Genomic DNA, 663997 nt, shown 5'->3' on the forward strand with positions numbered 1-663997 from the left:
TTCTTCTGGGAACATATAAACATTATGCCAGGTTGCTGGAAAAATTAACGCAGATGCCTTATTTTGGTATGGCAGGAATAAAAAGTGAATTGATGGCTATATTAGATGCGCCGATTCCTCAAACTATTTTAGCTGACGGCAGGACACTGAATTATGATAAAATGTTGGTGATGGGTATTTTAAATATTACACCAGACTCGTTTTACGCAGGTTCGCGTGTGCCGCAGTTGGAACAGGTAGTGGAAAAGGCAGGCGAAATGCTTAGACAAGGGGCGGCTGTTTTAGACATTGGCGGGGAATCTACCCGCCCTGGCAGTGATGCCGTAACTGCAGACGAGGAACAAAAGCGCATTGTTCCTGTTATCAAGGCATTGAAAGAGCGTTATCCGGCTTGTGTTATTTCTATCGATACTTATCGTGCCTCGACGGCAGAGGCGGCTTTAGCAGCCGGCGCAGATATCATTAACGATGTTACTGCTATGGAAGGTGATGCTGCTATGTCTGACTTAGTTGTCGGCAGTAAAGTACCGATTATTTTAATGCACATGCGAGGCACGCCTAAAAATATGCAGCAAAACTGCGAGTATAAAAATGTAGTAACAGAGGTTGCAGCTTATTTGCTGCAACGGGCTAAAGTCCTGGAAAACCGTGGCGTGGCAAAAGAAAAAATAATTTTTGATCCCGGCATTGGTTTTGCTAAAAATATTGAACAAAATCTGCAATTGATGCAGGGGCTGAAATCACTGACAGGTTTAGGCTATCCTGTATTGCTTGCTGCTTCACGCAAAAGTACTATTGGAAGTGTGCTCGGCGGAATTCCAGCAGAAGAACGCCTGGAAGGTACGATTGCTGCCAGTTGTCAGGCTGTGTATGCAGGAGCTCAAATGGTACGAGTGCATGATGTACAGGAAAATCTGCGGGCTATAAGGATGCTGGAGGCAATTTTATGTCCATCGCATATATAGCTTTAGGCAGTAATTTAGGTGATAAGGAAGCTAATCTCAGACAGGCTTTAAAAATGTTGTTGGTCAAAGGACTGCAAATAAGGTCTGTATCAAGCTTTTTTAAAACTGAACCTTATGGTGTGACAGATCAACCTGAATTTATTAACGCTGTTGCTTGTGTGAAAACTGATTTAGCACCAGAAAAGTTGCTGAAGCTGCTTTTGGATACTGAACTGGAAATGGGTCGGGTGCGATTACGGCATTGGGGTGAAAGAAATATAGATTTAGATTTACTTTTGTATGATGATCTGATCTATTATAGTGAAAAACTGGTACTGCCGCATCCTGATATGCAAAACAGACTTTTTGTACTGCAGCCGCTGTCAGAAATTGCTGCAGATAAAATACACCCTGTTTATAAAAAAAGTATTCAGAACCTTCTAAAATCTTTGACAGACGGAGATGAATGAGATGAATTGCTGCGCTAATTTAAGTAACCTGGTGATCTACCGAGCTCTGTTATCCGACCCGATCGTAAATGCTCTGCGCAGGCCTAAAGAATTTTTTGCGCCGGAACTGGAAGGTTTGCTGCTGGTTGCTGCTGAAGAAAAAGGCCTGACAGGGATTATTCCTTTGGAGTATTTGCTGTCGGCAATCGTGCATGAGCAGAATGTGTTTTCTGCTGTTGCCGAAAAAAATGACGGTAAAATTGGTGAAGGACTGGCAAGAGCTGCAGCGCATGATATTGTAATTATGCGCGAGTTCGTCGATGATGTTTTTAATCGTTATAAAAACCATCCACTGCTGGGAAACTATACGCCGACAGTGTTCAGGCCTTTGCCGGGACGCAGTAAGCTGGAAAAAATTTTACTGCATGCTGAAGGTGATGCAAACGGGCGGCAAGCTGTAGAAATTTTATGCAGTTATTATAATGACTATGGTTATGGCGCAATGCTGGACAACGGTGCCTTTGCCTGGAATGGCGAACTGGAATGCCTGTCTGGTACTAAAAACTATTCTGATATGACTTTTGATAAGCTGTATGGTTATGATTATCAGAAAGAAGAATTGATACGCAATACGGAAGCTTTTTTAGAAGGAAAGCCTGCTAATAATGTATTGCTTTTTGGCGATCGTGGTACTGGCAAATCATCATCTATCAAAGCTCTCGGCAATGCATTTTTTGAAAAAGGTCTGCGGATGGTTGAAGTAAAACGCCATGACTTTGCCGGATTGCCAAAGGTGATGCAGGAATTGAGCCGTTGGGGCAAAAAATTTATCGTTGTTTTAGATGATTTGTCTTTTGAAGAATTTGAAGTGGAATACAAAGCGTTAAAATCTATTTTAGATGGTGGGCTTGAAGTAAAACCTGATAATGTGTTGTTCTATGCTACTTCCAATCGCCGTAATATTATCAAGGAAGTGTGGCAGGATCAGAATATGAACGAGCTGCATAGCCGCGACAGTATTAACGAAAAAATTTCTCTGGCTGACCGTTTCGGTATAAAATTATTTTTTGATTCGATGGATCAGGAGCAGTATTTCCGTTTTTTGGAAAATAAAGCTGAAGCCGAAGGGCTGGATATTCCAAAAGAAGATCTGCGTGCTGCTGCGGTAAAGTGGGAAATGAGTCACACCGGGCGCAACGGCAGGATTGCGCGACAGTTGTTAGACTATCTGCACGGCAGATCTTAGGAGTATATAAAAATGATTGAACTCAGTAAAGATAAGATTATTGAACGTTTTCGAAGCTACGTCGCTTTGGATACGGCTTCTGATGATAAATCAGAAACTTCGCCCAGTACGGCAAAGCAGTTAAAGCTGGCAAAACTACTGAAGTCTGAACTTTCAGGTTTGGGTTTGGATGACGTAGCACTTACAGAATATGGTTACGTACTGGCTGCATTGCCGGCTAATACGAATGAAAAACTGCCTGTTATCGGGTTGCTTGCTCATATGGATACCAGTAATGAAGCATCGGGAGCGAATATCAAAATGCAGGTGCATTCTGCCTATGACGGCAGTGAGCTGGACCTTGGCAAAGGGGTTAAATTGAGTCCGAAGGACTTTCCAGAATTAAAAAATTATCTGGGACAGGAAATTATAACCTCGGACGGTACGACTTTGCTGGGAGCCGACGACAAGGCTGGAGTATGCGCTATTGTTTCAGCCTGTGAGTATTTACTTGCACATCCGGAAATCAAGCATGGCAAGATACTTTTGGCGTTTACCCCTGACGAAGAAATAGGACGGGGAACGGAGCATTTTCCTCTGACAGATTTTAGTGCTGATTTTGCCTACACAGTTGACGGCGGCGCTGTTGGTGAATTGAATTATGAAACCTTTAATGCCTGCAATGCCACGGTGACATTTTATGGAGTTTCGGTACATCCTGGTTCTGCTAAAAATAAGATGCGCAACGCTGTGACGATGGCAGCCAAGTGGCAGATGCTGCTGCCTGCCGGCGAGCGTCCTGAATATACTGAGCTGTATGAAGGGTTTTATCACAGTCTGCGTATCAATGGCGGTACGGATAAAGTTGAGCTGGAAATGATTTTGCGCGATCATGACAGGAAGAAGCTGGAAGATCGTAAAAAACTGCTGCTGCATATGGTGGATTGTCTGAATGCTGAATACGGCGCGGGCAGCGTTGTTTGTAAAATGGAAGATGTCTATTGTAATATGAAGGAATATATTATGCCTGTTTATGAAATAATTGAACGGGCTGAAAATGCAATGCGTGCAGCTGGAATCGAGCCGCATCTAGTACCGGTACGAGGTGGTACTGACGGTGCAAGGCTTTCAGAAATGGGGTTGCCATGTCCCAATATCTTTACCGGCGGGCATAATTTCCACGGGCGTTTTGAATATTTGCCGGTGCCTTCCCTGCTAAAATGTGTGGAAGTGCTGGTTAAACTGGTGCAAAAGTAGGCGGAATGATGGGCGCAGAGAAATAAAACAGAAAAACTGACATTTGCAGCTTTGCTGACGGCAGTATTTGCCGTTACGGCGCTGCTCTTTAAAGGTTTTGTTATTATACCTATACCATCAATAACGGAATTAAGGCCTGTTAATGCATTTCCTTTGATTTTTGGTCTGTTGTTTGGCAATTAGGAGCTGTTGCCTCGACTTTCTGTATTCTTTTTCTTCAACTATTCCAATGAAATCGGTCAGTTGGCGATTTTGATACCCATGAGTATTTTAGCAGTAGCGATGCTGCTGAGCATGGCAAAATAATAAAACTCCCGTCTTTATTCAAGACGGGAGTTTTATTATTTATTTACGCTTCATATTTTGCAGCAGGGCTTTATCTGCATCGCTGACACGGAAGGATTCACGACATTTCTGAAGGGCTTTGTTGTAAGTAAAGTCATCAAGTTCATTATTTTGAAAAAGTTCCATTGTTTTAGCTCGCTGCTTGACAAAGCACAGCGATAAAGCCCAAGCTACGGCCATTTTTACGTAATAACCTTCGTGTCGTACATTGTTCAGTTCTTTCAGTGTATTGTCGATATATGTGTCATCATTGTAATAATTCATCAGCATTACAACAGCAAACCGCAGTTCATATTCTCTGGGAGAAGCAAGATATTGCTGCAGAAATTCGCGTCCCTGAGCCTGATTTTTTTTGAAAACTTTCAAACCGCCGCAGGTAACATCACAAACAGCCCAATTGTCGATGCGGGGAACAAAAATATTGAGATTTTCCAGCAGTTCAGTAAAATCAATTTTCAGTAAACCTAAAATCATACCGCATAAGGTTGCTTCTTCACTGTAGACAAAAGGTTCGTATAAGGCTTTCTGCAGATAAGTAGGGTAATCTCCATTCCGGAGGATTTCATTTGCCAGTTTTCTCAATACAGGGATACGGATGCCGATGATGTTATCGATACCGGGACAAAGGGCACTGTGAAATTTCTGATATTTGGTGTCCTGCAGGCTCAGCAGGTGTTCTCGTAATGCTTGCATGGTCAAACTTTTCCTTTCAACAGGCTTGATATGTTATAATTATAACGTATTTTTAAAAGCTTTGTAAATCTAGGAGGGTCTATGCTCAATATTGGTTGTCATTTATCGTCGGCAAAAGGCTATTTGCATATGGGAGAGGAGGCACTGGCTCTTGGTGCCAACACCTTTCAGTTTTTTACACGTAATCCACGCGGAGGCAGAGCCAAAGCGATCGATACAGAGGATATCAGGGCTTTACTGGCGCTGATGCGGGAGAATTCTTTTGCGCCGCTCCTGGCACATGCGCCTTATACACTCAATACCTGTTCGGCAGATTCTAAAATAAGGGATTTTGCACGTATGGTAATGACTGAGGATTTGCAGTTGCTGGAGCTGCTGCCTGGTACAAGATATAATTTCCATCCTGGCAGTCATGTAAAACAGGGAGCAGAGCAGGGAATAATCATGATAGCAGAATTGCTGAATGAAATCCTGCGTCCTCAGCAGCAGACAATGGTGCTGCTGGAGACTATGGCTGGTAAAGGCAGTGAAGTTGGGCGAAACTTTACGGAACTGCGTTCGATTATCGACAGAGTGGAGCTGCAGGGAAAACTGGGGGTATGTCTGGATACCTGTCATGTTTTTGACGGCGGCTATGATATAGTTAATGATTTGGAAAGTGTTTTGGAGGAATTTGATAAAATTATTGGTTTGAAACGTCTTTTAGCTGTTCATATCAATGACAGCCTGAATATTTTGGGCAGCCATAAGGACCGGCATGCAAAAATAGGTCAGGGGAACATTGGATTGGAAGCGCTCAGCGCTGTCACTAATCATCCTCAGCTGAAAGACTTGCCCTTTTATTTAGAAACACCGAATGAATTGCCTGGATATAAAGTTGAGATAGCTTTATTGAGATCATTGTACAAGTGGTAATAAAAAACAGTCTGACGTTTAAACGTCAGACTGTTTTTTATTAAGAAGATCATTTTGCAGCAGCAACAGCCTTGTTGATGTCGGCAATAAGCGCTTCAACATCAATGCCGTGAGCGCCTGCTCCCTGGCCGATGGTTTCGTAATGAGCTGCCATGCAGCCAACACAGCCCAGACCATATTTAGCAAACACTTCCAAAATTTCAGGATGTTGTTGAACAGCATCGATGATGCCGGTATCTTTAGTAATGATATCCATGGATAAACCTCCTTTAACAGGTACTTTGATTTGTCAGAGAGACTTGTCTGTGTTAAAATTACAACAGATGCCTGTATGACTTCATGTATGGATATATTATAGCACAGAAAGTATAAAAATAAAGCTGTTAGTTGTGGCAGAATTGCAAAAGAAATGTGAGGGATGGATGATGGAAATGGAAGAGCATGCAGAAGAATATGAAACAAGTTTGAAAAGAGTACAGGAAAGCCTGCAGGCTTATCCGGAACTGGAAATAAAAATATTGCCGGGATCAACACATACTGCGGAATTGGCGGCTCAGGCTTTGGGCACAACGCCGGGACAGATAGCCAAAACCTTGTGTTTTTTAGCTGATGGCAAGCCGATTTTGATTGTTGCCTGCGGCGATAAGAAAATAGACACAAAAAAATGGGGCCGTGCCATCGAAGCGAAAAAAATCAAAATGGCAGATGCGGAAACTGTAATGCAAATCACAGGTTTTGCGCCCGGAGGAGTATGTCCGTTTGCCTTGCGTCAGCAGGTTTCAGTTTATCTGGATAATAGTTTGAAAGAGTATGACATTACTTTTATTGCTGCAGGGACACCTCATTCAGCTTTGCCGATCAGTGCTGAAATGCTGGAAAAGGTAACTGGAGGTAGTTGGGTAGATGCAACTAAATAATAGCTGATTATTTTGGCAGAAGGTGAAAAAGTTCGCTTTTCTGCCATTTTATTTAAACTGTAAAATGAAGAAACTGTATAGATTTGTGGTATAATTTAGTTGTTGAAAATTTAATTTAGGAGAATTTTATGAGCGTTGATAATAAATTTTTAGTGCGTGATAAAATAACTTTAAAAGTAACAGGATTAGGAAGCAGCGGTGAAGGTGTGGGCAAGACTGATGGATTTACGGTCTTTGCACATGGCGCCTTAGCAGATGAGACAGTAGAAGTAGAGCTGGAACAGGTGAAGAAAAATTATGCGTCAGGGAAAGTAACGGCCATTCTGGAAGCATCACCTGAGCGGGTAGAACCATTATGTCCTGTTTATGAAGCCTGCGGCGGTTGTCAGCTGCAGCATTTAAACTATACGGGGCAATTAAAGGCTAAAGAACAGCAGGTTCGCGATGCGCTTTTTCGGATCGGGCATTTACAGGAAGTCAAAGTTCTGCCGATCATCGGTGAAGAAGATCCATGGCATTATCGTAACAAAATGCAGTTCCCGGTTGCATTTGAAAATGGAATTTTGGAAATCGGATGTTATGCTGCGGCTACACATAAAGTAGTCGGCGTTGAAAACTGTCTGATCCAGAAGCAGCGTAACAATGACATTATTGCTGTTGTCCGTCAATGGATGCGGCAGTATGAAATCTCTGCTTATGATGAAAAAACAGGTAAGGGCGTAGTCCGCCATGTTATGGGCAGGGTTGGTGTTAACACTGGTGAGGTTATGGCAGTTATCATTACTGCCGGTTACGATATTCCACATGGCAAAGAGCTGGTCAAAATGCTGCGTGATGCTGTTCCGGGCTTGAAAAGTGTAGTGCAGAATATCAACAAAAAACAGACCAATATCGTGATGGGTAATAAAACACGCTTATTATATGGTAAAACGACGATCAAAGACCGTTTGGGAACTTTAAAATTCAATATTTCTGCGCAGTCGTTTTTTCAGGTAAACAGTGCCCAGGCTGAAAAGCTTTATAACAAAGCGATTGAATTTGCGGCTTTGAGCGGTGGTGAAACCGTTGTTGACTGTTACTGCGGAACCGGTACAATTTCTCTGTATTTGGCAAAACATGCCCAAAAAGTTTATGGAATTGAGATTATAGCTTCTGCTATTGAAGATGCAAAACGTAATGCTGAAGATAATCGCTGTGATAATGCTGAATTTATTTTAGGGGATGCTGCTGTTAAAATGCAGGAACTGGTAGAACAGGGTGTGCGTCCCGAAGTTGTGCTGCTTGATCCGCCTCGTGCTGGCTGCGAAGAAAAAGTGCTGGCTGCTATTGCGCAGGTCATGCCACAGCGTATAGTTTATGTTTCCTGTAATCCGGCTTCGCTTGCCCGCGATTTGGCTTATCTGGAACAGAACGGTTATCAGGCTGAAGTTGCCCAGCCGGTAGATATGTTCCCGATGACGCATCATGTAGAGACTGTTGTATTGATGACAATAGTAAAAAAATAAAATTATGGAGCCCGGTTGCCAGGCACTGCAATTTACGCAGAGCGGAGAGCAATGGATTGATTAAGTAGATTGTATTGTAGACAAGGAGCAGTAACAGATATGAAGATTTCTAAGAAGGATGCTTTGTCATGGTTTGAATTTTTTGCACAATTGCCTGCAGGGGAACAGCTTCTGGTTAAACAGCAGGAAATTGTTTATGCCACATTCGCACAGATTGAGGCAGTTGTTATAAAAAGAAAAGAAGAGCTTATGGAACAAATTCCCGGTTTGAAAACATTAAAGGACAGAACACTTTTTGTGGGACCAGATGAAAAATTTCCTGATGGGTGCCGTTCATGTCTGTTGGGCAGCGGGCTGACAGCTATCAGAAAAACCAATAAATGCAATCTGCAGTGCAGGTTTTGCTATAATTATGGCGAGCTGGATGCTATTGAACCGGTAGGAGAGGGGATTTGGGTCATTGGCGGGACCAAGTTTTATGAAAATGACATTGATCTGTTGTTGGAAATCCATAAAAAACCTACAGGGGTTGCCTATGTATATTTAGAACCTTTTATGGAAATCGAGAAATATTATAATATTATTCAAAAATTTAACAAGGCTGGTATTTATCAGCATCTATATACTAACGGCACTCTGGCTACGGAAACAACGCTTAAAGCATTGGGGGAGGCTGGCCTGAATGAGCTTAGATTTAATTTAGGAGCTTCCGGTTGTGCTGATAAGGTCATTGAAAATATTGGCATAGCAAAAAAGTATATCAAAAAAGTCGGCATTGAAACGCCTATGACCAATGAGTTTTTTGAAAAATTCTTTTTGAAAAAACAGGCTGTTTTGGACACGGGATTAGATTTTATTAATTGTGCGGAGCTGCATTTGAATCCCAATAATATTGAGAATTATTGGGGTGAAAAAATGTATATTGCCCGCCATGGATATATATCACCAATCTGGAGCCGCGAACTGACACTCAGATTTATGGTAGCCGCAGCAAAAGAGAAATGGAATTTGGTTGTACATGATTGCTCTAATGATACCAAGTTTGCCAGAGATTTGAATTTAGGTACCAAAGAGGGTAAATGGTTCGGGGCCAGCAGTTATACGTCTGAATTTTTAGAGATCCCCTATGCCGTATTTTTGCCGGTCCTGCGTGATGAAGAATTTCATTTTTTAGTTGAAGAAGAGCTGCCAAGCGGCTATAACCCGGGAGAGATGCTTTTCTAAGAAAGAGTGGCATAATGGCAAATATTATAGAAATAAATGACATTTCTGCTCCTGAACTGGAAGTATTCACAAAATTGACTGAAAAGCAGCTGCGCCATAAGCTGGAACCGGAAAAGGGCATCTTTATCGCTGAAAGCGGCAAAGTCATAGAGTTGGCGCTTGCTGCTGGCTGTGAGCCGATTTCCTTGTTGATGGAGCGCAGACATATCACGGGACAGGCCCAAAATATTCTTGCTCGGTATGAGGATGTTACAGTCTATACCGGGGACAGGGATGTGCTGGCTGGACTGACAGGATATAAGCTGACCCGCGGTATCCTGTGTGCTATGCGTAGGCCCAGGCTGCCTTCAGCACAGCAGATATGTTTTCAAGCCAGGCGGGTGGCGGTATTGGATAATATCACGGATGCAGCCAACATAGGAGGAATATTCCGATCGGCAGCGGCGTTAGGTGTTGATGCGGTACTTGTGATGCGCTCCTGCTGTGATCCTTTATGCAGAAAAGCAGTACGTGTCAGTATGGGAACGGTATTTCAGATACCTTGGACTTATATAGAAAACAATGTCAAAGAGCTGGGAGAATGGGGCTTTAAAACAGCTGCAATGGCTTTGTGTGAGCATGCTGTCAGTATAGATGATCAGGCGCTGATGGCAGAGGGCAGGCTGGCTTTGGTTTTTGGTACAGAGGGCTACGGCTTATCTCAGGCTGCGATTGATGCGTGCGATTATGTTGTGAAGATCCCTATGGAGTACAATGTGGACTCACTTAATGTAGCTGCTGCAAGCGCTGTGGCGTTTTGGCAATTGCGATGTCAACAATAAATTGGAAAAAAGATTCTTTGGAATTATTTGAATACTTAATTTATGCAAACTTGTTAAACGGCCAAAGTTGATTTGTGTTGTGTAAAAGGTGGTAATTATGGATTATAAAGTTTTAGATATGGAAAAGTATTATCGTAAGGATATTTACAGGCATTTTACGATGGACTGTAAATGTTCGGTTATGATTACATCCAAGATCGATGTTAGTGAACTTGTTGCATATTCAAAACAAACTGGAACTAAATTTTATATCAATTTTCTGTATGTCCTGACCAAGGCGCTGAATACCAGAGATGACTACAAAATGCGGTATTTGTATCAGGAAGATAAGTTAGTCGTATTTGATAAAATCAACACTGCGCATTATGTTTTCCACGAGGATACGGAGACTTTTACAGTAGTTTATACAGAGTTCAGCGAAGATTACCAGGCTTTTTATGACAGATGCTGCGCTGATATGGAAAAGGCTAAACAGACCCGCAGTTATGGTCTGGACGGCAGTAAATTAAACTATTTTGATGCTTCCTATATTTCCTGGTTGTCATATGAAGCACTACATGTAGAACTGCCTGACGGACATCTGCATTTCCCTCCGATTATAAACTGGGGAAAATATCACAGTGAAAATGGCAGATTGCTGATGCCTGTGACGGTGAGAATGAATCATGCGATTGCTGATGGTTATGTAGTTTCCAAAGCATTTTTATTGCTTGAGAAAGAAATTGAAAGATTGGTTGAAGACTGAACTAATGGATTAGAACCATCGTTTCACATTGCTTTTAGAGTTATGTTATTTTAAAGCGCTGTAGCTTGGCGCTGCTTCGAAAGTAGTTCCGGTGGATAAATTCAGTATAGTCATCACTTTGGTGATGGCAGCGGTATTTTTACATGAACAATTTACTGTAAAAACAATTATCGGTTCTGTCCTTATTACTTTTGGGGACTTTTATTATGATTTTATAAAGAGTCACAGGTCAGATGTATAGAATAATTAAGAATAAATCATAAATACAGAGGGGTAAGCAGATGATAACAAGGCAAAAATACCAGGATTATATCAATGTGCTGAAAGAGGAATTGATTCCGGCGATGGGGTGTACTGAGCCTATTGCTATTGCTTATGCCGGAGCTATTGCCAGAGAGCATTTAGGCTGTTTGCCTGAACGTGTAGAAATTGAGGTCAGCGGTAATATCATCAAGAATGTAAAAAGTGTTATTGTACCGAATACAGGGGGACTGCGCGGTATTGAAGTGGCAGCGGCAGCAGGTATTGTGGCAGGAGATGCCGCGAAGGAGCTTAAAGTTATTTCGGAAGTGAGTACAGAAGCAGTTGCCGTAATTCATAAATTTTTAGAAAGCACACCAATAACAGTTAATTTTTCTGATAGTAAAAAAATCTTTGATATAATGATCACTGTTTATGGTAATGGCCATTCTGCTTATGTACGCATCTGTGAGTTTCATACAAATATAGTGGAAATAAGAGAAGATGATAAATATGTGCTGCAGAAAGATATTGCAGTCGAAGACAGTTTGGGCTTTACAGATCGTGGATTTATGAATGTACAGGAGATTATTGAATTTGCTGATACTGCAAGAATAGAAGATGTTAAGGATATTCTTGATCTTCAGATCGAATGTAATGTTAATATTTCAGAGGAAGGCTTGGCTGGCGATTATGGAGCTAATATCGGTAAGGTCCTTTTAAAGACTTATGGAACGGATGACGTAAAAATAAGAGCTAAAGCCAAAGCAGCTGCCGGTTCTGACGCCAGAATGAACGGCTGCGAGATGCCAGTCGTGATCAATTCCGGCAGCGGTAATCAGGGGATTACTGCCTCCATACCAGTTATAGAGTATGCTAAGGAGTTGGGTGTTTCTGACGAGAAACGTTATAGGGCCTTGCTGGTATCTAATCTGATCACGATCCATTTGAAGTCAGGTATCGGCAGGCTGTCGGCTTACTGCGGTGCAGTCAGTGCCGGCTGTGCCAGTGGTGCCGGTATTGCGTATCTGTATGGAGGCGGTGTTGATGAAGTTTCTCACACGATCGTCAATTCTCTGGCAATAACTTCCGGTATTATCTGCGACGGCGCTAAAGCTTCGTGCGCTGCTAAAATAGCTACGGCTATCGATGCAGGTATATTAGGTTATCATATGTATAAAGAAGGGCAGCAATTTTACGGAGGCGATGGTATCGTCAGCAAAGGTGTTGAGAACACTATAAAAAATGTGGGGCAGCTGGCTAAAGAGGGAATGGCTACTACTGATCAGGAAATTTTGAAGATTATGACGAAAACACAGAGTATTTAAGCGTAGCTGAAACAGTCCGCTCAAAGGATAGTGATAATATGCAGATAAAAAAGAAATATATTTATATCGCTTTGGGACTGTGGGCGCTTGTGACAGTTACTTATTTTACTTTGTGTAAAATAGCCAGTGATCAGGCTATGCTTATTTTTAATAAAACTATGTCTGCTCAAAAAGTGCTCAAAGGCTCGGTGACGCTTGGCAGTATTGATGCCGACATTTGGGGGCGGGTAGAGTTTCAGAATCTTGTCTGGCTTGATATTGACGGTCAGCCTATCGTACATGTGCCGCAGGGACGTTTCAAGGTGCGGACATGGGATATTATTACCAGAAGTATCAGTACATCTACTATTAAGGAACTGGAATTGGACAACGCTTTGTTTGCCGTAAGATTCAACAGAAAGATGCAGTTGGATATTTTTGAGCAGGCACAGGCCAAAAGAGTTATTGACCGGGCTGAACAAAAGGAAGCTGTTTTGTCAGGAAACGAAACAGCAGCTGAACTTGAACATATAGCGCAGGAAAAGATCGTAGTAAAGGAAAGGCATCCTGGAGACAGGCATGAATTGAATCTGGATTTAGAAAATAAGCGGCTGAAAATGCGTGTTGTTTTTAATAACTGTACCTTAACTGCCGGTTATCATAACCGTTATTTTGTACTGAATGAAGTTAATGCAATAATTGATATTGATACGCAGAAAAAGCTTACGATTGATTTTGTGACTGGAAAATTTGGCGGCACTATGGTTGGCGATGGGGTGGAAATAAAGGGAAACATCAATTTAGCGCAGCAGATTCCCCATTACGATCTGCATTTGGAACTGTATAATGTGTTACCTGCCTCATTGGGGATCGCAGATATCAAAGATACGGTTTCTATCACTGCTGCCGTCACCGGCGAGCTTCCAAGCCCTGTTATCGATGGTCATTTGACTTTTAAAGAATTGAATATTCCGGGATTGCATTTTTCTAAGGTCAGAGGTGATTTGCATTATGAAGATGCACTGCTGAAATTCACTAATGTAACAGGAAATGTTTTTGGCGGCACAGTCGAAGCTTTTGGCGATTATCATCTGGATACAAAATATTATAATATTGATGCTTTGGGACATGATTTGCTGGGCAGCATTGCTGCACGTAACGGTAAAATAAAATGCAAGGTAGAACTGGATTTTAAGATTCGTTCCCAAGGTGACCCTAAAACTGCTTTGACCTATGGCAGTTTTAGGTCTGGAAAAGGGTCATATTATATAATACCTTTCGACAGTATCAGCGGCGAGTTTTCCAATCAAAATAAACGTCTGGAGTTTAAAAATGTTGTCATTGAAACAAAAATGGGGACAATCAAAACAGATGCTTTTGAAATAGTGAAGGGTAAGCTGCATATTGGCGAGATCTATTTGGAAGAGCCTGAGAGCGGACAAACTGTTAAAATAATCTGACTGAAAATGTTTCGGAAATTGGAGGAAGACAGCGATGGGCAAATATAAAAGGCTTTATGGCACGCTTTTGTTGGGTTTGATTGCCATTATTATTTTGTTGACTGCTGTTTTTTCCTATAGCAGAAGCATTGAAGAAAGCTATAAAGAAGAAAACATCAATTCACTGAAAGAACTTTCCAATCAGGGAGCATTGATGCTGCATAACGAAATCAAAAACAAGCAGAATCTTTTAGCAGAACTTTCACATGATGTCAGCCGGATTTTTGTTAATGATCCCCAGGCAGCAGCTGCTTATTTGAAGGAAGCGGCTGAGCGTAACAGCTTTAAGCGGATTGGAGTAGTATTACCTGATGGACGTGCTTATACGACTGATGGTATTCAACTGAATATTTCAGAACGTGAATATTTTGTCAAGGCACTTCGTGGGCAGACGACTGTTTCACGCAATCTTGACGATTATACTGACGGCGGACGGATAGCTGTTTATGCAGTACCTATTCTTGAAGATGACAGTAATAAGCCGAGCGGGGTTTTATTTGCGACCTATAGCCTGGATACTTTCAGAAAAACTATTGAAGTATCTTTTTTTGGCGGTGCCGGATATTCTTATGTAGTACAGGAAAATGGCGACGTTGTAGTGGATTCACAGCATACAGAAAGCTTCAAAAACTTTAGGAATGTTTATGCTGCCCTGCTGACAGCAGACCCGGTAAATAATAAAGACAGCGCAGAAAAACTCTGGCAGATGATCAACAGCAAAAAAGGCGGTTATATTGAATTTTATAACGGCAGTCAGAAATATATGTACTGTTCACCGATTGGTGTAAATAACTGGATGCTGCTGACGGTAACTCCAGCCAGTGTTATTGAAGATAAGACTAATATGGTTCTGAATAAAACTTATTTGCTGGGTATTTTATTGATTGCGATTTTTTTACTGTTTATCTGGCATATTATGCGTATTCACACCCGCAATCAAAAGGAACTAATGGATATCGCTTATGTCGATGAAGTTACTGGCGGGCATTCTTTTGCCAAATTTTTTAAAGAAGCAGAACTGTTATTGCCTGAAACAGATAAGAAAACAGCTATCATAAGTATGGATATCGACGGCTTTAAATATTTCAACGATATGTTTGGCTATGGAGAAGGCAATGACCTTTTGCGTTATATTTGGCAGGAAGTAAAAGCAAGCCTGAATGAAGGCGAAATATTAGCGCATGGTGTTGCCGATACATTTATTTTTTTGCTGCGATTTGATACGAGAGAAGAACTGCTTTGGCGTATCAATGATTTATGTCTGCATTTGAATAACTATATTACAAAAAGCGGACAGGTCTATAAACTATCCCTTTCTATGGGTATATACGAGGTTGACGGTGAAACTGATGATATCGTCAGTATGGCAGACAGAGCTTATATTGCCCGGCAGACAATAAAAAATAAAGGTGACACAGCCTGGGCTTTTTATGACGGAGCCGTACGTGATAAGCTGTTGCACGAAAAAGAAATTGAAAGTCAGATGGAAAAAGCTTTGGCTGAAGGCGAATTTATTGCTTACTATCAGCCCAAGTACAGTACCAAAGAGCAGAAACTTATCGGTGCAGAAGCTTTAGTACGCTGGCGCAGAAGTAACGGTATTATTGTTCCGCCCTATCAATTTGTGCCGCTTTTTGAACGTAATGGATTTATCAATAAGGTTGACCGTTATATGTTCGAACTCGTCTGTCGCCAGCAGATGCGTTGGCTTAAACAGGGGCTTATACCTGTGCCAATATCAGTCAATATGTCGCGGATGTGCCTGTATGATCCGCATATTGTTGACGAATATATCGGTGTTTTGAATGGAAGCGGTTTGTCTGCTGCTTATATAAAGCTGGAGCTGACGGAAAGTGCCTTTTTTGAAAATATCAGTATTATGAATAATGTTATCGAAGCATTGCATAAAGTTGGCATCAAAGTCTTGATGGATGATTTTGGAACCGGTTATTCTTCGATGATGATGCTTAAAAATGTAGCTATCGACGTTTTGAAGCTGGACAAAAGCTTTGTCGACGATATTGGGGATGACCGCAGTGAAAAAATCATTTCAAATATCATTTATCTGGCTCATTCTCTGCAAATAGAAGTGACTGCCGAAGGAGTAGAGACTGCAGCGCAGTTTGAATTTTTGAAAAGTGTTGGCTGTGATTATATTCAGGGGTATTATTTTGGTAAACCGCAGCTGGCTGAAGATTTTGCGGCGTTGCTGCAAAAAGAATTTTATGATGGAAGTGATGCGGGTGCTGATAAGAAAGGCTGAATTACAGGATGTAAGAGCTGTGTACGCTCTGATTTGTGAATTAGAGGAGCAGGATTTGCCGCTGCTGGAATTTGAAAATATCTTCGGTAGTTTATTGAAGCTGCCGGAACATTTTCTCATGATTGGTGAAATTGAGGGCAGAACCGTTGCATTTTTACATTTGCGCGTAGAAGGACAGCTGCATCATGCCGCAAAAATAGCAGAGATTTTAGAATTTGATGTGGAGCGATCCCATCGCGGCAGGAACTTAGGGCAGCAGTTTTTTGCTTATGCGGAGAAGCTGGCCCGGGACAATGGTTGTATTCAGTTTGAACTAAGCAGTAATATGCTGCGGGAAAAGGCGCATTGCTTCTATGAACGGCAAGGCATGCATAAATTTCACTATAAATTTACGCTCCCTCTGTCTGGAAAAACAGTAAATGAAAATAAGTTAGGTATTTAAAAGCAACGGCTCTGTCAGCTGTTGCTTTTTGTCTGTGCTTAATACTGGAAACTGCTGTTTTGTGGTACAATAAATATATAATTTTATTGAGCGGAGAAGAAAAATGATCGATTTATATACAGTACCTTTAGGTGCTACGGCCAGGGATTTTTTTTCGGCAGAGGCAGAAAACAAATATAGCTATGATGAAGCGTTGCTGGTGCTTCCAAGCAGATTGCTTGTGAATCATGCCCGCCGGTCAGGCAGGGCGCAGGCAGTTAATTTTGAATATCTGCCCAACCGTATCGTAGCATTAAACAGACAGCTGCTGGATTTGCCGCCGGAAGTAAAATTGGAAATGATTTCCCGGAGGACACAGGAACTGCTTGTGGGTGATTTGCTGCACCAGCTGGCTAAATTGCAGGGCCTGGACTATTTTAGTAAACTGGCAGATAAAGAAGGTTTCGTTAAAGCTGTTACCGGGCTTTTGGGTCAGCTTTCACGCAGTGGGTCGACACAGGAAGAAATTACTACGGCGCTGCTGGAATGGGAACAGCGCAATCCTGCCTATGTGATGAAGGACCGTGAAGTAGCGGCACTTTATAACCTTTATCGCAATAAGCTAAAACAAAAAAACTGGTATGATGTAGAGGGTTTATACCGGTTAGCAATAGCGGTTTTAGAAAGACCGCAGGCCAAGCTGCCTTGGCAGCAGTTATATTTCAGCGAATTTTATCATTTTGATGCTTTGCAGCGTTTGCTTATAAAATCTTTGTCACGGCATTGTCAGATCAGTATCGGTTTGATGTACGAGCCCAAACGACCGGAAATATTTGCTGCTGTAGAGCGGAGTTTCGGTTATTTAAGCGGTTTTGCTCAGCTGCATGATCTGCATATGGAAGGTTCAGTACGAAAGCCTGATCTGCAGCACTTAACGGCTAAGTTAGGTGCTGGAAGCTGCCAGACGCTGGCTGTTGCTGACAGTATAAATTTTATTGAATCAGGAGATAGTGAAGGTGAACTGCGGGCAGTGCTGCGTTCTATAAAAGCTAAGCTGCAGCATGGCGCCGCTTATAATGATTTTTTGGTTGCTGTACGTGATTTTAAGACTTACAGCGGTATCAGAGCTGTTTGTGATGAATATGGTATACCTGTTACTTTACCTAAGATCGCTTCTCTGAGTGCTCAGCCTGTCTGTGAATTTCTGCGTTTACTTTTGAACGTAGCTGCCGGCGGCAGTGAAGCTATCGCTGCTTACTGGCGTCTGTTAAAATGCGGCGTTGTAAAGCTGGTCTATAGCTTTGACGGAGAGCAGCTCAACAGATTGAAACAGGAATATTTATATAATGATCTGCGGCAACTGCGTAAGGCAGTTCGTGATAAGGCTGATGCCAATGAAAATAAGCAGTGGTCAGCTGATTTAGGCGAACTTGAGTTGCTGCTGGACAAGGTGCAGCGGCGAGATACGGCGGCTGCTTATGGAGAAACATTTAAAACAATATTAGAAGCTTTGGAGCTGCCTGTTAAGGCTGGCGAAAATTATAAAAATGGCAGGGCAGATCTGCTTGAGGTTAAAAATATAGTAGAGACAGTACGGCAATTATCCGAAGTTTTGGATACACTGAGTGAAGATTATCAGAATGGCGGTTTGGAAAGTGTGCCTTTAAAAGCGGAGGAATACAGCCAGCTGCTGATTTCTGCCTGTTCCGAACGGCAAATCATTTTAACAGCGGCCGACAGTGAAGGTATTTTATTCGGAGAAGCTGCTAATCTGCAGGGGCTGCTGTTCAAGCATGTTTACATTATGGGACTGCGCGAAGGTGAGTTTCCGCGCAGTAAAAATGAAAACTGGATCTACAATGACAGAGAACGGGCCGAATTGAGCGGTGTCGGCGTGGAATTGGATAATACTGCGTGTGCTTATGCTGAGGATAAATTCTTTTTTGCCGCAGTGGCAGCAATGGCAACAGAAACTCTGACTTTGAGCTGGTACAGCGACGATACAGCTGGCGCTTCCGCATATATTGAAGATGTGGAACGATTATATGCAGCCGGGTGTATAACCAGAAGCAGAGCTGGACGTATAGGCTGGCAGGAGGCTTTGTCTGAGCAGGAGCTGCTGCTGGGGATTACCCAAAAAGATACCTGCCATAATTGGTTGTTGGAGCGGTTGGGAGCAGATTGGACACTGCGCAGCAGTATCGAAAGAATTCGTGAGCAAGGCGATAGTGTTTATAAGGGAGTTTTTGAAGACGTACAGCTGCAGCGGGCTATTAATGAAGCTGTTGGCGGTTTATTCAGTGCGTCGCATTTAGAAACCTATGCTCAATGCCCATACAGGTTTTTACTAAGCTATGTCTGGAAACAGCAGCAATATGAAGAACTTACAGAAACGGTGGAGCCTGCTGTTGAAGGCAGCCTGCTGCATGATGTTTTAGCACGATTTATGGCGGGACATTTGCACGAAAAGCTTACCAAATATCCGCCGACTGAGCTTATAAGTCAGCTTGATGACATTATGACGTCAGTTTGTGATGAATATATTACTGGGAAAAAGATTGCCGTTACAGATTTCTGGCCTTCGCAGCGTCGGAAGCTGAATTTGCTGCTGCGCCGCTGGCTGCAGCGGGAGCTTGTATACCAGAAAAAATGGGAACCTTTTGTACCAGTAAAAATAGAATGGGATTTTGGGCGTAACGGCAGTGCTCCGTTGGTGCTGGAGGTCAACGGCGGAAAAATTTATTTGAACGGACGTATCGACCGTATCGACAGTGACGGTAATGGTATTTTTGTTACGGATTATAAACGCAGCCAAACTCCGTCGGGCAGTGAGCTGACAGAAGGACTGGATTTGCAGATTCCGGTATATCTTATGGCGCTTGCAGCCTTAGAGCCTCAGAGCAAAGTGCTTGGCGGCGGTTACTATTCACTAAAGGAAGCGAAACGCAAAGGCGGTTTTGCCATGCAGACTTTAGGAAAAACGCCTTTTACAACAAATAATAAACCGTTCAGTGATGCAGAAGATCAATGGCTGGCTTTTGCAGATTTTTGCCGTACGACTGTCAGAGGATATATCAATACCTTGCGGCAGGGGAATTTCCCGCCGGCGCCGCGTAAAAACTGCCCTGAGTATTGTCCTGGGAAGGATATTTGCCGGGCCTACGGCGAACTGGCAGCAGAAGGCGGTGAAGAAAATGTTTGATTTTACTAAAGCCCAGCAGGAAGCGATAGAGACGCTGGATAGAAATGTATCTGTGTCTGCCGGCGCCGGCAGTGGTAAAACACGTGTTCTCGTAGAACGTTTTGTCAACATTCTTCGACAGAGCCTCAGGCAGGGCGGCAAACAGGTAAGTGCTGCCGATATTCTGGCTATTACCTTTACGCGCAAAGCCGCGGGTGAAATGAAAGAAAGGGTTCGCAGACGTTTGGCGGAATTGGAGCAGGAGGATGCTTTGCATGCATCTTTCTGGCAGCAGCAGCTGGAACTGCTGGAACAGGCGCGTATCAATACTATACATGGTTTTTGTAACAGTCTGTTGAAAGAAAATCCCGTGGAAGCAGGTCTTGATCCTGCTTTTCAGGTAGCTGAAGAAGTAGAAATGGATGAATTTTTACTGCGCACTGTGCAGCAGTTTGTAAAACAGGGACTGCGCCGCGGTGACAGTGATATTTTACGTCTGGCTGATGAATATACCGCAGCTGATGTTGTAAAACAGCTATTGCTTGCCATACCTAAAATGGATGCGATTTTGAACTTTGGTGATTTGTTACAGCCGTATCAGGCAAAGATGAACGAGAAAAACGTATTACAGGTACAACTGCAGGAGCTGCTATTGGAACTGGCAGAAGACAAAATGAAGGTGAAAGCCTCAGCTCATAGGCAAAAGCTGGAATTGCTGCGCGAACACCTTCCGGAACTTTTAAAGGCGGCAGCAGACAGCAGCAAGCCTGAAAATATGACGCTTTTAGACAGCTATGTGGGTACTCTAGCTGCAACAAGCAGTGATAAAGCAGTGGTCAAAGCGGCTAAAGAAATTCTGCAGCAGCTGCATTTGCTGGCGGCAGACGCAGCTGCACTGAAATTGATACCCTGCTGGCAGCAGGCTCTGGTGAATTGCAGTGCTTATCTGCGTGAACAGCAGGAGCTTAATAATATGCTGGGCTTCGACGACTTGGAAAGCAGGGCCTTGGAGCTTTTAAAAAATAACCGCCAGGTTTGCAGTAAAAACAGCAGCCGCTATCAGTATATTATGGTCGACGAATTTCAGGATACTAACGAACGCCAAAGAGAACTTGTTTATTTGCTGTGCGGCGGTGATAAAGACAGGCTGCTGGGACATAAGCTGTTCGTAGTAGGTGATGCCAAGCAATCAATTTATCGTTTCCGCGGCGCTGACGTAAGTGTATTTGCCCGTGTCAGGCGCGATATAGAAGCTGCTGGCGGCAGTAATATCGTTTTAGATGATAACTTCCGTACAGTTGATAAAGTGCTTGATTTATGCAATTTGGCCTTTGCGGCATTATTAGGTGAAGACAGACAGCAGGACGTTTATTTTGAAGCGTTGAATGCCAATCGTGCGACTGATATTTTGCCGGAAATGCTGGTAATCGCATACGATAAAGAAAGCAAAGCCATCCGCAGGGAAGCGGAGGCAGCAGTTATAGCAGAACGGATACTGCAGCTGCATACCGAAGAACAAATATCCTACAAAGATATGGTAATACTACTCGGTGCATTAACATCGGCTAAAAGTTTTGCCTCTGCTCTGCAGCAGGCGGGTATACCTTATACTATCGTTGATGGTAAAGGTTTTTATGAACGACGGGAAATCATTGATTTGATCAATTTACTGGTATTTTTGGAAGACAGCAGCCGCAGTCTGGAGCTTGCTGGTGTGCTGAGGTCGCCATATTTTGCTGTTGATGATGAAAGCTTGACAGCACTTTTTCTGGAGCTGAACAAGCAGAAGGAGCAGACAGTTACCTTATGGCAGCTGCTGCAGAAGGATGCATGGCTGTTGATCGATTATCAGAAGCGTTGCCATCTATTGACTGCTGCGGAGAAACTTCGGCAGCTGCGGCAATATGCGGAGACGACGCCATTGCCGGAATTGCTGCATACTATTGTTGACGTCTTGCAACTGGAACCGCTTCTGACAGCGCAGGAATTTGGTCTGGAAAAGCTTGCTAATATAAAAAAAATGATTGCTTTGGCTGAGGCCTATACCATAGAAAAACATGGGACGCTGGCAGAATATCTGCTGCGGCTGCAGCAGCTGCGCCAGGCCGGAGCAAGAGAGGCTGCTGCTGCAGATACGACTGGCTGCGATTTCGTGACGATTATGACGATCCATAAATCCAAAGGCTTGGAATTCCCTGTAGTTTTTGTACCCGCGCTTGATGCCAAGGGCAAAGGCGATACGGATATGCTGAGATTTAATGCAGACGCAGGTTTAGGCATTAAAGTTGATATCGGCGGTGAATTGCAGGATACAAGCGTCATGCTGGCAATCAAAGACATAGAAAAGCAGTTGGATAGCGCTGAAAAACAGAGGCAGTTATATGTTGCAATGACAAGGGCGCAGGACAGGCTGATCCTATCAGGGACTTATGACAGCAGCAGCAAAAGCAGAAGTGAGACATGGTTCAGCAGCCTGCGCAATATTTTACAGGAATATGATCATTTCCTGTTAAAGGAATATGCAGCTGATAAAAAAGAAATTTCTGTTAACGCAGCAGCAGAGTTGGAGAAGGTTATTGTAACAGATGAACTGCTGCAGCGGATCAAACCGCTGCCGGAATACGGGTTGGAGTGGCAGCGCAGCTTGTCAGCAACAGCGCTGCAGACGTATCTTGATTGCCCCCGCTGTTATTATTATCAATATATTTTGCAGATGCCGGGGTATGAAGCTGTAAAGGTAACTGATTCAGACGGTTATCTGCCGGCGGCACTGCAGGGGACTGTGATCCATAAGGCTTTGGAATTACTGACGAACGGTTACGAACCGGAACAGGCTTTCAGATCAGCGCTGCAGATAAATAAGGTACAGGGAAGCGCTGCACGGACATATGATATATATATGCAATATATTAATGGACCTCTTTATCAAAAGCTGCAGAATGCTGAACGTAAGGCTGAAATTAGCTTTGAACTACCGTTGCTGCAGGAATATGGGATTGCTGCTGCTTTCAGCGGTTATATTGACTGTACTGTTTTTAACAGTGACGGTACGCTGAGGATCGTTGACTATAAGACAGGCGTGCCGCCGGAAGCAGGCGAACCTGCACCGGGTTATATTTATCAGTTGGCACTGTATCAAAAGGCAGCTGCAGAATTATGGCAGCGTCCGGTGACATTGGCCGAGTTGCACTTTTTACAAAATAATTCCTGCTGGCAGCTGCAGGATTGCAGTGATAGATTGCAGGAAGTTGCTGAGTTATGCAGGGATATTTTTTCTAAACGCAGAGAAAGTGAATTTACTGTGAAAACGAAATATTGTAAAAACTGTCCGTTTGCCTACTTCTGCGCAGGCCAAGAATAAATAGTTGAAAATTAATAAATAAAAAACACCTGTGAATACAGGTGTTTTTTATTTATCTGTAGTTGTTCAAATTTAATATTTTCATAGGTTAAAGAAGCGCAACAATGACGATACATACAGTATTTTTAATAATTCTATTCACTTGTATCTATAAATCACAAACATTCCCTATAGTTAACAAGAATGGCAAAATATCACAATAAATTAAATCTGAAATTAATTATGTAAATAAAGATATCTTGCATACTCAAAACAAATATGTTATTATACCTAAAAATATCTATAAAGAAAAATAAAAATTTAAAAAGACAAACTTTTTTCAATAATGTGAATTAAAATTTACAAATTATAAATTTTTGCAATAAGAGGAAGTTTAAAAAATATCTGACAGAGATAGTTTACTTTTAAAAAAGTGTAACTGACGGGTGTCCTTAGCAATAAGCAAAAACAACGTCGTTAAAACGGCGCTCAATAATTGGTACCCCGATGAATATAAAGCTCAAAAGCCTTGTAAGGGAGTGATAAAGTGAAAATTCCATTGAAGTAAGCTCAGACCAAAAAATATTCTGAGTTTGGGGTGATCTGCTATGAAAGAAAAAGAAACAATGAACACAATTGAAACAAAAGCTAAAAGCATCGTCGGTTCTCTGGTGATGATTTGCCCGGTTTGCGGCAAAGAATTCGTCTGTAATAAAGCTCATCATGTTTACACGGCTTTGATAAAAAGAAAACGCTACTATTATTGCAGGTACTCCTGCTTTAAGAATAGACCGGGAGCTAAGTAGTATTTAGACTGATGATTTGGCTGATTGACATGGAAATGCTTTAGTTAAGATATAATTTCCCCGACTGTTATACAGTCGGGGGTTTAATATATTGAAGTTTTAAAGAATTAAAGGACGGTGGAACTTGGATAAAGTTTTACTGTTTTTTTATTTTTTCTAAACATATTTTTGCAACAAACTTTACAAATCTTTAACAAAAACAACGTTTAGATTTAATCAAAATTCGTTATCATACATAACAGAGCTCGTAACTAAAAAGTGGAGGGTAAAAATGATGATGAAGAAGAAACTTGCGGCACTGCTTTTGGCAGCTGCCAGTGCGATGGTCTTTACCGGCTGCGGCAGCAGTGATAATCAGTCTAAAGGCGGTGTTGACAAAAAAGTGCAGATTGAATATTGGCATGTAGCCTCCGAAAGCTTCGGCGGTACAACGGTTAAAGAACTGGTTGCCGATTTTAATGCCAAGCATCCCAATATCCAGGTTGTCGAAAAATATAACCCTGATATGTATAAAGGGTTGACACAAAATCTGCAGGCAGCTATCGCTTCCGGTAAAAATCCTGACGTTGTGCAGATGGGCTGGTCTTATTTGAACTATGCCGCTGAAAATCTTAAATACACTGACCTGCAGCCGATGATCGAAAAGCAGGCTCCTGAAGACAAAAATTTCTTGAAAGAGAATTATCTGCCTAATGTTCTGGCATTGGCTCAGACTGATGACGGCAAACAGATCGGTATTCCATATTCTATAAGTGTGCCTGTCCTGTTCTATAATCCTGAAATTTTTACTGCAGCAGGACTTGACCCCAATAATCCGCCTAAAACCTGGAAAGAGGTAGTGAGTGCGGCAAAACAGATCAAAGAAAAGACCGGTAATATGGGCTTTTTTATGCAGGAATATGCTGATAACTGGACTCAGCAGGCCATTATTGAATCTAACGGCGGTTCAATGCTGAAAAATGAAGGCGGCAAAGTCAAAGCCGGTTTCGATACTCCCGAAGCAGCAGCAGCTTATCAGTTGTTGGCTGATATGGTCAAAGACGGCAATGGCCTGCATGCTACTAATGAAGAAGGGTTCCAGGCTTATCTGTCCGGTAAGTTGGGGATGGTTTGCACTACTATTGGCAAACGTGCCAATTTTGAAAAAAGCGCCAAGTTCAAAGTTATGGCAGCTCCTTTCCCACAGTTTGAAGGCAAAGAATTGAAAGTGCCGGCAGGTGGTAACTTCCTGATGCTGTTCTCAAAAGATGCCGATAAACAAAAAGCAGCATGGGAATTCATTAAATATATCGAATCTCCTGAAGCGCTGGCTAAATGGAGCACCGGTACAGGTTATCTACCTCCGCGTAAAGGCGTAGCAGACGACCCCAACGGTTTCAAAAAAATGATCGAAGAAAACAAAAATATCCAGGTTGCCTTGTCTACGATGCCTAATCTGGTAAAATGGGCCAGCTTCCCTGGCGCTAACGGATTACAGGCTGAACAGCTCTTGATTGACGCACGCGATATTATACTGAGCGGCAAAGAAACTGCCGCCCAAGCGCTGCACGAAACTGCAGAAAAGATCAATAACTTACTGTAATACAAACGATTGAACCAATCAGGATGCTGCTTGTTGCGGCATCCTGATTTTTACCAAAGGAGAGTTGTTATGAATAAAGCCAAGTGGCCTGCGTTTTGGTTCTTACTGCCGGCGGCTCTGCTGTTTGTTATTTTCTTTTACTGGCCGTTGCTGCAGAATCTGTATCTTAGCTTCTTCAGCTGGAATATGATCAGCCCGACGATGAAATATGTGGGACTGAGCAACTACATTGATATTTTAGGCAGCAAAGAGGTGTACAAAATCATTGGGAATACGGTAATTTTTGTGCTTATTATGCTGCTGTTCAACTTTGTCTTGCCGTATCTTTATTCGTTTATCCTCGGGCATCTTCTTCAGCGGGGAAAAATGTTTTATCGCTCTGTTTTGTTTCTGCCGGCAACTTTATCCCTGGCGGTGGCAAGCATTCTGTTCCTGTGGATCTATAATCCTTTGGCCGGACCGCTTAGTATAGTGCTTGCGTGGTTTGATATGGAATCGCCGCGCTGGTTTAAGGAAAATCTGCTCGTTATTTTTTCTATCTGTACTATCATTGGCTGGAAAGTATTTGGTTATAACCTGATCGTGATGCTGGCAGCGATGGTTGCCGTGCCAAGGGAAATGATCGAAGCAGCCAAGCTGGAGAACGCTTCGAACTGGACGATCTTTAGACGTATTATCATACCGATGACTTCTTCTACTGCAATTTATGTTTTCACGATCACTGTAGTTTTCGGTCTGCAGTATGTACTGGTACCTGTCAATATGCTGACGCAGGGAGGACCGGATCAGGGCAGTTCCAATTTGGTATATATCGTCTATCAGTATGGTTTTATTTTCTTCCAAACCGGTAAATCAGCGGCTTTCGCTATTATCACCATGTTCTGTTATATGGCGTTCCTGTATCTGAAAAATAAATATCTGGAGAAAAAAGTTTATTATGAAAACTAAAACACATCAAGATCTTTGCTGGCATCTGCCTTTGCTTGTGGCAGTATTTATTCAGCTGTGGCCGATAGTTTTTATGGTTTCCACATCGCTCAAAGATATGGACCAGATTTTTCAGGCAACACTCAATCCATTGCCTCTGCCACCGACATTGAATAACTATCTTACCGTATTAGGCAATTTTCCGCTGTTTACTTATATCTATAATACATTTTTCATTGCTGCGTTCGTAACAGTATTCAAAGTGCTGACCAGTGTTTTGGCAGCTTTTGCCTTTATCTATTATGACTTTAAATATAAAGAAACAGTTTTTAACAGCATGCTGCTGACCTTCTTTATTCCGATAACGGTACTGATTATGCCGAATTATTTGCTGATGAGCAGGCTGGACCTGCTGAATACTCCCTGGGGTGTTATGCTGCCGCAGTTTGTTGATGGTATGGGTGTGTTCCTGATGCGTCAGACGATGCGCGGCATACCCAAACCATTGCTGGAAGCCGCTGTTTTAGATAATGCCGGCCCGCTGCAGGTATTGCGCAAGGTTGTGCTGCCGCTGATCAAACCGTCGATAATAGCAGTCGGTATCCTGTTTTTTATCAACTCATGGAACGAATACTTTTGGCCGCTGCTGGTACTGCAGGACAAAGAAACCTATACCCTGCCGCTGGCACTGCAAATGTTTATCAGCGCTGAAGGCGGCAGTGAGTGGGGGATAGCTATGGCTGTCGCTACTCTGACCAGTCTGCCGCCGCTGGCATTATATCTCGTCTGCCAAAAATTTATACTCAATACCTTTATGCAATCGGGGGTCAAAGGATAATATATGAACAGTATTGTATTTGAAAACGTCTGTAAATCTTACGGCGATGCTAAAATCGTCAAGTCTTTGAATCTGGAAATAAAAGAAGGCGAGCGCCTGATTTTGCTGGGGCCTTCCGGCTGCGGCAAAACTACTACGCTGCGAATGATCGCTGGTTTGGAAGATATTACCAGCGGTCAGCTGAAAATGGGAGGCAGAGTAGTTAATGATATTGCTCCCGGTGAACGTAATATTGCCATGGTTTTTCAAAGCTATGCGCTGTTTCCGCATCTTTCTGTCTGGGATAATATCACCTTTGGCCTGCATATCCAAAAGCTTCCGGAAGCGGAAATCAAAAAAAGAGCCGATGAAGCCTTAGAAATACTTAATTTAAGAGGCTATGAAAACTATAAGCCCAAACAGCTTTCAGGCGGGCAGAAACAGAGAGTGGCCTTATGCCGTGCCCTTGTAAAGCAATCACCCTACTTTTTACTGGATGAACCGCTGTCCAATTTGGACGCTCAGCTGCGGCAGCAGGCCAGGACAGAACTGGTACGTATTCATGAGATCTATAAACCGACAATGATTTATGTAACGCATGATCAGGTAGAGGCAATGACTGTCGCCGATCGTATCGTTGTGCTGAAAGATGGCGAACTGCAGCAGATAGCCGCTCCGGATACGATCTACCGTCACCCGGCTAATACATTTGTTGCCGGTTTTATTGGCGCCCCGTCAATGAATATCCTCAAAGCACGTTTTAACCGTGATTGTATTTGTATCGGCAAGGCCGTACTGCCGGTACCGGAGCTGTGGCGTCAGGTGATCGGACAGCGCAGAGACCTGCTGCTGGGTATCAGGCCTGAGCATTGCCGTTTAAGCGAGGACGCTGCTGTGCAGGGAAGTATAACTTATGTAGAAAATACAGGTAATCAGCGTACTGTTGAATTACAGCTTGAGAGTGGTGAGAATATCAGCGTTACAGTAAGTGACCGCAATGCGGATGTACAAAATTCCAGCGGGATCTGTTTCAGCTGGGACGATGTGAGTCTGTTTGATGTGACAAGCGGCAGGAATATTGGCTATATAGAAAAAGGGGAGGTTTTTACTGATGCAATGGGCAGTTAGTGATCTGGCTTTTGGCGGTTTCAATAAAAAATATCTCAGCGGTTTGCCGTTGACCTATAATATCGAATTTTTTTATGAATTCGGGACCGACCATTATTGGGATACGGTATTGCTGCCGCTGGCGCAGAATAATAAGGAAAAAAGAACATTTTCTATCCATGGTCCCTGTGTTGCTGTAAATCTGGCAGACAGCAGTGATGAATATTATTTAAAAGCCTACGCTCAAACCTTTACCTATGCCCAAAAGATCAAAGCAGAATTTGTAGTTGTGCATACCAATGAAATTTACCATGGTGAGGTTGCCGCAGTTAAAGAACTGGTCTATCAGCGCTTGGCTGAAGTGATCAGCCTGGCACAAAGCTACGGCGTTCAAGTTGTTATAGAAAATGTGGGTCTGCGTCCCTGTGGATCACTGCTTTTTGATTTTGAAGAATATCTGGCACTGTTTGAACGTTATCCGCAGGCTCTGGCACTTTTGGATACGGGACATGCCCACGTTAATGGCTGGAATCTTCCTGAAACCGTGAAACGGCTGCAGAAAAAGCTGTTGGCTGTACATGTGCATGATAACGATGGCAGCGGAGACAGCCATCAGCCTGTAGGACTGGGAACGATCGAATGGGAACCTTATTTTGCTTCTATCAGGGATTATGCACCGAATGCACTGCAGATATTGGAATATGCTTATATTGAGCCGGGAGTTCTTACCGAACACCTGCATAAGCTGGAAAGCCGTTATGGTGCACTGCGATTTTAAGTATAAGATGTAAATAGTGATTTTTAGTTTAGTAAAGCATTTGATTTAAATAGTGATAATAAAAAAGCAAGCCGCTAGCGGCTTGCTTTTTTATTATGCTTTTGAGCTTTATTTTGACTGCAGCCACTGCTGTTTTTCAGGATTGAAGCATTCTCCAAATATGGCGCCGCCAAGTATAAGTACGGCTCCTAGCATTTGTAAAGGCAACAGGACTTCATGTAAAAAGAGTACAGAAAAAACAACTGCAGACAGTGGTTCCAGATAACCGCATATGGCAACGGTCTGGACTGGCAAGTCTGTAATAGAAGAAAAATATAAATAACAGCCGATTCCTGTATTAAGCAAGCCGAGCAGTAAAACCGGTATCCAGTCAATCGTTGTCAGTGACAGAACAAAGTTTTTCTGCATACTGACAAATGCGACGACGATAAAAGAGCCGATGACAAGTTGCAGCAAAGAATTTTCCAAACCGGATTTAGGTTTGGCTTTTTTATTTGCTGTTACCATCAGTGCATACATAAACGCAGACATTAAGCCGCAGAAAAGACCCCAAATAGTTTTACCTTCGTCCAGCGCCTGTAAGTTCACTAGGCACATCCCGGCCAGAACAGTTAAAAAACCAGCTATTTTAGGCCAGGTCAGAGTTTCACGAAAAAGAAAAGGTGAAAGAATCATAACGATTACCGGACCGCAGTAATAGGCTAAAGATGCTATGCTGATCCCGACCTGCTGATAGGCTTCGTAAAGCAGCATCCAGCTTGCTCCCATAGCTGACGCCGAAATGAAAAGATAAAGGCAAGTGTGCTTATTCCGGTAAAAAGTAAACCTTTGTCTGGAAACCGTAAAAACAGTTATAAGAAAAAGGCTGCCAAGCAATAGACGCAGCAGAACGATTTCGTAGCTGGGCAGATTGATATTACTGGCAACGATGCCGTTGGAACCAAATAACAAAAGCGCAGCAAAGTATTTATAGTAAGATGATTTCATAGAAATACAAAACCTTTCTTCAAATTGTTTTTATACCAGCCTGCAGTAAAGTTTATTCAAATAAACTTTGCTGCAGGTCTGCCTGATTGCTTGGAAAAGTGCTCAGATAGGCAAATAACTGCTGATTATCCTGAATGATACCATGCTGACGGCATTTTTGCCGCAGCAGCTGCATCAGCTGTTTACTGTTGGGACTGTCGATAACGTACTGATTTCCGTAGGTGTCGATATAGCGTTTTTTCAGTCCGGGGAAGTGTCTGTCCAGCTGCTGGTAAAAGTATTCGCGGTTGCCGTCGCGCAGCGTCAGCCCCATACCGAAACAAATAATGCCGTAAACGCCGGCTTCGATACAGTAATATAAAATACCGCGGAGATTAGCTTCGGTATCGTTGATAAAAGGCAGAATGGGAGCAAGCCAGACTACAGTCGGGATACCTGCGTCACGTAATTGCTTTAAAGCTTCGAAACGCTCACGGGTCGTACTTACATACGGCTCTATTTTTTTGCACAATTCTTCGTCATAGGTGGTCAGAGTCATTTGGACTACGCATTTTGCAGACGCGTTTATTTTTTGCAGCAGATCAAGATCCCTCAGGATCCGGTCCGATTTAGTCAGCACTGTAAAACCGCAGCCATATTTATAAACAAGCTCCATAGCCTGCCGCACGCTGCCGAGTTCGGTTTCCAGAGGAATATAAGGATCTGTCATCGACCCGGTGCCGATCATACATTTTTTGCGCTTGCGCCGCAGGGCTTCTTCCAGCAGTACAAGAGCGTTTTGTTTGACTTCGATATCTTCAAAAGCATGCGGCATCTGATAACAGCTGCTGCGTGAATCACAGTAAATGCAGCCGTGTGAGCAGCCGCGATACAGGTTCATACCATTTTTAGCTGAGAGGATGCCTTTTACTTGCACATAATGCATAGCTGTACCTTTCTGTGTCAGGACAGGCGAAGCTGCCGAATAAAAAATATCAGAGTTGTTTAATGGCTTTTATTATACCATATCTGCCAGGACAGTAGTGTGAAAGTGTTGTGCGGACGGGCAGCAGCACTGTTTGCTGGAGGTGATTTTGGCGATTATCAAAACGTAAGAGCAATAACGGAACCGGACGGCGGCGTAAAAAAGTTCTTGTATGTCTTGTGGGGGTTACAACAGTGCTAAAATTATAGAAAATATTGTTTGGTAAATGTTCTGCAAGTAATAGCAGATAAAGTGCTGATAAATTTAAAAAATATGATCTGATTACATTAAGATGTGAGGCGGGCAATATGTACGATGAACGCTGTTTGAAAATAATCGGCGCTAATATCAAGCTGCTCAGGACATGCCGCGGTATCAGCCAGGGTGAACTGGCCCGGGCTTTGGTTATCAGTCAAACGCATCTGAGCAATATTGAGTGTTGCAGAGTCGCAGTTAATTTCCGTGTTTTACTACGTGCCGCTAATGCGCTGGAGTGTACATTAGATGATTTGCTGCAGCTGGAATTTACGGAACTGACGAAAACAGTGATGGAGGTCAGGGAATATTTCTCTGCACAGGACGGTTATGCGCTGAATGTCACCGGGAAGCTTGTCATTAAGGAAAAAAGCCCAGAACCGGAGCCTTCGTCAGATAATTACGCCCCGTCCTCCGACAGTAAATATACGGGGACTCTGACGAATATTAAGGCTGAAAAAATGCAGCAGGAAGAATACCGTAATCTTGATAAACGCCGCCGCAATACGATCGAACAGGCGTCGGTATCAGTTGAAGGCGACGGTATTAAGCTGGAATAGGCTGCTGCGGAAAAGAATATGAACAATCAAATAGCAGCATCAAGAACAAACCCCGCCGCCGGTGGGGTTTGACTTTTGTAAAAGAATAGTGAAATTTGCCTGTTAGGTAAGTTTTTTGGTATAATATAACGATACGAAGGGAGGTAAAAGCCTATGCCAATCGAATATATTTTACTGGGCGTCGGGATCGTGCTTTTGGGAATCGAAGCAGTGGTGCCGGGGTTTGGCTTTTTTGGCGTTACGGGTCTGATCTCGCTGCTGGCAGGCTCATATTATCTGCTGGGCGGCGGCGCTGAGGCCGCGTATATTTTGCTTGGTGTTGTACTGGCACTGGGCGCAGTAGTTGCCCTGCTGTTTGTTTATCTGCCCGCCGAAAGCAAGTGGAATCCCTTTGTTTTATGGGAGAAACAAGAGAACCGTCACGGTTATACAGGTGCCGAGGATCACTCGCAGTATCTTGGTAAACGTGGAGAGGTCGTAGCACCGCTGCGTCCTGCGGGAACTGTCATCATCGACGGCGAACGTGTCGACGTGGTGAGCTTTGGCGATTATATCATGCCGGGCGCATTGGTAGAGATCGTGAAAGTGGAAGGCAATAAACTGTTTGTTCAGGAAGTAAAAACTAACTAGTAAAGGAAGTGTTGTGATGTTTGATTTTTTGTTTAACGGCGGGTTCATGTTTATCCTGATCATTGCCGGTATCGCCGTATTTTTGAATTTTGTACCGCTGGCGCTGTGGATCTCGGCTATCGCTGCCGGTGTCAACGTTGGTATTTTCAATTTAGTGGGTATGCGGTTCCGCCGCGTGCCGGCTTCCCAGATCGTGCTGCCGCTTATCAAAGCCAATAAGGCAGGTCTGGACGTCAATGTCAATCAGCTGGAAGCGCATTATCTGGCAGGCGGTAACGTTGACCGTGTCATCGATGCGCTGATCGCTGCTCACAGAGCTCAGATCCCGCTGTCTTTTGAGCGTTCCTGCGCTATTGACCTTGCCGGACGTAATGTGCTGGAAGCAGTACAGATGAGCGTTAACCCCGAAGTAATTGAAACGCCGGTAGTTTCGGCAGTTGCTAAAGACGGCATCGAACTGAAGGTCAAAGCCCGCGTTACCGTACGCGCCAATATTGACCGTCTGGTCGGCGGCGCCGGTGAAGCGACTATTATCGCCCGTGTCGGTGAAGGTATCGTTACTAATGTTGGTTCTGCTGTTAAACACAGCGATGTATTGGAAAATCCTGATTTCATTTCGCGTACCGTTTTGGCTAAAGGACTTGACGCAGGTACTGCTTTTGAGATCCTGTCTATTGATATTGCCGATGTCGACGTAGGCCGTAACATTGGCGCCGCTTTGATGACTGACCAGGCTGAAGCCGATAAACGAATCGCCCAGGCCCGCGCCGAAGAACGCCGCGCAATGGCAGTTGCTAAAGAACAGGAAATGAAAGCCTATACCCAGGAAATGCAGGCGAAGGTCGTCGAAGCTCAGGCCAAAGTACCGACTGCGTTGGCAGATGCTTTGGAAAACGGCCGTTTAGGCGTGATGGATTACTACCGCATGAACAATATCAATGCTGATACTGATATGCGGAAAATGATTGCCGGTTCCAGCCCTGAAAATAGCGGCGAAAAAGGCAGCAACCCGAAATAAGCCGACTGTATGAGCCGGTTATTGTATTGAGATGAGGCGAATGTATGGACAATTTAATGCTGTTTTATCCTCTCATCGTACTGTTGTTTTTTATCTTTTTCGATGTCCGTAACCGCAAGAAGCGTCCTGCGCCGCCACCGCAGCAGCCTGCTGATTGGCAGACGCAGCTGCCGGAGGAAAGGCAGGGGCGCGGCTATGAAGGTGAGGACGAAGAAGCTGTACCGTGGTATGTGGAGTTTCCTGAAGACCGGGCGCCCAAAAAGCAGCCTGAGGCGGAAAATACCTGTCAGGAACCTGCACCGGCAGCAGAAGCTGCTGTTCCGGAACCCTTGTATAAACGTTTTGAGCCGCAGAAGCCCCAGCCTGCCTTTAAAGGCTTTCGCAGCCGCGGGACAGTAGCTGAAGATGTACGCTATGGCTTTGTGATGGCGCAGATATTGGACAAACCTCGGTCGCTGAAACCGTACGATGATAGTTTTTGATAATTGGGCAAGATTATTTTTCTAACGAAAGAAGTGTTGTTAGTTAATGAATAAAAAACTTGCTGCTGTACTGCTGGCTGGAGCGCTGCTTTTTGGGGCCGCTCCGCTGCAGGCACAGGAAAGTTCTTCAATCGATGCCGTTACTGCCGGCGTAGCCGATACAGGCAGGGCTGACAAAGAGGCAGAGAAAAAAATAACTGCTTCGACAGTGCCTTATTCGGTGGCGGTGCTGCCGTATATCGACCAGTCGGGCATGGATGAAAAGGGCCGTAAGGTAGCGGCTAATTCTATCAAAGACGCGCTGAAAGAGAAATATCCGCCTGCTAAAAAAGGCGGCGTGAATACCGTTGCCAGTGCCAAAGCTGTTGCTAAGGCGATGCAGAACCATCCGTTTGAAAACGCTGACGCGCCGGTATTGGCAGAGCTTGTTGCCGTTGGGAAAGAGCTGGGCGTCGACCGTGTGATCTACATGGAGATGGAGCCGCCGCGCAACAAGGAAACCGGCTTTATGGTTATCGTCGGCAGTCAGACTTATAGTTCAGTCATTACCATGAAGCTGAAATGTGTGGATGTAAAAACTGAGAAATATCTGTTCAACAGGATCGTGGAGGAAGTTGGGTCATCGTCGGCCGTAGCTTTTTGGAAGATCGGCGGCGCGAGCCAGAGCAGGGCAGTAAAGAAAGGTGTTGCTGCCTGCATGACTGAATTTTTAACTGCTTTTGACTGATAATCTATAGAGAACAAGGTGATATTGGTGTTAGAAAAAATCGATTTAAAACAAAGCCTGAAAAAAGATGCCTATAATGAAAAAATGAGTTATTTTGAAACCAGGCTGGGAGAACTGCAGCGTGCTTGCCGCGCTGCTGGTATTCCTGTAATAATTTTGTTTGAAGGCTGGCGTGGGTCACAGCGCAGCGTCATCATCAATCATATGATGCAGCAGATGGATGCCCGCGGGTTCAGAGTTTATTCGGCTTCAAAAATGGCGGATGAAGAACCGGACCAACCTTTTTTTGAGCCTTTCTGGCGGCAGCTGCCGGCAAAAGGCAATATGGCTGTGTATTACCGCAGCTGGTACTATCTGAAAAATGAATATACCTTTGACCGCGATGCGGATCAAGTTAAAAGAATAAATACGAGCTACAGGCATATCAATGCTTTTGAAAAGCAGCTGACTGATGATAATTATGTGCTGCTGAAATTTTTTGTACACGTTTCCGAAAAACAGCTGAAGGCTAATGTGCAGAAGGCTGAAAAAACCTATGGTAAAGGCTGGAACAAGGTCAGCGAAAGCGATGATGATTTTGTAGATTATCAGCGGTATCTGGAAATCTACGAGAAAATGTTTATCGACAGCGACCGGCCTAATGCCCACTGGTATCTGATCGCCGGCGACGATACGCGTTTTGCCGAGGTCTCGATATTTGATGTGATCGTACAGCGGCTGGAACTGGCGCTGGCCGAAGCGGAAGCCCGCAGACAGAAAGCCGGGCAGCAGCTGGTGTTGCCGCGTACCGAGATCTACGACGTTTTATCAAAGGTCGATCTGTCCAAAGAAATCGCAAAAGCGGAATATAAAGAGAAACTGGATAAATACCAGTCCAAACTGAGTATTTTGCAGTATGAAATGTATAAAAAGGGTATTCCTTCGGTCTTTGGCTTTGAAGGCTGGGATGCAGGCGGTAAGGGCGGAGCGATCCGTCGGCTGACGGCAGCTCTCGATCCGCTGGGGTATTCGGTGAACCCGGTAGCGGCTCCCAACGTGGTAGAGAAATCTTTTAACTATCTATGGCGTTTTTGGACACGCTTTCCCAAACAGGGAGAGATCGCCATTTTTGACCGTACCTGGTACGGCAGGGTCATGGTAGAACGTATCGAAGGCTTTGCAACGCAGGATGAATGGGGGCGGGCCTATGCCGAGATCAACGAGATGGAAGCCCAATGGGCGGAATACGGTACGGTGATAGGCAAATTCTGGCTGCAGATAGATAAAGACGAGCAGTATAAACGCTTTAAGGAGCGGGAGCAAAATCCGAACAAGGAATGGAAGATCACTGACGAAGACTGGCGCAACCGTGAGAAATGGGATGCCTATGAAGCGGCTGTGAACGAAATGCTGGTGCGCACAAGTACTGATTATGCACCGTGGACGATAGTGGAAGGCAATAATAAATATTATGCCCGCCTGAAGGTGTTGAAAACGGTGATCGAAATGTTTGAAAAACGGTTGAAGGACTAACAGCACACTGAGAGAGTATAAACGAGGTAGACAAGTTGACCTGGGAGCTTAAAAATGCGTTGAAAGAAATAGTTGCCCGCGAGAGCGGGGTACAGGTATTTGCGCCTGGCGCGCGGAGGCCGGTGGCCTTTATTTACCCCAATACTTATCATCTGGGGATGTCGAATCTGGGACTGCATATCCTGTATCAGCTCATCAACAGCCGCGGCGATTCAGCCTGCGAACGTTTCTTTCTGCCTGACAGCAAGCTCTTAGCAGAGCATAAACGCACGAAAACGCCGCTTTTATCACTGGAAACACAGAGGCCGCTTGCAGATTTTGAAGTTATCTGCGTGATGATGTCATTTGAAATGGATTATACCAATTTACTGACTATGCTGGCGCAGAGCAATGTGAAGCCTGAGGCGGCAGCACGCGGCGCCAAAGAACCGCTGGTGATCATCGGCGGTCCCTGCGCGACCTTCAATCCTGAGCCTTTAGCAGGGGTTGCCGATGCTTTCGTGATCGGTGAAGGTGAAGAAACTGTCAATAAACTGCTGGACGCTGTTTATGAAGCCAGGGACAAAGGCCTGTCTAAGGAAGATACACTGTTGGAGCTGGCGCAGCTGAGCGGCATCTATGTGCCGCGGTTTTATAAGCCGCAGTACGATGCTGGCGGTATGTTCTGCGGTATGCTGGCGTCACCGCAGGTGCCTGCCAGCGTAAAACGTCAGTGGGTACGTGAACTGGATAATTATCCGCAGACATCGGCAATTATGACAGATGCGACTGAATTTGAAAATATGTATATCGTCGAAGTAGCACGAGGCTGCGGGCGGCATTGCCGTTTCTGCATGGCAGGTTATTGCTTCCGCAAACCGCGGGCGCGCGATCTTGAGCTGCTGCTTGCTAAAATACGCAACCGTCCGCCACAGACTAAAAAGGTCGGGCTGATGGGGGCCGCGGTATCTGATTATCCGTACATCAAAGAACTGACACAGACACTGGTAGATGAGCAGGTACCTTTTACGGTAGCCTCTCTGCGGGCCGACACTTTAGATGTAGAGCTGACGCAGGCTTTGGCTGCCAGCGGTCAGAGGACGATGACTGTGGCTCCGGAAGCAGGCAGCGTGAAAATGCGTAATATCATCAATAAAGGCATTACCGAAGAACATGTTTTTAATGCCATAGAACTGGCAGCGGCAGCAGGTATGAAAAATATCAAGCTGTATTATATGCTGGGCCTGCCGGGGGAAGCTGACAGTGATATCGAAGAAATGATAGCGATGATCGGTCGGGTACGAGAAAAGATGGATGCCGCCCTTAATAAAGGCGATCTGATAATTTCCGTGAATGGTTTCATCCCCAAGCCGTTTACACCGTTTCAATGGTCGCCGCTGTGCGATGTCAAAACCTTGAAACGCCGTTTTAAAATGCTGGAAACCGCTTTTAAAAAAGCGAAACATATCCAGGTGCAGACAGAATCCTTGAAGGAAACTGTTCTGCAGGCAGTTTTGGCAAGGGGTGATCGCAGGATCGGCACCGCTTTACTGGAAGCCTTCCGCAGAGAAATGCCGCTGAAGCAGGTGCTGAAAGAGCAGGGACTGGATATAGAGGAACTTGCTGCTGCTGCTTACGAGATCGGCAGGCCTTTGCCCTGGCAGCATTTGGATATGGGCTTTACCGAAGCTTATTTGATCAGCGAGTGGCAGAAGGCGCAGCGGGAAGAATTTACACCGATGTGTTTTGACTTATGCCGCCGCTGCGGTGTTTGCGGGGAGGCACAGGTATGAGTTTCAGATTAAGAAATAACGGGCCGGTCTGGCTGGGTGAATTTACGGCGCTGACAGAAGCAGGATTCAGCAACGGCTGCAGCTGCCGTCTGCATGGAGCAAGCAGTATTGTGCCGGACGGATTCAACCTGGCGCTGCATGTGGGCGATGAAGCAGAGCTTGTAAACGCCAACCGCAGGCAGTTTGCGGCGGCGTTGGGTGTGGATGCGGCAAGGTTTACTACCTGTGCCCAGGTGCACGGCAGTAAGGTCGTTTGTGTGACAGAAGGCCTTATCGGCAGCGGCGCTGTGGATTTTGCCGATACTATTGCCGACACTGATGCTTTGATCACCGATTTGCAAAATGTGCCGCTGCTGCTGTTTTATGCAGATTGCGTACCGGTTTTGCTGGCTGATACAGAAACCGGGGCTGTGGGACTGGCGCATGCAGGCTGGCGCGGCAGTGTGGAGGAGATCGCCCTCAAAACGGTGCAGATGATGTGCCGTCATTATGGCTGCAACCCGGAAAAAATGCTGGCGGCGATCGGACCGTCGATTGGCAGCTGCTGTTACGAAGTAGACGATAAAGTTCTGACGGCGGGTGCAAAATACCGTGAGTGTTTTACGCTTAAACCAAATGGTAAATATCATCTGGACTTATGGCTGATGAATAGATTACAATTAGAAGCAGCAGGACTGGAGCGAGGTAATATCCACTGTGCCGCGACATGTACCTGCGATAATCGGGAACTGTTTTTTTCCTATCGTGCCGAGTTGGGTAAAACCGGGCGCATGGGCGTAAGCATTTGCCGAAGATAAAAAAGGAATAATAGTTTTTGTGGCGAATATAAAACTTTTAGGAGGTCTTTATTTTGTTAAAAGACAATCTGCACAAAGTACAGACCCAGATCGCCGAAGCTTTGAGCCGGCGAACTGAAACTAAACTGACCGGCGATAAGGTAACACTGGTCGCCGTAACTAAAAATCATCCCGTAGACGTGGTGCTGGAATCGCTGGCGCTTGGTGTGACTAATATCGGCGAAAACCGGGTGCAGGAAGCGAAGGAAAAACGCACTATTGTGCCTGACCGCGGCGTCTGGCATCTGATCGGCCATTTACAGACCAATAAAGCCAGGCAGGCCGTCACCTTGTTCGATCTGATTGAATCAGCTGACAGCGAGCATCTTTTGGCTGCGCTGGACAAGGCGGCTGGACAGCAGCATAAGCAGCAGGATATTTTGCTGCAGCTCAACATCGCCCGCGAGGAGCAGAAGACAGGCTTTTTGATTGAAGATTATCTGGCGGTATTGCCGCAGCTGGACGAATATCAAAACCTGCGTGTACGCGGTTTGATGGTTATTGCGCCGCTGTGCGATGATATAGAGGAAACACGCCCCGTTTTTAAAGAAGGTTACCGCTGTTTTTGCGAGCTGCGTGCGCAGCGGACCGGGATCGAGCTGCTGTCGATGGGTATGACTCACGACTTTACAGTAGCTGTTGAAGAAGGGGCCAACATCGTGCGTGTGGGTACGGCCTTATTTGGTAAGCGCGATTACAGTAAAAATAAATGAGCATGAAGGTATGGTGAAATGTATGAAATTTTTTGATCGTATCTCTGAAACATTAGGTCTATATGAAGAGGAAGATGATGAACTTTTAGAGGAAGAGGAACCCGTAAAAAAAGCTGAACCAGCTCCTAAACGGATTCCCCGCAGCACACCTGCCGTCAGCAGGGCAGCACTTCCCCCCGAGCCTGACGCTTTGGAAAAAAGCGAAAGCAGAAGCGAAGCGCCGGCCGAGAAAAAATCCTTCTTCAGCAAAAAGAACGTCCAAAATTCGCCTGAAGGCAAAACCATTTCCATGCCGCTTGCTCAAAAGCAGGTCAAGGTAGTAGTGCTGGAACCGGCTAATTTTGACGATTCGCAGAAGGTTGCCGATTATCTGCGCAACAACCAGCCTGTAGTAGTGAACTTTGAAGGTACTGAAGGCCTGGTGACCAAAAGAATGACCGACTTTATCAGCGGTACTATTTACGCTTTAGGCGGCAGTATGAAAAAAATCGGCCGTAATATTCTGGTCTGTGCCCCGAAAAACGTAGATATCGACGCCAGCGTCAACATTTATGATGAAAAGGGTGGTCAACCGTGGAAAAAATAACAGCTCAAACCGGCCCGCTGGCTTTTATCGGCGGCGGCGCTATGACTGAAGCTATCATCAAAGGTATTCTGGGAGCCGGACTGGCTGACCCGGGTGAGATCTTTGTCGGCGAGCCGTCAGCGGCACGCTGTGAATATTTACAGAAAACCTACGGCATTAAAGCATCTGGCGATAATAAATCTGTGGTAAAAGATGCAGGGTTGATCATTCTGGCAGTAAAACCGCAGGTTGTTGATGTGGCGATCACTGCTGAGCTTGCTGCAGCAATGCCGCCGCAGGCAACGGTGCTTTCAATCATGGGCAGTGTCGATCTGGCAAAGCTGCATCAGGTAGTGCCGGGACATGCGGTCATCAGAGTGATGCCCAATACACCGCTGGCAGTAGGTGCGGGGATGACGGCGATTGCGCCTGACAGCAAGGTCAGCTCCGAGATGATCGACGCCGCTAAAACTATTTTTGGTTCCTGCGGCGAGGTCGAAGTAGTGGCTGAAAGTGCTATCGAAGCGATCACGGCGGTATCAGGCTGCGGTCCGGGCTATGTCTTTATGCTGATCGACGCTCTGGCAGATGCTGGCGTTAATGCAGGCCTGCCGCGGGCGCTGGCGATCAAGCTGGCCGCCCAGACATTTGCCGGCAGCGGCAAAATGGTGCTGGAAACAGCATTGCATCCGGCGCAGCTGCGCGATCAGGTAACTTCGCCAGGCGGAACTACCATTGCCGGTATCCATGCTCTGGAAAACCGCGGAGTGCGTGCGGCGATGTATGATGCTGTACTGGCCGTGCTGGAACGCAGTGAGAAATTGAAGGGTAAATAACCAATGGCAGATAGAGAAAAGATTTTAAGATATTTTCGGGCCGGCGGCGATGAAGAACTGGCAGCCAAACTGCTTGATCTGGCGGAAGGGGCTCATAGAAGCCGAAAATTCCGCGTCAGCGATTTTCTTGATCCGCATGGCTGTAATGTGGCCGAGATCGTTGCGGCCAATTTTGAAAATGTGAAGCTGGAAACCAGCGGCGGTTTTAAAAATGCCGAGCGAATGAAAGTTGCTTTTGTTGCCGAAGACTTTTTTGGTCAGCCGGATTTTGGCATGGTCTGTTTTAAAGTCGAATGGGACAAACGCTATTATGAACTCAGTCACCGCGATATTTTGGGAGCTTTTATGGGGATGGGCTGTAAACGCGAGATTTTGGGCGATATTATTTTTATCCCTGAAGGAGCACAGTTCGTAGCCGATAAATCTTTTACTACTTACATTATGAACAATCTGACGCAGATAGGTTCTGCCCCGGTTTCACTGACCGAGATCACAGAAGCTGACCTGCTGCAGAAGGAAGAAAAGGTCAAGGTCATCAGCGCTACAGTTGCAGCTTTAAGGCTGGATGCCGTTGCTGCTGCAGGATATGGCGTATCCCGGTCACGTATGGCTGACGAGATCAAAGGCCAGAATGTTAAAGTAAACTGGAAAGAGGCCAAGAACGCAGCCCAGCCGGTCAGCGAAGGCGATATCATTTCTTTCCGCAGCCGCGGCAGGGTAGAAGTAGCCGAGATCAGGGGCACTACCAAAAAAGGTCGTTTAAGCATCACGCTGAAAAGATATATTTAATGGGGAGGGTATCACGATATGTTGACACCGTTAGATTTAAACAATAAGAACTTTTCCAAAGGCTTCCGCGGATATGACACCGAAGAGGTCGATGAGTTTTTTGCCAAAGTTGCCAAGGATTTTGAACGCCTGTATCAGGACAACGTAGAGCTTAAAGATGCTGTGGAACGCGTCAGCGCCAAACTGGAATACTATCAGCAAATGGAATCCACCATGCAGAACACTTTGGTCATCGCACAGGAAACTGCCGACGAAGTGAAAAAGAACAGCGAGCAGAAGGCTGCCCTGCTGGAGCAGGAAACTGCCATGAAATGCAAAGAGATCACTTCTGAATGCCAGGCTGCTGCTGCTAAAGCAAAAATGGACGCTGAAATCGCGGCGACTCAGGCCAGGACAGAAGCAGAAGCTTATGCTGAAAAACTGCGCAGCGAAGCTGAAAGTGAAACTACAAAATTGCGTAACGACACGCTGGCGGAAATTGCCAGACTGCGCGGCGAAGCTGAGGCCGAGCTGAAGCAGATGAAAAATGAGACTCAGAATTTTGTAGACAAAATGCGCAGTGCCGCCGAAGTAGAAGTCGCTAAAATGAAAGTAACTACAGAGGATCTGTGCAAAAAAATGTCGTCGCAGGCAAAAGACGAGGCCAGCGATGTTTTGGCACAGGCACGTGCCGAAGCACAAAAGCTGACTAGCGAAGCCGACGAACGCTACAGAACGATGATCGCCGATGCCGAAGAACGTTCCAGAACGCTTTTGGCTGACACCGACGAAAAAGTAAGAAAAATGATTTTTGAAGCAGAAAACAAAGCTGCTCTCGCAAAAGGTATCTTTGAAGATCAGGTCAAAAAGGCCGCTGTGCATCGTCAGCATATGATGAGCATTTTGGAAGGCCAAATGGAGCTTTTGAAAAACTTTAGCGAAGATACTGAAAAATAAGCGAGGTCGGCAGCATGATTATTTTGGTACGCCACGGTGAAGCAACTCATCATACAGAGCATTTGACAGGCGGTTGGACCGATTCGGAGCTTACGGCTGCGGGAAAGGTTCAGCTGCAGGCCGTTGCGTCCAAATTAGCCAAAGATTTTGCAGGGCAAAGCCGTGATCTGCGGATCCTGACCAGCGATTTGAAGCGGGCGGAAGAATCAGCCCGGATCATCGCCGCCAGGCTGGGAATCAGTAAGCTGGAACCGTATGAATTTTTGCGCGAAAAAAATAATGGACAGGCGGCAGGCTTGACTGAAACGGCTGCCAAAGCTTTGTATCAGCAGCCGCCGACCTTAAAGGAACTGCATCACCGCAACTATCCGGGCGGCGAAACGCGGCAGGAATTTTATGACCGTAATGTGCAGGGCCTGATAAAATGCGCTGATCTGGAGCGGGAAAATCTTCTGATCGTAGCCCATAAAGGCACGATCCAAAACATCATTTTCCATTGGCTGGGGCTTGATATAGCTGCCGTCAACGTTTTAAATTTTTCTGTCGATATCCTGCCGTCCAGCGTGACGGTCCTGGGAATCAACAAATGGCGCGAACATGCTGTGTTCAGGCTCAACGATACCTCACATCTGCATACTGACAGCGGTTATGGCATCTTTGAGTTTAAATATGGCAAATACCATTGACTATAACTTGTATAATGGTGTATAATGACTTTGTTTTAATAAAAGCAGCAGCGATGACGAAGACAGTAGCCTGCCGGGCACAGTCAAGCGAGTCGGGGACAGTGCGAGCCCGACCGGAAAGATGGCAGGGGAAGATCACTTCAGAGCTTCTGGGCTGAAAACAGTAAGCCCGGACGGGTAACACACGTTATGGTGTTTCGAGTGGCAGGCAGCTTAAGTCTGTCATGAGGGTGGTACCACGGGTTTATAGTCTCGTCCCTTTTTGGGAGCGGGGCTTTATTTTTTTGGAGGTGTACACATGGATTACAGCAAGACCCTTAATTTACCGGAAACTGAATTTCCGATGCGTGCCGGTTTACCGGAACGCGAACCCGAATTTTTGAAATACTGGGAAGAAAACAAAATCTATGAAAAGAAACAGGAACTGCATGCGGGCCATAAAAAATTTGTCCTGCACGACGGTCCGCCGTACGCTAACGGCAAGATCCATATGGGTACGGCTTTAAACAAGATTTTGAAAGACATCATTATGAAATATAAATATGCGCAGGGATTTGATACCCCGTATGTTCCCGGCTGGGATACCCATGGTATGCCGATCGAGCACGCCGCTATCAAAAATCTGGGACTGAACCGCCATGAGCTTGATACACTGGTACTGCGTAAAGAATGTCACGACTACGCTTTAAAATGGATCGACGAGCAGCGTACCGACTTCAAACGTCTGGGCGTTCTTGGAGATTGGGATCATCCTTATATCACCATGACCCACGATTATGAAGCTGTACAGATCCATGTTTTCGGCGAGATGGCAAAAAAAGGTTATATCTATAAAGGTAAAAAAGCTGTTTACTGGTGTCCGCACTGCGAAACCGCTCTGGCAGAAGCTGAAATCGAATACGGTGAAGAAAAGTCGCCGGCGATCTTCGTAAAAATGCCGCTCGTCAAAGACAACGGCATGCTGCCAGAAGCAGCTCAGGGCAAACCGGCCTATATCGTTATCTGGACCACTACTCCGTGGACCATGCCTGCCAACGTAGCGATCGCGCTGCATCCGGACTTTGAATATGCCTGGGTAGAATGCGAAGGCGAAATCCTGTTTATGGCCAAAGAGATGCTGGAAGCCGTTGGCAAGGTCTGCAAAAAAGACCTCAGCAATATCATCGGCACCTGTAAAGGTAAAGATATGGAATATGCTGAATGCAGACATCCGTTTGAAACTATTGACCGCAAATCCTTAGTCGTTTTGGCTGATTATGTTACGCTGGAAGCCGGCACAGGCTGTGTACATACCGCTCCCGGACATGGCGCCGACGACTTTGAGACCGGCGTTCGCTACAATCTGCCGATCATCTGCCCTGTTGACGGCTCAGGTAAACTGACAGCAGAAGCCGGTGTGGATTTTGCAGGCATGTTCGTTTTTGATGCCAACGTACCCATCATCAAATATCTGGCCGGGCTGAACCGCCTGTTTGGCAAAGAAAACATCCGCCATCAGTATGCACACTGCTGGCGCTGCAAGAACCCCATCATCTACCGTGCGACCGAGCAGTGGTTCGCATCTGTTGACGGCTTCCGTGAAGAAGCCCTGAATGCTATTGCCAATGACGTGCAGTGGATCCCGTCCTGGGGCGAAGCACGTATCCATAATATGGTCGCCGACCGTCACGACTGGTGCATTTCCCGTCAGCGTGTCTGGGGCGTACCGATCCCGATCTTTTACTGTGAAGACTGCAACGAACACCTGGTCAACGACGATACTATCAATGCTGTTGCCGACCTGTTTGCTAAAGAAGGCTCTGATGCCTGGTGGGCTCATTCTGCTGAGGAGATCCTGCCGCAGGGCACCAAATGCCCCAAATGCGGCGGCACTCATTTCCGCAAAGAATCTGATATCATGGATGTATGGTTCGACAGCGGTTCTTCCCATGCAGCAGTCTGCAAAACCCGTCCCGAACTGGCATGGCCTGCAGATATGTATCTGGAAGGCAGCGACCAGCATCGCGGCTGGTTCCAGTCTTCACTGCTCACTTCCGTTGCTACCGAAGGCAAAGCGCCTTACCGCGCAGTTCTGACGCATGGTTACGTTGTTGACGGCGAAGGCCGCAAAATGTCTAAATCTGTAGGCAATACTGTTGCCCCGCAGGAAGTTATCGCCCAATATGGCGCCGATATCATTCGTTTGTGGGCAGCTTCCTCCGATTACAAGGCTGATATTCGTATCTCCAAAGAGATACTGAAACAGCTCTCTGAGGTTTACCGCAAGATCCGCAACACCATTCGCTATATCCTGGGCAACACCAACGATTTCAATTATGAAACCGATAAAGTTGAATTTAAGGATATGCTGGAGCTGGATCGTTGGGCTTTGATGCATATGCAGCTCTTGAAAAAAGAGGTTTCCGCAGCTTATGAAAGCTACGACTTCCATGTGCTCTATCATGCTATCCATAATTTCTGCAGCATCGAGATGAGCAGCTACTATCTGGATATCCTCAAAGACCGCCTGTATGCATACAAGGCCGATTCCTTTGAACGCCGCAGCGCTCAGACTGCAATGTACGAGATCATGCTGGATCTGGTCGTAATGATCGCGCCCGTACTCAGCTTCACGATGGAAGAAGTATGGCAGTTCATGAAAAAACCTGCTTCCATTCCTGAATCCGTATTCATGATGCCGTGGCCAGAATGCAAGGAAGAATATATCGACGAAGCCCTGGAAAGCAAATGGGATAACTTCATCGAGATCCGCAGCGAGATCACCAGAGTTCTGGAAGGTGCCCGCCGCGCTAAAACTATCGGCCATTCTCTGGACGCTAAAGTCGAGCTGCATGCTACAGGCGAAGCGCTGGCGATACTCAGATCCGTTGAAGGTGATCTGGCGACACTGCTGATCGTATCGCAGGCTAAACTGGTGGAAGGTTTGGCCGGCGGCGTAGAAGCGACCGGACGTGAAGACCTGAAAGTAACTGTTCAGGCTGCGGAAGGCGAGAAATGCGAACGCTGCTGGATCTATAGCGATACCGTAGGTAAAGATGCTGAGCATCCGACTGTGTGCGCACGCTGTGCGGCAGCTTTGAAATAAGTAAAACTGCATAATAAAATTAAAATGCAATACCGGACAGATATCTGTCCGGTATTTTTTTGCTGCAGGCCTTATCGTTAGCAAAGGATCTTTATCATAATTGTCAGGCAGTGAAGAATAAAAGCTTTATTAAGATGAAAAATTAGTGTAATATAAAAGCTGAAAGAGTGATAGCTGCAAAAATTGAAAGAGCAGGTGAAATGCAATGCGAAAAGTGAATCCTGAATACGCCAAAGCAATTATGGCGATTGCCAACAGAGCCCCGTATCTTAAACTACTGGGCATGAAGATATGTGAGCTTGACTATGGCTACTGCCGTGTCGAAACGCAGATCAATGACAGCCTAAATAATCCCTTTGCTTCAGTACATGGCGGCGTCTTTTCATCAATTCTTGACACGGCTACCTTTTGGGCTCTTTACTGCTGCATCGGCGAAGAGGACGGCATAACTACGCTTGACCTGCAGGTGAATAACCTTGCCGCTGCTGCTTCTGGCAAAATAATTGCGGAAGGCAGACTGATAAGAATGGGGAGGACGATCGGGCTTGCCGAAGGTACGTTAAAAGATGAAAACGGCAGACTGCTTGTTCAGGGCACATCAAAAATGTTTGTTCTGCCGGGCCTGCAATCCATAGATAAAGTGGCAGACAGGGTTGGCTTTGAAACCTTGCCGCCTAAATTCCTTTGATCGCGAACAGCATAATATAAATATAAAAATCCCGGACATATTACTATCTGGGATTTTTATATTTATTAAAATTTTCCGAAAAACGACATTTTTATTATGCTTAATAAATTTAAAATAATTCATAATATTAGCTACTTTTGAATAATTAGCTATAACATAAAATTTAGTTTGAAGAAAAATAAAACATTTGTAATATAAACAAAATTGCGCTGAGAATATATACATGATATCATAATATAAGAAATTTATTATATATAAAATTTATTATATGATTAAATTTATATTTTTTTTTGGAGTTAAAGTAACCCTAGAAAGTCTACTTTCCTTTTACTGCAGTGAAATTTATTCATAAAAATTATAAAAATAAAGAAGGAATGCGATTCTATGAATTCAAAATTCTGCCATGACAGTGAAATGACATCACGTAGATCAGGCATTGAATCATTAATGATGAAATGCCCTATTTGTGGCCGTGAATTCAGCTGTAACAAAACATATCATGTTTATACGGCTTTGCTTGCCAGAAAAAGGCAATATTATTGCAGTTATTCTTGTTTTAATAAACGGCCAAACCCAAGAAAATAATTTTGCCGGCAAAAATGTTTGTTACTATTTGTTTTCGGAGGTGCTTGATAATGGAAAAAGAGCTTCAAAAAATTGGACACAGAATAAAGCTTCTGCGCATTGAAAATAAAATATCACAAAAGGTGCTGGCTAAAAAACTGTGTATATCGCAAACACATTTAAGCAATATCGAAAATGGCAGAGTTGGTGTGACTTTGTTGCACTTAATAAAAATAAAAGAATTGTTTGAATGCCCGATAGAATATTTTTTTGAAGAAAAAACACTCTCTGAAAACGAAGCAGAAAAAAACGAATGCCAAAAAATAAAAACTATAGTCGAAGAAAATAACTTTAGACTGGAAGATTTGTCTAAAGCCATAGAAATAATGAAAGTTTTACAGAAAGGCTGAAGATAAATACTTCCATTGTTGGAAGGAAGCTGATTTTTCATGAAAAAAATAAATAAAAAATTGAGCCTTTGCATTGCCTTAGCTTTGATGCAGTCTGTATATGTCAGTAATAGTTTTGCAGCAGATGCTACAGGGGTAACTAATCAGGGCAGTAGATATTATTTTGGCGTAGGTACAGAACCTACCCTTGAAGATTTGTCCAAAAAAGGAATTATTGATTATAAGAAGGCCAGCCAAAAGTCTCAAAATAATAATGAGAATGGAGAAGGCGCAGGGCCTAACGCCTTAGATAAAAATAATTATGGCGCTTTGGCAGCGGGTATGGGTGCATTTGCATCGCATGGATACAGTACTGCGGTCGGTTATAATGCAACGTCTGTTATCAGCTCTACGAGTTTGGGCGCTGCCAGTTATGCCACTAGTAACTCGGCTGCTGTCGGTGTTAATGCATATGCAACGAACAAAGGCACTTCTGTTGGCAATAATACGCAAAGTGCTAACGGCGTTGCCATAGGCTATAACGCAACTGCCGGTGATTTTTACAAAAATCTGCCTGGGGAATTATTTTCTTCCTACAGCGGCACAGCTATTGGCAATAATGCGTTTGCCAGAGGCGGCGTTGCTGTGGGTGACAGCGCTTCTGCAGAAGCTTATGGTGTTGCCCTGGGTGACAGGACTTATGTAGCATGGCGTGGCAGCGCGCTGGGCGATAATGCATCGGTTTTGGCAAACGGCGGTGTTGCGCTTGGCCCTGATGCAGTTGCCGATACGGCTGCTGGGAAAATTGGTTTTGTAGCGACTGCTGCTGGTCAGCCTGCAACAGAGATGGAGCTTGCCGCATCTATTGGTAAAGCTGATGTTGTAAATCAATTCAATAATAAATGGTCTGAAAAAAATAACGAATATACAGAGGTTATGAAAAACTATTACAGCCTTCATGATGAAGCGCAAAAGAACGACGATATCCTGCGCAATACAAAAGGCAGTACGGATGCGGAAAAACAAAAAGCTTATGAGGCTGCCTTGGCCAAAAAAGCTGATCTGTCAAATCGTATTTTAGAAGCTACTAAACAAAAAAATGCATGGTTAAGCCAAAATAAGGATTTTTTAAATGCTTTAGAAGAAAAAAATAATGCCCTTTCGGCATGGCGCAGCAGTGATGGCGCAATAAGCGTAGGTTCGGCGGCGTATACAGATGAGAACGGTAAGTTCCATGCCGCTAATACACGCCAGATCACCAATTTGGCGGCAGGTACAGAAGATACTGACGCAGTCAATGTAGCGCAGCTTAAAAGTGTAAAAAATCTGGTAGATGAACTTAATACAGACCAGACAACTAACAACGAAAATATCACAAAGCTGCAGGGAGGATTTACTGTAAGTAACGAAATTGGTACTAAAACAGATATCAGACTTGGCGGCGAAAACAAAACAGATATCAAATTTATCGGAGCCAAAGATAAAATCGATGTCAGTGTTGAAACTACTGCAGAAGGAGCTAAAATAACTATTGCGCCTAACGCTAAGCTTGGAGAAACTCTGGACATCAGTAATAATACCTCTATCACTAACCTGAATAACAGGGTTGATAATCTGGAGGTCAAATTTGGTGATATCAATGACCAGATCGCAGCCAATAAAGTTACTGTTGAAGGCGACAGCAACAGCGGTGTGAAGGTAGAAAATGTTGCTCAGGAAGGTGATCCTGTAAAATATAAAGTAAGTTTAGAAGACAAAGTCCAAGTTGGTAATGTCACTATAGAAGGGAGCACTGATAACGGCAATAAAATCGGTGAAATAACAGGTCTTACCAATACGACTTTGAACAGCGCTGATTTTGCAACAACTGGTCGTGCTGCAACTGAAGAACAGTTAAAATCAGTCATGGATACTCTTGGAACTGTTGGCAGTGTAGATTTAAGCGCCGGTGAAAATATCCAGATAGATAAACTGGGCAACAACGATTATAAAGTATCTTTAAAAGATGATATAAGCTTAAACAGCATCGAAGCCAAAGAATATAAGGTCGGCAACGAAACCTACATCGATAGCAACGGTATCAATGCCAATAACAAAACGATCAGTAATGTTGCTCCCGGACGTGTCGATGCGACCTCAACAGACGCTGTAAACGGCAGCCAGTTATATCAGGTAAAACAGGATATCCAGGGACTCAGTAACGATATCAGCCGTTTTGGAGAAGAAATAGACAGCGTTGGCGCATTATCAGCGGCAATGGCAGGTCTGCACCCACGCTTCCAGGATGGTAACAAAGGTGAACTGGCGATGGCAATGGGGTCATATGATGGCAAAAACGCTTTGGCCGTCGGCGGATTTTATGCACCAAATCAGGAAGTAATGTTTTCGCTGGGGATGGGTATAACCCAGGGCGGTAAAAAAATGGGTAATATTGGTGTAAACTTTGCTTTAGACCGCACTAAAAAAGGCGAAGTACCAAAACGTGATATTATTTACACACGCCGTGAAGTCGATACTTCCTTAAAAGCTCAGGAAGAAAAAATCCAGCTGTTATTGATGAAATTAGAAGCGCAAAGCCGTGAAATCGAAACATTAAAAGCAAAATTGCAATAAAGCGAATCAATTAAATTATAAAAAACACCGGATAGATAGTCTATCCGGTGTTTTTTATAATTATAAGTCCGTTTTAGTTTCTGTTATTGAATATCTGTTTTCCAAATGCCTGATGATTTCGTTTAGCCGCCGTTTGCTGTTTTCCTTATCGTATTCGGACCTGCCTGCCAAAGTAACTGACTGTGCGGCAGTGATCTTGGCCTGTCGCTTCTGCTGCGCCCGCACCTCTGCCAGCGCCAGATCCATATCGTACAGGCGGGGGAAATGAGTACCGGCCGACAAAACTTTTACACATTCCATAAACGAATCGGCATCAGTTTTTTTATAGCGTTCCAGCCACACCTGCTGCAGCCGTCTACGGCTTTCAGCCGAATCGCAGGGAACATATAATCCGGAGGCCCGCCAGCGTTCGATAGCCTCAGTAATATGCCGATAGCCTGTAAGTTCTGTCACGCTGTTACTCCCAAAAGCAGGCGTAATTTTTTGATTGCTCTGCTGCGATGTAAACTTATTGTACGCGTATCCAGATGCAGCTCGCGGCCGATCAGCAGCACTGTTTTTCCTTCCAGTAAACCCTTAATGACTTTAGTCTGCTGGTGTGACAGCAGCGGCAGGCATTCCCGTACCAGCCATAAACGTAGCCTGTTTTGCTGCGATAACTGGAAAGCACGATAGCTCTGGGCATCAAGCTTCACAGAGGCATCCTGGCTGCTGCCGCTTTCCATTGCTTCTACCGACTGCTGCCGTCTGATCGCTGTATGCAGCTCCGTACGTATTTTATTAGTGACAAAAGCCGCGACCCGGTAAATATCGTCGCCTTCCTGCCAATCACGTACAGCTTTTAAAATCCCCAGATTAGCTATTTGCAGGGCATCTTCGCCCAGTCTGTCTGTACAGACACTTTGACGGGACAGCTTTACAGCCAGACCTTCAAAGCACTGTAAAAATTTTAGCAGCGCCGGCTCACTGCCATTCTTGGCGTCTTTTAATAAAGCTTCAAAATCAGGGAGATCATATTTGCGTTTTGCAGATCCTTTTATCAAAAAAACAGCTCCTTAGTCTGTACAAGCAATAGTAGTAGTCAATCTCAAAACAGTGCTGGCAAATTCTCGTACCGTCAAATCGTCAAGGCAAGTGGGGCATACCATACCCTCGCCGGTTTCCAAATATTCCTCGCCTGCACAGATTCCCTCACCACACAGACAGCATTCGTAAACTGCCCTGTCGTCATATTCAGGCGGCCGCAGCCAGTCAGATTCAGCCCGTGTAAAGCTGGACATACTAAAAACGGCACTCCTTCTTTAAGCGGCGTTTTAAAGCTTTGCGCATCAATTCACTGCAGTTGATACCGGCTGCCAGTGCTTCGCGGCGCATTTTGTAAGGCAGGGTTATATGCAGACTTACCAAATCTGTATCGTCAGCCGGCATGGCTGCAGTACGCACTTTCGTCCGGCCTGATGCTGCTTTGCAGCTACAGCCAGTCAATAACGGGCAGTTTGTCAGCAGATAAAACAAACGTCTTTTTAAAGTATCCTCTGGTATTGGTTGGGAGATTTTTTTAATTTTTGTCATTTGTACTGTCCCTTTCGTGAGTAAAATTGGAGTGCCTTTATCTTTTGCTTACTAAGTTAGCAGTACTATAAAACTAACTTAACAATTCTTACTGGTTTTATTCAGGATTACGTAAGAGATAATTGCTAAACCCAAACGTTTAACCTGCGTTAGAACGCTAACGTAAGCGCCAAAAGAAAATTTAATAAAAGAAAAGGTAGAGCCTCTCACTATATATAGGGCAGCGAAAAGGGCAAAAAACATACAACTCCCAAAAAAATATTAAAAAAAGTCTCAGCCATAAAAAACTCTGCCAGGACCAGCAATGACACATTTTACGAATATTTTATAAAAAATAAATGAAAAATTGATTTGCTTTGTATGTTTTTCGGGTGTCTGCCTGCCCTATATATAGTGAGGGGCAATGAAGCGAATTTAAACAGCCGCTCAAAACACAAAGGGAGGAACACTATATGCTCGTATCATCACCGCAACAGCTATCACTGACACAAGTCACTGTTATGGCGCAGGAAGCCAAATACCGTATCGCGCAGATCTATCTGCACTGGACGGCAGGCCGCTATGGGCAGGTCTATGACGATTACCATCTTAATATCGACGCCGACGGCACCATTTACTGCACTTGCAGCAGCCTGACCGAACAGAAAAGCCATACCTGGAAACGCAACAGAAGCAGTATTGGGATCGCCCTGTGCTGCGGGCTGGGGGCGCAGGCCAACCACGGCTATGATGCCGACCTGGGACAGTTTTCCCCAACAGCAGCGCAGACAGACAAACTGGCACAGGTAGTTGCCGTTCTTGCCAAAGGGCTGGAACTGAGCCTGCAGCCTTCAAATGTTATGACCCACTGCGAAGCAGCGCTGCTGGATGGCTACGGCCCCTACAGCGGCAACGTCGAAACACGCTGGGATCTGTGGTATATGCGCGATTCACCTGGCGACGGAGTGCTGCGCTACGGCGGACTGGTACTGCGGGGCAAAGCCTTGTGGTATTACAACCGCCTTAACTGACGGCAGGAGTGCCGCAATTACAAAGCTAATAACCAATAAAAAGAGGAGCGATTATTATGCCAACAACAACCAAAACAGCAACATCCTACAAACTATCCTTAGGCGTCGAAAACGGCGTCAATGCGCTGGGGGCAGCGCAGGTCAAATCCGTATCTGTCGGCAGCGTCAAGCTGGATGCCGCCGACGACAAATGCCTTGCTGTGGCCAATGCCATGAACGAGCTGATGAGCCACGAAGTGGTCAACGTCTACGTTACGGAAAAGGCCGAGCTGGCTCAGGCGGAATGATATTGTAGATCATCTGCCTGTCAGTAAGTTATTTTTGATGTTCATATTTAGGCTTTAGATTTTTTTATTAGCCCTTTCTTTAGAAGAAAGCTGCATAGCAAAACTCTTTTAAAGAAAGTTTAAAAATAAAACACTCTAAAAGTTGAGTCAAAAGATGAAAAACAGCAAAAAAAAATAACCCTGCTTCAAAAAAGCGCATTTAACCCGGTTTTAAAGTAAAAACCCTGAAAAACACAAAAAAATAAAGTAGGCCGAAAACCTACAAAAAAGGAGCACACACCATGGAAAAAACCTTAGAACTCATCTTCACCAAAAGCGACGGAGCTAAAAAAACCTTAAGCATCGCCGACCCTCGCGAAGGACTCACCCTTGCTGAAGCCAAAACGGCAGCCGACAAGATCATAGCCGCCAACGTACTGACCAGCGGCGGTCTGGAACTGACAGAATTTACTGAAGCCCTCATCAAAACAGTTACTATTGATGTGCTTGCTTAGTGGAAGCCCAGGAATTATTTACAGCAATAGGCAATTTTGGCTTCCCGATAGTATTGAGCTGGTACCTGCTGCTACGTATGGAGCAGCGGCTGGACAAGCTGGGCGACTGCCTGCACGAGCTGAGCAGTGCCATTGTCAAAGAACAGAGAAAGAACGTACTGTGAACTGATTGCGGCTATGGCGCGACGAGCTATAACCGGCACTATTTTAAGTTAGACAAAAAAAGATAAGGCGACGCAAACCTAAAGGTAAGCGTCGCCTTATCTTTTATGTTTTGTATTATACACCTAAAAATTACCAGTTGCAAGACCATTGAACAATTTTTTTAAAAAAGCGAACAAAAATGTCTTGCGGGGGGGGACGAATATGGTAATATTTGTATAATAAAAGAAAATATTAAATAATTGAAAAAAATGCAGAAAACAGCAAAATAACTTTTGTAAAAGAAGAAAAATATATAGTGGAAGAGGTGGAAAATGGAAGGCTTGGATTTATTAAAAATTGGTGAAGCAATAAAAATCAGAAGGATCAAGCGGCGTATACATCAGACGAAGTTAGCCGAGCAGCTGGGTATATCGCAAACACATTTAAGCAACGCCGAAAATGGCAGAGTGATGCTGAGTTTAAAGGCATTATTAAAGCTAAAAAGGATCTTTGACTGCACACTGGATGAACTCGTTGATCCTGAAAATTACGATGAGTTGGGTAAAAAGAAAGAAAAAGTCAAAAGATATAAGCTCGTACGTTGCAGCGAGTAATTTTAAAGGAGCTGCTTCAGATGTATAGCGAGATTTATAAGAATGCGGTATACAAGGATAATAAAACAGTATTTAGAGGATTAACTGTTACCTGTCCGCTCTGCGGTCGTGAATTTGGCTGCAATAAAACTCATCACGTTTACACAGCGCTGGTAGGAAGAAAACGGCAGTATTACTGCAGTTATTCCTGTTATAAACAAAGGCCTAATCCTAAAGAAAAGAGATGAAAGGGAAGTGAAAGAAGATGAATCAGAAAGTTTTAAGCAAAAAGGTAATGATATCGTTGCTGACAATATCGTGTGTATATCTGGGGGGGGGACATCCGCGCTCCCGATAGCAGAGGCTTCTATGGTGGATGGCAACACAGTACATGGAGTGGTAAAAAGCTACAGTGATAACAGCACATTGACAGGAGCGAATATCGTTATTTATGCCGGATCCAGCGAAACGACTGATATTACGGCAGAAGGTAAGCTGAAGCTGGAAAATACCAGTGCGAATGTCCCGGTTATTGGAACCGTGTCTAATGGCAAAATTAATTTGAATGGTGATACTATTACTGTAGAAAATACAGGGAATGATTATTCCAACAGTGTCGTTTTTGCTGAAAGTGGCAGTAATATTACTTTTAATAATGAAACCACAAATATTATAAGCAGCACCAATAACAGGAAAAAATTTATCGGCGGAGCAGGAAATATTGTGTTTTCCGATACAGCCACGACTTTAAATATCGGCAATATGAACGAAAGCAGCAGTATCAGTGGTTGCATAGGTATTACTGTCAGTGGTCAGGGAAGTTTTGCATTTAATAATACTGATGGGATAGTGAATATTGGCGGTTTTGCAGGAACAGTATTTGATATGTCCGGCGGGACCATAAAACTTGAAGGGGCTGAGACGAATGTCAGCTCCAATGGTGGCTTTTTATTGTATCTGTCAAATCAGCGTTATGGTGGGACGCAGAATAAAATAGATTTTAATGCGCAGAAAACAACTATCAAGGGTACCAGCAAGGGCATATATGCGGACACCAACAGTATCAATAATCATGTCAGCTTCAAGGGTGATGTCGATATTGAGGTGCAGGGTAATGGCTATTATGATGGTATTGCTGTGGCTTTAGGAACTAATGCGGCATTAGATCTTAATTTTGACAAAGGCGCGACTATTAAAGCGCACCAAAATTCGGCTGCTGATGATTTATTTGCTGTTAATCTTGCTGCAGGAAGCGACCTGAAGGTCAAAGGTGATATAGACTTAATCTCTACAGCTGTCGGTGGCGGAACTGGTAACAATTATGGTATTTATTCTGCTGGCGGTGATGCTGCTTTTGACGGAATGCGTTTGCAAGTAACAGGAGGCAAAAATATTTATGGAGTTTATTTAAGTGGTAATAACGCTGATTTTAAGAATTTGGTGATTAATGCCAATAATGCTGAAGGCAGTGATGCCTGTGGAATTTTTGCGAAGAGCAATTCAGTAGTGCAAATAGCTGGTGATACTGAGATCACAGTTAACGTCGGTAATAGTGGATATGATAGTAGGGCTGTTAGAATCAAAGACGCTGAAATAAGCTTAGCAGGCTCATTGCAAGCAGTTGTCAGCGGCGGACAAACTGCACTGGGGATTCTTATTGAATCAGATGCAGAAAATGCAGTTTTTTCTACAGGAGCAACAGGTATGACTGATATTAGTGTAAAGAATGGCAGTGATGGAAGCTATGGTCTAGCTGTAGAAAGCTTTGATACTAAAAAAGTTACATCTGATTTTAATAATGCAGCCAGGATCGATGTCAGCGGTGCGATGGATGTTTTTGGTATCAAAGGCTGGGGCGGCGCTACAGAAATCAACTTTAAGGAAAATAGTTTGATCACAGCACTGGGAACGGAAGGTAATAATAGTACCAGTTCGACAGTAAGCGCTATATCTTTAGAAAAAGATGCAGCCAATGTTGGCGGAACTATTACTTTTAATAAAAATGTTTTATTGCAGGCGACAGCTGTTAACAAGGCTCAAATCAGCAGCGGCTTGAATATTGATAACGGCGTTGCTGCTTTTAAAGGAGCGTTTACCGGTATCACAGTAAAGAGTAATGGTGAAAACAGTTACGGTATTATAAATAATAATGGTGGCAAGGCAGATGTAGAGGGTGCGTTAGTAGTTGATGCACAGGGGCAGGATTATGTTTTTGGGATAAACAATGCCAATGGCAGCAAGATAGACATAAAAGGGGTTGCCGCAATTACTGTAAATTCTGCCAACACAAAGAACGCTTATGGAATTTACAGTACAGGTGCAAACAGTGACATTGCATTTCATAGTGATACTATTTTGACGACCAATGGCCCTGCTGCAGTGCAGGTAGAAGCTGGTGGGAAAGTGCTTTTTGCTAGAGGTCTGGTTTCGGAAAGTGGTGCCTATATTTTTGCCGTTGACAGTGGCAGCAGTATACAAATCAATAGTGAGGGCGGCGGTCTTGTCAAAGTAATTGGCAATATTTTTGCTCAAGATGGGGGAACATTAGATTTTAAGATGGACAATAGTGAGTCATACCTGGAAGGTGCTGCGGATGGGGTCAATATGGATATGCAGAATGGTTCTGTCTGGAGAGTGACAGGGGACTCAAACAGCCAAAAGCTTAATTTGGAAAATGCTGCTGTTGATTTAACAACTGACGGTGTTGGGGCAACAAAGTTCGTTATTGCCGATTACAGCGGCACTGGCGGTAACTTTATTATGGACACTGATTTAGCCGCTGAAACCGGCGATAAGGTAAATATCACTAACGCAGCAGCCGGCACCACCTATGTACAGGTCAAAGATGCCAGTCTGGTCAATGGGCATACGGTTACCGGTGCTAAGAATTTACTTTTAATAACCGATGCCAGCCAAAATGTAAATTTTGTAGGCAAAAACCTTAATGCCGGCGGCTTGTGGGATGTGACACCGACGCTTGAAAATGGTGAAAATGTTACGTTGACAAATGGCTCGCAGGGAACCAAAGATCAATGGTATTTAACGAAGATGGCCAAACAGGTCAACAATGATACAAAAGTTTTGTTAGAAAGTGGAGATGGTAATTATGCGCTTTGGCGTAATACTGGCGATACTTTACGTAAGCGTTTGGGCGATCTGCATAATTATCGAGATACTAAAGTAGAGAGTGACGGTATCTGGAGCCGTTATATCGGCGGGAAGTTTGGCAGCGGTAATTTTGACGGCAGCTTTAATATGTATCAGCTTGGTTATGATAAGGCAGCCAATGCCAAAAGCATTTATGGTTTTGCAGTTGAAAATGGCAGCGGACATACGAGTTACAGTTATGGCAGCGGTAAAGACAAGCTTTTTGCAGGCAGTATTTATGGAACCTGGCATGGCGATAACAGCAGCTATACAGATGTAGTGGCTCGCTTCGGACAGTTTGATACGGACATCAGATCCTATGGCGATTATCCGGATAAGGCCAAGGCAAAAAGCCATGCGTATAGCCTGAGTGTGGAATATGGAAAAACCATAGAGCTGAATAAAGCACAGGGGACTTTTATCGAACCGCAGGCTCAGCTTATCGTAGGACGATTAGGCAGCAGCAGCTACACGACTGATCGTGGCAATAATGTTTATATGGGCGGTGTAAACAGCTGCATCGGACGTTTGGGCGTAGTAGCAGGCAAAAAAGATGCGTCAGGCAACGATGTATATCTGAAAGTGAATATGCTGCATGAGTTTGGCGGTAACCGTGATGTCAGAATGCTGGCGGGCAATGGGGAAACATTGAGTGAATCGCAGGATTATGGCGATACCTGGTTTGAGCTTGGTTTGGGTGGTAATATCAAGCTGGGCAACAGCAGTCATTTATACGGCGATATCGAACGCAGCTTTGGCGCCGATATCCAAAAGAAATGGCAGGTAAATGCAGGAGTAAGGTTTGAATTTTGATTGATTTTTTTTGATAAAGATATCGTTTCTTTATTGCAGTATTTAGATTTGAGAAGATTATAAAAGCACAGACTATATTGGTCTGTGCTTTTTTTAATTATTTTATTATGCGTAACTTATTATAACTTAACAGTTATATTTACAATCTTTTAGTGGTAATAATTTTGTTAAAAACGAAAAGTATTAAAGGTGAAGAACGGTTAAAGCATCTGTATCACACAAAAATTGCTGTGATAATTCAGAAATGAAGTGATAAACTGATGGGAATAACTTGTTAAAGCAGTTGATTTATTATACTATAAGCGAAGTATCTATGGTTTTAGTTGATTTGCATAAGCGAATGAAAAACCAAGAGCAATTGTAAAGGAGAGGGTTAAACTATGAAAAGGAAAAAAGATGTAATTAAAAAAGCAGTCTTGGCAAGCGTTTTAGCAATGTCATTAAATAATGTGGTGTGGGCTGCTGAAGGTGTCGATCAGCCATTTTCGACAGTAAGTGAGTTGGAGGCGCTTGGGGGAATAGCGTCTATCGACTCCAGCAGCATTAGCCATGTTACGAAGGGCATTTATGCCAGTGGTAATGATTTTATTTATAATAGCGGTGCTATCAAGCTGGATATTAATGGTTTTGACAACTCTACAAACAGTGGCTACGATTCTATTGGTATTTTTGGCTATAACAGCACGATTGACCTGAAGCAGATCGAGATGAATTTTATTGATACTTCAGGAACGGTACATAATCTGGATGTTTATGGTATTAAGACATATGCTTCCGGAGTTGTAAAAATCGGTGATGATTCTAAAATCACTGTTTCCGGTAATGTCAGCGGTCTGGATTCCAATAATCAGCCTAATGTGATGAAGGGTATGTATGCCGGTGATAATGCGACAATGGATTCAGGTATTATTGAAGTTGGCGATAATTTAGAGTTGAATGTTATCAATGCGGGAACTGGCTGGACTTATGGTATCGATTCTTATGACGGAGCTACTATTTCTGTTGGTGATGGGTTGAGGTTATTTGTTACAGGCGGAAAAGATACCAGAGGAGTCGAGGTTGGTTTTAACGACGCTAAGGTTACTTTGGGGGAAAATGCTTCTATCATTGCTAACAGCAGGGATGGCGTGGCGTTGGGAGTATTTGTATTTAATAAAGGGAAGTTTGAGGCAGCTAAGGATCTTGTTATTAACGTCAGTGCGGATGATGGAAGCCAATGGGCAGCAGGTGTGTTGGCGCAAGGCACTGGCAGCGAGGCTGTGTTAAATGGAGCTGTTATCAGTGCGACTGAGGGCGGTACTGCGAGTTATGCTATTTATACTTATAATAACGGCAGCGTGGTGGGTAATGCGGGCAAATATAATATTTACGGCAATATCCTTAATAACAGTGGCGGCACAGTTGATCTTACTGCTAATAGCGGATCGTTTATCGAGGGCTGGGTAAGCACTGCCAGTACAGCTGAAACTAATATTTCGCTGGAGGAGGCTTCCTATTGGAAGGTGACTGGTGATTCTAACCTGACGCATTTGCATAACGATAATTCGATAGTGGATATGACTCACGACAGTAATACTTTCAGCACTTTGACGGTAGATAATCTCAGCGGTGAGAACGGCGTTATCAAAATGGATATCGATGCCAGTCAGAATTCGTTGAACAGCGACAAGCTGTATGTTACCGATACGTTGACCGGGACGCAGTATATTGATTTGTACGAGGTCAATGGTTATACGCCTGTAGGGGAAGAAGGCGTCGGTACGGTGCTGGCGACTGTCAATAACCATAACGGCAGTTTTGCCGCTGTAGATGGTGAGGGGACGCTGTACTGGAAGCGTTATGAGCTGGATCATCAGGATACTGCCGATACGAGTGGTAATTATACTAAGGACTGGTATTTGAAGCAGGTAACGAATATTGATCAGCCTACTACCAGTACGGATACGATCCTTGCAGCCAATGCGCTGAACTATCACACGTGGCGGACAGAAAACGACAAGCTGCTGCAGCGTATGGGTGAGCTGCGGCATAATGGCGAAGAAGCCAAGGGGGCCTGGTTCCGGCTGCGGGGAACAAAAATCGGCCGTGACGGAAAATTTGATTTTGAAAACAAGTATACTTCTTACGAGCTGGGTTACGATACCATAACTAAAAATACTGACGACAAGATACGTTATCAGGGGGCGGCGGTGAGCTATGTTGACGGCGATAGCAGTTACAATCGTGGCAGCGGCGACAACAGCAGCAAGGCGATCAGTTTCTATAATACGGAAATCGGCAGTAAAGGGCATTATTTGGATGTGGTGTTTAAAGTCAGTAATCTGGAGAATGATTTTAAGGTGTACGATACGAAAAATAATAAGATCACCGGTGATTTTAACAATACCGGCGTATCGCTGAGTGCTGAATACGGCCGGAAAAATGTCTTGCACAACGGCTGGTATATCGAGCCGCAGGCCCAGTTTACTTTAGGTTATCTGGGCGGTGACAGTTATACTACCAGTAATGGTATCGAAGTAAGCCAGAGCGGGATCAAAAGCGCTGTCGGACGTATCGGATTCAATATCGGCAAAGAGGTCGGCAGCAAAGGCGTCGTTTATGCTAAGGCCAATCTGCTGCATGAGTTCGGCGGCGGTTATGATGTAAGGATGTATGACGGCAGGGATAGAGTTAAGGTTGGCGATACCTTTAACGATACCTGGTTTGAATATGGTGTTGGCGCCGCTTTTGCCGCAGGTAAAAACAGTCATGTTTATCTGGATGTGGAACGCAGTTCAGGCAGTGATTTTACTAAAGACTGGCAGTGGAACATCGGCGCCAGATGGACGTTTTGATAACTTTGCATTGTTATAGGGGAATATTAGCAATGTATAAGTGAGGGGTGCAGGCTTGTGAAAGCAGCTTGCAGAAATTACAAGCTGCTTTTGCATGTTGTTATAAAGCAGGTAACAGGTTAAGCTGGCAATATAAAAACCACTCAGCTTTTATAGTTGAGTGGTTTTGTTGTGCTTAATCCCAGCGTTTTAAAATATCGGCGACGATTTCTTTTTGTGTCTTTTTACGTTTTTTCTTTTCAAAGTTACGATAGTTGTTATCGCGGTGGTCGGTCGAATAATCTGCATAATCTATGTCGTTGTTTTCGTATTGTTCGTAGCTGCGGTTATAATCGCCGTGTCCGTCGTCCAGCAGTAGCGGGACAAAAACTGCAGCGGCAGGCAGCTGAAAGTTTACAGTCAGGTTTTCCATATGGGCCTCCGTCATCAAAGGTTAATAGTTGTTTATATTTTAACACGGCTGCACCTGCTAGTAAATATTTTTGCAGCGATTGACAAAAACTGGCGGCGGTTATACCATAAAAACATAAAGGAGATGTTACTGTGAGCAAATCTTATAAAGACCAGTTTAAGGAAGAAAGTGTCAGGCGCCGGCAGCGTCAGCAGAAACAGATCGCCGCTGTAATAATTTTGATCGGTGTGCTGGTTTCGGCTGCTATATGGTATCTAGACGGGCTGAGTAAAGAACAGCAGGTGCCGCAGCAGACATCTCAGCAGCAGTCGGCGCAGACTGCTGAGCAGCCAGGGCAGGAGGTCAAGCCGGAAACTCCTGCTGCAGAGCCTCCTAAAGAGGAGCAAAAGCAGCCGGAAGCTGTTAAACCTGCTTATACGATATTGATAGATAAAAGTGATTACAAGCTGTATGTGCTGAAGGATAACGAAGTAATTAAGCAATGGGGCGTTGCTGTTGGGGAAAAATCGGGTCAAAAGCAGCGTGCCGGCGATATGACTACGCCGACAGGTAATTTTGAGGTGGACGAGATTTTAGACGCATCGTACTGGACGCATGATTTCGGCGACGGCAAAGGTGAGATTAAAGGGGCTTACGGGCCCAATTTCATTTCTCTGGTAACAGGCTGGGACGGGATTGGTATTCATGGTACACATGCGCCGGAATCCATTGGTACGATGGTTTCTGAAGGTTGTGTGCGGATGCGTAACGGCGAGCTGCTGGAGCTTCTGCCCTATGTCGAGGTCGGTACTAAAGTTACGATACGAGAATAAACTGCCGGACAGCCTGGGGACATTGATTTTTACGCTGTCACAGCTTGACAAAAAGGTGATTCTGCGCTAAAATAACATCGTTGCGGAACTATAGCTCAGTTGGTTAGAGTACCTCGTTGACATCGAGGGGGTCACTGGTTCGAGTCCAGTTAGTTCCACCAGATTGAAAAGTAACCCTATAACTTCGTTAGAAGTTATAGGGTTTGTTTTTTATTATTTATTACGGCATTGCTGTCAAAGTTGCGGATATGCTGAAGCATAAAAGTCAAAAGCACCTGCGTGAAAACACAGGTGCTTTGTGCTCCAGGCGGAGCAAAAGATATCGGCTCATCAATATCAAGTGAGATTATAACACAGATAGTCATTGCTGGCAATGTTTTATTATTTTTCAAAGGATAGGCGCCGGGCTGTTTAGATTTAGCTGATTGTTAACTTTTAATCTGGATAGTGACTTTGCAAATAATATATGCTATATTGTTAAGCAAAACTATAGGTGAGGTGTTTGGATGGATGCAAACAGTACTGGACTGCGGGGGCTGCTTGATGTGGTGAAGTCGAACAGGCTGATGTCGACAGGGGTGATAGGATTTCTTCTGCTGATGGCGGTTATGGCGGTAATTGACGGTGGAATAAGTATGATGCCGCTGATTTTAGCAACTTGCGCAGTGGGGACGGCTGCTGTATTTTTTTGGCAGGCCGGCAGCTACAGAGTAGATATTTATGAAAACGGGCTGGAAATTTTTGGCGGGGTATTAACAAGAGCCGGAGTATATTTGTATAAGGATATTGAGAGTATCGATATCGAAGATACGACATACAGATTATTTGGTGTTTTTCCGGTACTAAAATATACGACTGTTTCCATTCAGGGTAAAAATGACTTGTGGACGCAGCTCAGCAGTTTTAATTTTACTGATTTGAAAGTAAAAATGCAGCAGGTAAAAAAACGGTTGGCAAAGTAAAAAACATACATAAGATAGGGGATGAAATTTATGAGGATCAAAGTAAGCGGTGAGCTGGGAACGGCAGTTATGAGCTTGGCGGTGATAGGTCTTTATTATGGCGCTGCCAGCTTTCTCGTCGAAAATGTTATTCTGCGCAATCTTACTGAAGAAGAACGGGATGAACATATTCTAAGTAAGCTGTTGTTCTGGAGCACGGTGATTTTACTGGTTGCCGATGTTCTGCTGGTCATTTTACCAGCCTTCGGGATGCAGTTGTTGCCGGTAACGATTTTAGATTTTATGTAGCTGAGCCGATAAAAATATTAAAGAACTGTACTTTAGACAGTCTGTAGCTTATGATAACTGCTGCAGGCTGTTTTTTATTTGAAGTTCATAATTATTTCGCTGGTAACTTGAAGCTGAAATAGGGTAAAATATAGATACAGGCTGCATGAGAATATCGGGCGGCAATTATAAAGGAGTGAGAGCAAATGGCAACAGGCTATCCTTTTAAAAAATATAATTTTAATGTTTTGATAGATGGTAAAGCAGTAGGGTATTTTTCAGAAGTTTCAGCACCTGAGATGGCTGACGAGCCCATAGAATACCGGGCAGGTGATCATCAGGCAGGCACGCCTGTGAAAATGCCGGGCTTAAAAAAGTATGGTAACGCAACACTGAGATGGGGCACATCTGTTTCGCGGTATTTAACGGATTGGTTTGAAAGTGTTGAGCGTGGAGAGTTTGAGCGGAAAAATGTGACGATCGAGCTTTTGGACGATTGCCAAAAAGTAATGGCACGCTGGCAGCTTGTTAACGCCTGGCCTGTTAAACATTGTGTTCCGGGGTTTAACGCCGAAAGTAATGAAAATGCGATAGAGAATATGGAGCTGGCGCATGAAGGGCTGGAACGCGAGTTTTAAAAACAGCTGTGAGAATGAATTTTAAATATTGAATGAGGTAATTGTTATGCGTAAAATTTTGGCAGGCAGGGTCTATCGGCATTTTAAAGGGAAGGACTATAAGGTGTTAGTTGTGGCACAGCATACTGAAACAGGTGAGCAGTGCGTTGTTTATCAGGCTTTGTATGATGATTTTGCTTATTATGTGCGGCCTTACGCGATGTTTGCTTCCGAGGTGGATCGCGAAAAGTATCCCGAGGTGGAGCAGCAATACCGTTTTGAGCTGACCGAGGAAGAATATGACTGATTATATTTTAAACGGCGTTTTAGGCTTGGCGGTGGGCGATGCGTTGGGGCAGCCGGCGCAGGGAAAAACACGCGAAAGTCTGAAGTTCAGCCCGGTACTTGAGATGAGGCAGGGTCTGTGGTCGGACGATACCAGTCTGACTCTGTGCACTTTAGCAAGTCTGCGCGAAAATGACTGGCGGCTTGATTATCATGATTTGCTGCGGCGTTTTGCCAAGTGGCTGGAATATGGCTATCTGACGCCTGAAGGCGTGGCCTTTGATATTGGCGCAACAACGAAGCAGGCGCTGCTGAATTATTTGAACGGAGTACCTCTGGAGTGCTGCGCACCGCGTAACGAATGGAACTGCGGTAATGGTTCGCTGATGCGGATTTTGCCGGTAGAGTTTTATTTGCAGGCACAGCCGGCAGCAGGACGATATGAAATCATTCGTAATGTTTCGGCGCTGACCCATGCGCATATTTGCTGCACTTTGGGATGTTTTTTGTATTGTGCTGTTGCCGGTGAGATCATTCAGCACCGGGAGCGTTTTAAGCTGGCAACTTTACTTGTGCGGGGTGTTATCAGGGCTGTAGATGATCTGCGGCAGGTGGCTGATGCAGATGATAACCGTGAGCTGCATTATTACAGCCGTATTATTGACCGCAGTGTGTATGAATTGCCGGCAGATGAAATCGAGAGCAGCGGTTATGTTGTAGATACGCTGGAAGCGGCGTTGTGGTGTCTGGCCAATACGAATTCATACCGCGAATGTCTGTTGTGGGCTGTAAATTTGGGTGAGGATGCCGATACAGTTGCTGCCGTTGCCGGCAGTCTGGCAGGTTTGTACTATGGTTATGACAGTATTCCGCACGAATGGCTGGCGGGTTTGAAAAATAAGGAAATGATCGTGCGTGTGTGCGGTTAGGCAGAATTTTAAAAACAGCATAAAGATATGGAGACAGGAATGACAGTAGCTTATGAGTTGATACGAAGTAAACGCAGGACGATTGCTATTGTGATCGACAGCGAGGGCAAGTGCAGGGTGCGGGCACCGTTGCAGGCCCGTTTGAGCGATATAGAACATTTTGTGCAGGCAAAGACCGGGTGGATAGAGCAGAAACAGCAGCATTATGCCGCAGTGCAGAAGAAGCGGCAGCTGATATTGACCGATGGGATGCAGTTGTCTGTATTGGATAACAGATATACGCTGCGTCTGGCGGAGCTTGGTCAGGTGCAGGTAAACGGTACAGTGCTGTTGTGTCCACAGTTCAAACCGCAGCAGGCACTGGAAAAATGGCTGCGGCAGCAGGCTTTAGCAGTTTTGCAGGAACGGACAGCACATTATGCGGAGTTGATGGGTGTTGTTTATCAGAGTGTGAAGCTGTCTTCAGCGGCGAAACGCTGGGGTTCGTGCAGTATAAAGGGAAATTTGAATTTTTCGTGGCGGCTTGTATTTTATCCGCTGGCAGTTTTAGATTATGTTGTGGTGCATGAGCTGAGCCATATTGGCAATATGAATCACAGCCGCCGTTTTTGGCAGCGTGTAGCCAGTGTTTTACCTGATTATCAGATGCGGCAGCGTTGGTTAAAGCAGCAGGCGTATATTTTGCAGTGGTTAAGATAAAAACCCGCTTCTATATTTTGTATAGAAACGGGTTTTGTTTATGCTGCAAGTTTTTATTTTATTGTTGTTTGGGAGGCATCTGTGCCAGCAGGATCGCGGCAAAGACCAGTACGCAGCCTCCTATTTCACGCAGGGAAAGCTGTTCGCCCAGTAGCAGCCAGCCTGCGAAAACCGAAAAGACGGATTCCATACTTAAAATGATGGAAGCTAAAATAACATTGACGTATTTTTGACCAAGGATCTGCAGGGTATAGGCGATGCCGCAGGACATGATGCCGGCGTATAAGATAGGCAGCCAGGCTTGGTCAAGCGCTTCCCAGGACGGCGTTTCATAAAAGAAGATGGCAGGCAGACTTAAAATACCGCAGACGGCAAATTGCAGCAGCGACATCCGCACACCGTCTACCAATACGGAAAAACGTTCGATAGTGATGATATGCAGTGCGAAAAAGCAGGCGCAGGCCAAAATGATCATATCGCCGTAATTGACGCTGAAATTTTCGGTAATACAGATAAAATACATACCGACAGCGGCAATAAAAACGCTGAGCCATTGCAGTTTGGTAACGGTTTTGTGTACAATAAGCCCGAAAAGGGGCACGATAACGATATAGAGCGTAGTAATAAAACCGGCTTTGCCGACAGTGGTATGACCGATACCGATCTGCTGCAGAGTACTGGCGATAGTCAGCACGATACCGCAGACGATGCCGCCGGTAATAAGGTCCTGCTGTTCTGTTTTGTTATCAGTACCCCAAATAGAAAAAGGTCTGCCTGCAAGCCGGTCAAAAAAGGCGACGCAGGGGATCAGAAAAACCGCGCCGATCAATGAGCGGAGGCCATTGAAGGTAAATGCGCCTACGTGGTCGGCTCCGACGCTTTGTGCGACAAAGGCCAGTCCCCAGATCAGGGCGCAGAAAAACAGCATCAGGCTGCCTTTTAATTGATGTTGCTGCATCTATAACACTCCTGTTGTTTATAAAAGTATGAACTTTTATATTTTAGCATTATTTTAGGGAAAGTTTAAGTAATTAGGCAAAATTTTATAATTCGGAAAATTCAGCAGATAGTGCATTAATGGCAGATGGTGTTATAATTAATGTAAATATTTAGAAAAGATGGTGGCAGATTGATGAGCAGGGACTTTTTTGTGGCAGATTTTGAGTTTACTCAATATACCAAAAGAATGGGACGTCCACGAGGATTTTTTTCAGAAATAATTGAGATCGGCGCGGTGAAAATAGATGGAAATTCCCTTGCGGTCACAGGTAAGATCCAAAATTTTGTCCATCCGCATTTTTATCCGAAGCAGGCTAAAGAGGGAATGGATTTTTGTATGATCACTGAAAAGGATATGGAATCAGCAATAGAATTTGGAGAGATGCTTGAACAGATCAAAGCTTTATATGTACCGGGGCAGACTTATTTTGTGGCCTGGGGTGATGAGGATTATAAGGTGGTGGCGGAAGGCTGCAGACGGCATAAATTTGAAAATCCTGTTTTACCTGAAGACTATCTTGATCTGGCGGCAGCTTATAAGCTGCTGAAAGGCGATACGTATACGACCGGGCTGAAGAAGGCAACAGAAGAACAAAACGTTGATACAGGCGGTTTGTGGCATACTGCTTATGACGATGCTGCCAATACCGGCAAGCTGCTGGTAAAATTGCTTGCTGACGGCTGGAAGCCGGAGGCTTACTGGGACGAGGCAGCAGAGCTGCATAAATAAAATACAAAAAAAGCTTCGCAGCGGGTAATTTTATGCTGCGAAGCTTTTTTATAACATTTTTAATCGCGATACTTTTCGGGAAAGAAAATACGCAGAATATGTTCGTCGTGTTCTTTGCCAAGGGCGTTGCCGATAAGGAAGAAAATCAACGAAGCACCGATGCCGATAACTATCTGGTGCAGATCAAAGAATTTGATTTGCAGCGCCATAGTAGTGCAGTAGGCAAGTACGCCGCCAGCCATAGCGAAAACGGCGCCGGTGCGGTTGGCTTTTTTCCAGAACAGCCCGAAGATCAGGACCCAGAAGAATGCTGTTTCCAGGCCTCCGAAAGCGAACATATTTATTTTCCAGATAACGCTGGGCGGGGCAATGGCAATAAAGTAAACTCCAAGGCCAAGGATAACGGTAGCACCCATGCTGAACAGACGTATCGTATTATTGGAAACTGTTTTATGGCGTTTGGAGCATTCGTGCATATATACGTCTTTGATGATAGCGGAAGAGGAGGCCAGCAGCAGGGAAGACACGGTAGAAATAGTTGCTGCGATGGGACCGATGATGGTGATGCCGGCCCAGAAGGGGTCCATGGTGCCAATGATAGTAAGCGGGGTGATGTTATCGACGCTGCCGCCGTAAGCCTGCAGGGTATCGGTAAGCACGCCCTTGGAAAGGACGCCGATCCAGGTAGCGATCAGAGTCATGGCGCCGATAACGACGGTGCCGATAATCATAGCGTTATGCAGGGCTTTGGTGTTTTTGTAACTGATGCCGCGGACTACTGATTGCGGTAGTGCCAGTGTACAGACACCAACAAGCAGCCACTGGCTGATATAGAGCGAGATCGGCATTTTGCCGCGGGAAAGCGGTTCCAGCATATCGGGATGATTGGTTTGGATATGGGTCATGATTCTTTCATAACCGCCTCCTGTTTCCAGCATTGAGAAGAACAGGATAAAAAGGCCGATGATCATAGCGACGGCACAGATAGCGTCAGTAATGGCAACGCCTTTGAAGCCGCCAACAGTAGTATAAAAGACAACGATCAGGCCAAATAATGTCAGTCCAGTGACATAGGAGAAGCCTGTAACAGCTTCAAAGAGCTTGGCAGCTCCCACGAACTGGGCGACCATCGTCGCACAGAAGAAGGCAACGATCACCAGCGCGGAAATATTGGCAAGCAAATCGGATTGATAGCGGCTGCGGATAACATCGACTACTGTAACAGCGTCAATTTTGCGTGAAACCATAGCGATCTTTTTGCCGAAAATACCTAAAACGAGGAAGATGACTACGACTTGTACGATCGCCATATAAAGCCAGCCATAACCGATGGCCCAGGCCATACCGGGACCACCGACAAAGGTGCTGACTGAGCTGTAGGTTGCAACGGTAGTCATAGCCAGGACAAAACCGCCCAGACTGCGGCCGCCGATAAAATAATCTTTAGCAAAGTTCTGCTGGCGGTCGCCGCGGGAAGCTCGCTGCACCCAAAAGCTGACGCCAAGCATAAAGGCAAGGAATAAAAGAACAGGCCAGAGGTGGAAGAAATTACCCATTGATTTCATCCTCCTTGTCGTCCAAGTCCATATCTTTAAAGATGCAATTGGCAAGAACTACAGAAACGACGATGGCAAACAGCCAGGTGCCGATGCAGCCTGCCCAGACCCACAGGGGCGTCTGGAAAAATTCTACCTTAACGTCAGCAAGACCAAAGCCTGCGACGCACCAAAAGACGATGACAATAAGAAGGGCTAACCAGGTGGCATTTGCTTCCCGATTAGCCTGTTTGAATTTTTCTTTACGATTCATTTTTTGCTCCTTCTGCAGTATCGGCCAGGATGAAAAGAGTGAGCGGTCCGGTCTGCGGGATTTATCGCTATTATTGTACCACATTTTTGTTATTTGCCAAGCTATTTATCAGATAAAGGAGATATTTTTGGGAACTGGACGATTATCAAAACGTTTGAGCAAAAACGTTGCGTCAGGCGAAGATAAAAAGTTCTTGTATGTCTTGTGGGGGGGGACTCTTGTGCTATAATAAGGACGGAGGGGAACGGAGGGAGAATATGTTTTATAAAAAAGTAACTTCCCGTGATCATAAATGGTTTTTTCTACTGCGTTATGGTGATTTAAAAGAAGGTTTGGAAATGTGGAGCAGCCGCAGTTTAAAATGGCAGTATTTTGATTATCAGCAGAGCAGAAGCCTGCAGGCGATTTTGAATGACACTGACTTATGTAATGATATTATGCCGGAAGAAGCCGCAGATATCATAAAAAAATATCTTGATCAGGAGCAAGGATAGATTCCCTGCTCTTTTTTATTTGGCAATTTATAAAAGTAGCTGCCGGAGCAGGTCGGTGCTATAATAGATAATATCCTGTAAATTGTGAGGTAATAATGATGATTAATGAAACACGTATTTTAAATGAATTTATAGAACTGGTCAGTGTGCCCTGTCCTAGTAAGGACGAAAAGGCCGAAGCCGATCTGCTGGTACAGAAGCTGCAGGCAATGGGACTGGAAGTAAAGGTGGACGATGCCGGCAGGAAGATCGGCGGGACAACAGGCAATGTGTGGGCATTTTTACCGGGCAATGTAGAGGGTGCAGCCGGACTGTTTTTTGAAGCACATATGGATTCTGTGCCGCCGACAACGGGAACGAAGGTCGTGCGCAGGGACGGAGTCCTTTATTCTGACGGAACTACTACTTTAGGCGGTGATGATAAAGTTGGTATAGCGGCTGTGCTGGAAGCAGTGCGGGCCGTGCAGGAGCAGAATATCCCGCATGGCGATATCCAGCTGTGTTTTACGATTGCCGAAGAGATCGGTTGTCTGGGAGTGGTCAATCTTGACCCGAAGGATATCAGGGCTGATCTCGGTTATTGCCTGGATATCGGTGGTGCGCCCGGTATCGTTACGAACTCTGCGCCGCGGCTGTTCGATATTTATTTTACAGTCAAAGGTAAGTCGGCTCATGCAGGTATCGAGCCTGAAAAAGGTATCAATGCCATTATGCTGGCGGCGAAAGCTTTGACGGCGCTGCCTGCTTACGGACGTCTTGACGAAGAAACTACATTAAATATAGGACAGATCGAAGGCGGTGCTGCAACAAACATCGTTGCGGAGCAGGCTAAATTCGTGATCGATATGCGCTGTATGGACCCTGATAAGCTGGAGCGGCTGAAGGATGAAACGATCAGGTGTATCAGAGAAGTGGTTGAAGCCGGCGGCGGTATTTTAGAGGTTGATCCGGTAGAAGGCTGTCCTGCTGTTCATGTAGCGGAAGACCATACGGCGGTATTGCTGGCTAAGCAGGCAGCCGATAATCTGCAGCTGCCTTTTGAACTGACGAAAACAGGTGGCTGCAGTGACGGCAATTTCCTCTGCGGCTATGGTTTGCCCTGCGTACTTCTAGCTACAGGTATGAACAAGGTCCATACTACAGAAGAGTGCCTGCGTGAGTGTGATTTGTACGACTGCGCTCGCTGGGTAACGGAAATAATCCGAATTACCGGGGAAAAATAGCCAGGCTGTTTTCACAATAACCCAAAACAGAAAATTACATTAAATGAGAAAAATGAAAAAGAATATTGACTTTGTGTAAAAACATATCTATAATTGATAGTGCCGAAAGTTTTGGGTGTCCTCCTGAAATACTTGGCGTGGAGCCGTAAGTTTTTGCTTACGGCTTTTTTATATAAAGAAAAGTTTAGTGTCAGGAAAATAGTGTATACTTTGTCAGTTTAATTGACTTTAGCCGTTAATTTTTATATAATTTTTTATTATGATGTTTCGACTTTAAAGGAGCGATAAAACGATTATGAAGTACATGACTGGTAATGAAATTCGTGAGAAATTTTTAAAATTCTTCGAAGATAGAGGACATTTGATCCTGCCCAGCGCGTCACTCATTCCTCAGGATGATCCGACGCTGCTTTTGATTGGCGCCGGTATGGCTCCTTTCAAACCTTTTTTTACAGGTAAAATGAAACCGCCTTCTCCTCGTATTGCGACCTGCCAAAAATGCGTGCGTACAGGCGATATTGAGAATGTCGGCCGTACTGCCCGCCACCATACTTATTTTGAAATGCTTGGTAATTTCTCTTTCGGCGATTATTTTAAAAAAGAGATCATTCCCTGGAGCTGGGAATTTGTTACCAAAGAGTTGGGGATTCCTGCTGATAAGCTGTGGATTACTATCCATACCGAAGATGATGAAGCTTTTGATATCTGGCATAATGTCGTTGGATTGCCTGAAGAACGCATCGTACGGTTGGAAGAGAATTTTTGGGAGATCGGCAGCGGCCCCTGCGGTCCCTGCTCCGAGATTCATGTCGATCTGGGTGAAGAACGCGGCTGCGGCAAACCGACTTGTGCTGTAGGCTGCGATTGTGACCGTTTCCTGGAAATCTGGAATCTGGTATTCACTCAATATAATCAAAATGAAGATGGTACTTATACGCCGCTGGCTAACAAAAATATTGATACCGGTGCCGGTCTCGAACGTTTGGCTTCCGTGCTGCAGGGCAAACCGTCTAATTTTGAAACGGATCTGATTTTCCCGATCATTGAATATGCATCTGAAGTAGCGGCTGTAGAATATGGCAGAGAAAGAAAAACCGATATTTCTTTGAAGGTAATTGCCGACCATGCCCGCAGTATGACTTTTATGATCGCCGACGGTATCCTGCCTTCCAATGAAGGCCGCGGTTATGTTTTACGTCGCATTCTGCGCCGTGCTGTACGTCACGGACGTTTGATCGGCATCGACAAAATGTTTTTGGCCGGTGCTGTGGATGTGGTTATTGAAATGTACGGTCATGTTTATCCAAACCTGGTCGAAAAACGCGAATATATCCAAAAAGTTATCGAAATGGAAGAAACAAGCTTCCTGCGTACTCTGCGTCAGGGCAGTGAACTGCTGAGCGACGAGATAGCTAAATTAGAGGCGGCAGGCGCTACGGTACTGGATGGAGCTACAGCTTTTAAACTGAACGATACCTTTGGCTTTCCGTGGGAACTGACTGCTGAAATCTTGGAAGAAAACGGAATGACGATGGATAAAGCTGGTTTTGACGCGGCGCTGGAGGTTCAGCGTAAAATGGCGCGTGAAGCCCGTGATGATAAAGCAGGCCGTCCGGTTATTTATAATACCCGCGGTATTGATATTGCTTCCTTAAAGGTTGATGAAGCTGCAGATACAGGTAAAATCGTTATGCTGTACCCTGCGCATGACGCACAGCCGATCGAAAATGCAGAAGATGGTAAAGACGTTGCCGTTATTCTTGACGTTACTGCCTTTCATGCTGAAGGCGGCGGCCAGTTAGGTGATTTGGGCCGTATCACTGCTCCTACAGGTGTGATTGAAGTTGAAAATACCAAAAAACTGCCGGACGGCGCTACGATCCAGATTGGGCGTGTAGTTGAAGGTACGGTCAATGTGGGCGATGCGGTAACTTACGAAGTAAACAGCTGCCGCAAAAGCGATATTGCCCGTAATCATACGGCAACGCATTTGCTGCACGCAGCTTTGAAATCTGTCTTAGGCGGTCATGTCAATCAGGCAGGCAGTTATGTAGGTCCGGACCGTCTGCGTTTCGACTTTTCGCATTTCTCGCCGGTAACAGAAGAAGAACTGAGCCGCGTCGAAGCTATTGTTAATGAAGAGATTTTGGCAGCCAAGGGTGTGACCATTGAAGAACTGCCGATTGAAGAAGCTAAAAAACGTGGTGCGATGGCGCTGTTTGGCGAAAAATATGGCGATATCGTGCGTGTCGTTACTGTACCGGGTTTCTCTATGGAATTCTGCGGCGGTGTTCATGTGACTAATACCGCTCAGATCGGTATGTTTAAAATAATTTCCGAGTCCAGCACCGGTGCTGGCGTTCGCCGTATCGAAGCTGTGACAGGACATGGCGCTGTGGCTCATGTCAACGAAATGGAAGCTATGGTAAAAGGCCTGGCTGCAAGCTTGAAATGCCGTGTAACTGATGTGCCTGCACGTTTGACAGCTCTGCAGGGAGAACTGAAAGCTGTTGAGCAAAAAGCTGCCGAGCTGGCCGATAAGATCGCTAAAGCTCAGGTCAGTGACGTTGACAGTCAGATTCGCGACATCAAAGGTATCAAAGCTTTAGTGCAGCAGGTCAGTGTCGATGATATCGAAGCACTGCGTAATCTGGGTGACCAGATGCGTGATAAGGTCGGCGGCGTCGTTGTGCTGGCTTCAGTATTTGCCGACGGCAAGATCAGTATTCTGACTATGGCTACGAAAGATGCTGTCGCTAAAGGTATCCATGCCGGCAACATTGTCAAAGAGGTTGCCAGGATCTGCGGCGGCGGCGGCGGCGGACGTCCTGATATGGCACAGGCAGGCGGTAAAGATGCTTCTAAATTAGGTGAAGCGTTGGAAACAGCCTGGGGCGTTATCGAAACACAGGTAAAATAATAAATTGTGTAAAAAAACTTAAAGGCCGAGAGTATTCTCGGCCTTTATTTATACAAGTTCACAGTTATTTTATATTTTTTTGTCTCAAGGTATGCTACAATAGTAATGTATCTATATCAAACGGTTGTTCAACAAGGGAATTTTGTATCAAGGAGGGATCAACGATGACTCAGGTATCGCAGGAAACAATGATGTTTAAGCGCAACAATGAAAATAAAGACGTCTCGCAAACAATCAGCGAGGTGTGCAAAGCGCTGGAAGAAAAAGGCTATAATCCTATTGACCAGCTCGTAGGTTATCTGCTCAGCGGCGATCCTACATATATTACCAGTCATGATGACGCACGCACGAAGCTGCGTCGTTTTGAACGTTATGAGCTTATTGAAGAACTGGTAGTAAAATATTTGGAAAAAAACACAAAATAAGACGGGGAGAGCTGCTTACATGAGAAGTATGTCTCTGGATGTCGGCACGCGGACTATCGGCGTAGCCGCCAGTGATCTGATGGGGATGATCGCCAACGGGGTGGAAACAATCCGTCGTACCAGTGAAGATCGTGATCTGCAGCGTATCGGCGAGCTTATCGCTGAATATGAAGTAGATACGATGGTGGTAGGTTATCCTAAGAATATGAACGGCAGTGTAGGCGAACGTGCGCAGAGCTGCGAGGATTTTGCCAGAGTGATCGGCGAAAGGTTCCCGCAGCTTAAAATCGTCTTATGGGACGAGCGTCTTTCGACAGTTGCCGCTGAAAAAGTTTTGATAGATGCCGACCTGCGCCGCAGCAAACGCAAAAAAGTTATCGACATGATGGCGGCTGTGGTGATTCTGCAAAATTATCTGGATAGTCCACAAAGTAAAAGGACGGAATGAAAGTATGGCGAAAAAAATATTTATCGGCTTTGTTGCGCTGGTTCTGGTTGCTTTCGTGCTGCTGTTCCAGTTCGGAGGCCGTGCTGCCGAAGAACTCACTAAAAAGCTTCTGGCAGAGCAGACTGCGCTGCAGGGGACTTTAAAAGCCGAAGAGATTCAGGCTAACTGGTCGGGTGATGTTATTTTCAAAAATGTCGTCTGGGTAGGGCCGGATGGCAAAACGATTGCCGAAATACCTCTGGCTACGGTATCTGTCAATTTATTTGACGCTTTGCTGAAAGGCGGTACCGGAGCTTCTGTTGGTGATGTGGTGATCGATAAGCCCAGTTTTTTTGTGTCTTATAATAAAAAAGACGGTTTGAACATTGTCAATTATATCAATTTTCAGGTTGAAGAAGAGCAGAAGAACAATGAGCTACTGACTGTAAAAAAGGCGGCTGCAGCAACGCAGTTCCGCGGTTTGATGGAAATCAAGGACGCGAAGGTGAATCTGCTGCTGGAGAACAAGCCGCTGGATTTTGATAAAGTACAGTTCCAGGGAAATTTTAAACAATATCCAAAAATCAAATACGGTCTGCGTGTTAAAGACGGTAAAAGCGATATTATCGCTGACATCCAAAATGATTCAGGCACGACGGCAGTTGTGGCAGAGGTAAAGAAAATGCCGCTGCAGAATATCCTGAATGTTTTGCCGCAGACTGCTGATGTGGTGATCACTGAAGGCAATCTGCCTGACGTAAAAATCAGGGCTGATAAAGCCGATGATAAATGGACTTTGAATATCGACGGTACGATCGACGGTTTGAAAGGCTCTTTGATCAATTATCCTGTAACGAAAGGCAGCGGCAAGTTTTCGGCTGATACCGAGGCTTTGAAGTTTGCCGGACTGAATCTGGAGGTTGCCGGACAGACGGTGATCATAGACGGCAATGTTTATTATGCTGAAAAGCCGGAGGCAAAACAGACATATGCTTTGACTGTTAATGCGCCGAGCTTTGTGATAGAAGCTTTGAGTCCGGGCCTGGGCTTGAAGGATGCTGTTACCGCTTTGGGCAAGGTCAAGGGTACTATCGACAAACCTGAGGCTGAAGGCACCTTCGGACTTGATAAGCTGGCCTACGATCCGCTTTATATTACTGCGCTCAGCGGCAAGTTTCTGTATAAAGACGGAAAGCTTAATATCGGTGATGCTATTGGTAATGTTTATGCTGGTCAAGTCAATGTCAATGGTCAGATTGATACTAAAACCAAAGACTTCAAACTGGAAGTACAGGGTATAGACCTCGACAGCTCCGTAGTTACGGAAACGCAGGTCGACGGTCCGCTGTCATTTAAAATGCTGGCGATAGGAACTGCTGATGCAGGCAGTGCCACAGGTGCGGGCAGCTTCCGCATCGAGGAAGGCAAGTACATGATGCTGCCGTTCCGTTCCATCAAAGGTTCGATCACCAGACAGCAGGGAAAATTTGCTTTTTCCAATATCAAGATCGCTACCGCTGTCGGCAGCTTTGATACTAATATCATAGTTAAAGATAACGGTAAGCTTGGATTTGATCTGGATAAAGGTTTTTTAGCTGCACAGCTTGGTGAAAAATGATAAATTGACAGCATTACTGTAAATGATATAAAATGTATATAATTTAGAAACGAGGTGTCGTAATGGACCAAACAGAAAATAAAGAAAATATGGAAGCTATGGAAGAAGAACAAATCGTAGTTATTACTGACGATGAAGGCAACGAATTATATTTTCGTGAAGAAATGGTAGTACCTGTAGGCAAGAAAAATTTCGCTATTTTAGCGCAGATCAATTTGGAAGACTGCGAATGTGAAGATGAAGATTGTCACTGCCATGAACATGAGGAAGACGAAGAAGAAAATGTGATTATCGCCCGTATTGAGTTTGATGAAAACGGCGAAGAAGTTTATTTAGCTCCTACAGACGAAGAGTTTGATGAAGTAAAAGCTGCTTACGAAAAACTCATGGAAGACTGGGACGAAGAATAACAACTGCTAGTGCCGGACATACTGTCCGGCACTTTTTGAGCTTTATTATCTCTGGTGTGAAGGGAATGGAAAAATGAGGAAGGTACTGCCATTTTTTTTAGGCATCTTTCTGGTAGTTGTAGTAGGTGCTTACTGGGTATTGAACTACACTGGCAGCAATAAAGATCTGGCGACTGGAAGCCCGTATCTGATTACGGTTGAGCCGGGGATGACTACTGCGGATATCGCAAATCTTCTGCATAAGCAGAAATTGGTGAAAACTCCGGAAGCGTTTCGACTGGAAGCCAAATTCCGTGGATTGGAACGCGATCTGCAGGCCGGGCGTTATGAAATAACAGCCGGGATGTCTAACAGTGAGATCGTTGAAGTTCTGTCAAAGGGACAGGTGCAGCGGGTGAAGTTTACGGTTCCAGAAGGCTTTACCGTAGTTAAAACTGCGAAAAAAATTGAGGCGGAAGGTCTTGGTTCTGCTGAAAAGTTCATCGAAGCCGCGCGTAATTATACTCCATATCCCTATATGGAAACCAGTGATTCTAATGTTATTTATAAGGCGGAAGGATTTATTTTTCCCTCTACCTATATGTTTGACATCGGTATGAATGAAAAAGATATGCTGGCCATGATGGTCAAGGAATTCAATACGCAGATGAACAAAGAAAATATTCCGGAAGAAGCAGAAAAACAGAAAATGTCGATCAGAGATCTGGTAAATATGGCTGCCCTGGTAGAGATGGAAGCTGTTTTTAAAGAAGAACAGCCGCGCATTGCCGGAGTTTTTCTGCGTCGCTTAGAGATTTATATGCCGATTCAGTCAGATACTACTATTCAGTATATTTTGGGGACTCAAAAAGAAGAAATTACAATTGCAGATACCAGGATTCAAAACCCTTATAACACTTATCAAAATCCAGGTTTGCCGCCGGGACCGATTTCCAGTCCTGGGATGAGTGCGATCAAGGCTGTTTTAAATCCTGAAAAAACGGAGTATTTATACTTTGTTGCTGAAAAAGACGGACATCACCGTTTTACGAAAACTTATGCCGAGCATTTGAAGGCAATCGAAGATATTCATGGACCACAATAAGGAAGTAATATGACGAGAATGAAAAATAAGCCGGAGCTTTTGGCGCCGGCAGGAAATATGGAAAAATGTAAAATAGCTTTGCGTTATGGCGCTGATGCCGTTTATTTGGGCGGTAAGATGTTCGGGCTACGGGCTTTTGCCAATAATTTCAGTATTGAAGAAATTGCAGAAGCGGCTGCTTATGCGCACGGACTTGGCAAAAAGGTCTATGTGACGGTTAATATTTTTGCCCATAACGAAGATTTGGCCAGACTGCCGGACTATCTGCTGGAATTGCAGCAGGCCGGAGTTGACGCTTTGCTTATTTCTGATCTGGGTGTTTGGAACGTGGCACGTCAGACTGTACCGGAAATGCCGCTGCATGTAAGTACGCAGGCTAATACAAGTAACTGGGCAGCAGTGCAGGCATGGAAGGCACTGGGAGCTGAACGTGTCGTACTGGCACGCGAGCTGTCACTGGAGGAAATCCGGGAAATCGGTGCAAGGACTGATGTTGAGCTGGAAGCCTTTGTGCATGGAGCAATGTGTATCTCATATTCCGGACGCTGTCTGCTCAGCAGTTATCTGACTGGACGCGACGGCAACCGTGGTGCCTGTGCGCAGGCCTGCCGCTGGGAATATAGCCTTATCGAAAAGAACCGTTCTGATGAAGGCTTTGATATTGAAGAGGATGAACGCGGTACTTATGTAATGAATTCAAAGGATTTGTGTCTGATCGATCATATTCCTGATTTGATAGAGGCGGGCATTTGCAGCCTGAAAATCGAAGGGCGTATGAAAAGTATCCATTATGTAGCGACTGTGGTCAGCGTATACCGTAAAGCGATCGACGCTTACTGGAACGATCCCAAAAAATATCAGGTCACGGATGAATGGCGTCAGGAGTTGGAAAAAGTTTCTCACCGGCCGTATACGAAAGGGTTTGCTTTTGGCAAACCAGGTAGTGACGGACAGGTCTATACGACCTCCAGTTATGAACAGACACATGATTTTGTCGGTATCGTGCTTGAATATGATGCTGACGCTAAACGCGCTTATATCGAACAGCGCAACAATGTGAAAAACGGCGAGGTATTGGAACTGCTGATGCCGGACGGGGAACTGTTCCCGCTAACTTTAGAGGATATGCGTAATGCAGACGGAGAAAGTATCGACTGTGCACCGCATGCTCAACAAAAATTTTCTATCGTCAGCGACAGGGCTTTGATGCCTGATTCGCTGCTGCGGAGGAAGGTAATATGTTAGAAGACCGAAGTACCATCTACGCAAAGGTGGCGCCTGAGCGTATAGCAGACGTAAACTGGATCATGGAGGGCTATGAGCATCTGGCCTTAGTCAGCACGATTGATCATCAGGAAGGCATCATTCTTTTGCGTGGTACGCCTGATACCTATAATGATGTTTTAGAAATTGTTGAAAATATGCCGTTTTCAGTAGAAATTCTTGAAAGTTTTAATGAAGCTTTGTAGGCAAATTGTCAAAAGTGTGATAAAATATTTGGGTATCGTATTATTTTATAAAAAAAGTGAGGTAAGGATTTATGCCGCGTATCGGTAAAATCTTTGATTTTCTGGAAAAAGAACATTTGGATTGCGTCGTTATTAAAGACGTTAATACAATTCGCTATTTGACCGGCTTCAGAGGTGATTCGAGCATTCTTTATGCCGATGACCGTCGGGCTGTCCTTGTCACTGATGGCAGATACTTGTATCAAGCAAGGGCAGAAGCCAAATGCTGCCATATCGTCGAATATGCGGAAAACATCTGGCATACAGTTGCCGAATTGGCGCAGGATGCTAAAACAGTTGGTTTTGACGGCGATTATTTCACTTATAATGACTTCAATACTTTGCAGGAGCTTCTATGCGGCAAAGAACTGAAGGTCATTGACCTGAAATATATCCGTATGGTCAAAGATAAACGCGAGCTGGAATTGATGTGGCGCGCTGTAAAAATTGCCGACGAGGCGTATTTGCGGTTGCTGGATGAATTACAGCCCGGCATGACTGAAAAAACTCTGGCTGGCCGCCTGGAATACTATATGCGCAGCCTGGGAGCAGAAAAACTCGCTTTTGAAACTATCGTAGCTTCGGGTGAACGTTCTGCGCTGCCGCATGGTATCGCTTCCGATAAAGAAGTGGAGATCGGCGACTTTATTACTTTTGATTTCGGTGCAGTTTATGACGGCTATCATTCTGATATGACCCGTACCGTTGTCTTGGGGATGGCCAACTCATGGCATAAAGAAATTTATACCATTGTTGAAGAAGCCCAGTGGCGCGGTTTGAAAAATGCTAAACCCGGTATTACCGGTGCAGAGCTGGACGCTGTTGTCAGGGATTATATAACTTCCCGGGGGTATGGCGAAAACTATGTGCATGGGCTGGGACATGGTATCGGTCTTGAGATCCATGAAATGCCGAATATCAACAAACGCGGTCAGAATGTAATTTTGCAGCCCGGTATGACATTTACTGTTGAACCTGGTATTTACATCCCCGGCAAGGGCGGTGTACGTATAGAAGACACGGTTGTGTTGACCGACGAAGGCGCAAAAGTGCTGACCGGGGTTAAAAAACAGCTGATGGAAATTGTTTAATTTTTTATATAGGAGGACTATTTATGATTTCTACTAACGAATTTAAGACTAATGTGACTGTTACTATTGACGGCGATGCCTGGCAAGTCGTTGAGTTCCAGCATGTAAAACCTGGTAAGGGTGCAGCTTTTGTCCGCGCTAAAATGCGTAACATGTGTACTGGTTCTGTTGTTGAACGTACCTTTAATGCAGGCGAACGTCTGCCTAAAGCACGTGTTGACCGTCGTGAAATGCAATATTTATATGAATCTGACGGACAATATGTTTTTATGGATAACGAAAACTATGAGCAGACCGAATTGACAAAAGAGCAGTTGGGTAATGCTTTGAACTTCCTGAAAGAAAATATGGATGTTAAAATCATGGTTTACGAAGGCCGTATTCTCGGTGTTGACCTGCCGAATACTGTTGAACTGACCGTAGTTGAAACCGATCCCGGCATCCGCGGCGATACCGCTACCGGCGGCAGCAAACCGGCTAAAATGGATACCGGTTATGTTGTAAAAGTTCCTCTGTTCATAAACGAAGGCGATGTTCTTCGCATCGATACCAGAACTGGCGAATATATCGAACGTGCATAATTAAAAGCGACTGTTTAAACAGCGGTGAATTTACTTTCGCCGCTGTTTTTTTATGCATTTATACATAGTATTCACGCAGTAGTTATGGTATAATTAAAAGCAAAATAGGGTAAGTATATTCTGTTGCCGCACAGACAGGAGGTGGCATGGTAGTTGAAATCAGATTCTGAAGATAAAGAATTGGAAACCGGTACAGGGGAGTTTGTGAATGCAGACGATGCAGCTGAGAAAGAAGAACAGCTGCCTGACGAAATCGGTGATGTGAAAGTTGCCGACGAAGTAATCAGTATCGTTGCAGGACTGGCTGCGCAGGAAGTCAACGGTGTTATTGGTATGAGCGGCAGTTTTGCCGAAGGCCTGAATGAATTTTTAGGTAAGAAAAGTTTTGCCAAGGGTGTACGGATCACCGTCGATGGGCATGTTGTGACAGCCGCAGTTTATGTTAATGTTGAATATGGTTCATGTATCCCTGAAATAGCTTTGGAAATACAGGAAAAGGTTAAAGAAGCAATCGAGAACATGACCGGTTATGAAGTCAAATTCGTCGATGTGCATATACAGGGCGTGGCGCGCCGACCCAAGAGCGAATTGGAAGAGAGCCTGGAAAAAATGGACGCCGCCCATGAAAATTTCTTTGGTGAGGAGTGAGTTATTTTGGGAATACCTGATAGAATAATTTTAACTTTATACACTTTTTTGATGGCAGTAGTGGCTGTTTTGGTAGTGCTTTGCAGCTTGGGCGTTATCGGCCAGACTGCTATCACTGCTTTCTTTGCTACTATTCCCGGCAACTGGGAGTATGCGGTGGGCGGGATCATCATTCTGCTGGTAAGTATCCGCCTGCTTATTGCAGGTATTGGCGCGACTGGAATGACTTCGCTGACGATCAGCAGTGCCGATTCCGGTAAAGTATCTGTCGGTAAAAGCGCTATTGAAGATTATGTAGCGGAGATCGCTAAAGAGGTTTATGGTGTTTATGGCGTTAAGGTCGAGGCAAAAATGGGCGAAGAACATATCAGCATTCGCATCAATGCGTCGATAGAGCCTGGTATAAATATTCCTGAAACTACAGATGAAATTAAATATAATGTACGTGATACGATCAAAAAGGTCTTGGGTATGGAGATCAAGGACATAGATCTGTTCTTCAAGCAGATCAAAGCGAAAGGCTGAGGAGGTAGACGGCATGCTTAACGAAATTTTCAGTGATCTTTGGAAGAATTACCGTGGCCGGCTGCTGGGGTCTATATTTGGTCTGTTTATCGGCGTAATGTTTTTGATCTTAGGCTTTCTGCAGACGATTTTTCTGCTCATATGTATTACTGCCGGGTTCTTCCTCGGCAATAAGCTGGACAAAAAAGAAGACCTGATGGAATGGCTGGACAGACTGCTGCCGCCAGGCTATCATAAATAAATTTCAGACAAGAGAGGGCTAATATGATTCGCAGGATTGCAAGGGAATTGGTTTTACAAAGTTTGTTTCAGATAGATTTTGCTCAGGTCGACTGTGAGGCAGCGTTGAATGCTGCTGTTGAAGAACGGTCTGATAAAAGTGCTGAAAAAGCCAAAGAGTATGCACAAGATGTTTTAAATGGTGTTTTGGCTAATAGTGAAGCGATAGATGCCAGGATCAGTGAGTATGCTATTGACTGGACCTTGGAGCGTATGCCGGCTGTCGACCGTAATATTTTGCGGGTCGCCGTTTATGAAATGTTTTTTGCAGCAGAAAAGCTGGTGCCTAATGTGGCAATCAACGAAGCTGTGGAAATAGCGAAAATTTATGGAACAGATGATACTCCGCGGTTTATCAACGGAGTTCTAGGTAAAATGGTTCGCAGTGATGTCTAAAAATGAGGTCTATCTGGGCATTGATACCAGCTGCTATACAACGTCGGTCGCACTGATCGGCAGAGAAGGCGGACTGGTAGGTGAGGCCCGCAGGATTTTACAAGTGAAACCGGGCTGCAGAGGTCTGCAGCAGTCGGAGATGGTGTTTCAGCATACGCGTAACCTGCCGATTTTGCTGGAAGAGGTTTTAAAAAAGCCGCTGAAAGTCATCGGTATCGGTGTTTCTGCCCGCCCGCGGCCCTTGGAAGATTCGTATATGCCAGCATTTTTGGTTGGGTTGGGCCTGGCGCGCTCTTTAGCGGCTGTAAACGAAATTCCGTTATGGCAGATCAGCCATCAGGAAAATCATTTGGAAGCCGGATTGTGGTCAGCGCAGGGGCCTGATGCCGACCGTTTTCTGCTTTTACATGCTTCCGGCGGTACTACTGACTTATTATTAGCGGAAAAACAAACTGACAGCACTTATGCACTGACACAGGCAGGCGGCAGCAAAGATCTGCATGCCGGTCAGTTTGTTGATAGAGTAGGTGTTGCGTTGGGACTGCAGTTTCCGGCAGGAGCCGCTTTAGAACAACTGGCGGCAACTGCGGCCGATTGCATCGAATTGCCGGTAGCAGTACGTCAGGGTGACGTCAGTTTATCCGGGCCTGCTACTGCTGCTTTGCGTAAAATCGAGGCTGGCGCTGATCCTGCAGCTTTGGCGGCAGGTGTGCAATATGCCCTGGCAGAAACCTTTGTCAGGATGATCCGTAACGTGGCAGCGCAGAAAGAAATTTTTGATGTTTTGCTGGTAGGCGGTGTGGTTTCTAATGCTTATATCCGCCGTCATATGATAGAAAAGCTTGCTAAACGCAGGATCAGGGTCTGGATACCCGAAAGCCGGTTTAGCCCCGATAATGCTGCCGGCTGCGCTGCTTATGCGTTCAGGCAGGGAGAAAGCAGTTATGAATGAAGTAATTTATTCCGTAAGTGAATTGAATTTGATGATCAAAAGCCTGCTGGAGGGCGATCGTACTTTTACTAATATCCAGATCCAGGGTGAAATCTCTAATTTTAAACGTTATTCTTCAGGGCATTGTTATTTTACCTTGAAAGATGCCGGCGGCGTACTTAAAGCAGTTATGTTTCGCAATCAGGCGCGCAGTCTGCGATTTGAACCGCAAAACGGTGATACTGTTGTTGCTATCGGGCGTGTCGGAGTGTACGAGCGCGATGGCGTTTATCAGCTTTATACAGACCTGCTGCTGCCGTTAGGTGCTGGAGATCTGATGCTGGCTTATGAAGAATTAAAGAAAAAACTGACTGAGGAGGGGTTGTTTGACAGTGAACGTAAACGTGAACTGCCGCTGAACCCTAAAACAGTTGGAATGATAACATCGCCTTCCGGTGCTGCTGTACGTGATATGATTACTGTCGCGCAGCGGCGCAATCGCGGCATCAAGCTGTTGCTGTTTCCTGTCAAGGTGCAGGGAGATGGTTCTGGTGCTGAAATTGTCAGGGCGATCCGGTTTATGAATAAACACCGTTTGGCTGATGTCCTGATCGTTGGACGCGGCGGCGGTTCCATAGAAGAATTGTGGGCTTTTAATGAAGAGCCTGTTGTGCGTGCTATTGCTGCGTCTGAAATACCAGTAGTTTCAGCAGTAGGGCACGAAACTGATTTTACATTGTCAGATTTTGCTGCTGACCGCAGGGCAGCTACGCCTTCACAGGCTGCTGAGCTGGTTGTTGCAGATGCTGATTCGTATCTGCGCTATGTTGAGGAACTGACAGCACGCGGCGAGCGGGTGCTTGTGCATCAACTGGAACAGGCGCAGCATAAGCTGCAGCGTCTTCAGGGATCATGGGCTTTAGCCAAGCCGGAACGCTGGCTGGAGCCATTGCAGCAGCGTACGGATATGGCGATGCGGCAGCTGCAGGGCAGGATGGAAAGTATTCTGCAGAAACGGCAGCACAAGTTTGGACTGCTGGCAGCGCGGCTTGATGCTTTATCACCGCTGACGGTACTTGCCAGAGGTTATTCGATAACCAAGACAGACTCAGGCAGGGCTTTGCGCAGTATCGCAGATGTGCGCTGGGGAGAAGAACTCAGGACTCAGGTTGCTGACGGTGATGTGATATCGGTTGTGCAGCAGGTAGAAAGGCGTGAAAAACAATGACGATGAAAAAAATCGCCAAAAACATAAAGTTTGAAGAAGCGTTGGCCGAGCTGGAACAGCAGGTACAGCTGCTGGAAAGTGGAGAACTGCCGCTGGAAGAAGCGCTGGCAGCGTTTCAGCAGGGCGTTGCTTTGAGTAAGGTATGCATGACTAAACTCAATACGGTGCAGCAGGAAGTAGAAAAAATCGTCGTTGCTGCTGACGACGATAACGAATATGAACTGGAAACATTCGCAGAGCTGGAGGATTGACATGGATTTTAATAAGTATTACGAAGACAGGCAGAAGCTGGTCAATACTTTTCTGGAAAAACGTTTGGAAAAAAAGGGCATCTCGCGTGTCGATGAAGCAATGGCTTACAGCCTGCTGGCAGGTGGCAAGCGTATCCGTCCCATAATTTTAATGGCAACAGCCGATGCTTTGGGTGTCAGCGGTTATAATTTTCTGCCGGTAGCCTGTGGTTTAGAAATGATCCACACCTATTCGCTGATCCATGATGATCTGCCTTGTATGGATGATGATGAATATCGTCGCGGCCGTTTGACCAACCACAAGGTTTTTGGGGAAGCGCTGGCGCTTTTGGCTGGTGACGCTTTACTGACCCTTGCCTTTGAAGTGATGCTGGAACAAAAAAACGTACCGGCGGAAGCTTTGATCGAAACTGTGCGCGAAGTAGCAATGTGTGCCGGAAACTTCGGTATGGTCGGCGGTCAGGTCATTGATCTTGATTCCGAAGGCAGGCAGATCAGTGAAGAAGAACTGCGTAAGCTGCATGCAGGCAAAACAGGAGCACTTTTCATTGCGGCAGTTCGCAGTGGTGCGCGATTGTCTGGTGCTGCCAGTGATGAACTGCTGGCTTTGACAAAATTTGCCGATCTTTTGGGGCTTGCTTTCCAGATCACAGACGATATCCTTGATGTCGAGGGTGATGCTGCTCAGATGGGCAAGGCAGCGCATAGTGATGAGAAAAAGCATAAGTCCACTTATGTGACCTTATATACTCTGGAAGGCGCCAAAGCGCTGGCTCAGAAAACTGTTGACGAGGCGCTGGGCTGTCTGGAAATGTTTGGAGAAAATGCCGAAGCTCTGCGTGAGATTACAAAAATGATGTGCGGGCGTAAAAGCTAAGTTATTTGTTATTGAGAAGAAAGGCGGATTGCTGAATGCAAAATGAGCAATTATTGCAAAAAATAAATTCTCCCGCAGATCTGAAAATGCTGACTCTGGATGAAATGAAGCTTTTAGCAGGCGAGATCAGGCAGCTGATCATTGATGTCGTTTCTAAAAACGGCGGCCATTTAGCTCCTAATTTAGGTGTGGTAGAACTGACTTTGGCTTTGCATAAAGTATTTACGACACCGAAGGATAAAATTATCTGGGACGTAGGCCATCAGTCATATATCCATAAAATACTGACGGGGCGTAAGGACCAGTTTCCGACGCTGCGGCAATATAAAGGCCTGTCAGGATTCCCGAAGCGTAAAGAAAGCGAGCACGATGCTTTTGGTACAGGACATTCCAGCACATCCATCTCAGCTGCTTTGGGGATGGCTGTAGCACGTGATCTTAAAGGTGAAGATAATAATGTTATTGCCGTTATCGGTGATGGTTCGATGACTGGCGGTATGTCTTTTGAAGCTTTGAATAATGCCGGCGATCTGCATAAAAAAATGATCGTTATTTTAAACGACAACGAAATGTCTATTTCTAAAAATGTCGGCGCGATGTCACAGTATTTGTGCGATCTGCGCACAGGTGAAACCTATAACAAAATCAAACACGATGTTGAAGGCTGGCTGAAAAGCCTGGACTTCGGCACTGATGTTTTAAATGCTATCGAACGTGTTAAAGGCAGTGTAAAGTACCTGATGGTACCAAGCTCTGTTTTTGAAGAGTTGGGCTTTAAATATCTTGGCCCGATTGACGGCCATGATTTGAATAAGCTGCTGGAGGTTTTGGAAGCGGCAAAGCATGTCGATGGTCCTGTTTTAGTGCATGTGATCACTAAAAAAGGTAAAGGCTATGAACCTGCAGAAAAAAGTCCGAATAAATTTCATGGCACGGGTCCGTTTGAGATTGCAACAGGTAAAAAAATCACCGATCCGCAGGCTCCGATCGCTTACACGGAAATGTTTGGTAAAACTTTGGTCGAACTAGCTGAACAAGATGCAGATATTGTTGCTATCACAGCGGCTATGCCTGACGGCACAGGTCTTAACAAATTTGCCGAATGCTATCCGCAGCGCTTTTTGGACGTAGGTATCGCTGAGCAGCATGCTGTTACTGCGGCTGCCGGTATGGCGGCTGCTGGAATGAAGCCCGTTGTTGCGGTGTATTCTACATTTTTACAAAGAGCGTATGATTCGGTGCTGCACGATATCTGCATGCAGGATCTGCATGTAACGATGTGCCTTGACCGTGCCGGTATCGTCGGTGACGACGGTTTTACACATCATGGTGTTTTTGATTATGCTTATCTGCGTTCGATGCCCAGGATGACGATTATGGCACCTAAGGACGAAAACGAACTTCGTCAGATGCTGAACACGGCATTACAATTCAACGGACCGATCGCGATCCGTTATCCGCGCGGCAGCGGTATTGGCGTTGACTGTGAAGACGAACTGAAAGAACTTCCTATTGGTAAAGGTGAGCTTTTGCGGGAAGGTACCGATGTTTGCCTGCTGGCGATCGGCAGCATGGTGCAAACAGCTTTGCGGACTGCTGATGCTTTGGCGGCAAACGGTATTCAGGCTGGTGTGATCAATCTGCGTTTTGCCAAACCTCTTGATGAAGAATTGATCGTTCAGGCGGCCGAAAAATATGGAAAACTGGTCACCCTGGAAGAAGGCGTGCTGGCTGGCGGTGTTGGCTCTGCAGTTTTAGAGCTGCTTAATAAAGCCGGTCTGATGCAAAAGGTGCAGGTCTTAAATTTGGGACTCCCTGACGAATTTGTACCGCATGGTGACAAAAAATATTTGTTCCGGGATCTGGGTTTAGATACAGAAAGTATAAAAGAAAAAATTACTGCTTTGGTGAAAGGTGCCGGAGAAGCAAAGTGAAAAAAGAACGATTAGACGCACTGCTGACAGCCAGAGGACTTTTTGAAAGCCGGGCAAGGGCTCAGGCTGCTATTATGGCAGGTCAGGTGCTGGTCAATGAACAGAAAATAGATAAACCGGGGACACAGGTTCCCGAAGAGGCAGCGATACGCCTGCTGGGCGAAAAACTTAAATATGTGAGCCGCGGTGGGCTGAAATTGGAAAAGGCATTGCAGATATTCCCCATCAGCGTAGAAGGTAAAACTGTTGCGGATATCGGCGCTTCCACAGGCGGATTTTCCGACTGTGCCCTGCAGAATGGCGCTGTTAAAGTGTACGCCGTTGATGTAGGCTATGGTCAGCTGGCCTGGAAGCTGCGCAGTGATGAGCGTGTCGTAAATATGGAACGCACTAACGTGCGCTATCTTGAAGCTGAAAGCTTGGGAGAACTGGTAGACGCAGCAACTATCGACGTGGCATTTATTTCTTTGGATAAGGTGCTGCCGGCGGTACATAAACTGCTTAAGCCAACTGGATTTGTTATTGCGCTTGTTAAGCCGCAGTTTGAGGCCGGCAAAGAAAACGTCGGAAAAAAAGGTGTCGTACGCGACCCTAAGGTACATGCCGACGTTATCAAAAAAGTAGTAGCTTTTGCTAAAGAAGAAGGTTTTGGTATTGCCGGACTGGATTTTTCTCCTATCAAAGGGCCTGAAGGCAATATTGAGTACTTACTGCATCTGACACTGGGTGATGACAATGCGGTAAGTGAAACTATGATTGACGAGCTTGTATCCAAATCACATGGTGATTTGGATAAACCACAGACCCAGGAGTAGAAACAGCGAGGCTTTTATGAATAAATTACGGTTGGGGATATTCCCCAATATGAAAAAAGAAAATGTCAAAAACAGTTTGCCGAAAGTGTTGGATTTGTGCGATAAGGCTGAGATCGAGGCGGTACTGCCGCAGCGTCTGGATTATCAGGACAGGCCCAGCTACGACGTTTGCGACAGGGCAAGCCTGAAGCAGATGCATATGGCGGTATCTTTAGGCGGCGATGGTACGCTGCTGCAGATGACGAGATTTTTGGCGCCGCTGAAAATCCCTGTATTTGGTGTCAATTTTGGGAAATTAGGCTTTTTAGCGGAAATAGAACTCAAAGAACTGCCGGAAGCCTTATCCAAGCTGACGGCCGGAGAATATGTGCTGGAAGAGCGCAGTCAGCTGCAGGCCTGTGTTTGGCGTGACGGTAAGGTTTTGATTGACGCTCACGCCTTAAACGATATGGTAGTGGCCAAGGGGCATTTTTCAAAGCTGGCGCATCTCAGTCTGAAGGTCAATGGCAAACGTTCGGGCAATTATGCCGCTGACGGTATCATCATGGCAACGGCTACAGGCTCTACTGCGTATTCGTTATCGGCAGGGGGGCCGCTTGTACATCCCAGCCTCGATGTTACTATTATTACACCTATCTGCGCTCATGCGCTTTATACAAGACCGCTTTTGATTCCGATGGACAGGGTCATAGAACTGAATGCTATTCCACCCTATGAAGAACTGTTGCTTTCGGCGGATGGAGAAATAGTAGCATCGATAGCGGAAAATGATACAGTAAGAATTGCCAAAAGCCCTGACAAAGTAACTTTTATCAGGCTCAATGGCCGCAGTTATTATGAAACCTGGCAGGAAAAGCTGATCCGTAATACGGAAATGCTTTAAAATACCCAACCGCTTACAAATACAGATATGAGGTGAGAGACGTGAAAGGTATCAGACACGGCAAGATCAAAGAAATCATCGAACACAGCAAAATCGAAACTCAGGAAGATTTGGCGGCTGCTTTACGCCACGACGGTATCGAGGTAACTCAGGCTACTGTTTCCCGCGACATCAAAGAGCTGATGCTCATTAAAGTTCCGGATGCCGAAGGCAATTATCATTATGCTTTTCCTAAAGAACATAATATGCTGCTGACTCCCGGACGTCTGGAACGTACTTTCCAGGATTCTATCATAGGTATGCGTGCCTCAGAAAATCTGGTAGTTGTCCGCAGCCTTCCCGGTACTGCACAATCGGTAGCTTATGCTATTGATTATATGAAATGGCCGGAGGTTTTGGGGACTGTTGCTGGTGATGATACTATTTTTGTTGCTGTCGATTCAAAAGATAACACTGTAACCTTTATGGAACGCTTTAATAATCGCTGATAGGACGAGGTCGTTTAACGATGCTGCAATCTTTGCATGTGCATAATTTTGCTTTAATTGAAGATGCGAAAATAGATTTTGCCCCCGGTTTCAATATTTTTACAGGTGAGACCGGTGCAGGTAAGTCTATTCTGATCGATGCTTTTGGCGTCGTGCTGGGTAATCGGGCTTCGGCGGACTATATCCGCAGCGGAGCTGATTCCTTTTGGGTGCAGGCGGTATTCGATATCAGCGGGATAGAAGCAGTTAAGTCTTTGCTGGCAGAGCAGGGGATAGACGAAGAGGACGAACTGTTTTTGAGGCGGCGTATTTTAGCCAACGGCAAAAGCCAGGCTACAGTTAACGGCGTGCAGGTACCATTGGCAGTACTCAAAAGCTTCAGCGAACTTTTGGTCGATATTCATGGCCAGCATGAAAACCAGGCGCTTCTAAAGTCTGATGCACCGTTGGCATTGGTCGATTTGTATGGACGGGAAGAGATTGCTCCTGTGCGTAAAACGTATCGGGAGCTGTATACAGCCTATCTGACTACGCAGGCGAAGCTGACACAGCTGGAGCAAACCGGCAGTGAGCGGGAACGCATTTTAGACCGTCTGGAATGGGAAATCAAAGAAATTACTGAGGCCGCATTGGAAGCAGGCGAACTTGAAGCCTTACAGGAAGAGGTAAAACGTCTGCAGAACAGCGGCAAGATCATGACAGCAGTCAACAGTGCTCATGAATATCTTGACAGCGAAAGAGGTATTCTTGATAATTTGGCGGCAGCTAAAGATCAGCTGGCGGCAGTTGTGCGTTATGATGAACGGCTGCATAATGCGTGTGAAAGCCTGGAAGGCAGCTGGATCGCATTGGATGAATGCCGGCGTGAGCTGAGCGATTATCTAAGCAGCGAGGAATATGATGCTGCAAGAGCAGCTTATGTAGAGGAACGCTTGGATCTGTGGTATCGTCTGCAGAAAAAATACGGCGACAGCTATGAAGCGATCACTGCATACTTAGAGCAGGCACAGCAGCAGGCCGATGAATTGGCGCAGCTGGAAAGCAACATTGCTAAAACCAAACAGCTGCTGGCGCAGCAAAAAGGTGAATTAGAACAGCAGGCGCAAAGCTTATCTCAGCTGCGCGCTAAATATGCCGGGCGGCTGGCATCTAAAGTTACGGCACATATCCATGATCTGGCAATGCCGGAAGGCAGGTTTGAGATCGAGGTAACTGCTAAAGACACCCTGACTAAAACAGGTAAGGATGAATTGACCTTCCTGTTTACAGCTAACCTGGGAGAACCGATCAGACCCTTGTTAAAAGTCGCTTCCGGCGGCGAGCTGTCACGTGTGGCGCTGGCTATTAAAACGGTGCTTCTAAATGCCAGCGGTGTACCGACAATGGTTTTTGACGAGATCGATACAGGCGTCGGCGGCGTTACCGCACAGAAAATGGCCGAAAAGATCGCCGTTATTGCCAAGGTAGGACAGGTACTGTGTATCACGCATTTGCCACAGATAGCTTCTTTTGCTGACAGGCATCTTCTGATCCGCAAGGAAAGTACAGGCGGACGAACTTCAACAGGGTTGACTGTACTGGATGAAGAAGGCCGTATCCAGGAACTGATGAGGATGACAGTCGGCGATAATGTCAGCGAAGTAGCCTACGCTAATGCTAAAGAGCTTTTAGCAGCGGCTGCTAAAAATAAACAGGCAAGGTGAGAGCTATGAAAAAAATTCATCAGGCAAATTTAGATGAAACCTTTATCTGCAGTAAAGTGGGATTTTCAGGACGTCTGCTGCAGGTGAATATTGATTCGGTAATCTTGCCGAACGGAAGAGAAACGACACGTGAACTGATCCATCATCCGGGGGCTGTAGCTATTGTTCCTATTTTAGACGATGGCAGTATTATTTTTGTAAAACAATACCGTTATCCTGTGGGAACAGTAATGTATGAGATCCCGGCAGGGAAACTTGACCCGGGTGAAGAACCGGACGTATGTGCTGAGCGGGAACTGTCGGAAGAAACCGGTTATAGTGCGAAGGAATGGCAAAGGCTGACTTCTATCGTTACTACACCTGGCTTCACTGATGAAGTTATTCACCTGTATGCGGCGCGCGGTTTGGAAAAACACGACCAGCATACTGATGAAGATGAGTTTATCGATGTCGTAAAATTAACGCCGCAGCAGGTCAGGGAAATGGTGCTGGAAGGAGATATCTTCGATTCTAAAACTCTAAGCGCTTTATGTGTATTGGAAATGCTGAAATAAAACTTAATAAGTGATTTGAACGCAGACTGTTTCTGACAGTCTGCGTTTTTTTGTTGTTTTTACCGCCTGTTTAAAATGCAGGCGGTTTTGTTTATTGAAAGCGGTCTTAATAAATAAGCTGCACCGTAATGGTAGTTGTAGGCTGATAATAATTTAAAACTTTGGCGGCTATCAAACCGTATGGGCAATAACGGCAACAAACTGCGTCGTAAAAAAGTTCCTGTATGTCTTGTGGGGGGGTACAGAAGTGCTATAATGGTAAAAATAAAACTATTACAAATAAAATATTATTTTAAATCAAAAATATGATGCAAATAAAGAGCAGTTAGCTAAAAGCTGTATTATTTTATGAGGTACATATCAGACTGCTGGTTTTGCGGGTTATCTTTAAACCCTGAGTATATAATACAAGGAGAGTTGCATGTGAGAAAAAATGGGAGAATTTTAAACAAAAAAATTTTGAATGCATTGCTGGCAGGGGCAATGCTCAGCAGCTGTAACTATAATACAGCTTGGGCTAACAGCGGAGGTACGCTTGTTGAATGGAAAGATTGTTATATCGGCAACAGCAGCAGCGGATCTGATGTAGTCATTGATGAAAACAACAGCAGTACAAGTATTTATGGCGGCACAGATGCTACAAATGCCGTGACTGATAATACAGTTACTGTAGTAGCTGGCGCAGTGGCAAAGGATATTACCGGTGGGATAATAGAAACTTCAGCGAACGATAATGATGTAAAAAACAACAGCATTAGTATTGAACAAGGTGCTGAAGTGCGTTATATAAAAGGTGGTCTTACTACGGGCAGCGGTGTAGTAGAGGCTAATACTGTTACTATTGCCTGCTGCAGCGTCAGAAAAAATAAAGTCGTGATAGAAAGAGACAGTGATATCAGCGGACCTGTTTATGGTGGAAAAGGTGCAGCCGGGAGTAAGGTCGTTGAAGAAAATGAGATAGTGTGCAATGGCGGCAAGATAGTATCAGATCTTTGCGGAGGGAATAGTGATTATGATGCGCTTGTTCAGAAAAATATCGTTACAGCTACCGGAGATACCAAGGTAAATTATATTTACGGCGGCAGCGGGGCAAACGGCTCTGTCACAGCCAACCAGGTAATTGTCGGCGGTAATGCTGTTTTAGCTCAAATGGGGCGTGTTATTGGCGGCTATATCGAGGCTGGCAGTGGTGACGTTACAGAAAATACGGTAACGATCACGGAGAACGCTTCTGTTCAGATGGTTATTGGTGGCTTTATTGATAACGGCGCCGGTGCGGTCCGCAGGAATGTACTTACCTTTAACAGCGGTACTGCCAATGCAAACATTTATGGCGGCTATAGTAAGGGCAGTGGTGTTGTAGAGGAGAACCGTGTAATCATAAATGCAGGAACATTAAAATCTGTTTATGGCGGCTACGGCAAAAGTAACGTTAATAATAATTATGTAGAAATAAACGGCGGCAGTTTTACATCAGGGGAATATGGCAGTATTTATGGCGGTTACAGTACAAGTAACGGTGATGCCACAGGTAATACGCTGGTGATCAATGGCGGTAATTTTATTGACGGAGATTGGGGAAAGGTTTGGGGAGGTTTTTATGGCGGCTACAGTAAGAATGGTTCAGCTACTGGAAATAGTGTTACGATAGCCAGCCGTGATGGCGTAGATCCACTTTTTGATACTGTGATTTACGGCGGTTTTTCAGGAAATGCAGATAAAGACGTTTTTTCGGGCAATACACTGAATATTCATACCAAGAATTTGACAACAGTAAATGTTAAAAATTTTGAATACTATAATTTCTATTTACCGGAAGATATAAGTGCGGGTGAAACGGTTCTGACGCTGACAGATAAGAGTGGCACTGATCTGTCAGGAAGCAAGATAAATGTCGGTGTGGTTGGCTCTGCACCGGCACTGCAGGCAGGGGACAAGATTTATTTGTTTGCAAATAAAAATGGCATCAAGGCTGACGCTGGTCTCACTTATGGTAAAATCCAGCAGGGTGTAAGTGTCATTTATGATTTTGGCGCGTTAGTTGAAGATGACGGGAAGAAATTATCTGCAACAGTCAATAGTATAGGCAGTACTGATGGGACTGGAGGGACTGGCGGAACAGGCGGTAAAGTGACAGAGCAAAGTAAATCACCCGTAGAGACCAGAGCGGCGGCAGCGGCTGTTGTGAATAGTGGTGCGGACAATGTCAGCGGTACAGGCATTGCCAATGCAGTTCAGGCAGCGGGCGGCAATGGGCAGGCCGAAATGTTTGGCGCTTCAAGTGGCGGCAATATGCGTTATAAAAGTGGGTCGTATACTGATGTTCACGGCTATAACCTGGCATTAGGGGCAGCAAAAGCCGTTAAAAATAACGCTGGTAAGCTAACCTACGGTCCCTTTGCAGAATATGGCTGGGGCAATTACACTAGTCATCTTGACAGTGGGGTCCGCAGTGACGGTAATACCAAATACTATGGTGTAGGAGCGTTTGTACGTCAGGATAATAATAATGGTGTTTACTACGATGGCAGTTTAAGATATGGCCGCCTTGAATCTGATTATAGAAGCGGTGATATGATCGGCGCGGACGGGAATAAGGTTTATAGCAGCTATGACAGCAGCAGCAGTTATTATGGGGCGCATTTAGGCGTCGGTAAAGTTAGCAGTCTGGATGAAAAGGTACGATCCGACATATATTTAAAAGTGCTTTATAACCATCAGGGAAGCGACAGTGTAGCTTTGGGTGGGAAAGGCAATGGAGAGGTGTATGAATTTGACGCTGTGGACAGTACCAGAGCACGTGTCGGCGGCAGGTTGAGCAAGGACTTCGGCAAGCATGGCACGGGTTATGTTGGTATGGCATACGAATATGAATTTGATGGAACAGCACGTGCAACAGTCAAGGGGTTAAGTACGCCTTCACCAAGCATTAAAGGCAGCAGTGGAATGTTTGAAATTGGCTATGTTTTGAAAGCTGATGGAGAAAACGGGACTGATATAGAATTGGGGCTGTAGAATTGGTTAGGCAAAAAACAGGGTGTGACAGCAAGTGTGAACGTTGTCTTTAAATTCTGAACTGTATAAGCTCAAAGTAAAGCTTGAAAGATATAAGCCTAAAACTTAATAAGTGATTTGAACGCAGACTGCTTCTGACAGTCTGCGTTTTTTGTTGTTTTTACCGCCTGTTTAAAATGCAGGCGGTTTTTGTTTATTGAAAGCGGTTTTAATAAATAAGCTGCACCGTAATGGCAGTTGCAGGCTGATAATAATTTAAAACTTTGGCGGCTAGCAAACCTTATGGGCAATAACGGCAACAAACTGCGTCGTAAAAAAGTTCTTGTATGTCTTGTGGGGGGGTACACAAGTGCTATAATGATAATGTATATTGCTAAAACAAATGTTTTAAATATTTTAGCTATAAAAAACAGTTGATAATTAAAGAACATAAAATAAAATCTAAACGTAAATATAATAAGACAGCGAAGGAGAGAAGACATTGTTAAAATTAGCAGGAAAAAGTATGGCAGTAGCTTTAACTTTAGGCATGACATCAACCGTCTGGGCGGCGGCAGCTTTACCAGGCAGCGATCCGCAGGTGCGGGCATTGGAGCAGAACCGCAGCCAGGCAGAGCAGCAGGCAGAAGTATATAGTACTGCTGCCGATAGTAAGGTGCAGGGCGAGCAGACGTTTATGCTCAGCTGCTTTAAGTTTACCGGGCAGGATAAAATCGACACGACGGTTTTTGCAGAACTTACTAAAGACTATATGGGTAGAGATATAACTATCAGTGAATTGCAGCAGGCGGCTGACTTAGTTACAGACTATTGCCGTAATCAGGGATATACAGTTGCTACAGCTTTTTTACCTCAGCAGGATATCCAAAATGGCGTGGTAGAGATCCGTATTTTGCTTGGGACGATAGGAGAAATAAAAATAAATAATCGATCCCGGCTCAGTGAAGGGCAGGCAGAAAGATTTTTGAGCGGTCTTAAAGCGGGCAGCATTATCAAAAATGGACCTTTGGAAACAGTGCTGAATAATCTGAATGACTTGCCGGGAATCGCTGCGGCCGGTATTCTCAGTGCTGGGACAGAAGTAGGCAGCAGCGATTTAACAGTGACGCTGGCCGATAAAAAGCAGGCAGATACTATTTTATATACAGATAATCATGGCGGTAAGTATAGCGGCCGCTACCGTTATGGTTTTCAGACAACGTTCAACGATCCTGGACATATCGGTGATAAATTGTTTTTGGGCGGGATGCTGACTAACAGCGATCTGCATAACTACAACCTGGGGTATGAAATGCCTTTGGGCAGCAGCGGCAGCCGGTTAGGAATAAGCTACAGTCTGATGGATTATAGTCTGAGCGGTTTTTATAATATTCTGGACGCTGTCGGCAGGGCCAAGACCTTCAGTATCTACGGCAGTACGCCTTTTATCAATACCAGCCGTAACTATTTGGCAGCGGCTTATGGTTACGATAACCGGCAACTGCAAGATGAATTGCGGACGTTTGGCAGCAGTACTGAAAAACACAGTAACGCCCTGCACTTGGGCATTGTTGGCAACAGCAGAGGTATGGGCAGTTATACTGGTTACAGCGCGCTGTATTATACCGGCAGATTGACTTACGACGATATCAATGTTGGCAACGAAGGTACTTATCATAAATTCAATACAGATATTAATCATATCCAAAGTTTGGGACACACAGTGAACCTGCATATCAATTTGCACAGTCAGTTAGCCAGCAAAGATCTGGATGGCAGTGAACAGTTCAGTTTAGGCGGCGCTGACGGCATACGCGCCTATCCGCAGGGCGAAGCCAGCGGCAGCAGCGGTTATCAGGTAACTGCAGAGCTGCGCTACGCTACGCCTATAGCTAATCTCAGTCTGGCAACTTTTATCGACTGGGGCGAGGTAGAGTTAAATAAAAATATAGGCGATCATCGGAACTTGGCAGGCTGGGGAGTTGGCGTGCAATATGCCAGACCAAATGACTATTATTTGAGAGTTGATTATGCCCGCAAGCTTAATGGCGAAGTTTATCAAAGCGAAGAAAACGATAAAAACGGTCGGGTATGGTTTTTAGCCTATAAACTGTTCTAAAAAACAGCAGAAGGAGATAGGGAAGCATGAAGAAAAATAAATTATTATTACATAAACAGATATTGGCAGCGGTGTTGAGCGGTGGAATACTGCTGCTGCCTAATTGGGGTTATGCTTTACCGCAGGGTGGGCAGGTCGTGGCCGGAACTGGCAGTATAGGCACGCCTGGCGGTGATCAGATGAATATCACTGGCAGTGGTAATGTGGCGATCGACTGGAACAGTTTTAACGTGGCTCAGGGCGAATCGGTTAAGTTTAGTGGGATGCAGGCCGTGTTGAATTACGTTACAGGCAATACTAAAAGCGAGATTTTTGGTAACATCAGCGGCAGCGGCGTACATGTATTTTTAGTTAACCCCAACGGTATCCTGTTTGGTGCAACAGCCAGTGTCAATGTAGGCGAGCTGACGGCATCGACCCGGACGATAGATAACAGAAAAAGTTTTGACGGGACTGCTTTTAGCACATTGAGTCCTGAAGCTGCGCAAAAAGTTCGTGGCGATATTATTAATCTGGGTGAGCTGACTGCTGATAAAATCCTTCTTGAAGGAGATAATATTTCGCTGCTCAATGCCCATATGCTGAAATCAAGCGGTAATGGCAATATTACTCTGCGTGCTGATAATAAAGTGACAGTAGGCTATGAAGTTACGGATAAGACTACAATAAATGTTGGTGACGATGCGCCTGGCGGACATACGGTCAGCGATTATACGACTGGCACCGGTACTAAAGGCAGTACTGTTTTGGCTGGAGCTGCTGTGCAGGATCTGCGCGGTAACAGTAAAAATATAACCGATGCTATGCTGGTACATGATATTTATGAACTGCAGGCGATCGATAAGAATATAAACGGCGATTACATTCAGGGTGATTATATGCTTGCTGGCGACATTGATGCCGATGTGACCAAGCGCTGGAATAGCGGCAGTGGATTTAATCCAATTGGTAATTTTACAAGCATGCCATTTAATATAGGCGGCTTTAATGGCAGCCTTGATGGGGCGGGTTTTGTTATTAAAGATTTGCATATCAATATTAATACTGCCGATGGAACGCAGAGTAATGCGGGGCTATTTGATGTCTTGAATACAAATGCCTTTGTGCATAATCTGACTCTGCAGGATGGAAGCATAACTAATTATACTAATTCCAGTGGTGGGAGCGTCGGCAGCATTGCAGGGGAAAATCTTGGGTCATTGAAAAATGTTTTCAATATTGAAATGGAAATAAGCAGTCAGAATGATAGTGCCAATATTGGCGGCATTGTCGGTTATAATAAAGGAACTGTAACTGATGCACATAATAGCGGCTCAGTCAATGATAAAACTAATACAAGTGCACGTATTGGCGGTATTGCCGGCTATAATGATAACGGCGGTGTGATCAGTTATTCTGATAATGATGGTGCAGTTACAGGTAAAGGTGATTATTCTGCTGCAGGTGGAATTGTCGGATATAATAATGGTAGCATAAAGAACAGCTTTAATAATGGGAATGCTACGGGTTATGGTGATTATCTTGGCGGAATAGTAGGCGAGAATATAAAAGATATTTTTGATTCATACAATAAAGGCGAGATTAAAGGAAAGGGTTATGATACGGTAACTGGCGGAATTACTGGGATTAATGATAGCGGTAATATTAATAACGTTTATAATAGTGGAATTGTTGATAGTATGGGATATAATGTTGGTGGTATCGTAGGCCAAAATTATAGCGGGACTCTAAGTAATGCTTATAATACAGGTACTATTAATGGTAACGGTAGTGAGTATGTTGGTGGTATTGCTGCAATTAATGATGGCGAAATAAAAAACGTTTATAATATTGGTAAAGTTTCAGGTGGAGATTATAGAAATGTTATTGTTGTTGAAAATAGCGGTGCTGTTTCTAATGCCTATTATGCAGTCAGAAGCGGCGATACAATCTTAGGTTATAAAAAATTTGGTAGTGGTACGTTGCTCACTCTGGCAGAATTTGGTAAAGATTTTGAAAAAGGGTTAGATACAGCTTCCAAAGATTCCTGGAAATTCTATAACGGTTACACAGACCCGCTTTTAGAAGGGTTTTTGAAAAAAATCACTATTGACGGAGACTCTATTACAGGGGGCGATACTGTTTACAATGGTTCTGAACAAAATGCCGGTTTGAGTGGGTTGGCAGACGGTATTTTGGTGGGATCTAAAAAGAACGCCGGTGATTATGATTTGAATGATTTACTGTATTCCGGGCAGGACGGCTATGATATAGAAATCGTCAATGATGGGACTAAATTTATTATCAATAAAGCGCAGCTGACTGTAACAGCCGATGGATTTGAAATAGATGCGAATTCAGTATTGCCTGATTTTACAGGTTCTATCAGCGGTTTAGTTGGCGGTGAACGTTGGGAAGATTTGGGTGTAGAACTTGATAGTGATCTGCATTTTACTACTGACGCAGATGGTAAAACTGCGGGAAAATTTGCTATTAACGGCAGTTTGGATAAGACGCTGGCTAATTATGAAATCAAACAGGCAGACAGCAATGCTGCCGCGCTGGTAGTCAATAAAAATGATAAACCGCCGCAGCCGCCTGATCTTTCTAACTTGCCGCAGGAAGGTATCTATCAGAATGCACTGGTCAATCTTGCTGTTGCCGAGCGGGAAAACAGGCCGGAACAGCAAAGTATCAAGCGGCGTGTTACGGACAGCCGCATCAGTGACAAAGAAGAGCAGGTCAAAGTAACGATCGAAGGTGACGGTATAAAAACAGAGTGAAGACAGTTTTTTGAGCGCAGAGATTGCTTCTGCGCTTTTTTTACGGGTAAATTATAAGTTTGGTCAGAGCTTTTGCGAATGCAGATACATTTTTCATTATTGTTACTTGCGTTACACTTTGTTGTTTTAAAAACGGTAAATTCTTAAATTTCAGCTAAAATGCAGGAAAAGCCCTTGTAACCAGCGAATTGTAATAACATCAAATTTTGTAGGACAAGGGGGAGTAATCATGAAAGAGTATACTGGAGATAGGATCAGAAACGTGGCCATTGTGGGTCACGGTGGGGCTGGAACGACGTCTGTTACCGAAGCCTTACTGTATCGTTCGGGAGCAATTTCCAGAATGTGCAAGGTAGAAGACGGGGCTACCACCACTGACTATGAGCCGGAAGAAATCAAACGCGGCGTATCTGTCAATGCAACTTTGGCGCCTGTTGAATGGCGTGATACCAAAATCAATTTTATTGATACACCAGGTTTTGCCGACTTTGTAGCCGAGGTCAAAGGCGCTTTCCGTGCCGTTGACAGCGCTTTGATCGTTGTATGCGCTACTTCGGGCGTGCAGGTTGGCACTGAGCAGTGCTGGAAGCTGGCAGAAGAAGCACATTTGCCGCGTATCATTTTCGTTAATAAGATGGATCGTGAAAATGCTGATTTTGATAGTATTCTTGACAACCTGCGTGCTAAGATCGGTAAACGTGTATTGCCGTTGCAATTACCTCTCGGTAAGGAAGCCGATTTCTGCGGTGTTATCGACCTCTACAAAATGAAGGCTTATAAAGCTAACGGCAACGATTCCATCGAAATGGACATTCCTGAAGATATGCTGGAGTATGCCAAAGAAGCGCATGAAAAAATGGTCGAAGCTGCTGTTGAGGCTGATGATGACTGCATGATGCGTTATCTGGAAGGCGAAACTATCAGCGATGAGGAAATTATGGATTGCCTGATCAAAGGCATTCGTCAAGCGATTATTTTCCCTGTCCTTTGCGGAAGCGCATATAAAGATATTGGCTTGGGACGCGTTATGAACGCGATTATCGATTTTACCTATCCGGCTATTCTGAATGACTTTGTTGTTACGAATCCGGAAACTGAAGAAGAAGAGATCCGCGATGCTAACGCACCTATGGCAGCTTTGGTTTTCAAAACTACGTCTGATCCTTTTGTTGGCCGTTTGAGCTTCTTTAGAGTATTCTCGGGCACGATCAAGAGTGACAGCATGGTTTATAATGCCAGCCGTGAAAAAGAAGAACGTATTGGCGGTATTTTTACGATGCGTGGTAAAACTCAGATCCCGATTAAGGAAGTTGTTGCCGGTGATATTGGCGTTACTACTAAATTGCAGTTTACGTCTACCGGCGATACGCTCAGCGACAAGAACTCACCTGTTTTGTTTGCGCCGATCGCATTCCCGCTGCCGATGTATACTCGTGCCATTTACGCTAAAAAGAAAGGCGAGGAAGAGAAGATCGCCACTGCTTTGAACCGTTTGATGGACGAGGACCCGACTATCATTGTTACTAAGAACAGTGTGACGAAGGAAACTCTGGTCAGTGGCATGGGCGATCAGCATATCGAGATCATTATGGAGCGTATGAAACGTAAATTCGGTGTGGAAGCCGATTTGCGTGCGCCTATCGTTGAATACAGAGAAACTATCCGCGGAACGGCGGAGGTTGAAGGCAAGCATAAGAAACAATCCGGTGGACATGGCCAGTATGGTCACGTTGTGATCAAGATGGAACCCTTGCCGCCAGGAGAAGGCTTTGAGTTTGTTGACAAGATTTTCGGCGGTGCTGTGCCGCGGCAATATATTCCGGCTGTTGAAAAAGGTATGCGTGAGTCCATGGAACACGGCATTTTGGCCGGGTATCCGGTAGTCGATGTTCGCATTACGTTGCTTGACGGTTCTTATCATACTGTCGATTCTTCAGAAATGGCGTTTAAGATCGCTTCCAATATGGCGTTCAAAAAAGCTATGGAACAGGCGAAACCTGTTTTAATGGAGCCTGTTTATAATTTGGATGTTTATTGCGCCGAATCAATGATGGGCGATGTTATTGGCGATTTGAACTCTAAACGCGGACGTATTTTGGGTATGCAGAGTTTGGAAGACGGTATGGGCTGCGTAAAAGCGCAGGTTCCTTATGCCGAGATTTCCGAATATGCGGTTGACCTGCGTGCTCTGACTCAGGGCTTGGGTACTTTTGAAATGAAGTTTGACCATTATGAGGACGTACCGATGAAAATGGCCGAAAAGATCATTGCCGAAGCTAAGGAAGCTCAATAATTTATGTAGTTTCTGCAAAACTAAGCTGAAAGCGGTTTGCTAAAATGGCAAACCGCTTTTTTATGCTTGTGCGTTGCTGTTGGTGTGAGTAAATAAAAAGAGTTTATCTCAATTATTGAGATAAACTCTTTTGTTGTTACAGATTGGGTCAAAAGCTTATTAGATCAGTATACCATATGTACGAGCATATACCCGGCAAAGCAGGCACTGCCTACGCCAATAAGCCCCGGCACCAGGAAGCTGTGATTGATGATAAATTTACCGATATGTGTTGTTCCCGAACGGTCAAAGCCGATGCAGGCCAGATCGGAAGGATAAGTCGGCAGAACAAAATAACCGTAAGCTGCCGGCATAAAACCTACTATTACTAAGGGATCGACGCCAACGCTTAATGCCATCGGTACGATGACGGTCACGGCCGCTGCCTGTGAATTGATCAGCTTGGAAACCAAAAACAGAACGATCGCATACATCCAGGGATAAGTAAGTACGATGTCACTTAAGGATTTTTTCATTACGGGCAGATAGGCACCGAAATAGGTATCGGCCATCCAGGCTACGCCGTAAACTGAAACAATGGCGGTCATACCTGATTTAAAAACAGAACCGGAAGCGACTTCCGAAGTTTTAACATTGCACAGGATCATAATGACAGCGGCAATAGAAAGCATCATCAGCTGGATTGTCGGTGTCATGGAAAACGGCTTCAAAACGCCTTTGGCGTTGGGAAAGTGCGGCAATAATTGTGGGAAGCTGCCAAAGATAGCAATCACAACGATACCCAGAAGAAAAACTAATGCTGCCTGATAGGCACTTTTAGGCAGGATAATATTTAAAAGGCTTTGTTCCTGCAGGCCGCCGTAAATAAACTCTTTTTGTTCAGGATCAGCGATTTTTTCCTGGAATTCACTGTCTTTATCAAGATCTTTGCCGCGGTTGATGCTCCAAAGGCCGGCTATCACAACACCGATGAAGGTAGCAGGAATGGAAATAGAAAGAATCTGCATAACTCCGAAAGGGTGATCTGTAGCGCCGAGGATGGCAACTACCGAAACAACAGCTACCGAAGCAGGCGAAGCGCAGACACCCATTTGTGAAGCAATGGAAGCAACAGACATCGGCCGTTCCGGGCGGATATTTTGTTTGATAGCGATATCGTAAATAATAGGGAACATAGCGTAAACTACATGTCCGGTGCCGCATAAAACGGCAAGCAGCCAGGTTGTGAGCGGAGCAAGGATAGTAATATATTTGGGGTTGCTGCGCAAGAATTTTTCAGCATATTTCAGCATTACATCAAGCCCTTTGGAAGCCTGTAAAAATGCTGAACAGGTAACCACCGCCATAATTGTCAGCATAACGTCTACCGGCGGTTTACCGGGTTTCAGGCCCATAACAAAAATAAAGAAAACAAGGCCGATACCAGAAATAGTAGCCAGACCGATACCGCCGCGGCGAACGCCGATCACCAGGCAGGATATCAAAACGATAAAACCTAAAAACATTAACATCAAGACACCTCCGAGAAATAAAATAATAATTAAAAATATATCTAACGACGTCAAGGTATACAGATTGAAATGATATACCGCAGTCGGAGATGTCCTGTTACAGGATAACTGTGATTAAGCTGCAAAGGTACAAAGCAATAGTGACACTATATAAATAAAGTGTATGATAATAGTGGCTGTAATACGGGTATTAGTATACACTATTATGGTGTTTATTGCTAGCCCTAAAAAAATTTTATTTTAACTGAAAATCACGCTTATAAAGATAAAGTGAGTTTTATAATTATAGTGAAGCGGCAGAATAAAATAAGGAATAAGCTTATAAAAGCCGCTAAAGATAAAAAACACAGGAAAATACACGATGTTTATTTCTTCAACTTATGCTATAATTAATATATTACTATGAGTTATTGGGAGGGTTCAGTAAATGCAGGCTATTGATCATGCATCTGTTAATACTTTACGCTTTTTGGCGGCTGACCAGGTAGAAAAGGCTAAATCGGGACATCCTGGTTTCCCTTTGGGCACGGCGCCGTTGATGTATACTTTGTGGGACCGTTTTATGCACTACAATCCAAAAGATCCTAACTGGTTCAATCGTGACCGTTTTGTTTTGTCGCCAGGACATGGCAGCGCTTTGTTGTATGCAATGCTGCATCTGGCCGGCTACGATGTTTCGATGGAGGAATTGAAAAACTTCCGTCAATGGGGCAGCAAAACTCCGGGGCATCCTGAATATGGTCATACAGCAGGTGTTGATGCGTCTACAGGTCCGTTGGGACATGGTTTTGCAATGGGTGTAGGTTTTGCTGTTGCCGAAGCTATGCTGGCAGCAAAATATAATAAGCCTGAATTTACTGTTATTGATCACTATACCTATGGACTCACTTCCGACGGTGACCTGATGGAAGGCGTTGCCAGCGAAGCTGCTTCTTTGGCAGGGACTTTGGGTCTGGGTAAATTGATCTACCTTTATGATGATAATAAAATTACTATTGAAGGTTCTACCGATATCGCTTTCACTGAAGATGTGGAAGCCCGCTTTAAGGCTTATGGCTGGCAGGTGCTGCGTGTAGCTGATTCAGAAGATATTGAAGCTATGGAAGCTGCCGTTAAAGAAGCTCAGGCAGATACCGAGCATCCCAGTCTGATCATTGTGCGTACTCATATCGGTTATGGCAGCCCGAAACAGGACAGTGCTTCCTGCCATGGCGAGCCTTTGGGTGCTGAAGCTTTGGCACTGACTAAAGAAAAAGCCGGCTGGCCTGTTGGTCAACCGTTCTATGTGCCTTTGACTGTCAGCCAGTATTTCAAAAATAAAATTGAAGATTGCGAAGGCGATCAAAAAGCCTGGGAAGCATTGATGGCTGATTATAAAGTTGTTTATCCTGAATTGGGAATGGAACTTGAAGAACGTATCAGCGGCAATGCTCTGGTAAATCTGCACGATTTGGAAGCGATCTTTAAAGATGTTGCTAAAACTGCTACCCGTGAAGCTTCTGGCGATATCCTGCAGAAGCTTGTTATGCAGCTGCCGAATCTGGTTGGCGGCAGTGCCGACCTGGGTCCTTCTAATAAAACTGTGATGAAAAATGTCGGTTATTTCTCGAAAACAGACCGCAGCGGCCGTAATATTCATTTCGGTGTGCGCGAACATGCTATGGGAACAGTTCTTAATGGTATTGCTTTGCACGGCGGTTTTATTCCATTCGGTGGTACGTTCCTTGTTTTTGCCGACTTTATGCGTCCGGCGATCCGTATGGCAGCTTTGATGGGATTACGTTCCATTTTTGTCTTAACGCACGATAGTATTGCTTTGGGTGAAGATGGCCCAACTCATCAACCGATCGAACAAACTATGAGTCTGCGGATGATTCCGGGACTGTCTGTATTCCGTCCGGCAGATGCTTTAGAAACTGCTACAGCCTGGCAAATGGCTTGTATGAATCTACATAAACCGACGGCATTGCTTTTGAGCCGTCAGAAATTGCCGGTATTACACGAATATGCGGCAATCGTTCACGAAAATGCTTATAAAGGCGCTTATGTGCTGAACCCGGGACAGGGAGAAACAAAAGCGGTGCTTATTGCTACCGGCAGCGAGGTGCATTTGGCTTTGGAGGCGCAGGCTGTTTTGGCTAAGGAAGGAACTGCAGTCAGTGTAGTTTCGATGCCTAGCTGGGATACTTTTGAAATGCAGAGCGCAGATTATAAAGCTTCCGTTTTGCCTGAAGGTTTGCCGAAGATTGCTGTTGAAGCCGGCGTTACTTTAGGATGGAGCCGTTATACCGGCAGTGAAGACAATGTTTTGGGTATCAATCGTTTTGGCGCGTCGGCGCCTGGCGATGTAATGATGGAAAAATATGGTTTTACTGTTGAGAATCTGGTTGCTAAAGTAAAAAGCGTTCTTTAATTTTATAATTTAAACGGGCATGGTGCTTACTCTTAGGCCCGTGCCCGTTTTGCTTGCGGTACTGAATCTGAAGATTTTAGTAAGACAGTCTGCAGATAGGAGAAGAAATGAAACATTTATTAACGATAGCAGGCAGTGATTCCAGCGGCGGAGCCGGAATACAGGCCGATTTGAAAACCTTTGCCGCACATGGCACCTTTGGTATGAGCGTTATTACTGCTGTAACAGCGCAAAACACACAGGGTGTGACGATGGTGCAGGATATAGACGCTGGGGTGATCGAGGCGCAGATCGATGCGGTATTTGACGATATACGCGTTGATGCGGTAAAAATAGGTATGGTATCAAGGCCGGAAATCATCAAAACGATTGCCGATAGATTGCGTTATTATAAACCGCAGATCGTGGTGCTGGACCCGGTAATGATTTCTAAAAGCGGTTATCCGCTGCTGGCACCGGAAGCCTGTGCGACACTGGTCCAAGAGCTGCTGCCACTGGCAACGCTGGTAACACCTAATTTGCCGGAAGCAGAAGTTATCAGCGGTATGAAGGTGACGATGAAGGAAGAAATGCGACCTGTTGCCGAACGTATTTTAGAGTTAGGTGCTAAAGCTGTTTTGGTCAAAGGCGGTCATTTGAACGGCAGCGCTGATGACCTGCTGTTTGATGGCAGTACAGAACGCTGGTTTATGGGAGATCGCATCGACACAAAAAATACACATGGTACCGGCTGCACATTATCCAGTTCGCTGGCGGCAAACCTTGCCCAGGGTCTGAGCCTGGCGGATGCCGTTGCGGCTTCGAAGGCTTATGTAACAGAAGCGATAGAATACAGTTTGCCGATCGGCGGCGGCTGTGGCCCGACACATCATTTTGTTGATTTGTACAGAAAGGCAGGCTGGTTAAAATGAGTTTGGTCATCAAAGGGCAATTTGGCTTGATCGTTGATGCTGTACGTGAAAAAAGGCCTGTTATCCATCATTTGACTAATTATGTGACGGCGGGAGACTGCGCCAATATCACTTTGTGTGCAGGTGCTTCGCCGGTAATGGCCGATGAAGCAGAGGAAGTAGCTGAAATAACTTCTAATGCTGATGCATTGGTATTGAATCTGGGAACTATTGCCAAAGCAAAAATGCAGGCAATGGAAACAGCGGCTGCAGCAGCTAAAAATAAAGGCATCGCAGTAGTTTTAGATCCTGTAGGAGTTATGGCGTCCAAGCTGCGTTTAGTTTTTGCGCTGAAGCTTTTAAACGAAGGGCTGGTAACTATCGTGCGCGGTAATTACGCTGAATGTCTGGCATTATTGGAAGAAAAAGCTGAAGGCAGAGGCGTAGATTCAAATGGCAATGTGACTGATGGGTTAAGGGTAGCGAAGGACGCTGCGGAAAAATATAACTGTGTTTTTGCTGTTACGGGCGTTACTGATTATGTCAGCAACGGGAAACAGGCTTTAGTTCTGACTGGCGGACATGAGCTGCTGACGCAGATCACAGGAGCCGGCTGTATGACAACGACGTTATGTGCCTGCTGCGCTGCAGTAACAAAAGACCCATTGCTGGCAGCCGCTTTAGGTATAGTCATAATGGGGCAGGCGGCAGAACTGGCCGCAGGGTTTATGGAAACAAAAGACGGACCGGGAATGTTTAAAACAAGGCTGTTTGACGGTGTTTATCACGTTACGACAAAATGGAACGTGCTGCATTTGGACCCGGAACGGAAGCAGTGAGATGGAGAAAATGAAGCTGAAAATAGATTACAGTGTATATTTGGTAACAGATACCGGATTTTTGCAGGGACGTGATTTCGCTGCCTGCATTGAAGCCGCACTTAAAGGCGGCGTGACCCTGCTGCAATATCGCGATAAAAATGCTGACAGTCGTGTGCTGCTTGAACGGGCGCTGCTGCTGAAAAAAATGTGTGCTGTTTATCATGTACCTCTGCTGATCAACGACAGGCTTGATATCGCGTTGGCTGTTCAGGCAGACGGTGTGCACGTGGGGCAAAGCGATTTGCCGGTTACTGTAGTGCGCAGGCTGTTAGGCGAGCAGGCAGTTATTGGCGCATCGGCTCATAACCCTGAAGAAGCCAGGCAAGCGCTTGCGGATGGTGCTGACTATTTGGGCTGCGGTGCGGTGTTTGGCACCACTACCAAAAATGATGCCGGTTATTTAGGTCTTGACGGACTGCAAAGTATCAGACAGGCTGTTACGGCACCTCTTGTCGGTATCGGAGGCGTCAACAGCACCAATTTTGAACAGGTACTGCAAACCGGTGCCAACGGCGCAGCTATTGTCAGCGGGATTTTGGCAGCAGATGATATTGAAGCAGAGGTACGTAAATTCAAAACAATAGCTGACAGGTATAAAAATATATAAGAAGACAGACAAAAAGAGCTATCGCTTTTACTGCGATAGCTCTTACTTTTTATTTATCTTCGTTTAAGATTTGGTTGACGCGGTCACGCATCGAACCTGACTGCGGAGCCTTGGCCTTATCGTCGCCAAACTCTTTTTGCAGTTCCTTCATTTCCTTTGCCAGTTCTTTCTGCTGGGCTTTGATTTTAGCTTCAGCCTGAGAACGCTCGGATTTTTTGATATCTTTCAGGAATCTGTTATCATCGAAATCCTTAAATTCATTTTCCAGGGACTGAGTATCATAAATAGCCGGGGACGCGCCTGCTTCTGTAATATGCGGCGTCAGGATCATCATAACCTCAGTTTTATTTTTAGTTGTACTGCGGTTTTTGAACAGTTCACCTAAAATAGGAATATTGGAGAGGAAGGGGATCTTCTGAATATTTTTCTGCTCTTCTTCATTGATCAGGCCGCCGATGATCAGTGTTTCACCATTGCGCATTCTTACATAAGTATCGGCAGTACGGCTGGTGATCTTATAATTTTTGATTTCAGAAACCAGTGTCGGCGTGCTGACTTCGGTATGTACGGCTGAGGTGATCATATCGTCTTCGCTGACGAGCGGAGTATAGGTGAGCTTGATACCGGCATCTACATATTCGGTAGTGTTGACGGTAATACCGTTTTCGATTTTCTCAGTCAAAACAGGAATATGGTCACCGATAAAGATACTTGCTTCTTTACCGGGAACGGTGATGATTCGCGGAGTCGCTAAAATTTTGGCCTTGCCATTAGCAAACAGTGCGTTGAGTGTCGCATTAAAACGGAATTCATAGCTGGCGCCAAAGTGAACTACGCCGCCGAAATCTTCATCATCATCGTTATTGCTGCTGTTATTGCTGTCCTCACTGTTCTGTGGTATCTTATCCCAATTCCAGTTGATGCCCAGGTTTTTACTGTCTTCTTTGTTGATAGAAATGATCTTGGCTTCCAAAGTGATCTGTTTGGTAGCAACGTCCATCGCTTTGATTGCCGAGCGTACACGCTCTTCATCTGTGCTGCTGCCGCTGAACAGAATAGAATTGGTGATAGGGTCGATACTGATTTTCTTTTCACTTTCCAGAATATCATTCAAAGCATTTTTAACATCTTCTGCTTTGGCATAATTCAGCTTAAAAACATTGACACTGCCGTTGAACTTGTTCAGATTTTCCTGGGTGGAAACCAAAATAACGCCGTCGACCATGCGATATGCCAGTCCTTTGGCACTGGTGATAAGCTTGATAGCAGTGTTGAACGGCACATTATCTAAGGCAATAGTAATTTTACCTTTAACAGATTCGTCAGTAACGATACTGGCATCCGAAAGAGCGGAAATAGCAGTCAAAACATCGCGAACTTCGCCGTCGTGCACATTTAAGGTAACGTTAGGTGCGGCCAAAGCAACAGTAGTGCTGCTGAAGGCCAAAAGTGCGGCGAGAGTAGTGCTTCGCAGCGATTTTTTCCAAGAATGCATTAGTTATTCCTCCCTAGGGTCAAATGAAGCGGATTTTGCGGATGGCTCAGGTCAACAGAATCGATGCCGATAGCGGCAACAGTATAATCGCCGAAGCTTTGACCATCTTTGTAATAATTACTGGTGTTGTTAAATTCGATAATGGCCAGCTGTTTGACTCCGTTATTGATGATGCCGCGTAAAACAGGCTGAGCTGCATAAACAGGTGCACCGCCTCCGATAACTGCACCGGGATGCACAGTTGGCTTGTTGAGCATTGCTGCCGGAGCCATAAAAGGATTACGGGCTATAGTTTGTACTTTTGGTGCCGCAGCTAAAGCATCTGCGGCAGGTACAACTGCTGCAGCAGGCTGAACCTGAGCTTCTGACTGTACTTGTCCGGCCCATGCTTTTTCGAACAGGCCTTCTATATAACCACTGGCATCAAAGCGGCACATGAAATGCGAGGTGCTCAAAACCAGGAAGGCTGCCAGAATGATAAGTGACAAACGATCAGTTTTCTCTTGCTGTTTTCGCATAATAATTCCTCCAATATAAATTAAACTGATAATTATAAAATCTTAATATACTTATTATACCACAAGATGAAAAAAGCAAATAAATATTCTTATTCTTTTTATTAAAATAAGTTTGTTTTAGAATACATAGCGTAGTATAATTAAATATAAAATAATATAGGGGTATTATTTGTTTTGAAAGCAATAAAAAAACTAAGATAACCGTGTTATTGGCAATATTTAAAATGGAGGAGAACAACGTGGCAACTCAGAAAAGACGCTTGGGCGAGATTCTTGTTACCTCGGGAGAAATAACGCAGTCCCAGCTGGATCAAGCCTTGGCTGAACAAAAAACAAATGGCAAAAGACTTGGTGAGACTCTGATCAGTCTGAATTTTTTGACTGAGCGTAAAATGCTTAAAACTTTAGAAAAACAGCTTTCCATACCATATATGTTTTTGAGTGATATCGAAATTATGCCGGAAGCTGTTGCGGCAGTACCAATCTTTCTGGCAGAGCGCTACACTTTAGTACCGCTGAAAAAAGATGGCAACCGTCTGACGATAGCGATGAATGATCCGACAAATTTCTATGCGATTGATGATGTGCGCATGGTCAGTGGCTGTGACATTTCTATCGTGTTGTCCGAACAGCAGGATATCATTAACGCCATTAATAATTTTTATGGTGTCAGCGGCCGCGTAGGCGGCAGCCTCAACAAATTGAAAGAAGATTCTTTTGCTCCTGTCATTCGCAGAGTTGAAGACAGCAGTGAGGACGCGCCGATAATAAAAATCGTCAACTCCGTCATTGAGCAGGCTGTCCGAGATAAGGCCAGTGATATCCATATCGAACCCCAGGAGGATGATACGAGGGTGCGTTTTCGTGTTGACGGCGTTTTACGTAATGCGGTAACACTTCCGAAAAACAGTCACAGCGCTATTATTTCGCGTATCAAGATCATGGCGGAAATGGATATTGCCGAAAAACGTCTGCCGCAGGATGGTCGTATAAATATTGAACAGGGTGGACGTGATATTGATCTGCGTATTTCGACTTTGCCGACTATTTTAGGTGAAAAGGTCGTTATGCGTATTCTTGATAAAACGGCGGCTTCTATTGATATCAATGATCTGGCTTTCACAGCGAAGAATATGGAGCTGTATAGCAGTCTGTTCAACTCTTCCTATGGCATCGTACTTGTCACAGGTCCTACCGGCAGCGGCAAATCGACAACTCTGTACTCTACGCTCACCAATATCAACAATCCTAATAAAAACATCATTACTGTTGAAGATCCGGTCGAATATCGTATTGAAGGCGTCAATCAGGTAGCTGTCAATAATAAAGCGGGCCTTACCTTTGCCAACGGACTACGCAGTATTTTGCGTCAAGACCCGAATATAATCATGGTCGGTGAGATTCGTGACGTTGAAACGGCTCGTATCAGCATTCACGCCGCATTGACAGGTCATTTGGTTTTCAGTACCCTGCATACCAACGATGCTGCAGGCGCGATCACGCGACTGATCGATATGGGTGTAGAACCTTTCCTTGTAGCTTCCGCTTTGCGAGGTGTCGTAGCTCAACGGCTGGTGCGCCGTATCTGTCCGCATTGCAAAGAAACCTATGCTCCTGACGCGGCAGAAAGGGCCTATATGGGTATTGCACTTGATGAAGAAGTAAAACTCTATAAAGGTGCCGGCTGCGGTAAATGTAATTTTACCGGTTATGCCGGACGTATGGCGATCCATGAAGTTCTGCCTATCATTCCTGAAATGAAGGAACTGATTTTGAAAAATGCTCCAGATACGGAAATTTTTGCTGCCGGACGTTCTTATGGCGTTACTTCTATGAAAGAAGACGGTATCCGCAAAGTATTGGATGGAGAGACAACTGCTTCAGAATTGCTGCGCGTAGCGTATGCGTAAGGAGATGACAAAGTGATCAAAGAGTTAATGCGTGACGCTTTTGATGTCAACGCTTCGGATATCCATTTAACGGTAGGCTTGCCGCCAATGTTCCGTGTCAATGGCGTGCTGCGGCAGGCGGGTGAAGAACCTCTGCGCCGTGAGGATACCTATAATATGGCCATGGAACTGATGGACGATCGGCGCCGCACGCAGTTTCTTGATAACGGCGAAGCTGATTTTTCTTATGAAATTGAAAATGTATGCCGTTTCCGTGTTAATGTTTTTAAGCAGAGTAATTGTGTGGCAGCAGCGCTGCGTTTGATTTCCAATAATATACCCAGCTTTGAGGACCTGCGCCTGCCTGACGTTATCAGCGACCTTGCCATGCTGCCGCGTGGTCTGGTATTGGTGACAGGGCCTACAGGCAGCGGTAAATCAACGACACTGGCGGCTGTTATCAATAAAATCAACAAACACCGCAAAGATCATGTCATCACTCTGGAAGATCCGATCGAATATAAGCATAACCATATCAACAGCATTATCAACCAGCGCGAAGTCGGCAGTGATACCAAAAGCTTTGCCAATGGCCTTAGGGCAGCATTACGTGAAGATCCTGACGTTATTCTGGTAGGCGAGATGCGTGATACTGAAACTATCGCCACCGCTATCACTGCTGCCGAAACCGGACATCTTGTTTTGGCAACTCTGCATACTCAGGATGCGGCATCGACAGTGAATCGTATCATCGACGTCTTTCCCGAACACCAGCAGCAGCAGATTCGCATTCAGCTGGCTGGCAACCTGCAGGGCATCGTTGCCCAGCAACTGCTGATGAATCGCGAACAAACCGGACGTCTGGCTGCTTTTGAAATATTAGTTGCCACACCGGCGCTGCGGAACTTGATCCGCGAAGGCAAAACACATCAGATACCGTCATATATCCAGACTGGTTCCAAATTCGGGATGATTTGTATGGATGCCTATCTGGCGCAGCTGGTACGTAAAAATAAGATCGACCGCAGTATAGCGGAAGAACGCTGTTATGACCCATTATCATTAGAACGCTATATGCATGGACTATAAGGCTAAAGGAGGAACCGCAGTTTGGAGCAATTTAAATATAAAGCACGTAAACGTGATGGTGCTGTAGTTTATGGCACAGTCAACGCCCCTAACGAAGCTGCCGTAGCCGCCTTTATCCGTAAACAGGACATGTATGTGGCTGGCATTGAAGCTTCTAAAAAGAAAGGGCTGTTTTCGGGAGTACTTTTTGAGGAAAGTATCAATCTTTATGACATCTCGATTTTTGCCCGCCAGTTTGCAACTCTGCTGGGAGCCGGTGTACCGCTTTTAACAGGGCTGGAGATACTAACTCAGCAATCTGCTAAAGAGCGTCTGCGTACTGTTTTAGGGCAGATAACTACCAGTGTCCGTGAAGGTAAAGCATTGTCGGCAGCTATGGCCGAGTTCCCTAAAGTCTTTCCCGAGCTGATGACTAACATGGTAGCAGCAGGCGAGGCCGGCGGTATTTTAGAAATCGTTATGGATCGTTTGGCAGCACAGTTTGAAAAAGATTATCGAATGAATGCCAAATTTAAATCAGCTATGATTTATCCGGCAATAGTTTTATCGGTAGCTGCTATTGTGGTTGCTATTATTATGATGTTCGTTATGCCGGTTTTTGTCGGCTTGTTTGAACAGCTTAAAATCGAACTTCCATTTGTCACCCGTGTCGTTATCGGCATCAGCAATTTCCTTGGCCATTACTGGTATTTGGTTATTGCCGCACTGATCGGCCTGTTCCTGCTTTATAAATGGGCCGGTACTAAAGAAAGTTTTCGCCTGTGGCGTGATGGTGTTTATTTGAAAGTACCTATTTTCGGAGACTTATATAACAAAATCATCATTACCCGTTTTGCCCGTACTTTTGCCAGCTTGTCACGCAGCGGCGTGCCGATCTTAAACGCTATGACCATTGTCAGCAAGGCTACAGGAAGTCTGCAGGCTGAAAGGGTACTTAATCAGGCCCGCGGCAGCTTAAGGAGAGGCCGTACTTTGGCAGATCCTATGGAAGCCAGCGGTATGTTTCCGCCAATCGTTATCAGCTTAGTAAATATTGGCGAAGAAACCGGCGCTCTGGATACCATGCTTGATAAGGTCGCCGACTTCTACGGCGCCGAGGTAGATGATACTATCGGAAGACTGCAGACTATCATGGACCCGATCCTGATAGTTATTTTAGGCGTCATTATCGGTACGCTGGCAGTAGCTCTTTTACTGCCGATGTTTGAAATAGTTACAAAAGTAGGTAACTTATAAATAAAATAAAAGTTTTATGATAAAAATACTTGATAAAAGTTTAAAAAAGAGTTATTATTAAAATATAAATAAAATAGCGGCTATATTATTATGCAAATAATGGTAGCAACGCTATATTAAGAAGGGATGAAATCCAATGAAAAATTTTATTAAAAACAGAAAAGGTTTCACTTTGGTGGAATTGGTAGTAGTAATCGCCATTATCGGTATCCTTGCCGGCATTGCTGTACCGCGCTTTTTGGATGCTACAGCATCTGCCCGTGGCTCTAAAATCATAGCAGACATGCGCACTATTCAGGCCGCAGAAATGATTTATTATGCTAAAAATGCTAAATATCCAGCAGCGCAAAATGATTTAAATTCTTTGGTGCAAGGTAGTTGGCCTGTTCCTCCTACCGGAAAATTTATTATTGCTCAGGTTCTTAAATCAAAGTCAACATCTCCTACTGAAGGTACTGTATCAGACACAGGCGCATATCTTTATACTCCTGATACTGCTCAAGGAGGAACAGTAACTTTAACAAATGCAACTATCAGTGCTGGCGGTGTAAGCGGTGATTTAACTTTAAATAAGCTTTTAGGTGGTACCGAAACTACAACTACTCCAGAAACTGGCAATTAATTTATAAATAAATTTAAAAGAGTCAGCTAATGCTGGCTCTTTTAAATTACGTTGGAGGTAATCATGTTTAAAAATAATAAAGGTTTTACTTTAGTCGAATTAGTCGTAGTTATTGCAATAATCGGTATTTTAGCGGGTATCGCAATTCCTATGTATACTGATGCTACAGCAACTGCAAGAGGCGCACGCATAGTTGCCGATATGGCTACTATTCAAGAAGCATACACCGCCTATCTGGTCAAAAATGGTGGAGCACAGAAAGTAACAGGATTGCCTACCAGTGAAATCTATGATGATATCCTTCCAATGTTAGTCGAGCAAGGTTATCTAGATTTTATTCCAATTCCTCCGATCGGAAATGCTATCTTTGTTAATGCAGACGAATATTATCGTGAATTACCAGTTCCTTCTGGAGCTTATTATACATTTATTAACCATTCTGATATATCTACCTCTGATGTTTTAGTTGCTATAGAATTAGGTTGGGGTCCACAGCCTATTAACAGATTTACAAACAAATATTAAACTTATAAAAACAAGTCTTAAAGATAAGGGGGTGTTTTATTTGACAAACACCGTTAACAAGCGCATACTTAACAGGTTGCCTTCAAACCACAGCTTGTGCGGCAAGGCTTCAAAAAACAGGACAAGACGCTGAGCAACGTGTAAAATAATTCGACTGATGGCAAACTAAAGCGGCGACGTTATAAAATCCTATGCAACGGCAATAAACAAGCATTGTGCAACGGTGAGCCTTAGCCAGATAAAAAACGCTTTTAAGCGGTAGTGCGCCTGCAAGCAGACATTATTACACTCAGCCAGCCGGGAATCCCTTGTTTTTTATATCAAAAATATAAAAAATTGAGGTGCTGTCCATGAACAATGGCTTCTTTAAGATTTATCGCGAACTTTGGGATAAACCTATCTGGAAACAATCTACTCCGATTCAAAAAACTGTTCTTCTTACTTTGCTGTCTATGGTCAACTTCGCTCCCGCCGAATGGGAATGGCAGGGGCAAAAGTTCAGCGTGCAGCCAGGACAGACTATTACCAGCTTACAGCATATTGCCGAACGTTGTGGCAAAGGTGTCAACGCAGGTAATGTTAGGGGAGCTTTAGACCGATTTGTAAAACTTGGTTTTTTGGCAAACGAATCTACAAAGACCGGACGCCTGCTGACTGTCGTGAATTGGGGCGCTTACCAGTACCTTGATGACGAACGGTGCACAGCTGACTGCAAAGACCTTACAAAGGCAATGCAAAGCGACTGCAAAGGCTCTGCATCTAATAAGAAGAATAAGAAAGAAGAGAAAGATAAGAAAAATAATTTTTATCAAAACTCTTCTTTTACTTCCTTTTCCCAACAAGCCAAACCCGTACTTTCTGCTGGTGCAGCACAAATCCGTGCTTTAGCGCAGGGAGGCTGCCATGAATAATCAGGTCACGCTGCAGGATGCAGCCAAGATCATTGATCGTTTGGGCCGTTATTTCCCTATGCTGGTAAGAAACGGCAGCGAAGTCGTAAACGACTGGTATCCGTTTATTGCGCAGTTTCCGCTAGATGTGGCGCAGGCTGCGGCGATGTATGTTATTGAAAACACCGCCTTTGATCCGCCTAAGCCTGCTGTTTTTGTGCAGGCGGCCAGAATGTTGCTGCAACATCAAACCGGACAGCGTGAACTGACTGCCGCAGAAGCATGGCACGCAGCTTGCAGGCAGCTGAACCCTTATAAAAAACCTCATTACGAAAACGAACTTGTTTCTCAGGCAGTACACGACATCGGTTATCTGAATCTCTGTACTGCTGAACACGATATGTTTTCCCGTTTTGAGCATGTCTATAACATTTTGCTGCAGCGTGAAAAAGATGAGTTTAAGATCGAAAGTACTCTTGCCAGTATCGGCCTGTATCAAAGTAATATCGCAAAAATCGAAGCCAAATGAAATAATCCCCGTTGACGCATAGCGTCAGCGGGGATTATTCTTTAAAGCTTGTTTTATTAAATTTCAGGTATTTTTAAAATCGTTTATAATTTACCAATTTCCTAAAATATACTGTTCGATAAAAATTGAGTATGGAACACCGCTAGTGCCAGTACCTAATCCATTAATAAAAGATACTGTTATTTTTCTCTTATTTTCACTGCTGCCTACACCACTGCTTGCTTTCTCTATGCCGTATGAACAATTATTTAGTGCTATTCTATTACCGCTAACTGCATAGTAATAATCGCCTTGAGGAGCTGTTGGCACTGCATATAAAAAACCTTTATCAACAATGTCTTTAAAAACTTTTGCACCGTTAGCTTTTTGATCATCCGTAAGGCCATCAATGGTATTACCTGCTGCCATATATTGTTCAACAGCGCTCTGCAAAGTACGCATATCGGCCGCCGCTCTGGCGGTTCTGGTTTTAGCCTGCGAATCAAGAAAATGAGGAATCGCAAGTCCTGCCAATATCCCAATAACAGCAATGACTATCACAAGTTCAACTAAAGTGAAACCTTTATTATATTTGCACATAACTTCTCCTTCTAGTATTAAAATAAATAGGCAGATAGGCTGTAATTTCCTATCTGCCTATTTGAAATTAGTTATTTTTTCTAGTCATTAAAGTTTTTAAATCTATATTTGTGCCAGCGTTAATGGTAACAGTTTTAGGAGTAACACCATTATTCGGTGTTACGGTATAAGATGTTACAGCAGCTTTGATTTCACCAGCTTGATTAGTTTCAGCCACTTTAAAAGCACCAATCGGTGGAATCGGTTCAACTGCTAAATATCCATTATCTACTAATTCTTTCATAGTAGCAAATTGACCTTTTTCTGCATAATACATAGATTCTGCACTTTCGATAGTTCGCAAATCAGCAACTAATCTTGAACCACGAGCATTAGTTGTAGCATCCATAAACCGTGGAATCGCCAACCCTGCTAAAATACCTAAAATGGCAATTACTACTACCAATTCCACCAAAGTGAAACCTTTTTGGTTTTTAGTAAAATTCAAGAGGATTAATAATTTCCATTAAGTTAGTATCATCAGTCTGAGCGTTTATTAAACGCAGGGGTTATTTATTAAATTTATAACGTTTTGTAAGACTCTGGTAAGACACAAATCAATATTTTAGTTTGTTGATTGCAGTTAAAAGCTGCCGGATATTTTTGTGAGTGTAGCTTTCGGTGACATCGGCATTGGCGTGACCAACTATGCGTTTTAAAATAACGCTGCCGGCGCTGATCCCGCATGAGTCCATACCGCTGATAAAGGTATGACGACAGTCATGGGGCTTATGCTGCATTTTTAATGTTGACATTAACAGGTTAAAAAAACGTTTTTTGTAGGTATCGTAGATTATTGGCTGTCCATTTTCTGTTTCGATCAGATATTTACCGTGCATACGGGCGGCGACAAGCGGCACGATATCTTTATGCAGTGGCAGGATACGGTGTGCTGCTTTTGTTTTAGTACCGTGCAGGTCAATAATCTGCTTTTTGAGGTCGATATGTACCGTTTGTATTTCCAGCAGCTCGCCGATGCGTATACCGCTGTAAAGCATGATCAGTACCGTATCGACCAGCCTGACGTCATTGTAATGATGGCGGCTGCCGTCAGCAAGCGGCAGTGTCAGTTCAAGATTTTTCCATAAACATTTGATTTCACTGTGAGTAAAAATACTGCGGGATGTTTGTTTGGCAGTAGCGTTCTTTTCCAGATAACGCGAATAGTCTACGTTGATAAGATCATTTTCAAGTGCGAGACGAAAAATACCGTTGAAAATAGTTTTTAAGCGCGTCTGCACACTGGGGGAAAGGTGCTGATTATTATCCATGACTGCCTGCATTTGTGCTTTTTTTACTTTTTTGATTGGTTCGTTGGCAATATCAGTACATTTTTTCCAGGCTGCCGTAAAACTGCAGCGTGAGGAACGTGAAAGACGGACGGTATGTTTGTCATACCACTGGTTGTAAAGCTCGCCTAAAGTGATATGCTGCAGATTTAAGTCGTAAGGGCGTTTGTTGTAGTCGGCAAGTGCGATTAGGGCAGCGCGTCTGCTGGTATAGTAACCAAGTGTGTGATATTTTTGCAGTGGTTTGCCATCTGTTTGATACTGCCAGCCTGCTGTCAGTCGTACACGATAGGGTTTGCGGCGGTTGCCGGGCAGTTTGCTGATGCCCCCGTAACCGTTAGGATTTTTCATAGTATACCTCCTTTTTATTTATCTTAGCAGATTATTTTAGCTTTAAAACTGTAAGACACAAGTAAACCACAGAAAAAATAATTTTGTAGATAATGAAAGCAGTATTGTAGTTTTCAAAATGTTCACAGAAGTGAATATTTTTGTATAATGAAGATAGTAAAGGACGGTGATACAGTATGACATACGGTAAATTGAGTGATCGTTGTCTCAAAGTATTCGTAGTTCTGCTGATCGCGGGCGTTTTGGGCGGGTTCTGTCTGCCCCATTTTGTGGAAGCAGTCGCTGGAGGCTATAATACCCGTGCTGTCGGCATGTCGCTTGGTGCAGAAGGGCTGGCGGCACCTGTTTTATCAGTTGATTTTAAACCGCAGGGCGGCGAGCTGGCTTTGGCTAAGCTGATAGAGGCAGGCTATTTCGATACTTTGGTCAATTGAATACATGTATACAATACAAAAGTACTTGCTTTTTTTTAACTATCTGCTATAATAACTAACATCACAAGTGAATAATGCGTGGATGAAACATATGGGAGAAGACGATGCGTCTACCGAAGGAGCTAAACTCTCAGGTGCCTGGAAATCAGGCGGAACCGTATGCGGACACAACTCTGGAGAGTCCCTTGAATGGGCGCCGAAGGTGCACGAATATCGTTGATGTTCTTATCTCTCAGGCCAATGGACAGAGCAATAGCAGTAGTTCCGCTGCCTTTTAGGCAGGGGAGTACTTATATCGTTTTTTTGCCCACCGGAGTTGTCGTTATTCCGGTGGGCTTTTAGTTTTTCATTTCACATAAGGGGAAGAGGGAGAATTTTATGTTGGAGCTTTTGAATGAGATCGACAGTTTTGTGTGGGGACCGCCGTTATTGGTATTATTGGTTGGTACCGGTATCTGGTTGACCCTGCGTTTGAATTTATTGCAGGTGCTTAAACTGCCAATGGCTTTAAAATTGATTTTTTCGGCTAAAAATGATGGTGACGGCGACGTCAACAGTTTTAAAGCATTGTGTACAGCTTTGGCAGCTACTGTCGGTACAGGTAATATAGTCGGTGTTGCTACTGCTATCAAAGCAGGTGGTCCCGGTGCCTTGTTCTGGATGTGGCTGGCGGCATTTTTTGGTATGGCTACCAAATATGCCGAAGGTCTTTTGGCGGTAAAATACCGTACAGTTGACGCTAATGGCAATATTGCCGGCGGACCTATGTATTATATTGAAAACGGTTTAGGTAAATCTTATAAACCGCTGGCTGTTTTCTTTGCCGTGTCCGGTGTGTTGTGTGCTTATTTTGGTATCGGTACTTTTGCTCAGGTCAACGCTATAGTTGAGATCACGCAGTTGTCTGTTGGCATTCCTGTTATTTATACTGCGATTGCGCTGACAGTGCTGGTTGCTGTCGTTACTATTGGCGGTCTTAAATCTATCGCCAGCGTAGCAGGTAAAATCGTTCCTTTTATGGCCTTGTTATATGTTGTTACTACCGTAGGTATTTTACTTATATTTGCAGATCAGGTGCCTGCAGCTATTTCCACAGTGCTTACTAATGCTTTTAGTCCTACGGCTGCCGCTGGCGGCTTTTTGGGCGCAACTGTTATGATGGCAATGCGTAATGGTATTGCCCGTGGTGTTTTCTCTAACGAATCCGGTCTTGGCAGTGCCCCGATCGTTGCTGCTGCTGCTAAAACAAAATGGCCCGCCGAACAGGGGCTGATTTCTATGACCGGTACTTTTATTGATACGATCATTATTTGTACACTGACTGGGTTGACGCTGGTTGTTACTAATGTCTGGACTGGTGATTTGAATGGTGCGGCGTTGACTCAGGCTGCCTTTACGATGGGCTTCCCGGTGTGGGGCAAATATCTATTGATGGTTGGCCTGGTACTGTTTGCCTTTACTACGATCTTAGGCTGGAATTACTATGGTGAACGCTGCATCGAATATTTGCTGGGTGTTAAAGCAATTTTACCGTACCGTATTATTTTTATTTGCCTGATTGCCTGCGGTGCATTCTTGAAACTGGAAGCAATCTGGGTTTTAGCAGATATAGTTAACGGTTTGATGGCTATTCCTAATTTGATCGCGCTTCTGGGCCTTACTGGAGTTATCGTAGCCGAAACAAAACGTTATACCGCACATTTGGCGAAGCAAAAAGAAAAGGCTGATATTAGTGAAGAAGTGGCTGAAGAAGCTTAAGTTTTATTAAATTGTTGGACTCAAAAAGGCAGTTTTTACAGCTGCCTTTTTGATTGCATAAAAATTTATCTGAAGAATCTGTCAGGTAAAATACGAAAAGACTTGACTTTAGGATCAAAAATCTATATAATATCCTTTGTATTCGGGGCGTGGCTCAGCTTGGTAGAGCACCTGCCTTGGGAGCAGGGGGTCGCAGGTTCGAATCCTGCCGCTCCGACCAAATACATAGAGCATTGCTTAGTAAATTGCGGGTGTAGTTTAGTGGTAAAACCTCAGCCTTCCAAGCTGATGTTGTGGGTTCGATTCCCATCGCCCGCTCCAATTTTTTTGGTCTGGTAGCTCAGTAGGATAGAGCAACGGCCTTCTAAGCCGTGGGTCGGGGGTTCGAATCCCTCCCAGATCACCAACAAAATAAGATGAATTAAAACCATTTCTGATATTTTCAGAAATGGTTTTTTGTTTTTGTTATAATGAAAGGCTTTTCGATAATTGCATCTGTAATATTTATAGTTGATTTGAGAACACTGAATTTATAGAAATAATTAAAGTTTGAATACATAATAGAAATAATAAATGAAATGGCTAGAAATTTGTTACAAATTTTACTTTTTAGGTAGAAAAATAAAATATTATTAAATATTTACAGAAATATGTTGAATAATATTCTTTTTGAAGCTAAAATGTTGTTAAATAAACAAGAAAGTGACTAATATAATATCAAGTGAGGTGTAGCAAATGACAGTTGGCGGAAGAATTTATTTAAAAAAGGACAACAGTGGATTGGAATTAGTTAAAGCGTTTGCCAAGATACCTACAGCTAATATTGCTGATACGATGGGACGTTCTTGTGCTATGCATCCAAGAATTAAGTTGTTTTCCAGTCCGCATGGAACGGTATGGGCAGGAATTGCCCTTACTGTCAAATCTCGTGGGGGAGATAACCTTCTTATACACGCAGCTTTGGATATGGCTAGAGAAGGTGATGTGATTGTTGTTTCTAATGAGGGCGGTGTAGATAACAGGTCGTTGATGGGAGAGATTATGTTTACATATGCTGCTTATAAAAAACTTAATGGTTTAGTATTAGATGGTCCGATAAGGGATGTAAAATCCGCAAAGGAAATACCATTACCTATTTATGCTACAGGTTCTACACCAGGTGGTCCTTATAAAGAAGGACCGGGAGAAATAAATGTACCAATTTCTTGTGGTGGTATTAGCGTAAACCCAGGAGATATAGTTGTTATGGATGATGATGGTGTAATAATTATTCCCTTGAAGGATGCTTCTGCGGTACTTGCAGCAGCGCAAAAACTGCAAGAAACTGATGAAGCTAAAGTGGTTGCCGCTGGGAATGGAACTGCTAAGCGTGAGTGGGTAGCTAAAGCTATCGAGACAAAAAAGATTGAAATAATTGACGATTACTATTAATAAAGCAAGTTGTTTGGGAAACGAGGGGATAGTATGAGTACGTTTTTGTTAAATAAAAAATATTTGCCGCATAGAGTAGGCGTTTGTTTTATCATAGGTATTATAGCCGGACTGTTTTTCCATGATTTTTCTATTTGGGTAAAACCTGCCGGAGATCTATTTATGAATATGATTAAAATGTTAATTGTTCCGGTTATCTTTTTTAGCGTTACAAGCGGAATTGCTGCTATTGGTGATGTGCAGCGGTTGAAAAGAATTGGCAGTAAAGTAGTCATTGTCTATTTCCTTATGACAGTTATTGCTTGTATTGTTGGTATTGTTATGGTTAATATAACTCATCCAGGTGTGGGATTTACACTTGATAATATGCAGGCATTTGATACTTCAAAAGTGAAAACCCCATCATTTGTAAATTTTTTGTTTGATATGGTACCAGTTAATATTGTTGACAGTATGGCTAAAAATCAGATTATGCAAATGATTTTTTTTACTGTTCTTGTAGGTGTGGCACTGGTGTCTTTAGGTGAGAAGGTAGCTGGGGTTACTAAAATTTTTGATCAATGTGCAAGTATTATTTATAAAATGCTGGATATAGTTATGTTATATTCTCCTATTGGTGTATTAGCACTGATGGCGAATACTACGGCTGTATTTGGACCTAAGCTTTTTGGGGTTCTGGCTAAGTTTGTTTTTACAGATTGGGTTGGCTGTCTTTTGATTTGGTTTTTCTTTAGTGGTATCGTCTGGTTATATACTAAAGTAAATTATCTGGAAATGTGTAAATCAATGATACCGATCTGGGTAAATACTATTGCTACTAATTCCAGCGCAGGTACGATACCTATAACTCTAAATGTTACTACAGAAAGGTTAAAGGTACCGATGTCTATTGCTTCATTTTCTATACCTTTGGGAGCCACGATAAATTTGACTGGAGCCGCTTTATATAAAACGATACTGGCGTTTTTTGTAGCTGAGATCTATGGTTTGCAGCTCACTATTGATCAGATTTTAATGGTTATTATTATTTCGACTATTATGTCTATCGCGGCACCAGGTATCCCCGGTGGTGGTATTGTAACAGGTGCGATTTTTTTAAATCTTTTAGGTTTGCCAATGGATTTAATGGGGCCTATTGCTGGAATGTACAGACTTATTGATATGTCACATACTACAGTAAATGTATCGGGTGATGTTTTAGGAACGATGCTGGTTGCCAAAAATGAAAATATTTGGACTGGTGAAGATTTTAATAAAACTTTAGTTTAGGATAGGAGGAATTATAATGTTAGCAGAAAGAATGAATACTTTTTCAGGTTCGCCAACTTCTGCATTGATTGCGAAAGTAGCTGAGTTGAGAGCAGAGGGAAAAGATATTATTTCTTTAAATGTGGGTGAACCTGATTTTGGGACTCCTGATTATATTAAATGCGGAGCTATCAAGGCAATAGTTGATAACTTCAGTAAGTATACTGCTGGTAACGGTATTATAGAATTACGCCGTTTGATTTCTAAAAAATTACATGAAGATAATAATTTAGAATATACCACAGATGAAATTTGCGCGACTGTAGGAGCTAAGCAGGCAATTTTTAATTCGATCATGGCTTTAGTAGATCCTGGAGATGAAGTGCTTTTGCCAGTTCCTTGCTGGGTTAGTTATACTGAGATGATTAAGTTTGCAGGAGCGAAACCAGTTTTTGTAGATGTAGAAGCAGAAACTTTTGATTTGGATATTGAGGCTTTAGAGAAGGCTGTAACTACGAAGACAAAAGCTATTGTTATTTGTACTCCTAATAATCCAACTGGAGCTGTTTATAGCGAAGGTACTTTGCGTAAATTAGCTGATTTAGCTTGTAAATATGATTTTTATATTATTACAGATGAAATTTATGAAAAGCTTATTTATGACGATGCAAAGCACTTTTCAATAGCTTCTATTTCTAAAGATGTTTGGAACAGGACTTTAACTGTAAATGGCTTTTCTAAGGCTTATGCAATGACTGGCTGGCGTATTGGATATGTAGCTGCCAATAAAACTATTATAGATGCAATAAAGAAAATTCAAAGTCAAACAACTTCAGCTACCAGTGCTATATCTCAGAAGGCTGCTGTTGCTGCTTTGAGTGGACCGCAGCATGATTTGGAAGTAATGGTTGCAGAGTTCGATAAACGAAGAATTTATTTATTGCAGCGTTTGGCCGAAATGCCGGGGGTAAGCTGTGCGAAACCTAGAGGAGCTTTTTATCTATTGCCGGATTTCAGTTGTTATTTTGGCAAAAAATATCGTGGCCGTGAAATAAAAGATGCCGTTGATTTTGCTAATATTCTATTAGAAGCTGTTCTGGTGGCATTGGTTCCAGGGGAAGCATTTAATATTAAGGGCAAAGTAAGATTGTCTTATTCTAATTCTATGGAGAATTTAAAGGAAGCAATGGATAGAATACAGTCTTTTGTAAGAGAACTTGAATAAAATAAAAAGAAGCAGGGAAATTTATCCCTGCTTCTTTTTATTTTATGGTGTATAATATTAACATAATACTTAATATTTAAAGGAATGTTGTTATGGATAATTTGATTAGTAAGATCCAGTCTATGAATTTAACTAAAACAGAAAAAGTTATAGCAGATTATATTCTTGATAATATTAATAACATTGGTCTTAGTACAGTGACTGATATATCGTTAAAGTTAGGTGTAAGTGATACTTCTATTATTAGGTTTATTAGATTACTTGGATTTGCTGGGTTTGCTGATTTTAAAAATACTATGAAAGAACGGATGCTTGAACATTATAATTTGAATTTATCGCCAAGCCAGAAATTTACTAATACCAAAGATAAAATAAATAGTGATAACGTAGTAAACGATGTTTTTTATAAGGCTATTGATAATTTATCTTCAACGATGCTTAATTTAGATGACAAATTAGTGAATAGTATCGCTGAGTGTATTATAAAAAGTCGGAATAAATATATTATTGGTTTTAGAGGAACATCTTGTTGTGCTGATTATTTTACACGTAAAGCAGTGTTTTTTGTGCCGCATTTGATTTTGTGCAATATGGCAGAAAGCAGTGTTATAGAAAAATTGATTGATCTTAATGAAGAAGATTGTTTGGTAATGTTTTCGTTCCAGCGCTACTCTGAGATTAATTATTCTATTTTAGAGCTGGCTAAAAAGCGTGGTAGTAAAATCATTCTCATTACAGACAGAGTAACGTCACCATTAGTGCCATATGCTGATTATTTGTTAACGGTAAAAATAGACGGAGTTGGTTTTACAAATTCTTATGTAGTTCCATTATGTGTTGCAGAGTCGTTAGCAATCTTGATTGGTCAGAAAATTGGAACTGATTCTAAACAGCGGCTGGCAGATTTAGATTTTTATATTAGCAAAAATAATTTATATTAAATGTGAAAATGATAAAAGTCTGGATTTTAGTTAGCCAGACTTTTAATTTTTTATTTTATGGCTATAATATTAGATGGATTGCGTATTTGGAAAGGAAAATTTTATGTTTAGTTCGATTATGATTTTTATTTTGGCAGGTCTGGCTGAAATCGGCGGCGGTTATTTTGTATGGCAGTGGTGTGGGTCTGATGATGTGGGCTCCACGGTAGTAAAAAAGTCTAAAATACTATTTTCAGTACTTTTATTTAAGAAAATAATAATATTTTGAGAGAAAAAGTGAAAAACAGTTGAGGAATTGATTAGTATATGCTATTTTAGTATATAGTAAAATATTTTATCCAAGAAAAGAGTGACGCTAATGAAAAACATACTGGGAAGTTTGCCTGCCCGACTTTTACTGGGTGTTATTGCAGGTATTCTGGTAGGCTTATATGCCAATGAAGCTTTGATGCAGGTTATATTAACCATCAAAAATTTACTTGGTTCATTGATTATTTTCTGTGTACCGCTGATTATTATCGGGTTCATTGCCCCGTCTATCACGCGTTTGGGCCAGCATGCGTCGATAATGCTGCGTGTTGCTATTACTTTAGCTTATGTTTCTTCGGTTGGAGCAGCATTTTTTGCAATGTTTTCAGGGTATGGTATTATTCCCCATATGAATATTGTTTCTTCTGTAGATGGTTTAAAAGAACTGCCAAAGCTGTTGTTTGATCTAAAGATCGACCCGATCATGAGTGTAATGAGCGCCTTGGTCTTTTCTGTTTTGATTGGTGTGGCAGCTGCCTGGACTAAGGCTGCTGTGATTACTAAATTTTTGGAAGAATTTCAAAAAATTGTTCTGGCTATCGTTACTAATATTGTTATTCCTCTGCTGCCGATTTTTATCGCCTGCACTTTTTGCGCATTGTCGTACGAAGGTACGATTACCAAACAGCTGCCTGTGTTCCTGATTGTAGTGCTGATAGTAATGGTGGGACATTATATCTGGCTGGCATTGTTGTACGGTTTGGCAGGTCTTTATGCCGGCGCTAATCCAATGGAAGTGCTGAAGCATTACTGGCCGGCTTATATTACTGCCGTAGGTACAATGTCATCGGCGGCTACTTTAGCAGTGGCGTTGGAATGTGCACGTAAATCAAAAGTGCTGCGCAAAGACTTGGTAAATTTTGGCATTCCACTGTTTGCCAATATTCATTTATGTGGCAGTGTTTTGACTGAAGTATTTTTTGTTATGACTGTTTCGCAGATTTTATATGGTGCTTTGCCAGAATTAGGTACGATGATTTTATTCTGTCTGTTGCTGGGTATTTTTGCTATTGGTGCCCCCGGTGTTCCAGGTGGTACAGTTATGGCTTCTTTAGGCCTTATCATCAGTGTACTGGGTTTTGATGCTACTGGTACGGCTTTGATGTTGACGATTTTTGCACTGCAGGACAGCTTTGGTACTGCCTGCAATGTAACTGGTGACGGTGCTTTGACTTTGGCCCTGACAGGCTATGCTGAAAAAAATGATATCGAAGAAGTAAATGAAGCTTCTATTTTATAAATCAAATTTATAAATCAAACCATTTTTATAATAACCCCGTTCCCAAAAAGGGAACGGGGTTATTATTTTAAGTTGATAAAAGATAAATAAAATGATAAAATATTTAAAATAAAACTTAAAAATATATTTATGAAAATAATATTTAGTTGCTAAATAAAAAGAAATAAAGATATTGAAATTTATTGATAAGTAATTGTTCAATGTAATGCCATAGTGAAAAAAAGTGATATTTAATTTTTTTATACTTCTAACGAAGCCGGATGGGATCTGTCATGAATTTTGATAAAATTTTACAAAAACCTTTTTTGATATCTGTTTTTGTATTTAACATCATTTTATTTGGTGTTATTGTTTTTTTGTTGGGATATGTTCAAAATTTACTTGACAGTGATTCCAGAAATAACCTTGAAGAAATAGTTTCGCAAAATAAGAACGTTATTACCAGTAAACTGCTTTTAGATCTTAATCGTCTGGATATTATCAGTAATAAAATATCTGACGGACTGAAAAATAAGAATATCACCAAAGAAGCGGATATCAATAAATTTTTAGAGGATTATTCTAAAAACAGCATTGATGATAGTTTATTCTTAGCGAATAAAAATGGGCTTGCCTATGTAGATGGCGACACGCATATAGATATTTCAGGACGCCGATATTTTAAATTAGCTATTGATGGTATTTCTAATATTTCTGAACGTACTATTTCAAGAATCAACGGCGAATATATTTTTGTCGGCAGCGTGCCGTTGTATTACGATAATAATATCATCGGTACGATTCAGAAAATCTATACGGATAAACAGATGAATGAGCTGTTTGCGGCTTCGTTATTTTCGTCTAAAGGGTATATGTATGTTATCAACAGTGAAGGTTATATTATTCTGCATACCAAGCATATCAACTGTGCTTTAAAATCCGATAATTATTTTCGTGACGTTTACGAATATGGAAATGCTGAAGCTGTTCGTAAAATGAAAGAAGATATCAAAGCCAATAAAAGCGGTTTTATGGAAAACGTGGTCAATGGTGAAAAAACCTTCTCTGCTTATACTCCTATTGAACAGGTGCATGACTGGTATCTTGTAACAAGCGTGCCTACTGATGTCATTGCTGAAAATGGCAATGTGGTTATGAAGATTTTTTATATGGTTATGGTTGCTCTGGTACTTATCTTTTTGGTAAGCATCTGTTATTTTGCCTGGAATAAGCGGCGGCAGAAACGGACTTTGGAAAAAATCGCTTTTGTGGATAATGTCACAGGCGGTAATACCTATAATAAATTTCTGGTTGATGTGCAGGAGCTGTTGAATAAGAGCACGGATAAACAATTTTATGTTCTTAATTTTGACGTAGACAATTTTAAGTATATCAATAATTTTTACGGATTTGCCTGCGGTGATAAGATTTTGCGGCAGATTTACAATTCAGTCAATTCCTGGATGCAGCCCGGTGAAACAGCGGCTCGTATTTCCGGAGACCAGTTTGTCTGTCTGTTGCTGGATGCCGATGAAAAGCGTATCGAAAGTTTATTTTCTTCGATCAGAGGTATCACGGAAGAAAACCTGATGCTGCATTTTTCGGCTGGTGTGTATATTATTAACGATCACAGCGAAAACCTTAATCTGATGGTCGATAAAGCCAGCGTAGCGGCACAGACGATCAAAGGCGTGCTGAATCAGCATGTAGTTTATTATTCAAAACAGTTTGATGACCAGACGGCACGCAATGAAGAGCTGAAACGAGATCTGAAGCTGGCGATCAAAAATGATGAGTTTGTAGCTTTCTATCAGCCGAAGGTTGATATCAACAGCGGCAAGCTGGTAGGTGCGGAAGCTTTGATCCGCTGGCAGACAAAAGACAACAGACTTATTCCACCTGGTGATTTTATACCTTTAAGCGAAAAAACGGGCCTGGTTACGGATCTTGATATGATTGTTTTTGAAAAAGTATTAGCTTTTTTGAGAAGATCATTGGATGAAGGGATAGAATGTGTGCCGATTTCTGTAAATTTCTCACGTTTGCATTTTTCAAATGAAAAATTTTTACCGACACTTTTACAGAAAATGGAAAAATATCAGGTGCCAGCGCATTTGATTGAATTGGAGCTGACCGAAAGCGCTATTTTTGATAATTTCAGTATTATTTATGATTTTACAGAGAAAGTTCGTGAATATGGCGTCGCTGTGGCAATGGATGATTTCGGTTCCGGTTATTCTTCTTTGAATATGTTGAAAGACTTGTCGATAGATACTTTAAAAGTAGATAGAGCTTTTTTAGAGGAAGCTGCTGATAACGAAAAACGTAATATTATTTTTGTTTCAGTTGTAGAAATGGCTCGCAAGCTGAATATCAGTCTGGTGGTAGAAGGCGTTGAAACAGGGGAGAATGTCAGTCTGATGCGTGAATGCGGGTGTAATATTGCTCAAGGCTATTATTTTGCCAGACCAATGGAAGAAAGTAAATTTGCCGAGCTTTTCAGGGAGGGTAAGTTATGCTGAAAAAAATCGTATGTATTATGGGGGCTGTGGCAATTTTTATACTGGCTGTGGGCTGCAGCAGCGAGCCTCAGAAACCCAAGCTGGGAGTTTCTTTTGGTGTTGGTGGTGCTACAAGATGGGTGAAAGAAAAACAGTTTATGGAAGATCGTGCTAAAGAACTCGGAGCAGATATAACTGTTCGTTTTAATACTACTGATACACCTAAGACATGGCGTGAAGACTGTTTTGAACTTATTGACAGCGGTATCAATGTATTGATTATGATTCCCAGAGATTTACGTCAGGTTGACGATATAGTAGATTATGCAAAAAAGAAAAACGTTAAGGTTGTCTCATATAGTAGGGCTATTTTAAATCCTCAGACGGATCTTTTTATTGGTTATGATACTTATAAAATTGGGCAGAACCTGGGCAAGCATTTATCAGAGCGTGTTTATAAGGGTAATTTTATTGTTTTGAAGGGTGATAAAGGTGATTTTAATACTCACTTTTTATACAATGGGGCCAATAAATACATTGAACCAATGGTCGGAACGGGCGTCAATGTAATATTGAATGATTATGTACCGGGGTGGTCTGCTGATACTGCCAAGGAAATGGTAAAAAAAGCTGTTATAGCGAATGACATGAAATTAGATGCAGTTTTGTGTCCGAATGATGGTTTGGCTGGCGGTGCCGCTGCTGCAGTACAGGAGCTGGGATTAAAAAATCATGTTATCATTGTCGGTATGGATGCAGAACTGGCGGCGGTTAAAAGACTTGTTGCAGGAACGCAGGATGCAACAGTGTATATGGACTTGAAAAATATGGCGTCAGCTGCAGTTGATCAGGCTTATGCCCTGGCGAAAGGTGAAAAAGTAACTGCTAATTCAGAAATAACTAATGATAAAGGCGAGAAAATCCAGGTTTATTTGATTACAGGTGAAATGGTAACAAAAGAAAATATCGATAAAGTTTTAATCGAAAGCGGTTATTATACAAAAGAGCAGGTTTATGGAAATAATTAAATCTGCTTTTGATAGAATGAATCTGGAATTATGTTGATAAATGCCAAGCAGCAGTAGTTGATAATACTGCTGCTTTTGTTTACCAGCTTAAGCAGTAAGTGATTGTAAAGGCAAATACTTTATCTATCCTGATAATAACTATTCTAAGCATATATTTTTAAAGGTATGTTTTATTGAATTAATAAATATCATCCTGTTTGTGTGATATAATAAATATTAATCAATGTAATTGAATATGAGGGCTTTGTTTATTACTATTGTTAAACTTTCTGTCGGTATATTCAAGGTTGTATATCAAGAAAAGCATCGTTGTTATTCAAAAATCGGTGTTTAAATGACGCTTTGAAAAGTATGATTTAGGCATCAAGAGACAGCAATGGTGTCTGGTTTTGTCTTTTATGTAATATATTTTGACAGTTCTTTTTGTGCTGAAATTAACTGAAAGTACTATAATTTACAGTATATTTTATGTTGGAGCGTGGTTTTGTGTATTTGTTATTTGGTTTATATTTTGTCATCGGCATAGTTATCGGCAGTTTTTTGAATGTCTGTATTTACAGGCTGCCGCTGGGGAAATCTGTTATCAGCCCTCCGTCTGCCTGCGGCAGCTGCGGACACAGGTTAGGGGCTCTGGATATGATACCTGTTCTAAGTTATTTTTTGCTGCGCGGCAGGTGCCGCTACTGTAATGCTGCGTATAGCGCCCGTTATATGCTGGTAGAGCTTTTGACAGGTATTTTATTTGCCTTGTGCGGCTTGTATTATTTGCCTGGCTTAAAAATAATACTGGTTTTCTTTTTTGTAGCTTGCCTGATCGTGCAGGCTTTTATTGATCTGGATCATCAAATTCTGCTGGATGAAATTTTGATGCTGATGCTGCCGACAGGTATCATTTATGCCTATTATGCTTTACCGGACATGTGGGATTCTTTATATGGGGCTTTATTTGCCGGTGGGCTGATGCTGCTGATATTTTTGCTGAGCCGCGGTGGAATGGGTGCTGGCGATGTTAAGCTCAGTTTTGTTTTAGGCGTTTGGCTTGGGTTTAAGGCGAGTATCGTCTGTCTGATGCTGGCTTTTGTTTTTGGGGGGATAATCGGGGTGCTGCTGCTGGCTTCCGGTATCAAGCAGCGTAAAGATCCGATTCCGTTTGGACCGTTTTTATGTATCGGAGCTTATATTGCGCTTTTGTTTTCTCCATATTTAATTTATTTTTACTGGAATTTGTTTGTATGAGTTTATGAATTTATGATATAATTTATAAAATATAGTATTAAAACTGATTTTATTTATACGAATCAAGGAGGTCTGCGCAAGTGAATGTGCAAGCCATCGTAAAAAGAATGTTTCACACAAAGCCGTCAAAAATAGTTGGCGTCGATATCGGCACCGGAAGTATAAAAATGGTGCAGATAGAAACAGGCAGTAAGCCTGTAGTTAGTTGTTTTGCTGTAGCAGAGCTGCCACTGGAGCTTATCAATAATGGATTTGTCCGTAACAGTGATGCGATGATAAGCTTTATTAAAGGCTTGGTGGCAAAATATGATTTTAATGCCAGGCATGCGGTTTTTACTGTAGGCGGTCGTAATGCTTTTGTACGTGAGATCGATATGCCGGAAATGCCTGACGAAGAAATGAAACAGTCTGTAGCTTGGGATTCCAGTCAGTATGTTCCTTATGAAGCTGATACTTATTATGTGGATTCGGCTAAATTTGGTGCATATACTAATGAAGGTCTGCAGCCTGTGCTTTTGGTTGCTTCACCTAAGGATGTTATTGATTCACTGCTGGAAATCAGTGATGCGCTGGCCTGGCATACTATTGGTATTGATATCGAAGTTTTGTCTGCTTATAGAACCTTGCCCAGGCAGTTGGAAAACTTCGTTTTGCTTGATATAGGGCGTTCATATTCGATGCTGACTATTTTTCAGAACGGTGCTCCTGTTGCGCAGCGCAGTATTCCCCAGGGAGGGCAGATGTTTAATGCCGCTATTGCTAACGGTGCTGGCGTTGACCTGACGGCTGCTGAAAAGATCAAACTGGAAGATGAGCTGCTTTTGAGCAGCCTGGAAACAGATAAAACTAAATTTGCAGAATTTTTCAACGAGGTTGAAAATCTGGGACGTGAAGTACGCAGAACCTGTGAATATTATTTGATCAATAAAAAGGATGCAAGATTTACGCATCTGGTTTTGGCAGGCGGCGGTGCAAATATGGCCGGATTGTCCGAATTTTTGAGCGAAGGTATGGAAATGAAGGTTGTCGTTAACGATTTGCGTCAAGCAGTTACTTTTGCAGATAAACTTGATCAGAGAGAACTGAAAAAATATCTGGGAGCGCTGACTGTTGCAATAGGCGCTGCTTTGTACGGAGGGGAAGCAGATGATTAGAATCAATCTTTTACCTGAGTACAGGCGCAAAAGTGAGTTTCCTACATGGAAACTTTATCGTATTATAGCTTATGTATTTTTAGGACTGAGCATTTTACTGTGGGGTTACCATTTGGCAATGTTCAAGTATACTGAAAGTAAGCTCAGCGATGTGAATGAAGGTATAGTTTCAATGAAAGTCTGGCAGGAACGTTTTGATAAAGCTCAGCAGCAGAATGCGGAAGTAAATAAACGCAATACTATCGTACGCAATCTTTCTAAAGACCGCATCGTCTGGAGCCGTTCCCTTGCTGAACTGGGCAATGTTACACCTTACGGCTGCTGGCTGACAAGTGTTAAACAGGGCAATAAGCCAGATCAGATGAGCATTGCCGGTAAAGCCATGAAAATGGACGATATTGTTAAATTCATCAGTCTTTTACAGGCACGGCCTGATATTGCCAATGTGCAGCTGATTTCTGCCGATGAAAGCAACAATAATAACAGCAGTACTGCTGGCGTTATTGATTTTACTTTGGAAATTCAGAGAAGTGGGGTGAAGAAGTGAAATTAGAAATGCCTGACAGCAATATGTCAGAAAACAGTAAATATTCGTTGTTATTGTTAGGTTCGGTACTGCTGCTTGTTTTTGTAGTTCTGTATATCATGCAGCCGCTGCGTGAAGACATTCAGAAAAATGAGCAGGAATTGACACAGGCGCAGCAGCGTTTAGCCAGTTATCAGACATTTGCTGAACAGAATAAGGATTATAATGCTTTTGCAGCGAAGCAGGAAGGCTACCTTGCTGAAGCTAAGAAGCTGTTGCCTGATATAGTAACTGTGCCTGAATTAGTACAGGAATATTCTAACCTTTCAAAGGAATGCGGAATTCAGTTCAAAAGTGTTAAGCCTCCGAGTGGCAATTTAAAACAGGTAAATGGAGCTTACGAAGTACCGCTCAATATTTCTATCAGCGGCAACTATTATAAAATGGTCGAGTTTTTGCAGAAGGTAGAAAACGGTACGAGGTTTGCAAAATTGAACAAAGCCAGTGTTAATACCGTTAAAGAAAATGATGCTTCGGGAAATCTGGATATGACGGCTGAATTTACCGTTTATTCGCTGAAGGACGCCTTAGGGAAAATGAATACTGGCGCCGCTGGTGAAAAGACCGGCCTGAATCGCGTAAAAGAACGTGACGCAGCTAATATGGCGGCAATAGACGAAGCAAAAAAATAGAGTAAACGTTATATTATTAGACCCTTGTTGTTTTTCTGCAGCAGGGGTCTTTTTATGTTGTATGGCATAACCGTTGAAAAGACTGTGAAAGCGCTGCTTCAGCCTGCAATTTTCTTGCTATTCTATATGGAAAAGTTGTATAATTAAAATATCTATTATTATAAATAAAAATACCTTTATTTCGATAAATTGAGGAGTAAAAAAATGATTTGGCAGAATACAAAAGTTCGTATTGCAATTATCGCATCCCTGGTTCTTTTAGCAATTATTGCGTATCGTATTTATGGTAATATCCAGGCTAACAACGAGCGTGCGAACCGTGTTTCGCAAGGGCAGAATATTGCGGTGGCCACATCTTTCCCGCAGCGTCAGAGTATTACTCCTGTTATGCGTTTTGCGGGCAGCCTTGATCCTGTTTGGCAGGCCGACGTGGCAGCTAAAATAGATGGCAGGGTAGAGAAGGTTTATGTTAATGAAGGTGACAAGGTCACAGCTGGCACTGTGCTGGCTCATTTAGAGCAGACAGAACAGACGGCTAATTTGTTATCGGCGAAGGGTTCTTTGATGGATGCCCAAACGACTTTGGAAAGAGCTGAACGCGAGCTGCAGCGCTATCAGGCATTATATGAAAAGGGCGCTGTTTCGGAGCAGACAGTAGATAATTACCGTTTTGCCAGAAACAATGCGCAGGGCAAGCTTTCGGAAGCTCAGGGCGTGTGGGACAATATGCAGGATAAGCTGAGCGGAGCCAGTGTAACTGCGCCGCAGGACGGTATTATTTCTAAACGTTATTATCAGGAAGGTTATTATGCTAAAGTTGGTACAGCGCTGTTTAATATTGCCGATATTTCTGAATTGACTGCTAAAATAAATATCCCGGAAGGTCAGATCAGCAATATTGCTGTTGGCGGATTGGCTGATATTACTGTGCCCGCATATCCTGATGATAAATTCAGCGGTATGATCACACGTATCTCGCCGGTAGCAGATATGCCGGCAAGGACCTTTGCTGCTGAGGTGACAGTGGACAACAGTGCCGGTAAATTACGCGGCGGTGTTTATGCCAATGTTGTCATTACAGCCGAGCCGAAAGAGAATGCATTAGTTATTCCTATGAGCGCTATTGTAATGCGTGAAGATCAGCGTACGGTTTTTGTTGTTGATGATGATGGTGTCGTCAGCCGCAGAGTTTTAACAATAGGTTTTGTCAATGATAATATGGTAGAAGTTTTAGATGGTTTGAGTGATGGCGACCGGATCGTTACCGGCGGTCAGAATAAATTGCGTGAAGGCAGTAAGATCAAATTAGAAGGACAGGGTGCTAAATAAAATGATAGGCACATTTATACGCAGACCTGTTTTTACGACGATGTTTGTACTGCTTTTAGTAGTATTCGGCATTAAGTCGTATCCTAATTTGGGTGTCGATTTGTATCCTGACGTTGAACTGCCTCTGGTAAGTGTTACTGTTACCTATACAGGCGCTTCACCTGAGGAAATGGAAACTCTGATAACCAGACCTATTGAAGATCGCGTCAGCCAGGTTGCAGGTATTAAAACCCTGTCGTCAACTGTACGCGAAGGTTATTCGCAGACGACGCTGGAATTTGAGCTGGGTGTTGACCCGCGCGAGATGGCCAGTGAGGTGCGTGAAAAGGTTGCGTCGGTACGCCGGCGTTTGCCTGACGACATCGATGAGCCGGTTGTACAGCGTTTTGATATTTCGTCACAGTCGATAGCGGCATTTACTTTTGCTTCTGATTCGCGCAGCCGTGAAGAAACCCGTAAGATAGTTGAAGACGTTGTTAAAGAAGAACTGCAGCGTGTCGAAGGCGTGTCCGAAGTATCTGTTGTCGGCGCCAGCCTGCGTGCGATCAAACTGATTGCCGATCCTGAGAAGCTGAACAGTTATAATATTTCCTTTCAGACGATCTTAGATAAGGTCAACAGTGAAAATATCAATACTCCTGGCGGTAAGGCCCGTTATAACGATATGGAAATAACAGTCCGTACGTTAGGCAAATATAAAAATATCGACGATATTAAAAACATCGTTATTGCCAATCAGGATGGTCGCCCGATCCAGCTTTCAGATGTTGTGAAGGTTGTTGACAGCTGGGAAGACGAAGACACCTATTCCCGTTCTAATAAAGTACCCAGCGTTATGGTCTTGGTAAGAAAGCAGTCTAAGACCAATACTGTAGATGTTGTTGACGGTGTCAACGCTTCTATGGAACAAATGATGGAAAATGATTTGCCTAAGGATATCAAGGTCGATGTCGTACGCGATCAGTCTGCTTATATCCGCGAGAATGTTGCCGATGTCTGGAATGCTATACTTTTCGGCGGCTTTCTGGCGCTTTTGATAACTTATATGTTCCTGCGCGATTTTCGGGCTACGATCATCGGCGGCCTTTCTATACCGACCTCCGTTATTGCCACGTTCTTTTTGATGAAGTCGATGGACTTTACGCTGAATAATATGTCGCTGATGGCTTTGAGCCTGGCAGTCGGCATCCTTATCGACGATGCTATCGTTTTGATTGAAAATATTTTCCGGCATATGGAAATGGGTAAGTCGCCTATTCAGGCTGCTCAGGACGCTACAGAAGAGTTATCTCTGGCTATTCTTGCTACTTCGCTTTCTTTGATGGCGGTTTTTGTACCGATCGGTTCTATGGGTGAGGTAGTTGGTCAGTATTTTAAACAATTCGGCTTAACTGTCGCTTTTGCGCTGGCTTTTTCGACGATGGCTGCTTACACGCTTACACCAATGATATCGGCTTATTGGCTGAAGGATTATCGCGAGGAACATGCCAAACCTTATAAGCATCCGCGTCCCAAAGTTGTACAGATTTGTCTGGATAAATTTGAGGCCGGGTTTCAGGTAATTTGCCGGATGTATGATGAATTAATGGTATTTGCGTTCCAGCATCCTTGGAAAATAGTTTTGATTTCTGTTGCTTCACTTATTTTTAATCTTTTTCTGTTACCTTTTATTGGTACGGAATATCAGCCGACATACGATTCCGGTGAATTTTCCGTCAGTGTTAAAGCTCCTGCCGGTACAAGTATCGAGCGAATGAAGGAGCTGACGCTGCCGTTGGAAGAAGAAATCCTGCAAATGCCGGAGGTCAGGATTGCAGCGATGCGCTTAGGCGGTTCGCGCGTGCCTATTAACGAAGGCAATATCGATGTCAAGCTTATTCCTTCGTCTGACAGAGATCGCAGTATGATCGATATTATGGATGAGCTGCGCCGTAAATTTGGTAATGTCGAAGAATTGAAAGTCGCAGTCGTCAGTAACCAGGGCGGCGGACGCGGTGACAGCAGACCGGTGCAGGTAGGTCTGCGCGGCAGTGATCTTGAGCTGCTGACAACTTATGCTCAGAATCTGGCGGAAAGGATCAGACAGGTTCCAGGTTCTACTGATGTTGATATTTCTTCATCGGAAGAAGAACCGGAGATCATCGTTAAGGTCGATCCGCTGCGTGCGAGCGCAATGGGGCTTGATTCAACTTCCGTTGGTAAAGTTGTGGAAATGGCCTTTTTAGGCAAAAGCACAAGCAATAGTTTTACTATCGGTGATAACGACTATGATATAATTGTACAGTTGGATGCTGCGCATCGTCGTGATATCAATGACGTTGCCAATCTGCGTGTTTCCAATACGGAAGGGAAGTTTGTCCGGTTGGGCGATGTAGCTGACGTGTATTTCTCGTCCGGTCCTACACGTATTGACCGTGAGGACAGACAGCGCCAGATCGTTGTTTATGCTAATACAGTCGGTATTACTCCGGGCGATTTGATCCAGAAGATTCAGACGGAGATGATCCCGGATATGAATATGCAGGTCGGTTACCGTTATAAAATGATCGGTCAGGCTGATACAATGGCAAAAGCCTTTAGTGAGATCGCGAAGGCGGTTATTTTAGCTATTATTATGATCTATATGGTTCTGGCAGCAGAGTTTGAAAGCTTTATGCAGCCTTTGGTAATTATGATGTCACTGCCGTTTGCGATTATCGGTGCTGTTTTAGGCTTGATGGTAGCAGGGCAGACTGCAAATATGATGTCGCTGATCGGTTTTACGATGCTGCTGGGTCTGGTTACAAAAAATGCGATCCTGCTGGTCGACTATGCCAATCAGGCACGGGCTAAGGGTATGCCTTTGCGCGAGGCCTTGCGTGAAGCTTGCGCTTTGCGTATTCGTCCGATATTTATGACAACGCTTTCGACTATTTTAGGTATGCTGCCAATTGCTTTGGGTCTTGGTGCCGGTGCTGAGCTACGCCAGTCTATGGGCGTGGTTTTAGTTGGCGGTCTGACGACGTCGACTTTGCTGACTCTGGTTGTAGTGCCGCTGTTATATTTGCTGAGCGAGGAATGGAAAGAGAAACATTTGCATAAATCATAGTTAAGGAAGTATTATAATATGACTTACGAAGAAAATTTGCTGGCGCTTTTGGAAAGTTATAAAGCAGGCACTATCGACGCTAAAACAGCTTTGGAAAAGCTGCATGCTGCGGATTATACTGACCTAGGTTTTGCGAAACTGGATCATAACCGCAGTCTGCGTCAGGGGTTTCCCGAGGTTGTTTACTGCGAGGGTAAAACAGTAGAGCAGGTTGCTGCAATCATGGAAAAGCTGGCACAGGTACACAATAATATTTTGGGAACACGTGCTGATGCCGATAAATTTGCAGCGGTGCAGAAGGTGCTGCCCGATGCGGTTTATCATAAAAATTCGCGCTTGATTTTTGTAGAGCGTAAACCTCTTCCAAAAGATGATAAGCGTTATATCGCCGTTGTGACGGCTGGTACAAGCGATCTGCCTACTTCAGAGGAGGCGGCATTGACTGCTGAGATCATGGGCAATCAGGTAGAGAGGGTTTACGACGTAGGCGTGGCTGGTATTCATCGACTGTTTGATAAACTTGATTTGATCAGAAATGCTAATGTGGTTATTGTCGTTGCCGGAATGGAAGGCGCTTTGGCAAGCGTTGTCGGCGGCTTGGTCGAACGACCTGTAATAGCGGTGCCTACCAGTGTCGGTTATGGAGCTAACTTTCAGGGGCTATCGGCACTTTTGGGCATGCTCAACAGCTGTTCGGCCGGTGTGGCTGTCGTTAATATCGATAACGGTTTTGGAGCGGGGCGTATGGCAAGTATTATCAATCATATGAGGTGATGTAATGAAAGCAATCTATATAGAAGCATTTGCGGGTATCAGCGGCAATATGCTGCTGGGAGCTTTGATCGATGCAGGTGTACCGTTCGATCATTTGGCGTCTGAGATGAAAAAGCTGCACTTGGGAGAGTATGAACTGATCAACGAACGTGTTAATAAATGTGGGATTGATGCGAACTATTTTAATGTCTTGCTGCCAGATGAACATCAACATGATGTCACAATTGGACATCGGCATGAACATCCCCACGCTGGTCACCATCATCACGAACATGGCGATACAGGGCATAACCATGAACATCATTCCGATTGCGCTCAGCATTGCCATCAGGTGAAAGTGTCTGAAGAACCTGTGCATCACCACCATGAACATCGCAATCTGCATGATATAGCCCATATTATTACACATTCTGACTTGCATGATAAAATCAAAATGCAGTCTTTACAGGTGTTTACAGCTTTAGCAGAAGCTGAAGCTAAGGTTCACGGAAAAACTGTTGATGAAGTGCATTTTCACGAAGTCGGAGCAATCGACACGATTATTGATATTGCGGGCTGCGTTTTGGCTTTGGAATATTTGGGGATCGAAAAGATTTTTGTTTCCAATATCCATACAGGCAGTGGCTTTGTAAATTGTGCACACGGACTGATGCCAGTGCCGGCTCCTGCGACGGCAGAGCTGTTACAAGGGCTGCAGCACAGCCACGGAAAGATCGAAAAAGAGCTTACTACACCGACTGGTGCTGCACTGATGAAGGTTTTAGCAGTCAGTACAAATGATATTCCACAGGGCTTTAGCGGCAGTAAAATTGCTTATGGCGCCGGGACCTGGGATCTGGAAATACCCAATGTCCTGCGCATCAGTATCGGCGAATGGGAAGCTGAAGCCGGTGGTGAATTACTTGTTGCCGAATGTAATATTGACGATATGAATGGCGAATTGTACCCTTATGTGCAGGAACGCTTACTGCAGGCGGGTGCTTTGGATTGCTGGCTGACTCCGATCATTATGAAAAAAGGACGGCCTGCTCAAACTTTATCGGTGCTGCTCGATCCTCAGAACCTGGATCAGCTGACTGATATTTTGCTGACTGAAACAACGTCGCTGGGAGTACGTTATTATGCGGTGCATCGCCATATCAATTACAGGAAGGTTACTATTGTGTCGTTGCCTGAAGGTGAAGTGAGAATTAAATATGCACAGATGGATGGGAAAATTGTGAATATTGCTCCTGAATTTGAGGATTGTAAAGTTTTGGCTTTAAAAAGCGGACACAGCCTGAAAACTATTATGCAGGCAGCAGCAGCTGCTGCGGAGGCACAACTTGAACAGTGATTTTGCTGCTTATATCGACAATTTAAAAAAGCAGATCAAAAGTTTTGACGCCAATCTTACAATTACTGAAAAAAAGCTGCAGTATGGTATACAGTTGACAGTAACAAACAGTGATAGTAAAGTAGTATTATCAGTATATAATGGTAAAAAGGGGATTAAGTTTGTTTGGGGCGGTACGGCTTCAGAATTGAGGTCCCAGCTGGAAGCAGTTTTGACAGGAAAAGATACTGCCGATAAAGGGGATATCGTACAGGCTATTGGAAATGACTATACACTTTTACGAAATTGTGCCGATTTTAAAGGTATTTGGGCAGGCAGTGACGAATCAGGTAAAGGAGATTTTTTCGGACCCTTAGTCGTTGCAGCAGTATTAGTAGATATTACTACGGCTGAAAAACTAGTCCGTTTGGGAGTCAGAGATTGCAAACTGATCAATGATAAAGAAGTTCTGCGGCTGGCAGAGCTGATTGTCGAAGCTGCTCCGATCAACACGGTTTTAGCTTTGAAGCCGGAAATGTATAATTTTCGTTATCAGCAAATGCGTGCAGATGGAAAAAATCTCAACCATTTGTTAAGCAATGGTCACATAGCTGTACTGCGAAATGTTCTGCGGCAATGCCCGCAATGTAATTATGCGCTGGTTGATCAATTTACAGCGTCTAACGACATCCGCGCCAGCTTACAGCAGGAATTTCCTGATGTTAATATAGTACAGCAGCACAGGGCCGAGGCAGATATTGCTGTGGCGGCTGCTTCAGTATTGGCGCGGGCTAAATTTTTGGAAATAATGCAGGAGCTGGCCGAGCAGGTTGGGCGAAATGAATTGCCTAAAGGTGGCAGTGACGCTGCGACAAACTGTGCGCGCGAGCTGCTGAAAGAATTGGGACGCGGTGCCCTGGAACGGCTTGTAAAAGTCCATTTTGCAAATTATAAAAAAATCTAGAGCCTTTCAGGAGGCTGAAATATATGAAAAAATTAATTGTTAATGCTGATGATTTCGGACTGCATCCGGCAATCAATGCTGGTATTATAAAAGGCTGCAGGGACGGTTTTATTACCAGTACGTCTTTAATGTGCAGCGGTGCTGCTTTTGATGACGCAGTACTTCAGGCGAAAGCAATACCTGCTTTAGGAGTAGGTATCCATCTTACTTTAGTAGGAGGAGGTAAACCGCTTTTACAAGCACGGCAGCTGCGAACACTTGTTGATGAAGATGGGCTTTTGCCTGCTGATTATACAGTTTTTGCCAAACGGTGGTATGCTGGCAGAATAAAAAAAGCAGAAGTTGTCAGCGAACTGCAAGCACAACTAGAACGCGGCTTAAGCTGTGGTCTGGAAATAACTCACGTCGACAGCCATCAGCATCTGCATGTGCTGCCGGGAATCGCCGACATCGTATTGGATTTGTGCAGTGCATTTGGTATTAAAAAAATTAGGATGCCGCAGGAAGGCTGGTTTTGGCGCGGTGGATTTAACAGCACTGCTGGCCGCCTGATCGGCCGTGAAGGCTTAAGCTTTTGCAGTGCTTTGGCGAAAATGAAAGCCAGACAGGCCCATTTTGTCTATCCACAGCATTTTTTTGGAATGCTGGCCGGAGGTAATTTAAACGAATTCTTAGTAGGTGAAATCATTAGGAATCTGCCTGATGGCGTAAGTGAGATCATGACTCATCCGGGGATGGATGCAGAGTCTTTGAAAAAAACTTTTTCCTGGCAGTATCATTGGGAAGATGAGCTTCAGGCTTTTCTTTCTGAAAAAAATAAATGTTTATTGGAGCAGAAGAAAGTAACTTTGATAAACTTTGGTGGGCTTTGATATGCACAGAAAATTGATCCGCAGGTTGCTATGGATGTTTGTTTTTGTTATTGCTATTTCTGCGGCAGTTATTTATTTTACATTTGATATAAGAGCGTTAGAATATCTGACGATGTTTGAACCGTGGTGTATTGCTGCGGCCTTTGGCATTTTGGGATTGGGATTGGTTTTTGATGGTTTGCGGCTGATGACTTTGGCTGCTGTGACTGATGAAAAGCTAACTACCAGACAAGTGGTGAACGTTGTTCTAAGCAATTATTTTTTGGCGCTTGTTACCCCCGGAGCCAGCGGCGGTGCTGTAGCTCAGATCATGTTCATGCGCAAGGCGGGCGTGCCGGTAGCAAAGGCCACGGTCGTTGTTTTTGTGCGTACGATTATGTCAATCACTTTTTTGATTTTGCTGGTGCCGTTTGTTCTGCATAGTGATCATGCTTTGGTTGACTGGATGCCGACCAGTGTCATTACTATTGTATCTGTTTTATTTGTTTCGCTGCCGATTGCAGCAGTGCTGCTTATGAGGACCAGATATCCGGAGTTTTGGATCATTGGGTTAACGAACAATTTCTCGCACGATTTCAGGAGGAATTGTTTTATTTGGTATAAAGAATTTAAACAGGCGTCTTTTATTATGGGTAAAAATCCTTTGAAAGTAATGCGTGCCTTTATTGAATCGGGGCTCAGTCTGTTATGTATTTATGCTACTGTACCAATGTTTTTTCTGGGTATGAATATCAAATTTGACTGGCTGCAGGTTATGGGGCGAATGGTTTTGCTGAATCTGGTACTGTATTTTTCACCAACTCCCGGAGGTTCAGGGGTCGCAGAGGCGGGCTTCGTTGTATTATTTTCTGAGCTGCTGCCTGGTGGTCTTGTTGGTATTATGGCAGTTTTATGGCGGTTTACAGCTGAATACCTGCCGTTTTTATTAGGGGCAGTAGTTTCAATACGCGCCTTTGGCTCTAATGTTTTATCTATGAAAAATCTCAGGAAGGGCGAAGATCAACAATGAAGCTTTTAGTTACCGGCGGTGCTGGATTTATCGGTTCGCATTTATTAGAGCTGTTAAATAGTGATAAAAATTATGAAGTTGTAGTTTTAGATAACCTTTCAAGCGGGTTCAGAGAAAATGTACCTCAAGGAATGAGACTTGTCGTAGCGGATATACGTTCGCAGGAAATAGAAGCGTTATTTCAAAAAGAAAATTTTGATGCAGTTGTGCATTTGGCTGCCCAGACAATGGTACCTTATTCAATCGAACATCCTGATGAAGATTGCGAAATCAATTTAGCAGGCTTGATCAATGTGTTGGAAAATTGCCGCAAGTATAAGGTGAAAACAGTTTTATTTGCCTCCAGTGCGGCAGTATATGGCAATAATGAAAATGTTCCTTTACATGAAGACCTTGCATTGATGCCAATGTCGTTTTATGGTATTACAAAAATGACATCAGAGCATTATTTACGTGTTTACCACGAGCTTTATGGTATCAATACAGTTGTTTTCCGTTTTGCGAATGTTTACGGCGAACGTCAGGGGGAAGGCGGCGAAGGTGGTGTCGTCAGTATTTTTTGTAAACTTTTGGCAGCAGGAAAAGCTGTGACCGTTTATGGCAATGGGGAACAAACGCGTGACTTTGTCTATGCAGGCGATGTTGCAGCAGCTATTAAAGCGGGATTGGCAGCCAGGGGATACCAGACTATCAATGTATCTACAGAGCATGAAACTTCGGTAAATCAACTTTTGGGCGCCTTTGCCGAAGTTGCTGCTGATAAACTTGAAGTTCGTTATGCGGAAATGCGACAGGGTGATATCTTCCGTTCTGCGCTGTCTAATGCACGTTTAAAGGAAATACTTGCTGTAACTCCGCAGATGCAGTTAAAAGAAGGTATCCAAAAAACTTACCATGATTATGTAAAACGGGGAAAGTAGGAAAATAATGAATAGGATCGAGAAGGGAAGCTTGCTCGTTTTAGCAATTATAGTTGCCTTCAATATCTTTTTTGGATTAGGCAGTATACCGCTGCTTGACCCGGATGAGCCGGTATATGCTGAAACTGCGCGTGAGATGATCCAGTTTAATGATTATCTTTCGCCGCGTATTTATAATGAATATTGGTTTGACAAACCGCCAATGTATTACTGGCTTGTAGCTGGTGCAATGCATGTGTTTGGGGATGGAGAGTTTGCAGCGCGTTTTCCTGCAGCATTAATGGCCTTTTTGACTGTAATAATGCTTTATTGTTCCATTACCAGGCTGTTTAACGAAAGAGCTGGTTTTTGGTCGGCGCTCGTTTTAGCGACATCTGTACAGTTCTTTTATCTTGGCAAGGCGGCGGTAACAGATACGACGCTGTTGTTTTTCCTGACCGGGTCTTTATTGTGCTACTTGCATAAGCAGTATTGGCTGATGTATGTGTGTATGGCGCTGGCCACGGTAACAAAAGGGCCGATCGGGATCGTTTTTCCAGGCGCGATAATATTTCTGCATATTCTTTGTACCGGGCAGTGGCAGAGGCTTTTTAAAATGCACTGTTTACGCGGATTACTGCTGTATTTTTTTATTGCGGCACCGTGGTATTATTTGATGTATCAAGTGCATGGAATGGAATTTATTAATACATTTTTAGGGTTTCATAATCTTACCCGCTTTACAACGCCTGAGCATCCGACCCGGGTTTTGTGGTGGTATTATTTTCCTGTTATAATCCTGGGTTTGTTTCCCTGGACAGGGCTGTTACTGCAATCTATTAAAGCATCAATTACAGATAGCAGATCTGATGATCTGGAAAAAATGCTTTTCGTGAATATCTGGTGGCTTTTCGTACTGATATTTTTTACTATCTCTCAAACGAAGCTCGTTTCTTATATCTTACCTATGTTTCCAGCGCTGGCGATTGTGATTGGCTGGAATATTGCCAGAATGCAAAAAGAAAATTATGGTATCCGTTGGTCCTGGATTTTTGGCAGCGGAATAATGTTTTTATTGCTTACAGCCGGATGGGTTATTGGCGGGCAGCAATTGCCTGAAGTTGCTTTCGGAGGAATTGTGTTGGGCAGCGTAACTTTTATTTTGGGCGTAAGTATAGTTTGGGCGTTGTGGCGTTATCGCGATATTAATTTTTCAGCTTGGCTGCATGTGGTTACCGGTGTTTTGACAATGGTAATTGCATTTTCCTTTTTGTTGCCAATGGTTGCCAATCGTTTCAGTGTTAAAGAAATCGTTAGAGTTTATCATACGAAATGTGATCAGCAGAAACCTGTTTATGTTGATAAATTTTTGAGGCCAGGTTTTATGTATTATACTGGTGCACCGGGTGAGGAAGTAAAACCTAAAAGTGGTGATTTAGCCAGAGTTTTAAATGATCCTGGTCAAAAATATGTTTTGGTACGAGGATTGGAACTGCGCCGTTTAAAAGATAAGGATAAACTCCAAAATCTAAATGAGATCAAAGAAATCGGTGACATTTATTTGCTGGAAAAATATTAAAAGAATATATGGATTAGTTAGAAAAATGTAGATTAAAACAACGTCGCTGAAAGCGACGTTGTTTTTTTATGTCCTGCGGGTTTTTACAAACATGTATCGCGTTAGCTAAGCATCGCGATCGCGTAGAGAGCGATGCAAAAGTAATAGCAAGACCAGAATAAGTTTGATTCATTTATTTGTAAATGTCTTGCGGGGGGGGAGACTCGTGTGGTATAATTTTAACTGAATTATTTGAAACAAAAAAGTATTTTAAGTATAAAATGTAAAAATGAACCAAATGAAATTTAAAATACCTAAATACGATAAACATACAAATTATTTTTTTTCTGCAGTTCTGTTTTAGGTGAAGATAATGGAATTTGTTTGATGAAAAAATTATTTCTGATTAGAAGTGTGAAAGATTGCTATATACTGGTAAGTTTAATGTAAGTGATATGGGGATGAGAAAATTTGCGATATTTGTTATTGCCACTTTTAGTTGTAGTTTTAGATACCATCTGTATTATAAGTGCTGCATTTTTTAGTATTTATATACGCTTTGAAGATACTGCAATCGCCCAAAAATATCTTGAAATGCTTATCTCACAATTACCTATAGCAGTGGCTGTGCATTTGGTAGTATATTTTGTTTTTAAACTATATGGTAGAGTATGGCGTTATGCTGGTAGCATAGAACTTGTTGCCATCGTTGCTGCAAATATTGTTGCAGCTTTGTCTTGGTATGGGATTTCTATTTATATAGATTTGGCGTTACCACGCTCTTTATATATTTTTACTGCTTCTATTCTTGTTTTATTTGTTGGCGGCAGTAGATTGTTCTTTAGAATCTACAGTTGTTTTATTAATAAATCCAAACATAAATTTATATCAAGTAAAAAAGACAAAGTATTGATAGTTGGCGCAGGTGATGCCGGTGCACTGCTTCTCAGGGAATTAAATCAGTACCATATAGGAAAAAGACAAGTTATTGGTTTTATTGATGACGATAAAACCAAAATAGGAAAATATATGGTTGGTACAAAAGTATTAGGAAGTAGAGACGATATAGCAGTGCTTGCCGATAACTATGAAATTGATGAAATTATTATTGCCATGCCTTCAGTAAAAGGAAAAAATATCAAAGAAATTATCAACATTTGTAAAAAAACAAGCTGCAAATTAACTATTTTACCTGGGGTATATGAAATTATAGAAGGCAGTGTGAGTGTAAGTCAATTACGCCCTGTTGATGTTGAAGACTTACTAGGCAGAGATCCGGTGGAACTGGATAACGTAGCTGTTGCGAAGTACTTGTCAGGGAAAACAGTGCTTATTACTGGTGCTGGTGGCAGCATTGGCAGCGAGATTGTGCGTCAAGTTGCTAAAATGTATCCTAATAAATTGCTTCTCGTTGGTAAAGGAGAAAACAGTATTTATGAAATAATGCAGGATATGAATTTAGAATATCCCCAACTAAAAAAAGTGCCCATTATAGCAGATGTTAGAGATGAAGAACGAATTAACGCTATAATGGACTATTTTAAACCTCAAGTAGTGTTTCACGCCGCAGCCCACAAACATGTGCCTTTAATGGAATATCAACCATCTGAAGCAGTGCGAAACAATATTTTAGGAACTAAAGTAATAGCAGAAACAGCTGCCAAACATAAAGTTGAAACCTTTGTAATGATATCTACAGATAAAGCAGTGAATCCAACTAGTGTTATGGGTTGTACCAAAAGAATTGCTGAAATGTTTGTGCAAAGTATGAATAAAGAAAGCAGTACAAGATTTGTGGCAGTACGTTTTGGTAATGTACTTGGCAGCAGGGGCAGTGTAATACCACTGTTTAAAAAACAAATAGCCAAAGGAGGACCGGTAACTGTTACAGATGTAGAGATGAAACGTTATTTTATGACTATTCCTGAAGCAAGTCAATTGGTACTTCAAGCCGGAGCAATGGCGAAAGGTGGAGAGGTATTCGTACTTGATATGGGAAAACCTGTAAGAATTTATGATCTTGCCAAAGATTTGATAAAATTATCGGGTTTTATACCCGATAAAGATATAGAAATAAAAATAACCGGATTAAGACCTGGTGAAAAGCTGTTTGAAGAACTTTTGAGCGCCGAAGATGGTACCGAAAAAACCACGCACAGTAAAATATTTATAGCCAAGATAAAAGACGTTGATAAAGCAGAATTACAAAGGCAGATAGTCGATATTTTACAGATCACCGAAGGTGATGCAGTTGTAAGAAAATTGAAGGAGATAGTGCCTACTTATACGCCTAACAGAGATGCGTTAAAAAAGTAAGGGCAGATTACAAACAGATTAGAAGGTGCTTTTTGTTGAAAGAAAATGTTCTAAAGAAGTTTTCTCCGCTGATAAAGAAAGTATGGCTCAGTTCGCCTACCATGCACGGAGAAGAACTTAAATATATGCAGGAAGCTTATGAAACCAACTGGATGTCTACTGTTGGTGAAAATATCAACGCAGTGGAACAGATGCTATGCGAAAAAATTGGCTGCAAATATGCCGTTGCTCTTGCCTCTGGTACTGCGGCTTTGCATATGGCAGTCAAATTGGCCGGGGTGCAAAACGGTGATAAGGTTTTTTGCTCCGATATGACTTTTGCCGCCACAGTTAACCCTGTCGTGTATGAAGGCGGAGTACCTGTTTTTATAGATGCCGAATATGCTACCTGGAATATAGACCCTGCAGCATTGTCAAAGGCTTTTGAACTTTATCCAGAGGTAAAGGTTGTCGTTTTGGCCCATCTTTACGGTAGTCCCGGAAAGATGGATGAACTCAAAGCCGTTTGTGATAAACATGGCGCAGTTATCATCGAAGACGCTGCCGAATCACTGGGCGCGACTTATAAAGGTGTGCAGACGGGAAATTTTGGTAACTATAACGCTATTTCTTTTAACGGCAACAAAATTATCACCGGTTCGTCTGGTGGAATGTTTTTAACAGATGACGCAGCAGCAGCCGATAAAGTGCGCAAGTGGTCGACTCAAGCCCGTGAAAATGTACCATGGTACCAGCATGAAGAACTTGGTTATAACTATCGCATGAGCAACGTTATCGCAGGCGTCGTACGGGGTCAGCTGCCTTATTTAGAAGAACATATTTCCCAAAAAAAGGCAATCTACATGCGTTATAAAAAGGGCTTTAAAAATTTGCCTGTCAAAATGAATCCATTTGATGCTGTCAACAGCCAGCCAAACTATTGGTTAAGCTGTCTGCTTATTGACTCCGAAGCCATGTGCAAACAAGTATGTAGTGAAAAGGAAACATTTTATCTAAGCGAAAAAGGAAAAACCTGTCCTACAGAAATTTTGGAAGCTTTAGCGGCGATGAACGCTGAAGGGCGTCCTATCTGGAAACCGATGCACATGCAACCCCTATATCGAATGAATGCTTTTGTTACCCGGGCAGGCAGCGATAGGGCAAAAGCTACGTACTGTATTAATGGCGCCGAAGCAGTTCCAAACGGAAATTCTGCCGATGTGGCCATGGATATTTTTGAGCGGGGCGTGTGCCTGCCCAGTGATATCAAAATGACGACGCAGGAGCAGGACAGGATTATTGAGATCATAAAAAGCTGTTTTGAATGAAGAGGAAGCCATGTATAAAAATTTTATAAAAAGAATATTAGATATCATTTTATCGTTTCTGGCTTTGGTCATTTTATCGCCATTGCTGATTTTAACAGCTTTTTTGATACGCATAAAACTGGGGGCACCGGTATTTTTTAAACAGCTGCGGCCGGGAAAAAATGAGAAGATCTTTGGTATTTTAAAATTCCGCACCATGACGGATGCAAAAGATGAAAATGGAAATCTATTACCTGACGAGATCAGGCTGACCAGATTCGGCCAATTCTTACGTTCTACGTCTATTGACGAGCTTCCTGAACTGTTGAATATTTTAAATGGCGATATGTCTATAGTGGGGCCAAGGCCCTTATTAGTGCAATATCTGGAGCGGTATAACGAGGAGCAGAAGCATCGCCATGATGTAAAACCGGGATTAACTGGCCTGGCACAAGTCAATGGCCGTAATGGTATCACCTGGGAAGAAAAATTTCACTACGACTTGGAATATGTAAAAAACATCACCTTTTATGGTGACTGCAAGATCATCTTCCAGACGGTAATGAAAGTTTTCGGCAGGGAAGGCATATCATCGGCAACCTCGGTCACCATGGAAGAATTTAAGGGGAATAAGTAATGTTTAGAAGATATTTACAGTTATTAAGGTTGTTCCTTCTGAGGGATGGGGGCAAGCGTGCGGCATATTGTAAAAAAACAGGTTATTTTCATGCTCAGGGCGAAGGGTGTTATTTTCAAATCTACAATTTCGGTGTAGAACCGCATTTGCTCTCTTTCGGCAGCAATGTAAAAGTAGCTTCCGGCGTAAGATTTATTACCCACGATATTTTTGGCGATGTTATCTTGTACAAAAATAACATGGATCAGCATATCAGGCGTGTAGGTAAAATAACTATCGGCAACAATGTCTTGATTGGCAGTAACAGCATGATCATGTACGATGTCACTGTTGGCGATAATGTTATTATCGCTGCCAGTAGCTGTGTTACTAAAGACGTTCCTGCAAATTCCATTGTGGGCGGCGTTCCTGCAAAAGTGATAGGTTCTTTTGATGATTATGAGAAAAAATTTATGGAAAAGACCAAAGCTTACCCTTGGCTGAGGCAAGGGTACTCGATTTATGACAAAAAACTGGCGAAGCTGCAGGAAAAATATTTCTGGTCTGAGCAGAAGCGTTGAATTTGACCTAACCAGTTTGCAGGTATTTAGGTGATATCAGTCATAGGAGAATTTTTTATTGTGCATATAGTAGACAGTGCTAAAAGATTAGTTAAATATAGTTGGTTACTACAGGTATTAGTCGAGCGTGATCTAAAAATCAGGTATCGGCGCAGCTTCTTAGGATATTTATGGAGTGTTTTAAATCCGCTTCTAATGATGATTATTTTAACGATCGTTTTTTCCAATATGTTTCGCTTCGATATACCCCAGTACCCTGTATATCTGTTGGCAGGACAGCTTATTTTCGGATTTTATTCCGAAGCTACCAGCATGGCGATGGGTTCTATTTTAGGCGGCGCGGCCCTTATAAAAAAAGTGTATCTGCCTAAATACATCTTTCCCCTGTCCAGAGTGATATCAAGTTTTACAAGCATGCTGCTTTCTATGATTGCCCTTTTTATAGTGATCATTGCTACCGATGTCACCTTTTCAATAACTATAATACTGCTGCCATTTATATTAGTGCAGGTTTTAGTCTTCTGCATAGGCATGGGGCTTTTATTATCTGTATTGGTAGTGTTTTTTAGAGATGTCCAGTATTTATACAGTATTTTTTTAACGGCTTTTAACTATCTGACGCCTATTTTTTACCCGGAAAGTTTATTGCCCGAGTGGCTCAGAGAACTGCTGGTCTTTAATCCGCTTTATAATTATATAAATTTTTTCCGCAAGATAACTGTTTATGGTCAGTGGCCAACAATGACAGAGCACTTGATCTGTCTGGCCTTCACTTTCTGTATGCTCGTCATAGGTTTGTATGTGTTCAAGCGCAAACAGAATGATTTTATTTTATATATATAGGTGGTAATAGTGCAAAAAACTATTGTTGCAGATAATGTTTCCATGTGTTTCAATTTGGCGTCTGAACGTGTGGATAGTTTAAAAGATTTACTTATAAAAAAAATAAAGTTTCAAAGTTGCAGCTTTGATGAATTTTGGGCCTTGAATAACATCAGCTTTTCTGTGGATAAAGGCGAATCCTGTGCTTTGATTGGCGCTAATGGCAGCGGCAAAAGCACCATGCTCAAAATCATCAGCGGTATTTTGACTCCAACCAAAGGTAGCGTCGAAGTAAATGGTTCTATCGCGCCGTTGATCGAATTAGGGGCAGGCTTTGATTACGAATTGACGGGCCGTGAAAATATTTTTTTGAATGGCGCGATTCTTGGTTACAGCAAAAAGCTGATGCTGGAAAAATATGATGAAATAATAGACTTCAGTGAACTACGTGATTTTATAGATGTCCCCGTAAAAAACTATTCCAGCGGCATGATTGCCCGTTTGGGTTTTTCTATCGCTACCATGGTCAAGCCTGAAATATTGGTAGTTGACGAGATATTAGCCGTAGGCGACCAGGCTTTTCAGGACAAGTGCCATAAAAGGTTGGAAGATATGATGAATAGTGGCACTACTGTGCTTTTGGTATCGCATTCTGCGGCAGATATCAAAAGGATCTGCCAAAAAGCAGTCTGGATAGACAAAAGCAATTTGCGCTTTGTGGGTAATGTTGACGAGGCATTGCAGCTTTACAATAAACCAGGATAAATCAACTGGGGATATTGTTTAAATCTTATTTCGACAGGTGAGTAAATGAAAAACTTGTATATCGTCGGTGCAAGTGGCTGCGGGCGGGAAGTGCTGAATATTATCAAAGACATTCACGCCATACGAGGTGTCCAGTGGAATATAGTAGGATTTTTAGATGACGACTTGCAGGCACTGGATAGCATCGATTGTGACTATCAGGTCGTCGGTACCATCAAAGATTATCTTCCGCAGGCAAATGATGTTTTGGCGCTGGGGATTGCCAGTCCACAAGTCAAAGAAAAAATAGTTGCGATGCTGAAAGCAAAAGGGGCGGTTTTTCAAAGTATCATTCATCCCTATGTGGCCTTGGGCCGATTCAATACCATCGGTGAAGGAGCCGTTATCTATTCCGGCTTCGGCATGACGGTAAATATTAAGATAGGCGATTTTTGTACTTTACTTGCCTGTGGACTGGGGCACGATGTGGAAGTAGGAGACTTTTCTACTATCTCTTCCTGGTGCAACATCATGGGTCATGTAAAAATAGGTAACCGTGTATTTATGGGCGGAAATTGTTCCGCCGCACCAAACGCGGTTATTGAAGATGATGCCTATGTCGGTGTCGGCAGTGTTGTTTTGCGCAAAGTAAAGGCTGGAAAGCGGGCTTTTGGCAACCCTGCTCGAGAAATGGAATTTTGAATATTGAAAGGAAGAGTTTATGAAAGACATTACGTTATTTTATTATGATAATGGGAAAAAAGCAGTTACCACTTATGACTTATATGAAAAATTGAAATTTGTCAAGGCAGATCAATGTGATTTGTTATTTATCCATACAGATTTAGCTGGTTTGGGAATGCCTAATACCAAATTGAAACGAACGGAATTTTTTGGAGCGATATATGAGGTATTGTTGGCGTTAAAGGTAAAAACTTTAGTTTTTCCGGCTTTTACATTTAGTTTTGCAAATGATGAAGATTTTAGTGTAAATGATAGCACTGCAAAATACATGGGTGCACTTAACGAATATGTGAGAAAACAACCCGGTGTTGTTCGTTCTCTTGATCCATTGATGTCAGTTATTGCGGTTGGCGAAAGAGCAGAAGAATTTTATGAAGTTGGTAAGAGATGTATGAATGATGGTGGTATATTTGACATGCTACACCAAATTCCCAATGTCAGATTTTTGTTTTTAGGGGCGAAACCTACGCATTGCTTTACATATGCACATTATGTTGAAGGCGTATATAACGTTCCCTATAGATTTGAAAAATGGTTTGAAGGGTTCGTTACTGATAGGGACGGAAATACATATAAGGATTCTTATTCGTTACTGGCAGGGTGTAAGGGGATTTATCCCGCGGCGATGGTGCCATTCGAAAAACATATGTTGAAGCATGATCGTTTTGAACGTATTTCAGCAGGTGACGATGAAATAATTTGTTTTAAAGAATCAGATGCCTATCAAGCTATGTGGGAAGCGCTTGATGAGAATATACACGGATTTTTAGTTAGACCTTTTACAGAAGATGATCTTGTTAAAGAAGTAAAGCCTCGTAACGGTAACCGTGTAGTAATGGTTCCTTAACATAAATAAATAGGAGAGGGAAAGATATGAATAATTTCTCATTTAAGAATTTACGTATAGACGGTTTGGCTGTGGCAGTTCCTAATGATGCAGAGCAAGTAATGGATTATGAAAAATATTATCCTGATGGTGAGATTGAAAAATTTTGTGTTTCAACAGGTATTTATCAAAGATATGTGGGACATAGAAAAAAAATAATAGCATCAGATTTATGTGTAACAGCAGCTAATAAGATTTTTGATAAACTTGGATTAGATAGAAATAAAATAGATGGGCTTGTTTTTATGTCACAAAGCTTCGATTATGAAGCTCCTGCAACTGCGGGTATCATTCAAATGCGTTTAGGATTAAGTAATTGTGGAGCAGTGTATGATGTTACTTATGGTTGTGCTGCTTTTCCTTTTGCTTTGCAAATTGCGGGAAGTTTTATCAATGGCGGCTGCAGAAGTGTTTTGATATTGATTGGCGATTCTGTAACATCGCCGTATATTAGTGATAAAGATAGTTTTCTGTTTGGTGATGCAGGAGCGGCAATGATTATCAGTAAGTCAGAAGACGAAAACGCTGAAATCAATATCAGGCTTGAAACATTAGGTGAAAAATTTAAAGCGTTGATGTGTCCTTTTGGCAAAAACAGACATAGATATTATGATTTAGCGAATGAAGTCGGTACTGAAAATGCTAATAAATTGCTCAGAAGATATATGAGTGGTACGGATGTTTTTACTTTTTCACTAATTGATGCCACTAAAGCGACAAAAAAGTTTTATAAAGATTTTGGATGTATTCCGGAAGATTTTGACTTTTTAGCGATTCATCAGGCTAATAAAATGATCATTGATAATGTTGTCAAAAAAATCAAATTCCCTCAAGAAAAGGTAAATATTACTCTAGATAGATATGGAAATACCAATGGAGTAAGTATACCACTTTCTATTTGTGATTATTTTGAACATCATCCTTTATGTGGAACTAAGAAGATTTTAACATTAGGATTTGGGGTAGGCTTAAGTATAGGTGTTGCTTCGTTGCAGTTGGATAACAGTAGGGTTTTACCGATAATCAAGTCTGATGAAACATTTGATGATGGAATATATTGCAATGCATATTTAGAATACTAACTTATGGAGAGATAAAAATGGCATATTTTAATTTGAGAAATGCAAAGATTAAAGCAGTAGCAGCCAGTGTTCCTGATGATGTTGAGTATACTACTGATTACAACGATCTTTTTGGCGAGGAGCATGTCAGAAAATTCATTATGTCTACAGGCGTTCAGCGCCGCTTTGCAGCCCATAGATTAGGTGTTACTGCGTCAGATTTGTGTTGTTATGCTGCAGAAAAAATATTGACTGAATTAAACTATGACAGAAGCAAAGTAGACGCATTAATTTTTGCATCTTCCAGTCGAGATTATCTTCAACCTGTTACGGCAACAATTTTGCAGGATAGATTGGGATTGTCCGATGAATGTATGTGTTATGATGTGCCGTTGGGCTGTTCGGCCTATGTGTATGGTTTACATTTGGCGGCTATGCACATCAATGCAGGTTGTCGCAGTGTTTTATTACTGGCTGGTTCTACGGGCGAACAGCTGCCCGATGGCTATGTACCTATAGAGATCCCCATGCTGTTTGGCAATGGCGGTTCTGCTACTTTGTTGGAATATGACGAAACGGCAGCGCCGGTCTATGGCCTGTTACGTTCCATAGGGCGCGATTTTAAAATGCTGGCGTCTCCGTTCAGCGGTCAAAGGCATCCCTTTTGGCCCATGGTGCAGAAATTCGGTTATGAAAAGGCCTGCGCATACAGGGATATGTTTCACATGGAAGGCATGGACGTGATGCGTTTCTCTTTAAAGGAAGTAGTAACTATGATCAATGATTTTAAAGAGCGTTTTGCCTGCGATTATAATGAATACGAGATTTTAGCCTGCCATCAGGCCAATAAGTTGATCATCAGCAATTTGGCTCGAAAAATAAAATTCCCCCTTGCCAAAATACCGCTTTCTATCGTCGATTATGGCAATACGGGCTGTGCTTCTATACCATTGGCTATTTGCGAGTATTACGCAAACAAAGATGTGGCGCAGGATACAGGTAAGCTTCTGACCTGCGGCTTTGGTATTGGTTTATCTCTGGGTATTGTAGGTATAACGGTGGAGCCGCAGAATTGTTTCCCTGTGTTTAGAGTAAAAGAAAGATATGATGATGGCTTGTGTTTTGAAGATTATAAGTGAGGGGAATAATGGATAAATTTGATTTTAATGGTAAAAAAGTTTTAGTTACGGGTGCTTCCTCCGGCGTAGGCCGGGAAGTGGCCATCCTACTCAGCGCCATGGGTGCTAAAGTAGTTATTGTTGCCAGAAGGGAAGCCGAATTGCAGAAAACGCTCTCCTTAATGGAAGGCAGTGGTCATAGTTATAGGGTAGTTGATTTAGCTGATTTTGATAAAGTAGTTTCAACAATTAAAGAAATAGTAATTTCTGACGGAGAAAAATTTGACTCTATAGCACATTGCGCTGGTATGGTTAAAATATTACCGCTTAGAATCATTAATAAAGGTGATATTGATCAAATAATGAATGTAAATTATTATTCGTTTGCTGCGATTTTAAAATGTGTAGGATCTAAGAAATTATTTAATGATGGTGGTAGCATAGTAGTTGTATCTTCCTATGTATCTTCTTATGGTCAGAAAGCTAACGCTGTTTATGGGGCATCAAAAGGTGCAATTAATGCTATGGTTAAAACAGCTGCTAAAGAATTATTGGATAGAAAGATTAGAATAAACGCTATAAACCCAATAGGAATAAAAACAGCAATGGTATTATCGCAAGAAGAATTAGCTAATGAAAATGAATCTTTTTCCGATTTATTAAAACCTGAAAAGGTAGCAGCAATAATCGTTGGGTTATTAAGTGATTCTTTCGAATATATATCAGGGGTTATTTTAGATGTAGATAAGGGAAAAAACTGGGAGGGTTAGGTTATGTCACTTGACTTATTTAATAAAAAATATTTAGTTGTTGGAGCTTCTTCAGGGATAGGAAGAGCTATAGCTATTTTAATAAGTAGATTAAATGGAAAAGTTGTACTTACAGGTAGAAATGAAGAAAAATTACAAGAAACTCTTTCCATGATGAGTGGTAGTAATCATTTAATTGTTAGATATGATATGAATGATGTGTTAGGTATAAAAAAATTTGTAAAAGAGTGCATGCATAAGATTGGCGGAAAATTTGATGGACTGATTTTTTCTGCTGGCATTGAAAGATGTATACCTATTAGAGGTGAAAATATTGAGAGAATCAGAGAGTTTTATAATGTTTCTTGTATATCTTATTTTTCGTTACTTAAAGAATTTTCCAGTAAGCAAGTATTATCAGATGGTGGGTCAATAGTAGCAATTTCATCCAGATCTGCACTTTTCCCTGAAAAAGGTTATTTAGGGTATGGAACTGCTAAAGCAGCTATTAATGCCGCATCCATAGTAGCATCACAGGAATTTGCAAAAAGGAAAATACGGGTGAATACTATTTGTCCTGAAATGGTAAAAACACCTATGACAGAGCAATTTTTTTGTTCTGTTAGCCAAGAACAGTTAAATAAATTATATCCTTTAGGTTTTTTGGAACCAGAAGATGTTGCTGATTTAGTTGTTTTTTTGTTAAGTGATTTGAGTAAAAAATTTACAGGACAGAATCTGTATCTTTCGGCAGGTAATGCGGGTACGCCAATTGATGGTTATATTATTTAAAATATAAAAATAAATAAAAGATTAAGGAGACAAATATGGATTTACAGGAAAAAATAGCATTGATTGAGGAAGTATTAGACGTAGAGGCAGGCAGTTTGACCTGTGAGACCATGCTGGCAGACATAGAGGAATGGGATTCCATAGCGGCCCTGTCCTTGATAGTTATGCTGGATGAAAAATTTGAAAAAACTGTAAGCGGAGCGCAGATCAAAGCTATGACAAGCATCAACGATATTTTGGCTTACATGGAGTAATAATATAAAATTTAAAATATAAAAAAGATGAGGCGAAAAGAAAATGAATTTACAGGAAAAATTAGCACTGATTGAAGAAGTATTGGATGTAGAAGCAGGTAGCCTGACTCAGGAGACCATGCTGGCAGACGTAGAGGAATGGGATTCTATTGCAGCGTTGTCGTTGATTGTGATGCTGGATGAAAAGTTTGAAAAAACTGTAAGCGGAGCGCAGATCAAAGCTATGGCAAGTATCAGCGACATTTTAGCTTATATGGAGTAAGGAGCTGTGAACAATGGAAAAATTATATACTCTTTTAGAAGATATCAGGCCTGATGTAGACTTTCGCAATATTACTACTTTAATTACTGATGGGTTTATTGATTCTTTTGATATTGTAACGATCATTGCAAGTATAGAAGATGAATTTTCTGTTGAAATCCCTGTAGACAGTATGATGCCGGAAAATTTTGAAAGCGCAGCTGCCATGATGCAGCTCATCAATGGAGTTAGAAAGTAAAATTATGCTTAATTTTATTCATGAAATCAAACAATGGTACCAACATCGGAAGCTTATTAAACAGGGCATTTTGCTGCCCATCAAATCGTATGAGCAATATAATGCTTTGGTAAAAGAAGCAAAGGCCAAGTTTATAGAAAAAGTTTTTACTAATTGCTATCTGTTGCCTGCGGAAATCAAAAGACTGATCGCGCTCAGAAATTTTTATCAGGTAAAAACTGAACAAGGATTGGCTTTTGCTGATGATGAAGGCGGTTATTATTATTTATTTTTATATGTTGATATGCAAAAGCCACTTATACTGCCGCCGCTGGAGAAAGATATTTTGGTGGAAAATGTATATTATGACGGACGTAAAACTGAAATTCAGTGTAAATTTGAAGAATATGTTCAAAATGCCGGCTGCATTTTTTTGAATACATATAATGCAGTTACAGATCGTCCCCAACTAACGCCAGAAAAGTACTGGAAAAAGTTAGAAACATTACAGAATTCGTTGGCGGCAGAAGGGAAAAAAATAAGTATTCCGACTGAACAGCAATTGAAACAATTTGAAGAAATTTATCTGGAAACGATTGATAAGTATGTGCAAAAAAGATACAGTAAAAAAGAAAGAAAAACGCAAAGAAAATTAGGGTATTTACACTGCATCGATGACAAAGACGGGAAAATTTATGCTATTCACATTAGTGGATTGCTTCATGGAGGAGCGATTGCGACGCGGAAAGATTGCCAGGGGGGGATATATTCCCCAGGATTAATGTTATATATTTTTAAAGAATATTATGAAGCGATGCCTCAAGATGATCATGCTCAAAAGGAATATATGCGCAGTAAGGGTATTGGTGGCTGGATTGCTGTTGATAATAAAGCTTCCTGGCGCATCCATAAAATGCTTGGTATAACAGCAACAGGTAAATCTATGAACCAGTTTGTCATAAAAACGACCATGTAATTAGTGCAAACTTAAATCAACCGGGGGGAGAAAATGATTACAGTTTTAGATTGGTTGGAAAGCACAGCTGCAAAATTTGCAGATAATATTATGTGCGCAGATGCTAAAAAGCAGATCACCTATGCCGATTTTGTAAAAAATGCCCAGGCTATCGGCAGTTTCTTGTGTAAATACGAAAAAATGCGCCAACCTGTGGCTGTCTTTATGGATAACTCTGTAGAGGCCTGGGAAGCCATGCTGGGGGTAGTGTACAGCGGCAATTTTTACGTGGTTATTGATGCGCTGATGCCCATCGAACGCATAAAAAATATCTTTACTACCCTGAGGCCCGTAGCCGTTATAGTTGATGAAGAGTGCCAAAAGCATGCGGCAAAGCTGGGGTTGGGTCAAGACGTTTATGATTATGAACAAATCGTTCAAACAAGCCCGGATGCAGATAAATTGCAGGCTGTGCGCGAAAAAATGATCGATGCTGATCCCATATACGCGTTGTTCACGTCCGGCTCTACCGGCGTGCCCAAGGGAACGGTACTTACCCATTTAAGCGTTATGAAATATACACAGTGGTATGCAGAAACTTTTCATATCGATGAAAATACTGTTTTCGGCAGCCAGACGCCGTTTTACTTTAGCATGTCTGTATCCACTATGTTTTCAACGATTTATACGGGAGCTAAACTTGTAGTGATTCCCAAACAGCTTTTTTCTTTCCCTGTCAAACTGATAGAGTTTATGAATGAAGCCAGGATCAATACCATCTACTGGGTACCTTCGGCTATGAATATGATCGCCAATTTTAAAGCTTTGGATGAGCACCGTCTGCCGTTCTTGAAAACCGTCCTTTTTGCCGGAGAAGCAATGCCTACCAAACAGCTTAATTACTGGCGTCGGCATCTGTCTGCTGATACTTTGTATGCCAATTTATTTGGCCCTACTGAAACTACCGATATAGCGGCCTATTACATCATCGACAGGGACTTTAGAGATGATGAACCTATCCCCATTGGCCATGCATGCAGAAATTGCGACGTGTTTGTTCTAAAAGAGGACGATACCTTAGCCGGCGCTGATGAAGAAGGCGAACTGTGCGTGCGGGGGTCTTTTTTGGCATCCGGTTACTACGATAATCCCGAAAAAACCGGCGAAGTCTTTGTACAGAATCCGCTAAATACCCATTATCGGGATATGATCTATAAAACCGGCGACCTGGTCAAATACAACGACAGAGGCGAACTGGTATATATCACCAGAAAAGATTTTCAAATCAAACATCAGGGCTACAGGATAGAATTGGGCGAGATCGAAACAGCGGTAAGCGCAGTTTCGAGAGTGTATGAATGTGCCTGCATCTACGATTTAGAAAGGAAGCTAATCATCATTTATTGCTCGGGTCAAAATCTTACGTCCAAAGATATCCTTTTAGGAGTTAGGGATAGGTTGCCCAAATATATGCTGCCCAATAAAATGTTTTTCCTGGAGAATATGCCGCATAATGCTAACGGTAAGATAGATAAAAAAATGCTGCAAAAAATTTATGGGGACGAGATGCAAAAATGAAAATAATAACCTGTACTACCCCTCTTTTAGAACAAAATATGTATATCGTAGAAGAGGGAAAGCATTGTATAGTGATTGATCCATATTATGATGAAAAAACAGCAGTATTATTAGAAGGCAAGATCGTTGATCTGTTGCTTGTTACCCATGAACATTACGACCACATCAGCGGCGTAAACAAATTTAAAGAGCTGTATGGCTGCAAACTGTTGTCAAACTCAAAATGTGATAATAATCTGCAAAGGCCTGCCAAAAATTTCTCCAAATATTTTGAGGCCTATTATGAATTTCAGGCCGACCTGCAAAAGCCGGATTTTGCTTTTGACAGCAATTATTCATGCAGCGCAGATGAGCTTTTTAATGACAGCATTACCTTTAGATGGCAGCATAATACTGTGTTTATCAAGATGGTTCCCGGGCACAGCGAAGGCGGTAATTTCATCTTCTTAAACGAAAACATACTTTTTTCAGGCGATATACTTTTAGATGAAAGTGTGCCTGCGGCTAAATTTCCTGGTGGCAGTCCCAAAGAATTTACAGATGTCGCGCTTCCATATATCAATACTCTGCCGCCGGAGCTAGTGGTGTATCCAGGTCATGGCGAGTCTTTTTCTTTACATGAATATTACGGCTATATCAATAAGAAGGAAAAATAAGTGCTGAAAACGATCAAATCTTTATCGGAATACGAACAACTTTATAATGAGTATGTAACGGAAGGACATGTGAGGGGATATCTCAATTACTTCATTAGTAAAAAGAATATATCTGCTTATATTAATGAAGAAAAAATAAAATATGCTGTTGTTGATGGAACTTTATTCTTGTTTGCTGATCAGGGCAATTATTATAAAATGTATTTTTGGAGGCTTACCGCCAAAACAAAAAGTCTGCCCGACGCCGATAAAGAAATTTGCTGTGATATATATGAACAACAAAATAATAATTTCACTGTAAATGTTTTGCACCAGTTGTTTATCGAAAATAATTATGAATGTAAACAAAAGTATGAGCAAGTGCGATTATCTTACGGAAATTTGCATACTATATCTTTTAAATATTTAGAAGAGAATAAGTGGAAACTTTACGAAAATAATATGCGTATTGGTACAGTAAGTTTAAATGACAAAAGTGAAGTGGAACAATTGATAGTTGACTACATGGGTAAATACAACAAATTATCTATAGAAGACGAGGACTGGCAGGAACAAATCAGGAATAATAATGTTGTAGGCATTTATGTTGCCGATAATCTAATTGCTGTATATTACTTTACTGAAAAAGCAAGCAGGATAGTTGTCGGGAAAAATTATCGCGGTCAAAATTTGAGCGTTTACTTACGTATGTATTTTGCATCGCAAATCCGGTGGGCAATTTCTTCAAAAAATCAGTATGATTGGGCGGAAGCAAATAATATTTCTACAAAAATAACTTTTGCAAAGTTGTTTGCTATTTATACCGGAAAAATCAAGTATCGATATGTTAAAACAATCTAAATAGGTTATTACAAACATTCAAGATAAAACTTTAGGTAACTTGAGTTTTAAAGGAAGTAAAATACGATGTATATCAAACGTCATTTAGAAACGACAATAGAAAAGCTGAACAGTTGTTTTAAGGTGCTGCTTGTTACGGGGCCGCGACAGGTGGGTAAAACTACTTTATTGCGCAGGCTTGCTGCGGTCGATCGTACCTATGTGACGATGGACGATATCAGTGTACGCAGCCTGGCAATGACTGAGCCGGCGTTATTTCTGCAGCGTTACAAACCGCCGCTTTTGATTGATGAGATTCAGCTGGCTCCTAAGCTGTTGCCGTATCTTAAAATGTATGTGGACGAACAGGGGCAAAACGGTGATTTCTGGCTGACCGGGTCACAGGCTTTTGAGTTGATGCACGGTGTCAGTGAGAGTTTGGCAGGAAGGATCGGTATCGTTAATTTATTGGGTTTGAGTTATGGTGAATTGATCGATCGTCCTGCCGGGCCTTTTGTGCCGGAAAATGAATTTTTGCTGAGCCGTGTGAAGGAGTCGCCTTTGTTACCGATGAGTGATCTATTTGATCAGATTTGGCAAGGCAGTATGCCAGCGTTGAATAGTGCTTCTGAACAGGATTGGAACTGCTATTATTCATCTTATGTACAGACTTTTCTACAGCGTGATGTAAAAGAATTGGCACAGGTGAATGATGAATTGCAATTTTACAGGTTCTTATGTGCTGCCGCCAGCTATACCGGCAGTATGCTTAATTACGCAGCTTTGGCTAAAGAGGTAGAGATAACTCCACCGACAGCTAAACAGTGGCTAAAGGTTTTGGCAGCAGCGGGACTGGTATATTTTTTGGAACCGTTTGCGCATCCTAACTTAAAATATGCAGTCAAAGCACCAAAGCTTTATTTTACTGATACTGGACTTGCTGCATATTTGCTGCGTTGGAGCAGTGCAGCAACGTTGGAAGCCGGGGCAATGGCGTCTAATTTTTTTGAAACATGGGTTGTTAATGAGATTTATAAAAGCTTTATTAACTGCGGTCAGATCCCACCTCTTAGTTATTTTCGTGATTTCAATACCAAAGAAGTCGAACTTTTGATTGAGACAGATGGATGTGTATATCCTTTAGCAATTCGTAAAAGTGCACAGCCGGTAAAAGAAATTAAGAAGTTTGAAATTTTGAAACCGATTGCAGAAGGTGAAAAAGCCTTGAGAATTGGCTCCGGCGGCGTTGTTTGCCTGGCAAACGATTTATTGCCTGTTGATGCTAAGAACTGGTATATACCTGTGGGCTTATTATAAAAAAACAGACTGCCATTTAACGGCAGTCTGTTTTTTTATAATAAATGTTTATTTTGTATATTTTCGGATAAATCTGTCAAGACGTGTTAATGCTTCCCGCAGATTATCTTCGCTGTAAGCATAAGAACAGCGGATAAAGCCTTCACCGCTGGATCCGAAGCTGCTGCCGGGGATAACCAGCACTTCTTCTTCTGTAAGCAGTTTTTCAACAAATTCCATACTCGTGAGCCCTGTTTGTTTAATACAGGGGAATACATAAAAGGCACCTTCTGGTTCATAAAGGGGCAGCCCGATTTTCTTAAAGCCGTCGATCATGATCTGACGGCGCTTTTCATATTCGGCAACCATTGCCAGCATGTCGTTTTCACAATATTTTAAAGCAGCTATAGCACCGTATTGAGCTGTGATATTAGCACAGAGTACTACATTTTGATGGAGCAGGTTTGCCGCCTGGACGAATGCTGCAGGAGCGGTAAAATAACCTAACCGCAGGCCGGTCATGGCATAAGCTTTTGAAAAGCCGTTTAAAACTACTGTGCGGTCTTTGAACTCAGGGAAAGCTGTGAACATAGTATGTTTTTTGCCGCCATAAGTCAGGTGAGCATAAAGTTCATCAGAAATGATCATAATATCATGTTTAACAGCCCAGTCGCCAATAGCCTTGATTTGCTCTTTGCTCATAATAGCACCTGTAGGATTGTTGGGATAACCAAGGAGGATAGCGCGAGTTTTATCAGTCACTGCTTTTTCCAGATCTGTGACCGTGGGAACAAAGCCGTTTTCCAGTTTGGTTTCTACCGGTACCGGCTTTCCGCCTGCTAAAATGATGCAGGCTTTATTAGCAACATAACAGGGCTCGGGAATAATGATTTCGCCATCAGGGACCATAATGGTGCGGATAACGACGTCTAATGCTTCGCTGACACCTACAGTCACCATAATTTCAGTTTTGGGGTCGTATTGAACGCCATAGTTTTTGTAAGTGTCAGCAGCTATTGCTTCGCGCAGTTCCAGCATTCCCAGTGTAGAGGTATAGTTGCTTTTCCCTGCATTCAGACTGTCGATACAGGCTGCACGTACTTTTGCTGGAATATCAAAATCAGGTTCACCTACGCTGAGTGGTACAATGTTAGGATTGTTGGCTGTTATTTCTAAAAATTTTGCCAATCCGGAGGGCGGAAGGGCTTTAATAAAGGGAGAGATCATTTTATCGATGTTGAAGCTCATGGAAGTCATTCCACCTTTCATAATAAATATAGAAACAATAAACAAATCAAATCTAACACATCTGTATATAGCTGGCAAGTTTAATTATTAAAATATTTTGTATACATGTTAAGTGTAAAGTATTAAACAAATTTTGCTGATCATTATGAATAAAAGCTTGTGTAGAGGCCGTAACTATGGTATAATATCACACGGTGTAAAAATACACACGCAGAATGATCACCCGCTGTCCGCTTGCGGTAAGGGTTAGAGACGATTTCTGCGGAGGAAAAAACAGGAGGCAAATAAAAATGGCTATTATTTCCATGAAACAATTACTTGAAGCTGGTGTTCATTTCGGTCACCAAACCCGTCGCTGGAACCCTAAGATGGCTCCGTACATCTTCACTGAAAGAAACGGCATCTACATCATCGACCTGCAGAAAACCGTTAAAAAAGTTGAAGAATGTTACAACTTCCTGCGCGATGTTGCTGCCCGCGGCGAAAATATTTTGTTCGTTGGTACTAAAAAACAAGCTCAAGAAGCTATGCGCGAAGAAGCGTTACGCTGCAACATGTTCTATGTAAACGAACGTTGGTTGGGTGGTATGCTGACTAACTTCAAAACTATCCAAACCCGTATCAACCGTTTACGTAAGCTGGAAGCTATGGAAGCTGACGGAACTTTTGATGTACTGCCGAAAAAAGAAGTTATCGGTCTTCGTCTTGAGATGGAAAAACTTACTAAATATCTTGGCGGTATCAAAGATATGAAAAAATTGCCGGGTGCTCTCTTCATTGTTGATCCCCGCAAAGAAAATATTGCTGTGCTTGAAGCACGCAAACTGAATATTCCTATTGTTGCTACTGTTGACACTAACTGCGATCCTGACGTTATCGATCATGTGATTCCCGCTAACGACGACGCTATTCGTGCAGTAAAACTTTTAACTGCAAAAATGGCTGACGCTGTTTTGGAAGGTCGTCAAGGTATGCAAATGGAAGAAGCTGCTGAAGCTGAAGAAGTTGCAGCTGAAGACGCTGAATAATAATCAAATACTGGAGGACGAATAAATGGCTGAAATTACTGCTGCATTAGTAAAAGAACTGCGTGAACGTACTGGCGCAGGTATGATGGACTGCAAAAAAGCTTTGAGCGCAACCGATGGCGATCTTGAAAAAGCAATCGACTTCCTGCGTGAAAAAGGTTTGGCTGCTGCTGCTAAAAAAGCGGGCCGTGTAGCGGCTGAAGGTTTAGTTGAAGCTTATATCCATGGCGGCGGACGTATCGGCGTTTTGGTAGAAGTTAACTGCGAAACTGACTTTGTTGCTAAAACTGATGCTTTCAAAGAATTGGTAAAAGACATTGCTATGCATATTGCTGCAACGAATCCGTCTTACCTCAAACGCGAAGAAGTTCCTACTGCTGAACTTGAGCATGAACAAGCTGTTTTGGCTGAACAGGCGCGCAACGAAGGCAAACCTGAAAAAATCATTGAAAAAATGGTTGCAGGACGTATCGAGAAATACTATAAAGAAGTATGCTTGATGGAACAACCTTTCGTTAAAGATCCCGACAAAACTATTTCTGATTTGATTACCGAATCAATTGCTAAAATCGGTGAGAATATTTCTATTCGCCGTTTCACCCGTTATCAACTGGGCGAAGGCATTGAGAAAAAAGAAGAAAACTTTGCAGAAGAAGTTATGTCTTTCGTAAAATAATGAGAAACCGCATAAGAGAACACTTCGGTGTTCTCTTATTTTTTGCCCGAATGGCTGTAGTTCACAAAAAACTCAAGGTAAAAAAGAGGAAATATTGGTAAAATGTAGAATATGAAATAGGATATAGAGTTGCAGAAAATAGGAGGTCGTGGAAGTGGCGGAGAAATCGAAGTATAAGCGTGTCATTTTAAAATTGAGCGGTGAAGCTTTAGCTGGTGATAAAGGGTTCGGTATTGACCCGGAAACGGTTGAGTCCATAGCTTCACAAATCAAAGATGTTACGGAATGTGGTTTAGAAGTCGCTATTGTCAACGGCGGTGGCAACATCTGGCGTGGTTTATCGGGAAGTTCGAAAGGTATGGACCGCGCTACTGCAGATTATATGGGAATGCTTGCCACAGTTATCAATTCTCTGGCGCTGCAGGATGCTTTGGAGACTTTGGGAGTCCCAACACGTGTGCAAACAGCGATCGAAATGCGTCAGATTGCAGAAACGTATATTCGCAGACGTGCCATACGTCATATGGAAAAAGAGCGTGTAGTTATTTTTGCCGCTGGTACTGGTAATCCTTACTTTTCAACAGATACCACTGCTGCTTTAAGGGCGGCCGAGGTAGAAGCCGATGCGATTTTGATGGCTAAAAAGGGTGTTGACGGTGTTTATGATTGCGATCCGGCTAAAAATAAAGATGCGGTAATGTTTGAAAAACTTGATTATATCGAAGTTATTCAAAGAAAATTGAGTGTAATGGATTCTACGGCAATCAGTCTTTGCATGGATAATAAAATTCCTATCGTAGTATTTAATATTGATAAACCGGGTAACATTTTGCGTGCTGCCTTAGGCGAAGAGATCGGTACCCTGGTGGGAGGAAAATAATCATGGCAACAGTAAAAGAAATCATTGAATTAGCAGAAAGTAAAATGCACAAAACTACTGACGTACTGCGCGTAGATCTTGCTTCTGTTCGTGCAGGACGTGCTACTCCGGCTCTGCTGGAAAAGGTTATGGTAGATTATTACGGCACACCGACACCTGTTAACCAGGTAGCAAGCGTTACTGTACCTGAACCGAGAATGATCATTATCCAGCCTTGGGAGAAGAATCTTCTGAAGGATATTGAAAGAGCTATTATGAAATCTGATTTGGGATTAAACCCTAACAGTGATGGTGCTGTAATTCGGTTGAATCTGCCGCAGCTGACAGAAGAACGCCGTAAAGAGATTGTAAAAACTGTTCATAAAAAATCTGAAGATGCACGTGTGATTGTGCGTAATCTGCGCCGTGACGCGAACGATGCTGTTAAGAAAGCAGAGAAGGCTAAAGAAATCACTGAAGATGAAGCTAAAAAGGGTACTGATGATATTCAGAAAATGACTGATAAAATTATCAAGGAAATCGATAATATCATGGCTAATAAAGAAAAGGAAGTTATGGAGATCTGATGCTGATACCTGATGTGTTGGCACTGCCTTTGGCAGAAGCTATTGCCAGACTGGAAGCTGCCGAGATCGGATATACGGTTGCTGCTACGCAGCCGCCGCGCCGGCAAAACGAAGTTGTGGCGGAGAAGATAGCTGTTGAATATGTGGTTAGGCAGAGTTTGCTGTCTGACAATAAAGTAGCTCTTGTAACAGTAAAAAAATATAGAAAGGAGGTGCTGGAGAATGGCATTAGTAATCAATAAAGACGAATGTATCGGTTGCGGTTCCTGCGCTTCTACCTGCCCCGTAGGTGCTATTAAAGAAGCTGACGGTAAATATGAAATCGGTGATGAATGTGTTGAATGCGGCGCTTGCGCTGGTGTTTGCCCTGTAGGTGCTATTAAACAACCTTGATTTTAAGTTTTTAGGACTGCAAGGCCCCCTCTTAGAGGGGGTCTGTCAGTTTTATTTATTCCAGGGAAGGGTTGGTGTGCTTGTGTTTAACAGCTTGTTCAAAATCAAGAAGAATACAAACCCTGACGTAAATATCGATATCGATGGTATTAATTTGGCTAATGTGCCGCAGCATATAGCAATTATTATGGACGGTAATGGCCGTTGGGCTAAAGCGCAGGGAAAAGTGCGAACATTTGGGCATCAGGCCGGAGCTGAAACTTTAAAAACTATTGTTAAAATTGCTGATAAAATTGGTGTTAAAGTTATCAGCGCGTATGCTTTTTCAACAGAAAATTGGAAACGGCCTGTTACTGAGGTCAGTTTTATTATGGAGCTTTTAAGCCGTTATCTGACCAGTGAGATTGAAGAATTTAATCGAAATAATGTTCAGGTTCGTTTTATGGGCTCACGTGAAGGTTTGCCGGAAGTTGTAAAACAGAAAATGGACCACGCTGTGGAAGCAACTAAAAACAATACCGGTATTATTTTAAACTTGGCAATAAACTACGGTGGGCAGGCCGAAATTTTACAGGCAATACAGCGTATTGCGGCAGATACCGAAAAAGGCTTGCTGAAAGTAGAAGATATACAGGCAGAAACTTTTGAAAATTATCTTTATACGGCTGGCTTGCCTGCGCCTGATCTTTTGATCAGACCAGGAGGAGATAATCGTATCAGTAATTTTATGCTGTGGCAAATCGCATATGCGGAAATTTGGACTACAGATGCATATTGGCCTGCTTTTACCCCTGAAATGTTCTTGCAGGCAATCAAAGAATATCAGGGACGCGAACGACGCTTTGGCGGGTTAGTGACAAAATAAATTAAGCAGGTGTAAAAGATATGTTGACTCGTATTTTGACAGGTTTGGTAGGCGTTCCGATAGTAGTATGGCTGCTTCATAGCGGCGGTATGCTTTTTAATGCTGCAATATTTGTACTGGCAGCTATCGGCTGGCTGGAATTTTATAATATGGCCAAAAATAAAGGCTATAATGTTTTTTATTTTTCGTCCGGTATTATGACCTTGGTGCTGGTAGGAAGTTTGATGTATTTGGATGATTCTATTTATACATTATATTCACTGCCGCTTTTTCTGGTCGTAACTATTATTGCTATTTTACTGGAAGGCCTGCATAAGCACTGTAAAGGTCATTTGGTTGAGAATGTTGGTTTGTCGGTTATGGCGGTTTTATATATCGGCATTCTGTTTTTTCACTTTGGTCTTTTAAGGCAGTTACCATTTGAACCGGTGGTTATTGGTTCATTTGTTTTCGAAGGCGGCGAATGTTTTTTCTGGCTGATTATGCTTGGAACATGGGCCAGTGATACTTTTGCTTATTTTGTCGGCTGTGCGATCGGTAAACGCAAGTTGTGTCCAAATGTCAGTCCTAATAAATCTGTAGAAGGAGCTGCAGCCGGATTTATCGGCTGTCTGGCTGTAATGGTTTATTTGGGAGTAAAGGTGTTAGATATGGAGATAGTACAGGCAGCTGCATTAGGTTTATGCGTAGCTGTTTTTGCGCCGCTGGGAGATTTGGTAGAGTCGATTTTGAAACGTTCCTTTGGCGTTAAAGACTCTGGTAAGATTTTTCCAGGCCATGGTGGAGTTTTAGATCGTTGTGACAGCTTGTTGTTTGCCATACCGCTTGGCTATTATGTTTTAGTGTTTTCGGTTTTGTTGACTAAAACACACTGATTATATTATTCGGAGGCTTCAAAATGAAAAATGTTTCCGTGCTTGGCAGTACCGGGTCCATTGGTAAACAGACATTAGAGGTTGCTGCAGCTAATCCTGATAAGATAAAAATCAGAGCGTTGGCGGCACATACAAGTGACGTTTTATTGGAAGAACAGATTAATATTTTTCAGCCTGATATTGCGGCGCTTTCTGATGAGGCCGCTGCAGAGCGGTTGAAAAAACGTTATACCGGCAAGACGAAAATCCTTGCAGGAGAAGCGGGTCTTTTGGAAGTGGCTACGTTCAGCGAAGTTGACACAGTTTTAGCTTCAATGGTCGGTTATGCCGGTCTGAGACCTACTCTGGCTGCGATTGAGCATGGTAAAGACATCGCTTTGGCTAATAAAGAAACGCTGGTTGCTGCAGGAAGTATTGTTATGAGTGCGGTAGCAGAGCACAATGTTACTTTATTGCCGGTCGACAGTGAACACAGTGCCATTTTTCAAGCTTTGGCAGGTGGTAAGCATCAGGAAGTTAAGCGGTTGCTGATAACTGCTTCTGGCGGTCCTTTTCGTGGTAAAAGTAAAGCTGAGCTTGAAAATGTGACTTTAGAACAGTGTTTGAAGCATCCAAATTGGAGTATGGGCAGAAAAATAACTGTTGATTCTTCTACTTTGGCTAATAAAGGGTTGGAAGTTATTGAGGCGCATTGGCTTTTTGACATGCCTTATGAAAAAATCGATGTAGTTGTACATCCGCAGAGCGTAATTCATTCTTTGGTTGAATATCAGGATGGTTCTGTTTTGGCTCAGTTGGGACTGCCCGATATGCGTTTGCCGATACAGTACGCTTTTTCATATCCAGAGCGATTTGATAATGCTTTCGGACAGCTGGATTTAGTAAAAGCAGGTCAATTGACGTTTGAAGCTCCTGATTTGGAAGCATTTCCGGCACTGAAACTTGCTGTCGAATGTGGTAAAGCAGGAGGTACCTTACCTTGTGCATTTAATGCTGCTAATGAAGAATCTGTTTACGCATTTTTGGACAATAAGATTAAATACCTTGATATTCCGATGACTATAGAAAAGATTATTGTCAGACATCAGAATATATTGCAGCCTGTTATTGAGGATATAGAGCAGACAGATGCTGAAACTCGCAGGCTGACCAGAGAAATTTTAAAAAACTTGTAATGAGAGGGGGAACTCGGACATGACAACTATTTTAGCGGCTATTTTTGTTTTTGGTGTTTTGATCACCGTACATGAATTCGGCCACTTTATTACGGCAAAAATGACAGGCATGCGCGTGGACGAGTTTGCCATTGGTTTCGGACCCAACATTTTTCAGAAAAAAGTTGGTGAGACCCTATATAGTTTAAGAATTATTCCTTTAGGCGGGTATAATAAAATAGCCGGTATGGATCCGGAAGAGCCTGACAGCGATGATTCTTTTAAGTCAAAATCTATTCCTGCCAGAATGTTGGTTATTTTAGCAGGTTCGTTAATGAACTTTCTGCTGCCGATAATTTTGTTTTTCAGTATTTTTATGATCAATGGTATTCAAAAGCCAGTCGATCAGCCTATTTTGGGCACGATTATGGAAGAAAAGGCGGCCGCGCAGGCAGGCTTGCAGGTAGGCGATCGTATCCTTGCCATTAATGGTGAAAAGATTGCCACATGGAATGATTTGGTAGTTACCTTGCAGAAGTATCCTGATAAGGAGATTACTGTTACGGCAGAGCATCAGGGCGCAGTAAAAAATTATCAAATGACGCCAGCCTATGATGCGCAGTACGGCAGGCCCTTGATAGGTATTTCTCCTACATATGAACAATATCAGCCAGGCGTTGTTGAAGCGGCTACCATGGGCGCTGGCTATACTAAGTATATTATATTTGCGATGATTGACGGTCTGCAGAAAATAATTACCGGGGCGGCGCCGGCAGATGTTTCAGGTCCTATCGGCGTAGCTAAAATGGCAGGGGAGATGGCAAATCAGGGCATGCTTCCGCTACTGAACTTTATTGCTTTTCTCAGTATTAATTTAGGCGTTATCAATTTATTGCCATTGCCGGCTTTGGATGGCGGGCATTTTGTTCTGTTAGTTTTGGAAGCAGTACGTGGCAAGCCTTTAGGAGCGCGTGCGACCAATGCTATTCAAATGGTTGGCGTAGCGATCATTCTAAGTATTACTGTTTTGGCGGTGTTTAACGACATCAGCCGATAAAATAAAGAGGTGTCTTTATGAAGCGCAGAATAACCAGACAATTACAGTTGGGATCTGTATTTATTGGCGGTGATGCTCCTGTTTCAGTACAGTCGATGACTAATACGAGGACCGACGATGCTGCAGCGACTTTGAAACAAATTAAGGAACTGGCGGCAGTTGGCTGCGATGTCATTCGTTGTGCTGTACCTGATATGCCTGCAGCGCAGGCCTTACGGGAAATAGTTGCGCAGAGCCCGATTCCTGTAATAGCTGATATTCATTTTGATTACAAGCTTGCTTTGGCGGCTATAGATGCCGGTGTCAACGGACTTCGGTTAAATCCTGGTAATATTGGCGGACGTGAAAAGGTAGAAGCGGTAGTTGCAGCGGCCAGAATAAAAAATATACCTATTCGTATCGGTGTTAATGCCGGTTCACTGCCGAAGGATTTATTGGAAAAATATGGGCATCCGACAGCAGAAGCATTAGTAGAAGCTGCTTGGCGTCATATTCATATTTTAGAAGAACTTGATTATCGCAATATCAAAATTTCTTTGAAAGCACATGACGTACCATTAACGATTGCGGCTTACAGGCTTTTAGCTGCTCAATGTGATTATCCGCTGCATGTGGGGATTACTGAAGCTGGTACCGTTAATTCCGGGATTATAAAATCGGCAGTTGGTATAGGTACGTTATTGGCGGAAGGTATTGGCGATACGATTCGTGTTTCGCTTACCGGGGATCCGGTTAATGAAGTAAAGGTTGCTTATAATATTTTGAAAGCTTTGGGGCTTAGAGAATATGGGCCGACTTTGATTTCCTGTCCAACCTGCGGCAGGACCAGAATCAATCTGGAAAAGCTTGCTTTAGAGGTCGAACGCCGTTTAGACGAAATAGCAGAACCAATTACGGTTGCAGTTATGGGCTGCGTAGTTAATGGACCTGGTGAAGCCAGGGAGGCCGATATAGGCATTGCCGGCGGTATTGGCGAGGGCCTGCTGTTCCGCAAAGGCGAGATCATAAAAAAAGTCAGCGAAGATAAAATAGTTGACGAGCTGTTTGATGAAATTAAGAAAATTTTGGTTGAGAGGAAGATGAAATAATGCGAGTTTCCAAACTGTATGCTCCTACTTTGCGTGAGGTACCTGCAGAGGCGGAGGTTGTTAGTCACCAATTAATGCTGCGTGCCGGATTTATGCGTAAAGCTGCCGGTGGTATTTATACTTATCTGCCGCTTGCCTGGCGTGTATTGAAAAAAATAGAAAGAATAGTACGTGAGGAAATGGATGCCAAAGGTTCACAGGAGCTTTTGATGCCTATTGTACAGCCGGCTGAGATTTGGCAGGAAAGCGGACGTTGGGATGTATATGGTGCGGAAATGTTCAGGTTGCAGGATCGTCATAATCGCTGTTTCTGCCTTGGGCCTACACATGAAGAAATGGTAACGACTTTGATCCGCGGTGATGTTCGTTCTTATCGCCAGCTGCCGCTTAGTGTTTACCAAATCCAAAATAAATATCGTGATGAACGTCGCCCGCGTTTCGGTTTGATGCGCGGCCGTGAATTCATTATGAAAGATGCGTATTCCTTTGATCGTGACGAAGCTGGTCTTGATAAATCTTATCAGGATATGTACGATGCTTACACCAATATCTTTACGCGCTGCGGCCTGAACTTCCGCCCTGTTGAAGCTGATTCCGGGGCTATCGGCGGCAGTGGTTCCCATGAATTTATGGTAATTGCCGACAGTGGTGAAGCAGAGATTGTTTTCTGCACCAGCTGCGATTATGCGGCCAATGTTGAAAAAGCAGAGCTATTTCCTTTGGAAGCTCAAGAAGAAGCAATGCTGACTAAAGAAGAGGTAGTAACACCAGACTGTAAAACTATTGCTGATGTGTGCGCTTATTTAAAACTTCCTGTTGACCATTCTGTTAAAGCTGTTGCTTATAACAGTGAAAAAGGTTTGATTCTTTGTTTTGTACGTGGCGATCACGAAGTCAATGAAATCAAAGTTATCAATACCTGCGGCGTTATTGACCTGGAAATGGCGACAGAGGAACAATTAGCTGCTGCTGGTACTGTCGGCGGTTATATGGGCCCTGTTGGCATCGATAATAAAAAAGTCATAGTAGTTGTTGACGCTACTGTTATGAAAATGCATAATGTTTGCTGCGGCGCTAATAAAGAAGGGTACCATTTCATCAATGTTAACCCGGGCCGTGATTTTACACCAACATATGTAGCAGATATCCGTCTTATTCAGGAAGGGGATCCGTGCCCGCATTGCGGCGGCGAAGTGAGCAAAGCCCGCGGCATCGAGGTAGGGCAGGTCTTTAAGCTGTTTACTAAATACAGCTCTGCTTTAAAAGCTACCTATCTTGATGAAAACGGTAAAGAGCAGCCTATGGTAATGGGGTGCTATGGTGTCGGTGTCAGCAGAACGATGGCGGCTGCTATTGAGCAGAATTATGATGACAATGGTATCATCTGGCCAATCGAAATAGCACCCTATCATGTGCTGGTTGTGCCTGTTAATACAAAAGATGAAGCATCTGCAGCGAAAGCTGAAGAAATTTATATGCAGTTGAAAAAAGTAGGTCTGGAAACAGTTATCGATGATCGCAAAGAACGCCCCGGTGTTAAATTTAAAGATGCTGATCTGATCGGCTATCCGCTGCGCGTTGTAGTTGGGCCGAAAACATTGACTGAAGGTAAGCTGGAAGTTAAAATTCGTAAAACAGGCGAGATCAGATATTTGCCTTTAGATGGCGATTACGTACAAGATATCAAAAATATTATCGCAGAACTTGCTTTTTCAAAATAAAAGATTAAACTGACAGTAAGGAGGTGCCGATAATGAGTTCTCATGATTGGGAGATGCTTATTCGTCTATTATTGGCCGCTTTTTTAGGCGGAATAGTCGGCATCGAACGCGGCAGCGGCGATAGACCGGCTGGCTTTAGAACACATATTTTAGTTTGTGCCGGTGCGGCGTTATTTATGCTGGTTTCTATGTACGGTTATGATGATTACCCTATGCATGGGGAAGAATTCCCGCGCAATCGTGATTCTTCCCGTATTGCTGCACAGGTAGTTAGCGGTATTGGTTTTCTTGGTGCCGGTACGATAATGCATGAGGGAGTTACCGTACGTGGTTTAACAACAGCTGCCAGCTTGTGGATGATTTCGGCCATTGGGTTGGCTGCCGGTGCTGGGATGTATGTTTTAAGTATTGGTTCTACGGCGGTAATGATGGTTACTTTGGTAACTTTTCACAGCTGGGAAAAACGTTTTGCCGGCAGCAGTAGAAATGCCCGCCGCTTTATTCGGATTGTTGCCGAAAATGAACCCGGTATTATAACGAATATTACTGCGTATTTGACTGAAAATGGCGTGAAGGTACGCACTTTAAACGTAAAAAACAACTCCAGAAAAAATGAGGTAGTTTTAGAGCTGTATCTCAAAATAAGTAAAGATAGAGATGATATTGATATTATTCGCGGTTTACAAAGTATTGAAGGCATCATTACTTTAGAGAACGTTGGTTGATTGGTAAGAAAGGACGCAAGCATGAAGGCGAAATATTGTATTGTTCCTGATAAAAATAAATTTTTTGCTTTTTTAGCCGAGCAGTCCTTAACGGAAGCAGAATTATTGCGTGCTCGTTTAATCCAGCCGGAGAAAATCTTTATGGATATCGAGGCTGCCGTGTGGCAGATAGAGTATAAAGCAGTTGCTCCCGTGACAGAAACTTTACTTGCAGCGGTGGCAAATAAGCTTACCGCTGCTTTTAATTTAAAAAAAGTGGAGCTGCAGCAGACAAATCTGCTGGAAACTTCCGTTGTGGCTGAATCGGTTAAAACAGAAAATAAGCTTGAAACAGAAAATAAGTCTGTGCAGGTAGAGCCGGAGCGTGAAGAAATTCCTTTGCCGCCGGAAGAACCTGAAGCAGTTGAAATAGGAGAAGCTGCCGCATTTGAAGCAGTACCTTCGTGTGAGGCAGAGCGTAAAGACGATGCTTATGAAAAGGCTTATAACCTTCTCTATGGAGGGAATAAAAAAGCAGACGGCCTTATTTTTGGTAAAGCATTTAAAGGTAAGCCCAGGCCGATGATCGACGTTATCGAAGAAGAAAATCGAGTCGTAGTAGAAGGTGCTTTTGTAAAAAGCATTGATAAGGACGGTAAGCTGACTGCTTTTATTGAGCGAGTCCTGCGTACCGGCAATGTGATGCTCACTTTTAATTTGAGTGATGAAACGAGTGGACTTTATGTTAGAATGCGTTTTGAAAATCTGGAAGAATGTCTGCAGTTTAAAAAGAAGATCAAACCGGGGATGCAGCTGCGTATTATGGGTAATGTTGCTCCTGACAGATTTTTGTTTGATGAAATGGTCATCAGTCCTCAGGGTATTATAGCTGTTCCTAAAAAAGAACGTATGGATAACGCTGAAGTTAAACGTGTCGAGCTGCATTGTCATACAAAAATGAGTAAGATGGATGGCGTAACACCAATGGAAGATTTGGTGGAGACAGCGATAAAATGGGGGCATAAAGCTCTTGCCATCACAGATCATGGCGTTGTACAGGCTTTTCCGTTCTGCTTTGATGTAGCTGAAAAAGCGGATATCAAGCTGATTTTCGGTATGGAAGGTTATTTGATGAACGACGACGGCCATGATATCGATCTGGAGCCGACGGATACGATCAAGAAAAGCCGTATCAAGAAGGTCAAAAATAACCACATTATCATTTTAGCAAAGAACGAAACAGGTCTGCGTAATCTGTATAAACTGGTAACAATCAGTCATTTGCGTTATCTGCATAAACGGCCGATGCTGCCGCGTGAGGTTATCGAAGAATATCGCGAGGGTTTGATCCTGGGTTCTGCCTGTGAAGCTGGTGAACTGTACAGGGCTATTTTGGCAGGTCGTCCCGATGAAGAATTAGAGAAAATAGCTTCTTTTTATGATTATCTGGAAATTCAGCCAACCGGAAATAATATGTTTTTAGTCAGACAGGAGCGCTGCACAGTCAAACAGCTGCAAGAGCATAATAGGAAAATTTATGAACTTGGTAAAAAGCTGGGTAAGTTGACTGTCGCTACCTGTGACGTGCATTTTTTGCATCCGGAGGACGCGCAGCTGCGGGCTATCCTGCAGGCTGGGCAAAATTATTCTGATGCTGATCAGCAAGCACCTCTTTATTTCAGGACAACAGAAGAAATGCTCAAGGAATTTGAGTATTTTGGTAAAGAAATTGCTTATGAGTTGTGTGTAACCAATCCGAATAAGATTGCGGAGATGGTAGAAAAAATCAAACCTGTTCCTGATCGTGATCAGCTGTATTCACCATTTATACCTGGGGCAGAAAAAGCTATCAAGGAAATGTCTTATCAGCGTGCGCACGAATGGTATGGTGAAAATCTGCCTCAGGTAGTCAGCGACAGACTGAAAATGGAGCTCGATTCCATTATCAATCATGGGTTCTCAGTTCTGTATTATATTGCACATAAGCTCGTAAGAAAATCTTTGGACGATGGTTATCTGGTTGGGTCCCGTGGTTCTGTCGGTTCTTCTTTTGTAGCGACTATGATCGATATTACAGAGGTCAATCCGCTGAAACCGCATTACCGCTGTCCACAATGTAAACACAGCGAGTTCTTCATGAAAGAAGAAGTTGCGTCAGGTTTTGACTTGCCTGCTAAAGCATGTCCTGAGTGCGGTACAGAGATGATCCGTGATGGGCACGATATTCCGTTTGCAGTGTTTATGGGTTTCCATGGTGATAAAGTACCTGATATTGATTTGAACTTTTCCGGAGATTATCAGCCGACAGCACATAAATATACAGAAGAACTTTTCGGACGCGATAATGTTTGTCGCGCCGGTACGATTTCAACGATTGCTATCAAAACGGCTTTTGGTTATGTCAAAAAATATTATGAGGCAAAAAATCTGCATGTGCATTCGGCACATGTTGCAGGTCTTGTAGAAGGCTTTGCCGGTATTAAACGAACTACTGGCCAGCATCCAGGCGGTATCATGGTTGTACCGCGCAATATGGATATTCATTATATTTCGCCGATGAACAGACCGGCCGATGAAAAAGATTCGGAAACAGTAACTACTCACTTTGATTATCACTCGATCAACGACCGTCTGGTTAAGCTTGATATACTTGGTCACGACGATCCGACGGTTATCAAAATGCTGGAGGAATTGACAAATATTCCACCGCAGCAGATACCCGTCGGCGATGAAAAAACTATGTCTATCTTCCGTTCGACTGAGGCTTTCGGCGTAACACCTGAGCAGATCGGCAGTGCCGTTGGCACTTATGGTATTCCTGAATGTGGTACACAGTTTGTACGGCAGATGATTCAGGATGTTCAGCCTAAAAATTTCAGTCAGGTTGTAAGGGTATCAGGCTATTCGCATGGTACTGATGTATGGCTGAACAATGCGCAGGATCTGATTCGCGAGGGTAAACCCAGTGAGGAAACGATTTCGACGCGTGATGATATTATGACTAATCTGATCGCGAAAGGCGTAGATCCCAGTATGTCCTTTAAAATTATGGAATATGTTCGTAAAGGCAAGGCAGCTAAAGGCGGTCTGGAAGCACCCATGCTTGAAGCGATGCGTGCCGCAAAGGTGCCGGAATGGTATATTGAATCCTGTAATAAGGTCCAGTATCTTTTTCCGAAGGCGCATGCAGTGGCATATGTTATGATGGCTTATCGTATAGCATACTGTAAAGTGCATTATCCACGTGAATTCTATGCGGCATACTTTACTGTGCGTGCACCGGACTTTGATATGGATCATGTTGTCAAAGGCGTTGATTATATGAAACGTTATATTAAAGATGTTTATGCACAGGGCTATAAAGCAAGTAACAGAGATAAAGATACGGTGACGTATCTGGAGTTGGTGATTGAAATGCTGGCTCGTGGTTTTGAAATGGAACGTATCGATTTGTATAAATCCCATCCGACGCGTTTTACCGTCACTGAAAAGGGATTGAGGCCGCCGCTTGCTGCTTTGGGAGGAATTGGTGTTACTGCCGCTCAAAGTATCAGCGAAGCCAGAGAAATCGGTCATCCTTTTATTTCCCAGGAAGATCTGCGGGTAAGAGCCAAGGTTGGTAAAGCTGTAGTTGAAAAATTGGCAGAACACGGAGCCTTAGGGGATTTGCCTGAAACAGATCAGATAGATTTATTCTGACATTAGGAGGCGATTAGTATGTTAGAAGCAGGAGTAAAAGCACCGGAATTTTCGTTGCAGGACAAAGATGGTAATATTGTGAGCCTGAAGGATTTTTTAGGGAAAAAAGTAGTTGTCTATTTTTATCCTAAGGATTCTACACCGGGGTGTACACGTCAGGCCTGTTCTTTTCGCAATAATTACGGTGAGTATAAAAAAATGGGCATTGAGGTTATCGGCATCAGTAAAGACAGCGTAAAATCTCATGCTAATTTTGCCGCGAAACAGGAGCTGCCTTTTATTCTTTTAGCTGATCCTGAACGTCAGGCCATCGAAGCTTATGATGTATGGCAGGAAAAGAAATTGTATGGCAAGGTATCAATGGGAGTAGTGAGAACGACTTATATCGTTGATGAAAAAGGTATGATCGAAAAAGCATATCCCAATGCTAATCCTGATACTAATGCTGAAGAAATTTTAGCCTATTTGAAAGGTTAAGAATCAAAAGCGCGTTCTTGTATAAGGAACGCGCTTTTTGATAAATACTTGCAGGAGGATACGATGCAGATAATTATTTCCCCAGCAAAAAAAATGCGTATTGATAATGATGACCTTGTTTCTGCGGCAGAACCGCGCTTTTTAAAAGATACAGAAATTTTACTGGCAGAGCTGAGAAAGATGCAGTATGATGATCTAAAAAAGTTGTGGCAATGTAACGATGAGATTGCGGCATTAAACTATAAACGTTTACAGACTATGCGTCTGCGTGCTAATCTTACCCCGGCAGTATTGGCTTATGACGGTATCCAGTATCAATATATGGCACCGCGTGTTTTTGAAAATGCACAGCTTGATTATGTGGCAGAACATTTAAATATTTTATCAGGGTTTTATGGTATTTTAAAAGCAATGGACGGTGTTGTTCCTTATCGTTTGGAGATGCAGGCAAAGTTGCCGGCTGCCGGGTGTAAAAATCTGTATGACTTTTGGGGAAGCAGGCTTTATTTTGAGCTGACGCAAAACGATAAAAGCATTCTTAACCTGGCATCAAAAGAATACAGTAAAGTTATAGAAAAATATTTGACGCCGGAAGTGGAATATGTCAGCTGTATTTTTGGCATTTGGCAGGACGGTAAAGTAAAGGTTAAAGCTACTGAAGCGAAGATGGCCCGTGGTGAAATGGTGCGCTGGTGTGCCGAGCATAATATTTTACACATTGAAGACACAAAAAAATTTGACCGGTTAGGATATAAATATCAGAAGGAGCAGTCCACCGCAAAGGAATTTGTTTTTCTGAAAAACTGAAATTTGTGACTGGGCTTGATAAAAGTTTGAATTTTGCCATATATATTGTAGGGAAGTTAACAAAAAACTTGTAATTAATCTTACAGGGTGGTATAATATAAGCAGAAAATTTATGACTTCTTTTGAGAGAGTGGGTGCTATGCCCGCTCTTTCCGCTTATTTAAGATAAATTACAGACCGGAGGTGAGTATTGTGCAGAAGGAAGCTCTGGAAGCTTTGATTGCTGATTTGGTAACGCCGCTCTTAGATGGTACCGATCTGACTTTGGTAGATGTAGAATATGTGCGTGAAAAAGATTGGTATCTGCGTATCTACATTGATAAACCGGGTGGAGTTGAAATCGACGATTGCCAATTAGTAAGTGAAAAACTGACTACAGTTTTAGATGAAAAAGACCCGATTAAAGAGAAATATTACATGGAAGTTTCATCACCCGGCATTGACCGCCCGTTGAAAAAAGATAAAGATTTTACAGCAGCTTATGGAAGTAAAGTTGATATTTCCTTTTTTGCTCCGTGGGAAGGCTTAAAAGACCTGGTTGGAATTTTAATAAGTCACAGCGATGAGACAATAGAAATAAAAACGATTATCAAGGGAAAAGAAGCCAAAAATCCGGTCAGCATTGACCGAAAACTTATCGCAATGATCAGACCGCATATTGATTTTTAAAGATTATAAAGTATAGGAGGATTAAGAAACGTGAACGCAGATTTTATTCTGGCAATAGGGGAATTGGGAAAAGAGAAGGGGATTGATCCGGAACTCCTGTTCCAGGCGGTCGAAGAAGCTCTTGTAACAGCTTATAAAAAGAATTTTGGTTCTAACCAGAATGTCCGTGTTGATATGAACAAAGTAACAGGTGAACTTCACATATATGCACAGCGTCATATTGTGGCAGAGGTAGGCGACGATCCTAATGAGATTTCTCTGGAGGAAGCCCGTAAAATAGATCCTCGCTATGAAGTCGATGATATTGTAGAAACTGAGGTGACTCCACGTAACTTTGGTCGTATTGCAGCACAAAATGCCAAACAGGTTGTTGTACAGCGTATCCGTGAAGCAGAACGCGGCATGGTTTTCGAGAAATTTTCCAGCAGAGAGAATGATATCGTAACCGGTATCATTCAACGTATGGAAAATAAAAATGTTTATATTGATTTAGGTAAGGCCGAGGCTATTTTGACTCCTAACGAGCAGATCCCCGGAGAAATTTATCAATATCATGATAGGATGAAAACCTATATCGTGGAAGTAAAAAAGACCAGCAAAGGCCCACAGATCATGGTTTCCCGAACACATCCGGGATTGCTGAAAAGACTGTTCGAGCTGGAAGTTCCTGAAATTCACGACGGATTGGTCGAGATCAAGTCAGTAGCTCGTGAACCTGGTATGCGTTCTAAGATATCCGTTTATACTAAGGATGAGAATATTGATCCGGTCGGCGCCTGTGTTGGACATAAAGGTATGCGTGTTCAGACTATTGTTAATGAGCTGCGCGGTGAAAAAATCGATATCGTCAAATACAGTTCCGAGCCTGACCAATATGTGGCTAATGCCTTATCGCCAGCTAAGGTTGTCAGTACTGAAGTTCTGGAAGAAGAAAAAATCTGCCGCGTTATAGTGCCTGACTATCAGTTGTCTCTGGCAATTGGTAAGGAAGGACAAAACGCACGTCTGGCAGCGAAGCTGACAGGCTGGAAGATAGATATCAAAAGTGAATCTCAGGCTGCCGAAGAAGCAGAACAGGGAGCACAAGAAGTTGGTGTAGCCTATGAAGCAGACGAAGATTAAAAAGATCCCTCAACGTAAATGTGTGGGCTGTAATGAAATGAAAGAGAAAAAAGCTCTGCTGAGAATAGTACGTTCTCCGGAAGGTGAGATAAGCCTTGATTTGACTGGGAAAAAGGCAGGTCGTGGAGCTTATGTTTGCCAATCTAAAGAATGTATCACCAAAGCAGTGAAGGAAAAACGTTTGGAACGGGCCTTGGAAAAGCCGGTCAGCGAAGAAGTTTATGCCAAATTGCTGGAGGATTTGCCTGATGGCGAATAATGGTGTGACTTTTGCCTTAGGATTGGCACAGAAAGCAGGTAAACTGGCATCAGGCGACTATGCTGTAAGATCTGCTCTGAAAAACGGTAAAGCTAAGCTATTGCTTGTGGCCGCAGATGCTGCTGAAAATTCTAAAAAAGATATGTATTTTATGGCAGAGATGTCTGATACACCCGTGGTTGAATGCCTGACCAGAGATGAACTGGGCTGGGCGATTGGCAAGGCTAAAAGAACCGCAGTAGTTGTTTTGGATAACAGCTTTGCGAATATGATAAATAAAAATATATGACATAAATACGCTTGGAGGTGGATGAATGGGTAAGCATAGAGTATATGAGATAGCAAAAGAACTTGGTAAAACAAACCAGGAAGTAATCGATATTTTAGCTAAAAATAACATTCAGGTAAAAAGTACGTTAAGCACTGTAGACGATACGGTTAGAGATTTGGTAGTGAAAAACTCGGCCAGGAAGCCTGTACAGGAGAAGAAGGCTGCTCCTGCACCGCAACATATAGTGAAAAAAGAGCCGGTTAAGCAGGCTGAAGCTGCTCCGAAGCAGGTGCAAACTCAACCGAATTCCGCTGCGAATACACAGCGTCCGCAGCAACAACAGGGTCAGCGTCCCAACAATCAGGGGCAACGTCCTATTAATCAGGGTCCGCGTCCTGCTGCCGTTAATCATCAGCAGGGGCAGAACGCAGGTCAAAACCGTCCTAATCAGGGCATCAGCCAGCAGAATCGTCCTAACAACCAACAAGGTCAGCGCCCACAGCAACAGCAGGGGCAACGTCCTAATACCCAAAATCAAGGTCAGAGGTTTAATCAAAACCGTCCTAACCAGGGCGTTAATACGCAAAATCGTCCCAATAATCAACAGGGACAACGCCCGCAGCAGGGAAACAGACCGCAGCAGCGTCCTCAGGGGGGCATTTATATAGGCCCGCGTGGGCAGCAGCCTGGTCAGCATAATGCTAACGCAGCGCGCCCGCAGCAGCAGGGTAATGCGCGCCCGCAACAGGGAAATATGAATAACAATAATAATGCACGTCCGCAGCAAGGCGGTACCGGTGCACAGCGTCCGCAGGCCAATACTGCTCGTCCTGCTGGTGCCAATAATAAACCTTTTAATAAAAATGCCCGTAAAGATAAACCGCAGATCAAAGGTTCTTATGCAACTAAAGACAGCCGTCCTAACCGCAGTAATAATCATATGGGACGCAGTAATAAACGCCAGGGCGGCAATAATAATGTTCCGCGCGTGCAGCAGCCTGTAGTAGAGGTTCAGAAACCTACTTATGTAGAGATCGGCGAAACTATCAATGTCAAAGATTTTGCCAACCTGCTGAAACGTGAAGTCAGCGAAGTTATCAAATCTTTGTTCATGTTGGGCGTGATTGTTACTATCAATCAGGATATCGACTTTGATACGGCATTGTTGGTCGGCAGTGAATTTGATGTCGAAGTTGCCGCGTTACCGCCTGAAGAGGATCCGACTGAAATTCCGGAAGTGGAAGATGATCCGGCTAAACGTTTGCCGAGACCGCCGGTAATAACTGTTATGGGTCACGTTGACCATGGTAAAACTTCTCTGCTTGACGCTATTCGCAAGGCTAATGTTACAGCAAGAGAAGCTGGCGGTATTACGCAGCATATCGGTGCTTATCAGGTTAATTATCAGGGCAAAAAGATTGTTTTCCTTGATACTCCCGGTCACGAAGCTTTTACAGCTATGCGTGCGCGTGGAGCACAGGTAACAGATGTTGCTATTTTGGTAGTTGCTGCAGATGACGGTGTTATGCCGCAGACGCTCGAAGCTATTAACCATGCAAAAGCAGCAAAGGTACCTATTATCGTTGCCATTAATAAAATGGATCGTCCCGGAGCTAATCCGGATCATGTAAAACAGCAGCTTGCTGAGCATGAGCTGATCCCGGAAGACTGGGGCGGCGATACTATCATGGTTCCGGTTTCCGCACATCAGAAAACAGGTATTTCCGAACTGTTGGAAATGATTCTGCTGGTTGCAGAAATGCAGGATCTGAAAGCTAATCCAAGTCTGCCTGCTCATGGTACGATTATTGAAGCGCAGCTTGATAAAGGCCGCGGTCCTGTCGCTACTGTTTTAGTTCAGCGCGGCACTTTGCAGATCGGTGATACTATTATTGCCGGTACTGCTTATGGCAAGGTGCGTGCAATGGTCAATGACCGTGGTGAAAAAGTCAAAAAAGCACTGCCTTCTACGCCTGTAGAGGTTTTAGGCTTGAACGATGTGCCGCTGGCCGGTGATATTCTTGATTCTACTGATGAAAAGATTGCCCGCAGTGTTGCTGAAAAGCGTGTTGCGAAAAAACGTATTGAAGAAATTCAGCAGAATTCCAAAGTTTCGCTGGATGATTTGTTCCAACGTATTCAAGAGGGCGAGATTAAAGACCTGAATATCGTCGTTAAAGCCGACGTTCAAGGTACTATCGAAGCTTTGCGTTCTTCTTTGCAGAATATAAAAAATGACGAAGTTAAAGTCGTTGTTGTACATGCTGGTGTAGGTGCTATTACCGAGTCCGATGTTATGCTGGCCTCGGCCGCCAATGCCCTCATTATCGGCTTTAATGTTCGTCCTGATGCTAACGCCCGTAAAGCAGCGGAAGCAGAGAAGGTAGATGTTCGTACTTACCGCGTTATTTATGACGCTTTGAATGACGTTGAAGCTGCTATTAAAGGTATGCTGGCACCGAAATTCCAGGAGACTATCCAGGGCCGTGTAGAGGTTCGTCAGATGATCACTATTTCGAAAATGCTGATTGCTGGCTGCTATGTGCTGGAAGGTAAGATCACCAATACTTCTAAAGTGCGCGTAGTTAGAGACGGTATCGTCATCAACGAAGACGAAATCGACACTTTACGACGTTTCAAAGACGATGTGAAGGAAGTCGCTGCAGGCTATGAATGCGGTGTTACTTTGGAAAAATTCCGCGATTTGAAAGAAGGCGACGTGTTCGAAGTCTTCACTATGGAAGAAGTCGCCGTCGAATAGGTGAACTATGGCTAGATTAAGAGTAGAAAAAGTACAGGAAGCAATCAAACAGGAGCTTAGTAAAATGCTGCTGATGGATATCAAAGATCCACGGATCCAGTTTGTTACCATTACCGGTGTTGAGCTTACTGACGATATGAGCATTGCTAAAGTATATGTCAGCCTTTATGGTCCGGAAAAGGATCATGAAGCCGCCTGGCAGGGATTGAATAAAGCACTTGGCTTTATGCGTACGGAAATAGCAAAGCGGATTCGCCTCCGCTTTGCTCCTAATTTGATTTTAGTAAAAGATACTTCGATGGAGTATAGTGCACATATCGAGGGATTGCTGAAGAAAATCAAAGAAGAGGAAGGTCCCTCGCATGAGTAAGCATTGTTCCCTGCAGGAAACAGCCGCTTTACTGCAGGCTGCCAATAAAATAGTATTATGTTCTCATGTGAGCCCAGACGGTGATACGCTGGGCTCTGCTTTGAGTTTGATGAAAGCTTTGCAGAAGCTTGGGAAAGATGTCATTGTGACTGTTGATGATGAAATCTCAAAGGTCTATAAATTTTTACCCGGTATCGAAAGCTTTGTCCGTTTTCAAAATGATGAGCGGATAGCTGCGGATCTGTTAGTCGTGATCGACGCCAGTTCTTTAGATAGAGCCGGTAACGTGTCACAGTGTGTCAATGCTCCTAAAACACTCAATATCGACCATCATATTTCTAATACCGAATATGCCGATTATTTGTATCTTGATACAGCTGCGGCTGCTACTGGTGAAATTATGTATGAGTTGATTGATACATTAGGAGTTGAAGTGGATCTGGAGATGGCAACGTGTATCTATACGGCGCTGTATACGGACTGCGGTTCTTTCAAATATTCTAATACGATGCCGAAAACGATGCGGATAGCAGCAGCTTTATTGGAAATAGGGGTAAAACCCAATGAAATTTCTGACAGTATGGAGATTAAGCCGCGCTCTAATATCGAGATGCTGACAAAGGTTTTGGAAACATTGACCTTTGATGCTGATGGTAAAATTGCATATATTTCTATTAATAACGAAATGTATGACAAAGATGTTGATACAGATACCTTCATTTCTTATCCAAGGTATATTGAAGGCGTCGAAGTTGCTATTATGTTTAAAGCCGTGGAAAAAGCTGTTACCCGTGTCAGTATGCGGTCTCGTAACCTTGATGTTTCTGAAATCGCTATTACCTTCGGCGGCGGCGGTCATCTGCGCGCGGCAGGCTGTACTATCGAAGCCTCTTTACCTGAAGCGCAGCAGCAGCTTTTGAAAGCTTTAAAGGAAAAATTAGTATGACATCAGGCATTTTGAATGTACTCAAGCCCTGTGGAATGACGTCTCACGATGTGGTCGGCTTTCTGCGCAGGACTTTGCAAACTAAGAAAATCGGACACGGCGGCACACTTGATCCTGATGCCGCGGGAGTACTGCCTGTTTTTATCGGTACGGCAACAAGGCTGTTGGAATATGCAGTCGAAGGCCGTAAAAATTACCGGGCTGAACTGAAATTCGGTATCAAGACAGACACAGGAGACGACAGTGGTACGATCATTGCCAGTTCAGAGGTTCGTGTTGTTACTGAAACCGAAATTCAAGAAACTCTGCAAAAATTTATCGGTGAACAAAAACAGATTCCGCCCATGTACTCTGCTATAAAAAAAGATGGTCAGAAGCTTTATCAGCTGGCACGGCAGGGGATTGAAGTTGAACGGGAAGCACGGAGCATTACTATTGATGCTTTAGAGCTGCTTCATAAAACTGGTACTTCTTTAACACTTGATATTGTATGTTCAAAAGGAACTTATGTAAGGACTTTGCTGGAAGATATTGCGGCAGAACTTGGTATGTGCGGCACAATGAGCTTTTTATTACGCAAACAGGTAGGAGATTTTTACCTGTCAGAGGCCAAAACTCTAGAAGAAATTGCCGCTGCACCGTATGCTTATCTGCTTCCTGCCGAAGCAGCAGTGCAGGATTTACAGGAACTGGTTTTGACAGATAAGCAGGCGCTGCGGATTACTCAGGGGGTAAAGACCACTGTGCGAGGCATTTCAAACGGTACATACCGCTTGAAAACGATTACAGGTGATTTTCTTGGCATTGGCAGTGCAGAGTCCGAGCTCGTTAAAGCTGAAAAAATATTGAAACAATTTCAAGCAGATGCGGAAATGATTTAGATTGAGGCAGATATGGAAATCATTACTTCATTAGAAGCTGTGAAAACTGAATATAGTCCCAGTGTTATTGCTTTGGGAACTTTTGATGGGCTGCATTTAGGTCATCAGGATATTATAAAAACAGCACGTGATTATGCCCAAAAGCATGGTTTGAAGCTGATTGTTTTTACATTCAGCAATCATCCCTTATCCCTGATCAAGCCTGATTTAGTGCCAGTGCGAATTATTACGCAGCAGCAAAAAATAAAATACCTGGAAAAATTAGGCGTTGATATTTTGGTGAACGTACCTTTTGATCATGATTTAGCCGGATTATCGCCGGATGAGTTTTTGAAAAAACTGGCTGTATTTAATTATCGATGCTTAGTAGTAGGTGAAAATTTCAGCTATGGTTTTTTAGGCAGCGGTAAAACAGATACTTTGCAGCGTACCGGATTGCACGATCACTTTACCGTGATTATCAGGCAACTGGTCAAATGCGGTAAAAACGTTATCAGCAGTACTGGCATCAGAAGTCTGATTCAGGCAGGGCATGTGGAGCATGCTAATCAGATGCTGGGGTGTGCTTATGCGCTCACCGGTATAGTTACGCATGGGGCGCAGCGCGGCAGGACAATTGGTTTTCCAACTGCGAATATCGAACTGCAGCGCAGTGAAACTGCTGTGCCGGCAACTGGTGGTTATGCGGTCAAGGTCAAGGTAGGCGATAAGCTGTATTTTGGTATGGCCAATATCGGCAATAACCCTACTTTTGGCGATGTGGAGCATGCACGTCTGGAGGTAAATCTGTTTGATTTTAAAGGCGATCTGTATGGCAGGGAGATCACTGTTTACTTTTATAAATATATACGTGGTGAAGAAAAGTTTGCCAGTATCGATGAGCTGAAAGCACGTATTACTGAAGACCGCGAAAATATTAAAAACTATTTCCAATGTTACAAAAAATAGTTGTCTTTAAAAGTCAAGTGTGGTATACTACATAAGTACTTTAACCAAGGCTTGGATGCTCGCTTCTCCAACGACCTCTATGCTTTGGGGATTATAAAAAAATGGAGGAATTACAATGTTAACAGCTGAAAGAAAACAACAACTCATTCTTGAAAATGCACGTCATGAAGGCGACACCGGATCTCCGGAAGTACAAATCGCTGTTTTGAGCGAACGCATCAAATATTTGACCGAGCATCTGAAAGAACACAAGAAAGATCATCATTCCCGTCGCGGCCTGCTGAAAATGGTTGGTCAACGTCGTGGTCTGCTGAACTATCTGATGGCTAAAGATATCGAACGTTATCGCGCTATCATTGCTAAACTTGGTATCCGTAAATAATTTTGAGTATCAGAGCCTGCCTTTTCGGCAGGCTTTTTTATTTTCCTGTTAAGGTGACAGAGTTTTGTAAAATATTGTTTTGTTTTAGTAATAATGCTGTTAGTAACAATGATTTTGCTATATAATAGGGAATAGATAATATGCTAATAAAACTACGCCGGGAGGTTAAATGATGAGTAATTATTCCTTGCCGTTGTTTATGCAGGTCAAAGAAAACGCAGTTCAGGACCTCAATAAAAATCTAAGTTTATATATGCCTAAACTTATTCATACCAAAACTTTGATTTTAACGACAGACGGACTTTTACAGACTTTAGAGAAAAAAGTCGTTGTTCTATTGAAACAGTTACTGGATTTTGAAATCATTACCGTTCAGGAGAGTTCCTTTGATTTTGCTGTTGATGTTGCTAAAAAGGTAGCAATGAACAATATCAGCCTGATCATTGGTTTGGGCGGCGGTACAGCACTGGATACGGCCAAGTATGCTGCTTTTGTTGCCAACGTAGCTTATATAGCGATACCGACTACACTTAGCAATGACGGCGTTGCCTCTCCTGTTTCCGTATTGTTTGCAGAAAACGGCCGCAAACATTCTTTTACTTCTAAAATTCCTGACGGATTATTGATCGATACTGATATTGTTTTTGACGCGCCGAGGCTTTTGATGAAAGCCGGTGTCGGTGATACGATCAGTAATTATACGGCACTGTATGATTGGAAGCTGGGTTGTGAAGAAAACAGCGATCGTCCTAACGATTTTGCCTATATGCTTTCTGAAACGGCGTTTACTTCGCTTTTATATTCTGAAGCTAAATCACTGACGACAGTTCCCGGGATTCAAATGCTGGCCCAGTCACTGGTCTTGAGCGGGCTGGCGATGCAGATAGCTGGTAATTCACGTCCTTGCAGCGGGTCGGAACATTTATTCTGTCACGCTATGGATGAGTTGTTTGAGCATAATATCCCACATGGTATTTTGGTAGCTCTTGGCAGTGTCGTAGCCTGCCGTCTTCAGGGACGTGACCATCATATTCTGCTGGATTTTCTGGAAGCTTACGATATTTCCGTTAGCCCAAAAACTTTGAATATTACTGAAGAAGAATTTATCAAAGCCTGGATGTTTGCCAAAGAAGTCCGTAAGCGTTATACGATTTTAAATAAGATCAATTTACAGCCGGAGATTTTCAGACAGATGTATGAGATGCTGGTGAAGGAATGTAAGTAATATGCTGTATGTACATAAGTTTATTGCGGGCTGGCTGCTGCCGCCAGGCGGTATTATTGTAATGCTGTTTTTACTGTGCGGTTATTGTTTTAAGAAACGTAGCAGACTTCGTTATCCTTTAACAGCAGTAACGGTCACTTTATATCTGTTTTCGATTCTGCCTGTTGCCGGAATGCTTATGCAGGGACTGGAAAAGCAGTATGTTCCTCCGGCGTTGGAAAAAATAATCGGTAAAACTGATGCTGTAGTTGTTCTTGGTGGCGGAGCTGTCAGGGATGTGCCTGATATCAGTGGTAGAGAGGCCTTGTCGGCGGTCTCTATGAATAGATTGATCACCGGGGTGCGTTTGCAGAAACGATTAGATATCCCGATCATTATCAGCGGTGGGCAGGTTTTTGCCGACAGTGGTACAGAAGTCGCAGTGGCAGAAAAAGTGCTGCTAGAGCTTAGTGTACCGCCACAACAGGTTTTTACTGATACCGAAGCAAGAAATACAACTGAAAATGCTGTTAATGTTGCTGCGTTGTGCCGTGAACAGCAGTGGCAGGAAATCGTATTGGTGACCTCGGCTTTTCATATGCCGCGCAGTGTACTGAATTTTGCTGATAAAAGTTTGGACATAGTGCCTTTTCCCTGTGATTATCAGCTGAGCGGAAAAATGCAGCTAAGTATTTTTAGCTTTATGCCGCAGGGGTTTGCGCTGGAGCTTTCTGCAATGGCGTTAAAGGAATATTTAGGGCTGCTGGCTTTAAAGATATTGTAAAAATAATCTTGGTATAATAAAAACACCTGGTCGGTAAACCAGGTGTTTTTATTATTTGCTTAAAAGTTTTTGAGCCTCTGCTTCATCAGGCGTAGCATAGTAGGTTGTTTGATCGGTATAGATCACAAACCCAGGTTTAGCGCCATTGGGTTTCTTGACAAAACGCCGCTCGGTACAGTCTACAGGTACCTTGCTGCCGCTGCGGCTTTTGCTGAAATAAGCGGCCAGTAGAACTGCTGCTGCAATATCACTTGCCGTTGCCTGGGGCAGCGTTGTTTTTAAGATGACATGTGATCCGGGAATGTTTTTAGTATGGAACCACAGATCCTTACCGCGTGCTAATGTAAAAGTCACGTAGTCGTTTTGTTTATTATTTTTACCGATATATAAGGTCGTTTCTTTGGAAATCTTTATGAGCAGCGGCTCCGATTTTGGTTCCTGACCTTTATGTTTTTTGCCCTGATTCTGCAGCAGTCCTGCGGTGATAAGCTCCTGTTTTATTTCAGCAATTTCGTTCTTGGTGGTTGCCGTAGTCAGTGAAGCGTCAATGGAAGCCAGGTAATTGAGCATCTCCCTGGTCGTTTCAATTTGGTTTTGGACTTCGCTTTGTGCACGTTTATATTTATTGTACCGTTTATAATAAGCCTGTGCGTTTTCAGTAGGTGAAAGTAAGGGGGATAATTGGATTTCAAGCGGCTCGTTGTCATAAATATTAAGCAGTTGGCAGGAACTTTGTCCCTTGCTGATCTGATAAATATTAGCCATGATGGTATCGGCGATCATCCGCTGTGCTTCAGCTTTATCAGCGGTAAGCAGATCTTTTTCCAAAACCGGCAGCTTCTTTTCCAGACGCTGACTTTCGCCGATGACTAATTTTTGCAGTGTTTCCTGTTCAGGTAGTTGAATTGGCGTCAGGGTGACTGCATAATTAAGCGCACTGTTGATATCTGGCAGTTGTTTAGTATTACAGCCTGATTCCAAAATCGTGGGGGCAAAAGGCAGAATAGTCTTGACCTGATTAGTGCGGCTGATGACAGCATATACCGGCGCTGATGTTTGCTGATTAGCTGATTGCTGTAATGAATAGATTGCATTGGCGAGACGTTGTTCTTCCTCTGCAGTCAAAGCAGTTGTGTTGCTATCTATACCAGCCGCAGCTAAAAGCTCGGATGCGGTTATTTTGCCAATGCCTGTAGTGGCAGCGATCAAAGCAGCTAAGCTGTTTTTAGTTTTAAATTCGTGCATTGCCTCAATGATTGCATTAGCTGGAGCTGTTAAAATAGAAAGTCCGGTCTGCTGAGGCGGCGTAAGATAAGGCAGATTAGGCATGATCTGCCGGAAAGAACTCATTGCTTTATTAACATGCTTCAAGCTGTCGAAAATCAGACCGTTTTCGGCAAAAATGATATTGCTGTTTTTGCCGGTCAGTTCAAAAATCAATTGTTTAGTAACTATTTGTCTAGCGGTACCGATTGTATCAATATCTATGGTAATGATACGATCCAGACCGCTTTGCTCGATTCTGGTTATACGGCCTTCTTCCAGATGCTTGCGCAGCAGCATACAAAAAGCCGGAGGACTTTCGGGACGTTCGGGTAAATTATCCGGCAGGTACAGCATCGGTGAACCGCAGCTGAAATCAGCAAGCAATGCCGCAGTATCGCGTTCGCGTTTTACAAGCAGCAGCAGCGACTCGTATGAGGGCATAAAAACCTTGTAGATCTTGCCGCCTAAAAGCTCTTCTTTTAGTTTATTTGTTAAAATATGCAAGGTCAAACCTTCTAAATTCATTGATTTGCTCCTTTTTACTTCGTTTTTTAGTGATTTTGATTTGCACGTAAAAGCAGAATAAGATATAATAATAGTTCAAGAATAAGTATACAACAGATTTCGCGATTAGCAAATAATCGGAAGGGGATACGATTATGAAAAATCTGCTTTTGGTGCTGTGCCTGGTTGCCTTTTGCCTGCAGGCAGAAGCGGCGCTTCCAGCTACTGATCAGAATTTAGAAGCGGCTATTGCCTATGGTAAAAGCTATCAGGGTGAAAAAAATGACGCGGTTATGCTGCAGCCGTGGGTAATTGCTGAAAGTTTTGAAACCAATCCTTATCGTGATGAGGAAAGGATCATAGTTTATACTCCTTATCTGCTGACGGCTCTGGATACCGCAGGAAAAACGCAGGAGGTTGCCGGTGTCAGTGTGGAGAATGCTAAAGAACTGGTAGCGCGTTACGATGGCGTGCTAGTTATACGTGCGGTGATTAACGCACCGATAATCCTGAATGAAAAAGATTTGGAAGTGCAGCTTGTGCAAAATGGGAATTTTGTCACACCATACCACAGCGACTATTTAGACGGCAGATATCTTGACAAGGCGGTCAATAAGCCTATCGTTGATGTGGAGGTACAGAAAAAGCTGGACCGGATGGAAACGATCGAGGAAAAAGCAGCAGCACTGCAAAAACAGCTGGATGCCTTGAAGGAAAATAAAATCAAGCCTGCGGACATCGATCTGGAGCAGAAAACGAAATCGGATGTCAAATCTGAGTCTGTGGAAGTAAAGCAGAAGATCTGCCAGCTGCAGTATAATTTTTATTTTGATCAGGCAGAATTTAATGTTGACAAACCTTATTTACTGGTCATTAAGGACGCTTATTGCGGCGGACGAGAATTTGTCGTGGATCCTGCGTTATTAAAATAAAATGAATCATCATAAAATTTAGGAGGTTTTAGCTTGCTGAAAAGTATGACTGGCTTCGGCCGGGGTGAATATGAAGATGAGCAGTTTTCAGTAACGATTGAAATGAAAACGGTCAATCACCGTTATAACGAGGTAGCTATTCGCTTACCGCGTTTTTTGAATCCGGTAGAAGACAGAATCCGTAAGACTATTTTAAAATCTGTTAATCGTGGACGCATCGATGTTTTTATCAATGCTTCTTATACCAATACAGAAAACGTTTCGATTAAAGTAGATAAAGCTTTGGTATTGGCGTATCATAACGCTTTGCGTGATGTTGGTTCCGCTATCGGCTGTGAAGACTATAAGCTTAACGAGCAGTCGGAAATTTTATATTTGTCACGCTGCCCGGATGTGATCAATGCACAAGAAGGTTTTTTTGACGTTGAGAGTGTTTGGCCGAAGCTGGAACAGGCTTTGCGCCAGGCTATCAGTAATCTTGTCTCTATGCGTGAGACTGAGGGCAGTAATATCTATGGTGATTTCATTAAACGTGCCGATCTGATTGCCGAAAAACTGGCAGTAATCGAAGAACGTTCGCCGCAGGTAGTTGAAGAATACCAGACCCGCCTTAGCGACAGGATCAACGAACTGCTTGCGAAACATAACCAGGTCATTGAACCGGAACGATTGCTGCAGGAAGTCGCTATTTTTGCTGACCGTACCAGTATTACTGAGGAGATCGTCAGACTGAAAAGCCATATTAAACAATTCAGGCTGATCATTGATGCAGATCAGCCTGTCGGTCGCAAGCTCGATTTTCTTATCCAGGAATTCAACCGCGAGGCAAATACCATTGCTTCCAAAGCCAACGATTATACTTTGGCGCAAGTTGTTGTGGAGATCAAAGCTGAGATAGAAAAAATCAGGGAACAGATCCAGAATATCGAGTAATGGGGAAAGGGTGAAAGTATGGATATCAAATTGATCAATATTGGCTTTGGCAATATTGTAGCTGCCAACAGGATCATTTCTATCATCAGTCCTGAATCTGCTCCTATCAAAAGGATTATTCAGGAAGCGCGCGACAGAGGTATGCTGATTGATGCCACTTATGGCCGCAGAACCAGAGCGGTTATCGTGACTGACAGCGGTCATATTATTTTATCGGCTGTGCAGCCGGAAACAGTCGCCAACCGTTTAGTGCAGACTGACGACGAAGACGAAGAATAAATAAAACGGAAGGTGGGCTAATCGTGAAGCCGCAGGGGTTATTATTAGTTTTGTCCGGGCCTTCAGGAGCCGGCAAGGGAACGATTTGTCAGATGCTTAGGGAAAAGCTTCCCGACTTGGCTTATTCCGTTTCAGTTACTACCAGACAGGCGCGTAACGGCGAAGTTGACGGCGTGAATTACTTTTTTAAATCTGTGGAAGAAGTAAAGCAGATGATCGCAGAGGGAGAACTGCTGGAATATGCCGAGGTTTATGGAAATTATTACGGTACGCCCCGTTCTTATGTTATGGAACTGCTGAATCAGGGTAAGGATGTTATTTTGGAGATTGATATCCAGGGCGCGATGCAGATTAAAAAACGCTTTCCTGATGGAGTATTTGTGTTTATCGTACCACCGTCACTTGATGAATTATGCTCGCGCATTTATAAACGCGGCACGGACAGCGAAGACGTTATTAAACGCCGTTTAGCTTCGGCAACAGGTGAACTGGCTTATGCCAACGAATATGATTATATAGTCGTCAATGATGTGGCGCAGAAAGCTACCAGCAAAGTTTTGACGATCATGGAAGCAGAACGTTACCGTGCTGCCAGAACTTATTTTATTATCAATGAAATTTGCCATGCGGCACATAAGGAGAGAGAAATATGAGTATGGTTGACCCTTCTATCGATTATTTAGCAGAGAAAGTTGACAGTAAATACACCCTGGTGATTTTAGCTGCCAAACGTGCCCGTGAACTGACGGTAGGCAATCAGAATATGCCTCAGAAAGAAGTAAGCACCGCTTTACGCGAGATCGCTGACGATGTTATTACTTACGAGCGTAAAGTACGCTGAGATAAGGGGGCTTAGTGCCTTGTTGCTAAAAGGAAAGAAAATCGTTTTAGGCGTTACTGGCGGTATCGCCGTTTATAAAGCTGTCGATCTGGTAAGCCGTCTGCGCAAGCAGGGGGCCGAGGTGCGTGTCGTTATGACAGAGCATGCCCGGCAGTTTGTTACGCCGCTGACATTTAAGGAAATCAGCGGCAACGCTGTTGCGACTTCTATGTGGAACAGTAACCAGGAATTTAATGTTGAGCATATCGCTCTGGCAAACTGGGCTGATGTTTTTGTAGTAGCTCCGGCTACTGCCAATATCATTGCGAAAATGGCGCACGGTCTTGCCGACGATCTGCTTTCTACAACTTTACTGGCCGCTCAGGCACCGATCATCGTCTGTCCGGCGATGAATACAGGTATGTATGAAAATGCTTTGACGCAGGAAAATATTACCTGCCTGAAAGAGCATGGCGTAACTGTGATGGCCCCGGCGACAGGCTTTTTGGCCTGTGGTACTTCTGGTGCGGGACGTCTGCCTGAGCCTTGTGAGATCGTGGAATTTGTCAAAGCTTTCTTTGCCAGAAGTTGTGGCGATATGAAAAATCTGCGTGTTTTGGTAACTGCTGCCGGTACCCGCGAGCCGATCGACCCGGTACGGTATGTCGGCAACCGCTCCAGCGGTAAGATGGGTTATGCTATCGCGCAGGCCGCTGCTGACCGCGGTGCCGAGGTGACGCTGGTTTCGGGGCCGTCGGTGCTGAATCCGCCTGCTAATGTCAAAACGGTGCAGGTTGAAACTACGCAGCAGATGATGGACGCCTGTCTGGCAGCTTACAACGACATGGATATAGTGATCAAAGCTGCTGCTGTGGCTGATTACAGACCCCATGATGTTGCCGAACAGAAAATCAAAAAGAAAACTGACGACGCTTTAACTGTCGTAATGGATAAAAACCCTGATATTCTAAAAGCTCTGGGCGAACGTAAAGAAAAACAGTTTTTGGTAGGATTTGCTGCCGAAACTCAAAATCTGATTGCTAATGCAAAAGAAAAAATCTGCAAAAAGAATTTGGATATGATCGTTGCTAACGATGTCACTTTGCAGGGGGCAGGATTTAACTCTGATACCAATATCGTTAAATTCCTGTTTCCGGACGGCGAAGTGCGCGAGCTGGAGCAAATGACCAAAGCAGAAGTTGCAGAAGAGCTTTTGAATACTGTTCTGCGTTTGCGCAAATCGTAAATAGTATAACTCGTTCAAAAGGCGTAGAAATAAGCTTTTGTAGGCCTCGGGATGTAAAAATGAAAGATTTTTGTAAAATCTGTTGCAATTTGAAAGTTGTTCCGCTATAATAAGCATTGTAATTGAATATTACTCATCAAGAGCTGGTGGAGGGAATGGCCCTGTGAAACCGCAGCAACCATTGTAAGGTGAAAGTCTTGCAAAACGGTGCTAAGTCCTGCGATAATTCGTGAGATGAGAATGCTGAACAATAATACGCAGCGCTCTCATTATGAGAGCGCTTTTTTAGTAAGCAGGCAGATTGATGATGTGTACTTTATCTAAAGGAGGCTAATTATGAGAAAATTATTTACTTCTGAGTCTGTAACAGAAGGACATCCGGATAAGATCGCCGATCAGATTTCTGATGCGGTTTTAGACGCTATCTTAGAACAGGACCCGATGGGACGTGTTGCGTGTGAAACTTTGGTGGCAACCGGTCAGATTCATGTTGTCGGTGAGATTTCCACAAACTGTTATGTGGATATTCCGAAAATCGCCCGTGAAACTGTAGTCAATATTGGCTATGACCGTGCTAAATATGGTTTTGACGGTAATACCTGCGGCGTGCTGATCTCTATCGACGAGCAGTCTGCCGATATCGCTTTAGGTGTTGATAAAGCACTGGAAGCTAAAGAAGGCAAAGCAGAGGAAACTGAGGTAGGCGCCGGCGACCAGGGTATGATGTTTGGTTACGCTACTAACGAAACCGAAGAATATATGCCGCTGCCTATCTGTCTGGCTCATAAGCTGGCCCGTCGGTTGTCGGAAGTTCGTAAAAACGGTACCTTACCGTATCTGCGTCCTGATGGCAAAACTCAGGTTACAGTTGAATACGACGACGGTAAGCCCGTACGTATCGACGCTATAGTAGTTTCTTCTCAGCATGCGCCTGAAATTCCGATGGAGCAGATCCGCGCTGATATTATGGAGCATGTTATTAAACCGATCGTACCTGCAGAAATGCTGGACGCTGATACCAAATACTATATCAATCCTACCGGCCGTTTTGTTATCGGCGGCCCGCAGGGTGACTCCGGTCTGACCGGACGTAAGATCATTGTCGATACCTACGGCGGTATGGCACGTCATGGCGGCGGAGCTTTCTCGGGTAAAGACCCCACAAAGGTAGACCGCAGCGCTGCTTACGCCGCACGTTACGTTGCTAAAAATATCGTTGCCGCCGGACTGGCTGGTAAATGTGAGATTCAGCTGGCTTATGCTATCGGCGTGGCACAGCCTGTATCTGTTTTGGTAGATACCTTTGGTACCGGTAAGATCGACGATGATAAGATCGCTGACCTGGTGCGCAAAAACTTCTCGCTGAGTCCGGCTGCGATCATCAAAGCTTTGGACCTGCGCCGTCCGATCTATAAACAAACGGCTGCTTACGGCCATATGGGACGTACTGATATTGATCTGCCGTGGGAGCGTACGGATAAAGCCGCTTCCTTGAAAGAACAGGCAGGCTTGTAATTTAAAATGTTGGTAAAGTCACAGCTTCTGCAGGAGCTGTGACTTTCTTTATCTTAGTATAAAAACTGTTGTCCGTAGGAAAAATAAAGGAATTTTCATTTAAATAGTAGAAGTATAATAAGTTAAAGTTTACAGTAATGGAGCATTACATGAAATATATAAATGTGGCAATCAACCTGCCTGTAAAAAACTTGTTCAAACAATTTACCTATGCCGTACCGCCGCAGCTGGACCACGTTGATGTGGGCTGGCGTGTTGTGGTGCCATTTGGGTATCAGACAGTAGAGGGGTTTGTGACATCGTTGGCCGCGGCTGCTCCGGCAGAATACGAATGTAAAGAAATTTTGGCGACACTGGATACGCGCCCCTGGTTTGATGCGGAAATGCTGGCAACGGCAAATTGGCTGTCCGAATATTATCTGTGTTCGCCGGCTGAGGCGATGCGGCTGTTTATTCCAGGTAAAACCAGCATCAAGCGGCAGGCTGTTTATAACGATGAAGGTAAGCTGATCGCTTATGATTACGAAAATAAACTGAAAATCAAGACCCGTATCTGCTTTGTTGTGACTAAGGCAGGACGTGAGGCTCTGGTAGCATATAATAAACGTCTGCGTGCACAGATGCATGCCTTGGAAGTGCTGGCAGAAGCCGAACGCCCTCTAAGCGGGGAGGAACTGGCGTCAGTGCAGGTGAGTGCTGCGACACTGCGTATCTTATGTGAGAAAGGCTGGAGCGAACGTAGTGAGCAACGTGTTTTGCGCAACAGCTATGCCAACAGGACGGAGCTGAAGGAAAGTCTGCATTTGACAGACGAGCAGCGTCAGGCTGTTGAGGCTATCGGCAGTGCTATTACAGAGCCGCATCAGGAAACTTTTTTGTTGCAGGGCATAACCGGCAGCGGTAAGACAGAGGTTTATCTGCGGGCGGCAGCTCAGGCAATGGAAGCAGGCAAGCAGGTTCTGCTGCTGGTACCAGAGATAGCATTGACGGCACAGATCGTTAAACGTTTTCAGGCCTGGTTCGGCGATGAAGTTGCGGTTGCCCACAGCAAACTGTCACAGAATGAACGTGCCGATGTGTGGTATAAAATGCGTACTAACAGTGCCAAGCTGCTGATCGGTGTACGCTCAGCTGTTTTTGCTCCCTTCAGCGATCTGGGCCTGATAATTATTGATGAAGAACATGAGAGCAGTTACAAGCAGGACGAGCGGCCCAATTATCATGCGCGGACAGTAGCCCTGAAAAGGGCGCAGCTGAGCGGTATTCCGGTAGTTTTGGGAAGTGCGACACCTGATTTGGAAAGTTTTTATAAAGCGCGCCAGGGAACATATACACATCTGCGTTTGCTGCAGCGTGCCAACGGCAGTATGCTGCCGCATGTTGAAATTGCCGATATGAGGCTGGAATTGCAGCGGGGGAATAAATCTGTGCTCTCGGCGGCGCTGAACGATGCATTGCTGCAGACGGCGGTACAGGGAGAGCAGGCTATAGTACTGCTGAACAGGCGTGGTTTTTCAACCTTTGTGATGTGTCGTGACTGCGGTGAAAGTATTGTATGCCCGCATTGTGCTGTTGCGCTGGTTTATCATAGTGCCGGTGAAGCAATGCGCTGCCATTACTGCGGGAATACCGCCCCGATCCCGGACGAATGTCCTAACTGTCATAGTCGCAGAATCAGATTTTTTGGTACTGGCACCCAGAAAGCAGAAGCAGAAATTGCCGAACTGCCGGAAATCAGGATTTTGCGGATGGATCAGGATTCGACTGTCAAAAAATTCGCGCATGAGGATATTCTTAAATCTTTCAGCAGCGGTGAATATAATGTGCTTTTAGGTACGCAGATGGTAGCAAAAGGACATGATATACCTAACGTAACACTGGTGGGTATCCTTTCGGCAGATTCGACGCTGAATCTGCCCGATTTCAGAGCTTCGGAACGAACCTTTGCTCTGCTGACACAGGCTGCAGGCAGAGCCGGGCGCGGTGACAGGGCCGGCCATGTGGTCCTGCAGACTTATGACCCGGATAATCCAGTTATCAAGCTGGCGGCGACGCAGGATTACGACACTTTTGCCGCCAGCGAACTGGAAATCAGGCAGGAGCTTGGATATCCGCCTTATACCGAAATTTTGAAAATTACGGTATTGGATAAGGAAGAAGTGCGCGGCAGCAGTCTGGCCCAGCGGATCGTTAATTTTCTGCAGACGCTGCAGCTGGAACATCCTGAACAGGAACTGTTGGTATTGGGGCCGTTCCCTGCTATCGTTGCCAAGGTACGTGACCTGTACCGCATGAACATTCTTGTAAAATGTCCGCAGATGGAGCCGGTCAAGCGTGCTTTGTGGAATTCTGAATTTAAAGAATGCCGAAATGTCTTTTTTGACGTCGACCCTGTCAGCGTAGTTTAGAAATTGCCTGCAGTTTGAATTTTATGGTATAATATAAGGTACGAAAAATTAAGGAGGTCCGACCGTGGCTAAATTAGATATCATTGTTGCCGGTAACCCAGTGCTGCGGTTAAAGGCAAAAGAAGTAGAACGTATAGATAAAAAAACAGTCCGTTTGCTGAACGATATGGCGGAAACCATGTACGCGGCAGACGGCGTAGGCCTGGCAGCGCCTCAGGTAGGTGTTTCCAGACGAATAGTAGTTATCGACGTTGGCGAAGGCCTGATCGAGCTTATCAATCCGGTTATCACCAAAAGGGAAGGTTCCGTTGTCGGCGGCGAAGGCTGTCTGTCGGTGCCTAATTTTGAAGGCGAAGTAGAACGCGCCGAATATATTGAATGTGAGTTTTTTGACCGTAAAGGCAAACGTATGAAGCTTGCCAGCGACGGCATTCTGGCGATCGCTGTACAGCACGAGCTGGATCATTTGGACGGTATCCTGTTTATTGATAAAGCTACCGTATTGACACCTAAAGAAACAGTGCCTGTCGGCATAGAATAGGCGGCAAGCTAAAGGAGATCAAAATGAGAATTGTATTTATGGGTACACCAGATTTTGCCGTAGGAACTTTACAGGCTTTGGTGGAATCAGGTAAGCACGAAATCGCTGCCGTTGTTACGCAGCCCGACCGTCCTAAAGGGCGCGGGCAGAAAATGCTGATGACGCCTGTTAAAGAATACGCTTTATCGCAGGGTTTACCTGTGTATCAGCCGGCGAAGGTCAAAACACCTGAGGTTATTGCCCAGCTGCGTGAGTTGCGGCCAGAGATCATCGTCGTTGCCGCTTTTGGGCAGCTGCTCAATCAGGAGCTTTTGGCATTGCCGCCTTTAGGATGCGTCAATGTACACGCTTCGCTGCTGCCGAAATATCGCGGTGCGGCACCGATCCATTATGCGATTTTGCAGGGCGAAAAAGAATCCGGCGTAACGATCATGCAGATGGATATCGGCATGGATACTGGCGATATTCTCAGTAAAGTTATCGTTCCTATAGGCAGTGAAATGACGATGGGAGAGCTGCATGACGAATTGAAGGTCAAAGGGGCTGAGCTTCTGGTGCGAACGTTAGACGAGCTTGCCTCAGGTGCGGCAAAGCCTGAAAAACAAAATGAGACTGAAGCAACCTATGCCAAGCTGCTGGACCGGGCAATGGAAAAAATCGACTGGAATAATCCGGCCGCTAAAATACACGATTTGGTGCGGGGATTTAATCCGGCTCCCGGCGCATTTACCAGATTGCCGGACGGCAAAAACCTGAAAATATGGAAAACAGTTCCGGCAGAGGGGCAGACGGCACCAGCAGGGACAGTTACGGCTGTAACGAAAAAAGGTTTTATAGTTGCCTGCGGCAGCGGTGCCTTGGAAGTGCTGGAAGTGCAGCCGGAATCGAAAAAACGTATGGAAGCCAAAGTTTTCTGCAATGGCCGCGGTGTAGAGCCCGGCACTGTATTAGGTAATATCGAGGGGTAAGTAATGATTGAACTTGAAAATGTTTTTAAGCCTAAAAAGAGGGTCTTTGTTTCACTGACTCTGGCCAGCGCCGTTATTGGCGCGATGGTCATTTATATGGCCTGGCGCGTAGCTCTGCCTGGTTTGGAACAAATCAACGCCAAGCTGCCTGTGGTGTTCGGCGGCATCGGTATCGCTATTGCTTTAGCATTGCTGGCCGGTGTTGCCGGTATCGTACTGGCTATCTTAGGTGTGCCCATCATGAAGATCTTTTACTTCTGGGCCTGGAAGGCTGTGAATATCTTATTCCCCTTCGCCGTTGTTTTAGGCAGAATTTTTGATATCCCGCGCAGTAAGATAGAGCAGTCTTTTATCGAAGTCAGTAATCATTTGGTCAAGCAGCATCGCGTCAAAGTTCCTGCCGACCGCATTATGATCCTGACCCCGCACTGTATCCAGCTGGATACCTGCGTACATAAGATCACCCGTAATATCGAAAACTGCCGTCAATGCGGTGGCTGCAGCGTTGGCGATATGCTGGGGCTGGCCCATAAATACGGTATCCACATGGCAGTAGCCACAGGCGGAACTTTGGCCCGGCAAATGGTCAAACAGATCAGACCGAAAGCTATTGTGGCTGTGGCCTGTGAACGTGATCTGACCAGCGGTATCCAGGACGTGTTCCCGCTGCCGGTAGTCGGCGTGCTCAATGAACGTCCCTTCGGGCCCTGCTTCAATACCCGCGTCGATATCAAACGTGTGGAGGCCGCAGTATTAGACTTTTTAGAAGTTGAGGAAAAGCATGGCGAACATTAAAGAACAAGCCGCTGCTGTGAACATGCTGCCAAATGCCCGCTTAACAGCGGCTCAGGTGATCAACAGCGTTTTCAAAGATGGGGCTTACGCCAATATAGCGCTCGGCAAGGCGCTAAGCAAACAAAATCATAGCGAACAGGACAGAAGGTTCGTTACCGAGCTGGTTTACGGCACGGTGAAGGCCAAAGGCACTATAGACTGGCTGCTGCAGCAGCTGGTATCACGTCCTCTTGGCAAAATCGAACCGATGATTTTAAATATATTACGGCTGGGTGTTTTCCAAATTTATTTTTTGGAACGCATACCGGCCTCTGCTGCTTGTAACGAGTCCGTTAATTTGGCGAAGAAGTTCGGGCATGAAGGCATCGTAAAATTTGTGAACGGCGTGCTGCGCGGAGCGGTGCGCAGTAAGGAAAGTATCGTTTATCCGGATGCAGGAAAAGATCCCAGGCAGTATTTAGCACTTAAAGAATTTCATCCGGACTGGCTGGTAAAACGTTGGCTCAAACAATTCGGTTTTGAAGGGGCGCAGGCTTTGTGCCGCTTTGATAACGAGCCACCGCCTCTGACACTGCGTGTAAACACTTTGGTGATTGACCGCAAAACACTTCTGGCGAGTCTGCAGGAGGATGGCTTTGAGGCCGAACCTTCCAAATGGTGCGAAGATGGTATCGTCTGTACCAAGATCCCGGCGCTCAGTGTTTTGTTCAGTAAATACAACGATATGTTTTATGTGCAGGACGAAAGCTCGATGCTGGTAGCGCCGGTTTTAGCACCTCAGCCCGGGCAGACAGTTATCGACGTTTGCAGTGCGCCGGGCGGTAAAACGACCCATTTAGCGCAGCTGATGCAAAACAAAGGCGTTATCTACGCTACTGATATCCACGAGCATAAAATCAAGCTGATCGAAGAAAACAGCAGGCGGCTGGGCATTACAATCATTGAGCCGTCGCTGCAGGATGCGGCAGAGTTTAAGCCTGAGTGGGCGTCAATGGCAGACTGCGTGCTGGTAGACGCTCCATGTTCGGGGCTGGGCGTACTGCGCCGTCGTGCCGAAGCACGCTGGAAGAAAAATAAGCTTGATCTGAAAACTTTCCCGCCGCTGCAGCGCGATATTCTGCGCAATGCTGCCCGTTATGTCAAACCTGGCGGCAGGCTGGTCTATAGTACCTGCACTTTAGAGCAGGCCGAAAATCATTACATTCCCGCTGAATTTTTAGAAAATAATCCCAACTGGCAGTATGCCGGTTTTCAGCACCCGCTGACAGGTGAAACAGTGGACGAATTGCAGCTGCTGCCGCAGCACGATGGTACCGATGGTTTCTATATCTGCGCTTTGGTGCGTAAGGAGTAGGCTGTGAAAAAAGAGCTTTTTGGCTTATCTTTAATTGAATTACAGGAACTTTTGGTGGCTGCCGGATTGAAGAAATTCCGCGCGGCTCAGGTTTATCAATGGTTATACCAAAAATCCGTAACTGCTTTTGATCAGATGCGCAATCTTTCCAAAGCGGATATCGCTATCTTAGAAGCAAACTTTACGCTCCTGCCGCAGCAGCTTAAAATCCTGCGCGAGCAGGTATCGCAGGACGATCTGACCCGCAAGGTGCTGCTCGAATTTCCGGACGGCAATTCGGTCGAGACCGTACTGATGCGCCATGATTATGGTTACAGCGTCTGCGTATCCAGCCAGGTCGGCTGCGATATGGGGTGTGCTTTCTGTGCCAGCGGCCTCAGCGGCTGCATTCGTAATCTGACCGCCGCTGAAATTTTAGCACAGGTTTATATTTTTAACAGTATGCTGGTCGGAGAAGGTAAGCAGGTCAGTCGTATTGTCGTTATGGGCAGCGGCGAACCGATGCTTAATTTTGACGCCGTTATCGGCGCACTGCAGTTCCTGCATCGGGAAAATACGCTGTATATGAGTTACCGGAACATGACGATTTCTACCTGCGGTATTATCCCAGGTATCGAAAAGCTGACGCAGCTGGGACTGCCGATCAATCTGGCAATTTCGCTGCACGCAGCCGAGCCTGAGCTCAGAACCGAGCTGATGCCGGTCAACAAAGGTTTTCCTTTTCAGGACGTCATCCAGGCTGCCGAAGCTTATGTCGGTTATACCGGCAGGCAGGTGACTTATGAATATATTCTGATTGCCGGCAAAAATGACAGCCCTGTAGCAGCCGAGCTGCTGGCTAATCATTTGCGGTTCAAACATGCCAGCGTCAATTTGATTCCGGCCAATCCAGTGCCAGAAAAAGGCTTTGAACGCCCATCAAAAAAAGTGGTTGAAGCATTTTTAAAGGTACTGCAGAAACATAAAATCAATGCCACCGTCCGCAGGGAAATGGGCAAAGACATCGATGCCGCCTGTGGACAGCTGCGCGCCAGGTTTGCCCAAGAGCAGCAGGACTGAAAGCAGCGGCGTTATCAGTGACAAAAACAGACATAAGCTATAAAGTTAGGAGGTTCGTCAATGTTCGTTATCAGTAAAACCCATGTGGGCATGGTAAGAACTGTCAACGAAGACGCTTTGTTGACAACAGGATCTGAGCTTTTTGCGCTGGCTGACGGTATGGGCGGCTATGCAGCCGGAGAAACCGCCAGCAGGGAAGCCTTACAGGTTTTGCAGCAGGAAGCGGAAAAATTTAAGGAGCTTACTGGCACCGAGTTATGCACCGCCATGCGTGAAACAGTGCAGCAGGCTAATAAGCATATCAGGCAGATGGCTCAAAGTGAAGTACAGTATCATGATATGGGCACGACGCTCGTGGCAGTATATCTGGCGGCAGACGGTAAAGCTTATGCGGTCAACGTAGGTGACAGCAGACTTTATACATGGAGTGCCGGCACTTTACAGCAGGTCACCCGCGATCATTCTTACGTCGCAGAGTTATTGGCCAACGGCGAAATCACTGAACAGGAGGCTTTTAAGCATCCACAGAAAAATATCATTCTGCGCGCTGTTGGAGCTGAAGACGAGCTGGAAGTAGATTGCTTTACTCTGGAGCTGACAGCAGATACCAAGCTGCTTTTATGCAGTGACGGTTTAAGTGATATGGTGGATGACAGACAGATCAGCGAGATTCTGCAGGCACATCAGACGGCCGAAGCTGCTGAAGTGCTGCTGGAAGCTGCCTTAGACAACGGTGGCAGAGATAATATTTCGCTGATCCTGATAGACTTGACCCCGACCGAGGAGGATAACAGATCATGACAGATATGGTAGGAAAAATTTTACATAACCGTTATAAGATCCTGCGTCCTGTCGGCGTCGGTGGTATGGCGGAGGTTTACCTGGCACAGGATATGCTGCTGGACCGGGAAGTCGCCGTAAAAATACTGCGCGCTCAGTTCAATAACGATAAAAGCCTGCTCGAACAGTTCCGCCGCGAGGCTCAGTCCGCCGCAAGGCTGATCCACCCTTCAATTGTCAATATTTTTGACGTTTGCGAAGAAAACAGTTTGTATTTTATCGTTATGGAATACGTAGATGGTAGAACATTGAAAAGTATTTTAGAGGAGCAGGGCCCGCTCAAACCTTTCTGGGCCGTGCATATTGCCTGTGAGCTGGCTGCCGCTTTGCAGCATGCCCATAACCGCAATATTATTCACTGCGACATCAAACCGCATAATGTCCTTATCAATAAAAGCATGACACCTAAAATCGCCGATTTCGGTATCGCGCGTATGGTCACCAGTCAGACGATGGTCTATACATCGTCTGTGATAGGTTCGGTGCATTATCTGTCGCCAGAACAGGCTGGAGGCTGTCCCGTAACGGCTCAGTCCGACATCTATTCACTGGGCATCGTTTTGTATGAAATGCTGACGGGACACGTGCCTTTTGACGGCAAAACTGCCGTTGCTGTGGCGATGATGCACCTCGAAAAAACGCCGCCGCCGCTGAAAAGCTATGATCCAGACCTGCCTGATTCGCTGCAGGAAGTAATTGACAAAGCGCTTGCCAAAGACCCGGCCGACCGCTATGCGACCGCCGAAGAAATGTGGCAAGACCTTTATAATATCAAAACTAAAATGCTGCAGGAAAGCGTTGAAGAAGATTATGCCGAAATGCTGGGTATTACGGCGATCTCGAAAAACGAGCTGGCCGAGCCTACCGGAAAAATTTACGACTGGGCCAATGATAATGAGGAAGGCGCTCCTGAAGAAACCATTATCATGAAGCCGGCCTTCAACAAAAGTACTGACGAGATAGTGCAGGAAGCTGCCGCTATCAACAGGCGGGAACGCCGGAACAAATACATCAAGCTGTTTGCACTGGTCGCTATCTTATCCGCTGTCTTTTTAATGGTCGGTAACGTGTTCAGCCGCAAAACAGTTGATGTGCCTAACGTAGTTGGTAAATCGGTAGTGGAAGCGCAGAAAACCCTGGAAAAATCGGGCTTTACTGTAAAACTGGACGAAGAATATGACGAGAAGGTGACTCCGGGCTACGTTATCAAACAAGAACCGGAAGGCATCAGTAAGCGTAAGGAAGGCAGCGAGATCACTTTGGTAGTAAGCAAAGGCCTGGAAATGCTGGAAATGCCTGATTTGATTGGAAGAAAGCTGGACAATGCCAAAAAGTTTTTAAGTGACCTGGGTTACGAAACTGGTGTTGTAACTTATAAATTTGTGGCAGGCAAACCGGCCGATTCTGTTTTGGAACAGGCCCCAAAGGCTAAAAACAAGACACCGAAGGGATCGAAGGTAGATCTGGTTGTATGCCGCGATCCCAAAGACCTGTCGATGCCGGACGTAATGGGCAGCAGCTTGAATGATGCTAAAAAAGCCCTGACCGAGTTAGGTATCATGGATATTACCGTACGTTATGTTGAAAGCGGCAGCAGTGAGGGCAGCATAGTAGGTATGGAACCGCCTGCAGGCTCTAAGTTTGCCGCCGACGGTAAAGTTGTATTGCAGGTATCATCCGGCAGTCATCCGCAAAGCGTCAATAAATATGCCGAATTCGTCGTGCCCCAGGGCAGCGGTACCCAGGATGTGCAGATCATCCTGATCGATGCCAACGGACAGCGAACTGTTTATCAGGGCGCGCAGAAAGCCGGCGTACGTATACGCCAAAAAGTGGAAGTTACCGGCAGCGGCAAAGTGCAGTTCTTCTGTAACAATAAAATGGTCGAGGAGAAAAATCTGTGAGTATCGGCCAGGGAAGAATCATCAAAACCTATAACGGTTATTACTATGTCGACAGCGGTACCGACGAGCTTGTCACCTGCAAGGTCAAAGGCAAGCTTAAGCAGATCAGGTTTTCACTCTGCACTGGCGACATAGTTGAATTTGAAACCAATCATAACGGCGAAAGTATGATTACCAGGATTCTGCCGCGGCGCAATTTTATGCTGCGGCCGACTATCGCCAACGTCGATCTGATCATCGTCGCATTTGCCTGTATCAACCCCGATTTCAGCTACCTGCTGGCCGATAAGCTGCTGGTACTGGCAGAGCAGGCTGGTATCCCGGCCGTTATCTGCCTTAATAAAATCGACTTGGCACCGGCGGGGCTGGTGGCCGAGATCGAAGCTGTTTATAAACGGGCGGGCTACGAGGTCTATGCGATCTCTGCGCAGCAGGGAATCAATGTTGGCAAGCTGAAAGATCGGCTGTACGGTAAAATAACTGTATTTGCCGGACCTTCCGGCGTGGGCAAGTCATCGACTCTCAACGCTATCGAACCCGGTATGCAGCTGGTGACAGGCAGTGTCAGCGAAAAAATAGGGCGGGGCAAACACACCACGCGCTTTGCACACCTGCTGCCTTTTGCCGGCGGTTATCTGGCAGACACTCCCGGTTTTGGCAATTTGAATTTAGAAGAACTGGACGATAAAAAACTGGCTGCATGTTTCCGCGAATTTGCAGGCTTTGAAGATGGATGTAAATTTACGCCCTGCACACATACGCACGAACCGATATGCGGCGTCAAAGATGCGCTGGCAGCCGGAGAGATAGCGCAGTCGCGTTACGAATCGTACCTGACTATTTTAGAAGAAATAAAATCCAAAAAGGAAAAGGACGGAAGAAAATGATCAAAGTAGCGCCTTCAATCTTATCTGCCGATTTTGCTTATCTGGCAGACGAAATCAAAAAAATCGAAACTGCCGGAGCCGACTGGGTGCATATCGACGTGATGGACGGTGCCTTTGTACCGAACCTGACCTTTGGCGCGCCGGTCGTTAAAAATATCCGTAAGGTCACTGATCTCTTTTTTGACTGTCACCTGATGGTCAACAATCCCGAGCAATATATCGACGATTTTGCCGATGCCGGCGCGGATATGGTAGTAGTACACGCCGAAGCTACCAAACATCTGCACCGCTGTGTGCAATACATCAAAAACAAAGGTATGCAGGCCGGCGTGGCTATGAATCCGGCTTCGCCACTATGCCTGGTGGAAGAGATTCTACCGGATGTGGATATGGTGCTTTTGATGAGCGTCAACCCCGGTTTTGGCGGTCAAAGCTTCATTGAAACCACAGTACCAAAAATCGCCCGGCTGCGGAAGATGATCAACGATGCAGGACTAAACATAGAAATACAGGTAGACGGCGGCATCAACGATAAAACCTCCAAACTGGTACGTGAAGCAGGTGCGACTGTACTGGTTGCAGGTTCGTATGTTTATGGCGCTGCTGATACCAAAGCGGCGATTGCCAGTTTAAAAGCATAATTAAAAAGCTAAGAACAAAAACACTGCAAATTTTGCAGTGTTTTTGTTTTTAGTAAAGTTTTTCTTCCTTTAAAGCAGGAAAAACTGTTTCTGTAAAATAAAATACCCCTAAAGCAGGTTAGAAACCTTACTTTAAGGGTATTAGCTGTTGCCTATAACATATTTTAAGGACGACAAACCTTACAGTGAGCCATACCCATGTACTTATTGCAGGCTTGGCGTATGAATACGAATTTGGAGGCGAAGCAAAAACAACGGTCAAAGGTCTGAGCACGCCGGCACTCAGTATCAAAGGCAGCAGCGGTATGTTGGAGCTGGGTTATATCATTCAAAATAAAGATGTGAACGTGCCTGCTGTCTACATTGGCTTGCAGGGCTGGCACGGGTAAAAAGCGGCATGAACAGCTGCTTGTTGCCTATTCCTAAACTGAATGACAGCGATGGTTTTTTGGAAATTCCGAAAACGCATATCCTTGCGAACTAACTGAATTGCTATTAGGAGCAGTCAGTTCTAGTATATAGACAAGGGGTAAACCTTACCAAGTGAAACGATGACAAAGGAGGTCAAAAACATGGCAAAAGTTTACAAAGATTTGAGAGAGTTTTTAAAAACATTAGAAGAAGAGGGGCAGCTGATCCGCGTTAAAGATGAGGTCGATCCGGAACCTGATATTGGCGCTGCCGGACGTGCCTGCGCTAATATGGATAAAAAACCGGCTGTTTTGTTTGAGAAGGTGAAAGGTTATAAATATTCTGTTGTAACCAACGTTCACGGTTCCTGGGCTAATCATGCTTTGATGATGGGAATGCCTAAAGACACTCCTGTAAAGGAACAATTCCATGAATTGAACCGCCGCTGGGACAAATTCCCGGTACCGCCAGTAATTCTTCCACGTGAAAAAGCAATGTGTAAGGAAAATACCATCAGCGAAAATATCAATTTATTTGATGTTTTGCCTCTTTACAGAATCAATGATCAGGACGGTGGTTTCTTCCTGTCTAAAGCAGCCGTTGTTACCGGCGATCCGGCTGAACCTGATAATCTGGATAAGCAGAATGTCGGTATTTACCGTATCCAGGTCAAAGATATCGACCGTATCGGCATCCAGGCTTTGCCTTTTCATGATATCGCCATCCAGCTTGCTAAGGCAGAAGAAGTCAACGAGCCTTTACCAGTAGCTATCGCTCTGGGCAATACTCCGCTTGTAAGCTTTATGGCAAGCACTCCTGTTAATTACGACCAGAATGAATATGAATTCGTCGGCGCCTTGCAGGATGGTGTTCCTACTGAAATTACTAAAGCTGATACTGCTGAGCATTTGTATGTTCCTGCTCATGCTGAAGTTATTCTGGAAGGCTACATTATGCCGCGCGTTCGTACCTGCGAAGGCCCGTTCGGCGAGTTCCCTGGCTCTTATTCCGGCGCCAGGAATCAGTGCGAGATCAAGATAACTCATATCACACATCGTACCAATCCGATATTTGAAAACTTGTATCTTGGTATGCCCTGGACTGAGATCGATTACCTGATGGCTCTTAATACCAGTGTTCCTCTGTACAAACAGCTGAAAGCTACTATGCCTGAAGTGCAGGCAGTCAATGCTATGTATACTCATGGTATCGGCGTTATCATTTCTACGAAGGTCCGTTACGGCGGCTTCGGTAAGGGTGTTGCTTTCCGTCTGCTGTCTACTCCGCATGGTATGCCTTATTCCAAGGTCATTATCGTTGTCGACGAGTTTGTCGATCCGTTTAATCTGGAGCAGGTTATGTGGGCGCTTACTACCCGCGTCAAACCCAGTAAGGATGTTGCGATCATCCCGAATTGTGCCGGTATGCCGCTTGATCCGTCTTCGGTACCGGCAGGTATGCATGACAAGCTGATCATCGATGCGACTACTCCGGTCGCTCCGGAACCGAATCCGCGTTCTGTTGAATTGTTGAAACCGTCTCCGGCTACCCCGAAATGGGAAGCTATTTTCAGAGACTTTATGGCTGCACAAAAAAATCAATGATAATTTGAGGTATAAAGGAGGCAGATTTTTATGAAATGTCCGCGTTGTGATGCTGATACAGTAAGAGTTATGACTAAATCCCCGGTTGGCGATGTTTGGGAAGTTTATGTCTGCGATACCTGCAGTTATTCCTGGCGTTCTACCGAAGAAATCCATGTACATGATGTATTTAAACTAAAACCGGAAGATATTCCTAATTTACAGCAAATTCCGCCGGTTCCACCTTTAAAGAAATAAATGGCTGCTTGGGGCTTGGACAAGTCCTTGATTGGCGGGGGAGTTAGCTCCCCCGCTTTTTTTATATAATTGCGGGGTGAAAAATTATGGCAGAGCTGAAAACACAGCTTGATCTGCAGCAGATACCAAAAATAGTAGGCGAGGATGGGACGCAGCTTTTGGAACGCTGCTACGCGGTGCTTGAGCATACCAGGTGGCCGCTTTATATCGTGGGACCTTCGGGCAGCGGCAAAAGTATTATCGCGATGAACCTGGCCAGGCAGTATGCGCTGGCTAAAAATGTGCCAGCCTATTATGTGCAGCTGAGTCCAGAACAGACGAAAACAAGCCTGATTTTGGGACTGAGGCTGGAAAACGGCAGTCTGGCAGTTAAGAACGGAGTTGTGGCAGATTGTATGGAGCGTGGCGGCATTATCATCGTCGATGAGGCGACACATTCGGTACAGGAGATTTTGCTGATGTTCAACAGTATACTGGACCGGACTTCGGTAACGGCGATCGGCGATAAGATGATTTATGCACACGAGGATTTTCGGATCGTGTTCTGCTCGAATGACAGCAGATATTCCGGCAACGTTAAGCTGCCGCAGAGCTTTGCTCAGCGTCTGGTTTCATTTTATTTCGATTATCCGACGGCGGAAGATGAGTTTTTGATAGTTGAACAGATAGTAGCGGAGGAGTGCCGTGCCAACGATGTTGTACCGGTAAGCCTAAAGCGTTATATTATTGAGTTGATGCGCGAGGTACGCAGCAATACTTATCCACTGTCGGTACGCAATGCGGCTATTGCCGTAGTTCTGTGCAATTTGGAGCTTTTGCGGCGCCCAGAGTGGCGGCAGACGATGATAGATTCTTATTTTTATGATAATCGGAATGTTGAAAGCATCAAGAGGTATCTGGCAAAAAGGGTGTTGGGCTGTGAGGCGGCAAGCGTTACTGATTTGACAGACAGGCGGATCATGGAGCTGGAGCAGGCCTTGAGCGCGATCGGAATCGTAACTTTTAAAGAGATCATTTTGCAGAGCTTTATGTATTATCTAGATGTAGACCTGGGTTTTTATGATTTGCAGATGGTGAAGGAGAAGCTTGAGTCTTCAATTATTTAAGGTGGCTGTTATGGAAAATTTTGCGGTATTATGCCCGGAACTGGCTTTTAAAATAGAATATTATGCTGATGCGGCTGCATATCAAGGCTCTGTTGGCACAGAGTGCGGACAGCTGTGCTGCTGTACTGGAAGTCGTGAGGACGGGTATGTGCTGGCTGTCAACTGCGAATGGTTGCTGGAGGCATGGCAGCATTCAGCTTTGCATGGGCTACTGTCGTCAGAAAGTTTTACTGATGCGTTTGTTGTAAGTGAACTGAGTGTTTTGCGGTATGAAAAGACGGCGTTGTTTACGGGGGCGGAGGGGTACAGGCACTTGGAGCGACTTAAGAAGGATATTTTATACCGATGCATCTATAGAAGTCTGTTTAGGACGTTCTGTGAGTATAAGCTGGCGCGTGAGCTGCCTGAGTTTGGCAAGCTGCTGACACTACTGAATATGACGACACAGGATGTGGAGTTGGAGCAGCTTGTGAAGTATTTGCCTCAGCGTGGTCAGCTGGAAGCTTTACAGGTGTTTTTGAAGTACGGTATCATCGAGCCGCAGGGGGACAGTAGTTTTTATGATTTTATGGTACCTCTGGCCTTGACTGCGGTACGGACGGAGCTGCAGAATTTGATCGTGGTGACGGATTTGCTGACAGAATGGCTGCAGGGATTGCGGATGACGTCAGAAATCACACCTGTGTGGGAGCAGAAAGCTGCTGCGGCAGGAACTGCCGGTTCTATGTCGATGCTGAAGGTGCTCAGCGAAGAAGAATTATGCGAGATTGTACGGAAAGAGCATATCCGTGAACTGAAAGCAAAAATGCAGAATGCCGCATCACAGACAGGTAAGCTGGCAGGCGTAGGGCGTATGGTAAGCAGGTCGGGCGACACTTCACAGTTCTTTTTGGATACAGTACGGAAATACAGGCGCGAGATCGGCGAGCTGGAATATATTTTTAAGCAGAGCTTTACGTCGATGAAGATCATTGGTGCTTATGACGGCGACGTTAACCTGAAAAAGCAGCAGGAAGCGTATCTGGCCTCTAAAACAGCGGAGGAAAGCAGGGTTTATCAGTATTACTTGCGGCGTAAGGTATCGGTAGATATTATGATCATACGCGATGTTTCGGGCAGTATGTACCGATTTGAACGTGAATATGCAGAAGCGCTGATCGAGATTTTGGCGGCAGTTAATAATTTTGACGGTATCAGAACACTGGTAATAGATTTTGAGGGCGGGGCCAAAGTACGTAAAAGTTTTATTGATAAAGCCGAGCAGACTTCGATCGTACCGTTGTCTGGAGGGGGGACTAATCTGCTGCCGGCGGTGCGGTTGCTGCAGGAACAGGTGCTGAAGGGGAAGCGGAGATTGTTGTTTCTATTATCGGATGGAGAGATCAACGACCGTGAGCAGGCCGAAAGGGAGTTGAACGATTATTGCCGCAGGAATCAGATTGAGATGGTGAAGATAACTTTTGACGAAGAGGATAAATATGGCTATGAGCATACGACAATCATAAATCTGCACAGGTTTCTTGCCCGCAGGATTATCGAAAAGGGGGTGACATACTGATATGGAAGGTTTGTTGAAGTGCCCGCATGGCCTGGTTACAGGCTGCGAGGAGCGGCAGGGGTTGAAAATCTATCGACATCTGCAGGACGGTGAGGCGTGTGGATTGCTGAATGGGTTACAGTTGACGCCGGAGGAAATTTTGCTGGAAATGGGGCAGACTTTTGTGAGCAGCGGCAATTTCACAGCTTTAGCACCATATGTGCGTGGTGGTGAACTTGCTGAGGGATATGTACCGCCGCAGGCCGGCACAGCGCTGAACGAATTTCTTTTGTTTTTTCACGCCAGTGCAGCGGTACGGAGTTTGATTTATGAAACAGTACTGACGGCTGCCGTAAGCGGCGACGATATTACTTTTAAGGAGCTGCTGGAGCTGGCGCTGTTTGCTTTGTGTTATGCTCGTTTTCAGGAGGAGACTAGGACGTATAAACGGAAAGTAAAAGAGTTGCTGCCATATTTTGGCGCCGGTTTGTTGGACGTTTTAGCAGCGTTAAAAATAGACTATTCGCGGCAATCGGCTGTCAGCTGTTTTTATGAGGAGTATTTCTTCCAGTTGAAGTATGAATTTTGGGACAGGGAAGTAAGTCCGGAGAGACACAAACAGTGGCAGGCAGTGAAGCTACTGGCATTAGGTATACAAAAGAAAAATACCTGAAGCATAAATGCTTCAGGTATTTTTCTTTTACTATTATTTTTTGAATAATTCAGGAACCCATTTGGCTGGATCGACTTCTTTAAATTTGCTGCGCTGGAAGTGCTCTTTAAGCCCGAAAGGTACGGTGCAGTCAAAAATAGTTTTGCAGGATATACCTACATCGCGGATCGAAGGCGAAAATTCGGGGGATTGGGAAGGATCGAGCGGATGGCAGCGAACGCCTGGGATAGTGATAACGTCGACATCGCCCTGGAAACGGGTATTCAAAGCCCACAGTACGTCGTCGGTATCAAACAGATCAACATCGTCGTCGACCAGGATAACGTGTTTCAGTTCCGAGAAAGCAGAGAAGGCTAGCAGAGCAGCCTGTCTTTGACGGCCTTCATCAGGCGGAGCTTTTTTGACGAATTGGATAACGGCCATATATTTGCCGCCGCCGGAGCAGTGGGCATACACGTTTTTGACATTGCCTGGCAGTGCTTTTTCCGTCATGCCGAGGATAGATGCTTCAGTCGGTATACCTGCCATATTGACGTGTTCTTCGGAAGGACCGATGCAGGATTGCATGATAGGGTCGCGGCGGTGGGTAACAGCTTTGACTTTGATCAGCGGGATTGCTGGTTTCATAGCGCCGGTATAGCCCGGAAATTCCGGCATTGCTTTACCGGTATTGCTGTTTTGGTCTTCGCGGACGCGGACATCAGGCAGCAGTTCGCCTTCGATAACATATTCTGCACGGGCGATAGCCTTTTCGTTGATAGTTTTGCACTGTACCATTTGCACGCCTTCGCCCCGTATACTGCCGGCTATGCTCAATTCATTGAAGCCGAGTGGAGTTGTAGGTGGTTCGAAGCAGGCGGCGATCTCGATGGCCGGGTCAACGCCGATACTGATGGAGATCGGCATCGGTTTGCCGGCTTTTTCGTATTTTTGACGGAATACGTCTAAGTGACGGCCTGGAACGAAATACATGGATATTTCGTCTTTGCCCTGCAGGCAGAGGCGGTGGATAGTAATATCGGTATCGCCGGTTTCAGGATCGGTGCCGTAGCAAAGCCCCATGGTTACATATGGACCGGCGTCTTCTTCAGTATTGGTAGGGGCGGGGATCAGCTTGCGGATATCAAAGCCCTCTTCGGTTGCCAGATGCACTACTTCCTGACAGGGTGCCTGGTCAGCACTTACAACTACCGGAGCGATCGGGGTGGATACGGAGTCTTTTAAAAGAAAGCCCAGCTTTTCGGGGTCACATCCCAGCAGGTGTCCGACACGGGCACGGCTTGAAAGTACGCCGATAGCGACTTTAGCGCCGGGATGGCCTTTAACATTATTGAAGATCATGGCAGGTCCTAAGCGAGTCGGGCGTTTAACGGTGCCTTTGGCACCAACATAGCGGTAAATACCGGAGATCTCGGCACGTGGATCGGCCTCGACGTTGGTTTCCACCAACTGTCCGGGGATGGTACGCAGATAGTCGAGTGCGGAACGTAAATCATTGATTTTAGTAGTCATAATAAAGCCTCCTTAAATATACTGTACTGTGAATGGGAAGCTGCTGCCTGCAAGAAAGTAGAATCATTTTTGCGGAGACTGTTTTTTGCAATATCTAACAGTTTTCAGCTGACCGGTTTCAGAGCTGCACCAACTGACACCGGTGTTCAAGCAGCATTTCCTCTTAGGAACATCATAATACGAGTGGGAGTTTGAAGGCTATTCTAAATAGCAAAGCTGTTTTGACATATTGGAAAGATATAACCAATAGTTTGCATTAATAAACTTTTAATTCTATAAAGGCAAGACGTTATGCTCTATTGGAATACGAAAAAGCCTGCTTTTACCGTATAATCGTAGTAGATAAGCAGCTTCAGGCTGGGCAGAGTGAAAGCAGGTGAGAGAAATGAATTTTAATCAGTTGAGATATTTTGTCGCTATTGTCAAGCATGGCAGTTTTTGGTCGGCAGCACTGGAAGAATACATTTCTCAGTCTTCGCTGTCCAAGCAGATCAAAGCTTTGGAAACCGAGCTTGGGGTAGTGTTGTTTAACAGGACTGGTAATAAGATTACTCTGACGGAAGCAGGCCAGTGTTTTTATGATTATGCGCTGCAGCTGCTGGAGACAAAAAACGAAATGCACCAGGAGCTGATGGCTTTTGAAGATACGCCGATCGAAGAAGTGAAATTCGCTTCGATTCCAATCGTCAGTTCCTATAAGATATCAACGCTGCTTTCTGAGTTTCAGAAAGTCAATAAAAATCGCAGGCAGGTCGTTAATTATAATATTCTGGAAGAAGAACAGAAAGACGTACTGATGCTTTTAAAAAACGATAAGGTGGATTTTGCTTTTGTGCGCGACGGTTTTGACCAGCTGCCCGAATATGAGCATCGGCTGTTTATGACAGACGAGATCGGCCTGATTTGTTCGCAGGAAAGTGAGCTGGCACAGCTACAGGAATTTGATTTTTCGATGCTGCGGGATGAAAAAATCATTCTGATTTCTCCTAAATCGGAAATTTACCGGATTTTAATGGAAAAGCTGCGTAAAGTGAACAAGGAATGTAATGTGGCGGCAACGATGACACGGCATAGGAATGTGTTTTCGATGGTGGCCAATAATGTTGGTATTACTTTTTTTACAAAACGGATGCTGGAGGAAGGACACAGCATTGAAGGGCTGAAATATGTCCCTCTGGCGATGCCGATCTACAGTAATGTTTACATCGTTAAACGTAAGGAAAAAACTTTGAATGCGACGACAGAAAAATTTTGGAAGTTCCTTTGCGGTAAATATCAGGAATATCAGTAATAAAAAACCACTGCTGAGCAGTGGTTTTTTATTTATTGCATTTGAAAATATTTTTGCCAATAGATCCAAAAATCCTTGGTAATTTTATTGAGGCGGCGTTTTTTGAGTTTTATCAGCGCCACATCGCTTGTGAGTTCTTCAACTAGAGGAACGGTACAGAGATGAGGGAAAAGTGTCAGGTCAACGAGACTGAGCGGCAGTAGCGAAATATTTGGCGCCGTCTGCAGGATCTCCATAAGGATCTTGTGCCTTGTTGTCAGACATTTTGTTTTTTTCTCGATGCCGTGGCGTTCAAATGCTTTCATAACGATCGTATAAATGACCGATGAGGTATCTAAAAGTGAAAGTGGGTATTTTATCAGGTCATTCAGGGAAACAGCTTCTTTTGTACTTAAAGGATGATTTTGATTGCAGACCAGAACAAAAATATCTTTCTTATATGGAATACAGTCAAAGACATCTACTTCATCAAGATAATCAGTACGTATCAGCGCAATGTCGATGGCTCCGTCAAACAGCTCTTTCATAACTTCCTGCTGGTTGGTCTCGTGCATATCGATAACGACGTTAACATCGGGTTTATAGTTGGTTGTAAATTGGGCTATCTGAGCGCTGATACCATAGGAGGATACTACAGGTATTGACCCAAAACGAATAGTATTGGACTTCTTGGTAGCAAATTCATCTAAATAAAGCAGCATATCGTTGTGTTGTTTGATGGTCATTTCAGCATATTTGGCAAATTCCGCACCTATTTCAGTCAGATAGACCTTGGAATGTTCGCGTTTGAAGAGATCGACACCCAGTTCTGTTTCCAGGGCTTTTATCTGTTTGGACATTGACGATTGGGAGATATACATATCATCGGCAGCATTTGAAAAGCTACCTGTTTTGACAATGGCCAGAAAGTATTTCAATTGATTAAGATTCATAAATTCAATCCGCCCTTCTGTGCAAATTAAAACACGATAGCAAATAGTAAAAAAATGAGATTTGTTTTAAAATCTTTACCTTCTTCATTTAAATTATATTCGATTTTGCTATATACACATATTCGAGAATGGAATACAAGCTTTCACCTTTGGAAATTCCTAACAAGAATGACGTGTTTATTTAACTGAATTGCCTTTTAGACGGGCTGGTTCTATGATGAAAAGCAAGAAAGAGAATTGCTGGAGACGAAAGGGAAGGAGGGGAAAAAGATTTTTAGGAGCTGTCAAAAAGCTCTTGCTCATTAGCATAAGGATACTCCATAACTTAATAAATTACAATAATTAAATTTGCTGCACATAAACTTAATTATTAAAATAGATATTTTATTGGTTGTGGATGTTCAAAAGTTGTAAGAGATAGGAGGTTTTATTTGTGGGAATGAATAAAGCGAGAATAGGGTTTATTTTAGGCATTATCGTAGCACTGTTGATCGGCACGGCCGATATCCCAGGACTTGCAAGAAATGGTCAGATATGTATGGCGCTTTCTTTTATGACCGTAATTTTCTGGGGCTTTCAAATCACTCAGCCGGGTTATACTTCCGGTCTTTATCTATTACTCCTCGCAGTTTTTGGGGTTGAAAAACCTGCTCTCATTTTTTCGACCTGGACTGGTCCAATGATGTTTTTGATTGTAGGCGCTTATTTGATTGCCGGTGCAGTTAAAGAATCTGGACTTGGCGAACGTATCGCTTATAAATTTATCATTTCTTATGTAACTTCATTTAAGAGTATTATCGTGGCGATTTTTATTCTGACTTTTATCCTCAGTCTTTTGATTCCGCATCCCTGGCCGCGTGCTTTCCTGATTATGTCAGTTATGGCGGTCGTTATTAAAAGTGCGAATATTCCTCGTGTGGATGCAGTTAAAATAGGCTTTACTGTTTTTGCCGCTTCTGTTCCGGTTTCCCTGATCTTTTTGACTGGCGATGCTACTATCAGTCCGCTGGCAGTACAATCATCCGGTGTTTCTCTAGGTTGGCTTGGCTGGTTTAAATTGATGGGACCACCCAGTATTATCGTAAGTATTATTACCTGCTTTATGATTTTGTTCCTATTTAAGCCAACTCAGGAAGTACAGGTCAACAAAGAGGAAATGCGTGCTAAATTAGCAGCTATGGGTCCAATGAGTGGGAAAGAGCTTCGGACTGCCTTTTGGGTAACTTTAGCGATCATTCTTTGGATGACTGATACTCTGCATGGCGTCGATATCGGTTGGGTAACCTTGTTTATCGCAATGGCAATGAGCCTGCCTTTGGTTGGCGAAATTCTGACGCCGGCAAGCTGGAGCGGTGTTCCTCTGCATGTACTGATTTTTTTGACTGCTGCTGTTGCTATCGGACGTGTTGGCGGCGCTACCGGTATGAATGCATGGATAGCCCAGACAGTATTGCCTGGTACAGTTCCGTCTGATCCATATATCCTGGCAGCGTTTATCGCAACTATTTCAATTATTATACATATGCTTTTGGGCAGCGTTATCGCAGTTATGGGTATCATTATCCCAGCTATGATCACCTTTACCAGCCAGATGGGTATTACGCCGCTTGTTCCGGCGCTGCTCGCTTATTCGGCAGTTGCTTCTCACTATGTGCTGCCTTTCCAGCATTTGAACATGCTGGTCGGTTTGGGTGAAGATAACGGTATGTATTCACAGAAGGAAACGATCCGTTTGGGTATTCCGTTCATTATCGTTATCTATGTTATGACTGTACTGATTGAAGTTCCGTACTGGTCGATGTTAGGCTTGTTTGATAAATAATCTGCTGAAGGAGGGCTGGAGATGCGTCTGATCGTTGGTATTTCCGGAGCCAGCGGGGTCATTTTGGGCTATGAGATGTTGAAAGCTTTAAAATTACTCCCGGATTGTGAAGTTCACTTAGTTGTAACTGAAGGTGCAGTTAAAAATTTTGAGTGCGAAACGGATCTTACCGTACAGGATGTATGCACTCTGGCCGATGTTGTGCACAGCAATAAAAATATGGCTGCCAGTATTTCCAGCGGCTCGTTTAAAACTGATGGAATGATCGTAATACCCTGCAGTATGAAAACAGTCGCCGGGATAGCAGCCGGCTATACAGATAATCTGCTGCTGCGTTCCGCTGACGTTTGTCTAAAGGAGGGCAGGAAGGTAGTTATCGTACCGCGCGAAATGCCTTTGAGCAGGCTGCATCTGCGTAATATCAAGGAAGCTGCTGATTACGGCTGCGTCGTTGTGCCGCCGATGCTGACTTTTTACAATGGGTCAAATTCGGTGGAAAAGCAAATGCAGCATATCATCGGTAAGGTCCTGATGCAGTTTGGTATTGATTATAAGCATTTTGTGGCCTGGAAAGGGGAGGACTAAAATGCAGGCAAAGTCTTTTTCCTTGGGAGCGCAGGAATATTTGCTGGAAGCTGTGGCAGTACGCTGTGGTGATGATCTGACGGTCGTTATCGGCGGCGGTGAAAAGCAGCATATCGGTGCTGTCGCCGTAGGCGTACCGCGCCCCAGCTTAAAAGATAAAAATATAGTTTCTTCTTCGGCATCGGTACTGTGCCTGACAGGGCATAAGGAAGACCTGCTGGCACGCAAAGCCGCCTTAGAACTGGCCAGGATGCTTGGACATACTGTTACAGTGACCGTAGGCCTGCATATCGATGATGCGTCGGCTGAGGCGATAGCGATGCTAGAAGCTAATTTTCAAGAGCTGTTACGGCAGATTTGCCTTTGGGCTGCTGCCTGACAATAAGACGAGTTTACACTCATTCCTCCATCTTTGGAAGCGGGCGGGAAGAGCAAGTCCGCCTGCTTCCAAAAAAATAGTTGGTGCCAGAAGGCATACTGTTTGTTCACAGGAAGTTCGCTTTTAAGAAATTGACGCTTTGAATATTTTGTGCTATATTTTAGAAAGTAATTAAATACGGTAGCCTTTGGGGCAGGGTGTGATTCCCTACCGGCGGTTATAGTCCGCGAGCTTCTTTGTGAGCATGATCCGGTGTGATTCCGGTACCGACAGTATAGTCTGGATGAGAAAAGGCGGCTATGAGTTTGTTTACTGAGCCATAGACAAAACCCCAAAAGGTTTTGCCTGTGGTTTTTCTAATTTCAGGGCATATCGTAAGCTTACTTGAAGAAGGTGACTTAATGGACGATGAATTATATATGCGGCAGGCGCTGGCTTTAGCCTGTCTGGCTGAAGGTGATACCAGCCCCAATCCTATGGTAGGTGCAGTTATCGTCAGTGCTGATGGAGAAGTTGTAGGCGAAGGCTATCATCATAAGGCAGGGCAGCCTCATGCCGAGATCAATGCGTTGAAGGAAGCAAAAAAGCTGGCCCGTGGCGGAACGATATATGTAACACTGGAGCCCTGTTCGCATTTTGGACGTACCGGACCCTGTTGCGAGGCGATTATTGCTGCCGGACTGAAACGTGTGGTTGCGGCGGTCGAAGACCCGAACCCCAAGGTTGCCGGCAACGGTTTTAAGCGTTTACGCGATGCGGGGATCGAGGTTACTGTGGGCGTGTGCGCAGAAGAGGCACGTCTGCTTAACGAGAAGTTTTTCCACTGGATCGTAACCGGCAGACCCTTTGTTTCGATGAAATATGCAATGACTTTAGACGGTAAGATAGCTACAAGGACCGGCGATTCGAAATGGATCACCGGCGAGGACGCCAGAGCTTATGGGCACTATTTGCGCAAGGCTCACGATTGTATCCTGGTCGGTAAGAATACGGTGCTGGCAGATGATCCGGAGCTTACTACCAGGTTGGTAGAGGGGCGAAACCCGCTGCGGATAGTGTTGGACAGTAACTGTGAAATACCCATGACTGCGAAGATTTTTGACGGCGAGGCTGAAACCTTGCTGGTCACAGGCACTTGTTTACCGGGCGCCAAGCAGTCCAAAGCAGAAGCGCTGCAGGCGCTGCCGAAGGTAGAAGTGCTTCAGCTGCCTGCGGTCAATGGCAAGCTGCCTGTAGCGTTGCTGCTGCAGGAGCTGGCTGGGCGTAATCTGACCAGTATTTTGGTTGAAGGAGGCAGTACAGTGCACGGTGACTTTTTAGAAGCCGGCTTGGTGGATCGTATTTATGCGTTTATCGCACCGAAACTGATCGGCGGCAAAGAGGCGTTGACTCCGGTCGGCGGCAAAGGCTTTGCGCTGATGGAGGATTGTTATGTTTTGAAGGAGACAGAAACACTGCCTTTAGGAGCAGATATTTTGCTGACTGGCAGAGTGGAAAGGAATAAATGCTGATATGTTTACTGGATTAGTTGCAGAGCTTGGCACTGTGCGCGGGTTGAAGAGAGTGCAGAACAGTTATCATCTGACTGTAGCCGCTAGAAAAGTGCTGGATAATTTAAAAATAGGCGACAGCGTTGCAGTGAACGGCGTTTGCCTGACAGTAGTTGTTTTGGGCAGCGGTGAGTTTACGGCTGACGTGATGCCGGAAACCATGCGTTTGAGCAATCTGCGTGATCTGCGCAGCGGCGACCGGGTCAATCTGGAAAGGACGCTGCGGTTGATGGATGGCCTGGACGGACATATCGTCAGCGGTCATGTGGAGGGGATCGGTGTGATCGCGAAATGCCGGCAGGACGGCATAGCTAATGTGGTAACGGTAAAAACGCCGCCGGAGTTGATGCGTTACATCCTGCATAAGGGTTCTATTGCTATCGATGGTATCAGTCTGACGGTAACGGATGTCACCGAGGATACTTTTTCAGTATCGCTGATCCCGCATACCTCGAAGGAAACTACTTTAGGCTTTAAGACCGTTGGCGACGAGGTCAATCTGGAGACAGACATTATCGGTAAATATGTTGAACAGATGCTGAAGTTTGGCAATAAGGCAGAGAAAAAGGATGAAACCAGCGTTTTGAGTAAAGCTACTTTATTCGAAAACGGTTTTATGTAAATAAGGAGGCTATGAAAATGGAAGAGTTCAAATTTAATACAGTTGAAGAAGCGATAGCAGCTATCAAAGCCGGTAAAATGGTTTTGGTAACTGATGACGAGGATAGGGAAAACGAAGGTGATCTGATTATGGCTGCCGAGCTGTGTACGCCTGAGGCAGTAAACTTTATGGCAAAATACGCACGCGGTCTGATCTGTATGCCGGCAGCTCCGGAGATCATGGATAAGTTGCAATTTGGCGCGATGGTAGCTAAAAATACTGATAATCACGAAACTGCGTTCTCCGTATCTATCGATCACGTCGATACTACTACGGGTATTTCGGCGCACGAACGCGCATATACGATGAAAAAATGTGCTGATGATAACGCGCAGCCTGATGATTTCCGTCGTCCGGGACATGTTTTTCCGCTGCGTGCACGTGAAGGCGGCGTACTGCGCCGCACAGGGCACACCGAGGCGACTGTAGATCTGTGTAAGCTGGCTGGATTGAAGCCAGTCGGTATCTGCTGCGAGATCATGAGCGAAGACGGCAATATGGCTCGTACTCCTGAATTGAAAGAATTTGCTAAAGAACACGGGTTGGTTTTTATTACCGTTGCTGCTTTGGTCGCTTACCGCAAGGCGCACGAAAAAATGGTGCATCGTGCGGCTGAAGCCGCGCTGCCGAGTAAATACGGCAATTTCCGCGCTGTAGCTTACGAAAATGATCTGGATGATCTTTGCCATGTTGCCATCGTTAAAGGTGAGGTGTCCGGTAAAAAAGATGTCTTGGTACGCGTACATTCAGAATGTCTGACCGGCGACGCTTTCGGTTCCCTGCGCTGTGATTGCGGCGATCAGCTGGCAACAGCGCTGCGAATGATAGAAAAAGAAGGGTGCGGTGTAGTACTGTATATGCGTCAGGAAGGACGTGGTATCGGTCTGGCGAATAAAATCAGGGCTTATGCGCTGCAGGATCAGGGTTATGATACCGTTGAAGCCAATGTTAAGCTGGGCTTTGCTCCGGATCTGCGTGATTATGGTATCGGAGCTCAGATCCTTTCCGACCTAGGCTTGACCAGCATTCGTCTGATCACTAATAATCCTGCCAAACGTGTGGGGCTTTCCGGCTATGGCATCACCGTAAGCGAAAGAGTGCCTATCGTTATCGACGCTAACCCTTTTAACGAGTTCTATCTGGAAGTCAAAGAGGAAAAAATGGGGCATGAGCTGCACGAAGGTCATGAGCATAAACACTGCAACTGCTGCAGCTGATATAAAAATCAAATTAACTTAAAATGGAGGCAATGAATATGAAAACTTTAGAAGGTCAATTAACAGCACAAGGTATGAAAGTGGCTATTGTTGTAGCCCGTTTTAATGAATTTATCACCAGCAAGCTTTTGAGCGGTGCTATCGACTGCCTGGAACGTCATGGGATGGACAATGAAGATATTACTGCAGTTTGGGTCCCAGGAGCATTCGAGATCCCTTTGGCAGCGCAGAAGCTTGCAGTGAGTGGCAAATATGATGCTGTTATCTGTTTGGGTGCGGTTATCCGCGGTTCTACTCCTCATTTTGACTATGTTTGTGCCGAAACTTCTAAAGGCGTGGCGCATGTTGGTCTGGAAACAGGTGTTCCGGTAGCTTTCGGCGTTCTGACTACCGAAAATATTGAGCAGGCTGTTGAACGTGCCGGTACTAAAGCTGGCAACAAAGGTGTTGATGCTGCAATGACTGCTATCGAAATGGTCAATCTGTTGAAAAACATCTGATTTTTAAACGTACGTTAATCGTAGATTCTAAGAGGTATATATAATGAAAGATATTTTGACTAAAGGCACGGCTGAAGGTGTACGAATTTATGCGCTGTGTACTACTAATCTGGTACAGGAGGCTGCTATCAGGCATCATACTTCCCATTTGGCTAGTGCCGCTTTGGGCAGGGCGATGAACGGAGCCCTGCTTTTAGCAGCTACTATGAAAGATAATGAACGCATTGCCCTGCGTTTAAAGGGTGACGGGCCGATCGGCGAAGTCGTTGCCGATGCAGAAGGCACGCATGTGCGTGGTTATGTAGGTGATCCGGATGTATTTTTGCCGCTGAAAAACGGCAAGCTGGATGTTGGCGGCGCTATTGGAGCCGGCAATATTATTGTGACCCGTTATCTGCAGAACGCTGAACCTTTTACCGGCTATGCCGAACTGGTTGACGGCGAGATCGCCAGTGACCTTACTAATTATCTATACACGTCTGAACAGACACCGTCTTCTGTGGCGTTAGGCGTATTGGTCAATAAAGAGGGGCAGGTCATAGCTTCAGGCGGGTACTTTATTCAGGCAATGCCAGGCTGCGCAGAGGAAACGCTGGCACAGCTGGAGGAAAACATCAGTTTAACTCCTTATGTTACGCAGCTGCTGGAGCTGGGTTATACTCCAGAAAAGATGATCGAAACTATTGCCCGCGGTCTAGATGTAACAATTCAGGAGAGCATAGAGCTTAGTTATAAATGCCGCTGCAGTAGAGAAAAGATATTGGGAGCATTGGCGACTTTAGGGCAGGAAGATATCTCGGCCATGAGTCAGGATGAGGAAACAGAGGTGCATTGCCAGTTCTGCAACGAAACCTATAAATTCAGCGGGGAAGAAATTGCCCGGTTGCTGAAAAAATAAATAAATCTTGACACCTCGAACAGTTGTTTGTATACTATTTGTAGATAGTAATTGACAGCAACGAAACAGGAGGCTTGATCAAATGAGTACGGAAAAACTGAACGCTGAAAAAACAAAAGCGTTGGAAAATGCAATGCGCCAAATCGAAAAAGATTTCGGTAAAGGTTCGATCATGAAATTGGGCGAAGCCAGCGCTAAAATGAACATAGAGGTTATTCCTACAGGCGCTTTGTCTTTAGATATAGCTTTGGGAGTAGGCGGCATTCCACGCGGCAGGGTCATCGAGATCTATGGCCCGGAATCTTCCGGTAAAACTACAGTTGCCCTGCATATGATCGCTGAAACACAGAAAATCGGTGGTTATGCGGCGTTTATCGACGCTGAGCATGCTTTGGACCCTGAATACGCACGTAAGCTGGGCGTCGATGTCGACAATCTGCTGATTTCGCAGCCTGATAACGGCGAGCAGGCATTGGAGATCGCTGATGCTTTAGTACGCAGCGGCGCTATCGATATCATCGTTATCGACTCCGTAGCGGCTTTGGTACCGCGTGCAGAGATCGAAGGCGAGATGGGTGATTCTCACGTTGGCCTGCAGGCCAGGTTGATGAGTCAGGCTCTGCGTAAGCTGACCGGTATCATTTCCAAGTCTAAATGTGCTACTGTTTTCATCAATCAGATCCGCGAAAAAGTCGGAGTTATGTTCGGAAATCCAGAAACAACTACCGGCGGCAGAGCGTTGAAATTTTATTCCACTGTCCGCATGGATGTACGACGGATTGAAACTCTGAAAAACGGCAACGATATGATAGGCAACCGTACCCGCGTGAAAATCGTTAAAAATAAAATCGCTCCGCCTTTCAAACAGGCAGAATTTGATATTATGTACGGTGAAGGCATTTCCCATGAAGGCTGCATCGTAGATCTGGGTGCAGAGTTTGACATCATCAATAAAAGCGGTGCATGGTATTCCTACGGCGAGGTTCGTTTGGGACAGGGCAAAGAAAAGGTCAAAGATTTTCTCAAAGAAAATCCGGAAATGGCTACTGAGATCGAAGCCAAGATCCGCGAGCATACTATTGCCAAATTAGTAAGCGCAGAAAGCGGTGTAAGCGATGCTGAACCGGTCGTCCAAGAACTTAGCGACTGAGCAGGAAGCGTATGATTATGCTTTAGATATTCTGAGCTATCGTGATTACAGCCGTAAGGATATGGAACTGAAGCTGAAACGTAAAGGTGCAGATGCTGGCATCATCAAGAGTACTATCCAAAAACTGCTGGAATATGGTTTCTTAGATGAAAAACGTTATGGACAGAGGGTTTTTGAAGCCTGGCTTTCTAAAAAATACTATGGCAGATGTCACCTGCGGCTGGAGCTGCAGAAAAAAAATGTGGCCGAACGTTATATAAACGATATTTTAGCGCAGTTTTCTGAAGCTGAGGAACAGGAACGGGCGGAGAAGGCTCTGCAGTCTTGTTTAAAACGTAATCCTAAAAAATATGATCCTGCTACGCAGGAAGGCCGGGCCGCTATTGGCAGGTACCTGTATGCGCGTGGCTTTGCAAGTAAATATATTCAAAAAAGCATTAATAATATACATGGTTCTGTGATATTAATGGATGACTGCTAACTTGACTTTTATATAAAATCCATTTAAAATTATAGTATCCAATCGTGTTAATAATTAATGAATGAATGTTATCCACGAGGCGACAATAGTTTGTTGCCTCATTTTTTTTAAAAATTAATAAGGAGGTGAAAATCATTTTAGAACTTATCGGTATTACTATCGGTGCTGGTGCCGTTGGTGGTGCGATCGGTTATTTAGTACGTAAAAATGTTGCTGAAAACAAAATTGCTACTGCTGAAGAAACCGCTATTCGTATCATTCAGGAGGCGGAACAGACCGGTGAAGCTAAACGCAAAGAAGCGTTAGTAGAAGCTAAAGAAGAAATCCACCGCATGCGCAGTGAGATGGAACGAGAAAATAAAGAGCGTCGCAGTGATATCCAACGTCAGGAAAGACGTCTTTTGCAAAAAGAAGAAAATCTTGACCGTAAGATAGAGTCTTTTGAGAAAAAAGAGGAACACTTAGCTGTTAGAGAGACTTTCCTCAGTGACAGTCAGGCTAAAGTCGATGCATTATATCAAAAACAATTGGGTGAACTGGAACGTTTGTCCGGTTTATCTACCGAAGATGCTAAAAAAGAACTTCTTCAATCTGTTGAAGAAGAAGTGAAACACGAAACCGCAATGCTCATTAAAGATTTGGAGCAGCAGGCGAAAGAGGAAGCAGACAAGAAGGCCAGAGAGATCATTTCTCTGGCGATTCAGCGTTGTGCGGCCGACCACGTAGCAGAAACTACTGTTTCTGTAGTAGCCCTGCCTAATGATGAAATGAAAGGCCGTATCATTGGCCGTGAGGGCAGAAATATCCGGACACTGGAAACTTTGACCGGTATTGACCTGATCATTGACGATACGCCGGAGGCGGTAATTATTTCCGGTTTTGACCCCGTACGCCGTGAGGTTGCCCGCGTTGCTCTGGAAAAACTGATCAACGACGGTCGTATCCATCCGTCCCGTATCGAGGAAATGGTTGAAAAAGCACAAAAAGAGGTCGAACAAAAGATCAAAGAAGCAGGCGAGCAGGCTACTTTTGCGGTAGGTGTGCATGGTTTGCATCCTGAACTGATAAAATTACTGGGCCGCTTGAAATATCGTACCAGCTATGGTCAAAATGTCCTGAATCATTCTGTTGAGGTTGCTCATCTAGCAGGCTTGATGGCCTCAGAATTGGGCGTTGACGTAGTTTTAGCCAAACGTGCTGGTTTACTGCATGATATTGGTAAAGCTATCGATCACGAGATGGAAGGTTCCCACGTTGAGATCGGCATGGAAATTGCTAAGAAATATCGTGAATCTGAATTGGTACTCAATGCTATCATGGCCCATCATGGCGATGTAGAGCCTAAGAGTGTTGAAGCAGTTCTGGTAGCTGCAGCTGATGCTGTTTCTGCCGCAAGACCTGGCGCGAGACGCGAAACATTGGAAAGCTATTTGAAACGGTTAACTCGATTGGAAGAGATTTCTGAATCTTTTGAAGGCGTTGAAAAATGCTTTGCTGTCCAAGCAGGACGCGAAATTCGCATAATGGTAAAACCTGACCAGATCGATGATGCTACATCTATTTTGTTAGCGCGCGATATTGCTAAAAAGATTGAAGCCGAGATGGAATATCCCGGTCAGATCAAAGTCGTCATCATTCGTGAAACACGCGCTGTTGACTACGCAAAATAATAAGGTTGAAAATAAATCCCCAAGCCGTCAGGTTTGGGGATTTTTTACATAATTGTTACGATTTATTCGTTTAAAGCACTGCGATTGGCGTTTATTTTATGTTATAATATGAGTATTAATTTATTATCTAAAATTTTCTGGAGGTCAGCTAATGAGAATTGATGGTGCCGGCGGTTGTTTTGATAACCGTATTTACGAAATAAACAATAAAAGCGCTTGGAATCTGTTATTGCTTACAGTCAATGAAATGGGTGTGACGGTTGATTCCCGTGATGATGAAAATGGCATTCTTGAATGCCATAATGATAAAAAGGTTATGCGTTTTTCGGCACAGGCGATGGACGAAGAAACTACTCAGGTTTTTGCTGATGTTCATGGTAAGAGGATTCAGGTTTATAACTGGAAGCCACAGGATAAAGAAGTCAATCTTTTTTACGACTTATTTGAAAACAAGCTGCGTGAATACCGGGCCTTTATCCTTTGTCCCAGCTGTAAGGCCAAAATCAGTTCGCTTGTAAAATTTTGTCCGGAATGCGGTGTACCGGTAAAATAAAAATAAACCAAATACCGTTAGGTATTTGGTTTATTTTTAATAATCATAAATTAGATAGCGCGGGTAACTTTACCGGAACGCAAGCAACGAGTGCAAACATTAACGCGTTTTACAGATTCGTTAACAATAGCCCTTACTTGTTGAATGTTCGGTTTCCAAGCACGTTTAGTATGTCTATTGGAATGGCTGACGTTATTGCCAGCGAGAGTACCTTTGCCGCAGACTTCGCAAATGGATGCCATGAGTCCCACCTCCTTAACGTATTACGAGCATTAGTTACAAATTTAACAAAAGTATCATACCATAGACTGTAGGTAAAAGCAAGTAAATTTTATAGATTGGCAGTGATTTTATGTGGTGGCGTGAGCCTGTTACCAGTTTAAAAGGTATAGGGATAAAAAAAGCTTTAGAATTTCAGAAATTGAATATAGAAACGGTCGGTGATCTACTCAACCGGTTCCCGAGAATGGACAGTTATCTTGATTATTCTAAAGTGAAACGTATCGGAGAGCTGACTACTGATAACGAAAAACAGCTTTTTACAGGGGAAGTGTTTCGAGTTGCAGATAAATATTCAGGCAGAGGGAAACGCTATACTGTGATCACAGTTCAGGACGATGGCAGTTACGCCGATATTTTTCTGTTTGCAGCGCAGCGGTATCAGGCCCGTAAATACAAATCAGGTATGCGTCTGATTGTTATTGGTAAAGTACGCCGCGGTACAACGGCAAAATTTGTTTCCGAAGCGTTTATTCAAATTGCCGACCGTAATGAAAGTATCAATGCTTTAGGAATTTTACCTGTTTATAGTCTGACAGGTTCTTTGACACAGGTAGCGGTACGTACAGCAGTCAAACAGGCACTGGCAAAGGCAGAACAATATTTGCCGGAAACATTGCCGGCAAGTATTATAACAGAAAGGCAGCTGCCGGATCGTTATACTGCATTGAAGAATATTCATTTTCCTGGCAGTTTTGCTAAACTGGCAGAAGCTAAAAAAAGATTTATTTTTGAAGAACTGTTTCTACTGCAATGCGGGCTGCTCTATTATCGCGACCGCATTAAAGAGGTGAGGCAGGGCATCAAGCACGGCGTGGACGGCAAGCTTGTTACAGCGGTGAAAAACTCACTGCCGTTTGAACTTACTGAAGCGCAGCAGAAGGCCTGGCAGGAAATATCACTTGATATGCAGGATAACAAGCCGATGCACAGGTTGCTGCAGGGTGATGTAGGATCTGGCAAGACTGTTGTTTCGGCTCTGGCGCTCGCTAAAACGGCTGAAAACGGATATCAGGGCTGTATTATGGTGCCGACAGAAATTTTGGCACAGCAGCATTTTGAAACCCTGACAGAATATTTGGGCAAACAGGGGTTAAGAGTCGAGCTTTTGACAAGCAGTGTCAAAAAAGCTAAACGTCGGGAAATTTTAGAAAATCTGGAGCTGGGAGAGATTGATGTACTGGTTGGCACGCATGCCCTGATCCAGGACGATGTTGTTTTTGCCAGATTAGCGCTGGTGGTTACTGATGAACAGCATCGTTTTGGTGTAGATCAGAGGGCGAAATTATCCAATAAATCACAGTTTGCCCCAGATATTTTAGTTATGACTGCTACTCCGATCCCGCGAACCTTAGCTTTAACTATTTATGGTGATCTTGATACTTCCATGATGCAGGGAAAACCTGTTGGACGTAAACCGATTGAGACTTTGTGCTACACCGGTGAGAAGCGTAATGCCGTATATGCTGGACTGGTGCGTCAGGTACAGGCCGGACATCAGGCTTATGTTGTCTGTGCTCTGATCGATGAATCTGAAGGTGTAGAAGCGCGCTCGGCAACAGAAGTTTATACGGAACTGCAGGCAACGTATTTAAAAAATATTCCCTGCGCTCTGCTGCACGGACGTTTGAAAAACCAGGAAAAAGAAGACATTATGAGCCTCTTTGCCGCAGGAGAAATCAAAGTGCTGATTACGACGACAGTTATTGAAGTTGGTGTCAATGTTCCCAATGCAACGCTGATGATCATCGAAAATGCTGACAGATTCGGGTTGGCCCAGATGCATCAGCTGCGCGGCAGGGTAGGGCGCGGCAAGGATCAGTCGTACTGTGTGCTGCTTACGGATAATGACAATAAGGAAACACTGGAACGACTGCAGGTATTGCGCGACAGTGATAACGGGTTCTTTCTGGCAGAAAAAGATCTGGAGCTGCGCGGTGCCGGGCAATTATTCGGTTTGCGTCAGCACGGCTTGCCTGATTTATATATTGCTGATATACTGCAAGATATAGGCGTTTTGATAGAAGCACGTGAATTAGCGAAAAAAGCGTTCAAGAACCCGCAGATGCTGCGAGAGATCGAAGATGCTCTTAGCAGTCAATTTGACGAACGGTTCCAGCGTATTTTTTATTCGTAATATTAAAGGAGTTTTAATGGAGAATAAAACTAAATGGTATCGTGACCCTGATGTCATAACTAAAATCATTGCGGTGGCTTTTTTGGTGCTGCTGGGATGCTGTATACATTTTTTTGCTCAGGATTTTTTTGATAAAACTCTTAAACTGGCTATCAGCGGTAACGTCAATGCTTTGGCTGAATATCTGCGGTCTTTTGGGCCCTGGGCAATTGTGATCAGTTTTTTACTGGATGTGTTCATCAATGCGGCCAGTATTTTTCCTTCAATTTTTCTTTCGACGGCTAATGGTTTGATTTTCGGTCTGCCACTGGGAATACTGATTTCCTGGCTGGCGGAAACTGTCGGTGTTGTGATCAGCTTTCTGCTGATGCGTTATTTATTCAGAGGTACTGCTGAAAAGATCATTGCTACAAGTAACAGCCTGAAAAATATCGACGAAGCCAGCGGTAAGAACGGTTTGCAGTGGATGGCATTTGCCAGAGCGCTGCCTTATTTTCCTTCGGGAATTTTAACTGCCATCGGGGCTTTGAGCAAAATCAGCGTCAGAGATTATATTATTGCCAACCTGATCGGTAAATTTCCTTCGACGGCATTAGAAGTTGTTATTGGGCATGATATTGTAAATTTTAAGCAAAACAGTATGCGTTTGACAGTATTGGTTATTGTTACGGGCATCGTGTTTTTTGCTTATAAACGTTATAAAAAGTAGCAGTGTGCTTTATTTACTCATATTTAATGCGGCAGTGGCGATGAGTTTTATACTTTTGAATAAATTTATATGGACAGATAAAATAACTGCGTTACGGCAGTTATTTTTTATCTGCAATTAGGATAATAATTTTCTTTTAGTATCTATTGCAAGAATAATTGAGAGCAGTTATAATAAAGGCAGTGATAAAAGAGGAGGGTCTTTTATATGAGTAAACATCAATTTACAGATATCCGTGTTGCTATTGAACCGGATAATCCTGCTGTACAAAGGTTGGAATTCAAATGCATCAAATGCGGTTCCTGTAAAGCAGTCTGCACCGATTATATCGGTGTCTGCGGTACCTACGATCTCAAGGCGACCGGAGATGTGCCTATCTGTATAAACTGCGGGCAGTGCGCTAATGTGTGCCCGGCAGACAGTATTACTGAAAAGGTTGAGGCTTATGAAGTAGCAGCAGCAATGCGCGATCCTGAAAAGATCGTTATTTTCAGCACTTCTCCTTCTGTGCGCATTGCTTTAGGTGAAGAATTTGCTATGGCAGACGGTAGCTTTGTTGAAGGAAAAATGGTAGCGCTGCTGAAAAAACTGGGGGCAGATTATGTGTTGGATACTAATTTTGCTGCTGACCTTACGATCATGGAAGAAGCCAGTGAGTTGGTGGAACGTATCACAAAAGGCGAAAAAACGCTGCCACAGTTTACCAGTTGCTGTCCGGCCTGGGTCAAATTTGCTGAAACCTATTATCCGGAAATGCTTCCGCATATTTCCAGTGCTAAAAGCCCGATAGGAATGCAGGGGCCGACAATCAAAACTTATTTTGCAAAAAGAATGGGACTTGATCCCCAAAAAATAGTTAATGTGGCTGTTACTCCCTGTACAGCTAAAAAATATGAAATCCGCCGTGATGAGATGAATGCTGCTGCAAGGCATTTAGGTATGAACGGTATGCGTGATATGGATTATGTTATTACTACGCGTGAACTGGCTATGCTGGCCAAAGATGAAAATATTGATTTCGCAGCATTGGAAGATCAGGCATATGATGACTTTATGGGACTGGGGTCAGGTGCCGGCGTGATTTTCGGTAATACCGGTGGCGTTATGGAAGCTGCAGTACGCAGTGCTTACACTTTTGTAACGAAAAAAACTGCTCCGGCAGCACTATATGATTTGAAGCCCGTACGCGGTTTGGAAGGTATCAAAGAAGCTTCCGTAGACATTGACGGCTTGAAAGTAAAGGTTGCTATCGTCTATGGTACTGCTAATGTCCGTAAATTGATCGAAAAAATCAAAAGCGGCGAAAAAAGCTATCATTTTGTCGAAGTAATGACTTGTCCGGGCGGATGCATCGGTGGGGGCGGTCAGCCTAAAGACAGGGAATATAAAGGTGATGCGCTGCGTGCCAAGCGTATCGAAGGCCTTTATAAACGTGACGATTCGATGCAGCTGCGGTTAAGCCACGAAAATCCTGAAATCATTAAATTATACGAAGAATTTTACGGTGAACCCTTAAGTGAGTTGGCAGAACAGATGCTGCATACGGTGTATTTTGACAGAAGTTCTGATTTGGGAGGAGTTTATATCGCTCCGACAGAAATTCAGTCTGCAGCAGGTTTAAAACAATTTCGCTGCAAGGTTTGCGGCTATATTTATGAAGGTGCAAGCCTGCCCGAAGATTATATCTGTCCTACCTGCGGTGTAGGTGCGGAAATGTTTGAAGAAGTACGCTAAAGTTTAAATAAAAAGCTGAAACCTTTTGGTTTCAGCTTTTTATTATTTATCCAGTAATTTATAAATCTGTGGGAAGGGTTCAACGGTGCGTTTTAAAATACCGTTGATATAGGCGATAGTGATACCGTAATTGGTGAAAGGTATGTTTTGGTCTGCGGCACATTTGATGCGGTACTGCATTTCACGTTCGTTCAGCATACAGGCGCCGCAGTGGATAATCATTTTATACGGCGATAAGTCTAGGGGAAATTCCGTGCCGCTGGTAAAAATAAATTCTGGATTTTTACCGGTATATTCTTTGATCCAGCGTGGCAGCTTAACGGTGCCGATATCATCGCATTGGCGGTGATGTGTGCAACCTTCGCCTATGAGGATTTTATCTCCGTCCTCAAGGCTTTCAAGTGCGGTAACGCCTTGAACGGAAGTCTGCAGATTACCTTTATAGCGTGCAAACAGGATCGAAAAAGAGGTCAGAAGAATATCTGCCGGCGTTTCAGCAGCAACTTTTTTAAAGACCTGACTGTCGGTGATAACCAGTTTGGGTCGTTTACCTAAATTTTGCAGTGTGTTGGTCAGTTCGTTTTCTTTAACTACAATAGCGGCAGCATCTGCTTCCAAAATATCGCGGATCGTTTGCTGCTGCGGCAGGATCAGTCTTCCTTTAGGGGCGGCAGAATCGATGGGCACTACTAAGACAACGAAGTCCGAAGGCGACAGCAGATCAGCAACTATCTGTGCTTTATTTTCATCTGCAGGTACGGTTTGGGCGATTGCTTCTTTAAGCTCAAAAATATTGAGCTTCTGTTCAGCACTGACAAATAAAAGTTTCCCGTTTGACAGCAGAGCTTGATAAGCAGTTTTTTTATCTTCATTTATGGTTTCACATTTGTTGATAACTATGAGCAGGGGGATTTTTTTGGCATTGATTCGTTTTATCAAACGCAGATCTTCAGCAGAAGGGCCAACTGCAGCGTCAATAATTACAAGCGCGATATCGGTTTTGTTGAGTACCTGATATGCTTTTTGAATACGCAGGTTACCCAAAACGCCTTCATCGTCGATACCAGGAGTATCAATGATCATTACCGGTCCCATCGGCAGCAGTTCCATAGCTTTATAAACAGGATCTGTGGTTGTACCTTTGGCTTCAGAAACGATTGCTAAATTTTGCCCGGTGATCGCGTTGATAAGGCTTGATTTGCCAGCGTTACGTTTACCGAAGATACCGATGTGAACGCGTTCAGAAGATGGGGTAGCATTTAAACTCATAAAATCACTTCCTTTTATATAAATTATATACTAAAATAGTGCGATTATAGTACAGATAAGTTTTCTGAAAAATATACAATATCACACTTGTATACAAAAGTGTTAAATTTATGTAACAGTTATTGACGATGTTGTTAGTTTTAAAGTATATTATATATGCGTGTGGAATAATTCACAACCAAACCAAAATAAAGGAGGCGTATGAATGAGTACTAATAATGATTCAACGCAGCATGTTCAAATCGCAGTAGCCGACCCTACACCCTTGGGACTATTTGGTCTGGCCGTCGTAACAATGGTGGCTTCTGCACAAAAATTAGGTATCGTTGAAGGAGTATCCTGGGTTTTGCCGTGGGCTCTTTTCTGCGGATCCTTCGCCCAGCTGTTGGCTGGTTATTTTGACTATTGCCATCGCAATATTTTTGGCGCAACAATTTTCAGTGCTTTCGGCTTTTTCTGGTCTGCAGTAGGTATGAGCTGGATGATTAAAGCAGGAACCTTTGGTCCTGGTCTTGCTGCCGGTGTGGATCCTAAAGCTATTGGTTTTGCATTTTTGGCCTATTTTATATTTGCCTGCATTGGTACCATTGCTGCGTCCTCTGCAAGTCTGTTCTTATTCGTAGATATGGTTTTCATTGATATCTTACTTTTAGGTTTAGCTTTAGACGGACTTGGTATCGGCGGTCATTTCCCGCACACCATGGCTGCTTATGCTGAAATGGCAGTAGCGCTTATTTCCTTATATGGCGCCGGAGCCGGGTTCCTTAATAATTTCTATGGTCGTCAGTTCTGGCCTGTAGGAGCTCCGCTTGGTATCTGGAAAAAATAATCTTGTTTGATAAAAAAGCACTGTGAGAATCTCACAGTGCTTTTACTTTTTTCAAAATTACTTAACAAGTTCCAGCCGTGGGTTGGGAAGATGTACTCGTCCTGCTTTAGCGCATTCTTTGCCGTCTACCATAACGATATCCGCTGTAAAGTTGATATTACCGTCAAAAAGGCTGGATCCTACTGCATAAGTATCTACAGGAACCTTTAATGCTTCAAACTCTTTGATACGTTCGGCGTCAAATCCGCCGGAAACGATAATTTTTACATAATCGAAACCTTCTGCATCAAGTGCTGTGCGTACATTATGTACTAGTTCCTTGCAGACGCCTGTCGGTTTGAACATACCCATTTGGCTGAGCAGGCTTTTATCTACCATAGTGCCGGAGGTATCCAAGCGGACTCCTGCTAATTTGCGGCCAAGTTTGCGTGCTACCTGTAAAGTCGTACCAACACAGTCATTATCAAAGTCGACCAGGGCAATACGCGCGATATCAGGCGCTACATATTTATCAAAGGCGCTGGTTGCTGCCAGCGTGTCGCCGTTGTATGCTGCGATCAGGGCGTGGGGAATAGTTCCCAGACCTTTGCCATTGCTGGCTAAGGCGTTGGCATCAGTAGAGAAACCTTTGATACCGCCAATCATAGCAGCATAGCCGTCAGATTCCTGGGTTTGATAGGTATCATACCGGGCAGGGAAAAAGAGGACCGGTTTGCCGTTTGCTGCTTTGACAACACGGCGTACATTAGTAGCTATACGGCTTTGCCGCGCCAGAAAACCAAGATAGATAGTTTCCAGATGGGCAAAGTCTGCCAGATCACCTTCGATCGTCATTAGTGTTTCCCAGGGGGCAACCTCATCTCCGTCATGTAAAGCATAGATCGTAATATTTTCAGGATTATGTGCGCAGGTTTTGATCAGGGCGATAGTTTCATCGATGCCGCAAACAACTACCGGTTCACGGGTAAAAAGCTGCATCATTACTCTAGGATGGTGATTATCGCCATTCAGTATCTCCTCGGTACGCAGAAAATAAGCGTCGGTGTAATAACCGGCTTTGATTTTTTCTACCGGAAAATGAAAATGTTCAACTGGTAAACGATTTTTCATGATAACCTCCATCATTATATAGAATAAATTAGCTCTTGATATTGTGCTAATTACATTTTATGATACAATAATAGCGCTACAGGTTCAAGTTTTTTGATAAATTTTTCTTAAATGGAGTTTATAAATGGCATCTTGTGAAAAAAAATATACAATATTATTATTGTCGGCTCCGATAGGTTCAGGGCATAAGCTGGCCGCTCAGGCTCTGGAACAGTCTTTTGCACTGGCAGACAATGTGCAGGTAGTGCACGGAAGTATTTTTGACTTTTTTCCGGGCAGTATCGGCAATGCTTTTTTACGTTTTTATTTATGGGTACTCTCATATTGTCCCTGGCTGTATGAGCTGGCTTATAAATGGGGAAACCGTAAGAGCGGGTCGCTATGGCTGCGTAACTTTATTAATGGTACCTTAGCAAGTTTGGCACAGGATTTTATCGTCAGGACCAACCCCGATGCTGTAATTGCCACACATGCTACACCGGCAGGTATCATGGCTATCTATAAGAAAAAATTCAAGCCGGATTTGCTGTTGGGAGCGGTGGTTACTGATTATACTGTACATAAATGGTGGCTTTGCGAAGGCGTTGATGTGTATTTTGCAGCATCAGAAAATCTGCGTGCACAGTTTGATGGGACTGATGCTGAGGTTTTACCGACGGGAATACCGGTTCGGCGGCAATTTTACCAAGCATATGATCGTCAGGAGCTGCGTCGTAAATTTAATTGGTCTGAGCAGGATATAGTATGTCTGTTGATGGGCGGCGGCGAAGGCTTGTTACCGATGGAGAGCATAGTTAAAGCTTTCCACGGTTATTTGCCACAGCGTTTGAAAATAATTGCGGTCGCAGGACATAATGAAATTTTGCAGCACCGCCTGGAAATTTTTAAAGAAATACCACTGACTGTTTATGGATTTACGGATGATGTACCGGAGTTATTGCTGGCTGCTGATATTGTCGTAACTAAAGCCGGTGGTTTAACAGCGGCTGAAACATTGATTGCGGGCTGCAATTATATTATTTATAAGCCGCTGCCTGGTCAGGAAACCGGTAATGCTGTTTATTTAGAGCAGTATTGCGGTGCACAGGTAGCCGGTTCGCCTCAGGAAGTAAAAACGATGGTCTGCCGATATGCGGATGTCGACTCCCAAGTACGCTTGCTTCAGAGGCAGCAGCGCAGCTTGAAATATGGTAAACCTGGAGCTGCAGAAGAAATAAGCAATTATATTTTAAAAAAACTTGAAAAATAAGTAAAAGCTTGACCGTTGACTAAATCAACTCTATAATGAAATGGATTTGGGAAAAATAATATTTTGCGACACCCGGTTTTCGTGTGGATGCCTGCAATTTATCGGAGGCATTGCTGTGGAGCGTTATTATTGGGGTGCTTTAAGCGCTGCTGTCGGATTGGGCAACAGTAAGCTTGAAGCTTTAGTTGCGGTGTTTGGCAGTGCGCGTAGTGCGTATCTTGCTGATAGACAAGAGCTTTTGGCTGCCCGCGTTTATAAAGAGGCGGCCATTGATAAGTTCCTAAAATTTAGAAATCTTGCGTTACCTGAACAGCTGCAGAATTTTTGCGAGCGGCAGCAGGTGCGGCTGATGATAAGCAGTGATGCGGACTATCCGGTCTCATTAAGGCATATCGCATTACCGCCGAAGGTTTTATATATCAAGGGTAATTTGCCCAGGCTTGATTGCAGTATCGGTATCGTCGGTTCACGTCGAGCTTCTACTTATGGGTTAAAGGCGGCGGGTGACTTTGCTGCTGATCTTGCTTCAGCGGGGCTGGTTATTGTAAGCGGTGGAGCTAAGGGTATTGATAGTGCTGCTCACAAAGGTGCTTTACAGGCTGGGGGAAGTACGATTGCCGTACTTGGCTGCGGTATAGATGTTGTTTATCCGCGTGAAAATACAGCGCTTTTCGAGCAGATATGTTCAAATGGGGCGCTGGTAACAGAATTTGCACCTGGAACAGAACCTCTTGCTGCTAACTTCCCGTCGCGCAACAGAATCATCAACGGAATGACGAAAGGTATACTGGTAGTTGAGGCGGCTAAAAAGAGCGGTGCTATGATAACGGCTGAATTTGCCGCAGATGAAGGGCATGAGGTATATTGTATTCCAGGAAGTATTTATCTGCCTAACAGTATTGGCTGCCATAGTCTGATAAAATCTGGAGCACAGCTTGTAGATAGGCCGGAAGATATTTTGAATGATCTGGAATTGAACTTCGGCAGTAAGCAGAAAATAGAGAATTTATCGTTGTTTGCCAGTGAAGGAGCAGAGGCCGTTTCAGAACTGGCTAAACAATTGATGGATATAATGACACAGGAACCGGTTACGTTAGAGGAACTGGTAGAATTAAGCGGTCGCTCTCTGGCAGAGATCAGCGGGGAACTGCTGGATCTGCAAATGCAAGGTAAACTTGGCCTGGCAGATGGGCGCAGGTATTACCGAATTTAGGAGGACTTATTATTATGACGAAAAATTTAGTAATCGTGGAATCACCTACTAAGTCAAAAACTATTGAAAAATTTTTAGGGCGCAATTATACTGTCCGCGCTTCAATGGGACATTTGCGCGATTTGCCAAAAAGTTTGTTTGGCGTTGATATCGAACATGATTTTGAGCCTAAATATATTAATATTCGCGGTAAAGGCGAATTGATTAAAGAATTGAAAACTTTGGCCAAAAAAGCTGATAAAATTTATCTGGCAACTGACCCTGATCGCGAAGGCGAAGCTATTGGCTGGCATTTAGCGCATATCCTTGGTGTTGATCCGGAAGCAAACTGTCGGATTGAGTTTCATGAAATCACTTCTGGTGCCATAAAAGATGCTTTGAAGAATCCGCGCCCGATTGATTTGGATAAAGTTGATGCTCAACAGGCACGTCGTATTATTGATCGTATCGTAGGCTATCAGCTTAGTCCTTTGTTATGGCGTAAAATAAGAAAAGGCTTGAGTGCCGGACGTGTACAATCGGTAGCAGTAAAAATCATTGCTGACCGTGAAAAAGAAATCGCTGATTTCATTCCTAAAGAATATTGGACTTTGAATGCTAAACTGCGTGAAAAAGCTAAAGCTCCTATTTTTGAAGCAGAGGTTATCAAACATCTGGGCAAAAAACTGGAAATACATACTGCTGAGGAAGCGGCTATTGTAGAAAAAGCTTTGGCTAAAGCTGCTTATATCATTGAAGAAGCAACAAAAAAAGAGCGTAAACGTAATCCGCTGCCTCCGTTTACTACCAGCAGCCTGCAGCAGGAGGCTGTTAAACGTCTGAATTTTACTACCAAAAAGACGATGATGGTAGCTCAACAGCTGTACGAAGGTGTTGCTGTGGGCAAAGAAGGTTCTGTCGGTTTGATTACTTATATGAGAACCGACTCAGTACGTATTGCTGATGTTGCTGCTGCTGATATCCGCAGTTATATTGAAAGTGAGTTTGGCAAAGAATTCAGGCCTTCACATGCAAACAGCTATTCAAGTAAAAAAAATGCCCAGGACGCACATGAGGCGATCCGCCCCACAAGTGTACATCGTACACCGCTGGAAATGGCAAAACATCTGAATAAAGATCAGCTTAAGCTCTATTCTTTGATTTGGAACCGTGCTGTTGCAAGTCAGATGGCATCGGCTGTTTTTGATGTTACTACTTTGCTGATCGGCGCCGGCGATTACCAATTGCGTGCAACGGGCTCTGTTTTGAAGTTTGAAGGCTTTTTAAAGCTAAGCGATAAAAAAGACCTGCTCGAGGATAAGGATAAAACCGTTCCTTATCTGGAGGCTAAAACGCCTGTAGAATTATATAAACTTTTACCGGCTGAACAGCACTTCACCGAACCCCCGGCGCACTTTACTGAGGCGACCCTGGTAAAAGAGCTGGAAGACAAAGGTATTGGACGGCCGAGTACTTATTCGCCTACTATCCAGACTATTCTGGACCGCGGTTATATTGCTAAGGAAGGCAAAAAACTGATGATTACCGAGCTGGGGCTCATGATCGTCGATATGCTGACTAATTATTTCAAAGATATTATTGATATTCCTTTTTCTGCTGAATTAGAAACAGAGCTTGATGAGATTGCTGAGCATAAAGCTGATAAGACTAAAATACTGGAAAAATTCTATGTGCCGTTTTCAAAATTGATGGAAAAAGCCGACAAAGAAATTGAGGCAGTAGAAGCTCCTGTAGAAGTCAGTGATGTGAAATGCGAAAAATGCGGACGTATGATGGTAATAAAGCAGGGGCGTTTTGGTAAGTTCCTGGCATGTCCCGGTTTTCCGGAATGCCGCAACACGAAGCCGATTCTGCATAAGATCGGTGTTAAGTGCCCTGAATGCGGCGGTGAAGTTATCGAGCGCAAGACAAAAACGCGCCGTATTTTTTATGGCTGTGCCAATTATCCGGAATGTAAATTTACATCATGGGACAGGCCAACAGAAGAAAAATGTCCGAAATGCGGTAAAGTGATGCTGGAACGAATTGAAAAGAACGGCAATAAGAAACTGTACTGTTCTAATGAAACCTGTGAAAATGGCTTGCATATAAAAAAAGGAAAGGCAGGACGCAAAAGTGCTAAAAGCAAATAAACCGATTCATGTTATCGGCGCAGGTTTAGCCGGCTGTGAAGCAGCATATCAAATAATTAGATATGGCATTCCTGTAATTTTGCATGAAATGCGTCCGGTAAAGTCTGACGAAGCGCATAAAACTGCAGACTTTGCGGAACTTGTTTGCAGCAATTCTCTGCGTGCCAATAATTTGGAAAATGCTGTCGGTCTTCTTAAAGAAGAGATGCGCCGCCTTGATTCTCTGATCATGCAGCAGGCTGATAAACATCAGATTCCAGCCGGCGGAGCCTTAGCTGTCGACAGGGAAGGTTTTGCTCAGGGAATTACGGAAATTATTAAAAATCACCCTTTAATTACTGTGGTTTATGAAGAAGTAACAGATTTGCAGCAGTTGGAAGGTTATGTTGTAGTTGCCAGCGGGCCTTTGACGTCAGCAGTATTGGCTGAAAATATCAAAAAGCTGGTAGAAGCAGATTATTTTCATTTTTTTGATGCCGCTGCGCCTATTGTGACCGCAGAGTCCTTGAATTATGAAAAAGTATATCGTGCCTCACGTTATGATAAAGGTGATGCAGATTATTTGAATTGCCCGTTTGAAACCAAAGAAGAATATCTGGCGTTTTGGGAAGCTTTACGAACAGCAGAGCTGGCTCCGGTCAAAGAATTTGAAAAAGAAGTTTTTTTTGAAGCCTGTATGCCTATTGAAGAAATGGCTCGCCGCGGTGAAGATACCATGCGCTTCGGTCCACTAAAGCCTGTTGGACTGGTAGATCAGAGAACTGGTAAACAGGCCTACGCCGTGGTCCAGCTGCGTCAGGATAATGCTGCTGCTTCGCTGTATAATCTGGTCGGATTTCAGACTCATTTAAAATGGCCTGAGCAAAAACGTGTTTTTGGTATGATTCCGGGGCTGGAAAATGCAGAATTTGTCCGGTATGGTGTAATGCACAAAAACTCTTATATCAATTCGCCTAAATTATTGAATGATAAGTTTAATTTTAAAGCGATGCCGAGATTTTACTTTGCCGGGCAAATGACAGGTGTAGAAGGCTATGTGGAATCGGCTGCTTCTGGTTTGATGGCTGGTATTCATACCGCTCGGGCTTATTTAGAGCTTCCCGATATTACCTTCCCTAAAGAAACAGCTCACGGTGCATTGGCACATTATATAAGCAATCCTGAAATCAGGGATTTTCAGCCGATGAATGTTAATTTTGGACTGCTGCCGTCTTTAGGTAAAAAGATACGTAATAAAAAAGAGAAAAACGCTCTGATTGCAGAGCGCTCATTGAATGCTTTGCAGGATGTACTGCAAATAATCAAGTAAGCTGTGATGAACTGGAAAGACAAACATAACTTGTTTTTTAAACTGCTGCGGCTGCACTTTGGTCTGGCACTGTATTCCATTGGTTTGACCCTTGGCATCCAGGCTAATATCGGCTTGGCGCCATGGGAAGCCTTTGGTATCGGTGTTTCCTATGTTACAGGATTGACCTATGGGACGATCAATGTTTTGAGTGGGCTTTTGATTTTAGTAGTGACAGTTGCTATGGGTGAGCGGTTTGGATTAGGTACGATTCTTAATGCTGTATTGATCGGTTTTGGTGTTGATGTTCTTCAGTACTATCATGCTGTACCTTTAATAGAAAATTATTGGCTGGGAATCATCGTAATGTTTTTAGGGCAGTTTTCCATCAGTCTGGGCACTTATTTTTATATCAGTGCCGGACTTGGCTCTGGTCCGCGCGATTCTTTGATGATCGGGTTAAAACGTCGGCTGCCGAAAGTTCCGATTGGTATGATCAGAGGCCTTATAGAAGGCAGTGTTTTGCTGGCTGGCTGGCTGCTGGGAGCGAAGGTTGGTTTAGGTACTATAATAGCTGCGTTTGGCATCAGTACTATTTTGCAGTTGACTTTTAATTGGCTGCACTTTGATGCAAAATCAGTTCAGCACGAAGGCATCTGGCAGACTTTAGGCATAAAAAATTAAAATATTAAGAGTAGCGGCACATTAAATTGGCCGCTATTTTTGTTTATATTCAGATTTTTACACATTTTTGTGTATTCAATAAAAAATTCAAAAAATTTAGTACTTGGTTATTGAAATAGCTTCCTGGTTTGTGATACTATAAGTCTACATAAGAAGAAGGGATTTATTATGGCAGAGTCAATATCGCAATATCCTATGGTTGATAAGTTTCTCAGGTATCTGCAGGTTGAAAAAAACACGTCGCCGCTGACTGTTAAAAATTATGCCGCTGATATAAGTTTATTCAGTAATTTTTTAGCAGAACGGCTGGGGAAAGATTTTCAATGGCAGAAGATCGGAGTTTTGGATATTCGTGCCTATTTAGCGCTGCTCAATAAAGAAAAGTATGCGCGTACGACGATTGCCAGGCGGATTTCTTCGCTGCGTTCTTTTTATAAGTTTTTAATGCGAGAAAATTATGTGGAGCAAAATCCTTTTATTAAGGTAAGAACGCCAAAGCTGGAAAAAAGATTACCTGTATTTTTGGAAGAACTGGAAATCAATGAGATATTAACCTTACCGGATAAAGATACGCTGGGATTAAGAGATCAGGCGATATTAGAATTACTCTATGCCACAGGTTGCCGTGTTTCCGAATTGGTGGGACTTATGGTGACTAATATAGATCTTGGCAGCCAATATGTTTTGCTGCTGGGCAAAGGCAATAAAGAACGTATCGTACCGATAGGGCATACCTGCTGCCAGGCTGTACGGCAGTATTTGCAAGTTACACGCGGAGCTTTGATGGAAAAGAATAAAACAGAGGCGCATGACAAGGTTTTTGTTAATAGCAGGGGAGGTCCGCTGACGGATCGCAGTGTCCGTAGGATCTTAGATAAATATATAACCCAACTGGCTATGCAGAAAAAAGTCAGTCCTCACACGATCAGGCATACTTTTGCCACACATCTTTTAGATCATGGTGCTGATTTAAGAGCTGTTCAGGAATTGCTTGGACATGCTAATCTGTCCACAACGCAGATTTATACTCACATTACGACTGAACGTATTACTTCTGTATATCAGAAAAATCATCCGCGTGCTTAAAATTTGAGGGAGGAATCATCATGGAACTTTTGGAGAAAACAAGAAAAATCAACAAATTGCTGCAAAGAGGGGAAAAAGTAGAATATAACGCTATCGCACGTCTGCTGCGTGATGTTATTGGCGCTAACATTTATATCGTTGGGCGTAAGGGCGGCGTTAAAGGCAGCGCTCTTCAGGATGATTTCGAATGTGATATCATGCGCGAACAGGTTTTGGATGTCAAAAACTTCCCGCAAAAATATCTGGATTTTATTATGGACGCGAAAGAAACAGTTTCAAATATTGAACATAAAAATCAGGAATGTTCCTTTGTTAAAGGTACAAAATGCTTTTTTGATCAGAAAAAAACTACTATCGTGCCTATTTACGGTAACGGCGAACGTATTGGTACTTTGATCGTAGCTAAATATGATAAACCCTTCGACGATGAAGACCTGCTGCTGGCAGAATATGCTGCGACTGTTATCGGCGTTGAGATTCTGCACGAGCGCGCAGCTAAAGTAGAAGAAGAAGTGCGTAAGAAAGCAATGGTTCAGATTGCTTTTTCAACGCTTTCTTATTCCGAACTGGAAGCTATTGTCAATATTCTCGGCGAACTGAAAGGCATGGAAGGCTTGCTTGTAGCTTCTAAAATTGCTGATCGTGTCGGGATTACACGTTCTGTAATCGTTAATGCTCTGCGTAAATTCGAAAGTGCCGGTTTAATCGAAACGAAATCGCTTGGGATGAAGGGAACATATATACGGATTAAAAATGAGTTCCTGCTGGAAGAACTGCGTAAAAATAATTCTTAAATAAAAAATGACCGGATTGCTGTAATGTTGCAGTAAATCGGTCATTTTTAGTATCTTTTAAGGTTCCTAAACAAGATATTGTAAAAAAAATTACAGAAACTACTTGATTTTGTGTAATCACTGTGCTAGTATAGTAAAAATATTTCAAAGAAGAAGGGAGTTTTATAATGCGTACAGACAAATTTGCAAAAGAAGGTTTAACTTTTGATGATGTGCTTTTGGTTCCGGCAGAATCTGATGTTTTGCCGCGTGATGTAGATGTTTCCACTTATTTGACTAAAAACATTAAATTGAATATTCCTCTGATCAGTTCTGGTATGGATACTGTTACAGAATCAAAAATGGCGATTGCCATTGCCCGTGAAGGCGGTTTAGGTGTTATCCACAAAAATTTAACGATTGAAGAACAGGCAGGAGAGGTTGCCAAAGTAAAGCGCAGCGAGCATGGTATTATCGTTGATCCTTTATTTCTGGCTCCTGATAATATTCTTGCAGATGCCGTAAAAATGATGGAGCATTATCATATTTCCGGTGTTCCTATTTGTGATCCTGATGGTAAGCTGCAGGGAATTATTACTAATCGTGACCTGCGTTTTGAAACTAATCTTAATAAACAGATTAAAGAATGTATGATTGGTGAAGGTTTGGTAACTGCTCCTGTTGGTACGAGTCTTGAAGAAGCTAAAAAATTACTGCGCGAACACCGTATTGAGAAATTGCCGTTGGTCGATAGCGAAGGTTATCTTAAAGGGCTGATCACAATCAGTGATATTGAAAAAGCTAAAATGTATCCTAATGCCTGCAAAGACAGTGATGGGCGTCTGCGTGTAGCCGCTGCTGTAGGCGTTGGTGCTGATATGATGGAACGAGCTTCCGCTTTAGTTAATGCTAAGGTAGATGTTATAGTTATTGATACTGCTCATGGACATTCGCACGGAGTCCTGAATTCAGTGCGTCAATTGCGCGAAGCTTTCCCGGAATTGAATATTATTGCCGGAAATGTAGCAACAGGCGCTGCAACTGAAGCATTAATCAAATGTGGCGTTGATGCCGTTAAAGTTGGCATCGGGCCAGGATCTATTTGTACGACCCGTGTTGTAGCCGGTATCGGCGTCCCGCAGATTACTGCTATCAATGATTGCGCATTAGTTGCACGTCAATATGGTATTCCTATTATTGCCGATGGCGGTATCAAATATTCCGGTGATATTGCTAAAGCTATCGCCGCAGGTGCCAATGTTGTTATGATTGGCGGTTTGTTAGCAGGAACTGAAGAGTCCCCTGGCGAAACTATTATTTATCAAGGCCGTTCTTATAAAGTATATCGTGGGATGGGCTCTTTAGGTGCTATGGAACGCGGTTCTAAAGACCGTTATTTCCAGGAGAACGCCGATAAATTGGTACCAGAAGGAATTGAAGGACGCGTACCTTTCAAAGGCCTGGCTGCAGAAACAATCTTCCAGTTGGTTGGTGGTTTGCGTGCAGGTATGGGCTACTGCGGTGCTAAGGATATCGAAGAAATGATTACAAAAACTCAATTTATTCGTATGACTGGCGCCGGTTTGAAAGAAAGCCATCCGCATGATGTCATCATTACGAAAGAAGCTCCTAACTACAGCCTGTAATAAAATTTAGAGGAGGTTTTTCGAGTATGGAAGATGCAGTTTTATTTTCACTTAAAGGTCAGGTTGCTATAATTACTATGAACAGACCGCATAGCTTGAATTCAATGAATGAAGCATTGATTGACGGGTTGCATGAAGCTCTGACAAAGGTAGAAAAAGACCCGGCAATAAAATGTGCTGTGCTGACAGGTAATGGAAAAGCTTTTTGTGCCGGCGGAGATCTGCCGTTTTTGGAGACTCTTGCAGATACTGCTGTAAAAAAGGCTTTCATTACCAAAGTAGGGCAAGTTGCAAAACGTATTACTACAATCGAGAAGCCAATTATTGCCATGGTCAATGGTGTTACCGCTGGTGCCGGTGTTAATCTGATGCTGGCCTGTGACCTTATTTATGCAGTAGATACAGCTAAATTTGCTCAAAGCTTTGCGAAAGTAGGGTTGATACCTGATTGTGGTGGTTTATATTTCCTGCCGAAAGCTGTCGGCGTTCATAAAGCTAAAGAGCTGATGTTTACAGCTGATTTGATTGATGCAGCAACTGCTGAAAAAATGGCGTTGGTAAATCATATCTTTCCTGCAGCAGAGCTTGAGGACGCGGTTATGCAAATGGCTGAACGACTTGCAGCTTCAGCACCTTTAGCGATAGGGCTCATCAAAAAATATCTGAATAATACTGCGATGACTTTAGACGAAGTGCTGGAAATGGAAGCAGTTGCCCAGCCTTTATGTATGGGCACGGACGATAGTGCAGAAGGAATAACTGCCTTTAAAGAAAAACGTACTCCTAAATTTACAGGTAAATAAGAATTCACAAAAAAGACGGAATCGCTGTCAGCGGTTCCGTTTTCTTTTCACGTAAAATACTGTATAATATTACTATTGACGATTATGGAGGTTTGTATGTTAGATTTTGATTTTTCATCAATGTTATATAGGATTCCGGCGCTTTTGATAGCTATCACTATCCACGAGTATGCACACGCGCAGACTGCGGAAGCCATGGGCGATCCTACACCGCGGTTCATGGGACGTTTAACTTTTAATCCTTTAGCACATCTTGACCCTATTGGTGCCTTGATGCTTATTGTGGCCGGTTTCGGCTGGGCTAAGCCTGTAGGTATCAATCCCAATAATTTCAGAAATCGCCGCGAAGGTATTTTAAAAGTTTCTTTTGCAGGCCCTGCGGCAAATTTGTTTTTATGCTTTCTTGCAGCATTGATTGTTGCTTTAATGACCAAATTTGGTGTTATGACCAAAGGCGTTTATTCGTTTTTACTTTGGACACAGCTTTATAATGTTTGGTTTGCTTTTTTTAATCTTATCCCAATCCCGCCTCTGGACGGTTCAAAGATTTTAGGAGAACTGCTGCCGCCGCGGACTGCTTATCAGTATGAAAATATGGTTGGCCAATATGGCTTTTATATCTTGCTGGCTTTGGTCTTTACCGGTATCGTTGGTATGATCATAAGGCCTTTGGCAAGCACGTATATGTCTTTGGTAAACAGTATTTTGGGGATAGTATTTTAATTAAAACGGCTTGTTGAATTATGATTAATGAAGGGACTTGATGTTGATGACTAAAGGTAGAATTTTCAGTGGAATGCAGCCATCTGGACGTTTTCACTTGGGTAATTATATGGGAGCGCTGGAGAATTGGGTTCGTTTGCAGCACGAATATGAATGTTTTTTCTCCATTGTTGATCTGCATGCGCTGACTTCGTCTTATAGCGATACTTCAAAATTACAGGAAAATGTTATGGAAATGGCGATTGACTGGCTCAGTGCTGGTCTTGACCCTGAAAAAAATGTCATTTTTGTACAATCTCATGTTAAAGAGCACGCTGAATTAGCGCTGCTTTTAGGTATGAGCACTCCGTTGTCGTGGCTGGAACGTGTGCCAACCTATAAGGATAAACTGCAGAATTGGTCTGCTCAGGGCAAGGATAATAATACCTATGGTTTTTTGGGATATCCTGTGCTTATGGCAGCGGATATCATGCTTTATAAAGCAACCTGTGTTCCTGTAGGTGAAGACCAGTCTGCTCATTTGGAGCTGACCCGGGAAATAGTACGCCGTTTTAACTATCTTTATAATAGAGAAGTGTTCCCCGAGCCACAGGCAGTATTTTCCAAAGCTAAGGTTTTACCGGGTATTGACGGCCGTAAAATGTCAAAATCCTATGGCAATACCATTCCTTTCGGCGCTGGACCGGAAGAAATGTGGGAACGTATACGTATGATGACTACTGACCCGCAGCGTATAAAAAAGACTGACCCGGGACATCCGGAAGTTTGTATTGTCTACGCTTTTCATAAGGTATTCAATCCTGAGGAATATGAAGAGATTGGGGCAAGATGCCGTGCCGGCGAGATTGGCTGTGTAGAATGTAAAAAACGTTTGGCAGAAAAGATGAATGCGTTGCTGGCAGATATCCATACTAAACGGGAAGAATTATCAAAGAAACCTGAATATATTAAAGAAGTACTTGATTATGGAGCACAGCGTGCCCGCAAGGAAGCTGAAAAAACTATGGCTGAAGTTAAGACCGCCATGAATGTGCTGTAATATATGGCTAACCTGTCAATCAAGGTTCAGGATTTTGAAGGTCCACTGGATCTGTTGATACATTTAATAGAAAAAGAAAAAATTGATATTTATGATATTCCTATTGTGGCAGTGACTGAGCAATATATTGAATATTTACAGGCAATGACGGAGTTTGATATTGAGATTGCCAGTGAATTTTTGCTGATGGCTGCCACGCTGCTGCAAATCAAATCGCGTATGCTTTTGCCAAAACAAACTGCTGAAGGCGAGGAAGATGAAACTGACCCTCGTCAACTGCTGGTGGAAATGCTGGTAGAATACAGACGTATTAAGGTCTGTGCCTCAAATCTAGCTGAACTAAAGCTTCAGGCAGAACGTTGCCGTTACCGACTGCCGCTTTTGTCTGGTTTTGTTGAACGCAGCTTGAAACAATATGAGGCAGAAGAGTTGATTAGTGCTATGCTGACCCTGCTTTCAGTGAAAACTGAGAATACGGCTTATATTGAGCGCCAGGAATTTAATGTACAGGATAAAATGAATGAGATTGTTCATATGCTTTCTCAACATCTCAACGGTGTAGAATTTGCCAAAGTATTTTCACGTACTGGTTCCCGCAGTGAGAAAGTCGCGTCTTTTTTAGCTGTTTTGGAACTTTTAAAGCTTGGTGTTGTAACTATCAACCAGACAGTGGCTTTTGCTCCAATCTATATATTCCTGCGACAGGGGGAACGATAAATGTTTCACGATTACTTAAGGGGTTCTTTAGAAGCTTTGTTGTTTGCTGCCGGTGAACCGTTATCTGTTGCCAAGCTAGCTGAAATAATGCAGCTTGATAAACCTCAGGTATGGGAACTTTTATCGCTTTTAGAGCGGGATTATGAAGATGAAAAGCGCGGCCTGTATTTAAGAAAAGTGGCAGAAGGTTATCAATTATGTACAAAAGAACAGCATTATGAATTGATAAAACAGCTGGCGCGTTCTCAGGAAATGAAATTATCTAATGCCGCTATGGAAACATTGGCTATTATTGCTTTTAAACAGCCTGTTACCAGAAGTGAAATGGAAGCTATTCGCGGTGTTAAGGTCGACGGTGTCGTTAATACGCTTTTAGAATATGGATTGATTAGTGAGACCGGACGTAAGGATTCTATTGGTCATCCTATTTTGTATGGAACTACAGATAAATTTTTGATTACTTTTGGTCTGAATTCTTTAAAAGACTTACCGGAGTTTCCTGATATTTTGTCAGAGCATGAAAACGAACCGGAACAAATGTCACTAATGGCTGAATTTAATGAAGAGCTTAATAAAACAGAAGAAACAGAGGATTTATAATCTATGGAAGAACGTTTGCAGAAAGTTTTAGCTTCTGCTGGGGTAGCCTCCAGACGCGAAGCTGAAAAATATATTTTAGCCGGGCGTGTAAAGGTAAATGGTAAGATTGTTAAAGAATTAGGAACTAAAGTAGGAGAAAAAGCTTTTATTTTAGTTGATGGTAAACCGATTAAACGTGAGAAGAAAGCCTATTATTTATTTTATAAACCTCGCGGAGTTGTTACTACTATGACGGATCCGCAGGGGCGCAGAACTGTTGCTGATTTTGCCAAAGATTTGCCGGAACGGGTTTTTCCGGTAGGCCGGTTGGACTATAATACAGAAGGTCTGCTGCTTCTGACTAATGATGGCGATCTGGCCCAAAAACTCACTCATCCAAAACATGAAGTAAATAAAACATATAGAGTGACTGTTCCGGGACTGGTTCCGCAGGACAAGCTTGATCTGCTGAGGATCGGTGTAAAATTAGAGGATGGAATGACAGCGCCTGCTATTGTTACTCTGATTGGGTATGATAACGAAAAAAGTAATACAACTTTTGATATCGTTATTCATGAAGGCCGTAACCGTCAAGTGCGCAGAATGTGTGATTTTATTGGGTTTCCTGTAAGACAATTAAAACGTATAAAGTTAGGTAATCTGACACTGCAGGGATTAAAACGCGGCGGTTATAGAATTTTGAATGAAGACGAAATTAATGCTTTAATCAAGGCGGCTGCGATCAATGAATAAAGTTATCGTCGTAGGCGGAGGTGCAGCGGGTTTATTGGCAGCAGCAGCTGCTGCTGAACATGGGGCACAAGTAACAGTTTTGGAAAAGATGTTTAAACCTGGAAAGAAACTTTTAATTACAGGTAAAGGTCGTTGTAATATCACCAACGATTGTGACTTGCAGGAAATAATCAAAAATATTCCTGGAAACGGACGCTTTTTAAACAGTGCTCTACGTCAGTTTACTAATGAAGATGTTGTAAAACTTTTAAATGATAATGGTTTGGAAACTAAGGTTGAACGTGGTGGTCGGGTTTTCCCCGTAAGTGATCAGGCCAAAGATGTAGTAGATACATTGTTAAAAATTCTGCATGATTTAGGTGTAGAATTGGTTACTGATATTTGTGTGACTGAAGTTTTAACTGATACTGAAAAAGTTATCGGCGTCAAAACTAAAAGCGGTAAAGTATTTAAAGCAGATGCAGTTATTGTTGCAGCAGGCGGGGCGTCTTATCCAGGAACCGGATCTGACGGGAGTGGATTTAAACTTGCCGAAAAATTGGGACATGCGATAATACCACTTAAACCTTCGCTGGTACCACTAACTAGTGATTCACCTTATATTCCTGATTTGCAGGGGTTATCCCTGCGTAATGTACAGGCTACTGTTTATTCTTCAGGAAGTAAGGCTGCTTCGGAATTTGGAGAAATGTTATTTACGCATTTTGGTGTATCAGGTCCAATTATTTTATCACTCAGTAAAACAGTTGCAGCACTTTTAAAAGCTAATAAAACTAATATCGATTTGCTGATAGATTTAAAACCTGCTTTGACTTTTGAAAAGCTTGAAGCAAGAGTTCAGCGTGATTTTGAGCAATACAGCCGGAAGCAGCTGCTGAATGGGATGAAAGACCTTCTACCGCAGCGTCTGATCCCCGTAGTTTTAGATCAGGCTTATCTTGATGAAGAAAAGCCTGTCAATCAGATATCAAAAGAAGAACGTAAGCGTTTAGTAGAAGTGTTAAAAGGGTTATCAGTTTCGATTACGGGAACGAGGCCTTTAGCAGAGGCTATTGTAACAGCTGGGGGCGTATCCATAAAAGAAATAGAGCCTAAAACATTGCGTTCCAAGTTGTGGCAAGGATTGTATTTTGCAGGAGAAGTCATTGATATAGACGGTTATACTGGCGGCTATAATTTACAGGCGGCATTTTCAACAGGATATGCTGCAGGGACAGCGGCTGCATATCAATAAATAGGCAGGGTGGTAAATGATGGAGAAGAAATTAGTAGTTGCCATCGACGGTCCGGCAGGAGCAGGAAAAAGTACCATTGCTAAACTGGCGGCTGAAGAATTGGACTATATTTATATTGATACAGGTGCAATGTATCGTTCTGTAGCTTGGAAGTTTTTACAAAGTAAGCAGGATTTTTCACCTGAATTAGTAAGTAAACTTGCTGCTGAAATGACTATTACTTTTAAACAGGAAGCAAAATTGAACCGTGTTTTTGTTGATGGACTGGAAGTAACAGATGAAATCAGAACTCCGGAAGTAACAGAAATTGTTTCTAAAGTATCTGCTGTAGGAGCTGTACGCGAAGCTATGGTAGCTCAGCAGCGCCGCATGGGAGAAGCCGGTGGAGTAGTGATGGACGGGCGTGACATCGGAACAGTGGTATTTCCGCATGCTGATTTAAAGATTTTTTTGACGGCTTCTGCTGAGGAGCGGGCATCGCGGCGATACAAAGAAATGCTTGCCAAAGGAATGCAGGTTGATCTGAAGCAGCTGCAGTCTGATATTGAGGCTCGTGATAAGCAGGACTGTGAACGTAAAATTGCGCCGCTTTGTTGTGCAGAAGATGCGATTTTTTTGGATAGTTCTAATATGTCTATTCAGGAAGTTGCTTCTCAAATTTTAACTTTGGTGCAGGAGCATTAAGCTATGTTTTATTCAGTCTTAAAGATTATTTTAAGAATTTTATTCAAAATATTTTTGCGGCTGGAAGTAAAAGGTGCAGAAAATATTCCAGCGACAGGTCCTTTGGTAATTGCCAGCAATCATTTAAGTTTGCTGGATCCGCCTGTAATCGGTGTAGCATCTACAAGAAAAGTGCACTTTATGGCAAAACAGGAGTTGTTTGTACCTGTTTTGGGTGATATTTATAAACTTTTGGGCGCATTTCCTGTAAAACGTGGTGGGGCCGATAGAACAGCAATAAAACATGGTATTGACTTGATGCTGGATGGTGGTGTGTTAGCTATTTTCCCTGAAGGGACTCGCAGTAAAACAGGGGCGTTAGGTAAGGCTGAGCCAGGTGCTTTGATGATGGCAGGAAAAGCTAAAGCAGTCATTGTTCCAACATGCGTAAAAGGTACCGATATCAAACGGCAGGGGAAATTATGGCCGCAAGTAAACGTCAAATTTGGAAAACCTATTTTTTTCCCTCAGGATGTACCGATCAGCAAAGAACTGCTGCATGAACTTACAGAAGCTTTGATGCTGGAAATAAAACGCTTACAAGAAGCGGAGTGATAGTATGAAAATCAGAATTGCTGAATATTGCGGTTTTTGTTACGGCGTCAAACGTGCTGTAGATATGGCATATAAATTGGCTGAAGCAAATGAAGCATCTGGAACATTAGGCCCTTTGATACATAATCCGCAGCTTATCGAAGATTTAAATACCAAAGGAGTGCCTTGCCGTGAAAGCCTGGACGAATTTCAAGCTGGAGAAACTGTCGTTTTTCGCTCGCATGGAGTTGGCCCTGACGTTTACGAAGCTGCTCATGCAAAAAATCTGACTATTCTTGATGCAACCTGTCCAAATGTTAAAGCTGCACAGAAAAAAGGACAAGCTTTGGCTGAGGCTGGTTATTTACCTGTAATTATTGGTGAAAAAAATCATCCTGAAGTAAAAAGTATTGTACAATGGGCAGGAAAACATGCTATAGTTATAGAATGTATAAAAGATATAGGTAATGTACCTTTAGCAGATAAATATGGCGTTTTGATTCAAACTACCTTTGAATTGGCAAAGTTTGAAGAAATTCTGGCAGCACTTCAGAAGGAACGTTCCGGTGAATATAAAATAGAAAAAACTATTTGCCTGGCAACGTCTCAACGACAAAAGGCTGCTCTGAAGTTAGCTGATGAAGTAGACGCCTTTGTTGTAATAGGCGGCAGAAACAGTGCCAACACAAGACACTTGTATGAGCTTGTTGCAGAACACTGTAAGCGTGCTTACCATATCGAAACAGCCTCGGAATTAAACGAGGAGATGTTTAAAAACTGTCAAAATATAGGAATAACGGCAGGCGCATCAACGCCGGACCGTATAATTAAGGAGGCTATACGTGTAATGGAAAACATGGAATCTTTTGAAAGTATGCTGGAACAAAGCCTGGAGGACGCACATGTCTACCCTGGTAAGATTGTTAAAGCTACAGTCATCCAAATAGGCAAAGATGAGGTATATGTTGACTTCGGCTATATGAAAGAAGGCGCTATTGCTTTTTCACAATGGTCTAATGAAGCTCCGGAAATTTTGGCTCAAACTATTAAAATTGGTGATGAAGTGGAGGCCAAAGTTATTCCCGGTACTTCGAAAGACGATTTTATCCGTCTTTCGAAAATCAAAGCTGAACAGGATGCTGCATGGAATTATGTAGCAGATTTGGCAGAAGGTGAAAAACGCCGTGCTACTGTAAAAGTTCTGCGGATTATTAAAAACAAAATGAAAAATATTGTCGGCTTAGCTGTTGCAGTCGAAGGCGTTGAAGGTTTTATGCCTGCTTCTCATGTGGAATTACGCCGCGTAGAAGATTTTTCTGATTATATTGGTAAAGAATTGGAAGCGGAAGTTATTGAAGTTGATACGGCAAAAAAACGTTTAGTTGTTTCACGTCGTGATTTGCTTAGAAGTGAAAAAGAAGCAAAAGCCCAGGCTTGGCGTGATGCCAAAGAAGCCAGGATCCAAGCTGCTAAAGAAGCTCGTACTGCCGCAGAAGAAGCCGCTTATGCTTCTGTTGAAGAAGGACAGACAGTTACAGGCAAAGTTGTAAGAATTGCTGATTTTGGCTTGTTTGTTGAAGTTGGACAGGGGTTGGTCGGTTTAGTTCATAATACCGAGTTATCTTGGGATCGTAATGTAAAAGCAGAAGATGCTGCTAAAGTTGATGATGAAGTAACTATACTTGTGAAAAAAATTGACCGTGAAAACAGACGCGTAGCTCTCAGTATAAAAGCTACTCAGGAAGACCCGTGGCTGACTGAAGCAGCTGCTTTTAAAGAAGGTATGGTTGTAGAAGGTACTGTAGAGAGGTTCCTGCCGTTTGGCGCTATCGTAAAACTTGCCGATAAAGTTGAAGGATTGGTCCATGTTTCTGAAATTGCTGAAACCCGTGTTGAAAAACCGGAAGACATTTTGGAAATCGGTCAAAATGTAAAAGTAAAAGTTATCAAAGTTGATTTGAAACATAAGAAGATCGGCTTAAGTATCGTTAAAGCTGTTAAAGAAGCAGAAAAAGCAGAATACAGCTCTTTTATCAATGACAAACCGGAGCTGACTCTTGATTTAAAAGAACAGCTGGAAGGTTTGAACAATTAATTAAACGGATGGTAGATATGTCGCGAGAGCAAAGAAAATTGGATCATATCAGATATGCATTGGAACTTGGAGATGGACCGCTTCCTAACGGTTTTACCGATATGCATTTTCTGCATAATTGCTTGCCTGAGCTTGCTCCTGCTGATATTGATATTACAACGACGCTGGGCGGTATTAAGCTCAGCGTTCCCTTTTTGATAAATGCGATAACTGGCGGTACGGATAATGTTATCGATATCAACCGCAAGCTTGCGCAAACAGCAAAGTCAGTTGGAGCAGCTATAGCGGTCGGTTCACAATATGGAGCTGTAAAAAGTAAAAGCAGCTATCAGAGTTTTAAAGTAGTACGCGAAGTTTATCCTAATGGAGTCGTTTTTGCTAACGTCAGCGCTCTGGCAACACCGGACGAAGCAGCTGAAGCTGTTAAAATGCTTGATGCTGATGCTTTGCAGGTTCATTTAAATCCTGCCCAGGAGCTTGTGATGCCGGAAGGAGACAGAAATTTTAAAGGTCTTTTGGATAATATGCGTCGCATTTTAGAACATAGCGAAGTCCCTGTTATTGTCAAGGAAACCGGTTGCGGTATGGCAGCAGAACAAATCAAACAGATGCTTGTTTTTGGCTTTACCTGGTTTGATATCGGTGGAGCGGGAGGCACGAATTTCCCTGCAATAGAAGCAAAACGGTTTACTTCACAAAAGTCTGTTTTAGCTGAGTGGGGTATAAACACCGCTAAAACTCTTACTGAGGCTTTTTCTGTTTGCGGCCGCAATGATATTATTATAGCCAGTGGAGGAATAAGGGATGGACTGACGGCTGCGAAAGCGTTTGCTTTAAGTGCTGATGTTGTGGGGATGTCAGGGAATATTCTGCGTTACATTATAGAAAAAGACATTGAAGAAGCTCAAAGGGCATTAACAGATATCATCAATGATTTAAAAATGGTAATGCTGCTTACAGGTTCCAGTGATCTGAAAGCTTTGCGTAACGCCCCAATATATTTTACAGGTGAATTACGTGAATTTTTACTTGGCCGTAATTATGATATTTCAAAAATAAGTGCCGCCAGAAAAAGATAGTATGTTTATCCCGTTCTTCAAATAAGAACGGGATTTTTGTGTGTTTTGTCAAATTTGAAATTATAATGTATAATATTAAGATACCAAACTGTGCTTTTAGAAAGGAAAACTATGCAGGGAATCATTAGTGCCGTACGCCGTAACAGTTTAGCTGAAAATGCCGGAATCAAAGCCGGTGAAAAACTGTGTGCTGTTAATGGTGTGTCAGTACACGATATTATAGAATTAAGCTATTTAGTTGCAGACGAACAGATTGTATTGACGATTGAAGATTCGGAATGCCGACAGCGCCAGATAGTTATTGAAAAATATACTGATGAAGAATTAGGACTGGAATTTGAAGCGGCTGTTTTTGACGGGGTTACTACTTGTTATAACAATTGTGTATTCTGCTTTGTAGATCAGATGATTCCTGGTATGAGAGAATCATTATATGTACGTGATGACGATTATCGTTTATCTTTCTTATATGGTAACTTTATTACTCTTACAAATATGAAGGAAGAAGATTTTGAACAGATCATAAAGACGCATATGTCACCGCTCTATATTTCCGTACATGCAACAAGACCAGAAGTACGCTGCCAAATGATGAATAACCGTTTTGCAGGTGAATTGATGTCAAAAATCAATAGACTGGTGGAAGCTGGAATTTCCATCCATACACAAATTGTTTGCTGTCCTGGTTATAATGATGGAGAAGTGTTGGAACAAACCTATCGTGATTTGGAAGCCTTAGCGCCTATGGTGGAAACAATGGCTGTAGTTCCGGTTGGTATTACAAAGCATAGAGAACATTTGACACCGATGCGCTTATTTTCTAAACCTGAAGCTGCCGCTATAGTTGATAAAGTTACTGTATGGCAGCAGGAATGCCGCGAAAAATTTGGAAAATCCTTCGTTTATCTGGGAGATGAGTTTTATTTATTAGCAGAAAAACAACTCCCTGATGCATCATGGTATGATGGATTTCCACAAATCGAAAATGGCATTGGTCTGAGTCGTAGTTTTATTGACGAATGGCAGCAGATCGCTGCCAAAACTGATGTTTGCAATCATAGTGTTGATGCAGTGATACCGGTTGGTACCAGTGCTTATAAAATTTTGCAGCCACTGCTGGATAATTTTAATAATAAAACTGGTTCAAAACACAGTTTTATCCCGGTAAATAACGAATTTTTCGGTGAAACTATCAATGTTACCGGATTATTAGTTGGTAAAGATATTTTAAAGGCTGCCCAAGGCATGAAGAGAATTATTTTGCCTGCTGTTGTTTTGAATCAGGATAATTTGTTCTTAGATGATATGTCCTTTGATGACTTTAAAAAAGCTTTTGACGGCAAAGTAGAGCGCGCCGTTAATGCACGCGAGTTGGTTATGCTGCTTAGCAGGTAGGAGGCCGATTATGAAAGGTTATGGTTTACTGCAGGTTTATACAGGATCAGGGAAAGGAAAAACTACTGCGGCATTGGGTGTGGCTTTGCGTGCAGCAGGCAGGGGTGCCAGAACGGTCATGCTGTCATTTCTCAAAGATGATCCTGATTATGGTGAAGCTATGGCAGCACAATACCTTCCACATTTTTTACTGAGGCAGGTTGGACGCGATGCTTTCGTAAATTTTCATAATCCAGATCCTATTGACCTTAAAATGGTTCGTGAAGGCTGGGAAGAAGCAAAAAAAATTATTCTTGAAGATACAGCAGATTTATTGATTTTAGATGAACTGAATATTGTTTTGGCAACTGGAATGCTGCCATTAGAGGAAGTTATTGATTTTTTGAAAAAATATAAAGGTAAGACAGAGATCATTACAACAGGACGTGGTGCTCCTGAAGAACTGATCTCTATAGCCGATTTGGTTACGGATATGCAGGAAATAAAACACTATTTCCATAAAGGCATCAGTTCCCGTGACGGAATCGACCATTAGAGAGTGAGGATGAGAATGTTATGGGAAAACCAATAGTCGCTATCGTAGGTCGGCCAAATGTAGGTAAGTCGACATTATTTAATATTTTTGCTAACAGCAGGATTTCAATAGTTGAAGATACTCCTGGTGTAACTCGTGACCGATTGTATGCGGATACTGAATGGCTTGATAATGAATTCATGATGGTAGATACCGGCGGTATCGAAATTATGAATACTGATAAAATAGCTGTTTCTATTCGTCAGCAGGCACAGATAGCAATTGCTGAAGCAGATGTCATTTTGTTTGTTTGTGATGCGCGTGCTGGTATTACTCATGAAGACGCAGAAGTAGCTAAAATGCTGCGTCAATCGAAGAAACCAATAGTTCTTGCTATCAATAAAGCTGATTCTCCGAAACAGGAAATGGAAATTTTTGAGTTTTATAATCTTGGTATAGGTGAACCGATTCCAGTTTCAGCTGCAAATCATCTTGGACTGGGTGATTTACTGGATGCAGTTGTGGAAAAATTTCCTGAAACCTCAGCTTATGGTGAAGACGGCAATGAGGATGAAATCAAAGTGGCTTTGATTGGTCGTCCTAACGTTGGCAAATCTTCAATTTTTAATACTTTAGTAGGCGAAGAACGTTCTATCGTAAGTGACGTTGCTGGAACCACACGCGATGCTATTGATACTCCCGTAATTCGAGAAGGTCAGAAATTCCTTTTTATTGATACGGCAGGTATGCGCCGTAAAGCACGTATAGACGAGCCTATTGAGAAATACAGTATAATTCGTTCATTAAGGGCTGTAGACCGCTCAGATGTCGTTTTAATGGTTATAGATGCTATCGACGGTGTTACGGAACAGGACAAAAAAATTGCCGGATATGCACATGAGGCTGGTAAAGGGATTGTTTTAGTAGTAAATAAATGGGATTTGTACGATAAAGATAATACGTCTACCTTACGTTATACAGAAAATCTGCGCAGGGAATTGGTATTTATGCAGTATGCTCCTGTAGTCTTTGTTTCAGCAATGACTAAACAGCGTATACACAGACTGCCGGAGGTTATTCATTATGTAGCGGAGCAGAATGCTATGCGTATTTCTACCAGCGTGCTTAACCAGGTTGTTGAAGACGCTATTGCAATCAATCCGCCGCCTACCGAAAAAGGTCAGCGATTAAAAATATTGTATGCCACACAGGTTAAAATCAAACCGCCGACATTTGTTATTTTTGTTAATGAGCCGGAAATCATGCATTTTTCATATCAACGTTATTTAGAAAATAAATTACGCGAAGCTTTTGGTTTTGAAGGAACACCGCTGCAAATGATCATTCGCGGTAAAAACGAAGAAGAATAAGGTGGGGGAGAAATGGCAGAAGGCTTAGTATGGCTTGTTTGCTTCATTGTAGGTCACGTATTTGGTTCGATACCATGCGGGTTATGGTTAGTAAAAGCTGCTCATGGTATTGATATCAGAGAATATGGCAGTAAAAATATAGGAACAACTAACGTTTTTCGTACTGTAGGTGGGAAAACAGCTTTTTTTGTACTCTTATGCGATATGATGAAGGGGATTCTTGCTGTAGCGTTAGTGGCTTATTTTACCAATAACGCAATGGGAGGAATGGTTGCTGCCGGTATCGGAGCTTTGCTCGGACATAATTATTCTATCTTTTTAGGATTTAAGGGTGGACGCGGTGTTGCTACCGGTTTGGGACTGATTCTTTATTTTATGCCTAAAGTTTGCATTGCCAGCTTTGGAGTCTGGTTGATTTTGGTTTTACTTACGCGCTATGTTTCGCTGGGGTCTGTTGTAGCTGCCATTTGTACACCGATTTTTGCTTATTATTTTGGTTACTCTCAGCCGTTAGTAATTTTTGCTGTCGTAGCAGGAGGATTTGTTGTTATACGTCATGCAGAAAATATTAAAAGACTTTTGAATGGTACAGAAAGTAAAATAAAACAAGGTAATGCAAAAGATCTACAAAAAAAATAATAATATTGATTACAGCCGTATTTATGTACTAAAAACGGCTGTTTTTCTATTTTTATAAGAAAATCTTAAAACATATGGCTTTTACCACGAAACAATGATATAATAAAACACATGTAAAAACCATATGGACATTTAATAAAAGGGAGGACGATATCAATGTCTGACAAATCTACTTTTTACTTAGTGCGTGAAGAAATTTTACCGGAAGCAATCAAAAAAACTATTAAAGTAAAAGAAATTTTAAAACGCGGTGAAATCAAAACTATTAATGAAGCTGTTGAAAGAATGGGCTTAAGCCGCAGTGCTTATTACAAATATAAAGATTATGTATTCCCATTTTATGAAGCCAGCAAAGAGAAAATTATTACCTTATCCTTGTTACTTGAACATAAAGCTGGTGTCCTTTCCAGAGTTTTAAACACTGTTGCCAGTGATTCCGGCAGCATTATGACTATTAACCAGGGTATCCCTTTGCAGGGGGTTGCAAATACCACTATTTCTATTGAAACAAAAGACCTTACAATTGATTTGGAAGCCTTATTAGATAAATTGCGTATGATCGACGGAGTGAAACGTTTGGAAGTTTTAGGCCAAGTTTAAGTTATATCCGTTGATGCGCTTTTAACCTTGGAGGGGATATTGTGAAAGAGTGCATTAAAGTCGGGCTTTTAGGTGCAGGAACAGTGGGCAGCGGTGTATTGACTGTTTTAGAAGAAAATACTGCTGAGATAGAAAAAAAAGTCGGTGTTCCAATCCATGTATCTAAAATTTTAGTCCGTGATATGAAAAAAGCTAAAGAATTATCAGAAAAATATCAGTTAACAGACAAAATCGAAGATATTGTTGAAGATCCTGAAATTGATATCGTAGTTGAGCTTATAGGCCGTGAGCATCCGGCGAAGGAATACATTGCCGCTGCTTTAGAACATAAAAAGAATGTTGTAACGGCTAATAAAGATGTTTTAGCAAAATACGGTAAGGAATTATTTCCATTAGCAGAAGAAAATAAAGTGGATTTTATGTTTGAAGCAAGTGTAGGCGGCGGTATTCCTATTATCAGACCCTTAAAATCCTGTTTAGCCGCTAATAAAGTTACTTCTGTAATGGGTATTGTTAATGGCACTACCAATTATATGCTGACAAAAATGTCGCAGGAAAATATGGATTATGCTGATGTTCTGCGTGAAGCGCAGGAAAAGGGGTATGCAGAATCTGATCCTACCGCAGATGTTGGTGGCTTGGATGCAGCCAGAAAACTTGTTATTCTTGCGTCAATAGCATTTAATACGCGTATTGATTTAAGTGACGTTTTAGTAGAAGGTATTGACGGGCTGGATCTATGCGATATTGAACATGGTAAAGAGCTCGGTTATGCAATTAAGCTTTTAGCTATTGCTAAAAATAATGCTGAACATGGTATTAGCGTTTGTGTGCGTCCGACGATGCTGCCGGTATCTCATCCTTTAGCTGGTGTAAATGATGTATTCAATGCCATTTTTGTTACAGGTGATGCTATCGGAGATGCGATGTTCATGGGCCGTGGAGCTGGTAAAATGCCTACAGCAAGTGCGGTATGCGGCGATATAATTGATGTTGCACGTAATATTATTCATAAATCGAACGGACGTATTAATTGTACCTGCTTTGATGAAAAACATCTCTGCAGTTTGGAGAATATGATGTCTCCCTGTTATATACGGTTACATGTACAGGATAAGCCCGGTGTTTTAGCTGCTATTGCTGCTGCTTTTGGAGCGCAGAATGTAAGCTTAAAAAATGTTGTACAAAAGAGTAAAGTCAAGGGTGTTGCGGAATTAGTCGTTATTACTTATGATGTCTCTGAATTAAATTTACAAATGGCGGTACAAACATTGAAAGCTCTGCCGATCGTTGAAAAGGTTTGCAGTGTTATTCGTGTTGAAGATCACGACCTGGAGTAATTTTGATATGAAAAATAAAATAACTGTTATTGTTCCTGCTACATCAGCTAATTGCGGACCGGGATATGATTCCCTGGGTTTAGCCTGCAACTTGTATAACGATTTTACTTTTGAAATTTTAGATACTCCTGTGTTTGCTTTAGAGGTTATTGGCGAAGGCGAAGATCGATTGCGGGCCGGTGGCAGAAATTTAGCATTTCTGTCATTTTTGAAGGTTTGGAATGAAGTTAGAGGTACTAGAATTGGCCTTAAAGTAACGATGCAGAACCGAATCCCATTATCACGAGGTTTGGGCAGCAGTTCTACTGCCATAGTTGCCGGACTTGTAGCTGCTAATCTGCTTACTGGATCAACTTTAACTAAAGAGCGGCTTTTAAATTATGCTACGGAAATCGAAGGACATCCTGATAATGTGGCCCCGGCACTTTTAGGCGGTATTACAATCAGTTATATGGATAGATCAGGGGCACATTCACTGCGTTTTCTGCCGCAAAAAGAGCTTCGTTTTATAGCCGTTGTACCTGACCAGCCTCTTTCCACGCATAAGGCACGTCAGGCAATACCACAGCACATTCCTCATCAGGATGCTGTTTTCAACGCCAGTCGTACTGCACTTTATGTTGGAGCGTTGATGAGCGGCAATTATCAATATCTTAATGCTGCCTTAGAAGATCGTCTGCATCAGCCTTATAGAATTCCCTTGATTACAGGTACAGAGGCTGTTTTTGAGGCAGCCAAAGCGAACGGTGCTTATGGAGCTATTATTAGTGGAGCTGGATCTACTTTGATGGCCTATGTTGATCCAGAAAAAGACTGTGATATAATTGCTGCAGCAATGACCGACGCTTTTGAAAAATATGGTCAGCGCAGTACTGCTCATATTCTTAAGTTAGATTTTAATGGCGCCCGGGAAAAGGAACATAGCTGAAATTAAAATATTGCTTGACTTTTATATGCAGGATGGGTATAATACTCATTGTGATTCGGGGCGTGGCTCAGCTTGGTAGAGCGCTTCCTTGGGGTGGAAGAGGTCGTGGGTTCGAATCCCGCCGCTCCGACCATTTCGGATCGCCAGCCTTTACGGGTAACCCCCGTAAAGGCTTATTTTTTTGTCTGTGGGTAAGGAGGTTCACACCTATGATTCGTACGCTGCCTTTGGTTTGCAGTAATTGTGATAATAAATTCGTTCCTGCTGAAGAATTATATTATCGTGACAATTTTATGAGTAACAGTATTAGAGATGTGCATTTTATCTGCTCTGATTGTATAAAAAGATGGAAAGACAAATGGCGCATTAAAACAGCAGTTTTTTCTGAAAAAGATTATGTGATGACAGTGAGTATTACTTTGGAAGATGGCACAATATATAAAAATCTTGACTGTACTCCGTTAGAAGAAACTGTTGTTACAAGTGAAGAAATCCCAGAAGAAGCACAGCGGAGATTATTCAGCATTTATACTGAATGGGATTCCGAACGCAAAAAGAATTCCTTGAAAGATTGTACTTTTAAAGATGAGTTTATGCGTACAACTTTTAGCTGCGAAACCTATGGCGGCGAAAAGTTTAACGATATTGCCTTCCGGTTCAATATGAAAGGGCAAATAGAAACAGAAACACCGGTACCTGAATATGTTTTGAAACAAATAATAGATGCATATCGTTTATATGAGATGCAGAATAAAGAATAATTAGGGGGATAATATGCAGGAATTGTTGGAGAAAATTGAGAAAAGGCGCACTTTTGCCATTATTTCTCATCCTGATGCTGGTAAAACAACCTTAACTGAAAAATTGTTGCTATATGGAGGGGCTATTCATCTAGCAGGATCAGTAAAAGCGCGAAAAAGTAATAAACATGCAGTCTCGGACTGGATGGAAATTGAAAAACAGCGTGGTATTTCCGTAACATCTTCTGTTTTGCAGTTTGATTATGCTGGGCACCGCGTAAATATTCTTGATACTCCTGGACATCAGGACTTCTCGGAAGATACTTATAGAACCCTGATGGCCGCAGACAGTGCTGTAATGCTTATTGATGCTGCTAAAGGTGTTGAACCGCAGACTAAAAAGCTGTTTTGGGTTTGCCATCGCAGAAAACTGCCAATTTTTACCTTCGTTAATAAATTGGACCGTTATGGAAGAAATCCGTTTGATTTGATGGCAGAGCTAGAACAGGTTCTTGGTATTCATGCTTACCCAATTAATTGGCCTATTGGCATTGATGGTAATTATAAGGGCGTTTATGACCGTATCAAAAAGCAAATTGAACTTTTTGAGGATGATAATAGCCATGGTTCTAAAATTTTAAAATCTACTACCGGTTCTCTTGATGACCCTCAGATTATTGAGGCATTAGGGCAAGAGTTATATGATAATTTGTGCAATGATATTGAACTTCTTGATCTGGCAGGCGATGAATTTGATATGACGCGTGTAAATAATGGCGAACTGACACCGCTGTTTTTTGGCAGTGCTATGACTAATTTTGGTGTTCGCAGCTTTTTAGAGAAATTTTTAGAGCTTTCTCCACAGCCACAGCCAAGAATTTTGCAGAATGGTGAAATTTTAGATCCTTCTACAGAAGAATTTTCTGCATTTGTTTTTAAAATTCAGGCTAATATGAACCCAGCTCATCGTGACAGAATCGCTTTTATGCGTATTTGTTCCGGCGTCTTTGAAAAAGGGATGTCTGTTTATCACAAACAGGGAGGAAAAGTGGTTAAACTTTCACAGCCACAGCAGTTTTTGGCTCAGGAAAGAACTATCGTAGAAAAAGCTTATCCCGGTGATATTATAGGCGTTTTTGATCCGGGTATCTTTGGAATCGGTGATTCCTTAAGCGATGAAAAAATGAAAGTCCAATTTGAGGATTTCCCTGTTTTTCCGCCGGAAATTTTTGCCAGAGTGCAGCCAAAGGATTCGCTGAAACGGAAACAATTTGTCAAAGGAATTACTCAATTGGCACAGGAAGGCGCTATTCAGGTCTTTGAACAAAAGGATATCGGCATCGAAAGCTTTATTGTTGGTGTTGTTGGTGTTCTTCAGCTGGAAGTATTGGAATATCGGCTTATCAATGAATACAGTGCCCAGCTTTTGATGAATCAGCTTGCTTATACCGTTGCCCGTTGGGTTTATGCGGAAGATAAAAAGCTTATTGATAATATTAAAGGACTGGATAGCGGTATGCTTGTATATGACCAAAAAGACAGACCTGTTATTCTTGTTAATAACGAATGGTCATTGAACTGGATTTTAGAACGAAATCCTGGCATTCAATTTTTGACAGTTCCTTCAGATGTTGCTAAAATTTAGATATTAAAATATAAATTATGTAATAATTTAAGTAAAGTTAATTGTAAAAACTTTAAAAAGTAGTTTATGCTATAAACAGTGGCAAAAGAATTTTTGGTGAGGTGAAAAGTATGACATATAAAAACGGAACAAATAAATTCACCTTATCACAAAAAATAGTTCTTCTGATAACGTTTGTTATAGTTGCATCATTATTGCCTGCCAGCTTGCTTATAGCTCATAGAGTTTCCGGTGTCGTTGATGAACGTATAAGTGTAAATGCTGTCAGTATTACTACTTTACTCTCTCATTCGCCAGCTGTAATCCGTTCGCTGACATATGAAACTGATATCAATAATACCAATGAAACTCTGAATAATGTCGTTAACATGGCGGCCAAGTCATGTAAAGCCAGTATTATTATTTTAGACCGCAATAAAAATATACGGGTATTTCACAATCCTACTTCGATAGACGGATTTGAAGATGAAGCACGTCAGATAGTGGCTGAACAGGGACTGAGTACTAATCTAAACTGGTATGATACTTCAGTTTTTAATGAAAAGGCAGTAGGGGTCATTCGCGATGACCGTAATACTGTTGTTGGCTATATTGTAGCTGGAGTATCACCTAAAATGATTCAGGATTTGACAGTAGAATCAGTTCTGCTGATTTTTCTGGCAAGTTTATTTGGTTTGTTTGTAGGTATAGGCGGTGCTGTTTTTTTAGCACGTCATGTAAAAGCTACTTTATTTGGATTAGAGCCTGAAGATATTGCCACATTGTTACAAGAACGCAATGCATTGCTTAATTCTGTAAAAGAGGGTGTTGTTGCAATCAATAAAGATGCTGAAATAACTTTGATTAATACTGAATCAGAGTTTTTGTTTGCTCAGGCAGGAATACCTAATCCACACACACTTCTAGGCAAACCGCTTGAAACAGTTATGAACGGATTAACGCTGGATACTGTTTTAAAAGAGGGAAGAGCAACATTGGATATGCCGGTACAGGTAGGTTCTGTTCTATTTATCGCAACTCTTGTTCCGTTATTTGACAATGGACATATCGGTGGTGCCATTATAACATTTCGTAAAAAAACGGAATTAGAAGAATTGGCTAATCAGTTGACTGGTGTACGTAATTATGCTGATGCACTAAGAGCTCAGACACATGAATTTATGAATAAAATGCATGTTATCATGGGTTTGATTGATATGAAAGCTTATGACGAGTTAAAACAGTTTACGATGGAAATTGCCAATAACCGGCAGGCTGAAGCTGCTTATGTAGTCACCAGATTAAAAGATATTACATTAGCAGGTTTTATTTTAGGGAAAATCAGCAGGGCAAGAGAATTAGATATCGAGTTTTCTTTAACAGATGAAAGCGAACTTACAACCGAATTTATTCGTCCTACAGTACAGGAGCTGATTCTTATTATTGGCAACTTGATTGAAAATGCTTTTGATGTTCTGCGTGATCATCCCAGTGAAAGAATTGTAAATCTGAGTATTTTAACCTTTGATAATGAAATAATGGTCATGGTTGAAGACTCCGGACCTGGTATTCCTGAAAATAAACTTGAAACTATCTTTGAAAAAGGTTATTCTAGTAAGGGGCCCAGACGCGGTATCGGACTTTTTTTAATAAAACAGACAGTTACCCATTTAAAAGGTACTATCGAGGTTGAATCAACCGTAGGCGAAGGTACCACGTTTACCATAAGATTACCAATCGTAAGGACGGTGAAAACATCATGATCAAAGTTTTAGTAGTAGAAGACGACCCGATGGTAGGGAAGCTTCACGAACATTATTTGACCAAAATCAAAGGTTTTCAACTATGTGATATCGTTCGCAACAGTGATGAAGCTTTGAAAATTATGCAGACTAAAGAGTACAATCTTGTCATTCTTGATATTTTTATGCCAGGAATGGATGGTCTGCAGCTGCTGGCAAAAATCAGAGAACAGGAATATGATGTCGATGTCATTATTGTATCCGCTGCCAATGATAAAGATAAGATTAAAGCAGCACTGCGGTTAGGAGCATTTGACTACATTATAAAACCTTTTGAATTTGAAAGATTTAATCTGGCGTTAAATAATTATAAGAGCCGCTATAACTTGGTTGAAGAACAGTCCATCCTTAAACAGGATGAACTTGACAAAACTATCATTCATCAGGATACAGATGTAGAAGTTACTTTACCGAAAGGTTTGGACAAGAATACTTTAAATACTGTTTGGTCTGAAATTATTAAAATCGACGGAATGTTTACTACAGAAGAAATTTCGGCTAAAGTTGGTATTTCACGTGTTTCAATCCGTAAATATTTGGAATTTCTTAAATCCTTGAAACTATTGAGCCTTGATCTTCATCGAGGCAGTGTAGGTCGTCCTGTTTACAAATACAAATGCATTGATAAAAATGCAAATATTATTGATCTATATATTCAATAAAGGTTGTTGCTGATGGAAAAAATTACTGCTATTCAGGTTTTGGATGTACCTGTGCACCCATATAGTATGGATGCGGCTGTTCAATATCTTGATGATAAGATACAAGAACAAAAGCACTCATTTGTAGTTACTGCTAACGCAGAAATTATTATGATGTGTCAAGACGATGCAGAATATAAAAATATCTTAACTAATGTTGCCGATTTAGTCCTGCCTGATGGCGCCGGTACCGTTTGGGCAGGCAGACAGTTAGGATATGCTGTGCCGGAGAGAGTTGCAGGGTTTGACTTATTTAATCGTTTACTTAATCTGGCTGCTGAGAAAGGTTATAGAGTTTTTTTCTTTGGCGCGTCGCCTGGTATAGCTGAAGCTGCAAAGAAAAAAGCAGAAAGTTTATATCCTGGTGTAACTGTAGTTGGATGCAGGGATGGTTATTTTAAAGACAGTGATAACAAGTCTATAATAGATGCCATTAATAATAGCGGCGCACAGATTTTATTTATTGCGTTGGGAGCCCCTAAACAGGAAAAATGGCTTCAGACACATCTTCAAGAGCTAAAACCTTATATTACTATGGGAATAGGCGGTAGTTTTGATGTGTTGGCCGGAAAAATGGAACGTGCACCGTTATGGATGCAAAAATATTCTTTGGAATGGCTTTTTAGGCTCTACAAACAACCGAGCCGTTTTACAAGAATGCTTGCTTTACCTAAATTTGTTATTAAAGTAATTTGTTCCAAATGAAATAAAAATGGACAAAAAGATATGGCTGTATTATAATAATGTGATGAACTAAAGGTTCATCACATTATTGTTTTCTTTTTCTTTTCTTAAACTTGCCGAAAGAGAGGGACTCTCTATGAATATAGTCAAAGACGGTCATCCGTTCATATTTGCTTTTGCTATTATTACTTTTGCTGTAGGTTATTGGGGTAGTTTAATATGGGCCGTAGTTCCTGCAGTGTTAATGCTATTTTTTATTTATTTTTTCCGTAATCCCAATCGTCCTACACAATCAGATGACTCTATTATTTATTCTCCTGCAGATGGAACAGTAATGGCAATAGAAGACTTTTATGATGAAGAATATTTAAATGAAGATGCTATAAAGGTTACTATTTTCCTTTCCGTTTTTAATGTGCATGTCAATCGCAGCCCTGTTAATGGTGAAATAAAATACCAGCGTTATACATGTGGGCAGTTTGTGCCGGCATATAAAAAATCTGCCTCTTTTGAAAATGAACGTCATGCTATTGGAGTTCAAAACGATAAGATGAGAGTTTTGGTTATTCAGGTTGCAGGATTACTGGCGCGTCGTATTGTATCGTGGGTGACTTTAGGTCATAATTTGAAACAAGGCGAATGTTATGGTATGATTAAATTTGGATCAAGTACTGAACTCGTTTTACCAAAAAATGTTGAAATTCTTGTAAAAAAAGGTGATTCAGTAGTTGGAGGAGTTTCTCTGATCGGGAGGGTTCATTAAAAGATGAATTATCGTCGTATCATACCTAACAGCATTAGTGCATTAAGTTTAACATTTGGCGTGTTATCTATTTTTGATACATTTGAAGGCAATTTTTCCAGAGCAGCTATATTTATAATATTGGCTGTTATTGCAGATTCTATGGATGGAAGAGCTGCTCGCTTTTTAGGAGTAGGAGGCGGGGAATTTGGTAAAGAACTGGATTCTTTATGTGATTTAGGTTCTTTTGGTGTCGCTCCTGCTATTCTTATTTATCAATATGGTATGACAGATTTAGGTTTACTTGGAAAACTCATTGCTTCCATTTTTACAATTTGTGGTGCTATGCGTTTAGCAAGATTTAATGTAAATGTTGGTGAGGTAAAGGGATATTTTCAAGGCATGCCGATTCCTGCGGGAGCCTGTGTTTTAGCAACGTATGTTCTTTCTGATTATTCCTTTTCCACTTATTTTGTTGCAATTCTAACTTTTGTAATTGGTTGTATTATGTATAGTAATGTAAAATTTCCGGATTTTAAAGGTAAAGGAAATCCAATGTTTTTACCTCCGGTAATTGTTGCTGCTGCTGTTGGCATATATTTACTTTATGTAAACCTTTCAGCATGGCCTTTTGCGGCCATGTTTACCTATTCGTTAGCTGGGATTATTAACTGTGTTTATGCAAAAATGCTAAACAAGCAGTAAATATTTTTAGAAAGCAAGGAGATTTTTGATGAGTACCTATTTTGACTTGATCATGATTCCGTTGCAGCTTTTAATTGTATTCTTCACGATCTATTATTTTACGCTTTCTTTCTTTGGCCTTTTTGGCCGCAGACCAGAAGAAAAAATTTATGATGAGCAAAAAACTTTTGCTATGATCGTTTGTGCACACAATGAAGAGCAAGTTATCGGTCAATTGGTCGAGAATCTGCATCTGCTCAATTATTCTGATCATTTATATGATATTTTTGTAGTTGCAGATAACTGTAAAGACAATACAGCGCAAATTGCCCGTCAAGCAGGAGCAATCGTTTATGAACGCTTTAATGATAATGAAAAAGGCAAAGGATTTGCAATGGATTGGATGTTCCAAAGGCTTTTTGAAATGGAACGTCAATATGATGCTGTTTGTGTCTTTGATGCAGATAATTTAGTTCATCCTGACTTTTTAAGAGAAATGAACAGCCGTTTATGTAAAGGCGAACGATTAATTCAGGGATATTTGGACTCTAAAAATCCTAATGATACCTGGATTTCAGGAGTATTTTCTATTTCTTTCTGGGTCGTAAACCATGTATGGCATTTAGCTAAATATAATATCGGTTTATCTAGCTGTCTTGGCGGCACTGGTATGTGTATTTCTACAGATATATTGCGCAGACATGGCTGGGGTGCTACATGCCTTACAGAAGATATGGAATTTACAATGAAAGCTTTGTTGGAAGGTATACCTACTACTTGGGCACATGATGCCATCGTCTATGATGAAAAGCCTCTTACTTTTATGCAATCCTGGAATCAACGTAAACGTTGGGCTCAAGGGCATTTTGATGTAGCAAACCGTTATATCGGTAAATTGTTTGTAAAAGGCATTAAGGAAAGAAATATCGTTGTTCTTGATGGAATAATCAATTTATTCCAACCGTATTTCTTACTTATTTCTACTTTTTTTGTCATTTGCAGTTATATCTATCAATTTTATCCTTTCTATACAAATGTCTTATATGCTATTCTACCGTTAGAAGTTTGGACGCTGATAGGTATAGGTCAGTATATTTTTCCTATGATTGTACTTTTTAAAATTCATGCTTCTTTTAAATCATGGATGTACCTTTTATTGTATCCGCTCTTTATTTACAGCTGGATACCTATTACTGTACTGGGGTATATTCACAGGCATGATCATGAATGGAGCCACACTGCTCATACTCGCGGAATAAGCTTTAACGAAGTTTTAATTCCGGAAAATGCTGAACTTGGCCCGAAACAAGTCGTATTTCCTAAAAAACAATAACTTTTGACCGCTCTTCTAAAGAGTGGTCTTTTTCTTTATAAAATGCTTGAATTCTTTATTTTATAAGGCTTTTATGTTATTATAAGATGATAAGATATAAAATATATAAGGAGAAGTTTGTGAAGATACGCGGTATTTTATTTGATTTAGATGGAACATTGATCGATACTATCGATTTGATAATCCAAGCATTTGAACACAGCTTTGCAGTTTGCTTGAATAAAAAGATGCCACGTGCAGAGTTGGTGAAATATTTTGGGCTGCCGTTACGCAGTGCTATGGAAAATTATGTAGATAAAAATCAGGTAGAAACATTATGTGCAGTTTATAGAGAGTTCAATCTAAAATATCACGATGAGCTTATTAAACCGTTTCCAGGGGTTAAAGAAACATTGTCTGTTTTGCAGCAGCGTGGAATAAAAATGGCTGTTGTTACTTCCAAAAAGGTACCAATGGCCAAACGCGGTTTGCAGTGTATGGGGTTGGAAACCTATATAGAAGCGGTTATTGGATGTGATATATGCCAACATCATAAACCACATCCAGAACCAATGGAGAAAGCCTTGAGCGCTCTTAAACTGAAAGCTGAAGAATGCCTTTGTATCGGCGACAGTCCTTTTGATTTACAAAGTGGACAGGCGGCAGGCTGTTATGGTACGGCAGCTGTTAGTTATACCAGCTTTGACTGGCAGGAAATGCTTGATGAAGGTAATCCAACGTATATTCTGAAAGAAATGCCAGATTTGATAAAGATTATTGATGATTTGAATAATAAACACTAAGGAGGACAATATGCGTAAAATAGCAATCATAGGTGGAACAGGAATCTATAGTCCGGAAACGTTACAATGTTTTGAGGAAAAGGTGATTCAAACTCCTTATGGAGCAGCTTTATGTAATATTGGAACAATGTGCGGCAATCAGGTAATTTTCATTACCCGTCATGGTGTGGGACATAAAACAGCTCCGCATAAAGTAAACTATCGTGCAAATATCTGGGCACTGAAAAGTCTCGGTACAGAAGAAATTTTTGCGACTACTGCAGTTGGATCTTTAAATCCTGATATGGAACCCGGACATTTCGTTGTATGTGATCAGGTTTTAGATTTTACGAAAAGCCGTATCAATACTTTTTACGACAATCCAGAACGTGGTGTCGCTCATGTTGATTTTACCAATCCTTACTGTCCAAGATTACGAGACAAAGTAATTAATTGTTTATATAAAACAGATATTATTTTTCATAAAAAAGGCTGCTATGTATGTACTGAGGGACCTCGCTTTGAAACTGCTGCTGAAATAAAAATGTTTGCAATGTTGGGCGGTGACCTCGTTGGTATGACTAATATGCCGGAATCCTTGCTGGCCAGAGAAGCAGAAATGTGTTATACAAATTGTTCCATAGTTACTAATATGGCTGCCGGAATTTCTCCGACACCTCTTTCTCACAGTGAAGTAGTTGAAGCTATGGATAAAAGTATTAAAAATATGGAACAGCTTATCAGCGCCTTTATTGCTGCTAATGAAGCTGATAGTATGGAGTGTGGATGCCCGCAGTGTATGACTGAATTTGGTGGTTTTACTTTATAAGGAGCCTGTAAAAATGGTTAAAACTATGGAATGGCAGGGACAGAGCCTGCTTTTATTAGATCAGACGAAGCTGCCATCAGAAATTATAACTATTCTTTGTAAAGATTACCGTAGAGTAGGAGAAGCAATAAAACGTTTGGAAGTACGAGGAGCACCTGCTATTGGTGCGGCTGCGGCCTTTGGAATGGTATTAGGATGGCAGGAGCTTACATCAAGATATGCTGATTTCAGCCAGGAAACTCTTTTAATAGAGTTCAAAAAAATAAAAAACTTTTTGCTTTCTACTCGCCCGACAGCAGTTAATCTTGGTTGGGCAGTTGAAAAAATATATAAACATGCTGTTGCTATGATAAATGCACAGCAATCTTTAAAAGCTATTGAAACTTCATTGGGAAATTTAGCCTGTAAAATTTATCAGGAGGATATTGAAGTCAATAGAAGGATTGGTATCTATGGGGCCGCATTATTGCCGCAGCAAGCCAGAATACTCACGCATTGTAATGCAGGAGCTTTAGCTACCTGTGGATGGGGAACTGCCTTGGGGGTTGTCAGACAAGCTTTTTTAGATGGACGGCTGGAGATGGTATACGCAGATGAGACACGACCGTTATTACAGGGGGCGCGTTTAACAGCCTGGGAATTAATAGAAGATAATATTCCTGTTACTTTGATTACCGACAATATGGCAGCCTGGGTTATGCAAACTCAACATATAGACTCTGTTATAGTCGGCGCAGATAGAATTGCTGCCAATGGTGATACGGCAAATAAAATCGGTACTTATGGAGTGGCATTGGCTGCAAAATATCATCAGATACCATTTTATATTGCTGCACCGATCAGTACTTTTGATTTTACTTTAGAAACTGGCAAACAGATCCCTATTGAAGAACGTTCTGCTGACGAAGTACGATTGCTTCATAGTGTGGTAACAGCACCACAGCAGGTGAATGTTTTTAATCCTGCTTTTGACGTCACTCCGGGAGAACTGATTACCGGCATTATTACAGAATATGGTGTTATATCTGCGCCATATATAGAAAATATAAAAAAATTGCAGAAAATACTGCAAGAGGAGGACTAATATTAACTATGGAAAGTATGATTCGTGATATAGCTTTAGCACCATCCGGAAAGCAAAAAATCTCTTGGGTAAAGGAGCATATGCCTTTGCTCAATATTCTTAATGAAAAATATAGTAAAAATCAAATTTTTAATGGTTTGAATATGGTAGTTACCATTCATTTAGAAGCGAAAACTGCATATTTGGCCCAAGTACTCAAAAATGCTGGCGCTAATGTAGTGGTAACCGGCAGCAATCCGCTGTCTACTCAGGATGATGTAGCTGCAGCGTTAGCTGATAGCGGTGTTACTGTTTTTGCAACCCATAACTGTACTGATAAAGAATACGATATGTATCTCAGCAAAGCATTAGATGTTGAGCCTGATCTTATCATTGATGATGGCGGGGATCTTGTCAATATGCTGCACGGTGAACGCAAAAATTTGGTTGCCAAACTTATTGGCGGCAGCGAAGAAACTACTACTGGCGTGCATCGTTTAAAGGCTTTATCCAATAACGGTAAGTTGGCTTTCCCCATGATTGCAGTTAATGATGCTTATTGCAAATATCTTTTCGATAATCGTTATGGCACTGGCCAATCTTCTTGGGATGGTATTATGCGCACTACAAACCTTTCTGTTGCAGGAAAAACAGTAGTCGTTGCTGGTTATGGCTGGTGCGGCAAAGGTGTAGCAATGCGTGCTAAAGGATTAGGAGCTAATGTTATAGTTACTGAAATAGACCCTATTAAAGGGATAGAAGCTGTTTTTGATGGGTTCAGAGTAATGCCTATGCAGGAAGCTGCTAAATATGGCGATTTCTTTGTTACCGTTACCGGCTGTAAAGATGTTATCACAAAAGAACATTTTGCTGTTATGAAAGATGGAGCCATTCTTAGCAATGCTGGTCATTTCGATGTTGAAATAAACATCAAACATCTTGAAGAATTAACTGTAGAACCGTCGTATGAGGTTAGAAAAAATATCAGAACTTTTACGATGTCAAATGGCCGCAAAATAAATTTATTGGGAGAAGGCCGTCTTGTAAATCTGGCCTGCGGCGATGGACACCCTGTAGAAGTAATGGATCTTTCTTTTGCGATGCAGTTTTTAGCAATGAAATATCTGTTGGAACATAAAAATGAACTTGAAAATAAACTTTATGTTTTACCAGAAGAGTTGAATACAGAAATTGCTGCGCTTAAATTACAAGCTATGGGTGTAGGTATTGATAAGTTAACGCAGGAACAGGAAACATATCTGCACCAGGCCTAAAGGAAGTGTTAATCTTGCAGGATGATCTCATTATTGATGCGGCTCGTAGACAAATAGTTACTGCAGGCATAAAAATGGTCGAGCAAAAAATGATTGCAGGATCTTGGGGAAACCTAAGTATAAAAATAGATACTTCACGTTGTGCAATAACACCATCTGGACGTAGTTATGACAGCTTAAATACTGAAGATATTGTTGTTGTGGATATGCAAGGTAATAAAATAAAGGGAGCTTTGATTCCTTCATCAGAAACACCTCTGCATCTGGCAATCTATAATGCTATACCTGCAGCACAAGCCATAGTTCATACACATAGTGTTTATGCCAGTGCCTGCGCTGCGCTGCATAGATCGATACCGGCGTTAATTGAAGATCTGGTGCAAATAATAGGCGGTAGTGTGGACGTTGCCGAATATGCGTTACCGGGAACAAAAGTATTAGCTGAAAATGCCTTAATAGCTTTACAAAATAAAAAAGCTGCATTACTAGCTAACCATGGAGTTGTATGCTGGGGAAATTCTTTAGAAACTGCTTTAATGGCTGCTGAAATAGTTGAGAAAGCAGCACATATTTATTGTATTTGTGAAACTATGGGCGGTGCTAAATTATTACCGGAATCAGACATTGCTATAATGCATGATTTCTACAAGCAGCATTATTCTAAACGCCAAATAGAAAAGGGAGATGAAGTACTTGAGTAAATTACTAATAAAAAATGTAGAAATAATTTCTGCTCCCGATAACGAAAAATATTTTTTAGGCATTGATAATGACACTATCAGTGTTATCAGTAAAGAAATGCCGACAGGTTTTGAAAATGCCGAAATAATCAATGCTTCTGATAAGATTGCAGTGCCTGGTCTGGTAAACACTCATACACATGCTGCTATGACTTTATTGCGCAGTTACGCAGACGATATGGTATTGATGGACTGGCTGCAAAATAAAATCTGGCCTGCAGAAGCGGGATTAAATGATGAAGATATCTATTGGGGCACAATGCTTTCAATCGCAGAAATGCTTAAAACAGGAACTACATGTTTTGCAGATATGTATTTTGCAATGGATAAAGTTGCCCAGGCAGTGAATGAAACTGGTATTCGTGCTTCTTTAAGCCGTGGTCTGGTTGGACTTACACCAGATGCTGATGAAAAACTGCAGGATAATGAAATGCTTTTTAAAAACTGGCATGGAAAAGCTGATGGCCGTATTAGAGTAATGTTTGGTCCTCATGCTCCCTATACTTGTCCTGTCTCATATTTAAAGAAAGTTGTAGCTAAAGCCGGTGAATTGAATGCGGAAATTCATATGCATTTATGTGAAACGGCAGGAGAAGTAAGTGATTGTGTAAAAGAGCACAATATGACACCTATAAAACTAATGAATAGTTTAGATATGTTTGATTGCGGAACTTTAGCTGCACATTGCGTGCATGTAAGTGAAGCAGACTTGGATATAATGGCTGATAAAAAAGTCCGTGTAGCACATAATCCGCAGAGCAATCTAAAGCTGGCCAGCGGTATTGCTCCAGTGCCGGCAATGCTTAAACGTGGTATTATAGTCGGTTTAGGTACTGATGGAACTTCCAGCAATAATAATTTGGATCTTTTAGAAGAGTGCCGTCTGGCAGCTATGCTTCATAAAGGAATAAGCGGTGATCCATTGCTTATTCCCGCCCAGGAAGCTTTAAAATTGGCAACTAAACAAGGTGCTTCGGCTTTGGGATTTACTGATGTAGGAGAAATTGAGGTAGGTCAGAAAGCTGATATTGTTCTTTACGATATGCAGAAGCCTTATTGGTATCCACGCCATGATCGTGTTTCTTTACTGGTTTATGCTGCAAGCGCAACTGATGCTGATACAGTTATTGTCAACGGTAAAGTTTTAATGAAAAATGGCGAACTGTTGGAAATGGATGTAGAAAAAATTTATGCGGAGGCCAATATGCGAGGCCATCGCTTAACTAGATAAAGCAAAAAAACTTTAGGAGTGACGAGAGTGGCAAAAATACTTGTAAAAAACAATTTAGCACCTGCTGTTTATGAATTTATTATTGAAGCGCCAATGATAGCTCATAAATGCCAACCCGGTCAATTTGTTATGATTCGTACAGATGAAAACAGCGAACGTATCCCTTTGACTATAGCTGATTTTGATCGTGAAAAAGGGACAATAACTTTGATTGTGCAAACAGTAGGCAATACTACAACACATCTTTGTGAAACTTTTATTGTTGGTGATGAAATTTTAGATGTTCTTGGCCCATTAGGAATGCCTTCACATATGGGTAAATTCGGTACTGTTGTTTGCGTTGGTGGCGGTATCGGCGTTGCACCGGTTTATCCCATTGCTCGTGCTTATCATAAATTGGGTAATAAAGTCATTTCTATTATCGGTGCCCGCAATAAAGATCTGATTATTTTTAAAGAAAAAATGGAAGCTGTCAGTGATGAATTGATTATTACTACTGATGATGGAAGTGCTGGTCAGAAAGGCTTTGTTACAGATCCTCTGAAAGCAATGCTTGAAGCCGGTGAAAAAATTGATTTAGTCTTGGCTATTGGACCTGTTATTATGATGAAGAATGTTGCAGAAACTACCCGACCCTATGGAACTCCGACTACTGCAAGTTTAAATACTATTATGGTTGACGGAACCGGAATGTGCGGTGGGTGTCGTGTCAGGGTAGGGGATGAAAATAAATTTGCATGTGTTGACGGCCCGGAATTTGACGCACATTTAGTAGATTTTGCTAATCTTGTTCAGCGTCAGCAAATGTATAAAGGTCAGGAAATGCTTGAATATAGCTGCGGAGGTCATTGCAAATGCGTGGAGGAATGAGAAATCCTATGCCGGAACAACCGGCTGATATAAGAAATAAAAATTTTGAAGAGGTAGCGCTTGGTTATGATATGGCAACTGCTATCGATGAAGCACAGCGTTGCTTAAATTGTCCTAAACCGCGCTGCGTTGAAGGTTGTCCGGTTAATGTAGAAATACCAGCTTTTATTCAAGCTATTGCTCAAAGTAAATTAAATGAAGCTATAACTATCCTGAAACGTAAAAATAGTTTACCAGCTGTTTGCGGACGCGTTTGTCCTCAGGAAAATCAGTGTGAAAGTAAATGCGTTTTAGGTATCAAAGGAGAATCCGTTGCTATCGGACGTCTCGAACGCTTTGTTGCAGATTATGCTCGTGAGCAGGGAATTGATATCACCAAAACTGATATAGATTCATCAAAAGATAAAAAGATAGCAATTGTTGGCAGTGGTCCTTCAGGTTTAACAGCTGCAGGAGATCTTGCGAAAATGGGCTATGATGTTACTATGTATGAGGCTCTTCATGCTCCAGGTGGAGTTTTAATGTATGGTATTCCACAATTTCGCTTGCCGAAAGAAATTGTAAAACACGAAATTGACGCCTTAAAAGATTTGGGGGTAAAAATAATCCCTAATGCCGTCATTGGCAGAACCTTCACCATCAAAGAATTAATGGATGAAGAAGGATTCAGTGCCGTTTATGTAGGTACAGGTGCTGGATTGCCACATTTCATGCATATAGATGGCGAAAATTTAAATGGAGTCTATTCTGCAAATGAATTTCTTACTAGAGTTAATTTAATGCGTGCATACCAATTTCCTAATGTTGCAACTCCTGTATATGTAGGTAAAAATGTTGCCGTTGTCGGTGCTGGAAACGTTGCTATGGATGCCGCGCGTACAGCAAAACGTCTTGGCGCTGAACAGGTATATATAGTTTATCGCCGTAGCGAAGACGAAATGCCGGCTCGCAAAGAAGAGATAGGCCATGCTAAAGAGGAAGGCATTGAACTGAGACTGCTCAATAATCCTACCCGTATTCTCGGAAATGATAAGGGCTGGGTTAATGGTATGGAATGTATAAAAATGGAACTTGGTGAACCTGATGCATCAGGACGGCGCTCTCCTGTAGAAATCAAAGGTTCAGAATATGTTCTTGATGTTGATATGGTAGTTATGGCGATAGGCCAAGGGCCTAATCCTTTACTCAAACAAACAACACCTGAACTGGAAACTAATAAACGCGGCAATATTGTTGCTAATGAAGAAGGTGCTACATCTATTCCTGGTGTTTTTGCCGGTGGCGATATAGTTACTGGTGCGGCAACAGTAATTTCTGCTATGGGAGCCGGTAAAAAAGCAGCTCTGGCAATTGATGAATATTTGTCAAAACATTAATTAAAAATTTCTTTCTCTGATAATAATAACCGTATAAAATATCCGGCAAAAATTTGCCGGATATTTTTAATTTTCTATTCATATTTGTTTTTATTTTACTTAACTTCAGAATGGTAAAAACTTCTATGATATGTTAAAATAAGTAAGATAAGTTTTATATTAAAAAATTTTCTTCGAGGTGAATAAAATGCAATTTCCGTTAGTATTAGGAGTTTCTGCACGTCATGCTCATTTATGCCGCGAGCATATGAACATTTTATTTGGTGAAGGGTCTGAATTACACCCAAAAAAATATATTGGACAACCGGGACAGTATTCTTCGGAAGAGCAGATTACTTTAGTAACTGCTAAAGGTGAGATGAAATTAAGGATCATCGGTCCTTTGCGTAAATATACACAACTGGAGCTATCTTTTACTGATGCCAGAAAAGTAGGTCTGAATCCTCCAATTCGAAATTCTGGAGATATTAAAGAATCTGCTGGAGGAAAATTAGTAGGACCTAAAGGTGAAGTAGAAATTACAGAAGGTGTTATTATAGCTGCACGGCATATCCATTTATATCCTGAAACAGCAGAAACATATGGTTTAAAAGATGGCGATATCGTTTCTATCCAAACAAATGGAGAACGTGCTTTAATTATGAATAATGTTTTAGTGCGTGCCGGTGAAGGGAATGCTGATGAAGTACATATTGATACTGACGAAGCTAATGCATGCAATTTAGACAGTGGTATGATGGTTGAAATTATTACAAAATAATTAACGAGGTGGTAAAGTGATAAAATTCTTGATATTTCTATCCCTGTTAATTCAATTGTCATTACTAAATATCGGTTATGCAAAAGAATATCGTAATCCTGAAGCTGGCTTTAAAATAAACATACCACAACAGGAAATAAACATTGTAAGTAAAAATTTTTATGGTGGAATGCAGCCTAATGGTAATTTTATTTACGTTTATAGCCTGAATCAAAAACAGGCATCAGATTTATTAGAAGAAAATTTCACTACAGATGCTTTTAATGATGATTATACGGCAATTGAATTATTGGAACGTTCTGGTATTGATCCTCAAAAAGCCAGTCTTAAATTATTGGATCCTGTTCTCTACTGGCCTTCAGATAAACCTTTTATTAAACAGCTGCCCAATGATGTTGCTTTTAATATTCAAACTCAAAAAATCCATGGCAGAAAAAGTTTAAATATGCAGTTTACTGAAAATATGGAAAACGAAATTAAGGATAAAAATTCATATTTATGTTCAATCGATTTGCTTTCTGCAAATAACAGATTATACGTAATCAGTACCAAAGTCTTAAACAGCCAAAAAGAGTCTGAAGTATCAGCTGAATCAGTACGTAACGAGTATCGAAAAGGTGTGTTAATAACAAAACCTTCTGCAAATACTAATACATTAATTTACACTGATAAAATAGGAAAATTTAGATTTGATCTTCCTGAAAATTGGTATTATGTTCAAAGTTACTTTTCTGATAATCCGAAAGCTTGTTTGACTTTTGCCTTACCGTTGGAAACCTTGGAAAAAATTAAGGAAAAAACTCAAAATTTGGAAGCGAATGACTTAGATAAAGAGAAAATAGCTGATAATGTTTCCGAAGAAAATATAGCGTCATGGATGGATTTACTAACAGAAAGCGTATGGTCAGTTTCCTGTGAAACAAAAGAATTTGAGACAGCTGCTTATTTAGAAAATCCAGAAGCTACTAAAGCAGAGATGCAGTTGTTGTTTTCAGAGCTAAAAAACTATATTGAAAGCAGCCGCTACTATAAAAACAGTAAGTTTGATTTTGATGTCAATATTACTCCTAAAATAGGATATATAAATTTCGATCTATCATTTAATTTAAAAGATAAAAAAGATTTCGACAATACCGGCAGAATTTTCTTTACAAAGAAAAAAGGTGGTCTTGTAGTTTATACATCCACTCTTAGAAATACAGAACAACCAGCTTCTAAAGAACTCATAGAGAATATTAAGATGCTTGATTTACAGTGATTTTGATGCCCCTTTACTTAGCAGTATGAATGCAAAGGAGACATAAATATGAGAAAAACAATCTGTTCAGGAATCATCACATTCGGTATCTTGGTTAGTCTTTCCAGCTGCTATGCTTTCGACTATCGCAGTGAAGAAGCTGGTTTCAGTGTCGATATTCCAGATGATAACACTATTATTGTCAGTAAAGATCTGTTTGCGGCAGGCAGCAATAAGTCTGGCATGCATGGTATAGCAGCTATAAGTCAGCAATCTATTGAAAAATATACGAAAACAGCTTTTGCTACCAATAAATTTGAAAGTGATTTAAAGAAGATAGCTGAAGATATTAAAGCTGGAAAAGATATCTTAGCTGATCCTGCTTATGCTTATCTTACTGTACCGCAAAATGAGTTACAAGTATATATGCAGAAACTTATGCAGGATAATCCACAATCTTTACCTGGTAATAAAAACTATAAAATAACAAAGATTAACAAAATACCAGCATTAGAAATCAACAATGATATGCTGTTGAATTATGAAATAAAATTGCCAATTGCTTATACTCGGAAAGAACAGCAGAATATACAAAAATATAATCCTTATGTTAAATTCAGTGCTGATGGTAAACAGATGACAGCTCAGTACAATTTAATTTCTAAAATTTATATTTTGTCACAAAATAATCAATTATATAACATAAGCAGTGGATATGTTGAGTTTCCTGCAATAGAACAAAGTGAAACAGTGGTTGCAGAAAATAAAGCTGATAAATTTATTCAAAAGTTTACAGACAATAAAGTTGATAAACGTGCATATAAGAAATTCTCTAAAGCGTTTACAAAAAAACTGAATTTCTTTAAACCACAATTATCTAATTCTGAACTTATTATTAAAGATGGTATTTTTAACAATGAGTTCAAAGTCCCACATAACTGGCTGTACATTCAAAGCAATCAAAAAGTGGAAAATATGCCTGTCAGTTTCTTCGCTGCATTACCTGTCAGCAGCTTGGAAAAGATGGGGAAGGAGTATATAGATTCTAAATTATTTAATATTGAAACTACCAAAATAGGTATGAATGTGGAATCTAATAATATTGATGACTTTGATTTTAGCAAAATTTTAAAAGCTTATTCCGAAGGTGTTATAGGTATTTCGGCAGAATATAAGCCAGCTCGTCCTCATGACCAAGGCCCAAAGCAGTTTTTAGAAAATCCTGTTTTTACTAAATTTATGTTCGAAGAATTTATGAACAAACCGTTTTTGAATCCACGTGAAAAAGCAAAACTAGAAAAGTTTGTTCAGATTAAAAATTTTACACATGATATTGATATCAATAAAGAAAACTGCCTGCTTCAATTTACTTATGATGTAGATTTACATTTGCCACAAACTTTATCTAAAATCAACCGACCTGGTTATGACATTTTTCAAGAAACCGATTTAACAGATTTATCTATACATGGGCAAAAGAAAGTTTACTTTGATGCAGATAATCGAATTAATCTGTTATGTTATTTTACACAAGATAAAACGATGAAATCAAATTTGATCCAAAAAGAATACGACAGCTATAATTTATTCAAAAGTTCTTTGTTAAAAGAAAAATATTAAAAAATACTTTCTAACACCTGGATAATAAGTCTTAAAATATTATCCAGGTGTTTTTATCTAAAAATACATCGTCATAAATCGTTTTTAAGGCAAGTGAAAGTTATAATACAATCGATTAAAACAGCTTAAAAGAGAAATTTACGCATATATGTGGATTTATGTTAAATATTTACGTTATAGAGTTTAACTGTATCAAAAATATCGTTAATACTTGCCGATGGCCGTGTTGCGGTTTATAATCTTTATGTAGCTGCTTTACATAATATATATTATCGGACGTAAAGTGAAAATTGGTAAATTTCGTTGTAGATAGTTGTTGAAGAATAATTTCATTAAACGAACAATTGCAAACAGATGTTTTGACATTCTTACCTGTTCCTGATATAATAGAAACAATTAGAATAGAAATAAATGAACTTACTATCTTTAGAAATTTTTTGAGTATATGATGATTGGAATTGGAGGCTGGTTTTATGGCAAGAAGAGCACGTTTCAGCGATTTTGATGGAGTTATTACAGAGGAAATGCTTTCCGATCGGCAAAGAGCTATTTTAGATTTCATTCGTGAGCACGTTTATGCTAAGGGATATCCTCCTGCAGTACGTGAAATTGGTAAGGCAGTGGGTTTATCTTCAAGTGCCAGCGTACACACTCATCTGCATAAATTAGAAGAATATGGTTTTTTGCAAAGAGATCCAGCCAAACCACGCGCTATAGAATTGACCCAAGACAGCAGCTGGCGGCAGAAAACGGTCGTTCCTGTTCCTTTGGTTGGCAAAGTCACTGCAGGGCAACCTATTCTGGCAGTTGAAAATGTTGAGGAGACCTATCCCATTCCACTAGATTTGCTTGGCTGTCAAGAAGATGTTTTTATGTTATCTGTTTCTGGAGATAGTATGATCAAAGCTGGTATACTTGATCATGATTACATTGTTGCCAGAAAGCAAAATTTTGCTAATAACGGAGATATAGTTGTTGCTCTTATTGATGGTGAAGAAACAACAGTTAAGCGTTATTTTCGTGAATTACGTTCAATTCGTCTACAACCAGAAAATGATGCCTATACTCCCATAACAGGTACTGATAATATTCAGGTTCTTGGTAAGGTAATAGCAGTATTCAGAATGCTCTAATGTCTATAATACACCAAATGAATATCATAAAGACAGCTATATGATGTCATATAGCTGTCTTTATTTTCTGAGATAATTAAAAAACAGATAAGAGGAACAATAAAAATCCTCTTATCTGCTTTTCTATTGATATAAAATTTGAGTTTTTATTTCTCCCCTACCATTTTTGCAGCTGACATAATTGCAATACGCCCGTGCTCAAAAGTAAGTCCTCCTTGAAAATATACATTATAAGGTTCACGGCAAGGGCCATCAGCACTTAATTCTATTGATGCGCCTTGTACAAAAGTCCCCGCTGCCATAATTATTTCATCTTGATAGCCGGGAATTATTGCAGGAACTGGAACAACATGTGCATCAACTGGTGAATTTTTTTGTATGGCTATACAAAAATTACATAAACGCTCTTTAGTTTCCAAACGAATAGTCTGAATTATATCACTGCGTCTATCATTTGCAGAAGGAGTAACCTGATAACCCAGGCGTGAAAATACTGCAGAAGCAAAAATTGCTGTTTTAACAGCTTGCAAAACTATATGCGGAGCTAAGAATAAGCCCTGGTATAATTCTCTGGCCGTATCTCCAAGTGTAGCCCCCATTTCTCCGCCTAATCCTGGAGCGGTTAATCTATATGACGCAAGTTCTACTAAATCCTTTCGGCCAACAATATAACCGCCAGTAGGTGCAAGACCGCCTCCAAGGTTTTTGATAAGAGAACCGGCCATTAGATCAGCTCCAACTTCTGTTGGTTCTTGTTTTTCAATAAATTCACCATAACAGTTGTCAACAAAACAAATAATATCAGGCTTTATTGCTTTTGCTGCTTTACAGATCGTTCCTATTTCTTCAATTCTTAACGTTTTACGCACACTACTGTAACCGCATGAACGTTGAATATGTATCATTTTTGTTTTATCCGTAATTGCAGCTGTGATTTTTTCAAGATCAATTTGTGAACCAATCATGGGAATTTCTTTATAGACTACGCCTAAGTCAGTAAGAGAGCCAGGGGTTTTTACAGGTACGCCTATGATAGTCTGCATTGTGTCATATGGAGCTCCTGTAGCAGCGATTACTTCATCGCCTGCTTTCAAAACTCCGAGTAACGCAACGGCTAATGCATGAGTCCCTGAAACAAACTGAGATCGTACCAATGCCGCTTCCGTTTTAAAAATATCAGCATATATTTCATCTAATTTTTCTCTGCCAACATCGGAATAGGCATATCCAGTAGTTGGTTTTAAATAAAAATCTGATACCATATGCTTTCTAAAAGCTTGCATAACCTTTTCTGTATTATACAAAGCTGCTTCTTCATAGCTTTCAGCAGCATGTAATACTTCTAATAATGCTTCCTCTTCTATTTTTTTAAAATCAGTCATTTACGTATAGTCCTCATATTATAAATTTTTCGAAATCCTCTAACTGTTCTGATGCCAGACGTACCTTCATAAAAGTACCGTTTTCTTTATATTCTTGTTCTAAAACAGTACCTATAGTATGTAGTTTAGCAGCTTTTTCAGATTCTGTATATGGAATAAGCAGAGTGACTTCTATAGATTTTAATTTCAGATTTTCTGAAATCAGAGCAAGGAGTTCTTCGATACCAATACCACTCTTAGCCGATATACAAACACTATTTTCTTGCTGTGCTAAACGCTGTGCCAAAGCATTTTCAGAGGGAAGTTTATCTATTTTATTGTAAACAGTGAGTATTGTTTTATTTTGTGCACCTATTTGTTCTAAAACCTTATAAACAGTATCACTTTGTTCCTGATATAATTCATGGCTCACGTCAATGACATGCAGCAATAAATCTGCCTCAGCAACTTCTTCTAAAGTAGATCTGAATGCTGCAACTAATTGATGAGGCAAACGTTGTATAAAACCAACAGTATCAGTAAGTATTGCTTCGTGCTTGTCTGGTAATATTAACTGACGTGTAGTAGGATCAAGAGTTGCAAACAATTGATCTTTCGCATAAATATCAGACTGTGTTAATAAATTTAGTAATGTAGATTTACCTGCATTAGTATAACCAACAAGACTTATTGAAGGAACTTGGTTTTTGGCGCGCTTAATCCTATGTAAAGTCCGGACAGCGCGAACTTTTTCTATGGAGTCTTTGATAAAAGCTATACGATCGCGAATACGCCGTCTATCAACTTCTAATTTTGTTTCGCCAGGACCGCGGGTACCAATACCGCCGCCTAAACGTGATAAAATAAGTCCTTTACCCATAATTCGCGGTAGATTATATTGCAGCTGTGCTAATTCTACTTGTAATTTTCCTTCATTAGTACGAGCCCGCTGGGCAAAAATATCCAAAATTAAAGCTGTTCTATCAAGAATACGAACACCCATTACCTGTTCTATATTTCTTTGCTGCGCCGGTGTCAGTTCATCATCAAAAATGCACAGATCAATATTTTCCTGTTGTGCATACAAGGCCAGCTCCTGTACTTTTCCTTTTCCTATAAAAAATGCCGGATCCGGTTTAGCACGACGTTGAATAAAACGGTTCACTACTACAGCACCTGCTGTATCCGCAAGCTGCTTTAACTCTTCAAGCGAATCTTCAGCAGTCCAACCGCCTTTTATCTGTCCCCAGTCCATACCAACTAAAATGGTTTTCTCTGCTGCTACTGCTAAACTGGAACTACTTGTTTGCTTGTCTAAAATCCGCTCTATTGTATTGATTACATTAAGAAAATTAATAGCTTCTGCTTCTTCCAGAGAAAAAGGTCCATATTCATCGCAGATAAACTGTTCTTCTTTGTCAAGCCCAACTATCATGCCAAAAGAAATTATGGACTGCGTGTAATCAGGTGCGGTAACACCTATTGTAACCATGGCATCGAATTTATTATTTTTTAACGCTGAAAAATCAACTCCACTCAACACTGGATTACCATTTGGATGAGTGTGGACACAACGGATTCCACTTAATCTGCCAATACCTCTGCGACCTTCTACTGCTGGCAGTTCTACACTGTCATTACCACCGATTACAATATTAGTTATTTGCCCGCTTCTAGAAATATAAAGAGAGATTTCTCTGTTTATAAATTCTGTAATATCAGCTAATTTTAAAGCTAATTCCGCAGAAATGAGCTGCCCTAAAGGCACTTGTACATCGTACAAAGCAATTAATTCATTCAAAACAGAATCCCGTATTCCTTTTTTGTTACCTAAAATTTCACGCATGATTTACACCTTAAAGAGCAGACATGGTATTTTACCATATCTGCTCTTCCTTTTCTTACAATTACTGACGAACGCGTGCCGGCTCGACATTTATTTTATAGCCTTTAATCGTGTTTTTGTGCATTACACCCAAAACTTTTTCGGCCATATCTTCTGGGACTTCTACAAAGGTAAACTTGTCATAAATATTGATCAAACCTACTTCTTTGGCAGGAATATCAGCTTCAATAGCAATAGTTCGAACTATATCCTGAACAGTAACTTTTTGGCTGCGTCCAATATTCATGAAAAGACGAACCATGCCAGGACGACCACCAGTATTACTTAAATCTTTCGCCAGAATATCTTCAGGCGAAGCTTCTAAAGCTTTATTACCTTCCTGCATCAGTTTTAACGCAGCAGCAACCACATCTTCAGCATCATATTCTTTTAATAAGCTTGCTGCAATAGGCATATAATCATGATAGTTAGACTGATCCAGCACACTCTGCATTTTGGAAACGATCATTTCACGCTGACGCTCAATAACATTGGCTGTAGTCGGCAATTGACGACGTGTTATTTTGGTTTTAGTAGTGCGTTCGATAAGTTTCAACTGACGGAATTCACGCGGTGTAATAAAGGTCATAGCAACACCAGTATTACCTGCACGGCCGGTACGTCCAATACGATGAACATAGCTTTCCGGATCCTGAGGAATATCAAAATTGATAACATGAGTAATATTATCAATATCTATGCCGCGGGCAGCGACGTCCGTAGCGATAAGAATATCAGCTGTTCCGTCACGGAATTTCTTCATAACACGATCACGTTGAGTTTGGCTTAAATCGCCATGTAAACCTTCAGCCATATAACCGCGGCTTCCCAATGCAATAGCCAGATCATCAACACCTTTTTTAGTGCGGCAGAAAATAATCAGCTTACCATCTATTTCTGCATCAAGCAAACGACATAAACCTTCGATCTTATCCTTAGTTTCAAAATAATATTGATCGATAAGCGGAACTGTGAGTTCCTCTTTGCTGATCGTAACATTTTTAGGAGCCTTCATATATTTTTTTGTGAGGCTTAGGATCGGTCTTGGCATAGTTGCTGAAAACAACAAGGTTTGACGTTCTGCAGGAAGATTTTTCATAATTTCTTCCATATCGTCTACAAAGCCCATATCCAACATTTCATCAGCTTCATCCAGGACTAAAAATTTAATATGATCAAGTTTGATAGTTTTACGGTTTATATGATCAATCAAACGGCCTGGAGTACCAATAACTATTTGCACGCCGCTGCGTAAAGCTCTGATCTGACGGTCGATAGGCTGTCCGCCATAAACAGGTAATGCTTTAATTTTAGAAGTACGTCCAATTTTACCAATCTCTTCTGCAACCTGGATTGCCAGTTCACGGGTTGGAGTCATAATCAGAGCTTGAATATGGCGATGATCGGTAATACTTTGTACGACCGGAATACCAAAGGCGGCTGTTTTACCAGTACCAGTTTGTGCCTGACCTATAACATCGCTACCCTCTAGTACTAAAGGAATAGTTTGCTCCTGGATCGGAGACGGTTCTTCAAAACCCATAGCTGTTAAAGATGCTACGATTTTTTTATCCAGCAGTAAGCTGCCGAACATTTCTTGTACATTAGTTGTCATTGTTTAAATTTCCTCATTTCTTCTTGCTTTTATTTTATCTATCACCATAGAAATAGCCGTTAACGCACTACGCAGTTTATTTTCAGTTCTGGTTCCGCCGAAAAGATGTTTCACACAATGTACGTCATTGCCATCAGCTACAGCCATATAAACTAAGCCTACAGGTTTTTCTTCTGTGGCACCACCAGGACCTGCAATACCAGTGATACCTACACCATAAGTTGTTCCAAAAAGATCTCTCACTCCGGACGCCATCTCACAGGCAACCTGTTCGCTGACAGCGCCGTATTTTTCTAAATTTTCCGCAGATACGTTGACCAGTTTTTGTTTGGCCATATTGCTGTAAGTCACAACACTGCCCAAAAGATATTCACTGCTGCCAGGAATATCAGTGATCATGCTGCTGGCTAAACCTCCTGTGCAGGATTCCGCAAAGGCAATCGTACTACCGCTTTTTAATAGTTCCTGACCAAGATATTCTGCTAAAGAAGCATCATCAACGCCATAAATAAATTTACTTAACCGTTCATAGATTTGTGCTTCTGTGCCGGAAATCAAGGCTTTGGCTTCTTCAACATCGGACGCTTTAGCTGTAATACGAACAATAATTTCACCGCGACGAGCATAAATGGCAATGGTAGGATTACTTTGTGAAGTGATAATATCATCAAGCTGCGCTGCAACAGATGATTCTCCAATGCCACGCATTTTTAAAATACGCGAATAGATTATACCTTGTTGAGCATAACGCTGCATAAGTAACGGTAAAAAGCGCTGTTCACATACGTAATTTAATTCTGACGGAGGTCCAGGCAGCAAAACAATTAGCTTGCCATTATGTTCTAATACCAAACCCGGCGCAGTTCCAACTTCGTTGATTAAAATTTCTGCACCTAAAGGAACCATTGCCTGTTTATCATTATTAGATGACATACAAAGACCTTTTTTAACAAAAAAACTATTAATCCTATCCCATGTATCTAAATCCAGATACATTTCCAGTCCCAGCATATCAGCAATAACTTCTTTAGTGATATCGCCTCTTGTAGGGCCAAGACCACCTGTAGTAATAACGATATCCGCTCTTTCTAAAGCAATTTCTAAAACGCTTCTAAGCCTGGTCTCATTATCGCCAACAGTCGTCTGATAAAGCACATCATAGCCTAGTTTATTTAATTGTCGTGATAAGTACTGAAAATTAGTATTAAGTATTTCTCCCAACAGCAGCTCAGTACCTGTATTTACAACTTCAACGATCATTTGTTTTGCCCCCTTGCTGGCAAATTAAATTCTCTCTCCTACCATTTCGTAGGTGAAACCCTGTAAAATTTTTACTTTAATAAACTCACCTGCTTGAACACTTCCTGCGTTTTCGACAAAAATACTGCCATCAATATTAGGAGCTTCTTTATATGAACGACCAAAAACAAGATCAGGGTTTTCCTCATCGCAACCTTCAACAAGTACTTCTAAAATCATATCTTCCATATTATGATGCATATCTTCTGATATTTGTGCCTGCAAAGACATTAATTCATGAAAACGTTCTTCCTTGATTTGCGTATCTATCTGTTCTGGCAAATCAGCTGCTACAGTTCCCTCTTCTTGGGAATAAGAGAACACACCGGCATTGTCGAAACGCTGTGCTTCAACAAAAGCTTTTAATTCTTGGAAATCAGCTTCTGTTTCTCCAGGAAAACCGACAATAAACGTAGTTCTGATAGTAATACATGGTATACGCTGCCGTAATTTGTTTAGCAATGCCTCAACTTCTGATTTAGTATCATAGCGATTCATGCTGCTTAGCAATCTATCGCTGGCATGCTGAAGCGGAAGATCCACATATTTGCAAACCTTATCCAAGCTGGCAAAAGCTTCAATCAAATCGTCAGTAAAATTATTTGGATAACAATACATGACCCGGATCCATTTAAGGCCTTCCAGTTTATTAAGTTCAGACAAGAGCTCCGGCAGGCGCAGTTTACCGTAAAGATCTTCACCGTATCTGGTGGTATCCTGTGCAACAACTATCAGCTCTTTAACACCCTTATCAACTAATGCTTTGGCTTCGCCAAGCACTTGTTCAAACGGTTTGCTGACATAAGGTCCACGTAATTTGGGGATGATACAGTAAGAGCAGCAATTATCACAGCCTTCGGCAATTTTTAAATATGCCATATAATCAGGAGTTGTTAAAATACGCGGTGCCGGGATTGGCGGCGCCAGTTCTGCTTTTTTCAGAGACTCCAGCATAATGAACCGCTCTCCCTGAGTGACCCTTTGGATAACATAAGCAATATCTTCATAGCATTCAGTACCTATAACGGCATCTGCTTCAGGAATATTTTCTAAAAGTTCTTCTGCATAACGCTGCCCTAAGCAGCCGGTAATAATCAAATATTTACAGGTCCCTGTTGTTTTATACTCCCCCATTTGTAAAATAGTATTAATAGATTCTTCTTTGGCAGATTCTATAAAACCACAGGTATTTATAATAATCAAATCTGCTTCTGCAGGATCGTTAGTAATTGTTATCTGCTGTTCATGAATCAATCCCAACATTGTTTCAGAATCAACGAGATTCTTAGGACAGCCGAGACTTACTAAGCCTATTTTCACGTTTGTTCCTCCATCTATTTTACTGCAAATCTAGCCGACTGCAGCCATTTATTTGTTAAAATCTCCTGTTGTACCAGAGTATTATAAGCAGTATTAAGCCATAATTTTTCAGGCTGCTCAATATGATTGCCATTTAAACCATTGGATAGTAAAAACATATAACCTGTATTTTGCTCCAACGCAACTTTCTGCGGTGCCGATGACATTAAAAGCCAGTCTCTGAACATTTGTGCATCCTCATATTTTTTAGAAGCAGCATCAACGGCTACCCCATATAAGCTTACAGGAGTCCCTTCACTGGGAAAGACGATATATGCAGGAAAATCATTTTCCAAATATTTGAATACGTAGCTGCGCCGAGTAATAGCCAAGTCTGCATCACCAACAGTGGTCAGGCGAATTGGTGTGAAAGGAAAGCGGGAATATTGAGGAATTTGTCTGTTAAGACCTCTGAAATATGCCAGGCTTTTTTCCTCGCCTCGAACACTTGCAAAAGCAGCTAAAAAGTTACGCGTATTTGCCGAATCGGAAAGATTTTCCATAGCCACACGCACATTTTGAAGCTTAATGATATCCTGCCAACTCAAAATATTTTCCTGACCGTATTTTCTGGCATAACTTTGATTAACCAAAAAAACTACAGGGTCATAAAAGACACCGAACCATTGACTTTGTTCATCTTTAAAAACAGACGGTAATAAATCTCCAGCCTCACTTAAAATGGCATATAAACGCTGCTGTTTACTTAGAAGCTGCAGCTCATTATGCTCTAAGAGATACAAATCAGGTAATTTTCCCTGTTCTCTTTCTTCCGGCAGTAATAGTTTTATCACAGCATTCCGATCAGAGTCATTATTATACTCGCTGATTAAAGCCTGTAGAAAACTGTTATCTAAATTAGAATATAATAATAATTCAGTTTTTCCATGCACCGCTATACTTGTTTCATTTTTGTCAGAATCAAAAATAAACCAGGCTATACATGCAAACATCAGAGCAATGATTAACAGTATTTTTTTTTGAGGCATCTTTAACCTCCTGTTTTACCGCCGTTTGTTAATTTTAGGGTTAAATGCAATTTTGCTGTGTCGTGCTTTTGGATTATGGGAAGAAGATATTTTCAGTAAACATTTCGCATCATCACCAATAAGGTCACCACGATTAGTCTGCTGTAAAGCTTCTTTAACCAACTGACGGTTTTTAGGATTTTTATATTGCATCAGAGCACGCTGCATCGCTTTATCATGAGGATTACGGGCAACAAAAACCTTTTTGCCAGTTTCAGGATTGATACCGGAATAATACATTGCTGTCGATGCGCTTCCTGGAGTTGGAATAAAATCCTGCACCTGTTCAGGCTGATGTCCGATATCCCTCAAAAATTCACTTAACTCAACTGCATCACGCAGAGTACAGCCGGGATGACTGGAGATAAAGTAAGGTACTAAAAACTGTTTGAGGCCTATTTCTTGATTTTTCTTATTAAAAGCACGCATAAATTTTAGATAAACAGATTTACCAGGCTTGCCCATATTAGCTAAGGCATGTTCTGCTACATGCTCTGGAGCAACTTTTAATTGCCCGCTGACATGGTAACGACATAATTCATCTAAGAAACGATCATTTTTGTCTGCCAGCAAATAATCGTAACGGATACCGGAACGAACGAATACTTTCTTTATTCCAGAAAGCGCACGAACTTTTTGAAGCAGTGCTATATAATCGCTGTGGTCAGTATCAAGATTAGGACATGGTTTTGGAAATAGACACTGCCTGTCGCGACAAACTCCTACTTTTAATTGCTTGGCACAGGAAGGATGTCTGAAATTGGCAGTCGGACCGCCAACATCATGTATATACCCCTTAAAATTTGGCAATTCAGTGATTTTTTTTGCTTCACGAATGATAGATTCATGACTGCGTGTCTGGATTATTCTTCCCTGATGAGAATGAATAGCACAGAAAGAACAACTGCCAAAACAGCCACGGCAACTGATCACACTAAACTGTACCTCTTCTATTGCAGGCACTCCTCCGTATTTTTCGTAAGACGGATGATAAGTACGCATATAATCCAAATCATAAATAGCATCCATTTCTTCCTGTGACAAAGGAAATGGCACTTGATTTTGAACAACGAATTTTTTGCCGTTCTTTTGGACAACAATCTTCCCGGAAAATGGATCAAGTTCTTTACTTTGTAGGTTATAAGCTTTAGCAAACGCTTCCCTATCTTTTAATATATCTTCTAATGAAGGTAATTCAATAAATTCATCTAACGCTTGCAAATCATCTGCTAAATAAGCTGTACCCCGCACATAATGGATATCTTCGATAATAGCTCCGCCAGCTAAATAGTCAGCAATTTCAACGATCTGCTTTTCACCCATACCATATATCAAAAGGTCGGCATTACTTTCGACTAAGATGGAAGGCAAAATTTTATTTTCCCAATAATCAAAATGCGCAAATCTGCGCAAACTGGCTTCAATGCCTCCGATAATAACCGGCATTTCCGGCCATAAGCGTTTTATTTGCTGCGCGTAAACTACAGTAGCATGATCAGGGCGCTTCCCCATCTCGCCACCAGGTGTATATGCATCTTTTTTTCTTGGTTTTTTAGCCGCAGTATAGTGGCAAAGCATCGAATCAAGATTTCCACCTGAAATAAGCACTGCCAGACGAGGCTTGCCCAGCACCTCAAAATTTTTCAGCTTGCGCCAATCTGGCTGACACAACAGTGCGACTTTATAACCCTGCGCTTCTAATACACGACAAATAACAGCCGGTCCAAAAGAAGGATGATCAACATAGGCATCGCCGCTGATAAACAAAAAATCTATTTGTTCCCAACCACGGGCATTGATATCTTCCTGGGAAATCGGCAAAAATTCTTTCATTAGGATTTATGGCCTCCGATATTATTTCTTATATTCTTTAATGACAACTCCATCAACTTTTTCAGCTGGAGCAGGCTTTCCGTTAACAGCAATCTGCATTGCCTTGATGTTGCCATATTTTACAATAATTTTTTTATCAGCAGAGAAGTTTTTTTCCTGATTGCTTACTAAAGTTCCTTCAAAAACTTTTTCTCCATCTACAGTAACTTCTACCCAGCATCTGTCATTACAAAACATATAGAGATTTAGATTGTTTTTATCAGGAACAGCTTGCTGCTTCTGCTGTACTTGCTTATTGTCAGCAGGCGTTTTCTGTGCTTTAGCAGCAGCCGCTTGTTCAGCGCGTTCTTTGGCTTTTTTTGCATCTGCTTCTATTTTTGCTTTTTCCTGCTCAGGTATTTCATTGCTTTTGGCAGTATCATCACTTAAAGCTGATTGTTTTGGTGTCACAATATTTTCCGGCTGATCACTGCTGCTGAATAAGAAAATATAACCGGCAGCAGCAATTATAACTAACAACAAAAATGACAGCAGATAAGTAAAAATATTCGAAGAATTTTTTTGCGGTTTTAGATGAGGAGCAACACTTATTTTAGAAGTTGTACGGATTTCAGCAGGTTTTATTTCTTCTGGATCAACACCTGCACAAGCAGCTTTGTAAAGCGTAACTAATTCTGGACCGTTGAGCCCCAGATAATTACCATAGGTGCGTATTATTCCTTTAGTAAAAACATCACCTGGAATTTTAGCGTAGTCACCTGTTTCAATAGCCGCTAGATAGATTTTTCGGATACTGGTAGCTTCTTCTACCTGATCTAAAGAAAGGCCTTTATCAAGTCTGGTATTTTTTAGAATTTCTCCTATATTATCCATAAGCTTACCCTCCTCTATCATATTTATTGCGCTGTAAAAAAACGTTCTTCTATTTCATGACGCGACATAATTAATTCGCGGGGTTTGCTGCCAACAGACTGACCTACGATACCAAGTTCTTCCATACAATCAACTAAGCGTGCAGCACGCGTATAACCAATTCTAAATTTACGCTGCAGCATTGAAGAAGATGCCTGACCAGTATCCATGACTAAACGGACTGCATCTTCAAAAAGTTCGTCACTCATCAGATCGTTGCCATTTTCAGATGCTGCGTTAGAACCTTTAGTATCACTTTCTAACACCTGCTGAGTAACTTCTTCTGAATATTCGACTGGTATGGATTGCTTCTTGATAAAATCAACAATCTTATTTAATTCTCCATCACTCACAAAAGCACCTTGTACACGTACAGGCTTATTTGTACCGATAGGATAAAAAAGCATATCGCCTTTGCCCAATAGCTTTTCAGCACCGCCCATATCCAAAATAGTACGGGAATCGGTCTGTGAAGAAACAGCAAAAGCAATACGTGAAGGAATGTTTGCTTTTACAATTCCTGTAATAACATCAACAGACGGACGCTGAGTTGCCAAAATAAGATGGATACCAGCTGCGCGGGCTTTTTGAGCCAAACGCAGAATAGCATCTTCTACATCTACTTTAGCCACCATCATCAAATCTGCTAATTCGTCAATAATAATTACGATAAAGGGCATTTTTTCCGCGGCCTGTGCATTATAGCTATTGATTTCCCGCACATGATTATCAGCAAAAGCCTTGTAACGGCGTTCCATCTCGGCAACAGCCCAATGTAAAGCTGAAGCAGCTTTTTTGGAATCAGTAACAACAGGAGTCAGTAAATGCGGAATACCATTATAATTAGAAAGTTCAACAACCTTAGGGTCAACTAAAATCATTTTGACTTCTTCAGGACGGGCTTTGTATAAAATACCGGCAATGATCGTATTGATACATACAGATTTACCGGAACCGGTAGAACCGGCAACAAGCATATGAGGCATTTTAGAAAGGTCTACCGTAATAATATTACCACTGATATCCTTGCCAAGACCTACACAAAGTTTTGACTCTGTTTTACGAACTAAATCGCAGTCGACTACCTCCCTGAAAAATACCGGATCATTTTTTCGGTTCGGGACTTCAATGCCGATGGCAGCTTTGCCTGGTATCGGCGCCTCGATGCGAACACCTGAGGCGGCAAGTTTGAGCGCTATATCGTCTGCTAAGTTTACTACTGAACTTACTTTAACGCCAGGAGCAGGTTCCAGTTCAAATCTGGTGACGGAAGGACCGCGGGTAACAGCGACGACGCTGGCGCGAACGCGGAAATCTTCAAGTGTCTGTTCTAAAATAGCACATTGTTCTCTGATATCCTCTTCGGTATGCTTATCTTTGGAAACATACGGAGGATTAAGTAACTCCAAAGGTGGAAACAAGTATGTACTTGCTTCTGCTGCCGGCAGAGTTTCTGTTTTTACTTTTTCACTGACAGCCTTTTTAGGAGCCGGGCTGGCAGCAGAAATATTTTTATCAGCAGTATCAATGATCTTTATATCGCCAGGATTCTGATTTTTGTAAGGATTAAGAAAATCATGCTCTGGCATTTGTACTGCTGTTTCCTTTGGTTTATTAAAATCTATAATCGGCCTTGTAATAATATGAGGCTCATTTTTCTCAGCAACAGGAAATTCTTCGATAAATGGCTGTTCATCATCAAAAAACGCTTCTTCATCTTCAGCTTTACTTTCATTTTTGCCAACAGCTTTTCGAATGATCTGTTTAAACTGGCTTTCTTTTTTGATTCCTGAAGTAAAGCCTGCAAAATCATCACTGTTGTAAGGATTAACAGTGTTCAAAACTTCCATATTCTTAAAATCAGAAGTTTCAGCAGTAGTTTCATTATCTGAATTTTGATAAGTTACAATATTTTTAGCTTTTCTACCAGCTGTTTCTGCCGAAGCCTTTAAAGACAATTTCCCCGTTAATAAAACGCTGCAGATGATACCTGCAATCAAAATTATCAATGCTCCAGCTGTTCCTGACAGACGTCTTAATGCTAAAAGAAAAGCTCCGCCCAATAGACCGCCACCTTCTTTAAGCTGTTCAGGAACCAGCTCTTCCCCTACAGGTACAAAAACATGATGAGCTGTGCCTAAAAGGCACAGCATCAATAATGTTAGGGCTAATCCTTTTTTTGAAAAACCAATTCCCTTGTGGGAAAAAGAAAATCTAATACCAAGAACTATGCATGCGAGCGGAAACAAAAATGCCCCTTTACCTAAAGTATAGTTCACAACTTTATCTATAAAAGCACCTATTGTTCCTGTAGGAAGCCCAAAATAAGCTGCTGCTGCAAAACATCCTAACGCAAGCAAAAGAACGCCGCTTATTTCCAAACGACTGTTATTCTGTTGTTCCGTACGTTCTGCTTTGGTTCTTCTCAAATTAGGCACCTCATTTACAACATTAGATCTCCATTATAATAGGCAAAATCATCGGTCTTCTGCGTGTTTTTTCGTATAAAAATCTGCCAAGTGAATCGCGGACAGCAGATTTTATAACAGACCATTCAGAAACATTGCTCTGTTCGCATTTATCAAGAGCCTGCTGAACTTTCTCTTTAGCAGTTTCCATCAAGCCCTCTGCTTCACGCACATAAACAAAGCCGCGAGAAACTATATCCGGACCGGAAACTACAGTGCAGGTATCCTTATCGATAGTAACGACAACTATCATGATACCATCCTGGGACAGCTGTCTGCGGTCACGCAGAACGATATTGCCAACATCACCTACGCCGAGTCCGTCTACAAGTACTTTTCCGGAAGGAACGCGGCCATTGATACCAATACTATTGCGTGTCAATTCAATGATCGAACCGTTTTCGCCTACGACGATATTCTCGCGCGGCATACCCAGACTGCCTGCAAGCTGTGCATGCTTGATCAAATGCCTGTATTCGCCATGCACAGGAATGAAAAATTTAGGACGCACCAGATTGTGCATCATTTTGATTTCTTCCTGACTGGCATGACCTGAAACGTGTACACCATTGCTTTTTTCATAAATAACATCGGCACCAAGTTTATACAAGTGGTCTATTGTTCTGGAAACCAGCTTTTCATTGCCTGGAATAGGTGTTGCGGAAATAATAACAGTGTCTCCGGGAACAATATCAACTTTTTTATGATCGGACATAGCCATTCTTGTTAAAGCAGACATAGGCTCTCCCTGGCTGCCGGTAGTAATGATAACTATCTTATCAGGAGTATAGTTGTTGCTCTCATCAATGTCGATCAGTACGCCTTCAGGTATTTTTAAATACCCTAATTCCATGGAAATATTTACTACATTTACCATGCTGCGCCCGATAACTGCTACTTTACGTTTATAACGAACAGCGCTGTCAACTACCTGCTGGATACGATGTACGTTTGACGAGAAGGTAGCGACAATAATACGGTTTTTGGCATAACGGAATTCATCATCAAAAGTCTGCCCGACTATTTTTTCACTTTGCGTATAACCGGGGCGTTCGGCATTGGTACTGTCAGCCATTAAAGCCAGTACACCCTGATCACCGAACTCTGCGAATTTATTAAATTCAGTTACCTGTCCATCTACAGGAGTCTGGTCAAATTTGAAATCACCGGTATGAATGATAATACCAATAGGAGTATGGATCGCCAATGCAACTGCATCTGGAATACTATGGTTGACACGTATAAATTCCACTTTGAAATTTCCTGCGTGAATTTTATCTCCAGGTTTGATAATTTTGCATGCTTCAGAGCTGACCCCGTTTTCTTTCAATCTTCCCTGAAGAATACCTAAAGTCAAAGCAGTTCCGTAAACAGGAGCGCCGATCTGTTTCATAACATACGGCAAAGCACCTATATGATCTTCGTGCCCATGAGTCAGGAAGATAGCTTTAACCTTGTCTTTGTTCTCCACTAAATAAGTAATATCAGGAATAACAAGATCGATTCCCAGCATATCATCTTCAGGGAACATCAAGCCGGCATCAACGAGAATTATATCGTCGCCATAACGGAATACCGTCATGTTCTTACCGATCTCCCCCAATCCGCCCAAGGGAATAATATTTAATTTACTTTGTATTTTACTCAAAAAAAATACACCTCCAAAATTTTTTTAATTTATTTCCGTACAAGTATTTAGACCTCTAGTAATAAAATCTATTAACCGCACACCTACTCTACGGTATATTATACATTAAATAATGCAGAAAAACAAATGTTTAATCAATTATCAATAAATTTTTATTGTAAAGATTCAGTGAACTGAACATAAAAAAACAAGCATACCTTAAAAGGTATGCTTGTTTGAAGCTCTTACAGATCCTCACCATGGTTTTCGATAGGACCTTTATTTTTATTCATGCGCTGCCAGAAGAAAGCAACTGCAAGAATTGCTACGCCAACAGCATCAGTAACAGCGCCAGGAATAATCATATTTAAGCCGCCAACAAAGAACAGCAGTCTTTGCAAAAAGCTGAGCTTGGACTGACAGAACCCAATCATGGCGACAGATACGCCCCACATGCCTATAATCGCCGTTGCACAGGCAAAAGTGATCGTAAATGGAGTTGCATCAATCATAAGCAGTTCAGGTGCCAGAACAAAAATATACGGAACGATAAAAGCCGCTATTGCCAATTTTGCTGCTGCAAAGCCTGTCTTCATTGGATCGGCACCGGAGATACCGGCACCAGCATAAGCAGCCAAAGCAACCGGAGGAGTTACGTCCGCAACGATACCAAAGTAGAAGGCAAACATATGCGCTGCCAAAACAGGAACATCCATCTGCACCAAAGCAGGAGCAGCAATTGTAGATGTAATAACATAGTTAGCAGTAGTCGGAACGCCCATACCAAGGATCAAAGACGTGATCATTGTAAAGAACATTGCCGGCAATAAGTGTCCACCTGCAAGATCCAGCAGTGCCGTAGCCAATTTAAGGCCAACGCCTGTTTTGGTTACAACACCGATAATGACTCCGGCTGTAGCACAGGCAATCAAAACACCGAGAACACCTTTAGAGCCTTCGATCAAGCCTTTGACTACATCACCAAAGCTGATACGTGTAGATTTTCTGAGGCAGGAACAGATCAGAGTAAGACCAATCGCCCACAAAGCAGCACGCATCGGCGTATAACCGGATACCAACAAGTAAACGATGATCGCCAGCGGTAAAATCAAATGGCCTTTTTCCATAAACAGTTTACCAAACTTAGGTAATTGATCACGCGGCGTCCCTTTAAGCCCAAACTTTTTAGCTTCATAATGTACGCCTATCCAAACACCAATGTAATATAACAGCGCCGGAATGACGGCAGCTTTAACAACTTCGATATAAGGGACGCCGACAAATTCAGCCATCAAGAATGCAGCCGCACCCATAACAGGAGGCATCAGCTGTCCGCCAGTAGAAGCAGCAGCTTCTACCGCGCCTGCAAAAGCAGGACGATAACCTAATTTCTTCATCATCGGAATCGTAAAGGCGCCTGTACCGGCTACGTTAGCAACAGAGCTGCCTGATACTGTGCCCATCAACCCAGATGATAATACGGCAACCTTGGCAGGTCCGCCTGCGGCCCAGCCGGCAACAGCGTTAGCCAGGTCGATAAACAACTTGCCCAAACCCGTAGCTTCCAAATAGGAACCAAATAAGATAAAGAGATAAATAAATGTTGAAGATACGCCAAGTGGAGTACCAAAAATACCTTCTGTGGTAAAGAAAAGATGATCGAACATCTCCTGCACACCAACTCCGCGATGTGCCAGAATCCCCGGCATATACGGGCCGGCAAAAGCATAAAACATAAAAAACAGTGCAACTGTAAGCATCGGCCAGCCGACAACACGGCGAGCTGCTTCAAACAGAAGCAATGTACCGATAAAAGCAATACTGAAATCAAATTCAGTATTCATACCGGCTCTTAAAACAAGTTCATCGTAAAAAATTACGATATAAAGTGCACTGGCAACACTTAGAACAGCGAAAATAACATCAAGCGGATGCATTACAGATCTGGACCAGTTTTTCCTGCCAGGATACAGCAGATAAATCAAAGAAAATCCAAATGCCAAATGGATTGCTCTCTGTAAGTGTGCATCAAGTACACCGAAAGTTGCGGTATACAATTGAAAAACGGCGAAGGCAATACAGATAAAAGAAATTAATTTGTCCCACATTCCCGTTAAATTACGTTTGTCAGACTCTTTGTCAAATTTTTGCAGGACTTCTTCTGCTGACATAGTTGTTTTATCTTGTTCACTCATTCTGCCCTCTCCTCCCCTTTTGCAAAATTTAATTTAACCAATATTGATAACGTTTTTCTGCCTTGATTTCAACCAAGGTTCCTTGTCCATATAGATCGCAAAGATCATAGACTTTATTTTTATGTATAATACGAGGCTTTGCTTGTACGGCAGTTCTTAATTTTACAGTCTTATAAGGCCGATACATTTTTAAGATAAACTTACCGTCAGGAGTATTAGTCAAAATTCCTTCTGCAGGTGAATATGGCAGTCCTACTCCCAGTGATTGATACCGAGTATGTGTCATAACCATATCATCTGCACCGTCAACTCTAAAAAATTCTTCCACCGTTGTCAGCTGGACCGAATGGGTAAATGCAATATTCCATTCTTCTCCTCTTTTTGCAGTAAAACATTGTTTTGGCAATCCATCTTCGGGATTAATAGAAACTACTAATTGGTTGGCATACCAAAACAATATTCCCAAACCAACTAATACAGTAACTGATATCAGAATCATTTTTTTAGAAAAAGACCGATTACCGGAAGTTCCCGGCAACCGGTCTCTCAGGTTCATCATATAAAATATTTAACTCTTATTTTTCTTTCAAGTATTTTTCTGCGCCCGGATTAACAGGAACAGACATACCGTCCAATGCGGTTGCTTTAGAAACTGCATTAGCTACAGAATGAGCTGCTTTCAAACGATCGAGATTGCTGAAAATAGCTTTGGTGATAGCATAGCCGGTATCAGCATCCATTTTATCAGTTACTGCCAACATAGCACGAACTGCGATTGCCTGAACGTCGGCTTCTTGATTCGGGTAAGTTTTGGCTGCAATAGTAAGTTTGGTATAGAAAGGATATTTTGCAATCAAAGCGTCAGCTTTATCGCTGTCAACCGGCAGTAAAACTACATGGTTTTGAGTCGCGATATCCTGAATAGCTGCGGTCGGATGGCCTGCAGTTACGAATGCAACGTCAACATTGCCGTCTTTTAATGCATTGGAAGCTTCTGCGAAAGAGAGGTATTGAACTTTAATATCATCATAAGTGATACCATAAGCTTCGAGTATCTGGCGGGCATTAGCTTCAGTACCGGAACCTGCGGCACCTACTGCAACGCGTTTGCCTTTAACATCATTAAGAGATTTAATACCGCTTTTATCCAAAGTCACGATTTGTATCGTTTCGGGATACAAAGTCGCCAAGCCCTGGATACTGGGGACTTTTTTATCTTTGAACATTTCTGAACCGTTAACAGCATAATAAGCGATGTCATTTTGTACAAAAGCGATATCGACTTTATCCTGCTGCAACAAGTTGATATTTGCTACAGATGCACCGGTGGATTGAGCTGAAGCATTAGCGCCGGGAACATTTTTATTCAAAATGTCAGCGATAGCGCCTCCCAATGGGAAATATGTACCAGCTGTACCGCCAGTAGCAATATTAATGAATTTTTGCGCAGCCGGTTTTTTCTCGTCCTTTTTGTCAGAACCACCGCCGCAGCCGGCTGCCATAGTAGCAAAGACCATGATCGCCATCAGAAAAGCTAAAAGTTTTTTCATAGGATCCCCTCCTCATTTTTGAGTGTACACAGTTGTATCATGAAAAATAAAAGCTCATTTTTCAAATGACTATGCCACTTTACTTACTTAGTTTAATTCGATAAATTTCTATAAAATCCTGCAAGTTAGAAGAAGCTCTATATTGTATACAATATACTTTATCTGTTTTTCTTAAATTTTTGCCGCTTTGCTAAAATTAAAAGAATATGGTATCATATATATCGTTATCAAATATTCAGAGGGCAATAAATTCCCTTGCCAATAAGAGAAAAGGATGTGTGTTTTATGAGTTCCGGAGCTTATACTCTCAAACTTTCACGTACGCTTTACAACGATACTTTCCGTGCCCAGCTGCTTGACGAAAATCAGCAGGTAATCGGCCATCTTCGTATCGTTCCAGGTGTCCCGCTTGACCGCAGCCTGGTCCCGGAAGACGCGCCCAGCGTTCCGGCTTATCTTTTGGTCATTGTCGATGACGCCGATATCAACAAGGATAATCTGATCGATTTTGAAGAACGTGCCAGTTATGCTTTACTAAAACGTTTTTCAACAGAAGCAATCAGTTTCCAGCATTGCCAATTCTATTATCCTTCACCTGCTTTCATTTTTGAACAGGCAGATGCACTTACTAATCCTGTTATGTGAAAAAATCCCTTCAACATTTTTGTTGAAGGGATTTTTTTATACATTTTTGTTATTTTATTATCTTCAGATAAATTTGTCACTGCCTTCGGCGCTTTCCCCGTTTTTAAAGCTGCGGTATTTGTCATAAATTATCCGCATAGCCGTTGCAACGGCTTTTTTAGCACTGCCCTGATATTGACGTTCTAAAATATTCTGCAGCTCTTCGTGCCCATTGGAAAGATTGTAACCAATAAGGCACTGCGCAATATATTGCCGTGCCAGTTCAGTCGCCAGTGTGCAGTCTGCCTTTACGATAAGTCCGCTCTTCATATCTACAACCACAATCACGCCTATTACCTTATACATTTCCGCAGCTGTAATTCCTACCGGTAATTTTGCATACCCCGAAAAAAGTACTCTTTCATTACTTTGTTCGTTTAACATAAAAATCCTCCTGTTTTTTTACCGACAAGCTGCGGACGGAAACATTGATTGTTTTGACCTGCATTGCCGTCATATATTCTACTTTTTCTTTTATTTTGTGTTGGAACAATTTTGTTACTTCAAAAATCTTAACGCCGTAATACAATACGACATCGACATAAATGCTGATGCCTTTCGTTTCGGCACGCCTGCGCACTTTGATGCCTGTTACTTTATCAATGCCCATCATTTTTTCGGCGATGAGATTGATAATGTCATAAATAGCGTAATCGGAAATCAACAGCTTGCCATAATAGCTGAACGCCGGTCTGACGATCGAACGGTCTTCCCCGCTTTTCTTCCTTTGCTTGGAAAATAAATTATATGGTAAATCAGCAAAATAACCTGTAAAATGCGGCTTCAACTCGACAGTCGGTACCGGAACAATATGCTTGCCGTCGCGCAGCCGGGCCTGTTTCGCCTTTTTGATCTCCTGCTTGGACGCAATCTGCTGAATATAAACGGTCTTTTCAGGCTCAGGTAACTCCAAACGCTTAACTATTTTCTCTATCATATTGTCGGAAGTTGCCAAAATCAGAAGCCGCCGGACGTCATTACCTGCCAAAGCCTGACGCACTGCTTCTGCATGATCTTCTTCAGTAAAAATAGCGCGCTTGACCGCCTGTATTCTATTCGTTTCATTTTTAGCAGAAGTTCCGGCTAATATTTTGGTTCCTTTGATAAGTAATCCGTCATCAATAATAGCATCACAATTATTTTTATGGGCAATACCTATTGCTCGATGACTTTTACCAGTACCGCTGGGACCTACAAAAGCTACTACTTTCATAAAGGCCTCCGCAAATCCGACTTAAATTTATTGTTTATATTCTATCACATTTTTGACATTTGTATATAAAACTTCAAAAATTCCTAATTGCTCAGGAAAACGCCCGCTCACTCCGTGAAAATCTGAACCGCCAGAAACCAGCAAATCAAAATTCTGCGCCAGCTCCAGCCAGTATTTCTGCTCATTTATATCTGCGGAAGGATGATAGACTTCGATACCGTCAAATTTTACATTCTTCATCAAACAGTTCACCAGCGGCTTATCCTCCAACTCACTTGGATGCGCGAGCACCGCCAGGCCTCCTGCCTGGTGCAGCAGCTCTACGGCCTCCTCCGGCGATAATTTAGGCTGCGGTTCATAACCGGGCCTGCCTCTCTTTAAAAGCACGTCAAAGGCTTCCTGCACCGTAGCAAAATACCCTTTGGCAACTAAAGCTTTAGCCACATGGGGACGTCCGACTGCTCTGTTGTCAGGATCACATTCGGCCACCTCGACATAATAGCCCAGAGCAGCTATTTTCTTAAGAATCTTCTGCAGCCTGAGTTCGCGCGCATGGCGCATTTCATGCATTTTCGTCAGCAAACGCTCATTACTGATATCAATATGATATCCTAAAATATGTACGCTGGCTTCACCGGCCTGAGTACCAAGCTCTACGCCTCTGATGATGCGGGGAGCGTTTTTTATATTTACAGCAGCGGCTTCTGCCTGAACAATGCCATTTACAGAATCATGATCAGTCAAAGCCAGTACGCCTATTTTAGCAGCAGCTGCCGCTTCTACCAGCTTTGCCGGAGTATAAGTTCCATCTGAACTTGTGCTATGAGTATGCAGATCTACTAACATTTTACATTTCCTGCGCCAGCTTAATCAAAGTGCTGACGCCAAATCCGGTACCACCCTTAACTTTAAAACCCGCAGTTTTAGCAGCGGTAGAAGTACCGCCGATATCAATATGGGCCCAGGGTATCCCTGCTTCGACAAATTCACCGATAAACAATCCGCCGCTGATACAGCTGGCTTCACGTCCGGCACTGTTGAGCAGGTCGGCAACATCACTTTTCAACGCTTCCTTGCATTCCGGCAGCGCAGGCAGCTGCCAGTAGCTTTCGCCTGCTTTTTTACCAGCTTCGATAATCTGTCTGATCAAAACATCATCGTTGCCGACAACACCAGCTGTTTCTGTCCCCAAAGCAACAATAACGCCGCCAGTCAGCGTTGCTATATCAACTACCTTGGCTGCGCCCTGCTTGCAGGCGTACCAGACCGAATCCGCCAAGACCATACGTCCTTCGGCATCTGTTGAAATAACCTCGATCGTTTTACCGTTAGCTGCTTTTACAACATCTCCGGGACGCTGAGCGCTGCCGGAAGGCATATTTTCAGCACAGGCAATGATCCCCATCACATTGCAGGGTATTTTCAGTGCGGCAATAGCCCTTAACGCGCCTAAAACTGCACCAGCACCAGCCATATCGTCTTTCATCTCACCCATATTGTCACTGGGCTTGATCGAAATACCTCCGCTGTCAAAAGTAATACCCTTACCGACATAAGCAGTATAAGGCGCAGCACCTGCTCCATTATATTTGATTGTAACCAGACACGGAGGATGGATAGAGCCCTGCCCTACAGCCAGTAAAGCATGCATGCCCATCGCTTCCATCATTGTTACGTCTAAAATTTCAAATTCCATATCATATTCCAGAGCCAATGCTTCTGCTTCTTCAGCCATAACGCTTGGAGTCACTAAATTGCCGGGCCGGTTGACCAGATCGCGTGTATAACAAACCGCATCTGCCACAACCTCAGCTTCTGCAAGCACCCGTTCAGCATCAGGAATACCGGAAATAATAGAAAAATCAAGTTCCGGTTTAGCTTCAGGTTTACCCTTACATTCCGTAAATTGATACCCTCCCAAAACCAGCCCCTCTGCCAAAGCAGCTAAGTAATGGACCCTTGCCGGATTAGAAAGAATCGGTGCCACAACAGCAGTCTGCTTTATTTTGGCAGCAATTAGAGCCCTGGCAGCACTGCCTGCAGCTTTACGTAGATTGTTCGGCTTGCATTCATCACCTTTGCCAAAGCCGGCAACAATAACTCTCTGCAACCTTCCATCCTGCGCTATAACAAGATCAGTCAAGCTTCCTGCTGCTGTCAAATCTTCATTTTTTTCAGCCAGCCCATTGACAGCCTGCACTATATTAGCTGGAATATTCATTTTTGTTAAGTACGGCAGACATTCCCTGCACAAAAACAAGGTAACAGACTCCGCATTAACTATACTTTCTTCTTCAAAACCATCTATCACTGATTTTACTAACTCTTTTGCTGTTTCCTGATCTAAATCCATAATACTGCTCCTTTATACTTTTTTATTTTTATCTGAAAGTTACACAGGTAGTCAACTCATCCAAATAGGTGTTGCCATTTGATTTCTGCAGATTCAAATCACTGACAACGACCTTCATTACACTATGACGCGTACCGCCCGTATAATGGCTGCCCAGAGAATGAATAGCATAGGGAATCTCGTTGGAGGAACCGAGATACAACATCACGTGTCCGTCCATATGCAGTGTAGAACCAGGAGTTAAACCTTTTATGACATTGGCACGCTGAGCACTGCTCATATTGCCCATTTTTTTATGAATACCAGCGCTTGTTTCCTGCTCGTCAGCATTGCGCGGCAGAAAAATACCTACTGTACGGTAAGCATTACTGATAAAACTGGAACAATCGACGCTTTGCTGCAGTCCGCCCCAACCGTATACAGAATCGTAAAATTTAAAAGCGCTGCGGATAATATTATTAGTCGTATAAGGCAGATAACCTTCGTGCAGCGAAGCATTGGCAGCCAAAACTACCTTCTCTTCCTGCAGCTTGCCCTCTTTAGTCCTGACAGGAACCTTCACCGTATAAGCAGATGCTTTTTTATCAGCCAGCTGCAAACGAGCGCCCTGCTGAAATAAAACCTGAGCTCCGTCCGCCTTTAATGTGTAATCCTTAGCAACTACGGTCAGAAAATTCTTAGGCTCCGCATAACGCAACCAGGTACTGCGGTCAGTTTCGGCAACATCAAATTTAGACAGCCAGCCACGGTAATTATACGCTTGCACATAATAAAAATAACCGTTAGTACTGGTATGCAAAATAGCGACAGCCTCGCCCGGATCCAAAGCGGTTTCCTGCAAAGCATCAAAATTACGGTCACTGGCATAAAAAAACAAACCTTCACCTGTCGGCAGATTACGCAGATTAGCACGCCTTACAGTAACGCCATAACGCACAGTGACCTCAGCCGGTATTGCCGCCGCATTAGTTTGCGAACGCAGAATATTTTTATAATTATCACTGACGAGCTTACCTTCCCGGTACAGTTCATCACTCAAATCTGTATGCGTATTGACATAAGTTGCTACCGTTTTACCGCTCAGGGTTTTAGGATAAGCGGCCATATCATAAACTGTCGGCGATGCGGCAATGATCTTTTTATTGAAAGCCTCTACGCCCGCCGCATTTAGCACTACTTTATCACCGTCGGCATTATGTTCCGTCCAGTAGGCCGGGCTGATAAATTTTTCATAAGCAGTAATACCTGCTGCCTCCACAGGTCCTTTAGGCATCAGCAATATCATCAGCATCATACACAAAAATAAAATTTTTTTAATCACAAAAAACTACCTCCTAAACCAATCTTCACAAATATTATTGCCGACAAGACCGGTATATTTGCCGGCATTCTCCGCGGCCTCAGCCTGTTTGCTGAATCTGACAGCTTTAAGCGTCTTATTTAATTCGATAATTATTAAATTCTGTACCGAGGGTAAAAATCCTGCCCCAAACACAGAAAAACTACCGTAGTTTTATAATAAAACTACGGTAGCAGCAAGCATTAAAAAGCTTCGTAAATGCCGTCCTGACGTTTTTTCTCTGCAGTTTTGGAAATATACGAACCAAAAATAACAGGGTAACCTTTACGTTCTACGATTGTCTTGATGTAGTCTCTATGTGGACAAGGCGGACGGTGATAATTGTCTGATACGACGCACGATGCTAAATGTACCACAACATCCCTGCGATCATCACCCCAGCGTTTAAGTTTACGGTTCAAATCTTCGATTTTTCCGGCTACACCAGCACCACAGCAGCCGCCGCAGGTAATCGTCATATATTTGGTATCGGCATCATAACCGGTAAATCTGCCGCTGCGCTCATAAAACGATTTCATGCAGGCATAACCAACGCATTTTTTCTGCACGATGTCACACTGAATTATCACTACTAATTTCGCCATTATTTTACAAGGCCGTATTCTTGGAGAACGGCGACCATTTTTGCTTTATTTGCCGGTTCCATCGGGGTCAGCGGCAGACGCGGCTGACCTGCATCAATGCCAGTAACGAGCGTTACCGCAGCTTTTACCGGGATAGGATTGGTTTCGATAAACATAGCGTTTGCCAACGGCACCATTCTGGCATTCAATTTTGCAGCTTCGCGTACGCGGCCGTCTTCATAAGCCTGCATAACGTCCTGCAAGATACCGCCGCCAATATTGCTGAGCACAGAAATAAGCCCGGTCGCGCCGACAGACATAAACGGAAGAATCAGTCCGTCGTCACCGCTGTAGATCGTAAACTCTTCCGGCAGAACCGAATAAAGCTCGGCAACCTGAGCAACATTGCCTGCGGCTTCTTTGATCGCAACAATATTCTCAAAATCAGCAGCCAGACGTGCTACTATTGCCGGAGAGATATTGGAAGCTGTACGTCCCGGAACATTATAAACAATGATAGGCAATCCTGTACTTTGCGCTACAGCTGCAAAATGCTGGTAAAACCCTTCCTGTGTCGGCTTGTTGTAATACGGACCAACTATCAAAGCGCCATCGACACCCATTGCCTCGGCCATTTTCGTCATTTTGACAGAATCAGCAGTGTTATTAGAACCTGTACCAGCAATAACAGGCACGCGTTTATTGATACGATTAACAACTACGCGGAACAATTCCAGTTTTTCCTCCGCACTCATAGTAGCAGCCTCGCCGGTAGAGCCTGCTACGACCAAGCCGTCAGAGCCATTATTGATAAGCCATTCAGCCAGATCAGCCGCCTTTTCATAATTGACGCTGCCATCAGCATTAAAAGGAGTGACCATAGCGGTCAAAAGTCTGCCAAAATAAGGATTTTTCATTACTTACACCTCGCTTATAATTTAAACGCTTTATGAAGCGCCTTCACAGCATCGATCAGATGTTCCTGTTTGATTATCGCGGAGATAGTCGTATCAGAATCCACAGTCTGCAGGATGCTTATTTTGCAGCCGGTAAGCGCTGCAACAAAATTAGCCATAACACCGGGTACGCCGCGCATCGCCGAACCGACAACCGAAACCTTGGCACAATCCTCGGTTAAAGTATATTCAAAATCTGTACCATTTAAAACTTTATTTGTATGTTCCACATCATCGGCAAAAACCGCAAACATAGCATTGCTCTCGGATAAATTCAAACAGCCGACGCTGATACCGGCATCAGCCAGATCCTCAAACAGCTTGCGGCCGCTGGCGATATCCTCAGGATTGAGCGCAACCCGGAACTGAGCCAGATCGGTCAGATGAGTTACACCGCTGGCCAGCCTGCGCTCATTGATAGAAGTATCCTCTTCCGTTTCTGCACAATCATTTGTAATGAGTGTGCCGGGAGCATCGCTGAACGTAGATTTTACGATCAGCGGTATATTTTTCTTCATTGCGATCTCTACTGCGCGCGGATGGATAACCTTTGCGCCCTGATGCGCCATTTGACAAACTTCGCCGTAGGAGATCTGCTTCAATATCGAAGCCTCTTTTACCAAACGCGGATCCGCTGTCATAATGCCTTCGACATCAGTATAAATCTCGACACATTCAGCATGCAAAGCGGTGCCTATTGCAGCAGCCGTAGTATCACTGCCGCCGCGGCCCAAAGTAGTAAACTTGCCGTTATTTTCCGTCATGCCCTGAAACCCGCAGACAATAGGAATAACGCCTGATTCCAATAAATGATGCAAATTGCTGACATTGATATTTTTGATCCGTGCCGCACCAAACTGAGAATCCGTAATAATCCCGGCCTGACCGCCCGTAAGCGCCATAGCATTGATCCCGAATTTCTGCAGCGTCGCTGCCATAACGCAGGCTGCCATGATCTCGCCGCAGCACATCATCATATCCAGTTCGCGCACGTTGACTGAAAGATTCGTTTCCTTCAGTACCTTGATCAGGGTATCGGTAGCGTAAGGTTCTCCTTTGCGTCCCATCGCAGAAACAACTACAACCGGAGCAAAACCGCTGCGTACGGCTTTCTGCACCTTATCCTTAACAGCGATGCGCGCTTCCTGTGAAGCAACGGAAGTACCGCCGAACTTTTGCACTAAAATTTTCATGAACTGTGTCGCTCTCCTATCTTAGATCCAGCCGTTTTTGATCATCGTTTCGGCGATCTGTAAAGTATTCAGCGCAGCGCCTTTACGGATCTGATCGCCGACGACCCACATATTATAAGACTTCTCACATGATTCGTCCCTGCGCAGACGTCCTACATAAACATCGTCTTTTTCGGAAGTATATAACGGCATCGGATATTCCTGCTTAGAAGGATCATCCTGAACAGTAACGCCCGGGAATTTTGCCAGCGCTTCGCGCATAGCCCCCAGATCGACTTCTTTTTCCAGCTCGATATTTACAGACTCGGAATGACTGCGGTAAACAGGTACGCGGATCGTAGTAGCAGTGATCCGCATTTCATAATCCTCCATAATTTTTTTCGTTTCATTGACCATCTTCATTTCTTCCTTAGTATAAAGATTATCGCAGAAAACATCTATTTGAGGAATCAGATTAAAAGCAATAGGATAATGCTTCTCAGCGCTGGCGGAAGGAAGGATATTCGCAGTCATTTCCCTGCCCTCACTATGATCCCGCACCTGAGCGTCAAGCTCGTCGATACCTTCTTTGCCGGCACCGGAAACAGCCTGATAAGTAGACACGATGACACGCTTTATTTTTGCCAGGTCATAAATAGGTTTTAAAGCCATAACCATAATAATAGTAGAACAGTTTGGGTTGGCGATAATACCTTTATGCTTCAAAATAGCCTGCGGATTGACCTCCGGCACTACCAACGGTACCTCAGGGTCCATACGAAAAGCACTGGAATTATCAATGACCACCGCGCCGGCTTTCACCGCATGCGGAGCGAAATCTTTAGAAATGGAACCGCCTGCAAACAAAGCGATATCTATACCTTTAAAGGAATCGAAAGTAGCTTCTTCAACAGTGTAGGTTTTACCCATAAAAGCTATTTCTTTACCGGCGCTGCGTTTAGAAGCCAGCAGGCGTAATTCGGAAAACGGAAAGTTTCTTTCCTCGATAAGTTTCAAAAACTCGGCTCCTACCGCTCCGGTAGCGCCTAAAATAGCCACATTATATTTTTTCATCTGCTTCCCCTCCATAAATTTTATTATAACAGCTTATCCAAGCCATAAGTCAAACCAACTTTATCCATCATCTTGCGGCAGCCAAGCATCACACCGGGCATATAACATTCACGGTTGACCGGTTCGTTGCTGATGCGGAGAGTTTCGCCCTGACTTCCGAAAATGACCTCCTGAGAAGCAACATATCCGGGTAAACGCACGCTGTGGATCTTCATACCTTTATAATCAGCGCCGCGGGCACCTGCCAGCAACTCTTTTTCTTCCGGATGTCCCTGGTGCATTTCCTGACGCACCTCGGCGATTTGCTGGGCTGTAATAACCGCAGTCCCTGAAGGAGCGTCAAGCTTTTTATCATGGTGACGTTCAATGATCTCAACATTAGGAAAATATTTTGCTGCCTCGCAGGCCAGCTTGATCATCAATATTGCCCCCAAAGCAAAATTAGGAGCGATCAGAATACCTGTATTATTAGCTTTAGCCAACTCATCCAGCTCTGCCAGATCAGCCTCGCTGAAGCCTGTTGTACCAACAACCGCACGAACTCCTGCCGACAGCACTGTGCGCAGTGATGCCATTACTACATCAGGACGGGTAAAATCAACAACTACATCAGGCTTTACTACCATCAGTTTGGCTTTAAGATCAGTAGCTACTGCCATCTGATTACCGTTTTTAACCTGAATCATTTTATCGGCGCCGAAAGCATCGACTGCGGCAACAAGCTCCATATCCTCCTGTTCAAGAACAGTTTTCACGACCTCGCTGCCCATACGTCCCAAAGCGCCATTAACTAAAACCTTAATCATTAATTTCACACTCCTTATAAAAATCAAAAACCGTTGAGAGCAATACTCAACGGTCAACAGCATTGTTACATACAAATATAATCTGCATAGTTGAGATAGCCCTCCGCCTGTAAGGCGACAGTCCGGCGGTTTTTTACCGACGGCCCAGCATAACCGCATGGCTGCCGTTATACTTCGGCGGTTACCCTTTCCTTCGTTTCAGCGATCCCTCTCCGCGAAGTACTCTTGCTTTCCGCTCCTCTATCTAATAATATTCTATTGGATTTATTATATCTCTGCGCTATACACTTGTCAAACAAAAACGTTAAATTTCTTTAAAATATAACATTTTTTACTTTTTTTGTAACTAAAGGCGATTTAAGGCCTCTATCACGATTTAAAATCCGGGAAACAAATTTTTTCCCAAACTCCTCAAAGCTCCTCCAATCTCCTTCAATCTCCTCAATATTCCTCATTTGCTTTAATATTACCGCTAAGGTAGGATATAGATACAGGAACTTGCGCAAGTTTCGGAAAGGGTGTCCCAAATGTACAGCAAAATAAATGTAAAACAAAGTTTCTCGGACTTCATCTTATATATTTTCCCGTCCGTAGTTACAATGGTCCTGGTATCGTTCTATTCAGCGATCGACAGCTGGTTCCTGGCACAATACGTATCAACTAACGCCATGGCCGCTATCAATATCGTCTTGCCTTACTCAAACCTTATCTGGGGTCTGGCCGTCATGTTTACCTGCGGCTCCTGTGCCCTGGTCGGCATTAAGCTGGGCGAAGGCAAACGCAGCTTAGCCAATACCTACTTCACCTCAATGTTCTGGTTCCTGACGGGATTTACGGCAATTTTTGCAATCGTCGCTTACTTTAATATGGACCGTATTATTTATTCTCTGGGTTCTACAGCGCTGCTGTTTGAAGATTGTAAAACTTACCTTAAATATATGATTTTAGGTACGCCGATCCTGGCGGTCAAGCTGTTCCTCGAATATTATATCCGTCTGGACGGCAGACCTGCCTATTCTCTGGTAATGTCCTTAACAGGCTTTATCCTCAACATCGTCTTAGACTATTATACGATCGTTGTTTTAGGCTGGGGTGTTTTCGGCGCCTCGATCTCTACGATCACCTCGATTGCCATCTCCACGCTGATGGGTCTGGTTTATTTTAAACTCTACGAAACAAACCTGAAATTTACCAAATTCCACTGGAACAAATGGTACTTTATCAAGTCCAGCTTCAACGGCGCCGGCGAAATGCTCACCGAGCTTTCCTCGGGTATCGTAACGATTTTCTTTAATATCGCCATTATCAAATTTGCCGGCGAGGATGGCGTTGCGGCTATGGCCGTCAACATCAACATCTTCTACTTCCTCATCAGCATCTATCTTGGTATAGCAACAGGCGCACAGCCGGTTATCAGCTATGCCTACGGCGCGCAAAACAAAAAACGCCTGGGCGAGATCATCGATCACTGTAAAAAAGCCATTCTTTTTGGCTCCCTGGCGGTCTTCACCTTAGCCCGTTTTTACGGCGCCAACATCATCTCCTGGTACATCGGCGATAACCAGCAGGTCATTGATTTAGCAGTACACGGTTTCAGGATGTTCTCCTACTGCTTTATCTTCCTGGGCTTCAATATCTTTATCGCTGGCTTCTATACCGCTATAGGTAACGGACTGATCGCAGGCATCATCTCGCTGCTGCGTTCGCTGATATTCGTACTGGCAGCCTTATTTACCCTGCCTTCACTGATAGGCATCAACGGCATCTGGCTCTCTGTACCTTTCGCAGAACTGGCAACAATGGCGATTTCGATAGTCTTTTATCTGATGTTCGTCAACAGCTACTTCAAAAAGCTGGTGTAATAAGCAATAAAACTCAATCGTCCGCAAAACTCTGCCCTCATAGGCAGAGTTTTTTGTTTTTCTTCACTGCAACGAGATATAGTCAGAAAAACAACGACGATACAGAAATAATATCCATACCGCCATTGTTTTTCTGTATGCTGTTAAAGTTTTATATAGCCTTTTTATTTTGTAAATCTGCTAGAACGTGAATCTCAACCCGGCGTTAAACTGCCAGTCGGTACGAACCGTACTATTTAAAGTTTTCAGCGCATCAAAATACAAATTGCTGTTTTTGGCAATGCCCAAATTTGCGCCCAACCCGATTTCATACCAGCTCCCAGTCAGGTCGCCTGTCTGCATAGCCAAACTTTTAATGCCATAATATCCTGTTGAACCGCCGTTGCCGCCGAAGTCGTGCAGCAGTGATGCTTTGACATAGGCATTGCTCGGGCGCCCGCCAATGCTAAACTCTTTACCACCCAAGAAGCCTAAGCGTACAATAGCGCTGTTAACTCCATCCTGCCGGATGCTGACACCATTAGACGTTGTATAATCAACTCTACTAATATGGCCCAGGCTAAGTTCGGCCTGCGGTTCTACGAACCAGCCTGCGTTCAGGTCCTGTCTGTAGCCGTATTCGGCGCTGATACCGTAAGCCCATGTATCATAATCGGCTTTGGCGGCATTGCCGCTTAAATCGACCAGTTTAAAGTCATTAGTCAGCTTGCTGCCGCGGGCGATAACATCCAGATAATGTCCCTTGCTGCCCAGCCAGCTGCCATACAGGCCCACTCCTGTGCTGCTCAGATCACCGCTGCCTGCCGTATAGCCGGCGTTGCTGTCGATGCGGTTGACGGCGATACCTGTATAAAGCTTACCGCCTTTGTAGTCCTGCACTTTGTCTATACCGCCCTGAAAGCCTGTGTAATCCTGACTGAAACTACTGTCATAATTACTGTCAGCACTCAGCTCACCGCGATAGTAGCGGGCCCAGACGCCGCCTTTTCCCGCTTCGGTACCACTGCGCAGCTCACCCATACGTTTCATAACGTTGTTGCCTTCGATCCGCCAAACATTGCGCAATGCCAAACTCGCGTCATTACTGATAATCATCGTATCAGACGGTCCAATATCTTTGTTCAAATCGATTTTACTTATCCGAACCTCTGTATCATCAACTACTACAGTCGGTGTTGCCGAAAAACGAGAAAGCGGGTCATCCATTATACTTTCCTTCCCAACGAAATTACCCAGTGTCTGACCGTTCAGGTCAGCAACACTCAAAACTACAACATTACTGCCGCTGATACTATCAGCACTGCTGCCGTCAAAAGCTTTGTCATAACCAACAGTAATGTATTGTTCTTCCATACTGCTGCCAGATGCCAGCTTAGCAAAATTAAATCTGTCCGATTTGTTATTTGCCAGGTCTGTCGTTACCCTAAATGCATTACTGCCTGACAGCTGCAGGGTGCCGCCGGTAACCTTCCTGTCGGAACTGGTACCGCTGAAGCCAAGGGTAGCATTGTTCAAAGATGTCAGTACATTATTATCCGGTGTTGAAGCTCCGTCACTGGTATTCAGCTCGGCATTACTGCCAAATAGAACTGTACCTTTATCGGCATAAACTGCGTAGGCTTCGTTAGTCACACTACCAGCGGCAGCTTTAGCACCGCTCTTGATAGTGTCGCCGCTTTTCGCACTCAAATCGATTACCGCCCCCTGATTGGCATACACACCATAAGCTTTCGCTTCTTTTCCAGCGGCTCCGTCACTGCCTGATGTAGCGACACCACTATCATAACCATCATTAGAACTAGTAGCTCCTGCACCGCCAGCACCAGCAACAGCTTCTGCACTAATCTTATCTGCAACGATCACAGTACGGCTGCTGCCACTGCCAAAAACACCGTAAGCATTGGCACTGCCGCCATCACCGCCGTCACCGCCTGCGCCGCCAGTGCCGCCGTTAGCACTGATCGTAATTTTAGCCACTGTTACGCCGGCACTGCCGCCGCTGTTACTGACGCCATAGGCAGCAGCAGCCCCGCCCTTGCCGCCGGTTACTCCAGCCCCGGTAGCATTTACAAAACCACTGCGAGGTTTTTGGCTGGTACCACCGGTAGCCTGCACTGTAATTTCAGCCACTGTCAAATTTTCTGCTAATCCGCCTAAAACATTGATACCGTAAGCGGCCGCAGCTCCACTGTCTGCGCCAGCGCCGCTGATCGTACTATAGGTGCTCAATCCCGCGCCGCCAGCACCACCGGTAGCAGTTATTTCCAGCTTCTGTACATCTGCCGTCAGGCTGCCGTCCGTATTTTGTAAGCCGATAGCTGTCGCCTCGCCGCCTTCGCCGCTTACCCTTTCGGCAGCTAATATTGCCGCATCAGCCTCTGATACGTTTTCTAGTCTATAAGCACTAGTGCCGCCACTGCCACCAATGGCCGTGATCTTGATATCTTTAGCTGTAACATTACTGCTGCCGCCCCGGTTATCAATGCCGGCGGCCAATGCCTCGCCGCCTTTGCCTGCAGCAGACTGCACCGCTCCTGTCGCTGTCAGTAAACCTTCACTTTCCAGTTCTAGCCAGTTTAACTTGCCACCGTTACCGGCAGTAGCTTTAATGTCAATTGCCTCCGCAACATTCAGCTGTACTGCTCCGCCTGTACTGCTGATACCGGCTGCATAAACAGCTCCGCCGGCACCGCCGTTGCCACTGATCCTGTTTACAACATCGCTGCTGTCATTACCATTCTTATTCGTAAGTTCAATTTTTATTGTTTTTATGTTACCGTCGGTCCGTCCACCTTCGGCATTGACGCCAAATGCAGTGATCTTTCCGGTATTGCCGGTCTTGCCGGCTGCAGCCGCTGAATTACCGGTACCAGCACCTATACCACCGACGCCGCCATTTATATAGTTACCACTGTATGTTACGTTATCGATGGTTATGTTTTGCAAGTCTAAATGAGCTATCCCGCCGTTTACATCAACGCCGTAAGCATAGGCATTGCCACCGTTGCCTACGTCAACACCTTTACCAGTACTGACCTCTGTCCTTGTGCCGCTGCCATCTGCACCGAGAACCTTATCAAACACTATATCTCCGGTCAGCTTTGCGCTTACCTCGCCGCCATTGACCTGGATACCATAAGCTGCTGCATCACCGCCATCAGACAATTTAGTTCTTTCTGTCGCGATTACATCAACATTTAAATTATAAACTTCACTATCAGCGATAACCTTGATCTTACCGGCAGTAAAATCAACAGTACCGCTGTCCACCTTAAGGCCTACTGCCATCGCTTCGCTATGTTTGTCTCCAGCTATATCCGTTCTACCACCTATTCCCGGAGTATGATAAGTCATTCCAGCTTTTACAGTGATATCAGCCGCTGTAATAGTAAGATCATGCTTAAGCTCGAGCCCGTAAGCCGCTGCCGCACCGCTAACGCCGGACGTTCCCTGGTAAGCGCTGCCATTCGCTCCTGCGTAAGCACTTACTGCTATATCTCCTGTTGTGACGCTGCTCAGAGTTCCGTCTATCGTTACTTTAGCGATAGCGTCGCCGCCTTTAGCCCCCTGCTTTACTGTTGGGTAGTCGGCATTATCCTCACCACCCTTGCCGCCAGTCGCTTTAATTGAGATGAGCTGACCGGAAAGATCGCTCGTGTTGATCACTCCGGTATAACTTAGATCTTCACCATCAGTAATGCCTCCACCTCCACCGTCATCATAATCATTGCCGGCAGTTCCGCTTTCCGTAAAAGTACCGCCGGTAGTAATTTCTTTTATTTTTTCTGCGGCATACACCTCGTTGACGACTATATTGATGCCGCTGGAATAGACGATCGACATCGCCATCAGGGTATGGGCTATTTTCTTGGCTAAACCTGCTTTACGAGACATTTGCATACTTCCTTCCCAAATTCATCATTCATATTTGTCTTTCAAAAAATATTTTAATAAGGCTTCGTAATACGACGCCGATTCGGCATATTTACCCTGCTTATACAGCAGCCGCGCTGTCATCATCACCGTCTGAACACTTTTGCCGTCAACAGGCCGCAGATCGCTCCACAGTGATTTTTTAACGTACTCCCAGTACAATTCTTTGGCGCCACTGTCCATATAATAGATATGCCACGGCTTGATATAATCGATATAATGCACCAGCACTACATCCAGTTCCTCGTTCAGTGTCGTGTTGTTGATGACGATACCGTTATAAATTTTCGGCAGTTCGGTAAACCAGCCATCGATAACGCCGTTGAGTGCGTCCTGGTCGCCCCAGAGTATTTTGGTGTTGCCTACCTGTTCCAGCCATCGGAACAGCTTCTGCGTCAGCTTTTGCTGCCGCCACTTTACAAGATCCATCAACAGCACGCCGGAATTAAAATAGCGGCCATTCTTCAAACCGATACGTCCGCAGCTTTTGGCTTCACCCCAGTCACGTACAGCTCCTAAAACTCTGCCCTGCAGATCGGTATGCCACAACGGCAGGATGTCGTCTTTGCAGATGATGTCGGCATCCAGATAGATAAGCCGTTTAACTGATTTTGGCAGCATTTCGGCAAACAGATAGCGATAATACATCGCCTGCGTGATATGCCCCGGCGGTACGATAAAGGTCATCCCCTCAGTGCTGGTGATCTGGTAAAAGTGCAGTGTCAGGTTACGGTATAACTGTTCCGTCTTTTTTAATCTGTCCATATCCTCCGGCAATAATTCGTCATAGACGATATGTATGATAAGTTCGTTAGCGATATTGTTATGCACCAGCGAGGTGATGATGATCCCGGCGAATCTGCCGAAGTTTTTGTCGATCCCAAAACCGATATGTATTTGTTCTGCCACTTTGCGCCTCCTTTCTTTCCCAGTTCAGTCTTTTTCGGTCTTTGCTGCTTTTGTTCTGCCGCGACGCCCCTTAGAAAAACTTGTTTATATCCTCGCAGTTATTACTGCGGAGCTGGGTATTGAGAGTTTTTATCCAAACTGTAAAAATGCCTTCAGCGGCCCTTACTCAGCTGCAGCAGTTTCAGCAGCAGGCGCACTTCCTCCAGCGAGTACTGATCCTGTTCGTCAGTTTCTGCGGCGGCAGTTTCAGTAACACGCTCACTTTTTGCACCCGCCGCCTGTTCGTCAGCCTCGGCATCATGTGCCTGTGCCCATTCAGCCGCCGCTTTTCTGTCCAGAAGTGTTTCCAGCGTGCAGCCCAAAACATTGGCGCTGCGTACCAGCAGCTTTAGGCTGACCTGCACATTGTTATGCTCGATATTACTCAGATGGGTCTGACTGATGCCGATACGTTCGGCAAACTGCTGCTGGTTGAACTGACAGGCACCGCGCAGCAGGCGGATATTACTGCCGATACGCGGCAGCCAGCTTTCATCGTACATACTTCACCTCAGCCATCAAAAACATTAGTGTTTTAGTTTGAAATTTCTAAACTAAAACGTTTCTTATTTTGTTTTACATCAAAAACTTTGTCAAAAGTAATAGTTATAGTTATTATAGCACTTGTGTACCCCCCCCGCAAGACACTTACTTTGAGCCTGTATAACCCGTCTGCTAGTCTTGCCCGGCGCATTACGCCAAAGGCTTTAAAACTGTCGGCATCTGCGCGTTTTTTAAGGCATAAAAAAACCGCCAGCCGAAGCAAGCGGAAATAATTATTTTAAATTTTTTGTTGATATAGCATAATTCTCTGCTCTTAATATATAAAGGGGATTTTAGAAAACAAAAAACACAGGCTTGCTAGCCTGTGTTTTTTTATGTTTTTAAAGATATTATACAGCGATCAAATCATTAGGACTTGGTACTGCCAAAACCGCCGCCGCGAACAGCTTTGTCAATATCGGCATCTCCGTCTGCTACAAGATATTTATAAAAGATGCCTTGGGCCACACGCTCATTTTTGGCAAGCGCTACAGGTTCAGTCCCCATATTAAGCAACGCCAGCATGATATGGCCCTCGTTATCTGCATTATTATAATAGTCGGCATCAATGATGCCCTGATTATTAACAAGAGAAATATGCTTTTTTACGGCGATGCTGGAACGGATATGCACGCCTAAATATTCGTCATCCTGCATATAGGCCTTGATACCAGTCGGTACCAGCTGCAATTTTCCTGGCAGCAGTTCTATATCTTCCGGCAGACAGATATCATAGCCTGCAGATTTCTGTGTTTTACGCTCCGGCATCGAAAACTCGACCGCAGCATATTTAGTGATTTTTTCAAAGCCTCTTACTTTCATAGTACACCTCGCTTATAAAAAATCCCGCCGAAGGAATCAGCGGGATCTTAAATTTCTTGCTTATTTTTCCAAACCGTTAGCCAAAACAGCTTTGCGGGAAAGGTTGATGCGACCTTTTTGGTCGATCTCGGTTACTTTGACAACGATTTCATCGCCAACAGAAACCACATCTTCAACCTTGCCTACACGTTCGGTAGAAAGTTGGGAAATATGGACCAGACCCTCTTTACCCGGCAGGATCTCGACAAAAGCGCCGAAATTCATAAGGCGGGTAACTTTACCGGTATAAACCTTGCCAACTTCAGCATCAGCAACGATACCGTGGATCATATCAATAGCTTTAGCAGCAGACTCGCTGTTTACTGCAGCGATGAAAACCTTACCGCTATCGTCGATATCGATTTTAGCACCGGTTTCTTCAACGATTTTTTTGATCATTTTGCCGCCGGGGCCGATTACTTTGCTGATTTTTTCAGGATCTACGCTGATCGTAGTGATTTTCGGAGCATATTGAGACAGCTCTTTGCGCGGTTCGGAAATGCATTCCATCATGATACCCATGATATGATCGCGGCCGCGTTTAGCCTGTGCCAAAGCCTGGGTGAAGATATCTTTATTGATACCGTCGATTTTGATATCCATCTGGATTGCAGTGATACCTTTATCAGTACCGGCAACTTTAAAGTCCATATCGCCCAAGGCATCTTCCAGACCCTGGATATCGGTGAGGATAGTGAAATATTCGCCGTCCTTGACCAGACCCATGGCTACGCCTGCTACAGGTGCTTTGATAGGTACGCCTGCATCCATCAAAGACAGGGTGCTGGCGCAGACGCTGCCCATAGAGGAAGAACCGTTAGATTCCAGAGTTTCGGAAACCAGACGGATAGCATACGGGAATTCGTCTTCGGAAGGAATGACCGGCAGTAAAGCACGTTCTGCCAAAGCGCCGTGACCGATCTCACGACGTCCGGGACTGCGCATGGGTTTGGTTTCACCAACGCTGTACGGAGGGAAATTATAATGATGGATATAACGTTTAGTATCTTCTACTCCCAAACCGTCAAGGATCTGTGCTTCACGCAGCGGAGCGAGTGCCAGAACGTTGAGGATCTGAGTTTGGCCGCGGGTAAAGAGCGCACTGCCATGCGGACGTGCAAGCAGGCCTACTTCGCAGGTAACAGGACGTACTTCATCCAGCTGACGTCCGTCAGGACGGATCTTATCAACGGAAATAGTACGGCGAACGATCTTTTTCACCAGCTTTTGCGTGATGTAAGCTACGTCTTTTGCATTATCAGGATATTTTTCAATGAAAACTTCTGCGATTTCAGCTTTTACCTTAGCAACGTTTTCTTCACGCTCTAATTTATTAGCATCCATCAAAGCTTCTTTCAGTTTATCTGCGCCATAGGCTTCGATCTCGGCAGCGATTTCAGCAGGAGGTTCATAAACAGGAACTTCCATTTTAGGTTTACCGACTTCAGCCATGATTTTTTCCTGGAAGGCTACCAGCTCTTTAATAACGCCGTGGGCAAACCAGATAGCGTCAAGCATTGTTTCTTCAGAAACTTCTTTCGCACCGGCCTCAACCATCAAAATAGCGTCTTTAGTACCGGCAACAGCCAGGTTCAGCAGGCTGACCTTAGCCTGTTCCACAGTAGGATTGATAACAAATTCACCATCGACAAGACCAACGCGTACACCTGCGATCGGGCCTTCGAAGGGGATATCGGAAATAGATAAAGCGCAGGAAGCGCCGATCATTGCCGGCATATCCGGAGCATTATCAGGGTCAACAGATACAGCAGTAGCTACTATCTGCACATCATTATGATACCCGTCAGGGAACATCGGACGGATCGGACGGTCGATCAGACGGCTGGTCAAAATGGCCTGCTCGCCGGGACGACCTTCACGTTTGATAAAGCCGCCGGGGATTTTACCGACAGCGTACATTTTTTCTTCAAAATCTACAGTCAACGGAAAGAAGTCTACTCCTTCCCTGGGTGTTTTTGTACCAGTTACCGCAACAACTACTGCGGTATCACCATAACGAACCAATACGGCTCCATTTGCCTGCTTAGCGATCTTACCGATTTCCATGGTAAGCGTTCTGCCGCCAAGCTCCATACTGTAAGTATGCATTCTTCTGCCTCCTCTAAGTTTTCACAATTTAGGTTACCTGATTGTATTCGCCATAAATTGCGTTTCTCCTTTTACTTTTTTAAATTTTCTTAAAAAATCTTTACTGTAACTCCCTGCTTTTTCTGTAGACAAAACTATATAAAAAAGCACAGGCACTAAGCCTGCGCTTTTAAGCAGTTTGCTTCAGATCATCTTTCCCGCTAATATTTCTCGATAATCCTGATAGTTTTCTTCCAGCAGTCTGGGAGTATCCAGGCCATAAGGGCATTTTGCCTTACATTTACCGCAGTGCAGGCAGTCTTCGATCTTTTTCATCATAGCCTGGGCCTTGTCAGTAAGCTGCGCTGCCTGCGGTGCTCTCCTGATCATCAGCGACATTCTGGCACAGGAATTGATCTCTATTCCTACCGGACAAGGCATACAATAGCCGCAGCCACGGCAGAAACTGCCGATCAGCTCCTGCCGGTCTTTATTGATTACTGTCTGCAGCTCTGCTGTCAGAAGCGGTGGGCAGTCGATATAGTTCAAAAATTCATCCAGTTCATTTTCACGCTGCACACCCCAAATAGGCAGTACATGATCAAATTGCGCCAAATAAGCATAAGCGGCTGCAGAATTATTTATCAGCCCTCCCGCCAGTGCCTTCATGGCAATAAAGCCCATGCCGTGAGCAGCACATGCACGGACAAGCTCCAGTTCCTTCTCAGTCGTCAGATAACTGAAAGGAAACTGCAGCGTTGCATACAAGTCAGATTCTATGGCCTCGCCGGCTACTGCCAAACGATGGTTAGTAATGCCGATGAAACGGATCTTCCCCTGTTCCCTGGCCTGCTGCATCGCTTCATACAAGCCGCTGCCGTCACCCGGTTTAGGGCAAAAGGCAGGATTATGAAATTGATAAATATCTATATAATCAGTTTGCAGCAGGCGCAGACTGGTTTCCAGGTCATTCCAGAATCCTGCTGCTGTAACAGACGGTGTTTTAGTCGCAATAAATACCTGCTCGCGGATACCCTTTAGCGCGACGCCAAGCTTTGCTTCACTGTCCGTATAACTACGGGCCGTATCAAAAAAATTTATACCTCGTTCAAACGCCCTGCGCACCAATTTTACTGCGTCGTCCTGCGGTATCCTCTGGATCGGCAGTGCGCCAAAACCGTTTTTATTGACAGTGATCCCTGTTTTGCCCAAGCTAACTTCAGTCATCGTAACGCCCCATTTCTCACTCGATTTCTACTACAAATATAGCATAGAAATAAATAAAAGTCGAACAAAGCGCCGCAGCTCTATGTTCGACTTCACTTTTGAACCAGCTTTAAATATGCTGAGTTTTAGTAAAAATATTTTTATTAGCTTCGATACTTTGGCTGCTGCCCACAACACACAAATACTTCTCGCTTAGTGTATCCCTGATCAGCGGCGCCAGCTTCTGCAGGTCGGCATTCGTCAGGTCTATGATCTCACTGCGCATTTGCTGCCGCATTGCCGTATCTACCTGTTTTAGATGATAAACTCCAGCCTGCTCCAAACGCATGGAGTTGGTCAGAGGCGTATCCAGACCGCTGATCGTGCCGATGATGTATTTTGTCAGCTCACGTTCCGAGAGCTCCAGTTTTTCGAGCCAGGACGGCATATCATAATATGCCTGCAGCGATTCTTTCAGCTTCGGATCACGGTAGGAAGCAAAAAACATGGTCCCGTTACGGTCAAAACGCGCCGTCGCACCGTAAGCGCCGCCCTGTACCCTGATTTTAGTCCACAGATATTCGTAACGCAGGATAATTTCCAGTACCTTCATTGCGCCGTGGAACTGATAGCCAAATTTGTGAAAATCACCGCCGGCAGCAACATATTGTACCTTGCCGGGTGTCATGATCCCTTCATTTTCTCCCGGCGCCTCTAAAAACTGCGGTGTTTTACCGGCAACAGCTGACTGCGGCAGTAAAGCTGCAAAATTCAGAGCCTGCTCTAAAACCAGCATCCGTTCGCTTTCTTCACAGGAATAAGCCAGAAGATATTTGCTGCTTTCAAAGAAAATACCCAACAGCTGCCTTAATTTTGCTAAGGTATCCTCTGCCCTGCCAGCAAAGTCGGCTGACAGCTCTTTTAAAAATTCGTAATAGCTGAATTGATCCTGTTCATTGACTCGGGCTGCCGTTGAAAAATATGAAGCCAGACGGGTACAGGCTACAGTCTGCCCCCGAGAGAAGAAGCTGCTGTCCCAATCTGTTTTTACTTCGTCTAAAATTTCCTGCAGCCGTTTGGCGTCGTCTATTTTACTGCCAAGCGCAACTGCCTGCAGAATGTCGAACAATTTATCCAGATTAGCTGTCAGCGCTTTAGCCTGAACGGTGAACTTGATCGTATAATCGTTAGCGTCGTCGGCAGCTGAGTAAGCATGCATCTGGAAAGAAACACCGCCGGTATATTTGTTAGAGGCCGTGGCCAGCTCCTGATAGGTATACTTGTCGGTATTAAATTTTCCAAGCACATCACTGAGCAGATAACAGTAAGGCAACAGATCTTTATCAATACCTGTCAAATCAAAATACCAGTTCAGATAAGCTATTTTATTGGTAAAAGCCGGTACATATAAGATATCGTTTGTTCCCAGCTGTTTCAAAACAGTTTCTGTAACTTCTACTTCACGTCTGATATCGCTGCGTTCCAACAGCGGGATCGTTTCCAGCGCCTCGGCAGTATCAGCTGCAGCCTGGCGTTTGTGCAGTTCGCTGCACAGTTCGATATTTTGGGCGATAGTTTCAGTATCCATCGACGCTTTGAGCGCAGCCATTTTTTCTGCCAGTACTTCCTGCTCCCGTTCCTCTTTCCCCTGCTCAGGATCCAGAGTCACTATAACCTTATGGGTATTATCCAGCAGATAATTTTCAATCAGCTGCTCATAATAACGTGTTTTGATACCTTCGCGCAGCTGCTGTAAAGCCTCAGTATAGCGCAGACCTGCTAAAGGATCTCCGTCATACAGCCAGGAATCCATCACGCTGATACCATAAATCAAGCCTTTGGGATAAGCGCCGAAATCAGCTTCCCGCAGCTTAAATTCCAAATAATTGAGATGTGCCTCTAACAGCTCTTTATCGATGCCGTTGATCGTCAGCTGCTGCAGCGTGTGATAAATAATACTGATAAATTTATCGCGCTGTTCCGGTTTGGAACCGGCGGCTTTAATCGAAAAGATCGGCTGGCGGTAGCTTCCGGCATAAGAGCCGCTAATGTCTTTGGCAACACCGGATTGCAGCAACGCCAGACGCAGCGGCGCCGAATTGCCTTCCAGCAGAACACTTTCCAATACTCTTAATGCCATCGAGGTTTTAACATCACGTGCATCACCAGTAACTATATGCAGTTCGTGATAAGTTTTATCTTCGGTAGCTTCGTCAGCTCCAACCGGATAAGTGCCAAGAACTTCCTGCGTTCTGGCAAAAGCATTCTGCAGAGGTATTTCCGAGTTCACTGCGCTGGTGCGTTTAAAGCCGCTCAAATATTCGTCGTTCAGATACTGCAGTGTTGTTTCGATATCCATATCGCCATACAGATAAATAAATGAATTTTCAGGGCTGTAATAAGTGGTATGGAAATGCTCGAAAGCTTCCTGAGTCAATTCTGGGATAGCATCCGGATGGCCGCCGGATTCAAAGCTGTACGGCGTGTCGGGGAACAATGCCTTCATTGCCTCATAGTCAAGCAAAGCATCAGCAGAAGAAAATACGCCCTTCATTTCATTATAGACGACCCCGTTATAGCTCAAAGCGTCCGTCGGTTCCTCAATATTATAATGCCAGCCCTCTTGGCGCAGGGTATAGGGATTTTCATAAATCAGCGGATAAAAAACAGCGTCCAGATAAACATCCATCAGATTTTGAAAATCTTTGGCGTTGCGGCTGGCAACCGGATACATAGTCTTATCAGGATAAGTCATTGCGTTCAGAAAAGTATTCATTGAACCTTTAACCAGTTCTACAAATGGCTCTTTTAAGCGATACTTGCGCGAACCGCACAACACTGAATGCTCTAAAATATGCGCCACACCTGTATCATCATACGGTGGCGTCCTGAAGCTGATCGAAAAAACCTTATTATCATCATTGTTACCTAAATATAAAAGTCTGGCACCGCTGTAAGTGTGCTCCATCACATATGCTTCTGACTGAATCTCGTCGATATAAGCAGCCTGCCTGATCACAAAGCCGCTGTATTGTTTATTTACGTCTAATTTCATTTTTGCCTCCGAATATTTAACATTTGTCATTATTTTATCACAAATCGTCCACACCAACTAAAAAATCTTTGTGACAACTTGTCAAAATAAAATATTTTCTTTATAATAAACTTAGCGACGTTAGATTGATGTTTCTTTGATGTCATATTTTTTTTAGGAGGAGCAATTATGGACCAAACTCGTTTTACTCTGCGTATTCATCCCCTGATTATGAAAAAATTAAAAGTAATTGCTGATCACAACGGCCGTTCTGTCAACAAAGAGATTGAACAGATTTTGAAGTGGATCATCGACGATTTTGAAAATAAATGCGGTAAAATACGTACTGAAGAACTGGATCTGATCGACCACCCTGAAAAAAAAGCTAAAATCGAGCCTGTTAAAGACCGCCCGATAGATATGCTTTTTAAACTGTAAGTCCACAAACTAAAACGCGCATCTGCATTGCAGGTGCGCGTTTTCATTTTATTATTTAAAGTAGTTGACACCGGAAACAAAGATTTTCTGATCTTTATTGCCAGTAATATTGCGATACAGACCATCTACAAAGCGTTCACTGTGGCACATTTTACCGAAAACGCGTCCGTCGTCGGGACTGGTAATGCCTTCGATTGCATACAGCGAACCATTGGGGTTATAGGGCATTTCCATAGTAGGAACTCCCTGTGGGTCTACATACTGCGTTGCGACCTGTCCGTTTTTGAACAGCTCTTTGATAACAGATTCAGGCGCATAGAAACGGCCTTCACCATGAGATACTGCTACCGCATGGATATCACCGGGTTCTACTTCACTCAGCCATGGAGATTTATTGGAAACGATACGGGTGTCGACGATCTGCGATACATGACGGCCAATATTATTAAAGGTCAGTGTCGGAGATTCTGTTTCCAGATCTCTGATTTCGCCATAAGGCAGCAAACCTAATTTTACCAGTGCCTGGAAACCATTGCATATGCCAAGCATTAAACCGTCACGTTCATTCAGAAATTCAGTTACCGCTTCTTTGATCCTGGGATTACGGAACATGGTAGCGATAAACTTACCGCTGCCGTCCGGCTCGTCACCGGCACTGAACCCGCCCGGCAGCATAACGATCTGAGAATTTTTGATCATGCTGACCATCTTTTCTACTGACTCATCAATAGCCTGGGCAGTAAGATTGCGAATGATAAATACGTCTGCAACCGCACCGGCTTCTTCAAAAGCTCTGGCACTGTCATATTCGCAGTTTTGTCCCGGGAATACCGGAATAAAGACCCGCGGTTTTGCTAAGGTCACAGGAGCTGTCAGCGGCAAATCCGCTCTATATAACGGCTGATTTAATTCACCTTGAGCTTTTTCTTCGATTTTATAGGGGAAAATTTCCTGCAGCGGTTCCAGATATGCTTCCTGAGCCGCGTCAAGCCTGATAGCGCTATCGTTGATGGAGATAAACTGTTCTGCTGTCAGATGACCCAGAAGCATACAGTCCAGACCGTCAAACAATTCTTCGATACTGGTTCCGTCTGCCAGTTCCAGCACCATACCACCAGGCTGCAGCGTAAATAAACGCTCAGTATCCTGGAACGGTTTAATGAATTCAAAACCCAGCTGATTGCCAAGGCACATAGTAGTAACTGCAGCGGCAATACCGCCTTCTTTTACAGCAGCAGCGGCAAGCACCTTACCTGCCAGAACCGCTTTATGTACAGCACGCATATTTTTACGCAACACTGCAAAATCCAAAACTTCAGCATTATCGCGCGGACAGGACAGGAATACCACTTTATGACCAGCTGCTTTAAATTCTGCAGAAACAGCTTTTTCTCCATCGATAACATCAACAGCAAAAGAAACAAGTGTCGGCGGCACTGTTTTATCCATAAAAGTACCAGACATACTGTCTTTACCGCCAATAGCCGGCAAATCAAGCGCGTCTAAAGCTGTAAAAGCACCTAAAAGAGCGCTGAACGGCTGTCCCCAAACTTCAGTATTATTAAGCTTGGGGAAATATTCCTGCAAAGTCAGACGCAGTTTATCAGGGTCAGCACCCAGGCATACTGCACGCACAACAGACTCAACTACTGCATACATTGCGCCGTGGAACGGGCTCCAGCACGCAACATCAGGATGATAGCCGCAGGCCATGACCGAAGCGGCAGTAGTCGTGCCATTGAGCACCGGTAATCGGCAAACCATACCTTCGCTCGGCGTAAATTGTGTTTTTCCGCCAAATGGCATCAATACCGTGCCGCGGCCAATAGTGCTGTCAAAACGTTCGGAAAGTCCTTTCTGACTGCAGACATTTAAACGGTTTAAATTTCCCAGCCAGGCTTGTTCCAGAGAAGCAGCTTTATTAACACATTCAGGTACTTTATCAAAAGCATTTTCGCCTTCCGCAGCTTTAACTGTGATATTAGTATGCTGCGCTACACCATTGGTATCGAGGAATGCCCGTGCCAAATCAACGATTTTTTCTCCGCGCCAGTACATAACCAGACGTGGGTTATCAGAAACCTCAGCTACAACTGTGGCTTCCAGGTTTTCTTTATCAGCATGTTTAATAAAATCATCAAGATCTTTAGCTTCAATTACGACGGCCATACGTTCCTGCGATTCAGAAATCGCCAGTTCCGTACCGTCAAGCCCTTCATATTTTTTAGGAACTTTATCAAGATTTACGACCAGACCGTCAGTCAGTTCACCAATAGCAACGGAAACGCCGCCTGCACCGAAGTCATTACAGCGCTTAATCATCGCCGTAACAGCAGGGTTGCGGAACAAACGCTGGATTTTACGTTCTGTAGGAGGATTACCTTTCTGGACCTCAGCACCACAGGAAAGCAGCGAATCTACAGTATGTTCTTTAGACGAACCGGTTGCGCCGCCACAGCCATCACGTCCGGTACGGCCGCCCAGTAATACGATCAGATCGCCTGCAGACGGACGTTCACGACGTACAGTATCACGCGGAGCAGCGCCAATAACAGCGCCGATTTCCATTCGTTTAGCAACAAACTTATCATGATAATATTCCTGTACATGACCGGTTGCCAGACCTATCTGATTACCATAAGAACTGTACCCGGCAGCAGCACCGACAGTTATTTTTCTTTGAGGTAATTTACCTGGCAGAGTTGCTTCGATCGGTACGCGCGGATCAGCAGAACCGGTAACGCGCATAGCCTGATAAACATAGGAACGTCCTGAAAGCGGATCGCGGATCGCACCTCCCAAACAGGTAGCTGCGCCGCCAAATGGCTCAATTTCCGTAGGATGATTATGCGTTTCATTTTTAAACATAACTAGCCATTCTTCTGTTTTACCGTCTATTTCTACCGGAACAACAATCGAGCAGGCATTGATCTCTTCAGAAACGTCCAAATCGTCAAGTTTACCTTCCGAACGCAGTTTTTTCATACCGATAACAGCGATATCCATCAATGTTACCGGGCGCTCGGTATCCTCTCCGTAAACAGCGTCACGGGTAGCCATATACTTATCGAAAGCCGCTTGAATAGGTTTATTATACTCGCCGGCTTCAATTTCAACATCTTCTATCTGCGTCATAAAAGTCGTATGACGGCAGTGATCGGACCAATAAGTATCAAGTACTTTTATTTCGGTAATAGTAGGTTCACGGTGTTCTTCATTAAAATATTTCTGACACCACATCATATCTTCCAAGCTCATTGCCAGACCCATTTCCTGGCGCAGCACTTCCATTTCATCGCTGTTCTTGGTCAAAAAACCGGCAACCGACTTAATCCTGGCAGGTTCTTCACAGGTCGCGATCAAAGTGGCAGGTTTCTCCCACTCTGCTTCCCTGGCTTCAACAGGATTGATACAGTAGCTTTTGATTTTAGCGAGTTCTGCTTCAGTCAAATTTCCTTCTAAAATATAAATTTTAGCAGAAGCTACCATCGGACGTTCTTTTTGCGTAATCAGCTGAATAGCCTGTTCGGCAAAATCCTCCCTTTGGTCATATTGTCCGGGAAGATATTCCACGGCAAAAGCACAGCAGCCTGCAGGCACTTCAAAAATTTCGTCAGTAACAGTATCTACCGGAGGTTCCGACAACACTATTTTTCTTGCAGCAGCAAATTCTTCATCACTGACGCCCATCACGTCATAACGATTTAAGATTCTGATGCCTGTCAGATTTTTCATGCCTAAGTTATTGCGCAGATCGGATAATAATCCATGTGCTTCAACAGCAAAAGCATCTTTCTTTTCCACAAAAATACGTCTGATTGTACTCATAAACTCAGCCTCCAAAATAAGATGCGGTTAAAAATACTCGTTAATATAATTATGACACTTGGGAAACAGCCTGTCTAACAATGAAGCCGCTTCCTGATTATGTATCTTCAGCCTGTTTTCAGCAGCTAGTTCCTGTACGGAAAACTGACCAAAATATAACTGTGTAAAGGCTGCTACATCCATTTCAATATCCTGCATATCCACTGTACTCTTAATATTGATCTGACTGGCATTTATTTCCAGTTTCAATAACCCGTTATTAAGAGGCAGGGTTTTATCATTTATCAGCAAAGACAATGTTCCCTGTACATCTGCAGCTATGTCAGTCAGCTGTAAAAGTGCCTGACGCACATTAATGCAGCGTGCCATCATAAACGGCTGCAAACTGCCAGCATACTTCTGATCCTGTAAATGCAGGTACGTTTTATCCCAGACTTCTGCCAGCCAGCTGAAATTTTCAGCTTCAGTAACATGCTGTCTGGCAAACTGCAGCAGAGAATCACGCGCCGCTGTTTCTTCTGCCATAAGTTCCTGCACAGCAAATGTTTTATCATCAATGCTGTAAAACATATAGCCAGCAACTTTTTCGCCGCGTTTAACAAGCACCGCTTTAATCTGTTCACCCTGATGAACTGCCAGTAAATGCAGCCAGTTTTTTAAATCACGTTTTACTACGCCGTGATAAGCTGCAGTCACGGTATCATAGACCTTTTGGAAAACTTCGGCCTTCTCCAGTCCGGTTCGGTGCAATGTCATATCAGAAACTTTATTGCCTTTGGGCAATGCGGCCAAAGGCATCTCGTAACGATGCCTGTAATAACAGTAATCAAACTGATATGGACGGTAAATACCGGCACTGATCGGCATTAATAAAACAAATGCCTGACCCTGAGTCCGTAAAACCGAAAAAGCAGTTTCCAGAAGCGGAGCAAATAAATGTCTGCCCCTGTATTCCGGCGCTGTTGCAACGCCGACAATATAAGGCAATTTCAAATACCTTCCACGCAAATTGATAGTATAAGGGTTCAAATGCAGCATATTCATCAATTTGCCGGATTTTTCATCAAAGCCGCCAAGCACCATATTTTCTTTTAAGCAGTATTCATTAAAATACCACTTAAAAAAAGGAGTATCGTTTTTTTCAAAGCAATAATCCCATAATTCCATTATTTTAGGTAAAGTTTCGTCATTAATAATACGAAAATCCATATTTACACCTATTTAAAAACAGACGAATATTTTTTGATCATAAATTCAGGATGATATGATTCCTTAGCAGTACGCAGCCCTTCATGCCCCATATCTTCTTCTCTGTTTAAATAAAATACATCCCCCCATGCATGTTCGGCAAATTCTTTATTGATTGCCGCATAAATACCGCGGATATCAGGATTTGCTTTTTCTACATGCAGAACGGCAGTATCGTCATTGATTTTTTTACCGAAGCTGAATGCTTCAATTTTTCCGTTGACACGGATAGCGCCGCCGCGCAAACCAAGTGCTTCAAAATTATCGATCGCTTCATGGATAGCACATTGCTCACAGCGCAGGCTCTCGTCTTCGCCAACACGTTTTTCGCACCATTCATCACCAAAAGCCTTGCACTCTTCGTAATTCTCTGGTCCGATCGGTTCGTAAACATAATCGGGATATTCTTTTTTAAACGCATTGTAATGATTTTTTTTACCATGATATTTACGCCCAGACAAACTAGCCAGTTTTTCACGCAAATAAACATAATCCCAATTATCACGATCTTCAATAAATTCCATCTCTGGAAAAGCTTTTGCCAGCCGCTCTTTGCCATCGTCATAAATACCATGGATCTCAAAAGGCTTGCCTTCATGATATTCTTTAATTTCTGCAAACAATTTAGGCAGATCTTCATCTTTACCGCCAAAAGGCTGCAAAAAGAAATCCACTTCGTTGCGTTTCACCTTGATCACCAGAAAGTCATGTACTACTGTCCAGTAAATGCCATAACAGTCCTGCCATACAAATAAATTTGTAAACGCACATTCAGAACCCCGTTGGTCAGGACGTGATAAATAACTTTCGAACAAAGGCCTGTCAGCCAATGTTATTTTTTTTAGTTCTAAAATAAAAAGGACCTCCTTAAGATACACAACTTTCCTATTCTGATATTATACCATAAAACTGTCTATTTACTAAAGAAAAAACCAATTGCCTAAGCAATTGGTTTTTTAACTTCATTAATTATTAGCCTTTGCGAGCATTGAAGCATTCGCGGCAGTATACCGGACGATCCATGGAAGGACGGAACGGTACTTCGGTGTCTTGACCGCATTCTGCGCAAGTAGCATGGAACATTTCGCGAGCCGGGCGCTCGTTGTTGATGCCCATACGTTGTTTGCGAGCTTGACGGCAACCAGGGCAACGGCCGGGTTCATTTGTGAAGCCTTTTTCTTCGTAGAATTCCTGCTCGGAAGCAGAGAATACGAATTCGGTGCCGCATTCACGGCATACTAAGGTTTTGTCTTCTTTCATTGGTTAATCACTCCTTACATTAAACATACCCCATAAGGACTTATAGATGTTACCACTGCTTCCTCATGTTGCGTATGTAGCATGGAAGAAGTTCGGAACCCTACCCGGACCACTGAGATATACTATAAGCAGTATATCTAAAAAAAAGATAAAAGTCAACAAGAAATGTACATTTTAAAATTTATAATTATTTAGGATATTTTATTCCGTCGGAGTTTACATTATCATTTAAATAATGTGTATCATTTACATACTCAATTGTAAAGCGGTCCTGCCATTTACCAATACAGGTTGTGCTGGCATTATGTACGCCAAACATCCACAGTTTATTGATATCAAGCCCCAGTAAAAGGCAAAGCTGTACTCTTATAACGCCGCCATGAGAAACAATTGCTATATTTTTATCGCTGTTATTTTTAAAAAGGTCTTCACAGACAGAACGAACCCGCAATGCAACATCGTCGAATGATTCCCCGCCTGGCATTCTGCACTGTGCCGGCTGTTTAAAAAACAGCTCTAACTGATCACTCCATTTTGCTTTGATCTCATCATAGCTCAAACCTTCCCATTCGCCAAAACAAACTTCCTTCAGTTCATCTAAAGGCTGAACAGTAAGTCCATGAGCTTCAGCCAAAGGTGCTGCAGTCTGTCTGGCTCGCTGCATGGAGCTTGAATAAATTTCGTCCAATACAATATTTTCATAATGCTGTCCCAATGCTGCAGCCTGACACAGACCCTTGCTGTTAAGAGGATTATCTATGTGCCCTTGAAATTGAAATGTTTTATTAGCTTCTGTTTCTCCGTGCCTTATAAGATATATCTTGCCCATATTGCCTCCTTATTATTTACCTTTTACCTGTACTGAATGCGCAAATTCTTCCACTTCAGCATGTACTCCTGCTTCAGCAAATGTTTCCATTTCATTATACGCCTTAATGCCTGCATCAAACAAGGTAAAAGCTAAAACTGCGCCTTCTCCCGCCCCACTGTTAATATCCAACTTTAGCGGTGCCGATAGCTCCAGCCGATTCAATAATTTTTCCATACCCGGTTCTGCCGACACATGCCCTGCCATACAATATTCAAGAACTACCGGAGCTAATTTGCAGGCTCCGACAGCAGCCAGGCATGTAGCGATACCATCCAGCATTACAGGTACCTTGCAGGCAGCAGCCTGTAAAACAGCACCAGTCATAGCGGTTATTACCGGATCGTTAAGCTTTTGCAGAAATTCAATTCCTTCCAGCTGTAAAAATGCTTCTGTTTGTTCTGTAAGAGTATATTTTTCCAGACTTCCCAAGGCCAGCATTTGCAGTTTATCACTGACAATATATTCTTTTGTCAGAATAGCGCCTTCTTCAAGCGCTTCCTCAAGATTACAAGATGTGACCAGCAATGGGTAAACCTCTGCTTTAGCTTCTCGTGCCAGCAAAACAACAGGCAGCTCCTCCTGCATCGCTTTAGCAACAGAATCTGTGTCAGCACTCCACAAAAACAAAGCTTTTTTAGGATATTGAACAGATTTTTTATCAGCACTGCCGATAATACCGGCGTAACGCGAAACCATAGCTTCCAGTTTTGCAAGTGAACCGACCGGTTTGATAAGATTGTCAAATCTGTTTTGTGCTTCCTCTACTTTTTGACGATCGATTGGTTTTATTTGTTCAATAATATTATTTATATCCATCTTTAAACCTTCCTTATCTTAGTAAGAATACTGCTGTCAGTAAGTAAATCACATTGCCGCATTCAGTCAGTGCACCATATGTATCACCGGTAAGTCCGCCTAACTGTGTTTTTAAATATTGCGCTATTATCAAAGTGACAGTAAAACATATTCCTGCCACCGCCAGATATTGTAAACCACAGGCCGCAATAATACCTGCGCATACTGCAAAAGCAATATACGTATAAAATGGTTTGGCATACTTGGTAAACATATGCCCTATTCCTTCTTTACGCGCATAGGGAAAATTGACAATAAAAACTACCATAAAAGTTCGTGTCGCAACGGACATCGTCAGTAAAACCCAGGTCAGTGTTTCACCGCTAAGTTCAAGATAGGCAGCTATTTTGAGCAGCAGCAAAATAATTATTGCCAATACAGCATTAGAACCAACATGGCTGTCTTTCATTATTTCCAGCATTCTCTCGCGGCTGCGGGCAGAAAAAACGCCGTCAGCAGTATCCATAAAACCATCGTACATCAACCCGCCGGTAATAATGATCTCGGCCAGCAGCAAAAGCGTTACCCGTAAAAAAAGCGGCGTTTCGATATAAAACAGGCTATAGTTTATGGCCGCCAAAAGGAATCCGATAACCAAACCTACCAGGGGAAAATACGGCACACTGCGCGAAAAATCTTCGTCACGCCAATCTGTCCGTTTTGAAAAACGCACTCGCGTCAAAAATTCCAGGCAAGTGATAAAATCACGCATGCATGCCACCACGCTTATACAGTTCTTTATAGGTATTGATCGCCATCTGTAAAATAACAATCGCCAAAGACGCTCCTGTACCTTCGCCAAGACGCATACCCGCGTCAACTATCGGCGTAAGTCGCAAAACCTCCAGCATCTTTGCATGTGATATTTCAGCAGAAAGATGTGAACAAAGCATATAATCAGCACAGGCTGGTTCAAGTCCGTATGCAAGCAAAGCAGCGGCAGTCGCATTTACACCGTCTACCATTGTAGGAATACGGCGTCTGGCGCCAGCTAAAATCATCCCCGCCAACCCGGCATGGTCATAACCGCCAACCTTACAGAGGATGTCCATGGCATCGCCCAAACGTGGTTGATTTTTAGCCAGACCATCAGCGACGACCTTTCTTTTTATCGCCATCCGTTCATCGTTGATACCAGTTCCCCTTCCTACTGTAAGCTCGGGCGGCAACCCCAGAAATGCAGAAACGATTGCTGCGGTCGATGTAGTATTCCCGATTCCCATTTCTGCTGTTACTAATAAGTTATAACCTTTATCAATACATTCATCTGCTACCTTCATACCAACTTTCAATGCTTTTTCGGCCTGCTCCACTGTCATGGCCGGTCCCTGTGTAAAATCTTCTGTACCCCAGGCAACCTTCTCCTGATGAACTTTAGGCATTGCACTCAAGTCAAAAGCCGTACCTGCATCGATCACAAAAACATCGGCACCGGCATGACGTGCCATAACGTTAGCGCCGGCAGTTTCCCTCATGTAACCGTTTATCATCTGCATAGTTACTTCCTGCGGATATGCGCTTACGCCATATTTGGCAATTCCATGATCGCCGCACATTAACAGCATTGCACTTTTGATTTTATCAGGCAATGCCGTCCCAGTCATGGCAGCATATTTTTCAACCATTTCCTCCAGCTTACCTAAACTATGCAGCGGCTTATCCATTTTAGCCCAGTTATTTTTTATTACTTCCGCAGCGTTGCTATCCAACGGTGGAATCATTATTTTTTCCATTGCTCTGCTCCTTCATCATCAAAACTAAATGCCATTTTCTTTAGATCAACAGCTTGACCGGCGACACAATAAAAGACCCTGTCACATACATCGGCAACCTGCTGGTTTATCCATCCGGCAAGATCTCTGTACTCACGTGCCATAACATTATCCGGTACGATACCACCGCCAACTTCATTAGTAACAAATACTACCAGTTTTTCTGTTTTTCTGGCGGCTTCCAGTAATTTTACAATTTCACCTTTGACAAATGTTACCTTTTCTTCAAAAGTTCCTGCAATTGCAACCTTGCCATACATCAAATTACTCATATACAAAGTAAGACAGTCAAACAAAATTGCATCCGCTTCCTTACCTGCCTCAACCATCACCTGTTCGGCAGCATAAGGTGCTTCATAATTATTCCATCTTTGGGGAGAACGACGTTCCTGATGTAGCCGAACACGTTCAGCCATCTCGTCGTCAAAGATTTCAGCCGTAGCTATATAAGCGCATTTAGATCCATAATGCAAAACAAAACGCTCTGCGAATTCACTTTTGCCGCTTCGTGCACCGCCAGTTACTAAAATCATTTCTTTACACATCCTTAAGCCTCCCTTCAAAATAAAAATACCCTCTCGAGAGAGGGCATAAATAAACAACCTATGCAAGTATCCACCTATCTCCCGTAGGTGTAAGATACCCGTAACAGGCAGGTCTCCTGGCTCAGGTTCAACATTCAGCTGCGCCTTCCCAGTTTCCCAGTGGCATATTGCAGTGAACTTCCCTTTACAGTAGCGGGACTGCGCCGGATTTACACCGGTCTTCCCTATTAAGCGCCGACCGCAATCGGCACACCTGTTGATTTTTTCCAATACTATATATTCTACATTCTTTTGCAAAGTCCTGCTGACCTGCAAAGCATTTTTTCATATTCTTCATCTAAATAATCATGGGCGTCATTAACATTCCTTACGGTAATCAATACACGGCTGCGTCCAAACCAGTAATACACCCTGATTTCATACCATTGAGCTACACCATCCGCTCCGACGAAACGACATTCGCAGCCAGAATAATCAGGAGTATTATTGTAATTTGCAGATAAAACGTCAAAATCAAGCTGAGCCGTAAATTTTTCAATATCTTCAGGATAAAGCAATTCCTGAACGATATGCTTGTAATCATTTTTATAATCACCTGTATACGGAATAAAAACATTCCCTGTAGGATTAAAAGCCATTCTTGAATAGCGTCCATCTTTTAGATTCAATTCAATTGCAAAATCATACATCTGCGGGAATAAATCGCCCAAATCTCTGTATGATGGTAATTTTACAGTACGTCCGTAACCGTTGATGCTGCGACGTTCAGCATTAACTATTTCAATCTTACTTAAATTAAGCAGATTTTCAAACTGCGGCCTTCTCAACGGCTGGCAATAATAGAATCCCTGAGCTATATTGCAGGAAACACTTTTCATTATCGCAACCTGTGCCTCAGTTTCAACACCTTCACAAATCATCGTGATATCCAATTCTTTTGCAATAGCTGCCATCCCTTTGATGATTTTGATATCTTTATCATTATCACAGGCGGCAAGCATTCTTTTATCTATTTTTAAAATATCAACGCTGATATCACTTAAAATACGCAGAGACAAATACCCGGCGCCAAAATTATCAACAGCAATCTTAAATCCCTGATTTTTCAGCTCGTCAACCTGCATCCCAGCAAAATTCACATCATCAGCCAATAATCTTTCAGCAAGCTCAACTACCAAAAGCTTGTGCGGAACATTATGCTTATCGGCAGCTTCTTTTAAAGAATCAATAAAATTTTCATCTTTAAAATGTTCAAATGAAAAATTACAGGAGATTGGAAAAACCTGTAACCCCAAGGCAAGGCGTAATGCTAAGAAATGGCAGACTTCTTCAAAAACAAAATTTTCAAATTTAGATAACTGGTTATTATCTTCAAGGATAGGAATCAAAACTTCCGGAAGAATTATCCCGCGCGTAGGATGCTCCCAGCGCAGTAAAGCTTCCGCACCAACAATCTCATTAGTATAGATATTGTATTGCGGCTGAAAATAAACAGTGAACTCTTTATTATTAAGAGCACTGCAAACTTCTTCAAAAAGAGAATTATAACCAGTTGTGAATTCAAAATCATTGATTATAAAGAAACTGCGGCAGCATTTGTGAAAAACTTTTTTGTTGAGCTGAGCAACAGTTTTTACCATTGCATCTTCCAGCGAGTCTTCGACTCGACATACATAAAGATCTCCGCGCAGTTTGATGCTGACATTGCAAATACGCTTGACTTCGCTTTCTACCATATCAGATAATCCGTCAAACCAATTATTATGCGTTTCTTCATCTGTAAAAGGAACAAGGCAAAAGAACTTATCTCCGGCCTGTCTTGTTGTAAGATATCCCTTCACAACACGTCGGTTAAGCTCTGTTCCCAAAATGCGTAAAACATTATCTGCTGTCTCACGCCCATAAATATCAACGATATCATGGTAAGGGTCAATATCTAAATGTATTAGCGCCAAAAGCTCTTTTTTGCGCTGCAGCATTTCATCCGCTTTTTCTTTAAACTTATCAAATCCCAGTGTACCGCTTACTTTATCACGTACATATTTCTGCGAATACAACATTCTTTGATGTTCAGAAGACTTAAGGTAGAGAATTGCTACAAACACACCAAAAGCAATTATCGACAACAGGTAAAAATTCATAGTAATCTCCCATTATCTTTCAATATAATTATAGTAAGTATATATCTTTCGTATAAAAAATACTACATTTTTAACTACTTCAAAACATTTTTAAAGTAATTTAACCCAAAAGAAAATGACCATACAGTTCTTACCGAACCTATGGTCATTTTGTTTTAAGCTTCTACTTCTACTTCAACTCTTGATAAAATGAAACATAAATCAGAAAGTCTGTTCAAACAGATAAGAACCTGCTGATTGACTTCTTCTGTTTCAGATAAGCGGAGCAGACAGCGCTCGGCACGACGAGTAGTTGTACGCGCGATGTCCAAAGCAGCTGATCCAGGGGTGCCTCCGGGGATGATAAAATGACTCAAAGGCTGGAGCATATTATCGAATTTATCGATAGTTTCTTCAAACATTTTCACATGCTCTTCTTTGATATAAGGCTCAGGCAAATTCAAGCTTGCTATATCAGCCATCAGTGACATCAGAAGCTGCTGAACTTTGTAAATCGTTTCCCTGACATCTTCGCGTCTGACTGTAGCTCTTGCCAGGCCAAGCGCCGAACTGATCTCATCAACTGTACCGTAAGCTTCAACTCTCATGCTTTGTTTTGGTACACGTTCGCCTGTATAAAGTCCGGTAGTGCCTTTGTCACCAGTTCTGGTATATACTGCTGCTTTCATTTTGTCACCATCCTTCCGGAAAATTTTAAATTAATAAATTTCTTCAGCTTTAAAGAAATTTTTGATTTCGCGTGCAGCGGATTCTTCACTGTCGCTGCCATGAACGATATTTTCGCCGATAGTCAGCGCGTAATCGCCGCGGATAGAACCAGGAACAGAATCTAACGGATTAGTAGCACCCATCTGGCCACGAACCGCTTTAATTGCATTCTCACCGGAAATAACCATTGCTGCAACAGGGCCGGAAGTAATAAATTCAACCAATTCACCAAAGAAAGGTTTGCCTTCATGTTCAGCATAATGATATTTAGCTTGTTCTTCAGTGATTTTTACTAATTTTAAAGCCGAAACTTTCAAGCCGCGGCGTTCAAAACGAGCGATGATTTCACCAATCAGATTTTTTTTGACACCATCGGGTTTTACGAGTACGAGTGTTTGTTGCATTGGAATCTCTCCTATCTAGACTATTTTAATTTATACTAAATCGCAAAACGATTTTAGCCTTTTAAAAGCTGCTGATACTTTTTCTTATCCAGTTTCTCGATCATTGCTGTGATCAGCTGAACAGCACCTTGATAATCATCCATATGAATAATGGATTGATGACTATGTATATAACGGGTAGGGATACTGAATGTTAATGTCAAAACACCGGCATCGTGTAAATGTATACGACCGCCATCAGTAGCACCGCCCTCTGAAATACTGATCTGTGTTGGCAGCTTCAATTCTTCAGCAACTTCTTTTGCAAAATCACGCAATGCTGTATTGGGAATCATACCAGCATCAAAAATTGTTATAGCAATCCCCTTTCCCAATTTCGCAGGAGCTACATCATCACTTACACCTGGCGTACCACCAGCCACACATGTATCAATAACGAAAGCAACGTCAGGGCTCAGCAGATTAACGCTTGTTTGAGCACCACGTAACCCGACCTCTTCCTGTACTGTTGCTACACCATATACAGTATTAGGATGCTTTGTGCCGATATTTTCCATAACGTCTGCCATGACTGCACAGCCGATGCGATTATCCCAGGCTTTACCAAGCAGAGTTTTACCATCGCCCATAACTGCAAATTCAGCATATGGCGTCACTGGGCAGCCTTCGAAAACTCCTAAATTGCGAGCCATGTCTTCGTCGGCAGCTCCAATATCAATATACATATCGCGCTTGGCAACCACTTTTGTTCGTTCTTCCGGTGTCAGTATATGTGGAGGTTTACTGCCGATAACGCCAACAAGATCACCCTTGCTGCCGTGTACAGTAACGCGCTGGCTCAGCATAACCTGCTCCCACCAGCCACCTAAACAAGTAAATTTTAAAAAACCTTCTTTTGTTATATGCTTAACCATAAAACCAATTTCATCCATATGGCTGGCAAGCATAATTTTTGGCAAGTCCTTGCCTTGACCTTCATTAGTAAAAACAGCGCTGCCTAATTTATCATAAGATACTTTGGCTTTGCCCTGCAGCCGCTTTTGAAGCAAATTTTTAATTGGTGTTTCAAATCCTGAAACACCGCAGGTTTCAGAAAGCTGTTTTAACCAAGTTAATTTTTTATCCAATTATTTCGCACCTCCACTGCTGCGCATAGCTTTGGCCTGCGCGCGTAACCGTGCCACACGGTCTGCGGTACTGGGATGTGTACTGAATAACTGCTGCATATCTTTTGCGCTAAAGGGGCAAATGATAAACATATGAGCAGTATTTTCAGTAGCTCCCGGCATCGTTCTGTTTTTTGCATATGATTCTATTTTCAGCAAAGCGTCAGCCAAAGCATCCGGATTACCGCTTAACTCACCACCGGATTTATCAGCCATATATTCCCTCGAACGCGAAACAGCCATCTGAATAATACCTGCAGCCAAAGGCGCCAGTATCATCATAGCCAAACCAACAATAGCACTGCTGCTGCTATTGCGGTCTCTGTCGCCACCACCAAAGAACATCCCCCAGTGAGATAGCGTCGTGATAATACCTGCCATAGATGCAGCTATTGTACCGATTAAAATATCACCATGTTTGACATGACTCAATTCATGTGCCAAAACGCCTTCAATCTCATCTTTATCTAAGGCATTGGCCAAAGCGGTAGTTACTGCAACCGCAGCATGTTCAGGGTTACGGCCGGTTGCAAATGCATTCGGCACAGGGCTGTCAATAATATATACTTTAGGCATCGGCAAATTGCCTCTTTCCGCCAAACGCTGCACCATTTTATACAAAGCAGGCGCACTTTTTTCATCAACCTGTTTGGCATTATACTGTGCCAAAACCAGTTTATCGCTGTTCCAGTACGAAAATAGATTCATGGCGAGGGAGATGATAAGCATCATCATCATACCGCGGGCACCGCCGAAATAATCTCCAACCAGTACCAATAACACAGTAAGAGCCGTCATTAAAAAAGCTGTTCTCATACTTTTTTGTTCCTCCTCAAAATAAAAAACTATCGAACATTATCTATAAGACCTGCGTAAGTCTTATAGCATATTATACCAATTACTGCACTATTTTTCAATTTGCGCTTTAACAGCTGTCAACATATTTTCACTGTTTTCACGAACTTTTTTCTTTAAAATAGGATTTAACAGCCCGGCAATCATCGGAATACCAAATTCAAAATCTACCAGCAGGGAAACTTCTGTCCCTTCACTCACAGGTACAAGTCTCCATTCCCCTTCCATTTTTTTCAAATCACCCTCGGTCTGACAATAAGTGATACGCATTTCTTCCGGATAAAAGGTATCGCGTTCAGTCCAGACGATTTTACGACCATCAACATTAGATACCCAATGTGAAACAGTAGTATTTTCTCCGCGTTCTAAAATTTCTACACTCACCAGATCATGCATAAAAGAGGGGTAAGCTTCCATATTTTTTATGATTTCAAAAATAGGCTTACTATCGCCGTTGATCACAATCTTTGTTTCTACGCAAGGCATAATTCTGCTCCTTTTATAAATCTTCAATCACTTCAGCCGTACTGCTGACAGCTTCTCTAAAGATAGTCAAAACCTGATCAATAACATCTGTAGGCATGATCAGAGGCGGTTCAATACGAATAACTTTAGGATTATTTAGAGTATAAGCAATAATAACTCGTTTATCGATCATCAGCGACATCAGCATTCCACCGGCGCCTTCTTTTGTAAGCTCAATTCCGATCATCATTCCGCGGCCGCGGACCTCTGCGATGACCGAAGGATAATCTTTTTGAATTGATTCCAACCCTTTTTTAAAGTATGCCCCCGCCGCAGCACTGCGATCCAGCACATCATTTTTTTCAATGTAATTCAGCGCAGCATTGGCAGCAGCACACGCTAATTGATTACCACCAAAAGTTGAAGTGTGTAAAAAAGGTGCTTCTATTAATCCAGCCCAGGCATCAGCCGTAGCGGTTATAGCTCCGATCGGCATCACCCCTCCACCTAACGCTTTAGCCGTAGCCATGATATCCGGAGTTATCTGCTCATGTTCAACCCCAAACCAGGTCCCGGTTCTGCCAATACCAGTCTGTACTTCGTCCGCAATCAGTAAAGTACCGTATTGGTCACATAACTCTCTTACTGCTTTAAAATAACCTGCCGGCGGAACGATAATGCCGCCTTCCCCTTGAATCGGCTCTAAAATAACGGCAGCTGTTTCTTCATTAATAGTTTCAGCAAGATCATCTATATCCCCATATTCTACATGTGTAAAATTATCCAGCAGCGGTTTAAACGGATCTCTAAACAAATCTCTGCCAGTAGCTGTCAACGAACCAAAAGTTTTTCCGTGAAACGCATTCCTTGCCGCAATAAACTTTTTCCTTTTTGTAGCCAGTCGCGCAACCTTCAGGCATCCCTCAACAGCTTCTGTACCGCTGTTAACGAAAAAACTGTATTGCAAAGCACCGGGAGTAATTAAAGCCAGTTTTTCAGCCAGGTCTGCCATAGGTCTGTTAAAAAGCACTTTACCGCTCATTGGCATTTTATGCAGTTCTGCTTCTACAGCAGCTACGACATCAGGATTGCGATGTCCTAACGCAAACATTCCGTAGCCGCCAAGACAATCAATGAATTGTTTGCCCTCGCTGTCAGTTATAGTCCACCCCTCTGCATATCTTTCAACGCTTGCCAATCCCATAAACCGAAATAATTTCGCCTGAGCAGGGTTAATATATTTTTCATATTTACTGATCGTTTCTTCAACATACATATGTATAATCCTCCGACTACTTCAATAAACTACTTACAGGAACTAATTGAATACCAGATGCATTTACCTCGTCGATAACTTTGCTCCACGCTGCGGCAGTATGCGGTCTGGCATGACAAATGGCAATAGCGCTTCCATTTCTGTCCGCCATTTCTACAGCCTGCCATATTTTAGCAATAATGTCATCTTCGTCGGAACTGTTGTCCAAAAATATATTGTTACGGGCAGTAGGAACACCCATACTGCGTGCGACCTGATCACCTATAGATTTGGAGTATGTACTGCTGTCTACAAAAAACAAGCCTTGTTGTTTTAAAACTTTCAATACAGCTTTCATCGTTGCTTCATTACTTGTTGCTTTAGAACCCTGATGATTATTGACACCTTCGATACCTGGTAAACTATCTACCGCTTTCCGAGTTAATTGCTGCACCTGTTCAGCAGTCATATCAGTCAAGATTGTAATCTTACCCTCAGACATAGCTGTTCTGTCCATAGGTTCCATAGGCAAATGCAGCATCGCAGTCTGACCGCCGCCTTTTATAACATGCAAAGCGTCACTGCTGAAATCTTTATAGGGAAGAATAGCGTAACTGAAAGGCGCATTCAAATTGACCAGCTTTCTCACCGGTGCCAGATCGTAACCACAATCGTCAATAATGACAGCCAATTTTCCATGATATTTCTGAGCAGTTTTTTTGTCATCTTTCTTCGTACTTTCGTCTTCTTTGATATCTTTATCTTCTTTAGTCAGATTTAAGTTATGATAAAAGTAAACCGTATCGGTGATAAAATTCATTTTACCAGTTCCTGCTTTAGCTGAAATAGCAATTTCCATACGTACAGCTTCCCAGCCATTATAAGTAGCCTCACGCTGATTGAGAACAATCATTTTCGTACTGGAAATCTTTTCGCCAAGCCAGGCTGCCGCACCTTCTAATCCAGTACTTGGCGGAACTCCAATAGCCAGCTGCCGCTTATTCCAGACAACTTCTCCACCTGTTTCTTTCATACGTTCGTGCTGATCTTCACGGCCATTATCAGTTAACTGCCAGTTATCCTTCGATAATAAAATATCATCGACTGCCCTATGCGCTTCTTTGGACTCTTCCCGCAAATCAACCGAAGAAGAACCAGTCAAGCCTTTATCAAGCACATCTTTTTCTCCGTCTCTGCTCGCCGCATAATAAATGCCTCCAGCAACAGCTATAGCTAATAATACTAAAATCAAAGTCAGTACAAAACCTCCTCCTGACCTCTTTTTTCTATTAGTCCTTCTTGCCATAGTAGCCTCCTCTATGCCCGCGGATGCGCTTTTTCATAAATATCGCGCAGGCGTTTATTTGTCAAATGCGTATATATCTGTGTCGTAGAAATATCCGAATGCCCTAAAAGCTCCTGGACAGACCGCAGATCAGCACCATTGTCAAGTAAATGTGTTGCAAAGGAATGCCTCAGCATATGTGGTGTAAGCTCCTTATTTAATCCTGCCTGATGCCCATAACCGCGAATGATTTGCCAAAACCTCTGCCTTGTCATTTCATTTCCGCTCATACTTAAAAATAAATTCTTTACATTAGGATTTTTAGTATGAAGCAGTTTGGGCCTTACCACATTCAGATATTTATCCAAATATTCAACTGCTATGCCGCCAATGGGTATTAACCGCTCTTTAGATCCTTTACCGAAAGCGATGATATACTTCATTTGCAGATTAACGCCGCTGACAGGCAAACCCAATAATTCAGAAACACGCATTCCCGTTGCATAAAGCACTTCCAGCATTGTTCTGTCACGATAGCCTTCATCCGTTCTCAAATCAGGCTGTTCCAAAAGCTTCAAAACCTCTTCCTGATTTAAAACTTTTGGCAGCTTGATACCTTTTGTTCCAGCTTCTACAACTTCCGCAGGATCAATCTCCAAATACCCTTCTGCTGTCATAAAACGATAAAAAGATTTTATAGCAGCAAGTTTTCTGGCAATCGTTGCTGCGGCTAAACCTTTATTTTTCAAACCTGTCATATAGCGAATAACCTGCTCACGCGATACAGTTGCCAAGGCGTCATTATCCTTTAATCCTAAAGCTTCTTTAAACAAACGCAAATCACGCTCATAAGCTAATCTTGTATTTGACGCTAAACCTAATTCAACTGTCAGATATTCAAAAAACAAATTTAATTTATCGTTCATATTTCATCCTCAAAAAAGAAAAACAACGCTCAAGCGCTGTTTTTCAAAACATTATTGTTCGCGCTTCTCTGGCTGCATAATTGTAATATTAGCAGCCGGCGAAATAGTCGATATAGCGTGCTTATAAACAAGCTGTTGTTTGCCTTCATTTTCAATAATAACAGTAAAGTTATCAAAACCTCTTACCAGACCTCTGATTTGGAAACCATTAATCAGGTAAATAATGACGCCAAGGTTTTCCTTACGCACATGATTTAAAAAACTGTCCTGTAAATTCATTGCCGGCTTTGGTCCACTATTATTCATAACTTTCCCCTCCAAAATAATTTCTATCTATTGTTATAATTTTACCGCAGTTTAAACTTTTCCACAAGCGTTTGCTGCATCTCGTCAATAATCTTTTCATACACAGGCTCTTTTTCCAAATCAAACCATTTAATATACGGCATCTGACGATACCAGGTAAATTGGCGTTTAGCGAAATTACGTGTCGCCTGTTTCAATTTCTCAACTGCTGCCAATTTATCCATCTGGCCTTGTAGATACCAGACTATTTGTCTGTAACCAATGCTGCGCATCGACTGAGCATCCAATGATAGCCCACTGTCGAGTAAAGATTTAGTTTCCTCTACCAGACCCTCTGCCATCATTTTATCAACTCTGGCATTGATCCGCGCATATAAACTTTCTCGTTCCATTCGCAGACCAAAAACAACAGTTTCATAAGGCCATTCCTCCGACTTCCTATGAGCTATTTTTTCACCACTCTGTGCTGCTTCAATAGCTCTGATAATTCTTCTGCGATCATTTGTATGTAATCTTGAAGCGGCCTCCAGGTCAAGTGCCTGCAGTTTTTCATACAAGGCGCTGTTGCCGTGTTCTTCAGCAAATGCTTCCAATTCACTGCGTAGTTCACTGCATCCTTCAACAGTATTAAATTCATAATTTTCAAGCAGGGCCTTGATATAAAGACCAGTACCGCCAACAATTACAGGTAATTTACCGCGACTATTGATATCAGCAATTATTTTTTCCGCTTTTTCTTTAAAATCAACAACGCTGAAAGCAGCATCCGGCGGCAAAATATCGATTAAATGGTGCGGTACTGCCGCCAGTTCTTCAGCAGAAGGTTTAGCTGTACCAATATCCATTCTTTGATATACAAGCATGGAATCACCGGAAATTATCTCGCCATTCAGACGTTTGGCTAAGGCTATCCCGCAATGGCTTTTGCCTGTTGCAGTAGGACCTAAAATGACTGCAACTCTCGGTTTCATGCCGTTACCTCCTTCGGATACCATATTTTACACGGCTATAACGGCCGCCCAGAATTTCCGTACACCCTAAAGCTTCCAATAATTTTTGTCCGCGTTCTTTAACCACTACACAAGGAGCTACTCTAAGTGCCGCCTTAACAGTCGCTTCTGTTAACGGTTTCTCACAGGAAATAGGCCTCAATGGCTCCATATTTGAAGAAGCATTTATCGGTATTCGAAACATTGGGTCAAAATAAACAACATCAAAGCTGTCGGCTGGCAAAGTGTACAAATACTCATCTGCTTCCGCATATACCGTTTCTATTCTGCGCATGGCGTTGTTTAAATCGACATCTTCAGCCTGATAATTCTGCAGACCTTCGCTGACTACAAAATGTAACAACGGCGAAGCCTCAACAGCACAAACAGTTCCTGTCCGGCCTGTAATAAAACTGGCAACAACAGCATCACTTGCCAGCCCCATCGTACAATCCAGCACTCTCATTCCCGGTTTAAGAGCCAATGCAGCACTAAAGTGATCGGACTCGTGCTTTTTTAAACGCTGTACACGCAAAACGGCCATACTTGGATGAAAAAAGAAAGTTCCAGAAGCAGTATATACCTGCGGGCCTTTATTTGTTGCTACTAAAAGTGCTTCTACCCGTTCTTGATCTAGTAAAAACCCCAAAGACCCACTACTGCCACGTTCCACATATTTTACACCAAATTTTGCTGCCCATGTTTGCGCAAGTTTTTCTAAGGCAACATTTTCACTGCGTCCAACTGTTACTGCAAATTTAAACGTTTTCTGCATGTTTAAGTTCGCTTAAACATCTTGTATAACTCGGCAGAATTTATTTCAACCATACACGGTCTGCCGTGAGGACAAGTAAAAGGATGCTCTGTATTGCAAAGATCAATAATCAGCTGTCGCATTTGCCGCATATTCAGCACCTCACCGGCTTTAATTGCTGCTTTGCAAGCAGTCATATGTAAAATATTCTGACGCAAATCACTGGGATTAATCGTTCTTAATTCACTCAGCATTTGAGTAATTTCACGCACAAAGTCCTCGGCATCATCAGCCTTAATATCTGAAGGCAAGCTTGAAACGCGCAGCATAGATTCGCCTGCAGCCTCAATATCGACACCCAAGCGCAGAAATTCTTCCCGATGTTCCTCTATCAAATTTACATCCTGAGCAGTAACATCGATATATAAAGGAATCAACATCTGCTGGGCCGGAATATCATTATGGGACGCAACAAGCTTATCGTATAAAATGCGCTCATGCGCGGCATGCTGGTCAACCAAAAACAAAGAATCATCAGATTGGGCAACAATAAAAGTTCTGTCAATCTGTCCCAATGGCCAAATCGTATCAACACCACTATCGGTATCAGTGAAGTCGATAATATTAGAAGCAATGTTATCCTGCTTGTCAAAAACATCACGAGTTTCACTGATCGTATAAACAGGCTCCGTTTTTGGAGGCCTGTATGTGTATTCAGGTTCTTTCCAAACGCTTTGCTGTTGTGGCTTGTAAGCCGAGTAAACCTCAGCCTTTGCTGTACTGATATTTGTCTCAGTTGTTTTTAAAGCCGGCAACTCTGTCTCAGGCACTTTAGTTTCAACGGCTGGTGTTTCAACAACTATCGATGGTTCTGTTGCTGCCACAACTGCTTCAGCAGACTTGAATACCTGCAGTTCAGAATCATCCAATAATGCCAGGCCCTGAGGTTTAGCGCTCATAGGCCTTGTCAGTGCATCAGTCAAAGCTTTATACATCGCTTTATAAACAGTACTGTCATCGCTGAACTTAATTTCGCTCTTCTGAGGATGTACGTTAACATCAATACTTTCAGTATCAACGGTAATATTCAAAACAGCAAAAGGGAAACCGCTTTTCGGAATCTGAGACTGATAGGCATGGTCAATCGCTTTAGCAATCATTCTGTTAGTAATGATACGTCCGTTTACCAGCAAGGTCTGCCATTGACGTGTACCTTTTAGTAGAGTAGGTTTACCAATAAAACCTCTTACCTTAACTTCGCTGTCGGCAAAATCAACTGTTAAAAGCTCCTCACTAACGTTTTTACCATATAGTGCCTTAACAGTATCAACCAAATCGCCGTTTCCAGGCGTACTCAAAACCTCTTTATCATTGCTGACAAGCTTAAAACGCACATCTGGACGCGATAAAGCCAGTTTTGTGATCAATTCACTGATATAACGGCTTTCAGTCTGTACAGTACGTAAAAATTTACGCCTGGCCGGAACATTAAAAAATAAATTTTCAACAATGATCGTCGTGCCCGTGTGCCCGCCAGTAGCAATACATTCTGCCTGATCGCCGCCTTCAATTTTTATTGAAGTAGCAAACTCCTCAGTAACAGGACGTGTCAGCAGCTGGAAGTTACTAACAGAAGCAATACTCGGCAACGCTTCACCGCGAAATCCTAAAGTGTTCAAATGCAGCAGGTCTTCAGCAACTCTGATTTTGCTTGTAGCGTGCCTTAAAACTGCTAATTTTGCATTTTCTTCCGACATACCGCTGCCATTATCGACAACACGAATATATTCTGTACCACCGCCAAAAATAGTGACCTCGATGTTATCTGCACCTGCATCCAAAGAGTTTTCTACAAGCTCCTTTACTACAGAAGCAGGTTTTTCAACAACTTCACCGGCAGCGATCTGATTCGCTGTATTTTGATCTAATAATTGCACTTTTTGTTCGTTCATAATTCACCGCCTTCCCTTTTTGCTTCATCCTGCAATTTATACAAAGCATTCAAGGCTTCGATTGGCGTCATCGCCATAACATCCATTTTTAAAATCTGCTGCTGCAGACTGCTGGCAAACAATGATCCCATAGGTGCTGTTTCTTTTTCTGCCCTGGGTGTTATCTGAACGCTGCAGGCAGTTTCACAATTATCATATTCTTCCAGAATATCCTGGGCCCTGTCAATGACCTTTTTAGGCAGTCCTGCCAGCCTTGCCACATGTACGCCATAACTGCGGTCAGTACCGCCAGGCACGATTCTGCGCAAAAAGACAATATCATTACCACGTTCTTTAACTGCCACAGAATAGTTTTTTACTCCGTTCATCACGTCTTCCAACGCGATCAACTGATGATAATGTGTAGCAAATAATGTTTTTGCTTTTATTTTCTCATGAATAAACTCCATGACAGCACGTGCAATACTCATACCGTCAAAAGTACTTGTACCACGTCCAACCTCATCCAAAATAATCAAACTGTCTTTAGTTGCGTATCTGAGAATCTGTGCAACTTCATTCATTTCTACCATGAATGTACTTTGACCAGTCGCCAAATCGTCACTGGCACCTACACGGGTAAAAATCTTATCTACCGGGCAAATAGTTGCCTGACGTGCGGGAATAAAGCTGCCCATCTGTGTCATCAAGACCAGCAGAGCAACTTGGCGCATATAGGTCGATTTACCTGCCATATTCGGTCCTGTAATAATAATCATACGTTCATCATTATTATTGAGGGTTGTATTATTAGGAACGAAAATCTCACGTTCTAATAAACGCTCTACAACAGGATGACGACCGTCATAAATCTTTATTTCACTGCGATTATTCAATTCCGGACACACATAGTTGTATTTAAATGCTACTTCCGCCAACGATACTAAAACATCAATATTGGCCAAAGCACGAGCAGTTTCCTGCATTTGAATAATCTGAGACCTTATTTTTTCGCGCAGCTGTGTAAAAATATAATATTCAAGCTGTTCGATTTTTTCTTTAGCGCTTAAAATTTTATTCTCAAAATCTTTTAATTCCGGGACAATATACCGTTCAGCATTTACAAGTGTTTGCTTACGTACAAAATAATCCGGTACATTTGCACTTTGACCTTTAGATACCTCGATATAATAACCAAAAACTTTATTATAACCAACCTTTAAGGTTTTGATACCAGTTTCTTCTTTAATCTTAAGTTCAAAATTCTGCATCCATGTTTTGTTATCACTGGCAATTGAATGCAGTTCATCTAACTCTAAATCAAAGCCGCTGCGGATCATGCCCCCCTCACGTACGGAAAAGGGCGGCTCATCAACAATTGCTACCAGCAAAGTAGTAAACAGCTCCTGATGCAAATGTACATCTTCGCATAACTGCTGTAAAAGTTTACTGTTACAATATCTTAGTAAGCTTTTTATTTCTGGAAGCACCGCCAGCGAAGAACGCAATGAAACCAGATCACGTGCATTAGCACTGCCAACTTCGATACGTGAAACTATTCGTTCCAAATCAAAAATTGCTTTTAATTTATCCTGCAGATTACCGCGCATCTGTACATTTGTCAGCAATTCTCCTACCGCTTCCTGCCTTGACCTTATCTGTGATAAATCAAGCAAAGGACATTCTATCCAATTCCTGAGTTTACGGGCACCCATGGAAGTAGAGGTAAAATCAAGCACATCTAATAATGTACCTCGTTTAGAACTATCACGCATATTCTTTATAAGTTCTAAATTTCTAACAGCTGTTGCATCCAAATTCATAAACTGCTCTTTAGCTATGCGCGATAAGCTGTTAATATGCGACAAATCAGCTTTAACGGTCACATGCAGATAACGAAGTAAATGTTCTACTGTATCATGTACTAAAGTATCGGCAACATCATCACTGCCAAAATGCTGCGCAAAATACTGCGGTGCACCTTCTTCTTCCTGATATACAGAAACAGCACACTCTGGAACTTTACTTTTGATCCAAGCTGCTAAATTTTCCCAGTTTACAATACCGCTATACGCAACTAACTCTGCCGGTTGAATGCGAAACAATTGTTCCTGTATCGCCATTAAACGCTCTTCACCAGCAGCACTGAACCATTGGCATTCACCGGTAGAAATATCGGCAGCAGCAAGACATAATTCACTGCCATCCTCCTGCAGGAAGACTAAATATCTGTTGTGCTTATCATCTAAAAGCTGTTCACTCAAGACAGTGCCCGGTGTAATGATCTTAACAACCTTGCGTTCAACTATCCCTTTAGCCGCTTTAGGGTCTTCCACCTGCTCACAAATTGCGATGCGGTAACCTTTTTTGATCAGTTTTGCAATATAATTATCTACAGAATGATAAGGCACACCACACATCGGTATCTTTTCTTCCATACCGCCGGCACGCCCAGTCAAAGTAATATTTAATTCTCTGGAGGCAGTCAGCGCATCCTCAAAAAACATTTCATAAAAATCGCCTAAACGGAAAAACAGCAATTCATCCTCATGCTGACGCTTTACTTCAAGGTACTGCTGCACCATCGGCGTATAAGCAGTTGTCATTCTACCGCCTTCCCTTTCAAAAGCCAGGTCTGCGCAGTTTCAATTTGCACCTGCACTTTATCCCCCAGCTCAAAATCACGACCTTCGACTGGCCATAAAACCAGCTTATTTGTACGCGTTCTTCCGCTCCATACTTTATTATTATTATTGCTTGGCCCTTCAGCTAAAACTTCCAGTGTTTTGCCAACCAGGGCTTCATTACGCTGCAAGCTTGAAATATTCTGGGCTTCCATCAATAAATTCAGCCTAGCTTTTTTTATCTCTAACGGAACCTGTTCTTCCATCGCCGCAGCCGGTGTTCCAGAACGCTTGGAATAAATAAAGGTGAACGCAGCATCAAAACCAACTTCTTTTACTAAATTCAACGTATCATTAAAATCAGCTTCTGTTTCACCCGGAAAACCGACAATGATATCCGTTGTAATAGCAGCTTCAGGCACATAACGTCTGATCATGGCTACAAGCTCTAAATATTTTTCTCGTGTATAACCGCGGTTCATTGCTTTCAAAATTTTATTGCTGCCAGATTGAAACGGGATATGAAAGTTTTCGCAAATATGCTCACATTCGGCAACTGCTTTGATAACATCTTCGTGCATATCACGCGGATGACTCGTCATATAGCGAATCCGTTCCACTCCAGGGATTTCATTTACACGGCGCAGTAATTTAGCAAACTGGTCTTTCACACCAAAATCTTTCCCATAAGAATTTACATTTTGCCCTAACAGCGTAAATTCTTTATACCCCTTAGCAACAGCCTGCCTAACCTCGTCTACAATATTTTCTATACTGCGGCTGCGTTCACGCCCACGTACATAAGGAACAATGCAATACGTACAAAAATTATTGCAGCCATACATAATAGGAATCCAGGCTGAAAAACCGCTTTGACGAATACGCTCACCCTCAAATTCGCTTTCTTTTACTTCCAAACTGTTATAAACACGTTCGCCCTTTTCAGACAAATACTCAGAAAGTATTTCTTTAAACCCGTTGACATGAGCCGTGCCGATCAGCAAATCGATTTGCGGATGTTTTTTTATAAGCTTCTCACCATCTTTTTGTGCCATACACCCGGCAACACAAACTATCTGCCCCGGATGATTAGCTTTGACCCCTTTCAATTCACCAATTTTCCCTAAAATACGCTTTTCCGCACTCTCACGCACACAACAGGTATTTACTACCACAACATCTGCAGCATGAAAATCCTCAGCGGCTTTATAGCCAAGCTCTTGCAACTGCCCAGCATAATGCTCAGCGTCACTTTCGTTCATCTGGCAGCCATAATTTAAAATTGCATAAGTTTTTGCAGTCACTGAATACACCTCATATTAAAATTGAAACTGCATATGGGCAGCCTCTCAAAATTATCTATATTATATTATTATACCTTTTTAGGTTAGCAGTGGCAAATTTTAACTATTAAAATTTTAACAAAAAAGCAGAGCATATGCTCTGCTTTACAACATTCTACTTCATTCTACTTCTATACCAGGCCACAGTTTCATCCAACGCTTCTTTAAAAGCATATTGCGGAGTCCAGTCCAATTCATTTTTTATTTTTTCACAATCCATAGGATATCTTAAATCATGCCCTGCTCTATCTTCTGTAAATTCAATTGCATTTTCATCTTTGGCTAAAATTTTCAGTACTAATTTTATAAAGGTCAGATTAGACATCTCAGTACCGGCCGCAACATTATAAATATGACCTGCTTTTCCATGTCTGATGATTTTATCAACAGCAACACAATGATCCAGCACATATAACCAGTCACGTTTATTTAGTCCAGAACCATAAACAGGTACCTTTTGACCATGCTCTGCTAAAGATATGATTTTAGGCAAAAGTTTTTCGGTGTGTTGCCACTTGCCGTAATTATTACTACTGCGGCTGATAGTTACATATAAACCATATGTCCTGGCATACGCCAAGCACAATAAATCAGCTGCTGCCTTTGAAGCAGCATAAGGACTGGAAGGCTGTAATGGAGACTCTTCTGTAAACCCACGCCAGTCATAATCAAGCGGTTTATCCCCATATACTTCATCTGTCGATATCTGATGGAATCTTTCTACTGCAAATTTAACACAGGCATCTAACAACACACCTGTACCTTCGACATTAGTTTTAGTAAAAATAGCTGGAGAAATAATAGAAGTATCGACATGGCTCTCTGCCGCAAAATTTATCACTGCGTCGAACTTATACTGCGCAAAACACATTTCTACAAATTGCTCATCACAAATATCGCCCTGGATGAAAGTGAAATTATTTAATTTAACGACATCTGCCAGCGCCGCCATATTAGCAGCATAGGTCAGCTTATCCAGGCAAACAATTTCATCTGCCGGATACTTTCCTAAATGCCAATTTATATAATTACTGCCAATAAACCCGGCCCCGCCGGTAACTAATAAACGCATAAGTACCTCTCTATTTTTTATATTTACTACCGCTCTATTATATAGCAAAACACCGCACTGGAAAAGTGCGGTGTCTGAATAATATTACGGTTTGAATAAGTCTAAATTAATCAGCAAGATATCTTTAAAAATTGAGTTTTTCCACATAACTGCAAATTTCCTGCATTGGCCGGAATAAAAATGCAGCTTCCTTTGGTATATGTTAGCTTTTCACCGTCACTCATAACTAACTGACCTGCACCATCTATACACAGCAACGCCTGAAAAGAATTGCTCCCCGTATATAATTCTGCCAATTTCTTTTTATCTTCCGTATTAAGCAGCAATCTTTCAACTTGGAAGTATTTACAGCGGCACAAAAATTCTGTCGCACAGCCTGGTGTATAGCGCAGTACACGCAGCGGCTGCCGCGGCGGCTGCTGCCCTTTTAGATCGGCAACTGCCAATGCTTTTTCCAAATGCAGCTCACGCTTTTGTCCCTGCTTATCTGTGCGGTCATAATCATATAGCCTGTAGGTAAGATTAGAGCTTTCCTGCACTTCGGCGATCAGATTACCTGCGCCTATACCGTGCACGGTCCCTGCCGGAATATAAAATACGTCATCCTGCTGCACTTTTACTTTCTGTAAATATTTCTCAATAGTTCCATTTGCCAAACTTTGCCTTACAGCAACACTGTCCATATCACTGTAAAAACCGTAAATAAGTTCAGCGTCTTTATCTGCTTCCAGCACATACCACATTTCTGTTTTGCCCAATTGTCCACGCTCATAAAGTTTGGCATATTCATCATCCGGGTGCACCTGCACAGACAGTTTTTGCCTGGCGTCAATAAATTTTACCAGTATCGGCAGTTCGCCTTTACTGCGAGGATGAGTCCCAAGATACTCCGGGTATTTTTGCAAAACTTCCGTCAGCAGCATGCCCTTATGCTCACCTGTAGTTACGGTACTCGGTCCTTCCGGATGCGTAGAGCACTCCCAGCTTTCAGCAATGTTATCCAAATCAGCCTGTTTACCGAAATGTTCTTTCAACTTCTGCCCGCCCCAAAGCGCTTCTTTGCAGGCAGGCTGCAATAAAAATGGCCGGGGCTTATAAACTGTTTTTCTATTCTTCCAATTCAAATTTTTGCTTGTCATGGACACTTATCTCCCTGCCCAGCTGCACTTCCATTACTTCAAGTTCGCTATCTGCAATGATCGTATGTCTGCAGCCGGCCTGCATTGTTATCACATCACCTGCTGTTACCTGCTCCTCCATTCCATCAACAATGGTGCGACCATTGCCGGAGATAATCGTCCAGACTTCGTCCCGGCGTTCGTGACTATGGTAATTCATTTTGTTGCCTGCTTTTAGGGTCACTTTGATTGTCAGACTGTTTTCGCCTACGTCTAAAACACGGAAACTGCCCCAGGATTTTTCAGCAAACATCACCTGTTGATCTATGGCGTCTACAAAAGGCTTGATGTAACTGGACTGCTCTTTTTCGGCTACCAGAATACCATCAGGACTGGCAGCTACTACCATATCTTTGAGACCCATGCAAAGAACCGGCACATCAAGCTCGTTTACAACATGCAGATTCTGGCATTGGTCGTTCATTATCGCCTGCCCGATTGCCTGTTCTTCCATCGCTTCTGTCAACGTGTTCCATGTGCCAAGGTCTTTCCAGGCTCCGCCAAAGCGTTTGACTTTGATATTTTTTTCCTGTTCTACTACCGCATAGTCAAAGCTGATTTTAGCCAGAGTCTCATATTTGGCATACAAATCATAATAATCAGTAAAATCCAGCAGCGCATGTGCTTTCTCTAAAACATATTTCAGTTTACAGGCAAAAACACCGCCGTTCCATAATGCGCCCTGGCTTATATATTCTGCCGCTGCCTGTGCATCAGGTTTTTCCTTAAAAGTATTTACTTTGCTGACATCTGCATCTGTTTCAGGAAGGATATAACCATATTTTTCACTGGGATAAGTAGGCGTGATACCAAGTAAAACAAGCCCTGTTTCTTCTTGTTCTGCCAACTTGCTTAATTCCTCTAAAGCAGCAAAATATTCGTTTTCAACATAAGGATCGACCGGGCAAATAACAATAGTTTCTTCGGCACTGATCTTTAAAACATCATGCAGATAGCAGATAGCCAAAACTATCGCCGGGAAAGTGTCTCTACGACACGGTTCAACAGAAATGCTGACATTGTCGCCCAATTGATTACAAATAGCTGAAACCTGAGTTTTAGACGTTGCAACAGTTATGGGCGCAACAGCGTCAACTGTACGTATCTGCCTGTATACACGCTGCAGCATGGACTCATAATCTCCGTCTACACCCTTAAATATTTTTATAAATTGTTTGGAACGTATATCATTGGAAAGCGGCCACAGCCTTTTGCCGCTGCCACCGGATAGTAGAACGATATTCATAATATTATTTGTCCTTAATTCTATTTTCTAAGAAAGCATGAATCGTTTTAATAATCATATTTAATTCTTCTTTACTTAATCCGTGATGACAACCAACATAAAAGCCATTATTATTGATCCACTGAGCAACAGGATAATCTTTTTCTATGTCTCCAAAAATTTCTTTATAAATCGGCTGATTCAGTAATGGCAACATAGGCCTTGTCTCAATATTATTCTGTTCCAGATATTTTACTATTTCATTCCTTGTAAATGCTTTGTCATCCTTTATAACTAATGGATACATCATAAAAGAATGTTCCACATATTCCGGATAATATGGCAATTGTAAATATTGCTCTACATCTTTAAGACCATCAGTCAAAATTTTTGCGTTGGCCTTTCGAGTATTAATAATAAAATCCTTATTCTCCAACTGGGCAACACCCAGTGCGCCTTCTAACTCTCCTATTCTATAGCTATAACCAAGTCTGATCATCATAAAACGTCTATCCATCTCAGTCTGCATTCTTAACTTGCATACTTGCTTGGAATTATACGCAATACAATTTTCACAGGTACATGCTCTACCGTGCGCTATAAGCGAACGTGCAATTTCTGCCAAATTCGTATCATCAGTTGTAATAACACCACCTATACCAGTTGTAATAGTATGTGCAACATAAGTGCTGGATCCTGCTATATTACTAAAACTTGCTACAGGCCGTCCTTTGTAAACCGCAAAATGCGCCTCAGCACAGTCTTCAACTATTTTCAATCCATATTTAGTTGCTATTTTCACAATAGAATCCATTTCACAGGGTTGCCCAAATGTATGCACTGGCATAATAGCGACCGTATTTTCAGTAATTTTTTCTTCAATCAATTTAGTGTCAATATTATAAGTTCTGCTGTCTACGTCTACAAAAACAGGCTTCATTCCTGCATGCATAACCGCATTAGAAGTTGCTATAAAAGTAATAGCTGGGACTAAAACTTCACTATTTTGATCCCATGAATATTTTTCTTTCAGTGCTTCTAACGCAACATGTAAAGATGACGTTCCACTATTACAGGCAATACCATATTTCTGTTTGTGCATTTCAGCAAATTTTTTCTCAAATTTCTGAACAAATGGTCCCGGCGAGAGTCGCCCAGAATCCAATGCCATATTCACATATTTTTTTTCTAAATCAGTTATTAACGCATAACCAACACCTATTTTATTCACTGTAACCACTTACCTTTCATTTTCACCCTAATACTTTTCTAAAAACCATTTATAAGACGCTGTAATTCCTTCCAGCAAATTTGTTTTATGTTTCCAGCCTAATTCATGAATTTTCTTTGAATCTAATAGTTTTCGCAAGCTTCCATCTGGTTTAGTATTGTCAAAATATAAAGTGCCAGTATACCCAACTATATCCTTTATCACATGAGCTAAATCCATAATAGATATTTCCTCGCCAGTGCCTATATTAATATGTTCTTCATCTTCATAATTATTCATTAGAAATACACATGCTGCTGCTAAATCATCAACATACAAAAACTCTCTCAATGGTGTCCCCGTTCCCCAGAGAATAATTTCTTCTAATTTATTTGCTTTCGCCTCATGGAATTTTCTAATCATTGCAGGAATCACATGAGAAGCATTCAAATCAAAATTATCATTTTCACCATAAATATTAGTCGGCATACAACTAATAAAAGGATCCTTATATTGTCGTTTATACATTTTGCATAACTCAATGGCTGCAATCTTACCAATAGCATATCCCTCGTTAGTAGGTTCCGGCTTTCCACTTAGAAAATCCTTTTCAGTCATCGGCTGCCCAATATCAACAGGATATATACACGAACTACCTAAAACTATTAATTTTTTCACACCAGTAGTATGGGCAGCCTTCATAATATTAGCATTAATTATTAAATTTATATAAAGTAAATCAGCGGGACACTCTATATTCTCTCTTATTCCGCCTACCTTAGCTGCAGCAATAAATACATATTCTGGTTTTTCATTGGCAAAAAAAGCTTCCACCTCACTTTGCCTACATAAATCTAATTCTTTATGAGTTCTGGTTATAATATTGGTATAACCCTGCTTTCTTAATTCCCGCACAATAGCTGAACCAACCATTCCAGTATGGCCAGCAACATAAATCTTATCTTTAGTATTCATTGTTATACCTTTCACTAATGCCATTCATCATTTGCTTAATGCCGAATGAGTAATCATACTCTTCCTTCCATCCAAGTTTTTTTAACTTTTCATTATCAATCGTTGTGAAATTCAGTTCCTTATTCTTTATAAAATAATTTTCTTCTTTTATGATTATTTTAGAAGTGTTAAGGCAGTTTTTTCTCATCAAATCAACAAATTCATACATGTTTATATTATTCTCTGAGCATATATTATACGCACCTTGGCTACCAGGTTTTCCATATAACAAAGCATATAATATACCACAAATAACATCTCCTACATACGTATATTGTATAACTGTATTATCTTGGAACATCTCTACATCTTTATTATCAAGCAAACACTGCATAAAACGCGGAATAGCACGCTGATCAATTTCTAAATCATATGTTGGACCATAAGTATACGGAACCCTTACTATATTAGCAAAAATCCCGTATTGCCTATGATAAGCAACGCATAATTGTTCCCCCATTCTTTTAGATTCAACATAACAACTACGTTCGCCTAAAATATCTATAATACCATAATCATTTTCTGTTATAGCAGCACTATTAACTTTGCCATAAATAACATTAGAGCTACAAAATACTACTTTTGTCCCCCCCGAATTTACATTCTTGGCGTAATTCAACATATTCATCAATCCGTTAACATTAGGCAAAATAGTATCTACTGGCTGTTCCAAAAAATATTTTGTAGCAGCAGGACTAGCACCATGTACAATATAATCAAAACTGATATCATCTGGAATTTTATTCAAAATATCAAAATCAACTAGAAATACATTTTCCTCCAGACATATCGCTCTGTGTTTTTTATATAGTTTCTCTTTATTACGCCCCTGTAAATATATGATCATATTTAATTTATACTTTTTATTTAACCTAACTAAAAATTCAGACATATACGACATTATCATACCAGTTGATCCAGTAATTAAAATTCTTTTATTTTCTAGTTGCGAAAAACATGTTAAATGCTTTTCAGCAAGATATTCCATATCTTCGTAAATAACTTTCACAAAAACAATCCCTTCCTTTTAGTAGCTTTTTAATTCTCTAAACGCTAACTCAATATCATCCTTTTCTTTCGGCATATACCCATGCATTAACGGTTTATTATATAAATACTCTAACCCCTTACCTTTTATGGTGTTCGCAATAATACATAACGGTTTATCTGTTCTATGCAATCGACTCTCCTGTAATACCGATATCAATTCCTCATAGCAATGTCCATCTACACTTTTTACATTCCAGTTACAGCTTCGCCATTTTGCAGAAAAAGGTTCTAACGAAATCATATCTTCTGTAAACTCTGAACATCCTAAAACATTACGATCAACAATAGCTACTAAATTGTTCAGACGATTATGTCCTGCATATAATATTGCTTCCCAAACAGACCCCTCATAACATTCTGCATCTCCTAATATGCAGTATGTTTGCCAATTTTCCCTATTTAAACGTGCTCCTGTAGCCAATCCAGCTGCTATCCCAAGACCCTGACCTAAGGAACCACCATAAAATTCAAACCCAGGATAGAAATACTTTTTTAATTCATGAAAATTGCCGCCAATACGAACCATGTCATTTATTTCTTCTTTTGTGAAAAATCCTATTTCTTCAAAGATAGGAAATAACATGCCCGCTCCATGTCCCTTACTTAGTACAAACCGATCACGCTCTGCCCAATCTGGTCGTGCTGTGTTATAGCGTAAAATTTCCTTATATAATGCGACAACTATTTCCGTCATGGAAAAAGCTGATGTTACATGACCAAAACCTACTGTTGTAAAAATTTCTAAAAACCGTTTCCTCATTTTATAGGAAAATTCATATAAATCTTCATATTTTCTTTTTGTTGTTATCATATTTATTCAACTCCAAATAACTTTTTCTTATCGTTTCACATAGTTGCTTTTCATTAAAACCCAATTTCTCATACCATAAATCACGATTGATAAAACATTCTGACAAATTATTCCCAAATGACAAACCTAATCTTTTTATTGGTATATTTAGATGATTGTCTGATAATATCTCTAAAACTAAAGACCCTAACCCACCTGATAATACGTTATCTTCAATAGTTAAAATATATCTGCTATTTTTAATTTCATCAATAAATTCCTTTTTATCAAATGGAAATGCATAAGCATCTATTAACTTTACATCTATACCCAACATCTTTAATTTAGGTAATATATTTTCTACAGAAGCTCTGATATTTCCACTGGTAATAATAGATAATTCTGACTCTAAACCTATTGTTACAAATCCACGTGAAAAATTAATTATCTCTTCGTCATATCTATATCCACTAATATTTTTGTCAAAACGCAAAAACACTGGTTTTTTGCCTAACAATTTTTTAGCTGCTTCTTTGGCAATAATTTCATCAGAAGGATTTACCATGCAAACATGAGGCAAAGTCCTTACCATAGCAAAATCCTCAATAGGCATATGTGTATAACCACATTCTGCACTGCAACTCCCTGAATTCAATGCAGCCACAGTTATGGGTATTTGAAGATTATTCAATAAATTTCTCATCTGATCAAACGCTCTTGTCACAGGGAAAGGATTTAATCCAAATGCAATTACCTTTTTCCCAGCAAGAGCAATGCCTGCTGCTACAGATAATAAATTCTGTTCAGCAATACCGACACTAATAAATCGCTGTGGAAAATCTCTGCGAAACAAATCTAAACTTGGAGCTCCTAAATCAGCAGATACAATAACAATATCTTCTCCCAATTTAGTCAATTCATATATTTCTGAAAAATAGGCGTCTCTAACTATCATTATCACAATCCTCCATGTAAAGAGATTATTTAAGTTTATATAGCTTTCGTTTTATGCTTCACTAATTCCAAATCATGCTTGACCATAATTTTTATTAACTCTTCATAAGAAGTTTTTTGCGGATTCCAACCTAAAATTGTTTGCGCTTTTGTCGGATCGCCCCACAGGTTATCTACATCCGTAGGCCTGAACCACTGCTCGTTAACACAAACCAGCATTTTTCCGCTTGCAATATCATATCCTTTTTCGTTGATTCCTTCGCCTTCCCAACGAATATTAATACCTACTTCTTTAAAAGCTTTTTCCGTGAAATCCCTTACCGTATGCTGCTCACCGGTAGCAATAACAAAATCTTCCGGAGTATCATGCTGCAGCATCAGCCACATACATTCTACATAGTCCTTAGCATAACCCCAGTCACGCAGGGAATCCATATTACCCAATTCCAAGTGATCCTGTAAGCCACAGGCTATACGGCTGACAGCTAAAGTTATTTTGCGTGTGACAAAGTTCTCGCCACGACGCTCCGACTCATGGTTAAAAAGAATACCATTGACCGCAAACATCCCATACGCTTCTCGATACTCTTTTGTGATCCAAAAACCATACTGCTTTGCTACGGCGTAAGGACTATATGGATGGAACGGCGTTGTTTCACGCTGCGGCACTTCTTCTACTTTGCCGTACAATTCGCTGGTAGACGCCTGGTAAATACGACAGGTTTCAGTCATTCCTAAAATACGTACCGCTTCCAAGATACGTAGCACCCCTAAAGCATCCACATCACCAGAATATTCCGGCACATCAAAAGATACCTGCACATGGCTTTGCGCTGCCAAATTATATATTTCATCCGGCTTTACTAAATTGATAATTCTTATAAGACTGGAAGAATCTGTAAGATCGCCATCATGGAGCGTTATCTGTTTTTCAGCTAGCAAATGATCTATACGGGAAGTATTGGTAATCGATGCACGTCGTACAATACCATGTACTTCATAGCCCTTTTCTAATAAAAACTCTGCTAAATACGATCCATCCTGGCCTGTAATACCTGTTATAAGTGCTGTTTTCACGCTAATACACTCCTAGCTATGTTTTAATTTCGACTTCAAAATATTCACTATTTCACTTGCATATCTCAATAGTTCTTGGAATTCTTTTGTTTTATAAAATAATACAGATTGTATAACAATCATAATGATTCCAATCAACACACATTCTACAAGCAAATTTGCATAGGTAATTTCAAAATCCAACCATGCAAATAAATATTTTATCCCTACTATTTCTATACCTGTTAATAAACTGAACAGCAAATGTTTTCTTAAATATTTCCGCATGCTTATTTGCAAAATAATCCTGAATACAAACTGAATACGTCCATATATTATAAAACCCAATCCTACAATAGTACCTAAAACAATACCCTGTATCCCCCAATATTTTGCAAAAACAACGGCCACAATCAGTTTACTTATTGCTGACAAAAGCATATATAAACGATCATTTTCAAAATTTCCATGAGTAGACCTGTAATTACAAGCATTTTCAAACTGCATCCCTAAAAATACACTTATTCCTAATAAAACGATGTACTCATCAGGCAGAAGAAACTGCTTTCCAAAAAATAAACCTATGAATGGTTGAAAAACAATAGTATATACACAACAAACATAGCTACCAAAAAAATAATATGCTAAATCCAGCATATTATATACGGAAATACTTCTATCCTTATCTTCCGAATACACCAAATTACCCAGACTAGGAATAATGCCTTGAAAGCATTTATACAAAACCGCATATATCCCCATATGGACCAAAACATAATTAGATAACAGACCAGCTTCCTTCAAACCTAAAAAACTCGTAACTATGACCATATCTAACCCACCATAGAAAAGATATGATATTTTATGGATCATAAAGTTTTTAGTTTCCATAAAAAAGTTGCGTTCACGAAAATCCGTCAGACTTACCTTTACAGATTCAAGATATGGATAAGTTTTTTTAGCTTTCCAAGTGATTATAATATTGGCTAAAATATTAAAGAATAATGCGGAAAACGCATATAAAAGATAGTTTTTAAAACACACAATAGCTGCAATTTGCACACAACCATTGAGAATCTTACATCCCATATCTATTTTTATACAAATATAATCTTTTTGATTCGCTGCAAACAATGTTCTTTTATATGCTAAAAAATAAGTACTTAAAACTGTGGCAATTTGTATTACATATACTAACTGTACATAATGCCAAGAAACACTTGCATTTTTTACAATTATCGGCAAGAAGAAAAACAAAACTACACCTATACAAACAATAAAACTGCCAATTATTGTATAAACATAACGATACAAACTCATTAATATGTTGATTTCTTTTTTATTATCCTTAGCTATTTCTCGATATAGATTGTAACTGATAATTGCGCTAACACCAAGCTCCGCTAACGATAGCATAGCGATAATATTACTAAATAAGCCTTCTATGCCTAACAATTCAACAGGCAAATATTGTGTAAAAAATTTGCGTACAAAAATACCTAATAATGCTACACAAGCAAATGAAATTAATGAATATGCGCTGTTACGTAAAATATTTAAAGTTCGCATTTATATTTTTTAATCACCTTTGTATTTTCTTATGTAATGTATGTAAATAATGAAATAAGAAAACAATATTAATCATCTAAAATTTCTTTGAATTTGTTTTCTAATTTTATAAATCTGTCATACACATATTCAGCAGCAGAAGGCAGGAGCTTTTCTTGTTGCATAAACTTGTCATAAAAATTATCATCCGTGTTTAATTTTTTTATCAGTTTGATATTATCTGTATTATCTCCATCTAAATTCCAAAAAATAACAGCATCTTTATTTATGACATCCGGTTCTGGATTATTTAAGGCCCCAGCATAAATTGGTATACAGCCAGCCCTAAAACTATCAAAAATCTTTTCTGTACAATAGTATGGTGAGTCCATATTTTCAGGGCAAATATTAAACTTAAATAAATTCATATATTTTAATTTATCATTTCCATATTTGTCCCAAAGCTCTGAAGTATTGTTTCTCCACCTTCCTGCATATGTTATATCAAACATACCATTTAAATCATCTGCTATTTTTGTTCTTAATCCAAATGCATCATGATTATTAATACAAATACATTCTCTTTTTCTTAATGATCTTGAGCTATTAACATTTTCCACAATTTTTTTTATGGTAGCATAGGTAGCATCTGCGGGGAAAAAATTTTTATAATATATCCAAGCAGGAAAACGTAAATATTTTTCATTATTTATTTTTGTAAAGCCTAACGACAAATCTACATCTCTTAATAGATAATCAGAATATGATTTAATCCTCCAATTAATCATACTTAACCATCCATAATCATTTATTGATAAATTCTTATGCTTGATATACATTTCCAGATTCTCACTAGGCAAAAAAATTTTTTTACCTAAATAATACTTGCAATCTTTTTTTACTGCTCTAACATCACTTATAAATACTGTATATATCCGAATATCAAATCTTTTATATTGAGGAACATTTTTCTCTAAAAATTTTAGAATCCATTGTAACTCTTCTGCTTTATTATATTGATAGCCAATATATGAGTATTTTGAATCACTATTCAGTGCATTCAATAGCGATATTCCTAATTTATATTTTCCTCTTCTATACCACAATAAATCTTCATCAAATATTTTACCTAATTTTAATTTATATAAAATCCTAAAAATTTTTTCTCTTATCAAGTTGTTCATTTCTTTACCTCATTTATTTAGTTAGGGGTATGATATCATTTTTTTGCCAATTAGCAATTTCATAAAATTTTTTGATTTTAATAGGTAGCGAAACAAATTGAAATTAATAATTAAACTAAGAAAACCAATCTTTTCTATTATGTTTAGTTCACTAGTTTTAATAATGCTATTTATATTTTTTCGCATTTTCTTTTGTAAATAAATTGCCGTTCTATAATTTTCACTTAACTGTTTACTTATAACTAACTTACTTAACACAAAATAATCAACTCGCAGACATTTGATTATTATTTTAGGAATTAACAATTGATACTTTGTATATGCTAGTTTTAAAAAATATTCATTCAAGTCCAGACAATCCAATAATTTAGGATTAAATTCAGAATGAGTAACACTATTATCTCTCATCCTATAAAAATATTTTCTCTCGGCACTGATATAAACACCATTAACTTTTTCTAAAATATCAAAAAATATAAATGCATCTTCAGTCATTTTATTTTCAGGAAATCTTATCCCATCAAAAATAAATTTTTTAAAAAGCTTATTACACATCATTTCCCCATAATATTGATTTGAAAAAATTTCATACATAAACTTTGGATTTTTACTATACAAAAAATTTTCTGGACTATTATGGTATAAATTTTTATTAATATAAGCATAAGAAAATCCAACACATGTAATATCAACATCTTTCTCCCGCATATATTTATACAAACTTTCATACATATCTAATTCAATCCAATCGTCACTATCAACAAACCCTATATAATCACCCTTACATATATCTAGGCCTATGTTCCTAGCAGAACTTGCCCCACCATTTTCTTTGTGAATAGCCTTAATACGAGAATTTCTTTTTGCATATTCATCACAAATATTACCGCTATTATCTGTACTACCATCATTAATCAAAATGATTTCTAAATTTTCATATGTTTGATTAATAATAGAATTAAGACATTGCGGCAAATATTTTTCAACATTATAAACAGGTACTATTACACTTATCAAACTATTACGAAACACTCATATTCTCCTTTATACTAAAAACAATTATTTTCTATCAGCCAATTTATTTTTTCTTTTTTTATGTTATTGCTAAACTTTTCTCTTATTTTTAAGTAGGCTGCATAAGAAATATCATTTAAAAAATCATTATCAGCAATATAAAAAAGAATTTTCTCTGCTATTTCATTCGGTGTAGCAGTATATTTAAATATAATTCCGTCTATTCCATCACTGATCATTTCAGGAACTCCATCAACATTACGTGCAACTACTACCTTACCAAATGACATCGCTTCTAAAATCACTGTTGGTAATGTATCTTTATCACTAGATAAAAACAATATATCTATATTAGGATATATATCGCTTAATAATTTTTTATGTGGAATAGATCCAAGATATTTTATAATTCCCTTATTTTTTGCACATTTTATTTTTTTTTCTGTTTCTTCAAAACAAGATTTTTCTAAAACCGGGCCGATAATATATCCATTAAAGGTTATGCTCGATAACTCATTTAAAATATTTAAAACATCAATGAATATGTCTGGTCTTTTTAATCTACAGATACTACCAATAAAAAATATATTAATTATATGTTTTTTATCATAATAATTTCTAATATATTTAGTCGAATATTGAATACCATTATAAATACATTTTATTTTGTTTTTATCAACATCTGCGCCAATCAATTTTTCAGCACAAGCTTTTGATGGTGTTATAAACAAATCTATTTTGGAAGCAAAATTATGTAAAAAAACTCTATGGATTTTTTCGGTTAACATATCATGAATATGGGCAACAGTTTTAATCTTAGGATCAATGAATATTTTATAAAAAACTAGAATAACAAAATCTTTAGTATTATTACCATATAATATATCAATACTAAATTCTTTAACTATTTTTTTTATTTCAAGCAACGCAAATATTAATCTATAAAATGTCAGTATCGGATTCCCCTTAAAATTATAACCTGAAAGAACTTTGCTACAGAAAACCTTGTCTCCAAGGACATCTTTGTAACCTTTTTCTATCATTTTATTATTACTTGTTAATATATAAAAATTATGAAATCTATTTTCTTTTAGAAAATCATATAAAACAATCTCTGCGCCACCAATAGTATCTGTTGCAGATATTATTAAAACATTTTTCACAACATTCACCTATTTTGAATAATATTTAATATTTCAAAATGCCGCTCAGCCATTTTTTCAATTGTATAGTTTTTAATTTTTTTCAAATTATTTAATCCTTGTTGCTTGCGAAGCATCTCATTTTCTAACAATAAATTTATCTTCTCTGATAATTTATTATTATCGTCCACCGGAACAATAAACCCATTTTTATAGTTTTCTATAAGTTCTAATCCTGCATTACATCTATCTGTAGTTATGACAGGAAGTCCATGTGCCATAGCCTCGTTTACTACTAACCCCCAAGAATCATTTCTCGTTGGTAATACAAATATATCTGCTATAACGAACCATTTTTTTAAATTTTTAGTACATTGAAAAGGTATAAAATGAATGTTTTTAATATCATTAGTTTCGATTATCTCATACCAATATTCCAGAGGAAAATCTCCTCCAATAATATAAATTCCAACATTCTTTTTATCAAAAAACTTTGCAGCTTCAATCAAAACATCAAATCCCTTTTCCTGTATAAATCTACCTACTGACAAAATAATTTGCTGCTCATAAACAGACAATTCTCTTTTGATAAACAATTTATCTTTTTTTATAACATCCAATTCTTCAGATATATAATCACTATAAAAACTTGCTAACTGATAATTATAAATTCTATTTTTTTTCCCACCATAATATTTAAGCCAATTATTCGTATGTTTTCCTGTACTAAGATAATACTCTGCTGACGACACAAAAAACTTCTTTAAAAGTTTTTTTACGCTACTTTCATTTTTATAGAATATTCCACCATCACAATTTAAAATATATTTTATACCCCTTAACTTCATATACATCATTGCTAATAATGAATTATAACTTGTATGTGTTCCAACAATTATATAGTCCCATCTTTTATTAAGCCAAGTAAATATTCTCAACGAAATTCCATTATCCATTCCAACCTTATAAGAATCTAAAAAATATCCTTTAAAATTAATGCATTGTTCTTTTAACCAAGAATCCTCCCTATCATCTGCATTTCTTCTGTCAAAAACTACAGTCAGATCAACAAATTTACCAAATTCATTGAAAAAGTCAATTCTATATGGTACTGGTATATTAGTTAAAAATAACACCTTCATTTCCATACTTTCTCCTGTAACATTTTATTTATTACATGTTCTGCTGATATATCATTTAAGCATTTTCTATCTTTACATTGCCAATACATATTCGTTCCATAACAATATTTATATTCACATTTACAGTCAGCTTCAATAAAAACGGCTTTATCAGAATATGCGCCATGTGTTAGAGGATTTGTAGGCCCAAATAAAGATACTGTTTTTGTTTTTACAGCATCAGCAATATGCTGCATACCTGTGTCAACTCCAATAAGTAAATCACATTGAGCCGCCAATATTATTGATTCTTTAATATCAGTTTTTCCAACAAAATCATATAAATTCTGATGTCCCAGTATATTACTCAAATGTTCTAATTCTTTTATTTCATCCTGTCCGCCAAATAAAACTACTTTATATCCATAATCTAAAACATTTTTTATAACCAATTTTATTTTTTCTATTGACCACTTTCTAGGATAAATTCTTTCATGGTTAATCACAACAGCAGTTCCACCGCCTATACAAATTCCTATGATTTTTATGCCATCCTGTTTTATTATCGAAGTAAAACTATTTTTATCAACTTTTAATTCGGGATTTATTTTTTGATCAGGAATTTTACATATGCAGCGTAATAAATTTAAATTTCGTTCTACCATATGAACAGTATTGTCGATCTGATACTTGTCCATTTTTTGATATTGTTCACCGATACATCTTTTAGCACCAGTTAACAATGCAAATATTATTGCTTTCCATTTAGTACTGATAGGAGATATAATAAAATAATCAAAAACTTGATGACGAAGGCTAACTATCAGTGCTAAAAGTTTTTTTATTGTAATTGTTTGCATATCCAAGTAATAATATTCATCAATTGTTACAGAAGCAGCCTGTAACAGTTCCCTGCTGGCTTTATTTCGTACGATTACTGCTAGATAACAATCCGGATAGTTATCTCTAATTATCTGTAACATTGGTATAATTTGGACACAATCACCTAAACCATGTTTACTATCAATCAAAATTTTCAATTTAATCTTTCCTTTTGTATATTTTAACGAAAAATATGTTTTTGCAATCCTTGTTGAAAATAAAGAAATATGTAATAAATACTTTGCAGAATAGATAACTTTTGACTATTTCTATATACTTTCCATGTCCATATGGCACTTTTAAACTTATTTGCAGATACAGATTCTTTAGTTCCTATACGATATCTGGCTAAATCATCTTGTAATCCATAAGCAACAATTTTATTTTCCTTTAATATGTTCAACCATGTTATATAATCCTCATGTCTTTGCTGTGGCATCAAAAAAGGTTTTATTTTACTTTTATCAATACATACTGTCAAACATCCTATGGAATTACCTTTTAGCGCATCCATATAATCAAGTTGAGATGGTATCTTTACAATTTTCCCAACCTTATCTTTACTTGCAAAATGACGATATTGATGATAAGTAAATACATAGTTATTTATTTTCATGAAATCCAACTGTTTTTCCAATTTTTCTGGTAACCAAATATCATCACTGTCTAAAAAAGCTATATATCTGCCAACAGCATTTTGTAGTGCTATATTTCTAGCGTTAGCAACACCCTTATTTTCAGGTAAAGAATGGAGTTTGATCCGTTCATCCTGCTCTTGATACTTTTTTGCAAGTTGTTCTGTAGCATCTATTGAACAATCATTAACGATAATCAGTTCCCAATTTGTATATGTCTGCTTTAATACACTTTCGATAGCTTCTGCAATATATTTTTCTACGTTATAGGCAGACATTATTATGGAAACTAAATCATCAATCATTTTCCCTGTACTCCTTCGGTACTGCTTTTTGTCAGCAGAACTTTGAATGTCTGCAGCATGATCATCAGGTCTGTTTTGACGCTGACGTCCTGTATATAAAGCAAGTCGTATATCAGCTTGTCATAGGCACTGGTGTTATATTTGCCTGCTATTTGTGCCAGTCCTGTAATGCCAGGTTTTACATTATGCCGGTAATCATATTCAGGTTTTTGGGCAATAAACTGCTTGACGAAGAACGGCCGTTCCGGTCTGGGTCCGACGATGCTCATTTCGCCTTTCAGCACATTGAACAGCTGCGGCAACTCATCAAGTCTGGTAGCCCTCATAAATCTGCCGAATTTTGTGATCCTGGGGTCCCCTTCCGCAGCCAGTACCGGCCCGCATTTGGCTTCCGCATCCTGCTTCATGCTGCGGAATTTATGTACAAAAAATGTCTTACCGTATAGCCCCACGCGCTCCTGTGAATAAAGCACCGGTCCTTTACTGTCCAGCTTTATCATAACTGCTGTTATCAGCATGACTGGCGATAGTATAATCAAAGCAGTTACCGCTACGGCAATATCTAAAATCCGTTTCAGTACTCTCTGTTCTGCTGTCAGCAGCATACGTGTTACACGCTGCATCGGTATATCATCAACCAATAAAAAGCCTGTATTCTTGCATGCCAGTTCATACAGTGTCGGTACAAAAAATATTTGTTTCTTCGTGCTGCGTGCATAACGCAGTATTTTTTCTTTGTCTGCTATCGGCAGTTCCGCGCCAATAAAAACATAGTAGTTAGCGTCGATAAGCTGCTTCCAGTTGGTCTGTTGACAGCTGTCACAAACAGACTGCAATGACTGCTCCATTCCATAAGTTTTCAATAATTTATTCTGGATGCGTGCTGCTTCTTCACCAGCTGCAAATAATACAGCCGTCTGTTTGGGAAAATACTTCCATTCCCACTGGTGACAGATATATTGCCAGATTGCCAGCAACACAAACGAAAATACCGCTGAATAAACAAGCACAACACGTGAATAATCAAACTGACGAAAAAAGAAGGTCATGGCCATCGCTATGATGTAAATATTGGTCACCGCTACCAATAGATTAAGAAAAATATCTACCAGCTTTTTGCGGATCAGACTGAACAAGCCATAGACGTTGAACATAAAGAACATAATGATGACCAGGATCGGCAGAAATTCCAGATGGAAAGCTATCTTATCCGTTTGTTTATTACCAAGTTCCAGTACCATAGCGATGCTGGTAGCCAGATACAAACAAATTATGTCGCCTATGATCAAAATTATCTTTCGCAGCAAAGAACTGTAGTATCTCACTGAATTTCCTCTATTCATAACCATCTTTAAATTTGTATTTTATAGAAAATCAAAAACTTTCTATTTTAAAATATTTTATTATTTTATTTTACAGTCAAATATATATTATCTTATCACTTTTATTATAAAAAATCCACCGTTTATGTGTCCTATTCATCAAAACATCTTAAATTTAAAGCCAAGTATAGAAAACAAAAAGAGCAGTAACCTTAAAGGTTACTGCTCTTTTTACATTATTCGTATTTTATTTAAATTCTACTTTTAAATGCTGTCGTTCTACTAACCTTTGGAATTTATATTTCGGATAACCAACCATTAAAGCGCCTACTATTTTTTGCTTAGCCGGCACTTCTACCAAGTCAAGCAATGGTTTATATCCGGCTATACCACAGGTTTGGATAAATCCGGCAATAGTCGTTCCCATACCGATAGTCGGTGCATAAAGCTCCGCATAAGCCCAAGACTGTTCTGCATTGCTAACACCAGTTGTATTTAATCTACGGGCCAATGCAAAAATCACCATCGGTGCGTTGCGGGCAATAATATCCTGACCACGCTCGCGATAAGCTCTCAATACAGTAGTAAAATATCTGCTGTTAGAACTTCCTTCTGCAATTTCCTGTTCCATCCACTGTGCTGTAGCCTCAGCAATAGCTCTGATTTTTTCCTTATCACTGATTACTATATAATACATTCCCTGTGAATTACCTGCTGTTGGCGCATAGCGGCATACTTCAAGCAGTTTACGTACATCTGACTCAGTTGGTGGCTGCGGTTTAAACATACGAACTGATCGACGCATACGCAAAAAATTATATGCAGTTTCAGCATCTAAAACAGGCATCGGCAGTGGTAATTGTTCTTCTAGCGGCACATATTTATTATCCATAGCAGCCGTTGGGCAAATAGCAACACAATGGCCGCAGCTCATGCAACCTCTATCAAAATTGCATTCAGGTCCAAGCTCTCCCATTGATAAAATACATGATGGACACGCCTCTACACAAATACCACATTTTATACATTTATCATAATCAACTTTCAGTAAGTCCATCTTCTAGCACCTCAATCTTCGAAATGAATGAATTCCAATCCGCTGAAGTCAGTATAAAATTGTGCATTTTTAAAAGCTTTGGCACATAATTCTTTATCTTTATTAACAACACCGTCAGCATTGGCGATTCCCAAATAAGCACAAGCAGACTGTGCTGCAAAAGTTTGAGCATGTTCCAATAATGCCTGCTTATCAGAATCGGCAATAGTACCTTTATTGGGATAAACATCAGTAGCCACCAAAATAAAAATCAACTGCTCACCTTGCTTAGCAACTACATGTGGAATCTCACTTTTATTAGGTTGAACGAATTCTATTTCAAAACCTTTTTCAGTAAGATACTGCAGCAATACCTGTAATCCAAACTCATGAATTTCTTGAGTATTCATTAACTCAAATGCCATGAATCATTCTCCTTTGCTATATTATAGCTTTATTATATCATAAAAAAGCTATCTATCTCCAGCGATATTCTAAGTACTGTTATCCAACAAAACTATTATCACAAACATTTAGATAACAAAATAAAAAGCCTGCTTTTTTAGCAGGCTCAATTTACTGGCTCCCCGAGTAGGACTCGAACCTACAACAACTCGGTTAACAGCCGAGTGCTCTACCGATTGAGCTATCGGGGAATAAGTCTTTCAACGAAGAATATTATATTACTCTACGATATTATTGTCAATGTTTTTATTTAACGCGTCAGCTTGTAAATAAGCGCGTTACAAATAGCTGCAGCTACATTACTGCCACCCTTACGGCCACGAGCAACTATATAAGGAATACCAGTTTTCATAATGATTTCTTTAGATTCCACAACATTGACAAACCCAACGGGAACACCAATAACAAGCTCAGGCTTAATCCTGCCCTCTTTTACAAGTTCATCTAAGCGTACTAAAGCCGTAGGAGCGTTACCAACAGCAATAATTACAGGCCCTTCTACTTCACAAGCTTTTTCCATACAAGCAGCAGCACGTGTAGAACCAGCTTCTTTCGCTCTTTCTGCCACATCAGCATCTGCCATAAAGCAAACTGCTTTGCCGCCAAGCTTATTTAAACCAGGTTTATTTATACCCACGCAAGCCATATTAGTATCAGTAACTATAGTAGCGCCCTTTTTCAGTGCTTCTAAAGCTTTCTCTACTACACCATTCGAAAAATGCAGCGTACGTGCATAATCAAAGTCAGCAGAGGTATGAATAACCCTTTTTACAATACTAACTTTCTCTGGATCAAGCTGGATCTCCCCCAATTCTTCAGCAATAATCTCCATACTGCGTTTTTCAATATCAGCCGGTAACACATTTTGTAATTCCATATTTTCTACCACCTTTCTTCAATTTATTTTTCAATTCCTACTCTTGCCGGTATACCCTTATCAAAAGGATGCTTACGCTTACAAACCTCAGACACATAATCTGCTAAATCGAGTAAAGCTGAAGACGGGTTCCGTCCAGATAAAACAACCTCTAAACTCTGCGGCTTATTTTTCAGAAAATCAATTAATTGTCCTTCATCAAAAACACCTGTATTACAAGCACCTATAACTTCATCAAGAACCAATAATCGTACTTCTTCCTGTTCCAGTTTAGTCTTAATTCTAGCAAATAACCGCATATGCTCCCGCAGGACTTCCTGTTTCTCATCCGCAGTCATCTGAAAAGTAAATTTTTTAGTTTCTTTACCCCTTAAGACTTCAATATTTGAAAGCAATTCTAAAGATTTCAATTCTCCGGTAAGACGGCTTTTTAAAAATTGTACGAATAATACTTTATTGCCATGCCCCGCACAACGTATACTTAATCCTAGACAAGCAGTAGTTTTACCTTTCCCGTCCCCGCAATAGATATGAATTAACCCATGCTCCATCTTACACACCGGCTTCCAAAATCTCATAAATTTTTTTCATATCAATATTTTCACGTATACTATTTGCCAAAATATCATACTGCTGCTTTTTATAATCATTAAAATTAATAGTTTTAATATCGTCTGGCTTCATACCCTTTTTAGCAAGTAAAGCTTCCACCACAGATTTAGCAATACCTTCACCATCAAATACTCCATGCACATATGTACCATATACGTTCATAGTATCACTAACATTCTGAGATCCTTCTGGACTTATTTCACCTGCTTCGTGAATAGGTTTCATCAATGTCAACGATTTACCATCATCAAAATTAGTTATGCCGGAATGTATTTCATAACCATAAAAAGAGAGGCCGGTTAACGCGCTGAAAATACCTTTTACTTTGCCAAAATATCCATCTACCTGAATAGTGCGTTTTTTCTCAGCAAAAATGGTTTCAACATCCAAAAGACCTAATCCTGCAGTATCTCCGCCTTCTTCTACTCCATATGGATCCGAAAGATTCTTCCCCAACATTTGATAACCGCCGCAAATACCAAAAACCACTGTACCAGCATGAGCGCGTTTCATTATCTCTGCTTCCAATCCATTTTGACGCATCCATTTTAAATCACCAATAGTATTTTTTGTTCCCGGAATAACAATCATATCCGGATTTTTCAACTCTGAAACTGATTGCACATAACGCAGCGATACACCTGGTATAAGTTCAAAAACATTGAAATCAGTATAATTAGACATTCTTGGAATACGGATAACAGCAATATCTACTGCCTGTACTTCTGTATGTGTAGTTAACCGTTCTGATAAACTATCCTCATCTTCAATATCTACATGCAGCATCGGCAATACACCAACAACAGGCACCCCCGTTTTCTCTTCTATCATTTTCAAACCAGGACGCAGTATATCGACATCACCGCGAAATTTATTGACAATGATACCTTTAACCATCGCTCTTTCATCTTCCTCAAGCAACATTAAAGTTCCGTAAATAGAAGCAAAAACACCGCCTCTGTCTATATCGGCAACTAAAAGCACCGGTGCTTTTGCCATCTTTGCCATACCCATATTAACTATATCCTGTGATTTTAAATTGATTTCGGCTGGGCTCCCAGCACCTTCGATAACAATCACATCACTACTTTCGGATAATTGACCATATGCTTTCATAATATCAGGGATCAAATTTGTTTTAAATTTGAAATATTCTGCAGCTGTCATAGTTCCAATAGCTTCACCATTAACAATAACCTGTGAGCCTGAATCACTGGTTGGTTTCAGCAAAATAGGGTTCATCAAGGCACTTGGTTCAATGTTGGCCGCTTCTGCCTGCACAACCTGCGCTCTTCCCATTTCTGCACCATTGCGAGTAATAAATGAGTTCAATGCCATATTTTGAGATTTAAAAGGTGCTACTTTATAACCATCTTGATTAAAAACACGGCATAAACCAGCTGTCACCAAACTTTTACCGGCATTAGACATTGTTCCTTGTACCATTATAGCTTTAGCCACGCATATCACTCGCTCTCATTAAAAATGTCAGGATATCCTGATAATTATTTATTTTTACTGGTATAGCAGCAGTATTGATTTGTGCAGCAACTACAGGAACTGCATTTTTATTATGTTTGCCATTAATAGAACTTGTTACATGATCACCACAAATAACAATGCGTAAAGGTTCCTGTATATTATTTATAATTTTCTCTAAAAACTCTTCGTCAATAGCACTTATAAACTCAGCTTTGCTCTGATAATCATATCTGTGTGCTGCTTCATCTGCACCGTTAAAATGCGTTAAGACAAAATCATGTTCTTTCAACATATTTAAGGTCGCTGTTGCCTTGGCAGCAATATCAGTATCTATATCCGCTGTCACTCCAGCGATTTTAGGAGCCGTCAAATGCAATCCTTTTGCAATGCCTCTGACAATTTCTGCTTCGCAAATTGCTGCACCTTTCAACCCATGCAAAGCTTGAAATCCAGGCAACGTTTTACGTTCTGAAGGCCCCCAGGGATAAAGCATATAACGAATGTCATCATGATTAAAACGTTCCAGCCTTTTCGCTGTACATTCAATAAAATGCTTTAACAGCAAAGACTGCTGTTTTAATTCTCCTAAAAGCAGGTCAACATTCTTTCCCATACTCTCGTGAGGCGGAGAAATAACACAATTGTCCAAAATCCTTCTGTCTTTATCTAAAATCAACAGATTACGATACATAGACAAATGCATAAATTCTATGCCCTGCCAAAACTCATCGCATGCTTTAGCTGCTTCTGCCATGCTTTCTGCCGAAAGTCCCTGACCATTAAAAGATACCAGCGTATTATCTTTGTCTATTGAAACCAGGTTACAGCGTAATACCATCTCATATTCCGAAATATCCCTACCATGCGCCAACAATTCCAAATACGCTCTATTTGTTGGGAAATCCCGCTGCTGTACACCAAGCAAGCGCAAAATACAACTCAAACTTTCAGGAATGAAATCATTCTCACAAATGCTTACTTCACTGTATGTTCCCAGCTTAATAAGAGTATCGATATTTTTATGTTCAGCATATTGGAAAGGTGTCAATCCATTCAAAGCAGGAATATGATCATCACCTAAGCCATCAATAATTACCAATAATGAGCGCATTACGTCTAACTTCCTTTATCGCTTTAATTAAAGCCCGATTTGTATATCGTGTTTTTACTGCAATCCGATAATACGTTGGCCCCAAATTATGGTAATTATTACACTCTCTAATCAAAAAGCCATGCTTACGTAAAAGTTCTGCCAAATTTTCAGGTTTCTCCAATTTAAAAAATACATAATTGGCCTCAGAACCAAATGTTTTTGCTCCTAAGCCTTCCAATTGTGCAGTAAGATACTGCCGTTCAACACGAATCAACTCTTTGCTGGCCAGTAAGTAATTTTCTTCATCTAAAGCCGCAATACCAGCTGCTTGTGCCGGAATAGAAACATTCCAGTCCTGACCATTTTCATGCAGTCCTTTTATCAACGACACATCAGACGTCATGCAATAACCTAAACGTAAGCCTGGCATCGCATATGTTTTTGTAAATGCTTTCAATATAATAAGATTGTGATATTTATCTAGTTTCGAACATAGCGAATATGCTTTATCGCCATCCACAAAATCCATAAAGCATTCGTCTAATAGCAGCTTTGTACCTGTACGGCAGCATTTTTCCAATACCTCCAGCAATAAATCTTCATCTATTAATTTCCCAGTCGGATTATTAGGATTGCATATTACGACCAAGTCTACTCTGCTATTGATTTTTTTCAGCAGATCATATCCTGCAATAAAGTTTTTTTCTTCCTGCAATTCGTAATAAGTAAATTTACAATCAACTGTCCGCAAAGCTTTTTCATAATCAGCAAAAGTTGGAGCCAATAATACAGCACGGCCAGGCTTGACTGTTAAGGCAAGTTTAAATAAAACATCAGCAGCACCATTGCTTATGAAAAGATATTCTTTTTTTATATTCAAATATTTAGCTAATTTCTCTATTAGTTCCCTGCATAAAGGATCTGGATAATTAACGCAGTTTTTGATTGAATTCTTAATAGCCTCTTTTACAGATACAGGTAAACCTAATGGATTAACGTTTGCTGAATAATCAACAATATTTTTCCCTAAGCTGTTATTTTGCTCACTGTAAATATCTCCACCATGTACAGATTTATACATATTTTCCACCCTTTAGCTTTTAATAAAAAGCTCCAGTAAATAAATTAATGCAAAAACTAAAATACTTAAAACAGCTGTCATATACATCAAATTATTAGTCTGGACGATATCTTCCGGTTCAACTTGTCTGATATCATCACCAATAGTATCTTTAGGCACCCATTTTCCAAAATAAAAATGTCCGCCGCCTAACTGAATATGAAGGGCGCCAGCAGTTACTGATTCCGTCATTGCAGAATTAGGACTTAAATGATTGTAACGGTCACGTTTAAAAATCTTCCAGGCTTTTTTTGCATCCAAACTTAAAAGATAAGCTGCAACTATCATACATATTCCAGCAACACGTGCTGGAATATAATTAGCAAAATCATCTAATTTTGCCGCACAACGCCCAAAATATAAATATTTGTCATTTTTATAGCCAACCATGGAATCCATGGTATTTATTCCTTTATAAAGAAACGCAAGCGGAGCTCCGCCGATAAACATATACAGCATTGGAGCAATAATTCCATCTGCAGTATTTTCAGCAACAGTTTCAACTGCCCCTTTAGCCACTTCTGATTTTGTAAGTTCTTTAGTATCCCGTCCAACTATCCACGAAAGTTTCATTCTAGCATCTGTTAAATCATTATTTTTTAACGCAGTATAAACTTTCATACTTTCTTCACGTAAACAACGCGTTGCAAAAATTTGATAACACATAAAACTCTCTACAGCAAAAGCCAACCACGGATTGATTTTTTCTGCCAAAGCTAATACTAAAAATGGAACACAAAACGAAAAAGCAAGCACTAATATTACTAATACAGCGCCTCCTACCAATAAGCCACGCAAGCTTTTTCCAAAAATACTGCGTAGCAGCTTTTCTAAAAAGCTTATCAAATTTCCAATTAAACAAATCGGATGAGGCAGCCAACGCGGGTCGCCAATCAGCAGGTCTAAAATAAAGCCCGCTATAATGGCAAATAAAAGCATCATAATCCAATTCCCCTTAAATAAATACTAACAGCTAAAACCATCAGTAGATCAATCCCGTTTTTTTGCAAATTCATCACAGGCACGAATAAAATTTCGTGCAAAATTTATATTTCCCCATAAGTGAATGTGTGGATAGCCAGCATACAGAACTTTATTAGCATGACTACAACTCCATTCAGAAATTCCTGAAGCTTTCAAGGCTAAAAAATCATGCCCATTATTATTACTGTCGGAATAATGAAACTCATGTCCATTTATTTTCTCACCGATTTTGCAAAAAACATTATCACTTTCAGCAGTCAATGTTATATATCCAAAGCGGTTAAGCTTTGCCGTCATAAAGGTTTCTCCGCTTATTGCACCTGTCCACTCATAAATCTCTCCCGAAGCTGCTTGAAAACGCTCCAAAAGATACATGAATCCACCGCATTCAGCAAAACAAGGCTTACCTATTTTTAGAGCAGTTTTAATGCTTGTACGCATTGATATATTCTCTGCCAGCTCTTTTGCATAAAGCTCAGGATAACCTCCTCCTAAAATTATTCCATCACATTCTGGCAATTCTTTATCAACAAGAGGACTAAACGTTATTAGTTCGGCACCAAACTCCTGCAATAAATCTAGAGCGTCCTGATAATAAAAACAAAAAGCTTTATCCTGTGCTATTGCTATTTTTACTTTAGCTACACTTGCAACAGGCTGTTCTTCATAAACAAGATCCTCAGCACTGTTTGCAATACCCAGCAATTCATCAAAATCAATAGTCTTAGCTGCCTGTTCTGCTAATCTGCTGATAATTTCCTGCAAATCACCAATTTCTTCTGCGGTTACCAATCCCAAATGTCTGCTTTCAAAATTGCAATCATCCATATGAGGCAAATAACCGACTAATTTAACACCTGTTTCCAACTCAATTACTTCTTTATAAAACTTATAGCTCATAGCAGTGACATTATTAAGTATTGCGCCTCGTACATTCGCGTCAGGTCTGAATTCTTTAAAACCTTTTATTAAAGCTGCCAAAGACAAAGCTGCACCTTTCCCATTGATGACTAAAATAACCGGCGTTTTAGTTACACGAGCTAAATCATAAGCACTGCACTGCTCTGTTTTACCCATACCATCATAAAATCCCATAGCGCCTTCAAGTACGGCTATATCACAATCACAAGCATTTTTTGCCAGCAAATACTTTGTTGTTTCCCTGCCTAACATAAATAAATCCAAATTACGTGACTTAGCACCAATTACGCGCGAATGAAACATTGGATCTATATAGTCGGGACCAGATTTAAAGGCGGCTACTTTGTACTCCTGATCAAGCAAAGCTTTCAGCAAGGCACATACTACAGTAGTTTTTCCACTGCCACTATTTGGGGCAGCAATCATGAAACGAGGCAAAAACATTTCAGACATTTTACTCACCCTTTTTCAACGCAGTCATTATATAAACAGGGTTTTGGGCCATCATCAAATTATATGCCCCTAGTTTTTTACCACGAGCGGCAAAAACATTAACAATCTCTAAATCATACTCAGAACGGGTTTTATAATATTCAACAACTTCTATTAGTGTTTCTAGTGTAATTGCATTGATAACAACCCGGCAGTCAGAATTCTTTGTATAAATAATATCAAGCATTTTGCATAAATTACCACCGCTGCCGCCAATAAATACGCAGTCAGGAGCAGGCATATCAACAATTTGTTCCGAAGCTTCTCCGGCAACAATATCCAAATTATTAACAGCAAATAACGCTTTGTTTTTCTCAAGTAATTCCAATGCCAAAGGGTTGCGTTCAAATGCCCATACACGTCCAGCTTGAGCCTGCAATGCCAATTCTATCGAACAAGAACCTGTTCCCGCACCAATATCGTAAATATTATCCGTTACTTTTGGCATTAATTTGGAAATTGAAACAGACCTCACCTCTTGTTTCGTCATTGGAACTTTACTGCGAATAAAAAGATCATCATTTAAACCATGGACAGTGTATTTAAAGTCATTAGCATGTTCATTCAAAATCATCATCACAGACAAAGAAGGAAACTCCAATTTACTGATTTCCGACGCCGTACCATAAGTGATTTTTTCTTCTGGATAAGAAAGGTTTTCACCAACATATACCTTTACATCTGCCATACCATGATCACAAAGTTTCAGGCATAGTTGATTAGGAGAATGCTCGCCTCCGGTAAGTGAAAATACTTTACTGTTTTGCGCTACTGCAGCAATTAGATTTTGATTTCTGCCATGCATACTGACAATTTTAGCATCATCCCAAGCTATATTTAATTGTTGAGAAAAATAGACCAAACTGCTGATGCCACAATATCTGCGGCATTCACAATCAGCAAGCTTACCAGTAATCGTCTTGGCTAAACTGAAAAAGCCTACATCACCAGAGACTAACACTGCTACAACATCTTTTTCAGCATCAGCTTTTTGACATATTTCAGTAATTTCTGATGATTTTATGGTGTCAAAAAGACGCTTCCCTGCTCCAAAAGCAGCAAGCATCCTTTTATCGCCTATCAAAATATTACTTTCTTCAATAGCCTGGCGAGCCTGATTTGTTAAAAGCTCTGGATTACCTGGCCCAATGCCGACGATATTTACACGTAACATATTAAATCTCCTTTTATATTTTTTACTCACAACTACCATATCGGTCTTTAAGTAATTTTACTATCTCACTATAACCAGTTCCAAGCTCTTCGCCATTGCGGGCAATGACTATTAATTTAGCACCTGCTTTTGCAGCCGCCTGCGCCTTCTCCTCAAAACCGCCAACGCTACCGGAATCTTTTGTAACTAAATATCTGCTGTTATACCTTTTCATCATCTCTATATTAAGCCATTCAGAAAAAGGCCCCTGCATACAAATGATATTAGCTGGCTTATAACCAAGCTCTAACGCTTTACTTAAAGAATCCAGCATAGGCAAAACTCTTAGCGCAATACGCTCTTTATAATCAGGAACAGAAGTAAACTCCTGCAATGTTTTACTGCCTGTAGTCAGAAAGATATTACCTTCCGTATGGCTCAATAACTCAACAGCTTCATTAAAATCTTGGACTATAATACAGTTTTTATGTTCTTCAGCAGCAGGTCTTACCAATCTTAAATATTCACAGCCAGTTTCTTTACAGGCCTTTTGTACTGTTGACGTAACTATCGTAGCATATGGATGAGTTGCATCAATCACACAATCCGGTTTATTTACTGTAATAAAATTCCGCATTGCAGCCAAATCCATACGCTCTACCATTACATGAAGATTAGTTTGTGCTTCAATCAGACTTGCACCATAATCAGTTGCCACAGAAACATAAAGGATTATATCAAGTTCAGCCATAAACTTAATCAGATTACGACTTTCACTGGTTCCGCCAATCAGCCAAACTACCGGTTTCATTACAGTTTATAACCTCTAGGAGTTACTAATTTACCATTAATAACTTCTGTTTGCGAATTGCCGATGATAACAGTAGAAAACATATCTACTTCTTTATCACGTAATTCCTGTAAAGTAGTGATTTCATAATTTTCACCATCACGCCCAATGTTGCGTACAATGCCTGCCGGAACATCAGGACGTTGATTTTTCAGCATGATATCACAAGCTTTCTGTAGATAATCATGACGTTTAAAACTGGATGGATTGTATAAACAAATACAGAAATCTGCCTGTGAAGCACAATCTAAGCGCTTTTCAATTTTTTCCCATGGTGTAAGCAGATCGCTTAAAGAAATCAGGCAAAAATCACTGATAAGCGGAGCTCCTAAAACAGCAGCGCCTGAACAAGCAGCTGTAATACCAGGAACAACTTCAATTTCCAATTCTGGATGTTCTGCTGCTACTTGATACATAATCCCTGCCATGCCATAAACCCCGGCATCACCACTGGAAATCATCGCTACGGTTTTGCCTTTTAACGCTTCTTCTATAGCAAGCTTGCAACGATCTACCTCTTTACGCATACCAGTACTCAAAAATTCCTTGCCTGTAAAATCATTTTTAATAAGATCGATATATACATGATAACCTGCAATAACATCACAACTTTCCAAAGCAGCTTTAGCTCTTTGGGTCATTTGTTCGATACCACCTGGTCCAAGACCGACAACATAAACTTTTTGCGTCATATTAATTCTCCTTCAAACATACATTCAAGATAATTTTTCAAAGTCAAGTACAATATCGGCTTCAGCAACAGCTAAGGTTACTCCATTCAAACTGCATTTTGATGAAATTATACTGCCGTTATTGGCCGCCAATACTGCTGAACGCTCGCAAACATTACTTACGCCTACAACTGATTTCACAAAATCAGAACTACTGAATTCACCTGCTGCATTTTGTAATTCTTCAGCGGTAAAAAAACTAATTTCCCAATTATATTTAGCTGCGAAATTCAACAGGCCAGCCTCATCTTTTTTTAAATCAACAGATGCCACACCAACGATAGTACGTAAGTCTATACCAAGTTCTTTCAGTTTCGGTAAAACTAAAGTTTCTATACTTTCCAACGTTGTTCCGCGACGACAGCCGATTCCCAAATAAATATTTCTAGGCCAAAGCTGAACCGTTAAATCAAAAGGCTTCACATTTCTATTTTTCGTAATAGCCAAACCTGTAACCCCTTTGTCTTTAAGAACAATCTGGCGTGGTAAGGCACTAATAATTGGATAATCGGTAAAAAGTCCAACTACCTGTCCATCTACTAACGCAGCGGCAAAATCTTTCGCTGCTTTCATACTGTTAATAATCATATTATTGCGTGCCGCCCACTCGTCTACAGCAAAAAGCTTATTCACATCTGTAGCTGTAGTAACTACGGGAGTAGCTTTTATTACTTTCGCTAAGACTTTTGCAAATCCATTAGCACCGCCAATATGACCTGATAATAATGGTATAACGAAGTTTCCGCCTTCGTCTACAGACAATACAGCAGGATCAACTAATTTATTCTTTATATATGGAGCTATCGTCCTCACTGCAATTCCTACCGCTCCAACAAATACAATCAGCTGGCACTCCTTAAACGCATACTCACAAGCTTTATTATGATCATCCATCGCTTCCAAAAATATTTTTTCTTCAGCAAATTTTTGCATAGTTAAACATCGCACTTCAAAATCAAACTTTTGCAGTGCTTCACCAATATTTATACTTAGCATTGCTCCACGTCTGGTAAAGGAGTATACTACAGCCTTCATTTTATTTTACCTCTGGCTTTAAATCCAATTTGCTGGGATCAGCAGCACGATATCCATGTGCAAAAGTAGGATTATAGAGTTCGCTGCGGTCATAAATATTGCCTAAAAAGTTTCCTACTGTAATCAAAGCTGTTTTAGTAATATTATGTTCTTTCGCAGTTTCTGCCAAAGTTCCTACTGTGCAACGGCATACTTTCTCATCAGGCCATGAGGCTTTATAAACAATAGCAGCCGGAGTATCAGCAGTGTAGCCGCCTGCAATCAATTCCTTCTGCAATTTTTCTAACATACCGCTGGAAAGAAAAATAACCATTGTTGCTTTATGAGCTGCATAATCAGCGATTTTTTGCTTATTAGGTACCGGTGTACGTCCTTCCATACGGGTAATAATAACAGATTGACTAACATTAGGCAAAGTATACTCTGCATCTAAACAGGCAGCAGCCGCACAGAAAGAACTTACACCCGGAACAATTTCAAAATCAAGATTATAACTGCGCAAAAGATCTATCTGTTCACGATGAGCACCATAAACACTTGGGTCACCAGTATGCAAACGCACAACCAATTTACCGGCCTGTGCTGCCGGAACCATAGCTGCAATGACCTCTTCCAAAGTCATTTTAGCACTGTCCATAATAATGCATTCCGGTTTTGCATAGTTCAAAAGCTCCGGATTAACCAATGAACCGGCATAAATAATAAGATCAGCCTTTTCCAAAAGTTCTTTACCTTTAACAGTAATTAAATCAGCGGCACCAGGCCCTGCACCAATAAAATAAATCATTATTTGTCAAACTCCTTTTCTTTAACCAAGATTACAGAAAAATAGCTGCTGTTAGGATCAATCTCATTAAGATCACGGTACACTTTTTCTCCCGATAAACCACAGCGTTCAACCATGGCTGCATTCTTAATCAACCCGCGTTCTTTTAATTCGTCACGTACTCTGGCAATTTCACTGGCAGATTTCATTAATACCTTATTACCAGGTCCATCAAGAAATTTAGATGCTTCTTTATAACTGCCAGGCAGCACAATAAGCGGTTCTGCCCTTTCACATAAAGACACATTCAGCTTTGCCGCGACAGCACAAATAGAAGTTACACCTGCAACCAATTCGGCATCATAGCCAGCTTTTAAAACAAGCTTATGCACATAAATGCAGGTTGCATATACTGTAGGACAACCAAGAGTAATGAAAACAACATTTTTGCCTTCATCAAGCAATTTTATTACAGCATCGGCGCCCTCCTGATGAGCTTTATCCATTACTGCCATATCTTTTGTCATCGGCATATAAATAATAAGCTGTTCTTTTTTATCAAGATCAACTACCTGATTGACAATATTTTTAGCAGTCATGACATCGGTATCACCTTTAGGCAAAGCAACAACGTCACATTCTTTGAGCAGACGCACTGCTTTTAAAGTCAATAATTCCGGGTCCCCCGGTCCGATACCTACACTGTACAATTTACCTCTCATGTTTTTCATCCTTCCTGTTTGTCCTTTAAATGTAATTTAATTAGTTCGTCAGCAGCTGCTGTTTTTCCTAAAATACCATATACGTTAGAAAACATCAGTGCTGCCGTTTTTATTTTACCATGCACGCGATGCTGCATGTAAAAATCAATACGTTCAGTAACACCACTTATTACTTCTTCAAAAATACCTTCACGCTGCAAAATCTTCACTACTTCATCTGTAGTCGGACAATCGATAATTTCTTTACCAACTTCCACTTTAGCACCGGTAAGCAGTGCCAAAAGAGCCATTAACTCTGTGCGGCAATCAGCATATTTTGAATGGGTATTCATCACACCTTGCCCTAGTTTTACCAGCTTTCCTGAATGGCCTATTAACAGCAAGGTCTCAAAATCCTTATAAACCGCATAATCTAAAAGTTCCCCAACAAAATTACTGCAGGTCACGGCATCATCAATATTAAGTCCCAGTACATCACGAGTAAAGTCTTCTCCATAATTGCCAAAAAACACCAGCAAATTTTTATTTCCAGACGCTGCCTGTGTATCAATTTCCACATACATTGTTTCTATCAAAGCTTTTTCACTCATTGGTTCAACAATTCCACTGGTTCCTAAAATAGAAATGCCACCTAAAATACCTAAACGTGGATTGAAAGTTTTCTTGGCAATTTCAACGCCTTCAGGAGCTGAAATAGTAACTTTTAACCCTTGTTCATATCCTGCAGACTTCATTACTTTTTCAAGTTCGTAAACAATCATTTTCCGAGGTGTCGGATTAATGGCAGGTCCATCAACATTACAGGCCAATCCTGGTTTAGTTACATAGCCAATGCCAATACCGCCTAATAAATTTATCCCCTTTTCTGCTGTTTTTTCTACAGTAGCATAAATCAATATCCCATTCGTATCATCAGGATCATCGCCACTGTCCTTACGAATAGCGCATGTTACGCTCATTTCAGTAATAACAGCATCTTCTGGTTCCAAATTAAGTATAATACCTTTTGGGGTATCTATCTGAACAAAATCAACACGTTTACCTGTCAGAAGCATCATTGCAGCAGCCTTGGAGGCTGCAGTCGCACAACTTCCAGTTGTATAACCACAACGCAAACGTTTCCCTTGAGAAATCTGATATTCTTCCATGCGTCAACCTCTTCCTGAACAAACATCTTGCTAAAGACATTCTGCCACCTAGTATTTTTTACTAATAATTAGAAAAGACTCCTGCCGTTTCCGACAGAAGTCACAAAGATACAAGCGCATACTTATCCTTAAAAGACACAGCTCTCTTGCCATCTCCATCACTCGTGGATACAGCTTTCACACATAGGCAGGCACCTGACTTAAACGCCTCAGCGTTATTACAGTGGCGGGACCGTGTCGGATTTACACCGATCTTGCCATTTACGCCCTCACGGGCACCTAATAATATCAAATTACCGTATCATTATAGCATAAAATTCAGAAAAAACCAATGGAGATTCTTATTAAGTTTTAAATTGATCTTAGCCTAAAAGTAATAGGAACATATGTATAGCAACGTATTTTTTGTCCAACACCATTTTTAGCACCGCTAAAACGCCAGCCATAGCATGCATCAACAGCAGCAGCATCTAAAGCAGCATTACCAGAAGATTCTGCGACAATGACAGATTCAACTTCACCGTCGTAGCCTACCAAAATGCGCACTGTCGTCGTTCCTTCAATACTGGCACTTCTGGCGCTGCTTGGATAGCTAGGTTGACGACTTTTTAACAAACGCGGAGGAATAGCAGGGTTTGCCGAAGGATCACCGCCAGCATAGCCGCCACCCTCTCCAGTACCCATTCCAGAACCTGTTCCGTCACCTATACCAGTACCCACTCCAGCACCATGTCCGCCGCCTGTTCCAGTTCCACTGCCAGAACCACTGCCGCTTCCATATCCACTGCCTTGGCCAGTACCATAACCACCACCACTGCCAGTATTTTCTTTCACATCAGCACCGGCAATATTTTTACTTTGGGTCTGTAATTCCTCAGATACATTTTCATTGACTTGATTATTCTGCTGTTGTTGATACACTTGCTCCTGACGAGTAGTTTTTTCAATTATATCGTCAGTATTTATTTGGCCGGATTTTTTTATCTGCTGTTGTGGCTGCGAAGCACTATGCTGTTTATTTTGCAATGCATTCGCTTTCGCTGCTGCCAAATCTGCTTCTGTAGCATCGGCTGGCTTCATACCGCTGCCGCCTCCTCCGCCGCCTCCTCCGCCACCGCCAAAAACTGCTATTTCGACGATCTTATCATCAACATGATTAGCAGCGAATAGACCGGCAAACGCCAAAACAAGAAATACAAATAAATGAAATCCTAATGAGCCAATAAAACCTATTTGGAACCTCTTTTTAGAGTCATCCATCATTCACCAGCTCCTACATCCGTTGCTAAACCAAACCTTTGAACTCCTGCACCTTTTAATCTATCCAGCAAAGTTATGACTTTACCATAATCTGCATCTTTGTCTGCCCTAATAACGATTGAAAAACGCGGATTGTTTTTCTGTTCCATTTTTGCCTGCATAGTTAAACTGGCAATGTCAGTCTGTTTATCACCAAGCCAAATGCTACCGTCCTTTTTTACAGAAACGGCAAAGGTTGTCTGAGTGTCAACTGCCGAAAATTCCGCTTTAGGCAACTTTATAGGAATTGTTTTTAAATCAACCATATACATCGTACTAAGCATAAAAAACACCAGCAGAAAAAACATAATATCGATCATTGGTATTATCATTAGCTCAGGTTGTTTAAGGCTTCTGCTATCACGCAGTTTCATTAGATGTCACCTCTGCTTTCAGCCTCCAGCAAAGCCGAAAAGCATTGTTCCATATTAGTTATGGAAGTATCCAGACGCTGCGCAAAATAAGAATGTGCACATAATGCTAAAATGGCCACACATAAACCGCTGGCAGTTGCAATTAAGGCTTCACCAATGCCACCCGTAATTGCCATTGGTTGTCCTTCCTGCAGATTAAAAATACTGAAAGAACCAATCATACCAATAATAGTACCTAATAATCCAAGTAAAGGAGACATTGTAACGATAACACCAAGATAATGCAGGCGGTTACGCAATTTAGCTATAACAAGCCCAGCTTGAGATTCCATATAGGCAGAGTGCCTTGTACAGTCGCCAGACAAAACCATAGTCTCACGAATAATACGTGCGCACTCACCAGCAGACGCTGACGCCAATTGTTCAGCACCTACTACATCACCTTTACTGATTAAAGTACAAAATTCCTGCGTAAATAACGAACCAGAATCAGCAGTTTTATAATACAAATACCGCTCTATAGCTATCGTAACAACTATTATTGAACACAATAACAGTGGCCACATTACCAGTCCGCCTTTATGAAAATACTCAACAGCTTCCTTAATTGATTCCATCAAAAATGCCTCCTAAAATTTTTATATTATTAATAATACCAAATTTGATCGAGTTTGCCAATGCTAACTTACTAAACGAATTAAAATTTTACATTTTATTAAAAAATAAAAACCTTTCCGCAAAACAGAAAGGTTATACCTACTTCATACTACCTGTTCCTGTCACTCGCTGGATTACAGTAGAAAAATCTAGGCAGTTCTTCTGACTCTGCTTCATTGCTTACCCCGCCTTCCCAGTTTCCCAGTGGCAATCATTGAGGTTTGCTCGACATTACAGCGGCGTGACCGTATTGGCTTCCAACCAATTTTTCTATTAAGTATTCACACCTAGATTTCCGCTTATTAAGTTTTATTACTGATTGGAATTATATCACGTTAGATTAATATTTGCAATAAAAACTATAATATATTCAACACTAAATATTTAAAAAACATCACTCTATTCCTCTTTTTTCATTTTCAGCAAATGACAGGCATAACTAAAAAATATGAGAAAATATATCGCCATAATAACCGGCCAATGCCATTCTACAGGCATTTTATTTGCCGCTGCTCTTAATGCACTACTAGCAGGAGTCAACGGTAAAATACTTAAAGACCACTTTATTATTTCAGGAAAACTGTCAGCTTTGAAAAATGTCCCACATAAAAAAGACATCGGCACTAAAACATACGTGCTAAAACTACTCATCTCTTCATGGCTGTCAATAGTCATTGCCGCCACTACTGCCAGTGCTGCAAACACAAAACAGTTAAGGACCAGCACTGGAATAAACCAGCCTCCAAAATATAAATGTACCCCTAATAATTCCGCAATAAGCACTATAATTACAGAAGAAATCAGTCCACGCACTGTACCTGATAAAACCTTACCAAAAACGAATGCAGCTCCTGAAATTGGCGAAATCAAATATGTTTCCAGAGTATGATGATAAATACGTGACATATTAAGAGGAGCAGCAATAGTATTAAAAGAAATATTCATCGAATTAAGCGCGATCATACCTGGAATGAGAAAACTCAAATAACTCCCACCATCAACAGAAACATTTCTCCCCAACCCGATCCCAAATGCAAAAATATACAAAAAAGGCGTAATCATGCGCGAACATAAGAATTTAAAAAATATTTTTTTAAAAACCACCCAATCACGCCAAAAAACGGTATAGACATCATAGCAAAAATTACTAATCATTTACTCGCCTCCCCGTTAATTCAATAAAAACATCTTCTAAATTTGCTTCGCGCACAGTTGCATTAGAGTTTAATCCTGCCACATAAGATGCAGCCTGCTCACGATTATCAAAAAAATTATTAATCATGCCGTCTGCTTCCATATGTTCAACAACAACCCTGCCAACTTTTTCTTTCAGCTTCTGCGGTGTATCAACAGCTATAATACGACCTCTATTCATAATTGCAACACGCCTGCATAACTGATCTGCTTCTTCTATATAATGAGTAGTTAAAAGCACTGTCATTCCAGCTTCATTCATTTTACGGATCAAATCCCACATCTTACGCCGTACTTGTGGGTCTAATCCAACAGTTGGTTCATCTAAAAATAACATTTTAGGTTTATGCAAAAGTGCCATGCCAATCATCAAGCGCCGCTTCATTCCTCCTGAGTACCTTCTGGATTTGTCATCAGCCCTATCTGTAAGTTCCACAAATTCTAAAATTTCATTGATTCGCTGTTCCATAGCAGCTTTATTCTTCAAATGATGCAGCCTTGCCTGCAAAACTAAGTTTTCCCTTCCCGTAAGATCCTGATCCAAACTCATATGCTGCGGTACAACGCCAATTAGTTCCTTAATTCTCTCGCTGTCTTTTTCAATATCGTATCCGCATATTTTTACAGAACCGGATTTTTTCTTGGAAAGTAAGGTTAATATCCTGACTGTAGTAGTCTTCCCAGCTCCATTAGGTCCTAAAAGGCCAAATATCTCACCCCTTTTAATTTCCAAATCTATTCCTGCTACTGCAATACGCTCGCCAAAACGTTTAGTTAAATTTTCTATTTTAATCATCAAATCACCTATTTGTCATCAGTCTGTTTCTGAGCATTATATAGATTATAATACAGACCACCCCCTGACATCAAGGTAGAATGTGTTCCAATTTCTGCAACTTCACCATTATTCAAAACGATTATTTTATCTGCATTTTTTATTGTCGACATTCGATGAGCAATAATAAGAGTTGTTCTATTCTCCGCCAACTTGTCTAACGACTCCTGTATTAATTTTTCTGTATAATTGTCTAAAGAAGAAGTCGCTTCGTCTAGAATTACAATAGGCGGATTTTTCAAAAATACTCTGGCAATAGCAAGACGCTGTTTTTGTCCCCCGGATAGTTTCACGCCACGTTCACCAATTTCAGTAGCATACTTATTGGGGAGCTCCTCAATAAATTTGTCAGCCGCGGCCAGCCTGGCAGCGTTTTCTACTTCACTTTGCTCAGCTTCAGGTTTTGCATATGCAATATTATGCGTCACAGAATCTGAAAATAAAAAAACATCCTGCTGCACTATTCCTATATTACGACGCAGTTCCTGTTGTTTATACTGACGTATATCGATTCCATCAACTAAAATCCTGCCGCTAAGCGGATCATAAAATCTTAATAATAGGCTTGCAATCGTTGTCTTACCCGCACCTGTTTCTCCAACAAATGCTACAGTTTGGCCCGGAGCTATTTTTAAATTAAATCCTTTAATTACCTTTTTCTGATCAGAATAACCAAATACTAAATTATCAAATTCTATTTCTCCACGTATTTTTTTACAAACAACCGTATCTTTCTGATTGATAATTTCAGGTTTCATTTCCATAATTTCATAAAATCTCTGGAATCCAGCCATTCCACGTTGGTACATTTCAGTAAAAACCGTTAGACGTAAAAGCGGTTTCATAAATAAATTGACATATAACAAAAAAGCAACAAAATCACTCAACGACAGCTTATCCTTGGCTATTAACAACCCTCCACAAGCCAAAATAAGTAAGTTGGTAATATTTGTAAAAAAATTTACGCTGCCAGAAAAATAAGCCAAAATTTTATAAGATTTTCGTCTTGTTTCCAAAAAATCCAAACTTTTTTCCATAAATCTCGCCAGTTCATATTCCTCTTGAGCAAACGCTTTTACTAACCGTATTCCACCTAAACTTTCTTCCGCCCTGGCTGTTATTTCACCGCTTTTTATCCTGTTCTCTCTAAAAGCTGCTTTCATTTTTTTATTTACATACACAGTATGCAGCGTTTTAGCAATTAATAAAACAGCAATCAAAATCCCCAAGTAAACATTCATCCAAAAAAGGATGCCAATTGTACCAATCATAGTAATACAGCAAACAATGATGTCATTGGGTCCTCTGAATGACAATTCTCCTATTTCAGCTATATCACTGGTCAATCTTGACAACAGTTGCCCCGTCTTGGCATTGTCAAAATACTTAAACGACATTTGCTGCAAATGCTCAAACAAATCGCGGCGCATATCATTCTCTATCTTTGCACTCATCAAATGTCCATGGTAATTAACAAGATAGAGCAAACCGTAATTGCCCAAATATAAAATAAACAGTATACCTGTATCATGTAATAATCTATCAGTGTTTTTTTGTGGTAAGACTTCATTCAATATTTGCCGCACCAACATAGGAAAGACCAAATCCAGTAATGCAGCAACAAGGGAACCAATTACCACACCATAAAGTATGCTCTTGTACGGTTTATAATAATGTAAAAAATTATGAATCATGAAATACCCCTTTGTTTTCAACGCTGCCAGATATGCAGTCTATAGGCCCCAATGATCTTACCTTCAGGAGTTACAGCAGGAGCCTCTATTCCAGCTATCTTTTTTCCATTACTACTTATTGCAACTGCTTGTAATGGTCCTTCAGTATGAAAGAAATTCAATTCTGTCCCATCGTTTAAATCAAGCACTACCGCTCCATGAGCAGCGTAATTATGAGTTCTAACATTGCGTCCAACAGCACACGCCGCCATATTATTAGAAAAATCTATCTGCTCCATTGTCCCCAAGGCTCTATATTTATATTTAAATGTTCCATCATAATTAAATACGAACATACTATTATTACTTGGATGTTCAACCGGAGTCGGTAACTGCCAGTTTTCTCTATTAAATGTATTGATCGTTGTAAAAATAACGCCAGCCTCTGCAGCAAACCCATCTCGACCAGATGCATTAATCCAAACATTATCTATTTGAGCAGGTTTAGATAACTCACGCTGCCATAAAGCTTTTCCAGCAGCATCAAAAAGCATTCCTCGTCCGTCACTGCAGGCTGCAGCCAAAAACTCTCCATCTTCAGAAAAATTAGGGCTGCCACGCATAACAGTGTTCTCGAACGGAGCAACAGGCGGTACTTCAATAGAATTAATCAGTTGACCTGTTTTTTTATCTATCAAATACATTGTATCACGGTATTTCATATCAGGTCTGATTTCATAAGCAGAAGTTGATAATACGACTTTATCGTTATTATCATTAACATCACACCAATTGATCCAACTATCAATATTTTCACTCTCTGGGAATTGCCAAAGCTGCTCACCGTTTTTATTAAAAGCAACAGCTTTACCATTATAGCCGCGCCCTCCATCTTTCGCTGTAACAAATCGATAAGCATTTGCGTAAACATTATCATCTTTATCAATACAAATATGTACGATGCTTGGATAAGAACGTTTGTCAGGTTCAACGCCAACAACCTTTTCAGCAGCAAATTTCCACAATATATCACCGCCATCAAGATCGATTGCATATAAGTTACCAGCCGGACTTTGCTCACCTACAAAAGTAATTTTTTCATCATGAGATACACACAGTGATACCAGTTTGCCAATCCCCAAAGAACGTTTCCATATCTGCTTGCCACTATTATCAAATAAAAATAATTCACCTCTATCGGTTCCAACTAACCATGCATTTTTAGAAACAATATATTCAATTAACCCTTTAGTAAAACCCATTCGATCATAATTTTCACTTGGAATATCACCTAAAAAAACACTTACTCCATCGCCCTTGTCTGTAGAAGAAAAAGCTTGCCATGGTGTTCGGTTGCCTGTTATCCAAAACATCAGACACCAGGAAATTATTAAAATGACAATTGCAATAATACTTTTTATTTTGCTCATAAATATAATTTCGTCCAATCATACACTATTCTTAAATTACCAAAATACAGACCTTGTTCAGAAAGTAAATATACGATTTTACTAAAAGTTATACCAATAGTAAAAATAATCAGTAAGCAACAGACAAATTTTTCTTTGGTGTGCCAAAACTCATCTTTCCGCGCTGTAGCCAGAAAGAACCCTCTGCTGACAACAGAAAGTGCCAAAGTCTGAGCTCTTCTAAGACAGCGTGCCAATAATGGTTTGGCAATATAAGGTAAATGCCTGATAATACTTTTGCGGCCAACTCTTGTATCAGAACGTAAACGTAAAGCGATAATAACCTCCCCTGCTTCAGCAGCCAGCACTGGCAAAAATCGTATCGCCGTCACAAGCATAAACGCTATCTGCGGAGATAGTCTCCAGGTGATAAGAGCTTTCAGCAATTGACGTGGATCGGAAGTCCAACAGACAAATAACCCTAAGGACAACATCATAGCTGACCTTAACCCCTGTACAGCTCCGTAAATAACCCCTTCGCGGTAAATATACAAACCGCCTGTTATTTGTCCTAAAACAGGCATAGTTGGTTCAATTATAACAAATAAAGGAGTCCTTGGTGTTTGCGCAAAAAACAGCGCCTGGCTAAACATAGACCCCCATAAACCCAGTAATAATAAAATTGCTAAAACCTGCCACTTATAAATAGATGTACGAGCTGACAAATGCAGTAATAACGTCGCAGTAAAAAGTAAAAACAATGTTCTGGGGTTATCAACAACTATAGCCAGTACCGCAACTAAAAACAAAATAAGCAATTTAGTTCTTCCATCCAATTTCCGTGCCCATACTGCAGCATCACAACCTTCCCATAACTGCCGTACTGACATAACGTCCAACCCCCTCTACTGTAATACATTTGGGTAATAACAACGCCTCGGAAACTTCTAATAATGGCGGAACAGTTAAACCGCCAGCTGACAGTATCCATCTATCAGATAGAATAACTTCCGGCGCTCCATTTGCAATAAGTTTACCGTTTGCCATAATAATCACTCTATCTGCAATTTCTGATGCCAACTCTATATCATGCGTACAAAAAAGAACGCAGCCGCCCATTTGAGAAAAATATGCTATGAGTTTTTTTATTTCTTCAAGACTTTGTTGATCTTGACCCGTTGTTGGTTCATCCAAAAGCAGTAGTTTGGGATTTCTTGCCAGCAAGGCTCCCAAAACTACCCTTAAACGCTGCCCTTTACTTAATGCGAGTGGAAAATCATTCGTATTATTTTCCAGTTTTAGTTTTTCAAGAAGCTCCCATACAACCTCTTTCCTAACTTTTTTATTTTTCCATGTTAATTCTTCCCAAACACTGTCAGCCAACAACATTAAGTCAGGTTCCTGACGTAAATAGCCTATTTCATATGCTCGTTCTCCAACCGTTCCACCCAACAAATCCAGTTCGCCTGACGACAGTTCTGCTAATCCACCCAACAAATTGATCAATGTGCTTTTTCCTGCACCGTTAAACCCCATCAGCGCTACAGTTTCACCTTTATAAAGCTCAAAATCTATACCTTGCAACGTATCGCTTGTAGAACCAGGATAACGATACCTTATGGCCTTGCCAGTTACGATTGCTTCACTACAAGCTTTTTTTGATCTTACGGTCAGTGCTGTTTTTTCTATTTTACATTCGCTTTTGATCAAATCAACAACTTTACTCGTTTCGTCTATCAGTTTAGACAAATGCAGAAACCGGCACAATTTAACTTTTTGCGGCTCTCTCAAACCATATTTCTCTGCAGAACCAATTTTTTGCCAGGCTAGTTCTATTGGACCATCATAAATAACTTCACCTTCAAACATCACTGCCAGACGCGGAAAATATTTTGCAAGTTCATTGACACGATGTTCAACTACAATGATAGTTATACCGTCTATACGATTTAAAGATACTAATAATTGCAAAAAATCCTCAACACCCTGTGGATTCATCTGACTTACCGGTTCGTCTAAAACCAAAAGCTTAGGTTTCGTGATGAGTACTGAAGCCAGAGCCAATCGCTGCCTTTGTCCTCCTGATAAAGTATGAATACTATTTTGTTCAAAACCGGCAAGTCCAACTCGCTCTAATACTTTTTGTACTTCAACTGAAATTATATTCTCATCAAGCCCCTGATTTTCAAGCGCAAAACCTACTTCGTCAGAAACAGTCATCGCAAAAAGCTGATCATCCGGCGATTGATAAACAGTACCAACCAATATTCCAATATCTTCAGGCGTCATCTCCGCTGTATCTTTATTATTCAGATAAATTTTCCCATCAAGTTCACCGGCGCCGGCAGTATTTAAAAGACCGCTGACAGCTTTAATGAGCGTAGACTTGCCGCAACCGCTGCAACCGGCCAAAAGCAGCATTTCGCCTTCTGTTACATGCAGAGACAAATGTTTTAATGTAGGAATTTTGCGTGTTTTATATCGGTATGAAACGTCACTTATTCTCAGCATATCATTCTCCCATAACCTGCTGCAATTTTATTCCAACCTTATAGCCAAGCCACGAACCAATACTGCTGTAGAGTAAACCGTTGATAAGCATATAAAGACCGATATACCAATCAGCATAATATAATCTGTAAAAAAACATCATTTGTTCTAAATTAATCATCGTTATAAATGCATCCGCAGTACCAATCAATATAGCAACTATAAAAACATATCCCGAGGTCAATTCTTGTTTTCTATAAAATCCACTGATATACAAAATGCTTTCCAACACAACTATATATACCATATAACTTAGTATACCAAGAGGAGTAAAGCGGCCAAACATAAGTCCTGCTAACATCCACTTCAATAAAAACATGAGTGCCACTATACCCGGCTTTCTGTAAATAACCAGTAAAGACATAACTAAAAGGTATAACAAAACCCCGTTCAATACTCCTGTAAGCAATCCGGAAAAAGGCCCTAAAAACACATGCAGCAAATCACCAAATAAAGTCGTCGGCACAACAATGCTGCCAAAAGCCACAGCCGCAAACAACGCAATAGTAATAGCGCCTTTAGCGCCAATATCAAAAATACATTTTTTTAATTGACCAATTGTTAAACAGACTAAAATAAAACAACCAAATGAAAAAGCTACAGCAAATAAACCCATACTACGTTTTTTAGCAATAGTTATGGGTACCTCCTGTATTTTTTCCTGCCCATTACCGAATACAGTCACACGTAAATTATATTCACCTTCCACAACTCTGAAATAATCTACATATAAGGGTATAATAAAAGCCTGACTTTTCTTGCCGTCTAATGATATCATCGCCGTAGACGCATCTTCTATTCCTGATTTCCCAGACCACCCATGCTCAGTTTCATTATCACTCTGACTGGCAGTACATAATCCAACAGCTGTTTCTCCAGTAGACTTATCTATCAACTCAGCTCTAAATTTCAAGATTCTTGTATCCTGCTGCGGATTACGCATCTCTAACAGCAGATGTGCTGCCGGATGATTAAAAACAGCCGCCCAATTAGTAGCACCATCCCCAGTCATTCTATTACGAAAAGATTCTAAGGCAGTGTCTTTAATATAAATAGTTCTCTCTTGGATACGATCATCTTTATTTCCCAAATTATCTACAGGCAAAGTAACAGATTGGATATACCAGTTAAATTTGGAACTGTCCAACTGTTTTTCTTGTAGGTTTATAGCATCTGCGTTTTTTTCTCCAAATTCATGAGTAAAGGTAATATTATTATTCTTTTGCCAACTCTTGCCGCTAACTTTAACAACAATGTCATGTTTTCCTTCGGTAAGTTTTTCATTAGCCCTTAAATAAAGTAAATCAAAATTCTGTCCATAATTAGCTGGTAAAGTCCAACTTCTTTTAATAATCAGCCCTTTACCTGTTTTCACTCCCTGCCAGTCATCGTCTTCATTAAAAGTCAAACCTTCCGGCAATAGAATTTCTACATTGACATCCTGAGGTTCAGGTGCATCATAGCTTTCAATATTTATATAGAATGGATTAGTTGCACTCCCCACAGTTTTATAAATATTTTTATGTTCCAAACTATAAGGATAAACGGTTTCTAAATTTATACCTTCTGCAAACGCAGTCTGCGAAAGCATAAAAACAGCTATCACAATCCAACAAAAATTCCTTTTTATCATACATATCCCTTGCAGCAAATAAGTTCCAGCAATTCTCTATCGCGCTGGTATCTGCTGCTGTCCTCTTTTGTACTTATTTCAATTATCTCATTTGTGTTGTGGCTACGAATAACTCTGACTGGAGCATGATAAGCTTTACTCAAAACAGTCTCCGTAAATACATCGTCAGGCTTTCCGTCAGCAATAACAGTACCGTCTCCCAATAAAATTATTCTACTGCAGTATTTAGCAGCCAAATTCAATTCATGAACTACCATTAAGATAGTTTTTCCCATTTCAGTTAATGATTTACTAAAGCGAAAAATCTCTTCCTGATAGACCATATCTAATCCTGTTGTAGGTTCATCTAAAAATAAAATCGGCGTTTGCTGCGCCAAAACCTTAGCCAGCAAAATCCGCTGTTTTTGCCCGCCGGAGACTTCATTTACTGGCCTCTCTGCTAATTCTCTAGTACCGGTATATTCCATACATTTTAGCGCTAATTCTTCATCGGCGATACTTTCGCCTTTCCACCACTTCATATAAGGATAACGTCCTGCAAGCACTATATCTTTACCAGTATAGCCAAACCCAACTTCTACACTTTGCTGCAAGTAAGCAACCTCACGAGCCAGTTCTTTTTCAGCAAAGCTTTCCAGATTACGACCAAAATACAAAATATCACCGCTTTGCTTTGACAGCAAACCGCGGATCGTTTTCAGCAGTGTACTTTTGCCAGCGCCATTACAACCAATAATACCTACTATCTCGCCTTTATTTATCTTGGCATTAATATTTTGCAGAACTTTTTTATTTCCATAGCCAATCGATAAATCTCTCAGTTCAATAATAGTTTCTGTCATAATAGCCTCCTGATTTTATAAAACTATTTTAAGATAAGTTTATATTAAAAGTAAATCTCTGCTATTTCCTAAATCAAATGTTATATTAAAACTTATGTCTGAAATCAAGTTATATAGGCGGCTTTCAACGCCGCCTATAATATTTTAAAATTTATAATTATAGCTCAGCAAGAAATTGAAAGGAGTAGAATAATATTCTGATCCACTATGACTTAAATTGTCTTCTCTATTAAGCAAATTATCCAGTGTCAGCGAAATAGAGTTTTGTTTATCAGCATTATAGGTAGTTGTCAGACTTGTGAGAAAATAAGGTTTTTCACTAAACGACTGCTTACTGCTAGGAGTCTCAACCCTTTGAGCTAAATAAGTACCTTGTAAACTTGTTATCCATTTATCTTTTGTATAATTAATGCCACCATTCAATTGCCATCTTCCATACTTTCTATCCCAATAGGGCTTTTTAGTTCCCTTAACCTTAGGATCACCATAATTTATGCCCCAATTATAAGTAAATCCATCTTTACCAATAATATCACAAGTTATTTCCACACCTGTATTTTTAAAATCTTCATTAGTATATTTATATTCCGTTTTACTACTATCCCAGGTTGCAGTAATATTATCTGTGATATCAATATGATAAATAGCTGCTTTCCAACTATGATTGTCACTAACCCGCTTCCATCCTAATTCATAATTAGTTCCTTTTTGCGGCTTTAAATCGGGATTAGAGACAGCACTGTCACTAGCACCATACATTTGTGAAAAAGTAGGCATAATAAATGATTGTCCAACACTAGCATACAATGAATCATTTTCTGTTAATTTATGCAAATACTGACCAGACATACTAAAATTATCATAATTCTGGTCTTTATACCCACCAGTAGTCCATGTTTCACGTGCCCCAAAAATAAATTCATTTTTTTCATCAAATTTGTAGTCATATTGCCCATAAACAGCATAAATATTTCTTGACGTTACTTGATCAGGAGATTTATGGCCATCTTTACCATAATCATCATAAAACTCATTTTGATAACTGCTTCCCAAAATCAAATTGGCTTTATTTCCAAACTCCCACTTTTTTTGTATATCAGCTCCATATGTACGATTTTTCTCATCTGTATCATACATTTTTCCAGAATAAGCACCGCTTGTTGTGTAATTAGTATATCCATCTGCCATTAATTTATTCTGGTTATAATAGAAATTCCCCTTAACACTGTCATCTTGATATGTCATCTGCATTAAATTTTGCTTTGTTACATATTCTCTATTCTGTTGCAATGCTCCGCCTTTGGGAACGCTTTTATATCCATCATCAAACCATGTATCATATTTTACATTTGTTTCAAAATAATTATATAAAAAATTCCAGTTATCATTAATTTTATAGTTCAAAAATAAATTATTTTTATGAGAACTGTTCATATCTGTATGTTTGTCACCTTTATCATGTGAACGTGAAATTGTATCAACCTTTCCCCATTTTTCCAAGTTATAACCAACGCTTAATTTATCAGCATTAACAGTAGCATTGTATTTTTGTTGACCGTAATTACCAACTCCGGCAGTTACTGAATTTTTAAAATCTTGTTTAGTTATAATATTAATAACACCGCCCATTGCTTCACTACCGTAAAGCACGGATCCCCCACCTTTTACTATCTCAACTTTCTCAATACTATCAATAGGTATAGCATCTAAAAAATATTTTCCTCTCAAATTCATAGGAGATCCATTTAGCATAATCAAAGTACCATTACTTACACCTCTAATGGCTATTTCATTAGCCATTGTCCCCATAGCACCACCACCAGGTGCAAACGTTTTATAAACCAATCCAGGCACACGCCCCAAAGCAACCTGCAAATTCTGCGCACCTGTTGCTTTTAAATCTTCACTAGTCAGGATTGTAGTTGATGCAGGTACATCAACATCTCTTTTTTCTGTCCGTGTTGCAGTTACTACCATTGGATCTAACGTAAATACTTGATTTGGTTCCTCAGCATGTACTGCAGTACCCCCCCAGATGACATTTCCAGTTACCAGTGCTATCATCAAAGCACTTATACCAATACTCTTTTCCAACATACTCTACTTCCTTTCAGAATTTTTTGTATTTATTGAAATAAAAGCATTTTCTATACCCATTCTTTAATGGCCTTATAGTATTTACTTTTATTAACAATCGGCTAATAAAAATAAAAATGCCTCCTGCTGAAAGCAAAAGGCATAAAACAGCTTAACTACAATAGAAAAACTGCTACATTACCTTACTGTCACACGCAGTAGTAACAAATAATCAGGCAGTTCTTCTGACTTAGGTTCAACGTTTATTCAAGCCTTCCCAGATATTTCCAGTGGCATAAATTTGAATTCACTCACCATTACAGCGACGGGATCGTATGGGATTTACACCCAACTTCTCTATTAAGACTAGCGTCACCTGATTTACGAAATATTTAATTTAATTAAGTATAATATAAATCTATTTATTTTTCAATATATACTATCAAATTCATATTGTGTCTTATTAGGGCAATATTTCTGTATTTATTTTCAAGAAATAAGTACTGGATTTTCTGCTGCATCGTTTTATCTACATTTTTTATATTAGTGGTTTTAAAATATTTTATTTATAGTTATAATAGGCAGCACAGTGTGCCGCCTATTAATTTTAGTTTTAGAAAGAATAATTGTAGGTTAGTGTCCAATTGAATGGTAATCCATAATTTTCATAATCGTTCACGACATCTTTTTTATCTAAAATATTATAGAAATTTAATGCTACAGAATTATTCTTATCTGCACTGTATTGTAATGTAGCATTCATTATATTTCTATTTGGAAGAGCATAATATCTATTACCACTAGAAGTAACTTCATGATAATAGCTATCATTCCTGTCTCCTAAGAAAAGATAGTTTAATCCTGCATTAAACTTATTCTTCTGATATCCAATTCCTGCCACAAATTGAAGTCTTGCATTGTCCTGTACCCATTCACCAGAATCATTTATTTCTGGATTAGAATAGGTAACACCAAGATTATATCGCCAATTATCGCCAACTAATTTTGTATATTCAACTTCAATGCCTGTATTCCGAAAATCGCCTTTATTAATTTGTATTTCAGCCTTAGTATTCGTACCTATACCTAATTCTTCTTCGCTTGCCCATCCAAATTTATTACTGATATCCATATTAAACACGGCAAGTTTTAAAGAACTCGAATTAGTTATCTTTTTCATTCCAGTTTCATACGTCCAACCTTCTTGAGGCTTTAACCCACGTGATTTTTTCAAGTTGTGTGCATCTTTATCTGTCGTATAGAATTGGCTGTTCATTGCAGGCATAATAAATGATTTACCTATATTTGTATACCAAGTCAAATTTTCATTAAATTTATATAATGTTTGTAATTGTGGCAAAAATACATTTTGGTCTGTATCAAAATCATTGATGGCTTCCCCACGCAATCCCAAAGTAGCACTAAATTTAGGTGCAAATTGGTGAGTATAAGACGTATAAAGTCCTAAACTTGTTCTATCAGACTTTTGAAAAGTATATTTATAATTTTGATAAAAATCACGTTTAATTGCAATACCCGCAATTAAGCTATCTTTATCTCCATTAAAAGACCAACCCTTCTGAGTATCTGATGTTATATTGAACATTTTATAAGATCCACCAGATACTGAAAATTCTTTTTCATTACTCTTTTTTTGATTTGAAGTAAACCAGCGGCTATTAAAAGAAAATACAGATTTTAATTTGTTACTTGTATCATCATAAACTAAACTAGCTGTGTCACGATTATCGTCATATTTATATGATGTTCCTAGCTTATCAGCAGCTGCTTTAGAACGAGTTATCTGAAATCTATTAAGATCTGATTTTGAATGGTTATAATTTAACGTCAAATTCTTCCCTATATTACCTGTAATAAAAATACTTTCTTTTCTGGATTTTCCTAAAGTATTATAATTATTTTTTTTGCTTCCTGATGAGCTTGCATATTCTCCATAAGGAAATTTACGGGTTTGAGGATTAACTTCATCATAATAATCTTTATCATAATAAACTGAAAAATATTCATTTTGATGGCCAACTGACCATTTATCTGTATAATTACCAATAGTTCCGGATATTGTTGTTTTTGCAGAACCAGAAGCTTTTTTTGTTATTATATTAATTACCCCACCCATAGCTTCGGCCCCATACAAAGTTGCATTAGAGCCACGAACAATTTCTATTTTCTCTATGCTGTCCAGTGGAATATTGGATATCGCATTATAATTTAACAAATTCATCGGAGCACCATTTACTAATACCAATGTGCCTTTATCCAAACCACGAATTTTTGTTCTACTAGCTGAGCCACCATATTCTTGCCCATTAGGACCATATGACATTCCATTAAACCCAATTTGTTGGGCTAAAAGAGTATCAACATTTACTGCACCGCTCTTTTTAATTTCTTCTGAAGAAATTACTGTTACAGCAGCTGGTGTATCTAAATCACGCGTTTCCATTCTCTGCGCTGTTACTACCATAGGATCTAACGTAAATGCTTGACTTGGTTCTTCAGCATGTACTACAGTGCCCCCCCCAGATGACATTGCCAGTTACAAGCGCTACCATCAATGCACTCTTACTCGTACCTTTTTTCAACATACTCAACTTCCCTTCACAACTTTTTTATATTATTGAAATAAAGACGTTTCCTGTACCCTTTCTTTATGGCCGCACAGTACTTGGCCTTTAATTGCAATAAACAAATAAAAAATACCTCTCACCTAAGGCAAAAGGTATTAAACGACTTAATTATAAAAACAAAAGAAGCCGACACATTACCTAACTGTCTCACGCAGTAGTAAAGTAATCATCAGGCAGTTCTTCTGACTTAAGTTCATAGCTTATCCAAGCCTTCCCAGATATTTCCAGTGGCATTAGTTTGGACTCGCTCACTTTTACAGCGACGGGATCGTGTAGGAATTACACCCAACTTATCTATTAAGACATACGTCACCTGACAATAAGTATTTAGTTATGATACTAGATTATATATGAGATTAAGTATTATTTCAAGTTGATGCACCAATTATTTTTCTTATTAATTTTATATTTAGTTTTTTTGATATTTCATATCATTAATAGGATTTATATTTTAATTTTCGGATGTATTATTCACTGCTTGCAAACAAATTTCCAGCATCGCCTCTGCAAACGTTTTCTCTGGCACAGGGATAAGTTCTCCGTTATTTATTTTAGTTTCAAGCTTCGTTCCTTTGCTGCCATAAACGTCCATTTGTTTTACACCATAGGTTTTATCTGCCACATTAAATTGCATCAGCATTTCACAATACTGAACTTTTTCTTTTTTCGCCAGTTTTTCTGCATAGGTTTTATTCATTTTTTTTAGTAATTCTTTGTCTGTAAAAACAGTTTTCACAATAACATTAACTAAATCTTTGTTTACAACCCCGTTTTTTTCTTCTGGGAAATACAGTGAATCCATGTCATATGCATAAACGCCCATAGTGTTTTCTAAAACAATTGACCAACGTGCTGCTTCTATTTCCTCAGCCGTAGGCTTGGGCATCATGCTAATTTCCCAATTGATAGGTGGTGCTTCATCATTCTTTTCTGCAGCACTGGCTGAAACCGCCAATAAGCACATCATGCAAATTGTCAGCAGCATTATTAACTTTTTCATCATATTACCTCTTACCTCCTGTTTAAACATCTAAATTACGTACTATTCTTAAAATCTGTTCCTGAGATAAACTGCGAAGGCTATAATAAGTTGCTCCCATTGCTTTGGCAACAGCTTTGGCCACACCCAGTTTAATAAAATCTGTTTCAGTATCGATAACAACGGAGGTAATTTTAGCCTTCCGAATTTTTTCAGCCATTTTTAAGGCACTCTCTACCGGATCACCACTGTTTTCTTCTATGGCATTAGCTCTGCCATCAGTTACTAAAATCAGAATCGGTTCTAACTCGCTGTCTTTTTTATTCAACATTCCCAAAGTTACCAACGCAGTTGATAAACCGTCTGCTAAAGGAGTTTTGCCGCCAGTAGGCATTTCTGCCAAACACTTTTGTGCAAGATCAACGCTGCGTGTTATAGGCAGCAATAATTCAGCCTTTTGCCTGCGAAAAGCAACCATACCAACACGATCACGTTTCTGATATGCTTCCTGCAGCATATAGAAAATAGCGCCTTTTACGGCCCGCATCCGTTCACGAGCTCCCATTGACCCACTGGCATCAACTGCAAATAAAAATGTATTGCCAATACGTTTTTCGCGTAATTTTTGCCGTAAATCTTCACTCTTAATATTCAGGGCGCAACCGTTATCTTCACGCAGACGCTGAAACGGCGCCGCAGCCCTGATTGTAGCATCAAAAGCCAAATCTTCCACTTTTATTTTCGGCATTTCAGCCCTAACATAACGCCCTTGTTTAAGATCTGTTTTAGTCGTGCTGCGTTTGCCACTGCCACGCCGGACATTGCGATCTTTGCCTAAATCCAGAACCATTTTAGGAAGCTTAAAATTTTTATCAATATCTGCAATCTGTTCTTCCGGTGCTAACTGATTTTTGTCATTGTCAGGACTCTGCTCTTCTTTTTCTTTATCGTCATCCTGATTCTCATCATCGTCACTGTTATCTTCCTCATCACCATCGTCTTCATTATCATCAAGCGGTGGTAGCGCCAACGGTGACTCCTTTGAGTCTTCATCATTATCCTCGTTTTCATCTTGATTCTGCTGTTCATTCTCATCAGGCTGTTCTTCTTCCTGCTGCTCCGGATTTTCCTGTTGTTGTTCTGGTGGCTTCCGCATACGATGCGGCAGCACAAACATGGCAGCTTCTTCCACATCCTTAGGTAAAACATAATTTCTTTCCGCTAAAGCAGCTATAGCTTTAGCGGCTTCCAAAAGATAAATTTCCGCTCTATGACCGGCACAAAAAGCCTGTGCGCACATTTGTGCCGCCAGCTGCATCATGGCTTCTGATACTTCAATTTCTTCTACAATGCTCCTTGCCAAAGCAATCTTTGCCGCTAATTTTTCTGTTTCATTAAAATACCTGTTTCTGAAGCTTTGTATATCAAAGCCACAGGCAAGAGAACGTCTAATTATTTCTGTACGTATTACCACATCTTTCTCACTTTGGGCATCAACATACATACCAAACCTATCTAATATATGACCTGGCAGAACTCCTTCTTCGGGGTTCATTGTTCCAATAACAGTATACGATACAGAATGAGTAAAAGAAATGCCATCACGCTCAACCTGATTGATACCAGAAGCGTTAGCATCCAAAACTGCAGTCAGCAATTCCTGCCGCAATAAATTTGCTTCATCAATATACAAAATATTACCTGTAGCTCTGCTTAATATCCCAGGCAAAAATCTGCGTTCGCCTTTACTAACAGCATATTCAATATCGATACTACCAAAAAGCATATCTTCCGTAGCATTAAGCGGCAAATCCACTATCTTCTGTGTGCCAATAATCTCTTTAGCAGCGCGTACCAAGGTGGATTTAGCAGTCCCTTTTTCACCGCCAATCAAAAGGCCACCTGCCTTTTGATTTACTAAAGCGATCTGCAGAGCTTTTTTTAACTGCTCCTGCCCAACTACTGCCACAAAAGGATAAATAGCATTAGTCAGCATTTATAACGCTCCTTTAGCCCCAGAGGACAAAATACTTTCAACCTTATCCCAATCCAATTGTCCTTCTTCAAAAGGACGACGACGCATACGATGCGGCAATACTAATTTGGCAGCATTTTTTACGTCTTCCAGTTCCACTTCTTTGCGTCCATTAAAAGCCGCCAGTGTCAAAGCTGTTTTAATTACAGTAATATCGGCGCGATGCCCGTCAACACCAAGTTCTACAGCTAATTTAGCAACAGTTTCCAAAAGTTCCTCGTTGATATCTACCTGAGGTAACAAACTGCTGGCTTGTGTAATTTTTGCAGCCAGCTCTTCCTGATCATGCTGATAACCGGCAATAAAAGTATCGGCATCCTGCTCATAAGCCAAACGACGTTTAATTACCTCAACACGCTGCGCGGGATCATGCTCACCTGTAACAACTACTGACAAGCCAAAACGATCCAAAAGCTGCGGGCGGATATCACCCTCTTCAGGATTCATTGTACCAACCAAAACAAAACGAGCCGGATGAGAATATGAAACGCCTTCACGCTCAACTGTATTGATTCCCATTGCTGCAGCATCCAACAATACATCTACAACATGGTCATCAAGCAAATTTATTTCATCCACATACAAAATATTACGATTGGCTTGAGCTAAAATACCTGCCTCAAATTTTTTCTCGCCATGCTTAATCGCATGTTCAATATCCAAAGTACCAACAACGCGATCTTCAGTCGCGCTTACAGGCAACTCGACCACACGCATTTTTATGGTATCGGCAACTAATTTATTATCCTCAGTATATTTAGATGCACAATCTTCGCATAACAGATTGGGATCTGCCGGATCACAATGAAATTTACATCCATGTACTGCTTCCATAGCCGGCAGTAATTCGGCCAAAGCACGTACTGCTGTTGACTTGGCAGTACCTTTTTCACCTTTTATTAAAACACCGCCTAATGACGGGTTTATTACATTTAATATTAAGGACATTTTCATATCATCCTGTCCTACAATAGCTGTAAATGGGTATACTGACATTCTTTTCACTATAACTCCTCCTAAAAGCACAATAATAGTAAGAAATATCCATAAGAATTTCATTACAATTAAATTACTATATCATATTAAGCTATATACCAAGTATATAGTCAAATTTTAAATAAAAATAACTTCAAATTTTTTTGATATAACTATTCCTGTAACTTCATCCCACTCGAATAATAAAACTGCCTGTTTCCCATTATAACTAAATTTTACTTTGCCATGCTCTATAACGACGCTTTGCCCAATAGTCATATCCATCCATTCAGTTTTTCCGGTTTGATTGCAAACCAGCACTGGTAATCCTGTAACAGAGGAACATTTTTCCCATGCTCCTAACGGATTGCCACAAACTTCCGTTGGAGGCCACGCTGCTATATCAATAATTATCTGTGCGCCTTTTTTCTGCATCTTTTTAGCATGTTCACTGTACCATGCATCTGCACATACAAGCACTCCAACTTTAATATTCAAACAATCGATAGGTTTTAGTACATCTGCAGTTCTCGCCCAAGCCTCAGCACCGATACCATGAGAAATAATTTTTCTATGTCTGCCGCATATTTCTCCACTTGGTTCAAATACAATACAAGAATTAAAATTACAGTTCAATTCGCTATCGTATTCACCACACCCCAAAAACAAAAATAAACCATAGTCTTTAACTAATGATAATAAGAAACTTAATTTAGAAGACGGTTGTTTATCTACTTTTGTTTCTGGCTCTAATTTATAAAAGTAATACCCCTGCACTGCTGTTTCCGGAGTAATTACCCAATTAGCTCCTTTTTCAGCAGCAATTCGAACTGCTTTTTCCAATAGTTCTATATTTTTCTGCTCAGGACCATTGCTAAGTTCTAAATGACATAATGCTACTTTCATAAAAACTCCTTCAAATTATATATGAACCGAAGCTTATGCTCCAGTCCATATATTTGCGTTTCATTATTTAAAATGCGTATTCCATACCGATAAGGAAAGAGCGTCCTGGCATAGGAAAAGAATACTTGCCATTAGAAACACCACCCGTTTCAGCATAAGAAGCATTAGTTAAATTATATGCTTTGGCATAAATTTTATAATCTTTTTGAACTTTATATTGCAAAGAAAGATCTAAAGTCAAATACTTAGAATCTACATATTTACTTTTATCAGCACCACTAGCTCCACGTCCATATAATTCTGCATCCCATTTATCTTTATTAAAGCTTATGCCTATTTTATACTGATTAGGTGATACATTAGTATTGCGTTTAAATCCATTTCCATCCTTATTATCTTCCTCAACTTTTACATAGGTATAACTGCCATTTATTGAAAACTCATCCGTTAACTTATGTTTGACATTAAACTCCATACCACGTTTTTTCTGTTTAGCAACATTAGCAACTGTCCAATCACTTAAAAAATTATTTGGATCTAAAGCTGCCCAGTTTATTGCATCATCAAGTTCACTGTAAAATGCATTGATCCCCAATTGTATTTTATCGTTAAGTTTTGTATCATAGCCAATAGTCCAAACTTCACCAGTTTCAGGTTTTAATTTGGCATTACCTATCATCGCGCCTGACACCCCAGGGATTGATGGCGAATAATAGAATAAATCATTAGCCTGTGGCGCATTAAAAATTTGCCCCCAAGAAAGATATGCATGACTGTCTTCACTAAATTTTTTATTTACTGCTACACTTGCCGTAGTTTTATTTCCAAAAAAATTATGTTTATCATACCGAAGCCCCGCATTTAAAAGCCAAGAATCGGCAAAATCCCAGCTATCCTGTACATAAATAGCCTTATTGTTGATTTTAGCAATTTTACCGCCATATGTACCAGGATTATTTACCTCAGATTCTCGCCAATCAGCACCAACGACTACTTTATTATTTTTTGATAATTCCCAAGTTTGTTGAATTTCTACACCATCTTTAGTTTCATAATAATTGCTGTCACTATTATTATCATAAAAATTGCCACTATAATAATTTCTATATATTTGTATAAACCCAGTATTTTTTTCTCCACGTCCCCATTCAAATTTTCCTGAAATATTATTGTTCAAATCAGTACCAGATGCTCCTGGTTTAATAGTATTCCACCCACCTAAACCCGGAGCATAATAAGGTTTGCCACCATCTTTAAATGAGTGCTCAAAATATAACGTTGCTAATTTATCACCGTCAAACTCCTGATCAACTTTAATTGTCGCGCCTATAATATTATTAGAAGAATTAGGCCACTTAACATTATCCCCGGAATCAGCTTCTTTGTATTTTACATAATTTTGCTTTTGTTTGTTTATCGTTGTGATTACGCCAGTTTTACCTTTTTTCACACTTACTAAAGCACTGTAATTTTGCGAACCCCATGAGCCGGTATTTATATTTATTTTTGCATAGTTCTTATTGGCACTTTTGGTAATAATATTTATAACACCACCTACTGCATCTGAACCATATAATGATGATCCTGCACCTTTCAAAATCTCTATTTTTTCAATAAAATCAGGAGATGGCAAATTAGTTATATCAAAACCAGAACGTCCAGAAGTTCCCTTATCCTGGTTAAGTCTTCGCCCATCAACCATAATTAATACTCTATCATCACCATTTAAATAAATATGTTGATCTCCACCTAAAAATCCACTGCGTTTTACAATAACACCAGGAACATTTTCTAAAGCTTCACTTACGCTTTGATAGTTTCTTTTTTCAAACTCCTCTGATGTTATGACCGACATATTGGCAGGAGTATCAACTAATTTATTTTCCATTCTTGTAGCCGTTACAACATACTCATCCAATAAAAACTGCTGCGGTTCCTCCGCGTGTACTACCGTGCCCCCCCAGATGACACTCCCAGTTATGAGTGCTGTCATCAGTACACTTTTACCCAAACTCTTGTTCAACATGCTCAACTTCCTCTCCCAAATTTTTTATTATTTTTATAGAAGCAATCATCTGCGTCCAGTCTTTCATGGCCACGCAAATAATACCTCTAACAAAAATGCCTTTCTCTGCAAAAAGAGAAAGGCATAAAAGCACTTGGTAAAAACTCAAGTGTAACCTTCCTGTCGCTCGCAGGAATATCACTTTATTCAAACAGGCAGTTCTTCTGGCTCAGGATTCAACGCTCGTGCTGCGCCTTACCAAGATCAATCTCAGTGGCATTTGCAGCAGGCTCATCTTTACAGCGGCGGGACCGCATCGGCTTATACCGATTTCTCTATTAAGCTTACGCACCTGTTTTTATTAAATTATTAAAATTAAATTCTACTTATCTATAATTTTATATGATATAATATCTTATATAATTCTATGGTAAACTATATAGTAAGTATATTGTCAATAAATAAAGGAGTAATTTATGAGTAAATCAATAGAAGATTTTTTTACAGCCGGAGAATTAGCGACTCTTTTTAATATTCCTAAACAAACACTGCTTTACTATGACAGAATAGGGCTTTTAAGTCCTGAATTCATAGCGGAAAATGGCTATCGCCACTATTCTTTAACACAATATTTAATTTTAGAAATCATAGTAAATTTAAGAAAATTAGATATTCCTATTTCACAGATAAAAGATTATCTTAACCATAAAAGTTCAGATAAATTTAACGAATTGATACATAAAAAATCTTGTGAATGTGATGAAATAATCAATAAGCATATTAAAATTAAACATAGTCTGGCATTCGTTGATAAGCTTTTAAGCAATATTGAAAACTTAGCTTTAAATCAGATAACGCTAGAGCATCAATCTGAACAGATAATTTTTATAAGTGATTTGTCTTCTGTCGCCGTTGGTAAGAAACGTCTCGAAATAATGGCAAAACACAACCAGAAAGCTTTTAATAAGCAACATTTTAAAGAAAAAGCTGTAGGTTGGATCGTTGATCAAAAAAAATTTTTAATGGGAGAAAAAAGTTATTCACTAGCATTTTTTACAACTGTTGGTCATCCTCAAAATATTAATAAAAACCATATGATATTACCAGAAGGACTCTATTTAAATATATTTTTTAAAGGTACTTATCACAAAAATTCAAAATCTATTTCAAAAAAAATTGCCTCATTTCTCAATAGTAATGAATTGCAGCCATTAAGCAATATTTATGTTATGCCCTTAAAAAATCATTGGTTAACATCAGATCCAGATGAATACATAAATAAAATTTCATTACAAGTAACATATATAAATCAAGAGACCTTGTAAAATACAAGGTCTCTTTTATTTTTCAACTTCTGCAACAACTGAAATATGACAGTTTTCAGGCTGATCAAATAAACTGCCATACGCAGCACGAGCTACTTCCTGTACACCAAATACTATATCCTGCGAAGAATTATAAATATAACCCTCCCGCGGATAGAAAAACCGCTTTTCTTTTACTGCATTTAATGTTTTCAATGCAGGATCCTCTAAAAATTCTTTGTTATATTTTTCAATATCAAAAGTTTTGTGATCATTGTAGACAGGCATAATCAGAAGATCAGGATTAATATCAACCAACATCTCTTTTGTTAAAAGCTGTCCATTATGCAATCCGGCATCAGAAACGCCATTTATAACACCTGCATACTTACAAATATCATCAAAAGTACACCCCTTACCGCCATAAGATGTCATCAATGATATCAAAACGAGCTTCTTCCTTCGTTCAGGCTTAATATTATCCACCTTTTCTTTGATTTCTGCTAATTTATCATCCATTTTTGCAATCATAAGATTACCTTTATCTTCCTCGCCTAAAGTTTTTGCTATCAATTTCACATTCTCTTTAACATCAGCAATACTTTTAGGTCCCTTTACAACAACTACTTTAATTCCCAGTTCCCGTAAATTATCAACCATTTCGGCTTTGCCCCAATTATAAATAAATACAACATCCGGCTTTAAAGATAAAATTTCTTCAGCAGAAGGATTTTTTATTTTTCTAGTAATTCCATTCGCCTTATCTACGATATTGGAGCTTACAGGATCATCAGCCAAAGAATTAATTGCAATCAATTTCTCTTCAGGGAGTATCCCTAACACAATACTGTCTGTTCCCATTGCCAACGTCAGTATTCTTTCCGGTTTATGCTCTAATTGGATCATGGCCCCCTGATCATCAATTATTTCGTAAGCGGCTTTTTTTACATTGCCACCATTAGAGCTTCCACAGCCAGAAATAAAAAAAACTACTATAAGCAGCATCACTGCCAAAAAAGTTTTCGAAGCCATCTTTCTCATTATCTTTAGTTCCTGTGAATATTATCTGCAATAATATTCACAAACAACTCACTCCAGGCTTTCATCATAGCTTCTACCGAAACCTCATTCAGCGCGATACTTTCTGTATCATATTCTCCCGCAATGTCACTCAATAGCTTTTCTGCTGCATTCATGACCTCATCTTTATCAAGTAATCCCCATAAAAACTGGTCCAACAAATGTATATATAAAGAAGTATATGTCAGCATTACAGGTTTTTGTGCAAGCTTTTCTGCCGCTTCTAAGAAATCAGGCTTTAAGACAGCTAACTGCTGCTGGAATAAAAGCCAGATACTTTGCGTTGTTACTTGAAAACGTTTTAGGCGTCTAAACACATTGTGCTGTGTTCTAGGATTGAGTCCAGACTGTTTTGATAATGCCGCTTTAACTGCTTTAGTAACGGTTTTTCCAATAAGCTCACCCATTTTAGAATGTTTTCCGGCTCCTTCAAAATACAGCTCAGAATCCGAATTAGCAACAATTATTGTTTGGTCCGTCCCTGATCCTGTCGCAAGTCCTGTAGAATAGTTACTGCCAGCCAGCAGTTCCTGAATTGCAGCCGTCTTTGCTTCAGTACATGTAACCAATGCTCTGGCCAGCGTTCCAGGAGGCATATCTGCGTCTAGTATCAAAATAATGTTAATAGTACCCAATTTATCTGGTTTTTCCGCAGGTTTATAATAATCGGCAGGATCACCGACACGTCCTCCATTTGTTTCAATCCCGCCTGTTACTATAGCAGTAACAGTAAGTTCTTTATAATTCAAGGATTCTATAGCCACATTTTCCATATCAGCAGCAGTTCCCATTCCAGTTACAAGCTCTGGCTCTAAGCCTATACGCTTAGCTAATATCCGCATATGTTCGGTATAAGTATCAGCTAACATCTCACATGGCATCCCTGAACCAACCTTACCATCGTGGTTAAATACAGCTTTATAATTTTCATGATAACCGCCATTAAAAACCGAAGTGCTAAGTACTTTACGCGCACCCTTAAAAAACACTACGATACTTTTTTCATAACGATAAGCTGTATCGCCTGTAGACACTGTATATAATTTCATTCTAACAACTCCCGTAAAAAAAGTGTCCTCCTGCCCAGGCAGGAAGACACTAATGTTTTTTATTCCGATCATATCGGTCATTAATCTCAATCCTATCGCTCGTAGGTTATCCAGAGATCGAAAATGGCTGTTTCCAGGGATTAAATAAATACCCAGCGACGGGATCGCGGCTTAACGCACTTCTAACAACCAGATTATGAAATTTTAATGATGACCGCAACCGCCGGTTGCTTCACCAGCCATGATTTTTCTGTATAATTCATGCGCTTCTTCGCTACTTTTACCAGCAGCAATTGCTTTTTGAGCATGGATAACGGCACTCCTATATTTGGCATGCGGTCCATCAGCAGGTAATTTTTCAACATCTTTGATGTCAAATTCCATTACTTTTTTGAAAATAGCATGAATTTCTTCAGAAGATTTGCCAGCAGCTTTAGCAGCCTCTACATGCTTCATAGCGCTTTCATAACGATGTTTGGCATGCGGAGTATTCGGCAATTCATATTTAGGATGTTCTTTACAAGTCATTTTAATCACCTCTTAAAATATTCTTATTTTCTTTCATTATCATTTTAGACTATATACCTGTCATATGGTCAAGCATTTTCTATATTTTTATTTGTTTAATAGATACCTGTTTTAATACACATTCGCTGAGATATGCTTCTTTAACTCCACTGCCATACCAGCGGGCAAAACAGCCGCCACCACACAATTTAAAATCTTCACACTGCTTACAAAAAAACATTGAAGTTCTGATTTGCTCCTGGACTTTCTTTACCAATATAGTGTCCAGCCCATTTTTTACATTACCAATATAAAAATCTTTATTACCGACAAGAGAGGAACAGGCATAAATATCGCCTTTGGCATCAATAAAAGCTGCTTCTCCATTCATCGCATAACAGTGGCCAAATTCATGGGAAGAATCAGCACAAAGTATTTTAACTCGTTCCTGTTGGGCAAAATGAATTTTATAGCCTGTTAAATATGCTAGCTGACGTGCTTTTTCGTAAACCTGTTCCATTGCCTTACGCATAGCTGTTTCGGAAGGCGGTTTGAGGACAGCTCCTCTTCCCTGCCCTCTCAACAGGTCAAAGCCTATCCTGCGTATATTCCCTATAAAATAAGCAAATTCTACTATACCGGCCAATTCGCTGACATTTTCGTCTGTAACTACGCAGGTAATACCAACTGCTATATTATTACGCTTTAAAACTTCTAAACCATATAAAATTGAACTTGTTGCTCCATCTCCGGCTTTAGTCAGACGCAGCTTATCATTGATATTCGGTCTGCCGTCTAAACTGACACCAATTGCAACTTTATTTTTGAATAAATATTGTGCTATTTCATCCGTCATCAATGATCCATTTGTTTGTATCTGTAAAACAGCAGGCAGGTTATTATCCTGAACATATTTAACAACAGCTTTCAAACATTCAAAGTTCAGCAGCGGCTCACCACCGCTGAACTGAATAACAAATTTTTCTCCGCTGCCTGCCGCCAAATTCACAGCTTTAATGGCATCATCAACTTTAAGCATACTGCCGTCATGTTCTGCTGCATAACAGTACTTACAGGCAAAATTGCACTGACCGGTCAAGCTGAGAACAAGCATCTTGATTTTAGGAGTGTTCATCACTGCGTTCCTCTAACTCACCTTCTACTGATAAATAGATCTTTTGCAATTCTGCTTTGGTTTCAGGTTTCGCCTGCCACAAACCACGCTGATCCGCTTCCAGTAAAATCTCCGCCATGCGCTGCAAAGCCCATGGATTAACATCACGCAACCATTCCTGTACTTTGGGGTCGAATGTATATTTTTCGGCATATTTTTCATACATCCAATCTTCCATCACAGCGCTTGTAGCATCCCACTGGAAACTGTGTGCAATATAGTTAGCCATATCGGCAGCACCTTTATATCCATGCTTCATCATACCCTCGATAAATTTAGGATTAATAGCTTCACTGCGGAAAATACGTTTAGCCTCTTCCTGTACACTGTGCATGACGACCTTGCTTTTATCAGTACTGTCGCCGCAGTACGAACGCGGGGCAGAACCTTTGATACTGCGTACTGCAGCGATCATACCACCATGATACGCGTTATAATCATCTGAACTAAGCATATTAGTTTCATGATTATCCTCGTTTTTAATTGTTACGTCCAAGCTTCCCATTCTTTTACGGAACTGCTGCGGTAAAAACTTACCCTTGACCTTGCCGCCATAAGCATGCGCGCCCCAACGAACATACACCTCGGCAATATCATCAATACTTTCCCAATTTTTGGCCTCTAAAAGCGCTGCTATGCCAGCGCCATAAACACCCTGCTCATCTCCAAAAATACGAAAAGCAGCCTGCCGCCAAGCATCTTCTTTTGTTAAACCCTCCGCTTCTAGTTCCAGACTATCAGCAAGTAAATGCTTACGCACGTAATTTTGCTCTTCATCTTCTTCAAGTTCCCCCACCAGTAAAACAGCTTTGTCCAGCAAATTCATTACACTGGGCATAGTATCTCTAAACAAGCCACTGATCCTGGCAGTGACGTCAATACGGGGACGTTTCAATTCCATCAGCGGTATGACTTCAAGACCGATTACTCTTTGACTGCCATGCTGCCATTGCGGCCGGACGCCCAAAAGATATAAAAATTCTGCTACGCACTGACCGTGACTGCGCATATTGGCACCTGACCATAAAACTATACCAACACTTTCAGGGTATCGTCCTTCTTCGCTGATATACCTTTCGATTACCTGATCACCCAAAGTTTTTCCTATTTCCCATGCAGCAGGAGTTGGCAGATTTCTCGGGTCAATACCATAAAAATTTCGTCCGGTAGGTAAAAGATCAGCACCGCCGCTACTTGGAGCTCCTGACGGTCCCGGTTCGATATATTGCCCTTCCAATCCTCTTAACAGGTTTTCTCTTTCCTGTGAAGTAAGCATCAGATTGGGATAAATATTATTACAAATATAGCAGCAGATTTGTTTGAGCGCTAACTTAAATTCGCTGCTTCCATCACATACCCACTCAAGATTTTCTAAATTATACAGTTTTTCTTCATCAAAACCGTGCTCAATCAAAAGTGCTATGATATTGCGGCTGCGGGCACGTAATTTATCTATTAAAGCGCCATAAGTAATATTTAAAGGTTCGTAAATTAAGCCGCTGTTTTCCAACAGGTCATAATAGTCAAAACCATAATGTTTTGCCAATACCTGCATCAAAGACGGAATATCACCATTTTCCAGCCGCGTCAACAGCATTAGATACTCACGCAGATTTTCGTCCTGAGGCGGTTGTCCCAAAATATGTAAGCCTATCCTAACCTGCATATTTTTCAAATCAGTAATATAGTTATGCAGACCCATGACGTAATCATTAAAAGGCTTTTCTTCATCAAAAAAAACTTCATCCTGCAAATTTGCCTGCACTACTTTTTCTAAAATCAAGCTTTGAAGTTTTTCTAAATTTTCCGGCTGAGTAGTCTCAAAATGACAATATTCATCCATCAGTTTTTCAATCTCTTCTAATTCGTCGTAAACACCGGCATCAGTCATAGGCGGCGGCAAATGTTCTATCAGACAGGCAGCACCACGTCTTTTGGCCTGAATACCCTCACCGGTAATCGTGATAAGATAAGGATAGATATTAGGCAGATCGCCCAAAGAAATATCCGGATAACAGGTATTATTGAGTCCGGCATTTTTACCAGGCAGCCATTCAAGGGATCCATGAGTACCAACATGCACTACCGCATCAGCCTGCCAGATATCGCGCAGCCAGTGATAGAAACCCAAATAATGATGCGTGGGAGCGCAGAAAGGAGAGTGATAAATTTTGCTTGGATCTTCACCAAAACCACGCGGAGGCTGCACTGTAACAAATATATTTCCGTTCATTGTTCCGGGAATAAGTAAATCGTCATCATAGTTCATAACTTCACCCGGAGCTTCGCCCCAATCTTTTACCAGCTGTGCTTTTACGCCCTCCTCCTGCAATTCAAAGAATTTTCTATAATCAGCACCACTTAACTTATTGGCAGCTGCCAGCTGCTTTTCCGTAAGCAAAGCTCTATCATTAGTAGCATTTGCCGTCAATTCATTGATAAATTCTTTCCCGTCTTTAGGGATAGTATCAACTTTATAGCCACGTTCTCTCAGCGCCTGCAAGACAAGTCTGATACTTTCTATAGTATCTAACCCGACAGCACTGCCAATATTAGAATTACGCGGTGGGTAATTGTGAAAAATGATCGCAACTTTTTTATCAGCATTCTTTTTTCTCCGCAAAACAGCCCATTTCCGTGCTTTATTTACCATACGCACAATGCGCTCGTTGATAGGCAGATAACGTACATCGCCATTTTCCAGTATTTTTTTATTGGCTATAGGCACACCATGGATCGCGCCGTCAAATTCCGGCATCGTTACGCTGATAGAAACTTCCATAGCATTCATGCCTTCAAAATCATCACGCCAGTTTTCGTAGGGTGTCAATAAAGTATAAGCCTGTAAAACAGGTACATTAAATTTCTTCAGAAAATCTAGCGTCATTGATCGTGCACCTGTCAACGAAAATTTCATTGTATTGATAAAAACATCTATTGACGGCACACCATTTTCACAAAAATAATCTTCAAAAATTTTGATCAGGCTTGGCATTCCTAATTCTAAAACAGGCATACCGTTACTAAATACGCAAACAGCATTCATTCCTTGACGTTCTATTTCTTCAATCAATGCCGTTTGATAGACAAGGTCATCCCATACCCATTCGTCACGATAAAATAAAATACCAATAGTCGGTTTTGCAGCATCGCAAAAATCTTTTTTATATGCTGCTAGATCTGTATAAACAGTTTTAGCTTTCGGATGATAAATCGCGCTCCAATACATAGGATCTGGCAGTTCGATATCCGTTTTACCGGTCAAAATACCATTAGCATATAAAAACAAATTACGATAATTTTTCATACCGCTGTACAAAGCATACGCTTTTAATTTTTCTAAATCATTTTTTTCTATTCCGCTTACCAGTTCTTCCTCTTCAGTACCGGCAGCGTCAATATAATATCGCAGTTGATGTTTTTTAATAAATGGCAGCAGTTTTTTGAAAAAATGGGTGTCAAGTCCTGCTCCCATCCATTTAAGCAATAGAATATCTGCATCTTCTAAAAGCTTCTGCCATTCGTCATTCCAGACAGTATTATCGGAAAGCTTAACGCAAACAGAATCATTACTCAATAAATTTTCCTGCTGCAGCTGCTGCAAAGCACCCTTCATCATTGCAAAACGTCTGTCAACATTACTTAAAAATACTACTTTGCTCATTTTCTTCCTCCATATTTCTCACTTTAAAATACCTGTTTCTGCATTCTACGCAGCAAATAAAGGAAATAAGGCGTTCCTAAAAGGGCAGTCATAATGCCTACCCTGACTTCTGCAGGTGGAATAATGATACGCCCTAAAGAATCACAAATGACTAAAAAAGCAGCGCCGGCTAAAGCACTGGCTGGCAGCAGCACACGATGATCAGGCCCCACTATCATACGCATCATATGCGGAACTACCAGACCTACAAAACCTATATTACCACTGACACAGACAGATGTAGCTGTCGTCATTGCCGCCACAAACAACAAACCCATTCTAAATGGCAAAACGGGCATTCCAACCGCCTTAGCCTCTGTTTCACCAAGTACGAGAATATTCAGATGACGCGATAAAGCCAACATAATCACTATACCAATACTTACAGGGCCAATAGCCATATATACATGCTCCCAGCGTCGGTAGTCAAGTCCGCCAACCATCCAGAAAAGATATTGCTGCAGTTTTTGTTCATTCATAAATGTCAACAATCCAGATGTCACCGCACCAAGCAGCATCCCCACAGCGACGCCGGCAAGCAGCAAAGTCATAACAGGTATTTTCCCATTACGCATTGCTAAAAATACTGTTAAGGAAACAGCACAAACAGAACCGCAAAAAGCAAAAGCAGGCATCACAAACATACTTTCCGTCGCCCAGCCCAATGCTATCGAAAGCACCGCCCCTGTCGCAGCGCCACTTGAAACGCCTATAATACCAGGATCTGCCAATGGATTACTGAAAATCCCCTGCATAACGGCTCCCGATATACCTAAAGCGGCACCTACCAAAAGTCCCACAACCATACGGGGCATCCTTATATACCAAACAACCGCCATCTGCTCCTGTGTAAAATCGTTTTTATCAAAAAAAGGCAGACCTAGCTGATAGCCAATGGCTGATAAAGTATTATGCAACGGTATTTTTATCTGCCCGCAGGTCAAAGATATCGCCGCTACAATCAGCAGACCTATAAATAATAAGAAGATAAACTTTTTGCCGAATTTTCGATTAAACAAACTTATTCCCCCTTGGCAAACAATTCAGGATAAACGACCTTTGCAACAGCTTCTATACTATCTGTAACATGCTGTGACGCAACATAACGATAACGGTCAGACACAAACTCAAGCCTGTTGTTTTTTATCGCTTTGATATTCTTAAAGGCAGGATCAGCAGCCACCTGCTGTGCATATTTTTGCACATCATTATTAGAATCAAAATTCCATGTTGGTAATAAAAATACATCAGGATCAATCTCAATGATACGTTCCTTGGATAATGCATTGCTGCCCTGATCAAGTCCAGCTTCCGCCGCACCATTACGAACATGAGCATACGAAAAAATATCATCAAGCAAATTATCTTTGCGTCCAATAGCGCCGATAAATGAAAATGCCATTACAACCTTTTCCTTATCTTTAGGAATTACTTTCAGCTTACTTTCAAGTTCAGCCAGTTTGTTATCCATAGTATTTACAAGTGCTTCACCCTTAGACTTTTCACCAGCAGCAGCAGCTACGCCCAAAACCTTTTTGCGCATAGCTTCTATTGTTTTAGGACTTCCGGCAACATATACAGGAATTTTCATATCTTCCAGATTTTTCACCAAAGAATCTGGAGTAGCCGTAGAAACAAAAACCAAATCAGGATTTAATGCTACGATTGCTTCAGTATTTTCACCAACCTTATTACCGACACGGTCTGCCTGCTCCTTAGTTATAAATGTTATTTCAGGATTACCAGCCCATTTACTAAAAGCCTTAACCCTATCAAGGGTTACGATCTCAGCTAAAATTTCATCAGTCCCATAAGTTGCAGATACTATTCGTACCGGTTTACCTGCAATTTTTATATGCCGACCTTTATCATCTGTAACAACATAAGCAGCGGCAGAATTTGCTTTAGGAATATCTGTATTTTGACCGCAGCCACTGGTTATAAGCAATAAAACAGCAAATAAAACCAACAGTATCTTTTTCATTAACCTTCACTCCTAATAGGGCAGCTGTGCTTTTATTTTTAAATTCCACAGCCGCTGCAGCATATGCCCGGCGCCACGAATACCTGCAAACGGAGCTGTCGCCAGCAGCACCTCATCTTGTACGGGATACGCAATATTACAACACCAAAAATTTTTCCCTTCACGCAATAAAACAGAACTTTCACTGCTGCTTCCAAGAATAAGCGTATTATCAGCCTGCTGCAAGATCTTTTCAATTTTTTTACTGTCTTTTTCTGCCAGTAGAATTTCATCTGCTTCCACAGGTTCCCATAAATCTTTAAGAGTGTTTTGGCAGATAACAGTCAATTTTTCTGTATCCGCCCATTCTTCGCGCAATGTTTGTGCAATACAAAAAGCAGTTGTTCCAGGAGCGGCAACAATAATTTTATCAAACCATAATTCGCCCCAGGTGCATCTGGCTTCATTAACTGCAGCCAGTAATTCTTCCTGAGTTTTTACGCATTCTTCTCGGACACTTTCCAAATCACTGGGTAATACTTCTGCAATTTTTTCCAGCCAACGCAGTGTACCTTTTAATCCATAAGGTATCCCTGCTACAACATAAGGAGTGCCATATCGTTCTTCAAGATATTTAGCCGTCTCTAGACCTAACTCCTCATTGATAACGATGTTCAACTGAGCAGCAGGAATTTTTTGCAATGTCTCAAGTTCACTCCCGGCTCCAGGCACCGCAATAACTCTATAATTTGCAGTTTCTAAAATCCTTTTAATTTCTTCAAGATCGTTTCTGCCGTTAAAATAAGCAGTAGTCGCTCCTAATAAATTAACGCCTAAACGACATTTTATTTTGATATCAGGTAAATCCAAATATTGCCAAAGCCTGATGCTGGCTTTGCTGTATCCTTCAGCAAAACCGCCGCGTAGACCGCCGCTGTCCATTCCTATTACAGAAAAAGGCAGCTTTGCTTTAGCGGCAATGCCCTCAATATCATCACCAATCAAACTGACGCTGCAGCTGTTTTCAATCAAAAGAATTGAAGGTGCCCTATTTTCCCTAATATAATCCAAAGCATCTGTTAAACATTCTTCTGTTCCATAAACGACCGCATTATTATCCGGCTGCGAGCCATGAAAGCGTTCTCCCAACCTGCTGTTAGATTTTTCAAGGTGGCGCAGGGCATAAAAATAGCACCATAGCGGCCCGTTAACCAACACCTCCGCACCTTTAATACCAGTAAAAAAAGCTGCTGCACCAGTTAAAGCACAGGTGTCGACTCGACTGCACACATTGCCCCACTCGGCTGTTTCAGACATAGACTATACCTCCTTTTTCACCACGGCGACATAAGGTTTTATAAATACAGTCCATAAATTCAATCTCTCCACTTGTACCTACAAGTGGGAGCATCGGTAAAAATATCTGTTTAATATCCTGGTTATTAGTTATTTCATGAGTTGTAAGAACTAAATCAACTGTTTCCAATAGTTGTTGACCTGCTGTCTGATCAATGATTGGGGCCTGACATTGTGCTGAAACAGCTTCGACCATTAATTTTCTTTCTTTCGTGTTATAATTGTCAAACAAAATAATCGCTTCCACCTGCATCTCTAATCTGCGTAATGTTTCCAGAATCCCAGCCGGATGGAAATACATCAGCATCCTGCCAATACAAACGACACAACGCTTTCCCTGAGTTATTTTTTTTACTTTATCGGCAAAAGCAAATAATTTATCCTTTTCCTGTACTACAGCCTTTTCTGCCAAATCTTCCTGATGCAAAAAAACTCCCAAATTTCTCAGCCAGTCGACTGTATTATCCCATCCTACAGGATATCCATCCTGTAAATAAGGAACCTCATAATTCATTTCTAACAGCCTAGCTATTTTAGTCAATCCGTTATAAGTCTGTCCGCGTCCACCGAGAATAATACTAAAAGACGCAGCTGTAATCTGAGGTAATTCATTTATAGGAATATATCCCGGAAACTGTCCAATAACCTTAATCGAAAAATATGCCAGTAAACGTTTTACCTCTTTGGCATAATGTCCCCAAGGGCCTCCATTGTCACCAATAAGCAACGCAGTATTCTCCAATTTTGTCTGTTTATGGAAAAATCTTTCAGCAAGTTGTTCTGCTACCGCAAAATATCCTTGATAATATTCTCCATCCAAAAAACCATAACACGGAACAGTAAGAACAGGAATACCATATTTAACTTCGCTTTCCTTTCCTACTGCTTCGACATCATCACCAATAACTCCGGCCACACAAGAATTGGCAATTATCAGGCACTTCGGCCTATAAGTATTTACTACATCTTCAATGCAGGCACGCAAACGATCTGCACCACCAAAAATAGAATGTTTTTCCTGCAGCATACTTGATACCACTGGTATAGGCTTCAAATTTTCAGCAGCTCCATTAGCCAAAGCTCGATATTGTGCGCTGATATCCATACTGCGCGCAACATGAGCACATGCTCTGGGACTATGAAAAATAACAGCCGCACCACTGCAGTAAACAGCAGCCCGCCAAACTCCGGGCATACTACAGCTACAGCTTTTTGTTTTAGAGAGCATTCTTTTAGTCTTGATTGCCATAGCTTGCTACTAAATCCTCCAGTTCCTCAAATTTCAGAGGTGTAGGTATAGACAGTTCTGTATTTTTCAATATATCATCGGCTAAGTTTCTATAGACCTGTGCCTGCTCAGAGTCTGGTGCATATTCTATAACAGTCTGTCTATTATTTTCAGCTTTGTTTACAATCACATTGCGGGGAATAAAGGCGATCAATTTAGTATTCAGTCTTCTGGCAAATTCTATCAATAACGCATGTTCATTGGGAGTATTTCGGCTATTGCCAATAATACCGCCAAGCCTTACTTCACCTCTTGCGGCAAATCTTTTAACGCCTTTAGCAATGTTGTTTGCTGCATACAACGCCATCAGTTCACCAGAAGAAACTATATAAATATCAGTAGCATAGCCTTCTCTAATAGGTACGGCAAACCCACCACAGACGACATCGCCCAGAACATCATATAACACTAGATCCTCATCGTTTAAAACCTCCAGTTCTTTCAATTTTTCCAAGGCAACGATGATGCCACGTCCCGCACAACCTACTCCAGGTTCCGGTCCTCCTGCTTCAACACATTTGATTCCGTTAAAACCTGTATGCACAATCTGTTCAGCTTGAATATCATCTTCAGCATCGCGTACCAGATCCAGCACTGTCTGACGACAAATTTGTCCTAATAGCAATCTGGTAGAATCATTTTTAGGATCGCAGCCTATCTGATATACTTTTTTTCCCATTTTACTGAATGCGGCAGAAACATTAGCTGCTGTAGTAGATTTTCCAATACCACCTTTACCATAGAATGCAATTTTTTTCATCATCAATTACCTCCGTAAAGTTAAAAATAAAAAAGAACAGACTATCCCCTAAGGGAAAGCTGTTCTTAAAAATATTGGTACAAATGCCAAATACTTTACCGACGCCTTCCCATCTCTCGTGGGGAACGTACAAAGATCTGGCAGTTCTTCTGACTCTGATTCATTGCTCGCCTTCCCTTCCCAGGTTTCAACCCAGTGGTTTTTAAGGTCCGCTCATCATTACAGCGACGGGATCGTATCGGAGTTACACCGATTTCTCTATTATGCGCAGAAAGCGCACCAGATCCAACAATATAAAGTTTTATTTTACCAGGTCTACCGGAAGCAATGCCGGCATACCATTACTGCAGATAAATTCATCAGCCTCAACTTTAAAAACATCTTTCAGAAGTTGTGCTGTAACTATTTCCTGCGGCTTGCCTTCAGTTACAAGATAGCCTTCTTTTATAACAGCAATATGATCGGAGTACTGCACAGCATGATTAATGTCATGGATAACCATAACTACCGTTAACTGTAATTCACGATTAAGCTTTTCTAAAAGCTGCATTACCTCCAGCTGATGACAAATATCCAAATAAGTGGTAGGTTCATCAAGTAAAAGCACTTGCGGACGCTGCGCCAAAGCCATCGCAATCCATGCCCTTTGTCTTTCCCCTCCAGAAAGTGTGCTTAGCAGACGATGCTGCATCCCCAGCATATTAGTTTGCCCTAACGCCCACTCTACATGTGCATCATCTTCCATACTTTTGCGGCCAAACCAGTTTCGGTGTGGAAAGCGGCCCATCTCTACTAAATCTTTGACTGCCAAATCTGCCGGAGACTGCGGAGCCTGAGTCAAAATTGCCAGTTTTTGAGCAAATTCCCTGTGACTGAACTTTTTAATATCTTCACCATTAAAGGTTACATTGCCTTTATAACAGGGCCATATACGTGCTAAAGCTTTTAATGTAGTGCTTTTTCCGCAGCCGTTAGGTCCGATGATGGATGTTACCTTACCTTCCGGTACTGATAAACTCAAACCATGAATGATTGTCTTATCAATAATACGAATCGTAATCTCGTTTGCCTGCAAAATACTCATCAGATTTCCCTCCTTAGCAGAAATAAAAAGAAGGGAGCACCAATAAACGCCATAATTATACCTACCGGTAATTCAACAGGTGCAAAAACCACACGTGCAAAAGTATCACTAAGCGTTACCACAGCAATACCTAAAAGCCCTGAAGCCGGCATCAAATAGCGGTAATCTGACCCTATTATCAGCCTGGCTGCGTGCGGAACAATCAACCCCACAAACCCTAAGAGGCCAACGACACTGACAGCGCTTGCCGCCAATAACGCCGCAACGGCAGTCATGGCAATACGCGTAACCTCAACATTAACACCTAGCCCACGCGCCATTTCGTCACCAAGCTGCAGAATATTGAGATAAGCGGCACCGATAAAAGCCAGCAGAACACCTGCAATAGCATAAGGTAAAATAATACTGACATGCGGCCAGCTGCGGGCAGCCAATCCGCCAACCATCCACATTAAAGCTCCATGTACACGGTCACTATAAAAAATCATCAGTCCAGAAATACCAGCGCTTAAAAACGCAGATACGGCAACACCAGCTAAAATAATCCGTACAGGCTTGATACCATTTTTCCAGGCCAAAATATAAATACAGACCGCCGCAAGCATTGCACCAATAAATGCAGCCGGTGTAATCAGGTATTCCAGGGTAGGAAATAAAATCATAATCGTAACACCAGCCAAACCAGCACCACTGGAAATACCAATAATATGCGGATCAGCCAGAGGATTTCGCATTACCGCCTGCAATACGGCACCTGCAATTGCAAGATTTACACCCACTAACGCACCAACTATTGTACGCGGCATCCTGATATTCCAGATAATCTGACTTTGCGGTTCTAATGTTGGATTAGATAAAATATTAATGATCTGCGCTAAACTAATATCGGCCGAACCTTTTGTTAAGCTTAAAAAAGCACCTAAAAATGCCAGCATGGCAAAAGCAGCCATGACGATAAGCCGCCAGGCTGTACGTGAAATGCCAAATTTTTCAATTCTTTCCAAAGTATCCGCCTGATTATTTGTCATCCTTAAAAACCTCTGGATATACAGTTTTAGCCATGTATTTTACAGCATCCGGATAGTGCAAACCAGGATTGAGCAAAAATAATCTTTCAGGCAGTAAATATACTTTGTTATTCCGTACTGCTTCTAAAGATGCCCAGGCCGGATTACTTTTCACATCAGCACGCAGCCTGTTTTCAATCTCTTCACTGTCGCCCATAAAAGTAATAAAAATAATTTCCGGATTCTTTTCTACTAAAGCTTCCATACTATACGGAGTCTTCTCCGGTTTTCCTTTAATAGGCGTTGCCCCTACAGCAACATTTTGAAATCCCAGCATTTTGGCAACGCAGCCGGCAATGCTGTTTTCCAGCTCAACTGTCACATTAGAAGGAGTTGCATGCATAATAACAATACGTTTTCCATCCTTCGGTAACTTTTCCGTCACAGCTTTAACCTGCTGATCCAGTTTCGCAGCAGCAGCTTCACCTTTTTCTGGTACATCATAGATTTTTCCCATTAAAATAAGTTTATCTTTTACCTCATCATATGTTTTTGGATTGATTGCAATAACAGGTATTTTATTAGACTCCAAAAGCGGAAGAAATTTCTCATGTTGATTTTTATTCGCAATAACCAGATCAGGCTTTAAACCGATAAGACTCTCCATATTAATATTATAAACAAAACCGACCTCAGGTACATTTTTCATGGTTTCCGGCATTTCTCCTATTTTTGACGACGCACGTCCAACGATCTTACCGCCTACAGCATCAATCATATTCAGGTATGAAGTTGCCAAGCTTACAACTCGTTCAGGTTTTTCAGGCAGTACTACAGTACGCCCTGTATCGTCAGTAATAGTTAAAAATGCTTTATCATCACTGGCAGGTTTAGTATTTTCAGCGTTTGGACCACAACCGCTAAAAACAGTCAGACACAATGCAGCAGCAAGCACTGCCCTAAAAATTTTCATTATTGCTCTCTCCCTGCAAAATTAAGAAAGCCTCCCAACGTCAGTTATCGTCAGAGGCACTCGTAACGTCTTATTGATTACCGTTTCATAATAGCATAGATTCCTACCAGCGTCAAGGAAGTTCGCTTGTTCTGGGCCTCTAACTTTGCTATAATGCATAGAGGAAACGGAGGTATTTTAAGTAATGGAAATTAATGAGATGATTGCCCGCATTAACATTTTAGCCCGGAAAAAACGCAGTGATGGTTTGACAGAAGAAGAACAGTGCGAACAAAAAGCATTATATAAAGAATATTTAGGCTTTATCCGCGGACAGGTCAAGCAACAGCTCGATAAAATAGAAATAGTCGATGAACTGCCGTCACAGCACTGATATGGAGTTTAATTTTTCATATACTGTTTTTTACGAAGACGAATATCTGCTGATCGTCAATAAACCAGCCGGAATGCTGGTCCATCCGACAGTAAAGGAAGATGGCAGTACTCTGTATAACTATGTTGCACATTACTATAAACAACAGGGATTATTACACAATATCCATCCTGTCTCACGTTTAGACCGCAATACTTCAGGTCTTGTCATTTTTGCAAAAGAACCACGAATCCAGTTTCTGCTTTCCCAGCAGGAGGTCATAAAAAAATATTTAGGAATCGTTACAGGAACATTACCAGCTGACAGTGGCATAATAGAAGCTCCAATTTCCAGAAAGGAAGGTAGCATTATTGAGCGCTGTGTTTCTCCAAACGGAAAATATGCCCGTACTGATTATAAACTTATCAGCCGCCGGAAACATCTCAGTTTGCTGGAACTGCAGCTGCACACTGGCCGTACCCACCAGATACGCGTACATATGGCACATATCGGCTGCCCGCTTTATAATGATAACCTTTACGGAACACCAGGACCGCAAAGCCGCCACGCTCTGCATGCTTATTACCTGGGCTTTAACCATCCTGCAACCGGTATTTTTTTAGAAATATCCTGCGCCTTACCCAACGATCTTTTCAAAATTATATACTATTAAAGTATAGAGTATGCTATAATTAATTACAACAAAAGACAAAAAGGAGGCTGTCCTATGCCACTAGTAACATCTGCTGAAATGTTCAAAAAAGCTTATGAAGGCCATTATGCTGTAGGTGCTTTCAACGTCAACAACATGGAAATAATTCAAGGTATCGTCGAAGCTGCACGTGAAGAAAAATCACCTTTGATTTTACAGGTTTCGGCCGGTGCCCGCAAATATGCTAACCACATTTATCTGATGAAACTGGTTGAAGCCGCTATCGAAGATACTGGTTTGCCCATTTGCCTGCATCTTGACCATGGTGAAGATTTTGAAATCTGCAAAGCATGCGTAGACGGAGGTTTTACCTCTGTTATGATCGATGGTTCCAAACATCCATTTGAAGAAAATATTGAACTTACTAAACGCGTTGTAGAGTATGCTCATAATAAAGGCGTTGTCGTTGAAGCCGAGCTGGGACGCTTAGCAGGCGTCGAAGATGCGGTTAAAGTAAACACAAAGGACGCTACATATACAGATCCCGATCAAGCTGTAGAATTTGTTGAACGTACTGGCGTTGACTCTTTAGCAATAGCAATAGGAACCAGCCACGGTGCCTATAAATTTAAAGGTAATCCTGAACTTGATTTTGCCCGGTTGGAAAAAATCACTAAATTACTGCCAGGCTTCCCTCTGGTTCTGCATGGCGCCTCTACCGTTATCCCCTCCTTTGTTGAAGAGTGCAATAAATACGGCGGTAAACTTGACGGTGCACAAGGTGTTCCTGAAGATATGCTCTTGAAAGCCGGTACTTTTGGTGTCTGCAAGATCAATATTGATACCGATTTGCGTTTGGCTATGACTGCCTCTATTCGCAAACATCTTGCTACTAATCCAGCTGATTTCGATCCGCGTCAATATTTAAAACCAGCACGCGAAGCAATCAAACAAATGGTAGCTCACAAGATGCGTGATGTTCTCAACAGTTCTAACAGACTGTAAATATAGCCGTTATCTACCCCTGCAGAAAATCTGCAGGGGTTTCTTTTTTAGTAAAATAAAATCCCGCTCTAAAAAAGAGCGGGATTTTATCTGTTGTTAATCGATCATTGGAACAGTATTTGCAGCATGCTGCATAATATTGACTGTATAATCCTTTAGTCCGCGTTCAGACAGTTGTTTTTGGGCCAGTGACCAGGCTTCTTCTAAAGTTTCTACCGGTATCTGACCAGTCTTTTTCACTGTATCAAAGTTTTCCTTTCTCGTTACGATATAAACCGTGCTGTTTTGACATAACAGGAACAAACGATATGCAATAAAAAAGGGAATCGTAAATTTATTCCTTACAGCTTTTTCCATCTCAATTACATCATTGAAATGAAAGCTCTGCATATATTCAGGCGGATCATTGATTTCACGAGCTTCCAAAAGAGAAATAACGATCCCGCCAGGTTTAAGTGCCATTTCTGCCGTATCATAGGTTTTAGAGCCCTGATAAAGATTGATATCCTTCGGAAATCCTCCTGGAGAAGCAATAACTACATCAGCCTGTCCCTTAACCTTAACTCCCTGGATCTTCATAACCTCTTTCGTTCCTTCCAGCCAGGCATCATACCAATGACCGGCAACAATACGAGCAAAATCACCATTCGTATCCATTACAGAATTCACAAGAAAACAAGGATTTACCAAAGCTGCTGCTTCGCACATATCATCGTTCAACCGATTATGATCGATTAAAGTTGTCCTTGTTTCCTGACTGATACCGGCACCTACCTCATCAGCCAATGCCAAAGCATGATTTTTCTGTATTGTTTCATCACCAGCAACTCCAGGCAGGATACTCTTTCGTCCACCGCCAAAACCTGCCATCAGATGTACAGTGATACCGCCGGTAATAATTACTTTATCTGCATCAGCAACATGTTTATCTATCCACACTGGTGTACCACGGCTCGTATCACCTACATGCACCAGGTCCTCCGCCAGACAGTCGTGCTGATATATTTTGATACGGTCTGCAACTTCCTTACCGCAGACTGCAATATCCTCTTCTCTGGTTTGAGCACGATGTGTACCTTGTGCAATAACGATGCAAATATCTTCATCAGGCACACCGCCTAAATTAATTTCGTCTATTACATATTTTAAAAATTCAGGAGTACGAATCCAGCCGCGTGTAATATCACTGACAATGACAGCGACTTTTTCGCCTTTGCTGACAACCTCCTGCAAAGGCTTGCTGTTGATCGGATTACGCAGTGCTTCAATAGTTGCTGCCTGAACATCATCCAGTTTAGGAACTTCATTCCCTTCAATTACCTGCAAAATATGTTCTTCCGGCAAGGAAATTTCCTGATAACCCTCACCGATACCAAATTTAAATGTTTTCAATGCCATTTCTTTTCCCTCACTTGTTTTTATTTGAACATCGGCACGGTATTTACTCCGTGCGGCATAATGTTGACTGTATAAGTTTCTGCCTTGCCCTGTGCCATTAATTTTTTCTGTGCCAGCGTCCATGCTTCCGCCAAAGTTGCCGCAGGAATCTGACCTGTTCTGCGCACTGCGTCAAAGTTTTCTGGCCTGGTAACCATAATAACAGTAAACTGCTTCGACATACAATACATATAGAAAGCAATATAAAATGGTATCGTAAAACCAGCCCGCAGTTCTTTTTCCATACTTAATTCATCATTAAACCGAAAGCAATCAAAAAAAGAAGGCGGTTCATAAATATCAGGACAATCCAAAAGAGCGATAAAAATACCATTTGGCTGCATTGCCATTTGTGCCGGTGCATAAGATTTCATTCCCTGATACAGGTTGATATCCATAGGATAACCGCCAGAAGAACCAATAACGACATCAGCTTTGGCTTTTGCTTCCACTCCCTGCAATTTCATCACTTCCTGAGTACCGGCATACCAGGCATCATACCAGTGGCCGGCAACGATACGGACAAAATCTCCTTCAGCATCCATAATCGAATTTACCAAAAAACAGGGGTTTAAGAAAGCGCAGACCTCACACATATCTTCACTGACACGATTTCCTTCTATTTTAGTCAGATAGGTTTCCTGATTCACACCGCCGCCAACTTCATCCGTCAAAGCCAGCAAATGATTATGTTTGATAGTTTCCACACCGGCAAGCCCCGGCATAACACTCTTGCGCCCGCCGCCAAAGCCTGCAAACAGATGCGTTGTAATACCACCTGTTAAAATAACCTTGTCTGCTTCCACAGCTCTCTTATCGATATACACCGGCGTGCCTCTGCTTGTAGTTCCTAAAAAAACGTTTGCCTCAGCGCCATACGCATCATGGTCAAAAACCTGTAGCCTTGCAAATAAAGCATCACCTAAAATTAAACTTTTCTCTTCATCGTCGTTGTCCCTGTGTGTGCCAGTGGCAATAATTACAAAAATATCTGCATCAGGAATACCACTGTTATTTAGCTCTTCTACAACGGCCGGCAGATAATCTTTAGTACGCGACCAGGTGCGCGTAATATCACTGACGATAAGCGCTACCTTATCTCCCTCATGCACAAGTTTGCTTAATGCCTGTGTCCCGATAGGATTGCGCACTGCCTCCAGCGTAGCCTGTTTGATATCGGTAATCTTAGAAACGCTGCCGCCGTCAATGACCTGCACTACATGCTCTTCCGGCAATTCAATGCTTTCCATACGCTTACCGATGTTTAAATCGTATCTTTTTAAAGCCATATATGCTCTCCCTCAAAAACGGTTACGCTTCCAATACAGGCATTGTCGCCGAAGCATGTCCCATAATCGTAATTTTATAATCATCCTTACCCTGTTTGGCAAGTTCCTGTTGAGCAAGCAGCCACGCTTCTTCCAGGCTGGCAACAGGTATTTGACCGGTTTGCCTTACGAACTCAAAATTTTCCGGTTTGGTAACTAAATATGTAGTTAATGAATTTACGATACAGCGTGTTTTAAAAGCAACAAAAGCAGGTATAGAAAAATCTGCCCGTACATCTTTTTCAAACTGCAACACATCTGATTTTGAAAACCAATCTGTGAAAATAGCCGGTTCTTTAATGTCAGGGCATTCCAGTGTCAGTATCATGATACCGCCCTTTTTTACAGCAAAAACAGCATTCATATGAGCTTTGCAGCTCTGGTATAAATTCATATCCTTAGGACTGCCACCTGCCGAAGCAAAGACAACATCGGCCAGCTCCTTAATAGGTACGCCAGCCATAGCAACAAGATCCTTACAGCCTTTTTCCCATGCCTTATACCAGTGTCCTGCAACTACTTCATGCAGCTTGCCTTCAGGTGTGAAAACCATATTCACCAAAAATGCAGGGTCTAATTTTTTCGTTACCTCTACCATATCTTCATGTAAAGGATTACCCTCCAATAGACCTGTCTCGCAAAGAGGATTACAACCATCGCCAACTTTAGGAGCCAGCGCAATAGCATGATTGTGCATAATAGTAGCATGCCCGGAAACACCTGGCATAACAGCCTTACGGCCGCCGCCAAAGCCTGCCATCGGGTGCAGTGAAACTGCACCTGTAATAATTACCTTATCTGCTTCAGCCACATAAGAATCGATCAGGATCGGTGTGCCAAAGCTGGTCACCCCCAAATCTGTCAACTCTTCGTTGTTCCTGCTGTCATGCTGATGGATTTTGATCCTTTTTACGATATCTTTACCGCAAACAGCGATATCTTCATCATGTGTATGTGCACGATGAGTACCAGTGGCAACAATAATAGTAATATCTTCGTCCGGGACACCCGCAGCATTAATTTCGCTGATAATTACAGGCAAAAACTCAGCTGTGCGAACAAGTCTTGTAACATCACTGACGATGACAGCAACCTTATCACCTTTCCGGACAACTTTTTGCAACGGCTGGCTGGCAATTGGACAGCGCACAGCGGCCAAAGTTGCAGCAGTGATATCCTCCAGTACATCTGCCTTGTTGCCATGTATATCATACAGTACTTTTTCTTCAGGTAATGTAACTTCTTGAAATCCATTTCCATAAGGGAGTTGATATTTCTTCACTTCAATTTTCCTCCTCTATTTTTACACTAGTAAATTTATTATACTCCTATTTAAGTAAAAATAAAAGACAGATGTTTACAAAACATCCGCCTTTTACCAGTTTCTATTGCTGCTCCAAAACTCCGATCGCAGCAATGCCAGCATTGTAAATAATTCCAACCGTCCAAGCAGCATCGTTACACAAAGCACAAGTTTACCAAACCAGTTAATATCAGCATAATTACCGGTTGCCCCTACTGTTCCAAAAGCAGGGCCAACACTGCTCAGGCAGGATGCGACGGCAAAAATTGATTCTTCGATTCCAAGTCCAGTTGAAACCACCAGAAGCGACATAACGGCTATCGTCATTATATATACAAAGAAGAATCTGCTGATTGCTGCGACTACTGCAATCGGCATCACTCTGCCGTTAAAATTGACTGTTAAAAGCATCTGCGGGTGAATAGCTCTGCGCAATTCTGCCGCAATGGCCCGGCTCATTACTACAAAGCGTCCTACTTTAATACCACCTGCCGTAGACCCTGCACAGGCTCCGACCAGATACAACAGACACAGCAGCAGCTTAGAAAAAGTTGGCCAGGTATCATAATCATAAGACACATAACCTGTTGTAGTCGCAAATGAAACTACTTGGAAAAATGCGCAGCGCAAACCTTCAAAAAACTGCAGCCCACCGCTGAAAAACAGATTCAGAGTAATCAAAAGTGTTAAAACAGCGATGATCATCATATAAGACTTAAATTCACTGTCACGCCACAGTGTTTTAATCCCTCTCTGTGTAACAGCATAATACAGAGCAAAGTTACCGCCGCCTAAAAACATGATCATCGCTAATACTACTTCAATCGACACACTATTGTAATGCATGGCACTGTTATCATAAGTAGAAAATCCACCTGTGGCTATTGCCGACATCGAATGATTGATCGCGTCAAAATTAGTCATTCCGCAAATAACCAAAAAGCCAGTACCAATAACGGTAAATAAACAATAAATAAAAAATAATGCTCCCGCTGTTGTTCTGATACGCGGCAGCAGCCGTTCCTGCCCAAAGCCGCTTACCTCTGCATTAAAAAGATGTACAGATCCGCCTGCTACCTGAGGCAGTAAAGCAATAAACAGTACAATGATACCAATACCACCCAACCAATGCGTAAAACTGCGCCAAAATAAAACTGTTTTTGGTACGGCTGCCAGATTAGTAATAGCTGTAGCTCCAGTAGTAGTGAGACCAGACATACTTTCAAAAACAGCTGAGATAGGGTCCAGGATCTGCAAAAACGCATATGGCAGAGCACAGATAATACAAGTCAGAATCCAGGAAAACACAACTGTCGCAAAACCTTCACGTAGTGATATATTTTCTTTTTCATCAAACTTTCCATATTGGACAAAGCCCAACCCTACAAAAAAAGCTGTAAAAGAAGTAATAGCAAATTCCACAAAAGAACCGTCTTCATAAAAAATCGCCAGTCCCACAGGAAGCAACAATATAGCACTCAGCGCCAAGCTGAGCCTGCCCAATAAAAAAGCTATCAGACTGAAATTCATAAAAAATACAGCCTCCAAGGACCTGCCTTTACCAGTTGCGTTTTACACGCCAGAAATCAGGTCTCATAATAATGAGTAATGTAAAAATCTCTAAACGCCCTAAAATCATTGCTGCAATAACTACTAATCTGCCAAAAGTAGATACATCTGCATAAGTAGCCGTAGGGCCAACGATACCAAAAGCCGGGCCGACACTGCTCATACAGGCAGCAATAATACCCATAGAATCAAGCATCGAAAGTCCAGTCAACGAAATCAGCAGTGTCAATGTCGAAAAAACTATCATATACAAATAAAAAAATCTTGTAACATTGCCTACAACCACAGGCGGAACATTGCGTCCACCCATTTTTATACTGTAAACCAGTCGTGGATGGATCGTCCTGCGCAATTCTGCCCATGTTACCTTCAGCAAAATCACAAAGCGGGAAACTTTCATACCACCTGCAGTAGAACCGGAGCAGCCTCCGACAAACATTAAAAGTAACAGTACATAACGGCTGAAATCAGGCCATAAATTAAAGTCACTGGAAGCAAAACCAGTTGTACTGGCTATTGATACGGTTTGAAATAACGCATGTCTGAAACTGGTAGCGGCATCAAAATAACCGGTATAATACAAATTCCAGGTTATCAAAAATGTGGCGATACCAATAATCCAAAAGTATGCCTTACGTTCTGTATCAATCCAAAAAACCTTAAAATTGTGCTGATATATCTTATAATAAAGAGCAAAATTCAAACTAGCGGCGACCATAGCAATAATAACGATCATTTCGACATAAACAGTTTCAAATTCCATCAGACTTTCGTACTGATATGAAAATCCTCCTGTAGCTACAGATGCCAGCGCCAAATTCATTGCCATAAACCAGCTCATACCTGCTACCTTTAAGGCTACTGTTGTAATAATAGTAAAAAATATATAAACAGTAAAAATAACGAAAGCCGATTCCTTGATTTTCGGAAGTGTACGTTCTGCAGCCGGACCGGGAATTTCAGCGTTAAATAAATAATTAGCGCCGCTGCCTACCTGAGGCATAATCGTAATAAATAACATAATAACACCGATACCGCCAGTCCAATGCGTCATACTGCGCCATACCAGCAGGCTGTCAGGAAAGTTGCTCAACGATGATAAAGTAGTTACACCAGTAGTCGTAAATCCTGAAGTGCTTTCAAAAATTGCACCTACAGGGCTGACAAGTCCAGACAGATAATAAGGAATAGCCCCTAAAAAACAGACCAGCAGCCAGCCGCAGCCCACTGTTGCCAAAGCCTCGCGCAAATTAAGATGAGCACGTTTGTTCTTTTCACCATTACCTATCAGCGCACCACCAATAAATGCACAGATCATAAAAGAAAAGATAAAGCCCAGGAACATGTATTCCCCTAACAACAGGGCCGTTATCATCGGCACGACCATTGCTACGGCACAGGCGATGCTCAGCTTACCCAGCAGATACATCACAAGCCTGATATTCATTGATTATCCTCTACTTTCAAAAAACGGCATAACGCGTTTTACAAATTCACTCTTGACGAAAATAATAATTCTATCTCCGGCATATAATACCGTATTACCATTAGGAACTACGGCTTCATTATCGTGAACTACTGCACAGACCAGACAAGCCCGCGGCAGCTTGATATCCTTCAAACTTTTACCTATGACCTCACAGTCATCAGGTAGAATAATTTCCAACGCTTCTGCTTTTGCACCTTCCAGCAGTGAAACAGAAACAATACCGCCTTTGCGCACAAAACGCAGCACTTCGCCGGAACTCAGCAAACGTGACGAAAGTACGATATCGACACCGACCTTCTCCATCAGCTCCACATATTCGTTACGGGCAACACGGACGATAGTTTTTTTTGCACCCAGGTGCTTTGCCATCAGTGCCAACAGTAAATTCAGCTTATCATCTTCAGTAATGCAGATAACGACATCAGCCTCGGCAATGCCTTCTTCCGTCAATAAATCAATATCTGTGCCATCACCACACAAAACAATACCATTTTCCAGCTTTTGCGCAATCAGCTGACAGCGGTCTTTATTCTTCTCAATAACTTTAACGAACAGTCCCTGCTCTTCCAGCATAGGAGCCAAAAATCTGCCGGTGCGTCCAGCACCTATGATCATAACCCGTTCTATTTTTTCATAAGTATTAACGAAAGTTTCCTCAAATTCCTTAATAGCACTTTGCTGTCCAACAAAATAAACATTATCACCAGGCTCCAGCATATCATCGCCATGAGGAATAATCATCTTATGCCGGCGAAACAGCATAGCAATCAGTATCTGCTTGGGAATTTCCAAATCTTTCAGAGGTACTCCTACATACGGAGAAGCGTCGCTCATCCGCGCCTCAAACATCCTTACCTTGCCCTCGGCAAAATCATCTACATCCAAAGCAGAAGGAGTCATTAAAATATGATTTATTTCAGTAGCAGTAATGCGTTCCGGATTTAAGATCAAATCAATATTCATTCCCTGATTAAGTAAATCCTTCGCGGTCAAAGCATACTCCGTATTTCTGATACGGGCAACGGTGTGCTTGACGCCATAGTTTTTAGCCATCATACAGGTAACCATATTGACTTCATCACTATCCGTAGATGCGATCAGCACATCGGCGTCTCTGATATCCGGATCGTCCAAAGTATTAGGACTGCATCCATTGCCGCCAATAGTCAATACATCCAAGGAATTTTTTACTACCTCGCGACGTTTTTCATCGATTTCAACGACTACCACATCATACTGATCTTCGGCCAGTAACTGAGCAATACTGTACCCCAGTTTGCCAGCTCCGACTATTACTATACGCATATAAATTCACCCTTATTTCCGACATTCATATAACTAGAGCAATTATATCACAAGTTTGTCAAAAAAACACCTAAATTACCTATACATACCAGTGCTGAAAGTCTTAGACACAAAGAAATCCCTGAATTCAGCAATAGAATTCAGGGATCTTTCATTTATTATATTCCACTATCTGCTTATTATTTTGCACTAAAGCTTGTCATAATATTTTGATAGGCTGGAATGTATTTTCCAAGTAAAGCAGCCAGCCCTTCCATATCGTTACGCCAATCGCGATGTAACTCACAGGCGACGCTAAAGAAGTTTACCAGCTGTACGCCCGCAGCTTCCATACGTCTCCACGCAGCATCACGTACTTCTGCATTAAAGGTACCGGAAGCGTCTGTTACTACAAAAACTTCATAACCTGCTTCAACAGCTGATAAAGCTGCAAAGGCCACACAGACATCAGTTACGATACCCGCTATAATCAATTGTTTTTTACCAGTCTTTTTGACTACCGCAACAAACTCTTCATTGTCCCAGGCATTAATCTGTCCCGGACGTCTGATAAGTGGAGCTTCAGGAAACATTTCTATAATTTCAGGAAGTAATGGACCATTAGGGCCATTATCAAAACTAGTAGTGAGAATAGTAGGAAGATTAAAGAATTTAGCACTGTCCGCAAGCGCTAAAACATTATTCTTAAATTGAATCGGTTCAAAATCCCGAACCAGATTAAACAATCCGGTCTGATGATCAATGAGCAAAACAGCAGCATCATTTTTATCTAATCTTTTGTATTTAAATGACATATAAATCACTCCTTAACGGTCTTATTAATATTTTTATTTCTTTCAAAGATCTTTTACTACAGCGAAGGGATCCTCTTGCTAAGATTAAGATAACATATCCTGATAAAATGTACAAACGACCATAGTTAAATTAATATGTCATTTAAGAACTTATCGATAACAATAAGTTTTTAAAGTATAAGTAAGGGTTAAACAATAAAGTTTCTCCATAAAAATAAATATTCCGTTTATTCAATTTCAGTATTTATCACATAAAAAAATAACCATACCGTATGGTATGGTTATTTTTTAACCGGCAGCTTTCTATCCTCCCAGGCCGCTTCCAGCCAAGTACTTTCGACGTTTAAGGGCTTAACTACTGTGTTCGGGATGAGAACAGGTGGATCCCCTTAGCTATCGCCACCGGATTGACGCTTGCGCCTATTGTTTAGGAGCAGCTTTTGCGACGCTAACAATAGTGCCGCAGGCTAACGCAAAATTCCTGACTGAACAGGGAAGAAATTTTACGATATCCTTGAAGGTTTTCTTTAAGCCTTCAAAACTATATAGAAGAGTACAAACTTTTGAGTTTGCTGTGTGTTTTTACTTCTTTTCGGCGATTCACTTTCATCGAAAACGCTCCCCTTAGGTCGCTTTTTCGATATAAGTTCCGCCACCTCTAATTCTGACTTCGCTTGCGCTCGTCACAATCAGGGCGTCACTTAAGTCAAGCCCTCGACATATTAGTATCGGTCCGCTCAATACATTGCTGTACTTACACTCCCGACCTATCAACCTCATCTTCTTTAAGGTGTCTTACTAGATTGCTCTATGAGAGATCTCATCTTAAGGCTGGTTTCACGCTTAGATGCTTTCAGCGTTTATCCTTTCCGAACGTAGCTACCCAACTGTACCCCTGGCGGGATAATTGGTACACCAGCGGTTCGTCCACTCCGGTCCTCTCGTACTAGGAGCAGCCCCCTTCAAATCTCTTGCGCCCGCGATGGATAGGGACCGAACTGTCTCACGACGTTCTGAACCCAGCTCACGTACCACTTTAATGGGCGAACAGCCCAACCCTTGGGACCGACTTCAGCCCCAGGATGTGATGAGCCGACATCGAGGTGCCAAACCTCCCCGTCGATATGGACTCTTGGGAGAGATTAGCCTGTTATCCCCAGGGTAGCTTTTATCCGTTGAGCGATGGCCCTTCCACTCGGTACCACCGGATCACTAAGCCCTACTTTCGTACCTGCTCGTCGTGTTTGACTCGCAGTCAAGCTCCCTTCTGCCTTTACACTCTTCGCGCGATTTCCGGCCGCGCTGAGGGAACCTTTGGGCGCCTCCGTTACTCTTTCGGAGGCGACCGCCCCAGTCAAACTGCCCGCCTGACACTGTCCCGGATTTCGTTACTCTCGCGGTTAGAATTTCAATACATCAAGGGTGGTATCCCAACGTCGGCTCCAGCCAGACTAGCGTCCAGCTTTCCATGCCTCCCACCTATCCTGTACGTAATGTATCAAAACCCAATGTCAGGTTACAGTAAAGCTCCATGGGGTCTTTCTGTCCAGTCGCGGGTAACCTGCATCTTCACAGGTATTTCAATTTCACCGGGTCCCTCGTTGAGACAGTGCCCAAATCGTTACACCTTTCGTGCGGGTCGGAACTTACCCGACAAGGAATTTCGCTACCTTAGGACCGTTATAGTTACGGCCGCCGTTCACCGGGGCTTCAGTCGAATGCTTTGGACTAATCCGAACATCCTTCCTTAACCTTCCGGCACTGGGCAGGTGTCAGCACCTATACGTCAGCTTTCGCTTTAGCAGGCACCTGTGTTTATGGTAAACAGTCGCTTGGGCCTCTTCTCTGCGACCACTCTATGCTCCATCCGCATGGGACTTCACAACAGTGGCTACCCTTATCCCGAAGTTACGGGTACATTTTGCCGAGTTCCTTAACGAGGGTTCTCCCGCGCACCTTAGGATTCTCTCCCCGCATACCTGTGTCGGTTTACGGTACGGGCGGTAGCTCTCTCACTAGAAGCTTTTCTCGACAGTGTGGGGTCAACAACTTCGCTCGCATCTCTGCTCACTCCGCATCACGCCTCAGGCTTTCAGTGCACGGATTTGCCTATGCACCACCCTACACGCTTACACATGCTCTTCCATTCGCATGCTTGCCTGCCCTTCTGTGTCACTCCATTGCTCAAACAATTACTACCGGTACTGGAATATCAACCAGTTGTCCATCTCCTACGCTCTCTGCCTCGGATTAGGTCCCGACTTACCCTGAGACGACGATCGTTGCTCAGGAATCCTTATGCTTTCGGTGGAAAGGATTCTCACCTTTCTTTTCGCTACTCATACCAACATTCTCACTTCCCACAAGTCCACCGAACCTTCCAGTTCGACTTCTACCCTATGGGAACGCTCCCCTACCCCGTATACTTTACGTATACAGCCACAGCTTCGGTTTCGTACTTTAGCCCCGGGAATCTTCGGCGCAGGGTCTCTCGACCAGTGAGCTATTACGCACTCTTTAAATGGTGGCTGCTTCTGAGCCAACATCCTGGTTGTTTATGAAACCCCACATCCTTTTCCACTTAGTACGACATTGGGGACCTTAGCTGGTGGTCTGGGCTGTTTCCCTTTTGACCACGGATCTTATCACTCGTAGTCTGACTCCAAGGCTCTACAGTATATCCATTCGGAGTTTGACAGGGTTCGGTAACCTTTACGGCCCCTAGCCCGATCAGTGCTCTACCGCCTATACTTACTACCTCAGGCTAGCCCTAAAGCTATTTCGGGGAGAACCAGCTATCTCCGCGTTCGATTGGAATTTCACCCCTACCCACATCTCATCCGAAAGCTTTTCAACGCTCACCGGTTCGGTCCTCCACGCAATTTTACCTGCGCTTCAACCTGGACATGGGTAGATCACTGCGGTTTCGGGTCTACCTACACTAACTAGCGCCCTCTTAAGACTCGCTTTCGCTGCGGCTCCGTGTCTTCCACTTAACCTCGCTAGTGCAGATAACTCGTTGGTTCATTCTTCAATAGGCACGCCGTCGCTTTCGCTTCGACTGCTTGTAGACATACGGTTTCAGGTACTATTTCACTCCCCTCCCGGGGTTCTTTTCACCTTTCCCTCACGGTACTATGCGCTATCGGTCGCCAAGTAGTTTTTAGCCTTGGAGGGTGGTCCCCCCTGCTTCCCACAAAATTCCTCGTGCTTCGTGGTACTCTGGATCTCGGCCTCTCTGCTCTGCCTTTCGTCTACGGGGCTTTTACCCTCTCTCGCTTACCTTTCCAGGTAATTCGACTAGGCCTGACTTCGATTCTGCCGGTCCTCAACCCCGAAAAGCCGGAGCTTCTCGGTTTGGGCTCTGCCCTCTTCGCTCGCCGCTACTGTGGGCATCTCGTTTGATTTCTCTTCCTCCGGGTACTTAGATGTTTCAGTTCCCCAGGTTCCCTCCCTTGCGGGTGACCATCCATGACGATGGCCGGGTTTCCCCATTCGGATATCCACGGATCAATACTTGCTTGCAGTTCCCCGTGGCTTTTCGCAGCTTACCGCGTCCTTCTTCGGCTCTTGGCGCCTAGGCATCCACCGTATGCCCTTAGTAGCTTGACTTTTCAGCTGCTAAGAAACTTACGTTCCTAGACTTTTTTCTCGTTAACTCTCATCAAATATAGCATTTTGATTAGAGGTTTGTGTCTATTACTACTCACTCATCATTTTCGTAATAAACTGTTTGTCTCTTCTATATGGTTTTCAAGGTTCAAAAAAGAAGGCTAAGCCTTCAAAACTAAACATTAACCAACGAATGTGCGTCGACTTGAAGTCTACGAGATATCTTACTATCTCATGTCTCCATAGAAAGGAGGTGATCCAGCCGCACCTTCCGATACGGCTACCTTGTTACGACTTCACCCCAATCATCGGCCCCACCTTAGACGGCTGGCTCCTAATAGGTTACCTCACCGGCTTCGGGTGTTACCAACTTTCGTGGTGTGACGGGCGGTGTGTACAAGGCCCGGGAACGTATTCACCGCAGTATGCTGACCTGCGATTACTAGCGATTCCGACTTCACGCAGGCGGGTTGCAGCCTGCGATCCGAACTGAGATCGGGTTTCTGGGGTTTGCTCTGCCTCGCGGCTTCGCTTCCCTCTGTTTCCGACCATTGTAGTACGTGTGTAGCCCAAGACATAAGGGGCATGATGACTTGACGTCATCCCCGCCTTCCTCCAGGTTGTCCCTGGCAGTCTCCCATGAGTCCCCAACTTTACTTGCTGGTAACATAGGATAGGGGTTGCGCTCGTTGCGGGACTTAACCCAACATCTCACGACACGAGCTGACGACAGCCATGCACCACCTGTTTTCTTGTCCCCGAAGGGAAATCTCTATCTCTAGAGCGTTCAATCAATGTCAAGCCTTGGTAAGGTTCTTCGCGTTGCGTCGAATTAAACCACATACTCCACCGCTTGTGCGGGCCCCCGTCAATTCCTTTGAGTTTCAACCTTGCGGCCGTACTCCCCAGGCGGGGTACTTATTGCGTTAACTCCGGCACAGAAGGGGTCGATACCTCCTACACCTAGTACCCATCGTTTACGGCCAGGACTACCGGGGTATCTAATCCCGTTCGCTACCCTGGCTTTCGCATCTCAGCGTCAGACACAGTCCAGAAAGGCGCCTTCGCCACTGGTGTTCCTCCCAATATCTACGCATTTCACCGCTACACTGGGAATTCCCCTTTCCTCTCCTGCACTCAAGCCTAACAGTTTCCAGCGCCATACGGGGTTGAGCCCCGCATTTTCACGCTCGACTTATTAAGCCGCCTACATGCTCTTTACGCCCAATAATTCCGGACAACGCTCGCCACCTACGTATTACCGCGGCTGCTGGCACGTAGTTAGCCGTGGCTTCCTCGTTTACTACCGTCATTGCAATGCATTGTTCACACACTGCACGTTCGTCATAAACAACAGAGCTTTACAGACCGAAATCCTTCATCACTCACGCGGCGTTGCTCCGTCAGACTTTCGTCCATTGCGGAAGATTCCCCACTGCTGCCTCCCGTAGGAGTTTGGGCCGTGTCTCAGTCCCAATGTGGCCGTTCATCCTCTCAGACCGGCTACTGATCATCGCCTTGGTAGTCCGTTACACTACCAACTAGCTAATCAGACGCAGGCCCATCCTTTAGCGATAGCTTACTTGTAGAGGCCATCTTTCTTCATCCTGCCATGCGGCAAGATGATCACATCCGGTATTAGCACTCCTTTCGGAATGTTGTCCCCGTCTAAAGGGCAGGTTGCCTACGCGTTACTCACCCGTTCGCCACTAAGAATTCTACCGAAATAAAATTCTCCGTTCGACTTGCATGTGTTAGGCACGCCGCCAGCGTTCGTCCTGAGCCAGGATCAAACTCTCCAATAAAGTTTTATTGAGAAAGCCGATTGGCTCTTTCGATTTGTTGTTAAGAAATTATTTTTTGACTTGGCAAACGCTCCTCTTTCAAGAAACGCTCGCCCGCACATTCGTTTTTGGTTATTGTTCAGTTTTCAAGGTTCTGCCTGCCGTTTTTGACGACTTGTATAGTATATTACATCTTTTCGATGTTGTCAACTACTTTTTTTCATCTTTTTTAACGGCTACTTACAAAAATTCACCCGTGTTTAGGGGTGCACTATTATTTTATTAAATTTCTACAGAAAAAGCAAGCCCTATTTTAAATTTATTTTTGACGCCTGTAAAATCACTTTACAAAATCACGCTTTAAATTATCCACTAAAGTCTGCACATTCCTGCTCATCGTTTCAGAAGCCAAGGTCAGACACACGAATTTACGTCCTGCTTCCTCCTGCGTTTCAATCAGCTCTACTTCGCCGGCAGCTGCCGCCTGTTTTGCAATATGTTCAGAAAGCAGCGCATATCCTAAATCATTTCTAACCGCTTCCTTTACGGCAAAATTAGTATTGAAAATGATCGTCTTAGCCGGCAATACACTATTTTTCTCTAAAAACTCTTCCCACTGCACCCTTGTGCCCGATCCCTGTTCGCGCGTTATCCACGTTACTGTTTCCAGATCCCGGCGCTGCATCTTTTTGGGGCTTCCTATCGGCCCTATCAAAACAAGCCGATCAATATAGAACTCTTCTTTATGGAATTTCTTATCACCGGTTTCTCCTTCAACTAAACCTACATCTATCTTATTGCTTTGCAGCAGTTCGCAAATATGAACAGTATTATCGATCTTCACTTCTATTTCCAACTGCGGATAACGTTTCATAAATCTGCCCAGAAATGCCGGCAGAAAATATTCGCCTATCGTCAGACTGGCTCCTATAGCCAAGCGTCCTTTTATCTCGCTGCCCAGCTCTTTAACCGTAATTTCTGTAAACTGCCACAGACTTTTCATCTGCTTAGCCGCATCATAAACAATCATGCCCGCATAAGTCACGCTAAGCTGTTTTTGTTTTTTAGACCTGCGAATCAACACGGCGTTGAAACACTCTTCTAATCTGCGGATATGCAAACTCACCGTAGGCTGAGAAATATTTAATTTCTGCGCCGCTTTAGTAAAGCTTTGCTGTTCTACAACTTCAATAAAAGTTTTCAGTTCTTCCCACATAGTAACCTCATTATTTTTCTTAATGATAATTATAAAAACAATTCATTTTACTAATCATTATACTTGTATTATGATATTTATACAATGTTTTTAGGCATCAAGTATTTATCTTTTTCTTTTCTAAAAGGGAGGCTTTCTAAAAATGATAAAATCCATTCCAATTCCTACGGCCGGAGTATCTCTTGGTTTAGCGGCACTTGGTAATCTGCTGCAGCCTTATTCTCCGCTGATGAAATATACCTGCGGTATTCTCGCTGCAATCCTTTTGGCAATGCTGCTTATAAAAATACTGCGTTATCCCAAGCTTGTCCACGCCGATATGACCGGCAATCCTATTTTAGGCAGTGTTGCTGCCACTTTTTTTATGACTACGATGCAGCTATGTGTCTATATTAAAGATTTCGCGCCTTTTCTCTGCGAAGCAATCTGGCTGGCGGCAGTTGCTGCCCACGCCATTTTAATCATCTGGTTCTCCAAAAATTTTATGCTTAATCTGGAACTGAAAAACGTTTTTCCAACCTTCTTCATTGCGTATGTCGGTATAGTCGTCGCTTCAGTTACCGCCCCCGCTTTCGGATATCTCACATTAGGATATTATATCTTCTGGTCTGGCTTCGTCGCCTATATGCTTTTGCTGGCACTGGTCACCTACCGCTATCTCCATCACCCGATACCTGAAGCTGCCAAGCCACTGATCTGTATCTACACGGCACCTATGAGCCTGAGTCTGGCAGGATACTTTGCAGTAGTTCCCGATAAAAACTTCCTGCTGATTACTGTCATGCAGATAGCTGCTCAAGGGCTGTTCTTCTTTATCCTCAGCCTGATGCCCCGCCTTTTACGTCTGCCGTTCTATCCAAGTTATGCAGCCTTCACCTTCCCATTCGTCATCACTGCCTCTGCCCTGCGTTTATCACTGGATTACTACGCACGGCTCGGTGTTGTTCTGCATGAATTCTTCCAATATTTGTATTATTTTGAATGTATAGTCGCATCCTTCTTTGTTTTTTATGTCACACTGCATTTCTGCTGGTTTTTCTATAAGGAATGGAGGCTTTCCGGCAGCAAGGTATAATAACAGCAGCATTTTAATTCAATCAAGGCAATTTATCTCTTTCCTTTGTGTACGGTAAATTTTAGAACCTTTGACCTCATTACGTTTTCTGATTATAACAATCAAGATTATTCATTTTACTTACAAGATCTAGTTGTTTTAAAATTACAGTACACTACATTCTCGGGAAGGAGTTTTACAATGAATTTTTTAAGTAATAAATTACATGGTTTGGCATTATGTTTTGCTATTGCAGTACCAGCTGCATATTTAGGTAAATTGTTCCCTATTATAGGTGCCCCAGTTTTCGCCATTATCCTGGGTCTGCTGATGGCCGGTATCCCCCGCTCAGATATTTTCCAGGGCGGCATCACCTTCACTTCCAAAAAGATCCTGCAATACGCGATTATTTTACTCGGCTTCGGCATGAATCTTTTTGAAATTTTCCGGGTAGGGTCACAATCTCTGCTGATAATTATCTCAACGATCGGCACTGCCTTGGTCGTGTCTTATGCAGTCAGCAGAATAATGAAAATCGATCACGATATCGCAACTTTGGTAGGCGTAGGTTCTTCTATCTGCGGCGGCTCGGCAATTGCTGCAGCGGCACCTGTTATCAAAGCGTCAGACGAAGACATTGCCCAGTCGATTTCCGTTATCTTCCTTTTTAACGTTATTGCCGCCTTCCTCTTCCCCACCTTAGGCGCTATACTCGGCTTTAACGATATGGGCTTTGGCATGTGGGCCGGTACGGCAATCAACGATACCTCATCTGTAGTTGCTGCAGGACAAACCTGGGCCAGCGCCAGCGGCAGCGATACCGCGCTGAATTATGCAACTATCGTCAAACTGACCCGCACCTTAGCCATCATTCCTATTTGTCTGGGACTGGCCTATCTTACCTCCAAACGTAAAGCTACAACATCGGAAGTAAAAATCTCCTCTATCTTCCCGATGTTCATCATCTACTTTTTAGGTGCGTCAATTATCAACACCTTTGCTGGTTCCCACTTTGACTTTTTCCAGTTTTTGCCGGCCATCGGTAAATTTATGATTGCCATGGCAATGGCAGCTATAGGTCTCAACACTAATTTAGTCAAACTGATCAAAACCGGCGGCAAACCGATCCTGCTCGGTCTTATCTGCTGGTTCTGCATAGCGGTTGTCAGCCTGGCAATGCAGCATCTGCTTAATATCTGGTAACATCAAACAGCTTCTGCTGCAAGCGGCGGAAGCTGTTTTCATTTTTATTACATTTAATATAAAAGTTTTTTATCACAAATTCGTATAAAAATATGATATAATAGCCGTTAGATAAAAATAGCTTTGTTAGTATAAAGCTGGTTTAAAGGAAAATGATTAAGAGAACCGAGGTTTATGTATGGGAAAAATAATTAAATTTATAATCATCGCCTTCGTTGCGCTTGCTATTTTAGGCGCCGCAGCATTCTGGGGACTTGCAGGTTTCTTCGCACCCAAAGATATGGAAGAATCGCTTATTCCCGATGCCGCTTCGCAGTTTTTTGATATTAACGGCCGCGTCATCTCGACCACGGCTTCGGAAGAACGCCGTCTGCCAGTTGCTTTCGATAAAATACCGAAGCACCTGCAGCAGGCTTTTATCGCTATCGAAGATAACAGATTCTATGAACACGGCGGTATCGACTTCCGTGGTACAGCCCGCGCTTTATGGACAAACCTGCGCGGCGGCGAGGTGCAGGGCGGCAGTACTATTACCCAGCAGCTGGCAAAAAACGCTTTTCTCTCCCAGGAGCGTACCATTACCCGCAAGATAAAAGAAGCTTTTATTGCTAAACAATTGGAAGAACGCTATACCAAAGATGAGATTCTTGATATGTACCTGAACCGTATCTATTTTGGACAAGGAACCTACGGTATCGAAAGTGCTTCTCTCTATTACTTCGGCAAGCATGTTCAGGACATTGATCTGGCAGAAGCCGCTACTCTGGCAGCTATTCCTAAAAGCCCTAACTATTATAATCCTTTTGAAAATCCCAAAGACAGTAAAGCACGTCAGGAAGTAGTTTTAGACCAAATGGCCAAATACGGTTACATTACGGAAGCACAGGCAGCCAAAGCCAAAGCAGAGAAACTGCAGCTGAACAATCACAAAAACCAGCAGAAAGATAACCTGTCCTACTTTATTGATTACTGCAGTCAGCACATTATAGAAGAATTCGGCGCCGATGCGCTTTATAAAGGCGGACTGAAAATCTACACTACTCTGGATCTGGATATGCAGGCAGCCGCTGCCGAATCTTTAAAATATCTGCCTGATTACTACAAAGACGACTATCAGCTTACACAGCCGCAAGTCGCCTTAGTAGCCGTAGACCCTACTAACGGTTATATCAAAGCCATGATCGGCGGACGCGGCCAGGATAAATTCAACCGTGCTGTGCTTGCAGTGCGGCAACCAGGTTCCGCTTTCAAACCCTTTGTTTACCTTACCGCTATGGACAACGGTCTTACCGCTGCCACGGTAGTTGAAGACAAGGAATATGAATTTGCGCCCGGCTGGAAACCGAAAAACTCTGACCTGCAATGGCATGGCAAAGTAAGCCTGAGAACAGCCTTGAAAAAATCCTACAACATCCCTACCATTCTAGTAGCTCAGCAGGTCGGTCCTGAAAAGGTTTTCCAAATGGCAAAAAACCTTGGTATCACTACACTTATTGAAGACGGACATTATACTGACATCAATCTTTCCATGGCTTTAGGCGGCCTGAGCAAAGGCACTACGCCGCTGGAAATGGCAGCTGCCTATGGCACGATCGGTAACAGCGGCAAATACAACGCTCCAACTGCTATTATCAAAATAGTTGACCGTAACGGTAAAGTTATTTTTGAACATAAGCAGGAGACCAAAACTGTAGTTGATGCTAAAGCCGCTTATCAAACTGTCGATATCATGCGCGACGTCTTTGTTGACGGTACTGCAGGCGGTGCAGGCATAGGCCGCCCGGCAGCCGGTAAAACCGGTACTACCGACGATTATAAGGATGCCTGGTTTGTAGGCTTCACCCCCAATCTGTCGGCTGCCGTATGGATCGGCGATGATAACGGCCGTCCGCTTGATTATATGTATGGCAGCGGCGCACCGCTCAGCATCTGGCATGAATTCATGGTTAACGCTCTTGCAAACGTTCCCGTTGCTAACTTTGTCCGCCCGGCAGGCGTAGTAATACCGCCTGAACCAGATATCAAGAATGATGATAAGGACAAAGATAAAGACAAGGATAAAGATAAGGACAAAGACAAAGATAAAAAAGGCGCCACCTCCGTTCCCGGAGAACCGCCTAAACCACCCAGCAAAAAAGACCGTATCCGTGAAAACGTAGGCGACGTTGAACCGCAGAAGCCTAGCATGAAAAAACGTGTTCAGGAAATCTTAGACGGCAGCGAAAATAATACCGGCAACCAAAAACCTGTTGTCAGCAACGTCCCCACTCCACGTCAGCCATGATATCGGCCAATACAAAACCCCCGTACTAAAAAGTACGGGGGTTTTATTATTATCAGCAGCTCAAATTAATCTTTTTCATTCTTTTTTTTAAGCAGTCTGCTTTCTTCACCAATATCTTTCGGATAATAATATTTATGACCTACCAGTTCATCCGGCAGATACTGCTGCTCAACCCAGCCACCTGGGTAATCGTGCGGATACTTATATCCAAGCCCGTGGCCAAACTGCTTAGCACCAGGATAATGCGCATCACGCAAGTGCTTCGGAACTCTGGTATTGATTGACCTGACTTCCTGACGAGCATTGAAAATACCCATATAACAGCTGTTGCTTTTAGGAGCGTTAGCTATATAGCAAACGGCCTGAGCCAAAGGTATCTGAGCTTCAGGCAGCCCGACAAAATGCGCTGCCTGCGCCGCAGCATTTGCTACTACCAAGGCCTGCGGATCAGCGTTGCCTACATCTTCAGCCGCACAGATAACGATCCGGCGCGCAATAAACCTTACGTCCTCTCCACCTTCCAGCATACGGGCCAAATAGTGCAGAGCTGCGTCGGCATCACTGCCGCGCATACTTTTAATAAAAGCCGAAACGATATCGTAATGATAATCACCTTTTTTATCATAGCGCTGCAAAGCATTACCTGCCACGCTGCGCAATACATCCATCGTAATTTCCTTACTGCCGTCCGGCAGCATAAATTCAGCCTGTTCCAGCAAATTAAGAGCCACCCGCGCATCACCACCGGCAAAATCCGCCAAAGCTTCCAAAGCCTCGGCAGTTACAGTAATACCCTCTGATCCATAACCCTTTTCCTTATCTGTCAGCGCACGCTCTAAAATCTTTTTGATACCGTCTGCCGTTAAATGTTCCAGACGAATAACCTTCATCCTTGACAAAAGCGGTGAATTGATTTCGAAAAAAGGATTTTCAGTAGTCGCACCGATCAAAATGATAGTACCGTTTTCCACATAAGGCAGCAATACGTCCTGCTGAGCTTTATTAAAGCGATGGATCTCGTCGATGAACACGATAGTGCGCCCCATCCCGCCGCGCTGCAGCTCCTGCGCCTTAGCAATCAGCTTTCGCAGCTCAGGTACACCGGATGAAACGGCATTGATAGCAACAAATTCATCCCCTGTCATATGGGCAATGACCTGTGCCAAAGTTGTTTTACCAGTACCCGGCGGTCCGTAAAACAACACCGACTGCAACTGATCCTTTTCGATCATTCGGCGCAGAGGACTGCGCTCGCCTACTGCAGTTTCCTGCCCGACAAAATCGCTAAGCCTTGTAGGCCGCATCCGATCAGCCAAAGGTTTTTTCTGCGGCTGTGCAAACAAACTATCCATCATCCACCTCCAGGATCTGATAAAAATACCGGCTCTAAAGGCCGGTTAGCTATTTTCTGCAATAATCTGACGTACGATATACGATCCCATCAGCAATCCTGCCGACGCCGGAACAAATACCATGCTTCCCGGAACCTCGCCTGCTTCAGCACGCTGTACCGGTTCTTTGGAATAAACTACAGTTACACCTTTTTTGACACCTGCCGCACGCAGCTGTTTCCTTACCGACCTTGCCAGCGGGCAGACAGAAGTACCGCTGATGTCCTCCACTGCAAGATACGTCGGATCCAGCTTATTGCCTGTGCCCATCGAAGAAATGACAGGAATATCGCGCTGCACACATTCTAATAAAAGATCGACCTTTGACGGCGTTGAATCGATCGCATCGGCGATAAAAGTAAAGCTGCCGGAAAAAAACTCGGCAAAAGCGCCAGGTTCATAAAATTTACTGACCGTTTCTATTTCACAATCCGGATTGATATCCAGCAATCTTTGTCTGACAACCTCGGTTTTGAACCTGCCGAAGGTACTGGTAAGAGCCGGTAACTGACGGTTGATATTACTTGCCGCCACTTTATCGGCATCTATTAATAATAAATGACCTACCCCGCTGCGGCATAATGACTCGGCAACATATGAACCCACGCCGCCTAACCCAACGACTGCAATACGGGCCTGCCCTAAAACAGGCAGCTTGTTTTTACCGATAACCATCGCAACACGTGACAGATCCATTTTTACCCCCAAAAATATTTTGCCCCACAATGCCGTCCAGCCTCATGTTTTGAACCTGCAAGTGCAGGTGGGTGCCTTCCCGCCAGTCGCAAAAGTCCCCTCAAGGGGGCAGTTTTTTAAAAGGCGGAGCTCAGTCAGGCTCCCTAGGTAAGAGTGTTGGCTCAAAACTAAGAGGTACACGTAACGAACATCGCAGGGTAAAAAGCGTTTTTAATGCAGTAAGAGCATTTCTTACTACATCTATACTATACCAAAATTTGTTTAAAATCACAAGGTATAAAGCGGTTTTCTCTGTTTTTAAAGAGATATTTTTTCTTTTTTTCACAACCGGTTCGTCTTTAAGTAAAACACTTTTACCAGAATCAGTTTACTATAAAAAAAGGACTGCCGCAGCAGTCCTTTTTTACAGAGTCTGACTCTTATTATTTGTCTTTTTTGACTAATGTTGCACGAATATGCAATTCACGCAGCTGTTTCTCGTCAACATCGTTCGGAGCCTGAGTCATCAGACAGCTTGCACTCTGTGTTTTCGGGAAAGCAATAACGTCGCGGATAGAATCACGTTTAGCCATAATCATGATCAAACGGTCAAGACCAAAGGCCAAACCGCCGTGCGGAGGAGCACCATATTCAAAAGCATCCATCATAAAGCCGAATTTCTCTTTTGCCTGCTCTTCGGTAAGACCGATAGCCTTGAAAACTTCGTTTTGGACATCACGACGATGGATACGGATGGAACCGCCGCCGATTTCTGTACCATTAAGTACCATATCGTAAGCTTTGGCATATACTTTACCAGGATCGGTAGCCAGCATAGCAAGATCTTCGTTACGTGGAGCCGTAAACGGATGATGCATTGCCACATAGCGTTTTTCTTCATCGTTATATTCAAACATCGGGAAATCTACGACCCAGGCAAATGCCAGCATATCTTCGTCGATCAGTTCGCGGCGTTTAGCCATTTCCAGACGCAGAGCACCTAAAGCCTGAGCAACTACAGCCGGTTTATCAGCAACGAACAAAATCAGATCGCCCGGTTCAGCCGCTGCAGTTTTCAGGATATTTGCCAAATGTGCTTCACTGAAGAATTTAGCGATTGGCGATTTGACACTGCCATCTTCCTGAATCTGCATCCACGCCAGACCTTTGGCACCATAAATACCAACGAATTCAACCAGACCGTCCAGCTCACGACGCGGGATAGCGGCATAGCCTTTAACGTTGATCGCTTTAACGACACCGCCGTCTTCTACGATAGCATTGAACACTTTAAAGTCAGAATCTTTAACTGCTTCAGACATATTGACAAGTTCCATACCAAAACGCAGGTCCGGCTTATCGCTGCCAAAACGGTCCATAGCTTCGTCCCAGGTCAAACGCTGCATCGGCAGCTGGATCTTTTTACCCATAGCGCCTTCAAATACATACGCCATCAGGCCTTCCATCATTTCCATAATATCCTCAGCGTCTACGAAAGACATTTCAATATCCAACTGAGTAAATTCCGGCTGACGGTCAGCACGCAGATCTTCATCGCGGAAGCAGCGTGCGATCTGGAAATAACGCTCCATACCGGCAACCATCAAGATCTGTTTAAAAATCTGCGGTGATTGCGGTAAAGCATAGAATTTACCAGGATTGACGCGGCTCGGCACCAGATAGTCACGCGCGCCTTCAGGAGTGCTTTTAGTCAGCATCGGCGTTTCGATTTCACAGAAACCGTTTTTATCCATATAATCACGCATCAATTTAGTAACTTTATGACGCAAAATCAAATTCTTCTGCATTTCCGGACGGCGCAAATCCAAATAACGGTATTTCAAGCGCAGGTTCTCATCCGTATCGATATCGTCCTGAATGTAAAACGGCGGAGTTTTAGCAGCATTGAGTACTTCCAAATCAGCGGCAACCACTTCGATCTCGCCGGTAGCAAGATTCGGGTTAACGGTAGCTGCATCGCGAAGACGCACTTTACCTGCTACTTTGATAACGTATTCGCTGCGAATAGCTTCAGCAGTCGTAAAGCTATTGCCTGCATCGTCAGGGTCAACGACAATTTGAACGATACCGCTGCGATCGCGCAGATCGACGAAAATCAACCCGCCGTGATCGCGGCGTTTGGCAACCCAACCGCATAAAACTACTTGTTCGCCTGCTGCCTCTTTAGTCAGCAAACCGCAGCTATGACTGCGTTTTAAAGAATCACTCATGACTTTGCACCTCTGTTTTTAAAATTGATGTAATATCTTGGATAGGGATCTCAGTCTGCTCGCTGGTCGACATATTTCTTAATACGGCACAACCGCGCGCTACCTCGTCTTCACCTAAAATCAACACATATTTGGCAGCCAATCTGTTAGCCTGCTTCATCTGGGCTTTCATACTGCGGCCCAAAAAGTCAAATTCCACCTTCAGCCCTTCACGGCGCAAAGCGATCGCTTCCTTAAAAGCCAGCGTAAAGTTTGCACTGCCCGGGCAAACTACAAAGACATCTATACTGTTATCGAACTGCGGCAGCAGATTCTGGCTTTCGATTGCCAGCAGCACACGCTCCATACCCATCGCAAATCCAATACCCGGTGTTGCCGGCCCGCCTATCTCCTCGATCAGGCCGTCATAACGGCCACCGCCGCAGACAGCGCTTTGCGCTCCCAGGGGAGCATATTGGATCTCAAAGGCAGTCTTAGTATAGTAATCAAGGCCGCGCACCAGATTATGGTCGACTACATAATCGACTCCGGCAGCGGTCAGAAGCTCTTTCAAGCCTTCAAAATGTGTTTTGCATTCCTCGCACAGACATTCCTCCAGGCTTGGCGCACCAGCAGCCAGCTCCTGATCGTGCGGATTTTTGCAGTCCAGTAAACGTAATGGATTGCGGTCGAAACGCGACTGACAATCCTTGCACATCTCGCCAAGATGCGGCCGGAAATATTCCTGCAGCTTCTCTCTGTGCAGTGGTCTGCATTTCGGGCAGCCGACAGAATTTACTTTCAGCTTCAAATCTTTTAAACCCAAAGTCTGCAAAATCTGTACCGCCAGTAAAATGATCTCGGCATCGATATTAGGCCCCTCTACGCCCAGCGCTTCCACGCCAAACTGATGGAACTGCCGGTAACGCCCGGCCTGCGGCCTGTCGTACCTGAACATCGGCCCGATATAAAACAGCTTTGTCGGCGCCGGATCGGCATACATTTTATTTTCTACATACGACCGGACGGCAGAAGCCGTATTTTCAGGGCGCAGCGTCAGACTGCGTTCACCTCGGTCAGTAAAAGTGTACATTTCTTTTTCAACAACGTCTGTCGTTTCACCGATACCGCGCAAAAACAGCTCGGTATGCTCAAAAACAGGCGTCCTGATTTCCAGATAACCATATTGGGCACAAATCTCACGCATAGTGCGTTCCAGATAACGCCATGCTTCCACATCGCGCGGCAGGATATCTTTCGTGCCTCTCGGTGCTGTGGTCAACACATCTATTCCTCCTCATCCGCAAAAAGCAGGCTGCGTTTATGCGCCAGCTGCGGCAGATTACCCGTATATGTCCCGATATCTTTGGGCATATTGAGCTTTTTAAGATGATGCCCGTCTGCCTGCGGCACTTTAGTCGCAGACGCCGGCCCGATTCCAAGCACAACGTGACGCTCTTCCATCATCTGAATATTATAAAGGCTGGCACTGCCTGAAGCAGCATAGCCTATATTAGCAAGATTACCCAGCATGTAATGCTGGCGGTATAAATAATAAGGCAGCATCCCCATTGCTGCAGCAGTTTCGCCGCCGTAAGCTACAAGCGCCTCTGCATCCTCAGCCGTCAGACTGCTGAACTGCGCACCAAATATCGGGGCGCTTTTTTTGAGCGTTAAGGTATGCACTGTCAGATTATCAGGAGCCAAAGCCCTGATGCCGTCAAGCGAAGCCCGCACATCATCAGCCGTTTCCCCCGGCAACCCGATGATCAGATCGGTATTGACGGTTTTGATGCCGCTGTGCCGTACCAGGTCATAGGACCGATAAAAATCCTGCACCGTATGACTGCGGCCAATTGCTTTTAAAGTTTTGTCGTGCAAAGTCTGCGGATTGACGCTGATCCTGTTCACTCCGCAGGCTTCCATAACTTTCAGCTTTTCGGCACTGAAACAATCAGGCCGTCCTGCTTCCACTGTAAACTCGCGCACCCCAGGCAAAAGCAAATGCCGCGCCGTCAGCGCGATGAGCCGTGCAAACGCCGTTTCACTAAGGCTGGTCGGCGTACCGCCGCCAATGTAAACAGCAGTAACATTTAGGCTATACATACTTAATAATTGTACCACAGTAAGCATATCTTGTTCAATGAAATTTAAAAACTTTTGCTGTAATTCTTCCTCAAGCGGCACAATTCCCGATGGAAAAGAACAATAAGAACAGCGCGTAGGGCAAAAAGGAATACCGATATAAATGCCGACCTGTTTTTCCGCAGCCGGCAAAAGCTGTCTTTGCCGCAGGCAAATCTCTGTCAGCAGCTGCGCCTGTCCGTGAGGCAGCAGGTAATGACGCTCCAGATACTGCGGAAGCTCGTCACAGCTTAACCCGCTGTCTAAAAGCTTATGGGCAAGTTTTCCCGGACGTACGCCTGTCAAAATTCCCCACGGCATCACCAGACCGCGCCTCACAGCCTGTCCCAGCACATCAAGCACCGCCAGCTTAGCGCAGCGCACCCATTCGCCCCGTACATCCTGTAAAATTGTAAATGGCCTGCTTACTCTTCTGGTGCCGTCTTCCGTCTGCAAAATCGCCACGCAGCCATCAGCTTCCTGCACGATTTTAAGCACATCAGTACTGTCAGACTGCGGTAAAATGTCAAAGAACGCGGCCATCTCAGCGACAGGCCGCGTTAAATCATAAGGTAAATTCTGCTCTAATCTATAATCACTAATCATCATTGTTTTTACTGCTCAGTTTCTGTTGGCCGAGGTTCGTCAGAACTATGCCATAATTCTTTATACAAGACCCGGTATACAGCAGCCACCGGCACGGCAAAGAGCATACCCAAAATACCGTACAGCTTGGCACCGATCAGCAGGCTCAAAATCAAAACTACGGGATGCAGGTCGATTTTACTGCCCATGATCCGGGGCATCAGGATATTGCCGTCGATCTGATAAAAGACCAGATAAAACAGCGCTACCGAAAAAGCCGAAGAAGTATTTTGCGAATACGCGATAAATACCGCCGGCACAGCACCCATCAAGGGACCAACCACCGGCACAGTCTCGGCCATGACCGCCAGGAAACCAAAAACCAGCGGGAACTGGATACCCAGTATCGCCACGCCCACAGTAATACACGCACCCGCGATCAGGCTCAGTTTACCAAGCCCTTGGATATATGCGCTCAGCGTTCTGCCGATCTCATCCAAAATATGCGCCACCTTCGGCTGCGTATCATAAGTAAACAAATTGATCATCATCAGACGCAGCTCACGCCAGTCCTTCAAAAAGTAAAAAGCTAAAAACGGAACGACGATCAAACCAACCAGATTGGCAATAATGTCCATCGTCGATTTAAACAAATTCCGGAGAATACCTCCCATAAAACCCATAACCCAGGTCATCGCATCGTCGATCAAAGTTTCAAAATTGTATGGCAGCCGTGGATACTGTGACGGATCCTTCAGTAACCAGTCCATATTAGTAGACTCGACTTTTGTCGTATAATCAGGCAGCTTCGCCACCAGATCATTGATCTGCCCGAACAAAGGCAGCAAAATAAAAGTAACGGCAAAAAACATAAACATGCCAAAAGCCATAAAGGCCAGGATGATCGCCACCACACGCGACAAATGGATAGTACCCTGTCCCACGGTGATCTTGGAAAACATATTCGACACCGGGTACAGGGCAAACGCCAGACCTATCGCTAAAAGAATAGGGAACAGAAACGTAGCGAGCTCGTATAAAATAAAGGATACGCCCGCCGCTACTGCCAATTTAAAAGTTGTACTGTTTCTCAGCAGCTTGATACTTTTGATCATTTTTTTGCTTACTTATTGCAGAAACGGATTTCTGCGCCTCTCCCATCCCACTGTAGTTGCAGGTCCATGTCCCGGCAAAAGCTTTGTTTCGTCAGGCAAAACCAGGATTTTATCTTTGATAGAATTCAAAATCTGTTTGTAAGAGCCACCCGGCAGATCAGTACGGCCGATAGACTCGGCAAACACCGTATCACCGCAGAACACCACATCACCGCAGACAAGGCAAACGCCGCCGCGGGTATGACCTGGAGTTGCCAGCACTTTAAAATCAAGTCCGGCTTCGGTAACAGTTTCCCCATCCTTAAAAATTTTATCAGCAGGCGCAAAAGCTGCGTCCATACCCATATATGCCGAAAGATTGCTGGTCGCCTTCGTCAGCATCTCCGCATCTTCCTCACTGATATAAACTCTGGCTCCGGTAGCCTTACGCACCTCGTCCAGACCCATGATATGGTCGCTGTGACCATGTGTGACAAAAATCGCATCAATAGTGATACCTTCTTTTTGGATCGCGGCAACGATCCTGTCGCCGTCTCCGCCCGGATCAACAACAACACCGTGACCGGTAGCTTCGTTGACCGCTATATAGCAGTTAGTACCAAGCATACCAACTTCCATTTTTAAAACCTTCATGTCGAACCTCCTAAAAATTCTTTTTACTGTCTAATAAAATCGTTACCGGGCCATTATTTACAAGGCTCACAAGCATATGCGCCTGAAACTTCCCGGTGCCGACGCTAAGCCCCTTCGCCCGTGCACCGGCCACAAATTTTTCATAATAAGCATTGGCCATTTCAGCACCCGCCGCCTTATCAAATGACGGCCGTTTACCCTTGCGGCAATCGCCGTACAAAGTAAACTGCGAAACTACCAGAAGCCCGCCGCCCACATCTGCTACCGACAGGTTCATTTTTTCCTGTTCGTCCTCAAAAATGCGCAGACCAGCTACCTTATCAAGCAAATACTCCAAATCCCTGTCTGTATCTTCCTTCTCGACCCCCAGCAGTACTAAAAGGCCCTTGCCAACACTGCCAACCATGGCGCCTTCTACCTCGACAGCAGCGCTGTCTACACGCTGTACAACTGCTCTCACGTCAGCCTCCCTGTCCGTTGGAAATCATTCTTTCCACACTGTAAACGCCTTTCATGCGTTTTATTTTATTCATAATATTATCCAGCTGTTCCAGATTACTGATATCAATACCCATACTGATATTCGCCATCTTATGCTTATCGATACGGCAATTCAGCGCATTGATATTCAGCTTCGATTCGCTCATCACCATCATAATATCAGCCATCATACCGGGCCTGTCGCCGGCAGAGATAATGATATTGACCTTATACAGAGAATCTGTCGCAATATCCCAGGCTACCTCTATCAAACGGTTCTGCTCCTCAGGATTATTGCTCATTACATTGGGGCAGTCCCTGCGATGCACCGAAATACCGCTGCCGCGAGTGATATACCCGATAACCGGATCGCCCGGAATCGGATTACAGCAGCGCGCCAGTTTGACCATAATGCCCTCTTCGCCCTTGACTAAAATGCCATGACTGGACTTAGCCTTAGAACGGCGCGGCTTCAACTCGGCCAGCAGCTGCGACAGGTCTTTCGTTGTCGTCAGCTTCTGCTCTTTCTTATACAGCTCTACCAGCTTAGACATCACACTGTTGAGCGTGATCCCGCCATAACCGATAGTCGCCATCAAATTTTCTTCGTTCTCTAAACGCAGCTGAGCGCTGACATCCTTCAGTTTATCACTTTTCAGCAAAATCTTGGTGTCATAACCCAGACGTTTGCATTCCTTTTCCAGCATTTCGCGGCCTTTGATGATATTCTCCTCACGCCGCTCCTTCTTGAACCAGGATTTGATCTTGTTGCGGCTGTCAGAAGAACCGACGATATTCAGCCAGTCACGGCTGGGGCCTGCTGCCTGCTTCGAGGTAATGACCTCGACGATATCGCCGTTGCTGAGCTTATAATCAAGCGGTACGATACGTCCGTTTACCTTAGCGCCGACGCAGCGGTTGCCGACATCCGTATGGATACGGTACGCAAAATCGATCGGCACAGCACCTACCGGCAAATCAATAACGTCGCCGCGCGGCGTAAATACAAACACCTCATCGGCAAAAACATCCATCTTTACCGTGTTCACGAAATCACGTGAATCGCTCATATCCTGATGCCATTCCAGCAGCTGACGCAGCCATGACAGCTTGGCATCAAAAGTTTTATCACCGCCGGCAGACGGAGCAGGCTTGCTGCCGCCGCTTTCCTTATAACGCCAATGGGCCGCGATACCATATTCAGAAATGCGGTGCATCTCAAAAGTCCTGATCTGGATCTCCAGCGGCTGCCCGTTGCCATACAGCACCGTAGTATGCAGCGACTGGTACATATTCGACTTCGGTACAGCAACATAATCCTTAAAGCGCCCAGGTATAGGACGCCACATGCTGTGCACAACGCCCAGAGTGCCGTAGCAGTCCTTAACGCTGTCTACCAGCACACGGATCGCCAGCAGATCATAAATCTCACTCAGTTCCTTATGGTCGCGCAGCATCTTTTTATGGATACTGTAAAAATTCTTGGGCCGCCCCTGGATCTCGCACGTAATATTCATCGAATCAAGATGCTCTTTGATCTCACCCATAGCAGAATGGACCATTGCCTCACGCTCGCGGCGTTTGACCTTGACCTGCTCGACCAGATCATAATAGATCTCCGGCTCCATATAACGGAACGCCAGATCCTCCAGCTCCCACTTAATGGTATAAATACCCAAACGGTGAGCCAAAGGCGCATAGATCTCCATCGTTTCGCGCGAAATAGACTGCTGCTTATGCACCGGCATAAATTTCATCGTCCGCATATTATGCAGCCTGTCGGCCAGTTTTATCATAACTACGCGGATATCCTTGGCCATCGCCAGAAACATCTTACGGTAGTTTTCGATCTGCTGCTCTTCCTTGGAAATATACTCGATCTTGCCTAACTTCGTAACGCCGTCCACCAGATCGGCTACCTTCTGCCCGAAGCTCTCTTTCAGGGAATCCAGGCTGATATCAGTATCTTCCACCACATCATGCAAAAAAGCTGCCGCCAAGGTCAGTTCGTCCAGCTGGAGCTGCGATAAGATCGTAGCTACCCCAAGCGGATGAATGATATAAGGCTCGCCCGACTTGCGGCGCTGGCTGGCATGAGCCTCAGCAGCCACGTCATAAGCCTTACGTACAAACTCCACCTGTTCCTTATTCAAATAGCTTTCGATCGTCGCAAAAAAATCCTCCACACAAACAACATTTCCTGTTTCAGGCATCTTAGCACTTCCTTATTTATTGAATCTGTTTCCCTGCCACAGCCCAATGATCTCCTCCGGACTGATCTGTATATTTCTCTGACAGCTTGCAAAAGCCGCCCGTCCCTCTTCCTGCAATCCCCTGAACGTCGGCGAATTCTGCAAATCATTTTTCTGCAAACTACCAAAACTGATCTTACCATGCTCATCACGGATAAAATCCAGCTCCTCAAACACCTTCAAGGCCTCCTCCGAAATATCGGTGGCCGACCGGAGCAAATCAGCCCTGTCGATAACGGCCTGCTGACGCAGCGTACAGGCCAGCTCCTTATAAGCGTGTACCAGCCGGCTTCGTCCCGGATAAAGCTTTTCCAGCTCTGCGCACAATTTATCAGCCTCAGCCCTGGTATATAAAAGCAGCAGCCGTTTACCGCTTCTATCAGGCACAGGCAAAGCGCCGTTTATAAATATCTCCCGCTGCGGGAAATCATAAAAAATAATATTCTCTGCCGTCGCCTCGGCCTGCTCGCCATAAGCAAGCACCTGCACGTCCGGCATCATACTTACAGATCCCGGCGCAAAGTCGGTGTTATTTACATATATTACTGTTTTTTTGCTTGTTTGTAAAATATTTTTCAGTACGGTTTCCTTGCTGACATTGCAGTTACGATAATCATAAACCTGCAGCGCCTGGTCAAAATCAACCACCTGCAGATTCACGCTTTCCTTATCCTTCCAGACGTTCAGCTTCGGCATAAACGCCAGATCGACAACCGCGTTATTATAAAGGCAGGCCAAATCAGCCGCACCGTTCCACATAATACTGTGATAATTGTACTTGCCGTAATCGGTATAAAAACGCAGATGGTTATTATCACGTCCGAAAGCCTTGGGATAATGCACCACCGCATCCTTAAAGGCAAACAACGGCGGCTGGTTATCACAGCCCAGCGGTTCCAGCATCGCCAGTTCCCTGACCAGCTGCAGCGAAACCTCCTCGTTTTTATCCAGCAGACACTCTATCTTCAGGCGCGGCTGATAATCAGCAGGTTCCAACCGCCCCCTGACCACACCCAGAAAACGCTTTTTAAAAGACTCTACCCTGGCCGCGCGCAGCGTCAGACCAGCCGCCTGATGATGACCGCCAAACTGCAGCAGCAATTCGCTGCACTCGTTCAAAGCACTGTACAGATCCAGGGCCGGGATACTGCGGCAGCTGCCTTTAGCCGCCTCGCCGTCAATACTGATCAAAATCGTCGGCAAATGATATTTATCCACCAGCCTTGAAGCCACGATACCGATCACGCCGGCATGCCAGCCCTCTTTAGCCAGCACGATCGCCGTTTCGATCCGCTCCTGCTGTGCCAGCATCGCTTCAGCCTCAATAAATATCTTGCGGCTGATCTCCTGACGCAAAGCATTTTCCGCATTCAGCTGTTCGGCAACCATATCTGCTTTAGCAGCATCGTCAGTAACCAAAAGCTCTACTGCCGACTGAGCGTGCTCCAAACGGCCTACAGCGTTCAGCCGCGGCGCCAGAATAAAGCCGATGTTCTCAGCCGAAATATTCTGCTGCGGACAGCCACTATGTTCAATAAGCTTCTGTAAGCCTACGATCCCGGTATTTTCCATCGCCGCCAGCCCCAGCTTCACCAGCGCGCGGTTTTCGCCGCGCAGCGGCACGATATCGGCTACCGTGCCCAAAGCCACAAGCTCGGTCAGTTCCGACCATAAGGGCTCCGTCAAATGCTGCATCTGATGCAGCGCCTGACACAGCTTAAAAGCCACGCCCACGCCGGAAAGATACTTAAACGGATATCTGCAGTCGCGCTGATGCGGATTAACGATCGCGTAAGCCGCCGGCAAAACATCCGGCGGCGTGTGATGATCGGTAATGATGATCTCCAGCCCTGCCGGGGCAGCAGCCACCTCGTCTACGCCGCTGATACCGCAGTCAACTGTCACCAAAAGCGTCGTACCTGCTTCGGCCAAAGCCGCCAGCGCTTCGTTGTTCAGTCCGTAGCCTTCATTTTTTCTTTTGGGGATATACGTGTTGACCTTGGCGCCAAGCCCCTGCAAATACAAATACAGCAATGAACTGGCGCTGATACCGTCAACGTCATAATCACCATAAACAGTGATCTGTTCACCGTTTTTTACAGCCTCTAAAATACGCTCGGCGGCCTTCTGCATATCCTTCATCAGCAAAGGCTCATGAAACGGCTGCTCGCTGCCGAACAAAAATTCTCTGATCTCTTCTTTTTCCCTGACGCCCCGGTTCAGCAACACGCTGACCACCACAGGCGAAACCCCCAGATCGGCAGCTATGCCTGCAGCATATTCTCTGTCACACTTCTGCAACTGCCAAATCTTTCGTTTCCTCATTCGTCTGCCGCCGTTACTGCCGGTTCAGCCTTAGCAGCAGCTTCTTTATGTAATTTCTGCGTATGCATCAGCATCGCAACTTCCTCACGCAGCTTGGCATTGTCCTTTTGCAGGGCCGCCATCTCTTCGCGGGTCTTTTTATCTTGCAGATAATGCTTCGCCTTCATCATCAGGGTAAAAAACAAGGTTGCCAAAGCACCCAGCAGGGCCGAACCCAGAATAACGATCACTAAATTCATCTGCATCGTCCATACAGCAAAATTAAGCGACACGCTAACAGCATTCTGCACTGCAAACACAGCCACAATAACACTGATAAATAAAGTAAAAAACAAATATGGCATTTTCTTCAGCTCCTAACCTCTACAAATTTTTATAACAGTAATTATTCGAGAATTTACCTCAAAATCCCTGCTTTTTCCTTCAATATTAAATAAAAAAAGTAATAATCATACATTTTATATCAAACTTTACTAAATAAAAAACGCCTACTGCCGAAGCAGTAAGCGCTTAATTCTGTTATCAAAGCTGTGTACATCACAGTTTCAGTGCCGTCTCCACCGCTTTTTTCATATCGGCAGATTCGATCACTTCCTGATGCAGGATCGGCATTTTCTCCATCGCCAGCATTGGCTCCGGTATAGGCAAGCCGCTCAAAGCATGCAGCTTACGCAAACCGTCAAACGGCTCCAGTTTAGCGTCCTCCTCACTGCCTGCAGCTTCCAGCACCACATCACTGAATTTATACGGACTGGCCGTAGAAAGCACGATACAATATGTATCATCGCTGGATACCAGGCGATACTTTTCGCAGGCCCGCCAGGCTACCGCAGTATGCGGGTCCATCAAATATTCATTATCATTGAAAACGCGCCCGATGGTTTCCTTCGTTTCCAGCTCATCGACCCAGGCTCCAAAGAATTCTTCCAGAATCCTGTTGTTGACCTTTTCTCCGACATTATAAGTTCCATTGGCCGTCAGCTGCTGCATCCATTCCGACACCTTTGCGGCATCGTCTTCAGTAATGCTGTACAACAAACGCTCCAAATTGCTTGAAACCAGAATATCCATCGACGGCGAAACAGTTTTATAAAACTCGCGGCGTCTGTCATAAATACCGGTATTGATAAAATCGCTCAGAACATTATTGCTGTTGGAAGCGCAGATAAACTTTGCCACCGGCAGCCCCATAAGCTTGGCATAATAGCCGGCCAGGATATCACCGAAATTGCCGGTCGGCACCGCAAAATTGATCTTTTCACCCGCTTTGATACGGCCATTGGCCACAGCATCGCTGTAAGCGCTGAAATAATACACGATCTGCGGTACCAGACGCCCCCAGTTGATCGAATTGGCCGAGCTGAACACATAGCCCTTTCTCTGCAGCTCCTCTTCCAGCGCAGTATCGCCGAAAAGCTCTTTGACGCCGCGCTGAGCATCGTCAAAATTGCCCTGGATGCCGATAACGCGTACGTTATCACCGGCCTGCGTCAGCATCTGGCGTTTCTGGATCGCGCTTACGCCGTCTTCAGGATAGAAAACGATGATCTCGGTATCCTTTACATTAGCAAAGCCTTCCAATGCCGCCTTGCCGGTATCGCCTGAAGTAGCCACCAAAATAACCACTTTATTGCTCTCGCCTGTCTTGGCTATCGCTTTCGTCAAAAGATGCGGCAGGATCTGCAGCGCCATATCCTTAAAGGCCGAAGTCGGGCCATGCCATAACTCCAGCACATCCGTACTTTCATTCACCTTACGCAAAGGCACAGGTTCAGCGCCGAATTTAGTCTGCGAATAAGCAGCATCGGCACATTCAAATAATTCTTCTTTAGTATAATCGGTCAAAAACAGCGATAAAATCGCCACAGCCCGTTCTTTATAAGTCATACTGCGCATGGACACAATCTCGCCCAGCGAAAGTTCCGGGAATTTCTGCGGTACGAACAGACCGCCGTCGTCAGCCAGACCACGGGTAATAGCATGCGCCGAGCATACCAGGTCAGTTTTGCCGCGGGTACTTACAAATAACATTGCAGGAACCTCACTTTCATTAATTCACTACGGAGAAATCATACCACATTTGTATTTTCCAAACAAGTATTTTCTATGTATTTAGAAAGTCAAAGACGCCACAACAGCCCGTGTTGCCTGCTGTAAATCAGCCGGAGCCGCTACGATCTGCATACCGCGCACACCGGCGCTGACAGCTATCTCGTCCCAGCTGTTGCTGCTGGCATCCATATATACAGGATAATTCTTTTTAGCCCCCAATGGCGAACAGCCGCCGCGAATATAACCAGTCAGCGGCAGTACCTCTTTTAAAGGCACCAGCTCGGCCCGCTTATTACCGCTGGCTTTAGCCAAAGCCTTCAGGTCCAGCTCGCCGTCACCCGGTATACAGGCAAAAATAACTCCTGTTTTATCACCGCGCACTACCAGCGTTTTAAAAACCTGGGCTGCTGGCATTCCAACCTCGGCCGCTACATGCACAGCGTCCAGATGCTCCTCGTCCACAGTATATTCCATCAGGCGGTACGCGATCTTCAGTTCATCAAGCCTGCGCGCCGCATTGGTTTTTTTCTGTTTCATAACTTCCTGCCTCCTCTGGAAGTGGCATAACCGCCTTCCTTCTGCTATAATAACATCATAGGTTTTTAAACGCAAATACAAAAAGCTTTCAGCAAACTTTAAAAGAGGTGTACTGTGGCACTTAAAATAGCCTGCGGGCAAATAGAAATCATTGCCGGGCGACCGGACCTCAACACTAAAAAGATCCTGCACCATATGGATATGGCCTGCCAAAACGGCATCGACATCCTGCTGCTGCCAGAGCTGGCAGTACCGGGCTACTTTTTAGGCGACCTGTGGGAGCAAACAGCCTTCATCGAAGACTGCGCCGCTTACGGCGACAAGATCATCGCCGCTACGGAAAACTGCGGCGAGCTGTGCGTAATCTTCGGCAATATCGCCGTCGATAACAGCAAACGCAATGAAGACGGACGCGCCCGCAAATACAACGCCGCCTTTGCCGCGCAGCACGGCAAGCTGCTGACTAACGGCACCCTGCCCTATGATTTTATCGTAAAAAATGCCCTGCCCAACTACCGCGAATTTGATGACAACCGTCATTTTTACGGCTTACGGCAGCTGGCTCTGGAACTGGACAAACAGGTTGCCGGGCTGCACCAGCCGCTCACTGTCACCGCCCACGGCGAAACCGTCAAACTGGGCCTGATGCTGTGCGAAGACGGCTGGACCGAAAACTACTTTTTAGATGTGCCTCAGCTGCTGGCGCAGCATGGCGCCGAACTTTTATGCAACATCTCCTGCTCCCCCTTCAGCATCAACAAAAACAGCAAACGGCACCGGCTTTTCGGCAGCGCCGCGCAAAAAGCCGGCATCCCGCTCATCTACTGCAATAATGTAGGTATCCAGAACAACGGCAAAAACATCTTCACCTTTGACGGCTGCAGCTGTGTTTACGGCTCTGACGGCTGGCTGCTCACCGATGCGCCCATGTATGCAGAAGCAACGCTCTGCGCCGGCTGGGACAGCAAAGCCAAAGCTATCGACACCAGCGGCATCACCTCTGATCCCCGCAGTGAGATCGATGAGGTTTATCATAGCCTCCGCTACGGCTGCCAGCGTTTCCTTGAACAGGCAGGCATCGGCAAAATGACCATCGGACTTTCCGGCGGCATCGACAGCGCCGTCACCGCTGCCCTGTTTGTCGACATCCTGGGTCCTGACAACGTTCTGCTGGTCAATATGCCCAGCCGCTACAACTCGCCCATGACACAGACGATCGCCGAACAGACAGCTCAGTCACTGGGGGCCAACTATACCGTTATCCCTATCACCGAAAGCTGCCTGCATACCAGCGAACAGCTTACACAGACACCTATCCACAGTTATCATCAGCACCGAGATTTTCAACTTACAATCTCGCCGCTGATTTACGAAAATATTCAATCACGCGACCGCGGCTCCCGCGTCGTAGCAGGCCTGGCTGCTGCCTTTGGCGGCGCCTTCTCCTGCAACTCCAATAAAACCGAGCTCACCGTCGGCTACGCCACCTTTTACGGCGACATCTGCGGCGCGCTGGCACCTATCGGCGACCTGTGGAAGCACCATGTTTACGAACTGGGACGCTACCTGAACGACAAAGTATTTCAGCGTCAGGTACTGCCGGAAGCGATCTTCACGATCCGTCCCAGCGCCGAACTTTCCTCCGAACAGACAGTAGGCACCGGCGGCGACCCGCTGGTCTATCCCTATCACGATAAACTGTTCCGCAGCTTTCTCGAACAGTGGCGCAAAACATCGCCTGCCGAGATCCTGCTCTGGTACAGCGAAGGGACACTGGCGGAACATCTTGGCTGTGAAGCAGACATCATCAGCGAAGCCTTCCCGGACGCACGCAGTTTTATCGCCGATCTGGAACACTGGTGGAAACTGATGCACACACTGGCAGTTGCCAAACGTATCCAGGCGCCTCCCATTGTCAGCATCACCCGGCGCGCTTATGGCTACGACCACCGCGAAGCACAGCTCACACCTTACTTCCCGCGCGAATACCATCGCTTGAAAGCGCAGCTTTTAAACGACTGATCCAGAATAAATAAAAGACCGTTCAGGTTAAACCTGAACGGTCTTTTTATTTCTCACTGCCATAACCTTTACAACGGTCCTCCCTGGCTGCTGATCACCGCTATACCAGCCATTTATACAGGGTAGCAAACAAGACCTCCAAATTGATCGGTTTCGTGATATGGTCGTTCATACCGGCATTTTTCGCCTTGCCGACATCAGTAACAAATGCGTTTGCCGTCAACGCCAGAATAGGTATCCTGACCGCATCCTGACGTGGCAGAGCACGAATCGCAGCTGTAGCCTCGTAGCCGTCCATGACCGGCATCTGAATATCCATCAGCACCACATCATAATACCCCGGTGCCGATCTCACAAACAGCTCCACTGCCGACTTGCCATTCTCAGCCGACTCAACCTGCAGCCCCTGCATTTCCAGCAGCTCGACAGCAATCTCACGGTTCAGCTCGTTATCCTCAACCAGCAGCACCCTTTTCCCTGCCAGTTCCTTATGCAGCTCCGGAACAGCCTCGCCGTCACAAGTATCTTTACAGGTATCACAAAACAGCTGCAGGACATGCAGCATCTTAGACTTAAATAACGGCTTGCTGATAAAAGCATCGGCCCCTGCATCAATAAATTCTTTTTCGATATTGGAATAATCATATGCTGAAATAATGATGATCGGCACCTTGGCCCCTACACGTCTCCGAATAACGCGGACAGTCTCCAAACCATCCATATCCGGCATTTTCCAGTCCAAAATAACGGCATAAAAATCATCACACCGTTCGTGCGCTTCCACTACCCGTTCTACTGCTTCAGCACCAGACAATACCCAGCTGCCGAGCATTCCAAGCTCCTGCAGCAGCATCGCCGCACTTTCGCACACCGCCAGCTCGTCGTCCACTACCAATACCGGCAGCCCGTTCAGCTCCTCATGCTCCTGCTCCTCTTTCAGCTGCAGCTCCAATGGTACAGACACAGTAAATATACTGCCAGCGCCGGGGCGGCTCTGCACCTCGATCGTGCCGTTCATCATCTGCACGATGTTCTGAGTGATCGCCAGGCCAAGTCCCGTGCCCTGTATCTTACTGATACTTTCATCTTTAGCGCGGGCAAACGGTTCAAAAATATGCTGCATATACTCATCCGGCACCCCGATCCCGTTATCAGTAAAAATAAATTCGTAATTGCCCTTTGTTGGCAGCTCCGATTTTAATTCATTGATCGTCAGACTGATCTTACCGCCCTCAGGCGTATATTTGATCGCATTGGAAAGCAGGTTCATAAATACCTGCTGCAGACGGTCTCCATCAGTTATCACATGCTCATTGCGTACATTAAAGATATTGACCTTGAACTCCTGCTGTTTCTCCACCATCATCGGCCGACAGATACTGACGATATTATCCACAACGTCCGGCAGGCTGACATCCTCCAGCACCAGATCTACCTTGCCGCTTTCGATCTTCGACATATCCAGCACCTCGTTGATCAAACGCAGCAAATGCATACTGGAAACATTGATCTTCCCCAGACAGCCGTTCACCTTCTCCGGTTCATGCAGGTTCGCCCTGGCAATCGCCGTCATACCAATGATCGCATTCATCGGCGTCCTGATATCATGCGACATCGACGACAAAAAATTGCTTTTAGCCAGATTTGCCACATGCAGAGACTGATACGCATCCTCTAAAGCACGGCGCTGCCGCTCCTGCTCCCTGCGCTCCTCAGTGATATCGATGCCCACGCTGTAAATAGACGGAATGCCATCCCAGCTGTCCTCACCGCTCACATAACAGAACGTAACCGTCAAATTCCTTACCTCGCCGCTGCGGGTCACAAACTTAAACTCAGCCACAGTATATTCGCCCGTTTTGGAAATAGAACGCATCAAAGAAGCGGCCCGCTCCCTGTCGTCAGGATGCACATAGGAACATTTGGAATGAAGCTCATGTATAAACTGCCCGGCTGTATAGCCCAGCATCTCCAAAAATTTGCCGCCATACCAAAGCACCGTTTCGCAATCCCTGGCGTCGACCCTGACCAGACCGCCGGGAATAGTTTTTAAGATCGCTTCCCGCTCCTGATCCTTCTTCGCCAGCTTATATTCGGCGCTCAGCATATCATGCGACAGCTCGATCCGCGACCTGCGCCCCTGCCAGTTAATAACTCTGTTTCTGATCATAAAAGTCTTTTTCAAATTGGGATTATCAAACTCCCACGCATAAACATCGTCCTCCGTCAGCAGCGCGTTATTGCAGAACGGACAAGGGCTGGTCCGTCCCTGAATGACCTCATAGCATTTTTTACCTGTTACCTCTGCCTTAGTAGTATGTAAAGTGGCGGCAGCCGTTTTATTCAAAAACAGCAGTTCATACGTTTCCAGATCGGAAATGTAAATATTCCCGACGTATTCGTCCATCATCCACTCAAAATAACGGGTCTTCTCTTCCAGCAGCTGGTCGCGTTCAGCTTTCAGCCGTGTCAGGTCGCTGATATCAGAATAAACTGCCAAAGCAACCTCACTGCCGTCCACTACCTCGCCCGTAATCACAGCGTCGATATTGATCCAGGCACAGCCACCATTTTTAAGCGGCCTGCGGCAATCGACCTTGGCCCTGCGTCCAGCTTTTTTTGAAGCAGCGGCAAATGCATTTTTGATTTTATGAAACTCTTCCCCGTGCCCTGCATAATATGCTTTGATACTGGGAAACAACTTCTGATATTCTGCTTTGGTAAAACCAGAACTTATATAAAAATTGTCATTCCCCCATAAAATCGTCAACTCATCATCCAAAAGCAACTTACAGACATTGATCCCCACACTGTCGAACAAAACATTATATTCAGCTACTGTATTCATTTCCCCAGGCTGCCCCTGCTCTTCCATCAAGATAAGCGCTCCTTTTAAAATCCGTTTAAAATAATATTTTCAGCAATTATATATTATTTTAACAAAAAAAAGCACACAACGCTATAACTAAAACAAATATTTTATAATTTTATCAGTAAAATACTGTTATATTTTTAAATCATTGTTTTAATTTATTATATTTCACGGTTTCAAAACACCCCTACCCCAATGCATAAAAAACTCCCCCAGGTCGTTTTATAAACCTGCCGGTCCATAAAACGACTTAAGCCTGTGATCCAAAGCGATTTATGGCTGCAGGCCAGATACACGCCGTGATCACTGCCGAGGAAGTAAAAAATATTATAATTTTAAAAATCAAGATAAAATCTAACCAGCTGTGTTTTTACTTATTTAAAAACTAAATCTCACGCCAGCATTGATCTGCCACTGTTTTTGAAAAGCACCGCCGAAAGAACGCGCCACATCAAAATAAAGGTCATTATTTTTGCCCAGCTCCAGTTCGCCGCCTAAATTCAGTTCCCACCAGCTGCCGCTGTAATCTCTGCAGTCGCGCAAGGTTTCATCTCCCAACGTCAGCACTGTGTCTGCTCTGCCGCCAAATTCATGCAGCAGGGAAGCCTTAATATAAGCACTGCTGCGCTGATACTTTTGACCCACTTCCATGCCTATACGACCTACGGCGCTGTTAATGCCTTCTGACTCAACTCTGATTCCATAATCAGTAACAGCGGCCTCTCCATTGATATGACTGACCATAAGCTGCGCCTGTGGTTCTAAATACACGCCCTGCTCACGCTGTAATCGTTTACCATATTCCAAGCTCAAAGCCGTGGCCCTGGACTTATAATCGCGTCTGTCAGCGGCGATACCAAAGGTATCGATATCGCCTTTCATCTGACCGTGCTTGAGCACGATATCTACTCTGTCGCCAGACTGGCTGTGTTTACTGCCATACAGCATTACAGCAGCTGTCTGCTGTTCGCCGCTGCCGTTGCCATAGCTCATATTTCCTTTGGCATATTCAAACGCAGCACCACCGAGCCACTCATTCATACTGCCGCCATCTCTGTCTTTAAATGCAGTGTCATAACCGATCTGATAAGTCTGATAATTATTTTTAAAGGCTTCGCCGCGCAGTTTGCCGTTGTTGATACGAGCCCATAAGCCATGTTCTGCCCGTGTTTCCTTCAGCTCGTCCAGCCGGCCCTGCAGCATATCACTGCTCAACACCCAGCTGGAATACATGCTGTCTGCCGTTTGCAGGATGCTACGGGCATCTTCTGTCGTTTCATTATGCAGACTCTCAAGATACCACTTGATACCGCCATCATTTTCATTGGAGATCTCTGTTTTATAAACATAGATCCCTCCTCTATAAATATCACTCGCTATAAAAGTATGCTCACCACTGGCATCATTTACCAGCAGCAAATGCAAGTCGTCACCCTGCCTTCTGCCGACTTCGCTGACCAGTATATTATACGTGCCTTTTGCATCACTGCTGCCGATAGACACGGTATCGCTTTGCCCCGTGCTAATATCGGCTCCCAGCACAAAAGTACCTCTGTCACCATTCAGCGTCCCGGTTTGTAATTTTTGGTAACCCGCTGCCTGCTCCATATCAATAACAGCATTATCACCGAAGTCGAGCCTGGTCAGATCACTATTGCCTGTCACTTTCCAAAAAGCACCGTTACGCAGCTTCATATTGATTTGTCCGTTACTTACAATGGCCGCCGCTCCTTCGTAATAAGAGTCGTCAGTCAGCAGATTTAGATCCAGCAGCCCACTGGTATGAGCTTGGATGTTGCCGGTCAGATAAACACTGCCGCTGCCTTCGCTGTTGACGGCAATACTGGCGCCGCTCTTATATGCTCTCAAAGCATAGCTTTGCCCCTTATTATCCAAAATAAGTCCTTTTTGAAAGTCAACTTTGCCGCCAGCAGTATAAACACCTACGCCTTGACCGACAGCATAAGTTTCTTTGGCATTACTTACACCAGTCTCGGCAACGATCTGCGCTGTTTCTTTAAAAACGATTTCCGCACTACCTGCACTATAGACCCCATACGCCGACCCGCTGCCGCTTTGCGCATGTACGGTAACAGCTTTATCTACTGTAACCTTACCGCCGGTATTAGCACTGATACCCATAGACGTACCTTTAGTACTGGTCGCTTTTATAGCCGCTGCTCCCTTAAGCTCAACATCGCCGTTACTGAAGCAGCTGATACCTGCAGCGCTGCCAGCACCGGCAACTTCTATAACGGTATTACCGCCGATCTGCGTCAAAGCACGATCGGACGATATCCCGCCATTATTATTGCTGTTGATACCTATAACGTTCCCGGTATCAGAAACAGCTTTGATCTGCGCATCTTCCACAACCTCAACCTTACCGCCGTTCCAGCTCCAAAGTCCTGTCACTGCGCCGCCATCACTTTTACCAGCAACCTTTACAGCTCCGTTCATCTTTACTTCAGCGCCGCTAAAGCCCTGCACGCCTCTGATTTCTCCGCTGCCGCTGACTACATCAACAGCCGTCAGACCAGTTACATCAATCAGACTGCCGCTGCCCGAAGCAAAAAGTCCATACCCATAGTCACCTGCGGTTTTGACGTTGACCTGCAAACCCTGCTGCGCCGTCAAGGATGAACCGTTTTGAATACATGCTCCGGCCGCCACATTTTTAGTGTTATTATTAGTCTCCGCCGTTAAAACTGCCTGCTTGGCAAAATTTATTTTGGCATCAGGAAAATATGCACATACAGCAACACAACCAACATAATCATCTAAACCATCATTATTATAGGCTGTGATCTGGGTCTCACCGCTGAAATTGATATTCGTCTTAATGGTGTCCGCTGGATTTACAAGACTGCCATCAACATAAATGCCAAAAGCACCGCCTGTTAAAATAGTCTTATCCGCCTCAAAATTCAATATATTATCTTTATCACGCTCTGTCACCGAAACAGCAGCGCCGCCAACAGTGCCATCAGCATCTGTAGTTTTGATGACGGTTTCCCTGCCTTTCAGCGTCAGACTGCCGCCAGCTACCTCGATTCCCGGACCACCTGTATCCCGCTTTCTATCCTCGGGATTATTTTCGATCAGTACACTGCCCTCAGTATTATCAAAACTGAAACTGCCGCCATTGACATAGATCCCCGTAGCCGAATTGATCTTCAAACTGTCGGCATTTTCAGTAAAAATAACTTTACTTGCCGCACCAGTAACCATTATACCCATGCTTGACTGTGTAAGATTACCTTCGCCGATATTAGTCACTGCATTGTCAAACACGATACTGGCGCCGCTATTAGCATGAATTGTATAGTTACTTTTTGGATATTCTGTCAGATCTGTCACATCCAGCGTCCCGCCGGTAAAAGTCAGGCTGCCGGTCGAACCAGTCGCCAAAATATTACCGGTATTTAAAGGGCTCACGCCAGTACCCTTGCCTGTCAGCGTCAGCTTGTCACCAACAGCTACCGTCACGGTCTTGCCGCTCACTTTGATTGGTTGAAAAGAGTTGCTCCCTTTATTCTCAACTGTGTTCTCCCCTGTAAAGGTATACTTCACTTCGCCGCTGACAATATCGACCTCTTTAATACTGTCATAATCTGTTTCATTGCCTGTAATTGCAGAATTATACTCTGTAGCACCGCCCTCTTTACAGACATTCATCAGCAATAAACTCAAAAGCACCGCTTTCCCTAACCTTTTTCTTGTCACTGTTTCCATCCCTTTCCCTTGTTACCGGTCAATTTTTACTTAAACAGTTATCTGTAAGAGCAAATATTTCGCTGTATCTGCAGCAGCTTCAGCAGCAACCGCACTTCCTCAAGCGAATACTGCTCCTGCCCCTCAGCATCAGTACCGCACCTGCTTTTACACTCACTTTTGCCTTTGTTTTCTGCCTCTTCACCTCCATCTGTACAATGTGCTCCAGCCCACTCGACCGCCGCAGCCCTATCCAGCAGTTCTTCGAGCGAACATCCTAAAACATTGGCGCTGCGTACCAGCAGCTTTAAGCTCACCAGCACGTTATTATGCTCAATATTGCTCAGATGCGTCTGGCTGATACCAAGCCGCTCGGCCAGCTGGTGCTGATTAAGCTGACGAACACTACGCAGCAGCTTGATATTGCTGCCGATACGCAGCAGGCATTTTTCATCGTACATCTTCCACCTCCACCTTCTATGTCTCTTGCACACTTTGGGTCAAAACATTTAAACAGGAGCGTTTTTATTTGTTCAGCATCAAAAATATTTGTTTCAATAATATTTATATGCATTATAGCACGTTTGTACCCCCCCGCAAGACACTTACTTTGAGCCTGTGTAAAACGTCTGCGAGTCTTGCCAGGCGCATTACGCCAGCGGCTTTAAAACTGTCGGCGTCTGCGCTTTTATAATGGCATTATTACCCGCATGTTTTAAAAGCTGCCTAAAACTATTGCCTAAATTTCACGTGCAGCGGCTGCCTGTGCAAGCCTGCAACAGTTTATCACCATAATAAAAACGCCTGCTTTGAAAGCAGGCACTGCAAAAATAAAACACGCACAATTTATTTGTGCGTGTTTTAGCTAACTTTAAATATCCAGTTTTTTTTCATGCAGCCACTTTTCCAGTAACACTGCTATTTCCTGATTATTCATATCCGAAAACGGAAAATGCGTGTTGCCTTTTATTCCTATTTCCGGTAAATGAACCACGGCAGCGTCGCCGCCGTGACGGTTGACAGCATCTGCAAATAAGCGAGCCATCTGTAAGCGCACGCGCCAATTATCCTTGTTCCATTCCGCTGTAGGCACAGCAGGAATGTTATCACCATAATAGATGACTATTGGTATTTTAGTCAGCTTCTGAAAATCTTCTAACGCTATTTCCCTTCCCGCTAAAGCTCCGAAAGGACTTGTGGTTTCCAGCGGTTCAGGTACCTCTCCTGCGGAAAAAATAAACCCGCTGCCCGGTTCATAGGCAACGACCGCACGGATTTCAGGATTTTTTATAGCTGCCAGCCAGCCCGGACCGCCCCCCTGTGAATGGGTAACTAAAATTCCCGGTCCAGATTTATCAAATACTGCAGCTACAGCAGCACTGATAATATTTTCATCAAATGCACCCGTATTGGGAGTCATTTGTCTGAAAAACTGATTTAACGCTTCCTGATTTTTTGAAAACTGTACTCCCTCAAAAAACTCGGGCCAGTTCCCCAACCTGAAATTGCTGAACCATAACTGGTCATAGGTGGCGGCACTGATATTTTCTGCCGCCGTTGACTGCCCCGCTCTACCGCGGCGAGGCTGATCAATAAGATAGGTGCTGTAGCCTTTGCCTAAAAAAATATTTTGAAACCCATCTCTGCCATCAGGGGTAGTTTCCCAGGTTTTAGCCGATTGCCCGGCACCATGCAGAAAAACTAACGGATATTTATGAGCTTTAGCCGGCTTTTGATAAAAAACATATGCGTGATCTCCGTGCAGCGACTGGCCGGACTGATCGCTCGGAACCCTGTAATTAAAACTTCCGTCAGATCTTACTACCGTGCCGCCGGCGGCAAAACTGCCCTGCTCGGCTATTAAAACTGGTTTTTCAAAGGCCTGAACTGATGTTGCTGCGGCAAACGTCAATACCATCAGCGCTAAAACTTTAGCCGCTTTTGCTTTAAGCACCTCTCTCACCTCACTTATCTGGTTTTAACGGTCCATAGAAATAAGCTGCTGTTGCGCCGCCATCAATCAAAAAATCTGCACCGGTGATAAATGCTCCCTGCTGGCTCAGCAGCAATTCGGCTACGTTGGCAACTTCATCCGCCGTTCCGGGGCGGCCTGCCGGGCATTTTGCAAACATATTTTTATAAAACTCTCCTCTGGGGCCGGTAAATTCATCAAGCGCAAACGGCGTTACGATAATGCCGGGCGAGATAGAGTTTATACGCGCACCTTTTACGCCCCATTTGATAGCTTCTGCCATTACACGTTTTACATTACAGCGTTTAGCCATTTGATACGCATGCAGTGTGTCTTTGATATTGGCCGGCTTTAATACTTCCAGCTGCAGCAGTTCTTCTGCCGGTGTAACAGCAAGCTGTTCGTCTGTTTCCGCACCTAAGGCAGCCATTCTGTGCCCAGACTGGCTGGATATCGTAACACCAGTACCACCAGCTTTGATCACTTTTCCTACTTCTTCCAACAAAACTGCTGTACCGTATAGATCCACTTTTAAAATAGTTTCGACAGAGGCCTGACTGGGTGAAACCCCGGCAGCATTGATAAGCATTGCGATCTCACCATATTTCTGCGCTGCAGCTATCATATTTAAAATTGATTTGCGCGAGGAAATATCCGCTTCTACCGCTACAGCGTCAAATCCGGCCTCAGCCATTATTTTAGTTACGGTTTGGGCGTTGTTTATATTTTTATCACTAACTACAATTTTTTTACCATGACCCATTCTTCTGGCGATCGCCAGGCCAATTTGTCCGGCACCAGTTAAAAGTATTACGTCCTGCATATACAAAAACTCCTTTCTTCAACATGCTGATACAATTTATTTTACTGCTGAATGCTGCTGGTTACAGATGTGCGCCGTAAAAATCCTGTAATTTGGCAACAAACTGATTTACATACTGCGGCTGATAATAAGTTTGGATATGGGTTGCTCCGTCTACTAAAAACAGTTCTTTCTCCTGGGTGCCGGTTGCTTTCTGGAAGGCTTCCTGCGACATATACAGCGAATCTGCTTTACTGCCGGCCATCATCAGCAGCGGCTGGTCAATCAGCTCGATATTATCGGTCGCATCCCACGACATCAGTTTCATTAAACTGCTGGTTGTATAAGCAAAGGTAGAATTGGGATGTCTGTGAGTTTTGCCATAATACATCATCCCTTCACGATAAAGGTCATTAGTTATTTTATTGATGCTTTCTTCCGTCAGCGCGTCAAAATCAACTGTGCCTGAATAAGCAATTTTACCAGTGGCGATTTCTTCTGCCCGCGCGTCAGAAGCCTGCTGCAGACGTTCCTGAACTGTATCCAGCTGGCTGTTCATATAGCCGTTCCTTCTTACCTGTCCGGAATTGAACATACTTAAGGTCGCAACTGCTTTAAAGCGTTTGTCTGATTTGGCTGCATTCAAAGTATAACCGCCTCCGCCGCAGATGCCTAAAACTCCCAGTCGCTCTTTATCTACCCCGGCATATTCGGAGATAAAATCTGCCATACCATGAATATCCTCTGTCCGAAAATAGGGTTTATCTATATTACGGGGCGTGCCGCCACTTGCTCCCTGATAGGCAGCATCGGCAGTGATCGTAACGTAACCGAGCTCGGCTAAACGCTGAGCATAAAGCCCCGCTACCTGTTCTTTTACCCCGCCATTGGGATGCGCTACTACTATCGCGGCATATTTTTTATCGCTGCTGTAATCTGCCGGAGTGTACACATTAGCGGCAATTTTTAAGCCGTGCAGCTTATACTTTACCGGATGAATATTTACCTGTCCGGCCACGTTTTTAGTTATCGCGCCCTGATAGACCAAACCGTATTTATTGCTTTCTTCTGCAGAAGCTGCCCCGCTGAAGCCAATGCCTAGCGCTAACACCAAACCAGATAATAGTAATTTTTTAGTAAATTTCATAATAACCTGTTCCTTCTTTCTTTATTTTTGCAGTAATAAACTGTCCAAAACCCGCTGTGCATTGCTGCCTGTTGCAGGGCCCGCTTTTTTATCCAGCAGCCTTACTGTTTCCTGCAGCTGCTCTGCGCTTATGCCAGTATTCATACTGACGCGCATATGCGAAGTCAGCTGGGCATTGACATTACCGATGCCTGCCAGCGCGCCGACTGTTGCCAGTTCTCTTTCCTGGCGGTTCAAAATATCACGTTCAAAAATATCGCCAAATAGATGTTCTTTCAGAAAGACGCCGATCACCGGAGCAAAATCATAGGTTCTGCCTGCCACGGGGCGGCCTACCAATTCGGTTTGAGTTTTTTCACCAATAGCATAGCGGTCACGTTTAGGATCTACCGGTGTTGCGTCACGGCCGATTTCATCGACGATACCGGCAGCCTTACGTTCATCTAAAACAGCGATCAAAGTATTGATGCCGTTCAAACTGCGCGGAAAACCGCAATAGGCATACATTTGTACTAAAACCTCTTTCACTTCATTGACAGTCATTCCATTGTCCAGAGCCTCGTTGAGCGCCGTTTTTAGATTAGACAGGTCGCCCTGGGCGGTAAAGGCAGCTACAGTAACGATACTGGCCTGCTTAGCAGTCAGCGCTTTTGCAGCAGCTGCTTCACTATTGCCGTTAAAACCTGCCATACACACTGCCAAAGTCAATAATAATAAACTTTTTTTTAACATTTCCTCACCTCATTTTATTTAGGATACTGCCTGTCAGTTACCGTTTCCAGCCAGGTAACGCCTTCGTCACTGACTTCAGATACCGCAATATGCGACATCGATGTATTGGAAGAAGCTCCGTGCCAATGCTTGACGCCCGGCGGACACCAGACAACATCGCCCGGGTACAGGGCAACTATTTCCCTGCCCCATTCCTGCGTATATCCAAAACCTTCTGTGACGATCAGCGACTGACCTGTAGAATGGATATGCCAGTTAGTTCTTGCTCCGGGGGTAAAGCTTACTACTGCAGCGTAAGTTTTCGAAGGGCTGTGGGCACTGAACAGACTGGTGGCCCAGGCTGTGCCTGTAAAATTTTTAGGGTTCGCCTGCACCGTCGCATTACTGCCGGCTTTCGTAACTGTCTGCAGCCCGGCGGTTTCCGCAGCGGCGACACTGCACAGCAGCAGCATCCCGGCAGCCGCTGCCATGATTTTTTTAGTTTTGCTTTTTAACATTTCTTCACCTCTTTTTATTTTTGTCTAAACCTGATAAAGCAATTTACTTTTTTGTTTTCATTTGTTATAATCAGCATAAATCCTCGAGCTAGCTCGAGGTCAAGGGTGTTGTTTGTGAACTATTTGTAAAATAAAACTCTGTTGGCTTGTTTGCTTTAGCACGGCTCTTTTAAGGAGGTAAATCATGAATTATACTATCGGCGAATTATCCAAAATAATGAATGTTTCTATCCATACCCTGCGTTATTATGATAATGAAGGACTGCTTCCCTTCGTACAGCGCAAACCGAACGGCCAGCGCATCTTTACCCATCGCGATTTGATTTTTCTTAATATCATCGAATGTTTAAAATCTACCGGTATGCCTTTGAAGGAAATAAAACAATATATAGAATGGTGTATCGAAGGTATGCCGACGGTACCACAGCGTTATGAATTATTTTTAGAGCGCAAAGCTATCGTAGAAGAACAAATAGCACAAATGCAGAAAATACTTGCAACAATAAATTACAAATGCGATTTTTATAAAAAAGCGATCGAAACAGGTAAGGTCGATATTTGCGAATCGGAACGTCAGCTGTTAGCGCAGAAAATTTTAGACGGAACGCTTTGAGCGTCTTACTTCCTGCTGCCCGTTCTCGCTCTGTTTCATAGTAAGTATATTTTTAGACAACGTTATAAATCCAGGCATAAAAAAACAGACATTCATTCTGAATGTCTGTTTTTCGTTAAATATTGAAACACCATGCTGCTACTTATTTCTCAACTTCTTCCCACTCGTCCTGCAAGTCATTTTCAATCGCTTTCCAGGCTCTGCCGAACTCTACTTCTTTAAAGAGAGCTGTCAGCCCGGTAATTTGTTTCAACCGCAATATTTCATCTTTGTCCATACCCAGATGCTTGGAGATCCAGGCATCCGAACGTCCCAGCTCATGCAGCTCGCTGATGATGTTGCTCATGAGGTCGACATCATGGGAACCCCTGGCCCGGTTATGCCTGATCGTACTCGCCATCCGGCAGTCGATGGGCTTATCGATGACCGATACCGGCAGCTTGCCGCCTTCCCGTTCGTAAATATCCTGATAGTCCAGCATAATGCGGTAACGGTGAAAACCGTCGACGATTATATACAGATCTTTTTCGTTGTCATAATAGCAAACGATGGGCATAGTGTAACCGTCTTCCTTGATGCTGTCATACAGCAGCTTCAGTTCCGGCGGCGCCACAGAGTTCGGATTATAGGTATTAGGCTCGATTTTTTCGATCGGTACAGAAATTATGTTGTAAACAGGACTGCTGAATTTCATTTTTCATCACAAACCTTACTGTATTTTTTCTTCAGAACATCTACCAGTTTCTGCTGCTGACGCGTCAGACCAAAGCCCATAAAGCGGCACAGGTGGTCGTTTTTCAGGATGCAGAAGCACATCCTCTTCCAGCTGGGGATATCTTTGGTAGATTTGATGTTGTCGGTATGGTCAGGTATTTTGCCGATAAAAACAATGCGGGAGTTTTTCATGACGGTGTAATTGGAAACGCCGTTGCGCCGGATATTATATCCGTGTTCCTCCAGTTCGCGGATAGTTTCTTCTTCCAGCCCGCCGCCCACTGTATGCCAGAATTCAATTGAGGTTTTGAATTTTTTGATATAGTTCTGCCTGAGCCTTGACGGCAGTGTTGCCAATAAAAAGCGGGTATATGATTCCCAGGTATGCCCTTCCGGCAGTGTGATATTTTTATAACCCATAGCTTTCGTTTTGCCATAAATAGCACCGAAATTAGCGCCCCGTACACGGCCGATAAGCTTGACCCAGATCTGAGGGTCGATGACCCGATACAGATTGAGGCTGTCTTTAGCATAATCATTGAAGGGCGAAGCAACACGCATTTGATCGGGCTTAAGCCCTGCCATATAATAAAGGTCGTACAGACGGTTATAATCATATTGAAACGTATAATTGGCGTGCCAGACATCGCTGGTACTCCAGTCATATATAGGCGAAGCCACCCAGACATTTTTGAACTGGTTGCTGATCCAGCAGGTTTCTTTGTAACCGTATTTTCGGTTCAAAAAACCGCTGTAACGCTGCAGCGATTCATCAGCGCGAATACCCAGCAGGCACACTGTTTTCTTATCGCCGTGCGCAATACGGTACCACCTGCCAAACTGTTTGGCCAAATCTTCCTGATGCATACGGTAACGATATGTCGTCATCGGGTTATTTTTGATGTTGATCACATATTTATGCTGAGGCATCGGCCTGACCCAGGCATCTTCTTTGGTGTTGTCCCAGGGATACCAGTACATTTCGTAGCTGCTGAGCGCCGTCCTTGTCGCCATCGGCAGGCAGACCCAATACGGCTCCACATCTTTTTCGATCCGTGCAAAGGTCCTTTCGACGTATTCTGTGGTAGCGCTGTACTGCGCTTCAAAATCCTGATGAAAAACGCCGATGCGTTTATCCGGATAATGTGCCTTTTGAAAATCAAGCACCAGATTGAGCAGCAGACCACTGTCTTTACCGCCGGAAAATGATACAAAGATATTATCAAATTCCTCAAACAGGAACTTTAAGCGACGCTGCAGCGCTTCATATACATTTTCGTTTAAATATTCCCTTTTCATCATAATTCTATCCCTAGACTTTCAAATTTATATTCATTGCAATAATAATATATTATATATTATATGTCAGTTCGATTCAACACACCCGAAACAGTCTTTATCAATAGCTTTAAAGCTGCTGCAAAGGTTACTTTCAAAGGCATTTTACTGTTCTTGCGTGCATAAAATCAGAATGCAGATACCTGACGAAAAAATTTTTTGGTGCTTTTATAAGGTCAAATTATATTTTATGATGTTTGTTATTATAAATATTTAAAAAGCCTTCTAATTAATAACTTTTCCTGTGTATGCAGTATTTTGTATCTTTTAATTTCGACTGCACTGTGCTAAAATAACAGTAAGGATATTAGTTATTACAAGGAGGTTTGTTATGAATACCACACCTGTTAAAATCGTAGAAACTGTTCTGCGCGATGGTCATCAGTCTCTGGCGGCTACCAGAATGCGTATTACCGATATGGTTCCTGTTCTGGAGGAACTTGACGATATGGGCTATTATGCCCTAGAGGCCTGGGGCGGCGCTACTTTTGACGCCTGCCTGCGCTTTTTAGATGAAGATCCGTGGGAACGCCTGCGTACTTTAAAAAAACATTTACCCAAAACACCGATCCAGATGCTGCTGCGTGGTCAGAATATTCTGGGCTACAGCCATTATGCCGATGATGTTGTAAAAGAATTCGTTAAACGTTCTGTCGATAACGGCGTTTCCATTATCCGTATTTTTGACGCTTTAAACGACACCCGCAATATGGAATGCTCGATGCGTGCCGCTAAAGAAGCAGGCGCACACGTACAGGGTGCTTTTGTTTATACTATCAGCCCCTACCATAAGGACGAAGACTTTTTAAAGGTTGCCCAGGAGCTGGTGCAAATGGGCGCCGATTCGATCTGCATCAAGGATATGGCAGGACTGCTGTCGCCGTATAATGCCGAAAAACTGGTACGTACGCTCAAATCGCAGCTTACCGTGCCGATCGATATCCATACCCACTTTACCAGCGGTATGGGCGATATGACTTACTTAAAAGCTATCGAAGCCGGCGTCGATATGATCGATACCGCTTTATCTCCGTTCGCACAAAGCACCGGCCAGCCTTCTACCGAGGCTATCGTCGCTACCCTGCAGGGGCAGCCCCGTGATACCGGTATCGAACTGAACAGGCTGCATAAGGCTGCCGATTATTTCCGCGGCGTCAAAACACAGCTTGTTAAAGATTTTGGCCTGAACGACAATATTCCCATCGATCCTAAGGTACTCACCTTCCAGATCCCCGGCGGTATGCTGTCGAATCTGCTGAATCAGATGAAGGAAATGGGTTCTGCCGATAAATATCCAGAATTACTGGAAGAAATGCCGCGTGTACGCGCCGAGCTTGGTTATCCGCCGCTGGTGACACCTACCAGCCAGATCGTAGGCTCTATGGCTGCTTTGAACGTCACTTTAGGCCGTTACAAGATGATCCCGAATGAAGTCAAAGACCTTGTGCGCGGAAAATATGGCCGCACACCTGCGCCGATCGATCCTGAAGTCAAAAAACTGGCTATCGGTGACGAACCGCAGATCGATCATCGCCCTGCTGACGATATTGCGCCGCAAATGGAAAGCCTGAAGGCTAAACTGGCTGCTGCCGGCTATCCCAACGCCGACGTCGACGATGTTTTATCTTATGCCCTGTTCCCTGATGTTGCTTTAGCCTATTTCAAAAAACACCGTTGACCTGAATACACAAAAGCCGTATGTCATAAGACATACGGCTTTTTTATGTATTTTATGCGTTTATGGCTTTTTCTTCTGCCTGCTGCAGCTTTTCTTTTGCTATTTCCAGCATCAGCTTGATCCTGTTCATTTGATTGACCTGGCTGGCATCAGCGTCACAATCAAGCGCAATGATATTCGCCTGAGGATCAGTGCGCAGAAGCTCGCGGATCATGCCCTTGCCGGTAACATGATTCGGCAGGCAGGCAAACGGCTGCAGGCAGACGATATTATCTATGCCGCTGCGCAGCAGCTTGGCCATCTCGGCAGTCAGCAGCCAGCCTTCGCCGGCCATATTGCCGGTAGAAAGATGTTTTTCTGCCAAAGCGATCAAGGCCGATAAAGGTTCATAGGCACTGAAACGTTTACTCTTTTGCAGCGCTATATTCAGCGGCTTGCGGTAATAATCCAAAAACTTCATAAATAATTTGGACTTGATCACATTGCCCAGCGTTCCGTCCAGCAGACGGCGTTTGACCTGTTCGTCATAAGCCGCATACAGGAAGAAGTCCATCATATTCGGCAGTATGACTTCGGCGCCTTCAGCTTCAAGATAGCTGACGATGTTATTGTTGGCAACCGGATGATATTTGACCAGTATTTCGCCGACGATGCCTACCTTGGGCTTGCGCACATTATCACGCAGCGGCAGCACATCAAAGGCAGCAGTCACCCGTTTGATCGTCTGTTCAAATGATAAGCCAGTCAAGCCTGCCAGGCTGTCCTTGCAAAGCTGTGACATCAGTTTATACAAAGCATCGGCCGCGCCCTTTTCCTGCTCATAAGGACGTACGCGATGCAGCAGCTGCATCAGTAAATCGCCATACAGCAAGCCTTTGACCATATCCTTCAGCAAATGCCACGACAGCGAAAACCCATCGCTTTTTTCACCATACAGCGAAAAAACAGGTATACTGCCAAGCCCTGCATCACGCAAAGCGCGGCGCATCAGAGCGATATAGTTGGTCGCGCGGCAGGCGCCGCCCGATTGGAACAGAGCGATACTGGTTTTATTCAGGTCATATTTTCCCGACGTCAACGCCCGCAGCATCTGGCCAATAACCAGGATTGCCGGATAACAAATATCATTATTGACATATTTCAGACCTAAGGCTACTGCTTCCCGATCCGGCAGCGGCGCGATCTCCAGCTTGTATCCGGCACGGCGCAGAGCAGTTTCCATAAACTGGAAGTGCACTGGTGAAAGCTGCGGCGCCAGGATAACGTGTGTATTCCGCATTGTTTTTGAAAACGACGGCGGTATATAAGCAGGTATGTCTGTTTCCTGATGTTTATCAATACGTTCGCGCATGGCCGCCAGCAAAGAACGGATACGGATACGTGCGGAACTGATATGGTTGATCTCGTCGACCTTCAGTAAGGTATACAGCCTGTGATGACGCTCTAAAATCTCTTTTACTACGTCTGAGGTGATGGCATCAAGCCCGCAGCCGAAGGAACTGAGCTGAATCATCTCTAATTCCTTATGTACAGCCACAAATTCTGCTGCCCGATAAAGCCGGGAATGCCACGACCACTGGTCAACAACTACAGGCAACTGCCCTTTAAGGCTTTCCGGCAGGTCGGCAACCGCATCTTCCGAAATGACTGTTAAACCAAAGGAGGCGATCATCTCCGGCAAACCGTGGTTGATTTCCGGATCTGCGTGATACGGACGCCCTGCCAAAACTACGGCATGCCCATGCCCGTCCAGCACTTTTTGCAGCAGCTTGTGCCCCATATCTCTGATTTCCTGCTTGTAGCTAAGCTGTTCGGTACGTGCTGCCTGTACGGCAGCTTCCAGTTCCTTATGCTTCAGGCCTTCCTGACGGAAAACTTCTGCCAGACGTTCTGCCAGGCGTTTATCATGGTACAGCGGCAGGAATGGATGCATAAACTCAACATCGGCCGCCCGCAGCTCTTCCATATTGGCGTAGACACTTTCGGCATAGGTTGCTACGACCGGGCAGTTATAGCAGTTATTGGCTTTCTGACATTCTTTTTCATTGTAAGGAACACAGGGATAGAAAATCTTTTTGACCCCTTTTACCAGCAGATCATGGATATGTCCATGCACCAGCTTGGCCGGATAACAGAGTGAGTCGGAAGGTATGGAGGCCATGGCCGATTCGTACAATTCCTTTGACGACGGGCCCGACAGCTCGACCCGATAGCCCAGCCGGGTAAAGAGCGTGAACCAGAAGGGATAATCCTCGTACATGTTCAAAATCCGCGGTATGCCGATGACACCGCGCTTAGCGGCTTCTAACGGCAGCGGTTCGTAATCAAAAACCCGGTGGTATTTATATGCATACATATTAGGCGCGCTGGTATTGGTCATTGGCAGCCCCGCACCGCGCGGGCAACGGTTGCCCGTATGAAACACTCCTGCCGGGAAGTAGTGAGCAGTTACCAAACAATTATTACCGCAGCCGCCGCAGCGATAGCTTTTACTGCGGTAGTCAAAAGCAGACAGTGTTGTGGCATCTACCAATGTCGATTTTTCCAGACAGCGGTCGTGCGCCAGCAGCGCAGCGCCAAACGCACCCATCAGCCCTGCAATATCCGGTCTGATGACTTCTTTGCCTGTCAGCTGTTCCATAGCACGCAAAATAGCATCGCTGTGGAAGGTGCCGCCCTGCACGACGATGGTATCACCAAGCTCGCCTGCGTCACGCAGACGAATAACTTTATAAAGCGCATTTTTAACAACGGAAATAGCCAGCCCGGCTGCAATATCGCCAATGGCCGCACCGTCCTTCTGCGCTTGTTTTACTTTAGAATTCATAAAAACAGTACAGCGTACACCCAAATCAACGGGTTCTTTAGCTGTTAAAGCCAGCTTGGCAAATTCACCAGCGTCAAGCCCCAGCCCCTGCGCAAAGTTTTCGATAAAAGAACCGCAGCCGGCACTGCACGCTTCATTCAGCATCAGGCGGTCAGGAATACCATTTTTCACAAAAAAGCATTTGATATCCTGTCCTCCGATATCGATCAAAAAGGAAACCTGCGGCGCAAAAAACTGTGCCGCCCGTAAATGTGCTACGGTCTCAACTTCTCCGAAGTCAGCGCCAAAAGCGACCTTCATCATTTCTTCACCGTAGCCGGTAACAGCCGCTCCGCCGATCACAGCCCCAGCAGGCATTTTTCCGTACAGATCCTTTAAGGCAGCAGCGGCGATCTGTACCGGATTGCCGTTATTACCGCTGTAATAAGACCACAGCAGTTTGTTATCCTCTGAAAGCAATGCCATTTTTAAAGTTGTCGAACCGGAATCGATACCCAGATAACATTTACCGTTATATGCGGCCAAAGCTTCACGCTCTACCTGATGCTGGGCATGTCTGCAGCAGAATTTTCCATAATCAGCTTCATCTGCAAACAGCGGCGGCAGTTTTGCCACTGCGTCCAGCGGCGCATCGTTCACTTTTGCCAGGGCCTGCAGCAGCTTTTCTTCGTTAAAAATCTCGCCGTCCTTACCTGCCAAAGCAGCACCGATAGCGACGAAGCAATCCGCATCTTCAGTTATCAAAGCTGCGTCAGCCTGCAATTTTAAAGTAGCAATAAACTGCTTGCGCAGCTGCGGTAAAAAGTGCAGCGGGCCACCCAGGAAAGCAACTTTGCCGCTGATTGGACGTCCCTGCGACAAATTGCCGATCGTCTGATGAACTACCGCCTGCAAAACCGAGCCGGCAATATCTTCTTTAGAAGCACCGTCGTTGATCAGGGCCTGCACATCAGTTTTAGCAAAAACACCACAGCGTGAGGCGATCGGATAAATACGCTTGCAGCGTTCTGCCATACTGCCAAGTCCGGCAGCGTCAGTACCCAAAAGCGATGCCATATGGTCGATAAACGCGCCTGTGCCGCCGGCACAGACACCGTTCATACGCTGTTCCGACGAACTGCCCAGCCAGGTTATCTTGGCATCCTCACCGCCTAATTCAACTGCTGTTTCCGCTTCTGGCAGCAAAGAACGAAGCGCCGCGCGACAAGCAATAACCTCTTGTACATGCGGCACCCCCATACGTTCGGCAAATCCAAAACCAGCCGAACCGGTCAATATCAACGAAAATTCCCTGCCGTCAATAATAGCGAGAATTTTCTGAATCTCTTGTAAAAATGCAGTGCTGGGATCTGACAAATGGCGAAAATAATCTTTAAAAATTATTCGCTCCTTTTCATCTAAGACCACAAATTTGATCGTAGTCGAACCAATATCGACCCCTAAATGATAAATCATCTTCTGCATATAAAATCCCCCTGTCAGGAAGCAGCGTCTCTTCCTGTAGCCACAAAACTTAAAGTCAAAGTCCCCAATGGTTACAAACCTGCTTTAAGCCCGCTGTTTCTGCGCTTTATCCCCTGTATAAGCAATCATTTGCAAAGCATATTTATTTCTGTTACTTAATTCAATAAAAGGCAGCTTTTTTATAATTATATACCTCTTTAACTGGTATTATCAATGGTTTCGGCAACAAAAAGCAACAAAAATACTCCATTTGTCGGATTAATAAATTACAAAATATCAAGGATAAGTAAAAACAGGATTTTACCAAATCTCTATGGATACATATAGAAACGGCAGCTTTTTTAAAAAGCTGCCGTTGGTGATGCTTTTATTCAATTACAGGGCTTCTTTAAAGGCGCTGCCGCCCACAAATTCACGTAAAATAGAGTTTTTGGGAATCAGCTCTTTATCCAGCGGTGTCACATGGCTAAGCAGTCCAAGCAGTCTTTGCGCGTTAGTATAGACCGCTTCTGTTTCCGGTACGCCCTGCAGCAAAGGCTCGGCATACTTTTTCAATACTGCAAACTCATACACCAGTGTGGTATTAAAAATAATATCTGCTTCTTCCTGGAATGGGAAAATATATTTTTCTTCCCCACGGCGCACATCGTCCCACAGCTTCAAAGTCATCAGCGCGTCATGCGAACGGAACTGCGAATCACGCACCAGCCGGCGCAGCAAACGCATATCGGTAGTCTGGATACGGTTGTAATCATCCAGCGACATCGGCGTCAGGGCACTGATATAGACTTTCAGTTTATTACGGGCCGGAACAACGGCAGAAATACGTTCGTTCAAGCCGTGGATACCTTCGACGATCAGCACAGAGTTATCGCTCAAAGTCAGCTCACGGCCACGGTATTCGCGCAGTCCGGTACGGAAATTGTATTTGGGTATTTTAACTGTTTCACCTGCCAGCAGACGCTTCAAATGGTCATTGAATAATTCCAGATCGATCGCTTCGACGCTTTCAAAATCATAAGATCCATCCGCTTTGCGCGGTGTATTCAAACGTTCTTTATAATAATCGTCCATCGATATCGGCACAGGTCTGAGACCATTGACTACCAGCTGGATGCTCAATCTTTGTGCAAAGGTCGTTTTCCCTGAGGAAGAAGGACCGGCAATCAACACGAGATGTACGTCTTTGCCTTTATCAGTGATTTCATCAGCTATGGCGGCGATCTTTTTTTCATGCAGCGCCTCAGCCACCTGAATGATCACTCCGGCATGGTCCTCTTTTATAATGCGGTTCAGCTTGGCAACAGTATTGCATTGCAGCATAGTTGACCATTCTTCCATCTCGTGGAACATTTTATTGAGTTTGGGGCTGTCAACAAAAACATCCAGTTCGTTCTGACCCGTTTCCGGATAATTGATAACGATGCCGTTTTCGTAGTTTATCAGTTCAAACAGCTTCAAATAACCGCAATCCGGCAGCATCGGCCCGAAAAAATATTCCATATGGCCCTTCAAGGTATAACAGGTCAGCAGTAAATCATCATCAATAGCGTGCAGCAGCTCCAAGCGGTCAGCTTCGTTCCGCTCGCATAAAATTTTTTCAGCTTCTTTTTTATTTATATGTTTATAAATGATCGGTTCAGACTTGGCTGCCAGCTCTTTCATATAGTCTTCCAAGGCCTTTAAATCGTAGTTGCTGAGTACGATATCGTTAGTGATTTCGCAAAATAAAGCGCTGCCCAGGGAATTACGGGCCTCAATTTTTACTTCCGGCCGCAGCTCTTTGATAGCTACCAGAAAAAGGAACAGCAGGCTGCGCACATAAACGCGCATCCCCTCCTCCGTATCCAGCGTTATAAAATCAACTGTACCATTTTCAAAAACAGGCTTTTGCAGATCAGTACCAATGCCATTGAAAATACCTTCCACGATCGGGCTTTGATAGTTAGCAGCAAAGTCTCTGCTGACTTCCAACAGCGTCGTTCCTGCAGGATACTCTCTGATAATATTGTTGGGTAATGTCAATTTAATTTTCATAAATACTCCTTATGGGAAAAAAGACCGGAACTTTTTTAGCTCCGGTCTTTGATTGTTATCAATGCTTATTTTTCTACAGCCTGCATTGCAGCCTGTACTTTTGCAGCCATACCGGCGATCTTTTTAAGCGGTACTGCGCAAACGGCAATACGTACACCTGCAGCCAAAGGAACAGCAAAAATATTGTCTTCGTGCAGTTTATCACAGATAGCATCGGGATTTTTTGCCGGAATGGACAGGAAGAAGCCTGCTACATAAGGCAGCATCGGCAAGCCGCATTCTTCGGCTTCTTTTGTGAACAGGTCGGCACGTGCTTTGATCATTTGATAATAATCGTCACGCTCTTTTTCGGTAGCGGCAAGCAGTTCCGGGTCACTGTAAATATTAGCCAGAGTTTTCATTGCCGGACGGTTGATGTTGGACCAGGTCGCACGGCTGGTATATTGGTTGATGGCGGCAAATTCTTCAATGATTTCCTTAGAAGAAGAAACGCCGATCATAGCGCCGGTGCGCTGGCCATAAAGTGTAAAGCCTTTAGACATACTGTATGCCACAATACTGAGAATGTTAGCAGGCAGATTAGAAAGCTTTTTGAAGATCTTACGAACTTCTTCTTTTTCGCCGGCATAATCAATATATGCTACGTCTAAAAGCAGCGTTACAGTTTTATCAGTACCTGCAGTCGCTTCTTTGATGATGTCGATAACGCCCTGCAAGTCTTCTTCACTGAGGCTGTAGCCAGTAGGGTTATGAGCCGGAGTGTTGATCATGAGCAGCAGGCTTTTCTGTTTGCCCAAAATCTCATTGACTTTGGCTTTTAAAGCCGGCAGATTGTATTTATTATTTTCATCCAGCATTTTATAAGTATCCAGCTTACGTCCCATATCCTGACACAAAACCTTATACGGTCCCCAGTACCAGTCGGATGTCAGCGCGGTTTCACCTGCGTCCATATAGTTCCAGATAGTATGATGGATAACACCTGTACCGCCGGCAGTAGCAACAGCGGCGATATAGCCTTCAGGACTGGAAGTGCCGAAAGCAGCAGTAATAACTTTTTCAAGATAATCAGGCAGTCCGGAAATAGGAGCGTAGGCGATCAGCTCGTTTGTCGCAAGACCACGGTAAACCTTTTCGATAGTCGGCAGACAAACAAGTTTTTCATCTTCGTCTAAAATAGCGCCGATAGTGGCATTGGTTACTTTGTCAGCACCGTATTTAGCTGCTGCGGCAACGGCAGCGGCATTAGCGCCGAAAATTTTATCCTGGGCAGATTTTCCTTTAGCATGATTAGCTGCAATACTAGTGATCATTGGTAAAAGGCCTCCTTAATTTATATAAGTAACTTTGCTTGCTTTTTATTTTGCGCCTTCCGGGAAGAAATGCTCGTGGATAGCGTTCACAGCGGTTTTAACGTCCTTTTCCGGCACCAGGCAGGAAACGCTGATCTCGGAAGTACTGATAACGTCGATATTGACGTTGGCTTTAGCAAGCGCACCGAACATACCTGCGGCAATACCGGGGCTGCCCAGCATACCTGCGCCAACGATAGATACCTTGGCAACATTGACTTCAATGTCAGCTTTATCAAAATGCATCGTTTCCTTCAGGCTTTCAATAACGCTCATCGCTTCTACCATATCGGTTTGGGTAACGGTAAACAGGATGTCATTTTTATGGTCGGTAGCGCTTGCGCTTTGAACGATCATATCGACATCGATATTGGCTTCAGCCAGAGCCGAGAAGATTTTATAGGCAATGCCCGGTTCGTCGCTGACACCGCGAACGGCGATTTTTGCGACATTAGTATCGTGCGCTACACCGCGAATAACAAAGTTTTTCTCTTGCACTGTGTATTCCTCCCTAATAATAGTTCCGGGTACGTCGTTAAAGGTAGAACGTACATGGATGGCAACGCCGTTGTGCTCACCATACTCTACGGCGCGCGGCTGCATAACGCCTGCACCCAGGCGGGCCAGTTCCAGCATTTCCACAAAAGTGATCTCGTCCAGCTTCTGCGCTCCCGGTACGATACGTGGATCAGCGGTATAAACACCGTCCACGTCAGTATAGATATCGCACATATCAGCTTTCAGACCTGCCGCAATCGCAACAGCAGTAGTATCGCTGCCGCCGCGGCCCAAAGTTGTGATCTGTCCCAAGTCAGTAATGCCCTGGAACCCGGCAACGATAACTATCTTGCCTTCGTCCAGAGCCTGCTTGACCTGACAGGCCTGTACGTCTAAAATACTGGCTTTAGAATGCTTATCGTTCGTTTTGATACCAGCCTGAGCACCGGTAAAGGATACTGCGGGCTGTCCTTTGGCACAGAAAGCACTGGCCATCAGGGCAATGGAGACCTGCTCGCCTGTCGCCAGCAGCATATCCAGTTCTCTTTTCGGCATTTCGGGATTGACTTTAGCAGCTAAAGTCAGCAAATCATCAGTATGGTCGCCCATAGCGGAAACAACTAAGACGATTCTGTCGTCCGGTTGACGTTCGCGCAGAATCCGGTCAACGATACCATGCATCTTCTCAGGTGTCGCAACCGAGCTGCCGCCAAACTTTTTCACTAGTGTAGCCATTTACTTCCCCCCATTTGTTAACTTGCTACCCGGAAAAATCCATTCCAAGCGCACAGAAAGCATATATTTTCACTAACTATTATCACATTATTTAGTCTTTCGGTCAATATCTTCTACAAAATTTTCTTGATTGTATTACATTTTTACACAAAACTGCCTTTTACAGATAAATTACCGTCGCACCGGCACCGCCTTCATGCAGCGAAGCCAGCTCCAGTCTTTTGACCGCACGGTGCGCGGATAAATAGGCAGTCAGTCCGGCACGTAAAGCACCTGTTCCCTTGCCGTGAATGATACGCAGCTCCGGCAAACCTGCCAGCAGTGCATCGTCGATGCCTTTATCTACGGTCGGTATCGCTTCTTCGATCGTCATACCACGAACATCCAGTTCCTGTCTGGTAGAAGCAGTACGTGTGACCAGCATATCATGGGCATACCCCTTGCGTTTTTTAGGCCGCAGATCTTCGCTCACTTTGGTCTTACCTTTTACCAGCAGGCAATTTTTAGCAGGCACGTTAGTTTTTAATATACCTACCTGCACTGTCACATCGCCGCCGTTAACAGCAACAATCGTACCATTTTGACGCAGTGAAGGTAAAAAGACAGTCTGCCCGACTTTGGCAGTTTCTTTTGACAACGGCGTACCTTCCGGCAATGGCGCATCTTCACTGAACTGTTTATTTAACTGTTTGCGCGCGGCTTCTGCAGCAGCTTCCAGTTTTTTCGCATCAAAGTCAGCCTTCATTGAGCGCAGCTCTTTTAAAATAGCTTCCGATTCCCTACGGCTGCTGCGGTAAATCTCATCAGCCTGTTCACGGGCTTTACGCAGCATTTCGTTCTTGCGGCGGTCAAGCTCCTGTTTCTGCTTGTGCAGCTCCTGCTTAATCCGCTCACTTTCCAAACGCAGCATTTGTATTTCTTTGTTCTGCGATTCATATTGGCGGCGTTCGCCTTCCAGCTCGTGCAATACATCTTCCATATGCACATGTTCCTGATCCAGCAGTTTACCGGCATTTTCAACAATCTCTTCCGACAGTCCCAGCCTTCTGCTGATATTGAAAGCATTGCTGCTGCCCGGAACACCCATCAGCAATCTGTAGGTCGGCCGCAGACTGACAGGATCAAATTCCACGCTGGCATTTTCCATTCCCGTATGTCCATAAGCAAATGTTTTCAATTCGCTGTAGTGTGTCGTGATCATTGTCAGCACGCCCTGTTCATGCAAATGCTCTAACATCGCCATAGCCAGGGCAGCACCTTCGTTAGGGTCAGTACCGGCACAGATTTCATCCACCAGTACCAGATCACCGCTGCGCACTTCATTTAAAATCTCTACCAGATTGGTCATATGTCCGGAAAAAGTACTCAGGCTCTGCTCAATGCTCTGCTCATCACCAATATCGGCATAAATAGCTCTGAAAACCGGCATTTTAGCACTGCGGGCAGGTAAAAACAAGCCGGCCTGCGCCATTAACGCAAACAGCCCGACCGCTTTTAGAGCTACGGTTTTACCGCCGGTATTTGGACCGGTGATCAAAAGCGTATTAAAATCTCCGCCCAATTCTATATCCAGGGGCACTACTTGACTTTGATCCAGCAGCGGATGACGTCCCTGCACGATCTCGACTTTGCCGCCTAAATGCAGCATTGGCCTTACGGCTTTCTGAGCCTGCGCCAAATAAGCACGGGCACAGATAACGTCAAGATTTGTAAGAGTCTCGACGCCGGCAGTGAGCAGATCACCGTCTGCCCCGACGCTGCCGGACAGCTGCCTCAGAATCCGTTCTATTTCCTCTTTTTCTTCGGCCATATATTTTTTGATATCATTATTCAGGTTGACAACGGCCATCGGCTCAATAAACAGGGTTGCTCCACTGCCGGACTGGTCGTGAACGACGCCCGGAAAATTGAGTTTATATTCCTGTTTGATCGGAATGACATATCTGTCTCCGCGCATAGTTACCAGCGCGTCCTGGAAATATTTTTGATTATTAGGATCGTGCAGGACTTTTTCCAGCTGTTCACGCACACGGTTTTTCGCTATCTGAATGCCAGTCCGTAAGCCGCCAAGCTTTGTCGAAGCACTGTCTTTGATCTCGCCTTTTTCAGAAATAGCATTCTCCAGTTGTTTTTCCAGACGCGGCAGCGGCTGCAAAGTTTCGGCATAGGCTGCCAAAGTCGGTGCCAGCTCACTCTCCTCCTGTAAAAAGGTCTTGATCTGACGGATCGCCGCAGCCGTACTGCCGATCTCCATTAAGGTTTCAGCTTCCAGCACAGCCCCTAATTGGGCATGCTTAACAGCAGCCACAATATTATGCGCGCCGCCAAAGGGGAATCTTTTCCCTTCATCCAGCAGGCGCAGTGCCTCGGCTGTTTCCTCCTGCAAGCGCTTAACGATACTGAACTCACTTTCTGTGCGTATCGCTAAAGCCTGCGCCTTCCCCAGCGAGGTGGCAGTTTTGCTGGCCAGCAGCGCTTTTACTTTATCAAATTCTAATGTCTTAACAGCAAATCTTGCCATAATTACTCCTTATAATACGCCGCGGAAATAATGCCCCCTGGTCGTATGCGGCAGGTTTTCCGCAACTTCGCGGTCACCTCGCAGCACTTCCTTATACAGCGTTACTAATGATGCAGTTTCTTCATTAGTATAATTACGCGCGTCTAAACGCAGACGGCCAACGCCGATACTTTCCATATGCTTGATATTGGTCAGCATCGACAGGTCATGCGCATTTAAAATATGCATTCGGCAGTTCTGATCGGTAACTATAGGAAACTTCGCATCCTTGCGGTCGCTCAAAAACAACTGCTCCCGGCAGTTAAATTTACAGGCGCCCTGATGCAGATCACCTAAAAAGCTGCCGCCTACACAGTATTCCGAAACCATCATTTCAATCCGACCCTGCACCATACATTCCACAGGAACGGGGCTGACTGCGGCTAAATGTTCTACCTGCGCCATTGTCAGCTCGGCTGACAGGGTTGCTCCCACGGCGCCCTGTTCACGCCAGAATTCCAAATTCTGATCGTTATAAATATTCAAAGACATATCCGCCCACAAAGACAGCCCGCTGTATTGCTGCGCCAGCTGCCACAAGCCGTTGTTGCTGATATAAACAGCATTGGGCTTCAACTGCTGCCAATAGGCAAACAGCTCTGCAAAATAAGGCAGCTGTCCTTCTTTAACAATACGCGGTGTCGCTATGGCCCATTTTTTACCATAATTTTGAGCAAGACCGGCAACTTCGGCATAAGACTGCCTCGGCAGCTGCCTGCTGCTGAAAATATCCCCGCCAAAAATAATATAATCAGCGCCTCCTGCCAAAGCAGCCTGTGCTTTAGCAACAGTATCGGCATGCACAGTCAAAAGCGCATGTTTACTGCGGCTGATTTTTTCTGCAGGAACCAGATCACGCGGAACTTTATGACGTTGTACACGCATCGGTGCAAAAGCCTCCAGACGTGCAGTATCTAAAGCTTCGACAGCTAAACGGCGAGCCTCGTTGATCTCGCTCATCGGCACCATTACGTTTTCATCACATTCAAGCACCAAGTCTGACAGCTCATATTCAGTCGTGCCCAGTCTATCTACCTGTTTACGCACAGTTTCCTCATTTAAAGCATGCTTGCGGGCAGCTTCTACAATAAACTGCGTTTCACCATAGCCTGTATTGCCCTCGTCATCAGTCAGCAGCACCGTCATTGGATTGCCTGCTCTTGCTGTTACTAAAGCACTTACAGGGATACGGCGTTTGGCCTTCTCACCAAAGAACTGTGCGGCATATGTCATCAGACGGTTATCAAAGGTTCTGAAAACACGGTCATTCATTTTAATGCCATGCGGCACATCGATAGTGACCTGCGAACCTGCGGCAGCCACAGCTACTTCCTGTCCGTTCTGTAAAAGTGACGTCACAGTAGTGCCAACACGACCACCCACGCTGACCCAAAACTCTAAGCCATCATCCAAATGCAATTCTTTATCAAGTTTCAGTGTCGCTTTGTTAGCAGCTTTATCAAGCTTAACAACACGCCCCACCAAAACACCGCGATTGTTTGGCCGGCGGTCGCTCATCATTTCCCTGCCGGGCCGCTCCAGCAGATAAGCAGTTGTAAAATCACGATTAAAGATCTGTTCAATATTGGCAAAATCTTCTTCCGGCACCTGATAATCACCGCCAAGATAACTGTCGATAGCCCTGCGATAAGCATCGACAACTACGGCTACATATTCAGGACGCTTCATACGTCCTTCGATTTTATAGGATGTTACACCGGCTTCGATCAGCTGCGGTAAAATATCCAAAGTATTCAAGTCCTTAGGACTCAAAAGATATTGCCCTGCGTCTTTGCCGCTCAGCAGATCTTCTCCTGCTTCATTGACCAGCTTATAAGGCAGACGGCACGGCTGGGCGCAACGTCCGCGATTGCCGCTGCGGCCGCCGATCAGGCTGCTCATCAAACATTGACCTGAATAACATACGCACAAAGCTCCATGAATAAAAACTTCTATTTCTGTATCTGTGCCATAACAGATCGTATTTATTTCTTCCAGACTCAACTCGCGCGCCAGAACAACACGTTCCATACCGGCTTCAGCAGCAAGCTTAACACCCTCGGAATTAGTAACCGTCATCTGCGTACTGGCATGCAAAGGCAGGTCCGGCACTATTTGCCGGGCCAGACGGATCACACCCAGATCCTGTACGATAATACCGTCGATGCCCACATTACTCAAAAACAGCAGATAATCAGCCAATTCGCCCAGCTCACTGTCATCGACCAGCGTGTTGACAGTGATATACAGTCGCACACGGTGCATATGAGCAAAGTAAACAGCCTTCTGCATTTCTTCACGGTCAAAATTACTGGCATACTGACGTGCGCCAAAAGCTTTGCCGCCCATATATACAGCATCAGCACCGGCATTCACCGCCGCTTCCAACGCTTCCCAGCTCCCGGCAGGAGCGAGCAGTTCGATGGTTTGCTTTTTCATTAACTAAAAACCTCTTCTCTAAATATCCTTCGCCGCTTTCAGCAAGGCTTCATATTCACGACGTAAGGTATATAACTCTCCCGCCAGATCCAACGCCGCCCATACAGCGACTTTGGAAGTTGTGACCAAATGCTGGCTTGTCGCCAGTTTCTGCATTTTTTTATCAACCATTGCCGCAATCGCATCCACATCAGTACGCGGCAAATCAGTCTTTAAAGTATATTCATCATTAAAAATTTTCACGGTAACGGCAGTTTTTTCCATCTCAGACCTCCGTTATCACAATACTTTAACAGTAAAGCTGAATTTGTCAAAGCCGCTGCCTTTTTCCCAGGCACGCTTATATTCCATATTCACCTTGTATTCGCCCGGCTCCTGGGCACCGAAAACAATTATTTCTAATCCAGGCATTCCGGTCCGGTTGTTGGCAGCATTACCAGGCAAAACATAAGAACGTCCCAGTTCATAAAACTGACCAGCATAACCATTACCCTCTACAAACCAGGAATAACCCGTTGTACGATTGGATTCCAACTGTAAAGCCAGCAGCTCTCCGGCCTTCACAGTTACGACCTTATCCTCAACAGCACGAGTCAATCCATATACCGTCAGCAAACGGCCTGCTTCGCCTGTGCGCAGCAACGGAAACAATTTACTATAAGAAACAAAATTACTGTAAGCAGCACCACTGCTGGTACGCGTATAAATACCGTTATCAGCAAATAACACGCCTTCATAAGCGCCTAAAATTTCATGTACGGCATTGCCTTCGCCAACAAAATCGCGAATGCTGAACTCATTGCCGGTAGTCATATCTAAATTTACAGCCTGATAAGCAGTACGGCCGCCGTTAGTCGCTTTCAGCAAAATACCGACTAAGCTGGGACGGTTCAGCTTCACTTCATAGCTGACTGTACCGCTGCCGCCAACCTGCGCCAGCAAGTCTTTGACTTTGCTGTTCAAAATGCCGTTAACACTTTTTTGAAGATTAGTATATCTCAGACCATCAATCTCCGGTATCTCGCCCTGCATATTCTTTGTCGCAACAACTTTGCTGAAAACAGTCGTTGGTTGCTCGGCAAAAGCTACAGTACTTAATCCCAGTATCAGGCAGCACAGTAAGATCCCCAGTATTCTCATCAGCGTCGCACCTCTTTCAATAAATATTTTTGATTTAAGCTAAGGCCTTGATATATTGAACAGCCTTGCGCATTCTGCTCAAGGTAGTTTCTTTCCCCAGCAGCACCATAACATCAAATAAGCCCGGGCTTACAGTACGACCTGTCAGAGCCAAGCGTGTCGGATGCACAACTTTTCCCAGTGATAATCCCTGCTCTTCGGCAATCTTATTATAAGCGGCTTCCGTACTGGCAAGATCAAAAGTCTCTAACGCTTCAAGCGCATTGATGCAGACAGTTAAGAGCTCGGCTGCTTCCGGTTTAAAATGCTTGCCGACACCTTTTTCATCATAGCTTTCTACCTCTTTAAAGAAGTATTCTGCGGCTTCAACAACTTCCTGCAGTGTTTTGACACGTACGCGCACTACGTCTACCAAACGGGCAAAATAATCTTTATTTGCCTCCAGCCATGCTTCATCTACCAGGCCGGATTTGATGAAGAAGATTTTTGCCTCAGGCAGAACTGCTTCCAGCGGCAATGCTGATAAATATTGTCCGTTCATCCATGTAAGTTTTTTCGTATCATAAACGGCTGCCTTTTTCGACATTTTTTCCAATTCAAACTGAGTCACAGTGTCCTGCAGCGAGAAAATTTCTTCTTCGTTGCCCGGAGCCCAGCCCAGCAGAGTCAGATAATTTACAATTGCTTCCGGTAAATACCCCTGTTCACGGAATTCTTCAACAGAAGTTGCGCCGTGACGTTTACTTAACTTACTGCGGTCAGGAGCAAGTATCATCGGCATATGTCCAAATTTAGGAACAGCAAAACCACAGGCCTCATAAAGCAGTACCTGCTTAGGAGTATTGGATAAATGTTCTTCGGCACGCAGCACGTGACTGATGCGCATTAAATGGTCATCAACGACCACAGCAAAATTATAGGTCGGCATACCATTAGTTTTAACGATGACAAAATCATCAAATTGCGTTAAATCAAAAGTAACGTCGCCGTGGATCAGATCATGTACTGTCAGGTTTCCTTCCGTAGGTATTTTAATGCGTACGGAATAAGGCTCACCCTTAGCTGCTCTGGCCTTTGCTTCCTCGACAGGCAAATCTCGGCAGGTGCGGGCATAACGGAACGGCTGTTTGGCCGCACGTTGTTTCTCGCGTTCTGCTTCCAAAATTTCCGAAGTACAGAAGCAATAATACGCCTTACCTTCTTCCAACAGCTGTTCGGCAACCTTGCTGTAAATCTCACGACGCTCTGATTGGTAATATGGACCCACTTCACCGCCTACTTCAGGTCCTTCATCCCAGTTCAGCCCAAGCCATTTCAAACTGGTAAGTATTTGGCTTACGCTGTCTTCTTTCAACCGTTCAGTATCAGTATCTTCAATACGCAGCACCAGCTTACCATTATGTTTTTTAGCAAAAAGCCAGTTAAATAAAGCTGTTCTTGCTCCACCGATATGTAAATAACCCGTTGGGCTGGGTGCAAAACGCACACGCACTTCTTCCATGTTATCGTCTCCTCAAATTGAAAAATGAAAATTCTATATCATTATAATTATATTACGAACAAAGTAAAAAAGCAAAGCAGCCCTGCCTTAGCAGGACTGCTTTGCAGCAGATTTTACAGTTATTTTTCTTCTCAGCCTGTTTTTATCGTTTGGTTTACTTTTTTAAGCAGATGCTTCTTCTTTTACAGCTTCCGCCAAAATCTCGATCGCCAGACAAATATCTTCGTTGTCAGCATATTCTGCCGGGTTATGGCTGATGCCGCCTTTACAGGGGACAAACAGCATACTTGCAGGAGCCAGTTTAGCCATGTGCATAGCATCGTGGCCGGCTCCACTGTTCATATGGCGATAAGCGATACCTTTCGCCGCACAGATAACATCCAGCTTTGCTGCCAGCTCTTCCGACAAAGCGACAGGATTATCGGCTGTCAGCATATCCATAGTGATAGTAATACTGTCATTTTTAGCAATTTCTGAAACCGCATCACGAATATCGCTCAAGGCACAGTTGATACTTTCTTCATCTACTCCGCGCAAATCTACCCACAAGGTAGCCTTGCCAGGAACTACATTGATCGAAGATGGCTCTACATCCAAAACACCAACTGTAGCTACCGTGCCGCTTTCCGCTTCATTAGTTGCAGCTTCTTCAATGGCTATAACAAGCCTGGCCGCACTTACAAGCGCATCTTTACGAAAACCCATGGGAGTGGCTCCGGAATGATCAGCTATACCTTCGACAATGATTTTAAACCGCGTCGGCGCCGCAATATTATGAACGATACCAATGCGTTCACCTGTTTCTTCCAGTACCTTACCCTGTTCAATATGTATTTCCCAAAAACTTTTAAAGCAGCCTGCTGCTTTACGTGCCTGTTTGTAGGCAGCAGGGTCACAGCCCCATTCTGTCAGTGCTTCTTTAAAAGTCACTGAACCTTCTTTGGCAGCGCCCGAGAATTTATCAGGGTCGCCAACACCGGCCATCAGTTTACTGCCGATGGTAGCAAAGCCAAAACGGCTTGATTCCTCTGCCCTGAAAATAATAACCTCAATCGGCCGCTCCAGTTCTTCATCCTGCAGCATATAAAGTACTTCTAAAGCACCTACAACACCTACAGTACCATCATAGGCACCACCCTGCACGACAGTATCTATGTGGGAACCCATGGCAACAGGCGCCAAATCAGTATTTTTACCTTCACGACGCAAAAAGACATTACCAACAGCATCTACAGACAGCTTCAGCTGTAAGTCCTGTATCTGCTTGAGCAGCCATTCCTGCGCTGCTTTGTCTTCTGCCGTATAAGCCAATCTTGTGATTCCGTGTTCTGTTTTGCCAAATTGCGCCAGCCCCTGTAACAGTCCGGCTACTCTTTCTTTGTTTATCGCCTGCATAACAGTCCCCTCACTTTCTCACACTTATTTATTCTTATTTTGACGGCGGTTAGAGCCGGTCTTAGGTGCTTTACGTTTATCCACGACAGCTTTTTTACCGCGTTTCGGTTTAGCAGCTTCTGCCTTACGTTTTTTCTGTACTGGCGCATGCTCACGACGGGCTATCGTTTTGCCGTCTAAATTCTGCCGTTCCATTTTCACATCAAGCTTGTTTTCAATATTTTTGAGCCATTTTACTTCTTCAGCAGTGTATAAGGTAACTGCAATCCCCTCGTTACCGGCACGCCCAGTACGTCCTATTCTATGCACATACCAGTCTACGTCATGCGGTATATCATAATTAACGACATGAGTCACGCCTTCGATATCCAGCCCACGTGCAGCCAGATCACTGGCAACCAGGACCTGCAGCTTGGCCTCACGGAAGGCTTTCATTACTGTTTTGCGTTTGGCCTGCGACATCTCACCATGCAGCACATCTACATTATATCCCTGAGTTCCCAGCCACTCACCCAATTCTTTTGTGCGTTCTTTGCTGAAGCAAAAAACAATCATCAGATAAGGATTGTAACGGTCTATTAATGAAGCAACAGCCTTATTACGATATTCGTCCGTAGTTTTGATGCAGATCTGTTTGATATTTTCAACCGTTGCTTTATTAGGGTCAATATCGATCAAAGCACAATTACGGGTAATACGTTTACCAAGCTTCTGCACTTCCTCTGATAAGGTAGCACTGCACAGCATAGTCTGCCGTTCCGGATCAGTCATTGCGATAAGCTCCGAAGCTTCATCAATAAAGCCCTGCTTAAGCATTTCATCAACTTCATCCAAAACCAGATATTTAACTCCGCCAAGGTTAGTATTGCCTTTGCGGATATGATCTAAAAGACGCCCCGGCGTACCGATCAAAACATGGCTTTTGCCGTCCAGCTTATGCTTCTGCGCCTCAAAATCACGGCCGCCGGTAACCGCAAGCACCTTTACTTCACTTCCGCCCAATAACTTCTTCAGCTCTACTGCTATCTGCTGCGCCAGTTCACGAGTCGGCGTAATCACCAACGCCTGTACAAAAGGCTTAGCCGCATCCAGACGTTCTGCCATCGGTACTAAAAATGCCAGTGTTTTACCAGTACCTGTCTGCGCTCTTGCGATAACATCACGGCCTGCAAATAAGGCCGGTATAGCCTGTTCCTGAACAGGCATCGGCTTTTTAATACCCATTTGCTTAAGCAGCTCAACCGTTTCAGCACAAACCTTCAATTCTGCAAAACTATTCACCATATTTCTCACCGCTTTCATTTCAAATCCTAAAATTAAATAATAAAAAAAGCGTCCGATGCGGGACGCTCCGTCAATCTCTTGCTTGACTATGTAGTTGTACTGCTTGCATTCACCATAAAAATAATGGTGCCGAGGACCGGAATCGAACCGGTACGGGGATCACTCCCCGAGGGATTTTAAGTCCCTTGCGTCTGCCAGTTCCGCCACCCCGGCAAAAAGTGGAGGCGACACCCAGAATCGAACTGGGGATAAAGGTTTTGCAGACCTCTGCCTTACCGCTTGGCTATGTCGCCTTAACTGGAGCGGAAAACGAGATTCGAACTCGCGACCCCCTCCTTGGCAAGGAGGTGCTCTACCACTGAGCTATTTCCGCATAAATGGTGCCTCAGCACAGAATCGAACTGTGGACACAAGGATTTTCAGTCCTTTGCTCTACCAACTGAGCTACCGAGGCAAAATGGCGACCCGGATGGGACTCGAACCCACGACCTCCGCCGTGACAGGGCGGCATTCTAACCAACTGAACCACCGGGCCATTCAAACCATGTAGGCATATTATATGGCATTTACATCAAGATGTCAAGAGTTTCAGACAATAAATTTATTACATTCGTTACGCTTTGCCAAGTTTTTGCAATGCCTGTTCCAGATTATTATCCAGCAGATTTTCCAGATCTTTTAAATTTCGGCAATCAAATTCATGTGTTATTCCTGTCATAAACCGTTTTTTCGTTTCAGCAAAAAACTCATCGCGGAAGCTATTATAGAAAAACACCAGCTGATTACCATGTTCAAAGTCACTGTAATCAATAAAAAGCGTTGAACCATTGATATAATCGATGGGATTGTCAGGAGTTATATACAATTCAAAAGCACCTATTTTCTGCGGCAGCTTGCCGGTATACGCCCAGTTCAGAAGCCCGGCTTCCTCTATCAAGGTTCCCATCTGATGCTTCTTTTCCCTGTTCACGTCCGCTAAAAGCTCCGGCAGCTTCTCATGCATCATTTTAGCAAATTTATCCCTGTCGCGGCAAAAATAGCGAATATCTCTGAACGTATGCATGCCAATCGTTTTTACAGGTACATAATCAAAGGTTTCCGAAGTATAAATCAAATCAAGCTTGCTGTGCATTGCTTCATTACTATATGAAGCAATCGTTAAGATCTGTCCGTCTATTCCCTGTCCCATTGTTAACTTAAAGCCATCTATTTCCTGCGGCAGTTCTTTTAAAAATTCCCACTCGCCAAGCTGCGCCTCTATCTCTGTGATTTTAGGCTGTCCCATGCTAACACCTCTCTATCCTTTTATGCTCAATTACTAATCTATAATTTATTATTGTAGCACAAATGCACTGCTGATAGCAAAGAAAGCTGCTGCCCAAAGGCAGCAGCTTTTTCAAATCCTGCATACAATTTTTAGAAGGTCATTTCCGCACCAACACGCCACAACCTTCCCGAATAACGCATACTGGTAATCTTTTTATCAAAAAGATTATCGATTCCGGCATAAGCACGATATTTATCGCCCCAGCGTTTATTAACGACAAAATTAAACGTATTGATACTGTGATCTTCACTGTCTGCCCTATAATCAGAATACCACTTATTCCAGGCAGTAATATTCCATTCCTGTTTTACAGGCTCTGTCCACATCAATTTTGCTGTATAAGTATTACGGGCGCTGTAATTCAAACGTGTATTAGTCTTATCGTTCATAGCATCCAGATAATCATAATTACCGATTACTGTAAAACCATTTCCCAAGTCATGCTTGATTTCAAATTCAACACCCTCTGAAGAAGACTTTTCTATATTCATATATTGATAATTAGGCGCTAAACTGTAATCCATAGCAATGGCATCAGTCTTTTTGTTTTTGAAATATGTTAATTTAATTGCAGTATCATCGCCAAATTCCTGTTCATATGATAACTCATAGCCCTTTGATTTTTCAGGACGCAGATTCGGATTGGAATAAGTACCATATAATTCTGAAATAGACGGTGCTCTGTAACCTTCTCCATAATTAGCCTTAAGCCTTGAGCCCTCTGTAAAGGAATATGTCGCGCCAATATTCGGAGAAGTCTCGCTGCCAAAGCTGTCATGGTGATCATAGCGAACAGCCGGAATCAGCAATAGTTTCTCACCCAGTTTCAATTCGTCATGTATAAATAAAGAATATTGATCAGAACTTTCGTCAATACTGCTGTCTTTGCGACCGTCAGTTCTGAACTCGCCGCCGAAAGTCAAACGATTATTATTGTCTAGCTTGATCGTATCACGTGCTTCAATATTCCAAAAATTAAATTTGGAGCTTCCCACACTGTTTGCGCTCATAGCACTGGTAACATCTTTTTTTAATTCACCGTAAGTTGCGCTTAGCATATAATTACTGTTATCATTCTGTCCGTTATAAGTAAGGCTGGCACTTTTCCTATCTACATTATATATACCTAAATAAGAAAAAGGACCGCTGGCACTGGTAAATTTTTTGAACTGCTGATTGGTATTCTCATAGTTCAGATATAAATTTAAACTGTTGTTTTGGTCCATTTCATAATCTACATCCAAGCTATAATTTTGAGTCGGTCCAAAATATTTACTCATATTGGCATCATCCCATTTAAAATAGCGGACTTTAGTAAAGTTAGCATCAAAAGCAGCACTTAACTTACCGTCTTTGCCGCTGTCAAAATGGTAATAATTACTCATTTCACGGCTATTTGTAGCTACACCTACAGTCATTGATTTTTTTTCAGATTTTTTCGTAATAATATTAATAACACCAGCTGAGGCCTCTGATCCATATAATGCACCTGATGGCCCGCGAAGCACTTCGATTCGTTCTATATTGTTCACATTCAGCCGTGACAGCACATAGGTATTAGTAGAAACCTGGCCATACCCTTCGCCGGGAATACGACGCCCGTTAAGCAAAACCAAAACATCATTTTTCCCGCTGCCTCTGATTCCCAAAGTGTGCCCTACACCCGCAGCTTCCGGTATTTCTATGTTAGTCGCCGTACGTAAGGCATCTATAACATTGGTTGCCCCAATATTCTGGATATCCTCTTTTGTTATAACTTCCACACTCTGAGGAACTTCTTTTCTGCTCAATTCTGTACGGGTAGCAGTTACCACATATTCATCTAAAGTAAATTTCTGTGGTTCTTCAGCATATACCGCTGTGCCCCCCAAAATGACATTTGTGCCAACAACTAATGTCATCAATATTTTCCTGTTGAAAAATTGTTTGTTTTTTATTTTCATCATAATATCCTTCCTCTGATCATTATTCTTTTTCTACTCTTGGAAAATAAATAATATATTCGCCGTCTTTTTTATCATCAGCATAGGTTTCCATATAGTTTTTAGATTCCGGCATGTCTTTAGGCGTAATTACACCTACTTTTAACGCCGGATTCAATGCTTCCAATTTTTCGACAGTTCCCAAATGTCCGTCGGAATGAAAGCAGCCGTTGATATGAAAAATTACCTTATCCTGATTATCCTGCCAATAATAAAAAATACTTTCCGCCATCTTATCATCTTTTATGCACTGTGCGGCAAATACCTGATCTATCCGTTCCTGCGGAATTCGCATCGGTGTTTGCCCCTTAGTCATATAAGCAGCAAACTTCTCTTTATACTTTCCTGCAGGCGCATAGGTCCTGACCGGTAAATATTGCTTATCCTGCTCTGCTACTGCAGCTAAAGTGCCCTCTTTAGCCAATTTTGCTGCTAAAAAACGTGGTATGTTGCTGGCTAAGACTGGCAGCTTATGTGTTTTTGCAAATTCTACCAGCTGACGGTAATCTGTTTTATATCTCGGCCAGGGACGCGATTTTGCCAGAAATTCATCCTCCGTAATTTTACCGTCTAAATACTCATTTAAAACAGACTGGTTATCTGCCTCAAACATTTCCAGTGACAAAACCAGCTTGTCACCATGAATGGCATACAGTTGCTGCAGCATTTCATATTCCAGTTCATGCAGTACATCCTGATCATGAAATTCACCGAAAAAAACTACATCATAATCAACAAAGTTTTCAGCCATCTCAGCAAGCGTAACCGCTTTTCTATCTGCCGCAGAAATAATCACCGTATCTTTTACTGTTGGCAATGCGGCATGTGCTGATTCTGCCATACTCATAATGAGGCACATGCATAAAAATTTTAAAAACCGTTTCATTTTAACTCCCCCTAAAATTTCCTTATAACGAATACTAAAATAACAGCAGCGGCAGCCCCCTTTTACTATAAAAATATAGTATAAAATCTTTCAGTGACATAACTCCCAGGTATTTAGCCTGTCCAGAAAGATCTTTCTTATGCATCAAGTTAGCTCTCGCTAACCTTTTATCTTTAAGTATCCCCTCAAGTATTACATCTTGAGGGGATACTTAAAGTTTTTATTATTAAGCTAAAGTCTGATAATATGCCTCGATAGATTCCAGTAAGAAATCTGTCCCCTTTTCGCCAAGCAACGGCAAATGTGTCGCTATCTGAGCTCCGTCAATAAAAGGAGCGCTTACTCTCACTACGACATTACTGCTATCACAAAGCCTGTGCGAAACATCGTCTGCCAGAATAAGTGTCTTCTGCATTTTTTTTAATATATCAATTTTTTCTTTTTCCACAGATATATACTGAATATCCAACTCAGGCTCAACGATACTTTTTAAAGAATGGCTGCAAAGTTTATACTTAACATCGATTCCTACAGACCGAAGAAAAGCACTCAACCCTTTAACCATATCATACTCGCCGATCACAGCTGCCTGAGGTGTTTTTTTTCTGCCCATCATCATAGCATACATCTTTAAAGACGCTGTATTCTGTGCTTTAAGACGTAATCTGGCGCACATTTTAACGTCAGGTACCTGTCCCAGAATTTTACCGACGTCTTCCAACCATGCCAAAGTTGCTGCATAACCGTAAGGAGCACTGAAAACAAATGGCATATCAAATTTATTTTTCAGAACTTCTGCTGCCGCTAACCCTTCCTGACGCATTACCAAATTTATTTCAGCTGTGCCGATATCAGCTATTTCATCAACAGATGTTTCGTGGCACAGGCAGGTATGCATTTCATAACCAAAGGCTTCACGCATCAAGTTCTGCAGCTCCCAGACATCCGATGCGGCACGATAACTGCCCATTGACGCGCCAATGATATTAAACATTTTCTTTTTCTTTTTCTGTTCTTTACATGGAAGATTATTGACCAGCAATTTATAAACTTCAGTCAGACCTATGCTATAATCACCCCTAAATCCGCCCTGCTCAAATGCAACCAGCTTAGCCTGAACTTCTTTCTGCATATAATTGCAAACGCCTTTTATATCAGTACCAATAACTGCGGAAATAGAAGATGCCACGACAAAAATAACTTTTGGTTCATAGCTTTTATCCAATTCGACAATAGCTTCTTCCAAACGGGTAACATCGCCCATGACCACATCGTCTTCGTTCATATGTGTTGTAAACAGCCTCTGCTGCCAGTCTACTCCTAAAGTTCCATAAAAGCCCATACTAAAATGAGTTGTCCCGGCCGGGCCATATTCAAGAATGATACTGTCTTTTACGCTGAGCAAACTCCAAATGATACCCATTCTGTCTGACGGAACAGGCAAATATCTGCATAAACTCATAAGCCCAGCTCCTTTCTATATTCTTTGGCTTCCCTAACAGACTTGACTAACTGCTGCAGTAAATATCCTGTAACTTCAAAACCCAGCATGCCACTCGCCCTGTCGCTGTGAACAATGGCAATACCTTTTTGACGCAGCCTGTTGCCAAATTCATGTCCCAAATATAAATAAGGAGACAATACATCATACACATATTGCAGCGGCGCGATATTAGCCGCTTTGCAAACATAAGGGTCTGTATACTGCAATATTTCTTTTGCATAAGGCTCATCTGCTTCTGTATATCTGTTGGTTTGGATCACCTGAGGCACCATACCCAGGGAGCTGAGGAAACAGTTCATTTCAAAAACTGCATACGGCGTATTCCCGTAAATATAAGTAATCCCCTCCAGTTCACCCTTAGTTTTTTCGATTTCCTCTCTTGCATTTTGATAAAGCCCTTCCAATTCTTCCGGCAGCTCCAGCTCCAAGTACCCAAAAAGATTTTTATAGGCTTCATAGATTTTTTCGGGAATAACAAATTTATTGAAGTAAACGTAAGGGATACCAAATTTTTCCTGCATCTTTTGGGCCAGCGGCAGCGCAATATCATTAACGACAATATTCACTTTCGCTGCAGCAGCATTTTTTATATCGTCTACCGAGCAGCCGCAGGGCAGCTGCAAACCGATTTTTACGCCGGCTTTCTGCAGCATGGCATAAAGCTCTGTCGTAGCAAAATCACCCATTCTCTGCCCCAGCAAATTGACACTGTTGTCGCAATTACACGGTTTCATCATTTCAGCACAAACAGTAATCGTTCGTTCCAGACCAGGCAAATGGTCCTCACATTTAAAATGCTCAGTATGAACCGGCAGCACCGGAATACCATAAAGCTCACTGAGACCTTCTGAAATAGCGTCAAAGTCATCACCAATGATTTCAATAACACAGGTAGTTACCAAAAATACACATTGGGGCCGATATTCTTCAATTATTTCTTTAAAAGCTTCCTGTACCTTTTCCGCACTGCCAAATGTTACATCATGGTCATCCAAAACGACTGAAACACAACGGCCGCCAATGCCTCCAAATTTTTCAGAATGTATGGTCATACTTTTAGTGTAATAAGTGCATTCATCCGTACCAACTACAACGATCAGGCTGTCCTTGATACCGCCAACAGCCATAGCCGCACCCATCAGAGGACAGTGTGTCCCCGGGAACAAAGCATGAGTAAGCTGTGGTATATCTTTAATGCTTTGTACCTGACTCAATTTAGCAAGTTTTTCAACCAGCTCTTTTCCATCCATCGCCATAACAAAACTCCTTTTATCAACTTATTTCTTTAAACATAATTAAAGGCTTCTTGCGCCCGGGAATCTGCACTACATCACAATCTACGTCGTAAACCTCACGCATCATTTTAGGTGTGATAATATCCTGCGGACGACCTTCACCATACTTACAGCCATTTTTCAAAACTATGATCCGGTCACTGATCTCCAGCGCATGACTTAAATCGTGCAGAACCATCACTACACCGATCCCAGCCTCATGGTTCAGCCTTTTTACAAGTTTCATCGTTTCCTGCTGATGCGCAATATCCAAATATGTAGTCGGCTCATCCAAAAACAAAATTTCCGGCTGCTGCGCCAATACGGTAGCTATCCATACCCGCTGCGATTCACCGCCCGAACATTCCTGAATAGATTTATCACGCAGAGCCCAGGTACCTGTTGCTTTCAAAGCCCACTCTATTATCTTTTCATCATCTTCTGTATTCTGTTCGTACCATTTCTGATAGGGTACGCGCCCATAACCTACTAAATCTCTGACTTTAAAATCAGGAGGCGCGCAATGGCGCTGCGGTAAAACGCCAATACATTTGGCAAGTTTTTTACTGTCGATATCGTACAGATCCTCCTGATTCAGATAGACGCAGCCCATACTGCAGCGCAGTAATCGTGTCAGCGCTTTCAGCAGAGTAGATTTACCTGAACCGTTAGGACCGATGATAGTCGTGATCTCACCTTTTTTTACAGTAATATCCATTTCCCTGACTACAATGCGCCCATCGTAGCCGATCTCTAATTTTTCACCCTTAACTTCCACTTACTTTGCCCTTCTTTCTTAACATATACAAGAAAAACGGTCCGCCGGTAACTGCCATAACGATACCTACAGGTATCTCCATCCCAGGTATAAGCGTCCTCCCCAAAGTATCTGCCGCAAGAAGAATCACCGCACCCAAAAGCATACTCACCGGCAGCAGTGCTTTATAGTCGGAGCCAACCATCATTCTCGCAATATGCGGTACAACCAGCCCTACAAAACCGATCATACCGGCCTCTGCTACCGTCGCAGCCGCCAAAAAAGCTGCCACCGCAGATAAAAAGATACGTACAAAAGTTACATTTACTCCCAGGCTTTGGGCCATCTCGTCACCCAGCTGCAAAATGTTGGCATTTTTTATACAGCATACGCCTAAAACAAGACCAATAAAAGCATACACCGTAATGATATAAACATGATCCCAGGAACGTCCCGAAAGACTGCCGTTCATAAAAGACAACACACTGGAAAGATTATCAGAATTCAATAATTGCAAAAAGGAGTTATATGCTCCCAAAACTGTATTTATCGCAACACCGGACAAAATTATTCTGACAGTATCGATTCCATCGCGCCAGGCCAGCAAATAAATAAGTACACAGGCCAAAGCCGCACCGCCAAAAGCAAAAAGCGGCACTGATGAAACCAAAGTCGGAAACAACAGTAGAATCGTCGTTGCCGCAGTAGCCGCACCGGCAGAGACGCCTATAATCCCAGGATCAGCCAGAGGGTTACGCATGACAGCCTGCAAAAGAGCACCTGCAACAGCAAGGCAGGCCCCTACTTCGACTGCCATAATAAGACGCGGTAACCGCAAATTATAAACAACTACCCTCACCGGTCCGCTTTCATCATAAAAAAGAGCCTGTATGATCTGCTGCAGCGAATACCCGGCACTACCAACTCCCAGCGCAACAACAGCCAGCAATAATAATACTGCCACTAAAACCAGGCAAACCATACTTACCCGCAGGACATTTACTTCTTTACCCATTTTGTTTCAGCTTCTTCGCATCAATAATATCGATCAATTCATTTATATTATCAATAACATTGATCCCGGCTGTCGCAACATATTTTATCGGCAGATAAATAACCTCATGTTCGCGTATCGCCTTAATATTGTTCCAGTATTCAGGATTCTTGGCAAAGTCTTCCTCCATCACCTGCTGATGTTCGCCAGCAGTTTTAGAACCGCCTACGCAAAACAGTAAATCAGGTTCGTAAGATAAAGCCTGCTCCAGATCAAGCAGCACCATCTTATTGTTCTGATACACATTTTCGTACCCCAGCATATCCAGCATACTGCCTAAAGTACCATCTTTACCCTGTATATAATGACGCGGCGGGGCTGATTGCAGCACCATAACTTTTTGCCCTTTATTTTCCTGTCTTTTTTCGGCCATTCTGGCTTCCAATTCGTTGAACCTGTCCGTAATAGCTTCAGCACCTGCATTATGTTGACCAAAGGCTTTGATCAGTACGTCAGTCAATTCCTTGATCGACTCATAAGATACAACATGCCCGGCATCAACATAATAAACAGGTATTTTTTCACGATCCAGAATTTTCCCATAAGTATCCTTAGACTGATAGCCTACTATCACCAGATCCGGTTCCAAAGCAATAACTGATTCGATATCAAAATTAGAATTCATCGACACATTCAGCAGCTTTGCATCCTTCACCAAATCTGCAGGCCATTCCAGCATCGCCGCCTGGGGCACAGCAACCTGCTTAATACCCATCTCATGCAGCGCCAAAACCGGAGTATGCACTAAAGATACGACTCGCTGAGGCTTTGCTTTTAAAATAACCGGTTCAGTAAAACCATAAGCCTGCAGCGTAGGTGTATACTCAAGTTTATAAGTTTCACCGGCAGCAGCCGACACAGCTTCACTTTTATTGCCTGTATTAAAGCAATAATACAAAAGCGCACCTACTATAACGACTACTGCCAACAACAACAATTTATTTTTCATTATTCATCCCCCTTAGTATCTTCACTCATTTCTAAAACTTTATCAGCCAACTCCTGATAGATCTTGACCATCGGCGAAGCCTGTACAAATTCGCTAACCGTACCGCCCTGATTTTCAGCTGTTTGTATATCTCCCGAACGTGGAACATACATTACGACCTCGGTTTCAATCTCAGCGGCAGCCTTAGCCACCAGTTCCTGTTCATTCTCAATATTTTTAGCGTTCAAAATAATGCCTTTCAAGCGAGCATAACCTCTGCGTCCAAAGTTTTTGATCGCCTGAGCAATATTATTAGCCGCATAAAGCGCCATCATCTCGCCTGAAGAAACAATAAACACTTCTCTGGCATAACCACCCCTGATAGGCATTGCAAAACCACCGCAAACAACGTCGCCGAGCACGTCATAGATAACGATATCCGGCTTATAGATTTCAAAAGCCTTCAACTCCTCCAGCTTTTCAAAAGCTGAAATAATACCGCGCCCTGCACAGCCTATACCAGGTGTCGGACCTCCTGCTTCTACACACAGGACGCCACCAAAGCCTTCAAAAACAATATCTTTTAATTCTAAAGCTTCCCCTTTTTCTTTAAGCTGTTCTAAAACAGTAGGAATACGCATCCCCTTCATCAAATTCTTAGTTGAATCAGACTTAGGGTCACAACCTACCTGCATTACTTTATAACCTTTAAGCGCCAATGCCGCCGATAAATTTGAAGTAGTAGTAGACTTGCCAATACCGCCCTTGCCATAAATCGCAATTTTTCTCATCAATAAACTGCCTCCCTTAAAAATAAATAGCTCACTGTTTTCAACCAAAAACATTCTATATTTAAATCAATATAAACAACTTTATTCATAAAATAAAATGCAATGGAGTTAGCTATAGCTAACTCCATTGCATTTTAACACTCTTTAACTTTAGTGTCAATACAAAAATGCCCAATCAATGTATAAATTCTCACATCGACCGGACATTATTTAAAGATAATATTTTTAAAGCATCCTAATACAGCTCCGGATAAGCATGCCCCTTGATATAGTGAAGCTGCTGATATTTTTCCAGCCAAGTTTTAAAAACTTCTTCAGGATGCAGCTCTGGCAGATATTCCGGATATAAAAATTTTGCAATATAGATCGTACCAACCAATTTCGACGCACCGCCATGCAAATAATGCGAAAGCAGCAAAATCCGATCATTACGTACAGCATCAATACCTGCCCAACCGCTGCGTAAAACAAGCTCCTTTTTGATTGCTTTCTCTTCCTCTATAGTCGGCGGCTGATAAGAAGAATAAGCATTGGCATCTGCTACTTTGACAATATACTGAGGATCTTTCTCGATTATCGCTTCCTGATCAACCTGCGATCCTTTAGCAGCGGCAAAAATATTATCAGCGCCTGAATATTCAACCATTTTATAAAAATAATCGCCCGGCACTGCTGTTTTTCCAAGAGTCCGATATTCAAAATACAAACTTCTGCGGGGAACGCCTTGAAGTTGCTTTTGTATATAAGCCAGTTTATCGTTAAAATAATTTACTAATTCTTCTGCCTGTTCTTCCCTGCCAAAAATTCTGCCGATCAGCCTGCAGTTATCAGCAAACTGATCTGTATAATAAGAATTTATGACAATTACTTTGATTCCAAACCTGTCCAACATCTCCTGCGCGTCCCGCCATGTTCCCTCACCGGTAATAATTACAGCCTGCGGCGACAACTCGGCCAGTTTTTCATAATTCATCGCATTTTGACTGATACCAAATACCTGCGTTTCATTAAATCTGTTTTTGAAACCAGACTGATCTTTAAAAATATAATTATCAACGCCGACGATTTTATCTATGGCACCAACAGCAGTAATCAACTCTGCGTTATAAACATTACAGACAGCAACTCTTTCCAGCGGATACGGAAGCTCTACCTTACGGCCAACGCTATCCGTGACTACGATAGTTTTTTGCTGCTCTGCCTTTCTCCTGCCATTATCATCAGCACAGCCAAACAGCATCATTCCACAACACAGCAGAAACATTATTGCTATTATCTTACTCATCTTTATAAACACCTATCAATAAATTTTCTATTACACTAACAGTCATTTCATATATTTTAGGGATATCAGCCTGAGATGCGGATCTCCTGCTGATATTTCCATACATTCATCTGTAAACCCTTTTTTAGAAAAACATAGGAAGCGTTTATCAACACCTGTAAAATGTTCACCTTTAGCGAGCAATTTTTTCAGTACGTCACTGTCAGCTTTTTTATTGCTCCAATTACAATCAATCAGACAAATAACATCAGTATCGTCAGCAATAAAATCAACTGAAATTTTATTACTGCCGCTGCCTTGCCACCACGGGCTTATTTGCTCAAAATCGCACATAAAATCATTGCGTTTTTTTAATTTATAACAATACTGCAAACAGATCTTTTTAAAAATATGGGCAGCAAATAAGTCTATTCTCGGCATAATATTATTGCGCAGAACCTGATGCCCGCGTCCGATCGCAATCGAACTCATATACGGAAAAACAAACTGATACCAGAAAACAAACATATTATTAGCAATTTCATAATAGCTGATTTTGTTACTGCTGCTAAAAGCAGGATTGACACGCTGCAAAATTCCCATTGTCAGCAGTACATTCAAGTATTTTGAAACCTTGTTGCATTCCATATCGGAAGCCGCTGCTATTTCGTTCAGCCGCCCTGCCCCGCAGGCAACAGAACAAAGGATAGTATTATATGTAGCGGGTTCCCTTAAATAAAGTTTTAAGAGCTGTATTGGTTCCTTATACAATGGAGCTGCTGGTTCAAAAAACAATTTTTTCAGATTGTCCTTAAAAGACAGTTCCGCATCCAAATAACTCATATAATGGGGATTGCCACCGGCTGCGCCATATAAAAATAATTTTTCTTCTTCTGTAAAGCCTTCCAAAAATGGCTGTGCTTCCCAATAATCCATAGCGCCTAATTTTATAACAGCATTAATGTAATTTTTTATCTGCATCTCCTGATTTTTCAGCAATACCCGCTCCATCTCAGCAAAAGGCGCTCCCGAAAAAATAACTGATAGTCTCAACTGCTTTTTATATTTTTGAGCATATTTAGCAAATGCCGTAAAAAATTCCGGTGCAGAATCAAACAAATACTGTACATCATCTATTACCAGAACCAGCCGCTGCTGTGTGGCCTTAAAAAACAACGTGCTTAATACACTATCCCAGCTGCGGAATTCATTTTTTGGACCCCAAAGGCCCTGCTCTTTTAATTCCAGGCAAAAAGCCGCCAAATTTACAGTTGACAACGCATTGCGGGCAGCAAAATAAGCAGCAGATTTTTTTTGTAAAAACTCCTGCAGCAAAGCAGTTTTACCGATTTTATATTCACCGCTCACAAGTACTACATTTAAAGAATTTTTTGCATACAATTTTTCTAAAAGACCTAATTCTTCACTGCGTCCAACAAACATAGCGGCACCTTCCTACTCATAAGTTGTATTTTATTTTAACACAACTCATAGCCGGAAAGCAAAAGGGAAACATAATTATGTTTCCCTTTGAAACTTCTAAAAATTATAATTCACCCCTACGCGGAAAGTCCTTCCCATCGTATAATACAAATTATTGTTACTCGTTCCGCCAACATTGGCAATATCCTTACGATTAAACAAATTATCGACATCAAAGGTAGCCGTCACGTTTTTGGCAACGTTATAACCAAGATGCAAGTTAGACACTAAAAGCGGCGAAGATATTTCTGTTACAGTAATTTTTTCACTGCTGACGCCGTTTTTAAAACGATTGCCCCAATAGCTCAGATTTAAGGCCGCACTAAAATCACGATTCACATAATTTACACCGCCGTTTATCTGATAACGGCCCAAAGTATCTATCCAATCCTGACCTTCCTTATACATACGCTGAGGTTTAGCAAACACCGCACCTACATTATAAGTAAAATGTTTATCGACATCATGTTCATACCGCAGTTCAATACCGGTATTGCGATATTTGGCAGCATTAGTTTGATAAGACTGATTATCCACCAAATTTTTAACAGCTACTATTTGATCTTTAATGTCTATTCTAAAAGCAGTAAGATTTAACCGGCGTCCATTTTCACTATACTTATAACCAATTTCATAATTCCATCCATGTTCTGCTTCCAAATCCGGATTAGGAAGAACTACACTGCTGGCATAATAAAGATTTCTAAAAGTAGGCATTCTAAACGATTTTCCAACGCTGGCATAAACAGAATTATGTTCATCAAATTTGGTTATAGCCTGTATCTGCGGCAAAAATTCGTTATAATCACCAGCCTCCGACCTGATTAAATCTTCTCTGGCACTGAAAATAATATTCGTGGCACGGCTCAGTTTTCTATCATACGAACCATAAACAGAATAATTATTAAGCGCATAAGTACCAAAATGTGCCGGATCCTTTAATATACTGCTGCTGTCGCCAAAGGTTTTAAATTTTTGATTATCGTTTTTGTAAGTTTCACGTTTAGCGCTGATACCAATCAACCCTGTTGCTTTATCGCTGCGCCAAACTTTTTTCGTATCCAGACCATACTGTTTATGATCACTTTTCTCCCACTCTACATTCGTCGGATTCACTACATAATAATCAGGATTTTCGATTCGTCTCTGATTATAATAAATTTTAGCATCCCAGCCGTTTTCATCATTGTATGCTATCTGTGCATAATGTTCACGGTCATCATACATAAAATGCTGTAAAATATTTTCATTTACATCATTATAATTAGTTGTATATTTCTTTTTATTGAACATATAACTGAATTTAAACCGATCATCAAATTTATAGTTAAAAGCCAGATGATCTTTTTTACTGTCGCCAAATCCAATATAGTAAGGAACAGCAGTACCATTTATTTTTTTAGTACCTAAACTCTCCGTCATATTGCCGGTAGAACCAAATTCATTTCTGCCGAGAGCCAGGCTTGCTTTACCCATGCCTATGGTGGCAGCATAATCACGCTGTCCTTTATTTCCGGCAGCTACACGCAGCGAATTTTTCATCTGATCCTTAGTTATAATGTTAACAACTCCGCCTAATGCCTCGCTGCCGTAGAGCACTGCCCCCCCACCCTTGACAATTTCTACTCTTTCCACTTCATCCAAGTTAAGCATATCCAAATGATTAACATTGTTAAATGAAGCCGGCACTCCATTGATCAAAACCAAAGTACCGCCATCAATACCGCGCAAATTGATTTGGCTGCTGCCGGTTATCCAGTTCTGATCATGTGGCCCCATATTAGTAAAATAAACACCGCCTTTGTACTTCAAGGCATTCGCCACATCGCCGGCACCTGTTTCCTTTAACTGCTCACCTGTATAAACAACAGTGTCAACAGGCGTATCCAAATTACTTTTTTCATACCCAAGGGCAGTCACATTTATTCCATCCAAAACGAATTCCGACAGATTTTCTTCTGCATAAGCCGATCCTGTTAAAAAGCTTGTTCCCAAAATCACTGTACACATCAAACGTCCCAATTCAAATTTTTTCACCAAAATACAGCTCCTTTATCACTTACTTTGATATCATAAATCAAACCATTTATCGATATTTATTTATTAATAAGCTCTTATTTATGATATCTATTCCCATTGAGTTTGAATTTTAACATTCATAATTTTTCCAGTCAATATTTGTAAATTTTTCCAGTCAAAATATTTTTCGTGTGTACAGTTGATACAAAGGCATAAATCCTGCCTTTTAAGCACTACTTATAAGTATTATTATTGATGTCAAAAAGTATTTTTAAACAAGATACTACTTATAAATAGAATAATAACCGTTGATACATTAAATGTATCAACGGTTATTATTCCGTATATTCTTTTATTTCTGTTTATTCGCCTCAAAAAAAGCGTTATAATCCTCAACTACTTTATTAGCGCTTGCGATCGCCTTGTTCCGCTGGCCGATGATCTTGTTGAGATCATTGGTAGTACCGTCAATATACTTCTGCACCGCTTTTAAATAATTATCAACAGCGGCAATATATTCAGTCACTGCCTTAGCATCCTTAAGCGATTCGGGCTTTACAGGCACTGCCGGAACAGCCTCTTCAAGCACAGGATATACTGCCGTTAAATTAGTCGCATTCGGGTCAACAGGCGTTTCAGCCTGTTTTTCTTCTGCAAAGCCAACCGCTGCCAGACTAAAAGTCAATACCACAGCCAAAAATAAAGTTGTAATTTGTTTTTTCATCATGCACCATCCCTAATATTTTGACAACATTCAAACATCATCAATATTTTTTTCTTTTGCCTTCAACTTGTCAAGCTCTGCTTCCGCCTGCCTGAAACACCTATAACTGCAATAATACCTGCGCAGCTTGTTAATCGTCCTTTTATAAGTATGCAAACTTTTATTACCAAAAAATTCTTTACCGCAGCAGGCACAATTCATTGTTCTGCTGTTTAAAGTACTGTCAAAATTATCATATCGTGTCATCATCGCAGTTTCAATTCCAACCCTTTTCAAATTCACCACTCCAACAAATCCTAATGCAGTACAAAATTGACCGGCATCGTAATATAACAACGTACAGGACTGCCATATGTATCTTTAGCCGGGCTGAAATTCCAATTATATACAGCCTCAACAGCAGCGCCGTCCAGAGCCTCATTGCCGCTGCTGCGCGCAACAAAAGCATTCTCAACACTGCCGCCCGAACTTACAAGCATTTTTACATAAACAGTACCCTCGATCTCCCGATTTCTGGCGGCAGGAGGATAACGAGGATCCGTACTGGATACTAAATACGGCGGTGTTACCGGAACACCGCTGCCGCTTCCCTGACCTGCCCCACTGCCGCTGCCGCTTCCAGAACCACTGCCAGTACCCGAGCCGCTGCCTTCACCGCTGCCCTGACCTGTTCCTGCCCCGGTCCCTTCACCGCCACCGGGTTCACCGCTTTTAACATTACTCTGAGCCGCTTCACTCGACGTACTGCTCGACTGCGGTTGTCTGGGCTGCTCCTGCTGCTGCGTCTGCGGCTTCTGCTTTCTGTCAACTATATCATCTGTTCTTACCGGCGCAGACTGCTGTTTTTGCTGCTGCACCGCAGCAGAAGCAGCAGTCTCAGCAGTTCCCTTCTCGGCAGCAGCGCTGCCTTTACCGCCGCCGCCACCGCCGCCGCCTAAAGTCACCTCTAAAATCTGCGGTGGTCTTTGCGTAAAACGATACCCTAAAATGCCAAGCAGAGCTGCGGCAACAATATGAACTGCAAGCGCAATGGCAATACCCTTGCCTAAGCGTCTGCCTCTATCCGTCATTTGCCATCACCCAGATCCGTTGCCAAGCCAAAGCGTGTTACTCCCGCGCCCTTCAACTCATCCATCAGCTTGATAACCGTTTTATAATTAGCCTCGCCGTCGGCGCGAATAATCACCGAAAAAGCAGCGTCACGTTTACTTTCAGCAGCTGCGTTAGCAACCAGCTGTTTCATCTCGATCTTATTATCTTCCAGATACAATACGCCGTCTTTTTTTACCGTCACTGCAAAATTACTTTTGCTTACGGTCTCTGAATTCTGCGCCACCGGCAACCTGATCGGGATTGTTTTTATTTCGCTCATATACATCGTACTGACGATAAAAAATACCAGCAGCAGAAAAATCATATCTATCATCGGGCTCAGCATCAGCTGCGGCGGTAAGCTCTGTTTTCTAGGTCGTCTGCGCATCTTCTACACCGCCCCTCAGTTTTTACTGCCGCCGTTTTTGGCCTGAACGATATCTATCAAAACATTTGCAACCTCGTAAATATTCAGCGAAGCGGTTTTTACCTTGCTGGACAAATACGCATAGATGCACATACCCATGATCGCAATACACAAACCAAAAACAGTCGTTATCAAAGCCTCGCCAATACCGGCAGTTACCGCCATCGGATTCTGCGCCCTTTCATTCAAAGCGTTGAACGAACTGATCATACCTGTAATAGTACCCAAAAGGCCAAGCATCGGCGCTAGGCCAATAACAACGCTCAAATAATCAAGATTCTGCTCCATCCCATCAATGGCCCTGTCAGCCTTAGAATAAACAATCGACTCCAGCCTTTTGCCAAGATCCTCGTTGATATCCAAAGTCTCTGTCGCCAGCTCTGCCGCATCACCCTTATTCATACCGGCAAACTCACGTGCCCCGACAATATTAAAATCATTCATCAGGCGACAAAACTCCATAACAAAATCAGTACTCGAAAGCGCCTTTTTATAATATAAATAACGCTCCACACCAATAGCGATAGCGGCAAGCGAACATAACAGCAGCGGCCACATACAAGCCCCTCCTCTTTGAAAATAATCTATAGCTCCGGCAAAAATACCCATTTCTGTATACCTCCAAAATCAATTGAATTTTTCAGGATAAGCGGCTTCAGCCAGATCCCTGATTGCATAAACTATATAATGTGTCGTACTGTATAAATAAGTGTCACGCAGCTGCACGACCCTTTTATTCTTTACAGCATTAACACTTTGATAAGCTCGGTTCTGCAAAATCTCCTCCCGCATCTTAGACGGGTCCTGCTCGTTATCATACTTCCAGCTGGGAATAACAAGCAAATCAGGATTCAGCCTGATCAGCGTTTCCTCAGAAAAAGCAGCATTCGGCGGCAAGTCATATTCCGCCACCACATTCTTCACCTCGGCATAATTACAGATATCGGCAAAGGTAGTACCCTTAGCCCCAAATGGCCCCATATAAGAAAGCGCCATCACACTGATATGTTCTTCAGGAGCGATATTGCCTACTCTTGCCCTTACAAAAGCAAGCTCCTTCTCCATACCTGCCACGATCTTACCGCCGGCAACACGTTCATCAACAACATTTGACAGCTCACAAATAGTCTGTTTGATCTCTTTAACAGTAGTCGGCGTTTTATAAACATAAACATTTACACCAGCACCGCGCAAAAGCTCAACAAAATTTAAATCTGTCCAGTTCGGCACCAAAACCAAGTCAGGTTTCTGAGCCAAAACAGACTCCAGACTGCCGCTTTGCACGCGCCCCTTTACCCGTACAGCTTTATCTGCCGCAGGCGAAATTCCGGCATCATCTGCCAGATATGTCAAAGCAGCGATCCGATCAGGCTCTACCATATCCAGCAGCACCTCATCCGCACTCAGTCCCAATGATACTATGCGCTGCGGCTTATGCTCAAAATCCAGCCTTGTTTTAGTTGCATCCACAACACTGTAACCACCACGTCCGGAAGCCGGAGTCTCAATTTCAGAAGACTTGCCGCAGCCTGCCATAAACAATACGGCAGCAGCACCGACAACTAAAACGGCAGCCTTTAATACATACCTACATTTTGCAATCACGCGTTAATCTCCTTCGTCATCGATAGACAATTTTCTGCCGCAGGCAGTAAGCTGTACCTCAATGTTTTTTTCAAAATCGCTGAAATCCCTATAAGCAAGTTCATGCACCACATAATCCGGCTTAATAAACCTTAAAAGCTTCTGCACAGCCTTATCTGTAAAAGGCCTGTGCTGATCTATTTTTATCACATGCTTCATTCGTTCAATATTAGAGCTTTCCGAATCAAAAACACGTTCAAAAGTTTTAACATAGTCTCCGGAAAGAGAACAGTTTAAATGCAGACCCCTGATCAGCTTTCTGTCCTCACCAAGCGCTTTTACTGTTTTTAAAATATACTCGATGCCATCCTCTTCAGTCTGCAGCTCGGGATTAGTATTCATCAAATGCCCTGTATCAAGCATGATCCCAACATTCTTATGTTTTATCTTTTCAAAAAAGGCGCGCACTACTGCAGGCTCTGTCAGCCGCAGTCCCGGCCACCATAAATTTTCAAATAATACCAGAACATCTTCGGGAACCTCGTCAGCCACCCTGTTAAAAACAGCGGCCGCCGCTGTCACGACATCCATATCGCTGTGCTCAAACTTAAAAGTAAAGACCTCTTCAAAAGTACATTCGGCCACATGCCATACCAGATATTCCGGATTTTCGACCAGCGCCGCCTTGATATTATCCCTTATATTGCGCAGCCAGCCCATACAATAAGTAGTACCATAATAATCCTTCAACGCATCTTTAGACGTAAAAAAGCGACTTAATACTTCCTTATCATTCCGATACATCGCCAGCCACATCGGCCAGTAATTCAAATGCACTCCCACAGCCAAATGCTCAAACGACTCAAAATACGGCACATTCCTGTAAACCAGAAGCTCGATCCCATCAAGCCCCAACCCTGCAACAAACTGTTCCAAAGTTTTTCCGGTTTTTAAAATCGCTTTCTCCTGACCCGGCATAAAACAGTAATTGCATAAATGCTTTGTTTTACGCCTCATCCCAGCACCGCCTCAGGCTCGTCACTGTTATCCTTACTGCTCATTTTTTTACTACGAGACAACGCCCCTCTTTGCGAGCACTTAAACCTTAATCTATTCACCTCGCGCAATAAAGCAATATAGTTCGCTTTATCAACAGTGATAGTGCTCTCGTCATTGTTTTCAATCTCTTTGATAATTTTCTTTAATTTCATACCCATATTGGGCTGCTGCAGCCAAAACAGCCCGCCCTCCTTCAAGTGACTTGCGCCTTGTATCCCAAAAACAAAACAGGAAACTGCCAATGCGTCAGTTTCCTGTCAAAATACATCATCACCACGCACCAGGATACACAGCCGCCAAGCTGCAAAACACAGCAAAAAAGCGACAGTACTGTTTTCATCAAATAAACAGTACACATGTATCCACCTTGTGCATCGCAAGTCATTACGGATGTTAAAACAGGCAGTTCTCCTGGCTTCGGATCATCGCTCGGCCACGCCTTCTCAGGTTTCCCCAATGGACAAATGCGGCTTTGCTCCCCGTTACAGTTGCGGGACAGCGCAGGTCTTACACCTGCTTCTCTATTAAGTCCTTTAAGCAATCGCTTTTAGACACCTGTTTTCTTAACTATATGAAATTATTAGAACTGAAATGCTTAGCTTATTCGTAATGCTTTTTAAATAATTTATATAACCATTATAAACTTCTTGCTTTTTGTAGTCAAGTAAACTTTCACCTTGATATCCTCTGATCACGAAAAAATATTTTTTATTTTCTGCATGATCGTCACATTATCGCTTTTTTTAAAGCTTCACTTTCAACCATTATCCTGAGCCAGCAAACCTTTTCTTACATATAAAACCGGTGTATGCTCTTCTGCAATCCCCTTTAACAGCAATGCCGCCTTAGCCTGATCAAAAGCCTGCTGCAAATTCTTACCAAACCCGATACTGGAATAAAACTGCGCCGCAAAAACTATTGCGGCCTCGTCACCGATCTCGGTATTCATCCCAATAGCAGCCTCAACCTTATCGACAACAGCCTGAGCTTCCTTCTGCGAAAAACAGGCGTTAAAAAAAATCATCCTCACCTTTTTAGACGCTGAAGCTACAGCAGCAGCCATCGCCTCTTTAGAAACCATAGCTATATTACCGCTACCGTCATCCAAAACGATTTCTCCCTTTTCAGAACCATGCCCCGAAAAATGAATGATCTCCGGATCAGTTTCATTGATCGCCTGCAAAATATCCAGCGATTGTACCGCCCAGCGGCTAAAAAACTCGATCCCGTCACGTCCTTCCGACTTGCGGATAGCTTCAGTTATCGACCTGACCTCCTGGTCTAAAGCCAGCTTCTGAGTATCCTGTGGATTAGCCGCTAAAAACAAAATCGTCAGCTTATCAACCGGCTGCTGCGGCTTGATCGCCTGCTCTATTTCTGCGCCAACCTGCAAAGCACGCTCGCGCATAAGCTGCGACTTCTGTCCGCATAAAAGAATAAACTTATTTTCTTCCTCCAGCAGCTCATTTTCTGTTTTAGCAATCTCCTGCTCTATCTCATTGATTTTTTTTACAAGCTTCGGCCCTCTCATCCTTCAGCTGAACCAGTTTAGTCTTTTTATTCATGATCGAAGCTTGGGCCTTTGCAAATTCTTTATCGTTCATCATATTTCCGCCTGCCTGAAATACTCGTCGATACCGGCGGCAATAGCCCCTGCAAAAGCCGGCATATCATTTTCCAAAAGCTCCAGATCATCATTATTATCAATAAAAGCCAGCTCCACCAAAATAGCCGTCATAACAGTCCGGCGCAGCACATACAGCCCCTGGCGCTCTTTGCAGCCACGGTCTATCGTCGGCACCTTGCTCAAAATCTTCTTCTGCACAGCCTCACCCAAAAGTCGGCCCTGCTCGCTGTAATATAAAGTTTCTGTACCGCGGGCATTGCGGCCCGGCGAAGCATTGCAATGCAGTGAAACAAAAATATCAGCCGGCCAGTCGTTAGCAGCAGCCACCACAGCATCCAGATCATCACTCTGCAGCAACATCACCTCATGCCCCGCTCTTTTTAAACCGCGTTCCAGCAAAGCTCCGGCCTGTTTGGTAACATCAGCCTCACGTACATCATAATCAATGTTCACAGCACCGCTGTCAACGTTCGGGTCATGCCCCGGATTAACAAAAACCTTCATTGCCCACGCCCCCTTTAAACGTACAAATCAACTGAAATAGCAGCTCATTTCTCCGCGCCGCTTTCCTCGGCAGCGAAGCCCTGCGCTGCTATTAAAACACTTAAACTGAAAATAACTGCCGCAATAAATTTCATACGCTTCTCACCGCTCCTTATTCTAGTTATGCTTATCATTTTTCAATAAAAATTTCAACAAAGTATCGGCAAAACTCTGCCCGGGGACTTTTTTCCATATACCCGCGCCGCTGCGTTCATCAATAATTCTTCCTTCCCCAGTATAAACCTTAGTCTGCACAGTTTTATAAAGCTGTTTGCGCAGGTCAAAAACAAGCAGCATATCGCAATAAGCTGCTTGTTCACCTGTTTCCAGCTTAGCCGCATAGTTTTTATTCAACTGTTCTAAAACTTTAGTATCTTTAAAAACAGTACGCATCAAAACCTGTCTTTCATTTTTGCTTTTATTTCCCTCTGCGTCTTCGACAGGCTTGATACTGTCATACTCAAACAAATAATTGCCGGTCTCGCTGCTCATCAGCAGGGTCCAACGTTCTGCCTCCAGTTCTGCCTCAGTCTTTTTAGGCTGTACAGAAAGTTCAAAAGCCCATGGGTCTACGGCCTGTTCTTCCTGCGGTTCGGCGGCAGCAGCTGGCAAAATCCACAACCAACTTAACAAAATCACTGTCAAAAATTTATACACCAAAATTCACTCCACTCATACTTTATTCATATATATTTGCTTACCGCACAAATACTATGCCGTAAGCAAATATAACAAGCAGCCGCACATCCTTCCCTTTTGGAAAGGCAATGCGGACACGCTTGTCAGAAACACTAATTTTAAATTGATAAAAATTTGATTATTTCTTTGCTTTTTCAGCCAGTTCGCGGGCTTCTTTGGCCAAGCGGATATGGGAGGCCAAAGACTTGGAAGCAACAGCCAGATTCAGACCGCGGGTGGCAGGAATAGAAGGAGCAATAAAGCAGGCGGAGTTGAGGTTACCGCCAGTATAATCGCTCATCTCGGTAATGCTGAAGGTTCTGCTTGCTGTTACTGCAGTAGTGGGAGTTCCGTCATAAACAGCGATCGGAGTACCTTTAACAAACCACAGGCGGCTGCCGTCAGCATGGATGCCCCACAAATAGCCCGGATCATTAACTGCTACGACTTCTGTCCAGTTAGCCGGAGCAGTGATATCAGCAATGGTAGTGTGGTAAACGCTGCCTACCAGTTTAGCAAAGCCGCTGTCATAATGACCTGCGAAAATATAAACATTATTAGCATCCAGAATAGAAATGTCTCGGAAGTCGCCTTTTTGAGTAGGGTTAGAAAGTGTTACTTTGGTAACGCCGCCTTGAGTGAAGTTCGCCAAGTCAACAATGCACAGATTGGTATCGGCATTGCCGCTGCCAGCATTCTGCATTCCGCCCAACGAGCAGACATATAGCTTATTATCATACAAATCAAGTGTAAAGGAATTTTTACCGACTGTTACATAAGCATTATCATAAGTTAATGTTCCTCTTGCGCTAATAGCAAATCTTGCCACAACACTGTCGTAATAAGTAGCATAACCACTGCCTTTATTGACATAGAACAAAGCATACAATTTACTGCCAACTACAGTCAACGCCTCACCGTGGAAAACGCCGTCAGCATAAGGATTGGCAAAAGCAGGGAAATCTGCCGGAAAGGCATATTCACGAGTTTGAGAATAATTGTTATCCATATCAACCACAGAGATTTTGGAAAGGTCATAACCGGTACCAAAAAGCCATCTACCGCTGGTAGCTACGCCATGCAGGTTGGCAACACCAGACCAAACTATAGGCGTAACCAAAGAAGACCAGGTCGCAGCTTGCGGGTCAATGATCTGATTAGGTTCAGAAGTAGAAGTATAATTATATTGGCGTAGCACCAGACGGCTGCTGTTTCTATCAAAAAAATTAAAGAAAGCCGGATCACCATTCAAACCTGTCATTTTATTTTTTACAGCAGACAAAGCAGTGGCAGCCGCAGCACGTTCACCATTGATAGCACCTGCAGTACCTTCGGAATAACCGGAATTTGTAGCTGTATAGGCAAATAGATTTTCACTCATTTTTTACACGCTCCTTTAATTTTAAAATATTTTAATAATATTACCTATATCCATTTATAAAACTCTGCCTTAGCCCATGGGCATCACCTCCTCGGCATACTGCTGCCTGGTATTTTAGTAAGTATATTGCAAAGTCGCATAATAAGTGCGCCCTTGAATCGGATATAAGATATTTCTCATTTCACTATAAGTAGTTCTTAAATACATATCATTAGCCTTATTCAAAACATCATTACACCCCACTGCCACCTGTAAGGATTTATTTATCTTATACTTTACGCCTACATCCATAGTCGTCAAAGACGATTGCCACGGAAGTGCTCCTGTAGTTAAAGGAATCGCATCTGTAGTTACCTTGCCTACGTGACGCATTTGTGTAAACAGGCTCCAATTTTTATCTGGGCGATAGGTAAAACGGGCCGTACCTTCCCATTTTGGCTGATAGGTCATAACGCCTTCAATTTTTCCATCTTTATTCCACTCTTGCTGCCCAGGTATCGCACTCAGGTCGTATAAAACATTGGAAGGATCGGTATATGTGGCCTGTAGATTGACGTCCCATTTCTGCCACGACAGATCTGCCTGCAGCTCAACGCCATTGACTTTACCGCTGGCAGCATTATTGTAAACAAAGAAAAAACTATTCCAGGAAGATAATTGCAGCAGTCGTTTGGAATCGCGCCCAAAATAAGTTATCTGGAACTTAGCTGTATCGGCACCCAGCCACTTGCCATCCCAAATGGCACTGATATCCCACTGCTTGCCTTCCTCCGGCATAGGAAAGACACTGGCAGACCCGCCTACATTGGGCATCGGCAGAATACCGGCACCGTCGCCGGCGATCTCGTACATATTGAGCAGCCGGTAGTAAGTGCCGCCTGTCGCCCGCAGCGTAAAGTGATCATTAAACTGTTTTTTCAGTGCCAGCTGCCAGGTCACCTTATCATCCGTCTGTTCATCCGTTTGCCCCAGCCATTTGATATGCTGCGGGTCATTCTTTTCGTCATAACGGTCGCTACGCCCTAAAATCTTAGAACGATTATAACGAATGCTGGGCGTCAGCCAAAAATCGCCTTTTTTATTTAATGTGATCGTGTCCTGGATCTGCGCATTAATGATCTCCTGCTCATAATAATTACGCCACCTGCTGCGGGTATCTTCGTTAGCATGTTCAAAGTCAAACATTTTCCAGCCGTCAATATCCATTTTTTCTTTAGAGGCATCGACCAGAAACTCTATCAAGTGCCTGTTGCCGGCTTTATAGCTGCCGTCTATCTTCGCACCCAGGCGGCGGCTGTCATATTTGCTCCATAAGGTGTTAGCCTTCAGAGTATTTAAACCGCTTGTTGCTTCAAGTACCTTTTCCAAATTCTGCCAATCATCAATATAATAATCTTTATCCTGCTTTAAATAGTTGATACTCCAGCCCCATTCCAAATTACCGACAGTATCGCGTCGGCCTAAAAGCAATTCCTTCGCCGTTAACTCCTGATTACGAAAATAATACATATTAGGCTTGCCGTAAGGCATATTTACTGCCCAATCCTGATCCACAGTCCAAAGCGGGGCATAATTTTTATCAATAGGATGCGGTAGATGCCGTCTGATATTTTTCCAGGTAGCTTTGGCCAGCCAGTGATCATCCTGCCATTTGATAATGGCATCGGTGTTTTTATAATCATTAGCCTTACGCCAGCGTTCAGCACTTTCAAGTTTGTCTAATTGGTATTGATCGCTTTTATATAAATTTTCTTTGTAATTAGGATCAGCATATTTGGCATAATAAAACTCCCAATCATGCTCCATAACATCTTTTCCACCATAGTCATCAGGATCCTGTTGCCAAAAAACTTCATAAATATCGCCGCCCGGAGCACACCTTGTTACCATCTCATCAATTGATGTAACATTACCCAAGCTAGGTTTTTCCATTCCAAAGCCAACATCGTAGCTAATTTGCTTATTTATTCTATCAGTGGTATTTTCCAAATCTTTATAATAATATTGCAAACGCTCTTTGTAGGTTCTGTCATTATCAAAATTCTTATATTTAAAATCGCCTTCACTCTGGTCGCGATTGATGCCAACCATCAAAGCGCCTCCGCCCAGAGGAGCGTCGATCTGTAAATTACCTTTATAGCCGCCGAAGGAGCTTTTGCCGAAGCTGGCCTGCACGTTAGCTTTGGTAGGTCGTTTGGTGACGACGTTGATAACGCCGCCCATAAAGGTACCGCCAAAACGTGCCGGTATATAGCCGCGGTAGACCTCGATCCGTTCAACATTATGTACAGGAATAGTAGAAATATCTGCCGCCGCGTCGCCGCCCAGATTAAACAGCACGCCGTCGACAAAAACACCGACCTGCGCCGCAGTAGAACCACGTACGCTGACTGTTGTATACTGCCCTTTACCGTTCAACTCACGTACATGTACGCCGGGAACCATTTTCAACAGATCGGGCAGGTCTTTCTGCTCGCCTTTGTAGTCATCGGGACGAATAACCGTTACCGTGCCAGGCGACAATTTTGCTTCCCAGTCAGGCCGCTTCGCCTCAACCGTTACGCCCTCCAAATCAAAAGACATACCATCATTCTCAGTTTCATCTGCTGCAGCTTGGACACCCTGCGCAGCTGCTGTTTTAGCTTCGGCTTGCGCTGTATTGTTAGAAGGCTCTGCCGCCCATACCCTCGGCTGGTCCCCCCCTAATGTACAAACGCCCAAAGCAGCTAAAATGCCCGCTGTTATGGCAGCTTGCCGCAAGCTGTTTCTTTCATTTCTCATGCAAATCCATCCTCCCACTTTTGTAAAAAATAACGCCGCATTTTCTACCAGTCCATTCGGTGAAAGTGCAGCGTCTGTTTTTTTTACAAAACAGCCTGCTCCGCTTTTCTGGTCGAAAATACTAAAATTTCCGCGCTGCTGGTTTCAGCGCATAATCATAGCGTCCGCAGAAATATTTGTCTGGCAAAACGCCAAACTTAAATATCTCTGCAAAATTTTCTCCCAGTCTGTCTACGCAGGCTGTTCAAAAGATAGAACCAGTCAGCACTCTGACTCAAGATCATCACTTCAACATCCCTTTGTGAAAGGACTGCAATGCTGAAGCTCCCTAATACAGTTGCGTGACAGCGCCGGATTCACACCGGACTTCCCTATAAAACCACGGATCATTGATCCCACAAGTACCCAGTTCCAAATTTTCATTTTTTGTTTTCAATGAACATGTCATTTATCACTCCAGTACCGTGACCGCAAGCATGGATGCCGCCACCCCAGCGGCACCACGCTCAAAGGTCTGAGTTGAGTGGAGTTTGCAGGCTATGACTGAACCTGCAGGAAATAAGAACTGCCCCTCTGCTAAAAGCAGAGGGGCAGAAAAACTTGCATAACAAGCGTATACCAGTTTTTCTAACTCTCTGTCGCTCGCAGTAGCTAGACTATCAGGCTGATTGCTGGCTTAGGGCTAAAACCCCTTACAGCGCCGGGAGCGCAGCGGAATTGCACCGCTTCTCATTTTACGATTACCACATGATAAGCATTACTATTTTCTCGATATGTTTAAATCATATAACTTACTTTTACATATGTCAACCTGTTTTTTCTGAATGTATACAATATTCTTTTTTATTTTTTTTAAATATTTTCTAATACAATTTAATTTATACAAAACTAAATTGTATAAATCTAATATCAGTATTTCATCAAAACTGCTTCTGTACGGCCCGCTTACAGCCATATCTTCCAGCGGCTAGTTTTTATACAAAATTCTACCTGTCATTTTTAAATAAATAAACTGTTTCATCTGGCTGAATATGCTTTGCATAAAATAAGCCCAGCCGTTGATGCCGGCACATGTTTCCCTGTTAATATGCACTCTGGCTGCAGGCATTGCCAAATTAAAATAAATTGTTTTTTCGATGTCGCCTATTTCGATCCGTACAAAACATTGCTTCGACAGAGACGGAATCGTGTAGGCTTTACACTCAGCTTCTCTATTAAAACCTGCGTCACCTGATAATATCAATATCTATTTATTTTGCAACTTCAGCAATCACATCACTGGTCAAATCTTTACCGCCATACAGCATTGCACTGCTGTCAACTACACTGCTGATACCGGCGCGTTTTGCAACTGTGGCAATAGCTTTTTGCACTTTTTTCTGAATCGGTCCCATAAGATCCTGTTCACGTTTGGCAATCTGCTGTGAAAGTTTTTCTCCCAGGGCCTGTTTACCACTGTTATCTAAAGAGGCAGACTTACTTTCAAATTCCTGCTGCGCTTTTTGGCGTTCCAGGTCAACAGCGCTCATGGTCGTTTTGATATCGGGATAGCTTTGAAATACCTGCTGGACGTTTACATACCCCACAACATTACCGGCTTCGGCTGCCGATACTGCGCCGCAAATACCCAGAGCCATGACAATCGTCAAAATAAAGGTCATAATTTCTTTTTTCATCGTTTACAACACTCCTTAATTTTTGTTTATATAAATTTTAATGCTACCTTTTTTTATCTCGGCAAGCCGCAATAAACCTAGCTGCTGCAATATCTGTCAAGCCATAATCGGCAAACTTCACCAGTAACTTGCGCACCAGCTTTGTTTGTTGTTCTGTCTTTGTATCACCGCCAGTTTCCTTAAATATTTTATGATGTTGAATTATCTTGCACATGTAGTATATTATAAACGGTTCTCAGTCACCAGTCAATAATAGTTACTATTTATATCTTTATATTATTTAATTGACTTTTTATCTGATTAGCTGTATTTTATAAGTAGTTATATTAAGTTTTCCATTTTCAATTAGAGGAGGCTTGTCTATGTCCGATTTTATCAGCGATTCCATTTTTAAAGAAGCATTCCTAAGGGCTTCTCGTCATTATATAGAAGCTTTAGAGCTGCCTGAGCTTCATTCAAAACGGTCTTCTGATACGAACTCTGTCATTGATTCTGCTGCCTGCATAAACAACAGAATGCTGCAAAGTTTTGCTGCTGATTTAACCGAACAGCAAAAGAGTGATGTTTTGAATTCAACTTTATTGGCTCAGCTGGCGGCAGACAAAGCTTATACTAAAGATGCAGCTGGCCGTTATGACGTTAAAGGCTGGTACAGTAAATTTTCAGAAGTACTGCTTAATTTAGGCTGGGTAAGCCAAAACACTGCTTTCTGGCAATATAAAATACACGGGGAAAGTTTTACAGCTGACAAGGCTATCTTGGAAATCATCAACGGCTTACTGCAAAACAACGCTCTGCTTTTAGCGCAAGCTACTATTAACGCTTTAAAAAATTTGCCTGAAAATGATTCTAAGCTTACTCTGTTTAAATTCAATACCTGTTCTGACAAAATGGGTAATATCAGCCTTGGAGTCTGTACTCAAAAAAACGGCTTGATTGAATATAATTTTGCGGCACTTTACCTGGAAACAAAAAAGAACTTTAAACAGATTTTATTCATTGATTTTTCAACGTCTGATTTCAAGCTGTTTACCGGTACTAATACCATAACTCTTAATCCAGATGTTTACAGTATCGTGCGCGAGCAGGTAATCCAAAAATTACAGGACAGAGTTGGCAGTTATCTTGCCGGTCTTGATATTTGAACATTTAACGGTAATAAAAGCGTGACATAAATTTATGTCACGCTTTTATTTTTTATTCTTCTTAAAATATTCTGGATATGTTTTTTGAGCAATATCTAAGATTCCATCACCGATATACTGCGAGGCAGCATATCTATAACGGTCTTTAATAATAATTATGTTATTATTTTTTATGGCTTTGATACTTTGCAATGCCGGATCTGATAAAACTTCTTTCCTGAAAAGCACTGTATCGCCTTCCTGCGTTGAACTATAATCAGAGAACATCAAAACGTCAGGATCGACTTCTACTATTTTTTCCTTACTCAGGTGTTCTCCACGGACAAGGCACGCCAAAGCAGCTCCATTAGTTACACCGGCATTGATGCAAATATCGTTGAACAAGCCTTCTGCACTTCCAAAAACACCCAGCAGTGAATAGCCCATCAATATCTTTTTATCACTGACTGGTATCGTATCAGTCACTTCTTTTACAAACGTTGTTTTTTTGTCAAGTTCTTTAATAACTATACTTCCCTGTTTCTTTTCATTCACAGCTTCTGATAATTTTATGATTCTTTTTCGTACCATATCCAGCGTAGTCGGGATTTTTGTAATATAGACCTTAAGTCCAACATCTTTTAAGGACTGGATAAATGCAGTGTTTGAATTTTCCTGCACTATAACAAGATCAGGTTTAATAGCAAGAATTTGCTCTGCACTTACCTTTTGCGGTAATTTTAGAGGAATCTGCGCAGCTTTATCTGCAATCAACGATATTTTAGGATCAGCAGCAGGTTCTGAAATGGCTGCAATCCTCTCTAATGGAACCAAATCAGTGAGAATTTCTTCAAGGCTGAGCGTTGTGGCATAGATTCTCTTAGGCGTATCTGTAAAATATAAAATATTACCTTTGTCATCAACCACCTGATACTGAGTTTTAACTTCTGTTTTTTCAGTAACTGAAACAGTTTTGTCAAAACTACATCCCGTTATTCCTAATATCATAATTATGACTAAAATAAAACTGCGCATTTATCTCTCCTGATTAAATTAAGTTTTAGAAGCTATATTCATATCCAAGCATAAAGTTTCTGCCAAGATTGTGATAGTTAGTATCACCGTTAGTTGTAATATCAATTCTATCCAAAATATTATTTAAATGGAAAAATATTTTGTGATTATCCTCAGGTTTGTATGATAAATCAAGGTCTGTAAAAAACTGTGGTTTAATATTTCTTTCGGTAGCAGTATTAGAAATTCTATGTCCTACAAAATTTCCTGATAACATTCCGTTAAATTTATTTTTGTTGTAATTAAGAGTACCATTGATCTGATAACGTCCATAACAGTCATGCCAGCCTAAATCTCCATATTCTTCTTCATTTCTTGCCTGAGGCTTGCTATATGTTAAGCCAATATTACTGCTCCAATTTTTATCATGGACAGTAGTACATGACAATTCAATACCAGTATTGCGGAAATCTTGATTAACATAATAAATGTCATCATTTTTGTCACGAGCAGCTTTTAAATAATCTTTTATGTCATAACTATATAATGCAACTCTCCATGATCTTTTATTTTCATTTAATTTATAACCGATTTCATAATGAGTCCCTTGCTCAGGCTTAAGATCTGTTGTAGGCAAAATATTAGAAGTTCCATATATCTGTGTTAAATTTGGCATTCTGAAAGATTTTCCTGCTTTGGCATAAAAACTGCTGTTTTCATTAACTTTGTAAAGATATTGTACTTCCGGTGTAAATTTACTTAAATCCTCATTTTCAGTTGTAACCTTAGTACCATCTTTTTTGGTTTCTGTTGCCTTGGAACCTACTGCCCAAGTTTCACGCATATTAAAAAGCAAATTTTGCTTTTCATCTATGCTCATATCATATGAAAGGTATAAAGAATAATTATTCCTATCATAACTCATACTATTTGAAGTACCACGTAAATCCATATCTTCTTTTTGGAATCCAGCACCAACTAATAAAGAATTTTGCCCAATATCAAATTTTTTCTGTATATTCAAATTCGTATTATGACCTTTTCGCCAACTATTAAGAGTAGGATTTTTCCAACCGTTTCCTGAAGGTGAAATCTTATCATAAGTTTTTTCCTGAGTTCCATACGACACATGTGCTTTCCAACCATCTTTATCATAACTTACCAAAAAGTTATTGTCTGTATCATAATAATCTCTCAACTCAGTATATTTTTTGCTAACAGCATCTTTCTGCATATAGCGGTGTTCATTTTTAGAATAATTATGAGTAAAAATCAGTCCATCTGTTATCTGGTAATTCCACATAACACTTTTGCGCTCCCCTTTACCATAATCAAAAATACTACCTGTAGTTTTACCGTCAGCAAGACTGCTTATACCATCAGCTTTTCCACGATTTTCCAGTCCCGCAACAACACTGAATTTATCGGCACCTAAAGAAATATCATAACGCTCTTTTCCAAAATTTCCAGCAGAAAATTTAACTTTGTTATTTATCCTTTTTTTGGTAATAATATTTATTACCCCTCCTGTTGCTTCACTTCCATATAATACAGAACCACCACCTCTTACGATCTCAATTTTCTCAATTGCGCCACTGGGAATATCTTCAAGGTTATATTTACCATCCATATTCATAGGAACTCCATTAAGTAAAACCAAAGTTCCTACCTGGGCTCCACGAATCATTATTTTACTCGTCATCGTACCCATAGCTGCGCCGTTAAATCCCTGTGACTGTACAGTAACTCCTAAGGTATTCTGTAACACGTCAAATGCGTTATTAGCTCCACTTTCTTCTATTCGTTTAACATCATATACTTCTACCGCAGCCGGTGTATCTAGATCCTTCGTTTCAAAACCTTGTGCTGTTACTATCATTGGATCAAGTGTGAAAACCTGTTCCGGTTCTTCTGCATACCCTGATGTGCCCCCCCAGATGACACTGCCAGTTATCAATGCGATCATCAGAGTATTTTTTCCTAAGCTTTGCTTCATCAAATTCAACTTCCTTTCAAATTTTAATTCATTGATACCCTTCTTTAAATATAGTCGTAAAAATAGAAACTCCTCCTTCTCTGAAAACAGATAAGGAGGATACAGACAAAATTTACTGTCATATCTTCCCTATACTGTCTCTCGCAGACATAGAGTTGCTGGTAAATTCTGACTCAAGCAGTTTTAATCACTGCTAATACAGCGGCGGGACCGTGTTAGATTCTCACTAACTTTTACTCGTTATAGATTACCAGTACTTAATATTAAATTCATTTTACTACTATGTGTGATATAATACTATGTATAGTCATTAGACAGTCAAGAGGTTGGTGAAAATTTATGGAAAAAAATAAAAAAAATTTATTTACAACAGGAGAACTGGCTTCCTTGTGTAATATTCATCGCAAAACCTTGCTTTTTTATGACAGGCTTGGCCTGATCAAACCAGAGTTTATTGATAATAACGGTTACCGTTATTATGCCCGACGACAATTCTTTTCCTTAGAGATCATCTTGGCGTTACGAAAATTAGATATATCTTTACCGGAAATTGGTGAGTATCTTAATAATAAATCTACATCTAATTACAAAAACTTACTTGCCAAACATGCCAATATATTAGATCAGCTTTTGCTTAATCTTCAAAAAATGCGCAGTGAGCTTAATGACAGAATCAACTTCTTAGAAAATACTGAATCTTTACCTGTAGAATCGGTTCATTTAACAGCAGAAGCCGAAGAATATCTTTTTTTAAGCGATCCGGTTCCGCAGAATGCTGATTTAAAAATCAGAACAAAAATCTCGGCTCAGCATTTATCAACTTTGGCTGATTATGTTACTTTTAACAATCATGTTTCGGGTTATATACTTGATAAGACTGCTTTTATAGCTGGTAAACGGCCCCATACCAAGTATTTTTACCAATCATTTTCTCAGCCTTTTGATTCGCCTTACTTTTTTCTTAAATCTGCAGGATCATATGCAACAATTTACTTTGAAGGTATTTATTGTTCGTACGGTAAACCACATGTCACTATGCTCTACCAGTATTTACAGGATAATAACCTGCAGGCGGTCAGCGATCTTTATATGACTTCAATCAGAAATCATTGGGTTACCAATGATAATGGCAGCTATTTAAACAAACTTTCAGTAAAAGTCAAAAAAATAACAGTAGAATTTTAAATTCTACTGTTATTTTTATCTTTTTTATTCTTTAACTATTGCCGCACCCTGTTCAGTAAAGTTGATTATTGAACCACCCGGCAATTCAATTTCTACACCATTGTCTTTCCATTTTAAAGGCTCTTTTACTGTACAGTTTGTTACTTCACCGTCTGGAGTAAAGCTGACTATGCTTTTTCCTTTAAATTCAACAAAACCTGCATTCTCCATATCTACGGCATTATTTTGCCAGCCAACGGGTCGCAGTTTAGTATCTTCTGCCAAAGTCCCCTTTTTTACTGCACCATCATTATAAAAATCAAGGATGGTGCCGCTTTTAAAGGCTATAAACCCATATTTTTCTGAACCAAGGCCAACAGTTGTTTCATCAGCTATAGTGCCATTAAGTACCGTTCCCTGTTCGCTGAAGGTCACAGCTGTACCGCCTTTATAACGGATATGCCCATAACTGGAAAGTGCTATATTGTAGGTACTGTTATTGTTCCAATATCTGTAATAACGCGGGAAAAACGGGCTGCGGTTAGTATATGCAGAAACAAAATAATAATCGTTAATAATACGCTGCCACCCTTGTGGACGCAAATAGGTATCACTTGCCAGTACACCGCTGATAACAGCTCCATTATCATTAAGACTGGCCGTTGTACCTTTTTTAAACTTTATCTGGTCTCCTACAGTCCAGCCCTGAGGATAAAGCTCTTCACTTTTTGTAAGACCTTTACTGGTTGGAGCCGCAAATACACTGCTGCATAAAGCACACAGGCTTATGACTACTGCTGTTTTTGCCAAAATACTTTTTGTTTGCATTTTGATCAGTCCTTTCTGTATTTTACAATTTATAATTTAGCACTTTCATTATCATGATTCAAATTAGCTTAATTACAAAAATAAAATTAAATTTCTGCTGTTTAAACAAGCGGATTCACAATTCTTATTATTTATATTCTATCATAGCTTTTGATGATGAATATTTAATTTTCAAAAAACAAATGACTCCAACACATAGGTGCAGGAGTCATTTGTTTCATTTAATGTTTTTTTTATTTTGTTCTTTAAATGCTGCTTCCTGCCACAAATACCAAACCCCCAAAGAACGCCATGGACGCCATGTTTCTGTAAGCGTAGTTATTTGCCCACGTTTGGGTATATCATCTAACCCCTTCAACTCTTTCAGTTCTTTTTTAAAAATAAAATCTGCCGAAGGAACTACATCAGTCCTGCACAAGGCAAGCAATAAAAACATTTCAATAGTCCACTGCCCTAAACCGCGAATTTGGACAAGCTGCTTAGTTATTTCAGCATCAGTCATTTCAGAAAATTTTTCTATAGTTACCTGACCTGCAACAGCTGCTTCAGCAAAACTTTTCAAATATTCGGCTTTCTGTTTTACCAGTCCCTGTTCGCACAAGGCTTCAATGGAAACTTCCACTACCGCCTGTGGCTGCAGTGGATTTCCTAAAAATTTTCCTAGTTTTTCCAGTAATTGCAGACTGACATCAGGTGGTAACTGCTGTGAAACAATACCTGTAACTAATGTCCCGAAATACTTCTCCTTTGGCTCAGGTTTCAATTCACACACAGGAAACCTATCGATCAATGGGATCAGCTCAGGCGCATGTTCACGCAGATATTTGGCTCCTGCAGCCCAATCTGGGGTTTTGAGCATGATACATCCTCCTTATTTACTTTGGTTATTCAACGAAACAGTACTATCGTTGATATTACTTATGATTATACGCTAAAACGGTTATTTTGCAAAGCCGCTGAAAAGTAATTTAGTAAAATTACAGAAAATCCTTGCATCATTCATGGTTTTATGGTATTATTTATATCTGTCAGGACTACTGACAAATGGCCCGGTGGTTCAGTTGGTTAGAATGCCGCCCTGTCACGGCGGAGGTCGTGGGTTCGAGTCCCATCCGGGTCGCCATTTGCGGAAATAGCTCAGTGGTAGAGCACCTCCTTGCCAAGGAGGGGGTCGCGAGTTCGAATCTCGTTTTCCGCTCCATTTTAGGGGTATAGCTCAACTGGTAGAGTAGCGGTCTCCAAAACCGTTGGTTGTGGGTTCGATTCCTACTGCCCCTGCCACGCAAAAGTAAGCTGCAGACGATGTCTGCAGCTTTTTTATTTTAATATGTCTAAAATAAAACCAAGGGAAGTCAGCTGTAATGCCTGACCTCCCTTGGTTACTAATTATAAAAAAGGACTGTCCTTACTTTGATAGTCTATTTTATATTTATCAGGATTAGCTTTGACAATAGCTAACAGTGCCTTGCCTTCACTTCCATATTCATCCGCCTGCTCTTTTACTTCATTTTGCAGATCAAGCATCCACGGCACTAAAGGCGGCATCCATCTTAGCAAGCAGGCGGCAAGTTCATCAAGATTATCTCCTTCTAAAATATGATCTCTGATTACAATATGCATCTTTTTTCCCCCTTTTACACGCATTCTCTATTATAACAAAAATCATATAAAAATAAAGTCCGATCACTTTATTATAAGCGATCGGACTTTATTTTTATACTATCAACACTGTACAATTTATTTTCCGGTACGACCACGTTTAGTAAAAGGCTTACCTTCTTTACAAAGTGGGCAGTCCTCTTCTTTAAATGTTGGTACATCAAGATGCAGTAAAGCTTCAGTACGAATACCAAAATCAACTTTACCGCCGCTGCGGTCAACCAAAAGCCCAATACCGACCGGAATGCCGCCATGTTCTTTAACAACATCCAGAACTTCCATAACACTGCCGCCAGTTGTAACGATATCTTCAACGATCAGTACACGAGTTCCTTTGGGAATCTCAAAACCGCGTTTTAAAGTCATTTTACCATTTTCGCGTTCGGTAAAAATAGCACGGGTATCAAGCGCTTTACCAACTTCGTGCGCCAGCAGGATACCGCCTGTCATTGGACCTACTACCAATTCTACATTATCAGCAGCATAACGTTCAGCCAACTCCTGACAAAGCTTTTCTGTGTATTTAGGATGCTGCAGCACATTGAATTTTTCTACATACATAGGGCTGTGCAAACCACTGGTCAACAAAAAATGTCCGTGAAGCACGGCTTCAGTTTCTTCTAAAAGCTGCATTACTTCTTTTTCTTGCAACATATCAAACACCTCTGATTTCTGCTACGATACTTTGTGCCGCAGCAATTTTATCTTCTGCTTTAGTAATAGGACGCCCTACTACGATATGGCTGGAACCATTTTTAAATGCTCCGGCAGGAGTAGCGATACGGCTTTGGTCATCTATAGACGCACCAGCCGGACGTACACCGGGCGTAACGATCAAAAACTCGGGACCACAGGCACTTCGAATACCTGCAGCTTCCTGTGGCGAGGCAACGACACCATCCATGCCAGCTTCCTGTGCCAGCTTTGCCAAAGCAATAACCTGCTCTGCAATAGTGTTCTTATAATTAAGATCACCAAACTGCTCATCATCCATACTGGTCAAAATAGTAACAGCAATCAGTTTCGGCGCCGGGCGTCCCAATTTTGCAGCAGCTTCACGCACAGATTTAACAGCTGCCTGCATCATCTTTTTACCGCCTACGGCATGTACATTCATCATATCTGCACCTAAACCAGTAAGAACCGCCAAAGCACCTGCAACGGTATTGGGAATGTCCTGTAATTTTAAGTCAAGAAACACCTGCTTATTATGACCTTTGAGGAAGCGTATCATTTCACTTCCCGCAGCATAATAAAGCTCCATACCAACCTTATAATGGCTGACATTATCTCCTAATTCCAATACTACTGCTTTAGCCTGTTCCATTGTGGGGAAATCCAAAGCTACGATCAAACGATCGTCATGATTCATCCTGCCACCCCCTTAACGTTTTACAGCGCGTTTCAGATGGATCTTACCTTCTGGCAACGCCAAACCGATCATATCTTTAAGTTTTTTAATGCCATGCTTATCCATATATTCCAAAATACCATGTGAAATAGTTTCTGCAATACAAGGATTGGTAAAATTAACAGTTCCTACAGCAACTGCGCTGGCACCTGCCAGAAAAAATTCTATCGCATCTTCTGCTGTCATAATGCCGCCCATACCGATAATAGGCACATGTACGTTCTGAGCAACCTGATAACACATCCGCACTGCAACAGGACGTACAGCCGGACCGCTAAGTCCGCCTATAACATTGCCTAAAACCGGCTTTTGCCTGTCAATATCTATTTTCATACCAATCAAGGTGTTGATCAGTGAAATAGCGTCAGTTCCCGCCGCTTCTACAGCCTGGGCCATGGCTACGATATCGGTCACGTTGGGTGAAAGCTTGGTAATCACCATTTTAGACGTATTGCTTTTTACCGCTTTAACTACTTCAGCTGCACTGTCAGGGCAGGTACCAAAAACCAGGCCTCCTTCTTTGACATTTGGGCAGGAAATATTTATTTCTAAAGCGTCAACGCCTTCTACATCCAGTTTTTTGGCAACCTTGCCGTAATCTTCATAGGAATGGGCATAAATATTAACTATTACCGGTACGTCATACTGACGCAGTTGCGGCAACGTTGTTTCCAAAAAATAATCCACACCAGGATTTTCAAGTCCGATACTGTTGAGCATCCCTGACGGAGTTTCAACAGCACGCTGTCCCTTATTCCCCGGCTGCGGTTCTAAGGAGGTACCTTTAACAGTAACAGCCCCTACTTTTTCAAGATCAAGAAAGTCGGTAAATTCCAGTCCAAAGCCAAAAGTACCGGAAGCTGTGGTAATCGGTGTTTTCATTTTCAAGCCGGCAATATTTGTCGCCAACCGTCCATCATACAATGCTTTTACCATTCGCCCACCTCCTCGGCCCAAAATACCGGGCCGTCGGTACAAACCTTAAGCCGCTTGCCTATACCACTGCACGAACAGGACAAGCAAGCGCCAAGACCGCAGGCCATATACTTTTCCAAAGAAACCTGACATTTTATATTTTTTTCGGCAGCAACTTCAGCTACAGCTTTCATCATCGGCACAGGCCCGCAGACATAGACGCAGTCATATTTACCGCTGTCTAAAAGCTGCGGCAAAAGAGCAATTACTGTCCCCTGCACACCACAACTGCCGTCATCTGTCGTAATATGGATATTTTGGCAAATATCTTCGTACAAATCTGTCCAAAACAGTTCTTCTTCCGAACGCCCTCCCATCAAAATCTCTATGGGCTTGTTCTGCGCACAGAATCCTTCTGCCAAATACAGCAGCGGCGCCAGTCCCAGACCACCACCAACCAGCAATGGACGTTCAGCCTCCATAGCGAAGCCATGGCCTAAAGGACCTACGATACTCAGCTTATCTCCACTGCACACTTCTGCCAGAATATGAGTAGCCTCGCCAATAATGCGGTATATCATAATGAAAGTACCATTATCCGCATTTACTCCGGCAACGCCAAAAGGACGGCGAAGCAACGGCGCCGTATTCTTGCAGACCTGCACATTCACGAATTGTCCCGGGACCGCCGTTTTGGCGATCTCGGGAGCATAAACTTCTATTAATTTTGTAGTAGCGTTTAAAACACGCTGACCAATAACAGTGGCGTTCGTAATAGTTTTTGGCACGGGCTTATCCCTCCCAGGCTAAATCCTGCAATGCAACGATGCTGACCACACGGCGGCGGCGCATTGCCGACATAACGTGCTGCAGTTCACGTGCTGTGTCCATAGAAGTCAGGCAGGCAATGGCATGCTCTACTGTGGAACGTCTGATTTTAAAGCCGTCACGCTCAGCATCACGACCATGGTTAGTTGTATTGATAACCATACTTATCCGGCCTTCTTTGATATCGTCAAGAATGTTGGGGCTGCCCTCGCTGACTTTAGTCGCTACGGTCACCTTAACACCCTTTTCTTTCAGATATTCCGCTGTACCTCCGGTAGCCATGATTTCATAGCCCAGATCGGCAAAACCGGCCGCAATTTCTGCCGCTTCAGGTTTATCCATATCAGCAACAGTGATCAGTATCGAGCCTTCATGCGGTACATTGATACCGGAAGCAATACATGCTTTATACAAAGCACGTGAGTACTGATAATCAACGCACATTACTTCGCCTGTAGATTTCATCTCAGGCCCTAATGTAATATCGACATTACTCATTTTGTTGAAGGAGAACACAGGGGCTTTAACTGCATAATAGTCCGGGAAGAAGCCCAAGCCTGGTTTATACCCCTGCTCACGCAGCGAATGACCCATAGCTGCTTTAGTTGCTACATTGATCATCGGCACGTTGGTGACCTTACTCAGGAAAGGAACTGTACGGGAAGAACGCGGATTTACTTCAATTACATAAACCTCATTATTCCGTACGATATACTGGATGTTGATCATGCCTTTTACTTCCAGTCCAAGTGCCATACGGTTGGTATAATCAATGATAGTTTTGATAACCGACTCGGACAGATTACGCGGCGGATAAACAGCGATAGAATCGCCGGAATGCACACCTGCACGTTCGATATGCTCCATAATACCGGGAATCAGCACTTCATTACCGTCGCAGATAGCATCGACTTCGACCTCTGTACCCTGCAGATAATGATCGACCAGTACCGGATGTTCGCGTGAAGCCTTAACAGCACTGGACATATAATGTTTCAGTTCTTCATCATTATAAACTATTTCCATTGCGCGACCGCCCAAAACATAAGACGGACGAACCATAACCGGATATCCGACATCAGCTGCAGCTTTTAAAGCGCCTGCCGTATCAAAAACAGTATGCCCTTTCGGACGCGGAATATTGCAGTTTGTCAAAAGCTGTTCAAAACGTTCTCTATCTTCGGCTCTGTCAATACTGTCAACACTGGAGCCAAGTATTTTCACGCCTGCATCTGCAAGCGGTCCAGCCAGATTGATTGCCGTTTGGCCGCCAAACTGTACGATAACGCCTTCAGGCTGTTCTTTATCAAGAATATTCAAAACATCTTCTACTGTCAAAGGTTCAAAATACAGACGATCAGAAGTATCAAAGTCCGTACTTACAGTTTCCGGGTTATTGTTAATAATGATGGTTTCATATCCAAGCTCTTTCAGTGCCCATACGGAATGTACAGAGCAATAGTCAAACTCTACGCCTTGCCCGATACGGATCGGTCCGCTGCCTAAAACAGCAACCTTCTTTTTATCACTGACGCGTACTTCATCTTCAACAGCATAGGTAGAATAATAATAAGGTGTTTCAGCTTCAAACTCGGCAGCACAGGTATCAACCATTTTATAGGTTGGGATAATGCCCCAGTCCTTACGCATAGCACGTACTTCCATCATCTGTTTACCGATATATTCGCCAATAACCACATCGGCAAAGCCCATGCGTTTAGCTTTACGCATTATCTCCTTAGTCATCGGTTCAGTTTTTAAAACAGTTTCCATCTTGACGATATTCAATATTTTCTGCAGGAACCATCTGTCGATCATCGTGATCTCATGGATCTCTTCCAGACTTACGCCTCGACGAAGTGCTTCGGCAACAACAAAGATACGTTCATCATCGATCTTAGAAATGCGAGCACGAATTTCTTCATCACTCAGTTCTTTTAATTCCGGCATTTCCAGATGAGTCAAACCGATTTCCAAAGAACGGATCGCTTTCAGCATTGCTGCTTCCAGTGTGCGTTCGATAGCCATAACTTCGCCGGTAGCCTTCATTTGGGTGCCTAATGTACGGTCGGCTGTAACAAATTTATCAAAAGGCCAGCGCGGGAATTTCAGTACTACATAATCAATAGAAGGCTCGAAGCAGGCAGTTGTCTTTTTCGTTACAGCATTTTGAATCTCGTCCAGATTATAACCGATAGCTATTTTACTGGAAACCTTTGCGATCGGGTAACCGGTAGCTTTAGAAGCCAAAGCCGAAGAACGGCTGACACGCGGATTTACTTCGATTACATAATAACGTTCAGAATTTGGATCCAATGCCAACTGCACATTACAGCCGCCGCGCACACCCAATTCACGTACTATATCAATAGAAGCCTGACGCAGCAGCTGTACTTCGCGATCGCTCAGAGTCTGCGCCGGAGCGGCAACGATAGAATCGCCGGTATGTACGCCTACAGGATCAAGATTTTCCATTGAGCAGACAGTGATGCAGTTATCAGCCGCGTCACGCAGCACTTCAAATTCAATCTCTTTCCAGCCCGCTACGCTGCGTTCAATCAATGCCTGACCAATAAGACTGTATTTCAGACCTTTATTAACGATTTCATCCAGTTCATCTTCACTTTCAGCGATACCGCCGCCGGTGCCGCCCAAAGTATATGCTGGCCGAACGATCAGAGGAAACCCGACTTTACGGGCAAATTCCTTCGCTGCCGCCATCGTTTCAACGATAGCGCTTTCCGGAATCGGCTGATTGATTTTTTCCATCGTTTCTTTGAAAAGCTCACGATCTTCTGCTCTCTTGATACTATAAATCTGAGTACCTAAAAGCTGCACGTTATATTCGCGCAGAATACCTTTTTCCTCCAGATCTATTGCAAGATTCAGTCCAACCTGACCACCCAAAGTTGCCAGCAAAGAATCAGGACGCTCGCGTTTAATAACACTTTCCAAAAATTCAACATTAACAGGCTCAATATAAACACGGTCGGCAATATGCACGTCCGTCATAATCGTAGCCGGGTTACTGTTGACAAGTACGACCTCCAGCCCTTCTTCTTTCAGAGAACGGCAGGCCTGAGTACCGGCATAGTCAAACTCAGCAGCTTGACCGATAATGATCGGGCCGGAACCGATAACAAGAACTTTTTTGATATTTTGCAGCTTTGGCATCAGTTTTGGCCTCCCATCATTTTTACAAAACGTTTAAATAAATATTCATGGCCGCCTGGTCCGGGGCTTGCCTCGGGATGATACTGAACTGCAAAAGAAGGATGGTCAAGATAACGCAAACCTTCAATCGTACCATCATTCAGTGAGATATTAGTTATTTCCACATTCAGACCGGCTAAAGATTTTTCGTCAACAGCATAACCATGGTTTTGTGAACTGATCAGAACCTTATTTTCCAAAAGGTCTTTAACCGGATGATTGACGCCACGATGCCCGAATTTCATTTTAAAGGTATCAGCACCATTAGCCAAAGCTAAAATTTGATGACCTAAGCAGATGCCGAAAATAGGCTTCTTGCCGATCAGCTTTTTAACTTCTTCAATGATCGGCTGTAAATCCTTCGGATCTCCGGGGCCATTAGCTAAGAAAATACCGTCCGGCCGTGCTGCCAAAATCTCCTCTGCTGTAGTATATGCAGGAAAAACCGTCAAATGGCAGTCAAAACTGGCCAGATATTCAAGAATATTTTGTTTGATACCAAAATCCATGACCGCAACATGATATTTGCCGTTGCCAAGCGTATAAATTTCAGGAGTTGTTACTGTAGCTACCTGATCATGTACTTCTGGTGTAGCCAGCAGCTTTTCCACTTCCTCCTGCGGCATTTCTGCCGGCACGATAACACCCTGCAGTACACCATAATTGCGAAGTTTACGGGTAATCGCACGCGTATCCACGCCTGTCAGTACAGGTACATCCTGTTCATCTAAAAACTGTTCCAGCGTTTTTTCGCAGCGCCAGTTGCTGGGATGATCACACAGTTCACTGATCACATATCCCTGAAAAAAAGATTTTCGCCCCTGATTAAAAAGATCGTTAGTACCATAATTTCCAACTAAAGGATAAGTCATAACAACAATCTGCCCGCAAAACGACGGATCAGTTAAGGTTTCCTGATAACCGCTCATACCGGTAGTGAAAACAACCTCACCTACCGCATTGCGTTTACCATACAGCTCGCCTTCATAAACACTGCCGTCTTTTAATACCAATTTACCTTTTCTTGCTACCGTTTGCATACTTCACCATCTCTCATTACGAATTTACCTGCTACCATCGTAGCTACGGCTTTGCCTTTACAATGTTTTCCTTGGAAAGGAGTTACCTTGCCGCGTGTATAAAATTTCGTATTATCAACAGTCCATTCTTTGTTAAGGTCGATAATAGTTACATCTGCCGGATAACCAACTTTTAAACTTCCAGCTTTTAGTGCAAAAATATTCGCAGGTTCTGTACTCATTTTACCAATAATTTCGTTAATTGTGAAGATGTTTGTATGATAAAGATCAGTTAAAACTACACCAACGGATGTTTCCAAACCCGTAAATCCGCAGGGAGCATAACGGAACTCAACGTCTTTTTCTTCAGGAGCATGCGGAGCGTGGTCAGTGACGATCGCATCTACCGTGCCATCTTTAACTGCAGCGCGCAAAGCCTCTACATGATCCATGCTGCGCAGCGGCGGCGAGACCCTGGTAGCACTGCTGTAAGTAGCACAGGCCTCGTCAGTTAAAGTCAGATGATGTACTGTAACTTCACAGGTCACATTGACACCTTTTTTCTTAAAGCCGCGAATGATATCAACAGCGCCTTTACTGGCAACATGCGCAATATGTACATGTGCGCCGGTATATTCGGCAATAAGACAGTCGCGGGCAACAGCAATATCTTCTGCTATTGCAGGTATACCGGGCACTCCGATACGTGCGGAAACAGCACCTTCATGCATGTAGCCTTCATGTCCCAGTTCCGGTTCGATAGCATGGGAAATCAAAACTTTATCAAAAGCACCTATATATTTGGCGGCAAGTGTAAACAGACGCGGACTGTTGACAAAGTGCCCGTCATCCGAGAACGCCATCGCGCCTTTTTCAGACATATCGATCATTTCAGCCAGCTCTTTACCTTCCTCGCCTTTGCTGATAGCACCGATAACCTCTACATTAACATAGCCTTCACGTGCAGCACGTTCCTTAATACCGGAAACAATGATAGAGTTATCAATAACGGGTTTGGTATTCGGCATGCAGGCGATAGTCGTAACACCGCCGGCTGCCGCAGCCATTGTACCTGTTACGATATCTTCCTTAGCTTCCAGGCCCGGTTCACGCAAATGTGTATGCACGTCAACCAAACCAGGCGCCACTATAAGCCCATCGGCATCATATACTTCATCGGCAGCAGCTTTAATCTCCGCCGCAACTTCTTTGATTACACCGTCTTCCACCAATAAATCCATAATGGCATCAATATTTTGGCTGGGATCGATGACACGACCGTTTTTAATCAATGTTTTCAATTTGCTTACCCCCCGTCAAAGTCAAGAATAAGAGTGCCATACGTACTGCTACACCATTTTGCACTTCATCACGAATAGCGGCGTTATCGCAGTAGCCGACCTCCCAGGAAATTTCCAGTCCGCGATTCATCGGCCCGGGATGCAGGACAGTAACATCGGGTTTTGCCAGCGCCAGACGCTTTTCATTCAAGCCAAAGATTCGTGCATATTCACGCGGAGACGGGAACAGTCCTTTTTTCTGACGTTCCAGCTGAATGCGCAGGACATCAATAACATCTGCACCTTCGATAGCATCTTCAACACGTTTGTGTACGGTTACGCCCAGACTTTCTATATCGTGAGGCAGCAAAGTCATTGGTCCGGCTACATGTACATCAGCCCCCATCTTAGTCCAGGCAGCGATATTAGTACGGGCAACGCGGCTATACAGAACGTCACCTAAAATCGCCATTTTTAACCCCTTCAGATCTTTTCCCTGTTCACGAATGGTAAACATATCCAGAAGTCCCTGAGAAGGATGTGCATGCGCTCCGTCACCGGCGTTGATGATAACAGGATCAGCAACCTCCGCAGCATAAGCAGCGGCACCCTCGATCGGATGGCGCATAACGATTGCGTCACAAGCCATAGATTGTACAGTAAGAATAGTATCGCGCAGGCATTCACCTTTTACAACGCTGGAGCTGGCAGTAGTAATATTAACTACGTCAGCGCCAAGATATTTTCCAGCCAGCTCAAATGAGGTTCTTGTTCTGGTGCTTGGTTCATAAAAAAGGTTGATAATGGATTTTCCCCGCAGTGACGGCACCTTTTTGATATCACGTTTCATGATTTTCTTCATTTCTGCCGCAGTTTGCAGAATCATTTCATATTCCTCGATGGAAAGTGAATCCAGATCAAGGATATCTCTGCCACCCAGAGATACGTTTGCTTTTGCCATTGTCCTACCTCCTATTAATCACATAAAAAAGCCTTCTGTGCCTGCAAGATGGCAAAGAAGGCTTGTAGTACAAGTTACCTAAAAGTCTACCTTACAGTCTCACAGGACCGCTTTAAAGGTAATATTCTATTGGTAATATTTTACCATCCATTAAGTGGTACGTCAAACCAAAATCAAAATATTTTCCAGGAATTTTACTTCCCACGCATTACAGCAAACCTACAAATCTGCTTCTTGCAATATCTGCCGCTATCGTATAAGATAAACCCAGAATCTATTATTTGAAAGGAGGATTGCTTTATCAATCCTTTAAGAAATATCGATGCGGTCATGTCAGGTAGCAAAGGCTATTTGACAGGCAATCGCTAAAACAAAACAGCTTTTGCTGCCATCCCGGTAATTATAAATCTGGGAGGAAGCAATATGTGCTATCAAAACGGTAAAAAAATATTACCACCGCCACTTTTATCAGCTATTCAGGAATACATAGACGGTGAATATATCTATATCCCTCGTAAAACCAATAACAAACGCCCCTGGGGATCGACCAAAGGTACAAAACAACAAACTGCTGAACGTAATCAGGAAATATTCTGCCGTTATCTAAGTGGAATTCCTGTTACTGTTCTTGCCGAAGAATACTTTTTGTCATCTAAAACAATATACAGTATCATTGCTAAAAAGAAAATCTGATCCTTGAGAACGTCATTACCTGACGTTCTCTTTTTCTTTTCAGAAAAAAAATGCAGGAAGTAATTTTGTAAAACCTGTAATATAATAAACACAAAGACAGAGAAAGCAGGTGCTATAATGAAATATCCTAAAAGCGAACAATACGACAAGCAATTTCTGCTTGAAAATATGATGGGCCCTAATGCCTTAAAAATTTTAGAAGAACTTACAGAAGGAATAAAACTCACGTCAGATATGAAAATACTTGATTTGGGCTGCGGCAAAGGACTTACATCAATCTTTTTAGCAAAAGAATTCGGCGTACAAGTCTATGCAACCGACCTTTGGATAACAGCTGCAGAAAATTTTGAGCGCTTCAAAAAGCTCGGGCTTGAAGATCGCATCATACCAATCCATGCCAATGCCCTTGACCTTCCCTATGCTGAAAATTATTTTGATGCGGTGATCAGTGTCGATTCATATCATTATTTTGGCAATACACCTGAATTTATGGACACCAAACTAGCTCCTTATATCAAACCAAATGGTATCATTGCCTTAGCCTTCCCCGGCTTCAAAAAAGATTATCACAATAATCTGCCGTCCGAACTGCTCATTTCCTGGGGTGCTGAAGATCTTGATACCTTTCACAGCTGTAAGTGGTGGCACGAACTGCTTTCACAATCTCAAACGATCAATATCGAAAGCATCTCAGAGCTGAAGTGTATGGAGGAAGCCTGGCAGGACTGGCTGGAATGTGATGAGGAACATGCCATCAACGATAGAGCTTCAATGAATGCCGGTGCAGGGAAATATATGAATCTTATCGCCATCAAAGCTAAAAAACTCTAAATTCTATTTTTAATAAACAAACCCCGCTGTCTTAAAAGACAACGGGGTTTTTCTTAATTATTATTTCCAGTCAAGTTCTTCGACTTCTTTACGGCCGCGACCTGTTAAAGCGTCGAGCATAACACGCTGCTCTACTTGAGCAACTAATTTTTTGGTAAATTTAACAGTATCAGGATTTACGGAAATACTGTCGATACCGCTCTTAATGAGGAATTCACAGAATTCAGGATAAACGCTGGGAGCCTGACCACAGATAGAAACAGTTTTGCCTTCGCTGTGAGCAACCTCAATAAGGTGACGTACTGCACGGCGCACTGCCAGATTACGTTCATCATAGATATGGGAAACAGTATCATTATCACGGTCACAGCCAAGCACCAGCATGGTCAAATCGTTAGAACCGATAGAATAACCGTCTACATACTTATTGAACTGATCGGCCAGAATGATATTGGAAGGAATTTCAGCCATCAACCATACTTTAAAGTCCTTACCGCGCTCCAAGCCACATTCAGCCATAATCTTAACCACTTTTTCACATTCCTCTACATTACGGCAGAAAGGAATCATAACATTAAGGTTTTTCAGACCAAACTCTTCACGAACTTTCACTACAGCCTGGCATTCCAGTTTGAAAGCTTCGATGTATTTAGGATCATAATAACGTGAAGCACCGCGCCAGCCCAATAATGCTGAAGGTTCATAAGGTTCGAACTCATCGCCGCCTTTCAAATCACGATATTCACTGGATTTGAAATCGCTGAAACGCAGAGTAACCGGTCTGGGAGCCATTGCCTGACAAACCTGACGCATACCTTCTGCCAGCTGATCGACAACTTTTTCAGGATGTCCGGTTTTAATGAGATACAAAGGATGTTCATGGATATAAGTAGTCCAGATGAACTCTTCACGCATCAAACCGATACCATCACAGGGCAGACTGGAATATTTCTCAGCCAGTTCCGGATCGCCCAAATTCATATAAACTTTAGTGCCAGTCGGCGGGAAGTATTCAGCAACCGCTACAGCAGCGCCTGCCTGATTTTCTTTTTTAGCTTCTTCAATAATGCCTTCATAAACTACGCCATGAGTAGCATCGATAGTTACATCAATACCGTCAGGAATAGTAACAGTAGCAGCTTCACCACGGCTCTTAGTACCAACGATACAGGGAATACCCAGCTCGCGGCTAACGATGGAAGCATGACAGGTCATTCCGCCGCTGTCAGTGACGATAGCTTTGGCTTTTTTCATTGCCGGTACCCAGTCAGGAGCGGTCATCTCAGTAACAAGGATCTCTCCTTCTTTAAATTCATCGATGCGGGAAGGATCAAGAATAACGTGTACGCGGCCAGAAACTTTACCCGGGCTTGCAGGCAAACCTTTCACGATAACTTTATGATCAGTAGTAGTCATAGATTTGCTTTCCTGCACTTTTGCTCCTCCTTCTTTATTGCGGCGGCTCCATACGGTTTCCGGACGGGCCTGCAGAATCCAGATTTTATTGGTACGTTCATCAACGCCCCATTCCATATCCATATAGCAGCCATAATGTTTTTCGATCTTTTTAGCATAATCAGCCAGTTCCAAAATCTGCTCGTCAGTCAAAGTCTGTACTTTGCGCAGTTCTTCAGGGACCTGCACTTCTTCACAGTCGCCGCCTTTTTTGCGTACAAGCATGATGTCCTGCTCATTTACGCAGCGGTCAATGATTTTGTGGTCATGTTTGGAAATAGTATAATTATCAGGAGTAACAGTACCCTGAACAACATATTCACCCAGTCCAAAGGCTGCCTCAATCAGGATATTATTGTCATCGCCAGTAGCAACGTTAACAGTAAACATAACACCGGAAGTTTTAGAGAAAACCATCATTTGTACAACGGCACTCAAAGCAACTTCTATATGATCAAAGCCTTGTTTTTCACGATAATAAACAGCACGGTCGGTAAAGCAGGAAGCGTAGCATTCCTTTACCTTTGCGATAATGGTTTCAGCACCCTGTACGTTCAGATAGGTATCCTGCTGACCAGCAAAGCTTGCATCCGGTAAATCTTCAGCTGTAGCGCTGGAACGAACGGCGACATAGGGATTCTCTTCGCCGACTCTTTTACCAAGTTCAACATAAGCAGCGCCAATAGCGTCCTGCAGATCCTGAGGCATTTTCTCAGCCATGATGGCATCACGCAGACGAGCGCTGACATCACGCAGTAAAGCGCTGTTTTCAACGTCAGTCAATTCAGACAAAATAGAGCGCATCTTTTCTTCAAGACCGCTTTCTTTAATGAAGTATCTATAAGCGTAAGCCGTAGTAGCAAAACCGTAAGGAACGGGAACATCTGTCTTAGCAGTCATTTCACCGAGGGAAGAGGATTTGCCGCCAACGATATCAACGTCTTTTCTTTCTAATTGCTCAAACCAGAGAAGAAACTGTTCTTCTTTTTTCATGATTGTAGCACTCCTTTATATTATACTTTTTGGGCTGCGCCCTTAATATAGTGTATACTATATCATATTTGTACACCACATTCAAGGACTTTTTTCATCGCTTTTTAACTTTTTGTGTTAAATTTTACAAAATGTGCTTATTTTCAGTACGGCCCTCCTTTACTCTTTAAATAATATTTTCGTCACTGGAAAAACAGAGTATATATATTAGTATACACTAAATGATACCTGGGAAAAAGTAAAATCAGCAGATTATAACTAAAATCCATCTCATAGACTGCGCCATATATGTAACGATTGCACAATGTACTTCTTAGTATATTTCTTAACAATACAATCAAGCCCACGAATCTCACTGCAAATACAAGGAAAGCCCCTGATGACAGACACGCCGCGTACTAAATGTACTCTGGTGTTTGTAACCAAGGGCCTGACAAAACAACTGCCGTAAAATGTGCGATTAAAGAACGATACAGCTCAAATCGCCGACAGCATTTGTAACCTCTTTCGCCTGCTCAAGAAGGGCCAGACGATTATTTTTAATATCAACATTTTCATCCATGACCATAACACTGTCAAAGAATTTATTTACAGGCTCAACTACCTGATCGGCAAGTTTTAATGCACCGGCATAATTATAAGTCACGATGTCCGGGATCAGCTCTTTATTAAGACGAATCAGAACATCATGCAGTTCCTGCTCTGCCGGGTCGGCAAAAAGCGCACTGCTTATAGCAACTTCAGTCTCAATTTTTTTGCAAAGATTGCAGACACGGATAGAAGCCTGAATAACAGCTTCTGCTTCCGGCAGAACTACATACGCATTCAAAGCCTTGCAGCGCGCGTAAATATCTACTAAATCATCGTTGCGTTCATCGGCAAAAACAGCATCGACAACGTCATAACGGATTCCCTGTTCGATCATCATATTTTTCAAACGTAATTTAAAGAATTCTAAAATCTGCGGTATCAATTTACCGGTATCTTCCGGTTTGATATTGAGCAGATACAGCGCACCTGCCAGAATTTTGATCAGGGGCATATGATAGTTACTGCTGATAAGAATATTGATGATACCCAAAGCCTGACGACGCAATGCATAAGGATCCTGCGAGCCTGTCGGTGCAAGTCCGCGGCTGAAAGTAGCAACGATATTATCTATTTTATCACTGATGCCGACAATACGTCCAATAGTACCCTTCGGCAGCTCGTCACCGGCAAAACGCGGCAGATAGTGTTCATAAATACCTTCAGCAACTTCAGCAGGTTCGCCGTCTAATTTGGCATATTCACGCCCCATAACTCCCTGCAGCTCTGTAAATTCAACCACCATCCCGGCAACAAGATCTGTTTTAGACAGCAAAGCTGTACGTTTGAGGTTAGTATCGTCAACTTTAACATTGATGGCAAACTTAACCATTTCAGCCAGTTTAGCCAACCGCTCACTCTTATCATACATATTGCCCAGACCTTCCTGGAATGAAACTGTTTTCAGTTTTTCCAGACGGTCTTCCAATTTTAGTTTGCGGTCTTCATTGAAGAAGAATTCAGCATCACTGAGACGAGCGCGTAAAACACGTTCATTACCGTGTGCGACAACATCTAAAAACTCTTTACCGCCATTGCGGACTGTAATAAATTTATTGAGCAGCCTGCCTTCTTCATCCACTACCGGAAAATAACGCTGATGTTCACGCATTGGGGTGATAATGGCTTCCTTCGGTAACGACAGGAATTTTTCTTCAAATTTCCCACATAATGCAGTAGGATATTCAACAAGATAATTGACTTCTTCCAGTAAGTCTTCGTCAATTTCAGCAATTCCGCCTTCGGCAGCCGCCAGTTCTGTCACCTGCTGACGAATCAATTCACGACGGGCATCCTGATCGACCATCACAAAGTTGTCAGCCAGTGCCTGTACATATGCATCAGCGTTGGGGATCTCAACAGCTCCCTGCATTCCCATAACAGCAGAATGCACTACATTGCCAACCTTATTGATAGCCGCGCTCAGCAGGCCTTTAGTTTCCACAGCCTCTTTCATAGATTGCTGCATAAAACGATGTCCCATCGAATACCTGCCCGATTTTACGCCGGTAATTTCTACCGGTATTACTTTTTCACCGAACAGTGCTACCAGCCAGCGGATAGGACGCACGAACCGAAAATCATAATCGGCCCAGCGCATATTTTTCGGGAAAGATAAAGACTCCAGGATATCAAACAGCAAACCGGGCAGTAAATCGACAACAGGTTGACCTGCCAAATGTTTTACTGCATAAACGTATTCTCCACGCACTTCCAGATCTTTAACGTCTATCCCCTGCCCGCGGGCAAAGCCTATTGCCGCTTTGGAAGGAGCTCCGCTTACGAAAGCAATTTTTGCAGACGGCCCTTTAGCCTCAATCGTACTGTCTGCCTGAGCTTCTGCTACACCTTCAGCAATAAAGGTCATCCGGCGAGGCGTGCCATAAACCTTGATATTTTCAAACGGAATACGCAGCTCCTGCATTTTACCTGCAGCAAGCTCTTGTAATTGTTTAAGAATACCCGGCATAAATTTTGCGGGGATCTCTTCAGTACCGATTTCAAATAATAATTTTTCCATTATTTATTCTCCCCTTTCAATAACGGGAAGCCAAGTTTTTCCCTTTGTTCAACATAAGCAGCTGCGCACAAACGTGCCATAGCGCGCACACGGCCAATGAAAGCCGTTCTTTCGCTGACGCTGATGGCGCCGCGGGAATCCAAAAGGTTAAAAGTATGAGAACATTTCAATACATAATCATAAGCAGGACGGATATATCCGGCCTCAATAACGCGTTTTGCCTCAGCTTCATATTTATCAAACAGATCAAACAGCAGTGCTGTATCAGCTACTTGAAAATTGTAAAAAGACTGTTCTACTTCGTTAGTATGGAAAACGTCACCATAAGTGACTCCATCCACCCATTCAATATCAAAAACATTTTCCACACCCTGGATATACATAGCCAGTCGCTCTAAACCATACGTGATTTCAACAGTAACAGGTTTCACGTCGATACTGCCGACCTGCTGAAAATAGGTGAACTGGGTAATTTCCATACCATCCAGCCAAACCTCCCAGCCAAGTCCCCAAGCACCTAAAGTCGGTGATTCCCAGTTATCCTCAACAAAACGGATATCATGTTCTTCCTGACGGATACCCAGTTCGGCCAGGCTCTGGAGATAAAGCTCCTGAATATTATCCGGAGACGGTTTAATAATTACCTGATATTGATGATGCTGGAACAACCGATTGGGGTTATCCCCATAACGCCCGTCAGCCGGACGTCGAGATGGCTCTACATAAGCCACACGCCATGGTTCCGGTCCTAAAACGCGCAGAAAAGTTGACGGATTCATAGTTCCCGCACCTTTTTCGACATCATAGGGCTGGCCCATGATGCAGTTTTGGTCTGCCCAGAATTTCTGGAGCTTCAAAATAATTGTTTGAAAATTCATGTTCTGCCTCCTATTTTATTTGTTACAACGACAAAAACAAAAGTCTCCGTCCCTGTAACAATTAAGTTACAGGGACGGAGACATAAATCACTCCGCGGTTCCACCCTGCTTGACCGCTCATACGGTCCGCCTCGATGTTTATAAAATTGCAGCTCCCGGGTGCCTTTGTTTTCTCATCTGCCGGCTTACACCATCCCGGCTCGCTAAAACAGAAAACTACTTATCCCTTTCATCGCTTAAAAGAAAATATATCAAATCAGACGTCCTTTGTCAATGCTTTTACAATCCTAACTGCGCTAAAAAGCTTAAACTTTTCAAAGGCTTGTCGATCTGGTAAACAATAAACCGATAAAGTATCTGTTCCAGCTGCATCAAATCGCCGCCGCGCACAGTAAAAGGCTGTGGATCATTGAAATCCAGCGCAATCAGCTCCTGCAGCAGCTTCTGAGCGCCGCTGCTAAAGGGCAACTCTTCCCCTCCGTGACAGGCTTCGCAAATAAGGCCGCCCTGAACGACACTAAAAAAAGCATCTCCTTCAACAGCTTCAGTACAGTTGACACAGGCGTCATAAACAGGAGCAAATCCTGTTAAAACAAGCAGCTTGCAAATAGCCGACAACGCGACCAGACGCGGGTTATTCCTGGAAAGTATTTGTACTGCTCCTACAAGCAGCTCATAAATATCTTCCTGCGGCTCATGTGCTTCCGTTAGAGCTTCTGTCACTTCAGCAATCACCGAAGCATAAGCCATCTGTTTGATGTCCATTTGCTGCGGCAAAGCAATCAATTCACAGCTTTTCATACTGTCCAGACGTTTACCAGAATATAGCTGCATATCGAGCATCGCAAAAGGCTGTATCAGCCGTCCGCCAGTAGTCCTCGCATAACGGGCACCGTACGCTAAAAAAGGTATTTTACCATGGGCACGCGAAAAACAGACTGCGTATTTATCCGCAGTCTGCCAATCCTTTACTTTTAAAATAATTACTTCGTCCTGATATGCAGTATTACTCATCAGCTTGTACCGCAGTACCATCTTCCTGTAACCTGGTAGCTTTGACCCGTGTTACTCTAAAACCTTCTGCTTCAGTAACCTCAAAGCGCCAGCTGCCGGTAACGACTCTGTCACCTTCTTCAGGCTTACGCCCTAAAAGTCCGAAGACAAAACCGCCAATGGTATCTTCCTCCGGTTCGTCAAATTCAATATTTAAAAGTTCAGAAATCTCGTCCAGTAAAACAAGGCCGTCGAACTCATAGCTGTCATCGCCTAAGCGCAAAATATCTTCTGCTTCTTCGCCATCATGCTCATCCTGAATATCACCGACAATTTCCTCCAGGAGATCTTCCATTGTAACCAGACCAGCCGTACCGCCATATTCATCAGCAACTACAGCAATCTGGATACGCTTATGCTGCATCATCTGCAGCACTTTAGCCGTTGACATTCCTTCGGGAACAACGACAATATTGCGCATTCGTGTCCGCAGATCAAAAGCCGGATCGTCGTCATCGTCCAGATCCATCAAATCACGCACATGAATAACGCCCAAAACATGATCTTTGTCTTCCATACATAAAGGATAACGTGTATGCCGGCTTTCACGCACAGCCTGCAGATTTTCCTGCAGCGTATCATCAGTATACAAACAAATCATATCCTGACGCGGCACCATGACTTCACGAGCCACGCGGTCGGCGAAATCAAAAACATTATCAATCAGACGGCTTTCCATATGATCCAGCTTACCGCCGCGTTCGCTGGCACTGACTATCATCCGCAGCTCATCTTCACTGCGCGAGATATCTTCATCAGGGACAGGATCAACGCCTAAAAGGCACAATACAGCATGGGAGATTCGATTAAAAAGCACAACCAGCGGATATAAAAGGTAATGAAAAAAAACCAACGGATAAGCGACCGCCATCGCTACCTGCTCGACCTTACCTAAGGCGATAGTGCGAGGCACCAGTTCGCCGAAAACAACATGCAGAAAAACGATGATAAGAAACGCACAGGCAAAAACCAGCGAATGATCATACCAGGTGCCGGCACTTACACCAAACATACCGCGGAACATTTCAGCGAGAAGCGGGCCGCCAAACCAGCCCAAAAGCAAAGACGAAGCAGTAATACCAAGCTGAGTCGCACTCAGGTAGGTATCAAGCTTTTCGCTCATTTTTAAAACTGTGTTAGCTCTGCTTTTTCCCTGCCGGATCAATTCATCCAGCCTGCTTTTTCTGATTCTGACTAAAGAATATTCAGCCATAACAAAAAAGCCGTTCAATAAAGTGATCAATAATGCAATAGACAGCTCAAATAAGCATGTCATAGCGGGGTCGCCGTCGATAGGTCATCTCTCCTTACTTATATAAACTTCATAAATTGTTATTAGCATAAGCATACCATACTACTGTATTTTCAGTCAATAAATCAGCCTTCATAGCCGAATTGCTTCAAAGCCTTATCCTTATTGCGCCAATCAGGTTTTACTTTAACCCACAGATCAAGAAAAACCTTATTGCCGAGCAGTGATTCAATATCCTTCCGGGCCTGCTCGCCGATCTTTTTCAGCAAGCTGCCCTTAGCCCCAATCACGATACCTTTTTGGGATTCACGTTCCACAAAAATATTGGCACGAATATAAATATCATCATTATCACGTACCTTGAATTCATCAATCTCCACAGCAATAGAATGTGGCACCTCATCACGAGTTGACCGCAGTACCTTTTCACGAATCATTTCCGCAGCAATTATCCGTTCCGGCTGGTCGGTTATCATATCGTCCGGGAAATATGCCGGACCTTCCGGCAAATACTTGGTGATCTCATTTACTAAACCCGGGAATTCAGTATCCTGCAAAGCAGAAACAGGCACTACTGCCGCAAAGGTAAAATCTTTAGTATAGCTTTCAATAATGCCGAAAAGCTTACCTTTGTCTGCCAGTTTATCGATTTTATTGGCAACAAGAATCACCGGAGTTTTGACCTTGCGCAGCTGCTCCAGAATATAATCCTCTCCGGCACCGCGCTTTTCCGAAACATCGACAACAAACAAAACCACATCTACCTCGTGCAGCGTACTTTCTGCAGCCCGTACCATATATTGCCCCAGCTTATGCTGCGGCTTATGGATACCGGGAGTATCCAAGAACATGATCTGAGCATTGTCAGTATTCATAATACACATGATCTTATTACGCGTTGTCTGAGGACGGTCACTCATAATTGCAATTTTCTCCCCGATCAATCCATTCGTCAACGTTGATTTGCCTACATTTGGCCGGCCTACAATAGCCGCAAACCCAGAATAATGCTTGCCATCCTGCTTATTTATACTAATCGCTCCTTTGCTTTCACTTACATTTATTTTTTATATTCAGGGACTCAGAGCCAAAACCATATGGCAGCAGTTCTGCCACAGACATTGTTTTTGTCTGTCCCTTGCAATTTGCCAGGATTATTTTTTCAAAAGGAAACTCTGCCAGCACCTGACGGCAAGCGCCGCATGGTGCCACCGGCTCATCTGTATCGGCAACTACGCACAAAGTTTTAAACCTGCGTACGCCGCTGCACACAGCTGCAAAAACAGCATTACGCTCTGCACAGCAAGTCAACCCATACGAAGCATTTTCTATATTGCAGCCGGTAAAAATTTCTCCGTCAACAGTTTCGACCGCCGCCCCAACTTTGAATTTAGAATAAGGCGCGTAAGCATTATCACGTGCCGCCTGCGCTGCCGCTAATAACTTCATCTCCATAACCGCTCCTTTTAATGAACCAGAAATTCTTCCGAAAGGCTGATTTCCCGTAAAGCTTCTTCCTCTTTAGCCCGCATAACTGCTTTATCCTCATCTGTCATATGATCATATCCCAGAAGGTGCAGCAGGCCGTGTACCGCTAAATAAACGATTTCACGTTCCAAGCCATGTCCAAATTCTTCCGCCTGTCTGGAAGCAGTTTCAGCGCTGATAATGATATCTCCCAAAAGATGTTCTTCAGGCCCACCTAAAAGCTCCGGTTCCTCTTCACTTTCTTCATCAAGTGCAAAAGAAAGTACATCTGTAGGCCTGTCGACATTACGATAATCGCGATTCAGCATATGTATTTCTTCATCATCAACAATAATAATATCAACTTCTGTCATCTCAGACAGACTGTGCAGCCTGGCTACTACATTCAATCCCGCAGTCAGCAGCTGCTCCAGCTCTTCACTGATCTGTAATTTATCCTGGTCATTTTCCAGCGTTATTATCATTGTCTGCCTCCCGCTGTTTCTGGCGTCTGCTGTCATAATTCTCATATGCCCTGATAATAGCGGCCACGATCTCGTGACGAACGACGTCAGCTTCTCCAAAACGAATAATACCTACCCCCGGAGTTTTCTGCAGAACATAGGCCGCCTGTTTCAACCCGCTGTTTTTACCGTTTGGTAAATCAATCTGTGTAATATCACCAGTAATGACCATTTTCGACCCAAAACCAAAACGGGTCAGAAACATCTTCATTTGCTCCGGTGTTGTATTCTGCGCTTCGTCCAGAATAATAAACGAATCATTCAAAGTACGTCCGCGCATATAAGCTAAAGGAGCAACTTCTATCGTCCCTCTGGCAACATATTTCTGAAAAGTCTCGCTGCCCAGCATGTCATATAACGCGTCATACAACGGTCTCAGATAAGGATCGACCTTATCCTGCATATCACCTGGCAAAAAGCCAAGTTTTTCACCGGCTTCTACAGCAGGACGAGTCAGAACGATCCGTTCAACCTCTTTATTCTTTAAAGCCTTCACAGCTAAAGCCACAGCCAGATAAGTTTTGCCTGTACCTGCAGGACCTATCCCAATAGTGACATTACTGCGTTTAATGGTTTCTACATAATCCCATTGTCCCAGTGTTTTCGCTTTTACCTGACGGCCACGGTTGGTAACTATTATCGTATCGGCATACATACGGTGCAGACTTTCCAGACGACCCTCTGCAATCATCCCAATACTGTATCTGACATCATGTGTAGTCAGAGGCATACCCTGACGATACAAAAAAAGCAGCTCTTTGAACAGGGTTTCAATCTGCCCCACTTCATTGTCTTCACCGCTGAAAACGATCACATTGCCGCGCGCAACAATAACACTCTCATAATGTTCCTTGATTACCCGCAGCAGCTCGTCATTTCGCCCTAAAATACCAACCATTTCCTGTTGATCCTGTACTTCAATGATACGTTCGCTCTGTAAAAAGGACAAATTCGTGCTCCTTTCTCTCCTTACCCCTCTTTTATAACAATATTCTTAATAGTTACCGGCTCCAACGGTTTATCATTGCCATCAGTCTTTACTTTTCCGATTTTATAAACAACGTTCATACCCTTGGTAACTTTACCAAAAACAGCATGCTTGCCATCAAGCCACGGACAGGCACGCAAAGTAATAAAGAACTGGCTGCCGCCTGTATTCGGACCGGCGTTGGCCATCGATAAAACACCTGCACCTTCGTGTGTCAGTTTACTGCTGAATTCATCTTTAATGGTATATCCAGGTCCGCCTGTACCAGTACCAATAGGATCACCGCCCTGGATCATAAAATTATCAATAACACGATGAAAGGTAACTCCATTATAAAACCCTTTTTTCGCCAGGTTGATAAAATTCTCACAAGTTTTAGGAGCCAGATCTGTTGCCAATTTCACTTCAAAATCACCCATTGACGTTTCAAAAACAGCAGTTGCCGGCTTCATCGGCACCGCATCCGGCTCGCTCTTAGTTTCACTGCCGCAGGCTACTACGCTAAAACTGCTGAAAACCAATAAACATAATATTAATAATTTTTTTCAAAATCATATCCTCCTGTTTTATAGCTACCAATATTATACCACAAGGGTACGTATTCTCACTAGGCTCGAAAATACATCGCCAAGTTTTCATACAGTACCACAATAATTAATCATCACAGCCTGTCTTTCAGCCAGCCAACAACCTCTGCCGCAGCCTTATTTCCGTGATTAGTAAAACTGTGGTCACCGCCGTTAATGATAACCAGCTTTTTTGGAACTCCAGCTAAAGCAAATGTCAAACGTGCCTGATCAACAGCTACTATTTCATCTTTTTCTCCATGAAGGATCAGCAGAGGACGCTTACGCCAGTTACGTAAAATCCCCTGCAGATCATATTTGGCAAAATCTGTAATAAAATCAGGTGTTAAGGTCAATTCACCCCGTTCATCATTTAAATACAGAGTCTGACCTGCAGACAACGCATTATAGGCTTCAGCACCCAAGGCATTTCTGAAGGTCGCCTGTAAATCGTTCGGCGCAGCCCACAATACCAGTCCTGTAATATCAGCAGATCGTGAAGCGGCAACTAATGCCGCTGCTCCGCCAAGACTTCTACCCAGTAAAAATATTTTTCCGGCTGAAAATTTAATTCGTACATAAGCAAGCACCGCTTCCAATTCTTCAACCTGCTTGGAAAGGATTTGACTGCCATTAAAATTAAAACGTATGACATTACAGCATTCGGAAGCCATTTCAGCTAAAACAGCCGCTCTGCCGCCGCCATCCATTGAACCTCGGAATCCATGTGCCAAAACCAGCACCGGCGCGGCAGTATTTTCTTCGATACAGGGGGTTAGTATACCATTTATTTCGCCATAAGGCCCCTGGATTTGAATTGTTTCTTCCGGTTTTATTTTCATTTCTACAACTCCATTACTAACGATCTATATTTATATTATAACAAGAAAAATTACATTTGAGTCAAAAACAAAAAACCTGCCGATAAAATCGACAGGTTTTTCAGATAGGGATCCTATGTTGAGAGTTCTTAGCTTATTTGCCAGGGAAGAACGGCCAAATAACAGGAATTACAACCAGGGATACTACGAAGCAGACGACAACAAGGCCGGTACCTGCTTTAACATAGTCCATGAATTTATAACCGCCAGGACCAAGAACCAAAGTATTCGGAGGAGTACCTACCGGAGTTGCGAATGCACAGGATGCTGCAACTGCGATAGCCATGATAACTGCTTTCGGATCGGCGCCAAGTTGTTTAGCAATCGCAACACCAATCGGGCACAGCAGAGCTGCGGATGCAGTGTTGGACATAAATTGGGTCAAACCGCAAGACAGGATAAACAGAACTGCGGTAACTATCAACGGAGACGGAGAACCGCCCATCAGACCTACGGTCCATTCAGCGATCAATTTACCAGCGCCGGTTTTATCCATTGCAGTGGATACAGGCATCATACCTGCGAACAGGAAGATGGTTACCCAGTCGATAGAAGCGTAAGCTTGTTTTTCAGTCAAGCAACCAGTCAGTACGCAAACCAATGCACCGATGATAGCTGCCATTTCCAGGGAAACGCCTTTGATATCCAAAGCCATTACCAAAACAACTACGAGCAGGATAACGCCGGAAATGATTTGTTTGGAAGAAGAAGTAGTAGTAGCTTCAACTTCTTGTTCGATTTCCTGGTCAGCATCCAATTCAACTTTCGGGAGTAAATGTTTACCAATGAACATCATATAGAGCATACCTGCGATAGATACAGGAATACCGATCCATGCAAATTCAAAGAAACCAAATCCTTCCAAACCAGCAGAAGTCAAAGCACCGGTAGCAATAATGTTAGGCGGTGTGCCTACCATCGTAATGATACCGCCCCAACCGCAAGCGAACGCCAAAGGCATCAACTGACGGGAAGCAGGAATCTTTGCAGCAGCACAGATACCCAAAGCAACCGGAAGCAGGCAAGCTGCTGTACCAGTATTGGAAAGTACTGAAGACAACAAAGTACCAACTATCATTAAACCAAACATCAGGCTGTTTTCGCCAGTACCACAGAAATGAACTACAGTATTACCGATTTTTTGGGCCAAACCGGTATAGAACATTGCTGCGCCAACGATGAACATACCTGCAAACAAAACTACCGTAGAGTTAGACAAACCGGAAAAGACTTGTTTAGCAGGGATGAAGCCTAACAGGCCGCACGCGATTGCGCCGGCAGTAGCAGTGATTGCGAGAGGGATAAGTTCAGTAACAAAAAGCAATGCAACCACAGCCAACAGAATTAAACATTTTACTGCTTGGGACATAATAAATTCCTCCTTTTTAAATTTTCTATATGCTGTTCGAATTGTCGGACAACATATAAAGATCGCAAAGGAACTACAAGTTTAGCAATCCCTTTATTAATTTACATTATAGCAATGGTAAATGCAAAATGATGTTGCCCAGGCAACACTATATTTTTAAAATTTGTAATAAACGGTGCAAAAGCCGAAACCATGCAAGGTTTCGGCTTTTTAGCAGTTAAATAGTAAAATAATAATATTTTGTTATAATATAAGTGCATTAAAGCTATTCAAACTTTAAAATTTTAAAATTTCTTTTATCAAAATCAATCAATCCGCAATCTTTCATTCTGGCCAGTTCACGAGTCAAAGCACTGCGGTCAGCATCCAAATAATTGGCCATATCCGTTCTGTTAAAAGGTATTTCAAATTCAGTAGAACCGTTACGTTTAGCTTCCTGTTCCAGATAAGTCATAATCTTGCCGCGCAGAGTTTTTTTACACAAGATCTCCGTTTTTTCAATCAACTGTGCATTGTTGCTGGCCATTATTGAAATCATGTTTGTCAGCAATTTGTTACGGCAGGGATCATTATTACTCAGATCGGTCAGAACCTTCCCAAAGGGAACCATCAGCACCTCGCTGTCACTGGCAGCAAAGTAGCTAACATTAGTTTTCTCGTCCTGTTTGTCATGCCCCAGGAAGTTTTCGGCAAAAATGGAACCAGACCCCATTGTTGTGATAATGGACTTATCTCCCATAATATCTTCCTTGATCATTTGTACAGTACCCGCTACAACAATGCCAATACTCTCAACCGCATCACCGGCCAAATAAATATAGTCCGATTTTTCAAAATGCTTAACAAGGGCATTTACTTTACCAAGAATAGTGTCTAATTCATCGCTGGCTAACCCTTTGAACAAGGGTAAACTCAAAAGATTCTGCATTGCCGCTTTCATAGCTGTCCTCCTTCTCTCTTACTCTCAATCATCTAAATAAAACAAATAAGTTTCTTCCTATTTAATATGCCCTTGATTTGTTTTTATTATAATTTGTGTTTCTTGTTTATTCAAACTTACTTTAATTACTTTATTATGATATTATTTTCTAAATTTATTCGTGTTGCCTCAGCAACAACATTCATCTTTTTTTATTGTTATAATTCAGTCAAAGCAAACGAGACATTTGCTTGGGACATTAGTCTTCCTTTAATCTTTTTCCAATCATTTGACCGTCAACGAGAGGGTTCGGCTCTCATTGACGGTCACCTTTTTTATTTGCTAAAATAAAATTATAAAAACACTTAATGAAATTTTATAGAAAACATATGTCTAAACAGCTTGAGCACGATTTACAACAATTCAAAAAGATTCAACAAATCTAATTATGCCGGTCAGATTGACGATGTAAATAACAAAACTCCTATACCGATAGTCATCCCCTATCCTTGTATTATTGGCGGCAGCGGCACTTTACTTACCTGCAGCTATTGCCTGACATAAAAATCTTCACTGGCTTTCAAAAATCAACGCCATGTAATAAAATAATTAGAGCAATATTTTTTGTAACTTTTGATACCATTGCTTTAATCTTACTTCATATATTATAGCACTTTTATTCTGTTTGTGTTAATTTTCGCAATTATTTTTTATCTTTTAGTTATAACCTCTTGTTCGTTAATAATAATTACAGATATTTTATGATATAATACTAATAAATCAGTTATTTTGTCTTGAAAGCAGGTGCTTGTATGCAGAAACGTGTCGTCTTGCTGGGAATAATCGTTGAAAATACTGCCGCAGTAGAACAGCTTAATATTTTACTGCATGCCCATAACGAATATATTATTGGACGTATGGGACTGCCATATAAACAAAAAGGCATTAATATTATCAGTATCGTTCTTGATGCCCCGGCCGACGTTATCAGTACGCTTTCCGGCAAAATAGGTATGCTCAAAGGAGTAAGCGTCAAGGCTTTATACGCAAAAGCTCCGCAAGAACAGCCCTTTTAAATATTTATATATAAGGGAAATCACTGACGGGAAAGGATTCCTGCCCCGAAAGAAAGAAGGTAGACAAATGTATAATGTCAAATCAATGCAAGCCAGTGAGTTCATTGCTCATGATGAAATCCTGGAAACCCTTGCCTATGCCTCAGCAAACAAAAATAATGCGTCGCTTATCGACAGTATTATTGCTAAAGCAAAGGAACGCAAGGGACTTTCACACCGCGAAGCTGCCGTGCTTTTAGACTGTGAGCTTGATGAAAAAAATCAGGAAATTTTTGCTTTGGCCGAACAGATCAAAAAAGATTTTTACGGCAACCGCATCGTTATGTTTGCGCCGTTATATCTTTCAAACTACTGTATTAACGGCTGCGTTTATTGTCCTTATCACAGTGTAAACAAAAACATCACCCGAAAAAAACTCACTCAAGATGAAATCCGCAGCGAAGTTATCGCACTTCAGGATATGGGACATAAGCGCCTGGCTTTGGAAGCAGGTGAAGACCCGATAAATAATCCACTGGATTATATTCTGGAAAGCATCAAAACTATTTACAGCATCAAACACAAAAACGGCGCCATTCGCCGCGTTAATGTCAATATTGCCGCAACCAGTGTCGAAAATTATCGTAAACTGCACGAAGCCGGTATTGGCACATATATACTTTTTCAGGAAACCTACCACAAAGAAAGCTATGAACGATTACATCCTACGGGACCTAAAAGCAACTATGCCTACCATACGGAAGCCATGGACAGAGCTATGCAGGGCGGCATCGATGATGTGGGACTTGGCGTACTCTTTGGGCTTGAACTTTATCGTTATGAATTTACCGGTCTTTTAATGCATGCCGAACATCTGGAAGCAGTGCACGGAGTTGGCCCGCACACTATCAGCGTTCCGCGTATCTGCCCTGCTGACGATATCGATCCCAACGCCTTTAATAACAGCATCAACGATGATATTTTTGCCAAGCTTGTAGCCTGCATCCGTATTTCTGTTCCCTATACAGGTATGATCGTTTCTACCCGCGAAAGTCAAAAATCACGCGAACGTGTGCTGCATCTGGGAATCTCACAAATCAGCGGCGGTTCGCGCACCAGTGTCGGCGGTTATGCCGCACCTGAACCGGAAGCTGAAAACTCAGCACAATTCGATGTCAGCGATACCCGCAGCCTTGATGAAGTAGTAGCCTGGCTGATGGAAATCGGTTATCTGCCCAGTTTCTGTACAGCCTGCTATCGTCAGGGTCGTACTGGCGACCGTTTTATGAGTTTATGCAAAAGCGGTCAGATCCAAAACTGCTGTCATCCAAACGCACTGATGACACTCAAAGAATATTTGACCGACTATGCTAAGCCACATACTAAAGAGCTTGGCGAAAAGCTCATTCAAAATGAACTGGCCAATATCCCCAATCCCAAAGTACGTGAACTGGTTATACAGCATTTGACAGATATCGAAAACGGCGAACGTGATTTTCGCCTGTAAATATTATAAAAAAGCTACGCCTTAAAAGGCGTAGCTTTTTTATTTAGACCTTACATCCTTTTAAAACGGCTTTTCGGCTGCTTACAGACAGGACAGACATAATCATCCGCTTCTTTGGTAATGTCACCTTCATATATATAACCGCATACCTCACAAATATAACGCAGCTGAGCCTGCTTTTCTGATTTCGGCACTTCAGCCTGATAAGTCGGAGCATTTTTTGGAGCTTTTCCCTTGATAACATTATGATAATATTCATAAGTCATAGGCGGTTCATCAGTTCCACCCAAAGTCTTAGTTAAACGCGCCATAATCACGCAGTGAGTCTCGGCATCATGCATGGCAATAACATCACAAACCATATAGCCGCAGGCGTGCTCTTTCACTATCGGTAAACCATCCAACACACCGCAGGCAAAATTTTTACCGCAGAATTTATCCATTTTGCGCCCACAGGCAAATCCAAGCTCTGCAATAACATTACGTTCAACCGCTTCAGATAAAATCGAAATACTGAAACGCCCGCTCTTTTTTATGGCCTCATAAGTAAAATTATTTTTGTTCATACTCACAGCAATAACAGGATTATCGCTTGTAACCTGAATCACCGTATTTACTATACAGCCGGCAGGTCTTATCCCATCAAGAGTTCCAACAGCGTACATACCATATGTAAGTTTGTGTAAAACGGACAAATCCATTTTCTCTACCCTCTTTCATTTCTTTTATCCTCTTTAATTATACTAAACAGAAAATTAAAAGGATAGAGCAATAAACTATCTCAGAGAAGCAGTTTATTTACAAAACCACTGTTTAAACTTCATATAAAATCATCAGTTATCTTTTAAAATAAATTTCCACGAACAATTACAGGTCTCATCAGTTATTTCCGGATAACAGCTAAGCGCTTCGCACTCAAACCGGTCATCAATGGTCTTGGCAAAACCAGTATATTCAATAACACCGACTGCCTTGCAGGGATGAAATTCCATCCCCTTACGCTTTCTCGCATTCTGCACTCTGCAGTCTAACGTTCTGTAAATCAAAGTATTCCCATCGACAATTATCTCATCTTCATTGATATTGGCATATAATCTCAGCTGTAAAGCTCTTTTCAGCCCATCTATGCCAGGTCTGGATGGCAACTTTAAAAACTCTTTGATTTTTTGTGCCTCAATTTTTGTAAAAGCCTCCCAAATATTACAGTCATGCTCCATGGCCTCTGCCATACCAAATTTACGTTCTACTGACTGAAACCAAACGCCATCCATAGCCAGCCAGTTTTTAGAATAGATTTCGATCAGCTGTATCAGTTCAGACCTTTCCAGTTTTTCCAAAGTCTTATTGACCATCTCCAATCCTCCCTTGTAATTATTTACGGAACACCTCTTAGAAGTTATTCTGATTATAGCACATAAAATTTGCACATAATCAAATACACGTCCCACGATTACTAAACAAAAAAGCACCGGCAGATGATGATCAAGCTGCTGATGCTTTTTTTATAGGATATAACAAATTTTTATTTAGAATACACTGCTTCATATTCTGGCGTTCTGTCAAATACTTTTTTGGCGAAAGGGCACAGCGGAATGATTTTCCGGTTGTCAGCGACAGCAAAATCTACAACCTTCTGCACCAGAGCATTACCAATTGCATGTCCCTTCCATTTAGCATCTACATAGGTATGATCAATAATCAAAAGATGCTCTCCTGTTTTTACGAAGGAAATCTCTCCGATTTCTTCATTTTCATAAAATACCGCAAACCTGCTGGCATCTTCTTCCAGTCTATAGTCAAACATTGTTCTTCCTCCTAATATTCACGGCTCGATCTCATCAGAATTTTTCAGCTTATATTTCAAAGCTCCCGAAGGACAGCCTTTAATCGCAGTTATAACTGACTCCTGCTCGGTAGCAACCGGTAGAACCCACGGTTTCCTCTTTAATTGAAATACCGTATGGTTTGCTTTCACACAATTACCGGAATGCTTACAAACATCTTTATTAAAATAAACGTCATAAGTTTCGCCTTCATATTTTTTATATCCTAAGTCAAGCAAGTCTTTCTCTTTCATTTTTATGCCCCTTTCAAAAAATGCTAAAATACCATTAATATAGGCTTTATAGCTATTTTTAATATACCACTGATTCTATAAAGAAGCACTTTTATTAAATTAATTTTTTAAAATTTTTATATCAAAAATTATCCTTTTGAACAATTTCTTTTTTGCCGCCAAAACAGCTTTTTTATAAGAACTTTTATAAACAAAATCAAGAAACAGATACGTTTTTTTACATTTATAAAATTTATAGTTATCCTTTTTATAAAAATATAGCAGCTTATATTATATCCCCCTTGTCTGTCAAAGATGAACGTGATATTCTAATAGTAGAAGACAATGCCACTACTCGCTCTGCTTCTTTATTATACGATGAAGCCTTTTGCATCTTTGTTATTATAACGATAGATTTTCCACAGCAGCATTTATTTTCAAGAAGGAGCTGATGACATGGATACAATCTTTTTCGCATTCACAGTATTATCTTTAGTTTTATTGGGTATCGGCCTGATAAAACCACACTGGGTATTACCTCTCAGCATACTTGAACCCAAAACAAGGCGTAAAGCAGCGATCATCTATTTCATTGCTTTTCTTATTTGCCTTGGCATTGCCTCTAAACTAAGCTATTCTTGATAGCTATTCAATTATCTTCCAAATACATTGAGTCTGCTTTGTATTAAAAATATCCACGCAAAAAAATAACACTCTAGTTTAAACTAGAGTGTTTCTTTTTTGCAATATGGTGCCGAAGGCTCCTATCTTGATAAAGACAAAATAATAAAAGTATTTGAAATCAGCCGTGATGAATTAGTGAAAAGAATAGCATAAGCAATTTAAAAATATAAAATTTCTTTAGACAAATTTCCAATCATTAAATAATTTATATTAAATGGCGAAACTATCATCCAAAAGATTCGGTATATTTTTTCGGTTTTTCAATTCATTTAACATATCTTTTGTAAATTCACCCACTTCTCCTGGCCTTCTAATAAGTATATCAAGATTTGAGCAAACTTGCTTTAGATCTTCATTATCTTTTATTTTATTATACACTGACCTATTAATATAATATTCTTCATCATATCTAAAAATAATATAATTTATTATTTCTAACTTTTCTTTTTCATCTAATTTCAGAAATTGTTTTATAAAACTACGATATTTCAAATAACTTTTATCAATAAACATTAGGATAACAGTTTTACCAGATATAGGAAATATTGCAATATTTATAGTCTCCAAAAAATATCTTGCATCTTCATTTAAAGTATTATTGATTATATGCCCTTCTAAATCTACTCGTAAAACAACTTTCCCTTGATATGCAAGCGGAGACATATAATTTAAAACATTCCAGTAAATTAAATCATATGATACATCTTTTTTCTTATTAATACCTTTTAAAATTCTTATTAACTCTTTTTCATGTTCTTTGGTGTCAACTTCGCAATACTCAGCTATCGGAGCTTGTATACCAAACTGATTTTTCGTATAAGCATGGATTTGTTTCTCGATCTTTTTTTTCGCGATTTGTTTTAGTGTGTTCTTTAATGCAATTTCTTGTAAAATCATCTGCATAGGTTTTTTTAAAATATTATAAGGATTTTCATAATTAGCAAAATACTTCTTATCACATTCATTGCATATACACCTAAATATTCCTGTATTTTTTATTCCTTTAGTTGTATCCATAATTGGATTATCATCGCCAATTATTAAACCAGAAGATTGACATACATATCCTTTTTCTTCAATGCTTTTTAAAATAAATTGCGGAACTGTGTGAGAATTACAAAAACTGCTACATCTTTTTTTGCATACTAAACAATATTTCTCTTTAGCTTTGGATTCAACTTCTCTTTTCATTTCATTAAATTTCTTTTTATACTGTACTTTAATAGTATCTTCCATGTCCTTCATTCCCTAAAAATATTATTATATTACTTTTTACATCTATAAAATTCTCTTATAATCAACTTAACTTCTGTATATATCATCTATTTTAAATAATACAAGTTTATTAGCCTTTTTATAAACAAAGCCCTATTGTAACAATAAATCCCATAAAACAATTATTGTAAATATTATAACACAAAAAGCCTGCCGATACTCGCATAGTACCGACAGGCTTTATCTATTTATTACTATTATGTATACAACCAATAAGGAACCCTGCTAAAAATCCCCATAAGGCATTCTGCCGTGCCTTTAGCCTAACTTTACTTCTCTCCTGCTGCAACTGAACCTTCAATTCGCTGCATAAGGTTGATACTTTCCTGATTTCTTCGGATGCATTCGTTAATGAGAGATTGGATTCGGTCAATTCGCTCTGCGCTTTCTGCAACTGCTCTCTGGCTGCTTTCAAGTTCTGCATCAGCTCGGCCGATGGCGTTTTGAGCAGCGTTATTTCTTCCTGCAGCATCAGCAATGTCATCTGCTGCTCCTGCAGCTGTTGTTTCAATGTATTCCACTGTTCTATCTGCACTGTTATCGTATGTTGCTTTATCTCTGCTGCATGAGTTTCCGATAAAGGCCAAAAGCAGGACAACAAGCAAAGCAATCCACAAAAGGCTACTATTAGATTTTTTCTTATCATTCATATTTACCTCATAAAATGCTAACTTTATACATAAAATAAATAAAATCTCCATATTTTCGCTCTGATCTGAATTTACTGGCGCATAATTTTGTATACGCCACTAATAAAAACAGGCTCAAAAACTAAATATGGAGATGCTTTTTTCAGCTAATTACAGTTCGAAATAGTGATGCATTGCTCCAAGAGCAAAACCGATCACCATACCGGTCCAAAACTGTTTGCTGGTTACATAATCTTTAATCTTTTCCATATTCTCACCCCCTTTGCCAAAAGTCTGTGATACCGCACGCAATAGCACGCGCGAAATCATCAAGGTTATTCATGAGCAACTGCGCATCATCATCGTTACTGATGAACGCCATTTCAACCAATACAGCAGGCATAACTGTATTTTCCAATACGCACAGATTAGGATTTTCTTTAACTTTCCTATCTGTGGTATGTAGCGTATTAATAATGCGGCGCTGGATGCACTGTGCCAGCTCACCGGCCCTGCTCCATTTGTTATGAACCAGGACTTCTGTACCATTAGGAGCAGAATCTGCTACAGAGTTACAGTGCAGGCTAATAAAAATATCTGCCGGCCAGTGATTAGCTGTATAGCAGATATTGGGATATTCCGGTGATTCACCGTTTAAGTTATGAGATTGTAAGAGTTTTACTTCACAGCCTGCAGCTTCCAGGTATTGCTGTACCAGCTTACCGGCTTTTAAAGCAGTATCAGCTTCAGTAATATTGTACTTTTCGTTTACCGCTCCCGGATCTACGCCTGGCATATGACCCGGATTAATAAATACTTTCATATTATTTCACCTTCATCTTTCCTTCCTCAGCTTGTTCTGTCAGTCTTGCCAATGCATTACGGATAATATCTGGAATGTAGTGACCATAACCGGCTCGATCTACATTTTCAATAATGCTGCCAGCTTCATTGAGTGCATAAGCACATATCGCCATCTGCCGCAGGATGTGCATGTTCATTGCAGTATCGATACAATTACATAACGCAACAACAGCAAAGATTACGAACTTCTTTAAAATACCGCGAAAACCTGTACTGCTGTCCCATTGTCCGGTTTTAAATGCAGTGAATATGCCAGTAACATAATCAACAATACACAAAGCTATAAGCGCATAAATCATCTTATCCATGCCGCCGATAGATACACTAAACACAAGCCCAATAACCGCGCCTATACTCATAAGATACTGTTCAGCTCCTGTAGGTTTTAAAAAAATGAGAAAATCTAAAATACTGTCTTTGATCTGAATTATAGTATTCATGATGCAGCTCCTATCTCATTCGTGATGTCTTTCCATCCTTGCGGATATTCAGTCGGCTTCCAAACATTGTTATCAATCAGACTTTCATATATCTTACCTTCACAACGTACTTTATCGCCCTTCATATAGGCGTTTTCAGTGGTAGGCTGTTGCCATTCTGGAATTTCACCAGCTATTGAAGATATAACCTTAACAAATAAACTCGGAGATACGTCTGGTTTCCAGCTTTCCTGACTTGTATGAGCTGTGAGTACCTTATACAGTATGCCGTTATACTGTACTCTCTGGTCTTTTTTGTACTCTATGCCGTTGGGATTCCATGCTGGATACATAGAAGGGATATACTGGGCAAGGTTATCAGGTACGTTATTTAGCTCTTGCTGATAGGTCCTCTGCAGCGTAGTAAGCTCGCTGCTGCCGTTCAGAATCTTGATCAACGCATTAAATGCTAAATTCTTTAATTTCTCTTGCTTCACTGATGCTTCACGTTTATTTTTAAATTCTTCCGGTTCTACATCTGTATACTGCTCTCCTAAAGCATTCCAGGGATGGTATATCTTTTCATTATCTCTTATCGGATAAGGTAAATTTATCATCCCGATGATCACATTTTCTTCATTAACTACGCAAACCATTTTACATTGCTCCTAACTCTATAAGCTCACATATTCCGTTACTGCCAGCAGTCCCATCAGCTGTACCATGACCGCTATGAGCCGTAGATAATCCTCCTGCACCACCATTAGCAGTTATTTCTCCGGTATTATTTATGGTATTGGCAACAATTTTTATTAGGCCACCGCCGCCGTTTCCGTCCGGTCCGGAAGTTGCACTTGTTCCTGATGCTCCATCAGCTGTTATCGTTCCTGTATTTGTAAATTCTGATGCCGTTATCCTTATACAGCCTCCACCAGTACCGCCATCGCCGCCATTACTTGCAACAGCTCCAACGCCGCCTCCGGCTCCCAAAACTATTTCGCCAAAATCTCCGTTTACGCCCAAATAACTGGTACCTCCAGCACCACCGTTATACCATACTGCTGAATATCCTGCTCTACCGCCAGTACCACCATTCCCACTGCAATATAAAACATTATCGGCCGGTGTTTTTCCTCCAGAATATCCTTCCCGTTCAGATCTTAATCTGCCTTTTCCTCCAGTACTGGCTGCTGTAATAATTCCATGATTCACAAATGCTCCCTGGCATTTTATTTTGGCATATCTATTGATACTTACCGTAATACCTTCTTTGATATACACATTTTTATAATTTTTTATTCCGCTAATATTCGTACTATCTGCCGGATAAAAATCACCATCACTGCCATCTCCTCTATCTGTATAAGGATCAGGCCAATGATTGGTATTAACAGCCGCCAAAATACCGGTTGCTGTATAAGAAACTTCAATAATCTTTCCTGCATCCGCAGCATTAAACTGAATTAGTCCGGTATTCCAGTTATCGTCTTTATTAGCACCGGTATTATAATCAAGCCAAAATTCACCAACAGCCGGTATTGCCGCAACTTCTGCAAAAGTTTTTCCATAGCTTATACCGGATGAAGCTGCAGAAGTTACTTCTTTAACAGCTGTTGAACTTGGGCTGCTTTTCTGCGGTACTTCATTAAGTCTGATAATATAAGGACTTTTATTTGGTATGATATGTAACTCTTTAGCAATAACGCCTGTAGAAATATCATCATACGGATTATATCTGAAATTTGATGGATCCATAACTAACCTCCTGTTTTGAGCTGTTTGGTCGCTGCCTGCTGCAGTAGTTCTGCCAGCTTGGCATCACGATCAAGGTTCGCAAAATATCTGTCGATAGCATCCGGGATCTCTCCTAGCTCCATATCAAGCTGAATACCTTTATCAGAAGATACAGTATATTTCAGCTTTGATATTGGGTAGGTAAACAGTTCACCATCTAAAGTAGTGATTGCGGCCTGACCTTGGGTTGACAATTTTCTTACAAAAAATGTCCCGTCTGCCCGGGGATATTCCAGTTTCACCTGACTTATCTTAGCCGACTTTTTCGGTTTAGCTAGGTTTGTCAGCTGACTTTCACCCCAACGCTCAGCGTCTTCAGCAGAATAAGCACTGGGTAATGTCAATACATCTTCCTGTATCTTATACAGTTTCTGACTTTCTTTGTCTTCAACCTCTGCCAGCCACTGTTCTCCCTCATCATCTACGTTACCGCCTTTGATATAGGCATGATTTACTATATCTTCTATATTCCAGGCAGGTTCATACTTGGTAAGATGCTGTCCTACCCAAAGCCTTGCCTGCTCATTGATTTCCGCAGTGCGCGGCTTAAAATAAAGCTGCCGGTATTCGTCAATACCATATACATAATCGATAGCAAAATCAGACAGCTGGCTTAAAGCTTCCTTGGCCGTTACGTGATCAAGTTCTATTTTGGTGATCGTATATCCGGTGTTAATGATCTTATCGGAATTTAAAGTAAGACCAATCTTTTTTTCAATATCCCTGGCAATATCAAAAACTATGGCCGATACTTCCATATTCTCATATGTCCTATTGACGATAATCTTTTCCAGCAGATTATAATACCCATGCCCGATAAATTTAAAACTGTCTGTAGTCGTTGTTCCTTTTATAGGCCTTTGCAATATATAACCGCTGTACCAGGGCTGAGCATCATTAAATAAATGGATGTCAATACGCTGTTTATAATCAAGCTCTGTATTTTCCGGAAGTTTATTAAAGGTTAATTCAACCTTGCCGCAGCCTGTTTCTACTATTTCAAAAGTAAGCTGTTTTAGCGAATTACTTTCGCTGCCTGCGCCAAAGATCGCAGTTTTTGTTCCGTCATCTTTATAGGCAATAACAGTAAATACATCCGGCAGATAATTTGTTTTATCTTCCGGCAGAACTCCGCCGCCTTCTTTAACAGCAGTAGAGCCGGCATAAATAAAACGTCCAAAATGCCTTCTGCCGTAAATTAAATTGGCTCCTTTAGTATCATCACTTATTTCTACTTCTGTTGTATATGTCCAATCATCATCGGCATCTACTCTATCATCAATATAAAAATCATAATCACTTTCATCAGCAATCAAATCTTCATAATAATCGTGATCAGAAGCGCTACCATCAGTTATCATCGCCGCTGTAATATCAATTTCGCGGCAATGTATATAGTCATAATTAATTTTATTGATATTTATACGGTGGTATTTATAATCAGCATTACTATTAACTAAAATATCAAACCTATCACTTCTGGTATTTGTCCAATCTGTAATTTTTGTCCAAATAGTACCATCATTAGAACCCTCTACAGTACCTGCCGTAGGATACATATAGAAACATTCCCACAATATCTTAGATACTCTTAATGGTGCTGGATTGTAAAATACAAGCCAACCAGTAGAAGTCCACGCACGCCAATAATACCATTGATTATCAAAAGTATGATAAGCTTTACCGCCTTCTGAAATACTACTTTCACTATTAGCAGCTACTGCAAATGTACTTCCGCCCAAACTCCCATTAGAAGATAAAACCGGCTGGATAAAGTTACTTTTTTTATAATAAGTTCTCTTATAATAAGTTCTCTTATAATAAAGTGTTTGTTTGCTCATATAAACCACCTGCCGGTATATTCAATAGATATATCACAGGCGGCCCCGGTGTATTTATATGTATTCAATCCCGGTAAAGCATATAAAAACAAGCCGGAAAAAGTATTCAGACTGTTACCGGTATCTCTACGTACAGTACCGCTTTCGCCATTGACTACAGCTACCGCAGGATTGGTCAACAGCGTATCTTTTAAAGTAAAGCTCTGGCCGCTTTCCTTGTGTACTATAGTAATATCAGGAGTACTTTGTCCTGCAGGTGGTTTAAAAGACCAGATCAGCGGCACTTCTACAGATGAACTGTTATCAATGACTATTTCTCCAGCTTCCTGCTCTGCAGCAAAGGATTTTTCGATAACAGTAGGTACAGCAGAATACCTGAACGGCTTAGAACACAGCAGGCTTACTGTAACAGTGCTCATACGTTGCTTAAAGCCTTTCTCGTAAGACTGCTTTATTTTGCTTACACCGGCGATCTGATAATACCTGTCCTCGCGACCGCAGAAAAGCTGGTAATCATTTAATGCAAAATAACTGTAAGCCATATTCATAGCATCATCATGATCTTTCTCCGTAGCACCCTCCAGCATGAATTCAACCTGTATCGTATGGCCTTTTACCTTCTTATCCCCAGTCACTTCACTGCCATGTACAAAAGCATTATCCGCAAGCTTAGCCTTAAAATCATAACTTCCTATATCCTTTAATGCCCAGGCAGCAGGGAGTATATATTCCTTGCTGCCTTTTACTATTTTCAGTTGTCCGCTAAAGTCTTCATTCCGTGTTGGGAACATTATTTGCGCCCCCTTATCGCTGACAGGATCGTACTGCCAAAATTATCGTATAGATCTGCTTCATCACTGCCAGTATTGATATCACCGTAGATATTCATAGAAGCAGTTACCTGAGTATTACCTGCCACTGCAACCTCTGTGCCACCAAACATATATCCGGCAATAGATTCCAGTACACTGCTGCGTAAAGGAATGACAGCTTCAGGATAAGACTTCTCACCGATCAGCGCATGAACAGGGCCGGTAACAATACCACCTGCAGCAAACGGTGCTTCCTTATACCCGAAGTCTATACCCTGACCACCAGAACCAAAACTCATGGAACTTGCTCCACCACCTAAACTGGTAACCGCACCACTCGCAGCACCTATACCAGCAGCACCACTCAACCCTGCTGTCAAAAGGCCTGTAGCAACACCGGCAGCTCCTGGTTCAACAACCAATTTCGCCCACGCAGCCGGAGCCAAAGCTTCTGCCATAGCTGCACCTTGCGCTGCTACGCTGGCAGTTTCCTTGCTCATCATCGCTTTACTTAATGCAGCTGCAGCAATTCGTTGTACCTGCCATTGCAGGAACATCTTGACTATTTCCTTACCAAGATTCTGCAGCGTTTTGCCAAAGTTCTGACCTGAAACAATGGCATTGGCAAAGCCTTGTGCTAAACCATCTTTTAAGGTATTTGCTGCCTCCAAAGCAAAAGATGCATAGCTTTGTTCAGCTTCCAGCCGCCAATCGTAATACTGCTGCTCTATCTGATTTTGCATAAAAGCAGCCTTTTCCTCAGTAAGATATCCCATATAGCGTTCAAGCTCGCCTTGCTTCTGCAACTCATCCAGTTCAGCCTTATAAGCCTGCATCAAGGTTTCCTGTGATAACAGCTGGTCATTCATTTGCTGATTGATTATTAAACGGTTTTGCGCAGCTTGACTCGCTGCATCTGCCTCCATAGCCTTACGCTGTTCAAGCATAGCTGCAGCAGAAGCAATGGCATTCGCATCGCCGGTTTTCATAGCACGCTCATACAGCTGCTGAGCTTCAGTTGTAGCATTAGCAAATTTATCTTGCCATTCCTGTACAGCAGCAATCCTTTGATCACGCTCTTTTACGATGCCTGCATAAACCTTATCAAATTCAGATAAGCCACTTACCTGAATATCCATAGAAAAATTATTATAATCTCTCTGCAGATCTATGGTTTTATTCTTAGCTTCAGCAAGCTGCTCATTAATGCGATCAATCTCTCTGGCAATTTTATCTACGCCACCGGATGAAGTTCCTGCAGCTCCTGCACCTGCAGGAATACTGGATTTTAACCCCAGATTATTTACATCAGCACTTTTAAAATCACTGACAATATCTGTAGGAGCATTTTCTGATTCATAACGGAATTTAAGTTTTACCAGGTTGCTGTCAGCAATCTGCTGATTAGCCTTAGCTGCTTCAATAGTAGCCTGTGCACCTTTTTGAACATTATCTGCCCATTCCTTAGCCTGATTAGCAAGATCACTGCTGGCACCAACCAAAGACATGAGATTATTAAGTCCTGCAGCTGCATCACTTACCATTCCAGCAAACGCATTTTTCACTTCTGCTTCAGCACCAATAGCACTATTTTGCATAGTGATACAAAAATAATCCCATTGCACAACAAGCCAATCCCAATTCTGCCAGATGAGATACGCTGATGCACCGATACCAGCAGCAGCTAAAGCAACAGGTCCGGTAATGCCTACAAAAGCTGCCGCTGTTCCTGCAGCCGTTATCCCTAACTTTGCCAAAGCAGGGATAGCTGTTGCTGTAAGTACCGTAGCAAATCCGGCAATAGTAGCACCAACTGCTGGAGGCACAGTATCACGAATAGCCTCACTGATGCCGCTCGATTTAACTTTTGCGGCAAAATCCGAAAGATCATCCTGCGCTGTCTTTAAGGCAGTTTTCAGATCTAATCCTTCTGTGATCTCATCACCAACAACAGTCATGGTCTGGCCGACGCTATCCTTAATATTACTGAGCATGCCATTGATCGTAGTAGCCTGATCTTTCATCATACCGCCAAACTTGCTGTTCATACCGGATACTATGGCCTGAATACCAGTTGCGCTGTCGATTGCACCTTTTTCGGCCAGCTTCATAGCTTCCGGAATACTTTTACCCATAGCATCAGCAAGCATCTGCCATGCCGGTACACCAGCTTCAGCAAGCTGTAACATTTCTTCAGCTGACACCTTGCCTTTAGCCTGCATCTGACCTATGGCCATAGTCAAACAATTTATGCCTTCCTGCCCCATACCAAGCGCAGCAGCACTATCGCCAACAGCAGTCAATATCGGTATTACCTGTTGCGCGCTAAAGCCAAAAGCCAGCATTCTTTTAGAAGCATCTAACAGTCCCGGCAATTCAAACGGGGTACTAGCGGCAAACCTTTCCAGTTCTGCCAAAAAGTCTTTGGCAAGCGATGCATCTTGTAATAATGTAGTAAAGGCCTTGCGCGTCTGCTCCATCTGCGCTGAAGATCTTACCGCTGCAGCTCCGATACCAGCAATAGCAACACCCAGTCCGCCCAAGATTTCCAGAGAACTCTGGCTGATGCCTAAACCTTTGCTACCAAACTTCTGCTTTAATATCTTCTGCGCACTATCAATTTCCTTACGCAGTCCGTCTATCTTAGCACCAATAACAACCTGTAAGCTTGCAACTGTTCCCACGCTCTCACCTCCTACAAATTAAATTCTTTCATGATATCCTCATATTCCGCTTTTTTATCACCCTGCTTTTTACGATGCGCAAAAAATCTTTGCAACGGCGGACACTTCTTAGGATTAGCTACCTGATAATGAGGGTAGGCTGACCATGTAATAAACAGATCCTCTAAACGATCATACCGCCTTTGCCATCCCTCGATCATGCAGATGATTTCACTTATTGTCAGCTTCTCGATCTCCCATGGCTTCAGCTGCAATTCTCCATAACAAAAAGGCAGCAGCTCATCTATTGCCTCAACAGCACTTTTTACTTTTTTTCTTCTGTTTCCTTGTCTGCTCCTTTAGCAGGTTCACTGCAATGAGTATCAGTAAACCCGATTGCACCACCCTTTGCCAAAGCAAGCATGATAAGATTATCAAGATTTACCAGACTGTCTTTTTCCAACCATTTTTCAAGTAATTTCATTACTTTTTTCTGAGTAATTCCAGGATGATTTTCCTGTAATCCTACAAACAGGCAGGCAACTGTATCAGTATAACTGAACGGAAAATCTTGTACCATTTTGCTGACATTTTTTGTAGAAATGACATTTTCCAAGCCCATCAAAGCCTTTATGTTATACAACAATTTGTAATTCTCACCATCAATAGTAAGGTTTACAATTTTATCAAATTTCATATTGTCCTCCTAAAAAAAAAGGGCAGGATAATACCTGCCCTTATTTACTTTCCTTATGCTGTCACAGTAGCAACTGCTACATTAGAGTATCCATTTTTACTGCCGCCGTTCACTCGCAGACGGAAATAAGTTACGCCACTTAATCCACTTACTTCAGCTGTAGTCATGCCATTACGGATGTAAACAGTATCATTGTCAGTAAAGTCAATACCGTTTTGACTGGTCTGCAGGACAATACCATTGGCTCCGGTAATTTCAGTAAATGTCAGATTTGCTTTGCCGCCGCTCCCATCTGTGGCAGTCAGATCTGTGATCGCTCCGGTAGTAGATCTTGGATCTGGCTCATCGGTAGTAAATTCTGGGGCGCCGATGCCGCTGAAAGTAACAGTCGCAGTAGTTACATCATCATGCGGATTATCATCACTGAACTCAGTAATATTAGCCCAACCTTTTACTGCGTTACCGTTTTTATCACGGCGCATAATGCGAACAGGAATATCATGTAAAAAAGCATATTTAAGTGCATCAAAGCCTTCATCATTAACTTTATATACACATTCCTGCTCAATGCTCCATGTTTTAGTACCCTGCAGCGTTTCACCCCAGCCCCCGGAAGCTTTATCGGATGCATCAATTTCATCCGCACTCATGGAAAGCGGTGAATTTCTCTGACCGCCTACTAACATCCAAGGGCCATCAGCAGTCGGACTGTCACCATATACCATATATAACAATACATTCTTGCCAGCCATACTTTGGCTGCCATCAGTAAATTTAGGCAAATTAGCTTCATTAATAGCCATAATACTACCTCCTAAATCATTTTCTGCTCAATTTTCAAAGCTGTTCGCACGGTTCCATGCTGCCAAATTCGGTTATCACTCCAATCTTCAGCATGCACTTCTACCAATTCAATATTGAGATTGATAAGATTATAATTTTCAATTATCAATGCATCACTTTCCGCTGTCATGGTCAAAACAGTCACTATTTCATCAAGCATCTGATTGATAATTTTCTTACCGCAATAGTCGCTGTAGACATCAATAGTAACAGTACAATTCCATAACGCAACATCAGTCTTTCCACCATCCGGCACGGTACTTATTGGTCCTATAACACAAAATTCCGAAGCCGGAGGCTTTCCATCTTCAAACGGCGTTGAATCATCCAGAATAGGATATCCTTCAAGACACTTATTCAATGTTTTATACACAGCAGCTTGTACTGCCGTTATCGGTACAGTTCTGATCATGGCATTTCCTTCAAGATTTTCTTAATCTCATTTTCAATTTTAGGCTTTTCACTTTGAAAAGCCGGGTTCATAAAAGGCCTAGCTTTCCTGGCTGGTAACTTGATAGGGGCACGCGCAAATTTCATTCCATTTCCATCAGTAAACTTCAGCGCCTGTTTCTTTGTAGGCTTTACAACGGAAGCTTCCACACCGTACTCAATCAAGTGCGCATGCGGTGCTTTTTTGTAATCTGCTTTAACAACAGATTGTAAGCGATTACCACTAAAACGAGCTGACAGGCTGTCGCGCAGTGTGCCAGTACGTATTGGGACATGACTTTTAGCATCATCACGGATATTGCGGCCACTTTTGCTGATTGCCTTGCTAAGTGATTTTGAGGAAGCTGTATCATAAAGCTTTAGCCTACGTATCGCCTCTTCCAGTCCTTCAATTTCCATAGTAATGGTCATAGAATTTTTACCAATATCAGCCACCAGCTTTTAAAAGATTGGTGTCTATACGGTAATATGCCGGTACCGTTTCCAATTCCATAATACTGATGATCTTATAAATATCGCCATCCAGTACTATCCTCATAGCAGTATCAATATCTGTGTCCAGCTTCCTTATAGTAAAAGTAACAGGTACATAATTCATATGCTGCCCAGAATACTCCTTTTGTGCAACCGTTCCTGTTTCTTTACTAGCCCAACATTTCAGATAATCTTCCCATGTCGCAGGCAGCTTGCCACCAAGCTCATCCCTTTTACCAACGGCTGTATTAACCTGTAATGTGATCAACTTATTCAGCTTACCCGGATTAATCATAAAATACGCCCCCTGTTAAGCAGCGCTTTAACTCCAAAAGGTACCTCATGAAGCACTTTACCATTCTCATCATAAGGAAGACGATTATTATACATGGCAGAAACAAACAGCTTAATGGCGGTCTTAATATCCTCCATCTGCGCATCATCCTTGCCAGTAATATATTCCACGACAATATCAGCACCAGCTGGTAAATCATGAATAATCACTCTGCTGTAAACATCTCCACAAGCTGCGTGATAAGATACTTCTTTTTCCGTATCATCTGGCAAAACAGCTTTTACACTGATCACTTTCTGCAGATATTTCGACCGCGGCAGCTCCATATTAAAATCAGCCTCAGCTGCCGAATAAATAACTCTTAATGTCTGCGTATAATATGCCTGCTTCTGATAGTTTTCACAGTAAAGTCTGGCAGAAGTAATAAAGGACTCTATTAAAGAGTCCTCAGTATTACCATCTAACCGCAAATATAATTTAATTTCTTCTAAGGCAACAGGTTCTTTTACCGGTCCATGTACAATTTCAAGTTTCATACTTCTTGTTGATTTTCTTCTTGACCTTCTTCTTGAAGTTTAAACGCAGCAGCAGTAGCTGCTCCCTTGGTATGGATGGCATCAGCAAAAACAAAGGCTTCTTCATACCGCACGCCAAAGTCTTCACGCAAAATACCACGCATCAGGGTCAAATCATTTTCAAACGCAGAAACCTGTTTGCTGCCATCAGTATAGCTTGCATCCTGAGAAATAGAAATCTGCAAAGCACCAGCTGTGCCGATCAGGAAATGTTTCCAATCACCAAAGAAAATCTGTGTCAGACCATTTTCATCATCACCAACGGTAATATTATTGTCGATTTTAAAAGGATAGCCGCACAGCTTGCCATCTTTCATTTCATCTTTAAAGATATAAGAACCGTTTTCAGTCTGCATACTGTACAGATCAGCCCACAACACGCCGGGAATTCTCCAGCCTAAATTCGGATTAGTAAGCTTAGCAGACAAAATCTTACCTACCATTTGATAAATAACAGCAGCACTAATCTTTCCGTTTACATCAATCTTGTTAGTAGCGCAGGCTACAGTGATACCTTTAGGCGCATTTGCGCTGCCAGCACCATACAGAGATGTAATATCTTCAGCTTCTGCAATACCATTAACCAGCTCATCACGCACAAAACGATCTGCAGCCATACTGGAATCAAGCAGCAGTTCATTACTGATCGGAATAATACCGGCAAGCTTTTTAGCAGCTAATTTAATATTGCCTAAAGTAACTTTGCTATTACCAATAGGCTGATTTTCACCTACCCATTTAAAATTAGCTGCGCCTGTCTGTTTAACAAGATTCAGATTACCATTAGGCAGCGGCAGTTCTGTGATACCCATAGATCGTGTAACACCAGTCTGGCGCAGTAAAGGAATGATCTCATTATACAGATTCTGCGGGATCATATAACCGCCATCACCCGGTGTACCTTCAACCATGGCAGCTCTGATATATTCATCTTGTGGATACATACGCTCAGCAATTTCATCAAAGCTTTCATCACGACTGCGTGCTGCCAATAATGCAACTTTCACAAAGCGTGCCGCTCTGATACCTACTTCCAGTTTTTCTTCCTGTTTACGCTGGCGAATCAGATTGTTTTGTGCCGGAATGCTACTTTCCAAACTGCGCATTTCTTCCTCACGCACAATATCATCAGCCAATCTCACAGCTTCACTGCGCAAATTATCATATTCCTGCTGCTCACCAGCAGATAAAGAGCGCTGTGCATTTTCTAAACCATTCAGTAATTCACGCATCTTTTTTATAATTCCAGCACGTTTCTGTTTCATTTGCAAAATTTTATCCATAGTAATCATCCTTCCATTTCTAATAATTCCAAATCTCTTTTTAATGCATCCAAATCAGTATTTGCCTCACGGCGTTTTTTATCGGCAAGATAATTACGAAACTCCTGCAGATCATTATCTGTTAAATCAGGCAGTCCACGTGCCACACCTACATCAGCATCAGCAGGAACACTAACAGAAGATACCTCATATGGAGTCCATTGCCTTGCAATCTTGCATGGTCCCTCAAATCGTCCGCAGGTTGATTTCTGTCCGGCAGCAACTTCTTCCCATGCACCAACTCCATACCCCACTGAAATCCCTTTCAGTGTTCCGCGCAGCACCTTTTGATAAATCATTTCAGAGAACTCATCCTCATCAAAACGGATTTTCGCTTTGCATCGGTGTTCTGCTGCATCAAGTACAGGGTCAATTATTGCACCAATAACACGATCAGTATCATGGTTAAATAACGCAACGCCCATTTCAGATAAACGTGTTAAATCAACATTACCTGCTTCATGACCTAAGATTTCGTTGTAGTATTCTCCACGCCGCCAATCAAAGCGTTTGACAGATTTTTCAGAAGAAAAGCTAATAGGAACTGTCCTGCTTTCCTGATCTACAGCTCCATCCAGCTGCATTTCACGATAAAAGAGTTTATTTTTCTCCGGCATTATTCTTCACCTCCTTCCCCTGCATCTCATAAGCTTTAATCCTTGCTTCCCAGTATGGAGCAGCCAGATCAGAGCCAATCATATTAAGCGGCACATAGATAGTTTCACCGCCGTCAACACTGTTCATATTTTCTTTGGCACGAATATCATTAGCATTCAAAAATCCCCATTGGCGACCAATAGCATAAGCCTTATACCTGCTTTCTATATCGCCACGCACTAAGCCATCCATAACAAACTCAATTTCATACTGATCATGCTCATCATCCCGAATAAGCTTCCTCATCAGCTCCTGTTCCCAGTTAACACATTCAGGCATAATCGAATGTTTGGCAAAATTGATGTCCTGGCTTTCAATGTTGCTGAAGGTAGCATGCTCTAAATCAGCGATCATATGTGGCGGTACACCAAAAATTCTGGCAATCTCCGTAACTGAATATTTGCGGCTTTCCAAAAACTGTGCTTCTTCCGGCGGCACACCTATTTGCTCATATTTCATACCTTCTTCCAGTAAAATAGTCTTACCTGTGTTTTCTACACCGCTGTAACGCTGGTCGAATTTTCTTTCCAGCCTTTTCTGTGCTTCTTCTGATAAGCTTTCCGGATGCATCAAAACACCGGAAGGGCGCGCTCCATAGCAGACGGCACTGCCATTTTCCGCAACATTGATCTCAATAGCACCTCGCATACCCTGCGCTTCTTTTGATATAGCTACACTGCAAAAGCGCACGGCTTCAAAAAGGAAATTAGTTGTCAGCGTATCACCGCCCTCCGGCGGCACCTTTAACGCAGGCAACTCTGTATTCATACCATTCAGCGTATATTTACTTCCGGCAACATCTATCAGAATTTTGATATTATCGTGAAAAGTAATGCCCACATCTCCGGTAAAGGTCTTAGACAGGGCCATAAACTTTTTACAGTCTACATAGATTTCAGCATCATCTACATGATTAAGGCTTTTACCCTCCATACGATAAACAAGCTGTTCATTGTTACCAACACGGCCAAACATCAGCATATAGTTTTTATCCTTATACGGTGATACGGCCTTGATGTGCAGCGCATTAGACTGCTGTTTCAGATCTTCATCCTTTTTCTTTCCAGACATACTGCTGCTGATCAGCGCCATGCATTCCATTGTTTTCTTCAGCTCTTCCGAGCTTACTATAACTTTTACACTCATCTCATCACCCTTTAAAATTAAAGGCTGCACATACTTCTTCTTATTGATTAAGTTCTGCGCTTGCTTGTATACAGATAGTGCAGCCTATTTTTAGCAAATTACTGCTTTACCCGCCACATCTTTGTTTTCTTAGGCGGCTTATTATTCCAGCGCCTGATCATTTCCTCTGTTGTCACTTTAGCCTGCAGACCGTAACCGCACTTGCATCTGATATACTTATAGCTGCTGTTTTTACCACAGCCTTTTTCGATGCGCACTTTGCGGCCGCAGCTTCTGCAGCGTGCAAGCTCTACAACACCAAACATATCCGGCTGTTCCGGCAGGCAGTAAAAGTCATACTCAGCCTTCTGATCAGAGCCAATGCAGTCAGAGCATGGATAAAAACCGATGGCATATTTGCTATACCATCGGCAGTTTTGACACCTCATTTATCTGCCACCAGTCTGATCTTTAATACCTGACCGGGATAGATAAACTCGCCTAAATTATTCAGTTCACCCACTTCAAAGCAGACCTCACGCCAGTCACGGCTGTCATTGTATTTTTGCTTCAGATCATAAACAATGTCCTGCAGCACATCTCCCTTTTTCACTACAACATTGGCCTCAATAAACTCTTTAGGCTGCTGCTGATGAAAACCCAGACACACAGCTGCTATACACAAAATAATCAAACAGTATTTCATTTTTAAACCTCCTATGCTAAAATAAGAGGGTAGAAACTCTCCAGTATCTACCACTTGAACATGAGATGTTGCCGCATCTTATGTTCTTTTTTTATGCCTTCTTACTCTGAATCTTTTTCTTCTAGGCTCTGCTGCATTCGGCTGGTAACATAGACGATCATCAGCACACGCATAACCTCGCCTATATTTTGTAGTCACAAAGTGATAATGACTAATCAGCCTGCCACAGCGCATACATTTTTTACATTTAGCAGTATTTTCATTTTCTGTCATCGTTCCTCGCTGTCACACCGCCTCACATTCCAGATACATATCATCAGAAACTTTAGCTGGATCTTTGATAGTACCCATTTTTAAGCCAAATTCTAAAAGCCACTTGGCAAACTGCTTTTTCGCCGTTTTATTCTGTTCAAAAGCTTTGGGATTTACTACATTCAAAGTGTATTCATTCATAATATCCCCCTTATCAATTTAGGTTTTTATAAAACTTCAAAAGAAAATGTTATAATAATTAAATAGACTATTTTTAGAAGGAGAACATAATGGCGACAATCGAAGATACTTTACGTATGCGCGAAGAATTTATTAAATCTATAGAAGAAAGTAAATCGGCAATTGCTGATATTTTAGAAAAATATGACTCAACTATTTATGGCAATCTTAATATCAGTTCCCAATTTTATGAACCCTTTCTTCTCAGTGCTAAATGGCAACAGCATTTCTACGAAACCATAGCTCGCACCAATAACTGGCAACAAAAGCTCTATGAAACCATAGCTCACTCTAATGACTGGCAACAACAACTCTATAAAACCATAGCTCACTCTAACGATTGGCAGCAAAAGTTCTTTGAAACCATAGCTCATACTAATGATTGGCAACAACAACTCTATGAAACTATAGCTCGTGCCAACGATTGGCGACAGCAGTTTAATGAAGCATTAGCTACAAATAATTATTATGAGCATGTAATTAATTGCGCCAATATTACTGAACCAGATTTTGAAAAAATATTACAACAAGTTAAAGCTGTTTCTGAAGCAATACAATATGATACTGCTGTTAGAAAAAACACAACCAAAAAGAAAAAATTTAAAAGAAAAGTTTCCATAAGAAACGCTCATGCTATACGACAGCGATATAAAAACAAACAGATAAATTCTTTATGTAAAAATGTGTTATCCTATTCTTTAAATAAACTTGATGTAAAAACAACGCCCTTTTTTATCGGCATTATTGAGTATGTAAAAGATTTACCAATACCTGAAAATTTAAAAATTTATTTTAGTATAATGCTAATTCCATTATGGATAAGGATGTATTACTTAATTACTCATTCCGATGCCTTAGCTGAAAAAACAAATAACCCACAAGAAGAAGTAAAATAGTGGTGCTATAAAAGAAATCTCCAGTTCTGCTATAAGACATGCTCAAAGGAAAAAGGTAAAGCATTATTTCCATAAGATTACGTATTTCACGCAATACTTTCACCAATTCCAAGCTCTGCTCTGCAGAGCTTTTTTCTTTTTCCACTCCCCTCACTCCCCTTTCTTTTACAAACTCTCCGTACTATAATAAATTTATAGATTGGAGGTAAATCAATGCCATATTATCCTATTAAAACTCAAGAAGATTTAGATTATTATCTTTCTCATATTTCAATAATGTGTAAAGCGTTTTTAGAAGAAAAATTCAATAAATATAGCTGGAAATTCGATAGTTTTAACAATCAGTCAACCAATATACAAGAACAATATTTACTTACTTTTTCTGCTTTTGATTACAATAGATTTGAAAACGTATATATAACTCTTAACATAAAAAAATGTGATGAAAATTATACAATAGGAAGCTCTAACCTACTTTTCTCTGAAAGGTAAATACCGTTCTGCCATCGATCCGTTTAGCTGTTAACAGCAGCCAATAACTTAAAAGTTTATACTTTGGGAACATTATCCAAATTCCGCGATAATGTTCCCCTTTATTTTTACGGTCAACAGTGATTTCAACATCGTGAGCAGTTAGCCATAGAAATATTTTCATAAGAAGATAAAATTTTATCTTCCTGAACATCACTCCCCTCACGCTCCTTTCTTTTCTTCCCTACGATTTTTACTAAATAGAACTTTCAAATCCTTATCAGGAAAAAATTTTTCCTTTATGCAAAATGCTTCTTCAATATTAAATTTTGAAACCCCATTAACTTTTTGTGCAGCAGTATTACGATGAATATTCAATGCATTTGCTATATCTTCAATGGTAATACCTTTAATAGCCATTTCAATTTTCAATTGCAACATATACTCACCACCTTATTACGCATTTGCATATTCTTGTTATTATATTATATTCATTTGCGTGTTATGTCAATACAAAAATATGCAAATGCACAATTTTATGTTGACTATTTACGCAAAAAGCCTTATCATTGCTTTAAGGAGGTTTATTTATGAAAATAGGTGCAATTTTACAAGAGTTATTACAACAGAAAAACATAAAAGTTTCAGAACTATCTCGGGAAATTAATGTTGCTCCGAGTACGATATATAGCATAATCAAAAGAGATAACATGAAAGTTGATATTGATGTTTTAATAAAAATATCTGATGCTTTAGGTGTATCAGCTGAATATTTTTATGATAAACGTAAATCTGATAAAACCTCTGATACATCATTATCAATGGATGAAAAGGAACTCATAAAAAAATACCGCCAGCTAAATGCTGACGGCAAAAGAGAATTAAATATTATTATTGATGCAAAGCTTCTTGTACAAGCTGAAAGTCAAGACGAATCCGAAAACAAGGTCAGATAATATTTATAGATTTTGAAAGGTAAGGGAATGATTATAAATGGCGTATGAGAAAAAGATCGTTGCTTTTATTGATGTATTAGGTTTTAAAAACAAAACTGATACTACAAACCCAGATCAAAAACATCCAATCCATCTTAATCTGCTTAATATAAAAAGCTTTATAGATCAATTAAATAATTTCTACGATCAAATGGATGATCATAAAAAAATAAAATCACATCGTTTCAGTGATTCCTGTATGTTTTCTGCTCCCCCGGAAGCTTTAGAGTATTTATTAGATGTCTTACATAGAATGCAATTACATTTTGCCTCAAGAGATTTCTTTTTGCGTGGCGCAATTACCTATGATTACATATATGATCACGAAGGCTTTTTCTACGGTAGAGCTTTAAACACAGCTTATAAACTCGAATCATCAGTTGCAGTATATCCCAGAATAATATTTGATAAAAAAGCTTTTAACTCTATAGATGATGTTGTTAATCTGAAATCTCCGGAAGCTGAAGATGTTCCCAGTTACAAACGGGATCTCAGAAGAACACATTTAAAAAAGGATTTTGATGGTAACATATGTATAGATTTCTTTAGGCAATCTCCTTATACCCCAGAATTTCATGAAATTTTCGGTTGGTATGATCATGATAAAACTCTGGATGCAATATTTAAAAATATTACCAAAAATATAAGAAAATACAAAAATCAACCTAATTTACTGATAAAATATATATGGTTATTAGAAAACTATAAAAACTATATGTACGAACAGTATGAAAAAGAAATAGAAACCCCTGATATTTATTATTAAAATAAAGGCTGGTAATAAAATGGAAAATGAATCTATAAATGTCAAAGTCAGCGGTAACATTATAAAAGAATTATCTGAAAAAATCCCTTCCAACAATGTTGCTTTAAACGAACTCATAAAAAACGCTTATGATGCTGATGCAAAAAATATAGAAATTACAATAGATACATTTAATAAAAAACTCACTATAGCAGATGATGGCAGCGGCATGAATAAAGATTCTATTGCTGCCTTATTCCATATCGCCAAAAGCATAAAAAAATATGGTGAACTACGTTCAAATGGGCGTTACACTTTAGGCTCTAAAGGTTTAGGCTTCCTTGCAGTATTTAAATTCGGTAATCAAGCTACCTGGTATACCAAAACTCCAGAAGACTCATGTCAAACTTTTTCTGCCAAAAGAAGTGATCTCGAAGCCTATGATAATGTTACTGATCACTCTATTTCTCTTTTCCCTTCTACCAAGTTAGAATCACATGGTACATTAATTGAAATTTCTCTGAATGATTACAATGCAGACTCTTTATTAGATCATTTTTCTAATCCAGGAAATTGTTTTAAATTAGTTAATTGCTTTCATGATGATGGAATAAATATATTATTGAATTTAAACGGTAACTATTACGAAACTCAAAACATCGTACTGGCTAAAATTGATACTGAACATTTACTATTTCATGTTACCTACAATTCAACAGAAAAAATCATTAAATATTTTTATCAAGATCTTTGCTTCCATATGATTTATTTTCCATGTGAAATAGGTAATATAGATATAAAACTTGATTTAAACATTTATAAATTTAAATCAGGTAATAAAAAAGATATAACTCCTTATTTCCATACATTAAGAGGCTCTCTTACTCCCCTCATTTTTATCAATAAAAATATTTTTAACAATTATGATTTATTTGATCCTAATATAACTCGTGAAAAACGATCTGGTGAAATGTTGCCTCAGATAATAGGTTTTATTGATATCAAAACTTCATCTGGCGAAATGGATTTTAACTCTGATAGAACTCAATTTATCCAGAACAAATTTACAGACGATATAGCTAACTTTTTAAAAGAAATAAATATAACTATACAAAAAGAAGGCTCAAAATACAAAAATAAATCAAACAATCCAGAATACTTTAAAAATGCAGCAAAAAACTTAAAGGATATTAAACCAAGTATTTCATCTCAAGTAGAATTATTTGATTGTAAAAACCAACATAATAACGGTAGCATTCAAAATACTATTAATATTACAAATACAAGTAGCCAAAATATATCTAATAATAAAACTACTAATAACATACCCGAAAGCAGTCTATTCCTTCCCCAGCAATTTAAAGCTGTAAAAATTTCTCAATCCAAGAAAACTACTAATATAAATATTCCATCTGGACAAATAAATTTACTTGATTTCGTAAGTTCCATTACAGATAGTACCGGGAAAAAAGTTTCTAAAGATAATTTAAGCGTTTCCGTAGATGGTATAGATAATAGAATCAAAATTTTGCCGAGCATTGATGAAGAATGCAGAAAAAATGTAGTTTTCCAATATAATGATCCACATACAGGTATAGCAAAACTTGCTATTGATATTAATTTCGTAGAATATGCATCTAATATCATTACCTCATCTAAGAAAAAGCTAATAACAATTCCCACAAAAAATAATTATAAGATAAATTATGATGTAACTGTCGCCAACCTTATAGAGCAAATAAATAAATTAAATTTAAAGGATTATTTTGAAGTAATAGCATGCTCATTAAGAGCAATTTTTGAATTAAGTATAATTGCTTTAAATCGTTCAAAAAAATTCACAAATTTAAACTTCCAAAGTGCTAAAGATATACAAACAAAAGTACAAATTGTTATTGAATTTGTACGCAATAATAATCGCATGTCAAAGATTGCTAATGCAACTCAACTTTCATATCAATCACTAGAAAATGTCTTAATACCAGAAGATTTTGAGAAATCTGTAAAGAAAACAAACACTTCCGCACACCAATCATCAGCATATATTGATGAGATTGATGTAAAGAATATTGCTAAAAAAGCTGCCTTTTTCGTTGTTATAGTAAACGAATTAATCTTTAATCAAGATATCAAGTAAATTTATAAGGAGTTATGCCATGTTAGAAGATATAGCTTATAGTACATATAAAAAGAAAAATGATATACATGGTACAGTACTATATCCGGCGGTAATGATCGCGCCAATGCAAAAAGAAGTATTAGAAGCTCTTTTGAATGATAAAGAGATAAAGTCTATTTTCGACCCGTTTCACGGTTCAGGTACGGCTCTTTATGAAGCTGCTAAAATCAATCCAGAGCTATCTTTGCATGGCTGCGATATCAATCCTTTGGCTAACCTCATTACTAAAGTCAAACTTCAAGGCGTAGACAATAACATATTAAGTGATATTGAATTTTTAGAAAGCCAAATTAACAACAATACCGACATAACTCCTTATGATTTCCCTAATATTGATAAATGGTTGAGACCCGATGTAAAAAAAGACATTGCTAAAATACGCACAGCAATTATGAAAATTGCTAATACAAAGAATCGTCTATTTTTTTGGTATATGCTCTGTGATATTATTCGCAGATATAGTAATACCAGGAGTTCTACATACAAATTGCATATAAAAACTCAAACAATGATAGACAATTTAAAAAATAACTTGATTAAGGACTATATTTCCTCTATCAAAGATAATGCAGAGCAATTTCAAGAAGTAAGTAAAAATTATACATTAACAAAATTCAATACATTAGAGTTATTACCAGCTTTAAATAGTAACTCTTTTGATATTACCATTACTTCCCCACCCTACGGCGATAACGCAACTACAGTGCCTTATGGTCAATTTTCAATGTTAGCATTATACACAATACCAGGAAATGATTTAAACCTTGAAGGCTGGGAACTAAATAATTTCAGCATGATAGATAGCAAAAGTATGGGCGGCTGGCGAACTACCAACACTCTTGATGAACAAGACAAAGAATTTATCCTTCCATATTTAAACAAAATCAGCGAGGCAAAACACACAAAAATAATATTATTTTTCAGTGATTATTTTAATTTTCTGAGAGAAATATCCAGGATAACTTCTAAATATATCGTTATCACTTTAGGTAATAGAACTGTAGACGGAGTACAAATTGACTTATCAGGTATAACACAAGAATATCTTTTGAATCAAAATTACCAGGTTATTAAAAGTGCTGATCGTAAAATAGCTTATAAACGAACACCTTCTGTAACATCTAAAGTAAACGATGCGCCCGTAAAATCAATGAACAAAGAATATATTACAGTTTTTAAAAAGATAAGATAACCTGGAAATCATTAGCATTTATTTTTTATTTTAGAAAGGTTTATACCCATGAATATCTTACAAACTGTTGATCAACTACATGAAGAACTGCGCAGCTTACGTCCTCTAAACGCTTCTGAACTGAAACGGCTGCGTGATGAATTCGTCATTGAAACTACATATAATTCTAACGCGATCGAGGGCAACACCCTCACCCTGCGCGAAACTGCCCTTATCCTGCAGGAAGGTATCACCATAGCAGAAAAACCGCTCCGTGATCACCTTGATATCATCGGCTTTAAGGATGCTTTTTACTACATGATCGACTTAGCAGGTAAAAATGAGCCGCTTACTGAAAAAGCTATCCTGGATATTCATGCGCTGGTGCTGATGAACAACGCGGAAGCGCGCGGTAAATACCGCCGTGTGCCGGTACAGATTTTAGGCGCTGCTCATACTCCCCCGCAGCCTTACCTTGTACAGCCTGCTATTGAACAGCTTCTCAAAAACTATGCTGTATGGCAGCAGGAAAAACATATCATCGAAGCTATTGCCCTGCTCCATCTTGAATTTGAAGCAATCCATCCGTTTATTGATGGTAATGGCCGTACCGGCAGAATCCTGTTAAACTTTGAACTTATCAAACATGGTCTGCTGCCGGTTGATATTAAATTTACCGATCGCCGTAAGTATTACGACTGCTTTGACAGCTACCATACTAACGGCAAAGATCCGCAAGCATTAGTTGAACTGATCGCTGGCTATGAGCAAGCAGAACTGCAGAAGTATATTGATATCATAAAAATGCAATAAAACTATATAACAGGAGTTATAATGGAAAAAATAATTTTATATACTACAACAGATGGCAAAGCTAATATAAAGCTTTATGCTGAAAACGGTACTGTTTGGCTTACCCAGTCACAAATAGCTGAGCTATTTGCTCGTGAGCGTTCAGTAATAACTAAACATATAAACAATATTTTAAGCGAACACGAATTAGATGAAAAAAGCAATGTGCAAATAATGCACATTGCAAATTCCGACAAACCAGTAAAATTATATAACCTTGATATGATACTTGCTATTGGGTTCCGTGTTCGTTCCCCTCGTGGAACACAGTTCCGCCAATGGGCTAATACTACACTTAAAGAATACTTAATCAAAGGTTTTATTTTAGACAATGACAGGCTTAAAAATCCTGATGGACGCCCTGACTACTTTGATGAGTTATTAGCTCAGATCCGCGATATCCGTGCCAGTGAAAAACGCTTTTATCAAAAGCTGCGTGATCTGTTTGCATTATCAACAGACTATATCCCTACTGATGCTGATACCCAGGTATTTTTTGCGCAGACTCAAAATAAGCTGCTATATGCTGTTACCGGTAATACTGCAGCAGAGATTATTGCTGATCGTGCAGACTACACTAAACAAAATATGGGACTTACTTCATGGAAAGGTAGTATTGTCCGCAAAGCTGATATCGTTATCGCTAAAAATTATTTAACAAATGATGAACTTGATACACTGAACAGATTAGTTAGCTTATTCTTAGAAAGCGCAGAATTACGTGCAAAAATGAGAAAAACTCTTACTCTCGATTATTGGCGTAACAGTGTAGATAAAATTCTTTCTGACCATGATATTCCTATCTTAAAAGACCTCGGAAGGATTTCTAATGAAGCAGCTAAAATTAAGGCCACAAATGAATACGATAAATTTGATGCCAGAAGAAAAGCTGCTGAAGCTGAGCAGGCAGACAAAGATGATTTTATAGATCTTATAAATATTACAGATGAAATATCTTCAGTAAAAAAATAAAAAATCCCCCGGTGCTACCAACACCGAGGGATGCGCAGCAAGTACGCCAATACTTACTGCAAATGTAACAACCCACAAGCACAAGGCTGATTACGCTAATATTATAGCATAAACCAGCCTTACTTAACTATACTCAAAATCAGAAAGGCTGGTATTTTTATGTCCGAAATTAAAAGAGCTGTGATCTATGCGCGCTTCTCTTCTGATATGCAGCGTGAAGAATCTATTGAAGTGCAGGTACGCGCCTGCAAGGAATACTGCAGAAAAAAACGCTATGTCGTTACCAATGTTTATGTGGATGAAGCTAAAAGTGCTCGCGATGTTTTAACGCGTGATGCTTATAATCAGATGCTGGCTGATGCTATCTCCCATCAGTTTGATGTTATCATCTTCCACAAGATAGATCGTAACGCCCGCAACGAGTTTAATTATTATACATTCAAGCATACACTCTCCACTTTAGGCATCGGCCATGAATACGCAGCGCAGAATATAGATTTTTCTCCTGAAGGCCAGATGATGGAAAGCATGCTGGTAGGCTTTGCTGCCTATTACAGCCGCAACCTTGCCAAAGAAACTAAAAAAGGCCTTAATGAGAACGCTTATAAGGCTCAGTTTAACGGAGGCAGACCGCCTTTAGGCTATAAGATCGTTGACAAAAAATATGTTATAGAACCTACGGAAGCTGAAGCTGTTAAGCTGATCTTTGAAATGTATCTTGCCGGTCATGGCTATGGTATCATCGCCCACACTTTAGCAGCCAAAGGCTTCAAAACACGTGATGGCAGAAATTTCGGCAAAAACAGCCTGTACGACATTTTAGGCAATGAGAAGTATACTGGCCTTTAATAAAACCAACAGGAAAGAGAATAAGCCGCGCAACATGCATGTTTCCACTCCGGCTGATGATTTTATCAGGATTGAAGATGCAATACCAGCGCTCATCAGCAAAAGTGACTTTGCGGCTGTGCAGCAAAAAAGAGCTGCCAATAAGAAACGCAGCGGCTCTTATGCAGCCAAAGCTGTTTATCTTCTTTCCGGAAGAATTTTCTGCGGCTGCTGCGGCAGTGCTATGAGCGGTCACAGGACCATGAATAAAGAGCGTGAATACGCATACTATGACTGCCTGAAAAAAGACCGTATCGCAGCTGATCACTGCCCCCAGGCACGCCTTAACAGAGATTATATTGATAAATGGGTTTTAGAGGTAATAAAAAAAGAGATATTCTCTCCTATAGCGCAGAAAAATATCTCTAAACTTTTGGTTGATGAATATGATAAATATGTTCAGGCAATCCCCTCTTCAGCTTCTTCCTTAGCCGGAGATAAAGCTATGCTGGAACGTAAGCTTAATAATCTTTATACATTAGTTGAAGATGGCGCTGCTGATGAATTCGTTATCGGCCGGATCAACAAAATAAAAGCCGATCTGAATGCAGTCAAAGAAAAAATTTCCAGATTAAATATTATGACCGAAGTACCTCATATATCTGAAAAAGAAATTGCTGATACCTTTGCTGCCTTAAATACGCATGTATTTATGAAAAAAGATACTGAAAGCCAAAAAGCTTTGGTAAATTTGTTCATTGATAAAGTTATCGTAGAAAATAAAAAAATCTCTCTGCAGTTAACCACAGAGAGAATTTTGGGTTTAGTTGGTGCCGAAGGCCGGACTCGAACCGGCACGTGGGGTAACCACGCTTGATTTTGAGTCAAGTGCGTCTGCCAATTCCGCCACTTCGGCGACTCAATGTTCCGTAACGGAACAATAACAATAATACCGTATCTATATATAATTGTCAAGCATTTCTTCAAACTTTTTTAGTAAACAACCAGCTGCATTTTGCCGCTTCTTAAAATCGATTTTCAACTGCTTTAAAACATTAACTTCAGCAAGCCACAAGCTGATTCTATTCGGCTGTATCGGGGAAAATACGTTTATGCAGCTTATATGCAAGTACAAGCCCTAAAATGCCTGTGATCATCTGCGGCCAGCCCATAATAAACAAAATGAATAACGCCAGCTTTTCAGGTACTGCAACCAGCCACAAAACGAACAAACTGCTGCAATATAAAATAAATGTTTTAAAAAGAGGCGCGGCGATGATGATCCCCTTTCCCCAGAAGCGGGCACACAGATATACCATCACCAAGTTGCCTACAGCCACTACCGGTATCAAAAACGGAAGCGGCAGCTGCCCTTGAAAATACGCCATTACCGGCAACAGCACCGCGATCATTACAGACGGCCATAAACCAACGGTACGGGCCGCCAGCACCAAAACCATATTCACCAATGTACCGACGACAAAAACAGTCCACATAGGCGGCATAGGGATCACTAAACGCAATGCCTGCAGGACCAGACCTACGGCCAGCAGCATCGCCCCTCTTACCCAGTTATTATTTTTCATTCTATTCTCCTATTTTGCCGGACATTCACGTTCTACAAAAGCTTTAAACGCAGCCTGCAGCTGCGGCACGACCTTACCTACACCGCTGCCGATGAATTTGCGGTCTATTTTAGTAACCGGCATAATCTCGCAGCGAGGGCCGCATAAAAATGCTTCTTCTGCTTTCAGGACAAACTCCATATCAAAAGCTTTTTCGATAACCTGCATATCAATATCAGGTGCCAGACGTTCCTTGATCAGCCTGCGGGTAATATTTTTATGAACCAGGTTATTATCAGGATGTGTCCAGATCATTTCATCTTTGATCACCATAAAGCTGCTTTCAGTGCTTTCAGTTATCTTACCGTTCTCACGAATAAAAAGAGTGTCAAAAGCGTTGCTTTCACGTGCTTTTTGACGTGCCAGAACTTCAGGCAGCCTGTTTAAGGTATTAACGTTACAGAACTGCCAGCGATTATCCTCAGTCGTGATAATATTGACGCCGCTCTCACGTTTTGCCGCCAATACTTCCCGATCAGTTTCCACGATCGTCATTGTCAGCTGCGGCACCGACATTTCCGGAAACGCCAGCCCATAATCGGCAGTCCCGCGAGTAATTTGAGTATAGATCTCTCCATTTTCAATACCACTTTCAGCTATCAGCGCTTCATGGAATTCAATCAATTCTTCAATCGTGTAAACGGCAGGTATTTTCACCTTAATAACAGATTCGAATAAATTATCCATATGAGGTAATAAAGCAAAACAACGGCCATTATAAACAGGCACTATCTCAAATACACCGTCGCCAAACTGGTGCCCCCTGTCGTGTACCGAAACTGCCGCCTCTTCTGCCGGCATGATTTCACCATCTACAAGAACTAGATTTTTGTACATAATTAAAACCTCCATATGCAAATTTTGTATTAAAATTCACTTTTTTGTCACCGGAAATATTGTATAATATAGAAAGAGCTGTGTAATATAACAGCTTTAATATTATACAACATTTTGTTAAATTTGTCCGCAAAGCTTTGAATAAAATGGTATCCGTATAATAAATTTATGAAAGAAGGTGACTGCCTATGGCTCATTTACCGCCGATAGTCGCTGATTTAGCGATGATCCTCTTAGTTGCAGGTATTACGACGATCCTGTTCAAAAAACTCAATCAACCTTTAGTACTTGGTTATATTATTGCCGGTTTTATTACCGGACCGCATTTCAACTTTTTCCCCACTGTATCAGACACCGCTAATATCAACGCCTGGTCTGAAATAGGCGTTATTTTTCTTTTATTTGCACTGGGTCTCGAATTCAGCTTTTATAAGCTGAAAAGCGTAGGCAGCACAGCTTTTATAGCTACCTTCGTTGAAATAGGCGGGATGCTGATCGTTGGCTATTTCACAGGCCATATGCTGGGCTGGGATCATATGGACAGCCTGTTCTTAGGCGGTATGCTGGCCATGTCGTCAACTACCATCATCATCAAAGCCTTTGAAGACCTCAAGCTCAAAGGTCAGCGCTTTACAGAAATGGTTTTTGGTATTCTGATAGTTGAGGACATCGTCGGCATCATTATGATGGTATTGCTTTCAACTTTAGCCGCTGCCAGCGCCGACATTTCGACGCTCGAGCTGATCGAAAGCGTCATGCGCCTGCTGTTCTTCCTGGTCTTATGGTTCGTTCTTGGTATGTATCTGGTCCCGTCCTTCTTTAAACGGGCTGAGCGCCTGATGAACGATGAAACTCTGCTGGTTGCTTCTATCGGCCTTTGCCTTGGTATGGTAGTACTTGCTACCCACATGGGCTTCTCGGCAGCCTTAGGCGCTTTTATTATGGGTTCTCTTATCGCCGAAGCACCAAGTGCCGAAAAAATAGAACATCTCGTCAAACCGGTCAAAGATCTGTTTGGAGCTGTCTTCTTTGTATCAGTAGGTATGCTTGTTGACCCTGCTTTACTGCTGGAATACGCGGTACCTATCATTGTACTCGTTATTGTTACCTTAGTCGGCAAGCTGCTGCTTTCCGGCGCCGGTGTACTGCTTTCAGGCCAAAACCTCAATACTTCTATGCACTGCGGTTTCAGCCTTGCTCAGATCGGTGAATTTTCCTTTATCATCGCATCTCTGGGCATGAGCCTCGGAGTTATCAGCGACTTTTTATATCCAATAATTGTTGCTGTTTCTGTAATGACAACCTTTACTACCCCGTTTTTCGTTATGGCAGCAGAACCTGCTTATCAGTTCACTAAAAAACTATTGCCGCAAAGAACTCTGGAATGGCTTGACCGCTATACGGAAGAAAATCCTGATAACGACGGTAAAGACAGTGACTGGCGCGATTTTCTGCGTGAGTATTTTATCCGCATTTTGATTTTTACGACTATGCTCTCAGCTGTCGCTTTAGGCTCTTATTATTATCTGCAGCCTTACCTGTCAGGAAAAATGTCAGCGCCCTACAGCAATCTGCTGACAGCGCTGCTGACTCTGGTCGTTATGGCGCCGTTCCTGCGGGCAGTTCTTGTCAATAAAACCAACCATCCTGAGCTTTTCTCAACTTTATGGTTTAAGAAACGTTCTAATCACATCCCTTTAACACTGCTGTTATTTTTAAAAATCCTGATCGCAGCAGCATTCCTCTACTTTGTTTTTGCCAAACTACTTGGTCTGCAGTCACTGCTGGCCGCGCTGGCAACAGCAGGCGCTGCTTATTTCATCTCCTCATCCGACTGGCTGATGGGCGAATATCTGCGTATGGAATCACGTTTTCTTGTCAATCTGAACGAGCGCCATATGCTCAAACATCGTGAAGCCCTTGCTGAAGCTGGCGAAGAACATCTTTACGGCTGGTTCGATGAAGAATTACAGCTTGCACGCTATAAAATCTGCGAAGACTCACCTATGATAGGTCAAACGCTGACCCAGCTTGCATTCCGTGAGCTTTATGGCTGCAACATCCTGCAGGTTTCAACTCCTGAAGAAGTCATCGATATGCCCGGCGGTCATCACATTCTGCAAAAGGATTCTACTTTGTTGATGATCGGTACTGATTCTCAATTCAAACTGTTCGACACCGCCATCAATACTCAGCGTCTGTGTATGACTCTGGTGGAAGAACCTATCACGATGCGCGAATTTATGCTGCGTGAAGACAACGATAAAGAAAACCTGTCGGCATTCTTATCGTGCGCTATCACTATCGACAAGCACTCGCCTATCCTTGGTAAATCGCTCAAGGACACCAATATCCGTGATGACTGGCACTGCCTTGTCATCGGCCTGGAACGCGGCAGTTACACTATGACCAATCCTAATGTTTCGCTTGTTTTTGAAAAAGGCGACCTGCTTTGGGTCTTAGGCAAGCAAAAAATGATCAATCAATTAGTACGTGAAGAAATCCTTTAAAAACAAACAAAAAAACCTTCGGCTGTGCCGAAGGTTTTTTATTTATTTCCCCTGTAAATTTATAACAACTATTTCCGGTTTCAGCTCCGTCCGCACCGGCGGTCCCCAAAATCCGTAGCCATTGCTGACAACAGCAGTCAGGTCACCAAATCGGGCCAAACCATAATCCAGCTTATACATCCGCTGCGTAACCAGCCTGTTCGGGAACATCTGCCCTGTATGGGTATGCCCAGCCAGATACATATCATAACCGGCCTCAGCGGCAGCATCCATCCGCCGCGGCTGATGATCGATCAGGATACTATAATACTTATCGTTATCGACGCTCAGAGCCTGCAACGGAACAATACTTGTTGAAACACGATAATCATGCAAACCGGTAATTTTCAATTTATCATCAACCACTGTACTCTCATCAGTCAGTATACTGATATTATTGCCTGCCAGCAAAGCTCTCAGCTCGTCAGGCCGATCAAGATAATCATGGTTTCCATAAGCTCCATATACCCCTAATGGTGCCTGAAGCTCCTTTAACGGGGCCAGTGAATCCTCCTCGATGATATATTGCAGCCGCTCATCCATAATGTCACCGGCAATCAGTACTAAATCGGGCTTCTGCGCATTGACCAGCTCTACTAAGCCCTTACTGTAATCATAGCCAAGCTCGCGTCCCAAATGGATATCGCTGACAAGCACTATTTTATACTGCTTATCAGACGACAGCTTATCGGTAACAACGGTTTCCGTACGTACAACAGGGCTAAACGCACGCCAGCTGCCCCAGGCAACAAAAATTGCCAGAACTATTGCGCCCGCAGCGGCAAACTGCATAAACGGCAGCTTGAATGAAAAAATACGCAAAACTGCATATACGATACCATGCACAACCATCAACAGCAGCGAATAGTACAAAAACGCGATCCAATAACCGCTCAGCCAGGCCGAAAGCTTTAACAGCGGCAATGGCAAACTTTCAGGCAAAACACGGCTGCCAACAGTATTAAGCATCAGCAGCACATATAAAGCGATAAACGGCGCCGACCTCATAAAAGAAAATGCATGACTGTAATAAACCCACGCCAAAGAACTCAAAACAAAATCGATCAAGGAAATAAACAGAATTACACTCAAAAGAACAGTCTCCTCCCGAAGCTCAGTTTTTATACTAAATATTATTCATAGCCTGGAAAACTTCTATGCTTTATTATACAGGTTAAAGTCCGCTCCAAGTCAAGTGGTAAAGCTGCTATTTTAGTCCCTGAATGGATAAATTTACAAAAAGTTTGAACTTTCCTGCGAAGAATGCCGGCTTTTTATTTTTACAGCACAACTATTTGCTTTCTCCCAGGCAAACATACTCATCTGATCTATATACTCTGGGGATAATCATTGCCAAACATAAAATAAGAAATACGATGCCGCCCCACATCATATACTGCATTCCCATATGTGCAATCACCATCCCGCAGACTGCCGACCCTAAAGCAGTCCCCAAATTAGCGGCAGTCAAAAAAAGACCGTTGGCAAAATCAGGTGCCTCCGGGGCCGCAGTAGTAATCCAATACTGGTTGATATTCGCATTCATACCTCCCAAAACTCCCCAAAGCAGCGTGATCAAAGCCATAGCCGGCGCCGAGGTACCGCTCCAGAAGAATGCAGCATAGACAATCCCCAATGTGACCGGAAATATTATGACCAGCTTATCGGCAGACGCGCCTGCACTAAGCATACGGCCGGCAATAAAATTCCCGACGATATTCATCAAACCATAAACAAGTAAAATCAGGCTTACCGTATTCCACGAAAAAGCAGTGATATTGGTCAGATAGCCTGAAAAATATCCAAAAACTCCAAAGACAGCTCCATTCATAAACACAACGGCTGCAATAGAAAACCATAATACCGGCTTCTTTAAAACACGCAGCTGCTGCCCATACGAAAGCCTTGCTGCCACAGGCAGCGATGGTATATACAACCAGGTCGCAATCAACGCCGCTGTATTGACTACGGTAAAACCCGCCATAGCAGCCGTTAACGAAAAACTGCCGGCAATAAAGCTGCTGACCGGTACTCCCAGTACCATCCCGGCCGATACTCCCACAATGACCTTAGCAACAGCCCGGGGAGCTGCTTCCGGGCTGACTGAAGCAGCCGCAACAGAAAAAGCAAGCGAACAATAAACCGGATGGAAAATCGCCGGCACAACTCTTGCCAGCAGCATAACTGCGAAATTATCAGTAAAGACAGAAATAAGATTACCCAAAACAAATACGCTCAATACCAGAAGCATCACCCGCTTCCTGTCGATGCCCGCAAAAAGCAGCGGCATCACCGGACCGGCTGCAGCCACTGCCAAAGCAAACAAACTGACCAGCAAACCGGCCTGTGCGATACTGATACTAAATTTTTCTGCCAGAAGCGGCAAAATACCCAGCACACCCATTTCTGTATTGATGATACCAAAAACACCTATCGTCAAAATAAAGATCAGCAAATTATTTTTTTCTTTCATAACCTCTCCTGTTAACAAAAATGTGGACCCCCAGCATCCCGAGAATCCACAAAAACAAAACTTTCAGAAAATCAGATCTGCAGCTTTTGCTGCAGTAAATTATTTTAAATTAGCCTTGAAGAAGCTTTCGAGCTTATCAAACGGAATAAGCTCTACCCTGTCATAAAGATCTACGTGGCCTGCACCGGCAACATAATACAGTTCTTTCGGTTCAGCCGCACGTTTATATGCATCTTCGCTAAACTCTTTGGAATGTGCCTGATCACCGGTAATAAAGAGCAGCGGACGCGGAGAAATTGTTTCAATATCATTGAAGGGATAAAAATTCATAAATTTAGTATTACTGGAAAGCGTCGGATGTGTCGTTAAAAGCGGCGAAGAACCTGCAGGAGTAAATTCTCCTCTTGGCGTACGGTAAAAATCATAGAATTCGCGTTCAATAGGATTGGACTTTTCCGTGATCTCATGTACGGTCCCGCTTGTGTATTTAGTTGCGCCACCCTGGAAGTCCACATAACGCTGCTCCGCCGCATCAGCAATGATCTGTTTTCTTTGTGCAAGCGTCAGAGAATGATTAAGTCCATTGCGGTTAGCTGCACCCATATCATACATACTAATAGTTGCAACGGCTTTCAGGCGGGGATCGATTTTAGCGGCGCTGATAGCAAAACTGCCGCTGCCGCAGATCCCGATCGCGCCAATCTTTTCTCTATCGGCAAAAGGCCCTGTACCCAGGTAATCTACCGCCGCGCTGAAGGTTTCAGCATAAAGCTCAGGCGCAACGGCATTGCGTGGCTGGCCGTCACTGCCGCCCCAAAACGCCAGATCGACAGACATAGTTACAAAACCGCGTTCTGCCATCTTAACAGCGTAAAGATCAGCGCTTTGCTCTTTTACTGCCCCCATTGGATGCCCTACTATGATAGCAGCATGTTTTTTACTTTTGTCCATATCTTTCGGCAGATACAAATTACCGGCAATATTCATCTTGTACTGATTTTTAAAAGTGACTTTCTGGACCTCCACCTTATCACTCCTGTAAAAATTATCAGCATCAGCAGGCCTGTCAGCAGCAAACACAGCGCTTGTACCAGCCGTCGATAAAATCACCCCTAAAGCGATACTCTTAAACATTTTCAAATAACGGTCAGCCAAAACTTTCTTTTTCATACTTCTCAACTCCTTAAAATCATTGATCCATTTACAATAAGTTTCAAAACAGAGCCTTTCAGCTTCACTGATAATTCTGCTTACCCGGCTCCTTTGTCTTAATTATAAAAACAGAATCCAAGAATATCAAATACATATATTAAATGCTTTACCATACTTGAAAAGTATATTAAAAACTATTATAATACTTATATTGGAGGTGAAATTTTATGGATATCAGAACCCTGCAGTATTTCCTTGCCGTAGCCCGCGAAGAAAGTATCAGCGGTGCAGCCGAATTTTTACATATGACACAGCCACCGCTTTCAAGGCAGCTCAAAGAACTGGAAGCAGAGCTTGGCAAACAGCTTTTTATCCGCGGGAACCGCAAAATAACGCTGACGGAAGATGGTATGATCCTGCGCAAAAGAGCAGAAGAAATCGTTGCTCTAATGGAAAAAACCAAAGCTGAAATCAACGCCTCTGCTGAAAACATTACAGGTGATATTTATATTGGCTGTGCAGAAACTGAAGGTATGCGGATGCTGGCTAAAATAATCAGTAAAATACGCCAAGAATATGACCATATACATTTTCATATCTTCAGCGGCCAAGCCGAAGACGTTTCCGAACGTCTGGACAGCGGACTGCTTGATTTTGGCTTGTTTATCGAGCCGGCTGACCTTAAGAAATACGATTTTATAAAATTACCGATCACTGATATCTGGGGTTTATGGATGACCAAAGCCAGCCCTTTAGCTGAAAATAAAACTATCAAGCCTCATGATTTGCTGGGCCTGCCGCTGATTATTTCCAACCAGGCCATGGTCAAAAATGAGATAGCCGGCTGGATGGGAGGAAATTACGACAATCTGAATATCGTCGCTACCTATAATCTTTTATATAACGCTTCCCTTATGGTAGAAGAAGGGGTCGGCTATGCATTAAGCATCGACAGAATCATCAAATCATATGACGACAGCCCGCTTTGCTTTCGCCCATTAGAACCAACACTTGAAGTTGGGCTTGATATTGTCTGGAAAAAATATCAAACCTTTTCCAAAGCCTCTGAAAAATTTTTAGAATACCTGAAAAAAGAATATATTTAAATATGGATATAACAAAACAGAGAGGGCTCAAAAAGCACTCTCTGTTTTTACTGTCAGGAAATGATATTTTATTTTACTAAACCCAAGCGTTTCAGCCAGGCACTGACATCGCTCTGGGCATTTTGCGCGCTGCCGCCGCTGACTACCAATGCATCCAGCACTGTAGCTCCGGGAACAGCTTTCTTTAGATCGCTGACACAATTAGCTACGCCACCGCCGCCATGAGTAACGAACGGTACGATAGTTTTGCCGGACAAATCATACTGCTCTAAAAAAGTGAACATCGGCATCGGCATCGTGCTCCACCAGTTAGGCACGCCGATATAAACGACATCGTAATCCGCCATATTTTCTACACGTCCGTTAATTGCAGGACGCGCGTTATTATCACGTTCGGCTCTGGCAACTTCAGTAGTTTCCCTATAAGCTTCAGGATATGGCGTGACAGTAGTCACCCTGAACATATCCGCACCTGTTTCATTACCGATCATTCTGGCAAGAGCCTCGGTATTACCTGACCGCGAATAATACACGACCAAAGCCTTACTGCTGTTAGTTTTATTTTCACTCTGCATAATTTTCCCTCCATTATCAGTAGAAATAGCTTCGGCATTACTGCCGCTGCAAGCCGCCACCAGCATTGCCAGCATCGACATCAGCACCACAACAATTTTTTTCATACTATACCTCCTCATCTTTTATTTTACCCAAAGCAGCGTTTGGTATTTTACCATAACGCCTTTGCCTTTAATTCGATTTTACAGGCTAGAGTCAACTTTAAGTCAAGCATTTACAGTTAAAGTTTGCAAAAAGTTCATATTATAAATTTCAGCATTGATGCCAAAAAGAAACCCCGCATGCCAATGCATACGGGAGAAGCTTCCACAACATATTTAAATATCAGGCATGAGGAATATTGGTATAGTCAGAAATCTCACGATTGATCGTACACAAATCACCTGCATTCAAATCATGCAGATTCTTATGACCAGTGATACGGGCATATGTTTTCAGCTCTGCCAGAGAACAGTTCAAAAAGTTTGCTACCCTCTGCGCCGATGCTTCGATCTTAAATCTGGAGCGCAGCTCCTGATCCTGCGTAGCGATACCTACAGGACATTTACCCGTACCACAGATACGATACTGCTGGCAGGCTGCCGCAATCAAAGCAGCCGATGCTACTGCCACAGCATCCGCACCCATAGCCAAAGCCTTGGCGAAATCAGACGATACCCGCAGCCCGCCGGTGATCACCAGCGCAATATCATCAGCTCCCACAGCATCAAGATACTTGCGGGCACGATACAAAGCATAAACGGTCGGAACACTGGTCGCATCACGAACCAGCTTCGGGCTGGCGCCTGTAGCGCCGCCGCGTCCGTCGATCGTAATAAAATCAGGCTCTGCAAAAACGCAAAACTCCAAATCACGTTCCAGCTTACCGGCTGCGATCTTGATACCTATAGGCCTGCCGTCAGATTCCTCGCGCAGACTCGTCACCAATGCTTTCAAATCCTCTTTAGTATTGATATCAGGAAACTTGGACGGGCTGATAACATCTTCACCCAAAGGTTTATTCCTGATCGCCGCGATTTCCGGTGTCACTTTGCTGCCGGGAAGATGCCCGCCCATACCGGGCTTCGTACCCTGGCCGATCTTGATCTCGATCGCATCAGCATTACGCAGATTTTCCCGTGTCACACTGTATAAATTGGGGATATATTCAAAAATATATTTATGCGCCGCTACCATTTCTTCCGGCAGAATACCGCCTTCACCACTGCACATCGCCGCACCTGCTAAAGCGCTGCCCTTGGCTAAAGCCACTTTAGTCTCTTTTGACAAAGCTCCGAAAGACATATGTGAAACAAAAATCGGATTAGTCAAAATCAACGGCTTTTTGGCATTTTTACCAATCACAGTCGTCGTATCGACCGCGTCATGGTCGTTGAGCGGCGGCGGATTCAGCTGATTGCCCAGCAGCAGGATATCGTCCCAGCCCGGCATAGGCATCTGCGTACCCATCGCACCGATGATCGACTTACCTGTTACAGCCATTTCATGGATATCGTCCATATAACGGCAACTGGCGTCACAACGGGCGTATGCCGGATCATAAGCCAGCTCCTCCGGAGCTGCAGCGGCTTCCAGAGCAGTAGAAGCAGCAGCTTCGCTGTCGTTTTCCTCCATCAATACCATCGTCATTCCACAGACCGGGCATTTACTGTCAAGCAGTGGCTGCCCCTCTTTTTCTTCGTCATAAATATAACCGCAGACACTGCATTTATATTTTGCCATTTCTCCTCAACCTCCATTTTTTCGATAATCATTATCTAATAATATATTCTATATCTATTATAAGTTTTCTGAAAATTATCGTCAAGCCGTTTTCTGTTTTTTCATAGTAAAAAGCACAGACCAAAATGGTCTGTGCTTTGATTGTAATTTTATTAGCCCTGTGATGGAATAATACCACCAACCCAGCAGCCAAAACTACCAGGATTACGGCTTTGTGTATAAACTTTTCCCGGCCCGGTAAACTTACATACCAACATCTCACCTGAAGTCAGGCTGGACATGATCCCGGAACTTGCTTTCGTTACCTTATAATTCATATCAGCATCCCAAGCTACCAAATGACCTGTATCAACAACCATCTCTTCGCCCACCTGCAATTCTAACGGATAGATAGCCCCGAACGAATTGAAGAATAAGGTTCCCGTACCTGAAGCTTTAACGACAAATAACCCGGCGCCGGAAAAAAGACCTTTACCCAGATTCTGCATCTTAGTCTCTATTTTTACACTCTCTTCCGCCGCTAAAAAACCGCCAGAAGTAATACATAAGGTATTGCCTGTCAACTCATAGGCTGAAACATCTCCCGGTATCGGCGGGGCTAAAACAGCCTCCCCAGCTTGCCCCTGTGCTGTCAGATGCTGAAAAAACAAGCTTTCGCCGCTTAAAAATTTACGTGCCAGGCCGCCCAGCATCCCGCCCTCCATTTTACCTTCAACTTTGATATTACCTGACATCGCCATCATAGCATCAGATTCCGCTTTAATACTCTCGCCTGCTTCCAGCTGTACCTTTAAAAAGGCAAAAGCGCCCGGCTGCATAATTTCATAACGCACCAATAATCATCTCCTTAGTTTATTAATTTCAAAAGTACTATGTCAATATAGCATTTTTCTCACCATGAAAGCAATCCTAATATTGAAATGGTTCAGTTTTTCTTAAATTTTTTCAAATTTCCATCTAAGTCAAAATCTGCAAAATACTTAGCCCTTGGACTTTTAGCAGATACAGAAATATCCCACTTACCCTGCCAAAATCTGAAACTCATATAATCATCTATTTTAGCGCCTTCGATATCTTTTATTTGGGCTTCCATGCTTTTATAAACTTGAGGAATCTTGGCAAAATCAAGCTGCTCTAAAGGTATACAATTGTCGATAGCTTTGCCACTGCCGGAAAGCTGTACGGGCCTTGCCTTACTCCACCCGCCGCGATACTCATAGTTATCCACTTCATCATCAGTACCCGGTTTTAAAATATTAATAACAACTCTGTTTCCTGTTTCACCGGTATACATATTAACATCTTGAAAAATAAGTATCTCTTTACCTTTTAGTCCATCCAGATTTTTAAATTCATCCATGATCTTAACCAAAGAACCCTCGTCTTTAATGATATTGCCGACAAGACTGCTGCTACCGCAGCCAGTCATAGCAAATACCCCCACCAGCATCACTAACATAACTAAAAACTTTTTCATCTTCAACACTCTCCTTTTCACAGCTGATTTTTATGACTTATGTATAACAACAGTTAAAACTCCCACCTGAAACCGCCTTCAATACGGTAAGGTGTTTTTACCGTACCGCCGAAAGTTTTTTCAATATCAAAATAAAAATTAGTCCGTTCACTCAACAGCACGTCCGTACCAATACCAACCTCCAACCAAGTACCACCCTGACTGTCGTTAAAAGTCAGCCTGTCGTCATTTTTACTGTCACGTAAAGTAACACTGTCATCACCAAAAAATTCGTGCAGCAGCGAAGCCTTAGCATAATAACGGGAAGCCTTGACCGTATTTCTGTCAAATTCACGACTCAATACGAAACCGAGCCGCCCCACTAAACTGTTTATCGAATCTGTTTCAACTTCAATACCATTTTTAGTAGTATATGAATCGCCCCATAAATGCCCATAAGTCAGTTGGGCCTGCGGTTCAACAAACCAGCCAGCTTCGTTAAGCTGTTTTTTACGCCCGTATTCAGCGCTTATACTTGTCGCCCAGTTTTTGCCGCTGCCGCTGTCCGCAAACTCGCCGTAAGTTTCGTGGTCGCTATGCAGCCTGCTACCCTTGGCTATAAGATCCAAATAGTGCCCCTTGTTGCCCAGCCATGTACCATATAATGCCAAACTATTGTTGCTGTTTTCGCCATTGCCTTTATTATATGAGCTTTTGCCCACACCACGGCTCAAAGCAATACCTTTACGCCAAATACCGTTTGTGCGTACTTCGCGTTTATCGTACCCCAGTTGTACTGTTGTCATATGATTGCTGAAACCATATTCTCCCCCACGATTATGCTTACTGCGGATAATACGGATCCAGTCTCCACCAGCGTCAGTAGAATAACGCAGCTCGCCCATTCGTTTAAGTAAGGTGTCGTTTTCATTCCAGTAACGCCAACCGGCAAACCCTGCTGCCAAAGCGGCCACCGGCACCTTGGGATCATCGGCAGTCACTTTGTTATAGCCTGTTATCCACCAGTCACGGTTGGTAGAATCCACCCATTGCAAATTATCAAATTCATCTTTGGATACTAATTCACTGTTAGCTGCCTTATCTTCTTCCTGCGTCTGTAACAGTACAGGCTTATACGAAAACAGCTCCGAAACCTGCTTTGTACCTGCGTTAAAGGTCACATCATCAGTTACGCGGGCAAATTTCAAGTATTTTCCAGTCACATCAGCCTCATTTTTAAAAGCATCATCATCAACATACACCGTATGCGTCATAGCTCCTGCACTGTTTTCGGCATGAATAAAGTCACCATAACGTGTATAAATGACAGGATCACTTAAATTTATCGTTTGGTCACTGCCATCAGCAGCAGTGTAACTGTACGTATTACCGTTAAGCGTACCGCCATGATAGATCTCCGTTCCGACTTTCACCACTGTCACACCGGCATCATTCAAAATATCTGTATTGATAACAAAATTACCGTTATTTCCCGACAAAGTATCTATAGACATTTTTTGATACGGATTCGACGTCTTATAATAATGCTCCTGGTGCGAAAGATCGATCAGGCCCTCGTTAACATTAAGCGCCATAAAGTCACTGTCACCGGTCACCTGCCATTCAGTATCCTTCTTGGCCGTAATATACACATTGCCGTTGGCAGCTCCGTATAAATACGAACCGGCCTTATCCATCACAAAATTGATATAAGAACTTCCGTCAGTTGGCACATCAGCACTCAAAACCGTCGGTTTATTACCCTGCATATAACGTAAATCCGTATCCTGCTCCCAATGTGTCCAGGGATTGACAACTATCTCAAGCGACATAGCGCTGCCATCAGTATAACCCTTACCATCGGCATACAAATCGCCGTCGACAGTAACCAGATTACTCTTACCGCTGCTATTGACCTCTATCGTGCCGCCCTGCACAGCGTGCAAAGCCCTGACAAGCTTAAAATCACTGTCGTTGGCCCCTCGGTCTACCTTAATATCCGTCTGTCCATCAATCATCATCTTACTGTTTGCTTTATTGGCCCAAACGCCAAAGCCGTCATTAGCGGCAGCCTTGGCTGTAACATTCAAAGCACCGTTAAACGTTACCCAACCGCCCCTCTCTGCCAATACCCCCACCGTTCTGCCCTGTGCCGATTCAGCCTCGATATTTACAGCACTGTTGGCATCAGTCGTCACACTGCCGCCAACACGCTGAAACTCAAAGCCGTCAGTTTCATAACGCCCAACAAGACCCATAGCATCGCCGATATCAGTTGCAGCTCTTAAATTTACAGTGCCGTTGATAATCGTTTTGCCTCCGTTGAGCAAAGCATAAGCATCATTCTTTTGTGATACGGCGTTAATATTGCTGACGGTATTTGCGCTGAACTGCGTCGCACTGTACTTTTCCGTATACACACCAGTAGCCGTGCCGACAGCATCGGCGTTGATCCTCGTTTCTGCACTGTTGAATCTGATCACACTACCATAATTATCTCCCGACGTATTAACCACAGCGATCGCGCTCACTCCTGCTTTGCTACTGCTAGCACTCAAATCAGTACTATCGGCGTTAAACTCCACGTTCGCCCCGTCATAAGCAGTCAATGCCGTGACCTGCTTACTATTTATTCCCTGCATTTTGATAACAGTCCCTGCACCGCTGAAAATCGCCTTGCGTTCAGGATCACCCTGCGCATTCAGCAAATAAACGATCTGCTTCTCGCCGCTGTAAGGCTTATTCAGATCAATAAATTCCTGCCTCTTATCTCCATCTGCAGGCAAAGTTATATTTTGATCGGCACTGGTTACCAATGCCGCAGCTTCAACCAGAGGCAGCACGGATGTCCCCCCCAGATATACACACGACATTGTCAGCAAAGACGCCAACACCTTCTTGCTTAAATCCTTATTGTTCATAAATTTCATCCTTCCTTATTGGAGACTAACCCAAATAAGGGCTAGTCTTTAGAAATTCCACCTTACACCGGCATTCCAGGTCCAGTCTTTCTTAAAATCACTGCCGCTGCTGCGTTCTACATCCACATAAAGCTGGCTGTTAGAACCCATTGTCACTGCCGCACCGAGACCGTACTCGAACCAGGTATCGTCAAAGCTGTCACTAACTTTCACCCGGCCTGTGCTGTCAGTCATGGTCACATCGTAACCGCCGCCAAACTCGTGCAGCAGGTTGGCTTTAACATAAACTACACCTTTATTCCCCACTTCCTTACCGATATTGAAACCGATGCGGCCTACGGCGCTTTTGATGCCACTTTGATCTACATTGATACCATTGCTGGCAGTGTAGTTATCGCCACCCAGATAGCCTAAAGTAAACTGGGCCTGCGGCTCGATATACCAGCTGTTTTGTAAATCATTTTTACGGCCGTATTCGGCGCTCAGCGATACGCCGGTATTATTAAAATCACCAGTGATCTTGTTGCGGTTGGTATCATAAACTGTAAAATCATTATCCATATTGCTGATTTTAAATACTAAATCCAGATAATGACCCTTGCTGCCGATATCAGTGCTGTAGAAGCTGATCGACTTGCTGCTGTTGTCACCGCTGCCACGGCTGTAGCTGCTGCTGCCGTCAGTATAGCTTAAACCAACGCCCTGATAACGTGTTTTGTCGGCAGTACGTTTAGTTACCTGATCGTAGCCCAGCTCATAAGCAGTGTATTTGTTCTCAAAACCAAACTTACTATCACGGCTGATCTTGCTGCCCTTCACGCGAAACCAGGCTCCCTGTTCTTCCTCGCCATTATGTCTCAGCTCGCCCATGCGTTGGAGCAGCTTGTCGTTTTCCGTACGCCAGGTGTGGTAGTTCAGCGCATTAGCAGAAAGTATGGTATCCACGCTGGTAGTAGGTTTAATGTCAGGGTTATCCGGATTATCCGGTTCTACTGGCACTATTTCAAAACCATCCAGTTTCCATTCTGTCATCCCGGTGCCAAGCACTTCGTCTTTTAAGTTATACTTCACATAAAATAACGATTGTTCACGTTCGTTAGCCGTAAATTTAATCGCATCCGGCGCAGTTGCCAGCAAAAGCCCTTTACCTGCATCAGCAGCAATCTGATCCATCGTCACTTCGTTAACATCAATAATATCGATGCTGTGCGTGCCTGCATCTGTACTGGCAAGAATATTTACCTTGTCACTTTGCATATTCACAACATCTGTTTCCAACCTGAACAAACCACCAGTACCATTAACACTGCCAATAGTTAAATCAGCATATTGATCAGCAGTCTTCGTCATATCAACAATGCCACCGTCATGCAGATTCAAATTCATACCTTTGTTATAAATAGTACTATCGCAGCCGGGATACCAAACTGCACCATTAGCCAACTCTAAATTGATCGCATTGCCACTGGCATTCAGCTGGGCATCGCCTTCCCACCAGGAATTCGCATTATTAAAAACAGCATTAATAACACCCTTAGATGTTGAAACAAAATGTCCCTTGACCTGTACTGTTTTATCTTTAGCACTATTAATATTTACGACACCGCTGTCCTGTGCATTTACTGCCGTAGCTTTCATTGTTCCACTACTCGCAGAATGATTGTTCAAGGTAATCTTGGTATCGCCTGTAAAATCAATACTGCCATAAGCAGCATTTACCCCGCGCTGTATAGAACCTCCCGTCATTGTAATCTCAGTATCACTAAAGATAGCAGACGAATTCTGGCCGTTTACCTGAATGGCATAACTTATTTGTCCTGCTGAACCAATATCAATGGTAGTTTTGCCTTGGACTGTAAGCGTATTATGTTTGCCGAACACATTGATGCCGTAACCAAGATTACTGCCCTGTTGAGTACTGTTATGATAGAGTTGCAACTTCAAATCTTTCTCAAAAGAAACACTTCCCATGTTATCTGTATAGTTATTAAGATAGATACCATACAGCGCATTGTTGCCATTACTAGTACCTTTTATATTCACATCGTCCTTAAAAGTGCCTTTAGCTCCGCCATTTAAGTAAATAGAATTTATACCCTGACCTTCAATATCAATATTCACCTTGCCATTGAAAGTTATATCACTAGCATCGTTAATAGAATCAAAAGACCCGGGATTTATATATTTAGTTCCTCCATCAATAATAATACCTTTGGATTCTCCTGTATCAGCCTTGATATTCAGCTGCCAGTCACCGTTTATAATACCCGTTGCTCTTACAAAACTTTTGGATGGGCCACCCCAGCCTCCGGTCTCAACATCTTCACTGCTGCCGAAAACCATGCCATAAGCCTGACTGATTATCCCACCATTACCGTTGATCGTATAAACGCCGCTGCCAGTCATAGGAATATCAAGATTCTCTCCATAAAATCGCAATGCTGTAGAATTTGCAGTGTTCTCAGACGTAAAATTAAAAATATCACCGCCAGTCAGGCTGCCACCGACAGTAATAACTTGTCCGACCGTATTATTGGGGTCATTTTCTGCCGCCTCTGCCATCGGGAGCGCGGATGTCCCCCCCAGATATACACACGACATTGTCAGTAAAGACGCCAACACCTTTTTACTTAAATCCATCTTTTCCATGATACATTTCCTCCCATTCATCTTTTTTCCTTTGGATTAGGCCTTTGTTTATAACAGGAATAGCTGCAGTAATATTGCCGCTTTCTTCCTACCAAAGCTGTATAGACATGATATGTTTTATTGCAGCCAAATTCACGGCCGCAGATCAGACACTTGACTGTCAGCCCTCCTAATCCTGCCCTGTTATCTTTGTGTATCGCTTCCTCCCAGCTTTCGATATGCATCTTAAACATCTCCCTAAAGCTACTCGCTGCAGCGTACGAGTTTGTATCTTTATTACCCGTTCCTTCTTTTTCTCAAATCGGTCAGGATCAACCAATTCATCCAAAGTACATTCAAAAATATCTCGCAGCTTTAACAGTGCTTTCAAACTCAGCATCACTCTGCCGTTTTCAGCATTGCTCAGATGCGTTTGAGATATCTTAAGCTTCTTGGCAAGATTAGTTTGAGTAATCCTTTTTTGTATCCTTTTGATCTTGATAGTCTCCCCAATCCTTAAAGGATCCATTCCTTCCATCTTTTTCACACCTTTCTTTTTGCTTTATCACTTCATTAGACAACATATTTCCATAGTGTTGTAATTGTGATTGCCTATTAGCTACCGCTCCTGTTAGCTTCATAACCTGCAGTAAAATTTGCTGACCTGATAATTTGCTGCAGCAGAGCTACTTTCATCTTTATTAATTCTCAAGCAACTGCCAAGCTTAGCAGTAACGCTAATAAAATAAAACTATTATCTTTTGATTCAAATTTTCCTATTACAGTTAATATTTTTAACCATTTACTATATTACCATGTTCGTCCCCCCCCGCAAGACATTTTTGTTCGCTTTTTCAAAAAATTTGTTTAATGGTCTTGCAACTGATAATTTTTAGGTGTATAATACAAAACATAAAAGATAAGGCGACGCTTACCTTTAGGTTTGCATCGCCTTATCTTTTTTATCATTTTTTATGGTTCCGGCTATCGCACGTCGCGCTATAGCTGTGTTCAAGCCTTTATTCAGTTTTTTTCTGTTCCTTGACAATGGCGCTGCTCAGCTCGTGCAGGCAGTCGCCCAGCTTGTCCAGCCGCTGCTCCATACGCAGCAGCAGGTACCAGCTCAATACTATCGGGAAGCCAAAATTACCTATTGCTGTAAATAGTTCCTGGGTTTCCACTAAGCAAGCACATCAATAGTAACTGTTTTGATACGGGCTTCTGTAAATTCTGTCAGTTCCAGACCGCCGCTGGTCAGTACGTTGGCGGCTATGATCTTGTCGGCTGCCGTTTTGGCTTCAGCAAGGGTGAGTCCTTCGCGAGGGTCGGCGATGCTTAAGGTTTTTTTAGCTCCGTCGCTTTTGGTGAAGATGAGTTCTAAGGTTTTTTCCATGGTGTGTGCTCCTTTTTGTAGGTTTTCGGCCTACTTTATTTTTTTGTGTTTTTCAGGGTTTTTGCTTTAAAATCGGGTTATATGCGTTTTTTTGAAGCAGGGTTATTTTTTTACTGTTTTTCGTATTTTTAGACTTTGTTTTTAGAGTTTTGCTATGCAGCTTGCTTCTTGAAGAAAGCTGCATAGCAAAAACTTATGCCGCTAAAAGAAACGTATCCCCTTTCTTCTAAGAGAAAGAGCTAATAAAAAAATCTAAACTTTAAATCAAAAAGTCAAAAAACATTTACTGCCAGGCGGATGATCTACAATATCATTCCGCCTGAGCCAGCTCGGCCTTTTCCGTAACGTAGACGTTGACCACTTCGTGGCTCATCAGCTCGTTCATGGCATTGGCCACAGCAAGGCATTTGTCGTCGGCGGCGTCCAGCTTGACGCTGCCGACAGATACGGATTTGACCTGCGCTGCCCCCAGCGCATTGACGCCGTTTTCGACGCCCAGGGATAGTTTGTAGGATGTTGCTGTTTTAGTCGTGCTCATGTTCTGTACTCCTTTTGTTTTTTAAATTTTACTGTGTTCTAAATACCAGCGAGCTTTGCCGCGCAGTATGTCCCCACCCGGCTTCATCTGTCCGTCGCCGGGTGAATCGCGCATATACCACAAGTCCCAGCGTGTTTCGGCTTCGCCGCTGTAAGGGCCGTAGCCATCCAGCAGCGCTGCTTCGCAGTGGGTCATTACGGTATCGATAGTAAGCTGCAGGCCCAGCGCCGTTACGAGCAGCGCCACTGTCTGCGCCATTTTATCGGTCTGCACTGCCGTAGGGGCAAACTGCCCCAGGTCGGCATCATAGCCGTGGTTGGCCTGCGCCCCCAGCCCGCAGCACAGGGCGACGGCGATACTGCCGCTGTTGCGGCGCCAGGTGTGGCTTTTGTACTGCGACAGGCTGCTGCTGGTGCGGTAGACTGTGCCGTCGGCGTCGATATTGAGGTGGTAGTCGTCATAGACCTGCCCGTAGCGGCCTGCCGTCCAGTGCAGGTAGAGCTGCGTGATATGATCGCGGCTGCAGCCTGCCACAACGGCAAGCTGCGTAAGTGAGATAATCTGCGGCTGTTCTGCCAGCATTGCTGTCCCTCCTTTCCTGATATCGAAAGCAGCAGCAGGTACAGGGACCGCCGTTCTACTGCTTACACTTACTAAGTACATATCTTTTTTAGAAAAAATCAGGCTTGCTGCCGAAAAAAAATAAATTTATTTTTTTCACGCGAACCTGATTTTTTGATTTTTGGCTATGTATTTAGTAAGTGTAAAACAAAACCGTCTTTTTCTTTTAGTATTTTCTTTTTCTTAATAAGTTTCTACCTCTCTCTAAGGTTTTACAGGCTCTTATGTTTAAGTGTTAATCAAGTTTGTATCAGTAGTGCTTACTAAGAAAGTACAGTAAAGTGACGGCGGTGTTTTAACGATCTAAGGAGGCGTATCATTTTGAATTTATCGGTATTTGTGAAAGGCGGCGGCAATGATGGATTATGACTGCAGGAGCAGTGAGAAGCGTTTGGCCGCTGTCGAAAACGACTGGCTGGCGGCCCCGGAGAATGCAGAGCTGCTGGAGGTATATACCTGCAGTTTATGCGGCAATCCTATTTTTGAAGGTGACGAGTATCTGGCTGTGGACTGCTGCGGCGAAGTATGCAGCGAATGTCTGGAAGGGCTGACGGCCAAGGATTTTGCTTTGGCTGCTTTAGATTTAAAAACCGGCGCAGCCGGTACTGAGGGGAGATAGATCACAGATGGAACATGAGTCAAATATACAGAAGCTTGATTTTGCTGTTTTGGTGCCGCAGGCACAGCGCGGCGACAGCAGGGCGGTCAACAGTCTTTTGCTGGGTTTTACGCCGATGGTACGGGCGTTTAAATACAACAGTTATTATGTACATTATCTGGAGCAGGACGATACGGAGATCCTGGCTTTGATGGCTGTCAATGATGCTATCAAAAGCTTTAAGCAGCACAATTTCCACTTTTTTGCCACACACGTAAAATATACGATCCGCCGTCAACTCAATATCCAGGTGCAAAAGAAGAAGAACCGGTTCGATGCGGAGCTGGCAACTTTGGACGAGGAGGGCTGCACGAGCCTGGATGCCCTGGCCAGCGAATGTTATAAGGAAAGCATCAGCAGGGATGAGCGCAGCGCCTGCGTGCTGGAGCTGGTGGCACGGCTGCCGCAGATGCAACGGCTTGTGATCAGCGAGGTGTTCCTGCGGGGCAAAAGCCAGCGCGAGGTTGCGGCAACACTGGGTGTGACCAGCCAGAGCGTGTACTGCTCTAAAAAGGCAGCGCTGGATACTCTGCGCCGGGCTTTCGGCCTTAGGCAGGAAGGGCTGCGCTGATGGAACGGCCATATGTTTTTATGCAGCGTGCTTTGGTGACGTTTAAGGCAGCCGGCCTGCATTCACCGCTTGCCGGCCCTGCCCAAGAGGAATTTTGGCTGCAGCTGTGGGTCGAGCGTTATGGAGCTTTAGAGGCGAGCCTGTTTACAGGCTGCATCAAAAAGCTGGCCGGAGAGCGTTATTTTCCGCGGCTGCACGATATGGACGAAGCTGTTCAGGACGCTCAAAAAAGGCTGCTGCTGGCACGGCGGCGCACGCAGGAGCACCGGGCAGACTGTCATGATCCTGATTTGTTTGATCTGGTGAACAGCAAGCGCCGGGTGCGCGAGCTGATCGAGCATCTGGAAAAGAAGTTTACCCTGGCGGCAGGTCAATAAGAAAACAGACAGTCTGAAACGATGATTTCAGCCTGTCTGTTTTTTCGGTTATGAACTTGAATATTTACGGACAGCGAAAGCATCATCAGCTTACATCCGGCACAGCTTTTAAGCTTCTGCAGGTGTTTTTATTAATATATTTAGATTTTTTATCTGCAAATCGTCCGCCTACTTTGTCAACTGCAGCTGATTGCAGTATAATGTTATTCAATGAATAAATTTATACGGAGTTGATTAGGATGCCTGAGATAAAACCTTTGAGCCCGGAGATCAAAAAACGGGTGCTGCAAATGCAGCAGAACGAGCTGACGGAGTACCATATTTATACCAAGGTCGCAGGCTTTGTAAAAAACCCGGAGAACAAGGCGACGCTGCTGAAAATAGCCAATGAGGAGCACCGCCACTACCAGATCTGGGAGACTTTTACTAAAGAAAAGGTGCAGCCCATACAATGGAAGGTCTGGTGGTATACTTTTCTGTCGGTGATCTTTGGTTATACCTTTGCCCTAAAGCTGATGGAGGGCAATGAGGGCGATGCCGCCTATAATTATGAGGATATTGCCGCCGAGATACCGCAGGCACAGAAGATAGCCGAGGACGAAGAGCGGCACGAGCAGAAGCTGCTGGCGATCTTGGATGAAGAACGCCTGCAGTATGTGGGCTCGATGGTATTGGGGCTGAACGATGCTCTGGTCGAGCTGACTGGTACTTTGGCAGGCCTGACTTTAGCGCTGCAGAATACCAAGCTGATCGCGTTATCGGGGCTGATCACCGGGGTTTCGGCAACTTTGTCGATGGCTTCGTCTGAATTTCTTTCGGCCCGCAGCGAAGGACACGAGGATGCTTTTAAGTCCTGCGTTTATACCGGCATTGCTTACTGCATTACCGTGGCGCTGCTGGTACTGCCCTATCTTGTTTTTGATGACGAGCATTATCTGCACGCTTTGGGCACGATGCTGGTGACTGTGGTGCTGATAATCCTGGTGTTTACTTATTATATTTCGGTCGCCAAGGACCTGGATTTTAAAAAGCGTTTCTGGGAGATGGCGCTTATCAGCCTTAGCGTTGCCGCTTTCTCCTTTGTTATCGGCCTGCTCGTTAAAGAGGCTTTGGGGATCGACATTTGATTGTGACGTCATTGTGCCAGCTTAACGGTGCATAACATAAAAGACGCAGCTTTTATAGCTGCGTCTTTTATTTTTGCCTGTTTTCAGCAGGCAGTTATATTTAAAAACGATATCTGAAACCGACTTCACCACGAAGTACATGGCTGTCGCCGAAGTTTTTGGCGCTGGTGCTGATGCCCAGCTCGCCATACAGAGAGTACTGCGAATTTCTGCCATAGTTATAAGTGCCTCCTACTGCCAGTCCCAGCCAGGTAGGGTCATTTTTGCTGGCAAAGTTGTCGCCGGCGATCAAAACGTTAGTACCGTCGTGAAATTCATGATATACATTGAGCAGTCCATAGGCTTTTACACTGCGGTAATTTTCGTCATTTTCGTTTTTATAGCTTTTTTCATAGTTCAGTGCTGCGCCAAACCGTCCCTGCAGGCTGTCGGCGCTGCCGCGTTTTACTGCCAGTCCGTTGACGTCGCTGAAGGAATCGAAATCAACATTGCTGTAAGCAAGCTGCATTTGCGGTGTCCATGACCAATGCGGGCGTTTCAGGGCGATCCGTTTGCCTGTTTCCACGCTCAGACCGTAACCAAAGCCTTTGTTGCCTTCGATCTGCTGCGCTGCAGCCGAGGAGCTGGAGGAGATATCGCTGTCGAACCAGACGGCCTGCGCCTGTGTATCGACGTAAACGCCGTTGTCTTTATACCAGGTCATAGTACCGCCCAGGCCTTTGCCGTCGCTTTTGATTTTGCCGTTACCCACTGCTGATTTGATCCTGGCCCGCGCCTGCCCCATTTGCAGGTTCAAACCGCCGACAACTGTTGTTGCCGCATCCTGACGTGAGATTATTTTGTCGTAGCCCATCTGCATTTTCCACGAATCGACATCATAGCTGCTGTCCGGGGCAGCGGTGCTGCGGTCGGCTTTATATTTACCGCTCAGTCCTTCGGTCTTGAACCAGGTGCCTTCCTGATACTGCAAATGCTGCTGCGGTTCGCCGTCCTCTATGATATGCCACTTACGGTTGCCGACACGTTCTTCCAGGGTATTGACTTTCATATAGCCCAGCATGATCTCCGGATAGGCTTCATAAAGGGGTACGGAAGGGTTGACGACGGGTGTGTCGTCTTTGTTCAGCAGTGTTTTTAAATACCAGTCGCCGTCTTCCTGATTATATTGCAGGTGATAGAGGTATTTGCCGGCGGCGACAGCAGCGGTACCGTCCGGCTGCTTATAGTCATAGGCCAGTGTGAAGGCGTTGGGGTCAGACTTGCCCTGGACGTCGACAATAAGGATCCCTTTATCGGTATAGCCGCCGCTGCCGTTTTGATTGATGACCCTGATATTGGTCGGTGAGCCTTCGGTATCGCCTTCGACTACCAGCTTGCTTGTAGGCGAAGCATCGCCGCCCAGAACGGAATAGATACTGAGCTTGCCGCCTGGCTGGCCTGTATAGTTGCCGCCAACGGTAAAGGTGCCGAACTTATCGTTATAGCTGCCCGGCGCCAGCCAGCCTGCGTTGACTACGTCGCCGGCTACTTTGCCGGACCCCTGCAGAAAGGCCTCGTGCAGTACGTGGATCTTGCCGGTAAAGTTTTTGCTGCCGCTGCCGTCTATCTGCAGCGCTCCCCCGGCAACTTCGACGTTTCCGGCAAAGCTGTTGTCGTTATTGGCCGCAGTCAGCGTACCGGCGCCGATTTTAATAAAAGTACCGCTGTCAACGACGCCGTTCAGCACGCCTGCCGCAGTCACATTATGTCCGTTGGTGTCAATGACCGCCGTTTTGTTAGCTTCTGCCGAGGCAAGATTGATTCGTTTATCGATAGTCAGATCGGCTTCTGCGGTCAGGTTGCCGTTATTGATGGTCAAATCGCTGTTAGTGCCCAAGGCGTCCTGCGAGGAAATCGCCAGCCCGCCTCCATCAATGGTAGTGACACCGCTGTAGGTATTGGCGCCGGCATCCGGCCGCAATGCCACGATGCCGCTGCCTGTTTTTATCACCGAGCCGTCGCCGATTATCTGCCCCTGATAGCTGCCATTATCATTCTGTTCAAAAATCAGCGTCCCGCCGTTGGTCAGGTCGATATTCCCCACATTGCCGTTGACCGGATGATTGACCGGCAGGCTTTCAGCTTTGGCGCTTAAAGAGGCGTCCTTCCTGACTGTGATCTTGCCTGTGAAGCCGTCATTGTTGCCGCTTAAACCAAGTGTGCCCTGCTGTACGTCTACTGTGTCAAAGCCCTGCATTGGGCCGGTTATCTCCCACAGGCCGGTACCTTTTTTAGTCAGGGTCGTAAAATTTTTAATAGCTCCGTTCAGTGTTCCCCCTACTTTATCATTACCGCCATCTAAGTTAAGCTTATTTTTACCGCCGCCGCCATCAATATTGCCTGTAACATTGGAGCCGGGCATAAAAGTCAGGTTATCATCGCCTTTGGCAAAAAACAGGCTGCCGTTGACGGTACCGTTGTTGGTAAAGTCGATGCCGTTACCGCCGGAAGTGCCGATGACGTTGCCGCCGTCTGTGCGCTGGATCAGGCCATTATTGATGACGCTGTTCCTGCTGTCATTGCCGGTGCCTGTCCAGTCCTGAAACCAGATAGCCGCGCTTTTTTCAGCAATGACTGAACCGTTGACAACGATCGTATTGCCGCCGCCATGCACGTTGATCGCTTCGCCCATATTCTGCGGACCATACTTTTGCACTGTGCCGTCAACAGTGATCTTAGAACCGGAACGGACTTCGATAGTATTGGCGCCGGTGCCAAAATTGCCAATGTTCCTGTTGGCTGCGTTGGTGACAACGGCGTTTTTTTTGATATGAATAGTAGCATTATCGCGCAGGCTGATGGCGTTTTTATCGCCGACACTATAGACTGATTTATTATTGTCACTGCCTACTTCTACGCTCCAGCCATCGCCTGCGGCTGTATTGCCTGCGCCAATGGTCTGCCCGTCGTTTTTACTGTCCGGCACAGAAACATTGTCTGCCAGCGCTGTGTTGCTGATACCGGCAAATAAAAATCCTGTCATAATAGTTGTTAAAACTTTTTTCTGCAGCTTTGCTTTTCCCATATAATTGCTTTGTGTTCTCATCTTGATCCATCTCCAAATATATAATGCTGTTAGAAGCATCTAACATAGCCACTATTCTAGGCTCGAATGAACACACAAGCAAACGATAAAAATTTAATTAAGATTACTTTAATTAACCAATAATCTTTTTCTAACAGTTTATTTTCGCGCTTTGGCAAAAGCAGGTATCCCTGTACTTTATTTGTCAGAAGCATATACGGCAAACAAGTGCTGCTCTATGCGAGAGTCAGCAAAAAAACGGTACTCTGAAAAGAGTACCGTTTACTTTATTTACATATGTTTTTTATCTTTATAATCTGCAAAACAACTGTATCTTAGACCAGTCCCAGCCATTTCCAGTAGGTTGCGCCCAGAATCATGATCAGCGCAAAAGCAATGATCGTAAGCGGGATACCTGCCCTGACAAAGTCATGTACCTCAAAGGTGTCGGTGCCGTAGGCGATCATATTCTGCGGCGCGTTGACCGGCAGTATAAAACCGAAGCTGACGACATATTGCAGGATCATCGTCATACCGACGATGTTGACGCCAGGGGTCTTAAGATGCTGCAGGACGGAAATGATGATAGGTATGATCGCTGCAGCAAGGCCTGTCGCACTGGCAAAGCCCATATGGATAACTATGAGGAACAGGGACATGATCGCCAGGACCATGATCGTGGTCGAGTTTTCGAGCCCGAAGCCAACTACGATCTCATTGGCCATCCAGGTAGCGGCTTTAGTAGAAAGCAAGGCAGTGCCCAGTGAAATACCGACGCCAAATAAAAGTACTGTGCCCCAGTTTACTTTATGAACAACGTCGTTCCAGCTCATAACGCCGATCTTGGGCAGCAGCAGCAAGGTAACGGCGCCCATCGTCGTTGTCGATGTGTCGATCGGGTGCAGTTTCTTTTCGGTAGTCCAGAAGATCAGCAGGAAGATGGAGATAACCAGCAGCTTCATTTCATCGACACTGACCTTACCCATTTCTTTCAGCAGCCTGGCAACTGTTTCTTTACCGCCTTTGATTTCGTCGATTTCCGGCGGCATCAGGTGCATCATCAGCTTATACAGGCAAATGGACATCAGCAGTGAGAACGGAGCTGCGGCGACAAACCAGTCTAGCCAGGAAATATCGACTCCCAGCTGGCTGCTGATAAAGTTTACGGCCACCATATTCTGCGCGGCGGCGGTTTTGATGCCGACGTTCCAGACGCTGTCGACCTGAGCTACAGTAATCATCAGCATACCTGCGAATTTACTTTTCAGCGGTACGTCAAACGCTTTGATCATACCCATAACGATCGGTACGAGGCAGGCTACGCGCGCCGTAGTACTGGGCACAAAAAAGCTGAGGATAAAGCCGCAGAGGATGACGCCGATAACGACGCGGTTCGATTTTGCGCCCAGCTTGGAAAGGATCACCAGCGCGATACGTTTATCAAGCCCTGTTTTAGTCATGGCTACGGCCAGGAACATGGCTGCCGCTACCAAACAGAACGCTGTTGAAGCAAAGCCCTTCAGCCCGATACCGAGCCCTGCCGCCGTACCGAACAGTTTACCTGTTTCGGGGTTGGGGGAAAAGCCGATCAACAGCGCCATCAACGTCATAATGACGCCGGCGCTGACCGGGTACGAGATCGCCGTTGTCGCCCAGACTATGACCGAAAAAACCATAATGCCGATCATTCTCTGGCCTGCTACGGAAAGTCCTTCCGGGTTTGGCAGCATAACTATCACCGCCAGAACAGCAAGTGCCAGATAAAAGCCATACTTTTTGAAGAATCCTAATTCTTCGGTTGTTGTTTTTTTGTCCGCTTCCATAATTTCACACCCTTTGCTTTAAACTTATGTATTAAAAAATGCCGGGGGCTCAACGCCCTGCATAAAAAAGCGTCAGAATCCTGATACAGCTATCCGTACAAAAAACTGCAGATAAACAAAAAACTCCGATATGTGCCGCCATCGGCTTATCGGAGTTCATCTTTGCTTTCTCTACCCTGATTATACAGGTTTTTTTACATTTTTTCAACCGCTTTTGTGTTGCAGAAGTTACACTTGCACTGTTTTCTCTAAACTTTTTATACTTTCAAAATATTATCTATAGTTTACAAACTATTTTCTATAAATTATATTCTCCTGTCAGATCTTTTTAATCTATGAAAGGTATAGCTTTTACAGCAGCTTTTCTGCCCATTCCGTTTCTTTAAAACCGACCAGTACGTTACCGTCCGTCAGCAAAATCGGGCGTTTGACCAGCATTCCGTCAGCAGCCAACAGCTGCAGCTGTTCTTCTTCGTTCAGCTGCGGCAGCTTATCCTTCAGGCCCAGTGCTTTATATTGCAGGCCGCTGGTATTAAAAAACTTTTTCAGCGGCAGACCGCTGTTTTTCTGCCAGGAGCGCAGCTCGCCAGCAGTAGGATTATCTGTTTTAATATCGCGTTTTGTGTATTCGATTTTATGATCCTGTAAGTATTTTTCGGCTTTCCGGCAAGTGCTGCATTTGGGATAACATATAAAAATCATACTCTCACTCCTTTGCTTCTGCTGTTATTATAACACGTTTTTTGTATCTGCGGCAGCGGTCCATAAATTCTATCACTTATTGCGATACTATTATCGCTATAGCTTAATATTTATTTTTCTTATTAATAAGGATAATAAATTAAATTTTCTGTTATTATATTACCTTGCAGGAATATTCACAGCTTACAGCGAATATATGAATTTACTATATATATGAAAGGAGATGAGCATCAAGTGGAACTTCACTTTAGACGCAGGCATAATTTCAAAACATAGACAAGGAGGCAACCCTATTGATTCAATTTATCAATGTAAGTAAAGCTTACAAACAGCACAATGTTTTAGAAAATATCAATCTTTCGATCAACGAAGGTGAACTGGTCGTACTTATCGGACCTTCCGGATGCGGTAAAACTACGCTGCTGAAGATGATCAACCGTCTGATCGACCCTACGTCAGGACAGATACTGATCAACGGAACGGATATTATTGCACAGGACCCGATCGAACTGCGCAGAAATATGGGTTACGTTATCCAACAGACAGGCCTGTTCGTACATATGACGGTACGCGAAAATATCGAGATCGTTCCGCATCTGGCCAAGCTGCCGCAGGATGAGATCGTTGAACGTACAGTAAAACTGATGGAAATGGTAGGACTGCCGCAGGAATTTCTTGACCGGTACCCTAATCATCTCTCCGGCGGCCAGCAGCAGCGTATCGGCGTAGCCCGTGCTTTTGCCATGGACCCCGGAATAATTTTGATGGACGAGCCGTTTTCGGCATTAGATCCTATCACACGCAGCCAGCTGCAGGACGAGCTTGTCAATCTGCAGGCGAAGCTGCGCAAGACTATTGTCTTTGTTACCCATGATATGGACGAAGCGGTGAAGATCGCTGACCGTATCTGTATTTTACATTCCGGCGATATACTGCAATATGATACCCCGGAAAATATCCTGAAGAACCCCGCCGACGGTTTTGTCAGCGAGTTTGTAGGTTCTAAGCGCATTTGGAGCAGCCCCGAACTGATCAAGGCCAAAGATATTATGATACGCACGCCGAAGATCACCTACCCCGATGTGCCGATGCTGAAATGTATCGAGAAAATGCGTATCGAAAACGTCGACAGCCTTTTGGTCGTTGATGAAAACGAACATTTATTGGGGATCATCCGCGCCCGTTCTATTCATGCGGCGCCGGATAAGAGCGAGCCGGTGTATACGGTAATGAAACCGGCACAGGCGACAGCCGACCCCAACGAGAACATTGTGGCCCTGCTTAAAAAGGTCAACAGCAATAATATTTCCAATGTTCCTGTTGTAGATGAAAATAAGCGGCTGCTGGGACTTATCACTAATTCCAGCCTCGTCACGACGATGAGTCAGCAATTTATTGACTTTGAGGAGGGCGAAGCATGAGTGGATTATTAGCATATGTACAGGACCAGCAGCAATATATAGGACTTTTACTGCTCAGCCATATCCAGCTGACTTTGCTTTCGGTCGCCATAGCCGTTTGTATCGGCGTACCATTGGGCATTTACATTTCCGAGCGCGAGCGTTTGCTGCGGCCGGTAATGGGTTTTGCTAATCTGGCCCAGGCTATTCCCAGTCTGGCGCTGTTAGGTTTTCTGGTCCCTTATATGGGTATCGGCGCAGTTACTGCTGTAGCAATGGTAGTTTTGTATTCACTGCTGCCCATTTTGAAAAATACCTGTACCGGTCTGCGCAATATCAGCGCCGACACGCTGGAAGCGGCAAAGGGTATCGGTATGACGGATATGCAGGTGTTGTTTAAGGTGCGCCTGCCGCTTGCTCTGCCTGTGATCATGGCAGGTATACGTATTTCCAGCGTTACTGCGGTAGGGCTGATGACGATTGCGGCTTATATCGGCGCCGGCGGTCTTGGCACGCTGGTTATCAGCGGTATCCAGACCGACAACCCGAATATGATTCTGGCCGGTGCGATCCCTGCCTGCTGTCTGGCGCTTTTAATGGATTTTTTGATGAGCAAGGTCGAAACTGCGGTCACACCTGTTTCACTGCGCCCGGCTTCAAAAAAAATGTCCAAGGAAAGCCTGGAACGTACCAAGCAGCATCATAAACGCATCCTGGCAGTTGCCGGTATGATCGTTATTATCAGCAGCGGCTATCTGCTGAGCCACGAGTTTTTAAATAAGCATGATCTCCGCATCGGCTCTAAGGACGCGACGGAAAGCGTGATCATCGGTAATATGCTGTCCGACCTGATCGAAGCTAAAACCGACCTTAAGGTTGAACGCAAGCTGGCTTTAGGCGGCACGATGATCGCTTTTGAGGCCCTGCGTTCAGGAGAGATCGACCTGTATCCCGAATATACCGGCACCGGTTACAGCACGATTTTGAAAAATAAGCTGCGCCCCGGTTTTACACCTGATGAGATGTATACGCTGGTGAAACAGCAGATGCGGGACACGCATCAGATCGAGCTGCTGGAAAGCTTCGGTTTTAACAATACTTACGTTTTAGCGGTAACACAGGCGACCGCCGCTAAATACCATCTCAAGACGATGACCGATCTGACCCGTGTCAGTCATAATCTGCGTTTCGGCTGTTCGCCGGAATTTGCGGCCCGTGACGACGGTTTGCCAGGCATCGAAAAAACTTACGGTATGACCTTTAAATCGGTCAATAACTTCTCCGGGACGCTGATGTATACTGCGATCACGTCTGATAATGTAGATGTGATAACAGCTTTTTCGACGGACGGACTGCTGCAGAAATATGATTTAGTACTGCTGGAAGACGATAAAAATTTCTTCCCGCCATATTATATGCTGCCTTTCGTCAACGGCAAAACCAATGCCGAATATCCCGAGATAGCTCAGGCATTATCTGTACTGAGCAGCGCCATTGACGACGCTACGATGCAAAAGCTGAACTATGAAGTGGTCGAAAAAGGCCGTGACCGGGCAGAGGTTGCCCGCACCTTCCTTTTGGAGCGCGGTTTGGTAAAGCCGGAAGACTTTAAAAACTAAAATATTTTTAACGGCGCTTGCCCTTATTGGCAGCGCCGTTAAGTTTTTCAGCAGGCTGACTATTGTTTTTATTTAATTGACAAGCCCTGTTATTATCTTTAAAATGATTATACCAGCATTAATAAGGAGTTTGCCATGAGTGAAAACAATAAAAAATATATACTTATCACTGCCGCTTTGATCGTTATCGGCGCCGCCTTGTATTTTTTTTACTGGATGCGTACGCCGCAATATACATTTACTCAGATCCACGAGGCTGTACAACAGCATGATCTGACAAAATTCGAAAAGCATGTTGATTTGAATTCACTGTATGCCCACGCGTATGACGATGTAGTCTATTATGCCTTTGGTGATCCCAAAGAGGCCAATCCATTTTTACTCGGTATCGTTCAAAGCCTGAAAAGTGTAGTTGTCCCAATCATGACCGAGCAGACCAAGCATTATGTGGAAACGGGTTCGATCGAAGACAATACAGAGGAAACCAGTGATATCGACGACACTGCCCCAGCACCAACTCCTGCACCCAGCCCGAAAACAGAAGGTCAGCAGCTGGCCGAGCAGCTTAAGGAACGTACCGGCTTCGGCACGATGCGCTACGAAGGTGTCGAAAGCAGCGAGCAGGTCGGCAAAACTGCCGATGTTGCCGTCAAGCTGTACGATAAACAATTAGAACATAATTTTATCCTGCATGTCAAAATGTACGAATTGGACGACGGCAGCTGGCGCCTGACGGAAATCACCAACCTCAAGGAGCTGCTGAAAGAGCGCGAACAGGCTACTGCCGCAAAGCTCAAACAGCTTAACAGCAAGGTCCAGGCCGAGCTTGACGCCGCTGTTACCGCCGTCCCCGGAACTATCGCTATCGATTCCAGCGGCGGCTGGTTCCCTTCTTATACCATGCAAAACACGTTTACCTTAAATAATATCTCTACCAAAACTATTACCGGACTGCAGGGATCTGTCGAGGTTTTCGATAACGACGGTATGCTGCTCCAGCGCTGCCGTTTCAACGATTACCTGACTTTGGCCCCGCAGGGCAGCAGCAGTTTGAAAAAACTGTTCAGCCTTAACCAGTTCAAACCGGAAACTGTCCGCTTGCTGCGCAGTGATCTGAAGACTGTAAAATGGCAGGTCACCATCAGCAGCGTCAGCTTTGATGACGGCAGTCAACTGCAGCTGCTGACTCAGCTGCCTAAAGCTAAATAAAAGAACTAAAAAAACAGACACGCCTAAGCGTGTCTGTTTTTATTTTACTTATTTCAGTTGATAGCTGATAATATCTGAGATCGTATCGATAGGCAGATAGTATTTTTGGATACCGGCTGCCATCGGTGCAACTTCACCCGGGTTGTAAACAACATAAATGCCCCAGTTATCAAGATCAGAATTCAGATAGAATTTTTCGTTACCGGAAATAATAACTTTTTGATAAGCAACGGTTGGTTTTTTCATTTGTTCGAGCAATCTGTTATCGCCTTTTTGCTGGATAGCGATCAGCATTTCCAAACGTGCTTTATAGTCGCTGCCGGGAACGAACATATCGGCCAGGGTATAGATCCTGCCTGTTTTCGGGTTAACGGTCAGCGTTGTGATAGATTCGTTGTCATGCGCACCGCCGGTATAAGCGCTGGCGTATTGTTCCAACGATAAAATTTCGGAATCGACTGTATAAGCAGTATAGTCGATATCCAATCTGTATTTTTCAGCAGCCTGTGTTTTGCCCAGTGCCTTTTGTTCTTTATCAAAACCTGCATTTACAAGGAAAGCGCTGCCTTTTACAAGTGCAAAGCCTTCTTTGACAGGATCAGGAGAACCGTTAGTGAAATCAAGATAGTTGTCTAAAGTGATTTTCTGGCTGTCGCTGGATAAATATTTATAGATCTCAGCTACAGTATTTTTGGTAGTCATTTGCGTCAACAGCGTATCCATCTTTACGCCGCCTTCAGATCCGGTGATGACCGGTGTGGATATTTTCACCTGGCCTTCGTTGATTTTTTTCGCTTTAACAGTCAATTCTGCCGCCAAAGCCGATGCGGCAACGCTCAAGGTCAGTACAGCGACAACCCCTGCTGTAAATAATTTTTTAGATAATTTCATAAAACACCTCCTATTTTCTTAATACAATTATAGCATTTTGTATAACAAAGTCAACTATAGTAAAACTTTTTCAACATTTAGTATATTTTAAATAATTTTAAATTTTACAAATGATACTTTTAAAAACATTAGTTACACTCAAATATTTACCGTTGTTTTTACAACTGTCACGGCATAAAAAATACGACCTTCGGCTTGTCGCCAGGGTCGTATTTTATGATAAGTTTTAAATTAGTGCAATTGGTGGAGATGAGGGGAGTCGAACCCCTGTCCGAAAATATTGCAATATGACTTTCTCCGAGCGCAGCCGCTAATTTAGATTTTGCTTCCTTGACGCCAAGCGGCAGGCTTCGCGGTCGCTATCTCGATGAGTTTCCCCTGTCCGCCTCCGAGAATTGGCTTACGGGTATCCCACTGTTTGCGTCTTTTCCGTTCCCATGGGAGGAGGATCGGAAAGACGTTAGCATTAAGCTGCTAAAGCGTAATCAGTTTTTGCGTTTACTTTAAACGTCCGCCGTTTAACGTGCTAACGGAACCACGGCTCGCTTATCATACCACACCTACCCCCGTCGAAACCAGTACATCCCCGGTTATAAATATGGCCTGTAAGGCTCTAATTATTCTAACACAGGCGCCTGCTACTTGCAAGCGGCGTCCTGTGAAGAATATGCAACTTTTAACGGTTACGCTCTTTCATTGCGCGTTCCATTTCCCGCCTGGCGTCTTTATTAGCCAGGTCCTGCCGTTTATCATACAGCTTTTTGCCAGTCGCCAGCGCCAGCTCCATTTTTACCAGCCCGTGAGTAAAATACATTTTTAAAGGCACCAAAGCGTAGCCTTTTTCTTTGACCTTGCCGATCAGGCGGCGTATTTCCTCGCGGTGCAGCAGCAGCCTGCGGTTGCGCAAAGGCTCATGGTTGAAACGGTTACCCTGATCATAAGGGCTAATATGCAGGTTATAAACATAGACCTCGGCCGTTTTGGTGATCTGGGCGTAGCTGTCTTTCATATTGGCTTTGCCTGCCCGCAGTGATTTTACTTCCGTACCTGTCAGCTCAATACCGGCTTCGTAGGTTTCATGGATCGTAAAATCATGTCTGGCTTTTCTGTTTTCCGCGATGATTTTGATTTTCTTTTCTGCCATTATTGTTCACCTGGTTGTGGTTATTTTTTCTTGCGGCCTTTTTTCTTGCTTTTCGCGTGATTGACATATTTATTGCCGCCAACGCCGCCTTTGCCGCGTTTCTCCAGCGGCTTTTTGCGACTGCCGCTTTTACCCTGTTTTTTGCCGCCGCTTTTTTCTATCGCGCTGCGTGCCGAAGCATGGCTGCGCTGCCCTAAAAGCTGGGCCTTGATCCTGTCGCGCACAGCATCGTTCTCACCGGCCATAATAAAGTCGATGTTCCTGTCGGCAATATTGACCTGTAAGACCTCGATCCGCACCGGGTCACCCAAACGGTAGACCTTCCGTGTATGCGAGCCCAGCAGGGCGTATCTGTCTTCATAGAACTCATAATAATCGTCCATCAGGCTGGAAATATGTACCAGCCCTTCAACACCGTTCTCCAGTTCGATAAACATTCCGAAGGCAGTGACGCCGGAAATAACTCCGTCGAATTCTTCGCCGATATGGCCGGCCATATATTCCGCTTTTTTCAAATCGACCGTAGCACGTTCTGCTTCTGCAGCCGCACGTTCACGGATCGAGGAATGTTCGGCGATCGCGTCAAGGTTCAGTTCCAGCTTTTCGCTTTTTTGGGCATTCATTGCCGGGTCGCTCACCCATTCATGCAGCAGACGATGCACTATCAAGTCAGGATAACGCCTGATCGGCGATGTGAAATGCGTGTAATACTCTGCCGCCAAGCCAAAGTGCCCAATATTCTCGGTCTGATAAACAGCCTGTTTCAGCGAACGTAAAGCTACTGTCGATACCAGCCGTTCCTCAGGCTTGCCAGCCATTTCCGCCAAAGCTTTCTGCACTTCGCCCGGTTTCGTTTCTTCGCTGACCTTGAGCTTAACGTTAAAGTTGGCCAGAAGCTTGGCCAGGTCTTTCATTTTTTCTTCGTTGGGCAAGTCGTGGACACGGTAGATAAACGGCCACTTTTGGTTAAACATATGGCGCGCAACAGTTTCGTTGGCTGCCAGCATAAATTCTTCGATAATAGATTCAGCTATGCTGCGGATCCGCTGCACGATCTCCACCGGTCGGCCCTGTTCGTCCAGAATGACCTTTTGTTCCGGCAGATCAAAGTCAATAGCACCGCGTGTCGTACGCTTTTTACGCAGCACCAGGCACAGCTCTTCCATCATTTTCAGCATTGGTACTACATCTTCGTACTTCTGCGCCAGTCCTTCGTCACCGTTCACCAGTATCTCACGCACGATACGGTAGCTGAGACGGTGGCGGACATGAATGACCGATGGGAATATCTCGTAGCTTAAAATGCGGCCCTTACGGTCGATATGCATCTCACAGGACATCGTTAAGCGGTCTTCGCCTGCATTAAGACTGCAAATACCGTTGGATAAACGCTCGGGCAGCATCGGCAGCACCCTGTCTACCAGATAGACACTGGTGCCGCGCTCACGTGCTTCTTTATCCAAAACAGCGTTTTCTTTTACATAATAGCTGACATCGGCGATATGTACACCCAATAAAAATTCATCTTTGCCAAGCTGTTTCACATAAACAGCATCGTCCAGATCTTTAGCATCGTCACCGTCAACAGTCACGATCGGCAGATCGCGCAAGTCACGTCTGCCTTCCAATTCGCTTTGCTTGATGCTTTTAGGCACACGTTTCGAGGCTTCGATGACCTGCGGCGGAAATTCCAGCGGCAGATCATTCTGCTTGATGATCGAAAGGATCTCCAGCCCCACATCGCCTACGTTGCCCAAAATCTCAATGATCTTGCCTTCGGCGTTGCGCCGTTCAACCGGCCATTCGGTGATTTCTGCCACTACCTTCTGGTTGGTCTTGGCCCCACCGAAATGTCTTTTCATAATATAAATATCCTGCCCGATACGTTTATCGTCGGGTGTTACAAAGCCAAAATCGCCGCTTTGATGAAAAATACCGACAATCTTATTATTCGCATGAGTTATGATACGAATTATCTCTCCCTCCGGCTTATTGCCGCCGCTGGAGCTTTCCACACGTGCCATTACACGGTCATTGTTCATTGCACCGCCTAAAGCTCGGGGTGGAATGAATACATCGGGACGTTCGCCTTTGTTATCAGGTATCACGAACCCAAATCCCTTGCTGGTCAGCTGGAATCTGCCAACGACCAAGCCCATTTTTTCAGGCAGGCCGTAGGTCCCGAAACGGGTTTTAATAATCTCACCGTTTTCTTCCAGTTCCAGCATGTCTTTCCAGAAGTGATCAAGATTTCCGCTAATGGGGATCGTTTCGATCAGTGCTTCTGCTGTCTGCGGTGCATACGAGCTGCTCCGCATAAAATCTAATATTGTTGTTTTACTGCTTTTCGCTTGCATTGTCTTCCTCAAGCATCATTTTTGCCACTGCTTCAGCAGCTACGATGCCATCTTTCGTAATTATTTGGCCCTGCATTTCTACCAGAAGGCCTTTTTGTTTCAAACGCCGGCCTACACATTTTACCGTTTCACCAATCATAACGGGCTGCCGGTAACGCAGTTCCATTTTTGCCGTATAGGCAGGTTTTCCTTCTGTGACGAACAGGTAATGGCCCATGATCTCGTCCAGTAAGACGCTGATCAGACCGCCATGCATTCTCCCGTCATAGCTTTGATGCTCCTGTCTGGGTGTAAAATAAGCCACACATTCCTCGGCATCCATTGTAAATTCCATTTTTAAACCGATAGGATTATCTTTGCCGCAGGCAAAGCACCAGGTATATTCTTTTTCCTGCATTTTCTTACTCCATCAAAAATTCATAAATTTTTTGAAAAACATCATCCCGTTCATTATCAAGGGTCAGTATATGTCCGGAATGATGATACCAAACAAGTTTTTTATCAGCTGTGCCCAGATGATCATAAATATATTGAGCGCTGGCAGGTTTTACCGTATGCTCTACTTTTGACTGCATCACCAGGCAGGGTATTTTTATTGACTGCAAATACTTTTTTTTGCACAAATCGACCAGCTCAAACAGGCTGCTCAGCGGCTTGACCGGCATCATATGATAACAAACGCTGTAGCTTGCCGGCACCTGATACTGGCGCTGACGTTTTTTCAGGTAACGGATAAAAAAACGCAGTAACGGCAGATAAGGAGCCCTTCTGTCACAAACGTAAATCGGCGCTGCCAGGATAGCCGCTTTCGCTACCGGTAATTCAGCCGCAGCTTTAATAGTCAGCAGTCCTCCCATGGACAGTCCCACTATTGAAACTCTATCGCAGCCAGCCTGCAGGCGATACACACCATCGCTTACAGCCTTATACCAGTCCTGCCATTTGGTCTCGTTCAGATCCTGCGGCGTAGTACCATGCCCTGCTAAACGCACGCCCAGTACTGTCAGCCCCTGCTGATGCAGATATTCTCCCAGCAGGCGCATCTCTCCCGGAGCTCCCGTATAACCGTGAACCAATACTATACCCTGTTTGCCGCCTTGAAAGAAAAATTCTTCATTACCACTGAATGACTGCACTGTAATTACGCTCCTAATCTTACTTATACTATATTATTATACCATATGAAAAAAAATCCCACATCCGAAGATGTGGGATTTTACAAACAACTTACAATTCTTATTTAAAGAAGTTCAGAAGAATGCCGCCATGAGCAGCCAGAACCGGAGCAAATACCAAGGAAACGATAGTCATCAATTTGATGAGGATGTTCATTGCAGGTCCGGAAGTATCTTTGAACGGATCGCCTACGGTGTCGCCGGTAACAGCTGCTTTGTGAGCTTCACTGCCTTTACCGCCATGAACACCGGATTCGATGTATTTTTTAGCATTATCCCAGGCACCGCCTGCGTTAGCCATCAAAATAGCTACCAGCACGCCGGCTGCCAAAGAGCCGCCAATCATACCACCCAATGCTTCAGTACCAAAGAGGAAACCGATCAGCAGCGGAGCAACGATTGCCAGAACGCCCGGCAGAATCATTTCGTGCAAGGCAGCAGCAGTAGAGATATCTACGCATTTACGATAGTCAGCTTTAGCTTTGCCTTCCAGCAAACCAGGGATCTCACGGAATTGACGACGAACTTCTTCGATCATTTCGTAAGCGGCTTTACCAACAGATTCCATGGTCATAGCGCCAAAAACGAACGGCAGAGTTGCGCCGATGAACAGGCCAACCAAAGTTACAGGATTGAGCAAGTCAATGGTAGTGAGGTTAACGGTATGCGCATAAGCAGAGAACAGAGCCAGTGCAGTAAGTGCAGCAGAACCGATAGCAAAGCCTTTGCCGATAGCAGCAGTAGTGTTGCCAACTGAGTCAAGTTTATCAGTGATTTCACGAACTTCAGGAGGAAGCTCGGACATTTCAGCAATACCGCCGGCATTGTCGGCGATCGGGCCGTAAGCGTCAACAGCAACGGTCAAACCGGTGGTGGAGAGCATACCTACAGCAGCCAGAGAGATACCGAACAGTCCCATGCCGCCGTTAGTAGCGCCGCCCATTACAAAGAAGGATACGATTACGCCGATGCAGATGAAAAGCATAGGCCAGAAAGTAGAATACATACCAACTGCCAAACCGGCAATAATAGTGGTTGCCGGACCGGTTTCGGATTGTTGAGCGATTTTCTTAACACTCCCGAAATCAGCAGAGGTATAGATCTCGGTGATCTTGCCAATGATCATACCAACAAGCAGACCTGCTGCAATAGCCCAGAATGCATCCAGAGAACCAAACAGGCTGTTAGAAAGATAAGCAGCAGCAGCGATAACGATAGCACCGCCGATGTAAGTACCGCTGTTCAGTGCAGCCTGAGGGTTTTGAGATTTGCTGGAACGGGCAAACATAACACCGATGATAGAAGCAAGGATACCGGCAACAGCCAGCATGAAAACAAATTCGACACCTTCACCGCCGGGATATGCAACTGCACCCAGAGTCAAGGCGGAGATAATTGCGCCTACATAGGATTCAAACAAGTCGGCACCCATACCGGCAACGTCGCCTACGTTATCGCCTACGTTATCAGCAATAGTAGCAGGGTTACGCGGATCGTCTTCCGGAATACCGGCTTCAACTTTACCAACAAGGTCAGCGCCAACGTCAGCAGCTTTAGTATAAATACCGCCGCCAACACGGGCAAACAATGCGATCGAGCTTGCGCCCAGACCAAAACCGGTAACAATATCAATGTTACGGTCAAAAACAAAATAAGCTACAGCCAGGCCGGCAATACCAAGGCCTACAACGCCCAGGCCCATTACAGCGCCGCCGGAGAAAGCGATTTTCAGAGCTTCGCTCATGCCGTGACGGGCAGCTTCAGCTGTACGAACGTTAGCTTTAGTAGCCACGTTCATACCCAGATAACCTGCGCAGATGGAGAATACAGCACCGCCGATAAAGCAGAGCGCAGTGCTTACTGATAAGAATGTAGCAATAATTGCAGCAACAACAACGATGAAGATAGCAAGATATTTGTATTCTCTGTACAGGAATGCCATTGCACCTTCATGGATATAGCCAGCGATCTCCTTCATACGGGCAGTACCGGCATTAGCAGCGCTGATAGCGTTACTGAGCATTACTGCCACGCCGAGGGCAACAAGACCGACGACTATGGATAAAATTAAATAAGTACTCAAAACATTGATCCCCTTTCTGTTTCTTTTGAGTTTTTAAAAATTAAGAACGCAGAGCGTTCTTTTTAACCAAATTAACCGTTGATTTTTGCCAGAGCAAGCGTGATGATACCAAAAGCAGTACCCAAACCAATCGTAACTTTAGCCATTAAAGTATCAACATCATTACCCTTGCCGAAGAAGGCACCACCACCGCCTCCGCCGAACGCATCTGACAAGCCTGAGCCCTTCCCGGACTGCATTAACACAGACGCTATCAAGGCGATACAGACGATTACGTCTAATACCATTAAGACAGTTGCAATCACAAAGCTTACCTCCTCTTTTACTTAGTACCTAACTATTCTATCATAATGTTATACAGCTTACAACGGTAAAATATAAAAAATTGTACAAAATTTAGTAAAAAGCAGGGCAAATACGCGTCCGGTATCTGCCCTGCTTCAAAATAACCGTTACTCCGATTATTTATTGATGTTGTAAAATACAGCTTTGCCTTTATACTTGGCAGCGCCGCCGAGGTCTTCCTCGATACGGAGCAGCTGGTTGTATTTGGCCACGCGGTCAGTACGTGCCGGAGCACCTGTTTTGATCTGTCCGGCATTGACAGCAACGGCAATATCTGCCAATGTAGTATCTTCGGTTTCACCGCTGCGATGCGAAATAATACAGGTATAGCCTGCCCGTTTAGCAGTTTCAATAGCATTGAATGTCTCTGTCAAAGTACCGATCTGATTGACTTTGATCAAAATAGCGTTAGCAGTATCATTTTTGATACCTTCAAGCAAACGTTCTTCATTGGTAACAAACAGATCGTCGCCAACCAGCTGAACTTTCGTGCCTAATTTCTTCGTAAGCGCTTTCCATCCCTTCCAGTCGTCTTCCGCCAAACCGTCTTCGATTGAAACGATCGGGTATTTTTCGCACAAAGCAGCCAGATAATCAACCATTTGATTGGAGGTTTTTACCAAACCTTCGCCTTCCATCTGATATTTTCCATCTTTATAAAATTCGCTGGCAGCAACGTCTAAAGCGATCATGATATCTTCGCCCGGTTTATAGCCTGCTTTTTTCACTGCTTCAAGTATGACTTCGATCGCCTCTTCATTGGATTTCAGATTCGGCGCAAAACCACCTTCATCACCCAGGCCTGTTCCCAGTCCTTTAGCGTTCAGCAGGGCCTTTAAACCATGATAGATTTCAGCGTTCATGCGCAAAGCCTCGCTGAAGCTTGCAGCGCCGACCGGCATGATCATAAATTCCTGAATATCGACGTTATTATCAGCATGCTGGCCGCCGTTCAGGATATTCATCATCGGTACCGGCAGCTCCTGTGCGGAAACACCGCCCAGATACAGATACAGCGGCAACCCTACAGAAGCAGCGGCAGCCTTGGCTACAGCCATGGAAACGCCTAAAATAGCGTTGGCGCCTAATTTTCCTTTATTTGGTGTCCCGTCCAAACGGATCAGCATCTCGTCGATTTCTACCTGACGGGTTGCTTCCAGGCCGATCAAAGCTTCAGCAATAACGTCGTTGACATTATCGACTGCTTTAGTCACGCCTTTGCCCAGATAGCGGTTTTTATCACCGTCACGCAGCTCTACCGCTTCATGCGCGCCGGTAGACGCTCCTGAAGGAACAGCAGCGCGTCCAACGGAACCGTCTTCCAGGCAAACCTCTACTTCGATAGTCGGATTGCCGCGGGAATCCAAAATTTCTCTTGCATATACTTCAGTAATCATTGCCACTCTAACTTCACCTCATCATTTATTTTTATCTGTTAACAGACTTTTCCCTGTCATCGCAGCAGGCTGCTTGATTTTCAGCAGTTCCAGCAGCGTCGGCGCAATATCAGCCAAAATGCCTTCGTGCAAAGTATGTTTTTCATCACTGACTACCAAAAAAGGAACCTGATTCGTTGTGTGAGCCGTATAAGGCTGCCCTGTCGTTTCGTCAAGCATCTTTTCCAGATTGCCATGATCAGCCGTAATACAGGCTGTTCCATGCAGTGACAATACCTTTTCAACAATACGCCCCACACAGGCATCGACAGTTTCCATTGCCTTGACAGCAGCATTCAGCACGCCTGTATGCCCTACCATATCGGGATTGGCAAAATTCAATATTATCATGTCGTACTTATCTGTATCCAGAAGCTCTGCCAGCTTATCTGTCACAAGCTCGGCGCTCATTTCCGGCTGCAGATCATAGGTAGCCACTTTCGGTGACGGAATCAGAACTCTGTCTTCACCAACATTCGGTTCTTCCTCGCCGCCATTAAAGAAAAAGGTCACATGAGCATATTTTTCCGTTTCGGCGATCCGCAGCTGCTGAAGCTTGTGGTCAGCCAGTACTTTGCCCAGCGTATCTTCCAGCGTTTCCGGAGCAAAGGCAACGGGAGCTTTTATAGTTTCGTCATACTGCGTCATACAAACAAAATTTACCGGACGGGCTGTCTGAGGACGCGCAAAATAAGGAAATTCTTCATCTACAAAGGCTCTGGTCAGCTGCCTTGCCCTGTCGGGACGGAAATTGAAAAAAATCATGCCGTCACCGGCTTTGACGCAGGAATCTGCTTCAGGTGCAGCTATGAACGGAACTACAAATTCATCAGTGACCCCGCCCGCATAAGAAGCACGCACACCGCTGACCGCATCAGTACAAACAGTGCCGTCATGCAAAACCATAGCGTCATAAGCTTTCTGCACACGTTCCCAGCGTTTATCGCGGTCCATAGCGTAATAACGCCCTGCTACTGTAGCGATTTTACCCACGCCGATACGCTTCATCTCCGCGTCAAGTTCTGCCAGATAAACATCGGCAGTCTGCGGTCCAACATCTCGTCCGTCTAAAAAAGCATGTACATAAACCTTGTTCAGTCCCTGCAATTTAGCCATTTCTAATAGAGCAAACAAATGACTGATATGACTGTGCACTCCACCGTCAGAAACAAGACCCAGCAGGTGCAGCGCACTGCCGTTGGCTTTTACGGTCTGCATAGCTTTACTCAAAATAGTGTTTTCAAAAAAGTCACCGTCTTTTATTGCTTTAGTGATCCTTGTCAGCTCCTGATATACAATACGCCCTGCCCCGATATTCAAGTGACCGACTTCGGAATTACCCATCTGCCCGTCTGGCAGGCCTACGGCTGCACCAGAACAGGATAAGCGCGTATGCGGATATTTGTCGAACAAAGCATCCAAATTAGGTGTCTTTGCCAAAGCAGCTGCATTATACTGCCCTGCCGGAGCAATACCCCAGCCATCTAAAATCATCAGCAATAGCGGCTGTTTTGCCATTTTCGTCACCCCTTATATACTGCGTGCGATAGCAGAAAACGCTTGCGCATCCAGGCTCGCCCCACCTACAAGAACTCCGTCGATACCGCTGATTGCAAAATCTGCGGCATTTTTAGCATTAACGCTGCCGCCATATAAAACACGAACCTTACGCGCGATATCTGCAGAAAATAGTTTTTCCAGCTTATTTCTGATCAGCAGGCATACTTCCTGAGCATCTTTAGCAGTTGCAGCCTGACCGCTGCCAATAGCCCACAATGGTTCATAGGCAACAACCAAAACTTCCGCTTCATCAGGAGTAATGCCCTTTAAGGCACTTTTCAGCTGCATGCTGATTTTACGTGAAGTCTTTCCTTCTGCGCGCTCCTGGGCATTTTCACCTACGCATAACATCGGTTTCAAACCATTTCTGTATGCAGCTCGCATCTTTTTAGCAACAGCCACTTCATTATCACCGAACATGGTGCGGCGTTCAGAATGACCGATCAAAACATATTCAGCGCAGATATCAGCAATCATTTTACCGGAAACAGCACCTGTATAAGCGCCTTCATCTTCCCAATGCAGGTCCTGAGCTCCGTAGCCTACATGTTTACCGTCAATGGCTTCAGCAACGCTTTCCAGTGCTGTAAACGGCGGAAAAACAACTACTTCGTTCAGTGTCCCATTAGTATCACTGACGATATCTTCAGCCAGTTCAACTGCTTCATCCACATTTTTATGCATTTTCCAGTTGCCGGCCACAATTTTACGGCGTACATCATCTAAAGCCGCAACACCTGGCAGGACCTTGCCTTCCAGATATTCCAGCGAAGCGCCTCCGCCAGTGGAGATATGCGTAATTTTTTTAGCCAGCTCCAGCTTTTCAATGGCAGCCACAGAATCACCGCCGCCGACAATGCTCATAGCTCTACTTTTAGCAACAGCCTGAGCGACAGCTTCAGTCCCTTTGCAGAAGGCAGCCATTTCAAAAACACCCATGGGCCCGTTCCACACGATCATTTTAGCATCCTGCAACGCATCCTGATACAAAGTGCTGGTCGCAGGGCCAATATCCAAAGCCATATATTTTTGATCCAGCTTAGCTACTTTTTCAACTTTATGGCTGGCATCGGCAGCAAACGTCTCTGCCATTACCAGATCTACCGGCAGCAGCAATTTTACTTTACGTGCTTTGGCCTTAGCCAGCAGTTCTTTTGCTAAAGCGATCTTATCATCTTCAACTAAAGATTTGCCCATTTTATGCCCTTGAGCAGCTAAAAAAGTATTGGCCATACCGCCGCCGATCAGCAGGGTATCGACTTTTTCCAAAAGATTTTCGATCACGCCGATCTTGTCGGAAACCTTGGCACCGCCAATGATAGCAACAAAGGGATGCAGTGGATTTTCCACAGCCTGTCCGACAAAGCGAATTTCTTTTTCCAGTAAAAAGCCTGCTGCTGAAGGCAGAAAATGCGTAACCCCTTCCACCGAAGCATGGGCTCTATGAGAAACACCAAAGCCGTCATTAACATACAGATCTGCTAAAGATGCCAGTTTTTCGGCAAAATCCATATCATTTTTTTCTTCTTCTTTATGGAAGCGCAGGTTTTCCAGCATCAAAATCTTACCGGGTTTAAGCTTCTGTACTGCTTTTTCAGCTTCTTCACCGATGCAGTCACCTGCAAAAGCAACAGGCATATTCAGCAGCTTTGCCAAATGCTTGGCAACATGCGCCAGACTGTATTTGATATTAACTTGTCCTTTAGGACGGCCTAAATGCGCCATCAAAATGACCGCAGCTTTATGCTCCAGTAAATATTTGATAGTTTCTAACGAAGCACAAATTCTGGTATCATCGGTAATCTTACCGGTTTCGTCCATCGGCACATTATAGTCGACACGTACCAGAACTTTTTGACCGGCAACGTCTAAATCACACAGGTTTTTTTTATCCATTAGAATGATATACTCCTTTAATTACAGGCCTTGTTTAGCAATGTAGGCAGCAAGATCTACCACACGATTGGAATAACCCCATTCGTTATCATACCAGCTGACAACTTTCGCCATTCTTTTGCCGACCATCATCGTAGACAAACCATCAACGATAGAACTCAACGGACAGCCATTGTAATCTCTGGAAACCAAAGGCAGCTCATTATAACCCATAATGCCTTTTAATTCACCCTCAGCTGCTTTTTTCAAAGCGGCATTTATTTCTTCAACAGTAGTATCTTTTTCCAAAACAACAGTCAAATCAGTAATGGAAACATTTGGTGTCGGCACACGCATAGCAAAGCCATTCAATTTGCCTTTGACTTCAGGAAGCACCAGAGAAACTGCTTTCGCAGCTCCGGTAGTAGTAGGAATAATGGACATCGCCGCAGCACGGGCACGACGCAGATCCTTATGCGGTAAATCAAGGATTTTCTGATCATTTGTATAGGAATGGACAGTAGTCATCAAACCGCTTTCAATACCAAAGTTTTCCAAAAGCACTTTGGTAAACGGAGCCAGGCAGTTAGTAGTGCAGGAAGCATTTGAAATGATATGATGCTCCGCAGCGTTGTATTTTTTCTCATTAACACCCATAACGATAGTGATATCCTCGCCTTTAGCAGGTGCGGAAATAATTACTTTTTTAGCGCCGGCAGTCAAGTGCGCTTTTGCTTTTTCACCTTCAGTAAAGCGTCCAGTAGATTCAACTACGATCTCAACTCCCAATTCACCCCAAGGCAGCTTAGCAGGATCTGTTTGAGCGATAACTTTGATTTTTTTACCGTCAACAACGATATTATCACCGTCAACAGAAACTTCATGCGGGAAAGTGCCATGTACAGAGTCATATTTCAAAAGATGAGCCAAAGTTGCAGCATCAGTCAAGTCGTTAACGGCAACTACTTCTACCTCCGGATTAGTAAAAGCAACACGGAAAACCTCGCGGCCGATACGGCCAAAACCATTAATACCAATTTTTGTCATGATAAAAATCCTCCTTTTATGCTTTGAGCAAATTATATGTTTGCACTAATGTGCCTTGTAACCTTAATCATTTTCCAACATTCTCACTATGTCGTGAGCTGCTGCTTCATCAGTTATCAGTATATCCTGACGCGACGCCCTGATTACTGACAAGATAGCTGCTGCTTTAGACCGTCCTCCGGCTACGCCGATAACAGTTCCGATCTTTGGCAGATCCTGCAGCATCAGTCCGGCGTTGTTTGTCATATAGATCTGTCTGCCATCTAAAGCGCAGTACTGCCCGAACGCTTCGCCTACGGCGCCGTCATCCAGCAGTTTTTTTATGAATTCCGGCGGCAGCCTGCGGTGCCGTGCCATTACTGAAGCCTGTCCTACACCATGCACCAGGATATCGGCCTGTTTGATAATATCAACCACAGATTTGACCCCAATATCCTCTGCTAAAATACTATTCAGTATCTCTTCACTGACGCTGTCCGGGACATACAGCTGCCTGTAAGATGCTCCCAGCCGCTGAGCCAGGACTGTGGCTATAGTATTAGCCTGTAATTCAACATTATCACCCAAACCGCCGCGGGCTGGTACTACAACTGTTTTAGGCTCATTGCCGCTTACATTAGCAGCCAGGGCAGCCATAGTTGTACCACCGCTTACGGCAACGATATGTTCTTTGCCGTCATTCAGCAGATTTCCAAGAATCCTCGCCGCAGCACGGCCGATTTCACGTTTGACCACCTCTTCCTGGTCAGAGTCTCCTGGAATGATGACTACACGCCCAATATCCAGGCGTTCACATAAAAACTGTTCCAAAGAGTTCAGATCCTGCAATTTACGGACATAATCAGCAAGCTCTTTCAGAATATCCGCGCCCTCTTCAGTCACCGACATTCCGGCAGAAGAAAATGCCAGTAAACCACCGTTTTTCAAAAAATCGACCTGTGCCCGCAATACTCTTTCACTCAACCCCAGCCTGGCAGCCAAAGCCCTGCGTCCGATAGGATACTCATGGCTCACCTGCCTTAATATCTGGTATCTCTGAACTAAAAGATTTGTAAGCTCGGGAACGATTTTTTTCTGTAAATTAATAATACTGTCCATAGTGATCTCCCAGCGTATTTTGTCCCTCGTGGTCCATTTTTAGTCCCACTAGCTCTAAAAATAAATTTTCAGAAATCTTCATTTAGTCTATTGTAGCACAAGGTATAAAAGAAAAAAAGTGGTGTTGTGTTAAAAACAGCAACAAATCATAATTTATTTATTAAATTTCAAACAAAAAATAAAAAGCCGAAGAACAGTCCTCGGCTTTAAAGTAAAATCTTACTAACGATAACTTACATTTTCAGGATACATATCATGCATCATCAAACGTTTTTTAGCAGCTGCTTCCCACTCTGTGCCCGGTTTGCCATAGTTGGCATATGGGTCGATCGCCAAACCTCCGCGCGGAGTAAATTTACCCCAAACTTCTATATATTTCGGTTCCATCAGCTTGATCAGGTCTTTCATAATAATATTTACGCAATCTTCGTGAAAATCGCCATGATTGCGAAAGCTGAATAAATACAGCTTTAACGATTTACTTTCTACAAGTTTCTGATCAGGCACATAGGAAATATAGATCGCAGCAAAATCCGGCTGTCCTGTCATCGGGCACAGGCTTGTAAATTCCGGGCAGTTAAATTTTACAAAATAATCATTGCCGGGATGTTTATTAATAAAAGCTTCCAGTACTTCAGGAGCATAGTCCGTAGGATACTTAGTTTTATTGCCTAAAAGGCTCACGCCTGTCAATTCTTTTTGGTCTCTTCCAGAAGTCATAAATCCTCCTTATTTTTTTGCTGAAGCAAAATTAAATATTTCACAGCGTTCTAAAGCTGTCACCAATACCATACCCACGACACCGGAGATAAACTGGCCTACTAAAACAGTAGACGCCAACAGCCAGTAAGGCAGATCCAGCAATACAGAAAGCCAGACCGGCACTCCTAACCCCGGTACTAAAGTAATTGCCAGCATCACAGCCCAATTACCTAAATCATGGCGTTTAGCATAAACTATTGTCAGACTTGTCATAATACCAACCAAACCGCCGCCTAACATATCCAAAGGTCCCAAACCACCCATCAGAGTATTTGCCAATACATTTACCAAACCAAATGGAATTATCAGGAAAGGAAAGATAGCGCTCAAACCATATAAAGCCGTCGCAATGCGTACCTGGTACTGTCCGAATGCAAAGCTTTGCGTACACATCATAACAACCAGATATAAAGCCATACACAAGGCGGAAATAGTCAATTTTTGCGTTTTAGTGAGATTTTTCATATTACTATGCTCCTTTCTTGCTGTGACCAAGAACGGAACTACATAAAAAAGGACGAAAATCAAAATTTTCGTCCCATCCATGTTAAAACAGTTCTGCTTTAAGCAGAACACCCGTAGTTTTATTTTGAGACAGGATGGTCACGAACTGTCTGTTATTTGATTACTTAGGCATTATAGCAAAGTTTACTCATCTTTGCAAGTACTTTACAGTAGAATTGATTATACAATAGCTTTATCAGGACGGACTAAGAACCACGCCAATACGCCAACAACACCCGATAATGCTGTTGCGATCAGTGCAGCATCCCAACCGTAGCTGGTCGCGATCCAGGCAGTTAAAGTTGGAGCTATGACGCCACCAATATTTCCCCAGAAGTTCATCCACCCGGAAATAGAACCGGCAAACTCTCCCCCTAAATTGATCGCACAGGCCCAGGAGGCATTGAAAGTCAATCCCAGCGACCCCAGTGATAAAGATAGCCACATTACGTTTTGCATAGGATCAGCGGTTCTTGTAGCAATATACAAAGCCAGGGAACAAATTATAATTCCAGCAGAACCACATAAAGTACGTATCCAATATTGTGAAGCACCTTTGGCAATAGCTTTATCACAGAAATAACCGCTGCTGAAGGTAATGATAATCAAAGTCAGCCACGGCATTGCTGCCCATATGCCCATTTTTGCAAGTGAGAAACTGTGTGCCTCCATTAAATAAAGCGGCAGCCATGCCAAAAATACGAACATAATATAATCGGTGATGAAATACTGCACACCAATAGCCCAAAACTGTACAGAAGTAAATAATTTACCCCACGGAGCAGCTTTTTTTACAATTGGAACATCAGTACGTCCTTCGTTAATATGAGCTAATTCAGCTTCATTAACATAGGGGCTTTCTGCAGGATTTTCAGGAACATATTTATGCCATACCCAAGCCATTAAGATCCCCACAATGCCAAAAATCAAAAAAACCATTTTCCAACCAACTGTAGACATCAATGCAACAGTCAAAGCCGGCCCTATTACTGGCCCCAAAAAAGAACCGTTCAACAAAAATGAGCTGGCGTTGCCTTTTTCCTTTTTATTAAACCATCTGAAAATAGCAATCGCAAAAGCAGGATAAATAGGCCCTTCACCCATACCGAACAAAAATCTTACTGCAGCAAAAGAAAATTTTCCCTTTGCCACAGCAGTCAAAGCAGTAAATACAGACCACCAAATTACAGCCAGACTTCCTGTAATCCGGTGTCCAAACTTTTCAGCCATCATACCACCTGGAACCTGCATCAAAGCATAACCGGCAAAGAAAAATGATTGAATAAGTCCCATATCTATTTTATCAAAACCATATTCTTTCATAATAACAGGAGTAGCAACAGACAGATTTACTCTATCCATATATGAAACAAAACTGACGATAAAAATCAACCAGGCAACTTTCCATCTAAAATTACTCATCTTCATCATAATATCTTCCCCCACATAATAAAGTTCATTTATAAAGAACAAAGTGCTTTTATAGCTTACTATCCGGCATTTCGATTGTCAATAAAAACTTTATATTTTTAGTAAAAGATATTTATTTTTGTAAACTTAATGTATCATTTTTACATTTTTGTAATTTTTCATAATAATCTAAAATATTGGTACTTTGAATAAGATTTTTAGTATTTGCAAACTATATTATTTCAGGAATCATATATAATGCTTATTTTTTAACAGACAGTTTTCCAATACACACGGGCATGCTACTTCCGGTTTTGCCTGCCATGTGTCCCAGGGCAAGGTCTGGCCGGATAGTATTTACCTAACATAAAAAAATAACCATACCGTATGGTATGGTTATTTTTTAACCGGCAGCTTTCTATCCTCCCAGGCCGCTTCCAGCCAAGTACTTTCGACGTTTAAGGGCTTAACTACTGTGTTCGGGATGAGAACAGGTGGATCCCCTTAGCTATCGCCACCGGATTGACGCTTGCGCCTATTGTTTAGGAGCAGCTTTTGCGACGCTAACAATAATGCCGCAGGCTAACGCAAAATTCCTGACTGAACAGGGAAGAAATTTTACGATATCCTTGAAGGTTTTCTTTAAGCCTTCAAAACTATATAGAAGAGTACAAACTTTTGAGTTTGCTGTGTGTTTTTACTTCTTTTCGGCGATTCACTTTCATCGAAAACGCTCCCCTTAGGTCGCTTTTTCGATATAAGTTCCGCCACCTCTAATTCTGACTTCGCTTGCGCTCGTCACAATCAGGGCGTCACTTAAGTCAAGCCCTCGACATATTAGTATCGGTCCGCTCAATACATTGCTGTACTTACACTCCCGACCTATCAACCTCATCTTCTTTAAGGTGTCTTACTAGATTGCTCTATGAGAGATCTCATCTTAAGGCTGGTTTCACGCTTAGATGCTTTCAGCGTTTATCCTTTCCGAACGTAGCTACCCAACTGTACCCCTGGCGGGATAATTGGTACACCAGCGGTTCGTCCACTCCGGTCCTCTCGTACTAGGAGCAGCCCCCTTCAAATCTCTTGCGCCCGCGATGGATAGGGACCGAACTGTCTCACGACGTTCTGAACCCAGCTCACGTACCACTTTAATGGGCGAACAGCCCAACCCTTGGGACCGACTTCAGCCCCAGGATGTGATGAGCCGACATCGAGGTGCCAAACCTCCCCGTCGATATGGACTCTTGGGAGAGATTAGCCTGTTATCCCCAGGGTAGCTTTTATCCGTTGAGCGATGGCCCTTCCACTCGGTACCACCGGATCACTAAGCCCTACTTTCGTACCTGCTCGTCGTGTTTGACTCGCAGTCAAGCTCCCTTCTGCCTTTACACTCTTCGCGCGATTTCCGGCCGCGCTGAGGGAACCTTTGGGCGCCTCCGTTACTCTTTCGGAGGCGACCGCCCCAGTCAAACTGCCCGCCTGACACTGTCCCGGATTTCGTTACTCTCGCGGTTAGAATTTCAATACATCAAGGGTGGTATCCCAACGTCGGCTCCAGCCAGACTAGCGTCCAGCTTTCCATGCCTCCCACCTATCCTGTACGTAATGTATCAAAACCCAATGTCAGGTTACAGTAAAGCTCCATGGGGTCTTTCTGTCCAGTCGCGGGTAACCTGCATCTTCACAGGTATTTCAATTTCACCGGGTCCCTCGTTGAGACAGTGCCCAAATCGTTACACCTTTCGTGCGGGTCGGAACTTACCCGACAAGGAATTTCGCTACCTTAGGACCGTTATAGTTACGGCCGCCGTTCACCGGGGCTTCAGTCGAATGCTTTGGACTAATCCGAACATCCTTCCTTAACCTTCCGGCACTGGGCAGGTGTCAGCACCTATACGTCAGCTTTCGCTTTAGCAGGCACCTGTGTTTATGGTAAACAGTCGCTTGGGCCTCTTCTCTGCGACCACTCTATGCTCCATCCGCATGGGACTTCACAACAGTGGCTACCCTTATCCCGAAGTTACGGGTACATTTTGCCGAGTTCCTTAACGAGGGTTCTCCCGCGCACCTTAGGATTCTCTCCCCGCATACCTGTGTCGGTTTACGGTACGGGCGGTAGCTCTCTCACTAGAAGCTTTTCTCGACAGTGTGGGGTCAACAACTTCGCTCGCATCTCTGCTCACTCCGCATCACGCCTCAGGCTTTCAGTGCACGGATTTGCCTATGCACCACCCTACACGCTTACACATGCTCTTCCATTCGCATGCTTGCCTGCCCTTCTGTGTCACTCCATTGCTCAAACAATTACTACCGGTACTGGAATATCAACCAGTTGTCCATCTCCTACGCTCTCTGCCTCGGATTAGGTCCCGACTTACCCTGAGACGACGATCGTTGCTCAGGAATCCTTATGCTTTCGGTGGAAAGGATTCTCACCTTTCTTTTCGCTACTCATACCAACATTCTCACTTCCCACAAGTCCACCGAACCTTCCAGTTCGACTTCTACCCTATGGGAACGCTCCCCTACCCCGTATACTTTACGTATACAGCCACAGCTTCGGTTTCGTACTTTAGCCCCGGGAATCTTCGGCGCAGGGTCTCTCGACCAGTGAGCTATTACGCACTCTTTAAATGGTGGCTGCTTCTGAGCCAACATCCTGGTTGTTTATGAAACCCCACATCCTTTTCCACTTAGTACGACATTGGGGACCTTAGCTGGTGGTCTGGGCTGTTTCCCTTTTGACCACGGATCTTATCACTCGTAGTCTGACTCCAAGGCTCTACAGTATATCCATTCGGAGTTTGACAGGGTTCGGTAACCTTTACGGCCCCTAGCCCGATCAGTGCTCTACCGCCTATACTTACTACCTCAGGCTAGCCCTAAAGCTATTTCGGGGAGAACCAGCTATCTCCGCGTTCGATTGGAATTTCACCCCTACCCACATCTCATCCGAAAGCTTTTCAACGCTCACCGGTTCGGTCCTCCACGCAATTTTACCTGCGCTTCAACCTGGACATGGGTAGATCACTGCGGTTTCGGGTCTACCTACACTAACTAGCGCCCTCTTAAGACTCGCTTTCGCTGCGGCTCCGTGTCTTCCACTTAACCTCGCTAGTGCAGATAACTCGTTGGTTCATTCTTCAATAGGCACGCCGTCGCTTTCGCTTCGACTGCTTGTAGACATACGGTTTCAGGTACTATTTCACTCCCCTCCCGGGGTTCTTTTCACCTTTCCCTCACGGTACTATGCGCTATCGGTCGCCAAGTAGTTTTTAGCCTTGGAGGGTGGTCCCCCCTGCTTCCCACAAAATTCCTCGTGCTTCGTGGTACTCTGGATCTCGGCCTCTCTGCTCTGCCTTTCGTCTACGGGGCTTTTACCCTCTCTCGCTTA

The 663997-nt window shown here is 42.7% G+C and carries 596 protein-coding genes, 15 tRNA genes, 5 rRNA genes, 2 other RNA genes, 15 riboswitches and 1 other annotated feature (2 of these 634 only partly in view); of the genes, 302 read left to right on the forward strand and 316 right to left on the reverse strand.

The features are described from left to right. The 4 genes in view from folP to pepT are tightly spaced (at most 12 nt apart) and all read left to right on the forward strand, a layout consistent with a single transcriptional unit that may run on beyond the window. On the forward strand, nucleotides 1–965 hold the 3' portion of the coding sequence (gene folP, locus PFJ30894_RS06805) for a dihydropteroate synthase (RefSeq protein WP_125669358.1). 229 nt of this gene lie to the left of the window's left edge; the window shows 965 of its 1194 coding nt (coding positions 230–1194); the start codon falls outside the window, past its left edge; it ends in the stop codon at nucleotides 963–965. Then, on the forward strand, nucleotides 947–1414 hold the full coding sequence (gene folK / locus PFJ30894_RS06810) for a 2-amino-4-hydroxy-6-hydroxymethyldihydropteridine diphosphokinase (protein WP_021717642.1): 468 nt from the start codon (nucleotides 947–949) through the stop codon (nucleotides 1412–1414). The genes folP and folK overlap by 19 nt, the downstream gene beginning before the upstream one ends. Nucleotide 1415: 1 nt before the next feature. Then, on the forward strand, nucleotides 1416–2639 hold the full coding sequence (locus PFJ30894_RS06815) for an ATP-binding protein (protein WP_167457041.1): 1224 nt from the start codon (nucleotides 1416–1418) through the stop codon (nucleotides 2637–2639). 12 nt (nucleotides 2640–2651) lie between these two features. Further along, nucleotides 2652–3875 (forward strand): peptidase T, encoded by a 1224-nt coding sequence (pepT, locus tag PFJ30894_RS06820; protein ID WP_197714920.1) that lies wholly within the window; start codon nucleotides 2652–2654, stop codon nucleotides 3873–3875. Between the two features lie 345 nt (nucleotides 3876–4220). Here the strand turns inward: pepT and PFJ30894_RS06825 are convergent, their stop codons facing one another. Next, nucleotides 4221–4913, reverse strand: coding sequence for a DNA alkylation repair protein (locus PFJ30894_RS06825; protein WP_125669362.1), 693 nt, complete (start codon nucleotides 4911–4913; stop codon nucleotides 4221–4223). Nucleotides 4914–4994: 81 nt separating this feature from the next. On the opposite strand from PFJ30894_RS06825, the gene PFJ30894_RS06830 reads away from it, so the two are divergent. Further along, on the forward strand, nucleotides 4995–5828 hold the full coding sequence (locus PFJ30894_RS06830) for a deoxyribonuclease IV (protein WP_125669364.1): 834 nt from the start codon (nucleotides 4995–4997) through the stop codon (nucleotides 5826–5828). 49 nt (nucleotides 5829–5877) lie between these two features. On the opposite strand, the gene PFJ30894_RS06835 is transcribed toward PFJ30894_RS06830, so the two are convergent. Continuing rightward, nucleotides 5878–6084 (reverse strand): DUF1858 domain-containing protein, encoded by a 207-nt coding sequence (locus tag PFJ30894_RS06835; protein ID WP_021717647.1) that lies wholly within the window; start codon nucleotides 6082–6084, stop codon nucleotides 5878–5880. Nucleotides 6085–6250: 166 nt separating this feature from the next. On the opposite strand from PFJ30894_RS06835, the gene PFJ30894_RS06840 reads away from it, so the two are divergent. The 18 genes from PFJ30894_RS06840 to PFJ30894_RS06925 all read left to right on the forward strand — a co-directional run bounded on the left by PFJ30894_RS06840 (nucleotide 6251) and on the right by PFJ30894_RS06925 (nucleotide 29308). Next, on the forward strand, nucleotides 6251–6745 hold the full coding sequence (locus PFJ30894_RS06840; protein ID WP_197714921.1) for a YbaK/EbsC family protein: 495 nt from the start codon (nucleotides 6251–6253) through the stop codon (nucleotides 6743–6745). 128 nt (nucleotides 6746–6873) lie between these two features. Next, nucleotides 6874–8250: a 23S rRNA (uracil(1939)-C(5))-methyltransferase RlmD gene (gene rlmD, locus PFJ30894_RS06845; protein WP_021717649.1), complete on the forward strand. Its 1377-nt coding sequence runs from the start codon at nucleotides 6874–6876 to the stop codon at nucleotides 8248–8250. Nucleotides 8251–8349: 99 nt separating this feature from the next. Next, nucleotides 8350–9474 carry a radical SAM protein gene (locus PFJ30894_RS06850; RefSeq protein WP_125669365.1) on the forward strand — a complete coding sequence of 375 codons (1125 nt, stop codon included), beginning with the start codon at nucleotides 8350–8352 and terminating at the stop codon, nucleotides 9472–9474. Between the two features lie 14 nt (nucleotides 9475–9488). Next, nucleotides 9489–10295, forward strand: coding sequence for a TrmH family RNA methyltransferase (locus tag PFJ30894_RS06855; RefSeq protein ID WP_125669367.1), 807 nt, complete (start codon nucleotides 9489–9491; stop codon nucleotides 10293–10295). Between the two features lie 97 nt (nucleotides 10296–10392). Continuing rightward, complete coding sequence (locus PFJ30894_RS06860) at nucleotides 10393–11040, forward strand: CatA-like O-acetyltransferase, family 3 (protein WP_125669368.1); 648 nt, start codon at nucleotides 10393–10395, stop codon at nucleotides 11038–11040. Between the two features lie 124 nt (nucleotides 11041–11164). Then, nucleotides 11165–11281: a hypothetical protein gene (locus PFJ30894_RS12120; protein ID WP_349196054.1), complete on the forward strand. Its 117-nt coding sequence runs from the start codon at nucleotides 11165–11167 to the stop codon at nucleotides 11279–11281. A gap of 40 nt (nucleotides 11282–11321) precedes the next feature. Further along, nucleotides 11322–12608, forward strand: coding sequence for an L-cysteine desulfidase family protein (locus PFJ30894_RS06870; protein ID WP_113077130.1), 1287 nt, complete (start codon nucleotides 11322–11324; stop codon nucleotides 12606–12608). Between the two features lie 38 nt (nucleotides 12609–12646). Further along, nucleotides 12647–14047 carry an AsmA family protein gene (locus tag PFJ30894_RS06875; protein ID WP_113077129.1) on the forward strand — a complete coding sequence of 467 codons (1401 nt, stop codon included), beginning with the start codon at nucleotides 12647–12649 and terminating at the stop codon, nucleotides 14045–14047. A 34-nt stretch (nucleotides 14048–14081) separates the two neighbouring features. Continuing rightward, nucleotides 14082–16349 carry a bifunctional diguanylate cyclase/phosphodiesterase gene (locus PFJ30894_RS06880; RefSeq protein ID WP_125669370.1) on the forward strand — a complete coding sequence of 756 codons (2268 nt, stop codon included), beginning with the start codon at nucleotides 14082–14084 and terminating at the stop codon, nucleotides 16347–16349. Next, nucleotides 16312–16791 (forward strand): GNAT family N-acetyltransferase, encoded by a 480-nt coding sequence (locus tag PFJ30894_RS06885; RefSeq protein WP_113077126.1) that lies wholly within the window; start codon nucleotides 16312–16314, stop codon nucleotides 16789–16791. Before PFJ30894_RS06880 ends, PFJ30894_RS06885 begins: the two co-directional genes overlap by 38 nt. Nucleotides 16792–16894: 103 nt before the next feature. Beyond that, on the forward strand, nucleotides 16895–19972 hold the full coding sequence (locus PFJ30894_RS11935) for a PD-(D/E)XK nuclease family protein (protein ID WP_113077125.1): 3078 nt from the start codon (nucleotides 16895–16897) through the stop codon (nucleotides 19970–19972). After that, nucleotides 19965–23312 carry a UvrD-helicase domain-containing protein gene (locus tag PFJ30894_RS06895; RefSeq protein WP_113077124.1) on the forward strand — a complete coding sequence of 1116 codons (3348 nt, stop codon included), beginning with the start codon at nucleotides 19965–19967 and terminating at the stop codon, nucleotides 23310–23312. Before PFJ30894_RS11935 ends, PFJ30894_RS06895 begins: the two co-directional genes overlap by 8 nt. A 587-nt stretch (nucleotides 23313–23899) precedes the next feature. After that, on the forward strand, nucleotides 23900–24097 hold the full coding sequence (locus PFJ30894_RS06900; RefSeq protein ID WP_044491645.1) for a hypothetical protein: 198 nt from the start codon (nucleotides 23900–23902) through the stop codon (nucleotides 24095–24097). 271 nt (nucleotides 24098–24368) lie between these two features. Further along, a complete protein-coding gene (locus tag PFJ30894_RS06905) occupies nucleotides 24369–25679 on the forward strand; it encodes an ABC transporter substrate-binding protein (protein ID WP_021717659.1) in 1311 nt (436 codons plus the stop codon). 69 nt (nucleotides 25680–25748) lie between these two features. Next, nucleotides 25749–26627 carry a carbohydrate ABC transporter permease gene (locus PFJ30894_RS06910; RefSeq protein ID WP_021717660.1) on the forward strand — a complete coding sequence of 293 codons (879 nt, stop codon included), beginning with the start codon at nucleotides 25749–25751 and terminating at the stop codon, nucleotides 26625–26627. After that, nucleotides 26617–27444, forward strand: a complete 828-nt coding sequence (locus tag PFJ30894_RS06915; RefSeq protein ID WP_113077122.1) for a carbohydrate ABC transporter permease — start codon at nucleotides 26617–26619, stop codon at nucleotides 27442–27444. The genes PFJ30894_RS06910 and PFJ30894_RS06915 overlap by 11 nt, the downstream gene beginning before the upstream one ends. 3 nt (nucleotides 27445–27447) lie before the next feature. After that, nucleotides 27448–28551 (forward strand): ABC transporter ATP-binding protein, encoded by a 1104-nt coding sequence (locus tag PFJ30894_RS06920; RefSeq protein ID WP_113077121.1) that lies wholly within the window; start codon nucleotides 27448–27450, stop codon nucleotides 28549–28551. Further along, nucleotides 28535–29308 (forward strand): sugar phosphate isomerase/epimerase family protein, encoded by a 774-nt coding sequence (locus PFJ30894_RS06925; RefSeq protein ID WP_021717663.1) that lies wholly within the window; start codon nucleotides 28535–28537, stop codon nucleotides 29306–29308. The genes PFJ30894_RS06920 and PFJ30894_RS06925 overlap by 17 nt, the downstream gene beginning before the upstream one ends. Nucleotides 29309–29416: 108 nt before the next feature. On the opposite strand, the gene PFJ30894_RS06930 is transcribed toward PFJ30894_RS06925, so the two are convergent. Beyond that, the gene (locus tag PFJ30894_RS06930; protein ID WP_113077120.1) at nucleotides 29417–30295 is read right to left on the reverse strand and encodes a DMT family transporter; all 879 of its coding nucleotides are present in this window, start codon (nucleotides 30293–30295) and stop codon (nucleotides 29417–29419) included. 52 nt (nucleotides 30296–30347) lie between these two features. Beyond that, a complete protein-coding gene (locus PFJ30894_RS06935) occupies nucleotides 30348–31220 on the reverse strand; it encodes an SPL family radical SAM protein (RefSeq protein ID WP_113077119.1) in 873 nt (290 codons plus the stop codon). A gap of 347 nt (nucleotides 31221–31567) precedes the next feature. Between PFJ30894_RS06935 and PFJ30894_RS06940 the strand changes: the two genes are divergently transcribed. From PFJ30894_RS06940 to PFJ30894_RS07025, 18 genes are all read left to right on the forward strand, one after another. Further along, nucleotides 31568–32074: a helix-turn-helix domain-containing protein gene (locus PFJ30894_RS06940; RefSeq protein ID WP_113077118.1), complete on the forward strand. Its 507-nt coding sequence runs from the start codon at nucleotides 31568–31570 to the stop codon at nucleotides 32072–32074. Nucleotides 32075–32227: 153 nt separating this feature from the next. Further along, nucleotides 32228–32704: an NfeD family protein gene (locus PFJ30894_RS06945; RefSeq protein WP_021717667.1), complete on the forward strand. Its 477-nt coding sequence runs from the start codon at nucleotides 32228–32230 to the stop codon at nucleotides 32702–32704. A gap of 16 nt (nucleotides 32705–32720) precedes the next feature. Beyond that, nucleotides 32721–33722, forward strand: coding sequence for a flotillin-like protein FloA (floA, locus tag PFJ30894_RS06950; RefSeq protein ID WP_021717668.1), 1002 nt, complete (start codon nucleotides 32721–32723; stop codon nucleotides 33720–33722). 44 nt (nucleotides 33723–33766) lie between these two features. Beyond that, complete coding sequence (locus PFJ30894_RS06955) at nucleotides 33767–34204, forward strand: hypothetical protein (RefSeq protein ID WP_113077117.1); 438 nt, start codon at nucleotides 33767–33769, stop codon at nucleotides 34202–34204. Nucleotides 34205–34250: 46 nt separating this feature from the next. Further along, entirely contained in the window at nucleotides 34251–34931 is a 681-nt protein-coding gene (locus tag PFJ30894_RS06960; protein WP_113077116.1) for a hypothetical protein, read from the forward strand. Nucleotides 34932–34958: 27 nt separating this feature from the next. Then, on the forward strand, nucleotides 34959–36443 hold the full coding sequence (gene pap / locus PFJ30894_RS06965) for a polyphosphate:AMP phosphotransferase (protein WP_044491646.1): 1485 nt from the start codon (nucleotides 34959–34961) through the stop codon (nucleotides 36441–36443). Nucleotides 36444–36478: 35 nt separating this feature from the next. Then, the gene (locus PFJ30894_RS06970; protein WP_125669374.1) at nucleotides 36479–38215 is read left to right on the forward strand and encodes a radical SAM protein; all 1737 of its coding nucleotides are present in this window, start codon (nucleotides 36479–36481) and stop codon (nucleotides 38213–38215) included. Next, nucleotides 38212–39012, forward strand: coding sequence for a peptidoglycan editing factor PgeF (pgeF, locus tag PFJ30894_RS06975; RefSeq protein WP_125669376.1), 801 nt, complete (start codon nucleotides 38212–38214; stop codon nucleotides 39010–39012). Before PFJ30894_RS06970 ends, pgeF begins: the two co-directional genes overlap by 4 nt. A gap of 53 nt (nucleotides 39013–39065) precedes the next feature. Beyond that, the gene (locus PFJ30894_RS06980) at nucleotides 39066–39764 is read left to right on the forward strand and encodes a YggS family pyridoxal phosphate-dependent enzyme (RefSeq protein ID WP_125669378.1); all 699 of its coding nucleotides are present in this window, start codon (nucleotides 39066–39068) and stop codon (nucleotides 39762–39764) included. A 22-nt stretch (nucleotides 39765–39786) separates the two neighbouring features. Further along, nucleotides 39787–40350: a cell division protein SepF gene (locus PFJ30894_RS06985; protein ID WP_113077363.1), complete on the forward strand. Its 564-nt coding sequence runs from the start codon at nucleotides 39787–39789 to the stop codon at nucleotides 40348–40350. Further along, nucleotides 40338–41165 carry a pyrroline-5-carboxylate reductase gene (proC, locus tag PFJ30894_RS06990; RefSeq protein ID WP_125669379.1) on the forward strand — a complete coding sequence of 276 codons (828 nt, stop codon included), beginning with the start codon at nucleotides 40338–40340 and terminating at the stop codon, nucleotides 41163–41165. The genes PFJ30894_RS06985 and proC overlap by 13 nt, the downstream gene beginning before the upstream one ends. Before the next feature lie 3 nt (nucleotides 41166–41168). Then, nucleotides 41169–41954, forward strand: a complete 786-nt coding sequence (locus PFJ30894_RS06995; RefSeq protein ID WP_021717677.1) for a YlmH family RNA-binding protein — start codon at nucleotides 41169–41171, stop codon at nucleotides 41952–41954. An 18-nt stretch (nucleotides 41955–41972) separates the two neighbouring features. Next, nucleotides 41973–42890: a DivIVA domain-containing protein gene (locus PFJ30894_RS07000; RefSeq protein ID WP_021717678.1), complete on the forward strand. Its 918-nt coding sequence runs from the start codon at nucleotides 41973–41975 to the stop codon at nucleotides 42888–42890. A 14-nt stretch (nucleotides 42891–42904) separates the two neighbouring features. After that, a complete protein-coding gene (locus PFJ30894_RS07005; protein WP_113077108.1) occupies nucleotides 42905–43576 on the forward strand; it encodes a histidine phosphatase family protein in 672 nt (223 codons plus the stop codon). Between the two features lie 44 nt (nucleotides 43577–43620). Beyond that, nucleotides 43621–43839, forward strand: a binding site (T-box leader). A 35-nt stretch (nucleotides 43840–43874) separates the two neighbouring features. Then, nucleotides 43875–46661: an isoleucine--tRNA ligase gene (ileS, locus tag PFJ30894_RS07010; protein ID WP_125669381.1), complete on the forward strand. Its 2787-nt coding sequence runs from the start codon at nucleotides 43875–43877 to the stop codon at nucleotides 46659–46661. A 205-nt stretch (nucleotides 46662–46866) separates the two neighbouring features. Beyond that, entirely contained in the window at nucleotides 46867–47349 is a 483-nt protein-coding gene (locus tag PFJ30894_RS07015) for a PaaI family thioesterase (protein WP_021717681.1), read from the forward strand. Between the two features lie 635 nt (nucleotides 47350–47984). After that, a complete protein-coding gene (locus PFJ30894_RS07020) occupies nucleotides 47985–48323 on the forward strand; it encodes a helix-turn-helix domain-containing protein (protein ID WP_021717682.1) in 339 nt (112 codons plus the stop codon). A 39-nt stretch (nucleotides 48324–48362) separates the two neighbouring features. Continuing rightward, a complete protein-coding gene (locus tag PFJ30894_RS07025; RefSeq protein WP_125669383.1) occupies nucleotides 48363–50915 on the forward strand; it encodes a YadA-like family protein in 2553 nt (850 codons plus the stop codon). A gap of 60 nt (nucleotides 50916–50975) precedes the next feature. Here the strand turns inward: PFJ30894_RS07025 and PFJ30894_RS07030 are convergent, their stop codons facing one another. The 4 genes from PFJ30894_RS07030 to PFJ30894_RS07045 are packed head-to-tail and all read right to left on the reverse strand — an operon-like array spanning nucleotide 50976 to nucleotide 52487. After that, a complete protein-coding gene (locus PFJ30894_RS07030) occupies nucleotides 50976–51368 on the reverse strand; it encodes a hypothetical protein (protein WP_125669385.1) in 393 nt (130 codons plus the stop codon). Then, nucleotides 51365–51958, reverse strand: a complete 594-nt coding sequence (locus PFJ30894_RS07035) for a sigma-70 family RNA polymerase sigma factor (protein WP_125669387.1) — start codon at nucleotides 51956–51958, stop codon at nucleotides 51365–51367. Before PFJ30894_RS07035 ends, PFJ30894_RS07030 begins: the two co-directional genes overlap by 4 nt. A 12-nt stretch (nucleotides 51959–51970) precedes the next feature. Continuing rightward, nucleotides 51971–52195 carry a hypothetical protein gene (locus PFJ30894_RS07040; RefSeq protein ID WP_125669389.1) on the reverse strand — a complete coding sequence of 75 codons (225 nt, stop codon included), beginning with the start codon at nucleotides 52193–52195 and terminating at the stop codon, nucleotides 51971–51973. 1 nt (nucleotide 52196) lies between these two features. Then, nucleotides 52197–52487 (reverse strand): hypothetical protein, encoded by a 291-nt coding sequence (locus PFJ30894_RS07045; RefSeq protein ID WP_125669391.1) that lies wholly within the window; start codon nucleotides 52485–52487, stop codon nucleotides 52197–52199. 452 nt (nucleotides 52488–52939) lie between these two features. On the opposite strand from PFJ30894_RS07045, the gene PFJ30894_RS07050 reads away from it, so the two are divergent. The 8 genes from PFJ30894_RS07050 (at nucleotide 52940) to PFJ30894_RS07085 (ending at nucleotide 61809) form a co-directional block, all read left to right on the forward strand. Continuing rightward, entirely contained in the window at nucleotides 52940–53497 is a 558-nt protein-coding gene (locus PFJ30894_RS07050; protein WP_125669393.1) for a peptidoglycan recognition protein family protein, read from the forward strand. Nucleotides 53498–53553: 56 nt separating this feature from the next. Next, nucleotides 53554–53784 (forward strand): DUF1659 domain-containing protein, encoded by a 231-nt coding sequence (locus PFJ30894_RS07055; protein ID WP_125669395.1) that lies wholly within the window; start codon nucleotides 53554–53556, stop codon nucleotides 53782–53784. Between the two features lie 281 nt (nucleotides 53785–54065). Beyond that, a complete protein-coding gene (locus tag PFJ30894_RS07060) occupies nucleotides 54066–54278 on the forward strand; it encodes a DUF2922 domain-containing protein (RefSeq protein WP_125669396.1) in 213 nt (70 codons plus the stop codon). Then, nucleotides 54278–54442: a YvrJ family protein gene (locus tag PFJ30894_RS07065; RefSeq protein ID WP_021717873.1), complete on the forward strand. Its 165-nt coding sequence runs from the start codon at nucleotides 54278–54280 to the stop codon at nucleotides 54440–54442. Before PFJ30894_RS07060 ends, PFJ30894_RS07065 begins: the two co-directional genes overlap by 1 nt. A gap of 312 nt (nucleotides 54443–54754) precedes the next feature. Further along, nucleotides 54755–55036 (forward strand): helix-turn-helix domain-containing protein, encoded by a 282-nt coding sequence (locus tag PFJ30894_RS07070; RefSeq protein WP_021717872.1) that lies wholly within the window; start codon nucleotides 54755–54757, stop codon nucleotides 55034–55036. A gap of 20 nt (nucleotides 55037–55056) precedes the next feature. Next, nucleotides 55057–55263 (forward strand): hypothetical protein, encoded by a 207-nt coding sequence (locus tag PFJ30894_RS07075; RefSeq protein ID WP_125669398.1) that lies wholly within the window; start codon nucleotides 55057–55059, stop codon nucleotides 55261–55263. A 7-nt stretch (nucleotides 55264–55270) separates the two neighbouring features. Next, entirely contained in the window at nucleotides 55271–58975 is a 3705-nt protein-coding gene (locus PFJ30894_RS07080) for an autotransporter outer membrane beta-barrel domain-containing protein (protein WP_125669400.1), read from the forward strand. Nucleotides 58976–59355: 380 nt separating this feature from the next. Further along, entirely contained in the window at nucleotides 59356–61809 is a 2454-nt protein-coding gene (locus PFJ30894_RS07085; RefSeq protein ID WP_125669401.1) for an autotransporter family protein, read from the forward strand. Between the two features lie 175 nt (nucleotides 61810–61984). Here PFJ30894_RS07085 and PFJ30894_RS07090 read toward each other — a convergent pair whose 3' ends face one another. Beyond that, complete coding sequence (locus tag PFJ30894_RS07090) at nucleotides 61985–62221, reverse strand: hypothetical protein (RefSeq protein WP_021718279.1); 237 nt, start codon at nucleotides 62219–62221, stop codon at nucleotides 61985–61987. Nucleotides 62222–62352: 131 nt separating this feature from the next. Between PFJ30894_RS07090 and PFJ30894_RS07095 the strand changes: the two genes are divergently transcribed. Continuing rightward, nucleotides 62353–63033 carry a L,D-transpeptidase gene (locus PFJ30894_RS07095; protein ID WP_231997872.1) on the forward strand — a complete coding sequence of 227 codons (681 nt, stop codon included), beginning with the start codon at nucleotides 62353–62355 and terminating at the stop codon, nucleotides 63031–63033. Nucleotides 63034–63117: 84 nt separating this feature from the next. Beyond that, a tRNA-Val gene (locus tag PFJ30894_RS07100) sits at nucleotides 63118–63194 on the forward strand. Between the two features lie 33 nt (nucleotides 63195–63227). On the opposite strand, the gene PFJ30894_RS11760 is transcribed toward PFJ30894_RS07100, so the two are convergent. Beyond that, nucleotides 63228–63425 carry a hypothetical protein gene (locus tag PFJ30894_RS11760; protein WP_130921064.1) on the reverse strand — a complete coding sequence of 66 codons (198 nt, stop codon included), beginning with the start codon at nucleotides 63423–63425 and terminating at the stop codon, nucleotides 63228–63230. 114 nt (nucleotides 63426–63539) lie between these two features. Between PFJ30894_RS11760 and PFJ30894_RS07105 the strand changes: the two genes are divergently transcribed. From PFJ30894_RS07105 to PFJ30894_RS07130, 6 genes are all read left to right on the forward strand, one after another. Next, nucleotides 63540–63995, forward strand: a complete 456-nt coding sequence (locus PFJ30894_RS07105; RefSeq protein ID WP_046431062.1) for a YdbT family protein — start codon at nucleotides 63540–63542, stop codon at nucleotides 63993–63995. Between the two features lie 30 nt (nucleotides 63996–64025). Beyond that, nucleotides 64026–64283, forward strand: coding sequence for a hypothetical protein (locus PFJ30894_RS07110; RefSeq protein ID WP_113077099.1), 258 nt, complete (start codon nucleotides 64026–64028; stop codon nucleotides 64281–64283). Between the two features lie 185 nt (nucleotides 64284–64468). Further along, nucleotides 64469–64900, forward strand: a complete 432-nt coding sequence (locus PFJ30894_RS07115; RefSeq protein ID WP_021718283.1) for a phage tail protein — start codon at nucleotides 64469–64471, stop codon at nucleotides 64898–64900. Nucleotides 64901–64946: 46 nt separating this feature from the next. Next, on the forward strand, nucleotides 64947–65186 hold the full coding sequence (locus tag PFJ30894_RS07120) for a DUF1653 domain-containing protein (RefSeq protein WP_021718284.1): 240 nt from the start codon (nucleotides 64947–64949) through the stop codon (nucleotides 65184–65186). Then, on the forward strand, nucleotides 65179–66093 hold the full coding sequence (locus PFJ30894_RS07125; RefSeq protein WP_113077098.1) for an ADP-ribosylglycohydrolase family protein: 915 nt from the start codon (nucleotides 65179–65181) through the stop codon (nucleotides 66091–66093). Before PFJ30894_RS07120 ends, PFJ30894_RS07125 begins: the two co-directional genes overlap by 8 nt. 39 nt (nucleotides 66094–66132) lie before the next feature. Then, nucleotides 66133–66792 (forward strand): M48 family metallopeptidase, encoded by a 660-nt coding sequence (locus tag PFJ30894_RS07130; protein ID WP_167457042.1) that lies wholly within the window; start codon nucleotides 66133–66135, stop codon nucleotides 66790–66792. A 58-nt stretch (nucleotides 66793–66850) separates the two neighbouring features. On the opposite strand, the gene PFJ30894_RS07135 is transcribed toward PFJ30894_RS07130, so the two are convergent. After that, nucleotides 66851–67750: a DMT family transporter gene (locus PFJ30894_RS07135; RefSeq protein ID WP_125669405.1), complete on the reverse strand. Its 900-nt coding sequence runs from the start codon at nucleotides 67748–67750 to the stop codon at nucleotides 66851–66853. Nucleotides 67751–67924: 174 nt separating this feature from the next. On the opposite strand from PFJ30894_RS07135, the gene PFJ30894_RS07140 reads away from it, so the two are divergent. Beyond that, nucleotides 67925–68521, forward strand: coding sequence for an exonuclease domain-containing protein (locus PFJ30894_RS07140; RefSeq protein WP_125669407.1), 597 nt, complete (start codon nucleotides 67925–67927; stop codon nucleotides 68519–68521). Between the two features lie 59 nt (nucleotides 68522–68580). Here the strand turns inward: PFJ30894_RS07140 and panF are convergent, their stop codons facing one another. Next, entirely contained in the window at nucleotides 68581–70077 is a 1497-nt protein-coding gene (gene panF / locus PFJ30894_RS07145; protein ID WP_125669409.1) for a sodium/pantothenate symporter, read from the reverse strand. Further along, entirely contained in the window at nucleotides 70070–70330 is a 261-nt protein-coding gene (locus PFJ30894_RS07150; RefSeq protein WP_021718290.1) for a YhdT family protein, read from the reverse strand. The genes panF and PFJ30894_RS07150 overlap by 8 nt, the downstream gene beginning before the upstream one ends. 257 nt (nucleotides 70331–70587) lie before the next feature. Between PFJ30894_RS07150 and PFJ30894_RS07155 the strand changes: the two genes are divergently transcribed. The 30 genes from PFJ30894_RS07155 to fusA all read left to right on the forward strand — a co-directional run bounded on the left by PFJ30894_RS07155 (nucleotide 70588) and on the right by fusA (nucleotide 103791). Next, nucleotides 70588–70824, forward strand: coding sequence for a hypothetical protein (locus PFJ30894_RS07155; RefSeq protein WP_021718291.1), 237 nt, complete (start codon nucleotides 70588–70590; stop codon nucleotides 70822–70824). A 95-nt stretch (nucleotides 70825–70919) separates the two neighbouring features. After that, nucleotides 70920–72047: a M20/M25/M40 family metallo-hydrolase gene (locus PFJ30894_RS07160; protein WP_125669411.1), complete on the forward strand. Its 1128-nt coding sequence runs from the start codon at nucleotides 70920–70922 to the stop codon at nucleotides 72045–72047. 295 nt (nucleotides 72048–72342) lie between these two features. Continuing rightward, nucleotides 72343–74967 (forward strand): alanine--tRNA ligase, encoded by a 2625-nt coding sequence (alaS, locus tag PFJ30894_RS07165; RefSeq protein ID WP_125669413.1) that lies wholly within the window; start codon nucleotides 72343–72345, stop codon nucleotides 74965–74967. A gap of 164 nt (nucleotides 74968–75131) precedes the next feature. Continuing rightward, complete coding sequence (locus PFJ30894_RS07170) at nucleotides 75132–75392, forward strand: IreB family regulatory phosphoprotein (RefSeq protein ID WP_021718294.1); 261 nt, start codon at nucleotides 75132–75134, stop codon at nucleotides 75390–75392. Nucleotides 75393–75411: 19 nt separating this feature from the next. Next, on the forward strand, nucleotides 75412–75840 hold the full coding sequence (ruvX, locus tag PFJ30894_RS07175) for a Holliday junction resolvase RuvX (protein ID WP_125669415.1): 429 nt from the start codon (nucleotides 75412–75414) through the stop codon (nucleotides 75838–75840). 4 nt (nucleotides 75841–75844) lie between these two features. Beyond that, a complete protein-coding gene (locus PFJ30894_RS07180; RefSeq protein WP_125669417.1) occupies nucleotides 75845–77437 on the forward strand; it encodes an AsmA family protein in 1593 nt (530 codons plus the stop codon). Between the two features lie 62 nt (nucleotides 77438–77499). After that, nucleotides 77500–77847, forward strand: coding sequence for a DUF1292 domain-containing protein (locus PFJ30894_RS07185; RefSeq protein ID WP_021718297.1), 348 nt, complete (start codon nucleotides 77500–77502; stop codon nucleotides 77845–77847). A 73-nt stretch (nucleotides 77848–77920) separates the two neighbouring features. Next, nucleotides 77921–78931 carry an endolytic transglycosylase MltG gene (mltG, locus tag PFJ30894_RS07190; protein WP_125669419.1) on the forward strand — a complete coding sequence of 337 codons (1011 nt, stop codon included), beginning with the start codon at nucleotides 77921–77923 and terminating at the stop codon, nucleotides 78929–78931. 9 nt (nucleotides 78932–78940) lie between these two features. Further along, complete coding sequence (locus PFJ30894_RS07195; protein WP_125669420.1) at nucleotides 78941–80176, forward strand: peptidase U32 family protein; 1236 nt, start codon at nucleotides 78941–78943, stop codon at nucleotides 80174–80176. After that, nucleotides 80170–80400: a DUF4911 domain-containing protein gene (locus PFJ30894_RS07200; RefSeq protein WP_021718300.1), complete on the forward strand. Its 231-nt coding sequence runs from the start codon at nucleotides 80170–80172 to the stop codon at nucleotides 80398–80400. Before PFJ30894_RS07195 ends, PFJ30894_RS07200 begins: the two co-directional genes overlap by 7 nt. Nucleotides 80401–80471: 71 nt before the next feature. After that, entirely contained in the window at nucleotides 80472–81530 is a 1059-nt protein-coding gene (locus PFJ30894_RS07205) for a M24 family metallopeptidase (protein WP_021718301.1), read from the forward strand. A 23-nt stretch (nucleotides 81531–81553) separates the two neighbouring features. Further along, the gene (gene efp / locus PFJ30894_RS07210) at nucleotides 81554–82111 is read left to right on the forward strand and encodes an elongation factor P (RefSeq protein ID WP_021718302.1); all 558 of its coding nucleotides are present in this window, start codon (nucleotides 81554–81556) and stop codon (nucleotides 82109–82111) included. A gap of 153 nt (nucleotides 82112–82264) precedes the next feature. Beyond that, nucleotides 82265–82759 (forward strand): Asp23/Gls24 family envelope stress response protein, encoded by a 495-nt coding sequence (locus PFJ30894_RS07215; protein ID WP_197714923.1) that lies wholly within the window; start codon nucleotides 82265–82267, stop codon nucleotides 82757–82759. 6 nt (nucleotides 82760–82765) lie between these two features. Next, a complete protein-coding gene (gene amaP / locus PFJ30894_RS07220; RefSeq protein WP_021718304.1) occupies nucleotides 82766–83284 on the forward strand; it encodes an alkaline shock response membrane anchor protein AmaP in 519 nt (172 codons plus the stop codon). A 13-nt stretch (nucleotides 83285–83297) separates the two neighbouring features. Beyond that, nucleotides 83298–83525 carry a DUF2273 domain-containing protein gene (locus PFJ30894_RS07225; protein ID WP_021718305.1) on the forward strand — a complete coding sequence of 76 codons (228 nt, stop codon included), beginning with the start codon at nucleotides 83298–83300 and terminating at the stop codon, nucleotides 83523–83525. Nucleotides 83526–83548: 23 nt separating this feature from the next. Beyond that, nucleotides 83549–83959 carry a transcription antitermination factor NusB gene (nusB, locus tag PFJ30894_RS07230; RefSeq protein WP_021718306.1) on the forward strand — a complete coding sequence of 137 codons (411 nt, stop codon included), beginning with the start codon at nucleotides 83549–83551 and terminating at the stop codon, nucleotides 83957–83959. Continuing rightward, nucleotides 83952–84911, forward strand: a complete 960-nt coding sequence (locus tag PFJ30894_RS07235) for a Kae1-like domain-containing protein (RefSeq protein WP_113077088.1) — start codon at nucleotides 83952–83954, stop codon at nucleotides 84909–84911. The genes nusB and PFJ30894_RS07235 overlap by 8 nt, the downstream gene beginning before the upstream one ends. Then, nucleotides 84904–86118, forward strand: coding sequence for an exodeoxyribonuclease VII large subunit (gene xseA / locus PFJ30894_RS07240; protein ID WP_113077087.1), 1215 nt, complete (start codon nucleotides 84904–84906; stop codon nucleotides 86116–86118). The genes PFJ30894_RS07235 and xseA overlap by 8 nt, the downstream gene beginning before the upstream one ends. Further along, the gene (gene xseB, locus PFJ30894_RS07245; protein WP_021718309.1) at nucleotides 86115–86369 is read left to right on the forward strand and encodes an exodeoxyribonuclease VII small subunit; all 255 of its coding nucleotides are present in this window, start codon (nucleotides 86115–86117) and stop codon (nucleotides 86367–86369) included. The genes xseA and xseB overlap by 4 nt, the downstream gene beginning before the upstream one ends. Nucleotide 86370: 1 nt before the next feature. Beyond that, a complete protein-coding gene (locus PFJ30894_RS07250) occupies nucleotides 86371–87246 on the forward strand; it encodes a polyprenyl synthetase family protein (protein ID WP_021718310.1) in 876 nt (291 codons plus the stop codon). 35 nt (nucleotides 87247–87281) lie between these two features. Beyond that, the gene (gene dxs, locus PFJ30894_RS07255; protein WP_113077085.1) at nucleotides 87282–89180 is read left to right on the forward strand and encodes a 1-deoxy-D-xylulose-5-phosphate synthase; all 1899 of its coding nucleotides are present in this window, start codon (nucleotides 87282–87284) and stop codon (nucleotides 89178–89180) included. Then, complete coding sequence (locus tag PFJ30894_RS07260) at nucleotides 89177–89995, forward strand: TlyA family RNA methyltransferase (RefSeq protein WP_113077084.1); 819 nt, start codon at nucleotides 89177–89179, stop codon at nucleotides 89993–89995. The genes dxs and PFJ30894_RS07260 overlap by 4 nt, the downstream gene beginning before the upstream one ends. A 16-nt stretch (nucleotides 89996–90011) precedes the next feature. Further along, nucleotides 90012–90878, forward strand: coding sequence for an NAD(+)/NADH kinase (locus PFJ30894_RS07265; RefSeq protein WP_021718313.1), 867 nt, complete (start codon nucleotides 90012–90014; stop codon nucleotides 90876–90878). A gap of 41 nt (nucleotides 90879–90919) precedes the next feature. Next, entirely contained in the window at nucleotides 90920–91366 is a 447-nt protein-coding gene (gene argR, locus PFJ30894_RS07270) for an arginine repressor (protein WP_021718314.1), read from the forward strand. Nucleotides 91367–91386: 20 nt separating this feature from the next. Then, entirely contained in the window at nucleotides 91387–93069 is a 1683-nt protein-coding gene (gene recN, locus PFJ30894_RS07275; protein ID WP_113077083.1) for a DNA repair protein RecN, read from the forward strand. Between the two features lie 5 nt (nucleotides 93070–93074). Beyond that, a complete protein-coding gene (locus PFJ30894_RS07280; RefSeq protein WP_113077082.1) occupies nucleotides 93075–93623 on the forward strand; it encodes an NUDIX domain-containing protein in 549 nt (182 codons plus the stop codon). Between the two features lie 423 nt (nucleotides 93624–94046). Further along, a complete protein-coding gene (locus tag PFJ30894_RS07285) occupies nucleotides 94047–96638 on the forward strand; it encodes an autotransporter outer membrane beta-barrel domain-containing protein (RefSeq protein ID WP_167457043.1) in 2592 nt (863 codons plus the stop codon). 505 nt (nucleotides 96639–97143) lie between these two features. Next, on the forward strand, nucleotides 97144–98736 hold the full coding sequence (locus tag PFJ30894_RS07290) for a ShlB/FhaC/HecB family hemolysin secretion/activation protein (protein ID WP_125669424.1): 1593 nt from the start codon (nucleotides 97144–97146) through the stop codon (nucleotides 98734–98736). 26 nt (nucleotides 98737–98762) lie between these two features. Further along, nucleotides 98763–101498 carry a two-partner secretion domain-containing protein gene (locus tag PFJ30894_RS07295; RefSeq protein WP_113077079.1) on the forward strand — a complete coding sequence of 912 codons (2736 nt, stop codon included), beginning with the start codon at nucleotides 98763–98765 and terminating at the stop codon, nucleotides 101496–101498. 229 nt (nucleotides 101499–101727) lie between these two features. Then, the gene (gene fusA / locus PFJ30894_RS07300) at nucleotides 101728–103791 is read left to right on the forward strand and encodes an elongation factor G (protein ID WP_125669426.1); all 2064 of its coding nucleotides are present in this window, start codon (nucleotides 101728–101730) and stop codon (nucleotides 103789–103791) included. 164 nt (nucleotides 103792–103955) lie between these two features. On the opposite strand, the gene PFJ30894_RS07305 is transcribed toward fusA, so the two are convergent. Next, complete coding sequence (locus PFJ30894_RS07305) at nucleotides 103956–105302, reverse strand: anaerobic C4-dicarboxylate transporter (protein WP_125669428.1); 1347 nt, start codon at nucleotides 105300–105302, stop codon at nucleotides 103956–103958. A 427-nt stretch (nucleotides 105303–105729) separates the two neighbouring features. Here PFJ30894_RS07305 and tkt point away from each other — a divergent pair, with 427 nt between their 5' ends. From tkt to thiE, 4 genes are all read left to right on the forward strand, one after another. Beyond that, the gene (gene tkt / locus PFJ30894_RS07310; RefSeq protein ID WP_021718319.1) at nucleotides 105730–107715 is read left to right on the forward strand and encodes a transketolase; all 1986 of its coding nucleotides are present in this window, start codon (nucleotides 105730–105732) and stop codon (nucleotides 107713–107715) included. A gap of 107 nt (nucleotides 107716–107822) precedes the next feature. Then, entirely contained in the window at nucleotides 107823–108626 is an 804-nt protein-coding gene (gene thiD / locus PFJ30894_RS07315) for a bifunctional hydroxymethylpyrimidine kinase/phosphomethylpyrimidine kinase (protein WP_046431616.1), read from the forward strand. Then, nucleotides 108623–109444, forward strand: coding sequence for a hydroxyethylthiazole kinase (gene thiM / locus PFJ30894_RS07320; protein WP_113077077.1), 822 nt, complete (start codon nucleotides 108623–108625; stop codon nucleotides 109442–109444). The genes thiD and thiM overlap by 4 nt, the downstream gene beginning before the upstream one ends. 10 nt (nucleotides 109445–109454) lie before the next feature. After that, complete coding sequence (gene thiE, locus PFJ30894_RS07325) at nucleotides 109455–110093, forward strand: thiamine phosphate synthase (protein ID WP_113077358.1); 639 nt, start codon at nucleotides 109455–109457, stop codon at nucleotides 110091–110093. Nucleotides 110094–110142: 49 nt separating this feature from the next. Here thiE and PFJ30894_RS07330 read toward each other — a convergent pair whose 3' ends face one another. Together PFJ30894_RS07330 and PFJ30894_RS07335 are read right to left on the reverse strand one after the other, a co-directional pair. Continuing rightward, nucleotides 110143–111588, reverse strand: a complete 1446-nt coding sequence (locus PFJ30894_RS07330) for a secretin N-terminal domain-containing protein (RefSeq protein WP_113077076.1) — start codon at nucleotides 111586–111588, stop codon at nucleotides 110143–110145. Beyond that, nucleotides 111588–112106 carry a hypothetical protein gene (locus tag PFJ30894_RS07335; protein ID WP_113077075.1) on the reverse strand — a complete coding sequence of 173 codons (519 nt, stop codon included), beginning with the start codon at nucleotides 112104–112106 and terminating at the stop codon, nucleotides 111588–111590. Before PFJ30894_RS07335 ends, PFJ30894_RS07330 begins: the two co-directional genes overlap by 1 nt. A 239-nt stretch (nucleotides 112107–112345) precedes the next feature. Between PFJ30894_RS07335 and gspE the strand changes: the two genes are divergently transcribed. The 7 genes from gspE (at nucleotide 112346) to PFJ30894_RS07370 (ending at nucleotide 118886) form a co-directional block, all read left to right on the forward strand. Continuing rightward, complete coding sequence (gene gspE / locus PFJ30894_RS07340) at nucleotides 112346–114016, forward strand: type II secretion system ATPase GspE (protein ID WP_021718325.1); 1671 nt, start codon at nucleotides 112346–112348, stop codon at nucleotides 114014–114016. A 27-nt stretch (nucleotides 114017–114043) separates the two neighbouring features. Beyond that, nucleotides 114044–115084: a type IV pilus twitching motility protein PilT gene (locus tag PFJ30894_RS07345; RefSeq protein WP_113077357.1), complete on the forward strand. Its 1041-nt coding sequence runs from the start codon at nucleotides 114044–114046 to the stop codon at nucleotides 115082–115084. 21 nt (nucleotides 115085–115105) lie between these two features. Next, nucleotides 115106–116320 (forward strand): type II secretion system F family protein, encoded by a 1215-nt coding sequence (locus PFJ30894_RS07350; protein ID WP_125669430.1) that lies wholly within the window; start codon nucleotides 115106–115108, stop codon nucleotides 116318–116320. Nucleotides 116321–116456: 136 nt separating this feature from the next. Further along, nucleotides 116457–116942 (forward strand): prepilin-type N-terminal cleavage/methylation domain-containing protein, encoded by a 486-nt coding sequence (locus PFJ30894_RS07355; protein WP_125669432.1) that lies wholly within the window; start codon nucleotides 116457–116459, stop codon nucleotides 116940–116942. Nucleotides 116943–117005: 63 nt separating this feature from the next. Next, nucleotides 117006–117467, forward strand: a complete 462-nt coding sequence (locus PFJ30894_RS12040) for a type II secretion system protein (protein WP_113077068.1) — start codon at nucleotides 117006–117008, stop codon at nucleotides 117465–117467. Between the two features lie 350 nt (nucleotides 117468–117817). Then, entirely contained in the window at nucleotides 117818–118378 is a 561-nt protein-coding gene (locus PFJ30894_RS07365; protein ID WP_125669433.1) for a hypothetical protein, read from the forward strand. Then, nucleotides 118371–118886: a hypothetical protein gene (locus PFJ30894_RS07370; RefSeq protein ID WP_113077070.1), complete on the forward strand. Its 516-nt coding sequence runs from the start codon at nucleotides 118371–118373 to the stop codon at nucleotides 118884–118886. Before PFJ30894_RS07365 ends, PFJ30894_RS07370 begins: the two co-directional genes overlap by 8 nt. 90 nt (nucleotides 118887–118976) lie before the next feature. Here PFJ30894_RS07370 and PFJ30894_RS07375 read toward each other — a convergent pair whose 3' ends face one another. The 3 genes from PFJ30894_RS07375 to PFJ30894_RS07385 all read right to left on the reverse strand — a co-directional run bounded on the left by PFJ30894_RS07375 (nucleotide 118977) and on the right by PFJ30894_RS07385 (nucleotide 121144). Continuing rightward, nucleotides 118977–119465 (reverse strand): type IV pilin protein, encoded by a 489-nt coding sequence (locus tag PFJ30894_RS07375; protein WP_113077071.1) that lies wholly within the window; start codon nucleotides 119463–119465, stop codon nucleotides 118977–118979. Nucleotides 119466–119532: 67 nt separating this feature from the next. Then, nucleotides 119533–119916 (reverse strand): type IV pilin protein, encoded by a 384-nt coding sequence (locus PFJ30894_RS12045; RefSeq protein ID WP_211305758.1) that lies wholly within the window; start codon nucleotides 119914–119916, stop codon nucleotides 119533–119535. A 145-nt stretch (nucleotides 119917–120061) separates the two neighbouring features. Beyond that, a complete protein-coding gene (locus tag PFJ30894_RS07385; RefSeq protein ID WP_125669437.1) occupies nucleotides 120062–121144 on the reverse strand; it encodes a tyrosine-type recombinase/integrase in 1083 nt (360 codons plus the stop codon). A 176-nt stretch (nucleotides 121145–121320) separates the two neighbouring features. Here PFJ30894_RS07385 and PFJ30894_RS07390 point away from each other — a divergent pair, with 176 nt between their 5' ends. The 46 genes from PFJ30894_RS07390 to PFJ30894_RS07615 all read left to right on the forward strand — a co-directional run bounded on the left by PFJ30894_RS07390 (nucleotide 121321) and on the right by PFJ30894_RS07615 (nucleotide 166427). Then, a complete protein-coding gene (locus tag PFJ30894_RS07390) occupies nucleotides 121321–121578 on the forward strand; it encodes a hypothetical protein (RefSeq protein ID WP_125669439.1) in 258 nt (85 codons plus the stop codon). Nucleotides 121579–121741: 163 nt separating this feature from the next. After that, a riboswitch (glycine riboswitch) is annotated at nucleotides 121742–121836 on the forward strand. 120 nt (nucleotides 121837–121956) lie between these two features. Continuing rightward, nucleotides 121957–123336 (forward strand): alanine/glycine:cation symporter family protein, encoded by a 1380-nt coding sequence (locus tag PFJ30894_RS07395; RefSeq protein ID WP_125669441.1) that lies wholly within the window; start codon nucleotides 121957–121959, stop codon nucleotides 123334–123336. 143 nt (nucleotides 123337–123479) lie between these two features. Further along, nucleotides 123480–123556 (forward strand) — tRNA-Pro (locus PFJ30894_RS07400). Between the two features lie 27 nt (nucleotides 123557–123583). Next, nucleotides 123584–123657, forward strand: a tRNA-Gly gene (locus PFJ30894_RS07405). An 8-nt stretch (nucleotides 123658–123665) separates the two neighbouring features. Further along, nucleotides 123666–123742, forward strand: a tRNA-Arg gene (locus PFJ30894_RS07410). 329 nt (nucleotides 123743–124071) lie between these two features. Continuing rightward, nucleotides 124072–124767 carry an RraA family protein gene (locus PFJ30894_RS07415; RefSeq protein ID WP_046429974.1) on the forward strand — a complete coding sequence of 232 codons (696 nt, stop codon included), beginning with the start codon at nucleotides 124072–124074 and terminating at the stop codon, nucleotides 124765–124767. A gap of 33 nt (nucleotides 124768–124800) precedes the next feature. After that, a complete protein-coding gene (locus tag PFJ30894_RS07420; RefSeq protein WP_125669443.1) occupies nucleotides 124801–126036 on the forward strand; it encodes a dicarboxylate/amino acid:cation symporter in 1236 nt (411 codons plus the stop codon). 16 nt (nucleotides 126037–126052) lie between these two features. Further along, nucleotides 126053–127240: a pyridoxal phosphate-dependent aminotransferase gene (locus tag PFJ30894_RS07425; protein ID WP_113077062.1), complete on the forward strand. Its 1188-nt coding sequence runs from the start codon at nucleotides 126053–126055 to the stop codon at nucleotides 127238–127240. Between the two features lie 92 nt (nucleotides 127241–127332). Continuing rightward, nucleotides 127333–128181: a MurR/RpiR family transcriptional regulator gene (locus tag PFJ30894_RS07430; protein WP_125669445.1), complete on the forward strand. Its 849-nt coding sequence runs from the start codon at nucleotides 127333–127335 to the stop codon at nucleotides 128179–128181. A gap of 103 nt (nucleotides 128182–128284) precedes the next feature. Next, entirely contained in the window at nucleotides 128285–128449 is a 165-nt protein-coding gene (locus tag PFJ30894_RS07435; protein WP_021718341.1) for a YnfA family protein, read from the forward strand. A gap of 90 nt (nucleotides 128450–128539) precedes the next feature. Continuing rightward, nucleotides 128540–129730 carry a dicarboxylate/amino acid:cation symporter gene (locus PFJ30894_RS07440; protein ID WP_125669447.1) on the forward strand — a complete coding sequence of 397 codons (1191 nt, stop codon included), beginning with the start codon at nucleotides 128540–128542 and terminating at the stop codon, nucleotides 129728–129730. Nucleotides 129731–130002: 272 nt separating this feature from the next. Then, nucleotides 130003–132231 (forward strand): bifunctional diguanylate cyclase/phosphodiesterase, encoded by a 2229-nt coding sequence (locus PFJ30894_RS07445; protein WP_125669449.1) that lies wholly within the window; start codon nucleotides 130003–130005, stop codon nucleotides 132229–132231. Beyond that, nucleotides 132225–133238, forward strand: a complete 1014-nt coding sequence (locus tag PFJ30894_RS07450; RefSeq protein WP_125669451.1) for a sugar ABC transporter substrate-binding protein — start codon at nucleotides 132225–132227, stop codon at nucleotides 133236–133238. The genes PFJ30894_RS07445 and PFJ30894_RS07450 overlap by 7 nt, the downstream gene beginning before the upstream one ends. A 486-nt stretch (nucleotides 133239–133724) precedes the next feature. Beyond that, nucleotides 133725–134474, forward strand: coding sequence for a prepilin peptidase (locus PFJ30894_RS07455; protein WP_021718345.1), 750 nt, complete (start codon nucleotides 133725–133727; stop codon nucleotides 134472–134474). 80 nt (nucleotides 134475–134554) lie between these two features. Continuing rightward, a complete protein-coding gene (gene pilM / locus PFJ30894_RS07460; protein ID WP_021718346.1) occupies nucleotides 134555–135628 on the forward strand; it encodes a type IV pilus assembly protein PilM in 1074 nt (357 codons plus the stop codon). Continuing rightward, complete coding sequence (locus PFJ30894_RS07465; RefSeq protein ID WP_021718347.1) at nucleotides 135621–136175, forward strand: PilN domain-containing protein; 555 nt, start codon at nucleotides 135621–135623, stop codon at nucleotides 136173–136175. Before pilM ends, PFJ30894_RS07465 begins: the two co-directional genes overlap by 8 nt. Next, nucleotides 136172–136846, forward strand: a complete 675-nt coding sequence (locus tag PFJ30894_RS07470) for a type IV pilus inner membrane component PilO (protein ID WP_046429986.1) — start codon at nucleotides 136172–136174, stop codon at nucleotides 136844–136846. Before PFJ30894_RS07465 ends, PFJ30894_RS07470 begins: the two co-directional genes overlap by 4 nt. 204 nt (nucleotides 136847–137050) lie before the next feature. Beyond that, complete coding sequence (locus tag PFJ30894_RS07475) at nucleotides 137051–138175, forward strand: efflux RND transporter periplasmic adaptor subunit (protein WP_021718350.1); 1125 nt, start codon at nucleotides 137051–137053, stop codon at nucleotides 138173–138175. A 1-nt stretch (nucleotide 138176) separates the two neighbouring features. Continuing rightward, complete coding sequence (locus tag PFJ30894_RS07480; RefSeq protein ID WP_044491956.1) at nucleotides 138177–141263, forward strand: efflux RND transporter permease subunit; 3087 nt, start codon at nucleotides 138177–138179, stop codon at nucleotides 141261–141263. 18 nt (nucleotides 141264–141281) lie between these two features. After that, nucleotides 141282–142037 (forward strand): nickel pincer cofactor biosynthesis protein LarB, encoded by a 756-nt coding sequence (gene larB, locus PFJ30894_RS07485; RefSeq protein ID WP_125669453.1) that lies wholly within the window; start codon nucleotides 141282–141284, stop codon nucleotides 142035–142037. Between the two features lie 4 nt (nucleotides 142038–142041). Then, nucleotides 142042–143373 carry a nickel pincer cofactor biosynthesis protein LarC gene (gene larC, locus PFJ30894_RS07490; protein WP_125669455.1) on the forward strand — a complete coding sequence of 444 codons (1332 nt, stop codon included), beginning with the start codon at nucleotides 142042–142044 and terminating at the stop codon, nucleotides 143371–143373. Beyond that, on the forward strand, nucleotides 143363–144316 hold the full coding sequence (gene rnhC, locus PFJ30894_RS07495; protein WP_021718354.1) for a ribonuclease HIII: 954 nt from the start codon (nucleotides 143363–143365) through the stop codon (nucleotides 144314–144316). The genes larC and rnhC overlap by 11 nt, the downstream gene beginning before the upstream one ends. Before the next feature lie 23 nt (nucleotides 144317–144339). After that, on the forward strand, nucleotides 144340–145188 hold the full coding sequence (locus PFJ30894_RS07500; RefSeq protein WP_125669458.1) for a ChbG/HpnK family deacetylase: 849 nt from the start codon (nucleotides 144340–144342) through the stop codon (nucleotides 145186–145188). A 1-nt stretch (nucleotide 145189) separates the two neighbouring features. Beyond that, nucleotides 145190–146197 (forward strand): lysylphosphatidylglycerol synthase transmembrane domain-containing protein, encoded by a 1008-nt coding sequence (locus PFJ30894_RS07505; protein ID WP_125669460.1) that lies wholly within the window; start codon nucleotides 145190–145192, stop codon nucleotides 146195–146197. After that, the gene (locus tag PFJ30894_RS07510) at nucleotides 146194–147117 is read left to right on the forward strand and encodes an NAD-dependent epimerase/dehydratase family protein (protein WP_125669462.1); all 924 of its coding nucleotides are present in this window, start codon (nucleotides 146194–146196) and stop codon (nucleotides 147115–147117) included. The genes PFJ30894_RS07505 and PFJ30894_RS07510 overlap by 4 nt, the downstream gene beginning before the upstream one ends. A gap of 31 nt (nucleotides 147118–147148) precedes the next feature. Further along, the gene (locus tag PFJ30894_RS07515; protein ID WP_231997877.1) at nucleotides 147149–148675 is read left to right on the forward strand and encodes an ArnT family glycosyltransferase; all 1527 of its coding nucleotides are present in this window, start codon (nucleotides 147149–147151) and stop codon (nucleotides 148673–148675) included. Nucleotides 148676–149125: 450 nt separating this feature from the next. Then, nucleotides 149126–150970 carry a polysaccharide biosynthesis protein gene (locus tag PFJ30894_RS07520; protein ID WP_125669464.1) on the forward strand — a complete coding sequence of 615 codons (1845 nt, stop codon included), beginning with the start codon at nucleotides 149126–149128 and terminating at the stop codon, nucleotides 150968–150970. A gap of 101 nt (nucleotides 150971–151071) precedes the next feature. Continuing rightward, nucleotides 151072–152277 (forward strand): DegT/DnrJ/EryC1/StrS family aminotransferase, encoded by a 1206-nt coding sequence (locus PFJ30894_RS07525; protein WP_113077356.1) that lies wholly within the window; start codon nucleotides 151072–151074, stop codon nucleotides 152275–152277. Nucleotides 152278–152287: 10 nt separating this feature from the next. Next, nucleotides 152288–152893 (forward strand): sugar transferase, encoded by a 606-nt coding sequence (locus PFJ30894_RS07530; protein WP_113077046.1) that lies wholly within the window; start codon nucleotides 152288–152290, stop codon nucleotides 152891–152893. Continuing rightward, nucleotides 152893–153453 carry an acyltransferase gene (locus tag PFJ30894_RS07535; protein ID WP_125669466.1) on the forward strand — a complete coding sequence of 187 codons (561 nt, stop codon included), beginning with the start codon at nucleotides 152893–152895 and terminating at the stop codon, nucleotides 153451–153453. The genes PFJ30894_RS07530 and PFJ30894_RS07535 overlap by 1 nt, the downstream gene beginning before the upstream one ends. Before the next feature lie 60 nt (nucleotides 153454–153513). Continuing rightward, nucleotides 153514–154296 (forward strand): ABC transporter permease, encoded by a 783-nt coding sequence (locus PFJ30894_RS07540; protein WP_197714925.1) that lies wholly within the window; start codon nucleotides 153514–153516, stop codon nucleotides 154294–154296. A gap of 6 nt (nucleotides 154297–154302) precedes the next feature. Beyond that, complete coding sequence (locus PFJ30894_RS07545) at nucleotides 154303–155040, forward strand: ABC transporter ATP-binding protein (protein WP_370840825.1); 738 nt, start codon at nucleotides 154303–154305, stop codon at nucleotides 155038–155040. A 45-nt stretch (nucleotides 155041–155085) separates the two neighbouring features. Next, on the forward strand, nucleotides 155086–155721 hold the full coding sequence (locus tag PFJ30894_RS07550) for a PglD-related sugar-binding protein (protein ID WP_113077044.1): 636 nt from the start codon (nucleotides 155086–155088) through the stop codon (nucleotides 155719–155721). Between the two features lie 19 nt (nucleotides 155722–155740). Next, nucleotides 155741–156610, forward strand: a complete 870-nt coding sequence (locus PFJ30894_RS07555) for an AAC(3) family N-acetyltransferase (protein ID WP_125669468.1) — start codon at nucleotides 155741–155743, stop codon at nucleotides 156608–156610. A gap of 26 nt (nucleotides 156611–156636) precedes the next feature. Beyond that, on the forward strand, nucleotides 156637–157731 hold the full coding sequence (locus PFJ30894_RS07560; protein WP_125669470.1) for a 3-oxoacyl-ACP synthase III family protein: 1095 nt from the start codon (nucleotides 156637–156639) through the stop codon (nucleotides 157729–157731). Nucleotides 157732–157748: 17 nt separating this feature from the next. Then, nucleotides 157749–158849 carry a 3-oxoacyl-ACP synthase III family protein gene (locus PFJ30894_RS07565; protein ID WP_125669471.1) on the forward strand — a complete coding sequence of 367 codons (1101 nt, stop codon included), beginning with the start codon at nucleotides 157749–157751 and terminating at the stop codon, nucleotides 158847–158849. An 8-nt stretch (nucleotides 158850–158857) separates the two neighbouring features. After that, nucleotides 158858–159598 (forward strand): SDR family NAD(P)-dependent oxidoreductase, encoded by a 741-nt coding sequence (locus PFJ30894_RS07570; protein WP_125669473.1) that lies wholly within the window; start codon nucleotides 158858–158860, stop codon nucleotides 159596–159598. 3 nt (nucleotides 159599–159601) lie between these two features. Continuing rightward, on the forward strand, nucleotides 159602–160369 hold the full coding sequence (locus PFJ30894_RS07575; RefSeq protein ID WP_125669475.1) for an SDR family NAD(P)-dependent oxidoreductase: 768 nt from the start codon (nucleotides 159602–159604) through the stop codon (nucleotides 160367–160369). A gap of 35 nt (nucleotides 160370–160404) precedes the next feature. Next, complete coding sequence (locus PFJ30894_RS07580) at nucleotides 160405–160623, forward strand: acyl carrier protein (protein ID WP_125669477.1); 219 nt, start codon at nucleotides 160405–160407, stop codon at nucleotides 160621–160623. A 43-nt stretch (nucleotides 160624–160666) separates the two neighbouring features. Further along, a complete protein-coding gene (locus PFJ30894_RS07585) occupies nucleotides 160667–160885 on the forward strand; it encodes an acyl carrier protein (RefSeq protein WP_125669479.1) in 219 nt (72 codons plus the stop codon). A 13-nt stretch (nucleotides 160886–160898) separates the two neighbouring features. Next, the gene (locus tag PFJ30894_RS07590; protein ID WP_125669481.1) at nucleotides 160899–161123 is read left to right on the forward strand and encodes an acyl carrier protein; all 225 of its coding nucleotides are present in this window, start codon (nucleotides 160899–160901) and stop codon (nucleotides 161121–161123) included. Between the two features lie 106 nt (nucleotides 161124–161229). After that, nucleotides 161230–162078, forward strand: a complete 849-nt coding sequence (locus PFJ30894_RS07595) for a hypothetical protein (protein ID WP_125669483.1) — start codon at nucleotides 161230–161232, stop codon at nucleotides 162076–162078. Between the two features lie 33 nt (nucleotides 162079–162111). After that, a complete protein-coding gene (locus tag PFJ30894_RS07600) occupies nucleotides 162112–163635 on the forward strand; it encodes an amino acid adenylation domain-containing protein (protein WP_125669485.1) in 1524 nt (507 codons plus the stop codon). Then, a complete protein-coding gene (locus PFJ30894_RS07605) occupies nucleotides 163632–164291 on the forward strand; it encodes an MBL fold metallo-hydrolase (protein WP_021718375.1) in 660 nt (219 codons plus the stop codon). Before PFJ30894_RS07600 ends, PFJ30894_RS07605 begins: the two co-directional genes overlap by 4 nt. Then, complete coding sequence (locus PFJ30894_RS07610) at nucleotides 164292–165131, forward strand: hypothetical protein (protein ID WP_021718376.1); 840 nt, start codon at nucleotides 164292–164294, stop codon at nucleotides 165129–165131. A gap of 66 nt (nucleotides 165132–165197) precedes the next feature. Continuing rightward, nucleotides 165198–166427: an ATP-binding protein gene (locus PFJ30894_RS07615; protein ID WP_021718377.1), complete on the forward strand. Its 1230-nt coding sequence runs from the start codon at nucleotides 165198–165200 to the stop codon at nucleotides 166425–166427. A 48-nt stretch (nucleotides 166428–166475) separates the two neighbouring features. Here the strand turns inward: PFJ30894_RS07615 and PFJ30894_RS07620 are convergent, their stop codons facing one another. Next, nucleotides 166476–167654, reverse strand: a complete 1179-nt coding sequence (locus PFJ30894_RS07620) for a pyridoxal phosphate-dependent aminotransferase (RefSeq protein ID WP_125669487.1) — start codon at nucleotides 167652–167654, stop codon at nucleotides 166476–166478. Nucleotides 167655–167944: 290 nt separating this feature from the next. Between PFJ30894_RS07620 and rpsB the strand changes: the two genes are divergently transcribed. The 28 genes from rpsB to PFJ30894_RS07760 all read left to right on the forward strand — a co-directional run bounded on the left by rpsB (nucleotide 167945) and on the right by PFJ30894_RS07760 (nucleotide 194241). Continuing rightward, entirely contained in the window at nucleotides 167945–168682 is a 738-nt protein-coding gene (rpsB, locus tag PFJ30894_RS07625) for a 30S ribosomal protein S2 (RefSeq protein WP_113077032.1), read from the forward strand. A gap of 25 nt (nucleotides 168683–168707) precedes the next feature. Continuing rightward, nucleotides 168708–169358 (forward strand): translation elongation factor Ts, encoded by a 651-nt coding sequence (tsf, locus tag PFJ30894_RS07630; RefSeq protein WP_021718380.1) that lies wholly within the window; start codon nucleotides 168708–168710, stop codon nucleotides 169356–169358. Nucleotides 169359–169512: 154 nt separating this feature from the next. Continuing rightward, nucleotides 169513–170238 (forward strand): UMP kinase, encoded by a 726-nt coding sequence (pyrH, locus tag PFJ30894_RS07635; RefSeq protein ID WP_021718381.1) that lies wholly within the window; start codon nucleotides 169513–169515, stop codon nucleotides 170236–170238. A gap of 2 nt (nucleotides 170239–170240) precedes the next feature. Beyond that, complete coding sequence (gene frr, locus PFJ30894_RS07640) at nucleotides 170241–170804, forward strand: ribosome recycling factor (protein ID WP_021718382.1); 564 nt, start codon at nucleotides 170241–170243, stop codon at nucleotides 170802–170804. Continuing rightward, the gene (locus tag PFJ30894_RS07645) at nucleotides 170804–171046 is read left to right on the forward strand and encodes a hypothetical protein (protein ID WP_125669489.1); all 243 of its coding nucleotides are present in this window, start codon (nucleotides 170804–170806) and stop codon (nucleotides 171044–171046) included. The genes frr and PFJ30894_RS07645 overlap by 1 nt, the downstream gene beginning before the upstream one ends. Then, nucleotides 171027–171197 (forward strand): indolepyruvate ferredoxin oxidoreductase subunit alpha, encoded by a 171-nt coding sequence (locus PFJ30894_RS07650; RefSeq protein ID WP_021718384.1) that lies wholly within the window; start codon nucleotides 171027–171029, stop codon nucleotides 171195–171197. Before PFJ30894_RS07645 ends, PFJ30894_RS07650 begins: the two co-directional genes overlap by 20 nt. Nucleotides 171198–171279: 82 nt before the next feature. Continuing rightward, a complete protein-coding gene (locus PFJ30894_RS07655) occupies nucleotides 171280–172062 on the forward strand; it encodes an isoprenyl transferase (protein WP_049896941.1) in 783 nt (260 codons plus the stop codon). 20 nt (nucleotides 172063–172082) lie between these two features. Continuing rightward, a complete protein-coding gene (locus PFJ30894_RS07660; RefSeq protein ID WP_125669491.1) occupies nucleotides 172083–172937 on the forward strand; it encodes a phosphatidate cytidylyltransferase in 855 nt (284 codons plus the stop codon). A 23-nt stretch (nucleotides 172938–172960) separates the two neighbouring features. Beyond that, nucleotides 172961–174112, forward strand: coding sequence for a 1-deoxy-D-xylulose-5-phosphate reductoisomerase (locus PFJ30894_RS07665; RefSeq protein ID WP_021718387.1), 1152 nt, complete (start codon nucleotides 172961–172963; stop codon nucleotides 174110–174112). 19 nt (nucleotides 174113–174131) lie between these two features. Further along, nucleotides 174132–175148 carry an RIP metalloprotease RseP gene (rseP, locus tag PFJ30894_RS07670; protein ID WP_113077029.1) on the forward strand — a complete coding sequence of 339 codons (1017 nt, stop codon included), beginning with the start codon at nucleotides 174132–174134 and terminating at the stop codon, nucleotides 175146–175148. A 17-nt stretch (nucleotides 175149–175165) separates the two neighbouring features. After that, on the forward strand, nucleotides 175166–176236 hold the full coding sequence (gene ispG, locus PFJ30894_RS07675; protein WP_113077028.1) for a flavodoxin-dependent (E)-4-hydroxy-3-methylbut-2-enyl-diphosphate synthase: 1071 nt from the start codon (nucleotides 175166–175168) through the stop codon (nucleotides 176234–176236). Next, complete coding sequence (locus tag PFJ30894_RS07680) at nucleotides 176236–177957, forward strand: proline--tRNA ligase (RefSeq protein ID WP_113077027.1); 1722 nt, start codon at nucleotides 176236–176238, stop codon at nucleotides 177955–177957. The genes ispG and PFJ30894_RS07680 overlap by 1 nt, the downstream gene beginning before the upstream one ends. A gap of 32 nt (nucleotides 177958–177989) precedes the next feature. After that, nucleotides 177990–178682 carry an MgtC/SapB family protein gene (locus PFJ30894_RS07685; RefSeq protein ID WP_021718391.1) on the forward strand — a complete coding sequence of 231 codons (693 nt, stop codon included), beginning with the start codon at nucleotides 177990–177992 and terminating at the stop codon, nucleotides 178680–178682. A 21-nt stretch (nucleotides 178683–178703) separates the two neighbouring features. Continuing rightward, nucleotides 178704–182360: a PolC-type DNA polymerase III gene (locus PFJ30894_RS07690; protein WP_113077026.1), complete on the forward strand. Its 3657-nt coding sequence runs from the start codon at nucleotides 178704–178706 to the stop codon at nucleotides 182358–182360. 18 nt (nucleotides 182361–182378) lie between these two features. Next, nucleotides 182379–182837: a thioredoxin-dependent thiol peroxidase gene (bcp, locus tag PFJ30894_RS07695; protein ID WP_021718393.1), complete on the forward strand. Its 459-nt coding sequence runs from the start codon at nucleotides 182379–182381 to the stop codon at nucleotides 182835–182837. A 63-nt stretch (nucleotides 182838–182900) separates the two neighbouring features. Beyond that, the gene (yaaA, locus tag PFJ30894_RS07700; RefSeq protein WP_113077025.1) at nucleotides 182901–183644 is read left to right on the forward strand and encodes a peroxide stress protein YaaA; all 744 of its coding nucleotides are present in this window, start codon (nucleotides 182901–182903) and stop codon (nucleotides 183642–183644) included. A gap of 192 nt (nucleotides 183645–183836) precedes the next feature. Then, nucleotides 183837–184313: a ribosome maturation factor RimP gene (locus tag PFJ30894_RS07705; RefSeq protein ID WP_125669493.1), complete on the forward strand. Its 477-nt coding sequence runs from the start codon at nucleotides 183837–183839 to the stop codon at nucleotides 184311–184313. 30 nt (nucleotides 184314–184343) lie between these two features. After that, nucleotides 184344–185435 carry a transcription termination factor NusA gene (gene nusA / locus PFJ30894_RS07710; RefSeq protein ID WP_021718396.1) on the forward strand — a complete coding sequence of 364 codons (1092 nt, stop codon included), beginning with the start codon at nucleotides 184344–184346 and terminating at the stop codon, nucleotides 185433–185435. Next, nucleotides 185416–185694 (forward strand): RNase P modulator RnpM, encoded by a 279-nt coding sequence (rnpM, locus tag PFJ30894_RS07715; RefSeq protein WP_021718397.1) that lies wholly within the window; start codon nucleotides 185416–185418, stop codon nucleotides 185692–185694. The genes nusA and rnpM overlap by 20 nt, the downstream gene beginning before the upstream one ends. Next, nucleotides 185684–185983 carry a L7Ae/L30e/S12e/Gadd45 family ribosomal protein gene (locus PFJ30894_RS07720; RefSeq protein WP_021718398.1) on the forward strand — a complete coding sequence of 100 codons (300 nt, stop codon included), beginning with the start codon at nucleotides 185684–185686 and terminating at the stop codon, nucleotides 185981–185983. Before rnpM ends, PFJ30894_RS07720 begins: the two co-directional genes overlap by 11 nt. Before the next feature lie 25 nt (nucleotides 185984–186008). Beyond that, nucleotides 186009–188726 (forward strand): translation initiation factor IF-2, encoded by a 2718-nt coding sequence (infB, locus tag PFJ30894_RS12050; protein ID WP_113077024.1) that lies wholly within the window; start codon nucleotides 186009–186011, stop codon nucleotides 188724–188726. A gap of 7 nt (nucleotides 188727–188733) precedes the next feature. Continuing rightward, nucleotides 188734–189096: a 30S ribosome-binding factor RbfA gene (rbfA, locus tag PFJ30894_RS07730; RefSeq protein WP_021718400.1), complete on the forward strand. Its 363-nt coding sequence runs from the start codon at nucleotides 188734–188736 to the stop codon at nucleotides 189094–189096. Beyond that, the gene (locus tag PFJ30894_RS07735; protein WP_125669495.1) at nucleotides 189089–190042 is read left to right on the forward strand and encodes a DHH family phosphoesterase; all 954 of its coding nucleotides are present in this window, start codon (nucleotides 189089–189091) and stop codon (nucleotides 190040–190042) included. Before rbfA ends, PFJ30894_RS07735 begins: the two co-directional genes overlap by 8 nt. Then, nucleotides 190039–190923 (forward strand): tRNA pseudouridine(55) synthase TruB, encoded by an 885-nt coding sequence (gene truB / locus PFJ30894_RS07740; protein ID WP_125669497.1) that lies wholly within the window; start codon nucleotides 190039–190041, stop codon nucleotides 190921–190923. The genes PFJ30894_RS07735 and truB overlap by 4 nt, the downstream gene beginning before the upstream one ends. Nucleotides 190924–190935: 12 nt before the next feature. Then, nucleotides 190936–191871: a bifunctional riboflavin kinase/FAD synthetase gene (locus tag PFJ30894_RS07745; protein WP_125669499.1), complete on the forward strand. Its 936-nt coding sequence runs from the start codon at nucleotides 190936–190938 to the stop codon at nucleotides 191869–191871. 115 nt (nucleotides 191872–191986) lie between these two features. Continuing rightward, nucleotides 191987–192253, forward strand: a complete 267-nt coding sequence (rpsO, locus tag PFJ30894_RS07750) for a 30S ribosomal protein S15 (RefSeq protein WP_021718404.1) — start codon at nucleotides 191987–191989, stop codon at nucleotides 192251–192253. A 169-nt stretch (nucleotides 192254–192422) separates the two neighbouring features. Then, on the forward strand, nucleotides 192423–193478 hold the full coding sequence (locus tag PFJ30894_RS07755) for an iron-containing alcohol dehydrogenase family protein (RefSeq protein WP_113077021.1): 1056 nt from the start codon (nucleotides 192423–192425) through the stop codon (nucleotides 193476–193478). A 1-nt stretch (nucleotide 193479) separates the two neighbouring features. After that, nucleotides 193480–194241: a YdcF family protein gene (locus PFJ30894_RS07760; protein WP_125669500.1), complete on the forward strand. Its 762-nt coding sequence runs from the start codon at nucleotides 193480–193482 to the stop codon at nucleotides 194239–194241. 51 nt (nucleotides 194242–194292) lie between these two features. Here PFJ30894_RS07760 and PFJ30894_RS07765 read toward each other — a convergent pair whose 3' ends face one another. Further along, on the reverse strand, nucleotides 194293–196032 hold the full coding sequence (locus tag PFJ30894_RS07765) for an Rqc2 family fibronectin-binding protein (protein ID WP_125669501.1): 1740 nt from the start codon (nucleotides 196030–196032) through the stop codon (nucleotides 194293–194295). Nucleotides 196033–196166: 134 nt separating this feature from the next. Between PFJ30894_RS07765 and PFJ30894_RS07770 the strand changes: the two genes are divergently transcribed. The 23 genes from PFJ30894_RS07770 to PFJ30894_RS07880 all read left to right on the forward strand — a co-directional run bounded on the left by PFJ30894_RS07770 (nucleotide 196167) and on the right by PFJ30894_RS07880 (nucleotide 218701). Next, nucleotides 196167–196943 carry a hypothetical protein gene (locus PFJ30894_RS07770; protein ID WP_125669502.1) on the forward strand — a complete coding sequence of 259 codons (777 nt, stop codon included), beginning with the start codon at nucleotides 196167–196169 and terminating at the stop codon, nucleotides 196941–196943. 33 nt (nucleotides 196944–196976) lie between these two features. Next, a complete protein-coding gene (locus PFJ30894_RS07775) occupies nucleotides 196977–197876 on the forward strand; it encodes a YicC/YloC family endoribonuclease (RefSeq protein WP_167457044.1) in 900 nt (299 codons plus the stop codon). Nucleotides 197877–197894: 18 nt separating this feature from the next. After that, complete coding sequence (gene remA, locus PFJ30894_RS07780) at nucleotides 197895–198155, forward strand: extracellular matrix/biofilm regulator RemA (RefSeq protein WP_021718410.1); 261 nt, start codon at nucleotides 197895–197897, stop codon at nucleotides 198153–198155. 23 nt (nucleotides 198156–198178) lie between these two features. Continuing rightward, nucleotides 198179–198808 (forward strand): guanylate kinase, encoded by a 630-nt coding sequence (gene gmk / locus PFJ30894_RS07785; RefSeq protein ID WP_021718411.1) that lies wholly within the window; start codon nucleotides 198179–198181, stop codon nucleotides 198806–198808. Between the two features lie 2 nt (nucleotides 198809–198810). Beyond that, entirely contained in the window at nucleotides 198811–198996 is a 186-nt protein-coding gene (gene rpoZ, locus PFJ30894_RS07790; RefSeq protein WP_113077352.1) for a DNA-directed RNA polymerase subunit omega, read from the forward strand. Between the two features lie 22 nt (nucleotides 198997–199018). Then, a complete protein-coding gene (gene coaBC, locus PFJ30894_RS07795; RefSeq protein ID WP_125669956.1) occupies nucleotides 199019–200221 on the forward strand; it encodes a bifunctional phosphopantothenoylcysteine decarboxylase/phosphopantothenate--cysteine ligase CoaBC in 1203 nt (400 codons plus the stop codon). 130 nt (nucleotides 200222–200351) lie between these two features. Further along, nucleotides 200352–200462: riboswitch (SAM riboswitch) on the forward strand. A gap of 95 nt (nucleotides 200463–200557) precedes the next feature. Beyond that, nucleotides 200558–201736, forward strand: coding sequence for a methionine adenosyltransferase (gene metK, locus PFJ30894_RS07800; RefSeq protein WP_113077018.1), 1179 nt, complete (start codon nucleotides 200558–200560; stop codon nucleotides 201734–201736). Nucleotides 201737–201885: 149 nt separating this feature from the next. Further along, nucleotides 201886–204144: a replication restart helicase PriA gene (gene priA / locus PFJ30894_RS07805; protein WP_113077017.1), complete on the forward strand. Its 2259-nt coding sequence runs from the start codon at nucleotides 201886–201888 to the stop codon at nucleotides 204142–204144. A 64-nt stretch (nucleotides 204145–204208) separates the two neighbouring features. After that, a complete protein-coding gene (gene def / locus PFJ30894_RS07810; RefSeq protein ID WP_021718416.1) occupies nucleotides 204209–204685 on the forward strand; it encodes a peptide deformylase in 477 nt (158 codons plus the stop codon). 23 nt (nucleotides 204686–204708) lie between these two features. Continuing rightward, complete coding sequence (gene fmt / locus PFJ30894_RS07815; protein ID WP_113077016.1) at nucleotides 204709–205653, forward strand: methionyl-tRNA formyltransferase; 945 nt, start codon at nucleotides 204709–204711, stop codon at nucleotides 205651–205653. Between the two features lie 3 nt (nucleotides 205654–205656). Beyond that, entirely contained in the window at nucleotides 205657–206448 is a 792-nt protein-coding gene (locus PFJ30894_RS07820) for a DUF116 domain-containing protein (RefSeq protein ID WP_021718418.1), read from the forward strand. Beyond that, nucleotides 206435–207802 (forward strand): 16S rRNA (cytosine(967)-C(5))-methyltransferase RsmB, encoded by a 1368-nt coding sequence (rsmB, locus tag PFJ30894_RS07825; protein WP_227202256.1) that lies wholly within the window; start codon nucleotides 206435–206437, stop codon nucleotides 207800–207802. The genes PFJ30894_RS07820 and rsmB overlap by 14 nt, the downstream gene beginning before the upstream one ends. Before the next feature lie 3 nt (nucleotides 207803–207805). After that, nucleotides 207806–208861, forward strand: coding sequence for a 23S rRNA (adenine(2503)-C(2))-methyltransferase RlmN (gene rlmN / locus PFJ30894_RS07830; protein WP_113077015.1), 1056 nt, complete (start codon nucleotides 207806–207808; stop codon nucleotides 208859–208861). Between the two features lie 60 nt (nucleotides 208862–208921). Next, entirely contained in the window at nucleotides 208922–209662 is a 741-nt protein-coding gene (locus PFJ30894_RS07835; RefSeq protein WP_125669503.1) for a Stp1/IreP family PP2C-type Ser/Thr phosphatase, read from the forward strand. Then, entirely contained in the window at nucleotides 209659–211605 is a 1947-nt protein-coding gene (gene pknB / locus PFJ30894_RS07840) for a Stk1 family PASTA domain-containing Ser/Thr kinase (RefSeq protein ID WP_113077014.1), read from the forward strand. Before PFJ30894_RS07835 ends, pknB begins: the two co-directional genes overlap by 4 nt. Continuing rightward, entirely contained in the window at nucleotides 211602–212492 is an 891-nt protein-coding gene (rsgA, locus tag PFJ30894_RS07845) for a ribosome small subunit-dependent GTPase A (protein ID WP_125669504.1), read from the forward strand. Before pknB ends, rsgA begins: the two co-directional genes overlap by 4 nt. Further along, nucleotides 212489–213133 carry a ribulose-phosphate 3-epimerase gene (gene rpe / locus PFJ30894_RS07850; RefSeq protein WP_125669505.1) on the forward strand — a complete coding sequence of 215 codons (645 nt, stop codon included), beginning with the start codon at nucleotides 212489–212491 and terminating at the stop codon, nucleotides 213131–213133. Before rsgA ends, rpe begins: the two co-directional genes overlap by 4 nt. 185 nt (nucleotides 213134–213318) lie before the next feature. Beyond that, nucleotides 213319–213522 carry a hypothetical protein gene (locus tag PFJ30894_RS07855; RefSeq protein WP_125669506.1) on the forward strand — a complete coding sequence of 68 codons (204 nt, stop codon included), beginning with the start codon at nucleotides 213319–213321 and terminating at the stop codon, nucleotides 213520–213522. Nucleotides 213523–213705: 183 nt separating this feature from the next. Further along, complete coding sequence (locus PFJ30894_RS07860; RefSeq protein ID WP_021718425.1) at nucleotides 213706–215148, forward strand: non-oxidative hydroxyarylic acid decarboxylases subunit C; 1443 nt, start codon at nucleotides 213706–213708, stop codon at nucleotides 215146–215148. Between the two features lie 30 nt (nucleotides 215149–215178). Continuing rightward, nucleotides 215179–215385: a non-oxidative hydroxyarylic acid decarboxylases subunit D gene (locus tag PFJ30894_RS07865; protein ID WP_021718426.1), complete on the forward strand. Its 207-nt coding sequence runs from the start codon at nucleotides 215179–215181 to the stop codon at nucleotides 215383–215385. Between the two features lie 86 nt (nucleotides 215386–215471). Continuing rightward, nucleotides 215472–216491 (forward strand): AAA family ATPase, encoded by a 1020-nt coding sequence (locus tag PFJ30894_RS07870; protein WP_125669507.1) that lies wholly within the window; start codon nucleotides 215472–215474, stop codon nucleotides 216489–216491. 10 nt (nucleotides 216492–216501) lie between these two features. After that, nucleotides 216502–218049 carry a vWA domain-containing protein gene (locus PFJ30894_RS07875; protein WP_125669508.1) on the forward strand — a complete coding sequence of 516 codons (1548 nt, stop codon included), beginning with the start codon at nucleotides 216502–216504 and terminating at the stop codon, nucleotides 218047–218049. Nucleotide 218050: 1 nt separating this feature from the next. Beyond that, on the forward strand, nucleotides 218051–218701 hold the full coding sequence (locus PFJ30894_RS07880) for a hypothetical protein (RefSeq protein WP_125669509.1): 651 nt from the start codon (nucleotides 218051–218053) through the stop codon (nucleotides 218699–218701). Nucleotides 218702–218734: 33 nt separating this feature from the next. Here the strand turns inward: PFJ30894_RS07880 and PFJ30894_RS07885 are convergent, their stop codons facing one another. Beyond that, entirely contained in the window at nucleotides 218735–220213 is a 1479-nt protein-coding gene (locus PFJ30894_RS07885) for a UbiD family decarboxylase (protein ID WP_125669510.1), read from the reverse strand. A 385-nt stretch (nucleotides 220214–220598) separates the two neighbouring features. Between PFJ30894_RS07885 and PFJ30894_RS07890 the strand changes: the two genes are divergently transcribed. Then, nucleotides 220599–221504: a LysR family transcriptional regulator gene (locus tag PFJ30894_RS07890; RefSeq protein WP_125669511.1), complete on the forward strand. Its 906-nt coding sequence runs from the start codon at nucleotides 220599–220601 to the stop codon at nucleotides 221502–221504. A gap of 32 nt (nucleotides 221505–221536) precedes the next feature. On the opposite strand, the gene PFJ30894_RS07895 is transcribed toward PFJ30894_RS07890, so the two are convergent. Continuing rightward, nucleotides 221537–222436 (reverse strand): LysR family transcriptional regulator, encoded by a 900-nt coding sequence (locus PFJ30894_RS07895; protein WP_021718432.1) that lies wholly within the window; start codon nucleotides 222434–222436, stop codon nucleotides 221537–221539. A gap of 439 nt (nucleotides 222437–222875) precedes the next feature. Between PFJ30894_RS07895 and PFJ30894_RS07900 the strand changes: the two genes are divergently transcribed. From PFJ30894_RS07900 to PFJ30894_RS07955, 12 genes are all read left to right on the forward strand, one after another. Further along, entirely contained in the window at nucleotides 222876–224258 is a 1383-nt protein-coding gene (locus PFJ30894_RS07900; protein WP_113077349.1) for an SLC13 family permease, read from the forward strand. A 21-nt stretch (nucleotides 224259–224279) separates the two neighbouring features. After that, nucleotides 224280–224843, forward strand: coding sequence for a UbiX family flavin prenyltransferase (locus PFJ30894_RS07905; RefSeq protein ID WP_021718434.1), 564 nt, complete (start codon nucleotides 224280–224282; stop codon nucleotides 224841–224843). Nucleotide 224844: 1 nt separating this feature from the next. Further along, nucleotides 224845–225222, forward strand: a complete 378-nt coding sequence (lpdD, locus tag PFJ30894_RS07910; protein ID WP_113077003.1) for a prenylated flavin chaperone LpdD — start codon at nucleotides 224845–224847, stop codon at nucleotides 225220–225222. 179 nt (nucleotides 225223–225401) lie between these two features. Next, nucleotides 225402–225521, forward strand: a riboswitch (FMN riboswitch). Between the two features lie 102 nt (nucleotides 225522–225623). After that, nucleotides 225624–226733, forward strand: coding sequence for a bifunctional diaminohydroxyphosphoribosylaminopyrimidine deaminase/5-amino-6-(5-phosphoribosylamino)uracil reductase RibD (ribD, locus tag PFJ30894_RS07915; RefSeq protein WP_125669512.1), 1110 nt, complete (start codon nucleotides 225624–225626; stop codon nucleotides 226731–226733). A 1-nt stretch (nucleotide 226734) separates the two neighbouring features. After that, complete coding sequence (locus tag PFJ30894_RS07920; RefSeq protein WP_021718437.1) at nucleotides 226735–227394, forward strand: riboflavin synthase; 660 nt, start codon at nucleotides 226735–226737, stop codon at nucleotides 227392–227394. A 17-nt stretch (nucleotides 227395–227411) separates the two neighbouring features. Beyond that, nucleotides 227412–228650: a bifunctional 3,4-dihydroxy-2-butanone-4-phosphate synthase/GTP cyclohydrolase II gene (locus tag PFJ30894_RS07925; RefSeq protein ID WP_125669513.1), complete on the forward strand. Its 1239-nt coding sequence runs from the start codon at nucleotides 227412–227414 to the stop codon at nucleotides 228648–228650. Nucleotides 228651–228682: 32 nt separating this feature from the next. After that, on the forward strand, nucleotides 228683–229150 hold the full coding sequence (gene ribH / locus PFJ30894_RS07930; RefSeq protein WP_367883006.1) for a 6,7-dimethyl-8-ribityllumazine synthase: 468 nt from the start codon (nucleotides 228683–228685) through the stop codon (nucleotides 229148–229150). 43 nt (nucleotides 229151–229193) lie between these two features. Then, a complete protein-coding gene (hslO, locus tag PFJ30894_RS07935) occupies nucleotides 229194–230048 on the forward strand; it encodes an Hsp33 family molecular chaperone HslO (protein WP_021718440.1) in 855 nt (284 codons plus the stop codon). Between the two features lie 82 nt (nucleotides 230049–230130). Next, complete coding sequence (gene recA, locus PFJ30894_RS07940; RefSeq protein WP_125669515.1) at nucleotides 230131–231198, forward strand: recombinase RecA; 1068 nt, start codon at nucleotides 230131–230133, stop codon at nucleotides 231196–231198. After that, nucleotides 231164–231679, forward strand: coding sequence for a regulatory protein RecX (locus tag PFJ30894_RS07945; RefSeq protein ID WP_125669516.1), 516 nt, complete (start codon nucleotides 231164–231166; stop codon nucleotides 231677–231679). The genes recA and PFJ30894_RS07945 overlap by 35 nt, the downstream gene beginning before the upstream one ends. A gap of 125 nt (nucleotides 231680–231804) precedes the next feature. After that, complete coding sequence (gene rny / locus PFJ30894_RS07950) at nucleotides 231805–233349, forward strand: ribonuclease Y (protein ID WP_021718443.1); 1545 nt, start codon at nucleotides 231805–231807, stop codon at nucleotides 233347–233349. Nucleotides 233350–233500: 151 nt separating this feature from the next. Then, nucleotides 233501–233902, forward strand: coding sequence for a zinc ribbon domain-containing protein (locus PFJ30894_RS07955; RefSeq protein ID WP_021718444.1), 402 nt, complete (start codon nucleotides 233501–233503; stop codon nucleotides 233900–233902). Nucleotides 233903–233952: 50 nt separating this feature from the next. On the opposite strand, the gene rpmB is transcribed toward PFJ30894_RS07955, so the two are convergent. After that, nucleotides 233953–234144, reverse strand: coding sequence for a 50S ribosomal protein L28 (gene rpmB / locus PFJ30894_RS07960; protein ID WP_021718445.1), 192 nt, complete (start codon nucleotides 234142–234144; stop codon nucleotides 233953–233955). A 110-nt stretch (nucleotides 234145–234254) separates the two neighbouring features. On the opposite strand from rpmB, the gene recG reads away from it, so the two are divergent. The 3 genes from recG to PFJ30894_RS07975 all read left to right on the forward strand — a co-directional run bounded on the left by recG (nucleotide 234255) and on the right by PFJ30894_RS07975 (nucleotide 238761). After that, the gene (gene recG / locus PFJ30894_RS07965) at nucleotides 234255–236318 is read left to right on the forward strand and encodes an ATP-dependent DNA helicase RecG (protein ID WP_125669517.1); all 2064 of its coding nucleotides are present in this window, start codon (nucleotides 234255–234257) and stop codon (nucleotides 236316–236318) included. A 16-nt stretch (nucleotides 236319–236334) separates the two neighbouring features. Continuing rightward, nucleotides 236335–237027, forward strand: coding sequence for a TVP38/TMEM64 family protein (locus tag PFJ30894_RS07970; RefSeq protein WP_021718447.1), 693 nt, complete (start codon nucleotides 236335–236337; stop codon nucleotides 237025–237027). A 207-nt stretch (nucleotides 237028–237234) separates the two neighbouring features. Then, nucleotides 237235–238761 carry a [FeFe] hydrogenase, group A gene (locus PFJ30894_RS07975; protein ID WP_125669518.1) on the forward strand — a complete coding sequence of 509 codons (1527 nt, stop codon included), beginning with the start codon at nucleotides 237235–237237 and terminating at the stop codon, nucleotides 238759–238761. Between the two features lie 42 nt (nucleotides 238762–238803). On the opposite strand, the gene hydF is transcribed toward PFJ30894_RS07975, so the two are convergent. Continuing rightward, the gene (hydF, locus tag PFJ30894_RS07980; protein WP_125669519.1) at nucleotides 238804–240030 is read right to left on the reverse strand and encodes a [FeFe] hydrogenase H-cluster maturation GTPase HydF; all 1227 of its coding nucleotides are present in this window, start codon (nucleotides 240028–240030) and stop codon (nucleotides 238804–238806) included. 205 nt (nucleotides 240031–240235) lie between these two features. On the opposite strand from hydF, the gene PFJ30894_RS07985 reads away from it, so the two are divergent. Next, the gene (locus tag PFJ30894_RS07985; RefSeq protein ID WP_113076994.1) at nucleotides 240236–240859 is read left to right on the forward strand and encodes an acetate uptake transporter; all 624 of its coding nucleotides are present in this window, start codon (nucleotides 240236–240238) and stop codon (nucleotides 240857–240859) included. Nucleotides 240860–240916: 57 nt separating this feature from the next. Here PFJ30894_RS07985 and PFJ30894_RS07990 read toward each other — a convergent pair whose 3' ends face one another. Further along, nucleotides 240917–241969 carry a nicotinate phosphoribosyltransferase gene (locus tag PFJ30894_RS07990; protein WP_125669520.1) on the reverse strand — a complete coding sequence of 351 codons (1053 nt, stop codon included), beginning with the start codon at nucleotides 241967–241969 and terminating at the stop codon, nucleotides 240917–240919. A 124-nt stretch (nucleotides 241970–242093) separates the two neighbouring features. On the opposite strand from PFJ30894_RS07990, the gene PFJ30894_RS07995 reads away from it, so the two are divergent. From PFJ30894_RS07995 to lexA, 47 genes are all read left to right on the forward strand, one after another. Then, on the forward strand, nucleotides 242094–243218 hold the full coding sequence (locus PFJ30894_RS07995; protein ID WP_125669521.1) for an MGDG synthase family glycosyltransferase: 1125 nt from the start codon (nucleotides 242094–242096) through the stop codon (nucleotides 243216–243218). Nucleotides 243219–243333: 115 nt separating this feature from the next. After that, nucleotides 243334–244431, forward strand: a complete 1098-nt coding sequence (gene dprA, locus PFJ30894_RS08000) for a DNA-processing protein DprA (RefSeq protein ID WP_021718457.1) — start codon at nucleotides 243334–243336, stop codon at nucleotides 244429–244431. Nucleotides 244432–244445: 14 nt separating this feature from the next. Then, the gene (gene topA / locus PFJ30894_RS08005; protein ID WP_021718458.1) at nucleotides 244446–246563 is read left to right on the forward strand and encodes a type I DNA topoisomerase; all 2118 of its coding nucleotides are present in this window, start codon (nucleotides 244446–244448) and stop codon (nucleotides 246561–246563) included. Continuing rightward, nucleotides 246547–247872: a methylenetetrahydrofolate--tRNA-(uracil(54)-C(5))-methyltransferase (FADH(2)-oxidizing) TrmFO gene (gene trmFO, locus PFJ30894_RS08010; RefSeq protein ID WP_021718459.1), complete on the forward strand. Its 1326-nt coding sequence runs from the start codon at nucleotides 246547–246549 to the stop codon at nucleotides 247870–247872. The genes topA and trmFO overlap by 17 nt, the downstream gene beginning before the upstream one ends. Nucleotides 247873–247878: 6 nt before the next feature. Next, nucleotides 247879–248535: a YczE/YyaS/YitT family protein gene (locus tag PFJ30894_RS08015; protein ID WP_021718460.1), complete on the forward strand. Its 657-nt coding sequence runs from the start codon at nucleotides 247879–247881 to the stop codon at nucleotides 248533–248535. Nucleotides 248536–248703: 168 nt separating this feature from the next. After that, nucleotides 248704–249621, forward strand: coding sequence for a tyrosine recombinase XerC (xerC, locus tag PFJ30894_RS08020; RefSeq protein WP_113076989.1), 918 nt, complete (start codon nucleotides 248704–248706; stop codon nucleotides 249619–249621). 20 nt (nucleotides 249622–249641) lie between these two features. Continuing rightward, complete coding sequence (gene codY / locus PFJ30894_RS08025; protein ID WP_021718462.1) at nucleotides 249642–250415, forward strand: GTP-sensing pleiotropic transcriptional regulator CodY; 774 nt, start codon at nucleotides 249642–249644, stop codon at nucleotides 250413–250415. A 167-nt stretch (nucleotides 250416–250582) separates the two neighbouring features. Then, nucleotides 250583–252040, forward strand: a complete 1458-nt coding sequence (gene guaB, locus PFJ30894_RS08030; RefSeq protein WP_021718463.1) for an IMP dehydrogenase — start codon at nucleotides 250583–250585, stop codon at nucleotides 252038–252040. Between the two features lie 26 nt (nucleotides 252041–252066). Beyond that, nucleotides 252067–252843, forward strand: coding sequence for an enoyl-CoA hydratase/isomerase family protein (locus PFJ30894_RS08035; RefSeq protein WP_021718464.1), 777 nt, complete (start codon nucleotides 252067–252069; stop codon nucleotides 252841–252843). 96 nt (nucleotides 252844–252939) lie between these two features. Beyond that, on the forward strand, nucleotides 252940–253566 hold the full coding sequence (locus tag PFJ30894_RS08040; protein WP_021718465.1) for a site-2 protease family protein: 627 nt from the start codon (nucleotides 252940–252942) through the stop codon (nucleotides 253564–253566). A gap of 46 nt (nucleotides 253567–253612) precedes the next feature. Next, the gene (gene trpS, locus PFJ30894_RS08045; RefSeq protein WP_021718466.1) at nucleotides 253613–254605 is read left to right on the forward strand and encodes a tryptophan--tRNA ligase; all 993 of its coding nucleotides are present in this window, start codon (nucleotides 253613–253615) and stop codon (nucleotides 254603–254605) included. A 3-nt stretch (nucleotides 254606–254608) separates the two neighbouring features. Then, nucleotides 254609–255322: a segregation and condensation protein A gene (locus PFJ30894_RS08050; RefSeq protein ID WP_021718467.1), complete on the forward strand. Its 714-nt coding sequence runs from the start codon at nucleotides 254609–254611 to the stop codon at nucleotides 255320–255322. Next, entirely contained in the window at nucleotides 255323–255922 is a 600-nt protein-coding gene (gene scpB, locus PFJ30894_RS08055) for an SMC-Scp complex subunit ScpB (RefSeq protein WP_021718468.1), read from the forward strand. A 3-nt stretch (nucleotides 255923–255925) separates the two neighbouring features. After that, nucleotides 255926–256654, forward strand: a complete 729-nt coding sequence (locus PFJ30894_RS08060; protein ID WP_021718469.1) for a pseudouridine synthase — start codon at nucleotides 255926–255928, stop codon at nucleotides 256652–256654. Next, nucleotides 256647–257888: a BaiN/RdsA family NAD(P)/FAD-dependent oxidoreductase gene (locus tag PFJ30894_RS08065; protein WP_125669523.1), complete on the forward strand. Its 1242-nt coding sequence runs from the start codon at nucleotides 256647–256649 to the stop codon at nucleotides 257886–257888. Before PFJ30894_RS08060 ends, PFJ30894_RS08065 begins: the two co-directional genes overlap by 8 nt. 16 nt (nucleotides 257889–257904) lie before the next feature. Then, nucleotides 257905–258573 carry a (d)CMP kinase gene (gene cmk, locus PFJ30894_RS08070; protein ID WP_044491921.1) on the forward strand — a complete coding sequence of 223 codons (669 nt, stop codon included), beginning with the start codon at nucleotides 257905–257907 and terminating at the stop codon, nucleotides 258571–258573. A 3-nt stretch (nucleotides 258574–258576) separates the two neighbouring features. Beyond that, nucleotides 258577–259167: a lysophospholipid acyltransferase family protein gene (locus tag PFJ30894_RS08075; RefSeq protein ID WP_021718472.1), complete on the forward strand. Its 591-nt coding sequence runs from the start codon at nucleotides 258577–258579 to the stop codon at nucleotides 259165–259167. 4 nt (nucleotides 259168–259171) lie between these two features. Then, nucleotides 259172–261241 (forward strand): 4-hydroxy-3-methylbut-2-enyl diphosphate reductase, encoded by a 2070-nt coding sequence (gene ispH / locus PFJ30894_RS08080; RefSeq protein ID WP_125669524.1) that lies wholly within the window; start codon nucleotides 259172–259174, stop codon nucleotides 261239–261241. A 17-nt stretch (nucleotides 261242–261258) separates the two neighbouring features. Next, the gene (gene fni / locus PFJ30894_RS08085) at nucleotides 261259–262320 is read left to right on the forward strand and encodes a type 2 isopentenyl-diphosphate Delta-isomerase (RefSeq protein WP_167457045.1); all 1062 of its coding nucleotides are present in this window, start codon (nucleotides 261259–261261) and stop codon (nucleotides 262318–262320) included. Nucleotides 262321–262431: 111 nt separating this feature from the next. Next, on the forward strand, nucleotides 262432–263715 hold the full coding sequence (locus tag PFJ30894_RS08090) for a DUF512 domain-containing protein (protein ID WP_125669526.1): 1284 nt from the start codon (nucleotides 262432–262434) through the stop codon (nucleotides 263713–263715). A gap of 10 nt (nucleotides 263716–263725) precedes the next feature. Further along, nucleotides 263726–264250, forward strand: coding sequence for a cob(I)yrinic acid a,c-diamide adenosyltransferase (locus PFJ30894_RS08095; RefSeq protein ID WP_125669527.1), 525 nt, complete (start codon nucleotides 263726–263728; stop codon nucleotides 264248–264250). Between the two features lie 20 nt (nucleotides 264251–264270). Then, nucleotides 264271–265599: a ribosome biogenesis GTPase Der gene (gene der / locus PFJ30894_RS08100; RefSeq protein WP_021718477.1), complete on the forward strand. Its 1329-nt coding sequence runs from the start codon at nucleotides 264271–264273 to the stop codon at nucleotides 265597–265599. Between the two features lie 12 nt (nucleotides 265600–265611). Next, nucleotides 265612–266238 (forward strand): glycerol-3-phosphate 1-O-acyltransferase PlsY, encoded by a 627-nt coding sequence (gene plsY, locus PFJ30894_RS08105; RefSeq protein WP_021718478.1) that lies wholly within the window; start codon nucleotides 265612–265614, stop codon nucleotides 266236–266238. Nucleotides 266239–266394: 156 nt separating this feature from the next. Further along, nucleotides 266395–266838: an ACT domain-containing protein gene (locus tag PFJ30894_RS08110; protein ID WP_021718479.1), complete on the forward strand. Its 444-nt coding sequence runs from the start codon at nucleotides 266395–266397 to the stop codon at nucleotides 266836–266838. A 41-nt stretch (nucleotides 266839–266879) separates the two neighbouring features. Further along, a complete protein-coding gene (locus tag PFJ30894_RS08115) occupies nucleotides 266880–268178 on the forward strand; it encodes a homoserine dehydrogenase (protein ID WP_021718480.1) in 1299 nt (432 codons plus the stop codon). Nucleotides 268179–268185: 7 nt separating this feature from the next. After that, nucleotides 268186–269106 carry a homoserine kinase gene (gene thrB / locus PFJ30894_RS08120; protein WP_125669528.1) on the forward strand — a complete coding sequence of 307 codons (921 nt, stop codon included), beginning with the start codon at nucleotides 268186–268188 and terminating at the stop codon, nucleotides 269104–269106. A gap of 56 nt (nucleotides 269107–269162) precedes the next feature. After that, nucleotides 269163–269239: transfer RNA gene (locus tag PFJ30894_RS08125), tRNA-Pro, on the forward strand. Nucleotides 269240–269315: 76 nt separating this feature from the next. Then, nucleotides 269316–269867: a hypothetical protein gene (locus PFJ30894_RS08130; protein WP_125669529.1), complete on the forward strand. Its 552-nt coding sequence runs from the start codon at nucleotides 269316–269318 to the stop codon at nucleotides 269865–269867. Nucleotides 269868–269880: 13 nt separating this feature from the next. After that, nucleotides 269881–271491 carry a peptide chain release factor 3 gene (locus PFJ30894_RS08135; protein WP_021718483.1) on the forward strand — a complete coding sequence of 537 codons (1611 nt, stop codon included), beginning with the start codon at nucleotides 269881–269883 and terminating at the stop codon, nucleotides 271489–271491. A gap of 110 nt (nucleotides 271492–271601) precedes the next feature. Further along, nucleotides 271602–273233 (forward strand): ATP-binding protein, encoded by a 1632-nt coding sequence (locus tag PFJ30894_RS08140; protein ID WP_021718484.1) that lies wholly within the window; start codon nucleotides 271602–271604, stop codon nucleotides 273231–273233. After that, complete coding sequence (locus PFJ30894_RS08145; protein ID WP_125669530.1) at nucleotides 273230–273934, forward strand: response regulator; 705 nt, start codon at nucleotides 273230–273232, stop codon at nucleotides 273932–273934. The genes PFJ30894_RS08140 and PFJ30894_RS08145 overlap by 4 nt, the downstream gene beginning before the upstream one ends. A gap of 12 nt (nucleotides 273935–273946) precedes the next feature. Continuing rightward, nucleotides 273947–274678 (forward strand): WecB/TagA/CpsF family glycosyltransferase, encoded by a 732-nt coding sequence (locus tag PFJ30894_RS08150; protein ID WP_021718486.1) that lies wholly within the window; start codon nucleotides 273947–273949, stop codon nucleotides 274676–274678. A 115-nt stretch (nucleotides 274679–274793) separates the two neighbouring features. Next, nucleotides 274794–275420 carry a phosphatidylserine decarboxylase family protein gene (locus PFJ30894_RS08155; protein WP_021718487.1) on the forward strand — a complete coding sequence of 209 codons (627 nt, stop codon included), beginning with the start codon at nucleotides 274794–274796 and terminating at the stop codon, nucleotides 275418–275420. Nucleotides 275421–275423: 3 nt separating this feature from the next. Further along, complete coding sequence (pssA, locus tag PFJ30894_RS08160; RefSeq protein ID WP_021718488.1) at nucleotides 275424–276104, forward strand: CDP-diacylglycerol--serine O-phosphatidyltransferase; 681 nt, start codon at nucleotides 275424–275426, stop codon at nucleotides 276102–276104. 28 nt (nucleotides 276105–276132) lie between these two features. After that, a complete protein-coding gene (locus PFJ30894_RS08165; protein ID WP_113076980.1) occupies nucleotides 276133–277416 on the forward strand; it encodes a glycosyltransferase family 2 protein in 1284 nt (427 codons plus the stop codon). A 119-nt stretch (nucleotides 277417–277535) separates the two neighbouring features. Continuing rightward, on the forward strand, nucleotides 277536–278198 hold the full coding sequence (ppaX, locus tag PFJ30894_RS08170; RefSeq protein WP_021718490.1) for a pyrophosphatase PpaX: 663 nt from the start codon (nucleotides 277536–277538) through the stop codon (nucleotides 278196–278198). Between the two features lie 10 nt (nucleotides 278199–278208). Then, a complete protein-coding gene (gene mtnP / locus PFJ30894_RS08175) occupies nucleotides 278209–279006 on the forward strand; it encodes an S-methyl-5'-thioadenosine phosphorylase (protein ID WP_021718491.1) in 798 nt (265 codons plus the stop codon). Between the two features lie 13 nt (nucleotides 279007–279019). Further along, on the forward strand, nucleotides 279020–280090 hold the full coding sequence (gene mtnA, locus PFJ30894_RS08180) for an S-methyl-5-thioribose-1-phosphate isomerase (protein WP_125669531.1): 1071 nt from the start codon (nucleotides 279020–279022) through the stop codon (nucleotides 280088–280090). Between the two features lie 8 nt (nucleotides 280091–280098). After that, a complete protein-coding gene (locus PFJ30894_RS08185; protein WP_021718493.1) occupies nucleotides 280099–281343 on the forward strand; it encodes an adenosylhomocysteinase in 1245 nt (414 codons plus the stop codon). A gap of 14 nt (nucleotides 281344–281357) precedes the next feature. After that, on the forward strand, nucleotides 281358–282044 hold the full coding sequence (locus PFJ30894_RS08190) for a class II aldolase/adducin family protein (RefSeq protein ID WP_227202233.1): 687 nt from the start codon (nucleotides 281358–281360) through the stop codon (nucleotides 282042–282044). After that, nucleotides 282037–283314 (forward strand): amidohydrolase, encoded by a 1278-nt coding sequence (locus tag PFJ30894_RS08195; protein ID WP_206671973.1) that lies wholly within the window; start codon nucleotides 282037–282039, stop codon nucleotides 283312–283314. The genes PFJ30894_RS08190 and PFJ30894_RS08195 overlap by 8 nt, the downstream gene beginning before the upstream one ends. Before the next feature lie 27 nt (nucleotides 283315–283341). Then, nucleotides 283342–284184 (forward strand): sulfide/dihydroorotate dehydrogenase-like FAD/NAD-binding protein, encoded by an 843-nt coding sequence (locus PFJ30894_RS08200; protein ID WP_021718496.1) that lies wholly within the window; start codon nucleotides 283342–283344, stop codon nucleotides 284182–284184. Beyond that, nucleotides 284169–285560 carry an NADPH-dependent glutamate synthase gene (gltA, locus tag PFJ30894_RS08205; RefSeq protein ID WP_021718497.1) on the forward strand — a complete coding sequence of 464 codons (1392 nt, stop codon included), beginning with the start codon at nucleotides 284169–284171 and terminating at the stop codon, nucleotides 285558–285560. Before PFJ30894_RS08200 ends, gltA begins: the two co-directional genes overlap by 16 nt. Nucleotides 285561–285747: 187 nt before the next feature. Further along, the gene (gene pduL / locus PFJ30894_RS08210; protein ID WP_046430500.1) at nucleotides 285748–286320 is read left to right on the forward strand and encodes a phosphate propanoyltransferase; all 573 of its coding nucleotides are present in this window, start codon (nucleotides 285748–285750) and stop codon (nucleotides 286318–286320) included. A gap of 16 nt (nucleotides 286321–286336) precedes the next feature. After that, on the forward strand, nucleotides 286337–287578 hold the full coding sequence (locus tag PFJ30894_RS08215) for a hypothetical protein (protein WP_113076978.1): 1242 nt from the start codon (nucleotides 286337–286339) through the stop codon (nucleotides 287576–287578). A gap of 48 nt (nucleotides 287579–287626) precedes the next feature. After that, on the forward strand, nucleotides 287627–289177 hold the full coding sequence (locus PFJ30894_RS08220) for a hypothetical protein (RefSeq protein WP_125669532.1): 1551 nt from the start codon (nucleotides 287627–287629) through the stop codon (nucleotides 289175–289177). Nucleotides 289178–289650: 473 nt separating this feature from the next. Continuing rightward, on the forward strand, nucleotides 289651–290310 hold the full coding sequence (lexA, locus tag PFJ30894_RS08225) for a transcriptional repressor LexA (RefSeq protein WP_172602439.1): 660 nt from the start codon (nucleotides 289651–289653) through the stop codon (nucleotides 290308–290310). 146 nt (nucleotides 290311–290456) lie between these two features. Here the strand turns inward: lexA and PFJ30894_RS08230 are convergent, their stop codons facing one another. The 13 genes from PFJ30894_RS08230 to PFJ30894_RS08290 form a co-directional block, all read right to left on the reverse strand. Continuing rightward, on the reverse strand, nucleotides 290457–291692 hold the full coding sequence (locus PFJ30894_RS08230) for a methionine gamma-lyase family protein (protein ID WP_125669533.1): 1236 nt from the start codon (nucleotides 291690–291692) through the stop codon (nucleotides 290457–290459). Between the two features lie 13 nt (nucleotides 291693–291705). Next, complete coding sequence (hflX, locus tag PFJ30894_RS08235) at nucleotides 291706–293517, reverse strand: GTPase HflX (RefSeq protein ID WP_125669534.1); 1812 nt, start codon at nucleotides 293515–293517, stop codon at nucleotides 291706–291708. Nucleotides 293518–293578: 61 nt separating this feature from the next. Further along, the gene (locus tag PFJ30894_RS08240) at nucleotides 293579–295171 is read right to left on the reverse strand and encodes a DEAD/DEAH box helicase (RefSeq protein ID WP_113076971.1); all 1593 of its coding nucleotides are present in this window, start codon (nucleotides 295169–295171) and stop codon (nucleotides 293579–293581) included. A gap of 3 nt (nucleotides 295172–295174) precedes the next feature. Further along, nucleotides 295175–296431 carry a competence/damage-inducible protein A gene (locus tag PFJ30894_RS08245; RefSeq protein WP_021718505.1) on the reverse strand — a complete coding sequence of 419 codons (1257 nt, stop codon included), beginning with the start codon at nucleotides 296429–296431 and terminating at the stop codon, nucleotides 295175–295177. 24 nt (nucleotides 296432–296455) lie between these two features. After that, nucleotides 296456–297790 carry a 30S ribosomal protein S12 methylthiotransferase RimO gene (rimO, locus tag PFJ30894_RS08250; RefSeq protein WP_125669535.1) on the reverse strand — a complete coding sequence of 445 codons (1335 nt, stop codon included), beginning with the start codon at nucleotides 297788–297790 and terminating at the stop codon, nucleotides 296456–296458. Nucleotides 297791–297804: 14 nt separating this feature from the next. Next, on the reverse strand, nucleotides 297805–298818 hold the full coding sequence (locus PFJ30894_RS08255) for an ABC transporter substrate-binding protein (RefSeq protein ID WP_021718507.1): 1014 nt from the start codon (nucleotides 298816–298818) through the stop codon (nucleotides 297805–297807). Between the two features lie 15 nt (nucleotides 298819–298833). Further along, nucleotides 298834–300690: a YgiQ family radical SAM protein gene (locus tag PFJ30894_RS08260; protein ID WP_125669536.1), complete on the reverse strand. Its 1857-nt coding sequence runs from the start codon at nucleotides 300688–300690 to the stop codon at nucleotides 298834–298836. Between the two features lie 21 nt (nucleotides 300691–300711). Further along, nucleotides 300712–301563, reverse strand: coding sequence for a helix-turn-helix domain-containing protein (locus PFJ30894_RS08265; RefSeq protein ID WP_167457046.1), 852 nt, complete (start codon nucleotides 301561–301563; stop codon nucleotides 300712–300714). A 23-nt stretch (nucleotides 301564–301586) separates the two neighbouring features. Further along, nucleotides 301587–304031: a DNA translocase FtsK gene (locus PFJ30894_RS08270; RefSeq protein ID WP_167457047.1), complete on the reverse strand. Its 2445-nt coding sequence runs from the start codon at nucleotides 304029–304031 to the stop codon at nucleotides 301587–301589. Nucleotides 304032–304053: 22 nt separating this feature from the next. Next, nucleotides 304054–305718: a ribonuclease J gene (locus PFJ30894_RS08275; protein WP_021718511.1), complete on the reverse strand. Its 1665-nt coding sequence runs from the start codon at nucleotides 305716–305718 to the stop codon at nucleotides 304054–304056. A 224-nt stretch (nucleotides 305719–305942) separates the two neighbouring features. Further along, entirely contained in the window at nucleotides 305943–307892 is a 1950-nt protein-coding gene (locus tag PFJ30894_RS08280; RefSeq protein ID WP_125669539.1) for a TRAP transporter permease, read from the reverse strand. 28 nt (nucleotides 307893–307920) lie between these two features. Continuing rightward, nucleotides 307921–308451, reverse strand: a complete 531-nt coding sequence (locus tag PFJ30894_RS08285; RefSeq protein WP_125669540.1) for a DUF1850 domain-containing protein — start codon at nucleotides 308449–308451, stop codon at nucleotides 307921–307923. A 16-nt stretch (nucleotides 308452–308467) separates the two neighbouring features. Next, complete coding sequence (locus PFJ30894_RS08290) at nucleotides 308468–309442, reverse strand: TAXI family TRAP transporter solute-binding subunit (protein ID WP_021718514.1); 975 nt, start codon at nucleotides 309440–309442, stop codon at nucleotides 308468–308470. Nucleotides 309443–309727: 285 nt separating this feature from the next. On the opposite strand from PFJ30894_RS08290, the gene PFJ30894_RS08295 reads away from it, so the two are divergent. Beyond that, complete coding sequence (locus tag PFJ30894_RS08295) at nucleotides 309728–310087, forward strand: hypothetical protein (protein WP_021718515.1); 360 nt, start codon at nucleotides 309728–309730, stop codon at nucleotides 310085–310087. Between the two features lie 63 nt (nucleotides 310088–310150). On the opposite strand, the gene PFJ30894_RS08300 is transcribed toward PFJ30894_RS08295, so the two are convergent. From PFJ30894_RS08300 to dapB, 10 genes are all read right to left on the reverse strand, one after another. Beyond that, the gene (locus tag PFJ30894_RS08300) at nucleotides 310151–310510 is read right to left on the reverse strand and encodes a DUF3870 domain-containing protein (RefSeq protein WP_021718516.1); all 360 of its coding nucleotides are present in this window, start codon (nucleotides 310508–310510) and stop codon (nucleotides 310151–310153) included. Continuing rightward, a complete protein-coding gene (locus PFJ30894_RS08305; protein WP_021718517.1) occupies nucleotides 310491–311339 on the reverse strand; it encodes an Asp23/Gls24 family envelope stress response protein in 849 nt (282 codons plus the stop codon). The genes PFJ30894_RS08300 and PFJ30894_RS08305 overlap by 20 nt, the downstream gene beginning before the upstream one ends. Nucleotides 311340–311366: 27 nt before the next feature. After that, entirely contained in the window at nucleotides 311367–312185 is an 819-nt protein-coding gene (locus tag PFJ30894_RS08310) for a PHP domain-containing protein (RefSeq protein WP_113076964.1), read from the reverse strand. Nucleotide 312186: 1 nt separating this feature from the next. Then, complete coding sequence (locus PFJ30894_RS08315; RefSeq protein ID WP_125669541.1) at nucleotides 312187–313692, reverse strand: leucyl aminopeptidase; 1506 nt, start codon at nucleotides 313690–313692, stop codon at nucleotides 312187–312189. Nucleotides 313693–313720: 28 nt separating this feature from the next. Next, a complete protein-coding gene (locus PFJ30894_RS08320; protein WP_125669542.1) occupies nucleotides 313721–315013 on the reverse strand; it encodes an SH3 domain-containing protein in 1293 nt (430 codons plus the stop codon). 221 nt (nucleotides 315014–315234) lie between these two features. Next, a complete protein-coding gene (locus PFJ30894_RS08325) occupies nucleotides 315235–315636 on the reverse strand; it encodes a CGGC domain-containing protein (RefSeq protein ID WP_021718521.1) in 402 nt (133 codons plus the stop codon). After that, nucleotides 315636–316532 (reverse strand): 4-hydroxy-tetrahydrodipicolinate synthase, encoded by an 897-nt coding sequence (dapA, locus tag PFJ30894_RS08330; RefSeq protein WP_113076961.1) that lies wholly within the window; start codon nucleotides 316530–316532, stop codon nucleotides 315636–315638. The genes PFJ30894_RS08325 and dapA overlap by 1 nt, the downstream gene beginning before the upstream one ends. 14 nt (nucleotides 316533–316546) lie before the next feature. Continuing rightward, the gene (gene dapG / locus PFJ30894_RS08335; RefSeq protein ID WP_125669543.1) at nucleotides 316547–317764 is read right to left on the reverse strand and encodes an aspartate kinase; all 1218 of its coding nucleotides are present in this window, start codon (nucleotides 317762–317764) and stop codon (nucleotides 316547–316549) included. Between the two features lie 21 nt (nucleotides 317765–317785). Continuing rightward, nucleotides 317786–318817 carry an aspartate-semialdehyde dehydrogenase gene (locus PFJ30894_RS08340; protein ID WP_125669544.1) on the reverse strand — a complete coding sequence of 344 codons (1032 nt, stop codon included), beginning with the start codon at nucleotides 318815–318817 and terminating at the stop codon, nucleotides 317786–317788. A 23-nt stretch (nucleotides 318818–318840) separates the two neighbouring features. Then, the gene (gene dapB / locus PFJ30894_RS08345) at nucleotides 318841–319623 is read right to left on the reverse strand and encodes a 4-hydroxy-tetrahydrodipicolinate reductase (protein ID WP_125669545.1); all 783 of its coding nucleotides are present in this window, start codon (nucleotides 319621–319623) and stop codon (nucleotides 318841–318843) included. Nucleotides 319624–319711: 88 nt separating this feature from the next. Beyond that, a riboswitch (Lysine riboswitch) is annotated at nucleotides 319712–319874 on the reverse strand. A 276-nt stretch (nucleotides 319875–320150) separates the two neighbouring features. Here dapB and PFJ30894_RS08350 point away from each other — a divergent pair. Next, nucleotides 320151–321485, forward strand: coding sequence for an MATE family efflux transporter (locus PFJ30894_RS08350; RefSeq protein WP_113076957.1), 1335 nt, complete (start codon nucleotides 320151–320153; stop codon nucleotides 321483–321485). Nucleotides 321486–321665: 180 nt separating this feature from the next. Here the strand turns inward: PFJ30894_RS08350 and PFJ30894_RS08355 are convergent, their stop codons facing one another. From PFJ30894_RS08355 to PFJ30894_RS08385, 7 genes are all read right to left on the reverse strand, one after another. Beyond that, entirely contained in the window at nucleotides 321666–325379 is a 3714-nt protein-coding gene (locus PFJ30894_RS08355) for an autotransporter outer membrane beta-barrel domain-containing protein (RefSeq protein WP_167457048.1), read from the reverse strand. 24 nt (nucleotides 325380–325403) lie between these two features. Continuing rightward, entirely contained in the window at nucleotides 325404–326327 is a 924-nt protein-coding gene (locus PFJ30894_RS08360) for a glycosyltransferase family 8 protein (RefSeq protein ID WP_125669547.1), read from the reverse strand. Between the two features lie 152 nt (nucleotides 326328–326479). Next, nucleotides 326480–326869: a helix-turn-helix domain-containing protein gene (locus PFJ30894_RS08365; protein WP_125669548.1), complete on the reverse strand. Its 390-nt coding sequence runs from the start codon at nucleotides 326867–326869 to the stop codon at nucleotides 326480–326482. A 409-nt stretch (nucleotides 326870–327278) separates the two neighbouring features. Beyond that, complete coding sequence (locus PFJ30894_RS08370) at nucleotides 327279–327731, reverse strand: dCTP deaminase/dUTPase family protein (protein WP_113076953.1); 453 nt, start codon at nucleotides 327729–327731, stop codon at nucleotides 327279–327281. Nucleotides 327732–327791: 60 nt separating this feature from the next. Beyond that, entirely contained in the window at nucleotides 327792–329879 is a 2088-nt protein-coding gene (locus PFJ30894_RS08375; protein ID WP_113076952.1) for a polyribonucleotide nucleotidyltransferase, read from the reverse strand. A gap of 183 nt (nucleotides 329880–330062) precedes the next feature. After that, nucleotides 330063–331085 carry an aldo/keto reductase gene (locus tag PFJ30894_RS08380; protein ID WP_113076951.1) on the reverse strand — a complete coding sequence of 341 codons (1023 nt, stop codon included), beginning with the start codon at nucleotides 331083–331085 and terminating at the stop codon, nucleotides 330063–330065. Between the two features lie 109 nt (nucleotides 331086–331194). Further along, nucleotides 331195–334119: an insulinase family protein gene (locus PFJ30894_RS08385; RefSeq protein WP_125669549.1), complete on the reverse strand. Its 2925-nt coding sequence runs from the start codon at nucleotides 334117–334119 to the stop codon at nucleotides 331195–331197. A 168-nt stretch (nucleotides 334120–334287) separates the two neighbouring features. On the opposite strand from PFJ30894_RS08385, the gene PFJ30894_RS08390 reads away from it, so the two are divergent. Continuing rightward, the gene (locus PFJ30894_RS08390; protein WP_125669550.1) at nucleotides 334288–334536 is read left to right on the forward strand and encodes an Arc family DNA-binding protein; all 249 of its coding nucleotides are present in this window, start codon (nucleotides 334288–334290) and stop codon (nucleotides 334534–334536) included. A gap of 51 nt (nucleotides 334537–334587) precedes the next feature. Here the strand turns inward: PFJ30894_RS08390 and PFJ30894_RS08395 are convergent, their stop codons facing one another. The 77 genes from PFJ30894_RS08395 to PFJ30894_RS11825 form a co-directional block, all read right to left on the reverse strand. Further along, a complete protein-coding gene (locus tag PFJ30894_RS08395; protein WP_125669551.1) occupies nucleotides 334588–338364 on the reverse strand; it encodes a phosphoribosylformylglycinamidine synthase in 3777 nt (1258 codons plus the stop codon). 27 nt (nucleotides 338365–338391) lie between these two features. Continuing rightward, on the reverse strand, nucleotides 338392–339573 hold the full coding sequence (locus PFJ30894_RS08400; protein WP_125669552.1) for a GNAT family N-acetyltransferase: 1182 nt from the start codon (nucleotides 339571–339573) through the stop codon (nucleotides 338392–338394). An 8-nt stretch (nucleotides 339574–339581) separates the two neighbouring features. Next, nucleotides 339582–340427: a DUF2156 domain-containing protein gene (locus PFJ30894_RS08405; protein ID WP_125669553.1), complete on the reverse strand. Its 846-nt coding sequence runs from the start codon at nucleotides 340425–340427 to the stop codon at nucleotides 339582–339584. A 157-nt stretch (nucleotides 340428–340584) separates the two neighbouring features. Next, entirely contained in the window at nucleotides 340585–340872 is a 288-nt protein-coding gene (locus PFJ30894_RS08410; RefSeq protein ID WP_021718541.1) for a zinc-ribbon domain containing protein, read from the reverse strand. Nucleotides 340873–341059: 187 nt separating this feature from the next. Beyond that, a complete protein-coding gene (gene cobC, locus PFJ30894_RS08415) occupies nucleotides 341060–341701 on the reverse strand; it encodes an alpha-ribazole phosphatase (protein WP_125669554.1) in 642 nt (213 codons plus the stop codon). Between the two features lie 12 nt (nucleotides 341702–341713). After that, nucleotides 341714–342559: a nicotinate-nucleotide--dimethylbenzimidazole phosphoribosyltransferase gene (locus PFJ30894_RS08420; RefSeq protein ID WP_125669555.1), complete on the reverse strand. Its 846-nt coding sequence runs from the start codon at nucleotides 342557–342559 to the stop codon at nucleotides 341714–341716. A gap of 13 nt (nucleotides 342560–342572) precedes the next feature. Then, nucleotides 342573–343310, reverse strand: coding sequence for an adenosylcobinamide-GDP ribazoletransferase (gene cobS / locus PFJ30894_RS08425; protein ID WP_125669556.1), 738 nt, complete (start codon nucleotides 343308–343310; stop codon nucleotides 342573–342575). Continuing rightward, entirely contained in the window at nucleotides 343303–344331 is a 1029-nt protein-coding gene (cobT, locus tag PFJ30894_RS08430; RefSeq protein ID WP_046430820.1) for a nicotinate-nucleotide--dimethylbenzimidazole phosphoribosyltransferase, read from the reverse strand. The genes cobS and cobT overlap by 8 nt, the downstream gene beginning before the upstream one ends. Continuing rightward, the gene (gene cobU / locus PFJ30894_RS08435; protein ID WP_113076943.1) at nucleotides 344319–344915 is read right to left on the reverse strand and encodes a bifunctional adenosylcobinamide kinase/adenosylcobinamide-phosphate guanylyltransferase; all 597 of its coding nucleotides are present in this window, start codon (nucleotides 344913–344915) and stop codon (nucleotides 344319–344321) included. Before cobU ends, cobT begins: the two co-directional genes overlap by 13 nt. An 89-nt stretch (nucleotides 344916–345004) precedes the next feature. Then, nucleotides 345005–345187: riboswitch (cobalamin riboswitch) on the reverse strand. A gap of 9 nt (nucleotides 345188–345196) precedes the next feature. Beyond that, nucleotides 345197–347056, reverse strand: a complete 1860-nt coding sequence (locus PFJ30894_RS08440) for an EAL domain-containing protein (protein ID WP_125669557.1) — start codon at nucleotides 347054–347056, stop codon at nucleotides 345197–345199. Between the two features lie 155 nt (nucleotides 347057–347211). After that, nucleotides 347212–347724 carry a cob(I)yrinic acid a,c-diamide adenosyltransferase gene (locus PFJ30894_RS08445; protein WP_021718548.1) on the reverse strand — a complete coding sequence of 171 codons (513 nt, stop codon included), beginning with the start codon at nucleotides 347722–347724 and terminating at the stop codon, nucleotides 347212–347214. A gap of 30 nt (nucleotides 347725–347754) precedes the next feature. Continuing rightward, a complete protein-coding gene (gene ndk / locus PFJ30894_RS08450) occupies nucleotides 347755–348168 on the reverse strand; it encodes a nucleoside-diphosphate kinase (RefSeq protein WP_021718549.1) in 414 nt (137 codons plus the stop codon). A 53-nt stretch (nucleotides 348169–348221) separates the two neighbouring features. Then, nucleotides 348222–349295 carry a M42 family metallopeptidase gene (locus PFJ30894_RS08455; protein ID WP_125669558.1) on the reverse strand — a complete coding sequence of 358 codons (1074 nt, stop codon included), beginning with the start codon at nucleotides 349293–349295 and terminating at the stop codon, nucleotides 348222–348224. After that, the gene (htpX, locus tag PFJ30894_RS08460; protein WP_021718551.1) at nucleotides 349296–350150 is read right to left on the reverse strand and encodes a zinc metalloprotease HtpX; all 855 of its coding nucleotides are present in this window, start codon (nucleotides 350148–350150) and stop codon (nucleotides 349296–349298) included. Nucleotides 350151–350240: 90 nt separating this feature from the next. Continuing rightward, nucleotides 350241–350675 carry a type II toxin-antitoxin system RatA family toxin gene (locus tag PFJ30894_RS08465; RefSeq protein ID WP_021718552.1) on the reverse strand — a complete coding sequence of 145 codons (435 nt, stop codon included), beginning with the start codon at nucleotides 350673–350675 and terminating at the stop codon, nucleotides 350241–350243. Between the two features lie 13 nt (nucleotides 350676–350688). Beyond that, nucleotides 350689–351930: an aspartate aminotransferase family protein gene (locus tag PFJ30894_RS08470; RefSeq protein ID WP_167457049.1), complete on the reverse strand. Its 1242-nt coding sequence runs from the start codon at nucleotides 351928–351930 to the stop codon at nucleotides 350689–350691. A gap of 16 nt (nucleotides 351931–351946) precedes the next feature. Continuing rightward, nucleotides 351947–353215, reverse strand: coding sequence for a divergent polysaccharide deacetylase family protein (locus tag PFJ30894_RS08475; protein ID WP_125669560.1), 1269 nt, complete (start codon nucleotides 353213–353215; stop codon nucleotides 351947–351949). An 11-nt stretch (nucleotides 353216–353226) separates the two neighbouring features. Continuing rightward, complete coding sequence (gene xerD / locus PFJ30894_RS08480) at nucleotides 353227–354120, reverse strand: site-specific tyrosine recombinase XerD (protein WP_113076937.1); 894 nt, start codon at nucleotides 354118–354120, stop codon at nucleotides 353227–353229. A 51-nt stretch (nucleotides 354121–354171) separates the two neighbouring features. Next, the gene (hfq, locus tag PFJ30894_RS08485; protein WP_125669561.1) at nucleotides 354172–354426 is read right to left on the reverse strand and encodes an RNA chaperone Hfq; all 255 of its coding nucleotides are present in this window, start codon (nucleotides 354424–354426) and stop codon (nucleotides 354172–354174) included. A gap of 41 nt (nucleotides 354427–354467) precedes the next feature. After that, nucleotides 354468–355397, reverse strand: a complete 930-nt coding sequence (gene miaA, locus PFJ30894_RS08490; protein WP_125669562.1) for a tRNA (adenosine(37)-N6)-dimethylallyltransferase MiaA — start codon at nucleotides 355395–355397, stop codon at nucleotides 354468–354470. Nucleotides 355398–355401: 4 nt separating this feature from the next. Continuing rightward, nucleotides 355402–356190, reverse strand: coding sequence for a class I SAM-dependent methyltransferase (locus PFJ30894_RS08495; RefSeq protein WP_125669563.1), 789 nt, complete (start codon nucleotides 356188–356190; stop codon nucleotides 355402–355404). Between the two features lie 2 nt (nucleotides 356191–356192). Then, entirely contained in the window at nucleotides 356193–358121 is a 1929-nt protein-coding gene (gene mutL / locus PFJ30894_RS08500) for a DNA mismatch repair endonuclease MutL (RefSeq protein WP_125669564.1), read from the reverse strand. After that, on the reverse strand, nucleotides 358118–360706 hold the full coding sequence (gene mutS / locus PFJ30894_RS08505) for a DNA mismatch repair protein MutS (protein ID WP_125669565.1): 2589 nt from the start codon (nucleotides 360704–360706) through the stop codon (nucleotides 358118–358120). The genes mutL and mutS overlap by 4 nt, the downstream gene beginning before the upstream one ends. After that, the gene (gene miaB / locus PFJ30894_RS08510) at nucleotides 360703–362028 is read right to left on the reverse strand and encodes a tRNA (N6-isopentenyl adenosine(37)-C2)-methylthiotransferase MiaB (protein WP_125669566.1); all 1326 of its coding nucleotides are present in this window, start codon (nucleotides 362026–362028) and stop codon (nucleotides 360703–360705) included. Before miaB ends, mutS begins: the two co-directional genes overlap by 4 nt. Nucleotides 362029–362182: 154 nt before the next feature. Then, nucleotides 362183–363139: a dTDP-glucose 4,6-dehydratase gene (gene rfbB / locus PFJ30894_RS08515; protein WP_125669567.1), complete on the reverse strand. Its 957-nt coding sequence runs from the start codon at nucleotides 363137–363139 to the stop codon at nucleotides 362183–362185. Nucleotides 363140–363249: 110 nt separating this feature from the next. Beyond that, nucleotides 363250–364278, reverse strand: coding sequence for a mannose-6-phosphate isomerase, class I (gene manA / locus PFJ30894_RS08520; RefSeq protein WP_125669568.1), 1029 nt, complete (start codon nucleotides 364276–364278; stop codon nucleotides 363250–363252). Then, on the reverse strand, nucleotides 364247–365563 hold the full coding sequence (locus tag PFJ30894_RS08525; protein WP_125669569.1) for a sugar phosphate nucleotidyltransferase: 1317 nt from the start codon (nucleotides 365561–365563) through the stop codon (nucleotides 364247–364249). Before PFJ30894_RS08525 ends, manA begins: the two co-directional genes overlap by 32 nt. Nucleotides 365564–365567: 4 nt before the next feature. Beyond that, complete coding sequence (locus PFJ30894_RS08530) at nucleotides 365568–366773, reverse strand: DegT/DnrJ/EryC1/StrS family aminotransferase (RefSeq protein WP_125669570.1); 1206 nt, start codon at nucleotides 366771–366773, stop codon at nucleotides 365568–365570. A gap of 27 nt (nucleotides 366774–366800) precedes the next feature. Continuing rightward, nucleotides 366801–367727 carry a GDP-L-fucose synthase family protein gene (locus PFJ30894_RS08535; RefSeq protein WP_125669571.1) on the reverse strand — a complete coding sequence of 309 codons (927 nt, stop codon included), beginning with the start codon at nucleotides 367725–367727 and terminating at the stop codon, nucleotides 366801–366803. Continuing rightward, nucleotides 367717–368775, reverse strand: a complete 1059-nt coding sequence (locus PFJ30894_RS08540; RefSeq protein ID WP_125669572.1) for an NAD-dependent epimerase/dehydratase family protein — start codon at nucleotides 368773–368775, stop codon at nucleotides 367717–367719. The genes PFJ30894_RS08535 and PFJ30894_RS08540 overlap by 11 nt, the downstream gene beginning before the upstream one ends. A gap of 18 nt (nucleotides 368776–368793) precedes the next feature. Next, the gene (locus PFJ30894_RS08545) at nucleotides 368794–369627 is read right to left on the reverse strand and encodes a transketolase (RefSeq protein WP_125669573.1); all 834 of its coding nucleotides are present in this window, start codon (nucleotides 369625–369627) and stop codon (nucleotides 368794–368796) included. Then, nucleotides 369602–370561 (reverse strand): transketolase family protein, encoded by a 960-nt coding sequence (locus PFJ30894_RS08550; protein WP_125669574.1) that lies wholly within the window; start codon nucleotides 370559–370561, stop codon nucleotides 369602–369604. Before PFJ30894_RS08550 ends, PFJ30894_RS08545 begins: the two co-directional genes overlap by 26 nt. Nucleotides 370562–370596: 35 nt before the next feature. Continuing rightward, nucleotides 370597–371637 carry a GDP-mannose 4,6-dehydratase gene (gmd, locus tag PFJ30894_RS08555; protein ID WP_197714927.1) on the reverse strand — a complete coding sequence of 347 codons (1041 nt, stop codon included), beginning with the start codon at nucleotides 371635–371637 and terminating at the stop codon, nucleotides 370597–370599. Nucleotides 371638–371649: 12 nt separating this feature from the next. Continuing rightward, a complete protein-coding gene (locus PFJ30894_RS08560) occupies nucleotides 371650–373185 on the reverse strand; it encodes a lipopolysaccharide biosynthesis protein (protein ID WP_125669576.1) in 1536 nt (511 codons plus the stop codon). 68 nt (nucleotides 373186–373253) lie between these two features. Continuing rightward, nucleotides 373254–374348, reverse strand: a complete 1095-nt coding sequence (locus PFJ30894_RS08565; protein ID WP_125669577.1) for a glycosyltransferase family 10 domain-containing protein — start codon at nucleotides 374346–374348, stop codon at nucleotides 373254–373256. A 21-nt stretch (nucleotides 374349–374369) separates the two neighbouring features. Further along, the gene (locus PFJ30894_RS08570) at nucleotides 374370–375380 is read right to left on the reverse strand and encodes a glycosyltransferase family 2 protein (RefSeq protein WP_125669578.1); all 1011 of its coding nucleotides are present in this window, start codon (nucleotides 375378–375380) and stop codon (nucleotides 374370–374372) included. A gap of 17 nt (nucleotides 375381–375397) precedes the next feature. Further along, entirely contained in the window at nucleotides 375398–376525 is a 1128-nt protein-coding gene (locus tag PFJ30894_RS08575) for a glycosyltransferase family 4 protein (protein ID WP_167457050.1), read from the reverse strand. 5 nt (nucleotides 376526–376530) lie between these two features. Further along, nucleotides 376531–377652: a glycosyltransferase family 4 protein gene (locus PFJ30894_RS08580; RefSeq protein ID WP_125669580.1), complete on the reverse strand. Its 1122-nt coding sequence runs from the start codon at nucleotides 377650–377652 to the stop codon at nucleotides 376531–376533. After that, on the reverse strand, nucleotides 377643–378665 hold the full coding sequence (locus tag PFJ30894_RS08585) for a glycosyltransferase family 9 protein (RefSeq protein ID WP_125669581.1): 1023 nt from the start codon (nucleotides 378663–378665) through the stop codon (nucleotides 377643–377645). The genes PFJ30894_RS08580 and PFJ30894_RS08585 overlap by 10 nt, the downstream gene beginning before the upstream one ends. A 23-nt stretch (nucleotides 378666–378688) precedes the next feature. Beyond that, entirely contained in the window at nucleotides 378689–379447 is a 759-nt protein-coding gene (locus PFJ30894_RS08590) for a glycosyltransferase family 2 protein (protein WP_125669582.1), read from the reverse strand. Continuing rightward, entirely contained in the window at nucleotides 379444–380772 is a 1329-nt protein-coding gene (locus PFJ30894_RS08595) for a sugar transferase (protein ID WP_167457051.1), read from the reverse strand. Before PFJ30894_RS08595 ends, PFJ30894_RS08590 begins: the two co-directional genes overlap by 4 nt. Nucleotides 380773–381016: 244 nt before the next feature. Next, a complete protein-coding gene (locus tag PFJ30894_RS08600) occupies nucleotides 381017–381826 on the reverse strand; it encodes a nitroreductase family protein (RefSeq protein WP_125669584.1) in 810 nt (269 codons plus the stop codon). An 11-nt stretch (nucleotides 381827–381837) separates the two neighbouring features. After that, on the reverse strand, nucleotides 381838–382230 hold the full coding sequence (locus PFJ30894_RS08605) for a hypothetical protein (protein WP_125669585.1): 393 nt from the start codon (nucleotides 382228–382230) through the stop codon (nucleotides 381838–381840). Between the two features lie 155 nt (nucleotides 382231–382385). Next, nucleotides 382386–382461: transfer RNA gene (locus tag PFJ30894_RS08610), tRNA-Asn, on the reverse strand. 59 nt (nucleotides 382462–382520) lie between these two features. Next, nucleotides 382521–383147, reverse strand: a complete 627-nt coding sequence (locus PFJ30894_RS08615; RefSeq protein WP_021718579.1) for a precorrin-8X methylmutase — start codon at nucleotides 383145–383147, stop codon at nucleotides 382521–382523. 23 nt (nucleotides 383148–383170) lie between these two features. After that, complete coding sequence (locus PFJ30894_RS08620; RefSeq protein WP_125669586.1) at nucleotides 383171–383698, reverse strand: cob(I)yrinic acid a,c-diamide adenosyltransferase; 528 nt, start codon at nucleotides 383696–383698, stop codon at nucleotides 383171–383173. 1 nt (nucleotide 383699) lies between these two features. Then, entirely contained in the window at nucleotides 383700–385220 is a 1521-nt protein-coding gene (locus PFJ30894_RS08625; protein WP_125669587.1) for a cobyric acid synthase, read from the reverse strand. Beyond that, entirely contained in the window at nucleotides 385213–386352 is a 1140-nt protein-coding gene (locus PFJ30894_RS08630) for an alkaline phosphatase family protein (protein WP_125669588.1), read from the reverse strand. Before PFJ30894_RS08630 ends, PFJ30894_RS08625 begins: the two co-directional genes overlap by 8 nt. Beyond that, entirely contained in the window at nucleotides 386327–387415 is a 1089-nt protein-coding gene (locus PFJ30894_RS08635) for a pyridoxal phosphate-dependent aminotransferase (protein WP_125669589.1), read from the reverse strand. Before PFJ30894_RS08635 ends, PFJ30894_RS08630 begins: the two co-directional genes overlap by 26 nt. 12 nt (nucleotides 387416–387427) lie before the next feature. After that, the gene (gene cbiB / locus PFJ30894_RS08640; protein ID WP_167457052.1) at nucleotides 387428–388396 is read right to left on the reverse strand and encodes an adenosylcobinamide-phosphate synthase CbiB; all 969 of its coding nucleotides are present in this window, start codon (nucleotides 388394–388396) and stop codon (nucleotides 387428–387430) included. A gap of 48 nt (nucleotides 388397–388444) precedes the next feature. Next, on the reverse strand, nucleotides 388445–389812 hold the full coding sequence (locus PFJ30894_RS08645; protein WP_021718585.1) for a cobyrinate a,c-diamide synthase: 1368 nt from the start codon (nucleotides 389810–389812) through the stop codon (nucleotides 388445–388447). 1 nt (nucleotide 389813) lies between these two features. After that, nucleotides 389814–391025 carry a precorrin-6y C5,15-methyltransferase (decarboxylating) subunit CbiE gene (cbiE, locus tag PFJ30894_RS08650; protein WP_125669590.1) on the reverse strand — a complete coding sequence of 404 codons (1212 nt, stop codon included), beginning with the start codon at nucleotides 391023–391025 and terminating at the stop codon, nucleotides 389814–389816. Nucleotides 391026–391047: 22 nt separating this feature from the next. Beyond that, nucleotides 391048–391815 (reverse strand): precorrin-6A reductase, encoded by a 768-nt coding sequence (cobK, locus tag PFJ30894_RS08655; RefSeq protein WP_125669591.1) that lies wholly within the window; start codon nucleotides 391813–391815, stop codon nucleotides 391048–391050. After that, nucleotides 391815–392546, reverse strand: coding sequence for a precorrin-3B C(17)-methyltransferase (cobJ, locus tag PFJ30894_RS08660; RefSeq protein WP_125669592.1), 732 nt, complete (start codon nucleotides 392544–392546; stop codon nucleotides 391815–391817). The genes cobK and cobJ overlap by 1 nt, the downstream gene beginning before the upstream one ends. 24 nt (nucleotides 392547–392570) lie before the next feature. Further along, nucleotides 392571–393620, reverse strand: coding sequence for a cobalt-precorrin 5A hydrolase (locus PFJ30894_RS08665; protein ID WP_125669593.1), 1050 nt, complete (start codon nucleotides 393618–393620; stop codon nucleotides 392571–392573). Between the two features lies 1 nt (nucleotide 393621). After that, complete coding sequence (gene cobM / locus PFJ30894_RS08670; protein ID WP_021718590.1) at nucleotides 393622–394407, reverse strand: precorrin-4 C(11)-methyltransferase; 786 nt, start codon at nucleotides 394405–394407, stop codon at nucleotides 393622–393624. After that, a complete protein-coding gene (gene cobI, locus PFJ30894_RS08675) occupies nucleotides 394407–395108 on the reverse strand; it encodes a precorrin-2 C(20)-methyltransferase (protein WP_125669594.1) in 702 nt (233 codons plus the stop codon). Before cobI ends, cobM begins: the two co-directional genes overlap by 1 nt. A gap of 5 nt (nucleotides 395109–395113) precedes the next feature. Further along, nucleotides 395114–396256: a cobalt-precorrin-5B (C(1))-methyltransferase CbiD gene (gene cbiD / locus PFJ30894_RS08680; RefSeq protein WP_125669595.1), complete on the reverse strand. Its 1143-nt coding sequence runs from the start codon at nucleotides 396254–396256 to the stop codon at nucleotides 395114–395116. Between the two features lie 169 nt (nucleotides 396257–396425). After that, a riboswitch (cobalamin riboswitch) is annotated at nucleotides 396426–396554 on the reverse strand. 53 nt (nucleotides 396555–396607) lie between these two features. Beyond that, the gene (locus PFJ30894_RS08685; RefSeq protein ID WP_125669596.1) at nucleotides 396608–397519 is read right to left on the reverse strand and encodes an energy transducer TonB; all 912 of its coding nucleotides are present in this window, start codon (nucleotides 397517–397519) and stop codon (nucleotides 396608–396610) included. Further along, nucleotides 397516–397929, reverse strand: a complete 414-nt coding sequence (locus tag PFJ30894_RS08690; protein WP_021718594.1) for an ExbD/TolR family protein — start codon at nucleotides 397927–397929, stop codon at nucleotides 397516–397518. The genes PFJ30894_RS08685 and PFJ30894_RS08690 overlap by 4 nt, the downstream gene beginning before the upstream one ends. Beyond that, nucleotides 397929–398546 (reverse strand): MotA/TolQ/ExbB proton channel family protein, encoded by a 618-nt coding sequence (locus PFJ30894_RS08695; RefSeq protein WP_021718595.1) that lies wholly within the window; start codon nucleotides 398544–398546, stop codon nucleotides 397929–397931. The genes PFJ30894_RS08690 and PFJ30894_RS08695 overlap by 1 nt, the downstream gene beginning before the upstream one ends. Nucleotides 398547–398721: 175 nt before the next feature. After that, nucleotides 398722–398892: riboswitch (cobalamin riboswitch) on the reverse strand. A 93-nt stretch (nucleotides 398893–398985) separates the two neighbouring features. Beyond that, nucleotides 398986–399741, reverse strand: a complete 756-nt coding sequence (locus PFJ30894_RS08700; protein WP_125669597.1) for an ABC transporter permease — start codon at nucleotides 399739–399741, stop codon at nucleotides 398986–398988. Further along, complete coding sequence (locus PFJ30894_RS08705) at nucleotides 399734–400576, reverse strand: ABC transporter ATP-binding protein (protein WP_113078138.1); 843 nt, start codon at nucleotides 400574–400576, stop codon at nucleotides 399734–399736. Before PFJ30894_RS08705 ends, PFJ30894_RS08700 begins: the two co-directional genes overlap by 8 nt. Before the next feature lie 8 nt (nucleotides 400577–400584). Continuing rightward, nucleotides 400585–402309 carry an ABC transporter ATP-binding protein gene (locus PFJ30894_RS08710; RefSeq protein ID WP_125669598.1) on the reverse strand — a complete coding sequence of 575 codons (1725 nt, stop codon included), beginning with the start codon at nucleotides 402307–402309 and terminating at the stop codon, nucleotides 400585–400587. Nucleotides 402310–402326: 17 nt separating this feature from the next. Next, entirely contained in the window at nucleotides 402327–403718 is a 1392-nt protein-coding gene (locus PFJ30894_RS08715; RefSeq protein WP_021718599.1) for an outer membrane protein assembly factor BamB family protein, read from the reverse strand. Further along, a complete protein-coding gene (locus tag PFJ30894_RS08720; RefSeq protein ID WP_021718600.1) occupies nucleotides 403715–404587 on the reverse strand; it encodes an energy-coupling factor transporter transmembrane component T family protein in 873 nt (290 codons plus the stop codon). Before PFJ30894_RS08720 ends, PFJ30894_RS08715 begins: the two co-directional genes overlap by 4 nt. Further along, nucleotides 404556–406208 (reverse strand): ABC transporter ATP-binding protein, encoded by a 1653-nt coding sequence (locus PFJ30894_RS08725; protein WP_113078135.1) that lies wholly within the window; start codon nucleotides 406206–406208, stop codon nucleotides 404556–404558. The genes PFJ30894_RS08720 and PFJ30894_RS08725 overlap by 32 nt, the downstream gene beginning before the upstream one ends. 1 nt (nucleotide 406209) lies before the next feature. After that, nucleotides 406210–407778 carry a hypothetical protein gene (locus PFJ30894_RS08730; protein WP_125669599.1) on the reverse strand — a complete coding sequence of 523 codons (1569 nt, stop codon included), beginning with the start codon at nucleotides 407776–407778 and terminating at the stop codon, nucleotides 406210–406212. Between the two features lie 98 nt (nucleotides 407779–407876). Then, nucleotides 407877–408722, reverse strand: coding sequence for an ABC transporter ATP-binding protein (locus PFJ30894_RS08735; protein ID WP_021718603.1), 846 nt, complete (start codon nucleotides 408720–408722; stop codon nucleotides 407877–407879). A gap of 144 nt (nucleotides 408723–408866) precedes the next feature. Next, nucleotides 408867–410819, reverse strand: a complete 1953-nt coding sequence (locus tag PFJ30894_RS08740; RefSeq protein ID WP_125669600.1) for a TonB-dependent receptor plug domain-containing protein — start codon at nucleotides 410817–410819, stop codon at nucleotides 408867–408869. Nucleotides 410820–411016: 197 nt separating this feature from the next. Next, a riboswitch (cobalamin riboswitch) is annotated at nucleotides 411017–411193 on the reverse strand. A gap of 218 nt (nucleotides 411194–411411) precedes the next feature. Continuing rightward, entirely contained in the window at nucleotides 411412–413262 is a 1851-nt protein-coding gene (locus PFJ30894_RS08745; RefSeq protein ID WP_044491935.1) for a TonB-dependent receptor plug domain-containing protein, read from the reverse strand. Nucleotides 413263–413601: 339 nt separating this feature from the next. Continuing rightward, nucleotides 413602–413778, reverse strand: a riboswitch (cobalamin riboswitch). Between the two features lie 119 nt (nucleotides 413779–413897). Next, complete coding sequence (locus tag PFJ30894_RS08750) at nucleotides 413898–414449, reverse strand: hypothetical protein (protein WP_021718606.1); 552 nt, start codon at nucleotides 414447–414449, stop codon at nucleotides 413898–413900. Nucleotides 414450–414468: 19 nt separating this feature from the next. Then, nucleotides 414469–416421, reverse strand: a complete 1953-nt coding sequence (locus tag PFJ30894_RS08755; protein ID WP_125669601.1) for a VWA domain-containing protein — start codon at nucleotides 416419–416421, stop codon at nucleotides 414469–414471. After that, on the reverse strand, nucleotides 416422–417465 hold the full coding sequence (locus PFJ30894_RS08760; RefSeq protein ID WP_125669602.1) for an ATP-binding protein: 1044 nt from the start codon (nucleotides 417463–417465) through the stop codon (nucleotides 416422–416424). A 108-nt stretch (nucleotides 417466–417573) separates the two neighbouring features. Next, entirely contained in the window at nucleotides 417574–418341 is a 768-nt protein-coding gene (locus tag PFJ30894_RS08765) for a carbon-nitrogen hydrolase family protein (RefSeq protein WP_125669603.1), read from the reverse strand. A 67-nt stretch (nucleotides 418342–418408) separates the two neighbouring features. Further along, nucleotides 418409–420367: a TonB-dependent receptor plug domain-containing protein gene (locus PFJ30894_RS08770; RefSeq protein WP_125669604.1), complete on the reverse strand. Its 1959-nt coding sequence runs from the start codon at nucleotides 420365–420367 to the stop codon at nucleotides 418409–418411. Further along, nucleotides 420345–420515 (reverse strand): hypothetical protein, encoded by a 171-nt coding sequence (locus PFJ30894_RS11825; RefSeq protein ID WP_167457053.1) that lies wholly within the window; start codon nucleotides 420513–420515, stop codon nucleotides 420345–420347. Before PFJ30894_RS11825 ends, PFJ30894_RS08770 begins: the two co-directional genes overlap by 23 nt. 28 nt (nucleotides 420516–420543) lie before the next feature. Beyond that, nucleotides 420544–420717: riboswitch (cobalamin riboswitch) on the reverse strand. Between the two features lie 105 nt (nucleotides 420718–420822). Between PFJ30894_RS11825 and PFJ30894_RS08775 the strand changes: the two genes are divergently transcribed. Further along, a complete protein-coding gene (locus PFJ30894_RS08775; RefSeq protein WP_113078125.1) occupies nucleotides 420823–421671 on the forward strand; it encodes a MerR family transcriptional regulator in 849 nt (282 codons plus the stop codon). A gap of 15 nt (nucleotides 421672–421686) precedes the next feature. Here the strand turns inward: PFJ30894_RS08775 and PFJ30894_RS08780 are convergent, their stop codons facing one another. The 13 genes from PFJ30894_RS08780 to PFJ30894_RS08840 all read right to left on the reverse strand — a co-directional run bounded on the left by PFJ30894_RS08780 (nucleotide 421687) and on the right by PFJ30894_RS08840 (nucleotide 437594). Further along, entirely contained in the window at nucleotides 421687–422691 is a 1005-nt protein-coding gene (locus PFJ30894_RS08780; protein ID WP_125669605.1) for an ABC transporter substrate-binding protein, read from the reverse strand. 5 nt (nucleotides 422692–422696) lie between these two features. Beyond that, nucleotides 422697–423779 (reverse strand): adenosylcobinamide amidohydrolase, encoded by a 1083-nt coding sequence (locus PFJ30894_RS08785; protein WP_125669959.1) that lies wholly within the window; start codon nucleotides 423777–423779, stop codon nucleotides 422697–422699. Between the two features lie 204 nt (nucleotides 423780–423983). Further along, complete coding sequence (locus tag PFJ30894_RS08790; RefSeq protein WP_021717125.1) at nucleotides 423984–424307, reverse strand: hypothetical protein; 324 nt, start codon at nucleotides 424305–424307, stop codon at nucleotides 423984–423986. A 79-nt stretch (nucleotides 424308–424386) separates the two neighbouring features. Next, nucleotides 424387–425421 carry a radical SAM/SPASM domain-containing protein gene (locus PFJ30894_RS08795; RefSeq protein WP_125669606.1) on the reverse strand — a complete coding sequence of 345 codons (1035 nt, stop codon included), beginning with the start codon at nucleotides 425419–425421 and terminating at the stop codon, nucleotides 424387–424389. After that, entirely contained in the window at nucleotides 425408–429124 is a 3717-nt protein-coding gene (gene cobN / locus PFJ30894_RS08800; protein ID WP_125669607.1) for a cobaltochelatase subunit CobN, read from the reverse strand. Before cobN ends, PFJ30894_RS08795 begins: the two co-directional genes overlap by 14 nt. Before the next feature lie 23 nt (nucleotides 429125–429147). After that, nucleotides 429148–430182 (reverse strand): FecCD family ABC transporter permease, encoded by a 1035-nt coding sequence (locus PFJ30894_RS08805; RefSeq protein WP_125669608.1) that lies wholly within the window; start codon nucleotides 430180–430182, stop codon nucleotides 429148–429150. Between the two features lie 2 nt (nucleotides 430183–430184). Next, nucleotides 430185–431147, reverse strand: coding sequence for an ABC transporter substrate-binding protein (locus PFJ30894_RS08810; protein WP_125669609.1), 963 nt, complete (start codon nucleotides 431145–431147; stop codon nucleotides 430185–430187). Between the two features lie 12 nt (nucleotides 431148–431159). Further along, nucleotides 431160–432443, reverse strand: coding sequence for a nitrogenase component 1 (locus PFJ30894_RS08815; protein ID WP_125669610.1), 1284 nt, complete (start codon nucleotides 432441–432443; stop codon nucleotides 431160–431162). Beyond that, nucleotides 432436–433677: a nitrogenase component 1 gene (locus tag PFJ30894_RS08820; protein ID WP_167457054.1), complete on the reverse strand. Its 1242-nt coding sequence runs from the start codon at nucleotides 433675–433677 to the stop codon at nucleotides 432436–432438. Before PFJ30894_RS08820 ends, PFJ30894_RS08815 begins: the two co-directional genes overlap by 8 nt. 37 nt (nucleotides 433678–433714) lie before the next feature. Then, complete coding sequence (gene nifH / locus PFJ30894_RS08825; protein WP_125669960.1) at nucleotides 433715–434530, reverse strand: nitrogenase iron protein; 816 nt, start codon at nucleotides 434528–434530, stop codon at nucleotides 433715–433717. Nucleotides 434531–434652: 122 nt separating this feature from the next. Continuing rightward, nucleotides 434653–434829: riboswitch (cobalamin riboswitch) on the reverse strand. Nucleotides 434830–434831: 2 nt separating this feature from the next. Beyond that, on the reverse strand, nucleotides 434832–435614 hold the full coding sequence (locus tag PFJ30894_RS08830; RefSeq protein WP_125669612.1) for an ABC transporter ATP-binding protein: 783 nt from the start codon (nucleotides 435612–435614) through the stop codon (nucleotides 434832–434834). Beyond that, a complete protein-coding gene (locus tag PFJ30894_RS08835; protein WP_044491532.1) occupies nucleotides 435614–436564 on the reverse strand; it encodes an iron chelate uptake ABC transporter family permease subunit in 951 nt (316 codons plus the stop codon). The genes PFJ30894_RS08830 and PFJ30894_RS08835 overlap by 1 nt, the downstream gene beginning before the upstream one ends. A 67-nt stretch (nucleotides 436565–436631) precedes the next feature. Beyond that, nucleotides 436632–437594: an ABC transporter substrate-binding protein gene (locus tag PFJ30894_RS08840; protein WP_125669614.1), complete on the reverse strand. Its 963-nt coding sequence runs from the start codon at nucleotides 437592–437594 to the stop codon at nucleotides 436632–436634. A gap of 184 nt (nucleotides 437595–437778) precedes the next feature. Here PFJ30894_RS08840 and PFJ30894_RS08845 point away from each other — a divergent pair, with 184 nt between their 5' ends. Genes PFJ30894_RS08845 through fba form a run of 3 tightly spaced genes read left to right on the forward strand, consistent with a single transcriptional unit; the run spans nucleotide 437779 to nucleotide 439603 of the window. Further along, a complete protein-coding gene (locus PFJ30894_RS08845; RefSeq protein WP_125669615.1) occupies nucleotides 437779–437967 on the forward strand; it encodes a DUF896 domain-containing protein in 189 nt (62 codons plus the stop codon). Nucleotide 437968: 1 nt separating this feature from the next. After that, nucleotides 437969–438619 (forward strand): RluA family pseudouridine synthase, encoded by a 651-nt coding sequence (locus PFJ30894_RS08850; protein WP_167457055.1) that lies wholly within the window; start codon nucleotides 437969–437971, stop codon nucleotides 438617–438619. A gap of 54 nt (nucleotides 438620–438673) precedes the next feature. Beyond that, the gene (gene fba, locus PFJ30894_RS08855) at nucleotides 438674–439603 is read left to right on the forward strand and encodes a class II fructose-1,6-bisphosphate aldolase (protein WP_046431370.1); all 930 of its coding nucleotides are present in this window, start codon (nucleotides 438674–438676) and stop codon (nucleotides 439601–439603) included. A 96-nt stretch (nucleotides 439604–439699) separates the two neighbouring features. Here the strand turns inward: fba and larAH10 (PFJ30894_RS08860) are convergent, their stop codons facing one another. The 11 genes from larAH10 (PFJ30894_RS08860) to PFJ30894_RS08910 form a co-directional block, all read right to left on the reverse strand. After that, complete coding sequence (gene larAH10, locus PFJ30894_RS08860) at nucleotides 439700–441001, reverse strand: NPN-dependent 2-hydroxyacid racemase, LarAH10 family (protein ID WP_125669617.1); 1302 nt, start codon at nucleotides 440999–441001, stop codon at nucleotides 439700–439702. A 20-nt stretch (nucleotides 441002–441021) separates the two neighbouring features. Beyond that, a complete protein-coding gene (larAH10, locus tag PFJ30894_RS08865; RefSeq protein WP_125669618.1) occupies nucleotides 441022–442329 on the reverse strand; it encodes an NPN-dependent 2-hydroxyacid racemase, LarAH10 family in 1308 nt (435 codons plus the stop codon). 22 nt (nucleotides 442330–442351) lie between these two features. After that, entirely contained in the window at nucleotides 442352–443650 is a 1299-nt protein-coding gene (gene larAH10, locus PFJ30894_RS08870) for an NPN-dependent 2-hydroxyacid racemase, LarAH10 family (protein WP_231997882.1), read from the reverse strand. A gap of 93 nt (nucleotides 443651–443743) precedes the next feature. Continuing rightward, nucleotides 443744–445201 (reverse strand): TrkH family potassium uptake protein, encoded by a 1458-nt coding sequence (locus PFJ30894_RS08875; protein WP_021717142.1) that lies wholly within the window; start codon nucleotides 445199–445201, stop codon nucleotides 443744–443746. Nucleotides 445202–445229: 28 nt separating this feature from the next. Continuing rightward, a complete protein-coding gene (locus tag PFJ30894_RS08880; RefSeq protein WP_021717143.1) occupies nucleotides 445230–446687 on the reverse strand; it encodes a TrkH family potassium uptake protein in 1458 nt (485 codons plus the stop codon). A gap of 3 nt (nucleotides 446688–446690) precedes the next feature. Further along, nucleotides 446691–448034 (reverse strand): Trk system potassium transporter TrkA, encoded by a 1344-nt coding sequence (gene trkA / locus PFJ30894_RS08885; protein WP_021717144.1) that lies wholly within the window; start codon nucleotides 448032–448034, stop codon nucleotides 446691–446693. A 179-nt stretch (nucleotides 448035–448213) separates the two neighbouring features. Beyond that, complete coding sequence (gene ycaC, locus PFJ30894_RS08890; RefSeq protein ID WP_125669620.1) at nucleotides 448214–448828, reverse strand: isochorismate family cysteine hydrolase YcaC; 615 nt, start codon at nucleotides 448826–448828, stop codon at nucleotides 448214–448216. Nucleotides 448829–449118: 290 nt separating this feature from the next. Further along, a 5S ribosomal RNA gene (gene rrf, locus PFJ30894_RS08895) occupies nucleotides 449119–449235 on the reverse strand. Nucleotides 449236–449530: 295 nt separating this feature from the next. Next, a 23S ribosomal RNA gene (locus PFJ30894_RS08900) occupies nucleotides 449531–452440 on the reverse strand. A 246-nt stretch (nucleotides 452441–452686) separates the two neighbouring features. Beyond that, a 16S ribosomal RNA gene (locus PFJ30894_RS08905) occupies nucleotides 452687–454245 on the reverse strand. Together the 16S, 23S and 5S rRNA genes form the textbook arrangement of a ribosomal RNA operon. Nucleotides 454246–454564: 319 nt before the next feature. After that, the gene (locus tag PFJ30894_RS08910) at nucleotides 454565–455440 is read right to left on the reverse strand and encodes a LysR family transcriptional regulator (RefSeq protein ID WP_021717152.1); all 876 of its coding nucleotides are present in this window, start codon (nucleotides 455438–455440) and stop codon (nucleotides 454565–454567) included. 142 nt (nucleotides 455441–455582) lie between these two features. Here PFJ30894_RS08910 and PFJ30894_RS08915 point away from each other — a divergent pair, with 142 nt between their 5' ends. From PFJ30894_RS08915 to PFJ30894_RS08925, 3 genes are all read left to right on the forward strand, one after another. Continuing rightward, the gene (locus tag PFJ30894_RS08915; RefSeq protein WP_125669621.1) at nucleotides 455583–456515 is read left to right on the forward strand and encodes a TDT family transporter; all 933 of its coding nucleotides are present in this window, start codon (nucleotides 455583–455585) and stop codon (nucleotides 456513–456515) included. 180 nt (nucleotides 456516–456695) lie between these two features. Continuing rightward, a complete protein-coding gene (locus tag PFJ30894_RS08920; RefSeq protein ID WP_125669622.1) occupies nucleotides 456696–457697 on the forward strand; it encodes a YeiH family protein in 1002 nt (333 codons plus the stop codon). Between the two features lie 178 nt (nucleotides 457698–457875). Continuing rightward, complete coding sequence (locus PFJ30894_RS08925; protein ID WP_046430833.1) at nucleotides 457876–459981, forward strand: transglycosylase domain-containing protein; 2106 nt, start codon at nucleotides 457876–457878, stop codon at nucleotides 459979–459981. A gap of 65 nt (nucleotides 459982–460046) precedes the next feature. Here the strand turns inward: PFJ30894_RS08925 and PFJ30894_RS08930 are convergent, their stop codons facing one another. The 14 genes from PFJ30894_RS08930 to ybaK all read right to left on the reverse strand — a co-directional run bounded on the left by PFJ30894_RS08930 (nucleotide 460047) and on the right by ybaK (nucleotide 476360). Beyond that, nucleotides 460047–461333 carry a replication-associated recombination protein A gene (locus PFJ30894_RS08930; protein WP_021717156.1) on the reverse strand — a complete coding sequence of 429 codons (1287 nt, stop codon included), beginning with the start codon at nucleotides 461331–461333 and terminating at the stop codon, nucleotides 460047–460049. 45 nt (nucleotides 461334–461378) lie between these two features. Then, on the reverse strand, nucleotides 461379–462068 hold the full coding sequence (locus PFJ30894_RS08935; RefSeq protein WP_125669623.1) for a tRNA threonylcarbamoyladenosine dehydratase: 690 nt from the start codon (nucleotides 462066–462068) through the stop codon (nucleotides 461379–461381). Nucleotides 462069–462085: 17 nt separating this feature from the next. After that, a non-coding RNA gene (gene ssrS / locus PFJ30894_RS08940) (6S RNA) lies at nucleotides 462086–462270 on the reverse strand. 220 nt (nucleotides 462271–462490) lie between these two features. Further along, on the reverse strand, nucleotides 462491–464278 hold the full coding sequence (aspS, locus tag PFJ30894_RS08945) for an aspartate--tRNA ligase (protein WP_021717158.1): 1788 nt from the start codon (nucleotides 464276–464278) through the stop codon (nucleotides 462491–462493). Continuing rightward, entirely contained in the window at nucleotides 464271–465542 is a 1272-nt protein-coding gene (gene hisS / locus PFJ30894_RS08950; RefSeq protein WP_113077709.1) for a histidine--tRNA ligase, read from the reverse strand. The genes aspS and hisS overlap by 8 nt, the downstream gene beginning before the upstream one ends. A gap of 2 nt (nucleotides 465543–465544) precedes the next feature. Then, nucleotides 465545–466990 carry a coproporphyrinogen dehydrogenase HemZ gene (gene hemZ, locus PFJ30894_RS08955; protein WP_113077708.1) on the reverse strand — a complete coding sequence of 482 codons (1446 nt, stop codon included), beginning with the start codon at nucleotides 466988–466990 and terminating at the stop codon, nucleotides 465545–465547. Nucleotides 466991–466995: 5 nt separating this feature from the next. After that, on the reverse strand, nucleotides 466996–468081 hold the full coding sequence (locus PFJ30894_RS08960; RefSeq protein ID WP_021717160.1) for an AI-2E family transporter: 1086 nt from the start codon (nucleotides 468079–468081) through the stop codon (nucleotides 466996–466998). A gap of 12 nt (nucleotides 468082–468093) precedes the next feature. Further along, nucleotides 468094–468714 carry an MBL fold metallo-hydrolase gene (locus PFJ30894_RS08965; RefSeq protein ID WP_021717161.1) on the reverse strand — a complete coding sequence of 207 codons (621 nt, stop codon included), beginning with the start codon at nucleotides 468712–468714 and terminating at the stop codon, nucleotides 468094–468096. Between the two features lie 10 nt (nucleotides 468715–468724). After that, complete coding sequence (dtd, locus tag PFJ30894_RS08970) at nucleotides 468725–469174, reverse strand: D-aminoacyl-tRNA deacylase (RefSeq protein WP_021717162.1); 450 nt, start codon at nucleotides 469172–469174, stop codon at nucleotides 468725–468727. A 1-nt stretch (nucleotide 469175) separates the two neighbouring features. Next, nucleotides 469176–471407, reverse strand: a complete 2232-nt coding sequence (locus PFJ30894_RS08975) for a RelA/SpoT family protein (RefSeq protein WP_021717163.1) — start codon at nucleotides 471405–471407, stop codon at nucleotides 469176–469178. 12 nt (nucleotides 471408–471419) lie between these two features. Then, nucleotides 471420–473771, reverse strand: coding sequence for a single-stranded-DNA-specific exonuclease RecJ (gene recJ / locus PFJ30894_RS08980; RefSeq protein ID WP_125669624.1), 2352 nt, complete (start codon nucleotides 473769–473771; stop codon nucleotides 471420–471422). Further along, the gene (locus tag PFJ30894_RS08985) at nucleotides 473768–474115 is read right to left on the reverse strand and encodes a LapA family protein (RefSeq protein WP_125669625.1); all 348 of its coding nucleotides are present in this window, start codon (nucleotides 474113–474115) and stop codon (nucleotides 473768–473770) included. Before PFJ30894_RS08985 ends, recJ begins: the two co-directional genes overlap by 4 nt. 193 nt (nucleotides 474116–474308) lie before the next feature. Further along, on the reverse strand, nucleotides 474309–475802 hold the full coding sequence (gene thrC / locus PFJ30894_RS08990; protein WP_113077706.1) for a threonine synthase: 1494 nt from the start codon (nucleotides 475800–475802) through the stop codon (nucleotides 474309–474311). 81 nt (nucleotides 475803–475883) lie between these two features. Further along, nucleotides 475884–476360 (reverse strand): Cys-tRNA(Pro) deacylase, encoded by a 477-nt coding sequence (gene ybaK / locus PFJ30894_RS08995; RefSeq protein WP_021717167.1) that lies wholly within the window; start codon nucleotides 476358–476360, stop codon nucleotides 475884–475886. Between the two features lie 114 nt (nucleotides 476361–476474). Between ybaK and nadE the strand changes: the two genes are divergently transcribed. Beyond that, nucleotides 476475–478382: an NAD(+) synthase gene (nadE, locus tag PFJ30894_RS09000; RefSeq protein WP_125669626.1), complete on the forward strand. Its 1908-nt coding sequence runs from the start codon at nucleotides 476475–476477 to the stop codon at nucleotides 478380–478382. Nucleotides 478383–478482: 100 nt separating this feature from the next. On the opposite strand, the gene PFJ30894_RS09005 is transcribed toward nadE, so the two are convergent. The 8 genes from PFJ30894_RS09005 to PFJ30894_RS09040 form a co-directional block, all read right to left on the reverse strand. Next, nucleotides 478483–481257, reverse strand: coding sequence for a hybrid sensor histidine kinase/response regulator (locus PFJ30894_RS09005; protein ID WP_125669961.1), 2775 nt, complete (start codon nucleotides 481255–481257; stop codon nucleotides 478483–478485). Nucleotides 481258–481632: 375 nt separating this feature from the next. Beyond that, nucleotides 481633–484980 carry an autotransporter outer membrane beta-barrel domain-containing protein gene (locus PFJ30894_RS09010; RefSeq protein WP_167457056.1) on the reverse strand — a complete coding sequence of 1116 codons (3348 nt, stop codon included), beginning with the start codon at nucleotides 484978–484980 and terminating at the stop codon, nucleotides 481633–481635. Between the two features lie 47 nt (nucleotides 484981–485027). Beyond that, nucleotides 485028–485429: a helix-turn-helix domain-containing protein gene (locus tag PFJ30894_RS09015; protein WP_125669628.1), complete on the reverse strand. Its 402-nt coding sequence runs from the start codon at nucleotides 485427–485429 to the stop codon at nucleotides 485028–485030. Between the two features lie 410 nt (nucleotides 485430–485839). After that, nucleotides 485840–486931 carry an alpha/beta hydrolase gene (locus PFJ30894_RS09020; RefSeq protein ID WP_370841031.1) on the reverse strand — a complete coding sequence of 364 codons (1092 nt, stop codon included), beginning with the start codon at nucleotides 486929–486931 and terminating at the stop codon, nucleotides 485840–485842. Nucleotide 486932: 1 nt separating this feature from the next. Then, nucleotides 486933–487763, reverse strand: a complete 831-nt coding sequence (locus tag PFJ30894_RS09025) for an SDR family oxidoreductase (RefSeq protein WP_125669629.1) — start codon at nucleotides 487761–487763, stop codon at nucleotides 486933–486935. Nucleotides 487764–487824: 61 nt separating this feature from the next. Beyond that, nucleotides 487825–488889 carry an alpha/beta hydrolase gene (locus PFJ30894_RS09030; RefSeq protein WP_125669630.1) on the reverse strand — a complete coding sequence of 355 codons (1065 nt, stop codon included), beginning with the start codon at nucleotides 488887–488889 and terminating at the stop codon, nucleotides 487825–487827. 21 nt (nucleotides 488890–488910) lie between these two features. Next, the gene (locus PFJ30894_RS09035) at nucleotides 488911–489621 is read right to left on the reverse strand and encodes a carboxymuconolactone decarboxylase family protein (protein WP_125669631.1); all 711 of its coding nucleotides are present in this window, start codon (nucleotides 489619–489621) and stop codon (nucleotides 488911–488913) included. A gap of 14 nt (nucleotides 489622–489635) precedes the next feature. Further along, a complete protein-coding gene (locus PFJ30894_RS09040; RefSeq protein ID WP_197714930.1) occupies nucleotides 489636–490118 on the reverse strand; it encodes a (R)-mandelonitrile lyase in 483 nt (160 codons plus the stop codon). A 184-nt stretch (nucleotides 490119–490302) separates the two neighbouring features. Here PFJ30894_RS09040 and PFJ30894_RS09045 point away from each other — a divergent pair, with 184 nt between their 5' ends. Beyond that, a complete protein-coding gene (locus PFJ30894_RS09045) occupies nucleotides 490303–490731 on the forward strand; it encodes a MerR family transcriptional regulator (RefSeq protein WP_197714931.1) in 429 nt (142 codons plus the stop codon). A 142-nt stretch (nucleotides 490732–490873) separates the two neighbouring features. Here PFJ30894_RS09045 and PFJ30894_RS09050 read toward each other — a convergent pair whose 3' ends face one another. Both PFJ30894_RS09050 and PFJ30894_RS09055 read right to left on the reverse strand, forming a co-directional pair. Beyond that, nucleotides 490874–491425, reverse strand: a complete 552-nt coding sequence (locus PFJ30894_RS09050) for an IbrB-like domain-containing protein (protein WP_125669633.1) — start codon at nucleotides 491423–491425, stop codon at nucleotides 490874–490876. Beyond that, on the reverse strand, nucleotides 491422–492744 hold the full coding sequence (locus PFJ30894_RS09055; protein ID WP_125669964.1) for a phosphoadenosine phosphosulfate reductase: 1323 nt from the start codon (nucleotides 492742–492744) through the stop codon (nucleotides 491422–491424). The genes PFJ30894_RS09050 and PFJ30894_RS09055 overlap by 4 nt, the downstream gene beginning before the upstream one ends. A gap of 370 nt (nucleotides 492745–493114) precedes the next feature. Between PFJ30894_RS09055 and PFJ30894_RS09060 the strand changes: the two genes are divergently transcribed. Next, complete coding sequence (locus PFJ30894_RS09060; RefSeq protein WP_125669634.1) at nucleotides 493115–494461, forward strand: pyruvate carboxylase subunit B; 1347 nt, start codon at nucleotides 493115–493117, stop codon at nucleotides 494459–494461. Between the two features lie 52 nt (nucleotides 494462–494513). Here PFJ30894_RS09060 and PFJ30894_RS09065 read toward each other — a convergent pair whose 3' ends face one another. The 43 genes from PFJ30894_RS09065 to PFJ30894_RS09270 form a co-directional block, all read right to left on the reverse strand. Then, nucleotides 494514–498752: an acyl-CoA dehydratase activase-related protein gene (locus PFJ30894_RS09065; RefSeq protein ID WP_125669635.1), complete on the reverse strand. Its 4239-nt coding sequence runs from the start codon at nucleotides 498750–498752 to the stop codon at nucleotides 494514–494516. 375 nt (nucleotides 498753–499127) lie between these two features. After that, on the reverse strand, nucleotides 499128–500789 hold the full coding sequence (locus tag PFJ30894_RS09070) for a nucleoside kinase (protein WP_113077697.1): 1662 nt from the start codon (nucleotides 500787–500789) through the stop codon (nucleotides 499128–499130). Between the two features lie 65 nt (nucleotides 500790–500854). Then, entirely contained in the window at nucleotides 500855–502102 is a 1248-nt protein-coding gene (locus PFJ30894_RS09075) for a pyridoxal phosphate-dependent aminotransferase (protein WP_125669636.1), read from the reverse strand. Between the two features lie 45 nt (nucleotides 502103–502147). Beyond that, nucleotides 502148–503374 carry an aspartate kinase gene (locus PFJ30894_RS09080; RefSeq protein ID WP_021717860.1) on the reverse strand — a complete coding sequence of 409 codons (1227 nt, stop codon included), beginning with the start codon at nucleotides 503372–503374 and terminating at the stop codon, nucleotides 502148–502150. A 160-nt stretch (nucleotides 503375–503534) separates the two neighbouring features. Then, on the reverse strand, nucleotides 503535–505895 hold the full coding sequence (locus tag PFJ30894_RS09085) for an endonuclease MutS2 (protein ID WP_125669637.1): 2361 nt from the start codon (nucleotides 505893–505895) through the stop codon (nucleotides 503535–503537). Nucleotides 505896–505904: 9 nt separating this feature from the next. Continuing rightward, the gene (locus PFJ30894_RS09090) at nucleotides 505905–508373 is read right to left on the reverse strand and encodes a DUF3656 domain-containing U32 family peptidase (RefSeq protein WP_125669638.1); all 2469 of its coding nucleotides are present in this window, start codon (nucleotides 508371–508373) and stop codon (nucleotides 505905–505907) included. 18 nt (nucleotides 508374–508391) lie between these two features. Further along, a complete protein-coding gene (locus PFJ30894_RS09095; protein ID WP_021717857.1) occupies nucleotides 508392–508637 on the reverse strand; it encodes a cell division protein ZapA in 246 nt (81 codons plus the stop codon). A 15-nt stretch (nucleotides 508638–508652) separates the two neighbouring features. After that, nucleotides 508653–509513, reverse strand: coding sequence for a protease inhibitor I42 family protein (locus PFJ30894_RS09100; RefSeq protein ID WP_113077694.1), 861 nt, complete (start codon nucleotides 509511–509513; stop codon nucleotides 508653–508655). A gap of 34 nt (nucleotides 509514–509547) precedes the next feature. Continuing rightward, entirely contained in the window at nucleotides 509548–511014 is a 1467-nt protein-coding gene (gene gltX, locus PFJ30894_RS09105; protein ID WP_113077693.1) for a glutamate--tRNA ligase, read from the reverse strand. Between the two features lie 162 nt (nucleotides 511015–511176). Beyond that, entirely contained in the window at nucleotides 511177–512409 is a 1233-nt protein-coding gene (locus tag PFJ30894_RS09110) for a M20 family metallo-hydrolase (protein ID WP_125669639.1), read from the reverse strand. 24 nt (nucleotides 512410–512433) lie between these two features. Continuing rightward, on the reverse strand, nucleotides 512434–513711 hold the full coding sequence (locus tag PFJ30894_RS09115; RefSeq protein ID WP_231997888.1) for a DEAD/DEAH box helicase: 1278 nt from the start codon (nucleotides 513709–513711) through the stop codon (nucleotides 512434–512436). Between the two features lie 106 nt (nucleotides 513712–513817). Beyond that, nucleotides 513818–513906, reverse strand: a tRNA-Leu gene (locus PFJ30894_RS09120). A gap of 6 nt (nucleotides 513907–513912) precedes the next feature. Then, nucleotides 513913–513986 (reverse strand) — tRNA-Cys (locus tag PFJ30894_RS09125). Between the two features lie 5 nt (nucleotides 513987–513991). Further along, nucleotides 513992–514066 (reverse strand) — tRNA-Gly (locus PFJ30894_RS09130). A gap of 5 nt (nucleotides 514067–514071) precedes the next feature. Next, a tRNA-Phe gene (locus PFJ30894_RS09135) sits at nucleotides 514072–514147 on the reverse strand. A gap of 4 nt (nucleotides 514148–514151) precedes the next feature. After that, nucleotides 514152–514228, reverse strand: a tRNA-Asp gene (locus PFJ30894_RS09140). Nucleotides 514229–514306: 78 nt separating this feature from the next. Next, a complete protein-coding gene (locus PFJ30894_RS09145) occupies nucleotides 514307–514978 on the reverse strand; it encodes a hypothetical protein (RefSeq protein ID WP_046431010.1) in 672 nt (223 codons plus the stop codon). Nucleotides 514979–515109: 131 nt separating this feature from the next. Next, nucleotides 515110–516966, reverse strand: a complete 1857-nt coding sequence (locus PFJ30894_RS09150) for a TonB-dependent receptor plug domain-containing protein (protein ID WP_125669640.1) — start codon at nucleotides 516964–516966, stop codon at nucleotides 515110–515112. 19 nt (nucleotides 516967–516985) lie between these two features. Further along, nucleotides 516986–517888 (reverse strand): ChaN family lipoprotein, encoded by a 903-nt coding sequence (locus PFJ30894_RS09155; RefSeq protein WP_125669641.1) that lies wholly within the window; start codon nucleotides 517886–517888, stop codon nucleotides 516986–516988. 226 nt (nucleotides 517889–518114) lie between these two features. Continuing rightward, nucleotides 518115–519350 carry a nitrogenase component 1 gene (locus tag PFJ30894_RS09160; RefSeq protein WP_125669642.1) on the reverse strand — a complete coding sequence of 412 codons (1236 nt, stop codon included), beginning with the start codon at nucleotides 519348–519350 and terminating at the stop codon, nucleotides 518115–518117. Continuing rightward, nucleotides 519347–520648: a nitrogenase component 1 gene (locus PFJ30894_RS09165; protein ID WP_125669643.1), complete on the reverse strand. Its 1302-nt coding sequence runs from the start codon at nucleotides 520646–520648 to the stop codon at nucleotides 519347–519349. Before PFJ30894_RS09165 ends, PFJ30894_RS09160 begins: the two co-directional genes overlap by 4 nt. A gap of 16 nt (nucleotides 520649–520664) precedes the next feature. Next, complete coding sequence (locus PFJ30894_RS09170; RefSeq protein WP_231997890.1) at nucleotides 520665–521444, reverse strand: ABC transporter ATP-binding protein; 780 nt, start codon at nucleotides 521442–521444, stop codon at nucleotides 520665–520667. Then, nucleotides 521434–522438, reverse strand: coding sequence for a FecCD family ABC transporter permease (locus PFJ30894_RS09175; RefSeq protein ID WP_046431016.1), 1005 nt, complete (start codon nucleotides 522436–522438; stop codon nucleotides 521434–521436). Before PFJ30894_RS09175 ends, PFJ30894_RS09170 begins: the two co-directional genes overlap by 11 nt. Beyond that, nucleotides 522431–523426, reverse strand: a complete 996-nt coding sequence (locus PFJ30894_RS09180; RefSeq protein ID WP_125669644.1) for an ABC transporter substrate-binding protein — start codon at nucleotides 523424–523426, stop codon at nucleotides 522431–522433. Before PFJ30894_RS09180 ends, PFJ30894_RS09175 begins: the two co-directional genes overlap by 8 nt. Then, nucleotides 523426–524196: a nucleotide-binding protein gene (locus tag PFJ30894_RS09185; protein WP_021717843.1), complete on the reverse strand. Its 771-nt coding sequence runs from the start codon at nucleotides 524194–524196 to the stop codon at nucleotides 523426–523428. Before PFJ30894_RS09185 ends, PFJ30894_RS09180 begins: the two co-directional genes overlap by 1 nt. Nucleotides 524197–524431: 235 nt before the next feature. Continuing rightward, nucleotides 524432–525481: an ABC transporter substrate-binding protein gene (locus PFJ30894_RS09190; protein ID WP_197714932.1), complete on the reverse strand. Its 1050-nt coding sequence runs from the start codon at nucleotides 525479–525481 to the stop codon at nucleotides 524432–524434. A gap of 42 nt (nucleotides 525482–525523) precedes the next feature. Next, complete coding sequence (locus PFJ30894_RS09195) at nucleotides 525524–526903, reverse strand: ATP-binding protein (protein ID WP_125669645.1); 1380 nt, start codon at nucleotides 526901–526903, stop codon at nucleotides 525524–525526. A 96-nt stretch (nucleotides 526904–526999) separates the two neighbouring features. Further along, nucleotides 527000–528979: a TonB-dependent receptor plug domain-containing protein gene (locus PFJ30894_RS09200; protein ID WP_125669646.1), complete on the reverse strand. Its 1980-nt coding sequence runs from the start codon at nucleotides 528977–528979 to the stop codon at nucleotides 527000–527002. 334 nt (nucleotides 528980–529313) lie between these two features. Continuing rightward, nucleotides 529314–529688, reverse strand: coding sequence for a hypothetical protein (locus tag PFJ30894_RS09205; protein ID WP_125669647.1), 375 nt, complete (start codon nucleotides 529686–529688; stop codon nucleotides 529314–529316). Nucleotides 529689–529715: 27 nt separating this feature from the next. Then, nucleotides 529716–529961 (reverse strand): hypothetical protein, encoded by a 246-nt coding sequence (locus PFJ30894_RS09210; RefSeq protein WP_125669648.1) that lies wholly within the window; start codon nucleotides 529959–529961, stop codon nucleotides 529716–529718. Between the two features lie 20 nt (nucleotides 529962–529981). Further along, a complete protein-coding gene (locus PFJ30894_RS09215) occupies nucleotides 529982–530755 on the reverse strand; it encodes an energy transducer TonB (RefSeq protein ID WP_125669649.1) in 774 nt (257 codons plus the stop codon). After that, nucleotides 530752–531165 (reverse strand): ExbD/TolR family protein, encoded by a 414-nt coding sequence (locus PFJ30894_RS09220; protein ID WP_021717189.1) that lies wholly within the window; start codon nucleotides 531163–531165, stop codon nucleotides 530752–530754. The genes PFJ30894_RS09215 and PFJ30894_RS09220 overlap by 4 nt, the downstream gene beginning before the upstream one ends. 15 nt (nucleotides 531166–531180) lie before the next feature. Further along, nucleotides 531181–531813 (reverse strand): MotA/TolQ/ExbB proton channel family protein, encoded by a 633-nt coding sequence (locus PFJ30894_RS09225; RefSeq protein WP_021717188.1) that lies wholly within the window; start codon nucleotides 531811–531813, stop codon nucleotides 531181–531183. A gap of 18 nt (nucleotides 531814–531831) precedes the next feature. Beyond that, on the reverse strand, nucleotides 531832–532809 hold the full coding sequence (locus PFJ30894_RS09230; RefSeq protein WP_021717187.1) for an ABC transporter substrate-binding protein: 978 nt from the start codon (nucleotides 532807–532809) through the stop codon (nucleotides 531832–531834). Nucleotides 532810–532812: 3 nt separating this feature from the next. Further along, nucleotides 532813–533805 (reverse strand): apurinic/apyrimidinic endonuclease family protein, encoded by a 993-nt coding sequence (locus PFJ30894_RS09235; protein ID WP_125669650.1) that lies wholly within the window; start codon nucleotides 533803–533805, stop codon nucleotides 532813–532815. Further along, nucleotides 533802–534005, reverse strand: coding sequence for a hypothetical protein (locus PFJ30894_RS09240; RefSeq protein WP_125669651.1), 204 nt, complete (start codon nucleotides 534003–534005; stop codon nucleotides 533802–533804). Before PFJ30894_RS09240 ends, PFJ30894_RS09235 begins: the two co-directional genes overlap by 4 nt. Before the next feature lie 35 nt (nucleotides 534006–534040). Further along, a complete protein-coding gene (locus tag PFJ30894_RS11830; RefSeq protein WP_167457057.1) occupies nucleotides 534041–534205 on the reverse strand; it encodes a hypothetical protein in 165 nt (54 codons plus the stop codon). A 26-nt stretch (nucleotides 534206–534231) separates the two neighbouring features. Next, a riboswitch (cobalamin riboswitch) is annotated at nucleotides 534232–534421 on the reverse strand. A gap of 183 nt (nucleotides 534422–534604) precedes the next feature. Beyond that, on the reverse strand, nucleotides 534605–535378 hold the full coding sequence (locus PFJ30894_RS09245; RefSeq protein WP_125669652.1) for a CHAT domain-containing protein: 774 nt from the start codon (nucleotides 535376–535378) through the stop codon (nucleotides 534605–534607). Nucleotides 535379–535450: 72 nt separating this feature from the next. Continuing rightward, entirely contained in the window at nucleotides 535451–535978 is a 528-nt protein-coding gene (locus PFJ30894_RS09250) for an N-acetylmuramoyl-L-alanine amidase family protein (protein WP_021717183.1), read from the reverse strand. A gap of 156 nt (nucleotides 535979–536134) precedes the next feature. Next, the gene (locus PFJ30894_RS09255) at nucleotides 536135–536674 is read right to left on the reverse strand and encodes a hypothetical protein (protein WP_125669653.1); all 540 of its coding nucleotides are present in this window, start codon (nucleotides 536672–536674) and stop codon (nucleotides 536135–536137) included. A 160-nt stretch (nucleotides 536675–536834) separates the two neighbouring features. After that, the gene (locus PFJ30894_RS09260) at nucleotides 536835–538076 is read right to left on the reverse strand and encodes a hypothetical protein (protein ID WP_125669654.1); all 1242 of its coding nucleotides are present in this window, start codon (nucleotides 538074–538076) and stop codon (nucleotides 536835–536837) included. Nucleotides 538077–538190: 114 nt separating this feature from the next. Continuing rightward, nucleotides 538191–540659 carry a TonB-dependent receptor gene (locus tag PFJ30894_RS09265; RefSeq protein WP_370841244.1) on the reverse strand — a complete coding sequence of 823 codons (2469 nt, stop codon included), beginning with the start codon at nucleotides 540657–540659 and terminating at the stop codon, nucleotides 538191–538193. Between the two features lie 441 nt (nucleotides 540660–541100). Then, nucleotides 541101–541281, reverse strand: a riboswitch (cobalamin riboswitch). A 221-nt stretch (nucleotides 541282–541502) separates the two neighbouring features. Further along, nucleotides 541503–541623: riboswitch (cobalamin riboswitch) on the reverse strand. 484 nt (nucleotides 541624–542107) lie between these two features. Then, entirely contained in the window at nucleotides 542108–542533 is a 426-nt protein-coding gene (locus PFJ30894_RS09270) for an OmpH family outer membrane protein (RefSeq protein ID WP_125669655.1), read from the reverse strand. Between the two features lie 362 nt (nucleotides 542534–542895). On the opposite strand from PFJ30894_RS09270, the gene PFJ30894_RS09275 reads away from it, so the two are divergent. Continuing rightward, the gene (locus PFJ30894_RS09275; RefSeq protein ID WP_125669656.1) at nucleotides 542896–543678 is read left to right on the forward strand and encodes a hypothetical protein; all 783 of its coding nucleotides are present in this window, start codon (nucleotides 542896–542898) and stop codon (nucleotides 543676–543678) included. Between the two features lie 45 nt (nucleotides 543679–543723). Here PFJ30894_RS09275 and PFJ30894_RS09280 read toward each other — a convergent pair whose 3' ends face one another. Together PFJ30894_RS09280 and PFJ30894_RS12055 are read right to left on the reverse strand one after the other, a co-directional pair. Next, on the reverse strand, nucleotides 543724–544692 hold the full coding sequence (locus PFJ30894_RS09280) for an ABC transporter substrate-binding protein (RefSeq protein WP_125669657.1): 969 nt from the start codon (nucleotides 544690–544692) through the stop codon (nucleotides 543724–543726). 25 nt (nucleotides 544693–544717) lie between these two features. Next, nucleotides 544718–546667 (reverse strand): TonB-dependent receptor plug domain-containing protein, encoded by a 1950-nt coding sequence (locus PFJ30894_RS12055; RefSeq protein ID WP_125669658.1) that lies wholly within the window; start codon nucleotides 546665–546667, stop codon nucleotides 544718–544720. Nucleotides 546668–546810: 143 nt separating this feature from the next. Continuing rightward, a riboswitch (cobalamin riboswitch) is annotated at nucleotides 546811–546937 on the reverse strand. Nucleotides 546938–547006: 69 nt separating this feature from the next. Here PFJ30894_RS12055 and PFJ30894_RS09290 point away from each other — a divergent pair. Further along, a complete protein-coding gene (locus tag PFJ30894_RS09290; RefSeq protein WP_125669659.1) occupies nucleotides 547007–547852 on the forward strand; it encodes a MerR family DNA-binding transcriptional regulator in 846 nt (281 codons plus the stop codon). 24 nt (nucleotides 547853–547876) lie between these two features. On the opposite strand, the gene PFJ30894_RS09295 is transcribed toward PFJ30894_RS09290, so the two are convergent. Both PFJ30894_RS09295 and PFJ30894_RS09300 read right to left on the reverse strand, forming a co-directional pair. Further along, on the reverse strand, nucleotides 547877–548659 hold the full coding sequence (locus tag PFJ30894_RS09295; RefSeq protein WP_125669660.1) for a hypothetical protein: 783 nt from the start codon (nucleotides 548657–548659) through the stop codon (nucleotides 547877–547879). Between the two features lie 217 nt (nucleotides 548660–548876). After that, nucleotides 548877–549518: a DNA-3-methyladenine glycosylase family protein gene (locus PFJ30894_RS09300; protein ID WP_125669661.1), complete on the reverse strand. Its 642-nt coding sequence runs from the start codon at nucleotides 549516–549518 to the stop codon at nucleotides 548877–548879. A 187-nt stretch (nucleotides 549519–549705) separates the two neighbouring features. On the opposite strand from PFJ30894_RS09300, the gene PFJ30894_RS09305 reads away from it, so the two are divergent. From PFJ30894_RS09305 to PFJ30894_RS09315, 3 genes are all read left to right on the forward strand, one after another. After that, nucleotides 549706–549782: transfer RNA gene (locus PFJ30894_RS09305), tRNA-Asp, on the forward strand. 3 nt (nucleotides 549783–549785) lie between these two features. After that, nucleotides 549786–549860: transfer RNA gene (locus tag PFJ30894_RS09310), tRNA-Gly, on the forward strand. Between the two features lie 4 nt (nucleotides 549861–549864). Further along, nucleotides 549865–549940, forward strand: a tRNA-Trp gene (locus PFJ30894_RS09315). A gap of 105 nt (nucleotides 549941–550045) precedes the next feature. Here PFJ30894_RS09315 and PFJ30894_RS09320 read toward each other — a convergent pair. From PFJ30894_RS09320 to PFJ30894_RS09360, 9 genes are all read right to left on the reverse strand, one after another. Beyond that, nucleotides 550046–550279 (reverse strand): hypothetical protein, encoded by a 234-nt coding sequence (locus tag PFJ30894_RS09320; protein WP_021716930.1) that lies wholly within the window; start codon nucleotides 550277–550279, stop codon nucleotides 550046–550048. Nucleotides 550280–550396: 117 nt separating this feature from the next. Then, a complete protein-coding gene (pyrE, locus tag PFJ30894_RS09325) occupies nucleotides 550397–550972 on the reverse strand; it encodes an orotate phosphoribosyltransferase (protein WP_021716931.1) in 576 nt (191 codons plus the stop codon). 1 nt (nucleotide 550973) lies between these two features. Then, on the reverse strand, nucleotides 550974–551690 hold the full coding sequence (gene pyrF, locus PFJ30894_RS09330) for an orotidine-5'-phosphate decarboxylase (RefSeq protein WP_046430808.1): 717 nt from the start codon (nucleotides 551688–551690) through the stop codon (nucleotides 550974–550976). Between the two features lie 12 nt (nucleotides 551691–551702). After that, nucleotides 551703–552665: a dihydroorotate dehydrogenase gene (locus tag PFJ30894_RS09335; protein ID WP_021716933.1), complete on the reverse strand. Its 963-nt coding sequence runs from the start codon at nucleotides 552663–552665 to the stop codon at nucleotides 551703–551705. Further along, nucleotides 552659–553432 (reverse strand): dihydroorotate dehydrogenase electron transfer subunit, encoded by a 774-nt coding sequence (locus tag PFJ30894_RS09340; protein ID WP_125669662.1) that lies wholly within the window; start codon nucleotides 553430–553432, stop codon nucleotides 552659–552661. Before PFJ30894_RS09340 ends, PFJ30894_RS09335 begins: the two co-directional genes overlap by 7 nt. A gap of 4 nt (nucleotides 553433–553436) precedes the next feature. Then, nucleotides 553437–556646 (reverse strand): carbamoyl-phosphate synthase large subunit, encoded by a 3210-nt coding sequence (gene carB, locus PFJ30894_RS09345; RefSeq protein ID WP_125669663.1) that lies wholly within the window; start codon nucleotides 556644–556646, stop codon nucleotides 553437–553439. Beyond that, the gene (carA, locus tag PFJ30894_RS09350; protein ID WP_125669664.1) at nucleotides 556646–557725 is read right to left on the reverse strand and encodes a glutamine-hydrolyzing carbamoyl-phosphate synthase small subunit; all 1080 of its coding nucleotides are present in this window, start codon (nucleotides 557723–557725) and stop codon (nucleotides 556646–556648) included. Before carA ends, carB begins: the two co-directional genes overlap by 1 nt. After that, on the reverse strand, nucleotides 557713–559005 hold the full coding sequence (locus tag PFJ30894_RS09355; protein WP_021716937.1) for a dihydroorotase: 1293 nt from the start codon (nucleotides 559003–559005) through the stop codon (nucleotides 557713–557715). Before PFJ30894_RS09355 ends, carA begins: the two co-directional genes overlap by 13 nt. Continuing rightward, nucleotides 558989–559945 carry an aspartate carbamoyltransferase catalytic subunit gene (locus PFJ30894_RS09360; protein ID WP_021716938.1) on the reverse strand — a complete coding sequence of 319 codons (957 nt, stop codon included), beginning with the start codon at nucleotides 559943–559945 and terminating at the stop codon, nucleotides 558989–558991. The genes PFJ30894_RS09355 and PFJ30894_RS09360 overlap by 17 nt, the downstream gene beginning before the upstream one ends. Before the next feature lie 423 nt (nucleotides 559946–560368). On the opposite strand from PFJ30894_RS09360, the gene PFJ30894_RS09365 reads away from it, so the two are divergent. Beyond that, nucleotides 560369–560638: a CD3324 family protein gene (locus tag PFJ30894_RS09365; RefSeq protein ID WP_021716939.1), complete on the forward strand. Its 270-nt coding sequence runs from the start codon at nucleotides 560369–560371 to the stop codon at nucleotides 560636–560638. Nucleotides 560639–560755: 117 nt separating this feature from the next. Continuing rightward, the gene (locus PFJ30894_RS09370; protein WP_113077678.1) at nucleotides 560756–561469 is read left to right on the forward strand and encodes an SAM-dependent methyltransferase; all 714 of its coding nucleotides are present in this window, start codon (nucleotides 560756–560758) and stop codon (nucleotides 561467–561469) included. 60 nt (nucleotides 561470–561529) lie between these two features. On the opposite strand, the gene ppsA is transcribed toward PFJ30894_RS09370, so the two are convergent. The 13 genes from ppsA to PFJ30894_RS09435 all read right to left on the reverse strand — a co-directional run bounded on the left by ppsA (nucleotide 561530) and on the right by PFJ30894_RS09435 (nucleotide 576443). After that, nucleotides 561530–563917: a phosphoenolpyruvate synthase gene (gene ppsA / locus PFJ30894_RS09375; protein ID WP_021716941.1), complete on the reverse strand. Its 2388-nt coding sequence runs from the start codon at nucleotides 563915–563917 to the stop codon at nucleotides 561530–561532. Nucleotides 563918–564377: 460 nt separating this feature from the next. Next, nucleotides 564378–566525 (reverse strand): glycine--tRNA ligase subunit beta, encoded by a 2148-nt coding sequence (gene glyS, locus PFJ30894_RS09380; protein WP_197714934.1) that lies wholly within the window; start codon nucleotides 566523–566525, stop codon nucleotides 564378–564380. Next, on the reverse strand, nucleotides 566525–567403 hold the full coding sequence (glyQ, locus tag PFJ30894_RS09385) for a glycine--tRNA ligase subunit alpha (RefSeq protein WP_021716943.1): 879 nt from the start codon (nucleotides 567401–567403) through the stop codon (nucleotides 566525–566527). The genes glyS and glyQ overlap by 1 nt, the downstream gene beginning before the upstream one ends. 279 nt (nucleotides 567404–567682) lie before the next feature. Continuing rightward, nucleotides 567683–568417 carry a DNA repair protein RecO gene (recO, locus tag PFJ30894_RS09390; protein ID WP_113077676.1) on the reverse strand — a complete coding sequence of 245 codons (735 nt, stop codon included), beginning with the start codon at nucleotides 568415–568417 and terminating at the stop codon, nucleotides 567683–567685. Further along, on the reverse strand, nucleotides 568410–569732 hold the full coding sequence (locus PFJ30894_RS09395) for a hemolysin family protein (RefSeq protein ID WP_125669666.1): 1323 nt from the start codon (nucleotides 569730–569732) through the stop codon (nucleotides 568410–568412). The genes recO and PFJ30894_RS09395 overlap by 8 nt, the downstream gene beginning before the upstream one ends. A 101-nt stretch (nucleotides 569733–569833) precedes the next feature. Continuing rightward, nucleotides 569834–570745, reverse strand: a complete 912-nt coding sequence (era, locus tag PFJ30894_RS09400) for a GTPase Era (protein WP_370835350.1) — start codon at nucleotides 570743–570745, stop codon at nucleotides 569834–569836. A gap of 13 nt (nucleotides 570746–570758) precedes the next feature. Further along, nucleotides 570759–571163 carry a cytidine deaminase gene (locus tag PFJ30894_RS09405; protein WP_125669667.1) on the reverse strand — a complete coding sequence of 135 codons (405 nt, stop codon included), beginning with the start codon at nucleotides 571161–571163 and terminating at the stop codon, nucleotides 570759–570761. An 11-nt stretch (nucleotides 571164–571174) separates the two neighbouring features. Further along, complete coding sequence (gene ybeY / locus PFJ30894_RS09410) at nucleotides 571175–571660, reverse strand: rRNA maturation RNase YbeY (protein ID WP_125669668.1); 486 nt, start codon at nucleotides 571658–571660, stop codon at nucleotides 571175–571177. Further along, nucleotides 571638–572597 (reverse strand): PhoH family protein, encoded by a 960-nt coding sequence (locus PFJ30894_RS09415; RefSeq protein WP_044491485.1) that lies wholly within the window; start codon nucleotides 572595–572597, stop codon nucleotides 571638–571640. Before PFJ30894_RS09415 ends, ybeY begins: the two co-directional genes overlap by 23 nt. A 71-nt stretch (nucleotides 572598–572668) precedes the next feature. Beyond that, nucleotides 572669–573139 carry a peptidylprolyl isomerase gene (locus PFJ30894_RS09420; protein WP_125669669.1) on the reverse strand — a complete coding sequence of 157 codons (471 nt, stop codon included), beginning with the start codon at nucleotides 573137–573139 and terminating at the stop codon, nucleotides 572669–572671. Nucleotides 573140–573348: 209 nt separating this feature from the next. Next, on the reverse strand, nucleotides 573349–574095 hold the full coding sequence (locus PFJ30894_RS09425) for an alpha/beta hydrolase family protein (protein WP_125669670.1): 747 nt from the start codon (nucleotides 574093–574095) through the stop codon (nucleotides 573349–573351). 133 nt (nucleotides 574096–574228) lie between these two features. Continuing rightward, a complete protein-coding gene (locus PFJ30894_RS09430; RefSeq protein WP_021716952.1) occupies nucleotides 574229–575503 on the reverse strand; it encodes an SLC13 family permease in 1275 nt (424 codons plus the stop codon). Between the two features lie 265 nt (nucleotides 575504–575768). Next, the gene (locus tag PFJ30894_RS09435) at nucleotides 575769–576443 is read right to left on the reverse strand and encodes a Crp/Fnr family transcriptional regulator (protein WP_021716953.1); all 675 of its coding nucleotides are present in this window, start codon (nucleotides 576441–576443) and stop codon (nucleotides 575769–575771) included. Nucleotides 576444–577234: 791 nt separating this feature from the next. Here PFJ30894_RS09435 and PFJ30894_RS09440 point away from each other — a divergent pair. Next, the gene (locus PFJ30894_RS09440) at nucleotides 577235–577498 is read left to right on the forward strand and encodes a TM1266 family iron-only hydrogenase system putative regulator (protein WP_021716954.1); all 264 of its coding nucleotides are present in this window, start codon (nucleotides 577235–577237) and stop codon (nucleotides 577496–577498) included. Between the two features lie 67 nt (nucleotides 577499–577565). Next, complete coding sequence (hydG, locus tag PFJ30894_RS09445; RefSeq protein WP_125669671.1) at nucleotides 577566–578984, forward strand: [FeFe] hydrogenase H-cluster radical SAM maturase HydG; 1419 nt, start codon at nucleotides 577566–577568, stop codon at nucleotides 578982–578984. A gap of 50 nt (nucleotides 578985–579034) precedes the next feature. On the opposite strand, the gene PFJ30894_RS09450 is transcribed toward hydG, so the two are convergent. The 4 genes from PFJ30894_RS09450 to PFJ30894_RS09465 form a co-directional block, all read right to left on the reverse strand. Next, a complete protein-coding gene (locus PFJ30894_RS09450; protein WP_021716956.1) occupies nucleotides 579035–579685 on the reverse strand; it encodes a flavin reductase in 651 nt (216 codons plus the stop codon). A 132-nt stretch (nucleotides 579686–579817) separates the two neighbouring features. Then, nucleotides 579818–580336: a DUF6125 family protein gene (locus PFJ30894_RS09455; RefSeq protein WP_125669672.1), complete on the reverse strand. Its 519-nt coding sequence runs from the start codon at nucleotides 580334–580336 to the stop codon at nucleotides 579818–579820. Between the two features lie 170 nt (nucleotides 580337–580506). Further along, nucleotides 580507–580788: a GNAT family N-acetyltransferase gene (locus PFJ30894_RS09460; RefSeq protein WP_021716958.1), complete on the reverse strand. Its 282-nt coding sequence runs from the start codon at nucleotides 580786–580788 to the stop codon at nucleotides 580507–580509. An 18-nt stretch (nucleotides 580789–580806) separates the two neighbouring features. Beyond that, nucleotides 580807–581061 (reverse strand): (4Fe-4S)-binding protein, encoded by a 255-nt coding sequence (locus PFJ30894_RS09465; RefSeq protein WP_021716959.1) that lies wholly within the window; start codon nucleotides 581059–581061, stop codon nucleotides 580807–580809. Nucleotides 581062–581496: 435 nt separating this feature from the next. On the opposite strand from PFJ30894_RS09465, the gene PFJ30894_RS09470 reads away from it, so the two are divergent. After that, nucleotides 581497–581682 (forward strand): hypothetical protein, encoded by a 186-nt coding sequence (locus PFJ30894_RS09470; protein ID WP_125669673.1) that lies wholly within the window; start codon nucleotides 581497–581499, stop codon nucleotides 581680–581682. Between the two features lie 252 nt (nucleotides 581683–581934). Here PFJ30894_RS09470 and PFJ30894_RS09475 read toward each other — a convergent pair whose 3' ends face one another. The 22 genes from PFJ30894_RS09475 to PFJ30894_RS11835 all read right to left on the reverse strand — a co-directional run bounded on the left by PFJ30894_RS09475 (nucleotide 581935) and on the right by PFJ30894_RS11835 (nucleotide 599618). Continuing rightward, entirely contained in the window at nucleotides 581935–582960 is a 1026-nt protein-coding gene (locus tag PFJ30894_RS09475; RefSeq protein WP_125669674.1) for a hypothetical protein, read from the reverse strand. 308 nt (nucleotides 582961–583268) lie between these two features. Beyond that, on the reverse strand, nucleotides 583269–583700 hold the full coding sequence (locus tag PFJ30894_RS09480) for a hypothetical protein (protein ID WP_125669675.1): 432 nt from the start codon (nucleotides 583698–583700) through the stop codon (nucleotides 583269–583271). A gap of 202 nt (nucleotides 583701–583902) precedes the next feature. Next, on the reverse strand, nucleotides 583903–584451 hold the full coding sequence (locus PFJ30894_RS09485) for an N-acetylmuramoyl-L-alanine amidase family protein (protein WP_125669676.1): 549 nt from the start codon (nucleotides 584449–584451) through the stop codon (nucleotides 583903–583905). Between the two features lies 1 nt (nucleotide 584452). Further along, nucleotides 584453–584932 carry a phage holin family protein gene (locus PFJ30894_RS09490; protein ID WP_125669677.1) on the reverse strand — a complete coding sequence of 160 codons (480 nt, stop codon included), beginning with the start codon at nucleotides 584930–584932 and terminating at the stop codon, nucleotides 584453–584455. Then, complete coding sequence (locus PFJ30894_RS09495; protein ID WP_125669678.1) at nucleotides 584929–585567, reverse strand: carbohydrate-binding protein; 639 nt, start codon at nucleotides 585565–585567, stop codon at nucleotides 584929–584931. Before PFJ30894_RS09495 ends, PFJ30894_RS09490 begins: the two co-directional genes overlap by 4 nt. A 1-nt stretch (nucleotide 585568) precedes the next feature. Continuing rightward, nucleotides 585569–586666, reverse strand: coding sequence for a hypothetical protein (locus PFJ30894_RS09500; RefSeq protein WP_125669679.1), 1098 nt, complete (start codon nucleotides 586664–586666; stop codon nucleotides 585569–585571). Nucleotides 586667–586668: 2 nt separating this feature from the next. Continuing rightward, on the reverse strand, nucleotides 586669–588546 hold the full coding sequence (locus PFJ30894_RS09505; RefSeq protein ID WP_231997892.1) for an acetate and sugar kinases/Hsc70/actin family protein: 1878 nt from the start codon (nucleotides 588544–588546) through the stop codon (nucleotides 586669–586671). Continuing rightward, entirely contained in the window at nucleotides 588543–589337 is a 795-nt protein-coding gene (locus tag PFJ30894_RS09510; RefSeq protein WP_125669680.1) for a phage tail family protein, read from the reverse strand. Before PFJ30894_RS09510 ends, PFJ30894_RS09505 begins: the two co-directional genes overlap by 4 nt. Further along, nucleotides 589337–592042, reverse strand: a complete 2706-nt coding sequence (locus tag PFJ30894_RS09515; RefSeq protein ID WP_125669681.1) for a tape measure protein — start codon at nucleotides 592040–592042, stop codon at nucleotides 589337–589339. Before PFJ30894_RS09515 ends, PFJ30894_RS09510 begins: the two co-directional genes overlap by 1 nt. Before the next feature lie 11 nt (nucleotides 592043–592053). Then, nucleotides 592054–592296, reverse strand: a complete 243-nt coding sequence (locus PFJ30894_RS09520) for a hypothetical protein (RefSeq protein ID WP_125669682.1) — start codon at nucleotides 592294–592296, stop codon at nucleotides 592054–592056. Nucleotides 592297–592346: 50 nt separating this feature from the next. Then, on the reverse strand, nucleotides 592347–592718 hold the full coding sequence (locus PFJ30894_RS09525) for a hypothetical protein (protein ID WP_125669683.1): 372 nt from the start codon (nucleotides 592716–592718) through the stop codon (nucleotides 592347–592349). 53 nt (nucleotides 592719–592771) lie between these two features. Next, complete coding sequence (locus PFJ30894_RS09530; RefSeq protein WP_125669684.1) at nucleotides 592772–593521, reverse strand: phage tail tube protein; 750 nt, start codon at nucleotides 593519–593521, stop codon at nucleotides 592772–592774. Between the two features lie 11 nt (nucleotides 593522–593532). Then, nucleotides 593533–593973, reverse strand: coding sequence for a tail completion protein gp17 (gene gp17, locus PFJ30894_RS09535; protein WP_125669685.1), 441 nt, complete (start codon nucleotides 593971–593973; stop codon nucleotides 593533–593535). Continuing rightward, complete coding sequence (locus PFJ30894_RS09540; RefSeq protein ID WP_125669686.1) at nucleotides 593970–594446, reverse strand: HK97-gp10 family putative phage morphogenesis protein; 477 nt, start codon at nucleotides 594444–594446, stop codon at nucleotides 593970–593972. The genes gp17 and PFJ30894_RS09540 overlap by 4 nt, the downstream gene beginning before the upstream one ends. After that, nucleotides 594439–594780, reverse strand: coding sequence for a phage head closure protein (locus PFJ30894_RS09545; RefSeq protein WP_125669687.1), 342 nt, complete (start codon nucleotides 594778–594780; stop codon nucleotides 594439–594441). The genes PFJ30894_RS09540 and PFJ30894_RS09545 overlap by 8 nt, the downstream gene beginning before the upstream one ends. Further along, nucleotides 594777–595316 (reverse strand): head-tail connector protein, encoded by a 540-nt coding sequence (locus PFJ30894_RS09550; RefSeq protein WP_125669688.1) that lies wholly within the window; start codon nucleotides 595314–595316, stop codon nucleotides 594777–594779. Before PFJ30894_RS09550 ends, PFJ30894_RS09545 begins: the two co-directional genes overlap by 4 nt. Beyond that, nucleotides 595313–596638, reverse strand: a complete 1326-nt coding sequence (locus PFJ30894_RS09555) for a phage major capsid protein (protein ID WP_167457059.1) — start codon at nucleotides 596636–596638, stop codon at nucleotides 595313–595315. Before PFJ30894_RS09555 ends, PFJ30894_RS09550 begins: the two co-directional genes overlap by 4 nt. Nucleotides 596639–596643: 5 nt before the next feature. Further along, a complete protein-coding gene (locus PFJ30894_RS09560; protein WP_125669690.1) occupies nucleotides 596644–597294 on the reverse strand; it encodes an HK97 family phage prohead protease in 651 nt (216 codons plus the stop codon). After that, a complete protein-coding gene (locus PFJ30894_RS09565; protein WP_125669691.1) occupies nucleotides 597278–598480 on the reverse strand; it encodes a phage portal protein in 1203 nt (400 codons plus the stop codon). The genes PFJ30894_RS09560 and PFJ30894_RS09565 overlap by 17 nt, the downstream gene beginning before the upstream one ends. A gap of 98 nt (nucleotides 598481–598578) precedes the next feature. Next, nucleotides 598579–598908, reverse strand: coding sequence for a hypothetical protein (locus PFJ30894_RS09570; protein WP_125669692.1), 330 nt, complete (start codon nucleotides 598906–598908; stop codon nucleotides 598579–598581). Then, complete coding sequence (locus tag PFJ30894_RS09575) at nucleotides 598905–599165, reverse strand: hypothetical protein (RefSeq protein WP_125669693.1); 261 nt, start codon at nucleotides 599163–599165, stop codon at nucleotides 598905–598907. The genes PFJ30894_RS09570 and PFJ30894_RS09575 overlap by 4 nt, the downstream gene beginning before the upstream one ends. Nucleotides 599166–599450: 285 nt before the next feature. After that, the gene (locus tag PFJ30894_RS11835) at nucleotides 599451–599618 is read right to left on the reverse strand and encodes a hypothetical protein (protein WP_167457060.1); all 168 of its coding nucleotides are present in this window, start codon (nucleotides 599616–599618) and stop codon (nucleotides 599451–599453) included. A gap of 89 nt (nucleotides 599619–599707) precedes the next feature. Between PFJ30894_RS11835 and PFJ30894_RS09580 the strand changes: the two genes are divergently transcribed. Together PFJ30894_RS09580 and PFJ30894_RS09585 are read left to right on the forward strand one after the other, a co-directional pair. After that, complete coding sequence (locus PFJ30894_RS09580) at nucleotides 599708–600553, forward strand: hypothetical protein (RefSeq protein ID WP_125669694.1); 846 nt, start codon at nucleotides 599708–599710, stop codon at nucleotides 600551–600553. Nucleotides 600554–600766: 213 nt separating this feature from the next. Continuing rightward, complete coding sequence (locus PFJ30894_RS09585; protein ID WP_125669695.1) at nucleotides 600767–601045, forward strand: hypothetical protein; 279 nt, start codon at nucleotides 600767–600769, stop codon at nucleotides 601043–601045. 201 nt (nucleotides 601046–601246) lie between these two features. Here the strand turns inward: PFJ30894_RS09585 and PFJ30894_RS09590 are convergent, their stop codons facing one another. Further along, the gene (locus tag PFJ30894_RS09590) at nucleotides 601247–601465 is read right to left on the reverse strand and encodes an XRE family transcriptional regulator (RefSeq protein WP_125669696.1); all 219 of its coding nucleotides are present in this window, start codon (nucleotides 601463–601465) and stop codon (nucleotides 601247–601249) included. Nucleotides 601466–601614: 149 nt separating this feature from the next. Here PFJ30894_RS09590 and PFJ30894_RS09595 point away from each other — a divergent pair, with 149 nt between their 5' ends. The 8 genes from PFJ30894_RS09595 (at nucleotide 601615) to PFJ30894_RS12125 (ending at nucleotide 609643) form a co-directional block, all read left to right on the forward strand. Beyond that, the gene (locus PFJ30894_RS09595; protein WP_125669697.1) at nucleotides 601615–601980 is read left to right on the forward strand and encodes a helix-turn-helix domain-containing protein; all 366 of its coding nucleotides are present in this window, start codon (nucleotides 601615–601617) and stop codon (nucleotides 601978–601980) included. 37 nt (nucleotides 601981–602017) lie between these two features. Beyond that, nucleotides 602018–602785 (forward strand): hypothetical protein, encoded by a 768-nt coding sequence (locus PFJ30894_RS09600; protein ID WP_125669698.1) that lies wholly within the window; start codon nucleotides 602018–602020, stop codon nucleotides 602783–602785. Nucleotides 602786–602804: 19 nt separating this feature from the next. Next, the gene (locus PFJ30894_RS09605) at nucleotides 602805–604901 is read left to right on the forward strand and encodes an ATP-binding protein (RefSeq protein ID WP_125669699.1); all 2097 of its coding nucleotides are present in this window, start codon (nucleotides 602805–602807) and stop codon (nucleotides 604899–604901) included. Nucleotides 604902–604920: 19 nt separating this feature from the next. Beyond that, complete coding sequence (locus PFJ30894_RS09610; protein WP_125669700.1) at nucleotides 604921–606135, forward strand: DNA methyltransferase family protein; 1215 nt, start codon at nucleotides 604921–604923, stop codon at nucleotides 606133–606135. Between the two features lie 48 nt (nucleotides 606136–606183). Beyond that, nucleotides 606184–606927 carry a Fic family protein gene (locus tag PFJ30894_RS09615; RefSeq protein WP_197714935.1) on the forward strand — a complete coding sequence of 248 codons (744 nt, stop codon included), beginning with the start codon at nucleotides 606184–606186 and terminating at the stop codon, nucleotides 606925–606927. Nucleotides 606928–606948: 21 nt separating this feature from the next. Next, a complete protein-coding gene (gene rhuM, locus PFJ30894_RS09620; protein ID WP_125669701.1) occupies nucleotides 606949–607938 on the forward strand; it encodes a virulence RhuM family protein in 990 nt (329 codons plus the stop codon). 159 nt (nucleotides 607939–608097) lie between these two features. Continuing rightward, entirely contained in the window at nucleotides 608098–608787 is a 690-nt protein-coding gene (locus tag PFJ30894_RS09625) for a recombinase family protein (protein WP_125669702.1), read from the forward strand. Nucleotides 608788–609028: 241 nt separating this feature from the next. Beyond that, nucleotides 609029–609643: a hypothetical protein gene (locus PFJ30894_RS12125; protein ID WP_408634581.1), complete on the forward strand. Its 615-nt coding sequence runs from the start codon at nucleotides 609029–609031 to the stop codon at nucleotides 609641–609643. On the opposite strand, the gene PFJ30894_RS09635 is transcribed toward PFJ30894_RS12125, so the two are convergent. The 3 genes from PFJ30894_RS09635 to PFJ30894_RS09645 form a co-directional block, all read right to left on the reverse strand. Continuing rightward, nucleotides 609595–609682 (reverse strand) — tRNA-Leu (locus tag PFJ30894_RS09635). The two genes, PFJ30894_RS12125 and PFJ30894_RS09635, sit on opposite strands and share 49 nt — an antisense overlap. Nucleotides 609683–609848: 166 nt before the next feature. After that, complete coding sequence (locus tag PFJ30894_RS09640) at nucleotides 609849–610352, reverse strand: hypothetical protein (RefSeq protein WP_021716961.1); 504 nt, start codon at nucleotides 610350–610352, stop codon at nucleotides 609849–609851. 9 nt (nucleotides 610353–610361) lie between these two features. After that, on the reverse strand, nucleotides 610362–611228 hold the full coding sequence (locus PFJ30894_RS09645; protein ID WP_197714936.1) for an aminotransferase class IV: 867 nt from the start codon (nucleotides 611226–611228) through the stop codon (nucleotides 610362–610364). A gap of 188 nt (nucleotides 611229–611416) precedes the next feature. Here PFJ30894_RS09645 and PFJ30894_RS09650 point away from each other — a divergent pair, with 188 nt between their 5' ends. Then, a complete protein-coding gene (locus PFJ30894_RS09650) occupies nucleotides 611417–613738 on the forward strand; it encodes a cation:proton antiporter (RefSeq protein ID WP_125669703.1) in 2322 nt (773 codons plus the stop codon). Between the two features lie 42 nt (nucleotides 613739–613780). Here the strand turns inward: PFJ30894_RS09650 and PFJ30894_RS09655 are convergent, their stop codons facing one another. From PFJ30894_RS09655 to PFJ30894_RS09665, 3 genes are all read right to left on the reverse strand, one after another. After that, nucleotides 613781–614869 (reverse strand): metallophosphoesterase, encoded by a 1089-nt coding sequence (locus tag PFJ30894_RS09655; protein WP_125669704.1) that lies wholly within the window; start codon nucleotides 614867–614869, stop codon nucleotides 613781–613783. A 199-nt stretch (nucleotides 614870–615068) separates the two neighbouring features. Beyond that, the gene (locus PFJ30894_RS09660; protein ID WP_021716965.1) at nucleotides 615069–616250 is read right to left on the reverse strand and encodes an MFS transporter; all 1182 of its coding nucleotides are present in this window, start codon (nucleotides 616248–616250) and stop codon (nucleotides 615069–615071) included. A 99-nt stretch (nucleotides 616251–616349) separates the two neighbouring features. After that, complete coding sequence (locus tag PFJ30894_RS09665) at nucleotides 616350–617420, reverse strand: alpha/beta hydrolase (RefSeq protein WP_167457061.1); 1071 nt, start codon at nucleotides 617418–617420, stop codon at nucleotides 616350–616352. A 209-nt stretch (nucleotides 617421–617629) separates the two neighbouring features. Here PFJ30894_RS09665 and PFJ30894_RS09670 point away from each other — a divergent pair, with 209 nt between their 5' ends. Continuing rightward, nucleotides 617630–618508, forward strand: coding sequence for a LysR family transcriptional regulator (locus PFJ30894_RS09670; RefSeq protein WP_046430792.1), 879 nt, complete (start codon nucleotides 617630–617632; stop codon nucleotides 618506–618508). A gap of 68 nt (nucleotides 618509–618576) precedes the next feature. On the opposite strand, the gene PFJ30894_RS09675 is transcribed toward PFJ30894_RS09670, so the two are convergent. From PFJ30894_RS09675 to PFJ30894_RS09730, 12 genes are all read right to left on the reverse strand, one after another. Then, nucleotides 618577–619188 (reverse strand): flavodoxin, encoded by a 612-nt coding sequence (locus tag PFJ30894_RS09675; RefSeq protein WP_125669705.1) that lies wholly within the window; start codon nucleotides 619186–619188, stop codon nucleotides 618577–618579. A gap of 220 nt (nucleotides 619189–619408) precedes the next feature. Continuing rightward, nucleotides 619409–620806: a glutamate synthase-related protein gene (locus PFJ30894_RS09680; RefSeq protein ID WP_125669706.1), complete on the reverse strand. Its 1398-nt coding sequence runs from the start codon at nucleotides 620804–620806 to the stop codon at nucleotides 619409–619411. Between the two features lie 152 nt (nucleotides 620807–620958). Then, nucleotides 620959–621639, reverse strand: coding sequence for a TIGR00266 family protein (locus PFJ30894_RS09685; RefSeq protein WP_125669707.1), 681 nt, complete (start codon nucleotides 621637–621639; stop codon nucleotides 620959–620961). A gap of 92 nt (nucleotides 621640–621731) precedes the next feature. After that, nucleotides 621732–622283, reverse strand: a complete 552-nt coding sequence (locus tag PFJ30894_RS09690; RefSeq protein WP_125669708.1) for a hypothetical protein — start codon at nucleotides 622281–622283, stop codon at nucleotides 621732–621734. 53 nt (nucleotides 622284–622336) lie between these two features. Further along, on the reverse strand, nucleotides 622337–625183 hold the full coding sequence (locus PFJ30894_RS11975; protein ID WP_167457062.1) for an autotransporter family protein: 2847 nt from the start codon (nucleotides 625181–625183) through the stop codon (nucleotides 622337–622339). A gap of 48 nt (nucleotides 625184–625231) precedes the next feature. After that, entirely contained in the window at nucleotides 625232–627832 is a 2601-nt protein-coding gene (locus PFJ30894_RS09700) for an autotransporter family protein (protein WP_167457063.1), read from the reverse strand. A 17-nt stretch (nucleotides 627833–627849) separates the two neighbouring features. Next, the gene (locus tag PFJ30894_RS09705; protein WP_125669711.1) at nucleotides 627850–628056 is read right to left on the reverse strand and encodes a hypothetical protein; all 207 of its coding nucleotides are present in this window, start codon (nucleotides 628054–628056) and stop codon (nucleotides 627850–627852) included. Then, complete coding sequence (locus PFJ30894_RS12130; RefSeq protein ID WP_125669712.1) at nucleotides 628002–628349, reverse strand: helix-turn-helix domain-containing protein; 348 nt, start codon at nucleotides 628347–628349, stop codon at nucleotides 628002–628004. Before PFJ30894_RS12130 ends, PFJ30894_RS09705 begins: the two co-directional genes overlap by 55 nt. A gap of 481 nt (nucleotides 628350–628830) precedes the next feature. Further along, a complete protein-coding gene (locus PFJ30894_RS09715; RefSeq protein WP_125669713.1) occupies nucleotides 628831–628992 on the reverse strand; it encodes a YvrJ family protein in 162 nt (53 codons plus the stop codon). After that, entirely contained in the window at nucleotides 628992–629204 is a 213-nt protein-coding gene (locus tag PFJ30894_RS09720) for a DUF2922 domain-containing protein (protein WP_125669714.1), read from the reverse strand. The genes PFJ30894_RS09715 and PFJ30894_RS09720 overlap by 1 nt, the downstream gene beginning before the upstream one ends. A 310-nt stretch (nucleotides 629205–629514) precedes the next feature. Further along, nucleotides 629515–629742 carry a DUF1659 domain-containing protein gene (locus PFJ30894_RS09725; protein WP_046431648.1) on the reverse strand — a complete coding sequence of 76 codons (228 nt, stop codon included), beginning with the start codon at nucleotides 629740–629742 and terminating at the stop codon, nucleotides 629515–629517. Nucleotides 629743–629763: 21 nt separating this feature from the next. Then, complete coding sequence (locus PFJ30894_RS09730) at nucleotides 629764–630405, reverse strand: N-acetylmuramoyl-L-alanine amidase (protein ID WP_125669715.1); 642 nt, start codon at nucleotides 630403–630405, stop codon at nucleotides 629764–629766. Nucleotides 630406–630718: 313 nt separating this feature from the next. Between PFJ30894_RS09730 and PFJ30894_RS09735 the strand changes: the two genes are divergently transcribed. From PFJ30894_RS09735 to PFJ30894_RS09750, 4 genes are all read left to right on the forward strand, one after another. Next, the gene (locus PFJ30894_RS09735; RefSeq protein ID WP_125669716.1) at nucleotides 630719–630982 is read left to right on the forward strand and encodes a hypothetical protein; all 264 of its coding nucleotides are present in this window, start codon (nucleotides 630719–630721) and stop codon (nucleotides 630980–630982) included. Between the two features lie 7 nt (nucleotides 630983–630989). After that, nucleotides 630990–631592, forward strand: coding sequence for a sigma-70 family RNA polymerase sigma factor (locus PFJ30894_RS09740; RefSeq protein WP_125669717.1), 603 nt, complete (start codon nucleotides 630990–630992; stop codon nucleotides 631590–631592). After that, nucleotides 631592–631969 (forward strand): hypothetical protein, encoded by a 378-nt coding sequence (locus tag PFJ30894_RS09745; protein WP_125669718.1) that lies wholly within the window; start codon nucleotides 631592–631594, stop codon nucleotides 631967–631969. Before PFJ30894_RS09740 ends, PFJ30894_RS09745 begins: the two co-directional genes overlap by 1 nt. Nucleotides 631970–632208: 239 nt before the next feature. After that, nucleotides 632209–633096 carry a VIT1/CCC1 transporter family protein gene (locus PFJ30894_RS09750; protein ID WP_125669719.1) on the forward strand — a complete coding sequence of 296 codons (888 nt, stop codon included), beginning with the start codon at nucleotides 632209–632211 and terminating at the stop codon, nucleotides 633094–633096. Between the two features lie 100 nt (nucleotides 633097–633196). Here the strand turns inward: PFJ30894_RS09750 and PFJ30894_RS09755 are convergent, their stop codons facing one another. From PFJ30894_RS09755 to PFJ30894_RS09765, 3 genes are all read right to left on the reverse strand, one after another. Then, complete coding sequence (locus PFJ30894_RS09755) at nucleotides 633197–636181, reverse strand: autotransporter family protein (protein ID WP_167457064.1); 2985 nt, start codon at nucleotides 636179–636181, stop codon at nucleotides 633197–633199. Between the two features lie 314 nt (nucleotides 636182–636495). Beyond that, nucleotides 636496–637983: a DASS family sodium-coupled anion symporter gene (locus PFJ30894_RS09760; RefSeq protein ID WP_125669721.1), complete on the reverse strand. Its 1488-nt coding sequence runs from the start codon at nucleotides 637981–637983 to the stop codon at nucleotides 636496–636498. 351 nt (nucleotides 637984–638334) lie between these two features. Beyond that, nucleotides 638335–638685: an arsenate reductase family protein gene (locus PFJ30894_RS09765; protein WP_113077651.1), complete on the reverse strand. Its 351-nt coding sequence runs from the start codon at nucleotides 638683–638685 to the stop codon at nucleotides 638335–638337. Nucleotides 638686–638978: 293 nt separating this feature from the next. Here PFJ30894_RS09765 and PFJ30894_RS09770 point away from each other — a divergent pair, with 293 nt between their 5' ends. From PFJ30894_RS09770 to PFJ30894_RS09780, 3 genes are all read left to right on the forward strand, one after another. After that, nucleotides 638979–640106, forward strand: coding sequence for a betaine/proline/choline family ABC transporter ATP-binding protein (locus PFJ30894_RS09770; RefSeq protein WP_021717214.1), 1128 nt, complete (start codon nucleotides 638979–638981; stop codon nucleotides 640104–640106). Beyond that, nucleotides 640103–641704: an ABC transporter permease/substrate-binding protein gene (locus tag PFJ30894_RS09775; protein ID WP_021717213.1), complete on the forward strand. Its 1602-nt coding sequence runs from the start codon at nucleotides 640103–640105 to the stop codon at nucleotides 641702–641704. Before PFJ30894_RS09770 ends, PFJ30894_RS09775 begins: the two co-directional genes overlap by 4 nt. 135 nt (nucleotides 641705–641839) lie before the next feature. After that, complete coding sequence (locus PFJ30894_RS09780; protein ID WP_125669722.1) at nucleotides 641840–642913, forward strand: DUF2939 domain-containing protein; 1074 nt, start codon at nucleotides 641840–641842, stop codon at nucleotides 642911–642913. 48 nt (nucleotides 642914–642961) lie between these two features. On the opposite strand, the gene PFJ30894_RS09785 is transcribed toward PFJ30894_RS09780, so the two are convergent. The 18 genes from PFJ30894_RS09785 to PFJ30894_RS09870 form a co-directional block, all read right to left on the reverse strand. Further along, nucleotides 642962–643804 (reverse strand): RsiV family protein, encoded by an 843-nt coding sequence (locus PFJ30894_RS09785; RefSeq protein ID WP_125669723.1) that lies wholly within the window; start codon nucleotides 643802–643804, stop codon nucleotides 642962–642964. Nucleotides 643805–644045: 241 nt separating this feature from the next. Beyond that, nucleotides 644046–644392: a transfer-messenger RNA gene (gene ssrA, locus PFJ30894_RS09790) on the reverse strand. Between the two features lie 88 nt (nucleotides 644393–644480). Then, the gene (gene smpB, locus PFJ30894_RS09795; protein ID WP_021717210.1) at nucleotides 644481–644948 is read right to left on the reverse strand and encodes an SsrA-binding protein SmpB; all 468 of its coding nucleotides are present in this window, start codon (nucleotides 644946–644948) and stop codon (nucleotides 644481–644483) included. A 20-nt stretch (nucleotides 644949–644968) separates the two neighbouring features. Continuing rightward, a complete protein-coding gene (gene rnr / locus PFJ30894_RS09800; RefSeq protein ID WP_125669724.1) occupies nucleotides 644969–647305 on the reverse strand; it encodes a ribonuclease R in 2337 nt (778 codons plus the stop codon). Next, the gene (locus PFJ30894_RS09805) at nucleotides 647286–647702 is read right to left on the reverse strand and encodes a PaaI family thioesterase (protein WP_125669725.1); all 417 of its coding nucleotides are present in this window, start codon (nucleotides 647700–647702) and stop codon (nucleotides 647286–647288) included. Before PFJ30894_RS09805 ends, rnr begins: the two co-directional genes overlap by 20 nt. 4 nt (nucleotides 647703–647706) lie before the next feature. Next, complete coding sequence (locus PFJ30894_RS09810; RefSeq protein ID WP_197714937.1) at nucleotides 647707–648441, reverse strand: alpha/beta hydrolase; 735 nt, start codon at nucleotides 648439–648441, stop codon at nucleotides 647707–647709. 100 nt (nucleotides 648442–648541) lie between these two features. After that, nucleotides 648542–650563 (reverse strand): sodium-translocating pyrophosphatase, encoded by a 2022-nt coding sequence (locus tag PFJ30894_RS09815; RefSeq protein WP_113077646.1) that lies wholly within the window; start codon nucleotides 650561–650563, stop codon nucleotides 648542–648544. Nucleotides 650564–650634: 71 nt separating this feature from the next. Then, nucleotides 650635–650868 (reverse strand): preprotein translocase subunit SecG, encoded by a 234-nt coding sequence (secG, locus tag PFJ30894_RS09820; protein ID WP_021717205.1) that lies wholly within the window; start codon nucleotides 650866–650868, stop codon nucleotides 650635–650637. Between the two features lie 156 nt (nucleotides 650869–651024). Beyond that, a complete protein-coding gene (eno, locus tag PFJ30894_RS09825) occupies nucleotides 651025–652305 on the reverse strand; it encodes a phosphopyruvate hydratase (RefSeq protein ID WP_155163980.1) in 1281 nt (426 codons plus the stop codon). 21 nt (nucleotides 652306–652326) lie between these two features. Beyond that, nucleotides 652327–653862: a 2,3-bisphosphoglycerate-independent phosphoglycerate mutase gene (gene gpmI / locus PFJ30894_RS09830; RefSeq protein ID WP_113077645.1), complete on the reverse strand. Its 1536-nt coding sequence runs from the start codon at nucleotides 653860–653862 to the stop codon at nucleotides 652327–652329. A 12-nt stretch (nucleotides 653863–653874) separates the two neighbouring features. Next, on the reverse strand, nucleotides 653875–655800 hold the full coding sequence (tpiA, locus tag PFJ30894_RS09835) for a triose-phosphate isomerase (RefSeq protein ID WP_125669726.1): 1926 nt from the start codon (nucleotides 655798–655800) through the stop codon (nucleotides 653875–653877). A gap of 21 nt (nucleotides 655801–655821) precedes the next feature. Then, a complete protein-coding gene (gene gap, locus PFJ30894_RS09840; RefSeq protein ID WP_113077643.1) occupies nucleotides 655822–656829 on the reverse strand; it encodes a type I glyceraldehyde-3-phosphate dehydrogenase in 1008 nt (335 codons plus the stop codon). Nucleotides 656830–656889: 60 nt separating this feature from the next. Further along, nucleotides 656890–657924, reverse strand: coding sequence for a sugar-binding transcriptional regulator (locus PFJ30894_RS09845; RefSeq protein ID WP_021717200.1), 1035 nt, complete (start codon nucleotides 657922–657924; stop codon nucleotides 656890–656892). 222 nt (nucleotides 657925–658146) lie between these two features. Then, complete coding sequence (gene queF, locus PFJ30894_RS09850) at nucleotides 658147–658644, reverse strand: preQ(1) synthase (protein ID WP_113077642.1); 498 nt, start codon at nucleotides 658642–658644, stop codon at nucleotides 658147–658149. Between the two features lie 9 nt (nucleotides 658645–658653). Continuing rightward, nucleotides 658654–659151, reverse strand: a complete 498-nt coding sequence (locus PFJ30894_RS09855; RefSeq protein ID WP_021717198.1) for a QueT transporter family protein — start codon at nucleotides 659149–659151, stop codon at nucleotides 658654–658656. Nucleotides 659152–659370: 219 nt separating this feature from the next. Then, the gene (locus PFJ30894_RS09860; protein ID WP_442417837.1) at nucleotides 659371–660624 is read right to left on the reverse strand and encodes an MFS transporter; all 1254 of its coding nucleotides are present in this window, start codon (nucleotides 660622–660624) and stop codon (nucleotides 659371–659373) included. 381 nt (nucleotides 660625–661005) lie between these two features. Continuing rightward, nucleotides 661006–661122 (reverse strand): 5S ribosomal RNA (gene rrf / locus PFJ30894_RS09865). 295 nt (nucleotides 661123–661417) lie between these two features. Continuing rightward, nucleotides 661418–663997 (reverse strand): 23S ribosomal RNA (locus PFJ30894_RS09870) (it continues 330 nt past the right edge of the window).

This window comes from Phascolarctobacterium faecium, from assembly GCF_003945365.1.
GTDB classification, from domain to species: Bacteria; Bacillota; Negativicutes; order Acidaminococcales; family Acidaminococcaceae; genus Phascolarctobacterium; species Phascolarctobacterium faecium.

Coding starts and splice junctions, on each gene's coding strand:
- bcp (WP_021718393.1), top strand. CDS start 182,379: ATGTTAGAAGCAGGAGTAAAAGCACCGGAATTTTCGTTGCAGGACAAA.
- gltA (WP_021718497.1), top strand. CDS start 284,169: ATGCGTGGAGGAATGAGAAATCCTATGCCGGAACAACCGGCTGATATA.
- gpmI (WP_113077645.1), bottom strand. CDS start 653,862: ATGGCAAAACAGCCGCTATTGCTGATGATTTTAGATGGCTGGGGTATT.
- PFJ30894_RS09580 (WP_125669694.1), top strand. CDS start 599,708: ATGGCGACAATCGAAGATACTTTACGTATGCGCGAAGAATTTATTAAA.
- ndk (WP_021718549.1), bottom strand. CDS start 348,168: ATGCAACAAACACTCGTACTCGTAAAACCCGATGGTGTCAAAAAAAAT.
- PFJ30894_RS08590 (WP_125669582.1), bottom strand. CDS start 379,447: ATGATTGATGATTTAGTTTCCATAATAATGTCTGCCTATAACGTAGAA.
- PFJ30894_RS08290 (WP_021718514.1), bottom strand. CDS start 309,442: ATGAAAAAACTTTTAGCTTTTCTGATGGCGATCATGGTCTTTGCTACT.
- fba (WP_046431370.1), top strand. CDS start 438,674: ATGCCACTAGTAACATCTGCTGAAATGTTCAAAAAAGCTTATGAAGGC.
- PFJ30894_RS07150 (WP_021718290.1), bottom strand. CDS start 70,330: ATGAATCGTAAAGAAAAATTCAAACAGGCTAATCGGGAAGCAAATGCC.
- ispH (WP_125669524.1), top strand. CDS start 259,172: ATGAAAATCAGAATTGCTGAATATTGCGGTTTTTGTTACGGCGTCAAA.
- PFJ30894_RS09625 (WP_125669702.1), top strand. CDS start 608,098: ATGTCCGAAATTAAAAGAGCTGTGATCTATGCGCGCTTCTCTTCTGAT.
- folK (WP_021717642.1), top strand. CDS start 947: ATGTCCATCGCATATATAGCTTTAGGCAGTAATTTAGGTGATAAGGAA.
- PFJ30894_RS12130 (WP_125669712.1), bottom strand. CDS start 628,349: ATGGAAGGAATGGATCCTTTAAGGATTGGGGAGACTATCAAGATCAAA.
- PFJ30894_RS07600 (WP_125669485.1), top strand. CDS start 162,112: ATGATTACAGTTTTAGATTGGTTGGAAAGCACAGCTGCAAAATTTGCA.
- PFJ30894_RS08375 (WP_113076952.1), bottom strand. CDS start 329,879: ATGCATACTTACAGTATGGAGCTTGGCGGCAGAACGCTTACCATGGAA.
- rfbB (WP_125669567.1), bottom strand. CDS start 363,139: ATGCGTTTATTAGTTACCGGCGGGGCCGGGTTTATTGGCAGTAATTAT.
- PFJ30894_RS09450 (WP_021716956.1), bottom strand. CDS start 579,685: ATGGATTTGTCCGTTTTACACAAACTTACATATGGTATGTACGCTGTT.
- PFJ30894_RS08185 (WP_021718493.1), top strand. CDS start 280,099: ATGGAAAGTATGATTCGTGATATAGCTTTAGCACCATCCGGAAAGCAA.
- PFJ30894_RS08605 (WP_125669585.1), bottom strand. CDS start 382,230: ATGGCATTTGAGTTAATGAATACTCAAGAAATTCATGAGTTTGGATTA.
- PFJ30894_RS08445 (WP_021718548.1), bottom strand. CDS start 347,724: ATGAAAGCAGCAGTATATACCAGAACTGGTGACAAAGGCACTACCGGA.
- PFJ30894_RS09095 (WP_021717857.1), bottom strand. CDS start 508,637: ATGGAAAAAACTGCCGTTACCGTGAAAATTTTTAATGATGAATATACT.
- mtnP (WP_021718491.1), top strand. CDS start 278,209: ATGCGTAAAATAGCAATCATAGGTGGAACAGGAATCTATAGTCCGGAA.
- PFJ30894_RS09040 (WP_197714930.1), bottom strand. CDS start 490,118: ATGTTAAAAAGCAAAACTAAAAAAATCATGGCAGCGGCTGCCGGGATG.
- manA (WP_125669568.1), bottom strand. CDS start 364,278: ATGACAAGCAAAAATTTGAATTGGAAGAATAGAAAAACAGTTTATAAG.
- rnpM (WP_021718397.1), top strand. CDS start 185,416: ATGAAGCAGACGAAGATTAAAAAGATCCCTCAACGTAAATGTGTGGGC.
- xseA (WP_113077087.1), top strand. CDS start 84,904: ATGAATGAAGTAATTTATTCCGTAAGTGAATTGAATTTGATGATCAAA.
- PFJ30894_RS09525 (WP_125669683.1), bottom strand. CDS start 592,718: ATGAAATTTGATAAAATTGTAAACCTTACTATTGATGGTGAGAATTAC.
- PFJ30894_RS09545 (WP_125669687.1), bottom strand. CDS start 594,780: ATGATTAATCCGGGTAAGCTGAATAAGTTGATCACATTACAGGTTAAT.
- PFJ30894_RS09190 (WP_197714932.1), bottom strand. CDS start 525,481: ATGAGTAAGATAATAGCAATAATGTTTCTGCTGTGTTGTGGAATGATG.
- nusB (WP_021718306.1), top strand. CDS start 83,549: ATGATTCGCAGGATTGCAAGGGAATTGGTTTTACAAAGTTTGTTTCAG.
- PFJ30894_RS09175 (WP_046431016.1), bottom strand. CDS start 522,438: ATGGGTAAAGAAGTAAATGTCCTGCGGGTAAGTATGGTTTGCCTGGTT.
- PFJ30894_RS09145 (WP_046431010.1), bottom strand. CDS start 514,978: ATGGGACAGCCTAAAATCACAGAGATAGAGGCGCAGCTTGGCGAGTGG.
- nifH (WP_125669960.1), bottom strand. CDS start 434,530: ATGAAAAAAATTGCATTCTATGGTAAAGGTGGTATTGGAAAATCTACT.
- PFJ30894_RS07865 (WP_021718426.1), top strand. CDS start 215,179: ATGAAATGTCCGCGTTGTGATGCTGATACAGTAAGAGTTATGACTAAA.
- PFJ30894_RS09585 (WP_125669695.1), top strand. CDS start 600,767: ATGCCATATTATCCTATTAAAACTCAAGAAGATTTAGATTATTATCTT.
- PFJ30894_RS09235 (WP_125669650.1), bottom strand. CDS start 533,805: ATGAGGCGTAAAACAAAGCATTTATGCAATTACTGTTTTATGCCGGGT.
- rhuM (WP_125669701.1), top strand. CDS start 606,949: ATGGAAAAAATAATTTTATATACTACAACAGATGGCAAAGCTAATATA.
- PFJ30894_RS09090 (WP_125669638.1), bottom strand. CDS start 508,373: ATGAAAAAGCAAACCATCGAACTGCTCGCTCCTGCCGGGAGCTGGGAA.
- PFJ30894_RS08580 (WP_125669580.1), bottom strand. CDS start 377,652: ATGGAAATGAAGGTGTTATTTTTAACTAATATACCAGTACCATATAGA.
- PFJ30894_RS08665 (WP_125669593.1), bottom strand. CDS start 393,620: ATGAAGGCTGTAGTATACTCCTTTACCAGACGTGGAGCAATGCTAAGT.
- PFJ30894_RS07580 (WP_125669477.1), top strand. CDS start 160,405: ATGGATTTACAGGAAAAAATAGCATTGATTGAGGAAGTATTAGACGTA.
- PFJ30894_RS06825 (WP_125669362.1), bottom strand. CDS start 4,913: ATGCAAGCATTACGAGAACACCTGCTGAGCCTGCAGGACACCAAATAT.
- PFJ30894_RS07975 (WP_125669518.1), top strand. CDS start 237,235: ATGAGTAAACATCAATTTACAGATATCCGTGTTGCTATTGAACCGGAT.
- PFJ30894_RS09055 (WP_125669964.1), bottom strand. CDS start 492,744: ATGAAAAGGGAATATTTAAACGAAAATGTATATGAAGCGCTGCAGCGT.
- scpB (WP_021718468.1), top strand. CDS start 255,323: ATGTTTCACGATTACTTAAGGGGTTCTTTAGAAGCTTTGTTGTTTGCT.
- PFJ30894_RS09725 (WP_046431648.1), bottom strand. CDS start 629,742: ATGAGCACGACTAAAACAGCAACATCCTACAAACTATCCCTGGGCGTC.
- PFJ30894_RS09670 (WP_046430792.1), top strand. CDS start 617,630: ATGGATATCAGAACCCTGCAGTATTTCCTTGCCGTAGCCCGCGAAGAA.
- PFJ30894_RS07620 (WP_125669487.1), bottom strand. CDS start 167,654: ATGAGCTTCAACATCGATAAAATGATCTCTCCCTTTATTAAAGCCCTT.
- fusA (WP_125669426.1), top strand. CDS start 101,728: ATGAAAGAGTATACTGGAGATAGGATCAGAAACGTGGCCATTGTGGGT.
- PFJ30894_RS08095 (WP_125669527.1), top strand. CDS start 263,726: ATGAAAGGTTATGGTTTACTGCAGGTTTATACAGGATCAGGGAAAGGA.
- PFJ30894_RS08750 (WP_021718606.1), bottom strand. CDS start 414,449: ATGATGAAAAAGTTAATAATGCTGCTGACAATTTGCATGATGTGCTTA.
- PFJ30894_RS07530 (WP_113077046.1), top strand. CDS start 152,288: ATGTATAAAAATTTTATAAAAAGAATATTAGATATCATTTTATCGTTT.
- PFJ30894_RS07265 (WP_021718313.1), top strand. CDS start 90,012: ATGAATAAATTACGGTTGGGGATATTCCCCAATATGAAAAAAGAAAAT.
- PFJ30894_RS07555 (WP_125669468.1), top strand. CDS start 155,741: ATGAAAGACATTACGTTATTTTATTATGATAATGGGAAAAAAGCAGTT.
- fni (WP_167457045.1), top strand. CDS start 261,259: ATGTCGCGAGAGCAAAGAAAATTGGATCATATCAGATATGCATTGGAA.
- PFJ30894_RS08690 (WP_021718594.1), bottom strand. CDS start 397,929: ATGAAACTGCGTGATAGCAGAAGCCTTAAACAACCTGAGCTAATGATA.
- PFJ30894_RS07120 (WP_021718284.1), top strand. CDS start 64,947: ATGCGTAAAATTTTGGCAGGCAGGGTCTATCGGCATTTTAAAGGGAAG.
- PFJ30894_RS06935 (WP_113077119.1), bottom strand. CDS start 31,220: ATGCATTATGTGCAAGTAAAAGGCATCCTCTCAGCTAAAAATGGTATG.
- PFJ30894_RS06985 (WP_113077363.1), top strand. CDS start 39,787: ATGAAATTTTTTGATCGTATCTCTGAAACATTAGGTCTATATGAAGAG.
- PFJ30894_RS09565 (WP_125669691.1), bottom strand. CDS start 598,480: ATGAGTGTAAAAGTTATAGTAAGCTCGGAAGAGCTGAAGAAAACAATG.
- PFJ30894_RS09855 (WP_021717198.1), bottom strand. CDS start 659,151: ATGAAAAATCTCACTAAAACGCAAAAATTGACTATTTCCGCCTTGTGT.
- PFJ30894_RS09605 (WP_125669699.1), top strand. CDS start 602,805: ATGGAAAATGAATCTATAAATGTCAAAGTCAGCGGTAACATTATAAAA.
- glyS (WP_197714934.1), bottom strand. CDS start 566,525: ATGGAAAAATTATTATTTGAAATCGGTACTGAAGAGATCCCCGCAAAA.
- xseB (WP_021718309.1), top strand. CDS start 86,115: ATGACGATGAAAAAAATCGCCAAAAACATAAAGTTTGAAGAAGCGTTG.
- PFJ30894_RS08960 (WP_021717160.1), bottom strand. CDS start 468,081: ATGATCAAAAGTATCAAGCTGCTGAGAAACAGTACAACTTTTAAATTG.
- ycaC (WP_125669620.1), bottom strand. CDS start 448,828: ATGTCATTTAAATACAAAAGATTAGATAAAAATGATGCTGCTGTTTTG.
- PFJ30894_RS07505 (WP_125669460.1), top strand. CDS start 145,190: ATGCACAGAAAATTGATCCGCAGGTTGCTATGGATGTTTGTTTTTGTT.
- PFJ30894_RS11835 (WP_167457060.1), bottom strand. CDS start 599,618: ATGAATGAATACACTTTGAATGTAGTAAATCCCAAAGCTTTTGAACAG.
- PFJ30894_RS09475 (WP_125669674.1), bottom strand. CDS start 582,960: ATGGAAGATACTATTAAAGTACAGTATAAAAAGAAATTTAATGAAATG.
- recA (WP_125669515.1), top strand. CDS start 230,131: ATGAGTACGGAAAAACTGAACGCTGAAAAAACAAAAGCGTTGGAAAAT.
- PFJ30894_RS07770 (WP_125669502.1), top strand. CDS start 196,167: ATGAAAAATCTGCTTTTGGTGCTGTGCCTGGTTGCCTTTTGCCTGCAG.
- PFJ30894_RS08365 (WP_125669548.1), bottom strand. CDS start 326,869: ATGTACGATGAAAGCTGGCTGCCGCGTATCGGCAGTAATATCCGCCTG.
- rseP (WP_113077029.1), top strand. CDS start 174,132: ATGACAACTATTTTAGCGGCTATTTTTGTTTTTGGTGTTTTGATCACC.
- PFJ30894_RS09185 (WP_021717843.1), bottom strand. CDS start 524,196: ATGAGAAAAATTGCGATTTATGGCAAGGGCGGTATTGGCAAGTCTACT.
- PFJ30894_RS09455 (WP_125669672.1), bottom strand. CDS start 580,336: ATGGTCAATAAGACTTTGGAAAAACTGGAAAGGTCTGAACTGATACAG.
- ileS (WP_125669381.1), top strand. CDS start 43,875: ATGGATTACAGCAAGACCCTTAATTTACCGGAAACTGAATTTCCGATG.
- PFJ30894_RS08130 (WP_125669529.1), top strand. CDS start 269,316: ATGATTCGTACGCTGCCTTTGGTTTGCAGTAATTGTGATAATAAATTC.
- PFJ30894_RS08140 (WP_021718484.1), top strand. CDS start 271,602: ATGACATATAAAAACGGAACAAATAAATTCACCTTATCACAAAAAATA.
- PFJ30894_RS09045 (WP_197714931.1), top strand. CDS start 490,303: ATGAATTATACTATCGGCGAATTATCCAAAATAATGAATGTTTCTATC.
- PFJ30894_RS06940 (WP_113077118.1), top strand. CDS start 31,568: ATGTACGATGAACGCTGTTTGAAAATAATCGGCGCTAATATCAAGCTG.
- PFJ30894_RS07465 (WP_021718347.1), top strand. CDS start 135,621: ATGATTAGAATCAATCTTTTACCTGAGTACAGGCGCAAAAGTGAGTTT.
- PFJ30894_RS07390 (WP_125669439.1), top strand. CDS start 121,321: ATGACATACGGTAAATTGAGTGATCGTTGTCTCAAAGTATTCGTAGTT.
- PFJ30894_RS09080 (WP_021717860.1), bottom strand. CDS start 503,374: ATGGCTACACTAGTGAAAAAGTTTGGCGGCAGCTCGGTTGCGACACCT.
- PFJ30894_RS08815 (WP_125669610.1), bottom strand. CDS start 432,443: ATGTCTGAAACAGCCGAGTGGGGCAATGTGTGCAGTCGAGTCGACACC.
- PFJ30894_RS07345 (WP_113077357.1), top strand. CDS start 114,044: ATGCGTGACGCTTTTGATGTCAACGCTTCGGATATCCATTTAACGGTA.
- PFJ30894_RS08735 (WP_021718603.1), bottom strand. CDS start 408,722: ATGACAGAAACTATTATTGAACTGAGAGATTTATCGATTGGCTATGGA.
- PFJ30894_RS12125 (WP_408634581.1), top strand. CDS start 609,029: ATGAATAAAGAGCGTGAATACGCATACTATGACTGCCTGAAAAAAGAC.
- tsf (WP_021718380.1), top strand. CDS start 168,708: ATGGCTGAAATTACTGCTGCATTAGTAAAAGAACTGCGTGAACGTACT.
- PFJ30894_RS08915 (WP_125669621.1), top strand. CDS start 455,583: ATGATAAAATCCATTCCAATTCCTACGGCCGGAGTATCTCTTGGTTTA.
- pyrF (WP_046430808.1), bottom strand. CDS start 551,690: ATGAATCATGACGATCGTTTGATCGTAGCTTTGGATTTCCCCACAATG.
- PFJ30894_RS08410 (WP_021718541.1), bottom strand. CDS start 340,872: ATGAAAGAAGACAAAACCTTAGTATGCCGTGAATGCGGCACCGAATTC.
- PFJ30894_RS07945 (WP_125669516.1), top strand. CDS start 231,164: ATGCTGAACCGGTCGTCCAAGAACTTAGCGACTGAGCAGGAAGCGTAT.
- PFJ30894_RS06955 (WP_113077117.1), top strand. CDS start 33,767: ATGGACAATTTAATGCTGTTTTATCCTCTCATCGTACTGTTGTTTTTT.
- PFJ30894_RS08745 (WP_044491935.1), bottom strand. CDS start 413,262: ATGGAAACGCGTGATTTAGATACACCAGCTGCTGTAACAGTAATTTCT.
- PFJ30894_RS09150 (WP_125669640.1), bottom strand. CDS start 516,966: ATGATGAAAATAAAAAACAAACAATTTTTCAACAGGAAAATATTGATG.
- PFJ30894_RS09195 (WP_125669645.1), bottom strand. CDS start 526,903: ATGTTTGTTGGACGCAGTGAAGAATTAGGTCTTTTAGAAAAATTGTAT.
- PFJ30894_RS09430 (WP_021716952.1), bottom strand. CDS start 575,503: ATGTCCCAAGCAGTAAAATGTTTAATTCTGTTGGCTGTGGTTGCATTG.
- priA (WP_113077017.1), top strand. CDS start 201,886: ATGAAATATATAAATGTGGCAATCAACCTGCCTGTAAAAAACTTGTTC.
- PFJ30894_RS07895 (WP_021718432.1), bottom strand. CDS start 222,436: ATGAATCTTAATCAATTGAAATACTTTCTGGCCATTGTCAAAACAGGT.
- PFJ30894_RS06895 (WP_113077124.1), top strand. CDS start 19,965: ATGTTTGATTTTACTAAAGCCCAGCAGGAAGCGATAGAGACGCTGGAT.
- PFJ30894_RS08550 (WP_125669574.1), bottom strand. CDS start 370,561: ATGATAGTTAGAGACGCCTATTTTTCAGAAATATATGAATTGACTAAA.
- mutS (WP_125669565.1), bottom strand. CDS start 360,706: ATGACAACTGCTTATACGCCGATGGTGCAGCAGTACCTTGAAGTAAAG.
- PFJ30894_RS07385 (WP_125669437.1), bottom strand. CDS start 121,144: ATGAAAAATCCTAACGGTTACGGGGGCATCAGCAAACTGCCCGGCAAC.
- PFJ30894_RS09050 (WP_125669633.1), bottom strand. CDS start 491,425: ATGAAATTCAGCAGTCCTGTTTACAACATAATTTCTGTACCGATCGAA.
- cobN (WP_125669607.1), bottom strand. CDS start 429,124: ATGAGCAAAGTAGTATTTTTAAGTAATGTTGACAGACGTTTTGCAATG.
- PFJ30894_RS09225 (WP_021717188.1), bottom strand. CDS start 531,813: ATGGGTATTTTTGCCGGAGCTATAGATTATTTTCAAAGAGGAGGGGCT.
- PFJ30894_RS09270 (WP_125669655.1), bottom strand. CDS start 542,533: ATGAAAAAAGAAATTATGACCTTTATTTTGACGATTGTCATGGCTCTG.
- PFJ30894_RS07570 (WP_125669473.1), top strand. CDS start 158,858: ATGGATAAATTTGATTTTAATGGTAAAAAAGTTTTAGTTACGGGTGCT.
- PFJ30894_RS08245 (WP_021718505.1), bottom strand. CDS start 296,431: ATGATCGTTGAAGTTGTAAATACAGGTACTGAGCTGCTGTTGGGAGAA.
- PFJ30894_RS08370 (WP_113076953.1), bottom strand. CDS start 327,731: ATGAAAGTAAGAGGCTTTGAAAAAATCACTAAATATGCTGCGGTCGAG.
- PFJ30894_RS07235 (WP_113077088.1), top strand. CDS start 83,952: ATGTCTAAAAATGAGGTCTATCTGGGCATTGATACCAGCTGCTATACA.
- PFJ30894_RS06855 (WP_125669367.1), top strand. CDS start 9,489: ATGGCAAATATTATAGAAATAAATGACATTTCTGCTCCTGAACTGGAA.
- PFJ30894_RS09510 (WP_125669680.1), bottom strand. CDS start 589,337: ATGTTCCCAACACGGAATGAAGACTTTAGCGGACAACTGAAAATAGTA.
- PFJ30894_RS07645 (WP_125669489.1), top strand. CDS start 170,804: ATGCTGATACCTGATGTGTTGGCACTGCCTTTGGCAGAAGCTATTGCC.
- cobM (WP_021718590.1), bottom strand. CDS start 394,407: ATGATTTATTTTATTGGTGCAGGGCCTGGTGCCGCTGATTTAATTACT.
- PFJ30894_RS09180 (WP_125669644.1), bottom strand. CDS start 523,426: ATGAAAAATAAATTGTTGTTGTTGGCAGTAGTCGTTATAGTAGGTGCG.
- larAH10 (WP_125669618.1), bottom strand. CDS start 442,329: ATGGCTTTAAAAAGATACGATTTAAACATCGGTAAGCGTATGGAAAGC.
- PFJ30894_RS06830 (WP_125669364.1), top strand. CDS start 4,995: ATGCTCAATATTGGTTGTCATTTATCGTCGGCAAAAGGCTATTTGCAT.
- infB (WP_113077024.1), top strand. CDS start 186,009: ATGGGTAAGCATAGAGTATATGAGATAGCAAAAGAACTTGGTAAAACA.
- PFJ30894_RS08145 (WP_125669530.1), top strand. CDS start 273,230: ATGATCAAAGTTTTAGTAGTAGAAGACGACCCGATGGTAGGGAAGCTT.
- PFJ30894_RS07525 (WP_113077356.1), top strand. CDS start 151,072: ATGCACGGAGAAGAACTTAAATATATGCAGGAAGCTTATGAAACCAAC.
- PFJ30894_RS09365 (WP_021716939.1), top strand. CDS start 560,369: ATGTGCTATCAAAACGGTAAAAAAATATTACCACCGCCACTTTTATCA.
- PFJ30894_RS08715 (WP_021718599.1), bottom strand. CDS start 403,718: ATGAGCAAAATAAAAAGTATTATTGCAATTGTCATTTTAATAATTTCC.
- PFJ30894_RS07955 (WP_021718444.1), top strand. CDS start 233,501: ATGAGAATTGATGGTGCCGGCGGTTGTTTTGATAACCGTATTTACGAA.
- PFJ30894_RS07585 (WP_125669479.1), top strand. CDS start 160,667: ATGAATTTACAGGAAAAATTAGCACTGATTGAAGAAGTATTGGATGTA.
- PFJ30894_RS09760 (WP_125669721.1), bottom strand. CDS start 637,983: ATGGAAGCGGACAAAAAAACAACAACCGAAGAATTAGGATTCTTCAAA.
- PFJ30894_RS07305 (WP_125669428.1), bottom strand. CDS start 105,302: ATGTTAATGTTTTTAGGTTTTATCGTTTTGATATCCTGCCTGGTGATC.
- recJ (WP_125669624.1), bottom strand. CDS start 473,771: ATGAGGAAACGAAAGATTTGGCAGTTGCAGAAGTGTGACAGAGAATAT.
- hflX (WP_125669534.1), bottom strand. CDS start 293,517: ATGCGTGAAATTTTAGGTAACAAAAAAGGAATACGGGATTCTGTTTTG.
- PFJ30894_RS09530 (WP_125669684.1), bottom strand. CDS start 593,521: ATGGCTATTAATGAAGCTAATTTGCCTAAATTTACTGATGGCAGCCAA.
- PFJ30894_RS06945 (WP_021717667.1), top strand. CDS start 32,228: ATGCCAATCGAATATATTTTACTGGGCGTCGGGATCGTGCTTTTGGGA.
- rbfA (WP_021718400.1), top strand. CDS start 188,734: ATGGCTAGATTAAGAGTAGAAAAAGTACAGGAAGCAATCAAACAGGAG.
- PFJ30894_RS09720 (WP_125669714.1), bottom strand. CDS start 629,204: ATGGAAAAAACCTTAGAACTCATCTTCACCAAAAGCGACGGAGCTAAA.
- PFJ30894_RS09435 (WP_021716953.1), bottom strand. CDS start 576,443: ATGAAAGCGGCAATGCAGAATCTTTTGAGTTTACCCTTGTTCAAAGGG.
- PFJ30894_RS07105 (WP_046431062.1), top strand. CDS start 63,540: ATGGATGCAAACAGTACTGGACTGCGGGGGCTGCTTGATGTGGTGAAG.
- rpmB (WP_021718445.1), bottom strand. CDS start 234,144: ATGGCATCCATTTGCGAAGTCTGCGGCAAAGGTACTCTCGCTGGCAAT.
- pduL (WP_046430500.1), top strand. CDS start 285,748: ATGCAATTTCCGTTAGTATTAGGAGTTTCTGCACGTCATGCTCATTTA.
- PFJ30894_RS09615 (WP_197714935.1), top strand. CDS start 606,184: ATGAATATCTTACAAACTGTTGATCAACTACATGAAGAACTGCGCAGC.
- PFJ30894_RS09705 (WP_125669711.1), bottom strand. CDS start 628,056: ATGCATATCGAAAGCTGGGAGGAAGCGATACACAAAGATAACAGGGCA.
- PFJ30894_RS08150 (WP_021718486.1), top strand. CDS start 273,947: ATGGAAAAAATTACTGCTATTCAGGTTTTGGATGTACCTGTGCACCCA.
- PFJ30894_RS07075 (WP_125669398.1), top strand. CDS start 55,057: ATGTATAGCGAGATTTATAAGAATGCGGTATACAAGGATAATAAAACA.
- PFJ30894_RS07900 (WP_113077349.1), top strand. CDS start 222,876: ATGAATAAAGCGAGAATAGGGTTTATTTTAGGCATTATCGTAGCACTG.
- PFJ30894_RS09660 (WP_021716965.1), bottom strand. CDS start 616,250: ATGAAAGAAAAAAATAATTTGCTGATCTTTATTTTGACGATAGGTGTT.
- PFJ30894_RS09335 (WP_021716933.1), bottom strand. CDS start 552,665: ATGGTAAAAGCATTGTATGATGGACGGTTGGCGACAAATATTGCCGGC.
- PFJ30894_RS06920 (WP_113077121.1), top strand. CDS start 27,448: ATGAACAGTATTGTATTTGAAAACGTCTGTAAATCTTACGGCGATGCT.
- PFJ30894_RS08635 (WP_125669589.1), bottom strand. CDS start 387,415: ATGTATAAATCTGTACATGGTGGAGATATTTACAGTGAGCAAAATAAC.
- PFJ30894_RS07430 (WP_125669445.1), top strand. CDS start 127,333: ATGGATAATTTGATTAGTAAGATCCAGTCTATGAATTTAACTAAAACA.
- frr (WP_021718382.1), top strand. CDS start 170,241: ATGGCAACAGTAAAAGAAATCATTGAATTAGCAGAAAGTAAAATGCAC.
- PFJ30894_RS09005 (WP_125669961.1), bottom strand. CDS start 481,257: ATGGAAGAGCAGGGGCAGCCTGGGGAAATGAATACAGTAGCTGAATAT.
- PFJ30894_RS08780 (WP_125669605.1), bottom strand. CDS start 422,691: ATGAGAAAGATGGCTTCGAAAACTTTTTTGGCAGTGATGCTGCTTATA.
- larB (WP_125669453.1), top strand. CDS start 141,282: ATGACTTACGAAGAAAATTTGCTGGCGCTTTTGGAAAGTTATAAAGCA.
- PFJ30894_RS08925 (WP_046430833.1), top strand. CDS start 457,876: ATGGGAAAAATAATTAAATTTATAATCATCGCCTTCGTTGCGCTTGCT.
- PFJ30894_RS07375 (WP_113077071.1), bottom strand. CDS start 119,465: ATGTGCAAATATAATAAAGGTTTCACTTTAGTTGAACTTGTGATAGTC.
- PFJ30894_RS07125 (WP_113077098.1), top strand. CDS start 65,179: ATGACTGATTATATTTTAAACGGCGTTTTAGGCTTGGCGGTGGGCGAT.
- recO (WP_113077676.1), bottom strand. CDS start 568,417: ATGAGTAATACTGCATATCAGGACGAAGTAATTATTTTAAAAGTAAAG.
- cobC (WP_125669554.1), bottom strand. CDS start 341,701: ATGGGCAAGATATATCTTATAAGGCACGGAGAAACAGAAGCTAATAAA.
- PFJ30894_RS09215 (WP_125669649.1), bottom strand. CDS start 530,755: ATGACGGATAGAGGCAGACGCTTAGGCAAGGGTATTGCCATTGCGCTT.
- PFJ30894_RS09490 (WP_125669677.1), bottom strand. CDS start 584,932: ATGAATACTATAATTCAGATCAAAGACAGTATTTTAGATTTTCTCATT.
- PFJ30894_RS07535 (WP_125669466.1), top strand. CDS start 152,893: ATGTTTAGAAGATATTTACAGTTATTAAGGTTGTTCCTTCTGAGGGAT.
- rsmB (WP_227202256.1), top strand. CDS start 206,435: ATGGCGAACATTAAAGAACAAGCCGCTGCTGTGAACATGCTGCCAAAT.
- PFJ30894_RS07735 (WP_125669495.1), top strand. CDS start 189,089: ATGAGTAAGCATTGTTCCCTGCAGGAAACAGCCGCTTTACTGCAGGCT.
- PFJ30894_RS06910 (WP_021717660.1), top strand. CDS start 25,749: ATGAATAAAGCCAAGTGGCCTGCGTTTTGGTTCTTACTGCCGGCGGCT.
- PFJ30894_RS09205 (WP_125669647.1), bottom strand. CDS start 529,688: ATGATGAAAAAACAAATTACAACTTTATTTTTGGCTGTGGTATTGACT.
- PFJ30894_RS08015 (WP_021718460.1), top strand. CDS start 247,879: ATGAACTGGAAAGACAAACATAACTTGTTTTTTAAACTGCTGCGGCTG.
- plsY (WP_021718478.1), top strand. CDS start 265,612: ATGGCAGAAGGCTTAGTATGGCTTGTTTGCTTCATTGTAGGTCACGTA.
- PFJ30894_RS08300 (WP_021718516.1), bottom strand. CDS start 310,510: ATGTTAAACGAACAAAGTAATGAAAGAGTACTTTTTTCGGGGTATGCA.
- pepT (WP_197714920.1), top strand. CDS start 2,652: ATGATTGAACTCAGTAAAGATAAGATTATTGAACGTTTTCGAAGCTAC.
- PFJ30894_RS08265 (WP_167457046.1), bottom strand. CDS start 301,563: ATGGATAATATAGGAGAAATTCTAAAAAATACCAGACTTGATAAAGGC.
- PFJ30894_RS09290 (WP_125669659.1), top strand. CDS start 547,007: ATGGAAAAAAATAAAAAAAATTTATTTACAACAGGAGAACTGGCTTCC.
- ybeY (WP_125669668.1), bottom strand. CDS start 571,660: ATGATAATAACGCTGGAAAATGACCAGGATAAATTACAGATCAGTGAA.
- PFJ30894_RS08785 (WP_125669959.1), bottom strand. CDS start 423,779: ATGAAATTATATACAGTGTCTACAGGCGATACAGCTTATCGTTATGAA.
- PFJ30894_RS08920 (WP_125669622.1), top strand. CDS start 456,696: ATGAATTTTTTAAGTAATAAATTACATGGTTTGGCATTATGTTTTGCT.
- PFJ30894_RS08600 (WP_125669584.1), bottom strand. CDS start 381,826: ATGGACTTACTGAAAGTTGATTATGATAAATGTATAAAATGTGGTATT.
- PFJ30894_RS08400 (WP_125669552.1), bottom strand. CDS start 339,573: ATGGATTTTCGTATTATTAATGACGAAACTTTACCTAAAATAATGGAA.
- cobU (WP_113076943.1), bottom strand. CDS start 344,915: ATGTGTAAAGAAATGATTTTAGTAACTGGCGGTGCACGAAGCGGCAAA.
- ispG (WP_113077028.1), top strand. CDS start 175,166: ATGAAGCGCAGAATAACCAGACAATTACAGTTGGGATCTGTATTTATT.
- PFJ30894_RS07055 (WP_125669395.1), top strand. CDS start 53,554: ATGCCAACAACAACCAAAACAGCAACATCCTACAAACTATCCTTAGGC.
- PFJ30894_RS09665 (WP_167457061.1), bottom strand. CDS start 617,420: ATGAAAAAGAAAGTTTTGGCTGACCGTTATTTGAAAATGTTTAAGAGT.
- PFJ30894_RS08420 (WP_125669555.1), bottom strand. CDS start 342,559: ATGGATATAAATAATATTATTGAACAAATAAAACCAATCGATCGTCAA.
- PFJ30894_RS06900 (WP_044491645.1), top strand. CDS start 23,900: ATGAAAGAAAAAGAAACAATGAACACAATTGAAACAAAAGCTAAAAGC.
- hemZ (WP_113077708.1), bottom strand. CDS start 466,990: ATGATGATTAGTGATTATAGATTAGAGCAGAATTTACCTTATGATTTA.
- PFJ30894_RS07860 (WP_021718425.1), top strand. CDS start 213,706: ATGGCAAAAGTTTACAAAGATTTGAGAGAGTTTTTAAAAACATTAGAA.
- PFJ30894_RS07070 (WP_021717872.1), top strand. CDS start 54,755: ATGGAAGGCTTGGATTTATTAAAAATTGGTGAAGCAATAAAAATCAGA.
- PFJ30894_RS09280 (WP_125669657.1), bottom strand. CDS start 544,692: ATGCGCAGTTTTATTTTAGTCATAATTATGATATTAGGAATAACGGGA.
- PFJ30894_RS07090 (WP_021718279.1), bottom strand. CDS start 62,221: ATGGAAAACCTGACTGTAAACTTTCAGCTGCCTGCCGCTGCAGTTTTT.
- PFJ30894_RS09370 (WP_113077678.1), top strand. CDS start 560,756: ATGAAATATCCTAAAAGCGAACAATACGACAAGCAATTTCTGCTTGAA.
- htpX (WP_021718551.1), bottom strand. CDS start 350,150: ATGAGAACAGCTTTTTTAATGACGGCTCTTACTGTGTTATTGGTACTG.
- PFJ30894_RS09025 (WP_125669629.1), bottom strand. CDS start 487,763: ATGCAGGACGTAATACTTTTAACTGGTGCCGGACAAATTGGCCTGGCG.
- fmt (WP_113077016.1), top strand. CDS start 204,709: ATGAGAATTGTATTTATGGGTACACCAGATTTTGCCGTAGGAACTTTA.
- PFJ30894_RS08470 (WP_167457049.1), bottom strand. CDS start 351,930: ATGTATGTTGAAGAAACGATCAGTAAATATGAAAAATATATTAACCCT.
- PFJ30894_RS08305 (WP_021718517.1), bottom strand. CDS start 311,339: ATGAAAGTAGTAGCTTTTGTAGGTCCCAGCGGTACTGGTAAAAGTCAT.
- mtnA (WP_125669531.1), top strand. CDS start 279,020: ATGGTTAAAACTATGGAATGGCAGGGACAGAGCCTGCTTTTATTAGAT.
- PFJ30894_RS08110 (WP_021718479.1), top strand. CDS start 266,395: ATGTCTGACAAATCTACTTTTTACTTAGTGCGTGAAGAAATTTTACCG.
- PFJ30894_RS09500 (WP_125669679.1), bottom strand. CDS start 586,666: ATGGATCCATCAAATTTCAGATATAATCCGTATGATGATATTTCTACA.
- smpB (WP_021717210.1), bottom strand. CDS start 644,948: ATGGCAGAAAAGAAAATCAAAATCATCGCGGAAAACAGAAAAGCCAGA.
- PFJ30894_RS08465 (WP_021718552.1), bottom strand. CDS start 350,675: ATGCCTTGCGTAGAAACAAAGATTGTGATCAACGGCGATAGTAAGCCT.
- PFJ30894_RS07045 (WP_125669391.1), bottom strand. CDS start 52,487: ATGACAAAAATTAAAAAAATCTCCCAACCAATACCAGAGGATACTTTA.
- PFJ30894_RS12040 (WP_113077068.1), top strand. CDS start 117,006: ATGTTTAAAAATAATAAAGGTTTTACTTTAGTCGAATTAGTCGTAGTT.
- PFJ30894_RS09160 (WP_125669642.1), bottom strand. CDS start 519,350: ATGAGTTTATGCAGATATTTGCCTGTTCCGTCAGACAGAATGGGTATC.
- glyQ (WP_021716943.1), bottom strand. CDS start 567,403: ATGAATTTTCAAACAATTATTTTGAAGCTCCAGAAATTCTGGGCAGAC.
- PFJ30894_RS08775 (WP_113078125.1), top strand. CDS start 420,823: ATGAGTAAATCAATAGAAGATTTTTTTACAGCCGGAGAATTAGCGACT.
- PFJ30894_RS06850 (WP_125669365.1), top strand. CDS start 8,350: ATGAAGATTTCTAAGAAGGATGCTTTGTCATGGTTTGAATTTTTTGCA.
- PFJ30894_RS08525 (WP_125669569.1), bottom strand. CDS start 365,563: ATGAATATCGTTCTACTATCCGGTGGCAGCGGCAAAAGGCTGTGGCCG.
- aspS (WP_021717158.1), bottom strand. CDS start 464,278: ATGAGTGATTCTTTAAAACGCAGTCATAGCTGCGGTTTGCTGACTAAA.
- PFJ30894_RS08975 (WP_021717163.1), bottom strand. CDS start 471,407: ATGCCTGAAACAGGAAATGTTGTTTGTGTGGAGGATTTTTTTGCGACG.
- PFJ30894_RS09250 (WP_021717183.1), bottom strand. CDS start 535,978: ATGAAGGTTTTTGTTAATCCGGGGCATGACCCGAACGTTGACAGCGGT.
- PFJ30894_RS06870 (WP_113077130.1), top strand. CDS start 11,322: ATGATAACAAGGCAAAAATACCAGGATTATATCAATGTGCTGAAAGAG.
- thiE (WP_113077358.1), top strand. CDS start 109,455: ATGAAGCTGAAAATAGATTACAGTGTATATTTGGTAACAGATACCGGA.
- PFJ30894_RS07000 (WP_021717678.1), top strand. CDS start 41,973: ATGTTGACACCGTTAGATTTAAACAATAAGAACTTTTCCAAAGGCTTC.
- PFJ30894_RS06840 (WP_197714921.1), top strand. CDS start 6,251: ATGATGGAAATGGAAGAGCATGCAGAAGAATATGAAACAAGTTTGAAA.
- PFJ30894_RS08355 (WP_167457048.1), bottom strand. CDS start 325,379: ATGTCTCGTAAAGCAGGTTTAGCCAAGAAAATAGCCCATACCCTGATG.
- PFJ30894_RS07870 (WP_125669507.1), top strand. CDS start 215,472: ATGGCAGAGCTGAAAACACAGCTTGATCTGCAGCAGATACCAAAAATA.
- PFJ30894_RS08835 (WP_044491532.1), bottom strand. CDS start 436,564: ATGGCTGCTTTTGCCATGCTGGCATTTTTAGGTGCTTTTTTAAGCTTA.
- floA (WP_021717668.1), top strand. CDS start 32,721: ATGTTTGATTTTTTGTTTAACGGCGGGTTCATGTTTATCCTGATCATT.
- PFJ30894_RS07160 (WP_125669411.1), top strand. CDS start 70,920: ATGATGATTAATGAAACACGTATTTTAAATGAATTTATAGAACTGGTC.
- ppsA (WP_021716941.1), bottom strand. CDS start 563,917: ATGAAAAAAGAAGAACAGTTTCTTCTCTGGTTTGAGCAATTAGAAAGA.
- PFJ30894_RS07085 (WP_125669401.1), top strand. CDS start 59,356: ATGAAAAGGAAAAAAGATGTAATTAAAAAAGCAGTCTTGGCAAGCGTT.
- PFJ30894_RS08685 (WP_125669596.1), bottom strand. CDS start 397,519: ATGATGGATGACTCTAAAAAGAGGTTCCAAATAGGTTTTATTGGCTCA.
- PFJ30894_RS08155 (WP_021718487.1), top strand. CDS start 274,794: ATGAATATAGTCAAAGACGGTCATCCGTTCATATTTGCTTTTGCTATT.
- tkt (WP_021718319.1), top strand. CDS start 105,730: ATGCAGGCTATTGATCATGCATCTGTTAATACTTTACGCTTTTTGGCG.
- PFJ30894_RS07565 (WP_125669471.1), top strand. CDS start 157,749: ATGGCATATTTTAATTTGAGAAATGCAAAGATTAAAGCAGTAGCAGCC.
- PFJ30894_RS07225 (WP_021718305.1), top strand. CDS start 83,298: ATGCTTAACGAAATTTTCAGTGATCTTTGGAAGAATTACCGTGGCCGG.
- PFJ30894_RS07925 (WP_125669513.1), top strand. CDS start 227,412: ATGGAAGAGTTCAAATTTAATACAGTTGAAGAAGCGATAGCAGCTATC.
- PFJ30894_RS07025 (WP_125669383.1), top strand. CDS start 48,363: ATGAAAAAAATAAATAAAAAATTGAGCCTTTGCATTGCCTTAGCTTTG.
- PFJ30894_RS07890 (WP_125669511.1), top strand. CDS start 220,599: ATGAATTTTAATCAGTTGAGATATTTTGTCGCTATTGTCAAGCATGGC.
- codY (WP_021718462.1), top strand. CDS start 249,642: ATGGAACTTTTGGAGAAAACAAGAAAAATCAACAAATTGCTGCAAAGA.
- PFJ30894_RS07115 (WP_021718283.1), top strand. CDS start 64,469: ATGGCAACAGGCTATCCTTTTAAAAAATATAATTTTAATGTTTTGATA.
- PFJ30894_RS07290 (WP_125669424.1), top strand. CDS start 97,144: ATGGCAGTAGCTTTAACTTTAGGCATGACATCAACCGTCTGGGCGGCG.
- PFJ30894_RS09460 (WP_021716958.1), bottom strand. CDS start 580,788: ATGTTTGACTATAGACTGGAAGAAGATGCCAGCAGGTTTGCGGTATTT.
- PFJ30894_RS08740 (WP_125669600.1), bottom strand. CDS start 410,819: ATGTTGGAAAAGAGTATTGGTATAAGTGCTTTGATGATAGCACTGGTA.
- cobI (WP_125669594.1), bottom strand. CDS start 395,108: ATGAGAGGTAAATTGTACAGTGTAGGTATCGGACCGGGGGACCCGGAA.
- PFJ30894_RS06915 (WP_113077122.1), top strand. CDS start 26,617: ATGAAAACTAAAACACATCAAGATCTTTGCTGGCATCTGCCTTTGCTT.
- PFJ30894_RS08285 (WP_125669540.1), bottom strand. CDS start 308,451: ATGATGAACCTGAGAGACCGGTTGCCGGGAACTTCCGGTAATCGGTCT.
- cobJ (WP_125669592.1), bottom strand. CDS start 392,546: ATGACGCAAAAAGTTTATGTTGTCGGTCTTGGACCAGGTGGTATCGAA.
- PFJ30894_RS06875 (WP_113077129.1), top strand. CDS start 12,647: ATGCAGATAAAAAAGAAATATATTTATATCGCTTTGGGACTGTGGGCG.
- PFJ30894_RS07970 (WP_021718447.1), top strand. CDS start 236,335: ATGGAGAATAAAACTAAATGGTATCGTGACCCTGATGTCATAACTAAA.
- PFJ30894_RS08135 (WP_021718483.1), top strand. CDS start 269,881: ATGCAGGAATTGTTGGAGAAAATTGAGAAAAGGCGCACTTTTGCCATT.
- PFJ30894_RS07280 (WP_113077082.1), top strand. CDS start 93,075: ATGAAAAAAATTCATCAGGCAAATTTAGATGAAACCTTTATCTGCAGT.
- PFJ30894_RS07185 (WP_021718297.1), top strand. CDS start 77,500: ATGGACCAAACAGAAAATAAAGAAAATATGGAAGCTATGGAAGAAGAA.
- PFJ30894_RS07605 (WP_021718375.1), top strand. CDS start 163,632: ATGAAAATAATAACCTGTACTACCCCTCTTTTAGAACAAAATATGTAT.
- rpoZ (WP_113077352.1), top strand. CDS start 198,811: ATGGTTGACCCTTCTATCGATTATTTAGCAGAGAAAGTTGACAGTAAA.
- PFJ30894_RS08440 (WP_125669557.1), bottom strand. CDS start 347,056: ATGAATTTTTACCTGTTGTCGATAATTGCTTTTGGTGTGTTTGTAGCA.
- PFJ30894_RS08850 (WP_167457055.1), top strand. CDS start 437,969: ATGGAGTTTAATTTTTCATATACTGTTTTTTACGAAGACGAATATCTG.
- PFJ30894_RS09030 (WP_125669630.1), bottom strand. CDS start 488,889: ATGAAATTTACTAAAAAATTACTATTATCTGGTTTGGTGTTAGCGCTA.
- PFJ30894_RS07415 (WP_046429974.1), top strand. CDS start 124,072: ATGACAGTTGGCGGAAGAATTTATTTAAAAAAGGACAACAGTGGATTG.
- PFJ30894_RS08820 (WP_167457054.1), bottom strand. CDS start 433,677: ATGCCCGGAGTTTGGCGGGCTGCTGTTTACTGCAGTGGTGCGGCTGTT.
- PFJ30894_RS08295 (WP_021718515.1), top strand. CDS start 309,728: ATGAGTTCCGGAGCTTATACTCTCAAACTTTCACGTACGCTTTACAAC.
- PFJ30894_RS07005 (WP_113077108.1), top strand. CDS start 42,905: ATGATTATTTTGGTACGCCACGGTGAAGCAACTCATCATACAGAGCAT.
- mltG (WP_125669419.1), top strand. CDS start 77,921: ATGAGGAAGGTACTGCCATTTTTTTTAGGCATCTTTCTGGTAGTTGTA.
- xerC (WP_113076989.1), top strand. CDS start 248,704: ATGGCAGAGTCAATATCGCAATATCCTATGGTTGATAAGTTTCTCAGG.
- cbiD (WP_125669595.1), bottom strand. CDS start 396,256: ATGGAAGAATATCAGATTTCTCAAGGGAAACGTTTGCGTTGTGGTTAT.
- rpsO (WP_021718404.1), top strand. CDS start 191,987: ATGTTAACAGCTGAAAGAAAACAACAACTCATTCTTGAAAATGCACGT.
- PFJ30894_RS08050 (WP_021718467.1), top strand. CDS start 254,609: ATGGCTAACCTGTCAATCAAGGTTCAGGATTTTGAAGGTCCACTGGAT.
- PFJ30894_RS06835 (WP_021717647.1), bottom strand. CDS start 6,084: ATGGATATCATTACTAAAGATACCGGCATCATCGATGCTGTTCAACAA.
- PFJ30894_RS09155 (WP_125669641.1), bottom strand. CDS start 517,888: ATGAAACGGTTTTTAAAATTTTTATGCATGTGCCTCATTATGAGTATG.
- PFJ30894_RS07170 (WP_021718294.1), top strand. CDS start 75,132: ATGACTCAGGTATCGCAGGAAACAATGATGTTTAAGCGCAACAATGAA.
- PFJ30894_RS07480 (WP_044491956.1), top strand. CDS start 138,177: ATGATAGGCACATTTATACGCAGACCTGTTTTTACGACGATGTTTGTA.
- PFJ30894_RS08830 (WP_125669612.1), bottom strand. CDS start 435,614: ATGAGTATTTTGCAGGCAAACGAGATTACGATTCGTATTATTGATAAG.
- PFJ30894_RS09480 (WP_125669675.1), bottom strand. CDS start 583,700: ATGGAGATTTTATTTATTTTATGTATAAAGTTAGCATTTTATGAGGTA.
- PFJ30894_RS09240 (WP_125669651.1), bottom strand. CDS start 534,005: ATGGGTATGAAATTAAAGAAAATTATCAAAGAGATTGAAAACAATGAC.
- guaB (WP_021718463.1), top strand. CDS start 250,583: ATGCGTACAGACAAATTTGCAAAAGAAGGTTTAACTTTTGATGATGTG.
- PFJ30894_RS09115 (WP_231997888.1), bottom strand. CDS start 513,711: ATGAAAGCGGTGAGAAATATGGTGAATAGTTTTGCAGAATTGAAGGTT.
- PFJ30894_RS08935 (WP_125669623.1), bottom strand. CDS start 462,068: ATGGATCTGTCACGTGTTGCGATGGTTATCGGTAAAAACAAGCTGCCT.
- PFJ30894_RS12055 (WP_125669658.1), bottom strand. CDS start 546,667: ATGAAGCAAAGCTTAGGAAAAAATACTCTGATGATCGCATTGATAACT.
- PFJ30894_RS08495 (WP_125669563.1), bottom strand. CDS start 356,190: ATGCAGAAAACGTTTAAATTTGCAGTAACAGTTGGACGCAGTGAAAAT.
- PFJ30894_RS09735 (WP_125669716.1), top strand. CDS start 630,719: ATGATGGATTATGACTGCAGGAGCAGTGAGAAGCGTTTGGCCGCTGTC.
- thrB (WP_125669528.1), top strand. CDS start 268,186: ATGAAAAATAAAATAACTGTTATTGTTCCTGCTACATCAGCTAATTGC.
- PFJ30894_RS07680 (WP_113077027.1), top strand. CDS start 176,236: ATGCGAGTTTCCAAACTGTATGCTCCTACTTTGCGTGAGGTACCTGCA.
- PFJ30894_RS07250 (WP_021718310.1), top strand. CDS start 86,371: ATGGATTTTAATAAGTATTACGAAGACAGGCAGAAGCTGGTCAATACT.
- PFJ30894_RS09690 (WP_125669708.1), bottom strand. CDS start 622,283: ATGAAAAAGTTTTTAGTTATGTTAGTGATGCTGGTGGGGGTATTTGCT.
- hydG (WP_125669671.1), top strand. CDS start 577,566: ATGTATAATGTCAAATCAATGCAAGCCAGTGAGTTCATTGCTCATGAT.
- PFJ30894_RS07920 (WP_021718437.1), top strand. CDS start 226,735: ATGTTTACTGGATTAGTTGCAGAGCTTGGCACTGTGCGCGGGTTGAAG.
- PFJ30894_RS08240 (WP_113076971.1), bottom strand. CDS start 295,171: ATGACAACTAATGTACAAGAAATGTTCGGCAGCTTACTGCTGGATAAA.
- PFJ30894_RS09495 (WP_125669678.1), bottom strand. CDS start 585,567: ATGGTTTGCGTAGTTAATGAAGAAAATGTGATCATCGGGATGATAAAT.
- cobK (WP_125669591.1), bottom strand. CDS start 391,815: ATGAAACCGGTAGTTTGGCTGATTGGCGGAACCAGTGAAAGTCGTAAT.
- cbiE (WP_125669590.1), bottom strand. CDS start 391,025: ATGTTACGTGTAAATATCGTCGGCATTGGGCCAGGTAATCCAGAGCTT.
- PFJ30894_RS07560 (WP_125669470.1), top strand. CDS start 156,637: ATGAATAATTTCTCATTTAAGAATTTACGTATAGACGGTTTGGCTGTG.
- PFJ30894_RS08065 (WP_125669523.1), top strand. CDS start 256,647: ATGAATAAAGTTATCGTCGTAGGCGGAGGTGCAGCGGGTTTATTGGCA.
- PFJ30894_RS09560 (WP_125669690.1), bottom strand. CDS start 597,294: ATGCCGGAGAAAAATAAACTCTTTTATCGTGAAATGCAGCTGGATGGA.
- tpiA (WP_125669726.1), bottom strand. CDS start 655,800: ATGGATAAAAAAAACCTGTGTGATTTAGACGTTGCCGGTCAAAAAGTT.
- PFJ30894_RS06905 (WP_021717659.1), top strand. CDS start 24,369: ATGATGATGAAGAAGAAACTTGCGGCACTGCTTTTGGCAGCTGCCAGT.
- PFJ30894_RS09730 (WP_125669715.1), bottom strand. CDS start 630,405: ATGTACTTAGTAAGTGTAAGCAGTAGAACGGCGGTCCCTGTACCTGCT.
- PFJ30894_RS07590 (WP_125669481.1), top strand. CDS start 160,899: ATGGAAAAATTATATACTCTTTTAGAAGATATCAGGCCTGATGTAGAC.
- mutL (WP_125669564.1), bottom strand. CDS start 358,121: ATGAACGAACAAAAAGTGCAATTATTAGATCAAAATACAGCGAATCAG.
- PFJ30894_RS09300 (WP_125669661.1), bottom strand. CDS start 549,518: ATGCTCAAAACCCCAGATTGGGCTGCAGGAGCCAAATATCTGCGTGAA.
- PFJ30894_RS07745 (WP_125669499.1), top strand. CDS start 190,936: ATGGAAATCATTACTTCATTAGAAGCTGTGAAAACTGAATATAGTCCC.
- PFJ30894_RS07450 (WP_125669451.1), top strand. CDS start 132,225: ATGCTGAAAAAAATCGTATGTATTATGGGGGCTGTGGCAATTTTTATA.
- cobS (WP_125669556.1), bottom strand. CDS start 343,310: ATGCGTGATTTTATCACTTGCCTGGAATTTTTGACGCGAGTGCGTTTT.
- carA (WP_125669664.1), bottom strand. CDS start 557,725: ATGCAAACGGTAGCAAGAAAAGGTAAATTGGTATTAAAAGACGGCAGT.
- PFJ30894_RS07355 (WP_125669432.1), top strand. CDS start 116,457: ATGAAAAATTTTATTAAAAACAGAAAAGGTTTCACTTTGGTGGAATTG.
- PFJ30894_RS09845 (WP_021717200.1), bottom strand. CDS start 657,924: ATGGACAGTATTATTAATTTACAGAAAAAAATCGTTCCCGAGCTTACA.
- PFJ30894_RS12120 (WP_349196054.1), top strand. CDS start 11,165: ATGGCAGCGGTATTTTTACATGAACAATTTACTGTAAAAACAATTATC.
- PFJ30894_RS08630 (WP_125669588.1), bottom strand. CDS start 386,352: ATGCGCTCATTATTGGTAATTATTGATGGCTTAGGTGATGATCATATT.
- eno (WP_155163980.1), bottom strand. CDS start 652,305: ATGATTACTGAAGTATATGCAAGAGAAATTTTGGATTCCCGCGGCAAT.
- PFJ30894_RS06995 (WP_021717677.1), top strand. CDS start 41,169: ATGGCAGATAGAGAAAAGATTTTAAGATATTTTCGGGCCGGCGGCGAT.
- PFJ30894_RS09755 (WP_167457064.1), bottom strand. CDS start 636,181: ATGAGAACACAAAGCAATTATATGGGAAAAGCAAAGCTGCAGAAAAAA.
- PFJ30894_RS07510 (WP_125669462.1), top strand. CDS start 146,194: ATGAAGCTTTTAGTTACCGGCGGTGCTGGATTTATCGGTTCGCATTTA.
- PFJ30894_RS07905 (WP_021718434.1), top strand. CDS start 224,280: ATGCGTCTGATCGTTGGTATTTCCGGAGCCAGCGGGGTCATTTTGGGC.
- PFJ30894_RS08230 (WP_125669533.1), bottom strand. CDS start 291,692: ATGACTGATTTTAAAAAAATAGAAGAGGAAGCATTATTAGAAGTATTA.
- PFJ30894_RS07885 (WP_125669510.1), bottom strand. CDS start 220,213: ATGACTACTAAAATCAATGATTTACGTTCCGCACTCGACTATCTGCGT.
- thrC (WP_113077706.1), bottom strand. CDS start 475,802: ATGTTATTTGTAAGTACCCGCGGCAAAACTGACCTGGTATGCTCGGCG.
- PFJ30894_RS09750 (WP_125669719.1), top strand. CDS start 632,209: ATGCCTGAGATAAAACCTTTGAGCCCGGAGATCAAAAAACGGGTGCTG.
- dapG (WP_125669543.1), bottom strand. CDS start 317,764: ATGAAAATTTTAGTGCAAAAGTTCGGCGGTACTTCCGTTGCTTCACAG.
- gltX (WP_113077693.1), bottom strand. CDS start 511,014: ATGGAAGAAGTGCGTGTGCGTTTTGCACCCAGCCCAACGGGTTATTTA.
- PFJ30894_RS07755 (WP_113077021.1), top strand. CDS start 192,423: ATGATGAGTAATTATTCCTTGCCGTTGTTTATGCAGGTCAAAGAAAAC.
- PFJ30894_RS11830 (WP_167457057.1), bottom strand. CDS start 534,205: ATGTGTACTGTTTATTTGATGAAAACAGTACTGTCGCTTTTTTGCTGT.
- PFJ30894_RS09110 (WP_125669639.1), bottom strand. CDS start 512,409: ATGCAGGCGATAAACAAAGAAAGAGTAGCCGGACTGTTACAGGGGCTG.
- PFJ30894_RS09780 (WP_125669722.1), top strand. CDS start 641,840: ATGAGTGAAAACAATAAAAAATATATACTTATCACTGCCGCTTTGATC.
- PFJ30894_RS08810 (WP_125669609.1), bottom strand. CDS start 431,147: ATGAAAAAGATACTGTTGGTTTTATTTGCTGTTTTATTGCTTATAACC.
- PFJ30894_RS06925 (WP_021717663.1), top strand. CDS start 28,535: ATGCAATGGGCAGTTAGTGATCTGGCTTTTGGCGGTTTCAATAAAAAA.
- PFJ30894_RS09275 (WP_125669656.1), top strand. CDS start 542,896: ATGTCCGATTTTATCAGCGATTCCATTTTTAAAGAAGCATTCCTAAGG.
- topA (WP_021718458.1), top strand. CDS start 244,446: ATGACGAAAAATTTAGTAATCGTGGAATCACCTACTAAGTCAAAAACT.
- PFJ30894_RS07330 (WP_113077076.1), bottom strand. CDS start 111,588: ATGCATTCTTGGAAAAAATCGCTGCGAAGCACTACTCTCGCCGCACTT.
- PFJ30894_RS07040 (WP_125669389.1), bottom strand. CDS start 52,195: ATGTCCAGCTTTACACGGGCTGAATCTGACTGGCTGCGGCCGCCTGAA.
- rlmD (WP_021717649.1), top strand. CDS start 6,874: ATGAGCGTTGATAATAAATTTTTAGTGCGTGATAAAATAACTTTAAAA.
- cmk (WP_044491921.1), top strand. CDS start 257,905: ATGATGGAGAAGAAATTAGTAGTTGCCATCGACGGTCCGGCAGGAGCA.
- PFJ30894_RS08545 (WP_125669573.1), bottom strand. CDS start 369,627: ATGATAACAACAAAAAGAAAATATGAAGATTTATATGAATTTTCCTAT.
- PFJ30894_RS08755 (WP_125669601.1), bottom strand. CDS start 416,421: ATGCTGACTAATGCTATTTATCCTTTTGTGGCAGTAGTTGGGCAGGAG.
- PFJ30894_RS08075 (WP_021718472.1), top strand. CDS start 258,577: ATGTTTTATTCAGTCTTAAAGATTATTTTAAGAATTTTATTCAAAATA.
- trkA (WP_021717144.1), bottom strand. CDS start 448,034: ATGCGTATAGTAATAGTCGGAGCTGGCAAACTGGGGTACAGTATTGCT.
- PFJ30894_RS08705 (WP_113078138.1), bottom strand. CDS start 400,576: ATGATTAAAATAGAAAATTTAACTAAACGTTTTGGCGAGCGTATTGCA.
- PFJ30894_RS08620 (WP_125669586.1), bottom strand. CDS start 383,698: ATGGAGCATGGGTTAATTCATATCTATTGCGGGGACGGGAAAGGTAAA.
- PFJ30894_RS08720 (WP_021718600.1), bottom strand. CDS start 404,587: ATGTCAGTACGGCAGTTATGGGAAGGTTGTGATGCTGCAGTATGGGCA.
- lexA (WP_172602439.1), top strand. CDS start 289,651: ATGGCAAGAAGAGCACGTTTCAGCGATTTTGATGGAGTTATTACAGAG.
- PFJ30894_RS09595 (WP_125669697.1), top strand. CDS start 601,615: ATGAAAATAGGTGCAATTTTACAAGAGTTATTACAACAGAAAAACATA.
- PFJ30894_RS08385 (WP_125669549.1), bottom strand. CDS start 334,119: ATGAAATTAGACGTAAATAAACAATACAGCGGCTTTGTGATCAGGCAG.
- PFJ30894_RS07335 (WP_113077075.1), bottom strand. CDS start 112,106: ATGCGAAAACAGCAAGAGAAAACTGATCGTTTGTCACTTATCATTCTG.
- PFJ30894_RS09320 (WP_021716930.1), bottom strand. CDS start 550,279: ATGCATATTGTAATCAGAGATCATATTTTAGAAGGAGATAATCTTGAT.
- PFJ30894_RS09425 (WP_125669670.1), bottom strand. CDS start 574,095: ATGAAAATAAAACCGGAAGAAACAATTCAAATCCAGGGGCCTTATGGC.
- PFJ30894_RS09570 (WP_125669692.1), bottom strand. CDS start 598,908: ATGAGGTGTCAAAACTGCCGATGGTATAGCAAATATGCCATCGGTTTT.
- PFJ30894_RS07875 (WP_125669508.1), top strand. CDS start 216,502: ATGGAAAATTTTGCGGTATTATGCCCGGAACTGGCTTTTAAAATAGAA.
- xerD (WP_113076937.1), bottom strand. CDS start 354,120: ATGAACGATAAATTAAATTTGTTTTTTGAATATCTGACAGTTGAATTA.
- PFJ30894_RS07650 (WP_021718384.1), top strand. CDS start 171,027: ATGGCATTAGTAATCAATAAAGACGAATGTATCGGTTGCGGTTCCTGC.
- dxs (WP_113077085.1), top strand. CDS start 87,282: ATGCAAAATGAGCAATTATTGCAAAAAATAAATTCTCCCGCAGATCTG.
- PFJ30894_RS09785 (WP_125669723.1), bottom strand. CDS start 643,804: ATGAAATTATCTAAAAAATTATTTACAGCAGGGGTTGTCGCTGTACTG.
- ribD (WP_125669512.1), top strand. CDS start 225,624: ATGGACGATGAATTATATATGCGGCAGGCGCTGGCTTTAGCCTGTCTG.
- PFJ30894_RS09575 (WP_125669693.1), bottom strand. CDS start 599,165: ATGAAATACTGTTTGATTATTTTGTGTATAGCAGCTGTGTGTCTGGGT.
- cobT (WP_046430820.1), bottom strand. CDS start 344,331: ATGGAAAAAATAATGATTCCACCGTTGGATAGCAACGCTGCGGAAGTA.
- PFJ30894_RS09100 (WP_113077694.1), bottom strand. CDS start 509,513: ATGAGAATACTGGGGATCTTACTGTGCTGCCTGATACTGGGATTAAGT.
- PFJ30894_RS09765 (WP_113077651.1), bottom strand. CDS start 638,685: ATGATTTTTATATGTTATCCCAAATGCAGCACTTGCCGGAAAGCCGAA.
- PFJ30894_RS07550 (WP_113077044.1), top strand. CDS start 155,086: ATGAAAAACTTGTATATCGTCGGTGCAAGTGGCTGCGGGCGGGAAGTG.
- PFJ30894_RS07060 (WP_125669396.1), top strand. CDS start 54,066: ATGGAAAAAACCTTAGAACTCATCTTCACCAAAAGCGACGGAGCTAAA.
- PFJ30894_RS09420 (WP_125669669.1), bottom strand. CDS start 573,139: ATGAAGCCGGCAACTGCTGTTTTTGAAACGTCAATGGGTGATTTTGAA.
- PFJ30894_RS08220 (WP_125669532.1), top strand. CDS start 287,627: ATGAGAAAAACAATCTGTTCAGGAATCATCACATTCGGTATCTTGGTT.
- thiD (WP_046431616.1), top strand. CDS start 107,823: ATGAAACATTTATTAACGATAGCAGGCAGTGATTCCAGCGGCGGAGCC.
- PFJ30894_RS09075 (WP_125669636.1), bottom strand. CDS start 502,102: ATGATCACTAGTATTGCAGCTAATCATGCTAAAGGAAAATCTGCCCAG.
- gp17 (WP_125669685.1), bottom strand. CDS start 593,973: ATGATCAGAACTGTACCGATAACGGCAGTACAAGCTGCTGTGTATAAA.
- PFJ30894_RS09440 (WP_021716954.1), top strand. CDS start 577,235: ATGCAGAAACGTGTCGTCTTGCTGGGAATAATCGTTGAAAATACTGCC.
- PFJ30894_RS07395 (WP_125669441.1), top strand. CDS start 121,957: ATGTTGGAGCTTTTGAATGAGATCGACAGTTTTGTGTGGGGACCGCCG.
- PFJ30894_RS07995 (WP_125669521.1), top strand. CDS start 242,094: ATGGCATCTTGTGAAAAAAAATATACAATATTATTATTGTCGGCTCCG.
- PFJ30894_RS07435 (WP_021718341.1), top strand. CDS start 128,285: ATGTTTAGTTCGATTATGATTTTTATTTTGGCAGGTCTGGCTGAAATC.
- PFJ30894_RS08560 (WP_125669576.1), bottom strand. CDS start 373,185: ATGCGAACTTTAAATATTTTACGTAACAGCGCATATTCATTAATTTCA.
- PFJ30894_RS07880 (WP_125669509.1), top strand. CDS start 218,051: ATGGAAGGTTTGTTGAAGTGCCCGCATGGCCTGGTTACAGGCTGCGAG.
- PFJ30894_RS06860 (WP_125669368.1), top strand. CDS start 10,393: ATGGATTATAAAGTTTTAGATATGGAAAAGTATTATCGTAAGGATATT.
- PFJ30894_RS08770 (WP_125669604.1), bottom strand. CDS start 420,367: ATGTTGAACAAGAGTTTGGGTAAAAGTGTACTGATGACAGCACTCATA.
- PFJ30894_RS09360 (WP_021716938.1), bottom strand. CDS start 559,945: ATGGCAAAAGCAAACGTATCTCTGGGTGGCAGAGATATCCTTGATCTG.
- rpe (WP_125669505.1), top strand. CDS start 212,489: ATGATCAAAGTAGCGCCTTCAATCTTATCTGCCGATTTTGCTTATCTG.
- ybaK (WP_021717167.1), bottom strand. CDS start 476,360: ATGAAACAGAAAAAAACCAATGCGGCGCGCAGGCTTGATGAACTGAAG.
- PFJ30894_RS07130 (WP_167457042.1), top strand. CDS start 66,133: ATGACAGTAGCTTATGAGTTGATACGAAGTAAACGCAGGACGATTGCT.
- PFJ30894_RS08965 (WP_021717161.1), bottom strand. CDS start 468,714: ATGAAGGTTTTAAAAATGGAAGTTGGTATGCTTGGTACTAACTGCTAT.
- lpdD (WP_113077003.1), top strand. CDS start 224,845: ATGCAGGCAAAGTCTTTTTCCTTGGGAGCGCAGGAATATTTGCTGGAA.
- PFJ30894_RS06815 (WP_167457041.1), top strand. CDS start 1,416: ATGAATTGCTGCGCTAATTTAAGTAACCTGGTGATCTACCGAGCTCTG.
- PFJ30894_RS07685 (WP_021718391.1), top strand. CDS start 177,990: ATGAGTTCTCATGATTGGGAGATGCTTATTCGTCTATTATTGGCCGCT.
- PFJ30894_RS09085 (WP_125669637.1), bottom strand. CDS start 505,895: ATGGCAAGATTTGCTGTTAAGACATTAGAATTTGATAAAGTAAAAGCG.
- PFJ30894_RS08390 (WP_125669550.1), top strand. CDS start 334,288: ATGGACCAAACTCGTTTTACTCTGCGTATTCATCCCCTGATTATGAAA.
- larC (WP_125669455.1), top strand. CDS start 142,042: ATGAAAGCAATCTATATAGAAGCATTTGCGGGTATCAGCGGCAATATG.
- trpS (WP_021718466.1), top strand. CDS start 253,613: ATGACTAAAGGTAGAATTTTCAGTGGAATGCAGCCATCTGGACGTTTT.
- recG (WP_125669517.1), top strand. CDS start 234,255: ATGTGGTGGCGTGAGCCTGTTACCAGTTTAAAAGGTATAGGGATAAAA.
- der (WP_021718477.1), top strand. CDS start 264,271: ATGGGAAAACCAATAGTCGCTATCGTAGGTCGGCCAAATGTAGGTAAG.
- PFJ30894_RS09395 (WP_125669666.1), bottom strand. CDS start 569,732: ATGACATGCTTATTTGAGCTGTCTATTGCATTATTGATCACTTTATTG.
- alaS (WP_125669413.1), top strand. CDS start 72,343: ATGAAGTACATGACTGGTAATGAAATTCGTGAGAAATTTTTAAAATTC.
- PFJ30894_RS07295 (WP_113077079.1), top strand. CDS start 98,763: ATGAAGAAAAATAAATTATTATTACATAAACAGATATTGGCAGCGGTG.
- PFJ30894_RS08790 (WP_021717125.1), bottom strand. CDS start 424,307: ATGACTTGTAAAGAACATCCTAAATATGAATTGCCGAATACTCCGCAT.
- PFJ30894_RS07110 (WP_113077099.1), top strand. CDS start 64,026: ATGAGGATCAAAGTAAGCGGTGAGCTGGGAACGGCAGTTATGAGCTTG.
- PFJ30894_RS07370 (WP_113077070.1), top strand. CDS start 118,371: ATGAATAATCAGGTCACGCTGCAGGATGCAGCCAAGATCATTGATCGT.
- PFJ30894_RS08840 (WP_125669614.1), bottom strand. CDS start 437,594: ATGAAAATTTTTAGGGCAGTGCTTGCTGCTGCATTGTGTCTGACTGTT.
- PFJ30894_RS07180 (WP_125669417.1), top strand. CDS start 75,845: ATGGCGAAAAAAATATTTATCGGCTTTGTTGCGCTGGTTCTGGTTGCT.
- PFJ30894_RS09640 (WP_021716961.1), bottom strand. CDS start 610,352: ATGAAAAATAATAACTGGGTAAGAGGGGCGATGCTGCTGGCCGTAGGT.
- PFJ30894_RS07015 (WP_021717681.1), top strand. CDS start 46,867: ATGCGAAAAGTGAATCCTGAATACGCCAAAGCAATTATGGCGATTGCC.
- PFJ30894_RS09265 (WP_370841244.1), bottom strand. CDS start 540,659: ATGTCTTTTGATTTGGAGGGCGTAACGGTTGAGGCGAAGCGGCCTGAC.
- PFJ30894_RS09650 (WP_125669703.1), top strand. CDS start 611,417: ATGGCTCATTTACCGCCGATAGTCGCTGATTTAGCGATGATCCTCTTA.
- efp (WP_021718302.1), top strand. CDS start 81,554: ATGATTTCTACTAACGAATTTAAGACTAATGTGACTGTTACTATTGAC.
- PFJ30894_RS08535 (WP_125669571.1), bottom strand. CDS start 367,727: ATGAATACTAAAGATAAGATTTATGTTGCTGGCCATACTGGAATGGTT.
- PFJ30894_RS07440 (WP_125669447.1), top strand. CDS start 128,540: ATGAAAAACATACTGGGAAGTTTGCCTGCCCGACTTTTACTGGGTGTT.
- PFJ30894_RS06960 (WP_113077116.1), top strand. CDS start 34,251: ATGAATAAAAAACTTGCTGCTGTACTGCTGGCTGGAGCGCTGCTTTTT.
- PFJ30894_RS07155 (WP_021718291.1), top strand. CDS start 70,588: ATGTTTTATAAAAAAGTAACTTCCCGTGATCATAAATGGTTTTTTCTA.
- recN (WP_113077083.1), top strand. CDS start 91,387: ATGCTGCAATCTTTGCATGTGCATAATTTTGCTTTAATTGAAGATGCG.
- pknB (WP_113077014.1), top strand. CDS start 209,659: ATGACAGATATGGTAGGAAAAATTTTACATAACCGTTATAAGATCCTG.
- PFJ30894_RS07500 (WP_125669458.1), top strand. CDS start 144,340: ATGAAAAAATTAATTGTTAATGCTGATGATTTCGGACTGCATCCGGCA.
- PFJ30894_RS07820 (WP_021718418.1), top strand. CDS start 205,657: ATGATTGAACTTGAAAATGTTTTTAAGCCTAAAAAGAGGGTCTTTGTT.
- PFJ30894_RS07425 (WP_113077062.1), top strand. CDS start 126,053: ATGTTAGCAGAAAGAATGAATACTTTTTCAGGTTCGCCAACTTCTGCA.
- PFJ30894_RS07020 (WP_021717682.1), top strand. CDS start 47,985: ATGGAAAAAGAGCTTCAAAAAATTGGACACAGAATAAAGCTTCTGCGC.
- pyrE (WP_021716931.1), bottom strand. CDS start 550,972: ATGTTGCAAGAAAAAGAAGTAATGCAGCTTTTAGAAGAAACTGAAGCC.
- PFJ30894_RS07135 (WP_125669405.1), bottom strand. CDS start 67,750: ATGCAGCAACATCAATTAAAAGGCAGCCTGATGCTGTTTTTCTGCGCC.
- PFJ30894_RS07690 (WP_113077026.1), top strand. CDS start 178,704: ATGAAGGCGAAATATTGTATTGTTCCTGATAAAAATAAATTTTTTGCT.
- PFJ30894_RS08380 (WP_113076951.1), bottom strand. CDS start 331,085: ATGACTGAAGTTAGCTTGGGCAAAACAGGGATCACTGTCAATAAAAAC.
- cbiB (WP_167457052.1), bottom strand. CDS start 388,396: ATGATGCTTTTATTTGCCATTATAGCGGGCTTTATTTTAGACCTGCTG.
- PFJ30894_RS06930 (WP_113077120.1), bottom strand. CDS start 30,295: ATGAAATCATCTTACTATAAATACTTTGCTGCGCTTTTGTTATTTGGT.
- PFJ30894_RS07365 (WP_125669433.1), top strand. CDS start 117,818: ATGAACAATGGCTTCTTTAAGATTTATCGCGAACTTTGGGATAAACCT.
- PFJ30894_RS09680 (WP_125669706.1), bottom strand. CDS start 620,806: ATGGCAAAATATAAATGCAGTGTCTGCGGTTATATTTATGACGAAGAA.
- ruvX (WP_125669415.1), top strand. CDS start 75,412: ATGAGAAGTATGTCTCTGGATGTCGGCACGCGGACTATCGGCGTAGCC.
- PFJ30894_RS07720 (WP_021718398.1), top strand. CDS start 185,684: ATGGCGAATAATGGTGTGACTTTTGCCTTAGGATTGGCACAGAAAGCA.
- hydF (WP_125669519.1), bottom strand. CDS start 240,030: ATGAGTTTAAATGCTACCCCATCTTCTGAACGCGTTCACATCGGTATC.
- PFJ30894_RS07760 (WP_125669500.1), top strand. CDS start 193,480: ATGCTGTATGTACATAAGTTTATTGCGGGCTGGCTGCTGCCGCCAGGC.
- PFJ30894_RS06885 (WP_113077126.1), top strand. CDS start 16,312: ATGATGGAAGTGATGCGGGTGCTGATAAGAAAGGCTGAATTACAGGAT.
- PFJ30894_RS08350 (WP_113076957.1), top strand. CDS start 320,151: ATGTACAGCAAAATAAATGTAAAACAAAGTTTCTCGGACTTCATCTTA.
- PFJ30894_RS08280 (WP_125669539.1), bottom strand. CDS start 307,892: ATGAGTGAACAAGATAAAACAACTATGTCAGCAGAAGAAGTCCTGCAA.
- PFJ30894_RS11975 (WP_167457062.1), bottom strand. CDS start 625,183: ATGAACAATAAGGATTTAAGCAAGAAGGTGTTGGCGTCTTTGCTGACA.
- dapB (WP_125669545.1), bottom strand. CDS start 319,623: ATGATTAAGGTTTTAGTTAATGGCGCTTTGGGACGTATGGGCAGCGAG.
- PFJ30894_RS08035 (WP_021718464.1), top strand. CDS start 252,067: ATGGAAGATGCAGTTTTATTTTCACTTAAAGGTCAGGTTGCTATAATT.
- PFJ30894_RS08700 (WP_125669597.1), bottom strand. CDS start 399,741: ATGATTAGTAATTTTTGCTATGATGTCTATACCGTTTTTTGGCGTGAT.
- queF (WP_113077642.1), bottom strand. CDS start 658,644: ATGACTTCTGGAAGAGACCAAAAAGAATTGACAGGCGTGAGCCTTTTA.
- PFJ30894_RS09065 (WP_125669635.1), bottom strand. CDS start 498,752: ATGCAGAAGATGATTTATCATTTAGGGGTCGATATTGGTTCGACTACG.
- rpsB (WP_113077032.1), top strand. CDS start 167,945: ATGGCTATTATTTCCATGAAACAATTACTTGAAGCTGGTGTTCATTTC.
- PFJ30894_RS09600 (WP_125669698.1), top strand. CDS start 602,018: ATGGCGTATGAGAAAAAGATCGTTGCTTTTATTGATGTATTAGGTTTT.
- PFJ30894_RS08725 (WP_113078135.1), bottom strand. CDS start 406,208: ATGCTGAGAATAAGTGACGTTTCATACCGATATAAAACACGCAAAATT.
- PFJ30894_RS09415 (WP_044491485.1), bottom strand. CDS start 572,597: ATGGTTGGTATTTTAGGGCGAAATGACGAGCTGCTGCGGGTAATCAAG.
- PFJ30894_RS08910 (WP_021717152.1), bottom strand. CDS start 455,440: ATGTGGGAAGAACTGAAAACTTTTATTGAAGTTGTAGAACAGCAAAGC.
- PFJ30894_RS09295 (WP_125669660.1), bottom strand. CDS start 548,659: ATGCAAACAAAAAGTATTTTGGCAAAAACAGCAGTAGTCATAAGCCTG.
- PFJ30894_RS07475 (WP_021718350.1), top strand. CDS start 137,051: ATGATTTGGCAGAATACAAAAGTTCGTATTGCAATTATCGCATCCCTG.
- PFJ30894_RS07835 (WP_125669503.1), top strand. CDS start 208,922: ATGTTCGTTATCAGTAAAACCCATGTGGGCATGGTAAGAACTGTCAAC.
- PFJ30894_RS07140 (WP_125669407.1), top strand. CDS start 67,925: ATGAGCAGGGACTTTTTTGTGGCAGATTTTGAGTTTACTCAATATACC.
- PFJ30894_RS07195 (WP_125669420.1), top strand. CDS start 78,941: ATGACGAGAATGAAAAATAAGCCGGAGCTTTTGGCGCCGGCAGGAAAT.
- PFJ30894_RS09555 (WP_167457059.1), bottom strand. CDS start 596,638: ATGGATAAAATTTTGCAAATGAAACAGAAACGTGCTGGAATTATAAAA.
- PFJ30894_RS08315 (WP_125669541.1), bottom strand. CDS start 313,692: ATGGATTTAGATCAGGAAACAGCAAAAGAGTTAGTAAAATCAGTGATA.
- PFJ30894_RS09590 (WP_125669696.1), bottom strand. CDS start 601,465: ATGTTGCAATTGAAAATTGAAATGGCTATTAAAGGTATTACCATTGAA.
- PFJ30894_RS11935 (WP_113077125.1), top strand. CDS start 16,895: ATGATCGATTTATATACAGTACCTTTAGGTGCTACGGCCAGGGATTTT.
- PFJ30894_RS08645 (WP_021718585.1), bottom strand. CDS start 389,812: ATGTCTGAAATGTTTTTGCCTCGTTTCATGATTGCTGCCCCAAATAGT.
- PFJ30894_RS07050 (WP_125669393.1), top strand. CDS start 52,940: ATGCTCGTATCATCACCGCAACAGCTATCACTGACACAAGTCACTGTT.
- larAH10 (WP_125669617.1), bottom strand. CDS start 441,001: ATGGCATTGAAAACATTTAAATTTGGTATCGGTGAGGGTTATCAGGAA.
- PFJ30894_RS08255 (WP_021718507.1), bottom strand. CDS start 298,818: ATGCCTCAAAAAAAAATACTGTTAATCATTGCTCTGATGTTTGCATGT.
- PFJ30894_RS08845 (WP_125669615.1), top strand. CDS start 437,779: ATGGAAATTAATGAGATGATTGCCCGCATTAACATTTTAGCCCGGAAA.
- PFJ30894_RS08880 (WP_021717143.1), bottom strand. CDS start 446,687: ATGAATATCAGGCTTGTGATGTATCTGCTGGGTAAGCTGAGCATCGCC.
- PFJ30894_RS09060 (WP_125669634.1), top strand. CDS start 493,115: ATGAATACCACACCTGTTAAAATCGTAGAAACTGTTCTGCGCGATGGT.
- PFJ30894_RS09485 (WP_125669676.1), bottom strand. CDS start 584,451: ATGAAAGTATTTATTAATCCGGGTCATATGCCAGGCGTAGATCCGGGA.
- yaaA (WP_113077025.1), top strand. CDS start 182,901: ATGCAGATAATTATTTCCCCAGCAAAAAAAATGCGTATTGATAATGAT.
- PFJ30894_RS09465 (WP_021716959.1), bottom strand. CDS start 581,061: ATGAAAGAGAAAGACTTGCTTGACTTAGGATATAAAAAATATGAAGGC.
- PFJ30894_RS09610 (WP_125669700.1), top strand. CDS start 604,921: ATGTTAGAAGATATAGCTTATAGTACATATAAAAAGAAAAATGATATA.
- PFJ30894_RS07420 (WP_125669443.1), top strand. CDS start 124,801: ATGAGTACGTTTTTGTTAAATAAAAAATATTTGCCGCATAGAGTAGGC.
- PFJ30894_RS07200 (WP_021718300.1), top strand. CDS start 80,170: ATGTTAGAAGACCGAAGTACCATCTACGCAAAGGTGGCGCCTGAGCGT.
- PFJ30894_RS08565 (WP_125669577.1), bottom strand. CDS start 374,348: ATGAACAACTTGATAAGAGAAAAAATTTTTAGGATTTTATATAAATTA.
- PFJ30894_RS07660 (WP_125669491.1), top strand. CDS start 172,083: ATGTTGACTCGTATTTTGACAGGTTTGGTAGGCGTTCCGATAGTAGTA.
- PFJ30894_RS08615 (WP_021718579.1), bottom strand. CDS start 383,147: ATGGAATTACAAAATGTGTTACCGGCTGATATTGAAAAACGCAGTATG.
- PFJ30894_RS08395 (WP_125669551.1), bottom strand. CDS start 338,364: ATGAGTACAATCAGACGTATTTTTGTGGAAAAGAAAGATGCTTTTGCT.
- rnr (WP_125669724.1), bottom strand. CDS start 647,305: ATGCAAGCGAAAAGCAGTAAAACAACAATATTAGATTTTATGCGGAGC.
- thiM (WP_113077077.1), top strand. CDS start 108,623: ATGAGTTTGGTCATCAAAGGGCAATTTGGCTTGATCGTTGATGCTGTA.
- truB (WP_125669497.1), top strand. CDS start 190,039: ATGACATCAGGCATTTTGAATGTACTCAAGCCCTGTGGAATGACGTCT.
- PFJ30894_RS09260 (WP_125669654.1), bottom strand. CDS start 538,076: ATGAGTGAAAATCTATTTGCCTATACAGCTACAAATTCCGGTTATTCC.
- PFJ30894_RS07205 (WP_021718301.1), top strand. CDS start 80,472: ATGCCGCGTATCGGTAAAATCTTTGATTTTCTGGAAAAAGAACATTTG.
- ribH (WP_367883006.1), top strand. CDS start 228,683: ATGAATATGAAAACTTTAGAAGGTCAATTAACAGCACAAGGTATGAAA.
- PFJ30894_RS07615 (WP_021718377.1), top strand. CDS start 165,198: ATGTATATCAAACGTCATTTAGAAACGACAATAGAAAAGCTGAACAGT.
- pssA (WP_021718488.1), top strand. CDS start 275,424: ATGAATTATCGTCGTATCATACCTAACAGCATTAGTGCATTAAGTTTA.
- PFJ30894_RS09675 (WP_125669705.1), bottom strand. CDS start 619,188: ATGAAAAAAATTGTTGTGGTGCTGATGTCGATGCTGGCAATGCTGGTG.
- remA (WP_021718410.1), top strand. CDS start 197,895: ATGGATATCAAATTGATCAATATTGGCTTTGGCAATATTGTAGCTGCC.
- PFJ30894_RS08310 (WP_113076964.1), bottom strand. CDS start 312,185: ATGTTAGTAGATCTGCATACTCATAGCACAAGTTCAGATGGAACTTAT.
- PFJ30894_RS09550 (WP_125669688.1), bottom strand. CDS start 595,316: ATGAAACTTGAAATTGTACATGGACCGGTAAAAGAACCTGTTGCCTTA.
- PFJ30894_RS08060 (WP_021718469.1), top strand. CDS start 255,926: ATGGAAGAACGTTTGCAGAAAGTTTTAGCTTCTGCTGGGGTAGCCTCC.
- PFJ30894_RS09070 (WP_113077697.1), bottom strand. CDS start 500,789: ATGAAAATTAAATTGACATTACCCAACAATATTATCAGAGAGTATCCT.
- dapA (WP_113076961.1), bottom strand. CDS start 316,532: ATGAAAAATCCTTATTTTGGCAGACTTTTGACCGCTATGGTCACTCCT.
- PFJ30894_RS07985 (WP_113076994.1), top strand. CDS start 240,236: ATGAGTACTAATAATGATTCAACGCAGCATGTTCAAATCGCAGTAGCC.
- PFJ30894_RS09035 (WP_125669631.1), bottom strand. CDS start 489,621: ATGTTAAAAAAAAGTTTATTATTATTGACTTTGGCAGTGTGTATGGCA.
- PFJ30894_RS08695 (WP_021718595.1), bottom strand. CDS start 398,546: ATGGAATCAATTAAGGAAGCTGTTGAGTATTTTCATAAAGGCGGACTG.
- PFJ30894_RS07445 (WP_125669449.1), top strand. CDS start 130,003: ATGAATTTTGATAAAATTTTACAAAAACCTTTTTTGATATCTGTTTTT.
- PFJ30894_RS09740 (WP_125669717.1), top strand. CDS start 630,990: ATGGAACATGAGTCAAATATACAGAAGCTTGATTTTGCTGTTTTGGTG.
- PFJ30894_RS07765 (WP_125669501.1), bottom strand. CDS start 196,032: ATGAATTTAGAAGGTTTGACCTTGCATATTTTAACAAATAAACTAAAA.
- PFJ30894_RS08710 (WP_125669598.1), bottom strand. CDS start 402,309: ATGATTCATAATTTTTTACATTATTATAAACCGTACAAGAGCATACTT.
- PFJ30894_RS09405 (WP_125669667.1), bottom strand. CDS start 571,163: ATGGAGATGAAGTTATTAGCGGCAGCGCAGGCGGCACGTGATAATGCT.
- panF (WP_125669409.1), bottom strand. CDS start 70,077: ATGGGTAATTTCTTCCACCTCTGGCCTGTTCTTTTATTCCTTGCCTTT.
- PFJ30894_RS08875 (WP_021717142.1), bottom strand. CDS start 445,201: ATGAATTTCAGTCTGATAGCTTTTTTATTGGGCAGGCTCAGCTTGGCG.
- PFJ30894_RS08340 (WP_125669544.1), bottom strand. CDS start 318,817: ATGAAAAAATATAATGTGGCTATTTTAGGCGCTACCGGAGCGGTAGGA.
- PFJ30894_RS06880 (WP_125669370.1), top strand. CDS start 14,082: ATGGGCAAATATAAAAGGCTTTATGGCACGCTTTTGTTGGGTTTGATT.
- PFJ30894_RS08930 (WP_021717156.1), bottom strand. CDS start 461,333: ATGGATAGTTTGTTTGCACAGCCGCAGAAAAAACCTTTGGCTGATCGG.
- hfq (WP_125669561.1), bottom strand. CDS start 354,426: ATGAATAATAGTGGACCAAAGCCGGCAATGAATTTACAGGACAGTTTT.
- PFJ30894_RS08985 (WP_125669625.1), bottom strand. CDS start 474,115: ATGCCATATTTGTTTTTTACTTTATTTATCAGTGTTATTGTGGCTGTG.
- carB (WP_125669663.1), bottom strand. CDS start 556,646: ATGCCAAAGCTGCAAAATATCAAAAAAGTTCTTGTTATCGGTTCCGGC.
- PFJ30894_RS07575 (WP_125669475.1), top strand. CDS start 159,602: ATGTCACTTGACTTATTTAATAAAAAATATTTAGTTGTTGGAGCTTCT.
- PFJ30894_RS09015 (WP_125669628.1), bottom strand. CDS start 485,429: ATGTACGATGAAAAATGCCTGCTGCGTATCGGCAGCAATATCAAGCTG.
- miaA (WP_125669562.1), bottom strand. CDS start 355,397: ATGAAACCGAGAGTTGCAGTCATTTTAGGTCCTACTGCAACAGGCAAA.
- PFJ30894_RS09470 (WP_125669673.1), top strand. CDS start 581,497: ATGGATACAATCTTTTTCGCATTCACAGTATTATCTTTAGTTTTATTG.
- PFJ30894_RS09775 (WP_021717213.1), top strand. CDS start 640,103: ATGAGTGGATTATTAGCATATGTACAGGACCAGCAGCAATATATAGGA.
- PFJ30894_RS08765 (WP_125669603.1), bottom strand. CDS start 418,341: ATGAAAGTAGCATTATGTCATTTAGAACTTAGCAATGGTCCTGAGCAG.
- PFJ30894_RS08165 (WP_113076980.1), top strand. CDS start 276,133: ATGAGTACCTATTTTGACTTGATCATGATTCCGTTGCAGCTTTTAATT.
- hslO (WP_021718440.1), top strand. CDS start 229,194: ATGAAAGATATTTTGACTAAAGGCACGGCTGAAGGTGTACGAATTTAT.
- PFJ30894_RS09700 (WP_167457063.1), bottom strand. CDS start 627,832: ATGGAAAAGATGGATTTAAGTAAAAAGGTGTTGGCGTCTTTACTGACA.
- pgeF (WP_125669376.1), top strand. CDS start 38,212: ATGAGTTTCAGATTAAGAAATAACGGGCCGGTCTGGCTGGGTGAATTT.
- PFJ30894_RS09805 (WP_125669725.1), bottom strand. CDS start 647,702: ATGCAGGAAAAAGAATATACCTGGTGCTTTGCCTGCGGCAAAGATAAT.
- PFJ30894_RS09165 (WP_125669643.1), bottom strand. CDS start 520,648: ATGGCGATGGATGGAAAAGAGCTGGTTGAAAAACTTGCTAAATTGAGT.
- PFJ30894_RS08325 (WP_021718521.1), bottom strand. CDS start 315,636: ATGGCGAAATTAGTAGTGATAATTCAGTGTGACATCGTGCAGAAAAAA.
- PFJ30894_RS09505 (WP_231997892.1), bottom strand. CDS start 588,546: ATGAGCAAACAAACACTTTATTATAAGAGAACTTATTATAAGAGAACT.
- PFJ30894_RS08090 (WP_125669526.1), top strand. CDS start 262,432: ATGCAGGGAATCATTAGTGCCGTACGCCGTAACAGTTTAGCTGAAAAT.
- PFJ30894_RS09645 (WP_197714936.1), bottom strand. CDS start 611,228: ATGTACAAAAATCTAGTTCTTGTAGATGGTGAAATCATGCCGGCAGAA.
- PFJ30894_RS09220 (WP_021717189.1), bottom strand. CDS start 531,165: ATGCGCAGACGACCTAGAAAACAGAGCTTACCGCCGCAGCTGATGCTG.
- PFJ30894_RS07990 (WP_125669520.1), bottom strand. CDS start 241,969: ATGAAAAATCGTTTACCAGTTGAACATTTTCATTTTCCGGTAGAAAAA.
- PFJ30894_RS09245 (WP_125669652.1), bottom strand. CDS start 535,378: ATGAGAGGGCCGAAGCTTGTAAAAAAAATCAATGAGATAGAGCAGGAG.
- PFJ30894_RS07665 (WP_021718387.1), top strand. CDS start 172,961: ATGAAAAATGTTTCCGTGCTTGGCAGTACCGGGTCCATTGGTAAACAG.
- PFJ30894_RS08475 (WP_125669560.1), bottom strand. CDS start 353,215: ATGGCAAGAAGGACTAATAGAAAAAAGAGGTCAGGAGGAGGTTTTGTA.
- PFJ30894_RS08795 (WP_125669606.1), bottom strand. CDS start 425,421: ATGAACACTCCTAAAATCAAGATGCTTGTTCTCAGCTTGACCGGTCAG.
- PFJ30894_RS08040 (WP_021718465.1), top strand. CDS start 252,940: ATGTTAGATTTTGATTTTTCATCAATGTTATATAGGATTCCGGCGCTT.
- PFJ30894_RS08260 (WP_125669536.1), bottom strand. CDS start 300,690: ATGAAAGAATTTTTGCCGATTTCCCAGGAAGATATCAATGCCCGTGGT.
- PFJ30894_RS09745 (WP_125669718.1), top strand. CDS start 631,592: ATGGAACGGCCATATGTTTTTATGCAGCGTGCTTTGGTGACGTTTAAG.
- metK (WP_113077018.1), top strand. CDS start 200,558: ATGAGAAAATTATTTACTTCTGAGTCTGTAACAGAAGGACATCCGGAT.